The sequence below is a fragment of the Methylobacterium sp. 10 genome, from assembly GCF_000519085.1.
In the GTDB taxonomy this organism is placed as follows: domain Bacteria; phylum Pseudomonadota; class Alphaproteobacteria; order Rhizobiales; family Beijerinckiaceae; genus Methylobacterium.
This window is the reverse complement of sequence record NZ_KI912577.1, coordinates 2,010,620-2,711,646: the sequence shown is the minus strand read 5'-3', so window position 1 is coordinate 2,711,646 and position 701,027 is coordinate 2,010,620. Positions and strand designations below refer to the sequence as shown.

Annotated in this window: 623 protein-coding genes, 5 tRNA genes, 1 other RNA gene, 14 pseudogenes, 1 riboswitch and 1 other annotated feature (1 of these 645 cut by a window edge); of the genes and pseudogenes, 298 read left to right on the top strand and 345 right to left on the bottom strand. The window is 65.8% G+C overall.

The annotated features are described in order from the left end of the window. Positions 1-767 precede the first annotated feature (767 nt). Complete coding sequence (locus tag K368_RS0112545; protein ID WP_027172711.1) at positions 768-1,268, top strand: SRPBCC family protein; 501 nt, start codon at positions 768-770, stop codon at positions 1,266-1,268. A gap of 276 nt (positions 1,269-1,544) precedes the next feature. Here the strand turns inward: K368_RS0112545 and K368_RS24590 are convergent, their stop codons facing one another. Beyond that, positions 1,545-4,103 carry a PAS domain-containing sensor histidine kinase gene (locus K368_RS24590; protein WP_245259681.1) on the bottom strand — a complete coding sequence of 853 codons (2,559 nt, stop codon included), beginning with the start codon at positions 4,101-4,103 and terminating at the stop codon, positions 1,545-1,547. Positions 4,104-4,413: 310 nt separating this feature from the next. Beyond that, positions 4,414-4,617, bottom strand: coding sequence for a type II toxin-antitoxin system ParD family antitoxin (locus tag K368_RS24585; protein ID WP_036266265.1), 204 nt, complete (start codon positions 4,615-4,617; stop codon positions 4,414-4,416). 27 nt (positions 4,618-4,644) lie between these two features. On the opposite strand from K368_RS24585, the gene K368_RS0112530 reads away from it, so the two are divergent. Further along, positions 4,645-4,917 carry a hypothetical protein gene (locus K368_RS0112530; protein ID WP_155935111.1) on the top strand — a complete coding sequence of 91 codons (273 nt, stop codon included), beginning with the start codon at positions 4,645-4,647 and terminating at the stop codon, positions 4,915-4,917. 888 nt (positions 4,918-5,805) lie between these two features. Here K368_RS0112530 and K368_RS26625 read toward each other — a convergent pair. Then, positions 5,806-6,099, bottom strand: coding sequence for a hypothetical protein (locus K368_RS26625; protein ID WP_155935109.1), 294 nt, complete (start codon positions 6,097-6,099; stop codon positions 5,806-5,808). Between the two features lie 264 nt (positions 6,100-6,363). Further along, positions 6,364-6,639: a hypothetical protein gene (locus tag K368_RS0112520; RefSeq protein ID WP_027172708.1), complete on the bottom strand. Its 276-nt coding sequence runs from the start codon at positions 6,637-6,639 to the stop codon at positions 6,364-6,366. A 146-nt stretch (positions 6,640-6,785) separates the two neighbouring features. Between K368_RS0112520 and K368_RS24580 the strand changes: the two genes are divergently transcribed. The 3 genes from K368_RS24580 (at position 6,786) to K368_RS0112505 (ending at position 7,978) form a co-directional block, all read left to right on the top strand. Further along, entirely contained in the window at positions 6,786-6,980 is a 195-nt protein-coding gene (locus K368_RS24580) for a hypothetical protein (RefSeq protein ID WP_036266261.1), read from the top strand. 83 nt (positions 6,981-7,063) lie between these two features. Next, entirely contained in the window at positions 7,064-7,525 is a 462-nt protein-coding gene (locus tag K368_RS0112510; protein ID WP_319802264.1) for a response regulator, read from the top strand. 213 nt (positions 7,526-7,738) lie between these two features. Further along, positions 7,739-7,978, top strand: coding sequence for a hypothetical protein (locus K368_RS0112505; protein WP_027172706.1), 240 nt, complete (start codon positions 7,739-7,741; stop codon positions 7,976-7,978). 33 nt (positions 7,979-8,011) lie between these two features. On the opposite strand, the gene K368_RS26620 is transcribed toward K368_RS0112505, so the two are convergent. Continuing rightward, positions 8,012-8,233 (bottom strand): hypothetical protein, encoded by a 222-nt coding sequence (locus K368_RS26620; protein WP_155935107.1) that lies wholly within the window; start codon positions 8,231-8,233, stop codon positions 8,012-8,014. A 575-nt stretch (positions 8,234-8,808) separates the two neighbouring features. Next, positions 8,809-9,998: pseudogene (locus K368_RS0112495) on the bottom strand (IS3 family transposase). Between the two features lie 708 nt (positions 9,999-10,706). Between K368_RS0112495 and K368_RS0112480 the strand changes: the two are divergent. Continuing rightward, positions 10,707-10,973, top strand: coding sequence for a hypothetical protein (locus tag K368_RS0112480; protein ID WP_027172701.1), 267 nt, complete (start codon positions 10,707-10,709; stop codon positions 10,971-10,973). Between the two features lie 192 nt (positions 10,974-11,165). Here K368_RS0112480 and K368_RS25585 read toward each other — a convergent pair whose 3' ends face one another. The 3 genes and pseudogenes from K368_RS25585 to K368_RS24560 form a co-directional block, all read right to left on the bottom strand. Continuing rightward, positions 11,166-12,608, bottom strand: coding sequence for a hypothetical protein (locus K368_RS25585; protein ID WP_051439862.1), 1,443 nt, complete (start codon positions 12,606-12,608; stop codon positions 11,166-11,168). A 164-nt stretch (positions 12,609-12,772) separates the two neighbouring features. Then, positions 12,773-13,693: a hypothetical protein gene (locus K368_RS0112460; protein ID WP_027172700.1), complete on the bottom strand. Its 921-nt coding sequence runs from the start codon at positions 13,691-13,693 to the stop codon at positions 12,773-12,775. A gap of 232 nt (positions 13,694-13,925) precedes the next feature. Then, positions 13,926-14,737 (bottom strand): annotated as a pseudogene (locus tag K368_RS24560) (IS5 family transposase). A gap of 255 nt (positions 14,738-14,992) precedes the next feature. On the opposite strand from K368_RS24560, the gene K368_RS0112450 reads away from it, so the two are divergent. The 4 genes from K368_RS0112450 (at position 14,993) to K368_RS26000 (ending at position 21,423) form a co-directional block, all read left to right on the top strand. Further along, entirely contained in the window at positions 14,993-15,337 is a 345-nt protein-coding gene (locus K368_RS0112450; RefSeq protein ID WP_018044634.1) for a hypothetical protein, read from the top strand. 23 nt (positions 15,338-15,360) lie between these two features. After that, positions 15,361-15,624, top strand: coding sequence for a hypothetical protein (locus K368_RS26615; RefSeq protein ID WP_155935105.1), 264 nt, complete (start codon positions 15,361-15,363; stop codon positions 15,622-15,624). Between the two features lie 107 nt (positions 15,625-15,731). Then, complete coding sequence (locus K368_RS0112445; RefSeq protein WP_027172699.1) at positions 15,732-18,248, top strand: CheR family methyltransferase; 2,517 nt, start codon at positions 15,732-15,734, stop codon at positions 18,246-18,248. A gap of 1,537 nt (positions 18,249-19,785) precedes the next feature. After that, positions 19,786-21,423, top strand: coding sequence for a pilus assembly protein TadG-related protein (locus K368_RS26000; RefSeq protein ID WP_081739565.1), 1,638 nt, complete (start codon positions 19,786-19,788; stop codon positions 21,421-21,423). Between the two features lie 252 nt (positions 21,424-21,675). Here K368_RS26000 and K368_RS26610 read toward each other — a convergent pair whose 3' ends face one another. Further along, positions 21,676-21,927 carry a hypothetical protein gene (locus tag K368_RS26610; RefSeq protein ID WP_155935103.1) on the bottom strand — a complete coding sequence of 84 codons (252 nt, stop codon included), beginning with the start codon at positions 21,925-21,927 and terminating at the stop codon, positions 21,676-21,678. 551 nt (positions 21,928-22,478) lie between these two features. Here K368_RS26610 and K368_RS26605 point away from each other — a divergent pair. The 3 genes and pseudogenes from K368_RS26605 to K368_RS24555 form a co-directional block, all read left to right on the top strand. Further along, positions 22,479-22,620: pseudogene (locus K368_RS26605) on the top strand (IS3 family transposase); the annotation flags it as partial. A gap of 413 nt (positions 22,621-23,033) precedes the next feature. After that, the gene (locus tag K368_RS0112425; protein WP_027172696.1) at positions 23,034-24,518 is read left to right on the top strand and encodes a PAS domain-containing methyl-accepting chemotaxis protein; all 1,485 of its coding nucleotides are present in this window, start codon (positions 23,034-23,036) and stop codon (positions 24,516-24,518) included. 33 nt (positions 24,519-24,551) lie between these two features. Beyond that, a pseudogene (locus K368_RS24555) lies at positions 24,552-24,845 on the top strand (transposase); the annotation flags it as partial. Positions 24,846-24,878: 33 nt separating this feature from the next. On the opposite strand, the pseudogene K368_RS24550 reads toward K368_RS24555, so the two are convergent. From K368_RS24550 to K368_RS24535, 4 genes and pseudogenes are all read right to left on the bottom strand, one after another. Continuing rightward, a pseudogene (locus K368_RS24550) lies at positions 24,879-25,945 on the bottom strand (IS630 family transposase). 230 nt (positions 25,946-26,175) lie between these two features. Next, positions 26,176-26,784, bottom strand: a complete 609-nt coding sequence (locus K368_RS24545; protein WP_051439860.1) for a PAS domain-containing protein — start codon at positions 26,782-26,784, stop codon at positions 26,176-26,178. Between the two features lie 658 nt (positions 26,785-27,442). Beyond that, complete coding sequence (locus K368_RS24540; RefSeq protein ID WP_081739563.1) at positions 27,443-30,169, bottom strand: EAL domain-containing protein; 2,727 nt, start codon at positions 30,167-30,169, stop codon at positions 27,443-27,445. 205 nt (positions 30,170-30,374) lie between these two features. Further along, positions 30,375-32,726 (bottom strand): calcium-binding protein, encoded by a 2,352-nt coding sequence (locus K368_RS24535; protein WP_081739562.1) that lies wholly within the window; start codon positions 32,724-32,726, stop codon positions 30,375-30,377. Positions 32,727-33,257: 531 nt separating this feature from the next. Here K368_RS24535 and K368_RS27335 point away from each other — a divergent pair. The 4 genes and pseudogenes from K368_RS27335 to K368_RS26600 all read left to right on the top strand — a co-directional run. Further along, positions 33,258-33,577: pseudogene (locus K368_RS27335) on the top strand (hypothetical protein); the annotation flags it as partial. A 6-nt stretch (positions 33,578-33,583) separates the two neighbouring features. Continuing rightward, positions 33,584-34,057, top strand: a pseudogene (locus K368_RS25995) (integrase core domain-containing protein); the annotation flags it as partial. A gap of 304 nt (positions 34,058-34,361) precedes the next feature. After that, entirely contained in the window at positions 34,362-34,751 is a 390-nt protein-coding gene (locus K368_RS25990) for a helix-turn-helix transcriptional regulator (RefSeq protein ID WP_081739561.1), read from the top strand. Positions 34,752-34,943: 192 nt separating this feature from the next. Beyond that, positions 34,944-36,029: pseudogene (locus tag K368_RS26600) on the top strand (IS3 family transposase); the annotation flags it as partial. A gap of 916 nt (positions 36,030-36,945) precedes the next feature. Here K368_RS26600 and K368_RS0112375 read toward each other — a convergent pair. From K368_RS0112375 to K368_RS0112300, 16 genes are all read right to left on the bottom strand, one after another. Continuing rightward, the gene (locus K368_RS0112375) at positions 36,946-38,193 is read right to left on the bottom strand and encodes an amidase (protein ID WP_027172695.1); all 1,248 of its coding nucleotides are present in this window, start codon (positions 38,191-38,193) and stop codon (positions 36,946-36,948) included. Between the two features lie 35 nt (positions 38,194-38,228). Further along, positions 38,229-39,533, bottom strand: a complete 1,305-nt coding sequence (locus tag K368_RS0112370; protein ID WP_027172694.1) for an amidase — start codon at positions 39,531-39,533, stop codon at positions 38,229-38,231. 131 nt (positions 39,534-39,664) lie between these two features. Continuing rightward, complete coding sequence (locus tag K368_RS0112365) at positions 39,665-40,642, bottom strand: ABC transporter substrate-binding protein (protein WP_036266253.1); 978 nt, start codon at positions 40,640-40,642, stop codon at positions 39,665-39,667. A gap of 111 nt (positions 40,643-40,753) precedes the next feature. Continuing rightward, on the bottom strand, positions 40,754-41,488 hold the full coding sequence (locus tag K368_RS0112360; RefSeq protein WP_245259570.1) for an ABC transporter permease: 735 nt from the start codon (positions 41,486-41,488) through the stop codon (positions 40,754-40,756). Positions 41,489-41,673: 185 nt separating this feature from the next. Continuing rightward, positions 41,674-42,459 (bottom strand): ABC transporter ATP-binding protein, encoded by a 786-nt coding sequence (locus K368_RS0112355; RefSeq protein WP_027172691.1) that lies wholly within the window; start codon positions 42,457-42,459, stop codon positions 41,674-41,676. A 316-nt stretch (positions 42,460-42,775) separates the two neighbouring features. Continuing rightward, the gene (locus K368_RS24515; protein WP_027172690.1) at positions 42,776-43,123 is read right to left on the bottom strand and encodes a Rieske 2Fe-2S domain-containing protein; all 348 of its coding nucleotides are present in this window, start codon (positions 43,121-43,123) and stop codon (positions 42,776-42,778) included. Beyond that, a complete protein-coding gene (locus K368_RS0112345; RefSeq protein ID WP_027172689.1) occupies positions 43,095-43,799 on the bottom strand; it encodes an ABC transporter ATP-binding protein in 705 nt (234 codons plus the stop codon). The genes K368_RS24515 and K368_RS0112345 overlap by 29 nt, the downstream gene beginning before the upstream one ends. Then, the gene (locus K368_RS0112340; protein WP_027172688.1) at positions 43,792-44,607 is read right to left on the bottom strand and encodes an ABC transporter ATP-binding protein; all 816 of its coding nucleotides are present in this window, start codon (positions 44,605-44,607) and stop codon (positions 43,792-43,794) included. The genes K368_RS0112345 and K368_RS0112340 overlap by 8 nt, the downstream gene beginning before the upstream one ends. Next, positions 44,604-45,635: a branched-chain amino acid ABC transporter permease gene (locus K368_RS0112335; protein WP_027172687.1), complete on the bottom strand. Its 1,032-nt coding sequence runs from the start codon at positions 45,633-45,635 to the stop codon at positions 44,604-44,606. The genes K368_RS0112340 and K368_RS0112335 overlap by 4 nt, the downstream gene beginning before the upstream one ends. Next, positions 45,632-46,504, bottom strand: coding sequence for a branched-chain amino acid ABC transporter permease (locus tag K368_RS0112330; RefSeq protein WP_027172686.1), 873 nt, complete (start codon positions 46,502-46,504; stop codon positions 45,632-45,634). Before K368_RS0112330 ends, K368_RS0112335 begins: the two co-directional genes overlap by 4 nt. Positions 46,505-46,575: 71 nt before the next feature. Next, entirely contained in the window at positions 46,576-47,730 is a 1,155-nt protein-coding gene (locus K368_RS0112325) for an ABC transporter substrate-binding protein (RefSeq protein ID WP_027172685.1), read from the bottom strand. Between the two features lie 55 nt (positions 47,731-47,785). After that, positions 47,786-49,009, bottom strand: coding sequence for a 2Fe-2S iron-sulfur cluster-binding protein (locus K368_RS0112320; RefSeq protein WP_027172684.1), 1,224 nt, complete (start codon positions 49,007-49,009; stop codon positions 47,786-47,788). Then, positions 49,006-49,881, bottom strand: coding sequence for an FAD binding domain-containing protein (locus tag K368_RS0112315; protein ID WP_027172683.1), 876 nt, complete (start codon positions 49,879-49,881; stop codon positions 49,006-49,008). Before K368_RS0112315 ends, K368_RS0112320 begins: the two co-directional genes overlap by 4 nt. Then, the gene (locus K368_RS0112310; protein WP_027172682.1) at positions 49,878-52,247 is read right to left on the bottom strand and encodes a xanthine dehydrogenase family protein molybdopterin-binding subunit; all 2,370 of its coding nucleotides are present in this window, start codon (positions 52,245-52,247) and stop codon (positions 49,878-49,880) included. The genes K368_RS0112315 and K368_RS0112310 overlap by 4 nt, the downstream gene beginning before the upstream one ends. Further along, entirely contained in the window at positions 52,244-53,128 is an 885-nt protein-coding gene (locus tag K368_RS0112305; protein ID WP_027172681.1) for an alpha/beta hydrolase, read from the bottom strand. Before K368_RS0112305 ends, K368_RS0112310 begins: the two co-directional genes overlap by 4 nt. A 25-nt stretch (positions 53,129-53,153) precedes the next feature. Continuing rightward, on the bottom strand, positions 53,154-54,428 hold the full coding sequence (locus tag K368_RS0112300) for an amidohydrolase/deacetylase family metallohydrolase (protein ID WP_027172680.1): 1,275 nt from the start codon (positions 54,426-54,428) through the stop codon (positions 53,154-53,156). Between the two features lie 150 nt (positions 54,429-54,578). Here K368_RS0112300 and K368_RS0112295 point away from each other — a divergent pair, with 150 nt between their 5' ends. Together K368_RS0112295 and K368_RS0112290 are read left to right on the top strand one after the other, a co-directional pair. Continuing rightward, on the top strand, positions 54,579-55,100 hold the full coding sequence (locus K368_RS0112295) for a MarR family transcriptional regulator (protein ID WP_027172679.1): 522 nt from the start codon (positions 54,579-54,581) through the stop codon (positions 55,098-55,100). 157 nt (positions 55,101-55,257) lie between these two features. Next, the gene (locus K368_RS0112290) at positions 55,258-55,455 is read left to right on the top strand and encodes a hypothetical protein (protein WP_027172678.1); all 198 of its coding nucleotides are present in this window, start codon (positions 55,258-55,260) and stop codon (positions 55,453-55,455) included. A gap of 29 nt (positions 55,456-55,484) precedes the next feature. Here the strand turns inward: K368_RS0112290 and K368_RS0112285 are convergent, their stop codons facing one another. Continuing rightward, entirely contained in the window at positions 55,485-56,273 is a 789-nt protein-coding gene (locus K368_RS0112285) for a DUF4239 domain-containing protein (RefSeq protein ID WP_027172677.1), read from the bottom strand. 257 nt (positions 56,274-56,530) lie between these two features. Between K368_RS0112285 and K368_RS0112280 the strand changes: the two genes are divergently transcribed. Both K368_RS0112280 and K368_RS0112275 read left to right on the top strand, forming a co-directional pair. Further along, positions 56,531-56,950 (top strand): CopG family transcriptional regulator, encoded by a 420-nt coding sequence (locus K368_RS0112280; RefSeq protein WP_027172676.1) that lies wholly within the window; start codon positions 56,531-56,533, stop codon positions 56,948-56,950. Positions 56,951-57,014: 64 nt separating this feature from the next. After that, positions 57,015-58,235: a PHB depolymerase family esterase gene (locus K368_RS0112275; RefSeq protein WP_027172675.1), complete on the top strand. Its 1,221-nt coding sequence runs from the start codon at positions 57,015-57,017 to the stop codon at positions 58,233-58,235. 46 nt (positions 58,236-58,281) lie between these two features. Here the strand turns inward: K368_RS0112275 and K368_RS25975 are convergent, their stop codons facing one another. The 4 genes from K368_RS25975 to K368_RS0112255 all read right to left on the bottom strand — a co-directional run bounded on the left by K368_RS25975 (position 58,282) and on the right by K368_RS0112255 (position 61,353). Beyond that, complete coding sequence (locus tag K368_RS25975) at positions 58,282-58,383, bottom strand: DUF2474 family protein (protein ID WP_348625533.1); 102 nt, start codon at positions 58,381-58,383, stop codon at positions 58,282-58,284. Positions 58,384-58,418: 35 nt separating this feature from the next. Continuing rightward, a complete protein-coding gene (cydB, locus tag K368_RS0112265) occupies positions 58,419-59,426 on the bottom strand; it encodes a cytochrome d ubiquinol oxidase subunit II (RefSeq protein WP_027172674.1) in 1,008 nt (335 codons plus the stop codon). Between the two features lie 10 nt (positions 59,427-59,436). After that, positions 59,437-60,855, bottom strand: a complete 1,419-nt coding sequence (locus tag K368_RS0112260) for a cytochrome ubiquinol oxidase subunit I (protein WP_027172673.1) — start codon at positions 60,853-60,855, stop codon at positions 59,437-59,439. Positions 60,856-60,948: 93 nt separating this feature from the next. Further along, entirely contained in the window at positions 60,949-61,353 is a 405-nt protein-coding gene (locus tag K368_RS0112255) for a DUF983 domain-containing protein (RefSeq protein WP_027172672.1), read from the bottom strand. Positions 61,354-61,544: 191 nt separating this feature from the next. Here K368_RS0112255 and K368_RS0112250 point away from each other — a divergent pair, with 191 nt between their 5' ends. Beyond that, on the top strand, positions 61,545-62,936 hold the full coding sequence (locus K368_RS0112250; RefSeq protein WP_027172671.1) for a PLP-dependent aminotransferase family protein: 1,392 nt from the start codon (positions 61,545-61,547) through the stop codon (positions 62,934-62,936). Positions 62,937-63,352: 416 nt separating this feature from the next. Here K368_RS0112250 and K368_RS0112245 read toward each other — a convergent pair. Then, positions 63,353-63,427 (bottom strand) — tRNA-Glu (locus K368_RS0112245). Between the two features lie 155 nt (positions 63,428-63,582). Here K368_RS0112245 and rlmB point away from each other — a divergent pair. Then, positions 63,583-64,398, top strand: coding sequence for a 23S rRNA (guanosine(2251)-2'-O)-methyltransferase RlmB (gene rlmB, locus K368_RS0112240; protein WP_027172670.1), 816 nt, complete (start codon positions 63,583-63,585; stop codon positions 64,396-64,398). 125 nt (positions 64,399-64,523) lie between these two features. Here the strand turns inward: rlmB and K368_RS0112235 are convergent, their stop codons facing one another. Further along, positions 64,524-66,071 carry a CYTH and CHAD domain-containing protein gene (locus tag K368_RS0112235; protein ID WP_027172669.1) on the bottom strand — a complete coding sequence of 516 codons (1,548 nt, stop codon included), beginning with the start codon at positions 66,069-66,071 and terminating at the stop codon, positions 64,524-64,526. A 210-nt stretch (positions 66,072-66,281) separates the two neighbouring features. Here K368_RS0112235 and K368_RS0112230 point away from each other — a divergent pair, with 210 nt between their 5' ends. From K368_RS0112230 to K368_RS26595, 3 genes are all read left to right on the top strand, one after another. Continuing rightward, positions 66,282-67,028, top strand: coding sequence for a TlyA family RNA methyltransferase (locus K368_RS0112230; protein WP_027172668.1), 747 nt, complete (start codon positions 66,282-66,284; stop codon positions 67,026-67,028). Positions 67,029-67,039: 11 nt separating this feature from the next. Beyond that, on the top strand, positions 67,040-68,305 hold the full coding sequence (locus K368_RS0112225) for a methyltransferase (protein WP_027172667.1): 1,266 nt from the start codon (positions 67,040-67,042) through the stop codon (positions 68,303-68,305). Between the two features lie 83 nt (positions 68,306-68,388). Then, a complete protein-coding gene (locus tag K368_RS26595) occupies positions 68,389-68,637 on the top strand; it encodes a hypothetical protein (protein WP_155935101.1) in 249 nt (82 codons plus the stop codon). A gap of 17 nt (positions 68,638-68,654) precedes the next feature. Here the strand turns inward: K368_RS26595 and K368_RS0112215 are convergent, their stop codons facing one another. The 6 genes from K368_RS0112215 to K368_RS0112190 all read right to left on the bottom strand — a co-directional run bounded on the left by K368_RS0112215 (position 68,655) and on the right by K368_RS0112190 (position 74,856). Then, positions 68,655-69,416 (bottom strand): SOS response-associated peptidase, encoded by a 762-nt coding sequence (locus K368_RS0112215; RefSeq protein WP_027172666.1) that lies wholly within the window; start codon positions 69,414-69,416, stop codon positions 68,655-68,657. Between the two features lie 85 nt (positions 69,417-69,501). After that, positions 69,502-70,506: a magnesium transporter CorA family protein gene (locus K368_RS0112210; RefSeq protein ID WP_018042441.1), complete on the bottom strand. Its 1,005-nt coding sequence runs from the start codon at positions 70,504-70,506 to the stop codon at positions 69,502-69,504. Between the two features lie 10 nt (positions 70,507-70,516). Next, positions 70,517-71,383 carry an NAD(P)-dependent oxidoreductase gene (locus tag K368_RS0112205; protein ID WP_027172665.1) on the bottom strand — a complete coding sequence of 289 codons (867 nt, stop codon included), beginning with the start codon at positions 71,381-71,383 and terminating at the stop codon, positions 70,517-70,519. 10 nt (positions 71,384-71,393) lie between these two features. Continuing rightward, entirely contained in the window at positions 71,394-72,251 is an 858-nt protein-coding gene (locus K368_RS0112200; protein ID WP_051439856.1) for an SDR family NAD(P)-dependent oxidoreductase, read from the bottom strand. Continuing rightward, positions 72,248-73,006 carry an enoyl-CoA hydratase-related protein gene (locus K368_RS0112195; RefSeq protein WP_027172663.1) on the bottom strand — a complete coding sequence of 253 codons (759 nt, stop codon included), beginning with the start codon at positions 73,004-73,006 and terminating at the stop codon, positions 72,248-72,250. Before K368_RS0112195 ends, K368_RS0112200 begins: the two co-directional genes overlap by 4 nt. Positions 73,007-73,089: 83 nt before the next feature. Beyond that, the gene (locus K368_RS0112190) at positions 73,090-74,856 is read right to left on the bottom strand and encodes an acyl-CoA dehydrogenase (RefSeq protein ID WP_027172662.1); all 1,767 of its coding nucleotides are present in this window, start codon (positions 74,854-74,856) and stop codon (positions 73,090-73,092) included. Between the two features lie 186 nt (positions 74,857-75,042). On the opposite strand from K368_RS0112190, the gene K368_RS0112185 reads away from it, so the two are divergent. Beyond that, positions 75,043-76,035 carry an L-threonylcarbamoyladenylate synthase gene (locus K368_RS0112185; protein WP_027172661.1) on the top strand — a complete coding sequence of 331 codons (993 nt, stop codon included), beginning with the start codon at positions 75,043-75,045 and terminating at the stop codon, positions 76,033-76,035. A 191-nt stretch (positions 76,036-76,226) separates the two neighbouring features. Here K368_RS0112185 and wrbA read toward each other — a convergent pair whose 3' ends face one another. The 9 genes from wrbA to K368_RS24510 all read right to left on the bottom strand — a co-directional run bounded on the left by wrbA (position 76,227) and on the right by K368_RS24510 (position 85,844). Next, positions 76,227-76,826 carry an NAD(P)H:quinone oxidoreductase gene (gene wrbA, locus K368_RS0112180; RefSeq protein ID WP_027172660.1) on the bottom strand — a complete coding sequence of 200 codons (600 nt, stop codon included), beginning with the start codon at positions 76,824-76,826 and terminating at the stop codon, positions 76,227-76,229. Between the two features lie 234 nt (positions 76,827-77,060). Then, positions 77,061-77,522 (bottom strand): transcription elongation factor GreA, encoded by a 462-nt coding sequence (greA, locus tag K368_RS0112175; protein ID WP_027172659.1) that lies wholly within the window; start codon positions 77,520-77,522, stop codon positions 77,061-77,063. Between the two features lie 42 nt (positions 77,523-77,564). Next, positions 77,565-78,551: an MDR family oxidoreductase gene (locus K368_RS0112170; RefSeq protein WP_027172658.1), complete on the bottom strand. Its 987-nt coding sequence runs from the start codon at positions 78,549-78,551 to the stop codon at positions 77,565-77,567. 112 nt (positions 78,552-78,663) lie between these two features. Next, positions 78,664-79,290 carry a hypothetical protein gene (locus K368_RS0112165; RefSeq protein ID WP_027172657.1) on the bottom strand — a complete coding sequence of 209 codons (627 nt, stop codon included), beginning with the start codon at positions 79,288-79,290 and terminating at the stop codon, positions 78,664-78,666. A 207-nt stretch (positions 79,291-79,497) separates the two neighbouring features. Then, positions 79,498-80,469 carry a cell wall hydrolase gene (locus K368_RS0112160; protein ID WP_036266244.1) on the bottom strand — a complete coding sequence of 324 codons (972 nt, stop codon included), beginning with the start codon at positions 80,467-80,469 and terminating at the stop codon, positions 79,498-79,500. A 229-nt stretch (positions 80,470-80,698) separates the two neighbouring features. Continuing rightward, positions 80,699-80,956, bottom strand: coding sequence for a hypothetical protein (locus K368_RS0112155; protein ID WP_027172655.1), 258 nt, complete (start codon positions 80,954-80,956; stop codon positions 80,699-80,701). 244 nt (positions 80,957-81,200) lie between these two features. Beyond that, on the bottom strand, positions 81,201-83,879 hold the full coding sequence (ppdK, locus tag K368_RS0112150) for a pyruvate, phosphate dikinase (RefSeq protein ID WP_027172654.1): 2,679 nt from the start codon (positions 83,877-83,879) through the stop codon (positions 81,201-81,203). Between the two features lie 367 nt (positions 83,880-84,246). After that, entirely contained in the window at positions 84,247-84,924 is a 678-nt protein-coding gene (locus tag K368_RS0112145) for a L,D-transpeptidase (RefSeq protein WP_051439854.1), read from the bottom strand. Between the two features lie 83 nt (positions 84,925-85,007). Further along, a complete protein-coding gene (locus K368_RS24510) occupies positions 85,008-85,844 on the bottom strand; it encodes an N-acetylmuramoyl-L-alanine amidase (protein ID WP_081739557.1) in 837 nt (278 codons plus the stop codon). A 207-nt stretch (positions 85,845-86,051) separates the two neighbouring features. Between K368_RS24510 and K368_RS0112135 the strand changes: the two genes are divergently transcribed. Continuing rightward, positions 86,052-86,495 (top strand): VOC family protein, encoded by a 444-nt coding sequence (locus K368_RS0112135; RefSeq protein ID WP_027172652.1) that lies wholly within the window; start codon positions 86,052-86,054, stop codon positions 86,493-86,495. Positions 86,496-86,505: 10 nt separating this feature from the next. Here the strand turns inward: K368_RS0112135 and K368_RS0112130 are convergent, their stop codons facing one another. Continuing rightward, complete coding sequence (locus tag K368_RS0112130) at positions 86,506-86,949, bottom strand: cyclic nucleotide-binding domain-containing protein (protein WP_027172651.1); 444 nt, start codon at positions 86,947-86,949, stop codon at positions 86,506-86,508. A 344-nt stretch (positions 86,950-87,293) separates the two neighbouring features. Between K368_RS0112130 and K368_RS0112125 the strand changes: the two genes are divergently transcribed. Then, a complete protein-coding gene (locus K368_RS0112125) occupies positions 87,294-87,488 on the top strand; it encodes a KGG domain-containing protein (RefSeq protein WP_027172650.1) in 195 nt (64 codons plus the stop codon). Between the two features lie 974 nt (positions 87,489-88,462). On the opposite strand, the gene K368_RS0112115 is transcribed toward K368_RS0112125, so the two are convergent. Further along, on the bottom strand, positions 88,463-89,263 hold the full coding sequence (locus tag K368_RS0112115; protein WP_027172648.1) for a response regulator: 801 nt from the start codon (positions 89,261-89,263) through the stop codon (positions 88,463-88,465). A gap of 115 nt (positions 89,264-89,378) precedes the next feature. On the opposite strand from K368_RS0112115, the gene K368_RS24505 reads away from it, so the two are divergent. Continuing rightward, positions 89,379-89,681, top strand: coding sequence for a NepR family anti-sigma factor (locus K368_RS24505; protein ID WP_155935099.1), 303 nt, complete (start codon positions 89,379-89,381; stop codon positions 89,679-89,681). A 162-nt stretch (positions 89,682-89,843) separates the two neighbouring features. On the opposite strand, the gene K368_RS25970 is transcribed toward K368_RS24505, so the two are convergent. The 3 genes from K368_RS25970 to K368_RS0112095 form a co-directional block, all read right to left on the bottom strand. After that, entirely contained in the window at positions 89,844-90,020 is a 177-nt protein-coding gene (locus tag K368_RS25970; protein ID WP_003599466.1) for a DUF1328 domain-containing protein, read from the bottom strand. A 519-nt stretch (positions 90,021-90,539) separates the two neighbouring features. Next, positions 90,540-91,964 (bottom strand): carbohydrate porin, encoded by a 1,425-nt coding sequence (locus K368_RS0112100; RefSeq protein WP_245259569.1) that lies wholly within the window; start codon positions 91,962-91,964, stop codon positions 90,540-90,542. 144 nt (positions 91,965-92,108) lie between these two features. Beyond that, positions 92,109-93,455 carry an Nramp family divalent metal transporter gene (locus tag K368_RS0112095; RefSeq protein WP_027172646.1) on the bottom strand — a complete coding sequence of 449 codons (1,347 nt, stop codon included), beginning with the start codon at positions 93,453-93,455 and terminating at the stop codon, positions 92,109-92,111. 351 nt (positions 93,456-93,806) lie between these two features. Between K368_RS0112095 and K368_RS0112090 the strand changes: the two genes are divergently transcribed. After that, a complete protein-coding gene (locus K368_RS0112090; protein WP_036266237.1) occupies positions 93,807-94,832 on the top strand; it encodes a DUF2865 domain-containing protein in 1,026 nt (341 codons plus the stop codon). 158 nt (positions 94,833-94,990) lie between these two features. After that, positions 94,991-95,926 carry an MBL fold metallo-hydrolase gene (locus K368_RS0112085; RefSeq protein ID WP_027172644.1) on the top strand — a complete coding sequence of 312 codons (936 nt, stop codon included), beginning with the start codon at positions 94,991-94,993 and terminating at the stop codon, positions 95,924-95,926. Positions 95,927-96,327: 401 nt separating this feature from the next. Here K368_RS0112085 and K368_RS0112080 read toward each other — a convergent pair whose 3' ends face one another. Further along, positions 96,328-97,107, bottom strand: a complete 780-nt coding sequence (locus K368_RS0112080; RefSeq protein WP_027172643.1) for a DUF1499 domain-containing protein — start codon at positions 97,105-97,107, stop codon at positions 96,328-96,330. 156 nt (positions 97,108-97,263) lie between these two features. On the opposite strand from K368_RS0112080, the gene K368_RS24500 reads away from it, so the two are divergent. Next, the gene (locus K368_RS24500; RefSeq protein ID WP_245259568.1) at positions 97,264-97,818 is read left to right on the top strand and encodes a MarR family transcriptional regulator; all 555 of its coding nucleotides are present in this window, start codon (positions 97,264-97,266) and stop codon (positions 97,816-97,818) included. Here K368_RS24500 and K368_RS0112070 read toward each other — a convergent pair. The 3 genes from K368_RS0112070 to K368_RS0112060 form a co-directional block, all read right to left on the bottom strand. Continuing rightward, entirely contained in the window at positions 97,806-99,314 is a 1,509-nt protein-coding gene (locus K368_RS0112070) for an NAD(P)/FAD-dependent oxidoreductase (protein WP_051439852.1), read from the bottom strand. The two genes, K368_RS24500 and K368_RS0112070, sit on opposite strands and share 13 nt — an antisense overlap. A gap of 202 nt (positions 99,315-99,516) precedes the next feature. After that, positions 99,517-100,251 carry an HAD family hydrolase gene (locus K368_RS0112065; protein ID WP_027172641.1) on the bottom strand — a complete coding sequence of 245 codons (735 nt, stop codon included), beginning with the start codon at positions 100,249-100,251 and terminating at the stop codon, positions 99,517-99,519. Then, entirely contained in the window at positions 100,248-100,775 is a 528-nt protein-coding gene (locus K368_RS0112060) for a hypothetical protein (protein ID WP_027172640.1), read from the bottom strand. Before K368_RS0112060 ends, K368_RS0112065 begins: the two co-directional genes overlap by 4 nt. Before the next feature lie 127 nt (positions 100,776-100,902). Between K368_RS0112060 and K368_RS0112055 the strand changes: the two genes are divergently transcribed. The 3 genes from K368_RS0112055 (at position 100,903) to K368_RS0112045 (ending at position 103,924) form a co-directional block, all read left to right on the top strand. Continuing rightward, a complete protein-coding gene (locus tag K368_RS0112055) occupies positions 100,903-102,288 on the top strand; it encodes an aminotransferase (RefSeq protein ID WP_027172639.1) in 1,386 nt (461 codons plus the stop codon). Positions 102,289-102,609: 321 nt separating this feature from the next. After that, the gene (locus K368_RS25570; RefSeq protein WP_155935097.1) at positions 102,610-102,825 is read left to right on the top strand and encodes a hypothetical protein; all 216 of its coding nucleotides are present in this window, start codon (positions 102,610-102,612) and stop codon (positions 102,823-102,825) included. Between the two features lie 160 nt (positions 102,826-102,985). Further along, positions 102,986-103,924: a metallophosphoesterase gene (locus K368_RS0112045; protein WP_027172638.1), complete on the top strand. Its 939-nt coding sequence runs from the start codon at positions 102,986-102,988 to the stop codon at positions 103,922-103,924. Between the two features lie 214 nt (positions 103,925-104,138). On the opposite strand, the gene sfsA is transcribed toward K368_RS0112045, so the two are convergent. Beyond that, a complete protein-coding gene (sfsA, locus tag K368_RS0112035) occupies positions 104,139-104,867 on the bottom strand; it encodes a DNA/RNA nuclease SfsA (protein WP_027172637.1) in 729 nt (242 codons plus the stop codon). Positions 104,868-105,003: 136 nt separating this feature from the next. Between sfsA and K368_RS0112030 the strand changes: the two genes are divergently transcribed. Both K368_RS0112030 and K368_RS24490 read left to right on the top strand, forming a co-directional pair. Next, complete coding sequence (locus K368_RS0112030) at positions 105,004-105,762, top strand: molybdopterin-binding protein (RefSeq protein WP_027172636.1); 759 nt, start codon at positions 105,004-105,006, stop codon at positions 105,760-105,762. A gap of 46 nt (positions 105,763-105,808) precedes the next feature. Further along, entirely contained in the window at positions 105,809-106,432 is a 624-nt protein-coding gene (locus tag K368_RS24490; RefSeq protein ID WP_155935095.1) for a hypothetical protein, read from the top strand. Positions 106,433-106,457: 25 nt separating this feature from the next. Here K368_RS24490 and K368_RS0112020 read toward each other — a convergent pair whose 3' ends face one another. From K368_RS0112020 to K368_RS0111975, 10 genes are all read right to left on the bottom strand, one after another. Further along, complete coding sequence (locus K368_RS0112020; RefSeq protein ID WP_018042405.1) at positions 106,458-106,637, bottom strand: hypothetical protein; 180 nt, start codon at positions 106,635-106,637, stop codon at positions 106,458-106,460. A gap of 111 nt (positions 106,638-106,748) precedes the next feature. Then, positions 106,749-107,183, bottom strand: a complete 435-nt coding sequence (locus K368_RS0112015) for a heme-binding protein (protein ID WP_027172635.1) — start codon at positions 107,181-107,183, stop codon at positions 106,749-106,751. A 192-nt stretch (positions 107,184-107,375) separates the two neighbouring features. Next, positions 107,376-108,350 carry a CoA ester lyase gene (locus tag K368_RS0112010; RefSeq protein ID WP_018042403.1) on the bottom strand — a complete coding sequence of 325 codons (975 nt, stop codon included), beginning with the start codon at positions 108,348-108,350 and terminating at the stop codon, positions 107,376-107,378. 131 nt (positions 108,351-108,481) lie between these two features. Next, positions 108,482-111,241 (bottom strand): phosphoenolpyruvate carboxylase, encoded by a 2,760-nt coding sequence (locus K368_RS0112005; RefSeq protein WP_027172634.1) that lies wholly within the window; start codon positions 111,239-111,241, stop codon positions 108,482-108,484. A 210-nt stretch (positions 111,242-111,451) separates the two neighbouring features. Continuing rightward, the gene (sucD, locus tag K368_RS0112000; protein WP_018042400.1) at positions 111,452-112,345 is read right to left on the bottom strand and encodes a succinate--CoA ligase subunit alpha; all 894 of its coding nucleotides are present in this window, start codon (positions 112,343-112,345) and stop codon (positions 111,452-111,454) included. A gap of 18 nt (positions 112,346-112,363) precedes the next feature. After that, entirely contained in the window at positions 112,364-113,542 is a 1,179-nt protein-coding gene (locus K368_RS0111995) for a malate--CoA ligase subunit beta (protein WP_018042399.1), read from the bottom strand. 180 nt (positions 113,543-113,722) lie between these two features. Beyond that, positions 113,723-114,364 carry a methenyltetrahydrofolate cyclohydrolase gene (gene fchA, locus K368_RS0111990; protein WP_027172633.1) on the bottom strand — a complete coding sequence of 214 codons (642 nt, stop codon included), beginning with the start codon at positions 114,362-114,364 and terminating at the stop codon, positions 113,723-113,725. A gap of 3 nt (positions 114,365-114,367) precedes the next feature. After that, entirely contained in the window at positions 114,368-115,231 is an 864-nt protein-coding gene (locus K368_RS0111985; RefSeq protein ID WP_027172632.1) for an NADP-dependent methylenetetrahydromethanopterin/methylenetetrahydrofolate dehydrogenase, read from the bottom strand. Positions 115,232-115,465: 234 nt separating this feature from the next. Continuing rightward, entirely contained in the window at positions 115,466-116,404 is a 939-nt protein-coding gene (locus K368_RS0111980) for a D-2-hydroxyacid dehydrogenase (protein ID WP_027172631.1), read from the bottom strand. Positions 116,405-116,512: 108 nt separating this feature from the next. Then, positions 116,513-117,721: an aminotransferase class V-fold PLP-dependent enzyme gene (locus K368_RS0111975; protein ID WP_027172630.1), complete on the bottom strand. Its 1,209-nt coding sequence runs from the start codon at positions 117,719-117,721 to the stop codon at positions 116,513-116,515. 622 nt (positions 117,722-118,343) lie between these two features. On the opposite strand from K368_RS0111975, the gene K368_RS0111965 reads away from it, so the two are divergent. The 3 genes from K368_RS0111965 to K368_RS0111955 all read left to right on the top strand — a co-directional run bounded on the left by K368_RS0111965 (position 118,344) and on the right by K368_RS0111955 (position 120,983). After that, entirely contained in the window at positions 118,344-119,171 is an 828-nt protein-coding gene (locus tag K368_RS0111965; RefSeq protein ID WP_027172628.1) for a UDP-2,3-diacylglucosamine diphosphatase, read from the top strand. Beyond that, positions 119,168-120,238, top strand: a complete 1,071-nt coding sequence (locus K368_RS0111960; RefSeq protein ID WP_027172627.1) for a glycosyltransferase family 1 protein — start codon at positions 119,168-119,170, stop codon at positions 120,236-120,238. The genes K368_RS0111965 and K368_RS0111960 overlap by 4 nt, the downstream gene beginning before the upstream one ends. A 118-nt stretch (positions 120,239-120,356) precedes the next feature. Continuing rightward, positions 120,357-120,983, top strand: coding sequence for a ribonuclease HII (locus K368_RS0111955; RefSeq protein ID WP_027172626.1), 627 nt, complete (start codon positions 120,357-120,359; stop codon positions 120,981-120,983). Here K368_RS0111955 and K368_RS0111950 read toward each other — a convergent pair. Then, positions 120,970-122,082, bottom strand: coding sequence for a PA0069 family radical SAM protein (locus K368_RS0111950; protein ID WP_051440050.1), 1,113 nt, complete (start codon positions 122,080-122,082; stop codon positions 120,970-120,972). The genes K368_RS0111955 and K368_RS0111950 overlap by 14 nt on opposite strands. A 17-nt stretch (positions 122,083-122,099) precedes the next feature. Continuing rightward, complete coding sequence (locus K368_RS0111945) at positions 122,100-122,435, bottom strand: VOC family protein (protein ID WP_027172624.1); 336 nt, start codon at positions 122,433-122,435, stop codon at positions 122,100-122,102. A 217-nt stretch (positions 122,436-122,652) separates the two neighbouring features. On the opposite strand from K368_RS0111945, the gene K368_RS0111940 reads away from it, so the two are divergent. Continuing rightward, entirely contained in the window at positions 122,653-123,174 is a 522-nt protein-coding gene (locus tag K368_RS0111940) for a hypothetical protein (protein ID WP_027172623.1), read from the top strand. Here the strand turns inward: K368_RS0111940 and moaB are convergent, their stop codons facing one another. The 3 genes from moaB to K368_RS0111925 form a co-directional block, all read right to left on the bottom strand. After that, positions 123,175-123,732 carry a molybdenum cofactor biosynthesis protein B gene (gene moaB / locus K368_RS0111935; protein WP_027172622.1) on the bottom strand — a complete coding sequence of 186 codons (558 nt, stop codon included), beginning with the start codon at positions 123,730-123,732 and terminating at the stop codon, positions 123,175-123,177. A gap of 157 nt (positions 123,733-123,889) precedes the next feature. Next, a complete protein-coding gene (locus K368_RS0111930) occupies positions 123,890-124,798 on the bottom strand; it encodes a neutral zinc metallopeptidase (protein WP_027172621.1) in 909 nt (302 codons plus the stop codon). 131 nt (positions 124,799-124,929) lie between these two features. After that, on the bottom strand, positions 124,930-125,859 hold the full coding sequence (locus K368_RS0111925; RefSeq protein WP_027172620.1) for a uracil-DNA glycosylase: 930 nt from the start codon (positions 125,857-125,859) through the stop codon (positions 124,930-124,932). 220 nt (positions 125,860-126,079) lie between these two features. Here K368_RS0111925 and K368_RS0111920 point away from each other — a divergent pair, with 220 nt between their 5' ends. The 3 genes from K368_RS0111920 (at position 126,080) to K368_RS0111910 (ending at position 130,680) form a co-directional block, all read left to right on the top strand. Beyond that, complete coding sequence (locus K368_RS0111920; protein WP_027172619.1) at positions 126,080-127,732, top strand: electron transfer flavoprotein-ubiquinone oxidoreductase; 1,653 nt, start codon at positions 126,080-126,082, stop codon at positions 127,730-127,732. Between the two features lie 126 nt (positions 127,733-127,858). Next, on the top strand, positions 127,859-129,715 hold the full coding sequence (locus tag K368_RS0111915; protein ID WP_027172618.1) for a tetratricopeptide repeat protein: 1,857 nt from the start codon (positions 127,859-127,861) through the stop codon (positions 129,713-129,715). A gap of 89 nt (positions 129,716-129,804) precedes the next feature. Beyond that, complete coding sequence (locus K368_RS0111910) at positions 129,805-130,680, top strand: 4-(cytidine 5'-diphospho)-2-C-methyl-D-erythritol kinase (protein ID WP_027172617.1); 876 nt, start codon at positions 129,805-129,807, stop codon at positions 130,678-130,680. Positions 130,681-130,722: 42 nt separating this feature from the next. Here the strand turns inward: K368_RS0111910 and K368_RS0111905 are convergent, their stop codons facing one another. Next, a complete protein-coding gene (locus K368_RS0111905; protein WP_027172616.1) occupies positions 130,723-131,745 on the bottom strand; it encodes a polyprenyl synthetase family protein in 1,023 nt (340 codons plus the stop codon). Between the two features lie 206 nt (positions 131,746-131,951). Here K368_RS0111905 and K368_RS0111900 point away from each other — a divergent pair, with 206 nt between their 5' ends. After that, positions 131,952-132,176, top strand: coding sequence for a DUF2007 domain-containing protein (locus K368_RS0111900; protein WP_027172615.1), 225 nt, complete (start codon positions 131,952-131,954; stop codon positions 132,174-132,176). Next, entirely contained in the window at positions 132,169-132,933 is a 765-nt protein-coding gene (locus K368_RS0111895) for a methyltransferase (RefSeq protein WP_027172614.1), read from the top strand. The genes K368_RS0111900 and K368_RS0111895 overlap by 8 nt, the downstream gene beginning before the upstream one ends. A gap of 62 nt (positions 132,934-132,995) precedes the next feature. Here the strand turns inward: K368_RS0111895 and K368_RS25965 are convergent, their stop codons facing one another. Next, positions 132,996-133,364 carry a hypothetical protein gene (locus tag K368_RS25965; protein WP_081739556.1) on the bottom strand — a complete coding sequence of 123 codons (369 nt, stop codon included), beginning with the start codon at positions 133,362-133,364 and terminating at the stop codon, positions 132,996-132,998. A gap of 199 nt (positions 133,365-133,563) precedes the next feature. Between K368_RS25965 and K368_RS0111890 the strand changes: the two genes are divergently transcribed. Next, positions 133,564-134,442 (top strand): S49 family peptidase, encoded by an 879-nt coding sequence (locus K368_RS0111890; protein WP_027172613.1) that lies wholly within the window; start codon positions 133,564-133,566, stop codon positions 134,440-134,442. Between the two features lie 4 nt (positions 134,443-134,446). Here the strand turns inward: K368_RS0111890 and K368_RS0111885 are convergent, their stop codons facing one another. Beyond that, complete coding sequence (locus K368_RS0111885; protein WP_027172612.1) at positions 134,447-134,701, bottom strand: hypothetical protein; 255 nt, start codon at positions 134,699-134,701, stop codon at positions 134,447-134,449. 217 nt (positions 134,702-134,918) lie between these two features. On the opposite strand from K368_RS0111885, the gene K368_RS0111880 reads away from it, so the two are divergent. The 3 genes from K368_RS0111880 to K368_RS0111870 all read left to right on the top strand — a co-directional run bounded on the left by K368_RS0111880 (position 134,919) and on the right by K368_RS0111870 (position 138,524). After that, positions 134,919-135,866, top strand: coding sequence for a glycine--tRNA ligase subunit alpha (locus K368_RS0111880; RefSeq protein ID WP_051439851.1), 948 nt, complete (start codon positions 134,919-134,921; stop codon positions 135,864-135,866). Between the two features lie 136 nt (positions 135,867-136,002). Continuing rightward, on the top strand, positions 136,003-138,180 hold the full coding sequence (gene glyS / locus K368_RS0111875; RefSeq protein WP_027172610.1) for a glycine--tRNA ligase subunit beta: 2,178 nt from the start codon (positions 136,003-136,005) through the stop codon (positions 138,178-138,180). A 104-nt stretch (positions 138,181-138,284) separates the two neighbouring features. Then, complete coding sequence (locus K368_RS0111870; RefSeq protein WP_027172609.1) at positions 138,285-138,524, top strand: hypothetical protein; 240 nt, start codon at positions 138,285-138,287, stop codon at positions 138,522-138,524. Positions 138,525-138,651: 127 nt separating this feature from the next. Here K368_RS0111870 and K368_RS0111865 read toward each other — a convergent pair whose 3' ends face one another. Continuing rightward, positions 138,652-139,140, bottom strand: coding sequence for an N-acetyltransferase (locus K368_RS0111865; RefSeq protein WP_027172608.1), 489 nt, complete (start codon positions 139,138-139,140; stop codon positions 138,652-138,654). Further along, positions 139,137-140,705: a glucan biosynthesis protein G gene (locus K368_RS0111860; protein WP_027172607.1), complete on the bottom strand. Its 1,569-nt coding sequence runs from the start codon at positions 140,703-140,705 to the stop codon at positions 139,137-139,139. Before K368_RS0111860 ends, K368_RS0111865 begins: the two co-directional genes overlap by 4 nt. 845 nt (positions 140,706-141,550) lie before the next feature. On the opposite strand from K368_RS0111860, the gene K368_RS0111855 reads away from it, so the two are divergent. Both K368_RS0111855 and K368_RS0111850 read left to right on the top strand, forming a co-directional pair. Then, positions 141,551-142,717: a type III PLP-dependent enzyme gene (locus tag K368_RS0111855; RefSeq protein WP_027172606.1), complete on the top strand. Its 1,167-nt coding sequence runs from the start codon at positions 141,551-141,553 to the stop codon at positions 142,715-142,717. Positions 142,718-142,856: 139 nt separating this feature from the next. Beyond that, complete coding sequence (locus K368_RS0111850) at positions 142,857-143,402, top strand: N-acetyltransferase (protein WP_027172605.1); 546 nt, start codon at positions 142,857-142,859, stop codon at positions 143,400-143,402. A 3-nt stretch (positions 143,403-143,405) separates the two neighbouring features. Here K368_RS0111850 and K368_RS27070 read toward each other — a convergent pair whose 3' ends face one another. Next, the gene (locus tag K368_RS27070; RefSeq protein ID WP_197031013.1) at positions 143,406-143,573 is read right to left on the bottom strand and encodes a hypothetical protein; all 168 of its coding nucleotides are present in this window, start codon (positions 143,571-143,573) and stop codon (positions 143,406-143,408) included. Between the two features lie 329 nt (positions 143,574-143,902). On the opposite strand from K368_RS27070, the gene K368_RS0111840 reads away from it, so the two are divergent. The 5 genes from K368_RS0111840 (at position 143,903) to K368_RS0111820 (ending at position 149,534) form a co-directional block, all read left to right on the top strand. Next, a complete protein-coding gene (locus tag K368_RS0111840) occupies positions 143,903-145,348 on the top strand; it encodes a saccharopine dehydrogenase NADP-binding domain-containing protein (RefSeq protein WP_027172604.1) in 1,446 nt (481 codons plus the stop codon). 224 nt (positions 145,349-145,572) lie between these two features. Beyond that, the gene (locus tag K368_RS0111835) at positions 145,573-146,139 is read left to right on the top strand and encodes a Uma2 family endonuclease (protein ID WP_027172603.1); all 567 of its coding nucleotides are present in this window, start codon (positions 145,573-145,575) and stop codon (positions 146,137-146,139) included. A 35-nt stretch (positions 146,140-146,174) separates the two neighbouring features. Then, the gene (locus tag K368_RS0111830; RefSeq protein WP_027172602.1) at positions 146,175-146,516 is read left to right on the top strand and encodes a hypothetical protein; all 342 of its coding nucleotides are present in this window, start codon (positions 146,175-146,177) and stop codon (positions 146,514-146,516) included. A 134-nt stretch (positions 146,517-146,650) separates the two neighbouring features. Continuing rightward, positions 146,651-147,490 carry a DUF1206 domain-containing protein gene (locus K368_RS0111825; RefSeq protein WP_036266228.1) on the top strand — a complete coding sequence of 280 codons (840 nt, stop codon included), beginning with the start codon at positions 146,651-146,653 and terminating at the stop codon, positions 147,488-147,490. A 76-nt stretch (positions 147,491-147,566) separates the two neighbouring features. Beyond that, positions 147,567-149,534 carry an SDR family NAD(P)-dependent oxidoreductase gene (locus tag K368_RS0111820; RefSeq protein WP_027172600.1) on the top strand — a complete coding sequence of 656 codons (1,968 nt, stop codon included), beginning with the start codon at positions 147,567-147,569 and terminating at the stop codon, positions 149,532-149,534. Here K368_RS0111820 and K368_RS0111815 read toward each other — a convergent pair. From K368_RS0111815 to K368_RS0111805, 3 genes are all read right to left on the bottom strand, one after another. Next, a complete protein-coding gene (locus tag K368_RS0111815; RefSeq protein ID WP_027172599.1) occupies positions 149,531-150,460 on the bottom strand; it encodes an NAD-dependent epimerase/dehydratase family protein in 930 nt (309 codons plus the stop codon). The two genes, K368_RS0111820 and K368_RS0111815, sit on opposite strands and share 4 nt — an antisense overlap. After that, the gene (locus K368_RS0111810) at positions 150,457-151,467 is read right to left on the bottom strand and encodes a glycosyltransferase family 4 protein (protein WP_027172598.1); all 1,011 of its coding nucleotides are present in this window, start codon (positions 151,465-151,467) and stop codon (positions 150,457-150,459) included. Before K368_RS0111810 ends, K368_RS0111815 begins: the two co-directional genes overlap by 4 nt. A gap of 347 nt (positions 151,468-151,814) precedes the next feature. Next, the gene (locus K368_RS0111805; protein ID WP_027172597.1) at positions 151,815-153,878 is read right to left on the bottom strand and encodes a protein meaA; all 2,064 of its coding nucleotides are present in this window, start codon (positions 153,876-153,878) and stop codon (positions 151,815-151,817) included. Between the two features lie 393 nt (positions 153,879-154,271). On the opposite strand from K368_RS0111805, the gene ccrA reads away from it, so the two are divergent. Then, positions 154,272-155,552, top strand: a complete 1,281-nt coding sequence (gene ccrA / locus K368_RS0111800; protein WP_027172596.1) for a crotonyl-CoA carboxylase/reductase — start codon at positions 154,272-154,274, stop codon at positions 155,550-155,552. A 15-nt stretch (positions 155,553-155,567) separates the two neighbouring features. On the opposite strand, the gene K368_RS27065 is transcribed toward ccrA, so the two are convergent. Further along, a complete protein-coding gene (locus K368_RS27065) occupies positions 155,568-155,738 on the bottom strand; it encodes a hypothetical protein (protein ID WP_197031012.1) in 171 nt (56 codons plus the stop codon). Between the two features lie 210 nt (positions 155,739-155,948). Between K368_RS27065 and leuD the strand changes: the two genes are divergently transcribed. The 3 genes from leuD to K368_RS0111775 all read left to right on the top strand — a co-directional run bounded on the left by leuD (position 155,949) and on the right by K368_RS0111775 (position 158,580). Further along, positions 155,949-156,551 (top strand): 3-isopropylmalate dehydratase small subunit, encoded by a 603-nt coding sequence (gene leuD, locus K368_RS0111790; RefSeq protein ID WP_027172595.1) that lies wholly within the window; start codon positions 155,949-155,951, stop codon positions 156,549-156,551. A gap of 80 nt (positions 156,552-156,631) precedes the next feature. Then, positions 156,632-157,822 (top strand): lytic murein transglycosylase, encoded by a 1,191-nt coding sequence (locus tag K368_RS0111785; protein WP_027172594.1) that lies wholly within the window; start codon positions 156,632-156,634, stop codon positions 157,820-157,822. A gap of 503 nt (positions 157,823-158,325) precedes the next feature. Beyond that, a complete protein-coding gene (locus tag K368_RS0111775; RefSeq protein WP_155935093.1) occupies positions 158,326-158,580 on the top strand; it encodes a hypothetical protein in 255 nt (84 codons plus the stop codon). A 147-nt stretch (positions 158,581-158,727) separates the two neighbouring features. On the opposite strand, the gene rplS is transcribed toward K368_RS0111775, so the two are convergent. Beyond that, on the bottom strand, positions 158,728-159,183 hold the full coding sequence (gene rplS / locus K368_RS0111770; protein WP_018042354.1) for a 50S ribosomal protein L19: 456 nt from the start codon (positions 159,181-159,183) through the stop codon (positions 158,728-158,730). A 277-nt stretch (positions 159,184-159,460) separates the two neighbouring features. Between rplS and K368_RS0111765 the strand changes: the two genes are divergently transcribed. The 10 genes from K368_RS0111765 (at position 159,461) to K368_RS0111720 (ending at position 169,701) form a co-directional block, all read left to right on the top strand. Then, the gene (locus K368_RS0111765) at positions 159,461-160,027 is read left to right on the top strand and encodes a NifU family protein (protein WP_027172592.1); all 567 of its coding nucleotides are present in this window, start codon (positions 159,461-159,463) and stop codon (positions 160,025-160,027) included. 123 nt (positions 160,028-160,150) lie between these two features. Continuing rightward, complete coding sequence (gene tsaB, locus K368_RS0111760; RefSeq protein ID WP_027172591.1) at positions 160,151-160,831, top strand: tRNA (adenosine(37)-N6)-threonylcarbamoyltransferase complex dimerization subunit type 1 TsaB; 681 nt, start codon at positions 160,151-160,153, stop codon at positions 160,829-160,831. Continuing rightward, entirely contained in the window at positions 160,828-161,349 is a 522-nt protein-coding gene (locus K368_RS0111755; RefSeq protein ID WP_027172590.1) for a GNAT family N-acetyltransferase, read from the top strand. Before tsaB ends, K368_RS0111755 begins: the two co-directional genes overlap by 4 nt. Positions 161,350-161,376: 27 nt before the next feature. Further along, positions 161,377-162,249, top strand: a complete 873-nt coding sequence (locus K368_RS0111750; RefSeq protein ID WP_027172589.1) for a lysophospholipid acyltransferase family protein — start codon at positions 161,377-161,379, stop codon at positions 162,247-162,249. A gap of 219 nt (positions 162,250-162,468) precedes the next feature. Next, positions 162,469-163,809: a tRNA (N6-isopentenyl adenosine(37)-C2)-methylthiotransferase MiaB gene (gene miaB, locus K368_RS0111745; protein WP_027172588.1), complete on the top strand. Its 1,341-nt coding sequence runs from the start codon at positions 162,469-162,471 to the stop codon at positions 163,807-163,809. 150 nt (positions 163,810-163,959) lie between these two features. Next, positions 163,960-165,030: a PhoH family protein gene (locus tag K368_RS0111740; RefSeq protein WP_197031072.1), complete on the top strand. Its 1,071-nt coding sequence runs from the start codon at positions 163,960-163,962 to the stop codon at positions 165,028-165,030. Next, entirely contained in the window at positions 165,030-165,527 is a 498-nt protein-coding gene (gene ybeY, locus K368_RS0111735) for an rRNA maturation RNase YbeY (RefSeq protein WP_027172586.1), read from the top strand. Before K368_RS0111740 ends, ybeY begins: the two co-directional genes overlap by 1 nt. 36 nt (positions 165,528-165,563) lie before the next feature. Then, positions 165,564-166,688: a hemolysin family protein gene (locus K368_RS0111730; RefSeq protein ID WP_027172585.1), complete on the top strand. Its 1,125-nt coding sequence runs from the start codon at positions 165,564-165,566 to the stop codon at positions 166,686-166,688. Positions 166,689-166,882: 194 nt separating this feature from the next. Continuing rightward, positions 166,883-168,481: an apolipoprotein N-acyltransferase gene (gene lnt / locus K368_RS0111725; protein WP_245259677.1), complete on the top strand. Its 1,599-nt coding sequence runs from the start codon at positions 166,883-166,885 to the stop codon at positions 168,479-168,481. A gap of 32 nt (positions 168,482-168,513) precedes the next feature. After that, positions 168,514-169,701 (top strand): MFS transporter, encoded by a 1,188-nt coding sequence (locus K368_RS0111720; RefSeq protein WP_027172583.1) that lies wholly within the window; start codon positions 168,514-168,516, stop codon positions 169,699-169,701. Positions 169,702-169,770: 69 nt separating this feature from the next. Here the strand turns inward: K368_RS0111720 and K368_RS0111715 are convergent, their stop codons facing one another. Next, positions 169,771-171,360 (bottom strand): catalase, encoded by a 1,590-nt coding sequence (locus K368_RS0111715; RefSeq protein ID WP_027172582.1) that lies wholly within the window; start codon positions 171,358-171,360, stop codon positions 169,771-169,773. A 148-nt stretch (positions 171,361-171,508) separates the two neighbouring features. Here K368_RS0111715 and K368_RS0111710 point away from each other — a divergent pair, with 148 nt between their 5' ends. From K368_RS0111710 to K368_RS0111660, 11 genes are all read left to right on the top strand, one after another. Next, complete coding sequence (locus tag K368_RS0111710) at positions 171,509-172,468, top strand: LysR substrate-binding domain-containing protein (protein ID WP_027172581.1); 960 nt, start codon at positions 171,509-171,511, stop codon at positions 172,466-172,468. A 31-nt stretch (positions 172,469-172,499) separates the two neighbouring features. Continuing rightward, entirely contained in the window at positions 172,500-173,549 is a 1,050-nt protein-coding gene (locus K368_RS0111705; protein ID WP_027172580.1) for an AbrB family transcriptional regulator, read from the top strand. A 4-nt stretch (positions 173,550-173,553) separates the two neighbouring features. Next, positions 173,554-173,901: a diacylglycerol kinase gene (locus K368_RS0111700; protein WP_027172579.1), complete on the top strand. Its 348-nt coding sequence runs from the start codon at positions 173,554-173,556 to the stop codon at positions 173,899-173,901. A gap of 145 nt (positions 173,902-174,046) precedes the next feature. Continuing rightward, positions 174,047-175,612, top strand: a complete 1,566-nt coding sequence (gene ilvA / locus K368_RS0111695) for a threonine ammonia-lyase, biosynthetic (protein ID WP_027172578.1) — start codon at positions 174,047-174,049, stop codon at positions 175,610-175,612. Positions 175,613-175,778: 166 nt separating this feature from the next. Further along, a complete protein-coding gene (locus tag K368_RS0111690; protein ID WP_027172577.1) occupies positions 175,779-177,929 on the top strand; it encodes a methyl-accepting chemotaxis protein in 2,151 nt (716 codons plus the stop codon). An 86-nt stretch (positions 177,930-178,015) separates the two neighbouring features. Next, positions 178,016-178,900 (top strand): prolipoprotein diacylglyceryl transferase, encoded by an 885-nt coding sequence (gene lgt / locus K368_RS0111685; protein ID WP_027172576.1) that lies wholly within the window; start codon positions 178,016-178,018, stop codon positions 178,898-178,900. Further along, on the top strand, positions 178,897-179,973 hold the full coding sequence (locus K368_RS0111680) for an SAM-dependent methyltransferase (protein WP_027172575.1): 1,077 nt from the start codon (positions 178,897-178,899) through the stop codon (positions 179,971-179,973). The genes lgt and K368_RS0111680 overlap by 4 nt, the downstream gene beginning before the upstream one ends. A gap of 315 nt (positions 179,974-180,288) precedes the next feature. Then, entirely contained in the window at positions 180,289-180,612 is a 324-nt protein-coding gene (locus K368_RS0111675) for a rhodanese-like domain-containing protein (RefSeq protein WP_027172574.1), read from the top strand. Between the two features lie 142 nt (positions 180,613-180,754). Further along, positions 180,755-181,903, top strand: a complete 1,149-nt coding sequence (locus K368_RS0111670; RefSeq protein WP_027172573.1) for an efflux RND transporter periplasmic adaptor subunit — start codon at positions 180,755-180,757, stop codon at positions 181,901-181,903. A gap of 141 nt (positions 181,904-182,044) precedes the next feature. Further along, the gene (locus K368_RS0111665) at positions 182,045-185,254 is read left to right on the top strand and encodes a multidrug efflux RND transporter permease subunit (RefSeq protein ID WP_027172572.1); all 3,210 of its coding nucleotides are present in this window, start codon (positions 182,045-182,047) and stop codon (positions 185,252-185,254) included. A gap of 196 nt (positions 185,255-185,450) precedes the next feature. Next, a tRNA-Pro gene (locus K368_RS0111660) sits at positions 185,451-185,527 on the top strand. A 148-nt stretch (positions 185,528-185,675) separates the two neighbouring features. Here the strand turns inward: K368_RS0111660 and K368_RS24480 are convergent. From K368_RS24480 to K368_RS0111605, 11 genes are all read right to left on the bottom strand, one after another. Then, positions 185,676-185,930: a PilZ domain-containing protein gene (locus K368_RS24480; RefSeq protein WP_027172571.1), complete on the bottom strand. Its 255-nt coding sequence runs from the start codon at positions 185,928-185,930 to the stop codon at positions 185,676-185,678. 112 nt (positions 185,931-186,042) lie between these two features. After that, on the bottom strand, positions 186,043-187,617 hold the full coding sequence (locus K368_RS0111650) for a SpoVR family protein (protein WP_027172570.1): 1,575 nt from the start codon (positions 187,615-187,617) through the stop codon (positions 186,043-186,045). 110 nt (positions 187,618-187,727) lie between these two features. Next, positions 187,728-189,029 (bottom strand): YeaH/YhbH family protein, encoded by a 1,302-nt coding sequence (locus K368_RS0111645; RefSeq protein ID WP_027172569.1) that lies wholly within the window; start codon positions 189,027-189,029, stop codon positions 187,728-187,730. Between the two features lie 122 nt (positions 189,030-189,151). After that, positions 189,152-191,104 (bottom strand): PrkA family serine protein kinase, encoded by a 1,953-nt coding sequence (locus tag K368_RS0111640; RefSeq protein ID WP_027172568.1) that lies wholly within the window; start codon positions 191,102-191,104, stop codon positions 189,152-189,154. Between the two features lie 183 nt (positions 191,105-191,287). After that, positions 191,288-191,737, bottom strand: a complete 450-nt coding sequence (locus tag K368_RS0111635; RefSeq protein WP_027172567.1) for a hypothetical protein — start codon at positions 191,735-191,737, stop codon at positions 191,288-191,290. 166 nt (positions 191,738-191,903) lie between these two features. Then, positions 191,904-192,476: a MerR family transcriptional regulator gene (locus tag K368_RS0111630; protein WP_027172566.1), complete on the bottom strand. Its 573-nt coding sequence runs from the start codon at positions 192,474-192,476 to the stop codon at positions 191,904-191,906. Positions 192,477-192,484: 8 nt separating this feature from the next. After that, complete coding sequence (locus tag K368_RS0111625; protein WP_027172565.1) at positions 192,485-192,805, bottom strand: integration host factor subunit alpha; 321 nt, start codon at positions 192,803-192,805, stop codon at positions 192,485-192,487. A gap of 129 nt (positions 192,806-192,934) precedes the next feature. Beyond that, positions 192,935-193,912 (bottom strand): beta-ketoacyl-ACP synthase III, encoded by a 978-nt coding sequence (locus K368_RS0111620; protein ID WP_027172564.1) that lies wholly within the window; start codon positions 193,910-193,912, stop codon positions 192,935-192,937. A 27-nt stretch (positions 193,913-193,939) separates the two neighbouring features. Further along, positions 193,940-194,974 (bottom strand): phosphate acyltransferase PlsX, encoded by a 1,035-nt coding sequence (gene plsX, locus K368_RS0111615; protein WP_027172563.1) that lies wholly within the window; start codon positions 194,972-194,974, stop codon positions 193,940-193,942. A 250-nt stretch (positions 194,975-195,224) separates the two neighbouring features. Continuing rightward, the gene (locus K368_RS0111610; RefSeq protein WP_027172562.1) at positions 195,225-195,731 is read right to left on the bottom strand and encodes a DUF177 domain-containing protein; all 507 of its coding nucleotides are present in this window, start codon (positions 195,729-195,731) and stop codon (positions 195,225-195,227) included. A 1-nt stretch (position 195,732) separates the two neighbouring features. Next, positions 195,733-196,287: a ubiquinol-cytochrome C chaperone family protein gene (locus K368_RS0111605; protein WP_027172561.1), complete on the bottom strand. Its 555-nt coding sequence runs from the start codon at positions 196,285-196,287 to the stop codon at positions 195,733-195,735. A 173-nt stretch (positions 196,288-196,460) separates the two neighbouring features. On the opposite strand from K368_RS0111605, the gene K368_RS0111600 reads away from it, so the two are divergent. Further along, positions 196,461-196,958 carry an outer membrane protein assembly factor BamE gene (locus tag K368_RS0111600; protein WP_027172560.1) on the top strand — a complete coding sequence of 166 codons (498 nt, stop codon included), beginning with the start codon at positions 196,461-196,463 and terminating at the stop codon, positions 196,956-196,958. Between the two features lie 106 nt (positions 196,959-197,064). Here the strand turns inward: K368_RS0111600 and hisA are convergent, their stop codons facing one another. The 10 genes from hisA to K368_RS0111550 form a co-directional block, all read right to left on the bottom strand. Further along, positions 197,065-197,802, bottom strand: a complete 738-nt coding sequence (gene hisA, locus K368_RS0111595; RefSeq protein ID WP_027172559.1) for a 1-(5-phosphoribosyl)-5-[(5-phosphoribosylamino)methylideneamino]imidazole-4-carboxamide isomerase — start codon at positions 197,800-197,802, stop codon at positions 197,065-197,067. 42 nt (positions 197,803-197,844) lie between these two features. Continuing rightward, the gene (gene hisH / locus K368_RS0111590) at positions 197,845-198,504 is read right to left on the bottom strand and encodes an imidazole glycerol phosphate synthase subunit HisH (RefSeq protein ID WP_036266222.1); all 660 of its coding nucleotides are present in this window, start codon (positions 198,502-198,504) and stop codon (positions 197,845-197,847) included. Then, positions 198,504-198,992, bottom strand: a complete 489-nt coding sequence (locus tag K368_RS0111585; RefSeq protein WP_027172557.1) for a DUF2628 domain-containing protein — start codon at positions 198,990-198,992, stop codon at positions 198,504-198,506. The genes hisH and K368_RS0111585 overlap by 1 nt, the downstream gene beginning before the upstream one ends. Positions 198,993-199,025: 33 nt before the next feature. Continuing rightward, entirely contained in the window at positions 199,026-199,613 is a 588-nt protein-coding gene (hisB, locus tag K368_RS0111580) for an imidazoleglycerol-phosphate dehydratase HisB (protein WP_027172556.1), read from the bottom strand. 197 nt (positions 199,614-199,810) lie between these two features. After that, positions 199,811-200,686, bottom strand: coding sequence for an S-methyl-5'-thioadenosine phosphorylase (locus K368_RS0111575; RefSeq protein ID WP_027172555.1), 876 nt, complete (start codon positions 200,684-200,686; stop codon positions 199,811-199,813). Positions 200,687-200,796: 110 nt separating this feature from the next. Further along, positions 200,797-201,696, bottom strand: coding sequence for a cytochrome c1 (locus tag K368_RS0111570; protein WP_027172554.1), 900 nt, complete (start codon positions 201,694-201,696; stop codon positions 200,797-200,799). Positions 201,697-201,715: 19 nt separating this feature from the next. After that, a complete protein-coding gene (locus K368_RS0111565; RefSeq protein ID WP_018042314.1) occupies positions 201,716-202,999 on the bottom strand; it encodes a cytochrome b N-terminal domain-containing protein in 1,284 nt (427 codons plus the stop codon). 97 nt (positions 203,000-203,096) lie between these two features. Then, entirely contained in the window at positions 203,097-203,657 is a 561-nt protein-coding gene (gene petA / locus K368_RS0111560) for a ubiquinol-cytochrome c reductase iron-sulfur subunit (protein WP_027172553.1), read from the bottom strand. Positions 203,658-203,898: 241 nt separating this feature from the next. Beyond that, a complete protein-coding gene (locus tag K368_RS0111555; protein WP_027172552.1) occupies positions 203,899-205,311 on the bottom strand; it encodes an MATE family efflux transporter in 1,413 nt (470 codons plus the stop codon). Further along, positions 205,308-207,176: an ABC transporter ATP-binding protein gene (locus K368_RS0111550; RefSeq protein ID WP_027172551.1), complete on the bottom strand. Its 1,869-nt coding sequence runs from the start codon at positions 207,174-207,176 to the stop codon at positions 205,308-205,310. Before K368_RS0111550 ends, K368_RS0111555 begins: the two co-directional genes overlap by 4 nt. A gap of 98 nt (positions 207,177-207,274) precedes the next feature. Here K368_RS0111550 and K368_RS0111545 point away from each other — a divergent pair, with 98 nt between their 5' ends. The 9 genes from K368_RS0111545 (at position 207,275) to hslU (ending at position 215,337) form a co-directional block, all read left to right on the top strand. Then, positions 207,275-207,745, top strand: a complete 471-nt coding sequence (locus tag K368_RS0111545; protein ID WP_027172550.1) for a tRNA (cytidine(34)-2'-O)-methyltransferase — start codon at positions 207,275-207,277, stop codon at positions 207,743-207,745. Between the two features lie 85 nt (positions 207,746-207,830). Beyond that, on the top strand, positions 207,831-208,514 hold the full coding sequence (locus tag K368_RS0111540) for a PspA/IM30 family protein (RefSeq protein ID WP_027172549.1): 684 nt from the start codon (positions 207,831-207,833) through the stop codon (positions 208,512-208,514). A gap of 65 nt (positions 208,515-208,579) precedes the next feature. Beyond that, positions 208,580-208,852: a YiaA/YiaB family inner membrane protein gene (locus K368_RS0111535; protein WP_027172548.1), complete on the top strand. Its 273-nt coding sequence runs from the start codon at positions 208,580-208,582 to the stop codon at positions 208,850-208,852. Positions 208,853-208,906: 54 nt separating this feature from the next. Beyond that, a complete protein-coding gene (hemF, locus tag K368_RS0111530; RefSeq protein WP_027172547.1) occupies positions 208,907-209,827 on the top strand; it encodes an oxygen-dependent coproporphyrinogen oxidase in 921 nt (306 codons plus the stop codon). Further along, entirely contained in the window at positions 209,824-210,942 is a 1,119-nt protein-coding gene (locus K368_RS0111525) for an AAA family ATPase (RefSeq protein ID WP_027172546.1), read from the top strand. Before hemF ends, K368_RS0111525 begins: the two co-directional genes overlap by 4 nt. A gap of 71 nt (positions 210,943-211,013) precedes the next feature. Beyond that, positions 211,014-211,409, top strand: a complete 396-nt coding sequence (locus K368_RS0111520; RefSeq protein WP_027172545.1) for a GFA family protein — start codon at positions 211,014-211,016, stop codon at positions 211,407-211,409. Positions 211,410-211,523: 114 nt separating this feature from the next. Continuing rightward, positions 211,524-212,060 carry an ATP-dependent protease subunit HslV gene (gene hslV, locus K368_RS0111515; RefSeq protein ID WP_027172544.1) on the top strand — a complete coding sequence of 179 codons (537 nt, stop codon included), beginning with the start codon at positions 211,524-211,526 and terminating at the stop codon, positions 212,058-212,060. A gap of 87 nt (positions 212,061-212,147) precedes the next feature. After that, positions 212,148-213,818, top strand: coding sequence for a HAMP domain-containing methyl-accepting chemotaxis protein (locus K368_RS0111510; protein WP_027172543.1), 1,671 nt, complete (start codon positions 212,148-212,150; stop codon positions 213,816-213,818). A 205-nt stretch (positions 213,819-214,023) separates the two neighbouring features. Continuing rightward, positions 214,024-215,337 (top strand): ATP-dependent protease ATPase subunit HslU, encoded by a 1,314-nt coding sequence (gene hslU, locus K368_RS0111505; protein ID WP_027172542.1) that lies wholly within the window; start codon positions 214,024-214,026, stop codon positions 215,335-215,337. Between the two features lie 22 nt (positions 215,338-215,359). On the opposite strand, the gene K368_RS0111500 is transcribed toward hslU, so the two are convergent. From K368_RS0111500 to K368_RS0111480, 5 genes are all read right to left on the bottom strand, one after another. Continuing rightward, positions 215,360-216,424, bottom strand: coding sequence for an MBL fold metallo-hydrolase (locus tag K368_RS0111500; RefSeq protein ID WP_027172541.1), 1,065 nt, complete (start codon positions 216,422-216,424; stop codon positions 215,360-215,362). Between the two features lie 45 nt (positions 216,425-216,469). Beyond that, complete coding sequence (locus tag K368_RS24475) at positions 216,470-216,670, bottom strand: hypothetical protein (RefSeq protein ID WP_036266220.1); 201 nt, start codon at positions 216,668-216,670, stop codon at positions 216,470-216,472. Positions 216,671-216,747: 77 nt separating this feature from the next. Next, complete coding sequence (locus K368_RS0111490; protein WP_027172540.1) at positions 216,748-217,857, bottom strand: aromatic ring-hydroxylating dioxygenase subunit alpha; 1,110 nt, start codon at positions 217,855-217,857, stop codon at positions 216,748-216,750. A 168-nt stretch (positions 217,858-218,025) separates the two neighbouring features. Then, the gene (locus K368_RS24470) at positions 218,026-219,141 is read right to left on the bottom strand and encodes an acyltransferase (RefSeq protein ID WP_051439849.1); all 1,116 of its coding nucleotides are present in this window, start codon (positions 219,139-219,141) and stop codon (positions 218,026-218,028) included. Between the two features lie 442 nt (positions 219,142-219,583). After that, positions 219,584-220,153, bottom strand: a complete 570-nt coding sequence (locus K368_RS0111480) for a hypothetical protein (protein ID WP_027172539.1) — start codon at positions 220,151-220,153, stop codon at positions 219,584-219,586. A 174-nt stretch (positions 220,154-220,327) separates the two neighbouring features. Between K368_RS0111480 and pgeF the strand changes: the two genes are divergently transcribed. The 3 genes from pgeF to K368_RS0111465 all read left to right on the top strand — a co-directional run bounded on the left by pgeF (position 220,328) and on the right by K368_RS0111465 (position 223,195). After that, entirely contained in the window at positions 220,328-221,098 is a 771-nt protein-coding gene (gene pgeF / locus K368_RS0111475; protein WP_027172538.1) for a peptidoglycan editing factor PgeF, read from the top strand. 271 nt (positions 221,099-221,369) lie between these two features. Continuing rightward, positions 221,370-222,215, top strand: a complete 846-nt coding sequence (locus K368_RS0111470) for a porin (RefSeq protein WP_027172537.1) — start codon at positions 221,370-221,372, stop codon at positions 222,213-222,215. Between the two features lie 272 nt (positions 222,216-222,487). Then, entirely contained in the window at positions 222,488-223,195 is a 708-nt protein-coding gene (locus K368_RS0111465) for a DUF2076 domain-containing protein (RefSeq protein ID WP_027172536.1), read from the top strand. A 103-nt stretch (positions 223,196-223,298) separates the two neighbouring features. On the opposite strand, the gene K368_RS0111460 is transcribed toward K368_RS0111465, so the two are convergent. Beyond that, the gene (locus K368_RS0111460) at positions 223,299-224,069 is read right to left on the bottom strand and encodes a L,D-transpeptidase (RefSeq protein WP_027172535.1); all 771 of its coding nucleotides are present in this window, start codon (positions 224,067-224,069) and stop codon (positions 223,299-223,301) included. A 333-nt stretch (positions 224,070-224,402) separates the two neighbouring features. Between K368_RS0111460 and K368_RS0111455 the strand changes: the two genes are divergently transcribed. From K368_RS0111455 to K368_RS0111435, 5 genes are all read left to right on the top strand, one after another. Further along, on the top strand, positions 224,403-225,134 hold the full coding sequence (locus tag K368_RS0111455; RefSeq protein WP_027172534.1) for a chemotaxis protein: 732 nt from the start codon (positions 224,403-224,405) through the stop codon (positions 225,132-225,134). 81 nt (positions 225,135-225,215) lie between these two features. Continuing rightward, complete coding sequence (uvrC, locus tag K368_RS0111450; RefSeq protein WP_027172533.1) at positions 225,216-227,270, top strand: excinuclease ABC subunit UvrC; 2,055 nt, start codon at positions 225,216-225,218, stop codon at positions 227,268-227,270. Between the two features lie 97 nt (positions 227,271-227,367). Beyond that, positions 227,368-227,967, top strand: a complete 600-nt coding sequence (pgsA, locus tag K368_RS0111445) for a CDP-diacylglycerol--glycerol-3-phosphate 3-phosphatidyltransferase (protein ID WP_027172532.1) — start codon at positions 227,368-227,370, stop codon at positions 227,965-227,967. 31 nt (positions 227,968-227,998) lie between these two features. Then, positions 227,999-228,250, top strand: coding sequence for a molybdopterin converting factor subunit 1 (moaD, locus tag K368_RS0111440; RefSeq protein WP_026176075.1), 252 nt, complete (start codon positions 227,999-228,001; stop codon positions 228,248-228,250). A gap of 40 nt (positions 228,251-228,290) precedes the next feature. Next, positions 228,291-228,719: a GNAT family acetyltransferase gene (locus K368_RS0111435; RefSeq protein WP_027172531.1), complete on the top strand. Its 429-nt coding sequence runs from the start codon at positions 228,291-228,293 to the stop codon at positions 228,717-228,719. 31 nt (positions 228,720-228,750) lie between these two features. Here the strand turns inward: K368_RS0111435 and K368_RS0111430 are convergent, their stop codons facing one another. Beyond that, a complete protein-coding gene (locus K368_RS0111430) occupies positions 228,751-229,638 on the bottom strand; it encodes a metal ABC transporter substrate-binding protein (RefSeq protein ID WP_245259676.1) in 888 nt (295 codons plus the stop codon). A 340-nt stretch (positions 229,639-229,978) separates the two neighbouring features. On the opposite strand from K368_RS0111430, the gene K368_RS0111425 reads away from it, so the two are divergent. From K368_RS0111425 to K368_RS0111415, 3 genes are all read left to right on the top strand, one after another. After that, a complete protein-coding gene (locus K368_RS0111425; protein ID WP_027172529.1) occupies positions 229,979-231,760 on the top strand; it encodes an ABC transporter transmembrane domain-containing protein in 1,782 nt (593 codons plus the stop codon). Between the two features lie 54 nt (positions 231,761-231,814). After that, positions 231,815-232,852: an aldose epimerase family protein gene (locus K368_RS0111420; protein ID WP_027172528.1), complete on the top strand. Its 1,038-nt coding sequence runs from the start codon at positions 231,815-231,817 to the stop codon at positions 232,850-232,852. A gap of 320 nt (positions 232,853-233,172) precedes the next feature. Next, positions 233,173-233,496, top strand: coding sequence for a YnfA family protein (locus tag K368_RS0111415; RefSeq protein WP_027172527.1), 324 nt, complete (start codon positions 233,173-233,175; stop codon positions 233,494-233,496). Between the two features lie 9 nt (positions 233,497-233,505). On the opposite strand, the gene K368_RS0111410 is transcribed toward K368_RS0111415, so the two are convergent. The 5 genes from K368_RS0111410 to tesB all read right to left on the bottom strand — a co-directional run bounded on the left by K368_RS0111410 (position 233,506) and on the right by tesB (position 240,837). Beyond that, positions 233,506-236,277, bottom strand: a complete 2,772-nt coding sequence (locus K368_RS0111410) for a DNA translocase FtsK (RefSeq protein ID WP_027172526.1) — start codon at positions 236,275-236,277, stop codon at positions 233,506-233,508. A gap of 214 nt (positions 236,278-236,491) precedes the next feature. Then, the gene (locus K368_RS0111405; RefSeq protein ID WP_245259567.1) at positions 236,492-237,448 is read right to left on the bottom strand and encodes a TorF family putative porin; all 957 of its coding nucleotides are present in this window, start codon (positions 237,446-237,448) and stop codon (positions 236,492-236,494) included. 306 nt (positions 237,449-237,754) lie between these two features. Beyond that, complete coding sequence (locus K368_RS0111400) at positions 237,755-239,260, bottom strand: ammonium transporter (protein ID WP_027172524.1); 1,506 nt, start codon at positions 239,258-239,260, stop codon at positions 237,755-237,757. Positions 239,261-239,345: 85 nt separating this feature from the next. Then, a complete protein-coding gene (locus tag K368_RS0111395) occupies positions 239,346-239,684 on the bottom strand; it encodes a P-II family nitrogen regulator (RefSeq protein ID WP_027172523.1) in 339 nt (112 codons plus the stop codon). Positions 239,685-239,967: 283 nt separating this feature from the next. Further along, the gene (gene tesB / locus K368_RS0111390; RefSeq protein WP_027172522.1) at positions 239,968-240,837 is read right to left on the bottom strand and encodes an acyl-CoA thioesterase II; all 870 of its coding nucleotides are present in this window, start codon (positions 240,835-240,837) and stop codon (positions 239,968-239,970) included. A gap of 338 nt (positions 240,838-241,175) precedes the next feature. On the opposite strand from tesB, the gene K368_RS0111385 reads away from it, so the two are divergent. Beyond that, positions 241,176-242,459: an FAD-dependent monooxygenase gene (locus tag K368_RS0111385; RefSeq protein WP_027172521.1), complete on the top strand. Its 1,284-nt coding sequence runs from the start codon at positions 241,176-241,178 to the stop codon at positions 242,457-242,459. 13 nt (positions 242,460-242,472) lie between these two features. Here K368_RS0111385 and ppa read toward each other — a convergent pair whose 3' ends face one another. The 3 genes from ppa to K368_RS0111370 all read right to left on the bottom strand — a co-directional run bounded on the left by ppa (position 242,473) and on the right by K368_RS0111370 (position 244,464). Further along, positions 242,473-243,009, bottom strand: a complete 537-nt coding sequence (gene ppa / locus K368_RS0111380) for an inorganic diphosphatase (protein ID WP_027172520.1) — start codon at positions 243,007-243,009, stop codon at positions 242,473-242,475. 480 nt (positions 243,010-243,489) lie between these two features. Next, entirely contained in the window at positions 243,490-243,831 is a 342-nt protein-coding gene (locus K368_RS0111375) for a hypothetical protein (protein WP_051440045.1), read from the bottom strand. Between the two features lie 126 nt (positions 243,832-243,957). Next, the gene (locus K368_RS0111370) at positions 243,958-244,464 is read right to left on the bottom strand and encodes a GNAT family N-acetyltransferase (RefSeq protein WP_027172518.1); all 507 of its coding nucleotides are present in this window, start codon (positions 244,462-244,464) and stop codon (positions 243,958-243,960) included. Positions 244,465-244,670: 206 nt separating this feature from the next. On the opposite strand from K368_RS0111370, the gene K368_RS0111365 reads away from it, so the two are divergent. After that, positions 244,671-245,396: a tyrosine-protein phosphatase gene (locus K368_RS0111365; RefSeq protein ID WP_027172517.1), complete on the top strand. Its 726-nt coding sequence runs from the start codon at positions 244,671-244,673 to the stop codon at positions 245,394-245,396. 15 nt (positions 245,397-245,411) lie between these two features. Here K368_RS0111365 and K368_RS0111360 read toward each other — a convergent pair whose 3' ends face one another. Together K368_RS0111360 and K368_RS0111355 are read right to left on the bottom strand one after the other, a co-directional pair. Then, on the bottom strand, positions 245,412-246,284 hold the full coding sequence (locus K368_RS0111360; RefSeq protein WP_027172516.1) for a prephenate dehydratase: 873 nt from the start codon (positions 246,282-246,284) through the stop codon (positions 245,412-245,414). Positions 246,285-246,304: 20 nt separating this feature from the next. Continuing rightward, complete coding sequence (locus tag K368_RS0111355) at positions 246,305-247,048, bottom strand: 3-deoxy-manno-octulosonate cytidylyltransferase (protein ID WP_027172515.1); 744 nt, start codon at positions 247,046-247,048, stop codon at positions 246,305-246,307. Between the two features lie 258 nt (positions 247,049-247,306). Here K368_RS0111355 and K368_RS24465 point away from each other — a divergent pair. The 7 genes and pseudogenes from K368_RS24465 to K368_RS0111320 all read left to right on the top strand — a co-directional run. Further along, positions 247,307-247,909: pseudogene (locus K368_RS24465) on the top strand (cytochrome c family protein); the annotation flags it as partial. 383 nt (positions 247,910-248,292) lie between these two features. Further along, positions 248,293-249,588: an alpha-hydroxy acid oxidase gene (locus K368_RS0111345; protein ID WP_245259566.1), complete on the top strand. Its 1,296-nt coding sequence runs from the start codon at positions 248,293-248,295 to the stop codon at positions 249,586-249,588. Between the two features lie 150 nt (positions 249,589-249,738). Next, positions 249,739-251,607, top strand: coding sequence for an extracellular solute-binding protein (locus K368_RS0111340; protein WP_027172513.1), 1,869 nt, complete (start codon positions 249,739-249,741; stop codon positions 251,605-251,607). After that, positions 251,604-253,466: an extracellular solute-binding protein gene (locus tag K368_RS0111335; protein WP_027172512.1), complete on the top strand. Its 1,863-nt coding sequence runs from the start codon at positions 251,604-251,606 to the stop codon at positions 253,464-253,466. Before K368_RS0111340 ends, K368_RS0111335 begins: the two co-directional genes overlap by 4 nt. A gap of 9 nt (positions 253,467-253,475) precedes the next feature. Continuing rightward, positions 253,476-254,582 carry a microcin C ABC transporter permease YejB gene (locus tag K368_RS0111330; RefSeq protein WP_027172511.1) on the top strand — a complete coding sequence of 369 codons (1,107 nt, stop codon included), beginning with the start codon at positions 253,476-253,478 and terminating at the stop codon, positions 254,580-254,582. Continuing rightward, the gene (locus K368_RS0111325) at positions 254,579-255,082 is read left to right on the top strand and encodes an N-acetyltransferase (RefSeq protein ID WP_027172510.1); all 504 of its coding nucleotides are present in this window, start codon (positions 254,579-254,581) and stop codon (positions 255,080-255,082) included. Before K368_RS0111330 ends, K368_RS0111325 begins: the two co-directional genes overlap by 4 nt. 36 nt (positions 255,083-255,118) lie before the next feature. Then, entirely contained in the window at positions 255,119-256,015 is an 897-nt protein-coding gene (locus tag K368_RS0111320; RefSeq protein WP_027172509.1) for an alpha/beta hydrolase, read from the top strand. Between the two features lie 168 nt (positions 256,016-256,183). Here the strand turns inward: K368_RS0111320 and K368_RS0111315 are convergent, their stop codons facing one another. The 12 genes from K368_RS0111315 to K368_RS0111255 form a co-directional block, all read right to left on the bottom strand. Beyond that, positions 256,184-258,268, bottom strand: coding sequence for a membrane protein (locus K368_RS0111315; protein WP_027172508.1), 2,085 nt, complete (start codon positions 258,266-258,268; stop codon positions 256,184-256,186). Positions 258,269-258,665: 397 nt separating this feature from the next. Then, entirely contained in the window at positions 258,666-261,491 is a 2,826-nt protein-coding gene (locus K368_RS0111310; protein ID WP_027172507.1) for a DUF4159 domain-containing protein, read from the bottom strand. A 10-nt stretch (positions 261,492-261,501) separates the two neighbouring features. Next, on the bottom strand, positions 261,502-262,416 hold the full coding sequence (locus K368_RS0111305; protein WP_027172506.1) for a DUF58 domain-containing protein: 915 nt from the start codon (positions 262,414-262,416) through the stop codon (positions 261,502-261,504). A 4-nt stretch (positions 262,417-262,420) separates the two neighbouring features. After that, positions 262,421-263,431: a MoxR family ATPase gene (locus K368_RS0111300; RefSeq protein ID WP_027172505.1), complete on the bottom strand. Its 1,011-nt coding sequence runs from the start codon at positions 263,429-263,431 to the stop codon at positions 262,421-262,423. Positions 263,432-263,610: 179 nt separating this feature from the next. Beyond that, on the bottom strand, positions 263,611-264,618 hold the full coding sequence (thiL, locus tag K368_RS0111295; protein WP_027172504.1) for a thiamine-phosphate kinase: 1,008 nt from the start codon (positions 264,616-264,618) through the stop codon (positions 263,611-263,613). Beyond that, a complete protein-coding gene (gene nusB / locus K368_RS0111290; protein ID WP_027172503.1) occupies positions 264,615-265,094 on the bottom strand; it encodes a transcription antitermination factor NusB in 480 nt (159 codons plus the stop codon). The genes thiL and nusB overlap by 4 nt, the downstream gene beginning before the upstream one ends. Positions 265,095-265,101: 7 nt before the next feature. After that, positions 265,102-265,611, bottom strand: coding sequence for a 6,7-dimethyl-8-ribityllumazine synthase (ribH, locus tag K368_RS0111285; RefSeq protein WP_027172502.1), 510 nt, complete (start codon positions 265,609-265,611; stop codon positions 265,102-265,104). A gap of 209 nt (positions 265,612-265,820) precedes the next feature. Further along, positions 265,821-266,456: a riboflavin synthase gene (locus K368_RS0111280; protein ID WP_027172501.1), complete on the bottom strand. Its 636-nt coding sequence runs from the start codon at positions 266,454-266,456 to the stop codon at positions 265,821-265,823. After that, a complete protein-coding gene (ribD, locus tag K368_RS0111275; RefSeq protein WP_036266217.1) occupies positions 266,457-267,587 on the bottom strand; it encodes a bifunctional diaminohydroxyphosphoribosylaminopyrimidine deaminase/5-amino-6-(5-phosphoribosylamino)uracil reductase RibD in 1,131 nt (376 codons plus the stop codon). It lies immediately after the preceding gene. Further along, on the bottom strand, positions 267,584-268,156 hold the full coding sequence (nrdR, locus tag K368_RS0111270; RefSeq protein ID WP_027172499.1) for a transcriptional regulator NrdR: 573 nt from the start codon (positions 268,154-268,156) through the stop codon (positions 267,584-267,586). Before nrdR ends, ribD begins: the two co-directional genes overlap by 4 nt. Before the next feature lie 109 nt (positions 268,157-268,265). Beyond that, positions 268,266-269,570 carry a serine hydroxymethyltransferase gene (glyA, locus tag K368_RS0111265; RefSeq protein WP_027172498.1) on the bottom strand — a complete coding sequence of 435 codons (1,305 nt, stop codon included), beginning with the start codon at positions 269,568-269,570 and terminating at the stop codon, positions 268,266-268,268. Between the two features lie 852 nt (positions 269,571-270,422). Then, positions 270,423-271,721, bottom strand: coding sequence for a L,D-transpeptidase family protein (locus K368_RS0111255; RefSeq protein ID WP_027172496.1), 1,299 nt, complete (start codon positions 271,719-271,721; stop codon positions 270,423-270,425). A gap of 293 nt (positions 271,722-272,014) precedes the next feature. On the opposite strand from K368_RS0111255, the gene K368_RS27180 reads away from it, so the two are divergent. From K368_RS27180 to K368_RS0111240, 3 genes are all read left to right on the top strand, one after another. Continuing rightward, a complete protein-coding gene (locus K368_RS27180; RefSeq protein WP_245259565.1) occupies positions 272,015-272,356 on the top strand; it encodes a hypothetical protein in 342 nt (113 codons plus the stop codon). Positions 272,357-272,398: 42 nt separating this feature from the next. Next, positions 272,399-273,400, top strand: a complete 1,002-nt coding sequence (locus K368_RS0111245) for a DUF1775 domain-containing protein (protein WP_027172494.1) — start codon at positions 272,399-272,401, stop codon at positions 273,398-273,400. A 136-nt stretch (positions 273,401-273,536) separates the two neighbouring features. Next, positions 273,537-275,630 (top strand): TonB-dependent receptor, encoded by a 2,094-nt coding sequence (locus K368_RS0111240; RefSeq protein ID WP_027172493.1) that lies wholly within the window; start codon positions 273,537-273,539, stop codon positions 275,628-275,630. A 111-nt stretch (positions 275,631-275,741) separates the two neighbouring features. Here K368_RS0111240 and K368_RS0111235 read toward each other — a convergent pair whose 3' ends face one another. After that, entirely contained in the window at positions 275,742-278,162 is a 2,421-nt protein-coding gene (locus K368_RS0111235; RefSeq protein WP_027172492.1) for a penicillin-binding protein 1A, read from the bottom strand. Positions 278,163-278,335: 173 nt separating this feature from the next. Continuing rightward, on the bottom strand, positions 278,336-279,610 hold the full coding sequence (locus K368_RS0111230) for an N-acetylmuramoyl-L-alanine amidase (protein WP_027172491.1): 1,275 nt from the start codon (positions 279,608-279,610) through the stop codon (positions 278,336-278,338). Positions 279,611-280,380: 770 nt separating this feature from the next. On the opposite strand from K368_RS0111230, the gene K368_RS0111225 reads away from it, so the two are divergent. Continuing rightward, on the top strand, positions 280,381-283,404 hold the full coding sequence (locus K368_RS0111225; protein WP_027172490.1) for a ribonuclease E/G: 3,024 nt from the start codon (positions 280,381-280,383) through the stop codon (positions 283,402-283,404). A gap of 205 nt (positions 283,405-283,609) precedes the next feature. Here the strand turns inward: K368_RS0111225 and K368_RS0111220 are convergent, their stop codons facing one another. Then, positions 283,610-284,800, bottom strand: a complete 1,191-nt coding sequence (locus K368_RS0111220) for an aminotransferase class I/II-fold pyridoxal phosphate-dependent enzyme (protein ID WP_051439846.1) — start codon at positions 284,798-284,800, stop codon at positions 283,610-283,612. Between the two features lie 184 nt (positions 284,801-284,984). On the opposite strand from K368_RS0111220, the gene K368_RS0111215 reads away from it, so the two are divergent. The 7 genes from K368_RS0111215 (at position 284,985) to aat (ending at position 290,273) form a co-directional block, all read left to right on the top strand. Further along, positions 284,985-285,788 carry a DsbA family protein gene (locus tag K368_RS0111215; protein WP_027172488.1) on the top strand — a complete coding sequence of 268 codons (804 nt, stop codon included), beginning with the start codon at positions 284,985-284,987 and terminating at the stop codon, positions 285,786-285,788. A gap of 112 nt (positions 285,789-285,900) precedes the next feature. Next, positions 285,901-286,398, top strand: coding sequence for a type II 3-dehydroquinate dehydratase (aroQ, locus tag K368_RS0111210; protein WP_027172487.1), 498 nt, complete (start codon positions 285,901-285,903; stop codon positions 286,396-286,398). Positions 286,399-286,418: 20 nt separating this feature from the next. Then, the gene (accB, locus tag K368_RS0111205; RefSeq protein ID WP_027172486.1) at positions 286,419-286,913 is read left to right on the top strand and encodes an acetyl-CoA carboxylase biotin carboxyl carrier protein; all 495 of its coding nucleotides are present in this window, start codon (positions 286,419-286,421) and stop codon (positions 286,911-286,913) included. Between the two features lie 10 nt (positions 286,914-286,923). Next, positions 286,924-288,285, top strand: coding sequence for an acetyl-CoA carboxylase biotin carboxylase subunit (gene accC, locus K368_RS0111200; protein ID WP_027172485.1), 1,362 nt, complete (start codon positions 286,924-286,926; stop codon positions 288,283-288,285). A gap of 132 nt (positions 288,286-288,417) precedes the next feature. Continuing rightward, positions 288,418-288,732, top strand: a complete 315-nt coding sequence (locus K368_RS0111195; RefSeq protein ID WP_036266215.1) for a hypothetical protein — start codon at positions 288,418-288,420, stop codon at positions 288,730-288,732. 405 nt (positions 288,733-289,137) lie between these two features. Then, on the top strand, positions 289,138-289,470 hold the full coding sequence (locus K368_RS24460) for a hypothetical protein (protein WP_036266213.1): 333 nt from the start codon (positions 289,138-289,140) through the stop codon (positions 289,468-289,470). A gap of 122 nt (positions 289,471-289,592) precedes the next feature. Continuing rightward, positions 289,593-290,273, top strand: coding sequence for a leucyl/phenylalanyl-tRNA--protein transferase (aat, locus tag K368_RS0111185; RefSeq protein ID WP_036266925.1), 681 nt, complete (start codon positions 289,593-289,595; stop codon positions 290,271-290,273). Between the two features lie 5 nt (positions 290,274-290,278). Here the strand turns inward: aat and K368_RS0111180 are convergent, their stop codons facing one another. The 3 genes from K368_RS0111180 to K368_RS0111170 all read right to left on the bottom strand — a co-directional run bounded on the left by K368_RS0111180 (position 290,279) and on the right by K368_RS0111170 (position 292,176). Beyond that, positions 290,279-290,911, bottom strand: a complete 633-nt coding sequence (locus K368_RS0111180) for a LysE family translocator (protein ID WP_027172481.1) — start codon at positions 290,909-290,911, stop codon at positions 290,279-290,281. A 24-nt stretch (positions 290,912-290,935) separates the two neighbouring features. Beyond that, a complete protein-coding gene (locus K368_RS0111175) occupies positions 290,936-291,607 on the bottom strand; it encodes a DUF2155 domain-containing protein (protein ID WP_027172480.1) in 672 nt (223 codons plus the stop codon). Between the two features lie 155 nt (positions 291,608-291,762). Continuing rightward, complete coding sequence (locus K368_RS0111170) at positions 291,763-292,176, bottom strand: NADH:ubiquinone oxidoreductase subunit NDUFA12 (RefSeq protein WP_036266210.1); 414 nt, start codon at positions 292,174-292,176, stop codon at positions 291,763-291,765. A gap of 542 nt (positions 292,177-292,718) precedes the next feature. Between K368_RS0111170 and K368_RS0111165 the strand changes: the two genes are divergently transcribed. Both K368_RS0111165 and K368_RS0111160 read left to right on the top strand, forming a co-directional pair. After that, positions 292,719-296,447, top strand: a complete 3,729-nt coding sequence (locus K368_RS0111165) for a vitamin B12-dependent ribonucleotide reductase (RefSeq protein WP_027172478.1) — start codon at positions 292,719-292,721, stop codon at positions 296,445-296,447. 509 nt (positions 296,448-296,956) lie between these two features. Then, complete coding sequence (locus tag K368_RS0111160) at positions 296,957-297,199, top strand: hypothetical protein (protein WP_027172477.1); 243 nt, start codon at positions 296,957-296,959, stop codon at positions 297,197-297,199. Between the two features lie 43 nt (positions 297,200-297,242). Here the strand turns inward: K368_RS0111160 and K368_RS26590 are convergent, their stop codons facing one another. Then, complete coding sequence (locus tag K368_RS26590; RefSeq protein ID WP_245259564.1) at positions 297,243-297,569, bottom strand: hypothetical protein; 327 nt, start codon at positions 297,567-297,569, stop codon at positions 297,243-297,245. Positions 297,570-297,656: 87 nt separating this feature from the next. On the opposite strand from K368_RS26590, the pseudogene K368_RS26585 reads away from it, so the two are divergent. From K368_RS26585 to K368_RS27060, 3 genes and pseudogenes are all read left to right on the top strand, one after another. Further along, positions 297,657-298,298: pseudogene (locus K368_RS26585) on the top strand (cytochrome ubiquinol oxidase subunit I); the annotation flags it as partial. A gap of 5 nt (positions 298,299-298,303) precedes the next feature. Further along, the gene (gene cydB / locus K368_RS0111145; RefSeq protein WP_027172475.1) at positions 298,304-299,317 is read left to right on the top strand and encodes a cytochrome d ubiquinol oxidase subunit II; all 1,014 of its coding nucleotides are present in this window, start codon (positions 298,304-298,306) and stop codon (positions 299,315-299,317) included. Positions 299,318-299,327: 10 nt separating this feature from the next. Beyond that, the gene (locus tag K368_RS27060; RefSeq protein ID WP_197031010.1) at positions 299,328-299,444 is read left to right on the top strand and encodes a DUF2474 domain-containing protein; all 117 of its coding nucleotides are present in this window, start codon (positions 299,328-299,330) and stop codon (positions 299,442-299,444) included. Between the two features lie 13 nt (positions 299,445-299,457). Here the strand turns inward: K368_RS27060 and K368_RS0111135 are convergent, their stop codons facing one another. The 3 genes from K368_RS0111135 to K368_RS0111120 form a co-directional block, all read right to left on the bottom strand. Next, positions 299,458-301,281, bottom strand: a complete 1,824-nt coding sequence (locus tag K368_RS0111135; RefSeq protein ID WP_036266921.1) for a heavy metal translocating P-type ATPase — start codon at positions 301,279-301,281, stop codon at positions 299,458-299,460. A gap of 451 nt (positions 301,282-301,732) precedes the next feature. Beyond that, positions 301,733-302,113: a cytochrome c gene (locus K368_RS0111125; RefSeq protein ID WP_245259563.1), complete on the bottom strand. Its 381-nt coding sequence runs from the start codon at positions 302,111-302,113 to the stop codon at positions 301,733-301,735. 4 nt (positions 302,114-302,117) lie between these two features. Next, a complete protein-coding gene (locus K368_RS0111120; protein ID WP_027172472.1) occupies positions 302,118-302,360 on the bottom strand; it encodes a biotin/lipoyl-containing protein in 243 nt (80 codons plus the stop codon). Between the two features lie 114 nt (positions 302,361-302,474). Here K368_RS0111120 and K368_RS0111115 point away from each other — a divergent pair, with 114 nt between their 5' ends. Then, the gene (locus tag K368_RS0111115; RefSeq protein ID WP_245259562.1) at positions 302,475-303,032 is read left to right on the top strand and encodes a potassium channel family protein; all 558 of its coding nucleotides are present in this window, start codon (positions 302,475-302,477) and stop codon (positions 303,030-303,032) included. A gap of 139 nt (positions 303,033-303,171) precedes the next feature. On the opposite strand, the gene K368_RS26580 is transcribed toward K368_RS0111115, so the two are convergent. Further along, on the bottom strand, positions 303,172-303,393 hold the full coding sequence (locus K368_RS26580; RefSeq protein ID WP_155935091.1) for a hypothetical protein: 222 nt from the start codon (positions 303,391-303,393) through the stop codon (positions 303,172-303,174). Between the two features lie 277 nt (positions 303,394-303,670). Between K368_RS26580 and K368_RS26575 the strand changes: the two genes are divergently transcribed. After that, complete coding sequence (locus K368_RS26575) at positions 303,671-303,835, top strand: hypothetical protein (protein WP_210164103.1); 165 nt, start codon at positions 303,671-303,673, stop codon at positions 303,833-303,835. Between the two features lie 192 nt (positions 303,836-304,027). Here K368_RS26575 and K368_RS27665 read toward each other — a convergent pair whose 3' ends face one another. From K368_RS27665 to K368_RS0111085, 4 genes are all read right to left on the bottom strand, one after another. Beyond that, a complete protein-coding gene (locus K368_RS27665) occupies positions 304,028-304,363 on the bottom strand; it encodes a sensor histidine kinase (RefSeq protein ID WP_348625531.1) in 336 nt (111 codons plus the stop codon). A gap of 14 nt (positions 304,364-304,377) precedes the next feature. Further along, positions 304,378-304,782 (bottom strand): PAS sensor domain-containing protein, encoded by a 405-nt coding sequence (locus tag K368_RS27660; RefSeq protein ID WP_027172469.1) that lies wholly within the window; start codon positions 304,780-304,782, stop codon positions 304,378-304,380. Between the two features lie 340 nt (positions 304,783-305,122). Beyond that, positions 305,123-305,368, bottom strand: coding sequence for a hypothetical protein (locus K368_RS0111090; protein WP_027172468.1), 246 nt, complete (start codon positions 305,366-305,368; stop codon positions 305,123-305,125). A gap of 69 nt (positions 305,369-305,437) precedes the next feature. Beyond that, a complete protein-coding gene (locus tag K368_RS0111085) occupies positions 305,438-306,298 on the bottom strand; it encodes a PRC-barrel domain-containing protein (protein WP_027172467.1) in 861 nt (286 codons plus the stop codon). 165 nt (positions 306,299-306,463) lie between these two features. Here K368_RS0111085 and K368_RS0111080 point away from each other — a divergent pair, with 165 nt between their 5' ends. The 3 genes from K368_RS0111080 (at position 306,464) to K368_RS26570 (ending at position 307,979) form a co-directional block, all read left to right on the top strand. Next, positions 306,464-307,279 carry a universal stress protein gene (locus K368_RS0111080; protein WP_027172466.1) on the top strand — a complete coding sequence of 272 codons (816 nt, stop codon included), beginning with the start codon at positions 306,464-306,466 and terminating at the stop codon, positions 307,277-307,279. A gap of 49 nt (positions 307,280-307,328) precedes the next feature. Beyond that, entirely contained in the window at positions 307,329-307,679 is a 351-nt protein-coding gene (locus K368_RS25565) for a 4-fold beta flower protein (protein ID WP_027172465.1), read from the top strand. Between the two features lie 162 nt (positions 307,680-307,841). After that, positions 307,842-307,979: a hypothetical protein gene (locus K368_RS26570; protein ID WP_155935087.1), complete on the top strand. Its 138-nt coding sequence runs from the start codon at positions 307,842-307,844 to the stop codon at positions 307,977-307,979. A 469-nt stretch (positions 307,980-308,448) separates the two neighbouring features. Here the strand turns inward: K368_RS26570 and K368_RS24435 are convergent, their stop codons facing one another. Next, entirely contained in the window at positions 308,449-309,378 is a 930-nt protein-coding gene (locus tag K368_RS24435) for a LysR family transcriptional regulator (protein ID WP_051439845.1), read from the bottom strand. 157 nt (positions 309,379-309,535) lie between these two features. Between K368_RS24435 and K368_RS0111055 the strand changes: the two genes are divergently transcribed. From K368_RS0111055 to K368_RS0111010, 9 genes are all read left to right on the top strand, one after another. Further along, positions 309,536-310,105, top strand: coding sequence for an OsmC family protein (locus tag K368_RS0111055; protein WP_027172462.1), 570 nt, complete (start codon positions 309,536-309,538; stop codon positions 310,103-310,105). A gap of 50 nt (positions 310,106-310,155) precedes the next feature. After that, positions 310,156-311,271 (top strand): sensor histidine kinase, encoded by a 1,116-nt coding sequence (locus K368_RS24430; RefSeq protein WP_051439844.1) that lies wholly within the window; start codon positions 310,156-310,158, stop codon positions 311,269-311,271. Between the two features lie 113 nt (positions 311,272-311,384). Further along, positions 311,385-311,603, top strand: a complete 219-nt coding sequence (locus K368_RS0111045) for a hypothetical protein (protein WP_027172461.1) — start codon at positions 311,385-311,387, stop codon at positions 311,601-311,603. Between the two features lie 52 nt (positions 311,604-311,655). Then, positions 311,656-312,387 (top strand): cyclic nucleotide-binding domain-containing protein, encoded by a 732-nt coding sequence (locus K368_RS24425; protein WP_081739550.1) that lies wholly within the window; start codon positions 311,656-311,658, stop codon positions 312,385-312,387. A 637-nt stretch (positions 312,388-313,024) separates the two neighbouring features. Next, positions 313,025-313,876, top strand: coding sequence for a universal stress protein (locus K368_RS0111030; protein ID WP_027172460.1), 852 nt, complete (start codon positions 313,025-313,027; stop codon positions 313,874-313,876). A gap of 38 nt (positions 313,877-313,914) precedes the next feature. After that, positions 313,915-314,220: a hypothetical protein gene (locus K368_RS0111025; RefSeq protein WP_027172459.1), complete on the top strand. Its 306-nt coding sequence runs from the start codon at positions 313,915-313,917 to the stop codon at positions 314,218-314,220. Positions 314,221-314,263: 43 nt separating this feature from the next. Further along, on the top strand, positions 314,264-314,911 hold the full coding sequence (locus K368_RS0111020; protein ID WP_027172458.1) for a BON domain-containing protein: 648 nt from the start codon (positions 314,264-314,266) through the stop codon (positions 314,909-314,911). 66 nt (positions 314,912-314,977) lie between these two features. After that, a complete protein-coding gene (locus K368_RS0111015; protein WP_027172457.1) occupies positions 314,978-315,691 on the top strand; it encodes a hypothetical protein in 714 nt (237 codons plus the stop codon). Beyond that, complete coding sequence (locus K368_RS0111010; RefSeq protein WP_036266202.1) at positions 315,691-316,119, top strand: heme-binding protein; 429 nt, start codon at positions 315,691-315,693, stop codon at positions 316,117-316,119. The genes K368_RS0111015 and K368_RS0111010 overlap by 1 nt, the downstream gene beginning before the upstream one ends. Before the next feature lie 78 nt (positions 316,120-316,197). Here K368_RS0111010 and K368_RS27330 read toward each other — a convergent pair. The 3 genes and pseudogenes from K368_RS27330 to K368_RS24410 form a co-directional block, all read right to left on the bottom strand. After that, a pseudogene (locus K368_RS27330) lies at positions 316,198-316,572 on the bottom strand (hypothetical protein). Positions 316,573-316,610: 38 nt separating this feature from the next. Further along, positions 316,611-317,597, bottom strand: a complete 987-nt coding sequence (locus K368_RS0111000) for a 2-hydroxyacid dehydrogenase (protein ID WP_027172455.1) — start codon at positions 317,595-317,597, stop codon at positions 316,611-316,613. 56 nt (positions 317,598-317,653) lie between these two features. Next, the gene (locus K368_RS24410; RefSeq protein ID WP_081739549.1) at positions 317,654-319,024 is read right to left on the bottom strand and encodes an MFS transporter; all 1,371 of its coding nucleotides are present in this window, start codon (positions 319,022-319,024) and stop codon (positions 317,654-317,656) included. A gap of 330 nt (positions 319,025-319,354) precedes the next feature. Between K368_RS24410 and K368_RS0110990 the strand changes: the two genes are divergently transcribed. Then, positions 319,355-319,708, top strand: a complete 354-nt coding sequence (locus K368_RS0110990; RefSeq protein WP_027172454.1) for a hypothetical protein — start codon at positions 319,355-319,357, stop codon at positions 319,706-319,708. 149 nt (positions 319,709-319,857) lie between these two features. On the opposite strand, the gene K368_RS0110985 is transcribed toward K368_RS0110990, so the two are convergent. From K368_RS0110985 to K368_RS0110965, 5 genes are all read right to left on the bottom strand, one after another. Further along, positions 319,858-320,193, bottom strand: coding sequence for a chaperone modulator CbpM (locus K368_RS0110985; RefSeq protein ID WP_197031009.1), 336 nt, complete (start codon positions 320,191-320,193; stop codon positions 319,858-319,860). 5 nt (positions 320,194-320,198) lie between these two features. Further along, positions 320,199-321,104 (bottom strand): J domain-containing protein, encoded by a 906-nt coding sequence (locus tag K368_RS0110980; RefSeq protein WP_027172452.1) that lies wholly within the window; start codon positions 321,102-321,104, stop codon positions 320,199-320,201. Positions 321,105-321,158: 54 nt separating this feature from the next. Further along, the gene (locus K368_RS0110975; protein ID WP_027172451.1) at positions 321,159-321,689 is read right to left on the bottom strand and encodes a nucleotide exchange factor GrpE; all 531 of its coding nucleotides are present in this window, start codon (positions 321,687-321,689) and stop codon (positions 321,159-321,161) included. A gap of 29 nt (positions 321,690-321,718) precedes the next feature. Continuing rightward, the gene (gene dnaK, locus K368_RS24405; protein ID WP_051439843.1) at positions 321,719-323,605 is read right to left on the bottom strand and encodes a molecular chaperone DnaK; all 1,887 of its coding nucleotides are present in this window, start codon (positions 323,603-323,605) and stop codon (positions 321,719-321,721) included. 332 nt (positions 323,606-323,937) lie between these two features. Continuing rightward, the gene (locus tag K368_RS0110965) at positions 323,938-324,288 is read right to left on the bottom strand and encodes a hypothetical protein (RefSeq protein WP_027172450.1); all 351 of its coding nucleotides are present in this window, start codon (positions 324,286-324,288) and stop codon (positions 323,938-323,940) included. Between the two features lie 216 nt (positions 324,289-324,504). Between K368_RS0110965 and K368_RS0110960 the strand changes: the two genes are divergently transcribed. Then, positions 324,505-326,109: an oleate hydratase gene (locus K368_RS0110960; protein ID WP_027172449.1), complete on the top strand. Its 1,605-nt coding sequence runs from the start codon at positions 324,505-324,507 to the stop codon at positions 326,107-326,109. 44 nt (positions 326,110-326,153) lie between these two features. On the opposite strand, the gene K368_RS0110955 is transcribed toward K368_RS0110960, so the two are convergent. Continuing rightward, positions 326,154-326,561 (bottom strand): hypothetical protein, encoded by a 408-nt coding sequence (locus K368_RS0110955; protein WP_155935085.1) that lies wholly within the window; start codon positions 326,559-326,561, stop codon positions 326,154-326,156. A 289-nt stretch (positions 326,562-326,850) separates the two neighbouring features. On the opposite strand from K368_RS0110955, the gene K368_RS24400 reads away from it, so the two are divergent. Beyond that, complete coding sequence (locus tag K368_RS24400) at positions 326,851-327,441, top strand: BON domain-containing protein (protein ID WP_197031008.1); 591 nt, start codon at positions 326,851-326,853, stop codon at positions 327,439-327,441. A 212-nt stretch (positions 327,442-327,653) separates the two neighbouring features. Continuing rightward, positions 327,654-328,472: a 3'(2'),5'-bisphosphate nucleotidase CysQ gene (gene cysQ, locus K368_RS24395; protein ID WP_081739686.1), complete on the top strand. Its 819-nt coding sequence runs from the start codon at positions 327,654-327,656 to the stop codon at positions 328,470-328,472. Here the strand turns inward: cysQ and K368_RS24390 are convergent. After that, positions 328,425-329,993 (bottom strand): bifunctional aminoglycoside phosphotransferase/ATP-binding protein, encoded by a 1,569-nt coding sequence (locus K368_RS24390; RefSeq protein WP_081739548.1) that lies wholly within the window; start codon positions 329,991-329,993, stop codon positions 328,425-328,427. The genes cysQ and K368_RS24390 overlap by 48 nt on opposite strands. Positions 329,994-330,154: 161 nt before the next feature. Then, complete coding sequence (locus tag K368_RS0110935) at positions 330,155-330,973, bottom strand: universal stress protein (protein WP_027172447.1); 819 nt, start codon at positions 330,971-330,973, stop codon at positions 330,155-330,157. Positions 330,974-331,212: 239 nt separating this feature from the next. Here K368_RS0110935 and K368_RS0110930 point away from each other — a divergent pair, with 239 nt between their 5' ends. Both K368_RS0110930 and K368_RS24385 read left to right on the top strand, forming a co-directional pair. Next, positions 331,213-332,031 (top strand): universal stress protein, encoded by an 819-nt coding sequence (locus K368_RS0110930; protein WP_027172446.1) that lies wholly within the window; start codon positions 331,213-331,215, stop codon positions 332,029-332,031. After that, a complete protein-coding gene (locus K368_RS24385; protein WP_081739547.1) occupies positions 332,031-332,675 on the top strand; it encodes a DUF1003 domain-containing protein in 645 nt (214 codons plus the stop codon). Before K368_RS0110930 ends, K368_RS24385 begins: the two co-directional genes overlap by 1 nt. 86 nt (positions 332,676-332,761) lie before the next feature. On the opposite strand, the gene K368_RS24380 is transcribed toward K368_RS24385, so the two are convergent. The 4 genes from K368_RS24380 to K368_RS24375 form a co-directional block, all read right to left on the bottom strand. Continuing rightward, entirely contained in the window at positions 332,762-332,986 is a 225-nt protein-coding gene (locus K368_RS24380) for a hypothetical protein (protein WP_051439842.1), read from the bottom strand. A gap of 78 nt (positions 332,987-333,064) precedes the next feature. After that, positions 333,065-333,382 carry a hypothetical protein gene (locus K368_RS0110915; protein WP_245259561.1) on the bottom strand — a complete coding sequence of 106 codons (318 nt, stop codon included), beginning with the start codon at positions 333,380-333,382 and terminating at the stop codon, positions 333,065-333,067. A gap of 262 nt (positions 333,383-333,644) precedes the next feature. Beyond that, complete coding sequence (locus K368_RS0110910) at positions 333,645-333,944, bottom strand: cytochrome c (RefSeq protein ID WP_036266903.1); 300 nt, start codon at positions 333,942-333,944, stop codon at positions 333,645-333,647. 118 nt (positions 333,945-334,062) lie between these two features. Then, positions 334,063-336,597, bottom strand: a complete 2,535-nt coding sequence (locus tag K368_RS24375) for a phosphoketolase family protein (protein WP_051439840.1) — start codon at positions 336,595-336,597, stop codon at positions 334,063-334,065. 138 nt (positions 336,598-336,735) lie between these two features. Here K368_RS24375 and K368_RS0110900 point away from each other — a divergent pair, with 138 nt between their 5' ends. Then, positions 336,736-337,884 carry an acetate/propionate family kinase gene (locus tag K368_RS0110900; protein ID WP_027172443.1) on the top strand — a complete coding sequence of 383 codons (1,149 nt, stop codon included), beginning with the start codon at positions 336,736-336,738 and terminating at the stop codon, positions 337,882-337,884. A 138-nt stretch (positions 337,885-338,022) separates the two neighbouring features. Next, positions 338,023-338,823 (top strand): universal stress protein, encoded by an 801-nt coding sequence (locus tag K368_RS0110895; protein WP_245259560.1) that lies wholly within the window; start codon positions 338,023-338,025, stop codon positions 338,821-338,823. Positions 338,824-339,499: 676 nt separating this feature from the next. On the opposite strand, the gene K368_RS25560 is transcribed toward K368_RS0110895, so the two are convergent. The 7 genes and pseudogenes from K368_RS25560 to K368_RS24355 all read right to left on the bottom strand — a co-directional run bounded on the left by K368_RS25560 (position 339,500) and on the right by K368_RS24355 (position 353,049). Further along, a complete protein-coding gene (locus K368_RS25560) occupies positions 339,500-342,142 on the bottom strand; it encodes an EAL domain-containing protein (RefSeq protein ID WP_051439839.1) in 2,643 nt (880 codons plus the stop codon). Positions 342,143-342,594: 452 nt separating this feature from the next. Next, positions 342,595-344,634 carry an ATP-binding protein gene (locus K368_RS0110880; RefSeq protein WP_245259675.1) on the bottom strand — a complete coding sequence of 680 codons (2,040 nt, stop codon included), beginning with the start codon at positions 344,632-344,634 and terminating at the stop codon, positions 342,595-342,597. Between the two features lie 174 nt (positions 344,635-344,808). Continuing rightward, positions 344,809-346,038 (bottom strand): HWE histidine kinase domain-containing protein, encoded by a 1,230-nt coding sequence (locus K368_RS0110875; RefSeq protein WP_051439838.1) that lies wholly within the window; start codon positions 346,036-346,038, stop codon positions 344,809-344,811. Between the two features lie 436 nt (positions 346,039-346,474). After that, complete coding sequence (locus K368_RS24365; protein ID WP_051439837.1) at positions 346,475-349,243, bottom strand: HAD-IC family P-type ATPase; 2,769 nt, start codon at positions 349,241-349,243, stop codon at positions 346,475-346,477. Next, positions 349,240-349,887 (bottom strand): annotated as a pseudogene (locus K368_RS24360) (BON domain-containing protein). The gene K368_RS24365 and the pseudogene K368_RS24360 overlap by 4 nt, the downstream one beginning before the upstream one ends. A 100-nt stretch (positions 349,888-349,987) precedes the next feature. Continuing rightward, complete coding sequence (locus tag K368_RS0110860; protein WP_027172439.1) at positions 349,988-352,297, bottom strand: glycosyl hydrolase family 65 protein; 2,310 nt, start codon at positions 352,295-352,297, stop codon at positions 349,988-349,990. Further along, entirely contained in the window at positions 352,294-353,049 is a 756-nt protein-coding gene (locus tag K368_RS24355; RefSeq protein ID WP_081739546.1) for an HAD-IA family hydrolase, read from the bottom strand. The genes K368_RS0110860 and K368_RS24355 overlap by 4 nt, the downstream gene beginning before the upstream one ends. A gap of 364 nt (positions 353,050-353,413) precedes the next feature. Between K368_RS24355 and K368_RS0110850 the strand changes: the two genes are divergently transcribed. From K368_RS0110850 to K368_RS0110830, 5 genes are all read left to right on the top strand, one after another. Next, on the top strand, positions 353,414-354,064 hold the full coding sequence (locus tag K368_RS0110850; protein ID WP_027172438.1) for a BON domain-containing protein: 651 nt from the start codon (positions 353,414-353,416) through the stop codon (positions 354,062-354,064). A 72-nt stretch (positions 354,065-354,136) separates the two neighbouring features. After that, positions 354,137-354,523 carry a hypothetical protein gene (locus K368_RS0110845; protein WP_027172437.1) on the top strand — a complete coding sequence of 129 codons (387 nt, stop codon included), beginning with the start codon at positions 354,137-354,139 and terminating at the stop codon, positions 354,521-354,523. A gap of 47 nt (positions 354,524-354,570) precedes the next feature. Then, positions 354,571-354,774, top strand: coding sequence for a DUF2934 domain-containing protein (locus K368_RS0110840; RefSeq protein ID WP_027172436.1), 204 nt, complete (start codon positions 354,571-354,573; stop codon positions 354,772-354,774). A 59-nt stretch (positions 354,775-354,833) separates the two neighbouring features. Continuing rightward, the gene (locus tag K368_RS0110835) at positions 354,834-355,529 is read left to right on the top strand and encodes a VIT family protein (RefSeq protein WP_027172435.1); all 696 of its coding nucleotides are present in this window, start codon (positions 354,834-354,836) and stop codon (positions 355,527-355,529) included. 155 nt (positions 355,530-355,684) lie between these two features. Continuing rightward, positions 355,685-355,897, top strand: a complete 213-nt coding sequence (locus K368_RS0110830; RefSeq protein ID WP_027172434.1) for a DUF2188 domain-containing protein — start codon at positions 355,685-355,687, stop codon at positions 355,895-355,897. Positions 355,898-356,218: 321 nt separating this feature from the next. Here the strand turns inward: K368_RS0110830 and K368_RS24350 are convergent. Both K368_RS24350 and K368_RS0110815 read right to left on the bottom strand, forming a co-directional pair. Then, a pseudogene (locus K368_RS24350) lies at positions 356,219-357,315 on the bottom strand (IS3 family transposase). Continuing rightward, positions 357,051-357,167, bottom strand: a sequence feature (AL1L pseudoknot). Its footprint overlaps the pseudogene before it by 117 nt. Positions 357,316-357,636: 321 nt before the next feature. Beyond that, entirely contained in the window at positions 357,637-357,879 is a 243-nt protein-coding gene (locus K368_RS0110815) for a hypothetical protein (protein WP_027172433.1), read from the bottom strand. A gap of 145 nt (positions 357,880-358,024) precedes the next feature. Between K368_RS0110815 and K368_RS0110810 the strand changes: the two genes are divergently transcribed. From K368_RS0110810 to K368_RS0110795, 4 genes are all read left to right on the top strand, one after another. Beyond that, a complete protein-coding gene (locus tag K368_RS0110810) occupies positions 358,025-359,104 on the top strand; it encodes a YeiH family protein (RefSeq protein WP_027172432.1) in 1,080 nt (359 codons plus the stop codon). A gap of 126 nt (positions 359,105-359,230) precedes the next feature. Further along, positions 359,231-361,111: an MHYT domain-containing protein gene (locus K368_RS0110805; RefSeq protein ID WP_027172431.1), complete on the top strand. Its 1,881-nt coding sequence runs from the start codon at positions 359,231-359,233 to the stop codon at positions 361,109-361,111. 35 nt (positions 361,112-361,146) lie between these two features. Continuing rightward, positions 361,147-361,560, top strand: coding sequence for a response regulator (locus K368_RS0110800; RefSeq protein WP_197031071.1), 414 nt, complete (start codon positions 361,147-361,149; stop codon positions 361,558-361,560). Between the two features lie 10 nt (positions 361,561-361,570). Next, complete coding sequence (locus tag K368_RS0110795; protein ID WP_027172429.1) at positions 361,571-362,620, top strand: response regulator; 1,050 nt, start codon at positions 361,571-361,573, stop codon at positions 362,618-362,620. A gap of 324 nt (positions 362,621-362,944) precedes the next feature. On the opposite strand, the gene K368_RS0110790 is transcribed toward K368_RS0110795, so the two are convergent. The 5 genes from K368_RS0110790 to K368_RS0110770 form a co-directional block, all read right to left on the bottom strand. Then, a complete protein-coding gene (locus K368_RS0110790) occupies positions 362,945-363,364 on the bottom strand; it encodes an FKBP-type peptidyl-prolyl cis-trans isomerase (protein WP_027172428.1) in 420 nt (139 codons plus the stop codon). A 58-nt stretch (positions 363,365-363,422) separates the two neighbouring features. After that, positions 363,423-364,574: a GNAT family N-acetyltransferase gene (locus K368_RS0110785; RefSeq protein ID WP_051439836.1), complete on the bottom strand. Its 1,152-nt coding sequence runs from the start codon at positions 364,572-364,574 to the stop codon at positions 363,423-363,425. Next, positions 364,571-365,935, bottom strand: coding sequence for a lipopolysaccharide biosynthesis protein (locus tag K368_RS0110780; protein WP_027172426.1), 1,365 nt, complete (start codon positions 365,933-365,935; stop codon positions 364,571-364,573). The genes K368_RS0110785 and K368_RS0110780 overlap by 4 nt, the downstream gene beginning before the upstream one ends. A 179-nt stretch (positions 365,936-366,114) precedes the next feature. Further along, entirely contained in the window at positions 366,115-367,065 is a 951-nt protein-coding gene (locus K368_RS0110775) for a GDSL-type esterase/lipase family protein (RefSeq protein ID WP_027172425.1), read from the bottom strand. Next, entirely contained in the window at positions 367,035-368,123 is a 1,089-nt protein-coding gene (locus K368_RS0110770; protein ID WP_027172424.1) for an OpgC domain-containing protein, read from the bottom strand. The genes K368_RS0110775 and K368_RS0110770 overlap by 31 nt, the downstream gene beginning before the upstream one ends. 228 nt (positions 368,124-368,351) lie before the next feature. On the opposite strand from K368_RS0110770, the gene K368_RS0110765 reads away from it, so the two are divergent. Together K368_RS0110765 and K368_RS0110760 are read left to right on the top strand one after the other, a co-directional pair. Beyond that, positions 368,352-369,896, top strand: coding sequence for an ATPase domain-containing protein (locus K368_RS0110765; RefSeq protein WP_036266189.1), 1,545 nt, complete (start codon positions 368,352-368,354; stop codon positions 369,894-369,896). Further along, positions 369,883-370,923: a sensor histidine kinase gene (locus K368_RS0110760; RefSeq protein ID WP_027172422.1), complete on the top strand. Its 1,041-nt coding sequence runs from the start codon at positions 369,883-369,885 to the stop codon at positions 370,921-370,923. The genes K368_RS0110765 and K368_RS0110760 overlap by 14 nt, the downstream gene beginning before the upstream one ends. A gap of 10 nt (positions 370,924-370,933) precedes the next feature. Here K368_RS0110760 and K368_RS0110755 read toward each other — a convergent pair whose 3' ends face one another. The 9 genes from K368_RS0110755 to tpiA all read right to left on the bottom strand — a co-directional run bounded on the left by K368_RS0110755 (position 370,934) and on the right by tpiA (position 378,869). Next, on the bottom strand, positions 370,934-371,320 hold the full coding sequence (locus K368_RS0110755) for a hypothetical protein (protein ID WP_245259559.1): 387 nt from the start codon (positions 371,318-371,320) through the stop codon (positions 370,934-370,936). Then, entirely contained in the window at positions 371,317-372,915 is a 1,599-nt protein-coding gene (locus tag K368_RS0110750) for a peptidase S10 (RefSeq protein ID WP_027172420.1), read from the bottom strand. Before K368_RS0110750 ends, K368_RS0110755 begins: the two co-directional genes overlap by 4 nt. A 31-nt stretch (positions 372,916-372,946) precedes the next feature. After that, complete coding sequence (locus tag K368_RS0110745) at positions 372,947-373,399, bottom strand: DNA polymerase III subunit chi (RefSeq protein WP_027172419.1); 453 nt, start codon at positions 373,397-373,399, stop codon at positions 372,947-372,949. Positions 373,400-373,452: 53 nt separating this feature from the next. Beyond that, positions 373,453-374,622, bottom strand: a complete 1,170-nt coding sequence (locus K368_RS0110740) for a glutathionylspermidine synthase family protein (protein ID WP_027172418.1) — start codon at positions 374,620-374,622, stop codon at positions 373,453-373,455. Then, positions 374,622-375,212: a DUF1190 domain-containing protein gene (locus K368_RS0110735; protein ID WP_036266186.1), complete on the bottom strand. Its 591-nt coding sequence runs from the start codon at positions 375,210-375,212 to the stop codon at positions 374,622-374,624. Before K368_RS0110735 ends, K368_RS0110740 begins: the two co-directional genes overlap by 1 nt. A gap of 168 nt (positions 375,213-375,380) precedes the next feature. Then, positions 375,381-375,779: a DUF350 domain-containing protein gene (locus K368_RS0110730; RefSeq protein WP_027172416.1), complete on the bottom strand. Its 399-nt coding sequence runs from the start codon at positions 375,777-375,779 to the stop codon at positions 375,381-375,383. 16 nt (positions 375,780-375,795) lie between these two features. Continuing rightward, entirely contained in the window at positions 375,796-377,424 is a 1,629-nt protein-coding gene (locus K368_RS0110725) for a CTP synthase (RefSeq protein ID WP_027172415.1), read from the bottom strand. A 159-nt stretch (positions 377,425-377,583) separates the two neighbouring features. After that, positions 377,584-377,952 carry a preprotein translocase subunit SecG gene (secG, locus tag K368_RS0110720; protein WP_027172414.1) on the bottom strand — a complete coding sequence of 123 codons (369 nt, stop codon included), beginning with the start codon at positions 377,950-377,952 and terminating at the stop codon, positions 377,584-377,586. 155 nt (positions 377,953-378,107) lie between these two features. Then, positions 378,108-378,869, bottom strand: coding sequence for a triose-phosphate isomerase (gene tpiA / locus K368_RS0110715; protein WP_027172413.1), 762 nt, complete (start codon positions 378,867-378,869; stop codon positions 378,108-378,110). Between the two features lie 194 nt (positions 378,870-379,063). On the opposite strand from tpiA, the gene K368_RS0110710 reads away from it, so the two are divergent. From K368_RS0110710 to glp (K368_RS0110670), 9 genes are all read left to right on the top strand, one after another. Further along, a complete protein-coding gene (locus tag K368_RS0110710) occupies positions 379,064-380,965 on the top strand; it encodes a peptidylprolyl isomerase (RefSeq protein ID WP_027172412.1) in 1,902 nt (633 codons plus the stop codon). A gap of 7 nt (positions 380,966-380,972) precedes the next feature. Further along, the gene (gene trpE / locus K368_RS0110705; RefSeq protein WP_027172411.1) at positions 380,973-382,493 is read left to right on the top strand and encodes an anthranilate synthase component I; all 1,521 of its coding nucleotides are present in this window, start codon (positions 380,973-380,975) and stop codon (positions 382,491-382,493) included. A gap of 98 nt (positions 382,494-382,591) precedes the next feature. Then, complete coding sequence (locus tag K368_RS0110700; RefSeq protein WP_027172410.1) at positions 382,592-383,479, top strand: alpha/beta hydrolase; 888 nt, start codon at positions 382,592-382,594, stop codon at positions 383,477-383,479. 3 nt (positions 383,480-383,482) lie between these two features. Continuing rightward, on the top strand, positions 383,483-384,835 hold the full coding sequence (locus tag K368_RS0110695; protein ID WP_027172409.1) for an MFS transporter: 1,353 nt from the start codon (positions 383,483-383,485) through the stop codon (positions 384,833-384,835). Positions 384,836-384,906: 71 nt separating this feature from the next. Further along, positions 384,907-385,521, top strand: coding sequence for an aminodeoxychorismate/anthranilate synthase component II (locus tag K368_RS0110690; RefSeq protein ID WP_027172408.1), 615 nt, complete (start codon positions 384,907-384,909; stop codon positions 385,519-385,521). A 35-nt stretch (positions 385,522-385,556) separates the two neighbouring features. Beyond that, positions 385,557-386,570 carry an anthranilate phosphoribosyltransferase gene (trpD, locus tag K368_RS0110685; protein ID WP_027172407.1) on the top strand — a complete coding sequence of 338 codons (1,014 nt, stop codon included), beginning with the start codon at positions 385,557-385,559 and terminating at the stop codon, positions 386,568-386,570. An 11-nt stretch (positions 386,571-386,581) separates the two neighbouring features. Beyond that, positions 386,582-387,439 carry an indole-3-glycerol phosphate synthase TrpC gene (gene trpC, locus K368_RS0110680; RefSeq protein ID WP_027172406.1) on the top strand — a complete coding sequence of 286 codons (858 nt, stop codon included), beginning with the start codon at positions 386,582-386,584 and terminating at the stop codon, positions 387,437-387,439. Beyond that, positions 387,436-387,921 (top strand): cyclic pyranopterin monophosphate synthase MoaC, encoded by a 486-nt coding sequence (gene moaC, locus K368_RS0110675; protein ID WP_027172405.1) that lies wholly within the window; start codon positions 387,436-387,438, stop codon positions 387,919-387,921. The genes trpC and moaC overlap by 4 nt, the downstream gene beginning before the upstream one ends. Next, on the top strand, positions 387,918-389,147 hold the full coding sequence (gene glp / locus K368_RS0110670) for a gephyrin-like molybdotransferase Glp (protein WP_027172404.1): 1,230 nt from the start codon (positions 387,918-387,920) through the stop codon (positions 389,145-389,147). The genes moaC and glp (K368_RS0110670) overlap by 4 nt, the downstream gene beginning before the upstream one ends. A gap of 24 nt (positions 389,148-389,171) precedes the next feature. On the opposite strand, the gene K368_RS0110665 is transcribed toward glp (K368_RS0110670), so the two are convergent. Genes K368_RS0110665 through K368_RS0110655 form a run of 3 tightly spaced genes read right to left on the bottom strand, consistent with a single transcriptional unit; the run spans position 389,172 to position 390,739 of the window. Then, entirely contained in the window at positions 389,172-389,867 is a 696-nt protein-coding gene (locus K368_RS0110665; RefSeq protein ID WP_027172403.1) for a hypothetical protein, read from the bottom strand. 36 nt (positions 389,868-389,903) lie between these two features. Further along, the gene (locus tag K368_RS0110660; protein ID WP_027172402.1) at positions 389,904-390,272 is read right to left on the bottom strand and encodes a ketosteroid isomerase family protein; all 369 of its coding nucleotides are present in this window, start codon (positions 390,270-390,272) and stop codon (positions 389,904-389,906) included. A 23-nt stretch (positions 390,273-390,295) separates the two neighbouring features. Next, a complete protein-coding gene (locus tag K368_RS0110655; RefSeq protein ID WP_027172401.1) occupies positions 390,296-390,739 on the bottom strand; it encodes an OsmC family protein in 444 nt (147 codons plus the stop codon). A 405-nt stretch (positions 390,740-391,144) separates the two neighbouring features. Here K368_RS0110655 and K368_RS0110650 point away from each other — a divergent pair, with 405 nt between their 5' ends. Continuing rightward, positions 391,145-391,588: a PAS domain S-box protein gene (locus tag K368_RS0110650; protein WP_036266184.1), complete on the top strand. Its 444-nt coding sequence runs from the start codon at positions 391,145-391,147 to the stop codon at positions 391,586-391,588. 124 nt (positions 391,589-391,712) lie between these two features. After that, entirely contained in the window at positions 391,713-392,963 is a 1,251-nt protein-coding gene (gene frc, locus K368_RS0110645; RefSeq protein WP_027172399.1) for a formyl-CoA transferase, read from the top strand. Positions 392,964-393,125: 162 nt separating this feature from the next. Here frc (K368_RS0110645) and K368_RS24340 read toward each other — a convergent pair. The 3 genes and pseudogenes from K368_RS24340 to oxlT all read right to left on the bottom strand — a co-directional run. After that, a pseudogene (locus K368_RS24340) lies at positions 393,126-393,542 on the bottom strand (DUF2867 domain-containing protein); the annotation flags it as partial. A gap of 321 nt (positions 393,543-393,863) precedes the next feature. Next, positions 393,864-394,181 carry a hypothetical protein gene (locus K368_RS0110635; protein ID WP_027172398.1) on the bottom strand — a complete coding sequence of 106 codons (318 nt, stop codon included), beginning with the start codon at positions 394,179-394,181 and terminating at the stop codon, positions 393,864-393,866. Between the two features lie 106 nt (positions 394,182-394,287). Continuing rightward, positions 394,288-395,604 carry an oxalate/formate MFS antiporter gene (oxlT, locus tag K368_RS0110630; RefSeq protein ID WP_027172397.1) on the bottom strand — a complete coding sequence of 439 codons (1,317 nt, stop codon included), beginning with the start codon at positions 395,602-395,604 and terminating at the stop codon, positions 394,288-394,290. A gap of 442 nt (positions 395,605-396,046) precedes the next feature. Between oxlT and K368_RS0110625 the strand changes: the two genes are divergently transcribed. From K368_RS0110625 to K368_RS27055, 4 genes are all read left to right on the top strand, one after another. Continuing rightward, complete coding sequence (locus K368_RS0110625; RefSeq protein WP_245259557.1) at positions 396,047-396,601, top strand: CBS domain-containing protein; 555 nt, start codon at positions 396,047-396,049, stop codon at positions 396,599-396,601. A gap of 269 nt (positions 396,602-396,870) precedes the next feature. Continuing rightward, complete coding sequence (locus tag K368_RS0110620; RefSeq protein ID WP_227440675.1) at positions 396,871-397,209, top strand: hypothetical protein; 339 nt, start codon at positions 396,871-396,873, stop codon at positions 397,207-397,209. 71 nt (positions 397,210-397,280) lie between these two features. Beyond that, positions 397,281-399,107, top strand: coding sequence for a hypothetical protein (locus K368_RS0110615; protein ID WP_051439835.1), 1,827 nt, complete (start codon positions 397,281-397,283; stop codon positions 399,105-399,107). Positions 399,108-399,301: 194 nt separating this feature from the next. Further along, the gene (locus K368_RS27055; protein ID WP_197031007.1) at positions 399,302-399,463 is read left to right on the top strand and encodes a hypothetical protein; all 162 of its coding nucleotides are present in this window, start codon (positions 399,302-399,304) and stop codon (positions 399,461-399,463) included. 132 nt (positions 399,464-399,595) lie between these two features. Here the strand turns inward: K368_RS27055 and frc (K368_RS0110605) are convergent, their stop codons facing one another. Both frc (K368_RS0110605) and oxc read right to left on the bottom strand, forming a co-directional pair. Beyond that, complete coding sequence (gene frc, locus K368_RS0110605; RefSeq protein WP_036266885.1) at positions 399,596-400,870, bottom strand: formyl-CoA transferase; 1,275 nt, start codon at positions 400,868-400,870, stop codon at positions 399,596-399,598. A 92-nt stretch (positions 400,871-400,962) separates the two neighbouring features. Then, on the bottom strand, positions 400,963-402,699 hold the full coding sequence (oxc, locus tag K368_RS0110600; RefSeq protein ID WP_027172392.1) for an oxalyl-CoA decarboxylase: 1,737 nt from the start codon (positions 402,697-402,699) through the stop codon (positions 400,963-400,965). Positions 402,700-403,478: 779 nt separating this feature from the next. Between oxc and K368_RS0110595 the strand changes: the two genes are divergently transcribed. Both K368_RS0110595 and lexA read left to right on the top strand, forming a co-directional pair. Then, on the top strand, positions 403,479-404,171 hold the full coding sequence (locus K368_RS0110595; RefSeq protein WP_027172391.1) for a GntR family transcriptional regulator: 693 nt from the start codon (positions 403,479-403,481) through the stop codon (positions 404,169-404,171). A 306-nt stretch (positions 404,172-404,477) separates the two neighbouring features. Further along, positions 404,478-405,215 (top strand): transcriptional repressor LexA, encoded by a 738-nt coding sequence (gene lexA / locus K368_RS0110590; RefSeq protein WP_027172390.1) that lies wholly within the window; start codon positions 404,478-404,480, stop codon positions 405,213-405,215. Here lexA and K368_RS0110585 read toward each other — a convergent pair. Next, on the bottom strand, positions 405,209-407,470 hold the full coding sequence (locus K368_RS0110585; RefSeq protein WP_027172389.1) for a ComEC/Rec2 family competence protein: 2,262 nt from the start codon (positions 407,468-407,470) through the stop codon (positions 405,209-405,211). The genes lexA and K368_RS0110585 overlap by 7 nt on opposite strands. Positions 407,471-407,647: 177 nt before the next feature. Between K368_RS0110585 and gltX the strand changes: the two genes are divergently transcribed. Together gltX and gltA are read left to right on the top strand one after the other, a co-directional pair. Further along, positions 407,648-409,075, top strand: a complete 1,428-nt coding sequence (gene gltX, locus K368_RS0110580; protein ID WP_027172388.1) for a glutamate--tRNA ligase — start codon at positions 407,648-407,650, stop codon at positions 409,073-409,075. A 229-nt stretch (positions 409,076-409,304) separates the two neighbouring features. Beyond that, positions 409,305-410,594 carry a citrate synthase gene (gene gltA, locus K368_RS0110575; RefSeq protein WP_027172387.1) on the top strand — a complete coding sequence of 430 codons (1,290 nt, stop codon included), beginning with the start codon at positions 409,305-409,307 and terminating at the stop codon, positions 410,592-410,594. A gap of 270 nt (positions 410,595-410,864) precedes the next feature. On the opposite strand, the gene rpsD is transcribed toward gltA, so the two are convergent. Continuing rightward, on the bottom strand, positions 410,865-411,482 hold the full coding sequence (gene rpsD / locus K368_RS0110570; protein WP_027172386.1) for a 30S ribosomal protein S4: 618 nt from the start codon (positions 411,480-411,482) through the stop codon (positions 410,865-410,867). Positions 411,483-411,686: 204 nt separating this feature from the next. Beyond that, on the bottom strand, positions 411,687-412,565 hold the full coding sequence (murI, locus tag K368_RS0110565; RefSeq protein ID WP_027172385.1) for a glutamate racemase: 879 nt from the start codon (positions 412,563-412,565) through the stop codon (positions 411,687-411,689). A 195-nt stretch (positions 412,566-412,760) separates the two neighbouring features. On the opposite strand from murI, the gene egtB reads away from it, so the two are divergent. Together egtB and egtD are read left to right on the top strand one after the other, a co-directional pair. Further along, positions 412,761-414,035, top strand: coding sequence for an ergothioneine biosynthesis protein EgtB (egtB, locus tag K368_RS0110560; protein WP_027172384.1), 1,275 nt, complete (start codon positions 412,761-412,763; stop codon positions 414,033-414,035). A 59-nt stretch (positions 414,036-414,094) separates the two neighbouring features. Then, complete coding sequence (gene egtD, locus K368_RS0110555; protein WP_027172383.1) at positions 414,095-415,066, top strand: L-histidine N(alpha)-methyltransferase; 972 nt, start codon at positions 414,095-414,097, stop codon at positions 415,064-415,066. A gap of 3 nt (positions 415,067-415,069) precedes the next feature. On the opposite strand, the gene K368_RS0110550 is transcribed toward egtD, so the two are convergent. From K368_RS0110550 to K368_RS24335, 4 genes are all read right to left on the bottom strand, one after another. After that, a complete protein-coding gene (locus K368_RS0110550; protein WP_027172382.1) occupies positions 415,070-415,345 on the bottom strand; it encodes a hypothetical protein in 276 nt (91 codons plus the stop codon). A gap of 279 nt (positions 415,346-415,624) precedes the next feature. Beyond that, positions 415,625-418,105 carry an ATP-dependent Clp protease ATP-binding subunit ClpA gene (clpA, locus tag K368_RS0110545; RefSeq protein ID WP_027172381.1) on the bottom strand — a complete coding sequence of 827 codons (2,481 nt, stop codon included), beginning with the start codon at positions 418,103-418,105 and terminating at the stop codon, positions 415,625-415,627. Between the two features lie 23 nt (positions 418,106-418,128). Next, positions 418,129-418,575, bottom strand: a complete 447-nt coding sequence (gene clpS / locus K368_RS0110540; RefSeq protein ID WP_245259556.1) for an ATP-dependent Clp protease adapter ClpS — start codon at positions 418,573-418,575, stop codon at positions 418,129-418,131. A gap of 314 nt (positions 418,576-418,889) precedes the next feature. Further along, positions 418,890-419,234: a phasin family protein gene (locus K368_RS24335; RefSeq protein ID WP_245259555.1), complete on the bottom strand. Its 345-nt coding sequence runs from the start codon at positions 419,232-419,234 to the stop codon at positions 418,890-418,892. Between the two features lie 301 nt (positions 419,235-419,535). On the opposite strand from K368_RS24335, the gene K368_RS0110530 reads away from it, so the two are divergent. Continuing rightward, positions 419,536-421,026 (top strand): SPOR domain-containing protein, encoded by a 1,491-nt coding sequence (locus K368_RS0110530; protein WP_027172378.1) that lies wholly within the window; start codon positions 419,536-419,538, stop codon positions 421,024-421,026. A gap of 146 nt (positions 421,027-421,172) precedes the next feature. On the opposite strand, the gene K368_RS0110525 is transcribed toward K368_RS0110530, so the two are convergent. The 3 genes from K368_RS0110525 to K368_RS0110515 all read right to left on the bottom strand — a co-directional run bounded on the left by K368_RS0110525 (position 421,173) and on the right by K368_RS0110515 (position 423,360). Then, positions 421,173-421,886: a DnaJ domain-containing protein gene (locus tag K368_RS0110525; protein ID WP_027172377.1), complete on the bottom strand. Its 714-nt coding sequence runs from the start codon at positions 421,884-421,886 to the stop codon at positions 421,173-421,175. Next, positions 421,883-422,140: a hypothetical protein gene (locus K368_RS0110520; protein ID WP_027172376.1), complete on the bottom strand. Its 258-nt coding sequence runs from the start codon at positions 422,138-422,140 to the stop codon at positions 421,883-421,885. The genes K368_RS0110525 and K368_RS0110520 overlap by 4 nt, the downstream gene beginning before the upstream one ends. 86 nt (positions 422,141-422,226) lie before the next feature. Continuing rightward, positions 422,227-423,360, bottom strand: coding sequence for a trypsin-like peptidase domain-containing protein (locus K368_RS0110515; RefSeq protein WP_027172375.1), 1,134 nt, complete (start codon positions 423,358-423,360; stop codon positions 422,227-422,229). 424 nt (positions 423,361-423,784) lie between these two features. Between K368_RS0110515 and K368_RS0110510 the strand changes: the two genes are divergently transcribed. Continuing rightward, a complete protein-coding gene (locus tag K368_RS0110510; protein ID WP_027172374.1) occupies positions 423,785-424,000 on the top strand; it encodes a hypothetical protein in 216 nt (71 codons plus the stop codon). A 220-nt stretch (positions 424,001-424,220) separates the two neighbouring features. Here K368_RS0110510 and K368_RS0110505 read toward each other — a convergent pair whose 3' ends face one another. Together K368_RS0110505 and K368_RS24330 are read right to left on the bottom strand one after the other, a co-directional pair. Continuing rightward, entirely contained in the window at positions 424,221-424,421 is a 201-nt protein-coding gene (locus K368_RS0110505) for a hypothetical protein (RefSeq protein ID WP_027172373.1), read from the bottom strand. A gap of 74 nt (positions 424,422-424,495) precedes the next feature. Then, positions 424,496-425,401: a DUF817 domain-containing protein gene (locus K368_RS24330; RefSeq protein WP_245259554.1), complete on the bottom strand. Its 906-nt coding sequence runs from the start codon at positions 425,399-425,401 to the stop codon at positions 424,496-424,498. A 207-nt stretch (positions 425,402-425,608) separates the two neighbouring features. Between K368_RS24330 and scpA the strand changes: the two genes are divergently transcribed. Together scpA and K368_RS0110490 are read left to right on the top strand one after the other, a co-directional pair. Continuing rightward, positions 425,609-427,774, top strand: coding sequence for a methylmalonyl-CoA mutase (gene scpA, locus K368_RS0110495; RefSeq protein WP_027172372.1), 2,166 nt, complete (start codon positions 425,609-425,611; stop codon positions 427,772-427,774). Positions 427,775-427,950: 176 nt separating this feature from the next. Then, positions 427,951-429,384, top strand: coding sequence for a mannose-1-phosphate guanylyltransferase/mannose-6-phosphate isomerase (locus K368_RS0110490; RefSeq protein ID WP_027172371.1), 1,434 nt, complete (start codon positions 427,951-427,953; stop codon positions 429,382-429,384). A gap of 15 nt (positions 429,385-429,399) precedes the next feature. Here K368_RS0110490 and K368_RS0110485 read toward each other — a convergent pair whose 3' ends face one another. Beyond that, positions 429,400-430,935: a YifB family Mg chelatase-like AAA ATPase gene (locus K368_RS0110485; protein WP_027172370.1), complete on the bottom strand. Its 1,536-nt coding sequence runs from the start codon at positions 430,933-430,935 to the stop codon at positions 429,400-429,402. 145 nt (positions 430,936-431,080) lie between these two features. On the opposite strand from K368_RS0110485, the gene K368_RS0110475 reads away from it, so the two are divergent. The 4 genes from K368_RS0110475 (at position 431,081) to K368_RS0110465 (ending at position 433,816) form a co-directional block, all read left to right on the top strand. After that, on the top strand, positions 431,081-431,344 hold the full coding sequence (locus K368_RS0110475; RefSeq protein WP_027172369.1) for a PepSY domain-containing protein: 264 nt from the start codon (positions 431,081-431,083) through the stop codon (positions 431,342-431,344). A 56-nt stretch (positions 431,345-431,400) separates the two neighbouring features. Further along, positions 431,401-431,497, top strand: an RNA gene (ffs, locus tag K368_RS25940) — signal recognition particle sRNA small type. A gap of 87 nt (positions 431,498-431,584) precedes the next feature. Further along, the gene (locus tag K368_RS0110470) at positions 431,585-433,435 is read left to right on the top strand and encodes a DNA polymerase III subunit gamma/tau (protein WP_027172368.1); all 1,851 of its coding nucleotides are present in this window, start codon (positions 431,585-431,587) and stop codon (positions 433,433-433,435) included. A gap of 60 nt (positions 433,436-433,495) precedes the next feature. Then, complete coding sequence (locus tag K368_RS0110465) at positions 433,496-433,816, top strand: YbaB/EbfC family nucleoid-associated protein (RefSeq protein ID WP_027172367.1); 321 nt, start codon at positions 433,496-433,498, stop codon at positions 433,814-433,816. 64 nt (positions 433,817-433,880) lie between these two features. Here K368_RS0110465 and K368_RS0110460 read toward each other — a convergent pair whose 3' ends face one another. After that, positions 433,881-435,497: a phosphoenolpyruvate carboxykinase gene (locus K368_RS0110460; protein ID WP_027172366.1), complete on the bottom strand. Its 1,617-nt coding sequence runs from the start codon at positions 435,495-435,497 to the stop codon at positions 433,881-433,883. 348 nt (positions 435,498-435,845) lie between these two features. Between K368_RS0110460 and recR the strand changes: the two genes are divergently transcribed. The 4 genes from recR (at position 435,846) to truA (ending at position 438,856) form a co-directional block, all read left to right on the top strand. Then, complete coding sequence (gene recR / locus K368_RS0110455; protein ID WP_027172365.1) at positions 435,846-436,451, top strand: recombination mediator RecR; 606 nt, start codon at positions 435,846-435,848, stop codon at positions 436,449-436,451. Between the two features lie 123 nt (positions 436,452-436,574). Beyond that, entirely contained in the window at positions 436,575-437,093 is a 519-nt protein-coding gene (locus tag K368_RS0110450; RefSeq protein ID WP_027172364.1) for a peptide deformylase, read from the top strand. Between the two features lie 28 nt (positions 437,094-437,121). After that, positions 437,122-438,051: a methionyl-tRNA formyltransferase gene (fmt, locus tag K368_RS0110445; protein WP_027172363.1), complete on the top strand. Its 930-nt coding sequence runs from the start codon at positions 437,122-437,124 to the stop codon at positions 438,049-438,051. Between the two features lie 25 nt (positions 438,052-438,076). Further along, positions 438,077-438,856 (top strand): tRNA pseudouridine(38-40) synthase TruA, encoded by a 780-nt coding sequence (truA, locus tag K368_RS0110440; protein WP_027172362.1) that lies wholly within the window; start codon positions 438,077-438,079, stop codon positions 438,854-438,856. Here truA and dapE read toward each other — a convergent pair. After that, positions 438,823-440,025 carry a succinyl-diaminopimelate desuccinylase gene (gene dapE, locus K368_RS0110435; protein ID WP_027172361.1) on the bottom strand — a complete coding sequence of 401 codons (1,203 nt, stop codon included), beginning with the start codon at positions 440,023-440,025 and terminating at the stop codon, positions 438,823-438,825. The two genes, truA and dapE, sit on opposite strands and share 34 nt — an antisense overlap. A gap of 112 nt (positions 440,026-440,137) precedes the next feature. Between dapE and moeB the strand changes: the two genes are divergently transcribed. Continuing rightward, positions 440,138-440,914 carry a molybdopterin-synthase adenylyltransferase MoeB gene (gene moeB, locus K368_RS0110430; RefSeq protein WP_027172360.1) on the top strand — a complete coding sequence of 259 codons (777 nt, stop codon included), beginning with the start codon at positions 440,138-440,140 and terminating at the stop codon, positions 440,912-440,914. Between the two features lie 121 nt (positions 440,915-441,035). Here moeB and K368_RS0110425 read toward each other — a convergent pair whose 3' ends face one another. From K368_RS0110425 to K368_RS0110370, 12 genes are all read right to left on the bottom strand, one after another. After that, positions 441,036-441,239, bottom strand: coding sequence for a hypothetical protein (locus K368_RS0110425; RefSeq protein WP_027172359.1), 204 nt, complete (start codon positions 441,237-441,239; stop codon positions 441,036-441,038). Positions 441,240-441,302: 63 nt separating this feature from the next. After that, positions 441,303-442,334: a formate dehydrogenase subunit gamma gene (locus K368_RS0110420; protein WP_027172358.1), complete on the bottom strand. Its 1,032-nt coding sequence runs from the start codon at positions 442,332-442,334 to the stop codon at positions 441,303-441,305. Positions 442,335-442,381: 47 nt separating this feature from the next. After that, positions 442,382-442,978 (bottom strand): formate dehydrogenase FDH3 subunit beta, encoded by a 597-nt coding sequence (gene fdh3B, locus K368_RS0110415; RefSeq protein ID WP_027172357.1) that lies wholly within the window; start codon positions 442,976-442,978, stop codon positions 442,382-442,384. Between the two features lie 12 nt (positions 442,979-442,990). Continuing rightward, positions 442,991-445,933 carry a formate dehydrogenase subunit alpha gene (locus K368_RS0110410; protein WP_027172356.1) on the bottom strand — a complete coding sequence of 981 codons (2,943 nt, stop codon included), beginning with the start codon at positions 445,931-445,933 and terminating at the stop codon, positions 442,991-442,993. Positions 445,934-445,940: 7 nt separating this feature from the next. Continuing rightward, on the bottom strand, positions 445,941-446,165 hold the full coding sequence (locus K368_RS0110405; protein WP_027172355.1) for a formate dehydrogenase: 225 nt from the start codon (positions 446,163-446,165) through the stop codon (positions 445,941-445,943). 44 nt (positions 446,166-446,209) lie between these two features. Beyond that, positions 446,210-446,797: a molecular chaperone TorD family protein gene (locus K368_RS0110400; RefSeq protein ID WP_027172354.1), complete on the bottom strand. Its 588-nt coding sequence runs from the start codon at positions 446,795-446,797 to the stop codon at positions 446,210-446,212. A 155-nt stretch (positions 446,798-446,952) separates the two neighbouring features. After that, positions 446,953-447,591 carry a DUF3306 domain-containing protein gene (locus K368_RS0110395; RefSeq protein ID WP_027172353.1) on the bottom strand — a complete coding sequence of 213 codons (639 nt, stop codon included), beginning with the start codon at positions 447,589-447,591 and terminating at the stop codon, positions 446,953-446,955. Further along, complete coding sequence (locus K368_RS0110390; RefSeq protein ID WP_036266877.1) at positions 447,588-448,097, bottom strand: DUF3305 domain-containing protein; 510 nt, start codon at positions 448,095-448,097, stop codon at positions 447,588-447,590. Before K368_RS0110390 ends, K368_RS0110395 begins: the two co-directional genes overlap by 4 nt. 32 nt (positions 448,098-448,129) lie before the next feature. Continuing rightward, positions 448,130-449,140 (bottom strand): DUF6352 family protein, encoded by a 1,011-nt coding sequence (locus tag K368_RS0110385; protein WP_027172351.1) that lies wholly within the window; start codon positions 449,138-449,140, stop codon positions 448,130-448,132. After that, on the bottom strand, positions 449,137-449,715 hold the full coding sequence (locus K368_RS0110380; RefSeq protein WP_027172350.1) for a DUF6505 family protein: 579 nt from the start codon (positions 449,713-449,715) through the stop codon (positions 449,137-449,139). Before K368_RS0110380 ends, K368_RS0110385 begins: the two co-directional genes overlap by 4 nt. A gap of 133 nt (positions 449,716-449,848) precedes the next feature. After that, positions 449,849-451,144: a porin gene (locus K368_RS0110375; protein WP_027172349.1), complete on the bottom strand. Its 1,296-nt coding sequence runs from the start codon at positions 451,142-451,144 to the stop codon at positions 449,849-449,851. Further along, positions 451,141-451,878 carry a biotin/lipoate--protein ligase family protein gene (locus K368_RS0110370; protein WP_027172348.1) on the bottom strand — a complete coding sequence of 246 codons (738 nt, stop codon included), beginning with the start codon at positions 451,876-451,878 and terminating at the stop codon, positions 451,141-451,143. The genes K368_RS0110375 and K368_RS0110370 overlap by 4 nt, the downstream gene beginning before the upstream one ends. Before the next feature lie 129 nt (positions 451,879-452,007). Between K368_RS0110370 and K368_RS0110365 the strand changes: the two genes are divergently transcribed. Then, complete coding sequence (locus K368_RS0110365) at positions 452,008-454,050, top strand: 4Fe-4S dicluster domain-containing protein (protein WP_036266177.1); 2,043 nt, start codon at positions 452,008-452,010, stop codon at positions 454,048-454,050. A gap of 12 nt (positions 454,051-454,062) precedes the next feature. Here the strand turns inward: K368_RS0110365 and K368_RS0110360 are convergent, their stop codons facing one another. Then, a complete protein-coding gene (locus tag K368_RS0110360; RefSeq protein WP_036266876.1) occupies positions 454,063-455,352 on the bottom strand; it encodes a c-type cytochrome in 1,290 nt (429 codons plus the stop codon). A 189-nt stretch (positions 455,353-455,541) separates the two neighbouring features. On the opposite strand from K368_RS0110360, the gene K368_RS0110355 reads away from it, so the two are divergent. From K368_RS0110355 to K368_RS0110335, 5 genes are all read left to right on the top strand, one after another. Continuing rightward, on the top strand, positions 455,542-456,627 hold the full coding sequence (locus tag K368_RS0110355) for a molybdopterin-binding protein (RefSeq protein WP_027172345.1): 1,086 nt from the start codon (positions 455,542-455,544) through the stop codon (positions 456,625-456,627). Then, on the top strand, positions 456,624-458,828 hold the full coding sequence (locus K368_RS0110350; protein ID WP_027172344.1) for a molybdopterin biosynthesis protein: 2,205 nt from the start codon (positions 456,624-456,626) through the stop codon (positions 458,826-458,828). The genes K368_RS0110355 and K368_RS0110350 overlap by 4 nt, the downstream gene beginning before the upstream one ends. Further along, complete coding sequence (gene mobB, locus K368_RS0110345; RefSeq protein ID WP_197031005.1) at positions 458,825-459,379, top strand: molybdopterin-guanine dinucleotide biosynthesis protein B; 555 nt, start codon at positions 458,825-458,827, stop codon at positions 459,377-459,379. The genes K368_RS0110350 and mobB overlap by 4 nt, the downstream gene beginning before the upstream one ends. Continuing rightward, positions 459,363-460,616 carry a gephyrin-like molybdotransferase Glp gene (glp, locus tag K368_RS0110340; protein WP_027172342.1) on the top strand — a complete coding sequence of 418 codons (1,254 nt, stop codon included), beginning with the start codon at positions 459,363-459,365 and terminating at the stop codon, positions 460,614-460,616. The genes mobB and glp (K368_RS0110340) overlap by 17 nt, the downstream gene beginning before the upstream one ends. Positions 460,617-460,773: 157 nt before the next feature. After that, entirely contained in the window at positions 460,774-461,481 is a 708-nt protein-coding gene (locus K368_RS0110335; protein WP_027172341.1) for a TerC family protein, read from the top strand. 61 nt (positions 461,482-461,542) lie between these two features. On the opposite strand, the gene K368_RS0110330 is transcribed toward K368_RS0110335, so the two are convergent. The 4 genes from K368_RS0110330 to K368_RS0110315 all read right to left on the bottom strand — a co-directional run bounded on the left by K368_RS0110330 (position 461,543) and on the right by K368_RS0110315 (position 464,457). Beyond that, positions 461,543-462,103, bottom strand: coding sequence for a hypothetical protein (locus K368_RS0110330; RefSeq protein WP_245259553.1), 561 nt, complete (start codon positions 462,101-462,103; stop codon positions 461,543-461,545). A 121-nt stretch (positions 462,104-462,224) separates the two neighbouring features. Then, complete coding sequence (locus tag K368_RS0110325; RefSeq protein ID WP_027172339.1) at positions 462,225-463,061, bottom strand: extracellular solute-binding protein; 837 nt, start codon at positions 463,059-463,061, stop codon at positions 462,225-462,227. Beyond that, positions 463,034-463,765 (bottom strand): ATP-binding cassette domain-containing protein, encoded by a 732-nt coding sequence (locus K368_RS0110320; protein WP_027172338.1) that lies wholly within the window; start codon positions 463,763-463,765, stop codon positions 463,034-463,036. The genes K368_RS0110325 and K368_RS0110320 overlap by 28 nt, the downstream gene beginning before the upstream one ends. Continuing rightward, positions 463,762-464,457 (bottom strand): ABC transporter permease, encoded by a 696-nt coding sequence (locus K368_RS0110315; RefSeq protein WP_027172337.1) that lies wholly within the window; start codon positions 464,455-464,457, stop codon positions 463,762-463,764. The genes K368_RS0110320 and K368_RS0110315 overlap by 4 nt, the downstream gene beginning before the upstream one ends. 74 nt (positions 464,458-464,531) lie before the next feature. Here K368_RS0110315 and K368_RS0110310 point away from each other — a divergent pair, with 74 nt between their 5' ends. After that, positions 464,532-465,512 (top strand): substrate-binding domain-containing protein, encoded by a 981-nt coding sequence (locus K368_RS0110310; protein ID WP_027172336.1) that lies wholly within the window; start codon positions 464,532-464,534, stop codon positions 465,510-465,512. Between the two features lie 67 nt (positions 465,513-465,579). Here the strand turns inward: K368_RS0110310 and K368_RS0110305 are convergent, their stop codons facing one another. From K368_RS0110305 to K368_RS0110245, 13 genes are all read right to left on the bottom strand, one after another. Beyond that, the gene (locus tag K368_RS0110305; RefSeq protein WP_197031070.1) at positions 465,580-466,308 is read right to left on the bottom strand and encodes an amino acid ABC transporter ATP-binding protein; all 729 of its coding nucleotides are present in this window, start codon (positions 466,306-466,308) and stop codon (positions 465,580-465,582) included. 53 nt (positions 466,309-466,361) lie between these two features. Further along, complete coding sequence (locus tag K368_RS0110300) at positions 466,362-467,054, bottom strand: ABC transporter permease subunit (RefSeq protein ID WP_018044823.1); 693 nt, start codon at positions 467,052-467,054, stop codon at positions 466,362-466,364. Between the two features lie 57 nt (positions 467,055-467,111). Then, positions 467,112-467,834 (bottom strand): amino acid ABC transporter permease, encoded by a 723-nt coding sequence (locus K368_RS0110295; protein ID WP_027172334.1) that lies wholly within the window; start codon positions 467,832-467,834, stop codon positions 467,112-467,114. Between the two features lie 28 nt (positions 467,835-467,862). Beyond that, positions 467,863-468,741, bottom strand: a complete 879-nt coding sequence (locus tag K368_RS0110290) for an amino acid ABC transporter substrate-binding protein (protein WP_155935081.1) — start codon at positions 468,739-468,741, stop codon at positions 467,863-467,865. 403 nt (positions 468,742-469,144) lie between these two features. Continuing rightward, complete coding sequence (locus K368_RS0110285; RefSeq protein WP_027172332.1) at positions 469,145-470,749, bottom strand: porin; 1,605 nt, start codon at positions 470,747-470,749, stop codon at positions 469,145-469,147. 422 nt (positions 470,750-471,171) lie between these two features. Further along, positions 471,172-472,677, bottom strand: a complete 1,506-nt coding sequence (locus K368_RS0110280; protein ID WP_081739542.1) for an aspartate ammonia-lyase — start codon at positions 472,675-472,677, stop codon at positions 471,172-471,174. Positions 472,678-472,776: 99 nt separating this feature from the next. Next, positions 472,777-473,679, bottom strand: coding sequence for an amino acid ABC transporter substrate-binding protein (locus K368_RS0110275; protein WP_027172330.1), 903 nt, complete (start codon positions 473,677-473,679; stop codon positions 472,777-472,779). A 59-nt stretch (positions 473,680-473,738) separates the two neighbouring features. Next, a complete protein-coding gene (locus K368_RS0110270; protein WP_027172329.1) occupies positions 473,739-475,013 on the bottom strand; it encodes a dicarboxylate/amino acid:cation symporter in 1,275 nt (424 codons plus the stop codon). A gap of 311 nt (positions 475,014-475,324) precedes the next feature. Next, positions 475,325-475,942 carry a bifunctional 4-hydroxy-2-oxoglutarate aldolase/2-dehydro-3-deoxy-phosphogluconate aldolase gene (gene eda, locus K368_RS0110265; RefSeq protein ID WP_027172328.1) on the bottom strand — a complete coding sequence of 206 codons (618 nt, stop codon included), beginning with the start codon at positions 475,940-475,942 and terminating at the stop codon, positions 475,325-475,327. A 68-nt stretch (positions 475,943-476,010) separates the two neighbouring features. Further along, positions 476,011-477,834, bottom strand: a complete 1,824-nt coding sequence (gene edd, locus K368_RS0110260; RefSeq protein ID WP_027172327.1) for a phosphogluconate dehydratase — start codon at positions 477,832-477,834, stop codon at positions 476,011-476,013. A gap of 149 nt (positions 477,835-477,983) precedes the next feature. Continuing rightward, a tRNA-Leu gene (locus tag K368_RS0110255) sits at positions 477,984-478,070 on the bottom strand. A 37-nt stretch (positions 478,071-478,107) separates the two neighbouring features. After that, on the bottom strand, positions 478,108-479,316 hold the full coding sequence (locus tag K368_RS0110250; RefSeq protein ID WP_051439833.1) for an FAD-dependent monooxygenase: 1,209 nt from the start codon (positions 479,314-479,316) through the stop codon (positions 478,108-478,110). Positions 479,317-479,348: 32 nt separating this feature from the next. Beyond that, the gene (locus K368_RS0110245; RefSeq protein ID WP_027172325.1) at positions 479,349-479,603 is read right to left on the bottom strand and encodes a zinc-finger domain-containing protein; all 255 of its coding nucleotides are present in this window, start codon (positions 479,601-479,603) and stop codon (positions 479,349-479,351) included. A 212-nt stretch (positions 479,604-479,815) separates the two neighbouring features. Here K368_RS0110245 and map point away from each other — a divergent pair, with 212 nt between their 5' ends. From map to K368_RS0110215, 6 genes are all read left to right on the top strand, one after another. Then, a complete protein-coding gene (map, locus tag K368_RS0110240; protein ID WP_027172324.1) occupies positions 479,816-480,646 on the top strand; it encodes a type I methionyl aminopeptidase in 831 nt (276 codons plus the stop codon). 26 nt (positions 480,647-480,672) lie between these two features. Then, a complete protein-coding gene (gene radC / locus K368_RS0110235) occupies positions 480,673-481,392 on the top strand; it encodes a DNA repair protein RadC (protein WP_027172323.1) in 720 nt (239 codons plus the stop codon). A 139-nt stretch (positions 481,393-481,531) separates the two neighbouring features. Further along, complete coding sequence (locus K368_RS0110230) at positions 481,532-482,971, top strand: circularly permuted type 2 ATP-grasp protein (RefSeq protein WP_027172322.1); 1,440 nt, start codon at positions 481,532-481,534, stop codon at positions 482,969-482,971. Positions 482,972-483,039: 68 nt separating this feature from the next. After that, positions 483,040-483,984, top strand: a complete 945-nt coding sequence (locus tag K368_RS0110225; RefSeq protein ID WP_018044837.1) for an alpha-E domain-containing protein — start codon at positions 483,040-483,042, stop codon at positions 483,982-483,984. 36 nt (positions 483,985-484,020) lie between these two features. Beyond that, positions 484,021-484,848: a transglutaminase family protein gene (locus tag K368_RS0110220; protein WP_027172321.1), complete on the top strand. Its 828-nt coding sequence runs from the start codon at positions 484,021-484,023 to the stop codon at positions 484,846-484,848. Positions 484,849-484,905: 57 nt separating this feature from the next. After that, on the top strand, positions 484,906-485,655 hold the full coding sequence (locus K368_RS0110215; protein WP_027172320.1) for a peptidase: 750 nt from the start codon (positions 484,906-484,908) through the stop codon (positions 485,653-485,655). A gap of 41 nt (positions 485,656-485,696) precedes the next feature. Here the strand turns inward: K368_RS0110215 and K368_RS24325 are convergent, their stop codons facing one another. The 5 genes from K368_RS24325 to K368_RS0110190 all read right to left on the bottom strand — a co-directional run bounded on the left by K368_RS24325 (position 485,697) and on the right by K368_RS0110190 (position 490,127). After that, entirely contained in the window at positions 485,697-486,368 is a 672-nt protein-coding gene (locus K368_RS24325) for a thiamine phosphate synthase (protein ID WP_036266175.1), read from the bottom strand. Further along, entirely contained in the window at positions 486,365-487,159 is a 795-nt protein-coding gene (locus K368_RS0110205; RefSeq protein WP_027172319.1) for a thiazole synthase, read from the bottom strand. Before K368_RS0110205 ends, K368_RS24325 begins: the two co-directional genes overlap by 4 nt. A 16-nt stretch (positions 487,160-487,175) precedes the next feature. Further along, positions 487,176-487,388, bottom strand: a complete 213-nt coding sequence (gene thiS / locus K368_RS0110200) for a sulfur carrier protein ThiS (protein WP_027172318.1) — start codon at positions 487,386-487,388, stop codon at positions 487,176-487,178. After that, positions 487,385-488,578, bottom strand: coding sequence for a glycine oxidase ThiO (gene thiO, locus K368_RS0110195; protein ID WP_051440034.1), 1,194 nt, complete (start codon positions 488,576-488,578; stop codon positions 487,385-487,387). Before thiO ends, thiS begins: the two co-directional genes overlap by 4 nt. Positions 488,579-488,680: 102 nt before the next feature. Continuing rightward, positions 488,681-488,811: riboswitch (TPP riboswitch) on the bottom strand. A 65-nt stretch (positions 488,812-488,876) separates the two neighbouring features. Further along, complete coding sequence (locus tag K368_RS0110190; RefSeq protein ID WP_027172316.1) at positions 488,877-490,127, bottom strand: adenylate/guanylate cyclase domain-containing protein; 1,251 nt, start codon at positions 490,125-490,127, stop codon at positions 488,877-488,879. 163 nt (positions 490,128-490,290) lie between these two features. On the opposite strand from K368_RS0110190, the gene K368_RS0110185 reads away from it, so the two are divergent. Continuing rightward, positions 490,291-490,680, top strand: coding sequence for a hypothetical protein (locus K368_RS0110185; protein ID WP_027172315.1), 390 nt, complete (start codon positions 490,291-490,293; stop codon positions 490,678-490,680). A 132-nt stretch (positions 490,681-490,812) separates the two neighbouring features. Here K368_RS0110185 and rpoD read toward each other — a convergent pair whose 3' ends face one another. The 3 genes from rpoD to K368_RS0110170 form a co-directional block, all read right to left on the bottom strand. Further along, positions 490,813-492,813, bottom strand: coding sequence for an RNA polymerase sigma factor RpoD (gene rpoD / locus K368_RS0110180; protein ID WP_027172314.1), 2,001 nt, complete (start codon positions 492,811-492,813; stop codon positions 490,813-490,815). Positions 492,814-493,012: 199 nt separating this feature from the next. Next, positions 493,013-494,935 carry a DNA primase gene (dnaG, locus tag K368_RS0110175; RefSeq protein ID WP_027172313.1) on the bottom strand — a complete coding sequence of 641 codons (1,923 nt, stop codon included), beginning with the start codon at positions 494,933-494,935 and terminating at the stop codon, positions 493,013-493,015. Positions 494,936-495,091: 156 nt separating this feature from the next. After that, complete coding sequence (locus tag K368_RS0110170) at positions 495,092-495,553, bottom strand: GatB/YqeY domain-containing protein (RefSeq protein ID WP_027174501.1); 462 nt, start codon at positions 495,551-495,553, stop codon at positions 495,092-495,094. Positions 495,554-495,831: 278 nt separating this feature from the next. On the opposite strand from K368_RS0110170, the gene carA reads away from it, so the two are divergent. Both carA and K368_RS0110155 read left to right on the top strand, forming a co-directional pair. Then, complete coding sequence (gene carA, locus K368_RS0110160) at positions 495,832-497,070, top strand: glutamine-hydrolyzing carbamoyl-phosphate synthase small subunit (protein ID WP_027172312.1); 1,239 nt, start codon at positions 495,832-495,834, stop codon at positions 497,068-497,070. Between the two features lie 201 nt (positions 497,071-497,271). Then, positions 497,272-497,649, top strand: a complete 378-nt coding sequence (locus K368_RS0110155; RefSeq protein WP_027172311.1) for a hypothetical protein — start codon at positions 497,272-497,274, stop codon at positions 497,647-497,649. 115 nt (positions 497,650-497,764) lie between these two features. On the opposite strand, the gene K368_RS0110150 is transcribed toward K368_RS0110155, so the two are convergent. Beyond that, positions 497,765-498,205, bottom strand: coding sequence for a pseudoazurin (locus K368_RS0110150; RefSeq protein ID WP_036266172.1), 441 nt, complete (start codon positions 498,203-498,205; stop codon positions 497,765-497,767). 317 nt (positions 498,206-498,522) lie between these two features. Between K368_RS0110150 and carB the strand changes: the two genes are divergently transcribed. From carB to K368_RS0110120, 6 genes are all read left to right on the top strand, one after another. Then, complete coding sequence (gene carB, locus K368_RS0110145) at positions 498,523-502,008, top strand: carbamoyl-phosphate synthase large subunit (protein WP_027172309.1); 3,486 nt, start codon at positions 498,523-498,525, stop codon at positions 502,006-502,008. Positions 502,009-502,134: 126 nt separating this feature from the next. Beyond that, positions 502,135-502,611 carry a transcription elongation factor GreA gene (gene greA, locus K368_RS0110140; RefSeq protein WP_187273304.1) on the top strand — a complete coding sequence of 159 codons (477 nt, stop codon included), beginning with the start codon at positions 502,135-502,137 and terminating at the stop codon, positions 502,609-502,611. A gap of 17 nt (positions 502,612-502,628) precedes the next feature. Continuing rightward, the gene (locus K368_RS0110135) at positions 502,629-503,165 is read left to right on the top strand and encodes a hypothetical protein (protein ID WP_051439832.1); all 537 of its coding nucleotides are present in this window, start codon (positions 502,629-502,631) and stop codon (positions 503,163-503,165) included. Positions 503,166-503,199: 34 nt separating this feature from the next. After that, positions 503,200-504,228, top strand: a complete 1,029-nt coding sequence (locus K368_RS0110130) for a mitochondrial fission ELM1 family protein (RefSeq protein WP_027172307.1) — start codon at positions 503,200-503,202, stop codon at positions 504,226-504,228. Positions 504,229-504,242: 14 nt separating this feature from the next. Next, complete coding sequence (trxB, locus tag K368_RS0110125) at positions 504,243-505,217, top strand: thioredoxin-disulfide reductase (RefSeq protein WP_027172306.1); 975 nt, start codon at positions 504,243-504,245, stop codon at positions 505,215-505,217. Positions 505,218-505,449: 232 nt separating this feature from the next. Next, entirely contained in the window at positions 505,450-506,340 is an 891-nt protein-coding gene (locus tag K368_RS0110120) for a LysR family transcriptional regulator (RefSeq protein WP_027172305.1), read from the top strand. Positions 506,341-506,352: 12 nt separating this feature from the next. Here K368_RS0110120 and msrP read toward each other — a convergent pair whose 3' ends face one another. The 4 genes from msrP to K368_RS0110100 all read right to left on the bottom strand — a co-directional run bounded on the left by msrP (position 506,353) and on the right by K368_RS0110100 (position 511,493). Continuing rightward, the gene (gene msrP / locus K368_RS0110115; protein WP_027172304.1) at positions 506,353-507,309 is read right to left on the bottom strand and encodes a protein-methionine-sulfoxide reductase catalytic subunit MsrP; all 957 of its coding nucleotides are present in this window, start codon (positions 507,307-507,309) and stop codon (positions 506,353-506,355) included. A gap of 140 nt (positions 507,310-507,449) precedes the next feature. Further along, complete coding sequence (locus K368_RS0110110; protein ID WP_027172303.1) at positions 507,450-509,141, bottom strand: AMP-binding protein; 1,692 nt, start codon at positions 509,139-509,141, stop codon at positions 507,450-507,452. 97 nt (positions 509,142-509,238) lie between these two features. Beyond that, complete coding sequence (locus tag K368_RS0110105; protein WP_245259552.1) at positions 509,239-509,886, bottom strand: hypothetical protein; 648 nt, start codon at positions 509,884-509,886, stop codon at positions 509,239-509,241. 110 nt (positions 509,887-509,996) lie between these two features. Then, complete coding sequence (locus tag K368_RS0110100; protein WP_027172301.1) at positions 509,997-511,493, bottom strand: leucyl aminopeptidase; 1,497 nt, start codon at positions 511,491-511,493, stop codon at positions 509,997-509,999. A gap of 238 nt (positions 511,494-511,731) precedes the next feature. On the opposite strand from K368_RS0110100, the gene lptF reads away from it, so the two are divergent. From lptF to rsmA, 5 genes are read left to right on the top strand one after another with little or no spacing between them, the layout of a single operon-like run. Beyond that, on the top strand, positions 511,732-512,901 hold the full coding sequence (gene lptF / locus K368_RS0110095; RefSeq protein WP_027172300.1) for an LPS export ABC transporter permease LptF: 1,170 nt from the start codon (positions 511,732-511,734) through the stop codon (positions 512,899-512,901). Between the two features lie 10 nt (positions 512,902-512,911). Continuing rightward, a complete protein-coding gene (gene lptG / locus K368_RS0110090) occupies positions 512,912-514,000 on the top strand; it encodes an LPS export ABC transporter permease LptG (RefSeq protein ID WP_027172299.1) in 1,089 nt (362 codons plus the stop codon). Between the two features lie 56 nt (positions 514,001-514,056). Then, positions 514,057-516,696 carry an LPS-assembly protein LptD gene (locus K368_RS0110085; RefSeq protein WP_027172298.1) on the top strand — a complete coding sequence of 880 codons (2,640 nt, stop codon included), beginning with the start codon at positions 514,057-514,059 and terminating at the stop codon, positions 516,694-516,696. 49 nt (positions 516,697-516,745) lie between these two features. Continuing rightward, positions 516,746-517,765, top strand: coding sequence for a 4-hydroxythreonine-4-phosphate dehydrogenase PdxA (gene pdxA, locus K368_RS0110080; protein WP_036266164.1), 1,020 nt, complete (start codon positions 516,746-516,748; stop codon positions 517,763-517,765). Beyond that, entirely contained in the window at positions 517,762-518,598 is an 837-nt protein-coding gene (gene rsmA / locus K368_RS0110075; protein ID WP_027172296.1) for a 16S rRNA (adenine(1518)-N(6)/adenine(1519)-N(6))-dimethyltransferase RsmA, read from the top strand. Before pdxA ends, rsmA begins: the two co-directional genes overlap by 4 nt. Positions 518,599-518,682: 84 nt before the next feature. On the opposite strand, the gene K368_RS0110070 is transcribed toward rsmA, so the two are convergent. Together K368_RS0110070 and K368_RS0110065 are read right to left on the bottom strand one after the other, a co-directional pair. Beyond that, positions 518,683-519,135: a response regulator gene (locus K368_RS0110070; RefSeq protein WP_027172295.1), complete on the bottom strand. Its 453-nt coding sequence runs from the start codon at positions 519,133-519,135 to the stop codon at positions 518,683-518,685. A gap of 55 nt (positions 519,136-519,190) precedes the next feature. Next, entirely contained in the window at positions 519,191-519,658 is a 468-nt protein-coding gene (locus K368_RS0110065; protein ID WP_027172294.1) for a BLUF domain-containing protein, read from the bottom strand. 244 nt (positions 519,659-519,902) lie between these two features. Between K368_RS0110065 and K368_RS24320 the strand changes: the two genes are divergently transcribed. The 3 genes from K368_RS24320 to K368_RS0110040 all read left to right on the top strand — a co-directional run bounded on the left by K368_RS24320 (position 519,903) and on the right by K368_RS0110040 (position 525,123). Further along, on the top strand, positions 519,903-521,273 hold the full coding sequence (locus tag K368_RS24320) for a flagellar hook-basal body complex protein (protein ID WP_036266872.1): 1,371 nt from the start codon (positions 519,903-519,905) through the stop codon (positions 521,271-521,273). A 37-nt stretch (positions 521,274-521,310) separates the two neighbouring features. Beyond that, positions 521,311-523,185 carry a flagellar hook-associated protein FlgK gene (gene flgK, locus K368_RS0110045; protein WP_027172291.1) on the top strand — a complete coding sequence of 625 codons (1,875 nt, stop codon included), beginning with the start codon at positions 521,311-521,313 and terminating at the stop codon, positions 523,183-523,185. 147 nt (positions 523,186-523,332) lie between these two features. Next, complete coding sequence (locus K368_RS0110040) at positions 523,333-525,123, top strand: hypothetical protein (protein WP_027172290.1); 1,791 nt, start codon at positions 523,333-523,335, stop codon at positions 525,121-525,123. A 1-nt stretch (position 525,124) separates the two neighbouring features. Here K368_RS0110040 and K368_RS0110035 read toward each other — a convergent pair whose 3' ends face one another. Next, on the bottom strand, positions 525,125-527,197 hold the full coding sequence (locus K368_RS0110035; protein WP_051439830.1) for a M3 family metallopeptidase: 2,073 nt from the start codon (positions 527,195-527,197) through the stop codon (positions 525,125-525,127). Between the two features lie 175 nt (positions 527,198-527,372). On the opposite strand from K368_RS0110035, the gene fliP reads away from it, so the two are divergent. Beyond that, the gene (gene fliP, locus K368_RS0110030; protein WP_051439829.1) at positions 527,373-528,137 is read left to right on the top strand and encodes a flagellar type III secretion system pore protein FliP; all 765 of its coding nucleotides are present in this window, start codon (positions 527,373-527,375) and stop codon (positions 528,135-528,137) included. A gap of 572 nt (positions 528,138-528,709) precedes the next feature. Beyond that, complete coding sequence (locus tag K368_RS25935) at positions 528,710-531,463, top strand: M10 family metallopeptidase C-terminal domain-containing protein (protein WP_210164102.1); 2,754 nt, start codon at positions 528,710-528,712, stop codon at positions 531,461-531,463. A gap of 33 nt (positions 531,464-531,496) precedes the next feature. Here the strand turns inward: K368_RS25935 and K368_RS0110015 are convergent, their stop codons facing one another. The 4 genes from K368_RS0110015 to K368_RS0110000 all read right to left on the bottom strand — a co-directional run bounded on the left by K368_RS0110015 (position 531,497) and on the right by K368_RS0110000 (position 535,918). Continuing rightward, positions 531,497-531,802, bottom strand: a complete 306-nt coding sequence (locus tag K368_RS0110015) for a hypothetical protein (protein ID WP_027172286.1) — start codon at positions 531,800-531,802, stop codon at positions 531,497-531,499. Then, entirely contained in the window at positions 531,799-534,099 is a 2,301-nt protein-coding gene (locus K368_RS0110010) for an FdhF/YdeP family oxidoreductase (protein ID WP_027172285.1), read from the bottom strand. The genes K368_RS0110015 and K368_RS0110010 overlap by 4 nt, the downstream gene beginning before the upstream one ends. Positions 534,100-534,455: 356 nt before the next feature. Continuing rightward, a complete protein-coding gene (locus K368_RS0110005; protein WP_027172284.1) occupies positions 534,456-535,544 on the bottom strand; it encodes a quinone-dependent dihydroorotate dehydrogenase in 1,089 nt (362 codons plus the stop codon). Beyond that, entirely contained in the window at positions 535,541-535,918 is a 378-nt protein-coding gene (locus K368_RS0110000) for a DUF952 domain-containing protein (protein ID WP_027172283.1), read from the bottom strand. The genes K368_RS0110005 and K368_RS0110000 overlap by 4 nt, the downstream gene beginning before the upstream one ends. 204 nt (positions 535,919-536,122) lie before the next feature. Here K368_RS0110000 and K368_RS0109995 point away from each other — a divergent pair, with 204 nt between their 5' ends. From K368_RS0109995 to K368_RS0109985, 3 genes are all read left to right on the top strand, one after another. Next, complete coding sequence (locus tag K368_RS0109995) at positions 536,123-536,755, top strand: helix-turn-helix transcriptional regulator (RefSeq protein WP_027172282.1); 633 nt, start codon at positions 536,123-536,125, stop codon at positions 536,753-536,755. 96 nt (positions 536,756-536,851) lie between these two features. Beyond that, positions 536,852-537,964, top strand: a complete 1,113-nt coding sequence (locus K368_RS0109990) for an ATP-binding protein (protein ID WP_027172281.1) — start codon at positions 536,852-536,854, stop codon at positions 537,962-537,964. Between the two features lie 140 nt (positions 537,965-538,104). Continuing rightward, entirely contained in the window at positions 538,105-539,094 is a 990-nt protein-coding gene (locus K368_RS0109985; RefSeq protein ID WP_027172280.1) for a TIM44-like domain-containing protein, read from the top strand. A gap of 85 nt (positions 539,095-539,179) precedes the next feature. Here K368_RS0109985 and K368_RS0109980 read toward each other — a convergent pair whose 3' ends face one another. Together K368_RS0109980 and K368_RS0109975 are read right to left on the bottom strand one after the other, a co-directional pair. Further along, a complete protein-coding gene (locus K368_RS0109980; protein ID WP_027172279.1) occupies positions 539,180-540,814 on the bottom strand; it encodes a peptide chain release factor 3 in 1,635 nt (544 codons plus the stop codon). 104 nt (positions 540,815-540,918) lie between these two features. Continuing rightward, entirely contained in the window at positions 540,919-541,671 is a 753-nt protein-coding gene (locus tag K368_RS0109975) for an SDR family oxidoreductase (RefSeq protein ID WP_027172278.1), read from the bottom strand. A gap of 89 nt (positions 541,672-541,760) precedes the next feature. Here K368_RS0109975 and K368_RS0109970 point away from each other — a divergent pair. Further along, positions 541,761-541,835: transfer RNA gene (locus K368_RS0109970), tRNA-Gln, on the top strand. Between the two features lie 403 nt (positions 541,836-542,238). Further along, positions 542,239-542,499, top strand: coding sequence for a hypothetical protein (locus K368_RS26565; RefSeq protein ID WP_155935077.1), 261 nt, complete (start codon positions 542,239-542,241; stop codon positions 542,497-542,499). A gap of 463 nt (positions 542,500-542,962) precedes the next feature. Here the strand turns inward: K368_RS26565 and K368_RS0109955 are convergent, their stop codons facing one another. The 3 genes from K368_RS0109955 to K368_RS0109945 form a co-directional block, all read right to left on the bottom strand. Then, the gene (locus K368_RS0109955; RefSeq protein WP_027172277.1) at positions 542,963-543,646 is read right to left on the bottom strand and encodes an HAD hydrolase-like protein; all 684 of its coding nucleotides are present in this window, start codon (positions 543,644-543,646) and stop codon (positions 542,963-542,965) included. 269 nt (positions 543,647-543,915) lie between these two features. Continuing rightward, entirely contained in the window at positions 543,916-545,007 is a 1,092-nt protein-coding gene (locus K368_RS0109950) for an alkene reductase (RefSeq protein WP_027172276.1), read from the bottom strand. A 209-nt stretch (positions 545,008-545,216) separates the two neighbouring features. Continuing rightward, entirely contained in the window at positions 545,217-547,364 is a 2,148-nt protein-coding gene (locus K368_RS0109945; protein WP_027172275.1) for a sodium-translocating pyrophosphatase, read from the bottom strand. 342 nt (positions 547,365-547,706) lie between these two features. On the opposite strand from K368_RS0109945, the gene K368_RS0109940 reads away from it, so the two are divergent. From K368_RS0109940 to K368_RS0109925, 4 genes are all read left to right on the top strand, one after another. After that, entirely contained in the window at positions 547,707-548,297 is a 591-nt protein-coding gene (locus K368_RS0109940; RefSeq protein WP_027172274.1) for a DUF1285 domain-containing protein, read from the top strand. Next, positions 548,294-548,932 (top strand): CoA pyrophosphatase, encoded by a 639-nt coding sequence (locus K368_RS0109935; protein ID WP_027172273.1) that lies wholly within the window; start codon positions 548,294-548,296, stop codon positions 548,930-548,932. Before K368_RS0109940 ends, K368_RS0109935 begins: the two co-directional genes overlap by 4 nt. 33 nt (positions 548,933-548,965) lie before the next feature. Beyond that, positions 548,966-549,223 (top strand): DUF6111 family protein, encoded by a 258-nt coding sequence (locus tag K368_RS0109930; RefSeq protein WP_027172272.1) that lies wholly within the window; start codon positions 548,966-548,968, stop codon positions 549,221-549,223. Between the two features lie 71 nt (positions 549,224-549,294). Next, on the top strand, positions 549,295-550,485 hold the full coding sequence (locus K368_RS0109925) for a CCA tRNA nucleotidyltransferase (protein ID WP_245259550.1): 1,191 nt from the start codon (positions 549,295-549,297) through the stop codon (positions 550,483-550,485). 14 nt (positions 550,486-550,499) lie between these two features. Here the strand turns inward: K368_RS0109925 and atpC are convergent, their stop codons facing one another. The 6 genes from atpC to K368_RS0109895 all read right to left on the bottom strand — a co-directional run bounded on the left by atpC (position 550,500) and on the right by K368_RS0109895 (position 556,735). Further along, complete coding sequence (gene atpC / locus K368_RS0109920) at positions 550,500-550,901, bottom strand: ATP synthase F1 subunit epsilon (RefSeq protein WP_027172270.1); 402 nt, start codon at positions 550,899-550,901, stop codon at positions 550,500-550,502. Positions 550,902-551,023: 122 nt separating this feature from the next. Beyond that, a complete protein-coding gene (gene atpD, locus K368_RS0109915; protein WP_027172269.1) occupies positions 551,024-552,484 on the bottom strand; it encodes a F0F1 ATP synthase subunit beta in 1,461 nt (486 codons plus the stop codon). A gap of 46 nt (positions 552,485-552,530) precedes the next feature. Then, complete coding sequence (locus K368_RS0109910) at positions 552,531-553,406, bottom strand: F0F1 ATP synthase subunit gamma (protein ID WP_027172268.1); 876 nt, start codon at positions 553,404-553,406, stop codon at positions 552,531-552,533. 172 nt (positions 553,407-553,578) lie between these two features. Further along, positions 553,579-555,108 (bottom strand): F0F1 ATP synthase subunit alpha, encoded by a 1,530-nt coding sequence (gene atpA / locus K368_RS0109905; RefSeq protein WP_027172267.1) that lies wholly within the window; start codon positions 555,106-555,108, stop codon positions 553,579-553,581. Between the two features lie 74 nt (positions 555,109-555,182). Further along, complete coding sequence (locus tag K368_RS0109900) at positions 555,183-555,752, bottom strand: F0F1 ATP synthase subunit delta (protein ID WP_027172266.1); 570 nt, start codon at positions 555,750-555,752, stop codon at positions 555,183-555,185. Positions 555,753-556,039: 287 nt separating this feature from the next. Next, a complete protein-coding gene (locus K368_RS0109895) occupies positions 556,040-556,735 on the bottom strand; it encodes a DsbA family protein (RefSeq protein WP_027172265.1) in 696 nt (231 codons plus the stop codon). A gap of 504 nt (positions 556,736-557,239) precedes the next feature. Between K368_RS0109895 and K368_RS0109890 the strand changes: the two genes are divergently transcribed. Then, positions 557,240-558,718: a PAS domain-containing methyl-accepting chemotaxis protein gene (locus K368_RS0109890; RefSeq protein ID WP_027172264.1), complete on the top strand. Its 1,479-nt coding sequence runs from the start codon at positions 557,240-557,242 to the stop codon at positions 558,716-558,718. A 127-nt stretch (positions 558,719-558,845) separates the two neighbouring features. On the opposite strand, the gene K368_RS0109885 is transcribed toward K368_RS0109890, so the two are convergent. Further along, a complete protein-coding gene (locus tag K368_RS0109885; RefSeq protein WP_027172263.1) occupies positions 558,846-559,472 on the bottom strand; it encodes a 2-hydroxychromene-2-carboxylate isomerase in 627 nt (208 codons plus the stop codon). A gap of 204 nt (positions 559,473-559,676) precedes the next feature. Between K368_RS0109885 and K368_RS0109880 the strand changes: the two genes are divergently transcribed. Continuing rightward, positions 559,677-560,918: an argininosuccinate synthase gene (locus tag K368_RS0109880; protein WP_027172262.1), complete on the top strand. Its 1,242-nt coding sequence runs from the start codon at positions 559,677-559,679 to the stop codon at positions 560,916-560,918. A 51-nt stretch (positions 560,919-560,969) separates the two neighbouring features. On the opposite strand, the gene K368_RS0109875 is transcribed toward K368_RS0109880, so the two are convergent. Beyond that, the gene (locus K368_RS0109875; RefSeq protein WP_027172261.1) at positions 560,970-561,539 is read right to left on the bottom strand and encodes a hypothetical protein; all 570 of its coding nucleotides are present in this window, start codon (positions 561,537-561,539) and stop codon (positions 560,970-560,972) included. Between the two features lie 129 nt (positions 561,540-561,668). Beyond that, a complete protein-coding gene (gene mtgA / locus K368_RS0109870; RefSeq protein WP_348625546.1) occupies positions 561,669-562,355 on the bottom strand; it encodes a monofunctional biosynthetic peptidoglycan transglycosylase in 687 nt (228 codons plus the stop codon). 124 nt (positions 562,356-562,479) lie between these two features. On the opposite strand from mtgA, the gene K368_RS0109865 reads away from it, so the two are divergent. The 3 genes from K368_RS0109865 to leuB all read left to right on the top strand — a co-directional run bounded on the left by K368_RS0109865 (position 562,480) and on the right by leuB (position 566,618). Beyond that, on the top strand, positions 562,480-563,439 hold the full coding sequence (locus K368_RS0109865; protein WP_027172259.1) for a polyprenyl synthetase family protein: 960 nt from the start codon (positions 562,480-562,482) through the stop codon (positions 563,437-563,439). A 487-nt stretch (positions 563,440-563,926) separates the two neighbouring features. Then, complete coding sequence (locus K368_RS0109860; RefSeq protein WP_027172258.1) at positions 563,927-565,411, top strand: SulP family inorganic anion transporter; 1,485 nt, start codon at positions 563,927-563,929, stop codon at positions 565,409-565,411. A 97-nt stretch (positions 565,412-565,508) separates the two neighbouring features. Then, positions 565,509-566,618 (top strand): 3-isopropylmalate dehydrogenase, encoded by a 1,110-nt coding sequence (gene leuB, locus K368_RS0109855; RefSeq protein ID WP_027172257.1) that lies wholly within the window; start codon positions 565,509-565,511, stop codon positions 566,616-566,618. 93 nt (positions 566,619-566,711) lie between these two features. Here the strand turns inward: leuB and K368_RS0109850 are convergent, their stop codons facing one another. Together K368_RS0109850 and K368_RS0109845 are read right to left on the bottom strand one after the other, a co-directional pair. After that, on the bottom strand, positions 566,712-567,116 hold the full coding sequence (locus K368_RS0109850; RefSeq protein WP_027172256.1) for a hypothetical protein: 405 nt from the start codon (positions 567,114-567,116) through the stop codon (positions 566,712-566,714). 101 nt (positions 567,117-567,217) lie between these two features. Then, positions 567,218-568,111: a hypothetical protein gene (locus tag K368_RS0109845; RefSeq protein ID WP_027172255.1), complete on the bottom strand. Its 894-nt coding sequence runs from the start codon at positions 568,109-568,111 to the stop codon at positions 567,218-567,220. 470 nt (positions 568,112-568,581) lie between these two features. Here K368_RS0109845 and K368_RS0109840 point away from each other — a divergent pair, with 470 nt between their 5' ends. From K368_RS0109840 to K368_RS0109830, 3 genes are all read left to right on the top strand, one after another. Continuing rightward, positions 568,582-569,613, top strand: coding sequence for an aspartate-semialdehyde dehydrogenase (locus tag K368_RS0109840; protein WP_027172254.1), 1,032 nt, complete (start codon positions 568,582-568,584; stop codon positions 569,611-569,613). A gap of 283 nt (positions 569,614-569,896) precedes the next feature. After that, positions 569,897-570,769, top strand: a complete 873-nt coding sequence (locus K368_RS0109835) for a hypothetical protein (protein WP_027172253.1) — start codon at positions 569,897-569,899, stop codon at positions 570,767-570,769. 214 nt (positions 570,770-570,983) lie between these two features. Then, on the top strand, positions 570,984-571,679 hold the full coding sequence (locus K368_RS0109830) for a hypothetical protein (RefSeq protein WP_027172252.1): 696 nt from the start codon (positions 570,984-570,986) through the stop codon (positions 571,677-571,679). Positions 571,680-571,794: 115 nt separating this feature from the next. Here the strand turns inward: K368_RS0109830 and K368_RS0109825 are convergent, their stop codons facing one another. Then, complete coding sequence (locus tag K368_RS0109825) at positions 571,795-572,445, bottom strand: CatB-related O-acetyltransferase (RefSeq protein ID WP_027172251.1); 651 nt, start codon at positions 572,443-572,445, stop codon at positions 571,795-571,797. A gap of 239 nt (positions 572,446-572,684) precedes the next feature. On the opposite strand from K368_RS0109825, the gene rimP reads away from it, so the two are divergent. The 9 genes from rimP to K368_RS0109780 all read left to right on the top strand — a co-directional run bounded on the left by rimP (position 572,685) and on the right by K368_RS0109780 (position 583,718). Further along, positions 572,685-573,452 carry a ribosome maturation factor RimP gene (gene rimP, locus K368_RS0109820; protein ID WP_027172250.1) on the top strand — a complete coding sequence of 256 codons (768 nt, stop codon included), beginning with the start codon at positions 572,685-572,687 and terminating at the stop codon, positions 573,450-573,452. A gap of 86 nt (positions 573,453-573,538) precedes the next feature. Further along, positions 573,539-575,140, top strand: coding sequence for a transcription termination factor NusA (nusA, locus tag K368_RS0109815; RefSeq protein WP_027172249.1), 1,602 nt, complete (start codon positions 573,539-573,541; stop codon positions 575,138-575,140). A 215-nt stretch (positions 575,141-575,355) separates the two neighbouring features. Further along, positions 575,356-576,084, top strand: a complete 729-nt coding sequence (locus K368_RS0109810; RefSeq protein ID WP_051439827.1) for an RNA-binding protein — start codon at positions 575,356-575,358, stop codon at positions 576,082-576,084. Positions 576,085-576,174: 90 nt separating this feature from the next. Beyond that, positions 576,175-579,099, top strand: a complete 2,925-nt coding sequence (gene infB / locus K368_RS0109805) for a translation initiation factor IF-2 (RefSeq protein WP_027172247.1) — start codon at positions 576,175-576,177, stop codon at positions 579,097-579,099. 146 nt (positions 579,100-579,245) lie between these two features. After that, on the top strand, positions 579,246-579,677 hold the full coding sequence (gene rbfA / locus K368_RS0109800) for a 30S ribosome-binding factor RbfA (protein ID WP_027172246.1): 432 nt from the start codon (positions 579,246-579,248) through the stop codon (positions 579,675-579,677). Positions 579,678-579,812: 135 nt separating this feature from the next. Continuing rightward, positions 579,813-580,838 carry a tRNA pseudouridine(55) synthase TruB gene (truB, locus tag K368_RS0109795; RefSeq protein WP_027172245.1) on the top strand — a complete coding sequence of 342 codons (1,026 nt, stop codon included), beginning with the start codon at positions 579,813-579,815 and terminating at the stop codon, positions 580,836-580,838. Between the two features lie 179 nt (positions 580,839-581,017). After that, positions 581,018-582,559, top strand: a complete 1,542-nt coding sequence (locus tag K368_RS0109790) for a TadE/TadG family type IV pilus assembly protein (RefSeq protein WP_036266156.1) — start codon at positions 581,018-581,020, stop codon at positions 582,557-582,559. Further along, a complete protein-coding gene (locus K368_RS0109785; protein WP_027172243.1) occupies positions 582,556-583,140 on the top strand; it encodes a TadE/TadG family type IV pilus assembly protein in 585 nt (194 codons plus the stop codon). Before K368_RS0109790 ends, K368_RS0109785 begins: the two co-directional genes overlap by 4 nt. After that, positions 583,125-583,718 (top strand): TadE/TadG family type IV pilus assembly protein, encoded by a 594-nt coding sequence (locus tag K368_RS0109780; protein ID WP_036266153.1) that lies wholly within the window; start codon positions 583,125-583,127, stop codon positions 583,716-583,718. The genes K368_RS0109785 and K368_RS0109780 overlap by 16 nt, the downstream gene beginning before the upstream one ends. 45 nt (positions 583,719-583,763) lie before the next feature. Here K368_RS0109780 and K368_RS0109775 read toward each other — a convergent pair whose 3' ends face one another. From K368_RS0109775 to K368_RS0109765, 3 genes are all read right to left on the bottom strand, one after another. Continuing rightward, the gene (locus K368_RS0109775; protein ID WP_027172241.1) at positions 583,764-584,933 is read right to left on the bottom strand and encodes a M20 aminoacylase family protein; all 1,170 of its coding nucleotides are present in this window, start codon (positions 584,931-584,933) and stop codon (positions 583,764-583,766) included. Positions 584,934-585,071: 138 nt separating this feature from the next. Then, the gene (cueR, locus tag K368_RS0109770) at positions 585,072-585,521 is read right to left on the bottom strand and encodes a Cu(I)-responsive transcriptional regulator (protein ID WP_027172240.1); all 450 of its coding nucleotides are present in this window, start codon (positions 585,519-585,521) and stop codon (positions 585,072-585,074) included. Next, a complete protein-coding gene (locus K368_RS0109765) occupies positions 585,518-588,007 on the bottom strand; it encodes a heavy metal translocating P-type ATPase (RefSeq protein WP_027172239.1) in 2,490 nt (829 codons plus the stop codon). The genes cueR and K368_RS0109765 overlap by 4 nt, the downstream gene beginning before the upstream one ends. A gap of 132 nt (positions 588,008-588,139) precedes the next feature. Here K368_RS0109765 and K368_RS0109760 point away from each other — a divergent pair, with 132 nt between their 5' ends. Continuing rightward, positions 588,140-588,370 (top strand): hypothetical protein, encoded by a 231-nt coding sequence (locus K368_RS0109760; protein ID WP_245259547.1) that lies wholly within the window; start codon positions 588,140-588,142, stop codon positions 588,368-588,370. Positions 588,371-588,380: 10 nt separating this feature from the next. On the opposite strand, the gene K368_RS0109755 is transcribed toward K368_RS0109760, so the two are convergent. From K368_RS0109755 to K368_RS0109705, 11 genes are all read right to left on the bottom strand, one after another. Further along, positions 588,381-589,649: an ATP-binding protein gene (locus tag K368_RS0109755; RefSeq protein WP_027172237.1), complete on the bottom strand. Its 1,269-nt coding sequence runs from the start codon at positions 589,647-589,649 to the stop codon at positions 588,381-588,383. Positions 589,650-589,679: 30 nt separating this feature from the next. After that, positions 589,680-590,738 carry a lysylphosphatidylglycerol synthase domain-containing protein gene (locus tag K368_RS0109750; protein WP_027172236.1) on the bottom strand — a complete coding sequence of 353 codons (1,059 nt, stop codon included), beginning with the start codon at positions 590,736-590,738 and terminating at the stop codon, positions 589,680-589,682. 125 nt (positions 590,739-590,863) lie between these two features. Then, the gene (locus tag K368_RS0109745) at positions 590,864-591,520 is read right to left on the bottom strand and encodes a uracil-DNA glycosylase (protein ID WP_027172235.1); all 657 of its coding nucleotides are present in this window, start codon (positions 591,518-591,520) and stop codon (positions 590,864-590,866) included. Further along, entirely contained in the window at positions 591,504-592,277 is a 774-nt protein-coding gene (locus K368_RS0109740; RefSeq protein WP_027172234.1) for a PIG-L family deacetylase, read from the bottom strand. Before K368_RS0109740 ends, K368_RS0109745 begins: the two co-directional genes overlap by 17 nt. A gap of 2 nt (positions 592,278-592,279) precedes the next feature. Continuing rightward, positions 592,280-593,503: a glycosyltransferase family 4 protein gene (locus K368_RS0109735; RefSeq protein ID WP_027172233.1), complete on the bottom strand. Its 1,224-nt coding sequence runs from the start codon at positions 593,501-593,503 to the stop codon at positions 592,280-592,282. Continuing rightward, the gene (locus K368_RS0109730) at positions 593,500-594,345 is read right to left on the bottom strand and encodes a sugar phosphate isomerase/epimerase family protein (protein ID WP_027172232.1); all 846 of its coding nucleotides are present in this window, start codon (positions 594,343-594,345) and stop codon (positions 593,500-593,502) included. The genes K368_RS0109735 and K368_RS0109730 overlap by 4 nt, the downstream gene beginning before the upstream one ends. Continuing rightward, a complete protein-coding gene (locus tag K368_RS0109725) occupies positions 594,342-595,928 on the bottom strand; it encodes a YcaO-like family protein (RefSeq protein ID WP_027172231.1) in 1,587 nt (528 codons plus the stop codon). The genes K368_RS0109730 and K368_RS0109725 overlap by 4 nt, the downstream gene beginning before the upstream one ends. 132 nt (positions 595,929-596,060) lie before the next feature. After that, positions 596,061-597,140, bottom strand: coding sequence for a Gfo/Idh/MocA family oxidoreductase (locus tag K368_RS0109720; RefSeq protein ID WP_027172230.1), 1,080 nt, complete (start codon positions 597,138-597,140; stop codon positions 596,061-596,063). Beyond that, positions 597,140-598,324: a methyltransferase domain-containing protein gene (locus K368_RS0109715; protein ID WP_027172229.1), complete on the bottom strand. Its 1,185-nt coding sequence runs from the start codon at positions 598,322-598,324 to the stop codon at positions 597,140-597,142. Before K368_RS0109715 ends, K368_RS0109720 begins: the two co-directional genes overlap by 1 nt. Positions 598,325-598,355: 31 nt before the next feature. Beyond that, positions 598,356-599,252, bottom strand: a complete 897-nt coding sequence (locus K368_RS0109710; RefSeq protein ID WP_027172228.1) for a hypothetical protein — start codon at positions 599,250-599,252, stop codon at positions 598,356-598,358. Positions 599,253-599,275: 23 nt separating this feature from the next. Then, a complete protein-coding gene (locus K368_RS0109705; RefSeq protein WP_027172227.1) occupies positions 599,276-600,469 on the bottom strand; it encodes an inositol-3-phosphate synthase in 1,194 nt (397 codons plus the stop codon). Positions 600,470-600,788: 319 nt separating this feature from the next. Between K368_RS0109705 and K368_RS0109700 the strand changes: the two genes are divergently transcribed. Further along, positions 600,789-601,976, top strand: coding sequence for a transglycosylase SLT domain-containing protein (locus K368_RS0109700; protein WP_027172226.1), 1,188 nt, complete (start codon positions 600,789-600,791; stop codon positions 601,974-601,976). 213 nt (positions 601,977-602,189) lie between these two features. Further along, the gene (locus K368_RS0109695; RefSeq protein WP_027172225.1) at positions 602,190-604,664 is read left to right on the top strand and encodes a PBP1A family penicillin-binding protein; all 2,475 of its coding nucleotides are present in this window, start codon (positions 602,190-602,192) and stop codon (positions 604,662-604,664) included. 37 nt (positions 604,665-604,701) lie between these two features. Here the strand turns inward: K368_RS0109695 and K368_RS0109690 are convergent, their stop codons facing one another. Then, positions 604,702-606,171: an AMP nucleosidase gene (locus K368_RS0109690; RefSeq protein WP_027172224.1), complete on the bottom strand. Its 1,470-nt coding sequence runs from the start codon at positions 606,169-606,171 to the stop codon at positions 604,702-604,704. A gap of 263 nt (positions 606,172-606,434) precedes the next feature. Between K368_RS0109690 and tsaA the strand changes: the two genes are divergently transcribed. Then, positions 606,435-606,956 (top strand): tRNA (N6-threonylcarbamoyladenosine(37)-N6)-methyltransferase TrmO, encoded by a 522-nt coding sequence (gene tsaA, locus K368_RS0109685; protein ID WP_027172223.1) that lies wholly within the window; start codon positions 606,435-606,437, stop codon positions 606,954-606,956. Further along, entirely contained in the window at positions 606,953-607,648 is a 696-nt protein-coding gene (locus K368_RS0109680) for a GDSL-type esterase/lipase family protein (protein ID WP_027172222.1), read from the top strand. Before tsaA ends, K368_RS0109680 begins: the two co-directional genes overlap by 4 nt. Here the strand turns inward: K368_RS0109680 and K368_RS0109675 are convergent, their stop codons facing one another. The 3 genes from K368_RS0109675 to K368_RS0109665 all read right to left on the bottom strand — a co-directional run bounded on the left by K368_RS0109675 (position 607,649) and on the right by K368_RS0109665 (position 612,977). Further along, the gene (locus K368_RS0109675; RefSeq protein ID WP_027172221.1) at positions 607,649-610,747 is read right to left on the bottom strand and encodes an efflux RND transporter permease subunit; all 3,099 of its coding nucleotides are present in this window, start codon (positions 610,745-610,747) and stop codon (positions 607,649-607,651) included. It lies immediately after the preceding gene. Between the two features lie 62 nt (positions 610,748-610,809). Beyond that, complete coding sequence (locus K368_RS0109670) at positions 610,810-611,895, bottom strand: efflux RND transporter periplasmic adaptor subunit (protein WP_027172220.1); 1,086 nt, start codon at positions 611,893-611,895, stop codon at positions 610,810-610,812. Beyond that, a complete protein-coding gene (locus K368_RS0109665) occupies positions 611,892-612,977 on the bottom strand; it encodes an efflux RND transporter periplasmic adaptor subunit (protein WP_036266870.1) in 1,086 nt (361 codons plus the stop codon). The genes K368_RS0109670 and K368_RS0109665 overlap by 4 nt, the downstream gene beginning before the upstream one ends. 135 nt (positions 612,978-613,112) lie before the next feature. Here K368_RS0109665 and K368_RS0109660 point away from each other — a divergent pair, with 135 nt between their 5' ends. Further along, a complete protein-coding gene (locus K368_RS0109660) occupies positions 613,113-613,706 on the top strand; it encodes a TetR/AcrR family transcriptional regulator (RefSeq protein WP_027172218.1) in 594 nt (197 codons plus the stop codon). A 6-nt stretch (positions 613,707-613,712) separates the two neighbouring features. Here K368_RS0109660 and K368_RS0109655 read toward each other — a convergent pair whose 3' ends face one another. After that, entirely contained in the window at positions 613,713-614,612 is a 900-nt protein-coding gene (locus K368_RS0109655) for a histone deacetylase (RefSeq protein ID WP_197031002.1), read from the bottom strand. Between the two features lie 195 nt (positions 614,613-614,807). On the opposite strand from K368_RS0109655, the gene K368_RS0109650 reads away from it, so the two are divergent. The 3 genes from K368_RS0109650 to K368_RS0109640 all read left to right on the top strand — a co-directional run bounded on the left by K368_RS0109650 (position 614,808) and on the right by K368_RS0109640 (position 618,187). Then, positions 614,808-615,968 carry a ceramide glucosyltransferase gene (locus K368_RS0109650; RefSeq protein ID WP_027172216.1) on the top strand — a complete coding sequence of 387 codons (1,161 nt, stop codon included), beginning with the start codon at positions 614,808-614,810 and terminating at the stop codon, positions 615,966-615,968. 97 nt (positions 615,969-616,065) lie between these two features. Further along, a complete protein-coding gene (eat, locus tag K368_RS0109645; protein WP_027172215.1) occupies positions 616,066-617,442 on the top strand; it encodes an ethanolamine permease in 1,377 nt (458 codons plus the stop codon). Between the two features lie 46 nt (positions 617,443-617,488). Then, positions 617,489-618,187: a glutamine amidotransferase gene (locus K368_RS0109640; protein ID WP_027172214.1), complete on the top strand. Its 699-nt coding sequence runs from the start codon at positions 617,489-617,491 to the stop codon at positions 618,185-618,187. A 43-nt stretch (positions 618,188-618,230) separates the two neighbouring features. On the opposite strand, the gene K368_RS0109635 is transcribed toward K368_RS0109640, so the two are convergent. After that, positions 618,231-618,317, bottom strand: a tRNA-Leu gene (locus K368_RS0109635). 156 nt (positions 618,318-618,473) lie between these two features. Here K368_RS0109635 and K368_RS0109630 point away from each other — a divergent pair. Next, on the top strand, positions 618,474-619,055 hold the full coding sequence (locus K368_RS0109630; protein ID WP_027172213.1) for a YqaA family protein: 582 nt from the start codon (positions 618,474-618,476) through the stop codon (positions 619,053-619,055). Continuing rightward, the gene (locus K368_RS0109625; RefSeq protein ID WP_036266148.1) at positions 619,052-619,543 is read left to right on the top strand and encodes a disulfide bond formation protein B; all 492 of its coding nucleotides are present in this window, start codon (positions 619,052-619,054) and stop codon (positions 619,541-619,543) included. Before K368_RS0109630 ends, K368_RS0109625 begins: the two co-directional genes overlap by 4 nt. Before the next feature lie 18 nt (positions 619,544-619,561). Here K368_RS0109625 and K368_RS0109620 read toward each other — a convergent pair whose 3' ends face one another. The 4 genes from K368_RS0109620 to K368_RS0109605 all read right to left on the bottom strand — a co-directional run bounded on the left by K368_RS0109620 (position 619,562) and on the right by K368_RS0109605 (position 621,673). Next, positions 619,562-620,047, bottom strand: a complete 486-nt coding sequence (locus K368_RS0109620; RefSeq protein WP_027172211.1) for a DUF1178 family protein — start codon at positions 620,045-620,047, stop codon at positions 619,562-619,564. Positions 620,048-620,072: 25 nt separating this feature from the next. Continuing rightward, on the bottom strand, positions 620,073-620,948 hold the full coding sequence (locus tag K368_RS0109615; protein WP_027172210.1) for a carbon-nitrogen hydrolase family protein: 876 nt from the start codon (positions 620,946-620,948) through the stop codon (positions 620,073-620,075). Next, positions 620,945-621,217 carry a glutaredoxin 3 gene (gene grxC / locus K368_RS0109610; RefSeq protein WP_027172209.1) on the bottom strand — a complete coding sequence of 91 codons (273 nt, stop codon included), beginning with the start codon at positions 621,215-621,217 and terminating at the stop codon, positions 620,945-620,947. The genes K368_RS0109615 and grxC overlap by 4 nt, the downstream gene beginning before the upstream one ends. A gap of 99 nt (positions 621,218-621,316) precedes the next feature. Beyond that, positions 621,317-621,673 (bottom strand): response regulator, encoded by a 357-nt coding sequence (locus K368_RS0109605; RefSeq protein WP_003603128.1) that lies wholly within the window; start codon positions 621,671-621,673, stop codon positions 621,317-621,319. A gap of 208 nt (positions 621,674-621,881) precedes the next feature. On the opposite strand from K368_RS0109605, the gene K368_RS0109600 reads away from it, so the two are divergent. Further along, positions 621,882-622,790, top strand: coding sequence for an N-formylglutamate amidohydrolase (locus K368_RS0109600; RefSeq protein ID WP_027172208.1), 909 nt, complete (start codon positions 621,882-621,884; stop codon positions 622,788-622,790). Positions 622,791-623,098: 308 nt separating this feature from the next. On the opposite strand, the gene galU is transcribed toward K368_RS0109600, so the two are convergent. Beyond that, positions 623,099-623,965 (bottom strand): UTP--glucose-1-phosphate uridylyltransferase GalU, encoded by an 867-nt coding sequence (gene galU, locus K368_RS0109595; protein ID WP_027172207.1) that lies wholly within the window; start codon positions 623,963-623,965, stop codon positions 623,099-623,101. 188 nt (positions 623,966-624,153) lie between these two features. Between galU and galE the strand changes: the two genes are divergently transcribed. From galE to K368_RS0109580, 3 genes are all read left to right on the top strand, one after another. Further along, entirely contained in the window at positions 624,154-625,146 is a 993-nt protein-coding gene (galE, locus tag K368_RS0109590; RefSeq protein ID WP_027172206.1) for a UDP-glucose 4-epimerase GalE, read from the top strand. Then, the gene (locus K368_RS0109585) at positions 625,143-626,369 is read left to right on the top strand and encodes a lytic murein transglycosylase (protein ID WP_027172205.1); all 1,227 of its coding nucleotides are present in this window, start codon (positions 625,143-625,145) and stop codon (positions 626,367-626,369) included. Before galE ends, K368_RS0109585 begins: the two co-directional genes overlap by 4 nt. Positions 626,370-626,532: 163 nt before the next feature. Further along, positions 626,533-627,888, top strand: a complete 1,356-nt coding sequence (locus K368_RS0109580; protein WP_245259674.1) for an SGNH family hydrolase — start codon at positions 626,533-626,535, stop codon at positions 627,886-627,888. A gap of 300 nt (positions 627,889-628,188) precedes the next feature. Here K368_RS0109580 and K368_RS0109575 read toward each other — a convergent pair whose 3' ends face one another. The 3 genes from K368_RS0109575 to gltB all read right to left on the bottom strand — a co-directional run bounded on the left by K368_RS0109575 (position 628,189) and on the right by gltB (position 635,046). After that, on the bottom strand, positions 628,189-629,622 hold the full coding sequence (locus K368_RS0109575; RefSeq protein WP_027172203.1) for a glutamate synthase subunit beta: 1,434 nt from the start codon (positions 629,620-629,622) through the stop codon (positions 628,189-628,191). Between the two features lie 101 nt (positions 629,623-629,723). Continuing rightward, positions 629,724-630,326 carry a glutathione S-transferase family protein gene (locus K368_RS0109570; protein ID WP_027172202.1) on the bottom strand — a complete coding sequence of 201 codons (603 nt, stop codon included), beginning with the start codon at positions 630,324-630,326 and terminating at the stop codon, positions 629,724-629,726. 7 nt (positions 630,327-630,333) lie between these two features. Next, positions 630,334-635,046, bottom strand: a complete 4,713-nt coding sequence (gene gltB, locus K368_RS0109565) for a glutamate synthase large subunit (RefSeq protein WP_027172201.1) — start codon at positions 635,044-635,046, stop codon at positions 630,334-630,336. Positions 635,047-635,658: 612 nt separating this feature from the next. On the opposite strand from gltB, the gene K368_RS0109560 reads away from it, so the two are divergent. Continuing rightward, complete coding sequence (locus K368_RS0109560) at positions 635,659-636,579, top strand: hypothetical protein (protein WP_027172200.1); 921 nt, start codon at positions 635,659-635,661, stop codon at positions 636,577-636,579. A gap of 88 nt (positions 636,580-636,667) precedes the next feature. On the opposite strand, the gene K368_RS0109555 is transcribed toward K368_RS0109560, so the two are convergent. The 6 genes from K368_RS0109555 to K368_RS0109530 all read right to left on the bottom strand — a co-directional run bounded on the left by K368_RS0109555 (position 636,668) and on the right by K368_RS0109530 (position 643,864). Then, a complete protein-coding gene (locus K368_RS0109555; RefSeq protein ID WP_027172199.1) occupies positions 636,668-636,961 on the bottom strand; it encodes a formate dehydrogenase subunit delta in 294 nt (97 codons plus the stop codon). Between the two features lie 44 nt (positions 636,962-637,005). Continuing rightward, positions 637,006-637,869, bottom strand: a complete 864-nt coding sequence (gene fdhD, locus K368_RS0109550; protein ID WP_027172198.1) for a formate dehydrogenase accessory sulfurtransferase FdhD — start codon at positions 637,867-637,869, stop codon at positions 637,006-637,008. After that, positions 637,856-640,717: a formate dehydrogenase subunit alpha gene (gene fdhF / locus K368_RS0109545; protein WP_027172197.1), complete on the bottom strand. Its 2,862-nt coding sequence runs from the start codon at positions 640,715-640,717 to the stop codon at positions 637,856-637,858. Before fdhF ends, fdhD begins: the two co-directional genes overlap by 14 nt. 13 nt (positions 640,718-640,730) lie before the next feature. Then, positions 640,731-642,290 (bottom strand): formate dehydrogenase beta subunit, encoded by a 1,560-nt coding sequence (locus K368_RS0109540; RefSeq protein WP_027172196.1) that lies wholly within the window; start codon positions 642,288-642,290, stop codon positions 640,731-640,733. Further along, complete coding sequence (locus K368_RS0109535) at positions 642,287-642,760, bottom strand: formate dehydrogenase subunit gamma (protein WP_027172195.1); 474 nt, start codon at positions 642,758-642,760, stop codon at positions 642,287-642,289. Before K368_RS0109535 ends, K368_RS0109540 begins: the two co-directional genes overlap by 4 nt. Before the next feature lie 195 nt (positions 642,761-642,955). Beyond that, the gene (locus tag K368_RS0109530) at positions 642,956-643,864 is read right to left on the bottom strand and encodes a LysR family transcriptional regulator (protein ID WP_018044995.1); all 909 of its coding nucleotides are present in this window, start codon (positions 643,862-643,864) and stop codon (positions 642,956-642,958) included. A gap of 429 nt (positions 643,865-644,293) precedes the next feature. Between K368_RS0109530 and coxB the strand changes: the two genes are divergently transcribed. The 15 genes from coxB (at position 644,294) to K368_RS0109455 (ending at position 660,827) form a co-directional block, all read left to right on the top strand. Beyond that, positions 644,294-645,145 (top strand): cytochrome c oxidase subunit II, encoded by an 852-nt coding sequence (gene coxB, locus K368_RS0109525; protein ID WP_027172194.1) that lies wholly within the window; start codon positions 644,294-644,296, stop codon positions 645,143-645,145. A gap of 107 nt (positions 645,146-645,252) precedes the next feature. Beyond that, positions 645,253-646,881, top strand: coding sequence for a cytochrome c oxidase subunit I (gene ctaD / locus K368_RS0109520; RefSeq protein ID WP_027172193.1), 1,629 nt, complete (start codon positions 645,253-645,255; stop codon positions 646,879-646,881). A gap of 198 nt (positions 646,882-647,079) precedes the next feature. Continuing rightward, on the top strand, positions 647,080-648,042 hold the full coding sequence (locus K368_RS0109515) for a heme o synthase (RefSeq protein WP_027172192.1): 963 nt from the start codon (positions 647,080-647,082) through the stop codon (positions 648,040-648,042). Between the two features lie 5 nt (positions 648,043-648,047). Further along, positions 648,048-648,212, top strand: a complete 165-nt coding sequence (locus K368_RS27050) for a hypothetical protein (RefSeq protein ID WP_162238932.1) — start codon at positions 648,048-648,050, stop codon at positions 648,210-648,212. Positions 648,213-648,255: 43 nt separating this feature from the next. Continuing rightward, a complete protein-coding gene (locus K368_RS0109505; protein ID WP_027172191.1) occupies positions 648,256-648,870 on the top strand; it encodes a cytochrome c oxidase assembly protein in 615 nt (204 codons plus the stop codon). Between the two features lie 164 nt (positions 648,871-649,034). Further along, positions 649,035-649,886, top strand: coding sequence for a cytochrome c oxidase subunit 3 (locus K368_RS0109500; protein WP_018045001.1), 852 nt, complete (start codon positions 649,035-649,037; stop codon positions 649,884-649,886). Positions 649,887-650,023: 137 nt separating this feature from the next. Then, entirely contained in the window at positions 650,024-650,395 is a 372-nt protein-coding gene (locus tag K368_RS0109495; protein ID WP_197031068.1) for a DUF983 domain-containing protein, read from the top strand. After that, positions 650,395-651,171 carry an SURF1 family protein gene (locus K368_RS0109490; RefSeq protein WP_027172189.1) on the top strand — a complete coding sequence of 259 codons (777 nt, stop codon included), beginning with the start codon at positions 650,395-650,397 and terminating at the stop codon, positions 651,169-651,171. Before K368_RS0109495 ends, K368_RS0109490 begins: the two co-directional genes overlap by 1 nt. Before the next feature lie 95 nt (positions 651,172-651,266). Further along, positions 651,267-651,701 carry a DUF4864 domain-containing protein gene (locus K368_RS0109485; protein WP_027172188.1) on the top strand — a complete coding sequence of 145 codons (435 nt, stop codon included), beginning with the start codon at positions 651,267-651,269 and terminating at the stop codon, positions 651,699-651,701. Between the two features lie 198 nt (positions 651,702-651,899). After that, entirely contained in the window at positions 651,900-653,234 is a 1,335-nt protein-coding gene (locus tag K368_RS0109480) for a hypothetical protein (protein WP_027172187.1), read from the top strand. A 133-nt stretch (positions 653,235-653,367) separates the two neighbouring features. Continuing rightward, entirely contained in the window at positions 653,368-654,780 is a 1,413-nt protein-coding gene (gene thrC / locus K368_RS0109475) for a threonine synthase (protein WP_027172186.1), read from the top strand. A gap of 6 nt (positions 654,781-654,786) precedes the next feature. Further along, positions 654,787-656,082 carry a pitrilysin family protein gene (locus K368_RS0109470; protein ID WP_027172185.1) on the top strand — a complete coding sequence of 432 codons (1,296 nt, stop codon included), beginning with the start codon at positions 654,787-654,789 and terminating at the stop codon, positions 656,080-656,082. Positions 656,083-656,416: 334 nt separating this feature from the next. Then, positions 656,417-659,302, top strand: coding sequence for an EAL domain-containing protein (locus K368_RS0109465; protein ID WP_027172184.1), 2,886 nt, complete (start codon positions 656,417-656,419; stop codon positions 659,300-659,302). Between the two features lie 114 nt (positions 659,303-659,416). Next, positions 659,417-659,794: a hypothetical protein gene (locus K368_RS0109460; RefSeq protein ID WP_027172183.1), complete on the top strand. Its 378-nt coding sequence runs from the start codon at positions 659,417-659,419 to the stop codon at positions 659,792-659,794. A gap of 76 nt (positions 659,795-659,870) precedes the next feature. After that, positions 659,871-660,827, top strand: coding sequence for a ferredoxin--NAD(+) reductase (locus K368_RS0109455; protein ID WP_027172182.1), 957 nt, complete (start codon positions 659,871-659,873; stop codon positions 660,825-660,827). Positions 660,828-660,952: 125 nt separating this feature from the next. Here the strand turns inward: K368_RS0109455 and K368_RS0109450 are convergent, their stop codons facing one another. From K368_RS0109450 to K368_RS0109440, 3 genes are all read right to left on the bottom strand, one after another. Beyond that, positions 660,953-661,666 carry an RlmE family RNA methyltransferase gene (locus tag K368_RS0109450; RefSeq protein ID WP_027172181.1) on the bottom strand — a complete coding sequence of 238 codons (714 nt, stop codon included), beginning with the start codon at positions 661,664-661,666 and terminating at the stop codon, positions 660,953-660,955. After that, on the bottom strand, positions 661,663-662,769 hold the full coding sequence (locus tag K368_RS0109445) for a Ppx/GppA phosphatase family protein (protein ID WP_027172180.1): 1,107 nt from the start codon (positions 662,767-662,769) through the stop codon (positions 661,663-661,665). Before K368_RS0109445 ends, K368_RS0109450 begins: the two co-directional genes overlap by 4 nt. A gap of 110 nt (positions 662,770-662,879) precedes the next feature. Next, the gene (locus K368_RS0109440; RefSeq protein WP_027172179.1) at positions 662,880-663,350 is read right to left on the bottom strand and encodes a response regulator; all 471 of its coding nucleotides are present in this window, start codon (positions 663,348-663,350) and stop codon (positions 662,880-662,882) included. A gap of 391 nt (positions 663,351-663,741) precedes the next feature. On the opposite strand from K368_RS0109440, the gene K368_RS0109435 reads away from it, so the two are divergent. Together K368_RS0109435 and K368_RS0109430 are read left to right on the top strand one after the other, a co-directional pair. Further along, positions 663,742-664,506, top strand: a complete 765-nt coding sequence (locus K368_RS0109435) for a cold-shock protein (RefSeq protein ID WP_027172178.1) — start codon at positions 663,742-663,744, stop codon at positions 664,504-664,506. Positions 664,507-664,677: 171 nt separating this feature from the next. Further along, positions 664,678-664,947 carry a hypothetical protein gene (locus K368_RS0109430; RefSeq protein WP_027172177.1) on the top strand — a complete coding sequence of 90 codons (270 nt, stop codon included), beginning with the start codon at positions 664,678-664,680 and terminating at the stop codon, positions 664,945-664,947. Here the strand turns inward: K368_RS0109430 and lpxB are convergent. The 9 genes from lpxB to K368_RS0109385 all read right to left on the bottom strand — a co-directional run bounded on the left by lpxB (position 664,925) and on the right by K368_RS0109385 (position 676,608). Then, positions 664,925-666,115, bottom strand: a complete 1,191-nt coding sequence (gene lpxB / locus K368_RS0109425; protein ID WP_027172176.1) for a lipid-A-disaccharide synthase — start codon at positions 666,113-666,115, stop codon at positions 664,925-664,927. The genes K368_RS0109430 and lpxB overlap by 23 nt on opposite strands. After that, on the bottom strand, positions 666,112-666,996 hold the full coding sequence (gene lpxI / locus K368_RS0109420) for a UDP-2,3-diacylglucosamine diphosphatase LpxI (protein WP_245259546.1): 885 nt from the start codon (positions 666,994-666,996) through the stop codon (positions 666,112-666,114). The genes lpxB and lpxI overlap by 4 nt, the downstream gene beginning before the upstream one ends. Further along, a complete protein-coding gene (gene lpxA, locus K368_RS0109415) occupies positions 666,993-667,796 on the bottom strand; it encodes an acyl-ACP--UDP-N-acetylglucosamine O-acyltransferase (protein ID WP_027172174.1) in 804 nt (267 codons plus the stop codon). Before lpxA ends, lpxI begins: the two co-directional genes overlap by 4 nt. A 5-nt stretch (positions 667,797-667,801) precedes the next feature. After that, positions 667,802-668,266, bottom strand: coding sequence for a 3-hydroxyacyl-ACP dehydratase FabZ (gene fabZ, locus K368_RS0109410; protein ID WP_027172173.1), 465 nt, complete (start codon positions 668,264-668,266; stop codon positions 667,802-667,804). Positions 668,267-668,417: 151 nt separating this feature from the next. Next, positions 668,418-669,482: a UDP-3-O-(3-hydroxymyristoyl)glucosamine N-acyltransferase gene (gene lpxD / locus K368_RS0109405; protein WP_027172172.1), complete on the bottom strand. Its 1,065-nt coding sequence runs from the start codon at positions 669,480-669,482 to the stop codon at positions 668,418-668,420. Positions 669,483-669,530: 48 nt separating this feature from the next. Continuing rightward, on the bottom strand, positions 669,531-672,116 hold the full coding sequence (gene bamA, locus K368_RS0109400) for an outer membrane protein assembly factor BamA (RefSeq protein ID WP_027172171.1): 2,586 nt from the start codon (positions 672,114-672,116) through the stop codon (positions 669,531-669,533). Between the two features lie 353 nt (positions 672,117-672,469). Then, the gene (gene rseP / locus K368_RS0109395; protein WP_027172170.1) at positions 672,470-673,630 is read right to left on the bottom strand and encodes an RIP metalloprotease RseP; all 1,161 of its coding nucleotides are present in this window, start codon (positions 673,628-673,630) and stop codon (positions 672,470-672,472) included. A gap of 164 nt (positions 673,631-673,794) precedes the next feature. Continuing rightward, complete coding sequence (locus tag K368_RS0109390; RefSeq protein ID WP_027172169.1) at positions 673,795-675,381, bottom strand: DHA2 family efflux MFS transporter permease subunit; 1,587 nt, start codon at positions 675,379-675,381, stop codon at positions 673,795-673,797. A gap of 9 nt (positions 675,382-675,390) precedes the next feature. Then, on the bottom strand, positions 675,391-676,608 hold the full coding sequence (locus tag K368_RS0109385; RefSeq protein ID WP_027172168.1) for an HlyD family secretion protein: 1,218 nt from the start codon (positions 676,606-676,608) through the stop codon (positions 675,391-675,393). 122 nt (positions 676,609-676,730) lie between these two features. Between K368_RS0109385 and K368_RS0109380 the strand changes: the two genes are divergently transcribed. Continuing rightward, complete coding sequence (locus K368_RS0109380) at positions 676,731-677,387, top strand: TetR/AcrR family transcriptional regulator (RefSeq protein ID WP_027172167.1); 657 nt, start codon at positions 676,731-676,733, stop codon at positions 677,385-677,387. A 91-nt stretch (positions 677,388-677,478) separates the two neighbouring features. Continuing rightward, positions 677,479-678,777 carry an SDR family oxidoreductase gene (locus K368_RS0109375; RefSeq protein ID WP_027172166.1) on the top strand — a complete coding sequence of 433 codons (1,299 nt, stop codon included), beginning with the start codon at positions 677,479-677,481 and terminating at the stop codon, positions 678,775-678,777. Positions 678,778-678,892: 115 nt separating this feature from the next. Here K368_RS0109375 and dxr read toward each other — a convergent pair whose 3' ends face one another. The 15 genes from dxr to K368_RS0109300 form a co-directional block, all read right to left on the bottom strand. Continuing rightward, positions 678,893-680,062, bottom strand: coding sequence for a 1-deoxy-D-xylulose-5-phosphate reductoisomerase (dxr, locus tag K368_RS0109370; RefSeq protein WP_027172165.1), 1,170 nt, complete (start codon positions 680,060-680,062; stop codon positions 678,893-678,895). Between the two features lie 13 nt (positions 680,063-680,075). Further along, positions 680,076-680,942: a phosphatidate cytidylyltransferase gene (locus K368_RS0109365; RefSeq protein WP_027172164.1), complete on the bottom strand. Its 867-nt coding sequence runs from the start codon at positions 680,940-680,942 to the stop codon at positions 680,076-680,078. Next, the gene (locus K368_RS0109360; protein WP_027172163.1) at positions 680,942-681,787 is read right to left on the bottom strand and encodes an isoprenyl transferase; all 846 of its coding nucleotides are present in this window, start codon (positions 681,785-681,787) and stop codon (positions 680,942-680,944) included. The genes K368_RS0109365 and K368_RS0109360 overlap by 1 nt, the downstream gene beginning before the upstream one ends. Before the next feature lie 49 nt (positions 681,788-681,836). Continuing rightward, a complete protein-coding gene (gene frr, locus K368_RS0109355; RefSeq protein ID WP_018045031.1) occupies positions 681,837-682,400 on the bottom strand; it encodes a ribosome recycling factor in 564 nt (187 codons plus the stop codon). A gap of 151 nt (positions 682,401-682,551) precedes the next feature. Then, positions 682,552-683,031, bottom strand: coding sequence for a BLUF domain-containing protein (locus K368_RS24310; protein ID WP_197031001.1), 480 nt, complete (start codon positions 683,029-683,031; stop codon positions 682,552-682,554). A gap of 167 nt (positions 683,032-683,198) precedes the next feature. Then, the gene (gene pyrH, locus K368_RS0109345; protein WP_027172162.1) at positions 683,199-683,921 is read right to left on the bottom strand and encodes a UMP kinase; all 723 of its coding nucleotides are present in this window, start codon (positions 683,919-683,921) and stop codon (positions 683,199-683,201) included. Positions 683,922-684,162: 241 nt separating this feature from the next. Beyond that, positions 684,163-685,086, bottom strand: a complete 924-nt coding sequence (gene tsf / locus K368_RS0109340) for a translation elongation factor Ts (RefSeq protein WP_027172161.1) — start codon at positions 685,084-685,086, stop codon at positions 684,163-684,165. A 125-nt stretch (positions 685,087-685,211) separates the two neighbouring features. Continuing rightward, on the bottom strand, positions 685,212-686,276 hold the full coding sequence (locus K368_RS0109335) for a 30S ribosomal protein S2 (protein ID WP_027172160.1): 1,065 nt from the start codon (positions 686,274-686,276) through the stop codon (positions 685,212-685,214). A 190-nt stretch (positions 686,277-686,466) separates the two neighbouring features. Continuing rightward, positions 686,467-687,216 carry a pseudouridine synthase gene (locus tag K368_RS0109330; RefSeq protein ID WP_027172159.1) on the bottom strand — a complete coding sequence of 250 codons (750 nt, stop codon included), beginning with the start codon at positions 687,214-687,216 and terminating at the stop codon, positions 686,467-686,469. A 10-nt stretch (positions 687,217-687,226) separates the two neighbouring features. After that, positions 687,227-688,150, bottom strand: coding sequence for a methyltransferase (locus K368_RS0109325; protein ID WP_155935073.1), 924 nt, complete (start codon positions 688,148-688,150; stop codon positions 687,227-687,229). Positions 688,151-688,509: 359 nt separating this feature from the next. Further along, positions 688,510-689,496, bottom strand: a complete 987-nt coding sequence (gene era / locus K368_RS0109320) for a GTPase Era (RefSeq protein WP_027172157.1) — start codon at positions 689,494-689,496, stop codon at positions 688,510-688,512. After that, positions 689,489-690,301 carry a ribonuclease III gene (rnc, locus tag K368_RS0109315; RefSeq protein WP_027172156.1) on the bottom strand — a complete coding sequence of 271 codons (813 nt, stop codon included), beginning with the start codon at positions 690,299-690,301 and terminating at the stop codon, positions 689,489-689,491. The genes era and rnc overlap by 8 nt, the downstream gene beginning before the upstream one ends. Before the next feature lie 11 nt (positions 690,302-690,312). Further along, positions 690,313-691,113 carry a signal peptidase I gene (lepB, locus tag K368_RS0109310; RefSeq protein WP_027172155.1) on the bottom strand — a complete coding sequence of 267 codons (801 nt, stop codon included), beginning with the start codon at positions 691,111-691,113 and terminating at the stop codon, positions 690,313-690,315. A gap of 60 nt (positions 691,114-691,173) precedes the next feature. Further along, complete coding sequence (gene acpS, locus K368_RS0109305) at positions 691,174-691,629, bottom strand: holo-ACP synthase (protein WP_027172154.1); 456 nt, start codon at positions 691,627-691,629, stop codon at positions 691,174-691,176. Next, positions 691,626-692,393 (bottom strand): pyridoxine 5'-phosphate synthase, encoded by a 768-nt coding sequence (locus tag K368_RS0109300; protein ID WP_027172153.1) that lies wholly within the window; start codon positions 692,391-692,393, stop codon positions 691,626-691,628. The genes acpS and K368_RS0109300 overlap by 4 nt, the downstream gene beginning before the upstream one ends. Before the next feature lie 115 nt (positions 692,394-692,508). Between K368_RS0109300 and K368_RS0109295 the strand changes: the two genes are divergently transcribed. From K368_RS0109295 to K368_RS0109285, 3 genes are all read left to right on the top strand, one after another. Then, positions 692,509-692,883, top strand: a complete 375-nt coding sequence (locus K368_RS0109295) for a PH domain-containing protein (RefSeq protein ID WP_027172152.1) — start codon at positions 692,509-692,511, stop codon at positions 692,881-692,883. 71 nt (positions 692,884-692,954) lie between these two features. Beyond that, positions 692,955-693,218: a PepSY domain-containing protein gene (locus K368_RS0109290; RefSeq protein ID WP_155935071.1), complete on the top strand. Its 264-nt coding sequence runs from the start codon at positions 692,955-692,957 to the stop codon at positions 693,216-693,218. A gap of 96 nt (positions 693,219-693,314) precedes the next feature. Beyond that, a complete protein-coding gene (locus K368_RS0109285; protein WP_027172150.1) occupies positions 693,315-693,980 on the top strand; it encodes an MgtC/SapB family protein in 666 nt (221 codons plus the stop codon). 4 nt (positions 693,981-693,984) lie between these two features. Here K368_RS0109285 and K368_RS0109280 read toward each other — a convergent pair whose 3' ends face one another. Beyond that, on the bottom strand, positions 693,985-695,763 hold the full coding sequence (locus tag K368_RS0109280) for a methanol/ethanol family PQQ-dependent dehydrogenase (RefSeq protein WP_027172149.1): 1,779 nt from the start codon (positions 695,761-695,763) through the stop codon (positions 693,985-693,987). Between the two features lie 353 nt (positions 695,764-696,116). Between K368_RS0109280 and rpsF the strand changes: the two genes are divergently transcribed. The 6 genes from rpsF to alr form a co-directional block, all read left to right on the top strand. Continuing rightward, positions 696,117-696,584 carry a 30S ribosomal protein S6 gene (gene rpsF / locus K368_RS0109270; protein WP_027172148.1) on the top strand — a complete coding sequence of 156 codons (468 nt, stop codon included), beginning with the start codon at positions 696,117-696,119 and terminating at the stop codon, positions 696,582-696,584. Positions 696,585-696,587: 3 nt separating this feature from the next. Further along, the gene (gene rpsR, locus K368_RS0109265; protein ID WP_018045049.1) at positions 696,588-696,869 is read left to right on the top strand and encodes a 30S ribosomal protein S18; all 282 of its coding nucleotides are present in this window, start codon (positions 696,588-696,590) and stop codon (positions 696,867-696,869) included. A 233-nt stretch (positions 696,870-697,102) separates the two neighbouring features. Further along, on the top strand, positions 697,103-698,131 hold the full coding sequence (locus tag K368_RS0109260; RefSeq protein WP_027172147.1) for a membrane protein: 1,029 nt from the start codon (positions 697,103-697,105) through the stop codon (positions 698,129-698,131). Between the two features lie 70 nt (positions 698,132-698,201). After that, positions 698,202-698,765 (top strand): 50S ribosomal protein L9, encoded by a 564-nt coding sequence (gene rplI / locus K368_RS0109255; protein WP_018045051.1) that lies wholly within the window; start codon positions 698,202-698,204, stop codon positions 698,763-698,765. A 293-nt stretch (positions 698,766-699,058) separates the two neighbouring features. Beyond that, positions 699,059-700,546 carry a replicative DNA helicase gene (locus tag K368_RS0109250; protein ID WP_027172146.1) on the top strand — a complete coding sequence of 496 codons (1,488 nt, stop codon included), beginning with the start codon at positions 699,059-699,061 and terminating at the stop codon, positions 700,544-700,546. A gap of 288 nt (positions 700,547-700,834) precedes the next feature. Then, positions 700,835-701,027, top strand: partial view of an alanine racemase gene (gene alr / locus K368_RS0109245; protein ID WP_155935069.1) — the 5' portion only. The gene runs 917 nt beyond the window's last position; the window shows 193 of its 1,110 coding nt (coding positions 1-193); it begins with the start codon at positions 700,835-700,837; the stop codon falls past the right edge of the window.

Here is a 701,027-nt window from a genome sequence, read left to right as displayed (position 1 = left end):
TCTTCAGCCGTATGCTTCTTTTGTCCCATGATGACATCCTCCACATGGCTCAAAGCCATACCTCAGGGAGGACCACTTTTCAGGAGGCAGGCCAGTCTTTCTCATTTTCCGTCTCCTAGAAGAACCGTATTAGGGATCTTCATAAAAGTAGAAAATCATTCCGTAAGTTACTGAAATAAATAGACAATTTCGCTTTTGAACGTAGCGCGCATAACTACGAGAGCGTCGAGGCAATGCCGTCGCGCCATTACCCTGAGAATGGGCACATGCCGCTCTTTACGGAGAAGGCTTTCGGGAAGTTTCAAAAACTGCTGGGAGGAGGTCGCGCTAGGTCCCCATTCGCTAACTGCCGCTGAATTCAGGCCGCATAGCTGGCCTCAGGAAGGTTCCGCTGACAGGCAGGCCATTATTTTTGGAACAGGGACGTAGCTTGACCATTATGGAAGCAATATTTCGCTCCGTCTCGGGCCACCGTCATGAAGATTTCCCTGGTTCTCTCTCTCACCGTTGCCACCGTGTTTGCTTCGCTCGTCCCCGCTTCCGCCGAGGATCGACAGGTTACGGTTTACTCGGGCACCAGCTCCATCACGATCCCTGCCTCAACCCTTGCAGCCACGCAGTCGTCGCAGCAGGTGGCTACCTCCGAGACAACTCCCGCCCGTAAGATCCGGGTCGTGCTGGCTTCTCCCTACCGTTCCATGAACTAGGCACCGCAGCTTACACGCCGGACGGCTGAGGTTTGTCGCTTCGTGGGGGGTAGACACAAAATGAAGCGAGCAGTTGTCAGGCTGATCGGGTTCCTGGCGGCCCTGACCGCACCGACTGGTCCTGGTTTCGCGTTGGAGGTCTCCCGCAGCGTTGAGATCCAAACTTCACCTGGAGCTGTCTGGGCGCTCGTGGGTGACTTTTGCGCCATTGAGAAATGGCATCCGATGGTCGTGAGCTGCACCCTATCGAACGACGACAGCGAAGGCAGGGCGGTCGCGACCCGGAGTCTCGTAGCAGCCGGCAACCTGGGGACCATTGTCGAGGTCGAGACGAGCCGGGACGAAAAGACGATGACCTACAGCTACGCCTACGTCAGAGGGCCGCTACCCGTGAAGGCCTACAACGCGACGATCGCCGTGCATCCCAATGGCAGTGGGTCGACCGTTGTCTGGACCGCTACCTTCGATGCAGCAGGGATGACCGATGCGGAGGCGAAGGCCGACATTGAGGGCGTCTACGACAAGGGTTTAGCTGGCATTGCGAAGGAAGCGAGCCGGTAGCCTCGCATCCTTCGACACGCTCTGATTTAGAACTCTCATAGCGCCGAAGCGGCAATCTCCTCGATCGTGCGACCGGAGACCACCGATCGCGATTCCTGCTTCAAGATATCTGGATTATTAGGCCCGCAGGCTGCTGCGTCATCCGCCTTGATGAGCAGCCACGAGACATGCCGATCGCGCGGACGGGGTTTCATCCGGCGCAGCCGTCAACGACCAGTCAGCTTGCTTCCCTACAGGGCGAACGAAAAAGAGCCGACGCTTAGCGCTTGGTTCGGATCACCGCCCTGGGATTCGCTTGCGGCGCTTACGGCCCGCGGCTTTACTCAGCAACCGTGAGAGCTGCTCGACGGAGTAGGGCTTTTGCAGAAGCTCGAACCCATGATCGCTTTCCTGGGCGAGCACATGGCTGTAGCCGCTGGTCAGCACGACGGGCAGACCGGGATAGAGCCGCTTGATCTCGCGGCCGAGGTCGACGCCATTCATGCCCGGCATTACGACGTCCGAGAACACGACATCGTAGGCGGTAGGCTTGGCTGCTAGGGCCAACAGGGCTTCAGCGGCATTCGCGACCCAGTGTGTGCCGTAACCAAGTTCCTCCAGCGTCTGGGTCGAGAAGATGCCGACCTCGCGATTGTCCTCAACGACAAGGACACACGTGCCCCGCCCATCGACCGTGGGCTCGCTTGAGGCAGCGTCTTCCAAACTGCTTCCTTCGATCGTGGCGCGTGGCAGGTAGAGGCTGAATGTCGTGCCCTTCCCGACCTCACTCTCGACCAAGACCTCGCCCCCAGACTGTTTGGCAAAGCCGAACACCTGGCTGAGGCCGAGGCCCGTACCCTGCCCGACGCCCTTTGTCGTGAAGAAGGGCTCGAAGATCCGGTCGAGCTGATCGCCAGGGATGCCTGCGCCGGTGTCCGACAGGCTAATCCTGACGAAGTCACCGACCTGCTCGGGATGCGAGCGCAGAACCGGGATGGTTGACGCCCGGTCGACGGCAATCGTGAGCCGGCCCTCACCATCCATGGCGTCGCGGGCATTGACGGCCATGTTGACCAGAGCGGTGTCGAACTGGCTCGGGTCCGCGCTGATACGGCAAGATTCGTTGCCGATACGGAGCGCGACCTCAATGCGGGCACCGGTGAGGGTGGCGACCATATCGCCGATGGCCTGCACGCTCTGGTTCGCATCAAACACCTCCGGACGCAGGGCCTGTCGCCGGGCGAAGGCGAGGAGTTGCCCCGTGAGCTTGGCGGCCCGATCGACGGTATCCGAGATCGCCCCGATGTAGCGCTCGCGCCGCTCCTCGGTGAGGTCGGGGCGCTTGAGCAGGTCGGTCGAGGACTTGATGACGGTCAGGAGGTTGTTGAAATCGTGAGCCACGCCGCCGGTGAGCTGGCCCACGGCCTCCAGCTTCTGCGACTGGCGTAGCGCCTCCTCGGTCTGGAGCAGGCTGGCGGCGCGCTCCTTCTCCTCAGTGACATCGCGCGAGACGCAGTACAGCAGGCCCTCGACGGGCACTGCGGTCCACGACAGAGAACGGTAGCTGCCATCGCGAGCCCGGTAGCGGTTCTCGAAGGCCAGCGTCAGCCCGCCAGCGGCGAGCCTTGCAACCTCTGCTCGCGTTTTTTCTCTATCCTCCGGGTGTTCGAGCCACTCCGAGGTCTTCCCCAGGATCTCGTCGTAGTCCCACCCGAGGATCCGCGGCCAGGCCGGGTTGATGCTGATCCAAACGCCGTTCGCATCGGCGACGCCGAGCATATCCTGGCTCACCTGCCAGATCCGGTCCCGTTCCTGGGTCCGCTCGGCGACCAACTCCCCGAGCGTCTCGTTCAGCTTTCGGAGGCGACGCTCGTCCTGACGCCGCTTCGTGACATCGGACACGGTCAGCACGGCGCCGACAATCTCTTCCCCTCGGAGGATGGGAGCGTTTGAGCAGACCATTTCGAGGAGCGTGCCGTCACGGCGAAAGAACGTTGCCTCCCGCTCGCGAAGAACCTTCCCTTCTCGAATTGCCTCGACGAAGTTGCACTCGGAGGCCGGAAACGGACGCCCATCGGGGTGATGATGGTGAGCGGCCTCGTGCAGGTCCTGCCCGATCAGCATGCCCGCATCCCAACCAAGCATGATGTGCGCCGTGCGGTTGGCAAAGGTTACCACGCCATCGAGGTCGAGCTGAAATACAGCCTCGCTGACGTGGTCCGCGACGGTCTGGAGTAGATCCGTCTGCTGCTGCAACACGTCGGTCGCGCGCCGCTGGTCGGTGCGGTCCCTCAGGATCTTGAGGTAGCCGATATGAGTCTCGTCGTCGGCATGGAGCGGCATCATCTCGCCGAGGGCGAAGAACCGCGATCCATCCTTGCGCTGGTGCCAGCGCTCGTCATTGCCGCGACCACTCTCGCGGGCCGCTGCCATCTCACGTTCGGGAGTGCCGGCTAGTACATCCTCCTCGGTGAAGAAGACGTGGGCGAGCTGGCCGCACATCTCTTTTTCGGACCAGCCGAGGATCGTCTGGGCACCGATGTTCCAGCTCGTGACGAGGCCGTCGAGATCCATCGTGATGATGGCGTAGTCGATGGCGCTGTCGAGGATTTGCCGGTGGCGGGCATCGCTCTCCCGCGACTTGCGCCACGCTTCATCCCGCGCAGCCGCGGAGCGACGCAGCTTCATCTGCGACATGACCTGTCGGGCCAAGGCTTCCAGGCTCTCGGTCTGAGCCAGCGTCAGCCCCTCCGGTCGAGGCTCCACGTCGATGACACAGAGGGTCCCGAGCGCGACGCCCTCGTCTGTCTCGAGCCGGGCGCCGGCGTAGAAGCGGATGCGAGGTCCGCCCGTCACCAAGGTGTTGTCCCGGGTGCGCGGATCGGCGGTCAGGTCGGGAATGATGAGGAGACCGGACTGAAGCAGGGCGTTCGCGCACACCGATTGCGACAGAGGCGTTTCGCAAGCGTCGAAGCCGACGCGGGCCTTGAACCACTGCCGGTCGCCGGCGACGAGACTGACCAGGGCGACCGGCGTCTGGCAGATCCGCGAGGCGAGCAGAACGATGTCGTCGAAGCCCTGCTCGACCTCGGTATCGAGGATGGCGTAATCGTCGAGGATGGCAAGGCGGGTAGCCTCGTCCACCGGGTGCTCGGAGCGCACGGTTTCACGGCCGGTCATGGGTTTGTCCTGAGGCGATCTTCGCCCCGCGCTTGCGTCGGGCCTTGGCTTCGTTGCGCTCGATCAGGAAGCGGAGCGCCGCGCGGACCATCTCACTGGCTGAGGCGTACTCGCCCTGGGCCACCTGATGGTCAACGTACTCAGCGAGAGGTCCGGTCAGGGCGATGTGTCGGGGGGGCCTGGCAGCCATGGGAGGGCCTATCATGACGCGGATAGGGTGTCGCGTTTCGGATATGCCAGCTGGTTCGTGGTGTCGCAATCCAGTGATGGGGCGGGATCTGTTGTGAAGGCGATAGAGACCGCTCTGCCTATCTCTACGCCGGCCCCCGCGCCCTCGCCGTCTGGCCTGCTCCTCGCCCAGGCCGAGACCGACCTCGACGCCCTGGAGCCTGCCAGCGTCGATCTCAATCGGCTCGTGCCACTCGACCGCCGCGCGATCCTCGCCTCCTATGGCCGCCTCACCATCACAGCCGAAAGAATCAACGCATGATGCGCCCGCGAACGACCGTGCTCCTATCGGCAGCCCCGCCACAGCCGGAAGCTCATCCGGCTCAGACTTGGCAGGTAGCCATAGTGCCGATCGCGGAGGCGGTGATTGGGCTCGTTGCAGCAGTCGAGAGCCAGCTAACGGCTGGCCCAGCCGTCAGAGCGTTTCAGGCAGCTATTCGGCGCAAGGGCGAAGAGGCCGCTGAGGCTGTTGGGGCCGAGGCAATGGACGCAACCCTGCGGATTGCTGCCGATGCCGATCCTGACCGTGCTCAGAGGCGCGAAAACATCATCGCCGAGGCATGGACCGGCCTCGCAGGGTGGCGGTCATGATCCCGCCTGTCGTCCTTTCGAAGCTCACTAAGCTCTTGCCGCTTCTCGGCAGCGATCAGGACAACGAGGTTATAGCCACCGCCCGCGCCATAGGCCGGACGCTCGCCGCAGCCGAGCTTGATTGGCACGCTCTTGCTGACGCCATTCAAGCCTGGCCTGTTGAAGCATCCGTAGTAAGTACTCCACACCCCTCCTCGCCGTCGCCAGCTTCCAGCGACCGCGCCCCCTCCGCGCCCTGTAGCAGGCCGGGAATGCGCCTATGGGATACCAAGCGTGTGGAGCCTTGGAGCAGTGCTGCCGGCTACGCCCTCATGATCGATTGGACGATGCCGAAAGCGTTTGGAGGCCGTTTCCTGACTAAAGCTGACCGAGATCGTCTCAGGGCATTCGAGCGGTCAGCCCGTGTCACCAACGCCGATGCGACCTGGATAGAGGAGGTTGTTGGTTTGGCGCACAAATCCGCTGAGACGTGGCGTACCAGAGGAAGGCCGGCGTGATCCCGCACATGAAAACGGCGAGGCTTTCGCCCCGCCGCATGCGTTCAGAGCCGTTTGGAAGCTTAGTTGGGAAGCGGCGTTCCGCGTGCTCCGAAGCGACGAGCCGTCGAAGCGGGCGCATAGCCGTTGTTCGTGTCCAGCTCTCTTAGCTGTACCGATGCCTGGCCGTCGCGATCCACAACGATCGAGCCCGTCGTCAGGTCATCATAGGCGTTAGGAGCAGCCTTAACGGCTTGGGCAGCCCGGGGCTTGGACGACAGGCTCCGGCCTTCGTTCTGCTGGGCAACAGCGAGCGAAGCAAAGGTGCCTAAACTCAGGACAGTGGCGGCAACAGCAGAAACAAAACGAATATTCATAGGGTGATCCAGTCAGCTTTGCGCGGTCCCCGTCAAATGGCGGCTGGCCGTGAATTCTTGTCTGAATCTGATGTAGGATGCGGGTGCCCGCCTCATCGTGCGGTTCGGCACCGGAAGCTGATCACCGGCTGTCGAACCCTTCTCGATCTTGGACGGCCGCAAGTCGGTCGCTGGCTTCTTCGACGAGGATTGATCCACCAGGGACTGCACACGAAAACGGCAGGGCTTCCGCCCCGCCGCTGGTCATCTCAAGGGTGTGAAGGTTTAGCGACCGCCGCCGGACGTCTGCCCGTACTGCTGGACCGGGAAGTTCGGCTGGTTGGCGTTGCCTTCCTGAGCCGAGTCGTGACGCCGGCCATACCCGATCGAGCCGGTGGTGAGGTTGTCGTAGCTGCGTCCCTCGAGGCCGCCGGGCGCCGTCACAGCTGCGATACCAGCTGGGGCATTGTAGCTCTGGGCAAGTGCAGGAGAAGCAACAGCGCTGACGCTCAGAGCGACAGCAGCAACAGCAGCAACAGCAGAAGCAATACAAGTGTTCATGGCACAATCCACTTGGGTTTGCGCGGTCTCCGTCGAATGGCGGTGGGCCGTGACTTGTTCAGTGGCCTTGATCTAGGCCCGCCTCGCCCGGCACGCCGTGCGGTTCGGCACCTACTCAGACACCAACCAACTTTTGGACTTCGAGCATGACCCCACGCGAACAAGCCGCCTACCTCAAAGGAATCCTAGACGCCCGCGAGTTCGCGACGATCGCAGCCGTCACGATCGAGGCCCGCGACGATCACCGGGAGGTCCGCCAGCAGGCCGCATCCGCTGCCCTTCATGGGCTGGCCGAGGGATTGAAGCAGCTAGTCCCGCAGAAGCCCGCCACCGGAGCGTGACGCAGCGAGCGCCCCGCTCCCCTTGGTCGCACTCGTGCAGCGGATTGGATGCTTTAGCTTCTGGTGATTGACGAGGCGGCTGGTTGAAAATCGCTGATCTGAACTTTTGGTCCTGCGCCGGCTTGATGGGCATGGTGAACCCATCGGATGCCCCATATGCCCTGGTCGCAGATGACGATTTCCTCATCCGAATGGACGCAGAAACGATCTTAGAGGACGCCGGCTTCCACGCTTTGTCCGCCGAGAACGGCGTCGAGGCGATCAAGCTGCTCGATCAATACGCGGGATCTATCATCCTCCTGTTTACCGATGTCGAGATGCCTGGTGGGCCGGACGGCTTTGAACTGGCGCAAACGACCGCACGGCGGTGGCCTGACATCTCAATAGTGGTCGCGTCAGGCGGGGTGAAGCCTGGGGTGGGCGATCTTCCGGAGGGCGCTGTCTTCCTCGACAAGCCGTTCAGCGCTCAGATGGTGCATGACCATCTCGACATGATCCTTCCAGACGGTCGAAAGCCGGAGCCGCTGAAGGCCCGCAGAAAATAGGAACGACCTATCCAGCCGTTGACTAGGCGACCACTAGGCTCGCACATACGGTATTTCGGATTCAACTCTAAATTTGATGCGACTCTGAGTATCTACGTTAGTTAGTGATTTTGATAGTGTGGCGCTTTAGGGTCTCGCTATCGCGGCCCTGCCCTGGCCCTCCGCGCTTGAGAGACAGACATGTGCTCCCGCCTTCGACGCGTGGAGAGCCCTGTGCCTCGCTACTATTTCGACATCAACGACGGTCGTAACGAGCGCGACGAAGTGGGCGTCCTCTGCGTCAGCCTGCAGGCCGCCGTGTTCGAGGCCAAGAAGTTGCTCCCCGCAGTCGCCGCCGACGAAGTGCCCAAGGATGGCGAACGCCAGGCGATCACGGTCCTGGTGACGGACGAGGATGGAAAAGCCGTTTATCTGGCGGCCCTCGCCTACACGGGGACATGGCTGATCCGGTAGCGCTCGCTCGGGGGAACGACCGGGATACGAGGACTAATCGGAATTCGGTGATTGCGGAGCGCGGCGTTGTAATTTAGCATCAGCGTAGCGAAACAGTTCTCTGCGCTGCTCATCTCGTTGAATGAGTTCCTGCCCCACCTGCCACAGGAGAGCACGCGTCATGGCAAGCATTGCGGGCGTGCCAGCGTCGGCCACCGCTTCGTGAGCCTTGAGGCAAGCCTCGGCCATTGCATTGAAACGCTCGTCGTCTTCCATTCCTGCCCGGCCCCCTCTCCAAAACCAGATGGATACTCGCAGAATAGCTTAGGTAATCAATGCGGATGAAACGCAGGTGTTCATTTCTGGTTGCAGTTTGACGGGTCTCCACAGGAAGCGATAATCCGGTCGCGCGCAATGGAGTTATCTATGTGTAAGCGGGATGCCGCTGAGTACGAGTCGGACGAATCGGAATTGCTATTGAGCCGGATCGCTGCGGCGCTCGATTGCCCGGTCGAGGCGTTCTCAGATCCGTCATCGCTTGATCGAAACCAGACTGTCGAGCTTCTGCGGCTTTGGGCCATGCTTAAGGACGAACAGGACCGATCGAAGGTGTTGAGCTTCCTCCGCGGCGTCGCTCCCAGAACCAGTCTTCCAGGCGGCCCCTGATCTTTTGACAGGTTCGAGAAGGGCCTGATCGTGCTTCCAGTTCGACCGCTGCGCCCGCAACCGATCCAGCACGCCCCGACATTCCCGGCGGAACGCCACCTGCTCATTGGTGAAGCGCCAGTGCCGATAGGCCCCGGCAAGCGCATCATTTTGGCCTGCCCCCATTCGGTGGCCCAGGATCGAAGTTAGTGCATCGTGGGTCTCGTGACGATGGTGGGGTGAGCGAGCGGCGCTGATCCGGTCGGTTCCGTTGGCCAGATGACGACCTCCGGTGCGGGCGGCTGGTAGCCGAGCGACGAGTGCGGGCGGATGCTGTTGTAGTGCCTGCGCCATTGCTCGATCACGACGCTGGCCTCCTTGAGGGTGTAGAACATCTCGCCGTTGAGGAGTTCATCCCGCAGCTTGGCGTTGAAGCTCTCGCAGTACCCGTTCTCCCACGGACTGCCCGGCTCGATGTAGGCGGTCTGCGAGCCAACCGCCGCGATCCAGTCCTGAACGGCCTTGGCGATGAACTCCGGACCATTGTCGGAGCGGATATGACTGGGCACTCCACGTAGGCTGAACAGGTCCGAGAGTACGTCGATCACGTCGAGGGCCTTCAGCTTGCGGGATACACGGATCGACAGGCACTCGCGCGTGAACTCGTCGATCACGTTCAGCATTCGGTACTTCCTGCCGTTGTGCGTGCGGTGCTCGACGAAGTCGTAGGACCAGACATGGTCGGGACGCTCGGGCCGTAAGCGAAGGCAGGAGCCGTCGTTGAGCCAAAGGCGTGCCCGTTTCGGCTGGCGAGCGGGAACCTTGAGCCCTTCGAGCCGCCAGATGCGTTCAACGCGCTTTACGTTCACCGTCCAGCCGTCGCGCCGGAGCAGGGCCGTGATCCGGCGATAGCCGTAGCGCCCGTACTGCAGAGCCAAAGCGACGATGGCGGACGTCAGAGCGGCCTCGTCCTCGATCACCACGGCGGATTTGCGCTGGGTCGAACGATGCTGACCCAGAACACGGCAGGCGAAGCGTTCCGACACGCCGTGCTCGGCAATGACGTAGTCGACACAAGCCCGGCGGCGAGCCGGGCTCAGAAGTTTTGCTGGCGCTGCCCTTCGGGTCCCGCAGCCGCCTCCTTCAGGATGAGCTTCACCAATGTCAGGTCAGAGATAGCCCGGCGAAGGCGCTGATTCTCGGTCTCCAGGGACTTCAGCCGCTTCACCTGATCGCCCTTCAGGCCACCGTACTCGGACCGCCAGCGGTAATACGTAACCTCGGTTACCTCGATGGAGCGTATTGCTTCAGCAACCTTGCGACCCTGCGAGACCAAGACATCGACTTGGCGCAAGTTTGCAACAATCTCTTCAGCCGTATGCTTCTTTTGTCCCATGATGACATCCTCCACATGGCTCAAAGCCATACCTCAGGGAGGACCACTTTTCAGGAGGCAGGCCAGAGGGGGTGAGATAAACTGCGTCGCCAGCCTCGATCAGATCTGCCCGGGCTGGCAACCGTAGGGTGGCACAGAGCGCGGGAATCGCTCTTTGATGCGCTCGCAACCCCAAGTCCGTAGCGACTCTGGCAGGCGGCGGTTCACCTCGATGCCAACCTCGTCGTAGGGCGTTGGGCCAGCGGTGACGTAGCGGTGCCAGCGCCAGCCGAGCGTACAGACCCCTACAAGCAGGATCGCGAAGGCCACTGTGACGGCCAGCCCTAACCGCGACTGCGTACGCCGCACTCCATCTCCCATGCCAGTCAACTCCCTTAATGCTTCCGCGAGCCCCATACGACGCACAGGATCGCGGAGCCAACACGCAGCGGTATTCAACAGGTGCCTATGGCACTGCCCTGTGCCTTGTTGGGGACGCTCCTCTTCCTCACGCCATCTGCCCTTCCGCCCGCTCCTCACCCACATCGCTACCTTTGCCTTAGGCGACTTCTTCGTGTGAGGTCTTGGCCTCCGCTACAGGCGAGTTAATCCACGCCATTGCGTGCGCGCCGGCACGTCAAGAATTAGGTCGACACCCTATCTTAGTTTCAGACAGCAACAAACAGACCTGATCCCAGGACTGTAGCGCAAAGGAGCTAAGTCATCCACATGAAGACCCGTATCGCCGTCCTCGCCACCGCTCTTGTTCTTGGCGTTGCTCCGATCTCGTCCGCGATGGCTTTCGAGCGTCCTTCCCGCTACACCTCGTTCAACTCGTATGAGGTCGATGCTACTGGCTCGCTTGGTGCCCGCGACAGCGCCTTCTCGCGTAACCCGGCCAACTGCCCGATGAGCTCGGCCGCCGAGGGCAATGCCAACCAGCAGAACTTCCCCGTTCAGCAGTACGGCCAGACCTCCGGCGGGAACCGCTGCTAGTCGGTCGATAGGGCTTCGATCATGCAGATGAAGGGTTTCAGTTACGCGATGATCGGCGCGTTCGCCTTCGGCTTTCTCGCAACGGTCGTTGGCTCCGCTAGGGCCATGATGGGCCTCTGACGACCGAAAGACTCAGCTGATCGAGCGGCGGGGCGGAAGCCTCGCCGTTTTTCATGCGTGGTCCCTGGTTGATCAATCCTCGTCGAAGAAGCCGGAGTCGGATTTGCGGCCGTCCACGATTGAGAAGCCTTCGCTGGATGGTCGGTCGGCGGCCCATCCAAGGAAGAGATCGACACCTTCACATTGAACAGGACCGGCCAAGCGCGTCGCATTTGCTGTCGGCAGCCCTATGGCGGTGGCGAAGGCCCTGAAGTCCCCAAGGCCGGCATCGCCTGGATCGAATGAATGGACCATCATTACCGCGACGCGGGCGCGGTAGCGTTTCGCCTCGTAGATGGCTGAGGCGGTTCGGTGGAGCAGTTGATAGCGAAGGGGGTTGGTCGCCTCCGTGCTAAGGCCTAGCGTCATGGAGAGTCGATTCAACCTAGCGATCTTACCCTTCGATCCACCTACAAGCCATTCTGAGACCCGTGGGCCGAACGCCTCGTCGACCTTCCCTTCTACAGCCATGACGGCTAGCTCTCCCGGCAACCCGAGAACGGCCAGCACATCGGCTTGCGACGGCTTTAGGCCATCCCCGAGTTCGATCCACCGTTCCAGAAAAGCGTCGACGAGCTCTGCGCCGGCCAGCCGTGGGTACTGGTTGAGGACGTACTGGATCGGAAGGCGCCTCGCCGCCGCGGCGGTTGCCCAGGCGTTCAGGGGTGAGAAGGACGAGGCAGGGCCTCCGCCGCGGACGATGAGCGTGGCGGACAAGCCGTGCTCGGCGTGGAGAGCCTCGGCCTCGGCTATGGCTGTCAGTAAGGAGCGTTCTGCGCTCGGCCCCTCGAAGCTGGCCTTGAGCCGGTGAATCAGGAGCAGCCCTGACGCCTCGAGCGGCTTCAGCACATGATCGACGTCGCGCAAGGCATCACCGTGCTCCGAAGCAATGACTGCGACGTGTTGGAGCTCCTCGGGCTCTCGCCACGTCGCAGGCCCGAACCGCACGCCATCGGCTCGAAGCCATCGCAACACCTCCTCGCGTTGGATCTCGAGCTCGATGGGGAATTTGCTGATCGCGCAAAGACCGATGACTTTGGCCTGGATCGTCGCCCCACGACCGAAGCGTTGCTTCAGAGAGGTTCGTAGGCGCACTTCGACCTTGCGGTTGGTCAGGAGGAGAGGATCGAAGGGCCGTCCGAGCTCGGCCTCGATGACAGCTCGCTGATCCTCGCTGAGGTGAGCTTCCAGCCGGGGCGGTTCACTTCGGCTTGCCGGCTCGGCCTCGCCGAGGAGCAGGACGAAGCCATCCCGTGTGGTCGCCTCGACGCTGAGGATGCTGGCATGAACGATGTGGTCGCCTCTTACCTGCTGGCGCAACGAGGCCAGGAGGTGCTGAAGCGGGATGGCGGTGGCGGTAATCGCGACGGGACGGTCCCTCGCGAGAGGCTGGCTGCCGCCGTCCTCGATAAACGGGCAAGTCGGCAAGGCAGCCGGGAGCGCGGCGCTCCAGCCGGGAATTTTGTGCTGACGCATTGTAAGTTCCAAAGTGAGGGATGATCGAAGGTGGCGAGGAAAAGCGGTGCGGCGCCGTTCCCGGCGCTGCCCGCAGCGCGGATGCGCGCAATCGGCGCATGAGCGGGCGACACAGGTCCGATCATGGGATCCGGCTGCCGACAGCGGCAGCCGGGGGAAATCTTTCAGTCGTAGAGGGCCCCCGATCGGGCCGTGGCGGCGGTGACCGCGATCCGTTCCAGTTCACAGGCGATCGCGTCCAGGCGCTTGCGGCCGGCAGCCCTGACCTCCTCCCTGAGGATGTCCGTCAGGGCCGCCTCCATCGCTTCGGTCGTCTCAAAGGAGCGCCAGGCCAACCGATCGAGAAGGTTGGGGTAGGCTCGCCGCAGCGTCAGGATCGGCACCGGAAAACGGCATAACCGTTGAACGAGGTCCGGGTCCGACAGAGCCCGGAAGGCGAAGCCCGGGCCGCGATCGACGATCAGTGCGTCGGCGGTACCCCACTCGACCTGATCCGCCGCGGCCTCGATGGTCTGGTGGAGTACCTCGAGCGATCCCGGTTCTTCAAAGGCGATCGGCCAGCGGATCAGAGTGATCAGACCAAGATCCGCCCATCGAGACAGGGACTCGCTGATCGCCCGTATGGCGGCGCCAGCGTCGGGCTCGATCAGGAGCACGCGGCGCAGCCGTTGCGGCCTCGGCAGGGCGCGCTGGGCCTGCCAGACCCCTTCCGCGATGAGCGCCGCCTCAAGGGCGGCATCCTGCCGGTTCCAAGCCTCCACCAGGATCCCGCGATCGAGGCCGATGATGCGCGCGGTCAGCCCGAGCAGGGCATCCATGCTGACCGTCAACATCACCTCGTGCTGCCCGAGGAGATCTTCGGCGTGAAAAAGCATGCCGGAGGCGTCTTCAATCTGACGAGCGAAGCCGTCGGACATAAAGGCGCTCAGCCGTCCCGCCCGCGATCGATCGAGGGGGTTCAGCTCGAACTGCCAGCCATCCCGGTGGCGGCGGGGCCGGCTGACCTCGGCGCGCACCGTAATACCGGTGGGCTCCGCAAGGCGTGCGACGGCGTTCGCGCCCTGGGGCACGGTGTATGATGTCATGATGTTGGGTTCTCAGGTTGAGGGACGGATCGAAGGAGCCGCGCCGACGTCCCGCGAGCTCTCTCCGAGAGCCGCGTTCCGTTGTTCCCGTTCTCCCGGGGGGGTCGACGAAGTATTTTCGCCCAGCTCTTGTCCTTGTGTTTCCCTCGTCCTCAGCGATCCGGCCGCGCCGGCGGAGAAGCGCAGATGTTCGTCTATTCTTCGATTAAATCTTGAGAGTCCGTCCGGTAAGTCATGAGGCGCGTCCCAGCCGTCGAACGAGGATCATGACAGCAGCGGCGTAGAGGAAGGCTTGAGCTGAGGCGAGGGTCGCCTCCGGGTCCTTCCAAGGCGGCGGTTGCGGCTGATCCACCCGAAGAAGCGCTCGACGACCCACCGGCGCGGATGTACGGCGAAGCCGACCTGATCCGGAGGCTTGCGCACGATATCGACTGTAATGATGATTGCGGTCGCGGGCCTGTCGCCCGCATAGCCTGCGTCGGCGAAGGCCTTGGCGATGAACGGGAAGGTCCGCCGCGACAGGCGCAGCACCGGTCCGGCACCATTGCGATCCTGCACGTCGGCGGGCTGTGGGTCGAGGACGAGAGCGCGTCCGTCCGTGTCGACCAGGGTCTGACGCTTGCGGCCCTTGATCTTCTTTCCGGCGTCGTAGTTGCGCGGGCCGCCACTCTCAGTGGTCTTCACGCTCTGGCTATCATGCACCGCAGCCGTGGGTGAGGCTTCCCATCCGACACGCTCGCGGTCCGCCATGACGAGGTCGTGGTTGATGCGAGCAAACAACCCCTCGTCGCGCCAGCGGCTGAATTAGCCGAACGCGGTCGAACGCGACGGCAGGTCCTACGGGATCAGCCGCCACGCGATGCCACCGCGCAGCACGTAGAAGATGGCGTTCAGGACCTCCCGCGTCGTCCAGACTGGCGGGCTGCCACATGGCGCCGGCTCCGGCATCAGAGGTGCGATCACCGCCCACTCGGCATCTGTCAGGTCGGTTTCATAGCGCAGGCCCGCACGGCTATGCTGCCGCCGGGTGGTCGGAGTCCACATGGCAGATCCAAGTCAGGTTTCAGCACCCTCTTGAAATCACCGCCATCCCGGCCACTCAACCCTGCCTCAGCCTCTTATCGGACGGGCTCTGAGTCAGTGCACAAGCGTCCCACCTCGGCTACCACATGAGCGCAAACCACGGCACTCGCCGAGAATTAATTTGCGTCATGCTTTTTCTCAGCGCAGTCTACGAAGGTGTCTAGGTCGCTTCGTAGACACTGGAAGGTACGCTAAAAATTTCGGTCGGGACGAAAAATGAGTGATGCCAATACAGGAGATCGCGCCCTCGAGACGGCTCGGGCGTTGCGCGCAGCGGCCGAGGAGGCGCGGCGGACAATCCTGGCGTCGCGTGAAATCGTACAGAGATCGCAAGAGCAGACGCGCGCAATGATAAACCGGCCTGAGATTGAGCCGTGTGATCATCACACCAACCAGCCCCCGTCGGAGAAGCTCGTCCGCTGCCTGATCCAGGCTTACGAACTCGCCATAGATGAGGATGATGTTCAGACACAGGCCTTGCTAGGCAGCATGTTACATGATGTGGGGGGACGCATCGCTGCGGCGGTTGGACCGAAGGCGGCCCAAATGATCCTGCATTGATCATCGCGGAACGGAAAAATGGGATGGCTCAGGATTTTGATGAAGATCCAATGGATCGTCACGCCACTCAAATACTGGCCCGTATTGCTCAAACACTCGACGTACCGCTCACTACTTTCTTTTCGAAGACGCAACCCTCGCCGTCAATTGGCTCATTGAATGCTGCCGAGTTAAAAAATCTCGCCCAGACAACGGAGATGCTTCGAGATTTTGTAAAACTGAAAAATACCGACGCTCGCGAGCGTTGCCTGGATTTCGTGAAAAGGGAAATCGAACGGCAGAATTAGTTTGGCTTAGTTGGCAGGAACGTCATCAACATCCTCGATTTCGTGGGGTTGATCCGCCAAGCCCTTTGTGTCCCTTGAGGCGACACGTAGCGGGGTTAGGATAGGCGATGACCACACAGGATCGATTCCCGATCATCGGTATTGGTGCATCCGCTGGCGGCATCGAGGCTATGAGAGCCTTTTTCAATGGGTTTCCACAGAGCTTCGATGCGGCTGTAATCGTCGTGACGCACCTCAACCCCGAGCGTGAAAGCCTGCTGACCGAAGTCTTGGCACGATTCACGGCTTTGAAAGTCGAGAGCATTATCGACGGCGTGTTGGTTCAGCCTCGTCACGTTTACGTAATGCCCCCCGGCGTCACTCTCGGCATCCAAGACGCTCGGCTCATCACGACGCCACTCCCTCCTGGAACCCGCGAGACGAAACCAGTCGATATCTTTTTTACCAAACTCGCGCTCGACCAGGGGGAGCGGGTGGTGGGCGTCATTCTGTCAGGCGGTGATGGCGACGGCGCAATCGGAGTCAAAGCGATCCGGGAGCACGGAGGCCTCACTCTGGCTCAGGTCGGAGACGAAGACGGCCCCGAAACGCCGGACATGCCTTTCAGCGCGATGCGGACCGGCTACATCGATTTCGGATTACGGGCCAGCGAAATGGGCGCCCGGATCGCTGAAAGTTATCTAGGAAACCGGGAGCCTTCACAAAGCGGTTTCGACAACGCCGATTCGGCGGATGCCACAGTTTCCGAGGATTTGCTCGCAGACATCTATGCCATCCTGCGCCGACAGGTCGGGCATGATTTCGCGGGCTACAAACCCAGCACGTTTCTCCGCCGCCTGTCCCGGCGCATAAGCGTCAGCGGCTCAGCCGGGCCACAGGCCTACCTCGACCTGCTACGCGCAAACTCTGCGGAGGTTGCCGCCCTTTTCCGAGACCTGCTCATTGGCGTGACCAAGTTCTTCCGCGACGCTGCCGCTTTCGACGCGCTCGCGGCCCTCGTCATCCCTCTGCTATTCGAGGGACGTGGCCCCGACGAGACGATACGGGTCTGGGTGCCCGCCTGCTCGACCGGCGAAGAGGTCTATTCCATCGCCATACTCTTGCGTGAGCACGCCGATACGTTGCCCAACCCACCACGTATCCAGATTTTCGCCACCGATATCGACGAACGCTCGCTCACCGTCGCCCGATTGGGCCGCTACCCGCGGGCCTACCTCGATGCCGTCTCGCCAGAGCGTATTGCTCGCCATTTCGTCTCGGAGGCGGAGAGCGTCGTCATCAGCAAGAAGCTGCGGGACATGTGCACATTCTCGCCCCACAGCGTGCTGCGCGATCCACCGTTCTCACGCCTTGACCTCGTCTCCTGCCGTAACCTGCTAATCTACCTCGGCCTTGCCGCCCAGGAGCAGGTTCTACCTATCCTTCACTATGCCTTGCGCCCATCCGGGTATCTGTTCATCGGCATGGCTGAAAACGTCACGCGTTTCGAAAATCTATTCGCCACCGTTGAGAAGAAGCACCGAATTTTTCAGGCCCGTAACACAATCCGACCGGTGCGTTTGCCGTCCATGCTCGACCCTGACAGGACTGGTATCCTTGCGGCTGGTGAAGGCCGGCGCCGAAGCGGGACGACGCACGCGACGCTGCGGCAGGTGGTAGAGGCAGAGATACTCATCACGTTCAGTCCACCGCATGCGGTTGTGACGCGCTCAGGCGAAGCCGTGCATTACTCCCCTCGGATCGGTGACTATCTGGAGATCGCCTCAGGTCAACCGACGCAGGATTTAGCCGCGATGGCTCGTCGCGGACTGCGTCTGGAACTTCGCACGGTCCTCAGTGAGGCCATCGAGGGGAACCGGTTGGCAGTTCGAGATAATCTTGAATATACCCTGCCGGATGGTCGTATCCGAAAGCTATCTCTGATCGTCAAGCCGCTTGCGATGACAGCCGAAGCGGAGCCACTGTTTCTCGTTGTTTTCGACGATGCGGCGTCCCCCATCGATCCGACCCTTCGGCGCGCGCAGATGAATGGCGAGCAGAACGAGGAAATCGCACGGCTGGAGCGTGAACTGACTGATGCGCGCGAGCGTATGCAGGCGATCGTCGAAGAGTATGAGACCTCTCTTGAAGAGCTGAAATCGTCAAACGAAGAAATGCATTCTGTCAACGAAGAAGCACAATCTGCAAACGAGGAGTTGGAGGCTTCCAAGGAAGAGGTCCAGTCAATTAACGAAGAGCTTCACACGGTCAATACAGAACTTAACTTGAAAATTGAACTCATGGATCAGATGAGCGACGATCAGGAGGCTCTGTTTGAGAGCACTGAGCTCGCAAGTGTATTCCTCGACAAAAGCTTACGGATCCGCTCGTTCACACGGGCCGCCGCGGATATATTCAACATAGTGCCAAGCGATCATGGACGTTTGTTGAGTAATTTCTCGGCTCCGTTCTCGTTGGTGTGGTTGCCGGATGAAGCCTATAGAGTGATGGTCGAAAGACAGACGAGCGAGCGAACGATCGACGGACTGGACGGCGCACGTTACCGAATTCGCCTTACGGCGACGGCTCGAAGAGGCGTTGAAGTGTCGGGTGTCGTGGCGAACTTCGTCAAGTTGGCCGAATAGGCAGCCTCGGCACGGGGCTCATAGGCTCGACGCAAGCCTCAATTTGACAGTGGGCTACGTCGCCCACTGCTTAAGTGAGCAGATCGACCCGCTACAGCCTCCAAATGAACAATGTTGATGCCTGCTTGGCGCGACGGCAAGCGGTCGGACCGCATCTTGAAGAGTTTCCGGGTACGCCTCCGGTGACGGCCGCGGTCGTCATTCCGACAGTGCGTCAGGCGGCGATCTGCTGGGGCTGAGCCAAGGTCCCGTTCCGCGGCAGCCTTTCGTCGATACTTCCGGCGGGATGATCGGAAAACCGAAGGACCGCGCCGAAGTAGGATCGCGAAGGCCTGACGCAAACGGGTCGCCAAAATTGGCTTACAGATCCGGCAACTCGTCCCAGGCTCAGCATGGGAGAATGGGGGGCCAACGGCAAGCTGACGGACGAAGGCCTACGCCGAGACATCGTCTGCCCGCTGAAGAATGCGCAGATCGTGAGGGAGATCTGGCAGATCACCGACACCCGCATCCGACCGCATTCCTCGTTGGGCTGCCGACCGCCCGTGCCTGTAACCTTCCCAGCTCTGGCTCTTCGACAGCCCATGGTTAACACCATGCCATCGCCTTCACAAGGATCGGCCAAAAATACCACCGAGCTCCTCACTCACCCCACCTCATCTGGCAAAAATTACTTCAAAACTAACAATTTAACTCTGCAAAACGTCTATCTGCACAAAATTATAGCTATGTAAGCTCCTCATCATGTCAATAATAGAAAATGATATTGTTATAACAATATTATATAGTCATTTTTTAACAATGACACTCAATCAACCAAGCAGTGAAGGCATAATTTCCAGCACAAAAACAGTTTATAAAAAGGTAATTATTTTTCATAAAATCAACGCATATTTAAATGCGCCATCAAATAACCCATGCCGCACTGTGGCTCCTCAAAATCGCGAATCTTTTTGATCGGCCGTAGCTTGTGGCGGCATTTTTCTCATGTAAGTTGATAAGTGCAACCGCGCTGTCTGTCGCTCCCAGCGGGCGCTCTCGGTGACCTTATCGCCTGAAGCCCCATCCTCAGGATTGGTCGCTCTCTCGAAGACTGAGGAAAAATGGCTAGGAACAGTCGTTTCTCACTGAGACGTTTTCAAGTCGCCGAGGAAGGAGCCGCGGCCGTCGAGTTCGCTCTCCTCGTACCGATCCTCTTGGTTTTGCTGTTTGGAATCGTTGGTTTTGGGTGGTTCCTGGGAATCGCTCATAGCCTACAGGAAGCCGCCTCCCAATCTGCGCGAGCGTCTGTAGCGGGCATGGATCTCAGCGAGCGGTCCGCTGTAGCATTGGCGACCATCAAGCGTAGAACCTCCGACAATCCCTTGATCGATCCCGATTCACTGACGGTGAATGTCGGGACGGATGCGGGAAATCCCGATCTCTTCACGGTCACCCTCCGCTATGACATGAGTGCGAACCTACTCAAGATCGTACCAACGTTCGTCCCCTTGCCAACAACGTTGACGAGGACCGCTAGTATCCGCCGGGGAGGTCTGTGAAGCGGACCATGCTAAAGGCATTACGATCTGACCGCAGCGGTGCGATTGCTCCCCTCGTTGGCCTCGCGATTTTCGCGCTGCTTGGCTTTTGCGGTCTCGGCATCGATTTCGGCGTTGCCTTCAACCACAAGCGTAAGCTTCAGTCCGCCGTGGACTTAGCTGCCCTGGCCGCTACGGGCGCCAAAGATAAGGTCGGTGCTGCCACCCTCGCCATGATCGACAATGGCTTCAGCGTCCCGTCAAAACTTACGGTGACGCCTGGGACGTACACGGCAGACCGCGGCATCAGTCCCGAGGCCCGGTTCTCGGAGGGGGGGGCCTCCCCGAATGCGACCCGGGTCACGGCCAATTCGTCGATCATCACCAGCTTCTCTCACCTGATCGGCGGGCCTGGATCCATGGAGATGACGGCAAGCGCAACGGCTATCCGGGCCGAACTCGCTGCCTTCAGCATTGGCTCTCGCGCCGCCGCCCTAGATGGGGGAATCGGCAACGCCCTCCTGTCAAGCATTCTAGGAACGTCCGTATCCTTATCCGTTCTCGATTACCATGCCCTAGCTGGTCTAAAGATCGATGCGCTCACTTTCCTGAGGAACGCAGCCACTCGGGGCCATATTCAGGCCACAACCTACAAGAATGTACTAGACGGTTCGGTCACCGTCGGCGAGTTGGCTCTCGCTTTAGCCGATACCGCTCGTGCAACACCCGGCGGGTTCGATGCCGCACAAATTCTGAGTCGTCTTGCCGCAGGGAAAGGCGGAACCGAGCGCGTGAAGCTCGGAAACCTGCTATCAGTCGGAGACCTTGCACAACAACCCCTAACATCTTCTGGCTCGCCACTTACAGTCGGGGCGCTTGGCATGCTGAGTGCGGGGGCGGTTCTCGCCAATGGGACGAACCAAATAAGCGCCGACTTGGGTGTTAACATACCGGGCTTGCTTAAGTCTAAAGTTACGTTTCGAGTTGGCGAGGCTCTGCGTACGTCAGGCTTTGTTCTACCCGGCACCACTCTCTCGACAGCGCAGGTTCGTGCTCTCGTAGAGGTCTCCCTCGCGGCTCCTCTTGGGCTTGGAGAATTGAAAGTTCCAATTTATATGGAAGTCGGGCGCGCGACAGCGAAACTGGCAAAGCTCACATGCCCCTGGAACTCGCAGGATCAGAGGTCGGTCACGTTGGACGTGACAACAGGCGCTGCCTACCTTTCTCTTGGAGAGACGCCCTTATCGTATCTCGATCCTGAAGGACCACGTCCTCCACTAACGCCAGCGGTCATCCTGCGCGTTCCGCTCCTTGAGGTGCGAGCTTCCTCAAAATTTGAATTGGGACAGACCACCCGCAGTGTTCCTTTTACCGATGCAGACATCACATCCGGACGAATTAAAACCGTCTCCTCGGACAAGCTGACGTCGTCTTTATCTCGCTCACTTTTTTCGAGTCTGTATCTCGATGTGAATGGTCTCCCATTAGGTGGTATCCTCAACCTGCAGCAACTGATCGGCTCGGTGCTCATGTTAGCCGCGCCTAGCGTCGATGCCATTCTCGACGCACTGCTCACGACATTGGGGATCCAGATTGGGACCGCCGATGTCTCCGTAGACGGGACACGCTGCAATGGTGCAGTACTGGTGCAATAGCAATATTGTTTTGCCTCTTAAGTCATTGATATGAAGAAAATTTGAGGCCATTCCCAATTTGTAAAATATCACCGTTCATAACCGGCGTACGATACGATCGCACGATACGCAATAAACGTAAGTGGAAGGGATACCCAATTCGGCACGATGATATGTTTGCTAGCGGACAATGCCGAACGTTCGAAGCATACTGCAGCCTATTTGTCGCATTTTTGACTTTGTGTCGCTAACGGTTAAAATTTGACGCCGTTTCTATATTTCGTCGTCGTACCAAGCCTCAATGACTTCGGACGTTCGCAAAACAGTCTTGCAAACCCGCAAGGTTTTTAAACTCGGCAACTCAAATAAAAATATATCTGGAACTACGTCTGCGTCCAGCAGAACCAGTCGCACGCTAAGCTCACTGCGGCTACAGACGAGCACAGGTACCATCGTATGTTCGTTCAGCAAAATAGCCCCAGACTCGAAAGTAGTTCCCCACTTATTATTGATTTTATCAATCATAATTCACCTCCGCAAGACAATCGTATGATTTGGACAATATTATACATTTTCCCGATCAACGGCGGAGCGGAAGATGATTGCTAGAAAAATATAGAATTTATTCCCAGCCATCTGTTAACGCAAGTTGCCTCACCTGCTGTATGGAGCGAGCAGAATACCCATCGTGTTCATATCCCACCTGTTTTGGCCTCCGGAAATGAGTATCAACGGCCGGATAGCCTTTCTCAGTTTTCGGAAGCAGGGGCACGCCAGCTTTAATGGCGCGAATGTAGCACGTGTGCGCTCGTTGCTTTCCCTTACAACATTCGATCAAGATCATTGCATACAGGTTAAAACTCGCCTCATTTTTGTCCGCAGCTCAATCTTTAGGCGATTTCTTCCCTCACGGACGACGATGCCAGTAGTGTGGCCAAACGCTAGGCCGTGAAACCATGACGATTTTTGGATCGGGCCGAACCTCCTCGGGTTTTCCTCCTCGGAAGGAGTTGCCCATGGCTCGATGTGATCTGACGGATGCTGAATGGACGGTCATCAAGCCGGTGCCGCCGACCGCGATCCGGATCGCTCGTAAGCTTGAGGCGCTGTACGTGATCGACGTGCCCTCGGACCTGTTCAGCCTCCGCGGGGTTGCCCGGTCATATCCCCTCGGACAACGGGCCGGAGTGCGTTGCCGAGACCGTTCAGGACTGGATCGGACCGGTTGATCAACCGCCGCCGACATCGAGCCGGCAGCCCGTGGGAGAACGGCTGATTGTAAGGAGGTGTCGGCTTCGCACAGCACCAGCAGCGCCGCTTCAGCCTCGATCGCCTTATGGTGGGCATGATGGCGGGCTTGGGCGGAACCTCGACGTTGACTGGCAGCGGATGATCCAAGGCCTGGGTGCCGCTCATGGTGGGCATCCCTCATAGGCTCATAGTCGAGGGTCAATCCACACGAAGGACCAAAAACTCGCATCTCAGTTGAGTTATGGAAGGAGTTAAAGCCATTGTTAACGGGTGCGGCGTGATGGTGGTGATCTGTTGTTTGAGTATTCAGTCAGAGCTGGAGCGTAGACTGTGGGCGCGACGCGCCGACGTCACGCAAGAAATTCCGAAAGTATTTGAGAATGCTTTTCAGTCGCCCCCTTCATCCGAGGACGGAAGATTGTGCCAAGATAGCGGCGCTTGAACGGTCCCAGGGGGTGATCGAATTCGATCTTTGTGGAACGGTGGTTCGCGCCAACGAGAATTTCCTTTCCGTGCTCGGTTTCAGCGCAGGGGAGGTCGTTGGGCAGCACCACCGAGGGTTTGTCGAGCCGGCCATGCGGGATAGTCGCGCATACAGTGAGTTTTGGGAGAAGCTGCGGGCGGGCGAGTTCCAGGCCGGGCAATTCAAGCGCATCGGTAAGGATGGCCGCGAGGTCTGGATCGAGGCGTCCTACAACCCGGTTTTCGACCGTCGGGGCAAGCCCTACAAGATCATCAAATTCGCGGCCGACATTACGCATCAGAAGCAACTCGATGCGGATTGCAAAGGGCAAATCGAGGCCATCCAGAAGGCGCAAGCAGTCATCGCCTTCAATCTAGATGGCACCATTATCGAGGCCAATAAGAACTTCCTGTCGGTTGTTGGTTACACGCTCCCCGAAATCGTCGGTCAGCATCACAGGATATTCGTCGATCCAGCTTTCGGCGACAGTCCTGGCTATGCGGCGTTCTGGGCCAAGCTGCGCCAGGGCGAGTACCAGAAGGGACAGTTCAACCGCATCGGCAAGGACGGTCGCGAGGTTTGGATTGAAGCTTCCTATAATCCCATCTTTGATGCGAGCGGACGTCCCTACAAGGTGGTGAAGTTCGCCATCGACATTACGGCGCAAGTCGTTTTGCTAGCTAACCTCAAGCGCCTGATCGAACAGAATTTTGCAGAGATCGACGGGGCCATTTCAGTCTCCTCGCAGGAGTCGAGGTCCGCCACGGAGGCTGCGGGAATTACAGCCGACAACGTACAGACCATGGCCGCCGCCTCCGAAGAACTGGCCGCCTCCGTCGACGAAATCTCACACAGCATGAGCAAGGCACGGATCGCAACGGACAATGCACATGCGCAGGTGGAGGCAGCGGGTGCGGTCACCCAGAAGCTCACGGCAGCCGCCACGGCGATGAGCGGCATCGTGGCCCTGATCCATACTATCGCCAGTCAGATCAATCTGCTGGCCCTTAACGCGACCATTGAGGCGGCGAGGGCTGGCGAAGCCGGACGCGGTTTTGCGGTTGTCGCGCAGGAGGTCAAGAACCTCGCCGCTCAGGCGGCCCGTGCCACGAGCCAAATTTCCAGCGAGATCGACAGCGTACAAACAGCGTCGGAGCAGGTCGCCGGGACGCTTGGAACGATCCAGGGATCGGTCGAGACCATGCGCGACTACGTGGTCAGCACAGCCGCTGCGGTTGAGGAGCAGAGCGTTGTAACGCGTGAGATATCACGGAGCATGCAGGGGGCGGCCGAAGCCGTTCGAGACATTTCACGGAGCGTGCTGGCGATCTCGGAATCTATCAACGAGGTCTCATGGGCCGTCGACACGACAAAGGAGGCTGCTCGTGTTCTTGCCCGTTGAAAGTGTGCGCCGCATCGCCCCCGATCCCGTCGTATGGGTTGCTCGCGCAGCGGCCTGACCACCAAGATCCATGCCCCGGTCGATGCCGAGGGCCGCCCCATCGCACTCAAACTGACCAAGGGTCAAACTCATGACGGCCGCTCCTCGGACGATATGCTCGGCGCGCTCGGTCCGGGTCAGACCCTCCTCGGCGACCGGGCCTACGACAGCGACGAACGGCGAGACCGTCTGGCGAAACAGGGCGCGTGGGCCAACGTCCGCCCCATGTGCAACCGCTACCTCGTCGAACTCTTCTCGAACACAATCAGGCACTTCAAGGCAGTTGCCGCATACCTTGGCATCGTTGTCTAGTGCGCTGACTCAGACAGATGGTGCAGGGAGGCGTTTGAAAGCGCTGTGGATGGCGTCGGCGGGTTTTGTCCATTGGAAGGGCCTTGCCCGCTGGTTGTGCTCGGCGATGTAGCGTTTGATGGCGGTTTGCAGATCGACGATGCCGGTGAAGGTGCCGTGCCGCAGCCGGCGGCGCGAAAGGGCGGAGAAGAAGCCTTCGACGGCATTGAGCCAGGAGGCTGAGGGCGGGGTGAAGTGAAAGGTCCAGCGCGGATGGCGCGCGAGCCAGGCGCGGACCTTCGGGTGCTTGTGGGCCGCATAGTTGTTGAGGATGGCATGAACCGTCTTGCTAGCCGGGACGGCGGCCTCGACGGTGTTCAGGAAGCGGATGAACTCACCGTTGCGATGGCGCTGCATGCAGCGGCCGAGCACGGTTCCTTCCAGGACGTCGAGCGCGGCAAGCAGTGTGGTGGTGCCGTGGCGGGTGTATTCGTGGGTCTGGGCGGTGGGGCGCCCTGAGCCGAGCGGCGGGGCGTATCGTGTGCGCTCCAGCGCCTGGATCTGGGACTTCTCGTCGATGGAAAGCACGACCGCGTGACGCGGCGGGTCCATGTAGAGGCCGACGATGTCCTCGACCTTCTCGGCGAAGGCGGCATCGTTCGAGCGCTTGAAGGTGCGCACGCGGTGCGGTTGTAGGCCGTGGGCCTCCCAGATGCGTTGCACGGACCGCAGCGAGATGCCGACCTGTTCGGCTACGGCGCGACCTGCCCAATGCGTGACCTCGCCCGGTGGCTCGGAGCAGGTCAGGGCCAATACCTCGGCCACAGTGCCCGCCGACAGCGGTTCCTTGCCCGGCGGGTCTTGTCATGCAGCAGGCCTTCGACGCCCTCCTCGGCAAAGTGCTGTTGCCAGCGCCAGACCGCCGGGCGGCTGGCGCCGGCCCGCGGCGCCGCTTCCAGCACCGACAGGCGCTCGGCCGAGAGCAGCACGATCCGGGCAAGCGGGATGTGCTTGAACGGACGCCAGCGGTCGCCGTTGATGCTCGTCAGCCGCGCCCGGGCGGCTTCGTCAAGGAGAACACAGACAGTCTGAGCCATCCCCTCAGACACGCATACCTCACCGCAAAGGTGAATCCTCCGTATGCGTCACCGCACTCGGATGGCAGAGAGATAGAGCGCCTCCCACACCGTATTATGGCCGAAGTGCTCCATGCGCCCTGGCGGCAGGATCCAGCCCTGATTCCCATCCAAGAAGCGAAGCACATTGGCCAGCAGCCCAATGAATCAGCCTCACAACCTGTCGTCGAGCGTATTACTTAAACGGGCTTCTAGTTCATCTCGCTGTATCGCCTGCGATCCGACAGCTTCGCGAGGGCCCGCCCAACCTCCAATAATAGCATATCGCTCATCCTATGGAGGAGGGGTTCAGGAAGCTCATGGATGGCTTTTCTGGCTGCAAGGCAATGTTCGGCAGCGCGTTCTAACGGGTGCTGGGCCTGACACGTCAGATGAGAACTCTCATCTTGGTTGCCAAGACGCGATTGAGTGATATCGATCAACACGCCGCTTCCACGCTGAGGTCGTCCTGCCTTGTCTAGAGCAATACGCCCCCGATCGAGGACCCAGCGGACGACACCGTCAGCCGAGCAAACCCGGTACTCAAACGTGCAGCACAGGCCTGTCTCCGTGCTTTGCTTGATCTCGCGGGTAAAGCGCTCACGATCGTCCGGATGAACGCCGGCGCGAAAGGCATTGAGCGAGGTGCCGGCCGCTGCTTCAGCGGGGTCAAGATTGAACACGAGCGCCACCAGGGCGTCAGCATAAACGCGATCATTCGGAACATCGTAGTCCCATCGCCCGATCACGTCGGACGCGTCGAGCGCCTGCTGCAGCAGGACCTGCGAAACCTGGGCCTCGCGAGATATGATTGTACCCACTCGTGCCCCACAGATCCGCTTCCATGCAACCTGAGAGTACGATAAGCCCAGAAAATTATAAAAGCGATACCGGTGGAAATTTACTACCGCACGGGGTAAGGCAGGGGAAATTATTATTCAATTTTAGGTTGTTATTATGGAGGCGATAGGGGTCGTAAGCTGCGTCTCGGTGAAGCCGATCCGTTGCTCTCAGAAGGCTCGAGCGTCCCTGTTGCAAAGGTCAAAGTCTCGAGATCGTAGAGCGCTCGACTGAAATCCTGGACTGCAGAGACACTGTGTCTTTCCGTAGCAGGCCTGCGCAATACGCAGGATGTCATCTGTGACAAGCGGAGAGTTGATTTGGCAAGGCGCTAAAATTGCCTGGTTTTTATTAAGGCTTTCGTGCGCGTCTTTGACCCAAACAAGCGCGAGCACCTTATCAAGTTTATTCGCCAGGCCGGCAAGCATGACTATTTATAAAGCTCTGTCGTTCATTTGCTTCCGCTGAATATCTCGATAAAGTATCGATCAACGGTAGCCATATGACTTCCGTAAGAAGACCGCAGCAAGGTTCAGCGCGACCAATGTCGAATGAATGCTATAAATCTTTTTCACATCTCCGGACGCCCCGTGGAACGTGAGCGGCTCATAGGTATGCTTTGATATTATATGTTATAATTTATGCTTGTGTCAGCCCGATACGTTTCTGGAAATTCGATACGAAGACATCTAACGATACTTCTTCTAACAAATCTGTTGCTTTATCGGCTGGTAGTGGTCGACTGACCAGATAACCTTGTATGTCAGTACAGCCGTCTAAACCGACCTGCTCAAGCTGATGACGGGTCTCGACGCCTTCCGCGGTCACAGTTGCTCCAAATTGCGACGCGATCCCCACGACGGCCCGGACAATCGCCGCGGCAGCCGGGTCGTCGATCTCGTTGACGAAGGATCGGTCGATCTTGATACTGTCGAACGGGAAGCGGCGCAGATAGCTGAGCGACGAGTAGCCGGTACCAAAGTCGTCGAGCGCAATGCGAACGCCGAGGCTTTTCAAACGACGCAGGCAGGCGATCACCGCCTCCGCGTCTTGGACGAGGACGCTCTCGGTGATTTCCAGGACGAGACGATAAGGCGGGAGACCTGAGGTCGTCAGAGCGGATATGACATTGTCTTCAAGCCCTGGCTGCTGGAACTGAACGGCGGAAACGTTGACGGCAATCCGTAGATGACCGGGCCAGGACGCGGCTTCTCGGCATGCCTCATGGAGCGCCCAGGAACCGAGCGACATGATGAGACCGGTCTCCTCGGCTAACGGAATAAACGCGCCGGGTGCAATCATTCCACGTGTTGGGTGAGGCCAACGCATCAGCGCCTCGAAACCGACGATCCTGTGGTCAGACAGACGCAGCACGGGCTGATAATGCATGGCAAAACTGCCGCATAGGATGGCCTCACGCATCTCCAACTCAAGCTGCATACGGGTCTCGATCGCCGCATCCATACCGGCTTCGTAAAAACGATAGCTGGTGCGCGCTGCCGCCTTGGCGCGATGAAGCGCGAGATTCGCGTTCTTTAACAGGATCTCTGGCATGTCGCCATTTGCAGGGGCCAGCGCGATCCCGATGCTGATGCCGACAGTTACAAGGACCCCGCCAAGGTCGAGCGGTTGGCCTACCGCATCGATCAAACTCTGTGCGAGAGAGCTGACGTGGTGCACGTGGTCTACATGCGAGATAATAAGAGCGAACTCGTCGCCGCCAAGCCGTGCCACGACATCGCCGTCGCAAATGTTTGCGCTCAAGCGCGTAGCGATCTCGCAAAGCAGTTGGTCCCCCGCAGGGTGGCCGAGCGTATCGTTGACGGACTTGAACCGATCGAGGCCAAGGCACAGCAGTGCGGCTTGGCCTCTGCTGCGGCGAACGTCGACCAGCCTTTGCTCCAAGTGCTCGTAAAAAACAGTTCGGTTGGGCAGGCCCGTGAGCGCATCGTGGCGAGCCATGTAGGAGATGTGGTGCTCAGACGCTTTACGCTCAGAGATGTCGATATTCGTGCCTACCATGCGCAGCGGGACGCCTTGCTCGTCCCGCGAGACCACTCTGCCCCGTGACAGAACCCATGTGTAGTCACCTGACTTGGTTCGTATACGACGCTCGGAGGCGTACGCGGCGCTCCGCCCCTCGAAATGCTCTGCGATAAGTGTCAGTGTCTGCTTCAGGTCGTCAGGGTGGGTGAGCCCGAGGGATGTGTCGATGTGCGCTTTGAGCTCTCCTGGCTCATAGCCAAACATGGTGTACCAGCGGTCAGAGTACCAAACCTGCCCCGTGGTGACGTTCCAGTCCCATAAGCCGTCGCTGCCACTGTCGAGGGCGAGGGCAAGACGCTCCTTGCTCATGCGTAGGCGCTTCTCGCTTTGAATGAGAGCGTCCTGGGTCGTGCGTCGTTCAGTGACATCGAGATCGAGACCGACGATGCGCAGCGCCTTGCCCGTTACCTCATGGCGAATGATGCGACCAAAGCTCATGAGCCAGCGGTACCCGGCGCTGCCATCGGGGCGCCTAACCCGATATTCGACCTTGTAGGTCGTCCCGTCACGAAGTGCCGCTGTGTGCGCTGCCTGGACGAGGGGAAGATCCTCCGGGTGTACCCGTGCGGCCCATTCCGCGATGCTGATGTCGATCCAGTTTGTTGAGCTCGACTCGCCATGGAACCCAAGCATGAGGGCACTCTCAGGAGAGTTCTGCACTACATCTTCATCGAAGCTCCACTGCCAAATTCCTGCTCCGGCGGCTTCCTGGGCAAGCCGGAGAAGATCGGCCGTCTGCTCGAGTTTTTCATGGGCAGTCCGATAGCGCTCTTCACTCGCTCTCATCAGCATTTCCGATCGTATACGCTCGTCCAACGTGGCCTCGGCGGCGATTCGCGCGCGATGAAGTTCGATGTGAGCGACGACAATCTGAGCGAGGCTTTCAAGTTGGGTTCCCTGCAACTTGGAAAACCTTCGCGGCTTGGTGTCGACGAGGCACAATGTGCCAAGTCGAATGCCTGATCGAAGAACAAGGGGAGCGCCGGCGTAGAAGCGGATGGCATTCTCACCCATGACCAAGGGGCTGTGGGCAAAACGTGGGTCCACTGTTGCATTTTCTACAACGAGAACGTCGTCTGATAGAATGGCATAGGCACAGAACGAAATTTCACGTGACGTTCCATCGACAGCGATCCCACACTTGGCCTTGAACCATTGTCGCTCGCTGTCGATGAGCGTGATGAGTGCGACAGGCACGTTAAACAACGCAGCGGCCGTGCTGCACACGGCATCGAAGTGGGCCTCAGGCGCCGAATCGAGGATGCGCAGATCGCGCAGTGCCGCGAGGCGCTCGCCCTCATTTGGCGGAAGCGGCGGCATGGTTGTTCCATCACTGATGGTCGCTCTTACGACCGGGTTGACTCACGCTACTCGGCAAAGGTCGAAAAAAAATTGCAGGCGCAATCGGCTGCTTAGCTTACAGATACTGCAGAAGCATTTGCCCGCCGTCACAATCAAATCTATTCTTTTACTTCCAGAAAGAAGGGGCCGCCTAACGGCGCCCCCTTCATGACGTTGAATAGCGTCAGACGATGAACGACCCGCTGTCGAGGACATGGTGGCCCTGAAGGAGGACGGCGAAATCGGCCGCTCCGTCGCCGTTCGTATCACCTTGCAGGAGGGTGTTGCCGCCGCCGAACTTCATCCGCAGCTCGCCGGCCTCGCCCGAGAACGCCTGGGTTCCGACGAACTGGAAGCCCTGGTCCCCGGTTAGCAACGAATTCGCATCGATCGCGCTGAAGTCGATGCGGTCGCCCGCAGCGAAATCGAAGTCCTTGATGATGTCGCGTCCGTCGACGGCGACGTCGCTGTCGGTGGCGTCCTTGAACACGAACGTGTCCGCACCGGCGCGGCCGTAGAGGAGGTCACGGCCGTCGCCGCCGTAGATCTGGTTATCGCCGGCATTGCCGTAGATCTGGTTGTTGGTGGCATTGCCGTTGGCGGTGAGATCCTCGGTTCCGTACAGCACCATCCTTTCGATGTTGGCTTCCATCGTATGGCTGACCGTCGACCGGATCGTGTCGGTGCCTTCACGAGGCTGTTCGACGGCCCTGTCACCGGCATCGTCAACGACATACGTGTCATTGCCGCGCCCGCCGATCATGGTGTCGGCTCCGGTGCCGCCGATGAGCGTATCGTCCCCGTCGTTGCCGACGATCCTGTCGGCGCCCGCTCCGCCATCCAGGCGGTTGTCGCCGTCGTTGCCGACGAGGCTGTTGTCGAGGGTGTTGCCGCCGCCGTTGATGTTCGCATCCCCGGTCAGGACGAGGGTCTCGACATTGTCGCTGAGGATGTAGCTGACGGAAGAATAGACGGTATCCGTGCCCTGGCCGGCAAGCTCGATGACTTTATCGCCCGTGGCATCGACCACGTAGATGTCGTCGCCGAGTCCGCCATGAAGGGTATCGGAGCCGGTTCCGCCGTCGAGGATGTCATTCCCGCCGTTGCCGTACAGGATGTCGCTCCCGCCCTCGCCGCTCAAGGTATTGTCTCCGCCGGTTCCGAAGATGGCGTTGTTCAAGTCATTGCCGGTCCCGTCGAGATCTCCGGCTCCGCTCAGGACGAGGCGCTCGACATTGTCACCGAGGGTGTAGTCGATCGAGGAGCGCACGGTATCGGTGCCCTCGCCGGGCAACTCGATCACCTGATCGCCTGCATCGTCGACCACGTAGGTGTCGTTGCCGGTGCCTCCGCGCATCGTGTCTGCGCCGGTGCCGCCGAGAAGGGTATCGTTGCCTGCCTGTCCGGCGAGCGTGTCGTTTCCGACGCCGCCATCGAGACGGTTGTCTGCTCCATTGCCCACGAGGCTGTTGTCGCCCTCGGTACCGGTGGCGTTGATGGCGTCGGTTCCGATGAGGATGACGTTCTCGACATTGGCGCCGAGGCTATACGTCACCGACGAGCGGACGGTGTCGTTGCCTTCGTCGGCGGCCTCGATGACCTGATCGCTCGTGGAATCCACGACGTAGACGTCATCGCCGGTGCCGCCGCGCATGATGTCGTCACCGGCGCCGCCGATGAGGACATCGTCGCCGCCGCGTGCGGTGAGACGGTCGTTGCCGGCCCCGCCGTCGAGGCGGTTGTCGCCGTCGTTGCCGATGATGCTGTTGTCGAGGGCGTTGCCGGTTCCGTCGATGCTGCCGGTGCCGGTGAGGATCAGGTTCTCGACGTTGTCGGGGAGTGTGTAGGTCACGGAGGAGCGCACGGTGTCGTCGCCCTGGCCGGGGGCCTCCACGACAGTGTCGCCGGGTGAATCGACAATGTAGGTATCGTCGCCGCGGCCGCCGATCATGGTGTCGTTGCCGGCGCCGCCGTCGAGGGTATCGCTGCCGATGCCGCCGCGCAGGGTATCGTCGCCATCGCCGCCGGTCTGGGTGCCGCCGGCATCGATGACGATGTCGATGAGGTCGGGGGTGGCGTCGAGATTGAGGCCGACCAGGGAGACCGTCTCATCGAGGGTTCCGAGGAGGATGTCCACGGTGCCGCCGACGAGATCCGTCACGAGGGTTCCGACGCTCCCGAGAATGCCGGGGCTGGTTTCCGTTCCGAGATTGACCGGCTGGAAAGGCAGGTCGAGCGTCGCCAGGACCGTATCGCCGAGCTTGACCTCGACTCCGTCGTAGCCGCCGCTGGCCGAAACTGTCCCTGTTAAGACGCCGGTCGAGGCCTCGATTTCCCAATTGCCACTGTAATTGTAGGTGAGGCCGTCCGCCTCAATCGTGAGAACGTTGAACGTATCGGTTCGGCTGCCGTCGAGAAGGAGGTTCCCGACGCTGCTGACGAGCCCTGTGAACGACAAGTCGGCGTTGGCTAGGTTTGGAACGAAGAAGTCACGAACGTCGAAGCCGGCATTGGTCATAATTGATACAGTGGCCATTGTTTTCTCCAGACGGCAGCGCTGGTTGATCACAGCGCGATCAACGGATGGCGCATAAAAGTTCCGAATGGATGAATTTTTCGCATCAGAGTTGTCTAACTCGCTCCTAAGGGGAGTTCATCGATTTATCCTTCAGGCGATGCTTTTTTCAGCATGGTTGGGCAGAGCAGGTTCGCTTGCGCTTGCGCAAATTAGGTTTTAGGTCTCGCAATGCGGCCAAACGTAATTTCAGCGAAAACGTCATATATTATCGTAGTTATTTTCCCTCTATATGCTCAAATGACCCGAAAATTCTGAAATTTATCTTGCCCTCGCTAGCAGAATAATGAAATCGATACTCCATAAGACATATGCATGGTAGGCCAACGGGGCGATCTACAGCACGTGGCGGATTTACATAAGTCTTTATGATTAAATATTATCATTGATAAAGAGAACAATGTCTTGGCCAGAATTCGAGTTCGATACGGTAAAATTGCCATTCATCGGCACCTTTGGGGCAAATTGAGTAAATTTGCGAAAGCAGGACGACTGCTTCATCGTTCCCTAAGGGACCGAAGACGAAGCAGATGTCCGGCCCCAGACAGAAAGCCGGCAGACGCGTTGAGCAAGGATATTCGCCGGACCACATGGCAGCGATTCTCGTCGGAGGAGAAGATTCGCGCGTTGCTTGAAGACGTGCGTGTGCCGCTGGCTGCATCGCCAAGCCTTGCCGGCGCAAGGGGATCGCCGCCTCGATATACGATGGCTGATTCAAGGAGTTCCTGAAGGCTGGCAAGACGCGCTCTTTCCGAGACACCGCTCGTGCAGCTACCACCGATGAGGTGTGGGAACTGCGCAGGGAGACGGGCGGGTTCTTCGACGGACGTTTCTTCCGGATCTTGACCTTGGTCGATTGCCACGGGCGCGAGATGCTCTCACTCACACCGAGAGCCAACTTCAGCGCCTACCAAGTGACTGAGGTGCTCGACGCCTTGGTCGGCCCTGCGGGGGCTTCCCAAGAACCTGCGGGTGGATCATGGAACGGAACCAAAGGACTGCGGCAGCGAGTTTGCCGGGCGCATGCTCGACCTTTGGGCCGACCTGAATGGGGTTGCGATCGAATGGGTCGCTCTGCGCCCGCCTCCGGCTCTCCCGGCCGGGGAAGCCGACCGACCACGGCAACAATGGAGTGGTTCAACGGCCGCCTCCGGGCGGAGTGCCTGAACGCCCCATGGTTCCTGTCACTGGCGGATGCGCGTGATCGCATCGAGGAAGGTATGTGCCACTACAACGAAGATCGACCTCTTATGAATCCGCGCGGCTTTACGCGGAAAGCCTTCGCCAACTAAGCTGTCGCAGCCGAAGAATTTGCATTGGTCCTGGATCACAAACAAGGCAAAATCCAAAAAATAACATTCACTATATTTGATACAGGCTACCTCACGTGGGTAGGCCAAAAAGCTGCCGCTTGTTGTGAACCAATTTGCTATGTTAAGGACATAAGTGATTCCTGTTGCTGCTACTGGTCCCGACAGGGCTTCTTATCACCCTTGCAACGGTGGGGCCTTTTGGAATGAGGCGGGATGCAGTACACCACATTTTCTGCCCCAAATTGGCGTCAACGCGACTTAAAGTTATACTACGCAGGTATCTATGTCGGACGATAACAAAGATAGAAGCCCAGGTGCAATTGGCGTTCGCATCAAGTCCTTGCGGCGTTCGGCCGGTCTAAGCCAAGCCAGTCTAGGAAACGCCTTGGGCGTAACCTTTCAACAGGTGCAAAAATATGAGAGCGGTCAGAGTAAGATTGCCGCCGATAAGCTTCAGCGGATAGCTCAGACTTTGGGAGTCGACGTCAGCTACTTTTATGATATGCAATCTGAAAGCGGTCCTACTGCTGTAGTTCAGAAAATTAACGACGTTACGGTGCCATTAGAAGATTTCTATTTTAAGGACGCATTTGATAAAATCAAGGATCCCCGTGCCAGATACTTGTTGGCGGAGCTCGCTCGTGTATTTTGCGAGATTGAATCAAAAAAATAATAGCGCCGGAAGCGATAGATAAATACATTAATTGTCGGGCGTCTGGTTCAAATCTCGTGTTTTTTGCTGTCGAAATGGCCTGATTGTTAAAATTCTTGACTGACTGTGACCTTGTGGCCCTGACCCACCAAACTGGTCCGCGCTGAGCTCAAGTTTTTCGGGCATCCTGAACCCTGAAGGAGGGTGGATGCCATGCGCCGCAAACGCTTCAAGAATGAACAGATCGCCTTTGCCCTGCGGCAGGCTGAGAATGGCGCCACGGTGGACGAGGTCTGTGCGGCGAGATGGGCGTGTCCGAGCCGACGTTTCACCGCTGGAAGAAGCAGTTCGTTGGCATGTGCGTGCCGGAGATTCGCCGGCTCAAGCAATTGGATGACGAGATCAGTAAGCTGAAGCGGCTGGTCGCCGATCTGATGCTGGACGGCTCCATGTTACAGGATGTGCTTAAGCGACCCCAAAGGGCAGCGTCAGCAAAAGTGGTGAGGCCCCCCCGCTCGCCGTGAGGTCGCCGGCCACCTGCAGGTGGCTAGATGCATCAGCGAGCGTCGGGCCTGTCAGGCTACCGGCTTCGGCCGTTCGTCGCAGCGCTACAGGAAACGCTCGGACCCGCAGGTCGCGCTGCGGATGCGGTTGAAGGAGTTGGCTGCCGCGCGAGTCCGTTACGGCTACCGGCGGCCGCATATCCTACTACGACGGGAGGGCTGGGAGGTGAACCACAAGCGCACGTATCGGATCTACCGGGATGAGGGCTGTCGATCCGGTCCAAGCTGCCCAAGCGTAAGCGGGCTTGGTGCTATCGCCAGGGGCGACCGGCGATTGGCGGACCCAACGAGGTCTGGGCCATGGAATTGGCCGCTGCGCGTCCGCCTTCGGCTCATGTCCGACCGCATCTTCGACGGACGTCTGTTCCGGATCCTGACCGTCGTCGATTGCCACACGCGAGAGGCGCTCTCGCTCACACCGAGAGCTAACTTCCGCGCCTACCAGGTGACCGAGGCTCTGGACGCCTTGCTCCGGTTGCGAGGTCGACCGAAAAGCCTGCGGTTCGACATGGGCCGGAGTTCGCCGGGCGCATGCTCGACCAGTGGGCTTACCTGAACGGGGTCGAGATCGACTTGGTCGCTCTGCGCCCGCCTCCGGCTCTCCCGACCGGGCAAGCCGACCGACAACGCCACTATCGAGTCGTTCAACGGCCGCCTACGAGCGGAATGCCTGAACGCCTCGTGGTTCCTGTCGCTGGCCAATGCCCGCGAGCGCATCGAGGAATGGAGGTGCCACTGAAACGAAGATTGACCCCACACTGCCCTGGTCTGCCGCTTGTCAAGCATGCCTCCCTGTCACATTACGGGTTTGACGAGTGTACCGAAACGCTACTACGAAGTTGGCATTGAGCGCCTGAAGAAGCCGTTTGTTCTTAGGGTATTAGGTGCGGTGGTGGCGAATCCCTCCGTCTCCGCCATTTAGCCCCTTAACACCCTGTAATCATGGTATCTTTTCCGTACCGTGAGCGTCTGGGCATGCTCCTGCTTCGACGTCATGAGGCGGATGGTGGGCCTGCTCCTGCGTCGGGGCATCTTCTATTTCCGTCGCACCATCTTGGAAGCGTTGCGCGCGAACGTGCCGGCCGCGCTTCGAACCGTAGGTCACGAAATTTTTGACGAAAGCGCTCCTGTTCTCGCTGAGAAGGAGCAAAGCGGGTCGATGATTTTGGGTCAGCCTCGGCACCCGCGATGAAGATGGGGCCCGCAGGCGAGCGCGCCGTCCGGATGGCGAGGTGGACCCCTCATCAGCCTCGCCAAGCGCCGCCTCCTCTTAGATTTCAGGCGTAGTGTGTGGCGCTCGACATACCGTGCTCGCGGCACAACTCCGGCACCACCGGCCCCGGCTCCCTTCAAGATGCCGATGATGTGCTCTTCCGAAAACTGATTCCGCTCCGGTCCGTCCGCTGATGAGCGGACCCTGGCTCCACATGGAGGAAAAACGGGGGTCACGGCACCCCGTATACAGCAACTCTGTAATTAGTCAGACGCCTGCCTGATGGGGAGCCTTCTGCTGGGGCTCTTGGGTATCTGGTGAAGCAGACCGGCTCTTGTCGACCTGATCCTGCAGACGTTGACACTTCATGCGAGGCTGCAAGACCGGGTACCCTCCATACTGTCAATCTGTCTCAGCAAGATGGGTTTCTGTGGCGATGCTACTCGCGCATCAGCGTCTCGACGAAATGTGCAGCCGTGATGGCTCGGGCATCGTCGCCGAGGCGGGCAATCACCTGTACGCCCAGTGGCAGCCCCGTGGCGGTGCTTCCTACCGGCACGGTCACGCAGGGGACGCCCATCAGAGTCCAGAGGCGGTTGAAGCGGGAATCACCCGTGCTGGCATAACCTTCTGGCGCCGGGCCGGGCGCCGAGAGCGTCAGGATCACGTCGATGTCGTTCTCCGCAAATAGGTCGGGCAGTTGCCGCCGCGCGCGGTCTGCTACCTTCAGCGATGCGTCGTAGGCAGCGGGCGCCACCGCTTGCGCGGCATCGAGATGCGCGCCGAGACGGGCCCCGAGACTCGCGCGATGCGTCGCGTATTCCCAGTCCAGCGACTGGGCCGCCTCAAAATCCTGGATCGTTCCATGGAGCCCGAAGGCTTCGGCGAAGACTGCCGGCAGGACCACGTCGTGCAGACGGGCTCCGGCGCTCTCGGCGGCGACGCGAACGCGATCGAGGGCATCGAGTGCCTCGGTCTCTGCCATGGCACAAAAATCCTGCCGGACGACACCCATGCGCGGCATGCCTGCGTTCTTGTCACGAAGGTCGAGGCCGGGGCGCCCCGTCATCAGCGCGAGGGCGTGGGCGGCATCCGCGACGCCTGCGGTGAACAGGCCCAGCGTGTCGAGCGTCCAGGAGAAACACTTCATGCCCACCGTGGGCAGCAATCCGAACGATGGCTTCATCCCCACCACGCCGCAATAGGCAGCCGGCCTGATCACGGAGCCGCCGGTCTGCGTGCCGAGGGTCAGCGGCAGCATCCCCGCCGACACGGCGGCGGCGGAGCCCGCCGATGAACCGCCCGGCGTATGGCCGGAATGGCGCGGATTGCGGGTTTGGGTCGGGTCCAGGAAGGCGAAGGCCGTCGTGGTCGTCTTGGCGAGCGGAACGGCGCCGAGCCGCCTCAGTCGCGCTACGGAAGCCGCATCGGCGCGCGGGCGCCAGCCTTCATAGATCGGCGAGCCCATCTGGGTCGGCAGGTCGGCGGTATCGAGGATGTCCTTGACGCCTACGGCGATGCCGGCCAGGGCCCCCCGCTCCGGCACGACCGGATCGAGATTGCGACTGACAAGGGCGCCGACACGCGGCTCGTGCTCGGCGATGGCCGCCTCCGAAAGGGCGATGGCCTCGCGCGGCGTGAGCGATCCAGCATCGATCTGCTTGCGCAGCGACAGGAGAGAGATCATGGGGCGATGTTCCGATGACGCGAAACGTGAGCTTTTCAAGCGGCGGGGAACGTGATCGGACGAGCCAGGGCCATCTCGCACCAGCGCGCCGTGCGCAGCAGCGCGACATCGCCGCGATAGGGGCCGACGAGTTGGAGTCCGAGCGGAAGCCCGTGGTGCATCCCAGCCGGAAGCGCGACGGCTGGGACGCCGAGGCAGGTCCAGGGCACACAGAAGGCGGGGTCGCCGGTCGAGGCCAGCCCTTCCGGGGCATGACCGGAGGCGGGCAGAGTCAGGACTGCATCGTAGCCTGCCAGCACAGTATCGAGGAGCGCCCGCAGATCGGCCTGCCGATGCAGGGCATCCACGTAAGCGACGGCCGGAATCTGCAGACCGTCCGCGACGAGATCCTTGAGCGGCTGGCTCGTCCGGTCTGGGAAACGCTCGACCAACGGCTGGAAGCAGACGCTCGCCTCGACGGCGAGGATGGTGCGCGCGCAGTCCCACAGGACTTCGAAAGCGGCCGGGAGCACGAGGTTGGACACATGGGCTCCGGCCGTTCGGAAAGCGGTCGTCGCGGAGTCGAGCAGCGCACGCTGCTCCGGTTCGGCCCTGTCCAAGATCGTGGTCTGAACCAGCGCCAGGCGCGGCGCCTCGCGGGGTGCCAGTCCCGAGTCGAGGTCGATGGAAAAGCCCGGTAGAGGGCGGCCATGCCGGTCCGCGTCGTCCTGGCCGATCAGGCGGGACAGGGCAAAGGCGGTGTCCGTCACCGAGCGGGTGAACAGGCCCAGATGGTCGAGGGAGGGGCTGAGCGGGTGTACGCCGACCCGCGGAATGGCGCCGAAGCTCGGCTTGAAGCCGACGACTCCGCAATAGGCGGCCGGCCGGATCACCGATCCGAAGGTCTGCGTGCCGAGAGCAAGGGGAACGATCCCGGCCGCCACGGCGGCGGCCGAGCCGCTCGACGAGCCGCCCGGCGTGTGTCCGCGCCTCCAGGGATTGTGCGTCGGCCCCGGGTGGCGCCAAGCGAATTCCGTCGAGACCGTCTTGCCCAGGACAGAGGCCCCGAGGGACTTCAGGCGAGCGACGATCCAGGCATCCGCGGCGGGCACGTGGTCGGCATAGACGGGCGAGCCGTTCGTGGTCGGCATGTCGGCGGTGGCGATGATGTCCTTCACCCCCACGGGGATGCCGGTCCAGGATCCGTCCCCCGGTGAAAGCTCCGTCGCCAGATACGTGAAGGCGGCCAGATCCGAGCGCGAAAGAGCCGCATCATGGCAGGCCGCAAGGTAGGCGCCGGGCAGCACGCGTCCATCGCGAAACGCCCGCAGGGCGTCGACGAGACCGAGGTGATTGATCATCTAGGATCCATTGTCTGGTGCAACCGGGAGCCGCGCCGATGCGGCACGGTTCCCGGACCTTCGCAGCCTCATATCGAGCCGCGCCGATCCCGACCGATGGCCGGGATCGGCGCGGCGGCGGTCGCGCGGTATCAGTTCGCCGCGAGGCTCTTCTCGATGTAGTCGCGGCGCACGAAGGTGGCGTAGTCAGGCAGGGCCGAGAGGTTGCCCAAGGCGACCTGGGTCTCCATGCCGGCCTTCAGCGCCTCGGCGGTGATGTCGACGCTATCCGGGTAGACTTTCTCCTGCATCATGCGCTTGACCGCAGCCTCGACGACGGCGGGGTCGAGGTTGGAGAACTGCTTCTTGGCGATGGCGACGGTCTTTTCCGGTTCGGCGTGCATGAAGCGGATCGCCTTCTGCATGCCATTCACGACCTTCTGAGTGATGGCGGGATCGACGTCCTTGCGGGCGCTCACGGACGAGAAGGCATAGGGGCCGTAGCGCTCGGGAAAGCTCAGCACGACCTTCATGCCCTTGGCCACCACCTGATCGAGGCCGGGCTCGTACATCACGGCGATCTTGGCCTGCCCGGCAAGGAGGGGCCCCGGCTCGGAGCCGAGCTGGACCTGGGTCATCTCGACGTCCTCGGGCTTCAGGCCGTTCTCCTTGAGGAGCTTGAGGAACAGCGAGGTGCTGGTGGTCGGCATCAGCCCGGTGACGATCTTCTGACCCTTCAGGTCCTTCACGTCGTTGAAGGTCACGTCGGGCGCAGTCGCGATCCAGACCGCGGCTCCGTTGACCACGTTCGCCACCACGTTGACCGGCGCGCCCTTCGAGGCGGCGATGGCGGTCCATTCGGGGCCGTGGATCGAGTACTGCGCGCTCTTCGAGATCACGGCCGAGAGAGCCACGGCCGGCGCCCCTGCCGTCTCCTTCGTGACCTCGACGCCCTCGCCGGCGAAGAAGCCGCCATCCATGGCGACGTAGAAGGGCAGGTAGAGCATCGACTGGAAGGCTTGCGAGATCGTCACCTTGTCCGCCGCGCGGGCAGGCAATGCCACGAGGCCGGCGACCCCCAGGATCACTGCCAGGGAGGTCGAGTAACGCAGACGCTTGGAACGGATCATCCGTGAGGCCCTTTTTCGACAAAAGCTGGGTATGGGGGAGTCTGGAGCGCCTTTGCCCCGCTATGCGTCGAGAGTGGCCACCGATGCGGGCCCGCCCTCGAGGGGGTAAGATCAAACCTGAACCTGACCGGCGGTGTTGATCTGCCGCCAGGGCAAGATGCGACGCTCGGCGAAATCGATGACGTGGTAGAGAAGAAAGCCCACGAACATCAGCACGAACAATCCGACCCAGACGGTATTGAGGTCGTAGAGACTCGAGGCCGAGTAGATCAGGTGCCCGAGGCCGCGCTGGGACGAGATGAACTCGCCGACCACCGCGCCCACGAGGGCGAAGCCGATGTTGATGCGAAACATCCCGATGATGGCCGGCAGGGTCGATGGCACGATCACGCTCCTGAAGATGCGGTTCTTCGAGGCGCCCATCGAGGCGAGCAGGGCCTGCAGATCGGGGTCGGCGTCGCGCGCGGCCTGATAGGCGGCGATGAGGGCGACGAGGGCGGTCAGCGACACCGCGAGCGCGACTTTCGAGACGAAGCCTGTCCCGAACCACAGGATCACGATCGGAGCCAGCGCGATCTTCGGCACCGAGTTGATCGCCACGATGAAGGGCTCGACGAGCCGCGCCACGAAGGCCGAGTACCACAGGCCGAGGCCGGCCACCGACCCCAGGAGCGTGCCGATGAGGAACCCGATGATCGCTTCGATCACGGTGTACCAGGTGTCGACCGGCAGCGATCCGTCCAGCATGGAGGCGAGAAAGACCCGCCAGATGCCTGAAGGTGCTCCGACCAGGAACTCCGTGAGCCAGCCGGCCCGAACCGCGACCTCCCAGGCAAGGAAAAACACGGCGACCGCCAGCAGTTGGATGACGCCTCGGCCGAGTGTCGTATCGGCTGCTCGGGCAAAGGCGCCCGGCTTGGCGCGACGCCGGGCAACAGGTTTCTTGGCGGGTCGGACTGAGGCTGGGGAGGAAGATTTCGGGTTTTGGGAGGTCTGCAAGACTTCCGACGTTTTTAATGTCTGCGTCGTCATCAGGCTGCCCTCTGACGGGTCTGGATTTCGAGTTCGCCACACAGGGTTTGGAAGTAGTCGGAGAAGCGCGGATCGCTGCGCGCACCAATCGGTGAACGGGCATCGAGTCCGATCTCGTGGACGGACTTCACCTTGGTGGGGCGATTGCCCAGGACCACGACGCGCTTCGATAGGGCGACGGCCTCGTCGATATCGTGCGTCACAAGGACGACGGTCTTGTGGAAGGTCTCCACGGCGTCGAGGAGAACGCCTTCGAGGTAGAGCCGCGTCTGGTAGTCGAGGGCCGAGAAGGGTTCATCCAGGAGCAGGATGTCGGGATCCATGATCAAGGTCCGGATCAGGGCGGTCCGCTGCCGCATGCCGCCGGACAACATCTTCGGGTAGGCGTTCTCGAAGCCCGACAGGCCGAAGGTCGAGAGATATTCGCGGGCCGTGTCGAGGGCCTGGGCGCGGTCGACGCCCTTCATCTCCAGGCCGAGCATGACGTTCTGAAGGACCGTCCGCCAGGGAAACAGCAGGTCCTTCTGCATCATGTAGCCGACCCGGCCCTGAAGTCCGGGCACCACCTCGCCGCGAAACGTCATCGTGCCGCTATCGGGTTCGAGAAGTCCGGCGATGACGTTGAAGACCGTCGTCTTGCCGCAGCCGCTCGGGCCAATGATGCTGACGAAGTCGCGCTCGTAGATGTCGAAGCTGAGACCGTCCAAGACCGGCACCGGCCCGCCCTTGCCGGGAAAGGACTTGCGGATGCCGTCCAGGCTGAGCTGGACCGAGGAAGCCGTCATGAACCCTCCGTGTTTGTCGCACGGCTCCAGCAAACCTCAGGCCAACATAATTATGGATACAGCGCCCCTCGTGGTGAAGGTCGTCTACGGTCGCGGCGCAGAACGCCGCCGTGTCGGCGCTCGTCTGCAGTAATGTTGGCCTCCACAACGTCATCGAGCAAGGATCGCTCGCCGATATCGATGTTCGCGTGACCATGGCCAACCTCATCGAACAGGTCGTCCGTATCGGCACGGAATTTTTACTGCGTCGGCCTTGTGATGAAACACGGAGGGACGCGTCAGGAAGAGGCATGTCTTCTTGTCGAGCATTCGGGATCTATCGTACATCGATCAGAACTTGGATGCCGCTCCCCTCCCTGCGGGTCGGGTAGGTGCGAAGATCGCGAAAATACCATCCCGCCGAGACGGCACCGTTCGCGAGCGCGAACCATGCTCGGTGCCGCGGGCAGAACAGGCGCCCTCCGGAGCAATGGCCCAGGGCGAGATCCGCCCCCTCATGCGGGCAGGCCCGTTCCGCGGCGAAGATCCCGTCATCGTCCTGCACGAGAACGAGATGATGGCCTGCCACGAAGACCGGGACGATCGCACGGCCGGCGAACGCGTCGATACGGCAGGCGTGAACCCAGCGCCCGCCCTCAGCCGCCGAGATAGGCTTGGCGCACATGAGGATCCGCGATCAGCATCGAGCCTTTTCCCGCCAGCACGATGCGGCCGGTCTCCAGCAGGTAGGCGTAGTCGCAGAGTTCCAGGGCCGCGAAGGCGTTCTGCTCCACCAGGAGGACCGTGGTGCCGGTGTCGCAGATCGCCCGGATGACGGCGAACATGCGCTCGACGATGTTGGGGGCGAGGCCCAGAGAGGGCTCGTCGAACAGGACGAGCCGGGGGCGGGACATCAGCGCGCGGCCGATCGCCAGCATCTGCTGCTCGCCCCCCGAGAGGGTACCGGCGATTTGGTGCCGGCGCTCGGCGAGGCGTGGGAACTCGCCGTATATGCGTGCGAGATCTGCGGACACCCCCGCCGGGTCGCGCCGCAGGTAGGCGCCCATGGCGAGGTTCTCCGCCACGCTCATCTGCGGGAACACCCGCCGCCCCTCCGGGCAATGAGCGATACCCTGCGCCAGCACCTTGCGCGGGTCGGTGCCGGTGATGTCCCGCCCGTCGAAGTGGATGCTGCCCGAGCGCGCCGGGATCAGGCCGGAGACGGCCCGGAGCGTCGTCGATTTGCCGGCGCCGTTGGCGCCCACCAGGGCCACGAGCTGCCCTGCTTCGACTGTCAGGGAGAGCCCCTTGAGGGCCGTCACCGCGCCGTAGCCGCAGACGAGGTCGCGGATCTCAAGCATGGGTCGTCTCCCTGACCGCCTGTGCGGCTTCGCGGGCGGCGCTGCCCTGGCCGAGATAGGCCTCGATCACGGCCGGATCGGATCGGATCGCCGCCGGCGGCCCCTCGGCGATGAGGCGGCCGTAATTCAGCACCACGATCCGGTCGGAGACCTCCATGACCATCGGCATGTCGTGCTCGACGAGGAGGATCGTGACGCCCCGTTCGCGGATCGAGCGGATCAGGCGTACGAAGACCTGGGTCTCGGAGGCGTTCATACCGGAGACCGGCTCGTCGAGGAGCAGCATGGCGGGCTCCGTGGCCAGCGCCAGCGCGACCCCGACGAGGCGCTGTTCGCCATAGGCCAGCGACCCGGCCTTGTCCCGTGCCCGGCCGGAGAGCCCGACCCAGTCGAGGAGTTCCTGGGCGCGCTCCCGCAGGGCCGCCTCGCCGGCACGGTCCCGCCCGAGCAGCGTATCGACCAGCCGCGCGCGGCCCCGGCGATGGAGGCCGATCATCACGTTGTCGAACACGGTGTCGTCGGGGAACACGCTGGTGCGCTGGAAGGTGCGGCTCAGGCCGAGCCGGACGATCTCGTGCGGCGGCAACCCCTCGAGGCCGGTGCCACGAAAGCGGACCTGACCCTGGCTGGGCTTGAGGAACCCTGTCATCACGTTGAAGGCCGTCGTCTTGCCGGCCCCGTTGGGGCCGATCAGGCTGACGATCTCGCCGGGATGGACGTCGAAATGCAGGTCGGCGATGGCGACGAGGCCGCCGAAGCGCACGCCGACATGGTCCACCGACAGAATGGGAACGCCGGTCTCGCTCATGGCCTGACCTCCACGGGAACGCTGGCGGGTGCCGATGCGCGGCGGCGCGTGGCGAAGCGGACGAGCCCAGGCACGATGCCCCGGGGCATCACGAACTGGATCACGATCAGCACGAGGCCGAACACCATCCACTGCGCCTCGGGCACCATGACCGGGCGCAGGGCGACCGGGAGCAGGCCGAAGATCAGGCCGCCGACGACGGGGCCGAGCAGCGTGCCCTTGCCGCCGCCCACCACCATGATGACCATGGTCACCGTGGTCGAGAACAGGAACACGTCGGGGTCGATGATGCGCAGATAATGGGCGTAGAGACTGCCGGCCGCACCCGCCATCGCCGCCGAGATCACCGCCGCGAGGGTCAGGGTCCGGGTGGCGTTGATTCCCACCGAGAGGGCGAGGGACTCGTTCTCCTTGAGGCCCCGCATGGCCCGGCCGAAGCGCGAGCGGACGAGGCGCGCGATGAGCACGTAGCAGAGCGTTCCGACCACGAGGACCAGGTAGTAGTTCTGCAGCTTCGTGCGCAGGGTCGTCGTGCCGAGACCGGGGAGCCAGAGGCTGAAGGGCGGGATACCCGTCAGCGCCAGGGGTCCCTGAGTCAGCTCCACCCAGTTGAGGGCGACGAGGCGTACCACCTCGGCGAAGGAGATCGTCACGATGACGAAATACGCGCCCCTCACCCGGAACGAGAGGCGCCCCACGAGGTAGCCGCAGGCGGCCGTCGCCAGCACGGCGAGGCCGAAGCCCACCACCGGCGGCCAGGGCTCGTGCACGACGCGAAGGCCGCCGAACACCTCGACGTCGAAGCCGAGGCTCGTGAGGGCGCTCACATAAGCGCCGATACCGAAGAAGGCGATGTGCCCGAGGCTGAGCTGCCCGGTGAAGCCGAGCAGCAGGTTCAGGCTCATGGCGGCGATGGTGACGATGCCCGTCGTGATCAGCGCGTTGAGCAGGTAGGGCTCATTGCCCAGCGCCAGTGGTACGGCGACGAGGGCCGCGAGGAGGGCGAGGGCGGGGAGATGCTGATTCATCCGATGCGCTCCGCCTTGGCGAAGAGGCCCGTCGGTTTGAAGATCAGCACCGCGATGATGATCAGGAAGCCCATGGCGTCCCGGTAGCCGGACGAGATGTAGCCGGCGCCGAGTTCCTCGGCGAGTGCCAGGATGAAGCCGCCGATGGCTGCCCCGGTGACGTTGCCGAGCCCGCCGAGAATGACGATGGCGAAGGCCTTCAACTCGGCCATGCCTCCCATCTGCGGGAACACCACGTAGACCGGCCCGAGGAGGGCGCCCGCCGCCGCCGCGAGGCTGGAACCGATGGCGAAGGTCGCGGTGTAGATGAGCCGCACGTTGACCCCCATCAGGGCGGCGGTGTCGTGGTCCTGGAAGGTGGCCCGCATGGCGAGGCCGAGGCGCGTGCGATTGATGAGCCAATAGGTCAGCCCGATCAGCGCGAGGGCCGCGCTCAGCACGAACAGCCGCAACCACGATACCGAGACGCCCCCCAGTTGGAGTGGCGCGTCCGGGAACGGCGTGGGGATCGATTTCGCGACGCCGCCGAACAGCCAGAGCGTGCCCGATTGCAGGACGATGCCGGCCCCGATCATCACCAGCATGGTCGTATCCATGTCCGCGCCCCGCAGGGGGCGCAGCAGTGCGAGGTCGAGGATCGCTCCCAGCAGGAGGCCGCCGAGGATCGCGGTGGGCAGGGCCGCGAAGAAGCCGAGCCCGAGGGCGGTGACGGCGAGGTACATGACGTAGGCGCCCACCGTGTAGAGCGCCCCGTGGGTGAAGTTCACCACGTTCATGATGCCGAAGATCAGGGTCAACCCGATGCCCAGCAAGGCATAGGTGCCCCCGAGGACCAGGGTGTTGAGGAGGTGCTGCAGGAATTCGGTCATCGCGGCCTCGCCTATTGCGACGGTTGGACCCGGTGGCCCGGTCATTGGGCCGCCGGGAGGCTTGCGCGCGGTTAGAGTTCGGGCACCACGACTTTTCCGCCGTCGATCTTCACGAGGTAGACATCCGGCTTGCTCTGGCCGCTCTCGGACCCGGCGGGGCCGGCCTTGGCGAAGCGGACCGGGCCGTTGAGGCCGGTCAGGTCCACGGACCAGAAGCCCTTCCTGATGGAGGCCGCGTCGGTGCCGCCGCCCTTCTCGATGGCCGCCGCGATGGTGCGGATGCCGTCGTAGCCGCGAAAACTCTCGGTGACGCCGGCGAACTCGAAGCCGCGCTTCTTCCACTCGGCGATGAAGTAGGCGGTGGCCGCCGGGTTCGGGGTCTTCTCCGGGTACCAGGGCAGGAAGGTGGTCAGGTGCATCGTTCCTTCGGCGGCGGTACCCGCCTGGGCGATGATCTGGTCGGGGTTCTGGGAGCCGCCGGTGGTGATGATCCGCTTCTTGAGGCCGAGCGCCGCCATCTGCTTGAACAGGAGCGTGAGCTGGTCGACGGCGGCCGTGATCAGAAGCGTGTCGGCATCCGAGCCCTTCAGCTTGGACAATTGGGCGCTCATGTCCTGCGCGCCCTGGTCCATGGTCTCCACGAGGCCCACCGTGACGCCCTTGCCCTTGAGCATCTTGCCGAAATCGGCCGCCGCCCCCCGGCCCCAGTCGTTGTTGATGGCGAGGAAATCGACCTTCTTCAGGCCGAGCTTCTCCACCATCGGTGCGAAGGCTTCGGCCTCCAGGGCCGAGGGCGGAGAGATGCGAAAGACGTACGGGTTGCCCGAGGTGGTGATCTTGCCCGACGACGAGGTCTCCACCAGCATCGGGGTCTCGTAATCGGCCAGCTTGGGCATCACGGCCAGGGTGAGGCTGGAACCCCAGGCGCCCATGAGCACCGGGGTCTTGTCGCTGGTGATGAGCTTTTCGGCCACCGCCGCCGCTTCGGTGGGATTGCTCTTGTTGTCCTCGACGACGAGTTCGAGTTTCTTTCCGAGGACGCCGCCCTTGGCGTTGATCTCGTCGGCGGCGATCCTGGCCCCGTTGACCACGTAGGTGCCCGACGCCGCGAAGGGCCCGGTGAGGGGCTCGTTGACGCCGATCCGGATCGCCTGCGCATAAGCCACCCCCGCCGACAGGACGAAGGCGAGGGTCAGGGCAGGAAGAATGGTGAGGCTGCGCGTCATGGTGGTCTCCGGTCTTTGGCAGAATCGCGGGCAGGATCGCGGTGGGAGGCGACGGTCAGGGAAGGCGACCCCACGCGGCGAGGCGCCGGCGCAGGGAGGTCGTCAGCATCGTAAGGAGAAGGCGCAGCGGGTTCAGGCCTGCGGAGACCGGAGCCGGGGCACCGGAGAGGCGGGCTTCGAGATTCGCGGCGAACTCAGCCCCTAGGCGCCCGGCAAGGTCACGCACGAGGCCCGGCCGGCCGAATTGCGCCAGCGGTCCCTTGAGGGTGTAGCCGACGGCGAGATCGATCCGGGCGGTACCGGAAGTCTCGCCCGGTCCGACGCGGTAGCGGATCTCCCCCTGGGTGGCGGAGCGGCCACCCGCGTCGCTGCCGGCACCAAGGATGCGTCCCGTGCGGGCCGCCTCATCGCGAAAAATCCGGGCATGGCCGCGAAAGCGCGCGGCGATTGGCCCGATCCGCACCTGAAGGGCACCCTCGACGGCATCCGGTGTGGGATGTCCCGTCAGTTCGGCTCCGGGGAGGCAGGCGGCCACGGCCTCCACGTCGCCGAACAAGGCGAAGACGGTGTCGGGGGGATGGGCCACCGCGAAGGATTGCTCGAAGCGATGGGCGGGGACGAAATCGCCGCCGATATCGGCGATCCGCGGCGCGCCCTCGGCCTGCGCGACGGGCCGCAGGGGCGTGCGGGCCGCCTCCGATGCCGGGCCCGACGGGGTGCCGAAGCGCGCGCCTACGGGGCCGAGAGCGCGCTGTCCGCCGGTTGTCGGCGCGATGCCGCGGGCGCGGCGCTCGGCGATGACGCCGCGCACCGCGCGAACGATGCCGACATAGCCGGTGCAGCGGCACAGGTTGCCCGAGAGTCCGGCGCGGATGCGGCGCTCGTCGGCGTCGGGCAGGCGCAGGACGAGGTCGCGGGCGGCGATGAGCATGCCGGGCGTGCAGTAGCCGCATTGCAGAGCGTGTTCGCGGTTGAACGCGGCCCGCAACTCGCCGGCGACGGGATCGTCGTCGAGCCCCTCGATGGTGGTCACTTCGGCGCCCGCGCAGGCCCCGGAGAAGGTCAGGCAGGCGCGGGCCGGCTCGCCGTCGAGGAGCACCGTACAGGCGCCGCAGACGCCGTGCTCGCAGCCGAGATGGGTTCCGGTGAGGTCGAGTGTGTCGCGCAGGACGTCGGCGAGATGCGTTCGCGGCTCGGCCCGCAGGCTTCGCGCCCGGCCGTTCACGGTGAGGTCGAGGGGCAGGCTCTCGTCGCGGAGGGCGGCCGATGCGGTGCTCATGCGGCCTCGCCGATGGTGCGTGTGAGGGAGGGCGGTGCGGAGGCCGCCTGCCTGAGGGCGCGCGCCAGAACGGTGACGTGGACGTGGCGCGCCACGGGGTCGGACATCCCGGCCTCTCGCAGGAGCGCATCGGCCGCACGGGCGTCGAACCGGTCGGCGAAGTCGGGGCCGATCCACCCGCCGAACAGGTCGTGCGGTTCCGCGACCACGAGGGGCGCGCGCTCGATGGCGCCGATCACCACCCGGCCGCGCCCGGCATCGGGTTCGATCCGCACGGCCCCGATGGCGTGGGCGAACTCGCCGATCTTTGAGCAGTGCTTGACGTAGCCCCAGGCGATGCCGGGCGGGAGCGCGGGAATCCGCACGGCGACCAGCATCTCGCCGGGCGCCAGGGCCACGTCGAGGGCGCCGGTGACGAAGGTCGCGAGGGCCAGGCGGCGCCGGCCGGAGGTGGAGGCCAGTTCGACCTCGGCGCCCAGTGCGATGAGGGAGGTTACCCAGTCGGCGGCCGGGTCGGCATGGACGAGGGAGCCCCCGATCGTGCCGCGATTGCGCACCGGCCGGTAGGCGATGGCGGTGGCCACCCGCGCCATGGCGCCGCCGGTGAGGTCGGGAACGCGCCCGTCCTCGATATCCGCATGGGTAACGCAGGCGCCGAGCACCAGGGTCTCCCCCTCGATTGCCGCCCGGCGCAGTTCGGGGATGCCCGTGATGTCGAGGACGAGATCCGGTTCGACGAGGCGCAGGTTCAGCATCGGTCCGAGGGATTGTCCCCCGGCCATCAGCTTCACGCTGCCCTCAGCGGTGGCGAGGCGGGCGAGCAGGGCGGGAAGATCGCCGGGGCGCTCATAGGCGAAGCGGGCGGGTTTCATGCGGCCTTCCGGCTGGAGGAGGCCGCGGCTCGGGCGGCGAGCACGGCCTCGACGATGCGGTGCTGGCTCACCGGCGAATGCAACATGGCGACGCCCAGAGGGCGCAGGGCGTCATTGATGGCGTTGGCGAGTGCCGCCGGGGGCGCGATGGCCCCGCCCTCGCCGATCCCCTTCACGCCGAACTGCGTGTAGGGCGAGGGCGTCGCCATGTGGTCGATCCGCGGTTCCGGCACCTCCGCCGGGCCCGGCAGGAGGTAATCGGCGAAGGTGGAGGCCAGCGGCTGGCCCCGGGAATCGAAGCGCATCTCCTCGTAGAGGGCCGTGCCGATCCCCTGCGCGAGGCCGCCATAGAGCTGGCCGTCGACCACCAGCGGGTTCACGAGGGTGCCGCCATCCTCGACGATGACGTAGTCGAGGATCTCCACCGACCCGAGGTCCGGGTCCACGGCGACGAGGGCCGCGTGCGCCGCGTAGGAGAAGGTGCCGGAATCGCGCTGCGGCTTGTAGCCGGCGGTGACTTCGAGACCGCCCGGATCGACGTCGAGGGCGAGGTCCTGCGGGCGCCGGTACCAGGTATGGGCGATCTGATCGAGGCCGACATCGCCCGAGGGTCCGACGACGCGGCCCGCCTCGAAGCGGCAGGTGGCCGGGTCGGTCTGGAGCAGGTGCGCTCCGATGCGGACCGCCCGCAGGCTGAGTTCGCGGCAGGCCGCCGCCACGGCGCCGCCGGCCATGACCATGACGCGCGAGCCCCATGAGCCGGTGGAATAGGGCGTCATGGCCGTGTCGCCGTGGACGAGCCGCGTGCGCGCCACCGGGACGCCGAGGATCTCGTGCGCCACCTGCGCCAGGGTCGTCTCCAACCCTTGCCCGTGGGAATGGGCGCCGATGCGCAGTTCGAGCCCGCCATCGGGTGTGAGGCGCGCGCCGGCCTGCTCGTGGCCCGGCACCATGGGAATGCCCCAGCCGGAATAGACAGAGGTGCCGTGCGCCGCCTGCTCGCAATAGATCGAGAGCCCGAGGCCGATGCGGCGCCCGTCGGGCTCCGGTGTCCGCTGGCGTGCCCGTACGGCCCCGACATCGATGGCTTCCAGGGCGCGTCTCAGCGCCTGCGGATAGTCGCCGCTGTCGAAGTGCTTGGCGGTGATGTTGTCGAAGGGCATCTGGTCGGCCCGCACGAGGTTCTTCTCGCGCACCGTCCAGGGCTCGATGCCCGCCTCGGCCGCCACCGCGTCGAGGATGAGCTCCATGGCGAAACACACGCCGGTGCGGGCCACCCCGCGATAGGGCAGGATCGGGCACTTGTTGGTGGCCACCGACCAGGTCCGGCAGCGATAGGCCGGGAAGTCGTAGGGGCCGGGCAGGATGCTCGCCACCTGCGCGGCCTCCAGGCAGGCGGAGAACGGGTAGGCCGAGTAGGCCCCGGAATCGACGGTGGCCTCGCAATCGATGCCCCGGAGCGTGCCGTCCCGCTCGGCATAAGCGGTGATGCGGTAATGGTGCTCGCGGCAATTGGCGTTGGCGGTGAGGTGCTCGCGCCGGTCCTCCAGCCAGCGCACCGGATGGCCGACGCGGAGGGCCAGCCAGGCGAGGCAGACATCCTCGGCGAGCAGGATCGCCTTGTAGCCGAAGCCGCCGCCGACATCGGGGGAGACGATGCGCAGGCGCCCCTGCTCGATCCCGAGGCATTCGGCGAGACCGTTGCGCACGATGTGCGGCATCTGGCTCGCCGTGTGGACGACGAGCTGGTCCATGCGGTGGTCGAGATGGACCACCGTGCCCCGCCCCTCGATGGGCGCCATGCACTGGCGACCCGTCGAGATGGTGCGCGAGACCTTGATCGGGGCATCCAGGGCCGAGGCGAAGTTCACGTCGACCAGGGTTTCCAGAAAGACGTTGTCGCCCCAATCCTCGTGGACCAGGGCGGAGCCGGGCTCGCGGGCGGCGAGCATGTCGTGGATCGCCGGCAGTTCTTCCAGGTCGAGGACGATGGCGGCGGCGATGTCTTCGGCCTCGGCGCGGGTCGGCGCGAGACAGATCGCCAGCAATTCGCCGACCTGCCGCACCTTGTCCTTGGCGAGGATGGGCTGCTCGGACACCTTGAAGCCGGCGAGTCCCGAGACGGCCCGGATCGGGAGAACGCCTTCGAGATCGGCCGCGGTGAACACCCGGTCGCGGAACGCTTCCGGCACGTGGATCGCCCGGATTCGGGCATGGGCCAGGGGGCTGCGTACGAAGGCCACGTCCTGCAGGCCGGGCAGGCGCAGGTCGCCGACATAGTGCCCGCGCCCGCGCATGAGGCGGTCGTCCTCCTTGCGGGGCAGGCGTGCGCCGATGCCCTCGGTAAGGCCGTTCGCGTCGCTCATGCCGGTCTCCCCTTGGTGAGATCGAGGTCTTCCACGAGAGCGATCGCGGCGCGCACCAGCACGCCGCCGGGACGACGCAATTCGTTCAGAATGGAAAAATGCTCGGCCCCCGCCACGGGGAGGAGCGGCCCCGGCGCATGCTGGGCGCTGCGCAGGGCGTGGAAGTCTCGGGCATCGTGGGCGAGGGCCGGGCGCTCGGCCGTGCCGTAGGCGATGGCCAGGGGCTTTCCCACCACCGGCAGGCGCAGGGGCGAAAGGGTGGCGACCTCGGCGTCGGTGAGGGAGAGGGCATCGTTCAGCCCGGTGTCGCGGATGGGCCCGAGTTCGTAGATCCCCGAGATGGCGAGCCCCGCCACTACGGCCGGGTGATGCAGCTGCATCGCCGCGAGATGCGCCCCTGCCGACCAGCCGGCCAGAACGAGAGGGCCACCGAGGCCGTGCGCCGGCCCGTTCTCGGCCAGCCAGTCGAGGGCGAGGCCGATCTCGTCGACGATCTGCGTCAGACTCGCCTCGGGGGCGAGGGTGTGGCCCGGCATCGCCACGGACCAGCCGGCGGCGGCGGGGCCTTCGGCGAAGCAGGCGAACAGGTCGCGGGAATTGCGCTGCCAGTAGCCGCCATGGATGAAGACGAGGCAGGGCGCCGCCGGGTTTTTCGCCGGATAAAGGTCGAGGGCCGTCCGCGGCCCGGGCGCATAGGGGATGTCGAGGGCTCTCGGATGCGCGGCGCGGTAAGCGGCGGAAGCCGCGTTGCGCGCGGCCGCCTGGGCGGCGGAATCGGGCACCGCCGCGTTGTTGTCGTAGGCCGCATCGCGCGCCGCCCGGTCGAGGCGGCACCAGTCGTGCCGGGGGTCGGGCGGCAGCGGGGACGGATCGGCCCTCATGCGGTCGTCTCCTTGAGTGCCGGGGTCAGGCCGCGATGGCGCTGGGCAGGATCGGCGAGTCGGCGTCGAAGCGCTTGCCGGCGCGCAGGCAGAAGGCCGGCTGCAGCAGGCGCTGGGCGATGACCTGGGTGTCCTCGTTGTCCCGAAGCAGGAAGCGGCCGCGATGGTCGTGGAGCACCGAGACGTCGGCGGCGAAACCCGGCGTCAGGGCGCCGATCCGGTCGGAGAGGCCCAGCATCTCGGCCGGATGCTTCGTCACCATGGGCACCACCTCTTCGAGGCTGAGGCCCAAGGCCATCATCGAGCTCATGGCCTGGGTCAGGCTGAAGCGGGCCTGGCCGAGGAAGGGGTGGTTCTCGTCGTCGTGGTGCTCATCGGGAGTGCCCGCCGGCCGCGGCACCTCCGTATTGTAGCCATGCATGTCGGCGCCCAGCGTGTAGGGCACGACGCCCGCCGGCAGGGAGGCGCGGGCGACCCGGTAGGAGAAGTGGCTGCCATGCCCGACATCCACCCGCAGGCCGGCATCCATCGCGGCCCGGATGATCGGATGGACCACGCCCTCCTCGTTGATGAAGCCGCCCGGATGACGCGTGAACGGGTGGGCGAGGAAGTCCCCGGGGCGCAATAGCGGGATCACCCGCTCCATGATGGTGTTGGCGTCCTCGCCGTTGGCGCCGCTCTCGGGCAGGCCCCAGAGCTGACCGAAATGCACGTAGAGCGGCAGGTCGGCCCGGCGGCTGATCTCGGCCGCCATCTCCATCACCTTGATGCCCCAGCGGGCGAAGCCCCCGATCTCTGCGTGTCCCTTGATGCCGCGCACGAGGTCGCGGTTCTCCACCGCCGACTTCACCGTGGCGTCGATGTCGACGCCGTCCGGGCTGTAGAGGTTCGGGTAGAAGTGCCCTTCGAGGCCACCGACCAGATAGGCGGAGAGGAAAGCGTAGATCCGGGTCTCGGCCTTCTCCGCGACGAAGTGGCGGAAGCCCGGCAGGGTCATGCAGGACGCGCCGCCCTGATCGATGACCGTGGTCACGCCCGAGCGCACGCCGACCATGTCCGGCGGCAGGCCGAACCGGCCGGTGACGTATTGGTAGACGTGGCCGTGGGTGTCGATCATCCCCGGCAGGACCAGCTTTCCCTGGACGTTCACCACCTCGGTCGAGGCGGAGGGGACGATATGGTTCTCGACGGCGGCGATCCGCCCGTCACGGATGGCAACGTCCTTGATGCCGTCGATGCCGGAAACCGGGCAGATGACCCGTCCGCCGCGCAGCAGCGTGTCGTAGCGACCAACGTCCATTTCGTCTCCTTCATCGTCTCACGTCGGCCTTCGTCCTGCCTTGCATCGACATGACCGGGAAATGCGAAGTATGCTTCGTATATTGGTCCAAGCATGGTACGTGCCATGAGGCGTCCATGGGTCGGATTCTGATCGGAGGATGGGAAGCAGATGAACGAGATCGCGCCGGTCGAAACGGACGTAGCGCCGTTACCGGAGGCACTTCAGACCCAGGGAGCGCCTTGGCTTTTGCCGGAGCGGCCGGGATTTCTAATCCGGCGCCTTCATCAGATTCACGTCAGCCTCTTTTCAGAGCGGTGTGGCGCTTTCCGGATCACTCCGCTGCAGTACAGCCTGCTCTCTTTGTTGGCAGAACGCGGCGAAGCCGATCAGACGACCTTAGCCAATGCTGTGGCTCTCGACCGTACGACGACGACCGGCGCCCTCAAACGCCTGGAGGCACGCGGATTCGTCGAACGCTCTGCTTCCCTGACCGACCGGCGCTCTCAAAGTTGCCGCCCGACCCAGGCCGGCCGCGCCTTGCTGAGCGGGATGGAGGCGGCCGCGCGAGAGGCCCACGACGCGACGCTCGAACCCCTCTCGGACGAGGAGCAGGCGACCCTGATCCGCCTGATGAAGACAATCACTGCCGCCCACCAACAGCGTCGGGGCGACGATGAGTTGCTGGGGTGATCGCCTTGCAACGGCTGGCTACCGCATCGCTGTTTCGCTGACGCTCGCGGCGGTGCCCGGATTCAATCTCTGACCGCCTTCTGCCGCGTGGGAACCCGACCCCGCCCCCCGCGCTTGCCCTCACGAGCCGGCATTCCGCCCGGCCGAGGAGACGGCCATGTCGAGCGACACCGAGAAACATCAGGCTCTCCTGGCCACGCTGAAAGCCGCACAGGGCAAGGGTGACGGATCGTTCGAGCAGGCTGTCACGCAAGCCTTCGAGCATGTCTTCGAGCATCTCGAGCGCCTGAACGCGGTCAGCGGTTCCGATGAAGGCCGCGCCCTTCACGCTGGCGAGTCCCCGACCCTTAGGTAAGTCCGCGCTCATCGCGGGCGGCGAGGCTTTCAGTTGCCTGGGTCGATGACCGTGCGGACCTGTTCCAGCAATGACGGACGGACCGCCAGCGGTCCGTCGAAAGGGCGCTCGTGCATCGCCACGACGCCGAGGGTGATCACCATCGCCATGCCGAAGATGGCCAGCGTCGCGGCCTGCGACGAGGGGCGCTCCGTATGGATCGCGGCGATGACCAGCAAGGTCAGGGCCAGGAGCGCGAGTAGGGTCACCCACTTGCTGTCATCCCCCTCCACCTCGCTGAGGGCGAGCCGTTCGCTGCGGGCGGTCTGCAGGGCGAGGGTGGCGGCCAGGAGGGCGGAGTGATTGGCCCGTCCCACGACGATGTCGAAGTTCGGCGCCACCACGGCCTGGAGCAGCCGGCCGAAAGCTTGATCCACCCTCGCTGAGGCCCTTCCGCCATTGGCCATCGCCGGCCATTCCTCGACGACGATGAACTCGATGTAATCCGCGAGCATCACGCGGATATCCGGAAGATCCTTGGATACGGACCGGCTGAGGTTGAACACGGCCCGTGCCTGAGCGCTCTCCGTCTGGACGACGCGGGAAGCCTGCCTCTGGCGCTCCCACGCATCGTTGGCGACGAAGCCCATCAGCAGCGAGAGCAGCACCGACAGGACCCCCACGAAGGCGGGGGCGATGCCGGTCGCCACCGCCATGACGACGGGGCGGGTCCGCTTCGTGTTGGTGAGCGCTATCAGGATCAGGCACCAGGCCGAGACGAGGAGCGTGAGGAATCCGAAGATCAGCCAGATCGGCTGGTCGAGCCAGAACGTGAGCATCGTGGGTGATCCGGGCCGATGGCGGCGGCCTTGATGAGGGCTGCGCCGAGCAAGACGCATGTGGTGTTCCAGGCGGCGGGCGACGACGCCTCCTGTCGCCTGCATGGGGACGCGAAGCTCTTCGCACCTTTGGAATGCAACGCATCGCGTCAGGTGCCCGCGATCCAGCGGGCCGCCGATCACTGCCGCCTCTTGCGCTCGTACTGCAGCGCACCATCTACAGACCATCCAATGAGATGGTAAGGGGATGGTTCTTCATGTCGGGTACAGTTCGCGACTTTCGTCCAAAAGCGCCCGACAGCGAGAAGCTGACCCTCAATCTCGGCTTCGTCGATCTCGGCCAGATCGACCTCCTGGTACGGGACGGGTTCTACGCCAACCGTGCCGATTTCATCCGCACGGCCGTGCGCAATCAGCTCGACCGGCAAGGGGACGCGGTAAAGCAATCCGTCGCCCGCAAGCAGCTCAGCCTCGGGCTGTCCCATTACACCACCCGCGATCTCGAAGCCGCCAGGGCTGCGGGGACGCCGCTGCATATTCAGGTGCTCGGTCTTGCCAGCATCGCGTTCGATGTGACGCCGGAGCTCGCCCGACAGGCCATCGCCTCGGTGCAGGTTCTTGGGGCCTTCCAGGCCAGTCCCGAGGTCAAGGCGGCCTTGGCCGACCGTATCGCCTGACATTTTTCGCCATCACCCGCTCGGAACGCCGTTCCGCGCCGCCACCCCATCCAGGATCATGACCATGACCGCTTTCTCGACCATCGACATGGCTGAGGTGACCCGTCTCACCCGCGCAGGCCAGCTGAGCGAGGCGATGGCCCTGCTCCAGGGCAAGTCCGCCTCACCCGCGGCGGCGCAGGCCGGCGACCAGGGGGCCGCCGGGACCATCGACATGGTGGCGCCCACGATGTCCGGCGGGGCCTGGACCGCGCCCGGCATCGATCGCGCCGCCGCCGCCGATGGTGTCGCGAACGCGGCGAAAGCCACCTTCGCACGGCCGGGTCTCGCGGAGACGATTCAGATCCTGCGCGAGCGTTTCCCCAAGATGGGCGCGATGCCGGACCTCGGACAGGGCATCGGATCGGCGCGAGGCGTCACCGTCGCCGTGCCGGAAGGGGCACGGTTCGAGGAGCGTAGTTTCAGCAATGAAGCGGGCAGCCGGGCGTACAAGGTCTATGTCCCGAGCGGCTTCCGGGGACAGGCCCTCCCCGTCGTCGTCATGCTGCATGGCTGCACCCAGAACCCGGACGACTTCGCTGCCGGAACCCGTATGAACGAACTCGCCGAGGAGCAGACGTTCCTCGTGGCCTATCCCGGCCAGCCGCAATCGGCCAACATGCAGAAATGCTGGAACTGGTTCAACGCCGGCGACCAGCAGCGGGGCCGTGGCGAACCCTGCCTGATCGCCGGTATCGCCCTGGAGGTGGTGAAGGAGTTCTCCGCAGATCCGAGCCGGGTCTATGCGGCGGGCCTGTCGGCCGGCGGGGCGGCGGCGGCGATCATGGCGGCGACCTATCCGGATATCTTCGCGGCGATCGGCGTCCATTCCGGGCTGCCGTGCGGGGCGGCGAGCGACATGCCCTCCGCCTTCGCCGCCATGAACGGAAGCGGAAGCGCCAAGGCCCCACGGAACGGCCCGGGCGTGCCGACCATCGTTTTCCACGGGGATGCCGACAAGACGGTGAAGCCGGTCAACGGCGATCAGGTCATCGCCCTCGCCATGCCGGGCGTCTCGCTGGCGCGTGCGGCCACTCGCGGTGAGAGCGAGGGCGGGATGGGCTTCACCCGTACGGTCAGGACGGATGCGTCCGGACGCGCCATGCTCGAACATTGGGCGCTTCATGGCGCCGGACATGCCTGGTCCGGTGGAAGCAGCGACGGAAGCTACACCGACCCGCGCGGCCCCGATGCCAGCCGCGAGATGGTGCGGTTCTTTATGACGCATTCGACCCGTTCGTCGTGATCGAGGTAGCCGCTTCGCATGTCGCCATGCGTTCGGTCGCCAGGTGTCAATTGGCCTTGAGCCAGGCCCGCAGACCGAACGAGACGATCCCGAGGGCGACGATGCTCGCCGCCCAGATCGCCGCGAACCAGAGGAGACGCCGCCACAACGGAAGAGGTCTCCGGGGAGACGTGGCGGGCTCCATCAATGGTACCCCGCCGCGTCGACCTTTCCGCGAAAGACCCAGTACGAATAGGCGGTATAGGCCAGGATGATGGGGATCAGCACGGAGGCGCCGGCCAGGAGGAAGACCTGGCTCGAATGCGGCGAGGCGGCCTCCCAGATGGTGATGCGACCGGGCACGATATCCGGGAAGATGCTGATCCCGAGCCCGGCGAAGGACAGTAGGAACAGGCCGAGGGACAGGAGAAACGGCGCGGTCTCTGCCCCCTTCCGCAGCAGGTGGAAGAACAGGAACGAGGCGACGGCCACCAGGATCGGCACCTGCGCCGTGAGCAGCACGTTCGGCATGGAGAACCAGCGCTCCCAGTATTGCCCTTTCAGGAACGGCGTCGCCGCGCTGACCACCGCCACAGCCGTGATCGTCGCCGCGCCGAGCCAGAGGGAGAGGGTGCGGGCACGGGCCTGCAGCGACCCTTCCGTGCGCATGACGAGCCAGGTCGCCCCCAGCAGCGCATAGCCGCAGACCAGGCCGATTCCGACGAGCACGCTGAAGGGAGACAGCCAGTCCCACCAGCCGCCGGCATAGGCGCGGCCCTCGACCTTGATGCCTTGCAGCAGGGCACCGAGGGCGACACCCTGGGCGAAGGTAGCCACCACCGATCCGCCGGTGAAGGCGATGTCCCACAGGGCGCGATGGCCGGGGTCGCGCCAGCGGAACTCGAAGGCGACGCCGCGGAAGATCAGGCCCAGCAGCATGGCGATGATCGGCGCGTAGAGGGCCGGCATGATCACCGCGTAGGCGAGCGGAAAGGCGGCGAACAGCCCTCCCCCGCCCAGGACCAGCCAGGTCTCGTTGCCGTCCCAGACCGGGGCCACGGAGTTCATGGCGGTGTCCCGCTCCTGGCCCGGCCGGAATGCCGGGAACAGGATTCCGAGACCGAGATCGAACCCGTCCATCACGATGTAGGCGAAAACCGCGAAGGCGATGATGAAGGCCCAGACGACGGTCAGGTCGATGCTCGCGAGCATGGTGGCGTCCTCACTCGGCCGGATGGAGGGAGCGGCCGGGATCGACCGAGGATGCGGGCGTGATGCCCGCGGTGCGGATCGGAACGCCGGGCTCGATCCCGTGCTCGCCGAGATGCGGGGATTTGGCCATCAGGCGCAGGATGTAGAGGATCCCCATGCCGAACACCGCGAAATAGATCAGCACGAAGGCGACGAGGGAGGAGCCGACGGCCGGTGCCGACAGGGGAGACGCCGATTCCGCCGTGCGCAGCAGGCCGTAGACGGTGAAGGGCTGGCGCCCCACCTCCGTGGTGATCCAGCCCGCCACCACCGCCACGAATCCGGCCGGACCCATGGCGATGGCGAAGCGGTGCAGGAGCGTCCATTCGTAGAGCGCCTTCCTGTAGCGCGCATACAGGCTGAAGAGGCCGAGGAGCAGCATCAGCATGCCGAGGCCGATCATCACGCGGAAGGACCAGAACACCACCGGAACCGGCGGCCAGTTTTTCCGATCAACCGTATCGAGCCCCTTCAGCGGCTCGTTCCACCCGTGTTTGAGGATCAGCGAGGACAGTTTCGGAATGGAGATCTCGTAATCGACCCGGCCTTCCGCCTGGTTCGGCAGGCCGAACAGGATCAGCGGCGCCCCGTCCGGATGGCTCTCGAAATGCCCCTCCATTGCCATGACCTTGGCGGGCTGGTGCTCGAGGGTGTTCAGCCCGTGGGCGTCGCCGGCCAGGATCTGTAGCGGCGCGACGATGGCGGCCATCCACATGGCCATCGAGAACATCGTCCGCGCCCCGAGATTGTAGCGGTCACGCAGCAGGTGCCAGGCTCCCACCGCCCCGACAACGAGGGAAGTGGTGAGGTAGGCGGCCAGCACCATGTGGACCAGACGGTACGGGAAGGAAGGATTGAAGACGATCGCCCACCAATCCTCCGGGATGAACTGGCCGGCGGCATTGATGCCGTAGCCCTGCGGCGTCTGCATCCAGGAATTCACCGACAGGATCCAGAAGGCGGAGAAGAAGGTACCGATCGCCACCATGAGGGTCGCGAAGAAATGCAGCTTCGGCCCGACCCTGGACATGCCGAACAGCATCACGCCGAGGAAGCCGGCCTCGAGGAAAAAGGCCGAGAGCACCTCGTAGGCCATCAGTGGCCCGAGCACCGGACCCGTCCTGTCGGAGAAGACCGACCAGTTCGTGCCGAACTGGTAGGACATGACCAGGCCGGACACGACGCCCATGGCGAATGCGATGGCGAAAATCTTGATCCAATACTTGAACAGATCGAGGAAGACCTGACGGCCCGTCGCCAGCCAGAGTCCCTCCAGTACGGCGAGAAAGCTGGCGAGCCCGATGGAGAACGCCGGGAACACGATGTGGAATGCCACCGTGAACCCGAACTGGATTCTCGCGAGCAAGAGGGCGTCAACGTCCGACAGCATGTCGATCAACCTGGATGGTGACGGGGAACGGGCAGGAACGCGACTCGGCGGCTCGATATGTGGACGTAACCCTGCCCCATCGTCTCGTCGCGCTCAACGCCCCGACTCGGGTTCGGGCCTCTGTGGGGCCGCAACGGCGAAGCGGCCCTCCTCGGCCCTGTTGATGTACTGGCTCGCGATGAAGAGCCCCTTGAGGGGGCGGATGATCGGCACGCAGGCCAGGAGCAGCAGCGGGAGCGTCAGCACCGCATGGAGCCAGAGCGGCGGATCGTAGGACAATTCCAGCCAGATTCCGAAGGCCGTGACGGGAAATGCCATCGACATCATGATGAAGAAGGCGGGGCCGTCCGCCGGATCGGCGAAACCGTAATCGAGGCCGCAGGCCTCGCATCCCGGCTTGAGGGTGATGAAACCATCGAACAGCCGCCCCTCGCCGCAGCGCGGGCATCGGCAACGCAGGCCGACCGACAACAAGGATCGATCCGTCGTTCCGTCCATGGTCGAGGTTCCTCGCTTTGGCTCACGTCCCGCAGTGCAGCGGAAGCGGCTCGGGTTTGCGTGCTCAGCCTTGTATGGTATCAAAATCCATACAATGGCTTGCTTCGTAACGTGCGGCTGTTGGTTTGCAAGATTGTGCAGCGTGTGTATCTGTTCTGCGTATGCATACAACTTCGTACAATGTAGGGTCAATCATGGAATCGTGGAGCCCTACAATATCGGACGAGACCGGGCCGAAATATCTGGCCATCGTCCGGGTCCTGGCGGACGACATTCGCACCGGGCGGCTGGCCCCCGGCATGCGGCTGCCGCCCCAGCGCAGCTTGGCCAAGCATCTCGACGTCGATCTCACCACGGTCACGCGTGCATTCAACGAGGCGCGGAGGGCCGGGCTGATCGATGCCTCGGCCGGACGAGGCAGCTTCGTTCGCGCCGCCGCGCCGCCACTCCCTAAGGTCCGTACGCCGGACCCTTCGGCGAGCGTCGATTTCAGCATGAACATGCCGCCCCAGCCGGCGGAGGCGCGGCTTGCCGAGCGCATGGAGGCGGGCCTGGCGCGGCTTTCCTCCTCGCCGGGCTTCCTCGACCGCATGCAGTACCAGGACAGTGCGGGCAATATGGCGGATCGTGCGGCCGCGGCGGCATGGCTCGCTCGCCGGCTGGGTCCTGTCCCGGTCCAGCGGGTCATCGTGGCCGGCGGTGCGCAGGCCGCCCTCTCGGCCATTCTCGCCGTGCTGTTGAGGCCCGGTGATGCGCTGTGCGTTCCCGCCCTGACCTATCCGGGCCTGCGCATGGTGGCCGAGCGGCGTGGGGCTGGGCTGCTTCCCGTCGCGACGGACGGCGACGGCATCGATCCCGATTCCTTCCTCGAATGCTGCCGGGTGGGGACGCCGCGGGCCCTCTACCTCGTGCCGACCCTCGACAACCCGACGACGGCGACGATCCCGCTGTCCCGTCGCGAGCGGATCGCCGAGATTGCCCGGTCCCACGGGGTCGCGATCATCGAAGATGACGCCTACGGCGCCCTGCCTCCCGACGCCCCGGCCCCGTTCGCAGCTTTCGCCGGCGACATCACCTGGCATGTGGCGACTTTGTCCAAATGCGTCACCCCGGGCTTGCGCATCGCTTATGTCGCCGTGCCGGGCACGAACGAAGCGGTCCGCGTCGCGGCGGAACTGCGCGCCATCAGCATGATGGCGTCACCACTTGCCGCCGCCCTCGCCTCTCACTGGATCACGAATGGAGACCTCGACGAGATCGTCGCTTCCATCAGGCGGGAGAACGGCCGCCGTCAGATCGTGGCGCGGGAGGCCCTCGCGGGCCTCGATGTCCACGCGCATTCCTGCGGGCACCATCTCTGGCTCTCGCTTCCGGCACCGTGGCGACGGGGCGAGTTCGGCGCGCATGCGCGCCAACTCGGTGTGTCGGTGATCCAGAGCGACGCCTTCGCCGTCGGTCCGGCGCCCGACTCGATCCGCGTCTCCCTCGGTGCCGCGCCCGATAGCGAGGCCCTGCAATACGGCCTCGGCCTTCTGGCGACCCTGCTGGCACACCCGCCGGGCGCCATTTCGACCGTCGTTTGAAGGCAAGGCCGGTGCGGCCGGCTCCGGGATCGTGTCTCGGCCCATCTCGGGGCACGGCATGGAGATCGACTACATCTCCATACTGACGTCCCCGACCAGAGTGGTCGATCAACGACGTCCGCGTCGAAATCACCTTGGGATGCCCGTTGGCCGTCCGCACGCCACGTGATGACCATGTGGCCGGCGGGACAATCCGCCATGTCGAGGATCACAATCCGGAAGCGGGCTCTCACCAGATGAGGTCGCGCCGCCCGGCAGCATCAGCGCGCCGGCATGACCAGGGATGTCAGCATCTACGGATGTTCGTCGAGATATTCGCCAGGGCAGTAGGATCTACACGCCGGCCTCGCAGCCATCGCCCGACTTGGCGGCGAACGCATCGCGCCAACCCGATCAGCGTCGACGCTTGATGGTGTTGGCGCGCCCTGCGGGAATCGAACCCGCCTTTTCAGCGTGAAAGGCTGACGTCCTAACCGATAGACGAAGGGCGCTTGCTCAAGAGCGAGGGTTCTATAGGCGGCTTCCCCCGGCAGGGCAACCGGCGTTTCGCGGTGTTTCACGCTTGACGAACGGCATGGCGGTCGCTTTGTCGCTGCTCAGCATCGGCGCGGCGTTTCCGTCCTGCCGTCAGACAGTGGATCACACCATGAATACGCGACGCGACGGGCCGGGCGGGCCCCGCACCAGCCGCCCCGGCGGCCAGCGCGACCGGTTTCGTCACGGACCGCCCTCCTCCGGGCCGCGCGGCGTGAGCGGCGACCATGTCGTGCTCTATGGCTGGCACCCAGTGTCGCAGGCGCTGGCGAACGAGGGGCGCGGGCTGCATCGGCTGCTCGCCACGGAGAACGCTCTCGCCCGCCTAACCGAGGAGCTCGGCCCGCTCAGGATCGACGCCGAACTGGTGCGTCCCAATGCGATCAACGCCCTTCTCGGGCCGGACGCCGTGCATCAGGGCCTCTATCTCGAGGCCGATCCCCTGCCCGGCCCGGATCTCGACGACCTGCCGGACGACGCGCTGCTGCTGGCGCTGGACCAGATCACCGACCCGCACAATGTCGGTGCCATCGTCCGTACCGCAGCCGCTTTCGGCGTCGCGGGGATCATCACAACGGCGCGGCATTCGCCCACTGCCACCGGCGTGCTCGCCAAATCCGCATCGGGCGGGCTCGAACACGTGCCCCTCGTGATCGTGCGCAACCTGTCCGATGCGTTGATCGACCTCGGCAAGCGCGGCTTCACCCGTATCGGTCTCGATTCCGAGGGCGAGGCCACCCTCGATTCCGTCGGACCGAAGCGGCCGGCGGTGATCGTGCTCGGCGCCGAGGGCAAGGGCCTGCGCCAGCGCACGCGGGACAATTGCGACGTTCTCGCCCGCATTCCCTTCAGCGGCGAGATCCGCAGCATCAACGTGTCGAACGCCGCAGCGATCACGCTCTATGCTTTGAGTGTGCGCGGCGACTGATACCGAGCGGCGCTGTTTCGACCGATGGCCGGTCTCAGCGCGTTCGGCGCACGCAAGCCGCTGCGCCGTCGCGCGGGCGGACGGCGATGAGGTGCACTCACCACCGTCCGGTATGAGGCTGCGGTTCAGCGCCAGAACGGCTTCACGTCGAGCAGCGTCGCATGTGCCTTCTCCGCCGCCTTCAGCAGGTCGTGGGTGCGGGCTTCGCCGTCGGCGGCGGTGAGGCCGGCGGCGAACAGCGCCCGCCCGTCGCCATCGGCGGCCTCGCCCGTCCCGGTGGAGGCCAGGCTCGCGAGCACGGAATGGGCGGTGGCGAGGTCGTTGAGCGCGCCGAGATGGTCCTGCAGGTCCGAGAGAGCCGAGACGAACGCCTTGTGGCGCTTCTGCGCCCTCTTCTCCCCGTAGAGCGAGGCGAAGAACTCCGCACCGTAGCGCAGTTTCTTGGCTTCGATACGGACCTCGTGCCGGGCCTCCGCATCGAGGCGCTGGAGATGGCGGCCGCGCTTGCGGATGCGCCGACGGGCCTTGTCGAGCATCGCTTCCGCATGATCGCGGGCCGAGACCGCCTCCCGCTTCGCGTCGCCGCGCCACGGCCCGGTCTCGATCCAGGCGGACAAATCGAGGATCAGGCCGCGCCAGGACTGCGATTCCAGGATCGAGAAGACGGTCCCGTAGGCGCGGTCCCGCTCGGCTTCGAGCCGGATTCGCAGATCGTCGAGCCCCGCCTCCTCCGGTCTCCGCGCCATCTCGTCGGCCAGGGTCTCGCTGAGGAAGACGTCGAGGTTGCGGGCGTGTCCGAACGGCTCGGTGACGCGCTTGATCTCCTCACGCAGATGCGTGGCGGCGGGATCGCTCACGAGAATCGGCTTGAACAGGGTGAAGGCCGAGCGCAGCCGCCGCAGGGCGACGCGGATCTGGTGCAGCCCTTCCGGGTCGCGCGTCTTCAAGAAGACATCCTCGTTGAGCCGCAGATGGGTCAGGCAGGCGACGGCGATGGAGCGGAAGGCTGTCGCCGCCGAGGCGTCCTCGTCGAGCTTGACCGCTACGGCCTTGCTCGGCCGCCGCAGGGTCTCGGCGAGGATCCTGAAGCCGCGCTCGCTCTTCGAGAGCACGCCGAGGCGCAGGGGCACGGTCTCAGCGAGGCCCTGCGCCAGGGAGAACAGGTCCGCCGGATCGCCCTCCATCAGTTCGAGTTCGAGTTCCCAGATGGGCGCGTCGCCGACCGGCGTCTCCACCCGCCCTTGGTCGAGGGTCGCCGAAATGCGCGAGTGTCCATGAGCGACGGCGCGGGTGGTGCGCTCGATCACGGTGGTGACGACGGCGTTGAGGTCCGGCGAGGACGCGCTGCCGAGCACGTCCGGCACCGGCGTATCCTCGAGAAGCGACAGGTCCGGAATCGGGCCGTCCACCGCCCATTCCCATTCCGAGCGGTCGAACAGGCCGGCCGCAGAGGAGGCGGCCTTCACCGTCTGAACGTGGCGCTCCCCATGCCGGCGAACCCGCAGGGTCATCCCTTTGCGGTTAAGCGCTCGGTCGGCCGTGTCGTAATAGGTGGCGGAAAGGAACTCGGCCTCCGTCGGCTGCTCGACGGCGAGCAGCGGGTGGCGCGCCAGCTCCGCCAGTTCCGCGGCGCCGCAATCCAGCTTCAGCTCGACTTCCCTCGGGGTGCCCATCGATCGTCCTGTTCTGTGATCCGGTATGACGGGCGCCAACGCCCGAGGACCGGGTGTGGATCATCCATGGGCTTCGATGGGCGCGCAAGCGGGCCATGTCGTTGCCCGGATGGACAAACCCGAGAATTCCCGTAGCTGGGACGGGGTGGCCCGGTTGGTCGGGCCTCGATCCGGGGCACGGGATCATAGGCGCGGGATCGTAAGGGTTCGATGACGGTGGACCGGGTGAGGGCCGATCGGCTCCTGGTCGAGGGTGGCCATTTCGAGAGCCGGGCGAGAGCCCAGGCGGCGATCGAGGCGGGCCTCGTCACCGCCGACGACCGCCCCGTGACCCGCGCCTCCGACAGGCTCGATCCTCGGGCGCGGATCGTGGCGAGCGCGCCACACCCCTTCGTCTCGCGCGGCGGGCTGAAGCTGCAGGCCGCGCTGGCGGCGTTCGGCTTCGATCCGGCCGGGCTCGTCTGCCTCGATGTCGGCGCGTCCACCGGCGGCTTTACCGATGTCCTGCTGAAATCCGGCGCCGGGCATGTCTATGCCGTCGATGTCGGCCGCGATCAGCTGCACGCCTCCCTCCGTGGCGATCCCCGCGTGACCAGCCTCGAGGGCCGGGACGTGCGCGGCCTCGACACCGCGGCGATCCCCCGCGCGCCGTCCCTGGTGGCGATCGATGTCAGCTTCATCGCCCTTCGCCTTGTCCTGCCCGCAATCGTGCCGCTCATGGCTCCCGGTGCGGCCCTGGCGGCATTGATCAAGCCTCAATTCGAGGCGGGGCGAGACCGGGTCGGGCGCGGCGGCATCGTGCGCGACGAAGCCGTCCACCAGGCGGTCTGCGAGGAGGTGGCGAGCCTCGTCGCCGATCTCGGCCTGTCGGTCCTCGGCCTCATCCCCTCCCCTGTCGCCGGTGGCGACGGCAATCGCGAGTTCCTCATCGGGGCACGCTCGACGGTGCGCCCATGACGGACATCTCCATGACCGAACAACAGACCCTTCGCACCGTCGAGATCGCGCGCCTCGGGCAGCGCGGCGACGGCATGGCGACGGACGGCACCATCGTGCCCTATGCCCTGCCCGGCGAGCGCGTTTCGATTCGCAGCGATGGGGCGCGGGTCTCCCTCGTCGCGGTGGAGACCCCCTCCGCGGACAGGATCGACCCGTTCTGCGGCTATTTCGGAACTTGCGGCGGCTGCGCGGTCCAGCATCTCGCGCCGGAGCCCTACTCCGCCTGGAAGCGGGGCAACCTCGCGCAGGGTCTGGCTCAGGCCGGCATCGACGTGCCGTGCGAGCCCGCGCGCGATGCGCATGGATCGGGCCGCCGCCGGCTTACGCTCCATGTGCGCGAGATCAAGGGCAAGGGCGTCGCCGGTTTGATGGAGGCGCGCAGTCACGCCCTCGTGGCAATCGATCATTGTCCCATCACCGTCGAGCAGCTCCACCGGGCGCCGGCCGTCGCGCGGGCGCTCAGCGCTCCCCTCGGCCATGGCCGCAAGCCCCTCGACGTTGCCTTCACCGCCACCGAAGCCGGTCTCGACGTGGATCTGCGCGGGCACGGCCCGGTGAGCGAGGGCCTGCGCGCCACACTGGTGCGCCTCGCGGGCGAACTCGACCTCGCGCGCCTGTCCCTGCACGGCGACATCGTGGTGGAGCGCCGCGCGCCCGCGATCACCACCGGCGAGACCCGTCTCGTGCCGCCGCCGGGGGGCTTCCTGCAGGCGACGGAAGCGGGCGAGGCGATGCTCGCCGAGCTCGTCGTCTCCGCCCTCGACAAGCGCGTGAAGCGCGTGGTCGACCTGTTCTCCGGGGCAGGCCCGTTCACCCTCGCCATGGCCCGCACGCGGGATGTCCATGCGGTGGAGGGCGAGGCGGCGGCGATCGCCAGCCTCGACCGGGCGTTCCGTGCCACGCGCGGCCTGCGCCGGATCACGAGCGAGACCCGCGACCTCTTCCGCCGGCCGCTCCTGCCCATCGAACTCGAGACCTTCGACGCCGTGGTGTTCGATCCGCCGCGCGCCGGAGCCCAGGCCCAGGCCAAGCGCATCGCGGAATCGAAAGTGCCCCTGGTCATCGGCGTCGCCTGCGACATCGGCTCGTTCGCCCGCGATGCGGCGACGCTGATCGAGGGCGGCTACCGCCTCGAACGGGTCGTCCCCGTCGACCAGTTCAAGTATTCGAGCCATCTCGAAATGGTGGGCGTGTTCCGGAAGGACGTGGCCAAGCGCAGGCCCTCGCTGAGGTAGGATCCAAGGCCGGCCGGTCGCGGAGCCAGCCTCGCTTTCCGGGTCGCGGTGCGCTGCGGCACGCTGCAGGGCTCTGCGAGGTCATGGCAGCCGCGCTCGAAATCCCATGGCCGGTGCACCTTGCCATTGCCATGTTGGGGATAAGCCAATTGTCACCCCATTTAGGATCCTTTGTCGTGGACGTCTTCACCGCCAAGCTGCTGGTTTCCGCAGCCATCGTTACGGCCGTTGCCGGTTTCTCCCTGCTGACCGCCGGCTGGGCCCTCCTCGACGTCTACACCGATTTTCGTCGCGGAGCCGAAGAGCGTACCACTTCCCGTCCGCAACCCTGAGCGCCTCCGCCCTTCGGTCAGAACAGCGTCCCTTGAGCGTCCTCGTCGCTCGATAACGGGCGCTCCTCCGGCGGAATGTCCGATACCGCCTCCGCTCTGGCCCGGCCGACCGGGACGGCGAGATCCGCACCCTCGTTGCGCGCATCGTTGACCCGCGCGCTCACCACGTCGAGGGTCAGCCATTCGTCGGGACACGGCCGGCATAGGGCGATCGCATCGCGTGGCTCCGTGCCGAGTTGGTCGAGCCAGGGTTCGATGGCCTCGGGCGGCAGGATGGCCGGCATCCGGTCGTGGACCGCCGCCATCGTGCCGTTGGCGCCCGTGGTGACGATGGCGGCGGTATCGATCTCGGACCCGTCGGCCCCGAGCCAGTTCTCCCACACGCCCGCCAGGGCCATCGGCGCCCCGTCCGCCCGGCGGATCATATAGGGCGTGCGCGTCATGGCCTTGCCGGTTCCCTCCCGGCGCCACTCGTAGAAACCGTCGGCGAGGAAGACGCAGCGGCGGTGGCGGATGGCTCCCCGGAACGTCGCCTTCTCCTGCACCGTCTCGACGCGCGCGTTGATGATGAGCGGAAAGCCCTTCGGGTCCTTCAGCCAGCCCGGCAGGAAGCCCCAGCGCATGAGCCGGAAGTGGCGTTCCCCGCGTTCCGCTAGCACGATCGGCACCGGCTGGGTCGGCGCCACGTTGTAGCGGGCCGGAAAATTCGGCTGTTCGGGATAGCCGTAGAACGACCGGAAGACGTTCGGATCCTGCTGGATGAGGAAACGGCCGCACATGTGGTTACTTTCCCCGGCGGTCCAGTGCAGGACGAATCCGATGAGCGGTGTCGAGGGTCCGGGGGTGCACGCGACCCGTCCTGCCCTACAGCCATTTCTTCCAGCGGAAGAAGACATACGGCAGCACGGCCGCGACGACCATCATCACCACGGCCATGGGATAGCCGAAGGTCCAGTCGAGCTCGGGCATCGCCTTGAAGTTCATGCCGTAGATCGAGGCGATGAGGGTCGGCGGCATGAATACCACCGCCATGACCGAGAACAGCTTGATGATGTTGTTCTGCTCGAGGTTCACGAGGCCTAGCGTCGCGTCGAGGAGGAACTGGATCTTGGACGAGAGGAAGGTCGCGTGCTCCTCCAGCGATTGCAGATCGCGCAGGGTCGATCGCACGTCCTCGCGCAATTCTCGCGGCGCCTTGGTGGTGCGGTAGGTCGCAGACAGGGAGAGCAGGATGCGCTCCATCGAGACCAGACTCTCGCGCTGCTTCGAGATCAGGTCGCCCAGACGTCCGAGCGCCCTTAGGGTGTCCTGCAGGGCGGTGTTGCGGGCCGACGGGTCCGCCTTCTCCTCGAAGATCTTGCCCGAGAGCCGGTCGATCCGCTCGCCCTGAAGCTGGAGCACGTCCGCCGCCCGGTCGATCACCGTCTCGATCAGCCCGGCGAGGATCGTCTCGCCCGAGGGCGCGGCCGAAGGGCCGTTGCCGGTCGAGCGTCCGGCCCGCTGGGTGTACATGCGGAAGGCCTGGGGCTCCTCGTAGCGCACCGTCACGAGGCGATTGCCGCGCAGGATGAAGGTGATGCCGGCCAGCCCCGGCTCGTCCGCGTCGCTGACCTTGCTCAGCACCCGGCCGGTCATGTAGCGCGCCCCGTCCTCGACGTAGAGGAGTTCGGAGGGCTCGATGTCCTTCATCTCCTCGCGGGTCGGCACCGAGATGCCCATGAAGGCCTCGACCTTGAGGTCCTCCTCCCGCGTCGGGCGGATCATGTCGAGCCAGACGGTCTCGTCGGGGATGGGGTCCTGCAGTTCGAGGGGACGGCGGTCGAGCAGGATGTGCCCGGGGCCGGCGATCGGCTGATGGATGAAGATCACGCTTTACGTCTCAGGCGAGGGCCCCGGAAGGCGGTGTGTTCGCATCCGGCACGAAGAAGTCCGGCGCAAGGGGTATGCCGGGTGTGACGCGGTATTGTGTGAAGTCCGTGACACCTTGCTCGGCGAGGAAGCTGTCGTCGATGAGGAAGCGGCCGGTGATGTCGCGGGACGGTTTCACGAACAGGGCATGGGCCGCATCGGCGATGATCTCCGGCGTCCGGCTCGCCTGGATCAGCGCCTCGCCGCCGAGGAGGTTGCGCACGGCCGCCGTGGCGATGGTGGTGCGCGGCCACAGGGCGTTCACCGCGATGCCCTGTCGACGCAGCTCGCCGGCGAGGCCGAGGACGCAGAGGGACATGCCGAACTTGGCCATGGTGTAGGCGAGATGCGGGGCGAACCACTTTTCCGCCATGTCGAGGGGTGGCGACAACATCAGGATATGCGGGTTATCCGCCTTCTCCAGATAGGGGATCGCGTATTTCGAGACCATGTAGGTTCCGCGCGTGTTGATCTGGTGCATCAGGTCGAAGCGCTTCATCTCCGTCTGCGGCGTGCGGGTGAGCGAGATCGCGCTCGCGTTGTTCACCACGATGTCGATGCCGCCGAAGGTCTCCGCCGTCCGCGCGATGGCCGAGGCGACGCTGCTCTCGTCGCGCACGTCGACGAGAAGCGGCAGGGCGTGCCCGCCCGCCGCCTCGATGGCCGCCGCCGCCGAGTGGATCGTGCCGTCGAGCTTTGGATGTGGCGTGTCGGTCTTGGCAGCGATGGCGACGTTGGCCCCGTCGCGGGCGGCGCGCAGGCCGATGGCGAGGCCGATGCCGCGCGAGGCGCCGGTGATGAAGAGGGTCTTGCCCTTCAGGGACGTCGGATCCGTCATGGCCGTCTCCTCACGATCCGAGTTGAAAACGCGGCGGCGTCGTGCCGTCGGCGTCGGTGAAGCCGTATTCGGCGGCGAGATCGCCCGCATGCAGGATGCGCCCGGCCCGGGCAGGGACATCGGGGTCGGCGGCGAGCGCCGCCAGCGCCCGTCCCGCATAGAGCGGGCTCTCCGTCGCCCGGTCGGCATGGCCGTTGTCGCGTGCCCGCTCCGTGAGGACGAAGCCGGGCGAAAGACCGAGGGCGGTGACGCCGTGGGGGGCGAGCTCCTGTGCGCAGGCGAAGGCGAGCCGGTTGGTGTTGGCTTTGGCGAGGTCGTAGAACACGTCGCCGAGGTAGCCGGTCCCGGTGTCGAACGAGACGAAGGCGATGAGGCCGCGTTTGGCCGAGACCATCGCCGGCGCGACGGCTCTGGCGAGGAGCAGCGCCGGATAGGGACCGGTCTCGAAGAACTGCGAGAAGGATTCGGTGGAGCGGCGCCAGAACGGCGTGCCCCATTCGACCCCGTCGGCATAGCGCTCGCCGTCGAACCCTTCGTTGCCGCCCCAGACGCTGGAGATCGCGACGTCGATCCGGCCGAAGCGACGCAGCACCCAGTGGACGAGCCCGTCCACCGCCCGCTCGCTGGTGTGGTCGCAGAGGTAATGATGGCCCTCGCCCCCGGCGGCATCGACCTCGCGGGCGGTGTCCTCGATGGTCTCTGACCTGCCCTCGGTGCGCGGCCCCGTCTCGCTCGACCGGGCAGTGACGATCACCGTGGCTCCGGCCTCCCCCAGCCCGCGGGCGATTCCCCGGCCGACACCGCGTGAGGCGCCCGCGACGAGGCAGATCGTCCGGCGCAGATCCGGAACGGAGGCGCGCCCGCTCATGAGGTTCTGGTCTTGCCGAGGAAGCGCCCGAACGCCTCCTGCGCCTCGGGCGAACGCAGCCGTGCCTCGAAAGCCACGGCCTCCGCTTCGAGCGCGGCCTCGACCTCGGCCTGATTGCCGCGGATGAGCCTGCGCGTCGCGGCGACCGCGCCGGGCGGAAGGGCGGCGAGGCGCTCGGCCTGGGCCAAGGCGTGATCGAGCAGGAGATCGCTCGGCGCAATGGCGTTGACGAGGCCGAGACGCAGGGCTTCGTCCGCGTCGAACGGTTGCGACAAAAGAAGGAACTCGGTGGCCTTCAGGATCCCGACCCGGCGCGGCAGCAGGTAAGACGAGGCCGCTTCCGGCACGAGTCCGAGTTCCACGAACGGCATCCGGAACCGCGCGGCCGGACTCGCATAGACGAGGTCGCAATGCAGCGTCAGCGTCGTACCGATCCCCACCGCGATCCCATCCACCGCCGCCACCATCGGTGTCGTCGTCCGGGCGAGCTGGCGGATGAAGTGAAGGGCCGGCGCCTCGGTGAAGGGTTTTCGCGCGCCGGCGACGAAATCGGCGATGTCATTGCCGGCGCTGAACGCGCCCGGCGCCCCGGCGAAGACGATGGCGCCGATGGCATCCGATGCGTCCGCCTGCGCCAGTGCTTCGCGCATGGCATCGTACATGGCGCCGGTGAGCGCGTTCTTCTTCTCCGGCCGGTCGAGACGGATGAGGCGGACGCCTTCGGCGCTGTCCTGGATCGCGACGTGCTCGGTCATGTCTGTCCCTGTTTTCCGGCGATCCCTCTCCCGCCTGCTCCGCAGGCATCCTCCCCCCGCAGAGGGGGAGGGTCTTCTCGTACTCACCCCGCCAAAGCCAGCATGCCGTCCTGCGTGAACCCGCCGCCGTCGACGACGCTCTGTTCCAACCCGCTCGCCGCCGTGAGGAGGTTCTCGGCGAAGAACCGCGCCAGCGCGATGCGGGCGCCATGCGCCGGATCGGTCTCGCCGGCCCTCAGGGCGGCATTCGAGGCCAAAGCCGCGCGGGCAAGGCAGGCCGCCCCTTGCGCGAGGCCGAACAGGCGCAGATACGGCGCCGCTCCGGCCTGGGCCTCCTCCGGACGGTTCGAGGCCAGCGCCTTGAGGAGGAAGCTCGTCGCGCGGTCGAGGCTTTCGATCCCGGCGCGCAGACGTGGCCCGAGATGGCCGAAGGCCGGTGTCGCGTCCTTTTGCACGGCCTCCGCAACCCGACGCATCGCCGCGAGCTGCGCCCGCACCGTCGCCCCGCCGTTCAGGGGGATCTTGCGCGCCACGAGGTCGATGGCCTGGATCCCGTTGGTGCCCTCGTAGATGGCGAGGATGCGCGCGTCGCGCATGTGCTGGGCGGCGCCTGTCTCCTCTACGAACCCCATGCCGCCATGGACCTGGACGCCCAGCGACGTGACCTCGTTGGCGATGTCGGTGGAGAAGGCCTTGGCCACGGGGGTCAGCAGCGACGCCCGGTCGAGCCCGGCCCTGCCCTCGGCACCGCGCGCCGCGTCGAGGGCCTCCGCCGTAAGGTAGCAGATGCCGCGCGCCGCCGCCGTATAGGCCTTCATCGTCAGCAGCATCCGCTGCACGTCGGCATGCGCGACGATGGGGCTGACGGGATCGGACGAGCCGGCCGCCTTGCCCTGGCGCCGGTCGCGGGCATAGGCCAGCGCCTGCTGGTAGGAGCGCTCGGCGACGCCGACGCCCTGCAGCCCGACATTGAGCCGGGCGGAGTTCATCATCGTGAACATGCAGGCGAGGCCCCGGTTCTCCTCGCCGATGAGCCAGCCCGTCGCGCCACCCTCGTCGCCGAAGGCCATGGAGCAGGTGGGTGAGCCGTGGATGCCGAGCTTGTGCTCCAGGCCGGAACAACGCAGGTCGTTGCGGCTGCCGTCGGGGAGGAACTTCGGCACCAGGAACAGGGAGATGCCCCGCGTGCCGGCCGGCGCATCCTTCAGCCGGGCGAGGACAAGGTGGACGATGTTGTCGGTCAGGTCGTGGTCGCCATAGGTGATGTAGATCTTCGAGCCGACGATCCGGTAGGTCCCGTCGCCCGCGGGCTCCGCCCGGCTGCGCAGCAGCGACAGATCCGAGCCCGCCTGCGGCTCGGTGAGGTTCATCGTGGCGGTCCACTCGCCGGAGACGAGCTTTCCGAGGTAGCGCGCCTTCAGGTCGTCGGAGCCGTGCTTGGCCAGGGCTTCGATGCCGCCGGCGGTGAGCAGCGGACACAGGGCGAAGCTGATGCTGCCGGCATTCCACATCTCGCTGCAGGCCGCGTTCAGCAAGAGGGGCAGGCCCTGGCCGCCGTGATCGGCTTCGGCACTGAGGCCGTTCCAGCCGCCCTCGATCCAGGCGCGATAGGCCTCGCGCCAGCCCGGCGACGTGGTCACCGCGCCGTCGGCGAGACGAGCGCCCTGGCGGTCCCCCACCTGGTTAAGCGGCGCGATCACCGCATCCGCCACCCGGCCCGCCTCCTGCAGGATCGCGTCCGCATCCTCCATCGTCAGGTCGCCATGGGCTCCCGAGGCGATGGCGGCATCGAGCCCCGCCACGTGGCGCAAGGCGAAGCTGATGTCGGCAACCGGCGTGCGATAGGTCATGGATGCTCCTCCCGCGTCGTCTCGAGCGACGCTTACCCTGAGTTTGACGCGCGAACCGACCCGGCGATACGGCCTGTCGCGCCATGTGCCCCCAGGCATAGGCAAGACGGGTTCGCGGGGATAGGCAGTCCCCATCGAGGATGCGGCACCGAGCCCGACGCCCCTCAGGCATGGGATAGTTTAGATATGAACGATCTCGGGTCAATCCCCGGCAAGACGCTGTGGCTGGGCACGGACGAGGCCGGCATCGAGCGATCCGCGCAAGTCCTGCGGAACGGCCGGCTCGTCGCCTTTCCCACCGAGACGGTCTACGGGCTTGGCGCCGATGCCTCCGACGCGGGCGCCGTCGCGCGGATCTATGCGGCCAAGGAGCGGCCGAGCTTCAACCCGCTGATCGCACACGTGCCCGGTCTCGATGCCGCACGGCGCGAAGGCGTGTTCGACGGGATCGCTCTCCGCCTCGCGGAGGCATTCTGGCCCGGTCCGCTGACGCTCGTCGTCCCGGCGGCATCGGGGGGAACCGTCAGTGATCTGGCACGCGCCGGTCTGCCCAGCGTGGCCCTGCGCGTCCCGGCCAATCCCGTCGCCCTGTCCCTGCTGCGAAAAGTCGGGCGGCCCGTGGCGGCGCCCTCCGCCAACCGTTCGGGCCGTGTGAGCCCGACCCGTGCCGAGCACGTCCTCGCCGATCTCGACGGCCGCATCGCCGCAATACTCGATGGAGGATGTACTCCGGTTGGCGTGGAATCGACGGTCATCGCTTGTCTCGACGGTCGTGCGCGCCTGTTGCGTCCCGGCGGCGTGACGCGGGAGGCGGTCGAGGCGGTTCTGGGATTTGCCCTAGACGGCGGTCAGGAGTCCGGCGAGGCGCCGATCGGTCCCGGCCTCCTCGCTTCCCACTACGCGCCACGGGCCGCCGTGCGCCTGGACGCGTCGCGGGTGGAACCGAACGAAGCGGTTCTCCTCTTCGGCCCCGTGGACCCGCCGGGAACGGAAGCGGCGACAGCGCGCTTGAACTTGAGCGCAGCCGGCGATCTGCAGGAGGCCGCCGCCAGCCTGTTCTCCGCTCTGCGGCATCTGGACGAGGCCGGAACCGGGACCATCGCCGTCGCTCCGATCCCCCGGACGGGCCTCGGCGAGGCGATCAACGATCGGCTGCGCCGGGCCGCAGCACCCCGCTGAATTTTTTTCGAACTCGTGGAACTCGTGTGCCCTGAGCACGTTCGTCATACACGAAGGTCGGTTCAGCCCCCAGATGACCTTCCTCCTTTCAAGGCTCGGATATCATCCGAGCCTTTTTTCTTGGGCGCGTTTCATAGGCAGAGTAAGGGGCCCGGCGCGATGCGCGAGACCCGCTACGTTGCGAGCCCGATTCAGCCGGCGAGCTTGGCGGCGATGCCGGCCACGTGCCTGCCCTGATAGCGGGCGCCATCGAGTTCGATACTGGCCGGCAGCCGGCTTCCGTCGCCATCGGCGATCGTGGAGGCGCCATAGGGTGTACCGCCCTTCACCTGCTCGACACCGTTCTGTCCGGCGAAGGCGTAGGGCAGACCAACGACGACCATGCCGTGATGGAAAAGCACGGTGTGGAAGCTCGTGAGCGTCGTCTCCTGTCCGCCATGCTGGGAGGCGGTGGAGGTGAAGACCGAACCGACTTTGCCGATCAGCTTGCCCTCCGCCCAGAGACCGCCGGTCTGGTCGATGAACTGCTTCATCTGGGCAGCCATGTTGCCGTAGCGCGTGGGCGTACCGAAGATGATCGCGTCGTAATCGGCCAGTTCGTCCACGGTGGCGATGGGCGCCTCTTGGTCGAGCTTATAGTGGGACTGCCTGGCGACATCGTCGGGGACGAGTTCCGGCACGCGCTTCACGCTGACCTCGGCCCCGGCCTCACGGGCTCCCTCCGCCACGGCGTGCGCCATCTGCTCCACATGTCCCCAGGACGAGTAGTAGAGAACCAGAACCTTCGCCATCGTCTTCGCTCCATCCATGAATGCCGCAACAGGACGTCATGCCGGGCAGCGTATCGGAGCGTGCAAGGCGCCTGGAAGTGCCTCGGTCCGGGAAAGCTGCCCTACGCCTCCCCAGATACGTTGCGGCGCATGGGGAATGAGACCTCGCGCGACGAAGCCGTATAAACGCCGACAGGCGTCGCGCTCGGCGCGAGATCGATCAGGTCGCAAGAATAAAAGCCGGCCGCGCGTCGATCAGGCGATCGACGCGATCTCGACATCGTGCCCGTTCACTTCGACACTGTCCCCGACGCTCTTGCCGGTGAGCGCCTTGGCCATGGGCGACACGTAGGAAATCGACCCTTTCGCCGGGTCGGCTTCATCCTCACCGACGATGCGGAACGTCTGCTTGGTCTCGTCCTCTTTGACGATCGAGACGGTGGAACCGAAATGCACGGTGTCGCCGCTCATGGGCTCCACCAGTTCGGCGGAGCCGAGCCGGGCCGTCCAGTAGGCGAGGTCACGGGTGACACGGGCCTCGTCGGCCTTGGCCCCCGGCGTGAGCGCGGAGAACTCCGATTGCAGCCGCGCCACCTCGGCCTCCATCTGGGCAAGGCCCTGGGGGGTGACGAAATTGGTGTGGGGCGAGATCGGACGATCGGGAAGATCCTCGAAGGCTTCGCCGCCTTCACGCTCTTTGACGAATGCACTGCTCATGGAAACGGCAATGCTCCGGGGGCCAAACGGTTCCGCTTGCTCTCATCCGACGGTGACGACGGTGCGCCCCCGGGTCCGTCCCGCGAGGATGTCTTCCGCGAGCGCCCCGACTTGCGCGAGAGGCACGGTGCTCGTCATTCTGGCGAGGATATCCCGATCGAGGTCTCTCGCGATCCTCGCCCAGGCTTGCCTGCGCTTGTCCAGGGGGGTGGTGACGCTGTTGATGCCGAACAGAGTGACGCCGCGCAGGATGAAGGGCGCCACCGACGTCGGCAGGTCCATGCCGCCCGCCAGTCCGCAGGCCGCGATGGCTCCGTCGGCCTTCGTGGCGGCAAGGAGATTGGCGAGGGTCGTCGAGCCTACGGCATCGATCCCGGCCGCCCAGCGCTCTTTCGCCAGGGGCTTGCCGGGATGGGAGAGTTCGGCCCGGTCCAGGATCTCGGATGCGCCGAGGGATGTGAGGTAATCGGCTTCGCCGGCGCGGCCGGTGACGGCGATGACGTGCCAGCCGGCCTTTGCGAGAAGCGCCACCGCCACCGATCCGACCCCGCCGGAGGCGCCTGTAACGATGGCGGCTCCATCGGAGGGTTTCAGGCCATGGGCATCGAGGGCCATGAGACAGAGCATGGCGGTGTAGCCGGCGGTGCCGACCGCCATCGCCTCTTCGGGTTTCAATCCCTCCGGCAGCGGCACGAGCCAATCGCCTTTCACCCGCGCTCGCTCGGCATAGGCGCCGAGATGGCTCTCACCCACGCCCCAGCCCGTGAGCACCACCGCATCGCCGGGCTTGTAGTCAGGATGGTCCGAGCTTTCGACGATACCGGAGAAATCGATGCCGGGGATCATGGGGAAGCGGCGCACCACGGGCGAGCGCCCGGTCATCGCCAATCCGTCCTTGTAGTTGAGGGTCGAGTGCGTGACCCGGACGGTGACGTCGCCCTCCATCAGGTTCGTTTCGTCGAAATCGGTGAAGCGGAGACTCTGCCCCGCTTCGCCCTTCTCGATCACCCATGCCTTGAACGTCGCCATGTCCGTCGGTCTCCTCACGCCTCGGTGATGACCTGTGGCGGTGTGGGCACGAATCAAGCCGGCCCCGAGCGCGGATGCGCCCGGGGCCGGGAAGGCATCGCCTCGCGGTCGATCAATAGCCGTCGTAGATGCTGCCGGTGGAGAAGCCGAGGCCGACTCCGATATCGGCCGAACTGGCGCCAGTGATGCCGAAGGCGTCGGGGATCGAGCCGATGAGCGGAGCGCGGTGGGAGCCGCCATAACCAACGCCGCCATAACCAACGCCGCCATAACCAGCGCCGCCGTGAGCCGGCACCCAGCCGGAGCGGCCGCGCGAGACCAGGACGGAGCGCTGGATGCTGGCGTATTCGGCGGGAATCGTTTCGGGGATGGTCTGGCCGGGCTGGGCCAGGATCCGACGATGGCGCACGGCGAAGCGCGGCGGGATGTCGACCCAGCAGCCGATCATCTCGCCGTAGGCGTCACGCCGGGTCTGCCAGACGCGGCCGCCGGGCGACACCTGGACCTGTTCGGAGACGGTCTCGTAGACCGGAGGAATCGAGCGGTAGACGGTGCGGGCGGGGCGGACGAGTACGCGCTCGGACACGGTGTCGTAGACGGGAGGGGTCGTCACATGCCGATAGCATTCGGCTCCCCCGCATCCTCCGGCCTGAGCCGATGTCGCAAGGATCGAAGCACCGAGCAGGGCGCCGGCAACGGCGAAGGTAGAACGCGTGAAATGGGCGACCGGCGCGGTCATGCTCGAATCCTCGACACTGAAATGCGGTGTGATCGGCGCGCGCCTGACGTTGGCGTGCACCCTTCGACGCATTAGAGGCGGTCAAGTTGCGCTCGGAGCAAGCTCTATCGCAGATCAGGGTAAAATTAACCCTGGCTTAAGACTACGCAATTTTCACTCTGCTTAAGTAAAGCGAGCGATGTTGATTCAGGGGGCGTTAAACCGGCTTCAGGTCTGGCCGCGCTTCAGCTGATAGAAGATGTGACGGCCGATCACGTCCATCTTCTTCAGGCGCCGGGACCAGCCCGGCTTCACGTAATCGGCGTGGTAATGCGTGGCGCCTCCGACCTCGCTGAGATAGGTGCGGCCTTCGATCACCGCGCTGGCGATGCGGGTGGCGCTCTGCCAGGAGGGGCCGTCGGTAATGCGCAGGGACTTGCCCTCGCAGGCGAAGGAGAACTGGCAGCCCATGTAGCGGTGGCGGTTCTGGTAGACGACGCCGCAGACGTTCGACGGGTAGAGACCGCTTTTCACCCGGTTCAGCACGACCTGGGCGACGGCCGCTTGGCCGTCCTCGGGCTCGCTCCGGGCTTCGAAGTACACCGCTTCGGCGAGGCAGCGCTGCTCGCGGTCGATGGAATCTGGGACGATGAGGTCGGCATAGCGGTGCCGGGCGTCTTCGGGGACGATCTCGGCGATGCCGGCGCCGAGATCCTTTCGCGGCGAGAAGCCGGGGATCATCAGGCTCGCCGCCGCGACTTCGATTGGGGTGGCATCCGCCGGGGCCGGTGTCGTCGACGACAGGGCGATGGCGCGCGGAATGGCCGGTGTGGCGCCGTCTGACGGCTCGTCGGTCTCTTCCTCGCCGGACACCTCGTGCGGAGGCGTGAAACCCGAAGCCGGTTCCAGGTCGGGCGACCAGATCGCGGAGCCGGGGACCAGCATGCCGATCTCGGCACCCGACAGGCCGACCCTGACGACGGGCACCGTCACGTCCTTGCCGACGCCTGCCTCATGGTTCGGATAAAGCCGCTCCGTCGCCTTCGCATCGACGCGGCGACGAACCCCCGGCGTATCGTGGGGAAGGCGCAAGGCGATCCTCGCTCCGCCCTGCCCCGTCAGGCCGGACGCGGAAGGGTCGGTTCCGGCACTTGCCGTGAAAGAGACAACGAAGCCGAGGGCAAGGGTCCACGGCACCATGGAGGCGCGAAACCAGGGCCGTTGGCAGGGGCGGCGAACGCGTTTCGTACTCACGACCGTACAACCCGGTTAGGGACCTGGCCTCGCCGGTCACGCGCATGGGTGACCAGAAGGTATGATCCAAACTATCGGGCGTTATGGTTGCGAGTGTCTTAAGACGATGCGAGTGATCTCGTCTCGCGAAGACATCGATCGGTCCCCACGAAGTCGTCTTGAGGTACTGGAGCGATCAAAGGTTTCCGGGCCGACCGTGTGTCACCGCGAGGGCGCCCACGAGAGCATTGATGCTGGAGCGTCCCGTGGTCTCGGCGATGCGCTCCGCATCGGCATTGCTCTGCGTCGCGACCGCGAAGACGAGGAGAGCGATGGTCGCGAGACCGCCGAGCGCCGAGACGACCCAGAAATAGGCCTGCTGGACGACCCGTGGCACGGGCACGGCATGCGAGGTTTCGGAGAGAAAAACAGGAGGTTGGCTCGAGTCGCTCATGGTCGGCGTTCCCGCGCGTTCAATGCCATCCCACCCAGCCGGGAGCGTCGTCGCGCTTTGGACTGGCACTAGCACTCAACGTGCCGAAGCGACATCGGTTCACGTGGTATTCGGAGATTTGTTCAACGAAATTTCGACGCGTCTCATGCCGAAGCACAGTGGACAAACGCGCCCAGGGACAATCCAAAAAAAAGGGCGGCCACCGGCCGCCCTGTCCCGTCTGACTGACTGAATAATCCGGCACTCAGCTGCGGGTCTTGTCCCGCATCGCCAGTGCTGCCTGAGCCGCGGCGAGACGCGCGATCGGTACGCGGTAGGGCGAGCACGACACGTAATCGAGGCCGACCTCCTGGCAGAAGTGGATCGAAGCTGGATCGCCGCCATGCTCGCCGCAGATGCCGAGCTTGATGTCGGGGCGGACCGCCCTGCCCCGCTCGACGCCGATGCGGACGAGCTCGCCTACGCCTTCCTGATCGATCGAGATGAACGGATCGGCGGACAGGATGCCCTTCTGGGTGTAGGCCCCGAGGAACGTCGCGGCATCGTCACGGGAGATGCCGAGGGCGGTCTGCGTCAGGTCGTTGGTGCCGAAGGAGAAGAACTCGGCTGTCTTGGCGATGTCGCCGGCGCGAAGGGCCGCGCGCGGCAATTCGATCATGGTGCCGACCTGATAGGACAGCGCCGCGCCCGTCTCCTCGGTGACGGCCTTCGCCATGGCGTCGATGCGCGCCTTGACGATGTCGAACTCCATCTGGGTGAAGACCAGCGGAACCATGATCTCGGCGGTGACGGGGGCATCCGTCTCCTTGGCGGCCTGGACGGCGGCCTCGAAGATGGCGCGGGCCTGCATCTCCGCGATCTCCGGGAAGGCGATGGCGAGGCGGCAGCCACGGAAGCCGAGCATCGGGTTGAACTCGTGCAGCTCGGTCATCCGGCGGCGGAGCTTCTCTTCGGACACGCCGGTGCTCTTGGCCACATCCTGCACTTCCGCATCGGTGTGGGGCAGGAACTCGTGCAGCGGCGGATCGAGCAGGCGGATCGTCACCGGCAGGCCGGACATGATCGTGAACAGCTCGACGAAGTCCTGGCGCTGATAGGGCAGGATCTTGGCCAGGGCCGAGCGGCGGCCCTCGACGTCGTCGGCGAGAATCATCTCGCGAACGGCGACGATCCGGTCCCCTTCGAAGAACATGTGTTCGGTGCGGCACAGGCCGATGCCTTCCGCGCCGAAATTGCGGGCGGCGCGGGCATCGGTGGGCGTGTCTGCATTGGTGCGCACCTTCATGGTGCGGACCTTGTCGGCCCAGCCCATCAGGGTCGCGAATTCGCCGGAGAGCGAGGGCTCCAGCATCTTCACTTCGCCGAGGAGCACCTGGCCGGTGGACCCGTCGATGGTGATCTTGTCGCCGGCCTTCAGCGTCGTGCCCGCCACCGTGAGGGTGCCGGCCTTGTAGTCGACCCGGATCGTGCCGACACCCGAGACGCAGGGCTTGCCCATGCCGCGGGCGACCACGGCGGCGTGCGAGGTCATGCCGCCGCGCGTGGTAAGGATGCCCTCCGAGGCGTGCATCCCGTGGATGTCCTCGGGGCTCGTCTCGATCCGCACGAGGATACACTTGCGCTCGGCCTTGCGGGCCGCCTCGGCATCCTCGGAATTGAACACGATTTCGCCGGTGGCCGCACCCGGCGAAGCCGGCAGTCCGGAGGCGATGATCTTGCGCTCGGCCTTCGGGTCGATGGTGGGATGGAGCAGCTGGTCGAGGGCTGCGGGCTCGACCCGGCCGATCGCCTCCTCCTCGGTGATCAGGCCTTCGGCGGCGAGATCCACGGCGATGCGCAAGGCCGCCTTGGCGGTGCGCTTGCCGTTGCGGGTCTGGAGCATCCAGAGTTTGCCCGACTCGATGGTGAACTCCATGTCCTGCATGTCGCGATAATGGGTCTCGAGGAGCCCATAGATCCGTACCAGCTCGGCGTAGGATTCGGGCATCGCCCGCTCCATCGACGGCTTGTCGGACTTGGCCTCGATCCGCGCCTTCTCGGTGATGTCCTGCGGCGTGCGGATACCCGCCACCACGTCTTCGCCCTGGGCGTTGATCAGGAACTCGCCGTAGAGCGCACGCTCGCCGGTGGAGGGGTTGCGGGTGAAGGCGACGCCCGTGGCCGAGGTGTCGCCCATGTTGCCGAACACCATGGCCTGGACGTTGACCGCCGTGCCCCAGCTCTCGGGGATGCCGTTGAGCTCACGGTACTTCTTCGCGCGCGGAATCATCCAGGAGCTGAACACCGCGCCGATGGCGCCCCAGAGCTGGTCTTCCGCGTCCTGCGGAAAGTCCGAGCCGTGCTCGTCGCGGACGATCTTCTTGTAAAGACCGATCATGTGCTTCCAGTCGTCGGCACCGAGTTCGGTGTCGAGGTTGAAGCCCTTGGTCTCCTTGTAATGCTCCAGCGCCTCCTCGAAGGCGTGGTGCTCCACGTCGAGGACCACGTTCGAGTACATGGTGATGAAGCGGCGATAGGAATCGTAGGCGAAGCGCGGATCGCCGGCGCCCTCGGCCAGGGCCTCGACGGTAGTGTCGTTGAGACCGAGGTTCAGCACCGTGTCCATCATGCCCGGCATGGAGGCGCGGGCACCGGAACGGACGGAGACGAGGAGCGGGTTCTTGGGATCGCCGAAGCCGCGCCCGGTGAGCGCACCGACCGCATCGAGGGCGGCCTGGACCTCGGCCTTCAGCTCGGCCGGGTATTGGCGGCCGTTGTCATAGTACCAGGTGCAGACTTCGGTAGTGATGGTGAAGCCCGGAGGGACTGGAAGTCCGAGATTGGACATCTCGGCAAGGTTCGCGCCCTTACCTCCGAGGAGGTTGCGCATGGAGGATTGACCCTCCGCCTTGCCGTCGCCGAACGAGTAGACCCACTTCGCCATCGTCATTGATCCGCTTGCACCACGTCGGGATATCATACCCCTAGATGCCGCGTTGGACCATTGCATGCTGCAACGCAAGATGAACGGCCGTTCGGGGCACGTTGCATGTAACGACGGCCCGGGTTTGTCATACCCCAATGTGGCAAAAATGCACCACGCGAAGATCGGGTCCGAGACTGCGAGCCTTGACGAACCTCGGCTCCGGGCGGCGCGGATCACCTCGACCGGAGGGAACCGGACGGTTCCACCGGAGCGTGAGCCATCGTCGCTCCCGGCAGACCTCGCCCGAGGATCGAGGGGCGATGTCAGCGAGGCCCTAACCCACGGATGCCGCTGTCCCGGCCCTTCCTTAGACCTGATACTTGCCTCAGACCCGATACTTGCCGTTGCGCCTGACCAGCACCCGCGTGCCGACGGGAACGCGCTCGAACAGGTCGACGATGTCTTCGTTCAGCATGCGGACGCAGCCGGACGACATCTGCTCGCCGATGCTCCACGGCTCATTGGTACCGTGGATGCGGAACAGGATGTCCCGGTTGTTCTGGTAAAGGTAGAGCGCGCGGGCCCCCAGCGGGTTGTCGACACCGCCCTTGCGGGTCCGCGGCAGGTCGGGGTTGAGGGAGACCATCGTTGTGGTGGGGCTCCAGTCCGGCCACACGCCCTTGCGGCCGACCTTGGCCTCGCCCTTCCAGGAAAAGCCGAGCTTGCCGACGCCGATGCCGTACTGACGGGCTGTGCCGTCCTCCTGCACCAGGGCGAGCTGGCGGTTGTCGATGTCGACGACGATGGTGCCCGGCTTCTCCGCGCCCGTGTAGCGCACGACCTGACGGCGGTACTTCGGGTCGAGCCGAGACGTATCCACCAGGGGCACGTCGTAGGGCTTGTCGGGCATCGTACCGGTATACCACGCCGCCTCGTCGTCCTGTGCGACCGTCATGGGCCCACGGGAATTGCACGCGGCCAATGGAGCGATGACGAGCAGGCTGAGAAGGACGCGGCGAATATGCATCGAGGGCTCCACGAAAGTGGTCGTCGGGCGGATCATTGCCCTCATGACTACCGTCCGGTGGCCTCTGATGTTGTGTCTTTCACGTCGCAGCAGGAGGGAACATGTCCGTCTTGCCATCTTTACGAGAGGTAGTGGTCGTGGACCCAGCCAGTCTGGCTCGGCTGACCTTGCGCATTCAGCACGCTGACGCTGAGCCATCTGCCATCGCGCTCGATCGGCTCCACCAGCGTCCCGGCGGGAAGCAGCCGGACCACGGGAAACGTCGTTCCGGGCCCCGTCCTCAGGTTGAGGCCCTCGGCGACATCGACCCGGAGGCTGATGCCGCCGTCATCGGCCCGGCCACCGAAGACGAGGCTGCGGAAATGCGCCATGTCGAAGGCGGGGCCGGGGTCCCATTTCCGGTCAGGACTGATGTCGTCATGGCCGATGACCTCCTCGACGTCATAGCTCTCCGCGAGGAGCCTCGCGATCTCGACGGCGGCCTGGAACTGAACCGGGGGATAGGGCTCCCATCCGATCGGCCCCTTCACGCCGTTGGGATTGCCGTTCCTGTGGGCGGCCATGTGCGGATGGGCGATGGTGACGCCGGTATGGCTCTTCCATTCGGCCCCGGCCGGATTGAGGTACCCCCAATTGGCGAGCTCGATGCCGATGGACTGTTGGTTGAGGCCGGATATGCCGCGCCATGTCGACTTGCCCGCATGCCACGCCACCTTGTCGAACCGCACGCATTGGATGACCGATCCATCGCGGTCGATGACGAGATGTGCCGACGACCCTGGGTTGTTCTTGCTCCGGAACCACTCGGCGCTGGATCTCGCACTGGCTCCATAGGTGAAATGCATCACCAAAAATCGCGTCGGCGACGGAAGTGCTCCGCCGGTATAGGGCGAGGGTATGGAGGGGACCGGTTTGCCATCGCGGCGCAACTGATTGGCACTGATCGCGAACGCCATGATCCCCGCCCCCGTCTTGAGCCGCGAGCGATTCGCGGCAGGACGATCATGTGGAAAAGCCGAGGGGTAATGCAACTTGAGATTTAACAATTAATCTCAGGTTTATGGCGCCTGCGCGTCCGCGTGTTCTGCGTTGCCCCGCTGATCCGCACGGGGCATGCTCGCCCTCGACGCGGCCGGGCCGCCGGAAAACAAGGCGCAGGGCCAATGGCCGACACTGAGACACTCACGGTCGCGGAGATCGAGGAGCCCCTCGCCGAGCTCGGCCCAGCGATTCATCTCGATCATTGCGTGATCCATGTCTCGGATTGGGAGCGGTCCACCGCGTTCTATCGCGATGTGCTGGGGGCCGAGGTGATCCCCCGTGGAGAAGGGGTCGCGTACCGGTTCGGCGGCGTGCAATTGAACGTCCATGGCCCGGGCCTGTCGCCGACGCCCCTGGCCGAACGGCCGGTGATGCCCGGCGGCAGCGATCTGTGCTTTCGCTGGTCGGGGTCGATCGACGACGCGATGGCTCATCTGGCGGAGCGGGGCGTTCCGATCGAGCTTGGCCCCGTGGAACGTAACGGGGCCGCCGGCACGGGGATCAGTGTTTACTTTCGCGATCCGGACGGGTCGTTGATGGAATTCATCACCTACCCGACGGAATGACGGTTCCGGTTCAGGCTTGGCGTTCCGCCAGCTGCTGATTCGTATGTTCGAGCCGCAGCGCGAGTTCACGCATGACGGCGATGCTGATCTGCGGGAACTGAGCCAGGAGTTCGAGGAAGACGGTCCGATCGATCCGGAGGGCCGTGACGGGAGTGTCAGCCTGGACGGTGGCCGAGCGCGGCTGATCGGCCAGGATGCCCATCTCGCCCACGAGGGCATTCGGCCCGAGGAGAGCCAGCCGGAACGGGCCGAACGATCCATCGATGGTCACGGCCGCAGAGCCTTCCAGGAGAAGGTAGGCGGCATCCGCTACGTCGCCTCGGGCGAAGAGCTGCTGGCCGGCCTCGAAATGAACCCGCTCACTGGTGAAGGCGAGGAGCTTCAGGCGCGACGGCTCGACACCGCGAAACAACGGCACCTGCCGTAGCGAAGAGACCTCCGTGTCGAGGGTCATGATGCATGGACCATTCTGAGCGCTCCGCTCCCGGGCGCCGCCTGCCGGGCGCCTTCACGTCCCGCGCATCCATGCGGTTTGCCCATGCATTGTCCAGCCCTTGCCCATCCTCGCGCATAACTCTCCATCTCGAGGATCGACGAGACGATGATTCCCACCGGTAATTGGGAGTGCCGAGCCGCATCCCGAAGCGGATTTTTCCCGGCGCCGAGCCATGTGACGACAGTGATGGACCGTGCCCGGCCAGATGGAGGCGGCCATTTGTCTTCGGCAACGTCGGCCGAGGAACCATCGATATTGGCGAAGGTTGTTCTGTTCGAGAACCACATGCTGAGGAGGCGCTGATGGCATCAGGAAATTCTACCTCGAAGCGAGGTTTTGCATCGATGGATCTGGAGCGGCAACGCGAGATCGCGAGCAAGGGTGGACGAAGCGTTCCTGCGGAAAAGCGTTCCTTCTCCCAGGACCGCGAGCTTGCCTCATCGGCGGGACGCAAAGGCGGCCAGTCGACCACTCCCGGGCGCCACGGCGAAGATTAAGGCCCGGATCGATAATGAGACAAGGCGCGTGCCGGCATCCGGCGCGCGCCTTTTTGTTGCGGGCGCGCTATCGCCGATTACGCCATTGCTTCACGACGACTGGCGACAACAAAAAGCCCTTCGCATTCCGCGAAGGGCTTTTCTGCTGTCGATGGCGCAGTGAGAAAAGAGTTCAGGCGATGCAGCGTCCCGGGATCATGCGGCGTGCTTCGGGGCCCGCCAACGAGCTGATCGCGCCCTCGCAGCCATCCCGCATCGTCCGGCGCGGCTTGAGCACAGGCTTGTCCGTCAGAGCCGAATCCTGACCGGATGACATGCCAGGAGCCCGACGCTCGACGGAAAGAGCCGTCGAGAACCGGATTGCCATGCCCTCGGCTTTGTTGAGTCCGTATGGTGCGAGGATGATGGCGGGACTCACGGTCACAGGCGCCTGCCGCGCAATAACGCTGGGGGGCGACCGTAGGTCAGCCTCGCGCTGCAGGATGGGATGCACGAGCATCGTCAGGAGGGCAGCAGGTCCACCGACACTCAGGATCAAACCCGACCGAAGCATTGTCGTAATCTCCAAACGGAGCTTGACAGGATGCCGGACAACGAAACGAGCTGGTCACGGGTTCCTTGACTGGTCTAAAAACTTTACGGCTAGTAAATAAGACTCTGTTTGTTGCGAAAAGTTTTCAGTTTGTAGCGAGTCGCCAGCCGACGTTCGTTGCATAAAAAGCACGTCAATCCAAGAAATGGCAGGCAGCGCATTTTTTGGAACCGTGTTGCGTCAGGCTCGTTGTCAGGTCACCCGGCCGCCTGGTCCTCCCCCGCATTCCCCTTGTGCATTGGCCGGAAACTTTTTACGGGCCGGACCCTGTCCGGCCCGTTTTTTCATGCTTGGACGGTGTCAATCGCCATAAGAAAAGCCCCGGTCCGAGACCGGGGCTTCTTGCGTCGCTCAACCTGCTGCGAAGTGCGGCTTCCGTGGGTCAGGCCGACTTATCGCGCCGGCGAGCGCTCTGCTGAAAGAACAGCGCCTGGCTGATCACGGCCGACACGTTGGCCGGCTGGAACGGCTTGGCGATCAGGAAGGCCGGCTCCGGACGTTCTCCGGTGAGGAACCGCTCGGGATAGGCGGTGATGAAGATCACCGGAACCTCGAAGGTCTTCAGGAGGTCGTTGACGGCATCGAGACCCGACGAGCCGTCGGCGAGCTGGATGTCCGCCAGGATCAGGCCCGGGCGCGAACCCTCAGACGCGATCTTGATCGCCTCGGTGCGCGTGCGTGCCACGCCGATCACATTGTGGCCAAGGCCTTCCACGAGGGCTTCGAGATCCATGGCGATCAGAGGCTCGTCCTCAATGATGAGGATCTCCGTCGCCATGTCGGCCGCCAGTTCCCGACCTGCTTCGTCGACGAGGTCGCGGACTTGGCTGACGTCTACCTCGAGGATCACGGCGGCGTCCTCCTCGGAGAAGCCCTCGAGGCACGACAAGAGGAAGGCTTGGCGCGGCAGCGGCGTGATCTGGCCGAGGCGCACTTCGGCGGGCAGGTCATGCTGGACATGATCGCTCTGGCCGTTCACCGAGAGAGAGTTCCAGATGCGCGTATAGACACGGAACAGGTCGGCCTTGACATTGGTGCTGCGCCCCAACGTGTCAGGCTCGTTCACGAGCGTTTCCAGGGTGGCGGCCACGTAGGCATCGCCGGCGACCTGGCTGCCGGTCAGCGCCCGCGCGTAGCGGCGCAGGTACGGCAGATGTTGCACGACGAGTTGAGCTGTCGACATTAGATCCCCTTGGCTCTGCCGTTCTTTATGGTCGCCACCGCCACAACGCGGATCGATGGGCTGTGTTCCGCTAAGCCCGGAACCGATTGTATGGCGCTGCGTTGCAGGTGCAGCCATGACTTATGTCAAGCCGCAAAACAATCGCGGCGATGCCACCACGTGGCATCAAGGGGATAACCGAATGGACGAAGACGAGACGGGCCGCATCTCCGCAACGGAGACGCGATCGGAGCAGGAACGTGAGCCGAAGCCAGAAGGTCCAGAACCCCACCGCCTGAGTGATCTCACTCAGAAGCGAATCGGCCTGCACCTGCGAGCCATGTACGACACCATCGTTCAGCAACCGGTTCCGGATCGTTTTCGCGATCTGATCGCCCGAATGGACGATTCCTCCGTTCAAACCCTCGACGAAGCTTGAAGCTACACCACGGGCACGGCTCCGGGCGTGTGTATCGGCACGATCGAGGGCATCCAAGTCAGTGTCGTGGATCGCTCTCTATCGAAGAAAAGCCGCCGGATGACCCGGCGGCTTTCTGCGTATCCGTCTACAGCCGTCTGACTACGCCGGCCGATCGATTAATCAGAGCGTCGGCGAACGGCCGCGCATCAGGCCGATCACGGCTGAGATGGCGAACAGGACGATCGCCACGAAGAAGACGAGCTTTGCGGCTTCCATCGCCGTACCGGCAATACCACCAAAGCCAAGCAGAGCAGCGACGAGGGCGACGACGAGGAATGTTACAGCCCAACCAAGCATGGTCCGGATCCTTTTGAAGCTGGCGCGACCTGTGCCGCGACCTCATGACACCAATAACGCCAAGTTGTCCGGCCGGTTCCTGACTTTGACACAAAGCGGTCACGATTGATGTTCGGCGCCGACCCGCCGGGACCGCGTCCATCGGGACGCTCCTTTTTCCAATGACGCTGTCTCCCGCCGTTCGCCTGCCCAGGCGTATGAGTGAGAGGGTCCGTGGCACGGCGCGCATCGAAGACATGCGTCATATCGACGGGTCTCTTGCCGGTGCTTGGAGGTAAGCCCCACATAGCGGTTGACCTTGGTGTGGAACCCGGTGTCCCATGTGGCGTTCGTCACCTGTTCCCGAGCACGGATACAATCTGATGAGAGAGTCGCTGGCCGCATCCCTCGCACGACGTTTCCTCGATGCGGTCGCCGCTGCCGCTCGCGGGTTCGTACAGGCTGTCGAGGGCGCTTCGCCCTCTCCCCAGCCAGTGCCGGTTCGCGTCCGCAGTGAGCGCCGGCGCTGATTGCGCGGCGTCAGTAGGTCAGCGTCGAGCGGAGGCCGAACACGGCGCCGCCCTTGATGCGGTGGCCTGCGCGAAGTGGATCGCTGGTCCCGCCGCCGGGGTTGAAGACGTATTGGATGTCCGGCTGGATCGTCCAGCCTGGCGCTACCGCAAAAAGGTAGGTTGCCTCGATCGTCGCCTCGTAGCTGCGCGGAACGTGGAAATTCGGGCCGAATGAGATCCGGTCGATGTCGTGGCGCCGGGCGTTCTCGCCGATCCGTGCGTAGATGAAGCTCAGGCCGAATGCGTCTTTCGGTCGGCCTGGCACCATGCCCGAGACAACGATGCCCCCATCCGCCCAGAGATCGATGAGGTTGCGGTCGGACGGGCTCGTGGAGAGGCGGGCGTAGGCGGAGATCCCGTCGGCCTCCTCGCCGCCTGGAGGCCGATACAGATGTGCATCGATCACCGCATACGCCCCGCTCGTGCCCGCGTGGCGGTGAGCCGCTCCGCTGCTGCGGGGGTTTGCCAGGGGAAGCCCCGCCCAGTCGTAGCGGTAATCGTCGAAGCGCCCGAAATGCCGGTACCCGCCGAGCTTCAGACTTCGGCCCAACCCGTCGGGACCGGGCGCTGCGCGAAACTGAATCTCTCCCATCAGCAGCGGCGCATCGTTCAGTCGGAAATTCAAACCGGTCCGATTGACACTTGCCTGATCGCCGGGATCCCCGTTGAAGATCGCCAATAGCCCGCTCACCGAGGCATCGGGCGTCCAGCGCAGCCTCATGCCGGGGGTCGAGATCGGGTAGGCGGGGCCGCCGCTCGGAAGGTTCGCCCCGGTGATGGTCGGCCAGTCGTTGCTCAGGAAGATCTTGCCGGTCTCCGACGAGAAGAACTCGCCGTCTGCTACGAGTTGCCCGAGGCGCAAGCTCAGGTGCCGGTCGTCGGAGGCCCGCTCCAACCAGAATTCCGAGAGGCGCGTCGAGGGATAGGCTTCGATGTTGCTGACTGTGACGAGCCGCTGGAAGCTCCGGTCGCGCAAGCCGCCGGTATCGTGAATCTGGAAGACGTTGGCAAATCCGCTCCAGCCGGTCCAGCCGGCGAGACGGTCGAAATCGACCGTGACGGCGGTCTCGAACTTGCCGGCATAGATCGCGCCTCGCCTCACCCCGCCGGCCACGTTGCCGAGCACTTCGTTCGTATAGAGCAGGTTGTAGCCGATGCCCCGCGCCGCCAGCAGGCTGCGGAAGCCGCCCGGATCCCCAAATGCACCGAGCGACGTCTGGATAGAGGGGGGACGATCGGGCTCCAGGGGAGCCGATTGCGCCGGACGATCATCCACGGCGCCCGTTTCGACCGGGTCCGAGCAGGCGGGATGGACCGCCAAGAGGGCGAGAACGGCGGCGACGCCGCGAGCCGGCGCGACGTGCCCCCGCGCGATCATCCTCATGCTGATCATCGACGCCTCATCTCGACAGTATAGCCTATGCTATATAACTGGGCAAAGCTTCACCGTCCGATGCCGCAACGCGGCCCGGTGGGGGTTGGTCTATGCGGTGTCCGCTCGCTGCCCGTCAGGGGCGCGGGCGTCGGACCCTATGCGTCAGGCACCCGTGACGGTGTCCACTAGGAGCTTGATGTTGAGGACGACGATGATCGCGGCGATCACCCAGGCGATGACCTTCAGCCAGGCAGGAATGACGAGCGCCCCCATCTTCTGCTTGTCCGACACGAAGCGGACGAGGGGGATCACCGCGAAGGGCAATTGCATGGACAGGACGACCTGGCTGAGCACCAGAAGGCGCGCCGTGCCATCCTCCCCGTAGAGCCACGTCACGATGACGACGGGCACGATGGCGATGCCGCGCGTGATCAGGCGCCGCGCCCAGTCGGGAATGCGCAGGCGCAGGAAGCCTTCCATGATGATCTGGCCGGCCAGCGTCGCGGTGACGGTGGAGTTGAGCCCCGAGGCGAGGAGCGCCACGGCGAACAGGGTGGAAGCGATGCCGGCCCCGAGCAGCGGCGACAGCAACTCGTAGGCCTGCTCGATCTCCTGCACGTCGGTGCGCCCGGTGGAATGGAACACCGAGGCGGCCATGATCAGGATCGCGGCATTGACGAACAGCGCCAGCATCAGGGCGATGGTCGAATCCGTCACCGCGAAGCGCAGGGCGCCCCGACGTCCTTCCTCGGTGCGGGGATAGGCCCGCGTCTGCACGATGGAGGAGTGCAGGTAGAGGTTATGGGGCATGACGGTCGCGCCGATGATGCCGATGGCGATGTAGAGGGCGGCCGGGTTGGTGACGATCTGCGACGAGGGGATGAAGCCCGCGAGCACCGCCTGGATCGGAGGCGCGGCGAGCGCGATCTGGATGCCGAAGCACACGAAGATCACCAGCAGCAGCGCGATGACGAAGGCTTCGAGCGCCCGGAAGCCGCGCCGCATCAGCAGGAGGATCAGGAACACGTCGAGGGCGGTGATGATCGCCCCGATGACGAGGGGGATGCCGAAGAGCAGCTTGAGGGCGATGGCGGTGCCGATGACCTCGGCGAGGTCGCAGGCGATGATCGCCGCCTCGCAGGCGATCCACAGGACGAAGCTGACGGGCCGGGGATAATGATCGCGGCAGGCTTGGGCGAGGTCGCGGCCGGTGGCGATGCCGAGCCTGGCCGAGAGGGCCTGCAGCACGATCGCCATGAGGTTCGAGAGCAGGATGACGGCCAGAAGCGTGTAACCGAATTGCGAGCCGCCCGCGATGTCGGTGGCCCAGTTGCCCGGGTCCATGTAGCCGACGGAGATCATGTAGCCCGGCCCGAGGAAGGCCAGCAGCCGCCGCAGCCAAGTTCCGTGGGACAGCACGGGAATGCTGGCGTTCATGCGCCCGAGGCTCGGCTGTTCGTTCGTTTCGCGGCTGAAGCGCCACCCCCGGTCTTCGTCGAGCCTGTCCATGCCGCGTCTTTCGCCGAGCTGAGTCACGGGTACCGCACTGCACCCGGAACGGCATATAGCATCGGCTATAATGGAAAACAAAGGCTAAGATTGCGGGTCGGCGCCGGGTCTCGTCACTGTCGTGGCGGAGCCGCGTCGAGGGCATGAAACGGCCGCAGCCGAGTATGGGGCGAGTCCGCCCCCCGCTCCCCCTGGCTGGCCGAAGGCGGGAAGCGCGGACCGACACAGGGGGGTGTCGGCCCTTCGCCGATCCGCGAAACTCGGTGGTCTACCCCCGTTGCGAAGGCGCTTGCCTCGGCCTTAGGCAGGACGGGCGTCCTAGCGGATGGTTGCCGAAGGGTTAAGAGAACGATGCGGTCGGCGAACCCCTGCAGGGGACTGACGAGTTTCGCGGCGCAGACGCGCGTCGTCGCCCCGGTCATGGCCGGACTGATCCTCGGCCTCGGCGGGGTCGTTGCCGGATCCAGCCTGGTTCAAGCCTCCGAACAGGGAGGTATCTTCAGCTTCTTCGAACAGATCTTTCGCGGACCGGGGGTCCAACCTCAGCCCGCACCCGTTTCTATGCCCCACCCTGCCCGGCCCCGCTACGCCTCCCTTCCGACTACGAGCCGCATCACGGCGGTCCAGGCGCCGCGCCAGACGCCACGCCTCGCTCGTCTCGTGCGCCCCTCCCCCGCCCATGCGAGCCGCGCCGCATCCGCCGCGCTGACCGCCTCGGCGCTGGGAGCCCGCACGGTCTGCGTCCGGGCCTGTGACGGCTACCTGTTCCCCCTCGGGCGCCTGGCGTCCCGCTCCGACATCCCCCTGCACGAGGCGGCCTGTGCCGCGGCTTGCCCAAATGCCGCCACCAGCCTCTACACGCTGGGTGCGCGGCAGAACGATCTCGACCGGGCCGTCGGTCTCGACGGGCGTCCCTACCGGGCCCTTCAAGTCGCCAACCTGTACCGCACCAAGCGTGTCGAGCAGTGCTCCTGTCAGCCCGAAGGCGTGGCGGCGGTACCACTGCCGATCGAGCGCGACCCGACCGCACGGGTGGGCGACGTGGTCGCTACCCCATCGAGCGCCCGTGTGGTGGTCTCCACCCGGCCCGGCGGTTACACGGTGGTGGATTTTCGCGAGGCCGGCATCCTCTCCCGGCGCGAGCGCCGCAGCATCGACCACAAGATCGACGTCGTCCGGCGCGAGGCCGACGCGCGTGCCGCCGAGCAGGATGTCCGTCAGTCCGGCCGAGCGATCGACCGCGCTTCGCGGATTCGTGTCGCCCAGATGGGCGCCGGCGATGAGGCCGGAGGCTTTGGCAGCGTCCAGCGCAGGCAGGACGTCGATGTGGGTTTTGCCGTCGTCCGAGTCGTGGTGTCCTCACCCTTCATCCGCTGACGTCACCTGTCGACGTCACCTGCTTAGCCCTTTGAAGTGTCTCAGGTTTCAGGACGCAAAAGCGGTGACCACTTCTGCTGAACCCGCTCAGGCTTCCGTTGTGGCTTGTCCCGCGATGGCTTACGGGCGGATGCGAGTGTGATCGTTCCAGGTACCGCATGACCAAGACCAGCGACGACGGCGACACCGCGGTCGATCCGAACTTCGACGGGGCGGCGCCGGCAAACGGCGAGACGGTGAGCCTGTCGCCGCTGGTGCGCCGGCGGATCTGTCCCAACGCCAGTCCGTTCACGTCGAGCGGCACCTGCAGCTACATCGTCGGCCAGGGCGAGGTCGCGATCATCGATCCCGGTCCGGCCGATGCCGCTCACGTGGCGGCGCTGATCGCCGCCATTACCGGCGAGCGGCTCACCGCCATCGTCGTCACCCATACCCATCGCGACCACTCGCCCGGCGCCCGCCTGCTGCAGGCGGAGACGGGCGCGCCCATCGTCGGCTGCGGCCCGCATCGCGCCGCCAGACTCCTGGCGGAGGGCGAGTTCCCGCATCTCGACGCCAGCGCCGACCGGGACCACCGGCCCGACCGCCAGATGGCGGAGGGCGACACGCTGGAGGGGCCGGGCTGGACCCTGCGAGCGGTGGAAACGCCAGGCCACACCATGAATCACCTCGCCTTCGCTCTGCCGGAGGAAGCGGCCCTGTTCTCGGGCGACCACGTGATGGCGTGGTCCACCACCATCGTGGCCCCCCCCGACGGTTCGATGCGCGCCTATATGGCGTCGCTCGAAGCGCTGCGCGGGCGCGACGAGACGATCTACTGGCCGGGCCATGGCGGTCCGGTGCGCGATCCGCGCCGCTTCGTCCGTGGTCTCGCCGCCCACCGGCGCCAGCGCGAGAGCGCGATCCGTGCACGGATCGAGGCCGGGGAGCGCGATATCCGCTCTATCGTCGGCGTGATCTATCAGGGCCTGAGCGCGCCTCTCCAGGGTGCGGCGGCGCTCTCGGTCTTCGCCCATCTCGAGGATCTGGTGGAGCGCGGGATCGTCGTCACCGACGGCCCCCCGCGCCTCGACGGCATCTACAGGCCGGCCTGAAACCGGCATCGTGCGTGGGAGTGGGGGGGCTCCGCCAGCCTCCGCAGCCTGAGGGTCGCCCAACCACCCCACCTCCTCCTCACAAGGGCCGTTGGATTCACGCATTCGCGCGACGGCTGTTCGTTCATCCAAGAGGGTTCGCCGTAGGGCGCGACCGGCTCCCTCTCCTGGAAGGAGAGGGTTGGGGTGAGGTGTGGTCCATCTCCGGAGAGGTCACACACCTCACCCTGTCCCCCTCCTTCCAGGAGAGGGGACCCGCGCTACCTGCGAGATGTCTGGATATCGTAGCCCTTGTGGGGAGGAGAGCCGCGCATTCTACGGAATGCGTGAATATGGAGCCCTTCCCATAAAGGGAGCCCGCGTTTCCCCTGCAACCGAACCGACAGAGTCGGCCCGACCCCTTACTTGACGGCGATGGCGAGGTTGGCGACCTCGTCGAGATAGGCCCGGATGGTGTCGGCATTGGCGCCGAAATCGCGGTCGCCGATGCGGGAGGCGGAGCGCACGTCGATCCGGGCTCCGTCCGCCCTCGGTCGCACACGGACCGTGATGTCGCTGGCGAGGTTCAGGATGAGCCCGCGCGTCACCGCCTCGATCCGACCGTTACCGACACGGCCCCCGGGGCGGATCGCCTCCACGATCTGCCATTTGCGGTTCACCGCAGCCTTGCGGGCGAGTTCGAACGCTGCATTGGCGTCGAGGTCGAGGGTGAGCGGCGCGATCTGCAGATAGGTGGCGCGCTGCGCGGTTCGCGCCTCCGGCCCCGGATCGGGGGGATAATGTCCTTCGCGGGCCGCGAAGGCGGCATGCGAGCGCGAGAAGGCAGGCGGGTTGTCGGTATCGGTGGTCACGTCGGCGATGGCGGGGAGCCTCAGGCCGCGCAGCCCGACGAAGACCGGATAGCCGAGGGTGATCGCGGCAAGGAACAGGCCGGCGAGAGCGCTTCCCACTCCCCGTGCTCCCTCGCGCCAGACCCGGACGAAGGCGAAGACGGCAAAGGCGATCGCGATCACCGCCAGGACGAGGCCGGATGCCAGCGTCACCAGGGCGGGCCCCTCCTCCGCCCTCGGGTCGCGCACCAGAACGAGGGCGAATAGGGTGACGAGGACCGACAGGATCGCGGTCCCGCGCGAGAGCGGACCGGCGCGGGTGATGGGCTCCTCGATAAGCGAACGACGCATGATACGGGTGAAATCGCTGTCCGGGAGATCGCCGCGCCGTCGGGAGGGAGTGCCCGCGCGCCTGAGCCCAAAGCTTTACCGGGCCTCGCTTTCCGACGCCACCCGCGAGATGGCCGTGCTTTCGATGCCGCCCGCTTCTGCTATAGCAGCATCGCCATGAAACTCACCGCAGCGCCCGGAAATCCCGTCACCGATGCCCCATCGGACGACCCGCTGCGCGTCTGGTTCCGTTTCATCCGCCTCAACCGGAGGGTGACCGCCGCGATGGCGGCCGAGTTGCGCAGCCTCGGGCTGTCCATCCCGCAATTCGACGTGCTCTCGACGCTCACCGAACGCGAGGGCCTGACGCAGCAGGATCTCGCCGCGCGTCTCTACGTCACCAAGGGGAACGTCTCGGGACTGATCGACCGGCTCGTGCAGGCCGGTTTCGTCGAGCGGCATGCCATCCCGGGAGACCGGCGCTCGCACGCCCTCCGCCTCACGCCTGCCGGGACCGAGATCGCGGCCCGTGGCATCGGCGCGCAGAAGGCCTATGTCGGCCGTACCCTCGGCACCCTGGCACCGGACGACATCGCGGCCTTCGAGCAGCTCGTTCTGAAGTGGCGCGACGTGGCCCGCGCCGATTCGGAGACCTCATCGTCCTCTGCCCGCGCAACCGCGCCGCCGCCGCCCGCCGAACCCATTGATCTTCCGGTTGGTCAGAGTGACTGACGGATCACCGGTCGGCCCTCGGCCTCGACCAGCGGGTCGATCTGGCGGGCGGCCCGCAGGCCCGCCTCGATCGCGCCCTCGACCCAGCCGGTCTTCAGGCTGGTGAAGTCCCCGGCGAAATGGATGCGATCCTCGGGCGTCGTCCATTCGCGGATCATCCAGCCGCCCCCCAGGGGCGGTGAGCCGAACGAGCCCTTGATCCAGGGCTGCTCGGTCCAGGCGAAGTCCTTCACCGTGATCACCTCGTCGAACAGGTCGGGCATGTCGGCCCGGAACTGGTCGACCGTCACCTGAGCCCGCGTCTCACGGGGGCGGGCCAGGATCGCCTCGGCATTCGCGCCGTTGAGGTAGAAGAAGACGTTTCCATGCGAACCGGTCTCGTTGCCGGTGATGTCGATGACCCGCTCCCAGGGCCGGTCGCCGCCGGCCATCGGCCAGCCATGGACGTTCTTTGACAGCCAGGACGGCGTCCTGGTCTGGACGATGACCTTCACGGTCTTGTCCCATTCCATCTCGGCGAACATGCGCCGCTTGCCCGCCGACCAGGCGGGTTTCACATCGATCTCGGGAAGAACGCTGAAGGGGATCGTCGATACGATTGCGTCGCCGGAGAAGTCGCGGCCGTCGCGGGTGCCCACCCGGACGCCGCCGGTGGTCTGCTCGATGCTGACCACCTCTGCCTTCAGGACGATGTTGGGCGGGCCGATCGCCCCCGCCAGCGCCATGGGCAGGCGGTTGTTGCCGCCTTCGATGCGGAACACGTTCTGGTCGCCGAAATGATAGGCGAGGTCGGGAATGGCACCCAGGGCCTGCGACCGGCTGGTGAAGGTACCGCCATGGGCGTCGAGGAGCTGGCAGAACGCATCCGATGCACCGACGCCCTTCACGAGGTCGCCCACGGTGACGTTGTCGTAGCGCGCCAGGGAGTCCGGGTCGGGCCAGCGGGAATCGAGTACCGAATCGGTGTCGAGCCCGGCCCGGTAGAGATAGCGGTTCAGGCTGGTCGCGACGCTGACGTTGCGCTCTTCTCGCGAGACGGGCCAGGGCCAGTCGGCGAGGTCGGCGCCCGTCCCGGTCTGCCCGCCGAGCATGTAGCGGGGAAGGCCGTCGTTGAGGCTCAGGAGCGGCAGGTTGAAGCGCCGGATGTAGCTCAGCACATAGGGCATGTTGGACCGGAAATGCCCGCCGCCCGCCTCCGTGAACTGTCCGTTCTTCAGCGGGAGCGAGAGGAGCCTGCCGCCGATGCGGTCCTGATACTCGATCACCGTGACGCGGTGGCCACGGCGCAGGAGTGCCAGCGCCGCTGTCAGCCCAGACATGCCGGCACCGAGAACGAGCACGTGTTTCGGGGCTTTGCCCGTCTGAGCGAGGGCGGGCGAGGCGATGAAGGGCAGTGCCGCCGTGAAGGCCGTGCCGGCGACGCCACGGAGAATGTCGCGTTTCGTCGGAGCGACAGGGCTGCTGCCATCGAATCCGGCGCGGTCGTTACGGATCATCGTCGGGTCCTCACCGGAAAAGCATGGCGGGGGGCGCAACGGCGAGGCATCCGCGATGCGCCATCGCCCCATCGTCGTCGCGCGGCCGTATGAGATGGCGCGTGGCGCAACCAAGGGCCTCTCGATGGCGGTCCGGACTATGGTCGCGTACCGGTAAAAATTCCCCTCACATCCGTCCTGGGACGGCCGCCGATGGCGCCCGCTAATCGTCGATTCGGTCGAGCACGGCGGCGAGATCACCGATCGAGGCGATCACATGGTCGGCGAGCGGAGCCATGACCTCGCGGGCGGCTTCCCCCAGGGGGCCGCTCAGGACGGCGATGGTGACGGCCCCGGCGGAGCGGCCGGCCACGAGGTCGTAGGGCGAATCGCCGACCATCGCGATCCGCCCCGGTGCGACGCCGAGATGCATCGCGAAGGCTTCGACCATGCCCGGCTCCGGCTTGGCTCCATGCCCGGAATCGTAGCCCGCGACGTATGTTAGATGCGGTGTCAGTCCGAGAGCATCGGCCTGCGCGCGCGCCGAGGCTTCGGCGTCGTTGGTGGCAATGCCGAGGGCGTAACCTGCATCGATGAGACGCCGCGCGGTTCCCGCCGGGTCGCCGATGGGACACAGATGCGCCAGCCCCTCGCGCCGGAACAGCCGGTCCATCTCCCCGTAGAGATCAGGCCCCGCGGGCCGGTCGAGCATTTTCGCCCACAGCGGGCCATAGGCGGCCGAGGAACCGGCGATGAGAGGCGACGTCGGCAGGAAGCGCCGCTCCTCCTCGATGTAGTGGCTCACCTGCATCAGGTCTTCCAGGCGGCCCCGGTCGCCGCCGGCCAGGCAATCCATGACCGCATATGCTGCCGGCCCCCAGGTCCGGTCGAAATCGATGAGCGTGCCATCCTTGTCGAACAGGATGCCGACGAGACGGCGTGGGCGGGGCTGGTTCACGCGCCGGCCCTCACCTTCTCGACATCGAAGGCGCCGGCGCGATCTCGCCGCACGATCCGGTCGCCGGGCTCGAACACTCCAAGGGGGACGTCTCGGTCCGGCAGGATGACGGTGGTGGATGTGTTGAGATGAACCAGGACGAGGCGGTCCTGCGCCAGCGATGCGGCGGCCCAGCGCCGCAGCTGTGCGTAATACGGCTCCCGCCGCCAGGCGTTCGGCTGGCCGGGATCGACCTGGACATTCATGTTCTTCGTCACCGGATCGAGGGCGAGCACCATCTTGGCCCGCTCAGGCTTCCACTCGGCCCCGAGCCAGGCTTCCGTCATCCAGAGGCAGTGGAAGGCGCGGCAATGGTCCGGCCGCGTTGGATGGATGGCGCAGCCCCTCCCCTGCTTCGTGTGCAGGCACCATTGGCCGGCGACGCTCTCCACCGCCGGGACGTCGTAGACCTTGCAGCACAGGGTGCAGGTTCCGCAGGAGCGGCCGGGCGCCGGATGGGCCACGAAGGTTGCGGGGTCGAGCATGGTCCTGACGTTCCGTGCGAGGCGCTGCGGTGGCGGGATGGGTTTATGAAGGCGCGCCGGGTCGCTAGTGTGGCATCGCATGAACACGGGGCCGAACCGGCCCGCTTCCACAGGTAACGGCAGGCCCATGCTCTCGAACCTCGCGACCCGCGACGTCGAAACGCTGATCCATCCCTACACCAACCTTTCCACCTTCCGCGAGACCGGCCCCCTGGTTCTGGAGCGCGGCCACGGGGTCTGGGTCTATGACAGCGACGGTCGGCCCTATCTCGAAGGCATGGCCGGCCTGTGGTGCACGGCGCTCGGCTACTCAAACGAGGAACTGGTGGAGGCGGCGAGCGAGCAGATGTCGCGCTTGCCCTTCACTCACCTGTTCTCCGGCCGCAGCCACGATCCGGCCATCGAGCTCGCCGAGACGCTGAAGGAGCTGATGCCGATCCCGACATCGAAGATCTTCTTCACCTCGTCGGGCTCGGAGGCCAATGACACCCAGGTGAAGCTGACCTGGTATCTCAACAACGCGCTGGGCCGTCCGGCCAAGAAGAAGATCATCTCGCGGATCAAGGGCTACCACGGCGTCACCGTCGCCACGGCCTCGATGACCGGCCTCACGGCCAACCATGCCGATTGGGACCTGCCGCTGCCGGGCTTCCTGCATGTGGGCTGCCCGCATCATTACCGCTTCGCCGAGGCCGGCGAGACCGAGGACGCGTTTTCGCAGCGCCTCGCCGACGAACTCGAAGCGCTGATCCTGCGCGAGGGGCCCGATACCGTCGCCGCCTTCGTGGCGGAGCCGGTGATGGGAGCGGGCGGCGCCATCGCCCCGCCCGCCGGCTATTTCGCCAGGATCCAGGCCGTGCTCGACCGCTACGATGTACGCTTCATCGCCGATGAGGTGATCTGCGGCTTCGGCCGGCTCGGTACCTGGTTCGGCTCCGAAGCCCTGGGAATGCGGCCCGACAGCCTGTCCTTCGCCAAGGCTGTGACCTCCGGCTACATGCCCCTGGGTGGCATCAGCATCGACGAACCGCTCTACAAGGCGCTGGTGACGCAAAGCGCCAAGCTCGGGACCTTCGGCCACGGCACCACCTATTCCGGTCACCCCGTCGCCTGCGCCGTCGCGCTGAAGTCCATCGAGATCTACAAGCGCGACCGCATCATCGAGGGCGTCGCCGAGAAGGCCCCTCATTTCCAGGCCCGGCTCTCCGCCCTGGCCGATCACCCCATCGTCGGCGAGGCCCGCGGCATCGGTCTCATCGGTGGGCTGGAGATTGTCGCCGACAAGCGATCCAAGCGCCAGTACGAGCCGAAGGCCGGCGTCTCCGCCCGCTGTGTCGCCTTCGCGCAGGCCGAGGGCTTGATCGTCCGGTTTCTTGCCGGCGACCGGGTTGCGGTGTGTCCTCCCCTGGTGATCTCCCACGACGAGATCGATACGCTGTTCGACCGCCTCACTCGTGCGCTTGACCGGACAGAGGCCTGGATCGCGTCCGAAGGCCTGAAGGTAGCGCTTTAGGGCGGCGCTGCCTCAGAAAAGTCTAGATCTTCCGCGTCGCAATGAAGATCAGATTGCGCTGCGGGATTGTATTTTTTATTTTTCCAATATTGCTTGCGTGTGTCGCAAGACACGCAGCCCGGCCAGATGGAACTCTACCCTGATCATCTCTGGCCTATCCTTAAGCTCCCGTTCATGATCCTTCGCCGCATATGGATCTTGTGCCGCACAACGTCGGTCCGGGTCGAACCTCTCAAGGGTGCCCGAGAGACCGGCGTGATCGCCAACCAGACAAACGAGGATCTGGTGGCGTTCCGACACCGTGAAACAGGACCCGTTCCCATGTCCCGCCCCGAACTGAACCAGCGCGCAGCCATTTCGTCGACGCATCGTGCGTCCGGTCTGGTAACCGATCGCGAAGGTTTCCGCCCCGTGGCACTGCCCGCCCTCGCCGCAGCGGTCCACGTCTCGGTCTCCGCGGCCAAGGAAGCGGCCCGGAAGATCGCCGCCCGTCGGCAGGCCACGCGCTTCCAGCACGAGGACGCGCCTCTCGTCTGAGGTCCTTCCTTCCCCGAACGAATGCGTTTTGGCCAACCATTGCGACCAAGCCTCCATGGGCTTGGTCACCGACGCTCAACCATTGGAGTTCGGCTGCGCCGGGTTCGCAACGGCCGCAAATCGATGAACGCGCATCGACTCTGCGGTCGAGGACGATGACGTGTTGATCCTGCCGACGAGACGGCAGTTCTTCACCGGAATCGGTGCGAGTACGGCCCTCGTGGCCGCCACGGGCGCTTATGGCTTCGTGATCGAACCGCGCCATCGGCTCGTGGTGACGCGCTACGCTCCTTCTCTCCCCGGCTGGACCAAGGGGCTGAAACTACGGGTCGCCGTCCTCGCCGACTTCCACGTGGGCGAGCCGACGATGCCGCTGGACCGGATCGCCGAGATCGTCGATGCGACGAACCGGCTCGGGCCGGACCTCATCCTGCTTCTGGGAGACTATCCGTCCGGCCCAAGCGTGACGACGCGTAAGGTACCGCTCGTCGATTTCGCCCGGGTGATCGAGGGACTGCGAGCCCCGCTCGGTGTCCATGCTGTCCTCGGCAACCACGATTGGTGGGACGACGAGGTCGCGCAGGCGTCGCGGCGCGGGCCGGTCGAATCACAGCGGGTGCTGGAGGCGCGCGGCATTCCGGTGATGGAAAACACGGTGCTTCGGCTGGTAAAGGACGGTCGCCCGTTCTGGATCGCCGGACTAGGTGATCAGGAGCCGTTCCTGCCGCGAGGCGATCGGCGAGGCCGCGATGACTTGTCTGGCACCTTGGCGCAGGTGAGCGACGAGGCTCCGATCCTTCTCATGGCGCACGAGCCCTACATTTTTCCCGCCGTGCCGGGGCGCGTCGCGCTGACCCTGTCGGGGCATACGCATGGCGGCCAGGTCAGGCTCTTCGGCATGTCGCCGCTGAGCCCGTTCGCGCGCGGCAAGGATCTGACCTACGGGCATGTCGTCCTCGGCGGACGGCACATGATCGTCTCCGGCGGCTTCGGCGTCAGCCGTGTCCCGATCCGGATCGGGGTGCCGCCGGAAATCGTCCTTCTCGAACTCGGAAGCGTGCCACCGCCAGCATCAGTCGAGGCAGTGCCGCCCGCCTGACGTGGCGCTACTTCTTGGCGCCGATGCTTACGGTACCCTTGGTCGAAGGGGCTGCGGCGATCGTCTTGACGACCGGCTTTTTCGGCTTCTTCGCTTCGCGGCCACCGCGTGGTTTCTCACTCGCCATGATCGTCTCCTTGGATCGTCGGGACAAGAGCATGCCACGGATTCGGCCGCAGGCGCCATGAAATCGCGCGACGTCGGCGATGGTGCCTCAGGTATCCGTGCGACTGCGCGGCACAACCGGGATCGCGTCGGCGATGGTGATCCCGGTCGGATCGATGCGGCAGCGATGGGCATGGATCTCGACCCCGCCCGCCGCTGCCCTGGTAAAGGCCCGGTCGAAGGCCGGATCCAGGTCGCGCGCCACGTCGAACCGCTGGGCCTGCATCTGCACCACGATGATCAGCATCGCTCGGCCGCCCTGGGCGACGACCTCCGTCAGGTCGTCCATGTGCCGCGCGCTGCGGGCGGCGACACAATCGGGAAACTCGGCGAGGCCCGGCTGGCGCAGGAGGTGGCAGTTCTTCACCTCCACGTGGCAGGGCGGCACGCCCTCGCCCGTGGCCAGGAAATCGACACGGCTGGCTCGGCCGTAGCGCACCTCCGGGCGCAGCGCAGCGTATCCTGCCAGCGGCGCGAGACGATTCTCGGCGAAGGCTTCGGCAACGAGGGCGTTGGGCCGCATGGTGTTGATGCCAACCCATTGCAGACCACCGGGGAGGTCCGCCTCCACCAGTTCCCACGAGAAGCCGAGCTTGCGCGCGGGGTTGGACGAGGCCGAAAGCAGGACGCGTGATCCGGGCACGGCGAGGCCGAGCATGGCGCCCGGATTGGCGCAATGCGCGGTCACGAGGCGGCCATCCGCAAGCTCAATATCGGCGAGGAACCGCTTGTAACGCTGGACAAGCCGGCCCTCGATCAGCGGCGCTGCGAACTTCATCGGCGGAGACTCCACATCCGAGCGAGTACTCCGCCACTATCAGCAGCCTGCAGGTCGGACCAGCGAGCGGCCATGGTCAGGTGGGCAACGTCGCGCTACGTCGTGGTCCATCACCTTGCGCCCGCCACGGATCCCGATGACCGACCCCGCTCCCTCCCCCATCACCGCCGCGATCCTCGTCATCGGCGACGAGATCCTATCTGGGCGAACCAAGGACAAGAATATCGGCACCATCGCCGATTACTGCACAGCCGTCGGCATCGACATGCGGCAGGTCCGCATCGTTCCCGACGAGGCCTCGGAGATCGTCGAGGCGGTGAATGCATTGCGGACCCGCTACACCTACCTCTTCACCACAGGGGGGATCGGCCCGACCCATGACGACATCACTGCCGATTGCGTGGCCGCCGCCTTCGGCGTGACCATCGACGTCGATCCGCGAGCCCGGGCCATGCTGCTCGAGCGGCACAAGCCGGAAGACCTCAACGAGGCGCGGCTGCGTATGGCGCGTATTCCGCAAGGGGCCGACCTCATCGCCAACCCGATTTCCAAGGCCCCCGGTTTTCGCATCGGCAACGTCTTCGTCATGGCCGGGGTGCCGGCGATCATGCAGGCCATGCTCGATGAGATCGGCCCTACTCTCGCGACGGGCTCGCGCGTCTTGTCGGAGACGATCGAGGCCGGCAACCTTCCTGAAGGCAATTACGCCTCGGGCCTGGGCGAGATCGCAAAGGCTCACCCAGGGGTCTCCATCGGCTCCTATCCGTCGATGACGCAGCAGGGGTTCGCCAACCGGATCGTGGTGCGCGGCAAGGATGTCGCTGCGGTGGCCAGGGCCCGGGTCGAGATCGTCGCCCTCATGGCGCAACTGAAGGCGGCCGACGGCAAGGCATGACCGTATCGCTGCGGGGATCACCGGCGGCGAGGCTGCGCGCACCGAGATGAATACTGCCCGAGCGCTCGCGGACACTCCGGTTCAGCGGCTTGATGGCAGGATGATCCTGTGCCGCGACCCCATGGCGGGGGCGGTCCTCTCTCCGGAGCGTTCCGTGCTCGAAAACCCGTTCTCGTCCTTCGCCAAGCTCCGTATGCCGCCGATCCTGCTGGGATTCGTAGCGTTCGCGCTCTGTGGCGTGCCCGTTCTCGCCGCCGATTTCCCCGATCCCTATGGACCGCCGCGCGACTTCCCCGTCGAGCGGCGCCCCCCGCCTTCGATCGAGGAGTTAGGCCCGGAGCGCGGGGCGGCGCGTCTCATCGCGCCGTGCCGGGTCGTTGTCCGACGCCGGATTACCCCCGATGGAGAAGAGATCGTGAAGCGGGTGACGATCTGCGAGGAGCGGTCGGACCGTTTCCGGACAGAGCTGGAGCCGGATGGCGGATATGGCGAGGCGAGACCCTTGCGGCGCCCCCCGCTGCCTCCCCGCGACATTCCCTTCGTGGATGAAACGCGTCCCGGGCGAGGAGTCGATCCCCAAGAAGAGCGCCCGGCGGAGGAACTCGCCGGCGACGAGCGCCTGTCCGAAGAGCCGCCGCTGGAGGGTCGCGGACACAATCCGCGCTACTGAGGCGGTCGCGTCGGGCGCGGACGTATCAGGCCCGTACGACGGGCCGGGCTTTCACGGCTGCGGCCAGCGCCTTCAGTTGGCGGTTCAAATCCGCCAGTTCGTTGAGGGCGATGGTCCGGTGGCCGTCCTTGACCGCGCGCTCGATGTCGGCGACCTGCGCTGTGGCCATGCGCTTCAGTTCGGCGGCGAGTTGGTCCCGGGTCATCGGCGCTCCTGTCACGGCTCGGGGTGGTGGGACCGTGATAGGGCCCGCATGCTTAACCGACGGTGTTCATCGGGTGCGACGCACCCGATGAACCGTGCCCGTGATGCGGTATCATGTCCGCCAGGGGTGGGCGGGGAGTTCGGTGGCGCCGACTGTGCTGGCACCGGCGAGAGCCACGGCGTGATCGTTCTCTACGCTGGAGCCGCTGACGCCGATGGCGCCGGACATCTCGCCGTCCTTGTCGACGATCGGGATGCCGCCGGGGAAGGTGATCAAGCCGTCGTTGGAATGCTCGATGCCGAAGAGCGGGCCGCCTGGCTGCGACAGCTGGCCGATCTGCCCCGTCATCATGCCGAAAAATACGGAGGTTTTGGCCTTCTTCTGGGCGATGTCGATAGAGCCGACCCAGGCTCCGTCCATGCGGTAGAACGCCTTGAGGTTACCGCCGGAATCGACGACGGCGATACACATCTGGGTGTCGAGCTCCACCGCCTTGGCGCGGGCGGCCTCGATGGCCTTGTGGGCGTCTTCGATGGTCACGTGCATGATGGTTTCTCCCTTGTCGGTCGACGAGATCGGAGCCGTGTTGTCGTCTTCGCGTAGCGGAAGACAGTTACCCCGGCGCCTGTTCTCACGGCGACACACCGTGAACGATAGGACATTTCAGGCCTAATGCGAGGACGGCCGCTCCTTCCGGGAGCGGCCGTCCTGCGTAGCGACGTTAGCGAACCGACGAGATCAGCTCGCCGACATCGCGTTGGCCTTCTCGATCAGGGCCTCGGCCATGCGGATCGAGGCGATGTCGATGAGGCGGCCGTCCAGCGAGACGGCACCCTTGCCAGCCTTGGCGGCCTCTTCCATCGCCTCGAGGATACGGCGGGCCTTGGTGACTTCAGCTTCCGACGGGGTGAACACCTCGTTGGCGAGGTCGATCTGCGAGGGGTGGATCGCCCACTTGCCTTCGAAGCCCAGGGCCGCGCAGCGGCGGGCGGCGGAGGTGTAGCCGTCCGGATCGGAGAAGTCGCCGAAGGGACCGTCGATCGGGCGCAGGCCGTAAGCGCGGCAGGCGATCAGCATGCGGTTCTGGGCGAACAGCCAGGGGTCCTGCCAATGGGTCTCGCGGTTGCCGGCTTCATCCTTGTCGGTGAGCACGGAGAAGTCCTTGTTCACGCCGCCGATGACGGTGGAACGGGCGCGGGTCGAGGCGGCGTAATCGGCTACGCCGAAGGACATCGCCTCCAGGCGCTTCGACGACGTGGCGATCGCCTCCACATTGGCCATGCCCAGCGCGGTCTCGATCAGAACCTCGAAGCCAATCTTCTTCTCGCGCTTCTTGGCCTGCTCGATCTGGGTCGTCAGCACGTCGATGGCATAGACGTCGGCGGGCACGCCGACCTTAGGGATCAGGATCATGTCGAGGCGCGGACAGGCTTCGACGATGTCGACCACGTCGCGGTACATGTAGTGGGTGTCGAGACCGTTGATGCGGATCATCATGGTCTTGGTGCCCCAATCCAAGTCGTTGAGCGCCTGGATGATGTTCTTGCGGGCCTGCTCCTTATCGTCGGGGGCCACCGCGTCCTCGAGATCGAGGAAGATCACGTCGGCCTTGGAGGAGGCGGACTTTTCCATGAAGGTCGGGTTGGAACCGGGAACGGCGAGTTCCGAGCGGTGAAGGCGCGGGGTTGCCTGCTGGATCAGGGTAAAGCTCATCGGGAATTCCTTCCTTGGTTGGTTTCGTTGTGGGTGGTGAGGCCGCAAAACGCAGTTCACCATACCAGTCGTGAGGCGCTCGCGCGCCAGCCCCAGGGCCGTGTCCGACCCTCGGTATCCTGACAAAGGCTTCAGCCCGTCGCGCCAAAGCCGACGGCGATGCAGTTGATCGACAACAGCAACGCGGATTTCACCGCCTCGCGCTTGTCCTCATCTTCCTCGCCCCGGAAGCGGCGGAGCAACTCCACCTGTTCGCGGCTGACCTGGTTGATCGTCGGCAGCCGGCCGTTGAGGCGGTCCCGGAACTGCGGGTAGCGTTCGGCCAGTTCGCGGTCGCCGCTGACGCGCAGGGCCATCTCACGGGTCAGCTCGTACTCGGCCTCGATCAGCGGGAAGATGCTGTTGCGGGCGGCCCCGTCGGGCACGAGACCGGCATAGTCCTTCGCGATGGCGAGATCGACCATCAGCAGCGTCTTCTCGACCTCGTCGAGGATGAGGCGGAACGGCTTCGATTCGGCAAAGAGCCGCTTCAGCTGTGCTTCGCCCTGCGCCCCGCGCACGTCGAGGAAGCTCTTCAGGCCGGAGCCGACGCCGTACCAGCCGGTGATAACGTGGCGGTTCTGCGACCAGGCGAAGACCCAGGGAATCGCGCGAAGGTCCGCCAGGGAGCGCGCGCCGAAGCGCCGCGCCGGGCGCGAGCCGATGTTGAGGAGCGCGATCTCGTCGAGCGGGCTCGCGGCCTGGAAATAGGTCACAAGGTCGGGGTGCTGGATCAGGTTGACGTAGGCCGCGCGCGAGGCGCCCGACAGCGCCTCCAGCGTGTCGTCGAACTCGTTGCGCGGGATGTTGGCCGCTTCGCGCTCCGATTTCAGGGCGTGGTCGAACACCGATGAGGCCAGTAGCTCCATCTGATAGGCGGCGGTCCCGCGGTTGGCGTATTTGAAGGAGACGACCTCTCCCTGTTCGGTGGTACGGAAGCGGCCGTTGATCGATCCCGGCGGCTGGGCGGCGATGGCCCGGGCGGTGGGCGCCCCGCCACGGCTCACCGAGCCGCCACGACCGTGGAAGAAGGCGATCGGCACGCCCGACGACTTGCCGAGCTGGGTCAGCTTGTCCTGCGCCTTGTACAACTCCCAATTCGAGGCGACGAAGCCGCCATCCTTGTTCGAATCCGAGTAGCCGATCATCACTTCCTGCATCCCGCCTTGCCAGCGGGTGGAGCGACGCACGACGGGAATGGAGAACAGCTCCTTCATGATGGCGGGCGCAGCGCGTAGGTCGTCGATGGTCTCGAACAGGGGCACGATCGGCAGGCAGCAGATCTCGGTGCCGGTGGCATCGAGGAAGTTGCCGGCTTCCTTGGCGAGGAGATAGGCGCCGAGGATGTCGGGGACCGAGCGGGTCATCGACAGAATGAACGAGCCGAAGGCCTCGCGGTCGAGCTGCTCGCGCATCTCGCCCACGAGCGCGAAGGTTTCGAGCGTCTCGCGGGCATCGTCGGGCAGGCTTTCGAACGAACGCTCGCCATGCATCGGCTTCGCCAACTCGGAGAGCAGCCAGTTCTTCCACTCGGGAGATTCGAGGGCGGGCGGCGTCTTGTTCTGGCCGTGGCTCTGCTGCCACAGGGCGTGGAGCGTTTTCGTGGTGCGCGTGGTGTTCTCGCGCAAGTCGAGGCGCACGGTGGAGAAACGGAAGATCTCGACCATGCGACGCACGGGCCGGACGAGGTCGATGGCCAGCGACGGGCAGTTCGCGTCGGTGAGTCCGGCTTCGAGGTGGCGCAGGTCGTTGATGAGGCCGTCGGCGCTCGGATAATCTGGGCCGCTCGTGCGCTGCCCCTTGTTGCGCGCGATGGTAGCTTCGAGCTTGCGCAGGATGCAGGTGAGGAACTGCCGATAGGCCTCGCCCGGATTGCGGTTCGCTATCGCGCGCCCGTCGCCGCTCTCAGCGAGAAGCTGCGCGAGTTCGGACTTGAACGTCGCTGGAACCGGCAACGAGCGCTCGGTGAGCGATAAGGTTCGGCCGAGCGCCGTCACGCCGTCGCGGTAGCGCCTAAGGGAGGCCAGCGCATTGCGTTGGAGCGTGGCACGGGTCACCGACGAGGTGACGTAAGGATTGCCGTCGCGATCGCCTCCGATCCACGAGCCGAACTGGAAGAAGGCCGGCACCTCGAACTTCTCGTCCGGGTAGTATTCGGCGAGCGATTCTTCGAGCGAGTAGAGTACCTCGGGAAGCATCTCGAACAGGGTCTCGTCGAAGAAGTGCAGCCCCCAGGCGACCTCTCGCTCCACGGTGGCCTTCTCCAGATGGAGTTCGCCGGTCATCCAGACGAGCTCGATCTGGTCGCGCAGCTCGTTCATAAGGCCGTTGCGCTCGCGCTCGGTCCAGCGCGGCAATTCGAGCTCGCGCAGGACGAGGTAGATGCGGCGGAACTTCTCCAGCACCGTCACGCGCTTGCCCTCGGTGGGGTGCGCCGTGATCGTCGGGCGGATGCGTAGATCCTTCAGCAGGGCGTGGATCTCGGGTGCCTTGATGCCGTTCTTCACCGCTTCAGCAAGGACCGCGCTGAAGCTGCCGCCAAGCTCCGCCCGTCCCTTCGTGCGCTCCAGGTGCCGGCGCCGGCGCATGGCGGCGTTCTGCTCGGCGATGGAGAGCAACTGGAACCAGATGCCCTGCACCTGGAGGGCGCGGGCGAGGAGCTCAGGCGAGAATTCCGAGATGTTGGCTTGGCCCAGAAGCACGGCCTCCAGTTCCGGCTCGTGCCGGCGGGCGACTTCGAGCAGGGCGTGGAACAGGATGTCGAGCGCCTCCTTCGACGAGGTGCCGGTGATGACCGGCGGCGCGAAGGGATGGTCGAGGGTCCCGACTGGGGCGTGGAGGGTATCGGTCATCGGATGGCCACCTCGAACAGAGTTGAGCCGATGGCCGCCGGGGACGCGCGGGCAACGGTAATGAAGCGGCCGCCCCGCAGCATGGAACGCAGCGTCGGGGCGATCAAGCGGTGGTTTCTGCGGCTGGGTCCGTCGGCGGCCGGGCGGCGCTGCCCCTCTCCCGGTCGCTCCGCGACCACCCTCCCCCGCCGAGGGGGAGGGTTTACGCCTTCAGGCGGCGAGTTTGCGCATCACCTGTTCGACCGTGGAGCCGAAATCGCCGGGGCTAGGGGCCACGGTGAGACCGTAGGAGCGCATGATCTCGGCTTTCTCGGCGGCACTGTCGCCGGTGGCGGAGATGATGGCGCCGGCATGGCCCATGCGGCGGCCCTTCGGAGCGGTGAGACCGGCGACGAAGCCGATGACGGGCTTCGACATGTTCTCCTTGATCCAGGCCGAAGCCTCGGCCTCCTGCGGACCACCGATCTCCCCGATCATCAGCACGGCCTTGGTGTCGGGGTCCTGCTCGAACAGGGCGAGATGGTCGAGGAAGGACGACCCGTTGATCGGGTCACCGCCGATGCCCACCGAAGTGGTGATGCCGATGCCCTTCTCCTTCATCTGCGCCGCGGCCTCGTAGCCGAGGGTGCCCGAACGCGAGATCACGCCGACATTACCCTTGAGGTAAATGTGGCCGGGCATGATGCCGAGCATCGACTTGCCCGGCGAGATGATGCCGGCGCAGTTCGGGCCCACCACCATCGTGCGCTTGTCCTTGGGATAGCGGCGGAGATACCGCTTCACCCGCATCATGTCCTGGGCCGGGATGCCGTCGGTGATCGAGCAGATCAGCGCGAGGCCGGCATCGGCCCCTTCCATGATCGCGTCGGCCGCGAAGGGCGGGGCGACGAAGGTGATCGAGGTGGTGGCGCCGGTGGCCTCCACGGCTTCCTTGACGGTGTTGAACACCGGCACGCCGAGATGGGTCTTGCCGCCCTTGCCCGGGGTGACGCCGCCGACGATGTTCGAGCCGTATTCGATCATCTCCTTGGCATGGAACGTACCCTTATCGCCGGTGATGCCCTGGACGATGATCGGGGTCTTCTCGTCGATCAGAATGCTCATGACGTATCCTCCCCCGTCTCAGTGGTTGCGCTTGGCGGCGTCGCAGGCGGCGACGGCCTTCGTGGCGGCATCCGACAGGCTGTCGGCGGTGATGAGGTCGAGGCCGCTTTCGGCCAGGATCTTCTTGCCCGCCTCGACATTCGTTCCGGCGAGCCGGACAATGAGCGGCACGTCGATCTTCACTTCCTTGGCTGCCTGGATCACGCCCTGGGCGACCCAGTCGCAGCGGTTGATGCCGGCGAAGATGTTGACCAAGATCGCCTTGACGTTGCGATCCGAGAGGACGAGCCGGAAGGCCGTGGCCACGCGGTCGGGGCTGGCGCCGCCGCCGACATCGAGGAAGTTCGCCGGCTCGCCGCCCGCATGCTTGATCATGTCCATGGTCGCCATGGCGAGGCCGGCGCCGTTGACGATGCAGCCGATTTCGCCGTCGAGGCCGATATAGCTGAGATTGTGCTCGGCGGCCTGGGCCTCGCGCGGGTCGCCCTGCGAGGGATCGTGCATGTCGGCGATGTTGCGCCGGCGGAACATGGCGTTGTCGTCGAAGGACATCTTGGCATCGAGCGCCAGGACGCGGTCGTCCTTGGTGACGACGAGAGGGTTGATCTCCAGCATGGTGCCGTCGCAATCGCGGAACGCACGGTAGGCGTTCATGATCGTCTTTACGGCGGCGGAGACCTGCTTGATGTTCAGGCCGAGCTGGAACGCGATCTCGCGGGCCTGGAACTGCTGCAGACCGACGGCCGGCTCGACCACGACCTGGATCAGGGCCTCGGGCTCGTTGGCGGCGATCTCTTCGATATCCATGCCGCCGCGCTGGGAGGCGATGACGCGGACGCGTTCGGCCTTACGGTCGAGGACGTAGCCGAGATAGAGTTCGCGCTCGAACGGGTCGGCGGTCTCGATGTAGACGCGCTGGACAGGCTTGCCCTCGGGGCCGGTCTGCAGGGTGACGAGACGCTTGCCGAGGAGGTCCTTGGCGGCATCGCGGACCTCGTTGTAGGTCCGGCACAGCTTGATGCCGCCGGCCTTGCCGCGCGCGCCGGCATGGATCTGGGCCTTCACCGCCCAAAACGAGCCACCGAGCTCGGTGGCGGCATAGACCGCCTGGTCGGGGCTGAAGGCCACCGCGCCCTTGGGAACCGCAACGCCGAATCCGGCGAGCAGCTCCTTGGCTTGATACTCATGCACGTCCATGTGCGTTCTCCTCGGCGTTTTTCCCTGGGACAGACACTCTCGTAAATTCCACTTCACGGAAAGAGCTTCTGCTGTAATATTTTTTTACATTCTCTTTCACTCCGCCTTTAGCGACGGCCGGAATGTATTTTTTAGACGAAAAGGCCGGCTGAGTTTGGTCTCGCCGGCCTGTCGTTGCTTTTAGTTCACCTTGGCCTTTACGACCTCATAGATCTTTTCGTTCAATGGCCCTGACGATCCAAGAAACTCTTCGAGTTGCTTCAGTCGCTCATCGGCGAAACCGCGATCGTCCAGGCCCTTGGCGTTGACATAGACGTTGAGCGCGGCACTGCGCAGGCCGGCATGAGCCGAAAGGACCGCCACTCCGGCATCGGAGATGACGTTGAGGTTGCCCTTGTCGGCTACGGCCTCGGCGAGGTCGATGACCTCGCGGCAGGCGCGGCAACAGGCGAGAGGCACGTCGGTGGCGACCTTGAGGGCCTCTTGGATCCTGGCGGCACGGGCGACCTTCTCCTCGTCGGTGCCCTTCGGCAGGCCGTAGGCTCCCATTACCGCGTCGAAGGCCTCGACATCGTCGGCGATCATGCCGGTGAGTTCGGCCCGAAGGGCTTCGGACTTGCCGAGGATCTCCTTCAACTCGCCTTCGACCTCGACGTACTTCTTCTTCCCGATGGTGAGGTTGCACACCATGCTGAGAAGTGCGGCACCCATGGCACCGGAAATGGCGGCGGCTCCGCCGCCTCCGGGGGTCGGGGCCGAGCTCGCGAGCCCGTCGAGGAAGCCCTGGATGGTTTCGTTGGCAGGCGACGTCTTCTCGGTCATGGGTCAGGCCATCGTCTTGGCGAGGGCGTAGATCTCCTCGGCGTCGAACACCTTCTCGGCGCTGTCGAAGAGCTGGCCGACGCAGGCGCGGTGCAGTTTCAGTTTTAGCCCACCGATGCCGAGGGCGCCGAACACCTTCTTGCCGTGGCGCTCCTTGCCCTTGTCCATGGCGTCGATGCCGCCGAAGCCCAGAGGCGGCTGGGCATTGTAATCGGCAATGAACTCGATGCTGGCCTCGTCTTTCCAGTCGGCTTCGGCAAGAAGCTCGAGGCCGATGGCGCCGGCCGAGAAGACGAGGTTCTGGCCCTTGACGATGGCGGCGCGCGAGGCGGCGTCCGGCGTCGCGGCGGCACTGATCTCCACCTTGAAGCGCTTGTTGATGGAATCGGCGGCGGCCTGAGCCTTGTCCAGCGAGCGACCGCAGAGGACGACGGTGGCGCCCTCCTGTGCGAGAAGCGCGGCCGATCGCATGCCCACCGGACCGGTGCCGGCAAGAACCACGGCCTTTTTGCCCTGGAGCGACCCGGCGGCCTTCTGGACCAGCGCGACGCCCGCGGCGGCGGTGGTGTTCGAGCCATTGGAATCGAGCATGATCGAGACGCGGAAAGGACCGAAGAAGCGCTTCTTCACGGCCTCGAACACAGCCTCGCCGGCCGCCATGCTGCCGCCGCCGACGAAGATCGCCGTAGACTTTTTCTCGGAGCCGCCACGGGTGTAGATCGTGCCGTCCACCAAGGCGCCCACATTATCGGGAGTCACGTTGCCGTAACCGGTGATGTGATCAGCCCCGCCATCGTAGCCGACGACCACATCGAAGACGCTCGGAACGGTATCGGTGTCGAATTGGAACAGCAGCTTCTTCGTCATGTCGTTTCCTCTGTCCGCGTCGCTGCGCGGCTGTCATATGATTGGCGCGTCTGCAAAGAGCCGCGCGATGGTGTTTCCCGTCATGCCAGGGTGCCGCCGACGAGCCTATCGCCCAGACACTCGGTCGGCACAGATACGATCAGCGCCTGCGATCTTGGTGTCCGGGCTCTGCTCGATGGCCCTGGAATGACAATGGCTTTCGCCAGTCAGTCCCTCAGGTACGAAGCGTGAGCCTCACACCACGTTCTGCGGCTTGCCCGCAACATAGGCCTCGACGTTGTCCACGAGCTGGTCGGCCAGGATCTGCATGGCTTCCTTGCTGGCCCAAGCCACGTGCGGCGTGACGATGAGGTTCGGCAGGTCGAGCTCGCACAGGATGTTGCCGTTCTTGGGCGGCTCAGTGACCACGACGTCGAAGCCGGCGCCGCCGATCGTGCCGGCCTTGAGGGCTTCGGCGAGGGCCTCCTCGTCGACGAGCCCACCACGCGCCGTGTTGATCAGGATGGCATGCTTCTTCATCTTCGCCAGCTGCTCGGCGCCGATCATGTTCCGGGTCTCCGGCGTCAGCGGCGCATGCAGGGTGATGACGTCGGATTCCGTCAGGATCGTCTCGAAATCCACGAGGCCTTCCTGCGGGAACACGTCGTAGGCGATGACCTTCATGCCGAGCGCTTCCGCCCGCTTGGCGATGGATTTGCCCAACGCCCCGTAGCCGACGATGCCCAGCGTCGAGCCGGCGATGTCGTGGATCGGGTAGTCGAAGTAGCAAAACTGGGTGGATTTCGCCCAATCGCCCCGGCGCACGGAATTGGCGTAGGGCACGATGGCGCGCCTCAGGGCGAACATCAGCCCGATCACATGCTCGGGCACGGTGTTGAAGGCGTAGTTGCGGATGTTGACGACAGTGATGCCGAGTTCCTTGGCGGCGGCCTTGTCGACGACATCGGTGCCCGTGGCGGCCACGGCGATGAGCTTGAGGTCGGGCAGCTGCTTCAACGTCTCGGCGCGCATGGGCACCTTGTTGATCAGCGCGATCTCGGCGCCTTTCAGGCGTTCGACGATCTCCTCCGGCGTCCAGGTGGATTCGTACTCGGTATATTCGTGCGGGAAGCTGAACTCACGCACCTTGGCGTCGAGGGATTCACGGTCGAGGAAGACGATTTTGTGCGCCATTGGAACCCTCAAGCGACGTTCCGCGCCGAGCGCGGCGTTACGCGATACACGCTTCTATAGACGATGCCCCGGGGCCGGCGAGATGCCGGCCCCGGGAAACAGCTTTGATCAGGACTTTGCGAGGGGGTTTTCGCGCAGGTAGCTGGAGGCAGCGGCGACGCCGGAGCCCGGCTGTACCTTCACGCCGTTGTCGAGCATGGCCATTTCCGCACCTGCGATGGCGCCAAGAAGCGACAGCTCGTTCAGGTCACCGACGTGGCCGATGCGGAACACCTTGCCGGCCACCTGGCTCAGACCAGCGCCGAGGGCGAGGTTGTACCGCACGAAGGCGTGTTTGATGATCGCGGCGGCGTCGACACCCTCGGGGACGAGGATGGCGGTCACCGTGTCCGAGTTCCACTTGGCTTCCTTGGCACAGGTCTTCAGACCCCAGGCCGCCACGGCCTGGCGGGTCGCCTCGCCCAGCACGGCATGGCGGTGGTAGACGTTCTCGAGACCTTCTTCCCGCAGGCAGGCGAGCGCCTCGCGCAGGCCGTAGAGAAGCGGCAGTGCCGGGGTGTAGGGGAAGTAGCCGGCGCCGTTCTGCTTCTGATGATCGGCCCAATCGAAGTAGACATGCGCGAGGCGGTCGTTCGGACCCGACGACGATTCTGCGGCCTTCAGAGCCTTTTGGCTGACGCAGATCACGCCGAGACCGGCGGGGAGCATCAGGCCCTTCTGCGAGCCGGCGATGGCGCAATCGACCTTCCACTCGTCGGCGTAGAACGGCAGCGAGCCGATCGAGGACACGCCGTCCACGAACAGCAGGGCCGGGTGGCCGGCGGCGTCGATCGCCTTGCGCACGGCGCCGATGTCACTGGTGACGCCGGTGGCGGTCTCGTTATGGACCGTCATGACGGCCTTGATCTCGTGGTTCGTGTCGGCGCGCAGCGCCTCCTCGATCCGCTGGGGGTTGGCACCCGTGCCCCACTCCTCTTCCTGAACGATCACGTTCAGGCCGAGGCGCTGGGCCATGTCGATCCAGAGGTGGCTGAATTGGCCGAAGCGCGAGGTCAGCACCGTGTCGCCGCGATGCAGCGTGTTGGTCAGCGCCGATTCCCAGATGCCGGTGCCCGAGGCCGGGAACAGGAAGATCGTGCCCTCGGTCGAGCCGAACACGGCCTTGGTCTCTTCGAACAGGGGCTTGGTCAGCGTCGGGAAATCCACCGAACGGTGATCCTCGGAGGGAACGATCATCGCCCGCTGGACGCGGTCGGGGATGTTCGTCGGGCCCGGAACGAACAGATGATTCCGACCCGGCCGTCTCGTTGCCGCCATGTTGTGTCTCCGGTTCTTCTTCAGTTTGCGCGCACGCATCGTGCGACGCTGGGATCGAATACGGTGGTCCGAGGTCGCGATCCGGCTTGATGGGCTGCCGGGGCGGTTCCTAAGCTTTGGGGAAGAAACGGCGGCTCTGCCAGGAAGCCCGGCTGCCGCACGTCCGCCTGGAGGAGAAGGCATGGTCCAAGATCGTCTTCGGAAAGCGCGAGGCCCGCCTCGTGCCATCACGGATGGCTGCGAGTTCCAGAACGCTCGACGCGACTGCCTTTGACTGGATCAAGCCTCTCTCCGTTGGCCGGGGCGCGCGAATACAGCACACTCCCAGGGCCTTGGACGTCGTTTCTCACCTCGTCGGCGACCTTGATTCCGCCTCGCATGGGCTCCGGACACGCGCCTTCCAGCGCGATCCGGTGGGTCACCTTGATCGGGACTATGCCGGGGTTCGTCCCCGAAGGAAAACGCAAAAAACTTCCTGGCCACTCAAAAAATTTGTCGCGCAGTGCAGCATTCTGACGATGCGCTTGAAGTAGTCGCGCCACGAAGCGGGCCGGGCGCGCGTCATCAAACTGATACGCGAATCCGGTTTGGCTCAACGCACCGAAGCCATTCGGAGTGGGTCGTGGGCGAAGATACAGAGAAGACGATCCGTGTGAGGACGCTCTTCCTGTCCGATATGCATCTGGGCACGAAGGGCTGTCAGGCAGGTTTGCTGCTGGAATTCCTGCGGGATTACGACGCCGACGAGATCTACCTCGTCGGTGACATCGTGGACGGGTGGCAGCTCAAATCGGGCTGGTTCTGGCCGCAGAGCCACAACGACGTGGTGCAGAAGCTGCTGCGCAAGGTGCGCAAGGGCTCGACGCTGATCTACATCCCCGGCAACCATGACGAGTTCCTGCGCGATTATCTCGGCATGACCTTTGGCGGGATCGAGGTGGTGGACGACCGGATCCACGTCGCCGCGGACGGCAAGCGCTACCTCGTCATCCATGGCGACCAGTTCGACATGGTTGTCCGGCATGCCAGATGGATCGCCTTCCTGGGCGACGGCGCCTACACCTTCGCGCTCTTCGTCAACACTCACCTGAATACCCTTCGGCGCCGCCTCGGCCTCGCCTATTGGTCGCTCTCGGCCTGGGCCAAGCTGAAGGTGAAGAACGCCGTCAACTTCATCGGAAAGTTCGAAGAGCTTCTAAGCGCGGAGGCCAAGCGCGTGGGCGCCGACGGCGTCATCTGCGGACATATCCACCATGCCGCCCACCGCCAGATCGCCGGGCTGACCTATCTGAACACCGGGGATTGGGTGGAGTCCTGCACCGCCATCGTGGAGCATTACGACGGCACCATGGAGGTGTTGCATTACCCGAGCGTGTTGCGGGCGCGCGCCGCCGCGGAAGAAGCGGAGCGCAGCGCGGTGGCCGCCGGTCCGGCGCGGGCGGTCGCGTGAGGCTGCTCATCGCCACCGATGCGTGGCACCCGCAGGTCAACGGGGTCGTCCGTTCCCTCGAGAACATGGCGGCGGCCGGTCGCGAACTCGGCTTCGAGACCGTGTTCCTGACCCATCAGGATTTCGCCTCGGTGCCGCTCCCCGGATACCCCGAAATTCGGTTGTCCTATGCCACCAAAGGCAAGGTCGCCCGCCTGTGGGCCGGTCTCGCCCCGACCCATGTCCACGTGGCCACGGAGGGGACCGTCGGCTACGCGACCCGACGCTATTGTCTCGCCCATGGCCGCCCGTTCACCACGAGCTATCACACGCGCTTTCCTGAATACCTCGCCGCCCGTGCGCCCGTTCCCGAGAGCTGGAGCTATGCCTGGCTGCGGCGCTTCCATGGCGCTGCGAGCGGGACGATGGTCTCGACTCCGTCCCTGGAGCGCGACCTCGCCTCCCGCGGTTTCGGCAACTTGATGCGGTGGACCCGGGGGGTCGATACCGATCTCTTTCGCCCGGCGGCCCAGGATGCCGCCCCGCCGGAGGAGCTGGCGGGTTTGGCTGGCCCGTTCTTCCTGTTCGTCGGGCGGCTGGCGGTGGAGAAGAACGTCTCGGCTTTCCTCGACCTTGACCTGCCGGGCACCAAGATCGTGGTGGGAGACGGCCCGGACCGGGCGCGCCTCGCCGGCCTGCATCCGAAGGCATGCTTCCTGGGCACTCTCACCGGTGCAAGGCTTGCTCGCATCTACGCGGCGGCGGACGTCTTCGTGTTCCCCAGTCTCACCGACACGTTCGGCATCGTCCTGCTCGAAGCTCTGGCCTGCGGCGTTCCCGTGGCGGCCTATCCGGTAACCGGTCCCCTCGACGTCATCGGCGGGACCGGCGCCGGAATTCTCGAATCCGACTTGCGCGAGGCGGCCCTCGCCGCCCTGTCGATCCCCCGCGAGCGCTGCCGCGCGGAGGCCCTGCGCTACACCTGGGGCGAGAGCGCGCGCCAGTTCTTCACCAACATTTCGCTGGCGCACGGGACCGGTCTTCCCACGCCGAAGCGCCGGACGTTCCGGGCGGCACCGGCAGTGTAGCTTGGGGCGGTGGTTATGGCCCCCCGGCCTCCTCGCCTGCGGGGCGGGCACACTCCCGCATTTTTCTGGCGCCAAGCCCGGTGACCAGCCTTTGGCCGAAGTGTAATCCATCGGATCGATGACCAGACCGTTCGCAGACCCCGTCGCCAGCACCCTCCCTGCTCTCATCGGCTGCGACGAGGTGGGGCGCGGTGCCCTGTGCGGCCCCGTGGTCGTGGCGGCTGTCTGGTTCGATCCGGCCGTGTTCCCGGCCTCCGTGCTGGCCTCCCTCGACGACAGCAAGAAGCTCGACCGGGCGATGCGCGAGCGTCTCACACCTTTGATACGTGAACATGCCGAGGTGGCGGTGGCGGCCGGGTCCCGGCAACTCGTGGACCGGATCAACGTCCGCGCGGCGACCCTCGACGCCATGCGGCGAGCGGTGGAGAAGCTCGGCCTCGAAGCGCCCGTGGCCGTGGATGGGCGCGATGACATTCCCGGCCTGTCCTTGCCGTGCCGGGCGGTGATCGGCGGTGACCGGCTCGTACCCCAGATCGCGGCCGCCTCCATCGTCGCCAAAACCCTACGGGACGATCTCATGCGGGTGCTGGCCGGCCGTCACCCGGCCTATGCCTGGGAACGCAATGTCGGCTATGGCACCGCGGCGCATCTCGCCGGTCTGTCGAGTCTCGGCCGCTCGGCGCATCATCGGGTGAGCTTCACCAAGCGTTTCGCTCCATCGCCCTCAGCGGTCACAACAGGCTGAGCTGTGCGCCGGACGCCGCTGCAGGGTCGAAGAGATCCGTGCGCAGGGTAATGCGCTCATCCACATAGCCCAGGCGTTGCTTCGCCAAGCGCATGCGCTGGGCGATGAGATCGGCATAAGCGCCACTGCCGGTCATCCGCCGGCCGAACGTCGCATCGTAGGCCTTGCCGCCACGCGCCCCACGGACGAGCGCCATCACGTGGCGGCGGCGACCTGGATAGTGTTCGGCGAACCAGTCGTTCACCAGGTCGTCGAGTTCGAGCGGCAGTCGCAGCAGGACATGGCGCGCTTCTACAGCGCCGCATTCCCGCGCCCGCTTCAACACCGCCTCGATCTCGTGATCGTTCAGCGACGGAATGACCGGGGCCATCATCACCATGACCGGGATGCCTGCACGACTGAGCTGGTGGACCGCCTCGAGGCGACGGTCAGGATGGGGGGCGCGCGGCTCCATGCGCCTGGCCAGGACAGGATCGAGAGTCGTCACCGACATCGCCACCTTGACGAGGCCGAGCTCCGCCATCGGCGCCAGGATATCGATGTCGCGAGCGACGAGGTTCGACTTCGTGACGATGCCCACGGGATGCCGGAAGCGCGCCAAGACGCCGAGTACCGCGCGGGTGATGCCATGGTCGCGTTCGATCGGCTGATACGGGTCCGTGGCGGTCCCGAGGGCGATCGTTTGCGGCCGGTAGCCCTTTGCCGAGAGTTCGCGCTCCAGCAACTCGGCCGCGTTGGCCTTGTGGAACAGCTTCGTCTCGAAATCGAGGCCGGGGGACAAACCGACATAGGCGTGGTTGGGCCGGGCGAAGCAGTAGATGCACCCGTGCTCGCAGCCGCGATAGGGATTGATCGAGCGATCGAACGGCAGGTCCGGCGAGGTATTCCGTGTCAGGATCGTGCGTGCGAGCTCGGGTCGGTCTTCGGTACGCAGGCGCTGGCCGGCACCATCTGAAACCCAGCCGTCGTCGAAAGCCTCGCGCCGTGCCGGCTCATAGCGGCCGCAGGGGTTGGCCGTGGCCCCCCGGCCCTTTCTCGCATCCGCCGACAGGGTACTTCCCCCAAGCCGCCGGTCGGGCGCGCCGAACGCTTCGTCCATCCCGTCACTGGCGGCCTTCACCGCTCGGACCATACCGCCAGTTCCGTTCCGGCCGGATCCTTGAAATGGAAGCGGCGACCGCCGGGAAAGGCGAAGATCGGCGCCACGATCGTGCCCCCCGCCGCCTCGACCCGTACCAACATCGCTTCGAGATCATGCGCGTAGAGCACGGGCAACGGCACCGCCTTCGCCTCGTCGGCATCGAACCCACCATCGAGCCCCTCGTCGAAGGAGGCATAGCGTGGGCCGTAATCGACGAAGCTCCAGCCGAAGGCCGTTCCGTAGAAGGCTTTCACTCGGTCGATGTCGCCGCCCGGCAATTCGAGGTAATCGATCTTGCCATCCTGCCGCATGCCTTGCTCTCCATCCACCTCGACGACCTGACGCAGGAACGTCCGGCACGCCGCGCGCGATGCCACTTCGTTTGGAATTCGAACATATCAGGAACGGGACCGGTATTCCTGCCCTTTTTTAAAGCAATCGACGGGATATGCCGGTTGGGCATCGGTTCTCGTCGTGCTTTCGGGGCCATCCGGCTTTCCTCGCGCCGAAAATACGGTATGCGCGCGCATGATTTCGGCTCTGATCCATGTAGCGATGCCGGTCGGCCCCAATGCGATTGACCGCCTCGCCGATACTCTGGGGGCTCTCGTCGAGGGCGTAGCGGCCGGGCTCGTGGGTGACGCGGTCATCATCGCGCCCGCCCATGACGCGGCGATCGATGCCGTCGCCGAGGCCACCGGCGCGACCTTCGTCGTCCGCCCGGGTGGTACGCCGCCTTGGTCGGCTGGTGCGAAGGCCGCGCGGCGGGAGTGGGTCCTGTGTCTCGAGGCCGGCGACGTGCCGGCCGAGGGCTGGATCCGCACCATCGATCGGTTCATCGGCACGGCGCGGCCGGAAATGGTCCTCGGGCGCTTGCGCCGACCACATGCGGGGTTGCCGTCGCGTCTTGCGGCGCAGGGCGAGTCCGTCATCGGCGTGCGCGCCCCACGCGCCGGCGACCTGGTGCGCCGTGACCGCCTCATCGCGAGTGCCGTCTTCTCCACCCGCCTCCATCCCCGGCGGGTGAACGTGCGGCTCAACCGAGGGTGATCAGACGGATATCGAGGCACCGCGTCGAAGGTGTTCGTCCAGGCGCGGCATGATCTCGACGAAGTTGCAGGGCCGGTGCCGGTAATCGAGCTGCGCCGCGAGGATGCCATCCCAGGCGTCACGGCAGGCGCCGGGCGAGCCCGGCAGGACGAAGACAAAGGTCGCGTTCGCGAGCCCCGCCGTGGCCCGTGACTGGAGGGTGGACGTCCCGATCTTGTCGTAGGAGATGCGGTGGAAGACCGCCGAGAATCCGTCCATCCGCTTCTCGAACAGCGGCTCGATGGCCTCCGGGGTCACATCGCGTCCGGTGAAGCCCGTGCCGCCCGTGGTGATCACCACATCGACCGCCGGATCCCGCGTCCAGGATTCCACTTGGGCCCGGATCGCGGCTACCTCGTCGGGGACGATGGCCCGACCAGCGAGGCTGTGGCCGGCAGCGACGAGTCGTTCGCACAATGTGTCGCCTGAACGGTCGTCTTCGACGACGCGGGTGTCGGAGACGGTCAGCACCGCGATGGAGAGCGGGATGAAGCTACGGGTCTTGTCTGCGGCGACCATGGCTGGCAGCTCCAGGCTCTACGATACCCTCCGTTCTAACCGTGAACGAAGGGGCAGGTCGATCCCTCCTCGATGGGACATGTCCGCCCGGACCCTCGGAACCGCCCCCGCCGTGGCACAACGCGGCGGTTCCGCGACGCCGGGAGCTATTGCGAAGTTAGTTCCGGGCCGCCCTGAAGGTATCGCAGGACTTGGTCTGGCCGCTCTTGTAACCGGTCATGAACCACCGCATCCGCTGGTTGGACGACCCGTGTGTAAAGGAATCCGGTACGGCATAGCCTTGGGACTGCTTCTGCAGCTTGTCGTCACCGATGGCGCTGGCCGCCTGCATGGCCTCTTCGATGTCCCCGGGCTCCAATGAATTATACTTGTCGTTGGAGTTCTTGGCCCAGACGCCAGCGAGGCAGTCTGCCATCAACTCGACGCGTACCGACAACTGGTTCGACTCCACCTTGCTTGACGCCGCCTGCTGGCGACCCTGGACCTTGCCGAGGATGCCGAGTTCGTCCTGAACGTGGTGACCGACCTCGTGGGCGATGACATAGGCGTAGGCGAAATCACCCTTCACCCCGAACTTCTGTTCCATTTCCTTGAAGAACGACGTGTCGAGGTAGACCTTCTTATCGAGCGGGCAATAGAACGGTCCCATGGCCGCCTGCGCCGAACCGCAGCCGCTGCGCGTGCCACCAGTGTACAGCACCATGCCGGTCGGACGGTATTGCTTGCCGGTCTGGTTGGGCAGGATCTCCTTCCAGACATCCTCCGTGTTTCCGAGGATGGCGGCAGCGAAGCGCCCGCTCTCGTCCGTCGGCTTGCTCTTGCGCTGGGCTTGCGTCTGCGGGTCGACCCGCTCCTGACGCGGCTGTCCGCCGCCGCTCATCTGTTCGGCGCCGCCGATCAGGATGGCAGGGTTGATGCCGGTGACCCAGCCGATGATACAGAGGATGACGATGGTGCCGATGCCGAGACCGCCCGCGCCGCCACCGGGAAAGCCACCACCTCCGCCGCCACCCTCACCCCGGCGGTCCTCGACATTGTCAGAAGAGCGGAAATCTTCCCAACGCATGATCTCGTCACCCTTCGTAGCGTGGACCCCGCCGGAACCCGGCCGCCACACGCATCTCTGTCTTGAGCTCCGTGTGCCCGAACTAATACGGCGGTGAAAGATACGGTTCCGCTTCCGACTCGCCTTTCGCCCTACGCCTTGCCGTCCAGCGTCGCCTTCAACAGCCGGAAATCCCGCCAGGCGAGGCGCTTCTGCAGGGGCTGACGCAGGAGATAGGCTGGGTGCAGGGTGGCCAGCGCTTTCACCTCCCTGTCGCCGATCCGATAGGGATAGAACCGTCCGCGCGCCTTGAGGATGCCGTCCTTCGTGCCAGTGATCGCCTGCGTCGCCGGACTGCCGAGGCAGACGATGACGTCCGGGTCTGCGAGTTCGATCTGGCGTTCGATGAAAGGTTTGCAGATCGACACTTCCTGCGGCGTCGGGTTGCGGTTCCCCGGCGGCCGCCACGGCACGATGTTGGTGACGTAGGCTTTCGTCCGGTCGAGGCCGATCGCCGCCATCATCCGATCGAGGAGCTGACCGGAGCGGCCCATGAACGGCTTGCCGACGCGATCCTCGTCGGCGCCAGGCGCCTCGCCGATGAACATCAGTTTCGACGCCGGGTTGCCATCGGCGAAGACGAGGTTCTTGGCCGTGAATTTCAGCGGGCAACCATCGAACGCGGCGAGCAGCGCTTCCAGCTCCTCGAGAGAGGCGGCATCTCGCGCCCGTGCTCGCGCGTCGCCCGCGGCCTCGCCGGGTTTGGCTGCCGCGGATTGTCCATAGGTCCGGGCCGGAGGAGCCGCTGGCGCCTCGCCGCGCGGCGGTAACTCGCGACGGGGGGGCGCGGAATCGGTCTGATTCTGGTCCTGCCGAGTAGAGACTTGCGAGGGAAGATCACGGGGAGGCAGGTCTTGCGTCGGCAAGCCGCGCCGTGTCGGTGCCGGGCGCCAGGGAGGCACCTCCTCGGTTTCGGAGAAGCGGTCATGCGGCCGTTCGTCGAGGCAGAGATCGACACCGGCTTCCACATGGAAGTCGAGTTCGGCGATCACGTCGCGCTGATGGTCGGGGCCTTGGCTCATAGTTCTCGATGTGGCCCCTGACGAGCCTGTGGACAACACTTCACAGGGCACGTTACGCGGCCATTGGTAAGGCGGCGAGACGGCTCAGACCATGCTGAGACCATTGGCAGGCTTGCGTTCCTAGCTTGGAATCGGTTGAGAGTGTTCGCAATCATAACATCGCGCCCTCGCTGACCGGTCTCGATCGGTTGCGGCTGGCGCGGCAGGAGGAGTTCACAGGATGGCGTTGCCGGAACGCGAGGGTATGGATTTCGACGTGGTCATCGTGGGCGCGGGGCCTGCCGGCCTCGCCGCCGCGATCCGCCTCAAGCAGATCGCGGCCGATCTTGCCGTCGTGGTGGTCGAGAAGGGGTCCGAAGTCGGTGCCCACATCCTATCCGGTGCGGTGATCGATCCGCTCGGGCTCGACCGCCTGCTTCCCGAGTGGCGCCAGGACGAGGCCCGGCCGCTCAAGACCGAGGTCGAGCGCGACGAGTTCCTGTTCCTCACCAAGAACAGCGGCATCTCGCTGCCGAATTTCGCCTTCCCGAAATTCATGTCGAACCACGGCAATTTCGTCGGCTCGCTCTCGAACATGACGAAGTATCTCGGTGTCAAGGCGGAGGAGCTCGGCGTCGAGATCTATCCTGGATTCCCGGCCTCGGAGGTGCTCTACGACGATGCCGGCACCGTCATCGGCGTGGCCACCGGCGATCTCGGCATCGGTCGCTCCGGCGAACCGCGTGACGATTACACCCGCGGCATGGAGTTGCGCGGCAAGTACACGATCTTCGGCGAGGGCGCGCGCGGGTCGCTGACCAAGACCCTGATCGACCGTTTCCAGCTCAACCGGGACAGCGACCACCAGAAGTACGGCCTCGGCGTCAAGGAACTCTGGCAGCTCAAGCCCGAGACGTTCGAGCCGGGCCTCGTGCGTCACACCATGGGTTGGCCGCTCTCCAACAAGACCGGCGGTGGATCCTGGCTCTACCATTTCGACGATCACCTGCTCTCGGTCGGCTTCGTCACGCATCTGAACTACGAGAACCCGACCCTGTCGCCGTTCGAGGAGTTCCAGCGCTTCAAGACCCACCCGATGATCCGCGACGTGTTCGAGGGCGCCAAGCGCATCGGCTACGGCGCCCGCGCGATCATGGAGGGCGGCTGGCAATCGGTGCCGAAGCTCGTCTTCCCCGGCGGTTGCCTCGTCGGCTGCTCGGCCGGCTTCGTCAACGTGCCGCGCATCAAGGGATCGCACAATGCGGTGCTCTCCGGCATGCAAGCGGCCGAGGCGATCGCGGCGGCACTCACCGCCGGCCGGCAGGGCGACGAGCTCACCGATTACGACGGCGGCTGGCGTGACAGCGACATCGGCCGCGACCTCAAGCGCGTGCGCAACGTGAAGCCGCTCTGGTCGAAATACGGTACCCTCGTCGGCGTGGGTCTGGGCGGCCTCGACATGTGGTCGCAGACGATCCTCAATGCCTCGCCGTTCGGCACGCTGAAACACGGCAAGCCGGATTATGCCGCCACGAAGCCGATCTCGGAGGTGACGCCGATCGTCTACCCGAAGCCCGACGGCAAGCTGACTTTCGACCGGCTCTCCTCGGTGTATCTCTCGAACACCAACCACGAGGAGGACCAGCCGCCGCACTTGAACGTCAAGGATCCAGCGCTCCAGAAGTCTTCGGAGCACGACGTCTATGGCGGCCCCTCGGCACGGTATTGCCCGGCGGGTGTCTATGAATGGGTGCAGGAGGGCAGCGGCGTGCGTTACCAGATCAACGCGCAGAACTGCGTCCACTGCAAGACCTGCGATATCAAGGACCCTAACCAGAACATCAATTGGGTGACGCCGGAGGGGCCTGGAGGGCCGAACTATCCCAACATGTGAGGACGCACCGGAGCCCGGGTGCCCGCCATCCTTTCGCCTTGCGAGGATGGCGGGAAGAGTTCAGTGTCCCCGCCCGATCGGCATCGGTCCCTCACGGACGATGCGCTACAAACGCGACTGGTGCCCATGAACGGAAACGCCGCGACCCGCCGGACCCTCTCGGCTCTCGCCCTGTGTCTCGCCGCCTCCGTGGCGACGTCGGTCACGGCCCAGGCCGCCCAGCCTCGGGAATCTGCCCCGGTGACGGAGTACGAGCCCGCCGAGTCGTTGGAGGGCAACTTCCTGTCCGCCTATATCGCCGGTGCGTCGAAGGACACCTCCGCCGCGGCGAGTTTCTACCGCGAGGCGGTGAAAGCCGATCCGCGCAATGCCGAACTGCTCGAGCGCGCCTTCGTGTCGTTGCTCGCAGACGGCGCTTTGCCCGACGCATTCCGCGCAGCCGAGCGCCTCACCGCCCGCGACGGATCGAACGGCCTCGCCCAACTCAGCCTCGGCGTGCGCCAGATCAAGGCCGGCCAGTTCGCGCAGGCCCGCCAGAACTTCGCCCGCAGTGGACGGGGTGCCGCGGCCGATCTCACCAGCACCCTTCTGACCGCCTGGGCCTATGCCGGGGCAAATGACGGCAAGCGCGCCCTTGAAGTGGTGAACAAGCTGAAGGGCGAGCGCTCCTACAACACCTTCCGCGACTTCCATGCCGGCCTGATCGCCAACCTCGTCGGGGATCAGGCGGAGGCGGAGCGCCGGCTCAAGGCCGCCTACGACGCCGACCAGAATACTCTGCGTATCGTCGATGCCTATGCCCGTTTCGAGGCGCAGGCCGGGCGCACGGACCTTGCGATCCAGGCCTACACCAACTTCGACCAGCTGCTGCCGCGCCACCCGATCGTGCGCGACGCCCTCGACAAGCTGAAGGCCGGCAAGCCTCTGACCCGCCTCGTCAACACCGCGCAGGAAGGCGCCGGCGAGGTGCTTTACGGTCTCGGCTCGGCCGGATCGACCCAGGGCGACGAGCTGCCCGCCGTGGTCTATCTGCGCCTTGCCCTCTATCTCGCTCCCGAGCACGCCCTCGCCCGCCTCACCCTCGCCGATACGCTCGACCGGATGAAGCAGGTCGAGCGCGCCAACGACACCTATGCGCAGATGCCGGCGTCCTCACCGCTGAAGCTCAATGCCGACATCCAGATCGGTCTCAATCTCGAGCAGCTCGGCAAGGGCGAAGAGGCGACCCAGCTCCTCGACGCTGCCATGAAGGAGCATCCCGATAGCATCGACGTCGTGACCGCCCTCGGCAACGTGCAGCGCTCGCGCAAGAAATATGAGGAGGCGGCGGCCACCTATAGCCGCGCGATCGAACTCATCGGCAAGCAGCCGGCCTCGAATTACTGGACGACCTTCTACTTCCGTGGCACCGCCTACGAGCGGGCCAAGCAATGGCCCAAGGCAGAGGCCGACCTGAAGAAAGCCCTGGAACTGGTCCCACCGAATCAGCCGGCGGCCCGAGCTCAGGTGCTCAACTATCTGGCCTATTCCTGGGTCGACCAGAACATGAATATCGACGAGGCCTTCACGATGCTGAAACAGGCCGTCGATGCGAGCCCGCGCGACGGCATGATCATCGACAGCCTCGGCTGGGCCTATTTCCGCCTCGGACGCTATGACGATGCCGTTCGCGAGCTAGAGAAGGCGATCGAACTCAAGCCAGGCGACCCGACCATCAACGACCACCTCGGCGATGCCTATTGGCGTTCGGGACGGCGGCTCGAAGGTAAGTTCCAATGGCAGCACGCCAAGGACCTGAACCCTGAGCCGGACGATCTCGTGAAGATCAACGCCAAGCTCAAGGACGGTCTTCCGGAACTCGAGAAGCCCGCCGCCACCGCCGAGAACCCTCCTGAGCCCGCGAAGGTGAATCCGGAGTTGCCGAAGGGCGCGCCGGCACCGAGCGAGCCTCCGGGCGCGGCCGACAAGAAGACCGGCGGCTGAGTCCGGCTTGACGGACAGGGGATCGCGGGGCCAGACCGGCCGCGCGTTCCCGCGGTCGATAGACCCGTCCCTCTCCGACAGAGCAAGCCGTGCCCGTCCTCGTCACCCGCGCTCCGGCAAAGATCAACCTCACCCTTCACGTCCTCGGCCGTCGTGAGGGGGACGGCTATCACGAGCTCGAAAGCCTCGTGGCCTTCACCGGATCGGGGGACACCCTGAGCCTGGCTCCCGGCGCCGACCTCACCCTCGACACGTCCGGGCCAACCGCCGGACCGGCCGGTCCGCTGGACGCCAACCTTGTGATCCGCGCCGCTCGTGGGCTGGCCAAAGCCATCCCCAGCCTTCGCATCGGTAGCTTTCACCTCGTCAAGCGCCTGCCCGTCGCTGCCGGAATTGGCGGTGGATCGTCGGATGCCGCCGCCGCCCTGCGGCTCCTGGCGCGCCTCAACGACCTTCCCCTCGACCATCCCGCCATCGTCGAGGCCGCCCGCGCCACCGGGGCCGACGTACCCGTCTGCCTCGATCCGCGCGGCCGGATGATGCGCGGCGCCGGAGAGGATGTCGGGCCAGCGCTGAATTTTGCGCCGTTGCCGGCCGTGCTGATCAATCCCGGCACACCGGTCGCTACCGCGCCGGTCTTTAAGGCCCTGGGGCTGATGGTGGGGCAGCGGCATTCCGGCGAGGCCCATCCGATCCTTGCGCAGGGACTCGGTTTCGGCGAGATCCTGGCGGCGGTGACACCGGCCCGCAACGATCTGGAAGCACCGGCGCTCACGGTCGCGCCCGTCATCGCAGACACACTCTCGGCCTTGCGCGACCAGCCGGGATGCCGGCTCGCCCGCATGTCCGGCTCCGGCGCGACGGTGTTCGGCCTGTTCGCGACCCGATCTCATGCGGTTCGGGCGGCTGCCGCGATCCGCGCGACGCAGCCATCCTGGTGGGTCCGAGCCGCCCTACTGCGGTGACGGTTCATCCTGATCCGGCTCGCGTGACGAGCCGCTATCCGCTCAGTGAGCCCGGGCGATGCAGAAATCCACGACCTGAAGCAGGGCCGATTTCATCGGCCCGTTGGGGAACAGCGCCAGGGCGTCGCGGGCGATGGCACCGTAATGCCGCGCCCGGTCGATCGTGTCCTCCAGCGCGCGGTGCTTCCGCAGGATCGCCAGCGCCGTGTCGAGATCGGCCGCCTCGACCTGTCCATCCTGAAGAGTCCGGCGCCAGAACGCCCGCTCCTCCTCCGTCCCCCGCCGGAAGGCGAGCACGATCGGCAGGGTGATCTTGCCCTCGCGAAAGTCGTCGCCGACATTCTTGCCCATGGAGGCGCTGGTACCTCCGTAATCGAGGACATCGTCGACGAGCTGGAAGGCGATGCCGAGATTCATGCCGTAGGAGCGGCAGGCCGCCTGCTCCGCCCTCGGACGGTCGGCGATCACCGGTCCCACCTCGCAGGCGGCGGCGAACAGTTCCGCGGTCTTGGCGCGGATGACGGCGAGATACTCGTCTTCCGAGGTCTCGGTGTTCTTGGCGGCGGTGAGCTGCATCACCTCGCCCTCGGCGATGACGGTCGCAGCGGCCGAGAGGATGTCGAGGGCGCGGAGCGATCCGACCTCCACCATCATGCGGAAGGCCTGGCCGAGCAGGAAATCGCCGACGAGCACGCTCGCCTCGTTGCCCCACTTGATCCGCGCCGCCACGCGGCCGCGCCGCATGTCGCTCTCGTCCACCACGTCGTCGTGGAGGAGGGTTGCCGTGTGCATGAACTCCACGCTGGCGGCGAGCTTCACTGCCCCCTCCCCGGCCCCGTATCCGCAGAGATCGGCGGTGGCGAGGGTGAGGATGGGGCGCAAGCGCTTGCCCCCGGAGGCGATGAGGTGGTTGGCCACCTCCGGAATCATCGCAACGTCGGACCCGGTCCGCGACAGGATGGTCGCGTTCACGCGCTCCATGCCCTTGGCGACCAGGGCCACAAGATCGTTCAGGCTCGACTCCGGATCGGAGCGGCCCTCATCGAAGGAAACGACGACACCCAAACGCGATGCCTCCCGAGCTTTTCACACCGGGCAGATTCCAGCAGCGTACCCGCCGCTCGGGCCGATCCGCTCGACCGGGCAATCTCCCGTGACCAACATCCACGCGGGCACCCCTTCGCATGCGCGCCGAGGCGCTGCAACATCCCGCGTTTCTCCCTGTATACAAAGGGCGGCGGCAGTGAGCCGCCGATGGGGCGGGTGGACGCATGAGAGAGCTGATCCGGAGCAACGACATCGTCCTCATGGGCTTTGCCGAGTCGCTGTTGCAGGGGGCGGAGATCCCGGTCCTGATCGCCGATACTCACATGAGCCTGCTCGAAGGCTCGATCGGCGCTTTCGCCCGCCGGCTTCTCGTTCCCGACGATCATGCATCCGATGCGCGACGGCTTCTGGAGGACGCAGGCCTTGCGCATGAACTGCGTGATGCCTGAGCTCAACGCCGAGGCCGCGACCGCCGATCTATGGCTCGGTGGCCGTCTTCGCCTGTATCAGCCGCCGCGCGGCGCGCATCGCGCCGGCACCGATGCAGTGCTCCTGAGTCGATTGGTGAGACCGCAACCGGGGGCGGTCGTCGTCGATGTCGGCGCGTCCACCGGTGCGGTGGGGCTGGCGGTGGCTACCTACGAGGCGGCGGCGAAGGTCATTCTGGTGGAGCGTGACCCGGATCTCACCGCCCTCGCGGCGAGGAACATAGACGGGAACGGCGTCAATGGTCGGGTCAGAGTGATTGCCGCCGATATTCTCTCCGTGGAGAACCGGAGGGCCGCGGGCCTCTCGTCGAACATGGCGGATATCGTCCTGACCAACCCACCCTTCTTCGTATCGGGACGCCACAGGCCATCGCCCGTCCCGAGAAAGGCCTCGGCCCATACGTTTCGCGATGGCGATCTCGAATCCTGGCTCAAAGCCTGTCTCGACCTCCTGAGGCCCGGTGGCACGCTCGGCCTTGTTCATCGCGCCGATGCGCTGCCGGACTGTCTCGCCGCCCTGCAGAGGCGTTTCGGCGGGATCGTCGTGAGGCCGGTCCAGGCACAAATCGAGCGATCGGCGATCCGGCTGCTGGTAACGGGCATCAAGGGCAGCCGTGCGCCGTTCACTCTGGCGCCTCCCCTCATCCTGCAGGACGCCGATGGAACGACGACGGCGGAGGCCGATGCGCTTCACCGCGGGCTGCCCTGGCCACCCTGACGGTTTTCACGGCGAGGATGGCCCTCCTTGCCGTGAAGCGGAGACGGTTCCGGGTCGGCCTCTCAGTAGAATCGACGCCAATGGTGATGGCGGCGGTGCCAGTGATGGCGATGCCAACGATGACGCCGGTGCCAATAGGGACGGCGCCATCCATAGGCCGGACGGTGATAGCCATAGACCGGGCGGTAGTAGCGCGGCCGCCAGTAATGCCGGCGGTAGCCGTAACGCGGACGGTGCCAGAAGTGGCGCCGATGCCAATGATGCCGGCGGCGCCAGTGGTGTCGACGCCAATGCGCCTTCTCCACGAGTTCCGTTCCGGCTGTGCCCACGACGGAGGCCACGGGTAGCGGTGCCGCTCGGGCCTGGGACAGTGACCCGTAGGCCCCTCCAAGCACCCCGATCAGAACGATCATCCACGTCAAGATACGCATGATGGTCAGTCTCCCTGTCTTGGCAGGTCTCTCCTCGGTGACCGCTCGCCTGCGGCCGAGTGCTGCGATACCGGCAGAGTGAAACGGCGAAGCCTGTAAAACAGTTCGATCGTCGCCATTTCGTGATGTCGGGTCCGGAAGCGAGGGCAGTCCCACGCCTCCGTGCCGAACACCTCTCTGTGCAACCGAGACGAAACCGATGCCCCTGGTCCTGCCGCGCTTCCTTCACCCGATGGTTCCGAAGGCGTGGCGTAGACGCAAACCCACCGTGGCGGTGATCCGGCTCAGCGGTGTCATCGGTGCCGTGTCGCCCCTGCGGTCCGGCCTCTCCATGGCGACGGTGGCGTCCAGCCTGGAAAGCGGCTTCGGGATGGCGGGCGTGTCCGCGGTGGCGCTCGTCATCAACTCGCCCGGCGGGTCGCCGGCGCAATCCCACCTCATCCACCGTCGCATCCGTGCGCTCGCCGTGGAGAAGAAGCTACCCGTCTACGCCTTCGTGGAGGATGTGGCCGCTTCCGGCGGCTACATGATCGCCTGCGCAGCGGACGAAATCGTCGCCGATCCGACCTCGCTGATCGGGTCGATCGGGGTGGTCTCGGCCGGTTTCGGGTTCGACAAGCTCATCGAACGGATCGGCATCGAGCGCCGCGTCCATACCCAGGGCGAGGCCAAGGCCATGCTCGATCCGTTCCGTCCAGAGAATCCCGAGGACCTCGTGCGGCTCAAGGCGATCCAGGCCGACGTTCAGGATCTCTTCACCTCACTCGTCAACGAGCGCAGGCCCGCCGTAAGGGCAGGCAGCGCAAACCTGTTCACCGGCGCGGTCTGGACAGGACGACAGGCGCTTCCTCTCGGTCTTGTCGATGAGTTGGGAGATGTGCGAACGACCCTGAGGGCCCGCTTTGGAGAGGACGTCGTGCTGAAGCTGGTCGCCGAGAAGCAGGGCTCGTTCGTGGGCAGATTGCTGAGGCGGGCCGTGCCGGGTTCGACCATGATCGGCTTAGCCGGCACCGGTCTCGCGGCCGATGCCCTCTCAGCTATTGAGGAGCGAGCGGTCTGGGCGCGCTACGGGCTGTGAGAGTTCAGCGGATGGCGACCGTGCAGGCCGGAGACGGGGCGCCATAGCCCGAATAGACGACCCGGACCTTACGCGCGCAGGATACTGCCGCAGCGGGGGTCGGCACGGAGGAGACCTCGATGGCCGTCACGGGTGTCGGCATGGCGACGATGTCCGTCTTGTCGGTGGTCGCCAGGGCGTTCGAGGCTCCGACGACGAACGGCGTGGCGGCCAAAGACGCTGCAAAAAGTGCGGCGAATACAGTCATCGACTTGCGCATGGTCCGGCCTCCGCAATGTTCGCCGCTCTTTTGCGAGCCGGCTGATCCCTTGATTTGTGCTTAGAACAAGCGACAAGCGAGACAGTTCCGGCGATAAACCCGATCGTGGCGAAAATGTGTGCCGCCGCGCACCCGCATTAGAGGAGCGGCTCGGCTTGACTCCGCAAGCCCGCCTCTTAAACGCTGCCGCCCTTTCCCGCTGACCGGAAGCTTCACCATGTCGAGCGCACAAGCCCTGCCGAGCGCTGTCGATCTCGCACCCAGGACCTCGTTCCAGGGCTTGATCCTGACGCTGCAGAATTTCTGGGCCGCGCAGGGCTGCGTGATCCTCCAGCCCTACGACATGGAAGTGGGGGCCGGCACGTTCCATCCCGCCACCACCCTGCGGGCGCTCGGCCCGAAGCCGTGGAAGGCGGCCTATGTCCAACCCTCGCGACGCCCGAAGGATGGCCGCTACGGCGAGAACCCCAACCGGCTGCAGCACTATTACCAGTTCCAGGTGATCCTGAAGCCGAACCCGCCGAACCTGCAGGAGCTCTACCTCGCGTCACTCGACGCCATCGGCGTCGACCTCAAGCTCCACGACATCCGCTTCGTCGAGGACGATTGGGAAAGCCCGACATTGGGGGCCTGGGGACTCGGCTGGGAATGCTGGTGTGACGGCATGGAGGTGAGTCAGTTCACCTATTTCCAGCAGGTCGCCGGAATCGAGTGCGCGCCGGTCGCGGGCGAGCTCACCTACGGTCTTGAGCGCCTCGCAATGTACGTGCAGGGCGTCGAGAACGTCTACGACCTGAACTTCAACGGTGGTACGGGCGACGACAAGGTCACCTATGGCGACGTCTTCCTCCAGGCCGAGCAGGAGTATTCGCGCCACAATTTCGAGGCGGCGGACACCGCCATGCTGTTCCGCCAGTTCACCGATGCGGAGAAAGCCTGCCGCACGTATCTCGATGCGGGCGCGCCGGACGATGATGCGGGGCGGCACAGGATGGCGCAGCCGGCCTACGACCAGTGCATCAAGGCAAGCCACGTCTTTAACCTGCTCGATGCCCGCGGCGTCATCTCGGTGACCGAACGCCAGAGTTACATTCTGCGGGTGCGGGAACTAGCCAAGGCCTGCGGGGCCGCGTGGCTGAAGACGGCGGGTGGCGGCGTGGCGTGAAAGGATAGATTATTTATAGTGATCAGTCATTTTCTATAAAATGCCCGATGACTTTTACTTCCCAGCCTTAAAATCGATGGCCGCAACAGTCGCGCCAACGACATCCTGACTAACATTTCGGACGCGACCTGACCCCATGCCTGATCTCCTCCTCGAATTGCGCTCCGAAGAGATCCCCGCCCGCATGCAGCGGCGTGCGGCGGACGACCTGCGGAAGCTCGTCACCGATGCCCTGGTGGAGCGCGGCTTCCTCTACGAGGGCGCGAAGGCTTTCTCCACGCCGCGCCGCCTCGCCCTTCACGTGGCCGGATTGCCCCCGCGCGGCAAGGACGTGCGCGAGGAGCGCAAGGGGCCTCGCGTCGGCGCGCCGGACGGGGCGATCCAGGGATTCTTGAAGAGTGCGGGCCTGACGAGCCTCGATCAAGCGACCACCGTCACCGACCCGAAGAAGGGCGAGTTCTACGTGGCCGTGCTCGAGAGGGCCGGTCGCGAGACGATCGAGGTACTGGCTGAGATCCTGCCCGCGATCATTAAGAGCTTCCCTTGGCCGAAATCCATGCGATGGGGCGCGGCCTCCGCCCAGCCGGGAAGCCTACGCTGGGTGCGGCCGCTGCAATCCATTGTGGCAACCTTCGGCCCTGAGACCGAAACGCCCGAGACCGTGCCTTTCTCCGTTGACGGGATCACCGCCGGCACCACCACCTACGGTCATCGCTTCCTGGCACCGGAAGCCATCGAGGTGCGGAGGTTCGACGATTACGTCCAATCGCTTGAGCGCGCCAAGGTGGTACTCGATCCGGAGCGGCGCAAGGACATCATCCTGCACGATGCCCGCGACCTCGCCTTCGCGCGCGGCCTCGAACTCGTGGAGGACGAGGGTCTGCTCGACGAGGTCGCCGGCCTCGTGGAATGGCCGGTGGTGCTCCTCGGGACCTTCGATCCGAGCTTCCTCGACATCCCGGCCGAGGCGATCCGCGCCACCATCCGCGCCAACCAGAAGTGCTTCGTGCTGCGTGAGTCCGGCACCGACACCCTGGCTCCCGCCTTCATCTTGGTCTCGAACCTCGTCGCCAGCGACGGCGGCATCGCGATCACGGGCGGCAACGAGCGCGTGGTCCGCGCCCGCCTCTCGGACGCAAAGTTCTTCTGGGAGACCGACAAGGCGATCCGACTCGAAGACCGTCTGTCGAAGCTCGACACCATCGTCTTCCATGAGAAGCTCGGTACACAGGGCGAGCGCGTGGCGCGTATCGCGTCGCTGGCGCGTGGCATCGCACCCGCCATTGGCGCCGACGTACAACTCGCCAGCCGCGGCGCTCAACTCGCGAAAGCCGATCTCGTCACCGAGATGGTCGGGGAGTTTCCGGAGCTTCAGGGCCTCATGGGCCGCAAGTATGCGGCGCTTCAAGGCGAACACCCCAGTGTCTGTGCGGCGGTGGAAGAGCATTACAAACCTGTCGGTCCATCCGATCGAGTACCGGCCGATCCTGTTTCGATCGCTGTGGCCTTGGCGGACAAGTTCGATACCCTTGCCGGCTTCTGGTCGATCGATGAAAAGCCCACGGGCAGCAAAGACCCCTACGCACTGCGCAGGGCAGCCCTTGGCGTGGTCCGGCTGATTCTGGAGAATGGATTGCGTCTGCATCTCCGAGAGGATGTGTTGGAGGACGCTTTTTATGTTCAGAAGAACCGGCACGTCGTCGTCATGTCCTTTTCCGGAGATGACGAGCGCGATATGGCCGCGCTGAAGAATCACGCGAGCCTCGACAATCCCCTTCCCGGCGATCTCCTGGGCTTCTTCGCCGACCGTCTCAAAGTCTATCTCCGCGACCAGGGCGCCCGCCACGACCTGATCGACGCCGTCTTCGCTCTCGCCGGACAGGACGACCTTCTCATGGTCGTCCGCCGGGTCGAGGCGCTGGGTCAGTTCCTCGAGACCGACGACGGCAGGAACTTGCTCGCCGGCTACAAGCGCGCGGCCAACATTTTGCGGATCGAGGAGAAGAAGGACGGGCGTTCCCACGAGGCCGAACCCGACCGTGCCGCCATCGCCGCTTCGGGCGAGCCGGAGGAGCAGGCCTTGTCTCAGGCACTCGTCGCGGCGCGTGAATCCGCTTCGGCGGCCGTGGCGGCTGAAGATTTCGCGGGGGCCATGCGGGCGCTCTCGACTTTGCGCGCGCCGGTGGACGCCTTCTTCGAGAAGGTCATCGTCAATGCGGACGATCCTGCCTTGCGCGAGAACCGCCTCGCCCTGCTCAACGCGTTGCGGGCGGCCACCCTCGAAGTCGCCGATTTTTCGAAGATCGAGGGATAGTCCGTCGCGAGGGGCGGGTGGGAGAATTCGGTAATTCAGGATCGACGATGGGAACGGTCTAGCTCGCCCTATCGTTGGAGCGCATGGTTTCGAAGGAGATGTCCATGCGTCAATCGATCCTCACCACCGCCGCGTTGCTGACCCTCTTCGGTGCTTCCGCGGTTCAGGCCCAGACCACGATCATCGAGCGTGACGTGCCCGAGCGCGTCATCATCGAGCGGCCGGAATCCGAGACCCGCACCGTCGAGACTCGCGAGACCCGTGATGGTTGTCGGGTCAAATCAGTGACCCGCGAGAACGAAGAGGGCGACCGCAAGACGGTGACCCGAGAGTCCTGCGACTGATCCGACACGGTACCGTTCCCGGTCTCGGATCCGAGTTCCAGCCATTGCGCATCGCTCCGGGCTCCGCCCAGCGGTCCGGAATGATGGCATTGGCAGGCCGGATTGTGGGCATGCCATCGACGCTTGACTACAAGGCTTTTTCGTAGCGCCACGCTTCCATGCCATCCTCATAATACTCTTCGAGGATGGCAAAGCGTGCGTAGCCATGGCGCTCGTAAAGGCGAATGCCCGCTCCGTTATCGGCTCTCACCTCAAGCCGCAGCGTTTTGCGGCCATGCGCTTTCGCATCGGCTTCCGCCGCGTCCAGCATGATGCCGCCGAGTCCTTGTCCCGCGCGTCCCGGGGACACGGCGATGGACGAAAGCCGGCAGCTGAGACTTCCTTTCCGGCGCTCCAGCGTGGCCGCCGCGACGAGGATGGACTTATCACCGCCATCAAGCGCCACCAGCAGCGACATCGACGGAGAGCCGATGGCGTGGCGGATCGCCCTCCGCTCCGCCCGGTCTCCGGAAAAGGCGGCGTGTTCGAGGGCGACCAGGGCGTCGAGGTCGCCCAATGTCGCCGGGCGGATCGCGACCGAGGCGACCGAGGGTTTCGTGCGGGCCTGGGCGCTCACGCTGTGGTCCAGGGATAGAGCCAGGTCTCCGAAAGGGTGCGGCCGCCGGCACGCAGGAAAGCGCGAAGGTCGGTCGATTCGTCCACTGCCTCGAGAGTGACGTCGATCGCCGCGCGCAGGCCGCCCGTATGCGGGTTCGGGGTGAGTGACGTCGCGGTGATCCGCCCTCGCGAAGCACCGGCCACCACCTCCACCTTGCCGGGGTCGGGGAGATAATAGGGCAGTTCGCCACCCGCGAAATCGATGAGGAAACGTCGGCTCAACGCCCCTTTCGCCTCCTCCCCCTTAGCGGCGCCGCTGGCTCTGGTGGCCGCCAGGAAGGTGTTCACCACGCGTCCGCCCGGATGCAGCTCGGTCCCCGAACGCAATGCGCGCACGTGGTAGGACAGCCGAACCGGTTCGCCCGCCGGATAGGGCTGCTTCGGGCGCCAATAGGCGACGATGTTGTCGTTGACCTCGGTGTCGGTGGGCAATTCCATCAAGGTGACGGCGCCCTCGCCCCAGCCGCCTTCGGGCACCACGAAGTAGCTTGGCCTCCTGCCATAGGAGGCTTCGAGATCCTGGTAGGATTCGAAGGCGCGGTCGCGCTGCATCAGACCGAACCCCTTGGGATCGCGATCGACGAAGGACGAGATGCGTCGCGCCTTCGGATTGTCCAGGGGGCGCCACAGCCATTCGCCCGATCCGGCCGCGATCTGGAGTCCGTCGGAATCATGGAGCTCCGGCCGGTAATCGTCGGAGTGGTGACGGTCGTTCTCGCCGATGAAGAACATCGAGGTCAGTGGCGCCAGCCCGACGGAAGGGAGCGCGACCCTCGGGAACAGCGTCGAGCGAACGGCGACGCTGGTCTCGTCGCCGGGCTTCACGGTGAAGGCGAAGGCGCCGGTCACCGAGGGGCTGTCCAGTAGGGCGTGGACCATCAGGGCGTCGGCGTTCGTCTCCGGCATCGTCACCCAGAACTCGCGGAAGACCGGGAATTCCTCCGGGGCGCCCTCCCCCTCGACATTGAGGGCGAGGCCCCGTGCCGACAGTCCGTAGAGCTGATCGCGCCCGAGGAAGCGGTAGTAGCTGGCACCGAGGAAAACGATGAGCTCGTCGAGGAGGTTCGGCTTGTTGAGGTAGCTGTGGAAGCGGAGGCCGGCAAAGCCGAGGTCGACCGGCAGCGGCTTGTCGAGTTTCGTCCGCCCCATGTCGAACAGGCTCGACTGATAGGCGATCGGCGTCGCGATGCCGCGTCGCACGAGGTTCACCGTGACGGGGCGTGTGTAGAGAAAGCCGACATGGAAGAGCTGAAGCCGGAACGGGCTGCCGTCGCCCCCGAGAAAGGCCTTGTCCGGCCGGAACCGGATGTCGCGCCAGGCATCGTAATCGAGCTTGGCGATGGGCGCCGGCAGGGTCGGCACGCGGGCATCGTAGGCGACCTTGGCGAGATCCTCGGCGCGCCGCTCCACCTCCTCGAACTCGAAGGGTTTGGGTGCGCGCCCCTCCTGCGCCGTCGATGCCGTGGCGGCGACGGACAGAGCGGCGATCCCGGTGAGAAGCGCGCGGCGGGTGGGCTCGGTCATGATCCTGTGGCTCTGGTCGGTGGTGAGGGACGATCGGGCTTCCCCGCACGGTCCCATCCAACCGCCTCATCCTGAGGTGCCCGCCTCAGCGGGCCTCGAAGGAATCCTTCGGAGGTCGCCATGCGCGCCGGAGCCCTCCTTCGAGGCCTCCGCTACGCTCTGGCACTTCAGGATGAGGCGGTGGATCGGCCTGGTTCGAACAGCATGAAAACCGCTTGCTCAATGACCCGTTCGACACGCATTGAAAAGGGCCTCCGCACTCGTGTGAGCCTTCGCGGTCACAATGCCGGGGAACGGTCGGGTTTTTTGCGTGCGCCGGACCGTTTTTCCTTGTTGCGGAGACGCATCGAACGTATATGCGCCTTGCCCAATTTCGCACGTGCCTGTGGCCGCGTGTCGGTTGGTGGGCATCCGGCCAACTGCCGGACAGCCGCCAGGGGTCTTAAAGGATCGATGGTCGACAGGGTGGATTCCCTCCGGCCGGCATCCAGGTGGCAACACCGGACCCCGACAACAACCGGCAGCCGGAGGCGAAACCGGCGAACCCCGCTCTCCACGGGGGACGCAGCTTAAAGCAACGACGAACGGGCTTTTTTGGTCTCGTCGGCCCTCCAAAGGCCGGCACCGAAGAGGCTTGTTTCTCTTTGCCCGGCGTGCGGTGGGGATTCCCCTTCCAATCCACGGCAGCTTCCGGGTGCTGATGCGCCCGCGGTCGACGACGTGTCTCCAAAGCACGCCGCCCGTCGCGTCGCATCGCCCCCAGACGCCGGACGGCTGATCGCCGTCCCGATTTCGACAGCGCGCCCCACGAACGGGCGCTCGCGAACCTGTGGGTTGGAACGACCATGACCGATCGTATCCGCGATTTTCTGCGCGCTCGCCGTGACATGGGCCAGGACGAAGGTCCGGTGATGGTGCTCGACCTCGATGTCGTGCGCGACAACTTCACCGCCTTCGCCCGTGCGCTGCCCGATACCCGCGTCTTCTACGCGGTGAAGGCGAACCCGGCGCCGGAGGTGCTGCGCCTGCTCGCGGAGATGGGCTCCTGCTTCGACACGGCCTCCGTGGTCGAGGTGGAGATGGCGCTCGCCAGCGGCGCCACGGCCGAGCGGATCTCCTTCGGCAATACGATCAAGAAGGAGCGCTGCATCGGCCGTGCGCTCAAGCTCGGCGTGCGCCTGTTCGCCGTCGATTGCGAAGCCGAGGTCGAGAAGATTTCTCGCGCGGCCGAGGCGGTCGGGATCGAAGCCGGCGACGTCCAGGTGTTCTGTCGCATCCTGTGCGACGGCGCCGGTGCCGAATGGCCGCTGTCGCGCAAGTTCGGCTGCGTACCGGAGATGGCCGTCGACGTTCTGGAGCATGCCTGCCGCCAGGGCCTGCACGCCTATGGCGTGTCGTTCCATGTGGGCTCGCAGCAAGGCAACACCGAAGCCTGGGATGGAGCGCTCGCCTCCGCTTCCGCGATCTTCCGCGAATGCGCGGATCGCGGCATCGCCTTGTCCATGGTCAATCTCGGCGGCGGCTTCCCGACCAAGTACCTCAAGGCCGTTCCCGGGGTCGAATCCTACGGCGACGCGATCTTCCGCGCGCTCACCAAGCATTTCGGCAATCAGCTGCCCGAGACCATCATCGAGCCGGGCCGCGGCATGGTCGGCAATGCCGGCGTGATCGAGGCCGAGGTGATCCTAGTCTCCAAGAAGTCCGATGCCGAGGACGAGATCCGCTGGGTCTATCTCGACATCGGCAAGTTCGGTGGGCTCGCCGAGACAATGGACGAGTCGATCCGCTACGCGATCCGCACCGAGCACGACGAGGACCGCATGTCTCCCTGCGTGCTCGCCGGACCGACCTGCGATTCCGCTGACGTGCTCTACGAGAAGGTGCCCTACCCGCTCCCCGTCTCGCTTTCCATCGGTGACAAGGTGCTGATCGAAGGAGCCGGCGCCTACACCACCACCTATGCGGCGGTGGCGTTCAACGGCTTCCCGCCCCTTCAGCAATACGTCATCTGACTTCGATAGACTTGTCGGCCGAAGGGCTTCACCGCCGTTCGGCAGGGACGAGGACGGTTCCGTTGCACATCGCCGGCGCCGAACCGCACTCCATCACGTCAGTTGGGTTACCAGCCAGAACCTGGGGAAGGGCGCGGCCTTGATCGAAATTCGTGACGAACGGCCGACCGATATGTCGGCACGGGAACAGTTGCTCGATACCTGCTTCGGCGCGGCGCGAGTCCTCAAGACGTCGGAGCGTCTGCGCGAGGGACGCATGCCCGCCAAGGGTCTGTCACTGACAGCGGAACTGAGCGGCCGTATCGTCGGAACCGTTCGTCTGTGGCATGTGGAGGCGGGGCCAGGGCGGCCTGCCTTGCTTTTGGGGCCGCTCGCCGTCGATCCCTCGCTTCAGGGCCATGGCCTCGGTAGCGCGATGGTGTGGGCCTCGATCGGAAGGGCACGCGCCCTCGGTCACGGCGCCATCGTCCTCATCGGCGATGCGCCGTATTACGCCCGTTTCGGTTTTTCCGGTGGTCTCATGGCTGGACTGTCCATGCCCGGGCCATTCGAACGGGCTCGATTCCTCGGGCTCAATCTCCGCAAAGGCGCTCTCGACGGAGCGACCGGCATTCTCGCCGCTACAGGCATTCTCGAAGAGGCTGCCTGTCCGGAGGGATTGGATGCACGACGACAGGCGGCGTGAGCGCTAGACGGCGGTGTTCGTCGTGGCCAAGTCGCAGCGACGGCGGAAGGCCGCATCGTGCTGGCGGCGCACGGCGCGGATCAGGGCCGCAGCGAGGGTTATGACGCCCGGATCACGATCGATCGGCTCATCCGCCGGCGCCGGGGTGTTGGCGATAAACAAGGATAACATCGGAACTCCGTTTTCTGGCGTTCTGGCGTTTCCCGTCCCTTGAGTGTGTCGATGCCGTGTTTGTTGCATTGCAATATCGGCCCATCGCGGACGGTTCGCAACGGCATCCAACGGGAAGGCGACCCGCGTCTGAATCATGCGTCGGGATCACGCCATGTTAACGCCGTTCCCGGTTGTGCCCCTCGTGGTGCGAGGGACGGGACGCGGCGACGTGGTTGACCGCGCGTCCTCAACCGGCCACTAGCCCGTCGCCTGACCGTCATTTCCGCCGACTAAGGACGTGCCTCGCTCGTTGAGTTCGAGCGGGGCCGAGAAGAAGGATTGCCCGCATGACCGAAGCCGCCACCTCCTGGCCCGTCCACGGCCGCATCAGCGGTCCCATCGTTATGATCGGCTTCGGCTCGATCGGTCGCGGCACCCTGCCGCTCATCGAGCGCCATTTCGAATACGACAAGGCGCGCTTCACCGTCGTCGAGCCCTCGGACGCCCACAAATCCCTGGCCGACCAGCATGGCCTCCGCTTCGAGCAAGTGGCTTTGACGAAGGACAATTACCGCGAGATCCTCACGCCCCTCCTCACCGAGGGCGGCGGCCAGGGCTTCTGCGTGAACGTTTCTGTGGACACCTATTCCCGCGCCATCATGGAATTGTGCCGCGAGCTCGGCGCCTTCTACATCGATACAGTGGCTGAGCCCTGGCCCGGCTTCTATTTCGACAAGTCCAAGAGCCAGGGTGATCGCACCAACTATGCCCTGCGCCAGGACATCCTCGACGCCCGCGCCGCCAATCCCGGCGGCACCACCGCCGTTTCGTGCTGCGGCGCCAATCCCGGCATGGTCTCATGGTTCGTGAAGCAGGGGCTCCTCAACGTCGCCTCCGATCTCGGCCTGACCACGCCGGAGCCGAAGACCCGCGACGAGTGGGCCGCCCTTATGCGCGAGGTCGGGGTCAAGGGCATCCATATCGCCGAGCGCGACACCCAGCGCGCCAAGGGCCCGAAGCCCATGGGCGTGTTCGTCAACACCTGGTCGGTGGAAGGCTTCGTCTCCGAGGGCAACCAGCCGGCCGAGCTCGGCTGGGGCACGCACGAGACCTGGCGTCCGGATAATGCCCGCGATCAGGAGAAAGGCTCGCGCTGCGCGATCTACCTGCTCCAGCCCGGCGCGGACACCCGCGTGCGCTCGTGGACGCCGACCGCCCAGAGCCAGTTCGGCTTCCTCGTGACCCATAACGAGGCCGTGTCGATCTCCGATTATTACACGGTGCTGGAGGGCGAGCGCGCCGCCTACCGCCCGACCTGTCACTACGCCTACCACCCCTGCAACGACGCCGTGCTCTCCCTCCACGAGATGTTCGGCAAGGCGGCGGAGGTGCAGGACAAGCACCACATCCTCGACGAGAACGAGATCGTCGACGGGATCGACGAGCTCGGCGTGCTTCTCTACGGCCACGAGAAGAATGCCTATTGGTTCGGCTCGCAGCTCTCCATCGAAGAAACCCGCCGCATCGCGCCCTATCAGAACGCCACCGGCCTCCAGGTGACCTCGGCCGTGCTCGCGGGCATGGTCTGGGCTCTGGAGAACCCGGAAGCCGGTATCGTCGAGGCCGACGAGATGGATTTCCGCCGATGCCTCGAAGTGCAGATGCCGTATCTCGGCCCCGTCATCGGCGTGTACACGGACTGGACGCCGCTGACCGGCCGTCCTGGCCTGTTCCCCGAGAACATCGACGAGAGCGACCCCTGGCAGTTCCGGAACGTCCTCGTTCAGAGCTGAGTCAACGAACGGAGCGCGGGATCGTACTTCCCGCGCTCCGTGCCTTCCGCCTGGTGCCAAGCGCCAGGGCATGATGGGCGAGGACCGACGCCACGTCCTTCTCCAGGGCGTGCTGCGGAGCCGGGATGCCGCCCGAGCACGACTGCATAGCGGCTTGCTCTGCACGGATGTTGCAGGGTTCCGGCGGGATGCTACCATCCCGTATCCGATCGGGAGCTCCCGCCATGGCCGTCGCCGCGCGCCGCGATACCCGCATGACCGTCGCCCAGTTCCGCCCCTGGGCCGAGCCCCGGCCCGACGAGGAACGCTGGGAACTGATCGACGGCATACCCCTGCTGATGTCGCCGCCCACCGCGCGCCACCAGCGCATCGTTTCCAACCTGATCAGACGCCTCGACGAGCTCGCCGAACGCCGGGGCTGCAACGCGCTTCCCGGCCTCGGTGTGCTCAGCGCGGCGATGGACGATTTCGCGCCGATCCCCGACATCGTCGTGACCTGCGGCCCATTGGGTCAGGACGGCTATACCAGCGACCCTTTGCTGGTGGCCGAGGTTCTGTCCCCGAGCACGATGAGTCTCGATCGCGGCCGCAAGACCGATTTCTACCGCTCTGTGCCGAGCCTGCGGACCTTCCTCATCGTTTCGCAGGACGAGGTCAGGGTCGAGGCCTGGCGCCGGACCGAGGCGGGGAGCTGGACGGTCCAGGCCCTGTATCGCGACGACAGCCTCGACCTTCCCGAACTCGGTGGCGCCGTGCCGGTCGGCGCCCTCTATACCGGACTGCCCCTCTGAGCCTCCCATCGCCCTCGCCGCGTCAGGTCCCGCCCTTGCCCCACTTTGAAGATTTCTACGCCGACAAGCTGCGCGGTTCTCTGGGAGTCACCGATGCGGAATCCGTTCTCGACCTGCGCGGGACGAACCGTCCAACAGCCGAAGCATCCCTGAACGACATGCTCGAACGCAGTCGCTTCGGCAAAGGCAAGACGGTGGCGATCCGCTTCGATCCCCCGCCGGAGGGAGGCGGCGAAACCCTGTTCCAGCCCGTCGGGCGGCTGCTGCTCGACGCGAAGCGCAAGGGCATCGTCGACAGGCTTCAGACGCTTCCGGCCGGCGACGGCCTCGGCTTCTACGTGGCGCTTGCCGGCAAGGCGACACGCGCCGGAGAATAGGACGTGGCGGTCTCGCGCCGGCAAAGAAGTGATGACCATGCCGGAGCGGTTCGAGCCCGACCGGCGTTGGAAATGGCGCGGCCCGTCCGCTCGTCTCCGCCACAGGTCATCGTGAAAGTCTCCCCGTGAAGCGAATGGGCCGCAATACGATCGAGCGCCTGGCCCGAATGGGGTTCGGTGCCAGAGGCATCGTCTATTGCATCGTCGGCGGCCTGGCTCTTCTCGCTGCCCTGGGTCAGGGAGGTCGGGCGGGCGATAGCGAGAGTGCGATCCGTTGGGTCTTCCTCGGACCGTTCGGGGCCATCCTCGTCGGGCTCATCGCCCTCGGCCTATTCTGCTTTGCGGCCTGGCGCTTCGTCGAATCCGTCACCGATGCCGACCGCCACGGCAATTCCGCGAAGGGACTCGTCGTTCGGCTGGCGCATTTCGGCAGTGGCGTCGTCGCAACCGGCCTCGGCATCACCGCGGCGAGCCTCGCTCTTGGCCTGGGCCGGAGGGCCGGTGGTGGCGGCGGATTGCAAGACTGGACCGCTTGGCTCCTGGCGAAGCCTTTCGGCCCGTGGCTGGTCGGCATGATTGGCTTGGGAATCATCGGCGGAGGGATCGCCTTCCTTGTGAAGGCCGGGAAGGGTGAGGTTGCCGATCGGCTCTCCCTCGACGAGGCCCATTGCCGATGGGTGAAGCCGCTGGGCCAGTTCGGCTATGCTGCGCGGGGAATTGCGTTCCTCATCATCGGCGGCTTCGTGATGGTCGCCGCGTGGTACCAGGCCTCCTCGGAGGTGAAGGGCCTTGCGGGCGCCTTCTCCGCTCTTCGAGTGCAGCCCTACGGTGCGGCTCTTCTCGGCATCGTTGCGGCAGGTCATCTCGCCTTTGGCGTGTTCGGCCTGATCCAGGCGTGGTACCGGCACATCGACGCGCCTGACCTCGACGAAACCGACGATGCGGTCCTGCGTGCGGTGCGGTCCCTGACGTGATGGGCACCCTCAAGGTTTTCGGGACGCGTTGACAGAGAGGCGTTCCGTCGCCGATACCCCGCCCGGCCCGGAGCCTATGCAACAGCGCATCTATAAGTCGGCGGTGATGGTGGTCCACGATTGCGTGGCGACCGTCCTGGCCGTGACACTCACCTTCGTCTTTCGGTTCAACGGTGAGTTGCTCACCGAGCGCTTGCACGCGCTCCCGATTCTGCTGCCGCCCTTCGTCGTCTTCGCCGCGCTGGTCTATGGCCGGTTCAAGCTCTACCGGACCAAGTGGCGCTTCGCCTCGCTTCCCGACCTCGCGGGAATCGTCAAGGCGGCGAGCGTGCTCGCCTTCACGCTCCTCGTCGTCGACTACGTGCTCGTTTCAGCGGACATGTATGGCTTCTACTTCTTCGGGAAGATCGCTATCGCCCTGTACTGGGTGCTGCAGATCTTCCTGTTGGGCGGCACCAGGCTCGCCTTCCGCTACCTGAAGTACTCTCGTTCGCGGCAAAGCCAGGCTCGCAGCGCCACGACCCCGACGCTGCTGCTGGGACGCGGCCGGGATATCGAGCTCCTCCTCCGCGCCATCGAAGCAGGTTCCGTGCGGCGGCTTTCCCCCAAGGGAATTCTGTCGCCACGCATCAACGAGACCGGCCAGATCATGCGTGGGATCCCCGTGCTGGGTGGATTTTCGGATCTCGAACGCGTCGTCGCGAACCTCGCGGCCGAGGGAACTCCCGTGCGCCGCCTCGTCGCCGTGCCCAACGCCCTGACGCCCGAGGCCGGGCCCGACGACCTGATCGCCCGCGCCCGGCGAATTGGCGTCCCGCTCTCGCGGGTCACCAGTCTCGGCGAGGGGATGCGCGATGCCGAACTGGCGCCCCTGGAGATCGAGGATCTCCTTCTTAGGCCCACGGTCTCCATCGATCGGCCGCGTCTGGAGCGCTTCCTCAAGGGAACGCGGGTCATCGTCACCGGCGGCGGTGGTTCGATCGGTTCCGAGATCGTCGCTCGGGCTGTCGCCTTCGGCGCCACGTCGATCCTGGTGGTGGAGAATTCCGAGCCGGCCCTCCACGGCATCCTGAGCCAGCCCGCTATTGCGGCGGCGGATGTGATCGGCGCCTTGTGCGACATCCGCGACCGGGAACGCCTGCACGACGTCTTCGCCGCCTTTCGGCCGGATTACGTGTTCCATGCCGCTGCCCTGAAGCAGGTGCCCTACCTGGAGCGGGACTGGTCCGAGGGCATCAAGACCAACGTGCTGGGCTCCATCAACGTGGCGGATGCGACGGTCGCGGCTCGCGCCCGCGCCATGGTGATGATCTCTACCGATAAAGCCATCGAGCCGGTCTCCCAACTCGGCGTCACCAAGCGTCTGGCCGAGATGGTGGCGCAGGCACTCGATGCCGAACAGGCCGCCGCGCCGCAGGAGAAGCCGACCCGGCTGATCGCCGTGCGGTTCGGCAACGTGCTGGGCTCCGTCGGGTCGGTGGTTCCTGTGTTCAAGGCGCAGATTGCGCGGGGCGGCCCGGTCACCGTCACGGATCCGGAAATGGTGCGCTATTTCATGACTGTGCGCGAGGCCGCCGACCTCGTTCTCACCGCCGCCTCCCACGGTGACCGGGAGGGGCGCTGCCTTCCCCTGACCACCCCCGAATCCGACCAGCGCGCGGCGGTCTACGTGCTGAAGATGGGCCAGCCCGTGCGGATCCTCGACCTCGCCGATCGCATGATCCGGCTCGCCGGGTTCGAGCCCGGCGAGGATATCGAAGTGGTCTTTACCGGATCGCGGCCGGGGGAGCGCTTGAACGAGATCCTGTTCGCTCGCGAGGAACCGCGGGTCGCCCTTGACGGGATCGACGGCGTCATGGCGGCCAAGCCCGTCTTCGCCGACAGGTCCGTGCTGGAAGGCTGGATCGCGGCGCTGAAGCGAGCGGTGGAGACCCACGACAGGGCCGCCGCCGACTTGGTGTTCGAGACCGCCATCCCGGATTATCGCAACCGGCCGAAATGCGTGCCCGATCCGAAGCCGGCCCCGGTGACCGTGCCGGCTTAAGCTGCCGTATCGCCGCGGGACAGGGCGGCGAGGCCTTCGGAGGACGTCTGAGCGGGCGACCAACCCAGCGCCGACAGCCCGTCGGAGCGCGCTACGAGATCCCCCGACAGGCGCTCGAAGATCTCGCGGCGACCAGTCACCCGGCAGGCGAGGCCGAACAGGCTCGGTGGACAGGGAACGAGGCCGGCGCTCCGTCCGAGGCCGGCCCTCAACGCCGCGATCATCTCGGGCAGTCTCAGAGCCCCGGGTTCGGCCGCGAGGAGGGGACGGCCGAGCGTTCCCTGGTGGCGCAAGACCGTGACGATGGCCGCCGACAGGTTCTCCACCGAGATCAGCGACCGACGCCCGGTCAGGCTCGCCAGCGGCAGGGGATAGGGCATGCGTGCGAGCCGCAGGAGTGCTGCCATGTTGCCCTTTACCCCCGCGCCGTAGACGAGGACCGGGCGCAGGGCGACCCAGTCGATCCCGATCTCGGCCAGGGCTTCCTCGGCGGCGAGTTTCGAGCGGCCATAGGCATCGGTGGGATTTGCCCGATCGTCTTCGGTGACGGTTCCCGCCGCGCTGATTCCGGTCTGCGCCCTGATCGAGGAGAGAAAGACGAAGCGGCCGACCCGCGCCTTGGCCGCGGCTTCGGCGAGACGTCGCGTCGCGTCGATGTTCGAGGAGCGGTAATCGTCCTCGGGCGTGCCGGACATGGCATGGGCGAGGCCGGCGGAATGGACGATGGCATCGACGCCGGACAGTGCCGCCGCCATGTTCATGGGACGGCTCAAATCCCCCACCACGGCCCCGCTGGCGCCGGGCGGCAACTCCACCGGGCGCCGCAGCAGCACCCGGACCCGGTAGCCCTGATCGGACAGCGAGCGCAGCAGGTGACGGCCGATGAAGCCGGTGGCACCGGTGAGCGCGATGACGTTTCCGCTCAAGGGGTGTTTCCTCTTTGCATCGTCGAGAACTGCCGCAGGACCAGAGCGACGAGGGCCGTGCCCGCCCCCATCGCAGCGACCGTGATGGGCGGGGACGGCCAAAGCAAGGTCGCCCCCGCCAGGGCCGCTAAGGCGACGTTGAGGAGGAAGACTCGGGTGACGACCTCCATCACCGAGAAGCCGTTCGCGGTGGCGCGTTGGTAGAAATGGCTGCGATGCGCTTGCCAGACTGGCTCGCCCTTGGCGGCACGGCGCAGGAGCGTCAGCGTGGCATCTGCGAGATAGTAGAGCGGCAGGAGAATGGCGGCCGCCAGTCCGCCCTGGAGGCTTAACCGATACAGAAGCCAGGCCACGAGAAGGCCGATGGGCAGTGAGCCGACATCGCCCAGGAAGAGGCGCGCCACCGGGCGGTTGAACGGCGCGAATCCGATCAGCGCTCCGAGCAGGGATGCGGCGACGAGGGTCGGCAGCGGCGGCAGCCCGCCGACGAGCCCCAGGAGCATGAGCGCGCCGACGACCGGCACCATGGCCGAGACCGTCATCCAGTCGAGCCCGTCCATGAAGTTCGTCAGATTCACGAACCACACGCCGGCCAGGACCGCGAAAGCACGCTCGGCGGCGAGCGGCACGTCCGGAAGCAGCCGGCCATCCACGGACAGGACGAGTGCGGCGACGATGAGCGTTTGGAGACCGAGCCGGAGGGAGGCCGGCAGCGGTCGGATGTCGTCCACGGCGCCGACCACGGCGAGGATCAGTGTCGCGTGAGCGAGGACCAGCGCTTCCATCGCGTCCGGAATCGGCGGTGTCAGCGATGCCAGGAGCCCGCAGGCGGCGAGAATGGCCAGGACGATGGCGATTCCCGCACCCTGGGGCGTCGGGACGCTGTGGCTCGACCGAGCGATCGGCCTCGCGAGGGCGTATCGCTGCAGGAGCGGTTTCAGAAGGGCGATCAGGATAACGCTGAGGCCGGCAGCCAGCGGTACGGCGACGAGCGGCGCGAAGAGCATTGTCGTGTCAGGTTCCGCTGGTGTCGACGGGTCGTGCGGACGCCGTACTTCGCCTTATCACGGTAGAGAAGTGCCGTGTGCTCGGGAACGGCACCTTTCTTAAGCCCAGGTCGCAGGCACCCTCCCGCGCAAGCGCTTGGGCGTTCACCCATCTGCTTTTTTAGGCCGAGGACGTCCCTCTCCCCCTTGTGGGGAGAGGTTAGGAGTGGGGGTGGTTCCGCCAGTCTCCACCGCATGCGGATCGCCCAACGACCCCCACCTCCAACTCCTCCCCACAAGGGGGAGGAGAGCCGCGCCGCCCGCGACATGTGTGAATTCAGTAGATAAATGAGGAGGAGTATGCGGTATTAAAACACCGTCTCCCCGCCCCCCCTGACGGAGGAGCCTCCGATTCCGGCGGCGGCATCGGCCTTCTCTGCGGCGCGCTTGTCGAGGGCACGGCCCACCACCTTGGCGATGCCGATCATGATCGTGTCGAGGATGTAATCTTTTGGCGTGTAGACCGCCGTGACGCCCATGTTCTTGAGCACGAGTTCGTCCTCTGGCGAGATGATGCCGCCAACGACGAGGGGCACGTGGTCGAGGCCCGCCTCCCGCATCTTCGCCTTGACGTCGCGCACCAGGGGGACGTGGCTGCCGGACAGGATCGACAGGCCGACCACGTGGGCGCCGGTCTCCTTGGCCTTCGCGACGATCTCGGCAGGGGTCTGGCGGATGCCGTCATAGGTCACGTCGAAGCCGACGTCGCGGGCACGGAGCGCGATCTGCTCGGCGCCGTTCGAATGACCGTCGAGGCCGGGCTTGCCGACGACGAGCTTCGGCGTCTCGCCCAGTCGCTCGCCGAGATCGGCGATGAGGAGCTTGGCATCCTCGGCCGCACCCGAGGAGATCGTCTCGAGGCTGACGCCGGTGGGGGCGCGGTATTCGCCGAAAACCTCGCGCAGTCGGGTGCCCCACTCGCCGGTGGTGACGCCGGCCTTCGCCGCCGCGATCGAGACCGGCATGATGTTGGCGCCCGAGCGTGCGGCGGCTTCGAGCTCCTCGAGGGCTTTCTCCACGGCCTTGCCGTCGCGCTTCGTACGCCAGTCACGGATGCGCTGCTCGGCTTCCATCTCCACCGTCTCGGAAACCGTGAAGATGGCGCCCTCCCCGGCCGTGAGCGGCGAGGGTTCGCCGGCCTGGAACTTGTTGACGCCGACGACCACCTGATCGCCCGCCTCGATGGCCGAGATGCGCTTGGCGTTGGATTCCACGAGGGCGCGCTTGAGCGCCCCGGTCTCGACCGCCGCCACCGCGCCGCCGATGCCACCGATCTCCTTGAGTGCCGCGCGGGTCTCTTCCTTGAGGGACTCGACCTTAGCGTCGATGACCTTCGAGCCGTCGAAGATGTCGTCGTATTCGAGGAGGTCGGTCTCGAAGGCGAGGATCTGCTGCATGCGCATGGACCATTGCTGGTCCCAGGGGCGCGGCAGGCCGAGCGCCTCGTTCCAGGCCGGAAGCTGGACCGCGCGAGCGCGCGCTCGCTTCGACAGGGTGACGGCCAGCATCTCGATGAGGATGCGGTGGACGTTATTCTCCGGTTGCTGCTCCGTCAGGCCGAGGCTGTTGACCTGAACGCCGTAGCGGAAAATGCGCTTCTTGGGGTCGGTGATGCCGTAGCGCTCCTGAGCGATCTCGTCCCAGAGCTCTGAGAACGCCCGCATCTTGCAGATCTCGGTAACGAACCGCATGCCGGCATTCACGAAGAACGAGATCCGACTGAACACGTCTGCGAAGCTCGCCTCGTCGAAGTCCGGGTCGTCACGCACGGTGTCGAGCACCGCGATGGCGATGGCCAGCGCGTAGGAGAGCTCCTGCACCGGCGTCGCTCCGGCCTCCTGCAGGTGGTAGGAACACACGTTCATAGGGTTCCACTTCGGCACTTCCTTGGTCGTGAACAGGATCACGTCCTTGGTCAGGCGAAGCGACGGCGCAGGCGGGAACACGTAGGTACCGCGCGACAGGTATTCCTTGATGATGTCGTTCTGCGTCGTGCCCTGGAGCCCGGAGAACGGCACGCCCTGCTCTTCGGCGACCGCGAGATAGAGCGACAACAGCCACGGCGCCGTGGCGTTGATCGTCATCGAGGTGTTCATCTGCGAGAGCGGGATCTGGTCGAACAGTGCCCGCATGTCGCCGAGATGCGCGATCGAGACGCCGACCTTGCCGACTTCGCCACGCGCCAACTCGTGGTCGGGGTCGTAGCCGGTCTGGGTCGGTAGATCGAAGGCCACCGACAATCCGGTCTGCCCCTTGGCGAGGTTGCCCCGGTAGAGAGCGTTCGATTCCTTGGCGTTGGAATGGCCGGCATAGGTCCGGATGATCCAGGGCTTGTCGCGCTTGACCTCGGCGACGGTCGCACTCGCGCTCATTCCACTGACTCCACTCGATTCCAAGGTCGCGCCATCTCGCGCTTATTGCGCAGCACCCTATCCAAGCCTCGGGCATACGTCATCTGGCCGAAGGTCCGACTTCTCGGCTCATGGGTCAGAATGTTTCGAAAAATTCTAGACGCGAGGATCAAGCGAATTAAATGACGTCGCGTGGCGCAGCAGAGGCGAAGTCATAGTAAATCATTGATTTCGATGCGGATTATGGCGTACTGGGCAGGCTTCCGAAGCGATCTAATAATGAATACACAAATCGACCCGGCTGGCAGCTCCCATGCTGGGGCGCAGCGACGGGTCATGGCCATTTAGGGGGCCTTGGAGCAGTTCAGGTTCGTCGATATAGGGTCGCTCAGAAGAAGAATTGGGAGAGCCAAGATGTCGGCGAGCGCGGCCTTAAATACCACCGAGGGCAAGGACCTTTACGAGTTGGGCGAAATCCCGCCCCTCGGCCATGTTCCGGCGAAGATGTATGCCTGGGCGATCCGGCGCGAGCGTCACGGGCCGCCGGAGGAATCGATGCAGGTCGAGGTGGTGCCGACCTGGGAGATCGGCGATGACGAAGTGCTGGTCTACGTCATGGCGGCCGGCATCAACTACAATGGTGTGTGGGCCGGGCTGGGCGAGCCGATCTCCCCCTTCGACGTGCACAAGGCCGACTACCACATCGCCGGTTCGGACGCCTCGGGTATCGTTTGGGCCGTGGGCGCCAAGGTGAAGCGCTGGAAGGTCGGCGACGAGGTCATCGTTCACTGTAACCGCGACGATGGCGACGACGAGGAGTGCAACGGCGGCGACCCGATGTTCTCGCCCTCGCAGCGGATCTGGGGCTACGAGACCCCGGACGGATCGTTCGCGCAGTTCTGTCGGGTGCAGTCGCGTCAGCTGATGAAGCGGCCGCAGCACCTTACCTGGGAGGAAGGCGCCTGCTACACGCTGACTCTCGCCACCGCCTACCGCATGCTGTTCGGCCACGCTCCCCACACGGTGAAGCCGGGCCAGAACGTGCTGATCTGGGGCGCGAGCGGAGGTCTCGGCGTGTTCGGCGTTCAGCTCTGCGCCGCCTCCGGTGCGAACGCCATCGCTGTGATCTCGGACGAATCGAAGCGCGACTACGTGATGAGCCTCGGTGCCAAGGGCGTCATCAACCGCAAGGACTTCGATTGCTGGGGCCAACTGCCCAAGGTGAACTCGCCGGAATTCCACGCCTGGACCAAGGAAGCCCGCAAGTTCGGCAAGGCGATCTGGGACATCACCGGCAAGGGCAACGACGTCGACATCGTCTTCGAGCATCCCGGCGAGGCGACCTTCCCGGTCTCCGCCCTGGTGGTGAAGCGCGGCGGCATGGTCGTGTTCTGCGCCGGTACCACCGGCTTCAACATCACGTTCGATGCCCGTTACGTCTGGATGCGCCAGAAGCGCATTCAGGGGTCGCATTTCGCGCACCTGAAGCAGGCCTCGGCCGCAAACCAGTTCGTTCTGGACCAGCGCATCGACCCGTGCATGAGCGAGGTGTTCCCGTGGGACAAGATCCCCCAGGCGCACACCAAGATGTGGAAGAATCAGCACCCGCCCGGCAACATGGCCTGCCTCGTCAACGCTCCCCGCGCCGGGCTCCGCACGCTGGAAGACGTGATCGAGGCCGGCCCGAAGCGCTGAGGTCGCGGGTGGGTCTCAGCGCTTGCCGCCCTCGGCGGGCAGGTGCTGGGCATAGGCTTCGCGCTCTTCGCGTTCCTTGATCAAATCGGCATAGGCCTGGCGCATTTCCGGTGACACGGAAACGCTCCGGGCCTTTTCCTTTTTGCGCTTGGGCGCCTTCTTGAACTGATTGTTGGTGTCGTTCATCGCGTCATCCCGGTCTTGGATCGCAGCTACCATAAGCGGCTTCGACGACTGCGGCGAGACAGGCTTACAGCCAACCACAGGCGGTGCTAAACATCGCCTGGATCGTCCTTGACCGACGAAAGCACCGTATGCCCTGCCCGTCCACCTCAGGATGAGGTTCATAGCTGGGGAGACGAGCGCGGAACACTCACCACCCGGACCTCGAGCATCATGGAAAAGTTCACCACCCTCACCGGCGTTGCCGCGCCGATGCGCATCACCAACGTCGATACCGACCGGATCATCCCGAAACAGTATCTCAAGACGATCAAGCGCACCGGCCTCGGCAAGGGCCTGTTCTCCGAGATGCGCTACAACGACGACGGCTCCGAGAACCCGGATTTCGTCCTCAACCAGCCGGCCTATCGCAACGCCAAGGTGCTGGTGGCCGGCGACAATTTCGGCTGCGGCTCGTCGCGGGAGCACGCGCCTTGGGCGCTGGCCGATTTTGGCATTCGCTGCATCATCTCCACGAGCTTTGCCGACATCTTCTTCAACAACTGCGCCAAGAACGGCATCCTCGCCATCATCGTCTCGCCTGAGAATCTGGAGAAGCTGTTCGACGATGCCGAGCGAGGGGCTAACGCCACCCTGACGATCGATCTGGAAAGCCAGACCATCAGGGGGCCGGATGGCGGCACCCTGCATTTCGACATCGATTCGGGGCGCAAGGAGAGCCTGCTCAATGGGCTCGACGAGATCGGCCTGACCCTCAAGCGCGCGCCCAAGATCGATGCCTACGAAGAGAAGCTCACTGCGCGCGGATTTGCCTGAGCGCGGACATCATCACGGTTCGTTTACCATGCGCGCGGCTTAAAGGTCGGGAAACGCCGAAACCCGCCGGGAGACCACCCATGATGTCGCGCGCGAAGCTGACCGCCCTCCTCTGCCTCGCGAGTGCGGCAGCGTCCGTCCCCGCCAAGGCCGACTTCCGCTCCTGCCTCGCCTCGCTTCAGGCGGAGGCGGCCTCGCAGGGAATCTCCGCCCAGACCTTCCGCGCGGCGACCGACGGCATCGCTTTCGACGACAAGGTCATCGAACTCTCCCAGGCGCAACCCGAGTTCAAGACGCCGATCTGGGACTACATGGCCGCCCTCGTCGACGAGGAGCGCGTGGACGACGGCAAGGCGGCGATGAAGCAGCATGGCCAGGCCCTCGCCAATGCCGAGGCGCGCTTCGGCGTCGACCGCTACACCATTGCCGCCGTCTGGGGTGTGGAATCGAATTTCGGCAAGAATCTCGGCAAGATGCCGCTGGTTCAGTCCTTCGCCACGCTGATCTGCTCGAACCACCGCCGCGCCGCCTTCTTCAAGGGCGAGCTGATGGCGACCCTGAAGATCATCGAGCGCGGCGACATCGACCCGTCTCGCCTCACGGGGTCATGGGCTGGAGCCTTCGGCCAGACCCAGTTCATGCCCACCACCTACCAGCGCCTCGCCGTCGACGGCGACGGCGACGGGCGCCGGGATCTCGTGGACTCGGTCCCCGACGCAGTGGCCTCCACTGCCAACTTCCTGCGTGTGGCCAAATGGTCGAACGGCCAGCCCTGGGGCTACGAGGTGCGCGTGCCGAAGGGCTTCAATGCCGGGGCCGCCGGGCGCAAGAACAAGCACGCCGTCGCTCATTGGGCCTCCATGGGTGTCACCCGGATCGACGGGCGCCCGCTCTCTGGCGATGGTCCCGCCGGCATTCTGATCCCGTCGGGCGTCAACGGTCCGGCCTTTCTGGTGACCAGGAATTTCGACGCACTTTATTCCTACAACGCTGCCGAATCCTATGGTCTGGCCATCGCGGTACTCTCCGACCGCCTGCGTGGCCGCTCCGGCATCCAGGCGGAATGGCCCACCGACGATCCGCCCCTGTCGCGCGCCGAGCGCCGCGACCTTCAGACCCGACTGGCGGCTCAGGGCTACGATGTCGGCGAGCCGGACGGCAAGGTCGGCGCCAAGACCCGCGACGCGATCAAGGCCATCGAGCGCAAGCTCGGCATGCCGCAGACCGGGCGGCCGGGCGGCAAGGTGCTCGAGGCCCTGCGCCGGGGATAGTGTTTAGAGGAGGTGGCGTGTCCTCCTCCGTTCGGCCCGCCGACCCCACCTTCGATGCCCCCGTTATGGGCACTGATGAAGCCCACTCCACCTTCGAGACGGCGCCGGTCGCCGCCTCGGGCCATGACGGGCGGGGGCTCCGACCTGAGGGGGACGTTTACGAAGACATCCTCTCATCGCTTTGACACAAGTAGCGCGATCGTTTTTTTAAGATGATACCGATCTCTATTGATCCTTGTCGAGGTCGATCTCCGAAGTAAAATCTCTATTGATTGGGATTTGTGCCGCTAGTCCGCCGGCGGCCTGCTCCATCTCACTTTGAAAGAACCGCGCTCAGACCTCCTCAGGCGGTTAATCCAGCCCTTCGAACGCCATGTCGGGCATTCCCTCTTGTCCCGTGTGCCGCCGCACTCTGTTCAAGGGCTAGGCTGATTGACTTAGGATTAGGCATAGTTAGCCGCCCGTTGATCCTTATGTAGCTGAAACATGCACTAAGGAAAATCATGTTGTACAAAAATGTAGCAATTGCGGCTGTGCTCGTTCTCGCGACAGCTTCCTCGGCTGCGATCGCCCAGACCTCGGGAAAGCGAGGCGCTCAACAGCGTCATCAGGATATCGACGCGACCCATGCGATCGACCAGCGCTACGAGCCGTCGCGGATGCTGAGCCCCGCGCCGAAGCAGGAGATGAAAATGATCCCCTTTCCGCGCGGCGGGCGGATGGAGATGATCCTCGTGCCGGCCAATCCGTCCTCGTAAATGTTGCGACCAAGGATGGGGCGAACCGAGCATGTCTCGGGATGCGGGACCGCTTTGGGATGGATGCCGATGCGGCGTCCATCCGCCAACGAAAAAGGCCGGGCAATGCCCGGCCTTTCGCACTTCTGAAGTGTTGCGCCGGACAGCTTATTCAGCAGCGGTCTTGGCGGCAGATTTCGCGGCCTTCTCGGCCTTGCGGGCGTCCTTGTTGGCCTTCGAGGCATCGGCCTTGGCGGCCTTCTCGGCCGGGCGATCGGCGCGCTCGACGATACGGGCCGACTTACCGCGACGGTCACGCAGGTAGTACAGCTTGGCGCGACGGACTTTGCCGCGGCGCACGACGGCGATCGAATCGATCATCGGCGAGTAGACCGGGAAGACGCGCTCGACGCCCTCGCCGTAGGAAATCTTGCGGACGGTGAAGCTCTCGTTGAGGCCGCCACCGGAGCGCGCGATGCACACGCCTTCATAGGCCTGCACGCGGGTACGCTCGCCTTCCTTTACCTTGACGTTCACGGTCACCGTGTCGCCGGGCTGGAAGTCGGGAATGGTCTTGCCGAGCGCAGCGATCTGCTCCTGCTCGAGCTGCTGGATGATGTTCATGGTCAAGTTCCTGCCGGTGCGCGCCCGCGATCCCAGGAGGGGAATGCGTGCGTCAGGATTTCGGCATCCTGTTTTGAGTTGCCGCGGGCCATACAGGAAGCATCGGCTCTTGTCGACAACCCCACGCAGCGAAAGCGCGTCCGCGGGTACCCCCGCTTGGGTGTGCAGGTTGAGAAAATCCCGCGCGCAGTCCACATGGATAGAGAGGCGCGGGCCATTCCGGCGCCCTTCCCGGCCGGCCTTGAACCGGCGCAGCGGACGAGGATACGACACAGCCATGTTCATCCAGACCGAAGCCACCCCGAATCCCGCCACGCTCAAGTTCCTGCCCGGCCGCGTGGTCCTGCCCGAATCGACCTTCGAGGCACGCGATGCCGACGCCGCCGCGCGCTCTCCCCTGGCGCAGCGCCTGTTCGACGTACCCGGCGTCGCGGGCGTGTATTTCGGCCATGACTTCATCTCGGTGACGAAGATCGAGAACGAGCATGGCTGGCCGCAGGTGAAACCCGCAATCCTCGGTGCGATCATGGAGCATTTCCAGTCGGGTGCCCCGGTCCTTGCCGAAGGCGTCGTCCTCGGCAGCGATGACGCGGAGGAGTTCTACGACGAGGCGGACCACGACACCGTCGTCACCATCAAGGACCTGCTCGAGACCCGCGTGCGCCCGGCCGTGGCCAGCGATGGCGGCGACATCACGTTCCGCGGCTTCAAGGAAGGCGTGGTCTACCTCGAAATGAAGGGGGCCTGTTCCGGCTGTCCCTCCTCCACGGCCACTCTCCGGCACGGGGTGCAGAACCTGTTCAAGCACTTCCTCCCCGAGGTGCGCGAGGTCCAGGCGGTCTGATCGCCGTCGCAAGCGCGCAACACCCCGCGTCCTTCGTCTCTTTCGAGGCCGCCCCGCACTGACGGGGCGGCCTTTTCCGTCGTAAACTCTCACGCCCGGCGGGCATCCCGATCTGGAGTGACGTTGCGTATCCTGGCTATCGACACGGCGCTCGACGCCTGCTCCGTCTGCATCGCGACGGATCTCTCCGACGATCTCCTCGCGGAAGAGTCCATGACGCTGGCCCGTGGCCATGCCGAGGCGCTGCTTCCCATGCTCGAACGCGTGATGGCGCGGGTGGAGGGCGGATTCGAGAGCCTCGACCGGGTCGCCGTCACCGTCGGTCCCGGAAGCTATACCGGCCTGCGCGTCGGCCTGTCGGCCGCCCGGGCAGTGGGCCTTGCGTCACAGATTCCCGTGGTCGGCGTCACCACCCTCTCCGCGCTCCTGGCGCCGCTCCTCGCCACGAACGGCCAGGGCCTGATCGCAGCCGCCATCGATGCCCGGCACGGCTCGGTTTATTTTCAGGCCATGAACATGGCCGAAGGCATCGTTGTCCCTCCGAGCCTGTTGCGGCTCGAGGAGGCGGCGGATCACGTGGGCCGCGACACCGTCACCCTTGTCGGGTCCGGCGCGCCCGCCCTGGCGAGCCTGCTCAGATCCCGCGGCATCGCCGCGACGGTCAGCGATGCCGGGCCGCCCCAGATCGCCTGGATCGCCTCCCTCGGCATGCTGGCCGACCCCGCCCAGGCCCTGGCGCGCCCCCTCTATCTGCGCGGTCCGGACGCCACTCCCCAGGATCACGCGAGGCTGGCCCGTCAATGATTCGTCCCGTCTCTCCGCTCTGGGCTCTCGATTGGTGGCTGGCCTGGTGGGATGCTTGGGGCGGCGAGCCCTATGTCGCGCCCCTGCGAGACTCCGCCTCTGCCACCGCTCTCGCCCGCCTCCATGCCACCGCCTTCGCGCGACCGTGGGACGCCCATGAATTCGAGCGGATGCTGTGCGAGCGCTCCACCGAGGCCCACGCCCTGTGGCGCGCCGGCGCGATCCAAGGCTTCATCCTCTCGCGCCGTGTCGCCGACGAGGCCGAGATTCTCACCGTCGTCCTGGCGCCTGCCATGCGTGGTGGCGGCCTGAGCCACAAGCTCGTGCGCGAGCATCTCGGGCATCTCGCCCTGAGCGGCGTGCGCAATGTCCATCTCGAAGTCGACGAGGGCAACGCCGCCGCCCTGAAGCTCTACGCCCGGCACGGGTTCAGGCAGGTCGGCGAGCGGACAGGGTATTATGCCCGCCCCGATGGCAGCCGCGCCACCGCCTTCACTATGACGGCGTCCCTATTGTGAGACGCGATTCGTGACCGGCGGCGGACGATGACGCGTCTCGGCACCATCTTCCGGCTCCTGATCTGCGTCCTCGCCTTCGGGGTGCTGGTCGGGCCGCATCTCCTCAGCCTGAGATTCGGGCGGGGGCGCATCGCCGCCCATACGCCCACCTATTTCCACCGGATCTTCCTGGCCCTGTTCTCGGTCAGGGTGACCCAGAGCGGCACGCCGCCTGCCCTGGGCGAGCCGGCCCTCGTCCTGTCCAACCACATCTCCTGGCTCGATATCCTCGTCCTCGGGTCGCTGCGGCCGCTCTCCTTCGTGGCGAAATCGGAGATTTCCGGCTGGCCCGTGGTGGGAACCCTAGCCCGGCTTCAGCGCACCGTCTTCATCGACCGGGCGCGCCGTGCGGCCACCGCCAGCGTCAACGCCACGGTGGCGAGCCGGTTGACCGACGGCGATCTCATCGTCCTCTTCGCCGAGGGTACCACGGGCGACGGAACACGGCTGCTGCCGTTCCGCTCCTCCCTGGTGGGTGCCGCCCGCTCCGCCATCGATGCCGAGGGCGGCACGCGCGACAAGGTGCGGCTCCAGCCGCTCGCCCTCACCTATCCGCGCCGCAACGGCTTGCCCGTTGTCCGTTCCGAACGGCCGGGCATCGCCTGGTACGGCGACATGGAACTCGCCCCTCATCTGGCGGTCTTCCTGAGAGAGGGGCCGATCGACGTGCACGTGGTCTGGGGGGATCCCATCGGCTTCGCGGCCGGCACTGACCGCAAACGCGCCACCGCCATGGCCCAGGCATCGGTGCGCAGGGCGATGCAGGCCTCAGTGACGGGACGATGGGAGGGCGAGGCAGCGGTTCGGCCGATTCCGTCACTCGATACCGAGACGTTGCCTGCATCGGATATCGCCGCCTGAACCCCACCAAGTGCCCATGATCGGCGGCTTGATGGCCGCTCGACATGCGTCTTTGAAATGTAGCAGAACGGTGCGGCTTTCCTTCAACATCGGTCGTTGTCGCGTTCTCGCGCATCGTGCCGTGAGGAAGCGACGAGCCGGGGGAAACGTGCTAGCACCGCCGACAACAGGGAACGTCCGAGCGACGCCCGAGGTTCATACGGTGCTGGAACGGTCGCGTTGAAGAAAGCCTTCGTCAAATCCTACGGCTGTCAGATGAATGCCTACGATGCAGGCCGCATGTCGGACCTGCTCGCCAGCCAGGGCTATGCCGCCACGGAGAGCGTCGAGGAGGCGGATGTCGTCGTCCTCAACACCTGCCACATCCGCGAGAAGGCCGCCGACAAGGTCTATTCCGAACTCGGGCGCCTGCGCGTTCTGAAGACGGCCCGGGCCGAGGCCGGCCTCGACACCCGGATCGTGGTGGCCGGCTGCGTCGCGCAGGCCGAAGGCAAGGAGATTCTGGCGCGGGCGCCCTCGGTCGACGTGGTCGTCGGCCCGCAGAATTACCATCGCCTTGCCGATCTCCTCACCCGTTCCGCCTCGATGCGCGTGGTCGACACGGAGTTTCCCGTCGAGGACAAGTTCGACCACCTGCCCATCCGACGGACGGCCGCGGTCTCTTCGTTTCTCACCGTGCAGGAAGGCTGCGACAAGTTCTGCGCCTTCTGCGTCGTGCCCTATACGCGCGGCGCCGAAGTCTCTCGCTCCGTGGACGCGATCCTGGACGAGGCGCGCAAACTCGTTCGGGGCGGGGCCCGCGAACTCACGCTGATCGGGCAGAACGTCAACGCCTATCACGGGGCGGGCGCCGGCGGCGTTCCTGTGGCGCTTCCCGCGTTGATACGCGCCCTGGAGTCGATTCCCGAACTCCTGCGCCTGCGCTACACCACCAGCCACCCCAACGACATGGCCGAAGACCTGATCCGGGCGCATGGGGAAATCGCCGCCCTGATGCCCTACCTGCACCTCCCGGTTCAGTCGGGCTCCACCCGCGTGCTACAGGCGATGAACCGCAAGCATACGAGCGACGAGTACCGCCGGCTCATCGAGCGCGTTCGCCGGGTTCGCCCGGACATCGCCCTGTCCTCCGATTTCATCGTCGGGTTTCCCGGCGAGACCGATGTGGAGTTCGAGGAGACGATGCGCCTCGTGGCCGAGATCGGTTTCGCCTCGGCCTATTCGTTCAAGTACAGCCCGCGCCCCGGTACGCCGGCCGCCGAGCGGGACGACGCCGTTCCCGAGGCCGTGAAGTCCGAGCGCCTCGCAGCCCTGCAGTCCCTGCTCGACGCCCAGCGTCACGCCTTCAATGCGTCCGCCGTTGGCCATGTGGTCGAGGTGCTGGTGGAGAAGGCCGGACGTCATCCGGGACAGGTGGCCGGCAAGACGCCGCACCTCCTGCCCGTCCAGTTCGATGCCCCGACCGCCGCCATCGGCACGGTCGTCCCTGTACGCGTGGTCCGCGCCGGCTCGAACAGCCTGTTCGGCGAAGCCGTCACCGACGGGGCGGCGGCCGCTTGAGGGCGCGCATGCGATGCAACCGCACCTCCATCCCAGGCGATGGTCCGGCCGCATCGTGCCGTTCCCGATCCATTCGCGACGCTAGCGATACCTACAGCAAGGAGCCTCGGCGTGTCGGCATCTGACGGTCTGAGTGGACGGGGGGCGCCCTTGCGCGGGCGTGGGCCGGCGGCGCGCATAGGAGAGATCGTGGAGACGGTGGATGTATCGCTGACCTTCGACGATAACCGGCTCGCAAGCCTCGTCTTCGGTCAGTACGACCAGAACGTGGCCCATATCGAGCGGCGTCTCGCCGTCACCGCCACTGCCCTGGGCAACCACCTCGTGGTGAAGGGACTGCCGGATGCCGCCGAGAAGGCGCGCAAGGTCTTCGAGCGGCTCTATGCCCGCGTGACGGCGAGCGGCACTGCCCTCACCCTCGGCGATGTTGACGGCGCGATCCAGGAGACCACGCTCCAGGGCAACCTCTTTCCCTCCGCCGAGGTGAGCGCCGAGCCGGACCGTCCGCATTTCGACCAGATCGCCACGCGCAAGCGCGGCGCCGTGCGAGCCAGGAACGCGGCCCAGGACACCTACATCAAGCTCCTGCGAAACCACGAACTCGTCTTTGCCGAAGGCCCCGCCGGCACCGGCAAGACCTGGCTCGCGGTAGGCTATGCGGTGTCCCTGCTGGAACAGGGCCATGTGGAGCGGCTGATCCTGTCCCGCCCGGCCGTCGAGGCTGGCGAGCGCCTCGGCTTCCTGCCCGGCGACATGCGAGAGAAGGTCGATCCCTACCTACGCCCGATCTACGATGCGCTCTACGATTTCATGGAGGCGCGCCATGTGGACCGCAGCCTGCAGACCGGCGTCATCGAGATCGCGCCCCTGGCCTTCATGCGCGGGCGGACCCTGACTAACGCCGTCGTCCTCCTCGACGAGGCGCAGAACACCACCTCGATGCAGATGAAGATGTTCCTTACGCGTCTTGGCGAGAACTCGCGGATGATCATTACCGGTGATCCGAGCCAGGTCGATCTGCCGCCCGGGCAGAAATCCGGCCTCGTAGAGGCCGTGAACATCCTCGACGGCGTCGAGGGTATCGGCCGGGTCACCTTCCGCGACGTCGATGTGGTGCGTCACGACCTCGTTCGCCGCATCGTGACGGCTTATGAAACCGCCGCCCATGGCGAGGGCGGTGCGGATCGCTCGCCTACGTCCCGCCGCCGTCCCCTGGCCTGATGCCGATGCCCGAGATCGAATCGGAGATCGACGTCGCCGTGGAGGACCCGCGCTGGGACTCCGTGGTGCCCGACCTCGAAGCCTTCGTCATCCGTGCAGTCGAGGCGGGAATCGCCATTGCACCCGACGTACCGGATCATCCGGTGGAGGTGAGCGTACTGCTCACCACCGATGCCGTGGTCCAGGACCTGAACCGCACTTGGCGCGGCAAGGATAAGCCCACCAACGTCCTGTCCTTCCCCGCCCCACCGCAACCCGCCCATACCGGCGTCGCGGTGCCCCTCGGCGATGTCGTTCTTGCGTATGACACGATGCTGCGCGAGAGTGCCGAGCAGGGAAAACCGCTTCAAGACCATCTCGCGCACCTTCTGATCCATGGCACTCTTCATCTTCTCGGCCAGGACCATGAGACCGGCGACACGGACGCGAACGCCATGGAGGCCCTGGAGACCGAAGCCCTGCACGGCCTTGGTATTCCCGACCCTTATGCCGACTGAGGGGCGATTCCGCCCGCAATCCCAGATCAGAGAGACATGACGAACGATCGAAGTCGCGGCGCGGCTCAGGCTGCGCCCAGTAGCGGTGATGGTGAGGCGCAGGCGCGCGAGCCCTGGTACGACCGCCTGCTGCACGCCTTCCATCTCCGGCCGCGCGATTCGTTGCGCGACGATATCGAGGATGCGCTGGCCGAACCCGATTCGGGCGAGAACGTGTTCTCCCCCCTCGAGCGGGCCATGCTCAAGAACGTCCTCGGGCTGCACAAGGTGCGGGTGGATGACGTAATGATCCCGCGCGCGGACATCGTCGCCGTCTCCATGGAGACGAGCCTCGGCGACCTGCTCAAGCTCTTCCGCACTGCCGGCCATTCGCGGCTCCCGGTCTACGGCGAGACCCTCGACGACCCCCGCGGCATGGTCCACATCCGCGACTTCGTCGATCACATCGCCGCAAGGGCCGAAGCGACCATCCGTCGTCCGAGCGCCGCCGTCACCAGCGCCCTCCCCGATACGTCGGGCGATGTCGTCGCTGTCGTTCCCCCGCGCCCGCGCCGGGGCACCCGCGCCTTGAAGGCGCTCAACCTCGGCAATGTCGATCTCTCGGCGACCCTGGCCTCGACCCGGATCCAGCGTCCCGTCCTGTTCGTGCCGCCGTCCATGCCCGCCATCGATCTCCTGGTGCGGATGCAGGCGACACGCACGCACATGGCCCTCGTCATCGACGAATATGGCGGGACCGACGGGCTCATCTCCATCGAAGACCTTATCGAGATGGTGGTCGGCGATATCGAGGACGAGCATGACGTAGCCGAAGGCCGCCTCGTCCAGCGCGTCGAAGGCGATGCCGACGTGTTCGTGGCCGATGCCCGCGCCGGCCTCGCCGAAGTGTCGGAGGTGAGCGGCGTCGATCTCGTCGCGGCGGTGGGCGAGATGGCCGAGGAGATCGACACGATCGGCGGCCTCATCGTCACGCTGGCCGGGCGCGTGCCCTCGCGCGGCGAACTTATCACAGGGCCGGGCGACCTCGAATTCGAGGTGCTCGATGCCGATCCGCGCCGGGTGAAGCGGCTGCGGCTGCATCGCGGTCCAATGAAGATCGCCCCGCTGATTCCCCTGGCTCTGCCGCCGCCGAGCAGCGGCCCCGTCGCCGAAGCCTCCTGAGCAGGCTCGCATTGGCAAGCCGACGCTTCACCTCGCTCAGGTCGTTTTAGCGTGTTCGATAACGTGGCGTGCAGCGTGCGGACCCAAACGCCTGCCGGAATGGTCCGCCGATGATTCCCAGTGTCGAGGGCGTGAACCCGCATTCCGCGCCCGCAATCGCGACCGGACCGCTCGCCCACGGCGCGCAATGGATCATGCTCACCTCCGGCTGGCGCCGCATCCTCGTCGCCATCGTCTCCGGTGCCCTCGGCGCCCTGGCGATGCCGCCGTTCGGCGCCCTGCCCGCCCTCGTCCTGTCGCTCAGCATCGCCGTCTGGTTGATCGACGGAGCGGCGACGGGGCGGCGGGGCGATCGCGATGCCGTCCTCGCCTGCGCCGTCATCGGTTGGGCCTGGGGCTTCGGCTATCTCACCGCCGGCCTGTGGTGGCTCGGTTCCGCATTCCTGGTGGAAGCGGACGAGTTCCTATGGGCGTTGCCCCTTGGCGTGATCGGCCTGCCTGCCATCCTCGCGCTCTTCTACGCGGCGGGGTTCGCTCTCGCGCGGCTGCTCTGGTCCCATGGACCCGCACGTATCGCCGCCCTCGCTGTCGGCCTCTCCGCCTGCGAATGGCTGCGCGGCCACCTCTTCACCGGGTTTCCCTGGAACACGTTGGGCATGGCCCTCGGTCAGGGTCTGTGGCTGATGCAATCCGCTTCGGTGATCGGGCTCTACGGCCTCACTCTTCTGGCCGTTCTGATCGCGGCCGCGCCGGCCACCCTCGCCACGGGCACGGGGCGCGGGCGCTATGGGCCTGCGATGACGGCCTGCTTTGCGCTGGCCGGCCTGGCCCTGTTCGGCGCCACCCGCCTGCCTCCGGTGCCCACCGCCAGCGTGCCGGGGGTGCGCCTGCGCCTGGTACAGCCGAACCTCAACCAGGACGCCAAGTTCCGGCCCGAGAACCGGGCGGACATCATCGACTGGTACATCGGCCTCAGCGATCGCGCCGCTGCTCCCGACCGGACCGGCATCGCGGACGTCACTCATGTGATCTGGCCGGAATCGGCGTTTCCCTTCCTGATCCAGCGCGACCCGGAATCCCTGGCAAGAATCGCCGCCGCCTTTCCGGCCGGGCGGCAACTTATCACCGGCGCGGCCCGCGCCGAGGAGCCGCTGCCCAACGAGCGCCCGCGCTTCTTCAACTCGATCCTGACGATCTCGTCCGGTCCGAAGCTTGGCGACATCTACGACAAGGTTCATCTCGTTCCGTTCGGCGAGTATCTGCCGGGTCCCCTCGACGCCGCCTTGAGGGCAGTGGGCCTGCGCCAGTTCGTATCGATCCCCGGCGGGTTCACGCCCGGCAGCCGCTCCGGCCAGCGTCTCCTCGACGTGACGGGGCTTCCCCCCGTCGTCGCCACGATCTGCTACGAGGCGATTTTCCCCGGCGAAATCTTGCCCGGACATGCTCCCGACGGTCCGGCGCCCGTGCCGGGGCTGATCCTGAACCTCACCAACGATGCCTGGTTCGGGGATACGCCGGGGCCGCGCCAGCACTTCGCTCAGGCCCGGTTACGGGCCGTCGAAGAGGGATTGCCTCTGGTCCGCGACGCCAATACCGGCATTTCGGCGGTGGTCGATCCCTATGGGCGCATCACCGCCAGCCTGCCCGTGGGAGTCGAAGGCATCCTCGACGCGGATCTCCCCGTCCGATTGCCCGGCCGCACCACCTATGCCGTCCTGGGTGACCTTCCTTTTGCCGGGATGCTCGCCGGCCTCGGCCTCATCGCCCTCCTGGCCAAGCGTCGCGACTCGTGACTGCATCGTAACTCGTGAAAGCGCCGCATCGCGTGACCGAACCGACATTCCGAACCGCCCGCCCCGTCCTCGTCGGGCTCGGAATGATGCTGGTTGCGTTCAACATGCGCCCCGCCCTCACCTCCGTCGGCCCCCTGCTCGACGCCATCCGCGCCGAGACCGGCCTGACCGCCGCAGGGGCCGCGCTCCTGACGACCCTGCCGGTCCTGTGCCTCGGCCTCGCCTGCGTGCTCGGCCCGGTCATGGTCCGGCGGACGGGGGCGGAGCGTGGTGTGCTGGTCGCGATCCTGGTCATCGCCCTCGGCTCGGCTTTGCGCGGTCTCGGAGGGCTTCCTCTCCTGTTCGCCGGGGCCTGTCTCGCGGCAGTGGGGATCGGCCTCGCCGGCGTCCTTTTGCCCGGATTGGTGAAGCGGGACTTCTCCGGTCAGGCCGGGTTGATGACCGGCCTCTACACCATGGTCCTCTGCCTCGGCGCGGCGACGGGTGCCGGATCGGCGGTGCCCCTGGCCGATGCCTTCGGAGGCTGGACGCGGGCGATGGCGGTCTGGGCCGTGCCGGCCGTGGCGGCGGCTCTCGCCTGGATCGCCTTCGTGCCCCACCGGGAGAAGGGGCCGCCGCCCGCCCGCCGCCGCCCGCTTTGGCGCGATTCCCTTGCCTGGCAGGTCACCGGATTCATGGGCCTGCAATCCTCACTCGCCTACATCACTTTCGGCTGGCTCCCGGTCTTGCTCCAAAGCCGTGGCCTTTCGGCGGTGGAGGCCGGGTTCGTCACTTCGATCATGAGTATCGGGCAGGCGCCGAGCGCCCTCCTCGTGCCGGCCTTCGCGGCGCGGCTGCGCGACCAGCGCAGCATCGCGATCGCTCTTCTCGCCCTCTCGGCGGCGAGTTTCCTCGCCCTCGTCGATGGCCCCGTGGCCTTCGTCCTCCCGTTCGGCATCGGGCTCGGGCTGGGGATCGGTGGCCTGTTCGGTCTCGCCCTCACCATCGTGGTGCTGCGCGCCCGCGACGTAGTCGGCGCGGCCGACCTCTCGGCGATGTCTCAGGCAGTGGGCTATTCCATCGCCGCCCTCGGCCCGCTGGGATTTGGACTGGCACACGACCTGTTCGGCGGGTGGCGCGTCTCCGCCGGCCTGTTCTGCGTCATCGCCGTGGCGTCCGGAATCTTTGCCCTTGGCGCGGGCCGCGACCGGAAGGTCGGAGTGCCTTCCGCCGCGTTATGACCGCATAAAAAAATCCCCGCGATCACGAGGATCGCGGGGAGGTCATGGCTCAGTCCGAACGCTAAGAGCTTATTCGGCGGCGACGCGGTGGGCATGGCTGCCGTCGGTGTAGGTCTCGGCCTGGAGACGCTTGCCCGGAGCTGCGCGGCCCGGAAGCGGAAGCAGGGCTTTCGCCTTCTCCAGATCGATGCCCGCACCTTCGGCGACGCGACGGCCGTAATCCTCGTCGGCATGCCAGAAGTGCCAGACCATCCGCAGCTGGATGGCTTCTGGGCACTGCTTCATGTCGCCCACGAGATTGGCGATCAGGTCGTCGCGCTCCCAATCCTGGAACGAACGGTACCGCACGCCGGCCTGGGTGTAATCGTCCTCCGTGCGCGAGGTTTGGTAACGGCCGAGCTGGCCTTGGACCGGCTGGTGATAGTCCTTGGCGGGCTTAGGGGCTTCGGCGAGGCCTTCGCCGATGGTCGAGGGTTCGTAGTTGATGTGGCGGTTCGGACCGGTACCATCGACGCTGTAGGTCATCTGGCCGTCGCGCTGGTTCGAATAGACCTTCACACCGGGCTGGGGCGCGTTGATCGGCAGCTGCAGGTAATTCGCGCCGACGCGGTAGCGCTGGGTGTCCGAGTAGGACAGCGTACGCCCCTGAAGCATCTTGTCGTCCGAGAAGTCGATGCCGTCCACGAGCACGCCGGTGCCAAAGGCGGACTGCTCGACTTCCGCGAAGAAGTTGTCCGGCACCCGGTCCAGCACCATGCGGCCCACGGGCAGCAGCGGGAAGTCCTCCACCGGCCACAGCTTCGTGTCGTCGAGGGGATCGAACGACAGGTGGTCGTTCGGCCCGTCCGGCATGATCTGCACGCAGAATTCCCACTCGGGGAAGTTGCCCTTCGAGATGTTGTCATAGAGGTCGCGGGTGGCGTGACCGACGTCCTTGGCCTGGATTTCGGAGGCCTGGGCCGAGGTCAGGTTCCGGATGCCCTGCTTGGGCTCCCAGTGGAACTTGCACAGAACGGCCTCACCCTGGTCGTTGACCAGCTTGTAGGTGTTGACGCCCGAGCCTTCCATTTCGCGATAGTTGGCGGGAATGCCCCAGGGCGACTTCAGGTGCGTCACCATGTGGATTGCTTCGGGGTGCTGGGCCACGAAGTCGAAGAAGCGCCATGCCTCCTGGCGGTTCGTCACCGGGTCCGGCTTGAACGCGTGGATCATGTCGGGGAACTTGATCGCGTCGCGGATGAAGAAGACCTTGAGGTTGTTGCCGACGAGATCCCAGTTGCCGTCGACGGTCTTGAACTTGACGGCAAAACCGCGCGGGTCACGCTCGGTCTCGGGCGACTCCTTGGCACCGGCCACGGTGGAGAAGCGGACGAACATCGGCGTTTTCACGCCGGTCTCGTTCAGCACGCGAGCGCGTGTGTACTTGGACGCTGGTTCGTTGCCGATCTTGCCGTAGGCTTCGAAATAGCCATGGGCACCCGCGCCGCGGGCATGGACGACGCGCTCCGGAATGCGCTCACGGTCGAAATGAGTGATCTTCTCGATGAACTGATAGTTCTCGAGGGTCGCAGGTCCCCGCTCGCCGACCGTGCGCGTGCTCTGGTTGTCGCGGACCGGGTGGCCCTGGCGGGTGGTCAGTATCGGGCGTTGATCGCTCATGCGGAACTCTCTCCTGAAATCTCGGGACGATCCGGATCAGGCGTGCGGCGTCGCTGCGCCATCCTGGAATCGTTCTGAGACACCCTTATGAACCGCGCCGGATCGTTTGGCTAATGCATCGTCGCAAAGGCTGCGATAGATAGAGCCTATGAACGTATCGGGTCTGTCCCTCCGGGATCTTGAATATGCCGTGGCCGTGGCCGAGGAGAGCCACTTCGGCCGGGCGGCCGAACGTTGCAACGTCAGTCAGCCCACTCTGAGCGTACAGGTCCGCAAGCTCGAAGAGGCCCTGGGCCTCGTCCTGTTCGAGCGCGGCAACCGGCGGGTCATGCTGACACCGGCGGGACAGAGCATCGTCCGTCAGGCGCGCACGGTTCTGGCGGAGGCGCAGCGCCTGCTGGCCCTGGCGAGCGAAGGGCGCGGCGCGCCGCTCACCGGCCGCCTCGTCCTCGCGGCGATCCAGACCCTCGGCCCCTACCTGTTCCCGCTCGTGCTTCGGACATTGAGGCAGGAATTTCCCGTCCTGTCCCTGGCGCTGAGCGAGGCCAGGACCGCGGAGATCCTGGAAGGCCTGCGTGATGGGCGGATCGATGCCGCGTTGATCTCCCTGCCGGTACCGACCTCCGGGCTCACCGTCTCGCCGCTGTTCATCGAGCCGTTCCTGCTGGCCTGCCCCGCCGACCATGCCCTCGCCCAGGGTGGGGCATTACGGGCGACCGACATCGCCGGGCCGGACCTCCTTCTCCTCGACGAGGGGAATTGCCTGCGCGATCAGGCCGTTGCCGCATGCGGCGCCGGTTCAGCGGCCGGGCGCCACGCCACCTCCCTCGAGACGCTGCGCTCCATGGTGGCGGCCGGCGCAGGCTACACCCTCCTCCCCGCCCTCGCCGTGCCGGCCGGGGCCGATGCCAGCGGTCTCACCGTGACGCGCAGCTTCGATGTGGATGGACCAGGCCGGACCATCGCCCTCGCCTGGCGGTCCAGCGATCCGCGCGCCGCCGGCCTGTCGCATCTGGCGAGTTTCTTTCGGGCTCAAGCGCCCGCCGGGACGGCGGCGTTTCGCGACGATGCCGGGGCGAGCCGTGACAGCGTCGCCGATCCACTGTAAGGGCGGGCGCCTCCCCACTGCCGGTTTCCCCGTGTTCAGTCCGCGCTCCCTCGGCCTCTGGACGGCGCTCGTCGCCGCCTCGGCGGCCATCGCCTACAGCCTCACGCTGGCCCAGTTTCCGGCCGCGCTCCTATTGGGGCCGATGCTCGTGGCCATCGCCTTCGGCGTTGGCGGGGCGAGCCTGTCGCTGGCGCGGCCCGGTTTCCAGGCGGCCCAGGCCATCATCGGCTGCCTCGTCGCCAAGGCGGTGACCGCCGACATCGTCGGGACGCTCCTCGATGACGGATTGCTGATACTTGCCGTGGTACTCGTCACTGTGATGGCCGGAGCCCTCGTCGGCTGGGCGTTGACCCGCCTGCGGATCCTTCCCGGGAGTACCGCCGCCTGGGGCTCCTCGCCCGGTGGTGCCGCCGCCATGACGGCCATGGCCGAGGAATACGGGGCGGATCCGCGCCTCGTAGCCTTCATGCAATATGTCCGCGTCGCCGCCGTGGTTCTGTCGGCCTCCGTTGTCGCTCGCATCCTCACCGATACGGCAAGCCCGGCAAAGGCCACGTCCCTGGCTGATTCCGGCATCCTTCCCGTTCTCGCCACACTGGCGGTGGCCGGGATCGGCTTCGGGCTAGCCCGTCTCCTTCGCCTGCCGGCGAGCGCCCTCGTCGGGCCGATGATCCTGGGCGCCGTGCTCCACGCCATGGGCCTCGTCTCGATGGCCTTGCCGGAACCGCTCCTCGATCTCGCCTATGCCTGTATCGGCTGGTATGTCGGCCTGCGCTTCACCGCTGAGACCGTGCGCGAGACATTCGCCGCCCTGCCAGGCATCCTCGTCGCCACCTTCGCCGTCATCACCCTGTGCGGCGGCTGGGCCTACGGCCTCACCTTCCTGTTGCCGGTGGACTTCCTCACGGCGTTTCTCGCCACCAGTCCGGGCGGGCTCGATTCCGTGGCGATCATCGCGGTCGGCTCGAAAGCCGACGTGTCTTTCGTTTTGGCCGTGCAGACCCTGCGCCTGTTCGTGGTGCTCCTCACCGGCCCCCTTCTCGCGAAATGGATCGCCCGCGGCGCTCCCGCGGACCCTTGATCCCATGCGCGCTCTCTATCTCGCCTTGCTCAACTCCTGGCGCGGCCTCGTCTTCGGTGCCCGGACCGAGCGAGCCCTGCGCCTGGAACTCGTCCTTCTGGTGGTCGGTGTGCCTGCCGCGTTGGTGATGGGCGCCACGCTCTGGGTTCGCGTGGCGCTCCTGGCGAGCCTGCTGTTGATGCTGGCGGCGGAGTTCCTCAATACGGCAATCGAGAAGCTCTGCGACCACCTCCACCCCGCCCATCATGCCAGGATCGGCGTCGTGAAGGACCTGGCCTCCGCAGGAGCCTTCATGGCCCAGGCACTGGTGGGCCTGGTCTGGCTGGCGGCCGTCATCGACCGGTTCTTCTGACGGCGTTCGTCTTTTGGCCTCTTCGCGATGGGCGGCGCCTTGTCCCACCGGGGCGGGGGATCGCCCCTCGCTTCTTCCTCTCCACGGGCGTATCCCGAAGCTCATCCGATACCCATTCCGAACCTCCGACGGAGCACGCGTCTCCTTGACCGATTACATCCGCAAGATCCTCACCGCCCGCGTCTACGACGTCGCGATCGAGAGCCCCCTCGACCCGATGCCACGCATGTCCGCGCGCTTGGGGCGTCCGGTCCTGCTCAAGCGCGAGGATCTGCAGCCGGTCTTCTCGTTCAAGCTGCGAGGGGCCTACAATAAGATGTCGGGCCTCTCGTCTGAGGTGCTGGCACGTGGGGTCGTCTGCGCCTCGGCCGGAAACCACGCCCAGGGCGTCGCCCTGGCCGCGGCCCGTCTCACCGTGCGCGCCGTCATCGTGATGCCGCGCACAACGCCGGCCATCAAGGTCGATGCCTGCCGCGCGCGCGGGGCCGAGGTCGTGCTGTTCGGCGACACCTTCGATGAGGCGCTGGGTCATGCCCGCCACTTAGAGGCCGAACAGGGGCTTACCTTCCTGCATCCGTTCGACGATCCCGATGTGATCGCCGGACAGGGCACCATCGGCATGGAAATCCTGACCCAGCATTCCGGGCCGATCGAGGCGATCTTCGTGCCGATCGGCGGTGGCGGTCTCGCTGCCGGCATCGCCACCTTCGTGAAGTATCTGCGGCCCGAGACCAAGGTCATCGGCGTCGAGCCCGACGATGCCGCCTGCATGGCGGCGGCGCTCGCCGCCGACGAGCGCGTCATGCTGGCGACGGTCGGTCTCTTCGCCGATGGCGTCGCCGTGCGCCAGGCCGGTGAAGAGACCTTCCGCCTCTGCCGCGAGCATCTCGACGGTGTCATCACTGTGGATACCGACGCGATGTGCGCGGCGGTCAAGGACATCTTCGACGATACCCGCGCGGTCTCCGAGCCCTCCGGCGCGCTGGCTCTGGCCGGCGCGAAGGTCTACGCGGCACGCGAGAGCGGCTCGGCGGGGACACTGGTGGCGATCTCGTCCGGTGCCAACCTCAACTTCGATCGCCTGCGCCACATCGCCGAGCGCGCCGAGATCGGCGAGCAGCGCGAGGCGCTCCTCGGCGTCACGATCCCCGAGCGGGCGGGCGCCTATCGCGCCTTCATCCGCCATCTCGGCCCGCGCGCGATCACCGAGTTCAACTACCGCTACACGCCCTCCGCCGAAGCGCAGATCTTCGTGGGCATTAACCTCCCCGGTGGAATCCCGGAGAAGCGCGACCTCATCGCCGGCCTTCGGGCCGACGGCTACAGCGTGGTCGATCTCAGCGACAATGAGATGGCCAAGGTCCATATCCGCTACATGGTCGGCGGCCGTTCGACCGAGCTTACCGACGAGCGCATCTACCGGTTCCAGTTCCCGGAGCGTCCGGGTGCCCTCCTGCGATTCCTCGACGGCTTGGCGGACGGGTTCAACATCACCCTGTTCCACTACCGTAACCATGGTGCCGATTACGGCCGGGTGCTCGCCGGGATCAGCGTCCCAGCCGACGAGCGCCAGCGTTTCGACACTGCCTTGGACGCTCTCGGATACCCATGCGTCGATGAGACGGACAATCTCGCGTATCGCCTGTTCCTGGCGACGGGGGAGGTCGCCCGGTCGGATGTCGCGGCATCCGGAGCCGCTTTCGGCGATTGAGCCATCTTCGATGACGCTCGTAACGGCCTTCGTTCCATGAAGACCGGGCCATGCCAGAATGGCATTTTTTGCCGTGAGAAGTACGCAGTCCCGTCTCCGAGGAACACTTTCTAAATTTGTCATAGGATAATTGCACCCTGGTTTCTTCAGGGGGCTCACGACGTTTATGTCCATCGCAAGCAGTCTTAATGTCCGCCTTCCCGTGATGATCGTGGGTTTGGCGATGGTCAGCACTGCCGTGATGGGAAGCTTGAGCTGGTACTCAGCGAGATCCGGCTTGACCTCCGCCGTGCAGGAACGACTCGAATTCGCTGCCACGGCCCGCAAGACCGGACTGGAACTGATCGCCGACCGCGCCCAGGGCGATCTTCTGGCCGCTGCCGGCAACAATCAGGTTTCGAGCAATGTCGGCGATCTGGTCGAGTCTCTCGACCCGGCGAAGGCCGACTATGCCGGCCTCGTGCAGGCCTTCACCAGCCCGACGACCGCGCAGGAACGCATGGCTGTCGAGGGCGCGGGCACCATGTATGGCCGTCGCCACGGCAAGGTGCAGGAAATCGCCCGTAAACTCGTGGAGCGTCCCGGCTATGCCGACCTTCTCTTCGTCGATGAGGACGGGCGCATCGTCTACACGACGACGAAGGGTGCGGATTTCACCCATAACCTGTCGGAGCCGGAGCTTCAGAAGACCGGCCTCGCCAAACTCATCGAGCGCCTGAAGACCGCTGAGCCCGATACGGTTCTCACCCAGGATTTCACTGCCTATCCCGCCGATTCCGGTCCCTCCGCCTTCCTCGGTCGCGGCATCTACCGTCGCGCCAACGTCGCCATGGGAACGGGGCAGGCCGCCTCGCGGATCGGCTTCCTTGTGCTGCGCGTGACGCCCGCCCTGTTCGACTCCTCGCTGTCCGAGCGAAATGGCCTTGGTGCCACCGGACAGGTCATGGCTGTCGGTTCTGATGGGCTGCTGCGCGGCAATCCGCCCCTGAACGAAGCCGCGAAGGCGGGCATGCCCGTCTCGACGGTGGGACTGGATGCCGAGAACCTCAAGTCCGGCAAGCCGTTCGTCTACGGCAGCGGCGACAAGGCCCGCCTGGCCGCCACCGCCTCGATCTCGATGCTGGGGGCACCCTGGACCATCGTTGCCGAACAAGCCCAGAGCGAGGCGCTCCATTCCGTGGATAGCCTGACCCAATCGCTGCTCATGTCCGCCCTCGCGGTTCTCGCCGCCACCGCCCTTCTCGGCCTGCTCTTCGCCCGCAGCATCGTCCGGCCCCTCGGCGCCCTAGCCCGTGCCCTCCAGGCCTTGGCCCGTCGCGAGACCCTCGACGAGGTCCCCGGCAGCCGTCGTGCCGATGAGATCGGTGAGATCGCCCGCGCCGTCGTCACCATCCGCGACATTTCGCTGGAGGACGCGGCCCAGCAGCTCCGCACCACCGAGGCCTCCCGCATGCGCGCGGAGATCGAGCGCCGCGCCCTGCTCAACGAACTCGCCGACAATTTCGAGCGCTCCGTCGGCCGCATCGTCGATGGCGTGTCGTCCGCCTCCGCGAGCCTGCATGATGCATCGAACAGCATGACCATGACGGTGGACGGTACGGTCAGCCGTTCGACCTCCGTCGCCGCCACCGCCCACCAGACCGCCGGCAACGTCAACGCAGTCGCCGCGGCCGCCGAGGAACTCGGCGCCACGGTGCAGGAGATCGGCCGCCAGGTCGAGCAGGCCGCCGACATGTCCCGCTCCGCCGTCGAGGAGGCGAGCCGCACCGCGGAGACCATGCGCACGCTGTCGGTTGCCGCGACGCGCATCGGCGACGTGGTCGGCATGGTCCAGCAGATCGCATCGCAGACCAATCTGCTGGCCCTCAACGCCACCATCGAGGCCGCGCGTGCGGGCGAAGCCGGACGCGGGTTCGCCGTCGTGGCGGCCGAGGTGAAGAACCTGGCCGAGCAGACCTCCCGTGCCACTGCCGAGATCCACCAGCAGGTGGAGGCGATCCAGGGCGCGACCAACGGAGCATCGGGCGCGATCCAGGGTATCGTCTCGCGGATCGAGAGCATGAGCATGGTGACCAGCAGCATCGCCGCGGCCGTGGAGGAACAGAGCCTCACCACCCAGGAGATCGTCCGCAACATGGGGCAGGCTTCGGCCGGTACCGGAGCCATGACCACGGATATCGAGGAGGTCGCCCGCTCGGCGGCCGAGGCCGGCACCTCCGCTGGCCGGGTCCTGGTGGCCTCGGAAGACCTGTCGACCCAGTCCGACAGCCTGCGTTCGGAAGTCGGTCAATTCCTCGCGACGGTGCGGGCCGCCTGACCCATCATAGGCCTCCCGCGTCGACCGAGGGTTGACGCGGGAGGGCCGGCGCGTCCAAAGCCGGCCCCAATCCTGGAGGCCAGCCGATGCCGCCGTTGCTCGCCCTGCCCTTCCCCGCCATCGATCCGGTGGCGGTGGCGATCGGCCCGATCACCATCAAGTGGTACGCCCTGTCCTACATCGTCGGTCTCGTCGGCGGATGGTTCTATGCCCGCCGGCTGGTGGTGGCGGACAGGTTCTGGGGTGTCGTGCGGCGGCCGAGCCTCAACGACATCGACGACCTCATCGTCTGGGTCGCCCTCGGCGTCGTCCTCGGCGGCCGCATCGGCTACGTCCTGTTCTACAACCTGCCGCTCTATCTCGACGATCCCCTCGAGATCCTGGCGATACGCAACGGCGGCATGTCCTTCCACGGCGGTTTCCTGGGCGCAGTGCTGGCGATGGTGCTGTTCGCCCGCTCGCGGAAACTTTCGCCCTATACCCTTCTCGATCTCGCCGCCGTCGTCGTCCCCATCGGCCTGTTCTTCGGCCGTATCGCCAACTTCGTGAACGGCGAGCTCTGGGGCCGGATCGCGCCGGATTTCGCCTACGCCATCGTGTTTCCCTCGGGCGGGCCCCTGGCCCGGCATCCAAGCCAGCTCTACGAGGCGGCCACCGAGGGGGCCCTCCTCTTCGTGGTGATGGCCATCGCCGTCCGCCGCTTCGGCTTCCGCAAGCCGGGCCTCCTCGGGGGAATCTTCGTCCTGGGCTACGCCCTCGCCCGGACCTTCTGCGAGTTCTTCCGCGAGCCCGACCGGCAGCTCGGATACCTGTTCGGCACGGAGAACTGGCCCTATGGCGGCGTGACGATGGGGATGCTGCTCTGCGTGCCGATGGCCCTGATCGGCATCACCTACATCGTCCTCGCCGCCCGTGGCGTTACGCGGCCGCGCCATGAACAGGCGGAGACCGTACGGGCCGACGCAGCGTGACCACGCCGCTCTTCGCCGAGATTCGCGACGAGATCGTCGAGGCCGGCCCGATCGGCATCGCCCGCTACATGGCGCTCTGCCTCGGACATCCTGTCCACGGCTATTACCGCACCCGCGATCCCCTCGGCGCTCGCGGCGATTTCGTCACCGCGCCCGAGATCAGCCAGATGTTCGGCGAGCTGATCGGCATCTGGATCGCCCTGACATGGGCCTCCATGGGCGGACCGAGCCATCTCGTCCTGGCGGAGCTCGGACCCGGTCGCGGCACGCTGATGGCCGATGCCCTGAGGGCACTGAGCCGGGCGGCACCGGATTGGAAGCCCGCGATCCACCTCGTCGAGACCAGCCCCGTTCTTCGGGCAGCACAGGTGTCCCGCCTCGGAGCCGTGTCGCCGACCTGGCATGACGGGATCGAGACCCTGCCCGAGGGGCCGATGATCGGCATCGCCAACGAATTCTTCGACGCCCTCCCCGTTCGCCAGTTTTTGCAGACGGAGCGTGGCTGGTGCGAACGCCTCGTCGGGCTCTCGCCTGATGGCGGGCGCCTGACTTTCGGCCTGGCGGCCGAGCCCGACCGGGAGATCGCGGCCCGGGCGCCGGTCGGTGCGCTGATGACCGTTCCGGGACCGGCCCTCGACATCGTTCGGACCCTGAGCCGCCGGATCGCCGCTCAGGGCGGCGCGCTCCTAGCCATCGATTACGGCCATGTGCGACCTGGATTCGGCGATACGCTGCAGGCGGTTTCGGCCCATCGCTTCACTAATCCCTTGCTGGCCCCCGGCGAAGCGGATCTGACGACCCATGTCGATTTCGCCGCCCTCGGTCGGGCCGCCGCGGGCGAGGGAGCCCGTATCGACGGTCCTCTCGATCAGCGGGCGTTCCTCTTGAACCTGGGTCTGCGTCAGCGCGCGGATCGCCTGAAAGGCACGGCGAGCCCCGCTCAGGCCGAAGTTATCGATGCCGCTGTCCATCGTCTGACCGCGTCTGGAAAGAGAGGAATGGGCAGCCTGTTCCAGGCCATTGGAATTGCTGATCCAAGAATAGCCATTCTCAGCGGCTTCGCCTCAGATTAGATGGTTGGGCAAGATTAATAAGAATTAAGTTAAGATTTTTTTTCCATCTGCCTTTTTTAATACTGCTTTTTGTACTTATTGCCTATGTTGTTTTTTCGCCGTCAACTCTTGGACGTGCTACCGGTTCGTCGATGCTGGAGAGACAGGCGCTTCTGCGAAACTCGCTTAAATTTGATGCGCGATGACGGTCGTCGCTTTTGCGCCCGGACGGCCGCGTCGAGGCTTCGGCCGCCAGGGGATTTGCCGTGATGACGCCTGACGCATAAGAACATTCGCCACGGGCCACAACGTGGCGCCGAAGCGAGGGCCAAGCGCATGAAGGTTGTCGATCTCGACCGGGAGACGATCAAGCGGGGGCTCGACGATCACTCGATCCTGCTCATCGACGTGCGTGAGCCGCACGAATATTCGGCCGGCCACATTCCGGGTTCCGTCCCTCACCCACTGTCGAGCTTCGACACGCGTGCCTTGTCGGCGCTGATCGCAGAGGACGGGCGTCGCCCGGTCTTTTCATGCGCGGCCGGTGTCCGTTCGGTCCACGCCCTGGCCGCTGCTCAATCCGCCGGGATCGCGGTTGAGGAGCATTATGTCGGCGGGTTCAAGGACTGGTATCTTGCCGGGGAAACGGTCGAGTCCTGAACATTGGGTGTCTGAAGTCCGGTCGAACGACGATCTGGCGACTCTTCCACGTCTCAATCCCATCGCTCCACGGGCTATGTGCGGCAGCGCACGACGTTACGGGAACGGTGCCTTTAGCTCGCAGGGCGCAGGGAAAAGCAAAATGAACAAGCGTCCGCTTTCCGGATGGTCGTCCGCGATCCTCCTGTCCGCCGTCTTTCTGACCTTCTCCGCTCCGGTCTCCGCCCAAGCGCCCGGTGGTCCGCCGCCGAAGGTGACCACAGCCAAGCCGGTCGTTCGCGAGATCGTCGAGACCGATATGTATACGGGCAGATTCGATCCCGTGGAGATCGTCGACGTGCGGGCGCGGGTCACCGGCTATCTCGAGAAGGTCAATTTCGTGGACGGCGCCACGGTGAAGAAGGGCGACCTTCTTTTCGTCATCGACCGTCGCCCCTACAAGGCCGCCCTCGATCAGGCCAAGGCCGCACTCACCTCTGCCCAGGCCGGGTTGACCTTCTCCCAGACCGATCTCGAACGTGCTCAGACCCTGAGCCGTTCCGGCAACATTTCCGAGCAGGTGACGGATCAGCGCCGGCAGGCGTCGCAGACGGCACAGGCCAATGTGGACAGCGCCGATGCGCAGTTGCGCCAAGCGCAGCTCAATTACGATTTCACCGAGGTCCGGGCACCGATCTCGGGCCGGATCAGCCAGCGCCTCGTCACCGAGGGCAACATCGTCATCACCGACCAGACGCAGCTGACGACGATCGTCTCCCTGGACCCGATCTATTTCGGTTTCACCGTGGATGAGCGCTCCTTCCTGAAGTACCAGGGCAGCCTCGGCATCGGCATGGGTCAGACGCAGAAGGGCAAGGGCGTTCCGATCCTGATCGCCCTCACCAATGAGGTGAAGCCGACCCGCAAGGGCACCCTCGATTTCGTGGACAACCGCGTCGACAACGCCACCGGCACGGTGTTGCTGCGCGCCACCGTCGAGAACCCGGACGGCTTCATCAAGCCGGGCCTGTTCGGCATCGTCTCGCTGCCGGCGACGAAGCCCTTCCAGGGCATCCTTCTCCCCGACGATGCCATCTCCGCGAACCAGGACAAGCGCATCGTCTACATCGTGGCCGACGATGGCTCGGTGAGCACCCGCGACGTGAAGCTCGGGCCGAAGGTCGATGGTTACCGCGTGATCCGCGAAGGCCTGAAGGGCGACGAGAACGTGGTCGTCAACGGCCTGTCCCGCGTCCGCCCCGGCGCCAAGGTGACGGCAGAGGCGAGCACGCTGCCGCCGAGCCGCACCTGACGCGCACCCCGATCTAGACCGGGCCCGCCGGTTTCCGCCTTCCGTTTCAGGGGCAGGACATTCGGCGGGTTCGTGACGGCGAACGAAGAAACATTCCCGCGGAGGTGCCAGAGGGCTCCTGTGCGGCGAGAGGTTTGACCGATGCGCTTTGCCCACTTCTTCGTCGATCGGCCGATCTTCGCGTCGGTGACGTCGATCATTTTCCTGATCCTCGGCTACGTCTCCTACGAGTCGCTGCCGGTCGCGCAATATCCCGAGATCGTTCCGCCCACCGTCGTCGTGCGCGCCTCCTATCCCGGCGCCAATGCGGAGACCGTGGCGGCGACGATCGCGACGCCCATCGAGCAGGAGGTGAACGGCGTCGACAACATGCTCTACATGACGTCGCTGTCCACCAACGACGGCAACATGCAGCTAACCGTCACCTTCAAGGTCGGCACCAATCTCGATATCGCCAACGTGCTGGTGCAGAACCGTCTCTCGGTGGCACAGCCGCGCCTGCCGCCCGACGTGCGCAACCTCGGCGTCACCGTCCGCAAGTCCTCGCCCGATCTGATGATGGTCGTGCACCTGCTGTCGCCGGACAACACCTACGACCAGAACTACCTCTCCAATTACATCTACCTGCGCATTCGCGACGAGTTGCTGCGCCTTGACGGCGTCGGCGACATCACGGTCTTCGGCGGCAGCGAGTACGCCCTGCGTATCTGGCTCGACCCGAACAAGCTCTCCGCCTACGGCCTCTCGACCACCGACGTGATCTCTGCCCTCCAGGAGCAGAACGTCCAGGTCGCCTCTGGTGCCCTCGGTGCCCCGCCGGCGCCGAAGGACAACGCCTTCCAGCTCGTCGTCCAGTCCCAGGGGCGCTTCCAGACTCCGGAGGAATTCACCGAGGTCATCGTCAAGGCCAGCGACGGCCGCCTCGTGCGCGTGAAGGATATCGCCCGCACCGAGATGGGGCAGAAGGACTACACCACCCAGTCCTTCCTGAACTCCACTCCCGCCGTCGGCGTCGGCGTGTTCCAGCGTCCGGGTACCAACGCCCTCGAAGCCGCCACGCAGGTGCGGGCGACAATGGAGACGATCAAGAAGAGCTTCCCGCCGGGGGTCCAGTACAGGATCGCCTACAACCCGACCGAGTTCATCGAGGAATCGGTCCACGAGGTCTACAAGACCCTGTTCGAGGCCGTAGCCCTCGTGGTGGTCGTGGTCATCGTCTTCCTGCAGAGCTGGCGTACGGCGCTGATCCCGGTGATCGCGATCCCGGTCTCGCTGATCGGCACCTTCGCGGCCATGCAGGCGTTCGGCTTCTCCATCAACAACCTCACCCTGTTCGGCCTTGTCCTCGCCATCGGCATCGTCGTCGACGACGCGATCGTGGTGGTGGAGAATGTCGAGCGGAACATGGCCGAGGGGCTCTCGCCCGGAGACGCCGCGCACAAGACAATGGACGAAGTGGGCGGCGCGGTGCTCGCCATCGCCCTCGTCCTGTCGGCCGTGTTCATCCCCACCGCCTTCATCCCGGGCATTTCGGGACAGTTCTACAAGCAGTTCGCGCTGACCATCGCGGCATCGACCATCATCTCGATGTTCAACTCGCTGACCCTGTCCCCAGCGCTGTGCAAGCTGCTGCTCAAACCTCACCACGAACATGCCAAGCCGAAATTCTTCCTGACGCGGTTCGTCGCCTGGCTCGCCGACCTGTTCAACCGGGGCTTCGACAAGCTGTCGCATGGCTATGCCGCCACGATCCAATTTCTCACCGGCCGTATGATCGGCCTGCTCGGCATGATGGTGGTTTACGCCGCGATCATCGCCGGTACGCTGCATGTGGCCACGACGACGCCCACGGGCTTCATTCCGCAACAGGACCAGGGCTATCTCATCGGCGTCGTCCAGCTGCCCGCAGGCTCGGCGCTGGAACGTACCACCGCCGTGGTGCGGCGGGCCGCCGACATGGCCCTGAAGGTCGACGGCGTCGCCGATGCCGTCATCATCTCGGGCTTCGATGGTGCGACCTTCACCAACACCACCAACGGCGCCGTGATGTTTCTCGTTCTGAAGGGGGCAAAGGAGCGAGCCACGACCGGTAGAACGGCGGCCGCCATTACCGGAGACGTGTTCAAGGCAACCGCCTCGATTCAGGAGGCCCGCGTCCTGTTCATTCCGCCGCCCCCGGTCCGCGGCCTCGGCACCGGCGGTGGTTTCAAGATGCAGATCGAGAACCGGCAGAGCTCGGCGATCGCTCCGCTCCTGGCCGCCACGAACGAGATCCTCGGTCAGGCGAACCAGAGCAGCGACGTCCAGCGGGTGTTCACCACCTTCGGCAACGATACGCCCCAGCTCTTCATCGACATCGATCGCACGATGGCGCGGATGCTGAACGTGCCGCTGGCTTCGGTCTTCGCCACGCTGCAGACCAATCTTGGCGGCGCCTACGTCAACGACTTCAACACGTTCGGCCGCATCTACCAGGTACGTGCGCAGGCCGATGCGGCCTTCCGCCTGGAGAAGGGCGACATCGAACGGCTCAAGGTCCGCTCCTCCACCGGCGCCCTGGTGCCGATGGGGACTTTGGCTTCGATCCGCGAAATCAGCGGGCCGCAGATCGTGCAGCGGTTTAACCTGTTCTATTCGGTACCGATCCAGGGCGATGCCAAGCCTGGCATATCGACCGGTCAGGCGCTCGCGGCGATGGAGAAGATCGCCCAGTCCCTGCCGGAGGGCTACGCCTACGACTGGACCGAGATCGCCTTCCAGCAGAAGGCGACGGGCAACACCGCGATCTATGTCTTCGGTCTCGGCGTGCTCCTCGTCTTCCTGGTGCTGGCTGCGCAGTACGAATCCTGGGCGCTGCCGCTGGCGATCATCCTCGTCGTCCCGACCGGCGTGCTCTCGGCCCTGGGCGCTGTCCAGTTCAGAGGACAGGACAACAACATCCTGACCCAGATCGGACTGATCGTGCTCATCGGTCTGGCGGCGAAGAACGCCATTCTGATCGTGGAGTTCGCCCACCAGCTCGAAGAGACGGAGAAGAAGGGGCCGGTCGCCGCCGCGGTGGAGGCCTGCCGCCTGCGCCTGCGCCCCATTCTGATGACGGCCTTTGCCTTCATCCTCGGTACGGTGCCCCTCGTCATCGCCACCGGCCCTGGCGCCGAGATGCGTCAGGCTCTCGGCACCGCGGTCTGCTTCGGCATGATCGGCGCGACGTTCTTCGGCCTGTTCCTCACCCCGGTCTTCTACGTGGCGATCCGCAACGTCCTGATCTGGTTAGCCAAGAAGCGCGGCAAGGATCCGCACGACACCACCCCTGACAAGCACGACCCCCACGCGACGCCCTCGCACGCGTGACGACGACAGGCTCCGGCGCGCGAGGTCGCGTGCCGGAGCTACGGAAAAGGGGTTGCACATGGGTGACCGTGAAGCTAAGACCCCTCTGCCCTCCACGGGGTGTCGAAGCGTAGCGCGGCCCGGTCAGCGCACTGGTCTTAAGATCAGTCACCGGAACAGCAATTTACGCGAACGACGGGTTCAGAGCGGTTCTTGACGGAGTATAGCGCAGCCCGGTAGCGCACCTGTCTGGGGGACAGGGGGTCGCAGGTTCAAGTCCTGCTACTCCGACCATTAAAATGCGGTGACATCGGCGTGAGTGCAGATGTCCTCCGCTCTGACGTTTGAGGCCGGGGCGCGCTGTCCCCGGCCTTTTACGTGTTTCCAGGTCGTGTTGACGAGTCGGGAACCGGGCAGCGGTCATCCGGCTCCGATATGGACGTCAGGCCGATGCCCGGTTGAAGGTCGCGCCGATGGTCTCGTCGCCGCGCCAGACCACGCGGCACACTTCGATTCCCTCGATACACGCCGAATGCAGAATGAAAGTTTCGGGGACCAGGGCGGTCTCCGGAAGGGTGAGTCGAACGCCGGAGGCGGAGATGTCGTAGACGATGCAGGGAAGCGTCGTGTGCTCGTCTATGGCAATGAGGCCGGCCTCGTCCCTACGCCGCCGCTCATCGAACCGACGCTCATTCATGACCACCTCGTTGCTTGCCTGACCCCGAGGATGAGCAGAGGTCTGCGAAAGAACCGAGAGCGCGATCCGTCAAATACGATGGATCGGGGTTCAATTCAGCGTCCCCGGAGCCTCAGAAGAAAATCGGCCGCGCTGCCGCGTGATGCTCGGCCAGGATCGCGTCCGTGGCCGGATCGATCTCCCTGAGCACCGCGTCGTAGCCCCAGAGATCCGCAAGATGCTGCAGGACCCGACAAGCATCGTCGGCTTGGAGCGTGATCCGGTTCAGCGCCTTGTGATGGACGATGAGGCGGCGGTCGCCCTCCAGATCCACATCGATCACCTCGATATCCGGATCGAGCCAGGCGACGTCGTATTGCCTGGCAAATGAGCGGCGCAACTTGCGGTAGCCGCGCTCGTCATGGATCGCCTCCACGCGCAACTCCGCTTCGGATGGGTTGTCGACCACGTGGAACAGCCGCATGTCGCGCATGAGCTTGGGGCTCAGGAACTGCGCGATGAAGCTCTCGTCGCGGTAGTTCGCCCAGATGTCGCGCAGGGTCGCCATGGCGTCGCCCGTGCCCGCGATCTCCGGGAACCACTCGCGATCCTCCTCTGTCGGCTGCTCCACGATGCGAGCGATGTCCTGCATCATGGCAAAGCCGATGGCATAGGGATTATGCCCGCCATAGCCGCGCTCGTTGTAGTTCGGCTGGCGAACGACGTTGGTGTGTGACTGCAGAAATTCGAGATAGGCCGCCTCGCCGATGAGCCCCTTCTCCGAAAGCGAGTTCATGATCCGGTAGTGGCAATAGGTGGCGCAGCCTTCGTTCATTACCTTGGTCTGGCGCTGGGGATAGAAATACTGCGCCACGAGGCGGACGATCCGCAGGATCTCGCGCTGCCACGGACGCAGGCGCGGGGCCGCCTTCTCCAGGAAGTAGAGCAGGTTCTCTTGAGGCAGTTCGAGAAGGGCCTTGCGTCGCTCCAGGGCGGCGTCGGGACGGAGCCCCGCGCTCTTCTGCGGCAGGGTGCGCCACAGGTCGTTGTAGATCTGCTCGCCGTGCTCGGCCCGCTCGCGCTCGCGCCGCTGCTCCGAGGCGAGGTCCGGCCGCTTCTTGCGCGGATAGCGGTGAACGCCCTGGCTCATCAGGGCGTGGGCGGCGTCGAGCACCTGCTCCACCGCATGGTGACCGTAGCGTTCCTCGCAGCGGGTGATGAACCCCTTGGCGAAGTCGAGGTAATCGAGGATCCCCTCGGCATCGGTCCATTGCTTGAACAGGTAGTTGTTCTTGAAGAAATGGTTGTGACCGAAGGCGGCGTGCGCGATCACCAGGGTCTGCATCGTCGCCGTGTTCTCCTCCATGATATAGGAGATGCACGGGTCCGAGTTGATGACGATCTCGTAGGCGAGGCCCATCATGCCGCGGCGATAGCCGGCCTCGTGCTGGGCGAAGTGCTTGCCGAACGACCAATGCTTGTAGAACAGCGGCATGCCGATGGAGGCATAGGCGTCGAGCATCTGCTCCGCCGTGATGATCTCGATCTGGTTCGGATACCAGGACAGCCCGAGTTCCTCGCCGGCGATCTTTTCGCAGGCATCGTGGATGCGGCGGATCGTGTCGAAATCCCAGTCGTTGCCGGTGAACAAAGGTGTCTGTCCGCCGGACATCGTCGGCGATGCGGGGAAGTGGAGGTTCGTGACCATCGTCGTCCTTCTCTCCGAGCGTTCCGGCTCTCCTCCCCTCCCCCGTGCGAGAGGAAGGGCTCACCTCATCGATCCGGCACCGGCTCGTCCCGAAGCCGGCTCCCCGCGGGTCACGCCTCCGCTTCGGCGCGCGCGTCCTTGCGCCCGAACAATTCGCGGAAGACCGGGTAGATGTCGCGCCGATGGTTGACCTTGCGCATGGCGATGGCGCCGCCGGACTTGGCCAGAGCCTCGTAGGTGCGCCATAGGGTGGTACGGTGCTCGACGAAACCGGCGCGGGGGCCGTTCTCGTCGCCGACTTCGAGATAGGCGAAGTGTTGGCAGGCGGGCAGGATATGGGCGCGCAGCAATTCGGTGGAGGTCGGGCCGTCGCTCGACACGTTGTCGCCGTCCGAGGCCTGGGCCGCGTAGATGTTCCAGTCGTTCGGGTCGTAGCGCTCGGTGATGACGCGCTTCATCTCCACAAGCGCCGACGAGACCAATGTGCCGCCGGTTTCGCGCGAGCCGAAGAACGTCTCCTCGTCCACCTCCGTCGCCTTGTCGGTGTGACGGATGAAGACGATCTCCACGTGCCGGTAGCGCCGCGTCAGGAAGATGTGGAGCAGAATGTAGAAGCGCTTGGCGAGATCCTTCATGTGCTCGGTCATCGAGCCCGACACATCCATGAGGCAGAACATCACCGCCTGGGCGATCGGGCGCGGATAGGGCTCGAACCGGCGATAGCGCAGGTCGATCGGATCGACGTAGGGGATCCGCTTGGTGCGTTCGCGCAGGGCCTCCAGGGCGAGCCTCATGTCGGGAAGCCGGGGGTCGCGGAGATCGGCCTCGGCGATGAGGCCTTCGAGCTCCGCGATCTCCTCCGGCTTCGGCCGCTTGAGCGCGATGCGCCGCGACATGGAATTGCGCAGGGTGCGGGTAAGCGCAAGGTTGGCGGGCGAGCCCGATACGGTGTAGCCGGCACGCCGCAGGCCTTCCGTCTCCACGATCGAGAGGCGACGCTTGGCTAGATCCGGCAGTTCGAGGTCTTCCAGGAACAGTTCGAGGAACTCGTCCCGCGTCAGCACGAAGTGGAACGCATCCTCGCTGTTCTCGGAGCCCTCGCCACCCTGGCCGGAGCCTTTGCCCCCGCCGCCTCCTTGCGGGCGCTCGATGCGGTCCCCTTCTACATAGGTCTTGTTGCCGGGCAGGATGTAGTCCTGCAGGCCGGTGCCGGATTGGCGGCTGAAGCGGGGCTCGCGCACGCCGTCTCCGGGAACCGTGACGCGCCCGTCCTTGCCGAGGTCCTTGATATCCTTTTCGCGGGCGGATTCGCGCACCGCGCGCTGGGCCATGTCCTTGACCCGGCGCAGGAAGCGCTGGCGATTTGGAAGGCTCTTGCCTCCGGGATTCAACCGACGGTCAACGATGTGCATCCGGTGCTTTCGTCCTCGCCCTCAAGACCCTGGCCCCTGAGACCCTGGCACGTTCGACGGTCGTGCCCGGCGGGCACCGCGATGCCCGCCGGCGCCTCGCCGCGACCGGACGTGTCGCCGTCCTAACCCGCCTGCTTCACCCTCATGTACCATTCCACAAGACGGCGAACCTGCCGCTCGGTATAGCCTCGCGCGATCATGCGATCGACGAACTCACCGTGCTTCTTCTCCGTCTCGCCGTCCTTCTTGGAACCAAAGGAGATGACTGGAAGCAGTTCCTCCACTTGGCTGAACATCCGCCGTTCGATCACTTCGCGTAGCTTCTCGTAGGACGTCCAGGACGGGTTGCGCCCGCCATGCTGAGCCCGAGAACGGAGAGCGAACTTGACGACCTCGTTGCGGAAATCCTTCGGGTTGGCGATGCCGGCCGGCTTCTCGATCTTGGTGAGCTCCTGGTTGAGGAGCTCCCGGTTGAGGAGCTGCCCGGTCTCGGAATCCTTGAAGTCCTGATCCTCGATCCACGCATCGGCATAGTCGATGTATCGATCGAACAGATTCTGGCCGTAATCATGGTAGGATTCGAGATAGGCCTTCTGGATCTCGTGGCCGATGAACTCAGCATAACGCGGCGCGAGCTCGGTCTTGATGAACTCCAGATAGCGTTTCTCGGTCTCCGGTGGCAGCTGCTCGCGCCGCAGGGACTGCTCCAACGTGTACATGAGATGGACGGGGTCGGCCGAGACTTCCGTCGTATCGTGGTTGAACGTCGCCGCCATCACCTTAAAGGCGAAGCGGGTGGAGATGCCGTCCATCCCCTCGTCAACGCCGGCGGCATCCTTGTATTCCTGCATGGAGCGGGCGCGGGGATCGACCTCGCGCAGGGACTCGCCGTCATAGACGCGCATCTTCGAGAAGGCGTTGGAATTGGCGTGCTCGCGCAGGCGGGAGAGCACCGAGAACCGGGCCAGCATCTCCAGAGTGCCGGGGGCGCAGGCGGCCTCCGCCAGTTCGGAGCCCGAGACCAGCTTCTCGTAGATCCGTTGCTCCTCCGTCACCCGCAGGCAGTAGGGCACCTTGATGACGTAGATGCGGTCGATGAACGCTTCGTTGTTCTTGTTGGTCTTGAAGGTCTGCCACTCGGATTCGTTCGAGTGCGCCAGAATGATGCCGGTGAACGGGATCGCGCCGATATTTTCCGTGCCGACGTAATTGCCCTCCTGCGTCGCCGTCAGCAGGGGGTGCAGCATTTTGATCGGCGCCTTGAACATCTCGACGAATTCGAGGACGCCCTGGTTTGCCCGGTTAAGGCCGCCGGAATAGGAGTAGGCGTCCGGATCCGCCTGGGACAGGGTCTCGAGGCGGCGGATGTCGACCTTGCCGACGAGGGACGAGATGTCCTGGTTGTTCTCGTCGCCGGGCTCGGTCTTGGCGATGCCGATCTGGCGCAGGCGCGAGGGCCGGACCTTGATCACCTTGAACTGCGAGATGTCGCCGTTGAACTCGTCAAGGCGCTTCAAGGCCCAGGGGCTCATCAGGCCGGTGAGGCGGCGTCGCGGAATGCCGTAACGTTCCTGGATTTCAGCGCCCATCACCTCGGGGTCGAACAATCCGAGCGGGCTCTCGAAGACCGGGGAGACCTCGTTGCCGGCCTTCAGGACGTAGATGGGGTGGACCTCCATCAGCGCCTTGAGGCGTTCGGCGAGCGACGACTTGCCGCCGCCGACGGGGCCGAGGAGGTAAAGGATCTGCTTGCGCTCTTCCAACCCCTGCGCCGCGTGGCGGAAGAACGAGACGATCCGCTCGATCGTCTCTTCCATGCCGTAGAACTCGGAGAAGGCGGGATAGACCCGGATCGTCCGATTCATGAACACCCGGCCGAGACGTGCGTCCTTGGCAGTGTCCACGAACTCCGGCTTGCCGATCGCGTCGAGGATACGCTCGGCCGCGGTCGCATACATGAGGGGCTCGTCCCGGCACGCCTCCATGAACTCGGACAGGCTCATTTCCGTATCGCGGCGGGCCTCGTAACCGCGGGCGAAGCTCTGAAACAGGTCGTTCGTCGATGGCATTGGCATCCCGATCCCTTCACGACTGACGCAGCTTCATCCTGTCTCGGCTCGGATGCAACTGACAGGCCCAGTTTTGTCGCAGTGCGGTCGCGACAGCAGTCGAGCGTGGGAAGCTTGCCACAGTCGGCTACCCGGCGGTGCGAATGCGGGCCGCCGGGACCGTCGTATCAGAGGCGTTTCAGGGACGGATCACAGGTCCGTGGCGCCCTTCTTCGTGTCGTCCCCACCCTTCGTGGCCGAGCCGCCTACGGTGATGGTGATGGTCTGGGTGGTGGTTTTCCCGTCGGCTTTCTTGACCTCGACCACGACTTCGTCCGTGCCGGTGAAGCCGTCCTTGCTCTGGTAGAAGACACCCGTCGCGGCGGTCTTCTTGTTCGGGCATTTGTGGCTCGCCGGGGTCGTGACGCTGCCGGTCTTGGTGATGAGCGAGCCGTTCTTGGGGGAGGTGCTGATGCGGATCTCCGGCATCGACCCCGGCTTGCAGTCGTCCTTCAGGTTCGAGGCGATGAGGATGCGGACGCTCTTTCCGGGGGCCGCGGTCTCGGTGCGGGTCGCCGTGTCCTGGGCCATGGCCGGGGCGCTGGCGAGGCCGATCAACAGGCCGGCTGCGAGAAAGGCATTCGTTTTGGCGGCGTACATCGGGCGGTCTCCGGTGATGCCTGGCGACCTTATGGGCTGAATTCTATGTGACCGCCGTGGCCCGCTGCATGTGGGAAGGGCGAAGCCCGCCGTCGAGGGGATCGAAGCGTTTCCGTCGAATCCCTAACCGCATGATCGCGCCGGCTTGGATCGCCGGATCGTCGTGTCAGCAGCGAGTTGCGAGATCCGATGGGTCGCGCAGCTTTTGCAACGCGTCGCGGCAGGCATGGAGATCGTCGAGGACCTCCTGGAGGGCCAGCCGGTCAACGCCGAGATTGTCGTCGTCGCTCGCCGTTCCGGAAATGGCCTCGTCGTCGGCCTCGCATTCCCCGGATTCCAGATCCCGTTGGCTCGGAGCCGCCACCTCGGCCTCGCCCCGCCCCACCGACTGGACGAACCGAATGCCGTTCTCCTTCAGGACGCGCTGAGCACCGCGAATGGTATAGCCCTGTTCATGGAGCAGGCGCCGGATGCCCTTGATCAGGTCTACGTCTTCAGGCCGGTAGTAGCGCCGACCACCCGCGCGTTTCACGGGCCTGACCTGGGCGAATTTCGTCTCCCAGAACCGGAGGACGTGCTGCGGCACGTCGATCTCGTCCGCCACTTCGCTGATCGTGCGAAATGCGCCCGGGCGCTTCTCCACCGTGTCGCGGTTGTCCCCGGCGCCGGGGATGCCCCCCTCGAACGAGCTGTCCCCGCTGAGCGCTGTCTCTGCCGGAACCTTGGCTGCCAGCGACATGAAAGACCTCAATCGTCGTCTTGTTCGGCGGCGCCGTTGACGCCGTTGATCCGGGATTTGAGCACGTTGGATGGCTTGAACACCATGACCTGGCGAGGTTCGATGGCTACCTCGACACCGGTCTTGGGGTTGCGCCCGACGCGCCGGCCTTTGCCGCGAACGACGAAGGACCCAAACGATGACAATTTAACCGTTTCACCCGAGGCGAGGCAGGTGCAAATCTCCGACAGCACGGTCTCGACGAGCGCCGCGGATTCCGTCCGCGACAGCCCGACCTGCTGATAGACGGCCTCGCTCAGATCGGCGCGTGTGACCGTCTTTCCTGCCATGCGTCATTCCCCAAACGAATCGTATTTTTTGACGTATCTCTATGATCGCACACGCTAATCTGCGTTAGACCGCAGGTCAACAGGACTTAATGGTTCAGCTTCGGGACTGTGCTCTGCCCCGTGCTCGACCTACCAGCGGATCAGCGCTGCACCCCAGGTAAAGCCGCCGCCGATGGCCTCGATCATCACGAGGTCGCGGCGCTTGATGCGACCGTCCTTGCGGGCGGTGTCGAGGGCGAGGGGGATGGACGCCGCCGAAGTGTTGCCGTGCCGGTCGACGGTGAGGACGACCTTGCGCCGATCGATGCCGAGCTTGTCGGCCGAGGCTTCGATGATGCGGCGGTTCGCCTGATGCGGCACGAACCAAGTCAGGTCGTCCGCGCTCGTCCCCGTGGCTGCGAAAGCGTCGGCGATCACATCCGTCACCGAGCCCACGGCGAAGCGGAAGACCTCCTTGCCCTCCATCCGCAGATGACCGGTGGTGCCGGTGGAGCCGGGTCCGCCATCGACGTAGAGTTTCTCGCGGTGCCGTCCATCGGACCTTAGATGGCTGGTGAGCACGCCGCGATCGTCGCTTGCCCCCTCACCGTTCTGAGCTTCGAGGACGATCGCCCCGGCGCCGTCGCCGAACAGCACGCAGGTCGTGCGGTCCTCCCAGTCGAGGATGCGCGAGAAGGTCTCGGCACCGACCACGAGAGCGCGTCGCACGCTTCCGCTCGCGATGAACTTGTCGGCGGTGGAGACACCGTACACGAAGCCCGCGCAGACCGCCTGGATGTCGAAGGCAAAGCCGGAGCGGATGCCCAGCCCCGCCTGGATCTGGGTCGCCACCGACGGGAACGTATGGTCCGGCGTCGAGGTGGCGCAGATGACGAGATCGATATCCTCAGGCCCGAGCCCCGCATCGTCCAGGGCGGCCTTGGCGGCCGCGATCCCCAAGGTCGACGTGGTCTCGCCGGCACCCGCCAGATAGCGCTGGCGGATGCCCGTGCGCTGCACGATCCATTCGTCGGACGTGTCGACGGTCCTCGTCAACTCGTCGTTCGTCACGAGACGTGCCGGCAGGGCCGAGCCCGTTCCCACCACTACGGAGCGTGTAACCGCCATGTCAGATCCGATCCGGCATCGACCACCTCATGCGGAGGCGGCAACGGGCGTGAGTTCGAGCATGTCGCGAATGGTCCGCATCAGGTCGTGCCGCGCCATGTCGTGCGCGAGATCGACGGCGGCCGCAAAACCATGAGCGTCTTCCGAGCCGTGGCTCTTGATGACGATACCCTCCAGACCGAGGAAGACGCCACCATTGGCCCGGCTCGGGTTCATCTTGTCGCGCAGCGCCTTGAAGGCCTGCCTGGCGAAGAAGTAGCCGATCTTGGCCGACAGGGTCCGGCTCATGGCCGCGCGCAGGTAGCTGGCGATCTGCTTGGCAGTGCCCTCAGCGGTCTTCAGGGCGATGTTGCCGGTGAAGCCCTCCGTGACCACCACGTCGACGGTGCCTTTGCCGAGGTCGTTGCCCTCGACGAAGCCGTGATAGGTCAGGTTCGGCAGATCGCTTTCGCGCAGGCGCCGGGCGGCTTCCTTCACCGCCTCGTTCCCCTTCATCTCCTCGGTGCCGACATTGAGCAGCCCCACCGTCGGCTTATCGAGATCGAACACGATCCGGGCCATGGCGGCGCCCATCAGCGCCATCTCCACGAGATGCTCCGCATCCGTGCCGATGGTGGCGCCGACATCGAGGACGACGCTTTCGCCACGCACGGTCGGCCACAGGCATGCGATCGCCGGCCGCTCGATGCCGGCCAGAGTCTTCAGACAGATCTTCGACATGGCCATCAGCGCGCCGGTGTTGCCGGCCGAGACGGCCGCATCGGCCTCCCCGTCCTTGACCGCCTGGATCGCGCGCCACATCGAGGACTTGCCGCGCCCCGAGCGGACGGCCTGGCTCGGCTTCTCGTCCATGGAGATCGCCACGGTCGTATGGCGGATCTCCACGGCGCCCCTCAGCCGCGGCTCGGCCGCCACCAGCGGGGCAAGGATGGCCTCGTCCCCGAACATCAGGAACGTCATCTCGGGATGGCGCTCGCGCGCGATGGCGGCGCCCGGCACCACGGTCGTGGGACCGTGATCGCCGCCCATGGCGTCGAGCGAGATGCACACTCTTTGAGACATGTGGTTCGGCCGGAGGCCTCTTTCAGGACGGAACAGACCCAACTTGGCGAAGGGCCGAGGATGGATCGACGGGACGCCCTTCGGCGTGAAGGGATGGATGAGAGGCCTGGACACGCATCGGCTTGCCCCTCCTCGGCGCGGCGGAAAATAGCGGTTCGAGCCCGGCGGGCAAACGAAATCTCAGATTTTCCGGAATCCGTGGTTCGATCCCGACTCCGTCACCCCGATGATCCGCGGCCAGGGCCAAGCTTCAAGCGTCGTCGCTCTTCAACGTCTTGAGGATCGCCAGAGGCGATTCCCGCTCCTCGACCACCGGCTCGAAGGCGATGCCGGGCTTGCGCGGATAGGGATCGATGCCGAGTGCCAGGAACTCGGCGGTGACCTGTCCGAGGTCGATCGTGCCGTTGACGACCGGATCCGGGATATCGGCCTCCTCGTCGCCCGCATCCTTCTCCGGCTCGCGATCGCTGAACACGATCTCGACGGGCTCGGAGACCTCCGCTTCGAACGGCTCGAGGCTGACCGTGCAGACCTGGGTGACGACGGCCGAGACCGTGCCGGTGATGACGAGGTGCGCGGACGTCCCGCTCCATTGCAGTCGGCCCACGAGGTCGCGGACGGCTGGGATGCGGAATTCCGCGGCCAGGGCCGCCTCTTCCTCCGATGTCGCCTTGATGACGATACCGGCCCTGTCCCTGGGCAGGCGGTCGACCCGGAATGGCCGCGACAAGGGCCCGGCCGTCGACTTTGCCGTCATGTCAGATGTCTCCCGAATGGTTGAGGTTCAGCGGGGATGGGAAGCCTGGTCCGTGCGATACGAGCTGGTCGAGGTCGCGTCCATCGAGGAGATCGACACTTCTCAGCACGTAGCGGGCGAGGCCGGCCCCCGCCTCCGGCGTTTCGGTGCCAATGACGTTGCGCGCCAGGGCAGCCTTGAGGCCGTCCTCGTCGCGCGCATCCAGGGCGCCGTCATAGCCCGCCGCGCGACCGTAGAAGGCCGCTCCCAGCTTCTTCATTCGCTTGGGCACGCCGAAATCCCCGACGCCGAGTTCGCGCAATGAGGAATCGAGTTGAAGGAAGACCGCGTTGATCAGATCCTGGGCGATGTCCGCCGCCGGCGGCGGCAGCTGGTTCATCCGTCGCAGGACCAGGATGACGTGGAGCGTCAGGCACTCGAAGCGGCCCTCCACGGTGTCCGGCACGCCGAGAGCGGTATAGAGGGTCGGCACCCGCGAGGCCTCGTTGATCCGCAGGTGCAACGCCTCGACGACGCTGGCACGCGCGGAGTTGCGCTTGAAGAATCGCGCGATCATGCCGTCCACCGGAGGCGAGAGGGGTGTGGCCGAGCTTGCCTTGTCAAAACCATAACCTCGCGGTACGGCAACCGACAGCCAGGGCGCAAGCTCCACCGGATCGTCCGGGTGGGGATCGGCGCCGGGCGATGACGTTTACGCGTCGTGTTGTCTCAACGGATCAAGGGTGGCTGATGTCGCGCCGTTTCGTCTCGTCGATCAGCCGTCTCGCCGTCATCGGCCTCGTCGGTGTGGGGATCTCCGGCTGCATCGGTGAAGACCTCCGCCACGGATACCAGATCGATCAGGCCGCCCTCGCCACGGTGAAGCCCGGCATGAGCGCGGAGCAAGTGCTCCAGATCCTTGGCTCTCCGTCCACGGTTTCCACCGTCGGCAACAAGACCTGGTACTACATCACCCAGAACTCGCGCCGGACGGTGCTGTTCCTCGGTGAGCGTGTGGAGGATCAGAAGGTCACCACCGTCTATTTCAATGCGGGCTTCAAGGTGGAGCGCATTGCCCTCTACGGCCTGCAGGACGGCAAGGTGTTCGACTTCATCGAGCGCACCACGCCGACCAGCGGCGCGGATCGCGCCTTCCTCGGCCAGCTGTTCCGCGGCCTCACGAAGTACGAGCCGTTCGGCAGCGGCTCGGGCACGAGCATCGTGCCCGGCGCCAAGAACGGCCTCTGACAAGAGCGGCCTCTAGCGCCACCATTCGCGGGAAACGAAAAAGCCGCGCGCCCCATGGGACGCGCGGCATTTTTTATGTCGATCGCGACGGTGGAACGACGAAAGCCTAGGCGGCGGTCTTTCGGGCGATGGCGGCAAGGGCCTCGCGCGGGTCGATGCGGCCGTCATAGAGCGCCCGCCCGGTGATCGCGCCGGCCAGCATCGCGCAATCCGGCTCCAGCAGGCGATGGACGTCCTCGATGGAGGCCAACCCGCCCGAGGCGATGACCGGGATCGTCACGGCCTGCGCGAGGGCGAGGGTCATCTCGATGTTGAGCCCCTTGAGGATGCCGTCGCGGGCGATGTCGGTGTAGATGATTGCGGCAACGCCCGCATCCTCGAACCGGCGCCCCAATTCCTCGGCCGTCGTGCTGGAGGTCTTCGCCCAGCCTTCCACCGCCACGCGGCCGTCCTTGGCATCGACACCGACGGCGATCTTGCCTGGATACAGGCGGGCCGCCTCGCGCACGAAGGCCGGATCGCGCACGGCGGCCGTGCCGATGATGACCCGGCTCACGCCCTTCTCGATCCAGGCCTCCACGGTGCGCATCTCGCGGATCCCGCCGCCCAGCTGGACGGGAAGGTTGGTGCGGTCGAGGATGGCATCGACGGCGGAGGCGTTCATGGGTGCGCCGGCGAAGGCGCCGTCGAGATCGACCACGTGAAGCCAGGAGAAGCCCTGCTCCTCGAACACGCTCGCCTGAGCGGCCGGATCGTCACTGAAGACGATGGCTTGCGCCATGTCCCCCTGGACGAGGCGAACGCAACGCCCTTCCTTGAGATCGATCGCCGGAAACAGGATCACGGTGGATGTCGCTTTCTGAATGTCGATGAGCCGATGGGCTGGTTACGGGCGCCAACGCAGGAAGTTCGCGAGCAGTGCCAGCCCGAGATGCTGGCTCTTCTCGGGGTGGAACTGGGTCCCGGCGACGTTGCCCCGTGCCACGAGGGCGGTGACCGGGCCGCCATACTCGCTCTCGGCGACCACATCCGTCCGGTCCACCGGATCGAGGGCGTAGCTGTGCACGAAATAGGCGTGTAGCCCATCTTCCCCTGTGGGGATGCCGTCGAGAAGCGCGTGCGGGCGCTCGGGCCGCAGGGTGTTCCACCCCATATGCGGGATCTTCAGATCGGGGTCGGACGGGCGGATCGGGCGGACGTCGCCGGCGATCCAGCCGAGCCCCGGCGTGATCTCGTATTCGAGGCCCCGACTTGCGAGGAGTTGCATGCCGACGCAGATGCCGAGGAACGGGCGGCCCCGGTCATGCGCCGCATGCGTCATCGCCTCGACCATGCCGTCGACGGAATCGAGGCCCTTGCGGCAATCGGCATAGGCACCGACACCGGGGAGCACCACGCGGTCGGCGGAGGCCACCACTCCGGGGTCGCTGGTGACGACGATGCGGGTCGTGGTCAAGCCGGCTTCCCGCCCCGCCCGCTCGAACGCCTTGGCCGCCGAGTGCAGGTTGCCCGACCCATAATCGATGATCGCAACGGTTTCGGACATCACGAACGACGGGGCTCGGCGAAGGGAAACATGCCGATGGCGGTCTCGCTCGGACGCACCGTGGCTGTCGAATAGGTGCTCGGACCCGGCCGGATCACCGCGGGCGCGGCCAGCCAACGGTTCACGGCCTTGATTTCGGCGTCCTCCGCAGAATCGGCGACGACCGCGTCACGGGCGGGGCGGCCACGCCTCGCATAGGTCCAGCGGCGCAGGCTGGACGCCTCCATCCCCACGAGGAGGAGGAGCAGGACCGTGATGAGGAAGCCCGAAACGGTGCCGAGGCCCAGAAATCGGCCGGCGAAACCGGCAGCCACCAACAGAGCCAGCACGCCGAGCCCCGCCAGCCAGAGCCGGTGAAAGAAGAACCAGAGCGGACCGAAGACGAACGCCCGGAGCGAGAAGCCGTCGGGGACCAGGATGGCAGTCTCGAGACCGTGGGATTCGCCCGCGACGGCATCCGACGGCAGATGGAACGTGTAGGTGCGCATGCGTGTGTCCGCCTCTTCCCGCCCGTGAAAGCCCTATAGAGAACCCTTCGTCGAGGGGATGCGCCCGTGCTCACGCGGATCGATTGCAACCGCCTTCCGCAAGGCGCGGGCCAAGCCCTTGAAGCAGCTCTCGGCGATATGGTGGGCGTTGTCGCCGTACAAGGTCTCCACGTGCAGGGTGATCCCGGCATTCATGGCGAAGGCCTGGAACCACTCGCGCACCAGCTCGGTGTCGAACTGCCCGATCTTCTCCGCCTTGAACGCGGTGCGGAAGACGAGGAACGGCCGCCCGGAAATGTCGATGGAGACCCGCGTCAGCGCTTCGTCCATGGGCAGGTGGATGTCCGCGTAGCGGGCGATGCCCCGCTTGTCGCCCAGTGCCTGGGCAAAGGCCTGACCGAGGGCGATTCCGGTATCCTCGACGGTGTGGTGGTGGTCCACATGGAGGTCGCCGGTGACCTTGGCCTCCACGTCGAACAGCCCGTGCCGGGCGAAGAGCTCCAGCATATGGTCGAAGAAGCCGACGCCCGTCGAAATCGTCGCCCTGCCGGTCCCATCGAGGCCGATGGACACGGTGACGTCGGTCTCCGCCGTTCGGCGGCTGATGCTCGCGGAACGCATCGTCGAAGGGTCGCTCATGGTTTGACCGTCACGTGAGGAGCCGTCTTATGGAGCACCGGTACGAACGACCGATGGCGCGTCCCGGCGCGATGCCGAACGGCGACACCGGACCATCGATCCGGATGGGATATCGGGATCAACGCTCTAGAGGCAAATACCTTCCTCTGGAAAGGCCTCGCCATCGAATGCCTCGCCGGTCAGGCCTCGAGCACGCGCCCCGCCACTGCGTCGAGCTTGGCCAGCAATTCGGGATCGCGGTGGGACGGAGCCGTCATGATCGCGCCGTCGAGGGCGCGATGCGAGCCGGCGGGACAATCCTCACGCTCCGCCGGGAAATCGCGGGCGATCCGCGAGACGAGGCGGGCCGCCTTGTCCGCATTCGCGCGGGCTACGGCGACGACGGAGGCCACGTCCACATCGGCATGGCCCGGGTGCCAGCAATCGAAATCCGTCACCATGGCGATGGTGGCGAAGGTGATCTCCGCCTCACGGGCAAGCTTGGCCTCGGGCATGTTGGTCATGCCGATCACGTCGTAGCCGAGGCCCTTGTAGGTGCGCGATTCGGCAAAGGACGAGAATTGCGGTCCTTCCATGCAGACATAAGTTCCGCCCCGATGGATCGGCAGGTTCTCCTCTGCCGCGGCCGCAGCGATGCGCGCCTGGAGGGCGGGCCCCACGGGATGGGCGAAGGGCACGTGCGCGACGCAGCCATTGCCGAAGAACGAGGAGTCCCGGCCATGGGTGCGGTCGACGAACTGGTCGACGAGGACGAACAGGCCGGGATGAAGCTCGCTCCTGAACGAACCGCAGGCCGAGATCGAGACGAGGTCGGTGACGCCGGCGCGCTTCATTACGTCGATATTGGCGCGGTAGTTGATGCCGGAGGGAGACAGGCGGTGGCCACGTCCGTGGCGCGCCAGGAACACGACCTTGGTCTTTCCGATCCGGCCAATCCGCAGCGAATCGGAGGGGTCTCCCCAGGGAGAGGTGATCGCCTCCTCGCGGACGTCTTCGAGGCCTGGCAGATCGTAGACACCGGATCCGCCCATCACGCCGAGCACTGCTGCGGTCATGCCGAATCTCCTGTCGTCGTCTCGATGGCGCGTCGGGCGCGCCGTCATGATGGAAACGAAAACGGGCCCGCGACAGCGAGCCCGTTCGTCGTGATCCGCCTTTAAGGGGCTCAGCTCGTCTTGTGAAGCTCCGGCTGCAGGCCGTGAGCCTCGCCGCCCACATCCGCCCAGACCTTCTTCTTCACGTAGTAGAGGAGCCCCGACAGGATGAGCAGGAACAGGATCACGCGGAAGCCCAGGGCCTTGCGGGCCTCCATGTGCGGCTCGGCCGCCCAGGACATGAACGCCGCCACGTCGTGCGAGTATTGCTCCGCCGTCTCGGGAACGACGGGGTTGCCGTCGGCGCCCTTGGCGTAGGTCACCTGGCCGTCGCTGAGCGGCTTGGCCATCGCGATGAGGTGGCCGGGATAGTATTTGTTGTAGTTCGTGCCCGCCGGGACATCCAATCCCTTCGGAGGTTCCTCGTAGCCGTTCAGGAGCGCATGGATGTAGTCCACGCCCTGTTCCGAATAGCCGATGAAGGGCATCGCATCGAAGATGAAATACGGGAAGCCGCGCTCGTAAGTGCGGGCTTTCGCCAGGACCGAGAAGTCGGGCGGGGCTTTGCCGCCATTGGCGGCGGCGGCGGCTTTCTCGTTCGGGAAGGGCGAGGGGAAGGCGTCCGCCGGGCGGCCGGGCCGCTCGAACATGTCGCCGGCATCGTTGGGGCCGTCCTTGATCTTGTACTCGGCCGAAAGAGCCTTGACCTGACCCGCCGTGAAGCCCGGCCCGCCCTTCTCGGCGAGGTTGCGGAACTTCACGAGGCTCATGCTGTGGCAGTTGGAGCAGACCTCCCGATAGACCTGGAAGCCGCGCTGGAGTTGAGCCTCGTCGAACTTGCCGAAGACGCCGGCGAAGCTCCATTTCTCGCGGGGCGGGTTCGGAGTGGCGTGACTGTCCTCGGCGCCGGCCGAAGCCGAACCGAACAGGATCGCGACGAGCGTGGCGGCGAGGATGCGCGAGGTGTTCATGCTGTTCACGATCCGCACCTCAACCCTTCGACGATGGCGCGGCGGCCGCACCGGCTGGCATGCCCGACCCGCCATATTGCGGATGCGGTCCGGTCACGCTCTCCAGGATCGATCCCGGCATGGCCTTCGGCGTTTCGAACAAGCCGACAAGCGGCATCACGATGAGGAAATGCGCGAAGTAGTAGGCAGTGCAGATCCGCGAGGCGAGGACGTAACCCCCTTCCGGCGGCTTGGCGCCGAGCCATCCGAGGATCACGCACACGGCCACGAACAGCCAGAAGAACTGGCGGTAGATCGGGCGGTAGTTCGCCGAGCGGACCCGCGACGTATCGAGCCACGGCGCGAAAGCCAGGATGATCACGGCGCTGAACATCAGGATGACGCCGCCGAGCTTGTCCGGCACCGCGCGCAGGATCGCGTAGAACGGCAGGAAGTACCATTCCGGCACGATGTGGGCGGGGGTCACCGAGGCATTGGCGGGGACGTAATTGTCCGCGTGGCCCAGGTAGTTCGGCTGGTAGAATATCCAGTAGGCGAAGAAGACGAAGAACACGACGACGGCGAACACGTCCTTGATCGTCGCGTAGGGCGTGAACGGCACCGCGTCCTTGCCGCTCTTGATCGGGATGCCGGTAGGGTTGTTCTGACCGGTGACGTGCAGCGCCCAGACGTGGAGGACCACGACGCCGAGGATCATGAAGGGCAACAGATAGTGCAGCGAGAAGAAGCGGTTGATCGTCGGGTTGCCGACGGAGTAACCGCCCCAGAGCAAGCTCTGGATCGTGTCGCCGACGATCGGGATCGCGGCCAGGATGTTGGTGATGACGGTGGCGCCCCAGAAGCTCATCTGGCCCCACGGCAGGGTGTAGCCGAGGAAGGCGGTGGCCATCATCAGGAGGTAGATGATGACGCCCAGGATGTAGAGCACCTCGCGCGGGGCCTTGTACGACCCGTAATAGAGCGCGCGGAAGATGTGCACGTAGACGGCCACGAAGAACATCGAGGCGCCGTTGGCGTGCATGTAGCGCAGCAGCCAGCCGTAATTCACGTCGCGCATGATGTGCTCGACGGAGTTGAAGGCGTTGCCGGCGGAGGGGTCGTAATGCATCGCCAGCCAGATGCCGGTGACGATCTGCGACATCAGCATGGCCATCAGGATGGCGCCGAAGGTCCAGAAATAGTTGAGGTTCCGTGGGACCGGGAAGGCGATGAACGACGAATGGACCAGCCCGACGATGGGCAGCCGCGATTCGAACCACTTGGCGATCCGACTCTTGGGGACGTAGGTGGCGTGACCGCTCATGTGGTTACCCGCTTCGAAGTCTGTTTCGCTCGGATCCGTCGCGTGCCCTCGCGCACCGGACCCCCTCCCTCATCGCCCATGGGCGATGGTCCCGAGATCAGGCGACGGCCTTGCCGCCGTCTTCGCCGATCCGGATCTTGGTGTCGTTCAGGAACGCGTAGGGGGGAACCGGCAGGTTGGTCGGAGCCGGTCCACGGCGCACGCGGCCGGACGTGTCGTAGAGCGAGCCGTGGCAGGGGCAGGACCAGCCTTCGTACTGGCCCTGATGCCCGATCGGGACGCAGCCGAGATGGGTGCAGTTGCCGTAGACCACGAGCCATTTGGCGTGGCCTTCCTTGACGCGGGCGGAATCGGGCTGGGGGTCCATGAGCTCGCTGAGCTTCACGGCCTCGGATTCCTTGATCTCCTTCTCGGAACGGTTCCGTACGAAGATCAGCTTGCCGCGCCAGAACACGTTGACGATCTGGCCCTCCTGGATCGGCGTGAGATCCACTTCGAGGGGGGCACCGGCCGCGATTACTTCCGCGTCGGGCGCCATGGACGCCACGAAGGGCCAGGCCAGGGCACCGGCGCCCACGGCGAGGCCCGCACCGGTCGCCAGGAACAGGAAGTCGCGTCGAGAGCCTTCGGGGCCTGGCTCAGGAGGGGTGTTCGCCAAGATGGACACTCCGGTCAGGATGGCGCCGGCTCGGGCCGCCCGCAAATCGAGGACGCGCCGCTTCCGTTCGCCGACAATTAGAGGCGCTCGAAAGAAGCACGTAGCGCAGACGCAGACACGATTGTACCGGGCGGTGCAATGCGACCGGGCGTCACCCGAGACGAGCCTTCTGAGGCAGGTTTCTGTGGCACGCCAGATGCGAACCTGTCCAGAGTAGGCCCGTGACGGGAAACAGTATTCGTCACGAGCGCGAAATGACGCTGCCACTGAGGGACAGCCAGCGCCGCACCAGCATCACGGCGACCACCGCCAGACCGGCGCAGAACCCCATCCAGATCCCCGAGCCGCCGTATCCTAGCCCCCAGGCGGCGAGGATGCCGGCCGGAATGCCGACGATCCAGTAGCCGAACAGGGCGATGGCCATGGGAATGCGCGTGTCCTGCATCCCACGCAGGGCGCCGAGCGCCACCGACTGGATGCCGTCCGCCATGGCAAAGAGTGCGGCAAAACCGATGAAGGTCACCGCATAGGGAATCACCTCGGCGTTGCCGGGGGCTTCGAGATCGAGGAACAGCCCGATCAGAGGTCGCGGCAGGGTCACCTGCGCGAGCGCGCATGCGCTCATGAAGCCGAAGCCAAGGAGGATCGCGATGGTGCCGGCTCGGCGCATGGCCATGCGGTCTCCTGCCCCGAAGGCACGCCCGACCCTAACCGTGGCCGCCTGGCCAATCCCGTTGGGAACCATGAAGCAGATGGCGGCGATCTGGATCGTCACCGCATGGGCTGCAAGCGGCGCCGTGCCGAACAGGCCCATGCCGAGGACGGCGGCCTCGAACAGGCTCGCCTCGGCCAGACCCGTCGCCGCCATGGGCAGGCCGAGGCGGAACATGGTCGCGAGGCGCGCGGCATTGGGGCGCCAGACACCGAGGAAGAGCCGTCGCCGGCGAAGGGACGGCGCCAGCAACATCACGCCGACGAGGGCGGCCAGGGACAGAAACGCGGCGAGCGTCGTGGCGAGGCCGACACCGACCATGCCGAGGCCGAGCAGCCCCGGCCCTTCGAAGGCGAGCCAGATCGCCAAGCCCACATTCACCGGCAGCGCCGCGAGGCTGATGGCGAGGGGCCAGCCGGGCCGCTCCAGGGCGGAGAGGCTGGCGCGCAGGGCCATGAAGGCGAGGGCCGGCCACATCGACCATTGCAGGGCGCGCATGTAGAGGCCGGCATCCTCGGCGAGCTTCGGTTGCTGCCCCATGGCCAGAAGCAGGGGCTCGGTGTGCCAGAGCGCGAGCATCACCGGGAGGATCGCGATGGTGACGGCCCACAACCCGGCCCCCACGATGCGGCGCACATCGTGATCGGCGGAATCACCACGGCCGACCGCGCCCGCGATCAGGGGGGAGACCGCCGAGGCAAGGCCGATTCCGCAGATGAACAGGATGAAGTAGAGGCTCGTCGCCAGGGCGCCCGCCGCAAGCGGCTCCGCGCCGAGGCGGCCGAGGAGCACCACGTCGGCCGTGACGAGGCCGTGCTGCGCGAGGTTGGTGAGGATCAGCGGGGCGGCGAGCACCAGCGTGGCCCGCAACTCGGTGAGCCACGGACCGCGCGAGGGCCGCCGCCGCTCAGCTGCCCCAGCCGAAACGTCGAGGGCGATCATTCCGCCGCGTCCTCGTAGACGGTCGGCGAGACGTCGCCGAGGAAGCCGCCCGACTGACGCTCCCAGAGGCGCGCATAGAGGCCGCCGCTGCGGATCAGGTCCGCATGGGTCCCCTCCTCCACGATGCGGCCGGCATCGATCACGATCAGCCTGTCGAGGGCGGCGATGGTGGAGAGCCGATGGGCGATGGCGAGCACGGTCTTGCCCTGCATGAGCGTGTCGAGACTGTCCTGGATTGCAGCCTCGACCTGGCTGTCCAGGGCCGACGTCGCCTCGTCGAGGATCAGGATCGGTGCGTTCTTCAGGATGACGCGGGCGATGGCGACGCGCTGGCGCTGGCCGCCGGAGAGCTTCACGCCACGCTCGCCCACCTGGGCGTCGTAGCCGGTGCGGCCCTTGTGGTCGACGAGGCCGGCGATGAACGCATCGGCTTCGGCCAGTTGCGCCGCCCGCCGGATCTCCTCCAGCGATGCGTCCGGCCGGCCGTAGGCGATGTTGTCCCGAATCGAGCGATGCAGGAGGGAGGTGTCCTGGGTCACCATGGCGATGGCCCCGCGCAGGGATTCCTGCGTGACCCCGGCGATGTCCTGGCCGTCGATGAGGATCCGCCCGCTCTGGATGTCGTGGAGGCGTAGCAGGAGCGCCGTCAACGTGGTCTTGCCGGCGCCGCTGACACCGACGAGGCCGACCTTCTCGCCCGGGCGGATATGCAGGTTGAAATCGTCGATCACGGCGGGCGTGCCGTCGCCGTAGCGGAAGCCGACCCGGTCGAAACGGATGTCGCCGCCGCTAACGGTGAGGGTCCGGGCGTCGGTGCGATCCACGATCCCGTGCGGTCGCGAGATCGTCTGCATGCTCTCCTGAATCACGCCGACATTCTCGAAGATGCCGCGCACCGTCTGCATGACCCAGCCGGACATCGCCATCAGGCGCAGGACGAGGGCGAGACCCGCCGCCGCCTCGCCGGTGGTCATGCCGCCCCGCCGCCACAGGACGAAGCAGGCCGTGGCGGTGGCGACGATGAGCGCGCTGTTGAGGAGGCCGAGCAGCGTCGTGGTGGTGGTGACGAGCCGGAACTGATGGAGATGGGCGACCGTATGCACGTCGATGGCGTCGCGGACGGCGGCACGCTCCTCCCGGTCGCGGGCGAAGAGCTTCACGGTGAGGATGTTGGTGTAGCTGTCGACGATCCGTCCGATGAGGAGGGAGCGCGTATCGGCCGTGACAAGTGAGCGGGCGCGGGCGCGGGGGACGAACCACCAGGTCAGCGCCGAATAGGCGGCGACCCAGACCACCACGGGCAAGGCCATCCAAAGGGAGATGGAGCCGAACAGGCCCACCGCCGTGACGGCGTAGATCGCCACGTAGAGCAGCGTGTCGATGAAGACGACGGCCAGTTCGCGCACGGCCGGGCCGACCTGCACGACGCGGTTCGCGAGCCTGCCGGCGAAATCCGCCTGGAAATACGAGAGCGAGTGACCGAGGGTGTAGAGATGCGTGCGCCAACGGACCTGATTGGTCGCCTGCGGCACGAGAAGCTGATTCGACATCACCTCGTGCAGCCAGACCGTAAAGGGGCGCACCACCAGAAGCAGGATCGCCGCGAGACCGATCTTGAAACCGTGCTCCTGCAGCACCGTCGCGCGGTCGGCGGTGTTTAACAGATCGATGAACCAGCCCATGAGCAGGTAGAGCGATGCTTCCACCGTTCCGGCCGCAATGGCCACGAGGAAGAGCAGCACGAGGGCGACCCGCATCGGCTTCAGGTAGAAGGCGGCAAAGCCGGTCACCGACTTCGGCGGCATCCGCCCGTCTTCGAAGGACGCGAACGGATCGATGCGGCGCTCGAGCCAATCGAGAAACATGGTCTGGTCCGGTGTTGGAGGTCTGTCTCAGGTAGTTTGCCTTGACGGACCGCCAACCGTGAGGCGATGCCGCAGACGCAATGCAGCTGCCCGGTCCGATGCTCCGTCTCGCCCTCTACCAGCCCGACATTCCCCAGAATACCGGGACGATCCTGCGAATGGCGGCTTGCCTCGATGTCGCGGTCGACATCATCGAGCCGGCGGGGTTCGACGTCTCGGATCGTCACCTGCGCCGATCGGGGCTCGATTATCTCGACCATGTGGCGATCACGAGGCATCGCTCCTGGGCCGCCTTCTCGCATTGGCGGGCCGAGACCGGGACGAGGCTCGTCCTCGCCACCACGGCAGGCGCCCTCCCCTACACCGCCTTCGCCTTCCTCCCCGGCGACTGCATCCTGCTGGGCCGGGAATCGGCGGGTGTCCCCGCCTCCGTCCATGAGGCGGCGGATGCCAGGATCGTCATTCCCATCCGGGAGGGCATGCGTTCGCTCAACATCGCCGTGGCGGCGGCGATGATTCTGGGTGAGGGGCTCCGGCAGGTCGAACAACACCCTTCAACCAAGCTTTGAACAGTGTGCAGTTCAGCACTTGAACGGCGTGCAAATATCGACGAGACCATGAGTGTGAACAGCGTTCAAACGCCGGAGGCACACCATGCTCAAACTGTTTCGGCTTCTCGCCCGCGGCGCGGCCGCCCGCACCGAGGAAGAGGTGATCGATCGCCACGCCCTGCTCATCCTCGATCAGCAGATCCGCGAGACGCGGGTCTCGCTGGAGCGCAGCCGGCAGGCCCTCGCCGCCGCTGTCGCCGGTGACAAGGCGGAAGAACGGCGTTTCGCCGAGGTGGAAGCCCGCGCGGCGGATCTCGAAGAGCGCGCTCTGGCGGCCTTGGCGGCGGGACGCGAGGACTTGGCCGGCGAGGCGGCGGAGGCCATTGCCGAGCTCGAAGCCGAACGTGATGCGATCGGTGAGGCCCGCCTCCGGTTCGCCAGGGAGGTCGCCCGCATCCGCGCCGTCGTCGCCGACGCGACCCGACGGCAGAACGAGCTGGAGCGTGGCCGCCGCATCGCCGCCGCGGCGGAGGCGGCACGACGTCTCGGCGTTCAGGCCAACCCAAGCGAGCGTGCGACGCTCAAGGAAGCGGAGGCGACCCTGAGCCGACTACGCGCCCTCCAGACCGAGGCCGCCGACACGGAAGCCGCTCTCGCCGAGACCGAGCCCGGCCTCTCCATCGCCGAACGGCTCGAACGCGAAGGCTTCGGCTCCGGCACCCGCCCGAGCGTCGGCGCCGTCCTCGACCGCCTGAGGCGCAAGGTCGAGGCGCGCATGACGACCTGAACCCCTCGCCGCATTCCATCCGCGCTTCGCTTCATCCTCTCCGCATAAGGACCACGACCATGACCATGAACAACGAGACCACACAGCATTCCGGCGCATGGGTCACCTTCACTTACGCGTCCTTCATCGGCTCGGCGGCGATGGTCGCCCTCGGCATTCTGTTCATGCCCATGGACATCTGGATCAAGGGCTACCTCGCCATGGGCACGATCATGCTGGTCCAGTCCTGCATCACCGCCACCAAGACCATCCGCGACGTCCATGAGGGCCGCCGCATGGTCAACCGGATCGAGGATGCCAAGACCGAGCGCCTGCTCATGTCGGTGGGCAAAGATTGACCGCGCCTCGATTGACGATGGGCGGGAGGGATGGGACATCCCTCCCCCATGACGATGTCCGATACGACCCCGCCACCGCCTCCGGCCGCCGAACTCACCCTGCTGAAGGATGAGGTCACCACTTGGTTCGCGAGCCTGCGCGACCGGATCGTGGCGGAACTGGAGGCGATCGAGGTCGAGGCCGAAGGGCCGTTCCATCCCGATGCCCCGGCCGAGGCCGGACGTTTCGTGAAGACCCCCTGGCAACGCACCGACCATAGCGGCACGCCCGGCGGCGGCGGCACCATGGCGATGCTGCATGGCCGCGTGTTCGAGAAGGCCGGCGTCCACGTCTCGCAAGTCTTCGGCGAGTTCGCGCCGGAGTTCCGCGCGCAGATGCCGGGGGCGGCGGAGGACCCGCGCTTTTACGCCACGGGCATCTCCCTCATCGTCCATCCCTGGAACCCGAACGTTCCGACGGTCCACATGAACACGCGCTTCGTCTCCACGACGAAGACGTGGTTCGGCGGCGGCGCCGACCTGACCCCCGTCCTCGACCGGCGCCGGACCCAAGACGATCCCGACACGCTTCGCTTCCATGCGGCGCTGAAGGCGGCCTGCGACGCCCACGCCCCGGCGGCGGATTACGACCGTTACAAGGCGTGGTGCGAGGAATACTTCTTCCTCAAGCACCGCAACGAGCCCCGCGGCATTGGCGGAATCTTCTATGATTACCACTGGACCGGCGATCCGAAGGCGGATCTCGCCTTCACCAGAGATGTCGGCCTCGCCTTCCTCGACGCTTATCCGGCCATCGTGCGCGCGAATCTCGCGAGCGCTTGGACCGAGGCGGATCGACTCGAGCAGCAGGTGCGGCGCGGGCGTTACGTGGAGTTCAACCTGCTCTACGACCGGGGCACCATCTTCGGCCTGAAGACCGGCGGCAACGTTGCCTCGATCCTGTCCTCGCTGCCGCCCACCGTGCGCTGGCCGTGAGCGACGACCTTCCGACCCGCTATGCGCCGCAGCAGGATGCGGCGCTGAAAGCCATCGCCGAATGGCGCAAGGCCGGTGGCCCGCAGGTATTCCGCCTGTTCGGCTATGCCGGCACCGGCAAGACCACCCTGGCGCGCCGCATCGCCGACGATGTGGAGGGGGCGGTCGTCTTCGGTGCATTCACCGGGAAGGCGGCTTCCGTGATGCGGTCGAAGGGCTGCCACGACGCCGCGACGATCCACAGCCTGATCTATCGCAGCAAGGAGACCGAGGAGGGAGGGCCGGCCTTTACCCTCAACCGCACCGGGCCGGTCTCCAAGGCGGAACTCGTCGTCATCGACGAATGCTCCATGGTCGATTCGGATCTCGGCAACGACCTGCTCTCCTTCGACAAGCCGGTCCTGGTCCTCGGCGATCCGGCCCAATTGCCGCCGGTGCGCGGCGGCGGGTTCTTCACCGAGGCCGAGCCCGACGTGATGCTCACCGACGTGCACCGGCAGGCCGCCGACGACCCGATCGTGCGCATGGCCATGACGATCCGCGAGGGCGGCCGGCTCAGCATCGGCGAGTATGGGGAGAGCCGCGTCGTCTCGCGCCGCTCCCTCGACCCATCGAGCGTGCTCGACTGCGACCAGGTCCTCGTCGGCATGAACAAGACGCGGCGGCTCTACAACAATCGCCTGCGGGAACTCGCCGGCCACACCGACCCGATGCCGGCGGTGGGCGAGAAGCTGGTCTGCCTGCGCAACGATCGGACGAAGGGGCTGCTCAACGGCTCGACCTGGACGGTCCATGCCCTTCGCGCCGCGCCCCGCGTCGATACGGTCCGCCTCGACGTGGTGCCCGAGGACGATCCGGCCCTGCGCCGGCGGCCCATCGACATCAAGGTGCTGCGGGCGGTGATGTCGGGGTCCGAGGAGGAGATCCCGGCCTTCCTCAAGCGCGAGACCGACGAGTTCACCTACGGCTACGCCCTGACCGTGCACAAGGCACAGGGCTCGCAATGGGACAACGTCGTGCTGTTCGACGAATCCTTCGCCTTCCGCGAGCACCGGGCCCGCTGGCTCTATACCGGCCTGACCCGCGCCGCGCGGCGGATCACCGTGGTGGTGTGAGCGGGAGCATCGATGTCTTGCCCGCGTCATCGTCCTCTGGGACAACGGATGAGAACGAAGGGGGAACCGACATGGTCTTGACGGGACGGTGCCGCTGCGGCGCGATCCATTACAGCGCCGAGGGCGAGCCGAGCCACAGCGCCCTGTGTCATTGCGCTGATTGCCGGCGCTCTGCCGGTGCTCCGGTGGTGGGCTTCGCCCTGTTCCCGGCCGAGCGGGTGACGATCTCGGGCCGCCCGACCGATTACGAATCCTCGCCCGGTGTCATCCGGCAGTTCTGTGGTACCTGCGGCACTGGGCTGTTCTACCGCAACGAGGCGGTCTTTCCCGGCCAACTCGACATCCATACCGCGACCCTCGACGATCCCGAGGCGCTGCCGCCCCAGGCCAGGATCCAGATCGCGGAGGCCGCCTCGTGGTTCGCTCGGTTCGAGACCCTGCCGGCCTTTCAGCGCTACCCCGAATAGCGCGGTGACGCTCCGGCGGTGGTTGGAGTCCGCGCCCCGAAAGACTACCTGACACCGGTCAGAACCAGACCGGAGCCAGCCTTGTCCCATTCCGAATCCGGCGGCCTGCCGCAAATGCACGCCACCACGATCCTCATGGTCCGCAAGGGTGACAGTGTGGTGATCGGCGGCGACGGGCAGGTCAGCCTCGGGCAGACCATCGTGAAGGGCAATGCCCGCAAGGTACGCCGCCTCGCCAAGGGCTCCGTCATCGGTGGATTCGCCGGGGCGACGGCCGATGCCTTCACCCTGTTCGAGCGGCTCGAAGCCAAGCTCGAACAATATCCCGGTCAGTTGACCCGCGCCTGCGTCGAACTCACCAAGGATTGGCGCACCGACCGGTACCTGCGCCGCCTCGAGGCGATGATGCTTGTGGCGGACAAGGATGTAAGCCTGCTCCTGTCGGGCGCCGGCGACGTGCTGGAGCCGGAAGGCGGCGTCATGGCGATTGGCTCGGGCGGGAATTACGCCCTGGCCGCCGCCCGCGCTCTTGAAGACGGCGAGCACGACGCGGAGGCGATCGTCCGGAAGGCGCTCGGCATCGCGGCGGAGATCTGCGTTTACACAAACGGTAATCTCGTCATTGAGAAGCTGGAAATTCCTGCATCTTAGTTCCGAATTAGGGGCGCGATTAACCCAACCTTGTCGATATTCCCCTAGCGCTATCGCCTGACTGTTTCAGGAAGCTGGCCGAAGACGATGCGCATCAGGGCAAAAATTCTCGGTTTCGTCGGTCTCTGCTCAATGGTGACGCTCGTCGTCGCCACGATCAGCGTCCTGACGCTCCAGACGTTCAATACCGCGCTGACGGATGCGAAACTCGCGTCCCAGCGGGCCCTCGACGCCGCGAACGTGAATCGGCTCGTCACCAGCGTCGTGGTCGAGTCGCGCGGCATCTACGCGGCCAAGGATACCCAGGATGCGGAGAAATACGCCGCTCGGTTGATGAAGAACCTGGAGGCGATGAACGCCCTCCTCACCGCCTCGGCTCCGAGAGTCCCCGCGAGCGAGCGTCCGCTCTTCGACAAGATCACCGACGAAGCCGCGGGCTTCACTATTCTGCGCACGGAGACGGCGCGTCTCGGCACACAGGTCTCGCCGAAGGCCGCCGCGGAACAGGGCTTCAACGAGGCCAACCGCGCCAACCGTCAGGCTTTCCAGGACAGTATCGAGAAGCTCGTGTCCCAAAGCTCGGCCGAGATCGGGGCCATCGACCGCTGGACCGACGATCTCTACGCGAACCGCCTGAATCTTCTCCTGGCCCTCGCCATCGGCGGCACCCTCGGCAGCCTCGTCATCGGCGGCTTCGTGGGAACGCGGCAGATCGCCCGGCCCCTGGTAGGCGTCTCCGCAGCGATCCGCCGCCTCTCGGAGGGCAATCTCACCCTGCCCGAAACCAAGGCCCGGCGCGACGAGATCGGCGAGATCTGGGCCAGCATGCGGGTCTTCTCGGCGACGATGAAAGAGTCGGCGGAACTGCGTGCCACGCAGGACCAGGCCGCCGGCATCGCGTCGCAGCGTCGCCGTGGCGAGAGAAACGAGCTCGCGGATCGCTTCCAGGGCAGCGTCGGGAACCTCGTCGAGACGCTGGCCGCCTCGGCTGCCGAGATGGAGCTCACCGCCCGCTCCATGGCGGCCAACGCGGACCAGACCAACCGGCAGTCCACCGCGGTGATGAACGCGGCCAACGAGACGGCCATGAACGTTCAGGCTGTGGCGGCGGCCACCGAGGAACTCGCCGCCACCGCCAACGAGATCGGCGCACAAGTCAGCCAGACATCCGCCGCCGCGGCCGGCGCGGTGGAGAGCGCGCGCCGGACATCCGAGCGCGTCCGGGTCCTCGCCGACAGCGCGTCCCGCATCGGCGACGTGGTCGCCCTGATCTCCAGCATCGCCAGCCAGACCAACCTGCTTGCCCTGAACGCCACGATCGAGGCGGCTCGTGCCGGTGAGGCCGGCCGTGGTTTCGCTGTGGTCGCCGCCGAGGTGAAGGGGCTCGCTGCCCAGACCGCGAAGGCGACGGACGAGATCACCGCGCAGATCGCGACGATCCAGGACGCCACCCGCGATACGGTGGGCGCCATCGAGGAGATCGGCTCCACCATCGGTAGCGTGCATACGATCGCGATGGGCGTCGCAGCGGCGGTGGAACAGCAGCAGGTGGCGACGCAGGAAATCGCCCGCAGCGTCAACGATGCAGCCCGCGGAACCCAGGCCGTCACCGACACCATCGCGGACGTGCAGGTCGCGGCGGTTCAGACCGGGGCCGGCGCGTCTCAGGTACTGGCTGCGGCCGAGCAGCTGACGCGCCAGTCCCTGAGCCTCGGACACGAAGTCGAGGGCTTCGTCGGCGGCATCCGGGCGGCCTGAGCGCTGTCCCGATGCATCTGGAAAGGACGGCCGCCGACGCTTAGATCGGGATCGTGCAAGATCTCGATCCCGTGCCGACCCGCCCACATGGTTCCGCCTTTTGCTCGCCCCATCCGCGCACCGGCCGGGGCGGCTTTCGTACGGATCGACTGCGCGCCCTCCCCTGTTCTCGGGCAGCGCAGCTGCCGCATCCGACCGGAGCGTGATGACAACCTTTTCCCCCCGCGAAATCGTCTCCGAGCTCGATCGGTTCATCGTCGGCCAGCACGATGCCAAGCGGGCGGTCGCCATCGCCCTGCGCAACCGCTGGCGTCGGCAGCAGCTCGTCGGTCCCTTGCGGGAGGAGGTGGCTCCCAAGAACATTCTCATGATCGGCCCCACGGGCTGCGGCAAGACCGAGATCGCCCGCCGGCTGGCCAAGCTCGCCGGCGCACCGTTCCTCAAGATCGAGGCGACGAAGTTCACGGAGGTCGGCTATGTCGGCCGCGACGTGGAGCAGATCATCCGCGACCTCGTCGAAGTCGGGATCGGCCTCAAGCGCGAGGAGAAGCGCCGCTCGGTCCAGGCCAAAGCGGAAGCGGCAGCGGAAGCGCGCATCCTCGATGCCCTGGTCGGGCCGACATCGGGCCAAGCCACCCGCGACAGTTTCCGGAAGAAGCTGAGGGCTAGCGAACTCGACGACAAGGAAGTCGAGATCGAGCTGTCGGGCGGATCGCCCTCCGGCCTGCCGATGTTCGAGATCCCCGGGATGCCGGGCGCGTCCATGGGGGCGGTCAATCTCGGCGACATGCTCGGCAAGGCGCTTGGCGGCCAGAAGGGCAAGCCGAAGCGGATGACGGTGCGCGAGGCCTACGCACCCCTGCTCGCCGAGGAATCCGACAAGCTGGTAGATACGGAATCCCTCACGCAGGAGGCGATCCACGAGGTCGAGAACAACGGCATCGTCTTCCTCGACGAGATCGACAAGATCTGCGCCAAGGAAGGCCGCTCGTCGGCCGATGTGTCCCGCGAGGGCGTACAGCGCGATCTGCTGCCTCTGATCGAGGGAACGACGGTAGCGACGAAGCACGGTCCGGTGAAGACCGACCACATCCTGTTCATCGCCAGCGGCGCCTTCCACGTCTCGAAGCCGTCCGATCTCCTGCCCGAACTGCAGGGCCGCCTGCCGATCCGGGTCGAGTTGCAGCCCCTCACCGTAGAGGATTTCAAGCAGATCCTCACCACCACCGAGGCGAGCCTGCTGAAACAGACCGTGGCGCTGATGGCGACGGAAGGCGTGACCCTGGATTTCACAGACGACGCCGTGGACGCACTGGCACGGGTCGCCGTCGAGGTGAACAACTCGGTCGAGAATATCGGCGCCCGCCGGCTACAGACCGTGCTGGAGCGGGTGATCGACGACATCTCCTTCACCGCCACCGACCGCTCCGGGGAGACCGTGCCGATCGATGCGGCCTATGTCCGCGAGCGCGTCGAGAGCTTGGCGGCCAATGCGGATCTGAGCCGGTTCATTTTGTAGAGCCGCAGCGGCCAATCTGACATCAAACCGCCCAGACCTGTCCGGGACGCAGGGGAACGAAGCGGGCGGGATCGATCCCCTCCGCTTCGCAGGCCGTCGCCAGCGCCTCCACCGGCTCCTCAATGCCCTCGTCGGTGAGGCGGAACGTGCCCCAATGGTGGCCGAGCATCTGTTCGGCCCCGAGGAGAAGCCCGGCCTCGACGGCGTCGGCCGGGTTCATGTGTTGGCCCTTCATGAACCAGCGCGGCTCGTAGGCCCCGATCGGCAGTGTGGCGAGGCGCGGGGGACCGAACCGGTCGCGGGCATCGCGGAAAATCGCGCCATCGGCGAGACCGGTATCCCCGGAATGATAGACGACGCCGGACGGGCTCGTCAGGACGTAAGAGCACCACAGCGCCATGCGCTTGTCGTTCAGGCCCCTGGCCGACCAGTGGTTGGCGGGGGTCATATGTACGGTGAGCCCGCCGCCGAGATCGACGGATTGGCCCCAGTCGCATGTCTCCACATGCATCGTATCGTCGAAGGACCGCAGGATGCTGTCGTTGCCCAGCGGCGCCACGATGAGGGGCTGATGCCGTTGCCAGAGCCGGGCCACGGTCGGCCCGTCGAGATGGTCGTAATGGTTGTGGGTGATCAGGACGACGTCGATCGGCGGCAGATCGCCGAAGGCGATGCCCGGCCGATTGACCCGCTTCGGACCTGCCATGGAGAGCGGGCTGGCGCGCTGGGCGTAGACGGGGTCGACGAGGATGTTGCGGCGGCCGACCTGGAACAGGTAGCTCGCATGGCCGATGAATGCGACGCGTAAGCCATCCACCCGTTCGGGCGGCGTATCACTGAAGGGGCTCGGGAACGAGGACGGCCAACTGACCCCGGCCCGCTCCCGCTTCCAGCGCAGGATGTCCCCCAGCACCTTGTCCGCCGGCTGATCGACGCCGTGGAACCGCAGCCCGTCGAAATGGTCGGTCACGGGACCGCTGTAATACGGGTTTCGGCCCTTGCTGCGCCTATGCGCCGCGTAGCCGACGCCGCCCAGCGTCATGACGGTGACCGCGGAAAGGGTCGCGAGAAGGCTTTGCCGTTTCATCGTTCCGAGATGGCGGTGGCCACCGCGCAATCAAGACGCCTTCCGTCAGCCTTCGCAGTCCTTCGGCATCACGGCAACCAGTTCACCGGCGAGCGCGCGAATCTTCCGATGCGCCTCGACCTCGACCTCCTCACGGGTCTTGTTCTCGGTCGGGATGGCGACGACGCCGGTGATCCGCCCATGCGCACCGAGGAGCGTGAAATTGAATCGCCCCATGCGGCTGCGGCGAACGACGTAATGCGACAACGGTCTCGCTCCTTCCAGAAAGCATCGGCCTGAAAGGACCAGCTACGGAGCGGAGGACCGAAAAGTTTCAGGCCTGCTCAGGACCGCCAGCGCAATTCCTGCTGCAGCAGCGGATTGTGGAATGGCCGCGCCTCGCGGGCCGCCTGGAGGGCTTCGCGCTTGAGGCGGAAATACCATTGCGACGGCAGATCGCTCTGGCCGAACAGCACCATCGTGGGCTTGCGGTCGAGGCCGGCCTGGGCGTGCTGGAGCACCTGCTGGTCCTGGGTCAGGAACTGCCGCATGAGGGGGCGCGCCAGGGGCTTCAGCAGGTTGAGGACCGGCATGTTCCAGTAGAGCGCGTTCGTCAGCAGGGTGCGGTTATGGGTGAGCGGCGTCGCGAAGGTGTAGTTCGCCACGCGCTTCGGCCCGGCCTCTATCCGCTCAAGCCGCACGCCCGGCAGGCGGAACTCGATCTCCACCTCCGGCACGCCGCCGAGCAGCTTGTAGACCGGCGAACTCGTCGTGGTGGCATGGCTCGACATGGTGAAGCCGTGCGGCGTCGGCGTGAACGTCTTCACCTTCTCCCGCAGCTCCTTCGACGGGCGGAACCACCAGGAATCGTGGACGAAGGCCACATGGCCGGGGTCGACGAGACTCAGCGTGGTGAGATCGAACGACGCCTCGACCACGAGTTCGACCACGAGGGAGCCCGCCGCCTCGAACCCGAGTTCCGGCAGGGACGGCAGGTCGCCGCCCGGCGGACCGAGATAAGGGTTCACCCAGACGAAGCCGGCACTCTCGCGAACGGGAAAGCGCTGGACTGTGATCCGGGTGAAATCCGCCGCATCGGCGGAGGACAAGGTGGGCACGTCGCGGCAGCGCCCATCCGTGCCGAAGCGCCAGCCATGGAAGGGACAGGTCACGGCATCACCGTCGAAGCGCCCCTTCGACAGGGCCATGCCGCGGTGAGGGCAGCGGTCGCGCATGGCGAAAGCGGCTCCGGCCTTGTCGCGGCCGAGGACGATCTGTTCGCCGTTGAGTTCGACGGCGCGCAGGCTGCCCGCCTTCAGCGTATCGGATCGGCCGACGCAATAGAACGCATCCGGTAGGGGCTGGCGCATGGCGTCCGGGTCGAGGGCTGCTTCGTCGGTCGCCGAATTCTTCGCCGTATCGGCCTTTGCCTGGGTCGGCGGGGATGAGAGCATGATGGGCCGCGACTGTCCTGATGCGATCTCGTCTCCGGCCATGCCCGGGCCTGTTCGGGTCCCGGACGATGCGTGGCGGAGAGCGCCCCGTCTTACGCCTCGGTGGCGGCGGTGGCCATAAGCGTAAAGGGACGGCCGAGACTGTGCCCCTCGCCCGCCCGGCGGGCTCTAGCCGACCCTCGGTTCCGCCCTGCGGCGCAGGGAAGCCACCGACTCGATCCACGCGATGATCTGCCTCTTGTGAACCAGAATGGGTTTCTCGATGAAGGTCCAGGATATCCAGGCGCAGGCGAGGGACAGCGGCAGGGCGATCGCGAAATAGGCAGGGAAGGTCAGGCTCTCGCCGAAGATGTCGTAGGACAGCTTGATGATGGGGAAGTGGAACAGGAACACGCCGTAGGACAGGTCGCCGAACGGCACCTTGCGCGGGTCGGTCGCCCCGAGCCAGACGGTGACGTAGGCGACGGGAAAGGCGGCGAGATAAGACGTCTCGCGGTAGGTCAGAAGCAGGGCGGCCAGGACGAGGCTCGCGAGGAACAGACGGCCGTCATGCGGGATGCGGTCGCGGTAGAGATGGATGAGGACGCCCGCGAGGAACGCGAAGATCAGCACCCGCCCTCCGAGTTGGGCGTAAGGGCTTTGATCGCCGGCCCCCACGGAAAAGACCGTCAGCCCGAGGACGACGAGGCCGAGACCGGCCCCGAACAGGGCTCGCCGCCGTGTCGCCCCCACCAGGGCGAGGAGGATCAGAGCGAGATAGCATTCGAGCTCGGTCGGTATGGTCCAGAGCTGGGCGTTCAGCATCTGGCCGCCGATGACCCCCGGCAGGGTGTAGTGGATGTAGCCCACGATATTGAGGAAATAGGACAGGAACTCCGGTGAGGTGAAATAGACCCCCAACGGCAGGACCGTGAAGATCGGCCCGAGCAACAGTGCCACCAGCACCGTCTCGAAGGCCAAGGCCGGGACGATGCGCAGGATCCGCAGCAGGGCGAATTGATGCAGGCGGGTCCGGCCAAGGCTGCCGGCCACCAGGAAGCCGGACAAAGCGAAGAACATCGGCAGGATCGCGGCAGGAAGTGCGCGGGCGGGACCGCCCCAGAACACCCGCACCGACTCGTCGAAATTCGCGACGGAATAGGAGTGCCAGAGCAGCACGGAGAGTGACAAGCCGATGCGAAGGTAATCGAAGCCCGACGTGTAGCCGGAGGCCTTCGCCATTTTAACGTCGATGGACGGCATTGCCCGGAAGCCCATGGCGAGCGACGAAGCCGCCTCCAACATGGAAGGCCCGTCGTAAGTAGGCTCCATCGTACCGCGGTTGCGCAATCCGATGTGACATTCGAACGCCTAGCGTTAACGGCGTTGCCCCGCGCGCGGGCATTCCGCCGCCATCCGTCGAAGGTTTTATGCGACGGGCCCGGGCGAGCGAAAGGATGCCCGCAGCGGCGAGGCGCCGCGCCTACCGCATCGGGGCTTTTCAAGCTGCAGATCCGTGACTAGCTTGGGGTTCTCGCAACGAACGAAAGGAGGTGATCCAGTGTCTCATTGCCTAAATCAGCCGCTTACCTCGGCTCACCGGACCTGGAACGTCGCCTCCGGCGCGCACGCCTAGCGCGTTAGAGGACGCCTCACCGGGTTCGGCCGAACGGACAAGCGGTTCGGCAATGGAAGGGCCGCCCTCATGGGGCGGCCCTTCGTCTTTCGGACTGTAGGAGAGGGGTGTTCAGCGCTTCTGAAACAGAGGCTGGGCGAGCGCCTCGGCCCGAGCCATCCAGAGGTCGCGGTCGGAACAGGCCTGAGCCAGCTCCTCGGCATCGCTCTCTGAGCGCGAGCGGGCCTCGTCGAGCTTCTCGACGAAGATCGTCTGGAGTTCGGCGAGGCGGTCGCGCTCGGCGCGCAGGTCGTGAAGCTCGGCCATCTCTTTCTCCACATGCGACCGCAGGCGGCGCAGTTCCTGAGCGAGAAGCCCCTGCAGCTGATCATAGCGTTCGCCTTCGACCTTGAGCTTGGCCTTGAGCATCAGGTTCTCGGCCATCAGTTCGGAGACGTCGCTATCCTCGGCGACCTCGGTCCGGGCCGGCGGCGGGACCACCCGGGGCGACCAGGACGAGGCCTGCGGCTCGGCCTTCTCCGGCGACGCCGGTCTCTCGAACGACGCCACCTTTTCAGCGGCCGGGGCCTGCTCGGCGGACGTGGTCGCCGCCTTCATGGCGGCCAGCCAATCCCGCAACGGTCCGGGCGTCGGACGTCCGTTTGAATCCTGTGCCTGGTAGTGACGGGCTGGTTCCGACATCGCTCGCGTCCTCGTGTGCAGGAGCATTCGATCAAACCATGCTTAACGAAGCGTAAAGGTTAAGAAAATTTCCTCGTCCCGATATGCGGTCACCGACAGGCCGCGCGCGACCACCCCGCGGAGCGGGCTGATGCTATAGCTCGGCCCGCAATCGCCAAAGGACGGACACGGCTCATGTATATCGAAGCGCCCAGCCTCGTGGGACAGCCCGGCATCAGACATGCCTTCTTCACCCGTGCCGGCGGCGTCTCCCACGGCCTCTATGCCAGTCTCAACGGCGGCCTCGGCTCGCAGGACGAGCCCGCACTGGTGGCGGAGAACCGGAGCCGCATGGCCGGGCATCTCGGCGTCGCGCCGAGCCATCTCGTCAGCCTGTACCAGGTTCACTCCGCCGAGGTCGCCATCATCGAAGGTCCCATGGCCCTCGCCGACCGCCCCCGCGCCGACGCGATGGTGACGCGCGTGCCGAACCTCGCCCTGGGCATCGCCACGGCGGATTGTGGCCCCATCCTGTTCGCCGATCCCGTCGGTCGCGTCGTCGGTGCCGCCCATGCGGGATGGAAGGGAGCGTTGACCGGTGTGATCGCCGCCACGGTGGAGGCGATGGAGCGGCTCGGCTCGGACCGGGCCGACATCGTCGCTGTGCTCGGCCCCACGATCTCGCAAGCCGCCTACGAAGTCGGGGACGATTTCCGCGCCCGCTTTGCCGAGGAGGTTCCGGAACCGGACGCCCATTTCGCGCCGGGCGAGCGCGACGGGCACGCCCAGTTCGACCTGCCCGGCTTCATCGCGCGCCGCCTGCGGGAGGCCGGCATAGAGAAGGCATCGACTCTGGGTCTTTGCACCTACGGCGATCCCGACCGCTTCTATAGCTATCGGCGCACGACACACCGGGGAGAGGCCGATTACGGCCGACTGATCTCCGCGATCGTTCTTGCTGCCTAGCAGCGGAAATAGTGGCGGCCAGGGGCTGCGACAATCTGTCATTCGCCAAGGGGCGCAAAAAGCGTGGCCTTACGTGAACCTTGGCCGTTCGACGGTGTTCTGGCTATGCGTTGCCTCTGGTGAGGTGGTCGCTGCCACAAAGGGGCCGTGTTCGACACACTCGGCGTGGTTGCGATGCAACAGCTTCCTGACGGATGCTGAGTTATAGACGGGGAATTGCGCAGGACCGCTCCCAAAAAGGCGGCCGCGCTAATGAGTAGAGGACCAGACCATGAAATCCTTCCTTCGCGGCACGACCGCCCTCGCCGGCATCGTCATCGCCGGTTCCGCTTTCGCCGCCGACCTTCCGCGTCGCGCCGCCCCCCCGGTCTTCGTGCCGGTGCCGGTGTTCACCTGGACGGGCGCCTACTTCGGTATCAACGCCGGTTACGGCTTCGACGCCGGTAGCAACAGCGACCGCTACACCCTCCCCGGCGGTTCGGTGCTGAACTCCTTCACCCGCACCCCGGTGGTCGTGTCCACCAACGGCGGCAACGACCTCGAAGGCTTCGTCGGCGGTGGCCAGGTCGGCTACAACTACCAGTTCACCCCGGGTTCGGGCGTGGTCGTCGGTATCGAAGCTGACGCCCAGTACACCGACTTCGGCAACAAGAGCCGCACCGTGGCCGGCACCATCAGCCCCGCCGCCGGCGCTCTCGTCAGCCCCACCTCGGTCCGTATCCCGGGCAACGAGATGAACTTCTTCGGCACCGTTCGCGGCCGTATCGGTTACGCCTTCGACCGCACCCTCGTGTACGGCACCGGCGGCTTCGCCTACGGCGACGGCGCCACGGGTGGCGAAGACTTCCGCACCGGCTACACCGCTGGTGGTGGTATCGAGTACGCTCTCCCCACCGACTCGTTCTTCAACTTCTTCAAGTCGTCGGCCGTGACCCTGAAGGTCGAAGGTCTGTACGTGAACCTCGAGAACGACAGGAACAACCGTGGCGGTCGCTCGGTGTTCAACGCGTCTGCCGGCCCCAATGGCCTCCTGACCATCAGCCCCTCGGTTGCTGCTCGTGAGTCCGAGTTCGCCGTCGTCCGCGCCGGCCTGAACTACAAGTTCGGCTCGTACTAGGACTTGGCGTATCCGGTCACCGCCTCAGGGCGGTGACCTCAGATCCCGATAAGGAGCCCGGCCGAGAGGTCGGGCTCTTTTTTGTTGCGCGACAGGGGCTTGCCGCTGTCCGCCCCGTTTCCTGTCGGAAATTTCATGCTGGGAACGGGATTCCCAGTGCATCCGCAACGGCGAAGTTCGCGTTGACCCCCTGACAAAGCCTGTGGCGCCACCCCATCTCGGAGGCGCCGGGGCGGCATTGGCCCGCAGGCTTCTCTCAGGAGGACGACCCCATGAACAGCGAAGAACGCGAGGTCATCGGCGGCATTTTCCAGCGTCTGGAGCAGGCCGCGAGCCAGCCCCGCGACGCCGATGCCGAGCGCTTCATCGCGGACAAGCTCCGCGCTCAGCCCTATGCGCCCTATGCGATGGCGCAGCTGATCTATGTCCAGGAAGAGGCGATCAAGAGCCTGAACGAGCAGCTCGAACAGGCACGACAGGCGGCCCAGCAGCCCCAGGGCGGCGGTGGCGGCTTCCTGTCGAGCATCTTCGGCGGGGGGGCGCGCCAGCCGGAACCCCAGCGTCCGTCCGGCCAGCCTTGGGGCGGCCAGGGTGGGCCGCAGCAGGGATACGGTCAGCAGCCCGGATATGGGCAGCAGCCGGGTTACGGCGGACCGCAGCAGGGTGGTCCCTGGGCCGGCCAGCAGGCGGCGCCCGCCCGTGGCGGCGGCTTCATGGCGACGGCCCTTCCGATGGCGGCGGGTGCCGCCGGCGGCATGCTGCTCGGCAGCGCTCTGTCCAACGCCTTTGCCGGCGGACATTCGGCCCTCGGCAGTGCGGCGGCGGCGGGCCTTCCTTCGGCAGGAGCCGCGGCCGGTAACGAGGATCTCGGCTCGGCCCTCGGCGGCGGAAACGATTTCCAGGACGCGTCGTTCGACAGCGATCCGGGTAGCGATTTTGGCGGCGACCTCGGTGGCGGCGGCGACGACGATTGGGTTTGAGCCCGCGCCGCGCGCCTCACCGTGCGTGATTGACCACTGACGAGACAAGCCCGGCGCGTGTCCTCACGCGCCGGGTTTTTTTTGATCGGTCGCCGGCCGTCGCTTACAGGACTTCGACCCGCGTCCCCACGGGCGTGCGTTCATACAGGTCGATGACGTCCTCGTTCATCATCCGGATGCAGCCCGACGAGACGGATTGCCCGATCGTGTGCGGCTCGTTGGTACCGTGGATCCGGTAGAGGGACGAGCCGAGATAGAGCGCCCGCGCTCCCAGAGGATTGGCCGGTCCGCCCGCCATGTGACGCGGCAGGTCGGGGCGGCGCTGGAGCATCTCCGCCGGAGGCGTCCAGTCCGGCCATTCGCGTTTCTGGCTGATCGTCTTCATCCCCGACCAGGCGAAGCCCGGGCGACCGACACCGATGCCGTAGCGGATGGCCTGACCGGCCGGCTGGACGAGGTAGAGGAACTTCGTTCGGGTATCGATGACGATGGAGCCGGGCTTCTGCCGCCCATCGAAGGCGACGACCTGTCGGGCATAGCGCGGGTCGGGCGTGCGCTCGATCGCTGCGCCCTGCATCTCTGGCACGGCCTGCGACGGCAGAGCGGCGAGCCGCGTGTGCGCGGGAGCGAGATAGGGATCGACGTCGGGCACGCGATCGCCCGAATAGAGCACCCGCGGCATCGGCGCGCCACCATAGCCCTGGGCGGCCGGGTGGCGCGGGAGCACGCCGTCATCCGCGAGGCCGGCTCGCCGGGGACGCGGCAGCGTTCCGTTGCCGGTCACCAGGAATTCGATGAAGCCGCCACCATATTGGCCGGGGGATGACTGAGCCTGTGCGGCTCCACCCGTCACCGTCGCCGCCAGGCAAGCCATGGCAACGCACAACTCGATACGCTTCAACACGCGACTACTCCCAGCCATCATCAACCTGAGCGCTAGGCTGGCCGGACGGGGCGAGAATTACGTGAAAGAACGTGGTGAATCGTTCAGTCCATTGCGGCTCGATTGGTCGCTTTCAAAAACAGCATGAATCTTCGGTAAAACCGCACACGTTCTTTTGTCTGTTGAAGAAATGGCAACCACTTTGTCGGATGGTGGCTCGAAGGCCTCTCGTATCGGGATCCGCGTCGTTCCTCAGGACGTCGCGCCCGAACCACGCGTGCCCCGCCATTCGACCCAGTTACTCCCGCCGGCTGATCATCCCCGATGAACATGAAGCGCTACCGCATCGAAGACAGCCTCGGTTTGGCAAGCGTCCGACCCGTCGCGGAGGTCGTGCACGCCGCCGAGCGTTCCGGCGCCGACGACGTGAAGCTCGATGAGATCCTCTCGGCGATACAGGATCTTCGCCGCATCACGCAGACCAGCACCGTCGAGACGATCGAAGCCTGCCGGAAGGAGCTCAACGAGGCCTTCGCCATGCGCTCCGAGCTCGACGTGATGAAGGGCGCGATCACACGGACCAAGCAGGAGATCGCCACACTCTATCACTCGGAGAATACCGGGAAGGGAATGAAGCGTGTCGCTGGCGAACTCGACGCGGTGGTGGAATCCACCGAGCTCGCCACGAGCACGATCCTCGGCGCCCTGGAGGAGATCGAGACCAATGCCGGCGTATTGCGGGCCATGCGCAATGCCGCCGGAGCCGAGAACGTCGACATGATCCTCGAGCGCGTGATCGTCGCCTATGAGGCCTGCAACTTCCAGGATCTCACCGGCCAGCGCATCAACAAGATCGTGGGCGTGCTCAAGTTCATCGAGGAGCATCTCGATCGCATGATCGAAGCCTGGGGCGGTCTCGACACGTTCAGCGAAATTCTCGGCGTCGTGCCGCAAGCCCCCAGCATCGACGATGAAAGCTCGCTCCTCAACGGACCCAAGCTCGACAGCGATCCGGGCCATGTGGACCAGGGCGATATCGACGCGCTGTTCGATTAAGACGCGAACGCGCCAACCTTCGCGGGTCGATGGGATCGGGAGCCCCTTCCTTCTCGAATCCCCGGCGCTTAAGTCTCGGGCATGAGCCGCCAGCCCGCGAAAGACCCGTCTTCCCAGCAAGACCTGCCGCCGGATGCGTTCGACGAGCGCGAGGACGCGGACGAGACCCCGGAACGCATCGACGATGGACCCGAGATCGATTTCGATTTCGAGGAAGGCGCGGTCAAGGCCGGCACGGAGATCATCCGCCGGTTCTGGAGCACGCTGCCGTCGGGACCGGGCGTCTACCGGATGTTCGACGAGAAGGGCGACGTCCTCTACGTCGGCAAGGCCAAGAACCTGAAGGCCCGGGTGGGCTCCTATGCAAGGGGCCAGGCCCATTCCAACCGCATCGCCCGGATGATCTCGCAGACGGCGGCGATGGAATTCGTCACCACTGCCACCGAGACCGAAGCGCTGCTGCTGGAGGCCAACCTCATTAAGCAGCTGAAGCCCCGCTTCAACGTGCTGATGCGGGACGACAAGTCGTTTCCCTACATCCTGGTCACGGCGGATTCGGAAGCACCGCAGATCGTCAAGCATCGCGGCGCCAGGCGGCGCAAGGGCAGCTATTATGGCCCCTTCGCCACCGTCTGGGCGGTGAACCGCACGGTCAACGCGCTGCAGCGCGCCTTCCTGCTGCGCACCTGCAGCGACAGCTATTACGAGAACCGCACCCGGCCCTGCCTGCTCTATCAGATCAAGCGCTGCGCCGGCCCCTGCACCGGCGAGATCGCCCTGCCGGAGTATCAGGCGCTCGCCGAGAATGCGAAGGGCTTCCTCTCGGGCAAGTCCAATGCGGTGAAGGACCGTATGCGCGAGGAGATGCAGGACGCCTCCGAGAAGCTCGAGTTCGAACGCGCCGCCCGTTTCCGCGACAGGATCAGCGCGCTCTCGGCGATTCAGGGGACGCAGGGCGTCAACACGCAGGGCATCGAGGAGGCGGACGTGTTCGCCCTCGATGAGCAGGCCGGCCAGTTCTGCATCGAGGTCTTTTTCTTCCGCAACTTCCAGAATTGGGGCAACCGCGCCTACTTCCCGAAGGCCGACCGCTCCATGACGCCGGACGAGGTGCTCGCCTCCTTCATCAGCCAGTTCTACGACGACAAGCCGGCCCCCAGGATCGTCCTCGTTTCCCATGCCATCGAGGATGCGGAGCTGATGGCGGCCGCCCTGTCGAGCCGGGCCGAGAACCGGGTGGAGGTCCACCAGCCCCAGCGCGGCGAGCGCAAGGCCCTGGTGGAATACGCCCAGAGGAACGCCAAGGAGGCTTTGGCCCGAAGGCTTGCCGACACCGCCTCGCAAGGCAAGCTGCTGGTGGCCCTCGGGCAATCGTTCGGGTTGCCCGCAGCACCCCGCCGCATCGAGGTCTACGACAATTCCCACATCATGGGCACGAACGCGGTGGGCGGCATGATCGTCGCCGGCCCTGCGGGGTTTGCCAAGACGCATTACCGCACCTTCAACATCAAGTCGGAGGAGCTGACGCCGGGCGACGATTTCGGGATGATGAAGGAGGTGCTGCAGCGCCGCTTCAAGCGTCTCGTCAAGGAGAACCCGCGCACGCCGAACGAGGCGGCTTTGGCGGCCAGCGAAGGCGGCGTGCCCGAGCCGGTCCCCGAACCGGACGGCGAGACCATGCCGGCCTGGCCCGACCTCGTCCTCATCGACGGCGGCAAGGGCCAGCTCGAAGCCGCCCGTACGGCACTGGAACAGCTGGGCGTCACCGACGTCGCCCTCGTCGGCATCGCCAAGGGCCGCGACCGCGATGCGGGGCGCGAGACCTTCTTCGTGCCCGGCAAGGCCCCGTTCAAGCTGCCGCCGCGTGACCCGACCCTCTACTTCGTCCAGCGCCTGCGGGACGAGGCCCACCGCTTCGCCATCGGCACGCACAGGGCCAAGCGCAAGCGCGAGATGATCAAGAACCCCCTCGACGAGATCGCCGGCATCGGTCCCACCCGCAAACGCGCCCTCCTCCACCATTTCGGGACGGTGAAGGCGATCCAGCGCGCCTCCCTGGAGGATCTGGCGACCACGCCCGGCGTCAACGCGGCCACGGCGCGGGCGGTGTACGATTACTTCCAGGCCGGAGGGTGACGCTCGGCCACTTCGCCCGGAAACCAAACCGCCCCCAAGACGGCCACACGATCATCGCGGTTGACCCCTCCCCCCCGCCCATGGTTTCACCGCATCGATGACTGTCCTCCCCCTCCGACGCAGGTCACCGGCCTGGACGCTGGCGAATTGCCTGACTTACGGGCGGCTGGTCGCCGTTCCCGTGGTCGTGGCGCTGTTGTATTGGCCGGACGAGCATGCGGCGCGGTTTGCGGCGCTCGGCGTCTTCATCGCCGCCGCCATCACCGATTATCTCGACGGCTACGTGGCCCGGACCTACGATCAGAGCTCGGCCCTGGGGCGCATGCTCGATCCGATCGCCGACAAGCTCCTCGTCGCCGCCTGCCTGCTGATGCTGGTGGCCGACAAGACGATCCACGACTGGAGCCTGTGGGCGGCCATCGTCATCCTGTGCCGTGAGATCCTCGTCTCGGGCCTGCGCGAGTATCTGGCGGAGTTGAAGGTCAGCCTTCCCGTCAGCCGCGTCGCAAAGTGGAAGACCACCCTTCAGCTGGTGGCGATCGGCTTCCTCGTGGCCGGCAAGGCGGGGGAAACGATCCTGCCTCATACCGTCTTCGCCGGGGAGACCCTGCTCTGGGTCGCCGCGGCCCTGACGCTCTACACGGGCTACGATTATATGAAAGCCGGCATCCGGCACGTGATCGACGATCCGCGCTGACCCGCCGATGCCGCAGCCGGAAGGGCAGACCATGAAGCTCGTGTATTTCGCCTGGGTGCGCGAACGCATCGGCAAGGCCGAAGAGACCGTGGACCTGCCGGCCGGGACCGAGACGGTGGCCGACCTCGTCGGCTGGCTGCGCGGCCGCGGCGAGGAATACGCCTATGCGTTCGAGAATGCCGGTATCGTGCGGGCGGCCATCGACCGGGTTCATGCCAAGCCGGATGCCGCCATCGCGGGTGCCACGGAGATCGCATTCTTCCCGCCGATGACGGGCGGCTGAGCGGCCCGCCTCGGATCCTCCGTGAGAAGACCGGCTATCGATGACCACCGTGATCCGCGAGTTCCAGGACGGCGATGTCGACGCGGTGGTGGCCCTCTGGCTCGCCGCCGGAGTCTCGCGGCCGTGGAACGACCCGGCCAGGGACATCGCCTTCGCCCGGCGCGATCCGCATTCGACGATCCTGGTGATCGAACGCGAAGCGGCCATCGTCGCCACCGTCATGGTGGGCGAGGATGGGCATCGGGGCTGGGTCTATTACGTCGCCGTCGACCCCCAACTTCGCGACCTCGGCCTGGGCAGGGCGATCATGGAGGCGGCCGAGCGGTGGCTGTCCGCGCGCGGCGTCTGGAAGGTCCAGCTCCTCGTGCGCGAGGAAAATGGCGCGACCCGCCACTTCTACGAACATCTCGGCTACCGCGATACCCGGACGATCTGCCTGCAGAAGGTCATCGGCGAAGCGACGGGGTGATTGGGCCTCGCCCCACCGTCTCGCCGGGTGCCTACTTCTTCCCGAGCGCGGCGCTGAAGGCGGCGATGTTGCTGCGCATCATCGCCACATAGGTCGTCGCCAGGCCGCCGGGGCCGGACAGGGCGTCGGAATAGACCTTGCCGCCGAGCGCGGCGCCGCTCTCCCGCGCAATCTGCTGCATCAGGCGTGGATCGGCGACATTCTCGAGAAAGACCGCCGGGATCTTGTCGCGTCGGATCTGCCGGATGATGCGGGCGACGTCCTTCGGGCTCGCCTCGCTGTCGGTGGAGACGCCCTGCGGCGCGATGAAATCGAGGCCGTAGGCGGCGGTGAAGTAACCGAAGGCGTCGTGCGTGGTGATGATCCGGCGATGGTCGGGGGGAATCGCCGCGATGGCGTTACGGATGTCGGCCTCCAACCCGTCGAGGGTGGCGAGATAGGCCTTGGTGTTGGCCGCGTACTCGGCGGCGCGACCCGGATCGACCTTCGACAAGCCGTCCCTGATGTTGGCGATGTAGATCCTCACATTGGCGATGCTCTGCCAGGCATGGGGATCGTCGTGATGGGCGTGGCCCGCATGCCCGCCCCCGCCGTGGTCGTCGTCACCTTCGATGGGCTTCACGCCCTTCGAGGCGACGATGACGGGGGCCTTGGTGCCGGAGGCCTTGATCAGCCGGTCGAGCCAGCCCTCGAAGCCGAGGCCATTGACCACGACGATATCGGACGCGGCGAGCTTGCGCGCATCCGCGGGCGCAGGATTGTAGCCATGCGCGTCGGCATCGGGGCCGACGAGGGTCGAGATCTCGGCATGGTCTCCGGCGACCTGCTTCACGAGATCGCCGAGGATGGAGAACGTGGCCACCGCCTTCAGCGGCTCTGCGGCGACTGCCGGTGTCCCGACCGGGGCGAGGGCCAGCATCAGGCGAAAACAGGCCGCTGCCGCCGATTTCACGATGTGGCGCCTCGATTGCATGCATCCTGCTCCTTGACCACGCCACCGCCGTATCCCGCACCCCTCCCTCTCCCTGCCCCGATGGCCCGTAGCCCTACCGTGGGGGCGACGCCTGCCGTGCGATGAGTGACGCGACCGAAAGGCGACGGGATGGTGCAGTCGGAGGGTGCCCGACGGTCGGTTGCCCTCTATAGTGTAACAGTATCACATTGCCAAGGCGGAGAGCGTCGCTTGATCTTCCCCTCATCGCCCGGCAAACCCCGCCTGAATGTCGGGCGCCTGCCCGCGCGCCAGACAACGGATGATCATGGGCCGCAGGCCACTTCTCAGGGGTGACACCCTTCCCCTCATCGGCCGAGTCTGGCGCGACTGGCTGCGGCCCCACCGGGCGACCCTCGCCGTGGTGCTGGTGCTGATCGCCATCATCGGGGTCGCGACGGGGCTGTATCCCGCCCTGATCAAGGGGGCCTTCGACGCCTTCGATCACAAGGACCCCTCCGCCCTCACCTATGGGCCGATCATCGTCATCGTCATCACCTCGATCCGCGGCTTCGCCCTGTTCGGTCAGACGGTGCTCACCAACCGGGTGGTGACCCGCGTCGAGGCCGACATGCAGGCGGCACTCTACGGTCATCTCATCGATTCCGACCTCGCCCAGCTCGGTCGAGAGAGCCCGGCGGCCTTCACCCAGCGTTTCACCACGGATTTCGCCTTCATCAAGGAGGCGTTGACACGCATCTCCACCGTGCTGCTGCGCGATCTCGCCATGCTGATCGCCCTCGTCGTCGCGCTGCTCTGGATGGACCCGGTGCTCACCCTGGTGGCGGCCGTGGTCGTACCCTTCGTCGCTGGCCCGATCGGCCGCATCGGACGGAAGCTGCGCCGGGTCTCCACCACGACACAGGAGCAGATGGGCCTCACGGCGAGCCTCATCACCGAGAGCCTGCAGGGCGCCCGCATCGCCAAGACCTACGCCCTCGAATCCTACCTGAAGGGCCGGGCGTCGGGCGCGTTCGACAATGTCCGCCGTCTCAAGATGAAGGCGGCCAATGCCCGCGGGCGCCTCGATCCGCTGATGGAGATCGGCGGCGGCTTCGCGGTGGCGGCGGTGCTGGTGCTGGTGGGCCAGCGCGTCATGTCCGGCGACCGCACGGTGGGCGATTTCACCGGCTACGTCGCTGCCCTGCTCCTGGCGGCGCAGCCCGCCCGCGCGCTGGGCACCCTCAACGCCATTCTCCAGGAAGCCGGCGCGGCGCTCCAGCGCTACTTCGCTCTGATGGACGAGGCGCCGCGGATCCGCGAGAAGCCCGATGCCGTGCCGCTGGTCATCACGGGCGGAGAGATCCGGTTCGAAGGCGTCCGCTTCCGCTATCGCGAGGACGCACCGGCCCTCGAGGGCATCGACCTCACCGTCCCTGCCGGCGCCACCGTCGCCCTGGTCGGACGCTCGGGCTCCGGCAAGTCGTCGCTGCTTAACCTCGTGCCTCGCCTCTACGACGTGACCGGAGGCCGTGTGCTCATCGATGGCGCGGACCTGCGCGACGTGACGATCCCCTCCCTGCGCGCGGCCGTGGCGGTGGTCTCCCAGGACGTGGTGCTGTTCGACGACACGGTCGCCGCCAATATCGAGTTCGGCCGTCCCGGTGCGACCCGCGCGGAGATCGAGGCGGCCGCCGAGGCCGCCGCTGCGCACGGCTTCATCAGCCGGCTGAACGAGGGCTACGAGTTCCGCGTCGGCCCCTCCGGCGGACGCCTGTCGGGAGGCGAGCGCCAGCGCATCTCCCTGGCCCGTGCCTTCCTCAAGGATGCGCCGATCCTGCTCCTCGACGAGGCGACGAGCGCCCTCGATTCCGAATCCGAGCGCCTGGTCCAGGGTGCGCTGCTGCGCCTGATGCAGGGGCGGACAACCCTCGTCATCGCGCACCGACTCTCCACCGTGCGCGATGCCGGCTTGATCGTGGTGATGGAAGCCGGCCGCATCGTCGAGACCGGAACGCACGACGCCCTCATGACGGCGCAGGGCGGCTATGCACGCCTGAACCGAATGCAGCTCTCCGGCGACGCGGACGAACCGGCTCTCGCCCCCTGATTTGCATTCCGCGCGTTGAGGCCCGACGACTCCTCGCGCGAAACGGATGCCGGCATGGCAGCACAGACCTTCGGACGGATGAAGGACGGGAGCCCCGTCTCGCGATACAGGCTCGTCCGGCCCCGCCTGCGTGTCGACATCCTCGATTACGGCGGCGTGATCAGCGGGATCGATACGCCCGACCGCGAGGGCAACTGGACCAACGTCGTCCTCGGCGCCCGTGACGTGGCGGGCTACGAGGCCAGCGACGCTCATTTCGGCGCCATCATCGGCCGCTACGCCAACCGCATCGCCGGAGGACGCTTCAGCCTCGACGGACGCGCTTACCAGCTGCCGCTCAATGCCGGCGGCAGCACCATGCATGGCGGGACGAGCGGGTTCGACCGGCGCATCTGGCGGGTCATCCGGGCGGACGACGCGTCCCTGGTCCTCGCCTATCGCTCGATCGACGGCGAGGAGCGCTTTCCCGGCAATCTCGATGTCGAGGTTGCCTATACACTCAGCGACGAGGAGACCCTGAGGATCGACTACACGGCCTGGACCGACCGGCCGACCATCGTCAACCTGACCAATCACAGCTACTTCAACCTATCCGGCGAGGGCTCCGGCGACGTGATGCGGCACCGCGTCGCGATCGCGGCAGACCATTACCTCCCCACCGATGCCGGGCAGATCCCCACGGGGGAGATCAGGCCCGTGGCGGGCACGGCCTTCGATTTCCGCGAGCCCGAAGCCCTGGGCACCCGCATCCGCGACGCGGATCCGCAACTTGCCCTGGCGCACGGCTACGACCACACCTTCGTCCTGCGTGACCCCGGTCCCTTGCGGCACGCGGCCTCCGCTCTCGATCCGTCGAGCGGGAGGAGGCTCGACGTCGCCACCACCCAGCCGGGCCTGCAACTCTACACCGCCAACATGCTCGACGGCACGGTGGTCGGGTCCGGCGGGCAGCTGTACCGGTCCGGCGATGCGGTCTGTTTCGAGGCGCAGGGGTTTCCCGATGCACCGAACCAAGCACAGTTTCCCTCTACGGTGCTTCGTCCCGGCGAGCTTTTCGCGGCGACGACGACCTATCGCTTCAGCGTGGACTGAGGAGGTTCGATCGGATGTCTCGGCGGATGGTCATGCCCTAATCTATCGTCTGCCGAAGTCGATCATCCGCCTGAGTCGACTATCCCAGGAGATCAGCTCGTCCTGCGGTGCCCTTTGCTCGAGCAAAGGGCTTCGAGGCAGCCCTTCGGTTCGCTCGGTGGGTTTTGGAGCTCTTCTTCGAGGGCGCTATGCGGAACTTCAGGAGGAGGTCATGCCGTGGCACAACATCTCGAGCGGCCTCTTCGAGGGCCGTCGTCCCTGCGGGAGAATGACCGGCACGGGAACGCGGCGCGCGGCCCCCTTCGTGATGGAGCGAATTCTTGATCACCGCCCTCGTCTATACCGGCGCCGCGCTGGCCGAGATCGCCGGGTGCTTCGCCTTCTGGGCGTGGCTGCGGCTCGGCCGGTCGGCCTGGTGGGTGCTGCCGGGCGTGGCGTCCTTGGTCCTCTTCGCCGTGCTGCTCACCAGGGTGGAGAGCGACGCGGCGGGGCGGGCTTATGCGGCCTATGGCGGAGTCTACATCGCCGCCTCGATCCTCTGGCTCTGGCTCGCCGAGAGCCAGAGGCCGGACCGGTGGGATATGACCGGCGCCGCGATCTGCCTCGTCGGCACCGGAATCATCCTGTTCGCGCCGCGCACCTGACGGCGCGCGTCACATCTCGTGCGGATCGGGCTCCGCCAGGATCTCGCGTTTGCCCGCATGGTTCGCGGAACCGACGATGCCCTCGACCTCCATGCGCTCCATGAGCGAGGCGGCGCGGTTGTAGCCGATCTGCAGGCGGCGCTGGATGTAGCTGGTGGAGGCCTTCTTGTCCCGCATGACCACCTGCACCGCCTGGGCGTAGAGGTCGCCGCCGCTCTCGCCGAAGCTGCCCTGGTCGAACACCGCACCGTCGACCTCGATCTCGTCGATGGAGCCCTTGGCCGATTTCCCGCCGCCCTTGGTCCCCTTGTCGTCGTCCTCGCCATCGTCGGCGGTGACGGCTTCGAGGTAGGACGGCCGGCCCTGGCGCTTGAGATGGGCGACCACGCTCTCGACTTCCGAATCCGAGCAGAACGGGCCGTGGACGCGGGTGGTGCGGCCACCGCCGGCCATGAACAGCATGTCGCCCTGGCCGAGCAGCTGCTCGGCGCCCATCTCGCCGAGGATCGTGCGGCTGTCGATCTTGGACGTGACCTGGAAGCTGATCCGGGTCGGGAAGTTCGCCTTGATCGTGCCGGTGATGACGTCCACCGACGGACGCTGCGTCGCCATGATGAGGTGGATGCCGGCCGCACGCGCCATCTGCGCCAGGCGCTGGATCGCGCCCTCGATGTCCTTGCCCGCCACCATCATCAGGTCGGCCATCTCGTCGACCACGATCACGATGTAGGGGAGCGGATTGAGATCCATCTCCTCGGTCTCGTAGACCGCCTCGCCGGTTTCGCGGTCGAAGCCGGTCTGGACCGTCCGGGTCAGGATCTCGCCGCGTCCACGAGCCTCGGCGAGGCGCGCGTTGAAACCGTCGATGTTGCGCACACCGACCTTCGACATTTTCTTGTAGCGCTCCTCCATCTCGCGCACGGCCCATTTGAGGGCAATGACCGCCTTCTTCGGGTCGGTGACCACGGGGGAAAGCAGGTGCGGGATGCCGTCATAGACGGAGAGTTCCAGCATCTTCGGGTCCACCATGATCAGGCGGCACTCTTCCGGCTTCATCCGGTAGAGCAGCGACAGGATCATCGTGTTGATCGCCACCGACTTGCCCGAGCCCGTGGTGCCGGCCACCAGCAGGTGGGGCATCTTGGCCAGATCGGCGATGATCGGCTCGCCGCCGATGTTCTTGCCGAGGCACAAGGCGAGGCTCTGCTTCGTCTCGACGAAATCCGCCGAGGCGAGGAGCTCGCGCAGATACACGGTCTCGCGTCGGGCATTCGGCAATTCGATGCCGATGGCGTTGCGGCCGGGGACCACCGCCACGCGGGCGGAGACCGCCGACATGGAGCGGGCGATGTCGTCGGAGAGGGAGATCACGCGGCTCGACTTGGTGCCGGGGGCCGGCTCCAGCTCGTAGAGGGTCACCACCGGGCCGGGACGCACGGCGAGGATGTCGCCGCGCACGCCGAAATCGCTGAGCGTCGCCTCGAGCAGGGTCGCATTCTGCTCCAGGGCTTCCGTCGAGACCTGGCTCGCCAGGGACAGGCCCGGTGCCTCCCCGAGCAGTTCGAGGGGGGGATGGGAATAGGTCTCCGCGCCATAGGCCGGTGCGGGAGATGCGCGCCGGATCGGTGCCGGAGCGGGGGACGGTGCCACCGGGGCCACGCGGGAGCGCGGGGCCGGCACGGACTCGGCAGGCTCGTTCGGAGCGTAGTACTCCTCGCCGCCATCATCCGGCTCGTCATCGTGCAGGATCGGCTCCGGGAGGGGACGGCGCGCGACCGGCCGGGGCTCCGTCACGGGCTGTGGCTCGAAGACCGGCTCGCGGCGGGCCGAGGCGGGATCCGCCCCACCCGCCCCACCCGGCCGAGAAGCCGCCTGAGCGGTGCCGCCTCTGGCCGGGTTTCCCGTCTCCAGCGGCGCATGGGTTGACCATGGCGCGTCGTCCCCGTCCGAGAAGGCGCGGCGTGCGGCCAGGGCCGGCGAGGCACCGGCATAGGCGAGGTCGGTGGCCGCCGCCGCCCGGTCGGCACGCCACTCGGCAATCCGTCTGGCGATGGCGGTCCTTCCGCCCATCAGAAGATGCGCCAGGGTGCCGAGGGAGACGATACCGAGGCTCGGTTCGTCCTCCTCGTAACGGCCGTCGTGCCGGGCGGAGGGTTGCGGACGCTGGTGGGACGCGGAGGGAGCGGGCTGATCGTAGGATTCCTCCTCCGGCTCCGCACCGGCGCGGCAGGCACCGGTGAGGCAGAGGATCGCCACCGCCGCGAAGGCGAAGCCGACGAGGGCCGTGGCCGGGGACGCGATGGCGCCGATGAGGAGGCGCGCGGTGTGGATGAGGGCATCGCCGGCCACGCCGCCGAGCCCGGTGGGCAGGGGCCAGCGGGCGGTGGGGGGAAGCGCGCTCGCCACCGCGCTCGCGGCGAAGAAGCCGATGATCCAGAGGGTGATCCGCAGGCCGCCCCGGGGCAGCTCCCGCGACCGCATGAGCTGGACGCCCCAGAAGGCGGGCGGCAGGGCGAAAGCCAGGGAGCCGAGGCCGAGGAGCTGCATCGCGAGGTCCGACACCACCGCGCCGCCGGTGCCGAGCACGTTGTGCGCGGCTCGGTCGGTGGCGTGGTTGATGCTCGGATCGTCGATGGACCACGTCGCCAGGGCGACCGTGAGCGCGGTCGCGCCCGCGAACAGGATGAGACCGCCCATCTCCGTCATCCGCTTGGCCAGGAACGGCCTGAAGCTGTCGACGAAGGTGTCGTAAGGCGATGCGGAACGGCGGAGCGAGCGCATACGGGACCAGACGCAGGGAGAAACGATCCGGTAACGCTATGTCGACCGAGTTAACGGCTGTTTAAGGCTTAGAGATCGTTAGCGCGGCCCGCACAGATGTCTGCTTTTTCGGTCGTGTGCACGCCCTGCTTGGCCAGTTCTCATTCATACCGCCAACGAAGAAAGACCCCGGATCGCTCCGGGGCCTTTCTTCGTCCGTCGCTGAGCTTCGCGCTTAGCGGAAGAGGTTCATGAGGCCGCCCGGCTCGGCATAGATGCCCGGAGCCGCCGTGGAGGTCTGGAAGGTGATCGAGCCGATGACGGCATCGCTGCACCACTTGGAGGTTCCGCCGTTGTTGAAGCCGCGGTAGTCGCCGGTGAAGTTGAAGCAGTCGGTCTTGCTCAGGTCGGTGTTGTGGTAGCGCACATCGAGGACGATGTTCTTGTAGGTGTAGGACAGGCCGACGTTCCCGTAGAGGTAGCTCGGGAGGTTGAAGGCGGTCTGCCCGGTCGCCGAAGTCTTGGCCGCGGTCAGGAAGTAGTAGCCGAGCTCGGACGAGATCGAGAAGCCGCCGGAATAGGCCTCCGGCAGGAACGAGAACCAGTCGGCCGGCAGGGTGTAGGCGGCGGTACCCGAGGTGTAGGTGCCGTTGGCGTGCTGGCCGAGGAAGTTCGGCGAGAAGAACACGTTGAGGCCCAGCGTCAGCGAATCCGTCGCGGTCCAGGTGCCCTTGGCGGCATATTCCATGAAGTCGGTGTTGGCGGTGGTCAGGAACGCGCCGCCCGGTCCCAGCAGGCGCTTCTCGTTGGGGTAGAAGTAGTAGAGCACGCCGAGATCGAGGGCGAACTTGCCGTAGGTCGGACGGATACCGGCGGCGAGATCGAACTCCATGTCCGGCTGCGTGGGCAGGCGGGTCTGGTAGGTGGCGAGGCCGGTATAGGCGAAGCCGCCGAAATACTGGGCCTCGAAGAAGGACTGGTAGCTGCCCTGGCGGTTCGACTGCGACACACCGCGGAAGTTATAATCCGTCTGGTAGCGCGAGCCGAACGAGAAGCCGATCAGCGGTTCAGAGACCTTCGCCTCCACCGGCATGACTTTCGGCGCGGCAAGATCGGCGGCGTTGACAGTGCCAACGCTCAGGAAAGCGGCGAGGGAAGCAGCAGTCCCCAGTGCGGTCAGCTTCAGTGTCATTGCAGTTCAGCCCCAGTTATTCTGTGATTTGCAAGTTGCCAAATCCCGCCGAGCTTCGCAAAACCAACTTTGATGCAAATGCCTAGTTAATAGGCAAATTTGACCTGTTCCAGGACTTGCCGTCGGGATGTTGCATTTGCATCACATTCTCGCCGTACTCCCGCGAAGGGGCGATGCGGCAAGGGAAAGACCGGAAGACCGGCCATGCCGGCACGCGTCGTCGAACCCGGTGGCGGACATGACGAAGGCCCCGGTCGCCTGGCGACCGGGGCCTCGTGGTTCGATGGATCTCGCGGTTCGGCGAGATCAGTAGTTGTAGGCGCGCTCGCCGTGGTCGGCGATGTCGAGGCCTTCGCGCTCTTCGTCCTGGGTCACGCGCAGACCGATGGTCAGGTCGACGAGCTTGTACAGGATGGCGGAGCCGATGCCGGACCACAGGATGGTGAAGCCCACGGCCTTACCCTGGGCCAGGAGCTGCGCCGCCATGTCGTAGGCGCCGACAGCGAGTTCGCCGGGCTTGCTGGTGTAGTCGGGGATGCCGACGCCGCCGAGGTCCGGGCTCACCAGGATGCCGGTGGCCAGGGCGCCGAGGATGCCGCCGATGCAGTGGACGCCGAAGACGTCGAGGGAGTCGTCGTAGCCGAGGGCGTTCTTCACCGTGGAGCACATGATGAAGCAGGCGCCACCGGCGACGAGGCCGAGGACGATCGAGCCCATGGGACCGGCAAAGCCGGCGGCGGGCGTGACGGCGACGAGGCCGGCGATGGCACCCGACAGCATGCCCAGGAGCGAGGGCTTGCCCTTGAGCATCCACTCCACGAACAGCCAGGAGACGGCGGCGGCGGCGGTGGCGACGAAGGTGTTGATCATGGCCAGACCCGCAGAGCCGTTGGCTTCGAGGTTCGAGCCGGCGTTGAAGCCGAACCAGCCGACCCAGAGGAGCGAGGCGCCGATGGTGGTCATGGTGAGCGAGTGCGGGGCGAGGAGGTCACGGCCGTAGCCGATGCGCTTGCCGAGCATCAGGCAGCCGACGAAGCCGGCGATGCCCGCATTGATGTGCACGACGGTGCCGCCGGCGAAGTCGAGGGCGCCCCACTTGAAGATCATGCCCGCATCGGCGTTGACCGCGTCGAGAGCGGCCTGTGCCGTCGCCTTGGAGGCGTCGTCGGTGGCAGCGGCCAGGGCCTTGGCGGCGTCGCCGACGAGGTCGGGACCACCCCAGTACCAGACCATGTGTGCCATCGGGAAGTAGATCAGCGTGACCCACAGCACCGAGAACACGAGCAGGGCAGAGAACTTCATACGTTCCGCGAAGGCGCCGACGATGAGGCCGGGCGTGATCATCGCGAACGTCATCTGGAAGCAGATGTAGACGTATTCGGGAATGACGACGCCGTTGGAGAAGGTCGCCACGGTGGTGGACGGGTCGACGCCCTTCAGGAAGACCTTGGAGAAGCCGCCGACGAAGTCGTTGAGACCGCCGCCGTTGGTGAAGGCCATGCTGTAGCCGAAGGCGACCCACAGAAGGCAGACGATGGAGGCGATGGCGAAGACCTGCGTCAGCACCGAGAGCATGTTCTTGGTGCGCACGAGGCCACCGTAGAACAGCGCGAGGCCGGGCACGGTCATCAGGAGCACGAGGACGGCCGAGACCATCATCCAGGCGGTATCGCCCTTGTTGGGAACGGGCGCGGCGGCGGCCGGCGCCGCGACGACTTCTGGGGTCGGCGACTGTGCGAGGGATGGCTCGACGAACAGAAGGGCCAGCGCGGCGCCTCCCATCCCGAGCGCAAGGGCATTGCGAAGTTTCATGGAAACGGAACTCCCGATCGCGGTGCGATGATGACGTGAAGGAAGGAGGAAGCGGGCCGGAGCGTCGTCCGGCCGGGGCGTTGGCTCAGAGCGCGTCGACGTCGGTCTCGCCGGTGCGGATGCGGACGGCCTTCTCGAGGGGCACGACGAAAATCTTCCCGTCGCCGATCTGGCCCGTGCGGGCGGCGGCGGCGATGGCGTCGATGACGCTGCTGGTGAGATCGGCCGCGACGGCGACCTCGATCTTCAACTTCGGCAGGAAGCTCACGGCATATTCGGCGCCACGGTAAATTTCGGTGTGGCCCTTCTGGCGGCCATAACCCTTGACCTCGGTCACCGTGAGGCCGTGGACGCCGATTCCGGTCAGTGCATCCCTGACCTCCTCGAGCTTGAACGGCTTGATGATAGCCATCACGATCTTCATGGGCGGCGCCCCCTTTTGTTCTGGATGCCCCCGGTCGCCGGCCCGATCTACGTCGCGGCCCGGCAATCCGGCATTTCGCACCAGCCGGAATGGCCAAGCGATCGGCGCCCATCATTCAAGGACTATGCCAAAGGGAACTTTTCTTCATTCCCCGTTCTGCACACAAAGTGAACGATCACTGACGCGTGATCGTGCTATTTTTCCGCGTCAATCGCCTAAAGAACGGTCATTAAGACGATATCATGAGCAGAATGGCAGTCCGTAAAGCATAGCTTGCGGCGGCTCAGGGGGCGTCGCGGATCGGGCGGATCAAACCCTCCTGGGCGACGGATGCCACGAGCTCTCCCTCCCTCGTGAAGATCGATCCCCTGGCGAAACCGCGCGCGCCCGAGGCGACTGGGCTCTCCTGCGCATAGAGCAGCCATTCGTCGGTGCGGAAGGGGCGGTGAAACCAGAGGGCGTGATCGAGGCTCGCGGATTGGATCGCGGCATCGAACACCGTCTGGCCGTGGGGAATCAGCGTCGCATCGAGGAGCATCAGGTCGGAAGCATAGGCGAGGACGGCGCGGTGGATGGCCGGGTCGTCCGGCAAGCGCGCCCCGGCCCGAAGCCAGACGTGGAAGCGGGGCTCGCGCGGTTCGCGCGACATGTACCGTTGCACCTCCACCGGCCTCAGCGCGATCGGGGTGGCGCGCCCGAGATAGGCACGCATCGTGGCCGGGATCGACGGCCCTGCCTGTGCGGCCAGAGCGGGGGCGTCGAGCAACGCCTCGGGTCCCGGTACGTCCGGCATGGCGGTCTGATGGACGAGCCCGTCCTCGTCGGTGTGGAAGGAGGCCGACAGGGTGAAGATCGCGCGGCCGTGCTGATGGGCGACGACTCGCCGCGTTGCGAAGCTGCGCCCGTCGCGGATGCGTTCAACCGCGTAGTCGATCGGCGCAGCCGGGTCTCCGGCGAGAATGAAATAGGCGTGGAGGGAATGCGGTGGCCGGCTCGCCCCCACCGTGCGCGAGGCGGCGACGAGAGCCTGTCCCAGCACTTGGCCGCCGAAGACCCGGAACCACCCGGTCTCGATGCTCTGACCGCGGAACAGGTCCTCGTCGAGGCGAGCGAGGTCGAGACAGGCGAGGAGTTCGTCGACGGATCCGGTCATGCGTGCCTTTCGCCGGGCTGAGGACATCGATGCGGCCGCGCTTCACGGCTTTATCGCAGCTGGAATCGCCACAGCTCACCCGGAATGCAAGGCTCGCCCGGAATGCAAGGCTCGCCCGGAATGCAAGGCTCACCCAGAATGAAAGGCTCACCCGGAATGCAAGGCTCGCCCTGAAAAGAAGACTTGCTCCGAAAGAAAGGCTCACTCGTCTAAAGCGACGGTCCGGACCTCACGGCGACGCATCATGCTTCGCTCTCGCACGTTGCCTCCTGCGCGGCGGGGTGCCACTCCACGTGTCTCTCATCGCAGGCCGTTGGAATGGGGACGAGGTAAAGGGCATGAGCGGATCGATGCAAGGAGGCGCGTCCCGCAAGGTGGCCATCGCCGGCGGCGGTATTCCCGGCCTCAGCCTGGCCCTGGCCCTGCGTCAGGCCCATGGCGATGCCCTCGACGTCACCGTCTTCGATCCAGGGCTCGATCGTGCCGCGCTCCGGCATCGCGGACGTGCTTTCGCCGTGGCGGCGGGCGGACGGCGCATGCTGACGCGGTTGGGAATCTGGGCCGACGTCGCCCACGCGGCGGAACCGATCCTCGACATGGCGATCAGCGACAGTCGGCTGTCGGATCCGGTCAGGCCGGTCTTCCTGACCTTCGGCCAGGACGGCACGGGCGAAACGCCGCCGGCCGGTGAGCCCTTCGCCCATATGGTCGAGGCCGAGTTCCTCGTCGACAGCCTTCTGGCGGCATCGAGAGCCGTCGGGGTCGCCTTCGAGCCGGTCGGCATCCGCCACGCGCAGGCGAGCGGCCGGAGCATGGCCCTCGCGTTGTCCGACGGGCGCGAAACGGACGCGACCTTGCTGGTCGCCGCGGACGGAGCGCGGTCGAGGCTGCGCGAGGCGGCCGGGATCGGTTGGGTCGGCCGGTCCTATCCACAAATGGGCATCGTCGCCACGATCGGGCACGAGCGCCCCCATGGCGGGCGGGCGTTCGAGCATTTCCTGCCCAGTGGTCCCTTCGCGATCCTGCCGCTGGTCGATGGCGGTGTGCTCAGCCACCGTTCCTCCATCGTGTGGACGGAGCGGGAAGCGGATGTGGAGGCGCTGATCGGCGGAAGCCGGGAGGATACCCTCACCGAGATCGAACGCCGCTTCGGGCTCAATCTCGGCCGCCTCGTGATCGAGGACGGGCCGAGCGCCCATCCGCTCTCCCTCGGCATGGCGCGAAGCTTCCGGGGCGAGCGGCTCGCGCTCCTCGGCGATGCCGCCCACGTCATCCATCCGATCGCCGGCCAGGGGCTGAATCTCGGCCTCGCAGATGCCGCATCCCTGGCGGAGGAGATCACGGAGGCTTTGCGCCTCGGCCTCGATCCGGGGGCGAAGGATGTGCTGCAGCGCTACGAGCGCAGCCGGCGCTTCGATACCTTCGCCATGGCGGCGGTCACGGACGGGCTGAACCGATTGTTCTCCAACGACATCCTGCCGATCCGCCTGATGCGCGATCTCGGGCTCGGCCTCGTCGACCGGATGCCGGGCTTGAAGTCGGTGTTCATCGGCGAGGCCTCGGCCTCGCGGGGGGCCTCGCGGGGGGCCTCGCCCAGGCTGATGCGGGGCGAGGCGTTGTAAAGGGGTCTGGGGCTCAGGCCTTCTCGGCCTTGGCGCGTTCGATACCCTCGTTGATGAGGCGATGGGCTTCCGCCTTGTCGCCCCAGCGCTTGATCTTCACCCACTTGCCGGGCTCCAGATCCTTGTAGTGCTCGAAGAAGTGCTGGATCTGCTGGATCGTGATCTCCGGCAGGTCGGTGTAGTTCTCGATCCGGTTGTAGCGCATCGTCAGGTGGCGGGACGGCACGGCGATGATCTTCTCGTCCTCGCCGGCGTTGTCCTCCATCACGAGAACGCCTACCGGGCGAACGCTGATGACCGCGCCGGGCGCGATGGCGCGCGTATTCGCAACGAGAACGTCGCAAGGATCGCCGTCACCCGAGAGAGTGTGGGGGATGAAACCGTAATTCCCCGGATAATGCATCGCGGTATAGAGAAACCGGTCGACCACGAGGGCACCGGATTCCTTGTCCATCTCGTACTTGATCGGATCGCCGCCGATCGGCACCTCGATGATGACGTTGACGTCGTCCGGCGGGTTCTTTCCAATCGAGATGGAGTCGATGATCATGTGGTCCTCGCTCGAGCCTGCAGCAATCCAAGACGCTGTTTCGGCGTCTCTTAAATCCCTTCCGCGATAAAGGAAATCGACCTTCGCCCGATGCGCGGGGCTTTTGCGGCTTATCGTAACCGGTGCGCGCCCGTTCAGCCCTGAAAGCCCCGGCCCATACGGTCGATGGCTCGGGAGTCGCACATATCGGGTAACCTGCGGGTCTCAACTCATGAACGGCCCCTGGATTCACCCATCTGCTCGACAACTGTTCCCTCTATCCAAGAGGGTTGGATGGACGGCGCGACGGGCTCGCTCTCCTGGAGGGAGAGAGGACCCGAGCGGCCTGCGAGTTGTGGAGATATCGTAGGCTGGGAGGAGAGGGAGTTCCGGTACGCCTCACGCTCACCCCTCAATGACCTCCATCACGCCGTTCCTGATCCTCGGCAGCCCCATCACAGTCGTGAATATCCAGTCGCGGTGTGGGGACGGAGCGGCGGATCAGGATTTCTTATCGCCCGATCCGAACCAGCGCCGCCAGACGCCCTCGATCCAGCGGGCCGAGCGTTCGAGGGGAACCTTGAGGGCCGGAATGTCCTGGCTGAGGAGCGCGAGCCCCACGGGTAGCATCCACAGCCCGAGCACCGGCAGAATCGAGAAGATGCCGCCGAGGATGAAAAGGATCGCCGCACCGATTCTCACCCAGCGGCGAGAGGGCTCGCGCAGCCACTCGATGGCGCGCCGCAACCGATCGGGCAATTTCTCGGTGAGGCGGGTGACGCGGTCGTCCCAATCCTGCGCCGTGCAATCCCGGCGTGACAGATCCTGTTGGTTGGCGGTCATCATGGTCCTTGATCCGGCGCGGGGGCGTCGCGACGCCTTCCCGGCATATGGGAACGGCGGCGTCCGGGCGCGGGATCAACGTGCTGCCCCGCCTTCAGGGTTCCCCGAAGACGGGTTAGCGATGCCTCACTCGAAGCGGTAGGCCACCTTGGAGAGGACGGCGCCGGCCATGCGGTCGATGGCCTCCGCCACCTTCACGCCGCCGAGGCTGGTATAGAAGCCGCAGGCGCGCTCGTTGCCCGCCAGGGTCCAGATCCCGATCCGGGTCAGCCCATGGTCGGCGAGGTCGTTGCGCACCGCGCGGAACAGACGCCGGCCGAGACCGAGGCCCTGATAGGCCGGCAGGATGTAGAGTTCGTCCACCTCCCCCGATGCCTTGAGGGCGGCGCCCCGCGCCTGCCCGTAGATCGCGTATCCGACGACCTCGTCGCCGATTTCGACCACCACCAGGGGGCGATTGCGCTGGGCCGCGCCGAGCCACCATTGCGAGGGGCGCTGGGAGATCATCCGCTCCAGGGAGACGCCGGGGATGATGCCGCGATAGGCCTCCCTCCAGGTTTCGTCGAAGACGTCGCTCAACCGATCGGCGTCTCTCGGACGGGCGCGGCGGATGCTGGTGGTGCTCGTCTTCATGACTGTCCCTACGCTTGTTGGAAACGGGAACGATCTCGCATCGAAATCCACGATACGGGCATGATGAAGGCAAGCCGGATGCCGAGTTCCGAAAAGCGCGCTTCGTAAAGCTCGGGTGACGCAATTCTGCGACATCCGTTTGCCCGACGCTGCCCCGGCTGTTAGAGCCGCCGCACGTTCCTCCCGACAGGTTCCTTCCGCCCCCCGTGTTCAACAGATTCATCAAGCCCGAGATCCGCTATGCCCGGCGCATGGCGCGGATCGCCCGCTTCGAGCAGCCGATCGCCGGCCGGGGCGCGCGCATGCGGGCCTGGGCCAACATGCTGCTCGTGGATCACGGGGTGTTCCGGCTGGCCTATCTCAACCGGCACAAGATCGGCACCGGCAAGGTCTGGCGCTCGGCCCAGCCGACGCCGCACCAGCTCGCCTGGTTCCGGCGGCAGGGCGTGCGGACGGTGATCTCCCTGCGCGGCGGCCGCGAGCATGGCTCCTGGCCGCTCCAGCGCGAGGCCTGCGCGCAGCAGGGGCTGGACCTCGTGGAGTTCGTCCTGCGCTCGCGCGAGGCGCCGTCGAAGGAGACGATCCTCGGCGCGAAGGGGTTCTTCGACGGGGTCCAGTATCCCGCCGTGATGCACTGCAAGTCCGGGGCGGACCGGGCGGGCCTCGGCGCCGCCCTGTTCCTCATCCTGCACGAAGGCGTGCCGGTCTCGGAGGCGATGGGTCAGCTCTCGGCCAGGTACGGCCATTTCCGATTCGCCAAGACCGGAATCCTCGACGCGTTCTTCGACCTCTACCTGCGGGAGGGCGAAGCGAAGGGGCTGGATTTCCTGACCTGGGTCGAGACCGTCTACGACCCCGAGGCCCTGAAGCGCGAGTTCCGGCCGGGCTTCTGGTCCGACCTCGTGGTCGACCGGGTGATCAAGCGGGAATAGTGCGCGTCTCGCGCGCTACTCCGCCGCCAGCCGGGTGGTCTCTCGGAATGGATGGGCCGGGTAGGTGCCGATGATGCGCAGTTCCCGCGAGAAATACGCGAGTTCGTCCAGCGCGCGGGCAAGGCCGGGATCCTCCGGATGGCCGTCCACCTCGGCATAGAACTGCGTCGCCGAGAACTGGCCCTCGACCATGTAGCTCTCGAGCTTCGACATGTTGACGCCGTTGGTGGCGAAGCCCCCGAGGGCCTTGTAGAGCGCCGCCGGGATGTTGCGCACGCGGAAGATGAAGCTCGTCACCGTCGGTCCGGCATCGGGCGGCACCTCCACCGCCGCGGGCGAGAAGACCACGAAGCGCGTGGTGTTGTGGCTCTCGTCCTCCACGTCGCGGGCGAGGATGTCGAGCCCGTAGACGCCCGCCGCCATGGCCGGGGCCAGGGCGCCGCGGCTCGGATCGCCCGCTTCGGCGACTTCGCGCGCCGCGCCCGCGGTGTCGCCGGCGACGATGGCCTTCAGCCCGAGCCGCCGGATGATCTTGCGGCATTGGCCCAGCGCATGGACGTGGCTGTGAACCGTCCGGATCGCCTCGATCGGCGTGCCGGGAAGCGCCATCAGCTGAAAATGGATCGGCAGGAAGTGCTCGGCCACGATGTGCAGGTTCGAGCTCGGGATCAGGTGATGGATGTCGGCGACACGACCGGCGATGGAATTCTCGATGGGGATCATCGCCAGGGCGGCACGGCCGTCATTCACCGCCGCGAAGGCCTCTTCGAACGAGGCGCAGGGCAGCGGCGTCCAGTCGGGATAGGCCTGGGCGCAGATGATGTGCGAATTCGCGCCCGGCTCGCCCTGATAGGAGATCGTGGTGCGGGATTCGGTCGTATCGGACATGGAAGTGATGACTCGGTTCGTCAGTTGAGGCGCCGGGCCAGGAGTACCGCCCGCGCCCGTTCGAGATCGGCGGGGGTGTCGACGCCCAGCGGCAGGTCGTCGACGATGGTGGCGTCGATGCGCATGCCCGCCTCCAGCGCCCGCAGCTGCTCCAGTTTCTCGCGGGTCTCGAGTTCGCCGGGCGGCAGGGCCATGAAGCGGGTGAGTGCCCGGCGGCGATAGGCGTAGAGGCCGATATGGTGGAACAGCGGCCCCTCCCCCCAGGGCGCCTGCGCCCTCGTGAAATAGAGCGCGCGCAGGCGGTTCGGCCCCACATGGTGGCCGACGAGCTTCACCACGTTGGGATCGTGCCGCTCCTCGTCGCGGGTGATGACGGCGCAGAGGGTGGCGATGTCCACGGCTCTGTCCGCCAGGGGCGTGATCGCCGCGCCGATGATCGCCGGGTCGATCGTCGGCAGGTCGCCCTGCACGTTGACCACCACGTCGTGGTGTCCCTGTGGATCGATGATGTCGAGGGCCTCGGCCAGCCGGTCCGAGCCGGAGGGATGATCGGCCCGGGTGAGGGTCGCGAGGCCGCCGACCCGCTCGATCGCCTCGACGATCTCGACGGCATCCGTGGCCACGACCACCGGCCCGATCCCGGCCTCCACGGCGCGGCGCCAGACATGGACGATCATCGGCTCACCGGCGATGTCGGCCATCGGCTTGTTCGGCAGCCGGGAGGCGGCCATGCGGGCGGGAATGAGAACGAGGGGATCCGACATCGACCGGCGTATCTCTGCAGCGAGCCGGGGGAGTAGCAGGGGCAGTGCGCGTTGTCATCGGCGCGTTGTTCATCGGCGCATGGTCGGGGCCCCCGGAATGACATCCGGCGCTCTGCGACTACACGGCCGTCAGCTCCGCCATTGTCAAGGTCGGTCCTTAACCGCTATTCACCCTCGAACATTTCCAGAGTCCGGGGCATCCGCTCACCGGGCCACGCCTGCCGCCGCAACCGGCGGACGCCCCCGGAGTTGTCGAGAATGGACTCTTTCGAGCTGAACAAGGTCGCGGGCGCCGTGCTCGGCACTCTGCTTCTCGCCATCGGGTCCGGCTTCGTCGCCGAATTGATCTACAGCGCCAAGCCGGCGGGAAGTGCGGGCTATGCCCTGCCCGAGCCTCAGCCCGAGGCGGCCGGTGGCGGTGCCGCCGCCGCGGTCAAGGCCGAGCCCCTTCCGGTCCGTCTCGCCAGCGCCAGCGTCGAGAAGGGCACCGGCGCGGCCAAGAAATGCGCGGCCTGCCACAGCTTCGAGAAGGGCGGCCCGAACAAGGTCGGCCCGCATCTCTGGGGCGTCGTCGATCGCCAGCGCGCCCATGAGGGCGGGTTCGAGTATTCCGCCGCGCTGAAGGAGAAGGGCGGCACCTGGACCTACGACGAGCTCGACCACTTCCTCGCCAACCCGAAGACCTACGTGCCGGGCACCAAGATGGCTTTTGCCGGCATCCAGGCCCCGCAGGAGCGCGCCGACGTGATCGCCTATCTGCGCTCGCTGGCCGATACTCCGGCACCCCTTCCCGCCGTGGAGAAGGCCGCCGCCGAGGACAAGCCGGCGGACCAGAAGGCGCCGGAGGAGAAGCCGGCTCAATAAACGGCGTTCGTCGGCGACTAGTTCTTCATCTGCACGACGAAAGGCGCGGCATGTCCGCGCCTTTCTCGTTTCGTACAACCGGTCGATCGGCTCGTTCGCATATTGCAGTGCGGTGGCGCCTGTCGAATCACGTCACCGGCCGAGGTCGTGAAACGAACGGATCGCGCCATCGTGAACGGGCGGCGCAGGGTGCGAATCGACCCGTAATCGCTGCTGATCGACGGTTTAAGGCCCAGATTCCATCGAAATACTGCATCGCCTGATCTCGCAGCTTGGGCAGACGCCGGCATCTGCGCTATAACTTAGAATTATATCAGTTATTGCATCGCACAATAGAATTGGTGCAGGAAGGCCCGGCGAAGCAAGAGAGAGCGAGACGTATGTCGAACGGTGTCGAGGGACAGTCTGCCATGGGTGAATACGCGTCGATCCACCGCCGGAAGCTGTTGAGCTACTTCTCCGCCAGCCCCCTGTTCGCGCCGAGCGCCGCGCGCGCCCTGGCGGGAATCGCCGCCCTCGGAACCACGGAAGCGGTGGCCCAGAGCTACGACGTGCTTCGCGCAGCCCCCGTGATGAACGGCGACCTCATCGCCTCTCCGGCGCAGGCTCTCAACGTGTTCGATTTCGAGCCCGTGGCGAAGAAGGAATTGCCGCCGGCGCATTACGGCTACCTCGCCAGCGGCGTCGACGCCGACAAGACGCTCAAGGCCAACCGCGACGATTTCGACAAGATCCACATCCGCGTCCGCCGCCTGATCGACGTGCGCAAGATCGACACGACCGTGAAGATCTTCGGAGAGACCTGGGCCAGCCCGATCGCGCTGGCGCCCGTGAGCAGCGTCGGTGCCTTCCACCCCGAGGCCGAGGCGGCCGCCGCCCGCGCCTGCAAGGCGAAGGGTCACCAGATGATCCTGTCCACGGTGGGCAGCACCTCGATCGAGGACGTCATCAAGGAGCGCGGCGCCCCCGTCTGGTACATGCTCTACCCGACCGACGACTGGTCCGTGACTGAGAAGCTGGTGAAGCGGGCCGAAGCGGCCGGCGCACCGGCCATCGTGCTCACCGTCGACCGCCAGGGCGGCCGCAACACCGAGACGCTGTTCCGCGAGCGCCGCGCCGACACGCGCACCTGTACGGATTGCCATACGCCGGGCTTCAAGAACGAAGTCAGCCGCAAGCCGATGTTCGACGACATCGACGTGTCGAAGGTGACCAACCTCTACGGCACCGGCATGACCTGGGACTACGTGAAGCGCCTTCGCGGCATCGTGAAGGGCAAGCTCGTCCTCAAGGGCATCGTGACCCAGGAGGACGCCAAGATCGCCCTGACCCACGGCGTCGACGCGATCATCGTCTCCAACCATGGCGGCCGCGCCGAGGAGAGCCTGCAATCGACCATCGGCGCTCTGCCGGAAGTGGTCGCCGCCGTGAACGGCAAGGTACCGGTCCTCATCGATGGCGGTTTCCGTCGCGGCACCGACGTGCTGAAGGCCCTGGCGCTCGGCGCCACCGCAATCTGCGTCGGCCGCCCCTATGTCTGGGGCCTCGCCGCCTTCGGCCAGCCCGGCGTCGAGATGGTGCTCACCCTGATGCAGCGCGAGTTCGAGACGATCATGCGCCAAGTGGGAGCCACCAAGCTCTCCGAGATCACGTCCAAGAACGTCCAGATCGTCTGACGTCCTTCACATGACCGTTCCTCCGGCGCGTTGGACCGACGCGCCGGAGACGTGCCCGCTTGGCGTGGCCTGCCCCGACGTCCTAGAAGGACATCCCGCCCGCGCCCTCGACGGCACGGGCTCCGGAATTCGGGAGACAGCCGCCTCGTGATGCGAACAGCCCTGATCGGACGCCTCCTCGCCGCCTCCCTCGCAGTCGTCGCCTTCGTCGGCGGTGCCGGGGCAGCCCCCGACGGCGCACAATGGGCCCACGCCCTCACGCTGATGGGCGAGCCGAAATACCCGGCCGGGTTCAAGCAGTTCGACTATGCCGACCCGAAGGCTCCCAAGGGCGGGCTCGTGCGCCTCGGCGCCCAGGGCGGCTTCGACAATTTCAACCTCGTCGTAGCCGGCCTGAAGGGCGATCTCGAAGGCGGGGTCGCGCAAATCTACGATACGCTGATGACGGAGTCGCTGGACGAGCCGTTCACCTCCTACGGGCTCCTCGCCGAGGGAGTCCGCATCGCCGACGACCTCTCTTCCGTCAGCTACCGCCTGCGCGAGAATGCCCGCTGGCACGACGGGAAGCCGATCACCCCCGAGGACGTGGTCTGGTCCTACGAGACGTTGAAGGCCAACAGCCCGTTCTACGCGGCCTATTACCAGACGGTGGCGAAGGGCGAAGTCACCGGCCCGCGCGAGGTCACCTTCACGTTCACCGAGAAGGGCAACCGCGAACTGCCGCAGGTGCTCGGTCAGCTCCGCGTGCTGCCCAAGCATTGGTGGACGGCCAAGGATGCGGAAGGGCGCCAGCGCGACGTCACCCAGACCACTCTCGAGATCCCCCTCGGCTCCGGCCCCTATCGCCTCGCCAAGTTCGAGGCCGGCCGCAGCGTCACCTACGAGCGTGTGCCCGATTACTGGGGCGCCGACCTGCCGGTGAATGTCGGCCGCAACAATTTCGGCACGATGCGCAACGAGTATTTTCGTGACGCCACCGTGCTGATCGAGGCGCTGAAGGGCGACCTGTTCGACTTTCGTGCCGAGAACGTCGCCCGCAACTGGGCCACGGCTTACGACGACTTCCCCGCCGTGAAGGAGGGCCGCCTGATCAAGGAGGAATTCCCCGACCGCGGCAACGGCACCATGCAGGCCTTCGTCTTCAACACCCGCAAGGCCAAGTTCGCCGACGAGCGGGTGCGCCGCGCCTTCAACCTCGCCATGAACTTCGAGGAGATGAACCGGGCGCTGTTCTTCGGTCTCTACAAGCGGATCGATTCCTATTATTTCGGCTCGGAACTCGCCTCCTCCGGCCTGCCGCAGGGCGCGGAACTGGCGATCCTCGACGGTGTGAAGGACAAGGTCCCGCCCTCCGTCTTCACGACGCCCTACACCAACCCGGTGAACGGTACGCCCGATGCCGTGCGCGCCAACCTGCGCGAGGCGGTGCGCCTCCTGAAGGAGGCCGGCTACGAGCTGCGCGATGGGCGCATGACGAACGTGAAGACCGGCGAGCCCCTCACGGTCGAGTTCCTGGAGTTCCAGAGCGTGTTCGAGCGGGTGGTCCTGCCGTTCTCGGCGCAGCTGAAGCTCATCGGCATTCAGACCTCACTCCGCGTCATCGATCAGGCTCAGTACCAGAACCGGCTGCGCGCCTTCGATTTCGACGTGACCACGAGTTCCTGGGGCCAGTCGCTCTCCCCCGGCAATGAGCAGCGCGAATATTGGGGCTCGGCGGCCGCCGACAAGCAGGGCTCGCGCAACCTGATCGGGATCAAGGACCCGGCGATCGACACGCTGATCGAGGCGGTGATCTTCGCCAAGGACCGGCCGGGCGTGCTCGCCGCCACCCACGCCCTCGACCGGGTGCTGCTGTCGCACAATTACGTCGTACCTCAATGGGCCTCGAACGTGTCGCGGACCCTGCGCTGGAACCGGTTCGGCCATCCGGCCACCCTCCCGCTCTACGGCTCGTCCGGCTTCCCGACCACGTGGTGGTACGACGAGGCGCTGGCCGCCAAGACCGGGGCGCCCCGGTGAGGGTCGCGCCGACCCGCCGGGACTTCGTCGTCGGGGCCGGCGCCCTCGGCATCGCCACAACCCTGTCGAAGCCGGCTCGCGCCGCCCTCGCCGGCCCGAGCCACGGCATGTCGAGTTTCGGCGAGCTGAAATACCCGGCGGACTTCCCGCACTTCGCCTATGTCGACCCGGCCGCCCCGCGTGGCGGGCGCTTCTCCGGGCAGCTGTCCTCGACCCTGGGCAACCAGGCCAACGACACGTTCAACACCCTCAACGTCTATGTCCTGCGCGGCGACGGCGCGGCCGGCATGAATTTCACCTTCGATTCGCTGATGGTGCGGGCGCTGGACGAGCCGGACGCGCTCTACGGCCTCGTCGCCCGCAGCGTCGAGGCGAGCGAGGACGGCCTGACCTACCGTTTCGCCCTGCGCCCGCAGGCGCGGTTCCACGACGGCTCGCGTCTCACCGCCGCCGATGTCGCCTTCTCGCTGACCCTGCTGAAGGAGAAGGGCCACCCCGAGATTTCCCAGGTGATCCGGGACATGGCGGACGCCGTGGCCGAGGGCGACGAGACCGTGGTGGTGCGCTTCGAGAAGGGTCGCAGCCGCGACCTGCCGCTCTTCGTCGCCACCCTCCCGATCTTTTCGAAGGCCTATCATGCCGGCCGGGACTTCGAGGCCTCCACCCTGGAGCCGCCGAGGGGGTCCGGCCCCTACAAGGTCGGGCGCCTGGAGGCCGGCCGCTTCATCGAACTGGAGCGGGTGGCCGATTACTGGGCCGCCGACCTGCCGGTAATGGTCGGCCACAACAATTTCGACCAGATCCGCTACGAGTATTTTCGCGATCGCCAGGTGGCGTTCGAGGCGTTCAAGAGCGGAATCTTCACCTTCCGCGAGGAGTTCACCGCTCGCGTCTGGGCCACCGGCTACGACTTCCCCGCCTTCCGAGAGGGACGGGTACGCAAGGAGGTGGTGCCGGATGCCCGCCCCTCCGGCACGCAGGGCTGGTGGATCAACACCCGCCGCGAAGCCTTCCGCGACCGCCGGGTCCGCGAGGCGATCGGCCTGTGCTTCGACTTTCCCTGGGCCAACAAGAACCTGATGTTCGGCGCCTATATCCGCACAGCCTCGTTCTTCGAGAATTCCGATCTCAAGGCCACCGGCAAGCCCTCGCCCGAGGAACTTGCCCTCCTCGACCCAATGCGCGCCGACCTGCCCGACGAGGTCTTCGGCGAGGCCTGGCAGCCGGATCGATCGGACGGGTCGGGCCAGGACCGGGCCTTGCTCAGCCGGGCCGTGGCGCTCCTGCGCGAGGCGGGCTGCACCCGCGACGGCGGCACCATCACGCTGCCGAACGGCAAACCCCTGGAGATCGAGTTCCTCGATGCCGACCCGGCCCTCGAGCCGCATACCCAGTCGTTCATCCGCAACCTCGGCCTGATCGGGATCAAGGCGGGCATCCGGCGGGTGGACACGTCGCAGTACCAGGCTCGGCTCAAGGATTTCGACTTCGACATCACCTCGCGCCGCTACGGTAGCGGGCCGACCCCCGGCCCCGAACTGCGGCAGGTCTACGGCTCGGCCAGTGCCGCGACGCCGGGGTCGGACAACCTAGCCGGCGTGTCGAGCCCGTCCGTGGACATCCTGATCGGCCGGGTGCTCGATGCCGCGTCGCGGGCCGATCTCACGGTCGCCGCTCGCGCCCTCGACCGGGTGCTGCGCTCCGGCCGCTACTGGATCCCGATGTGGTACAAGGCGGATCACCGCCTCGCCCTGTGGGACGTCTACGACCACCCATCGCCCGGCCCGGCCTACGATCTCGGTGCGCCGGCGATCTGGTGGCACGACGCCGACAAGGCCCGGCGCATCGGCAGGAATTGAGGACCACACGTGCTCGCCTACATCCTGCGCCGCATCGCCCTCATGGTCCCGACGATCTTCGGGATCATGCTCATCACCTTCGTGATCGTCCAGTTCGCCCCCGGCGGGCCGGTGGAGCGCGTGCTGGCGCAGCTGCAGGGACAGAACGAGGGCAGCCTGTCCCGCGTCACCGGCGGGGCCGGCGATCTCGGCGGCGGCGGGCGCTCGGCCGGCGGCGGCTCGGAGGCGAGTTCGCGCTATCGCGGCGCGCAGGGGCTCGACCCGGCCTTCATCAAGAAGCTCGAACAGCAATTCGGCTTCGACAAGCCGGCTCCCGAACGCTTCGCCAAGATGCTGTGGGACTACGCCACCTTCGATTTCGGCAAGAGCTATTTTCGCGATGTCTCGGTGCTGCAGCTGATCCGCGAGCGGCTGCCGGTCTCGATTTCCCTGGGCTTGTGGATGACGCTCCTGTCCTACGCGATCTCGATCCCGCTCGGCATCCGCAAGGCGGTGAAGGACGGCTCGCGCTTCGACCTGTGGACCTCCAGCATCGTCATCGTCGGCTACGCCATCCCGAGCTTCCTGTTCGGCATCGCCCTCATCATCCTGTTCGCCGGCGGCTCGTTCCTGCAGGTCTTCCCGATTCGCGGCCTCACCAGCGAGGGCTGGGAGAGCTTCACCCTCTGGGGCAAGATCGTCGATTACGCCTGGCACATGACGCTGCCCCTCACCGCCCTGGTGCTCGGCGCCTTCGCCACCTCGACGCTGCTGACGAAGAACTCGTTCCTCGACGAGATCCGCAAGCAATACGTGATGACGGCGCGGATGAAGGGCCTCACCGAGCGGCGCGTGCTCTACGGGCACGTGTTCCGCAACGCCATGCTGATCGTGGTGGCGGGCTTTCCGGGCGCCTTCATCTCGGCCTTCTTCGCGGGCTCCCTGCTCATCGAGACGATCTTCTCCCTCGACGGGCTCGGGCTCCTGTCCTTCACCTCCATCGTCGGGCGCGACTACCCGATCGTCTTCGCCACGCTCTACATCTTCTCGCTGATGGGGCTGGCGGTGAACCTGCTCTCGGACCTGATCTACACCTGGATCGACCCGCGCATCGATTTCTCCGCCCGGGCCACATGACCAGCCTGCCCCTCGTCATCCGGCCCGAGCTGCCGGGCGACGCCGACGCCATCGAGCGCCTCCATGCCCGCGCCTTCGGGCCGGGGCGCTTCGCCCGCACCGCCTATCGCCTGCGCGAGGGCACCGTGCCCCTGGCCGATCTCTGCTTCACCGCGCTCGTGGGTACCTACCTCGTCGGCTCGGTCCGAATTGGACCGGCGCAGGCGGGCGGGTCTCTCCTCGTGCTTGGGCCGCTCACGGTCGATCCGAGCTTCGAGAAGCGCGGCATCGGCGGATCGCTGATGCAGGCGAGCCTCGACGCCGCGCGCGCCGGCGGCCACGGGGTCGTGGTTCTGGTGGGCGACGCGCCCTATTACCACCGCTTCGGCTTCGCGCCCGTGCCGCCCGGCCGCCTCCTGCCGCCGGGACCGGTCGATCCCGCGCGCTTCCTCTGGCTCGAACTCCGCCCCGGCGCCCTCGACACCGTATCGGGGAACGTGAAAGCCGTTCGTCCGCGTTGACCCGACAGGTGCCGAGCGGCGGCGCGGGAGCGACAAATGACGGAAGCGAACCATTCCATCAGACACCGGACCATCGCGGTGAACGGCGTCACCCTGCATGTGGCGTCCGCCGGCCATGGCCCCCCCCTGGTCCTGCTCCATGGCTGGCCGGAATTCTGGCTCACCTGGGAGCCGGTGATGCGGCGCCTCGCCGACCGGTTCGAGCTGATCGTTCCCGATCTGAGAGGCTTCGGCGAGAGCGAGAAACCGGATGCCGGACCGTCGGACCGGGCCGGGGCGGAGGTCCACGCCGCGGATGTCGTCGGGTTGCTCGATGCCCTGGGAATCGCGCGCGCCGGGTTCGTCGGCCACGATGTGGGCGCCTATGTCGGGCAGGCGCTCGGGCGTCGCATCCCGGAGCGGCTGACCGGCCTGTTCTTCTTCGATTGCCCCTATCCCGGCATCGGGCCGCGCCTCGCGGCTCCTGAGATGCTGAGCGAGATCTGGTACCAGTCCTTCCACGTCAAGCCGTTCGCCGCCGCCACGGTCGGCGCGTCGTCCGAGTCCTGCCGATTGTATATCGGCCATTTTCTGCGCCACTGGGCCGGCGGGAATCCGGCTGCCTTCGATGACGTGTTGGAATCGTTCGTCGATAATTTCATGGCCCCCGGCAACCTGCAGGGCGGCTTCAACTGGTACGTCAGCGCGCATGAGGGGCGACTCGCCATGATCCGGGGCGAAGCGCCCACGCTGGCTGCGATCACCGTGCCGACTTGCATCCGCTGGGGCACACGCGACCCGCTCTTCCCCTATGCCTGGACCGACCGCCTCGGCGAAACCTTCTCCGATCTCGACCTCGCCCCGTTCGAGGGAGTCGGCCATTTCCCGCACCGCGAAGCGCCGGATGCGGCGGCGGCGGAGATCGCGCGGTTTTTTGGACGTTTGGTGGGGTGACCTTAAGGATCGACATTCTCCGTCGAGGCGCCCTGCCCTCCCCCCTTGGCGGGAGAAGGTGGCCCGCCAAGCGGGTCGGATCAGGGGCGCGCCATCATCGGAGAGGTCGACCCCTCTCCCGGTCGCTCCGCGACCACCCTCCCCCGCAGAGGGGGGAGGGTCGGAGATCTACGCCGCCCGTCCGCGCCGCCCCTCCACCAGCCACATCGCCAGCACCGCTCCGGCGAGCGCCACCAGCGCCCATAGGCCCAGCGCCAGGGGATAGACCTCGACGCCGCGGATGACGGCGCTGTCGCTTGGGCGGAAGCCGATCCAGTCGGCGCCTGCGAGCCGCCCGCTGCGCACGGCCTGGAGACGCGGCACCACGGTGGTCCCGCCCGCATCGGCAATGCGACGGATCGAGCCGCCCGTCCCCTCGGCCAACGCCTTCAGACGCTCGGTATCGCTGAACACGTCGGTGAGTTCGCGCGGGTTGGGCGGCCCGACGCTGACGAAGGCGATGAGCGAGCCGGAGCGCAGGGTGTGGAGCCCAAGTTCCGTGGCCTCGAACGTCGTGCTGAACAGGCCGGGCTCGCCGGCCGTGAGGGTGAGGGTCCGCTCCGGTCCGGTCGGCCCCTTCACGGTGACGGGGTCGGTGGTCTCGGCCATGGTCTGGCGCTCGACGCGGACCTCGCGTCCGTGCCCCGTGGTCTGCGCCCGCAGGGCCTCCTCTTCGAGGGCCGGCTCCTTCATCAGCCAATGGCCGAGGCGGCGCAGGAGATCGAGATAGGGGCCGCCCTCCTGATAGCCGCGCGCCCAGAGCCAGGCATGGTCGGACAGCAGCAGGGCGACCCGGCCCTTGTCCTCCCGCGAGAGAGCGAGGAGCGGCAGGGCGTTCGGCCCCTGGAGGATCGGCTGAATGCCCGGCTTGGTCTGAGCCGATACGATGCGCAGCCAATCGCCCCAGGCGGGGGGCGATGCCTCCGACCCCGGCAGGGCACGGGTGACGGGGTGGCGGGTGCCGGTGCCCGTCAGCGTCGCCTTGTAGGGCTGTTCGACCACGCGCCCGTTGGGTTCTCCCGGCAGGATCTGGGAGAGCCGCGTGCGGGCGAGGCTCGCCGAGGAGGCGAATTCCGGCCCCGCCGCGATGAGGAGCGCGCCGCCGTCGCGGACGTAGCGGACGATGTTGTCGAAATAGGCCGAGGGCAGCACGCTCTGGTTGGCGTAGCGGTCGAAGATGATGAGGTCGAAATCCTTGATCTTCTGGACGAACAGCTCGCGCGTCGGGAAGGCGATGAGCGAGAGTTCGGAGATCGGCGTGCCGTCCTGCTTCTCCGGAGGCCGCAGGATGGTGAAATGGACGAGATCGACGTTGGCGTCGGATTTCAGCAGGTTGCGCCAGGTGCGCTCGCCCTGGTGCGGCTCGCCGGAGACGAGGAGCACGCGCAGCTTCTCGCGGATACCCTCGATGGGCAGCACGGCGCGGTTGTTGATCGTGGTCAACTCGCCGGGCAACGGCTCGACCTCGATCTCCACGACGTTGGGGCCGCCATGCTCGATCTTGGTGGTGAGCGAGAACGGCTGGCCGGTGGGGAAGGTGCGGCGTCCGATCTCCTCGCCGTCCCGGCGCACGGTGACGGTGGCGTTGCCGGTGCCACCCCGCTCCATCACCTCGGCGCGGATGGTGAGATCGCGCCCGACGATGCCGAAGCGCGGGGCTTCGATCAGCTTGATCTGGCGGTCGCGCTCGTCGGGATGTCCGGTGACGAGGACGTGGAGCGGCGCCTTGATGCCCAGCGCCGCGACGGTGGCCGGAATGTCGTGGACGACGCCGTCCGTGAGCATCACCACGCCGGCCAGCCGATCCGGCGGAACGTCGGCGAGGCCCTGGGACAGGGCGGTGAACAGCTTGGTGCCGTCATCGCCGTCCTTGGCGTCGGGCACGTCGATGAAGCGCGGCTCGATGTTGGTGAGCGCCCCGAAGCGCCGCTGCAACTCGGCCCGCACCGTGTCGGTCATGGCCGGGCGGTCCCCGAGGCTTTGCGACCCCGACCGGTCGACGACGATGGCCGCGATGTCCTTCACCGGCTCGCGGTCCTCGCGCACCAGGGACGGGTTGGCGATGGCCAGCAGCACGAGCCCGAGGGCCAGCGCCCGCAGGATCGCCGTGCGCCCCCGCGCCACGAAGGCGAGAACGACGAAGACCGCCACCAGAACGCCCAAGCCCGCGATGACAGGCCACGGGATGAGCGGTGTGAAGCTGAGGCTCAGCATGGGCTAGTGGCCTCAAAAGTTATGATGGACTGGCGCGGCGTCGCCACTGGTGCCTTCTGAGTCCTCTGCGGGAGACCGGATCCACGCATCTGCCTTTGCAGGCAGAACGCGTCCCTCTCCCGCATGTGGGGAGAGGTTAGGAGTGGGGGTGGCGCCGCTTGCCTCTGAACTCTGAGGGTCACCCGATCACCCCCACCTCCAACTCCTCCCCACAAGGGGGAGGAGAGCCGCGCATCCCGAGAAATGCGTGAATGCCATAGCTCTGTGGGAGCGGGTCGGGAGAGGGGAGCGCGCTGTCCGGAGAGGTCGCCCCCTCTCCCGGTCGCTCCGCGACCACCCTCCCCCGCAGAGGGGGAAGGGACGAACCCGTTGAGCCAACAGCCAGTCTCAAAGACCATCACTGCCCCAACCGCTCCAGCAGGGCCGGGACGTGGACCTGATCCGCCTTGTAGTTGCCCGTGAGCGTATAGATCACGAGGTTGATGCCGCCGCGAAACGACATCTCGCGCTGGCGCTGGTCGCCGCCGACGATCGGGTAGAGCGCCTCGCCGCGCTTACCCACCGCCCAGGCGGCGGCGAGGTCGTTGCCGGTGATGACGATGGGGGAGACGCCGTCGCCGGCCCGGGCGGGGCGGCGTTCGGCCCCGTCGCCGGCCGGCGGCAGGGTCTCGACCCAGGTCTGGCCGGTGGCGTAGCGGCCGGGGAAATTGTCTACGAGGTAGAAGGCCTTGGTGAGGACGTGATCGGCCGGGACGGGTTCCAGTTCCGGCACTTCCAGGGTGGAGAGCATCTTGCGCAGATAAGCTCCCTCCGGGGTGGGTGGGCCGCCCGGTCGCGCGGTGAGCGCGTCGCGGGTATCGAACAGCACCGTCCCGCCGTTGCGCATGAACGCGTCGATCCGGCGGATGGCGGCCTCGCTCGGCTGCGGGCGGCTGGCGACGATGGGCCAGTAGATGATCGGGTAGAAGGCGAGCTCGTCCTTGCCCGGATCGATGCCAATGGGGTCGCCCGGCTCCAGGGCCGTCCGGCTGGCGAGCATCTGGGTCAGGCCGTTGAGCCCGGCGCGGCTGGCCGTATCCGTCGCCTCGTCGCCGGTGACGACATAAGCGAGGCGTGTGGCAAGGGCCGATTCGAACGCATTCGGCCGCGCGGTCTCCTGCGCGCGGACACCGCCCGACAGGCCGGCGACGCCGATTCCGGCGACCAGAAGCACTGCCGCCGCCCGTCCGGCGAAGCGTCCGAACAGCCCCCCGCGTGACCGGTTGAAGAGGCCGCCGAGCCAGAGGCCGGCGAGGGTGTCGAGGATCAGGAGCATCAGCGCCACGGTAAACAGCGTAGCGCGCAAGTCGAGGGTGTCTCCTCCGGTGAGCGAACCGGTGCGGGCGTCGGTGAAGGCCGACAGGTCGAGGGGTTTCAGGCGGTCGTCGGGCCTGAGCGCGTTCACGGCGACGCCACCATCGGCGGGGCCGTAGAACCCGGCCGGGTGTTCGAGGCTGGCGCGCTCGCCGTAATCGTCGGGCACCGCCGTGGCACCGGCGGGCGGGCTGCCGAGGGCCCCGAAACCGTCGAGGGTGAGGCGCGGCGCGAGGACGGCCGCGACAGGCCGGGTCGACCCCTCCCCTCCATTCGGCGAAGCACTGCCCGAGAGGGCGACGACCCGGCGCAGCATGTCGATGAAGAGGCCGGATAGCGGCAGGTTCGACCAGGTCGTGTCGGCGGTGACGTGGAACAGGACCACCTGTCCCTTGCCGCGCTTCTCGGCGGTGACGATGGGCGTCCCGTCCTGCAGCGAGGCCCAGGTCCGGCCCGGCAGGTCACCGTCCGGCTCCGCGAGGATCTGGCGTCGCACGCCGATATCCGCCGGCGGGACCAGTCCCGCAAACGGGCTCTCCGGCGCAAATGTGGCCAGGGTCTTGGGGCTGTCCCAGGACAGGGTGCCGCCGAGGGTCCTGCCTCCCCGGCGCAGGCGCACGGGGACCAGGGTGTCGTTGCCGGCAGCCAAGCGCGGCCCGGCGAAGCGCAGCAGCAGGCCGCCCTCGTCCACGAAACTCGCCACCCGGCGCATGGTCGGCTCGTCGAGGGCGCCCACATCGGCGAGCACCAGCACCGAAACCTGATTGTCGAGGAGCTGCCCGACGGATTCGGCCACCCCCTTGGCCCCGCGTGCCTCCTGGACGTCGGCGAAGGGGGTCAGCGCGCGGGACAGATAGTAGGTCGGAGCCAGGAGCGGCTGAGCCTGATCGTTGGTGCCGCCGAAGACGAGGCCGACACGGCGGCGCTTGCCGCGCTCATCCATCAGCGTCACCGCGCCGGCCGAGCGCTCGGCGGCGATTTCCAGGCGGCTGATCCCGTTCCGGAGCTCCACCGGAAGCTCGAACGTGACCTCGGTTTCGGTGGCCCCGTCGGGGAAGCGGAAATCGTGTTCGGCCAGGGGCAGACCCTTCTGGTCGAGGGCACGGACGAGGCCGGTATCGCGGCCGTTGGCCGAAGCGCGCAGGACATGGGCGGTGAGCTTGCCGCCGCTCTCGGCCGCGGCGAGCGCCAGAGCCGGGGGCCGTTCGGCGCGCAGGATGGTCAGGCGCGCTCCGGTCTTGTTCAACGCGTCGGACAGGCCCTTGCCGAACGCATCCGCATCGGCTCCCGCCACGCCATCGGTGATCCAGACCAGAGCGGCCGCCGGATGGCGCTCGAAGAAGGCTCCGATGGCGGTCAAATGGACGTCGCGTTGCGGTAGATGGGACCGTGGCGTGACGGCCCGGAGACGGTCCAAGGCGGCGGCGGGCGTCTTCGCCTCCACGGCGGCGGGGGCGTCGGCGAGCGCGATCACCGCCACCGGGCGACCGTCCCGGGAGGCGGCTTCGACCTCGTCGGTGGCGGCCCGCATCCGCTCGCGCCAGTCATGCGCGGCGGAAAAGCCGTTGTCGATCAGGACGATGAGCGGCGTCCGTCCCGAGGTCGCGCCGGTTCCCGACGGATTCCAGACCGGCCCAGACACCGCGAGGATCAGGCAGGCCGCCGCGATCATCCGGAGGATCAGCAGCCAGGGCGGGGTCCGCGCCGGCGTCTCACGCTTGGCCACGAGGTCGGCCATGATCCGCAGGGGCGGAAACTCGATCCGCTGCGGCCGCGGCGGCGTCACCCGCAGCAAATACCACAATGCCGGCAATGCGATAAGCGCGGCGAGCGCCAGCGGCGCGGCGAAGGTCAGGGGCAATCCAAACATGCGCTGCTCCTCACCCCGTCCCGCGCGCAGCGGCGACCAGCGTGAGAAGCCGCAGGGCCGCCTCGCTCGCCGGCCGGTCGGTGCGGTGGATCGTCATGGTCCAGCCCTGGGCGCGGGCGGTTTCGGCAAGACCATCTCGATGCGCGGCGATGCGCGTGCGATAGGCCGCCCCCCACGCAGCCGCGTCGCCGATATCGAGGCTCACCTTGGTCTCCGGGTCGTGCAGAACGGCCTGACCGGCGAAGGGAAAGCTCTCCTCCACGGGATCGACCACCATCACGAGATGACCTCGGGTACCGGAGCCCGCAAGCGAGCCCACCGCCTCCCTAACCTGTTCCAGCGGCGAGAGAAAATCGCTGACGAGGATCGTCTCGTCGAAGCGGCCCGGCGTGGCGCGCGGTGGCATGTCCTGCACGAGGCCGGCCTTGTCGGCCACCAGGGCGTTCGCCATGGTCTCGACGATCCGGCGGGAGGCGGTAGCGCGGGTGAGACCGAGGAGCCCCGCCCGCTCGCCCCCCTCGACCAGGGCATCGGCCACGGCGAGGCCGAGCACCAGGGCGCGTTCTACCTTCGGACCCTGCCCGAGGCTGGACGAAAACCCCATGGAGGCGGAACGGTCGATCCAGAACCAGATGTTGTGGGTCGCCTCCCATTCGCGCTCGCGCACGTAGAGCCGGTCGTCGCGGGCGGAACGGCGCCAATCCACCCGCGCCGCCGCTTCACCCGCCACGAAGGGCCGGAACTGCCAGAAGCTCTCCCCCTGCCCCGCCCGGCGTCGACCGTGCAGGCCGTGGGCGAGCGTCGAGGATACGCGACGCGATTCCAGGATCAGACGCGGCATCCGCTCGGCAAGGGAGAGCGCGCCTTCGGTCTCGTGTCGCCCAGGAGCGCGCTGGGCCGCGTCGAGAACCCGGGTCGCGATCATTCGGCTAAAGCTTCGCGGCCAGCTGGGCGATGAGACCCGGTACGGTCTCGCCATCTGCGCGCGCCGCAAAGCTCAGGGCCATCCGGTGCTTGAGCACGGGCTCGGCCAGCGCCTTCACGTCGGCCACCGAGGGCGCGACACGGCCTTCGATCAACGCGCGGGCGCGCACGGCCAGGGTCAGCGCCTGACTGGCGCGGGGGCCAGGCCCCCACAGCAGCTTGCCCTTCAGGGAGGGATCGCCCCCGTCCGGACGGGCGGAACGGACGAGGTCGAGTATCGCATCCACCACCGCATCGCCCACAGGCAGTCGCCGCACGAGGCGCTGCGCCGTGAGAAGCGCGTCCGTGGACATCACCGCCTGCGGGCTATGGTCGCCGACGCCCGTGGTCTCAATGAGGATCCGGCGTTCGGCGGCGCGGTCGGGATAGCCAACGTCGATCTCGAGCAGGAAACGGTCGAGCTGCGCCTCCGGGAGCGGATAGGTGCCCTCCTGCTCGATGGGGTTCTGCGTCGCCAGAACGTGGAACGGGCGCGGCAGGTCGTGGCGCTCGCCCGCCACCGAGACGAAATTTTCCTGCATCGCCTGCAGCAAAGCGGATTGGGTGCGCGGGCTGGCCCGGTTGATCTCGTCGGCCATCAGCAATTGCGTAAAGACCGGGCCGCGTACGAAACGGAACGAGCGGCGGCGATCCTGATCCTCGTCGAGAATCTCGGTGCCGAGGATGTCGGAGGGCATCAGGTCGGGAGTAAACTGTACGCGGCGGGCGTCGAGCCCGAGCACGGTCCCGAGCGTCTCGACCAGCTTGGTCTTGGCGAGGCCCGGCAGGCCGACGAGGAGGCCGTGGCCACCGGCCAGGATGGTGATGAGGGCGAGATCGACCACCTTCTCCTGGCCGAAGATGACCTTGTGGATCGCATCTCTCGCCTGTCCCACCTGACCGAGACACGCCTCCGCGGTGGCAACGATGCCGTCGTCGAGGGACGTGGCCGGGGCCGGAGTGGAGCCTGAAGTCATGCGTTCGATCCCGGTTCGCCGCCTCGCCCGGTAGATCGGATCGAAACAGCACGTGCCCGTAGCCTGACGGCCACTTTGAGACAGAGTGTGGCGTTCTTTTCCAGACGCTGGCAAGGTCGACGCGACGACGCAGGTGTTTTGCTGGTTTGTGATCGCTCTCGTCACCAGCGTCCGAGCGGTTAGAAATGGCTGAACGACCGGGCCGTAAAGGCATGTTCGCTGCCGTCCGGCCGACGGAAGATGGGCGCTCGATCGCCGGCCACGACCGTTCCTATCCGTGCGACCGGGATGCCGACGGCGAGGCTCTCGGCGGTGAAGGCATCGACATGGCTCGGCGCCACGGCGCAGAGGATCTCATAATCATCGCCGCCGGTGACGATGGTGCGGATCAGAACCCGTTCGAGAGCGAGCGCGGACCGTGCGGCATCGGAGAGCGGCACGTCGGAGAGGATGATCTCGGCGCTGCGGCCACCGCCGGCAAGCATCTTAGTCAGATCGCCGACCAGTCCATCTGAAACATCCATCGCAGCCCGTGCATGGCGGCGTAGGATTGGCGCGAGGGAAACGCGCGGCTTTGGATGGCGGTAGCGGTCGATGAGAAAGCCGCGCGACGCCGATCCGAGGTGTTTGCCCCATCCCAGCATGGGGCTGTTGAGGAGCGGCAAGCCGAGGGCCGCGTCGCCGATCGTACCACTGACGCAGAGGATATCGCCGATCTCGGCCGTCATCCGCCGGACCATACCGCCGTGCGGCACTTCGCCGAAGGCCGTCACGCCGATGAGGGCGGGACCGGCCGAACGGACGGTATCGCCTCCGAGGAGGGGACAGCCGAACGCCGTCGCCGCCTTACTGAGGCCCGTGGTGAATCCGGCGAGCCAAGCCTCCGTCCAATCGTCGGGCAAGGCGAGGGTCAGGAGGAACCCACGGGGCGTCGCCCCCTTCGCCGCGATGTCAGACAGGTTCACCCCAAGCGCCTTGCGGGCAATGGAGTCAGGGGGATCATCGGGCAGATAGTGGACTCCCTCAACGATCGCGTCGGCGGTTAGGACGAGATCGCAGCCGGGGCTCGGCGTCAGGGTGGCAGCGTCGTCCCGCAACCCATCGGCGCCATGCCCCGCCAGCGGCGCGAAGTAGCGCGCGATCAGCCCGTCCTCCGAAGGTCGGGCGGAGGGGGGATTGGTCTTCAAGCGCGCCCGGAGCCGGGGAGTCCGGCGAACTCCGACCCGCGAACCTCGCGGGCGACCTTGTCGAGGACAGCGTTGACCATGCCCGGTTCATCGCCAGCATAGAAGCTGTGGGCGACGTCCACATACTCAGAGATCGCGGCACGCGCCGGCACGTCCTTGCGGAACATGAGCTCATAGGCCCCGGCACGCAGGATGGCGCGCAAGACCGCCTCGATGCGCTTCAGCGGCCAGCCGCTGGACAGGGCCTTGTCCAGCTGCGGATCGATGGCGCGCTGTTCCTCGACCACGCCGCGCAGAAGATCGCGGAAGAAAGCGATCTCAGCGGGCGGCTGTTCGACGCCGTCGATGTCACGGCCGATCCAATAGGCCTCGAACTCGGCGAGCGCTTCAATGACGCCCTTGTCGGAAATTTCCATCTCGTAGAGCGCCTGCACCACGGTGAGGCGTGCGCCACTGCGCTCGATCGTCTTGGCCATGAGATTCTCAATCCTCTCCCACTGGAGCGGCGGCCGCGGCGCGTTTGAGCGACAGGACGGCTAGGGCAGCCTCTGCGGCGCCTGCTCCCTTGTTCAGGTCGGAGACGCGGGCGCGAGCGAGCGCCTGCTCCATGGTCTCCACCGTCAAGATGCCGTTGCCGAGGGGCAGACGCCCGGTCACGGACAGGTCCATCAGGGCCCGCGCGCTCTCGGTTGCCACGATGTCGTAATGGCCGGTCTCGCCACGAATGACGCAGCCCAGCGCAACGGCGGCGTCGTAGGGCTGACCCGCGCGCGCTGCCTCTTCCACCAGAATGGCAATGGCGGCGGGGATCTCGAGAGCACCCGGTACCGTCACGACGACGCGCTCGGCTTCCGCCTCGTCGAGCGCACCCTGAGCGCCGGCGAGGAGTTCATCTGAGATATCGTCGTAATAACGCGCTTCCACCACGAGGACGCGCGCGCCCTTCACGTTCGTAGGCGGTGCCGGGCGGGCGGCGGGTGAGGGCGAAACCATCGTGGGCCTTGTCTGTAGTAGCGGAGGGCGACATCGGCACGGATGTGACGAGTGAGCCTTGAGCGCGGATCGTCGGCGTCGCCACCCAGTATGACCGGATTGGCCCGGTTCGAAATCTTTTGACCGGTCGCTTCAGATAGGCGGGTCGGCGACCTATCGTTCGGTGGGCGAGCGATAGACCGAAGGGTGCCGTATCACAAGACAGCGCGTCAGGAGGCGCGGCTCTCGAACAGGCGGGCCGCGTAACGGGCGATCAGGTCGACCTCAATATTGAGCCGGTCACCGCTTCGGCGCTCGCCCCAGGTGGTCACTGCCAGAGTGTGGGGGATGAGCAGGACCGAGAAGAGGTCGCCATCGACGGAATTGACCGTGAGCGATGTGCCGTCGAGGCAAACCGACCCCTTCTCGGCGATGAAACGCGACACGGATGACGGCGCACGTAGGAGGAAACGGTCGCTCGGCGCCCATTGCGGATCGCCGGTCCCACCCGTCACGCTCTCGCGCACGACGATCTCGGCAACGCCGTCCACATGCCCGGTGACGAGATGGCCGCCGAGTTCATCGCCGATCTTCAGCGAGCGTTCCAGATTGAGCCGCGTGCCGATGGCCCAGGAGCCCACGGTGGTCCGCGCAAGGGTCTCAGCCGCGGCGTCGACGGAGAAGATGCAGCCCTCGGTCTCAGGCTCTATTGCTACGGCCGTCAGGCAGGGTCCGGAACAAGCGATGGATGCACCGAGTGCGATGGTCGCGGGGTCGTAGGAACACCGGATGCGAATGCGGTGCAGACGCTCATCCCCGTCGACACTGAGGACCGATCCCACATCGCTGACCAAGCCGGTGAACATCTAGACACTCCGTTCGTAGGTGACAGACTGGTCCGGTCCGAAAGCGCGGCTTTCGATGATACCGAAACCAGGCCCATGCAGGCGGGTCCTCAACGCCTCGCCGACGGCCGGGAGGCCTTTTCCGCCAATGGCACGAGGAGCGGTGACGAGGGTGCAGACGTCCACGAGATCGGCAGCCGCCAGGGAATCGGCCAGTTGGGGACCACCTTCGCAGCAGATCCGTGTCAGTCCGTGCTCGGCCAGACGCGCCAGCGCGGCGGACAGGTCGATCCGGCCATGTGAGCTGGCCGAGACCTGAACCGTCTCGACGCCGAAAGATGCCAGCATCCGCTTGGTATGGATCGGGGCCGACCGTGTCGTCACCACCAGAGTCGGGATGTCGCGGGCGCTGCGAACGAGGTGTGAGGCGGGCGACAGCCGCAGGGTCGAATCTAGGACGATGCGCAGCGGCGAGCGTTGCGACAGGCCGGGCAGTCGCACCGTCAGCGACGGGTCGTCCGCTCGTGCGGTTCCAATCCCCACGAGAATCGCATCGGCATGGGCGCGCCAGAGATGAACCGCGCCATCGGCAATAGGGCCGGTGATGCGCAGGCGCTCATCCGGCGCGCCGGCCGCGAAACCGTCGAGAGTGCGGGCGAGCTTGAGGTGCAGGCTAGGGCGCCCCTTCGTAACGCGGGTGACGTGGCCGCGATGATCCCTAGCGGCCTCGTCGCGGATCACATCCTGTGTCACGGCGATGCCGGTTTCAGCGAGGCGCGCATGGCCCCTGCCCGCCACTCGGGAATCCGGATCCTCCATCGCCGTGACGACGCGGGTGATCCCCGACGCGATGATGGCGTCCACGCAAGGAGGGGTGGCTCCATGATGCGAGCAGGGCTCAAGCGTGACGTAGAGTGTTGCTCCACGTGCGCCCTCGCCGGCCATGGCGAGAGCGAGAGGCTCGGCATGCGGGCGACCCCCTGGAGCCGTCACGCCCTGCCCGATGATGCGCTCCCTGCCCCTCTCTCCCGTGACCACCACCGCGCCAACCGACGGATTGGGCCAGGTCCGCCCGAGATTGCGTCTGCCGATCGCCAGGGCGAGGCGCATGAAGCGACGGTCTTGGGTGGTGTTCGTCTCAGTTACATTCATGACCGGACCCGCGTTGCACGCTTCAACGGAGGTTTGGCCGGTGGCCCAGCGCTAGGCAAAACGTCACCGAGGGAGGCTCCATCGCCTACCTCATCGTCCTGCCGAGGTGCGATGCCGGTGGACTCGCCAAGGGTGCCGAGCAGCGCTTTGAAATCGCTGGCTTCGCGAAAATTTTTGTAGACCGATGCGAAGCGGACATAGGCCACGTCGTCGAGGCCCTTGAGACCCTCCATAACCAGTTCGCCGATCGCCTCGCTGGCGATCTCGGCCTCGCCGCCGCTTTCCAGCTGCCGGGTGATGCCGCTGACTAGACGCTCGATCCTCTCGGGGTCGACCGGCCGTTTGCGCAGGGCGACGCCGATGGAACGCTGGAGCTTGTCGCGATCGAACGGCACGCGCTTTCCCGAGCGTTTGAGCACCGTGAGCTCCCGCAACTGAACCCGCTCGAACGTTGTGAAACGGCCACCGCAATCCGGGCAGACTCGACGGCGCCGGATCGCGGCAGAATCGTCGCTGGGGCGCGAATCCTTCACCTGGGTGTCGGGACCGCCGCAATAGGGACACCGCATCGGGCGGATACCTGCTTGATTGATGAAAAACGAGAACGGCCGCGGATATGGGGATCCGCGGCCGTCTCTATCATGTCGGTGACGGCGGGTGCACCCGCCGTCGAATGTCTCAGCCGTAGATCGGGAAACGGTGAGTCAAGGCGTGGACCTTGTCCTTGACCGCTGCCTCAATCGCCGGATCGCCGGCATCACCCTTAGCCACCAGACCATCGAGCACTTCGACGATGAAGCCGCCGATCTGCTTAAACTCGGCGACACCGAAGCCGCGAGAGGTGCCAGCCGGTGTGCCGAGGCGGATGCCCGAGGTGATGGTGGGCTTCTGCGGGTCGAACGGAACGCCGTTCTTGTTGCAGGTGATGTCGGCACGGCTCAGTGCCGCTTCCGCCGCCTTGCCGGTGAGGCTCTTCTTCTGCAGGTCGACGAGCATCAAGTGGTTGTCGGTCCCGCCCGAGGTGATGTCGTAGCCGCCTGTTATCAGGGTGTCGGCCAGTGCCTTCGCGTTCTCGATGACCTGCTTGGCGTAGATCTTGAACTCTGGCTTCAGAGCCTCGCCAAAGGCCACGGCTTTACCGGCAATGACGTGCATGAGCGGGCCACCTTGGAGGCCGGGGAAGATCGCCGAGTTGAACTTCTTGGCCAGGGCCTCGTCGTTCGTCAGGATCATGCCGCCGCGCGGACCGCGCAGGGTCTTGTGGGTCGTGGTGGTCGCGACGTGCGCGTGCGGGAACGGCGACGGGTGGACGCCAGCCGCGACGAGGCCAGCGAAATGAGCCATGTCGACGAAGAAGTAGGCGCCGACCGCGTCGGCGATCTCGCGGAACTTCGCGAAGTCCCAGTGACGGGGATAACCCGAGCCGCCAGCGATGATGACTTTGGGCTTGTGTTCTTGGGCCAAAGCCTCGACCTGCTCCATGTCGATGCGCTGGTCATCGCGGCGCACGGTGTAAGAAACAGGCTTGAACCACTTGCCCGAGACGTTCGGGGGGGCGCCGTGCGTGAGATGGCCGCCAGCGGCGAGATCGAGGCCGAGGAAGGTGTCGCCCGGCTGCATCAGGGCCATGAACACGCCCTGGTTCGCCTGGCTGCCCGAGTTCGGCTGCACGTTGGCGAAGCCGCAATCAAACAGGCGCTTGGCGCGCTCAATGGCGAGGTTTTCGGCGATATCAACGAACTGACAACCACCGTAATAGCGACGTCCAGGATAGCCTTCGGCATACTTGTTGGTGAGGACCGACCCTTGCGCTTCCAGCACCGCCCTGGAGACGATGTTCTCGGAGGCGATCAGCTCGATCTCGTGCTGCTGCCGGCCAAGCTCTTGGCTGACGGCCTTGGCCACTTCCGGATCGGCGTCGGCCAGGGAGGCATTGAAGAAGGAATTCGAGAAGTGCTTGTCGGCAGCGGTACCGGCGCTCATGGATGGCCTCAATTGTTGAACGGGCGAAAGCGTCCGTTATCTGCTGGCGTAAGCAGACGGACACTCGATATGCAATTTACTACACGGGCCGGCGAGAGAGGCCAAGCACAGCTAATTTGCAGCCTCGGCCAAAAAAATTTCGGTGCATTCCACACTTCTCATGACGAATGCCAGGGCGCTGAAGGCATTGCGAGGGCCGTGATGTCACGATCTCAGCTCACTCGCCAGCATGGCGGTCCTGCTCCCTTCGAGCCATTTGCTCTGAATGACATGTGCCATGCGGCATAAGGATGAGCGATCGTCAGGTCGTAGGACAGATTCCACCGCGCTTCGCACTCGTCGGTATCCGCGTAGAGTTGGAGTTGTTACGATGGGAGAGACCTTTCGAAAAGATCCCCGTGCGCATTCGGGCTGCAGCTTTGCGTCGCGGATCATGCGATCCAGAGCCTAAGCTAGAGCACAGAAGAGTCGCAGGGGCGTCCCTTACGGCCACCCAACCTGCACCTGGCATTCAGTCTAGAAAGCGATCCGCGTCGGCGGGGCGGGCCTATTGTAGGCGACATACTGCCAGAATAGTGCGAAGCCGCCTTTGGCGATGATATCGACGATGTTTGGCCGGTTGTCCGCGAATGATGAGACGGTGGGGGCCTCTCTGTAGCTGAAGCGACCCTGTTTGGACTGTATCCGCGCCGTCCTTTTGGCCGCTCGATCCACACTGTCGACCGCGTATGCAGTCGAATGGTTCGAACGCATTGCTATGTTCGGGAGATCGTCCGTTCCATCCGAAACGACTTGGGCGAGATCCGGTGCCGGATCCCGCCCATTTTCCTATCGCAACGTGGCGTCGAGAACTCAGTTTTCCTCGTCTCCTGGCTCGAAGCTTGGCACTTGCTCGGCGCTGGCCACGGGGGTCGGGGCCGAGAGGGTAGAAGGAACGTTCACGCCGTCGCGCTTGTAGATGTCGTCGCGGAACTGCACCGAGCCGTCCGGGGTCGCCCATGCGGTTATGTAAGTCCAGTAGACCGGTACGGGAGTGCTCAGGGTCGCGTCGACACGCTTGCCGCTCTCGATGGCCTGTTCGACTTGGTCGCGGCCCCAGCCGGGCGTGTCCTTAAGCAGCCAAGTAATGTACTCCCGCACGTTCTGCACGCGGACGCAGCCCGAGGAGATGAAGCGGAAATCGTCACCGTAAACGCCCTTGGAGTTCGTGTCGTGCATAAACACGCCGTGCGGGTTCGGGATGTTGATGCGCACGATGCCCATCGAGTTGAAGTCGGCGCCCGAATCCTGACGGTAGCGGTAGCGCGTGCCCTCGTCCGAATTCCAATTCACCGAGGCCGGCGGGATCTCGGTCTCGCCAGTGAAGATTCGGATCTTGTTCTCGGTGAGGTAGTTCGGGTCCTTCTGCATCTTGGGAATGAGGTCCTTCTTCACGATGGAAGCCGGGACCGTCCAGAAGGGGTTGAAATTGATCTGCGTCGCCTTGGTGTTCATGATCGGCGATTGGCGATCGATCTTTCCGACACCGGCAGCGTGCAGGGTGACGACCTGCCCGTTCTCCACCGTCTGGACCAGGGCGGCAGGAATGTTGGTGATGACGAAGCGGTTGCCAAGATTGCCCGAATATGAGCGCAGGCGGACGGCATTCACCTCGAGCTGCTTCAAGCGGATGTCGGCCGACACGTTCATGGCCTGCTGGGTAGCCGGGCTCATGGAGCCGGTCTGACTCAGGCCATGCCGGGCCTGGAAACGCTTCACACCGGCAGCCACGTAGGAATCGTACACGCTCGATCCGCCAGAAGCGGAGTCGAGATCGCCCGTCATTGCGAGGCGCTGGCGCAGAGCCGCCACTGCCGGCCCCTTGCCCCCAATGCGCAGGCGGTCGGCGCCCGAGACCGGTCTCCAACCGCCGCGCGCCACGATGTCCTTGTATCGCTCGACCATCTGCTCGGTGGCTGCGAGCGTCTGCGGCGACAGGATCGGCGTCGAGGAACGCTGCACCTGCATGGTCGAGGGTGCCGCGTAATCTTGCGCCCATTCCGCCTGTGCGAAACCGGCCTGCTCCCGCGCCGAGGCAGTTTGGGCGAAGGCGACGACGCCAGCAAGAAGTGCGAGGCTCAGTGAGCGGATGGGGTAAGCCTGTTTCAGCATCGGACGGAAACTCTGATCTGACCTGTGAAGCGGCACGAGGCCGTCGGGGCATGGCCGTGATTGAGAACGACCACCGAAAGTCCTGTGCCGCGAACGTGTCGGGGCACGGTTAAGAAGTCATGCGGTCCGGGCTAGAATGTGGCGCCGTCAGATTAAATCTCGGCTTGTTCTGTACTGCAGCGCACATGCAACATCACTGCGCCACGCCTCGTCGAAGGTATGGCGGGATTATGTCCGTTGGGGTAAACGCTGGAGGTATGATGTCGGGAAATTCAGCGGCGGGCGGCGGGCGCGTGATCACGGCGGTGATCGCGCTCTATGCGTTCGTGCTGCAGGTCTTCCTCGCGACTCTGATGCCGCTCCCCGCGGCTAGTCACGCCGATTCGATCTGTTCTGGCCTGGTGGATGGCGAACTCGCCGCGCAGCAGCCAGACGGTTCGTCCCACGTCGGCCACAAGCTTTGCTGCACTTCCGCAGTCGCAACCGTTTCAGCTGATCAACCGGTGCTCGCGTCCAGCGCGATAGTCTGGGCGGCCCCGTCCGTCATCCATCTGATCTGGCGCGACGTAGCCTACCTCGGTGCACGCGGGCCACCGGGTTCTATCCCCCATCCGCGAGGTCCACCCGCCGCCTGAAGCGATTCGATACGTCGATTCCTTCAGACACGGACATTCATCATGAAACGGATATTGTGGTCGGAGCTTGCCACGGCGCTCCTCGTCACCCTCCCTACCGGCGCTGCCTTCTCTCACGCCACGATGGAGCGCAAGGAGGCAAGCCCGAACGCGAGCTATCGCGGCGTGGTCCAAGTCACACATGGGTGCAACGGCGAACCGACCAATCGAGTGAGCGTCACGATTCCTGAGGGTGTCATCGGCGCCAAGCCGATGCCGAAGCCGGGCTGGAGTGTGACGACGGAAATAGGTCCCTACGCCAAGTCCTATCCCTATTATCACAGCGACATTTCCCAAGGCGTGAGGACCATCACCTGGAGTGGCGGCCAATTGCCGGACGATCAGGTCGACGAGTTCACCTTCCTTGCCCGCATCTCCGATGCGTTCGCGCCCGGCGCGACCGTGTACTTCCCGGTCGAGCAGGATTGCACGAGCGGCAATCATCGCTGGAGCGACATCCCCGCTCCGGGGCAGAACGCCCATGCGCTGAAATCCCCCGCACCGGGCGTCGCCATCGTCGCAGCTCAGGCCCTGGCACCGTCGCGCGCGGCGTCATCCCCTTCGGGCCAGATCAAGGCCGGCGACCTCACCATCGATACGCCGTGGATGCGCGCCACGCCCGGCGGCGCCACCGTGGCTGGTGGATATGTCCGAATCAGTAATACCGGCAGACAGGCGGACAAGCTGATCTCTGCCTCCATTCCCGTCGCTGCATCCGGGTCGATCCATTCCATGACGATGGATGGCGGAGTGATGAAGATGGCCGTGGTGGAAGGCGGACTCGTGCTGAATCCCGGCGAGACCGTGGAGTTAAAGCCCGGCAGCTATCATCTGATGTTCGAGGGGCTGAAGGTATCGCCAAAAGTCGGCGAATCGATCTCGGGGAATTTGGTGTTCGAGCGCGCGGGCACCGTACCGGTCACCTTCGCCGTCGCGCCCATCGGCGCCAGGGCACCGAACGCGCCCGCAGCAAGCGAAGCGGCGGCCGGACAACACCAGCACTGAGCGTCCGATTCCGGACCGGCTTCGCGCTTTGGCGCTTTCGCCAACCGCGCGCACTCCCTTTCTCTTTCAGGACCCGCCGCTCCTCTGCCTCGATAGAGCGGAGTGTTTCATGGCGCGGGATCCGGAGCTTCCTGCCATGCCGTCGTTACGTCTTTCGGGGGCGTTCGCGCTCATCCTCCTCTCCTCCACATCCCCCTTCGCTCAGGGTGTGGCAAATGCCGAACTGCCCGAGCTCAGCGTCCAAGGGCCTTCGGCGGGTTCACTTACCGTGCCGAGCGTCGCTGCGCAGCGCGATACGGTGAACGCCACCGTCGGTTCGGTGGCCTTCGTCGATGCCAAGGACTTCCAGAACCGCTACGCCAACACCTTGCGCGACGTCTTGAAGGATACCCCCGGCGTGTTCGTGCAGCAGCGCTACGGTCAGGAGATGCGCCTGTCCGTGCGCGGCTCCGGCATTTCACGCGGCTTCCATCTGCGTGGATTGGAACTGCTGCAGGATGGCATCCCGGTGAATTCGGCGGATGGCAGCGGTGACTTCTACCAGATTGATCCGCTCGCCCTGCGCTCGGTCGAGGTCTATAAGGGCGGCAACGCGCTCACCTTCGGTGCGACGACTCTGGGCGGCGCGATCAACTTTGTCACGCCCACCGCGCAGACGGCCTTCGCGCCAAACATCCTGCGCGTCGATGGCGGCAGCTTCGGCACCATCCGCGAACACTTCCAGTTTTCGCGGATCTCCGGCCCAGCCGATTTCCTCGTCAGTGGCACGCTGACCAATTCCGATGGTTTTCGCGACCACGAAACCCAGCGGACCCAGAATTTCAATGCCAACGTCGGCTACCAGCTCGCGCCCGGCATCGAGACGCGGTTCTACGTCGGCATCTACCTCACCGACCAGAAGCTGCCTGGAACGCTCACGCTTCTCGACGCGCTCAACGATCCGACCAAGGCCAATCCCAGCGCCATCGCGGGCAACCAGTCGCGCAAGGTCGAGACCGAGCGGATCGCCAACCGCACCTCGTTCGCCCTCGATGTGGGCAAGCTCGACATCGACACCTGGGCGATCCACAAATCGCTCTATCACCCGATCTTTCAGGTCATCGACCAGGACGGCTGGACCTACGGCATCTCCCCGCATTGGGCCGGCACCTTCGACATCGGCGGATACCGCAACGATACGATCTTCGGCCTGCGCGCTTTCGCAGGGCAGAACTCGGCGCTGCAGTTCCAGAACGTCGCCGGACAGCGCGGCGCGCAGACGCTGAACGCCCTGCAGAGTTCCTCGAACTCCGAAGCCTATGGCGAGAACCGCTTCTGGTTCATGCCCGATGTCGCCCTCATGGCTGGCGCCAAGGCCTTTTCCTCGAACCGGACCTATAGCGACAAGGGCGGCTTCGATCCCAACCCGGCGGTGAAATTCGACGACCGGACTTATCAGGGAATCAACCCGAAACTCGGTCTGATCTGGCAGCCGCGGCCCGACATCCAAGTCTTCGCCGACATCACCCGCTCCCGCGACGTGCCGGATTTCAGCGACCTCAACCAGACCATCGGCACAACGACGCGGTTCGTGCCGCTCCAGGCCCAGCGCGCCTGGACCTACGAGGTCGGCACGCGCGGCCGCCTCGACCGGCTGGCCTGGGACGTGACGCTCTACCGCTCGGTGATCCGAGACGAACTCATCAACTTCAACTCAGGGGTGGGCGCGGCCACCAACATCCCGGCCAACACCTTCAACTCGCCGCGCACCATCCACCAGGGCGTCGAGGCGGCCGTGTCCCTCGACATCATCCGCGACCTCACCGGGGTCGGCGACAGGCTGTCCGCGTCGCAAATCTGGACGCACAACGACTTCCGCTTCGTGAACGACCCTGTCTTCGGCGACAACGCCATCGCGGGCATCCCGCGCGACGTGCTGCGCAGCGTGATCACCTACAATCACCCGAGCGGCTTCTATCTCAGCCCTTCGGTCGACTGGGTGCCGCAGGGCGCTTTCGCGGACCACGCCAACACCCTTCAGGTGCCGGGCTACACCCTCGTCAACGTCCAGACCGGCATCGATTTCGCCAACGGGATCTCGGTGTTCCTCGACGCACGCAACCTCGCGGATCAGCGCTACGTCTCGGACATCTCGGTGGTGACGAACGCCACTCTTACGGGCGGCAATCCGGTGGCGTTCTTCCCCGGCGTCGGCCGTAGCTTCTTCGGTGGCGTACGGGCGTCGTTCTGAAGCTGGCTTCCGCGCCCGTTCCACGGACGGGCGGCCGAGATGCCAGCTCCCGGATCACCCCCGTTTCGCTCAGGGTGATAAGGGCATACCGAAGCGGGGCCGGTCCGGCTTTCAGTACAGGCCGCCCGCCTGGGCAGCGCGATCCCCATCCACCGGCACCGCGGCGGGAGCGGCGGGCGCCGCGACGTAGGCGTCCGGCGGAGCGGTACCCGGCTTGAACGCCTCCAAGATCGTACCGGAGCCTTCGCCGGAGCCGGCACGCATGCCGGAGGCGACGTTGACGCGGATCAGCTTGATGCCGGGCGGCACACGGAACGGCGTCGGCGGCTTGTCCTTGAGGGCCTGTTTCAGGAAGTCGAGGGCGACAGGCGCCGCGAGACCGCCACCGGTGGCGCGGTCGCCGAGCGAGCGCGGCTTGTCGAAGCCGATATAGACCCCGACCGCGAGGTCCGGCGAGAAGCCGACGAACCACGCGTCCTTGGCATCGTTCGTGGTGCCGGTCTTGCCGGCGAGCGGCTTGCCGATCTGCTTCAGCAATGTCGCGGTGCCGCGCTGGACGACGCCTTCCATGATCGAGACCATCTGGTAGGCAGTGAGCGGATCGAGGACCTGCTCCGAATCATCCACCAGCTTCGGCTCGTCCTGGCCGGACCACTTTTCAGCGTCGCAGCCGAGACACTTGCGGTTGTCGTGCTTGTAGATGGTTTCGCCGACACGATCCTGGATGCGGTCGATGAGGGTCGGGCGAATACGGCGGCCGCCATTGGCCAGCATGGAATAGGCGGTGACCATGCGCATGACCGTAGTCTCGCCCGCTCCGAGCGACATCGGCAGAACGGGGAGCATATCATCGTAGACGCCGAAGCGGCGGGCGTATTCGGCAATGAGCGGCATGCCGACATCCTTGGCCAGCCGCACTGTCATCAGGTTCTTCGAATGCTCGATCCCGTAGCGGAGCGTATGCGGGCCGCCTGCCTTGCCATCGTAGTTGGAGGGCGACCACGCTTCCTGGCCAGGACCGGCCTCAATGGTGATCGGCGAATCCTGAACGATCGAAGAAGGAGTGTAGCCGTTGTCGAGGGCCGCCGAGTAGACGATCGGCTTGAAAGACGAGCCCGGCTGGCGCTGTGCCTGCGTCGCACGGTTGAACTGGCTCTCGTCATAGGAGAAGCCTCCCACCATGGCGTGGACGCGTCCGGTATAGGGATCCATGGCGACGATGGCACCAGAAACTTCGGGGCGCTGGCGAAGCCGGTACTGTCCGCGACCGCCATCAATCGCCTCGACATAAATGACATCGCCGGCATTAAGGGCGGCCGAAGGCGAGCGGCCGGTCCAGCGGGTGCCGTCGGCGGCGATAGTCCCCGTCTCACGATCTTTTGAGACTTGACCGGATGCTTCACGGCGAGGCTGCAAGCCTATCTGCGCCGCGCCTCCCGTCGTGCTCAGGACGACGGCGAGGCGCCAGGGCTGGACGTCGCCGAGGCCTGGCACTTCGGCAACGGCGAGGCCCCAATCGCGGCCGACGAGATCGACCTTGGCCTGAGCTCCGCGCCAGCCATGGGACTGGTCGTAGCGGATCAGGCCGTCCACGAGTGCCTTGCGCGCCCAGGCCTGCATCTTTGGGTCGAGGGTGGCGCGTACGGAGAGACCGCCCTCGTAGAGCTTTTTCTCACCATAGCGTTCCGTGATCTCGCGACGGACCTCTTCTGTAAAGTAGTTGGCGTTGGCGGCGTTGGCGAAAGCGACGCGCGGGTTGACGCCGAGCGGCATCTTGCGCGCGGCTTCACCTTCTTCCTTGGTGATATAGCCGTTCACGGCCATCAGGCCGATGATCTCGTTGCGGCGATCGAGGGCCTTCTGGGTCTGGCGGTACGGATGATAGTTGTTGGGCCCCTTCGGCAGCGCAGCCAAATAGGCAGCCTCGTTGATCGTCAGCTCGTGGACGGACTTGCCGAAATAATCGAGCGCGGCGGCAGCGACCCCGTGCAGATTGCGGCCCGGCACGATGGTGCCCAGGAAGATCTCATTGAGGTAGAGCTCCAGGATCTTGTCCTTGGAGTAGGCCGACTCAATCCGTAGGGCGATTAACGCTTCCTTGATCTTGCGGTCGAAGGTCTGCTCGTTGGTGAGTAGGAAGTTCTTGGCTACCTGCTGGGTGATGGTGGAGGCGCCCTGCTTCTTGCCGCTCTTGGCGTTGGTCAGGATCGCACGCACGACGCCCTCGGGGTCGATGCCGCCATGCTTGTAGAAGTTTTTGTCCTCGGCCGAGAGGAAGGCGGCTACGACGATCTTCGGCATTGCCTGGATCGGCAGGTATAGCCGGCGCTCATTGGCATACTCGGCGAGCAGGCTGCCATCCGCGGCGTGGACGCGGCTCATCACCGGCGGCTCGTAATTGGCGAGGGCAGCGTGGTCGGGCAGATCCTGGCTGTAGGTGTAATAGAAATACGCGCCGGCTGCCGACAGCAGCACGAATAACATCGCCCCGATGCTGAACAGGAAGCCGAAGAAACGAAGGATGAAGCGCATCCGGGTCCCGTCCGTCGATGATCTGCCGCTGCCGGTCCGGCCGAGAGGCGAGGATGACCGAGACCTCGATCGTCCCGGAAAGGCAAGAGTAACGCGACGACCCGTGATCGTTCGGAGGGCGTGGGACGCCTGTTCCGGGCCGGGGCGCCGTGAGCCCCGGTTTCACACCGTATCTATGGTGAAACTGGGGCGATTGCCGCAGAGCGGCGCGGCGCCACCGGCCGTGTCAGGGAAGTACGGTTGGCAAAGAACGCGTCGATGGCCTTCGCCATGCCGCCGGTCACGTCGGCTCGCCAGGATTCCGACTGGAGCAGGTCGAGGTCGCGCTTGCTCGACAGGTAGCCGAGTTCAACCAGAACAGAGGGCACGTCGGGTGAGCGCAACACGACGAAGCCGGCCTCGCGATGCGGCTTGGGGCTCATCTCCATCACCGGGCCGAGATAGGACATCAGCCCTTTGGCGAAGCCCGAGGAGAAGGTGCGCGTCTCGCGCAATGTCAGTTCCTGAAGGATGTCGGCGATGTGGCCGGGGCCTTCGCCGGAATCCGTGCCAGCGGTAGAGTCCGCCTTGTTCTCACGTTCCGCGAGCTTGGCCGATTCGGCATCCGTGGCCTTTTCCGAGCCGGTGTAGATCGTGGCGCCACGCACCTGTGGAGCCGACGAAATGGAATCGGCGTGGATCGACACGAAGAGGTCGGCGCTCGCCTCTCGGGCGATCCTCACGCGCTCGGCCAGCGGAATGAACACGTCGCGATCACGGGTCATCCGAACCCGGTAGCGTCCGGAGGCTTCGAGTTTACCGACGAGAGTCTGGGCAAAACCGAAAACGATGTCTTTCTCAAAGATGCCGGTGGCGGCGATGGCGCCCGGATCGATGCCGCCATGGCCGGCATCGATCATGATCAACGGTCGGGCATCCGTCGGTTCCGCCTTGGCTTCCTTGCGGGCTGGAGGAGACGGGTCGTTCGCCACGGCGGCTCGGCGGAAGGCATCGCGTTCGGCCTTCTGAAACTCTACCGAAAGGAGCGTGGCGCCATCCCGCATCCGCGTCGTCGTTTCGATGCGCCCAACGGTAGCCGGCTGAGCAAGGTCGACGACGATGCGCGAGCGCCCGGGAGCGAAGAGGCCGTAGCGGAACGAGGAGACCAACCCTTCGCGGCGTCGCCCAATATCTGGTCCGAGCTGGAAGTTCACTTCCGTAAGGTCGATGACCGCCCGGTCAGGCCGCTCCATGACGAAGGTGCGCGCCTCGATCGGCTTCGACAAAGTGAGCGTCAGTTTGGTCGATCCGCCCACACCGGTCGAGAGGTCCGCCGCGATGGCGACTGCAGATTGCTGGCCGGATACCGCCGGATTTGTCCGAATGTCGTCCTGGGCAGCAGCCGGAACGGCCATCGTTAAGGTCGATAGGATGATTGCGTAGCGCAGCGTGCGAGCGAGAGGCGGCATCGATCCGGCAGTCGTTGTCCTGAAACCAGGAGGCCCTCGGAACCGGCAGACCTCTGGAACCTAGCGGTCTTCGGAAGCGCGAGCGTTCGATAAGGGATACGGCCAGGATGGTTAACCGTTCCTCTCCGACCTAGTGGCGATGCAGCCGGTATGTTGCAGTGGGGCGACAGGGCTGGACCGGATGACCACATGGTGCAACGGCGTCAAAGTTGTAGCGGCGACGGTCTTGCTGCTTGCCAAGAGCCCGCGACGATCTGTAATGGTAATGTCCCTCCCCGGGTACCGTGCGGTCTCATTCGCGGCCCGCGAGAGCGTCCTGGCCAGTCGCCGTGCCGCCTCGCAGTCGGCTCTTCGCGTCAAGTCCGTCGGCGTATTTGAGTCCGGGTGGGTACCGGTGCATGCGGCGATCGTTTCGCCGTGGCGCCGTTCTGGAAATCAGCGGCCGGCAATTGCTCGGCCTCAAAGTCTTCGTGAGGTCAGGGAGCGGATGGACGAACGCACAGCATCGGTTGCCGTTGCTCGTGTTCAAAGCGTACGCGTTTCGCGTGGCGCCGGTTCGCCGTCGGCCCTGGCCATGTTCAACCCCACCCGCGCCGATTACAGGCGCCTAGCGGCGGTTGACGGCAATCCCTTCCCCAAAGCCCCCCTGGCCCGCCTCTTCGGGCCTGGGCGTACGCTCCCCCCGGCGGCCGATGGGCCGGGACCGGGTAGCGCTTCGCCGGGACAGTTCGGCTGCAGAAGGACGACGTCGATCGCCATGAAAGTTCGTCATGGCCAACAACAAGATGCTCATCGATGCGATGCACCCGGAAGAAACCCGGGTCGTCACGGTCCACGGGTCTAGGGTCGAAGAGTTCGACTTCGAAGCGGCAAACCGGCGGCAGCTTCGCGGCAACATCTATCTCGCGAAGGTGACGCGGGTGGAGCCTTCGCTCCAGGCTGCGTTCATCGAGTATGGCGGCAACCGCCATGGCTTCCTCGCCTTCAGCGAGATTCATCCCGACTATTACCAGATCCCCCTCGCCGACCGTCAGGCCTTGCTGGAAGACGAGGCACGGGACGCTGAAGAGCATCGCGAGCGCGAGGAGCGCAAGCCCCGGCGCCGCTCGCGTGGTCGCCGCGCAGAGGCCGCCTCGGCCAAGACTAGCGAAACGGTGAGTGCGGAGGATGCGTCCAAGACCGGCGAGGTACGTCCCGTTGACGAGCCGACGCCGCAGGAACATGCGCAGCAGAACAACGCATCGGGCGAACATCCCATTGTGCCCGAGATTGGCAGCCAGGCTGATGCCGTCCCGTCCTCAGAGAAGGCCGTTGACGAGACGGTGAAGGACGAAGCCGCCGCGTCCGATGCTGCGCCCGGCGTCTCGTTCATCGAGACCGGTTCGGATGCGTCGTCAGACCTGCCGCCCGCTTCACACGACGATGAGCCCGCCGCCCCCGTCGAGTCTCCCGCTTTCAGCCTCGAAACGGCTGCTCCTGCGGACGATGTCGTCATGGAGCCGGTGGCCGAAGGCCATCCGGATGCCTCCGCTCTCGAAAACGAGACCGATGAGAGCGACGATTCGGACGAAGACGATTCGGATGAGGACGACGATTCAGACGATGAGGACGAGGACGAATCCGACGACGAGGATTCGGACGACGATCATGAAGGGGAAGATGGCGAGCACAAGATCGCCCAGGTGGGCGGCAACGGTGACGCGCTCGCGGAAATCCCCGAACGTCCGCGCACCTATCGCCGTCACTACAAGATCCAAGAGGTCATCAAGCGGCGCCAGATCATCCTCGTGCAGGTCGTCAAGGAAGAGCGTGGCACCAAGGGCGCGGCGCTCACCACCTACCTGTCGCTGGCCGGCCGCTACTCGGTTCTGATGCCTAATACCGGTCGTGGCGGTGGTATTTCCCGCAAGATCACCTCGGCCGCCGACCGCAAGCGCCTCAAGGAAGTCGCCCAGGATCTCGAGGTGCCGGAAGGCATGGGTGTGATCCTCCGCACCGCGGGCGCGTCTCGAACCAAGCCCGAGATCAAGCGCGACTTCGAGTATTTGATGCGCCTCTGGGAAAGCGTGCGCGAGTTGACGTTGTCCTCCTCAGCGCCGGCCCTGGTTTATGAGGAAGGCTCGCTTATCAAGCGCGCCATCCGCGACCTCTATAACAAGGATATCGACGACATCCTGGTGGCGGGCGACGAGGCTTACCGCGAGGCCCGCGACTTCATGCGCATGCTGATGCCAGGCCAGTCCAAGGTGGTGCAGCCCTACCGCGACCCGACGCCGATCTTCGCGCGCCACGGCGTCGAACAGCAGCTCGATGCGATGTTCTCGACGCATGTGACGCTCAAATCCGGCGGCTATCTCGTCATCAATCCGACCGAAGCCCTTGTCTCTATCGACGTCAACTCTGGCCGATCGACCCGCGAGCACGACATCGAGGATACGGCACTCCGCACCAATTTGGAGGCGGCCGAAGAGGTCGCCCGCCAACTGCGCCTCCGCGATCTCGCCGGTCTCGTCGTCATCGACTTCATCGACATGGAAGAGAAGCGCAACAATCGCGCCGTCGAGAAGAAGCTCAACGATTGTCTGAAGAACGACCGCGCCCGTATCCAAGTCGGCCGGATCTCGCCCTTCGGCCTACTCGAAATGAGCCGCCAGCGCATCCGCACCGGCATGCTTGAGAGCTCGTCGCTCCCTTGTGTCCATTGCGGCGGCTCGGGTTATGTCCGCGCTACGGCATCGGTGGCATTGCAGATCCTGCGCGCTATCGAGGAATCGCTTCTCAAGAGCACGACCCACAACCTCATCCTGCGTACCCGCACCGAGGCGGCGCTCTACATCCTCAACCAGAAGCGCGCGCATCTGCGCGAGTTGGAGATCCGCTTCGGCGTGACCGTCACGATCGCCGCGGACGAGCGATTGGCCGCGACATCGGCATTCCAGCTTGATCGGGGTGAGTTGGCGATCCGAAGCGAGGGGCCCGTTACGGGAATCCGCGCCGTCGCGATCTCGCCTCAGCTTGATGCAGACAATGATATCGATAGCGACGAAGAAGAAGAGGCCATCCTTGAGGCTGAGGCTGAAGCGGTCGAGCCGGATGCATCACCCGATAAGTCGAGCGAGGGCATCGGTGAGGGCCGCTCAGGCGGTCGCCGTCGTCGTCGGCGGCGGCGCGGTGGTCGCCACGAGACTGGCGAGTCGTCAGGGGATCACGCGACTGGCGAAAATGAGCAGTCCATCGACGACGATGCGGATGGCGAGAGCCAGGACAAAGACGATCAGACTGGCGAAGATCTAGGCGATCGGGCTCTGGAAAATGAGGGCGATAAGGTCGTCGTAGCGGATGCTTTGGACGGTGAGGCGACGCCTCGCTCCGACTCGTCCGACGATGAGGGTGCCGGCCGCCGCCGCCGCCGTGGACGGCGGGGTGGACGCGGGCGCGACCGCAACGACGGTCGTCCGCGCGACGAAGCCGATGCTGAGCAGAATGAGCCAGTCTCGGCAGACGAGACGACACCCGTTCCGACTGATGTGCCGCAGGAGCCTGTCGAGGCCGAACAGGCGACCATGGCGGTGGACCTGCCAGTGGCCGACGTGTCTTCGTCCCTGGGCGTCGAAACGGTGGCGTCCGAGTCAGCGCCGATCGACACGGTCCCAACGGACATCACTGCCGATCCGGTGCCCACTCCGGTTCCGGCGCCCGAGCCGGTGGCCGTAGTGCTGACGCCGATCGATCCCGACCGCCCGAAACGCGCCGGCTGGTGGTCGCGGACCAAGGCAGCGCTGACCGGCGAGTAAGCTAAGGGTCCAAAGCGCGAGACATGTGGTTTGACAGGGTCGCATCCGAATGGGATGCGGCCCTTTTCGTATGCGCCAGACACAAGCTTCCGCTATGCCGAGCTAGGCGGGTTCTTGAACCTCAACCGCTAAACGCGGCGGCGAGCGACGAGTACGAAGGGCCCCGGAGGGATCCGGGGCCATCTTCAGGTCGATGGCGGGGATCTCACCCAAGCCATGACTTCAGGCGCCGCACGGCTTCCACGCAATCCCGTTCGGACCCTGCAAAGGAGAACCGCACATGGTGGCCTCCATCCGTCGCATCGAAATCGAGGCCAGGGGTCGCGGCCACCCCGGCCTGATCCAGCATCCGGCGGCAGAAGGACGATGCGTCGTCGGTAAGGCCGGCCACATCGGCATAGAGATAGAATGCGCCATCGGCCGGATGTGTTCGCCCGAGGCCGAGGGAGGGAAACGCGTCGAGCAGCAACGCCCGGTTCGCCGCGTAACCGAGGCGTATCGTCTCCGCCTCCTCCATTGCGTCGAAGGCCGCCAGTGCTGCGACCTGTGACAGGTAAGGAGCCGAGATGTAGAGGTTCTGCGCCAGCCGCTCGACGGGTCGAACCAGCCAGGGCGGAACCACCATCCAGCCGATGCGCCAGCCAGTCATGCAGAAGGTCTTCGAGAACGAGTTGATGACGATTGCATCGACATCAAACTTCAGCGCGGTTTCCGTGGGAATGCCGTAGCTGAGCCCGTGATAGATCTCATCCGAGATGAACGGCAGCCCAAGGTCGCGGGCAGTGGCACAGAGTTCCGCGAGACGGGCAGGCTCGATGACAGTGCCTGATGGATTGGCTGGGCTCATTACCAGTACACCAGAAAGTACCTCGCGGTGATGGAGGGCGCGCAAAGCCTTGCTCGTTGGAGCGAAACGGTCTTCGTCGCGCAGGACCATGGGTACGGGAACGAGGTCGAGCGCGTGAAGGATGCTGCGATAGGCGGGATAGCCCGGCTGCGGCACCGCAACGCGCGCGCCAGCATCGAACAGGCTGAGAAGAGCGAGCACGAAGCCGGCAGAGGAACCGGTGGTGACGACGATCCGATCCGGCGTCACGGTGACACCATAGGCGTCGCGATAATGCTGGGCGATGCGCTCCCGAAGGGCCGGCATTCCACATGCATCGGTATAGGGCAGCTTGCCGGTTTCCAGAGCGCTCCGTGCGGCCTCGATCACGCGACGCGGCGCGGGAGCGGAGGGTTGACCGATTTCCATATGGATCACGCCATCACCCTGTCTGTCGCGGATCGCGGCGGCTGCCATGATGTCCATGGCAAGGAAGGGTGCCACGCGGCCCGCGCGCAGCGAGGTCTTGGCGGAAATGCTGATGTCAGGGCGATTGGCGGCTGGTGTCATGGCGCTGGCTTACTCCGCCGCGCCCTTCCCTTCCAGGCCGCCGGTTTGTTCCGGCCTCCGGTTCGGGATGTGGCGGATCGCGCGAACAATTGACCCGCCGCCGCGAAAACGCCTAACCCGGTGACTAACGACCGGTTGTCTCGAGCCTGATCACGGCCGACGGGACGCGACCCCGCGAGGATCAATGCGCCTGCTTCGCCACCTTCTTTCGTCCGTTGCCGTCGCTGGCGCGCTGGCTTCCGGTCTCTCAAGCGCCGTTGCGCAGGCGCCGGCTTCCGCGCAGACCACAGCGGCCGCGGCCTTCAGCGATTTGCAGCGTCAAGCGATCGAGGCGATCATCAAGGATTACCTCGTCAAGAATCCCGATGTGCTGCAGGAAGCTATCGCCGAGGGCGAGCGGCGCCAGCAGGAGACGCAGAAGCTGGCGCAATCCGCCGCTCTCAAGGAATCCCGTGAGGCCCTGGTCAATTCGCCTCACAGCGTCGTGGTCGGCAACCCGACCGGCGATGTCACCCTGGTGGAGTTCTTCGACTACAATTGCGGCTATTGCCGTAAGGCGCTTGCCGACATTCAAACGCTAGTCAAGGGCGATCCAAAGCTGAGGGTGGTTCTGAAGGACTTCCCTGTCCTCGGCGCAGAATCTCTCGAAGCCAGCAAGATCTCGCTGGCAGCCAAGCAGCAGCTTAAAGGCGACAAGTTGTTCGAGTTCCACGTCAAGCTCTTGGAAAGCAAGGGTCGGGTCAACGGTGAGCGCGCAATCGCCCTGGCCAAGGATATGGGCCTCGATATCGCCAAGCTGCAGAAGGATGCGCAGGGGGCGGAGGTGAAGGCAGCGCTCGCGGAGAATGTCGGCCTCGGCGACAAGCTCGGCCTTTCCGGCACGCCCGCCTTCATCATCGGCGATGAGATCATTCCCGGCGCCGTCGGCGTGGAGCCGATCCGTAAAACCATCGGTGATATCCGCCAGTGCGGCCACGCGAGTTGCTGAAGGCTCATGCTCCCCGGCGATTGTTCCGGCTCGCACCTGTCGCTACCTGGAACGATCGTCTAGGACCACCGCCCCGGCCGCTCGACTCAGCCGGCGCTTCGAACGCGATGTCATGATCCCGATCCACGTCCTTCATGGACCGAACCTCAACCTCCTGGGGCGCCGCGAACCCGGCATCTACGGAACCGCGACGCTCGATGACATCGAGCGCGACCTTCGTGCGCGCGCGGAGACGCTTGGCGTCGCGCTGACCATGCGTCAGACCAATCACGAAGGTGAGTTGGTCGGTTTCGTGCAGGAGGCTGGTCTTGCCTGCGCCGGCGTGCTCATCAATGCCGCTGCCTATACCCATACATCCGTCGCGTTGCGGGATGCGATCGCCGGTAGCGGCGCCATTGCGGTCGAGGTGCATCTCTCGAACGTGCATGCGCGCGAAGCCTTTAGGCATGTGTCGCTCATCGCGCCGGTCTGCGCTGGAATCATCTGCGGGTTTGGGCCGCACAGCTACGGTCTGGGTCTGGAAGCCCTGGCGCGGCTGCTGAAAGCCCGCTTTCCATCTCTTCCCTCTCTCCTGTCCAACGCTTCGTCGGACGCCAACTCTCAAGACTGACCGGAATGGCCAAGGTGCCGATGCCTAAGAACGAACCTTTCGATCCCGAGCTCGTGCGCGAACTCGCCAAACTCGTGACTGAGACGGATCTGACCGAGATCGAAGTGGAAAAAGGTGACCTGCGTATCCGCGTCGTACGCCGGATCGAGCCCGTGCATGTCCAAATGGCGGCTCCTGCCCCCGCCCTGGCGGCAGCCGCTCCCGTCGCGGCGGCGGCGCTGTCCGTGGCTGGCCCCGGCGCAGGTGCCGCCGGTGATCGCGCCAAGGCCGGGGCCGGTCATCCGGGCGCCGTACCTTCTCCCATGGTCGGCACCGCCTATCGCCGGCCCTCACCGGATGCCAAGGCTTTCGTCGATATCGGCTCTCAAGTGGCGGCAGGCGAGAAGCTGCTTCTGATCGAGGCGATGAAAACCTTCAACGAGATCGTCGCGCCCCGAGCGGGCACCGTAACTGCGATCTTCTTCGAGGATGGTCAGCCGGTTGAATTCGGCGAACCCCTCCTCGTCATCGAGTGATAGCGCCCCCATGTTCGAAAAGATCCTGATCGCCAATCGTGGCGAGATCGCCCTGCGCGTGCTGCGCGCGGCCAAGGAACTCGGGATCGCCACCGTGGCGGTGCATTCGACGGCGGATGCCGATGCCATGCATGTGCGGCTCGCCGATGAGAGCGTCTGCATCGGCCCGCCTTCCGCTCGGGACAGCTATCTCAACATCCCCTCGATCATTGCCGCCTGCGAGATCACAGGGGCGGATGCGGTGCATCCTGGCTACGGTTTCCTGTCGGAGAATGCGCGCTTTGCCGAAGTCCTGGCGCACCATAATATCGGCTTCATCGGCCCGAAGGCCGAGCATATCCGCACTATGGGTGACAAGATCGAGGCCAAGCGGACGGCCAAGCGCCTCGGCATCCCCTGCGTGCCTGGCTCTGAGGGCGGCGTCGAGGATCCCGTCGAGGCCAAGCGCATCGCGGCGGAGATTGGCTATCCGGTGCTGGTGAAGGCTGCCTCAGGCGGCGGCGGCCGCGGCATGAAGGTGGCCCGTACGGAAGCTGACCTCGAACAGGCCCTCGACATGGCGCGCACCGAAGCCAAGGCAGCGTTCGGTGACGATGCGGTCTATCTCGAAAAGTATCTCGAGAAGCCGCGTCACATCGAAGTTCAGGTTCTTGGCGATGGTCGCGGCAAGGCCGTCCACCTCGCCGAGCGCGATTGCTCGCTCCAGCGCCGTCACCAGAAGGTCTGGGAGGAAGGCGGATCGCCAGTGATCGACGAGGCGACCCGCGCCGAAATCGGTGGCATCTGCGCCCGGGCGATGCAGGAGCTGCAGTACATCGGTGCCGGAACGGTCGAGTTCCTCTATGAGGATGGGCGATTCTATTTCATCGAGATGAACACCCGCATCCAAGTGGAGCATCCGGTGACCGAGATGATCACCGGAGTCGATCTGGTCTCCGAACAGATCCGCGTCGCGGCCGGATTGCCCCTTTCGGTGACGCAGGAGGACATCCAGGTCACGGGCCATGCCATCGAGTGTCGGATCAATGCCGAGCATCCGGCCACCTTCCGTCCGTCGCCGGGCCTCATCACGTATTTCCATCCGCCTGGTGGCCTCGGCGTGCGTGTGGATTCGGCTGCCTACCAGGGCTACCGAATCCCGCCCCATTATGATTCTCTCATCGGAAAGCTCATCGTTCATGGGCGCACGCGCCATGAATGCCTGATGCGCCTCCGTCGGGCCCTCGACGAGTTCGTGGTCGCGGGAGTCGACACGACACTTCCGCTCTTCCGCACTCTGGTGAGGAATCCGCAGGTTCTCGATGGTGCCTATGATATCCACTGGCTGGAAGGGTTTCTCGAAGCCGGGGGCCTTGCCGAGACCGTGACCTGAATAGCTTTCGCCATCAACGGATAGGAACCGTTCCGCTCTAATCCCGTTCTTCCGACGAAGAATTTCTCATTGTGCGCAATCGAGGGGCTTGCCTCCGCGCCATAAGAGCCTGAGCCGAGAAGGACGATTTCCATGCGTATCGTAAAGTTAGCCGTCGCCGCCCTGCTCCTCGCCGCCTCCCCCGCTCTGGCGCAGTCTCCGTCCGGAAACGTCTCGCAGCCGGAGCGCGCGGTGCCGCAGGCCGGTACGACCACTGGCGGACCGCTCGACAACCCGTCCACCAGCGACATGCCACCGTCCACCGGCAGCACCAGCCAACCGGTTGGCGAGAACGGCATGTCGCCGGGCGCAGGTGCCGTGGATTCGGCCAAAGGCGGCAATGCCGACCAGACCAATAAGGGCATGGGGGCCAATACCGGCTCTACCTCTGGCGGTCCCGCACGCTGATCTGAATCTTGGCATTGATGAGATTATTAAAACAGTCGGCCCGAGAGGGCCGGCTGTTTTGTTTGACTTCTCAGTCGAAGACCGATTTTTCGAATTGTGTGCAATGCTGAGATGCATGAACGCCTAGTCGTTGCAGCGTAAAAACTACGAGCATTTTCTTCCAAAATTGTATACCCAATTGCCACAAAACAGCAAACCTGCTTTGTCTGGATCACGTTTTGCGCTCGCTGAGAGTTCAGCCACGCATCGCCCCCCCCGAAGTGCGACACATCGTCGGCTAAGTAGGTTTGGAACGTCTCGATCCGCCACGGCTTGTTGTGCAGTCCGGCCCGGCAAGCGCCCTTTCTGATGTCAGCAGGGAGCTACCGAGAGGCCGATCCTACTTATCCTCAACGAGATCCGACCATGCGCACCATGACCCTTGCCGTCGTCGCTGCCACCTTGAGCGCGACCGCCGTCTTTGCCCAGTCACCCTCCGGTAACGTCGGTCAGCTGGAGCGGTCCTACCCGCAAGCCGGCAACACTGCCGGTGGTCCCATCGATCATCCTTCCGTCTATGGGGCTTATCGGGATGCCGATGATCGTCTCGATGTGGAAGATACCGGCAGCGTGCGCAGCGGTCCCTTCATCTCGAACCGCGAGGCAGTGTTTGAGGATTCCGCGAAGGGGGGCAATGCCGAGCAAAATCAGCGCTCCAATCCGAATCTCGGTACGACATCGGGTGGCCCCGAGTTCTGAAGTCGGCCCATTTGATCGGACATGGCGGCGGAGCAGAAGCTCCGCCGTTTTTTGTTGGGCGCGACGCTGGGTGACGCGCGTTGCTCTGGCTTTCGCGCGTGCAAGTCGTCACATTGGTTGTCATGCAGCACGACCACGACGGCGACCGCGTGGACATCACCCCACAGATCTTGCTGAAGGCTTATGCCGCCGGCATCTTTCCCATGGCGGAAGATGCCGATGACCCGACCATTTACTGGGTCGAGCCGAAGGCGCGCGGGGTTCTGCCGATCGACCGTTTCCATGTCTCCCGCCGGCTTGCCCGTACGATCCGGTCCGACCGTTTCGAGGTAAGGACCGACTTCGACTTCGATGGTGTCATTGCGGGCTGTGCCGCTCCGCGGGGGGATGGTGAGAAGACCTGGATCAATGCGCGCATCCGCGAACTTTACGGAGCGTTGTACGATGCCGGTCATGCGCATACGATCGAGGTCTATACGGAGGGACGGCTCGTTGGCGGGCTATACGGCGTTTCGCTCGGAGCAGCCTTCTTCGGAGAGAGCATGTTTCACGTCTGCCGCGACGCGTCAAAAGTTGCCCTCGTGTATCTGATGGCAAGGTTGCGGACGGGCGGTTATCGCCTAGCCGATACGCAATTCGTGACGGACCATCTCATCCAGTTCGGTGCCGAGGAAGTTCCACGCCATATTTACAAACGTCGCCTCATCGAGGCGATCGCTAGGGAAGCGGTGTGGGATATCTGGCCGAAGGGGCAGGCCGTGAGCGGTGAAAAGGTGCTCGCTGCTTTTACCGTGGCGGAGTGAGAGCTTTAGCGACGGCTATCGAGGGCCATGCGCAAGGCGAGGCTGCCGAGCATCCCGCCCATGATCCAACGCTGTATTTTCGCCCAGTTGGGACGCCGTGTCAGACAGCCAGCGATCGTACCGGCGCCAATGGCGATGCAGGCATTCACGCCGACGCTGATCGTGATCTGTGTGCCGCCGAGGATCAGCGTCTGGCCCAGAACATCACCTCGCTCGGGGGCAACGAATTGCGGTAGCAACGCTAGGTAGAGCATCGCGATTTTCGGATTCAGTAGGCCGGTGACGAAGCCCATGGCGAAGAGACGCTGCGGGCTGTCGGCGAGCAGGTTCCGAACGGCGAAGGGCGAACGCCCACCGGGGCGGAGGGCCTGCCACGCAAGAAAGCCAAGATAGAGGGCGCCAGCGAGGCGGAGGGCATCGTAGGCATAGGGTACGGCCAGGACTAGGGCGGTGATGCCGAAGGCGGCGCACACCATGTAGACGACGAAGCTTGCCGCCACTCCGCCGAGGGAAACCAGACCGGCTGTACGACCCTGGCAGATAGACCGCGAGATGAGGTAGATCATGTTGGGCCCTGGCGTCAGGACCATGCCGAACGATACCGCAGCGAAAGCGAGCATCGTGGGGGCATCGGGCATCGGGTCGGCTCCTATCCTGTCGATTCAGCGAAAGATCGCATCGAAGATCGATTGCGGTTGCTGCGGCGGCGCGGGCGCTGGGCCCTCATTGGTGGGGAAGAACTTTCGCGATGGTTTCTGCTTCGGCTGCACCGGAACGCCGCGCGGCGCCTCCACGTCGACCTGCCCATTCGGATTGACCTGTTGGGCCGTACGCGTCGGGTCTGAGTTTCGCTGGCGCTTGGTCTTCTCCGGCTTCGAGGCCATCGCGGGCACGTCTTCCTGCTCGCGAGCCTCGGCGATGATGTCATTGCCGCCTTTGCAATCCACGAGCCAGACGTCGTAGATCGGATGCTCGATCGCGTGCAGCCCTGGGCTAGCAGCGAACATCCAGCCGGTGAAGATGCGGCGGTATTTGTTGTCGAGGGTGACCTCGTCGACTTCCAGGAAAGCCGTAGTCTTCGGGCTTTCGGTGGGTGGCCGGCTGTAGCAGACGCGCGGGGTCATCTGCAGTGCGCCGAACTGCACGGTCTCGTCCACCGCCACTTCGAACGACACGATTCGCCCAGTAATCTTGTCGAGGCCGGAGAAGACCGCTGTCGGGTTCTTGATCTTGTCGGCGAGGGCATGCCCCGTCATCGGCAGGCTAAGCGCCGCGGCGCCCGCGAACAGGAAACTGGCCCTGAGGGCGGGATACAGATTGCGGTGAACGAGCATGCGGCTTACCCGGCGCAGGACGATGAAGCGTCTGCCCTAAGCCAGGGCGGTCGCAATGTCATGCACCGATAGACAGGCCAAGCGTGGTGTAAAAAGGGCGGCACGACGGTTGTAACTGGAACCAGGGCCGGCGACCGATTCTATTCGGCGAAGTGCTACTCGGGCCTCCATGCCGCGTAGTCGCCACCCGTCACTGCCTTGTTGCCACGATTGAGCTGAGACCCCTTCGGCCGGTAGGCGGCGCTGGTTCCGGTGAGGTTCTCCACATGCGGCTTCTGCCACTCGCGCGGGGTGTAGCTCTCCTCGCTCGGGGGAACGTCACCGTTGTGGCAGAGCCAGCCGCGCCAGCCGGGCGGAACCTTCGAGGCATCGGCATAGCCGCTATAGACGACCCAGCGGCGTTCCGGACCGACCGAGCGGTCGATCAGCGGTCCAAGAGCCTTATAATAGGTATTTCCGAAATCGTCGGTGCCGACGAGTTGGCCGCGTCGGACCGTCATGACGGCGAGCGACATGGTCTGCCCGTTCCACCACGTGAAGATCCGCAGAAGCGTGTCCTTGAGAGCCATCGCGCTTGCCTGAATCGGACCGGCGCGACCGCCCGTCCTTCGTTGGCCGGGACTATGGTCAGGGGCTGACACGAAGTCCAGCGCGAGTCGTTCCAGGGAGTGTCCTCGGAGACCGATCAGTGAGTGAGCTATACGCGGGAGCGGTGCTGCGGGAATCCCACACCGATGCGTCTTAACCAAAGCCTTACATGGCCGAGAGGGCGCCAGCCCTGTGGACTCGGAAATTTTTCAGCCGAATTCCTGCAACGGAAAACAGCACTTATCGCGACCGTCGCGATATCCACAGGTTTTACAGAGAGACCACAACATATAGCGCGGAACGTAGCCGGCACATACAAGTTGTTGACGTGGAGGGCGTGTCCGAGATAGCTTTCGACTGTCGCCGGAAGGACGAGTTCGGTCCGGTAGCTCTTAGCATTTTCGGCCATCTGACAGCGCGTAGTGAGCGTTCGTGAGCGCTCGCCTTCGTCAGACTTAAGTGAAGCGGCGGCTGCGCAGATCGCGGCGGCATCGTCGACTCTTCGACAAGGGATACAGGGTTCATGCGGTTCGAGCGGCGTTACACCACGGCCGGGCAATCCCCCTATGCGACCATCGCCTTCCGCAAGGCGCTGAGCGAGATCCGCAACCCGGACGGATCCATCGTGTTCCGGCTGGACGGCATCTCGGTGCCAGACAGCTGGAGTCAGGTCGCCAGCGACGTGCTGGCGCAGAAGTACTTCCGCAAGGCCGGTGTGCCGGCGCGCCTGAAGAAAGTCGAGGAGAACGACGTTCCCTCCTTCCTGTGGCGCTCTGTGGCCGACGAGGCCGCCCTGGCGGAGCTTCCCGAGGCCGAGCGCTCCGGCTCCGAAATCTCCTCGACCCAGGTGTTCGACCGGCTCGCCGGCTGCTGGACCTATTGGGGCTGGAAGGGCGGCTACTTCACCTCGGAGGAGGATGCCTCCGCCTTCCTCGACGAGCTTCGTTTCATGCTGGCCAAGCAGATGGTCGCACCGAACTCGCCGCAGTGGTTCAATACCGGTCTTCATTGGGCCTACGGCATCGACGGCCCGGCGCAGGGCCACCACTATGTCGATTACCGCACCGGCGAGCTGGTGAAGTCGGCCTCGTCCTACGAACACCCGCAGCCGCACGCCTGCTTCATCCAGGGTGTGCAGGACGACCTCGTTAACGAGGGCGGAATCATGGACCTGTGGGTCCGCGAAGCGCGCCTGTTCAAGTACGGTTCCGGCACCGGCTCGAACTTCTCCATGCTGCGCGGCGAGAATGAGAAGCTCGGCGGCGGCGGCAAGTCGTCGGGCCTGATGTCGTTCCTCAAGATCGGCGACCGGGCGGCTGGCGCGATCAAGTCCGGCGGCACCACCCGGCGCGCGGCCAAGATGGTCATCGTCGACATCGACCACCCGGATATCGAGCAGTACATCGACTGGAAGGTGAAGGAGGAGCAGAAGGTCGCGGCCCTCGTCACCGGCTCCAAGATCGTTTCGAAACACCTCCAGGCAGTGATGAAGGCTTGCACCCAGTGCGAGGCCGAGGGCGATGCGTGTTTCGACGTCGAGCGCAATCCCGTCCTCAAGATGGCCGTGAAGGCCGCCCGCAAGGAAATGGTGCCGGACGGCTACACCAAGCGCGTCATCCAGTTCGCCCGCCAGGGTTTCACCAAGATCGACTTCCCCGTTTACGATACCGACTGGGATTCCGAGGCCTATCTTACGGTAGCCGGCCAGAACTCGAACAACTCAGTCTCGCTCACCGATGACTTTTTACGCGCAGTCGAGCGTGATGAAGAATGGCATCTGACGGCCCGCACCACCGGCAAGTCGGTGAAAACGGTACAGGCCCGCGAGCTCTGGGACAAAATCGGAGAAGCCGCCTGGGCATCCGCCGATCCGGGCCTGCACTTCAATACGACCATGAACGACTGGCACACTTGCCCGTCGGCCGGCCGGATCCGTGCGTCGAACCCGTGCTCTGAATACATGTTCCTCGACGACACGGCGTGCAATCTCGCGTCCGCCAACCTGCTGACGATGTACGACCGCGCCAGCGGCGAGTTCGACGTGGCCGCCTTCGAGCACCTCAACCGTCTCTGGACCGTGGTCCTCGAGATCTCGGTGTTGATGGCACAGTTCCCGTCGAAGGAGATCGCGGAGCTTTCCTACCGCTACCGTACCCTGGGTCTCGGTTACGCCAATATCGGCGGCTTGCTGATGAGCATGGGCCTCCCCTACGACTCGCATAAGGGCCGGGCGCTGGCCGGAGCCCTGACCGCGATCATGACGGGTGTCGCCTATGCCACTTCAGCGGAAATGGCGGCCGAACTCGGTCCCTTCCCGGGCTACGACGAGAACGCGGATGCCATGCTCAAGGTCATCCGCAACCATCGCCGCGCAGCGCATGGCGAGGCCCAGGGCTACGAGTTCCTTTCGATCGCCCCCGTCCCCCTCGACATCGCCAACATCCCCCAGGCGAACCTCGCCGAACGCGCCAGGGTGGCATGGGACCGCGCCCTCTCGCTCGGCGAGGAGCACGGCTACCGCAACGCTCAGGCTACCGTCATTGCGCCCACCGGCACGATCGGGCTCGTGATGGATTGCGACACCACCGGGATCGAACCCGACTTCGCCCTGGTCAAGTTCAAGAAGCTCGCCGGCGGCGGTTACTTTAAGATCATCAACCGCGCCGTGCCGGATGCCCTGCGTTCCCTCGGCTACCGCGAATCCGAGATCGCAGAGATGGAGGCTTATGCCGTCGGCCACGGTTCGATGGGCCAGTCGCCTGCGATCAACGCCGGGTCGCTCCGCGCCAAGGGCTTCACCGACGACAAGATTACCGCCATCGAAGCGGGCCTGAAGTCGGCCTTCGACATCAAGTTCGTCTTTAACCGGTGGACCCTGGGCGACGATTTCCTCAAGGACGTGCTCGAGGTTCCGGCCGACAAGCTCGCCGACCCGACCTTCGAGATTCTGCCCTTCCTCGGGTTCTCGAAGAAGGACATCGAGGCCGCCAATACCCATATATGCGGTGCGATGACCCTTGAGGGCGCCCCCTTCCTGAAGACCGAACATTACGCGGTGTTCGATTGCGCCAACCCGTGCGGACGCATCGGCAAGCGCTACCTCTCGGTGGAAAGCCACATCCGCATGATGGCAGCGGCGCAGCCCTTCATCTCGGGTGCTATCTCCAAAACCATCAACATGCCCAACGATGCCACGGTCGAGGATTGCAAGAACGCCTACAAGCTGTCCTGGACCCTCGCTCTCAAGGCGAATGCCCTCTACCGCGACGGCTCGAAACTCTCGCAGCCTCTAAACTCGGCCCTCATCGCGGACGAAGACGAGGATACCGAAGACGCGATCGAAACCCTGGTTGCGCAGCCGGCTGCCGCCAAGGCAGCGCAGCTCGCGGAGAAAATCGTCGAGCGAGTGATCGAGCGCGTCGAGCGGATCCGTTCTCGCGAGAAGCTGCCCGATCGGCGAAAGGGCTATACCCAGAAGGCCGTAGTCGGCGGCCACAAGGTCTATCTGCGCACCGGTGAATACGAGGACGGCCGCATCGGCGAAATCTTCATCGACATGCACAAGGAGGGCGCCGCCTTCCGTTCGCTAATGAATAATTTCGCGATCGCGATCTCGATCGGCCTTCAATATGGCGTGCCGATGGAAGAGTATGTCGACGCCTTCACCTTCACCCGGTTCGAACCGGCTGGCTTCGTGCAAGGCAACGACGCGATCAAGAACGCCACCTCGATCCTCGACTACGTGTTCCGCGAACTAGCGATCTCCTATCTCGGCCGCATGGACCTCGCCCATGTCGACCCCTCCGAGATCGGCAACACGGTGATGGGCAAGGGCGAAGGCGAAGGGAGCCGCAGTGGCGGCGACAGGCCGGATCCGGTGGCGTCCAGCGTTGTCTCGCGCGGCCTGCTGCGCGGATCGGCCGACCGTCTCACCCTGATCCAGGGCGGACCGGCCGGAGGTACCGTGGGTGTCGGTTCCGCGAGTGCTGGAACGAGCGCCCCGGCCGGGGGGGTCGTTCATGCCCTGCGGGGAGCGACGGCACTGAAGGTTGAAGAGAAGGATGCTCCAGTGTCACTCGGCTTTTCGGTTCCTAATGCAGAAGTTGGCCCATCGATTGCCTATCGTAGAACCGAGGCAAAGCTGAAGGGGTATGTTGGTGAAGCGTGCCCAGAATGTGCGAACTTTACTCTGGTTCGGAACGGGACGTGCATGAAATGCGACACCTGCGGTTCCACAACCGGGTGCTCGTGACTATTACAACCTTTGCTTTTATATCCCGCCACCTAGAAGTTCGCCGTATGCCGGTAAAGCGCGGTGCCACTTACGGATGACTCTGCCGCGGGGTTAGGGCCGCGAACATCGGCTTCGGGAGCCTGCGGGGCACGCGGCCCGCAAAGCAAAATATGGTCGGCCCGCATTCGTTGTGGGCCGACGCCCCATCGGAGTGGGCCGGCCTAGAGGGAGCGGTGTTCGGGTGCGTTGACTGGCTAACGATCGTCTCTATCGAATCGGGTATCTGGGTGGGCCTAAGCCCAGGAGCGAATATCTAGTGAATGGCCGGCGGAAGCATGAGTTCTGCAAAGTTCATGCAACCGAGCGTGACGCTCGTCGAGATCTGGAACGGATAGTGGCCCAAACCACCCTCGCGTCCACATCCAAGAAAGTTCGGACGTCCCGGGCTGCCTAGTTCGCAGGTTGATCGATGGGGGCCTCTCCGGGGGCGGGACCCTGGAGCGGCATGGTGTTTCGATGGGCATCGAATGTGGCTGATCGAGCAGGAAGACGTAGCCCTATCCCAGTTGGTCGAGGTCCACGGGACCGGGTTCAGCTCTCGCCTCTTGGAGCAGACCATCGAACGGCTTCTTCGCGGTTGCTTCCAGATCATCGTTGACGGGAGCGTGCTGCACTTCAAGATGTTGGTTCCGAACGAGCAGGGGAGTGCGGGCCCTGGCGGTGGTCATGGGTACGCCGCTGGCATGGCCGTAAATGCCGAGCATCCGTGAACGTGAACACCGGGATGCCTCCGCCCCCCGGTGTTCACGATGGCTACGCGGCCTTAGCGGTGACCTTCTCGTAGGTCCCCGTCGCGATCTGGTCTTCGAGCTGCGCCTTGAAGTCCGCGATGGCCAGAACCTGGACAGGATTGCCCGCGTCGTCGAAGAACTCGTAGAGCGCGTCCTCGATGTTGCGATTGCTGAAGAACACGATGGCGTCCTCGTCGCCGCCGCCCTCCATGTGCGGGTCACCATTCGCCACGCCCGAAACGTAGCTGCCCGTCGGACGCGTCTCCTTGTGGGTGCCGTCCTCGCGGTAGAACCGGAGCTCACCCTGCATGACCAGGGTCACGTAGGGGCTCTTGTGCCAATGCAGCATCACTTTCTGGTTCGCCGCGAACTTAAATACGACGTCGACGATGCGGTTCTCCTCGTCGACCTTATAGACGAAGAAGGCGATGTGCGGCAGCAGGCCCCCGCCCTGGTGTTCGGATGGCCCGACGCCGAGGCCGGCGAGACCCGCGGCGCCATCGGCATCCCGGGGCTGGCCAGCCTCTACCTCACGCATGACCTCAACGGCACCGTGAAGGGGCTCAAGGACACGCCCCGCTCGACCTGGCCGACGAACCTGCCGCTGGTGTTCTGGTCGTTCCGGATCATGGTCGGCCTTGGCCTGCTGATGATCGCCCTCGGCCTCGCCTCGCTTTGGCTACGGTGGAAGGGCCGGCTCTACGAGGCCATCTGGTTCCAGCGCTTCGCCGTCGCCATGGGACCGTCCGGCCTCATTGCCGTCACCGCGGGCTGGACCGTCACCGAGACCGGCCGCCAGCCCTTCACCGTTTACGGCCTGCTGCGCACCGCCGACAGCGTCTCGCCGGTCGCCGCCCCCGCCGTCGCGGCATCGCTCGCCGCCTTCGCGGTGGTCTACCTCGTCGTGTTCGGGGCAGGCATCTGATACCTGCTCCACCTCTTCAATCAGACCCCGCACGTCCATGAATCGGGACCGCCGACCGGCGTGCCGATCCGTACCGCCGGCATCACCCCGGCGCCGGCGCTCGACACCCCGCACCGCGGCGCCAGCCGTCCCGCCTTCCAGCCCGCGGAGTAGTCCCCATGGACATCGATCTCACCCTCGTCTGGGCGATCCTTATCGCCACCTCCGTCTTCCTCTACGTGGTCATGGACGGCTTCGACCTCGGGGTCGGCATCCTGTTCCCGGCCATCCGCGAGAAGGCGCGCCGGGACGTGATGGTGAACACCGTCGCCCCGGTCTGGGACGGAAACGAAACTTGGCTGATACTCAGCGGCGGCGGCCTGCTCGCAGTGTTCCCCCTGGCCTACGCCACGCGGCTGCCTTCCCTCTACATCCCGCTTATCCTGATGCTGCTCGCCCTGGTGTTCCGCGGCGTGACGTTCGAGATGCGCTTCCGGATAATCTCCCGCCTATCCCAAACGGCTTGGGACAGCGCCTTCTCCGCCGGCAGCTTCGTCGCGGCCTTCTGCCAGGGGATCTGCCTCGGGCCCCGGGTGCAGGGCGTCCGGGTCGAGGGGCGGGCCTATGCCGGTGGCTGGTGGGACTGGCTGTCGCCGTTCACCATCCTCACGGGGCTTGCCCTGGTCGCCGGCTACGGGCTCCTCGGGACCTGCTGGCTGATCTGGAAGACGGAGGGAGAACTCCAGATCCGAACCTATCGCCTCGCGCGGGCATTTGGCATGGCGACCTTCGCTGCCATCGCCGTCGTGTCGCTGGCGATGCCATTCCTGAGCCTCACCTTCCGCGAGCGTTGGCTAACCTGGCCGGCGATGGCGTTCGTCGCCCCGGTGCCGATCCTGGTCGGCCTTCTCGGCTGGCGCCTGCGCAACGCCCTCGACCAGCGCGAGGAGGTCATGCCGTTCCTGTGCGGTCTCGGCCTGTTCCTGCTGTCCTATGTCAGGCTCGCCATCAGCCTGTTCCCGATGATCGTGCCGCCTTCGGTGACGATCTGGGACGCCGCCACCCACCCGAGCAGCCAGCGCTTCCTCCTCGTCGGGACGGTCGTGCTGCTGCCGATGATCCTCGGCTACACGGCCTACGTCTACTGGCTGTTCCAGGGCAAGGTCACCGCCGGTGCGCCGGGTTACCATTGAGGATCGCGTCATGACCATTCCGATCCCGATCCGTCGCCTCGCCTGGTTCGTGGCGCTCTGGGCCGGCGGCATCGCCTTCCTCACCGCGGTCGCCCTGCCGCTACGCTGGCTGATCAAGGTCGTCTGAGCGGCATGGCCGTTCAGTCCTTGCCGCCGAGCACGCGCATGGCGTTGAGGACGACGGCGACGTCGATCCCCTCCTGGATGAGGGCGCCCTGGAGCGGCGTCAGGTAGCCGAAGGCCGCGGCCACCATCCCCAGGATCGAGAGGCCAAGGCCGGCGAAGACGCATTGCAGGGCGATGGCGCGAGCCCGCCTGGCGATCCGCATCGCCCGGGCCAAGCCATCGATGCGGTCGACGAGGAGGACGACATCGGCAGCCTCCGCAGCCGCGGCGGCGCCGCGCGCCCCCAGGGCTACGCCGAGATCCGCCGCGGCCAGGGCAGGAGCGTCGTTCACCCCGTCGCCGACCATCATCACCAGCCCGTGGTCGTGCTCGGCCCTGACCAGACCGGTCTTCTCGCTCGGGTCGAGGTCTGCGGCCACGGCGTCGATGGGCAACCCGGCCACCATGGCCTCGGCGACGTCCTTCCGGTCGCCGGTGGCCAGCACGATGCGGCGGATGCCGGTCTCTCGCAGCGCCGCGAGGGCGTCGCCGCCTTCCCGACGCAGGGGGTCGGAGAAGCCCAGGATGCCGGCGGCGATCCCGTCCACGGCGACGAGGACGGTCGCGCCGACGGAGGGCACACCGGATGCCGTCTGCCCCGTGGTCCGGTCCGGGAAAACGATGCCGTACCGTCCCATGAAGCGCGGGCCGCCGACCAAGACCCGCCGGCCGTCGACAGCCCCCGAAATGCCCTCGCCGGGCTCCTCGACCACGTCGACGGGTTGGCGCAGGGCCACGGAACGCCCGCGCGCCGCCGTCACGAGTGCCCGTGCGGTCGGATGCACCGATACCTGGTCGAGCGACGCGGCGATGCTGAGGATCGCGGCCTCGTTGTGCCCGACCAAGGGTTGGACGGCCGAGAGCGTCGCCATCCCGTGCGTGAGGGTGCCGGTCTTGTCGATCACGAGCACCTCGACCTTGGCCAGCATCTCCAGGGCCGCCCCGCCCTTGACGAGCACGCCGATCCCGGCCGTGCGCGACATACCCGAGACGAGGGCGACGGGAACCGCCAGGATCAAGGGGCACGGGGTCGCGATGACGACAACGGCCAGCGCGCGGACGGCATCTCCGGTCCAGGCCCACGCACCGCCGGCCATCATCAGCGTCAACAAGAGAAACCCCAGGCCATAGCGGTCCGCCATCCGGGCCATCGGGGCCTTTTCCGACTGGGCGGTCTCCACCAAGCGCACGATGCCGGCGTAGGTGCTCTCCGAAGCGCGGCGGTCCGCCTTCAGCGTGAAGGCATCCCCGGCGTTGATCGTCCCGCTGACCACGGACGCCCCGACCTCGAAAGTGACCGGAAGCGCCTCGCCTGTCAGCATCGCCTGGTCGAGGATTGCGCGTCCCGTCTCGACGACGCCGTCGACGGGCACGACGTCGCCGGACCGGATCAGCAGGCAATCGCCCGGCAGTAGCTCCGAGATCGGCACGTCCCTTAGGCCCTCCGGCTCCCGCCGCAGGGCCGTCCGTGGCTGGCGCGCCAGCAGGGCCGACATCTCGCGCCGGGCTCGGCCCGCGGCGAAGGCTTCGAGGGTCTGGCCACCTGCGTACATGAGGGCGACGACGGCGGCCGCGAGCGACTGCCCGAGCGCCAACGCTCCCCCCATCGACAGCGCCGCCACCACGTCGAGGCCGATGTCGCCCCGCATCAGGCTCGTGACGATCTGCCGGAGGAGGACGGCGAGCACCACGCCCGTCGAAGCCGTCCACGCCCAGGTCGCCCACGCGGCGCCCATCGCCTGCGCTACGAGGCCGGTGGACAGGCCGACGAGCGCCAGCAACACGAGGGCGATCCGCATCCAGCCCAAACGGTCGAACGAGGGGCCGGCGGCGGGCCGGGGACCTGTCGATGCCGATTCCGGCGGCGTCCCGCCGGGCGCCCGGGTCCGAAAGGTGGTGACCGGCATGATGCGTTGTCCCGCAGCGTCTTGGCGTCGAGGTGCTTCGGTGTCGATGGATCTCCGTCCCTCGCGATATCCACCTGCAGGCCGGCCTCGCCCGCATCAGAGGTCATCGCAGGACGAATGGTCCGATTACGAGATCGGTATGGTCAGCAGGCGATAGATGAAGGCATGGGCCGTCACGCCGAACACGATGAGTGCCGTCGTTACGACGAGGAGGACCACGATCAGCAGGATCATCCCCGTCCGGGGACTTGAACCGTCGATGATCCTCATTGGTCCGGTTCCATGTCCTAAGACGTCGCACGGATCAGCGCGGCGGCCGTGGCGGTAGGCTGGCCCCATAGCCTCAACGACCAGCGCGTTGCGCGGGGTTGAGGCTGAGGATGTAATCGATGATCGCGTCCATCTCGTCCCGGTCGAGCCGGACGCTCGGCATTCGCCGGTGGTGGCTCTGCAGGAAAACGTCGAGGGCCATACCGGTGGTCGAGGGCATCGCGGCCACTGCCGTGAACGCCGGGCCGATGTCCCCACCCACCTGCGCGCCGTTGCCGATGACGTGGCATTGGCTGCAACTCTCCGCGGCCAGGGTCCAGCCCCGGATGCGATGGTTCTCGACCGGCGCGGCGACGGCGTGCCGGCCGACCGGGATGAGCAGGGCGGCGATGGCCAATCCCCACTGGAGGGAAACCATGAAGGTCATGCGTTCCTCGCCAGGTTCGAGCGGCATCGCATCATCGGACGGTGACCTGGGCGATGATGCAACCGGGGTCGATCAGGTCGCCTGCGGGCGCCATAATCGTCAGGTGCCCATCGGCCGACGAGACGATGTCGTGCAGCGCCTCGCCGATCCGCGCGGCGGCCAAGGCCTCCCCGACCCGCACCTTGGACCCGTCCTCGACGAGCCAGCGCTCCAGTATGCCCTCGGGCAGCATGCCCGTGGACCAAAGACCTTCCGATACGCGGATATCCGGCATGGCTTCCGCCTGTTCCTAACCTGCATCCTCCCCGGAATGGGGAAACGGCCAGGCATTTGACCGCATCGCGCCCTTGAGCGCCTTGACCTGGGTCAAAGCCCGCGGACGCATCCGATGCAATGGCTGGCCCGTACCCCCCAATGGAAGCGCGGCATGCTCATCGCCATGACGGCCAGCGTCATCCTCGTCGTCACCACGATCCTGGTGCTCTACGAGACGCTGCGCCTGACCTCCGAGCATCTCGCGGAGCTGCCGGTTCCGCCCCGGGTACGCATCCTCGGCGTGGTGCTGATGACCTTCGTCGGGCACACGGTCGCGGTGTGGATCTACGCGGGCGCCTACTGGCTCCTGGTGCTCTGGATCGGCGACGACGCCTTCGAGGGAACGCCCGTCAAGACCTTCCAAGACTGCCTGTACTTCTCGGTCGTCACCTACACGTCGCTGGGCTTCGGCGACCAGGTGCCCACGTCCCACACCCGCATGATCGCCGGCGTCGAGGCCCTCAACGGCCTACTCCTGATCGGCTGGTCCGCATCCTTCACCTACCTGGCGATGGAACGGTACTGGCCCCTGCATGGCAAGGACAATACGCACCGGGCGGCATCCGCTGCCGGGGACGTGGAGGCGGAACATGCCCGGAAACGCCTATTTCCCCCGATGGACACACCCTGAGCCATTCACCACCGATCCTCCTCCGCGATGCGGGACTCCGGAGAAGCCGTTCCACCGTGATGGGTCCCCACCCGTGGAAGGAGGCTTCGCACGGCGATATGGTTGCGGTCCCGCCTTCCTGCCGCATGGGCCAGTGACCTCAGGATGGTAGCTCGGTCCGTGGTTTGCCGATCTTCGCCGCGAGGCGCTCGATCTCGTCGAGGGCATCCTTCACCCGGCCCACCTGCGCACCCATCCTGCCGGCGTCGAGCCGGGCCAGGGCGTCCGAGTTCCACCAGATGCCGTCGTCGAACCCGCGTAGGAGCTCCTCCAGTCGTGCATGCTGAGCCTTCAGTGCGTCGATGGTTTTAGTGATGATCATGTCCGTAGCCCTACCGAGAGGATGTCGCTGCAATTTCCGGACGGTATGGACGACGCCGCACGGTTCCGGTTTGCGCTGGATCAAGGACCCGGCCCCATCGCATCGATAGAGGACGATGCCTGCGACGGCCGTCCGTCGCCGCCACTCCGCCAAGCTCGCGGACACCAAGAGCAGGCCCATGGCCGGACGTCCCGCTACCGCCCCCGCATCGGATGGAGGTCTTGCGACGCCCCCTGGGCCAATCGCGGCAGGAAAGGTGGAACTTCGAAACGACCTGTTGAGGCCAGGCTCGTCCTCGTCACCCACCGCCGTCGGCACCGAGCCGATGCGCGTATCGGATCGATTGTCGGACATCGCCGACGAGGTCATGGAGAGGGGCCGCGTGGGCGTCGTGAAGGCCGAGTTCTACTACAGGCACGGCAGGCGGCTCGCAGGGCTTTGAACGAAACGTTCCGCGGTCGCGACCGCCATGGCGGCAGCCGCGGTCGGATATGGGATCGGCTTTCTTCTCCATGGGTAGAGCCCGGTGGCGGGACCGACGCACGGCTCTGATCCGCCACCCCGAACCGACTCCGGTAGGCTGGCGAGGATCCGACCGCCGGTTTCGGTCGCGGCGGCGGGGGCACCGGGTCGTTCAGGCCGCCACTTGACCCCGGTCCCCTCGACGCGGTTCCGGAAGGCGAGCAACCGGCAGGAACACGATACCGTCGGGCCTGGAGTCGATCTCGGCTCGACCCTCGAGTTCGTCCGCCAAGGCCCGCTCTATCATGCGCGAGCCGAAGCCGCGCCGCATCGGCGGGTTGACCGGCGGACCGTCGAACTCCTGCCAGGTCAGGCGCAACGTCCGAGGTCCGGACCCGTCGACGATGTCCCAATCCAAGAGGATGCGGCCAACCTCATCCGTAAGCGCACCGTATTTCACCGCGTTGGTCGCGAGCTCGTGGAAGGCCATGGAGAAGGCCAGCGCCAACCGCGGCGTCAGCATCACCTCCGGGCCCCTGACCTTGATGCGTCGGTCTCCGTCGGCCCGGAACGGGACACCGGGGACACGAAGAGCCGGTTCCAGAACAGGCTCCCGTCCTTCCGGCGATTGAAAAGCTGGGCCTCGACCGGGGCGCGCCCCTCGATGGCGTCCCGGAGACGGGCGACCTCATCGGGGTCCGTATCCGTCTCCTGCAGGAACCGGCAGTTCCGCCCCATGACCTCTTCGCGCGAAAAGCCCGTCAGGGCGCAGAAGGCATCGTTGGCGAAGACGAAGGGGTTGTCGGGCTGGACGGGGTCGGTGATCACCATCGCCATCTGCGAGGCGCGCACCGCGGCGGCGAAGGGGTCGGCGCCATCCGCCGTGCTGGCCAGCTCGCCGACGATCCTGTCGTGCTCGCGACGCACGCCCAGTCCCTGGATGCCCAGTGACGTCTCGATGGCGTGGGCGCAAGAGGCCTCGTACTCGCACGGCGACGGCGGCCCCCTCGCCAGTTGACTCCGTATCGGCGGTCATCCGATCTCCGGCGGTGCGCCGCCCGGGATGCCCAGAGGCTCGTTCGAGGGCGGCATCTCATCGGGCCCGAAGTCAGGCACGCCCCGTGGCTCGGGAAGCGGGGTCTGATCGGGACGGGGCGGATGCGCCGGCGACGGGTCGGGAAAAGTCGGGTCAGGCCGGTCGGGGTAGGTCGGGTTCGCCATGGGGCTTCCTTGTCGCTATTGGCAGGTGAACCGACGCGCGTAGGCGTCAGCCCATGAAGTGCCAGGCCGCCTCGGACTTAGTCCTCCCCTCGTCGGCCGCCCCATCGGGCCGAAGGCCGACCTCGTCGATCCTGGCCTTCTCCGAGTGGTCGAGGGCGAGGTCCCGCTCCTTGGCGGCGGCGGCGTGCTCGCCCTTCGAAAGGTGCTTGGCTGAATGCCGGTAATGGGCGGCGGCCCGGTCGTGCTGGTGCGCCGCCTCGGCGCAGGTTCGTTCCAAATCGGTCTTCGCCATGGCCGGTCCTTCTCAAGGGGATGGGCGACGGAGAGCCCTACTCGGACGCTCCATCGCGCAGCGTGGGTGTCAGTTGGCCTGAACGGGCTTGATGGCGGCGCTCCAGTAAGCGTCCGCCTTCGCCGTCTGCTGGGCGAACGGCTCCGCCCTAACGAAGCGGCCCTCGGTTATCCGGGGAGCCTTGTCCATGTCGTCCTTGCTCGTCGCCAGGACGAGGATGTTCAGGTTCGGCGAGATCTTGAACCGGCCCCACGGCACCGCGACATGGCGCTCGCCCAACCCGAAGACCCCGCCGCGGGCGACGACGAGGTAGGCGATCTTGCCGTCCTCGGGACCCATGACGATGTCGTCGACGCTGCCGAGCGCGACGTTGTCGGGGGTCCGCACCTCGCTGCCGAGCAGGTCGTCGGACCGGTAGGCCGTGGTCCGCTCCGCCACCGGCTGCGCCAGGGAAAGCTCCTGCGTGCGGAACCCGAGGGCGTTCGCGACACGGAGGTCCCGGCCCTTCATGTCGGTCTTGTACTGGTCGTAGCTCTGTCGGATCTGGACCAGCACGTCCTCGCAGGGCTGCTGGCGTCCGTGGCGCGCTAGGATGTCGGCCGCCGAGAGGAGTACGCGGACCTCGTATCCGGGCCGGGCATACGCATAGGGCATCGCCGCGGGTGCCATACCCATTGCCATTCCGGCGCTCGCGCCGAACCAGTAGCCGCCGAGCGGATAGCCGTATCCGTATCCCGAGGCGCCGAGCCAGTATCCCTCGGTCTCCATCTGGGTGTTGAACGCCTTGAGGTGATCGAGGCAGGCCAGGGCCGGTTTCGAGTTCGACCACGTATCGGGCTTACCCTGCGGCTCCTCGGCGGCGCGGAGGGGAAGCGCCAGGGAAAGGGAAAGGATCGTCCCGAGGGCGATGGATCGAGCTGGCCGTTGCATGTCGAGGTTCCGGGATGGCGGGCGTCCAAAGGCTGTGCGCCCCGTCCATTCCCCTGGTCTGACCGTTCCGCCCCCTCATTACTTTGTCCTGGATCAAGGCCGACCCAAGTCGGTCCGTGCTTCCTTCCGTCCATCGAGCCCGAGGCTCAAGGAAGGATCGCCGACATGAACGTGGCCAGCATCATGGTCTCCGTGGATCTCGGTCCCGCCGCGGCGGACCGGATCCAGCTCGCGGCCTTCCTCGCCGGGCGGTTCGAGGCCGAGCTCATCGGCGTGGCGGCCCGCCAGGTATCGCCGCCGGCCTACTCGACCAGCGCCTACGCGGCCCTCCAGGTCACCGACGTCGAGGTGGCCCGGGCGGATGAGGACCTGGCGCAGGCGAAGCTCGTATTCCAGCGCAACGTCGAGGGCGTCGCCAGGACCGACTGGCGTTCGGACATAGCCGAACCCTCGACCTATCTCGCAAGGCAGGCCAGAGCCGCCGACGTGGTGGTGGTGGGTAGGTGGGGCGTTCCCGATCCCGAACCCGGCTTTCTGGGCGTGCTTCCCGGCCCCTTCGTCGTGGAGGCCGGACGTCCGGTCGTCGTCGCGCCGCCCGGGATCGAGTCGCTTCGCATCAGACGTGTCGTCGTCGCCTGGAAGGACACCCTGGAAGCGCGCCGCGCCGTCCTCCACAGCCTGCCGTTCCTCGAACGGTCGGACCAGATCCTCGTCGTCGCCGTCGGCCGGGAGGCGGAGGGCGACGGCATCGACGACGTGGCCAACTACCTCTCCCGGCACGGCCTGGCGGTCACGGCACATCGGCTTGGCAACGACGATGCGGGCGCGGGCGAGGCGATCCTGGGTTTCGTCGCACGCGAGGATGCGGACCTGCTCGTCATGGGCGCCTACGGACATTCCAGGCTGCGCGAATGGATGTTCGGTGGCGTCACCCGCGATGTCCTCCGGAACACTCCGGTTTGCTGCCTGATGAGCAATTGACCGTCCCCTGGCCGGCGAGAGCCGGCAGCGCATCACGACGGAGCCCCACATGATAGAACTGTTCGACCGCGATGGCCGGGAAGCCGCCTTCTGCCGCGACGGGCACTCCGTCTACCTTTGGGACGGAACCCCCGCGGCCTACATCACCGACGACGCCGTCTACGCCTATTCCGGCCGGCTCATCGGCTGGACAAGGGACGGCTGGATCTCCGACGAGGCAGGAGGGCGCCTCCTCTTCGAGTTCGATGCCGTCGGCGGCCCTGAGAAGCCGAGGCGCCAATCCAAGACCACGGCAGGACCGAGAGGCCCCAAACCGGCCAAGGGGACGCCTGAGCCCGCTTCGACCCGTCCAACCCCTTCGCCCGCCTGGTCAGACCGGTCCTTCGCCGAACTCGTCTGACTTCGGTGCCATCCGTACCGCACCGCGCGGCTCCGGTCGGAGTGACCGGGCCGGCGCGACCCGGGACCGCCTCCTATCCGACGCCATGCCTCCGTCACCTTTCCCATGGCCGCTTCCGAAGCGACCGGCGACGGGGACGGGACCCGATCCAAGGAACCCCACATGAGCCACAACCCACTCGCAGCCCGTGGAATGGCCCTGGAGGACCTCTTCTTCGCTCGGGAGGAAGCGGCCTCGCGGCGACGTGACGGCGTCCTGCTCAATGCGCAACGACTGAGGGATACCTTCGCGGAAGCATAGGGCATCGCCGACGATGCCCTCTTGCGCCGCTTGGCCGACCTGGGGATCGGACCGGATACGCTCGCGGCGCTCATGCTCGTGCCCGTCGTCGCCGTTGCGTGGGCCGATGGTGAGATGGACGACGAGGAACGCGGCTCGGTGCTTTCCGCCACCGCGGATGCCCGGCTCGACGTGGACGGGACCGGCTACCGGCTGCTTCAACGGTGGCTGTCAACGCGCCCGCCATCGGAGCTCTTCGAAGCATGGAAAGACTACGTCCGAGAGCTGTCGACCTCCATGCCCGTCGAAACGATGCGGTCGCTGGGGTCGGAGATCCTGGGGCGCATGCAGGGTGCCGCCGACGCGTCGGGGAGCTTCTTTGGCATCGGCCGGACGGCCTCGAGGGAAGAGGAAAACGTCATTGCCGAGGTCGAGCACGCCCTCGCGGATTGGCCCGCCATGCATGGACGCACACGCTTCCCCTCATGCATCACGCGCCCACGCCGCGAACGTCCTCCTCGTTCGTACCGGACGGCTGAAGCGCATGGCCGAGCGCCTGGATGCTCTCGGTGATGTGGGTCAACACCGTTCGTATCCTCGGCGTGTCACGATTGTCCTTATGGACCAGCAAAAGGATGTCGGCGTTGGGAGGCTCGGTCGGAACCTCGATCCTGGTGAGCCGTGCCTCCTCGTCGCCGCGGAACCGGGCCAGGCAGGCCAGCCCGCCGCCGTTGGCGGCCGCGAGCACGGCGGCCTCGTGGCTGCTCGTCTGCAGCACGACGCGGGACATCGGGGCCATCTCGGTCAGCCATGCCGACTGCGTCATCTCCTGGCTGTCCTCCATCTGCGTGATGAGGTGGTGGTCGGGGCAGCCGTCCTCGAAGTTCGGCTCGCCGCGTTCCGCGATGTAGGCGGAGGTTGCATAGAGGCCGAAGGCGATGCCGCCGATGCGCCGCACCACCAGATCGTGCTGCTCGGGCTGCCTCATACGCACGGACACGTCGGCCTCGCGCATCGCCAGGCTGAGCTCCCGCGGGTTCGGGATGAGCTCGATCATGATGTCGGGGTGCCTGGCGTGCAGGCTGGCGAAGCTCGGTGCCAGCAGGTGGGCGGCGATGGTCTCGGCGCAGGTCACCCGCACCAGCCCGCGCAGGCGTGTGTCCCGCCCGGTGACGTCCCGTTCCAGGGCCAGGGCCTCCGCCTCCAGGCTTTCGGCCTTCCTGCGCACCTCTTCGCCCGCCAAGGTCGGCACGTAGCCTTCGGGGGTCCGGTTCAGTAGGCGTACCGCGAGGGTCGCCTCCAGCGAGTTCAGGCGACGGCCGACCGTCGATTGCGAGACATGGAGCACCTTGGCGGCGGACGAGAGCGTGCCGTGGCGGGCGAGTGCGAGGAAAAATCTCAGATCGTCCCAGTCGAGCATTCGTCACCTTCGATCCAAATATGCATCTCCCCTCGGCGACTTTGGTTGCCGACTTCTGCACCGGAAAGCCTATGCTGGCTTCGATCAGACAACCGCCGCCGTAATGTTTCGTTCGATTGAGACGTTTCGCGCCGGCAATCGGCACGAGGTCCACTCCATGGCAAAACCGCCGACAAAATCCGACGGGGTGACGTCCCTGCCCGTCAAGGGAGATCAACTCGCCGCGGTGATCGCGAAGGGCAAGGCCGATCCGACCGCCGTCCGAACCCTACGCTGCCGCACGGTCGCGCAAGGTCGGCTGCACCAGCTGAACTACATCCGGAACCTGCCGCCACAGCCCGTGATGGAGGACGAGCCCGAGGGCCTGCTCGGCGAGGCCATGGCTCCCAATGCCTCCGAGGCCCTGCTCGCCGCCCTGGGCTCCTGCCTGTCCATCGGCATCCACGCCAACGCCCTGGGACAGGGCATCCCGATCCGCTCGCTCGAACTCCACGTCGAGGCCGACATCAACATGACCTCGGTCTGGGGCAGCGGTGACCTCCATCCCAAGACAATCGGGTTCGAAAGCATCCGCGTCTCCGTGAGCATCGACGCCGACGCATCGCGAAAGACCCTCGCCGCGCTCATCAAGCACACGGTGCTGTGGTCACCGGTGGCGAACACCCTGCACAACCCGGTCCATCTCGACGTCGCGCTCGCACCTACCGCCTCTGCCGCCGTCGCCTGAGCCAGGGCGGACATCATCACGCCCCGCAATCGGGGCAGGAAGCGCGGCCCATGGCGATCCTCGACCCCGAGCCGGACTCGTCGCACACCCTGAGGCAGCACGGGACGGTGATCCTCGACCGGCTCGTGGCCGAGGCGAAGACCGACACGGTCGCACTGGCCCTCGTCGAGGAGCGCCTCCTCTTCGCCCGGAAGGCCGGACGGATCGGATCGTGGACCCTCGATCTGGCGACGATGTCGCTCGCGGCCTCGCAGGGCTGCAAGGTGAACTTCGGTCGCGATCCCGGTTCCGCGTTCACCTACGAGGCGTGGATCGAAGCGATCCATCCCGAGGATCGGGAACGCATGCTGGGCGCGGTCGCCGCCGCCATCGCCGGACGGACCGACTACGACATCGAGTACCGCATCGCCTACCCCGGCGGTGAGGCCCACTGGATCCAGTCCCGCGGCCACGCATCGTACCACACGGACGGCACGCCGGAAGGCATCGCCGGCATCTCCCTCGACATCACCGACCGCAAACGGATCGAAGATCACCGCGACCTGCTGGCGAAGGAACTGGCACACCGGGTCAAGAACACCCTCGCGACGGTGCAGTCGATCATCCGCCACACCCTCCGGACGTCCACCGACCTGAAGGAGGCCGAAGCCACGCTGGATGCCCGCATCATGGCTCTGGCGGGGGCCCACGACGTGCTCATCCGCGACACCTGCGAGGGCGCCACCCTCGGCGAGGTCGTCGCCGTTGCGTTGCGTCCTTTCGGGGCCGAGCAGGCGGGTCGCTTCACATGCGGCGGACCGACCGTACACCTGACCTCCCGGGTCGCCCTGGCCTTCGCGATGGCGCTGCACGAGCTTGCCACCAACGCCGTCAAGTACGGTGCGCTGTCCACGGACTCCGGAAGTGTCCTGCTGAGGTGGGACATCCTTGACGGGATCGGCTCCGACCGGTTCCGCTTCCGTTGGCAGGAGATCGGCGGTCCCACCGTGGTTCCGCCGACCCGGACGGGCTTCGGGTCCCGGATGATCGAGCGAGCCCTGGCGGTGGAGACCGGCGGTGCCGCCGAGATCGAGTACGACCCTGCCGGCATCCTCTTCACGGCCATGGCGCCACTCAACGGGATCTCGGGGGGAGGCTTACCGTTACACATGTCCCCTCGGCCGTAATCCGAAGCAAATCTGCATTCCCGGTCACCGATTTTGCTTCCGTTCGTCGGCGTGGTTCGCACGTTATCCTTTTGTGGAGACATCCGTCTTCGGGCCGGGACCTTGAGGTGACCATGTTCGAAGCCGAGGCCTACTCCGTCCTCGCCAAGTCGGTCACGACCGTTCGTGACCGGGCCGGTCATGGTCGTGACTGGGACGACGTCACGGTCCAGTTGGCCGCCGGGGTCCTGCAGCGCGCATTCAAGCTCGACGACGGCGTACGCGATGCCTTCCGCGACCTGGCCCGCCATGCGGAGCGCATCGAGGCGACCGAGCGCTGGCGCGGTCTCTGACGCTTTTCCCCGGCCGAGCCATGAGGCCGTACCGAACAGGAAGGACAGACCCATGTCGATCCATTCGCTTCCCGTCGGACCACGCATTCCGATCCCGCCATCCTTCCTGTTCGATGGCATCGGCAAGCCTCGCCTCGTCAGCCTTTCCGCGGCCCTGCCGTTGGCCGAACGCGACACGCTGGAGCCGTTGAGCCGACGCGTCTCGCTCGACCAGAAGGAGACGCTGTTCGGACAGGACGAGCCGGCCTGCTCGGTCTTCAACGTCACCTCCGGCGCCCTGCGCCTGTACCGCATCCTCCCGGACGGACGCCGGCAGGTCACCGGCTTCGCCTTCCCTGGCGACTTCATCGGTCTGTCGCTCCTCGACCGGTTCGCCGTGTCCGCGGACGCGCTCGGGCCCGTGACCGCATGCCGGTTCGAGCGGCTCGCGTTCCGGCGCCTGCTCTGCGAGAACCCGGGCCTGATGATGCACCTGCACGAGATCACTGGGCAGGAGCTGTCCCGGGCCAAGGACATGATGATGCTTCTCGGCCGGCGCACCGCCGACGAGAAGGTCGCCACGTTCCTGATGGGGCTCCGGGACCGCTACGTGCGGATCGGGCTGTCCCCGATCACCCTGGAACTGCCGATGGGCCGCCTCGACATCGCCGACCACCTCGGGCTGACCATCGAGACCGTGAGCCGGACCCTGTCGCGGCTCGACAAGGACGGCTGCATCCTCATCGTTCCGGGCGGGGTACGCCTTGTCGACCACAACCGCCTCGACCGGATGTCGGCCCACTGAGGTTCGGGGCCGCCGTGTACCGGTACACCTCCCGGCCGCTGTCCATGATGGCGACCGCCGAAGGGACGACACCCCCGGTCGCCCTTGCCGCGCCGAACCATGCCCGCGCTTCCTGCCGAGCCGGCCGTAGTTCGGATGAGTCGAGGAAGTAGGCAGGTTCACCGGCCCGCCGCTCGGGGTCCGCCCCACCGTACAGAAGCTCCGTCGAGAACGTCATGTAAGGCCCCCCTCACCGCGACGGCGGACGGACCGGCGGACGCTTGATGTCCCCCCACCGGGATTTCCCGTCATATCCGGCACGTCCCTTCATGCTCCCCGTCGCGGCCGGCTCCTGCCGCCTGATCTCGCTCGGCACGACATCCCGGGACAGCGGCATGTTCGGTCCGTTGGAACGGGCCTGGCGACCGAGGTCGGAGGCCGCCTGGACCGAGGTTGCGGCCCCAAGCATCCCAAGCACCACGAGCGTCGTCATCAATCGGGTCATCCGTGTCCGTCCCTTCGCCGCAAGGCCCGATGCGAGCGGGCCAGGTTCGTGATGAACCATGCTCCGGGTCCCCGCGTCCGGCTTTGCGCTGGATCAAGGACTCCTGCGGGACCGGGATTAGGGTCCGTCGCACGCAGAACGAGGGACGCATCCATGCCGGCACTCCGGAACATCAAGAACGTGATCGTGGGCCTGACCGAGGAAGGTCAGCAGGGCGAGACGAGCGATGCCATCGGCTACGGCCTGTCGCTTTCGGTCGCCGCCGGGGCGCACCTCACCGTGCGGGCGGCCTCGCGGCGGCTCGTCATGAACAGCGCCCTCGCCGGTGGGTTCGGGCGGGCTCTCATCTCCGACGAGAACGGACGGACCGCAGGCCTGAGCCAGGCGGTGGCCGAGAAGGTTCGTGGCGACGCCGCCAGCGCCGGCGTCGCATGCACGGTGGAGAGCCCGCAACTGACGCATCCGGACATCCTTGCAACGTTCGCGGCCAAGGCTCGCCTGCACGACCTCACCATCCTCGATGCCGAGGAACGCACCATCGACCTCGACCGCGAGCTGATCGAGGCGTCCCTGTTCAACAGCGGTCGCCCCGTCATCGTGGTCCCCACCGGCCACAACACCTTCTCGGGACGACGCATCGTCATCGCCTGGGACGGCGGGGCCCATGCGGCCCGAGCCGTGAACGACGCGCTCCCGTTCCTGCTGGCGGCCGACGCCGTCGAGATCATCTCGGTCGTCGGTGAGAAAGAGCTTTCGAGGTCGGTCGCGGGCGCCGAGCTCGCTCCGCACCTGGCCCGCCACGGCATCGCCGTGACCGTGGACGACCTGCCGGTGCGTCCGGATGGCGACGTCGCCGAGACCCTCCGTGACGCGGCCAGCCGCTACCGTGCGGACATGATGGTCATGGGCGCCTACCGGCACGGCCCCATCCGGCAGTGGCTCTTCGGCGGGCTCACGCAGTCGCTGATGGCAGCGTGCCCGATCCCGCTCTTCCTCGCGCACTGAGCGCGAGCGAACCCAGTCGACCAACCACAAGGAAATCCATGAAACCGAATCTCAGGCACTTCGCCGTCGCGGCGGCCCTCGTGCTGTCCGCCCTCGCCATGCCGGTGTCGGCAGATGCCCAGGGCCTGCCGGGCGGCATGCGTCGCGGCGCGGCCGAAGGCGACCGCGTCGGCGGCCCCATCGGGGGCATTGTCGGCGGCGCGGTGGGCGGCGCGGTCGGCACCGTCAACGGTGCTCTCGGAATCGACCCGGGCCGTCGCGGCTACCGCAGCGGCATGCGCACGCGTCGCCACTACCACCATCGCGCCTACCGTCACCGTAACCACGACCGCCGCCACCGCTAGGCGCGTGCGCCCCCCCCCTCAGTCCCAGACCCCGGAGAACATCATGACCATGGACAAGACCTTGCAGACCAACGTCCTCGCCGAACTCGGCTGGGAGCCGAGCGTCACCGCCGCGCATATCGGCGTGACCGCCAAGGACGGCGTCGTGACCCTTACGGGGCACGTGCAGAACTACATGGAGAAACATGCCGCCGAAAAGGCCGCCGGCCGGGTCAAGGGCGTCCGCGCCGTCGCCGAGGAGATCGAGGTCCGCCTTCCCCTCCATACCCGGAAGAACGACGACGAGATCGCCATCGCCGTGGTCCAGCGCCTGGACTGGAACGTCTCCGTTCCCGACGAGGCGGTGAAGGTGAAGGTCGAGAAGGGTTGGGTCACCCTCACCGGCGAGGTCGAGTGGCAGTACCAGAAGGCGGCCGCAGAGCACGACATCCGCGGGATGCTCGGCGTCGTCGGCATCATGAACCACGTCACCATCAAGCCGCGCCCGAACGCGGCCACCATCGGCGCCGACATCACCGAGGCGCTGCATCGTAGCTGGTACGACCCGAAGACCATCAACGTCAGCACCGATGGCGGCGTCGTCCACCTGACCGGCACCGTTCACACTTGGTACGACCGCCAGACGGCCGGCTGGACGGCCTGGGGCGCTCCCGGCGCCACCACCGTCGAGAACGACATCCGCGTCGTCTGAACGGACCTTCCGCACGGCCGCACCGGGCAGTCCGCCCGGTGCGGAATCCGACAGGAAACCCTTCCGATGATCAACGCATCCATCCACGGTCATGACCGGACCATCCTCGGCCGGATCTTCCACCATCCGACCAGCAACAACCTGGAATGGCGCGAGGTCGTGGCCTTCATCGGGCGGATCGGCAGCACGGAGGAGAAACGCGACGACAAGTGGGGCTTCACCCTGGCCGGCCGGACGGCGACCTTCCTCCGTCCGCGGGACAAGGACATGGATCCGCGCGAGGTCGAGCGCCTGCGCCACCTGATGCAGGATGCCGGCCTCTCGCCCTACTCGACCGAGATCCTCGAAGCTTCGCCCCCGGCAACGGCTGAGATCGATGCCCTCATCGTCGTCGACCATCACGAGGCGCGGATCTACCGCCTCGATCCCGAGACCGTCGGCGGCGAGACCGAGACCACGCTGCGCCCCTACGACCCGAAGGGCTACATCCATCATCTCTCGCACGAGGAGGACGGCAACTACCGCGGCCAGCGCGCGCCTGAGGACCTCGGCTACTACGACCGCATCGTGGCCGCCGTCGCGAACGCGCCTCGGGTCGCCATCGTCGGGCACGGCACCGGCAAGGCCAGTGCGATGGCCGTCCTTTCGGAGCGACTGCACGAGCGTCATCCGGGAACCGAGATCCGCGTCGTCGCGACCGCGACCGTCGACCTGTCGGCGAGCACCGACGGTCAGTTGCTCGCGCTAGGGCGCGAGATGCTGGCCCGGGACGGCCGGTGATGAACGCTCGCGTCTCCATCGCGGATACCGGTGACGTGACGCTCGCGGAAGCGACCGCGGCCGTCGGGCGTGCCGTTGCCGAGGCCCAGCGTCTCGGAACCTCCGTGAGCGTCGCCGTCGGTGGCAACCAGGGCCGCCTCGTCGCCTTCTCGAAGATGGACGGCGCGGGCTGCATGACCGCGCGCGGGGCCATCGGGAAGGCCGTTGCCTCGGCCGTCTCGGGCAAGGCGAGCGAGGTCATGCCACCGCCGGGTGATGACCTCTACGGCTCGGTCGTCGAAGGCGAGGGGACGGCCGCCTTTCACGAGCTTGGCGGCCTTTCCTTGAGACGGCACGGCGCGCTCATCGGCGCCATTGGGGTGTATGGGGATGCGTCCCGCGATCAGGACCTCAACTGCGCGAATGCCGGAGGCGCCGCCTTCGGGTGATGCCGCCGCGCGGCGCGTGCCTGGTCGAGCGGCCTGTATGCAGGGCCGCCGTCGCCGAGGCTCAACCCCGATCAGCCATCACGACGGACGGATGCCCGCGACCTTGAAGGTCCGTATCGTGTCGTCCTCACCGATCGAGACGTACTCGCCCTCAACGAAACGGTGGCTGCCCAGCCGGTAGCCCAATGCGTCGTCTTCGGTCGTCCTATCGTCGTAGTCGATCAGCCAGGTCCCCCCGCCGAACCCGCCCTGCCGATGAACCAGGCGCCCGTCGCGGTTCGGCTCGCCGAGCCGGAACCGGCGGACGCGGCAACGATCCCGCTCCTTACGCCAGAGTTCGGGATCGAGATGCCCATCCGGACCGAGGGGCGCGTCGATCTCGTAGCCATGGTCGACGCTTCCCTCGGGGAAGTCCGGTCAGCGGGCGAGGGTCAGGGTGACGTGGGGCAACATGAGGATCTCCATCTTGTCGAGCTTGCCTGCTTGCATGGTCAGGCCACCACGTGGACCGGTCGTCCCGTCCGCTCGAACGCGTCGATGTTGGCAACGGTGGTCTCGGCGATGGCGGTCATCGCCTCGAACGTGAAGAACCCCTGGTGCCCGGTCACGAGCACGTTCGAGAACATCAGCAGGCGCTCGAAGACGTCGTCCCGGATCACCACGTCGGACTTGTCTTCGAAGAAGAGCTCCTCCTCCTCCTCGTAGACGTCGAGGCCGAGATGGCCGATCCGCCCCTCGTTCAACCCGGCAACGACCGCCTTCGTATCGACGATAGCGCCCCGGCTCGTGTTGATCAGCATCACGCCGCTCTTCATCACGCCGATGGCGGCCGCATCGATGAGGTGGTGCGTCTCCGGCGTCAGGGGGCAGTGCAGGGAGATGATGTCCGAGGTGGCGAGCAGGTCCTGCAGCGGGCGGTAGATGACGCCCATGGCCTCGCAGGTCCGGGTCGGCTTCACGTCGTATCCCAGCACCTTGCATCCGAAGCCCAGCATGATCCTGGCGACGCCCTGGCCGATCCGGCCGGTCCCCACGATTCCCACCGTTCGGCCGTGCAAATTAAACCCGAGCAGACCGTCGAGGGCGAAGTTGCCGTCCCGGACACGGGCGTAAGCGCGGTGGATGTGCCGGTCGAGCGACAGCATCAGAGCCACCGCGTGTTCCGAGACGGCCTCGGGCGAATAGGCCGGAACCCGGGCGACGAGGATGCCGTGCCGCTTGGCGGCGGCGAGGTCCACGTTGTTGAAGCCCGCCGACCGCAGGACGACGAGGCGCACCCCGAGCCCCGCGAAGGTGTCGAGGGCGGCGGCGTCGACCGCGTCATTGACGAAGGCACAGACCACCTTTGCCTTGCCGGCAAGGATCGCCGTCGTCGGGTCGAGCCGCGCGTCGATGTAGGTTAGGGCATGGCGTCCCGCGACCGCCGCGTCGAGGAAGCGCCGGTCGTACGGCTTGGTGCTGAAGACCGCGACATCCATGTGGTCATCCTTGAGCGTGAGGGCGTTCCGGGAGAAGGCATCTGCGTCGGGGCCGCTCAGGCCGGCGCCAGGGTCGGGACGAAGGGCTTCGTCCCGCCCTTCGCGAGGGGGCCCTGCTCGGCCGTGCCGGTCTCCCGGAGGAACAGGGCGAGGACCAGGGCCAGGACGACGCCGCCCACCAGGGGCAGGAAGGCGGTCTGGAAATCCGCCAGGGTCAACGGAACGCCCTGCCTCGGCAGCATCAGATGCGAGATGAAGGGCGACATGATCCCCGTCGTGACGAAGACGAGGAAGTTCATCACGCCGGCCGCCGTCCCCTTCACCTGTGCCGGGTTGGTCTCCTTCATCATCGAGAAGGGGATCATCGCCGCCCCGGAGGCGATGCCGAGGACCAGGGCCACCGAGTAGCGCGGCAGCGTGCTCACCGGGACGTAGATGGCGGTCAGGCCCGCCGCAAGCATCAGCAGGGCGCCGCCGAGCAGCACCGGTTTGCGACGGCCGATCTTGTCCGACATGTACCCGAGCAGGGGGCATCCGATGACCCAGCCAATCGGCACCATGGCGGCGTCCGACGCGGCGTCGGCCATCGACAGGTTCTCACCGGCATGGAGGAACGACGTGGCCCAGACCAGGGCGCCGATGGTGGTGGGCAGGAACAGGAGCCCGCCGACGATGCCGGCGAGCCAGCTCTGCGAATTGCTGAGGATGACCTTGAACGGGCGGAGCAGGCCGGAGAGCGAGAGCTCCGCGTGGTGGCTCGGGCTGTCGCCGGTCTCGCGCGGCATCACGAACCAGGTAACAAGGGCGAGCGCGAACCCCATGGCGGCGAAGGCGACCCACACGTGCTGCCAGGGGACGTTGAACCCGCCGGCCGGGTCGATGGCCATGTGGACGGGCTTTGAACCGAAGGCCGCGCCGGCCATGCCGAGGCATTGCGTGAGGCCGATGAACAGCGCCAGCATGCGGGTTGGCAGGTACCGGGCCGCCACGTAGGACGAGCCGACGAAGGCGAAGATCGCACCGGTCGCCTGCAGGACGAAGCCGACCATCCCGGCGGCCTCGCTCCCCTGTGCGAAGATCAAGCAGCCAAGGCCGACGACGGCGATGCCGTACGGGATGGTCCGATGCGCGCCGTACCGGTCCAACAGCACCCCGGCGACCAGGGCCATCACCGCGTAGGCCACGTAATAGGCCGAGATCATCGTGCCGATGTGGTTGGCGCCCCAGGCCGAGGTCAGTTCCGCCTGCATTACCCCGGGCGCCGAACGCACCGCATACTGGAAGAAGTAGAAGACCGCGCACAGCAGCCATGAGAGGATGAACAGGAGCTTGAGTTCGGCCGGCGGCGATGGATCGGATCGTCCACTCGCAGGTGGAGCCGCCAGTGGGCCTTTTGGATCGCCCGTGGCGATTGCCGCATCCACCATCTCAAGATCTTCCAGCGTTCGAGGTCGGCCGCGGTTTCGTGATGCCCGCACGGAACGCAAGGTCATCGGTGTCCTTCCGCGACACCGGGAGCCCCCGATTAGGGGACGCGTCCCGCGAGGGACCGGGGGGACGGGAAGACCCTAGATCGGGGCTTGGGACGACGCTTTGCGCTGGATCAAGGATACCGCCCGCCTGCCCACCCTAAGCTCGTTCCTTGCCGGCACCTCCATGGGCGGACCTCGCTCGCGACCGTGATCGGCCCACGTGGAGCGGGTGACATGGGCGGGAATCAACGTAGGTCCCCGGGGGCCGGGAACGACGTCGGGGGCATGCTCGACGGCATCTCGGCCGTACTGGGGGCGCTCGTCGTCCTGACGCCCTTCCTCTTCATCCACACGGGGAACTTCCCCGCCATGCTGAGCGCGACCGGATGCGGTCTCGCCGTCATGGGCCTGGCCTTCCTTAACGGGCCCGAGCCGGAGCCGGGGACACGATTGGGATCGGGCGTACTGGGCGCGTGGGTGGCGGTCTCACCCTGGTTCCTGCAACGCGCCCTTGTGCCACCGGACGCCGTCATCGCCTCGCCGCTGGCGGAGCCGGACGTCTCGATGACGGTCGTCTTCGGTCTTGCAATCGTGGTGACCGCCGGGCTCGACATCATGCGAACGGTCGTGGAATCCTAACTCTCGAATTCTCAGGATCGAAGCGATCCCGTCGCCCCGGATACCGCCTCCGTGACGCCGTTCCGCGGAGTGGCGCAGCGAGAAGCACCGACCCAAGACCGCTTTTCCCCAATCGGCGGCGAGTAGAGCCGTCGGACACCTCGTCCGTCTCAGGAAGCAAGCTCGGTGATCTTCCGAGAGGCCTCACGAACCCCGTCGGCGATCCGGTCCTGGACGTGGTCCGGCTCCCGGCGGATCGCCACGGCGAGATGACCGAGCGTCCGGCGCATGCCGCTCATCCGGTCGACGAGATCGAGGATGAGGACGATGCCTTCCTCGTTCACGCCGAAGTCCCTTTCGAGATCCTGGATGAGTTGCGCCCGGCCGAGATCGATCTCGCGAAAGGTCATGCGCCCCTCGGTCTCGTCCGGAATGACCCAGCCGGTGTCGATCCACGCGTGCAGGACATCGGTTTCCACGCCGGCGCGGACCTGAAACTCACGCATCTCCATCATAGCGTCTCCTCGGCTTGCCGGGTCTCATGAGGCTTTGTGGTCCCCCACCGGGTTACGAAATCCTGCAACTCCGCATCCGGCTCGGCCGGCAGGGTCAATCGCAGGGTGACGTACTCGTCGCCGGAGGTACCGCCACGGACCATGCCCTTGCCCTTCAGGCGGAGCACGCCGCCGGCGTTGCTCCACTTCGGAACGGTCATGGAAACCGGGCCGGACGGGGTCGGCACGCTGACCCTGCCGCCGAGGACGGCATCGCGAAGCGACAAGGGCAGGTCGATGTGGATGTCGTCCCCCTTGAGCTTGAAGAGCGAGTGAGGACGGACCTCGACCTCGATCAGGGCGTCGCCTGGCAGCCCTTTCCCGATGCCGGATCCGCCCTTGCCGCGCAGGCGCAGCGTTTGCCCCGTCCGCGTTCCGGGCGGGATCGTGACGTCGAGGGCTTGGCTGTCCGGGAGGGTGAGCGTGCGCTTGCCGCCGTTGAACGCCTCCAGGAAGTCGAGCTCCAGCCGGTAGCGGGCATCCGCACCGGCACGGTTGGGGTCGGCACGCCCGGCGCGACCGAACATCTGCGCGAAGATGTCCTCGCCGCCGAAATCCCCAAACCCTTGTTCGCCACCATAGGGGTGGCCCGCATCGCGTTCTGCCTGCTCGCGATAGTACGGCTGCCGCGGGCGCTCGCTTCCGGACGCGTCGATCTCGCCACGGTCGAACTGGGCGCGCTTGGCGGGGTCGTTTAGCAGGTCGTAGGCGGTCGCCACCGCCTTGAAGCCTTCCTCGGCCTTTTTGTTGCCGGGGTTCAGGTCGGGATGCAGCTGCTTGGCGAGCTTCCGGTAGGCCGTGCGCAGGTCCGCCGCGGAGACGTCCCGCGTCACGCCGAGCACCTTGTACGGATCTTCGCTCAATGCGCATTCCTCCAAGTCGGGATGGTCGCGGGGCCGATAATGGCGGTGTCGCCGCTACGCGCCGACACGAGATCGCACCCTGGCGACAACCACGCGCGCCGGTCGCAACAGGCGGTCGTAGAGGGTGAAACCGTCCTCCATGACGTCGATGACGGTTCCAGGCGTCTGGGTCGCATCCTCGACCTCCTGCATCGCCTCGTGCGCCTTCGGATCGAAGCGCATGCCAAGGGCCGGTATCCGGCGGATGCCGAAGCGTTCGAGTGCGGAGGTCAGCATCCGTTCGGTCGCCCCGACGCCTTCGAGCAAGGACGCATGGGCCGTCGGCCCGGCACCCGCGCCCGTGGCCGTGGCCGCCGCAACGGCCCTGTGCAGGTTATCGGTGACGGGCAGGAGCTCGCGCGCCAGATCCTGGACGGCGAACTTCCTGGCGTCCTCGATGCCGCGCTCGCCGCGTCGCCGAACGTTCTCGGTTTCGGCGAGCGCCCGCATCAAGCGGTCCTGAAGGGAGGCGTTCTCGGCCTGGAGGGCCGCGAGATCCGCGACCTCCCCGTCAGGGGGCATGGTGTCGTTCATGCTTTCGGTCATTGAACAGTCCTCCTCTGACAATGGACCACTCAGGCCGCCGGCCTGTGGCGGGTGCCGTCGCCCGGGGCGTCCTGGAACTCCGCATCGACGATCTCCGGATCGGCGGACGGGCCCTTGGTCGTTGGTCCGCTCTCGCCCAGGCGCGAGGCAGCCTGGCTCAGGCGTTCGGTGGCCGTCCTGATACGCGCGAGGTCACCGGCCTGGATCGCCTCCCTCGCCGCTCTAAGGCTGGTTTCGACTTCGGCCTTCACGTCGGCGGGAACGTTGCCCCCCGCCTCCTTGAGGCTCTTCTCGGTCGTGTAGATCGCGACGTCTGCATGATTGCCGGCCTCGACCAGCTCCTTGCGCACCTTGTCGGCGCCCGCATGGGTCTCGGCCTCGCGAACGAGGCGCCGGATCGCCGCCTCGTCGAGACCGCCCGAGGCCTCGATGCGGATGGTCTGCTCCTTCCCGCTGGCCTTGTCCTTGGCCGAGACGTTGACGATGCCGTTGGCGTCGATGTCGAAGGTCACCTCGATCTGCGGCTGGCCCCGCGGCGCCGGCGGGATGCCGACGAGGTCGAACTGGCCGAGCATCTTGTTGTCGGCGGCCATCTCGCGCTCGCCCTGGAACACCCGGATGGTCACCGCCGGCTGGGCGTCGGCCGCGGTGGAGAAGGTCTGGCTTCGCTTCGTCGGGATCGTGGTGTTGCGCTCGATCAGGCGGGTCAGCACGCCGCCCAGGGTCTCGATGCCGAGGGAAAGCGGGGTGACGTCCAGCAGCAGCACGTCGCTGACGTCGCCCTGGAGCACGCCGGCCTGGATCGCCGCTCCGATGGCCACGACCTCGTCCGGGTTCACGCCCTTGTGCGGCTCCCGCCCGAACAGGGCCTGCACGGTCTCCTGCACCTTCGGCATCCGGGTCTGGCCGCCGACGAGGACCACCTCGTCGATCTGCGACACGTCGAGGTTCGCGTCCTTGAAGGCCGCCTTACACGGCCCCGCCGTCCGCTCGACGAGGTCGGCGACCAGGGCTTCGAGCTTGGCGCGGCTGAGCTTGATCGCGAGGTGCTTCGGCCCGGTCTGGTCAGCCGTCACGAAGGGTAGGTTGACCTCGGTCTGGTTGGCGGAGGACAGCTCGATCTTGGCCTTCTCGGCGGCGTCCTTGAGGCGCTGCAGGGCGAGGCGGTCCTTGCGCAGGTCGATGCCGTTCTCCTTGCGGAACTCGTCCACGAGGTAGTCGACGATGCGGTTGTCGAAGTCCTCGCCGCCGAGGAAGGTGTCGCCGTTCGTCGACTTCACCTCGAACACGCCGTCGCCGATCTCAAGGAACGAGACGTCGAAGGTGCCGCCGCCAAGGTCGTAGACGCCGACCTTGCCGTTGCCCTTCTTGTCGAGACCGTAGGCCAGCGCCGCGGCCGTGGGCTCGTTGATCATCCGGAGCACCTCCAGGCCGGCGATGCGGCCGGCGTCCTTGGTGGCCTGGCGCTGCGCGTCGTTGAAGTAGGCCGGCACGGTGATGACGGCCTTGGTCACCTTCTCGCCGAGGAACGCCTCCGCGGTCTCCTTCATCTTCGTCAGGATGTAGGCGCTGATCTGGCTCGGGCTGTAGGTCTTGCCCTTCACCTCGACCCAGGCGTCGCCGTTGGGGCCGGGCACGATCTTGTAGCCGACCATGGCTTTGTCCTTCTCGGTCAGCGGATCGTCGTAGCGACGGCCGATCAGGCGCTTGATCGCCGAAATGGTGTTCTCGGGGTTGGTGATGCTCTGGCGCTTGGCCGGCTGCCCGACGAGGACCTCGCCGCTTTCCGTGAAGGCGACGATGGACGGCGTGGTCCGCGCGCCCTCCGCGTTCTCGATGACCTGCGCCTTCGCCCCGTCGAGGACGGCGACGCAGGAATTGGTGGTGCCGAGGTCGATGCCGATGGCCTTGGACATGGTGATCTCCGTGATGTGTCCGGTGAGGATTGTGGTCGCCTGCGTGCATCGCCGGCGGCGTCGATGGTCGTGACGGGTCAGGTTCGAGGAGTGGTCGGCGGAATGCCTGGGCCAGGCCGTCGAGGCGTGCGATCCGGTGGGACGTGGCCGGCGCTCTTGATGACCGGAGCCATGTGCGGGACGCGGCTTGTCGTGCGAGGTCCCGTCAGGCCTGCTCCGCCATCGTCATCTCAGGTCTCGCGTTGGAACTCGTCTATGGCCGTCCTTGGCGCGGGCCTTTTCATGATCGACCTTTCGGTATGGTCGGGGGCGAGAGAACGCCGCGATGGCGCTTAGCGCGGCGGAGCCGAACCGCCGCCGGCCGACCCGGGCGCAGTGGCCTCTGGACCGGAAGGAATGGCCACGGTCCCGGTCGTGTCGGGAACGGTCTGGCGACAACTGCAATCGACGATCAGACCGCCGGGCTCGGCCCCGGTCTTCGGATCCGCCGGAGCGGCCGCATCCGGCACCGTATTGCGGCAGGTGCAGTCCAGGGCCTCGACCCGGGCAGGCGGCGTGTCCTTTACGGTGCCGGGATTGTTCGCGATGTTCACGTCGTCGTTCGGGAGGGTGACCTGGGCGGAGCCCGCGCCGGTCATCGCCACGGCGAACGCGACGGAGAGGAGCAGAACGAAAAGACGCATCGGAGGTGACCTTCGTCCGATGTCGCGCCCCAGGCTCGAACACATCGCAGAAGGTCTATGCGCGCCAGCGCAAGCGGCGGCTTTGTCTTGGATCAAAGACGCAAAAGGCTCGGAGAATAGTCTCAGCGTGCGCTTCGATATCGGAGCCTTTTGTCCTCGATCTAGCGGCGCCGCGATGCCGGCGCGGCGAGGACACGCTCGAAGGCGAGACACCGCATGGCCCATGCCGACCCCACCAGCCGCCCCGCCCGGAAAGCCTTTCTCGTCGGGGGCGGCATCGCCTCCCTTGCCGCGGCGGCCTTCCTGATCCGCGACGGCGACATGCCCGGATGCAACATTACCGTGATCGAGGAGACCGGCATCCTCGGCGGCAGCCTCGACGGATCGGGCGACTCGACGGAGGGCTACGTCCTTCGGGGCGGACGTATGCTGGAGAGCAAATACCTCTGCACCTTCGACCTGTTCGCCTCGATCCCGACGCTCGATGGTACCCAGACGGTGACCCAGGAGACCTTCGCTTGGAACGAGACCATGAGGACCTCGTCGAAGGCGCGCCTCGTCAGCGACGGGGAACGGCTGACGGCCCCTCGGTTCGGGCTGAGCGAGGGACACATCCTCACCATCGAGCGCCTCGCCCTTCTGCCGGAATCCGTGCTCGGCAAAACCACTATCGCCGAGCAGTTCGACCCGTCGTTCTTCAAGACGAACTTCTGGTTCATGTGGTGCACGACCTTCGCCTTCCAGCCCTGGCACGGGGCGGTCGAGTTCAGGCGCTACCTCGTGCGGTTCGCCCACATGGTCTCGGGCTTCAACCGCCTGCACGGCATCATGCGGACGGTGTACAATCAGTACGATTCTATGGTCCTGCCACTGCGCAAGTGGCTCGACGAGCGCGGCGTCGTTTTCGCGTTCGACACCCGGGTGACCGACCTGGGGCTCGTCGGACAGGAGGGCGCGAAGAGCGTCTCGCGCATCCTCACCGACCATCACGGGAAGTCGGGCGAGATCCGGGTCCGTGAAGGCGACCTGGTGCTGGTGACCCTGGGCTCGATGACCGAAGGCTCGACGATGGGCGGCATGGACAGCGTCCCCGCCCTCAAGGGCAAGACGGACGGCGGTGCCTGGACGCTCTGGGAGAACCTCGCGACGGACCGCCCCGCATTCGGACGCCCCGAGGTTTTCACCGACCACATCGACCAATCCAAGTGGGTCTCCTTCACCACCACCCTGCATGACCCGACGTTCCTGCGCTTGGTCCGCGACTTCACCGGCAACGTCCCCGGCGAAGGTGGCCTCGTCACCTTCCCGCACTCGAACTGGCTGGCCTCCATCGTCGTCCCGTTCCAGCCGCACTTCATCGGCCAGCCGAAGGATGTTGGGGTGTTCTGGGGCTACGGCCTCGCGGTCGACGTGCCCGGCAACTTCGTCGGCAAGCCGATGTCGGTCTGCACCGGGCGGGAGATCATGACCGAGATCCTCGGCCACCTGCGCATCGAGGCGGAGGCGGCCGGCATCATCGACAAGGCCATCTGCATCCCCTGCATGATGCCGTTCATCACCAGCCAGTTCCTGCCGCGCGAGCCCGGCGACCGGCCGCAGGTGATCCCGAAGGGTACGACGAACCTCGGCCTCATGGGCCAGTTCTGCGAGTTGCCCGACGACGTGGTGTTCACGGTCGAATATTCGATCCGCTCCGCCCAGGCGGCGGTCTACGGCCTCCTCGGCCTCGAACGCGAGCCGCCGGCAGTCTACCAGGGCAAGTTCGATCCCCGCGTCCTGTTCAAGGCTTACCGGGCGCTGCACGACCTGCAGGATGCCTGACGTCCGAAGGCGGTTTGGCGCTCCCGTCGGGGGCGCCCAAACCGTCAGGCCAGCTTCGAGCTGCCGCCGGACAAACCCCAGGCTCGTTGCTCGTATCCGCCGGATTCGTGGATCTCCTGCGGATGGGGATCGACCGGACCGGGGGAGAATGGGCCGAGGTCATCCGAGATCACGAGGTCCTCGGAAGCGCGAAGGACCGGGACGCCATGCGTGGCCCTCACCGCATGCTGCGACCCCGTGCCGGTGCCGTTCTCGGCGGCCATCTCGTTAGCGAGACGCTCGACCACGTCGAGGGCGCTCCCGATCCTGTCGGCTTGCATGCAGACCTCGTCCTCGTCGATCAAGCAGGCGCCGTCCCCCGTCCACCAGCGCCCGTCATCGATCAGGCGGAGCAGACCAGTGAGACGGACTTGTTGCTTCATCAGGGCCTCGACGGCGCGGGGACAGGTCATCTCGTGTTCCTTTTCGTTTTTGGCCGAACGCGGGGCGTCGACCGTGCAGGCGTGTTGGTCACCGTAGATGCCGGGCCGGTACGATCCTTGCGCTGGATCAAGGACCACATGGGTCCTGCTGCCTAGGTTGGCCGGATGCCGGGACATCCCCTTGGACATGGGCGGCGATCATCGCCGCCCCCGGGTGCATGGGTGCCGATCGGTTCATTGCATCGTTACGGAGATCCCCATGTCCAGTGACACCAGCCTGCAGCACCGCGTCACGGCCGAACTCATCTAGGACCCGGCGGTGACCTCCTCGGAGATCGGCGTCTCGGCCAAGGACGGCTTCGTCTCCCTGTCCGGGCAGGTCGAGACGTATGACGAGAAGATGCCTGCCGAGGCCGCCGCCCGTCGCGTCTACGGCGTGAAGGCCATCGTCATGGAGATCGAGGTCGACGTGCCCCTCTCCTTCAAGCGCTCCGACGTGGACATCGCGACGACCGCCGTCGCGCGTCTCGACTGGAACGTCGCCGTGCCTCCGGACTGCGTCTCCGTAAAGGTCTCCAAGGGCGTCATCACGCTGACGGGCGAGGTCGACCACCATTTCCAGTTCGAGGCCGCCGAGCGGGAGTTGCGTCACCTCTGCGGCGTGGTGGCGGTCAACAACCTCATCACAGTGCGGCCCCAGGTCGACGTGGCGGCCGTCCGCGACAGGATCAGCGAGGCGCTGGATCGCTCGTGGCTGTTCGACCCGAAGACCGTGACCGTCACCGCCGATGGCGGGACCGTCTGTCTCGGAGGGACCATGCGCAGCATGCAGGAGCGCCGCGATGCGTTGGGCGCCTCCTGGGCGTCTCCCGGCACCACGGCGGTCGTGAACAGCATCGGCGTCGTGTGAACGAAGCGACGTTCGGGCCTAGCACTCCAGACCCGGCCTGGGCTTTCCTAAAACGAGATGCAAACCGCCCGTGACCAAGTGCCATCACGATCACGGCCATTCCGCCGGCGCCGAAGCGCCCGGGAACCGATGCGCCCCGATGGGCACTTCGTGAAGAACGGGTCCCGATACGATTGCCGTCGCTGACCCCGGTATCCGAGGGAATGGGTCCGATGCCGCTCGACACGCTGGCCCGATCACTGGTCCGTATCGCGATTGCCGCGGGTGGACCCGTGGCTTCCGTTTATTCCCGCGGGTGCCAGACGCGGTGGAAGGCGGACGGGTCCCCCGTCACCGAGGCCGATCTCGCCGCCGAACGCCTGATCCTGGAAAGGCTCGCCGTAGCGTTCCCAGGGGTCTCGGTCATCGCGGAAGAAAGCGTCGCGGCCGGGCATAGACCGAAGCTTGGCTCGCGCTTCCTCCTCGTCGACCCGCTGGACGGGACCCGTGAGTTCATCGCGCACCGCAACGAGTTCACGGTCAACGTGGCCATGATCGAGGATGGCAGGCCCATCGCCGGTGCCATCTACGCCCCCCTTCTCGGGCAGGCGTGGTTCGGCGGGACATCGAGTTACACCGTCTTGGCCTCACCCGGTGCGGACGCCGCCGACCTGACCGGCGCCCGTCGCATCGGGGTTCGCGCGCCACCCGACACGGGCCTCGTTGCGCTGGTCAGCCGCTCGCACGGGGATCCCGCTACCGAGGCTTACCTGTCACGTCTATCGTTGGCCGAGCGCCATCCGATAGGCTCTTCCCTCAAGTTCTGCCGCATCGCCGAGGGCGTAGCGGACGTCTATCCCCGGTTGGGCGGCATCCGGGAATGGGACATCGCGGCGGGGCATGCCATCTTGCAGGCAGCCGGCGGGACCATGACGGCGCTGGACGGGGCGCCACTGCGCTACGGCGACCCGACAGAGGGCTTTCGGCTGCCCGGGTTCCTCGCCTCAGGCGGGTTCAGCCTCCCAGCTTCCGATCCTGCCGTTGCAGCGTGAGGGAGAGGACGCCAGGATCACGTCCATGGTCGTCGTCGGTTCAGCCTCCGCGGCAAGATGCTGCCAATCGATGTCCCCGCAATCGCGCCGGACCTGATCCATGAGCACCTCGGCGGTCGCGTCCGACGGGTCGTTCCGCCTGTCGGCGATCCGGGATACCAGCAGCCCGGTCGTGGGCGCCTCAAGCCAGACGCCTTGAAACGCGACACGGGATTTTGCGGCCGTCGCCTCTATGGACGCGCGCTCGGAAATCCGGTCGAACACAGCATCGGCAACGACCGCACACCCGGAGGACAAGGCTTGGCATGCCTCGTCGCGGAGGGAGGCGTAGACCGGTGCGGACACCTCCGGCAGATAGGCGGACGGGGGTAAGCGCGTCTCGGCCGAAACGCCGAAGGCATGCTTGCGGATGCGGTCGGTGTTGAGGATACGGGCGCCGGGCGGCGGACCGAGATGGGACGCCACGCAGGCCGCAACGGTCGACTTGCCGGATCCGCTAAAGCCACCGACAGCAAGCAGCGTCGCGTCCGAACCCGCCAGCAGCGATAGGGCGAGGTCGTGATACGCCCGCGCCTCGATGAGCGTTCTCGCGCTTTTGCCAAGACGCTGACCGTCCGCCTGGGCCGCGGTGACGTGGGCACGGATGGCGGCGCGAATTGCCATGAGGAAGGGCAACGCTCCTATGCCGGCGGCCTCGTCCGTCTTGTCGATGTAGCGATTGAACAGGAGATTGGCGAAGTCGCCCTGGTCGCGGTGCCAGAGATCCATCAGCAGGAAGGCGAGGTCGTAGAGGACGTCGATGGTCGCGATTGCGTCGTCGAACTCGATGCAGTCGAACAGGGTCGGCACGTCGTCGACGAGGCAGATGTTGCGCAGGATGAGGTCGCTGTGGCAGCGGCGCACCTTACCAGCCAGGCGCCGCTTCTCCAGCATGGGAGCATGCCGTACGAAGGCGCTTCGGAAGGCGGCGCGAAGGGTGTCCGCCGCCTCCTCCGGGACGAGCGCCACCGCGCGCAGCGAGCGGTCGTTCATGTCCAGGACCGCGGCGATTCCGGCCGACCCTCCGTGATCGAGGCTGACCGCGGCGCCGCGATGGAACTGCGCGATGCGGTGCGCAAGGTCGGTGATCAGGGCCGGGGTGAGCGCATCGCGCTGCACCATGTCGTCGAGAAGGTCGTGCTGCGCGAAGCGGCGCATTCGCACGACCGCGTCGACGAGGGGGCCGGTGCCGTCGAAGGCCAGCCGCCCGTCGGCATCCCGGGTGATCCGGCGGACCCCGAGGTAGAGCGCGGGCGCCGTGCGACGGTTCAGGACGAGTTCGGCCTCGCAGAAGGACAACCGGCGCTCGGCGGTCGAGAAATCCAGATAGGGAAAGCGAACGGGGCGCTTGAGCTTGAACGCACGGTCGCCGGCCATGAGGACGGTCGAGATGTGCGTCGTGATGGTGTCGACCGGAAGCCCCAGGAGGGCGGCCTCGCCTTTCAGGAAAGCGACGGTCTCGGCCTGATCCTCGACGATCATGGGCGCTCGACCGCCGTTGGTGGTGTGACAAGCGGCTCCGATCCCGAGCCCCGAACCGGGGTCCGCAACCTGCTGCTCGCCGTCGTGTCGATGAAACGGTCACGCAACCAGCTCATCCAGGCCATTCCAAGCTCCCTCATCATTCCTGGGCCTCACTCGGGTCAGTGGGACATCAGGCAACAGATCGGGCTGTGGTCGAGGAGGTTGCGCGTGACCCCGCCGAAGAACCATTCCCGCAGGCGGCTGTATCCGAAAGCCCCGCTGACGATCAGGTCCGCCCCAAATCCCTCGGCGGCATCGAGAAGGGTCTCGGCCGTTCCGGCCCCGTCCGGGGCCATGAGGACTCCCGAAGCCTTGACGCCGTGCAGGCCGAGATAGGCCACCACGTCGTCCAACTCGACTTGGTCGCCGTCGTCGGTGACGCGGATGACCTGGACCGCCTCGGCGTGCTTTAGGAACGGCATCGCGTCCGAGATCGCCCTGCGGCTCTGCATGGTGTTCTTCCAGGCCACGACCACGCGGGACGCCGACAGCCGTTCTACGCCCCGCGGGACCACGAGCACGGGCCTGCCCACGGCCATCAGCGCGTCGCCTGGGCTCACCGCGGCCACGAGGTGCGGCCGGTCGTTCGCCCCCTGACGCCCGACGACGACGAGGTCGGCCGCCCGCGATTGCTCCGCGAGGAAGGTAACGGTTTCCATGAGTTCGGAACGCCACTCGGTCCGCTCGGCCGGTTCGGCCGCGAGGCGGAAAGCCTTCTCCGACGCCTTGAGCTCAAGGAGGGCCTTTTGGCGGATCTCTTCGACACCGTATCCGGTCGGCACCGAGGTCTCGCCGAATCCCCGCGGGTAGTCCGGCCCCCAGGCCGCGACGCCGATGAGACGTGCATCGAGCCTTCGCGCCAGATGCGCCGCAAGCGCCACGCGTGGCGCCGCCTGCTCCCCGGGGTCAACGGCGACGATGATGCTGGCGTACGACATGGGAGTGCTCCGGCGACCATAGAGAGACCATGCCCGGGCATCGAGGGGCCATCGTTGATCCAGCGCAAACCCGCCCCCTGACGGAGCGGGGGGCCGCGACACCGGGGTGCCGCACGCGGACGGTGTCTCCCGTTTCGCGGGGGAGTGGATCGGCGACACCGCGTTTGCGCTGGGTCAAAGACGGCTCCGTCCCGAACGGGCATTCCGAGCGTCCCGTATCCAGTCGAGGCAGGCCATCCATGACATTCGCCAGCATCATGGTGTCCATCGACCTCGCCGGTGACGCAGGCGCCCGGACATCCATCGCGGCCCATCTCGCGGACGCCCTCAATGGCCGGACGATAGGCGTCGCCGCGCAGATGCCGGACCATGTCACGGCGCAGGTCGGACCGATGGGCGCCTCCGCGTTCCTACCGGGCCTGACCGAACGGGCCGTCCTCGACGGGCTCGCCCGGGCGCAAGACCTGTTCCGGGTGGCGGTTGGGAGCCGGAGCAGGGTCTCGTGGCGCTCCGCCGTCGAGCCCGGCCTGGCCTTCCTGGCGGCTCATGCCCGGGCGGCCGACCTCATCGTGATCGGACGGGGAGACGAGGACGGGGCAACCGGGTGCATCCGTTCGCTCGACCCCACCTCCGTCGTCCTCGCCGCGGGACGGCCGGTGCTCGTCGTGCCGCCCGGCATCGACTACCTCGAACCCCGACGCCCGATGGTGGCCTGGAAGGATACCCGGGAGGCCCGTCGCGCGGTCATGGACGCCTTGCCAATCCTGCGCCTGGCGGGCCGGGTCGACGTCGTCGCGGCCACGCACGCGGACGAGGCCACCGGAGCCGCGGACGTGGCCGCCTACCTCTCGTCGCACGACATCGATGCAACCGCTTCCGAGCACCTGTCCGAGGGGACGAGCGACGCGGAGACCCTGCTCGACCTCGCGTCCGAGCATGCGTCGGACCTGATCGTCATGGGGGCTTACGGGCACGGCCGGGTACGGGAGATGGTCCTAGGTGGCGTCACCAGGGATGTCCTGCGGTACTCCCCCGTCTGCTGCTTCCTGAGCCACTGATGAACGACAGCGCCCCCGCGACCGGCACGATCCCCCCATCTGCCCCGGCAGGCCCCATCGCGGCCGGGAAGCCGTCCGTCGACGGCGCGGTCACTAACCTCGCCCGCCAGCTGATGGAGGCCGGATTGGAGGGATTGTCCGAGCGCGAACGACGCGTGATCCTCCACATCGCCAAGCGGTGCCACGTTTCCCGGGACGTGAACCGCGTCCTCGTCGAACACCAGACGTTCGGCGAGCGTCTCGCGGATCGCGTCGCCCAACTCGGCGGCTCGTGGGGCTTCATCCTCGTATTCACGGGGATGCTCGGCGCATGGGTCGTGGTGAACACCGTCATACTCGGCCGGGCCGATGGCTTCGACCCCTATCCCTACATCTTCCTCAACCTGATCCTGTCGATGGTCGCGGCGCTCCAGGCCCCGGTGATCCTCATGTCCCAGAACCGCCAGGCGGCCCGGGACCGGCTCGCGGCCGGCCTCGACTACGAAATCAACCTGAAGGCGGAGGTCGAGATCATGGCCCTGCACGACAAGCTCGACCGAATCCGGATGGAACGCCTCGAAGGCATGCTGGAAGCCCAGTCGGAGCGGATCGAGGCCATTGCCAAGGCGGTCCGCATCCGCCCGACAGAGTCCGTCCCGGACTGACGGGCCGCATTCCTACGGGAAGGTGCCGTGCCTTGCGAGCCGGACTGGAAGCGGACCGACGATCCCCAGCGTATGCCGATGCGTCGTCACGAGCCCATCGGCGGCCCGGACCCGCAGGCATGCCGGTAATCTTCGAGGATCTCGCTTGCGAGCGCTCGGCGCTGTAGGTCCTCAAGCCCGGGGAGGATGTCATCGTCCGAGGCGTTGTGCGCCGAGACCAGCCGGACCCCGTCAGCCACCGTCTCGAACGTGACCAGGACCTCGGCCTGGGCGTACTGGTCCTGAGGGTCGATGCAGGTGTGGCTCGGCATGGTCGCCCCTCCGGTATCTCCAAAGGGTCGAGGCGGTGGTGCCTCGACCCGCTTAGGGTGGGCTGACGCCCCTTCTCGTCATTTCGTGGATTTGGTCGACCCAGTAACGATGTCCTCGTCGGAGAAACGGATCATTCCGCCGGCGATCACGAGCTTATCGCCCTTTTCCACCGAGCGGCCGTATCCGGAACCCGCGACGCGAAGCTCGCAGCCTTCCTTGCACTCGACTTCGGCGGAGCCCCCCGCCGCCAGTTTATGGGTGGCCTGGGCCTCGCCCTTGTCCACCGTGAGGGTGTGTTCGCCCTTGTCCTGGTTGGTCACCGTGATCGCGAGCGCCGGGGTCGCGATCAGCATCGAGCAGGCCAGGAAAGTAGCTGTGATCGGGGTATGTCTCATGTCTGGTCTCCGTCCGTTGGCGTGATGCCGTCGTGACGGGGATGTAGGGTCCGGCTGCCGCCACCCTCCCCCAAGACACCGCCATCGGCCGAAGCGATTTCGCGGACCGGCTATCCGAATTTGACCAGATGCCGCGACCGGCGTCGACGATGCCCGTTCCATGGGGATTGCGAGGCGGGCATCGGAGCACCTCTGACCTAAGCGTTCGTGACCGATGTCCCGTTCAGGTTCTCGACGGGACGGGCCCGATCCGCCGCAACCATCAGTGCTCCAGGGACGTCAGGTAGGCCAACACGTCCGTGATCTGGTCGGGTTCGAGCTGAAACTCCGGCATGGTCGGATGACCGGTGGTGATGCCCTCCGCCAGGGCCTCGCTAAGGTCCTCGACAGGATACTTCGTGTGTAGGTCACGGAACGCCGGTGCGATGCCCAGCGGGCTCACCCCAATCCGCCCAACGGCATGGCAGTTGGCGCAGTTCGCCCCAACGAAGGTCCTTCCGCGTTGGACCTGCCCCTCCGTGGCGGCCGCTAGGCTTCCCATGAGGCAGGGGAGGAGAAGCATCGACAAGGCAAGGCGCAGGGACACGGGACGGCTCCGGATGCGGTGGGTCGTGGGATACGGCGAGGGCCATCGGCACGACGGGCCGGGACGCATGCGCCACCGAACCATGCCGCGGGGCCTACGACCTCTGGATCTCGGGGCCGGTTTCGTACTCCACGATCTCGTTCGTCAGCCTCACGGCGACCTGGGCGACGGTCGTCCTTTCCGGGCCGGCCATGGGTGGATGGTCCGTCCAGGCCCAGTCGCGCACCTGCGGCAGGTCCTCCCCAGTGGCGCAGACGTGCTCGCGGTGCAGCGCCAGCAGGTCGCGCAGTTCCTCTTCGGCATGCTCCACGCACGGCCCCAGCCCCGACGTCCACTTCAGGGCGGCCAGGGCGAGGTGGTAGCGGTCGAGACCATTAAGCACCGCCATGTCGAAGGGGGTGGTGGTTGTCCCCTCCTCGACGAAGCCGTGGACGTGGATGCCCGTGTGGTTGGTGCGCCGGTAGGTCAGGCGATGGATCAGCCACGGATAGCCGTGATAGGCGAACACGACTGGCCGGTCACGAGTGAACAGGCTGTCGAAGGTGGTGTCGTCGAGCCCGTGCGGGTGCATGTCGGGTGACGGCAGTTTCATCAGGTCGACGACGTTGACGACCCTGATCCGGATCGCCGGGATGCGGTCGCGGAGCCACGCGACGGCGGCTAGGGTCTCCATCGTCGGAACGTCGCCAGCGCAGGCCATGACCACGTCCGGCTCGGCCGGGCCGTCGTTCGAGGCCCATTCCCACACGCCGATGCCGGCAGAGCAGTGCCGGGCCGCCTCGTCGACACCGAGCCACTGCAGGGCGGGCTGCTTGCCGGCGACGACCACGTTGATGCGGTCGTGCGTGCGCAGGCAGTGGTCCATCACCCAGACCAGGCAGTTGGCGTCCGGGGGAAGGTAGACCCGCGCCGTGTCGCCCTTCTTGTTGGCCACGAAGTCGATGAAGCCTGGATCCTGGTGGCTGAACCCGTTCTGGTCCTGGCGCCAGACATGCGAGGTCAGCAGAATGTTGAGCGAGGGTACGGGCTTGCGCCAGGCCAGCGCCCGGGAGGCCTTCAGCCACTTCGCATGCTGGTTCACCATCGAATCGACGATGTGGATGAAGGCCTCGTAGCAGGCGAAGACGCCGTGCCGGCCGGTGAGCAAGTAGCCTTCGAGCCAGCCCTCGCAGAGGTGCTCGGACAGCACCTCCATCACCCGCCCCTGCCGGGCCATGTGCTCGTCGGTTGGCAGGATGGCGTCACGCCAGACGCGGTCGGTGACGTCGAAGACGGCGTCGAGGCGGTTGGACAGGGTCTCGTCCGGACCCATCACCCGGAAGTTGCGGGCCTCTGCGTTGTGGGCGAGCACGTCGCGGAGGTAGCGGCCAAGGACGCGAGTGGCCTCGGCGATTGCCGTGCCGTGGGACGGCACCGCGACGGCGTAGTCGGCGAGGTCGGGCAGGCGCAGCGGCCTCGGATCGCGTCCCCCATTGGCATGGGGGTTGGCGCTCAGCCTTCGGTCGCCGCGTGGGTGCAGCGCCGCCAGCGCCGGCACGAGGTGGCCGGCACCATCGAAGAGCTCCTCGGGCCGGTAGGATCGCATCCAGTTCTCAAGAATCGCGAGGTGCTCCGGGTTCTCGCGCAGGGTGGCTACCGGAACCTGATGAGACCGCCAGGTTCCCTCCACCGGCTTGCCGTCGACGAATTTCGGCCCGGTCCATCCCTTCGGGCTGCGCAGCACGAGCATCGGCCAGCTCGGCCGGCCGACATCGCGGTTCGGGGCTAGTTCGCGGATCTCGGCGATGCGGTCGAGGGCGTAGTCGAGGGCCGTCGCCATGGCCTGGTGCATGAGGCCGGGCTCGTCGCCCTCGACGAACAGCGGCTCGTAGCCATAGCCTACCAGCAGGCTGCGCAGTTCCGCGGGCGGCATCCGGGCGAGCAGGGTCGGATTGGCTATCTTATAGCCGTTGAGGTGGAGGATCGGCAGGACGGTGCCGTCACCGACGGGGTCGAGAAACTTTGAGGCATGCCAGGAGGCTGCGAGCGGTCCGGTCTCGGCCTCGCCGTCCCCGATCACGCAGGCGACGATGAGGCCTGGATTGTCGAGTGCCGCCCCGAAGGCGTGGATCAGCGAGTACCCGAGTTCGCCGCCCTCATGAATCGAGCCGGGCAGTTCGGGTGAGGCGTGGCTCGGGATGCCGCCGGGGAACGAGAACTGCCGGAACAGGCGGCGCATCCCGTCGATGTCGGGGCCGACGTCCGGGTAGACCTCGCCGTAGGTCCCATCGAGCCAGGCATTGGCCACCAGCCCTGGCGCGCCGTGCCCCGGCCCCCACACGGCCATCATGTCGAGGTCGCGCAGGACGATGGTCCGGTTCAGGTGGGCGTAGATGAAATTGAGGCCGGGCGTCGTGCCCCAGTGGCCGAGGAGGCGCGGCTTCACGTCCGCGATGGTGAGGGGCACGTGCAGGAGCGGGTTGTCGAGCAGGTAGATCTGGCCGACCGAGAGGTAGTTCGCCGCCCTCCAATAGGCGTCGATGGCGTCGAGGCCCTCCGGTCCCAGGGGCCCGGGTACGAAATCGAGAGACTGAGGCTCCCCTCCGAAATCCCGGACGACAACTCGCTTCGGATCGCTCGCGACAGGCATTCGGGATTCCCGGGCATTGCGGGACGACCCAGCGCCCCATGGAAACCATCGTCGCATCCCTGGACGGTCGGTTCTTTGATCTGGATCACGTCGCTCTCGGCCGGGCCGTGCCACTCGGGGGCCTGCTCGGAGATGCGCATGATCCTCGTCCTCAATGCCGGTTCGTCCAGCCTTCGCTGCGCCCTTTTCCGAGATGGGGAGAACACTGCCGTCTGGCGCGTGCACGTCGCCGGGATCGGCGGTTCCCCGCATCTGATGGTCACGGGCGATCTCGACCTGGAAGGCGAGGTCCCGCCGGCCGGCGACCTTCGTGCCGTCGCGGCTTGGCTCCTGGCGCGCCTGCGCGGCCTGCCGGACCTCCACCTTCGGGTGGTCGGTCACCGGATCGTCCATGGCGGCGTCCGCCACGTCGGCCCGGCCCGGATCGACAGACCCCTGATGGTCGAGTTGGAGACGCTGGTACCGTTGGCCCCCGGCCACCAACCGCAGGGGCTCGCCTGCATCGCGGCCGTCGAGGAGGCGTGGCCTGGCCTGCTGCAGGTCGCCTGCTTCGATACCGCCTTCCACCGGACCCAGGACCGGTTGGCCCAGATCGAGGCGATCCCACACGCGCTGACCGAGGACGGCCTCCTGCGCTTCGGCTTCCACGGCCTGTCATACGCCCACATCGCTGGGGTGCTGCCCCGGCTCATCGGCGAGAGGGCGAAGGGTCGTATTGTCGTCGCCCATCTCGGCCACGGCGCCAGCCTCTGCGCCCTGTCAGAGGGACGCAGCGTCGCCACCACGATGGGGCTCACGACCCTGGGGGGCCTGATGATGGGCACCCGGTCCGGCACGGTCGATCCAGGTCTTGTCCTCCACCTGATCCAGGCGCGCGGCGTGGCAGCATCCGAGGTCGCCGATATCCTCAACCGACGCTCGGGCCTGCTCGGCGTCTCGGGCATCAGCGACGACGTCCGTGTCCTCGAGGCCAGCGAGGCCCCGGAGGCGCGTGAAGCTCTCGACCTGTTCGCCTACCGGATCGCGCGCGAAACCGGCTCGCTTGCCGTTGCCCTGGGCGGCCTGGATGCCCTTGTCTTCACCGGTGGCATCGGGGAGAACGCGGGGGCCATCCGGACATCCGTTTGCACAAGGCTCGCCTTCCTCGGCATAAACCTCGATACGGAACGCAACGCCAATGGCTGTTCCCGCATCGACCGGAACGGCTCGACCGTTCCGGTCCTCATCATCCCAGCCGATGAGGAGCACGAGATCGCCCACGAGGCGGGATGTCTCGTCGGAGCTTGATACCCTGGAGGAAGCCCGTGGACGGGCTTCCTCGCCGGGAGATCCATTTCGAAGTAGGTTCTGCCCCTGGCTGATCTTTCGGCGCGCCTGCCGGTCGATGGGGGCTTGCGAGGGTCGGAGATGACGTTCACGAGCGTGATGGTTCCATTGGACCTGGGGGCGCCTTCAACCGCGCGCCTGAAGCTCGCCGGCACCTTGGCCCAGCGCTTCGGGGCCCGGTTGATCGGCGTCGCGGCCCGGCAGGCCCTGCCGCAGAACCTGTATGGCCGGGGCGCCTACATCAACAGCCAGTTCGTCGATCAGGCCACCGCCCGTGCGACCGACGAGATTTCGCAGGTCGAGGCACGGTTCCACGAGGTCACGGCCGATACCGACGAAGCCGAATGGCGTTCGGCAATGGCCGATCCCATGGCGTTCCTGGTTCAGCAGGCCAGGTCCGCCGACCTTGTCGTGGTTGGTCGATACCGAAGCGCAGGCGTCGAGGACTGGTGCTCCTCCATCGAGCCGGGCGAATTGGTGCTTCGCCTCGGCCGGCCGGTACTCATCGTGCCGCCTTCCGTCGAGACGCTCGCCGCCAGGCGTATCGTCGTGGCCTGGAAGGATACCCGCGAGGCGCGTCGCGCCGTCTCCGACGGACTGCCGTTGCTAAGGATGGCCGATGAGGTGCTCATCGTTGCCCTTGGCGACGAAGCCGACTGGAAGGGCGCCGGCGAGACCCAGGGCTATCTGTCCAGGCATGGCGTCACCGCCACGACCATCCTCCGGTCACCATCGAAGCTCGGTGTGGCCGCCGAACTGCTCCTGATCGTGCAGCAGGAAGGTGCCGACCTGATCATCGCCGGGGCCTACGGCCATGCCCGCATGCGTGAAGTGATCTTCGGGAGCGTCACCCGCAACCTTCTAGAGCACGTTCCCATCTGTTGCCTCCTGAGCCACTGACCGTCGCTCGCGAGGAACTCGGTTCAGTCATGTTCGACACCGGGCTTAATCCGGATCGCGAGGTTCGCAATTCTGTGGATCAGGCGACGAACGTCCGCCTCGGGAAACGCAAGGACCAAGCTCTCCGGCGACGTTGGTTCGACTGCTGCTGACTGGAGCACTCGGCAAACGGGAATTGAAACCGGACCGCTGGCGGTAGAAACCCGGAGTATTCGCACCCGCCACGAGCGTCGGCTTGGGCTCGGCGCCCGTCCATCCATCAATGCATTCTACAACCGCGTCGGGTGGGGAGCGGACCCTGCCCCTTCGCCCTGAGGCGGTCGTTCCACTGGCGACCCAACACGTCCGCTTGAGCCATACTCTTCCCCTTTTGTAAGCAGCCGTTGGTTTAGAGTGAGGAAAGCAGATTTTCTTACATTAGGCTCCTCAACGTGTCCTTTGCGTTGAAAAGCTGCGTAAATTTGGAAGTTAGGTAAAAAAAGAGGCAGCTCGCAGGTAGGATCCGCCGTCCGGACACGGCGGATCCAAGAGCAAGCTTCTCGAACAGGCCATGCCGCGGCAGTGGGATGGGCCGATCAAACGGATTTGGATCAAGGCTAGGGTCGTCTTGATCCTGACGATGAACAAGGCTTGCCTAGTGTCCTGAGATTGAAGGCATGACCGCCACGCTTCGAATTCACGCTGCCTTCCGTGGTATTTGCTCCTGCATGAAAGCCAGGGCTTGCTCCGCCGGCATCGGCTTGCCGAACAGGAAACCCTGAACCTCCGTGCATCCCGTCTGGCGGACGAGGGCGAGCTGATCCTCCGTCTCGACCCCCTCGGCGGTAATGGCGGTCCCGAGCCGCTCGCCAATGCTGACTACGGCTCGAACGATGACCTGCGCATCGGGGTCGTCGATCTCGCGCACGAACGACCGGTCGATCTTGATCTTGTCGAAGGGGAATCGTCGGAGATAACTCAAGCTGGAGTACCCCGTCCCGAAATCGTCGAGCGCGATGCGTACGCCGATAGACCGTAGACGGTGGAGGCAGGCGACGACCGCCTCACTGTCTTGAATCATCAGGCTTTCGGTGATCTCCAGCTCAAGCCTATCGGCTGCGAGCCCGGAGACGGCAAGCGCGTGCCTGACGGCCGCTTCGAGGCCGGGCTGCTGGAACTGGACCGCCGAGACGTTGACGGCGATGCGAGCCTCGATCGGCCAAGACGCAGCGAAGGAACAGGCCTGTTCCAGGGCCCAGGCTCCTAGGGGGACGACTAGGCCGGTCTCCTCTGCAATCGGGATGAACTCGGCCGGCGAGACCATTCCGCGGGTCGGGTGCGGCCAGCGCATCAGGGCCTCGAAGCCACGGACCTGTCCGTCCGCCATGGCGACCACAGGTTGATAATGCAGCTGGAACTCCTCTTTGCGATGAGCCAGATGCATATCGAACTCAAGCTTGTTCCGGTTCTCCAGGGCCTGGTCCATTCCTTCGGTGTAGACTTGGAAGCTGTTCCGTCCGGCGGCCTTCGCGCGGTAAAGGGCGAGGTCAGCATGGCGATGCAGGATGTCCACCTCCAGGCCATGCTCCGGTGCGACCGCGATCCCGACGCTCGCACCGATGGTCACGACTTGGCTGCCGAGATGGATGGGTTGGCCAATAGAAGTAATGACGGCTTGTGCAAGCGTACGGGCAGACTCAAGCCCGGTGGGTCCCCGCAGAATGATCGCGAACTCATCCCCGCCCAAGCGAGCGATGACGTCGTCATCACCCACCGTGGCCCTCAAGCGGTCAGCGACGACCCGCAGAAGCCCGTCCCCAGCATGGTGCCCCAGGGTATCGTTTACACTTTTGAAACGGTCAAGATCCAAGCAAAGCAGCGCGCCTTGACCGCTTCCGTTCCCGAGCTCGGCGAGCAGACGTTCAAGGGTGGCGTGGAAGACCGTGCGATTGGGCAGGCCGGTGAGGTCGTCGTGGCTCGCAACGTAGGCAATGCGGGCCTCGGAAGCCTTGCGATCCGTGATATCGATCTGGAGCCCAACGCAGCGGGCCGGCTCGCCGGCCCCGTCGTCGAGCATTCGTCCGAAGGACTGCATCCACCGCGGCTCGGCCGGGACCGCCGGGTTGGCGATGCGGAACTCGCAACTGTAAGTCGAGCGGTCCGCGATGGCCCGCTTCACCTCGGTCCAGACCTCAGGAAGGTCGTCGGGATGGACCTGAGCCTTCCAATCGGCCAGCGGAATCTCAAACGCGTCCTGTCCGTTCGGTACCGGAAGGTTGTGCATGCGGGCGCTCATCGACGAGAGCCGGACGACGTCGGTGCGCATGTCCCACTCCCAGATGCCGGCCTCGGCCGCCTCCTGAGCCAGTCGCAACAGGTCGCCGGTCTCCTTCAACTCGTTCTGCGCCGCGATGATGTGATCGATGTCGAGCGCCGTACCCAGCCATTCGACGACCTCGCCGCCGCGCCGAAGCGGGGTCATGACGATCCGGTGCCAGCGGTAGTCCCCGTCATGCCGCCTGAGGCGCCCTTCGAGTTCTAAAGCCTGCCTTTTCAAAACGGCCGCCTCCCAGGCGCGTGACATGCGATCGACGTCGTCTGGATGGTTGCGGCTGAGGCGCCGTTCGACGGGTTCGCCTGCCTCGCCATAGTAGGCACGGAAGCTTGCGTTCCTGTAGGCGGTGACGCGGTCCCTGGGCGAGACGGTCCAGACCATCTGCGGCAGCGCGTCGGCGAGCGAGGCGTACCGCGTCTGCGCGTCGCGCAGGGCGCCGTCGGTATCCGCCAACGTCGCCGCCACGCGGCGATGCTCGGTCCGATCCTGGTGGACCCGCAGGTTTGCAGTCACGACCACGGCCAGGTCGCGAAGCTGGTCGGCCTGCTCGGTGGTGAAGCGTCGCGGCTCGGTGTCGATGATGCAAAGCGATCCGACTCGGATGCCGGACCTCAAAATCAGCGGTGCGCCGGCATAGAAGCGGATGCCCGGCTTCCCGGTAACGAGAGGGTTCGCACTGAAACGAGCATCGTCCCGCGCGTCCTCGACGACAAGCACCGCGTCGGCCTGGATGGTGTGGTTGCAGAATGCGACGTCCCGGGACGTCCCGTCGTCGCTCAGGCCGCAGCGCGCCTTGAACCACTGGCGGTCTTCGTCGAGGAGCGAGATGAGGGCGATCGGCGTTCCGAACAGCACCTGGGCCGTACGGCAGATCGCGTCAAATTGGGTCTCCGGTGCGGTATTGAGGATCTTCAGGTCGTGAAGGGCGGCAAGGCGTTCAGCCTCGTTGGCAGGTCGCAACAAGGCGATGTCCCTCGGCGTGAACTTAAGGATCGGACGATCCACTATCTTCGGAACAAGCGTAACCGTGAGGTTTTGCTCTCGCTACCCTAAATTACCATTAAATCTGATCAGATTGAATTTAATAAATCATCGAGTCCAGAATGAAAATGGCAATTCTCGCATTGAAGCGCCATGTTTATTGAGGTGAGACGAAATCGTAAAATCCATTTCACAAAATACATAAATCAATCATGCATACGCGCGTATAGATCTTCTGCATCGGATTTATCCCCGCCTCTCCGTAAATTCAAAAATGAAGATCGGCGCCCCGAAACTCAACCCGAGACATCGCGTCCATTTAAGTCAACGTGCTGCCTGGAAGCGGACTGGCTAGGATCCACCCACCCCGGACGGGGGTCATCCTCAACTAAGCTGCCGCGAAGCGGACCTTCCCAGAGCCTGCTTTGGGTCGGCAGCAGACTCGGAGCATGATTCCATGCGTCATATTTCGACCACTAAGCCTCCGGAACAGACTTTGCCCTGAGCTTGGAACGCCGCACGGCGGCATGGGACAAAGCGGTGCCAACCTCGGCGGCCGAGTAAGGCTTTCGCACGAGGTCGAACCCGTGGTCCCCGTCCTGCGCCAACACGTGGCTGTAGCCGGACGTCAGTATGACCTGAAGGTCGGGGTGAATCTCGCGGAGCCGATTGGCGAGCCCGATCCCGCCCATGCCGGGCATCACCACGTCCGAGAACACGGCGTCGAAGCGGAAGGGAAGCGCCTCGATCTCCGCCAGGGCCGCCTCGGCCGAATGGACCAGGACCGTGGCGTAGCCGAGGTCGTGAAGGATCTGCGCGCAGAACTGGCCGACCTCGACGTTGTCCTCGACGATCAGGATGCATCGACCGCCCTGCTCGACGGGCGCTCCCTCGGGCTCGATGTCGATGTCCGCCGCATCGGCCTCGGCGCCCGCCTCGGGCAGGTAGAGGGCGAAGGTGGTGCCGTGGCCGACGACGCTTCCCACGTCGACGTCGCCGCCCGATTGCTTGGTGAAGCCGATGACTTGGCTGAGTCCGAGTCCGGTGCCCTTGCCGATGTCCTTCGTGGTGAAGAACGGCTCGAAGATGGGGCCGAGGTTCTCCGCCGGGATGCCCGAACCCGTGTCCGAGACCTCGACGCAGACGAACGGACCGGTCGAGGGGGCGTGTCCCCGGATGGCCGGCATCGGCCGGTTGTAGACCACGCGGATGGTGAGCGTGCCCTCGCCCCCCATGGCGTCGCGGGCGTTCACCGCTAGGTTCACCAACGCCGTTTCGAACTGGCTGACGTCGGCGCGCACGTGGCAGGCGATGGCTGGCAAGTGCGTCACGATGCGGATGCGCGCCCCGGTGAGCGAATCGAGCATGTCCGCGACGGATCGCACCCGGGCGCCGACGTCGAACACCTCTGGCTTGAGGGCCTGACGTCTGGCGAAGGCCAGCAGCTGCGCCGTAAGTTTGGCAGCCCGGTCCACGGTGTCGGAGACGGCATCCATGTAGCGGCGGCGGCGTTCCTCGGTCAGGTCCGGCCGTCGCAGGAACTCGACCGACGAACGGATGATCGTCAGCAGGTTGTTGAAGTCATGTGCCACACCGCCGGTCAATTGGCCGACCGCGTCCATTTTCTGGGATTGAAGGAGCGCGGCCTGCGCCTCGGATAGCTCGCGTGTCCGCTCGTCGACCCGCTGTCGAAGGGTATCGTTCATGCCCTGCAGCGTGTCTCGGAGCCTCAGCTCGGTCGCGACGCGCCGGTCCACGTCGCGGGCGAGGCGCACGGTCAGTCCGGCAAGCCCCGTCACCAAGACGATGACGAGGAGGGCCGTCCCCGTCTCGGCCTCCATCACGCCGTTGCGCACGGCGTGCAGCTCAAGCCACCCGAGGACCAGCGGGACTACGACGACGGCCGGCAGCAGGTGACGAGTGACCGCCCCGGCCTCGCCGCGGCCAAACGCCGTCCTGACCCATGGCCGGTCCGGACGACTTAACAGCACCCCTCCCGAGAGCGAGCCCAGGGTCACGGCGGTGACCAGGGCCATGCGGGAATACGGACCGCCTTGGTGGAAGCTGCCGAGACCGTAGGCGTAGCCGATCCCGCAGGCCGTCGCGATGACGAAGGCGCACAGGGAGGAAAGGCCGCCGAGGTGACGCAGGCGGCGATCCTCGGCGTCTTGCAAAAGTATGCCTGCCACGGTCGCCAGAATGCACAAGACCGTCGGAATGGCCATGCCGCTGCCCGGTTTCAGGGGCGCGAACAGAAGGCGTTGGACCCAGTCGTCGAGGCGGAAGCTCCCGGGGATGGCGTATTGCAGTCCACCGCCGAGCGCGAGGATGCCGGCGGCCCCGGCGAGGGACCGCTCCGCAACGCGGCCCGTTGACGACGGGGGCGTCCGCGTGGCCAGCAGCAGCGACGCTCCGATCAGGACGCAGGCCAAGGCCGTCAAGGCGACCATCGGCGGCTCTCCCGGAAAGAGGCTTCGCATGATCGGAACGTCGAGCCACCAGCCGGCCAGCACCATTACGGACGCGCCGGTTCCTAAGATGGCGAACGCCCGGGAGACCCCTTGCACCGTCGCGTTTCGTCCCGTGGGTCCCCGCGACGGTTCCCGGACAGGGGCTACCGCATCCGTCTCATGCATTCCGACCCATCCCCCGCACCGTATCGTTTCATCCCGACTGCCCTGCCAGGCGCCTCAGACCTGTTCGAGCGGTATGTCCAAGGTGCAGACGACGCCGCCGGGCTCGAAGCGGATTTGCGCCCGTCCCCCGAGCTCGTTGGCCAAGCCCCGTTCGATCATCCGGCTGCCGAAGCCCCTTCGGGTGGGCGGCTGCACGGGTGGGCCACCGCTTTCCTGCCAAAGCAGCCTCAGGCGCGGCGCGGTTCCGAGCGCTGCCGCTTCGTCGTCGAGGGTCGACCAGGACACCATCACGGTGCCGGCCTCGTTCGACAGGGCCCCGTACTTGGTCGCGTTCGTCGCGAGCTCATGCACCATCATCGACAGGGCGAGCGCGGCGCGGGGCACGACCCGTACGGGATCGCCCTCCCAGATGCAGCGACGGGCGACGACGTTGTGAAGGCTTAGCGCATCCTTCACCAGGCGTCCGAGGTCCGCGCTCTCCCATTTCTCAACGGTGAGGACGTCGTGCGCCCTGGCGAGGGCGATGAGCCGGGCGGTGATGGCTTCCCGGGCCTCCTGCATGGAGGTCGCGGTGCGGAGCGACTGGGCCGTGAACGCCTGCACGGTGGCGAGCGTGTTCTTCACACGGTGATTGAGCTCGTGGATGAGCGTCTGCTGATGCTGGCTCGCAAGCTGCGCCTCGGTCAGGTCCCTCAGGATCTTGAGGAAGCCGGTAAGCCCCCCCGCGTCGTCGCGCATCGGCATCATCAGGCCGTTGGCCCAGAACCGTCCGCCGTCCTTGCGCAGGTGCCAGCGGTTGTCGTCGGCCCGGCCTTCGGTCACCGCTAGCCGCATCTCCTCCTCGGCGACGGCCTCGTCGTTGTCCTCGGGCGTGAAGATCACGTTCACCGGACGCCCGAGCGCCTCGGCCTCGTCCCATCCGAGCAAATTCTCCGCCCCTGTGTTCCAGCCCGTGATGCGCCCGGAGAGATCCAGGGTGAAGATCGCGTAGTCCCGGGCGCTCTCGACGGCGAGGCGATATCGGGCCTCGCTGTGCCCGAGGGAGGCCAGGCGTGCAGCTTGGTCGGCGACGGTCCTCTGTAATTCGGCGGCGCGGGTATCGGCGAGCGCAAGCGCGGCCCGACCCTCGGCGATCTCCCGCTCGTGCTCGACGGCGGCCGATGGAGATCCCGTAGCCAGGCGACGCACCGCCTCGTCGAGGGCACGCCGCAGGAGTGCGATCTCGGCTTCGAGTGAGGCTTCCCTGTTATGTTGGAACGGGTCGGAAGGATCACGACCTTTCAAGTCGGATCACCGGCCGCCCGAACGTCGGCAACGTCCCAACCGTCGTGAATATGGAGACAGGAGCGAGCCATAAGGCTTCCCGCTGGAGACAGGCGGGAGCACATCGAACTCTCAGGCGCTGACGCCCTGAATTAGTGGCCAACGATCCCGACACGGTACAATAAACGAGAAATAAATACCAATCTCGCCCCCCCCTGAAATCGCTAAACGCCAGCCGAAATAGTTCGCTGTTTGAAAAATCGCCAATCAAATCCATTTTAGATTATGCCCCCTCAAAATTTGGCGCGGGCATGATCGGGCATTTACCCGGGATCCAATACCGATGGCTGGTCGAGCCTCGACCCGCACGGCTCTCCAGTTCCGGTCCGCGTGATCCCGGCTGATGAGGAACGCGAAATGCCGACGCAGCGGGGGGCTGCGTCGGCATCCGGGAAAGTCACACAAACTTTTTCGCGGTACGTAGCCGAGCCTGCCCGAACTTGACGAGCTCGATCACTACGAACGGCGCGAAGGCCCCCAGACCGACGACCCCCCAGTCGGTTATCGTAAGCGGCACAGTACGCAGCACCTGCATCAAGGGGGGGAAATATACGGCGGCGAGTTGCAACACCACGCAGGCCGCCGTCGCCCCCCAGAGCCAGGCGTTCGTGAACAGACTAGATGTCAGTGCGGACCGACTCCGCGAGCGGGCGCTGAAGGCATGGACGACCTGGCTCATCGCCAGGGTCATGAAGGCGACGGTGACAGCGTGCCGGAGACCTTCCTCGCCGACGCCGTACCATTCCATCCCGACGGCGAACGCAACGAGCGTGCATCCCCCGAGGAGCAAGCCCTGCCAGACGATCAGCCAGCCGAAGGCCGGCGTCATCAGGGCCTGCTTGGGGTCACGTGGCGGGCGCGTCATCACGTCGGGATCGGACGGCTCCAACGTGAGCGCCATGGCTGGGAAGATGTCGGTGACGAGGTTGAGCCAGAGGATCTGCATCACGCCGAGCGGCATGGGCCACCCGATCATGACGGCGGCGAACACCGTGACAATCTCGGCGAGGTTGCAGGAGAACAGGTAGTGGATGAAGCGCAGGATGTTGCTGACGATCACCCGCCCCTGCTCGATCGCGCCGACGATGGTCGAGAAGTCGTCATCGGTGATGACCATGTCGGCGGCGTCCTTGGCCACCTCGGTCCCCCTGATCCCCATGGCGATGCCGATGTCGGCCTTCCGCAGGGCGGGAGCGTCGTTAACCCCGTCGCCGGTCATGGCGACCACGTTCCCGCGACGCTGCAGGGCGTCCACGATCCGCAGCTTGTGTTCGGGTGACACCCGGGCGAACACCGCGGCATCCGCCACCATAGCGCGCCAGCCGTCGACGTCGAGAGCGGCCAGATCCCTCGCGTGGACCGTCCTCAGGGCGGTCCCGTCAGGGGCGACGTCAAGGTCGAGTTGGCGCGCGATCTCGGCCGCCGTCGCCTCCTGGTCGCCGGTGATCATGACCGTGCGGATTCCCGCCGCGCGGCAGGTGGCGATGGTGGCCCTGACGCCGTCCCGCAGCGGGTCGGTCGATCCGACGAGCCCTACGAAGGTGAGGTCGCGCGTGAGGTCCGCTTCGACGAACCCCCGCGGCAACACGCGATGGGCCAACCCGAGGACGCGCAGGGCCGACGACGCGAGCGCCTCGTTCGCCGCTTCGATCCGCGCTCGGTCGATTGAAAGATACGATGCTGTGCCGTCCGCCCCCACGACCGAAACGCTGGCTTTCAGCACCTCCGCCGGTGCGCCCTTTACGTAGGCGACGTTGGTGCCCTCCGGCGTGACGTGCACCGTCACCATCAGCTTGGTGTCGCTGTCGAACGGGATCTCCCCGATCCGCGGGTAGGCCCTTGCGAGGTCGGCGAGGTCCAGCCCGGCCTTCTCGGCTGCCACGATGAGCGCGGCCTCGGTGGGGTCGCCGAGGGCCGTGGCGACCTCTATCGACCGATCCACCTTGGCGTCGTTGCACAGGGTGCCGATGCGCAAGGCGAGCCCGAGGAGCTCGTCATGCCCGATGTCGACGGCTTCCGCGTCGCGGCTGAACCCACCCGCCGCCGCATACCCCGCCCCGGTCACCTCGTACCGCCGCGCGGCGACATCGTACGCCCGCACCGTCATCTCGTTGCGGGTCAGGGTGCCGGTCTTGTCCGTGCAGATCACCGTGGTTGACCCGAGGGACTCGACCGCCGGGAGCCGGCGGACGAGCGCGTTCATACGGGCCATCCGCTGCATGCCGATGGCGAGCGTCATCGTCGTCACCGCGAGCAGGCCCTCCGGCACGGCCGCGACGGCGAGCGAGATGCCGACCTCGACCATATACAGAAGCGCGTTGCCCCGGAGCCAACCGACCAGGATGATGACGAGGCAGAGGGCGAGGACGATAACGAGGAGGGCGCGACTGAGCTGGGCGAGCTTCGCCTCCAGCGGCGTGCCGTGCTCGGCGACCCCCGCGATCAGCGCCCCGATACGGCCGATCTCAGTGCGAGGGCCCGTGGCGGTGACGATGAAGCGACCGCGGCCGGCGGTGACCGCCGTGCTCCGGTGGACCATGCTCGTCCTATCACCCAGCGCCGCCCCATGGTCGAGGACCGGGTCGGAGGACTTGGCGACGGGAAGGGACTCCCCCGTGAGCGCGGCCTCGTCGACCTGGAGGCGCGCCTGCTCGACCACCCGCCCGTCGGCATGCACGCGGTCCCCCTCCGAGAGGAGCACGACGTCGCCGGCGACGAGATCGGCCGTCTCGACCTGGTGGTCCCTGCCGTCCCGGACGACGCGGGCGAGCGAGACGGCGTGCTTGCGCAATCCGTCGAGGGCGGCGGCGGCCTTCCATTCCGTCACGAAGCCGATGGCGGCGTTGAGGAGGATCACGACGAGGATGGCCCCGGCCTCGATGCATTCCCCGAGCGCCAGCGCGACGCCGCAGGCGGCGATGAGCAGCACCACCATCACGCTCTGGAACTGATGCAGGAGGATCTCCAGCGCGGAAGCCAACGCGGCCTTCGCCAGCGTGTTGGGGCCGTCACGGGCCAGGCGCTTGGCCACGTCGGCGCCGCTCAACCCGTCGAGGATGTCGGTGTGAAGGTCCCTTGCCGTCTCGGCGGCCGAGCGCGACGGGAAGGGCACCGGCGTAGACGGCAGGCCGGTACCAATGGCGCTCGGTATCGCCTGCGCGGTCATGCCAGCATCAGGCGGTCGACGACCGCACGCACGCCGGGTGCGGACCAGGCCGCGCGTTCGGCGACCTCACGCTCGTGCCAGGCGTTCACGAAGCCTTCCAGGGTGACCTCGTCATCGACGACGGTGACCTGGATCGCATCGCCGTCCAGCTTGGCGTTCCGCTTCAGGGCCGCGAGGATCTTGGCCTTCACGTCGACAGCCTCGGCCGGGGGACGCACGGCGAGCAGGTTGAGGACGTCGGTGACGCCGGACAGCCTGCGGATGTCGGAGGCGGCGGCGACGCTCTGGAAATAGTACGGGACCGTCCCGTTGAGCGTGACGGCGCCCTTCTCGACCTTGACCTGGATGCCGTGGGCCTAAATGCGCGCGTCCCAGGCAAGGACGTTCAGGACACGTCCGGCGATCTCGACGTCGCCCGTCCTTTCCGTCTCCGGCCCGCGCACTTCGAGCGCCTCGGTGATGGCCCGTACGCCGCGCACCCTCTGCACGACCTTCTCGGCCGCGATTCTCTCGGCATAGGTCCCGACGCATCCGGAGAGACTGACCACGCCCTCGTCGACGGCGACGCCGATATGCGCAGAGCCGACGCTCGGGTCGAAGTCGAGTTCGTCGAGGATGTGCTGTCGAAGCAGGGTGTCGTCCATGATGATGCTCCCGGGTCCGGCGCATGCCGTTCCAATCGGGAACCTTCGTGAACGCGATGGCGCCCTCGGTCTTTGCGCAGGATCAAAACGGGACGACCGCTCAAGCCGCGACCGGGTACGTCGACGGAGGGAGCGGGATGCTGATCGAGGCTCCGACGCCGAGGGTTCGCCGGATGGGCCCGACCGAAACGACCATCGCGTCGCCGCCCCTCAGGGTCGCGTCGAGGACGTTCCTCACGGGATCGACGGTGACGACAAGGTCCCGGCCCCGCCACTGCACCGGAAAGGAAAGCCTGGTCCAACCGGCCGGCAGCCGCGGCTTGAACGAGAGGCCGTCGGACCGGACGACCAGACCGGCGAACCCGAAGATCGCCACGAGCCAGATGCCGCCCAGGGCCGCGATGTGGACGCCGCCGGCGATGGCCACGTGACTGTCACCGAGATCGATGGCGGATGTGTCGCGAAGGTAGCCCAGCGCCAATTCCGACCGTCCCAGCCGTGCGGCAGCGACCCCGTGCAGGGCGCGGCTGAGGGAGCTGCCGTGGCCGCAGCGCGGGGCGTAGTGGTCGAAGTTGACCGTCCCCGCGTCGCCCGAGAACTCATCGGGGAGCAAGGCAAGCAAGGCGACGACATCGGCCTGCTTGACCACCTGCGAGGCCTTGGTGCGCTCGCGCCCGAGGACGACATCCATCGGCACGGAGCGCCCGGCATAGGCCGTTAGGTCGATGGCCTCCAGGTCGTGGTAGCCCTCGAACTGCTCGAACAGGCCGGTCTCCGGATCGAGCCCGGTCGCCATCGCCGCGGCGGTCGTGCGCCAGCGTTCCAGTTCGTCGGCGGCCAAGCCGAGGCGTGTCGAGAGCGTCGCCCACCGGTCCGGCCAGCGTTCGCCCATCAGCGCCGCGACGTCCAAACCGCGAGAGAGGTTCCAGCGCGCCATGATGTTGGTGAAGGCGTTGTCGTCGATGGTCTCGTGGTACTCGTCCGGTCCGATGACCCCTCTGATGTGGCACAGGCCATCGGCTTCGAGGCCCGCGCGGCTCCACCAGAACCGCGCCGTCTCCAGGATGATCTCGGCGCCGGCCTCCAGCAGGAACGCCGTGTCCTCGGTCGCCTGCCAATACTGCCAGACGGCATAGGCGACGTCGGCGCTGACGTGCTGCTCCTGGGTGCCGCAGAGGATGTCGACGACCCTGCGGTCGGGACCGACCACCTGGGCGGGAGTCGCCTCGTCACCGGTGTCGGCGGACTCCCAGGCGTAAAGCGCACCGCGCCACCCCATCCCAGCGGCCTTGGCCCGTGCCGCGTCGAGGGTGCGGAAACGGTACGTCAGCAGGGCACGGGCCGCCTGCGGCCACGTCATCGCGTAGAAGGGCAGCAGGAAGAGCTCGGTGTCCCAGAAGACATGACCGAGATAGTCGTCCCCCGTCAGGGCACGGGCGCCGATGGACACGCGCTCGTCACCGGGGTCGGCCGCGGCGTTGAGATGGAAGACGGCGAACCGCAACGCCCTCTGGGCCTCCGGGTCGCCGTCGACCACGACGTCGCTTCGGTCCCATCGCTCGCGCCAGGCTGTCTCGTGACGTTCGAGGAGACCGCGCCACCCGAGCCCGGTCGCCAGGGCGAGGTCGGAGCGGGCTCGTCCGCCCGGATCGTCGACGGGTTCGTCGCCGCGCGTCACGGCGAGGATGCGTTGGAGCACGACTGTCTGGCCGGCCTGGACGCGCAGGCTCCAGGACCATCTGCCGGCGGTTCGGACGGTGGGGGGGTGCGTCCGTCCGTCGATGACTACCGCTGCATTGATGGCGATGGCGAGGGTCTTACCGGATTGCCGCGTGCGCCAGACGCCGAGGTCGGGTTCCGCCGTGACCGGGGCGAGGAGGGGTGACGCTTCCCCGGACGTCACGTCGAGCGTGATCTCGCCCATGCCCCGCTCGACGGCGAGCTCTACCAGTTGCAGGACGATGCCGCGCATATCCAGCGAGACGAGGCGAAGCGTGGACAGGCGGATGTCGAGGGCCGCCCCCGGGGGCTGCCGCGCCTGGGTCAGCAGGAGGCCGCGTCGCATGTCGAGGGTCACGTCGCGGGACGACGGGTCGGGGCAGGCGAGGTAGGGGCCGTCCGGCAGGCCGATGCGAAGCTGGAGCCAGTCGGGGGCCGGAAGGCGTTCGGGGATCGGGGCGCCCACGAGGGCCGTGTCGAACAGCCCAGCGACGTAGGTGCGCGGGGGAAGCGTCCGGCACGCGCCGAGATCCGTCGCGAGAGCCCCCCGGAGCCCGAGGAAGCCATTGCTGATCGCGAAGCGCGTCTCGAAGCTGCTCTCGCGCAGCGGGTCGTACCCGACCTCGCTCAGAAGCCAGGCCGGGTCGGCGGTCTGACGGAGTGCTCGGCCTATCGGGCGTGGTCCTGTCATGCGGCGGGCCCGTGCGTGGTGGATGTCGCCCGCTTGGGGATGATGACCTCGTCAAGGCTTGCCACCACGCGCTCGGCACCGGCAGCGCGCAGTCCATCGGCGTCATCCACCCTGGCGACGCCGAGGGTGGCCATGCCGCCGGCAAGCGCGGCAGCGATGCCGGCCGGCGCGTCCTCGACCACGATGCACCGTGTCCGGTCGACCCCAAGTTCTGCGGCCGCGAGGAGGAAGATCTCGGGATCGGGCTTTCCGTGCGAGAGGTTCCGGCCGCAGACGCTGACGGGAAATGCGTCGAACAGCGTCACACGGGGGTCGAGGACCACTGCGCGCATCATCGATTCCGCATTTCTAGAGGACGAGGCCGCGGCGATGGGCCAGCCGGCCGCCCTGAGCCTGCGGACGAGACGGAGCGCGTCCGGGAACGCGACCACCCCCTCCGTCTCGATGAGGTGCTCCAGGCATCGCTGCTTGGCCTCGGCATAGGCCGGAGCGGCATGCTCGGCGTTCGGCACGCCCATGGCGACCAGGGCGGCGAGGGCTCCGTCCAGCCGCGAGCGGCCGGCGACGACGGCCTGGTACGTCGCGGTGGTCAACCGGTCCGGGTCGGTGATGCCCTGAAGAGCCTCGCGCCATGCGCGTTCGTGTGGAGAGGCAAGCAGGACCCCGTCGACGTCGAAGATCCAGGCTTCCAGCAGCCTCGTCGAAAGGGTGACGTCCGCGACGGCCCTCAGGATACGAGCCACATGAGGCATACGACGGTCGCCGATCCGATGACGGCGAGCCCCATCATGCGGAGGCTCTCCGCCAATGGGTCGGGCGACGTTGATGCAGGCGCCACCTGTCCGTCGGCGGCATCGGTCCACGGTGCGACGTGCGTGTTCATGACGGGACAAATCCCTGATTGCCGGTCGTGCCCTGGTTCGACCGATCCCGACGCGAGGATGGCCGCATCGTCCCGTCCGATCCTTGCGCTGGATCAAGGATCGGGCCCGCCTCACCGCCTACGGTGGCCGGACGCCGGGACACGCCTCGACGTGGACGCCGGACAGCCTTTCACAGGGTAGGTCGCAAGCCATCCCCGGCATCGTCCAACCCGGCACGTCCCAGGAAACCAACATGTCCCACGACACCACCCTTCAGCACCGGGTCACGGCCGAGCTAATCTGGGATCCGGCGGTGACCTCATCGGAGATCGGCGTGACCGCAAAGGACGGCGTGGTGGCGCTCTCGGGCCAGGTCGGGACCTACGACGAGAAGCTCGCCGCCGAGGCCGCCGCCTGCCGCGTCGGGGGGGTGAAGGCCCTCGTGCAGGAGATCGAGGTCGTGGTGGAGCCTGCCCGCAAGCGGTCCGACGAGGACATCGCCGCGACCGCCATCGCCCGTCTCGCCTGGAACGTGGCCGTGCCGCCGGACCGCGTCTTCGTGAAGGTCTCGAAGGGCACCGTCACCCTGACGGGCGAGGTCGACCATCGCTTCGAGGCCGAGGTCTCCGAACGGGAAGTCCGGCAGTTGTCGGGGGTCGTCGCGGTAAACAACAGGATCGCCATCAAGCCGCAGGTCGACGTCGAGGCCGTGAGCGACAGGATCAGCGAGGCGCTGGACCGTTCGTGGCTGTTCGACCCGAAGACCGTGACCGTCACGGCCGAGGGGGGGACCGTCACCCTGGGCGGCACCGTGCGCACGATGCAGGAACGCCGAGAAGCGGTGGGCGCGGCCTGGGCCTCCCCGGGCACCACTGCGGTCGAGAACTACATCAGCGTCGTCTGAGTACAGCGCCACGCCTCCGTCGGGCATCGTGCGCCCGGCAGGGATACCCGTTCCCCGAAAGGCAATCAGACCATGACCAAGCCGCATCATGACCACACCCGGTCCGACGTCCACGAGGCGTCCGGTAATGACAAAGGCCGCCGCATCGAGGGCGCCGCCGACGAGATCTTCGCACGAGCCAATGATGCCATCCTCGACGTCGCCGACCGGGCCACGCACCTGGCGCAGAACACCTTGGAGCGTGGGCGCGCCGGCATCCGAGAGGCGGATCGGTCGACCCGGGCGGGGCATCCGAACGGAAGCGAACGAGGCGGCACGTGGCCGTTGGCCACCGCCCTTGCCGTCGGCGCCATGGGCTACGCCATCGCCACCCTGATCCGGGGCGCCGCGCGCAAGCGCGCCACCGACCTGGTGAGCCCCCTGCCGGACAAGGTCCCGTCCGCGGCGTCGGCCGAGTGATCGCCGCGACCCGACCCATCGACCCCGATATTCATGGAGAACGGTGCATGCCCCCAGAGACGAGCCCAACCAACGGCGAGATCCGCGACCGCGCCTTCCACCTCTGGGAGCGGCGCGACCGCCCGCATGGCCACGCGGACGAGTTCTGGCTTCAGGCCGAACGGGAACTCCACGGCGAGATGACCGGCCGGCCGGTGCTCCCCGACGGGGACTTCGTGAGGAGCGGATCGGGGTCCGATTGCTGCCGCTGACCCCCGGCCCTTGAACTCGTGAACGAAGACGAGCGTCCCCATGAGAGACCCTGACGCCGATGCGCCCCGCCCATAAGGAAAATCACCTGATCGACCGCATCGGCTGGCTTCGTGCAGCGGTGCTTGGGGCCAACGACGGCCTCGTCTCCACGGCAAGCCTCATCGTCGGCGTGGCCGCGTCCTCCGCCGCCTTCGGGGAGATCCTTGTCGCCGGCACGGCCGGCCTGGTGGCAGGGGCGATGTCGATGGCGGCGGGCGAATACGTCTCGGTCAGCTCCCAATCCGACACCGAGCAGGCCGATCTCGCCAGGGAGCGGCGCGAGCTTGAGGATGATCCGCCCGCCGAACGCGAGGAGCTTGCGGGGATCTATGTCGCGCGTGGACTGGACCGTGACCTCGCCCTGAGGGTCGCGGACCAACTCATGGCCAAGGATGCCCTCGGCGCCCATGCGCGGGATGAACTGGGCATCTCCGAGTTCACCACCGCGCGCCCGATCCAGGCCGCCTTGACGTCGGCGGCGACCTTCTCCGCCGGGGCAGCCCTGCCCCTGCTCGTGGCCGCGGTCTCGCCGACCACCCTTGTCGTCTACTCGGTCTCCGCCGCCTCGCTGGTCTTCCTGGCGGTCCTCGGGGCGCTGGGGGCCAAGGTCGGTGGTGCCGCGATCCCGAGGGCAACCGCGCGGGTCGCCTTCTGGGGCGCGGCGGCCATGGCCGTCACCGCGTGCATCGGCCACCTCGTTGGCAGGGCCGTCTGACGGAACCGGCCGATCCCGATCCGGCATCGGGCTAAGTTGCACGCATTCCCGGGGACGTTTGGACCAATGGATTGGGGGGATGATGCGGATCGCGCATGTATTGAAAGCCTGTCGGTGGCCTCACATCTTGATGATGTGACTTCCGGAGGCTGATCATGAGCAAGCCGGGCAACATCTACGTCGAGCCGCGCGAGCAGGGCGACTACGCCGTCCGTCGCGAGGGCTCGAAGCGGGCAAGCGACGTGCTGCCAACCCAGAAAACCGCCATCGACCGCGCGCGGGAACTGGAGCCGGACAAAAAGCCGAACGTGGCACGTGTGCGAAACACCAGCGCCGGCGGTCCTGACCAGTTCCGCAAGACCCGGTAGCCACCGCGGTCCTGTGACTGACGGCCCCGAGCCGGCGGCCGGTCTCCCGCCCGACCGAAGTTCCTGGTCGCGTCGGTCATTCGTTTCAGAACCCTCCACAGGCTCGGAATAGCCTGAGGATGCTAAATTTGCGCGAGGATGCGGCTCATGGCCCTGTCGCCACGCCGATAGCCCTAACGCGGTGCCTGGGACGCCTCAACCAGGACCGAGAGCGTCCGCGCCTCGTCAAGGCGTAGAAGCTTCCACCCCGACCGCTCGCCGCTGACGCTGACTCCCCGAACCTGAACCGCACCGGGTATCCCGGAGGCCATTTGGTTTGGGTCAGGCCGCCAAGGCTTGGACCTCGACGTGGGCATGATAGCGCGCTTCGGCCTCGGCGGGAGGGATACTCCCGATCGGTTCGAGCAGGCGGCGGGTGTTGAACCAGTCGACCCATTCGAGGGTGGCGAACTCGACGGCCTTGGAGGACCGGCATGGTCCACGCCCATGGATCACCTCGGCCTCGAACAGGCCTTTGATCGTCTCGGCCAGCGCGTTGTCGTAGCTGTCGCCGAGGCTGCCGGCGGACGGCTCGACCCCCGCCTCGGCGAGGCGCTCGGTGTAGCGGATCGACAGGTATTGCGAGCCCCTGTCGCTATGGTGCACGAGCCCACCACCCTGGTGGGGACGACGCTCGTGCAGGGCCTGCTCCCAGGCATCCAGCACGAAGGCAGCGTGAGCCGTCCGAGAGACCCGCCAGCCGACGATGCGGCGGGCGAAGACGTCGATCACGAAAGCGATCATTGTCGAAGCCAGACCAGGTCGCGACGTAGGTGAAGTCACTGACCCACAGGGCGTTGGGGCATGGTGCCTTGAACTGTCGGTTGACCCGGTCGAGCGGGCACAAGGCTGCCGGATCGGGGATCGTCGTCCGGACCGTCTTGCCCCGCACGACACCCTTCAGTCCCATCGCCCGCATCAGCCGCGCGACGGTACAACGGGCCACCACGATCCTGTCCCGGCCGAGCTGCCGCCAGACTTTCCGTACGCCGTAGACGTGGAAGTTCGCCTCGAACACGCGCCGTATCTCGACCATCAGCGCCGCGTCGCTCCTGGCTCGTGCCGGTCGCCTGCCGGGATTGGCACGCCGCGCGGCATGGGCATGGTACGTCGACGGGGCGGTCGGCAGCACCCTGCAGATCGGCTCGACCCCGTAGACGGCCCGATGGTCGTCGATGAACGCGATCATGTCCGCGACCGGCGGTCGAGCTCGGCAAACGCAAAATACGCCGACGCCTTCCTCAGGATCTCGCTGCGCGGTCCTTCGGTTCGTTGGCTTGGCGCAGTTCACGGTTCTCGCGCTCCAGCGCTTTGATCCGCTCGCGCTCGTCCGTGGTCGGGCCTTCAGGGTTCAGGATGCCCGAAAAACACGCGCTCAGCGCAAACCGATTTGCTGGGGAAGGCCAAGAACCGGAGCCGCTTGATCCGAGCCGCGCAACTACGACGTCCCGGATCCGACGGCCGAACTCTGACCTGCCCAAGGACATGAAGTCGGGCTCGAAGCTACGCAGACGAGTTGCGCAAGCTGCCATTCGGTGGATTACATCCGCACGCAGCCGCCGGGCAAAGGCGCAGCGTTTTGGACCGCCGAGGTCACGATAATGGTGACAGTGTTTCACGCGCCAATCATGGAGGAGGACACAAAGGCGATCGCTGCCTATCTCGCGGCCGCCTATTGATCAGCGGCCAGCGACGTTACCTCACGGAATTGCCGTGACGAACGCCCCGATCTGCGCCTGGGCGAGGGTCAAAGTCTGGCCAAATGACTGATCGCTGAAATAGACCCGGCCCGCGGTCAACGTCAGGGCCAAAGTCCAGAAGACTGCGATCGCGGCATTGCGCGCCCGACGATCACCCTGCACCATGAACGCGGTGCGGTCTTCTCCCAACGGTTCGCCATATGGGTCGAAGCTGGTGGAGTTGACGTCGGAACGTGTGGTCATGGACGATAAGATCGGGCTTTGCTTGGTACCGATCAATGGATGAGTTTTTTGAAGTTCCGAAGGTACGGAGAGTCGTTTCCTCTTTTTTTCAATCGACGTGGAAGTTTCTTTCCGGAGAGCCAGAAAACATCTCCGAGTAGGTAGAATGGACGTGAAGGCAACCACGAATCCGACTATCCCGGCAGGGGCAGCCATATCGCGAAGGCGATCGACGCTTCTGCCGGGCATAGCCCTCTGCCTCGGCGTTACCGGAATCGCCATGGTCATCCAGGCCTGGGAGGAACGGGCCACCGGGCATCCCTATATCGAGGCGCTCGTTATCGCGATCCTGTTCGGCATCGCGATCCGTACCGTCTGGATGCCGGGCGAGCGCTTCCGTGCAGGGATCGCTTTCAGCGCCAAGCAGCTGCTCGAACTGGCCGTGACGTTGCTGGGAGCCTCCGTCAGCCTCGGCGCCATCGTCGCCTCTGGACCGGCACTGCTCACTGGCATCGTCGGCACAGTGTTCCTGGCGATCACCGCGAGCTACGCCATCTGCCGGGCCCTCGGCCTGCCCGCCCGGATGGCGATCCTGGTCGCCTGCGGCAATGCCATCTGCGGCAACTCGGCCATCGCCGCCGTGGCGCCGGTTATCGGGGCCGACAGCAAGGACGTCGCCGGCTCCATCGCCTTCACAGCCGTGCTCGGCGTGCTGATGGTGCTCGGTCTGCCCCTCTTCATTCCGCTTGCCGGCCTATCGGACCACCAGTACGGAGTGCTGGCGGGCCTCACGGTCTATGCCGTGCCGCAGGTCCTCGCAGCCACCGTGCCCGTGGGGCTGCTCAGCACCCAGGTCGGCACATTGGTCAAGCTGGTGCGGGTGCTGATGCTGGGGCCCGTCGTCATCGCGTTCTCGCTCATTGCCCATCGGCTGCCCCCGGTAGACGGTGTTCGGACGGCGCCACCGGGGCGGCTCGGCTTCACCAAGCTCGTGCCGTGGTTCATCCTCGGTTTCCTCGGCCTGGCCACCCTGCGCTCCTTCGGCCTCATCCCTGAGGGAGCTACCGGTCCGGTCAAGCAAGTCGCCAGTTTCCTGACGATCATGTCCATGGCCGCCCTCGGTCTCGGCGTCGATGTCCGGGTCCTGGCGCGCATGGGCGGCCGGGTGACCCTGGCCGTCACCAGCTCTCTCGCCGTCCTCCTGGCCATCAGCCTGATCCTCATCCGGGTCCTCGGCATCTCCTGATCGCCTTATCTGCGGTGCGTGGAAAGCGTGCCGGGCCGAACGGGAGTGGTGACGTCGGCGGCGACCGGTTACGGGTTGACTGTCCGCGTGCAGCGCGATCCCGCATCCTCCTGAATCGGTCGTCCGATGGTCCATACCGGCTACAATCCCGCCCTCGTCGCCCTGTCCATCGCCATCGCTATCTTCGCCTCCTACACCGCCCTGGACCTCGGATCGCGGGTGAACGGTGCGGCAGGAGGGCGTCGCTTCGCCTGGATCGGCGGGGCGGCACTGGCGATGGGGAGTGGCATCTGGTCGATGCATTTCGTCGGGATGCTCGCCTTCGAGATGGGGATACCCGCAGCTTACGATGCCGGTCTCACCATGATCTCTCTGCTCATCGCCATCGGCGCGACCGGCGCCGCCTTTGCATGGGTCGGCCGGACGGGCGCTGGTACTCGCGATGTCCTGGTGAGCGGACCCCTGATGGGAATCGGCATCGCCAGCATGCACTACACCGGTATGGCAGCGCTGCATGTGCCCGGCAACCTGGCCTACAGCCTTCCCATCGCCACCTTCTCGATTCTGATCGCGGTGACGGCGGCGACCTTGGGTCTCTGGCTGACCTTCCGGCATCACGGGGTCTGGCAAAAGATCCTGGCGGCCTTCGTGATGGGATTCGCCATCGCCGGAATGCATTACACCGGCATGGCCGCCGCGACCTTCACCGCCGAGGAAGCGGGCGCCCATGCAGGCCATGTCTCCGCCCTGGCCCCGAACCAGCAGAACCTCGCCCTCATCGTCGGCGGCGCGACCTTCCTTATCCTGTTCCTCGCCATGCTGGCCTCTTCCATCGACCAGCAGCGCGTACAGCGTGAGCTGATTGCCAGCGAGGCACGGTTCCGCGCCGCGGTTCAGGCCGTGCGCGGCGTGCTCTGGACCAACGATGCCGAGGGCCGGATGGTCGGAGAGCAGCCGGGTTGGTCGGCGATCACCGGACAATCGCGGGAGGAGTACCAGGGTTTTGGATGGGCCGACGCCGTGCATCCGGACGATTCCCAGCCTACCATCGAGGCCTGGTCCGCAACGGTCCGGGAGAAGCGCACCTTCGTCCACGAGCACCGTGTCCGCGCGAGCGACGGGGCGTGGCGGCATTACGCCATCCGCGCGGTCCCGGTCCTCGCCCCTGACGGGGGAATCCGTGAATGGGTCGGCGTGCATACGGACATTACCGAGCAACGCCAGGCCGAGGCGGAACTTCGAGAATCGAACGAGGAGATCCAGCGGTACGCCTATATCGTCAGCCACGACCTTCGCGCACCGCTCGTCAACGTCATGGGTTTCACGAGCGAACTCGATGCGACGCGGGACGAGATCCGCTCTGCTCTGAAAGGTCACTCGGATGCAGCCAGAATCGATGCGGATCTCGGCGAGGCCCTCGGCTTCATCAGCGCGGCGGTCACCCGCATGGAGAGCCTGATCGCCGCAATCCTCAAGCTGTCGCGCGAAGGGCGGCGGAGTTTCACGCCGGAACCGCTCGATCTTCAAGCGCTGTTCCAGCGTCTCGCCGATGCCCATCGCCATCAGACCGACGCTTCCGGCGCGGAAGTAATTGTCGCATCCGATCTGCCGAGAATTACCGCCGATCGACTGGCAATGGAGCAGATCTTCGGTAACCTACTCGATAATGCGGTGAAGTATCTCGATCCCGCGCGAACCGGCCGCATCGCCATCACGGCCACGGCCGTCGAGGCGAGAATCCGCATCGACATCAGCGATAACGGCAGGGGCATCGCCGAACGCGACCATGCCCGCGTCTTCGAACTCTTCCGCCGCTCAGGCACGCAAGACCGGCCCGGTGAAGGGATCGGTCTCGCTCATGTGAAAGCTTTGGTCCGCTCGCTGGGCGGACGGATCGACGTCACATCCAAGCTCGGGGACGGCACTACCTTCAGCGTGACGCTGCCTCGCGGGAGCGCTACAGCTTTGAATGAGGGAGCCCGAGCGACGTCCCTCGCAGCAGAATGAAGCGTGGTCCGAACGTGCAACCCGTCAGTATCGTGATGATCGAGGACGATGTGGGCCATGCCCGCCTCATCGAGCGCAACATTCGCAGAGCGGGCGTCAACAACGAGATCATCCCGTTCCGGGATGGGACGTCGGCGCTCGCCTATCTGCTCGGCCCGGACGGCTCGGGGGAAGCGAGCGCCAAACGCGCCCTCCTGATCCTGCTCGATCTCAACCTGCCCGATATGACCGGCATCGACATTCTGGAAAAGGTAAAGGCGAATCCCCACACGCGGCGCTCGCCTGTGGTCGTCCTTACCACCACGGATGACAGCCGCGAGGTGCAGCGCTGCTACGATCTCGGCGCCAACGTCTACATCACCAAGCCGGTGAATTATGAGGGCTTCTCCAACGCCATCCGTCAACTTGGGCTGTTCCTTTCCGTGATGCAGGTGCCCGAGAATCCATGACGGTTTCAGCATGAGCGCCCCCGTCCACCGGGAGCGCGGCCGCGTCCTCTACGTCGATGACGATCCCGGTCTCGGGCGTCTCGTGCAGAAGGCCCTGAACGCCCGCGGCTATGCCGTGGAACTCGCCATCACCGGCGACGAGGGGCTCGCACGCCTGAGCCGAGGCGGTATCGATCTCGTGGCTCTCGATCATCACATGCCGGGTCAGACCGGCCTCGACGTGCTGCCCGCCATCCGCGCCATGCCCTTTGCCCCGCCGGTGATCTATGTCACCGGGTCGGAGGACAGCCGCGTCGCCGTCGCTGCCCTGAAGGCGGGAGCCGTGGATTACGTCTGGAAGGATCTGCAGGGACAGTTCCGCGAACTCCTGGGCGAGGCCATCGATACCGCGTTGCGCCAGGAGGCCATGCGGCGCGACAAGGAACGCGCCGAGGCGGAGGTCCGTGAGGCCCGGGACCGCGCTGTCATGCTCCTGCGCGAGGTCAATCACAGGGTTGCCAATTCGCTCGCCCTGGTAGCGGCGCTGACACATATGCAGACCAACGCGGTCTCCGACCCGGCAGCGAAGGCGGCCTTGCGTGAAATGCAGGCGCGGATCTCGGCCATCGCCGGCATTCATCGCCGACTCTACACCTCGGACGACGTCGAGGCGGTGGAACTCGACGCCTATCTCGCGAGCCTCGTCGAGGAGTTACAGGGGGCGATGAAGGCGGCGGGTCGCGACCACGCCATTCGCCTCATCGCCGAGCCTATCCGCCTCCCCACCGACAAGGCGGTGTCCGTCGGCGTGGTCGTCACAGAGCTCGTCACGAATGCCTACAAATACGCGTATCCGCCGGACGTCCTGGGCGAGATCCGGGTCGTGGTAGGCAGCGATGGCGCGGAGAGCGTAAGGCTGACCGTGGAGGATGACGGCATCGGCTGGTCCGGCGAGGGCCAGCCTCGCGGGACCGGTCTCGGCTCCCGCATCGTCAAGGCCATGGCCTCCAACCTGCGATCAGCGCTGGTCTATCGTTCGGATGGCCCCGGCACGAAAGCGACCCTGCTGTTCCAAGGCTGAGAAAACTGCCGTCCTGCCAGTGAGCCTTTCGTTCAGCTTCCCGTGCGGAATGCACGCATTCGCGTGCCCTCTCCCATTGTATAGCTGGGACCGGATCAGGAAGCCTGTCGTCGTCTCGCGCAAGACGGACAACTTGGCCCTTCCGGTGGCGGTCGCCGAACAGGTCGTATCGACGCGCCGAGCCAACGCCTCACCCTGTTTTAGCTCTTTGATGTGTCGCAGCTTTTGATCGTAGAACCGGGGGCCGCTTCTGCGAAACCTGCTTAGCGCGGGCCTAGCCGAAAACCGGACGAGGCGAGGCTCGTCCGGCTCGAAGGGTCGCGTTCAGTTCACGCCGAGCAGTTCGACATCAAAGATGAGCGTGGCGTTCGGTGGGATCAGGCCACCGGCGCCGCGCGCGCCATAGCCGAGGTCGGATGGGATGATGAGCGTGCGCTTGCCACCGACCTTCATCGTGGCGACCCCTTGGTCCCAGCCGCCGATGACCTGACCGATGCCGAGGGTAAAGCTGAAAGGCTGGCCGCGGTCGCGTGAGGAATCGAACTTCTTGCCGGGTTTGCCGCCGTCGTCGAGCCAGCCGGTGTAGTGGACGCTGACCTTCTTGCCGGTCTGCGGCGAGGGGCCGGTGCCGACGACTTCGTCGCGATATTGCAGGCCCGAAGGCGTGGTCACGGTCTCGGCGGATGCGGAAGCGGTCATGGCGATCAACAAGGCTCCGGTAAGGGCAAGAAGCGGACGACGCATGGGGATAGTTCCTGTCTGGCGTGCCGAACAGGCCGACTAGCACGGCTGCGCCCGCGCGTCAGCGCCTGCTCAAGATCCGCTTGATCAGCGCCTTGGCGTCCCGTTCGATCATGGCGAGGCATATGCGCAGATCCACCGGGAGCAGGCGCCCCCCTCCCCTCGGGGCGGCGACGATCTCGCAGATCGTCTCCCGGTCCGGAAAGACATCCTCCAGGACAGAGCCCGCCAGCGTCGCCGAATCGAGGCGCCGGGCAAACTCCGTCTCGTGCAGCGCCTCGATGATCTGGGCCTCCAGCAGAAGTCCCGGAGCGCTGGAGCGCTCGGTCTCGTCGTATGTCGTCTTCAAAAGGGTGGCCGTGCCGCCCGCCAGGAGGGCGAGGCTGATCGAGAGGGGGCGGCCGTCCAGCCGAAGGATGTCGGCTCGCAGCCCGACCGGGCCGTTCGCATCGGCGAACAGGCCCAACGCGAAAGCCTCATGCTGCGGGCGACAGGCAAGCGCCGTCCCGGCCCTGCCCTTCCATCCCGCCCGTTCCAGGGTAAGGAAACCGGCGACGGCATCGTCCAAGGATTCACCGTGGGTGGCGACATCGAGGCTGAGCGTGCCACGCTTCGACAGACGACGATGGCGACGGCGCAGATCCTTCATGCGCGAACGGTGCGGATGGTCTGCGAGGAAGGCGGCATATGACGTGCGGCGCTCCACAATCGGCCGCTCGAAACGGTGGGCGACACCGTGCTGCCAGCCCGCGCGATCCATCGCCGCCAGAAGTTCCCCACCGAGCTTTGTCGAGGTGGGAAGGAGCGGCCAGCGCCAGATTCGGCCATCGGAGGCAGATCGCAGACCCGTCACCAGCAGGTCGAGAATCTCCAACAGATCCGGGTCGTCGGCGACGAGTGGGCTCGTTTGCGTGATGAAGGGCGAGAGGAAGGGCCGCACCACCTTCGATCCCAGTCCGCTGACGTCGCGCCTGCATGCGAATGGCAGCAGCGCATCGAGGCCGTTCGGCCCTTGCACCGCAACGAAGGTAAGGTTCGCATCGGCGAGCCCCGCAGCGTGGTGGGCCGCGATCACATGGCGGCTGTAATGCGGATGCGTGGTGAGCGCCCGGCCCATCAGGGCGTCCCAGGCATCGGGATCGGCGGCTAATTCCGAGTAGGTCACGATCGAGACGGAGCGTCGACCCTTCACCCCTTGAAGTTCCGTTTTCATGAGTGGGCGCGGCCTGAAAACGGCAGGACCGGCGTGACGATGCCGTGCACGAAGAAAGCTGCCACTGCCATTCCGGCTCCGCGAAGGGCGGTGGCCAGCGCCATGGCGATGGCGGCTCCCATGACACCCATCAATGGGACTAGGGCCACACATAGGAGGGCTGCCACGGCCAGCATCGCCAGGGTGATGGCGGCGCCGAGACGCTCGCCGTCGATCATGGTCAGCAGATCCTCGCCGGGCCCGAACAGGCTGGCGCCGACATGGCCAACCACCAGCACGGCAAGGAGGGGGAAGCTCACTCCGAATTCCGGTCCGAACATAGTGAGCAGGAACGGCCCCGCTGCGACGATGAGGAGACCGACCGTCACTGTGGCAGCGAAGGTGAGCTGAGCCTGGATGCGGACAAAGCGTTTCAGACCTGCGACATCCGCCGATGCATGGATGGCGGCAAAGCGCTGAGCGGTGGCCGCGGACGCCGCATAATGCACGAAGGGGACGAATTGCTGAATCCGCGTCGCGACGAAATAGAGGCCTACTGCCGTTGGCGGCATCAGCACACTGAGGATGACCACGTCGACCATGTTGAAGGCCGAATGCGCGAGATCGGCCGCCCCGATCGGGAGGCAGGCCCGGAGCCAAGCCCGCCAACGATAGTGCGGTATCTCGGAGGGTAGGACCGCGCGCAGACGTAGGATGAGAAGCCATGCCTGGACAGCCAGGGCAATGCCCGTGGCGGCCAGGGTGCAGGCGACGGCAACCCACGCCTCCGCCGGTGCACCGATGGCGACCGCACCCAGCATGGCCGCCATGATCAGGCCCTGGCGGAGGAGATAGGGTGGCGCAATGGCAAGCACCGCCCAGTTCTGACTGCGCGCGACTCCCTCGAGAAAATCCTGCAGGGTGAAGAGTGGTAGAACGAGTGCGGCAAGGAGTAGTGGACCGGCATACGGCCCTCCGAGGAGGGTACCTTGCATCCAGACCAGCGCGAGGCCGAGGCATGCGACGGCGCATGCGCACGCACCGGTCACCCATGCGCCCCCGATCAGGAACCCACGGACATGAGCGAGGTCGCCCCTCGCCTGATCAGCGGGTAGAAATCGGCAAGCGCCCTGGGCGAATCCCAGCGTCGAGGAATGCCCGAGGATGGCGATCCAAACCCAGATCGAGGCGAAAATACCGTATTCCGTCCGTCCCATCAGGCGTGCCATCAGCACCTGCGCCCCGTAGGCGAAGAGGGCGGCCACGATACGGATGGCGAAGACGTCGAGGGCCGCCCCCGCGGCACCTGAGCGGAACGTCTTGAAGCGGACAATCGCCGCGCCGAGGGTGCGCCCCTCCGTCCCGTCCGTCGCTAATCCCACTTCGGCCCTCTGAGATCTAAAGTCCGATCCTGGTGCATCATTCCGGAAACTGGGATTCCGTTTTCCGAGACGGGTACCCACGACCAGGACTTTTACAGCATCGCTCCAACGTCGATGTGCAGGGCGACGCCAGTTGGGGCCGGGCTAATGGAAACGGAGCGCGCCAGAGTCGTTGCGCGTCACGGTTTGTCCTGAACCGATGTACCGTCACTCCGTGGCGGCGATGGCGGCTTGACCGACGCATCCTTCGGCGGCGCGACGATCAGGGCCGGCGTACCGGCCGTCCCTGTCGCGGCCGGGTCGGGTTGGAGCAGAGAGAGAGTGATGGCCCGCGTCACATGTTCGGCCATGCAGCGCAGCCCGAGGTCGTTGAGGCGAAACTGGCGCCCCAGCATATGCGCTTCGCCCTTGTCACTGCTGCCGGACAAGTAGCGCATCGCCTCGTAGCGCTGCACCAGGGGAACACCTTCGCGCAGGGCCACCTCCTGTACCTTGCGGACGATGCTGCTGTAATACTCGTCCTGAGCCAACGACGCGGTATAAACGGGATTGACCAGCACCACGTCGATCTCGTGCGACTTGATCCACTGAACCGTTTCGTCGAGGGCGCTTGCGAACGCATCGAGATCGACGCGGGCGAGTGCATCGTGGGTGCCGACCTGCCAGACTACGAGATCGGGCTCCACCTCCGCCACCATACCGCGAAGGCGCTCGGCCGCGCCGGAAGCGATCTCGCCCTGCATGCCCCGGCTCTCGACCTCCACATCCACGTTGGGAAGCGAGCGCTCCAGGGCCGTCTCCAGCTTGACCGGATAGGTCGCCGAGGCTCCGGCGCCGGCCGAGGACGAACCGATGGCCAGTACGCGCACCGGACGCTTCTCCTTGAGCGCCGCCTTCACCGCACCCAACCGGGCGAGGGTGTAGAGCTTGGAGCCCGGCACCCGGCATTCGGGAGACAGGCTCACATCAACGGCTTCCGACGCCTCGCCGCCGGGAGCGGGCGCCGCCGCTGTCGGCGGTGAGATGATCGTCGCACCACCTTCCGCCCCGGCCTGCGATGATCCGACGATCATTCCCAGGGAGGCGAGGCCGAGGGAGATCAGGAGTGCCGAGGTTTGCGCGAGCGCCATTCGACGAACCATGCAGTGAAGCCCAGAGCGAACAAACCGAATCCCATGACGGCGACATCCACCAGGATGCCGCCCCCCGTCCAAAACCGCACGAGTTGTGCAGCAAGGCTCAGGAGCGAACCAATGGAGAAGACTGCCAGTGAATTACGGCCGAGTCCCGTCAAATATCGACCGACCGCACCGACATGCGGGACGACGAGCGCGTAGACGCCCTGGAATGCGAGCAGCACCCCGATGAAATGGATCAACCGGGCGGGCGACAGGTAGGTCTTGTCAAAGGAGAAGATGAGGCGCGGATCAGGAACGAGCAACGGATCGGGCCGGAGGTCGAACACCGAAAGAACGATACCGAGCACGACGATGACGACACCCAAGGGCATCAGCCGCCGCGACCAGCGCCGCAGCGTATCGGATTGGCGGTTCAGATCCTGCCCGACGAATCCAAGTACGAGCAGGAGTTGCCAGCATAGGGGATCGAAAAACCAATCCCCCTCCCCTGGCCAGGATGGCAGGTTCCATTCGAAGACGAGGCTTGCGGCATAGAGCGCGAAGGACAGGCCGAGCGCCGCGATCCGGCTCACCCGAGCCAGCAGGATGAAGACGGGGGCAATGCCCAGGAGCACGACGTACAGCGGCAGGATGTTGAAGAAGCCGAGCTGATGCGTGAGCAGCACGAAACCGACGGTGGTCTGTATGGGGTCCGCGAAGAAGCCGCCGGCATTGTGCCATTCGAGAAGAAGCGGGTTGTCGAGAAGGAGAGCCGTTCCGGCGATCATGGCCAGAGCGATCGCCATCGTCGTAATCTGGGCGCGGTAGACTTCAATCGTGCGGGAGAGGAGACGGAGAACGCTTTTCAGGCGTGCCTCCGGCTGTCCGTCGCGCCCGCGAGTGGCGATCCCGATCGACCATCCGGCCAGGAACACGAACAATTCGGCCGCATCCGAGATGCCGTATTGCGAGTAGGTGTAGCGCTCGAACGTGTTGCCCGGGATGTGGTTGACGTAGATCGTCACGAGGGCGAGGCCGCGCCAGAAGTCGATCGCGTTCGGTTCGCGCATAAGGGATCCGAACTCCGGAATGTCGGGCGGGTTGGTGGAGCGCGAGGCGGAATCGATGGCCTCCTCGCAGCGCAACGGCACGGTCTGATAATGCGGTACGCGGCAATCTGCAAAGGCCGTATCCTGGCGCTCTCGCATGGGATGAATCCGCACTGTGGCCGATTTATCGGGGACATGGCCGGCGCGGAAACTTATGCTCAGCCGATGCCGTACCCACCGGACGTGTCGATGTCAGCCAGTCCCCCCAACGACGCCCAGCCGATTCCCACTGGGGTTCCTGGTCTCGATGCGATCCTGTCGGGAGGGTACGCCGCACAGCGCGCCCACCTCGTCGAGGGACGGCCCGGCGGCGGCAAGACGACCCTCGGCCTGCAGTTTCTCCTCGACGGCGTCGCGAGGGGCGAGACATGCCTCTACATCACCCTGTCGGAGAGCCGCCGCGAGTTGATGTCCGTGTCCGAGCGGCACGGCTGGTCGCTGGAGGGGATCGAGATCTACGAACTCGTTCCACCGGAACTCAGCCTGGATTCGAAGCTGCAGCAGAGCCTCGTCCATTCGTCCGACCTCGAACTCGGTGAAACAGTGCGGATGGCTCTCAGCGAGATGGAGCGGGTGAAGCCGAGCCGCGTCGTGTTCGACAGCCTGTCGGAGATCAGGCTTCTGTCGCAGGGGTCGCTGCGTTACCGGCGCCAAGTGCTCGCGCTGAAGAGCTACTTCCTCCTCAACGACGTCACCGCGCTGATGCTCGACGATCTCAGCGCCGAGCACGACGACCTCAACCTGCATTCCATCAGCCACGCCGTGATCCGCCTCGAACAGGTGACGCCGGCCTATGGTGCTCCGCGGCGACGCATCCACGTGATCAAGATGCGAGGCACGGAGTATCAGGGCGGCTACCACGATTTCGTCATCCGGAAGGGCGGCATCCTGGTGCATCCGCGCCTGGTCGCAAGCGACCATCTGAGCAGCTTCGAGACAGGCTCGGTGGAAAGCGGCGTCGCCGAACTCGATCGGGTTCTGGGCGGCGGCCTCGACCGGGGAACGACGAGCCTCATCATCGGGCCATCGGGCGCCGGCAAATCCACCCTCGCCATGAGCTACCTGGTGGCCGCCCTGGACCGTGGCGAACGCGGCCTCATCATCAGCTTCGACGAGACGCGCGGCATCCTGCTGCAACGCGCCCGGAGTGTGGGGATGCCCCTGGCGGATTTCATCGAGGCCGGATCGCTGCAGATCGAGCAGATCGATCCCGCCGACGTGTCGCCCGGCGATTTCGCGGGGCGCATCCGCACTGCGGTGGAGCAGGACGCGACCAGAATCGTCATCATCGACAGCCTCACGGGCTACATGACCGCCATGGCGGGCCAGCCCCACCTCGTCTTGCAGATGCACGAGCTCGTCACCTACCTGAACCAGCAGGGCGTCGTGACGATCCTGATCCTCGCCCAGCACGGCATGGTGGGCAAAATGGAATCGCCGGTGGACCTGACCTATGTCAGCGACACCGTCGTGATGCTGCGCTTCTTCGAGGCCGGCGGCCGGGTTCGCCGGGCCTTGTCCGTTCTCAAGAAGCGGACCGGTCCGCACGAGGACACGATCCGCGAGTTCAAGATCGACGCCGGCGGATTGCGGGTCGGCGAGCCCCTACAAAAATTCCGCGGTGTCCTGACGGGCGTGCCCACCTATGACGGGAGTGGCGACAATCTTCTCGTCGAACGTATCGAGGCGGATGGAGAGACCCTCAACGAGCCCGGACGCGATGCCGCATCCTGAACCGGTCGTCCTGATCCTCGCACCTCTGGGACGTGACGCGACGGTGGCCTCGGCAATTCTGGCGGAGGTGGGTATCGCTTCGGATTCGATCTCGACCCTCGACGCCTTGGTGGCCGGCCTCGATGGCGCCGCCTGTGCGGTGATGACCGAGGAAGCCTTGCTGCGCTGGGACCGCAACGCCATCGCCCAATGGGTCGAAAGGCAGCCGCCCTGGTCGGACTTTCCCTTCGTGCTGCTCAGCTCTCGCGGCGGTTCGCCGGATGTGCGGTTGACCGATCTCCTGGGCAACGTGACCGTGCTGGAACGGCCGTTCCACCCTGCGGTGCTGGCCAATGCAGTGCGCTCCGCCCTGCGGGCCCGGCGGCGGCAGCGCGAGGTGCAGGCCTATCTGGAGGAACGCCAGCGGACGCACGAGCGGCAGGCCCTATTGATCCGAGAGCTTCACCACCGCGTCAAGAACACGCTCGCCACCGTCCAGGGGCTCCTTGGAGCGACGGCGCGCTCCACCAAGGACGTGAACACGTTTTATCAGTCGTTTTCGGACCGAATCGTCTCGCTGGGCAAGACGCACAACCTGCTCACCGAGGATTACTGGCAGACGGCCCCGCTCCGCGAACTGCTTCAAAACGAGCTCGGTCATTACAACGATGCGACCACCAGCCGGATTGTTCTCGATGGACCGGCGATCGAACTGGCCGCGGATCTCGCCGTCCCCACCGGCATGGCAATCCACGAACTGACCACGAATGCGACCAAGTACGGCGCGCTGTCGCTGCCATCCGGTCGGATCGCGGTTCGCTGGAGCGTCGACCGGCGAGAGGCCGGGCGGGTGCTCGATCTGAGCTGGACGGAAACAGGCGGCCCTCCCGTGAAGCCTCCGGAGCGCAAGGGTTTCGGCTCGACGCTGCTCCAACGCGTGCTCGCGCAGCAATGCAATGCCGAAGTCGTCATTGCCTATGACGCCGAGGGCCTGCGGTTCCAGATGATCGCCCCCCTGCCGGAGGACCGGCTGGTCCCCGCATACTGACCCGTCGGGATCAGGATTTCACGATCCGGTCGAGGCGGCCGTTGACGAAGAAGTACAGTTCCTTGGCTCCCGGCTCGCTGTAGAGCACCTGGACCTCGCGACCGGAACGCCCCTCCCCGACCAGCACGTCCGTCGCGGGCTTTCCCTTGAGCCGGACGAGATCGCACTCGCCGATCCCAGGCTCGATCACGGTCGCGGTACCCGGCGCGGCCTGACTGCAGCTTCCATCGGCATTGAGGACCGGCCCAGTGACGCTCGGCGACGGGGCCGGCGAGACGGCTACAGGAGCCTGCACTCGCACCGGTGCTTCGCGCTCGCTCGTGGTGCAGGCACCGAGGACTGCGAGGCTCGCGACATACGCGGCGGCCATTCTCAGGCGAGGCGAGGCGTTCGTCACTTCACGTCCTTCGCAGTGCCGGCCCGCGCCTTCAGTGCAACGGCGTAGAGATCGGAGGCATCCTTGTGGAAGGCCGCACGAGAGTCCGGCCGCGAATAGAACATATGGCCGCCCGGATACACCGCGAGGTCGATCCGCCTGTCGCCGCCGAAGGCCGGGAGTTGGTCGATCAGGAGCTTCGAGGTGAAGTACGGCGTCACGAGATCGGTGAAGCCGTGGGCCACGAGGACGCGCAGGTTGCCGTCGAGGGCCATGACGCCGCGAAGGGCGCCGAGGGATTCCGGTGCCATGCGCCCGCCGCCCCATCCCCAACCCCGGCTGACCGCGCCGTTGAGAAGTTCGTAGCGAAGGTCGGGCACGCGATAGTTCAGCTTCGCGCCGTAGAGCTCGATCATCGCGCTCGTCAGCGGCGCCTGCATCGCGGTGAGCAACGGGTCCTCGAAGCCGGAGAAGGTCGCGGCCGGGTCCGGATCCCACCCGGTGATGCCGGTATCGTAGGCGCTGGCGACACGGCCCTCGTCCGCACCGATCTCGCGCTGGACGCTGTTCGAGCTCAGGCGACCGGCCTGACGCCGGACGAAGGCCGGATCGAGACCGGTGATGGCTCCCACCCTGTCGCCGAGCCGTGCCAGAGCCGCCTGGTCGGACGGGCCCTTGAGCAGATCGGCGAGGTAATCGCCGGTGGCATAGGCCTCGGTCTCGGCCAGAGCCTTCCGGCTCGGCGTACCGCCGGCCCGCTCGATGGCGCCGGCGGCGTAGGACGGCAGTTTCGTCACGTGGCCCCAAGGGGTCGAGCGCGGCGATTGCAGCCAGGCGAAGTCGAGCACCGGCGACAGAAGGACCATGCCGGAAAGGCCGATGCCGATCTCTTCCTGCAGCTTTGCCGCGATGAGCGGCCCGCGAAAGCCGCCATAGCTCTCGCCGACGAAGAATTTGGGCGCCGCGATCCGGTCGTTCGTGCGCAGCCACCGGGCAATGGCTGAGGATAGCACTGACGCATCGGCATCGACGCTCCAGTAGCGCTTGGCGTCGCCATCTGCCGCGCGGCTGTATCCCGTGCCCACGGGATCGAGGAAGACGAGGTCGGTGAAATCCAGCCATGTACCGTCGTTGGGGACGAGGCTCACGGGCGTAGACGGGCTTATGCTCATGCCGTCGAGGGGCAGGCGCCAGGGTCCGATCGCGCCGATGTTGAGATAGGCCGAAGCCGCGCCGGGGCCGCCATTGATCGCGAAGGTCACGGGCCGGGTCGCCTCGCTCCTGTCCGCGAGACGATAGGCGATGAAGGCGATCTCCGCCTGGAGCTTTCCGCCCTCATCCACCAGGGGCAGGCTGCCGGCGGTGGCGGTGAAGCGCAGGGTGCGGCCATCCGGCAGGGTGACGCTGTGCTCGGTGGTGACGTCGGAGGGAAGCTTGCGTCCTTCCGGCCCTCGCGGCTCGGTGGCCCGCCGCTCCTGCGGCCTGTCGCCCGCTTGAGGCGATTGTGCCATGCCCGGTTGAGCGGTGACGAGGGCGATGGCGGACAGGGCGAGGGCGAGTAGCCTCGCGCCGCCATCGCGACGGCTCGGGGTCGAGACGATCAAACCTCGGATCATGCGGCTCCCTTTGCGGTGATAGGCGACGCGGTCACGCCTTTTTCTGCCAGCGGCCGGATTCGTCCTGCTGCCAGTAGGCGATGGTATGGCCTGCTTCCTTCGCCTGCTTCCACTGCGCCCGCGCACCGAGCAGCGCGTCCTGATCGTTGCCGTCGAACAGGACACAGATACGCTGATACTCCGAAGCGTCGGGCGGCAGCGGCGCGCCGTCCACGAGAAAACGGATGGCGGCGCCGTTGAGATTGCCGTCCTGCAGGGTCAGCACGACGGGCTGGCTCGCCACTTGCGGGTCACGGTCCGTCCCGTGCGGCAGGAAGCTGTCGTCGCTATAGGTCCAGAGATGATCGTCGAGGGCCTGCAGCCGCTCCTCTCCCGATACCTGGATCGCCGCGCGCCATTGGCGCTCCAACGATCGCTCGACGAGGTTCGGCAGAACCTTTTCGAGGGGCTGCTGCTGGAGATGGTAGAACAGGATCTCGGTCACGCGGCCCAGGATAGGCCAATGCCGCCGTTTTGAAAGCGGCGGGATGCCGCTCTTCAGGCGGGCTCGATGAAATGAGGGACGAACAGGGCGGCGTTGCCGGTGATCGGGACCGCGCTTTCTCGGATGCAAAGGCCCGCCGCCTCGTCCCCTACTATCCACGAGCCGATGACGGGCCGGCGGCCTTCGAAGTCCGGCAGCTCGGCCAGCGCCTGGCGGATATGCCGGCCGCCGCCGTAAGGGCCGTGATCCTGCGCCAGGACGGCACCGTCGCGTACCATGAGGATGTTGGCGCCTTCCCGCGAGACCAGGGGTTTCTTGACGAAGGACGTTCCGAGCGAAGCCTTTCGCGGATCGTCCTCGAAGAAAGCCGGCAGCAGGTTCGGGTGACCGGGTTCGCGGGCGTGGAGATGCGCGAGCAATCCCTTGTTCGACAGGATGGCCTTCCAAGGTGGTTCAAGAAAGCGGGTCGTCGTCGCGCCGAGCCCCTCGCCGAAGGCATCCGTAAACGCCCATTCCCAGGGGTAGAGCTTGAACAGCTGCGGGATCGGCGCATGGACCCGGTCGACGAAGCGTCCGTCCTCGTCCCGTCCGATATCGGCGAGGTCGAGGAAACAGGTCGCGAGCCCCGCTTGGCGCGCACAATCTTCGAGATAGGCCACCGTGCCCCTGTCCTCGGGCGCATCGGCATAGGCGGTGAAGGCCAGCGCGCCATCACCGCGAAGCGCGCGGAAGCGGGCCACCAGCTTCTCGTGGAGGGAGTTGAACTGGTCGGCCGCCTCGGGCAGCATGCCGGTTCGCAGCCCCTCTTCCAGCCAGAGCCATTGAAACACGCCGGATTCATAGAGGGCGGTGGGCGTGTCGGCATTGTATTCGAGAAGCTTGGCCGGCCCGGCGGATGCCCCGCCATAGGAGAAGTCGAGGCGCCCGTAGAGGGAGGGGTCTCCCCGTTTCCAACTCGCTCGGATCCCATCCCGGGCATGGAGGGGAATGTCGAGGGAGGCCAGGATCCGCTCGTCCTCGACGGCATCCCCGACGAAGGCGAGGCACAGGGCGTGGATCTCCGCGCTCGGCCCTTCGAGATCGTTCTCGATCTCGGCGAGCGTGAAGGCGTAGGCGTGGCTCTCGGACCAGTACGCCGCGCCATCGAGGGTGTGGAAGGTGAAACCATGCCGACGGGCGGTGTCTCGCCAATCCGGTCGTTCGCCGATGGCCACGCGCCGCATCAGCCACCGCTTCCATGGCTCGAAAAGCCATGCGACGAGAACGAACGGCCGGTGCTTCCAAAGCCACCGTATGCGACTTGGCGCACCGCCGACGAGGCGACCCGCGCAGTGGAGGACGCACCGCCCGAAGACGTGGTGATCCGTCCGCCCCAACCCGTGCAATAGCCCGCGCCACCCGAGTAGCCGGCGCTGACCGCACTCGCGGACTTCGGCGCATGGTCGAAGATCGGCTGGGGCGTGAGTCCTTGATCCGCCCGCCTGCCGATGACGTAGCCGGCCATCCTCGGGACGAAGCGCCCGGTCGCACTCAGGACGATGCCGTCCCCAGGCAGGCAGTGGGACGCACCGTGATGTGCCTCGCAATCGATCATCGTCGCGTAGAGCGGTGCAGCTCCGGGATAGCTCGCGCGGGCGGTGAGATACTCCTCCCGGCAATCCGCGTCCGTCCGAATGCGTCCGGCTATACAAGCCTCCGCATTCGGGTAGACGAGCACATCTTCCTCGTTCTGCGACGGATCGATCCTTGCCAGACCGAAGGCGGCTGCGCCCGCTCCCGCCAGCATGACGAGGGTGACCGTCTGCGAGCGCATGAGGCGCGGCGGCTTGACGGGTGTCGGTGATCTGGTCTCGGATGGCATCCCGGTATGGGCCGCCTTCCGACGACCTGCTCCCTCACGGCACGATGCCGCCTGGACCCGAATGTAAGATCGAGCTTGACCGTTTGAAACCGGCGGCGGAAAAATTCGCCGGTCGCCGGCTCAGTAGGTCATGGATGCGGCGTTGACGATGCCGCCCGCCAGGGACGACGCGGCGAGCAGGATGGACGCCGCCATCTCCCCGCCCTCGATGCGCTGAGACAGGTCCGGCAGGATCAGCCGAACGACGAAATAGACCAGGATCTGCACGATGAGGGCGACCAGCCCCCAGACGATGCAGTCGAGGATCGATTGCGCATTGTAGATCGCCACCGAGAGCGGCAGCGTGTAGCCGATGAGGCTTCCGCCGAGCGCGATGGCGGCCGAGGCGTTGTTCGCGCGGATCAGCGCGATCTCGCGATGGGACGTCGCCGACAGGTAGACCGCGAGATAGACCGCCACGAGGCCGAAGGCCGCCGCCACATAGGCGATGAAGGCGGGCAGACCCGAGATCGAGACCATGGCGCCCGTCCCGCGCTCAGACCAGCCGGCTCTGCACGATGGCGGCCGAGATGAAGCTCTTGAACAGCGGGTGCGGCTCGAACGGCCGCGACTTCAGCTCCGGATGGAACTGGACGCCGATGAACCAGGGATGTCCGGCATGTTCCACCGTCTCGGGCAGAAGACCGTCCGGCGAGAGACCCGAGAAGCGCAGGCCCTTGGCTTCCAGCCGCTCGCGATAGGCCATGTTGACCTCGTAGCGGTGCCGATGGCGCTCGGAAATCTCGGTGCCGCCGTAGATCTCCGCGATTTTGGTATCTGCGCCGAGGGTCGCCTTGTAGGCGCCGAGCCGCATGGTGCCGCCGAGATCACCTTGTGCGGCGCGTCGCTCCAGTTCGTTGCCCTTGAGCCATTCGGTGAGCAGGCCGACCACCGGCTCCCCGGTCTCTCCGAACTCGGTGGAATTGGCGTCCTCGACGCCGGCGAGGGAACGAGCCGCCTCGATCACGGCCATCTGCATGCCGAAGCAGATGCCGAAATACGGGATCTTGCGCTCGCGGGCGAAGCGGGCCGCGCGGATCTTGCCCTCGGCGCCGCGCTGTCCGAACCCGCCGGGTACGAGGATGCCGTTGATCCCCTCGAGGAAAGGCGCCGGGTCCCCGCCCTCGAACACCTCGGACTCGATCCATTCGAGGTTGACCTTCACCCGGTTGGCGATGCCGCCATGGGTGAGGGCCTCGGACAGGGATTTGTAGGCGTCCTTCAGGCCGGTATACTTGCCGACTATGGCGATCGAAACCTCGCCTTCCGGATTGCGCACGCGCTCGGAAATCGTCGTCCAGCGCGCGAGATCGGGCTCGCCCTTGGGCTCGATGCCGAAATGCGCCAGGACTTCCCGGTCCAGCCCGGCTTCGCGGTAGGAGAGCGGCACGTCGTAGATCGAGGCGACGTCGCGCGCCTCGATGACGGCGGTCTCGCGCACGTTGCAGAACAAGCCGAGCTTGCGCCGCTCTTCCACCGGAATCGGTCGGTCGCAGCGGCAGAGCAGGATGTCCGGCTGGATGCCGATGGAACGCAGCTCCTTGACGGAGTGCTGCGTCGGCTTCGTCTTCAACTCGCCGGCCGAGGGGATGTAAGGAAGCAGCGTCAGGTGGACGAAGGCGACGGTGCCACGTGGCAATTCCTGGCCAAGCTGGCGGATCGCCTCGAAGAATGGCAGGCCCTCGATGTCGCCCACCGTGCCGCCGATCTCCACGAGGACGAAATCGAACGCCTCGTTGCCCTCGAGGACGAACGCCTTGATGGCATTGGTGACGTGCGGGATCACCTGGATCGTCGCGCCGAGATAGTCGCCGCGCCGCTCCTTGGTGATGATGTCGAGATAGATCCGGCCGGTTGTGATGTTGTCGGCCTTGGTAGCGGCGAGGCCGGTGAAGCGCTCGTAATGGCCGAGATCGAGATCGGTCTCCGCACCGTCGTCGGTGACGAACACCTCTCCGTGCTGGGTCGGGCTCATCGTGCCCGGATCGACGTTCAGGTAGGGGTCGAGCTTGCGCAGGCGGACCGTGTGGCCGCGCGCCTGAAGCAGGGCCGCGAGGGCCGCGGAAGCGAGGCCCTTGCCGAGCGAGGAGACCACGCCGCCGGTGATGAATACGTACCGCGTCATGGGCTTCGGCTCATAAACAAGGGTGGGTGATTCGCCAAATTTCAAACGATCCCGCCGCCAACGGCGGCAGGGCGAAATCGACGCGAACTGTGGAAAAGCCGGTCCGGCGACGGTTCGAGGCGAGGTGAGAGCGGTCCGCCACGCCTCGTCGGTCTGTGATCAGCGCGACTGAGGCGCCTCGGGGGTGGCGGGCTGGGCCGCGCCCTGTCCCGGACGAAGGGTCTCGAGCAGGTTGCCGTTGGGCGCCACCGGCTGCGTCGTCGCGACTCCGTCGAGGATCGACTTCGGCGCGGCGCTGCGATGGGAAATGACCGCAAGCGTCATGCTGGTGGTGAAGAACAGGGCCGCCAGGATCGCCGTGGCCCGCGTCAGCGCGTTGGCCTGTCCGCGTCCGGTCATGAAGCCCGACACGCCACCGCCGCTGCTGCCACCGCCGAGCCCGAGTCCGCCTTCGGAGCGCTGCAGCAGGACCACGGCGATGAGGGAGAGAACCACGATGAGGTGAATGGAGATCAGGACGGCATTCATGTCGTATCAGTCCGATGTTCCTGGTCCGTGAACCACGTAAGGGCGCATCCGGCGCCCGATGGGGCCCGTCGAGGAACGTCCGCGAAGGGCAGGCTCCTACACGAGATGGTGTCCCGCGCCAAATCCTGCATGGCGTTCATGAGAGGAGAATCGCCTCAGGCGTAAGCGGTGGCTATTCCCAGGAAGTCGGAGGCGACGAGACTCGCGCCGCCCACCAGGGCCCCGTCGACATTCTCCACCGACATCAATTCGCGGGCGTTGCCGGGCTTCACCGAGCCACCGTAGAGGATGCGCACCTTTGCGGCCTCCGCCCCGATGAGCTGGCCGAGCATTTCGCGAAGCGAGGCATGGACCTCGGCGATGTCGGAAGGCGTCGGGGTCAGGCCGGTACCGATCGCCCAGACCGGCTCGTAGGCGATGACCGTATCGGAGGCCTTGGCACCTTTCGGCACGCCGATGGCGAGCTGCGCCCTGACGATGTCGAGGGCGCGGCCCTCTTCTCGCTCTTCCTGCGTCTCGCCGACGCAGATGATGCCGCAGAGGCCAGCGCGGCGGGCGCCCAGAGCCTTGGCATGAACGCCGTCATCGGTCTCGTGGTGATAGGCGCGGCGCTCCGAATGGCCGACGATGACGTAGCTCGCGCCGAGATCGGCCAGCATCTCGGCGGAGATGCTGCCGGTGAAGGCGCCGCTGGCCTTGGCGTGCAGGTTCTGGCCGCCGATAGAAACGGCCGATCCGTAGACGGCCGCCACGCAGGAGGAAATCAGTGTAGAGGGCGGGCAGATGAGGACGTCGATCCGAGAGGTGAGTTCGGGCGAGAGCCCGTCGCGGATGGCCTCGACCACCGGAACCGAACTGCGCAGGCCGTTCATCTTCCAGTTGCCGGCGATCAGCGGCCGCCGTCCCGACTTCGACATCGTATCCCTCGCGCTCAGATGATGCTGGTCCGGCTTCACCGGATCGTGAGCGGGGCCGTAACAGAGCCGACTTGCCGGCGCAAACATGGGCTCGTGGATTGCCCCGGCCTTTGCTGAGGCGAGCGGATGGTCTATCGCGGGCGGCTTGGAGCCGTGCCCCGGCACGCCATCACGACGGATTTTCGAACGTTCCGATGCTGCAGAACATGCGTAGTGCGAGCCAGCATTGGCTCGGCAAGATCATTCTCACGGTGGTCTTCACCTTCCTCATCGCCGGCGTCGCGATCTTCGGCGTGGAAGATTTCTTCCGCTCGAACTCCGCGACGACCGTGGCCACGGTGGGCAAGACGCAGATCACCTCGGAGGCGGTGCGTTCGGCCTATCAGCTGCAGCTGCAGCGTTATCAGAGCCAGTTGCAGCGCAGCCTGACACCCGATCAGGCCAGGGGCCTCGGTCTCGACCGGCAGGTTCTCTCGCAGCTGATCAGCGAGGCCTCCCTCGACCAGCAGGCCAAGGACCTCGGTCTCGTGATCCCCGATTCGGCGGTGCTGCGCGCGATTCAGGAAGAGCCGACCTTCAAGGGGGCCAACGGCTCCTTCGACCAGACGCTCTTCTTCCAGACGCTGCAGCGCGCCGGGATCAACGAGGCGATGTTCGTGCGCGACCAGCGCGCCGCCGCCGGACGGCTCCAGATCGCCGAGGCCGTGGCCGCGGACATCCACGTCCCCGCCGCCCTGCGCGAGGCCGTGCATCGCTACACCACCGAGCGCCGCGCGGCGTCTTTCCTGATGCTGCCCCCTTCCGTGGCGGGTGACATTCCCGCACCGACCGACGAGGAGGTGAAGACCTTCTACGACGAGAACAAGAGCGCGTTCCGCGCGCCGGACTACCGGGCCGTGACCCTCCTCGCCCTCGATCCGCAGGCGATGGCCAAGCCAGACGCGGTCACGGACGAGGACGTGCAGAAGCGCTACGACCTCGCCAAGGCGCAATACGGCACACCGGAGCGGCGTACGATCCAGCAGATCGTGTTCCCCGACGAGGCCTCCGCCGAAGCCGCGCGCAAGGAGATCGAATCCGGCGAGAAGCCGTTCGAGGCCGTCGCGGTCGCGCGCGGTGTCGATGCGAAGGAACTCTCCCTGGGGAACCTGACGAAGGCCGAGCTGTTCGATCCGGCCGTAGCAGATGCCGCGTTCTCGCTTGCTCAGAACAATGTGAGCGTCCCGGTCAAGGGTCGCTTCGGCACCGTGCTTCTCCGCGTCACCGCCATCGAGCCCGAGACGCGCAAGCCCCTTGCCGACGTGGCGCCGGAGATCCGTAAGACGATCGCCCTTGAACGCGCCAAGACCGCCGTCGAGAAGGACCACGACATGATCGAGGACGAGCGCGCCAACAGCAAGCCGCTGGCCGAGATCGCCAAGGAGCGGGGCCTCACCCTCGTGACGGTGCCGGCAGTGAGCGCCCAGGGGCTCGACCCGTCGGGCAAGCTCATAGATTCCATCCCGGATCGCGACACGACGCTGCCGATCGTGTTCCGCTCCGAGATCGGGAGCGACACCGAGGCGCTTCGCCTGAAGTCGGGCGGCTACCTCTGGGTCGACGTCACCGGCATCGACCACGCCCATGACAAGCCCCTCGACCAGGTGCGCGACCAGGCCGTCGCGCAATGGCGCGCCGCAGAGGTGGCCAAGCGCCTGTCGGAGAAGGCCCGCAGCCTCACCGAGCGCTTGGACAAGGGCGAGGCCATCGACACGCTGGCGACGGAAGTCGGCGTGCAGGTGCAGACCTCGACGGACATCGCCCGCAGCCAGGCCAAGGACGGCCTCTCGGCCGACGTGGTCAACCGCCTCTTCGCCGTCCCGGTGGACAAGGCTGTGTCGGTTGAATCCGGCGAGTCTCGCGTTGTGGCCAAGGTCACGGCGGCGACGATGCCCGCCTTCGTGCCCGCCAGCCCCTCGGACGAGGCGATCTCCAAGCGGTTCCAGGCGACCCTCATCGACGACATCCTCGGCGAATACATCGCCGACGTTCAGAAGAGCGTGGGGATCACCGTCAACCAGACGGCGTTCCGGCGCGCGATCGGCGGCGAGTACTGAACCGACCATGTTTCAGGAGCCGGATTACGCCGCCTTCGCGGAGGCCTACGAGGCAGGGCGGCCGACCCTCCTCAACCTGACCCTGGTGGCCGATCTGGAAACGCCGGTCGCGGCCTTCCTCAAGCTGCGTGCGGTCCATGCCGGTCCAGCCTTCCTCCTCGAATCCGTCGAGGGCGGTGCGGTGCGCGGCCGCTACTCAATGATCGGCCTCGACCCCGACCTCGCCTGGCGCTGCCGCGACGGCCGGCCGGAGATCGCGCGGGGCTGCGACCTGTCGGCGTTCGCGCCCGACGAAGCCTCGCCGCTGTCAAGTCTCCGGTCTCTCATCGCCGAGAGCGCCATCGGAGACGATGACCGCACCGAGCTTCCGCCCATGGCGGCGGGCCTCTTCGGCTATCTCGGCTACGACATGGTCCGGGCCATGGAGCGGCTCGGGCAGTCGAACCCGGATCCCCTCTGCGTTCCCGACGCGATCCTGGTCCGGCCGCGCGTCATGGTGGTGTTCGATGCCGTGCGCGACATCATCACCGTTGTCGGCCCGGTGCGTCCGAGCGCGGGCGTGCCAGCGCGTTCGGCCTATGAAGGCGCCCTCGCCCGCCTCGAGCGGGTGGCCGATGTCCTGGAAGGTCCGCTTCCGGTGGAATCGCGGATCGACCCCCGCTCCATCGCCCATCCCGAGCCCATCTCGAACACCTCGCCTAGCGCCTATCTCGACATGGTCGCGCGGGCGAAGGAGTACATCGTCGCCGGTGACGTCTTCCAGGTCGTGCTGTCCCAGCGCTTCGAAGCGCCGTTCACGCTGCCGGCCTTCGCCCTCTACCGTTCCCTGCGGCGGACCAACCCGGCGCCTTTCCTTTGCTACCTCGACTTCGAGGATTTCCAGGTCGTGTGCTCGTCGCCCGAGATCCTGGTTCGGGTGCGGGAGGGTCGCGTCACGATCCGCCCCATCGCCGGCACCCGCCGTCGCGGCGCCACACCGGTCGAGGACAAGGCCTTGGCCGAGGAACTGCTGGCCGATCCGAAGGAACGCTCCGAGCACCTGATGCTGCTTGATCTTGGCCGCAACGATGTCGGCCGGGTCTCGCGCATCGGCAGCGTGACCGTGACGGGGTCGTTCTTCCTCGAATATTACAGCCAGGTCATGCACATCGTCTCGAATGTCGAAGGCGATCTCGACCCGAGCCACGACGCGCTCGACGCCCTCTCGGCGGGGTTTCCCGCGGGCACCGTCTCCGGTGCGCCGAAGGTCCGCGCGATGGAGATCATCGACGAACTGGAACGCGAGAAGCGCGGCCCCTATGGCGGCTGCATCGGCTATTTCGGCGCGCGCGGCGAGATGGACACCTGCATCGTGCTGCGTACCGCCATCGTGAAGGACGGGCGGATGCATGTTCAGGCTGGCGCCGGCATCGTCTACGATTCCGATCCGGCCTCCGAGCAGCAGGAATGCGTGAACAAGGCGAAAGCCCTGTTCCGCGCGGCCGAGGACGCCGTGATGTTCGCCAGCCGGGCGCGGCGGGGGCAGTAATCTTTCCGCGCTAGAAAGCGACGCGCAGCATGTATCGCGATTGCCGATAGACATCGAATCGGTTGTACATCGGCAGGTCTCAATGGTGGGAGAGCGTGATGGCGGGGACCGAGATCGATGCCATCAGGGATCTCCTCGCGGCCAGTCCCCGATCCTCGAATCTCGAAGAGCGCCGTGAGCGGCTAGACGGATTCGGCACACATTATCCCATCCCCCACGATGTGACGGTCGTGCCCGTCGATGCCGGCGGGGTGGCGGCCGAATGGACCGTGAGCCCGGAGGCGGACCCAACCCGCGTCGTCCTGTTCCTGCATGGCGGCGGATACGTGTCCGGCTCGCTTAACAGTCACCGGCACATGATGGCCGAGACGGGCCGCGCCGCCGGAGCGCGCACGCTGGCCCTGGATTACCGGCTCGCCCCCGAGCATCCGTTTCCCGCGGCCCTCGATGATGCCCTGGCGGGTTACCGATTCCTCCTCGATTCGGGCGTCAGCCCCGGAAACATCGCCCTGTCCGGGGAGAGCGCTGGCGGCGGGCTTGCCGTAGCGACGGCCCTCTCGCTGCGTGATGCCTGCCTGCCGCTTCCGCGCTGTCTTTGGCTGATGTCGCCCTGGGTCGATCTTGAGATGACGGGCGCTAGCATGGACACCAAGGCGGGTGTCGATCCCCTGATCCAGCGGGAGTACCTAATGGAACTCGCGGAGGCCTATTGCGCAGGGAAGGACGCGGCGACCCCGCTGATCTCACCGCTCCACGCGGATCTGACAGGCTTGCCGCCGATGCTGATTCAGGTCGGCACCGCCGAGACCCTCCTCGACGATTCCCTTCGCCTCGCCGGAGTAGCCGCCTCGGCGGACATCGCAGTGACGCTTCAGGCCTGGCCGCACATGATCCATGCCTGGCATATGTTCTATCCGCAGCTTGCCGAAGGGCGGCAATCGCTGGCGAGCGCCGGCGCCTTCATCCGCGCGCATCTGGAGATCTGATCAGTGGAGGAGGCTGCGCGGGGCCGCGTCGTCGTCGCGTCCTGCCTCGGCATGCTCTGCCTCGGCGCCAATGGCACCGCGATCATGGCCGCCCTACCGACGATGGGCAGAGACCTCGCTCTCAGCGAAATCGACGTGGAATGGGCGGTGAACGCCTATCTCCTTGCCTCGGCGGCTTTCATCATCCTCGGCGGCAAGATGGCCGACCGGGTGGGCGCCGGCCGCGTCGCGCTTGCGGGACTCCTTCTTTTCACACTGTCCTCCTACATCATCGCGCTTGCCGGTTCGGCATCCTCGGTCCTCGTCGGTCGGGCGCTTCAAGGCGTGGCGGCCGCCTTCGCCGTTCCTGGAACGCTGACCCTCGTCGGCAGAGCGGTACCCGCCGAAGGGCGCGTGGGAGCGATCGGAGCCTGGGCCGGGTTCCTGATGTTTGGCTTCAGTCTGGGACCGCTGATCGGGGGCGCACTCACCCACCTTCTGAAATGGCGTGACATCTTCTGGCTGAACGGCGCGGTGATGCTCTGCGCCGCGATCGGCATCGCTCTTTCGGCACCGCTGCGGGCGCCTCCGGGGAGCAACCCCCCTCCCCGCCTCGACCACGTCGGATTTGTTCTGCTGGCGCTCCTGATGGTCGCCGCCATCGTCGCACTTCAAGGCGTGCGGGGGCTGCTCGAAGCGCCCGCGCGCTGTCTCGTCCCCGCCGCCGTCGCGATTGGATCCCTCGTCCTCTTCGTCAGGGCCGAGCGACGCCGGGACGCTCCCTTCGTCGATTTCCACGTGCTCGCACATCCTGCTTTCCTGCGCGCCACCGCGACCGGTGCTGTCGCCATGTTCTGCATTCTTCCCCTGCTGATGTTCCTCAACATCGATCTGCAGGGATCGGAAGGGCTGGCACTCACCCCGGTAGAGGCCGGCCTCGCCACACTGCCGATGAGCACCGGGTTGCTCGCCGTCTCGCTCTTCGCGCCGGTGATGGTGCGTCGCTTCGGTCCGCGCATCTCGATGATGGTGGCGATGCTGGCCATCGTCGGGGCGAGCCCAGTCGTCGCGCTGGCGGCCGAAGACGAGGCGCTCGTTCCACTCGCCATCGGGCTTCTGCTCATCGGAGCGGGCCTTGCGCTCCCCTATGCCACGGCACCACGTCTCGCCCTAGCCGCCCTGCCTCCGCAGAGTGCGGGGCTGAGCTCCGGCCTCGTCAATGCCGGGACATTCCTCGGGGGTAGCCTCGGCGTCACCATCAATGCGCTCGCCTTCGCGACAGGCGGCCTCGCCGCCGTCATGGCAGTGATCGCGACGGCCGGAGTCATTGGCTTCGCATTGTGCCGCGCCATGCCACCGAGCGATCCGCATCGATAAGACGCGAGGCCAGGAGGCTTGACCCTCCTCCCTCACCTCGTCACACGAGGGAGACCAAGAGAAGCGCGATCATGGCCAACGTCCTCGTCATCGACAATTACGATTCCTTCACTTGGAATCTCGTCCATCTGATCGGGCCGCTTTGCGGATCGATCGATGTCGTGCGCAACGACCAGATCACCATCGACGAGATCCGCAAGCGCGCGCCCGACTCGGTGGTGCTGTCGCCGGGGCCGTGCACGCCCAACGAGGCCGGCGTGTGTCTCGACGTGGTGCGCGATCTCTCCGGAGAGGTACCGATCTTCGGAGTCTGCCTGGGCCTCCAGGCAATTGGGCAGGCCTTTGGCGGCGACGTAGTACGGGCGCCAAAGCCGATGCACGGCAAGGTCTCGAGCATCACTCACAGAGCCACGGGGGTCTTTCGCGGGCTGAACGGCCCCTTCGATGCCACGCGGTATCACTCGCTCGTGGTGGAGCGCGGTGGCTGCCCGCAGGATCTCGTCGTCACGGCGGAAGCGGACGGGCTCATCATGGCGCTGGAACACGCCACGCTGCCGGTCCACGGCGTCCAGTTCCACCCGGAGAGCATCCTGTCGCACCACGGCTCGAAGATCCTGCGGAACTTCCTCGACATCGCCGCCGCATGGAACGAGGCGCGTGACAATCGAGGGGCCGGCGTGCATTGACGCTTCAATCAGTTTTGATTGACGTTTCCAGAGCCATGGACACCTTCAAGCCGCTCCTCGCGAAAGTCGCGGCCGGGTCGAGTCTCGACCGGGTGGAGGCGCGCGCGGCCTTCGATGACCTGCTCTCGGGCGAGGTGACGCCGGTCCAGGCCGGCGCCTTCCTCATCGCTCTGAAGGTGCGCGGCGAAGCCGAGGACGAGATCGTTGGCGCGGTGGAGGCCATGCGGGCGCGGATGGTGCGCGTGGCCCCGGTGCCCGGCGCCATCGACATCGTCGGCACCGGCGGCGACCATTCGGGCAGCTACAACGTCTCGACGCTTGCCGCGATCCTCACGGCGGCCTGCGGCGTGCCCGTGGCCAAGCACGGCAACCGCGCTGCGACCTCACGCTCCGGTGCGGCCGATGTCCTCGTCTCCCTCGGGGTCAGGATCGGCCTCGATCCGGAAGGGCTGGCCCGCTGCCTCGCGCAGGCGGGCCTCTGCTTCATGTTCGCCCAGACCCACCACGGCGCCATGCGCCACGTGGCGCCGGTGCGCTCTGAACTGCCGACGCGGACGATCTTCAACCTGCTCGGTCCGCTCTCGAATCCGGCCGGCGTCGAGCGCCAGCTTCTCGGCGTCTCTACTGAGGCCTGGGCCGAACCCCTGACGCGCGTCCTCGGTGAACTCGGCAGCACAAGGGTCTGGACGGTGCACGGGTCGGACGGGCTCGACGAGATCACCGTCACCGGGCCGACGCCGGTAGTCACCCTGGAGAACGGGCGGATCGGCCGCTTCACCATCGATCCGCGCGAGGTTGGCCTGCCGCTCTGGACCCTCGAGGATCTGCGCGGCGGCGATCCCGACCATAACGCGCATGCGCTGAATGCCGTCCTTGCCGGCGAGCGCAACGCCTATCGCGACATCGCCGTTCTCAATGCAGGAGCCGGCCTCGTCGTCGCCGGTGCCGCGCAGACCTTGGGCGAAGGCGTGGCGCGTGCGGCATCCGCCATCGATGATGGTGCGGCCAGAGCGACCCTCGCGTGCCTCGTGGCGGTCTCGAACACATGAAAGAGGCCCCGATGAGCGAGGCGAAACCCATGGCGGACGTCGTTGCGGCTCCGGCCATCACCGACCGGCGGGACGTGCTCGCGCGGATCGAGGCCTACAAGCGCCGCGAGATCGCCGAAGCGAAGCTGCGCGTGCCCCTCGCCAAGCTGGAGAAGCGCATCGAGAAGGCCGCGCCCGTCCGCCCCTTCGCCGACGCCATCGCCGCCCATATCGCGGAAGGGCGCCCCGCCCTCATCGCCGAGGTGAAGAAGGCCTCGCCGTCCAAGGGCCTGATCCGCGAGGATTTCGATCCGGCCGCGCTTGCGGCCGCCTACGAGGCGGGTGGCGCCACCTGTCTCTCGGTGCTCACCGACACGCCCTCCTTCCAGGGCAAGCCGGAATACCTCACCGAGGCACGCGACGCCTGTTCGCTGCCGGTGCTGCGAAAGGACTTCCTGTTCGAGCCGTACCAGGTGTTCGAGGCACGGGCCTGGGGTGCCGATTGCGTGCTGGCCATCATGGCGTGCCTCGACGACGACGAGGCGCTGGCCATCGTCGAGACCGCGCACGATCTCGGCATGGACGTGCTGGTGGAGGTGCATGACGAGGAGGAGCTCGCACGCGCCATTCCGCTGGGCACCCGGCTTCTCGGCATCAACAACCGCGACCTGAAGACCTTCGAGGTTTCCTTCGATACGGCGATCCGCGTGGCCAAAGGCGTGCCGTCCGACCGTATCGCCGTCGCCGAGAGCGGCATCACCGGCCATGCCGACGTGATCCGCCTGGAAAAGGGCGGCCTCCGCACCATCCTCGTCGGCGAGAGCCTGATGCGGGAGGCGGACGTGACCAAGGCGACGAAGCGTCTTCTGTTCGGTAAGGCCGGCAAATGAGCGCGCTCACGCATCTCGATGCGGCGGGCGCCGCCAATATGGTCGATGTCTCCGACAAGGCCGCCACCACCCGCACCGCCCGCGCCGAGGGCGTGGTGGTGATGCTTCCCGAGACCCTGCGCCTGATCCGCGAAGGCGATGCCAAGAAGGGCGACGTGATCGGCACCGCACGGCTCGCGGGCATCATGGCCTCGAAGCGCACGCATGAGCTCATCCCGCTGTGCCATCCGCTGCTGATCTCCAAGGTCCGGGTGGAATGCGAGCCGGACGACTCGCTGCCCGGCCTGCGCGTCACTGCGGAGGTCAAGGTGATCGGCCCGACAGGGGTCGAGATGGAGGCCCTCACCGCCGTCTCCGTCGCCTGCCTGACGATCTACGACATGGTGAAGGCCGCCGATCGTGGCATGCGGATCGAAGGCATTCACCTCCTCGCCAAGGATGGCGGAAAGTCCGGCTCGTACCGGGCCGAGGACGCTTCGTGAGCAAGCTCATTCCGGTGGAGGAGGCTCTCACGCGCATCCTCGCGAGTGCCGCCGAGCCGGTAGCGGCCGAGACGGTGGCGGTGGCCGAGGCTTTTGGCCGGACGCTGGCCGAGGATGTGGCCGCCCTGCGCACGCAGCCGCCCTTCCCGGCTTCCGCCATGGATGGCTATGCGGTGCGCGCCGAGGATGTCGCCACCGTTCCGGCGAGCTTGAGGCTCATCGGAATGAGTGCGGCGGGCCATGGCTTTGCCGGCACGATCGGCCCCGGCGAGACGGTACGGATCCTGACGGGGGCTCCGGTTCCGGCGGGTGCGGACACCATCCTCATCCAGGAGAACGCGGACGTCTCGGACAATGTGGTCACGGCGATGGAGACGGTGGCCGCCAAGCGCCACATCCGCGTTCCGGGCCTCGATTTCCGGTCCGGCGATCCGCTTCTGCGGGCGGGCGAGAGCCTGGATGCGCGCCGCCTCGCCCTCGCGGCGGCCGGCGGCCACGCGACCCTTTCGGTTCGTCGCAGACCGCGGGTCGCGATCCTCGCGACGGGCGACGAACTGGTGGCGCCGGGCGAACCGGCCCGCTGTGACCAGATCGTCGCCTCGAATGGACTGGCGGTGGCGAGCCTTGCTCGAGAGGCGGGCGCCGAACCGATCGATCTCGGCATCGCCGCCGACAGCCTCGAATCCCTCGAAGCGGCCCTCGGACGGGCGAGGGACGCGAAAGCCGATCTCCTCGTGACCCTCGGCGGCGCCTCCGTAGGCGATCACGACCTCGTCCAGGCGGCCCTGCATCGCGAGGGCCTCGAACTCGGCTTCTGGCGCGTCGCCCTACGCCCCGGCAAGCCGCTGATGCATGGGCGCCTCGGGCCGATGATGGTCATCGGTTTACCGGGCAACCCTGTCTCCGCCGTGGTTTGCGGCCTGCTCTTCGTGGTGCCGGCGATCCGCGCACTCCTCGGCGATCCCAAGGCTGGGGCAGACCGCAGCGAGCCTGCGATCCTCGGCGCCGACATGCCGGCCAACGATATCCGCCAGGATTACATGCGCGCCAGGGTGGAGGCGAAGTCGGGCGGCTTTCCTACGGTCTACGCCGAGACGCGCCAGGATTCCTCGATGCTCTCGGTGCTCGGCCAGTCCGAAGCGCTCCTCGTGCGCCCGCCCGGCGCTCCGGCGGCAAAGCGCGGCGACCCGTGCCGGATCATTCGGTTGGACCGGGCGCTTCTCTGATCGACGCCTGCCAGTGACCGGCTTCTACGGACCGTCGCCCTCCGGTCCGAACACGAAGTCCACGGCCTGTGCCACGACGGCCGGTTGGTAGGCATGCGGGCCATCATGTTCCACCGACGTCACGTCGTAGCCGACATCCCGCAGTTGCGCCGTATGCGCCCGCGCACTGCGATCGATGGGGATCTGCTCGTCCCGCGTCCCGTGCGAGATGAAGATGCGCGGTGACCCGGATTGCAGGTGGACGGACAGGAACCCCGCCGACGACACGATGAGGTGGGTGACCACATGGCCGTTGGCGAGGCCGGCGGAGAGGGCGTAACTGCCCCCATCGGAATGGCCGGCGAAGACGATGTGCAACGGGTCGAGCATGAAGCGCGACGCGACGTCGGTCAAAGCGAGGTCGAGCCGTTCGCGGTCGGGCCCATGACCGCCGATGACGAGATCCCAGGTCGGAAACAGGGATTGCGGGGCGAGAAGCAGAAAGCCGCGCGCCGCTGCATGCGCCTCGAGCATGGGTAGGATTTTCTCGGCGCTGCCGCCTCCGCCATGGAAGAGCACGACCAGCGGCGTCGGACGGCGCGGATCGATCCCCGGCGGCACGATCAACAAGGCATCGCGCTCGTCGAAGAGGCCGAGCCGATGCCGACCGGGGGGAAGCGGTTCCACGCTCGGAAAGCGATGCGCGAAGGTGAGCCGCCCAGCGAGGCGTGGATCGATCATGCGGTGAACCTCACGGACAGCAGGTTTTGTGGTGCGCTATTCCGGCTTGGCCTCGGCCGCCGGCTTGATCTTCAGCTGGTCGATGATCCACAGCCAGCCACCATCGTCCTGCAGCCGCGCCGTCTCCACCGAGACCGTCCCGTTCGGCAGGCGGGCGAAGGTCATCGCGATCGCCCCGTTGCGGATGCTGGGCAGCGCTTCCGCGGCTGGGAACTCGGAGCGACGGGCGAGAAGGTCTGTGTAGAAGGCACGGATGTCCTGCTGCCCCGTTGCCACGACCTTGCCGGCGGCGAGCACGGCATCCTGTTCGTAGAGAGCGACCAATCCCTCCACATCGCCGGCATTGGCCCGCTCGTTGAAGAGACGGGCAAGATCTTCCGGTGATTGCGCACGCGCGTGTTCCATGGCGTTTCCTTCCTCTCATAAGGCTATTTCAACAGCGTTCCGTCTGAATCGCGCACCGCGACGGTGACGGGAATCCCCACCTTGACGCTCTCGGAAACGGTGCAGAAGCGCTCGAACTGTTCGAGAACCTGATCGAGGCGCGGCATCGTGCCTGCGGGAGCGCCAAGCGCGATTCCGACCTCGATCCCGCTGATCCTGAGGCGGCCCTCAGGATTGCGCTCCACGCGAAAGCTCGATCGTGCGGCGAGCCCAGGGGCGTCCTGTTTGAACTTGCCCAGAGCGAAGACGAGGCTGGCGCATAGGCAGTTGGTGACGCCCGCGACCAGGATCTGCTCTGGGAAAGGCCCCTCCCCCCTGCCATAAGGCGGCGCCTCATCGACGGCGAGGTTCGGGAAGGCTTCCCCGAAATCGATCTCGAATCGATAACCCTCGATCTGCCTGATCGTAATGCTGCCGTCACTGTCCATCCGGGACGCCTCCTCGAAACTCGCTTGTCCGCCGCATGCGAGGCATGGCGGGAAGGCAACGATCCGAGAGCGAGGGCAGGTTCCATTTCATCCGCCACTCCAGCACCCGTGTTGACAGCTAGCGATCATTGGCATACCAAATACCAACAGTAGACGCACAGAAAAAGCAAGTGCGCGGAACATCTCTCGGGCGGGGTTTGACCTTTCCGTGAAATGGAGGAAGCGATTACAATGATGCATCGCAGCATTCGCACCCGCAACATGTCTTGGGCTAAAGCCGGTCCTACGACGACGACTTCCGGCTTGGCGCCGCATAGCCACGGCAAAACGGTCCATCGCGCCTGACGGCCGGGTCTGCCGGCGAAGTCGATGAACACAGTTTCAACCGAAGACGCGAAGCAAGCCATGTCGGACCAGGCTATTCCCGCCAGCATCGACGTTTCGCAACTGGTGGAATCCGCCGGAGATGCCATCGTCGTCTCCGATGCCGACGGGGCCATCATCGTCTGGAACGCGTCGGCGGAGCGGATCTTCGGGTTCTCGTCATCCGAGGCGCTCGGCCAATCCCTCGACCTGATCACCCCCGAACGCCAGCGCCAGCGTCACTGGGATGGTTACGCCAAGACGATGCGGACCGGCATCACCCGCTACGGCACCGAGGTGCTGCGGGTGCCGGCACTCCACAAGGACGGGCGATCGCTCTCGATCGCCTTCACCGTCGGCCTCCTCCACGGCCCCGACGGTACTGTGACCGGTATCCTCGCCATCATCCGCGATGAGACCCGGCGCTGGAACGACGAACGCCAGATGCGCAAACGTCTGAGTGAGCTCGAAAGCGCCGCCACTTGAGTGGTGGCGCGCAGATCCAAGGTTTCGCCAGACTACAGGCCAACACGAGTTCCGGATCAGAACCGGACATTCGAACTATCCGATCCATTATCGTTGCATGACGATCGAAAGGGAGAACGTCGAGATGAGCAAGCCGCTTGAAGGCACCAAGATCATCGATTTCACGCACGTCCAGGCAGGCCCCGCCTGCACGCAGCTTCTCGCCTGGTTCGGTGCCGACGTGATCAAGGTCGAGCGTCCCGGCTCCGGCGACGTGACACGCAACCAGCTTCGCCACGTGGAGGATGCCGACGCGCTCTACTTCACCATGCTCAACTCCAACAAGCGTTCGCTGACGCTGGACACCAAGACCCCCGAGGGTAAGGAAGTCCTCGAGACCCTCATCAAGCAATCCGACGTCATGGTCGAGAATTTCGGACCCGGTGCCCTTGATCGCATGGGCTTCTCCTGGGCTCGCATCCAGGAACTCAACCCGGGCATGATCCTGGCCTCGGTGAAGGGCTTCTCGGACGGCCACCATTACGAGGACCTGAAGGTTTACGAGAACGTGGCCCAGTGCGCCGGCGGCGCCGCCTCCACCACCGGCTTCTGGGACGGCCCCCCCACCGTGAGCGCCGCAGCCCTCGGCGATTCCAACACCGGCATGCATCTGGCCATCGGCATCCTCACGGCGCTCCACCAGAAGAACAAGACCGGCAAGGGCCAGAAGGTCGCCGTGTCGATGCAGGATTCGGTGCTGAACCTCTGCCGCGTGAAGCTGCGCGACCAGCAGCGCCTCGACGCCCTCGGCTACCTCGAGGAATACCCCCAGTACCCGCACGGCGAGTTCACCGATGTGGTGCCGCGCGGCGGTAATGCCGGCGGCGGTGGCCAGCCGGGCTGGGTGCTGAAGTGCAAGGGCTGGGAGACCGACCCCAACGCCTACATCTACTTCACCATCCAAGGTCATGCCTGGGCCCCGATCTGCAAGGCGATCGGCCGTGAGGAGTGGATCGACGATCCGGCGTACAACACCGCCCGTGCGCGCCAGGACAAGATCATGGACATCTTCGGCACGATCGAGGAATGGCTCGCCGACAAGACCAAGTTCGAGGCCGTCGACATCCTGCGCAAGTTCGACATCCCGTGCTCGCCGGTCCTGTCGATGAAGGAGCTCTCGGTCGATCCGTCGCTCCGCGCCAGCGGCACCATCGTCGAGGTCCAGCACCCGAAGCTCGGCACGTACCTGACCGTCGGCAGCCCGATCAAATTCTCGGACATGCCGGTGGAGATCAAGTCCTCGCCACTGCTCGGCGAGCATACCGACGAGGTCCTGCTCGACCTGGGCTACACGCAGCAGCAGATCGAGCGGCTGCATCAGGCGCACGCGGTCTGAGGCGGATACGCCGCGGCCCGTCCCAGGACGGGCCGCGGAATCGAATGAAACGGCGTGCCGCAGGGCGCGCCGTTTTCGTTTGGGGTCGGACCGGGCCGGCCTATACTCATGGCCGCCCGTGACGGCGCTCGGCGATCGGCTGGCCCTGTCCAAGTGAAGGATCTACGGGCTGGAACCCGAGGCTTCCCGCCACAACGACGTCCTCAAACGCCGCAGGTCGGCTGCGAGGATCAGCCGATGGATCGGCGCGACCAGCACCATGTAGGGCCGACCGAAGGCATTGTGGATGACGACCGACGACGTGATCGTGAGACGATGGCCGGAAGTCGCGAGACAGATCATGATGTCGAGGCTGCGGTCCCGCGCAGTGAGGACCAGCATATCCAGCGCGCTACGTTCCACGAGGAAGAAGTCCAGCTTGTCGCCCTCGCAGACATGCAGCCGTCGCTCTCCTAAAAATCCGTTGGTAGCCTTCACGCCGAAGCGCGCCGCGATCGCATCCCTCACGCGAAAGGCGAACGCCATGAGCGGTCGCGGTTCTGATAGCAGACCTCGATGAGCCTGACTCATTGAGGTCTGCCCGCGCGACGGCGCGGCGGCGGTCGTCCGCCGGACCTCACTGCCTCTGACCTATGGGTCAGGGGCAGTGAGACTTGGTATGAGGTAATGACATTCCAGGCGTGGATCGGTGTCACTGCCGAGGAGAGTACGACCGATCGCGTGTCGTCATAATCGAACTGATCGCGTAGGCGCAGAATGCGAACCGGCGGGTCGGCAGCCAAGCGCTCTCTTGCATCTCATCGGTGGGACAGCCTTGGCATGACCGGCGTGGAGAGTCGGCTCGGTTGATCGGCGGAACGAGGGCGGCCTCAGTCATTCCGGGTCCGGTAGCCGTGCGGTTTATCCCCCGAAGGAGGCGGTGCGGCCCTGCTGCCCTGCGATGGGAAGGGAATCCGGGAGGCCGTGGGGCGGGTTATCCAGCGTCGCTGCGGTTTTCTCCTCAGCCGCGAGGGCCTCGTAGGGGAGCCAGCCGGCGAAGGGTTCCAGATTGTCCGGTCCGACCGGGCGGTACCAGCGCCAGACCTGCCGGGCCGCGCTCGGGGCGTACCAGCGGCCGGGGCGGCCCTCGGCGAGGATCGGGCCGAGTGTGAGGTGGTCGAGCCAGATCCGCTCGACGATCTGAGGGGCCGTGTGCATCGGGCGCCAGGTCGGCGGCATCGGACATCTCCTGCGGGGGCGATCACGGGGAGCTGAAACGGGCGCGGGGGCCAGGACTTGGCGTCCGGCCCCCGCGCTCTGTCATGGTCGGTGGCTCAGGCCGGGATCAGGCCGTGACCACGCGGGGAGCCGGCTTGGTCTCGTCGGAAACGGCCAGCGCCTGGGCCACCACCCGCTTGCGCCATGGCTTCAGCACGCCGATGGCGAGGAGGGATGCGAGGATGTTGGCGCCGGCGGCGACGAGGAAGACGCCGTCCCAGCTGTTGGTGGCCTGCTGGAGATAGTTCGCCACGGGCACGAGGAGGGCGGCGGTGCCCTTCGCGGTGTAGAGCAGACCGGCATTGGTGGCGGCGAACTTGGTGCCGAAGGTGTCGGTGCAGGTGGAGGGGAAGAGGGAGTAGATCTCGCCCCAGGCGAAGAACACGAAGCCGGAGAGCAGGACGAACCACAGCGGGTCGTGGCCCCAGAGGTAGAGCATGTAGATGCCGAAGCCTTCCATGGCGAAGGCGATGAACATGGTGTTCTCGCGGCCGATCTTGTCGGAGACCCATCCGAAGAACGGGCGGGTGAGGCCGTTGAGGACGCGGTCGATGGTGGCGGCGAAGGTGATGGCGACCATGGTGATGCCCATGATGGTGACGGGCACCTTGTCGACGCCGATATCGGAGGCGATGGGCTTGAGGTTGGCGGTGATCATCAGGCCGCCGGCGCCGACGATGACGAACATGAAGTACATGAGCCAGAAGATCGGCTGGCGTGCGACTTCGCCGGGGGTGTAGTTGCGCCGGGTCTGGATGATGTTGGCGTTGGCCACGACCTCCGGCACCTGGCCCTTCTTCGGCGAGGTGAAGAAGAAGGCGAGCGCGCAGACGACGAGGCCCTGGCCGATGCCGAAGTTGAAGAAGGCGGCCTGGAAGCCGTGATCGGCGATCATCCACTGGATCGGGGCGACGGTCAGCGCCGAGCCGGCGCCGAAGCCTGCGGCGATGATGCCGGCGGCGAGCCCGCGCTTGTCGGGGAACCATTTCAGGGCCGAGCCGACGCAGGTGCCGTAGACGGCGCCCGCACCGATGCCGGCGACGACCTGGCCGAGATAGAACATGTTGAGCGAGGCGGCGTAGGAGTTGATGACCCAGCCGATGCCGCAGAGCGCGCCGCCGAACAGCACCACCACGCGCGGGCCGTACTTGTCCACGAACCAGCCCTCGATCGGGACCAGCCAGGTCTCGAACAGCACGAACAGGGTGAAGGCCCACTGGATCGCCGCCCGGTCGAAGCCGAACTTCTTCTGGATGTCGGGGACGAAGAACGTCCAGCCGTATTGCAGGTTGGCGATCATCACCATGCAGATCACCCCGATCACCAGCTGACCCCAGCGGTATCCATCGGATACCCGCTCGGTCGTTGTTTCCGCCCTCGTCATTGCGTCCTCCACGTTGTTCTATTGTGCATCATTCGAGGCATTGGAGCCGGTTGACCGGCATCCGGTCTTGGAGAAAGCCAGCCCTTGGCGCTGCCGGCGTTCTGGTATGTGGAATACCAGCCTCTCTCGGACGTGTCGGCTCGTCAAGAGAGAGATGCAGAAAAATCGATTCCGCAATGCAGCAAACGGGGATTATTTTCAATAAGTCATCAAATCAAGCAATGTTTGATGCGAGCCATGCAATGCAAACAGTACTAATGGGTAAACACCACTCTGCTATGCCCATGCGCGCATACTACGTCCGACACAAGCCGAAGCCGCTCTACGCCCGGATCAGAGCCATAAAACTTTTCGTATACTGGAAAAGGCCGTACCGGGCGGTGGATCCGTCCACGCACATTGACCCTGCACCGGGGCTCTCCGGCGTGGCCCCGACCAGGCGATGCCCATCAATGGCATTGAGGCAGCCGCTCTTCCCGGCCCAGCCACCGGCACCATAGTTCTATTTATTCCGTTGACAACAGGTATTCTGCATACCAGAGTCTTCGTCCAACAAGCGATCCCTGAGGGAGGCGACTCCATGGCAGCCAGCCAGTGGACCGGCAATGGTGCAGGCCGCCTGCAATACGTCCGAATGGATCGTTCGGCGCGGGACGCATTGCGGTTGCTGCGCAGCCCTGGCGTCGACGCCCTCGTGGTGATCGACGGCGACCGTGCCACTGATGGCGCCATCATCGGAATCGTCACCGAACGTGACATCTTCCGTGCCATGGCGGTGCACGGTCTCGAAGCCCTCGACAACCTCGTTTGGATGCTGGCGAAAGAGGATTTCACCTCCGTTGACGTCGGAATGTCCCAGGCCGACAGACTGAAACAGTTCTGCGCCCACAAGACCGATCATATCGCGGTGACGGATGGTTTCGTGCTGACGTCGGTCCAGAGCATCTGGAACTGCCTCGATGAGGTGTCCGGAGCCGGTGGACCGGCTCAGGCCTGATCATGAGCGCGTATTCGGCGCCGATATCCTGACCGACGCACAATCGTAGAGCCTCGTGGCATAGACTAGATTACGCGCAATCGATCTCGGCGTTACAGCATCGCATTGCAAAACAATCGTATCGCAACCGCAGGACAAGATATCCCGCACGTGATCATTGACCTACAAGCGTTTTGCATTCAAAATTTATCCAAGATACCTCGGCGTTTCGGCCTTCAAGCGAGGCGCGATTCAAGCCGGGTATCGAGGCAGGGAGACGCTACGGGACCGTGCCGGTCGGCAACAGACCGGCCCTGCGCATCTCGTGGACAACAGGGTTAGCAGCGATGCGTTACTTGGCCATTCTAGAATGTCCCGTCATTTTTAGCGGTGAATCCCCCAATGGGATGACCAGCATGGACATGTGTCCTTCGGCCGGCATCACGCGCGGTCTCATCAGCCGACATGTCAAAGTGATTGATTCGAGGGTCATTGCCGTCTGCATCTGGCAGAGCGAGTTCTGCGCCAAGCTGTTCTTCGACGCGGATTGGTACGAGAAGGCGGGAGTCCTTTGGGGAGACCGCTATCAGCTGCGGCTCGAGGCCATCGACGAGGCAGCTGTCGCGTAAGCTCAGGCGAACTGGGCTTCTTTAAAACGCCCGGCCGCCAGCGAAGTTGCTGAATCTCGGAGCGGTCGGTCATGTCCATTCCGGATAGCAAGGTCGCGGATCTGGCTGAACCAAGGCCGCCAGAACAATACGGCCCTTGGAATCCAGGGCTCGAATCGAACCTGCCCAGGGCGTTCCTCGCACTGGAAACGATCTTCCGACCGGACAATGTCGAAACGACCCTCGCAGACGCTCGCGAGATGATGGACGTCAGCGGGATTCCGCTGACGCAGCTGGTGCGGTTCCGGGCAGAGCGCCTCGTCGTCCACGAGGTCCTCATCCGCGTCATGGCCGACCTGTCGGTGCCGGTCGGCCGGACCTATGGCGATCTCGGAGTCAATTTCCGCGCCATGGTCGGCGCAATCCTGCGCGACGGAGTCGCGTCTCATGAGGACGAGATCTTTGGCCTGCTCGACCGGGTCCGGAGCGAGGCAGCCCAGATCCTCGACCGAGAACTCTCCGCGATGTTCGTGCCCAGAGGTCCGGGGGAATCGGTCGCGAGACGGCCATCCTTGTGGCGGACCATCCTCGGATCGCCGAAGCCCTCAAGGGGCCACAAGGAGGTCGGGACACCGGAGCACCTGGCTCTGCTGCATCTCGACGCTTGGCAGGCACGATGTACGACGTCGTCTGCCCCCCTCGAAGCGGCGGCCTGCGCGGCTTTGCGGTACGTGGTAACGAACATCGTCAGCCGGCGCGGTTTTCTCATCCGCGACAAGACAATCCTCTCACGTCTCGCCTGCACGCTCGTTTCGAACCAGTACGGCAGTAGCCGGATCGGACATGCGATCGAGCCATGGGTTCGCGACGTCGTCGCCAGCGAGGGCTATCGTGTGTTGAAGGCCCAGACCCGGCCGGTGGTGATGAACGTCAAGGGTGCCTCTGCATCGGGCAAGAGCACGATCCGGCCTTATCAGCGAGCGCTCGCCGGGCGGCTCGGGCTCGATGGATCGGATTTCGCGGTGATCACGCCCGACGTCTGGCGCAAATTCCTTCTCGATTACGACAGCCTCGGTCCGGCGCGGCGCTATGCCGGGACCCTGACCGGGCGAGAGGTCGAGATCATCGATCGCAAGCTTGACAGGCATATGGCGGTCAAGGCTGCCGAAGGCCGCATCTCGCACCTCCTCATCGACCGGTTTCGGTTCGATAGCTTCACCGTCGATCCTGGCGCCGAGAGCGGCAGCCAGCTCCTCACCCGCTTCGGTCACAGCGTCTACATGCAATTCATGATCACGCCGCCGGAGGCGACGGTGGAGCGGGCATGGAAGCGCGGCGAACAATTTGGCCGCTACAAAGCGGTGGAGGATCTGCTCGCCCACAATGTCGAAGCCTATACCGGCATGCCGCGCCTGTTTTTCACCTGGGCCCTGAGGACGGACAAGCAGGTCCATTTCGAGTTTCTCGACAACAGCGTGCCGGAGGGTGAGCGACCGAGAACGATTGCCTTCGGCATCAACGGCACGATGACCATTCTCGATCTGAAATTCATCTTCGACATCGACCGGTACCGCAAGATCGATGTCTCCGCGCGGTCGGCCGACGAGGTCTATGCCGCCGCCGGCTCGATGGATGCTCGGCAGAACATGAGCTTCCTGCGCGACTGCGTTCGCCGGATGACAACGATCCGATTTGCCGATCACGGAACGGGGCGGGTCTATGCTCGTCTCGAACGCGGCAGCCTGACCCACCTTGCCGCGGACGTCGTTTCACGCGCAGCTGAGAACCCTGAGCTGCACGCGGCCTTGGCCGTCATGGGTGTAGCGGACCAGTGTTCGGCCCTCGCGGAACCAGGAGAATGGCTACGACCGGAGGACACACATACGTTGGGCCGATGGGGCAACGCGGCCACGTTCTGACTATCCGCGAGTGAATGCTCGTCAGTCCTGCAAGCACATGAGAGGGTGTCTTGCACGAATGCGCCTAACGCTGGCTTTCGGCCGCCACCGATCTCGCTATGCATCTACGACATGTCTGGTCGAAGGAATGTGATATATCAGTTTGCGCCGCACCATGGCATCACGATGTTGCAACGCGCCATCGGGAGCCCACCATGCTCGTCACCATCTTCGCCGCCGTTCTCTGCATGATCGCTCTTCAGGTCGTTCTTGTGTTGAAAGCCGCCGATCTGCTGTCGGTGCGCGCCGACAAAACCGGTTCCGAGACCTGCGATTACGTGAGCGGTTCGGCCGGGCGCTTCACGGGCATCGCCTGATCGACCGTACCTGAACGAAAGAGCGCGGCATCGGGCCCGAGGCCGACACCGCGCTGAGTCGGGAGGAGTTTCACGTCGTGCGCGCGAGCCGGGATGTTGAGACAATCGGCTCGCGCTTCGTTCAGGGGCGGATCATTCGGCGGCGATCCTCTGGACTGCGCCGATCGCCCCTGATTCCGAGATCTTGAGCCGGTCGTTCTCGGAATAGCCGAGGACGTCGCGCAGAATCTCGTCGGTATGCTCGCCCAGCAGGGGCGAGCGCTTGACCTCGACCTGACTTGCCGACAGTCGGATCGGGTTTCCCACGGTCAAGTATTTCCCGCGCTCCGGGTGGTCGACCTCGACCACCGTGCCGGATTTCCGCAGTGACTCGTCCTCCGCGATCTCCTTCATGGAAAGGATCGGGCCGCAGGGGACGTGCAGCGCGTTGAGCGTTTCCATCGCCTCGAACTTGGTCTTCGACATCGTCCAGGCTTCGACGCGGGTGAAGATTTCGTTAAGGTGCGGCAGCCGCGCTTTCGGCGTCGCGTAATCGGGATGGGTTTTCCAGGTCGGCTCGCCGATAACGTCGCAGATCGGCTCCCACACCGCACCTTGCGCAATGAAGTAGATGTAGGCGTTAGGGTCGGTCTCCCAGCCCTTGCATTTGAGGATGCGGCCCGGCTGTCCCCCACCGGAATCGTTTCCTGCTCGCGGAACCGAGTCACCGAAACCGATCCCCTCCCCGTATTGGCTGTATTCTTTGAGCGGTCCGCGCTCCAGTCGCTGCTGGTCTCGCAGCTTCACCCGACAGAGGTTGAGAACGCCATCCTGCATGGCGCAATCGACCTTTTGACCGAGGCCGGAATGGGTCCGCTGATAGAGTGCGGTGACGATGCCGAGCGCCAGATGAAGGCCCGTGCCAGAATCGCCGATCTGAGCGCCCGACACCATTGGGATGTCAGTACGGAATCCCGTGGTGGAGGCAGCGCCTCCCACGCACTGGGCGACGTTCTCGTAGACCTTGCAATTCTCGTAGGCGCCCGGTCCGAACCCTTTTACCGAGGCGAGGATCATGCGGGGGTTGGCTTTATGGATCGTCTCCCAGGTCAGGCCCATCCGGGCAAGAGCGCCGGGCGCAAAGTTCTCAACCAGAACGTCGCACTCCTTCACCAGACGCCACATCACCTCGATACCCTTGGGGTTCTTGGTGTCCAGGGTGATGGACCGCTTGTTGTGGTTCAGCATCGTGAAGTAGAGGCTGTCCACATCGGGGATGTCCTGAAGCTGCTGGCGTGTGGCATCGCCGACGCCCGGCCGCTCGACCTTGATCACGTCCGCCCCGAACCAAGCCAGGAGCTGGGTACAGGTCGGGCCAGACTGGACATGGGTGAAGTCGAGGATCTTCACACCTTCGAGGGCATTCATGGAGCTCTTCCGCATTCCAGGGCGTTCGGCGAAGATGGGCGCCGACCGCTCCCGCGTCTCTTGCGCGGAAGCGGTGGGGTGGGCCGAGGGACCTACTTCTTCTTCACCACGCTCTGCGGGTTGAGGCTGCCGATATTGCCGCTCTCGGTGCCGGCCTGGGGGTCGATGACCGCGTTGATGAGCGTCGGGCGACCCGAATCCATGGCTGCGTTGACGGCCAGGGAAAGCTCGTCCGGTGTCGTCGCGTTAACGCCCACGCCGCCGAAGGCTTCCATCATTTTGTCGTAACGGGAATCCCGGACGAAGACGGTCGTACCGGGGTCACGTCCGGTCGGGTCCGTATCGGTGCCACGGTAGATGCCGTTGTTGTTGAACACGACGATGCAGACCGGCAGGTTGTAGCGGCAGATGGTCTCCACCTCCATGCCGGAGAAGCCGAAGGCACTGTCGCCCTCAACGGCGAGGACGGGCTTGCCCGTTTCCACGGCGGCGGCGATGGCAAAGCCCATGCCGATGCCCATGATGCCCCAGGTACCAACATCTAGGCGCTTGCGAGGCTGGTACATGTCGATGATGCCACGCGCCAGATCGAGGGTGTTGGCGCCCTCGTTGACGAGAATGGCGTCCGGACGCTCGGCGATGATGGTCTTCAGAGCGCCCAGCGCCCCGTGGAAGTCCATCGGCGTCGAATTCTTGCGCAGCTTCGATGCCATCTTACCAAGGTTCTCCTCCTTCTTGGCGGAGATGGCATCCGTCCAAGCGGCGGGCGGAACGTCCCAGCCGCTCTTCATGCCGTCGAGGAGCGCGGCGACGCAGGATCCGATATCGCCGACGATGGGGGCCACGATCTCGACGTTGGAATCCATCTCTTTCGGCTCGATGTCGATCTGGATGAACTTCTTCGAGCCAGGAGCGCCCCAGGTCTTCCCCTTGCCGTGCGAGAGCAGCCAGTTCAGGCGCGCGCCGACCAGAAGGACGACATCGGCCTCCTTGAGCACCAGGGAGCGGGCGGCACCGGCCGATTGCGGATGGGTGTCGGGCAGGAGGCCCTTGGCCATGCTCATGGGCACGTAGGGAATGCCACTGGTCTCCACCAGCGCGCGGACCTCGTCGTCGGCCTGCGCATAGGCCGCGCCCTTGCCGAGAACGATGAGTGGGCGCTTCGCGCTCTTCAGGACATCGAGCGCGCGCTTGATGGCCGAGGGGGCCGGTAGCTGGGCCGGGGCGGCGTCGATGACCTTGACCAGCGACTTCGCGCCGGCCTCGGCCTCCATCACCTGGGAGAAGAGCTTGGCGGGCAAGTCGAGATAGACGCCGCCCGGCCGGCCGGACACCGCGGCGCGGATGGCACGGGCGACGGCGATGCCGATATCGGCGGCATGGAGCACGCGGAAGGCGGCCTTGCACAGGGGCTTGGCGATGGCGAGCTGGTCCATCTCCTCGTAATCGCCCTGTTGCAGATCGACGATCTCGCGCTCGGACGAGCCGGAGATGAGGATCATCGGAAAGCAATTGGTGGTGGCGTTGGCGAGCGCCGTCAGGCCATTGAGAAAGCCGGGAGCCGAGACCGTGAGGCAGATGCCGGGCTTCTTAGTCAGGAAGCCCGCGATGGCGGCGGCGTTGCCAGCATGCTGCTCATGGCGGAAGGAGATGACGCGCATGCCCGCGGCTTGGGCAAGGCGGCCCAGATCGGTGATCGGAATACCGGGCACGCCGTAGATCGTGTGGATGTCGTTCAGCTTCAGCGCATCAATGACGAGATGAAAGCCATCGGTGAGCTCAGGCTCCGCCGCAACGTCGACATCAATTCTCTGGGCCAAAGCGGACATCGTGTTCTCTCCCTGTTTGTTTGATGTTTTGTTCTGATTGACGACCCGCTAGGCAGGCGGATCGATGACGTGACGTCCCTATCGCGAGGTGCCGAGGGACTCGGCCGAGGACGATAAGCCCCGCGCATCCGGCGATTCGATCTCGCGGCAAACTCTGGTTGGCCCCGCAGACCAGGCGTGCCGAACGTTGCAAGTATGGACGCAGTTAACGTCCAAGGACGGTCGTCTCGGCGAGCCTGTATTTTTCTCAAGTCGGATCGAAAAAATTATGACCTCGTCAAGAAAAGAATCACGTTCAACTTGAGATTCGCCAAGGCATTCCTCCGTTGCAACATTCTGTAAATTGATGACTTATAATGCGCACCGTCTCGGTCGCTATACGGTCCGGCACCACCGTCAGGTTGCAGAAGCCTCCCCACCGACCTCACACACGCTCATTCTAGATCCGTTCGCTCTTCGGATACCGCAAATCCCTCACGATTGGTGGCATACCAAATACCAACTGTCAAACTGATTTGCAGGATCCTGCCGGATCGGTTGGGCGTTAGGGAATGCGTGGAACCCAAACGCACGGGAAAATGGCGAGGGCCATACCGCTACGGCACCGGCGACGGAAACGATTTATCCTTAGACTGCGATCGCAACCATCGACGCTAATCTTGTGTTGAGGGATTTCGTTCGCCCGAAGCGTTCCTTGTATTCCTAACGCGGGTTTGGCATGCTTCACACCAAGTGTGCTCGACCATGTGTGCGAGTTGAAATCATTCCAGGTGTTGAAAATGGTCAAAACCGATACGTTTCAAGTAAAGCCCATCGTTGCGACTTCTAGCTTGCGTGCATTGGCCTACGACGCGCTCAAAGAAGCAATTACCAATATGAATATCTATAACCAGCGCGAGGAGGTTCGGCTCGATGAGCGGAAGCTCTCTCTGAATCTGGGTGTCAGCCGCACGCCGGTACGCGAAGCGCTGACTGTACTGGAGCAGGAAGGTTTCGTACGGTTCGAAGCCCGGCGCGGCGTCTTCGTCATCAAGAAGTCGAAGAAGGAGATCGTCAGTATGATCCAGGCCTGGTCGGCCCTAGAGAGCATGGCCGCGCGCCTCGCCTGCGAGCGAGCCACGGACGAGCAGCTACACTGCCTGCGCGAGCATTTCCCGGAATTCTACGAGGGTCGTCCGTCGGATCATCTCGACGAGTATTCGGAAGCCAACATCCGCTTCCACCAGAAGATCATTTCGCTGGGCCAATGCGACGTGATCAAGGACATCACCAGCAATCTCCTTATGCACGTCAGAGGTATCCGTAACACGGCCATGCGCCAGGGCGATCGCGCCGCCAACTCGATCAAGGAGCATGTGGCGATCATCAAGGCGCTGGAGGCGCGCGACGCGGACTTGGCCGAACGCCTCGTGCGTGAGCACGGACTCGGTCTCGCCAGCCATGTGGAGAAATACGGCGACTATCTCGACTGACCGGCTTTAAAGCCAACCTTCCCTCACGACGACCGCCGAGGCCGGTCAACGAGAAGCGACGTCTGGCCCGGTCAAAATGCGGAGATCGGCGTCAGGCGGATTATCGAAAGGATGGAATGGTCTGACCCGGCGCGAACCAGCAACCAGGTAGCGATACCTGAACGGCGGCGCGTATCAGTCCGGGAACAAACTCTACCATCGCGTTAACGGAACCCTTGCAGAACACTTGCGGAACGTCTATCGTGTTCGTGTTTTGTTTCAGCGGCGTTAGTCGCGGCCATTGGCTTCAGTGGAAGAGTGATCTGTATGTTGACGCGTAAGCAGCTGGATCTTCTCCAATTCATTCAGCAACGGATGCAGGAGAGCGGCGTCCCGCCGTCGTTCGACGAGATGAAGGACGCGCTCGATCTCAAATCGAAGTCGGGTATCCACCGGCTGATCACGGCGCTGGAGGAGCGTGGGTTCCTGCGGCGCCTGCCGAACCGGGCCAGGGCGATCGAAGTGATCCGGATGCCCGACAGCCTGACCGGCGCTCCCGTGCCGAAACCAGCTCCTGCCGGCGAAGTCCGCCGCTTCACGCCCAGCATCGTCGAGGGCGGACGATCCAAGGCGACGCCAGCCCTACGCCAGCCCACGACCCAGGCCCAGGACGAGAGCGGACGGGCCATCACCATTCCGGTGATGGGCCGGATCGCGGCCGGTACGCCGATCTCGGCGATCCAGAATCAAAGTCATTCGGTCATGATGTCTCCCGACTTTCTGTCGGGAGGGGAGCATTATGCTCTTGAGGTGCGCGGTGATTCGATGATCGATGCGGGTATTCTCGACGGCGATCTGGTGGTGATCAAGAAGCAGAACACCGCGAATACAGGAGACATCATCGTCGCCCTCATCGACGATGAGGAAGCCACCCTAAAACGCTTGCGTCGTCGCGGTTCGTCCATCGCCCTTGAGGCGGCCAACCCCGCCTATGAGACGAGGGTACTCGGTCCCGACCGCGTGCAGATCCAGGGGCGTCTCGTCAGTCTGGTTCGCCGTTACTGAGGCTGGTTCGAGGGCGTCTCCGGCAATGCGTCCCCGTCGTCGATCTCCGTATCGGTTGGTTTCGCGATCTCTTCTTTAGTCGAAGGGGGGAACGCAATGTCGGCGACGGCTCGCCGCCACGGAGGTCGGACGTTCGGCTCGCGGGCCGATGTTGCGATCGGGCCGTCTGGGCCGAAACGGACGGCTGTTGCCCCCCGAGCAGCCAGGAAGGCCCGGTCGATGATCAGGCTGGCGCGGCATCCTTTGGGGGCATTATGGCGGGCTATGACGATGCTTGCCCTGTCACAATCCTCCACAAAGGCCCGCTTGTCCTTGACGAGCGCCACGATGCGCCCCGTCTCCGTCCCTCCGGTGCAGCCAACCGCATCGCAGCGGCCTTTCGTGGAGGCGGGTACGGCACCGGCCTTCCGAGAATCGCCGTCCGCCTTGAGCCATTGTTCGAGGACGAAGGCTGGCGGGTTTCCGAGGATGGCCAGCCGGCCGTCAGGGTCGCGCAGGGCGGCACCCCCACCCTCACGATCGACATATAGGTCGTAGCGTTGCGGCGTGGCGGCGAGGGCGATGCCGAAGGCGGCCGGAGCGAGGCCGATCCAGCGCAAACCCGAGACGGGGAGCGTTAGCAGCAGCAGGGCGAAAGCGAGCAGGCAAAGCGCCGTGCTACCATAGGCCGGCACGACGAGGGTGGCGTGGCCGAATCCGCTGATCCACCCGGAGATCGTGAGCATCCCCCGTACCGCGAGCCCCATCGCCCACCAGACCGGCTGATCGAGGGCAAAGGGATAGGCGAGGATTCCAAGCACTGCCGCGGGCATCACCGCCAGAGATACCAAGGGCAAGGTGAGGGCGTTGCCAACGATGCCGAAGGGCTGGACTGTCTGGAAATGGTAGGTCGCGAAGGGAGCGGTGGCGATCTGGGCGATCATGGTCGTCGCCAGGGTGCCAATGATCGCGACCGCAAGGAACCGCCATGCACGGGCCACGAGGCTTGCACCTTCGCATGGCGGCATCCAGCGATTGAGCGCGCCGGCACAGGCGATGAGGCCGGCCACCGCGCCGAAGGACATCTGGAAGCTTGGGCCGAGAAGTCCATCGGGCTCGCGCGCCAGGGCGATCAGCGCGGCGAGAGCGAGGTTGCGCATGCTTAGGGCCGGCCGATCCACGAGGATCGCGCCCAGCATCACCAGGGTCATGATGAGCGACCGCTCGGCGGCGATGTCCCAGCCCGAGAAGGTGCAATAGGCGGTGACGCCGACCATGGCGAAACCGGCAGCGATCTTCTTGACCGGCCAGATCAGGGCGAGGCCCGGGACGAGGGCGAGGAGCGCGCGGACGAGCCAAAACACCACTCCGGCGGCAAGCACCATGTGGAGCCCGGAAATCGAGACCACGTGGTAGATCCCCGCCGCACGCAGGACATCGTTGGTCTCGGCATTGATGAGGCCGCGCTTGCCTGTCACCAGGGCCGCCGCCACCGCGCCGGCCTGCCCGCCATTGGCGTCGGTGATCCGCCGGGTCAGCGCATTACGCGCATCGTCCACCGAAGCGGCGAGCGCCACCTGCCATGGCAAGGATCTGGGCGGAGGCTTCACCTCGATCTTGCCCACGAGGGAGCCAACGGCGCCGATCCCGCGAAAGTAAGCATCGCGCGCGAAATCGTATCCGCCAGGCCGGGCCGCCTCCGGCGGGGGCAGGAGCCGCGCCGTCGCCGAAATGAAATCACCCGGCTTCAGGGTGAGCGCCTTCTTGTAAGACACGCGAACCCGCGTCGGCCGACGATCCGGCGTCAGGGTGCCGAAACTCTCCACGAGGACGATCAGGCGGGCCCCGATTTCTCGTTCGTCGAGGGCCTCCACGAGGCCAGTGAGCGGCGCGATGGTCGTCCGCGCCAGGACGGGAGCCGCCACGATCCGCAGGCGCAACACGGCGACCGAGAAGCCGAGGAAGGACGCGGTGAGCCCGAGAACCAGAGCAAGGGCGACGGGCCTCGCGCCGAGGAACGGCACAGCGGCGGAGAGCGCGAGCGCCACGAGGAGCGGTGCCGCCAGCGACGGCTCTCCGTTCGTGGTGGTGAAACAGACGAGGATGCCGAAGCCGAACGCGACGGCGAGCCACGGAAACAGCCGGCGCTGATCGTATTCCTGAGCGAGCCCCCCGACGCCCCACCGCTTGACCGCTTCGATCAGAGCCGACGAGGCTCGCAGACGGGCCGAACCCGCGATCGTCGCGCCCGATCCTCGCGCGCTGGCCTGCGCCATCTCCCGCTGCTTCCCCCCTCAAGGCTCACCCTATTCGAGAGAGCCCGCGCGCGGCACTGTCTCCACGTCGCGACTCGGCGCCACGTTTTCTTAACGCCACCGCAAACGCATGCTACATGCGCCGATCCGGGCCGGTCGATCCGCCCTCCCACCTTCACGCACAAGTTTAGCCGCCCGATGTCGTCACCCGTCGTTACGCGTTTTGCCCCCTCCCCCACGGGGTACCTGCATATCGGGGGAGCGCGCACGGCGCTCTTCAACTGGCTCTATGCCCGCCATTTCGGCGGTCGCATGCTGCTGAGGATCGAGGATACCGACCGGGAGCGCTCCACCCAGGGCGCCATCGACGCGATTCTCGAGGGGCTGCGCTGGCTCGGCCTCGATTGGGATGGGGACGTGGTCTACCAGTTCGCCCGCGCGGACCGGCACCGCCAGGTCGCGGAAAGCCTGCTCGCCTCGGGCAACGCCTATCATTGCTATGCGACGCCGGACGAGCTCACCGCCATGCGCGAGGCCGCCCGCGCCGAAGGACGCCCCATGCGTTACGATGGTCGCTGGCGCGACCGCGATCCCTCCGAGGCGCCGGCCGGGGTCAAGCCGGTTATTCGCCTGCGTGCTCCATCCGACGGCGAGACGGTGGTGGAGGATCAGGTCCAGGGTCGCGTGACCTGGGCCAACAAGGACCTGGACGACCTCGTCCTGCTCCGCTCCGACGGCAACCCGACTTACATGCTCGCCGTCGTCGTCGACGATCACGATATGGGCGTAACCCATGTGATTCGCGGCGACGACCACCTTACGAACGCCGCCCGGCAGGGACAGATCTACGACGCGCTCGGCTGGTCCGCGCCGATCATGGCGCATATCCCGCTGATCCACGGGGCGGACGGCGCCAAGCTGTCGAAGCGTCACGGTGCGCTCGGCGTCGACGCCTATCGCGACCTTGGCTACCTGCCCGCGGCCTTGCGCAACTACCTCGTCCGCCTCGGCTGGAGCCATGGCGACCAGGAGGTGTTCTCGACGAAGGAAATGATCGCCGCCTTCGACCTGAAGTCGATCGGTCGCTCCGCTGCCCGATTCGATTTCGCGAAGCTCGAGAATCTCAACGGGCTCTACATTCGCGGGGCGGACGATGCCGTGCTGATCGATGCCATCGAGACGATCCTTCCGGTCCACGCTCCCGATCGCGGATTGCCCACCGCCTTGTCGCCCGAACTTCGCGCCAAGCTTGACGCGGCGATGCCCGGTCTTAAGGAGCGTGCCAAGACCCTCGTGGACCTCCTCGACAGCGCCTATTACCTCACCGCCTCGCGCCCCCTCGGCCTCGACGACAAGGCGAAGACGCTCCTGAGCGAGGAGGCCCGGCAGCGTCTCGCAGCGATCCTGCCGGCCCTCGCCGACTTGCCGGAATGGGATGCAGCCAGCACGGAGGGTGCGGTGCGCCGCTTCGCCGAGGAAAACGCGCTCAAACTCGGCCTGATCGCCCAGCCCTTGCGGGCTGCGCTCACCGGGCGCGCGACCTCTCCGCCGGTCTTCGACGTCATGGCCGTGCTCGGACGCGAGGAGTGTCTGGGGCGCCTCGGAGATCAGGCATCCTCGACCTGATCTCCGACGCTCGACGGGTGACAGATCGGCCCGGTTTTCGCTTGAGCGGCGGAGTGGCGAGGGGGATCGGTTGTAGGCGGTCTGCCGATCCGCTAACCCCATAGGTGTGTGAGCACCTGCAGCATAAGTCTGTTCGTGCGCTCCGGGCCGGAGTGGTGGATGTCGCCACGCGGGCCGGCGCTACCCTCTGCCAAGGTCTGCCTTCTGCCAAGAAAGGGTCCACGTCTCCATGAGCGCCACCAGCACGATCTCCGTGGGCGACAACCAAGTCGATCTTCCGATCAAGACCGGTACGATCGGACCCGACGTCATCGACATCGGCAAGCTCCACGCCAAGACCGGCATGTTCACGTTCGATCCGGGGTTCACCTCGACCGCGTCCTGCGAATCGAAGATCACCTATATCGACGGCGACGCCGGCGTCCTCCTGTATCGCGGCTATCCGATCGAGCAGATCGCCGAGCAGGGCGACTTCCTCGAGACGTGCTACCTGATGCTGTTCGGCGAGTTGCCGACGCCCGCTCAGAAGGCGGATTTCGACTACCGGGTCACTCGCCACACCATGGTGCACGACCAGATGAACCGCTTCTTCCAGGGGTTCCGCCGCGACGCCCACCCGATGGCGATCATGGTCGCCTGCGTCGGAGCACTGTCGGCGTTCTACCACGACTCGACCGACATCTCGGACGATAAGCAGCGCATGATCGCCAGCTTGCGTATGATCGCCAAGATGCCGACGCTCGCCGCAATGGCTTACAAGTATTCCATCGGTCAGCCCTTCGTCTACCCGAAGAACGACCTCGATTATACCTCGAACTTCCTGCGGATGTGTTTCGCGGTTCCGTGCGAGGAGTTCGTCGTCAATCCGATCTACGCGCGCGCGCTGGACCGGATCTTCATCCTCCATGCCGATCACGAGCAGAACGCCTCGACCTCCACCGTGCGTCTTGCCGGCTCGTCGGGCGCCAACCCATTCGCTTGTATCGCCGCCGGCATCGCATGCCTGTGGGGGCCCGCGCATGGCGGCGCCAACGAGGCGGCGCTCAAGATGCTGGAAGAGATCGGCACGCCCGACAACGTGGCGAAATACGTCGCCAAAGCGAAGGACAAGAACGACCCGTTCCGTCTGATGGGCTTCGGTCATCGCGTCTACAAGAACTACGATCCGCGCGCGCGCATCATGCAGAAGACGACGCATGAGGTTCTTAGTCAGCTCGGCATCAAGGATGATCCGCTCCTCGAAGTCGCCGTGCAGCTCGAGCAGATCGCTCTCAAAGACGAGTACTTCATCGAGAAGAAACTTTACCCGAACATTGATTTCTATTCCGGCATCACCCTCAAGGCGATGGGATTCCCGACCTCGATGTTCACGGTACTCTTCGCGCTCGCCCGCACCACCGGCTGGATCGCGCAGTGGGCGGAGATGATCGAGGATCCCTCGCAGAAGATCGGCCGCCCGCGCCAGCTCTATATCGGCCCGGACAAGCGCGAATACGTGCCCATCGGCCAGCGCGGCTGACGCGCCGGTTCGTGTTCCCTGCCGCGCCTCATCTCGACTCGCGGGAACGAGCGATAGGGAGTGTATTCGTCGTCTCTCGATTGAAAAAGGACCAAGGCGGGGTGGCTTCGAGAGAGGCTACCTCGCTGTTCTTGTCCCCCTCTCTGCGCCCCGGATCGCTGAGACAGCGCGGCTCCAGAGCATGACGCGGTCCGCGCCGTCCAACAGGTGCCAAACAAAAAGGCCGCCCTCTCGGGCGGCCTTTCTCGTCTCGGCGATGATCCGGTGGGATCAGCGCGAATAGAACTCGATCACGAGGTTCGGTTCCATCTGGACCGGGTAGGGAACTTCGCTGAGGCTCGGCACGCGAGTGACGCGAGCGGTCATCTTGGCGTGATCCACCTCGATGTAGTCGGGCACATCACGCTCGGCGAGCTGCGAGGCGACGACGACGATCTCGAGCTGCTTCGAGGCATCCTTCACCTCGATCACGTCGCCCGGCTTCACGAGGAAGCTGGCGATGTTCACGCGGCGACCGTTCACCTTGACGTGGCCGTGGTTCACGAACTGGCGGGCGGCGAACGGGGTCGGCACGAACTTGGCGCGGTACACGACCGCGTCGAGGCGACGCTCCAGCAGGCCGATCAGGTTCTCGCTCGAATCGCCGCGCAGGCGGATCGCTTCGGCGTAGTAACGGCGGAACTGCTTCTCGGTGATGTTGGCGTAGTAGCCCTTGAGCTTCTGCTTGGCGCGCAGCTGCGTGCCGAAGTCGGACATCTTGCCCTTGCGGCGCTGGCCGTGCTGGCCGGGGCCGTACTCGCGGCGATTGACGGGGCTCTTCGGGCGGCCCCAGATGTTCTGGCCCATACGGCGATCGAGCTTGTGCTTCGCCTGAATACGTTTTGACATCGCGGTTCCTCTCAGCGAGTGAGATTGGTCGAGGAACGCGCCCTCCTCTTTCCGAAGCGGCCAAGGGCCGAAGCGGAACGACAGAGCGAACATTGCCGCTCACGGGTGCGCTTGAAAAAGCTGCGGGGCCCCTCTCGGAGCCCCGTAACTGAGCGCTGCATAGGCGAGAGACGCTCTCGGGTCAATGCCGAGGCGGCAACGCATCTATTGCAGGGTGAGCGGCATCATCTCCACGGCGACGTCGCCGACCCCTCTGGCATCGAGAGAGCGACGCAGGGAGGCCGTGATGCCGGCACCGCTTGTAAAGGCCGTTAGTCCCGCAGGGATGTCGTCCATTGGCTTACGCCGAGATGGACCGAGAAGCTGCGTCACCCGCCGGGCGATGGCGGGGGCGGGATCGATCCAGCTTAGCTCCCAGGGGGCAATGCGCTGGAAGCGTGCGAGCAGCAGAGGGTAATGGGTACAAGCGAGGCAGACCACATCCGTGCGCCGCCCATCCTCCCCCCCGACGAAGCAGGGCGCGATCTCGGCGGCGAGCAACGCGTCGTCGACCGGATGGCCGGCGAGTTCGGCTTCGGCATAGGCCGCTAGGTTCGGCGATCCGACGAGGGTCACAGTGCAATCGCTGGCATAGGTCTCGATCAGGTCGTGGGTGTACGGACGCGCCACGGTGCCCGGGGTCGCCAGAAGGCTGATCCAGCGCGAGCGTGTCGCCTCCGCCGCCGGCTTGATCGGCGGCACGACGCCGACGAAGGGTGTCGAGAAGCGCGCTCGAAGCGCGGGCAGGACCAGGGTCGACGCCGTATTGCAGGCAATGACGACGAGATCGGGGGCGTGGCGCAGGAGAAGCCTTTCCATCACCGCCAAGACGCGGGCGACGAGGATGGATTCCGACAGACGTCCATAGGGAAAGGCGGCGTCGTCGGCGGCATAGACGTACCGCGCATCAGGCCGGGCACGCCTCACCTGTTCCAAAACGGTGAGGCCCCCAAGCCCGGAATCGAAGACGAGAATGGTCGGGGTCGGCCGGATTTCGGCCGCCAGTGCCGCTGTCATCACTCCTGCCATCAGATCGATCCGCATACGAGCCTTGCCTGGACACTGTGCGTGGATGGAGGAGTGTCGGGCCAGCAGGGTTAAGGCCGTGTCACTGAGGCATGAAAAAGGCCCGGCATTCTTCGCACAGGCGCACCGCGTCGAAGGGCGCAGGCGAGCGGCTGTTGCCGAATGACAGCGGAGCCATATTTCCGCATCGTGGATGTGAGTGGAGTGATCAATATGGCAGCGACGGCAGCAATGCGCGAGACCTCGCACCACCAGACCGACAGCGTGGCCTTCCCACCACCGAACGTCTCCGCAAGGCCGGTGGATCGTGCGGCCTGGATCAAGGCCTTCCGCGCCGTGCGCGACGAGACTGAGCGCCGCGCCGCGCCACTATCGCCAGAGGACCAGCAGATCCAATCCATGGCGGATGCCAGTCCGACGAAATGGCACCGGGCACATACGACGTGGTTTTTCGAGCAATTCCTCCTGCGCGATCACGTGCCCAGCTACCGGATCTACGACGAGCGGCTGCATTACCTCTTCAACTCCTATTACGTCGCCGCTGGCCCCCGGCAGCCGAGAATCATGCGCGGTCTCATCACACGGCCGACCGCCGACGAGGTCGCCGGCTACCGGGCTCATGTGGACCGGGCGATAGAGCGCCTCCTGTCGGATGCCGCCGACTCGACCCTCGACACGGTACTGCCGATCCTCGAAATCGGCCTCTATCATGAGCAGCAGCACCAGGAATTGCTGCTGACCGACATCCTCCACGCCTTCGCGCAAAACCCCCTGAGCCCAGTCTACGATGCCGAATGGCGCTTTCCCCGACCGGCATCGAGGGGGGGAACCGCCGAACTGCAGGGGTGGGTCGCGAAGATCGGGCATGCGGGCGACGGCTTCTCGTTCGACAACGAATCCCCCCGCCATGAGACGCTGATCTTGCCCTGTCGGATCGACAAGGGCCTTGTCACCAACGCGCAATGGCTCGACTTCATCGAGGATGGCGGTTACGCGCGCCCCGAACTTTGGCTCTCGGATGGCTGGCTTGCAGTACAGGCGGAGGGCTGGGAGGCCCCCGGCTACTGGCAGCGCAATGAAGTCGGGCAATGGTCGAGCATGACCCTTGCGGGACAGACATGCATCGACCCGGCCCTGCCTGTCACCCATGTGAGCTATTTCGAGGCGGACGCCTATGCCCGATGGGCGGGGCGTGATCTGCCAACCGAGTTCGAGTGGGAAACTGCCGCTCGAGAAGGGCTTCTCGACGATGCCTTTGGCCTCGTCTGGCAATGGACCCGCTCGGCCTACTTATCCTACCCAGGCTACCGGCCGGTCCCCGGCGCGCTCGGCGAATACAACGGCAAGTTCATGTCGAACCAGTTCGTCCTGCGCGGCTCCTCCGTGGCGACCTCCAAAGGACATGCCCGGATCGGCTACCGAAACTTCTTCTATCCGCATCAGCGCTGGCAGTTCACGGGGCTTCGGCTGTCGAACTATCGCGACTGAGCGTCGTTTCCCCCTCCCGCGAAACCTTACGTCCTTCGGCGTCCCTTGGAGACTTGCCCGTGACCATCAACCCCGTCTTCACGGACGCCACCCCCGTCTCCTCCGTCACTCCGGAGCAGCAGTTCCTCGACGACATCGTTGTGGGACTCTCGGCGGCGCAGAAGTTCATTCCAGCCAAGTATTTCTACGACGAGATCGGCTCGGACCTGTTCGAGGCGATTACCCAACAGCCGGAGTATTATCCGACTAGGACGGAGATCAGCATCCTCGATGCCTCCGGACCGGACATCGCATCGCTTCTTCCCCCGCGCGCGAACCTCGTGGAATTCGGTAGCGGCTCGACGGTGAAGGTCCGGCGGCTTCTCGTCCATCTCACCGATCTTGCCGCTTACGTGCCCGTGGACGTGTCGGAGAGTTTCCTGCGGAGCGAGGCCGAAACCCTGTCGCGGGACTTCCCCCATCTGTCGATCCAGCCGGTTGCAGCAGATTTCACCCGGCCCTTCACCCTTCCCGACGGGCTATCCGATGGCGCCGTAGCGGGGTTCTTTCCAGGCTCGACCATCGGCAATTTCGAGCCGCCTCAGGCCGCCCATCTTCTCGCCCATTTCGGACGGGTTCTCGGGCGGGGGGCATCCCTGATTGTCGGCGTCGATCTCGTGAAGGACAAGGCCGTGCTTGATGCGGCCTATGACGATGCGGCCGGCGTAACGGCGGGGTTCAACCTCAACCTGCTCGATCGGATTAATCGCGAACTCGGTGCCGATTTCGATCGATCATCCTTCGCCCACCGGGCCTACTTCGCCTCGGAGGCATCGCGGATCGAGATGCACCTCGTGAGCTTGCGCACCCAGGACGTGTCGTTCGCCGACCGCCGCTTCAGCTTCTCGAAGGGAGAGACGATCCACACCGAGAACAGCTACAAGTACACGATCGACGGCTTCCGCGACCTCGCTACGCAGGCGGGGTGGAAGGTCGCAAAGAGCTGGACCGATGCCGAGCGTCTGTTCTCGGTCCACGCCCTGACCCGATAAGGATCAGACCTTCTTCTCAAGCATCTGCTTGACCTGCATTAACTGGTCCCAGACCGTGCCCGGGGTGGTGCCGAGCACGTCGAAGCCGGCGCTGATACCCCAGTATATCCCGTAGCAGATGATCGGAACGAGGATCCAACCAAGGATTTCCTCGCCCCGGCGGCGACGTATGCGCCGGCGTCTGCGCTCTTCACGCCGCGTCAGCTTCTGCGGGCGAGCCGGTACATGCGTGCCCTGGCTCGAGAGCGGCATCAGGGGGCCCTCTTGCAGATCGCTCATGGATACTCCCCTGGTGTCGCGAGTGGCTTCGACGATCACATCCGCCTTTTCCCGCCACGGCGTGAGCCGGCACCGGAAATCGAAGCATGTGACGTCGCTCGGCGAGCCCCCTCGCAGGTGTCACGACCGAACGGGCGCTGATGCACTCATTCGAACGCGCTAGCTATCGATTGGGCTCGCGCATGTCGACCACAGTTTGTGTTTTTGAAGACCCAACGCGAACGGGGCGCGCCTTCCTTGCAAGGATGACGCGCCCCGCTCGACTGAGTGTCGGTAAAATTAGGCCCGGACGAGAGGCACCTTCGGCACTGTGCGAACACCGCCCGATCCGCCCTTGTCGTCCTTCTTCGCCTCATCCTTCTTTCGTGGCGACGCCTTAGTCCGGCTGCGCTTGCGCTTGCCGGCACCAGCGTTGGTTACGTCTTTCTCCGGCTTGGGCGTGACGGGTCCGGCAGGGAACTCGAAAGCCAGCGCATCCTTCTGCGCTAGCGTCACGCCCTCCTCGGCTTTCTTCAGCACCACCCGGACCGCACCACCATCCTTGAGGCGTCCGAACAGGACCTCGTCGGCGAGCGGTGTCTTGATCGTGGTCTGGATCAGGCGCGCCATGGGTCGAGCACCCATCGCTTCGTCATAGCCATTCTCGGTCAGCCACTCGCGAGCTTCGTCGGAGAGCTCGATCGTGACGTTGCGGTCGGCAAGCTGTGCTTCGAGCTGGAGCACGAACTTGTCGACGACCTTGGCGACAACGTCCTTCGGCAGGTGTCCGAAAGAGATGATCGAGTCGAGGCGGTTTCGGAATTCCGGCGCGAAAAGCTTGTTGATCGCCTCCACGTCGTCTCCCGTGCGCTTAGACTGGGTGAAGCCGTAGGCAGACTTTGCCATGTCCGACGCGCCCGCGTTGGTCGTCATGATGATGATGACGTTGCGGAAATCCACCTGTTTGCCGTTGTGATCGGTGAGCTTACCGTGATCCATCACCTGCAACAGGATATTGAACAGGTCGGGATGGGCCTTCTCGATCTCGTCCAGCAACAAAACACAATGCGGATGCTGGTCGATCCCGTCGGTGAGGAGACCGCCCTGATCGAAGCCGACATAGCCGGGCGGAGCGCCGATGAGACGGCTGACGGTGTGGCGCTCCATGTATTCCGACATGTCGAAACGGATCATTTCGATGCCGAGCGACGAGGCGAGCTGCTTGGCTGCTTCCGTCTTGCCGACACCAGTCGGCCCGGCGAACAGGTACGAGCCGATCGGCTTGTCCGGATCGCGCAAGCCGGCGCGTGCCAGCTTGATTGCCGAGGTAAGAGCCTCGATGGCATCCGTCTGCCCGTAAACCACACGCTTCAGATTCTCGGTGAGGTTCTTGAGAACCGCCGCATCGTCCTTCGAGACGGTCTTTGCCGGGATTCGGGCCATCGTCGCGATGGTTGCCTCGATCTCCTTCACGCCGATCGTCCGCTTGCGGCGGGCTTCCGGTACCAGCATCTGCGAGGCGCCTGTCTCGTCGATCACGTCAATCGCCTTGTCCGGCAACTTCCGATCGTTGATGTAGCGCGCGGACAGCTCCACGGCGGCCTTCACGGCCTCGGTCGTGTATTTGAGTTTATGGAACTCCTCGAAATAGGGCTTGAGCCCCTTCACGATCTCGATCGCATCCGGGATCGACGGCTCGTTGACGTCGATCTTCTGGAAGCGCCGCACCAGGGCGCGGTCCTTCTCGAAGTACTGACGGTACTCCTTGTAGGTGGTCGAGCCGATGCAGCGGAGCGAGCCGTTGGCCAAAGCGGGCTTGAGCAAGTTCGATGCATCCATCGCACCGCCCGAAGTCGCACCAGCGCCGATGACCGTGTGGATCTCATCGATGAAGAGAACCGCGTTCGGGTGCGCCTCGATCTCCTTCATCACCTGCTTTAGACGCTCCTCGAAGTCCCCACGATAGCGCGTGCCCGCGAGCAGCGTGCCCATGTCGAGGGAGAACACCGTCGCGTCGATGAGGACTTCCGGCACTTCCTTGTTGATGATCTTACGCGCCAGGCCCTCGGCGATGGCGGTCTTGCCCACGCCGGGGTCGCCCACGAGCAGCGGATTGTTCTTCTGCCGGCGGCAAAGAATCTGGATCGTGCGCTGGACCTCGCTCTCGCGCCCGATCAGCGGATCTATCCGGCCGTCGCGGGCCTTCTTGTTGAGGTTGACGCAATAGGCCTCGAGGGCGTCCCCCTTTTTCTTGGTGCGATTGTCCGTCTCCTCGCCACTTGGCCGCTCGGTCGAGGGTTCCTCCTCAGCGCCACGAACTGGCTTCGGCTCGGATGCACCAGGACGCTTGGCGATGCCATGGCTGATATAGTTGACCGCGTCGTAGCGGGTCATGTCCTGCTCCTGCAGGAAATAGGCTGCGTGGCTCTCGCGCTCGGCGAAGATTGCCACGAGCACGTTGGCCCCGGTCACCTCCTCCCGGCCGGAGGACTGGACGTGGATGACCGCGCGCTGGATCACACGCTGGAAACCAGCCGTCGGCTTGGCGTCCTGGCGCCCGTCGCCGATCAGGTTGGCGAGTTCGGTGTCCACATACTCGACCAGGCTGCGTTTCAGCGTGTCGACTTCGACGTTGCAGGCACGCATGACAGCGGCCGCGTCCTGATCGTCCACCAGGGCGAGGAGCAGGTGCTCCAGCGTCGCATATTCGTGCCGGCGCTCGCCGGCTAGCGCCAAGGCGCGGTGGAGAGCTTGTTCTAGGCTGCGAGAGAAGCTGGGCAAAAGCGGGTCCTCGTGTGAAGTGCCTATTTTTTTTCCATGACGCACTGGAGAGGATGTTGGTGTTTGCGCGCGAAGTCCATGACCTGCGTCACCTTGGTCTCCGCCACCTCGTAGGTAAAGATTCCGCACTCGCCGACGCCGTTCTGATGCACGTGCATCATGATCTGGTAGGCATCGGACTGTGATTTGTTGAAAAATTTCTCGACCACGTGCACGACGAACTCCATCGGCGTGTAATCGTCGTTGAGAAGGAGCACGCGGTAAAGGCTTGGCCGCTTGGTCTTGGGCTTGGTCCGCGTGATGATCGCCGTCCCCGAACGGCCGTCGTCATTGCCACCCGGACCTATGGGACCGGCTGCCCGCGGCACCGGAGAATCGAAGGAGATCGCGCCATCACGCCCGGCGATCGTGGCGAAACCGCCATGATCCGTTTTGGGAGAGACCAGACAACGCATCGGGTCGTCGGACATCTGAATAGCATCGACCCCATTTGTAGCAGCGGAGTCCGGACACGGATTGCAAGAACCGACCGGCTTACCGACTGCACGCTAGCGCCGTGCGCCTGCTTCTCCGCTAATCTATAGGCCGTTTCCCGACTTCGCCAGTCGCCTGCGCGCACTTGTCCGGCACACCGTGCCAGAGCCGCCGGCCGCAGGAGGCATATGGTTATCCCACGACGCCGACGGGTGCCATCTCACACGAAAGAGGGGTGATCGAGTCGCGCTCGATCACCCCTCAATCGTCTATTTCCCGAGTGGAGCCAGCATTGACGCCGGGCAGGCGCTCAGTTCGCGACGGGAAGCTTGGCCTTGGATAGACCTTCGAGGGGCTTGCCGATTTCCTTGACGAGTTCGCCATAGAGGCCGCCGACGAGCTTCACCTGGGCGACAAGGCGCTCGTAGGACGCCTTCATGAACTCGGCCTGGATCTCCAGCGCGCTCTGAGGGGTCTTGGCCTCTGTCAGCTTCTTGAGGGTGGCGGTGCCATGCTCGAAGGACTGCTTGGTGAAATCCGCCATCTCGGTTCCGACGGTCTGGTTCGTCCGGGCGACGAGCGACACGCTCTTTATCACCGAATCGATGCCGGACTTGTCGAAGGCGGGGATCTTGTCGAAAGGCTGGAAAGTCATGGGATGCGAGATACCCTTTCGGGCATTCCTCTGTGGCCGGATGTCGACAAGGCCGGTTCCCCGACCCGCGGAATCGACCAACCCCAGCGTTATGTGCAATGCACCATAGATCGTCAAGATTTATGTTGCATCGCAGCATGACCAATCAAATTGATGCTGAGCCATTAACCGGGCCGTAACCGCGTCGACCTAGCCTGATTGACAGATGTTGCGAGGGCACGGCGGCACGTTCGCCGGCCTTGCAGTGATGATGCAGTGCAAGCCGATCCCCGGGGTCGGTTGTCGAGGACACCCCGTCGCGATGCGTAGCGTTCCGAGTCGCTCCCGGACGACCCATGGGCTGCCGGCCCTTATTGCGGCGGCGGCCGTTCTATCGGCCATCGCCTCCCCCGCAGATGCGCGGCGCGGCCACCATCACCGTGGCGGCGGCGGGGGCTATAATCCGCCCTACGCCGCCATGGTGATCGACGTGAAGACAGGCCGCACCCTGCATGCGGTCAACGAGGATTCCCTCCGCCACCCTGCGTCGATCACCAAGGTGATGACGCTTTACATGCTGTTCGAACAACTCGAGCGTGGCCACTTCAATCTCGACTCGCCCCTGACCATCTCTGCCTTCGCCGCCGCCAGACCGCCGTCCAAGCTCGGTCTCCGGCCCGGTTCGACGATCGAGGTCGAGGACGCGATCAAGGCGATCGTGACGAAATCGGCCAATGACGTGGCCTGCGCCATCGGCGAGAACATTGCCGGCTCGGAGCCGAAATTCGCTGAGATGATGACTCGCAAGGCACAGGCCCTGGGCATGACCCGGACCAACTACGCCAATGCCTCGGGCTTGCCCGACGCGGACCAGATCACTACGGCACGCGACCTGACGATCCTCGCCCGGGCGATCCAGGACCGCTTCCCGCGCTACTACAAGTATTTCCAGACCCGCTCCTTCGCGTTCCGCGGTCGGGTCATCGGCAACCACAACCGCCTACTGGGCAATGTCGAGGGCGTGGACGGCATCAAGACCGGATATACCCGCGACTCGGGCTTTAACCTGATGACCGCCGCCAAGTCCGACGACCGTCAGATTGTGGCGATCGTGCTTGGCGGCAAGTCCGGCGCCAGCCGCGACCGCATCATGGCCGATCTCGTCCGGGCGAACCTGCCGCGCGCCTATGCCGGCAACCGCCAGGCCCCGGCGGTGACGGAAGTCGCCGAGCGTGGCCGTCCGGCTGTGGTGGCGGACGCCACGTCGCGGACGCGGACCCAAGTCGCTTCGGCCGACGACGAGGAGATCGAGGTGGAGACCACCGCCTCAACCCAGCCCCTCGACATCAGCCCACGCCAGACCACGACGCCCGGAAGCGCCGGTGCCAAGTGGCGGAGCGGCGCCCTCCCCGCCTCGGCTCAGGCCTATGCCCCAACCAGTGCGTCTGCTGCTTTCCCCGGAGCCAAGGCTTCGCCCAGCGGCAAGTCGGATGCACGTCTCGCATCGGTCGATGGCGCCCGGCCCGAGCCCGCCCCGAAGGCAGCGTCCACGAGCCGCGTCACGCCTACTGCCTGGGTGATCCAGCTCGGCGCCATGGACGATGAGGACAAGGCGAAGTCGATGCTTTCCGAGGCCCGCAGCCGGGCCGGAAGCGCGCTTTCCAAAGCTTCGCCCTACACCGTCAGGGTCGACCATGGCGGTGCTACACTCTACCGGGCCCGGTTCTCGGGTTTCAGCGAACAGGAAGCCGCCCAGGACGCCTGCTCGGCCCTGAAGCGCAACGGCTTCAACTGCTTCGCCACGCGAAGCTGAACCCCGCCATGGTGAGGGCTTCGTCCTTCGGGATGCCGGAGCCCTCCTGATATCGGTGACGACGCTCCTCGCGCCTTCTCCGAACCCCGTCGGCTGTTCGCCGGTCGGGTCCGATCGAGCATTTTCCTGGCAACGCGCGTGGAGTATCAGCGATGTCGGCTCACAAGCCTGTCTCGGGCCGCGTTGATGCGCGACGCCCCCTCGACCGTTCCTCCCTGGTCGGGATGCCACCGTTTCATGAGCGTGCGATGAGCCGTGCGGATCTGCTGCAGGGTCGCCCCGCTCTGAAGCCCCAGGATCTGGTGAGCCTCCTCCTGCGTCATCGCCCCTGGGTCCGGCGGACGGCGCGACCGCGCGTCGGAATCTCTCTCAGTGTCTACACGCCCGGCGGCCGTTCTGCCGTCGAGATATGTCTTTAAACGGCGGGCGGCGATGCGGTCGACCTTGCGGCAGACTGCGAGGATCTGCATCAACGCAGTTTCTGGAAGCTGCGACAGGCGCCGCCCGGCATAGGGTCCGATCTGGACGATGCCGTCAGCGGTCCGGCCGTCGGGCATCACCTCGAACAGCACAATCGTGGGACGAGTGACGGATGCACGCCTGAACAGGCCGCGCAGCCGGACCACCACGGCATCGACGCCGTCGAGGAACCAGAACGCGACGCCCCCGAACAGGATCGCGAGTTCGATCCGGCCGCGAACCGCCGCTACGCCGGCCAGGGCGAGCAAGACGTAGCCGCCGACCCGTCTCACCACACGCGGCGTGATCAGCCCGCGCAAGCGCCGGACGAGATGGGGCCTGGCGGTCTTGGCGTACCACCACAGGATGAACAGGGCTACGAGGGCGGCGAGGATCGTCATCGGCGCATGTCGTGGTCGAGCGCGACTCGTCCGCCGATCCTGATATGGACGTCGCCGATCCGGTGGGAACCGCTCGACAATCCGGCCTGCTCAGCGCTGCGATCCGGGCAACGGCCGGGGGGCGACAGGCGAGTTCCCTCGGGAGCATCCTCCGGACAGAGGCGCAGCGCCCTTTCCCTCGCTTCGGCCGGCAACGCGCCGAGCGCCAGCGTGACGCAGACGAGGGATCGGGACAGGCGGGCCATCGTCGTCATTGCGGTGTCTTGCGTTATCTCGTGCGGCGTGTTCCGACCCTACTGCACCGGAAACGGCCGATGGGACAGCCCGGATCGGGAAAGCCTCATTGCCGCGTCTCCGCCACATCTGCCGTGGTGACCCTCACCTTGCGGATGCGGCCATCCCGCTCCACAGCCAGATCGACGGTCTTGCCGATGCCCGCCGCCTCCATCGCGGCGGTGAGGTCGGCAAGGCGGTGCACCGGCTGACCGCCCGCTCCGACGATGACATCGCCGATCGTGCCGGTTTGGACATCGACACCGCGCAATCCGGCCTCTGCGGCCGGTGATCCGCGCAGGACGCGTAGCACCACGACGCCGTCGATGCCTAGGCGAGCTGCGGTGGCTTCCTGCCCGGCGATGATGCCGATGCCGGGATTGCGGGTGCGGCCGTTGCGGATGAGTTCGGGGACGACCCGGTTCACCACGTCCACGGGGATCGCAAAGCCAATGCCGGCGCTAGCGCCCGAGGGAGAATAGATCGCCGTGTTCACGCCAACGAGACGCCCCGCGGAATCGAGGAGCGGCCCGCCGGAATTACCGGGATTGATGGCGGCGTCGGTCTGGATGACGCCTGACAACTCCCTCCCCTCCCCCGTGGGGAGCCGTCGGCGAAGCGCGCTGATGACGCCCGTCGTCAAAGTGTGATCGAGGCCGAACGGGTTCCCGATGGCGAAGGCAGCTTGCCCGACCTTGAGATCCCCCGAGGTACCGATGGCTAGGGGCGGCGGAACCGCCCCGGTGCCGCCGAGGCGAAGCACCGCGAGGTCGTAGCTCGCAGCAGTCCCGACGATCGTGGCCGGACGAACTTCCCCCGAAGAGAGGCGGACGGACACCGACCCACCCCGCTGTGCAGCGCCTGCCACTACATGATTGTTGGTGACCACATGCCCGGCGCCATCCCAGACGAAGCCTGTGCCAGTCTGGGCACCGTTGCCGCCTTCGCCCTCTTCGGAGTCGGGGCTCATCAGGGAGCGTCCCTGGGCGGCTGCCTGGGCGAAGACATGGACGACCGATGGGCTCGCACGCTCGAACAAGGTCGCGGTGGACGCTTCGGCCGGCGCTAGATCCCCCCGCGCCGTGATCGCCCGAGGGGTTTCAGCCGAGAACAGGAGAGCCGCCAAATAGGGCTGCCCGACATAGAAGGCCATGAGCATCAGGGCCGCCGTGATCGCGATGCGGCCGAAGCGATCCGACATGTCACATCCCTTTCACAGCTTTGGAAAAATTCTGGACTGCGTCCGTCGCATTAACTGGTCGGTCACCCATCTCCGTTCAACTGTTTTGACGGGCGGCACGATCCGGGTGCGCGGGCACACGGTTCCGTCTCAAGGTTCAAGCTACAAGTTCAGTCAGCACTGTCACCCTCAACTCTTCGTCATAAAAACAGGGCGTCCTAGGGTAGCCGCTTCAAGCTTTGTGTCCAAAACATGATGCTTAAGGCGGGGGATAAAGGATCGGGTCTGCCATACTCATCATGGCAATGCCCAAATTGATCGCAAAGCTGCCCTAGAGATGCTTCCATTCTCACGGAAACACGTCCCGCGCTGGCTGCAACGAATGCTGGCTCAGCTGCACAGACCCGCGGGGAACGACCCTCTCAGGTTCAAGGAAAACATCGTCATGGAAACCGAAGCCCTCGAACGTCCTGCCGATCTGACGATCTGGCGGACCACCCCCGTCCCGTCGCCGCTGGCCCAGCCCGCGCGCTACGGCACCCTTCGCGAGGCGATCGAGGCCGCCGCAGGCGCCTTGACCGACCCGGCAAAGCAGCCGTGGATCATCACCGAGGAAGGCGAAATTCTATCGCCCAACTGGATCCGAACCTATCTCAACTAAGGTGATGCGGCCTCTCGGGGCCTCCTGACGAGGCCTGAGAGATCTAGCCGTTGGCGCGGAACCGCCCGCGCCGCGCAGCCGATGTTGCTATCAACTTGCAAACTGGACCCGACTGTCCTTCACGCTATCAGCCCTTGGCGGGTCGCATGACACGTCCCGTGGCATCGCCCGCCCTGATGCGGGCAATCATCGGTCGCTATCGCAGATGGATGACCGGGATTCAAACCTGCCGATCCACCACAGCGCCTTGGCCTTCGGGAAGGACGGCCTTCTGCTGATCGGCGGATTGTTGCAGGAGTTGGGCGATGGCCCGATCGCTCTCGCCTTGTTTGCGTATGAAGGTCGTCTGCATCGACTCCCGCGTCGCAGCGCTTTGGTTTGAGACGATCGACTGCGCGAGGCCGGCGATGGAATCACTCATGACTGGGGTTCCTCAAGGCTCGGCCGGGCATAGCCTACTCGATCTTGTCAAATTCTGAAGAAAGCCATTCAATATTATTTGGAATCGCGTCGGTCGATGTGGTCTTCCTGATAAGACTGCGGCTTGTTCACCAGAGTGACCAGAACGTAGGATATGATCATCAGCAGATACCAGGCGCCGAGTTTCTGCCAGGAGACCATAGCCCAGGTCGATGCCTGATTCGGATAGAGCCAGACCCGCGTTCCTGTGCCGATATTCTCGGCAAACCAGATGAACAGGGCGACGAGTAGGAAGCCCAGGAGAAGCGGCATTTTACGGTGCACCCGCCAGACCTTGAAATGCACCCAGGTTCGCCCGAACAACAAGGCCGTCGACGCGAACAGACCGAGGCGGATGTCCACGACATAATGATGGGTGAAGAAGTTCAGGTAGATCGCCGCGGCCAACAGGAGGGTCGCGCCGCTGCCGGGATGATGGGTGAAGCGGAAATCGAACAGGCGCCATACCCTGGCGATGTAGGAGCCGATGCTCGCATACATGAAGCCCGTGAAGAGCGGCACACCCGCGATGCGGAACAGACTCGCATCCGGGTAGATCCAAGATCCGACAGCGGTCTTGAAGATCTCCATCACCGTGCCGACCACATGGAAGAGCGCGATCACCTTCGCCTCCTCCCAGGTCTCCATGCGCAGGGCGAGGAGGGCCATCTGTATCACCACGGCCGACAAGGTGAGAAAATCGTATCGGCTGATCGCCGTGTGCGCCGGATAAAACAGGTAGCTCGCGATGAGCAGAGCACACAGCAATCCGCCAAACATGCACGCCCATCCCTGCTTGATGCCGAACCGCAGGAATTCGTAGAGTCCCGCCGCGATCGGCCCCTTCGCGAGAACCCAGGCGCCTAGTCGTGCCTCGAGGCCGGCGAAACGCGCGATGGGCGGCCAGGCGCGAGCGGCACTCTTGGTCGGGATGTCTGTCACGATGGCTGTTCCGGCGGTGGCGCAGCCTGACTTAGCGTAGGCGGGCGTGATGCTCGACCTCATCGATCGCACGGGTGCTCCGCTGGAAAACCGGCATCGCCGGAGGCGGAATCAGCACTCATCTTCAAAATGGATTTGAGAGGGATAGCCCGAAGCCGGTGCTTCACTATAATGCTTCGCCAAACGCCGCCGCACGAGTCCGATCCCATGACGTCCCGTATCCCCGATTTCGCGAACGTCCCCTACGCGGCAGATGCCTTCGTGGCGCCCGTCCCGCCGACGGGCGAACCCTGGATGACGCCGGAAGGCATCCCGGTCAAAGGCGTCTACGGCCCGGAGGATCGCAAGGGCGTCGAGTTTCTTCACACCTATCCCGGCGTCGCGCCGTATCTGCGCGGGCCCTATCCGACCATGTACGTGACCCAGCCCTGGACGATCCGGCAATATGCCGGCTTCTCCACGGCCGAGGATTCGAACGCCTTCTACCGGCGCAACCTGGCCGCCGGACAGAAGGGCCTGTCGGTCGCCTTCGATCTCGCTACCCATCGTGGCTACGATTCCGATCACCCGCGCGTCTCGGGCGATGTCGGCATGGCCGGGGTCGCGATCGATTCGATCTACGACATGCGGACGTTGTTCTCTGGCATTCCGCTCGACGAGATGACCGTCTCGATGACGATGAATGGTGCGGTGCTGCCGATCCTCGCCCTCTACATCGTGGCGGCCGAGGAGCAGGGCGTGCCACCCGAGAAGCTCGCGGGCACGATCCAGAACGACATCCTCAAGGAGTTCATGGTCCGCAATACCTACATCTACCCGCCGGCGGGTTCGATGCGGATCATCGGCGATATCTTCGCCTACACCTCGGCCCATATGCCGAAGTTCAATTCGATCTCGATCTCCGGCTATCACATGCAGGAGGCCGGGGCGACGAACGACCTCGAACTCGCTTACACGCTCGCCGACGGCGTCGAGTACATCAAGGCGGGTCTCGCCGCTGGGCTCACCATCGACAAGTTCGCTCCGCGCCTGTCGTTCTTCTGGGCGATATCGACGAATTTCTTCATGGAAATCGCCAAGATGCGGGCGGCGCGCCTGATCTGGGCCAAGCTCGTGAAGGAATTCGAGCCGAAAACCGACAAGTCGTTGCCCCTGCGCACCCACAGCCAGACATCCGGCTGGTCGCTGACGGCGCAGGACGTATTCAACAACGTCACCCGCACCTGCATCGAGGCGATGGCGGCGACACAGGGCGGGACGCAGTCGCTCCACACCAATGCCCTCGACGAGGCGCTCGCACTCCCCACCGACTTCTCCGCCCGCATTGCACGCAATACCCAGCTCTTCCTGCAGCAGGAGAGCGGCACCACGCGCATCGTCGATCCATGGGGCGGCTCCTACTACGTGGAGAAGCTCACCCAGGACATCGTCGCCCGCGCCTGGGAGCACCTGCGCGAAGTCGAGGAACTGGGCGGCATGGCCAAGGCGATCGAGGCCGGCATTCCCAAGCTCCGTATCGAGGAAGCGGCGGCGCGGGCCCAGGCCCGCATCGATTCCGGTCGCCAGACCATCGTGGGCGTCAACAAGTTCAAGCCTGACGACGACCGTGCCATCGAACTGATGCGCGTCGACAACGGCAACGTCCGGATGCTCCAGATCGACAAGCTGAAGCGACTGCGTGCCGAGCGCAATCAGGCCGATGTCGATGCGGCCCTTGCGTCACTCACCGCGGCGGCTCAGGGAGAGGGCAATCTCCTGGCGCTCGGCGTCGAGGCAGCACGGGCCAAGGCCACGGTCGGAGAGATTTCCGACGCTTTGGAGAAGGCCTGGGGCCGTCACCGCGCCGAGATCCGCTCGATCTCGGGCGTCTACAAGCGAGAGGTGGGTGGCATGTCGCCGGTGGTCGAGACCGTTCGTCAGCTCGTGGAGACCTTCGAAGAGAATGACGGGCGGCGCCCGCGCATCCTCGTCGCCAAGATGGGCCAGGACGGCCACGACCGTGGCCAGAAGGTCATTGCGTCGGCCTTCGCCGATCTCGGCTTCGACGTGGATATCGGACCTCTCTTCGCCACTCCCGCCGAAGCCGCACGACAGGCTGTGGAGAACGACGTCCACATTGTCGGCGTTTCGTCTCTTGCCGCCGGCCACTTGACGCTGGTGCCCGAATTGAAGGCGGCGCTGACCGAACAGGGACGCGGCGACGTGATGATCGTAATCGGCGGCGTGATCCCCCCGGGTGACTATCCGGCGCTCTATGCCGCTGGTGCATCAGCAATTTTTCCGCCCGGCACGGTCATTGCTGATGCGGCAGTGAAGCTGATCGAGGAATTGAACGGCAGGCTCGGCTACAACGCCCGGCAGGCCGCTGAATAGGGTGACCGCATTGCTCCATCGGCATTCCTGAGGGTAGCCCCAGAACTATTGCCGGACGCTCACCGCCTGCCTTAATCGCGTCCGTCGCATATTTTGCTCCGCACCGGGTTGGTTGCGGCGCAGCAAGGTCGTATTTCCTGGCACCGTACCGAACCTGAAATTGTGAGTTGACGCCGATGGCCTCAGGATTATCCGACCTCATACATCCGGTTATCCTCTGCGGTGGCTCCGGTACGCGATTGTGGCCTGCCTCCCGCGAGAGCATGCCGAAGCAGTTCACGCCGCTCGTGAATGCCGATAGTTCGACCTTCCAAGACACAGCCCGGCGGGTCGCGGATGGAACCGCCTTCTCGCGGCCGACGATCATCACCAGCAGCGATGCCCGCTTCATCGTGGCAGAGCAACTGCTTCAGGCCGAAGTCCAAGCCGACATCGTACTCGAGCCCGAGCGTCGCGACTCAGCCGCGGCCGTCGCGGTCGCCGCCCTCCATGCCGCCCGGCGCGACCCGGAAGCGGTGGTGCTGATTTTGGCTGCCGATCACGTCATTGGCGACACGGCTGCCTTCGTGGATGCTGCGCGCGCCGCCGCCGTTGGGGCCCGTGCCGGTCGGATCATGACGCTCGGGATCGAGCCTACCGCACCGTCCACTGCCTATGGCTATATCCGCAAGGGCGCGCCGATCGACGGGGTCGAAGGGGCTTATGAGGTCGGTCGCTTCGTGGAGAAGCCCAACCGTCACGGAGCGGAAAGCCTGATCGCCGACGGTGCGCTGTGGAACAGCGGCTACTTCCTGTTCCGGGCCGACGTCATGCTGGCCGAGCTGGAGACCTATGCTCCGGAAATCCTCGCCGCGACCCGCGCCGCGCTCGATAAGGCGTCGACCGATCTCGACTTCCTGCGCCTGGATGCCACCGCCTTCGCGAGCGCGCCGAAGACCTCGATCGATTATGCCGTGATGGAGCGGACTGATCGCGCCGGAGTCTTGCCGGTCTCCTTCCCCTGGTCCGATGTCGGTACCTGGGACGCGGTCTGGGACGTGTTGCCCCGTGATGCGTTGGGTAACGCCGTGCGCGGTCGCGTCGAACTCGTCGAGACCCGCGGCAGCCTCGTGCACAGTGAAGGCGAGCACCTCACCGCCGTGGTGGGTCTCGACGACATCGTCGTGGTTTCGACCCCGGACGCCGTCCTCGTCACCTCGAAGGCCAAAGCCGGCCTCGTCAAGGAACTGGTCACGCAGCTGCGCGAGAAGGCCCATCCCGAGGCGGATGCGCATCGCCGGATGTTCCGCCCCTGGGGCTGGTACCAGCGCATCGACATCGGCGAGCGCTTCCAGGTGAAGCGCATCATGGTGACGCCGGGTGGGCGGCTCTCGCTGCAGAAGCATTTCCACCGGGCCGAGCATTGGGTCGTGGTGCGCGGCACCGCCGAGGTCACCGTGGATGATCGCGTCGTGCTGGTTCACGAGAACGAGGCCGTCTACCTGCCCATCGGCTCGATGCATCGCCTCACGAATCCGGGCAAGATCCCCCTCGAACTCATCGAGGTCCAAGTCGGATCCTATACCGGTGAGGACGACATCATCCGCGTCGAAGACATCTACGGACGATAGGCGCGACGGTCGGGCTCAAGCGGCTACGGGTCGCTCGACCCGGCCGCGATAGGACAGGGCCTCGGCGAGATGGAGGCGGCGCACCCGCTCTTCGCCGTCGAGATCCGCCAGGGTTCGCGCCACGCGCAGCACGCGGTGGAAGCCTCGAGCCGAGAGGCGCATCGTCTCCGCCGCGTTGCGGATCAGAGCCGTACCGTCCGCATCAGGCGCCGCCATCTCCTCGATCAACGGCACCGGACAGGTCGCGTTCGTGATGACGCCCGTCAGGCCGTGCGCCGCGAAACGTGCGGCTTGCAGCGCCCTTGCCGACGCCACTCGTGCCGCTGTCTCCGCCGAACCTTCGGTCGGAGGAGGCAGGATCAGATCGGCCGCCGTGACGGCACCAACTTCAATCCGCAAATCGATGCGATCGAGGAGGGGCCCCGAGATACGCGCGCCGTATTGCGCGACGCAGCGGTCGTTGGGGCCGCGCCGGCAGGCATAACCCGGTTCCAACGCCTGACCGCACCGGCAGGGATTCATGGCGGCAATTAGCTGGAACCGCGCGGGGTAGGTCACCCGGTGATTGGCCCGAGCTATCATGACCTCGCCGGTCTCCAATGGCTGGCGCAGGGAATCGAGCACCTGCGGCGTGAATTCCGGAAGCTCGTCGAGAAACAACACGCCGCCATGTGCCAGCGAGGCCTCGCCGGGGCGGGCATTGATTCCGCCCCCCACCAGCGCCGCCATCGACGCCGAATGGTGGGGCTGCCGGAACGGCCGGCGGTTCGACAGCGCGCCGCCCTTCAACTCACCGGCCACCGACTGGATCATCGAGACTTCGAGAAGTTCGCGGGGCCCGAGTGGTGGCAGGATGGAGGGAAGCCGGGCCGCGAGCATCGATTTGCCCGCGCCGGGCGGGCCATTCATCAAGAGGTTGTGGCCGCCAGCGGCGGCGATCTCCAGGGCGCGCTTGGCTCCCTCCTGCCCCTTGATGTCGCGGAGGTCCGGCAACTGTCCCGTTGTCGTGGCCACCGCCGGCTCGGGGCGTGCCATGACTTGGCTGCCCTTGAAATGATTCGCGAGCTGGATCAGGGAGCGTGGGGCCAAAACGTCCATGTCGCCACCGGCCCAAGCCGCTTCAGGCCCCGTCGCCGCCGGACAGATCAGACCGAGCCCCCGCCCATTCGCCGCCATGGCGGCGGGCAGGACGCCGTTCACGGCCGTGATCGTACCATCCAAGGCCAACTCGCCCAGGACGCAGTAACCGGCGAGCGCATCGGCCGGAATCGCGCCGATGGCGGCCATCACCGCGAGCGCAATGGGCAGATCGTAATGCGACCCTTCCTTCGGCAGGTCGGCCGGAGCGAGGTTGACGGTGATGCGTTTTGCCGGAAGCGCCAATCCAGATGCGATCAGAGCCGATCGCACGCGCTCCCGAGATTCCGCCACCGCCTTATCTGCTAGCCCAACAACCATGAACACGACGGCCCCCGGGGCGATCTGCACCTGCACGTCGACGGCGCGCGCCTCGATTCCCTCGAAGGCAACGGTAGCGACGCGGGTGACCATAGTTTCGAGCCTCTGAGGATAAGGCCAAGGTTAGGGTGCGCCGGCGCCCGTGACAACCAGCGCGTGCGCCATTGCGGAATTGTCATGGAACTCCGGCAGGAGTCCGCCGTTCGCAACCGTCTGATTTCTGACCAAGAGGATGTCCATGTCGATCAAGACCGCCGGCCTCGCAGCCATTGCTCTCGGTTTCGCCCTGACCGGCACTGCCTTTGCCGACCGGGCACCGACGCCTGAGGAACTCACCAAGATCGAGGCGACGCTGAAAAAGGAAGGCTTCGTGAAGTGGAAGAAGATCGAGGTCGAGGATCACGAGATTGACGTGGACGATGCCATCGACGCCAACGGCAAGCAGTTCGATCTGGAGCTCGACCCCAAGACCTTCGCCATCACCACCCGCGAAGCGGAATAGAGGTCTGGCCTTCTCCAGCGCTTGCGTTACGCCAAAGCGCCGGCCATATAGCGCTCGGGAGGTTGGCGAGGGACGTTTCACTCGCCAACCGGGTCAGGTCCGGAAGGAAGCAGCCCTAACGAGACCGAGCGGGTCTTCGTCCAGCCTCCCACCTTCGTCGATTTTCACCGATCGACTTGTCCGAGGCCCCGCGTGGCGGCATTCCCCCGACCCGGGGCCGCTCGAACCACGCAAGGCGGCATGGACGCGACTTCCGGCACACCGAGCGATCTTCCAGGCCTGCCGAGCTTTCCAGAGCCCGTGCCGGCGGCGGCGCCCTATAGGGTGTTGGCCCGTAAATACCGCCCGCAGAATTTCGACGATCTGATTGGCCAGGGTGCCATGGTTCGCACGCTCGCCAATGCGTTCGCGGCCAACCGCATTCCGCAGGCGTGGATGCTCACCGGCGTGCGAGGCGTCGGAAAGACGACGACGGCCCGCATCCTCGCCAGGGGCCTCAATTACCTCCGCGACGGCCATCCCGATACCGGCCCCACCATCTCCATGCCGGAGCTCGGGCGCCATTGCCAAGCCATCATGGAATCCCGGCACATGGACGTGCTGGAGATGGATGCGGCCTCGCATACCGGCATCGATGACGTGCGCGGCATCATCGACGGCATCCGCTACTCGCCGGTCTCGGCCCGTTACAAGGTCTATATCGTCGACGAGGTCCACATGCTCTCGGAGAAGGCGTTCAATGCCTTCCTGAAGACGCTGGAAGAACCGCCGCCCCACGCCAAGTTCGTCTTCGCCACCACCGAGATCCGCAAGGTTCCGGTGACGATCCTGTCGCGCTGCCAGCGCTTCGATCTGCGCCGGGTCGAGGCCGACACCATGGTCGCGCATCTGGCCCGGATCTGCGCCGCCGAGAACGTCGAGGCGGAACCGGAGGCACTGGCTGCGATCACTCGTGCTGCCGAGGGCTCTGTGCGCGATGCGCTCTCTCTCCTCGATCAGGCCATCGCCCATGGAGCCGGTCTCGTCACCGGGGCGAGCGTGCGCGATATGCTCGGCCTCGCCGACAGAGGGCGGATTGTCGACCTCTTCGAGGCGGTGATGCGTGGCGACGTCCCGGCGAGCTTCACGGAAGTGCGCGGCCAGTACGAGGCCGGTGCCGATCCGGCCGTGATCCTGTCGGATCTCGCGAGCTTTACCCATCTCGTCACGCGCCTGAAACTGGTGCCCGAGGCCGCCGCCGCGGACCCGACCCTCAGCGCCGACGAGCGCGGCCGGGGTGGCGAATTCGCGTCCAAGCTCTCGGTTAGAGCCCTGTCGCGGGCGTGGCAGATCCTTCTGAAAGCCATCCCAGAGGTTCAGGTCGCCGCGAGGCCGCTGGCTGCCGCCGAGATGGCGCTCGTGCGCCTCGCCTATGCTGCCGACCTTCCGACACCGGACGAGGCGCTGAGGCAACTGAAGACCGAGTCTCTGGCGGCACCTCAGACGCTCGCGGCACCCTCCGCCTCCCCGCCCGCCCCCAGCGCCCTCGCCACGCCCTCTGTATCGGCGGAACCGCCACCGCGTCCGGCCCTGATCCTGGCCGCCAGCGGCGGCGTCCGGGCGGCCCTCGTGCCGTCGCCGGCTCCGCAAGTTCCCGCCGCCTCGACCACACCCCGGCTGGCGCGGTTCGAGGACGTCGTGGCGATGGCCGACGAAAGGCGCGATATCGGCCTCAAGATGGCTCTCGAAAGGGAGGTCCATCTCGTTCGCTTCGAGGAGGGGCGGATCGAATTCCGTCTCGCCGACGGCGGTCGTCAGAGCCTCGCCAACGATCTAGCCCGGTCCCTGGACGCCTGGACGGGACAGCGTTGGATCGTCGCGATTTCGAAGGAGGCGGGCGAACCGACCCTCGCCCACAAGGCTCGCGCCGCCCTCGAATCGCGCCATGAGAACGCCGCCGCCCACCCTCTGGTGCGGGAGGTTCTGGCGCGCTTTCCCGGTGCTCAGATCGTCGATGTGCGGGACAAGGCTCCTCCCGTCGAGATCGCCGACAGTGTCGACCTCGCCGGTCCGGAGATCTCAGGCGGCGATGAACCGGACGACGAATCGTAGAGTACCCGCAGGCACCACCCCAGATCACGTTCCCCGCAACCCTTTGGAAAATCTCACGCCATGCGCGACCTCATGGGAATCATGAAGCAGGCTCAGGCCATGCAGGAGAAAATGGCGAGTCTTCAGACTGAGCTCGACCTCGTGGAGGTGACGGGCGCCTCCGGCGGTGGGGCCGTCTCAGTGACGATGACGGCCAAGGGTCTCGTTAAGGGAGTGACCCTCGATCCGAGCCTGCTGATCCCGGATGAGCGGGAAATCTTGGAAGATCTGATCGTGGCCGCGGTCAACGATGCGCGCGGCAAAGCCGAAGGCGTGGCGGCGGAGCGCATGGCCGATTTGACCAAAGGCCTGCCGATCCCGCCCGGCCTGAAGCTCTTCTGAAGCCGGCTCAGACGGCGGAAACTCCCGATCCCGACGCGAGGCGGGATCGGGCGATGGTCCGTCGTCAGGCGGCGATGACCCGCACGGGCTCTGCGGCGCGTACGTCCGCGTCCACATGGTCCTCGAAGCGTTTGAAGTTGTCCTTGAACATCGTCACCAGCCGCGTCGCCGTGTCGGCGAAGGCGACCTTATTTTCCCACGTCTTCACCGGCTGAAGGATATGCGGCTCGACACCCGGAACGAATGCCGGGACTGCGAAGCCGAAATACGGATCGCGGCGGAATTCCGCCTTCGACAGCGACCCATCCAAGGCTGCAGCCAGTAGTCGTCGCGTGACCCGGATCGGCATACGCCGCCCTGTGCCGACGCCTCCACCGGTCCAGCCGGTGTTCACCAGCCAGCAATCGACATCGTGATGAGCGATGAGGTCGCGCAGCAGGTTGCCGTAGACGCTCGGATGGCGCGGCATGAAGGGTGCCCCGAAGCAAGTCGAGAACGTTGCCTCCGGTGTGGTCAGGCCACGCTCCGTGCCGGCGACCTTGGCGGTGTAGCCGGAAAGGAAATGGTACATCGCTTCCGCGCCCGTCAGCCTGGCGATCGGCGGCATCACTCCGAATGCGTCGCAGGTGAGCATGACGATGTTCTTCGGGTGCGCTGCCCGTCCCGTGGCGCTGGCATTAGCGATAAAATCGAGCGGATAGGCGCAGCGGGTATTTTCGGTGAGCGTTGCGTCGTCGAAATCGGGACGCCGCGACAGCGGATCGATCACCACGTTCTCCATTACGGTGCCGAAGCGTTCGGTAGTGGCGTAGATCTCCGGCTCGGCATTGCGCGAGAGACGGATGGTCTTGGCGTAGCAGCCGCCCTCGAAGTTGAAGATGCCGTCCTTGCTCCAGCCGTGCTCGTCATCGCCGAGCAGCTGCCGCGAGGAATCATTGGAGAGCGTCGTCTTGCCGGTTCCGGACAGACCGAAAAAGAGGGCCGAATCGCCTTGGGCATCGAGCGCCGCGTTGGCCGAGCAGTGCATCGGCATCACGCCAGCGCCGGGGAGCACAAAATTTAGATACGTGAAGACGGATTTCTTTATTTCGCCGGCATAGGCGCTACCACCGATGAGGACGATCTTCCGTGTGAAGTCGATGGCGATGACGGTCTTCGAGCGACAGCCATGGCGGTGCGGCTCGGCCTGGAAGCTCGGCAGGTCGATGATCGTCAGATCTGGGACGTAATCGGCGAGTGACGAGCGCTCGGGCCGGATCAGCAGGTTGCGGATGAAGAGCGAGTGCCAAGCGAGTTCGGTGAAGACCCGCGCCTGGACGCGGTGGGCCGGATCGGCGCCGCCATAGAGATCCTGGGCGAAGAGCTCGCGCCCCTCGGCATGGCCGAGGAAATCCTGGTACAGGGTCTCGAACTGCTCAGGCGTGATCGCACCGTTGTTCTCCCACCAGATTTCGTTCTCGGTGCTGGCGTCGCGGACGATAAACTTGTCCCTGGGCGAACGACCGGTATGGCTACCCGTTGTCGCGACGAGGGCGCCGCCATGGGCAAGTTGCGATTCACTGCGGCTCAGGGATTCCTCGTAGAGGCGAGGAGCTTCGAGGTTCCAATGAACCGCCTTGAGGTCGCGCAGGCCGATTTTCTCGGGTCCATGGCTGGCGTTGAACTCGCCGAAATGTGTCACGTCCGTTACTCCTCGAACACCTGATCGCTTTGATGTTTGGCTTTGCCGGAATCTCCCATTTGTCTTCCGGCCCATCCGATGGAGCGTCCGCGAGGTCGTTCAGGTCCGCCGCGCGCAGGTTCGCCACTCTATCGCGCTGACCTGCTTATTCCGCGATGAACACCGGTCAATTGAGCCGGCATCGGTTTCAAAGACGAACGGATCGATCTGTCAGAAAAATAAAGGGATAGCCGAACAAAGACCGGAGCGGCGTCGCAACGCATGCAGCGGCGACAATTCCCGACTACAAGACACCGAGATCCGACCCTTTTTTCACGAGTACGGCCAAGGCCGTCTGACGGAACACGTATGGCTCAAGCCGTTGCCGGTCCCGAAATCGAGCGCCTGATCCAGCTCCTCGCCCGCATGCCGGGGCTCGGGCCGCGCTCGGCGAGGCGCGCGGCTCTGCATCTCATCAAGAAGCGCGAAGCGCTGCTCGCTCCGCTGGCGGAGGCGATGAAGGTCGCCTCCGAGCGCATCGTTGTGTGCCGGGAATGCGGTAACGTCGATACCAGCGACCCCTGCACCATCTGCCGAGACACATCGCGCGATCCCTCCATCCTGGTGGTGGTCGAGGATGTCTCAGATCTCTGGGCCCTGGAGCGGTCGGGCGCGGTGACCGCGCGCTATCACGTCCTCGGCGGCGTGCTCTCCGCCCTCGATGGCGTCCGGCCAGAGCATCTCAACCTCGCGAGCCTCGTGGATCGGGCCGGGAACGGCGATGTCCGCGAGATCATCCTCGCGCTGAACGCCACGGTCGATGGTCAGACGACGGCGCATTACGTCACGGAATCTTTGGCGCATCACGGGCTAAAAGTGACCCGCCTCGCCCATGGGGTGCCGGTGGGGGGGGAGCTCGACTATCTCGATGAGGGTACGCTCTCGGCCGCCATTCGAAGCCGGACGGCCTTCTGAGGCGCTATCGTTACCTCTCGTCTGATTTGACCGACCATCCGCCAAACCTTATCTGCGATGCCGGCATGGCAGACCCGGAAGTCAGGGAGCCGGGCCTTTTTCATTGTTAGATCCGGCCGAGCCATGACAATCCGTCCCCTCGTCATTCTGCCAGACGCCCGCCTGCGTCAGGTGTCGACCCCCGTCGGTGCGATCGACGATGAGATTCGCACCCTCGCCGCCGACATGCTGGAGACCATGTACGATGCTCCAGGCGTCGGCCTCGCCGCCATCCAGGTCGGCGTGACCAAGCGCGTGGTGACCATCGACACGTCGAAGGACGAGAATGCACGTCAGCCGCAGGTCTTCATCGATCCGGAGATCGTTTGGGCCTCGGAGGAGAAGCGCGTCTACGACGAGGGCTGCCTGTCGATCCCGGAGTATTACGGCGAGGTGGAGCGGCCTGACCGGGTGCGCGTTCGCTTCCGCGACCTTGATGGGGAAACCCACGAGATCGATGCGGACGGGCTTCTGGCCACTTGTATCCAGCACGAGATCGATCACCTCGACGGCGTGCTCTTCATCGATCACCTGTCGAAGCTGAAGCGCGACCGCGTCATCAAAAAATTCGTCAAGGCGGCCAAGCGGAGCGAGGACGCCTGATCTTATTCTTCAGCAGAGAGCGCGCGAGATGAAGCTCGTCTTCATGGGGACGCCCGACTTCGCCGTCGCGACCCTGGCGCGCTTGGTCGAGGACGGCCACGAGATCGCGGCAGTCTACACCCGCGCTCCCGCACGCTCCGGGCGTGGCATGGCGCTGCGCCCGTCCCCTGTCCATGCCCTGGCGGACAGGCTCGGCCTGCCGGTCCTCACGCCCGCGACTCTGAAGACGCCGGACGCGCTTGCCGTTTTTCGATCCCACGGATGCGACGTCGGCGTGGTGGTTGCCTACGGGATGCTACTGCCGGAGGCGATCCTCGAAGTGCCACGCCACGGTTGCCTGAACCTCCACGCCTCCCTCCTGCCCCGCTGGCGCGGGGCGGCACCGATCCAGCGTGCGATCATGGCAGGGGATACGGAGAGCGGCGTCGGAATCATGCGCATGGAAGCGGGCCTCGATACCGGTCCTGTCGCCATGAAGGAACGGGTCGCCATCGCCCCCGGAATGAGCGCGGGAGACCTCCACGATACGCTAATGCCGGTCGGCGCGGCGCTCATGTGCCAAGCCCTCCGCAAGCTGGAAGACGGGCCCCTCACCCTCATGCCCCAGGCCGAGGAGGGTCTCATCTACGCACACAAAATCACCAATGACGAGGCGCGCATCGATTGGTCCAAGCCGGCGCGTGAGGTGGCGAACCACATCAACGGGCTCTCGCCCTTCCCCGGCGCCTTCTTCGAGGCCGATCTCGGTAAAGGGCCGGAACGGGTGAAAGTGTTGCGCGCCATGCCAGCGGAGGGAGAGGGCGCTCACGGCATTCTGCTCGATACGGCCGGCACCATCGCCTGTGGCGAGGGCGCTGTGCGGCTCAACGAGCTACGCCGGGCCAGCAAGGGCGGCGCCGTCAAGGGATCGGACTTCGTGCGCGGCGCGCATCTGGTGCCGGGAACGCGGTTTCCGTGAAGACCAGCACCGAGGAACGTGGCTGATGCCCCGCTACAAGCTTGTCATCGAGTATGACGGCGCCCCGTTCTGCGGATGGCAGCGACAGGCCGAGGACCTCACCGTGCAGGGCGCCATCGAGGACGCCGTCAAACGCTTCTCAGGCGAGGATCTACGCCTCACCTGCGCTGGTCGCACCGATGCCGGCGTCCACGCCATCCATCAGGTCGCCCATCTGGACCTCACGAAGGAATGGCGTACGGATACGGTGCGCGACGCCCTGAACGCGCATCTGCGCCCGCTTCCGGTGGCCATCATCAGCGCCGAGCGGGTCGGCTCCGGTTTCGATGCGCGCCATTCCGCCATCCGACGGCATTACCGCTATCGTATCTTCAACCGCCGAAGCCCGCCCGCCCTGACGCGCAATCAAGTCTGGCACGTGCCATGGGCGCTCGACGCGGAGATGATGCACCAGGCCGCGCAGGGACTGCTCGGCCGACACGACTTCACCGCCTTTCGTGCGGCCGAGTGTCAGGCGAACAGTCCGATCCGCACCCTCGAACAACTGGACATCGCCAAGGCGACAGTGGGCCTGTTCGAGGAGATCGTGATCTCGACTTCGGCGCGCTCTTTCCTGCATCATCAAGTGCGCGCCATGGTGGGAACGCTGATGATGGCGGGCTGCGGCCGCTTCGGCATCGCCGAGGTTGCCGAAATCCTGGCGAGTCGCGACCGCTCCCGCTGCGGCCCTATGGCGCCTGCGAAGGGGCTGACCTTCGTGGGGGTGGATTATCATCTGTCCGAAGGCGAGGGTCCGGAAAAGTAAGCCAACAGCACCCGCTCGTAGATCGCCGTGAGCCGATCTAGGTCGGCGACCGCCACGCGTTCGTCGGTCTGGTGCATGGTTTCGCCAACGAGGCCGAACTCGATAACCGGGCAGGCATCTTTGATGAAACGGGCATCTGACGTACCCCCGGTGGTGGACAAGACCGGGCGCAGCCCGGTCTCCGCCTCGATCGCCTCAATCATGAGGTCGGTGAACGCGTCCGGTGCGGTAAGGAAGGCAGGCGAATTCGAAGGCTGAAGGTCCAGGGTGAAGCGGACCGTATTGCCTGCGGCCACCTCCAGCCGCCGCCGGATCTCGGCTCCCAGGGTCTCAGCTGTCCAGCCCTCGTTGAAGCGAATGTTGAACGTGGCTCGGGCATCAGCCGGAATGACGTTGGTGGCCGGATTGCCGACATCGATGGTGGTGAATTCGAGGTTCGACGCATCGAAATGCGCGGTACCGCCATCGAGGGGCTCGTCGAGAAGGGCGGAGGCGAGAGTTAGCATGCCGGGAACGGGGTTCTCGGCCTTGTGGGGATACGCCACATGACCCTGACGGCCATGAACGACGAGCTTGCCGGTGAGGGAGCCGCGCCGGCCGATCTTGATCATCTCGCCGAGGCACGCCGGGTTTGTGGGCTCGCCTAGAAGGCAGTGATCGAAACGCTCGCCCCGCGCCTTCGCCCATGCAAGTAGCTTTACCGTGCCGTTGACGGCAGGTCCTTCCTCGTCGCCGGTAATGAGGAACCCAAGCGAGCCGCTAAACTCCCCTCCGCGCTCAGCAATGAACGAGAGGGCTGCGGAAAGCATGCAGGCGATCCCGCCCTTCATGTCGACGGCGCCCCTGCCGTAGAGCATCCCGTTCGATACCGCGCCGTCGAACGGCCCGTGACGCCACGATTCGACGGCGCCGGGCGGGACGACATCGGTATGACCGGCGAAAAGGAGATAGGGGCGGCCCGTCCCGATCCGCGCGTACAGATTATCGATATCGGGCGTTCCGGGCTCCGAGAAGCGCGGGCGCTCGACGGTGAAACCCGCCTCCTCCAAGACACTGCCAAGCCATTGCAGGGCACCGCCCTCTGCCGGCGTCACTGACGGACAACGGAGGAGTGCCTGTGCGAGGGCCAGCGGCGAGCGATCAGAGATAACAGGAGATGACACGGGCATCGTCTCTTCGAGATGGGACATTCTGCCATCGCGAATAGGCGGCGGAGCAGCCTGACGCAAATACCGTCCCGGTGGCCTTTCGGCGCCCCGTCACAGAGGCTATTTCACTGTCATGGCCTTCACGAGCGACGAAGTCGAACGCTACGCCCGCCACCTCGTCCTGCGCGAGGTAGGAGGACCGGGACAGGCACGTATACAGGCGGCGCGGGTGCTCGTCATCGGAGCTGGTGGGCTCGGCGCTCCGCTGATCCAATATTTGGCAGCGGCCGGCATCGGAACGATCGGCATCGTCGACGATGATACCGTTTCACTTTCGAACCTGCAGCGTCAGGTGATCCACGGGACACCCGATATCGGCCGCCCGAAAATCGACAGCGCAACCGACGCCGTGGCTCGCCTGAATCCGCATGTGCGGATCGAACCGCATCTCCTGCGGATCGACGGAGACAATGCCGTCGGCCTGATTGGCGGGTACGATATCGTCGCCGATGGATCGGACAATTTCGCGACCCGCTATGCCGTATCTGATGCCTGTTTCCACGCCAGGCGTCCGCTCGTCACAGCCGCCCTCGGGCAGTTCGATGGCACCCTGACCACGATCCGTGCCCATGAGACTGGACCGGACTGCCGCCCTAATCCAACCTATCGCTGCTTGTTCCCGAACCCGCCTCCCCCCGGCAGCGTGCCTACCTGCGCGGAAGCCGGCATACTCGGCGCGCTGGCCGGGGTAATGGGTTCACTGATGGCGATGGAAGTGATCCGGGCGGTGGCGGATTTCGGCGAGCCGCTGGTTGGAAGGCTGCTCATGGTCGATGCCCGATCCATGCGCTTCGAGACGCTCGCCTATGGCTGGGACGAGGGCAATCCTTTGAATGGAACAGCGACGTAAGGTCCAGAAGGTCGCTTCTGCCGTCCTTTACCCGCCGATTCCACTGCGGCGGGACGGCGGCGGCGCATAGCTGCGCGCGCACTTGAACCAGCACGGTGGGCGATCCGCGAGGGCGCGGGGTTCAGGATTTCGACGGTTTGTCCGGATCGGGCGTGACCCCGTTCCAATGCGGCCCGACGAGATTGCTGTGCCCGGCTGGGTCGGAGACCCGCGCACCGGAGGTCGAGAAAGCCTGATAGGCGAAACGCTGCTGTTGGTTGAGAAGCGCGGCGGCCAGCGTGCCGAGGGCAACGGCGACGACGAGGGCGATGATGAAGGCTTTCATGGACGCTGTCCGATCCTCGACATGCCGGCGCCGGTCGCCGAATGTCTGTACTTGTCCGGTAGGTTACTCGGCAGGCACCTGATGGCGCCCAAGTTGGGGGCCGCTCGCGTTCTTGGCCTGCTCCTGCTCGACCCAAAGATCGTGGTGGACCTTGGCCCAGCCGAGATCGACCTTGCCGCTTCCCATGGCGTCGTAGGCTCCCTCCATGCCGAGGGTACCGATGTAGATATGGGCGAGGATGCCGGCGATGAAGGCGATGCCGATGAGGGCGTGGATCACCTGCATCAGCTGCATCCCGGTGATGTCGGTGAGGGCGAAGGGAAAGATCATCATCAGGCCGGTGACGCTCATGGCCGAGCCGAAGCCGATCACCATCCAGAACACCATCTTCTGGCCGGCGTTGAAGCGGCCGGCACTAGGATGCTTGTCGCCGACGAAGCCACCGAAGGCTTTGATCCAGGCGATGTCGATCTTGTTCGGAATGTTGTCCTTCAGCCAGAGCACCAGCATCAGGGCGACGCCGATCATGAACGGCCACGCCAAATAGATGTGGCTGAACTTGGCGTATTGAGCCACCACGCCGAACGCGTCAGCGCCGATCAGCGGCATCAGCAGGCGCTTGCCGAAGATGTAATTGAGTCCGGACAGGGCCAGGATGATGAAGCAGCTCGACGTCATCCAATGCGCGAAGCGCTCGAAACCGTTGAAACGCAGGATCTTGCGGCCGGTATCGGGTCCGCGCTCCATCAGGATGCGGCCCCGGAAGAAGTAGAACAGGCCGAGAAGCGCAATGGCGCCGAGGACTGCCAGCGCACTGAGCCAGGGCAGCCACCATTCCCGGAAGTCGCGATAATCCCGGCCGGCGGGCTGGATCAGATTCGCGGCCTTGCCGTCCGGGATGCTGATACGACCGGTGATCTTAGGATCCTGCTTGAACAGGAATTCCTCATTCACGGATTCCGCCGTCGGGTTCTGCCCGGTCGGGTTCAGGCCGTCGCGCGTCTGCTGCGCGAAGGAAGTCGACGAGGCGCCGACAGCCGCCGTGAGGATGGTCGCTGCAATGAGCGTCCTGAAAGTCGTCGGTGTCCGCCGCATCGGCGTTTCCTTCCTAAAGTCTCGACCCCGGCAGTCCAGTCCGGCGCTTAGATAGCAACGGTTTCGCGATAGGCGGTCTTCCAGCCCCAGGCGCCGGAGCCGTAACCTCGCTTGATCACGCGCTGCTTGTAAATTTCGGCGATCATGTCGCCGTCGCCAGCGAGCAGGGCCTTGGTCGAACACATCTCGGCGCAGAGCGGCAGTTTGCCTTCGGCAAGGCGGTTCGAACCATACTTCTCGTACTCGATGGTCGAGAAATCAGATTCGGGTCCGCCAGCGCAGTAGGTGCATTTGTCCATCTTGCCGCGGGACCCGAAATTGCCGACCTTCGGATATTGCGGTGCGCCGAACGGGCAGGCGTAGAAGCAGTAGCCGCAGCCGATGCAGATATCCTTGGAATGCAGAACCACTGCGTCGGCCGTGGTGTAGAAGCAATTCACCGGGCACACCGCCGCGCAGGGGGCGTCGGTACAGTGCATGCAGGCCATGGAGACCGAACGCTCGCCGGGCTTGCCGTCATTGAGGGTGACGACGCGCCGCCGGTTGATGCCCCAGGGCACCTCGTGCTCGTTCTTGCAGGCGGTGACGCAGGCGTTGCACTCGATGCAGCGGTCCGCGTCGCAGAGGAATTTCATACGAGCCATAGCGATTGTCCCTTAAACGGCCCGGATCTGACAGAGGGTGCACTTCGTCTCCTGCATGCCCGTCACAGGATCGAAGCCGTAGGTCGTCGTGTTGTTCGAGCTCTCGCCCAGCACCACAGGGTCGGTGCCGTGCGGATAGAATTTCCGCATGTCTTCGCCCTGGTACCACCCGGAGAAGTGGAACGGCATGAAGGCGACGCCTTTGCCCACCCGATCCGTCACCAGCGCCTTCACCTTGGCCTTGGCGTTGTTCTCGGGGCCGGAGACCCAGACGAACTGACCGTCCTTAATTCCGCGATCGGTGGCATCGCCGGTGTTGATCTCGACGAACATGTCCTGCTGCAGCTCGGCGAGCCACGGGTTCGACCGCGTCTCCTCGCCGCCGCCCTCGTATTCCACGAGGCGGCCGGACGTGAGGATGATCGGGAAGTCCTTAGCGATGCCGCGATCCACTGCCGCCTTCTGCACCGAGAATCCGATATTCGGCATACGCAGCTGACGCTCGTCGGGGCGCGTCGGGTACTTCGCCACGAGGTCGGGACGCGGCGTGTAGATCGGCTCGCGGTGTACGGGAACCGGGTCAGGCAGGTTCCAGGCATTCGCCCGGGCCTTGCCGTTGCCGTATGGCGTCACGCCGTGGTCAAGGCAGACGCGCTGAATGCCGCCCGACAAGTCGGTGGCCCAGCTCACCGCATCGATATTGGCCCCGCCGGTCTTGGTGATGCTCGCCATCTCCTCGGCGGTGAGATCCTTGTCCCAGCCGAGCTTCTTGAACACCGCCATGGTGAATTCGGGATACCCGTCGGTGAGATCCGATCCCTTCGCGAAGGAATCCTCGGCGAGCAAGGTCACGCCGTTGCGCTCGGTGCCGAAGCGCGCCCTGAAGGTGCCGCCCCCATCCTTGATGTGGAGGTTAGTGTTGTAGAGGATATGGGTTCCCGGATGTTTCAGTTCGGGCTTGCCCCAGCACGGCCAGGGCAGGCCGTAATAGTCGCCACCCACTTCGGGGTCATCCTTGGGCGCGCGCAGAGTCACCAAGTCGAACTTGGCCTGGTTACGCATATGCGCCTTGAGCCGCTCAGGGCTCTGGCCGCAATAGCCGGTGGACCAGCCGCCGCGGTTGATCTCCCGCAGGATGTCCTCCGCCTCGGGCACGTTATCCACGACCTTGATGTTCTTGAACATCTTGTCGCCGAAGCCGAGCTTTTGCGCCAAGCGATAGACCACCTCGTAGTCATTCTTCGATTCGAAGGCCGGCTTGACAATCTGCTCGCCCCACTGGATCGACCGGTTCGAGGCCGTGCGGCTGCCGTCCATCTCCAGGGAGGTGCAGATCGGCAAGAGGTAGGTGTTGTCGCGCCGCGCATCGAGGGCGGCGAAGGTGGTGGGGTGCGGGTCCGCGACCACGAGAAGGTCGAGCTTGCCGAGACCCTTCACCGCCTCCGGCAGTCGGGTGACGGTGTTGCCGCCATGGCCGAACACCATCATCGCCTTGATGCCGGTGCGCTGGTCGACCTGATCCTCAGGCAGGTTTACGCCGTCGAACCACCGCGTCGAGGTGATGCCCGGCGATTCCATGCTCTCCTTGCGCGTGCGGGACTTCCGTCCGCCCTTGGCCGGTACCTCATCGAAGCGCGCCTGCAGCCAGTCGTACTCGACGTCCCAGACGCGGGCCCAATGCTTCCAGGCACCTTCGACGAGGCCGTAATAGAGCGGCAGCGACGTCACATCGAGGCCCATGTCGGTTGCCCCCTGGACGTTAGTGTGGCCCCGGAAGATGTTGGCTCCCGTGCCCGGCTTGCCGACATTGCCGGTAGCGAGGCAGAGGATGCAGAGGGCGCGGACGTTGGCGGTCCCCACCGTGTGTTGGGTCGCGCCCATGCACCAGATCAGGGTCGCGGGCTTCTCCGTGGCAAAGAGCTTGGCGACACGCTTCAGTTGCTCGCCTGGCACGCCGGAGACCCGTTCGACTTCTTCGGGATTCCACTTGGCGACTTCCTTGCGGACATCATCCATGGCGTAGACACGCTGGCTGATGAATTCCTTGTCTTCCCAGCCGTTCTCGAAAACGTGCCAAAGGATACCCCAGACCACCGGGATATCGGTGCCGGAGCGGATCCGGACGTAATCGGTGGCATGGGCGGCCGTGCGCGTGAAACGGGGATCGATGACGATCATGTTCGCGCGGTTGATCTCCTTGCCGGAGAGCACATGCTGGAGGGAGACCGGATGGGCCTCGGCGGGATTACCGCCAAGGATGATCATTGTCTTGGCATTCCGGATATCGTTGTAGGAATTCGTCTGCGCGCCATAGCCCCAGGTGTTGGCCACACCGGCCACCGTGGTCGAGTGACAGATGCGGGCCTGATGATCCACCGAGTTGGTGCCCCAGAAGGCCCCGAGCTTACGGAAGATGTACGCGGCCTCGTTGGTGAATTTGGCCGAGCCGAGCCAGTACACCGAATCCGGGCCGTATTTGTCGCGCAGGCCCGTGATCTTGTCGCCGATCTCGTCGATGGCTTGGTCCCACGAGATGCGGGTCCATTGCCCGTCGACCATCTTCATCGGGTATTTCAGGCGGCGGTCGCTGGAGACGAGCTCGCGGATCGCAGCGCCCTTGGCACAATGCGTGCCCCGGTTGATTGGACTGGTGAAAGACGGCTCCTGGCCGACCCAGACGCCATTCACCACCTCAGCCGTCACCGTACAGCCCACCGAGCAGTGGGTGCAGATGTTCTTCTTCACGGTGACCTCAGGACCGATCGCAGAGGAGCCGGCGGCTTGGGCCTTGCGCATGGAGCCGAGCTGGATCGAGCCAGCGGCGGCCAGACCGCCGGCCACAAGGCCGGAATTGCGCAGGAATGCGCGACGGTCGAGGGCCTTCGGCGCCTCGCCGATGGCCACAGCCGGATGAAAGGAGCGGCCCGGGCCGCTGGTCTTGCGCTTGATCAGCATGGCGCCCTCAAATCTTCTTCAGGGTCTCGTAGCCGTTGGTTCGGTAGAAGGCCTTGACGTGGTCGGACTCGCGGTAGCGGGCCTTCGTCTCCTCGGCGCCAGGATCGTAGGCCTGCGCGGGCGTCGCGATCATAGGCTGGGCCGTGATCGCGGCGGCGGCAGCCACCGATCCACCACCGAGTGCGCGGAAGAAATGGCGCCGTCCCATCTCGTCCTTTCGATCGTCCCGCATGCTCGTCACTCCTGAATGCGACCGATGTACCAGTGACCCCAGCCTCACGCGTCGAGTGCGTAGGCCTGGGTCTCGATGTCGATGAAGGTCCGGCCGAGGTCGCCCACGGCGCGGTAAAAAGCCGAACGGGTATTGGCCGCCACGTCGTCGAACAAACGCCCGACCCAGGGTTTTAGATGCCGTTCGAAGAAGACGCGGTCCTCGCCCGCTCCGGTCTCGAACCGGCCCGATACGAGACCCGCCATGGTCTCGAGCAGCATTGCCGCGTGGTCTTCCGGTTCACTCATGCCGCCAGAGGCTTCGATTCCGAGCCGGGCCAGATCCTGGCGAATGCGGGCCAGCGGCCGCTCGTTGAGGAAGCCGGTCAGATAATAGGAGGCGTGTGGTACGACCTCGCCGCGCCCGACGCCGACGAGGAGATCGAAATACTCGCGCCCGACCTTCTTGAGGTCCGCGCCGGCCGCTTCGCGAGCGAGGGAGGAACTCGCCCTGCCCAGGGGACTCTCGTTGCCGCCAGAGCCGGCCAAGAGTGACAGGATGTCCTCCGAAGGCGCCCGACCAGTCAGGGCCGCGAGAAGATCGTAGAAATGGGCACGCAGAAAATCGACGTCTTCAGCGACCGGCTGCGTCATGCCGGGCGTGCCGGAAGCGGGTTTCGCCTCGTCTTCGCGAAACAATTCCACCGAACGCATACCATCCTCAAACCGCGACCCGATCGCGGGCGAAGTGAATTCACTTCGGCCACAATAGCCCGGATTGGGACGTGCGCAACGTAGTTTTTAATAGCTCAAAGCGGGACAGCACGGCCATGTCGTCGCGGTCTCGGAGTGGCCGCATGCACGGTAGCGGGAGTTGGCGGCGAAACGGCCAAGCTGTGCGGCAACGCGACGAGCTGTTCTTCCGCGCCGGCGGGATCGCTATCGGCGCCGGTTCTCGCGGGAGCAGCTTGTTCCCCAAGCCGATCGGCTTCGATCGGCTTGGCCTCGACGGTCATCGGCTCGGGCTCCGCTTCTTCGACTGGCGTTCCATCGAAGATGTCTCGCAGCATGGCCTTGATGTCGTCCGTGGGCAGAAGTGGGCCGTTCCCCGGCACGCCACCCACCGCATTCCAGTCGTAGGCGTATTCCCGCGCTTCGCTGACATAGTCGCGGATGTTTGTGTCGAGCGACCACATGCGGCGCAGGGCCGCCTTGCGCATCACCATCGGCACGCCGGCCCGCAGGAACTGAATCAGGTCGGTCTGAGCCGTCAGGCTATCCAGGGAGGGCAGCTTGGCGAGCTCCTCGGGCGGCAAGGTCTCGCCATCGGCAAGCTCGTCCGAGAGGGGAACCGGCTCACTCTCTAACGGGTCGCGCGTGGGCGGGAGCTCACGGACGAGAGCATGCTTGCGCTTCGACCAGCGCGAGAAGAAGTCGCTGCCGCTCATCCCTCGTCACCCCGCCTGCGCGTGCCGGTGCCCTGGCGGGCCAGGGCCTCCGGATCGGCCCTGTCGCGCTTGCGCTTGTGGAACACTTGTTCGACGTGGAAGGCATCGAAAAAGGCCAGAACCTTTGCCTGGACCTCCTCGGGCATCGGAACCGCCTCCACGACCTCGCCGATTCCTTCGGCCATGGATTCTCCCTCGTAGGGATCGGCCGTCACGTTCGCCACCTCGTAACTGCCCTCAGCGATCTGCCGCAGGGCAACCCAGAGGGAAGGCCGGCCCGAGATCAGGTTGTCGCGGTAATGCGATGTCTCGGCGGGGTGAAGCGAGACCTCGTAGGCACCGGCGTAATAGGTTTTCTCCTCTGGCGTCGCCGAGAGTACCGTCCAGGGTTCCGTGACGGGAATCGCGGGCAGGGCGGCCACCGGCAGCCAGGCATGGCTCGCCCAACGGCTCTTCAGGGCCCGCTTGGCGACGATAATCCCCACTTCGAACCGATCGTCGGGCATGGGCCTCGACGGATTCGTTTGGCCGGTCTCGGTCATGCAGCCTCCGCACCGGCGGTGATCGGCAATCCCATCACCAGATTCTGGGGTTTCAGGGAGACGCGCTTTTCGGCATCCATCGCCAGGAGCAGATATACCGGTCGCCCGGCCACGCGCCGGTCGATCCGCCAGTCGTCGGCGAAGGTCAGGCGGAACAAGGCCAGGATGCGCATGCGGCTTGCCTCGTCCAGGGCCTCGCCGTTCCAAAGGGCGTTGCCGATCCGGGTCGCCTGGGCATCGAGCCCGACGAACCAGCGCCAATCCGGATCGTCCATGGACGCGATCGGCTCAACCGTCGCGTCCACGTGCAGGAGGTGGCGGATCCAGGCCTCGATGGCGCGGGCGAGGCCGTCGCGGCTCTTCGGATTGCTTCCGAGGTTGAGCGCCATGGTGAAGGCGTCCGAGCGGCTCCAATAGGTCCAGGCGGTCTCGTCCGTGAGCACGTCGAGTTCGTTTGCCGCTTCCTTGCCGAGCATGGCGACGAGGGGCGATTGTGCGGCGCCGGTCTCGCGCGCCTCGATCACCTCGGCATCGGCCAGGAAGGCCGCACCATCGACGAAGGAGACGCGCTGGGGCCGGAAGAAGAGTTCACCGGCGCGGAGGGTGTAGGGGTCGTCGCATCCATCGAGGGCGTTGCGCAGGATGAGATGCGCCAACTGGTTGAGGAAGATCGGCGGCGTCCCGTTCAAGCCGCCGCGAACGAGGTCGAGATAGGCTGCCTCCACGGAGCGCGCGGCCGTCAAGCGGTCACGGAAGGCGAGCATCATCATCCAGTTCTCGCGTGCGTCCGCATCCACCATGGCGGCGATCTCACCGGGGGAGACCGGCCGGCGCGGTGCACTCACGAGGCTGCGGTGAAGCGCCCGCTCGGCCATGCAGGCCTCCTCGGGCGGCACCAGCTCCGGCCTGGCGAGATAAGCGAGGATGAGCTCGTCGGTGACCGCAAGACCGCCCCCCTCCGTGCGCCCGGCGAGATGGTGGCCGCTGGAGACCCAGAACTCGGTCATCGTCCTTCACCTTTCGATCTCGGTGCCGCCGCCATACCGATGAGGTCCGCCCGCTCCTCAAGTTCGTCGTCGGTCTCGACGAAGGTGAAGGCCCGCGCATGAGCATGAAGCTTGTCGGCTCCCGCCACACCGGGCCCGCGCTGGTGCAGGGTGCGGAACGCCTCCCGAATCTCGCCGTCCTCGAAGGTCCTGTGCAGGGCGATCACGCTGCCGATGGAGGGCTGGCACAAGGAGCCGGCGAACTCGATCTCCTCCGCCGCGGCGACGCGGGCCACGTCGAGGCTCGGGGCGCCGAGGCGCTCGCAGAGATGGCGCGCCAGATCCTCCACGGCCGCGTCCCGCTCGGTCGGAGTCGCCTCGGTCACCACGACCAGGGTCGAGAATCCCAGGGACGTCACGCCGAGGAAACCCGAGCGGAACGCCGTCCGCTCCTTGCCCTGGAGCAGCGGGACATCGGCATCCCAGAACAGGAACGACCCGGCCACCGCCCATTCGCCGGGCTCGGCAGCCTGCGCGAACACGAAGGTGTCCGAAGGGTCGAGGCGAATGGTCCGTGGAAGTTTGAGACTGCTCATCGAAGATTCCGAAGACCCATCCTGTCGCCGCCGGCCGAACTCGCGTTCCGGATGACGGCGATGATCATGGCGTTCAAGGCCGGTATCTGGTGCGGGGCGTCCGCAATTGCTCGCGGATAAGGACGACACGGGTTCACCAGTACAGTTGGAACCGGCCGATGAACGTATCGGCATCGATGGTCCGGCCATTCTGGATCGCGGAGGGTGACGTATGCGACCGGACGTAATCGGCCATGATGCGGATGTTGGTGTCAGGATACCACGATAGTCCCACCGTGCCGTCTCGTTCGATGCCGCCGCGTATCCCGCCATCGTCGAGATCGATGGCCGAGAATCGCAGACCGAGCTCGAACACGCCGAAGCCGCCTCGGGTGATGCGCTGGGCCTCGGCGACCTTGACGCCGCCGAAGACGGCATAGCTCGTCCCGTTGTAGTCGGGAGCCATACGATAGGCCCGGTTGTCGCTGTTCAGGACCCAGCTCGCCTGCACGTAACCGCCTTGGAAACTCAATGTCTCAGCGCCGTCGAAGCGACCGATCTCGGTCCGTGTGTATTCCGCACTCACCAGCAGCGGGCCGGAGCGGTAGGCGAGCTCGGCGCCGATGCGCGCAATGCTGGCGGCATCGCGGATGTCTCCGGTATCGACGAAGCTCCTCGCATAGAGGAACGCTTCCGACCGGCTGGACAGCGAGAGCGGGCTCTCGTCGCGGGGCAGGCCGCGGTAGCTCCCGGCGAGACCGACATGCAGGGTCCGGTGGTCGTCGTTGATCGGCGCGTAGGTCACGCGGCTGGTCGAGGCGATGCCTTCGGTGCCGATGCCGGTATTGGCGTTGCCGCCGAAAACTCCGGTTACGACGCTCCAGTCCTTGCCATGTCTCCCGACGGCGAAACCGAAGTTTCGGGCCGGTACGAAAGCGTCGGACAAGGCACGCTCGGTGAAGAGGATGGTGTTGTTGGAGGCGAGTTGATCGAGACCGAACGGCTCTTTCTCGTTGCCGATACTGAAGAGCATGTCCGGCACGCCGCGATAGACCAGGACCGCATCGTTGATCGGCGTCACCGGATCGGCGAAATCGTATTGGAAACCGATCCCGACATCCTTGCCGAGGCTCAAAGTCGTCTCGATCCACGAGCGGCGCACGGCGATGGTGTCGGTGAACGGATCGCCGAAGCCCGATTGGCGGATGCCGGCCGCACCGAAATCGAGGTGAAAACGGCCACCGATGCGCAATCTCACGGAATCATCGGGAAAGGTCAGGGTGATGCCCTTGTCGTCGATGGTGAGCTGCTCGCCATAGGGGCCGGGCATGCCCTTGGCCTCGATGGCCGCGCCCCTCGGGGCATCCTCGGCCCGAAGCCCTTCCGGGAGGAACATGAAGGCCGCGAGCGCGGCGATCCAGGCGATGCGGGTGTTCGACGATACGGTCACAGGCGCGGCTCACCGGTGATCGGATCGCGCCACGCGACCCCCGTCAGGACCGCCATGAGAGGGTGTCTTCGACCGCCATCGGCGAGGAAATCGCCATTCGTGTCGATCCGCCCGATCCGAGCCGATGGACCGCCATCGGCGAGGCGCTGAAGGTAGCGTTGTTCGATCCCCGTGAACCAGTTCTCGTCCCAGACGGCGAACGCTTTCATCAGATGCCGGGCGAAACTCTCGACGATGGCCCCGTTTGCATCCTCGAGGGCAAAGCCCTCATTCTCCAGAGACGTCGAATCCGGCGTCAGGCCGGGATCGCCGGCCCGCGCCTTCGAAGCGATGATCGTGGCGGAGAAGACGAGCCAGTCCGGCACCTCGTCCTCGCCGCAGGTGGACGGCCATCCGAGACGCCCGCCGCCAAGGCGCGTGCCATCGAAGCGGATCGTGTCCGGCCAGTCGAAGGTGACCGGGATCTCGGGCGGCCCATGCGCGCCGATGGCCTCGGCGAGCGCCACCATGCCGGCGAAGAAGGCGCGTCGCGCCGTGGCGAGGGGCTCGTCCGGCCCCAGGATCACGGCAAAGTCGAGCAGCTCAGCGCTTCGTCGCCAGACGAGGCCCCCGGTGGCGTCACCGGATGCGGCCGCGTCGCAGGCTTCGTCGAAGGCGCTCTCCGGCCCGGCCGTAACCACGAGGGAAAAGACGGGCGGTAGGATCAGGTCCGGGTCGTCGGAGCTCGGCGCCATGCGTTTCGGTTCTACCTGCGCCCGTATGTCGGGTCCTAGTTTCGAGCCGTTATAGTATACGATGCACCAACTTGAGCGCGAGGGGGCCGGCCCTCTTTGGCGCTGTGACCAAACGTTCGGGGTAAATCTGTGTCCGACCGGATCGTGTTCGCGTGCTCCTGCGATGAGACCGTCGCCCTTGATGGAGCGGCGATCGGCAAGGCGTGCGGTGGCCGCCTGGAGACCGCCGATCAACTCTGCGGGCGCGAGATCGCCCGGTTTGAGGAGGCGCTGGCGCAGGGCACGCCCGTCACCGTCTCCTGCACGCTCCAAGCCCCCCTCTTCACCGACATCGCCGCCGGGACCGGGGCGGAATCCCGCGTGACCTTTGTCAACATCCGCGAGACGGCGGGCTGGTCGACGGAGGCCGACGCGGCCGGGCCGAAGATCGCGGCCCTCCTCGCCGCCGCGGCAGAGATGTCTCCCGCGCCGGGCACCGTCGCAATGGTCAGCCAGGGCGTCGCCCTCATCTACGGCAGCGACGAGGTCGCCATCGAGGCCGGACGGCGCCTTGCCGATCATCTCGACGTGACGGTGCTGCTCAGCCGCCCCCGCGACGTGCCGGTGCCGCGTCGCCACGAATTTCCCGTGCTGCAGGGCAGCGTCGTGTCGGCGAGCGGGCATCTCGGGGCGTTCTCCCTGCGCATCGACGATTACGCGGTGCCGAGCCCGTCATCCCGCCAGTCCCTCGCCTTCGGCCCGTCGCGCGACGGCGCCACCTCCACCTGCGACGTGGTGCTCGACCTGACGGGCGGGACGCCGCTGTTTCCCGCGCACGACCTGCGCAGCGGCTATGTTCGCGCCGATCCCCGCGATCCGGCCGCCGTGGAGCGGGCGATCTTCACGATCTCCCATCTCGTCGGCGAGTTCGAAAAGGCGCGCTTCGTCGACTTTCACGCCGATCTCTGCGCCCATTCGCGTTCGCGCATCACCGGCTGCACGCGCTGCCTCGATGTCTGCCCCACCGGGGCCATCACGCCCGCCGGCGATCATGTGGCCATCGACCCTTACATCTGCGCCGGCTGCGGTTCCTGCGCCTCGGTGTGCCCCACCGGCGCCGCCGCCTATGCCCTGCCCGCCGCCGACGCGCTGATGCGGCGCCTGCGCACCCTGATGCGCGCCTATCACGAGGCCGGGGGACGCAACGGAATCGTTCTCTTCCACGATGAGGAGCATGGCGAGCCCCTGATCGAGGCGCTGGCCCGCTACGGCGACGGCCTGCCGGCCAACGTTCTTCCCGTCGCCGTCAACGAGGTCACGCAGCTCGGGCCGGAGGCCGCCGCGGCGCTTCTCGCCTACGGCGCCGTGGGTATCCGCCTCCTCGTCCGCGACCGTCCCAAGCACGACATCGCGCCCCTGCGCAGGATGGTGCTCCTCGCAGACACGCTCGCCGGGGCATTGGGCTACGGTGCCACCGATGGGACGCCCGTGGTCTCATTGATCGAGACCGACGATCCGGATCGGCTCGGTGCCGCCCTGTCGTCCGGCAGCCTCGGCACGGCCGCGCCGGTTCCCGCCGCCTTCATGCCGGTGGGGCCCAAGCGCAACGTGCTGCAATTCGCCTTCCGCGAGATGCATGTGGCCGCCCCGGCCCCCGTGGCCGTGGTCCCGTTGGAGGCCGGATCGCCCTTCGGCGGTCTCGACTTCCGCAGCGAGGATTGCACCCTGTGCCTCGCCTGCGTCGGCACCTGCCCGACCCACGCCCTCAGCGACAGTCAGGATCGGCCGCTTCTGGCTTTCGAGGAAAGCCTCTGCGTGCAATGCGGGCTCTGCGCCGCCACTTGTCCGGAGAATGTGATCACCCTGAAGCCGCAGGTGGATTTCGCCGCTTGGAGCCAGCCGCGCCGCATCGTCAAGGAGGAGGAGCCGTTCGATTGCGTCTCCTGCGGCAAGCCCTTCGGCACGCGCAGCAGCATCGAGCGGGTCATCGAGAAGCTTCAGGGCCGCCACTGGATGTTCCGGGGCAGCGCCGGCGAGGCCCGAATCCGTACCCTGATGATGTGCGACACCTGCCGCGTCGAGGTCGTCGTCAACGAGGCCTTCGACCCGCACACGGTGCCCGAGCGGTCGAAGCCGAGAACCTCGGAGGACTATTTCCGGGCGCGGGAGACGGGCGGGAATGGCGGCGTCTGAATCCCCCGTGGATCACTGCGTCTTCGTCGCCCTCTCGAGGAAGCGCACCAGGGCCTCGCGGTCGTCCGGGTCGTTGATCGTCTGCTCGGGCATCTTGGTGCCGGGGGTGAAGCGGGACGGGCCGATCTCGAAGAGCTTCGAGATGGTCCGCGCATCCCAGACGATGTCGAGGCTCTTCAGGGCCTGCGAGAACTTGTAGCCGTCGGCGGTGGCGATGCGGCGGCCGAATACGCCGCTCAGGGTGGGGCCGGCACGATGGCCGTCCTCCGGCGTCAGGCTGTGGCAGGCGACACAGGCACGAAACACCTCGGCCCCGTGATCGCCCTTGTAGGCGGCCAGCGAGTCCGCCGGCCGCGCCATCGACAGCGGCCCGATCGGCTCGCCGGTCCTGGCATCCCACCGGCGCACGAGCCTGTCGCCGCCTCCGGTCAACAATTCGGTCCCGTCCGGCCGGAAGACGAGCGACCAGACCGGAAGTCCGGGTCCGACGAGGCTGAACGCCACCTTGGCAGCGCTTCTGTCGATCAGGGCCACGGTACCGGCCACCGTGGCGGCGGCCACCCGTCGCCCGTCCGGCGAAACGGCGAGGCCGATGACGGGGTTCGTGGCGAGGTCGACCGACGCGCGGACGGCCCCGTCCTCGGACACGAACCGCACCACGCTGTCCGCCCCGGCGGCGGCGATCTCGCCGTCCTGCGTCACGGCCACGGCGTTGATCGGCGACGGCACTTGAACGATGCGCGGCGGACCCTCTGCGTCGGTGAGAGGCCAGATCCTCAAGGTGGCATCGTAGCCTCCCGTCACGGGCCGGCCATCGGCGAGGAAGGCCACGGCATTGACGTTGCCGGCATGGCCCCGCAGCACCCGCACAGCCCCCCCGGCGAGGGGGCGGATGCGCGCGGTGCCGTCCCAGGATGCGGAGGCGAGGTGCGTCCCGTCCGGCGAGACCGCGAGGGCCACGATCGGCCCCGAATGGTCGGAAAAGACCTCCGCCGGCTCCGGGCGCCCGCCTTGCCACAGGGCGATGCGCCCGTCCTCGCTCGCCGTGACGAAGCGGCCCTCATCGAGGGCGGCGACGGCATTCACCGCGCCATCGTGGAATCGCAGGATCGCCAGGGCCGTCCCCTGGTCGATTCCCCACAGGATGGCCGAATGATCGAACCCGCCGGAGATCGCCATCCGTCCGTCGGCCGCGACGGCCAGAGCCCGGACCGGCCCGCCATGCCCGCGCAACTGTGCCGAAGCCGGAAGGGACGTGGAGAGGAGGAGAAGCACCGTGCAGATCGACCAGGCATGGCGGATCGCGGCCCGCGGGGATCGAGGTCGAACGGGCAAATCGGAGGTCTGCGCCACGCCGTTTCTCTCTGGGGCCCAAGGATGCTGAGGATTAGCCGGGACGGCGCCTCCTGTCTTCCCCGCCGGCCACCGCTCTGCTGATCCGCCACGGGCGGGGTTGCTCACCCGCCCGCGATGCCGCATCCGTCTCGGCACATGTCGATCCGGTCCGCCACTTCGGCCTTGATGCCCCTCGACGAGGCCTTGGCGCGGCTGCTCGCGGTCGCGCCCGTCGACTCCATCCTCGTCCCCGTTCGGGACGGGATCGGCTTCGTCCTCGCCGAGGATGCAGTCGCCCTCACCGATCATCCCGCCGAGCCGCGCGCGCGCAGGGACGGTTGGGCCGTGGCCGCCGGGGATGTGACCGGCGCCTCCCCCTACGCTCCCGTCACCCTGCGTGGACCGCCCTCATGGGTGGAGGATGGCGACGAGATGCCGCCGGGCACCGACACCGTGCTGCCGCCGGACGCCCTCCTCACCGATGGCGACATCGTCGCGGATGCGGCGCAGGGCGAGGGCGTCGCCCGCCTCGGTGAGGAGGCAGCGCACGGGGACGTACTGGCGCGGGCCGGTGAGCGGTTGACGCCGCTTCGTGCCCTGGCCCTCGGCGGGGCCGGGATCGGGACGGTGGCGGTCCGCAGGCCCCGCATCCGTATCGTCGGGATCGGCCATTGGTCCGCCTCGGCGGTCGCCGACTGGGTCGCGGCGGCGGGGGGGCGGATCGCCTCCAGTGACTCCGCCCGCGACGGGGAAGCCATTGCCGCAGCGCTGCGGGTCGACGGGGCCGACGCGGTCTTCGTCGTCGGCGGCACCGGGTTCGGCCGCGCCGATCACAGTGCGGAGGCCCTCGCCCGAGAGGGCCACCTCGACGCTCACGGGATCGCCCTGCATCCGGGGGAGAGCGCCGGTTTCGGCCGGATCGGGACGGTCCCGGTCCTGCTGATGCCCGGCCGGCCGGATGCCGCCCTCGCGACATTCCTCGCCCTCGGGCGGCCCCTGCTGGCCCGTCTCTCCGGCATGGCTCCGCCCGATGGCGTCAAAGGTCGCCTAACCCGGAAGATCGCCTCCACCGTCGGTGTCAGCGAGATCGTCTTCGTGCGAACGACGCGGGAGGGCGTGGAGCCCATTGGCGGCGGGGATCTGCCGCTGCGGCGTCTGATCCTCGCCGAGGGCGCGGTTCTGGTACCGCCGGAGCGGGAAGGCTACCCTGATGGCGAGTGGATCGAGATCGTGCCCCTGTGAACCGCCCCGACGGATTCGAGACGAGAGAAGACTTCCTGGCGAGGCTGTCGCGCTCGGCACGCCAGGAGCAGTTCCTCCAGGTGGTCAGCCGGGACGAGGCCGTCTCGCGGTTTCGCGCGGCGATCCCGCATGCCGCGCTGGCGGCGGAGATGGTGCCGCTGGCGGTCTGCCTCGGCCGCGCCTTGGCGGGCGACGTCGCCTCGCCCATCGACGTGCCTCCCTTCGACCGCGCCCTCGTCGACGGTTTCGCCCTCCGCGCCTCCGACACGATGGGCGCGAGCCAGGCCGAGCCGCGCCGGCTCGGCCTCAACCACGAAATCCTCGCCTGCGGCGTCGCACCCCGGCTCGTCGTCCTGCCCGGCACGGCGACGGCTATCGCCACCGGCGGCGTGATTCCGCGCGGAGCCGACGCGGTGGTGATGGTGGAGGCCACGGGGATCGCATCCGGCGATGGTCCGCTCGCCATCGACCTCGACCGGGCGACCGCGCCGGGGCAGTTCATCGGCTATGCCGGCTCCGACATGGCGCGCGGCGAGACCGTTCTGCGCAAGGGCACCGTGATCACCGCGCGGGAGATCGGCATGCTCGCCGCCTGCGGCCTCGCCGAAGTGGAGGTGGTGCGCCGCCCGAGAATCGCCGTGCTCTCCACCGGCGACGAACTGGCGGCTCCGGGCCAGCCCCTGCCGCCCGCCGGCATCTATGATTCCAACGGCGCCATCGTCGCCGCCTCGGTGACAGAGAATGGTGGCGACCCCGTGCCCTTCGGCATCGTCGCCGATGACGAGACGGCGCTCGAGGCCGCGATCCGCACCGCGCTCTCGGATTGCGACGTCGTCGTCCTGTCGGGCGGCACCTCGAAGGGGGCGGGCGACGTCTCGCATCGCATCCTCTCGCGCCTCGGCGAGCCCGGCATCCTCGTCCACGGCGTGGCCCTGAAGCCTGGCAAGCCCCTCTGCCTCGCCAAGGCGCAAGGCAAGGCCATCGTCGTCCTGCCGGGCTTCCCGACTTCGGCGATGTTCACCTTCCACGAATTCGTGGTGCCGCTCGTCCGGTCTCTCGCCGGGCTTCCCCCACGAGAGGAGGACAGCGTCGAGGCGGTTCTCCCCCAGCGCATCGCCTCTGAACGCGGGCGGATGGAATTCGTCATGGCCTCGCTCACCCATGGGCGGGACGCTCCCGTCGCGGTCCCCCTCTCCAAAGGCTCCGGCTCGGTGACGGCCTTCTCCCAAGCCGACGGCTTCTTCGCGATCCCTGCCGCGCGGGCGGGGATGGAGGCCGGCGAGCGGGTGAGCCTCTCGCGGATCGGCGCCGGCACCCGCGCGCCCGACCTCACCATCGTCGGGAGCCATTGCATCGGCCTCGACGCCGTCGTCGGACGCCTGGCCGAACGCGGCATCCGGACCCGCACCATCTGGGTCGGGTCTTCGGGGGGCCTCGCCGCCCTCAAGCGGGGCGAATGCGACATCGCCGCGATGCATCTCCTCGATCCGGAGACCGGCCGCTACAACACGCCGTTCCTCACGCCGAGCTTGCGCCTCGCGGAGGGCTGGTGGCGGATGCAGGGCGTCGTGTTCCGCCCCGGCGATACCCGTTTCGCGGGCCTACGATCTTCACACAACTCGCGGGCCCACGGGTCCCCTCTCCCGGAAGGAGAGGGACAGGGTGAGGTGTATGGCCTCTCCGGAGATGCACCACACCTCACCCCAACCCTCTCCTTCCAGGAGAGGGAGCCTGTCCCGCCTGATGCCGAACCCTCTCGGACTAAGGCAACAGCCGTTGAGCGGATGGGTGAATCGATCAAGTTCGCGGGGCGGGACGCGGCGGAGGCGGTCTCGGCCATGATCCGGGACCCGGACGCCATCATGGTGAACCGCAACACCGGTTCGGGGACGCGCCTCCTCATCGACGGGGTGCTCGACGGCGCCCGTCCGCCGGGATTCTGGAACCAGCCCCGCTCGCACAACGCCGTGGCCGCCGCCGTGGCTCAGGGCCGGGCGGATTGGGGAGTCGCCATCGAGAGCGTCGCCCGCGCCTACGGCCTCGGCTTCCTGCCGCTGACGGATGAGCGCTACGATTTCGCCTATGCCGAGGACCGGGCGCGGGACCCGGCTCTGGCCGCCTTCCTCTCCCTCCTCGCCCAGCCCGAGACCGGTTCGGCCCTGGCCGAACTCGGCTTCCCCCTCGCGCGGACCCTGCCATGACGGAGCACGCGATGCGGGTCATGGGCCTTGCCGGCTGGAGCGGGGCGGGCAAGACCACCCTTCTCGCCAAGCTCATTCCAGCCCTGATCGCCCGGGGGCTGACGGTCTCCACCATCAAGCACGCGCATCACGCCTTCGACGTGGATCAGCCGGGCAAGGATTCGTACCGGCATCGCCAGGCGGGCGCGTCGGAAGTGCTGATCTCGTCCGCTGTTCGGTGGGTGCAGATGCACGAGGTGCGCGACGGTGAAGAAGCGAATCTCGCTGACCTGCTGCGTCGTCTGAGCCCCTGCGATCTCGTGCTGGTGGAGGGGTTCAAGCGCGAGGGCCATCCAAAGCTCGAAATCCATCGGAACGCCAACGGCCGTCCGCCTCTTCATCCGCAGGACGAGAACATCGTCGCCATCGCCAGCGACCGTGCGTTTCCCGATGCGGGGATTCCCGTGATCGCTCTCGACGACGTGGCGGCCATCGCCGATCTCGTCGCGTCCCTGGCGGAGCCGGTCGATACCATCCTGAAGAGGATCGAAGGCCATGGCGCAGCTGACTGACGATTGCTTCGCCTTCGGCGGACGATTGATGAGTGTGGACGACGCCCTAACGCTGATCGCGGAGCGGCTTCCCGTGGTCGCTGGGATCGAGGACGTACCGTTGCACGAGGCGGACGGACGCGTCGCGGCGGAGGACGTGACCGCCGGAATCGACCTGCCGCCCTTCGACAATTCGGCGGTGGACGGCTACGCCGTGCGCCATGCCGATCTGGCCCCGGAGGGCGAGACGCGGATGATCGTGGAAGGTCGGATCGCCGCCGGCCATGCCGGCCGGACGATGGGGAGCGGACCGAGCGCGGTCCGCATCTTCACCGGCGCGCGGATGCCGGGCGGCGCCGACACGGTCTTCATGCAGGAGGACGTGACGGCGGAGGCGGCCGGCATCGTCCTGCCGCCGGGCTTGAAGCGTGGGGCGAACCGCCGGCTCGCCGGCGAGGATGTGCCAAAGGGCGCCACCATCGTCACCGCCGGGCGGCGCTTGTCGCCGCAGGACGTGGCTTTGGCCGCCGCCACCGGCCGCTCGACCCTGGCCGTCCGCCGCCGCCTGAGGGTGGCGGTGTTCTCCACCGGGGATGAACTGGCCGAACCGGGGGCCGTCCTGGCGCCGGGGGCGATCCACGATTCCAACCGGGTGATGCTGGTCGCCCTCCTGAAGCGCCTCGGCGCGGAGGTGAGCGACCTCGGGATCCTGCGCGACGACCCGGTGGTTCTCGCGGCACACCTCGCCAAGGGCGCGTTCGCCCACGATCTCCTCCTTACTTCCGGCGGTGTCTCCACCGGCGAGGAGGACCATGTGAAGCCGGCAGTGGAGAGCGTCGGCAGCTTGGTGTTCTGGCGTCTCGGCATCAAGCCGGGCCGACCTGTGGCCATGGGCGTCGTGCGGGGCACGCCCTTCGTCGGGTTGCCGGGCAATCCTGTGGCCGCCTACGTCACCCTGCTCTTCGTGGTCCGCCCCCTGCTGGCGCGTCTCGGCGGTGAACATTTCGAAGCGCCCCTCGCAATACCGGTCCGCTCCACCTTCGCATACCGCAAGAAGGCCGGCCGCCGCGAGTTCGTGCGCGTCAGCCTGCGGCGCGCCGCCGATGGCGGGTTGGAGGCGGTGAAGTTCCCCCGGGACGGGGCCGGCCTCCTCACCTCGCTCACGGGCAGCGACGGGCTGGCGGCGCTCCACGACGCGGTCACCGCGATCGAGCCCGGCGACACCATCGAGGTTTATCCGCACGTCGTGCTGTACTGACGAGGAATCTTTCCTCTCCCTCCCGGAGAGCGTGACCGAAGCTTGCATTGCGCGGGTTTCGGCACGATGTGCCCGGTCAAGGCCGAGGTCTCTCGCCTTTCGAGCGGGGGGCCGCTCGCCCTCCTCCTTTGCCACTCCGACCCGACCGAAAGCGCCGATGGACTTTCTCGACTCGCACTTCCTCGTCTCGGTGCTGCAGATTGTCTGGATCGACCTGCTCCTCTCCGGCGACAACGCGGTCGTCATCGCCATGGCGTGCCGATCCCTGCCCCCCGAGCAGCGCCGCACCGGCATCCTCCTCGGCGCGGGAACGGCGGTGGGGTTGCGCATCCTGTTCGCCGTCATCATCACCTATTTGCTGGCGGTACCGTTCCTGCGGATCGGAGGCGGGCTCCTGCTCCTCTGGATCGCGGTGAAGCTCGCCCTCGGTGAAGACGAGGACGATCACGCGGTGAGAGACAGCGCGACCCTGTGGAAGGCGGTGCGGACCATCGCCATCGCCGACGCCGTCATGAGCCTCGACAACGTGGTGGCCATCGCTGCCGTTGCGAAGGGCGAGGTCTCGCTGTTCGTCTTCGGCCTGCTGCTGTCGATCCCGCTCATCGTGGCAGGCGCCTCCCTCATCACGACGCTGCTGAAACGGTTTCCCCTGGTCATCTGGGCTGGCGCGGCGCTTCTTGGCTGGATCGCCGGTGAGATGATCGTCACCGACCCCTACATCGCCGAACACGTGGCCTCCGTGCCCCACGCGCACCAGGTCGCCGCTGCGATCTGCGCCGTGCTCGTCGTCGCCGTGGCGTTCATCTGGAAACGGGCGGTCGCATCGCCCGAGCCGATCGTCGATCAACGCCGCCATCGAGGCTAGTGCCCGACGAAAAACGGCCCCTCGCGAGGGGCCGTTTTTCGTCGTCGATATGAGATCGGGCTTACCGCGCCGCTTCGAGATACTTGAGGTCGAGGGCGGCCAGCGACATCAGGGGTGACGGCATGACGACGCCGTCGCGGCGGATCAGCCGGGCGACCCTCTGGCACCCCGCGATGTCGTTGGCACCGGCGGCGGCATCGCCCTGCTCGATAAAGGCGGCACTCGGCAGCTTCGGCGGCGGTGCCGCCGGAGCTGCGGGGGCAGCAGCGGGGGCTGGAGCCTGAGCCGACGCGCCGGAGGGTGCCGCCGCGTTCTGTGTCGCTCCCTGGGGGCCGGACGCGCCGGGACCGTTCGGGGAGGTCGGACCGCTCAGGCCGGAATCCTTCTGGGTCTCGTTGCCGGAGGATTTCTGAGAACCGGAGCCCGGAGCGGTGACGGCCGTGCTCGATTGGGCCGTGGCCGACCCGGACGTGGCCGGCTGAGCCGGCGCATGCAGGAACGCGGTGAGTTCCGTGCAGATATTGGCGGGCTTGCCCGCCGATTCCGCCGAGGCGACCGCCGGAACCAATGCCATCGCCGTCGCGGCGGCGATGGACAACTTTCTGATACTCGAACCCGTCATGTCACAGCCCTCCCGAGGCCAGCCGCCGCATCCGCGGCGACGCGTATGACCGTGAGAAGGTGCGCGGCACGCGAGACGTGTCAAGGGCGGCGCAGCGCGCACTTTCGTCGAAGACCTGCGATCATCTGCCTTCTGCATTGGGAAAGAAGAGCTGCTCCCCACCGATCCGGTAGGCGGCGATGGCCGCCTGACCCGGGTCCGAGACGAGCCAGTCCACGAAGGCCTGGGCCGCCTTCGCCTTCACATGCGGGTGTTTCTCGGGGTTCACGAGCATCACGCCGTATTGGTTGAAGAGGCGCTTGTCGCCTTCCACTAAGATCTTGAGGTCGCCCCGGTTCTTGAACGACAGCCAAGTACCCCGGTCGCTAAGGAGGTAGGCATTGGCGGCCGAGGCGGTGTTGAGCGCCGGGCCCATCCCCTGGCCCACATCCTTGTACCAATCGCCGCGCACGGCCCCGAGATCGAGGCCGGCCTCTTTCCAGTAGCGCAGCTCGGCGCTGTGGGTGCCCGAGCGGTCGCCGCGCGAGACGAAGGGCGCCTTGGCGGCGGCGATCTTGCGCAGGGCCTCGATGACGCTTGAGCCGGCCGCGCCGGCCGGATCGTCCTTCGGGCCGACGATGACGAAGTCGTTGTACATCACAGGAAAACGCTTCGTGCTCCACCCCTCGCCGACGAACTTCTCCTCGGCGGCGGTGTCGTGGACGAGGGCGACGTCGGCATCCCCGCGTCGGGCCGCATCGAGGGCCTGCCCGGTGCCGAGGGCGACCACCTTCACACCGATGCCGCTGGCCTGCGTGAACTTCGGGAGTAGCTCCTTGAAGAGGCCCGATTGCTCGGTGGACGTGGTGGAGGCCACCGTGATGCTTTCGGCGGGTTCGGCGGCACCCGGTACGGACGACAGTCCGGAAACGGCGACGAGGAGGCCGAGGCTCAGGAGAGAGCGGCGAAGGAGGTCCATGGCATTTCTCCGGTGAGATAGGCCCGCGCCTGCGGCGAACGGGGGGATGACAGGGTGGTGCGCACGGGTCCGTGCTCGACGGCGAGCCCCCCGGCGAGGACGACCACATCCTCGGCCAGACGCATGACCTGAGCGAGATTGTGCGAGACCAGCACGACCTTCGTGCCGGCCGCCGCCATCGACGCCACGAGATTCTCGATGACCTGGGACGAGGCCGGATCGAGATTGGCGGTGGGCTCGTCGAGAAGGAGGAGATCGGGCGCCCGCGCCCAAGCCCGCGCGAGGGCGAGGCGCTGCTGCTCGCCCCCCGACAGGCGGGTGGCCGGAGCGCCGGCCCGTTCGGAGAGCCCCACATGGCGGAGCGCGGCCCGCACCCGTTCGGCCCGTTCGCCCGCGCCGAGGCCGAGCGGGGCTAGGGCCAGCGCCACGTTGGCGGCGGCACTCGCACGGACGAGGCCGGGCCGCTGGAACACGAAGGCGGTGCCCGGACGGATATGGGCCGAGGGGCCGATGCGGATCGTCCCCCCCGTGGGCGCCAGTAATCCGTCCATGACGCGCAGGAGCACGCTCTTGCCCGCGCCGTTCGCACCGATGATCGCCGTGATGCCGGCCGACGTCACCGACATGTCGACGCCCTTGAGGATCGGGAGGTCTCCCACCCGGTAGCGCAAACCTTCGATGACAATGGGGAGCGCCGCGCTCATCCATAGGCCCGCATGGCATAGGAGCGCAGCAGCGAGGCGGTGGCGCTGACGACGAGGACGATGGCGATAAGGACGAGGCCGAGGGCCAAAGCGAGCGGCAGGTCTCCCTTCTGCGTCTCGAGGGAGATCGCCGTCGTCATGGTGCGGGTGTGCCCGTCGATATTGCCGCCGACGACGAGGACGGCCCCGATCTCCGAGATGGCGCGGCCGAACGCGGCGAGGACCGCCGTCACCAGGGAGAAGCGCGTATCGTAGATCAGGATCGCGGCCCGCCGCGCAGGTCCGAGGCCGAGGGAGCGAAGCTGCTCGCCGAGATGCTCCTCCGCATCGGCGACGATCTGGCGTGCGAGGGCGGCGACGAGCGGAACGACGAGAACCGTCTGGGCCGCGATCATCGCGCCAGGCGTGAACAGCAGGCCGAGACTGCCGAGGGGACCGGACCGTGACAGGATGAGGTAGAGGACGAGGCCGATGACCACCGGCGGCAGGCCCATCGCCGCGTTGAGGCACCCCACGACCAGTCTTCGCCCGGGAAATGTCGACACGGCGACGAGCGCCCCGAGGGGCACGCCGACAAGGGTGCCGATCCCCACTGCCGACAGGCTCACCCGCAGCGACAGGCCGGCGATGGCGACCACTTCCGGATCGAGCGCGGCGATCCGCTGGAACGTTTCCTCGAGGGTCTGAAGCATGGCTCCGGTGCTGTGCGCGGCTCCCTCCTCATGCTACCGCCCTCAGCGTCAGTTCAATAGGAAATGGATTGCCTATGAAGGTCGAGTTGCTCCTCGATGGGACCATTGCGGTGGCGGACCGTCAGCTCGCCTTCGCCCCGACCCTGGCGCTTCTGGACGCCGTGGCTGAGGAAGGTTCTCTGCGGGGCGCGGCCACGCGGCTCGACCTGTCCTATCGCTCCGCCTGGGGCCGGTTCCAGATCCTCGAAGCGGCGCTCGGCCAGCCGGTCATCCACAAGACCAAGGGGCACGGCACCGTGCTGACGCCCTTCGGCGCCACGTTCCATCAAGCGCTCGGCACCGCATCACGGGCGTGCAGAGACATCGTCGCGCGGGAGGAGAGACGGTTGGAGGCGCGGCTCGTCGGCCTGATCGGGCGTATTGCCGGCCCCCTGACCTTCGCTGTCAGCCACGATTCCGTCCTGCTCGACGCTCTGCGCGATATGGGGGGCATCGCGTTGACCATCGCGGGGAGCATGGACGCCCTCTCGCATGTGAAGGCCGGACGGGTCGATGGGGCGGGGTTCCATTTCGGCGCGGCCATGCCCGATCCGGGCTCCGTCTTCGCCGAGATCCTCGCCGACCCGACCCTCCTCACCCGTCCGGTCCTGCGGCGCGAGCAGGGCCTGATGCTCGGGCGGGGCAATCCCTTCGCCGTGTCCGCCATCACCGACCTGACCACAGGCGGCATCCGCTTCGTCAACAGGCAGCGGGGTGCGGGGACGCGGATCTGGTTCGACCGGCTCTGCGCCGAAGCCGGCATCAACGGGCGCGATATTCGCGGTTACGAGACGGAGGAGTTCACGCATCAGGCCGTCGCGGCCCTGATCGCGTCCGGGGCCGCCGATGTGGGGATGGGTACCCGCGCCATCGCGGAGCGGTTCGAGCTCGATTACCTGCCGCTTGGCGAGGAGACCTATTTCCTGGCCGTCCGAACGTTCGTCGGCCTCGAGCGCCTGGATGCGATCGCCTCGGCCATTCGGCGGAGGGCAGAGGCCACACCGGGTTATGCGTGAGGCGGAAAACCACGCGAACGGCCGTCCACAGGCGCGAGCCGGGACGGCCCTCGCCCGTGGATTTGGATCAGTGAGCCAGGATCTTCGAGAGGAAGGTCTGCGCGCGCTCGGAACGCGGCTTGTCGAAGAAGTCGTCCTTGGTGGCGTCCTCGACGATCTCGCCGCGATCCATGAAAACGACGCGGTTGGCCACTTTGCGGGCAAAGCCCATCTCGTGGGTGACGACCATCATCGTCATGCCTTCGCGGGCCAGTTCGATCATCACGTCGAGCACCTCGCCGACCATTTCGGGGTCGAGGGCCGAGGTCGGCTCGTCGAACAGCATCACGATGGGGTTCATCGACAGGGCGCGGGCGATGGCGACACGCTGCTGCTGACCGCCGGAGAGCTGGCCCGGATATTTGTGCGAATGCGCCGAGAGGCCGACCCTCCCGAGGAGCTTCAGGCCACGATCATGGGCATCGTCCTTGCCTCGTCCCAGCACCTTGCACTGGCCGAGCATCAGGTTGTCGATGATCGACAGGTGGGGGAACAGCTCGAAATGCTGGAACACCATGCCGACGCGGGCGCGCAGCTTGGGGAGGTTGGTACCCTTGGCCTGGACGCCGATGCCGTCGACGGTGATGGCCCCCTTCTGGATCGGCTCCAGGGCGTTGACCGTCTTGATCAGGGTGGACTTGCCGGACCCGGAGGGGCCGCAGACGACGACCACCTCGCCCTTGGTGACCTGGGTCGTACAGCCGTTGAGAACCTGGACCGGGCCGTACCACTTGCTGATGTTGTCGATGGCGATCATCGGCTTCGTCGAAGCCTGGGGATCGATGGCGGACATGACGGATCCTCGAGAGCTTAGCGGATGATGGCGACGCGGCGCTGAAGACGCCGGACGAGGGTCGAGGCGGTGATGCAGATCACCAGGTAGACGGCGGCGGCGAACAGATACATCTCCACGAGACGGCCATCGCGCTGGGCGACCTTCGAGGCGGCGCCGAGGAAGTCGGTGAGCGAGATGACATAGACCAGGGACGTGTCCTGGAAGAGCACGATGGTCTGGGTCAGCAGCAGGGGCAGCATGTTGCGGAAGGCCTGCGGCAGGATCACCGTCCGCATGGTCTGGCCGTAGGTCAGGCCGATGGCTTGCGCCGCCGCCGTCTGGCCTTTCGGGATCGCCTGGATGCCGGCGCGCATGATCTCGGAGAAGAACGCCGCCTCGAACAGGGTGAAGGTGACGAGAGCGGAGGTGAAGGCGCCCACCGAGATCGGCCGCGACGCGCCCGTCATCCATTGGCCGATATAGGGGACGAGGAAGTAGAACCAGAAGATCACCAGCACGAGCGGCAGCGACCTCATGAAGTTCACGTAGATCTTGGCCGGGAGCGCCAGGGCGGTGATCCCTGAGAGGCGCATCATCGCGATGATGGTGCCGAGGATGATGCCGCCCGAGGCGGCGAGCGCGGTGAGCGTCAGCGTGAACACCATTCCCGTCCCGAACAGGTACGGCAAGGATGAGAGGACGACTCCGAAGTCGAAATCCGTGAACATCGGTCCTCTAGTCCCGTCTGACGGTCGCGAAGGAGGGGGAGAGGGAGCGCGCCGTCATCAGCGCGATCCCGGGACGGTGATGCGGGTCTCGAGTTTGCTCGATGCCGTCACAACGATCAGGCTGATGCCGAGATAGATGACCGTCGCCGCCGTGAAGGATTCGAAGACCTGCGAGGAGAATTCCTGCATCGAGCGCGCCCGCGCGGTCAGTTCGAGCAGGCCGATGGTGAGCGCCACCGAGGTGTTCTTGAGGTTGTTCAGGAACTCGGAGGTGAGCGGCGGCAGGATCACCCGGTAGGCGTTGGGCAGCAGCACGTAGCGATAGGTCTGCCACGTGGTGAGTCCCAGCGCCGTGCCGGCCATGCGCTGGCCGCGCGGCAAGGTCTCGATGCCGGTGCGGACCTGTTCGGCGACGCGGGAGGCCGTGAAGAAGCCGAGGCAGATGACCGCCGTGTAGAACGACGAGTTCGGCAGCTGTTTCAGCCAGGTCCCCCAGGAGCCGGGCAGGATCTCCGGCACCACGTAGAACCAGAGGAACATCTGCACGAGGAGCGGGATGTTGCGGAACAGCTCCACATAGGTGGTGCCGACCCGTTGGGCCCCCCGGCTCGGAAGGGTGCGCAGCACCCCGATGAGCGAGCCGAGGGAGAAGGCGATGATCCAGGAACAGAACGCCGTGGCGATCGTCCAGGAGAGGCCGGAGAGAAGCATGTCGGCATAGGTGCCGGTGCCTTCCGGCGACGGTTCGAAGAAGATCCGCCAGTTCCAGTTGTAATTCATCGCCTGTCGTCTGCTCCGATGCGGCGGCTTAGTAGGCGGCCGGGTCGGCGCTGTCGCTCGGCGACTCGAAGGCCTTCTTCATGGGATCGCTCATGGGAAGGCTGAGGTTGATGCCGCGCGGCGGGATCGGCTTGGTGAACCAGGTCTCGTACAGGGCCTTGCCCTCAGGGCTCTTGTAGAGCTTGGCCGTAGCCTCATCGACCACGGCCTTGAACGGCGCATCGTCCTTGCGGAGCATGATGCCGTAGGGCTCGGGCTTCGACAGGGCCTCACTCGAGATGGCGTAGGCACCGGGCTCCTTGGCGCTGGCGGCCAGCGAGGCGAGGAGCACGTCGTCCATGACGAAGGCGGCGGCGCGGCCGGTCTCGACCATGAGGAAGGCTTCGGCGTGATCCTTGGCGGGCAGGATCGTCAGGCCGAGGCTGCGGGCGGTGTTGGCCTCGTTGATCTGGCGGATGTTGGTGGTGCCCGAGGTGGACACGACGGTCTTGCCCTTGAGATCCTCGATCGTGTCGAGCTTGGCCGACTTCTTCGCCACGTAGCGGGTGGCGGTGAGGAAGTGTGTGTTGGTGAAGGAGACTTGCTTCTGGCGGTCGACGTTGTTGGTGGTCGAGCCGCATTCGAGATCGACGGTGCCGTTGGCGATCAGCGGGATGCGGGTGGCGGAGGTGACGGGATTGAGCTTCACCTCGAGCTTGGTCAGCTTCAGGTTGGTCTTCACCGCCTCGGCGATCTTCTTACAAATCTCGAATGCGTAGCCGACCGGCTTCTGGTCGCCGTCGAGGTAGGAGAACGGGACCGAGGCGTCGCGATAGCCGATCGTGATTTCGCCGGTCTCTTTGATCTTCTTGAGGGTGCCGGTCAGTTCCTGGGCATTGGCGCCGGATGCGCCGAGCGTGATGCCCATTGCCGATACAAGGACGACCGCCGCCGACAGAGCAGCGGACCTGTGATGACCAAAATGCATGTGAAGGCTGGCTCCCGGAGGGGTTCTCGCCGATCGGACGACCGGCACGTGAGGCTCAACGTAGCAGCGGTCTCGCCCATCGCAATCGGTGAATGAGGCCTCACCGGAGATGTCAACCGCTCGAAGAGCTTATAGCAATCGGCGTGCCGCGCGCGCCACAGAGATCCATTTCGGCGAGACAATGCCCCGCATTTGAAATTATACCGCACCACGAAAGACGAGGGCATCACGGACCTGTACAGCACATGAGAAAGGCCCAGCTTTGCAGCCGGGCCTTTTCAAGAACATCTTGAATGATCTTGCGGGATCCGAGCATGGCTCCGATCCCGCCGACATTTGATGCTTAGAAGTCGCGCTGCACGCGCATACGCACCTGGTAGGTGTCGTCGGCGGTCACGGTACGAACGGCGCCGGAGGCGATGTTCGCAGCGTTGACGGTACCGCTCGACTTGGTCTGATCGACCACGCGGCCGTTCTGAACGCCGACCTTGGTGTAGAAGCCCTCGACACCGATATCGAGGTCCTTGACCGGCGACCAGATCAGGCTCGCGCCGGCGACGATCTGGTAGGTGTCACGCAGGACCGGGCTCACGTCGAACGAGACCGAGCCGGGAACGCCGGTGAACTGACCGGTGGCGCCGGTGGTCTGGAACGCGGCTGCGTTGGCGGCGCGAGCACCGCGAGCGAAGGACATCTCGCCGTAGCTGCCGAACACGGCCGAGCGCCACTCAGGCGACCAGTAGTGGAGGAACGAACCAACAACCGTGAAGCTGGTGGACAGCTCGATCTTGCCCGTGAGGGGGTTGAGCGTCGCATCCGACATGTAGGGGTCGAAAGCAGCGCCGTTGATGGTGCTGGCCCGCGAGGTGTAGCTGCCGTTATACGAAGAGAAGCCGGTGTAGAGGGTCGCGCCCTCGCCATAGGCGCCCTGGAGGTACAGGGTATCGCCCGGAGCGATGAACGGGGTGTTGATCTTCACGCCACCCTGAACGGCCCAGCCGTACTCGCTCGAAGGACCCTTCGTCACAGCATCGAAACCACCGAGGCCGGGGGCGACGGCCGCGCCGAAGGTCGCTCCGACCGGATTGCCGATGTTGATCTCCTTCACAGCGGCAGAGATCTGTGCGGAACCCCAGGCGGCGTCGTAGCGAAGCACGCCGACGAAGTCGGGCATGCGGTTACGCTGTGCGACATCGTAGTTCTGGAAGGTGTTGGCCAGACCCACGGTGCCGACGAGGATCGGAGACGGGGCACCGGTCACACCAGTCGTTCCGAAGGTCTGCGAGTAGACCGTATTACGACGGAAGGTCGGGTCTTCGAGCGAAACCGTGGCCGAGAAGCCTTCACCGAACTTGGCCGAGTAGGCGAGCAGGTTCGTGGACTGGACGTCGGAGTTCAAGGTCGCGCCGGCGAACTCGAAGTCGTGGGCGTAGAAGTCGAAGAACGAGGAGGCGCGACCGGCGGTGAGGCCGGCGAACTGGATGAACGCCTTGTCGGTGTTCACGAACTGCTGGTCGCGGCCGGACTGGTCCTGGCCCGTGGCGCCGAAGGCGGAGCCGATACGCTCCTGGGTGCCGGAGCGGAGACCGCCCGTGGAACCGGTGCGCGAGGCGAACTGGATACGGGTGAAGGCGCGCAGGGTGCCGTAAGCCGTCTGGGTGCGGGCATCGACGTTGATGCGGGCGAGACCGATGTAGCCGGTCGTGTCGCCGTTGGAGCCGGAGCGGCTGTCCGTCGGCTGGTAGCCGATGTCGAGGCGGGCGCGGCCCGAGAGACGAATGCAGGTATCCGTACCGGGGATGTAGAAGAAGCCGGCGCCATAGGCGGAGCAGACGCGGACGTATTCGATCGGCACGGCCTTCTTCACGGGAAGATCGGCGGCGTGCGCTCCAGCGACCGACGCAAAGGCTGCGGCGGTACCGAGGAGTGAGCTCTTCAAGAGCTTCATTGATATCTCCAAAAGCTTCGAGACCCGAGGGACAGGCAACTTCAACCCGGCATGGGCCGGTGTTCGTTTGCCTTTATTTGTTAGCCGGCAGGGCTTGAGGGCCCCGTCTCGACCGTGCCCCGGGGTTTCCCCAGTGCGTATTCACTCTGTGCGAGCGGGTTCCGGCGGGCAACTCGGAATCGCGAATGCCAGATCGGTTCTGAACTGCTGTGGCGGCGCTGCAACGTTCGTCAGGCGGCAAACCATGTCATCGCCGGCGCCGCTTGCTGTGCAGAACGAAGGCCGCGAGAAGAAAAACAGTGCAGCCTGCCGCGCTATTAGAATCCGTTGTTCCTTTTAACGCGCTCTGTGCTGACTTTTTGTGCTCCGCACCGTCACTGAACCGTCACGGAGCCCTCTGGGCCGTAATCCGGTGACGGCCTTCACGCCGATGGACCGTTCCGCCTCACCCGGGACGGACGGGTCATCGCTTCGAGTTCGAGCAGATGGTCGAGCTGGACTTCCGTAAGAAGCCCCTCCTCCAGCACGATGTCGGCGACCGGGCGATTCTCCGCCAGAGCGCGCTGGGCGACCCTGGAACACGCCTCGTATCCCAGGGCCGGCACTAGAGCGGTCACGAGGCCGATGGAGCCGTGGACGAGGGAGCGGCAGCGCTCGCGATCGGCCTCGATCCCTTCGATGCAGCGTTTCGTCAGGGTATCCACCGCGGCGGTGAGCATGCGCAGGGAGCTGAGGACGCAGTATCCGATGGTCGGCTCGAAGGCGTTGAGCTGGAGCTGCCCTCCCTCGGCGCAGAGGGTCACGGTGAGGTCGTGACCGATCACCAGAAAGGCGACCTGGTTGACCACCTCGGGAATCACCGGGTTGACCTTCCCCGGCATGATCGACGAACCGGCCTGGACGGCCGGCAGCCGGATCTCGCCGAACCCGGTGCGCGGCCCGCTCGAGAGCAGGCGCAGGTCGTTGCAGATCTTCGAGAGCTTCACGGCCACGCGCTTCAGCACGCCCGAGAACAGCACGAAGGCACCGAGATCGGACGTCGCCTCGATCAGGTTCGAGGCGAGCACCATGGGGTGTCCGGAGATGCGCGACAGCTCCTCCACCGCCAGGGACGCATAGCGAGGATCCGCGTTGATGCCGGTGCCGATGGCGGTGGCACCGAGATTGACCTCCCGGAACAGCCCGACGATCTCGTTCAGCCGGGCCACATCCTCCTTCATGGTGGCGTGGAACCCGTCGAACTCCTGGCCGAGGGTCATGGGCACCGCATCCATGAGCTGGGTGCGGCCCATCTTGAGGACGTCGGCGAATTCAACGGCCTTGCCCTTGAAGGCATAGGCGAGGTCGTCGAGGGCCTTGATGAGGGGCTGGGTCGCGAACATGACGGCCAGGCGCAGGGCAGTCGGATAGGCGTCGTTGGTGGATTGCGCCATGTTGACGTCGTCGTTGGGGTGGAGCGCCTCGTAATGCCCCAGCGGGTGCCCCATCAGTTCCAGGGCGACGTTGGCGATGACCTCGTTGGCGTTCATGTTGGTCGAGGTGCCGGCCCCGCCCTGAATCGCGTCCACTACGAAGGATTCGGCAAAGCGCGGCTCGGTGGCGATGAGGGTGCAAGCGCGGTCGATGGCATCCGCCTTGTCGGCTGCAAGATAGCCCAGCCGCCTATTGGCGCGGGCGGCCGCCTGCTTCACCAGGGCGAGGCTTCTGACGAATTCGGGAAAGTGCCCCACCGGCACGCCGGTGATGGGGAAGTTAGCCACCGCGCGCTTGGTGTGGATCCCCCAATAGGCGCCGGCCGGCACCTCGCCATAGCCGAGGAGGTCGTGCTCGGTCCGCGTCTGCGCGCCCTCCATCTCGACGGTCCGCACGGTGGCGACGGCGATGTTTTCGGCCGGCGCCTCGGTGGGCTTCTGCATGTCCGTCGCCATTGGCCATCTCCTTCGCCCCGCGCTCGCGGCGGCACAGCCGAAGGCCACATGCGGCAGCTTAGCCGTCAAGCGCCTCAGGCGGGCAATGCTGACATCGGCTCAATCCTGAAGCCCCATGACCTGAAAATTCGTTCTCAGCTCGTCGGACATCGGCATGTTCAGGCGCTCGCCGTTCGGCAGCCGCTTGAGGAACCAGCGCTCGTAGATCCAGCGCAATTCCCGCGACTCGGCGAGACGTTCGAAGGCGGCGCTCACGACCTCGGCGAATTGCGGGTCGTCCTTGCGAAACATCAGGCCGTAGGGCTCGAAGGAGAGCTTGTCCGCCAGCACGGTATAGGACGCCCCGTCCGCTCCGGCCGCGGCGATGAGGCCATAGAGCAGGACATCGTCGAGCCCCAGCGCGTCGGCCCGGCCGTCCCTGACCATGGCGAAGGATTCGGCGTGGTCGCGGCCCGTGACGAGGGTGGCCGACAGGTTGAACCGCGCCATCAAGGCGCGCAGGGCCGCCTCGTTGGTAGTGCCCGCGGTGATAGCGACGGTCTTGCCGGAGAGGTCGCGATAGGAACCGATGGACCCGCCGCGCTTCACCAGGAGCTTGGTGGCGCTGAAATAGGTGATGGGCGAGAAGGCCACCATCTTGCGGCGCTCCGCATTCGCTGTGGTCGATCCGCATTCGAGGTCGATCCTGCCCGAGGTCAGGGCGGCGATCCGGGTATCCGGGGTGACGGGCTCGTAGCGCACGGCGAGATCGGTGCGGCCGATCTCCTTGCCGATGGCATCGACCACCTCCAGGCAGAGATCGATCGCGTATCCCACCGGATGACCTGCCGCGTCCTTGAACGAGAAGGGCAGCGAGTTTTCGCGGTAGCCGAGGGTGACGGCACGCGATTCACCGATCTTCTTCAGCGTTCCGGTGAGAACATCGATGGCGGACGCGGGCGCGGCGCTCAAGGCGAGCACCAGGGCGCCGGCGGCCGCTGCCATCATGCCCTTCGCGTGCATTGTCCGTTTCCCGTCAAGCCATAGGGGTTGGGATCGGCGGCGAGCGATGCCGCCGACGTTCAGGCCGGCTCGGCCAAGGGCGACACGTCCCGGTCGAGGCTCTGGTCGGTCAGTTCCAGCTGCCCCTCCCATTTCGCGACCGCGACGGTGGCGACGCTGTTGCCTAGGACGTTGGTGGCCGAGCGGCCCATATCGAGGAACTGGTCGATGCCGATGATGAGGAGGAGACCGGCCTCCGGGATGTGAAAGGTCGAGAGCGTGGCGGAGATCACCACCAGCGAGGCGCGGGGCACGCCGGCCATGCCCTTCGACGTCACCATCAGCAGGAGGAGCATGGTCATCTGCTGCCCGAGGGTCAGCGGGATGTTGTAGGCCTGCGCGATGAACATCACCGCGAAGGTGCAGTACATCATTGAGCCGTCGAGGTTGAACGAATAGCCCATCGGCAGGACGAACGAGGTGATCTTGTTGGGCACGCCGAAGCGCTCGAGGTTCTGCAGGGTCTTCGGATAGGCCGCCTCGCTCGACGCGGTGGAGAAGGCGAGGAGGAACGGCTCCTTGATCAGGTTGAGAAGCCGCCGCATCTGCTTTCCGACGAGCATGAATCCGGCGAAGGCCAGCAGGCACCACAGCATGGCGAGGCTGAAGTAGAACTCCACCATGAACTTGCCGTAGGTCACGAGGACGCCGATGCCCTGCGTGGTGATCGTCGCCGCGATGGCAGCGAACACCGCTAAGGGTGCGAATCCCATGACGTAGCCGGTAATCTTCAGCATCACGTCGGCGAGGCCCTCGATGCCCTCGGCCAGGAGCTTGCCCTTCTCCCCCAACGCCGCGAGCGCGACGCCGAAGAAGATCGAGAAGACGACGATCTGCAGGATCTCGTTGTTGGCCATCGCCTCCACGGGGCTTTTCGGCACCAGATGGGTGACGAACTCCTTGAGGGAGAGTGACGCGGCCTTGAGGTTGGTGGTGGCGCCGGCATCCGGCAGCGGCAGGTTCAGGGCGTCGCCGGGCCGCAGGATGTTGACCATCACGAGGCCGAGCAGCAGTGAGCACAGGGACGCGCCGACGAACCACAGCATCGCCTTGCCGCCGACGCGGCCGACGGAGGCGGTGTCGCCCATATGCGCGATGCCGACGACGAGGGTCGAGAACACCAGGGGCGCGATGATCATCTTGATCAGGCGCAGGAAGACGTCACTGACGAGGGCGATGTAGCCGGAGATTTCCTTGGATGTCTGAGGGTCCGGCCAAGTGATGTTGCAGAGATACCCGACCGCGATGCCGAGGAGCATGCCGATGAAGATATAAGTCGTCAGCCTGGACTGCATCGCACTTCCTCACCGGCATAATCGTCTACAGATAATCTGCATGACACGTGCCATGTCTGGCGCCGTCGCATCACAAGGGCTCGATACAAGGTGATCCGATCGGCCCACTGGATTGCCCCGCATGGTACGGGCACGGACACCCGGTGATGCTTCAGCCTTGATACCGGGTTCTTGGTCACGGCGATTTTGGAGGAGGTTATTCCTTTTCGTTAGTTGCGCAAGCACTCTTCGAACGCTCCGCGAGCACTCCGCGAAAGGTCCGCGGACGGCGCCGGCGGAGGCCCGAAAACCCGTCGGATCGATGCGGTGAATCAGTTCCGGTGAAGGCCCGACGCGACCCTCGCCGCCCGGCGGATGGCTTCCGGCTGCGGCTCGCCGGCCGGGACGACCCAGCTTCCGCCGACGCAGAGGACTTGCGCGAGCTTGAGCCAGTCCGGTGCCGTCGCTTCGGTGATCCCGCCGGTCGGGCAGAAGCGGACCTGCCCGAACGGACCGGTGAGGGCCTTCAATGCCCGGATGCCCCCGGCAGCCTCGGCGGGGAAGAACTTGAACCGGTCGAGCCCGTGGTCGAGGCCGCGCATGATGTCGGCGGCATTGGCGACCCCCGGCAGGAAGGGGATGCCGCGAGCGATCGCGGCCTTCGTCAGCGGGTCGGTGAGACCGGGGCTGACGATGAATTGCGCGCCCGCCTCCATCGCCGCGTCGAGATCCCGCTCGTTGAGCACGGTGCCCGCGCCGACGACGGCCCCCTCCACCTGAGCCATAATGCGGATCACCTCCAGGGCGGCGGGAGTCCGAAGGGTCACCTCCAGGGCCGTCAGCCCGCCATCCACCAGGGCCCTGGCGATCGGCTCGGCATGGGCGGCTTCCTCGATCACGAGGACGGGGATAACGGGAACGGAGCGCATCAGCGCATCGATGGTGGTCATTGAGAACCGTCCTTGGGGAAGATTGGAGTGTTCCGTCGGTCGTTGGAGCGGAGTGCGGAGAGCTTCGGCTAGAGTCCGGCGGCGCTGAGCATCGCGGATGCGCCCTGCTCGGCCCCGTCCGCCCCGTGGCGCATGAAGGCGAAGAGCTCGCGGCCGGTCCCGAAAGCCGGCGGCGGCGCGGTGGCGCCCCCCCGCGCCTCCCATTCCGCCGGGTCGACGAGAGCCTCGAGCGTTCCGTCCTCGGCGCTGAGGCGGACGATGTCGCCGTCGCGCAGCTTGCCGAGCGGACCGCCGCCGAGGGCCTCCGGACTCAGGTGGATCGCCGCCGGCACCTTGCCCGACGCGCCGGACATGCGCCCGTCGGTGACGAGGGCGACGCGGAAGCCGCGGTCCTGAAGAACGCCGAGCTGCGGCGTCAGCTTGTGCAGTTCGGGCATTCCGTTGGCTTTCGGCCCCTGGAAGCGCACCACGACGACGACGTCGCGCTCGAGTTCGCCCGCCTTGAAGGCGGCCATGACGTCGTCCTGATCGTCGAACACCCGCGCCGGGGCCTCCACGGTCCAGCGTGAGGGATCGACGGCGCTGGTCTTGAAGGTGGCCCGGCCGAGATTGCCCTTCACCAGCCGCATCCCGCCATCCGGCTGGAAGGCGTTGGCGGGGCCGCGCAGGATGCTCTCGTCGTGGGAGGCCGCCGGCGCGTCCTCGAAGACGAGCTGGTCCTCGATGAGCTTCGGATCGCGGGCGTGGTCGCGCAGGCGCCCGCCGGCGACGGTGAGGATGTCGTCGTGCAGCAGGCCCGCATCGATCAGGCTGGCGATAACGTAGGACATGCCGCCGGCGGCGTGGAAGTGGTTCACGTCCCCGGAGCCGTTGGGATAGACCTTGGCCACCTGCGGGATGACCGCCGAGAGCCGGTCGAAATCCTCCCAGTCGACGATGATCCCGGCTGCCCGGGCGATGGCCGGCAGGTGGATGGCGTGGTTGGTGGAGCCGCCGGTGGCCAACAGGCCGATGATCGCGTTGACGATCGCCTTCTCGTCGACGCAGCGCCCGAGGGGCCGGTAATCGTTGCCCGCCGCGCCGATCTCGGTGAGCCGGTGCACGGCCGCGCGGGTCACCGCCTGGCGCAGCTTCGTGCCCGGGTTGATGAAGGAGGCGCCGGGCATGTGCAGGCCCATCACGTCCATCATCATCTGGTTGGAATTGGCGGTGCCGTAGAAGGTGCAGGTCCCCGCCCCATGATAGGAAGCGGATTCCGACTCCAGCAGTTCGTCGCGGCCGACCTTGCCCTCGGCATAGAGCTGGCGGATGCGCTGCTTCTCCTTGTTGGCGAGGCCGGAGGGCATCGGCCCCGCCGGGATCAGGATCTGCGGCAGGTGCCCGAAGCGCAGCGCCCCGATGAGCAGGCCCGGCACGATCTTGTCGCAGATACCGAGCAGGGCCGCCCCGTCGAACATGCCGTGGCTGAGCCCCACCGCCGTGGAGAGCGCGATGGTGTCGCGGGAGAACAGCGACAATTCCATGCCGCGCTGGCCTTGCGTGACGCCGTCGCACATGGCCGGGACACCGCCAGCGACCTGGACCGTGGCACCGACCTCGCGAGCGAAGAGCTTCATCTGCTCCGGGTAGCGGCCATAGGGCTGATGCGCCGACAACATGTCATTATAGGCGGTGACGATGCCGATGTTCATGCCCCGGCCGGACTTGATCGCCGGCTTGTCCTCGCCGGAGGCCGCGAAGCCATGGGCGAGGTTGCCGCAATTGAGCATCGGCCGGTGCACGCCGCCGTCGCGTTCGCGGGCGATCAGGTCGAGATAGGCGCGCCGGCTCGCTTTGGAGCGCGTCACCACGCGCTCGGTGACGGCTGCGACTTCCGGGTGAAGTTCGGTCATGGCAGATCCTTCCCTCGCTGATGCGAAGCCACCTGCTGTCAGGAACGTAGAGGGCTCGTCTCGCAGGCGATAGATCGGTCGCCGCACGGTACGATCAATGACCGGATCGGCTCAGCACGTTTCAGGCCATCGCGGTTCGGCGTAGGCGATGGTGCGGACGGCGGGACTCGAACCCGCACAGCCTTTCAGCCGCAAGATTTTAAGTCTCGTGCGTCTACCGGTTTCGCCACGTCCGCATTGCGGGATCAGCGGTAACGAGGCCAGGCTCCGAGATCAAGGCGCCCAGCCGTAGAGCCAGTCGTAGCGGCGGCCCATCCCGGCGGGACCGAGGCGGCGCATGACGATGTTGCGGGCGAAACCGACGAGCCCGCCCGCATGGTAGGTCCGGCCATTACCGCGCGCGGCCGATTGCACGCGCCTCGTGCGGGGGGCGCGCAGGCCGGCATAGGCCGACAGGGATGCCGCCACGTCGTCGGCCCGCAGGGTCAGAGCGAAGACGGCCGCGTCCTCGATGGCGAGCGCCGCTCCCTGCGCCAGGAACGGCAGGACCGGATGGGCCGCGTCCCCGATGAGGGCCACCCGCCCCCGCGCCATGGGCCGCGCCGTCGGCCGGTCGACGAGGGACCAGACCAGCCAGGAATCGGGCGCGGTCAGGAGCTCGGTCAGGACCGGGGTCGCGTCCGGAAACTGCGCGCGCAGGACGGCGGGTTCACCGAGCTGGCCCCAATCCTCGCTGCCGAGGCGCTCGGGCACCACGGCCACGATGTTGATGCTCCGCCCGCCCTGGATCGGGTAATGCACCACGTGCCGGCGGCGCCCCAGCCACAGGCCGGTCTCGTCGCCCTGCAATTCCGGAGGCGCGGCATCGCGCGGGATCGTCGCGCGCCAGGCGGCCTCGCCGCAGGACCGCAACCGCCTGCCGTCGAAATGGCCGCGCAGGGTGGAGCGTACGCCATCGGCACCCACCACGAGGTCGACGGCCAGGGTCTCGGACCGGGAGCCCTGACCGCTTTCCAGGGTCAGCTCGACGGAGGTGTCCGATTCGGCGAGTCCCCTGACATCCCGCCCCATCAGCAGGCGGATTCCCGGCCGGCTGCGCACGGCATCGAGCAGAAGCGTCTGCAGATCGGCACGGTGGATGACGTAGTAGGGCGCGCCGTGGCGGCCGCGAAGTTCCGCCCCGAGTTCGACACCGCCGATCTCGCGGCCAGACGCGAGGGCACGCACCACCACCCGCGGCGGCTCGCTCGCCGCCCGGCGTAGAGCGGCGCCGAGGCCGAGGGAAATCAGCACGCGGCTGGCATTCGGGGAGAGCTGCAGGCCGGCGCCGACCTCGCTGAACCCCGTCCTGCGCTCGACGAGCGTCACCTCATGTCCGGCGGCATCGAGGGCAAGGGCGGCGGTCAGGCCTCCTATGCCCGCGCCGACGATGGCGACGGCCAGGCCGGGAGAGGCTTGAGGGGTTCGGGAACCGTCGGACACCTGCGGATCTCGCCCTCGCGAATCGTGTGCGATCAGGCGGCCTTCGCGTCGTGGTCGACCCAGACGGCAGCGGCCGGATCGGCGGTGCCGGCCTTCAGGCCGGGGCGATAGCGGTAGAGCGTCGAACAATACTGGCAGATGATCTCGTCGTCGGTCCCCATGTCGAGGAAGACGTGCGGGTGATCGAAGGGCGGCTTGGCGCCGATGCACATGAACTCCTTCGAGCCCACTTCGATGAGGGCAACTCCGAGGTCGTTGTGGAAATGCGGCACCGCCTTGTCAGCCATCGCCCGATCCTGCCTCCAACCCGCCGGGGCCGAGCCCCGCCCGGGCACCATTGCTCCGTCCGGGCCATTCTCTACCCCCTCGGCGGCCCCAAGCCTAGCGCCGACGATTCCCCAAACGCAGCAAAAAGCCCGTCTCATCGAGGCTTGGCCTCCCGTGCATGCCGCCTTAGAGAGGTATGTCTCTCTGCTGCTTTTACGAAACCACGTTCCTCATGACTCAGAACGAACAGGCCGTCGTCGAAGGCGGACGCCGCGCGCCGCGGCCGCCGATTCACGGTCCCGAAGGGTTCGAGGGCATGCGCAAGGCCGGCCGTCTCACGGCGGAAGCCCTCGACGTGCTGATGGAGGCCACCGCCCCCGGCGTCACTACTGAGGCGCTGGACCGCCTCGCCTACGAATTCGCCATGGATAACGGCGCCTACCCGGCCTCGCTGCTGTATCGCGGTTATCCGAAGTCGATCTGCACCTCCATCAATCATGTGGTCTGCCACGGCATCCCGAACGACAAGCCCCTGCGCGACGGTGACATCGTCAATCTCGACATCTGCCTCATCGTCGACGGCTGGCATGGCGACAGCAGCCGCATGGCGTATGTCGGCGAGGTGCCGCGCAAGGCGGCACGCCTCTGCGAGATCACCCACGAATGCCTCATGCGGGGCATCGCCGCGATCAAGCCGGGCGGCTCGACCACGGATATCGGCCGCGCGATCCAGGCTTATGCCGAAGCGGAGCGCTGCTCCGTGGTGCGCGATTTCTGCGGACACGGCCTCGGGCGCATCTATCACGACGCACCGACCATCCTGCACTATGTCGAGCCGAGCTACGACGTGACCTTCGAGCCGGGGCAGTTCTTCACGGTCGAGCCCATGATCAATCTCGGCCGCCCGGCGGTGAAGGTGCTCTCCGACGGCTGGACCGCCGTGACGCGGGATCGCTCGCTCTCGGCTCAGTTCGAGCACACGGTGGCGGTGACGGAGACGGGGGTCGAGGTCTTCACCTTCTCGCCCAAGGGCCTGCATCAGCCGATCGACCCCTCCGCCTGACGATGCCGGGATCCGGAGGCAAGACGATGCCGCGCCTCCCTCTCGAATCGCCCGCAGGCGAGGCGGCCTCGGACGCTCCCCATTATCTCGGGCACCGCGACCGCCTGCGGGCGCGCTTCGCCCAGGCGGGGGCGGATGCCCTGCCGGATTACGAACTTCTCGAACTCGTCCTGTTTCGCGCGATCCCGCGACGGGACGTGAAGCCCCTGGCGAAAGCCCTGATCCGCCGCTTCGGCAGTTTCGCCGAAGTGGTGAGCGCCGAGCCGAACCGCCTCGCGGAGGTGGAGGGTGTCAGCCAGGGCGTCGTCGCCGATCTCAAGCTCATCGAGGCGGCGGGCCATCGCCTGGCGCGGGGCGCCATCGCCGCGCGGCCCCTGCTCTCCTCCTGGGCGGCACTCCTGGAATATTGCCGCGCCACCATGGCGTTCTCGCCGCGCGAGCAGTTCCGCGTGCTGTTCCTCGACAAGCGCAACCACCTCATCGCCGACGAGGTCCAGGGGCGCGGCACCGTCGATCACACCCCGGTCTATCCGAGGGAGGTGGCCCGCCGCGCCCTCGAACTCTCGGCCACCGCCATTATCCTCGCGCACAACCACCCCTCCGGCGATCCGGCGCCTTCGGCGGCCGACATCAAGATGACGCGGGAGATCGTGGCGGTCCTCGACCCGCTGGGGATCGTCGTCCACGACCATGTCATTCTCGGCCGGGATGGACACGCGAGCCTGAAGGGGTTGAAGCTGATTTGAATGTGCTACTCTGACGATCGGGTCGCGGCGGATCGTTCGCTTCGCGGTGATCGGACGACACCATCGGTCTGCTGCGAAGCGCACATCGTCCCGGTGGCGCGCCTCTTGCGAAGATGCCGGGATAAAAGGGGAGGCGCGAATGGCGCTCGCTGCGTTCGACGAGATGAATGGGATACCGGGAGCCGCCCTGGGCGATGCCTCGGTTCGCGAAGCCTATGACAGCCTGAAATCGTGGCTCGAGACGACGCCGCCCGAGCACTTCAACACGCGCCGCAGCCAGGCCGAGATGCTCTTCCGGCGCATCGGCATCACCTTCGCCGTCTACGGCGCCAACGAGTCCACCGAGCGACTGATTCCGTTCGACATCATCCCCCGGGTGATCACCAAGCCGGAATGGAGCTTCCTCGAGCGCGGGCTGAAGCAGCGGGTCACCGCGATCAATGCCTTCCTCAGCGACATCTATGGCGCCCAGGAATGCATCAAGGCCGGAATCATTCCAGCCGATCTGGTCTATCGCAACCCGCATTACAGGATGGAGATGCGGGCCTTCAAAGTCCCGCACGACCTCTACGTCCACATCGCCGGCATCGACATCGTCCGCACCGGCGAGAACGACTTCTTCGTGCTGGAGGACAATGCCCGCACGCCGTCCGGCGTCTCCTACATGCTGGAGAACCGGGAAGTGATGCTGCGGCTCTTCCCCGAGCTGTTCTCGCGCCATCGCGTCGCGCCGGTGGAGAACTACCCCGACGCGCTCCTGGCGACCCTGCGCAGCCTCGCCCCGCAGACGGCGACGCGCGACCCCTCCGTCGTGCTGCTCACCCCGGGACGCTACAATTCCGCGTTCTACGAACACTCGTTCCTGGCCGACAAGCTCGGCGTCGATCTGGTGGAGGCCTCCGACCTCTTCACCAAGGACGACGTAGTCTACATGCGCACCACGGAAGGCCCGCGCCGGGTCGACGTGATCTATCGCCGCCTCGACGACGACTTCCTCGACCCCCTGGTGTTCCGGCCCGATTCGGTCCTCGGCGTGCCCGGCCTGATGAACGCCTACGAGCGCGGTACGGTGACCCTCGCCAACGCGGTCGGCACCGGCATCGCCGACGACAAGGCCGTCTACAGTTACATGCCGGAGATCGTGAGATTCTTCACCGGCGAGGAGCCGATCCTGCACAACGTGCCGACCTATCGCTGCCGCGAGAAAGAAGCCTTCTCCTACGTCATGGACAACCTGGCCGACCTCGTCGTGAAGGAGGTCAACGGATCGGGCGGCTACGGCATGCTGGTCGGCCCGCACGCCACCAAGCGGGAGATAGAGGATTTCAGCCGCAAGCTGCGCCACGCACCGGACGGGTTCATCGCCCAGCCGACCCTGGCATTGTCCACCTGCCCGACCTTCGTCGCGTCCGGCGTCGCGCCGCGCCACGTCGATCTGCGGCCCTTCGTGCTATGCGGCTCCGACGAGATCAGGATCGTTCCCGGCGGCCTGACCCGCGTCGCCCTGAAGGAAGGGTCGCTCGTCGTCAACTCCAGCCAGGGCGGGGGCACCAAGGATACCTGGGTGCTGGACGCCTGACGCTACGTCGAAGCCCATCCCGGAAGCGGGGTGGATCGTTTTCTCGCCCATCGCCTTAACGGAAGCCCATGCTGTCCCGGACCGCCGACAATCTGTACTGGCTCTCGCGCTACGCCGAGCGGGCCGAGTTCGTCGCCCGCATCCTCGATGCGGCCCATCGGCTCGCCGCCCTCCCCTCAAGCTATGGCGGTGGCGAGACCAACGAATGGGCGTCGGCCCTGGCCTCCGCGGGCGACCCCGAGGTGTTCAAGCCGCTCTATGACAGCGTCAACGAAGCGACGGTGTGCAACTTCCTCGCCTTCTCGCCTCACAACCCGTCCTCGATACGTTCCTGCATCGAGACCGCGCGCGAGAATGCCAGGTCCGTCCGCACCGCCCTGACCACGGAAATGTGGGACGCGATCAACGGTGCCTGGCTCGAACTGCGCAACTACGAAGGCCGCGATCTCAATCGCGACGAGTTCAGCCGCTTTCTCGAATGGGTGAAGGGCGTGTCCCTCGCCTTCGACGGCTCGGCCTACCGCACCATGCTGCGCAACGACGCCTACTGGTTCACGCGGCTCGGCACAGCCATCGAGCGGGCCGACAACACGGCCCGCATTCTCGACGTCAAGTATCGCATCCTCCTGCCGGCCACGGAAAAGGTCGGCGGCAGCCTCGATTATTTTCAGTGGACCACGATCCTGCGTGAGGTCTCGGCCTTCAACGCCTATCACTGGGTCTATCGCGAGAGCGTGAAACCGCTCCTCGTGGCCGACCTGCTGATCCTCAACCGGCAGATGCCGCGCTCACTGACCAATTGCTACGGCATGCTGGTGGAGCATCTCGATCTCATCGCCGACGCCTATGGGCGCCGCGGCGCGAGCCAGCGTCTGGCCAGCAACACCCTCGCACGCCTGGAGGGCGAGAATATCGACCGGGTTTTCCGATCGGGTCTGCACGAGTTCGTGACGGCCTTCATCGTCGAGAACAATCGCCTCGGCGCGGCGGTCATCGAACAATATCTGGTGTAGGGTTTCGTCGAATCCCGAGTTCTGCAAGAGACGTCCATGCGCATCCGCGTCTTCCATGAGACCAACTACACCTACGAGCAGCCGGCCCGGGGTCTTATCCAGCTTCTTCGCCTTCGACCACGCGACCATGACGGGCAATATGTCCGCCGCTGGCGGATCGAGCCCTCGGTGGATGGGCGGATCAGCGAGCGCGAGGATGGGTTCGGCAACGTCACCCATTGGTTCACGGCCGACGAGCCCGCCGACGCCCTGACGATCCGGGTGACCGGCGAAGTCGATACCAACGAAATGCATGGCATCGTCCGCGGTACCGTGGAACGCCTGCCCGACGTGTTCTACCTGCGCGATTCCGATCTCGCGACGGCCAACGGAGAGCTTCAGGCTTTTGCCAAGAGCGTGGTCGACGAGGGTGATTCCTCCGTTCTCCCCTGCCTTCACCGTCTCCTCGCCGCCGTTTTCGACACGGTCGCGTTCGAGCCGGGTCCAGCCAGCGCCAGCACCACCGCCGCGCAATCCTTCGCCGCCGGAAAGGGCGTCTGCCAGGATCTTGCCCATATTTTCATCGCCGCAGCGCGGCATCTGGAAATTCCCGCCCGCTACGTCTCCGGCTATTTCTTCCACGCCGACAGCGAGGAGGACCAGGGATCGGGGCATGCTTGGGCGGAAGCTCTGGTGCCCGGTCTGGGATGGGTCGGTTTCGACCCGGCCAATGGTATCGCTACGACGGAGGCGCATATCCGCGTCGCCATCGGGCTGGATTATTTAGGTGCGGCCCCGATCAGAGGCAGCCGGATGGGTGGCGGGACTGAAACACTCGAAGTAAAGCTTCGCGTCGAACAGGCTCAGGCCGCTGTCCAGGTCTAGCCTGTCACAGCATCAAGAATGGCCTGAGTTGCTCGGGCCATCAGGGGTATCGGTATCATGACCTATTGCGTCGGGCTCCTTGTCGAGGAAGGGCTCGTGATGGTTGCCGACACCCGCACGAATGCGGGCCTCGACGACATCTCGACCTACCGCAAGTTGCATCACTTCAACGTCCCCGGCGAGCGCGTGATGATGCTGGCATCGGCCGGCAACCTCTCCGTGACCCAATCGGTCCTCAGCATGCTCGCCGAGGGCGTTGCCGGCGACGACGGCGAGCCGATGCTGAAGCTCACCGAAACCACGACGATGTTCCAGGCCGCCCAGCTCATCGGCAAGGCGATCCGTCGCGTCCGCGCCATCGAGAAGGCCGGGTTCGAGGCGGCCAATCTCCGGTTCTCGATCTCGCTGCTGTTCGGTGGCCAGATCGGCAACGAGCCTATGCGCCTTTTCCTGATCTATTCGGCGGGCAACTTCATCGAGTGCAGCACCGATGCGCCGTTCCTGCAGATCGGCGAGCACAAATACGGCAAACCTATCCTCGACCGGGCCGTGAAATTCGAGACGGACCTTTACGATGCCCTGAAAGTGAGCCTCGTCTCCATGGATTCGACCATGCGGTCGAATCTCGGCGTGGGTTTGCCCATCGACATCGCCGTTGCTCGTCGCAATGCGCTCGATCTCGAAGTGAGCCATCGGATCGAGGCGGGAGAATCCTACTTCCACGATCTGCGCGAGCGTTGGTCCGCGGCCCTGCGCGCAGCACACCGGGCCATTCCACGCCCCCCTTACGGCCCCGCTGCACACTGAGCGGGTTTCGCTTCGAGCCCGCCTTTGAAGGGGCGCCGATTCTAGGACGCAGAACCGGCGATCCTTTTTGCGAAGCCCGCTTGGCTGACGCCGTCCCATGCATCGAGATAGGCGCGCACCGCTGCTCGTGAATCCGCCGCCCCCATGACCCCGCCCATGACGGCGATTCCGGAAAACCCGGCCTCGCGGCAAGCTCCCGCATTCGCCGGGGTGACGCCTCCGAGGGCGAAGACCGGGATCGTGGGTCTGGGACCGCGGTCGAGGACGTCCGGACCGAGGACCGGTCCATATCCCGGCTTGCTCGATGTCGCGAAGATGGGGCTGAGCGTGGCGTAATCCGCGCCCGCTTCGGTGGCCCGGCTGACCTCCACGGCTGAATGGGCCGAGACGCCGACGAGGCATCCGGGCGGAAGATCCCGCCGCGCCGCCACGATGTCTCGGTGCTTCGTCCCTCCGCCGAGATGGACCCCATCCGCACCGATGGCGCAGGCGAGCGCCACGTCTCCCCCGACGATGAGCCTCGCCCCCACGTCCCGCACCGGCCCCATCAGCCCTTCGACGAGGGCCCGGCGTGAGGCCGCATCGAGGTCTCGGTCCCTGAACCAGACCCAACGGGCGCCGCCCGCGAGCGCATCCTCGATCCTCTCGACCAATGCCCGCGGGTTCCCGTCCCGGTCCGTGACCAGAAGGAGCCCCGACGGCTTATGCGTCACGAACCGACCAGCCCGAGCTGCGGGCTCGATGGTTCGGCGCGTCCCCGCTTGGGAATACGGCCGGCGAGATGGGCGAGCCGGCCGGCTTCGACGGCGTGGCGCATGGCGCGGGCCATGCGGACGGGATCGTCGGCCTTGGCGACGGCGGTGTTGAGGAGGCAACCGGCGGCCCCGAGTTCCATGGCCACGACGGCATCGGAGGCGGTACCGATCCCCGCATCCACGATGACCGGCACGCTGGCCCGACGGCAGATCAGTTCGAGATTGGCTGGGTTGGCGACCCCCATCCCCGAGCCGATGAGCGACCCCATCGGCATCACCGCCGCGCAGCCGATATCGGCGAGCCGCTGACACACGACAGGGTCGTCGTTGCAATAGGGCAGCACCACGAACCCGTCATCGACGAGGTGGCGGCAGGCTTCCAGCAGCTCGGCCACGTCGGGATAGAGCGTTTCGCGGTCGCCGATGACCTCGACCTTGATCCAGTTGGTGTCGAGGGCCTCACGGGCGAGCTCGGCCGTCATGATCGCGTCGCGGGCGGTCTCGCAGCCGGCGGTGTTGGGCAGGAATCGATAGCCCTTCAGGCGGCGCACCGTATCCGAACCATGGCCCTGGAGGGAGACGCGGCGGATCGAGGCGGTGACGATCTCCGCGCCGGAGGCCTCCACCGCGTCGGTCATGATGCTTTGCGTGGGATATCCCGCCGTGCCGATGAAGAGGCGCGAGCCCAAGCTCACGCCGGCGATGACCAGGGCATCGTCGGCAGCGGCTTCGATCGTGTGTTCGTTCATGATCCCGATCCCTCGACTATCCGCCCTGCATGGCGCGCACGATCTCGACCTTGTCGCCCTCGGCGACCGGGGTCGTCTCCCAGTCGCAACGACGGATGACGGTGCCGTTCAACGCGATGGCGATACCCTGCGGGCTCTCGATCCCCGCCTCTTCCGCCTCGAAGCGGAAGAGGGCCGACAGGTCCTCGGCCTCCACCTCGCGCGGGTGCCCGTTGATGGTGAGCTTCATGCGAAGGCCCTCCTCTCGGCCCGTGCGGGCCGCTGGAACCGGGCGAGGCCGAAGCCGCGCGCGAAATCGGGCAGCGCGCCGGTGGTGAGGAGGGCGCAGACGGCATCGGCCGTGGCGGGAGCCAGGAGGTATCCGTTGCGGTGATGGCCGGTGGCCGCCACGAGACCAGGTGCCAGAATGTCGATGATCGGCGCATCGTCGTCGGAAGTCGGCCGGAAACCACTCCAGACCGCCTCGACCTCCATTTCCTCGATTCCGGGCAGGACGCGCCGTGCCCCTTCCAAGAGGGCGTAGAGACCGCCGGCGGTGACGCCCGGAACGAAGCCGCAATCCTCCACCGTGGCCCCGACGATGAGATGGCCATCGGCCTTCGGGGCCATGTGGACCTGCTCGGTCCACACCATGTGCGAGAGGTTGCCTGTCCGGGCAGTGGTCTTCAGAGCCAGCGATTGACCGCGGATCGGTCGAACCGGCAAGGCGAGTTCGTCCGGCAGGAGCCCGGCCTGCCCGCTCCAGGCGCCCGCCGCGAGAAGCACGGTCTCGGCCGAGACGGGTCCGAGCGACGTCGCGACGCCCCTGACGCGGCCGCCCTGCCAATCTAGCGCTTCGACCGGACATCGCTCGACGATGATCACCCCGACCGCTTGGGCCGCACGCGTGAGGGCCGCCATGACGAGGGGCGGATCGACCTGATGGTCCTCCTCGCAGAACAGGCCGGCGGTGACCGAGGGGCGAAGGGCCGGCTCGCGGGTACGGACCTCCATCCCAGACAGCCAGCGCACCGTGAGCCCTGACCGGACCTGGAGATCGTGCCGAAAGCGCAGGCGGTCCACCTCGTCGCGACCGATGGCCAGGACGAGGGTCCCCTCCTCCCGATAGTCGATGCCGATACCGGAGGCGGCCTGGAGTTCGTCGCGAAAGCCCGGCCAGCGCGACAGACTTTCGAGGGCCAGGGGAAGGAGCGGATCGGAGCCCGGTTCGTGTTCCGCTGCGGGCGCGAGCATCCCCGTGGCCGCTAGGCTCGCCCCGGCGCCCACGGTGTCGCGTTCGATCACCGTGACGGTGAGCCCCGTCTGAGCGAGGCGCCAAGCCGCGGAAAGGCCGATCAACCCGGCGCCTACGATCACGACGTCACTCCGCGCGGGCAGAGCGTTGCCGTCGATGACGAGACCGGTGGACCGGCGCGACAGGGTATTCGGGGTGGCTGAGACGTCCAAAAGGAACCTCCGCGATGATCCGCAGAGATTGGTGTCCTTCAGCTTCTGATCCGAAGCGTGCCGGGTTTCTATCTGGAGAAACCCACGGTCCAATCCCTACGCCGGTATGAGCCGGTTCAGGTTCGAAGGATTTCCGCGCCGCGCGAACCCAGGGTCCACGCTCATCGGTTTCTCAGCCCCTTGACGGGGATCTCCCTGGAACATCACTGATGTGGGCAAGGACCGGGCTCCGGTCAATCCCCAGGAACGCCGTTTGATACGCTGGCCGGTATCAGAGTGCCGCCGGTGTTCGGCCCGGCCGGTAGACGCCAAGGGGTTCGGCGAACCCGTCGAGATCGTGCTCGCCGAGGGATTCCGACTCGTCCCACAGGAAATCGACGAAGGGCTTCGACATGAGGAGCGGTTCGCCGAGAACCTTGTTCAGGCGCGCGAGCCGGCTCGCCAAGTTGACGTCGCGGCCGATGACGGTGAAGTCGAGGCGCGCGCCGGACCCGACATTGCCGTAGGCCGCCTCCCCGTGGTGGAGCGCGATGCCGGCGACGACGGGCTGCGCGAAACGGCCGATGGAATTCGCCTCGTCGAGGGCGGAAAGGGCGGAGCGGGCAGCAATGAGGGCACCCTTGGCCGCTCCGCCAAGGTCGTCGCCACGCTCGCGGAAGATCGCCAGCAACCCGTCGCCGAGATATTTCAACACCTCGCCGCCCTCTCGCTCCACTGCCGGCACCAGGCAATCGAAGAAGATGTTGAGGAGGTCGACCGCCTCCTCCGGCGTCATGTTCGCGGAAATCTGGGTGTAGTCGCGCATATCGGCGAACAGGATGGCCGAGCGGATGCGCTTGACTTGACCGCGCCGGATATCGCCGGACAGGATCGCCCGATGAGGCTCGTCGCCCACATAGATGCGCAGGACCTGATCCAGTGTCTTATTGACGATCCGCATCTCCATCACCGCCGCCAGGGTCGGCATGACGAACCGGAGTATGGCGATGTCCTCATCGCGGAATCCGTCCGGGGAACGGGTCGCGAAGGTGATGCCGTTCCGCGAGCCGTTGGTGAAGAAGAGCGGGGCCACGATGTAATGCGTGTAGCCCCCGGCCTTCAGATCGCCGATGATTGAGTATTGGAGATCATCCGAATCGTTCAGGTCGACCATCAGCCATTCGCCGGTCTCATGGACGGTGAAAAACGGGCTTTCATGGTAGGCCTTGTCGGACGCTTCCCCATGCGGAAACAGGCGTACGGTCGATCCGCTCTCCGGTGTCCAGAATCGACCGACCCCGGAATACTCGGAATGGAGCGTGTCGATGGCGGTGGACGCCCGGTCGACCGGAACGCCGAGGGCGATCAGCCGTTCGGACATCCCCGCCAGAAGATCGTCCGCCTGCGGCAGGCGTGCCCCTTCACTCAGCAACCAGTCCCTCAGGGCGACACATTTCTGCAGGGACCCGAACGGCACGTCGTTCGCCTCAGACCCATCCGCTTCGGCAGTCGGCGAGGGATGAGGCGGGCCAAAATCGAGCATGTTGCCAAAGTGGGTCGGAGGGGGCTGGGAGGCAACGGGTACCGCTCCGTTCGTGACGAAGTCCGGCAGTGAATACCGTCCCATTGGTGCCATGATAAGATGAAAATGAATATTTTCGGCTAAACCTGATGCCGAGATTCTACGGCTGCCACCGGAACCACCCATGCCTTTCGCACTCCGTGCCATCGCCCTCGTGATCGCCATGGCACTTACCGGGGCCGCGCAGGCCGGCCCCGTCCTGCTTCCCGCCGCCAACACGCCCGTACAGGCTCCTCCCGCGTCGCGGGACGAAGCAGGCGTTCCGACGACGTCGAGCTTTTCGGATTCCAACGAAGCCAGCAGCCGGCGTCAGGCGGTCTTCAATGAGCGTATCGCCCGCCGCGGCGAACGGGCGATCGCCTCTCTTTGCACGGGGTGCAGGACGGATGGGTCTCGACATAAGCAGCGAGTCGCCGGACGCGTGACCCCCGTGGCGGGCGCCGTCATGCCCGACGCGGAAAGCATCTATTCGCGCAAGCGCGGGTTCGATCCAGCGCGAGCGGGAAGCCACTGAGGCATCGGCGACGGACAGTAGCCTTTCCTGGCGTGAAGATGGGATCTGAAACGACAATGGCGCACCCTTCGGTGCGCCATTGTCGTTTCCGCCGGACAGTCCCTCGTCACGAAGAACGAGACGTGTCCGCCCTCAATTGTCGAGGAAGCTCCGCAGCTTGCGCGAACGGCTCGGGTGCTTGAGCTTGCGCAGCGCCTTCGCCTCGATCTGACGAATGCGCTCGCGGGTCACCGAGAATTGCTGACCCACCTCTTCGAGGGTGTGGTCGGTGTTCATGCCGATACCGAAGCGCATGCGCAGCACCCGCTCCTCGCGCGGCGTCAGCGAGGCCAGCACGCGGGTCGTGGTCTCGCGCAGGTTCGACTGGATCGCCGCATCGATCGGCAGAACGACGTTCTTGTCCTCGATGAAATCGCCGAGATGTGAATCCTCCTCGTCGCCGATGGGCGTTTCCAGGGAGATCGGCTCCTTGGCGATCTTCAGGACTTTTCGGACTTTCTCCAGCGGCATGGCCAGCTTCTCGGCCAACTCCTCGGGAGTCGGCTCGCGGCCGATCTCGTGCAGCATCTGCCGCGAGGTCCGGACGATCTTGTTGATCGTCTCGATCATGTGCACCGGGATGCGGATGGTGCGGGCCTGATCGGCGATCGAACGCGTGATCGCCTGCCTGATCCACCACGTGGCGTAGGTCGAGAACTTGTAGCCCCGGCGATACTCGAACTTATCGACCGCCTTCATCAAGCCGATATTGCCCTCCTGGATGAGGTCGAGGAATTGCAGGCCACGGTTCGTATATTTCTTGGCGATGGAGATCACGAGGCGGAGGTTGGCCTCGATCATCTCCTTCTTGGCCTGACGGGCTTCGCGCTCGCCCTTCTGGACCATGTTGACGATCTTGCGATACTCGCCGATCTCGAGACCGGTCTCGGAGGCGAGCGTCAGAATCTGCTCGCGCAGATCGGCGACCTGCTTGGCACCCTTCTCGACGAGGTTCTTCCAGCCCTTGCCGCCGAGCTTGCCGACACGCTCCATCCAGTTCGGATCGAGCTCCCAACCCTGGTAGTGGCGCAGGAACTCGTCGCGGGCGACGCCATGGCTTTCGGCATAGCGCATGAGGCGACCCTCATGGCTGATGAGGCGCTTGTTGATGTCGTAGAGCTGCTCGACCAGAGCCTCGATGCGGTTCGAGTTCAGCGACAGCGACTTCACGTCGGCGACGACGGTATCCTTGAAATCGGACTGCTTCTGGCTCTGGGCGGAAGTCTGCGTCGCGCCGCCGGCCTTCAGGTCGGCATGCTCGTTCTGGAGCTTGCGCAGCTTCTTGTAGTTGTTGGCGATGTTGTCGAACGTCTCGAGAACGCGCGGCTTGATCTCGGCTTCCATCGCCGCGAGCGAGACGTTGTTCTCCATGTCGTCTTCGTCGTCGCCGCCCTCGGCGGGAATCGGTGCTTCCGCCTCGGCATCGTCGCCGTCCTCACCCTCGGTGAGCTGCGGCGCGTTCTTCGCGTCCGGGCCGGCATAGGTGGCTTCGAGATCGATGATGTCGCGCAGCAGCACGCGGCCATCGACGAGTTCGTCGCGCCAGATGATGATGGCCTGGAACGTCAGCGGGCTCTCGCAGAGGCCCGCGATCATCGCCTCGCGGCCGGCCTCGATGCGCTTGGCGATGGCGATTTCGCCCTCGCGGGAGAGAAGCTCCACCGAGCCCATCTCGCGCAGATACATCCGCACCGGATCGTCGGTCCGGTCCGTGGGCTCCTTGGCCGTCGTCTCACGCACGGCGAGGGGCTTGGTCGGCGCGATCTCGGCGACTTCCGTGCCCTCGGCGGCCTCGTCGTCATCGGAGGCTTCGCCGTTGGCCGGCTTTTCGCCACCGGCATCCTCGGTCTCTTCCGCCTCGACGACGTTGATGCCCATCTCGGAGAGCTGCGACAGCACGTCCTCAAGCTGGTCCGGATCGGACTGGCCCTCGGGCAGCACCTCGTTGATCTCCTCGTAGGTGATGTAGCCACGCTTCTTGGCGAGCTTCACCATCCGCTTGACCGAGGCATCGGTCAGATCGAGGAGCGGTCCGTCGGTCTGTTGCTCAGGAGCAGCATCCGTCTCGTCCCGTTCCGTTGCCTTCGTCGCCATGGTCCGCCTATTGTTGCCCTGGTCGCGTTGAGCGGGAGCGTTCGGCTCACTCCGCGTCGTCCACGCCGCCATTCTCGTTGATGTGCGGCACGCACGAGGCGACCGCGTCGATATCTCATATCCCGGTGTACAAGCGCCACGCTTGACCGACTGTTAACCATGTGCCGCGAGCGGCACCTTAAATTCCGGTTCGTCGCGGTTACGCGGCCGCCGTATCGTCCGATTCAGGCTCGTCGGCGTCTGCCTCTGCCCCTGCGATCACGGCCATACGTTCCTTGACATCACATAGCCAAGCAAAGTTGGCCTCGGATCCCTCCTCGGCCAGTGCTCTCTCGGCAGCGCGAAGTTCGCTATTTAGCGCTCCAGACTTCCGGTGCAAGATCACGGCCTGACGCAATGCGTCTTCCAGACGCATCCGGTCCGCATGCGAATCGAGTGTCCAGCGGTCTCCCGGACGGACATGGGTCGCGAGCCGCATGGCCGCGCCGTCGAGCCCCGCCCTCCGCAACCGGCTCTCCAGAACCTCCACATCGGGCTGATCGGCGTCAGCCGCCTGATCCAGCAGGAGGGAACGCAGCGCCTGCGCATCGGGATCGTCGAGTTCCAGCGCCGCCAGATCCTCGGCTTCTATCCCCAACAATTCCGGGTGGGCCAAGAGACTGGAGACGATCATCGCCTCGCGATCCCTGAACATAGCCGTCCCGCCGGAGTTCGTCGACCCGGCGAAGAGCGGATTGAACTTCGTGGTGATTCGCGGCGAGGGCGGCGGGTCTCCCGGTCGCGGCTTGCGCTGGAACGTCGAGCCTCCGCCGCTCCGGGGCTCGTAGCCGGTCCGCCGCTGACCGCCGCCCCCTCCGGGAGAGAGAGCCCGGAGGCGCCCCTCGATTTCGTCTTTGTAGAACCGCCGCACCGTCTCGTCGCGGATCGAGGCGACCATCTCGCGCAAGCCCTTGGCGAGGCCGGCCTTGCGTTCGGGCGTATCCGTCGGCGTCGATTCGGTGGCGCGCGACCACAACACCTCAACGAGGGGGCGGGCTCCGTCGAGCACCCGGTCGATGGCTGAGGCGCCCGCCGAGCGGAGAAGGTCGTCGGGGTCCTGCCCTTCCGGCAGGAGAGCGAAGCGGAGCGACTTGCCCGGCGTCAGCCCCGGCAGGGCCACGTCGAGGGCCTTGAATGCCGCGCGCTGGCCGGCGCCGTCGCCGTCGAAACACAGGATCGGCTCATCGGCATGCCGCCAGAGCAGCGCCAGCTGCTCCTCCGTCAACGCCGTACCGAGGCCGGCGACCGCGTTCGGGTGTCCGGCCATGGTCATGGCGATGACGTCGACATAGCCCTCCACGGCGATGATCGTCCCGCGATCATGGGCCGCCTTGCGGGCGCCATGCAGGTTGTAGAGCACCTGCCCCTTGTGGAAGAGCGGGGTCTCCGGCGAATTCATGTATTTCGCCTTGGCGTCGGCCTGCATCGCGCGGCCACCGAAGGCGATGACCCGCCCCCGGCTGTCGGTGATGGGAAACATCACCCGGTCGCGGAACTTGTCGAAGGGGACGGCGATGTCGTCGCCGCTGACGAGAAGGCCGAGTTCGGCCATCAACGCCTTGTCCACGTCCTTCGCGGCCAGATGGTCGCGCAGGCCGTAACGCTCCGACGTGGCGTAGCCGAGCCGGAAACGCGAGCGGATCTCGGGGCCGAGTTCGCGCCGGTCGAGATAGGCGCGGGCGCTGGTGCCGAGGCGGCCCTTGAGCTGATCCTCATAGTAGGCAGCCGCCAGTTCCATCACCTCGAAAGCGCCGGTGCGCTTCGTCTCCATCTCCCGCGTATCGGCGCTGGGCGCGGGCAAGGTCACCCCTGCCTCTCCGGCCAGGCGCTCCACCGCCTCTGGAAAGCTGAGACCCTCGGTCTCCATCAGGAAGGTGAAGACATCCCCGTGTTTGCCCGACGAGAAGCAGTGATAGAACTGCTTTTGGTCGTTGACGTAGAAGGACGGGGTCTTCTCCGAATTGAACGGCGACAGGCCGCGCCACTCGCGACCCGCCTTCTTCAGCCGCACGCGCCGCCCGACCACGTCGGAGGCGGGAAGTCGCGCCCTGATTTCTTCGAGGATGTGGGGTGGGTAACGCACGGGTGAACCGGACCTTTGCAGGCCGGCAGTCTAACCCACCGCGTTTAAGGAGTCCCGAACGCTTCGACGCATCCGAATCTCACACCTCGGACCGGACGGTGACAAATGGGCCTCATCACCGTCTGCCCAATCGGCGCAAGCCTTCAAGCCTTGCCTTCAGGCCTTGGCGTTGAGCACGTCCTTCACCAACCCGCTCGCCTTGCCGAAATCCATCCGGCCGGCGAACTTGCCCTTCAGGGCGGCGATGACCTTGCCCATGTCCTTCGGGCCGGCCGCACCGGTTTCGGCCACGGCGGCCTCGATGGCGGCGCGTGTCTCGGCTTCGTCCATCTGCTGGGGCAGGTAGCCCGCGATGATCGCAGCCTCGGCCCGCTCGGTCTCGGCGAGTTCGGGACGACCGCCCTGGTCGTAGACGCCGGCCGATTCGTTGCGCTGCTTGATCATCTTCTGCAGCAGCGCGAGGATCTCCTCCTCGGAGGCCGGCTCCTTGCCGAGGCCGCGGGCCTCGATGTCCTTGTCCTTCAAGGCGGCCTGGATCATCCGCACGGTGGCGAGCTTGGCCTTGTCTCCGGCCTTCATGGCCTCCTTCATCTCGGTGGTAAGGCGCGCGCGCAGCATGGTCGTCTCCTGAAAATCGTCTTTGCGGGAAAGTCGTCTTGGCGGGAAAGTCGCCTTGGCGGGAAAGTCGCCTTGGCGGAATGTCATAGCTGGGCTCGGCGCCCGGGTGGTCTGCGAATTGCTGTGATCGGCCGACCGAGGTGGTTGAGCCGGTCGGGAACAGGGGCCACATTGACCCCATCACGGCCCGCTCGTTATGAGCGCCGCACAAAGCGCCACCCGCACGCGCCGTCGCACCGGCGTCGATGGGTCGGCCGGACATAAGCGAGATCGCGACGATGCTGCAAGACGAAGGCGCCCCGGCGCACTCATCCTCCACGCCCGCTCCCTGGGCCGAGCCGGTCGCGACGGCACTCCTCGTGCTGGCCGACGGCACCGTCCTCGAAGGATTCGGCATCGGCCAGACCGGGTCCGCCGATGGCGAGGTCTGTTTCAACACGGCGATGACCGGCTACCAGGAGATCCTGACCGATCCCTCCTATGCCGGCCAGATCGTCACCTTCACCTTTCCGCATATCGGCAACACCGGCACCAATGACGAAGACCTGGAGAGCCTCGACGCGGCTCCCGCCTCCGGCGTACGCGGCGCGGTCATCGCCTCGGCCGTCACCAACCCGTCGAGTTGGCGCTCGTCGAGCCATCTCGACGCCTGGCTGAAGGCGCGCGGCATCGTCGGCATCACCGGGATCGACACGCGGGCGCTCACCGCTCTTATCCGCGACCACGGCATGCCCAACGCCGTCATCGCCAACGATCCGGAGGGCCGGTTCGACCGCGAGGCACTGAAGGCGCGCGCCGCCGCCCTTGCCCCGATGGAGGGTCTCGACCTCGTTCCGCCGGTCACGAGCCGCGAAAATTCCGACTGGTCGCAGACGACTTGGGCGGTGAAGAGCGGCTACGGCAGCCGCCGGACCGGCGAGGGCCTGAAAGTCGTCGCCATCGATTACGGGGTGAAGCGCAACATCCTGCGCCTGCTCGCCGAGGCCGGCTGCGACGTCACCGTCGTGCCTGCCACCACCTCCGCCGCCGCGATCATGGCGATGAATCCCGACGGCGTCTTCCTCTCGAACGGCCCCGGCGATCCGGCCGCCACCGGCGAATACGCAGTCCCGGTGATTCGCGAGCTTCTGGACGAAAGGGTCCCGACCTTCGGCATCTGCCTCGGACACCAACTCATGGGCCTGGCGCTCGGCGGACGCACCGTGAAGATGGCTCAGGGCCATCATGGGGCGAACCACCCGGTGAAGGACAAGACCACGGGGAAGGTCGAGATCGTCTCGATGAACCACGGCTTCGCCGTCGATCCGGCCAGCCTGCCCGAGACGGCGGTGGAGACGCATATTTCGCTGTTCGACGGCTCGAATTGTGGCCTCACGCTCACCGACCGCCCGGCCTTCTCGGTACAGCACCACCCGGAAGCCTCGCCGGGCCCGCGCGACAGCCACTACCTGTTCGAGCGGTTCGTGGCGCTGATGCGCAGCGGCAAAGCAGAGTCGGCCCCCACCGGCGCCGCGTAGGGCCGTTTCGTTCGCCGCGCCGGGCGCATTCGCGCCCGTCCCATGAGCTCCGGCAGGTCCCCGCCGGGGCATTCGCAAAATGGTTCCCTCCCCCGTCACAAAAAACCCGGCTTTGACCGGCACTCCCCGAAGCCAACGACGATGGGCACGGCGACGCCGCCGCGACGATCGTCAGGCTGCCACGAGCACGGGGTTTTCCACATGACGTTCGACGACGCGCGCGATGATTTCTCGCGCCTGCATCGGGTCTTCACGTTCCATCTCGGCGTGGCCGTCGCCCTCGCCTGGATGACCGCCCTGTATTCGGCCTGCTACGCCCCCTGGGTCCGCAACATCCGCGCGCTCATCGACCCGGCCGGCGGCACCCAGACCGTCGAGAGCACCTGGTCCTTCCTGTTCGTCCTGCCGGTCGTCCTCACGATCGCCTGGCTCAGCCTGTTTTTCGGCCGCGAGATCCTGCGCCGCTCGCAGACCCTGCCCAACGTCGCCCTCGAATTCGCCGCAGCCGCCGCCGTCGCCTTCGGGGTGTTCTATCTCTCCATCGATCGCGCGGTGGCCGCGCTCTATATCGGCCTCTGACACCAAGCGGCGCTGATCCCGAACGATGGTCGGCCTCAACGCATTCAGCGGTCGCTCGGTATGACGGCATCGCGCGGGTAGTCGGAGGCGGCTTGGCGCCGCCTCCTTCGTCACGTCACTGTACCTGGGCGAGCAGGGGCTCGAACCGCTTGGCGGCGAGCTTGTTGTGCGTCACCGCCTTCGCCGCTTCGAGGTTCTCCGGCTTGTCGCCGACCACGACCACGGCGATCATGCCCATGAGGTAGTGCGGCGAGCACTTGATGCCGTAGACGCCGGGCTTGTCGAACTTGACGACCTCCTCCTTGCCCAGGACGGTCTTGAAGGTCTCCGCTCCCTCGGGAGCCATGCCCTTGATCAGTTCGGCATTGTGCCCCTTGTCCTGGGGGACGAACTTGATGCTGTCGCCCGGAGCCAGCTTCACGAAGGCAGGGTCGAAGACCATCAGACCACCCGGCCCGCTATTGAGGGTCTTCACGGCGATCTCGGCGGCGAAAGCAGCTGGGCCGGTGGCGATACACAGGGCCAGAGTGCCCACGAGCGTTCCTAGCTTTGTCATTTTTATCCTCGATTTAGTCTTGTTCGAGATCGACAAGGCGCCGATCGTCTCAATTACACGGCTCCTTCGAGGGCGCAATATTATGCATCTTCTTAGATTTAAAGTTATTATAGTTTGATTATTCTTAGCGGTAGACTGGCGGCCGTCCGGGGCGGAGACAATCGTCGCCAAGCCTCTCGGCGCTCTTCCAAAACCCTCCCGCCGCGTGTAGACGCGAACCCTAACGATCATTCACGCCGCTCGCGTCCATATCCGGCCCGCTCCAGATTGTGGCGCCGCGCTTGACGGACGCGCGCGTCCGCAAGCCAAGGCGCCCGATGCCGAAACGCACCGACCTCTCCACGATCCTCATCATCGGTGCCGGTCCGATCGTGATCGGGCAGGCCTGCGAGTTCGACTATTCCGGGACGCAGGCCTGCAAGGCCCTCCGCGAGGAGGGCTACCGGATCGTGCTGGTCAATTCGAACCCGGCGACCATCATGACCGACCCGGACATGGCGGATGCGACCTATGTCGAGCCGATCACGCCGGAGATCGTCGCCAAGATCATCGAGAAGGAGCGTCACGTCCTTCCCGGCGGCTTCGCCCTACTGCCGACCATGGGCGGCCAAACGGCCTTGAACTGTGCCCTGTCGCTCAAGAAACTGGGTATTCTCGAAAAATTCGACGTCCAGATGATCGGCGCCACGGCCGAGGCCATCGACAAGGCCGAGGACCGGCAATTGTTTCGTGACGCGATGACCAAGATCGGCCTGGAGACGCCAAAATCGGCTGTCGCCAACGCGTCCGCCGCCAAGAAGGTGGATCGCGAAAAGTACCTCGCCGAGATCGCCCGGATCGAGACCTCCACCGACGAGGCCGCCCGCCCGGCCACCCTCGCCGCGTTCGAGAAGAAGTGGCATGCGGGCGAATCCGACCGGCGCAAGCGCTACGGCGAGCATGCCATCGGGCAGGCCCTCATCGCGCTGGCCGAAGTCGGCCTCCCGGCGATCATCCGCCCCTCCTTCACCATGGGCGGCACCGGCGGCGGCATCGCCTACAACCGAGAAGAATTCCTCGACATCGTCGAGCGCGGCATCGACGCTTCGCCGACCAACGAGGTCCTGATCGAGGAGAGCGTCCTCGGCTGGAAGGAATACGAGATGGAGGTCGTTCGCGATAAGAACGACAACTGCATCATCGTCTGCTCCATCGAGAACATCGATCCGATGGGCGTCCATACCGGCGATTCCATCACCGTGGCGCCGGCCCTGACGCTCACGGACAAGGAATATCAGGTGATGCGTGACGCGTCGCTCGCGGTGCTGCGCGAGATCGGCGTGGAGACCGGCGGCTCGAACGTGCAGTTCGCCATCGACCCGGCCACCGGCCGGATGATCGTCATCGAGATGAACCCGCGCGTGTCGCGCTCGTCTGCACTTGCCTCCAAGGCCACGGGCTTCCCCATCGCCAAGGTCGCGGCCAAGCTCGCGGTGGGATACACCCTCGACGAGATCGCCAACGACATCACCGGCGGCGCGACCCCGGCCTCGTTCGAGCCGACGATCGACTACGTCGTCACCAAGATCCCGCGCTTCGCCTTCGAGAAGTTCCCGGGCGCCGAGCCGACGCTCACCACCGCGATGAAGTCGGTGGGCGAGGCCATGGCCATCGGGCGCTGCTTTGCGGAATCGCTGCAGAAGGCCTTGCGCTCCCTGGAGACCGGCCTCACCGGCCTCGACGAAATCGAGATCGAGGGTCTCGGCAAGGGCGACGACCACAACGCCATCAAGGCCGCTCTGGGCACGCCGACGCCGGATCGGCTCCTGAAGGTGGGACAGGCGCTCCGCCTCGGCGTCAGCCACGAGGAGGTCCATGCCTCGTGCAAGATCGATCCGTGGTTCCTGGAGCAGCTTCAGGCGATCATCGACCTTGAGAACCGGGTCAAGGCCCACGGCATCCCGAACACGCCCGGCGCGCTGCGCCAACTCAAGGCCGCCGGCTTTTCCGATGCTCGCCTCGCGGTGCTCGCCAAGACGGACGAGGACAGCGTGCGCGCCGCCCGCCGTGCCCTCGGTGTCCGCCCGGTCTTCAAGCGCATCGATACCTGCGCGGCCGAGTTCAAGGCGCCCACCGCCTACATGTACTCGACCTACGTAGCCCCCTTTGCCGGCACCGTAGTCGACGAGGCGCAGCCCACCGACGCCAAGAAAGTCATCATCCTCGGCGGCGGCCCCAACCGCATCGGCCAGGGCATCGAGTTCGACTATTGCTGTTGTCACGCCTGCTTCGCGCTCACCGAAGCGGGCTACGAGACCATCATGGTCAACTGCAACCCGGAGACGGTCTCCACCGACTACGACACCTCCGACCGCCTCTATTTCGAGCCGCTGACCCAGGAGGACGTGCTCGAGATCATCGAGACCGAGCGGCAGGCCGGCACGCTGCACGGCGTCATCGTCCAGTTCGGCGGCCAGACCCCGCTGAAGCTCGCTCGCGCCCTCGAAGCGGCCGGCGTGCCGATCCTCGGCACCTCCCCCGACGCCATCGATCTCGCCGAGGATCGCGACCAGTTCAAGCGCCTCCTCGACAAGCTCGGGATGAAGCAGCCGAAGAACGGCATCGCCTATTCCGTCGAGCAGAGCCGCCTCGTGGCCTCCGATCTCGGCCTGCCCTTCGTGGTGCGCCCGAGCTACGTGCTGGGCGGCCGCGCCATGGCGATCATCCGCGACGAGGTCCAGTTCGCCGATTACCTCCTCGACACCCTGCCGAGCCTGATCCCGTCGGACGTGAAATCCCGCTACCCCAACGACAAGACCGGCCAGATCAACACGGTGCTGGGCAAGAACCCACTCCTGTTCGACCGCTACCTGTCGGACGCCACCGAGATCGACGTGGATGCCATCTGCGACGGCAAGGACGTCTACATCGCCGGCATCATGGAGCACATCGAGGAGGCCGGCATCCATTCGGGCGATTCCGCCTGCTCGCTGCCATCGCGCTCGCTCTCGCCCGAGACCATCGCCGAGCTGGAGCGTCAGACCAGGGCAATGGCGCTAGCCCTTCAGGTCGGTGGCCTGATGAACGTGCAATACGCCATCAAGGACGGCGCGATCTACGTACTGGAGGTGAACCCGCGGGCGTCCCGCACGGTGCCCTTCGTCGCCAAGGTCATCGGCGAGCCTATCGCCAAGATCGCGGCGCGCGTCATGGCCGGCGAGCCACTGGCGAGTTTCGGGCTCAAGCCCAAGATCCTCGATCACATCGCCGTCAAGGAAGCCGTGTTCCCCTTCGCCCGTTTCCCCGGCGTCGATGTCCTGCTCGGACCGGAGATGCGCTCCACCGGAGAAGTTATCGGCCTCGATTCGAGCTTCGGCGTCGCCTTCGCTAAAAGCCAGCTCGGCTCGGGCACCCTCGTGCCGAAGAGTGGCGCGGTGTTCGTCTCGGTCCGTGACGCCGACAAGGCTCGCATCCTGCCGGCCATCCGGGAGTTGTCGGAGGCCGGTTTCACCATCGTCGCCACCAGCGGGACGCAGCGCTACCTCATGGAGAACGGCGTCCCTACGGAGCGGGTGAACAAGGTGCTGGAGGGCCGGCCGCACGTGGTCGATTCGATCAAGAATGGCGACATCCAGCTCGTGTTCAACACGACGGAGGGCGCAGGCGCCCTGGCCGACTCGCGCTCCCTGCGCCGGGCGGCCCTCTTGCATAAAGTGCCGTACTACACCACTCTAGCCGGAGCGATGGCCGCGGCCGAGGGGATCAAGGCCTATCTCGAAGGCGATCTCCAAGTCCGCGCCTTGCAGGAATACTTCGCGGCTTAACATTTGATGTCGTGCCCGTCTTGACGGACACAGCAGATGCCAAGGCTTCAAGACCATCTTACTCTGGCCCGGAGGGAGCGTTCCGCTCCCGACCGGGCCTATTCATTGTGGCGCGAGACGATGACGATAGACAAGGTTCCGATGACGGTGCGCGGGTTCGCTGCGCTGGAAGCCGAGCTGAAGCATCGCCAGCAGGTGGAGCGTCAGCGCATCATCCAGGCCATCTCCGAAGCTCGGGCGCTCGGCGACCTGTCGGAGAATGCCGAGTATCATGCCGCCAAGGAGGCTCAGTCCCACAACGAGGGACGGGTGATGGAGCTCGAGAGCATGATCGCCCGGGCCGAAGTCATCGACGTCACCAAGCTGTCGGGCACCAAGATCAAGTTCGGCGCCACTGTGAAGCTCGTCGACGAGGATACCGAGGAAGAGAAGACCTACCAGCTCGTTGGCGAGCCGGAGGCCGACGTCCGTTCAGGGCTGGTCTCGATCACCTCTCCCATCGCCCGCGCCCTCATCGGCAAGGGCGTCGGGGACACGGTGGAGGTGACGACCCCCGGGGGTGGCAAATCCTATGAGGTCGTCGCGGTCCAATACGGCGTTTGACGCCCGAGGCTCAGACCATGCGCCAGACCGCATTCGGCCGGTCCGTCACGGGCTGGCGGCCGGCGTGGATCGGCTTCGTCGCCATCCTGGCCATGGCATTTCCTGCTCTAGCCGAGGGTCTGTCGTCCATCGGGGCCACGCGCCTGTCGGCGATCCGCGTCGATGTGGGGCTGCTCCTGGCACAGGGCGGGGGCGCTCCTGCCGAAGCCTTGCGTGACGATCTCCTCGGCGCGCTGAACCGGGAGTTCGCGGACAGGATCGGAGGCGCCGGACCGGTCCTGGTGGTGAGGATCAAGAGCCTGTCGCTCCGGCCCTATACCGGGAGCGAGGGAGGCCGAAGCGGATTCGGCGGCGGCTCGCAATCCGACTATCTCGACGGGGAAGCCCTGATCGTCGGCCAACGCGGCGAGGTTCTGGCCCGACATCCGCAGCTATCTGCGCTGCCGTCGAGCTCAGGCGGGGCCTGGTACGATCCGGATTCGGAACGTCGCCGCGTTGCCGCGATCGCCCAGCATTATGCCGGCTGGTTGCGCCGGGCATTCCCGTCGAACTGACGCCGCCATGTCGATATCGGGAGCGTCCGGCGTGATGCGATCTGCTGGAGATGACCTCGGCCCCGGCCTCGCCGCCAACTTGGCCCATGTGGGCACGTGGATCGTCACCGACGGCAAGGCCGGTGACGAGAACCAGTGCATCGGTCTCGCGGAGACCCTCGGCCTCGATTTCGAGATCCACCGCGTGGCCCCCCGCCCCCCCTTCGGCTGGCTCGCCCCGTGGGGACCGATCGATCCGCGCGACCGTCCTGGCCTTCGCGGCGGTGCTCTGGCCGGCCCGTTTCCCGAGATCGTGATCGCCTCGGGACGCCGCGCGGTGCCCTATCTCCGCGCGATCCGAAAGGCGTCGAAAGGCCGGACCTTCACCGCTTTCCTGAAGGATCCCCGGACGGGCCAGGATACGGCGGACTTCATCTGGGTGCCGGATTACGACGATCTTCGCGGGCCGAACGTGTTCACGACCCTGACGGCGCCGCATCAGGTGACGGCGGCACGGCTGGCAGCGGCGCGCCGCTCCCCCGACCCGCGCCTCGTGCGATTGCCAGGACCTCGTGTCGCGGTCCTGATCGGCGGCGACAGCCGCCATCTCAGCTATCGTTCCGCCGACATGAAGCGGCTGCTCGCCCGCTTGACGAAACTCGCCGATGGCGGATCGTCGCTGATGCTCACGGTGTCCCGCCGGACGCCGCCGCCCCTTCGGACCGCACTTCAGCGCCTCGTCGCGGAGAAGGGCGGCTTCTTCTGGGACGGTTCGGGGGCGAACCCCTACGTATCGTTGCTCGCCCTCGCCGACGCCATCGTGGTCACGTCGGATTCCGCCAACATGGTGGGGGAAGCAGTGAGCAGCGGTGCGCCGGTGCTTCTCTTCGATCTCCCGAAGACCTACATTCGGCACAGGCGACTCTTCGCCGGATTGGCCATGGTGGGCGCCCTGAAGCCCTTCACCGGTCGCCTGGAAGAGTTGCATTACACCCCCCTCGACGCGACGCCGGCCATCGCAGAAGCTATGGCCCGCGCCTATATCGAGCACCGCGCCGGGTTGGCACCTGCGTCGCGGCCGTAGGAGACGTCCGAACCATGGCCCCTCACCATTCCAAGCTCATCATCATCGGCTCAGGCCCCGCCGGCTACACCGCCGCCATCTATGCAGCCCGCGCCATGGTCGAGCCGCTTCTGATCTCCGGCTTCCAGCCCGGCGGCCAGCTCATGATCACCACCGATGTCGAGAATTATCCGGGCTTCGCCGACCCGATCCAGGGTCCATGGCTGATGGAGCAGATGCGGCTCCAGGCCGAGCATGTGGGCACCAAGATCGTCTCCGAATATATCACCAAGGTCGACCTGCAGGCGCGGCCGTTCCATCTGGAGGCGGATTCCGGCGAGACCTACACCTGCGACTCGCTCATCATCGCTACCGGCGCACAGGCGAAGTGGCTCGGTCTGCCCTCCGAGGCCAAGTTCCAGGGCTTTGGCGTATCGGCCTGCGCCACCTGCGACGGGTTCTTCTTTCGCGGCAAAGAAGTCGTGGTGGTGGGCGGCGGCAATACCGCCGTCGAGGAGGCGCTCTACCTTGCCAACCTCGCCGCGAAGGTCACGGTGGTGCACCGCCGGGGTGAGTTCCGAGCCGAGCGTATCCTGCAGGAGCGCCTGTTCAAGCATCCCAACGTCCAGGTGGTCTGGCACCACGCGATCGAGGAGATCTGTGGCACACAGGCACCCCCCTCGGTCACGCATCTGCGCTTGAAGGACGTGCGCTCGGGCGCGATCACGGAGCTCAAGGCGGACGGCATCTTCGTCGCCATCGGGCATCAGCCCGCGACGGGGATCTTCGAGGGACAGCTCGCCATGCGCCATGGCGGTTATATCGAGACGAAGCCGGGCACCACCGAGACGGCGATCCCCGGTGTCTATGCCGCCGGCGACGTGACGGACGACGTCTACCGGCAGGCGATCACCGCGGCAGGCATGGGCTGCATGGCGGCCCTGGAAGCGGAAAAATACCTCGCGGCCCTCGAACTCGGCGAAACCCCACAGCAGGCTGCAGCGGAATAGGGAAATCTTTATTCGGCGCCTTGCGTCGGGCATCAACCTAATCGCAAGATCGTTGTCCTAAAACCAGCGTGAGCCGAGTTCCATCGGCTCGGCGTCCCATGTTGACCGGCCGAACCGCATGAAACGGCGGCCGGGCACGCCGAGACACGGCAGGGACCGAAGCCAGCCCGTAGCGGGTCCGGCTTCGGGCGTCCGGCCGTCGGCACGGGGCTGCGGGAGGGGGTTGGACGCCGTGGACTGGGACAAGATCCGGATCTTCCTCAACGTTGCCGAAGCCGGCAGCTTCACCCGCGCGGGCGACGATATCGGCCTGAGCCAATCGGCGGTGAGCCGTCAGATCAGCGCCCTCGAACGGGAGTTGAAGGCCCCTCTCTTCCATCGCCATGCGCGCGGCCTCATCCTGACCGAGCAGGGCGACCTGCTGTTCCGGGCGGCGCGGGATATGAAGCTGCGCCTGGAGAACACCAGGGCGCGGCTGGTGGAGACGAGCGAGCGGCCGAGCGGCGACCTCAAGGTGACGACGACGACGGGACTTGGCACCTCCTGGCTGGCCCAGCGCGTCGCCGAGTTCCTCGACCTCTATCCCGACGTGCGTGTCGAACTCATCCTCACCAACGAGGAACTCGACCTCGCCATGCGCGAGGCGGACGTCGCCGTCCGGATGCGGCGCCCGGCCCAGCCCGACCTGATCCAGCGCCGGCTCTTCACGGTGCACTACCATGCCTTCGCGTCGGCTGATTACGTGAAGCGGTTCGGCGAGCCTAAGGCGATCGCGGATCTCGACAACCACCGCCTCGTCTCCTTCGGCGGCAACGAGCCGTCCTACTTGCTGGCGACCCACTGGCTCTCGACTGTGGGCCGCGAGGGCCAGGAACGGCGGACGATCCACTTCACGGTGAACAACATCGCCGCCCTGCAGAAGGCGATGGAGACCGGCGCCGGCATCGGCATCCTCCCCGACTACGCCGTGGAGGGGCAGACCGGTCTCATGCAGGTCCTGCGCGACGTCGAGATGCCGCATATGGAAAGCTACCTCGTCTATGCCGAGGAGATGCGCTCCGTCGCCCGGGTGCAGGCCTTCCGAGATTTCCTCGTGGCCAAGGCCCAACGCTGGACTTACTGACCGGAAGCCCGCTCAGACGAACAGTCGCTCGTTCTCAAGACCCTTGTAGAGCCCGGCCACCTGCTCGCCGTAGCCGTTGTAGATCAGCGTCGGAACGCGCTGGTCGGTGCCGAGCACGCGCTCCGACGCCTGGCTCCAGCGCGGATGCGAGACCGCCGGATTCACATTGGCCCAGAAGCCGTACTCCGAAGCCTGAAGGCCTTCCCAGAAGGTCTTCGGCCGCTCTGCGACGAACGACAGTTTCACGATCGACTTCACCGATTTGAAGCCATACTTCCACGGCACCGCAAGCCGGATCGGCGCACCGAACTGGTTGGCCAGCGGCTTGCCGTAGATACCGGTGGCGACGAAGGCGAGGTCGTTGTTGGCCTCCGCCATCGTCAGCCCTTCCACATAGGGCCAGGGGTACAGGAACGAGCGCTGCCCCGGAGCCATGGATTTGTCCATGAACGTCTCCATGCGGAGGTACTTGGCCCCCGATGCCGGCTTTGCCAAAGCGACGAGCCTCGAAAGCGGGAACCCCGTCCAGGGAACCGACATCGACCAGGCTTCGACGCAACGGTGGCGGTAGAGGCGCTCTTCCAGGCTCATCTTCCGAACGAGATCGTCGATCCCGATCTCGAACGGCTTTTCGACCAAACCGTCGATCTTGATGGTCCAGGGCCGCGTCTTGAGGGCGTTAGCCGCAGGCAGCACGGTCTTGGACGTACCGAACTCATAGAAGTTGTTGTAATCGGCCGAGAACTTCTCGGCGGTCAGCGGACGGTCCAGCGTGTACGTCTCGTTCCGCGCTGCCGGATAGAGACCGCTTGTTGAGTCGGCGGCGGCGAATGCGCCCTCCACGCCGACAAGAGAGGTCGCAGCGAGGCCGGCGGCTCCACCCAGCAACGCCCGACGGTTCAGGAAGACGCTCTCGGGCGTGGCGAGGCGCTCAGGCATTTCCCAGCCGCGTGTCCGCTTGATGTACATATGGCGTCCTCGAACAAAGAAGGGGTGGCCGCGCGGGGCGGCCTCGTCCCGCGAAGATCGGCCCCGCCGCCCATCCGTGCAAGCGGGGCCTATCGTCACCGTTCGGCAAGACGCCGTCGCCGGTTACATCGGCGGGCTCGTCAGGGGCGCGGCGCCGCGTCGCGCAGGGCCCGGCGCAGCACCTTGCCGACATTGGTCTTCGGCAGCGCGTCGTGGAAGACCACGCGCCTCGGCACCTTGTAGCCGGTGAGCTGCTGGCGCGCGTAGGTCCGCAGCGCCTCGACGCCGACGCTGCTGTCCTTGAGCACCACATGCGCGACGACCATTTCGCCGGTCTCCTCGCATGGCGTACCGACCACGGCGCATTCGAGCACGCCGGGATGGCCGACGAGGATTTCCTCCACCTCGTTCGGGTAGACGTTGAAGCCCGAGACCAGGATCATGTCCTTCATCCGGTCGACGATACGCACCTGTCCATCCGCCTGGAGAATTGCCACGTCGCCGGTGCGGAAATACCCGTCACTGGTCGTCGCCCGCGAGGTCTCGTCCGGCCGCTTCCAGTAGCCGACCATCACCTGCGGGCCGCGCACGCAGAGCTCGCCGGGTTCGCCGGGGAGGACGTCCCTGCCCTCGGCATCGCGGATCGCCACATCGGTAGACGGAATCGGGAAGCCGATCGTGCCGGTCCAATCCGCCTGCGGATCGTTCACGCAGACCACGGGCGAGGTCTCGGAGAGTCCGTAGCCCTCGACGATGGACTTGCCCGTGATCGCTTTCCACTTGGCCGCCACGGGGGCCTGCACGGCCATGCCGCCGGCGATGATGAAGTGGATCCTGGAGAAATCCACCTCCGCGATCTTCGGATGGTTGTTGAGCAGGTTGAACAGCGTGTTCACCCCGGAGAAATGCGTGAAGCGGTTGCCCTTCAGGGTCTTCACGAACCCGTCCACATCACGGGGATTGGGAATGAGCAGGCAGCATCCGCCGATACTCATGAACAGGAAGAAGCAGCCGGTGAGGGCGAAGATGTGATAGAGCGGCAAGGCCGTGACCATCACCCGTTCGACCCCATCGGCCTCCGACACGCAGAACCAGACCCGGCACTGAGCCACGTTGGCAACGACGTTGGCATGGGTCAGCATCGCTGCCTTGGCGGCCCCCGTCGTCCCTCCGGTATATTGCAGGAACGCGAGATCCTGCGCCCCGACCGTGACGGATGCTTTCGGCAGGCTTCGCCCATGGCGCAGGACCGTGTCGAAGCGCAGCATCTTACCCGCAGGCAAACGATAGGGAGGCACCGCCTTCTTGATATGGCGTGAGACGAGATCGACGATCCGGCCCTTCAGGCCGAGCCCGTCACCCGGGCCGGCGACTACGATGCGGTCGAGATCGATATCGGCGCCCGCACTGGCGACGGTATGGGCGAAGTTCTCGAGCACGAAGAGCGCCCGAGCCCCCGAATCGTTGATCTGCACCGTCAGTTCACGCGGGGTGTAGAGCGGGTTGACGTTGACCACGACGCAACCGGCCAGCAGGATTCCGTAGATCGCCGCCGGATAGGCCGGCACGTTCGGCATCATGATGGCGATCCGGTCGCCCTTCACGAACCCTTCGGCGACCAGCCAGGCCGCGATCGCGTCGGCGGAAGTGCCGAGTTCGGCATAGGTGACGGACTTGCCGAAACATCGGATCGCCGGGCGCGCAGCGCATTCCGTCGTGCCGAGGCGCAGGATGTCCACGAGGGTGCGTTGGCTCGCGACATCGATCTCGGCCGGGACGCCGGGTGGATACATGGAAAGCCATGGGCGCACGGAAACCGGCCCTTGGGCCATGCCTTGGATCATCTCGATCCTCCCTTTGATGCGCGGGGTGGCTTGGTACCACCTTCGTTCATATGTAAACTATCTTTCCGGTGTCCCGTGCACCGGATCAAGCCGCAATTGATGCCGCAACGGGTTTCTTCCGCCGGGATCTGTCACGAAGCGCCAGCCAGACCAGTATGGCATGGGGCAGAAACGCGGCGAGGACCAGAGACACTCCGACTCCTGTCTCGCCGGCCGACAGATCACGGCGGGGCCAGGGGCCGAAACCGGCCGTATGCGCCTGCCCGATCACCGCGAAGGCGAACCACAGGGCAAGAAAACCCGTACCGCCGCGGAAGAGGCCGGTCGCCAGGCGACGTCCCCACGATGCCGTGGAGGCACGATTGCCGATCAGGATCGCGCTCACCGCCAAAGCCGAGCCGAACACGAAGGCCGATGCTGCTGCACCGATGGCATAGGCGGCGCTCATCGGCTGGTAGGTGAGGAAGGTCATGCCACCGGTGGCAAAGCCCGCGCGGAGGACGAGACCGCCGAAGGTCGGATAGAGGCTGAGGGCGAGGAGCAGCGCGGCCCCCACCAGGACACCGGCGACGCGCCGGAGACGTGACGCGATGCTCGTCGCTGCCATCGAGACGATCCGCGCCAGGGCGTAGATCAGCGCGAAGGTGAAGAGCGGGTACTGCTGCAGGAAGAATCCGTAGAACCGCGCTGCGATCTCGGGCGGCAGCGCGGAGGCCTGACTCAGACCGGTCACGCCGGTCGCGCAGACAGCCAAGCCCGCCGCAGCAAGAGGAAAGGCCGCGGCGGCTGGGGAAAACGCGTCAGCCCGGGGAGGCCGGGCCGCGGACGCTCCGCCGGATGGCATCACGCCTCGTAATTGTCGCGCACAAGCCGGTCGAGGAGGCGCACGCCCCAGCCGGCGCCCCAGCTGCGGTTGATCTCGCTGGGGCTCGACGACATCGCGACGCCGGCGATGTCGAGATGCGCCCAGGGCACGTCGTTGACGTACCGCTTGATGAACGAGGCGGCGGTGGCCGCGCCGCCATGGCGCCCGCCGGTGTTCTTCATGTCGGCGAATTTCGAGTCGATGGCCTTGTCGTAGGCCGGGATCAGCGGCATCCGCCACACCGCCTCGCCGGTGGCCTCGCTAGCGGCGGCAATCTTGGCCGCGAGCGCATCGTCATTGGAGAACATGCCGGCGATGTCCTGGCCGAGGGCGACGATGATCGCCCCGGTGAGCGTCGCCAGATCGATCATGAATTTCGGCTTGTAGGCGCTCTGCACGTGCCAGATCACGTCGGCGAGGACGAGGCGCCCCTCGGCATCGGTGTTGATGATCTCGATCGTCTGGCCGGACATGGAGGTGACGATGTCGGCCGGGCGCATGGCGTTGCCGTCCGGCATGTTCTCGACGATGCCGATGGCGCCGATGGCGTTGACCTTCGCCTTGCGCGAGGCGAGCGCGAACATCGTGCCGACGACACAGGCGGCGCCGCCCATATCGCCCTTCATGTCTTCCATGCCGCCGGCGGACTTGATCGAGATACCGCCGGAATCGAAACAGACGCCCTTGCCGATGAAGGCGATCGGCGCTTCGGCCGCGTCGTCACCGCCGTTCCATCGCATGACGACGACGCGGGCTTCACGCGTGGAACCCTGTGCGACGGCCAGGAGCGCTCCCATGCCGAGGGCCTCGAGCTTGCCGGGGCCGAGAACCTCGACCTCGACGCCGAGCTTGGTCAATTCCTCGGCGCGCCGCGCGAATTCCTCGGGGTAGAGAACGTTCGGCGGTTCGTTGATGAGTTCGCGCGCGAGCAGAACGCCCCCTGCCACCGCCTCCGAGACCTTGGAGGCCGCCTCCGCCGCCGAGGGGTCGGCGACCATGAGGGTGAGCGCGGTGACGCGGCCTTCCTCGCCCTCCGGCTTCTTCTTCGTCTTGTAGCGGTCGAAGCTGTAGACGCGCAGACGCGCGCCGAGGGCGAAGTCGGCGGCGTTCGCGGGGCTCACCGAGGAGCCGGGCCAGTCGAGGGCGACATGGGCTTGGCGGCCGCTGACCTTGCTCGCGGCATAGCCGCCGAGCGCCGGCCAATCGATCTTGGCGCGGTCCTTCTCCGAACCGAGGCCGATGACGAGGAGCCGGTCGGCATCGATCCCGGCCGGGGCCGGGAGCGCCAGGGAGGTCAGCGACTTGCCCTTGAACCGCTCGCTCGCGGCGGCGCGCGCCACCAGGTCGGACGCGCCACGGCCCAGGGCCTGCGCGACCGCGGGCGAGAGGGCCAGATCGTCGCCGACGAAGAGAACGATGTCGCCCTGGCCGACCGAACCGAGCGGCCCGAATGCGATCGTGATACCGTCCGCCATAAGTCAAGCTTTCCGAAGGTCTGGATTGGTCCGTGCGGCCCGACACGCGGCACCGCGACGCTCCCTGTGTACCCATTGATGCGAAGAACGCAACGCGACCCGGCCGCCGCGAAACCGCCCGATTTGAAGCGTCCCAAGGCGATCGACATCGGTGGACGGGTGCGATGCCGGGGGGCATGAGGAAGGCCCGTGGGACGCGTCCCACGCAAGCCGTGGGTAGGGCCCGCCACGAGATCCGATGACGCAGATCGAGCGCTACATTTTCAGGATCGCGGCCGGCGCCTTCCTCGCTTGCCTGATCGGCCTCACGGGCACGATCTGGGTGACGCAGGCCCTGCGCGAACTCGACCTGATCACGGCCAAGGGCCAGACCCTCATCGTCTTCTTCCTGATCACTGGATTGTCGGTGCCGACGCTGATCACCGTGATCGCGCCCGTGGCCCTTTTCATCGCCGTGGTCTACGCCCTGAACCGGCTGAACGGCGATTCCGAGCTCATCGTCATGTCGGCCGCCGGCATGCAGCCGCGGCGCATTCTTCGCCCGTTCCTCACCCTGGGGCTCATCGTGAGCGCCGGCGTCGCCTTCCTGACGATCCAGGTGATGCCGACTTCGTTCCAGGAACTGCGCGACGTGCTGACCCGCGTGCGCGGCGACTTCATCGCGAATGTGGTGAAGGAGGGCCAGTTCACCGAGCTCGACAGCGGCATCACCTTCCATTTCCGCGAGCGCGGCCCGGGCGGAACGCTGCAGGGCATCTTCATCCAGGACAAGCGCGAGGCCGGAAAGACGGTGGTCTATCTCGCCGAGCAGGGTCAGGCTGTAGATTACGAGGGCCAGAGCTATCTCGCCCTCGAGAAGGGCAGCATCCACCGGCAGCAGAAGGATTCACGGGATTCCTCGATCATCACCTTCGAGCGCTATACGGTGGACCTCGCGGCCTTCACCCCGCCGGACGGCGAGATCGTCTACAAGCCGCGCGAACGGTCGACCGCGCAGCTCCTCTTCCCCGACACGAGCGAAACCTATTACCAGTCGCAGAAGGGCCGCTTCCGCGCCGAGGTGCATGACCGACTATCGGCCTGGCTCTACCCTCTCGCCCTGACGCTCATCGCCTTCGCCGCTTTGGGCGACCCACGCACGACGCGCCAGGGGCGAGGCCTCGCCATGGCGGGCGCCGTCGTCGCCGTCATCGTCCTGCGCATCGCGGGCTTTGCCGCCAGCAGCGCGGCGGTGCGAAGCCAGGGGGCCGTGATCGCGATCTATGCCGCCCCGGCTCTGGCGCTGGCGATCTCCTGCCTCGTCGTCTTCAACGGAGCCGCGGTGCGGAACTGGAACGCGCGCGTCTCCAAGACCCTCTCGAATCTCGGCCGCACCGTGATGCGCCGGCCGCGCCTCGGCGATGGGTGAGGCCGGCGCCATGATGATCGGCTTCACCCTCGGACGCTACTTCGCTCTGCGCTTCCTGCGCACGGTGCTCGGCGTGTTCATCACCGTTTTCGCCCTGGTCTACACCCTGGATTTCGTCGAATTGCTGCGGCGGGCGGGCGACACCGAAGGGGCGTCCACAAGTTTGATGGCGCAGCTCTCGCTCTATCGCACCCCGGCGGTGGCCGAGGGCGTGCTGCCCTTCGCGATTCTGTTCGGCTCCATGGCGGCGCTGCTTCAGCTGTCGCGCAAGCTCGAACTCGTGGTGGCGCGGGCCGCGGGCATCTCCGCCTGGCAGTTCCTCCAGCCCGGCATCCTGGTGGCGCTGGCCATCGGCGCCTTCACGGTGGGGATCTACAATCCGGTCTCCGCCGCGATGAAGCAGCGCTCAACCGAGATCGAGGCGAGGATCTTCGCGAAATCCACGAAGGCGAATTCCGGCAAGGATCTATGGATTCGCCAGAACAGCCTCGACGGACAGGCGATCCTGCGCGCCGGGACGGCGATCGAGGGCACCACCACCCTGGCCGGCGTATCGGTCTATACGTTCGACGAGGCCGGGGTCTTTCTGTCACAGATCGAGGCCGCGCGGGCGACGCTGCATGACGGATACTGGACGCTTCAGGACGCGCGGCTCCTTGCCAAGGGCCAGCCTCCCGAGGGTTACGACACCTATATCCTCGCCTCGAACCTCGACCCCGGACAGGTGAAGCAGCGCTTCACACCCCCGGAATCTGTGCCATTCTGGCAACTGAATGAGACCATCGCACGCACGGAGAGAGCGGGGTTGGATGCGACGCGCTACCGACTCCAGTATGATGTCCTCATGGCGAGGCCCGTTCTCTTCGTTGCCATGGTGCTCGTGGCAGCCAGCGTTTCCTTAAGGTTCTTCCGCTTTGGTGGAGTGGGCAAGCTTGTGCTTGGCGGTGTGGCGGCGGGGTTCTTCCTCTACGTCGCGCGGCAGGTCATGGAGGGCCTCGGCGCATCAGGCATCGTGTCGCCCCCGGTGGCGGCATGGTTCCCGGCCGTGGTAGGGAGTCTTCTCGGTACGCTCACGCTTCTCTATCAGGAGGACGGCTGATGCCGTTGTCGGTGACGGGACGCGAAACGAGGCCGAGGCAGAGGTTGGGACACGGGTTGCGTACAGTCTCCGACATCGCGAAGCTCGCCGGGTTGCTGGCGTTCGTCTCCGGCGCCGCGCTCACGCTCGGCACCGAAGGTGCGAGCGCGCAGGCAGCCGGCCGGAGTGACAAGGGCCAGGCCCGCAAGGCTGCAGCGCCGAAAGCTGCAGCGCAGCCCGTGCCTGCCCCCACGGGTAAGCCGGCCGAGCGTCTCCTCGTCGAGGCCGCCGAGCTGATCTACGACAACGACAACAACACCGTCACGGCGCGCGGCAATGCCGAACTGCATTACGGCCCGCGCACCCTGCAGGCCGACCGCGTGCGCTATGACCGGGCCAGCAGCCGTGTCTTCGCCGAGGGCAATGTTCGTCTCACTGACGAGACCGGCGCCGTCGTGACCGGCGATACGATGGAGCTGACGGACGATTTCCGGAACGGATTCGTCGACGCCCTGCGCATCCAGCAGACCGTGGAGATGCGGGGCCAGCCGGTGCGAACGCGCTTCTCCGCGCCGCGCGGCGAGCGGGTGGACGGAGAACAGACGACCTTCGAATCCGGCACCTATACCGCCTGCGAGCCGTGCAAGAACAATCCGGAGACGCCGCCGCTATGGCAGGTGCGCGCCGCCAAGATCATCCACAACAACGAGACGCACACGATCGGCTTCGAGGAATCGACCCTCGAGATCGCCGGCATCCCCGTCGGCTACCTGCCGTATTTCGAGGCGCCGGATCCGACGGTGAAGCGCAAGACCGGCTTCCTCACGCCGCGCTTCATCACGTCCACCGCCCTCGGCAGTGGCATCTCGACGCCGTTCTTCATCAACGTCGCTCCGAATTTCGACATCACCTTGACGCCGTCCTTCCTGAGCGAGCAGGGGCTTCTCGGCCAGGGCGAGCTGCGTCACCGGCTCGAGACCGGAACTTACACCATTCGTGCCAGCGGCATCTTCCAGACGACGCCCAGCGCCTTCCTCCCCGGCCCGCTCGGCGCGGGAGACCGCGACTTCCGCGGCTCGATCGAGTCCAAGGGCCAGTTCTACATCAACGACCGCTGGCGCACGGGCTGGGACGTGGTCGGCGTCACCGACAAGTGGTTCCTCGACAATTACCGCGTCCGGAATTCGAGCATCACGACGGATTACTTCCGTGAGGCGGTGTCTACGGCCTACCTGATCGGCCAGGGCGACCGCTCGTGGTTCGAGGCGCGCGCCTACTATTTCAAGGGCCTGTCGAGCTACGATTGGCAGAAGGAGCAGCCGGTCGTCGCGCCGGTGATCGATTACGACAAGCGCATCAACGGTCCCGGCTTCCTCGGCGGCGAAGTACGCTTCGAGGCGAACATCACCCATCTCGATCGCGAGGCCACGGACTTCCAGGCGATCCCCCGCACGGGCTCCTACTACTTCAACCCCACGGTCAACGGGACGACCTATTCGCTCTACGAGACCTGCACCACGTTCACGCGGAGCACCTGCATCATCCGCGGTCTGTCGGGGAGCAACACGCGCGCATCCGCGCAGCTCTCGTGGCGCCGAACTTTCATCGACGATGCCGGCCAGGTCTTCACGCCCTTCGCCTACCTGCGCACGGACGCCTTCTTCGTCGACCCGCGCAATTCCGGCTATCAGAACGCCCTGGCGCAGACGATCAGCACCACGGATTCGGATTTCTCGGGCCGGGTGATGCCGGCAGTGGGGCTCGATTACCGCTATCCCTTCGTGAGCAATTTCGGCCCCCTCGGCGTCCACACCCTCGAACCCATCGCACAGGTCGTGATCCGTCCGAGCGAGACGCATATCGGCCGCCTGCCCAACGAGGACGCACAGAGTCTCGTCTTCGACGACACGTCCCTGTTCGAGTGGGATAAGTTCTCCGGCTACGATCGTGTCGAAGGCGGAGTGCGCACCAATCTCGGCGCGCAATACTCGGTGGTGACGCCGTCGGGCTGGTACGCCAACGTCATGTTCGGCGAATCCATCCAGGTCGCCGGGGTCAACTCGTTCCGACGCGGCGATCTCGCCAATGTCGGTCTCGATTCCGGCCTGGAGCGGCGGCAATCCGATTACGTCGGACGATTCCAGCTGTCGCCGAACCAGAACATCACCTTCGTCACCCGCGCGCGGTTCGAGCAGCGGGACTTCTCGGTCAATCGCCTGGAGACGGGCGTCATCGCGCGCCTCGCCCCCTTCGCTCCCATCGACCTGTCGATGTTCTATTCCTACTACGCCGCTCAGCCATTCCTGGGATTCAACAACCGGCGAGAGGGCCTGACCGCGTCGGCAACCTACCACATCACCCCGAACTGGTTCGTGACCGGCTCGGCCCTGGTCGATCTCACGCACTATCTCGACGTGCGCGATACCTTCGCCAACGCCTACACCTCCTATCTCGCCAATCCCGTGGGCGCGACGCCTGTCTACACCAATCCCGGCCGCGCCAACCTCGCGGGCCTGAGCGTCGGCGGCGGTTATCAGGACGAGTGCACCACCTTCTCGCTCAACTACATCGTCTCTCCGACGGCCGCGGCTCTCGGAGTGACGGAGCGCAACCGCACCGTGCTGCTACGCATCGAGTTGAAGACCCTCGGCGAAGTCGACCTGCGCCAGAACGTCAACATCGCGAGCACGGCCGACGGCATCGCGGCCACCCGGTGAGATTGGGCGAGAGCCCGGCCTCGCCTTCATCCGGCAACGACAACAGGCCATGACGGTGCACAGACCCATTGCGCTCACGATGGGCGATCCCGCCGGCATCGGGCCCGAGATCGCGCTCATGGCGTGGCTTGCACGGGATGAGGGCGCCGGGCTTCCACCGTTCTTTCTCATCGGCGATCCCGATTTCATTGAGGCGCGGGCGAGCGGTCTCGGCTTTCAGGTCCCGGTGGCGGAAGTCGGCTCCGATCTCGCGGTGGAGGTCTTTCCCCGCGCGCTTCCGGTGATGCCCCTGCCGAGCGGCGCCCGCGTCGGTGCGGTGGCGGGACGGCCCAATGCGGCCGATGCCGGCGCGACCCTCGAATCGATCATGACGGCGGTCGGCCTGGTCCGGTCTGGCGAGGCGATCGCCCTCGTCACCAATCCCATCGCGAAATACGTCCTCACCAGCGTCGGCTTCGCCTATCCAGGCCATACCGAGTTCCTCGCGGCCCTGGCGGCCGAGCCCGGCAAGGCCGCGCCGCTTCCCGTGATGATGCTGTGGAGCGAGACCCTGGCCGTGGTGCCGGTGACGATCCACGTCGCCCTGCGCCGCGTGCCCGATCTGCTGACGCAGGACCTCGTGGTCCGGACCGCCCGCATCGTGGCGCGGGACCTGACGGAGCGCTTCGGCATCCCCCATCCCCGCCTCGTGCTGTCGGGGCTGAACCCGCATGCGGGCGAGGCCGGCACCATGGGGACGGAAGACCGCGACGTGCTCGAACCCGCCGTGGCGCAGCTTCAGGACGAAGGGATTAACATCAGAGGCCCGCTTCCGGCGGACACGCTGTTCCATCCTCGCGCCCGGGCCGCATACGACGTCGCGCTGACGCCGACCCACGACCAGGCCCTGATCCCGATCAAGACCATCGCCTTCGACGATGGCGTCAACGTCACGCTGGGCCTGCCCTTCATCCGGACCTCACCCGATCACGGCACCGCCTTCGACATCGCGGGCAAGGGCGTGGCGCGGCCGGACAGCCTCATGGGCGCCCTGCGACTCGCCGCAAGACTTGCGGGACAGCACTCGTGAGCGAGGACGGACTTCCCCCCCTGCGCGACGTGGTGCTGAAACACGACTTGGCACCGAAGAAGGCGCTAGGGCAGAACTTCCTGTTCGACCTCAACCTCACCGGGCGGATCGCCCGCGCCGCCGGCCCCCTGGAAGGGGTCACCGTGGTGGAGGTGGGGCCGGGCCCCGGCGGCCTGACCCGCGCCCTCCTCTCTGCCGGCGCCGCCCGCGTGGTCGCCATCGAGCGCGATCCCCGCGCCCTACCGGCGCTGGCCGAGATCGCCGCCCATTATCCGGGCCGCCTCGATGTGGTCGATGCCGACGCATTGAAGTTCGATCCGCGCCCCCTCGTGGGCGATGGGCCGGTGCGGATCGTCGCCAACCTTCCCTACAATGTCGGGACGCCGCTGCTGACGGGGTGGCTCACCGAAGCGGTCTGGCCGCCCTGGTGGGACTCCCTCACCCTGATGTTCCAGCGCGAGGTCGCCGAGCGGATCGTCGCGGACGAGTCCGACCGGGCGAATTACGGTCGTCTCGGCGTCCTCTGCGGTTGGCGCACCGAGGCGAACATCCTGTTCGACGTGGCGCCCTCGGCCTTCGTGCCGCCGCCCAAGGTGACATCGAGCGTCGTTCACTTGAAGCCCAGGCGCGCCCCCCTGCCCTGTTCGGTGAAGGCCCTCGAACAAGTGACGCGAGCGGCATTTGGCCAACGCCGCAAGATGCTCCGCCAAAGCCTGAAGGCCGCCACACCCGATCCGGCTCGTTTGCTCGACGCGGCGGGCATCCCAGAGACGGCGAGGGCGGAGGAGGTCCCGGTGGCGGGCTTCGTCGCGATGGCGCAGGCGCTGGACTGAATCTCCCCCGGACGACGGGCGATACCTCTCCCAGTGCTCGTGATGACCTGAGTCCGGCGACGCCCCTGCGGTGGCCAGCTGCGATCAGAACTTGCCGAGCATTGGGAAATCGACGTTCAAGGTGGATTCCGCCGCAAGCGGCGCTTCTCGGCGGCGCGGCTTGCGATTGATCACCTGCTTCAGCTTCGACTTCAGCACCGACATGTCGAACGGCTTCAGGATGAAGGCGTCCGCGCCGGCCTGGTGCGCGAGGTTGATGTCCTCGAAATCGAACGAGGCTTCGGTGAGGATGAAGGGCGTGTTCATGAGCGCGTCGTCGCCGCGGATCTCGCGCAGGAGCGTCAGCCCGTCCATCGGCTCCATCATCAGGTCCGAGATCACGAGGGCGTATTTGCGCTCGCGCAGGCGCTCCAGCGCCTCGGGACCGCTGGTCACGCCGTCGACATCGGGGAAACCGATCCGCGTCATCAGCAGGATGACGAGCTTCAGCAGTTTCTCCTGATCGTCGACGATCAGGATCGGTGGCGTCTCACTCATGGGCTTTCGAAGCTCAAGCTCGGATATCCGACGTCAGGAAGGCTAAGACGACGCATCAGACGAATAGGTGGTCGATGCCCTGCTTGGCCAGCGATTCGGCCTGCAGGGCAATGGCGAGGGAATGAATCACCCCGCCTTTCGGAGTGCCGCGCTGAAACATCGGCAGCAGGCCGGCCTTCTGGAAGGTCGCGTCGTTCGCCGGGTTGCGCATGACGGTCACGAACGAATTGACGAATTCCCGCTTCACGATCTCACGCCACTCGACGATCTGGACGTCGCGATGCCGGGTATCGTTGCTGATCCGTCCGAACGTGTCGTTCACCGAGGTGCGCTCACCCTCGATGATCTGGGCCGCGAAATTCTGTTCCACCAGCATGAAGCTGGTGATGACGGAGAATTCGTTCTTCTTCTGCGCCTGCCGCGTGATCTCTCCGAGCTGGCGAGTCCGGCCGGCCGCGTCGGCGGCGAGGTTCAGGCGCGAGAAATAGATGAGGTGGACGAGGGTCGTCCGCTTGCTCTTCATGATTCCTCTCCGTTGCGCCACGGCCCGACGATAACCGACCCAGGCATAACGCTGGGTAAACAGCGAGCTTGCCTTACCACGAAACCGGCAAAAGCTGCCGGGGCATTTCCGGAAAATGTCGCTTCTTGCCGGCCGTCCTGAAAAACTACCACTTAAAATCAATGGTTTAGATTTGGCATTCCGCTTGCGGATGATGGCATGAACCAATTTCGGTCCACGTCATTTTCAACAAAGGTTGCCGGCCATGGATGTGTTTTCAGCGTTGCAGACGGCGGTCTCGGGCATGAAGGCCCAGGGCTTTTCCCTCGAGAACATCTCCGGCAACATCGCCAACTCGCAGACGACGGGCTTCAAGCGGGTCGATACCAGCTTCGTCGACCTCGTCGCCGAGCAGGCGCCCAACCGCCAGGTCTCCGGCAGCGTCAGGGCGAACTCGGTCCTGACCAATTCGATTCAGGGCAACATTATCTCGACCGAGATTCCGACCAACATGGCCCTGAACGGCCCAGGCTTCTTCGCCGTGCAGACGAAGACTAGCGACGTCAATGGTCAGACCTCGTTTTCGCCGGGCAACCTCTACACGCGCCGGGGCGATTTTACCAAAGACGCTGAAGGCTATCTCCGCAATGGTGGCGGCGCTTACCTAACCGGAACTAGTCTTGATCCAGCCACTGGGCTCGCTACGGGCGAAGGCCCAATCCAAATCTCGACCTTGCCCGTGCCGGCCAAACCAACCAGCACCATTGAGTATTCTGCCAATCTGCCGAAAACGCCTACGGTATCTCTCGTGGGAAAGACATTCACGGATTCGACCAATCCCACCAATGTGGATGCTACCGCCAGGGTAGGATCCGTCACCGCCAAGGATGCTGCTGTCCTCCTGGCCGGCAGCCTCGCAGGTCCCTCGCTGACCGCATACTCTGCCAGCGGAGCACCTGTCGATGTGAATACACGATGGGCGAAAGTCCAAGATGCGTCGCCTGCGGTTGGAGATACTCCTGCCAAGAGCGACGTATGGAATCTATATTATGCAAATAGCAGTACGAATGGGGGAATTAACTCAACTTGGACAAATTCAGGCACCGCCTTCCAATTCGATGGCAGCGGAAAACTTACGAGTCCCAACGCAGATGCCGTCAATATCGCGAATCTTACTGTCGACGACATCAATCTCGGCACGATCTCATTTAAGTACGGCGAGGGCGGTTTGACCGCTCATAACGCGGGTGGAATATCTCCCTCCATTCAGAGGCAGGACGGCTTTAGCTCAGGCACATTGAACAGCCTCTCAGTCAGTGAAACCGGAGAAGTCCTGGGTAGCTACAGCAACGGGAACACCGTTTCTTTGGCCAAGATCAAGGTGGTACAGTTCACGAACCCCGATGGACTGAAGGCCGATTCGTCAGGCAACTATCGGCAGACCCTCGACTCCGGAGCTCCGGTTACGGGCCTCAACGCCACGACGATCGAAGGCCAGAACATCGAGCAGTCGAATACGGACATTGCGAGCGAATTTTCAAAGATGATCGTAACCCAACAGGCCTACTCTGCGAATACGAAGGTCATTTCGACCGCGCAGGATATGATGTCCTCGTTGATCAACATCATCCGCTGAGGTCTGGGGTTTCCGGTGACGTAGAGGGAGGGCGACCGTGTCGTTCACAGCGCTGAACACGGCCGCGGCCGGCCTGAAGACCACTCAGGCCGCCATCGGCATCGTCTCGCAGAACATCGCGAATGTCGGCACAACCGGTTATGTCCGGCGCACGCTCGACACCGTCGCCCAGGGGCCCGGCAATTCCGGCGTCGCCATCGGGACGATCAACAGGATCATCGACGAGAATTCGGTGAAGCAGCTGCGGCTCGAGACGTCCGGCGCGTCCTATACCGGGATGATGGCGGACGTCCGGACCCAACTCGACAAGCTCTACGGAATACCGGGTACCACGAGCGCCCTCGACGGCGTGGTCAACAACTTCACCCTGGCGCTGCAGACCCTCGGGGCGGACCCGTCATCCGCCCCCGCCCGCTCTTCCGTCGTCGCGGCAGCATCCAACCTCGCGACGAAGATCGGGGGCATCGCGGAGGGGGTCCAGTCCCTGCGCAGCGCAACCGAGAGCCAGCTTGCCAACGATACGGCCGCGGCGAGCGGCCTGCTTTCGTCCATCGCGCAGCTCAATAGCAAGATCGCCGCCACCAGCGACGATGGGTCCAAGGTCGCCCTCCTCGATCAGCGCGACCAAGCCCTCAATTCCCTCTCCGGCTATCTCGACGTCCAGGCCTCCGTGCAGCGCGATGGGACCGTCACGGTCATCACCACGTCCGGGATGACGCTGGTTGACCGGGCCAGCGCGGCGAGCCTGAGCTTCGACGGTCGCGGGACGCTCGGTCCCGAGGATGCCTACTCCACGGATCCGGCCCAACGCAGTGTCGGAACCATCACGGCGACCACCCCAGGAGGCGGCACGATCGATCTCGTCGCCTCGAACGCGATCCGTTCGGGCTCGCTGGCCGCCGGGATCGAGCTGCGCGACACGGTTCTGCCCCAGGCCCAGCGCCAGCTCGACGATCTGGCGGCGGGCCTGTCGCGGTCGCTGTCCGACACGTCGGCGGTCGGCACGCCCGCATCGGCAGCGGCCGGGGCTGGATTCGACATCGACCTCACCGGCCTGAGCGCCGGCAACGCCATCACGATCACCCTCAAGGATACGAACGGCGCACAGCGCAACGTGATCCTGGTCCCGTCCAACCTAGACCCGGCCGCGTCGGTGAACCGGGCCGATGTCGCCGATCCGCTGGCGACCATCGTCCCGTTCACGGTAGGCAGCGACTCGGCCACCTTTGGCACGGCGATCGCCGCCGCCCTCGGCTCGCCCTTCACCGTGACGTCCGTCCCCGATGTCGGTAAAGGCGGTGTCCGAATCCTGTCACCGACCAGCGGCGCCCCGACGATCCTGGGGATCAAGGCCAGCGTCACCCAGTCGACGTCGCCGGACGATGTCACGAACGGCAAACCGCAGATCCCGCTCTTCGTCGATGGCGGCGGCAAGGCCCGCCTCTATACCGGGTCGTTCGATGGCGGCTCGCAGCTGACGGGCTTCGCCCAGCGCATCGCCGTGAATCCGGCGGTGATCGCCAAGACGGAAACGCTGGTGAAGTTTGCGCCGGGAACCCAGGGCAGCGAACCGACGAGACCGCAATACCTGTTCGATGCCCTCACGAGCGCGAACCGGACCTTCTCGGCGGCGAGCGGGATCGGCGGCATCAGCGCGCCCTACGACTCCTCCGTGCAGGGCTTCGCCCAAAAGATCATCGACGCCCAGGGCGCCGCTGCGGCGACCGCGCAGAATCTCGACGAAGGGCAGAGCATCGCGCTCGCGACGGCGCAGGGCCGGTTCGCGAGCACGTCCGGCGTCAAGATCGACGAGGAGATGTCGATGCTCGTCGGATTGCAGACGGCCTACACCGCCAATGCCCGCGTGCTCACCGCCGCACGCGACATGCTGGATACGCTCCTACGGATCTAGGGCGTCGTCGCGGACATCGTGTCCGCGCAGTTGCCACAGGTCTTCTCCTCCATTCGGTTCTTCCGAAACGTGGCCTCCACTGTTCGGGTCGATTCTCCGGCGTCTTCAACCGGTTGACCGCTTGAAGACCCTAACGCCGAGGTCACGATGACGATCACCGCCTTTACGGCCGGCACCTACGTCCAGGATCGCAACACCGCGAACCTGGTCAGCCAGAAAGCGCGTCTCGACGCGTTGTCCACCCAACTCGCCAGCGGTCGCACCGCCGAGACGTATGGCGGGATCGGCGCGGCGCGGACCACCAGCCTGAGCGCTCACGCGTCCCTCAGCGCCCTCGACGGCTACGATGCCGCCATCACGGCGAACACGACGCGAGTGACGGTCACCACCTCGGCGGTGACGCAGCTATCCTCCTTGAGCGGCATCCTGCAACAATCGTTGAATTCCAGCACGACTGGAACGGCGTCGACCGTGACGCAGGTTGCCAGGAACAGTCTGGATGCGGCCGTGGACGCGTTGAACCAAGACGTCGCGGGCAACTACGTCTTCGGCGGACGGATCTCAGATACGGCCCCCGTGGCTTCGGCGGATGCGATCCTGAACGGCGTTCCCGGTCTCGGCCTCGATGGTCTCAAGACTCTGGTGACCGAGCAGATCGCCGCCGATCTCGGCCCGAACGGCAATGGCCGCATCGCCACCAGTGCCTCGGGCTCCACCGTGACGGTCAGTGAGGAAGGCACAGGCACGGCGGGCACGGAAGCGCGTGCGAATTTCGGCTTCAAGCTCATCTCGGCCACCAGCTCGAACCCGGCGGCCATCACGGCGGGAGACAAGACGGGCGGAACGGCGCCGGACGTGACCTTCACGGTGGCCAACGCGCCCGCGGAGGGCGATCGCATCCGCGTCGCGATCAATCAGCCCGATGGGAGCCAGACCTTCACCGACCTGACCGTCACCGCAAACCCTCAGGTCGACGCGACCAACACGATCCCGCTCGGCACGGCCGCCGAGACCGCCGCCGCCCTGACCAAGAAATTCGAGGGCCAGCCCGTCGCCAGCATCCAGGGCAAGGCCTCTCTCGGCCTCGCGGCGAATTTCGGCACCGGCACGCCGGCGTCGGTGGAGCTCACCGTCAAGGCCCCTCCGGCGGCGGGGGACACGCTGACCTTCAACCTCGCACTTCGTGACGGCACTACCCAGTCGATCACGCTGACCGCGAAGGCAAACGCGGATTCCGCCGCCACGACCGAATTCTCCCTGACCGGCGACGTGGCCGCCAACATTTCCAAGGCCCTGTCGAACGCGCTCAAGGAGACGGCGGGCACGACCCTCTCGGCGAGTTCGGCGTCGCGCGCCTCTCAGGATTTCTTCGCCGGGTCGAAATCCGAGGGTTTCGCGCCGCGCCGCGTGTCGGAGGATGGAAACGGCTACGCCGAGCAAGCCAGCACGAAGACCGTGATCTGGTACACCGGCGACGACACCTCGGCCGATCCCAGGACGACGGCGACGGTGCAGATCGGCACCGACCGCAAGCTCGGCATCGGAGCCCAGGCCAACGAGGCTCCGATCCGTGCAATCCTCGCCGGCATCGCACAGGTCGCGGTGCAGAGCTTCACACCCTCGACGTCCGGATCGCCGGAAACGGCGCGCTACAATGCCGTCTCGGAGCGCGCGCGTTCGCTCCTCACTTCCAGCGACGGCCGCGAAGGCGTGCAGAGCATCGCCAGTGATCTCAGCCTGGCGGCCAAGACCATGGCGGACACCAAGACCGACAACCGCTCCGCACGGGCGGCCCTGGAGGACAGCCTCGACGGTGTCGATTCGGTCTCCATCGAGGAGGTGACCGCCAAGCTCCTGGCCCTCCAGAACCAGCTTCAAGCGAGCTATCAGGTCACCTCGATGCTCTCGAAGCTGACGCTGACGAACTATCTTTCCTGAATCAGGCGGCGGCCAGGCCGCGCTTGCGCAGCAACGGATCGATGCTGGGCAGGCGACCACGAAAAGCGGTGTAGGCCTCTCCGGGGTCGCGCAGGTTGCCGGCCCCGTAGACGAACTTGCGCAGGCGCGCCGCCGTCTCGGGGTGGAAGATGTCGCCGGCCTCCCGGAATGCGTCGAACGCGTCAGCATCCAGTACTTCGGACCAGAGGTAGCTGTAATAGCCGGCGGCATAGCCGTCGCCGGAGAAGATATGCGCGAAATGCGGCGAGCGATGCCGCATGGAGATCTCCGCCGGCATGCCGATGCGCTGGAGCGCGTCGGCCTCGAAGGCCAGGACGTCGAGGCCGTCCTCGCCGCCGCTCGACAAGTGAAGCGTCATGTCGACGATCGCCGAGGCGGTGTATTCGATGGTGGAGAAGCCCTGGTTGAAGGTGCGCGCCGCGAGCATGCGCTTGAGCAGCTCCTCCGGCATCGGTTCGCCGGTGCGGTAGTGGCGGGCATGGGCGCGCAGCACCTCCGGCTGTTCGAGCCAGTGCTCGTAGAGCTGCGAGGGCAGTTCGACGAAATCGCCCGCCACCGCCGTGCCCGCGAGAAGGGGGTAGGTCACGTCGGAGAGGAGGCCGTGCAGGGCATGTCCGAACTCGTGGAACAAGGTGCGCGCGTCGTCGAAGGACAGGAGCGGCGTCTCGCCGGCCGGCGCCTTGGCGAAGTTCATCACGTTGACGATGATCGGCGTGACCGTGCCGTTGAGCCGCTCCTGCGAGCGGAACGCACTCATCCAGGCGCCGCTGCGCTTCGACGGCCGGGCGAAGTAATCGCCGAGGAAGATCCCGACCTCGGATCCATCGGCATTGCGCACCGTCCAGGCCCGCACGTCGGGATGGTAGTGGGGGAATTCGGTGAGTTCCTCGAAACGCAGGTGGAAGAGGCGTGAGGCCGTGTCGAAGGAGGCAGCGATGACCCCGTCGAGGGGCAGGTAGGGCTTGATCTCGCCTTCGTCGAGATCGTGCTCGGATCGCCGCAGCTTCTCGGCATAGTGGCGCCAATCCTGGGCGCGGATGGCGAAATCGGCCCCTTCCGCCGTCGCCAGCGCCTGGAGCCGGTCGCGCTCGGCGCCCGCACGGGCATGAGCCGGCGTCCAGACGTTGCGCAGGAGCTCCATCGCCGCGTCCGGCGAGCCGGCCATGGTGTCGGAAAGCTTGAAATGAGCAAAGCTGTCGAAGCCCAGAAGCCGCGCCCGCTCCGCACGGAGGGCGACGATCTCTGCGATGATCCCTGTGTTGTCCGTGGCGCCCCCACTCTCGCCACGGCGGGTCCAGGCCTCGTAGGCCTTCGCACGCAGGTCACGCCGGGTCGAGAAGACCAGAAACGGCTCGATCAGCGAGCGCGACAAGGTGATAACGTGACCATGCTCGCCGCCCCGGTCCTTGGCTGCACTGGCGGCGGCGGCCCTCAGGAACTCGGGCAAGCCAGCAAGGTCCTCCTCGCCATCGAGGGGGAGGATGAAGGCGCTCTCGTCGGCGAGAAGGTTCTGGCTGAACGTCGTTCCAAGCTCTGCCATGCGCCCAGCGATCTCGGCCATCCGCGTCTTCGCTTCGGGGGCGAGATCGGCGCCGGCGCGACGAAAGCGCGTGCGGTAGCGCTCAAGAACGCGCCGCTCTTCTGCACCGAGCGTCTCCGCATCCGCATCGACGGCGGCGATGCGCGCCCAGAGCCGGGGATTCAGGTAGATGGCGCTGCCGTGGCGGGCGAGACGCGGCGTAATCGCCCGCTCGACGGCCTGGAGCTCTGGGCTGGTGTTGCTGCCACTGAGATTGAAGAAGACGGAAGCGACTCGGTCGAGATCGAGGCCCGCGCGCTCCATCGCCTCCACCGTGTTGACGAAGGTCGCCGGCCTCGACGCATCGGCGATGGCCGCGATCTCCACATCGTGCAAGTCCAGGGCTGTCTCGAAAGCGGGCAGGAAATGCTCCGGCCGAATCCGGTCGAAGGGCGGCAGGCCGAACGGCGTCTGCCACACCGGCTCCGCGAACGGTCCTATATCCCGGGTCTCGGTGGCGGTTGCGGTCGTCATGGTCGTCCTTTGGTGGCGTCCGAGTCTGTGCGGGGGAACCTAGTCATCCCGGCAAAGGAGCGCAAAGTATCCCGTCGGCATTTTCGCCACGCTGTCACTCGGCGTTCGGACTAGGGAGCTTCGAGAGCGCGGGCGCTTGCGCCCGGGCTCCCACCGACGCAGGTTGCGCCCCGCCATGGCACTCCTGACTCGAACCACATCCGTTTCTCTGCGTACCGCCTGCCTCGTGCTGGCGGCGGGCGGTTTCCTCGCGGTCGGCATCGGTGCGGCCATGGCGCAAAGCCTCTCGGTCGATCTCGGCCAGGGCGGGGTGACGGAGCGGGCACTCCAGCTCATCGCCCTCATCACCGTCCTTGCGCTGGCGCCATCGGTTCTGGTGATGGCGACCTCGTTCACGCGGATCGTGGTGGTCCTATCGATCCTGCGCTCGGCCCTCGGCACGCAGAGCGCGCCGCCGAATGCCGTGATCACCAGCCTTGCCCTGTTCCTCACCGCCTTCGTCATGGCACCGACGGCGCGGGAAGCCTACCGTACCGGCATCGAGCCGCTCATCGCCGGACAGATCACACAGAGCGTAGCGTTCGACAGGGCCTCGTCCCCTTTCAAGACCTTCATGCTGCGTAACGTGCGCGAGAAGGATCTGAAGCTCTTCCTCGACATGGCGAAAGCCCCCGCCCCGGCCGGCCCGGAAGCCATCGGCCTCGAGATCGTCACGCCAGCCTTCATGATCTCGGAACTGAGGCGGGCCTTCGAGATCGGCTTCCTCCTCTTCATCCCCTTCCTTATCATCGACCTCGTTGTCGCCTCGATCCTGATGGCGGTGGGCATGATGATGGTTCCGCCAGCGACGGTGGCGCTGCCGTTCAAGCTGATCTTCTTCGTGCTGGTGGACGGCTGGACCCTGGTGGCGGGCTCACTGATCCAGAGCTACGGGAACTGAGCCCGAGCGAGCACGCCACCAGCATTCCAGGATAGGTCGCCGGCTGCCGCTCGGGCACGGTAGCGTTTTCCGTAGCAGCGCAGGCTCGTCTGCCAAGCAACGTTGTTCGAGGTACGACCGGCGGTGCGACGCTCTATCGCGTAAAGCTGCGGTATCGAACGTCCGAATTCTGGCCGGTGGCAGACCATTTTCTTCACGGTCATCGGCGATTGTCCCGGCGCTCAATCCGGTCACTCTCGCACGTCAGGTACCTCGGCGCGAGCGAGTCTGAACCGTCACTACAACACACTTCCCGATGGGCCCCGACGATGCCAACCGTACCTCCCTCTACCCCTCAAGGGGCCGGTGTCACGATCCCGCTCTACACGCAGGTCCCGACCACCACGAGTCCCGCGACGCAGGCGCCGGATCATGTCTACCGACCCCTTTCGGAAGTGGGTCTTCAACACGGGATGTACGCCGACGTCTCGGTGGTCGGTATCGCCGGGGCCGATGGACAGGCCATTCGGTCGTCAACCAGCACAGCCTCAATCGCCCCTTCGTTGACAGTTAATAGCCCATCGGCAACCGGTATGTTTCAGGTCGATACGGGCTCCTGGGCGACCGTACTTCCCAAATCCATGGTCAAGGCCGCAATCGGGCAGGACATCGATTGGGACGCTCATCGGGAATATAAGACCGGAAGCCTCGTCTACAGCAGCGACAACAAACCAGAGGTCGGCCATTGGGTGCCTCTGGTTCTCGAATTTTCAGGCACGGGCGAGAAGACACAGACAACTGTAACCGTCCTCGTCGTAGACGATCGAAAGGATGGATCTCCCAATCCGCATATGCTCGGGATCGGCTTCAACACGGGCTTTGCCACCCATGTTGTGGGCACGACGCTCACCTCGGCCAACAATGCGGTGCTGAACGTCGACGCGATGAAGAGCGGCGACATGGCCCATAGCTACATGATCGACAGAGAGGGCCTTCATCTCGGCTGGTCGATTGCCGAACATGGTCGGGGTTGGACGGTCCAGAACCTTGAGGCTGCGCCAACCACGCCCGCGGCGGGGAGCCCACAGGACTGGCTGTTTCCGGAGGGCTCAGTGACGATCGACGGCACCGAGCACGATGGCATGAGCCTCCTGTTCGATACCGGAACAGACGCTGCCTTCATCCACTATCCGGGCCTGTCGGAGGCAGGGCATGTCCTGCCCGACGATCGCAGCATCAACATCTCGGTACCGGGAGCCCATGGTGTTACGCTGAGCTATGGCTTCGTCACGGGCGATGGCAAAAGCGATACTCCTTCTGAAGTTCACGAAAGCGCAGCCAAACACGGTCCCACCTCCTTCATGAACACCGGGGCGGGATTCTTCAGCGATCACCGCTACTTCTACGACGCGGATCGCGGCGTCACCGGCTTCAAGTCCACCGGCAGCCCGACGATGGCGCAGGAGGTCTCTTACTTAAATGGCCTGTTTCCCGACGACACAGTGACCAGCGACGCGCCCGGATTCATTCCAAACGTCGATGGAGCTACAGCGCATAAGTGGGGAGCTACGACTGCTGGAACGGGAGCAACGGTGACCTATGCTTTCGATGCCGATAGTGATTTCACAGCTATCGAACAGGAAACCCTACTGAGGGCTTTCGCATCATGGTCAAGCGTAGCGGATGTCACATTCCTTGAAGCGGCTTCTACGGATACGGCAAACGTCGTACTCAAGCGCGACGCGACACATAATTATACGGGATTTTCGGTGAACCCAGGCGAAGGGTCAACAATAGGAACCTTTAAACACGACATAACGGTCCACCTCTCTGCAGACCTATCAGGTAAGTTAGATGACAGCGGCATAGTCGGCTTTAAGCATGCCGTGCACGAAATTGGACATGCGCTAGGCCTTCATCATGGAGGGTACTATGATGGCACAGTCGATCCAAGCACACAGCAACACAGCATTTACGATGACAGACTTTATTCCGTTATGTCTTATATAAGCTGGGATCCTGAATACACTCCGAAATATTCATCAGAGTATACGGTCCATGGAACAAATTGGGGTTATACCGATGGACACCCCAGGATCGCTCCTCAAAGCTTGATGCAACTCGATATCGTGGCGATCCAGCAGCTCTACGGTGCAGCGTCCCATGAGAACACGCCGTTCACCGGGGGCCAGACGTACGGGTTCAACAGCACGATCGAGGGACCGCTGGCCAAGATCTATGATTTCTCCGTCAACGAGCAGCCGGTGGTCACCCTGTACAACCAGGGTAGTCACAACACGCTCGATCTCTCCGGCTTTCATGACGACGCCGTCATCGACCTGCGGGCTGGAGGCTTCAGCAGCGCCGGCGGATTGACCAACAATATCGCCATCGCCCAAAATACGCTGATCGAGAAGGCCGTCGGCGGCGGCGGCAAGGACACGATCACCGGCAACGATGCCGACAATGTCCTCGACGGCGGCAGCCGCGCCGACCGGATGATCGGTCTGCGCGGGGACGACACCTACATCGTCGACAACAAGGCCGATGCGATCGTCGAAGCGCGCGTGCAGGGCACCGACACGGTGCTCACCTCTGTCAGCTACAGGCTCGATGCGGGGCAATCGATCGAAGTGCTGGCTTCCAGGGATGTGGCCTTCACCGATCCGCTGAAGCTGGTGGGCAACGAACTCGATCAGACTCTCCACGGCAATGCCGGCGAGAATGTGCTGGATGGCGGCGGCGGCAAGGACAAGCTCTACGGCGGTGCGGGCGACGATTTCTATCTCGTCCACAGCCAGAACGATCGGGTCTTCGAGTCGGGGACAGGCCGGGACACGGTCGTGGCCTTTTCGAACTATGCGCTCGCCGACGGCCAGGCGATCGAGGTCCTGAAGCTTGGTATCGCGACCGGGACGGCGGGGCTCGACCTGACAGGTAACGAGGTCTCCAACATTCTTCGTGGCAACAGCGGCAGAAACACTCTCGACGGCGGTCTTGGTGCCGACGCGCTCAGGGGGCTGGGAGGCTCGGATACGTTCGTCTTCTCCAGCGCTATTGGTCAGGGGAATGTCGATCGCATCACCGATTTCACTGTCGGTGACGACGTGATCCAACTGGACCACGCCATTTTTGCCGCCCTGAGCCCCGGAAGTCTGCGCGCGAGTGCGTTCAAGGATCTCGGGGAGCCGAATGCCACGCTCGATGCCAATGACCGCATTCTCTACAATCACGACACGGGTGCGCTGTCCTACGACGCGGATGGCAGCGGGGCAGGCCATGCCGTGCGGATCGCCGTACTGACCAACAAAGCCGATCTCGGCTTCCACGACATCTTGGTGGTGTGAGCCGCTGAGGCGGCGAGGCCCGGCTTCGCCGCCTCAGCCGTGCAGGTGATCCAGGATGGCGAGGCCCGCCGGGGTCGCCTCGTAGCGTGTCCTTTGGGTACGCTGGTTCCGCTCGGTGATCGCCATAAGCTCCGCTTCCGCCGACAGGGTCTCCACGGCGCGCAGGACGAGCGCATGCTCGACACCGAAGATCCGCGCGAAGCTGCGGCTGTCGGCGGCGAGCTTCAGGTGCAGCCCCGCAAGTAGCCCGGCCTCCAGGGTGGAGAGGCCGGGCTGGAGGTCGGCGATGGACTCGGTGACGGCGAGAAAGGTCTCGGCGTCGGCAGGTGGCTCGCTCACGCGGCTGCCGCCGGGCGGCGGATCGAGACCATCACCGATTTCGAGGTCGGGGTGTCGCTCTCCTTGCCGAAGGACGACAGGGGAACGAGGACGTTGAGCTCCGGATAGTAGCCGGCGAGACTCCCACGCGGCATGTCGAACGGCACGAGTCGGAAGCCTTCGGCCACCCGCACGACGCCATCGTCATGGGTGCCGACGATGTCCACCCGATCGCCGGCGACGGCCCGGATCTCGGCGAGATCGTCGGGATGGGCGAACAGCACCTGCCGCTCGCCGTAGACCCCACGATAGCGGTCGTCGAGGCCGTAGACGGTGGTGTTGTACTGATCGTGGCTGCGGAAGGTCTGGAGCACGAAGGTGTCGCCCATCGCCCTGGCCTGCTGATGCTCGGTCGCCTCGGGCAGCGGCTCGGCCGAAAGGTTCGCCTTGCCATTCGCTGTCTCGAAGTTGCGCTCGGCGGCGAGGTTGCGCAGCATGAAGCCGCGCGGACGGCGGACGCGGGCGTTGTAGCCGGCAAAGCCAGGAATGGTCCGCTCGATCAGCGCACGGATGCCGTCGTAATCATCGGCGAGAGCCGCCCAATCGACCTTGTCCGAACCGACGGTGGCCGCCGCCATCCCGGCGATGATCGCGATCTCGGAGCGCAGTTCCGGCGAGGCGGGCTTGTTGATGCCGCCCGAGCCGTGGACCATGCTCATGGAATCCTCGACCGTGACAATCTGGATCTTGCCCTTGGAATTCCGGTCGATCTCGGTGCGGCCGATGCATGGCAGCAGGTAGGCGACGCGGCCAGGCACGAGGTGCGAGTGATTGAGCTTCGTGGCGATGTGGACGGTGAGTTCGCAGGAGGCGAGCGCCTTGGCCACCAGCGCCGTATCCGGCGTGGCGCGGGCGAAGTTGCCGCCGAGCCCGATGAAGGCCTTCGACGAGCCGTCGAGCATGGCGCCGATGGCGCCGATGACGTTGTGACCGTGCTTGCGCGGGGCAACGAATCCGATCTCGCGCTCCAGAGCGTCGAGCAGCGCTGCAGGCGGCTTCTCGTTGATGCCCACCGTGCGGTCGCCCTGCACGTTGGAATGGCCGCGCACGGGGCAAAGGCCGGCGCCGGGACGGCCGATGTTGCCGCGTAGGAGCATGACGTTGGTCATCTCGCGGATGGTGGCCACCGAATGCTTGTGCTGGGTGACGCCCATCGCCCAGGTACAGATGACCTTGTCGGCGCCGAGATAGACTTCCGCCGCCACCTCGATATCGGCGCGGGAGAGGCCGGACTGGTCCTCGATCGCCTCCCAGCTCGTGGCTTCCACGATGGCGCGGTAGGCCTCGTGGCCCTCGGCGTGGTGGCTGAGGAAGGCACGATCCAGAACGGATGGACGGCCAGCGGCGAGAGCCGCGTCGTCTGCGGCGAAGACCACCTTGGCGATGCCGCGGAACGCAGCCATGTCGCCGCCCGGACGCGGCTGGTAATAGTGGCTCGCCACCGGAGCGCTGGCGCCGCGCAGCATCTCCACCGTGTTCTGCGGGTCTGCGAAGCGCTCGAGGCCGCGCTCGCGCACGGGATTGAACACTACAACGCGGGCGCCGCGGGTGGCCGCCTTGCGCAGGTCGCCGAGCATGCGCGGATGGTTGGTGCCGGGGTTCTGGCCAACCACGAAGATCGCGTCCGCCTTCTCGAAATCTTCGAGCAGGACAGTGCCCTTGCCGATGCCGATGGCCGCCTGGAGCGCGATGCCGCTGGCCTCGTGGCACATGTTGGAGCAGTCGGGGAAATTGTTGGTGCCGTAGAGCCGTGCGAACAGCTGGTAGACATAGGCGGCCTCGTTGGAGGCGCGACCGGACGTGTAGAACTCGGCCCGGTCCGGGCTGTCGAGGCCGCGCAGGGTGGCGCCGATCTCGGCAAAGGCGTCGTCCCAGCTGACCGGCAGATAGCGGTCGCTGCCTGCGTCGTACCGCATCGGATGCGTCAGGCGGCCCTCGCCTTCGAGCGCGTAGTCGGTCCAGCCGCGCAGCTCCGACACGGTGTGCCGGGCAAAGAACTTCGGCAGCGTGCGCTTGTCGGTCGCCTCCCACGAGACGGCCTTCACGCCGTTCTCGCAGAACTCGAATGACGAGCCGTGCGCCGGATCACCCCACGCACAGCCGGGGCAATCGAACCCGTCCGGCTGGTTGGCCTTGAGCATGGCGCGGGCCCCGGAGAGCGGGGCGCGGCTGCTCAACAGGTGCTTGCCGCAGCTCTTCAACGCGCCCCAACCGCCGGCGGCGGAGGAACGCTTGGGGGACGCGACCGGGTGATCCATGAACGATCCTGGTTCGGCAAAAGATGAACGGGACAGTGCCGTCACAGGGCGAGGCCACCGTCGATGCCATCAGCGATATCGCACCGCACAAGGGTCACTCAATCAGGAGTAAACGCGGGCCAGTCATGCGCCTGCGGACATGGCTTGGCACGAAACCGAGCAGTTTTACGAAGTTCTAAACTCACCCCCGATCTCAGCGCAGGATTCGCATGCGAATGGCGCCGGGATCGGACTTGCCGATTTCCTCGAACGCCGGTCTCAGCCTAGCGTCCATCGCAACGCGGGATCATGTCTCGCCACGCCCTTGAGGTCTGTTCCTCGCATGGTCGGACGAGGGCGCGCCGGGCCGCCCTCGCCTACGCCGCGCCGAGGCCGAGCTTGGCCAAGGTAGCGGCGTCGCGCCCGACGAGGGCGGACAGGTCGCCGACACCTTCCGTAGCGAGCTTGCGCAGCAGGCCAGATTTGATCGTGCCGACGAGGCCGGGACCAGCATAGACCAGGGCCGAGTAGAGTTGCAGCAGGCTCGCTCCAGCGCGGATCTTGGTCCAGGCCGCCTCGGCGGAATCGATCCCGCCGACGCCGATGAGCGGGATGGTGCCGCCGACACGCAGGTAGGTCTCCGCGAGGAGGCGGGTCGCCGGGGCGAACAGGGGGCGGCCGGAGAGGCCGCCGGTCTCCGTCGCAAGGGAGGCTTCGGAGAGACTGGCCGGCCGCGCGATGGTGGTGTTGGAGACGACGAGTCCCTGCACCTTGCGGCGCAAGGCGGTGGCGACGATGGAATCGAGGGCTTCGAGCGAGATGTCGGGGGCGATCTTGAGCAGGATCGCGGTCTCGGGCGAGGCCTTGTCGCGGGCCTCGACCACCCGGCCGAGGAGATCATCGAGAAAGGCTTCGCCCTGGAGGTCGCGCAGGCCGGGGGTGTTGGGCGAGGAGACGTTGACCGTGACGAAGGCGACGTGAGGCGCCAGCGCCGTGGTGCAAGTCACGTAATCGGCGATCCTGTCGGTCGAATCCTTATTGGCCCCGATGTTGATGCCTACAAGACCGGCGCGGCCGCTTCGGGCCGCGAGGCGACCGCGCACGACGTCGAGCCCCTCGCTGTTGAGGCCGAAGCGGTTGATGACGGCGCCGTCGGCGCTCAAGCGGAATACGCGCGGGCGCGGGTTGCCGCCCTGCGGCTTCGGCACCACCCCGCCGACTTCCACGAAGCCGAACCCGAGGCCGAGCAGCGCATCGGGCACCTGCGCGCCTTTGTCGAACCCCGCCGCGAGACCGACAGGGTTGGGGAACTGGCGGCCGAAGACGGTGACCGCGAGCCTCGAATCATCAGGGGCCGGCTTTCGCGGGGGCAGGAGTTCCAGCCCACGCAAGGTGAGGTTGTGCGCCGTCTCGGCGTCGAGTCCGTGCAGGATCGGCTTGGCGAGGGGAAAGAGAGCGCCGATCATACCGATGCTCCGGTTGCGGGGCTGGCGGACGAGATAAGGTCGGCGGGAAACACATGCCGGCCGTCCGGCCCGATCGGAAGCTCGGTCACGCATATGACGGCATCGAGGGGCAGATCGCCGTAGAGATGGGGGAACAGCGCCCCGCCGCGGGAGGGCTCGTAGCGTAGGGCCTCGCCCAGCGCCTCGGCCTCGATGCCGATGAGAAGGAGATCGGAGACACCCGCGAAGTGCCGGGCGGCCGTTTCAGCCACCTGGTCGGCGGTGGAGAAATGGATGAACCCGTCAGCCCTGTCGACGGGCGCACCCGCGAACCGCCCTGATTCCTCCGCCTCGCGCCAGAGGGCGCGCGGGCATATCTTGTAGATCACTGGCATCGCGCGTTGCCTTCCGGTTCGACGGCTCACGCGATAGAACGGGTCGGCATCCGTCGCAACCACGATCGGTCACTACCTCAAGTCGTCCGTTACGAGTTTTTACACCTTCAGGATAATGACGGCGTGCCGTTGCTTCCAGCGTATTTTAGTTCTACTTTCCTAAAGCTAGGCTGGATGTCTTAGCCCTTCTGATCGAGTCTCGCCATGCTGTCCCACGAGCAGATCTGGACCGCGATCGACCGCCTCGCGGAACGCCACGGCTTCTCGGCCTCCGGTCTCGCACGCCGTGCGGGCCTCGACGCCACGAGCTTCAATCGCTCGAAGCGGATCGGGCCGGATGGGCGCAAGCGCTGGCCCTCCACCGAATCCGTGTCGAAGGTGCTCGCGGCCACCAACGCGACGCTCGACGATTTCCTTCGCCTCATCGAGCCGAGGGACGGCATGCCGCGCGCCATGGTGCCGCTGATCGGCATGACCCAGGCCGGTGCGGGCCGGCTCTTCACCGAGGAAGGGATGCCCACGGGCGGCCCGGGCTGGGAGGAGATCGAGTTTCCCGATCTCGGCGAGGACCGCGCCTTCGCCCTCGAAGTGCAGGGCGATTCCATGGAGCCGCTATACCGCGACGGCGACGTGCTGATCGTCTCACCCACCGCCAGCGTCCGCAAGGGCGACCGCGTGGTGGTGCGGCTGTCGAGCGGTGAGGTGCTGGCCAAGGAGCTGCGCCGAAAGACAGCCCGGACCATCGAGTTGCTCTCGCTCAACCCGAACCACCCCGAACGCATCGTCCAGGTAGCAGAGATCGCCTGGATCGCCCGGGTGATGTGGGTGCGGCAATAACGATCGCCGGGAGCCGCCGTGCCAAATGGTTCTGGCGCCCGTGTCCGACGCGACTCACGCTGGAGCCCGTTTCGCTCCGACAGGCCTGGATAGAGCATGGCGTTGCATGATCAGGACCGCGAACCGGACGATCCTCCAGGCCGGGGCATCGATTTTCGCTCGGCTCTCGATGCCAGTGCCGTACCGGCCCTGCTGATCGACCCGGCGACGGCGAAAATCGTCCTGGCCAATCCTGCCTTCGCCCTTCTCAGCGGACATGAGACCGGCGATCTCGCCGGACGCGACGTGCACCTCCTTCTGGGAGCCAATACCGACAAGGAAGCCCGCGCCGCCTTCGCGGCGGCCCTCGCGGGGACGCGGCCCGAGGGAATCGAGGTGCTGGCCTGGCGCCGGAACGGCTCGACCTTCTGGGCCGAGGTCTTCGCGGTGCCCCTGCCCGATACCGATCTTCTCCTCGCGCAGCTGATCGACGTGACTCGGCGGAGGGACGCGGAAGGGGCGCTGGCTTTGTCCCGGCAACGCGAGGCGCTGGGGTTGCTCACCAACAGCGTCGCCCACGAATTCAACAACTTCCTGCAGATCCTAATCGGCTACATCGACGGGCTGAAGCGGCGTCTCGGCGACCGGGAAGAACCCTTCATCCAGCGTGCCATCACCCGGTCCACCGATGCCGTGGAGCGGGCGACGATCCTGACACGGCAATTGCTGACCTTCTCGCGGCGGATCGCGCCGGATGTCCGCCCCGTCGACATGAATGCCCTCATCACCGCTTTTGCCGCACGCATGCAGACGACGCTCCCCCCCGGAGTGACGTTGACGGTCCACACTGCGCCGGACTTGCCCAACGGCCTCACCAACCCGACCCAGGTGGATCTCGCCCTTTTCCACATCCTCGCCAATGCTTGCGAGGCGATGCCGGCCGGCGGCAGCATCGAGATCGCGAGCTTTCCGGTGCCGCCGAGCGATCCGGCCATCCGCCGGCAGGGAGACGGCGCCGTCGGCATCTCGGTGCGCGATACTGGACACGGGATGACGCCGGAGATGGCCGCGCGGGCGCTGGCTCCCTTCATCACCACTCGCGAGGCCGGGCGCGGCGCCGGGCTCGCCATCGTCCATGGCCTGGTGAAGCGCCAGAACGGCACGGTCGCCCTCGACAGCAAGCCCGGCGAGGGCACATCCGTCCGAATGATCTTCCCGGCCGCTGGCTGAGGCATTTCGCGCTCTTGCCAGCTTCGGCTGAAGAACAAAAGCGGTGCCGCACACGGACTAAAACTCTTAGGCGGACGTCACCATATGAAGATCCGGCATTCCCGCCGGAACTCTCTCAGACTTCGTTCAGAGGCGTATTCATGTTCATCCCCTCCACGCGTCGCACCCGCGCCGCGACCGTCTTCGCGCTTGCCGCGATGCTGGCCGTTGCTGCGCCCGTTGCCGAGGCCCGTCCAGGCGGCGGCGGTGGCATGGGCTCGCGCGGCTCGAAGACCTTTAACGCGCCCTCGTCCACGAACACCGCACCGAGCGCCGCGCCGATCCAGCGCTCGCAGACGCAGCCCGGCTCGACCATGGGCAATCCCGGCATGACGAGCGCCGCCACGCAGCGTCCCCGCTTCGGTGGCGGCTTCATGGCCGGTCTCCTTGGCGCGGGCTTGCTCGGGGCGCTCCTCGGCGGCGGCTTCTTCGGTGGACTCGGTGGCATCGCCTCGATGATCGGCCTCCTGCTGCAGGTCGGCCTCATCGTGATGATCGTCGCCTTCGCGGTGCGCTGGTTCCGCCGTCGCCAGGGCAATCCGGCTCCCGCCGGCATGGCCCGCTCCAGCTTGTCGGGCAACTCCAACCCGCCTGGCTATGGTTCCACGCCCGGCACAGGCTCTGGCTCCGCCATGGGTACCGGTCCGGCCATGGGGGCGGCCCCGCGCGGCGCATCTCAGCCGACCATCGGCAAGGTCGATATCGGCCCCGGCGATTTCCAGAGCTTTGAGATCGCGCTCAACGACGTCCAGGCGGCCTATGGCCGTGGCGACGTCGCTGCTTTGCGCAACCTCGCGACGCCGGAAATGGCAGGTTACTTCGCCGACGAACTGCGCGGCAACGAATCCCGTGGGGTCGTCAACCGGATCTCGAACGTGAAGCTTCTTCAGGGCGACCTGTCGGAATCATGGAGCGAGGGCCGGATGGAATACGCCACCGTGGCGATGCGCTACGCCATCACCGACGTGACGATTGACCTCCGGACCAACCAGACCGTGGAGACCGGCGAGCCGGAAGCCTTGGAGCTGTGGACCTTCGTGCGCGAGCGCGGCGGACGCTGGATACTCTCGGCGATCCAGCAGGGTCGCTGACCGCCTCAACGACATCGGTTGAATCAGAGAAGGGCCGCGCGGACAAAACCGCGCGGCCCTTTTTGCATGATGTCTCCGCCCAGGCTCAAACGGCGCGCTTCTGGTAATCCTTGATGTCGGTGAACCGCACTTTCGGCGCGCGCTCCTCCTCGTAGCGGAGGGAGAAAGCGGTGGTCGCCATGAAGACGGGCGCCCCATCGAGGTCGCTCGCCATGGCCGAGCCATGCGTGCCGATAAATGCATCGAGATCGGTTTCCGCATCCGATTCGATCCAGCGGCAGATCGAGAAGCGCGTCGGCTCGTAATCGATGGGCAGGCCGTACTCGGCCTGGAGCCGCTCCTTCAGCACGTCGAGCTGCAGCGCGCCGACGACACCGACGATTGCCTGCGAGCCGTCATGCGGACGGAACACCTGGACCACGCCCTCCTCGCCCATCTGCTGAAGCGCTTCTCGCAGCTTCTTGGCCTTCATCGCGTCGGTGAGCTTGATCCGGCGCAGGATTTCGGGGGCGAAGCTCGGCACGCCGCGGAACACGATCTCCTCGCCCTCGGTGAGCGTGTCGCCGATGCGCAGGGTGCCGTGGTTCGGTATGCCGACTACATCGCCAGCGAAGGCCTCGTCGGCGATGGCGCGGTCCTGCGCGAAGAAGAATTGCGGTGCGGAGAGCGACATCGGCTTGCCAGTGCGCACGAGCTTCGCCTTCATTCCGCGGCTGAGCCTGCCCGAGCAGACCCGCATGAAGGCGATGCGGTCACGGTGGTTGGGGTCCATGTTCGCCTGGATCTTGAACACGAAGCCCGTCATCTTCGGCTCGGTCGGCTCCACCAGGCGCTTGTCGCAATCCTGCCCGCGCGGGGGCGGCGCGAAGCGGGCGAGCCCATCAATGAGGTCGCGCACGCCGAAATTGCGCAGGGCCGAGCCGAAGAAGACCGGCGTGAGGTGCCCCTCGCGAAACGCCTCGAGATCGAAGCGCTTCAACCCGGATTCGGCGAGTTCCGCCTCCTCGCGCCACGTTGCCACCTCACCCTGTTCCGTCAGAAGCTGGTCGAAGAGCGGATCGTCCACGCCGGATACGGGTACCGTGCCGGCGTCGTCGGCGGCATCGAGCCGGCGGACACGGCCGTTGCCAAGGTCGTAGGTGCCGGCAAAGCTCCGCCCGCGGCCAATGGGCCAGGTGACCGGCGCGACGTCCAGGGCCAGGGTCTTCTCGATCTCGTCGAGGAGTTCGAACGGGTCGCGCGCCTCGCGGTCGAGCTTGTTGATGAAGGTGACGATGGGGATGTCGCGCAGGCGGCAGACCTCGAACAGCTTGCGCGTACGCGCCTCGATGCCCTTGGCGGCATCGATCACCATCACCGCCGAATCGACAGCCGTCAGGGTCCGGTAGGTATCCTCGGAGAAGTCCTCGTGCCCGGGCGTATCAAGGAGGTTGAAGACGCAGTCGCCATATTCGAAGGTCATCACCGAAGTGACCACTGAGATGCCGCGCTCCTTCTCGATGCCCATCCAGTCGGATCGGGTCGAGACGCGATTGCGCTTGGCCTTGACCTCTCCGGCGAGCTGGATCGCGCCACCGAACAGGAGCAGCTTCTCGGTAAGCGTCGTCTTGCCCGCATCCGGGTGAGAGATGATCGCGAAGGTTCGGCGGCGGGCAACGGGATCCTTCGCCCTGTCGGCCTCCTTGCTGGTCGCGTCCTTGGGTTCTGTCTGCATCAACATTGCGGGCGGTTGCTTCTCTCATCCGCCGGGGCGGGTTTGGCTGTACGGGTCGGACGCGTGTCCCGTCTGTAATGCGAACGGGGAGACGGCGAAAGCGCGGGGCCTCAACCCCTACCGATATAGGGCATCTTCGTCGCCATCACGGTCATGAACTGAACGTTCGCGTCGAGGGGCAATCCAGCCATGTAGACCACCGCATCCGCCACGTGACGGGCATCCATCACCGGCTCGACCTTCAGCGATCCATCGGGCTGGCGGATGCCCGCCGCCATCGGCTTCGTCATGTCGGTCTCGGCATTGCCGATATCGATCTGCCCACAGGCAATGTCGTGATCGCGCCCGTCGAGGGAGGTGGACCGGGTCAGACCGGTGATCGCGTGTTTCGTCGCCGTATAAGGCGCCGAGTTCGGGCGCGGCACCTGAGCCGAGATCGAGCCGTTGTTGATGATCCGGCCGCCGCGCGGGCGCTGTGCCTTCATCATCCGGAAGGCACCTTGCGTGCAGAGGAACGCGCCGGTGAGATTGACGTCCACCACAGCCTGCCACTGCGCCAGGGTCAGCTCCTCCAGCGGCACGGACGGCGCGAACAGACCGGCATTGTTGAACAGCAGGTCGAGGCGTCCGAACCGTGCCTTCACCTCCGCGTAGAGATATTCGACAGCTGCGGCATCACCGACATCGGTCTCCACCGGCAAGGCCTCGACCCCGAGCGCACGCACGTCATCCGCGACCTCATCGAGAGGCCCCCGTCGACGCCCGGCCAGAGCCAGATCGAACCCGGCTCGCGCAAGCCCGAGCGACACCGCCCGGCCGATCCCGGACCCCGCCCCGGTGACGATCGCGATCCGCTTCGACATGCGCGCTCTCCATTTCCTGGTCGGCCCGAGCGAACAGGCTGTTGCAACGGGCCGACGCGGCGTCTAGACAACGCGCGGCCTTGCGTCGATGGGGCGTCGCCAAGTGGTAAGGCAGCGGTTTTTGGTACCGCCATTCGGAGGTTCGAATCCTCCCGCCCCAGCCATCCACGCAGACGGGCCAGTTGGCGGACGGACAAGACTGTCAGTCACAATCCCGGCGCGGAATGTGGGTGGCAATGTTCGCCTTTCATCAATTGAGATGACATTCTCACAAAACGAATTCGATATTTATATTAACTATATATATAATTATTTTGTAGTGATATTATCACTTACATAATAATTACAATTCCACTTATTCCAATCAAAATAATTAATTATTCGATTTTGATCGTATAGATGAAATTAAACAGATTCCAGAAACATCGCAGCTTATCTCGTACAAGTAAAATTTCGTTGACGAGCAACGATGATGGGTCCGGCCCTCAGAAAAGTTTCCTGTATGCTTTAAGATACAGACAACGATCCCTACCGCTTGTGTGGCAGAATAAGCCCGAGACGGGACGAGTGAATTCATTGATCCATATTAAAAACGGAATTTTTTTGCTTGTTTGGCATTTTAAAGCGGATATCGTCGCGGTGTTTCGCCAGCCAACGACAGCAATATGTGAGTTCGCCATGGTGCCCGCCGCTTTCACAGCCGGCCTCGGAGTCGGCCTTTCGTTTCTTCTCGGCCCCAATATCGGAGCCATCGCACTGGTTCCGGTGCTCGTCCTATGCATGACCCGCCTCTTCGGCGAGCGGATTATTCGTATGATGGAAGATTGAGGGGCAACCTCGCGGCACAAGCATCCTCGATATCGATTTCGTACGCTCGAAGGGCTTGCTGCCGGCGCGATAGATGACGCGTTGGCCGGGGCGTAGAAGCTGTTCGAAGACCGATGCCGGAACTCGGGATCGCGGACATATGGTCCGGATGGTGCCGGTTCAGTTAACTCGCCTTGTCATCATGCTGGTGAAGGCGACCGATGAAGTCGGCGAAAACCTCCGACGTCTCGGCTTGATCGTCGAGTCGATAGGCTGCTCGCAATCCACCGATCAGGCTCTCCACCGTCCGTCTCCCAGGCGAACGACGCTTCGCCGCGATGTGGTTGTCCGCACTGCGAACGCCTACATCCTCGGCGCTGGAAGAACACTGAACTGGCATCGCGTATACCCGTTGTCGCAGACGGTATCGCAGGTTTGCGCGTCGCGCCGGCCTTGGGCACTGCATCGAGCCCGACCTCCCTGTTCATGATGGACCTTCATACAAGTTCGATGCCGCCGAGGCCGATCCCCGGAATTCCGTCGAGCAGACCACCTCAGAGATATGGCCAGGATGCTCGAAAACAGCGTCCGGTCGCCCGGCGACCAATGCATCGTGTCGCGTGTATCCCCATGATACGGCTCCGAAATCGCAACCGGCCACCCTGGCTGCATCGTGATCGCGCAGTTCATCGCCGATATAGATGACGCTTCCGCGCGCGCCGGCCTTTCGCATGACCGCCGTCAGTCGCCTAGCCTTCCCGAACATCGATGCGCCGCAGGCATAGTGACGGAAGCGAGCGGCACAGGGCCCCAGGACGCAGCGGATATTGGCCTCGCTGTTCGAGCTGACAATGGCGAGGGTGATCCCGGCCTCATCGAGACTGCGAAGCATGTCGCGGATGCCTGGAAACAGCGTGATCGCATCGATATCGCGAGCCGCAAGGCTGTGCATGTGCCGGGTGATGAAAGGCAGCTTCCATGCAGGCACGCCGAGTTCGCGAATGAGGGCGCGGGCGGAAAGACCGCGAAGCGCCTCGGTCTCGGCGGGATCGATCTGTCGGAAGCAGTAGCGACGGGCAACTCCGTTGATGACGCTGCAGAACCAAGGGAAGGTATCGGCGAGCGTTCCGTCGAAATCAAAGACGACAAGCCCGAAAGATCTCCGCATTACACAAGCAACTCATACAAGAAGAGTCGTCGCCCGGCCCGCGCCCGAAGACGAAATTCGCCATCACGATGCCCGCTCCGGGTCACCGCGTCGGCATCGAGACCGCCGATGCGCCCACACGACGACTTTGACACCCGAACCGTCGATGGGTCCGCATGATCCATGCGGTCGTTCCACTCCTTCGGGGAAGGACCGACGAGAGGTATCGGCCGAAGGATCGATTATCTCCTTCGAGCCGATTGTTTCACAAGTCGAGCGGTTTTGGGAAATCAGGCCGCGTGCGACTCGGTGAGCGTCGGGTAGTCGATATAGCCCTCCGGCCCCTGGCTGTACCACGTCGCCTGCACGTCCTTCTGCAGAGGAGCATGCGTCGCGACCCGCTCGACGAGATCGGGATTGGCGATGAAGGGCCGGCCGAAGGCGATTGCGTCGGCCTTGTCCTCGGCGAGGGTGGCCTCGGCGGCGGCGGGATCGTAATCCGAATTGAGGATCAGCGGCCCGTCGAAAGCCTGTCTGATCACGGGCGCCACCGGCGGGTGGTTCGGCTTGCCGAAAGTGCCGGCGGGGCCGGGCTCGCGCAGTTCGAGGAAGGCGATACCGATCTTGGAGAGAGCGGCGGCGGCGGCACCGAACAGGGCGTCCGGGTTCGAATCGTCCACGCCCTGGATCTGGCCGTTCGGCGACAGGCGCACGCCGGTGCGGTCCTTCCCGATGGCGCCGGCCACGGTCTGCGTCACCTCCGTCAGCAGGCGGATACGGTTCTCGATGCAGCCGCCGTAGCGGTCGTCGCGGTGATTGGTGTTGTCGCGGAGGAACTGGTCGATGAGGTAGCCATTCGCCGCATGGATCTGCACGCCATCGAAACCGGCGGCGATCGCATTGCATGCGGCACGCTCATAATCCGCCAGGAGGCGCGGGATCTCGTCGATCGGCAGAGCGCGGGCTTCGGCATAGGGCTGCTTGCCCTCGTAGGTATGGGCCTCATCGGGCGCGGTAGTGGCGGAGGACGAGATCGGGGCCTTGCCGCCGTTGAAGCTCGGATGCACCACGCGTCCCATATGCCAGAGCTGGCAGACGATCCTGCCACCGGCGTCATGGACCGCCTTCACCACGGGCTTCCACTCTTCGACCTGCTCATCGGACCAGATTCCAGGCGCGAAGGGCCAGCCCAGGCCTTCCTGGCTGATGCCCGTCGCCTCCGTGAGGATCACGCCCGCGCCGGCGCGCTGGGTATAATACTCGATCATGATCGGGGTTGGGACATGCTCCCTGGTGGCGCGGCCACGGGTGAGAGGCGCCATGAAGATGCGGTTCTTGGCGTCGATCGCGCCGATGCGGATCGGATCGTTCAGTGAGGGCATGAAGATCTCTCGTCAGACTACGACAATGGAGGCACGACCATTTCGGGCATACCTTCGATGTCCGTAGTTATGGCGCATACGAGAGACGGTCAGGGGGAACGAGAGTGCGGTGCGGCGCCAATTGTGCGGCGCCGCACGCGACGGCCTGGAGCATCGGTTCGGTGCGGGAGATCGGAATGATGCCTCAGGCGACGGCGAGAATACGATCTTCAGAGGTGAGCGAGCACCGCGAGCAGCAGCAGGGCGATGATGTTCGTAATCTTGATCGCGGGATTCACGGCGGGACCCGCCGTGTCCTTGTAGGGGTCGCCGACGGTATCGCCGGTCACCGCCGCCTTGTGCGCATCGGAACCCTTACCGCCGTGGTGACCGTCCTCGATGTATTTCTTGGCGTTGTCCCAGGCGCCGCCGCCGGACGTCATCGAGATCGCTACGTAGAGGCCGGTGAGGATCACACCGAGCAGCGACGCGCCCACGGTGGCGAAGGCCTGGTTCTTACCGGCGATCGCCTGGATCGCGAAGAACAGCACGATGGGCGACAGAACCGGCAGAAGCGAGGGGAGGATCATTTCCTTGATCGCTGCGCGGGTGAGCATATCGACGGCCCGCCCATAATCCGGACGGTCCGTGCCCGCCATGATGCCGGGCTTCTCACGAAACTGCCGCCGCACCTCCTCGACCACGGCACCGGCAGCGCGGCCCACCGCCGTCATCGCCATGCCGCCGAACAGGAACGGGATCAGGCCGCCGAGAAGCAGGCCGACGACGACGTAGGGGTTCGACAGAGAGAAATCGACGGTGACGCCCTGGAAAAAGCGGTACTGCGTCGGGCTCGCATTGGCGATGAAGTAGTCCAGATCGCTGGTATAGGCGGCAAACAGCACTAGGGCACCGAGGCCCGCCGAACCAATCGCGTAACCCTTGGTGACAGCCTTCGTGGTGTTGCCGACGGCATCGAGCGCGTCGGTGGACTTACGGACCTCCGGCGGCAGCCCGGCCATCTCCGCGATACCGCCGGCATTGTCGGTGACGGGGCCGAACGCGTCGAGGGCGACGATGAAGCCGGCGAGCGCCAGCATGGCGGAAACGGCGATGGCGATGCCGAAGAGGCCCGCCAGGGAGTAAGTGGAGATGATGCCCGCCACGATGACCAATGCCGGCAGGGCCGTCGATTCGAGCGAGATCGCCAGCCCCTGGATCACGTTGGTGCCGTGGCCGGTGACGGAGGCGTCGGCGATCGACTTCACAGGGCGGAAATTGGTGCCTGTATAGTATTCGGTGATCACCACAATAAGCGCGGTGATGACGAGGCCGATCACGGCGCAGCCGAACAGGCCGCCGGAGGTGAAGGTGACTCCGGCATTGGTCTTGAACTCGGTGGCGAACCCGCCGAACAGCGCAAAATTGACCAGCGCTATGGCGACAATGGAGAGCGCGCCGGCGGTGATGAGGCCCTTGTAGAGCGCCCCCATGATCGACTGGTTGGACCCAAGGCGCACGGCATAGGTGCCAGCGATGGAGGTGAGGATACAGGCCGAGCCGATGGCGAGCGGATAAAGCAGCATCGCCTCCAACACGTTGCGGCCGCCGACATCGGTCTGGCCGGCGAAGAAAATCGCCGCGAGCACCATGGTGGCGACGACCGTCACCGCGTAGGTCTCGAACAGATCGGCGGCCATCCCGGCGCAGTCACCGACATTGTCGCCCACATTGTCGGCGATGGTGGCGGGGTTTCGCGGATCGTCCTCCGGAATCCCGGCCTCGACCTTGCCGACGAGATCGCCGCCCACATCGGCACCCTTCGTGAAGATGCCGCCGCCGAGACGGGCGAAGATCGAGATCAGTGAAGCGCCGAAGCCGAGCGCCACCAGGGAATCGATGACCTCGCGGCTGGCGGGCGCAAGGCCCGATACGCGTGTGAGGAACGTGTAGTAGAGCGCGACCCCGAGGAGGGCGAGACCGGCCACGAACATGCCAGTGACGGCGCCGGATTTGAACGCGACGTCGAGCCCCGCGCCGAGGGAAGTCGAGGCCGCCTGTGCCGTGCGGACGTTGGCGCGAACCGACACGTTCATGCCGATGAAGCCGGCCGCTCCCGAAAGCACTGCGCCGATGAGGAAGCCGATGGCGACCTTGAACCCGAGGAAATAGGCGAGCGCCACGAACAGGACCACGCCGACGATGCCAATGGTGGCGTATTGCCGGCGCAGATAAGCCTGCGCCCCTTCCGCGATCGCTCCGGCGATCTCCTGCATCCGCTGGGTGCCGGCGTCGCGTTTCATCACGTCGTTGATCGTAATGATCCCGTAGGCGACGGCACACAGCCCCCCCAGGATGATAAGCAACAATGCGGTCATTCTACCGTCCTTGCGTTGTTATCGTGATGACGAAGCTCGGCTGGCTGGCCGTGGGACGAGGCGCTTGATGCGTTTTAGGCATTCCCTCCCTGGGATGCCTGCTCTGAGTGCCAAACTTCCGAGGCAAGAGCAAATCCTGCCGAGCTATTTTTCCAATGAATATTTTTGCATTGCAAAAATCGCTAAGCGTTTGATTGAAATCGTTCGTATTCGCATGTGTTCGCATACATGCCGAAGCAGGATGCAGCGCAACGAAACTTCATGCGTCGACATACGCTTCGGCATGGATTCCCAAACAGGGGGCAGTTTCAAAATTATCGAAACGCGCTATTTCCTGACACCATGACTCAGTCGGAACAGCAGAAACCGGACCCGGCTCTCGCCCGGTTGAGCTTGGCGCTCGACGGGATACCCCAACGCGGGTTGCCGCCGGTGGAACGTTGGAACCCGCCCTATTGCGGGGAAATCGACATGCGGATCGCTGCGGACGGAACCTGGTTCCACAACGGCTCGCCGATCCGCCGACCGGCCCTGGTGAAGCTGTTCTCATCCATCCTCCGGCGGGAGCCCGATGGCCGTATCGTCCTAGTCACGCCGGTGGAGAGCGTGGGCATCGTCGTAGACGATGCGCCTTTCATTGCGGTGGAAATGGCAGCAGAGGGAGAGGGCGAAGACCGCCGCATCGCGTTCCGAACCAATGTCGACGATCTCGTTACCGTCGATGCCGACCATGCACTTCGCTTCGAGGAAGGCGACGACGAAGGCTTGCGTCCCTATGTTCATGTGCGCCGCGGCCTCTGGGCGCTCCTCACCCGCGCCACGACCTACGACCTTCTGGCGCTGGGAGAGGAACGCTTGGTCGACGGCGTCTCTTGGTTCGGCATTGCTGGCGGCGGCAGCTTTCACACCGTCGCCCGCAGCGAAGGCGCATGAGTTTCGACGCGCTGTCCGAACTGCTCGTGAGAGCCGAACGGGGCCTCTCCCCGACTCCACCCAAAGCCGACGACCCGATCTCCAACCCGCACGGCGACCACGACCTCGATCCGATCGGCATTGCGATGCGTCCGGGAAGGCCATATCGGCCAGCGGCGGTGCTAGTCCCCGTGATCGTCAGGGACACGGAACTCTCCGTGCTTTTCACCGTCAGGGCCTCCCACCTGCGCGACCATTCCGGCCAGATCGCCTTTCCCGGCGGCAAGATCGAACCTTCCGACAGGAGCCCGGCCGATGCTGCCCTTCGCGAGGCCCGGGAAGAGATCGGGCTTCACCGAGACGATATCCGTATACTCGGCTATCTCGACCCCTATCTATCGGCCACGGGCTTCCTCGTGGTGCCGGTGGTGGGGCTCTGTGCGGGACAGGCACAGCTCGATCTCGATCCGGCCGAGGTGGCGGACGTATTCGAAGTCCCGCTCGCTCGCCTGATGGACCCAGTTCGCCGCCGCCTCGGCGTCGGAGTCTGGCAGGATCGCCCGCGTCGCTACTACGCGATCCCTTTCGGGGACCGCATGATCTGGGGTGTGACGGCAGGGATCGTGAACAATCTCCACGAACGCCTGTTTCCGTGACATGACGGCCTTCCAACACGCCGCGAAAGCCACATGATCCGTCGCCTCTTCGAAGAAGCCCTTATCTTCCTGCTGCCCTTCGTGCTGTTCAGCCTCTATCTCGCAATCAGGGGCCGCAACCCGCGCCGCGGCGCCCATTGGGAAGGATCGGTGTTCCGCCTGACCATGGGCGGGCTCGTTCTGGTGATTTTGTCCCTCGTCATCGTCGGGTTGACCAGCGACAAGCATCGCGGCGGCTACGTTCCGCCGAGGATCGAGAACGGCCAAGTCGTTCCGGGCCATTTCCAGTGACGAGCCGCGATCTTCATCGGGACGGGCTCGAAGCCCTTCTCGCAGATCCGGCCGTCTCACACGTGCTTGTCGTGCTGAAAGCGGACGGGGAGGAAACCCGGATCGTCGGAGGCTCCGTTCGCGATGCCCTGCTTGGACGGGTCGGGTCCGACATCGATCTCGCCACCACTCTGCTGCCCGAGGATGTGATGCGGCTGGCGACGGCCGCCTCCTTGAGGGCGGTCCCCACTGGGATCGAGCATGGAACGGTGACGATCCTGTTCGACGGTCGGACGTTCGAGGTGACGACCCTGCGGGAAGACGTCGAGACCGACGGGCGCCACGCCCTGGTGAAATTCGGACGCGATTTCGCCCGCGATGCCGAGCGCCGTGACTTCACCATCAACGCCCTGTCTCTGAGCGCGGACGGCGCATTCCACGACACGACGGGAGGTGAAGCGGATCTTCGCGGGGGCCGCGTGCGCTTCATCGGCGATGCGGCGACACGCGTCCGCGAGGATGCCTTGCGCATCCTGCGCTTCTTCCGCTTCCATGCCCGCTATGGCATCGGAGCACCTGATGAGGACGGCTTGCGGGCAACGACCGATGCGGGGGAGGCCCTCGACGGACTGTCGCGCGAACGGGTCCGTTCGGAGTTCCTGAAGCTCCTGGACACGCCCGGCGTCATCGAAGCCGTCATTGAGATGCGGAGGGCCGGCCTCCTGTCGCGCATAATCCAAGGGAAAGGTTATCTCGATCGTCTGAAACGAGCCGTATCGGGCACGAATCGCACCTCACCGCTGAAGCCTGTCGCAAGGCTCGCCACACTGGCCGTCGATTCCGACGCCGATACCGAGCGACTGAGATCGTCGCTACGATTATCGAACGAGGAGCACGCCTGTCTTCAGGCCTATGCGGCGGCAAGACGGGCGATCGGACGTCTGCCCGTCATTGCGGCCTCCGATACGCTCCGACTTGTCGCGACACAGGATCTGGAGAGTTTGAGGCTGGCCATCGCCGTGATGGACGACCACCAAAAAAATCAGATCGACGCGGAGGCGCGCTCGGTATTGCAGCAGTTTCTCGACGGCACCCAACCCGTGCCCGTCTTTCCTCTGAGCGGAAGCGACCTCGTCACGGCAGGCATCCCGCCGGGCCGCTCGGTCGGTCAGGGTCTGGCTGAGAGCCATGCCCTCTGGCTGGAACGGGGATGCACGTCCGGTGAGGAGGAGCGCGCCCTCCTCCTCAATCACGCTGTCACCATCGCCCGCTCGAAAGCCTGAGCGCGGCGAGGAAGTCAGAAGTTGAGGGCGACCTTAGCGTCCTGAAGCTGAACGATCTGACCGGTGATCTCGTCCTTCTTGGCGAAATCCTCGGTGGCGTCGCGCTGCAGTTCGAGGGTGGCGATATCCTTGTCGAGAGAATCGGGCGTGATCTCCTCGAACGGGTTCGCACGCTCGGCGATGACCGTAACCATCGTCGGTCCGATATCGGCGAAACCGCCGCGCACCAGCACGCGCTTGCCAGCATGGCCGGCCTCGTTGATGACGATGACACCGACCTTGAGGGCGGTGAGCACCGGAGCATGACCAGGCAGCACGGTCATCTCGCCCTCGACGCCGGGGAGCTGCACGGCCTCGATCTGACCGGAATAGACCGTCCGCTCGGGGCCGACGAAATCGAACTGGAAAGTGGCCATGGCGAGGGAAATCCCGCTTCGGGTTGTCGTGGTGGAAAAGCGGCGCGGTCCCGAGAAGGCCGCGCCGTGATTGTCAGGTCAAGCCGTTCGCCGAATAGGCGAACGGCCCTGCCTTCGATGGATCAGGCCGCGGCCGCGATCTTCTTCGCCTTCTCCTTGGCGTCCTCGATCGTGCCGACCATGTAGAACGCCGCCTCCGGCAGGTCGTCATAATCGCCGTTCACGAGGCCCTTGAAGCCCTTGATCGTGTCGGCCAACGGGACCTGGATGCCAGGCGAGCCGGTGAAGATCTCGGCCACCGAGAAGGGCTGCGAGAAGAAGCGCTCGATCTTGCGGGCGCGGGCGACAGTCAGCTTGTCCTCTTCCGAGAGCTCATCCATGCCCAAGATCGCGATGATGTCCTGAAGGGCCTTGTAGCGCTGCAAGGTCTGTTGGACGCGGCGGGCGACATCATAATGCTCCTCGCCGAGAACGGCGGGATTGAGCATGCGCGAGGTCGAGTCCAGCGGATCCACAGCCGGGTAGATGCCCTTTTCAGCGATGGAGCGCGAGAGCACCGTGGTGGCGTCCAAGTGGGCGAACGAGGCGGCGGGTGCCGGATCGGTCAAATCGTCGGCCGGTACGTAGATGGCCTGCACGGAGGTGATCGAGCCCTTCGTGGTGGTGGTGATGCGCTCCTGCAGGGCGCCCATATCCGTGGCCAGCGTCGGCTGGTAGCCCACGGCCGAGGGGATGCGGCCGAGCAGCGCCGACACTTCCGAGCCGGCCTGGGTGAAGCGGAAGATGTTGTCCACGAAGAACAGCACGTCCTGGCCCTGGTCGCGGAAATCTTCCGCGATGGTGAGGCCGGTCAGCGCCACGCGCGAGCGGGCCCCGGGGGACTCGTTCATCTGGCCGTATACCAGCGCGCACTTGGAGCCTTCGGCCGAGCCGTTGTTCTCCTTGGGGTCCATGTTGACCTTGGACTCGATCATCTCGTGATAGAGATCGTTGCCCTCGCGGGTGCGCTCACCAACGCCGGCGAACACGGAGTAGCCCGAGTGCACCTTGGCGATGTTGTTGATGAGCTCCATGATCAGCACGGTCTTGCCGACGCCGGCGCCGCCGAACAGGCCGATCTTGCCGCCCTTGGCGTAGGGGGCGAGGAGATCGACCACCTTGATGCCGGTGACGAGGATCTGCGACTCGGTGGACTGCTCGGCGTAGGATGGTGCGGGCTGGTGGATGGCGCGCAGGGTCTCGGAGACGATCGGGCCGGCCTCGTCGATCGGCTCGCCGATGACGTTCATGATGCGGCCGAGGGTGTTGAAGCCGACCGGCACCTTGATGGCCTCGCCGGTGTCGGTGACTTCCTGGCCGCGCACGAGGCCTTCCGACGTATCCATGGCGACGCAGCGTACGGTGCTCTCCCCAAGCTGCATGGCAACTTCGAGGACGAGGCGATTGCCATTGTTCTTGGTCTCGAGGGCGTTCAGGATCTCGGGCAGGTGGCCGTCGAAGTGAACGTCGACCACGGGGCCGATGACCTGAGTGATCTTGCCGACCTTGTTGGAGCCGGCGCCGGGGAGAGCGGTGTTCGCCATGTTACGGGTCCTTCGAAAATGTTACGGTCAGGGCGACGGGGAGCGCTTAGAGCGCTTCGGCACCCGAGATGATTTCGATAAGTTCCTTGGTGATCATGGCTTGACGCGTACGGTTGTAGATCTGCGTCTGCTTCTTGATCATCTCGCCGGCGTTACGCGTAGCGGAATCCATGGCACCTGTGCGTGCGCCCTGTTCGGAGGCGGCGTTCTCGAGAAGCGCGCGGAACACCTGGACGGTGAGGTTGCGCGGCAGGAGCGTGTCGAGGATCGCCTCCTCGCTCGGCTCGAATTCTAGAGCGGCGTCGGGAACGCTGTCGCCGGCCTCGGGGAGCTCAGCGGGAATGAGCTTCTGGGCGGTCGGCACCTGGGCGATGACGGAGCGGAAGCGGGAGTAGAACAGCGTCGCCACGTCGAACTCGCCGGCTTCGAAGCGGGCGATGATGCTGGCGGCGATCTCGGCGGCGAAGTCGTAATCCACCGGCTTGTTGCCGCGCAGATCCCGATTCTCGATGATCTCGTCGCGGAACTGGCGACGCATCAGGTCGTAGCCCTTCTTGCCGACCGTGATGATCTTGACGGTCTTGCCCTCGGCCTTGAGGCCACGGATGTGCTCGCGGGCCAGACGGACGATCGACGAGTTGAAACCACCGCAGAGGCCGCGATCGGCCGTGCAGACCACGAGGAGGTGAATCTTGTCCGAGCCGGTGCCGGAGAGAAGTTTCGGTCCCTGGACGCCACCGATGAGGTTCGCGGCGAGGTTGCCGAGCACCTGGGACATCTTCTCGGCATAGGGGCGTGCGTTCTCTGCCGCATTCTGGGCCCGCCGCAGCTTGGCCGCAGCGACCATCTGCATCGCCTTGGTGATTTTCTGCGTGCCCTTCACCGAAGCGATGCGGTTACGCAGATCCTTCAAACTCGCCATGGGTGTCTTCCAGATCCGTGCCGTTCGACGTGGGCGCCTCTCCTCCCCCTTGTGGGGAGAAGCCGGAGGTGGGGGTGGTGCCGAAAAGGTCGCGCCATGTCCGGCGCCACCCCCACCCCTACTCCTCCCCCAAGTGGGAGAGGGAAGGAGCCTTGTTCGGCCCTCGAGGTGGTTACGCCAGCGACTTGGCGACGCTCTCGACGACGCCCTTCAGTGTCTTGGCGCTGTCGTCGGACAGGTCCTTCGAGTCGCGGATCTTACCGAGCAGGTCGGCATGCTTGGTGCGCAGGGTCGAGAGCAGGGCGTCCTCGAACGGACGGACCTTCGAGACCGGGAGGCTGTCGAGGTAGCCGTTGACGCCGGCATAAATCACCGCGACCTGCTCTTCCATCTTCAGCGGCGAGAATTGCGGCTGCTTCAGGAGCTCGGTGAGGCGCGAGCCGCGGTTCAGGAGCTTCTGGGTCGAAGCATCGAGATCGGAGCCGAACTGCGCGAAGGCAGCCATCTCGCGGTACTGGGCGAGCTCGCCCTTGATCTTACCGGCGACCTTCTTCATCGCCTTCGTCTGGGCGGAGGAGCCCACGCGGGAGACCGAGAGGCCGACGTTCACCGCCGGGCGGATACCCTGGTAGAACAGGTCGGTCTCAAGGAAGATCTGACCGTCGGTGATCGAGATCACGTTGGTGGGGATGTAGGCCGAGACGTCGTTGGCCTGGGTCTCGATGACCGGAAGCGCGGTCAGCGAGCCGTTGCCGGCGGCGTCACCCATCTTGGCGGCGCGCTCAAGCAGGCGCGAGTGAAGGTAGAACACGTCACCAGGATAGGCCTCGCGGCCAGGCGGGCGGCGCAGCAACAGCGACATCTGGCGGTAGGCCACGGCCTGCTTGGAGAGATCGTCGTACACGATCACGGCGTGCATGCCGTTGTCGCGGAAATACTCGCCCATGGCGCAGCCGGCGAAGGGGGCGATGAACTGCATCGGCGCCGCGTCGGAAGCGGTAGCGGCAATGACGATGGAGTATTCCAGAGCGCCGTTGTCCTCGAGGGACTTCACGAACTGCGCCACGGTGGAACGCTTCTGGCCGATGGCGACGTAGACGCAGTAGAGCTTGGCGTTCTCGTCGGTGCCCGCATGGGCCGGCTTCTGGTTGAGGATGGTATCGAGCGCGATGGCGGTCTTGCCGGTCTGACGATCGCCGATGATGAGCTCGCGCTGACCGCGGCCGACGGGGATCAGGGCGTCGATGGCCTTGAGGCCGGTGGCCATCGGCTCATGCACCGACTTGCGCGGGATGATTCCGGGAGCCTTCACGTCGACGCGACGACGCTCGGTGGTGGCGATGGGGCCCTTGCCGTCGATGGGGTTGCCCAGAGCGTCGACGACGCGGCCGAGAAGCGCCTTGCCCACCGGCACGTCCACGATGGCGCCGGTGCGCTTGACGGTCTGGCCTTCCTTGATGTCGCGATCGGATCCGAAGATCACGATGCCGACGTTGTCCTGCTCAAGATTGAGGGCCATGCCGCGCACGCCCGACTCGAACTCGACCATCTCGCCGGCCTGGACGCTGTCGAGGCCGTAGGCGCGAGCAATGCCGTCACCGACGGAGAGTACCTGGCCTACCTCGGTGACTTCGGCGTCCTGGCCGAAATTCTTGATCTGTTCTTTCAGGATCGCGGAGATCTCGGCAGCGCGGATGTCCATCGTCTGGCCTCTTTAAATTCGGAACGAAGTTGCTGTGGAGAAAACGGGAGCGGTCGTGCGCCGGGGCGCCGACCTCAGGCTTCCCGCATCGCGAGTCGAATACCGTTGAGCTTGGTCCGCAGGGACGCATCTACCATCCTGCTGCCGATCTTGACGACGAGACCGCCGATCAGGGCCGGATCCACCCGCAGGTCGAGATCGATCTCCGACCGGGCGACATCGCGCAGGGAGGCCTTGATCTCTTCGAGCACGGCTTCGGAGGGGCGCTCGGCCACCGTGACTTCGGCGCGCACGATGCCCTTCGAAGCGGCCACGAGCCGGTTGAAGCAGCGGATCATGTCCGGCAGCACGAACAGGCGCCGGTTTGCAGCGGCAAGACGGATGAAGTTGGCGCCGAGGCCGGTGATCCCGGCCTTGTCGAGGATGGCGCCGATGGCGGCTTCCTGCTGCTCGCCGGTGAAGACCGGGCTGCGCACGAGGCGCGTCAGGTCGGCACTCTCCTTCAAGAGGCCGTCGAACTGCTGAAGGCTCGCCGCCACCGCATCGATCTGGCGCTCGTCGCGGGCCAGCTCGAACAGTGCGGAGGCATAGCGACCTGCTACGCCTGCAACCGGGGAACCCGCCTCGGAACTGGTCTGCGCCACGCGCCACTCTCTCTTTTTAATCCGGCCCGGGGTCTCGGCCCGTGACGCCCATCAAGGCATCGGCTCTGAAACCGTCAGGAGTGGGAACCGCCTCGGAATACAGGTCTGAAACCCGTCCTCCCGGCGCGGCGAGGGCCTAGCATGCGTGTTGGGGAGGCGCAAGACGAAGACGGCAATGCATAAGCTTGCGCGGAGCGCGATCGTGCGATCATCCCCAATCCGCGCGAACGATGGCGAAGGTGAGGCGCCGCCTGCACGGCGTTGGCCAGGACTATCGACAGCGGCCGTCAGCAAGCGATCTGGTCGCAGCGACGCATGGCGCCGATCATCCGCGCGAGGGACTTCGCTCCGGGATGTCCGAGAAGGCCGGTATTGCCGAGGACGTAGGAGGGCGTCGCCACGAGGCCGAGATCGGCAGCCATCCGCATCTGTGCCTTCAGCGCCAGACGCACCTCGTCGCTGTCGGCGATCGTCTCGACCTCGGAGGCGGATACGCCCAAGGTGGCGGCAACCTGCAGCGCGCCGGTACCGTCGACCTTGCCCGGCTTAGCGAGAAGCCTCTGGTAGAGTGTCCAGGCTGCGGCCGAACCCAGCTTGCGCTGGATCGCCAATGCGACCTTCGCCGCTTGAGCCGATTGTGGCGAGAGAATTGGATTGTTGACGAGCCCGATTCTCAAGGCCGTGTCGCTTGCGGCAAGCGACACCATGTCGACCGCCGCCTTCCGGCAATACGGGCAATTGTAGTCGAAGAATTCGTAGAGCGTAATTTCTGCCTCGTGGGCGCCCACGTATGTGACACCCTTCAGCGCGGGGATCTCACCCACGATCTCGCCCGGCAGCCGCGTGTTCGCGATCGGCCGGCCGTCGTCGTTATCGACCTTGAAGGTCTGGCCGTATCCCTGGGCCACACTCGTGCCAGAGGATGCGACGAGAGTGGCCAGGCTCACTGACCCGGTCAGGAAATTTCGACGGTCGATGGTCATGGGAACCAAGCCTCGAATGTGCGCGGTCTCCAATCATTCGGCACCGCAGGTCGCGCCTCTTAATCCCGGTTCGTGACCGTATCCAGTCCGCCGGAGCCCGCAACGGCGATCGTTCCGGCAGAACCAGTCAGCCCGTCAATGAGATATCGTTCCATGTCCCGGAACACAGCACCTGAAATTGCCTTCGCTTCGTCTTATCAAGCATCAAAACAATCAGAGAAATAATCGACATTACTCATTTTTAGAGGCAGAACTGACATGGCTATATATAGAGAAATATATAATTCGATTTGATAAATCATAAATTATACAACGAATGCAATCGCTTGTCATAAAATACAAATACATCTCGCTCACCTTTATGACGTTATCGTGATGGGTGATTTCTGATTTTCGCGATCCATTGAGGATCTCGTTAACTTGGCGGATAGAAACGCAAGCGTAAACAAGATTGCAGGGTCGAGCGCGGCGATCCACCTAAACCCTTACGCGTCCGATAGGGTGATGAACTTCTTCACGAACAGCGATCTTCGTTCCAAGATCGAAGCATTGGATCGCTCGCAAGCGGTCATCGAATTCGATGCCGACGGCAAAGTATTGACTGCCAACGGGAATTTTCTCGCCGCGCTCGGCTACGAATTGTCGGAGATCCAGGGCAAGCACCACAGCATGTTCGTCGATCCGGCATTCACGGAAAGCGAGGATTACCGCGCCTTCTGGAGCGCGCTGACCGCCGGCACCTTCCAATCCGGCGAGTTCAAGCGACTCGGCAAGGGCGGGCGCGAGATCTGGCTGCAGGCCACCTACAATCCTATCCTCGGCCGCGACGGCAAGATCAAGAAGATCGTCAAGTTCTCCGCCGACATTACCGAGCGGGTGATGCAATCGATCAACAATGAGGGCCAGATCAGTGCCCTCAACCGCTCGCAGGCGGTGATCGAGTTCACCCTCGACGGCACCATCCTCGCCGCCAATCGGAACTTCCTCGACGTGATGGGCTACGATCTCTCCGAGATTCAGGGCAAACACCACAGCCTGTTCGTCGATCCCGCTCTGCGCGCCAGCGCCGAGTACAAGCGCTTCTGGGACGAACTCGGCCGTGGCACATATCAGGCCGACGAGTACCGCCGCATCGCGAAGGGCGGCCGCGAAGTTTTCATCCAGGGTACCTACAACCCAATTCTCGACCGGGACGGACGCCCGCTTAAGGTGGTCAAATTCGCCATCGACGTCACCCGCCAGGTGCTCGAGCGCCAGAGACGCGCCGCCCTCCAGATCTCCATCGCGACCGACCTCAACGCCATCGCCGGAGCCGCCTCAGGGGCGTCGCAGCAGGCCGGAGAGGCCGCCCAGGCCTCGACCCAGGTCTCGTCCGACATCCAGACGGTGGCGTCCGGCGCCGAGGAACTGGCTGCATCGGTGTCCGAGATCAGCATGCAGGTTTCTCACGCGTCCGAGATCTCCGGTCAGGCGGTCAGGCAGGCTCAGGAAACCAGCACCATCATCGCCGGTCTCTCCGGCGCGGCAACCCGGATCGGCGAGGTTGTCGCCTTGATCCAGGGCATCGCCGCCCAGACCAACCTCCTCGCCCTCAACGCCACGATCGAGGCCGCACGGGCCGGTGAGGCGGGGCGGGGCTTCGCCGTGGTCGCCACCGAGGTGAAGGCGCTGGCCGCCCAGACCTCGAAGGCCACCGAACAGATCAGCGCTCAGATCGCGTCGACCCAGCAGGCTACCAGCGACGCGGTGGGGGCGATCTCTTCGATCCAAAACACGATCATGACCCTGAACGAGGTGGCGAGCGCGATCTCCGCGGCTGTGGAGGAGCAGAGCGCCGTCACTCGCGAGATGTCGGCCAGCATGCAGACCGCCTCCAACGGCGTCAGCCTTATTACCGGCAGCCTCAGCGAAATCGCCCGCTCCACCGAAGAGGTCGACACCGCCACTCAGAAGGTCAGGACCGCCTCCCGGGCCGCGGCCTGAAGCGTCACCGTTCCTCGCTCCGCGGAGCTGATAGAGCGGTCGCCGCCCGACACGGCACACGACCGCTCCTATTTCTTGCCGTCGCCTCGATACACCGTAATCATCCCGCCGAGGTGACCAATGGTGCCTATCGCATCGCCCCCGGGCGGTCCCCGGTCGCCCAGGCGAGAGCCTGCTCCAGCCGATCGTTGCCCCAGAACAATTCACCGTCGCCGGTCAGAAACGTCGGGGCGCCGAAGATGCCGCGCGAGCGTGCCTCCTCGCCGTTCACGCGGAGACGGCCCTTGTTGCCCTCCAATGCCGCCGCCTTGAGGATCACGGTGCCGTCGAGACCGAGCCGGTTGAGGATTCCGGCCACGGCCTGCGGTTCGGCAATGGAGTGCCCGAGGGCGAACTGGGTCTCGTAGACGGCTTTGGAAAACGGAATGAGCCAATCGAAATCCATTCCATAGGTGGCCGCGCGCGTAGCGCTCAGACTGTTCTGCGGGAACGTGTCTGGCCGTTTGAGTGGCGGCAGCCCCTGACGCGCTGCCTCACGTTCCACGTCTCGCCACATGTGCCGTCCCTTGGCTGGGAAGAGGTTGAACGGCGAGGAATTCCAGCCCTGGCTGGCGAAGATCGGTCCGAGGAGAAACGGCCGCCATCGCAGATCGACGCCAGCGGCGTCCGCCATCGCACCGATCCGCATGGCCGCCAGGTACGAATAGGTGGAGGAGAACTCGTACCAGAATTCGAGGGTCGGCCGTCTCGGCATTCGTCGAATCTCCGGCGTGGGGTCATGAGCGGGGTTGGATTACGCAGTTTTGGCCGGCACGACCAGAGCGGCAACAGGCTGTGCCGACGCGATCGTGGAAAGCGTGACCGACACCTCTGCAACGTCTCCTGCGGCATGCCGGTTGCACGACGCGGCTCTCGGCTGATAAGTCGCCCCCACTCCACGAGAACCGAAGCGAGCCCGATGTCAGACGCGAATCCGAAGCCCGTCAACAAGGTCGTGCTCGCCTATTCCGGTGGCCTCGACACCTCGATCATCCTGAAGTGGCTGCAGACCACCTATGGCTGCGAGGTCATCACCTTCACCGCCGATCTCGGGCAGGGTGAAGAACTCGAGCCGGCGCGCAAGAAGGCCGAGTTGCTCGGAATTAAGCCGGAGAACATCTTCATCGAAGACCTGCGCGAGGAGTTCGTGCGCGACTACGTCTTCCCGATGTTCCGCGCCAACGCGGTCTACGAAGGCGTGTATCTGCTCGGCACCTCCATCGCCCGCCCGCTCATCGCCAAGAAGCAGATTGAGATCGCCGAGCGCCTCGGCGCCGATGCGGTCTGTCACGGCGCCACCGGCAAGGGCAACGATCAGGTCCGGTTCGAGCTCGGCTATTATGCACTGAAGCCCGACGTCACCGTCATCGCCCCCTGGCGCGAATGGGATCTCAAGAGCCGCGAACAGCTCATCGCCTTCGCCGAGCAGCACCAGATCCCGATCTCAAAGGACAAGCGCGGCGAAAGCCCGTTCTCCGTGGACGCCAACCTCCTGCACGCTTCCTCCGAGGGCAAGGTTCTCGAAGATCCGGCCGACGAGGTGCCGGATTACGTCTACTCACGCACGCTGTCGCCGGAGGAGGCGCCAGACACGCCCACCATCGTCACGATCGGCTTCGAGAAGGGTGATGCGGTCTCCATCGACGGCGAGGCACTGTCGCCGGCCACCTTGCTCGCCAAGCTCAACCAGCTCGGCCACGACAACGGCATCGGCCGTCTCGATCTCGTGGAGAACCGCTTCGTCGGCATGAAGAGCCGGGGCATGTACGAGACGCCGGGCGGCACGATCCTACTGCCGGCCCACCGCGCCATCGAGTCGATTACGCTGGACCGCGGTGCGGCCCATCTGAAGGATCAGATCATGCCGCAATATGCGGAGCTGATCTATAATGGCTTCTGGTTCTCGCCCGAGCGTGAGATGCTGCAGGCCCTCATCGACAAGAGCCAGGAGATGGTCACCGGCGAGGTCCGGCTGAAGCTCTACAAGGGCGGCATCCACGTCATCGGCCGTACCAGCCCGAACTCCCTCTATGACCAGGACCTCGTCACCTTCGAGGAGGGCGCGGTGGCCTACGACCACCGCGACGCGGCGGGCTTCATCAAGCTCAACGCCCTGCGCCTGCGCACCCTGGCGCAGCGCAAGAAGAAACTCGGAGCATAGGCCTCTGAAAACCGTCCCTCCCCCAGTCGCGGGGAGGGATTTGCGCCACGCTCAGACGGCGGCCCAGCGGTCGCCCGCCTTGCCGAAGAGCCCGGGGCCGAGATCGCCGTAGCGCAGGAAGATCTGCAGGGCCGGCTGCATCTCGTGATGTACCGCCGGTATTTCGGTCCCCGTTCCATAGGGCTCGGCCGTGTCGAAGGCCGGCACGTCGCGGCCCTCGTCCCAGACGATGTTGAGTTTCGGCACTAGCGCAAGATGCTGGGCAGTGACGTCGAAGGTGACGTGCTCAGGCGTCTCACCGGTCGCCTCATCGCGGAACACGTCGCCGACATCCTCCGAGGACAGCTTGGCCAGGGTGTTGTGATAGGCGTAGCGGCCCGGCTTCAGAACGGCGTTGTGAAGGAAGACCGCGAGCGCGTCGCCAAGCGCCCGGTGCTCCTCGTCCGCCCCGTCATCGTCCCCGGTAACGTTGAAGATGTCGCCATCGCGGTCGGTGCTGCCATAGGGTGCGTCGGGATGCACGATGGGCGCCCCCTGCCCGGCCGGATTCCAGGCCACCACCATCCGCCGGATCAGGGCGATCCGCTCCAGGGTGAGGTCGAAGGTTGTGTTGTCGGCCATGTCGCGTCCGCTACCGATGTGGTGTTCGTCTTGCCTCGTATCCGCCCCATCACGGGCCGGCCCCGACCGCCTGCCGGGCAATGGAGGGCTCTATGGCACGAGTCGCGGCGAGCCTCCACGTGTTCGGATTCAGCGAAGGCAGCCCATCAATCCGCCGACGCCGTTCATCCGAGCCTGGATGCGGGCGGCGACCGCGCGCACGCCCCGCGACGGCAGGGCCGGGTTGCGCATGATCGGATTCGGCAGGACGGCAGCGAGCAAGCTTGCCTCGCTGCGGGAGAGGTTCCGCGCGCTCTTACCGAACCAGCGCTGCGAGGCCGCTTCGGCGCCGTAGACGCCCTCCCCCCATTCGGCGATGTTGAGATAAACCTCCATCATCCGCCGCTTGCCCCATAGGGCGTCGGCGACGACGGCGAGGGGAATTTCGAGACCTTTCCGGATGAAGGAACGGCCGGGCCAGAGAAATACGTTCTTCACGGCCTGCATGGAGATGGTCGAAGCCCCGCGGCTCGGCCCCTCGTCATCGTCCACCACGTCGCGCAGGGCGCCCCAATCGACGCCGTTGTGCAGGCAGAAGCGCTGGTCCTCGGAGGCAATGACGGCCTGGACCAGAAGCGGCGAGATCGCATCGAGGGTGACGGCCTCGCGGTTGACGGGTTTACCGCTCACCCATCGCGCCAGCATCAGGGTTGAGGGCGGCGTCAGCGCACTATAGACGAGCCCCAGAAGAAGAATCAGGGCCAGCAACATGACGGGGAGCAGCATGACGAGGCCGACGAGCCGCCTCACCCAATGCTTCCTTCGTCCTTGGCGGATGGAATCGAGATCGCGCGCATGGCGTGATCTCGAATCTCCGTCTTCCGCCGAACCGTCGCGCCGTTCCTGAATTCGTACCTCCCGCACAACGACGCGCCCATTCTTGACCAAGGCCCTTCTTACGATGACCTCACCACAAGCATCCCACGCTTCGGTCAAAGCGCACGCATCACAGGCGTTTTCCCACAAGCTTTCGAGCGTGGCCGACGCCGTCGAGGCGTTTCTGGCCGAACGTCTCGGTCCCGAGACGCAGGCGGGCGAGATTACGCGGCCCGTTCGGCTGATGGAGGCCATGCGCCACGCCGTTCTCGGCGGCGGCAAACGTCTGCGCCCGTTCCTGGCGGTGGAGACCGCCCGGATGCTGGGCGGCTCCGAGGCCGGGGCGCTGGCCGCCGGTTCCGCCATCGAGCTCGTCCATTGCTACTCCCTCGTCCACGACGACATGCCGGCCATGGACGACGACGACATGCGGCGCGGCAAGCCCACCGTCCATAAGGCCTATGACGAGGCGACCGCCATTCTCGTCGGCGATGCCCTGCAGACCCTCGCGTTCGAAATCCTGGCCGATTCCGCATGGCAGCCGGACCCGTCGATCCGCGCCGACCTCGTGCTGGGCCTCGCCAAGGCCTCGGGCCTCGGCGGCATGGTCGGCGGACAGATCCTCGATCTCGGTGCGGAGGGACGCTTCGGCACCGTCTCCTTGGACGTCGAGGATACGCTCCAACTCCAGGCGATGAAGACCGGCGCCATCCTTGCCTTCTCGGTGGATGCGGGTGCCCTCGTCGGCGGAGCGACGCCCGACCAGCGCGCCGCCCTGTGGCGCTACGGGCTCGCCCTCGGCCAGGCCTTCCAGATCGCCGACGACATCCTCGACCGCGAGGCATCACCGGAAGCCATGGGCAAGGCCACCGGCAAGGACAAGGATGCAGGCAAGGCGACCCTCGTCGACCGTCTCGGCATCGACGGAGCCCGCGCCGAATGCGACCGCCTGGTGGGCATCTGCGAGGAGGCTGTCTCCGCGTGGGGCGACAAGGCCCAGACGCTGCGGGAAGCGGCGCGGTTCACGGTGGCGCGCAAGGTCTAGTTTTGCCTTTGGGGCTTCAAGTTGAGGTCAATGCGACTCCGCATGACATCAGTTGGGCACGCCGTCATTCCGGGTCTGCATAGCGGAGCCCCGGATTCAGATTAGTCAAACGAGCTCAACGTAGCGATTGCGATGGTTCTGGGTTCCACGCCTTTGGCGCGGCCCTCCGGATCCGGTCTCGCCTTCGACCTCACGAAAAGACGGTACGGATGTGAGGAACCCGGCGTGAGCGTTCCCGCAGGTCATGCGCTGGCAATGCGAGATGAAAGTGCTGCCCTCCGCCGCGATGTTGCATCGCGGCGGGTCCATGCTATCAGGCGTCCATGCATCTCAAGCGGTTCATCGATTTTCTCGGCCTGACGCCGCCGTAGGCGGAGGCTTACCAGATCGTGTTCCGTCCGTGCCCGGCGAGCGCTGAAGCGCCCGGGCCGCCAGATGCCTGTCCCTGCCGACGCTTCGCGCGCGGGGATCCTCGAAAGCCTCATCCATGAACCGTCAGCACCTCCGGAGCGAGTGGGCTCCCGACGTCACGCGTGAACTTCTGGCCGGAACGGTGGTCGCTCTCGCGCTGATCCCCGAGGCCATTGCCTTCTCGATCATCGCGGGCGTGGACCCCAAGGTCGGTCTCTACGCTTCGTTCTGCATCGCGGTGATCTCCGCTTTCGCCGGCGGACGCCCGGCCATGATCTCGGCAGCCACCGGCGCCATGTCCCTCGTGATGGTGACCCTCGTGAAGGAGCACGGGCTCGGCTACCTGTTCGCCGCGACCATCCTCACCGGCCTCCTGCAGATCGCAGCGAGCCTGATGCGCCTCGGCAATTTGATGCGCTTCGTCTCGCGCTCGGTGGTCACGGGCTTCGTCAACGCCCTCGCGATCCTGATCTTCCTCGCACAGATGCCGGAGCTCATCGGGCGAGGGCCGGTCGTCTACGCGATGACCGCCATCGGCCTCGCGATGATCTATGGCCTGCCGTACCTGACGAAGGCCGTCCCCTCTCCCCTCGTCACCATCCTCGTCCTCACCGGGATCGCCGTGTGGTTCGGGTTCGACATCCGGACCGTTGGCGATATGGGCGCCCTGCCGAGCGAATTGCCCGTCTTCGCCCTGCCTCAGGTTCCGTTCACCCTGGAGACCCTGCGGATCATCCTGCCCTACGCCCTCACCCTGGCGCTGGTCGGCCTACTCGAGAGCATGATGACGGCGGCCATCCTCGACGAGATGACCGATACAACTTCGGACAAGAACCGCGAATGCGCCGGTCAGGGCCTCGCCAACGTCACCTCCGGCCTGTTCGGCGGGATGGCGGGCTGCGCCATGATCGGTCAGTCGGTCATCAACGTCTCGTCCGGCGGACGCGGCCGCCTCTCGACCCTCTGGGCCGGCGCGTTCCTGCTGTTCCTCATCGTCGTCCTCGGCCCCTACGTGGCCCGGATCCCCATGGCGGCCCTGGTCGCAGTGATGATCATGGTCTCGATCAACACCTTCCAGTGGAACTCCGTCCACACGCTGCTGACCCATCCGAAGAGTTCCAGCGCGGTGATGCTGGGCACGGTGGCCGTCGTCGTCAGCACCCACGATCTCGCCAAGGGCGTCCTGTTCGGCGTGATCCTCTCGGGCCTGTTCTTCGCCCACAAGGTGACACGGTTCTTCCGCATGTCCTCGCTGCGGGACGAGGGGAGCCGGATGCGGACCTACCGGGTGAGCGGGCAGATCTTCTTCGCCACGGCCGAAGCCTTCCACGCCGCCTTCGATTTCCGCGAGGACGACCTCGACGGCGTAGTCATCGATCTCGCCGCTTCGCATTTCTGGGACATCACCAGCATCAACGCGTTGGACAGGGTGGTGCTGAAGTTCCGGCACCACGGCATTCCGGTGGAAATCTCCGGAATGAATGAAGCGACCGCGACCCTCGTGGACCAAGTCGGTACGCACCAGAAGCCCGGCGCGGTGCTCGGCGGGTCGAGTCACTGACCAACGGGATGGCCGGCGCCGCGCGGGAATGCTTGCCAAGCGCCCGAGCCCCTCGTTACAGCCGCCCAACGCATCACCCCTGGCCGCGAGTGCTCCCATGACCGCCTACAAGCTCCTCCTTCTCCCCGGCGACGGCATCGGTCCGGAGGTGATGGCCCAGGTGACGACCGTGATCGGCGCGTTGGCCGAGACCGGCCTCGCCACGTTCGAGACCGAGACCGACCTCGTCGGCGGGTCGTCCATCGACGCACACGGCGTCCCGCTCACCGATGCGGCCCTGGCGCGGGCGGACGCGGCCGATGCGATCCTACTCGGGGCGGTGGGCGGCCCGAAATGGTCCGGCGTTGCCTACGACATCCGCCCCGAAGCGGGGCTCCTGCGGCTCCGCAAGGATCTCGGCCTATTCGCGAATCTGCGCCCGGCGATCTGCTACCCCGCCCTCGCCGATGCCTCCGCCCTCAAGCGCGAGTTGGTAGAGGGCCTCGACATCATGATCGTGCGCGAGCTCACCGGCGGCGTCTATTTCGGCGAGCCGAAGGAGATCACCACCCTCCCCGACGGCACCAAGCGCGCCGTCGACACCCAGGTCTACACGACGGGCGAGATCGAGCGGATCGCCCATGTGGCCTTCGATCTGGCGCGCAAGCGGTCGGGCCGCGTCGCCTCGGCCGAGAAGCACAACGTGATGAAGTCCGGCGTCCTGTGGAAGGAGGTCGTCACCAAGGTCCATTCCGAGCACTACAGCGATGTCGAACTGGAGCACGTCCTAGCCGACAATTGCGCAATGCAGCTGGTGCGCCGCCCCAAGCAGTTCGACGTCCTTGTCACCGACAACCTGTTCGGCGACGTGCTCTCGGACGTGGCAGCGATGCTTACGGGCTCTCTCGGCATGCTACCCTCGGCTTCTCTCGGCGCGGTGGATGATAAGGGTAGCCGCAAGGCGCTCTACGAGCCCGTCCACGGCTCTGCCCCCGATATCGCCGGCCAGGATCTGGCCAACCCGCTGGCCATGATTGGTTCGCTGGCGATGGCGCTTCGCTACTCGTTCGGCCTCGGCGAGGCGGCAGACCTTCTCGACGGCGCCATCACCGATGCCCTTGCGGCGGGTGCCCGTACCAAGGACATCGCCGGAGAGGGCGTCACGCCGCTCGGTACGGCGGGAATGGGCGAGGCCGTGGTGGCGGCTCTCAGGTCGCGAGTGCGGTAGGCACCTCCGCTTAGCTACCCATGTCCGGACAGAGAAAAGGCGCCGACCCAGACGGGTCGGCGCCTTTGTTTTCTCCTCGTTCGGCGGTGTTGCTTAGTAGGGGTTGCCGTTACGAGACACGTAAGATGTCGGATCGATCGCATCGACACCTGAGAAGTCGATGTTGTGGATCGCGCTCGACCGGGCGCCGACGAACGGGCCGTTGGTGATCGGATCGGGCAGGATCGCGCCGCCGAAGCGGTCGTTGCGGCCGTAAGGCGGCGAGTTCAGATAACTCGCAGTGATGAAGTGCGGGTTCGTAGCCGGGTTGCTGATCGAGCCGTTATTCGCCTCGACGACGTTGCCGGCATCGAGCCAGCTGCGCGGACGGATGCGGATCGGCAGCGGCTGGCTGACGCGGATACCGGGGGCGTAACGACCCTGTGCCTCAACGGCGGTGCTGGCGGCGACGGCGGTGAGGGTGAGCGCGCCCATCAGGGCAATCGTGGCAGTGCGCATGACGGACCTTCGTTGAACCTATGTAAGGGTGGGCCTGGTTTCCTTAAGAAACTGGGCCATTCATGGTGGGAAGACGTGCTAGCGGCGGGCTTGTTCCACGCCTAAGGCGTCGCTTGGGTGTTCTGCCGCACTTTCGCCTGATTATGTCGGAGCGGGCGTTTCACGATCGAACCGGTCTCGGCGGCCGGCTCACGCTTGGGTGCATCGGCGACGGCCGAGGCACAGCCTTCCAACCGCCTGCCCCCGAACACGCGATACGCCGCTTCGAGGCCAGAGGAAGCTTGGCCATTCAGGACGAGCTTGTCCAGGGCGCAAACGATGGCGCGCGGCTCCGGAGGCTGGCTCAAGGGGGCGCAGAGCCAGCCGTCGATGCGTGGAGTCAGGGGTGCAAGCCCGTTCTGGCCCGCATTGGAGAAACCGGTGCAGACCCGCGTCACCGGACCGCTCAACGTGGCTTCCAGGGTCTCGAACGGACCAAACTTGGTCACGATGAGGCCCCGCTCGCCGGTTCGCACCACCCCGAGTCCCTGCCCTTCGGCGGCGCGCCGGGCGATAGTTACGAAGAGGCTGGCCGGAGGATTCGGGCCCTCGCCGATGGTCAGTCTCAGGTAGGGGGCCTCGCCGGCGTCGAAGCGGCCTTGCACGAGGCTGTCCTCTCGCTGCCCCGTCACCGGGTTGATGCGCGCGGGCTCGATCTTGGCCTGATCGAGGGCGTCGGGGTCGTCGAGTCGATATCGCGGCGTTGCTGCGGCGATGGGAAGGGCCGGGCGAACGTTCGAAGCGGCGGACGGACCATACGCCGGAGGGGTCCCGTCCACCACTCCGGCCGTCCCCGGCTTCGGATCCCGGGATGTCGGCTCACCTTCGGAGAATCGTCCGGCGACGACAAAGCAGATTAGGACCGCGAGACAGAGCACGGCAAACCGCATCAGCGGGTTGCTGGCTCGCCTGGACGGCAATTCCTTCGTCTCGACCTGGACGGCGATGCGCTGCATGAAACCCTGAAACCGGCGGCTCTTCTCGCGGCTCGCGCCGCTCGGGTGGCCACCATGCCGTTGGGGGTGCGCAGATCGGGTTTCCCGCCGGGTGTCCAGTTAGAGGTTTTGGAATTCGCGGTGAATCAATCCTTGCCGGAGGTTCGGCGCGGCTGACCTCGCAGTCCGTTTCTGCCGCCGCGAAAGTCTCGCGTGCAGCGCAACCCTTGACAGCCACGAAGACGAAGCGTCTTGCTCCGCCGCTTACGGGATATCCGGTTTCCTTGACGGGCCGGACGAGACGGGGCGTGCCGGCATATCTGCGGTACGACGCGTTTTCGCAGCCGGTCGGTCCGGTCGAGACCGGGAACCTCTGCGAACCCCACTGGCAACGGTACACGGATACGTGCCCGGAAATCCTGCCGGCGGTGCCGAGGCGAAGAGCCCGGCCACGGTGGCGAGCCAGGGCATCACGAAGCGGAGTTGGAGAGATGGGTTACAAGGTCGCCGTCGTCGGTGCCACGGGCAATGTCGGACGCGAGATGCTGGACATCCTGTCGGAGCGGGCATTCCCCGCCGACGAGGTCGTGGCTATCGCCTCGCGCCGCAGCGCCGGGCAGGAAGTCTCCTTCGGTGACAAGATCCTGAAGGTGAAGGCGCTCGACACCTACGATTTCTCAGACACCGACATCTGCCTGATGTCCGCCGGCGGCGAGACCTCCAAGGAATGGTCGCCGCGTATCGGCCAGACCGGCTGCGTCGTCATCGATAACTCGTCGGCCTTCCGCTACCATCCCGACGTGCCGCTGATCGTGCCGGAAGTGAATCCGGACGCGATCACCGGTTTCTCGAAGATGAACATCATCGCCAACCCGAACTGCTCCACGGCGCAGCTCGTCGTCGCGCTGAAGCCCCTGCACGACGTGGCCAAGATCACCCGTGTGGTGGTGGCGACCTATCAGTCGGTCTCCGGCGCCGGCAAGGAGGCCATGGACGAGCTGTTCCAGCAGACCCGTTCGGTCTTCACCGCCGGTCAGATGACCATGGAGAAGTTCCCCAAGCGCATCGCCTTCAACGTCATCCCGCAGATCGACGTGTTCCTCGACGACGGCTCCACCAAGGAAGAGTGGAAGATGGTCGCCGAGACGAAGAAGATGCTCGATCCCAAGATCAAGCTGACGGCGACCTGCGTGCGCGTGCCGGTGTTCATCGGCCATGCCGAGGCGGTGAACGTGGAGTTCGAGCACCCGATCTCGCCCGAGGAGGCCACCGCCCTCCTGCGCTCGGCGCCGGGCATCCTGGTCGTCGATAAGCGCGAGCCCGGCGGCTACATGACCCCCCACGAGGCGGCAGGCGAAGACGCGACCTACGTCTCGCGCATCCGCGCCGATTCGACGGTCGATAACGGCCTCTCGTTCTGGTGCGTCGCCGACAACCTGCGCAAGGGCGCGGCCCTGAACACGGTGCAGATCGCCGAGATGCTGATCAACCGCAAGCTCCTGAAGGAACGGGCGGCGGCCTGAAGAGGTTTCCTTCGAGCGACACATCGACGACCGGAGGGCTCGCCCGAAGGACAAAGCCTTGGATTACGTCTCCTGACAAGGATGGAATCCGTGTGATCGTGTTCGATGCCAGGGGGTTCGACGACATCGTGCGACATTCCTGAGACTGATCGGATCGACGCCGTCCCGCTCGCGGGGCGGCGTTCTGCGTTCTGAAGCCGCCTTCTAAAGACAAAATACCTTGAATTTTTTCCTATAATCGCCTACTAGGAGATAGAACATATCATGAACTGAGGCGATCACAATGTCGAAGATCGAGCGCCGGGTCGCCTTCGGGAATACCGCCGAGGTGCGCGATCTACGCCTTCTTTTCGCGGTTCTGCGGACGGAGATGAAGCTGGTCCGCCTGCGCCGCGCGTTGAGCCAGAAGTACAGCCCGGATCAGCCCCGCGCGCCGGCGGTCCAGAGCGATGGCGGGCGCTGGGTTTCGGGTGGCAGCGCCGGCGGTGCTCCGGCCGACCGGTCGCAGGGTGGAAGCCGGGCGTCCCTCGATGCGGCGGATCCGGGCTCGGAGGCACCGAAACGTACCCTACTGGACGGCGGCGGCGAGGTTCTCACCCTCCGTATCCGATCCGGACGGGGCGACTGGGACGAGCGGCACACCGTCGTCACGCCGGACGGCGACAGCCGCGTCTTCGATAATGCGGGCGAGAGCCAGACGATTCGCGACGGGCAGACCGGCGAGGTACTGTCGCATTCGGCATTCGCCATGGATCGCGCCGCATACGATGCGACGGTTCAGCCGGCCTTCTTGCCGGCGGCGCTCGCCGTCGCACCGGCCGTTGCCGCGACGCTCGAAGCTGCGGCGATGTTATTGACGGTTCTCGCGGCGCGATCCGCCGGTTTCGGGAATGAACCGGGCTCGATTGCCATGCGATATGATTTTGAGCCGGACGAGGACAAGAAGTTCCCGGTCGTGTGGGTCGGACCGGTCGATCAACCGACACTCGACCAATTCTGCCCGCACAGCGAGGAAGTTCAGGCCGTCACAGACGAGGCGACACGGCGGCTAACCCAAATCTCGACAAAACAAGACTTGGAAGTCTTATTCATCTTGATATCGGAAAAACATTCAGGGCACGGGGCTACCCGGAAATCAAAGTTGAGTACTCCCTAGATAGGGCGAGTGGCAGAACAGCACATTACGGCGCAGGAAATTCGGTGCGGCTTGATCTCTACGAGCTGGCGCCGGACCAGATGGTCTGTGTGTACGATCCTAAGACGGGCAGGGAGGGCCTCCGCCCAAGGCGAGCCATTGATTTGGCCAGAACCGCAAAGCGGCATTTCCCCACCTCGCGAGGTATCATCATGATTCAGGTCCGACCGCGCCCATGACGACCGCACGCCAGATCAAAGACCTGTCGGCGCCACTTCTTGCGCGGAACTCCGATCTCGTGGACGTTGGAAAGAACACTTTGTGGCTTACGCCGATCGATCACGTCGGGCGGTTGATCTTGATCGATCGAACATCTGATGCGGGGAGTTGTGCCATCAGTTGGCATATCGTCGAGTTCTTCACCCCTGAAACAACATCGTGGTTCGGCCTGGGACGCTGCGGCGATCGACTTGGCCGATCCAAGCATTTTCCGGGCGGATGGGGCTGGCGCTGGTCCGATCCGACAATCTACGAGGACTTCATCGAACGCGTCGAGGCCGATATCTTGCCGCTGTTCCGGTCCCTGGACACAACGCGCAAGTGTCTCGAATTCCAGCGCGGCGATCCGCAGCGAAGCGGGTACTTGGATCATTACTGGCATCTCGGTGCCTGCATCGCGCTCGGCGAGATTGAAAGGGCGAGAGAGCTCCTGTCTCAGTTAAAAGCTCACCGTGTCGGGGGCCAACCTGCAGAAAGCCCGGCGCAACAGCGCATGTACGAGCGACTTCGTGCGCTGGACCAGCCGCTGCGCTCCGGCGACCGCGCCTCGCTCTGCGCCCTCCTCGCGCAATGGGAGGCGGAAAACCTCGTCGGGAGCCCCATAGAGCCGTACTGGCAGCGGAATGCGTTTCCGCTGGAGGGTGTTTGCTAGATCACGGAGCAAATCGACGGTTCGAGCGGGATGTCGGTGGCGGCGGGATTGCCGAAGCTCAAGACTTGACGCGGCGTTTTTCGCCGCGCGTGGCAGTTCACCGATCGGTCAGGCCTCAAGCCGCCTCGGCCTCCAACGCCGCCACATCCCCACCACTGATCGCCGGCAGGCACCGGGTGATCCGCTCGGCATCCCAATCCCACCACGCCACTGCCTGGAGTCGCGCGGCGATATCGGGCGGTACGCGCATCCGCACGAGCGTGGCCGGGTTGCCGGCGACGATGGCGTAGGGAGGTACGTCGCGGGTGACCACGGATTTGGCGGCGACCACGGCACCGTCGCCGATGCGGATTCCCGGTAGGATCGTGCTGTCGTAGCCGAGCCAGACATCGTTGCCGATCACCGTGTCGCCCCGGTTGGGAAAGGCCATTTCTTCGGGGAAGCGTCCGGCCCAGGCGCCACCGAAGATGAGGAACGGATAGGTGGAGGGCGCGTCGAGGCGGTGGTTGCCCCCGTTCAGGAGGAAGCGCGTGCCCGCCGCGAGGGCGCAGAAGCGACCGATTCGCAAGCGGTCGCCCAGGAAGGCGAAGTGGTAGAGGATGTTGTCGAGGAAGGCCTCCGGGCCGGCAGGGTCGTCATAATAAGTGTAGGCGCCGACCTCGACATTCGGCGGTAGGGAGAGATTGCGGATGAAGGTGATGCGGCTGTGGCCCGCAACCGGGTGAAGGCAATCCGGGTCGGGGCCGAATGACGGATCGGCGGTCATGGGCGAGGCTCCCTGGAAATAGTTGACGGCGACGGAGCGACCGGGATGCGCTCCACCGGGGAACGGCTCGCGAAATCGCTTGAAACGATCCGACGATGGGACTACTCATAGCATATCAGTTCTGGTTGCAGTCTTGAGGCTGCGGTTCGGGAGTGGGCCCCACCGGGTCCGCTCTTTTTTATTGCCGCAACGCCTCTCGCACCGGATCGCTTCACGCAAGGCCGGACGTACAGCGCAGCATGGCGGACACTTCCGAAAAACGTCTGATCACCGAGACCGGCGTCGCCGCACGGGTCGTGCAGGTCATCGAGGCTTCGATCGAGGGCCTCGGCTATCGCGTAGTCCGGGTGCGGGTGTCGAGCGCCAACGGCTGTACCGTGCAGATCATGGCCGAGCGGCCGGACGGCACCATGACGGTGGACGATTGCGAGACCGTGAGCCGGGCGATCTCGCCCCTCCTCGATCTCGACGACCCGGTGGGCAAGGCCTATTATCTGGAGATCTCCTCTCCCGGCATCGACCGGCCGCTGGTGCGGGCCGTCGATTTCGAGCGTTGGGCCGGCTACGAAGCCAAGATCGAGCTGGCGATACCCCTCGACGGCCGGAAGCGTTTTCGCGGGATCATCCGAGCCCCCAACGCGGATGGGCTCACGGTGCCGATCGATCTGCCCGACGTGAAGGAAGGCCTGCCGAGCCGCATCGACCTGCCCCTTCGCGATCTCGGCGACGCCTACCTCGTCCTCACCGACGATCTCGTGCGCGAATCGCTGCGCCGCGGCGGCGGACCGCCGCCGATGCTGGACGACGAGGACGAAGACGAGATCGAAGAGGGTACCGAGGCTGAGGCCCCCGCCCCTCTTAAGAAGAAGGTCGAGCGGCCGCTGAAGCCCAAGGCTTCGGCCAAGCCCAAGCCCGAAAAGATCGAAACCGAGGCGAGCCGGGCCAACAAGGCCAAGCCCGTCCGCACCAAGGCGGTGCGGGTCAAGGACGACGGCAAGCTTCACTAGAGCATCGGCCCGGAGCCCAGGCGGGTGCTTGATGGCACACCGGGGATTCCGAAAAGAACACACGACGAAGAGAGGGATGAAATCCGATGGCTGTCGTCAGCGCCAACAGGCTCGAACTCCTGCAGATCGCCGAAGCGGTCGCACGTGAGAAGGTGATCGACCGTTCCATCGTCATCGACGCCATGGAGGAGGCCATCGCCAAGGCCGCCCGCTCGCGCTACGGCGCCGAGACGGACGTCCATGCCGAGATCGACCCCAAGACCGGAGCGCTCCGCCTGTCGCGCCACCTCGTGGTGGTGGACGAGGTCGAGAACGACGCCCGCGAAGTCACCCTCGACCAGGCTCGCCGCTACAATCCCGGGGCGCTCGTTGGGGACGTGATCTCCGACACCCTGCCGCCCTTCGATTTCGGCCGCGTCGCCGCCCAGTCGGCCAAGCAGGTCATCGTCCAGAAGGTGCGCGACGCCGAGCGCGACCGCCAGTTCGACGAGTACAAGGACCGCATCGGCGAGATCGTCAACGGGTTGGTCAAGCGGGTCGAGTACGGCAACGTCATCGTCGATCTGGGACGCGGCGAGGGCATCGTGCGCCGCGACGAGATGATTCCGCGCGAGACTTTCCGCCCCGGCGACCGCATCCGCTCCTACCTGTTCGACGTGCGCCGGGAAGTGCGCGGCCCGCAGATCTTCCTGTCCCGCTCGCACCCGCAATTCATGGCCAAGCTTTTCGGCCAGGAAGTGCCGGAGATCTACGACGGCATCGTAGAAGTGAAGGCGGTGGCCCGCGATCCCGGCTCGCGCGCCAAGATCGCCGTGATCTCGAGAGACGGCTCCATCGATCCCGTCGGTGCCTGCGTCGGCATGCGCGGCTCCCGCGTCCAGGCGGTGGTCGGCGAGTTGCAGGGCGAGAAGGTCGACATCATCCCCTGGTCCGAGGATCAGGCGACCTTCATCGTCAACGCGCTTCAGCCCGCCGAAGTGGTCAAGGTGGTCCTTGATGAAGAGGCCGACCGCATCGAGGTGGTGGTGCCCGACGATCAACTCTCGCTAGCGATCGGCCGCCGCGGCCAGAATGTGCGCCTCGCCTCGCAGCTCACGGGCTGGGATATCGATATTCTCACCGAGGCCGAAGAGTCCGAGCGGCGCCAGAAGGAGTTCGCCGAGCGCACCGCCGTATTCATGGCCGCGCTCGACGTAGACGAGACCGTCGGTCAGCTCCTCGCCGCGGAAGGGTTCCGGAACGTCGAGGAAATCGCCTATGTCGAGCCGGGCGAGCTCGCCAACATTCAGGGTCTCGATGAGGAGAGCGGCACCGAGATCCAGGCCCGCGCCCAGGATCACCTCGCTCGCGTCGAGTCGGAGTTCGACGCCAAGCGCCAGGAACTCGGCGTCGCCGACGAACTGCGCGAGATCGACGGCGTGACCACACCGATGCTGGTGGCGCTCGGCGAGAACGACGTGAAGTCGGTCGAAGATCTCGCGGGCTGCGCCACGGACGATCTCGTTGGCTACACCGAGGGACGCGGCCCCGAGGCCACCAAGCATGCTGGCTATCTCGACGGGTTCGAGATCTCCCGCGCTGAAGCGGAAGCCATGATCATGGCGGCCCGCGTCAAGGCCGGATGGATCGAGGCGCCGGTCGAGGCGGATGAGGCCGAGACCCCCGACGGAGAGCCCGAGGCGGTCTGAGCACGGAGTTCCGGGCGTCCCGGGCGCTCCACCCTTATCCTGAAGCGCCCGCCTCGGCGGATGTCGCAGGAGGGCTCCAGGGATCGAAAGGCCGACCGAAGATCGCTTTAGGTCCGCTTCGGCACCCCCACGTCGGGGTTGGCGGTGAGTTACAAGGTGATGGGGCCGCGAATTCTCGCGGTCCGTGCGACGATCAACAGGGATCCGACCGCCGCATGACGGGCGAATACGCAGATGTCGCGGACGATGCCGTCGAGCCGGAGCCGAGCACGCTGCTCGATCCCGGTCTCGGACGCGGCCGGCGCAATGCAATGCGCACATGCCTCGTCAGCCGGGTTTCGCAAAGTCCGGATGGGATGATTCGTTTCGTTCTTTCGCCGGACGGTGAGGTGATTACCGATCTGAAAGCGAAACTGCCGGGGCGCGGCGCTTGGCTCACCGCCGATCGCATCACAGTCGAGGCGGCCTTGAAGAAGCGGCTGTTCCAGCGCGCCTTCAAGACCAAGGATGCTGCGGCACCGGCGGATCTGGGTGACCGGATCGCCGCGGTCCTGCGCGAGGACCTGCGTCAGTCCCTGTCGCTCGCCAATAAAGCGGGTTGCCTCGTGGCCGGCTTCGCCAAGGTTGAATCTGCGATCGGTGATAAGGCCGGTGTCGCCGCCGTGATCCAGGCCTCGGATGGCAGTGCGGATGGCAGACGGAAGATCGCTGCGGCATTGCACCGGAGGCATGGCGATGCCATATCCCGTGTCCCGGTCATCGATGATTTGTCCAATGAAGAATTGGACATGGCCTTGGGTCGGGATCATGTGATACATGCGGCGCTTGTCGCAGGAGTCGGAAGCACCGGCTGCCTTGCGCGTTGGCGTCGGCTACGCTCTTTCGAGGGCAAGCCCACGACGGCCGAGGAGGCGGGTTACGCCCGAACAGGGCAGACCGCTTAGACTCTGCAGGACGACGACGAGACGGATTTACCCGGCGCACAGCAGTTTGCCGGTTCACGGGACGATGGAAACCCTCAGGGTTTGGACTGAATGAGCGATACGAATAATCCGGGCGACAAGACGCAGGCACGACCCCCCTCGAAGCCGCTGTCCTTGAAGCGCCCGATCGAGCAGGGAACTGTGCGTCAGAGCTTCTCCCATGGCCGCTCCAAGCAGGTCGTGGTCGAGACCGTGAAGCGACGCGTTATTGGGGCGGCACCGGCCGCTCCCGTACGCGAAACGCAACCGGTCGCCCCCGCGTCGCGCGTGGCGCCTCCCGCCCCTGCGGCTCCGCGTCCCGCTCAGCGGGCAGCTGGTGGCGTCGTGCTGCGGACGTTGAGCGAGCAGGAGCGCGATGCGCGTGCTGCAGCTCTCGCCGACGCCCAGCGTCGCGAGCAGGAAGCACGCCGCAAGGTCGAGGAAGAGGCCGCTGCGCAGCGTGCTCGCGAGGCTGAGGAAGTCCGCCAGCGCGAGGCCGAGGAGCGTCGTCGCCAGGAAGAAGAGCGCCTTCGCGCCGAGGAGCAGGCTCGCCTGCGTGCCGAGGAAGAATCCGCTCGCGAGGCGGCTCGCGCCGCCGAGGCCGCCGCGAAGGAGGCCGCTGCGGCAACTCCCGCTACAACTGCCCCGGTTCCGGCAGCGCCGCCGAAGCCCGTATCCAAGACGGTGCCGATGGCGCCTGTCTCGGCTCCGATGTCGGCTGCTCCGAAGCCCGCGCCGGCTGCACCTGCTCCCACTCCGCAGGCTGCGGCTCCGGCGCGTCCGGCGGCCCCTGCGGTACGTCAGCCGCTCACGGCCCGTCCGACACCGGCTGAGCCGCGCAAGACCATCACTGCCGATGTGCGCAAGCCGCGCGATTTGAACTTCATGGCCAAGCCTGCTCCGGCGCCCGAGCCTGAGGTGGCACCGACGGCCGCCACGGCCGCACGTCCAGCCGGTGCGGCGGCTCCTGCCGCCCGCGTGCCTGGACGGCCCCAGGCCGCCGAGGAGGAGAGCGAGCAGAAGCGCGTGATCCGCCGCCCCGGCATGCCGCTCAAGATCATCACGCCGCCCAAGACCCCGAAGCAGCCGGGCGGCGACCGTAACCGCGGGCGTCTCACCATCGCCACCGCCACGTCGGGCGAGGACGAGCGTACGCGTTCCGTCGCATCGTTCCGCCGCCGCCAGCAGCGCATGAGCGGCAACCGGCAGGTGGAGCAGAAGGAGAAGCTCTCCCGTGAGGTGACGATCCCCGAGACGATCACCATCCAGGAACTCGCCAACCGCATGTCGGAGCGGGCCGTGGACGTGATTCGTCTGCTCATGAAGCAGGGGGAGATCCACAAGATCACCGACGTGATCGATTCGGATTCGGCACAGCTCATTGCTGAAGAGCTCGGTCACACCGTGCGCCGCGTCGCCGAGTCCGACGTCGAAGAAGGCCTGTTCAACGACGAGCCGGACCTTGAGGAGGATCTCGATCCGCGTCCGCCCGTCGTGACCATCATGGGCCACGTCGATCACGGCAAGACCTCGCTCCTCGATGCCATTCGCAAGACAGCGGTGGTGTCCGGCGAAGCCGGCGGTATCACGCAGCATATCGGCGCCTATCAGGTGGCCTCGCCGTCGGGTGACATGGTCACCTTCATCGACACCCCCGGTCACGCGGCCTTTACCTCGATGCGCGCCCGTGGCGCCAAGGTGACGGACATCGTTGTGCTCGTTGTGGCGGCCGATGACGGCGTCATGCCCCAGACGGTGGAGGCAATCAGCCATGCGAAGGCAGCTGGCGTGCCGCTTATCGTAGCGATCAACAAGATCGACAAGCCGGAGGCGAACCCACAGCGGGTCCGCACCGAGCTGCTGCAGCACGACATCCAGGTCGAATCGATGGGCGGTGAGACTCTTGAATTCGAGGTCTCCGCCAAGACCGGTGACGGTCTGCCGGACCTCCTCGAAGGTCTGCAGCTCCAGGCCGAAATCCTGAACCTGCGCGCCAACGAGGCCCGCGACGGCGAGGGCACGGTCATCGAGGCGAAACTCGATCGCGGTCGCGGGCCCGTGGCCACGGTGCTCGTGCAGCGCGGAACGCTTTTCACGGGCGACATTGTTGTCGCCGGAGCCGAATGGGGTCGCGTCCGCGCCCTCATCGACGATAAGGGTGAGAGCATCCCCTATGCCGGCCCGTCTGTGCCGGTCGAGGTGCTCGGTTTCAATGGAACTCCGGATGCGGGTGACCGCGTGGCCGTGGTGCCGAACGAAGCCCGCGCCCGTGAGGTCACCGAGTACCGCGCCCGTCAGAAGCGTGAGCGCATTGCCGCAAGGACAGGTGGCGCGAACCGCTCGCTCGTCGACATGATGCGCGACCTCAAGGAAGGCTTGGGCCGCAAGGAACTCGCCCTGGTCGTCAAGGGCGATGTGCAGGGTTCGGTGGAAGCCATTATCGGCGCGCTGGAGAAACTCGGCAACGACGAGGTGTCGGCGCGGATCCTGCTTGCGGGTGTCGGTGGCATCACCGAGTCGGACGTGACCCTGGCGGAGGCTTCCAAGGCCGTCGTTATCGGCTTTAATGTGCGGGCCCATAAGGAAGCGCGCGAATCGGCCGAGAACAAGGGTGTCGAGATCCGCTACTACAACATCATCTACGACCTCGTGGATGACATCAAAGCGACGCTCTCAGGCATGCTCCCGCCGACGCTGCGCGAGGAGCGCCTCGGCGAGGCGCAGATCCTGCAGATTTTCGACGTGTCGAAGGTCGGCAAGATCGCCGGTTGCCGCGTGACCGACGGTGTCGTTCAGCGCGGTGCCCACGTCCGCCTGATCCGCGACAGTGTGGTGATCCACGAGGGCAAGCTGTCACAGCTGAAGCGCCTCAAGGACGACGCCAAGGAAGTCGGTTCGGGTTACGAGTGCGGTATGTCCTTCGAGAACTTCCAGGATATGCGTGCCGGCGACACAATCGAGTGCTACCGGGTCGAGGAGATCCGCCGCACGCTCTAGCAGCGACGTGGCCAGACGAACCCGGCGGCTGCAGCGCATGCTGCAGCCGCCGTTTTGTTTTGAAGCGGGCCGGCACGTCGATGCGCCCCCCCCGTTAGGTGGGTTGCGCCCCCGCCAGGCAATCCCGGATCCGAGACCAAGCGACCATGGCTCAGAAACCCAATCCCAGCGGTCCCTCGCAGCGCCAGCAGCGCGTGGCCGAGCTCATCCGGCACGCCATCGCCGAGGTGCTCCAACGCGGCGACATCCAGGATCCCATCCTTGGCTCGCACGTCATCACCGTGCCGGAAGTACGGATGTCACCGGATCTCAAGATCGCCACGGCCTACATCATGCCGCTCGGCGGGCTTGACGAGAAACCAGTGATTGCGGCCCTGGAGCGCAACAAGAAGGCGCTGCGCCAGGAAGTCGCCCGGCGCGTGAACCTAAAATTCGCGCCAGATCTACGCTTCCTCCGTGACGAGACGTTCGACGAGGCGGATCGGATCGACGCCCTTCTCAGGACCGAGAAGGTTCGGCGGGATCTCGAATCGCAGCCCCGGGATTCGAACGATCGAGACGGTGACGCTCAGAACTGACCATCGCGGTGACACCGATTGGATCCATACGATCTGAGTCCGGCGTTACACCCCATCACGAACTGACCCTGGCGTAGATAAGGATGTCCCGGCTGGAGAAGCCGTTGCGTCTATCTCGCCGTCGACGAGGACATCATGATCAACGATCCGACGATCGAGCATTCCGACGTCGCCTCCCCGCAGCTCCACCATTCCGTCGAGGAAAGACCCTCCCAGGGCCGCCGCCAGCAACGGGGTCAAGGCGCGGATCGGCCCAAGCGCCGCGACGTGAACGGTTGGGTGATCCTCGACAAGGGCGTCGGCATGACCTCAACTCATGCTGTTGCCGTGGTGAAGCGTGCCTTCAACGCAAAGAAAGCGGGCCATGCAGGCACGCTCGATCCGCTGGCCTCCGGCATTCTGCCGATCGCCCTCGGCGAAGCGACCAAGACTGTCCCCTTCGTCATGGATGGCCGCAAGGCCTACATCTTCACCGTGACCTGGGGCATCGAGACGGATACCGACGATGCGGAAGGACGCCCGGTCGCCACCAGCGACTCTCGGCCGGACCGCGCCCTCGTGGAGGCTGCGCTCCCCGCTTTCATCGGCGCCATCGAGCAGGTGCCACCACGCTATTCGGCGATCAAGATCGCCGGTGAGCGAGCCTACGATCTCGCCCGCGATGGCGAGGTGGTTGAACTAGTCGCGCGCCCGGTCCAGATCGACCATCTCGCCGTGGTCGAACATACGCCTGATCGCTCCGTCATTTCGGCCGAATGCGGAAAGGGTACCTATGTGCGCGCCATCGCCCGCGATCTCGGTCGCGTGCTCGGCTGCTACGGCCATGTCTCGGCGCTCCGCCGCACCCGTGTCGGTCCTTTCGCGGAAGCCGAATCCTGCCTCGTCGCCACCCTCGAAGAGGGCGGCCCCGACGGCAACGCCGCCCATCTCCGACCCGTCGAAACGGCTCTCGATGCTGTCGTCTCCGTGGCCGTCTCGCGCGACATGGCGCTTCGACTGATGCGGGGCCAGCCGGTCCTCCTCCGTGGGCAAGACGCCCCCACGGAGGGCAAGGCTTTTGCCACGTGCGGCGGTATCCTCGTGGCCGTCGGTGATGTCGAGCGCGGCGAGTTGGTTCCGCATCGCGTCTTCCACCTGGGCGGGACAGCACGCCAGGGTTGAGTTAATCGACATTTGCTGGCGCTGGCTACAATCCATCGGCGTGGAGCGGTAAGAATACCATCACTCTCTTGCGTTCGACACACGAGTTGTTGACGCTCATCGAACCTTGTCCCCCGTCGACTGCAAACGGCCGGCGGGATTTAGTATTCCGTTAGAAGGTTCGCCCTACGTCTCCGGGCATGACGACGCGCATCAGACAGCCGGCAATCAATCTGCTCGGTCGGTTCCGCAAAGAGACCGATGGCGCCATCGCTATCCTATTCGCCCTGCTCTCAATTCCCTTGTTGTTGCTGTCGGGGCTTGTGATCGATTACGGCGTGAATTCCATGGCCCAACAAGGCCTCCAGGATGCCGCGGATTCCACCGTGATCTCCCTCCTGAAGTTGCCGCTCTCCACAACGAATGCCGACCTCCAGGCTAAGGCGGACAAGCAGATCAGGGCTGCCGTCCCCAAGCTCGTGGACACCGGCACGAAGGTTACCGCGACGCGCTTGGACAATACGATCACCGTGACTGTGGTCGGCAAGAGCCCCACCAGCGTGTCCAAGATCGCCGGCTACGATACCTTTCCGGTCTCCGTCACGGCCGCGGGCACACGCGGATCTGGTAATCTCGAGATCGCCCTCGTTCTCGACAATACCGGCTCGATGAGCGGCACGAAGATCACCAACCTGAAAACCGCCGCCAATGACCTCGTCACGTCGCTGTTCAAGGAGGCCGACCCCACCAAGCCTAACGCCCTTAAGATCGGAATCGTCCCTTTCTCGATGACCGTGAATGTCGGGCCCGCGAATGCGACCCAGTCATGGCTGGATAAGGATGCGAAGGCCTCATATCACTCAGAAATCTTCGTCTCGTCGGCGAACCGCCTGACCTTGTTCAGCCAGATGGGGGTTGCATGGGGCGGGTGCGTCGAAAGCCGCCCCGCACCCTACGATGTTCAGGACACGCCGCCGTCGATCGCCACTCCCAATACCTTGTTCGTGCCCTTCTTCGCGCCTGACGAATCCGACAAAGACAATAACGCCATCAACGATTACATGTACGACTATGCCAATACGTCATCGGTGACCGACTATCGTACTAGACAAGGCCAGATCGCAAAATATTCAAAAAATGTCATATTACAAAAAGGCCGGATCAGCAGCAACATACCCTATCTCTACGGCCCCAATTCCGGCTGCGAACTCCAGCCCATCACGCGTCTCACCACGTCACAATCGACGCTCACGAGCGCGATCAACGCGATGACCATTGTCGGCGACACGAACATCGCCATGGGGCTGGTCTGGGGATGGCACCTGCTGTCTCCGAACGCTCCCTTCGCTGAGGGTGTGCCCTATGATGATAAGGACACCCGGAAGTTCGTCGTCCTGATGACGGATGGCCAGAATACCTCCTACGTCGGATCGTCTGCGAACGCGTCGATCTACTCCGGCCTCGGCTTCATCTGGCAGAACCGGATCGGGACCACGTCGACGAATACCACTACCCGTACGAACGCCATGAATGCCCGGCTTTCCACGCTCTGCTCCAACATGAAGAATGCCGGCATCACCATCTTCACGGTTCGCGTCGAGGTGAATGAGGGGACCAGCGACATCCTGCGCAACTGCGCCACAAGCACCGACAAGTTCTATGACGTTCAGAACTCCGCAACGCTCACCGATGCCTTCAAGGCAATCGGAGCACAGATGAGCGAATTGCGAATCTCACGATGAACGTTTGGGGACGCCCTCGCCTGCACAAGCGCACGCTGCGGAATCTCTCAGGCGACCGAAGCGGTGCGACGGCCGTCGAATTCGGGCTCATCAGCCTCCCCTTCTTCGTGCTGCTCGGCGCGATGCTGGAGGGCTTCATGTTCATGGTCGCCCAGGTTTCTTTCGATAACGCCCTCGATCGGGCCGCGCGGGCCGTCTTCACCGGCACGTTTCAACAGGGCTCCACCGGCAGCGATCCAGCGACCCGCCTCATCCAGGAGATGTGCAGGGACGCTACGCTGTTCACGTGCAACCCGGACAAGATCAAACTCGAGGTCACCACTTCGGAATTCGGCGACGCGCCTGTCACGTGCTCACCCTACGACAGCACGAGCCAGTCGATCTCCACCAGTTTCGGCACGAAATTCCAGTGTCCCAACGGTGATGACATCGTCACGATCTGCGCCATGGCGGCGATACCGCGCTACTTTCCGACATCGAAACTCACCTTGCCACCCCTGCCGAATAACGAGCAGATGATCCGGTCGATGGTCGTGTTTCGTGCGGAGCCATACGCGCAGGGAAAATGTCAGGCGAATTGATGCGGGCAATCCTCCTCTGCCGGCGATTCGTGAGCGAGCGGTCGGGTGTGTCCGCCGTGGAATTCGCCCTCGTCGCGCCGGTGATGATCCTGCTGTTCATGGGAACGATCGAACTGCCCCGTGCCTACACGACCGGGCAACATGCCAACCGCGCCGCTCGCTCGATGGCCGATCTGATCTCACGCACGACCCTGACCACTCAAGAGGTGGACGGCGTCTACAAGACGGGCCGCAACATGATGGCGCCATACGACGCCACCGACGCGAAGATCGTCCTGACGTCAGCGGGCGTCTACCAGCAGAAAGACGGTTCGTTTAAAGCCAAGGCCTGCTCCAGCACGGCGTTCAACGCCCAGAAATATGCGGCTTCCACGGACCTCGGAGCGCCGCCGCCCTCGGAAGCGGTCGACAAGGCCCGCTACGTCATCGCCAAGATGACGATCGAGTATAGACCCATCTTCGACATCTTCCCGGCACTGACCTCCTTCTCGTTCGAGAAGGAGGTAACGTGGCCCATCCGCGCGATGAACGGGAAGCCGATCATCCTGCCCGGTGGCGTGGCCTGCCCGGCGACCTGATCCGTGAAGGGTATGGCAGTCCCCGGGGTTCGACCGAGGTGACCGTCAGCGAGCCGGCAAAGCCGTTTCGATCACCCTCGCCCAGAGCGAGGCCCCGTAGGGGATGGCGGCATCGTTGAAATCATAATGCGGATGGTGAAGCCCCGCACTATCCCCGTTGCCCATGAAGATATAGGCGCCAGGCCGGTGGGCCAGCATGTATGAGAAATCCTCCGCCGCCATCATCGGCGCCACATCCCGCTCCACATGGCTGTCCCCGACGATCCCCGCCGCCACGTCGGCGATGAAATCCGCCTCGACCGGGTGGTTCTCCGTCACCGGATATCCGCCACTGTAATCCACGCGGGCAGTGGCCCCGTAGGCGGCGGCTGTGTTCGTGACGATGGCGCCGATGCGCTCCTGCATGGTAGCGCGCACCGTCTTCGAGAGGGCACGCAAGGTGCCCCGCATGGTCACCTGCTGGGGCAGGACGTTGAAGGCGTCTCCGGCCTCAAGGGCACAAACGGACACGACACCGCTCTCAAGGGGGTTGACGTAGCGCGCCACCACCGATTGCAGCGCGACGACAATGTGGCTCGCCACCAGCACGCTATCGATGACGAGATGCGGCTGCGCCGCGTGGCCGCCGCGCCCTTCGATTGTGATGGTGAAGCGGTCGGTTGAGGCCATGATCGGCCCAGGACGGATGGCGAAGCAGCCCAGTTCCAATCCGGGAATGTTGTGCAGGCCGTAGACAGTCTCGACGCCGAACCGCTCCATCATCCCGTCACGGACCATCGCCTCGCCGCCGCCGCCACCTTCTTCGGCGGGCTGGAAGATCATCACCGCCGTGCCGTCGAAATCGCGCGTCTCGGCGAGATACTTGGCGGCGCCTAGCAGCATCGCGGTATGGCCGTCGTGCCCGCAGGCATGCATCCGCCCCGGCATGGTGGAACGATAGGCGAGGTCGCGCTCCTCCTGGATCGGCAGCGCGTCCATGTCCGCGCGCAGGCCGATGGCGCGGTTCGAACCGTGCGAGCGCCCGCGAATGACGCCGACGACCCCGGTCCGGCCGATCCCCGTGGCGACCTCGTCGCAGCCGAAATCCCGCAACTTGTCGGCGACGAAGCCGGCTGTGCGATGGACGTCGTATTGCAACTCCGGATGAGCGTGGAGGTCGTGACGCCATGCGGTGATCTCATCCGCCAAGGCTGCGATCCGGTCGACGATGGGCATGGTTCACGTCTCTTGCGCGTCTTGGCTCGTCTCGGGGCGAGCCCTTAGACCATAGCGCATCCCAGCAAAGCCGAGGCCATTTAGATCGATTGCAAAGGACACGGCCAACAGTTCATGTTCAGAACGTGATACCGAGTGCTAGCGGGAGAGCGGTTTTACCCGGTGAGGCCATCGTGGATCCGGCGCATGATCTGCGGCGAGATCGTCGAGGATCGGGCAATCCGGGCGGGAATCTCCGCTGCAATGGTCCGCCAGCGATGCCAGGGTTCGGGCCATGGCCTCCAGCTCGGCGATGCGGCGGCGCAGGTCTGCCACATGGTGCAGGGCCAGGGCCTTCACCTGAGCGCTGGCGCGTCCGCGATCCTGCCAAAGGGCGAGAAGGCCGGCGATGTCCTCGACAGAGAAGCCGAGATCTCGGGCCCGGCGCACGAAGCGCAGGGTATGCAGATCCTCCTCGCCATAGAGTCGGTAGCCGGATGCGGTCCTATCAGCCGGCGGCAGCAGGCCGGTCTCCTCGTAGTACCGGATCATCTTGGCCGAGACGCCAGTGGCCTTCGCCGCCACGCCGATAGTGACGGCACCGCTCATCGCAGGCTTCCCACCCGGCGTCCCGCCTTGCGAAGGCGGAGGGCATTGGCGAGCACGAACACGCTCGACAGCGCCATGGCGCCCGCGGCCAGCACCGGCGAGAGAAGTGGGCCGCCGAACGCGTGGAGCAGGCCCGCCGCCACGGGAATCAGCGCGACGTTATAGGTGAAGGCCCAGAACAGGTTCTGTGTGATGTTGCGTATCACCGCGCGCGACAGGTCGATGGCAGAGACGATGCCGGGCAGCGTCCCTGACATCAGCACTACGTCGGCGCTCTCCACGGCGATGTCCGTACCCGTCCCGATGGCGAGCCCGATCTCGGCCTCCGCGAGGGCCGGCGCATCGTTGATGCCGTCTCCGACGAAGGCGATCGGACCGAAGCGGGCGCGCAAGTCGCGCACGGCATCGACCTTGCCGCCGGGAAGAACTTCGGCGACGATCTCGGTAATTCCCAAAAGGGCTGCCACCCCGGAGGCCGCTCCCCTTGCATCGCCCGTGACCATGGCGACCACGATGCCCCGCGCCTTCAGGGCCGAGACGACCTCGGCCGCACCTGCCTTGATCGGGTCGGATACAGCCACGAGGGCGGCGAGGCGGCCGTCGATGGCGATGTAGAGGGGGCTCTTTCCCTCTCTCTCCAGCCGGGACGCAGCCTGGGCGAGACCGGCCACGGCGATGCCGTGCCCGTCCAGATGGCGCCGTGCGCCGACGATGATCGCCTGCCCGCCGACGCTCCCCTCGACGCCGTGGCCCGGCACGGCCTCGAAACGGTCTACGGGAAGCAGGGACAGGCCCCGTTCACCGGCCGCCTCGACGATGCTGCGCGCGATGGGATGTTCGGATCGCGTTTCCGCCGAGGCCGCAAATTGTAGCACCAGATCCGGCTCGAAGCCGTCTGTCACGACGAGGTCGGTGAGGGCTGGCCTGCCCTCGGTGAGGGTTCCGGTCTTGTCGAAAGCCACGACCTTGGCGTCGCGCAGGGCCTGTAAGGCCGCGCCGTTACGGAAGAGCACGCCGAGTTCCGCCGCGCGCCCCGTGCCGACCATGATCGAGGTCGGCGTCGCCAGTCCCATGGCGCAGGGGCAGGCGATGATGAGGACGGCGATGGCGTTGACGAGGGCCACGCCAAGGGCGGGGCTCGGACCGAAGGCAAGCCATGCGACGAAGGTCGTCAGGGATGCGGCGATGACGGCTGGCACGAACCAACCGGTCACCCGGTCTATCAGGGCTTGGATCGGTAGCTTGGCGCCCTGCGCCGCCTGGACCATGGCCACGATCTGCGCCAGCACCGTTCGCGCGCCGATCGTGTCAACGCGCAGGTCGAAGCCGCCATTGGTGTTCAGCGTGCCGCCGACCGTGCGGTCACCCTCGCGCTTCCGCACGGGCAAAGGTTCGCCGGTGACCATGCTCTCATCGACAAAGCTCCCCCCCGCCACGATCACGCCATCGGCAGCGATGCGCTCGCCGGGACGGATGCGGACGATGTCGCCGAGCCGAAGGGACGCAAGGGGAATGTCGCTTTCGCGCCCATCCCGGATGAGGCGGGCGGTCGTCGGCGCGAGTCCGACGAGGTGCGCTATGGCCGCGCCGGTACGCCCCTTGACCCGAGCCTCCAAGGCGCGGCCGAGGAGAATCAGCGTAACGATGAGAACAGCGGCCTCGAAATAGAGATGGGCCGTTCCCAGGGGCAGGATCTGCGGCGCGAGGGCCGAGACCAGAGAGTACAAAAACGCAGTCCCGGCGCCGAGGGCGACGAGGGCGTTCATATCCGGATACCCCTTCAGCAAGGCCGGGACCCCCTGCCGGAAGAAGCGCTGTCCGGGCCATGCGAGGACGAGGGTGGCGAGAACGGCCTGAAACAGGCCGGCCGCTGTGCCGAGATGGGCTTGGATGGCCTCGCCAAAGCCGGGGATCAAGTGCCCTCCCATGTCGAGGACGACGATCGGGGCCGACAGGACGGCGGAGATGATGGCGTCGCGCCGGAGTTCCGAAGCCTCGCGCTCGCGCCGGTCCTTCGGCACACCGACGCTCCCCTCATCAAGGGGAGAGGCCTCGTAGCCGGCGGCCGTCACGGCCTCAACGAGATTCGTGAGGTCGACCGCTCCTTCGGCATGGCGCACTGTTGCCCGCCCGGTGGCGAGGTTCACATTGGCCACGCTCACCCCGTCGAGAGCGCGAAGCGCGCGCTCGACGCGGCCGACGCAGGAGGCGCAGGTCAATCCGCCGACGGACAATTCGGTGACGGCCTCGGGCACCTCGTAGCCGGCCCTGCCGATGGCGGCGACGACGCTCGCCGGGTCGCCATCTAGGATCAGGCTGGCCCGGCCGGCGGCGAGATTGACGGCGACGTCAGATGCGCCTGGGAGCGCAGCGAGGGCGCGCTCGACGCGGCCGACGCAGGACGCGCAGCTCATGCCGACGACCGGAAGGTCGACACGACGTCCCGTGCTGGGGCGCTGCTCGGGGGAAATGATCACGATATCCATACGGGCCTATGTGGGGCTTCCCATCGTAGGAAGGTCAAGGCTGCGACGCATGGCTCATTGCGTCGCGTGCGCATGGCGTCCGGCACGTTTCCGCGTCATAGGAAGGCGATGATACAGCCTCTCGACACCTGCATGCGAACCTTGAGCGCGCTGATCACCTCCGACCTCCCGGCGGGTGAAGCCGAGGCCAATGCCTGCATCGAGACCTATCTCGCGACGTTTCCCGGTCCGGCGAAGCAGGTGGCTGCCTTGAGCATGCTCGACCATGCGGTCGACCAGCGCTTGAGCCCCTCCCCCTTCCTGCCTGTTCTGAAGGCGATCATCGAGGCGCAGTACCGGCGCCTCGGCACCAGTCGGAACTGACAGATCAGAATCAGACGTTCGCGGATGTATCGTCGCCAGCTTGCCGTTCCGGTAGCAGCGCGCGGACGGTAGTGCCCAGATCCGGCTCGCTCTCGATGACGAGCTTGCCGCGGTGGCGATTGACGATGTGTTTGACGATGGCGAGACCAAGCCCCGTCCCGCCCTTCTGCCGGCTCGATGCCACATCGACCCGATAAAATCGCTCCGTCAGGCGGGGAATGTGCTCAGGGGCGATACCCGGTCCGTCATCCCGCACGCTGAGCGCGATCTGCGGCTTTCCCGACGCCGGGCGAAGGGTCCGTTCGAGACCGACGACGACGTTGCCGCCCCCATACTTCACGGCATTCTCCACAAGGTTCTCGACCACGCGGGCAAGTTCGTCGCGCTCGCCGAGCACCGGATAGGCAGAATCCGGCGCGTCGAGGGTGATGATCACACCGCGCTCGCGGGCCAGCGGCCCCTGCATGTCCAGCATCTGTCGCGCGATCTGACCGAAATCGACGACCTGCGTCGGCGGCACGTGCTCGCGCAATTCGATACGCGAGAGCGACAGCAGGTCGTCGATAAGGCGCGTCATGCGCTGTGCCTGGGTCTTCATGATGCCGAGGAACTTCTCCCTGGCCGGCGCGTCGGCCTTGGCCGGTCCCTGCAGGGTCTCGATGAAGCCGAGGAGAGAGGCGAGCGGCGTGCGAAGCTCGTGGCTGGCGTTGGCGACGAAATCGACTCTCATCGCCTCCAGACGACGCGCCGCCGTGAGATCGCGAAGGAACAGGACGACGTTCGGTTGTCCGCCCCCTGGGCCGTCCGGCATGGGCAACGCGCCGATCTGCACCTCGAACGCCCGCTCGGTCGGCACGCGCGTCGTATAGAGGGTCTTCAGCGGGGCGCCGGTGCGGAGCACCTCCTCGATCCCGTCGAGTACGTCAGGCGCCCGCAGGGCAAACGAAAGCGGGTGCTTGAGCTTGAGGGCTGGCAGAAGCGTGCGCGCGGCCGGATTGACCTCGATGACCACACTACGCCGATCCACTAGGATCACCGGATCGGGAATGTTGGCCAGAAGGGCCTCGGCGATGGAATGGCGCGTGCGGGCAGCGGTCTCGGGCGGGGCCACCCTTCTCGGCCGGCTCAGGCTGCCGACGAGGCCACCCGCGACGACCGCCGCCACACCCGTCGCGACGACGGCAGGATCGAGGTCACCTCTGACGCTCGAGGCAATCACGGTGATCGTGGCGGCGATGCCTGCGCCGATCCAGGCCGATCTTCGCGCGCCACGGGCCATCGCTCACCGTTCCCTGGCCGAAGACACCGCTCAGGAGCCGCTGGACGTAGACGGCGATGCCCCGCGCAGGCGCCGGACGATCTCGTAGATGCCGAGAATCGCCAGGGCGACCGCGAAGGGAACGAGGTAGTAGCAGACCCGGAACAGCAGCAGCGAGCCGAGAACCTGATCCCGCGGCAAGCTCGACAGGGCGAGTAGGATGGTCGCCTCGAACACCCCGAGCCCGCCCGGTGCGTTGGAGGCGATGCCGAGCATGGCCGCCAGCACGTAGACGCCGACGAAAGTGGTGAACCCGATGGTCGAGCCGGCCGGAAGCAGGACATAGAGCGTCGCCGCTGCAGCACAGACGTCACCGATGCCCACTACCATCTGGCTCATGGATACCGTGGCGCCGGGTAGTTCCAAGGACCAGCCCTTGACCCTGACATGGCGGCGCTTGAGCGAGACCCAGCCGAGATAGCCGAACACCATGAGGAGCGCCGCGAAACCGACACCCTGGTTCAGACGGATGCTGGTGAAGGTGAGCGCCGCCAATTGCCCTGCCTCGACCACGAGGCTGAGGCCGAGGACGACGCCCATGCCAAGCCAAAAGGTGAATCCCGCGATGACGGTGAGCGCCGCGATCTTCGCCGCGCTCAAACCTTTCTTCGAGTAGATCCAGTAGCGGATCGTCCCCGCAGTCAGGAGCGGGAAGCCCAGGGTGAAACTCACCGCATAACTGGTGAACGAGGCGAGCGCCGTTGTCCTGTAGGGAACCTTGATCTTCAGTTGGCGGAGAGCGAGGGCGTCGTAGCAGGTGAGGAAAAGATAACTCACCCCGACGAACAGGAAGGCGAGGCCAAGCTGTTCGCCGGTGGCTGCCGTCAACGCCGCATGCAGCTCAGCCCAGGTGACCTGCTGCGACAGCTTCCACAACACGCCGAGGGACACCGCAAAGATGACAATGCTGGCCGCGGTGCCGAGCCAAGCGTAGCGGTTCCTGTAGGAGCGCTTCTGCGCGGGCGGAGCGCAATCCTCCGTCACGGCCGTCGTCACGGCGTCGGCCGGCTTCACGTCGGCCCGCCGATGATGGTCTCCCGCAAAGTTCATGTCGTCGGCGTCCGCCTCCGCCGGCCTTCCCGCCCAACCTCGACGGCGGCGTGGATTGGGACCGAGCTTTTGCCGGACCGCGGCCCGTGCCCCGGCATTTAGGGTCTTTGTGTCCGGATGGCCAGTCACCTCGGCCCTTCCGCTGGCGAAGTCAGGTATGGAGGCAGCATCGCGGCGGCTTGGCCCAGCCCTTCGACGATCCGCTGCGCCACCAGGGGGGAGGTGCAGACGAAGGTCGGGCTCGGATGTGGAATGGCGAGAACCGGTATCCCCGGCCGGAGCCGTGAGAGCGGTTCGCGCGACAAGCCGGCCACGCGCCCGGCCAGCACCACGACGGCGAGGGACGGAAGCAGATCGATGAGCGGTGCGAGGTAAACGGCGGCGGACGCGATCTCGGCTTTCCTCGGTGCCCGGTTCAGGGCGCCGGGCGCGTGGATGACCCAGGGAACGGCGTTCCAGATGAGGCTGTCGCGCCGTGCGATACCGGCCTCCGCCATGAAGTGGAACAGGTTGGCGGCGGTGCCGGTAGGATTGTCGCGCGAGACGAAGCCGGTGCGGCCGATGCTCGGACCCGGTGTCTCGAGCAACAGGAGAAGCCGTGCACCGATCCCACCATCCTGCGGATCGGGGTCCGGCACCTCCGCGGACCGTTCCGCCGCGATCCGTTGCGCCAGCGCGCGCAACGGAGCGACATGCGCTGCGCCCCAGAGTGCGCGACGGACTGCGACCTGCTCCGGGTCGGCGAGGCTTTTTGGCCGGATCGCGTCAGGCTCGGGCGCCATGGTCCTCGAACAGCGCGGCGGCACCGGCGGACAACGTACCGGCAAGGCGGAACCGCTCGGTCCGCGCCTCGCTCGAGAGACGACCCATCAACCCTTCCACTCCACCGAACTGGAAACCGAGTTGCGTCGCATAGGCCGAGCAGGAAGCCCCCTTCTGCGCCTCGGCCGTCGCGGAATAGCGACAAAAGCGCTCCGGCAATGCATCGAAATCGCCTTTGAACGGCTCCTTCGGCGCAGGATTGCGAACGGTGTAGGGAAAGTCGCGCCACCACAGGATCGGGACACTCCATCGCGCCCGATTTATGCCGCGGACCAGCTGGACATGATCGACATGGCCGCCGACGGCCTGCGGGGCGAGGACGAGATCGGGAGAGATGTCAGCAGCAAGGCGCCAGACCGCATTGCCGAGGGCATTGACGATGTCGTCGTCGCCGCGAGGATCTGCGAACAGCTCCGGCGCCGCGCCGTAGCCGCGATGCGGTGCTTCCCGGAACGGCAGGTGCAGCGGCGGCGAGATACCGAGCGCGTCGGCCGCGCGCCGGTCCTCGTCCCGCCGAAGGGCCATGTAGTCGATTTCCGGCCCCAGGCCCTTGTCGGTCTGGCAGGCCAGGGCAAAGCCCTTCGGATTGGGGACGGTGGCGGTGAAGATCGTCGCCATCACCACCTGCCAGCCAGAATCCGCCAGGGTCGCAAGGGTGCCGCCGCAGGAGAAGGCGGCGTCGTCGAGATGGGGCGAGAGCGCAAGGGCGACGGGCATGGTCAGAGCAGGTGCGGCTCGGCGCGGAACCGACAGGCAGGATCGTGCGGCAGGGTGTCAGCGAAGTCCGTCCGGGGCCGCTCGCCCGCCACCTCGGCATAGACATCCATGATCTGGCGGCCGACCGCCGTCCAGGAATAGACGCGGCGGCACTCGTCGAGCCCATCCCGGGCAAGACGCCGCCGCAGGGGCTTGTCCTCGATGACGCGCTGAAGCGCATCTGCCAAGGCGGGGACATCGCCGGGCTGGACCAGCAATCCGTTCTCGCCATCGCGCAGGCAGTCGGACACGCCGACAGCATGGGTCGAGACCACGGCGAGCCCCGCCGCCATGGCTTCCAGGATGGTGTTGGAAAAACCCTCAGCATAGGTCGGCGAGACGAAGATGTCCGCCTGCCGGTAGAGGTCGGGCACGGTGTGGTACTGCGCGTAGCCGGTGAAGCGGATCTCGGCCTCGGAAAAGTTCAGCTCGGCGGCACGGGCCTTCGAGGAGTCTACGTCCGGCCCGATGCCGGAGATGATCGTTTCGAACGGGATTCCGCGAGAACGCAACAGGCCGAGCGCGTCGATGAAATCGAGCACGCCTTTCCGGCGGTCGACGCGGCCGTGATAAAATAGCCGGACCGGTGCCGAATGACCGGCGGGACCGGGAGTGAAGCGCGCGGTGTCCACCGCACCCGGTACGATGGTGAAGCGGTCCGGGTCGGAACCCAGCCGGTCGCAGACCTCCTCCACGAAGGAGCGGCCGCCGATGAGGAGGGCGTTGGCATGGGCCAGCACCTCGCACATGGCGACGCGATGGGTTTCGCAGCACGAACCGACCCAATGGCCGTCGCCGCCCTGGATCGAGACGACGTTGGGAATGCCGATCCGCTTCGAGGCCAGCAGCGTCGCCCAGCCGGTCGGATAGCCGTACTGGGCATGGAGGATATCAAAGGGCTGCCGAGCGTGCTCCGCCACGATGGTCTCCACCATCGTCTCGATGTCGCGCTCGAAATCGCCGCTCGCCTGCTCGCCCACCTGTTCGAGACCGATGACGCGCACGCCCGGCACTTCGGGGGGCGGCCCGCCGCCATAGACGCGGGTGCCGAATTCATCGCCGCGGTACTGGCTGATCATCGTCACGTCGTGGCCGGCATCGACCAGTTCGCGCAGCAGGTTCTGCGCATAGACGCTCATGCCCGAAATCGCCGGGAAGTAGCGGCGGCTGACGAAGCAGATCCTCATGCGTTCACCTCTGCCTTGTGGTTGCGGCAGGTCTGCACATACTCCAGCGATCTCGGCACCATGACATCGGCGCGGTGGCTCTCGCGGGAGAGTTCGACGCAGACGAGGCGTTGGAAGCCGATGGCGTCGAGGGTATCGAGCACGCCGGCTACATCCATGTCGCCCTCGCCGAAGGGCAGATGGATATGCTCGCCCCGCACCATATCCTCGATCGCCACGGTGCCGATCACGTCGGCGAATTCCGCGACCGCCGCTGCCGGATCGCGCTCGCCGGTGACGAGGCAATGGCCGGTATCGAGGGCGAGCCTCAGGCCTTCGATGTTCAAGGCGGCGAAATCGTCCAGGGTCTCGACCAGCATGCCGGGTTCCGGCTCGAGGCAGGCGACGACGCCGTGCTTACGGGCGTAAGCCACGATTTCAGCGACGCCATCAGCGAGCCAGACCTTCGCCTCCTCACGATCGATGCCGGGTTTGGGCACGCCGGCCCAGAACGACACGGCCTCCGAATGCAGGATGACGGCGATGTCCACCGCGCGCTTTAGGAAACCGATGCGCCGGGCGCGCCCGGAAGCGTCTCCGCTCACCAGGGTCGGCTCGTGCTTGGCCTTCGGGTCGAGGAGGAAGCGGGCACCGGTCTCGATGACGCTGCCGAGGCCGAGCCGCTGCAGCCGGCTCGACACGCGCTGCGCCTCTTGGACCCAGTTCTCCGCATACGGGTCAAGATGGTGGATATCGAGGGTCAGTGCCACGCCCTGGTAGCCGGCATCGGCGATGAGATCGATGGCGTCGTCCAAGCGATGGTTGGCCGTGCCGTTGGTGTTGTAGGCGTAGCGCAGGCTCATGCCGCGCGTCCTTGCTGCTCGAGACGGAACGGTGCGTGGTGCGATTCCGGCTCGCGGTAGAGCGGGTAATGCCGCCCGACAATCTCGTGGGCCAGGGCCACGTCGAAGAGCGGCTGGCCGCCGAGGCGCTCGATCGCTTCGGGTGTGAGACGAACGGGAAGCTTCGTCTCACTGGCCTTGCCGAACGAGATCAGCGGATGGTCCCGCGCAATCAGTTTGGCGGCATTGCGTTCGCCGATGCGGTGATAGCTCATCGTCTCGACTTCCAGCCCCGGCACGATCGCCTTGACCACGCCGACGCTGCCGCCCGGCGGCGAGCAATCGACGTAGAGCACGTCGAACCCGGCCTCTTCGAGCCGCTCGCGGGCGATCCGTCCTCGAGCGTGGCCGTCGGGAGACTCCATCGTCGGCAGATCCGAGAACGCCTTGGTACTGCGCTCGGAATATACCGTTTCCTTCAGGACGTCGCGCAGGCCCTCCGGCGGCAGAACGATCCATTCGAGCATCGCCTTGAGGGCACGGCTCTCCTCCAAATCGAGGCTCGGCAAGGCCTTCTCGATAAAGGCTTTGACGTAGCCCGGCGGCGTCACCCGTTCGGCGAAGGAAAGGGGACCATGGCCGAAGGCCTTGCGCACGCGCGCCGCCTGGAATTCGAGGAGCGCCTTGCGCAGGGCCCGCTCGCGGTCCGGATCACAGGCCTCGCCGCAGGCGGAGAGGGCCACGGCGACCGGCGCGTCGGCGGGATTCAGGTCGTGACCGACGACGTAGATATTGGTGAGGCCGAACTGGTCGGTGGCGAATTTCGGTAGTGCCCGGATGCCGAGATCGTCGAGACGGGCCAGCATCGCCCTGTTCTCCGGGCCGATCCCGTCGAGATCAAGCATCACGCCCTGGTCGAGGGCGCGGAACAGCAGACCGTTGCCGTCGCGCTGGAGCAGTTCGAGCAGGCCGTGACCGAGCGCGAAATCCACGTCCGGCCCGGCACCGAGGCCGTTGGTGATGAGGTTGGTGAAGGGCTTGTAGCCTTCCGACAGTTCGAAATAGTCCGTGGCCGCGATGTCGAGGGGCATCAGAACGGTCTCGCCGGTGCGCGCCCGGACGCTAGGAGTCCATTCGAGCGCAGTATCGCGGTCGACCGGGGAGCCGGCGGGCAGGCACAGGGTGAGCGGATCGGCCACCGAGCCCGCGCCGAACACCTTGGCGAGGTCGTGGTAGGATCCCCGTTCCTTCTTGCGCGGCATCACCGCGAGGGACGGCATCAGGTTCTCGGCGATCTCGGCCACCGCGCCGATGAGCGCCTCGTGGTCGGTGGCGCCGTAGCCGATGCCGCTCGGCATGGCGCCGACGAAGAACGGATCGTCGAGGAACAGCGAGACGAACCAGACCGGGATACCGGTCCGGTCGAGGGGAGCCAGGGGAAAGCCGACGATGCGCCCCTTCGGCAGGATGTCGAGATAGGCGCGCACCGGCTCGGGCAACGAAGCGGGCAGGCCTTCGATGACCCGTGGACCGCCATAGGCGTAGGGCCGGGGGAACTTGATGCGCGGGTCGCGTGCCCGGGCGTCCTGGTCGTGTTCGCTCATGTCGGTCACTTTTTAGTTACTCTGATCATCCCTCCTCATCCTGAGGTGCCGCGTCAGCGGCCTTGAAGGAGGCCTTCAGTATCATCGCGCGAACTGGAGGCCTCCTTAGAGGCTGCCGCTCGCGGCTGCGCCTCAGGATGAGGTGGTGGGTAGGATGTAGTTTCGAGGTCGAAACCCCGATCTCGAATCCGGCCCTGGATCGCAGCGGCCGGATATACCTTCATAAGCCCGCGCCAGGAGCCGCATCGTGTGAAGATCGCGCTCGGCGCTGTACGCATCGCGCTCGGCTGGCCGACGCAGGGCGGAGCCGAAGGCGCAGACCTGTTCGAGGAAGGGTGAGGCCTCCGCGTCGAAGGAGATCGCTTGCGCCTGCCCGCTGACACCGTCGTTGAAGGCGAGCGTTCCGCCTGCCACCTGCCCCATCGTGTCGATGGCGATGAGCGCCCCCTTGGTGCCGATCACTTCGAGGCGGCGGCGTGGTAGAGCGTCCGGGCAATTATAGGCGACGTGAAGGTTGGCGAGGATCCCGGAGCCGGTGCGGCCGATGAGAAGGGCGCCGTCGTCCACGGCGTAATCCTGCGCCCTCGCCTGGGTCAGCGCGGCGATGTCCTCAATGGACTCGTCGAGGAGGAAATCCACGAGGTCGATGCCGTGGGGCGCCAGATCCATCAACGCGCCGCCGCCGGCCTTCACCGGATCGATGCGCCAATTGTCCTGGCCGGCGAAGGAGGTCCAGGCCCGGTCGAGCCAGCAGGCATAGACGACGCGGATGGTGGTCACGGCCCCAATGCGACCCCGGCGGATCGCGTCGCGCATGGCCCGGTGCGCCGGGTGATGGCGCTGGTCGAAGGCGGTGCCGTAGAAGATGCCACCCTTCCTCACCGCCGCGACCATGGCCTCGGCATCGGCGAGGGAGGCCGCCATCGGCTTCTCGCAGAGGACGGCCTTACCCGATGCGGCCAGGGCTTCCACCGCCTCGCGGTGGAGATGGTTGGGCGTCGCCACATAGACCGCCTCGACCTCCGGCTCCGATAACAGACCGGCGATGTCGGCATAGGCTCGCGCGCCCTCTGCCTCGGCCGCCGCGCGCGAGGCTTCGCCGGGATCGGACACGGCGACGAGCCGATGCCCGGCGCCTCGGATGCCCGGCGCCATGTAATCCCGCGCGACCCAGCCGTAGCCGACGATGCCCCAACCGATGGAATCGCCCATCACCAGCGCTCCGGTAGGTCGACGAACTCGCGGCGGCGGACACGGTCCTCGTGGGGCGATTGCTCGCCGCCGACCCAGTCGAGGGTCTCGGGTCCGTCCGAATGCGATGGATAGGTCACCCGGGACGCGTATTCGGCCTCGTAGCGTTCGGAGGGCCAGAAGACAGCATAACCGCCCGCAGGATCTGGCCCGTAGAGAGGGTTGAGGCGAAGGGGGGTACCTTCGTTCGGCCAGGTCAAACCGTCGAGGATGGCACGCGGGGCCGGCCGCATCCCGGCGCCAGCGACCACGGAGAACGCCTCTACATGGCGCAGGTCGGCCGGGCGCCGCGGTGACGGCGCGCGTTTCTCGATGAGAGCACGCGTGAGTTCGTCGTCGTCGTAGACGAGAGCGTCGGGAAACAGCTCTTCGATCTCGTCCGCAGAGACTGCACGACCGGCCGAGAAGCCCGGCCGCTCGGAATTGTGGATGTGGCTGAAAACGAGCCAGCCATCGTCGCCTGCATTCTGGCGGAGGCATTCGAGCACGGCCGGCTTATCATCGAGGAAGTAGAACGCGTCGTTGCAGACGACGAGATCCACCGGAGCACCTGGGATCGGCCAATGCGGCGATCCGGCATCGAAACAGACGAACTGCGCCGTCTCGCCGACGACCCAATGGCGCGCCACCCAAAGCTTGGCGAAGACTACGTCGGCGCCAGCTACTTTGACGCCGCGCGCCTGGATCTCGCGCAGATAATGGCCGATGCCACAGGCGAATTCAAAGACGCAGAGGGGGTCGTTCCAATGCGCCTCGAGGAGCGTCAGCCCGGCGAGGAAGGTCGGGTCGGTCCAGCGATGCAGGAAGTAGTCGCCGACCCGGCCCCAGCCGAGAAGACGCACGGCGTCCCGAAGGCTCGCCGTTTTCCGGTCGCGGACGAGGGCATGGAGATCTAGGGGATCGGCCGGAGGGCCGGTCCACCAATCGTCCTGATCGGCGAGCAGGCCCTCCAGGGCGAGATCGCCCTGATCGCCGTCGAGCAGGGCGAGCGTCGTGGCTACGAGCTCGTCGCGCCCGGTCCGGAGATAGGGAATGCCGTCCACGACTGGCCAGCGCGCACTCGTTACCACGTCACGCAGGGAATGCGGCGTATCGGCTTTAAGCGCATGTCCCGTCTGAGGGGAGAGGAGGTCGAATGGGATCATGACACGCGGCCCATGCTGCCGCAGCGGGCCATCACGGGATTCGCATGTCCCTGAGGACCCGGTCGTGAAAGCCCTTCACCGGGCCGGCATGGACCAGTTCCATGTCGTCGAGCACGGTGTCCATGCTCAGCGAGGAGGCTCTAAGATGCTGAGAAATCTGAAGAACCCGGTCGATGCAATCGGCGGCGTGGAAGGCCCGGCCCTCGGCCGTGGCATCGTCGGGAAGAATCGCACGCGCTCGCTGCACGGTCTCGCGCAGAGGCGGGTCGAGTTCGTCTAGGGCCCACTGCGTCGTGCGCGCCATGATGGGCGCGAGATGGTCTCCGAGGAGCATCTCACCGGTGAAACCGGCATCCGGCATCGCCGCGTTGTGGAAGTGGTGGCTCATGGCCGCGAGGAAGACAAGGGCGGGGTCCGCCCGGTAGAACGGGCTCAGCACGACACCGTAGACCGCCACCATCAGGCAATGTTCCGAATGGTTTTCCGGCGGCTCCAGCAGGATGCGAGCCCTGCCGGGACAGGTCACCCCGGCGCGCGGCTGGTGGTTCAGTGCCGCCACGAAGGCCGGCAAAGGACCGCCATGCACACCCTCGTTCGTGCGCAACGCGACGGCCAAACGCCGTTTCAGTTCCACGTCGACCGTGGCGGTGACCGCGTCGAGTCCGGACGTGAGAATGTCGCCGATTTCGACCTCACCGAGACCGGCGGAGGCGAGGAAGGCAGCGTCGAGATCGCAGAGCCGAGACGCAGCAAGCGCCTTGGCGGTGATGTCGATGGCGACGGACTCGGGGTCGGCGCCGCCCGTCAGGGCCGACCAGCCCTGCGCGAACAGCCGCTCGGCGATAGAGCCGATGCGCCCGGCCGAATGCACGCGCTTCAGGTCATTGAGCTCGACGAACAGCTCACGCAACGCGAAGGGGGCAGCCATGCCGCCCCCCGTATCGGACGATGTCATTGACGCACGCCGAGCCAATCGAGGAGCATGTGCTGCTGTTTGCCAAAATCGTGTTCCGGGCCGTGGCCGTTAGCGACCATGGGCGCCTTGAAGAACGAGGAGAGCTGCTCCTGCGGGCCGCTTTCACCGCGCTTTTTGGCGAGGTCGAGAACGCGGGCGATCTCGATCACCAGGGGTGCCGCCAGGATGGAATCCTTGCAGAGGAAGTTGACCTTGATCTGCATCCGCTGACCGAGGAAGCCGGTGACGTCGATGTTGTCCCAAGCCTCCTTGTCGTCGCCGCGCGGGCGGTAATAGTGGATGTGGACCAGATGGTCCTCGACCGGATAGCCGAGGATCGAGTCGAGCACGGTGCCCTTGGTGTTCAGCTTCGACTGGAGCGAGTCCTTGTCGTTAAGGGCCAGACCATCGCGATTGCCGAGGATGTTGGTGGAGAACCAGCCATCGACGTGCAGGGCGCGGGCCTTCAAAGCCGGCGCGAGGACCGTCTTCATCATGGTCTGGCCAGTCTTGCCGTCCTTGCCGGCAAGGGGCACGCCCATCTCACGGGCCAGCTCCATCAGCGCCGGCACGTCGGCCGCCACGCTCGGCGTGAAGTTGGCGTAGGGCACGCCGCTCTGGATCGCCGCATAGGCATAGAGCATCGCCGGGCTGATCGATTCGTCGCTCGAATCGAGGCCCTTCTCGAAGGCGGCGCGCGAGTTGAGCGCTGGTGCGTTGAGGTCGGGCCAGCGCTCGGTGGAGGCTAGATTGATCACGACGACTTCGTCGAGATTGCTCTCAAGACGAAAACGGCGAAGGTCGTTGGCGATGACGGAGACCGCCTCGCGGTGATCGGCGGCGACGATGCGGTTCGCACCCTCGATGTTCTTGCAGAACTTGGCGCTACCGACAGCCGGCCAAGGCTTGATGCCCTTGAGCACCTGGGCGCCGTTCTCGATATCCTGCTTGGTCAGCACACCGTGACCGGTGGCGGCAGAGGCGAGATCGTCGTCGTTCAGGTCCCAGCCGCCGAAGACGAGATCCTTGTAATCGGCCAGTCCTGCGACCGAGAGGCCCGCGAGGGGCAACCCGTCGAGGCGGTTCGATCCAGATTTGATCATCTCGATGCCGGCGATGGCTGTGGTGGCGACGGCGCCACCCATACCGACGAAGGCAACGCCGACGCGGCGACCGGTCTGCATGCTCATTGGAAAAAGGCTTCCTTCAATGGGTCCATCGGGGCGCGTCTCGTCGATGTTTCGAAATCGCCCTCTGGGACCATCGTAACTGGGCTACGGAGCCTTCGTTCCAACCCCGGCCAGAATGCCTTTTTGACGCGGCCACTCTGAACGGCTTCCGAACGATTACTTAAAATATCGTTAAATCATAGCCTTAACCGTTCCTTAAGCGTGCCACGCTTGAATCACGGAGCTGTCCCATTGTGGTCACAGCTCCCAGCGAGACGTCCGCTCGCTGAACTGATCGAAGCCGCGTCCTAGAACGCCGCGGCACGAACAAGGAACAAAGATGGGGCTTTTCCCGGAGCCGGCGCACTGCGCCGACGACGCGTGCCGTCTCGTGCCCAACGAGACCCTGGATTGCGCTGAGACCGTAGCCTGGCTGAAGCCCGGCTCCCTTCGCGGCACAAGGAAGGCAGGCGCCACGGTATCGGCCAAACTCACCTTCGCGAAGATCGCGATCGGCCTGCTGCTCGGGTCCGGACTTCCGCAAAGCGCCTTGGCGCCGGCCGCCACCGCCCATGACCGCATCGACCTGCGGGCCTCCACGGCGAGTGACTTCGCAGCCTCCGCCATCGACAAACCCTCGGATTGGCAGGGGGTTCCCCTCCTCGACCAGGAACCCGCGACGGCGATCCTCATCGAGACCGATCTCGCCTCGCTTCCGCAAAGTCACGAGAGCGCGGGGCGGGACGTCCTTCGGTTCGGCGACATGAATGTGCCGCGCGACATCGTCGAGACGATCCTGAAGGCGTCGTCCGAGACGGGCGTCGATCCAGTCTACATGATGGCACTCGCCGACAAGGAATCGAGTTTCTCGACGACGGTAAAGGCATCGACCTCGTCGGCGGAGGGGCTGTTCCAGTTCCTGTCCGCCACGTGGCTGGAACTGGTACGAACCTACGGTGCCCGCTACGGCTATGAGGCCGAGGCCAACGCCATCACCGGCCGTGGCAGCGCCATCACCATTCAGGACGAGGCCACCCGCACCCGCGTGCTGCGCCTGCGCCAGGACCCGTACGTGGCGGCCCTGATGGCCGGCGAGCTGATCAAGCGCGACCGTGCCCGTATCGAACAGCGCATCGGCCGCGAACTGAAGACCTCCGAGCTCTATCTCGCCCATTTCCTCGGCACGTCGAGCGCCGGCAAGTTCCTCGCGCTGAGCACCGACAACCCGGATGTGGTGGCGAAGCAAGCGTTCCGCGCCGCCGCCCGCGCCAATCGCAGCCTGTTCACGGAGAAGGCCGGCAAGCACCGCCGCAGCCTTACCGTCGCGGAAGTCCGCGAGCGTCTCGGCGACATGATCGACCGCCGCCTCGACCAGTATGAGGGCGTCACCGCCCTGGTGGGCACACAGGACTCCGCTCCGGACATCGCCGGCGATCCGAGCCAGGCTTCCGCCCTCCTCGATGCCAGCCTTCGGGTCTCGGCCCCGACCCACCGGATGCAGATGACCGAGGCCTTGCCGAAGGAGTAAAGCCGTGGTCTCAGGTCATCACCCCGGCGGCGGAGCAAAGCCATGAGCGGCTTCGAAGATGCAAAACCGGTGACTATTTTCGCGAAACCTGCTTGGCGAATATCGATGCCGCCTCCGGCATGGCGTCCACGGTTCTTTCCGGTCTAGAACCGCCAAACCAGCGCCGACGGTAAGCCGACGGGACCTGCGCTCTTGGATGACGACCGGCGGCCGATGACAGATCAAGAACCGGAACGGCCGAAGACCGGCCAAGCGCCGGATGCCCGAACCGCCGCCCGCGAAGCCGGACAGGCGGCGCGTGTCCTGTTCAGGCATCTCGGATTTCTCCTCGCCACGGCGTTGCGCAGTCTCGCGCGGGGTCTGCTTTCGACGGGGCAAGCGACGGGACGAAGGCTCGGCACCCTCGGCTCGAGATTCGGCGCGCGCGCTGCTTCCCCGCAAACGAACGGTACGGTCACGCCACCTCCGGCCGGTATCGCTCCGGCCGCGCCGACGGCACAATCGGGCTGGCGCGGCCGATTGCGGCAGCGGCCCTACCTTGCCGCCGGCCTCGCGGCCCTTGCCCTGCCGCTGGTCTTTGTCGCAGGCCTCGTCCTCTACAGCTTCGCGACCCTGCCCCCGCTCGGCGGGGTGGTGCCGGAAGGCGGCCAGCGCGCCCTCACGGTGGAGGCGGATGACGGCCGGGTCTTTGCCACGCGCGGCGCCTTCCAGGGCCAGAAGCTCACGGCGGCCGACATGCCCGCCCATCTCGCCCAGGCCGTGGTCGCCATCGAGGACCGGCGGTTCTACTCGCATTGGGGGGTCGATCCGCGCGGGCTGGTCCGGGCGCTCTGGCGCAACACCGTGAGCGGCGGCGTGCGCGAGGGCGCCTCCACCATTACGCAGCAATATGTGCGGCTCACCTCCCTGACCCAGGAGAAGACGCTGCGCCGGAAGATCCAGGAAGCGTTCCTGGCCCTGCGTGTGGAGAGCACGATGTCGAAGGAGGACATCCTCCTCGGCTATCTCAACACCGCCTATTTCGGGGCCGGCGCCTATGGCATCGACGCCGCGTCGCGGCGCTATTTCGGCAAGGGTGCCAAGGCGCTGACCCTCCCCGAGGCGGCGATGCTGGCGGGCCTCGTCCGCGCGCCGTCACAGCTCGCACCGACGCGCAATTTCGGCGGTGCCAAGGAGCGCGCCGACATCGTGCTGCAGACCATGGTCGAGACCGGCGCGATCACAGCCGCCGAGGCCGACAAGGCCCGTGCCGAAACGATCACCCTGCGGACCCCGCCCGAGACGCCGCCGGGCACCAACTACTTCCTCGATATGGTGTCAGCGGACGCCAAGCGCCTGTCGGACACGTCCGGCGACGTCACCCTGCGCACCACCCTCAACCTCGATCTGCAGAGCTTGGCGGAGGGCGTCATCGCCCGGCGGCTTGATGCGGAAGGGGCGAAGAAGAAGGCGAGCCAGGGCGCCATGGTCGTCCTGAACAAGGAGGGCGCGATTCTCGCCATGGTGGGCGGGCGCGATTACGAGGACAGCCAGTTCAACCGGGCAACCCAGGCCAAGCGGCAGGCCGGCTCGCTGTTCAAGCTGTTCGTCTACCTCACCGCCTATGAGAAGGGCCTCTCGCCGGAGACGGTGTTGGTGGACCGGCCGATCCAGATCGGCGATTGGGAGCCGCAGAATGCGAGCGGCCGTTTCCGTGGGGCGGTCCCCCTCCGCACCGCCTTCGCCCAATCGATCAACACCATCGCCGCGCAACTCGCCGAAGAGATCGGCATGGCCTCCGTGATCGAGACCGCGCGCAAGCTCGGGGTCACCTCCGACCTTCCCAACGTGCCGAGCCTCGCCCTCGGCTCGGCAGAAGTCTCACTGCTGGAGATGACACGGGCCTATGCGGGCGTGCTGGCGAGCGCACAGCCCCTCGACACCTACGGCGTCCATGCCATTCGCGGGCCCGGCCCCGACCCGCTCTACCTGCGCCCCGATGCCAAGCCGACGACGCCCCTGCCGGGCGAGAGCCGCGCGATGATGCTCGATTCACTCCAGGCCGTGGTGGACAGCGGAACCGGGCGGGCCGCGCGGATCACCAACCTCGCGGTGGGCGGCAAGACCGGGACGACGCAGGATTACCGCGACGCCTGGTTCGTCGGGGTGACGCCGGACCTCGTCGTCGGCGTCTGGATCGGCAACGACGACAATGCCTCCATGAACAAGGTCGGCGGCGGCGACCTGCCGGCGGCGATCTTCAAGGATTTCACCCAGCGCGCTACGATCCAGATGGCGTCACGGCGCAAGCGCCCCTCCACCGCCCGCGCCGAGCCGGCTCCCGCCGTCAAGGAGACCACCGCTGCCGGAGCGTTGCGTGGCGTGCCGGAGGTGATCGATACCGGAACCCTGTCGTTCCGCGGCCGGACAGTGCGCCTCCTCGGCGTCGACGGCGAGCGCGGTGCCCTGGCGCGCCAACTCGCGCGCTATCTGCGCCGGCGCGACGTCGTCTGCGCGCCGGCGGCCAACGGTGGGGCCGACGAGGCGCAGCCTACGGGCCTGCGCTGCCAGATCGACGGCGACGACCTCGCCTCCCTGATCCTCACGGCCGGCGGTGCGCGCGCCTCGGAGGATGCCCCGTCGGATCTCCTGGCGGCGGAGGAGCAGGCCCGCTCCGAACGGGCCGGTCTGTGGCGGCGCGAGCGCTGAACCCGTCGATCCGGCGATCGTGCAAGGCGCGCGACGGTCACCGGAACGGCGGCTCGTCGAAACTCCTGAGCTTGCGCGAATGCAGGCCGTTGCGGTCGGCGCGGAGGATATCGAGGGCCGACAGGCCGATGAGCAGGTGCTCGGCCACCGCCCGCTCGTAGAAGGCGTTGGCCGCCCCCGGCAGCTTGATCTCGCCGTGGAGCGGCTTGTCGGAGACGCAGAGGAGGGTGCCGTAGGGAACCCGCAGGCGGTAGCCCTGCGCCGCGATGGTGCCGCTCTCCATGTCGACGCCGATGGCGCGGGACAGGTTGATCCGGCGCCGCTCCTGGCTGAAGCGGAGCTCCCAGTTGCGATCGTCGTAGGTCACCACCGTGCCCGTGCGCAGGCGGCGCTTCAGGTCGTCGCTGGTCTCACCTGTGACGCTGGCGGCGGCTGCCTGGAGTGCGAGCTGAACTTCGGCCAGGGCCGGTACCGGCACGTCCGGCGGCACGAGCTCGTCGAGGATGCGGTCCCGGCGCAGATAGCCATGGGCGAGGACGTAGTCGCCGATGGTCTGCGACTGCCGCAACCCGCCGCAATGTCCGACCATGAGCCAGCAATGCGGACGCAGCACCGCGAGATGGTCGGTGATCGTCTTGGCGTTGGAAGGGCCGACGCCGATATTCACCAGGGTCGTGCCTTGCATCGACCCGTCGGGGCCGCGCGCCACGAGGTGGTAGGCCGGCATCTGGAACTTGTGCCAGGGCGAGGCGGCGATGAGGGTTGCCGGGTCGATGCTCGCCGCCTCCTCCCGCGAGACGGTGACGCCGCCGGGCAGGATCATGCGCTCGTAGCCGTCCCTGCCGCTGGCGAGCTGCTCCAATCCGTGGCGGATGAAGCCGTCGACGTAGCGATGGTAGTTCGTCAGCAGGATCCACGGCTGGACATCGCGCCAGTCGCAGCCAGTGTAATGAACGAGACGGCGCAGGGAGTAATCGACCCGGATCGCGTCGAACAGAGCCAGGGGTTTCGGCTCTTCCGCCGGCGCCACCCAGAGCCCGTCGGCGATCTCGTCTCCCACCACCGAAAGCAGCGGGACGGGAAAGTATGTCGCCAGGTCGCGCGGCGTGATCCCGCTGCCCGAGAGGTTGGCACCGGGCTCGAGCACGTAGGGATAGGGAATCTCCTGCGCGCTCAAGCCGACTTCGAGGGTCGCGCCGTAATCCCGGATAAGGGGCGTCAGCTGCTCCAGCAGATACGGCTGGAAATGCGCCGGCTGCGTCACCGTGGTGGCATAGGTGCCGGGAGACTGGAACTTCGCCGTCGCGCGGGAAAAACGCGGGATCGGCCCGGACGGGTGATAGGTGATCCGCAATTCGGGATAGCGGAACTGGAGCCGCTCCGCATGGTCGGGGGCGGCGCCCCCGTCGAGATAGCGGGTCAGGGCGGTCTGGAGCGACTGGATCGCACCCGCGTACAAGGCGGCGAGGCGGTCGACGGCGGTCTCTGCATCGCCCACGGATTCCATCGGGCGCCATTCGCTGGTGGTCACGCTCTCTCCTTGAAAAGGTTCGGCTCCAAGTCCGGCAGTCTCGATGGCCGGCGGTGCCGATGGAGCCGCCGACGGCCCTATGCAAGAATCTATACCGCGCCGGCGACCGATGGAACGATGCGGCCCGCATGGCGGCTCGTTGCCGTCCGGCTTGCGCACGGGGACGAGTTGTCCGACATGCTCGCTTCGAACGGCTCGGGGCTCCTCCGAGCACCGCCTCTCCAAATCCGATGCGTCTGATGAGCGACCCGATCGATCGGCGGCCCGGCGAAGAGACCGTCACGCTGCCCAAGGCCCACGATGCCGGGCTCTATTTCATCGGCCGTGTCCGGACCCCGTGGATGAGCAGGGCCGAATGCCCGAAGAACGGGCTTCAGACCGATGCCGTCTGCACCCTGGAGGTGGATGCCACCTTCGCCTCGGGATTGCAGAACGTGGAGGGGGCGAGCCACCTCATCGTGCTGTACTGGATGGACAGGGCGGCCCGGGACATCGTGCGCCAGAGGCCGCGGCATGCGGAGGGCAGCCGGGGCACGTTCTCCCTGCGCTCGCCGGCGCGCCCCAATCCCATCGCGCTCTCGGTGGTGGAACTCCTCGGCATCGACGGGGCGACCGTGAGCGTCCGGGGGCTCGACTGCCTCGACGGCACGCCGCTCCTCGACATCAAGCCCTATTACGCCACCACGGATTCGCGGCCGGAGGCCACGATCGACAGGGCCGGCACGGCGACGGCCTCGGACGGACCGGGATCTGCCCGATGAGAACCCTGCGCCTCGCCATTGCCGGACTGGCCGTCCTCGGTGTCGGCTTTGCCGTCGGATGGGTCGAGAAACCTCAGCGTCTCAACGCCCGGCTCTATGCCACGGACAGGCTGCCGTCGGTCCAGGCGCATCTCGACGATGCGCCGGAGGGCTACATCTTCCTCGCCGGCGATTCGCAGGCCGAGCTCCAGAGCCCGGCCCAGCGGGTCTGCGGCGCAGAGATCGTGAATGGCGGCATCAGCGGCGCCTCGGCCTCCGTCTATGCCGATCTCGTGCCGAAGCTGTCGGTGAAGACCCGCGCCCGCGCGGTGGTGGTCTTCATCGGGACCAACGACCTGCAGCGGAAGAAGGAGCCGCTGTCCGACAAGACGGCACAGGGTTTCGACGACGCGGTGGAGCGGATCGTGAAGCGGCTCCAGGCCGGCAGCGACCGTGTCGTGGTCGCCGCCATTCCGCCCATCTCCCGTTCGGTCGAGAAGCGCCTCGAACCTGCGGCCGTGGCGGCCTATTCGGCCAGGATCGAGGCCCTGTGTCGGCGCCTCTCCTGCCGTTACGCTGACCCCTTCGCGGATCTGCGCGATGGCGACACCGGGTTCGCCCAGCCCGGCGCCCTGCGCGACGATCTGCACATCACGGATTACCGCCGCGTCATGCGGGCCCTGGAGCCCGCCCTCTGCGCGGCGACGCCCTGATCACGCCTCGGCGTGACGGTGCGGCGCCGGCGTCGGCGATTCGCCACCGTCCGGGCGGTCCCCCTTCGGCGCCTTGATGCGGTACCAGCCGACATAGAGGGCGGGCAGGAAGAACAGGGTGAGGAAGGTCGCGGCGATGATGCCACCGATCATGGCGTAGGCCATCGGTCCCCAGAACACCTCCCGCGCGATGGGAATGAGGGCGAGGCTCGCCGCCCCGGCGGTGAGCAGGATCGGCCGCATCCGGTGGCAGGTCGCCTCCACCACCGCGTCCCAGGGCGCGTAGCCCTCGCGGTCGTACTCGTCGATCTGCATCACCAGGATCACCGAGTTGCGGATGATGATGCCGATGAGCGCCAGTACGCCTAGGATGGCGACGAAGCCCAGAGGCTTGCCGAAGGGCAGCAGGATCGCCACCACGCCGATGAGGCCGAGCGGCGCCACGCTCGCCACCAGGAACAGCTTCTGGAAGCTCTGGAGCTGGATCATCAGGAACATCGCCATGGCGAGCAGCATCACCGGCGCCACCGCCGCGATGGGTCCGCTGCCCTTGGCGCTCTCCTCCACCGCACCGCCGACGGCGAGGGTGTAGCCGTCCGGCAGGGTCTTCTCGAACGCCTTGATGGCCGGATCCAGAGCGTTGACGATGGTCGGCGCCTGGGTGTCGTCGACGATCGCCGCCCGCACCGTGATGGTGGGCAGGCGGTCGCGGCGCCAGACGATGGGCTGTTCGAGTTCGTAGCTCACCGTGGCGAAGGCCAGCAACGGCACGACGCTGCCGTTCGACAGCGGCACCTGCAGGCTCTGCAGCGTCTCGACGGAGTTGCGTTCCGCCGCCTGCGCACGGCCGACCACATCCACGAGGTAGATCGAATCGCGCACCTGCGTGATCGAGCGGCCGCCGACGATGCCGTTGAGCAGCCCGGCGATGTCCTCCGAGGTGACGCCGAGTTGGCGCGCCTTGTCCTGGATGATGTCGACCTTCAGCACCTTGCCCGGCTCGTTCCAGTCGAGATTCGGCAGGCCGACATTCGGGCTCGAGGCGACGATGTTGCTGAGCTGGAGCGCGAGGCCGCGCACCTTCTGGAGATCGGGGCCGCTCAGCCGGTACTGGATCGGACGCCCCACCGGGGGGCCGAGGTCGAGAGAGTGGACGAAGACGTCGGTTCCGACGAAGTCCCTGGCCGCCAGGGCCTCGAATTTCTGGATCATCTTGTCGCGGGCCTCGAGCGACGAGGTCACCACGATGATCTGGCCGAAGAACGCGTTGCCGAGCTGCTGGTCGAGGGGAAGGTAGAAGCGCACCGCGCCCTGCCCGACATAGGAGCTCCAGCGCAGGATCTCGGGATCGCCCTTCAGGGTGGCTTCGAACCGATCCATCTGCGCCTTGGTCTCGGCGATGCTGGCATTCTGCGGCAGCGTCATGTCCACGAGGATTTCGGGACGGTCGGAGGCCGGGAAGAATTGCTGCTGCACGAACTGGATGCCGTAGAGCGACAGGCCGAGGAGGCCGACGCAGAAGGCCACGGTGATCCAGCGGAAGCGCATGGCCGGAAGCAGCATCGCGCGGAAGCTGCGGAGCAGGAAGCTCGGTTTGTCGTGATGCTTCTTGATCGTCTTCGGCAGCAGCTTCACGCCGATGAGCGGCGCGAACAGCACCGCCACGACCCACGAAATCAGCAGAGAAGCCGCGATGACCACGAACAGGCTGTAGGTGTATTCGCCCGCCGCCGAGCCATTGAAGCCGATGGGCAGGAAACCCGCCACGGTGACCAACGTGCCGGTGAGCATCGGGAAGGCGGTGGAGGTATAGGCGAAGGTCGCCGCCTTCTTCAGGGTGTCGCCCACCTCCAGCCGCGCGACCATCATCTCCACGGTGATCATGGCGTCGTCGACGAGGAGTCCCAGCGAGATGATGAGGGCGCCCAGCGAGATGCGCTGCAGCGTGACGCCCATCACCTGCATCACCACGAAGACCACGGCGAGGACGAGGGGGATCGAGAAAGAGACCACGAGCCCCGCCCGCCAGCCGAGGCTGATGAAGCTGACACCGAGGACGATGACGACGGCCTCGATCAGGGCCTTGGTGAAGCCGCCCACGGCCTCTTCGACGATCTTCGGCTGATCCGAGACCAGATGGATGCCGACACCGTAGGGCAGCTCGCCTTCGAGCTTCTTCATCCGCGCCTTGAGGTCGTGGCCGAAGGTCAGCAGGTTGCCGGAGGGCTGCATGGCGATGGCGAGGCCGATCGCCGGCTGGCCGTTGAACCGGAACAGGGCGGTGGGTGGATCGGTGAAACCGCGGGAGATCTCGGCCACGTCGGACAGGCGGAAGAAGCGGTCGTTCACCCGCAGGTTGATGGTCCTGAGGCTGTCTTCGGAAATGAACTGACCGCCGACCCGCACGGAGACGCGCTCGGGGCCGGCCTGGATCACGCCGGAGGGGGCAATGGCGTTCTGCGCCTGCAGGGTCGCGATGACGGCGGCCTGGTCGACGCCGAGTCCGGCCAGCTTGCGGGTGGAGAAATCGAGGTAGATGACCTCGTCCTGCGCGCCGAGGAGCTGCATCTTGCCGGCATTGTTGACCTTCTTCAGGTCGGCCCGCACCCGCTCCACGTAGTCGCGGAGCTGGCGCATCGAGACACCATCGGCGGTGAACGCGTAGACGTTGCCGAAGACGTCGCCGAACTCGTCGTTGAAGAACGGCCCCTGAATGCCCTGCGGGAAGGTGCTGCCGATATCGCCGATGCGCTTGCGCACCTGATAGAAGATGCCTGGAATCGTCTTCGGCGGGGTCGTCTCGCGCAGCTGGACGAAGACCGTGGTCTGGCCGGGCGTGGTGTAGCTGCGGCTGAAATCGACGGCGTCGATCTGCTGCAATTCCTTCTCGATCCGCTCGGTGACCTGATCGAGGGTGTCGCTGATCGTGGCGCCGGGCCAGCGCGCCTGCACGATCATGGTCTTGATGGCGAAGGGCGGATCCTCCTCGCGGCCGAGCTTCTCGTAGGCGAGGAAGCCCGCCACCATCGAGATCAGCATCAGGAACCAGACGAAGGAGCGGTGCTCGAGCGCCCATTCGGACAGGTTGAAGTTCTTCACGGGCGGCTCTCGCGTGAGACTGTTCGGATCGGCGCGGCTCTAAGGTGCGCGCGGGGCGGCAGCTATTGCGGCTTGTCGGCGAGGCGGACGCGCTGGCCTTCGCTGAGACTGAGTGCGCCGGCAAGCACGACGCGCTCCCCCGGCTTCAGGCCCTCGGTGATGGAGACACGCTCGCCATTCCTGTCCGCCACGGTGACGTCGCGGCGGGCCACGGCATCCCCGGCCTCGTTCACGATCCAGACGGCGCTTCGGCCGTCGGCCTCGAAGACCGCCGTCGCCGGCAACTGGAACCGCGGTTTCATGTGGCGCGAGAGCCCGACGGTGATGGTGGAGCCGAGGCGGAACGCCTCCGGCGGGTTGAGCAGGGTCATCCGGATCCGCCGGGTGCGGGTCTTCTGATCGGCGAAGGGCGAGATCTCGCGGACTTTGCCCGTGGCCGTCACGTCGGGCGCGCTCTGGAGCGCCACGGTGAAGACCGCGTCCTTGGGCATGGCGCCCACGAGATCCTCGGGGATGTCGACCACGGCCTCGCGTTCCTCGGGCCGGGCCAGGGTCGCCACCGCCTGTCCGGCGGAGAGAACCTGCCCGACTTCCGCGCTGCGGACGGTGACCACGCCGTCGAAATCCGCATGCAGCTCGGTATAGCCCATCTGGTCGCGGGCCTTCTGCAGGTTCGCCTGGGCCTGGGCGAGACGTGCCTGGGCCGTGTCGCGGCTCGCCACGGCGCTGTCGAGGCGCGCCTGGCTGACATTGCCGTTGGCGATCAGCCGCCGCTGCCGCAGCTCGGTGGCGCTGGCATTCTCCGACTGCGCCGTCGCATCGGCGAGTTCCGCCTCGGCGCGGGTGAGGGCGAAGCGGGTGACGATGGGGTCGAGGGCGGCGATGCGCTGGCCCTTCTTCACCACGTCGCCCACCGTCACGTCGCGGGCGATCACCCGGCCCGCGATCTGGAACCCGATCTCCGATTGGTAGCGGGGGGCCACGAACCCGGCAAAGGGCCCGAACACGATCGTGTCGACGGGCTTGGCCTCCGTATAGAGCACGGGCCGCACGGGCTGCGGGCCGGCCTCCTCCTCCGCGCCGTGGCAGGCACCGAGGCCGGTGAGGGCCGCCCCCATCAGGACGACGCGGATGCCGGAGCGGATCATCGGGCGATCTCCCCGGCGACGGCGACGGTCTGGCCCGGCCGGAGGAACTGGATGCCGGCGACGACCACCTCCTCGCCCGGCTCGACACCGCCGGACAGGGCGATGGTGTTGGGCGAATACCGGTCGATGGTCACGTTGCGCGGGGCGACCTTGCCGCTGGCCGGATCGCGCACCCACACGGCGGGTCCGTTCTCCCAGCGGTACAGCGAGGACCAGGGCAGGACGATCGCCGTCTGCGGCCTGAACTTGCCGGTGCCGATGACGATGGCCCCGAGGGACATGGCGGCGGGCGTGTCCTTCAGGCCGACCTTCACCCGCACGGTGCCGGAGGCGGCGTCCACGCTCGGCGAGATCTCCCGCACAGTGCCGACGGTCCGCACCTTCGGGTCCGCCTGGAGGGTGATGTCCACCTGCTTGCTCTCGGGCGGAGTCGCCAGCACCGCCTCGAACACGTTGAACACCGCGTCGCGCGGCCCGTCCTCGGCCATGGTGAGGACGGTCTGTCCGGCCTGGACCACCTGGCCCACCTCGAAGCTGCGGCTGAGCACGATGCCGTCGACGCCCGCCTTCAGGTCGGTATAGGAGAACTGTTCCTGGGCCGTGCCCAGGGCCGCCTTGGCGGATTCCACCGACGCCTGGGTCGTGCGGAGTTGCTGCTCGGCATCGTCATAGCTCGGCCGCGTTGTGTATCCGCTGGAGAGCAGCATCTCCTGGCGCTTGAAGTTGACCTTGGCCTGGGTGAGCAGCGCCTCGGCGGAGGTCAACGCGGCCTGCGCGTTGTTGAGGTTGGCGCGCTGCTCCTGCGGATCGAGCTTGGCCAGAACTTGATCGGCAGTGACGTGATCGCCCACCTCCACCAGGCGCACGGCGATCTTGCCGTTGTTGCGGAAGGCCACGTTCACCTGAGACTGGGCCTGGATGTCGCCCGTGAAGACGAGATCGGCCGATACGGTGCTGCGCTCGGCCTTCGCCGTGCGGACCGTGGCGAGGCTCTGCTTAGAGGGAGTCGGGCCGGGTTGGCCGGCATCGTCCTTCGCCTGCGCCGGGAGGCAGGCCAGGGCCGCGAAGCCGAGGCAAACCACCATCCGGGCGCCTCGGTACCGTCGAATGGACATGGTCGGACCAGACACTATGACCCCATCCCGCAAACGCTCTATCGAAGCGCCTGTCTATCGGTTATCTTACCGACCGTCCAGACGGTTTCTAGAGGGGATGACATGGTGAAGCCGCGCACACGGCGGGAGGACCGGGCGAGCATCATCCTCGATGCGGCCGAGAGCCTGATCCGTCGCGCGGGCACGCGCACCCTGACGATCGATGCGGTCGCGGCGGAGGCGGGCTTGAGCAAGGGCGGGGTCCTCCACCATTTCTCCTCGAAGGAAACGCTCATCACGGCCATGGCCGAGCGCAAACTCAGAGAGGTCAAGGAGGGCATTGCCAGACTCGAAGCGGAGCAGGTGCCGGGTCCTTCGGCCCTCCCTCTCGCGCTGATCGCCCATGCGAGGCAGGTCTATGCGGAGGAAGAGGGGTTCCCGCGGGCCTTCCTCCTGGCCTCGGCGGAGAATCCCGAGGCATTCGCCGGGTTCAACGCGTTCCTCCGCGAACGCCTCGCCGGCCTCGAGAAGATCGAGACCTGTCCGGGGATCGGCGCGGCACTGGTGTTCTCGACGCTGGGGTTGCTGATCACCCGGACGCTGGGCTTCCATTCCATGGAGGGCGCGCAGCTCGAACGGCTCTTCGACGGCCTCGAAAAGGTGGCGCGATGCGTGACCGAGGGCGAGATCCCGCCGGATGCGTGCGGGACGCCCTGAGCGGCTTCACGCGAGGGCGGCCATGGCCTGGAACACGAGGGCATGGCGGGCGGCCAGGGCGTCGATATCGGTGGCATAGCCGCCGCCGATCACCGCTACGAGGGGGATGCGCCGCCGGCGCGCCTCTCCGATGACGTAGCGATCCCGTGCGGCGAGGCCCGCATCGGTGAGGGCCAATCGCCCGAGCCGGTCGTCCATGTGCGGATCGACCCCGGCATTGTAGAACACGATGTCCGGCGAAAGGCCGTCGAGCAGGCCCGGCAGATGTGCCGCCAGAACGGCCGCGTAGGCCGCATCGTCCACGTCATCGACCAAGCCGAGATCCAGGTCGCCGGGGATCTTGCGCGTCGGGTAGTTCTTCTCGGCATGGATCGAGAAGGTGAACAGATCCGGCGAACCGGCGAGGCAATCGGCGGTGCCGTCGCCCTGGTGCACGTCGCAATCCACCACCAGCGCCCTGCGGATCGTGCCCTCGTCCTGAAGCGCCAGGGCGGCGACGGCGACGTCGTTGAACACGCAGAACCCCGCGCCGGTCTCCCGCCGCGCATGGTGGCTGCCGCCGGCGGCGCTGCCGGCGAGGCCATGGTCCAGCGCCAGCCGGGCCGCCGCGAGGGTGCCGCCGGCGGAGGCACAGGAGCGGGCGACGACGCTCTCGTCCACCGGCAGGCCGATCTCGCGCTCGATCTCCCGCGAGACCGAGCAGGAGAGGACCGCCTCGACGTAATCCGAGCGGTGCGCCCGCTTCAGGAGGGCCGCATCGGCGGGCTCCGGCCTGACGAAACCGGAGGGCGCGAGGCCGAGCTCCGCCAGCGTTTCGGCAAGGCGACCGTATTTCCGCATCGGGAACCGGTGCCCGTCCGGCAGGACGGCCTGATAGGCGGGATGGACGACGATGGGCGGGATCATGCCGGATCGAACCGGCCGGGCTCGACCGCAGTTCCGCGAACGGCCACGGGTCTCGTCTCGCTCACGCCCAGCCTTCCCTCCGACGGGCGGCCGATGGGAGCCGCGCCTCTGTCATACGCCTGAAACAGCCTACCTGTTACGGCCTCGGGCGGGGGCTGGTTCCGTCAGGCGGCGGATGCCCGGAGGGAGCGCGGCATGTTCGGCAGCATCGAGACCGGCGCGATCGTCGCGCTCTCGCTCTGTGCCGCGCTGACCTTGGTCAATTGTCTCAGCATCGCCATCGCAGCATGGCGCATCGGCCGGACTCGCGGCACAACGAGCTTTCCTGCCGCCGCGCCGATCTCCCTCGTGCGCCCGGTCTGCGGTCTCGAGGCGTTCAGCGAGGAGATGCTGGAGCGCGGCTTCCATCTCGCCCATCCGGATTACGAGCTGATCTTCTGCGTCGCCGACGGCCGCGATCCCATCGTCCCGCTGCTGCACCGCCTGATGGCGTCCCATCCGGCGGTGCCGGCTCGGCTCATCGTCGGCGACGAGCGGATCAGCGACAATCCGAAGCTCAATAATTGCGTGCGCGGGTGGGAGGCGGCCCGGCACGACTGGGTGGTGCTCGCCGATTCCAACGTCCTCATGCCCCCCGATTACCTGCAGCGGCTGCAGGCCTCGTGGCGGCCGGATACGGGCCTCGTCTGCTCCACCCCCATCGGCGCACGGCCGCACGGGTTCTTCGCCGAACTGGAATGCGCCTTCCTGAATACGCTCCAGGCGCGCTGGCAATATACCGGCGAAAGCCTCGGCCTCGGCTTCGCGCAGGGCAAGAGCATGCTCTGGCACAAGCCGTTCCTCGACGGGCAGGGCGGCATCCGCGCGCTCGCCGCCGAGATCGCCGAGGATGCGGCGGCGACCAAGCTCGTCCGCGCGGCCGGCAAGCGGGTGCATCTCGTAGCCTCTCCCTTCGACCAGCCCCTTGGATCTCGGACGTTCCGCGAGGTCTGGTCGCGGCAGGTGCGGTGGGCGCGCCTGCGCCGGGTCACCTTCCCGCATTTCTTCGCGCCGGAGATCGGCTCCGGCGCGGTGCTTCCCTTCGCGATCGCGGCGCTTGCGGTCCCGGACGCATCTGTCCTCATCGGCGTCGTGGCCATGGCCATGCTCTGGTACGGCGCCGAATACGCGCTCGCCGCCCGCGCCGGGTGGCACCGCTCTCCCCGGCTCCTTCTCGCCTTCCTCCTGCGCGACGCGATCCTCCCCGTCATGTGGGTGAGCGCCTGGATGCAGAGCGCCATCGTCTGGCGCGGCAACGCCATGGACATCCGCCCCAAGGAGACGCCCCGCCTGCGCACCCGCGCCACGGCGGCGTGAGGCCGAATAGAGGCTACGCAGGGCCTATTTCTCTTACGGCAAAACTCTTGCTTAACTGGTTCCCGACGGCAGCCTTCGCCGATGACGGGAAGCCACCATGCAAAGCGAATCCACCGGCCTGCATAAGGGCCTGAACGCGTTCCATCTCTGGGGTATCGCCGTCGGCCTCGTGATCTCGGGCGAATATTTCGGCTGGAGCTACGGCTGGGCCAGCGCCGGGACCCTCGGCTTCCTGGTGACGACGACCTTCATCGCCGCGATGTACGTCGCCTTCATCTTCAGTTTCACCGAACTCACCACGGCCATCCCGCAGGCCGGCGGCCCCTTCGCCTACAGCCGACGCGCCTTCGGCCCCATCGGCGGCTGCATCGCCGGCTATGCGACGCTGATCGAGTTCGTCTTCGCGCCGCCCGCCATCGCGCTCGCCATCGGCGCCTATCTCAACGTCCAGTTTCCGGGCCTCGACCCGAAACATGCGGCGCTCGGTGCCTACCTGATCTTCATGACCCTCAACATCGTCGGCGTGCAGATCGCCGCCACGTTCGAGCTGTTCGTGACCATCCTGGCGGTGGGCGAGTTGCTGGTCTTCATGGGCGTCGTCGCCCCTGCCTTCAGCTTCACCAATTTCGCCGCCCATGGCTGGGCCGGCGAATCCACATTCAGCCTCGCTGCGGTCGGCGGCATGTTCGCGGCCATTCCCTTCGCCATCTGGTTCTTCCTCGCCATCGAGGGCGTCGCCATGGCGGCGGAAGAGGCCAAGGACCCCAAGCGCACGATCCCCATCGCCTACATCACCGGCGTACTGACGCTCACCGTCCTCGCCTTCGGCGTGATGATCTTCGCCGGCGGTTCGGGTGACTGGCGGACGCTGAGCAACCTCAACGACCCGCTGCCCCAGGCGATGAAGACGGTGGTGGGCGAGTCGAGCGGCTGGCTGCACATGCTGGTGTGGCTGGGCCTGTTCGGCCTCGTAGCGTCGTTCCACGGCATCATCATGGGCTATTCGCGCCAGATCTTCGCCCTCGGCCGCGCCGGCTACCTGCCCGGCTTCCTCGCCAGGGTGCATCCGCGCTTCCAGACCCCGCACGTGGCCACCGTCGCCGGCGGCCTCGTGGGCATCGCGGCCATCTACAGCGACAACCTCATCGAGATCGCGGGCCAGTCCCTCACCGCGAGCATCGTCACCATGGCGGTGTTCGGCGCGCTGGTGATGTACGGCATGAGCATGGCGGCCCTGTTCAAGCTGCGCCGCAGCGAGCCCGACCTCGCCCGTCCCTACCGGGCGCCGTTCTTTCCGGTCGCACCCGCCTTCGCCCTGGCCATGGCCGGCATCTGCTTCATCGCCCTGGTCATCTTCAATCCGATGATCTTCGCGATCTTCCTCGCCGTCATGGTGATCGCGGTCTCCGCCTCGCATGTCCTGGCGAAGCCCGCAGCGGCTACTCCCGCCGCGACGCTCGATCCGGCCATCTGAGGGGCTGGGGCTCGCATCGATCCGCAGTCTTGGCCATAAGGCGGCGATGAAGATTGGAATCATCGAAGCGGGGGCACCGCCCGCTCGCCTGGCCGAGACCTACCCGTCCTACGGGCGCATGGTGGAGAGACTCCTCGGCAACCCTGCCGAGGTGACGACCTTTCCGGTGGCGGAGGGGCGGTTTCCGACCTCTCCCGAGGCTTTCGACGCGTTCATCGTGACGGGGTCGGCGGCGGGCGTCTATGACGACCTGGCGTGGATCGCGCCACTCAAGAATTTCTTGCGTGAGGTCGATGGGCGCGCCAAGCTCGTCGGCCTCTGCTTCGGCCATCAGATCATGGCGGCAGCGTTCGGCGGCACGGTGGAGAAATCGGCCAGGGGCTGGGGCATCGGCCTCCACGCCTATGATGTGTTCGAACGAGCGGCATGGATGGACGAGGCGACCCGTGTGTCGGTTCCGGCGATCCACCAGGATCAGGTCGTCGTTCCCCCTTCGGGCGCGCGTGTTCTCGGCGGCAATGCCTTCACGCCCTACGGCATCCTGTCCTACCCCGAACGAGGGGCGATCTCGTTCCAGGTCCATCCGGAATTCGAGAGCGATTACGCCACGGCTCTGATCGCCGGGCACCGGCCGACGGTGCCTCACGACGAGGCGTTTCAGGCGGCAGCTGTCGCCTCGCTGCGCGGTGAGAGCGATGCTCCCCGCGTCGGCGCCTGGATCCGCCGCTTCCTGCAATCGAGATAGGGACCGCCCAGGGCTGGCTCACAGCCTGAGTTGCCGGGACGATTGGTGCGGGCGGTCGGAATCGAACCGACACTCTGTCACCAGAACCGGATTTTGAGTCCGGCGCGTCTACCAGTTCCACCACGCCCGCAACATCCGCCTCATGGCACAGGATCACGCGGACGACCAGAGGGGTTTTGCGGCGAGACCGTGCCGGGACGGTTCCGGCTCGCAAGTCCGGCTCGCAAGTCCGGCCGGGTTGTGCTCAAAGGGCCTCGCGCCCTCCCCTATCGGATAGAAGCCCTTCATGATCCGCCGCCTTTACGAGTGGATACTCGCGCTCGCGGGCAAGCCGTCCGCCCCCTACGCGCTCGGTGCGGTGGCGTTCTCGGAGAGTTCGTTCTTTCCGGTCCCGCCCGACGTGATGCTGGTGCCGATGGCAGTGAGCCGGCCCGACAAGGTCTGGCTCTACGCGACGATCACCACCCTGTCGTCGGTGGCCGGCGGGCTGCTCGGCTACGCGATCGGCGCCCTGCTCTACGATTCCCTCGGGGTCTGGTTGTTCTCACTCTATGGCCTGAACGAGAAGGCGGCGAGCTTCCAGGCCTCCTACGCCCAGTACGGGCATTGGGTGATCCTGCTGAAGGGGCTGACGCCGATCCCGTTCAAGCTGGTGACGATCACTTCGGGCTTCGCCCATTACGATCTCTTCTGGTTCGTCCTGCTCTCGCTCATCACCCGCGGAGCGCGCTTCTTTCTGCTCGCTGGGCTTCTGAAGCGCTACGGCGTATCCATTCGCGCCGTCCTCGACCGGCATCTGAATGTCGTCGCGGCCATCACGGTGGCCGTCATCATCCTCGGCTTCGTCCTGTTCAAGGTGCTGCTGTGATCGATTACTCCACCCTTCTCCGTCTTCGCCGGGCCGCGCTGGCGGTCCTGATCGGCTCCACACTGGCGATCGCGGGCGCTTTCTATTTCCAGTGGGTCCTCGGCTACGTGCCGTGCAAGCTCTGCCTGACGGAGCGCCTGCCCTATTACGCGGCGATGCCGCTGGCCCTGCTGGCCCTGTTCACGCCCGAGCGCGTGACGCGGCTGATCCTCGGGGTCGCCGCCCTCGGGCTGCTCTATGGAGCCGGCCTCAGCGTCTATCACGCAGGCGCCGAATGGGCGTTCTGGGCCGGTCCCTCGGATTGCGGCGGCGGCAGCGGCGCCAATCCCAGCGACGTCGGCGACTTCCTCGATACCCTGAAGGCGACGCGGGTCGTCGATTGCTCCACCGCCGCCTGGCGCTTCCTCGGCATCTCGCTGGCCGGCTGGAATGCGGCCATCGCCTTCGTCCTGGCCTCCATCGCCGGTACGGCCGCCCTCAAGCGGTGAGGGGAATACGGCGATCTCTCAGTTGAGGTCGCCCGGCAGGGCGGGGAGCGGCGCGACCTCGATCCCCTCCTCCACGAGGGCGCGTGCCTCGGAGGGGCTCGCTTCGCCGTAGATCGGCCGGGACTCGGCCTCGCCGTAGTGCATGCGGCGGGCTTCCTCCGGGAAGCGGGGGCCGACATTGTCGGCCGTCCGGGTCACATGCTCGCGCACGGCACGCATCAGGGCACGCAACTGTCGCTCCGGCTCGGCCATCACCGGCACGTCCGCCGAAGGTACGGCAACGGGCTCACCCGCAGACGCTTCGGCGATCGAGCGGCTCTTGTCCGGCACCCATGCGACGGTCTTCGCGAGCGCCGGCGCCATCATGGCCTTTGCGACCTTGATGGAGCCACAGGCCAGACAGGCCACGAGGCCGTCCGCGGCCTGAGCGTCATAGGAATCGCTGGAACGAAACCATCCTTCGAAATCGTGTCCGTTCTCGCAGACGAGCGTGTAGCGGATCATCGGCGGGACCGGACCAGTCTCATGCTCATCCCGTCCGCCCGACCCGTTCCACCGTGAAGGGGCGCGCGTGTTTGAGGGCGGGAATACGCCCCCGCGCCTCGGTGACGCGGGCGAGGTCGATCTCGGCCAGGATCACGCCGGGCTCCGCCCCGCCGGCATCCGCCAGCACCTTGCCCCAGGGATCGACGATGATCGAGTGACCGTAGGTCTCGCGTCCATCCTCATGGCGACCGCCTTGGGCGGCCGAGATCATGAACGATCCGGTCTCGATGGCGCGGGCGCGGTGGAGGACATGCCAATGTGCTTCGCCGGTCTGCTTGGTGAAACAGGCCGGCGCGCTGAGGATCGTCGCCCCGGCTTCCGCGAGAGCCCGGTACAGGGCCGGGAAACGCAGATCGTAGCAGATCGCGATCCCGAGGGGGGCCCAGGGCGTCTCGGCGACGACCGCGCAGGCACCGCCGGTATAGGTGTTGGATTCCCGCCAGCGCTCGCCGTTGGGAAGGTCCACGTCATAGAGGTGGAGCTTGTCGTAAGACGCGGTGACCGCGCCGTCCGCATCGATGAGGAAGGCGCGGTTGGCGATCTTGTCGCCGTTCCGGACGGCCAGGGAGCCGATATGGACGACGATGCCGCGCTCCCGCGCGACATCGCGCAGGGCCGCCAGGGTCACATCCTCGTCCTGCCCGCGCACATTGGCGAACAGGCTGGCTTTGTCACGCTCCACCAGGGACGTCATCTCCGGTGTCTGTACGTAGTGTGCCCCCTGGGACGCCGCCTCCCGAACGAGGGCGACGGCGGCATCGCGGTTGGCGAGGGGATCACGCCCGGACCGCATCTGGACGCAGGCCGCGACGAAGCGGGGCTCGGCATTCGCCTGGGGTGTCGGCGTAGCGTCGCTCATGATGGCACCGCCGGCGTCGCCAGGAGCGGATCGAGCTTGCCCGACCGGTCGAGGGCGTAGAGGTCGTCGCAGCCGCCCACATGCGTCTCGCCGATGAAGATCTGCGGTACGCTGGTCCGGCCGCCGGCACGCTGGGTCATGGCGAGGCGTGAGCCCGGCGTCTTTTCGACGTCGATCTCGGTAAAGGAAACGCCCTTCTCCCGCAGCAAGGTCTTGGCGGCGGTGCAGTAAGGGCACCAGGCTGTCGTGTAGATGGTCACCGGAGGCATGGTTTGCTGACGTCCCGCTTCGCTCCCCTCAGCATATAGGGGAACGGCGGTCACCTTCCTACCGTGAAGGCGTTATCCTGCCGAGAAGCGGAACTCGTTTCAGGCGGCCAGCAGCTTCTCGACCTCGTTGACGAGATCACGCAGGTGGAAAGGCTTGGACAGCACCTTCGCGTCCTTGGGCGCCTTCGAATCGGGATTGAGGGCCACCGCCGCGAAACCCGTGATGAACATCACCTTGATGTCGGGATCGAGTTCGGTGGCGCGGCGCGCCAGCTCGATCCCATCCATCTCCGGCATCACGATATCGGTGAGGAGCAGTTCGAAGGGCTCCTCGCGCAGGCGGTTATAGGCCGACAGGCCGTTGTCGAACGACAGCACGTCATAGCCGGCATTCTGCAACGCCTTGGCCAGAAAGCGGCGCATGTCGTTGTCGTCTTCGGCCAGGAGGATCTTCATCTGTCGGTGTCCCGCACCCATGAGTCGCTGAGTTCTTTTCATAAAGCGCAGACTTGGTAAACAAGGTGTTGAGATCTGTGGCCGGGCCGCGTGCACGGGGGCACACCCTTCGCTTCACGACGGGTCGTGTCACAGTGGACACGCCCCGTCGCGCGCCGCAAAGTGTGGCCATGCGTTTCCCCGTCAGCCCCTGGGCGCCCTCGCCGCGATGACCGAGCCGAACCCTCGCCGGGATGCAGCGAATCCAGGAGATTTCGCGCCACCCTTCGCCATCGACGAGCCGGGGGAGCATACGCTTCCGTTCGTGTTCAACACGCCTCATTCCGGGGCGGTCTACCCGAAGACCTTCCTGGCGGCGTCGCGCCTCGACCCGCTGGCGCTTCGTCGTTCAGAAGACGCCTATGTCGACCGGCTGTTCGCACCGGTGGTGGATCTCGGCGCGCCGCTCATGCGCGCAAACTTCCCGCGGGCCTATCTCGACGTGAACCGCGAGCCCTACGAGCTCGACCCGCGCATGTTCGACGGGCGCCTTCCGCCCTTCGCCAACACCCGGTCCATGCGGGTGGCCGGAGGCCTCGGCACGGTGCCGAGGGTGGTGGCAGACGGTCAGGAGATCTACCGCGGCCGGTTTCCCGTCGAGGAGGCGGTCGCGCGGATCGAGGATCTCTACAAGCCGTACCATCGCACCCTGCGCGGTCTCGTCCAGCGCACGGCACGCGTCTTCGGCCACGCCATCCTGATCGATTGCCACTCGATGCCGTCATCGAGCCTGCTGCGCGAGGAGGATAGCAAGGCCGATTTCGTCCTGGGCGACAGGTTCGGAACGAGCTGCACGCCGGCCCTGATCGCGGCGTTCGAACATCACTTGCGCGCGCGCGGCTTCCGCACCCTGCGCAACAAGCCTTATGCGGGCGGCTTCATCACCGAACATTACGGCGAGCCGAATATCGGCCGTCACGCGCTCCAGATCGAAATCAATCGCGGTCTCTACATGAACGAGACCACCCTCGCGGTCACGCAGGGCTTCGCCGATCTGGTCTGGATGCTGCGCGAGGTGGTGAAGGCGGTCGCGGAGGAGATGGACAGCCTCGCGCCGCGCAGGATGGCGGCGGAATAGGCTAGCGCTTACAGACTAGGCACATCCAGGGTCCGAGCGCGTCTCAATCGCTGCGCCGAAGCCGTCCCTACCGAAAAACGGATCGCCCAAGAAAAAAGGCCGCTCCGAAGAGCGGCCCGAAGTCTAGGGAGGAAACGCCCAAGAAGGGCTACGGGACCGCGACGCCATCGCGATCTCGCAATGCACAAAGTAAAGTGCGCCGCACAAAACGCAAGAGTGTTTCGCCGCCGAAAGGCCGCGCGCTGCGCATGCCCCGCCCGCGTCTGATGCACCATACGGCGCAGCTTTGAGGTCTCCGCCGTTTTGGCTCACAGTTCGTTGAGCAGACGGGCGATTTCGGCCTTCAGCGGCTCGGCCAGATCCTTGCGCTCGAGCGCGTAGGCGATGTTCGCGGTGAGGAAGCCGAGCTTCGAGCCGGTATCGTAGGTCCGGCCCTCGTAGCGCATGCCGAAGAAGGATTGCTTCTCGGCCAGGCGGATCATTGCGTCGGTGAGCTGGATTTCGCCGCCGGCACCCTTCTCGCCATGCTCGAGGATCGAGAAGATCTCCGGCTGGAGGATGTAGCGCCCGGAGATGATGAAGTTCGACGGCGCGGTGCCCTGTTTGGGCTTCTCGATCATGCCGTTGATCTCGAAGGTCTGCCCATAGGTCTCGCCGACGCCGACGATGCCGTACTGGTGCGTCTCTTCCGGTTTCACCTCTTCCACGGCGATGACGTTGCCGCCATGGCGCTCGTAGGCCGAGAGCATCTGCTGCATGCAGCCCTTGCTCAGCATATCCGGGAGCAGCACCGCGAAGGGCTCGTCGCCGACGATCTCGCGGGCGCACCACACCGCATGGCCGAGACCGAGAGGAGCCTGCTGGCGGGTGAAGCTCGTCTGCCCGGCGGCCGGGAGATCACGCTTCAGCTCCTCGTAAATCGCGTCCTTGCCGCGCTCCTGCAGCATCCGGTCGAGTTCGAAGGCGATGTCGAAGTGATCCTCGATCACGGCCTTGCCGCGGCCGGTCACGAAGATGAAATGCTCGATCCCGGCCTCGCGCGCCTCGTCCACCACATGCTGGACGACGGGCCGGTCGACCACGGTGAGCATTTCCTTTGGGACGGCCTTGGTGGCGGGCAGGAAGCGGGTACCCAACCCTGCGACAGGCAGGACGGCTTTACGAATCGGTTTCATCAAGCGGGACCCGGTCTCTTAAAATGCGGTGGGAACAACCCGGAGGCGAAGGACGATAGCACGTTGTCGCGATGGCGCGAGCAAGAACAAAACCATTTCCACGCCCAACTCAGCACAACTCGCCATATGATCACGCGGTGCGTTTGAGGTATATCTTCCGCCAAGTTCGCGGGGATGGAAGTGGGGCCATGACGATTCTGGTGACGGGCGGCGCAGGATATATTGGCAGCCACATGGTGCTGGCACTGCTGGATGCCGGCCACGAAGACGTCGTCGTCATCGATGATCTGTCCACCGGTTTCGACTGGGTGCTTCCCCCCGAGGTTACCCTGGTCGTGGGCGACGTGGCGGATCAGGCCCTGGTGAAGCGGGTGATCGCCGAGCACGAGGTCGACGTACTGGCGCATTTCGCCGCCAAGATCGTGGTGCCGGAATCCGTCTCGGACCCGCTCGGCTACTATCTCGCGAACACGGTCAAGACCAGGGCGCTCATCGAGGCCGCCGTCGCCGGAGGGGTGAAGCACGTCATCTTCTCCTCCACCGCCGCCATCTACGGCGAGCCCGACATCGTCCCGGTCCCCGAGGATCTCGTCGCCGCGCCGATCAACCCCTACGGCCGCTCGAAACTGATGAGCGAGTGGATGATCGCCGACGCGGCCAAGGCCCACGGCTTCAGCTACGTCATCCTGCGCTACTTCAACGTCGCCGGGGCCGATCCGCGCGGGCGCAGCGGCCAATCCGCAAGCGACGCCACCCACCTCATCAAGGTGGCCACGCAGGCGGCACTCGGCCGGCGCACCCATCTCGACGTGTTCGGCACGGATTATCCCACCCCCGACGGCTCGTGCCTGCGCGACTACATCCAGGTTTCCGACCTCGCCGATGCCCATTGCGTGGCGATCGCGCATTTGCGCTCGGGCGGCGCCAGCAAGACGCTCAATTGCGGCTACGGTCGCGGCTATTCGGTCCTCGAAGTGATCGAGGTGGTCAAGCGTATCTCGGGCCGCGACTTCGAGGTGAGGCTGGCGCCGCGCCGGCCCGGCGACCCGGCGCAGATCGTGGCGCAGGCGGACCGGATCCGCGACGAATTGGGATGGCGCCCGCGCCATGACGACCTCGACGGGATCGTGGCCCAGGCCCTAGCCTGGGAAGAGGCCTTGGCCCGGCGCAACCGTTTATGAGAGTGCTCATTCGCGCCGCCATCGCAACCTGCATTCTGCTGGCGACCGAGGCCGGGGCACAGGATGCCGTCCGCCCCTCCACGGCCGCGAAGCCGGACATGGCGGCCGACGCGTCGTTCCGCAGCTTCATCGATGCCCTGCGGCCCGATGCGGAGGCGCGTGGGATCGGCGTCGCGACCTTCGACGCTGCGTTCCGCGGGATATCCTCACCCGATCCGGGCATCCTCGCCCGAACGACGGCGCAGGGTGAGTTCGGACGCCCGGTCTGGGAGTATCTGGTCGGCGCGGTGTCGATCGGGCGGATCGCCAAAGGGCGATCCCAGGCGGCGCGTCTCTCCAGCACCCTGACGGCGATCGAGGCGCGCACGGGCGTGCCTCGCTGGATCATCCTCGCCTTCTGGGGCGTCGAGTCGGATTTCGGGGCGAGCGGCGGAACCGTCCCGACCATCCGCGCTCTGGCGACCCTGGCGCAGGCGCGCTTTCGCGGTACGCTGTTTCGCAACGAACTCCTCGATGCCCTGACCATCCTTCAGCGCGGCGACATCGCCCCCGAGGCGATGAAGGGATCCTGGGCTGGCGCCATGGGCCAGACCCAGTTCCTTCCGTCGACCTTCCTCAAACACGCCGTCGATTTCGACGGGGATGGCCACCGCGACATCTGGCGCTCCGAAGCCGATGCCCTGGCCTCCATCGCCTCCTATCTTCAATCGCTCGGCTGGAATCGGGATCTGTCATGGGGCTACGCCGTGACGCTGCCCGGCGGGTTCGACCTGACCCGATACCGGGCCGACCTGTCCGACTTCACGAAGCGCGGCGTCCGCAGGATCGATGGCGGTACCCTGCCGGCATCGGGCGCAGCGAGCCTGTTCCTGCCCGGGGGATCGGGTGGGCCGATCTTCCTGATCACCGACAATTTCGAGGTGGTCCGGGCTTACAACACCTCGGATTCCTACGCGCTCGCGGTCGGTCACCTCGCCGATCGCCTTGCCGGCGGACCCGCCTTGGCGGCGCCCTGGCCGACCGGTGCGCCCCGCCTCGACAAGGCGGGCCTTCAGGCGCTGCAGAAGGGCCTCGCCGCCCGCGACCTCTATGCGGGCGACGCCGACGGCCGGGCCGGACCGAAGCTGCGGGAGGCGGTCCGCCAGTATCAGATCAGGGAAGGTCTCGTGGCCGACGGCTATGCCACGCCGAACCTTCTGGAATACTTGACGGCGCGTCCATGATGTTCCGCCCCGTAAGGCACACTTAGACGCGGGCCGGATCGTCGGCTAGGATGGAGAGATCTCGTCGTCCGACGATCAGCAGGCAGGTCGCAGCGTGGCATCAAGGACCGTCAAGACCCTATCGCACGGGGTGGCCATTGCGGGACGAGTGAGGGACGCCCTTCTGCGCGCCGGTTTCCTCGCCCTGTTCGCGACGCCCCTGCTCTTCACGTCGGGTCCGACCGCCGTGGCGCAATGGGGGGATTCCTACGATACCTCTCGCGGCGATTCTTACTACGCGCCGCGCCGCCGGCCCCGCGAGGAGGGGGATTACGGCGGCAGGCAGGCGAACCGCCGCTACGCCCCTCCCCCCCAGGAAGCGCCGCGCCAGTTCTACTGGCCCTGGGAGGATCGGCCGCAGCAGGTCCAGCCGACCCCGGCCCCGGTGCCGTCGGCCCGCCCCACCCGTCCGCGTCCGCCGACCATCGGGGAAACCCAGCGCTCCTACACGAAGCGGCCTCGCCCGGCGCCGGTGATCGCCCAGCCGAAGCCGGTCCAGCCCAAGGCGGAACCGTCGATCCGTATCGCCGTCTTCGGCGATTCCCTGGCGAGCTATCTCGGCCGCGGCCTCGACGATGTGTTCGAGGACAATGCCGATGTGGCGATCCTCGACCGCTCGAAAGGCGATAGCGGTCTCGTCCGGAAGGACGTGGTCGACTGGCCGAAGGCGGCGGAGGATTTCCTCAAGACGAGCCCGAAGGTCTCCTACGCCGTGGTGATGCTCGGCGCGAATGATCGCCAGCCCATCCGTGAGGGAACCGAGACCGTGGACCCCGGGACGGAACGCTGGCGCGAGATCTACCGGGACCGCGTCGACGCCCTTGCCAAGGTCTTCGCCGCCCAGAAGATTCCCTTCATCTGGGTCGGCGCACCGCCCATGCGCAGCGAGCCGCTGACCAAAGACATCGCGACGATCAACGACTTGATCCGCGACCGGGTCGCGAAGGCGGGTGGGACCTATGTCGATATCTGGCCGGGCTTCGTCGACGACCGCAACCGTTTCACCATGACCGGCCCCGACCTGGAAGGGCAGGAAGCCAAGCTGCGGACGTCGGACGGCGTGCATTTCACCAAGGCGGGCGCCCGCAAGGTCGCGCATTTCGCGGACGTCGAAATCAAGCGTCTCATGGGCGCCAATCCCACGGAGGCACCGGCCGTCGCGCCCGTGGCGACGGTCCCCGGCCCCCTGCTCGATGGTGAGGCTCCGAAGCTCGACGATACCGCCGCGATCGATCGTCAGATCACGGCGATGCTGCCGAGCCTGCCGGAGCCCCCCGGCATCCCGGCCTTGCCGGTGAAGCCCGCGGCTGGCCCGATCATTCCCCTCGGCCGCGCCGAAGTGACCCCCGGCGGTACGCTGATCAGCGGACGACCGCGCGACGGCGACGCATCGGGCAACGTGGAGCGGGTGCTTCAGCGCGGCTCGGCGCCCATGCCGCAGCCGGGCCGGGCCGACGATTTCAAATGGCCGCCGGGCTGACCAGCGAAGTCAGATCGACAGCGTTTCCCGGGCTCACGACAGCTACTGGATTTACCCATCTGCTCGAAAGCTGCTCCCTCTACCCAAGAGGGTTCGGCATCAGGCGCGACGGGCTCCCTCTCCTGAAAGGAGAGACGACCCGCGCTGGCCGCGAAATGTGCGAATATAGCAGCCCTCCACGGAGGGTGATCCCGGCCGCCGGGTCTCGTCCTGCGACGACACAAAATGGCGTGGCGGATGGATACCGGCCACGCATTGTCTCGAACGGTCAGCGACCAACTCTCACCAAGATCGTTGACTTCAGCGCGGTAGGACGCTCGACCCCATCAGCGCCTCGTCGATCGAGCGGGCCGCCTGGCGGCCTTCGCGGATCGCCCAGACCACGAGGGACTGGCCACGGCGCATGTCGCCGGCGGCATAGATCTTCTCGTTGGACGTCCGGTAATCGAGCTCGTTGGCGGTGACGTTGCCGCGCTTGTCCATGACGACGCCGGATTCTGCCAGCAGGCCCTTGCGGAGCGAGCCGGCGAAACCGATTGCGAGGAAGACCAGATCGGCCGGCAGGGTGAATTCGCCGCCGGGAACCGGCTGACGCTTCTCGTCGACGCGGGTGCAGACCACGCCGGTGAGCTTGCCCTTCTTGTTGCCCTCCAGCCGCAGGGTGGCAGCCTGGAACTCGCGCTCGGCACCTTCCGCCTGGCTCGACGACGTCCGCATCTTGGTCGGCCAATAGGGCCAGACCGAGAGCTTGTCCTCGCGCTCGGGCGGGCGCGGCCGGATGTCGAGCTGCGTCACCGACAGGGCGCCCTGTCGGAAGGAAGTTCCGACGCAATCAGAGGCCGTATCGCCGCCGCCGATCACGACGACGTTCTTGGCGGTGGCGAGGATCGGCAATTCGCCGTTGCCCGGCATGGGCTCGGCGCCGACCCGCCGGTTCGATTGGACGAGGAACGGCATCGCGTAATGCACGCCGGCCAGTTCCTGGCCGGGGAGCTGCGGGTTGCGCGGGTCTTCGGCGCCGCCAGCGAAGAGCACCGCGTCGAACTCGGCGGTGAGCTCGTCGAGCGGCTTCGTCACGCCGACATTGACACCGTAATGGAAGGTCACGCCCTCCGCTTCCATTTGCTTCACGCGCCGGTCGATATGGCGCTTCTCCATCTTGAAGTCGGGGATGCCGTAGCGCAGCAGACCGCCGGCCTTCGGCTCCCGCTCGAAGACATGGACATCGTGGCCGACACGCGCGAGCTGCTGAGCCGCGGCCATGCCCGCCGGCCCCGAGCCGATGACGGCGACCTTCTTGCCGGTGCGGGTCGCAGGGATTTCCGGCTTCACCCAGCCGTTGTTCCAGGCACGGTCGGCAATGGCCTGCTCGATCGTCTTGATCGCAACAGGCTGGTTCTCGAGGTTGAGAGTACAGGCTTCCTCGCACGGCGCAGGGCAGACGCGGCCGGTAAATTCCGGGAAGTTGTTGGTGGAGTGGAGATTGCGCGCGGCCTCCTCCCAGTCCGATTGGAAGACGAGCTCGTTCCAGTCTGGGATCTGGTTGTGCACGGGGCAGCCGGTTGGCCCATGGCAGAACGGGATGCCGCAATCCATGCAGCGCGCCGCCTGCTTCTTCAGGTCGTGCTCATCGAGGGGCAGCGTGAACTCGCGGAAGTGCCGCACGCGGTCCGCTGCGAGCTGATACTTCTGCTCCTGCCGGTCGAACTCGAGGAAACCCGTGATCTTGCCCATCGTGATCGTCTTTCGCGAGTCTGTCTGATCCGTCGAGCGGCGGTTGACCGGCCCGGTCCGCCTCAGCTCGTCATCCCTGTTGTGCCGCCCGTTGCCGCCGACTAACCCGTCTTCGGCTCACGGTGGGCGCGCTCGAAAACATTCGCGCAACGGGTGAGCCACGCCCTTGTGGACGGTCTCGCCGCGAGGTCGAATCCGCCCTCATCGGCCCATTGCGTATAGGCGAAGAGCGACACGTCGGCGACGCTCAGCTCCTCTCCAACCAGCCACTCGGCCCCGCCGAGATGGCGCTCCATCACGTCCAAAGCCGCCTCGCCGCGTGCCACACGGGCCGGATCGCGCGCCTCCTTGGGCTTGCCGAGGTAGCGCATTTCGAACCGGCAGACCGCGATGGCGGGCTCGTGGCTGTACTGTTCCCAGAACAGCCACTCGTCCATTTTTGCCGCGAGGAACGCATCCTGCGGGATCAACGCACTTCCGCGGGCAAGATAGCGGATGATCGCGTTCGATTGGGCCAGACACCGGCCGTCCTCGAACTCCACTCCCGGCACCTGCCCCGCCGGAAAGCGGGACAGGTAGTCTGGTGTGCGGCTTTCGTCTTTCAGAATGTCGATCGGCACCCACCGATAGGAAAGGCGAAGGTAATCAGCGACGATCTTGACCTTCAGACAATTGCCCGAGACGAGATCACCGTAGATCCGCATGCCGGCCTCACTCAGCCGCCACCGGCATCCGCGCCATCTCCATTTCGCGCAGGGCGCGGCGGTATTCGACCGGCATCACCTTCACGAACTTGGTGCGGTAGCCGGCCCAATCTTCCAGAATCGCCTTGGCACGCGGGGAACCCGTGTACTTCAGGTGATTGGTGATGAGCTGGCTCAGGCGCTCCTCGTCGTGGCCGGACATGTCGGCCAGGATGTCGACGCGTCCCTTGGTCTCGAGGTCGCCATCCTGATGGAAGCGACGCATGACGTCATCCTCCTCCTCAATGGGTTCGAGATCGACCATTGAGAGGTTGCAGCGGGCGGCAAACGAGCCGTCCGCGTCGAGCACGTAGGCGATGCCGCCCGACATGCCGGCCGCGAAGTTGCGCCCGGTCTCGCCGATAGACACCACGACGCCGCCGGTCATGTACTCGCAGCCATGGTCGCCCATACCCTCGACCACCGTGATGGCGCCGGAATTCCGCACGGCGAAGCGCTCGCCGGCCGAACCGCGGATGTAGCATTCGCCCGCAATGGCCCCGTAGAGCACCGTGTTGCCGGCCATGATCGTCCGCCCGGCGGGCGACCGCAACGCATCGCTCGGCCGGATGATCAGCTTGCCGCCCGAGAGCCCCTTGCCGACGTAATCGTTGGCATGGCCCGTGAGGACCACGGTGATACCGGCGGCGAGCCATGCACCGAAGCTCTGACCGGCGGTACCGGCGAGATTTACGGTGATGGTGTCGTCGGGCAGGCCCTCATGGCCGTAGCGCTTGGCGACGACGCCGGAGAGCATCGCCCCCGCCGTGCGGTCCGAGTTCCGGATGACCTCGTTGAGCACCACCGGCTCGGCGGTCTCGATGGCCGACTTCGCGCCCTCGATCAGGCGACGGTCGAGCACCGCGTCGATCGGATGCTTCTGCTTCTCCGTGTGCCGGATGGCCACGTCGGGTCCGACATCGGGGCGATGGAACAGCTTCGAGAAATCGAGCCCCCGCGCCTTCCAGTGGTTGATGACCTCCAGCGTGTCGAGGAAGTCGGAGCGGCCGATGAGGTCCTCGAGCTTGGTGTAGCCCATCGTCGCCATCAGCTCGCGCAACTCCTCCGCCACGAAGAAGAAGTAGTTGACCACGTGCTCGGGCGTACCCTTGAAGCGCTTGCGCAGGACGGGGTCCTGCGTCGCCACGCCCACCGGGCAGGTGTTCAGGTGGCACTTGCGCATCATGATGCAGCCGGCCGCGATGAGCGGCGCGGTGGAGAATCCGAACTGGTCGGCGCCGAGCAGGGCGGCGACGAGAACGTCGCGACCGGTGCGGATGCCGCCATCGGCCTGGAGCACGACACGGCCACGCAGGTGGCTGAGCACCAGGGTCTGCTGGGTCTCGGCGAGACCCGTCTCCCAGGGACCGCCCGCATGCTTGATCGAGGTCAGCGGCGCGGCGCCGGTGCCGCCGTCGAAGCCCGAGATCGTGATGTGGTCGGCGCGCGCCTTGGCGACACCGGTGGCGACCGTGCCGACACCAACTTCCGAGACGAGCTTCACCGAGACGTCAGCGGCCGGATTGACGTTCTTCAAGTCGAAGATCAGCTGGGCGAGATCTTCGATCGAATAGATGTCGTGGTGCGGCGGCGGCGAGATCAGGCCGACGCCGGGGGTGGCGTAGCGGACCTTGGCGATCTTGGCGTCGACCTTGTGGCCGGGCAGCTGGCCGCCCTCGCCGGGCTTGGCGCCCTGCGAGACCTTGATCTGCATCATGTCGGCATTGACGAGATATTCCGTCGTCACGCCGAAGCGGCCGGAGGCCACCTGCTTGATCGCCGAGCGGCGCGAACGGCCATCGGCCATCGGCTTGAACCGCTCGACCTCCTCGCCGCCCTCGCCCGAATTCGAGCGGCCGCCGAAGGAGTTCACCGCGATGGCGAGCGTCTCGTGCGCCTCCTTCGAGATGGAGCCGTAGGACATCGCACCCGTGGCGAACCGCTTGACGATGTCCACCGCCGGCTCGACCTCGGAGATGTCGACGGGGGCCCGGCCGAGCTCGGCCGCCTGCTTGATCCGGAACAGGCCACGGATGGTCTTGAGGTGGTTCTCCTGCTCGTTCACCAAGCGGGCGAACTCGCGGTAGCGCTCGGGCAGGCCGAGGCGCACCGCGTGCTGCAGGGTCGCAACCGAATCCGGCGTCCAGGTATGGCTCTCGCCGCGCAGGCGATAGGCATACTCTCCGCCGACATCGAGAGCATGGCGGAAGACCGGGGCATCGCCGAACGCGTCGGCGTGGCGCCGCGCCGTCTCCTCGGCGACCTCGGCCATGCCGATACCTTCGATGGTGGTCTTGGTGCCGAAGAAGTCGCGGGCGACGAAGGAGGAGTTCAGGCCGATCGCGTCGAAGATCTGGGCGCCGCAATAGGATTGATAGGTCGAGATGCCCATCTTGGACATGACCTTGAGCAGGCCCTTATCGATCGACTTGATGTAGCGATAGACGATCTCGTCGTCGGTGAGATCCGGCGGGAACTCGGCCTTCATCGCGATCACGGTCTCGAAGGCGAGATAGGGGTTGATCGCCTCGGCGCCGTAGCCGGCCAGACAGGCGAAGTGATGCACCTCGCGCGGCTCGCCGGATTCGACCACGAGACCGACCGAGGTGCGAAGCCCCTTGCGGATCAGGTAGTTGTGCACCGCCGCCGTGGCCAGCAAGGCGGGGATCGCGATGCGATCCGGGCCGACGCCGCGGTCGGTCAGGATGATGATGTTGTAGCCGCCGCGCACCGCCGCCTCGGCCCGGTCGCAGAGCCGGTCGACCGCGCCTTCCATGGCGACGGCGCCGGACTCGGCCGGGAAGGTCATGTCGAGGGTCTTGGTGTCGAAACGGTCCTCGAAATGCGAGATCGAGCGGATCTTCTCGAGGTCGCCGTTGGTCAGGATCGGCTGCCGGACCTCGAGGCGCTTCTTGCGGGAGGCGCCCTCCATGTCGAGCAGGTTCGGCCGCGGCCCGATGAAGGAGACGAGGCTCATCACGGCCTCCTCGCGGATCGGGTCGATCGCCGGATTGGTGACCTGGGCGAAGTTCTGCTTGAAATAGGTGTAGAGGGGTTTGGGCTTGTCAGAGAGGGCCGAGAGCGGCGTGTCGGTCCCCATGGAGCCGACCGCCTCCTGGCCGGTGACGGCCATGGGCGCCATCAGCAGCTTGAGGTCTTCCTGGCTGTAGCCGAACGCCTGTTGGCGATCGAGCAGCGACACGTCCGAACGCGAGGCGCGCGGGATGACGGGCTTCAGGTCCTCGAGCACGATCTGGGTGTTCTTCACCCATTGCGCGTAGGGATTGGCCGCCGCGAGCTCGCTCTTGATCTCCTCGTCGGAGATGATGCGGCCCTTCTGCAGGTCGATGAGCAGCATGCGGCCCGGCTGCAGGCGCCAGGATTCGACGATGCTCTCGTCGGGGATCGGCAGCACGCCCATCTCGGAGGCGAGAACGACGAGGCCCTCATCGGTGACGATGTAGCGGGCGGGGCGCAGGCCATTGCGGTCGAGGGTCGCGCCGATCTGGCGGCCGTCGGTGAAGCAGACGGCGGCGGGGCCGTCCCACGGCTCCATCAGCGCGGCGTGATACTCGTAGAACGCCTTGCGCTCCTCGCTCATGAGCGGATTGCCGGCCCAGGCCTCCGGGATCAGCATCATCATGGCATGAGCGAGCGAGTAGCCGCCCTGCACGAGGAACTCGAGGGCGTTGTCGAAACAGGCGGTGTCGGACTGGCCCTCGTAGGAGATCGGCCAGAGCTTCGAGATGTCGTTGCCGAAGAGATCGGAATCGACGCTGGCCTGGCGTGCCGCCATCCAGTTCACGTTGCCGCGCAGGGTGTTGATCTCGCCATTATGGGCGACCATCCGGTAGGGATGCGAGAGCTGCCAGGTGGGGAAGGTGTTGGTGGCGAAGCGCTGGTGCACGAGGGCGAGGCCCGAGACGTAGCGCTCGTCCTGCAGGTCCTTGAAGTAATGGCCGAGCTGCGTGACCAGGACCATGCCCTTGTAGACGATGGTCCGGGTCGAGACGGAGACCGGGTAATAGGCCTTCACGCGCGGATCGTTGAGGCCGTAGACCTTGTTCGAGATCACCTTGCGGGCGATGAACAGGCGGCGCTCGAACGCGTCCTCGTCCGAGATCGCAGCCGGACGGCCGATGAAGACCTGCTTGTGGTGCGGCTCCGTCTCCTTGACGCGCACGCCGAGGTCGCTCGAATCCACCGGCACGTCGCGCCATCCGAGGAAGGGAAGCCCTTCGTCGTGCAGAGCCTTCTCGACGATCTCCTCGACGATGCGGCGGCCTTCCTCGTCCTTGGGCAGGAAGAACTGTCCGACGCCGTAATAGCCGGGCTCAGGCAAAGCGATGCCGAGGCCCTCGCATTCTTCCTTCAGGAGGAAATGCGGGATGTGAGTGAGGATGCCGCAGCCGTCGCCCATCTTCGGATCTGCGCCCACGGCGCCACGATGATCGATGTTCTCGAGGATGAGGAGGCCCTGCGCGACGATGGCGTGGGTGCGCCGGTCGTGCATGTCCGCGACGAAGCCGACGCCGCAGGCATCGCCCTCGCGGGCGGGATCGTAGAGACCCTGCTTGGGCGGGAGAGCGTGATCGCGGACGATGAGCGGCGCGACGCCGTCCCGCGTGGCGGGGATCGGGTTCTGGACGACCCCGGCAACCTCAGATGCGGCCATGTTCATAACCCCTCAGCCTCGTTCGTCCGTGCCCGCATGCGAGCATGTTTCATGCCCAAATGCCATCCGGCACTCAGGCTCCGTCCTCGACGCGGTCGGATTCAGGCAGGGTCTTCGGTGAGGAAGCGCCCGCTCTCCGCGGGCTCAGCGCCGGCTTGAATTCAAGCCGTGCGGGCCCGGATCGCCGCGATGGCGACCGGCTTGGAATCTCGTTTTTTCGTGAGATTCGACACCCGCTCCAGACCTTCCACGTTCCTCGAAGGCACCTCGTCCCCGGAAATCACTCGCCGCCGGGGCGCCCTGCCGAAAATGGGACAGCCGTACTGTCCTAATTACGGAAGGTGACAGATTTTAAACGCTCCAGCAAGAGGCTCGCACGCCCCATGGGCAGGTTTGATACGCCGTGCGGCGTTGCGACCGGCTTGGGCGTCCCGGATCCCGCGAAAAGCGATCGCCCGCGACTTGCCGCGCTTCACTCGCATTCCCGCCCCATTCGAGCAGTCTACAGGACTTGCCAAGCACAAGCGGCATGCGGGGTGATGGACCGCACGGAGAATGCCGTAGACCCGCGCCAACAGTGGGCTACGGAACGACGACCCACTATCGAGACGAGGCACCATGGAATCGAGCCGCAGGGCGCCTGTGCGCTCCCATACGATCAGCCTGACCATGCTGGCGGGATTCATCACCCTGTCGGCCCTCGGGACGGGCGCCGCCCAGGCACAGTACGGCTACGAGCCGGATCTGGTCCTTCCCCCACGCGCCGTGGTCTGGCGCCTCAACGACCGTGGCTTCACCGAGGTGACGCGGCCGCGATTCGACGGCCGGGCCTATATCGTCGAAGCGACCGGCCCCTATGGCGACAGGGTCCGGCTGTTCGTGGATGCACGGGACGGCGCCGTCCTCGACCGTCAGCGTCTTGGTGCTCCGTTGCCGCCCGCACCGGTGCGGGTCGCCCGCCCGGTCCCCGGCTATGGCTGGACCGAGGAAGACGAGCAGATTCGCCGGCCGATGCGCGAGGCGGAACGCCCGGTTCCTCCCGGCAGGATCCCCAACGGAGACGGTATCGGGCGGCAACCGCGCTTCGACGTGGCGGCGCGCCCCGATGCCACCACCCGCGTGGAGCCCTCCGATCGCAACCCATTGGGCCTCAATCCCGATGCCAGGACCGGCGAGGCGAGACGCCCGGTGGAATCACCGCCGGCCCGCAAGGTCACCAGGCTGAGCCCGCCGGCAAAGCCCGCCGCCCCGCGGCTCGCCCCGGACGCCCCGTCACCGTCCACGGCGAACGCACCGTCCGAGCCTCGAACCAACGAGCCCGCCGTCGCGGCGGTGGAGCAACCGAAGGTCGAACCGCCGACACCCGCCGCGAATCAACCCCGTCGCGACGCTGGGCCGGCACCTCAGAGTTCGCCCGGCAAGGCTCAGGCCTGGAGCGATCCCCCGGCGGACAAGAAGACCGTTCGGGTCATCGGCGGCGCGACCGTGGTTCCCGGAGCGACGGACAAGGATCAGGCGGGCGACCGCCCGGCGGAATAGGCCTTCGCTCCACGGATAAGGGACTACCGAAGGAGTCGAGCGACGACAGGCTCGGCGCCTTTCTCTCATTCGGACACGAAAGCGCCGGTCAGCCGGCGTCGCTGGCGCCGGCACCCTGAAGGTGCGGGTCGTTGGTGGCCTCCCGGACGGGGCTGTCGCTCTGGTTCGGCGATGTCGTGATCGCCTTTAACGCCAGCGGATCGAGACCGCTTCCCTCGGTGGGGCCATGCGCTTCGAGGGCGCGGCGCATCTTCGGCGTCCAGAACGCCACGATGTGCTTGTGGATGCCGGCGACCGCCTCCTCATCCGGATAGGATCGGAAGAAGCCTGAGATCTGGTTCGCCATGCGGACGAGCTTGTCGTTGGTGGTCAGGGCGCTCATGAGACTGGCTCTGGTCGACGGGTGAAAGGGAGCCGGGTGCGCCTCTAGCGCTCGGCGGCAAGGAGAAGGCGTTCGCGGCCGGTGAAGACCGTGAGGGTGTCCGACCGGGCGATGGCGCAGAGCGTGATGTCGTGCAGGCGCGCCCGGTCGATGGCCAGCGACGTCGGAGCCGAGATCGCCACGAGGACCGCAGCACCGAAGGTCGCGGTCTTCTCGACCATCTCGAACGAGCAGCGGCTGGTGATGACGACGAACCCGCCGCGCGGGTCGGTCCGCTCCCGCATCAACGCGCCGATCAGCTTGTCGAGCCCGTTATGGCGACCGACATCCTCGCGCACGGCGAGAAGGTTGCCTCCGAGATCCGCCCATGCCGCCGCGTGAACCGCGCGGGTGGCATGGTTCAGCACCTGCGCGTCGCCAAGAGCGAGCAGAGCCCGCTGGATCGACCCGATCTCCACCTGAGCCGCCTCGTGCACACGCGGCTCGGCCCTGGGCAGGGAGGCGAGATCGTCGATGCCGCAGACACCGCATCCGGTACGCCCGGAGATGGCGCGTTTCCGGGCAAGGTGCTCGCGCAATCTCCCCGGAGCGAGATCGACCACCAGGCGAAGGCCACCCTCGCCGTCCTCGACCTCCACCGACCTGATCTCGTCGGCGGCTTCGACGATGCCCTCGGTCAGACTGAAACCGTAGGCGAAGTCGACGAGGTCGGACGGTGTCGTCATCATGACGGCGTAGGGTACGCTGCCATAGACCAGGTTGACCGGCATCTCGACGGCGAGGTCCCGGTCGCCGTCACGGGGCGTCGGATCCTCATAGGCCACGACCAGGGTGGTGACGCGCCGGCTCGTGGGAGCCGACGCATCGTGTCGAGCGATCTCGAAGTCGTCTCGTTTACTCGGCAGCATTCAGTTGAGTCGCAATCCTGGTGAGCGAGAAGTCTTCCTCGAAGAACTTCGCCTGCCAGTCCGACGGCCGGTTGGTCCGCCGCACCTGCACCGCCGTCACCTTATACTCGGGGCAGTTCGTGGCCCAGTCCGAGAAGTCGGTGGTGATGACGTTGGCACCCGTCTTGGCGTGGTGGAAGGTGGTGTAGACCACGCCCGGCTGCATCCGCTCGGAGACGATCGCCTTGAGGGCGATGTCGCCGGAACGGCTCTCCAGGGCCACCAGATCGCCATGGACGATGCCGCGCACCTCCGCGTCGAACGGGTGGATCTCCAGCACGTCCTCCTCGTGCCAGCGCGAGTTCTCCGTGCGACGGGTCTGCGCGCCGACATTGTACTGCGACAGGATGCGGCCGGTGGTGAGGATGAGCGGGAAGCGCGGGCCGGTGCGCTCCTCGGTGGCCACGTATTCGGTGATCATGAACTTGCCGAGGCCACGCACGAACCGGTCCACGTGCATCATCGGCGTACCGTTGGGAGCGGCGTCGTTGCACGGCCACTGGATCGAGCCGAGCTCGTCGATCTTGGCGAAGCTGACGCCCTTGAAGCTCGGGGTGAGCGAGGCGATCTCGTCCATGATCTCGCTGGGATGCGAGTAGTTCATCGGGTAGCCGAGCGCGTTGGAGAGCAGGATCGTGCCCTCCCAATCACCGTAGCCGGCCAGGGGCGGCATCACCTTGCGCACGCGGCTGATGCGCCGCTCGGCGTTGGTGAAGGTGCCGTCCTTCTCGAGGAACGACGCGCCCGGCAGGAAGACGTGGGCGTACTTGGCCGTCTCGTTCAGGAAGATGTCCTGGACGACGATGCACTCCATCGCCATCAGGCCGGCGGTGACGTGGTGCGTATCCGGATCGGACTGGGCGATGTCCTCGCCCTGGATGTACATGCCCTTGAAGGCGCCATCGACGGCTTCGTCGAGCATGTTGGTGATGCGCAGGCCCGGATCCTTGTCGAGCTGGACGCCCCACAGGGATTCGAAGGTCTCGCGGGTGGCATCGTCCGAAACGTGGCGGTAGCCCGGCAGCTCGTGCGGGAACGAGCCCATGTCACAGGAGCCCTGGACGTTGTTCTGGCCGCGCAGCGGGTTCACGCCGGCACCCAGCATGCCGATGTTACCGGTGGCCATGGCGATGTTGGCCATGCCCATGACCATGGTCGAACCCTGGCTGTGCTCGGTGACGCCGAGACCGTAATAGATGCCGGCTGCTCCGCCGGTAGCATAGAGGCGGGCGGCGCCTCGGATGTCCTCGGGGTTCACGCCGATCTTTTCGGCCTGGGCCTCCGGCGAATGACGCTCCTCGGCGATGAACCGAGCCCAGGATTCGAAGTCGCCGAGATCGCAGCGCTCACGGACATAGGCCTCGTCGATGAGCCCTTCCGTGACGATGACGTGAGCCATCGCGTTGATGAAGGCGACGTTGGAGCCGGGCTTCAGCGGCAGGTGGTAATCGGCCTCGATATGGGGCGACTTCACGAGGTCGATCCTGCGGGGATCGGCGACGATGAGCTTGGCGCCTTCACGCAGACGCTTCTTCATGCGCGAGCCGAAGACCGGGTGACCGTCCGTCGGATTCGCGCCGATGACGAGGATCACGTCGGAATGCGCCACCGAGGCGAAGTCCTGCGTGCCGGCCGAGGTGCCGAGCGTCGACATCAGGCCGTAGCCCGTGGGTGAATGGCAGACGCGGGCGCAGGTATCGACGTTGTTGTTGCCGAAAGCGGCACGCACGAGCTTCTGGACGAGGTAGGCTTCCTCGTTCGTGCACCGCGACGAGGTGATGCCGCCCACCGAATCCTTGCCGTACTTGGCCTGGATGCGCTTGAACTCGGACGCCGCACGGTCGATCGCGACCTCCCACGACACTTCCTGCCAAGGGTCCGTGATCTTGTCGCGGATCATGGGCTTGGTGATGCGGTCCTTGTGCGTGGCGTAGCCGTAGGCGAAGCGGCCCTTGACGCAGCTATGGCCCTCGTTGGCCTTGCCGTCCTTGTAGGGGACCATGCGGACGATTCGGGTGCCCTGCATCTCGGCCTTGAACGAGCAGCCGACACCGCAATAGGCGCAGGTGGTGACCTCGGAATGGTCCGGTTGACCGTGCTCGATGATCGACTTCTCCTGCAACGTCGCCGTGGGGCAGGCCTGGACGCAGGCGCCGCAGGACACGCATTCGGAGTTGAAGAAGTCGGTGGGGCCGGCTGCGACGCGGCTGTCGAAACCACGGCCGGAGATCGTCAGAGCGAAGGTGCCTTGCGTCTCCTCGCAGGCGCGGACGCAGCGGTTACAGACGATGCACTTCGACGGGTCGTAGGTGAAGTACGGGTTGGACGTGTCCTTGGCCAGGTACTGGTCCGAGGACGGCTTGACGTGGTTGGCGCCGTCATAGCCGTAGCGCACGTCGCGCAGGCCGACCGCGCCGGCCATGTCCTGCAACTCGCAATCGCCGTTGGCGGCACAGGTCAGGCAGTCGAGGGGGTGGTCGGAGATGTAGAGCTCCATCACGCCCTTGCGGAGCTTGGCGAGCTTGTCCGTCTGGGTCGAGACCACCATGCCGTTCTCGGCGGGCGTGGTGCAGGAGGCCGGAGTACCGCGCCGCCCCTCGATCTCCACGAGGCAGAGGCGGCAGGAGCCGAAGGCTTCCAGCGAATCGGTGGCGCAGAGCTTGGGGATCTGCGTGCCGGCATGCATTGCCGCCGCCATCACCGACGTGCCGGCGGGAACGGTGACGCTCATGCCGTCGATAGTGAGGGTGACGGTCTGCTCGTTCACCCGGATCGGGGTGCCGTAATCGATCTCTTTGATGAGGGCCATGGGTCGCGCCTCCTTATTCAGCGGCCACGGACATCGGTCCGCGCTGCTGGAAATCCTCGGGGAAATGGGTGATCGCGCTCATGACGGGCATCGGTGTGAGCCCGCCCATGGCGCAGAGCGACCCATCGGTCATGACGTCGCAAAGGTCGGCCACGACGGCGAGATTCTCGGTGGGACGGATACCGGCGATGACCTTGTCCATGGTCTCGACGCCGCGGGTCGCGCCGATGCGGCAGGGGGTGCACTTGCCGCAGGATTCCACCGCGCAGAACTCGAAGGCGAAGCGGGCTTGCTTTGCCATGTCCACGGTGTCGTCGAACACCACGATGCCGCCATGGCCGACGAGGCCCTTCTTGGCCGCCATCGCCTCGTAATCGAGGGGCGTATCGAGGAGATGGTCAGGGAAATAGGCACCGAGCGGGCCGCCGACCTGCACGGCGCGGACGGGACGGCCGCTCTGGGTGCCGCCGCCGAAATCCTCGATGATCTCGCGCAGGGTGATGCCGAAGGCGAACTCAATGAGGCCGCCATGCTTGATGTTGCCGGCGAGCTGGATCGCCAGCGTGCCGAGCGAACGACCCATGCCGTAGTCGGCATAGGCCTTGGCGCCGTGCTCCAGGATGTAGGGCACGGCGGTGAAGGTCATCACGTTGTTGACCAGGGTCGGCTGGCCGAGGAAGCCCTTCAGCGCCGGGATCGGGGGCTTGGCACGGACGATGCCGCGACGGCCCTCCAGGCTCTCCAGCAGCGAGGTCTCCTCGCCGCAGATATAGGCGCCCGCGCCCAAGCGGACCTCGAGATGGAAGGCCTTGCCCGAGCCGGCCACGTTGGCGCCGAGATAACCGGCGGCATTGGCGTTGACGATCGCTTCCTTCAGCGTCGCGAAGGCCTGGGGATATTCCGAGCGCAGGTAGATGTAGCCCCGCGTGGCGCCCGTCGCGATGCCCGCGATGGTCATGCCCTCGATGAGGTTGAAGGGGTCGCCCTCCATCATCATCCGGTCGGCGAAGGTGCCGGAATCGCCCTCATCGGCGTTGCAGACCACGTATTTCTGCTCGGACTGGGCGAGCATCACCGTGTTCCACTTGATGCCGGCGGGGAAGCCGGCGCCGCCGCGACCGCGCAGGCCGGAATCGCGCACCTGCGCCACGATGCCGGCGGCATCGAGTTTCAACGCAGCGTCGAGCCCGTTGTAGCCGCCATGCGCGCGGTAATCCTCCACGGAGACGGGATCGACCACGCCGCAGCGATGGAAGGTCAGGCGCTGCTGCCGGGCGAGATAGGGCATCTCCTCCGGCTTGCCGAGGCGAAGGGCATGCTCGCCGCCGTCCACGAGGCCGGCGTCCAGAAGGCTGTCGACATCGCCGGGAGTGACGGGACCGTAGGCGATGCGGCCCTCCGGGGTCGCGACCTCGACCATGGGCTCCAGCCACAGCATCCCGCGCGAACCCGTGCGGACGATGGTGACGTCGAGGCCTCGGCGCTCGGCACCGGCGAAAATCGCGCGGGCGACGCGGTTGGCGCCTAGACCGAGGGCGACGGCGTCGCGCGGGACATAGATAGTGATGCTCACGACTTCATCTCCGTGAGGGCCGATTCCAGGGAATCGGCGGTGAGGCGTGCCAGCGGCTCGTCATCGACCAGGGCGCCCGGACCGTTGGCGCAAAGGCCGAGGCAGTAGACCGGCTCGACGGTGATCTGACCGTCCGGCGTCGTCCCGTGCCAATCGATCCCGAGGCGGGCGAGGATGTCGGCGTGGAGTGCGTCCGAGCCCATGGCCTGGCAGGCCTCGGCTCGGCACAGCTTCACCTGGTGCCGGCCGGACGGGGCGCGGCGGAAGTCGTGATAGAAGGTAATGCAGCCGTGGACCTCGGCGCGGGACAGGTTCAACGCATCGGCGATCAACGGCACCGCGCCCTCGTCCACGTAGCCGAAGGTCTCCTGCAAGGCGTGGAGAATGGGAAGCGTGGCGCCTTCGAGATGCGTATGGTCGGCGATGATGCCGGCCGCACGCTGCGCGCTCCAGGGCTCGTGCTGCAGCATTGTTCCTACCCAGTGAACTTGTTGTCGTTCCAAGGTGGTATATCTCCGACCGTGAATCAATCGCGCGGTTCGGTCGGTCGACAATGCTTTTTTGTTATAATTCTATTGTGCGATGCAAAAACATAGCGTGACGGCCAAGCCTTGGAGGAGGCCGAACTTCGGATTTGGTGCAACGCCAGTTTCCGAGTGGGCGCTTCAAAGCGAGGCTATGTCGTCGGCGACAGTCGGGGCGATCGCCTGAGCCTCGACGATGAGAGCGGCACAGAGAGGCGTCATGGGGTCCCGTTCGGGCACCACGAGCCCGATCATGTGGCTCACGTCGGGCTCCCCGATCGGGACGGAGCGGACACGCTCACTCAGGCGGAAGCTGTCGGCGAGGACCGCGGGCATCACGCTCGCCCATTTCGCCGTGCGGACATGGGTGAGCAGCACGATCATCGAGTTCGACTGGAGCAGCGGTGCGGCGTCCCGTCCGGCATTGTGCAAGTGCCCGTCGATGATGCGGCGGTTCTGCATGTCCGGCGTGAGCAGGCACAGGGGCAGGCGACCGACTTCCTCCCAGCTGACCGAATCCCTCTTGCCGTAGACGCCGTCGATGGCGGTGAGCAGGCGGTAGCGCTCGCGGTAGAGCGGCACGGCGATGACTTTCCCGAGGGGCTCGTTCTCGAGATAGGTGATTCCGGCATCGATCTCGTGATCGGCGATCAGCCGGCCGATCTCGCCGGAGGTCGTCGAGTGGACGGAGAACCGCACGTCGGGGTGGCGGGCGCGGAAGGGCGTGGTCAACGAGGCGACGATGGGCGTCGCGGTGGGAACCGCGGCGAGCCGCAGGGTGCCCGACAGCCCCCGGCGCAAGCTGGCAACCTCCTCCCGCATGGCGCGCGCGTCGCCGACGATCCGACGGGCCCAATCGAGGACGCGTTCGCCTTCGGGTGTGAACCCCTGGAAGCGCGATCCGCGCTCCACCAGCAGGACGCCGAGCCGCTCTTCGAGCTGCTTCACTCCGGCGGAGAGGGTTTGTTGAGATACGTTGCAGAATTGCGCCGCCCGGCCGAAATGCCGCTCGCGGGCCAGGGCAAGGAGGAATTCGAGACGCTCGATCACCGCAGCGACCTTATCGTATTCATTCCCGACTTCGCTTTCCGGCCCGACTTCGCTTTCCGGAGTGGACGCCCGCGTGTCTCGCGTAGAGCCCGCCCCTCTCCATAGCGGGAATGGCGCTATACTGGCGAGGGGTTCGGCTTCGAAGACGGCGGTAAGATAAATTTAAGTTTGCCGCCGAGCAAAATCGCATTGAACCCCGCCGGTCATTCGAGCTCGCCTGAGCCTGCACTACGGGGAAAGCCACATCCATGCGACGCTGTTGCGGTTGCGCCGCCGACCTCCATGTGGTCTGACACCGGCAATGCCGGCCCGGATTTCGCGATCGAGGCTTGCCTTTCCCGTTGAGCAAGGACTTGCGCGCGACGTCAAAAGTCGCAAGACGCAGCGGGACGACGTAGAACGATACCAATGGGGAGCCACGAGAGGCACATGCGGACCACGCAGGCGCAACACCGGTCATCATGGGGACTTGCTGCGGGCGCTCTTGCTGCGCTCGGCACCACCCTCGTTTCCACAGCCGCTCTGGCGGCCGGCATCGGTCAGCCCGAGCCGTGGCAGATGGACCGTCAGGTCGCCGTCACCGAGAACGCACGGGACATCCATACGTTCGAGCAGGGGATGCACTGGCTTTCTTTCGGCATTTCGGCCTTCGTGCTGGGCCTGATCGTCTACTGCATCTTCAAGTTCAACGCGAAGGCGAACCCGGTCCCGTCCAAGACCACCCACAATACCATGATCGAAATCGCCTGGACTATCGTCCCGGTGCTGATCCTGGTGGCGGTCGCCATTCCCTCGTTCCGACTGCTGCGCACCCAGCTCTCGGACCCGAAGGCCGACGTCATCATCAAGGTGATCGGCCATGCCTGGTACTGGTCCTACGAGTACCCGGCCGTCGAGAACGGCGGCGGCTTCACCTTCGACGCCAACATCGACGAGGAGAAGCAGCCCAAGCTCCTCGGCACGGACAACGACATGGTCGTCCCGGTCAACAAGATCGTGAAGATCCAGGTGACCGCCGCCGACGTGCTGCATTCCTGGGCGATGCCGTCCTTCGGCTTCAAGATCGACGCGATCCCCGGCCGCCTGAACCAGTTCTGGTTCAAGGCCGAGCGCGAGGGCACCTATCACGGCCAGTGCTCGGAGCTCTGCGGCGCCCGCCACGCCTACATGCCCATCACCGTGCAGGTCGTGAGCGACGAGGCCTATGCCGCCTGGCTCGCCGAGGGGAAGACCAAGTTCGCCCGCCTCGACGACGGTTCGAAGTTCGCAGAAGCCAAGTAGCGGCTTTTTCCGGCGCCGCCCGACGGCACCGGCTGGACCGGCCCTTCATCGGGTCGGTCCATTCGCAAATCGAGAGATTTAGAGAAACCTGAACAGGGTCTGCAACGATGGCAACCGCCACAGCACAATCAGGGCATCACGACGCCCACGCCTCCCATACGCCGTCCTTCTTCGCCCGTTGGTTCCTGTCGACCAACCATAAGGACATCGGCACCCTCTACCTCCTGTTCGCGTTCTGCGCGGGCATCATCGGCGCGTTCCTCTCCTTCGGCATCCGCATGGAGATGGAAGAGCCCGGCCTGCAGTACTTCTCGAATCCCGGCACCTACAACGTGTTCGTGACCGGCCATGGCCTCATCATGGTGTTCTTCATGGTGATGCCGGCGCTCATCGGCGGCTTCGGCAACTGGTTCGTCCCGCTCATGATCGGCGCGCCCGACATGGCGTTCCCGCGCATGAACAACATCTCGTTCTGGCTCACCGTCGCGGGCTTCGCGAGCCTCGTCTGCTCGCTGTTCGTCGAAGGCGCCCCCGGAACCAGCGGTGCCGGCACCGGCTGGACCGTCTACCCGCCGCTCTCCACCTCCGGCCATCCCGGCCCGTCCGTGGACTTCGCGATCTTCGCCCTCCACCTTTCGGGCGCCGGCTCGATCCTCGGTGCCATCAATTTCATCACCACGATCCTGAACATGCGTGCGCCGGGCATGACCCTGCACAAGATGCCGCTGTTCGCCTGGGCCGAGCTGGTGACCGCGTTCCTCCTGCTCCTGTCGCTCCCGGTCCTCGCCGGCGCGATCACGATGCTGCTCACCGACCGCAATTTCGGCACGACCTTCTTCGATCCCGCCGGCGGTGGTGATCCGGTGCTCTACCAGCACCTGTTCTGGTTCTTCGGCCACCCCGAAGTCTACATCATGATCTTGCCGGCCTTCGGCATCGTCTCCCACATCATCTCGACCTTCTCGCGCAAGCCCGTCTTCGGCTACCTCGCCATGGCCTACGCCATGGTTGCCATCGGCGTCGTCGGCTTCGTCGTGTGGGCCCACCACATGTACACGGTCGGTCTGTCGCTCCAGACGCAATCCTACTTCGTCTTCGCCACCATGGTCATCGCGGTGCCCACCGGCGTGAAGATCTTCTCGTGGATCGCCACGATGTGGGGCGGTTCGATCCGCTTCACCGCGGCCATGCACTGGGCGGTCGGCTTCATCTTCCTGTTCACGGTCGGCGGCGTCACCGGTGTCGTGCTGGCGAACTCGGCGGTCGATAAGTACCTGCACGACACCTATTACGTCGTCGCCCACTTCCACTACGTGCTGTCGCTCGGCGCCGTGTTCATCATCTTCGCCGGCGTCTACTACTGGTTCCCGAAAATGACCGGCTACGTCATCCCGGAATGGGCCGGCAAGCTGCACTTCTGGCTGGCCTTCATCGGTGCGAACGTCCTGTTCTTCCCGATGCACTTCCTGGGTCTCGCCGGCATGCCGCGCCGCTACGCCGACTACCCGGAAGCCTTCGCCGGCTGGCACAAGGTCTCCACCTGGGGCGGGCACATCTTCGCCCTCGGCATGGTGGTGTTCTTCATCGGCGTCGTCCTCGCCTTCCGTTCGAAGGTCCGCGCAGCCGACAATCCCTGGGGTGAAGGCGCCACCACCCTCGAGTGGACGCTCTCGTCGCCGCCGCCCTTCCACCAGTTCGAGACGCTGCCGACCATCGTCGACGACCACGGTCACTAAGACGCTGCCGTCTCCACGATCGCGATCGGCTTTGAAATTGCGATTGTTCTAAGACGACACTAGGGATTGCGAGGATCGCGCGAGCGGTCCTCGCTCTTTACCGGATGCCCCTCTTTATCGAGCGACATCCCGCAAAGGGCGGCGCCAGAGACGGCGTGATCCGAATTCCGGCCATACCGACAACAGTATCGGGACCCCATGACGAGCCTGTCGAACAGCGTCTCCGCTGCCGCCGAGCCGCACGATTTCGCGCCGACCCCGATGATGGTCGGTGGTGAGGTCGCGGATTTCTTCGCACTCCTGAAGCCGCGCGTGATGGTGCTGGTGATCTTCACTGCCCTCGTCGGCATGGTGGTCTCGCACGTTCACATCCAGCCCGTCGTCGGTGTGATCTCGCTCCTGATGATCGCGGTGGGCGCCGGCGCCTCGGGCTGCCTCAACATGTGGTGGGATGCCGACATCGACGCGGTCATGACCCGTACCGCGACCCGCCCGATTCCCGGAGGCCGCATCCAGCCCGGCGAGGCCCTGGCCTTCGGCATCGTCCTGTCGGTGGGCTCGGTGCTGGTGCTCGGCCTCGCCTCGAACTGGCTCGCCGCCTCGTTGCTGGCCTTCACGATCGTCTTCTACGCCGTGGTCTATTCCATGTGGCTGAAGCGGGCGACGCCTCAGAACATCGTCATCGGCGGCGCCGCCGGCGCCCTGCCCCCAATGATCGGCCAGGCCGCCGTGTCGGGATCGGTGGGCATCGAATCGACGATCCTGTTCCTCATCATCTTCATCTGGACGCCGCCGCATTTCTGGGCGCTGGCCCTGATCAAGGCCGGGGAATACGCCAAGGCAGGCATCCCGATGATGCCCAACGTCGCCGGGCCGCAATCCACCCGCCGCCAGATCATCTACTACTCGATCGTGTTGTTTCCGGTGGGCCTCGCCCCGGTGTTCCTCGGTTTTGGCGGTTGGCTCTACGGCGTCACCGCCTTCATCGGCGGCCTCGGGATGCTGGCCTTCAGCGTCCACGTCTACCGCAACCGCGAGGGCGAGGCGGAGCGCAAGGCCGCGCTTGGCATGTTCGGTTTCTCGATCCTCTACCTGTTCCTTCTGTTCTCGGCAGTCCTGGCCGAGCAGGGCCTCGGGCTCTACCGCGCGGTGCTCGCGTGACCTCGATGCCGGAGAAATCCACGCCGCCGCGGCGTCTGACGCCCGAGGAGCAGCAGCGCCAGCGCAGGCGCTCCATCGCCATTGCCACGGTGCTGTTCGTCCTCGTGGCGATCTTCTACGCCCTGACCATCGCCAAGCTCGGACCGCAGATCCTCAACCGCCCCCTGTGACCCAAGCGACCGAACTGTTCAGCGAAGAGAGTCGGACGTCATCATGACCGACATGCCCACCAAGCCAAGCAGCACCCCGAACCGCAAGGCTTCGGTCACCGCCTTCGCTTGTGCGGGGCTGGCGGTGGGGATGATCGGCCTCGCCTTCGCGTCGGCCCCGCTCTACGACATGTTCTGCAAGGCCACCGGCTATGACGGGACGCCTCGAGTCGGGCTCGCTCCGACACAGGTGGCGGTAGACGACAGCATGGTGGTCCATTTCGACACCAACGTCGCCTCGACGCTGCCCTGGCGCTTCGTCGCCGAGACACCGAAGATCGAGGCGCGTCTGGGCGAGACGAAGACCGTGTTCTTCCGCGTCAAGAATACGGGCACGACCCCCTCCACGGGGATCGCGACCTACAATGTCCAGCCGGGCCTGATGGGCAGCTTCTTCGTGAAGATCCAGTGCTTCTGCTTCAACGAGCAGACGTTGCAGCCCGGGGAGACGATGGATTTCCCGGTGGTGTTCTACATCGATCCGGCCGTGCGCGCCGATTCGAACACCGCCCACCTGCAGGAGCTGACGCTCTCCTACACCTACTTCGCGTCGAAGAACGGCCAGCCCTCGGCCGCGCTCGCGACGACGGACGGCAGGGGTGCGAAAACCAATTTTTGAGGCCATCAAATATTTAGGCGGGACGCGTTTTCGACGCGCCAGATTTTTGAGGTCTCAAGCGTGACAACACTGCGCCGTCCCGATTAAGGGTTCCGGTGTAGCCGAACGTTCAGAAGGTCAAAGCCGCTCGCGGCATTGGGCCCGGGGTGAGGAGAAGAGTTCAGATGGCCGAGGCGCACGCCAAGAATCACGACTTCCATATCTTGAGCCCGAGCCCATGGCCGCTCTTGGGTGCCTTCTCCGGCTTCCTCATGGCGTTCGGCGCCGTGTTCTGGATGAAGAGCCTGCAGATCGGCACGCTCAGCCCCGGTCCCTACATCTTCGGCGCCGGCACCATCGGCGTACTCTACGTGATGTTCTCCTGGTGGCGCGACGTCGTCCACGAGGCCAATGCCGGCGACCATACGCGCGTCGTCCAGCTGCACCACCGCTACGGCATGATCATGTTCATCGCCTCCGAGGTGATGTTCTTCGCCGCCTGGTTCTGGGCCTATTTCGAAGCGGCGCTCTACACCGCCGACCCGATCCAGACCACGCGCCTGGATTTCACCGGGGGCACCTGGCCGCCGAAGGGTATCGAGGCGTTCGATCCCTGGCACCTGCCGCTCCTCAACACACTGATCCTGCTGACCTCCGGCACGACGATCACCTGGGCCCACCACGCCCTGCTGCACAACGATCGCAAGGGCCTGAAGTATGGCCTCTGGCTGACGATCATCCTCGGCGTGCTGTTCACGGCCTGCCAAGCCTACGAGTACAGCCATGCGCATTTCGGCTTCTCGGGCAGCATCTACTCGGCGACCTTCTTCATGGCGACGGGTTTCCACGGCGCTCACGTGATCATCGGCACGATCTTCCTCGCGATCTGCCTCTACCGCGTCTATCTCGGCCAGTTCACGGTCCAGCAGCATCTCGGCTTCGAGTTCGCCGCTTGGTACTGGCACTTCGTCGATGTCGTCTGGTTGTTCCTGTTCGCCTCGATCTACGTCTGGGGCGCCGGCACGGCGGCTCACTGACATCGGTCACGCCTCAACGAGGCGAAGCGACACAGGTATGAGAATCAGGGCGGCGCGAGCCGCCCTTTTTCGTGCCATGACTTGCCGCGAAGCCCATATGGGGCGGATGGCGGACTCACCGTCGCCGAGGAGCAAAAATCGTGAATCACCCTCGGCCGTTACCGCCGCCAGTTCCCACCGGATTGCGCTGCCGCTGCCCCCGCTGCGGCAGAGGCGCGATGTTCGACGGTTTCCTCACGTTCCGGCCGTCCTGCGAGGTCTGCGGCCTCGACTATTCGAACTTCAATTCCGGCGATGGCCCGGCCTTCTTCGTCATGTCCATCGTCGGCATCGTCGTCGTCGGGCTGGCCCTTTGGATGGAGATCACCTTCGAGCCGCCGATCTGGGTCCATGCCCTCGTGGCCATCACCCTGTCGGTGGGGCTGAGCCTCGCGCTCGTGCGCCCCTTGAAGGGCATGCTGGCGGCGCTCCAATTCGCCAACAAGGCCGAGGAGGGGCGCTTTCGCTGATGCCGAAGCCTGTTCGTCCGGGCGCCGTGCGGGCGCTGGCCGCGCCCGCCATCGCTTCGCTGATCTGTCTCGCCATCCTGCTGAGCCTCGGCGTGTGGCAGTTGCAGCGCAAGGGTGAGAAGGAGGCCCTGATCGGCCGCATCGTCGCCCGCTCGCGCGCCGAGCCCCCTGCCCCTCTCCCGGCCCGCGGCGACTGGAATCCCGCGCGGGACGAGTTCGAACGCGTGCGGGTGACTGGCACGCTGCTGAACGACCAGGAGACCCTGGTCCATGGTCTGGCTGCGGGTGCCGTACCGGGCAAGGCGCTCCAGGGCTTCTACGTTCTGACACCGCTGAAGCAGGACGATGACGGCAGCCTCGTTCTCGTCAACCGGGGCTTCGTGCCAACCGAACTGAAGGATGCGGCGCGCCGCCAGCCGGGACAAGTCGCGGGATCGGTCACGATCACCGGTATGCTGCGCAGTCCGGAGATACGGACGATGTTCGTGCCGCCGCCTGAACCCGCGAAAGGCGAGTGGTTCCATCGCGACATCGACGGCATCGCCGCCGCCAGGGGCATCACCGTGATGCCCTATCTCATCGAGGCGGATGCCACGCCGAACCCGGGAGGTTGGCCGAAGGGGGGGCAGCTTCGCGTCGATCTTCCCAACAACCACATGCAATACGCCTTCACATGGTTCGGCATCGCCGCCTGCCTCGTCGGCGTCTTCGGCGTCTTCGCTTGGAAGCGTCTGTCGGACGAACGGGACGGCACCGCGGGAAACCCGGCCGCATAGCTTCGGCCGGCAGGGTCAAGGATGTGGCCCGCTCTTGCCGGCCGGATGCATCGCACTATCCTGCGTCGGGTCGCCCCCATTGCGGAGTGTGGTCCATGCGCGCCGTCCTCTCCCTGCTGACCGCCTGTCTCTGCCTGATCTCGATCCAGCGGGTCTCGCCGGCGAATGCCAGCGATGACGCTGCGAAGCTGGAAGCCAGGGCGACGGTGGAGCGGCAGATCGAGGCGTTCCGCAAGGATGACGCAGCCACCGCTTATGCCCAGGCCGCCCCGTCGATCCAGGGAATGTTCGCTTCACCGGATACCTTCATCGAGATGGTCCGGAAGGGATACGGCGCCGTCTACCGCGCCCGCAGCTTCAGCATCGACCGTGTGGAGGAGAGTGGGGAGGACGGGCTGACCCTGGGTATGAAGCTACAGGACGAGAACGGCGTCGACTGGATGGCCCTCTACAGTCTCGAGAAGCAGAGCGACGGCGCCTGGCGGATCAATGGATGCCGCATCGTCAAGGCACCCGGCGACAACGCGTAGGCAGCGACCGGCGCGGATGGCTTTGATCGTGCTTCCTCGAAAGCCCGATATTCCGGTGGATGCAGGGCGCCCTGTTCGGGGCTAAGAGTGTCTCACGAAACATTCGGTCACCAGTGTCCTCGCTCCGGGCACGGCGGCGCCGCGGGAGTTCGGCGAGAGGCGCAGGGCTCTCGCCGGATCGAGGGAGACGAGGTCGAGATGAGCGGAACTCAGCCGGTGGATCCGTATTGGGCGGCACTCCTCTCCTTTCTCGACGAAGACGAGTCGCTTCTTGCTGCCACCGCGGCACCGGACGGGCTCAAGGAGTATCGCCAGGACCTGATCGCCTTCTCGGACCTCGACGACATACCCTCTGTCCGGCAGGTGGTTTGCCACAAGGGCCTGATCGAGCAGATTCCGGTGCGTCTGCTCGCCGCCAGTTTCGGGAGGGCCAAGCTCGCCTTCTCGAACGAGGTATTCGTCGTGTTCCGTCTCGTGCACAGCGAGTCGGATCACGTCAGGTCGTTCGAGATCGACCTCGCCAATCATCTCTCCAGTTCGGACCTCGATGCCGGGCAGCCCGCCGCCAGGCGCCAGGAGGTGACCCGGCCGCTCCTCCGACGCCCCGTCGCATCCGCCGGACGCGCAGGCGTGCCGCGCGTCGTCGCGGCGCTGCAATCTCCGACGCTCCTGAACAACTGGGCATCGGCCGCCGGGTGGCGGCTGGAAGCGGCCAAGCTCGGCGACCATGACGGCTTAGCGGAATCGGCCCTGCTCCAAGTTCCGTCCTGGGACGGAAGCGACAAGAACGTCGCGGCCGTCCTAGTGACCACCCCACTGCAGCTCGAGGAAGCCAGGAGGCGGCTGCCCGATGCAGCCCATATCTGGATCATCCACAATGGGCGTGCGGGGCTCCTTCCGCCCAAGCTCATCGACAAGGTGGACGGCGTCATCACCTTGTCCCGCAAGGTCCTGGCCCTTCAGCGAACCCATCATCCGGCGCTGCTGCACACACCGTCCTGGGTGATCGCCCCCTGGTACGAGGCCGAGCGCCGCTACCGATGGAGAGAGGACCGCGCCTGGACGATGAAATCGCGGCCGAACACGCGCGATCGCTACGACCTGGCTTTGACCCATCAGGTCATCGAACTGGCAAAGCAGCGATCCGTCGACATCGTCATGTACGGGCAGGATACGGTTGGGGGCTTTCTCGACCGGCGCGCCAAGGACGAGTTGCAGGGCGCGTGTTCGTGCTACGTCAGTCCGCTGCCGCCCTGGGCCGGGTTCGGCCTGGCGCAGCACGAGTGCCTGTCGGCCGGCGTTCCGCTGGCGGGCCTGCTCTGGGGCGACCTGGAAGAGGACCTTTCGGCCCCGTATCCGGCTCTCACCGAGACGCTGGACGATCTGGCCGAGACCATCCGGCGCCTCTGCACCGAGGAAGCCTATGCCGAGGCGGTGTCGGAGGCGGGGTTGGATTACATCGCGCAGGGGCGGACGAAGGCTCGGACAGAACGGGCGATCGAGCGGTTCCTTGACGAGGTCGGCGGAGCTTGATCGATTTAGTCCTCGCGGGAGTGGCGGTGCTTCATTCATAGTTCGGCGAAGCGTGATCCCGGACGTCGGGAATTTCCGGCTTTCGACAGCGACATCCACTTCGTGTAGACCGGCCCCCTTCCCGGAGGCCCCTTTGCTACACGTTTCGACCCGCGGCGCCGCGGCGCCCCTCAGCTTTTCCGATGCTCTCCTCGCCGGCCTTGCCCGCGACGGCGGCCTGTACCTGCCCGAGAGCTGGCCGCAGATTTCCCGTGACGAGATCGCCGGGCTCGCCGGACAGCGCTACGCCGACGCGGCCAAGCTCGTCCTGCGGCCGCTGATCGACGGCGAGATCGCCGATGCCGATCTCGACCGGATGATCGAGGAATCCTACGCCACCTTCCGCCATCCGGCTGTGTGCCCGCTGGTGCAGCTCGACGACAACCTATTCCTGCTGGAGCTCTTCCACGGGCCGACGCTGGCGTTCAAGGACGTGGCGATGCAGCTCCTCGGCCGGCTGATGGACCACGTCCTGCGGTCCCGCCGTTCCCGCGCCACCATCGTCGGCGCCACCTCCGGCGATACCGGCAGCGCCGCCGTCGAGGCCTTTCGCGGCCTCGATCAGGTCGACATCTTCATCCTGTTCCCGCATGGCCGCGTCTCCGAAGTGCAGCGCCGCCAGATGACGTCGGTGGGCGCGGACAACGTCCATGCCATCGCCATCGACGGCAATTTCGACGATTGCCAGAACATCGTCAAAGCCCTGTTCCAGCACGCGGATTTCGCCGATGAGCTGCGGCTCTCCGGCGTCAACTCGATCAACTGGGCGCGGGTCGCCGCGCAGGCGGTCTATTACTTCACCAGTGCCGTAGCCCTGGGCGCGCCGCACCGCCCCGTTTCCTTCGCGGTGCCGACGGGCAATTTCGGCGACATCCTCGCCGGCTGGGTCGCCAAGCGCATGGGCCTGCCCATCGAGCGCCTGATGATCGGCACCAACGCCAACGACATCCTGGCGCGCACCCTGGAGCACGGCGCCTACGAGGTTCGCGGCGTCCAGCCGACCACCTCGCCATCCATGGACATCCAGATCTCCTCGAATTTCGAGCGATTGTTGTTCGAGGCTCTGGGCCGCGACGCGTCGAGCCTCTCGCGGCTGATGGCAGGGCTCAAGCAATCGGGCGGCTTCCATCTCGACGAAGCGGTGCTCAAGACTGTCCGCGACGAGTTCGATGCCGCGTCCGTTCCGGAGGAGGCCGTGATCGCCGAGATCGCGCGGATCCACCGGGAGATCGGCATGGTCATCGACCCGCATACCGCCATCGGCGTTCATGCCGGCCGGCGCCTTCTGGAGAAGGACGCCAGGACCCCCGTGGTCGCCCTCGCCACCGCACATCCGGCGAAGTTTCCGGACGCGGTCGCGCAGGCGACGGGCGGCCTTCGCCCCGTCCTGCCGCCGCACCTCGCCGATCTGCTGGATCGGAAGGAGCGTTTCACCCGTGTCGCCAACGACCAGGCGGCAGTGGAAGCCTTCATCCGCGCACATTCACGCATCACGGCCGGGAACTGAGAACCCATGAATCAGCATTTCGCGACCCATGGCGCTTCTCCCGGCCTGAAGGTGTCCCGCCTCTCCAACGGCATCACCGTCACCACGGAGACGATGCCCGGTGTCGCCACCGCGACCCTCGGCGTCTGGGTCGGAGCCGGATCGCGCCACGAGCGGCCTGACGAGGGCGGCCTCAGCCATCTCATCGAGCACATGGCGTTCAAGGGAACCGAGACCCGCTCGGCCCGCCGGATCGCCGAGGACATCGAGAATGTCGGCGGCGACATCAACGCCGCCACCAGCGCCGAGGGCACCAGCTACACCGCCCGCGTCCTGGGCGAGGATGCCGGCGTCGCCCTCGACGTCATCGGCGACATCCTCACCCGCTCGGTCTTCGACGCGGGCGAACTCGCCCGCGAGAAGGGCGTGATCCTGCAGGAATACGCCGCCATCGAAGATACGCCCGACGACGTGGTCTACGAGGCCTTCACCGCGGCGGCGTTTCCGGACCAGCCGATCGGCCGTCCGATCATCGGCACGCCGCAGACCATCGCCAGCTTCGACCGTAACGCGATCGAGGCCTATCTCGCCCGCGAATACACCCCGGACCGCATCGTCGTCGCCGCGGCGGGCGCCATCTCGCACGAGGCCATCGTCGAGGCGGCCGAGCACCATTTCGGCGGCATGCCGGCGACGGTCGCCCCGGAGATGGTCGCCGGCACCTATGTCGGCGGCGAGAAGCGGATCCAGAAGAAGCTCGAACAGGCCAATCTCGTGCTGGGGCTGCCCGGACTCTCCTTTCGCGACGAAGGCTACTACGCGCTGCACATGTTTGCGCAGGTGCTCGGCGGCGGTCTCACCTCGCGGCTCTGGCACGAAGTGCGCGAGACCCGCGGCCTCGCCTACGAGATCCAGGCGTTCCACTGGTCCTTCGTCGATTGCGGCCTGTTCGGCATCGGTGCCGGCACGTCCGGATCGGATCTCGCCGAACTCGTCGATGTGACCCTGGCCGCCACGGCCAAAGCGGCACGCGACGCCGATGCCGTCGAGGTCGCCCGCGCCAAGGCGCAGGTGAAGGTCGCGCTCCTGTCGGCCCTGGAGACCCCCGGCGGCCGGATCGAGCGCAATGCCCGCCAGATCCTCGCCTGGGGCCGGGTGATCCCGCCGCAGGAAGTCATCGCCAAGATCGATGCCGTCACCGTGGACGATGTGAGAGCGGCGGGATTGCGTCTGCTCTCGGGGGCGCCGACGCTCGCTGCGATCGGACCGATCAGGAAGCTGCCGTCCCTCGAGAAGATGAGGGGCGTGCTCCAGGCGAATTGACGGGTTATCCCGGTCCGGCGACCTGGCCATGACGGTCGGGCGCCGGACGATCGGTCGGACGCCCGGCGATGCGTCGTGGGTATGGTTTCATACCGCCCATCGCCGTCCCTGCCGTGTTTCAAGCGTCCGCCTCCACGCCTCCGATGCCTGTCCGGCTTGTTTTGGCCGCAAAAGGACGCGATCGAACCCTTCTCGGCGCTACGCCAAGAAGCAGTGGGTGCCGCGACCTTGGGCAGACCGCTCGCCTTGTCCGTGGACCCCCCCGCCGGTACGACTGGGCCACAAGCTGAGCCGTATTCCTCGTCAGTGCCCGCCCGGCCGGAACACTCGCCCGTTGCGCAGATCCTTCCTCGCCCTCACCGCCTTCGTCTTGCTCCTGATCGGCCTCCTCGGAACGGGGGCGCCGGCTTGGGCCGTGGAAGCCGTGCGCGTGACCCTCGACGCTCCGGCGATCGACCTGACACCGATGATCGAGCGCTACCGCTCGGACGGCGACCTGATCCAGATCTCCACTGCTCCCGGCAAGGACGGCATCGTCCGCCGCATCGTGGTGAAGGCGCGCGACAGCGGAGCACGGCCCGACTGGATGGTGTTCGCGCTCACCAACGATACCGACGAGCAGATCGATCGGGTTCTCGTGGCACCCCATTTCCGTCTCGTCGGCTCGGGCGTCATCTGGCCGGATCTCGGCGGCTCGCGCATCGCGGCGATCACGGCGAGCCAGGGCATCAGGCCAGAGCGCGACGAGAACCCGGAAGCCGACCAGTTCGTGATCACTCTCGATCCCGGCGCCACCGTCACATTTGTCGCCGAGCTGAACGGGCCGAACGTGCCGCAGGTCTATCTCTGGGACCAGGAAGCCTACCGCAAGAAATCCACCGGCCTGACGCTCTACAAGGGCATCATCATCGGCATCGCCGGCCTGCTCGCCCTGTTCCTCACGATCATCTTCGTGGTGAAGGGCGCGATCATCTTTCCGGCGGCCGCCGCCCTTGCCTGGGCGGTGCTCGCCTATGCCTGTATCGATTTTGGGTTCCTGCAGCGGGTCTTTCCCGTCACCGAAGTGGCCGAGCGGGTCTACCGGGCCTCCGCCGAGGCGGTGCTGGGTGCAACGCTCCTCGTCTTCCTGTTCGCCTATCTCAACCTGAGCCGCTGGCATGTGCGCTACGGCCATGTGGCGTTCTTCTGGCTCGCGTTCCTCGCCGGCCTCGTGGGTCTGGCGGTGTTCGACCCGCCGGTGGCGGCGGGCGTCGCCCGCATCTCGATCGCCGCCGTCGCCGGGGTCGGCCTGCTGCTGATCGTCTATCTCGCCATCCATAACGGCTACGACCGGGCGATCCTGCTGGTGCCGACCTGGTTCCTCCTCCTCGTCTGGGTCGTGGCCGCAGGCTTCGCCATCACCGGCCAGATCGGCAGCGACCTCGTCCAGCCGGCGCTCATCGGAGGTCTCGTCCTCATCGTCATGCTCATCGGATTCACGGTGATGCAGCACGCCTTCACCGGCGGCGGGATGACCCATTCCCTGGTCTCGGACACAGAACGGCGCGCCCTCGCCCTGACGGGCGCCGGCGACGTGGTGTTCGATTGGGACGTGCCGGCGGACCGGGTCTTCGCCGGTCAGGAGATCGAGAACCAGCTGGGCCTCAAGCGCGGCACGCTCGAAGGGCCGGCCTCGAACTGGCTCGGCCTCGTCCACCCCTTCGACGTGGACCGTTATTCCGCTGCCCTGGACACGGTGATCGAGGAGCGGCGCGGCCGCATCGTCCACGATTTTCGCCTGCGCTCCACGGAAGGCCTCTATGTCTGGTATCGGTTGAAGGCCCGGCCGGTGATCGGACCGGACGGCGAGGTCATCCGCATCGTCGGCACCATCTCGGACGTCACCGAGGTGAAGACCGCTGAGGAACGCCTGCTCTACGACGCGATCCACGACAGCCTCACCGGCCTGCCCAACCGCGAATTGTTCAACGACCGACTCGACGCCGCCCTCGCCTTCGCGAGCCAGGACGCGCGCCTGAAGCCGACGACGATCCTCCTCGACGTCGACCGGTTCAAGGCGATCAACGACGCCATCGGCCTCTCGGCGGGCGATTCGATCCTGCTCACCCTGTCGCGTCGTCTCGGCCGGCTCCTGCGCCCACAGGATTCACTGGCCCGCATCGCCGGAGACGAGTTCGGACTGATCCTGCTTTCGGAGCGCGAGCCCGACCGCATCCTCGCCTTCACGGACATGATCCGCCGGGCCATCGCCACGCCCATCACCTATGCCGACCGCGAGATCTTCCTCACCGTCTCCGTCGGCATCGTCCTGCATGAGGTGGGTGCCGCCTTGAAGCGCGAGGACGTGTTCAAGAACGCCGAGATCGCGATGATCCAGGCTAAGCGCAACGGCGGTGACCGCACCGAGGTGTTCCGTGCCTCCATGCGCAACGAACGCAGCGACCGGCTGATGCTCGAGGCCGATCTACGCCGGGCCCTGGACCGCAACGAGATGAAGGTGCTGTTCCAGCCCGTCGTCCGCCTGGAGGATCGCACGGTGGCGGGGTTCGAGACGGTTCTGCGCTGGGACCACCCCAAGCTCGGCCGCATTCCGCATTCCACCTTCATGCCCATCGCCGAGGAAAGCGGATTTATCGTCAATCTCGGCATCTTCGCGCTGGAGCGTACCGCCCTCGAACTCGCCGCCTGGCAGCGCTCCCTCGACGTCGACCCGCCCATCTTCGCCTGCGTGAACGTGTCCTCGCGGCAGATCCTCCGACACGACCTGCTTCACGACGTGAAGACGATCCTGGCCCGGTCGGGCGTGCTTCCCGGTTCGCTCAAGCTCGAACTCGGCGAGGGGCTGGTGATGGAGAACCCGGAATACGCGGCCCAGATGCTGAGCCGCATCCACGATCTCGGGGCTGGCCTCTCCCTCGACGATTTCGGCACCGGCTACTCGGCGCTGTCCTATCTCCAGCGTTTCCCGTTCGACACGATCAAGATCGACCCGACCTTCGTGCGCCAGATGGCGGCGGGGCACTCGGTGATGCTGCGCTCCATCGTCAAGATGGCGCAGGAACTGGGCCTCGCGATCATCGCCGACGGCGCCGAGAACGAAACCGACGCGCAGGCCCTGGCCGAGTTCGGCTGCGAATACGCGCAAGGGACCGCCTTTGGCGATCCCATGTCGATGCTCCAGGCCCGACAACTTGTCGGCGCGGCACCGGAAGCGGCCTGATCGCCAAACCGCGACGGTTGAATTAAACCTCCCTTAACCATGATCGCTCATCGTGACGATCGAGATGGATCGAGCGGCGCGGCACGGTCTGCCGTTCGACAGGAGGCGGGCGTGATGGCCGAAGCGGCATTGCGATTAAGCGACGAATTCGGCCTCGGCGAGGATTTCGGCTCGGATATCGTGAAGCGCCTCATGGCGCGCCCGATCCGCACCGGCACCACCCCGAAGCGCGTGGACATCGCTCCGGCGGCCTTGCCGGTGGAGCCGCGGGCAGAGGTGGTCGAGGAGGACGCACCGTCCGATGACTTGGCGCGCCTGCGCTCCGAGATCATGGTGATGAAGGCGGTCCTGCGCGCAGAGCGGGAAGAGGCCGCCAATGTCCGCGCCAGTGTCGAGCGACTCGCGGGGCCGGCCCCTCTCTCGCCGGAAGCCTGCGCGGTGCGCGACCGCTGGGCCGCCCTCGTGGATCAGTTGCTCGACGGACACCGGTGAGGTTTCCATCATCGGCCGGCGCGCGTCACCCGACGCCGGCTTCCTTTCGACGTCACTCAACTTTCGAGGCTCGACCATGAGCGCGCGCTGCTCGCTTGTCGTCAACGGCAAGGCCGTGCGGGTCTCGACCGGCGATACGCCGCTCGAAGCCGCCCTTGCCGACGGCGTGATCGCCCCCACCACCGGCCTGCACGGATCCCATCTCCTCGGCCAGGGCGCCAGCCCTTCCTCGCGCCGTGCCCAGGCTCGTCTGTACCGTGCGGAGCCCGTCAAGCTCTCCACGCCCCGCGCCTCCAAAGGGGTCGAGAGCCTCGTCTTCGCTGAGGTGAAGACGGCCGCCCAGGCACGCCGGGTCGGCACGGTGACCCAGATCGTTCCGCTCGGCGCCCATGTGGTCGAGGTGGTGATCACGATCACGCGCCGTCTCGACATCGAGCCGGGCCACCAGGTCACCGCCACGTTCGAGGGGTTCGACCCGATCGACGTGAGCCCGACCTTGCGCCTCGACGGCACGACCGAGCTCAACGAGCTCGTCTTCCACCTGCGCCTCGGACATGCCTGCGACGCGGTCGCCCATTCCCTCGGCGAGGAGATCCTTCTCGGACATCCGGTCAAGATCAAAGGTCCGGTCGGCCGCGGCTATTATCGCCCCGGCGGGGGTCGTCTGCTGCTCGTCGGCCGCGAGACCGGCTTCGCGCCGATCTGGGCGATCGCCCGGGCGGCGCGCTACATCGAGCCGCAACGCGAGATCGTGGTGGTGATCGGCGCCAGCGACCCCCTCGATCTCTATATGCGCCCGTCGCTCGACTGGCTCAGGGCCACCGGCGTCTCACGGATCACCCTCGTCGCCGACAGGACGAGGCAGCGCCCCCCGGATGTCCGTCCGGGGCCCCTCACCGCGCATCTCACCGGCCTGAAGACCACCGACGTCGTGCATGTGGCAGGCGACGCCTCCACCGTGGGCGCGGTCGAGGTCCTGGCGGCGGGTGCCGGTGCGCGATGCTACCCCATCCTGATCCCACCCGGCCTGTAGCCGCGACACCTGATGCCGAACGCGCCGATCCCGATCTAGGGTCGAGATCGGCGCGTTCGGCGAACGGCCCCGGCCGTGCCGTCACACTGGCAGACGGCCATGAGAAAAGGCATCGTCGTCCGGTATCAGGATTCGTCCTCGGCGGTTTCGGCGGAGGACCCGCGAAATCCGGTTGCGAGCACGTAGAGTTCGCTCGAATCGGCGCGGCTCGCCGAGGGCTTGACGTGGCGCACCAAGGTGAAGTCGCGTTTCAGGTCGGCGAGCAGGGTACCCTCCGTCCCGCCCTGGAAAACCTTGGCGAGATACGTTCCCCCCGGCGCCAGCACCTCGCGCGCGAATTCGGCGGCGGTCTCGGCGAGGCCGATGATACGCAGGTGGTCCGTCTGCTTGTGTCCGGTCGTGTTGGCCGCCATGTCGGACATGACGATATCGGCCTGCCCGCCGAGGAGATCGATCAGCCGCTTGGGGGCGTCGGGATCGAGGAAGTCGAGGGTGATGAACTCGACGCCGACCATCGGCTCGATTTCCAAGAGATCGATGCCGACGATCCGGCCGCTCGGCCCGACGATCTTGGCGGCGACCTGGGACCAGCCGCCGGGTGCTGCGCCCAGATCGATGATCTTCTGGTTCGGCTTCAGGATCTTGAAGCGCTCATCGATCTCGAGAAGCTTGAAGGCCGCGCGAGAGCGATATCCCTCGCGCTTGGCCCGCGCCACGTAGGGATCGTTGAGCTGCCGTTCGAGCCAGCGCTTCTGAGAGGCGGTGCGGCCGCGCCCCGTCTTGACCCGCTGCTTGAGATCGCCCCGCAACCCGCCGCCCGCACCACGCCTGTCGGTCAACGGTAGCCTCCGCGGCGCCAGACGCCGTCTTCGCGCATCATGTTCATCAAAAGACCTTCGCGCAGCCCCCGGTCGGCGATGCGTAGCCGTTCGGAGGGGAATGCCCTGCGGATCGCTTCCAGGATGGCGCAACCCGCGAGCACGAGATCGGCCCGATCCCGGCCGATGCAGGGATTGTCTGCCCTCTGGTCGAGGCGCGTGTCGAGCAGATCGTCGATGGCATCGCTCACTTCGCCGTCGCTCATCCACAACCCGTCGACGCGGCGGCGCTCGTAGCGCGCCAGGCGCAGGTGCATGGCGGCCAGCGTCGTCACGGTTCCCGACGTGCCGAGGAGGTGGAAATGCCGGGCATTGGCCGCCGGCGCGGCACGGATGGCGAAGCGCGACAGCATGTCGGCCACCTCCTCGACCATGCCCTCGAAGGTCAGGCGGGTAACATCGGCCACTCCATGCCGCTCGGCCAGGGTGACCACGCCGACGGGGAGCGAATCCCAGGCGCGGATCCGCAGAGTCGGGTCCGCCGAAGGGTTGGTGGCCGCCCCGTCGAGCCAGGCGATCTCGGTGGAGCCGCCGCCGATATCGAAGATGACCACCGATTCCGAGTAGGGGTCGGCCAGGGCCGCGCAGCCGGTGACCGCAAGGTAGGCCTCGGTCTGCCGGTCGACGATCTCGAGATCGAGCCCCACCTCGTCGCGCACGCGCGCCACGAAATCCGCCCCGTTGACGGCGAGCCGGCACGCTTCCGTGGCGATGATCTTGGCACGGGCAACGCCGCGCGATTCCATCTTGGCGCGGCAGACGCGCAGAGCTTCCAGCGTACGCTCCACAGCGGCTTCGCTGAGGCGGTCGGACGTACCCAGCCCCTCGCCGAGGCGGACGATGCGGGAGAAGGCATCGACCACGCGAAAGCCGTGGGACGCGGGCTCGGCGATCAGCAGGCGGCAATTGTTCGTGCCGAGGTCGAGGGCGGCGTAAGTGTTGCGCCGTCCGGGACGGTAGCCCACCACAGGCGGGGGACCAGCCTCCGGCACGGCGGAAGCGCTCGGTGAAGGCGGGCCGGCCATGGGGCGGGCCGGCATCATGGCGGCGCTCTCTTCCCTCATCGGCCTAGCCGGCATCCTCGATCGTGGCCCGACCGGGATAGATCGGCCATCATGCGATAAGAAGCCTACAGGCCTTGGGCGTCAGTGCAAAGCCTCGATCCGTGATCGCGTCAGAGAGCTTTGCCGGCTGCCGTCGTTCTCGGGACCGGACGCAGGAGGCTCTTCACCTGGGAGAACGGCCGCGGCCGGTTGATGACTTCGTCGAGGCGCGACCACAGAGTCTTGGGCGAGAACGGCTTGGCGATGATCTCGTTGACCCCGAGGGAGATGGCGCGGTCGACGACGTTGCGGCGCGGCTGCGCCAGCATCAGGATGATCGGAACGGTGGGCGACGGCGACGTGGTGGGCGTGCGGGCGAGGCGGATGAACTCCTCGCCGGACAGGATGGCCAGGTCCCAATCGAGGATCGTGATGTCCGGCTTGCTTTCGGCCAGCACCCCCAGCGCCTCGGCACCATCCGGCGCTTCGAGGACGCGTTTGATTCCCACGCGCATCAGCATGTCGCGAACGATTCGGCGGATGTAGAGGCTCTCGTCGACGACGAGGGCCGAAAGGTCCGGGAATGACGGGGTTGCGATCATCGGCCAGGGGTTCCGGGCCACCCGCTTTCGCAGGCGCCTGCACGCATCCTAGCGGCCATCGATGTGCATTTTCCTAACGCGACCGGGAAAAATGCTGAACGCGAAGTCGTTCATCCGCATGACGTTTGCGCATCCTGTACGCAATGGCCCTTCGAGGGGACGGCGGCCGGAGGCGAAACGGAGTACGTAAATTGTCGCAGGAAATCCGCGGAACCTTGCAGAGTCCGGTGAGAAGCACCTTGCGAGAGAGCCAAGATTCAGTCAGGACTAAGGCGTTATTCTTGGTCACCGCTGCTGAGAGTGATGATAGTGTGGTGAAGTGCCCGTCTGGGACGGCACGCACCCGGTATTCAAAGACAGATGGACGGCGGACGGTTTTTGCGAGCTTTCGATGGGACGTGGTCGTGATTTCAGGGGGCCGCAGAAGCGCGGCTTCGATGAGGGTGGTGCCGAGCCTCGCTGGCCGGATCAGGCACCCCCGAGCGGTGGCTTCGGCGGTGGATATGGCGGTGGCGGCGGCGGTTTCGATCGTGGTCCGGCACGTGCAGCAGCCGCTCCCTCTGGACCGGAGCGTGACGCAACGGTCAAGTGGTTCAACAAGGAGAAGGGCTTCGGCTTCGTGGAACTGGCTGACGGTTCCGGCGATGCGTTCCTTCACATCCGCGCAGTCGAGGCTGCGGGCCATGCCGATCTGCTTCCCGGTACGCGCCTGACCGTCCACACCGCGCAGGGCCAGAAGGGCCCGCAAGTCACGGACGTGACCAGCGTCGATACCTCGACGGCCGAGGCCGAGGCCCCGCGTCGTGCGCCCGCACCCCGCGCCGGTGGTTTCGGTGGCGGTGATCGCTTCAGCGGCGGCGGTGGCGGCAGCTACGGCGGCGGCAACGATCGCTTCGGCGGTGGTGGCGGCGGCGGCGGTGGCGGTCGTTTCGCCAGCGGTCCGTCCGTCGAGATGAGCGGCACCGTGAAGTGGTACGATCCGGCCAAGGGCTTCGGCTTCGTCTCCGTCAATGACGGCGGCAAGGACGTGTTCGTCCATCGCTCGGCCCTGTCGCGCGCCGGACTCGAGTCCCTCGCCGAAGGCCAGCAGGTTACCCTCAGCGTGATCGACGGTCAGAAGGGCCGCGAGGCCCAGAGCATCAATACCGATTACTGACCGGTATGAGAGATCCCGGGGAGATCGCGGTTACGCGACCTTCCCGATTGAGAGACGAATCGACGGCGGCCTTCGGGTCGCCGTTTTTCGTCTCCAGCTTCATCAGGGAAGCCGATGGCGGCCTCCGAACGGGTCGATCCGAAGGGACGATGCCGGGTGCCGGGAGCAACGATGCGTAGCGTCTTCGTGACGATGAGCCTGTGCTGGCCGATGGCTTTCGCCGGGCCGGCTAAGGCCGAGGATTTTACGGGCTTCTATGCCGGCGTGAATGCCGGCTACGCCTTCGGACGTGACGAGGGCACGCGAATACCGGACATGCAGTCCCTGTCGTCGACGCGCGGGCCGTACGAGCGGGGGGTCCTCCCGCCCAGCGCCCTCCAGGCTTCGGAGGTCATGCGGGGCGCGAGGACGAAAGCCGCTACGTCGACGACGGTCCGCTGATCGCCGGGCGAGCCGCCGACAGCACGATTCTCGCCGCCTTACGGCTCGGCTCGTCATCGCCTGAAAGGCGCATCGAGCCGTCGATGCGCTGAAGCGAGCGCACCTGCGCGTCGCGCGCCGCGCCGCCTTTGAGGAGCGGAAGCAGGGCCTCGCCCAGGCGTCCGGGGGTACATTCGGCCTGGATGAACTCGGGCATGGCATTCTCGCCGAGGATCAGGTTCGGCAGCACGATGGTCGGCACCTGGATCAACCGCCGCGCCACCGCCTCCTCGAGACGCGAGACCTTGTAGGCGACGACCATGGGCACGCCGGCCAATGCGAGTTCGAGGGTGACGGTGCCCGAGGCCGCCAGGGCCGCGCGGGACCGCCGGAAGGCCGCGTATTTCGCTGCCTCGCCATGAACGATCGTCACCGGGCGAGACCAGGAGAGGGCCAATCGCTCGATCATGGCGCGATGACGGGTGACCGCCGGGAGCACGGCGTCGATGGGTCCGTAGCGCTGCACGAGAAGGTCCAGGGTGGCACCAAAGACCGGCATCAGCCGTTCGATCTCGGAACGGCGCGAGCCCGGCAGAATCACGAGGGTCGGGGGCGTCCCCTCCCGCGCCGCCGCCTCTGCGGGATCCGGGCGCAGCTCGGCCAGGCGCTCGATGAGCGGATGCCCGACATAGGTGCATTCCGGCCCACCGAGGCGGCGATGCGCCTCCGGCTCGAAGGGCAGGAGCGCCAGGACGTGGTCGATGAACGGCCGCATCTTCGCCGCACGCCAGGGCCTCCACGCCCAGACGCTGGGAGAAACGTAATCGACGATGGGCAGATCGGGCAGGCGCTTTCGCACCCGCGAGGCGACCGCATGGGTGAAACCGGGACTGTCGATGATGACGAGGACGTCGGGGCGCGATTCGATGATGTCGCGCACGGTCTGGCGGATGCGACGCAGGAGGGTGCGAAGGCGTGCCGCCACCGGTAGGTAGCCCATCACCGCCACGTCATCGATGGGAAACAGGGAGACGAAGCCCTGCGCCACCATGGCTTCGCCACCAACGCCTCCGAACGTCACCCGCCCGCCGGAGAGGTCCGACAGCGCTCGCATCAGCTTGGCCCCGAGCTGATCGCCAGAATCCTCCCCTGCGACGAGCCAGATTCGTCTGGACGGGTGGATGGTCATGCCTCGATCCGCAAACCGATGAGGAACAGGCCCGCACGGTCGGCCTCGGCCACCGTGGCGTCCCTGTCGATGATGAGGGTGTAGCCCGCCTGGATGGCGATGCCGGCGCAGCCTGCCGCCGCCGCGGCCTTCACCGTCCGCGGACCGATGGCCGGCAGGTCGACCCGCAGATCCTGGCCGGTCTTGGCGAGTTTCACCAGCACGGTACCGGGCTGGGCCGCCCCGAGGCCGAAGGGCTTGCGCCCGAGGGCACGCGCCCGGGCGAGCATCCGGTCCGTTCCCTCCGGCCCCTCCACCGCCAGCGCGCGTTGTGCCGCGACGACGATCGCCTGGCCGACATCGTAGGCAGCCAGCGCCGCGAGGATGCCGCAACCCGTGGCGATGGAAGCCCGTGCCGCGAGATCCGGCGCGAGGCGGCCGAGCTGCCCTTCGGGGCTCAGCAGGTCAGGTGCCACATCGTGGATGCCGACGACACGGTGGCCGTTATCCTCCAGCAGGACGAGGGCGCCCCGCAGCAGCCGGTCGTCCCCTCCCCCCGAAATGGCCTTGAGCGCATCGCGATTCCGCAAGGCCGCCGCGGCGTTGAGGATGGCGGCGGGGTTGGGCCGCGAGACTCCGCCCACGGGTATGACGCAGGCCGGCCCCCAGGCTTCCAAGATCTTCAACGCCCCGGCGATGTCGAGGAGATCGACCGTGGCGTCGGCGCGTGCGCGCATCGGGCGCTCGGCAAAGCCACGGATGGCAAGCACCCGGAACGCGCGTCCCGAACGGTCGAGGGATTCGGCTACGAGTTCAGGAAGCCGCCCTGCCCCGGCCACCAGAACCAGACGCTCCTCCGGATGCGGATCGACGAGGGACACCGGCTGGAGAGACGCGGTCAAGCCGAGCCCGGATTCTCGCGCGGGGTGCAGATCGAGCGCTTACCGCCCTCGCGGATGAAGGCGATGATCTCGGCCACGGCACGATGCGACTCGAACTCCGCCGCCACGTCCTCCACCCGCTCCATCAGGGTGCCCTCCTGGGCAAAGAGCAGGCGATAGGCACGGCGCAGGGCATGGATGTCTTCGCGGGCAAAACCCCGGCGCTGCAGGCCGATGATGTTGAGGCCCGAGAGATAGGCGCGGTTGCCCAGCGCCATGCCGTAGGGAATGCAATCGTTCTCCAGCCCGGACAGGCCGCCGACGAAGGCATGGGCTCCGACACGGGCGAACTGGATCACCGCGGCGCCGCCGCCGAGGATCGCATAGTCGCCGACGCTGCAATGACCGGCAAGCATGACGTTGTTGGAGAAGACGACCCCATCGCCTACCCGACAATCGTGCCCCACATGGGAATTGGCGAGGAAGGTGCATTTGTCGCCGACGACGGTCTCGAGGCCGCCACCGGCCGTACCGGGATTCATCGTGACGCCTTCCCGAATCAGGCAGTCGGCCCCGATGGTCAGCGTCGATGCCTCGCCGCGAAACTTCAGATCCTGCGGCGGATGGCCGATGGAGGCGAAGGGATAGAGCTTCGTGCGGGGACCGATGCCGGTGTGCCCGGCGATGACGACGTGGCTGACGAGCTCGCAGCCCTCGCTCAGAGTCACATCTGGTCCGACATGGCAGAAGGGACCGATCCGCACGCCTTCGCCGATCGTGGCCCCGTCCTCGATGACGGAGCTCGGATGGATCTCGGCCAAGGCGCTCACTCCGTCACCAGCATGGCGCCGATCTCGGCCTCGGCCACGAGGGTGTCGCCCACTCGCGCCTGGCCCCGGAACCACCACATGGTCCGACGCTGGTTCATCTTCGTCATGTGGTACCGCACCGTATCGCCGGGCACGACGGGCTTGCGGAACTTGCACTTGTCGATGGTCATGAAGAACACCTGCTTGGCCCGCACATCGTCGGTCTTGATGTGCTGGCAGCAGATTGCGCCGGCGGTCTGGGCCATGCCCTCGATCAGCAGGACGCCCGGGAACACCGGCAGGCCCGGAAAATGCCCGGTGAATTGCGGCTCGTTGAACGAGACGTTCTTGATCCCGATGCAGGAGCGGTCCCCGTCGATCTCGATGATGCGGTCGATCATGAGGAACGGGTAACGGTGGGGCAGAAGTTCCAGGATCTTCTGGATGTCGGCCGAGCCCAGATCTTTCGGCATGTCACTCATCGATCGAACAATCCCATGGCGCCCCGGCGCCCCTGACGCCTCGCCTTAAACGTTGGAAGAAAATCGAACGTCGTCATCGGCATAAACGTCAACGGATGCAAGTCTTGGAGAGGCGTGCAGCCGGTCATGCCGTGCCAGGGACGGTTCCGACTCAGTCCTTGGGTGGCTCACTCGTGTCGCGGCCCGACTTTTCTGCGAGGCGGGCGAGAGCGGTGAGTTCGCGAAACCAGGTACGCACGGGCTTGGCCGGCGTGCCGCCCCAGCGGCTTCCGGGTGGTACGTCGCGGTTGACGTTCGAAGATCCGGCGATCTGCGAGCCCATTCCGATCCGCAGATGCCCGACCACGCCGACCTGGCCGCCGAGGACCACGTAATCCTCCAAGGTGGTCGAGCCGGAAATGCCGACGCCCGAGACGATGACGCAGTGGCGGCCGATGACCACGTTATGGGCGATCTGGACGAGGTTATCGATCTTGGTCCCCTCCCCGATCATGGTATCGCGGCCCGCGCCGCGATCGATCGTGGTGTTGGCACCGATCTCGACATCGTCCTGCACGATGACACGGCCGGTCTGGGGCACCTTGAGATGCCCGCCCGGCCCCATGGCGAACCCGAACCCGTCCTGACCGATGCGCGCGCCCGGATGAAGGATCACGCGGTTGCCGACGAGGGCATAGGCCAGGGTCGCCCCCGCCCCGATGGAGCAGTCGCGGCCGATGCGGACATTGGGGCCGATGACGGCGTTCGGGCCGATGACCGTGCCTGAGCCGATCTCGGCACCGGGACCGATCACGGCGCCGGGATCGACGATCACCCCGTCTTCGAGACGCGCCTTGGGATGGACATGGGCTCCGGGCGAGACGCCCTCGGTAGCGAATTGTGATTGGGGCCGCATGGCCTCCGGATGGAAGCGCGCCAGCAGGCCGGCATAGACCCTGTACGGGTCGCGCGTAACGAGGGCCACCGTAGCGGCGGGGACCTTGGCCGCGAAACGCGGCGAGACGAGGCAGGCCAGGGCCCTGGTTTGGGCCAGGACATCGCCGTAGCGGGCATTGTCCATATAGGCGAGGTCGCCCGGCCCCGCATTTTCGAGGGGAGACGCGCCGCCGACCATCGCCAGGGGGTCAGCCCCTTCGGGAAGCATAATGCCTGCAGCCCCGGCGATGTCACCGAGGCTGAGGGCCGTGCTGGATGCGAAGAAGATGGGATCAGACATGATGCGACAACGCGCGGGCCTCGGGAAAGGAAGCCCGCGCGTCTTGGCTCAGAAGCGCGAACCGCCGGAGAAACGGAAGGCCTGAAGCTGATCCTTGCCGACGCGGCCGAGGAAGCTGCCATCGGCGTTGTAGATCTTCTGGCCTTCGTCCTTGGTCAGGGCGTAGGCGTAATCGAAGCGGATCGGGCCGAGCGGCGAGTTCCACAGGATGGACGCGCCGATCGAGGAGCGGATCGTCATCTTGTCGCGGACGTTCAGGCATTCCGGCTCGACCGTGATCGCTCCGGCGCCGAGCGCCGTGTAGGCACAGGCCCCGCCGGGGGCGATGCCATTGATGATCGAGTCGCCGTTCACGTTGAACTGCGTGCGGCTGTTATAGCCGAACAGCGTACCGGCATCGGCGAAGACGGCACCCTTCAGGCCGAGATCACGCGGAATACCGTAGATGGGGAACTGAACTTCGAGCGTGCCGCCGAAGTAGGTGGTGCCGCCGACGGCGTTCGAGCGGGAATCGGCGCTGCCAACGTCGCGCGGACCGATTCCGTTGGGCGCGAAGCCGCGAACGAGCGACGGACCGAGGAAGTACTGATCGGTGATGCGCAGCTTCTCGTCGGTGAGCGGCGAGATATGGCCGCCCTGGAAGCGGGCGAAGCCGACCACGTCCTCGTAGAATTCCTTGTAGTAGCGCATGTCGCCGGCCACGCGGAAGAACTTCGAGTCACCGCCGAGACCTGCGATTTCAGGCTTCAACTCGGCGTAGAGGCCGTTCCGCGGCTGGGCGAGATTGTCCAGCGTCGAATAGGCGAGCGTCACACCGGCGAGCGAGGTGAGCGTGTTGCCGGTCGAACCCTTCAGAGCAATCGAGGCTTCGCCATTGTAAGCACAATTGTTCGGGTAGGACGCCAGACCGCTCGTATTGAGCCCGGACACGGGATCGATCGTGCCCGCCGGGTTCACCGTTGTGAAGCCGGGGATCGGGTTCGAGCAGTCGTTATACGGCCGCTTCGTGCTGTTCGGGATCGTCAGCTCGGTGTTGTAGAGCGAGTAGCGCAGGGTGATGCCGAACTCTTCCGTGATCGGCAGGCCGACGCGGATCTGACCGCCGTAGACCGTGGTCTCGTAGCGCGAGTAGCGGGTCAGGTCGCTGTACTTGTAGAAGGCGTCGAAGCCGGCGGCGAGACGGTAGCCGAGGAAGTACGGCTCGGTGAACGAGAAGTCGACGCCGCGCGAGTACTGGCCGCCGGTGCCGGCGACGCGGACATACTGGCCGCGACCGAGGAAGTTCGACTCGGAGACCGAGACTTCACCGATGATGCCATCCTGGGTGGAGTAGCCGCCTGCCACCGAGAACGAACCCGTGGGCTGATCCTCGACATCGATGTTGATGATCACGCGGTCGGCCGACGAGCCCGGCTCGTTGGAGAAGCGGACCTTCTTGAAGAAGCCGAGACCGTTCAGGCGACGCTCGGCGCGGTCTGTGAGAACGCGATTATAGGCATCGCCCTCGGTGAGATCGAGCTCGCGGCGGATGACGTAGTCGCGGGTGCGGGTGTTGCCGCGGATGTTGATGCGCTCGACATAGACGCGCGGGCCGTCCTCCACGACGAAGCCGAGGGCCACGGTATGGGTGGCGCGGTCGCGCTGGCCGGTCGGGCGGACCTGGGCGAAGGGGAAGCCCTGGCGGGCGACCTGATTGGTCACGCCGGAGAGGGTCTTCTCCACGTCCTCGGCATTGTAGACGTCGCCAACGGCGGCGCGGACCTCACCGTCGAGGATCTGGGTGTCGACACCCGGCAGACGCGAATCGATGGCCACCGCACCGACGGTGTATTGCTGACCCTCGTCCACGGTCACGGTAATGACCCAGCCGGCATCGCCCTCGCCTTCGACGTAGCGCGCATCGGCATTCACCACCCGGAAGTCGGCATAGCCGTTCTTCAGGTAATAGCGGCGCACGAGGTCGAGATCGTTGGTGATCCGGTCGGGATCGTAGACGTCCGAAGTCTTGATGAACGAGAGGAAGTTCATCTCGGACGAGCTCATCAGCTCGCGCAGCTTGCTTTCGGAATAGGCACTGTTGCCGACGAAGTTGATCGCCTTGATACCGGTCTTGTCGCCTTCCTCGATCACGTAGATCAGGTCGATGCGGCCGTTGGGCAGATCGACGGTGCGGAAGCTGACCTTGGCGGTGCCGCGACCGGCCCGGCGGTAGATCTCGCGGATACGCTGAAGATCGGCCTGGACGATGCCTTCGCTGAAGCCGCCGCGAGCCTTGGCCTCGACCTCGGCTTCGAGCGTCCCCTTCTCGACCTTCTTGTTCCCCTCGAACACGACACGGTTGATGAGGTTGTTCTCGCGTACCGTCACCACCGTCCCGGCGCCGCTGCGCGAGACTTTCACGTCGGAGAACATGCCGCTCGCCAGCAGGTTGCGGCGAGCTTCTTCGGGAGATCCCGAGGCCGTGCCGGTCACGTAGGACCGGATCGTGTCGGCATCGACGCGCTTGTTACCCTGGACGACGATCTGCTGCGCCTGAGCCGTGCCGCCCAGAACCAGCCCTGCGGCCGCGGCAGCGACTAGGACGATGGTCCGTTCGGCCGACTTCCGCCGGCGCTTCCCCGTCATCGACATCATGTAATCGCCCGTCTCTATTTATTAACAGTCCGGGTTTGCACCCGCAGACAGGCGGTCGTTATCCGACCGTCCCGTCACCTGGTCCCAAGCTCAGCTTCTACCGAGTTTCCCGAGCGAAGCAAACGCTCGGACCTGGGCTGTAGGGGGGATTTTGGGGAGACGTGGCCTTCCGGTCACTTAACGGTTCCCGTTCATCGCTCGATAAGGTGAATCAATCGTCAATTTGCAGCAAAAAGCCCGCCCCGGGAACCGGGCGGGCTTTTCGATTGTCGAGCCTGATCAGGGCGTTATGGAGAAATCCACAACCTTGCGGGAGCCATGCCCTGCGCCGCCACCAAGACGACGGCGTCGGGTCAGGAACCCCGTCCGGACCAGGACGCGCCGAGGTTCAGGATGTCGTTCCAGGCGGCGAACAGCATCAGGAACAATACCAGCGCGAGCCCGATCCGGAAGCCGATCTCCTGGGTCTTCTCGCTCAAGGGGCGGCCGCGGACGGCCTCGAACGCGTAGAACAACAGGTGTCCGCCATCGAGGAGGGGAACCGGGAAAAGGTTAAGCAGGCCGATCGACACGGACAGGAGCGCCACGAGGCCGATGAGCCCGCCGACACCGCCGACCTTGGCGACCTCGCCCGAAACGCGGGCGATCCCGATGGGCCCCGACAGCTGATCGGCGGATTCGCGCCCCGTCACCAGCTTGCCGAGGTAGTTCATGGTCCGGTCGACGACGAAATAGGTCTCCGACACGCCAAGCCCGAGGGATTGAATGAGGCCGTAATGCCGAACCTGGGCGTCGGCGCCGTTCGGTCCCTTGATGCCGAGACGGCCGAGGCGGTGCTTGCCGAACGGCGTGCGCTCCTCCACCGCGTCAGGAATCGCGGTCAAAGTCTTGGTCTCGCCGCCGCGGTCGACGGTGACTGCGAGGCTGGCGCCGGCGCTGCCGGAGACGGTGCGCTGCATGTCGAGGAAGTTCGTCACCTGCGTCCCGTCGATGGACGTGACAATGTCACCGGGCTGGAAGCCCGCCCGCTCGGCAGCGCTGTTCGGCATCACGCCGTCGATGCGCGGCGGGAGCTCGTAGCGGCCGGAAACATAGATCGCGCCGGCAAAGAGCGCGATGGCGAGGAGAAAATTGGCGATGGGTCCTGCAGCGACGATGGCAGCGCGCTTGCCCAGGCTCTGGGCTGGGAAACTCGTGGCGCGCTCCTCAGGCGTCATCCGCGCAAGGGCCGCGGGATCGGCCACGCTCGCGCCGTTGGCGTCGCCGTGGAACTTGACGTAGCCGCCGAGCGGGATCGCCGACACTTTCCAGCGGGTGCCGTGACGATCGTTGAAGCCGAAGAGTTCGGGGCCGAAGCCGAGGGAGAAGGCGTGGACGCCGACCCCGCACCAGCGGCCGACGAGGAAATGGCCCATCTCGTGGACGAACACCACGATGCTGAGCACGATGACGAAGGGGATCACCGACCCGAAGAAGCCGGAGGCCGTCCCCCCCATCGAAGTTAGAAAGTCCATTCGTCGATCCTCAGGGCCTCGCGAGGGGCCAACACACGTCCATAGCAGATCGGATCACGGTGGAGCGAACGCAAACCGGGCGAGGCCTGCGAGATCGTCGCATGCGGCTCGCCCGTCCCCGATTTCCTCGGTGGACGGTTAAGGGCCCGGCCGGTGCAGTCGTCTCAATGGCCGCCGCCCGCCAGCGCGGTGTCCCGTGGCCGGCGGATCAACGGCGTGGCGCAAGCCATGGCGAGGAACAGGAATGTGAGGACCAGGAAGACGTCGCTGAAGCTCATCACCAGCCCCTGCATCCGCACCGTGTTCATCATCGACTTGAGGGCCACGGCGTTGCCGTCGAGACCGAGGGCGTCGAACTGGCGGCGCGTCGAGTCGAGCCGCTCCAGTACGGCAGTGTTCGTCCAGGTGAAGCGCTCGTGCAGGCGGGCGAGATGCAGGTCCCAGCGGTCGTTAAGCACGGTGTTGATGAGGGCGAGGCCGACCGCCCCGCCGAGATTGCGGGTGAGGTTGTAGAGACCGGACGCATTCTTCATCCGCTCCGGCGGTAGGGTGCCTAGCGCGATGTTGTTGATCGGGATCATGCACAGCATCAGCGAGCAACCGCGCAGAACCTGCGGCAGCAGCAGCTCCCAGAAATCCCAGTCCTTGGTCAGGCCGGTGACAATCCAGGTACCGGCGGCGAAACCGGTGAAGCCGATTCCCATCAGGATGCGCGGATCGATCCTGCCCGAGAACCGCCCGGCGATGGGGGCGGTGGCGAACATGCACAGGCCCGATACGAACATCGTCTCGCCGATCTGCAGGGCCGAGTAGCCGCGCACGCGCCCGAGATAGACCGGGTAGAGATAGGTGAGACCGTAGAGACCGATCCCGAGGACGAAGCTGAAGACGCAGCCCGCCGCGAAGTTGCGATCGGAGAAGGCGCGCAGGTCGACGATGGGCTCCCGCGCGGTCAGTGCGCGCCAGAAGAACGCGACACCGCCGGCGACGCAGATGATGGCGCAGGCGAAGACCGCCTCGTCCTGGAGCCAGTCGTGGTTCGGTCCCTCCTCGAGCACGTATTCGAGGCAGCCGAGGAAGGCGGCCATGAAGGCGAGACCGAACCAGTCGAAGCGCTTGAACAGGTCGAGGTTCGGCTCGTCGAAATCGACGAGCAGGTAGGTCGAGACGGTGACGACGATGCCCGGCACCACGTTGATGAGGAACAGCCAGTGCCAGTCGAACGCATCCGTGAGGTAGCCACCCACCGTCGGGCCGATGGTGGGGGCGAGCGTCGCCACGAGGCCGATCATCGGCGACACGATGGAGCGCTTCGAGGGCGGGAAGATCGTGAAGGCCGAGGCGAAGACGGTGGGGATCATGCCGCCGCCGATGAAGCCCTGCAGTGCCCGCCACAGGATCATCTCGTTGATCGAGGTCGAGGTCGCGCACATCAGGCTCATCAGGGTGAAGCCGCCGGCAGAGATCACGAACATCCAGCGCGTCGAGATCACCCGCGACAGGAAGCCGGAGAGCGGGATCGCGATGACCTCGGCGATGAGGTAGCTGGTCTGGACCCAGGGGATCTCGTCGCCCGAGGCCGAGAGCCCGGCCTGGATCTCGGCCAGCGACGCCGAGACGATCTGGATGTCCAGGATCGCCATGAACATCCCGAACACCATGCAGACGAAGGCCACCATCCGGCGGCGATCGAGGGGCGGCTCGGCGGCAAGCGCGATAGGTGACGGCGCGATGGTGGCGGTGGCGGCCATGATCGGCCCCTAATGCCGCCACGCCGTGCGGAGGGGTTCGCCTCCGTCGCGGGTATCGACGCGCACGGTGACGGAAAGGCCCGGACGCAGGAGCCCCTCATGGGCGACGTCCGCCGGCACATGGATGCGCACCGGCAGGCGCTGGACGATCTTGGTGAAGTTGCCGGTGGCGTTGTCCGGCGGCAGCAGGCTGAAGACGGAGCCCGAAGCGGGTGACAACGACTCGACCTCCCCGACGATGTCCTGGCCGGGATAGGCGTCCACCACGATGTGGACGCGCTGACCGGGATGCATCCGCTCGACCTGCGTCTCCTTGAAATTCGCATCGATCCGGACGCTCTCAAGGGGGACCAGGGCGGCGATGCGCGAGCCCGGCGCAACATAGGCGCCCGCCTCCACCGCCTTGTTGCCGACGACGCCGTCGAAGGGAGCCTGAATCACCGTGAAGGCGAGGTCGCGTGCGGCTCTCTCCTCGGCGGTCTTCAGCTCGGCCGCGAGCCCTTCCGCCTCCCGGCCCTGAGCCCGCAGAACCTCGACATTGGCCTTCATCATGGCGAGGTTCGCCTCGGCGCCCTTCACCGTGGCCTCGGTGCGGTTGCGGTCGGCCAAAGCCTGCTCGATGCGCGACTTAGCGACGAAATCGACCTTTTCCAGCTGCTGCTGGCGGGCGTAATCGGCGGCAGCGCGAATGGAGTCGGCCTTGGCTGCATCGATCTGCGCGGCACTCTGGAGGATCTGAGCCTGCGCAGCCTCCACCTGCCGGCCAATGCGGGCAATGGTCGCCTGCTGCGTCAGGAGCTTGTCGTGCGCCGCTTGGGCGGCGAGGCGATAATCGCCGTCGTCGAGGCGGGCGATCACATCGCCCTTCTTCACCGCCTGTCCGTTCATCACCGGCACGGCAGCGAGATAGCCCGGAACCTTGGCGGCGAGGATCGAGATGTCGGCCTGGACATAGGCGTCGTCGGTAGAGACGAAGAAGCGGCCCACATTCCACCATTCGTAGCCCTGGTAGCCGCCGCCGGCGAGGCCGAGGACGACGAGGCTTGCCAGAACGGCCTTGCGCAGCGGACGCCGTTTCGGACGCGGCGCGACCGCTGCGGCTGGTGGCGCCACCGTTGGTCCGGCCACGACGGGGATCGCCGGCGATGCCGCCAGCGGCTCGGCATCGTCGGAATGGACGGCACCCGAGGGCACGTCGTCGTGCCGGTCATCGTCGTGCAGAGACATGATCCCGTCCCGAAAGATGAAAATTGACCGAACCGTTCGGTCAACTTCGGTCTCGAATTGACCGAGGCCGTCGATTGCTTCTAGGTAGAATGACTGAACGGTTCGGTCAATCGGAGGAAACAATGGCAGCAGGCGGAGCGGATCCTCCGGCGCTCGACAGGACGGGCACGCGGCAGACGGCGGAAACGGATAAGCGCCGGCAGATTCTCGATGGCGCACGTTCGGTCTTCATGTCCGCCGGCTTCGACGGCGCCAGCATGGGCGAGATCGCCAAGGTGGCGGGCGTGTCGAAGGGTACGCTCTACGTCTATTTCGACAGCAAGGAGGCGCTATTCGAGGCGCTGACGCTGGAAGAGAAGCGCGGCCTCGCCGAAGCCCTGTTCCAGCTCGATGCCGACGATCCCGACGTGCGCGGGGTCCTCACCCGGCTGGGCCGGACCTACCTCGTCCACATGATCCGTCCGGACCACGTGGCGATCATCCGCATGGTGATCGGAGCCACGGAGAAGTTTCCCCGATTCGGACAGGCCTTCTACGAGGCCGGCCCGGCGCAGGGAGTCGCGAGGCTCGCCGCCTATCTCGACCGTCAGGTCGCTACGGGCCGCATGCGCCGCGCGGATACCGAACTCGCGGCCAAGCATTTCCTGCACCTGTGCCAGGCCGGGCTGCTGACGCGCCTGCTCTTCGCGGCGGGTAGTCCGGTGACGGAAGCCGAGATCGGTCCCCGCGTGAGCGAAGCCATCCGCGTGTTCTTCGCGGCCTACGGGCCCGAGGACTGAGGAGGCGGCGCCTCGCGAACGGTTACGGTCGATTCAGGCAAACTGGGCAAGGGTGACTCGAGACGCGACCGGAGCGGCAGGTCACCGAGAGATGCGAATCCTGGTTCTGGGAGGCTACGGCCTCATCGGCTCGGCGGTGGTCTCCCGCTGCCTCGCCGCCGGGCATGCGGTGACGGGCCTGGGGCGGAACGTCTCGGCGGCGCGATGGCGTCATCCCGATGCCGACTGGATCGAACGCGATATTGCTAGACTCGTCGCACCGGAGAATTGGACCACGGTCCTGACCGGATTCGATGCCGTGGTGAATTGCTCGGGCGCCCTGCACGACGGCCCGCACGATGATGTCCGCGCCGTGCAGGAGGTTGCCATGCGCGCCCTGTTCGCATGTTGCCGGACGGTGGGCGTCCTGCGCGTCGTCCAGGTCTCAGCGGTGGGAGCCTCGCACGACGCCCCCACCGAATTCCTGCGCAGCAAGGCCGAGGCCGACGCTGCCCTGGCCGCCCTCGGTCTCGACTGGGTGATCCTGAGGCCCGGCCTCGTTCTCGCGCCGGTTTCCTACGGCGCCACCGGCCTGATCCGCGGATTGGGATCGCTTCCGGTGGCCTTCCTGGGGATGCGCTCCCTCCGTCCGATCCAGACCGTCCATGTGGATGACGTGGCGGGGGCGGTCCTTCTCGCGGTGGAGGGAGGGATCGCCATGCGGGCGCGCTACGACCTCGTCGAGGAGCACGGCCGCACCCTGCCGGACATCGTCGCGGCCTACCGCGCCTGGCTCGGGCACCCTCCGGCCCGGCTCGCGCTGCCGGTCCCGTCCTGGCTTCTGAGCGTCGGCTTCCGGGTGGGCGATCTCGTGGGCCGCCTCGGCTGGCGAACTCCCATCCGCACCACGGCTCTGCGCCAGATCGAGGCCGGCATCGGCGGCGACCCATCCGCCTGGAAGCGTGTCGCCGGTTCCCCCCTTTCCTCCCTGTCGGAAAGCCTTCGGCGGATGCCGTCCGGTGTGCAGGAGCGCTGGTTCGGGCGGTTGTGGCTCCTGAAGCCGGCAATCCTGGCCACGCTCTCACTGTTCTGGCTACTCTCGGGGCTGATCGCCCTGACGCATCTCGACGCTGCCATGGCGGCCATGACCGCGCACGGCATCGATGCAGCGACCGCGCGGGTCACGGTGCTCGCCGGCATCCTCGTCGATGTGGCGCTGGGGGCGGCGATCCTGGTGAGGCGCACCATGCCGCTCGCCGCCCTCGGCATGGCGGCGATGACGGGGATCTATCTTTTCTTCGGCTCGGCCATCGCCGCCGGCCTCTGGCTCGATCCCCTCGGCGCCTATCTCAAGACCCTGCCCGGGGCGATGCTGGCCCTCGTGGCCTGTGCGTTGGCCGACGAGCGCTGACACCGATGGATCACGTCGACTTCCTACGTTGGTAGTATCCTCGCCTTCGCCGCCATGCTCGCCATTCTCTGGCCGATGACGGCGAAACCGCGCTTCGCCCTGTTATGCCGGAGGCTCAGGCGGCAGACGGCAGCGCCTTGGCGCTCCACGAGCGGACATGGGCGTCGATGGCCAGTGCCTCGTCCACGTCCGCCGGCGCGCTGCGATACTCGGGCGCGAAATGCTCGCACGCCCGCTCAACCAGCTCGGCGATGCCGTAGAAGCCGATCTCGCCGCGGATGAAGGCGGCCACCGCGATCTCGTTGGCGGCGTTCATTACCGTCGGCGCGGCCCCGCCCTCCGCGAGCGCGGCGCGGGCGATGCGCAGGCAGGGGAAGCGTGCCTCGTCCGCCGCCTCGAAGGTGAGGCTGCCGACAGAGGCGAGGTCGAGGGAGCGTCCCCGCTCGATGGTCAGGCGGTCGCCGAGGCCGAGGCAATGGGCGATAGGGACACGCATGTCCGGCATGGCGAGACCCGCCGTCACGGCGCCGTCGCGCCAGGTGATGAGGCCGTGCACGATGGATTGCGGATGCACGATCACGTCGAGGCGCTCGGCCTCGATGGCGAACAGGTGATGCGCCTCGATGAGCTCGAGGCCCTTGTTCATGAGCGACGCCGAATCGATGTTGATCTTCATCCCCATCGACCAGGTCGGATGAGCCGCCGCTTCCGTCGGCGAAGCCGCCGCGATGCGCTCCCGCGTCCAGGTGCGAAACGGGCCGCCGGAGGCGGTGATCGTCATCTTGGTCACGTCCGAGACCCGGCCATCGCCGAGAGCCTGGGCCAGGGCATTGTGCTCGGAATCGACGGGCAGCAGCGTCGCCTTGAACCGCGCGGCGTCGCGCATGAAAGCGTCGCCGGCGCAGACGAGGCTCTCCTTGTTGGCCAGCGCCACCGTGCGGCCGAGGCGCAGGGCGGCATGGGTCGGGCGCAAGCCTGCCGCGCCGCTCACCGCCGCCACGACGATGTCCGCGTCACGGGCCACGGCTTCGAGGACGGCGCCCTCCCCCGCCCCGTTGGCGATGCCGGTGCCGGAGAGCGCCTCGCGCAGGGCCGGCCCCTGGCTCTCATCGGCCAAAGCCGCAAAGTCGGCCCCGATCTCGCGGGCGAGCTTGGCCAGCGCCGCGGCGTCGCGACCGCCGACGAGGGCGCCGATCCGGAACCGCTCTGGGTGCTGGGCCAGCAGGTCCGTTGTGGAACGACCGATTGACCCGGTGGCGCCGAGAATGGTGACGGTATGGGTCAACGGATCGATTCCTTCAGACCACGCCTAAGTGGTGGGCGATGAGATAGAGGCCGGCGAGGACGGCCACGGCGAAGAAGCCGTCGAGGCGATCCATGACACCGCCATGGCCCGGGATCGAACGGCCCGAATCCTTCACGCCGTAATGCCGCTTCAGGCCTGATTCGGCGAGATCGCCGGCCTGGCTCAGGATGGAGGCGACGGCACTGGTGAGCGCGACCACGGCGAGGTTGCCGTCGGCGAGGGTGCTCCACCCCTGCGAGCGGGCGGCCATCACCAGCAGGGTGCCGGCAGCGATACCCGCCGCGAGGCCGCCGAGGGAGCCCGACCACGTCTTCTTGGGGCTCACCGACGGCATCAGCTTCGGCCCGCCGAACGTCCGGCCGGTGATGTAGGCGACGATGTCGGTGGACCAGACCACGGCGAACATCCAGGCGGGCCCGAAGATACCGATGGCGGGATCGTCGCGCAAAGCCGGGGGAACCAGGGCCAGAACGGCGGCGCTGAGGAAACCGATGACGATGCGGCCCCGCCCGCCCGAATCCCGCACGGTGACGACGAGTGCCACGAGGGTGACGATGGCGAGCGCGAGCCAGATCGATAGCGATGCATCGAGGCGCAGGCAGAGCGCGAGGCCGGCCAGCCCCAGGCCCGTGATCGCCACGGCGGGCCTGAGCGGCGCGATCCGGCTGATCGTGATCCATTCGCCCGCGAAGACGATGCCGGCGATGAGCCAGATGGCGGCGAAGGCCCACCCGCCGAGGAACAGCGTGGTGAGCACGATGGTCGCCAGCACGATGGCCGATGCGGTACGAAGCTGAAACTCGCGGCCGCCGAGGGGGCCACGCCTCGGCGCGGACGCCGCGTCGCCGGGCGAGACCATCACCCGGCCTTGCCGCTGAGGCCGCCGAAGCGGCGGTCGCGACGATGATACTCGTCGATGGCCGCATGGAAGCAGGCGTGATCGAAATCCGGCCAGAATTCCGGCACGATCACGTATTCGGCATAGGCCGTCTGCCATGTGAGAAAGTTCGACAGGCGCTGCTCGCCGGATGTCCGGATGACGAGGTCGGGATCGGGGATGCCGGTGGTGTCGAGGGCCTGGCTGATGGCTTCGAGGCCGATCTCGGCGGGGCTCATCCGCCCGTCGGCCACGGCCTGGGCCAGGGTCCGCACCGCCCGCAGGATTTCCTGCCGCCCACCGTAATTGAAGGCGATCACCAGGGTGAGCCCGGTATTGCCGCGTGTCCGCGCCTCGGCTTCGTCGAGGAGCGCGGCGATATCGGCGCTCAGGCCCTCCCGGGCACCGATGATCCTGACGCGGACGTTGTTGCCGTGAAGCTCGGCGAGGTCGCGCCGCACGAAAAGCTTCAGCAGGCCCATGAGATCGGCGATCTCGGCCGGCGGCCGGCGCCAGTTCTCGGAGGAGAAGCTGTAGATCGTCAGATAGGAGACGCCGAGTTCGATCGCGGAACGGACTGCGCGGCGGACGGCCTCGACGCCCCGGCGATGCCCCTCGACGCGCGGCAGACCGCGGCGCGCAGCCCAGCGGCCGTTACCATCCATGATGATGGCCACATGGGCGGGCGCCGCCGGACGGGTGACGGGTGACGGGCCGGACCCCGACGGCGCGGCATCGCGCGAGGCGAGGCCGACCGTGGCAGCGGCCGCATCCCTATCCCCGGCCGCAGATACCTCGATCTGACGCGCGCCCTCTGAGCGACCCAACGCGCTTCTCCCCGTCCCTGATTCCGTCGATTCCATACCTGTCCGAAACCTAGACCTGCATGATTTCCTTTTCCTTCGAGGCGAGAACGCCGTCGATCTCGGCGATGTGCTGGTCGGTCACCTTCTGCACCTCGGTGGCCTGACGCTTCTCGTCGTCCTCGCTGATGGCGCTGTCCTTCTCGAGCTTCTTGAGATGGTCGAGCGCATCGCGGCGGACGTGGCGGACCGCGACACGGGCCTCCTCGGTGTATTTATGGGCGACCTTGACCATTTCCTTGCGCCGCTGCTCGTTCATCTCCGGCACGCGCAGGCGGATGGTCTGGCCTTCGGTCTGGGGATTCAGCCCGAGATCGGATTCGCGGATGGCCTTTTCCACGGCGGCGACCATGCTCCGGTCCCAGACCGAGATCGACAGGAGGCGCGGTTCGGGCACGCTCACCGTGGCGACCTGGGCCATCGGCATCGACGACCCGTAGGCATCGACGTTGATCGGATCGAGGATGCTCGGAGTGGCTCGTCCGGTGCGCAGGGAGCCGAGATCCTTCGACAATGCGCTCACGGCGCCCTGCATCCGGCGCTTGATATCGTTCAGGTCGAACTCTGGGGTCGCCATACTGTGTGTCCCGACGAAATTAGGGAGAAAGGGCGTTGGGCCGCCGGGGCCCGTGCGTGCGGCCTCAATGAACCAAAATCCGACAGGTCGCAAATGGCGTTCGCAGCTGCGGCGGATCAAATCGCCGGTGCGAGCGTGGTTCGCGATCGGCCTATCGCGCGACCGGCTTCATCGCCACGATCCCCGGCTGGCCCGAGCGCTGCACGAAATGGCTCGCATCGAGCTCCGTGAACGCCCGGAGCAGGGCGATGATGGCCGCCGCCGACATCTCCGTGGGGTCGAACTTCGCGGTGGAACCGTATTGGAGATAGAGGGCGTTGAGAGCCTCCGAACGGCCGGCATAGCCCACCGTCCATCCCCCCAACGACCGCTGTTGCACCGGGGCGGCCGAGACGAGGACCATGCCACTGTGACGGCTGTCCGCCGCCACATTCCAGAGCTGCTCCGAGATCGTCGATGCCTCGCCCTCCATGGCCTGGAGGAAAAAATCCTCGTTGAACACGAGGGCTCCGGTCATGCCGGACGCGCGATCGTAGCGGCTGCAGGAGGCCAGGATGTCCCTGACCATGTCGCGCATCGAACCACCCGTCAGCTTCACGAGATTCCGGCTATAGAAAACGATCTGCGACAAGGGCATCGACTATGCTCGGTAGCCGCTTCGGGCGAGCGGCAGGCGTTCCCTTTCCCAGGACGACCTAAATTCCTCAAGAAACCCTGATGCTGAAAGCGAGCGATCGACTGAACGACCGCCGTGCATCAACTCGGAACCGCCAACCCGATACTTGAGATAGGGTACCGTCAGGGCACGACATGCGTCGAAGGAGCGTTCCCGGTGAGGATCGCGGTCACCGAACTCGGAGGATGGACCGAGCCGACCACGATGGAGATGCGGCTTTCGCGGGCGAGAGCGAAAGCAGCGGTATCCATGATCTTGAGATCGCGGGCGATGGCATCGTCATGGGTCAGGCGATCGAAACGTACCGCCGACGGGTCCTTCTTCGGATCGGCCGAATACACCCCGTCCACCTGCGTCGCCTTGAGCACGGCTCCGCAGCGCAGTTCGGCCGCGCGCAGGACGGCGGCAGTGTCGGTGGTGAAATACGGGTTGCCGGTGCCGCCGGCGAGAACGACGACCTGGCCCTTGTCGAGATGGTGCAAGGCCGGCTGGCGCGCATAGGTCTCGCAGATGGTCGGCATCGACACGGCGGACATGGTGCGGGCGGGCACGCCGGCGGCATTGAGCGCCGTTTCCAGGGCGAGGGAGTTCATCACCGTGGCGATCATGCCCAGCGAGTCGCCGGTGGCCCGGTCGATCCAGCCCGCCGACGAGATGCGCGCGCCCCGGATCATGTTGCCGCCGCCGACCACCAGGGCGACCTGGAAGCCGGCCTCCAGGGTCTTGGCGATATCGTCCGCCAGGGCCGCCAGGAGCGGGGGATGCAGCCAATACCCGTCCGGGGCGGCCAGGGCCTCGCCCGACAGTTTCACGAGCACGCGGCGAAACGGTTTGGTCTTCGACATGGCGCCAGTCCCCTTGAGCACCGGCGCAAGGCCGAACGATCCAATCGGAAGTGTCCGCTGTCTATCGCAAGGCGGTCGCGAAGGTCGAGAGGCAGGACGCCGTTAGCGCGTCATCCCCCCTCACGTGCCCAAAGCTGTGGAGAGACGCTACGAGGCCGTGGGACCGGAAACGCGAAACGGGCGCCGGCATCGCTGCCGCCACCCGTCCCACATGAAGACTCGTCTCGGATCGAAGGCAGCGTCAGCCGCGGGCGGCGGCCGCGACTTCGGTGGCGAAATCGGGAGCCTCTTCCTTCTCGATGCCCTCGCCGAGGGCGTAGCGCACGAAGGCCGTGAGCTTGACCGGCGCACCGGCCTTGCCCTCGGCTTCCTTCAGCACCTGCGTGATCGTCTTGGAGCCGTCATGGACGAAGGGCTGCTCCAGGAGGGTGACCTCCTTGTAGTAGCTCTTCAGGCCGCTCTCGACGATCTTGGCGAGCACGTGGTCCGGCTTGCCGGCGTTCTTCTCGCGCAGGATGTTGCTCTCGCGCTCCAGCACGGCCTGATCGACGCCGGCCGCGTCCAGGGCCACCGGGTTGGTGGCCGCGACGTGCATGGCGATCTGACGGCCGAGGGTGGAGAGAACGTCCACGTCGCCCTCCGATTCGAGAGCCACCAGCACGCCGATCTTGCCGAGGCCGTCGGCGACCTGGGCATGGACGTAGGACGCGATCACGCCCTTGGTCACGTCGAGCTTGGCGACGCGGCGCAGGGTCATGTTCTCGCCGATGGTGGCGATGAGGCTGGAGAGCGTCTCCTTCACCGTGGTGGAGCTACCGGGGAAGTGAGCGGCCTCGAGGCCTTCCAACGAGCCGTCGGTGTCGAGGGCGAGCTTGGCGGCCTCGCGGGCGAAGCCCTGGAAGCTGTCGTTGCGGGCGACGAAGTCGGTCTCGGAATTCACCTCGACGATGGCCGCGTGATGGCCCGACGATTCGACGGCCACGAGACCCTCGGCGGCGACGCGGCCGGCCTTCTTGGCGGCCTTGGCGAGGCCCTTCTTGCGCAGCCAGTCGACCGCGGCTTCGATGTCGCCGTCCGTCTCGTTGAGTGCGCCCTTGCAGTCCATCATGCCCGCGCCGGTCTTTTCGCGGAGCTCTTTCACCAGTGCGGCGGTGATGTTGGCCATGGCGAGTCCTCTCTTCGGGTCTGTCTCAAATGATAAAGGAGCCCGACGCTAGGGTCAGCGCCGGGCTTCGTGGATGGGTGTTCGACGTCAATCGGCGGCATCCCGTCGCCGGGATGCCTGTGCGATCAGGCGGCGGCGGCGGCCTCGGCGAAGCCACGGGCCTGATCGACCCAGCCGTCGCGGCTGATGCGGCCGTTGAGCTTCAGGTCGGCATCGACCTTGGCGACTTCCGCGTCGGTCATCGCGGCGATCTGCCAGTAATGGTAGACGCCGGCATCGTTGAGCTTCTGCACGATCTGCGGACCGGCGCCGTGGAGCTTGGACAGGTCGTCCGGAGCGCCGCGGGGAGCGGAGAGCAGTTCGAAATGCTCGGTGGACTCGACGAGGGCAGCCACGTCGGCCGGATCGAGAGCACCGGACTCCACAGAGAGGGCGGCCTCTTCCTGGGGGAGTTCCTCGGCGACGGGAGCCTCGGACGCGCCGAGATCGATGCCGCTGGAGCCCTGGCCGCGGGAGATACCGTCGATGGCGGCGCGGGCGATGAGGTCGCAATAGAGCGAGATCGCGCGACCGGCATCGTCGTTGGCGGGAACGACGTAGGTGATGCCGTCAGGGTTGCAGTTGGTGTCGACGATGGCCGCCACCGGGATCCCGAGGCGCTGGGCCTCCTTGATCGCGAGCTGCTCCTTGTTGGTGTCGATCACGAACAGCAGGTCCGGCACGCCGCCCATGTCCTTGATGCCGCCCAGCGCCTTCTCGAGCTTGTCCTTCTCACGGGACAGCATCAGGCGCTCCTTCTTGGTGAGGCCCTGGCCGCCACCTTCGAGGGTCTCGTCGACCTTGCGCAGACGGGCGATCGAGCCCGAAATGGTCTTCCAGTTGGTCAGCATGCCGCCGAGCCAGCGGGAATTGACGTAGTACTGGGCCGAACGCTTGGCGGCTTCCGCGATCGTGTCGGCGGCCTGACGCTTGGTGCCGACGAACAGCACGCGACCGCCCTTGGCGACGGTGTCGCTCACGGCCTGCAGGGCCTGGTGAAGGGCCGGCACGGTCTGGGCCAGATCGATGATGTGGATGTTGTTGCGGGTACCGAAGATGTAGGTCTGCATCTTCGGGTTCCAGCGGTGGGACTGGTGTCCGAAATGGGCGCCCGCTTCGAGGAGCTGACGCATCGTGAAATCAACGGCCATGATCTTTTTTCTCTTCCGGTTGATGCCGCCGCGGAGGAAGCGACCGCTCCCCGAAAGGAACGATCACCGGAAACGCCTCATTCAGGCATGAGGCCGGCTCCGCGTGTGGAATGGGCGGGGCCTTAGCAGAGGATATCCGCCGTGGCAAGATGACGGGAGTTCAGTCGCGCTCGTGGCGCCCATCGATCGATCAGGCCGCCGAGGGCGCATCCAGGACAGCGCGAATGTCGGCCTCGGTGAGGATGCGGTATGCGCCGGCTTCGAGGTCGGCCGGCAGGGTCAGGCCGCCGATCCGGTCGCGATGCAGGGCGGCGACGTGGTTGCCCAGCGCCGCGAACATGCGACGGACCTGATGGTAGCGTCCCTCGTGAAGAGTGACGGTCACATGAGTCTCGTCCTCGACCTCCATCTCCACCGGTAGGAGCGGCTTGTCCTCGCCGTCGAGCAGCATGGCTCCGCTGCCCAGCACCATGCCCTCATCGCCCTTGAGCGGACGGTCGAGCGCCACGCGGTAGCGTTTGGCCACGTTCGATTTCGGCGAGATCACCTTGTGCAGGAGCGCCCCGTCATCGGTGAGGAGAAGGAGGCCGGAGGTCTCCTTGTCGAGGCGGCCGATGGTGGATAGGGCCGGGTCGCGCCGGCGCCAGCGCTCCGGCAGCAGGCCGTAGACCAGGGGGCCGGCCTCCTTGTGGGAGCAGGTCACACCTAGCGGCTTGTGCATCATCAGCGCGAGGCCGGGCGGCGGATCGAGGGGATCGCCGTCGACGACCATGCGCCCGGACAGGTCGGGGGTCACGGCGATGCGCTGGTTGGCGTCGCGCAGGGGCGCGCCGTCGAGTACGATGAGACCGCCCTTGGCGAGAAGGCCGATCTCCCGGCGCGAGCCGTAGCCGAGATTCGCCAGCAGGCGATCGAGCCTGAGGCTCGGGCCCTTGCTCACGGAACCGCGCTCACTTGCGGGCTTCGTAGATCTTGTAGCCGCCGGCGGAGGCCCTCAGCGTGACGGCCTTGAAGGCGGCCTTCAGGGGCGCCTCGTAGGGCAGGTGCGCGTTGGCGGTGAGCCAGAGCGTACCGCCGGGCCTCAATGTCTCGGCGGCGCGGCGGATGAAGGCCTCGCCGAGGAAGCGATCCTCGATCCCGCCATCGTGGAAGGGCGGGTTCATCACCACGAAGTCGAGGCGCTCCAGGGCGACGTCGGCGGAGCGGATGTCGGCCCAACGGATATCGGCGCGGGGATCGCCCACGTTGCGGCGGGCCATCTCCACGGCACGCCGGTCGATGTCGATCAGGGTCAACGCGGTGACCCCTTGCGAGGCGAGGACGGCACGGGCGAGGACACCGATGCCGCAGCCGAAATCGGCACCCCGGCCGGACAGGGCCGGCAGGTTGGCCAGGAGCAGCGCGGTGCCCGGATCGAGCCGGTCCCAGGAGAAGACGCCGGGCTGCGTGCACAGAGCGAGGTTGTCGATATGGCGGGGGGCGCCTTCCTGGATCACCTCGTCGAGATCGATGATCGCGACGGGCCGGGCGACGTCGCAGATCCTATGATGCCGCTTGGCGGTCTCGGCCGGCTCGCAGCCGAACTCCTTCAACTCGCGACCGAGGCGGGCGCCGCCCTTGTCCTTCGGCGCCAGGGCACGCAGCCGACCGCCCGGACGCAGGGCGCGCAGCGAGAGAGACAAGGCATAGCGCCGCTCGATCGTCCCCGCCGGGGCCAGCATGGTCACGCTCTCGAGGCTGCCCTCGGCGATGTCCTCGAGCCGAACCGATCCGGGGATCAGCGGCGAGAGTTGGGCCGCCCCTGCGGACACGTCGGCGAGTTCGGCGGGAGGTGAACCATAGACGGCATCCGGGACGGAGGGAGAAGGCATCATTGACGGATCCGGCGCGACAGCACGCGCGCCTCGAGAGTCGGGCGTTGAGGGAAGGACAGAGAGGTCCGCGACTCGGAATCGAGTGCGGCTTCGCGATTGGTAGCCGGCGATGGCCTCGTTGGAAAGGTTATCTTCGCCGCATCCGTTAAATTCGCAAAATCGAGCGAATCGGTTGGCAACAGCCTGTCAAGTCATTGCCAAGCTCTTCTGTACGGAATCATTCAAAGAAGGCCGTTCAATTGCCGCCATGCCTTGAGAATCCCAACCTTCCGCAAAACGATACTGTGGTTTATGCGGCAGCGCAGCAAGAGACGGGCATCCGATACCTCGAATCGTGCTGTGCCACATTGGGCCTTCTTTCATCCACGCGGGAATTCAAGTCCCATTTCGCGGTAGCGCGCCGGGTCGTCGGCCCAGTTCTCGCGCACCTTCACGTGCAGGAACAGGTGGACGGGCTGATCGGCCGCCTCGGCGATCTCGCGCCGCGCCGCCTGCCCGATCGCCTTGATGGTCTGGCCTCCCTTGCCGAGAACGATGGAGCGCTGGCTCTCCCGCTCCACGAAGATCGTCTGCTCGATCCGGACCGAGCCATCCGTCTTCGCCACCCACTGGTCGGTCTCCACGGTGGAGCGGTAGGGGAGCTCTTCGTGGAGCCGGTCGTAGAGCTTCTCGCGGGTGATCTCGGCGGCGAGCATGCGGAGCGGAGCGTCGGAGACCTGGTCCTCCGGGTAGAGCCAGGGGCCGGGCTGCATCATCCCGGCCAGGGTCTTGCGCAGCGTATCGATGCCGTCCCCGTTGAGGGCGGAGATCATGAAGGTGTGGGCGAAGGCGATGCGCTCGTTGAGCGAGGCGGCCAGGGCCAGCAGACGGTCGCGCGGGATCAGGTCGATCTTGTTGAGGATCAGCGCCTTGGGGCGGCGCACCTCGGGCAGGCGGGCGAGGATCGCCTCGACCTCCTCGGTGACGCCCTTGCGGGCATCGACGAGGAGGCAGATCGCGTCCGCATCGGCGGCGCCGCTCCAGGCGGAATGTACCATCGCGCGGTCGAGGCGGCGCTTGGGCGCAAAGATGCCGGGGGTGTCCACCAGGATGATCTGGGCGCTGCCCTCCATGACGATGCCGCGCACCAGCGCCCGCGTCGTCTGGACCTTGCGCGAGACGATGGAGACCTTGGTACCCACGAGGCTGTTGAGCAGGGTCGACTTGCCGGCATTGGGCACGCCGATCAGGGCGACGAAACCGGCGCTTGAATCCGCCGGAATGACCGGCAGCGGCTTGATCTCGGGCAGCGGGGCCTGAGGGGGCAGGTCGTCCTCGTCGTCGAAATCGTTGTGATCGTCAGGCATCGGAGTCGCTTTCTTCACCGACGTCCGCCGACGTCTCCATTCCGTTGAGGGGGGGCGTGCCAGCCTGCTGGCTCACACCGTGGACCTCGCGGTCGAGGACGAGGCGGGCGGCCTCCTGCTCGGCGAGGCGTTTCGAAGGGCCGGTGCCGTATCCGGGCTCCAGGCCCTCGACACGTGCGGCGATCCGGAAAACGGGGGCATGGTCCGGGCCGGACCGCTCCACCACCTCGTAGACGGGGATCGGCAGGGCGCGGCCCATCGCCCATTCCTGCAGGGCAGATTTCGCGTCGCGTCCGCGCGGTGCCGCCGTGTCGGTGCCCGGCGCGAAAGCCGTCAGGACGATGGCCTTCGCCGCCTCGTATCCGGCATCGAGGAAGACGGCGCCGAGGATCGATTCGCAGGAATCCGCCAGGATCGTCTGGTTGCGGCGGCCTCCGCTCTGGACTTCACCCGGGCCGAGGGCGAGATGCGGCCCCACATCCCAGGCCGTCGCCACCGCGGCGCAGGTCTCCCGGCGCACGAGCCCAGCGAGACGCCGCGACAGGTCGCCTTCATCGGCTTGCGGGAAGGCTTCGTAGAGCAGATCGGCGATGGCGAGGCCGAGCACCCGGTCGCCGAGGAATTCGAGGCGCTGGTAGCTTCCCACCCGTCCGCCGCCGCCGGCCTTGCTGACATGGGTCAGGGCCAGGGACAGCAGGGCACGATCGGCGAAGACATGGCCGATCCGCTCTTCGAGCACGTTCAGGCCGGGCTTCGGTCGCGGTGCGCGACGCGCCCGGCTGGAAGGACGCGCCTCCTCACCCACGATCGATCGTCCTAATGGATGCTGCTGAAGATGCGGCCCCACCGCACCTTCGTCGGCCATTGCCAAATCTGCCAGGCGGGCGTGCCCTCGTCGATGGAGAAGAAGATCATTTCGGCGCGGCCGACGAAATTCTCGAACGGGACGAAGCCGACATTGGCGAGATCGCGCGAATCCGTGGAATTGTCGCGGTTGTCGCCCATCATGAAATAACGGCCCGGCGGCACGAGATAGGGCTCGGTATTGTCCCAGTAGCCGTTGTCGCCCTCGCGCTCGATCACCTGATGCACCACGCCGTTGGGCAGGGTCTCGGTATATTGCTCGACTTTCGTCTCCTCGCCGTACGGACCGGTGGTCTCGTAGGGGGCGATGCGCTCGCGCTTCACCGCCACGTCGTTGATGTAGAGGATGCCGGCCTTCATCTGGATCTTATCGCCGGGCAGCCCGATCACGCGCTTGATGTAGTCGGTGGCATTGTCCTTCGGCAGCTTGAACACGGCGATGTCGCCGCGCTTCGGCTCCGCCGCCCAGATCCGGCCATCGGCCTTGAAGGGCAGATACTCGCTGAGGGGCAGCGAGTATTTGGAATAGCCGTAGGAATATTTCGACACGAACAGGTAATCGCCCACCAGCAACGTCGGCACCAGCGATCCGGACGGGATGTTGAAAGGCTGGAAGAGCAGCGTGCGCACAACGAGGGCGATCAGCAGCGCCTGGACGCCGACCTTGACCGTCTCCTTGATGCTCGCCCAGGCGCCGGTATCGGCCGCCCTCAGGTCTCGCTTCGTCTGGTGATCCACGCGCGCTCGTTCCATCTGTCTGCAATCTCCGGCTCGACGCGCGAACCCGATCGACTGTCGGTGATGACCGGCGGTCTAGACCATGCGGTCGGGGGCCGCAACGCGAGCGATCGCCGGCTCAGCATGCGTGGTCGAGAGGGGCAAGGCTTCGATGATCACGAATGCTTGCGCCATGGGCGGATCGTCGGTGAGCGTCACGTGGATCTTCGCGGCATGCCCGACGGGAATCATCGTCCGCAGGCGCTCCGCGGCACCGCCGGTGAGGCGCAGGGTCGGCGCCCCGCCCGGCAGACTGACCACCTCCATGTCGCGCCAGAACACGCCGTGGCTCATGCCGGTGCCCAGCGCCTTGGCACAGGCCTCCTTGGCGGCGAACCGCCTCGCATAGGACGGAGCGCGGGCGGCGCGCCCGTCCGACTTCGCACGCTCGCCATCGGTATAGATCCGGTGGGTGAAGCGCTCGCCGTAGCGCTCCAGGGAGCGCTCGATCCGGCGGATGTCGCAGAGGTCCGAGCCGATGCCGACGATCATGCCGCGATCCCCGTCCGGGCCCGATCCATCGCGGCGCGCATGTCGCGGATCGCCTGGCCGAGGCCCCAGAAGATGGCCTCGGCGATGAGCGAATGGCCGATATTGAGCTCGGCGAGTTGCGGCAGTGCCGCCACCGGCCCGACGCTGTCGAGGGCGAGACCGTGGCCGGCATGGACTTCGAGGCCGATCCGCGAGCCATGGGCGGCGGCCCGCGCGATGCGGGCGAGTTCATGCGCCACCCGTGCGCCGTCGCCCTCCGCCACGGCCTCGCAATAGCTCCCCGTGTGGAGTTCGACCACGGGCGCCTCCAGACGAACGGCCGCCTCCATCACCGCCTCGTCGGGCTCGACAAAGAGCGAGACGCGGATGCCGGCGGCTGACAGAGCGGCGATCCGGGGTGCGAGATGGATTGCCTGCCCGACGATGTCGAGGCCGCCCTCGGTGGTGCGCTCTTCGCGCTTCTCGGGAACGAGACAGGAGGCGTGCGGCCGCAGGCGGGTGGCGATGCCCACCATCTCGTCGGTGGCCGCCATCTCGAAATTGAGCGGCACGGAGAGCCTCGCCATCAGCGCCTCGATATCGGCGTCTCGGATGTGCCGGCGGTCCTCGCGCAGATGCGCGGTGATGCCGTCCGCCCCGGCTTCGACGGCAAGCAGGGCAGCGGCGACCGGATCGGGGTGGATGCCGCCGCGGGCGTTACGCACGGTGGCGACGTGGTCGATATTCACCCCGAGGCGCAGGGGAACGGGGGTTGTAGCGGACATCATGCGGCTCCGGACGGCAGGCGGGTCCCGAGAAAAAGGACGACCGGCGGAGGATGTGCCGGGCCGGCTCGTCCCTAAATAGGGGCAAGGCGGCATTTTCGGGATAGGCGGCGCAATGGGAATTCTCGACGGCCTGTTCGGCCATGGCAGCGACCTCTCTCCGCAGGAGGTGAACGACAACCTCGCGGGAATCCTCACCCAGGGCGAGGCGGTGCAGGTCGCGTTCCGGGTGATCCGCGACCTCATCGTCTTCACCGACCGGCGGCTGATCCTGGTGGACAAGCAGGGCATGACCGGGCGCAAGGTCGCCTATATGACCGTGCCCTACCGCGCGATCACCTGTTTCTCGGTGGAGACCGCCGGCAGTTTCGATTTCGATTCGGAACTGGCGATCTGGGTGTCCGGCCGGCCCGAGCCGATCAGGAAGACGTTGAAACGCGGAGCCGACATCCTCGGCATCCAGCAGGCGATCGCCGCCTCGTTGAGGTGAGCCTTCCCCGGAACCGGCAAACCCTAGGAGATGTTTGCCCTTCGACGGCAAATAAAACCCCGGAGGACCCCATGAAGACTCTGAAACCCGCGCTCCTCGCCCTCCTCCTCACCACCGGATCCGCCGGCATCGCGCTCGCCGACAAGCCGGGTGCGGACTGGATGCCGGCCGAGCAGGTCAAGCAGAAGCTGATGGAGGCAGGCTATACCGACATCACCGAATTCGAGGCGGATGACGGCCATTGGGAAGGAGAGGGCATGAAGAACGGCGTGAAGATGGAATTCCACGCCGATCCGAAAACCGGCGCGATCCTCTCCGAGAAGCCCGACAAATAGGCCGGGCGACAGGCGAATAGGCCCGACGAAAGGATTGTCGCGGTCGTGATCTCTGCCTAGGACCGAGCGACGAAGGTCGGAGCGGGAGGACGGCGAGTGATCGGCAATCTCGAGATCCTGGGCCGACTCCTGCTCGCGGCGCTGCTCGGCAGCGCCGTGGGTTTCGAGCGAGAGCGCCTCGTCTGGGCGGCAGGCATGCGGACGCATATGCTCGTCTGCGTCGGCTCCTGCCTGATCGTCATCGTCTCGGCCTTCGGCTTTTCCGACATTCTCGGTACGCCCAACGTCTCCCTCGACCCGTCACGCATGGCGGCACAGGTGGTGTCCGGCATCGGCTTTCTCGGCGCCGGCACGATCATGCTGCGCGGGGAGATGGTGAAGGGCCTCACCACGGCGGCGGGGTTGTGGGCCGTGGCCGCCATCGGGCTGGCTGCGGGAACGGGCCTCTACGTGGCGGCGATCGCGACCACCGCCATCGTCCTCCTGATCCTGGCGGGGATGAAGCCGCTGGAGAAGCGCTACCGCGAGCGCGCGCAGACACGGACGCTTACCATCACGGCCAGGCGCGGCACGATCACCATCGAAGTCCTGCGCGGCCTGTCCGGCTCCTATGCCTCCCGTCTCCTCCAGTTCGTCGCGCAGCCGACTGCGGAGGACGGCATCGACACGATCGACGTGTCCTACGTCCACGTTCCGGAGAAGAGCTTCGACGAGATCGTGGCCGCGCTCCGCGCCCGCGAGGGCGTGACGAGCGTCTCCTGAAACGTCAGTCACGCGATTCGGGAAGGGCGAAGACCGTGAGTTGCCCGCCGAGCGCCGTGTAACGCGACAGGCCGGCATAGCCGCCAACCGCGCCGGCCCCGTCGGCCGGATCGGTGAGACCGGCGGCGAGACCGATCCCCGCCCAGCCGCCGACGCCCGAGAGCACGGCGACGTATTGCCTGCCGCCATGGAGGTAGGTCGTCACGTTGCCGATGATGCCCGAGGGCGTCTTGAACCGGTAGAGTTCGCGGCCCGTCCGCGCATCGACGGCCTTCAGGTAGCCTTCCAGCGTTCCGTAGAAGACGACGCCGCCGGCCGTGGCGAGGGCGCCGGACCAGACCGAGAATGGCTCGGTGTTCGACCAGACGATCGTCCCGGCGACACCGTCCCAAGCGATGAACCGACCCGTCTCGGGACCGTCCTCGGCCGGTTGCAGGGTCACCGTGGCGCCGACGAAGGGGATGCCGGGCGTGTAGGTGACGTGGAACGGCTCGTAGCTCATGCAGATGTGGTTGGTTGGCACATAGAACAGCCGAGTGATCGGTGAATACGCCGCCGGTTGCTCGTTCTTGGCGCCGATGGCACCGGGGCAGATGCCGGTGGTGGTCTCGTCCTCTCCCGTCTTGTCGGGTGAACGGCGCGGATCGACCAGGGGGCGCCCGTAACGGCCGGAGCCTTTGTCCATGTCGATACCGGTCGCCCAGTTCACCGCAGGATCGAATTTTTCCGCCACCAACAGTTCACCGGTGCTCCGGTCCAACGTGTAGCCGAAACCGTTACGGTCGAAATGGGTGAGAAGCGGACGTATCCGGCCTTCGAACTCCTGATCCGTGAGGATCATCTCGTTGACGCCGTCGTAATCCCACTCGTCGTGGGGCGTCATCTGGTAGACCCATCGCATCATGCCGGTATCCGGGTTGCGGGCGACGATCGCCGTCGTCCACTTGTTGTCGCCGGGACGCTGCTTCGGATTCCAGGTCGAGGGGTTGGCGGTGCCGTAATAGATGAGGTCGAGCTTGGGGTCGTAGGAGTACCAGCCCCAGGTCGCCCCGCCGCCGGTCTTCCACTGGTCGCCGGCCCAGCTTCCGAGGGACGAATTCTCCCCGATGGGCCGGCCGAGGGAGGTGGTCTTCTGCGGATCGACGATCATGTCCGCGTCCGGCCCCGTCGAATAGCCGCGCCAGAGCCGTTTCCCGGTCCGGGCATCGTAGGCGGTGATATGGCCGCGGGCCCCGTACTCGGCTCCCGAGATGCCGACGATGATCTTGTCCTTCACCGGCAGCACGGTGGCGGTGTTGGTCTCGCCGACCGCCGGATCGCCGTTCTTGACCGACCAGTTCACTCGCCCGGTCCTGGCATCGAGGGACACCAGGGTCGTGTCGGCCTGGTGCAGGATGATGGCGCCGTCGGCATAGGCGAGGCCACGGTTGACCGTGTCGCAGCACATCACCGGGATGACGCTCGGGTCCTGCTTCGGCTCGTACTTCCAGACGATCACGCCGTCCTTGTCGAGGTCGAGGGCATAGACGATGTTCGGGAAGGGGGTGTGGACGTACATCATGGTGCCGACGACGAGGGGCGCACCCTCGTGGCCGCGCAGGACGCCGGTCGAGAACGTCCAGGCCACCTGCAGCTGCTTCACGTTGCCGGCGTTGATCTGGTCGAGCTTCGAATAGCGCGTGTTGGCGTAATCGACCGTCTGGAGCACCGGCTCGTCGGCGAGAACCGGGCCGGACGCGAGGAGACAGACGAGGAGGGCGGCGGCTCGGTTTCTGCCTGACATCGGCGATCCTCCAACGTGGTGCGCGCGTTCCGATCCGCTCCTCTACCATCGGAGCCGGATCGATTCGCGGGCCTCCGTGTCGCTGGGATCGCGGCGATCGTCCTTGCCATCCCGCCGGAACTCCTCTATGCGCCGCACCTCGTGTTCGCTCCGGCTGGGGGCTGAACGGACGGTGCCGGCTTGTTCGGCATGCGGAGTTCGCTCCATCGTCCCGTGTCTCCGCCTTCGATCAACCGCTCGGGCCTTCAAACGGCTCGAAGGGCTTGGCGCCGGGTGAAACGCGTTGAACCGGCCCGACGATCGACACCCGCACATCCGTGCCGTCGGGCCCCTTTTGCTATGAAGGGCCCGTTATGCCTCTTTATGAACACGTCTTCCTGGCGCGCCAGGACGTGACGTCCCAGCAGGTCGAGACCATGGTCGAGACCTACAAGGGCGTCATCGAAGCCAATGGCGGCAAGGTCGAGAAGATCGAGATGTGGGGCGTGAAGTCCCTCGCCTACCGCATCAAGAAGAACCGCAAGGCGCATTTCACGCTCCTCAACGTCGACGCCCCCCCGGCGGCCCTCGCCGAGATGGAGCGCCAGATGCAGATCTCCGAGGACGTTCTGCGTTTCATGACCGTCCGCGTCGAAGAGCTCGAATCCGAGCCGTCGGCGATGATGCAGAAGCGTGACCGCGACGACCGCAAGGATCGCGAGCGCGGCCGTCGTCGTGACGACGAAGGCTTCGGTGGTGGTGGATTCGGTGGCGACCGGGATCGTGGTGACCGCGGCGATCGCGGCGACCGTCCCGAGCGAAGCTTCGGCGGGGAGAACTAAGCCATGGGTTTCGGTGCTGGACCTGGTGCGGCTCCTGCCGCTGGTGGTGGTGCGGGCGGCGGACGTCGTCCCTTCTTCCGTCGTCGGAAGACCTGCCCGTTCTCGGGCGCGAACGCTCCCAAGATCGACTACAAGGACGTCAAGCTCCTGTCGCGCTACGTCTCCGAGCGCGGCAAGATCGTGCCGTCGCGCATCACTGCGGTGTCGGCCAAGAAGCAGCGTGAACTCGCCCAGGCGATCAAGCGCGCCCGCTTCCTCGGCTTCCTCCCCTACGTGATCAAGTAAACCCTCGACCTCTTCACGAGGTCCCCTCCTCCCCCTTGTGGGGAGGAGTTGGAGGTGGGGTGGTTGGGTGACCCTCGGCCTGTGGAGGCTGGAGGCGCCCCCCACCCTCGATCCCTGCCCACAAGGGGGAGGGAATCTACACGCCGGCGGCATTGGCGCTGCCGGACGTCGTTGGGGCGAGAAGAAGCGCCTCTAACCCTGCCCTTTTCGGGGACAGCGGGACAGCGGGATCAATGAAACAGTTTCTCGGCATCGGCATCGGCGCGGGCCTCGTCTCCGCACTCCTCTTCGGCGTCCTGCTGAAGGGCACGCTGCTGTCCATCGTGCTCTACCTGCTCGCCCCGCTCCCGATTCTGATCGTGGGCCTCGGCTGGAGCCACAAGGCCGCCCTCGTCGCTGCGATCACGGGCGCCGTCGCCCTCGCCTTCCTGCAGCCCTTCCTCGGCCTCGGCTACCTCGCCTATCTCGCCCTGCCGGCCTGGTGGCTCGCCTATCTCACGCTGCTCGGGCGCCCGAACGCCGACGGCACCATGGAATGGTACCCGACGGGTCGGCTCCTCGCCTGGACCGCGTGCACGGCCGGGATCGCCTTCGTCGCCATTGCGGTCATCGCCTCGCCGAGCTTCGACACCTTCCAGACCCAGTTGCGCGGCATGACCCGCACGCTGGTGACGATGCAGGGCAAGCCCCGGGCGACGCCTCCCGCCGCGGCGCCGGCCGAGAAGTCGCCCGCCGAGACGACACCGGTGCCCCCGGCCGAGCTCGATGCCAACGCGGCGCCCTCCACTGAATCCGGCACCGACCAGCAGAACGCGGTGGCCGACGCACTGGCGACGATCGCACCCGGACTTGCGACGCAGGGCCTCGCCGTGCTGCTCACCTTCTATCTCTGGGCCGCGGCCCGGATCGTGCGCATCTCCGGCCGCCTGCCCCGGCCCTGGCCCGACATCCCCTCCACCGCGATGCCGCGCTCCGCCCTCGGCATCCTGGGAGCGGCCGTCGTGCTTGCTCTGGTGCCCGGCTATCCGGGCGTCCTCGGCATCGCCCTGATCGGTGCGCTTACCGCCGCCTTCGCCATGCAGGGTCTCGCCGCCTTCCACGACCGCAGCCGCGGCCGGCCCGGACGCATGGCCCTCCTGTTCGGGCTATATCTGATCCTGTTCTTCACACAGGGCGTCGCGCTGTTCGCCCTGACCCTGTTCGGCCTCGCCGACACCGCCTTCAACCGGCGCCGTCCCAAGGAGGACGCCGGACGAACCTGAGCCCCGGCTCCCGCATCGCGCGGCCGGGACTCTCTCCCCACCCACCCCCCTTCAGACAAGGACTGGAATTATGGAAGTCATCCTCCTCGAGCGCGTCGCCAAGCTCGGCCAGATGGGCGAGACCGTGAACGTGAAGCCGGGCTACGCCCGCAACTTCCTCCTCGCCCGCGGCAAGGCCCTGCGCGCCACCGCCGGCAACAAGAAGCACTTCGAGACCCAGCGCGCCCAGCTCGAAGCCCGCAACCTCGAGAAGAAGAGCGAGGCGCAGTCCGTCGCCGAGACCCTCGAGGGCAAGAGCTTCGTGCTGATCCGCCAGTCGGGCGAGACCGGCGTGCTCTACGGTTCGGTCTCCACCCGCGATCTCGCCGAGGTCGTCACCGCCGAGGGCTTCACCGTCGGCCGCGACCAGTTCGCCCTCAACCAGCCGATCAAGACGCTGGGCCTGCACACCGTGCCGGTGGTGCTGCACCCCGAGGTCGAGGTGACCGTCACCGTCAACGTCGCCCGTTCGCCGGAAGAGGCCGAGCGTCAGGCCCGCGGCGAATCGACCACCGAGCGTGAGGCCTTCAACCTCGATGACCTCGGCCTCGAAGTCGGTGCCGCTCTCGCCGAGGCCGGCGACGACCGCGAGTAAGTCTCGTCCACAACCGGTGGAGAACGGGGATCATCACCTCGAGGGGTTGACTGGTTCCTGATTTGTTCCAGCATGGCGCCTGTCATCCCGAAAGGGGTGGCAGGCGTTTTTCGTGTTTGTCCACACCCGGCAACCTCATCCTGAGGTGCCCGGATCGGAGAGGCAACGAGCGCATGGCGGGAATCGGCTAAGGTTCGGCTAACCATGCCTGGGCCATGGTCGTGCGGTAGCGGAATGGTGCGGCGATGGAATCGCCGCACGGTGTCGAAGAAGTCGGAGCCTCGAGTCAGCCCATGGCCCTGCCCAACGCCCTGACGGCAAACCTCCAGAGCGTGACGCAGGAGTTCCGCGTCGCGCCCCACAACATCGATGCGGAGCAGGCGCTGCTTGGCGCCATCCTCGTCAACAACGACGCCTATTACCGGATCTCGGACTTCCTGCTGCCCGAGCATTTCATGGAGGACGTCCACCGCAAGATCTTCGAGGTCGCCGCCTCGCTGATCAAGGTCGGCAAGCTCGCGACCCCAATCACGTTGAAGACCTATCTGGGCGACGCCGATCTCGGCGGCCAGACGGTGATGCAGTACCTCGCCCGCCTCGCTGCCGAGGCTACCACCGTCATCAACGCGGGCGATTACGGTCGCACCATCTACGACCTCGCCATCCGCCGCCGGCTGATCACCATCGGCGAGGATCTCGTCAACGGCGCCTACGAGGCGCCGGTGGAATCCTCGCCCCGCGACCAGATCGAGGGCACCGAGCGCCGGCTCTACGAGCTTGCCGAATCGGGCAAATACGATGGCGGCTTCCAGAAATTCTCCGATGCGCTCACCGCCGCCGTGGACATGGCGGCCAAGGCCTATCAGCGCGACGGCAAGCTCTCGGGCATCGCCACCGGCCTGTCGGATCTCGACGCCAAGATGGGCGGTCTGCAATCCTCCGACTTGATCATCCTCGCCGGCCGCCCGGCCATGGGCAAGACCTCGCTGGTAACCAACATCGCCTTCAACGTGGCCAAGGCCTACCGGGGCGAAAAACAGCCCGACGGGCGGATCGAGACCAAGAACGGCGGCATCGTCGGGTTCTTCTCCCTCGAAATGTCGGCGGAGCAGCTGGCCACCCGCATCATCGCCGAGCAATCCGGCGTGCCCTCCTACAAGATCCGCCGCGGCGACATCCGGCCGGAGGATTTCTACAAGATCACCGACGCCGCCCGCGACATGCAGACGATCCCGTTCTACATCGACCAGACCGGCGGCATCTCCATCGCGCAGCTCGCCGCCCGCGCCCGGCGCCTGAAGCGCCAGAAGGGCCTCGACCTCCTCATCATCGACTACTTGCAGCTGCTCTCCGGCTCAGGCAAGCGCAGCGACAACCGCGTGCAGGAAATGACCGAGATCACCACCGGCATGAAGGCGCTCGCCAAGGAACTGGCGGTGCCGATCATCGGCCTGTCTCAGCTCTCGCGTCAGGTGGAGAACCGCGACGACAAGCGTCCGCAGCTCTCGGACCTGCGTGAATCGGGCTCTATCGAGCAGGACGCCGACGTGGTGATGTTCGTGTTCCGCGAGGAATACTACGTCAACAACAAGAAGCCGCGCGAAGGCACCGAGGAGTTCTTCGCCTGGGAGGCGGAGATGAACCGCGTGCACGGCAAGGCCGAGGTGATCCTCGGCAAGCAGCGCCACGGCCCCACCGGCACGGTGGAGCTGCAGTTCGACGCCAACATCACGCGCTTCTCGGATCTGGCGAGCGAAGACCGTATGCCCGCGCGCATGTGACCGGTCCCATCCCCGCCGGGTTCGCCGCTCGTCCCGTGTGCCCAAGGGTTGGAGCCCCCTCCTCCCCCTTGTGGGGAGGAGTTGGAGGCGGGGGTGTCGCCGCCAGCCTCAGCCGAGGGAGGATCGCCCAACCACCCTCACCCCTCCCCACAAGGGGGGGGGAGACGCGCTACAGAATGCGCCGTCTTTCATGATCCACCACGCGAGGGGTGGTAGACTCGTGTTCCTCACATGAGATTTGCAGGCAGCGGAGAGTGCCCGATCACCGCACTCGAACGAGATCCCGCCATGGCGATCGCCGACCCTGAAGCCGCCATCCACGGCGCACGTCTCACCATCGATCTCTCGGCCGTCGCCGAGAACTGGCGGCGGCTCGGCGCGCGGGCGCCGCACATTCCCTGCGCCGCCGTGGTCAAGGCCGATGCCTATGGCTGCGGCCTTGTGGAGGTCGCGCCGGTCCTGTGGCAGGCCGGCTGCCGGA

Coding starts and splice junctions, on each gene's coding strand:
- K368_RS0112545 (WP_027172711.1), top strand. CDS start 768: ATGAAGCGAGCAGTTGTCAGGCTGATCGGGTTCCTGGCGGCCCTGACC.
- K368_RS24585 (WP_036266265.1), bottom strand. CDS start 4,617: ATGGCTGCCAGGCCCCCCCGACACATCGCCCTGACCGGACCTCTCGCT.
- K368_RS26625 (WP_155935109.1), bottom strand. CDS start 6,099: ATGAATATTCGTTTTGTTTCTGCTGTTGCCGCCACTGTCCTGAGTTTA.
- K368_RS0112520 (WP_027172708.1), bottom strand. CDS start 6,639: ATGAACACTTGTATTGCTTCTGCTGTTGCTGCTGTTGCTGCTGTCGCT.
- K368_RS24580 (WP_036266261.1), top strand. CDS start 6,786: ATGACCCCACGCGAACAAGCCGCCTACCTCAAAGGAATCCTAGACGCC.
- K368_RS26620 (WP_155935107.1), bottom strand. CDS start 8,233: ATGGAAGACGACGAGCGTTTCAATGCAATGGCCGAGGCTTGCCTCAAG.
- K368_RS0112480 (WP_027172701.1), top strand. CDS start 10,707: ATGAAGACCCGTATCGCCGTCCTCGCCACCGCTCTTGTTCTTGGCGTT.
- K368_RS25585 (WP_051439862.1), bottom strand. CDS start 12,608: ATGCGTCAGCACAAAATTCCCGGCTGGAGCGCCGCGCTCCCGGCTGCC.
- K368_RS0112460 (WP_027172700.1), bottom strand. CDS start 13,693: ATGACATCATACACCGTGCCCCAGGGCGCGAACGCCGTCGCACGCCTT.
- K368_RS0112450 (WP_018044634.1), top strand. CDS start 14,993: ATGAGTGATGCCAATACAGGAGATCGCGCCCTCGAGACGGCTCGGGCG.
- K368_RS26615 (WP_155935105.1), top strand. CDS start 15,361: ATGGCTCAGGATTTTGATGAAGATCCAATGGATCGTCACGCCACTCAA.
- K368_RS0112445 (WP_027172699.1), top strand. CDS start 15,732: ATGACCACACAGGATCGATTCCCGATCATCGGTATTGGTGCATCCGCT.
- K368_RS26610 (WP_155935103.1), bottom strand. CDS start 21,927: ATGATTGATAAAATCAATAATAAGTGGGGAACTACTTTCGAGTCTGGG.
- K368_RS0112425 (WP_027172696.1), top strand. CDS start 23,034: ATGCTTTTCAGTCGCCCCCTTCATCCGAGGACGGAAGATTGTGCCAAG.
- K368_RS24540 (WP_081739563.1), bottom strand. CDS start 30,169: ATGCCGCCGCTTCCGCCAAATGAGGGCGAGCGCCTCGCGGCACTGCGC.
- K368_RS24535 (WP_081739562.1), bottom strand. CDS start 32,726: ATGGCCACTGTATCAATTATGACCAATGCCGGCTTCGACGTTCGTGAC.
- K368_RS25990 (WP_081739561.1), top strand. CDS start 34,362: ATGTCGGACGATAACAAAGATAGAAGCCCAGGTGCAATTGGCGTTCGC.
- K368_RS0112375 (WP_027172695.1), bottom strand. CDS start 38,193: ATGATCTCTCTCCTGTCGCTGCGCAAGCAGATCGATGCTGGATCGCTC.
- K368_RS0112370 (WP_027172694.1), bottom strand. CDS start 39,533: ATGATCAATCACCTCGGTCTCGTCGACGCCCTGCGGGCGTTTCGCGAT.
- K368_RS0112365 (WP_036266253.1), bottom strand. CDS start 40,642: ATGATCCGTTCCAAGCGTCTGCGTTACTCGACCTCCCTGGCAGTGATC.
- K368_RS0112355 (WP_027172691.1), bottom strand. CDS start 42,459: ATGACGGCTTCCTCGGTCCAGCTCAGCCTGGACGGCATCCGCAAGTCC.
- K368_RS24515 (WP_027172690.1), bottom strand. CDS start 43,123: ATGTGCGCCAAGCCTATCTCGGCGGCTGAGGGCGGGCGCTGGGTTCAC.
- K368_RS0112345 (WP_027172689.1), bottom strand. CDS start 43,799: ATGCTTGAGATCCGCGACCTCGTCTGCGGCTACGGCGCGGTGACGGCC.
- K368_RS0112340 (WP_027172688.1), bottom strand. CDS start 44,607: ATGAGCGAGACCGGCGTTCCCATTCTGTCGGTGGACCATGTCGGCGTG.
- K368_RS0112335 (WP_027172687.1), bottom strand. CDS start 45,635: ATGAATCAGCATCTCCCCGCCCTCGCCCTCCTCGCGGCCCTCGTCGCC.
- K368_RS0112330 (WP_027172686.1), bottom strand. CDS start 46,504: ATGACCGAATTCCTGCAGCACCTCCTCAACACCCTGGTCCTCGGGGGC.
- K368_RS0112325 (WP_027172685.1), bottom strand. CDS start 47,730: ATGACGCGCAGCCTCACCATTCTTCCTGCCCTGACCCTCGCCTTCGTC.
- K368_RS0112320 (WP_027172684.1), bottom strand. CDS start 49,009: ATGAGCACCGCATCGGCCGCCCTCCGCGACGAGAGCCTGCCCCTCGAC.
- K368_RS0112315 (WP_027172683.1), bottom strand. CDS start 49,881: ATGAAACCCGCCCGCTTCGCCTATGAGCGCCCCGGCGATCTTCCCGCC.
- K368_RS0112310 (WP_027172682.1), bottom strand. CDS start 52,247: ATGAGCGACGCGAACGGCCTTACCGAGGGCATCGGCGCACGCCTGCCC.
- K368_RS0112305 (WP_027172681.1), bottom strand. CDS start 53,128: ATGAGGGCCGATCCGTCCCCGCTGCCGCCCGACCCCCGGCACGACTGG.
- K368_RS0112300 (WP_027172680.1), bottom strand. CDS start 54,428: ATGGACGTTGGTCGCTACGACACGCTGCTGCGCGGCGGACGGGTCATC.
- K368_RS0112295 (WP_027172679.1), top strand. CDS start 54,579: ATGAACGAGATCGCGCCGGTCGAAACGGACGTAGCGCCGTTACCGGAG.
- K368_RS0112290 (WP_027172678.1), top strand. CDS start 55,258: ATGTCGAGCGACACCGAGAAACATCAGGCTCTCCTGGCCACGCTGAAA.
- K368_RS0112285 (WP_027172677.1), bottom strand. CDS start 56,273: ATGCTCACGTTCTGGCTCGACCAGCCGATCTGGCTGATCTTCGGATTC.
- K368_RS0112280 (WP_027172676.1), top strand. CDS start 56,531: ATGTCGGGTACAGTTCGCGACTTTCGTCCAAAAGCGCCCGACAGCGAG.
- K368_RS0112275 (WP_027172675.1), top strand. CDS start 57,015: ATGACCGCTTTCTCGACCATCGACATGGCTGAGGTGACCCGTCTCACC.
- cydB (WP_027172674.1), bottom strand. CDS start 59,426: ATGCTCGCGAGCATCGACCTGACCGTCGTCTGGGCCTTCATCATCGCC.
- K368_RS0112260 (WP_027172673.1), bottom strand. CDS start 60,855: ATGCTGTCGGACGTTGACGCCCTCTTGCTCGCGAGAATCCAGTTCGGG.
- K368_RS0112255 (WP_027172672.1), bottom strand. CDS start 61,353: ATGGACGGAACGACGGATCGATCCTTGTTGTCGGTCGGCCTGCGTTGC.
- rlmB (WP_027172670.1), top strand. CDS start 63,583: ATGAATACGCGACGCGACGGGCCGGGCGGGCCCCGCACCAGCCGCCCC.
- K368_RS0112235 (WP_027172669.1), bottom strand. CDS start 66,071: ATGGGCACCCCGAGGGAAGTCGAGCTGAAGCTGGATTGCGGCGCCGCG.
- K368_RS0112230 (WP_027172668.1), top strand. CDS start 66,282: ATGACGGTGGACCGGGTGAGGGCCGATCGGCTCCTGGTCGAGGGTGGC.
- K368_RS0112225 (WP_027172667.1), top strand. CDS start 67,040: ATGACCGAACAACAGACCCTTCGCACCGTCGAGATCGCGCGCCTCGGG.
- K368_RS26595 (WP_155935101.1), top strand. CDS start 68,389: ATGGCAGCCGCGCTCGAAATCCCATGGCCGGTGCACCTTGCCATTGCC.
- K368_RS0112215 (WP_027172666.1), bottom strand. CDS start 69,416: ATGTGCGGCCGTTTCCTCATCCAGCAGGATCCGAACGTCTTCCGGTCG.
- K368_RS0112205 (WP_027172665.1), bottom strand. CDS start 71,383: ATGACGGATCCGACGTCCCTGAAGGGCAAGACCCTCTTCATCACCGGC.
- K368_RS0112200 (WP_051439856.1), bottom strand. CDS start 72,251: ATGAGCGGGCGCGCCTCCGTTCCGGATCTGCGCCGGACGATCTGCCTC.
- K368_RS0112195 (WP_027172663.1), bottom strand. CDS start 73,006: ATGACCGAGCACGTCGCGATCCAGGACAGCGCCGAAGGCGTCCGCCTC.
- K368_RS0112190 (WP_027172662.1), bottom strand. CDS start 74,856: ATGACCTATCGCACGCCGGTTGCCGACATCAGCTTCGCCTTGCGCCAC.
- K368_RS0112185 (WP_027172661.1), top strand. CDS start 75,043: ATGAACGATCTCGGGTCAATCCCCGGCAAGACGCTGTGGCTGGGCACG.
- wrbA (WP_027172660.1), bottom strand. CDS start 76,826: ATGGCGAAGGTTCTGGTTCTCTACTACTCGTCCTGGGGACATGTGGAG.
- greA (WP_027172659.1), bottom strand. CDS start 77,522: ATGAGCAGTGCATTCGTCAAAGAGCGTGAAGGCGGCGAAGCCTTCGAG.
- K368_RS0112170 (WP_027172658.1), bottom strand. CDS start 78,551: ATGGCGACGTTCAAGGCATGGGTGATCGAGAAGGGCGAAGCGGGGCAG.
- K368_RS0112165 (WP_027172657.1), bottom strand. CDS start 79,290: ATGACCGCGCCGGTCGCCCATTTCACGCGTTCTACCTTCGCCGTTGCC.
- K368_RS0112160 (WP_036266244.1), bottom strand. CDS start 80,469: ATGGTGCCGTGGACCCTTGCCCTCGGCTTCGTTGTCTCTTTCACGGCA.
- K368_RS0112155 (WP_027172655.1), bottom strand. CDS start 80,956: ATGAGCGACTCGAGCCAACCTCCTGTTTTTCTCTCCGAAACCTCGCAT.
- ppdK (WP_027172654.1), bottom strand. CDS start 83,879: ATGGCGAAGTGGGTCTACTCGTTCGGCGACGGCAAGGCGGAGGGTCAA.
- K368_RS0112145 (WP_051439854.1), bottom strand. CDS start 84,924: ATGATCCGCCCGACGACCACTTTCGTGGAGCCCTCGATGCATATTCGC.
- K368_RS24510 (WP_081739557.1), bottom strand. CDS start 85,844: ATGGCGTTCGCGATCAGTGCCAATCAGTTGCGCCGCGATGGCAAACCG.
- K368_RS0112135 (WP_027172652.1), top strand. CDS start 86,052: ATGGCCGACACTGAGACACTCACGGTCGCGGAGATCGAGGAGCCCCTC.
- K368_RS0112130 (WP_027172651.1), bottom strand. CDS start 86,949: ATGACCCTCGACACGGAGGTCTCTTCGCTACGGCAGGTGCCGTTGTTT.
- K368_RS0112125 (WP_027172650.1), top strand. CDS start 87,294: ATGGCATCAGGAAATTCTACCTCGAAGCGAGGTTTTGCATCGATGGAT.
- K368_RS0112115 (WP_027172648.1), bottom strand. CDS start 89,263: ATGTCGACAGCTCAACTCGTCGTGCAACATCTGCCGTACCTGCGCCGC.
- K368_RS24505 (WP_155935099.1), top strand. CDS start 89,379: ATGACTTATGTCAAGCCGCAAAACAATCGCGGCGATGCCACCACGTGG.
- K368_RS25970 (WP_003599466.1), bottom strand. CDS start 90,020: ATGCTTGGTTGGGCTGTAACATTCCTCGTCGTCGCCCTCGTCGCTGCT.
- K368_RS0112100 (WP_245259569.1), bottom strand. CDS start 91,964: ATGATCAGCATGAGGATGATCGCGCGGGGGCACGTCGCGCCGGCTCGC.
- K368_RS0112095 (WP_027172646.1), bottom strand. CDS start 93,455: ATGGACAGGCTCGACGAAGACCGGGGGTGGCGCTTCAGCCGCGAAACG.
- K368_RS0112090 (WP_036266237.1), top strand. CDS start 93,807: ATGCGGTCGGCGAACCCCTGCAGGGGACTGACGAGTTTCGCGGCGCAG.
- K368_RS0112085 (WP_027172644.1), top strand. CDS start 94,991: ATGACCAAGACCAGCGACGACGGCGACACCGCGGTCGATCCGAACTTC.
- K368_RS0112080 (WP_027172643.1), bottom strand. CDS start 97,107: ATGCGTCGTTCGCTTATCGAGGAGCCCATCACCCGCGCCGGTCCGCTC.
- K368_RS24500 (WP_245259568.1), top strand. CDS start 97,264: ATGAAACTCACCGCAGCGCCCGGAAATCCCGTCACCGATGCCCCATCG.
- K368_RS0112070 (WP_051439852.1), bottom strand. CDS start 99,314: ATGATCCGTAACGACCGCGCCGGATTCGATGGCAGCAGCCCTGTCGCT.
- K368_RS0112060 (WP_027172640.1), bottom strand. CDS start 100,775: ATGCTCGACCCCGCAACCTTCGTGGCCCATCCGGCGCCCGGCCGCTCC.
- K368_RS0112055 (WP_027172639.1), top strand. CDS start 100,903: ATGCTCTCGAACCTCGCGACCCGCGACGTCGAAACGCTGATCCATCCC.
- K368_RS25570 (WP_155935097.1), top strand. CDS start 102,610: ATGTCCCGCCCCGAACTGAACCAGCGCGCAGCCATTTCGTCGACGCAT.
- sfsA (WP_027172637.1), bottom strand. CDS start 104,867: ATGAAGTTCGCAGCGCCGCTGATCGAGGGCCGGCTTGTCCAGCGTTAC.
- K368_RS0112030 (WP_027172636.1), top strand. CDS start 105,004: ATGACCGACCCCGCTCCCTCCCCCATCACCGCCGCGATCCTCGTCATC.
- K368_RS24490 (WP_155935095.1), top strand. CDS start 105,809: ATGAATACTGCCCGAGCGCTCGCGGACACTCCGGTTCAGCGGCTTGAT.
- K368_RS0112020 (WP_018042405.1), bottom strand. CDS start 106,637: ATGACCCGGGACCAACTCGCCGCCGAACTGAAGCGCATGGCCACAGCG.
- K368_RS0112015 (WP_027172635.1), bottom strand. CDS start 107,183: ATGCACGTGACCATCGAAGACGCCCACAAGGCCATCGAGGCCGCCCGC.
- K368_RS0112010 (WP_018042403.1), bottom strand. CDS start 108,350: ATGAGCTTTACCCTGATCCAGCAGGCAACCCCGCGCCTTCACCGCTCG.
- K368_RS0112005 (WP_027172634.1), bottom strand. CDS start 111,241: ATGACCGATACCCTCCACGCCCCAGTCGGGACCCTCGACCATCCCTTC.
- sucD (WP_018042400.1), bottom strand. CDS start 112,345: ATGAGCATTCTGATCGACGAGAAGACCCCGATCATCGTCCAGGGCATC.
- K368_RS0111995 (WP_018042399.1), bottom strand. CDS start 113,542: ATGGACGTGCATGAGTATCAAGCCAAGGAGCTGCTCGCCGGATTCGGC.
- fchA (WP_027172633.1), bottom strand. CDS start 114,364: ATGACCGAGAAGACGTCGCCTGCCAACGAAACCATCCAGGGCTTCCTC.
- K368_RS0111985 (WP_027172632.1), bottom strand. CDS start 115,231: ATGACGAAGAAGCTGCTGTTCCAATTCGACACCGATACCGTTCCGAGC.
- K368_RS0111980 (WP_027172631.1), bottom strand. CDS start 116,404: ATGGCGCACAAAATCGTCTTCCTCGACCGTGAATCCCTCGACGCCAAG.
- K368_RS0111975 (WP_027172630.1), bottom strand. CDS start 117,721: ATGGCGGCAACGAGACGGCCGGGTCGGAATCATCTGTTCGTTCCGGGC.
- K368_RS0111955 (WP_027172626.1), top strand. CDS start 120,357: ATGACCAGACCGTTCGCAGACCCCGTCGCCAGCACCCTCCCTGCTCTC.
- K368_RS0111950 (WP_051440050.1), bottom strand. CDS start 122,082: ATGGACGAAGCGTTCGGCGCGCCCGACCGGCGGCTTGGGGGAAGTACC.
- K368_RS0111945 (WP_027172624.1), bottom strand. CDS start 122,435: ATGCGGCAGGATGGCAAGATCGATTACCTCGAATTGCCGGGCGGCGAC.
- K368_RS0111940 (WP_027172623.1), top strand. CDS start 122,653: ATGATTTCGGCTCTGATCCATGTAGCGATGCCGGTCGGCCCCAATGCG.
- moaB (WP_027172622.1), bottom strand. CDS start 123,732: ATGGTCGCCGCAGACAAGACCCGTAGCTTCATCCCGCTCTCCATCGCG.
- K368_RS0111930 (WP_027172621.1), bottom strand. CDS start 124,798: ATGCGTTGGGAAGATTTCCGCTCTTCTGACAATGTCGAGGACCGCCGG.
- K368_RS0111925 (WP_027172620.1), bottom strand. CDS start 125,859: ATGAGCCAAGGCCCCGACCATCAGCGCGACGTGATCGCCGAACTCGAC.
- K368_RS0111920 (WP_027172619.1), top strand. CDS start 126,080: ATGGCGTTGCCGGAACGCGAGGGTATGGATTTCGACGTGGTCATCGTG.
- K368_RS0111915 (WP_027172618.1), top strand. CDS start 127,859: ATGAACGGAAACGCCGCGACCCGCCGGACCCTCTCGGCTCTCGCCCTG.
- K368_RS0111900 (WP_027172615.1), top strand. CDS start 131,952: ATGAGAGAGCTGATCCGGAGCAACGACATCGTCCTCATGGGCTTTGCC.
- K368_RS0111895 (WP_027172614.1), top strand. CDS start 132,169: ATGCCTGAGCTCAACGCCGAGGCCGCGACCGCCGATCTATGGCTCGGT.
- K368_RS25965 (WP_081739556.1), bottom strand. CDS start 133,364: ATGCGTATCTTGACGTGGATGATCGTTCTGATCGGGGTGCTTGGAGGG.
- K368_RS0111890 (WP_027172613.1), top strand. CDS start 133,564: ATGCCCCTGGTCCTGCCGCGCTTCCTTCACCCGATGGTTCCGAAGGCG.
- K368_RS0111885 (WP_027172612.1), bottom strand. CDS start 134,701: ATGCGCAAGTCGATGACTGTATTCGCCGCACTTTTTGCAGCGTCTTTG.
- K368_RS0111880 (WP_051439851.1), top strand. CDS start 134,919: ATGTCGAGCGCACAAGCCCTGCCGAGCGCTGTCGATCTCGCACCCAGG.
- glyS (WP_027172610.1), top strand. CDS start 136,003: ATGCCTGATCTCCTCCTCGAATTGCGCTCCGAAGAGATCCCCGCCCGC.
- K368_RS0111870 (WP_027172609.1), top strand. CDS start 138,285: ATGCGTCAATCGATCCTCACCACCGCCGCGTTGCTGACCCTCTTCGGT.
- K368_RS0111860 (WP_027172607.1), bottom strand. CDS start 140,705: ATGACCGAGCCCACCCGCCGCGCGCTTCTCACCGGGATCGCCGCTCTG.
- K368_RS0111855 (WP_027172606.1), top strand. CDS start 141,551: ATGACCGATCGTATCCGCGATTTTCTGCGCGCTCGCCGTGACATGGGC.
- K368_RS27070 (WP_197031013.1), bottom strand. CDS start 143,573: ATGTTATCCTTGTTTATCGCCAACACCCCGGCGCCGGCGGATGAGCCG.
- K368_RS0111840 (WP_027172604.1), top strand. CDS start 143,903: ATGACCGAAGCCGCCACCTCCTGGCCCGTCCACGGCCGCATCAGCGGT.
- K368_RS0111835 (WP_027172603.1), top strand. CDS start 145,573: ATGGCCGTCGCCGCGCGCCGCGATACCCGCATGACCGTCGCCCAGTTC.
- K368_RS0111825 (WP_036266228.1), top strand. CDS start 146,651: ATGGGCCGCAATACGATCGAGCGCCTGGCCCGAATGGGGTTCGGTGCC.
- K368_RS0111820 (WP_027172600.1), top strand. CDS start 147,567: ATGCAACAGCGCATCTATAAGTCGGCGGTGATGGTGGTCCACGATTGC.
- K368_RS0111810 (WP_027172598.1), bottom strand. CDS start 151,467: ATGCTCTTCGCGCCGCTCGTCGCCGTACCGCTGGCTGCCGGCCTCAGC.
- K368_RS0111805 (WP_027172597.1), bottom strand. CDS start 153,878: ATGAGCGCGAGTGCGACCGTCGCCGAGGTCAAGCGCGACAAGCCCTGG.
- ccrA (WP_027172596.1), top strand. CDS start 154,272: ATGTCGGCGAGCGCGGCCTTAAATACCACCGAGGGCAAGGACCTTTAC.
- K368_RS27065 (WP_197031012.1), bottom strand. CDS start 155,738: ATGAACGACACCAACAATCAGTTCAAGAAGGCGCCCAAGCGCAAAAAG.
- leuD (WP_027172595.1), top strand. CDS start 155,949: ATGGAAAAGTTCACCACCCTCACCGGCGTTGCCGCGCCGATGCGCATC.
- K368_RS0111785 (WP_027172594.1), top strand. CDS start 156,632: ATGATGTCGCGCGCGAAGCTGACCGCCCTCCTCTGCCTCGCGAGTGCG.
- K368_RS0111775 (WP_155935093.1), top strand. CDS start 158,326: ATGTTGTACAAAAATGTAGCAATTGCGGCTGTGCTCGTTCTCGCGACA.
- rplS (WP_018042354.1), bottom strand. CDS start 159,183: ATGAACATCATCCAGCAGCTCGAGCAGGAGCAGATCGCTGCGCTCGGC.
- K368_RS0111765 (WP_027172592.1), top strand. CDS start 159,461: ATGTTCATCCAGACCGAAGCCACCCCGAATCCCGCCACGCTCAAGTTC.
- K368_RS0111755 (WP_027172590.1), top strand. CDS start 160,828: ATGATTCGTCCCGTCTCTCCGCTCTGGGCTCTCGATTGGTGGCTGGCC.
- K368_RS0111750 (WP_027172589.1), top strand. CDS start 161,377: ATGACGCGTCTCGGCACCATCTTCCGGCTCCTGATCTGCGTCCTCGCC.
- ybeY (WP_027172586.1), top strand. CDS start 165,030: ATGCCGATGCCCGAGATCGAATCGGAGATCGACGTCGCCGTGGAGGAC.
- K368_RS0111730 (WP_027172585.1), top strand. CDS start 165,564: ATGACGAACGATCGAAGTCGCGGCGCGGCTCAGGCTGCGCCCAGTAGC.
- lnt (WP_245259677.1), top strand. CDS start 166,883: ATGCTCACCTCCGGCTGGCGCCGCATCCTCGTCGCCATCGTCTCCGGT.
- K368_RS0111715 (WP_027172582.1), bottom strand. CDS start 171,360: ATGAGCGATCAACGCCCGATACTGACCACCCGCCAGGGCCACCCGGTC.
- K368_RS0111710 (WP_027172581.1), top strand. CDS start 171,509: ATGAACGTATCGGGTCTGTCCCTCCGGGATCTTGAATATGCCGTGGCC.
- K368_RS0111700 (WP_027172579.1), top strand. CDS start 173,554: ATGCGCGCTCTCTATCTCGCCTTGCTCAACTCCTGGCGCGGCCTCGTC.
- K368_RS0111690 (WP_027172577.1), top strand. CDS start 175,779: ATGTCCATCGCAAGCAGTCTTAATGTCCGCCTTCCCGTGATGATCGTG.
- lgt (WP_027172576.1), top strand. CDS start 178,016: ATGCCGCCGTTGCTCGCCCTGCCCTTCCCCGCCATCGATCCGGTGGCG.
- K368_RS0111675 (WP_027172574.1), top strand. CDS start 180,289: ATGAAGGTTGTCGATCTCGACCGGGAGACGATCAAGCGGGGGCTCGAC.
- K368_RS0111670 (WP_027172573.1), top strand. CDS start 180,755: ATGAACAAGCGTCCGCTTTCCGGATGGTCGTCCGCGATCCTCCTGTCC.
- K368_RS0111665 (WP_027172572.1), top strand. CDS start 182,045: ATGCGCTTTGCCCACTTCTTCGTCGATCGGCCGATCTTCGCGTCGGTG.
- K368_RS24480 (WP_027172571.1), bottom strand. CDS start 185,930: ATGAATGAGCGTCGGTTCGATGAGCGGCGGCGTAGGGACGAGGCCGGC.
- K368_RS0111650 (WP_027172570.1), bottom strand. CDS start 187,617: ATGGTCACGAACCTCCACTTCCCCGCATCGCCGACGATGTCCGGCGGA.
- K368_RS0111645 (WP_027172569.1), bottom strand. CDS start 189,029: ATGCACATCGTTGACCGTCGGTTGAATCCCGGAGGCAAGAGCCTTCCA.
- K368_RS0111640 (WP_027172568.1), bottom strand. CDS start 191,104: ATGCCAATGCCATCGACGAACGACCTGTTTCAGAGCTTCGCCCGCGGT.
- K368_RS0111635 (WP_027172567.1), bottom strand. CDS start 191,737: ATGTACGCCGCCAAAACGAATGCCTTTCTCGCAGCCGGCCTGTTGATC.
- K368_RS0111630 (WP_027172566.1), bottom strand. CDS start 192,476: ATGTCGCTGGCAGCCAAGGTTCCGGCAGAGACAGCGCTCAGCGGGGAC.
- K368_RS0111625 (WP_027172565.1), bottom strand. CDS start 192,805: ATGGCAGGAAAGACGGTCACACGCGCCGATCTGAGCGAGGCCGTCTAT.
- K368_RS0111620 (WP_027172564.1), bottom strand. CDS start 193,912: ATGGCGGTTACACGCTCCGTAGTGGTGGGAACGGGCTCGGCCCTGCCG.
- plsX (WP_027172563.1), bottom strand. CDS start 194,974: ATGTCTCAAAGAGTGTGCATCTCGCTCGACGCCATGGGCGGCGATCAC.
- K368_RS0111610 (WP_027172562.1), bottom strand. CDS start 195,731: ATGACGGCAAAGTCGACGGCCGGGCCCTTGTCGCGGCCATTCCGGGTC.
- K368_RS0111605 (WP_027172561.1), bottom strand. CDS start 196,287: ATGATCGCGCGATTCTTCAAGCGCAACTCCGCGCGTGCCAGCGTCGTC.
- K368_RS0111600 (WP_027172560.1), top strand. CDS start 196,461: ATGTCGCGCCGTTTCGTCTCGTCGATCAGCCGTCTCGCCGTCATCGGC.
- hisH (WP_036266222.1), bottom strand. CDS start 198,504: ATGTCCGAAACCGTTGCGATCATCGATTATGGGTCGGGCAACCTGCAC.
- K368_RS0111585 (WP_027172557.1), bottom strand. CDS start 198,992: ATGCGCACCTACACGTTCCATCTGCCGTCGGATGCCGTCGCGGGCGAA.
- hisB (WP_027172556.1), bottom strand. CDS start 199,613: ATGCGTTCCGCGAGCATCAGCCGCCGAACGGCGGAGACCGACGTCACC.
- K368_RS0111575 (WP_027172555.1), bottom strand. CDS start 200,686: ATGACCGCAGCAGTGCTCGGCGTGATGGGCGGATCCGGTGTCTACGAT.
- K368_RS0111570 (WP_027172554.1), bottom strand. CDS start 201,696: ATGAACACCTCGCGCATCCTCGCCGCCACGCTCGTCGCGATCCTGTTC.
- K368_RS0111565 (WP_018042314.1), bottom strand. CDS start 202,999: ATGAGCGGTCACGCCACCTACGTCCCCAAGAGTCGGATCGCCAAGTGG.
- K368_RS0111555 (WP_027172552.1), bottom strand. CDS start 205,311: ATGATCGCCCTCGACGTTTCGGCTGGGGCAGCTGAGCGGCGGCGGCCC.
- K368_RS0111550 (WP_027172551.1), bottom strand. CDS start 207,176: ATGTTTCTCGATTGGCTCGAGCGCCGCATCGATCCGTTCGCGTCCTTC.
- K368_RS0111545 (WP_027172550.1), top strand. CDS start 207,275: ATGCTCCGTCTCGCCCTCTACCAGCCCGACATTCCCCAGAATACCGGG.
- K368_RS0111540 (WP_027172549.1), top strand. CDS start 207,831: ATGCTCAAACTGTTTCGGCTTCTCGCCCGCGGCGCGGCCGCCCGCACC.
- K368_RS0111535 (WP_027172548.1), top strand. CDS start 208,580: ATGAACAACGAGACCACACAGCATTCCGGCGCATGGGTCACCTTCACT.
- hemF (WP_027172547.1), top strand. CDS start 208,907: ATGTCCGATACGACCCCGCCACCGCCTCCGGCCGCCGAACTCACCCTG.
- K368_RS0111520 (WP_027172545.1), top strand. CDS start 211,014: ATGGTCTTGACGGGACGGTGCCGCTGCGGCGCGATCCATTACAGCGCC.
- hslV (WP_027172544.1), top strand. CDS start 211,524: ATGCACGCCACCACGATCCTCATGGTCCGCAAGGGTGACAGTGTGGTG.
- K368_RS0111510 (WP_027172543.1), top strand. CDS start 212,148: ATGCGCATCAGGGCAAAAATTCTCGGTTTCGTCGGTCTCTGCTCAATG.
- hslU (WP_027172542.1), top strand. CDS start 214,024: ATGACAACCTTTTCCCCCCGCGAAATCGTCTCCGAGCTCGATCGGTTC.
- K368_RS0111500 (WP_027172541.1), bottom strand. CDS start 216,424: ATGAAACGGCAAAGCCTTCTCGCGACCCTTTCCGCGGTCACCGTCATG.
- K368_RS0111490 (WP_027172540.1), bottom strand. CDS start 217,857: ATGCTCTCATCCCCGCCGACCCAGGCAAAGGCCGATACGGCGAAGAAT.
- K368_RS24470 (WP_051439849.1), bottom strand. CDS start 219,141: ATGTTGGAGGCGGCTTCGTCGCTCGCCATGGGCTTCCGGGCAATGCCG.
- K368_RS0111480 (WP_027172539.1), bottom strand. CDS start 220,153: ATGTCGGAACCAGCCCGTCACTACCAGGCACAGGATTCAAACGGACGT.
- pgeF (WP_027172538.1), top strand. CDS start 220,328: ATGTATATCGAAGCGCCCAGCCTCGTGGGACAGCCCGGCATCAGACAT.
- K368_RS0111470 (WP_027172537.1), top strand. CDS start 221,370: ATGAAATCCTTCCTTCGCGGCACGACCGCCCTCGCCGGCATCGTCATC.
- K368_RS0111465 (WP_027172536.1), top strand. CDS start 222,488: ATGAACAGCGAAGAACGCGAGGTCATCGGCGGCATTTTCCAGCGTCTG.
- K368_RS0111460 (WP_027172535.1), bottom strand. CDS start 224,069: ATGGCTTGCCTGGCGGCGACGGTGACGGGTGGAGCCGCACAGGCTCAG.
- K368_RS0111455 (WP_027172534.1), top strand. CDS start 224,403: ATGAACATGAAGCGCTACCGCATCGAAGACAGCCTCGGTTTGGCAAGC.
- uvrC (WP_027172533.1), top strand. CDS start 225,216: ATGAGCCGCCAGCCCGCGAAAGACCCGTCTTCCCAGCAAGACCTGCCG.
- pgsA (WP_027172532.1), top strand. CDS start 227,368: ATGACTGTCCTCCCCCTCCGACGCAGGTCACCGGCCTGGACGCTGGCG.
- moaD (WP_026176075.1), top strand. CDS start 227,999: ATGAAGCTCGTGTATTTCGCCTGGGTGCGCGAACGCATCGGCAAGGCC.
- K368_RS0111435 (WP_027172531.1), top strand. CDS start 228,291: ATGACCACCGTGATCCGCGAGTTCCAGGACGGCGATGTCGACGCGGTG.
- K368_RS0111430 (WP_245259676.1), bottom strand. CDS start 229,638: ATGCTGGCCCTCGCCCCGGTCGGGACACCGGCAGTCGCCGCAGAGCCG.
- K368_RS0111425 (WP_027172529.1), top strand. CDS start 229,979: ATGGGCCGCAGGCCACTTCTCAGGGGTGACACCCTTCCCCTCATCGGC.
- K368_RS0111420 (WP_027172528.1), top strand. CDS start 231,815: ATGGCAGCACAGACCTTCGGACGGATGAAGGACGGGAGCCCCGTCTCG.
- K368_RS0111410 (WP_027172526.1), bottom strand. CDS start 236,277: ATGCGCTCGCTCCGCCGTTCCGCATCGCCTTACGACACCTTCGTCGAC.
- K368_RS0111405 (WP_245259567.1), bottom strand. CDS start 237,448: ATGACACTGAAGCTGACCGCACTGGGGACTGCTGCTTCCCTCGCCGCT.
- K368_RS0111400 (WP_027172524.1), bottom strand. CDS start 239,260: ATGAAACTTCGCAATGCCCTTGCGCTCGGGATGGGAGGCGCCGCGCTG.
- K368_RS0111395 (WP_027172523.1), bottom strand. CDS start 239,684: ATGAAGATCGTGATGGCTATCATCAAGCCGTTCAAGCTCGAGGAGGTC.
- tesB (WP_027172522.1), bottom strand. CDS start 240,837: ATGACCGGATCCGTCGACGAACTCCTCGCCTGTCTCGACCTCGCTCGC.
- K368_RS0111385 (WP_027172521.1), top strand. CDS start 241,176: ATGAGCGGATCGATGCAAGGAGGCGCGTCCCGCAAGGTGGCCATCGCC.
- ppa (WP_027172520.1), bottom strand. CDS start 243,009: ATGATCATCGACTCCATCTCGATTGGAAAGAACCCGCCGGACGACGTC.
- K368_RS0111375 (WP_051440045.1), bottom strand. CDS start 243,831: ATGACCGCCAACCAACAGGATCTGTCACGCCGGGATTGCACGGCGCAG.
- K368_RS0111370 (WP_027172518.1), bottom strand. CDS start 244,464: ATGAAGACGAGCACCACCAGCATCCGCCGCGCCCGTCCGAGAGACGCC.
- K368_RS0111360 (WP_027172516.1), bottom strand. CDS start 246,284: ATGTCCGATACGACCGAATCCCGCACCACGATCTCCTATCAGGGCGAG.
- K368_RS0111355 (WP_027172515.1), bottom strand. CDS start 247,048: ATGTCGGATCCCCTCGTTCTCATTCCCGCCCGCATGGCCGCCTCCCGG.
- K368_RS0111345 (WP_245259566.1), top strand. CDS start 248,293: ATGTCGAACGGTGTCGAGGGACAGTCTGCCATGGGTGAATACGCGTCG.
- K368_RS0111340 (WP_027172513.1), top strand. CDS start 249,739: ATGCGAACAGCCCTGATCGGACGCCTCCTCGCCGCCTCCCTCGCAGTC.
- K368_RS0111325 (WP_027172510.1), top strand. CDS start 254,579: ATGACCAGCCTGCCCCTCGTCATCCGGCCCGAGCTGCCGGGCGACGCC.
- K368_RS0111320 (WP_027172509.1), top strand. CDS start 255,119: ATGACGGAAGCGAACCATTCCATCAGACACCGGACCATCGCGGTGAAC.
- K368_RS0111315 (WP_027172508.1), bottom strand. CDS start 258,268: ATGCTGAGCCTCAGCTTCACACCGCTCATCCCGTGGCCTGTCATCGCG.
- K368_RS0111310 (WP_027172507.1), bottom strand. CDS start 261,491: ATGTTTGGATTGCCCCTGACCTTCGCCGCGCCGCTGGCGCTCGCCGCG.
- K368_RS0111305 (WP_027172506.1), bottom strand. CDS start 262,416: ATGATCGCGACCCGGGTTCTCGACGCGGCCCAGCGCGCTCCTGGGCGA.
- K368_RS0111300 (WP_027172505.1), bottom strand. CDS start 263,431: ATGACTTCAGGCTCCACTCCGGCCCCGGCCACGTCCCTCGACGACGGC.
- nusB (WP_027172503.1), bottom strand. CDS start 265,094: ATGGCCAAGACGATCGAGCGCAGTGGCGCACGCCTCACCGTGGTGCAG.
- ribH (WP_027172502.1), bottom strand. CDS start 265,611: ATGGTTTCGCCCTCACCCGCCGCCCGCCCGGCACCGCCTACGAACGTG.
- K368_RS0111280 (WP_027172501.1), bottom strand. CDS start 266,456: ATGTTCACCGGCTTGGTCAGCGATGTGGGATCGGTCCTCAGTGTCGAC.
- ribD (WP_036266217.1), bottom strand. CDS start 267,587: ATGAATGTAACTGAGACGAACACCACCCAAGACCGTCGCTTCATGCGC.
- nrdR (WP_027172499.1), bottom strand. CDS start 268,156: ATGCGGTGTCCCTATTGCGGCGGTCCCGACACCCAGGTGAAGGATTCG.
- glyA (WP_027172498.1), bottom strand. CDS start 269,570: ATGAGCGCCGGTACCGCTGCCGACAAGCACTTCTCGAATTCCTTCTTC.
- K368_RS0111255 (WP_027172496.1), bottom strand. CDS start 271,721: ATGCTGAAACAGGCTTACCCCATCCGCTCACTGAGCCTCGCACTTCTT.
- K368_RS0111245 (WP_027172494.1), top strand. CDS start 272,399: ATGAAACGGATATTGTGGTCGGAGCTTGCCACGGCGCTCCTCGTCACC.
- K368_RS0111240 (WP_027172493.1), top strand. CDS start 273,537: ATGCCGTCGTTACGTCTTTCGGGGGCGTTCGCGCTCATCCTCCTCTCC.
- K368_RS0111235 (WP_027172492.1), bottom strand. CDS start 278,162: ATGCGCTTCATCCTTCGTTTCTTCGGCTTCCTGTTCAGCATCGGGGCG.
- K368_RS0111230 (WP_027172491.1), bottom strand. CDS start 279,610: ATGCCGCCTCTCGCTCGCACGCTGCGCTACGCAATCATCCTATCGACC.
- K368_RS0111225 (WP_027172490.1), top strand. CDS start 280,381: ATGGCCAACAACAAGATGCTCATCGATGCGATGCACCCGGAAGAAACC.
- K368_RS0111220 (WP_051439846.1), bottom strand. CDS start 284,800: ATGACACCAGCCGCCAATCGCCCTGACATCAGCATTTCCGCCAAGACC.
- K368_RS0111215 (WP_027172488.1), top strand. CDS start 284,985: ATGCGCCTGCTTCGCCACCTTCTTTCGTCCGTTGCCGTCGCTGGCGCG.
- aroQ (WP_027172487.1), top strand. CDS start 285,901: ATGATCCCGATCCACGTCCTTCATGGACCGAACCTCAACCTCCTGGGG.
- accB (WP_027172486.1), top strand. CDS start 286,419: ATGCCTAAGAACGAACCTTTCGATCCCGAGCTCGTGCGCGAACTCGCC.
- accC (WP_027172485.1), top strand. CDS start 286,924: ATGTTCGAAAAGATCCTGATCGCCAATCGTGGCGAGATCGCCCTGCGC.
- K368_RS0111195 (WP_036266215.1), top strand. CDS start 288,418: ATGCGTATCGTAAAGTTAGCCGTCGCCGCCCTGCTCCTCGCCGCCTCC.
- K368_RS24460 (WP_036266213.1), top strand. CDS start 289,138: ATGCGCACCATGACCCTTGCCGTCGTCGCTGCCACCTTGAGCGCGACC.
- aat (WP_036266925.1), top strand. CDS start 289,593: ATGCAGCACGACCACGACGGCGACCGCGTGGACATCACCCCACAGATC.
- K368_RS0111180 (WP_027172481.1), bottom strand. CDS start 290,911: ATGCCCGATGCCCCCACGATGCTCGCTTTCGCTGCGGTATCGTTCGGC.
- K368_RS0111175 (WP_027172480.1), bottom strand. CDS start 291,607: ATGCTCGTTCACCGCAATCTGTATCCCGCCCTCAGGGCCAGTTTCCTG.
- K368_RS0111170 (WP_036266210.1), bottom strand. CDS start 292,176: ATGGCTCTCAAGGACACGCTTCTGCGGATCTTCACGTGGTGGAACGGG.
- K368_RS0111165 (WP_027172478.1), top strand. CDS start 292,719: ATGCGGTTCGAGCGGCGTTACACCACGGCCGGGCAATCCCCCTATGCG.
- K368_RS0111160 (WP_027172477.1), top strand. CDS start 296,957: ATGTGGCTGATCGAGCAGGAAGACGTAGCCCTATCCCAGTTGGTCGAG.
- K368_RS26590 (WP_245259564.1), bottom strand. CDS start 297,569: ATGCTGCATTGGCACAAGAGCCCCTACGTGACCCTGGTCATGCAGGGT.
- cydB (WP_027172475.1), top strand. CDS start 298,304: ATGGACATCGATCTCACCCTCGTCTGGGCGATCCTTATCGCCACCTCC.
- K368_RS27060 (WP_197031010.1), top strand. CDS start 299,328: ATGACCATTCCGATCCCGATCCGTCGCCTCGCCTGGTTCGTGGCGCTC.
- K368_RS0111135 (WP_036266921.1), bottom strand. CDS start 301,281: ATGCGGATCGCCCTCGTGTTGCTGGCGCTCGTCGGCCTGTCCACCGGC.
- K368_RS0111125 (WP_245259563.1), bottom strand. CDS start 302,113: ATGCCGCTCGAACCTGGCGAGGAACGCATGACCTTCATGGTTTCCCTC.
- K368_RS0111120 (WP_027172472.1), bottom strand. CDS start 302,360: ATGCCGGATATCCGCGTATCGGAAGGTCTTTGGTCCACGGGCATGCTG.
- K368_RS0111115 (WP_245259562.1), top strand. CDS start 302,475: ATGCAATGGCTGGCCCGTACCCCCCAATGGAAGCGCGGCATGCTCATC.
- K368_RS26580 (WP_155935091.1), bottom strand. CDS start 303,393: ATGATCATCACTAAAACCATCGACGCACTGAAGGCTCAGCATGCACGA.
- K368_RS0111090 (WP_027172468.1), bottom strand. CDS start 305,368: ATGGCGAAGACCGATTTGGAACGAACCTGCGCCGAGGCGGCGCACCAG.
- K368_RS0111085 (WP_027172467.1), bottom strand. CDS start 306,298: ATGCAACGGCCAGCTCGATCCATCGCCCTCGGGACGATCCTTTCCCTT.
- K368_RS0111080 (WP_027172466.1), top strand. CDS start 306,464: ATGAACGTGGCCAGCATCATGGTCTCCGTGGATCTCGGTCCCGCCGCG.
- K368_RS25565 (WP_027172465.1), top strand. CDS start 307,329: ATGATAGAACTGTTCGACCGCGATGGCCGGGAAGCCGCCTTCTGCCGC.
- K368_RS26570 (WP_155935087.1), top strand. CDS start 307,842: ATGAGCCACAACCCACTCGCAGCCCGTGGAATGGCCCTGGAGGACCTC.
- K368_RS24435 (WP_051439845.1), bottom strand. CDS start 309,378: ATGCTCGACTGGGACGATCTGAGATTTTTCCTCGCACTCGCCCGCCAC.
- K368_RS0111055 (WP_027172462.1), top strand. CDS start 309,536: ATGGCAAAACCGCCGACAAAATCCGACGGGGTGACGTCCCTGCCCGTC.
- K368_RS24430 (WP_051439844.1), top strand. CDS start 310,156: ATGGCGATCCTCGACCCCGAGCCGGACTCGTCGCACACCCTGAGGCAG.
- K368_RS0111045 (WP_027172461.1), top strand. CDS start 311,385: ATGTTCGAAGCCGAGGCCTACTCCGTCCTCGCCAAGTCGGTCACGACC.
- K368_RS24425 (WP_081739550.1), top strand. CDS start 311,656: ATGTCGATCCATTCGCTTCCCGTCGGACCACGCATTCCGATCCCGCCA.
- K368_RS0111030 (WP_027172460.1), top strand. CDS start 313,025: ATGCCGGCACTCCGGAACATCAAGAACGTGATCGTGGGCCTGACCGAG.
- K368_RS0111025 (WP_027172459.1), top strand. CDS start 313,915: ATGAAACCGAATCTCAGGCACTTCGCCGTCGCGGCGGCCCTCGTGCTG.
- K368_RS0111020 (WP_027172458.1), top strand. CDS start 314,264: ATGACCATGGACAAGACCTTGCAGACCAACGTCCTCGCCGAACTCGGC.
- K368_RS0111015 (WP_027172457.1), top strand. CDS start 314,978: ATGATCAACGCATCCATCCACGGTCATGACCGGACCATCCTCGGCCGG.
- K368_RS0111010 (WP_036266202.1), top strand. CDS start 315,691: ATGAACGCTCGCGTCTCCATCGCGGATACCGGTGACGTGACGCTCGCG.
- K368_RS0111000 (WP_027172455.1), bottom strand. CDS start 317,597: ATGGATGTCGCGGTCTTCAGCACCAAGCCGTACGACCGGCGCTTCCTC.
- K368_RS24410 (WP_081739549.1), bottom strand. CDS start 319,024: ATGGTGGATGCGGCAATCGCCACGGGCGATCCAAAAGGCCCACTGGCG.
- K368_RS0110990 (WP_027172454.1), top strand. CDS start 319,355: ATGCTCGACGGCATCTCGGCCGTACTGGGGGCGCTCGTCGTCCTGACG.
- K368_RS0110985 (WP_197031009.1), bottom strand. CDS start 320,193: ATGCGTGAGTTTCAGGTCCGCGCCGGCGTGGAAACCGATGTCCTGCAC.
- K368_RS0110975 (WP_027172451.1), bottom strand. CDS start 321,689: ATGACCGAAAGCATGAACGACACCATGCCCCCTGACGGGGAGGTCGCG.
- dnaK (WP_051439843.1), bottom strand. CDS start 323,605: ATGTCCAAGGCCATCGGCATCGACCTCGGCACCACCAATTCCTGCGTC.
- K368_RS0110965 (WP_027172450.1), bottom strand. CDS start 324,288: ATGCGTCTTTTCGTTCTGCTCCTCTCCGTCGCGTTCGCCGTGGCGATG.
- K368_RS0110960 (WP_027172449.1), top strand. CDS start 324,505: ATGGCCCATGCCGACCCCACCAGCCGCCCCGCCCGGAAAGCCTTTCTC.
- K368_RS0110955 (WP_155935085.1), bottom strand. CDS start 326,561: ATGACCTGTCCCCGCGCCGTCGAGGCCCTGATGAAGCAACAAGTCCGT.
- cysQ (WP_081739686.1), top strand. CDS start 327,654: ATGCCGCTCGACACGCTGGCCCGATCACTGGTCCGTATCGCGATTGCC.
- K368_RS24390 (WP_081739548.1), bottom strand. CDS start 329,993: ATGATCGTCGAGGATCAGGCCGAGACCGTCGCTTTCCTGAAAGGCGAG.
- K368_RS0110935 (WP_027172447.1), bottom strand. CDS start 330,973: ATGTCGTACGCCAGCATCATCGTCGCCGTTGACCCCGGGGAGCAGGCG.
- K368_RS0110930 (WP_027172446.1), top strand. CDS start 331,213: ATGACATTCGCCAGCATCATGGTGTCCATCGACCTCGCCGGTGACGCA.
- K368_RS24385 (WP_081739547.1), top strand. CDS start 332,031: ATGAACGACAGCGCCCCCGCGACCGGCACGATCCCCCCATCTGCCCCG.
- K368_RS24380 (WP_051439842.1), bottom strand. CDS start 332,986: ATGCCGAGCCACACCTGCATCGACCCTCAGGACCAGTACGCCCAGGCC.
- K368_RS0110915 (WP_245259561.1), bottom strand. CDS start 333,382: ATGAGACATACCCCGATCACAGCTACTTTCCTGGCCTGCTCGATGCTG.
- K368_RS0110910 (WP_036266903.1), bottom strand. CDS start 333,944: ATGCTTCTCCTCCCCTGCCTCATGGGAAGCCTAGCGGCCGCCACGGAG.
- K368_RS24375 (WP_051439840.1), bottom strand. CDS start 336,597: ATGCCTGTCGCGAGCGATCCGAAGCGAGTTGTCGTCCGGGATTTCGGA.
- K368_RS0110900 (WP_027172443.1), top strand. CDS start 336,736: ATGATCCTCGTCCTCAATGCCGGTTCGTCCAGCCTTCGCTGCGCCCTT.
- K368_RS0110895 (WP_245259560.1), top strand. CDS start 338,023: ATGGTTCCATTGGACCTGGGGGCGCCTTCAACCGCGCGCCTGAAGCTC.
- K368_RS0110880 (WP_245259675.1), bottom strand. CDS start 344,634: ATGGTGCTGGCCGGCTGGTGGCTCGACGTTCCGATCATGCGAAGCCTC.
- K368_RS24365 (WP_051439837.1), bottom strand. CDS start 349,243: ATGACCGCGCAGGCGATACCGAGCGCCATTGGTACCGGCCTGCCGTCT.
- K368_RS0110860 (WP_027172439.1), bottom strand. CDS start 352,297: ATGACAGGACCACGCCCGATAGGCCGAGCACTCCGTCAGACCGCCGAC.
- K368_RS24355 (WP_081739546.1), bottom strand. CDS start 353,049: ATGCCTCATGTGGCTCGTATCCTGAGGGCCGTCGCGGACGTCACCCTT.
- K368_RS0110850 (WP_027172438.1), top strand. CDS start 353,414: ATGTCCCACGACACCACCCTTCAGCACCGGGTCACGGCCGAGCTAATC.
- K368_RS0110845 (WP_027172437.1), top strand. CDS start 354,137: ATGACCAAGCCGCATCATGACCACACCCGGTCCGACGTCCACGAGGCG.
- K368_RS0110840 (WP_027172436.1), top strand. CDS start 354,571: ATGCCCCCAGAGACGAGCCCAACCAACGGCGAGATCCGCGACCGCGCC.
- K368_RS0110835 (WP_027172435.1), top strand. CDS start 354,834: ATGCGCCCCGCCCATAAGGAAAATCACCTGATCGACCGCATCGGCTGG.
- K368_RS0110830 (WP_027172434.1), top strand. CDS start 355,685: ATGAGCAAGCCGGGCAACATCTACGTCGAGCCGCGCGAGCAGGGCGAC.
- K368_RS0110815 (WP_027172433.1), bottom strand. CDS start 357,879: ATGACCACACGTTCCGACGTCAACTCCACCAGCTTCGACCCATATGGC.
- K368_RS0110810 (WP_027172432.1), top strand. CDS start 358,025: ATGGACGTGAAGGCAACCACGAATCCGACTATCCCGGCAGGGGCAGCC.
- K368_RS0110805 (WP_027172431.1), top strand. CDS start 359,231: ATGGTCCATACCGGCTACAATCCCGCCCTCGTCGCCCTGTCCATCGCC.
- K368_RS0110800 (WP_197031071.1), top strand. CDS start 361,147: ATGATCGAGGACGATGTGGGCCATGCCCGCCTCATCGAGCGCAACATT.
- K368_RS0110795 (WP_027172429.1), top strand. CDS start 361,571: ATGAGCGCCCCCGTCCACCGGGAGCGCGGCCGCGTCCTCTACGTCGAT.
- K368_RS0110790 (WP_027172428.1), bottom strand. CDS start 363,364: ATGCGTCGTCCGCTTCTTGCCCTTACCGGAGCCTTGTTGATCGCCATG.
- K368_RS0110785 (WP_051439836.1), bottom strand. CDS start 364,574: ATGAAAACGGAACTTCAAGGGGTGAAGGGTCGACGCTCCGTCTCGATC.
- K368_RS0110775 (WP_027172425.1), bottom strand. CDS start 367,065: ATGGCGCTCGCGCAAACCTCGGCACTCCTGATCTCCCTCGGCCTCGCC.
- K368_RS0110770 (WP_027172424.1), bottom strand. CDS start 368,123: ATGCGCGAACCGAACGCGATCGACTTCTGGCGCGGCCTCGCCCTCGTG.
- K368_RS0110765 (WP_036266189.1), top strand. CDS start 368,352: ATGTCAGCCAGTCCCCCCAACGACGCCCAGCCGATTCCCACTGGGGTT.
- K368_RS0110760 (WP_027172422.1), top strand. CDS start 369,883: ATGCCGCATCCTGAACCGGTCGTCCTGATCCTCGCACCTCTGGGACGT.
- K368_RS0110750 (WP_027172420.1), bottom strand. CDS start 372,915: ATGATCCGAGGTTTGATCGTCTCGACCCCGAGCCGTCGCGATGGCGGC.
- K368_RS0110740 (WP_027172418.1), bottom strand. CDS start 374,622: ATGCGGCGCGTGGCCATCGGCGAACGACCGGATTGGCGAGACACCGCC.
- K368_RS0110735 (WP_036266186.1), bottom strand. CDS start 375,212: ATGCGCTCGCAGACGGTCACCCTCGTCATGCTGGCGGGAGCGGGCGCA.
- K368_RS0110730 (WP_027172416.1), bottom strand. CDS start 375,779: ATGGTCTCGATCTCGGGTCTGCCCGCCTTCATCGCCTATGTGGCGGCG.
- K368_RS0110725 (WP_027172415.1), bottom strand. CDS start 377,424: ATGACGCGGTACGTATTCATCACCGGCGGCGTGGTCTCCTCGCTCGGC.
- secG (WP_027172414.1), bottom strand. CDS start 377,952: ATGAATGCCGTCCTGATCTCCATTCACCTCATCGTGGTTCTCTCCCTC.
- tpiA (WP_027172413.1), bottom strand. CDS start 378,869: ATGTCGAAGTCGGGACGGCGGCCGCTGATCGCCGGCAACTGGAAGATG.
- K368_RS0110710 (WP_027172412.1), top strand. CDS start 379,064: ATGCTGCAGAACATGCGTAGTGCGAGCCAGCATTGGCTCGGCAAGATC.
- trpE (WP_027172411.1), top strand. CDS start 380,973: ATGTTTCAGGAGCCGGATTACGCCGCCTTCGCGGAGGCCTACGAGGCA.
- K368_RS0110700 (WP_027172410.1), top strand. CDS start 382,592: ATGGCGGGGACCGAGATCGATGCCATCAGGGATCTCCTCGCGGCCAGT.
- K368_RS0110690 (WP_027172408.1), top strand. CDS start 384,907: ATGGCCAACGTCCTCGTCATCGACAATTACGATTCCTTCACTTGGAAT.
- trpD (WP_027172407.1), top strand. CDS start 385,557: ATGGACACCTTCAAGCCGCTCCTCGCGAAAGTCGCGGCCGGGTCGAGT.
- trpC (WP_027172406.1), top strand. CDS start 386,582: ATGAGCGAGGCGAAACCCATGGCGGACGTCGTTGCGGCTCCGGCCATC.
- moaC (WP_027172405.1), top strand. CDS start 387,436: ATGAGCGCGCTCACGCATCTCGATGCGGCGGGCGCCGCCAATATGGTC.
- K368_RS0110665 (WP_027172403.1), bottom strand. CDS start 389,867: ATGATCGATCCACGCCTCGCTGGGCGGCTCACCTTCGCGCATCGCTTT.
- K368_RS0110660 (WP_027172402.1), bottom strand. CDS start 390,272: ATGGAACACGCGCGTGCGCAATCACCGGAAGATCTTGCCCGTCTCTTC.
- K368_RS0110655 (WP_027172401.1), bottom strand. CDS start 390,739: ATGGACAGTGACGGCAGCATTACGATCAGGCAGATCGAGGGTTATCGA.
- K368_RS0110650 (WP_036266184.1), top strand. CDS start 391,145: ATGTCGGACCAGGCTATTCCCGCCAGCATCGACGTTTCGCAACTGGTG.
- frc (WP_027172399.1), top strand. CDS start 391,713: ATGAGCAAGCCGCTTGAAGGCACCAAGATCATCGATTTCACGCACGTC.
- K368_RS0110635 (WP_027172398.1), bottom strand. CDS start 394,181: ATGCCGCCGACCTGGCGCCCGATGCACACGGCCCCTCAGATCGTCGAG.
- oxlT (WP_027172397.1), bottom strand. CDS start 395,604: ATGACGAGGGCGGAAACAACGACCGAGCGGGTATCCGATGGATACCGC.
- K368_RS0110625 (WP_245259557.1), top strand. CDS start 396,047: ATGCCCATCAATGGCATTGAGGCAGCCGCTCTTCCCGGCCCAGCCACC.
- K368_RS0110615 (WP_051439835.1), top strand. CDS start 397,281: ATGTCCATTCCGGATAGCAAGGTCGCGGATCTGGCTGAACCAAGGCCG.
- K368_RS27055 (WP_197031007.1), top strand. CDS start 399,302: ATGCTCGTCACCATCTTCGCCGCCGTTCTCTGCATGATCGCTCTTCAG.
- frc (WP_036266885.1), bottom strand. CDS start 400,870: ATGAATGCCCTCGAAGGTGTGAAGATCCTCGACTTCACCCATGTCCAG.
- oxc (WP_027172392.1), bottom strand. CDS start 402,699: ATGTCCGCTTTGGCCCAGAGAATTGATGTCGACGTTGCGGCGGAGCCT.
- K368_RS0110595 (WP_027172391.1), top strand. CDS start 403,479: ATGGTCAAAACCGATACGTTTCAAGTAAAGCCCATCGTTGCGACTTCT.
- lexA (WP_027172390.1), top strand. CDS start 404,478: ATGTTGACGCGTAAGCAGCTGGATCTTCTCCAATTCATTCAGCAACGG.
- K368_RS0110585 (WP_027172389.1), bottom strand. CDS start 407,470: ATGGCGCAGGCCAGCGCGCGAGGATCGGGCGCGACGATCGCGGGTTCG.
- gltX (WP_027172388.1), top strand. CDS start 407,648: ATGTCGTCACCCGTCGTTACGCGTTTTGCCCCCTCCCCCACGGGGTAC.
- gltA (WP_027172387.1), top strand. CDS start 409,305: ATGAGCGCCACCAGCACGATCTCCGTGGGCGACAACCAAGTCGATCTT.
- rpsD (WP_027172386.1), bottom strand. CDS start 411,482: ATGTCAAAACGTATTCAGGCGAAGCACAAGCTCGATCGCCGTATGGGC.
- murI (WP_027172385.1), bottom strand. CDS start 412,565: ATGCGGATCGATCTGATGGCAGGAGTGATGACAGCGGCACTGGCGGCC.
- egtB (WP_027172384.1), top strand. CDS start 412,761: ATGGCAGCGACGGCAGCAATGCGCGAGACCTCGCACCACCAGACCGAC.
- K368_RS0110550 (WP_027172382.1), bottom strand. CDS start 415,345: ATGAGCGATCTGCAAGAGGGCCCCCTGATGCCGCTCTCGAGCCAGGGC.
- clpS (WP_245259556.1), bottom strand. CDS start 418,575: ATGTCCGACGACCCGATGCGTTGTCTGGTCTCTCCCAAAACGGATCAT.
- K368_RS24335 (WP_245259555.1), bottom strand. CDS start 419,234: ATGACTTTCCAGCCTTTCGACAAGATCCCCGCCTTCGACAAGTCCGGC.
- K368_RS0110530 (WP_027172378.1), top strand. CDS start 419,536: ATGCGTAGCGTTCCGAGTCGCTCCCGGACGACCCATGGGCTGCCGGCC.
- K368_RS0110525 (WP_027172377.1), bottom strand. CDS start 421,886: ATGACGATCCTCGCCGCCCTCGTAGCCCTGTTCATCCTGTGGTGGTAC.
- K368_RS0110520 (WP_027172376.1), bottom strand. CDS start 422,140: ATGACGACGATGGCCCGCCTGTCCCGATCCCTCGTCTGCGTCACGCTG.
- K368_RS0110515 (WP_027172375.1), bottom strand. CDS start 423,360: ATGTCGGATCGCTTCGGCCGCATCGCGATCACGGCGGCCCTGATGCTC.
- K368_RS0110510 (WP_027172374.1), top strand. CDS start 423,785: ATGGAAACCGAAGCCCTCGAACGTCCTGCCGATCTGACGATCTGGCGG.
- K368_RS0110505 (WP_027172373.1), bottom strand. CDS start 424,421: ATGAGTGATTCCATCGCCGGCCTCGCGCAGTCGATCGTCTCAAACCAA.
- scpA (WP_027172372.1), top strand. CDS start 425,609: ATGACGTCCCGTATCCCCGATTTCGCGAACGTCCCCTACGCGGCAGAT.
- K368_RS0110490 (WP_027172371.1), top strand. CDS start 427,951: ATGGCCTCAGGATTATCCGACCTCATACATCCGGTTATCCTCTGCGGT.
- K368_RS0110485 (WP_027172370.1), bottom strand. CDS start 430,935: ATGGTCACCCGCGTCGCTACCGTTGCCTTCGAGGGAATCGAGGCGCGC.
- K368_RS0110475 (WP_027172369.1), top strand. CDS start 431,081: ATGTCGATCAAGACCGCCGGCCTCGCAGCCATTGCTCTCGGTTTCGCC.
- K368_RS0110470 (WP_027172368.1), top strand. CDS start 431,585: ATGGACGCGACTTCCGGCACACCGAGCGATCTTCCAGGCCTGCCGAGC.
- K368_RS0110465 (WP_027172367.1), top strand. CDS start 433,496: ATGCGCGACCTCATGGGAATCATGAAGCAGGCTCAGGCCATGCAGGAG.
- recR (WP_027172365.1), top strand. CDS start 435,846: ATGGCTCAAGCCGTTGCCGGTCCCGAAATCGAGCGCCTGATCCAGCTC.
- K368_RS0110450 (WP_027172364.1), top strand. CDS start 436,575: ATGACAATCCGTCCCCTCGTCATTCTGCCAGACGCCCGCCTGCGTCAG.
- fmt (WP_027172363.1), top strand. CDS start 437,122: ATGAAGCTCGTCTTCATGGGGACGCCCGACTTCGCCGTCGCGACCCTG.
- truA (WP_027172362.1), top strand. CDS start 438,077: ATGCCCCGCTACAAGCTTGTCATCGAGTATGACGGCGCCCCGTTCTGC.
- dapE (WP_027172361.1), bottom strand. CDS start 440,025: ATGCCCGTGTCATCTCCTGTTATCTCTGATCGCTCGCCGCTGGCCCTC.
- moeB (WP_027172360.1), top strand. CDS start 440,138: ATGGCCTTCACGAGCGACGAAGTCGAACGCTACGCCCGCCACCTCGTC.
- K368_RS0110425 (WP_027172359.1), bottom strand. CDS start 441,239: ATGAAAGCCTTCATCATCGCCCTCGTCGTCGCCGTTGCCCTCGGCACG.
- K368_RS0110420 (WP_027172358.1), bottom strand. CDS start 442,334: ATGCGGCGGACACCGACGACTTTCAGGACGCTCATTGCAGCGACCATC.
- fdh3B (WP_027172357.1), bottom strand. CDS start 442,978: ATGGCTCGTATGAAATTCCTCTGCGACGCGGACCGCTGCATCGAGTGC.
- K368_RS0110410 (WP_027172356.1), bottom strand. CDS start 445,933: ATGCTGATCAAGCGCAAGACCAGCGGCCCGGGCCGCTCCTTTCATCCG.
- K368_RS0110405 (WP_027172355.1), bottom strand. CDS start 446,165: ATGCGGGACGATCGAAAGGACGAGATGGGACGGCGCCATTTCTTCCGC.
- K368_RS0110400 (WP_027172354.1), bottom strand. CDS start 446,797: ATGACGCAGCCGGTCGCTGAAGACGTCGATTTTCTGCGTGCCCATTTC.
- K368_RS0110395 (WP_027172353.1), bottom strand. CDS start 447,591: ATGAGCGGCAGCGACTTCTTCTCGCGCTGGTCGAAGCGCAAGCATGCT.
- K368_RS0110390 (WP_036266877.1), bottom strand. CDS start 448,097: ATGCCCGACGATCGGTTCGAAGTGGGGATTATCGTCGCCAAGCGGGCC.
- K368_RS0110385 (WP_027172351.1), bottom strand. CDS start 449,140: ATGACCGAGTTCTGGGTCTCCAGCGGCCACCATCTCGCCGGGCGCACG.
- K368_RS0110380 (WP_027172350.1), bottom strand. CDS start 449,715: ATGAGCAGTCTCAAACTTCCACGGACCATTCGCCTCGACCCTTCGGAC.
- K368_RS0110370 (WP_027172348.1), bottom strand. CDS start 451,878: ATGGCGCCGAGCTCCGACGACCCGGACCTGATCCTACCGCCCGTCTTT.
- K368_RS0110355 (WP_027172345.1), top strand. CDS start 455,542: ATGTCGATCCGGTCCGCCACTTCGGCCTTGATGCCCCTCGACGAGGCC.
- mobB (WP_197031005.1), top strand. CDS start 458,825: ATGACGGAGCACGCGATGCGGGTCATGGGCCTTGCCGGCTGGAGCGGG.
- glp (WP_027172342.1), top strand. CDS start 459,363: ATGGCGCAGCTGACTGACGATTGCTTCGCCTTCGGCGGACGATTGATG.
- K368_RS0110335 (WP_027172341.1), top strand. CDS start 460,774: ATGGACTTTCTCGACTCGCACTTCCTCGTCTCGGTGCTGCAGATTGTC.
- K368_RS0110330 (WP_245259553.1), bottom strand. CDS start 462,103: ATGACGGGTTCGAGTATCAGAAAGTTGTCCATCGCCGCCGCGACGGCG.
- K368_RS0110325 (WP_027172339.1), bottom strand. CDS start 463,061: ATGGACCTCCTTCGCCGCTCTCTCCTGAGCCTCGGCCTCCTCGTCGCC.
- K368_RS0110320 (WP_027172338.1), bottom strand. CDS start 463,765: ATGAGCGCGGCGCTCCCCATTGTCATCGAAGGTTTGCGCTACCGGGTG.
- K368_RS0110315 (WP_027172337.1), bottom strand. CDS start 464,457: ATGCTTCAGACCCTCGAGGAAACGTTCCAGCGGATCGCCGCGCTCGAT.
- K368_RS0110310 (WP_027172336.1), top strand. CDS start 464,532: ATGAAGGTCGAGTTGCTCCTCGATGGGACCATTGCGGTGGCGGACCGT.
- K368_RS0110305 (WP_197031070.1), bottom strand. CDS start 466,308: ATGATCGCCATCGACAACATCAGCAAGTGGTACGGCCCGGTCCAGGTT.
- K368_RS0110300 (WP_018044823.1), bottom strand. CDS start 467,054: ATGTTCACGGATTTCGACTTCGGAGTCGTCCTCTCATCCTTGCCGTAC.
- K368_RS0110295 (WP_027172334.1), bottom strand. CDS start 467,834: ATGAATTACAACTGGAACTGGCGGATCTTCTTCGAACCGTCGCCGGAA.
- K368_RS0110290 (WP_155935081.1), bottom strand. CDS start 468,741: ATGGGCATCACGCTCGGCGCATCCGGCGCCAATGCCCAGGAACTGACC.
- K368_RS0110285 (WP_027172332.1), bottom strand. CDS start 470,749: ATGAAGCTCTTGAAGAGCTCACTCCTCGGTACCGCCGCAGCCTTTGCG.
- K368_RS0110280 (WP_081739542.1), bottom strand. CDS start 472,677: ATGGCGACGGACATGCAGAAGCCCACCGAGGCGCCGGCCGAAAACATC.
- K368_RS0110275 (WP_027172330.1), bottom strand. CDS start 473,679: ATGCACGCGAAGGGCATGATGGCAGCGGCCGCCGGCGCCCTGGTGCTC.
- K368_RS0110270 (WP_027172329.1), bottom strand. CDS start 475,013: ATGCAGTCCAGGCTGACGACTTATATCTTCATCGGCATGCTCCTCGGC.
- eda (WP_027172328.1), bottom strand. CDS start 475,942: ATGACCACCATCGATGCGCTGATGCGCTCCGTTCCCGTTATCCCCGTC.
- edd (WP_027172327.1), bottom strand. CDS start 477,834: ATGACCGAACTTCACCCGGAAGTCGCAGCCGTCACCGAGCGCGTGGTG.
- K368_RS0110245 (WP_027172325.1), bottom strand. CDS start 479,603: ATGGCTGACAAGGCGGTGCCGCATTTCCACAACGACCTCGGAGTTGCC.
- map (WP_027172324.1), top strand. CDS start 479,816: ATGACTCAGAACGAACAGGCCGTCGTCGAAGGCGGACGCCGCGCGCCG.
- radC (WP_027172323.1), top strand. CDS start 480,673: ATGCCGCGCCTCCCTCTCGAATCGCCCGCAGGCGAGGCGGCCTCGGAC.
- K368_RS0110230 (WP_027172322.1), top strand. CDS start 481,532: ATGGCGCTCGCTGCGTTCGACGAGATGAATGGGATACCGGGAGCCGCC.
- K368_RS0110225 (WP_018044837.1), top strand. CDS start 483,040: ATGCTGTCCCGGACCGCCGACAATCTGTACTGGCTCTCGCGCTACGCC.
- K368_RS0110220 (WP_027172321.1), top strand. CDS start 484,021: ATGCGCATCCGCGTCTTCCATGAGACCAACTACACCTACGAGCAGCCG.
- K368_RS0110215 (WP_027172320.1), top strand. CDS start 484,906: ATGACCTATTGCGTCGGGCTCCTTGTCGAGGAAGGGCTCGTGATGGTT.
- K368_RS0110205 (WP_027172319.1), bottom strand. CDS start 487,159: ATGAACGAACACACGATCGAAGCCGCTGCCGACGATGCCCTGGTCATC.
- thiS (WP_027172318.1), bottom strand. CDS start 487,388: ATGAAGCTCACCATCAACGGGCACCCGCGCGAGGTGGAGGCCGAGGAC.
- K368_RS0110190 (WP_027172316.1), bottom strand. CDS start 490,127: ATGCTCGATTTTGGCCCGCCTCATCCCTCGCCGACTGCCGAAGCGGAT.
- K368_RS0110185 (WP_027172315.1), top strand. CDS start 490,291: ATGCCTTTCGCACTCCGTGCCATCGCCCTCGTGATCGCCATGGCACTT.
- rpoD (WP_027172314.1), bottom strand. CDS start 492,813: ATGGCGACGAAGGCAACGGAACGGGACGAGACGGATGCTGCTCCTGAG.
- K368_RS0110170 (WP_027174501.1), bottom strand. CDS start 495,553: ATGCTGCGCGCGCGCCTTACCACCGAGATGAAGGAGGCCATGAAGGCC.
- carA (WP_027172312.1), top strand. CDS start 495,832: ATGCTGCAAGACGAAGGCGCCCCGGCGCACTCATCCTCCACGCCCGCT.
- K368_RS0110155 (WP_027172311.1), top strand. CDS start 497,272: ATGACGTTCGACGACGCGCGCGATGATTTCTCGCGCCTGCATCGGGTC.
- K368_RS0110150 (WP_036266172.1), bottom strand. CDS start 498,205: ATGACAAAGCTAGGAACGCTCGTGGGCACTCTGGCCCTGTGTATCGCC.
- carB (WP_027172309.1), top strand. CDS start 498,523: ATGCCGAAACGCACCGACCTCTCCACGATCCTCATCATCGGTGCCGGT.
- K368_RS0110135 (WP_051439832.1), top strand. CDS start 502,629: ATGCGCCAGACCGCATTCGGCCGGTCCGTCACGGGCTGGCGGCCGGCG.
- K368_RS0110130 (WP_027172307.1), top strand. CDS start 503,200: ATGCGATCTGCTGGAGATGACCTCGGCCCCGGCCTCGCCGCCAACTTG.
- trxB (WP_027172306.1), top strand. CDS start 504,243: ATGGCCCCTCACCATTCCAAGCTCATCATCATCGGCTCAGGCCCCGCC.
- msrP (WP_027172304.1), bottom strand. CDS start 507,309: ATGTACATCAAGCGGACACGCGGCTGGGAAATGCCTGAGCGCCTCGCC.
- K368_RS0110110 (WP_027172303.1), bottom strand. CDS start 509,141: ATGGCCCAAGGGCCGGTTTCCGTGCGCCCATGGCTTTCCATGTATCCA.
- K368_RS0110100 (WP_027172301.1), bottom strand. CDS start 511,493: ATGGCGGACGGTATCACGATCGCATTCGGGCCGCTCGGTTCGGTCGGC.
- lptF (WP_027172300.1), top strand. CDS start 511,732: ATGACGCAGATCGAGCGCTACATTTTCAGGATCGCGGCCGGCGCCTTC.
- lptG (WP_027172299.1), top strand. CDS start 512,912: ATGATGATCGGCTTCACCCTCGGACGCTACTTCGCTCTGCGCTTCCTG.
- pdxA (WP_036266164.1), top strand. CDS start 516,746: ATGACGGTGCACAGACCCATTGCGCTCACGATGGGCGATCCCGCCGGC.
- K368_RS0110070 (WP_027172295.1), bottom strand. CDS start 519,135: ATGAGTGAGACGCCACCGATCCTGATCGTCGACGATCAGGAGAAACTG.
- K368_RS0110065 (WP_027172294.1), bottom strand. CDS start 519,658: ATGAAGAGCAAGCGGACGACCCTCGTCCACCTCATCTATTTCTCGCGC.
- K368_RS24320 (WP_036266872.1), top strand. CDS start 519,903: ATGGATGTGTTTTCAGCGTTGCAGACGGCGGTCTCGGGCATGAAGGCC.
- K368_RS0110040 (WP_027172290.1), top strand. CDS start 523,333: ATGACGATCACCGCCTTTACGGCCGGCACCTACGTCCAGGATCGCAAC.
- K368_RS0110035 (WP_051439830.1), bottom strand. CDS start 527,197: ATGACGACCGCAACCGCCACCGAGACCCGGGATATAGGACCGTTCGCG.
- fliP (WP_051439829.1), top strand. CDS start 527,373: ATGGCACTCCTGACTCGAACCACATCCGTTTCTCTGCGTACCGCCTGC.
- K368_RS25935 (WP_210164102.1), top strand. CDS start 528,710: ATGTTTCAGGTCGATACGGGCTCCTGGGCGACCGTACTTCCCAAATCC.
- K368_RS0110010 (WP_027172285.1), bottom strand. CDS start 534,099: ATGGATCACCCGGTCGCGTCCCCCAAGCGTTCCTCCGCCGCCGGCGGT.
- K368_RS0110005 (WP_027172284.1), bottom strand. CDS start 535,544: ATGATCGGCGCTCTCTTTCCCCTCGCCAAGCCGATCCTGCACGGACTC.
- K368_RS0110000 (WP_027172283.1), bottom strand. CDS start 535,918: ATGCCAGTGATCTACAAGATATGCCCGCGCGCCCTCTGGCGCGAGGCG.
- K368_RS0109995 (WP_027172282.1), top strand. CDS start 536,123: ATGCTGTCCCACGAGCAGATCTGGACCGCGATCGACCGCCTCGCGGAA.
- K368_RS0109990 (WP_027172281.1), top strand. CDS start 536,852: ATGGCGTTGCATGATCAGGACCGCGAACCGGACGATCCTCCAGGCCGG.
- K368_RS0109985 (WP_027172280.1), top strand. CDS start 538,105: ATGTTCATCCCCTCCACGCGTCGCACCCGCGCCGCGACCGTCTTCGCG.
- K368_RS0109980 (WP_027172279.1), bottom strand. CDS start 540,814: ATGTTGATGCAGACAGAACCCAAGGACGCGACCAGCAAGGAGGCCGAC.
- K368_RS0109975 (WP_027172278.1), bottom strand. CDS start 541,671: ATGTCGAAGCGGATCGCGATCGTCACCGGGGCGGGGTCCGGGATCGGC.
- K368_RS0109955 (WP_027172277.1), bottom strand. CDS start 543,646: ATGCGGAGATCTTTCGGGCTTGTCGTCTTTGATTTCGACGGAACGCTC.
- K368_RS0109950 (WP_027172276.1), bottom strand. CDS start 545,007: ATGCCCTCACTGAACGATCCGATCCGCATCGGCGCGATCGACGCCAAG.
- K368_RS0109945 (WP_027172275.1), bottom strand. CDS start 547,364: ATGACCGCATTGTTGCTTATCATCCTGGGGGGGCTGTGTGCCGTCGCC.
- K368_RS0109940 (WP_027172274.1), top strand. CDS start 547,707: ATGACTCAGTCGGAACAGCAGAAACCGGACCCGGCTCTCGCCCGGTTG.
- K368_RS0109935 (WP_027172273.1), top strand. CDS start 548,294: ATGAGTTTCGACGCGCTGTCCGAACTGCTCGTGAGAGCCGAACGGGGC.
- K368_RS0109930 (WP_027172272.1), top strand. CDS start 548,966: ATGATCCGTCGCCTCTTCGAAGAAGCCCTTATCTTCCTGCTGCCCTTC.
- atpC (WP_027172270.1), bottom strand. CDS start 550,901: ATGGCCACTTTCCAGTTCGATTTCGTCGGCCCCGAGCGGACGGTCTAT.
- atpD (WP_027172269.1), bottom strand. CDS start 552,484: ATGGCGAACACCGCTCTCCCCGGCGCCGGCTCCAACAAGGTCGGCAAG.
- K368_RS0109910 (WP_027172268.1), bottom strand. CDS start 553,406: ATGGCGAGTTTGAAGGATCTGCGTAACCGCATCGCTTCGGTGAAGGGC.
- atpA (WP_027172267.1), bottom strand. CDS start 555,108: ATGGACATCCGCGCTGCCGAGATCTCCGCGATCCTGAAAGAACAGATC.
- K368_RS0109895 (WP_027172265.1), bottom strand. CDS start 556,735: ATGACCATCGACCGTCGAAATTTCCTGACCGGGTCAGTGAGCCTGGCC.
- K368_RS0109890 (WP_027172264.1), top strand. CDS start 557,240: ATGAACTTCTTCACGAACAGCGATCTTCGTTCCAAGATCGAAGCATTG.
- K368_RS0109885 (WP_027172263.1), bottom strand. CDS start 559,472: ATGCCGAGACGGCCGACCCTCGAATTCTGGTACGAGTTCTCCTCCACC.
- K368_RS0109880 (WP_027172262.1), top strand. CDS start 559,677: ATGTCAGACGCGAATCCGAAGCCCGTCAACAAGGTCGTGCTCGCCTAT.
- K368_RS0109875 (WP_027172261.1), bottom strand. CDS start 561,539: ATGGCCGACAACACAACCTTCGACCTCACCCTGGAGCGGATCGCCCTG.
- K368_RS0109865 (WP_027172259.1), top strand. CDS start 562,480: ATGACCTCACCACAAGCATCCCACGCTTCGGTCAAAGCGCACGCATCA.
- K368_RS0109860 (WP_027172258.1), top strand. CDS start 563,927: ATGAACCGTCAGCACCTCCGGAGCGAGTGGGCTCCCGACGTCACGCGT.
- leuB (WP_027172257.1), top strand. CDS start 565,509: ATGACCGCCTACAAGCTCCTCCTTCTCCCCGGCGACGGCATCGGTCCG.
- K368_RS0109850 (WP_027172256.1), bottom strand. CDS start 567,116: ATGCGCACTGCCACGATTGCCCTGATGGGCGCGCTCACCCTCACCGCC.
- K368_RS0109845 (WP_027172255.1), bottom strand. CDS start 568,111: ATGCAGCGCATCGCCGTCCAGGTCGAGACGAAGGAATTGCCGTCCAGG.
- K368_RS0109840 (WP_027172254.1), top strand. CDS start 568,582: ATGGGTTACAAGGTCGCCGTCGTCGGTGCCACGGGCAATGTCGGACGC.
- K368_RS0109835 (WP_027172253.1), top strand. CDS start 569,897: ATGTCGAAGATCGAGCGCCGGGTCGCCTTCGGGAATACCGCCGAGGTG.
- K368_RS0109830 (WP_027172252.1), top strand. CDS start 570,984: ATGACGACCGCACGCCAGATCAAAGACCTGTCGGCGCCACTTCTTGCG.
- K368_RS0109825 (WP_027172251.1), bottom strand. CDS start 572,445: ATGACCGCCGATCCGTCATTCGGCCCCGACCCGGATTGCCTTCACCCG.
- rimP (WP_027172250.1), top strand. CDS start 572,685: ATGGCGGACACTTCCGAAAAACGTCTGATCACCGAGACCGGCGTCGCC.
- nusA (WP_027172249.1), top strand. CDS start 573,539: ATGGCTGTCGTCAGCGCCAACAGGCTCGAACTCCTGCAGATCGCCGAA.
- K368_RS0109810 (WP_051439827.1), top strand. CDS start 575,356: ATGACGGGCGAATACGCAGATGTCGCGGACGATGCCGTCGAGCCGGAG.
- infB (WP_027172247.1), top strand. CDS start 576,175: ATGAGCGATACGAATAATCCGGGCGACAAGACGCAGGCACGACCCCCC.
- rbfA (WP_027172246.1), top strand. CDS start 579,246: ATGGCTCAGAAACCCAATCCCAGCGGTCCCTCGCAGCGCCAGCAGCGC.
- truB (WP_027172245.1), top strand. CDS start 579,813: ATGATCAACGATCCGACGATCGAGCATTCCGACGTCGCCTCCCCGCAG.
- K368_RS0109790 (WP_036266156.1), top strand. CDS start 581,018: ATGACGACGCGCATCAGACAGCCGGCAATCAATCTGCTCGGTCGGTTC.
- K368_RS0109785 (WP_027172243.1), top strand. CDS start 582,556: ATGAACGTTTGGGGACGCCCTCGCCTGCACAAGCGCACGCTGCGGAAT.
- K368_RS0109780 (WP_036266153.1), top strand. CDS start 583,125: ATGTCAGGCGAATTGATGCGGGCAATCCTCCTCTGCCGGCGATTCGTG.
- K368_RS0109775 (WP_027172241.1), bottom strand. CDS start 584,933: ATGCCCATCGTCGACCGGATCGCAGCCTTGGCGGATGAGATCACCGCA.
- cueR (WP_027172240.1), bottom strand. CDS start 585,521: ATGAGCGGTGCCGTCACTATCGGCGTGGCGGCGAAGGCCACTGGCGTC.
- K368_RS0109765 (WP_027172239.1), bottom strand. CDS start 588,007: ATGGATATCGTGATCATTTCCCCCGAGCAGCGCCCCAGCACGGGACGT.
- K368_RS0109760 (WP_245259547.1), top strand. CDS start 588,140: ATGCGAACCTTGAGCGCGCTGATCACCTCCGACCTCCCGGCGGGTGAA.
- K368_RS0109755 (WP_027172237.1), bottom strand. CDS start 589,649: ATGGCCCGTGGCGCGCGAAGATCGGCCTGGATCGGCGCAGGCATCGCC.
- K368_RS0109750 (WP_027172236.1), bottom strand. CDS start 590,738: ATGAACTTTGCGGGAGACCATCATCGGCGGGCCGACGTGAAGCCGGCC.
- K368_RS0109745 (WP_027172235.1), bottom strand. CDS start 591,520: ATGGCGCCCGAGCCTGACGCGATCCGGCCAAAAAGCCTCGCCGACCCG.
- K368_RS0109740 (WP_027172234.1), bottom strand. CDS start 592,277: ATGCCCGTCGCCCTTGCGCTCTCGCCCCATCTCGACGACGCCGCCTTC.
- K368_RS0109735 (WP_027172233.1), bottom strand. CDS start 593,503: ATGAGGATCTGCTTCGTCAGCCGCCGCTACTTCCCGGCGATTTCGGGC.
- K368_RS0109730 (WP_027172232.1), bottom strand. CDS start 594,345: ATGAGCCTGCGCTACGCCTACAACACCAACGGCACGGCCAACCATCGC.
- K368_RS0109725 (WP_027172231.1), bottom strand. CDS start 595,928: ATGAGCGAACACGACCAGGACGCCCGGGCACGCGACCCGCGCATCAAG.
- K368_RS0109720 (WP_027172230.1), bottom strand. CDS start 597,140: ATGGGCGATTCCATCGGTTGGGGCATCGTCGGCTACGGCTGGGTCGCG.
- K368_RS0109715 (WP_027172229.1), bottom strand. CDS start 598,324: ATGATCCCATTCGACCTCCTCTCCCCTCAGACGGGACATGCGCTTAAA.
- K368_RS0109710 (WP_027172228.1), bottom strand. CDS start 599,252: ATGGCTGCCCCCTTCGCGTTGCGTGAGCTGTTCGTCGAGCTCAATGAC.
- K368_RS0109705 (WP_027172227.1), bottom strand. CDS start 600,469: ATGAGCATGCAGACCGGTCGCCGCGTCGGCGTTGCCTTCGTCGGTATG.
- K368_RS0109700 (WP_027172226.1), top strand. CDS start 600,789: ATGGGGCTTTTCCCGGAGCCGGCGCACTGCGCCGACGACGCGTGCCGT.
- K368_RS0109695 (WP_027172225.1), top strand. CDS start 602,190: ATGACAGATCAAGAACCGGAACGGCCGAAGACCGGCCAAGCGCCGGAT.
- K368_RS0109690 (WP_027172224.1), bottom strand. CDS start 606,171: ATGGAATCCGTGGGCGATGCAGAGACCGCCGTCGACCGCCTCGCCGCC.
- tsaA (WP_027172223.1), top strand. CDS start 606,435: ATGAGCGACCCGATCGATCGGCGGCCCGGCGAAGAGACCGTCACGCTG.
- K368_RS0109680 (WP_027172222.1), top strand. CDS start 606,953: ATGAGAACCCTGCGCCTCGCCATTGCCGGACTGGCCGTCCTCGGTGTC.
- K368_RS0109670 (WP_027172220.1), bottom strand. CDS start 611,895: ATGATCCGCTCCGGCATCCGCGTCGTCCTGATGGGGGCGGCCCTCACC.
- K368_RS0109660 (WP_027172218.1), top strand. CDS start 613,113: ATGGTGAAGCCGCGCACACGGCGGGAGGACCGGGCGAGCATCATCCTC.
- K368_RS0109655 (WP_197031002.1), bottom strand. CDS start 614,612: ATGATCCCGCCCATCGTCGTCCATCCCGCCTATCAGGCCGTCCTGCCG.
- K368_RS0109650 (WP_027172216.1), top strand. CDS start 614,808: ATGTTCGGCAGCATCGAGACCGGCGCGATCGTCGCGCTCTCGCTCTGT.
- eat (WP_027172215.1), top strand. CDS start 616,066: ATGCAAAGCGAATCCACCGGCCTGCATAAGGGCCTGAACGCGTTCCAT.
- K368_RS0109640 (WP_027172214.1), top strand. CDS start 617,489: ATGAAGATTGGAATCATCGAAGCGGGGGCACCGCCCGCTCGCCTGGCC.
- K368_RS0109630 (WP_027172213.1), top strand. CDS start 618,474: ATGATCCGCCGCCTTTACGAGTGGATACTCGCGCTCGCGGGCAAGCCG.
- K368_RS0109620 (WP_027172211.1), bottom strand. CDS start 620,047: ATGATCCGCTACACGCTCGTCTGCGAGAACGGACACGATTTCGAAGGA.
- K368_RS0109615 (WP_027172210.1), bottom strand. CDS start 620,948: ATGAGCGACGCTACGCCGACACCCCAGGCGAATGCCGAGCCCCGCTTC.
- grxC (WP_027172209.1), bottom strand. CDS start 621,217: ATGCCTCCGGTGACCATCTACACGACAGCCTGGTGCCCTTACTGCACC.
- K368_RS0109605 (WP_003603128.1), bottom strand. CDS start 621,673: ATGAAGATCCTCCTGGCCGAAGACGACAACGACATGCGCCGCTTTCTG.
- K368_RS0109600 (WP_027172208.1), top strand. CDS start 621,882: ATGACCGAGCCGAACCCTCGCCGGGATGCAGCGAATCCAGGAGATTTC.
- galU (WP_027172207.1), bottom strand. CDS start 623,965: ATGAAACCGATTCGTAAAGCCGTCCTGCCTGTCGCAGGGTTGGGTACC.
- galE (WP_027172206.1), top strand. CDS start 624,154: ATGACGATTCTGGTGACGGGCGGCGCAGGATATATTGGCAGCCACATG.
- K368_RS0109585 (WP_027172205.1), top strand. CDS start 625,143: ATGAGAGTGCTCATTCGCGCCGCCATCGCAACCTGCATTCTGCTGGCG.
- K368_RS0109575 (WP_027172203.1), bottom strand. CDS start 629,622: ATGGGCAAGATCACGGGTTTCCTCGAGTTCGACCGGCAGGAGCAGAAG.
- K368_RS0109570 (WP_027172202.1), bottom strand. CDS start 630,326: ATGCGGATCTACGGTGATCTCGTCTCGGGCAATTGTCTGAAGGTCAAG.
- gltB (WP_027172201.1), bottom strand. CDS start 635,046: ATGAACATGGCCGCATCTGAGGTTGCCGGGGTCGTCCAGAACCCGATC.
- K368_RS0109560 (WP_027172200.1), top strand. CDS start 635,659: ATGGAATCGAGCCGCAGGGCGCCTGTGCGCTCCCATACGATCAGCCTG.
- K368_RS0109555 (WP_027172199.1), bottom strand. CDS start 636,961: ATGAGCGCCCTGACCACCAACGACAAGCTCGTCCGCATGGCGAACCAG.
- fdhD (WP_027172198.1), bottom strand. CDS start 637,869: ATGCTGCCGAGTAAACGAGACGACTTCGAGATCGCTCGACACGATGCG.
- fdhF (WP_027172197.1), bottom strand. CDS start 640,717: ATGGCCCTCATCAAAGAGATCGATTACGGCACCCCGATCCGGGTGAAC.
- K368_RS0109535 (WP_027172195.1), bottom strand. CDS start 642,760: ATGCTGCAGCACGAGCCCTGGAGCGCGCAGCGTGCGGCCGGCATCATC.
- coxB (WP_027172194.1), top strand. CDS start 644,294: ATGCGGACCACGCAGGCGCAACACCGGTCATCATGGGGACTTGCTGCG.
- ctaD (WP_027172193.1), top strand. CDS start 645,253: ATGGCAACCGCCACAGCACAATCAGGGCATCACGACGCCCACGCCTCC.
- K368_RS0109515 (WP_027172192.1), top strand. CDS start 647,080: ATGACGAGCCTGTCGAACAGCGTCTCCGCTGCCGCCGAGCCGCACGAT.
- K368_RS27050 (WP_162238932.1), top strand. CDS start 648,048: ATGCCGGAGAAATCCACGCCGCCGCGGCGTCTGACGCCCGAGGAGCAG.
- K368_RS0109505 (WP_027172191.1), top strand. CDS start 648,256: ATGACCGACATGCCCACCAAGCCAAGCAGCACCCCGAACCGCAAGGCT.
- K368_RS0109500 (WP_018045001.1), top strand. CDS start 649,035: ATGGCCGAGGCGCACGCCAAGAATCACGACTTCCATATCTTGAGCCCG.
- K368_RS0109490 (WP_027172189.1), top strand. CDS start 650,395: ATGCCGAAGCCTGTTCGTCCGGGCGCCGTGCGGGCGCTGGCCGCGCCC.
- K368_RS0109485 (WP_027172188.1), top strand. CDS start 651,267: ATGCGCGCCGTCCTCTCCCTGCTGACCGCCTGTCTCTGCCTGATCTCG.
- K368_RS0109480 (WP_027172187.1), top strand. CDS start 651,900: ATGAGCGGAACTCAGCCGGTGGATCCGTATTGGGCGGCACTCCTCTCC.
- K368_RS0109470 (WP_027172185.1), top strand. CDS start 654,787: ATGAATCAGCATTTCGCGACCCATGGCGCTTCTCCCGGCCTGAAGGTG.
- K368_RS0109460 (WP_027172183.1), top strand. CDS start 659,417: ATGGCCGAAGCGGCATTGCGATTAAGCGACGAATTCGGCCTCGGCGAG.
- K368_RS0109455 (WP_027172182.1), top strand. CDS start 659,871: ATGAGCGCGCGCTGCTCGCTTGTCGTCAACGGCAAGGCCGTGCGGGTC.
- K368_RS0109445 (WP_027172180.1), bottom strand. CDS start 662,769: ATGAGGGAAGAGAGCGCCGCCATGATGCCGGCCCGCCCCATGGCCGGC.
- K368_RS0109440 (WP_027172179.1), bottom strand. CDS start 663,350: ATGATCGCAACCCCGTCATTCCCGGACCTTTCGGCCCTCGTCGTCGAC.
- K368_RS0109435 (WP_027172178.1), top strand. CDS start 663,742: ATGGGACGTGGTCGTGATTTCAGGGGGCCGCAGAAGCGCGGCTTCGAT.
- K368_RS0109430 (WP_027172177.1), top strand. CDS start 664,678: ATGCGTAGCGTCTTCGTGACGATGAGCCTGTGCTGGCCGATGGCTTTC.
- lpxB (WP_027172176.1), bottom strand. CDS start 666,115: ATGACCATCCACCCGTCCAGACGAATCTGGCTCGTCGCAGGGGAGGAT.
- fabZ (WP_027172173.1), bottom strand. CDS start 668,266: ATGAGTGACATGCCGAAAGATCTGGGCTCGGCCGACATCCAGAAGATC.
- lpxD (WP_027172172.1), bottom strand. CDS start 669,482: ATGTCTGATCCCATCTTCTTCGCATCCAGCACGGCCCTCAGCCTCGGT.
- bamA (WP_027172171.1), bottom strand. CDS start 672,116: ATGATGTCGATGACGGGGAAGCGCCGGCGGAAGTCGGCCGAACGGACC.
- rseP (WP_027172170.1), bottom strand. CDS start 673,630: ATGGACTTTCTAACTTCGATGGGGGGGACGGCCTCCGGCTTCTTCGGG.
- K368_RS0109390 (WP_027172169.1), bottom strand. CDS start 675,381: ATGGCCGCCACCGCCACCATCGCGCCGTCACCTATCGCGCTTGCCGCC.
- K368_RS0109385 (WP_027172168.1), bottom strand. CDS start 676,608: ATGTCTCTGCACGACGATGACCGGCACGACGACGTGCCCTCGGGTGCC.
- K368_RS0109380 (WP_027172167.1), top strand. CDS start 676,731: ATGGCAGCAGGCGGAGCGGATCCTCCGGCGCTCGACAGGACGGGCACG.
- K368_RS0109375 (WP_027172166.1), top strand. CDS start 677,479: ATGCGAATCCTGGTTCTGGGAGGCTACGGCCTCATCGGCTCGGCGGTG.
- K368_RS0109365 (WP_027172164.1), bottom strand. CDS start 680,942: ATGGTCTCGCCCGGCGACGCGGCGTCCGCGCCGAGGCGTGGCCCCCTC.
- frr (WP_018045031.1), bottom strand. CDS start 682,400: ATGGCGACCCCAGAGTTCGACCTGAACGATATCAAGCGCCGGATGCAG.
- pyrH (WP_027172162.1), bottom strand. CDS start 683,921: ATGTCGAAGACCAAACCGTTTCGCCGCGTGCTCGTGAAACTGTCGGGC.
- tsf (WP_027172161.1), bottom strand. CDS start 685,086: ATGGCCAACATCACCGCCGCACTGGTGAAAGAGCTCCGCGAAAAGACC.
- K368_RS0109335 (WP_027172160.1), bottom strand. CDS start 686,276: ATGGCCGTTGATTTCACGATGCGTCAGCTCCTCGAAGCGGGCGCCCAT.
- K368_RS0109325 (WP_155935073.1), bottom strand. CDS start 688,150: ATGATGCCTTCTCCCTCCGTCCCGGATGCCGTCTATGGTTCACCTCCC.
- era (WP_027172157.1), bottom strand. CDS start 689,496: ATGCCTGACGATCACAACGATTTCGACGACGAGGACGACCTGCCCCCT.
- lepB (WP_027172155.1), bottom strand. CDS start 691,113: ATGGAACGAGCGCGCGTGGATCACCAGACGAAGCGAGACCTGAGGGCG.
- acpS (WP_027172154.1), bottom strand. CDS start 691,629: ATGATCGTCGGCATCGGCTCGGACCTCTGCGACATCCGCCGGATCGAG.
- K368_RS0109300 (WP_027172153.1), bottom strand. CDS start 692,393: ATGTCCGCTACAACCCCCGTTCCCCTGCGCCTCGGGGTGAATATCGAC.
- K368_RS0109295 (WP_027172152.1), top strand. CDS start 692,509: ATGGGAATTCTCGACGGCCTGTTCGGCCATGGCAGCGACCTCTCTCCG.
- K368_RS0109290 (WP_155935071.1), top strand. CDS start 692,955: ATGAAGACTCTGAAACCCGCGCTCCTCGCCCTCCTCCTCACCACCGGA.
- K368_RS0109280 (WP_027172149.1), bottom strand. CDS start 695,763: ATGTCAGGCAGAAACCGAGCCGCCGCCCTCCTCGTCTGTCTCCTCGCG.
- rpsF (WP_027172148.1), top strand. CDS start 696,117: ATGCCTCTTTATGAACACGTCTTCCTGGCGCGCCAGGACGTGACGTCC.
- rpsR (WP_018045049.1), top strand. CDS start 696,588: ATGGGTTTCGGTGCTGGACCTGGTGCGGCTCCTGCCGCTGGTGGTGGT.
- K368_RS0109260 (WP_027172147.1), top strand. CDS start 697,103: ATGAAACAGTTTCTCGGCATCGGCATCGGCGCGGGCCTCGTCTCCGCA.
- rplI (WP_018045051.1), top strand. CDS start 698,202: ATGGAAGTCATCCTCCTCGAGCGCGTCGCCAAGCTCGGCCAGATGGGC.
- K368_RS0109250 (WP_027172146.1), top strand. CDS start 699,059: ATGGCCCTGCCCAACGCCCTGACGGCAAACCTCCAGAGCGTGACGCAG.